The sequence below is a fragment of the Halobacillus litoralis genome, assembly GCF_004101865.1.
In the GTDB taxonomy this organism is placed as follows: Bacteria; Bacillota; Bacilli; order Bacillales; family Halobacillaceae; genus Halobacillus; species Halobacillus litoralis_A.
In genome coordinates, this window is sequence record NZ_CP026118.1 from 1,195,001 (window position 1) to 2,117,746 (window position 922,746).

The following is a 922,746-nucleotide window of genomic DNA, read 5'->3' on the forward strand; positions in this document are numbered from 1 at the left end:
CAAAAGCGGATCCTTTTTTATTTTGATAATATTAGCTTTACTTCAGGAATGCCTGTTAGCCATGCTATGACTTATTGAAGTTAAAAAAAACGGAGAAAAGGATAGGTGTCGTAGTTAGTGACCCCCCTTTCGAGAGGGGCATTGGACATGAAAAAACTGAAAGCAGTAACGCTTCCAGTTTAGTGAGTGTTATTTGATTGGCAATTTGAGCACGTTCCATAGACTTCCATGCGATGATGACTTACATCAAATCCAGTCACCTGTTCAGCTAATGATTCCACTTCATTCAAACTCGGGTAGTGAAAATCGACAATTTTACCGCATGAATCGCAAATCGCATGATAATGATCACTCGTATTACAATCAAAGCGGCTTGATGAATCACCGTAAGTCAGCTCTCGGACTAGTCCGATTTCACGGAATACACGAAGATTGTTATAAACCGTTGCTACACTCATATTCGGAAATTTAGTTTCTAATGCCTTATATATTTCATCAGCTGTTGGGTGAGTCATAGAATTCAGCAGGTATTCAAGCACCGCATGACGCTGTGGAGTGATACGCACACCAGAACCTTTCAATGTATCTATGGCTTCTTGGAGTCGATAATCTGACACAGTCATGCACCTCGCTTTCATAAACTGATTCTTGATTTATAATATTATTAAATTAGAATCCTTACAATTAGTTTAACCTTTTTCTGAAGTCATTGTCAATATAAAGAAGCTTGGATTAAACTTTTAGACATCAGGATTTAATGGCGTTTCGGTACCACCCAGTTTTTTGTTGATATATCTTGCGGCTACAAATAGGAAATCAGACAGACGGTTTAAATAGGAGACAACCAACTGATTATCCAGTTCACTTTCCAAGGTGACGGCTACCCGTTCAGCTCGTCTTACAACGGTTCTGGATAAATGAAAAGTGGCGGAGGCTTGATGTCCTGATGGTAATATGAAGTTTTTTAAAGGGTCAAGTTCTTTGTCCCACACATCAATTTGGCGTTCTAATTCCTCTACATGTTCTTTCTTCAACTTCCAATGTACTTCTTTCCCTTGAGGAGTAGCCAACTCAGCACCTACATGGAACAGTATGGTCTGGATTTTCTGCATCATCTCCATAAACGCTTCTTTATCCGCCCACTCTTCTTTCCTCAAATGGCTCAATGCAAGACCAATGGTTGAGTTAGCCTCATCACATGTACCATAAGCCTCTACTCTTAGGTCATTCTTAGGTACGCGTTGACCATAGATCAATGATGTTTCTCCCTTATCTCCCGAACGTGTATAAATTCTCATTTCAATACCCCCGTTTTGGATCGATAATATTTCGAAGGGTCCCTTCCCCACTCAGGAACACTTCCAAGTTTTCTTCAAAAAGTGCGAAACCCCGTGGAACATAATGAGGAGAGAGTCCTGATATGTGAGGGGTTACGGTTATCTTCTCTTCTGACCAGAGTGGATGCTCCTCCGGTAGTGGTTCCTCTTCAAAAACATCAAGGACTGCATGTGAGATATATGATTCTGCGACAGCCTCCAGCAATACTTCTGATGAAACCAAATCACCTCTTCCCATATTCAAGAACACACAGTGATCAGGCATCTTCTTAAAATGATCAGCTCTCAGAAGGTGCTGGGTCTCAGGAGTACTTGGAAGGACAGCTACTACAAACTCCCCTAGTGGCAGCACAAGATCGATTTGATCCACCGGGAAAACTTGATCGAAATGGTCACGCATACGCCCGGATTTAGAAACTCCGATTGTCTTCATATTAAATGCTTTCGCCAATCTGGCTACTTCTTGGGCAATAGCCCCTGTACCTAAGAGAACCATTGTACGGCCGTTGATTTCATTCATCACTGGTTGCCTGTTCCACTCATGTCTTTGCTCAAAATCCATCAGTTCTTTTGCTTTCCGTGATACTTGAAGCAACATTGAAATCGCATACTCAGCCATGGGTTGTGCATGGATGCCTTTCACGTTCGTCACTAAGATATTCCGTTCAGAAATTTCCTCAAAGGGCATTTTGTCCATACCGGCAGATAAGACCATGATCCACTTCAACTTCTTGGCAGCTTTAATTTTTTGTGCATCCAAATCTTCCCCATATGTAATGAAAACATCTGCTTCTCCTATATAATGGCGGGCTTCATCAATGCCATGACAAAAGATGAATTCAGCGTCAGTGAAACGAGTGATCAGGCGTTGCTGGATTTCATCAGGAACACGCTTGATCGCAGAAACGATTTTCATGGTAACACTCCCTTCCTTTTGCTTATTATTTTAGACTAAAAAGGAACCATAGTCACATGAAGACTATGGTTCAGGAATAGTTATTGGAGATTTTCTCGGATGTATTCAAGGGCTGCTTCTACATGTCCGTCTACTTTCACTTTGCGGTACTCTTCGGAAAGGTTCCCCTCTTTATCGATAATGAAAGTCGAACGCTCTATACCGTAATATTCTTTACCGAAATTCTTCTTCAGCTTCCATACACCAAACTGTTCGGCAACTTCATGGTTTTCATCAGCTAATAGAAGGAATGGCAAATCATGCTTGTCTATGAATTTCTCATGTGATTCTACAGGGTCCGGGCTGACTCCTAAGATAACAGCGTCAAGGTCTGCGAAGCTTTCGTGATGGTCACGGAAATCACATGCTTCTGACGTGCAGCCTGGTGTCATATCTTTTGGATAGAAGTAAAGAACTACGTTTTTCCCTTTGTATTCAGATAATGATACGGACTCTCCATTATTCGCTGGTAATGTGAAGTCTGTTACTTGTTTACCTTTTTCAACTGTCATTATGAGACCCTCCTAAATAGTTTCTATCTACAAGGGTACCTTATCTTTCTTTAAACTTCCAACCTTAACGGTTCACCTGATGTTTCTGCCAAACCTTTGCGACTAGTGCTGCAGGGAGAGTATACCCGATCATGGCCTCTATGATAGATAACCACTTTCCTACTCCTACAGGAATCATATCTCCGTACCCTACTGTAAAGAGCGTCACTCCGCTGAAATAAATACTTCGGGCGATTTCAGCTATCCCCAATGCGCGGGGAAGATTGGCTTCCATACGGTAAACGATAATCCCCTGGCGCATCAGACCAGCATAGATGATACCAAACCCGATCATGACTATAGTGTAAAGAAGCATGATTGAAAGAAATAATTGAAAAGAAAAGATATTATGTTCAAATTCCAATGAAATGAAAATTTGACGAAGGCTGATGATGATCAGAGTGAGGGAGATGGAACTGATGATGATGGTGAACATAGGAAGCTCCTTTACTGGAAGCTGGAATATATAACAGTACAAGCCTTTACTTTTTCTTATGAGAGCCTCACGTTATTTATACCTCCTAAAACCTGGCACCTCAGGTCATCCAAAATTTGGATGACCTGAGGTGCCAGGTTTTCCCTTCAAAATAGTTGTTCAACTATTTTCGTTACAAAACCGGGCGAATGCACATCCCCCCTTCCACTAAGCTGCATAGGATACTGTAAACAATGGAAAGGGGGAATTGTAAATGAGTTACGGATATGGCGGAGGCTTTGCGCTAATCGTTGTTCTTTTCATCCTTCTAATCATCGTTGGTGCAGCGTTCGTATACTAAAAACGGCATAAACTGATTCATGAGTATGCTCATGAAATAGTATGCTTATTTCCTCACGTAAACGATCGGATTACTGTTTCAACGCTCTAGAGTGAAGGAACCTCGCAAAAGACACCTTTTTTAACAGAAGGGTGTCTTTTACTAATCTTTCTCACATGGACAAGCATGCTACAATAAGAGTGAAAATGTTTGTTTAGGAGGCAGGAAAATGAATATGAACCAATCCGAACAATTATATAAAGAAGCGACTGACCACATTGTAGGAGGGGTCAACTCTCCTTCAAGAGCCTATAAAGGTGTAGGAGGCGGAACTCCGGTGTACATGGATCGTGCTGAAGGATCCCGTTTTTTTGATGTGGACGGAAATGAATACATCGATTACCTGGGAGCATATGGACCAATCATTACAGGGCATGCTCACCCTCATATCACAGAAGCGATTACTAAAGCAGCTCAAAACGGCGTATTGTATGGGACACCGACAGTGCTTGAAAACCGTTTCGCAAAAATGCTCAAGCAAGCCATCCCTTCTTTGGATAAAGTCCGTTTTGTCAACTCAGGCACTGAAGCGGTCATGACAACCATCCGTGTAGCCAGGGCCTATACCGGAAGAAATAAAATCATCAAATTTGCTGGTTGTTATCATGGTCACTCAGATTTAGTGCTGGTTGCGGCAGGGTCTGGACCATCCACCCTCGGTACACCTGATTCAGCTGGGGTTCCTGCTTCAATCGCTCAAGATGTCATCACAGTACCATTCAACGATATTGAACCATTTAAAGAAGCATTGGATAAATTCGGGGATGAAATCGCCGGGGTACTCGTGGAACCTATTGTCGGCAACTTCGGAATCGTCGAACCTAAACCAGGTTTTCTTGAACAAGTAAATGAACTTACCCACGACGCTGGCGCACTGGTCATTTACGATGAAGTCATTACAGCTTTCCGCTTTACATACGGGAGTGCCCAACAATTGTTGAACATTGAACCAGATATGACAGCAATGGGTAAAATCATTGGCGGCGGCTTACCGATCGGTGCTTATGGTGGAAGAGCGGACATTATGGAGCAAGTGGCTCCTCTTGGCCCAGCCTATCAGGCAGGGACCATGGCCGGAAACCCAGCATCCATGTCAGCAGGTATCGCCTGCCTTGAGGTTCTGCAACAAGAAGGTGTTTACGAAGAAATGGACCGTCTTGGTAAGCGACTGGAAGAAGGAATTCTCCAACACGCAAAAAACAATGATCAGTCTATACAGATCAATCGTTTGAAAGGAGCCTTGACCGTCTATTTTGCTGAGGAAAAAGTTGAAAACTATGAACAAGCAGAAAATACGGATGGTGAACGATTTGCCCGCTTCTTTAAACTGATGCTCGCCGAAGGCATTAACCTTGCCCCTTCTAAATATGAAGCATGGTTCTTAACAACCGCTCATTCCGACGAAGATATCGATCGCACATTAGAAGCTGTTGCAAGAACATTCCGTACAATGGCCAATGACTAATCAACAAATCCCCACTTTTTTAAAACAAATAGTGGGGATTAAATTTTAGTGAATTTTTTCTGAAAATTCAATTGATTATCTTTTACCTTCATGCTATTATATATACATAATTCTGAATATTCCCACGAATTATGATCTTTGTTTCATTTCTTTCCCTTTTCATAGGTTCCAGCCTCGAGCTGGTCCCCCTTGCCGCTTATGCATATATTATGCATAAGCTTTTTCTTTGTCTTTTTTTATTAGTAAAATAAGGTATAATGGTTCCATTGATTCTCTTACCTTAATGAGGGAAGCTTCACATTAAAAGAAGGATGATGCTTGTTATGAAATTGGGCGCAAGAATGATGAAAACCGGGTTAGCCGTTGGTATAGCCCTTTATATTGGCCACTTGATCGGATTCATTTCTCCATTATTAGCTGGCATTGCCGTTGTCTTTTCCATCCAGCCTTCAATCTATCGTTCTTATCAATCCATTATTGAACAAGTGCAAGGAAATACGATCGGTGCGATCATTGCTATACTTGCCGTATTCACATTAGGTAATGACCCATTCATCGTTGGGTTTGCCATCATTTTGGTTATTGGTATGACGACAACCTTAAAAATGAACGAAAATACAATCGCTCTTGCTGTGGTGGCGGTCATAGCTTTAATGGACTCGACAGACCAAACCTTCCTGTACTTTGCAGGTTCTCGTTTCTCATCCATGCTCCTTGGTATCTTGGCTGCCTTCATCGTCAATCTCGTTTTCCTTCCACCCCGATATGAAACGAGATTGTTCTCTAAAATCGATCATGCGACTACAGATATACTCCAATGGTTACGTGTGACGACGAGACAATTATCGGATGAACCAGCTCTAAAATATGAAATCACCCGTATTCAAGATAATATCCGGTGGATCGATCATACTTATCTGCTTTATTCAGAAGAAAGAACATACTTCAAAGGCAGCCGTTTCTCCAAAGGAAGAAAGCTCGTACTTTTCCGCCAACTGATTACCACGACTAAGAAATCCTTTGACGTATTGAAGGCTTTCTATCGGTTAGAACACAAAATCGAACAAATACCAGGAGACTTTCAGGATTCAGTCGTCAATGAACTTGATAAGCTCATCAATGCTCACGAGAAATTGGTTTTAAGTTTGAAGGGGAGAATAAAAAGGACGCACAAACAGTCCTTACGAAAAATTGAAGAACCGAATATCCCGCTGCTTGTCGAACAGCTCATGCATGTGTATGAAACGAGCAACAATCCGGATAAACTTATCTTCCTGCCTCTCGCTTCCCAGTTGATGGAGTATCATTATCAACTGGAACGATTGAAAAAACTTTTAAAAAGCTACCAAACGCATCATCAGGATGATTTCATCCAAACATCAGATAAGTAAAAGGCTGTCGCTAATTTGAGCGACAGCCTTTTTTTAAGTTCCCATATATTCTTGTTTATTATCGTCCAATTCCTGTACTTGATATAAATCATAATAATGGCCACGCTGCCTCATCAATTCATGGTGAGAGCCGACTTCAACGATTTCGCCATTTTCAATCAATACAATTCGATTTGCGTGCGTAATCGTAGAAAGTCTGTGTGCTACGATGAAGGTGGTCCGCTCTGAAGCCAACCGTTCAAGCGCGCCCTGGATGAGGTTTTCACTCTCAAGATCCAATGCGGATGTCGCTTCATCCAACACAAGTAATGGAGGGTTTTTCAAAAACACTCGAGCGATCGCTACTCTTTGTTTCTGTCCTCCAGACAATTTCACGCCACGTTCCCCTACCAAAGTGTCATAGCCATTCGGCAGATTCATGATGAACTCATGGGCATTGGCTTCTTTAGCCGCATTCACCATTTCTTCATCAGTTGCATCAGGGTCCCCCATCCGGATATTCATCGCGATAGACTCACTGAACAAAATATTATCTTGCAGGACCATTCCGATATTATCTCTTAATGAACGGGCTTCCAAATCACGGATATCCGTCCCATCAATCATGATTTTACCTGAAGTAACATCATAAAAACGGGGAATCAAGCTGATGAGTGTAGACTTTCCTCCGCCACTCATCCCGACAAAGGCGATGGTTTCCCCTTTTTTGATATCCAAATTGACGTTATTTAATACGAGAGGGTCTTCTTCCTCATATCTGAATGAGACATTCTCAATCTTGACATCTCCATCGACATTCTCTAACTTCTTAGCGCCAGGGCGATCGACGATGTCATACTTTTCATCAACAAATTCGAACACACGGTCCATGGAAGCGATGGATTGGGTCAAAACTGTAGCTGAGTTGACCAAACGCCTTAATGGGTTGTAAACACGGTCCATATACCCGATAAAAGCAACCATCGTCCCTACCGACAAAGACCCAGTGATGACCTGGTAACCTGCAAAGGCAATAACCAGTAATGGAGCTAAGTCCGTGATTGTGTTTGTTACAGAATACGTATAAGCATTCCAATTCGTATGGGTGATCGCTCTGTCCAAAAAGTTTTTATTTTTAACGTCAAACTGTCGTTGTTCATGATTTTCCAGAGCAAAGCTTCTCGTAACGGGGACCCCCTGGACACGTTCATGCAAATGGCCCTGCACCTCTGCTAGCGCCTGTGAACGGTCGCGGGTCAGGTTACGTAATCTTGCATAAAAGAATTTGACCGCAAACCCGTAAAACGGAAACAAAGCCACTGAGACTAAGGTCAACCAAGGATCCATAGTCAGCATGATAATGATAGCTATCACTATCGTAAACATATCCAGCCAAATATTCATCAATCCTGTGATAACAAATGTTTTCGTCTGCTCGACATCATGAATGACACGGGAAATAATTTCACCTGTCTTCGTTCTTGAATAAAACCTCAAACTCAACCTTTGGATATGGTCAAACAGCTTTTCCCTTATATCGTAAAGAATGTTGCTCCCGATCCATTGAGCCAAATATTGACGGATATACTCGATCGGCGGCCGAAGGATTAGAAACACAACAAAGGCGCCTCCCATCAAAAGGAGCAGCTGATCCATTTTCTCAGACTGCGCTAAAGAATCAGCATTGATAATATCATCAATCACATACTTGATGATCAACGGCATCAATAATGGAATAGAAAATTTGACGACTCCGATTAGTACAGTAAGAATGATTTTCTTTTTATAAGGTTTCACAAATTGCAAATATCTTTTGATGCTACCCAAAAAACTCACCTACTTTCTAAACCATTCAAACAACAAGGATTGCGCCCTTTTTATAAGGGCGCAATCCTTCATCATCTATACGTTAAATATCGTTCATACCACTGGTCGATGAATTCAGGTGAAAAAGGACCTTTCCGTTGTCTGATCCACCTGATCAACGTATCGATATTGTTATATAAAATCCTGTCAAATACATGTGGATAATTCATTCTTCGCTTATGAATTTCATACTCATCTTCATCAAGGATCTTGTACGTCATATCAGGGAAAACTTTGACGTCTAAGTCGTAATCTATATATTTGATCGTCTCTTCTTCATAAATAAAAGGCGAGCTGATATTGCAGTAGTAGTAAACCCCGTCATTACGTAACATGCCTATCACGTTGAACCAGTGTCTTGAATGGAAATAACAGATAGCAGGCTCTCTTGTTGTCCACCTGCGGCCATCACTTTCTGTTACTGTTGTACGGTCATTGGCTCCGATGATGACATGTCTTGTCCCTTTTAGAATCGTAGTACTCTCCCAAACTCGGTGCAATTGCCCATTGTGCTTATAACTTTGAATTTCAATGCGTTTTCCTGCGTCTGGGCCGGGCATGAAATCCCCCCTTCCCTTCTTTTTCCGAATCACCTTCTGTCTATTATAACGACAAATGTAAAGGAATGAAAACAATTGGTCTGCAGAAAATATAAGTGCAACAAAAAAAGCAACCACAAATGTTTATTTCATCGATACAAAAAGGAATGAGCGCAAACTTCTAAATACCTGTGAACGTTTAAAGTGATTTGAAACAATCACTACTAAAAAAAAAGAAGCCGCCTGCATCAGGCGACTTCTTCGTTCGGGGGATTGATACAGGCTAATAAACAGCCTGGCCAACCTTACCAACAATTCAGGTTATTTTTTCTTAGCCTGAGATTTTTGGTTCTGCTCACGTACTTGTTGTGCATCAGTTTGAGATGCAAATTCAGCACCATATTGGTCCTGACCTTTTTGAGCAGCTTGTTGGTTCTGTTGTTTCACATGATTTTTGTCTGTACCAGCAGCTGTTTTGTTTTGTTTCGGTTGCTTAGCCATGTTTATCACCTCCGCAAAAATTATTGTGTACAGGTGAGCGATGTTTCATTCCTAAAACGGAAAATTTATTTTTTCGACACATAGAAAAAAGGCGCACCTTTTGATTGGTGCGCCTTTTTGGATGAATTAGTTGGTGAATCTCTTTGTGCCGATGTAGCGTTGTCCCCAATAGTTGCTGGACAGGGAGCTGATTTCAATACCATTTGTCGATCCACTATGAATGAATTGATTGTTGCCCACATAAATTCCAGCGTGAGATGCTCCGGGTTTATAAGTTTCAAAAAACACCAGATCCCCGATTTGACGATTAGAACTGCTCACATGTTCTGCACGACTATCTGCATAAATAGATGCTACTGTTCTAGGGATGCTGAACCCTTCCTGATTAAATACATATTTAATGAATCCACTACAGTCGAAACCAGCTGGTGATGCCCCGCCCCACCTGTATGGAGTACCAATGTGTTTCTTAGCTTCTTGGACTAATCCGGTGTTTGAAGCCGCTGGTTTTGAGGTAGAAGTATGACTAGTTGATGGTTTTCCACTAACTTTCAACTTCTGCCCGGCATAGATGACATTACTTTGTAAGTTATTCAAGCTTTTCAAGCTTGAAGTGGACATATCGTATTTCGTTGCAATCGCCCACAGTGAATCTCCGCTCTTGACCGTATATGTAGTTGATGAGTCTGAAGTTGTTTCAGATTTCGGTTTTTCGGTTTGAGTAGACTCTTTCCGATCTGAGGTATTCGTTCCTTCTGTCAATTTCAACTTTTGACCAGAATAAATGATATTACCGCTTAAATTATTCAGGCTTTTCAGTTCAGATACACTCATATCATGTCTTGTAGCAATCGCCCAAAGCGAGTCACCGCTCTTAACCGTGTATGTATTAGTTGAAGAAGATTTTTTTGGCTGTGATTCGGTAGGGGTAGTGCTATCAGTGGAGCCTTTTTCGACGACCAGGGATTGTCCTGCATAAATGGTATTAGAATTAAGATTATTCCACGATTTGATGTCCGATACAGAACCTTCGTATTGAGTACTGATTCTCCATAGAGTTTCACCAGATTTGACTTTATGTAATTCATCTGCAAAAACAGAAGATCCCCAAAGTGAAGCGCCAATCAATGAGCCGCAGACAGCTGTTGCCACCTTCTTCTTATTCATACTAAAAACCCTCTCTTTAATTATATATGGGTGATGAAATTAGTCTAATCGATTTGGTCTATATCTAATTATTCCTAAATGTCATTGAATTGTAAATAGTCTAAAACTTCACCAAATACCTACATTTCTTACTTGAACCTTGTCGTATTAAGGATCCTTGACTTACATTACATTTACTTTACAAGTTTGTTACATTCTTCCCGGCACCTATTTGTGTATGATGACATAAAAAATGCATAAAGTAAGTTCGAAGGAGGTTGAACTATGTATGTAGGAAGGGATTTATCTGCTTTGTCGATGGAATCTAAACAAGAATGGGAAGAAAAAGAGCTGGGATATTTTCATTATGCATTATCTCAGAGTTCACCCTATCTGAACTCCGAAGGCATAACACTTTTAAGAGAAATCAATAACGAAATTAAGCGCCGCGGAGGCCTCCAGACGCAGGAAGCAACTTGGAGCCACGGCACTCATCCTGTTATTGACTAATATAAGGATGCGCTTTTTGATGGGAAACTGGAAAGGGTAAGTCGCTCATGTCTGTAGGATTTATGAATCTTGCCCGATCGTGATCCAATTCTCCATCCTTTACGGTAGCTCTTACAACTCCCATTTCCCAAATCAGATGAGAAAACACATGCCTGATGTCCGTGATCGGCTCCCCTAATTCTATTTTCAAACCATATTCACCGAAAAACCAGTGAGGTGCTGTTTCCTTATCTATATCTTCCAGGGGTACCATCGGGTATTGCCATAACGAAGCGAGGAGACCAGATTCAGGACGCTTTTCAATCAATACTTCCCCTTTTTCATTTTGGACAAGCAATAATAAATAAGGGGATTTTTTCTGTTTCTTTTTTGAAGACTTAATGGGTAATTCCGTCTCTATTCCTTGCTCAAATGCTCGGCAATTGTTTTGTACAGGACACAACATACAAGAAGGCGTTTTAGGAGTACATATCAGCGCCCCTAGTTCCATTAGCCCCTGGTTGAAGGAACTCGGGTCGTGACGGGAAACCAAGAAGCCCACAAGCCCCTCAAAAAGCTTTCTTGTACTCTGTTTACTAATATCATCCTCTACATGAAGAATTCTTGAGAGGACACGCATGACATTCCCATCTACAGCAGGCTCCGGTGTATCATATGCAATGCTTAAGATTGCTCCTTTCGTATAAGGACCTACCCCTTTCAATTTACCCAGCTCTTCTGGGTTGTCCGGAACAACTCCCCCATACTCTTCTACAACTTCACGAACAGCGTTTTGCAAATTTCGAGCACGGGAATAGTACCCTAGACCTTCCCAGGCTTTCAGGACCTCTTGCTCCTCTGCATCTGCTAGTGCTTGTGGATTGGGAAACTTTTCTAAAAAATAATTAAAATAAGGAATAACTGTATCAACCCTGGTTTGTTGGAGCATAATTTCTGATACCCAGACTCGATAGGGATCCTGATTCTCTCTCCATGGTAAAAGGCGTTGTTCTTCTTTGAACCATCGAATCAAGTCGTCCCTGAAAGATTCAGCATTAAAATATTCTAAGATCGTCTCTATTCTTTCTTTATTTTTCATTTAAAATCATCCTTCATGATAAACTACTAACGTATTGTCTGACCAAAGGAGGCATAAAATTTGGACACTGGAACCCACGTCGTTATGGGCGTCGCCCTTGGAGGGATAGCAACCCTTGACCCTGCTGTGAATTCCGATCCCGCACTCTTCAATGCAGTGCTTATCGGTACGCTCATAGGGTCGCAGGCGCCTGATTCAGACACTGTACTAAAACTAAAAAACAATGCTGTATACATTCGTCATCACCGCGGTATCACGCATTCTATTCCTGCGGTGCTGTTGTGGGGGATAAGTATCCCCAGCCTCATTTATTTATTCACACCAGGAGTGGACTTCCTCCACCTTTGGCTATGGACTTTTCTTGCTGTCATCCTGCATGTATTTGTCGATATTTTCAATGCTTACGGTACTCAAGCTTACCGACCCATTTCGAACCGGTGGGTCGCATACGGGTTCATAAACACTTTCGATCCTTATATTTTCATACTGCACCTGGCAGGGATAGTCGGGTGGAACCTTGGAGCTAATCCTGGCCTCATGTGGCTGATCATTTACTTTGTCATCGCTCTTTACTATGTGAAAAGATATTTTGACAAAAGAGAACTTGTCCGGCTCATTCATGAACATTTCGAAAATGTCGAGCAAATTGCCACATCGCCGACTATCCAGCAGAATGTGTGGCGGATTGCCATTACGACACCGACCAACTATTACGTAGGAAGAGCTGAAAATGGCCATCTCACTATCCTTGACGAATTCGTCAATAAGCCCATCGATTACGAGGATCCAGTCGTACAAACTGCCTTGACCGATCATAATATCAAAGCCTTTTTATCCTTTTCTCCAGTGTTCCGTTATGAAATGAGCTTTCATGATGAGTACACAGAAGTGAGGTTCATCGACTTACGCTACCGTTCCCGCGGACGGTACCCATTCGTCGCCCTCGCACAAATCGATGATGAACATGGAGAGGACCTGAAAGTATTGAATTCCTACACAGGCTGGGTTTTCACCGAAGAAAAACTGCAAAACAAACTCAGCCCAATGGAGTCTAAGTAAAATTAAGTGTACAAGCGCCTTGGGCAGCCCCGACAAGCATAAGACAAACAACATAGTGAAGCGCTTTTCCTTCACGGAGTTGGTTGACTTATGACCTCGAGGGGCTAGGCGCTGGAACCGGATAAATTAAGTGTGCAAGCGCCTTGGGCAGCCCCGACAAGCATAAGTCAAACAACATAGTGAAGTGCTTTTCCTTCACGGAGTTGGTTGACTTATGACCTCGAGGGGCTAGGCGCTGGAACCGGATAAATCAAGTGTGCAAGCGCCCTGGCAGCCCCCAAAAAGCTTAGACGTATATAAAGAAGGAGTCTCTCTTACATGAGAGGCTCCTTCTTTTCTTATTAATGTAAATATCCCTTTTTTTCAAGCATCTTCTTATACTTTGGGTTCGTTGCTACGAATTCGTGCAGTTTAGGCCCATAATGATTGATCCACTGCACAACGATCTGTTCGGTCATTTGCTTCCCTTGATAATCATGACCTGCTTTCGCTCTTGTCGCTTCAAAGTCTTCCCAAAGCAATTCCACCCACGTTCTAGCTTCTTCAATCGTCAATTGCGGGTTCTTCTCATATAATTGTTCAGCTAACCGCTGATAAATTTCGTGCATAGGACCACTCCATATTTGGCAATGTTTTCACCACCATTGTACCACATACTTTGCACCGAACGGTACATAATACTATTGTCTCTTCATTGAGACATGAGGAGGGTAACTGATGCGTAATAAGGCTAAAAATTTCCCTAATGTAAAAATGACGCACGCACCGGATGACCAAAGTGAGTACCTCGCTTTACGTCCTAATGGAAAGATCAACAGTAAGCCACAGGAAAGAGCGGCAAGATCCAGACACCGGGACGTCAATGATACAGGGAGGAATTACCATGGGTAAGCGTAATTTCAAAACTAATGCCTCTGCTATACGTTCTCATCGCAGTATCAAACATTTAGGCAGTCGAGTGAACGGAGAGACAGAACAGACGCAGGCAGACCAAATCACTGAAGTTCAAGCTAGAAAAAGAAACTAGATCCCAAGCTGGGTGCGGTTAACCGTGCCCAGCTTTTATGTTACTTTTTCTCCTAACATGGAAATCGGCAATGCCTCTTCCTCTTCTACACTCACTTTTTCTCCGTTATTATTTTTACGGTAACCCCAAGCGAAAATCCCGTTCATATATTGAATATAAAAGACATGAGCAGGATCGCCTTCAAGACGGTAAGTTTCACCTGCTGAAAAGACCCCAGGATCCAGCATATATGATTTTGCCATGATGATCTTACGCTCATGGACAGCAAATTCATTCACCATTCCCATTTGCTCCGCCTTCTGTGCTTTTTCCGTTAGTTGAGCAATCTCTTGTCTTAATTCATTTTGACTATAATCACTGTAACGTCGTTCCAATTTCATACCTCCTAATAAAACTTGCCCTTTCTTTACATTTTAGCAGGCTTTGTTCACAATGAATATGGTGAACAAAGAATTATAGAGGAGAGAAACCATATGAGTCATGTAATGATTACGGGCGCAGGGACAGGACTCGGTCGTGCGTTAGCCCATAAGTACGCTATTGAAGGAAACACCATCTATCTTTCGGGTCGGACAGAAAAAAACCTCTTGATCGTCCAGGATGAAATCAAAGAATCAGGGGGCAAGGCAGAGGTTCTTATTTGTGATATTTCAGAACCTGCATCTGTTTCTGAAGCATTGAAACAAATCGAAACTTTAGATGTATTGATCAATAATGCAGGTCTTGGTATTTTCGGCGATTTAGCTGGTTACACGGAACAAGACATTGATAAGATGCTGGATACGAATGTCAAAGGGACTTTATTAATGACCCAATATGCTTTACCAAAATTAAAGCAATCAGGAGGAAGGATTTTGAACATCATTTCTACTGCAGGCTTGAGAGGTAAAAAGAATGAAAGCATCTACTGTGCAAGTAAATTTGCTGTGCGTGGCTTTACAGAAAGCTTGCAAAAAGAGTGGGCAAAAGAAAACATGTCAGCTACAGCGGTTTATATGGGGGGCATGAACACACCATTCTGGAGTGAAACCAAACACATAGACGACCCCGAGCGTCTAAAAGGCCCGGAAGTTGTTGCCGAACAAATCTTTAATGAAGACGATGGCCGTGAGGAAATAATCGTCGATCGCTAATCAGCACCTCATTCATAAGACCTCAAGAAAAGTGAACCGTTTCCTCGAATCCTTGATTCAGGCAAAAAAGAAGCTGTCCCTATTTTAATGGGACAGCTTCTTTTAGTTTATCTTACTCTCCAAGACCTTCTTCTTTTGCTTTTGCCACGACGGCTTCCACTGCTTCTGCCTCATCAGAACCTTCCGCTTTGAAAGTCACTTCTGCCCCGTTAGGGATACCAAGAGACATAACACCCATGATGGATTTCATGTTCACGGATTTACCTTTGTACTCAAGATTCACATCTGCTTGATATTTCCCTGCTACTTGTACAAGAGCTGTCGCTGGACGAGCGTGCACTCCTTCAGCGGCTGTAATTTTCATTGTTTGTTCTGCCATGTTCATTCTCCTCTTTATTCTTTGATTTCAATGATATCTGGATCATTGTGATTGACTTGACCTGAAGCTTTAACGTTTACAGACTGACCTTCTTGAAGGTTGGTGAATACAATCGGTGTTACAACTGATGGCGCGTTTTCTTTGAGATAGTTCAAATCAACTTCCATCAATGACTGCCCTTGCTTCACTTCGTCACCTTCAGCAATTTTATCTGTAAAACCTTCCCCTTTCAAGCTGACTGTATCGATACCGATATGGATTAAGATTTCCATTCCATTATCTGCTTCGAGACCAATGGCATGCTTTGTAGGGAATACGTTAAGAACTTTACCGTTGATCGGCGAAACTATCTTACCATCTTCCGGCTCAATTGCAAAGCCATCACCCATCATTTTACCTGAGAAAACCTGATCCGGCACTTCGGTGATCTGCATGATTCTCCCTTTGATCGGGCTGACAAATTCCAATTCTCCTTTTGTTACAGGAGGTTCTGCTTCTTTCTTCTCGTTTACGATCTCTGAAACATCTTCTCTGGAACGAGGTGTTTTACCATCAATGATATCTTGCATTTGACCACGCAATGTATCAGACACAGGACCGAAAATCGCCTGGATATTGTTTCCGACTTCCATAACTCCAGATGCTCCGAGTTTCTTCAATCGGTTCTTATTGACGCCTTCCTTATCATTTACAGAAACACGTAACCTTGTAATACATGCATCCAAGTGGTCGATATTCTTCTGACCGCCCATCGCCTCCAGAATTTCGAAAGGCAGGTCGCCTACTTCTCCATCATCCTCCTCGTCTTCTGCTTCATCCTCGCGTCCTGGAGTCGCCAAGTTGAACTTGAGGATCGCCCAGCGGAATCCGAAGTAGTAAATCACAGAGAATACCAGGCCGACGATGATGACCCACCACCAGTCTGTACGGTTCGGCATGACTCCGAATAGAATGAAGTCAATCAAACCACCAGAGAATGTTTGGCCGATTTTCACTCCAAGAATTTCCATGATCATGAAGGAGAAACCAGCGAAAACAGCGTGAATCGCAAACAATAGTGGAGCTACGAATAGGAAGGAGAACTCAATTGGTTCTGTAATCCCTGTCAGGAATGAAGTCAAGGCAGCGGATGCCATGATCCCCCCTACTACTTTCTTACGTTCTGGCTTCGCCGTATGATAAATAGCCAGCGCTGCAGCGGGTAGACCGAACATCATGAACGGAAACTTACCGACCATGAATGTACCTGCTGTGAATTCAACGCCATCTTTTAATTGTTCAAAGAAAATCGTTTGGTCACCACGAATGACTTCTCCCGCTGCATTCGTATAGCTACCGAACTCAAACCAGAATGGCGAATAGAAAATATGGTGTAAGCCGAATGGAATCAATGATCGTTCAATCAAGCCAAAGAAAAAGGCTGAAATCGTCTGGTTCCCTTCTAACATCAAGTGAGATAATGCATTAAGCCCGGATTGGGCAAAAGGCCAAACACCCAGCATGATTATTCCTAAGAACAATGAAGTAAAAGCTGTAATGATCGGCACGAAACGCTTACCAGCAAAGAACCCTAAGAACTGTGGCAATTCTATATTGAAAAACCGATTATACATCGAGGCGGCTAATATACCGACAATGATACCACCGAAGACGCCAGTTTGCAGTGTGGGTATTCCTAACACTTCTGCATAGGCAGGATCTGATGTCATGTCGGCATCTACGTTACCTAAGACACCCATGACGACATTCATAATCAAGTAACCGATAATGGCAGCGAGTCCTGCTACCCCATCCCCTTTGGCTAAGCCGATTGCTACACCGACGGCAAATAATAACGGCAGGTTATCAAAGACTATCCCACCGGATTCAGCCATTACCTGCAGGAATTTTTGTACCCATGGAGTCCCGAAAAAGGGCACTTTATCAACGAAATTATCTTGCGCAAAGCTTGTACCAAAAGCAAGCAGCAGTCCGGCCGCTGGTAACAGGGCTACAGGGGTCATCAACGCTTTACCGACTTTTTGCAAGGTGCCGAAAGCATTCTTGAACATTATATTTCCTCCTTTTGTTTTGTGAGTAAAACAGCTGCCCATATCCAATTTCAGAAAAATAAAACGTTTTCAATTTCAAGTAAAGGATATGCGCCCTCCTGTTGGGCGCAATCATGGATGAAAGCACTAAAAAAGGCATGAGTACAGAAGATTCGCTGGCTATCAAAGGGCAGTCTTCTCCCTATGATAACCACTAAATCTTCTTGTACTCATGCCTGATCGTGTCAGTAACACGTACGTTTAGGATTTATGGGTTAAACGTTGTAAGTGAATCGTCAAATAAATCGCTTCCGATTCATCTACAGGTTTATTCAGCTGTTTTTGCATCACTTTTATCAATTTCCATGCTAAATTATAGCACACTGGGTATTCTTCCTTCAACATCTTTGCTAAACGAATTTCGTCCCCTACATTTTCATCTTGATATACCCTGTCAATAGCCCGGTGCAAATGCTGGACTAACCGATGGTAATCGACACTGTTTTTATCAATGGAAACTTGCATTGTATCTTCCACTATCTTCACAAGCTTCGATATGAGCTGATTATGTCTATTGATCTCACGCAACGTTTTGTCTGTTACAGCACTATGAATGTGAAGAGCAATGAAACCTACTTCCCCATCAGGGAATTGAATCCCCATTTCATCATAGATCAGTGTTACGACTTCCATAGCCACTTGATACTCTTTCGGATAAAGAGACTCGATTTCCAACAAAAATGGATTGGAGAACTGGAGATTCTGTTTAGCACGATTGATGGCGAAAGCCAAGTGGTCAGTCAATGCCACATGTATGTGTTGATTAAGCTCTTGTCCCATTCTTGATTCAACATGATGAAGGACATCGTTCATGAAATCAATGAGCTTCTCGTCTATGTATGGGAGCAAGTTGACATATTGTTCTTTTTCACGCTCATTACTTAACAAAAAGGTTTTGTCTGCTTTATCGAAAGAAATATCATCGCCTTTCTTTCGGTTAAAACCGATGCCTTTTCCTATCAGCACCACTTCTTCAAAGGTCGGGTGGGCGGCAATGAGGACGTTATTATTCAATATTTTTTCTATTTTTAATTGTTGCTCCATAAAGGACCTCCACTTAATTTACACTTAAAAGCGTTTTCAGTCTTCTCATAAATACTATCGTATATTCGTTTTGTATTTTTTACAAGAGGTTATGCTAAGAGGGGATTCGTCTTCTTTGTCAGAAAGCGGTTTCGTCATGTACAATCATCTAGGTATTCAGAATACAATCGGGAAATTCGGAGAGGAGATTATTATGATCAAACTGTTCGTTACAGATCTTGACGGCACATTACTAGGAATGGATCACTATATAAAGCATGAAGATGTTGATGCTTTGAAACAAATGATTGAACAAGGGACACCCCTGGCAGTCGCTTCTGGGAGAATGGATCACGAAATCGCTGAAGTATTGAAAAGAGTAGGTGTTAATGGTCACCGGGTCAGTCAAAACGGCGCCTTTGTGTTTGATGATAGTGACAAAGAGATTCACTCTAAGACATTTGAGAGTGAATTAGCTAAACGCATTTTAGAAGCCATCGATGATGAGCCGATGATCAAAACCGTGTCTACTGCAAAAGAAACATTCACAAAAGAACATAATGAATGGATCGATATAATATCTGCACAAATGTTCCATGACATCATCGTAAATCCGGAAGTTAAAGAGCAAATCGGAGCTTCCATCACTCCATCCAAAATCACATTGCATGGTAAAGAAAAAGACGTTGTAGCTGCTGCCGAAAAAATAGCCGATACATTCGGTGATGAAATTGACAGCTTCATTTCTCATGAAACCTGTGTGGATATGATGCCGAAATCCATTAACAAGCAAAGCGGCCTACGCCATTTGATGGAGGGTCTGGGGCTAAAAGCGGATGAAATCGCTTGTGTCGGAGATTCATTTAACGACTTAAGTATGTTTGAAATGACACCTCACAGCTATGCTATGTCAGCCGCTCATCCTGAAGTCAAAGCAAACGCCGCCCATACAGTCGATCATGTCCATAAAGCGATCGAAGATTTAGAGAAAAAAGGATTACTCTATAAAAAAGAACAAGCTGCTGACGTATAAGTCAACGGCTTGTTCTTTTTTTGTCGCCAAGTTGACTTTCACTTCTCTTTTTAAGACGGCTCTTTAATATCTTTGGATGTATTTGTATAAGCTCATCACCTCGACTCAAGCCTTCCATAATTCTGCCATACATGTGGGGCCACTAAAAGAAAGGACGATAGCTATTTTGGCAAACGGTCTACGATTCCATAAGGGCGTACATGATAACTCTCTACAGGCCCCGCTTCTTTTTGCATGGCATCAAAAATCCTTACACGGAATTGATCTCTCGTCACCCATTTTGTGAGATCAATGGAATGCACATCTTTGAAGAGAGCTTCTTTTGTTTCACCAGGTAAGGGGCGCGGCACTCCACTCTTCTGATGTCCTTTAAAAACAATGCAGACAATGTCTCTGGAAATATTGTGATATACACCTGTAACTCCGTCGATTTCCACTTTGACACCTGTTTCTTCTATAACTTCCCTTTTCACAGCGGTTATAAGGCTTTCCCCATACTCTACACGCCCACCAGGCATTTCATATGTATCTTCTCTATGTTCATTTTTAACAAGGAGTACTTCTCCTGCATCATTTGTGACAAAAGCAGATACAGAGACGATATATTTCGGAAAATGATAGTCCCCTGTCTTCTCAAGCATCTCCACTTTAACTTCCAGAAAAAGCTGTTCGATATCTTCCCTCTCTTTCATTGCTTTCCTGTATAGATCTGATTGCTTCATTTTTTCCTGAATGTTATGAAATTCCTCATGAGAATCGTACTCCCACAAACATGTGACCTCATTACTTTCCTCTGTCTTATACCTTCCAATAAGCCTGGCTCCATGCCCAAGGTGGAGCGGAAGTTCATACTTATGAAAAAATTGAGTGACTCTTTCATAATCCTCCGGGTATATGGTGATGATTTCTTTTTTATAAATCATCCTGCTCCTCCTCACCATTCTAAAATTACAGTTAATAGTATACACGAAGACAAGGGAGGAGGAATTATAAAACCTTATTCGGCTCAAGCCTCATCACATTATCCTTCAACATATTCATCTATGAAACGATCGATTAAATCGAATGTAAATCCTTTTCTATAAAGCCCTGATTTCACTTTCTGCTTCAGTTCATATCCTTCAGCTTTGGACTGAAACTTACGCAACAGTTTCTCTCCTTGATACACGACAGCCTCCCATTCTGCATCTTCATCCTCTTCTTCAGGCAGATTGGCCAAAACTTCTTGAATGACATCCCCTTGGAAGCCTTTTTGCATCAGGGTCTGGTGCACATTTTGGATTTGCTGACGATGAGATTTACGTCCATCGCTTTTCAATTTCTTTTCAGCGAATTTGAGCGCCTTGTCATACTGCTGATCGAAGGAATACTGAAGAATCGCTTCCTCTGCTTTGGGGGCAGCAACGCCTTTTTCCAGTAAATCTTTTTTTACGAGGAGCGGTCCTTTGCTGGAGGTCATCACCCTCGTCCTTACTAAAGAATTAGCAAACTCCTGATCGTCTATTAACCGGTCATTTTTCAAGCGGGTGACAATCTCATCAATATGTTCAGGATCCGTTTCTTTTCCCTTGAGATAATCCCGTATCTCTTTTTCAGAGCGCATACGGTAGCTTAAATAATTGATGGCAAGGGTATATGATTTATGTAGCGTATCTGTTTGGATGAGTGCTTGGATAGTCGCTTCATCAAGGTCCATATTCTTTTGAAGACGATGTTCGATTAAGACATCCTCTTCGACACTGAAACCATACTCCTCCCCTTTTCCATGGTCTAAAAAAATGTTGTATCGGCTTTTATGCTTTTTCTGGGTAGTAATTCGCGTAAGTTTTGCCATCTTATTCACCTCTACTTTCCATTTTATCATGCTGTGTAACTTGAGGTCATGAATAGGAATCGCAAAAGTTTATTTAGAATTATATATTTACACTCTCACTAATACAGGAGGAATAAACATGAAAATCGCTATTACTGGTGGAACTGGATTTGTAGGCAATCATTTGACTTCACAACTAAAAAAAGAAGGGCATCATGTGTACATACTGACAAGGAGTCCTGAAAAACATTCAGACTCTGAGCGTGTCACTCATGTCGGTTGGCTTAAGGAAGAACATAAGCCCGAAGAGCACCTTCCTTCTTTGCATGCGATTGTAAACCTTGCAGGGGAATCATTGAACAGCGGGCGTTGGACAGAAGAACGCAAACAATCTATATTGAATAGCCGTATTCAGGCGACTGAAGGTGTTCTTGACCTGATCGCACGTTTACCTGAGAAGCCGGAAGTTCTTATCAATGCTTCTGCGGTCGGGTATTATGGCCAATCAAAAACGAAGAGTTTCACAGAGGAAACAACAAAACCAGGGAATGATTTTCTTGCCAATGTTGTAGTTGAGTGGGAAGAACGAGCATCAAAAGCGTCCGAAAAAGGGATAAGGACAGCTTTTGTACGTTTTGGACTTATTTTAGGAGAAGAAGGTGCTTTACCTAAAATGGTCCTTCCTTATAAACTCATGATCGGTGGTAACTTAGGTACAGGAGAACAATGGATGTCCTGGGTCCACATTGATGACGTGGTCGGGTTGATAGAATTTGTCCTTCACAACAAAAATATCCATGGCCCTCTAAATGGTACTGCCCCGAACCCAAAAAGAAATAAAGATTTCGGTCACACGCTTGGTGAGGTATTGAATCGGCCACATTGGCTGACCGCTCCTTCGTTCGCTTTAAAAACTGCTCTTGGTGATATGAGCACACTCCTTTTAAACGGTCAATCCGTCATACCAAAAAAAGCGATTACAGAAGGGTATACATTCAAATATCCTGATTTGAAACCCGCATTACACGCTATCCTTTCCAAGTGAACCAATTCCCAGAACGAAGCTGAGCGCCAGCTTCGTTCTTTTTATGATCCAATTCGTTAAAATCAAGTATAATAATGGTAATACAAATCGAAGGGCTGTATGTCTATGAACACAATCATAAAGAACATCAATATCCACCCCATCACTTCCAAGGAGATCAAAAACGGCTTTGTACATGTGATTGATGGAAAGATCCATGATTATGGTCAGACGATTGAATTCCCTGATCACGCAGAATATATTGATGGAAGAGGCAAGGATTTATATCCTGGTTTTATTGATGTCCACACACACCTTGGACTCTATGATGAAGGCACAGGGTGGGCGGGCAGTGATGCAAATGAAACCATTGAAGCCATTACTCCGCATTTGCGCGCTATCGATGGAGCACACCCTCTTGACCCTGCCTTTTTTTCAGCTCGGAAAGCGGGGGTTACTACAGCCCACATCATGCCGGGCAGTGCTAATATGATTGGTGGCACAACATCAGTCATCAAGACTGTCGGACATACCATTAACCATATGATTTTAAGACCGACAGCTGGTTTGAAATTGGCTTTAGGTGAGAACCCGAAGCGCATCCATTCCCAATCCAAAAATGCGTCCATCACCCGCCTCGGAATCATGGGGACTCTTCGAGAAACTTTTTATGCGGCAATGAAAAATACGGAGCATGATTTACGTGTCCAGCCCATTCTCCAGGCCTTGAATAAAGAAATTCCTGTACGGATTCATGCCCACCGCGCAGACGATATCATTACAGCCCTTCGCTTCGCTGATGAATTCGATCTCGACCTGCGAATCGAACACTGTACAGAAGGGCACCTGATCGTGGATGAATTAGCAGGGAGAGACTTGCAAGTATCTGTAGGTCCCACATTTACGCGGGCGTCTAAGATTGAACTCCGCAATAAGACATGGCAAACCTATAAAATCCTGCATGACCATGGAATCAAAGTATCTATAACGACAGATCATCCTTACACTCCTATACAATACTTGAATATTTGTGCAGCATTAGCCGCTCGCGAGGGGTTGGACATTGAAGATGCATTGAGAGGGATTACCATTACTCCAGCCAAAAACTTAGGTGTCGATGATCGCGTAGGCTCTATAGAAAAAGGAAAGGATGCCGACCTTGTTTTATGGAGCGGCCATCCTTTTGAATACTTATCAAAACCGATTTGGACGATGATTAACGGGAAGATGGTATATTTCCAAGAATAATAAGCGCTTATATAAGCATTGCCTTCTTCTTCCCCGCCCTCTTAAATAAACTGTGTTAAAGAGCTCTTTAACTAGAATAAAAGGGTATCCTACCATTTTTCACACATGAAAACGTTAGGAATTCTCCCTTGAAAAAATTAATAATCCATTTACAAATAATTCGTTCACTTTTTTTAAAGTTTGGATTATTATAAGTTTAGATGATCTTTTATAAGTTTTTCGTATAGGGAAGGCAAATGGTGCGCCACCAGTTATAACACTGGTTCTAGTGGGTTCGATTCCCACCCCGGATTTTTGTGAGCAATTGATAAAAATTCGAGGGTGGCCAGAACCGGCCAGTGGATGCCTTTTCCCTATGCGTGCGGCCACCCTCCTCATTCAAGGAGGGATTTTTTATGCTGAAAAAGCGTGATTTACATGATGCCCCGGTTTTATTTGAATTGATGGTGCACCCCGAAGTTTTTCCTTATGTCCGCCATAGAGCTGCATCCAGTGATGAATTTTATTTTTTGACTAAACAAACGATTGAAGCAGAAGATCGGGGTGAATTGATTTCACGTACCATCCTTGATGAGTGGGGGCAGCCGATCGGGACCATCAATTTGTTCGACCTAACTGAAAACAAAGGCTTTTTGGCGACATGGCTCGGACGCCCATATTTTGGAAAGGGATACAATAAGTTGGCAAAGGATGCGTTTTTTGAAGAATTGTTTTTTCAATTGAATATCGAAGCTATTTTTATGAAAATCCGTAAAACAAATGTGCGTTCTATGAAAGCTGCCTTGAAAATACCTTATGTTACCTCAGCGAATGAAGCTTACCCTGAAGTTCTTTCCCGCATTAACCGCATCGAGGACGTCTACGATTTGTTCGTGATTACAAAAGAGCAATATTTATTCCATTACTATGGCGATCAGGAACAAAATGAAGAAATGTTAGAAGCATAAGCCTTCGCTTATGCTTTTTTGATAGACCTGTTTGTTTCATCATTGTATGTTATCAACTTTATCCACAGGGTTGTGCACGATGTTAATAACCTCTTGTTATACCCCTTCAAATCACATTTGCGTTATTTTCAAGTTGTTGATATTCCTTCAACTGATTTCTGTGGATTGTGTGGATAAATACAACTTATGACTATGGAATCAACGTTCAGGTTGTGGATATCAAGTGTAAGAAGGAAAAGGCACATTGGTCTCATGAATATTTTCCTTCAGCAACCCTTCGATAGGAAGTATGATTTCGGGGGTTCCATGGACGCCTGCAGCGATTTCAAACTTATTGAATACCAGTACCAGGTGATCCTCTTGTAAGTAATAAGCTGTGTTATCCCTCACACCCGCAAAGGGCTCTTTTATATACATGTCGGGATCACTCTCGAGTACTTTCTTCACTTCATTGTTCAAGCGATCCATATGGACAAAGTCATTCAACATTTTGATTGAACCGTCATCCATATCATCAAAGTTAATGGAAGTAACAGTTGAATTGTACCGGTCTCCTTGAGTAATATGGGAAGTCATCACAACTGAATAAAACTTCTTTTCTTTATAAACCGTAGTTTCTTCATAATAAAGAGAAGACACCCCCATAGTTTCATTTGCGCCCCTCTTCACCATCCGAAAAGTATCCTCTAACTTTTGAACAATCTTATGATTGATATCCTCTTGCATCTCTTCATTCTCTAAACGTTCAAACAACGGATAATCTGCATGGATTTCCCAATTCTCTGTAACTTGATCCTTATGCACAATTTTGTATTGGCTTTCAGCTGTTACGCCTCCACTATGCATTAATATCATACAAAGCATCAGCATAATAATCGAAAAGGTTCTCAAAACACATCCCTCCTGTATCTGTTAGTTTGACCTAAATACTGAAAACTAAAGAAACATGGGACGTTTTTTTCATTTAAAATTACGTCATTCATTGAAGTGAAAGTGAGTAATATCATTTACTCTTTGATAGCATAAAGGTACAAACGCTCGCGTCACATGACTTTACAATAATCCTTTCACACCGGGTAAGCGAGCTTGTGGAAGAATGGCGAGGTAATAATTGGAGACTTTATGGATGTAACTCATATCAAACAAGTAGTCACAGACTGCTTCTTAATTCCCGACGAAAAAAAGCGAAAGGATAAATTACCCTCTCGCCTTTTGCTTATTATTATTTGAGGAAACTTTTATCAACAAGTCCGGTCAAATCCGGCTTTTCTTTAAGGAACTCAAGTTCGTAAGAAGAATTTGCGAACTCTTGGAGGTGTTTTTCTTCGATTTCATACGTAAAATCGATACGTTCCCACGCTTGATCAATAACTCCTTTGGAAAGCTCCTGATCTGTGATTTCCTTAATTTTATCGATGGCTATTTGTTTTGCTTCTTCAGGATTTTCATTGATGAAATTAGTTGCTTTTTTATGAGCTTCTACAATGCTTTCGACCATATCAGGGTTGTTCTCAACCAATTCCTGGGAGGTAACAAAAACTGCAGCAGGCAATGTTTCACCATAAGCTACATCTGGTGTATCTACGAGGACTTTACCCTTCCCTTGTTCTTCAATAGAGGAAGCCCATGGTTCAGGTACTGTAGCAACATCCACATTTCCCGCTTCAAATAAGCTTGCATACGTAGCAGGTTTCCCTGTGACATGCTTCATTTCTCCACCAATACGATCGGAAGTCATCCCATACTCTTCATGCATCATCGTTTCAAATTGAACATCATGGGTACATCCGACTCGTGGAGAGATAAATGTCTTGCCTGCTAAATCTTCCGGTGAGCTAATGCCTGCTCCTTCTCTCGCCATAATCACAGTCCCACCTGTAGAACCAGCTGCAACGACATTGATTTTGGCTCCACTGGTAAAGTGGTTCATGGCTGGTCCTGGACCGACAAGCCCCCCTTGAATATCTCCTGTTTCAACTGCCGTCATAAATGAAGAACCATCAGGGAAGTACTGGTAATTCACTTTGGTTCCATCAGGAAGGGTTTCTGAATAAAGGTCTTGTTTCTCTGCTACCATTCCGGCAACGTGATTGATATTAGGAAAATAACCAATTGTTATTTCGTCTGTATTTTCTCCGTCAGAATTGGCACCTGCATCACTTCCGCATGCCGCTAATACCAAGCTAAGTAAAGCTAAAGTGACGATTGATAACCACTTTTTCATATTTTCTCATCTCCGTTTCTATGTTTTAAGTAAACCCCAGCGCTTCATCACATTTTTCTCAAGCTTGGAAAAGACGATTTGATCAACAACAGCACCAATGACTCCAATAATAATAATAATGGCAATCACTTGGTCCATTCGTGCATAATCCTGTGCATACCTTAGCGAGTAGCCTAACCCAGGACCATTACTCAACAGTTCACCGGCCATAAGGGCTCTCCAACTGAAAGCCCAGGCTAAACGAAGTCCTGTCATGAAATAAGGAATGCTTGATGGAATCTCTACTCTGAAAAAAAGAGGGATCCCATTCGTCCCCATCGTTCTAGCAGCCCGGATTAGGTGTGGGGGCACACTGTGAATCGCTGTACGTACATTAAGGGCCATAACAAATGTCCCCCCTAATACAACAACAAAAACTACCGCGAATTCGGAGAAACCAAAGAGCATAATTGCTAAAGGTACCCATACGATACTAGGGATACTTTGTAAAGCGATTAAATACATCCCGGCAGTTTCGTCAGATTGTTTAGATTTCCCGAGTAATACTCCAATCACCGTACCGAACAGGATGGCAAGCGATAACCCCATAAATAAATGTCGGAAACTTGCGCCTAATGCTTTTATGAAATCTCCATCAGCAAATCCCTCAAAGAGAGCTCCGCCTACTTTCATTGGAGAAGGAAACACAATATCTTCAAACACCCCTAAAGCAAAGACCAGTTGCCAAATACCAACGACTACGACTAAAAATCCTATCCTTTTAATGGCTAAATTCATGACTGAGCTCTTCCTTCAACACTTTATTGATCTCGGTTTCAAGCAAATTCATTACTTTCCTTTCCAGCTCGATGACATCAGGATTTTCTCTTCTCCTTGGTCGAGGAAGATCAATCTTGAAATCAGCGATCACCTTACCGGGACGAGTTCCCATCACTACTACTCGATCCGATAACTTTATAGCTTCTTGTATACTATGAGTAACAAATAAGATCGTTTTCTGCGTTTCCTGCCAAATCTTCATCAATTCATCATGTAAGATATGTCTTGTCTGCTCATCCAAAGCTCCAAAAGGTTCATCCATCAAGAGTATTTTCGGATCCATCGCGAGCGCTCTGGCAATAGCTACCCTCTGCTGCATCCCACCTGATAGTTCATGTGTATAGTTTTTTTTGAAACGACTTAAATGAACCATTTGTAAAAAACGGTCCACACGTTCTTCGGCTTCTTTTTTAGGCCAACTACTTTTCAGAGGAAAGAGCACATTTTCCTTAACGTTCAACCAGGGAAATAGCGATGGTTGCTGGAACACCATCCCTCGATCGGGTCCGGCTTTTTTTATCGTTTCCCCTTCCAATACGATGGAACCTGAAGTGACCTCTTCAAGACCAGCTACCATTGAAAGCAATGTGGATTTCCCGCAACCTGAAGGACCAAGTAAAGAAACGAACTGATTTTCTTCTATACCCAAGTCAATATCAGAAAAGACTTCGAAGCTTTCTTCTCCCCCTCCATTGAAGGTTTTCCCTACGTTGTTCAACTCTAAAAACAAGCCCCCACCCCCTTAACATTATAATTCCTATCGAATTACTGTGCTTTATGATTATAGTATTAGATTATACATTTGTTCTGAATAATGTGTCAATGAATACCGCTATTACTTTCGTTACTAATTGTTACGTTTCAAACTTGGCCATTTGTGTTAAACAAAATATAAGTCTCACACAAAAGAAAGGTGGTTATCTTATGAAGGAGATTATTTTCATTCAAACTGGAACTGGCATTGACGTTCACGGTCAAAATGTTACGAAAGCAAGTGTGCGCGCTGTTGAAAATGCCATTCATTCTAACTCCATGCCAGGGATTCAACAGGCTTTACCTGACGAGTCTTTGGATAATATGAAAACCCACGTAAAACTAGCTATACCTTGTGACCATGATGAGTTGAACCATAAGAAAATAAAAGAAGCTGTCCCTTATGGAGATGTGGATATCAAGCTGGTAGATGGCGGTATGCGTACAACCAGCGGAGTAGTCTTAAATGAAGAAGACGATCATAATGACCAAATGTATATCGTCAACGCTTCAATCGAAGTCGGTTATTAATCAAAAGGTCAGGGAGCAGCTCCCTGACCTTTATTGTGTTACGATAATGAAGAAAAGAAAGGTGGAGTGAAAATGGATCAATTGATGTTCATCCAAACTGGGATGGGGACCGATGTACATGGACAAAACGTAACGAAAGCTTCCGTTCGCGCTATCAAAAATGCAATACATACGAACTCGATGCCAGGAATCCGTTCAGTCCTTCCAGATCAGTCCCTCGACAACATGAAAATTAATGTGAAGCTCGCCCTTCCGTGTGATCATGAGAAATTAGATCATGAAGAAATCCGGGCAGCCATTCCTTATGGAGAAGTCACTATTAATGTGGTGGATGGTGGAATGTTGACGACGAGTGGAATATTATTAGAAGAAAAAGAAGATAAGAATGATTTGATGTACATCGTAAATGCGGCAATTGAAGTCGGCTATTAAAAGAGCCTGGGACAAAACGATAACTGCCATCGGAAAAGACCCAACAAATGAGTAGAATGGAACAAATGGAGCGTAGGCAACATACGTAGACTCCCTCCTGCGGGAACAACACGAGCGGAAGCGCCCGGAAGATGGCCGTCTCCGCTGAAAGTGAAGTATGTTGAAGCTACTGAAGAACTGCAACTTTCTGAGTTGTGCATCAAAGAAAGGCCGGGCAGGACGATTTTATCGTTCAACTCGGCTTCTTTACTTCGATGAAACATATATAAATCAAAGAAAATCACTTTTTTCAGATAGGCCTCGTTGATTCCACGATGAGCGTTCGGTGGTGACGCCTGCGGGAAAAGCACGAGTCGAAGATCCACTTGGTCAAGTGATCTCCTTGACCAAGTTAGCTGAGGCCGTGCCCGCGGCAAGCATCCACCGACAAGCGATTCGTGAGAAGCAACAACAAACTTTAACAGTTCCTCTAGGTTGAAAAGTGTTTTTCAGTGGCCTCAAGTATGTTGCCGTAGCGGCGTATGCATTTATGGCTTCATAAAGAAAACCCGAACAAATTAGTTCGGGTTTTCTAGTGGACAAATTCTTTCATCCTTTTCGCTTTCATTCATTTATTCACGGTCTTCAGATTCTTCCGCCTCATCCGCACGATCCATATATTGCTCATAATGCTCGTTACGCTCGAAATTGACATGATCAGAACCTCTATAACCGTGGATATCCGTTGATACGAATGGCTCAAATGCTTCTGCATATCCAACCCCATCCTGATTATCCATCACAGATGAACCGTCATATGTCATGCTGCTTTGATTGAAGGAAGCTACTTGTTCATAAGCATTCTGTTCATTGTATGCAGGGTCTTCTGTGTCACGCCCGTAATCATTCTCAAGATCTGAAAGAACTTCTTCTTCAATAGGACGGTCTTCAGACACCTCTTGATTCGATGCCATATCTGCAATTGTCCGTGCAGTAGGCACAGCTCTCAAGCGTTCTTCAGAAATAGTTTGACCAGTTTTTTCGCAAACACCGTAAGTCCCTTGGTTCATTTGTTGTAAAGAATACTCGATATCTGACAGCTCTTCCTTCAAATGTCCTAACAATGCCAGATCTTTTTCTCTTTCATAAAGTTCAGTCCCTGAATCTGCAGGATGATTATCGTATTGAGAAAGCTCTCCTGAGGACATATCACTTGCAAATCCACGCTCCAGACCAAAGGCATTATTTTCGATTAAACGTTGTTCTATTTCATATTTACGTTCTTCCAATTGCTTTTTATAATGTGTGTAATCCATTGGTATTCCACCTCTGATTGATTTTCCTTTTTAGTTTGGACTAACCTTCAGTTGATATACACAAAACCACTTGCAAAGTAAAGGGAAGCAGAAACGATCAAGTCACTTTGTGTTCCACTCAGTTAAATAAATCTAATTATGTAGAATTAAACAATGAACCATAAAAAAAGCAGTTCAGATAGGAGAATTTCTTGTCTCCCGAACCTGAACTACTTATAAATTTTTTTATTTTCTTAACGCTTGCAGGAAATCTTCTTTCAAGTCCTCGATATCTTCAAGACCGATTGAAACCCGGACGAGGCCATCTGTGATGCCTAAATCTGCTCGCCGCTCCTTAGGTATAGAGGCATGAGTCATCATAGCAGGCACTGAAATCAGACTTTCCACTGCGCCCAGGCTTTCAGCTAATGTAAAGTAACGGACGTTGCGGAGAACCTGGTCTGCTTTTTCTCCACTTCCGACATCGAAACTGATCATACCGCCATTTCCTCGTGCCTGTTTCTGATGGACCTCACTACCTTTGTGCTCTTCAAGGCCGGGGTAGTAAATATTAGACACCTCTGGGAGACTGGTCAAAAATTCCACAAAATTACGTGTGTTTGCTTCAATTTCTTCCATGCGAATCCCCAAAGTCTTTATCCCTCTCATGAGCAGCCAAGAATCTTGTGGGCCTAAAATTCCGCCAGAAGAATTAAGCACAAAATGTACGTCTTCAGCAAGCTGCTCAGAATTGACGACAACAAGACCGGCAACAACATCACTATGTCCACCAAGATATTTCGTTGCACTATGCACCACGATATCTGCCCCTAAATCGATTGGATTCTGCCAGTACGGGGTGCTGAACGTGTTATCCACGACGAAAGTTAAATCGTGTTTCTCAGCAAGTAAAGACACTTCTTTCAAATCCGTGATTTTCAACAATGGATTCGTTGGTGTTTCAACGAAAATGGCCTTCGTCTTCTCGGTGATTGCTGCTTCAATATTTTTCCTATCACTTGTATCAACAAAACTTGCCTCTAAACCAAAGCGGTTGATCACTTTTGAAACAAGCCTGTAAGTCCCGCCATAAACATCGTCGGTGAAGATGACATGATCGCCATGATTGAATGTCATCAAAACAGCAGTGATGGCTGCCATACCAGAACCGAAAGCAAATCCGCGGTGGCCGCCTTCCAGTTCTTTGATTAACTCTTCCAAAGCGAATCGAGTAGGATTTCCGGTCCGTGAATACTCATACCCCCGGTGCTGGCCAACGCCGTCTTGTGCATACGTACTTACTTGATAGATGGGAACACTGACTGCCCCTGTTTTTTCATCACCCGTAATTCCACCATGAATCAGCTGTGTTTTTTTCCTCATTTCTTCACTCCTCGTATATTCCTTGACTTAAATAACGTTCACTACTGTCTGGAAAAATAGTGACAATCCGCGTTCCTGGTTCCGCTTGTTCCGCTTCTCTTAAAGCCGCTTCAAAAACGGATCCGGATGAACTTGCCACCAGCAACCCTTCATTCATGGCAAGTTCTTTTACACGCCTGAATGCTGCTTCATCTGAAATCGTGTAAATGGCGTCAAAATATTGGCTGTTCATATAAAACGGGAGGAATTCCATACCAATTCCTTCCGTACGATGCGGCCCGGCATTCCCGCCATTCAAAATAGAGCCTTCCGGTTCGACGATGACCGTTTTAATGGCTTCATCCTGCTCTTTCAAATAACGAGCGGCCCCCATGAACGTCCCTCCCGTCCCAGCGCCTGCAATAAAAATGTCTATGTCGTCATTTAAATCACTGTAAATCTCCGGTCCGAGCGTTTCATAATAAGCATCAGGATTTGCTTGATTATTGAACTGGGATGGACTGAATGAGTCTTTTATCGTATGACAAAGCTCATCAGCTTTATCAATCGCACCTTTCATCCCTTTTTCCGTCGGCGTGTTGACGACTTCTGCACCAAGTGCGCGCATCAGGGTTTGTTTTTCCTGACTGAATTTTTCAGGTGTTACGAATATCACACGAAATCCTTTTCCTATCGCTGCAAGGGCTATTCCAATCCCGGTGTTCCCTGCTGTTGCTTCGATAATGGTCCCACCTGGTTTCAATACTCTTCTCTGCAACGCGTCCTCAATCAGTTTTAAACCCAGGCGGTCTTTGATACTACCACCTGGGTTCATGAATTCAAGCTTAGCAAAAATTCTAGCTTGATTCGGGATTGCTGAATGAGTGAGTTCGATCATAGGTGTTTGACCAATCAATGATTGTATATTCTTCACGTAACTCATTACATTCTCATCTCCCGTTTATTGAAAAACTTCCGTCCATTCGTCACGTTGATTCAATAACTCTCTTGCAAGCTCTTTTGCGCCTTCAAGGCTGTGGCTAGCTGCGAAACCACATTGTACTTCATTGCAAGCTGGTACCTCTTCTGCTTCAAGAACATCTTTCAACGTATTTTCAATGACATTCAACACGTTATCATAACTGTCATCATTTAATACAGCCAAATAAAATCCTGTCTGGCATCCCATTGGGCCGATATCGATGATCCGCTCATGATGGTTACGGCTATTTTCCGCCATCAGGTGTTCAAGAGAGTGTAATGCCGGCATGTTCATATGTTCTTGGTTCGGCTGTTTGATCCGAAGGTCATACTTATAAATTTTATCACCATGATCTCCTTCAGTAACTCCGACAAGACGTACATAGGGGGCTTTCACTTTCGTGTGATCCAGGTTAAAACTTTCTACATTCATTTTAGGCATGTAATCATTCTCCTTTTTTTGCCTGAATGAGCCAGGCGTATTTGTTCAATTTTTCAAAATTCACCTTGAAACCCTGGTTTATAAACATCTCTTTTAATTCTTCTAGATAGGCATAGTATTCTTCCTGCAAATCTTGAGCTAAATTTAAGAAACCACTCTTTTCAGCGTTTTTAACCAGTGATTGTTTGTGATCTTTATTTTCAAAAAGGGTGTCGATGAAGATGACTTGCCCCTCTTTTTCTAAACGTCCATGAAAACTTTTTATTGCAGTCTCTTTTTCCTCTGTTGTCAGATGATGAAAAGCGAAAGAACTGACAATTGAACGGATCGGGCTTAGCAGATGAGGGTACTCTAAAAAATTCCCATCATATATGGCAGCTTCCGGACATTTGACTTTGGCGATCCTCCGCATTTCCGACGAAGGCTCGATACCAAGAACGACTTTGTCTTGGTCGACCATCTTCCGTGTCAGATTAGCCGTGCCAACCCCGAATTCCATAACAGGGGATATGGATAGTTTTGCTAAACGATCCAACATTTCATCGTACCCTTCAAATACTTCCCGATATTCAGGATCTTTGCCAGCTACTGTATCATCATATGAACTCGCCCATTGGTTAAATAGGTCGACGAATTCGATCCCCATTAGCTTCATCTCTCCTCATTATTTATAATTCCTATCAGCAAACTCGGAATTATACATTTATTAATGTATCATATTTAAGAAGATTGCTCAATGGTATAGGCTTTAGACTTATTTTCCAGATGAATTTTGGATATTTTAACGATTTGGGCATAAAAAAAGCCCGGAGCGAATGAACTCCGAGCTGATATTCAAGCTACCTTTTTCGTTTATTATATTTCTTCTTAGGACGCGGCCTCTCGTCATTTTCTCTTTTTCCTGGGGAAAGGTCCTTTACTTTGCGTCTTTCTATTTTTTGATCGATTTTATTCTCTATGACTTGGAGGGCTTGTTTATCTTTAGGAGCAGCAAACGTAATCGCTATGCCTTTGCCTCCCGCTCGACCTGTACGTCCGATCCGGTGAATATAACTATCTGCATCCTGAGGGATATCATAATTGAACACGTGCGTGATCCCTTCAACGTCAAGTCCTCTTGCTGCTACATCTGTCGCAACTAAATATTGAATTTTTGCGTCACGGAAACGCTGCATCACTTTTTCCCGTTTAGCCTGCGAGAGATCACCGTGAAGCTCATCCACCTCATACCCCTTTGCAACCATAGCATCATTCAACTTTTTAGCACGCCGCTTTGTACGGCAGAAGATCACGGCTAAGAATGGACGATGTTCGCTCATGATTTGCAAGAGAGTGTCCTGTTTTGCCCTGTCTGTTGTTTCATAAAGCAGTTGCTTGATGTTAGATACGGTCACCTTTTCTTCTTTAACCACAATCCGCTTTGGATTTTTGGTGATTTTCTTACCCAGGTTTTGGACTTGTTGAGTAATGGTCGCTGAGAATAACATGGTCTGGCGATCTTGAGAGGTTTGATCCAAAATTTCCTGGACATCAGGAAGAAAGCCCGCCTCCAACATTTGATCCGCTTCATCTAGAACCAGATGACGAACGTGTCCAAGGCTCACAGTCCCGCGACGCAAATGATCCAGCATACGTCCAGGTGTCGCGATGACAATATGTGCTTTGCCGTCCAGCTTGTTTGCTTGCTTGGCTACATCTTGTCCACCATAAACCGCCAACACGTGAGCATTATCCGGTTTCAATTTCGTCACCTCATGCGTGATTTGAAGTGCCAGTTCCCTCGTAGGCGTGATGATGATCCCTTGTACATGTGGGCTCTCTATATTAATATTCTTCAAAATCGGCAATAAAAAGGCGAAGGTCTTTCCTGTTCCGGTTTGTGCCTGTGCGATAACGTCCTGCCCTTCCATTAATGCAGGAATCGATTGCTCCTGGATAGGGGTCGGGGTCACAATTCCTTGATGTTTAAGTTTTTCTGATAAGTGCTGTGGCACTCCTAATTGTTCGAATGGTTTCATATATCGATCACTACTTCCTTTTTAAAAACATTAACCCTTATTGTACCTGAAAAAACACATTTATGTGCAGCTCTTTGTAAATCTGCTTCTAAACGTTTTTAGAAAATGGCTTCATGCCTCCCTGCCTTCATCCATATATTTATAAAAAGGACATCGTAAAGGAGGCCATCCATTGAACATAAAAGTAAGAAGTGGTGATACACTTTGGTATTATGCCAACCTCTTCAATATACCTTTAAATTTAATTATTGATTCTAACCCGCAAGTCAGTCCTACTTCACTTATGATCGGACAAACGATAAAAATTCCTGGTTATCAAACGAGTTCTTATAAAATACAGTCCGGCGATACATTCTGGAAAATCGCTAGTGAAAGAAGAGTTTCCATCGATACTTTAGCTCTTTTGAATCCTGATCTGAATCCCAGGCAGCTTCAGATTGGCCAGCAGGTTCTCATACCTGTGCAAGTAACATACCGTGTCGTGAATGGGAACCGGCCATATGACTTCCAAGTACTTATGAACGACATAAATGAATTGGATGAGATCTACCCTTTCGTCCGAAGAGAGACCATCGGCCAGAGTGTGATGGGGAAAGAACTGGTTGAATTGCAGATCGGAAAAGGGCCCAAAGTGGTGCATTGGAATGGATCTTTTCATGCAAATGAATGGATCACCTCAGCGGTCATCATGCAATTTCTGAACGATTATCTTTTGGCGCTGACGAATAGAGAAAACATCCGTGGTTTAGAAATCAACCCCTTTTACAATCAAGTAACCATCTCTATCGTACCAATGGTCGATCCCGATGGGGTAGACCTCGTAATTAACGGTCCGCCAGAGGGGGAGTTTGGGGAACAAGCTCTAAGAATCAATCAAGGGAACACTGATTTCTCTGGTTGGAAAGCCAATATACGCGGTGTCGATTTAAACAATCAGTACCCTGCTAAGTGGGAGGTGGATGCAGCGCGGAAACCGACAGAACCCGCCCCCCGTGACTTCCCTGGATATCAACCACTTACAGAACCAGAAACGGTAGCGATGGCAGAGCTTGCAGGAGCACGAAACTTTGAAAAAATGCTCGCTTTCCATACACAGGGTGAAGTGATCTATTGGGGCTATGAAGGGTTAGAACCTCCAAGATCAATGACAATCGTGAATGAATTCGGCCGAGTGAGCGGATATGAACCAATCCGATATATAGATAGTTTTTCAGGATACAAAGACTGGTTCATTCAGGATTTTCGCAACCCAGGATTCACTGTAGAACTTGGGCTAGGTGTAAATCCATTGCCTCTCAGTCAATATGATGAAATTTATCAGGAAACCATCGGAATCTTTTTGGCGAGCCTATATATGTAAAATCAAAAGCAGAAGTGGCGGAAGATTCCTGCATAAATTGCCAGCCCCGCCACTAAGACGACCAAAGCCAATCCGATTCTTATTCAGGCGGCCTGGGACCTGCATTCTGGAATTACAAACTCCATCCATTGGCATCATATATTCATCAAATGAAAATCCCGAAGCTGGCATATCGCCCCTCCGGGATTTTCATTCATTCAAAGTCTGTACGTTTCATATGTCCTTCGTGATCTTTAACAATCTTGAGAGCTCGTTCATACTCTTCCTCTTTAATAGTAAAGTGTAATACATGGGTCAAGTGTCTTTTATCCGAAAGCGCTCCATTCTGATCGTGTTTAGGAGAAATGACCTCTGTGAAATTGAAGGTCCCTCCTCCGGAATTGGTAGACCCTGCTAAAGGCACGATGGGAGTCAAATCTGTATCTTCAGGAATCGCTTCAACCATTTCCTGATTGACATTCAGCTTTTGCAGATCTGTCTTTGCACTTTCTGCATTGTTTTCTGTTTTAAAATACGCTTGGACGAATTTAGCCATATTCTTCAATCCCTCTCTAAAAAAAAGTGGTACTGTTATATTAGCCTTCACAAAGATTTTCAAACATTCCCCCATACCTGGAAAGTCGGTTCCGTTGATTTTGCGTGGATAAATAAGGTCTTGGAAATGGCTCGCTTTCCGCGGAGAAGTTCCCAAACGCCCCTTCTCCCACCCAATATCCCGGAATCGAATCTTCCAGTACACTGCACTTTAACGGGATCACATGGACGTTTAATAGTGGCAAACAATATATAAAGAGCACCTCCTTAGGAGAGATGCTCTTTAGCTAATGCAACTTGATTAAAGACTTGTTTGAACCCCGTTCCACCTTCACTGTTCCTTGCTGCAACCACCTGGTGCGGAGCCAGTTTTTCATAAATATCACCTTCGAAAAGCGCCGAGAACTCTTGATATTCTTCTAAAGTGAGATCAAGTAAATATTTATCATGTTCAATCGCGTAAAGTACAACCTTCCCAATCACCTCATGCGCTTCACGGAACGGTAGCCCTTTGACCGTTAAATAATCGGCAATATCTGTTGCGTTCGAGTAATCTTCTTTGACAGCATTTTTCATCTGGTCACCTTTCACTTCCATGGAGGTAAGCATCGGTGCAAGAAGAGAAAGTGCGCCTTCCAGCGTTTCCACCGTATCGAACATGCCTTCTTTATCCTCTTGCATATCCTTATTGTAAGCAAGTGGGAGTCCTTTCAATAAAGTTAAAAGTCCCATCAGATGACCGTAAATCCTTCCTGTCTTGCCACGAAGAAGTTCGGGAACGTCCGGGTTTTTCTTTTGTGGCATAATACTTGAGCCTGTACAGAAGGCATCATCCAGTTCAATGAATTGGAATTCCTGACTACCCCACAAAATCAATTCTTCAGATAACCGTGAGATGTGTGTAATTAATATAGAAGAAACTGATAAAAACTCAAGGATAAAATCACGATCACTCACCGCATCCAACGAATTAGGATAGGGTTGATCGAACCCTAGCGCGTCTGAGGTCATTTGGCGATCGATCGGGTATGGAGTCCCAGCTAAGGCGGCAGCTCCCAATGGGGACCAATTCACACGTTTCAAACTGTCCTGCAAACGTTCTTTGTCACGCTCGAACATCCAAAAGTAAGCAAGCAGGTGATGAGCGAAGGATACAGGCTGAGCCCGTTGCAGGTGGGTATAACCAGGAAGAATCGTTTCTACATGAGTTTCCGCTTGTTCGACCAAGGAGGATTGAACTGCTTCCAATAGTTCAATTAAACCTTTCGTCTTTTCACGTAAATACAAATGCATATCAGTCGCCACTTGATCATTCCTGCTTCTACCTGTATGAAGTTTTCCACCGACGCCACCAATTTCATCAATTAAGAGGTTTTCGATATTCATATGAATATCTTCATGTTCCACTGAGAAAGTGACTTCCCCACTTTTCACTTTCTCCTCGATAGTAAGCAGCCCGTCTTTAATTTGCTTTACTTCCTCCATGGTGATGATATCGCAGGACCCAAGCATATCCACATGAGCCATACTTCCTTGGATATCCTGCAGGGCTAATTTTTGATCGAAACCGATGGAAGAAGTGTACTCTTCCACCAGTTTGTTTGTCGGTTTTGTAAAACGACCTCCCCACAATTTACTCATGAGCGCTCACCACTGTTTTATCGAGGAGGCTCTCTCCTTTATGCACATCAGCATGAACTTTCGTTGGCAGACCCCAAAGTTTGATGAATCCGACAGCTGCGTTGTGATCAAAGGCGTCTTCTTTTGAATACGTAGAGAGTTCTTCGTTATATAAGCTGACCGGTGACTTTTTACCGATAACTGTGTGATGTCCTTTGAACAGTTTCACTTTCACTGTACCTGTTACTACTTGCTGTGTGGAATCAACAAAAGCTGAAAGTGCTGGCTGTAAAGGAGAATACCATAGTCCATCGTAAATGATTTTCGCAAGCTGCTGATCGACATTGACTTTGTATTGGGAAACCTCTCTCGTTAAAGTCAAAAACTCCAGTTCTTTATGGGCATTGATTAATATCATTGCAGCAGGGTTTTCATACACTTCCCTCGATTTGATACCGACGAGACGATTTTCAGTATGGTCGATTCTGCCGATTCCATGTGTGCCTCCAAGCTCATTCAAATGCTCAATCAATGGAACGAGCTCCATCTTTTCGCCATTCAACCCGACGGGCTTACCTTCTACAAAATCGATTTCTATGGTTTCAGGGGTGTCTGGTGTCTTCTCAATCGGATTCGTCCACGCATAAGCAGCTTCCGGCGCCTCTTTCCACGGATCTTCTAACACCCCTGCTTCACAAGCACGCCCCCATATATTAGCATCGATTGAAAATGGATTTTCCAAATTGACCGGGATAGGAATTCCGTTTTCTTCTGCATAAACGATTTGTTCGTCACGTGTCATTCCCCATTCACGGACCGGTGCAATTACTTCAAGTTCCGGATTCAACGCCTGGATCGATACTTCAAAACGAACCTGATCATTTCCTTTTCCTGTACAACCATGTGCTACAGCCACAGCTCCTTCCTGTTCCGCTACTTCAACAAGAAGTTTAGAAATCAACGGGCGGGAAAGTGCAGAAGACAAGGGGTATTTCCCTTCATATAGAGCATTCGCTTTTAGTGCAGGTATCAAGTATTCCTCTGCCAACAACTCTTTCGCATTAACCATGATCGCTTTGATCGCTCCTACATCCAGTGCCTTTTGACGAATTGACTCAAGATCTTTTCCTTCTCCGACGTCAAGACCGAGAGCAATCACATCATACCCATACTTTTCTTGAATCCATTTCACTGAAATTGATGTATCTAATCCACCTGAATAAGCTAATACTACTTTTGGTTTTGCCATGTCAAAATTCCTCCTTATTTTTGTCCATTAAAAAATCCGTCTCCTACTCATGTAAGAGACGGATTCCGTATTTATCATCCGCGGTGCCACTCTCATTGTCTACTGATATAGACCAACTCGAAACTGATAACGGGGGTTCCCGGTCCAGGCTACTCGCGTTCACCGAACTTCTCAGAAGTGCGCTTCCGTATGCGTCGACCACCAGGCTTCCACCGACCCCGGCTCGCTTTGATCTCCTTCATACGTACTCTCTTCATCAATGAATGTATATTTATTATATATTGTTTATAATTATACAAAACTGAGATCATAAGTCAACAGAGATTTCAAAATAATTTTATAGAAACTTAGTTTAAAAGAAAGCACCCCCAGCATGAGACTCATTTCATGCGTACTTTCTTTTTTAAGAAGTCACCAAAAATAAGATTTTATTCTTTGAAACAATCCATCAGGACTTCATTTAAGAACAATCCGTCTTCCTTTTTTCTGCCCTTCCATGTTAAACTTGAAAAAGGAAAAAAATAAAGTCTGCTATCAAGCAGGAGAGGTTCTAGCGACACCCTCTATAAAAAACTAAGGATGGAACTGTACCTTGCCTTAGGTACGGTTTTTTTGTAGTTTTGGGTGTGCAGAATTCTCTTTTTATTCACAAAGGAGAATTTTTTTATGGAAAAAAACAATAAAGCTGTCGTTGTCTTCAGCGGCGGTCAAGATAGCACGACCTGCCTTTTTTGGGCAATGAAGAAATTCGATGAGGTTGAAGTCGTCACTTTCGATTATAACCAACGACATAAGGAAGAGATTGAAGTAGCTAGAGAAATTGCTGGGGAAATGGATGTTCGACATCATGTCCTCGATATGTCGTTATTAAACCAATTGGCTCCTAACGCCTTGACTCGTAATGATATCGAAGTGAAAGACGGTGAAGACGGTGAATTACCTTCCACATTTGTTCCTGGGCGTAACCTTCTTTTCTTATCTTTCGCAACTATCCTGGCAAGACAAATCGGTGCTAAACATGTGGTGACAGGCGTGTGCGAAACAGATTTCAGTGGATACCCGGACTGCCGGGACATTTTCATCAAATCATTGAACGTAACATTGAACTTGTCCATGGAAGATGATTTCGTCGTCCACACCCCTCTGATGTGGCTAGACAAGGCTCAAACCTGGGAAATGGCAGATCAGCTGGATGCTTTCAATTATGTCCGGGAAAAGACGCTGACCTGTTACAACGGAATCCGTGGCGATGGTTGTGGCGAATGCCCTGCTTGTCAATTGCGACGAAATGGTCTTGAGACATATGTAGCGCAAAAAGAGGTGAATCAATAATGTATGGTTTTACAATTGTGGAAAACCTACAAAAAATCGATCAGGACATCAAACGCCAGGAGCTTAAATACCATCAAAAGCGTGTAATGGTCAGTAAAGAATTTTCCTTTGACGCTGCCCACCATCTCCACTGTTATGAAGGTAAATGTAAAAACCTCCATGGGCATACCTACAAAGTGATTTTCGGAATTAGCGGCTTTGTCGACGACATCGGTCTCGTCATCGATTTTGGTGAGATCAAGAAAATTTGGAAAGAACAAATTGAAATCCATCTCGATCATCGATACTTGAACGATACATTGCCAAATATGAACACAACAGCTGAAAATATGGTCGTATGGATTTATGAGAAAATGGAAGAATCACTTGAGTCCGACCAAAAAGATTGCCGAGTGGAGTTTGTTAAATTGTATGAAACACCTACAAGCTTTGCAGAAGCACGAAGGGAGTGGATGACCCATGAATAAGTTCCCTGTCCTGGAAATTTTCGGACCGACCATTCAAGGAGAAGGGATGGTCGTCGGCAGGAAAACCATGTTTGTCCGCACCGCTGGCTGCGATTACAGCTGCGCTTGGTGCGACTCTGCTTTTACATGGGATGGCAGTGCAAAAGAAGATATCGAACGACTGACTTCTGAAGAAATCGTTGCCCATTTAATTGAAGAAGGTGGCAGCCAATTTGATCACGTCACTATATCAGGCGGTAATCCAGCATTATTAAAGAACCTTCATGAATTGATTGAACCACTACATGAAGAAGGGATAGAAGTGGCCCTTGAAACACAAGGAAGCCGCTGGCAGGATTGGTTTTTGGACATCGATGATCTGACGATATCACCGAAACCGCCAAGTTCTAAAATGGATACGAACTGGATGGTACTTGATGATATCCTATTCCGTTTACGTGAAGGAAGCCGTTTATCGCATACAAGTTTAAAAGTCGTCATTTTCAATCAAGAAGATTTAGGTTATGCGGAAGAAGTTCACCAGCGTTATCCAGAAGTACCCTTTTTCCTTCAAGTCGGTAACGATGATTTAGAAGAGAATGAATCAAGTTCACTGGCGAGTCATCTACTTACTCAGTATGAATGGCTGATCGATCAAGTGGTTGCTTCTTCAAGACTGAACCGGGTCCGTGTCCTTCCTCAGGTTCATGCACTTGTGTGGGGAAATAAACGCGGGGTATAAACTGCAATAGAAGAGGAGCTCCCAGTTACAGAGCCCCTCTTCCTATTTTTTAAAAACCCTCATTGTGTACTTTTTCAATCCTGCTGCTTCACATGGCATTTCATATACTTGCTGCATTCCTAAACCAGTGAAGATCTCTTTGTATTTTCTCGGAAAAACCCTCCAATGATTGTAGTTTTCTGCTTCCACTATAATCAAATAACCAGAAGTTATTCGAACAATCTCGTTGAAGATCCATTCGCTATCAGGATGAATATGTTCAAGAACAGCCATTGTGAACACCATGTCAAATTGGCCATCTTGAAGTGTAGGGATGAAATCTTCTACAGAAGCATTGTTAAGGTCAGCTTTATCTGCCAGTTTTGGAAAGCTTTTTTTCAATTCTTGCAGCGCTTCTTCACTTATATCAATCCCGGATAGTTGTTCATATCCATGTTCAAAAAGATGATTTAAGTTTCTGCCGACATTACAGCCGATTTCAAGAACTTTAGCATCTTTGTCTACGTACTTCTTCACATGTGGTGTAAGAAATTCACTGCGTTCAACCTTATTTTTGTATCGGTCTGGAAAGCTATTGTTCACCCAGTAATCATGTATTTCATCTTTCGACCTGTGATGATCATTTGTCATTACTATCCCCCCTATTTTTCAAACATAGGATAATATATGACCGTTTCTATTATATTGTTTCAGCGTTTTGGCAAAGAAATGAAAACGGGCGGATCCCTGATGAATCCGCCCGACCTTTATATTCGCTTCTTTTGATCATAGTGTCCTTTCACGACCACGGCAGCATGGACTGCACCCGGCACATAAAACAACATCGTCAAAATCAAATTCAATAATGCCTTCATCGGCTTTCCTGTGAAAAGGACAGCCAAAGGAGGTAAGAATATCACTAAGATGTATAACATCGATGCTTCACTCCTTTATAGTATCTACTCCTGACTATTCCCTCTTTTCCAAGATTTATAACTTCATTTGGCGGCGCCGTTGATGCCAAATAGTGATTTCCAGTGCTACAATACAGACGATCAGCCAAGCGAGACCGAATAAAAAGCCTGCAGCAATATCTGTGAAGTAATGAACGCCTAAGTAAACACGGGAAAAACCGATCAAAAGAATTAACAATCCTAAGGTGATGTTGATCAACCATTTCCATTGTTTTTTTAATGGACTGATAACAAACAAATAGATAATAAATCCATAAAAGACAATGGATCCTGTTGAGTGGCCACTAGGGAAGCTGAACCCTGTTCCATCATGCTCCGCAAGCACTTCTGGCCTTTGTCGTTCGAAAGTAATCTTCAACAGCTTTGTCAATGAACTGATACCAATCATGTTGACCATGAAGTATATGGCCACCCAACGGCTGTATGGGGAAAAGAAGAATAAATAGATGAGTACTGCCACTGAAGCAATGGTGAGTACCAGCACTGATCCTAATTCCGTGATCCAGCCCCAAGCAGTATCCAGCCAAGGAGTACTGGTCGACGTAACAAAATCAGTAGCCGTGCGATCAATGAAGAATTTTTCCTTTTCCAGTACATCTGCAGCAAGTTCTGTGAAAAAGTAAACCGCCCCTCCTATAATGGCAAAGCCTGCCAATATTAAAATGAGAGAGGCTTTTGAAAGATCACTAATCTTTGTCCCTGAAAATAACATCCGCTTCCTCCTTACCTTGCATAACCGCTGTTAAAGATGGTTCCCCTATTTATTAGTATGTAAAACTATTTTGAACCCCGTTGGACTTTATACCACTTCACCCTCCCACCTAAAACCTATATTCACAACTAATACATATCAAAATAGAAATATATCTGAAGGGCAGCCTCAGGCTGTAAAATGATGAAACACCTAGGGTCTTAAAGAGGTCACTGAAGAACTGCAACTTTGGAGTTATGCATCAAATAAAGAAGCCGAGTTGGACGATTTCATCGTTCAACTCGGCTTCTTTCAATGTACATGAAAAAAGGTTTTCTTTGTTTTAAATAGAAAACCACTCTTCTTAAATGGCCCGCTGTTGATTCCACGAGGAGCATTCTGTGGTGACACATGAGGGGACAGCACCACCGACAAACGATTCGTGAGAAACAAAAACAAACATTAACAGCTCCTCTAGATTGAGAAGTCTTTTTCAGTGGAATCTTTTTAATCTGGGGTTTTTTATCCTACAATCCAGAAGAAGCTTCAAGCCTTCTTTTAAGAACTTCGTTATCAATGCTTTCAAAGAATTTCAAAGCATGCTGATTAAATTGGGGGTACTTTTCGATATTACATACATGCCCACATTCTTTTAAAATCAGTAATTCTGCTTCCTTTTCTTTTCGCACGTGTGTGGTAATCCCCTTCAAGAACATATGATCCTCTTCGCCGGATATATACAGCTTGGGGATTCGATTTCCTTGCTTTCTCAATGTTCTGTATATCATATGGGCGTCCTTCACCGTGAATAACCAGTTGATATAGGAGCTTTTACCAAGCTTTAGTGCTTCCTTTATGAATACATCCCTTGATTTTTTATGATTCCTTTTTGGTAAGACAATATAGGCGAAGGTCACAAATGGAATCATATAAGGTAATAATGATCGGACTGGGAAGGTCAGTGTGAATTTTCCGAGTGCCTCTCCCCACCACAACCATTTCCCGACAGCACCTGATAATACCATGGATTTGATCCGTTCGGGAAACTTAGTGGCTATATCCTGCATGACGATCGTCCCCAATGAAACACCAACCAAGTGAGCTTGTCGTACACCCACTTGATCAAGGAGTTCTATCACTTTCTTACTCGTAAACGCCAGGACATTTTCTTCCCCGGTGAAATCCGGTGATTTCCCATGTCCAGGCAGGTCGACAAACAGGAGGTTATAATCTTCCTTAAAATGACTTATCTGCCTGTTGAAAATCGTATAATTTCCACCAAACCCGTGAAAAAACACAATCCATTCTTTACGTCTATCATTGATATGGGCTTCATAGTTCAAGGGAATCCCTTTTCCCTTCATCATAGTTATCATAGTTGTCTTATTACACCCTTTACATTGACCCTAACGCCCGGAAATGATCGTATCAAGTACCTCTTCATTGAAGTCGAGAGGTAGCTTATTACTTTCTTTCAACAATTGCTGGGTGTTTGAATCGTCAAATGTTAACGTCCTGTTCAAATACTGATGGAAGACTTTCATAGGTTGATTGAACTTCGCCTCTTGTTCTGTTAATTCCCCTTCAAAAGATGTAGGCACCAACTCGACCTGGTTGAAGCGAAGGTTGTTTTTTAACGTATCGAACACCATTTGGTTCGTCGGCGGATGGGAGTTTGTAATATGATAGATTTCATTCCTTTTCGCATGGTTCAACCCCAGCACTAATACATCCACCACATAATCTACAGGCACCAGATTCTGTGCCGTATCACTGTTACACAAAAACTTGACCTTCTTGAGTGGTGTATCTTTTTGTCTTTCCATTCGTTTTTGAAGAATTTCAAAACTTCTCATCACACCATATAAAGCAAACGTTGTTTCAGCTTCTCCTGTTTTTGAGTCTCCTACAATAATGGAGGGGCGGTAAATATTCACATTAAACCTGTCCCTATAGGTATAAACTAGATGTTCGGCCTGACATTTACTTTTTTCATATTCATTCACAAATGATTGTTCCATGGAATGTAATTCTTCTGTGGCATGTACTTGATTGCCTAACGTATAAGCAGTACTTACATGGGAAAAGTTATCCACTTCAATCTCTTTCGCGAGTTCTAACAGGTGTCTTGTACCTTCGACATTCACATGGTAAGTTCTCTCTTTTTCTCCATCATTGAAAGACAGATAAGCCGCCATATGGTAAACGGTATCGATCTTTCCCTTCAATTCTAGTACCTTCTCATCATCCAGACCTGCCCTGGGTTCTCCAATGTCACCCATAAATAAATACAGTTTTTCCCTTATATGCTTCGGAACGGAGTCTATTAAATGATTGGCTTTTTCTTCATTTCTAACTATGGCATAAACAGCATGGCCTTCTTGTAGTAAACGCATGGTCAACCTCTTGCCTACAAATCCAGTCACGCCGGTTAAAAGTATATTCATGATGTTTTCCCACCCATATATCTATTTGCTAAAATTTTACACTTGTAAAGACTTTTGCACATAGCAAAATTTTAACACATTTTAAGGATAGAAATCACCCTTAAGTGTTCCTTTCCATACATAACCAGTGTAAAATCAATTTAAAGTGGGAGATAGATTATTTTCCCCTTGATTTTTTTTCGTGCTCTATATAAAATAGAAATTGTCCGCAAATCTTATGGGGCATTAGCTCAGCTGGGAGAGCGCTTCGCTGGCAGCGAAGAGGTCATCGGTTCGAGCCCGATATGCTCCACTTCCTAAAAACCCCCTTTTTCTGTGATTTCACAGAAAAAGGGGGTTTTTGTGTTCTCTCTATCAAAATACCTGCGAAACTGCTCGTTTTCCGTAACTGACAGTGGCAATGAATTTTCGAATGGTATCTATAACAACTCAAATCATCAAAAAACCTCCCGGGTATCAATACAGATGCCCGGGAGGTTCTCTTATTCCTTAATTAAGCATTGGAAGTCACTTGATTTGTCTGATTACCGTTCTTCGTCGTCAATAGTGTGGCTACAATCAATACGATGACAGCCACAGGTACTGCGACTACTACACTGTTAACTTCAAACGGCTGCTGCAGGATGATCTCCCAAGTCAATGTAGCTACTACACCTGCTACCATTGAAGAAACACCTCCGACTGCATTGACACGTTTCCAGAAGAAAACAGCCAGAACTGCTGGCGTCAGCCCTGCGCCGTATACCGTGTAAGCGTACATCTGTACACTTAAGACTGTTGGGAAGTAACTGATAATCAAGAATGCGAATAGACCAAGGGCTACAATGAAGATTCTCGTCATTCCTAATAGCTTTTTATCTGAAGCGTCTTTATTTACATATTTACCATAAAGGTCATAGGTCAAGTTGGTAGCTGCTGATAGCAAATAAGAGTTTCCTGTAGTAATGATGAATGAAGCTGCAGCTGCTAAAAGAATACCACCGACCGCTATAGGCATTGCTACCGTTGTGGCCATCAAAGCCATCCCAGGATCGATGTCCGGGAAGATCGAACGTGAAGCAAAAGCGATAACAGAAATGGATGGCGATATGATGAGCATCGCAATCAACCATCCAAGTTGAGCCCGTTTAGCTGATTTGTCCCCTTTTGATGAGGCAAGACGCTGATACATGTTTTGGTCACCTAATAATAAGAATAAGGAAGGCATCAAATAACCGATCATTTGAATGGTTGTCAAGCCACCCGTAGCAGTCATGTGGGACTCTGGGACGTTAGCGACGATTTCGCTCCATCCACCCGCAACATAAATGATTGTCGGTACAGTGACGATCAATCCACCGACCATCAGAAAACCACTGATCGCGTCCGTTTGAGATACAGAACGAAGACCACCGATCATCGCAAGGAAAATAATCATTGCGGCACCGATTACCGTACCTGTTTGTACTGTCATACCAGTCGTTAAATTAAGGATGAATCCGAAGCCTTTCATTTGATAAGATACGATTCCTACATAAGCAAGGATGATAATGACACTCGCAATGTTACGGGATGTACGACCATACTTCGCTTCCAGAATTCCGGCTACGGTGAATTTTCCATACTCCCGGATCTTTGGAGCGACAACATAAAGAATGATAATTCCGACTAACGTTGGGAGCATCATCATCAAGGAAGGTAGAATTCCATATGTAAACGCCATTGACGTTTCTCCACCAGAAATACTTCCACTTCCTGTCCAGGTGGCAAGAAGGGTCCCCATCAAAACGAAAGGTCCTAAACTTTTACCGGCTAATACGAAATCTTCACTGCCGGCCACCTTCTTCGACATAAAAATACCAATACCTATCATAATTATTCCATAGATTGCTATAAACCAAAGCAGAGTTGGATCTTGTTGCAATTCCATAACTACTAAATCATCTCCTGATGTTTTTTTGTTGGCTGAGTCCTGGGTTTGCTTCCTTGTCAAAACACCGGCCGATGTATTTTCTTGCCCTTTGAACACAACGTTATCTAAATTAACATAGATTATCGAATTGTGAAAATGCTTTTTTCACCTCTTAAAAGTATCATTTACAAGCGTTTTTCAAGACTTACATTTTTTCACAATCTTTTATGAAAGCGATAACCGCAACACTTCCAAGAATTGCATTACTGTTATGAAATTTCAAATAAATCAATGATTTCCCGACAGAATTTTGTAGTTAAATTAGTCCTTAAGACCTAATTAAAAGAGACGGAAACCTATTAATAGGTTTCCGTCTCTCTCTTAAATTAATGCCTTCATCCGATTTTCAATTACGTTTTGCAGCAATTGCTTGCCATCATTCGTCCCAATCGATTCAGGGTGAAATTGTACACCTTCAATCGGTAAGTATTCATGACGGATGCCCATGATTTCACCTTCAATAGTAGCGGCTGTCACTTCAAAACACTCTGGAAGATCCTTCAACTCCACGATGAGGGAATGATAACGCATCGCTTCCATAGGGTTGTTGATTCCTTCATAGATTCCTCTCCCATCATGAAAGATACGTGAGGACTTTCCGTGCATGAGCTTTTCAGCGCGTACAACATTTCCACCAAAAACTTGTGCAATCGCTTGATGTCCTAAACAAACACCGAATATCGGTTTCTTCTCTTTAAATATTTCAATTACTTTTAGAGTGATTCCCGTTTCATCTGGCGAACAGGGTCCGGGCGATAAAAATATCAAATCCGGATCAATTTCCTCTATCTCTTCTAATCTCACTTCATCATTTCTCCGCACAATGACTTCTTCCCCTAGCTCCCCCAAATATTGGACGATGTTATAAGTGAAAGAATCATAGTGATCAATCATATAAATCACTCTGCTCCACTCCCCTCTGCTCTACTTTTGAAAAAACTATTGAACGAGACTGTTCACCCCTTCGGAAAAGTTCCCAAGGGCTTTGTCACCTTCTCCATTCTCTATATGGTTCAGTTCATCTTCTATTAAACGGATGATTTTACTCCCGACAATCACACCATCAGCATGTTCACGCACAAGTTTCACATGTTCATTCGTAGAGATTCCAAAGCCGACCGCAACAGGTACAGAGCTATGTTCTTTTACTTTTTCAATGAAGGACAAAGTTTCTTCAGACATCTCCTTGCGCTCCCCCGTTACACCCAGGGCTGAAACGCAGTAAAGAAAGCCCTTGGCATGTTCAGCAATCTGTTTGATTCTTTGGTCTGAATTCGGTGCCACGAGAGAAATGAACTCAATGTCTGCCTGCTCCGACTGTTCCCGGATTTCTTCACTCTCTTCATATGGGAGGTCAGGAATTAATAATCCTTCCACCCCGTTGTTGTCTAATAACTTAAAAAATTCGTCATGACCGATTTGTAAGACTGGATTATAATACGTGAAAATAACAATAGGAATCTCCACACCGTGCTTTCGCAATTCAGGCACCAACTCGATGGCTTTGCGGAGTGACATTCCCGCATTCAATGCACGTTTAGCTGCACGTTGGATGGTCGGTCCGTCTGCAAGCGGATCGGAGTAGGGAACACCTAACTCTAAAACATCCGCTCCCTCTGCTTGCAAGCGCAAAGCGAACTGGATCGTATATTCAGGGGTCGGGTCGCCAGCTACGATAAAAGGAATGAACAAATTTTTTGTTTTGGTCAGTTTTCCTTGGAAAGGTGTCTTCGTCAACATGTTAAACCTCCTCCTGAAAATGTTCCATCAAGGTCGCCATGTCTTTATCACCACGACCCGACAAATTAATCAAAATCGTTTGATCTGCCGACATATTCCCTGCTTCTTTGAATGCTTGAGCAAGGGCGTGGGCACTTTCAATAGCGGGGATGATTCCTTCTTTTTCTGTCAGTAACTTCAATGCACCCAATGCTTCTTCGTCTGTAATTGCTTCATAGCGGACTTTTTTCGTTTTGAACAAATGGGCATGCTCTGGACCTATGCCAGGGTAATCAAGTCCGGCAGAGATGGAGTAAGGCTCTGTAATTTGACCGTTTTCATCCTGCATTAAATAAGTCATTGAACCGTGGATCACTCCAGGTGTCCCTTTAGACAGTGTTGCTGCATGTTCTGGGGTATCGATTCCTTTACCAGCCGCTTCTACCCCGACCAGTTCACTTGCATCATCTAAGAAAGGGTAAAAGATCCCCATCGCATTACTTCCTCCACCGACACAAGCATATATTCGATCAGGAAGCTCGTTTTCCACTTCTAAAAATTGCTTCCTGGATTCATCACCGATGACCCGTTGGAAATCCCGCACCATACGCGGGTATGGGTGGGGGCCGACAACGGAACCAATTAAGTAAAAATGATCTTCACAGTTCGCAACCCAATAGCGGATCGCTTCATTTGTGGCATCTTTGAGCGTCCCATTACCACTTGATACCGATACGACGTCTGCCCCTAATAGTTTCATGCGAAAAACGTTAAGTTCTTGCCTGCGGATATCTTCCTCTCCCATGAAAACTTTACACTTCAGTCCGAACTTTGCTGCAACAGTAGCAGAAGCCACTCCATGTTGTCCTGCGCCTGTTTCTGCAATGATTTTCTCTTTACCCATGCGTTTTGCCAGCAAAGCTTGTCCAATGGCGTTGTTCAATTTATGAGCACCTGTATGGTTCAAGTCTTCACGTTTCAAATAAATCTTGGCACCCCCAAGGTGACCACTGAGTTTATCAGCATACGATAATGAGGTAGGGCGGCCAGCGTACTCTTTCAATACATGATGGTATTCTTTTAAGAAGTCAGGGTCGCTCATAGCCTCGTCCAGTGATTCTTCTAACTCTTGTAAAGGACCCATCAATGTTTCAGGTACATACTTTCCACCGAAATCACCATAACGTCCTTTAAAATCAGGAAATACTTGCAACATTCCGCTCCACCTCTTTCATAATTGCTTGGATTTTACTGATATCTTTTCCATCATTTTCTTCAATGCCGCTCGATAGGTCGATGCCTTCCGGTTTATATTTAAGCAGTTCAGCTATGTTTTGCGGTTTGATTCCTCCTGCAATGAGACAAGGTACCCCCTGTTGATAAGCTGCGTCCCTGTACATGGGGACAGCCTCCCAATCGAACCGTATACCTGTACCGCCCGACGCCCCTTGCACTTTAGAATCAATTACGTACCCGTCCGCAACACCGCGAAACACTTCCATTTGTTGAATGCCTTCATTCTTGTGATGAATCACTTTCCAGACAGGTAAGCCGAACGCTTCTTTTATTCTTAAAAGCTGCGAGACTGTTTCGTTCCCGTGCAGTTGAATGACATCTAATGAAACAAAGTGGAGTACTTCTTCAACCTCTTCTAATGTCGGATCAATGAATACGCCCACCAGTTTTTGTTTGGGACGGATTTTCTTCACCCAACGCCTGACATATTCCGGACGTACGTACCGCTTCGTTTTTCTGACAAAAATGAAGCCAAGGTGTGAAGCATCTGAGGATGTCGTTTTTGCAACATCGGAGAGAGAGTGATTGCCGCATAATTTCACGATGGGTTCTTTCATGATACGTTCACTCCTTCCAACAAAGCCCGTACTGCCTGTTTGATATTCTGCTGCCTCATCAACGACTCACCGACCAGAATTCCTTCCGCACCATAACCAGCGACTGTCTCTAAATCTTCATGTGTAAAAATGCCACTTTCTGAAACCACCAGAGATTCTTTCGGTGCTAGTTCAGCCATCCGTTCTGTTTGCGACAACTTCGTTTCGAACGTATGAAGATTGCGATTATTGATTCCCAGAATACGGGGAGTGAAATGAGCAAGTATTTTTTCTAATGTCTCCTCACTATGAACCTCGACCAACACTTCCATCCCCAGTTCATAAGCTTGAAGGTACAATTCGTGGAGCTTCTCAGCTTCTAACGCTTCCCCTATAAGTAAAATAGCATCCGCTCCTATATAAGCACTCTCCGCAATTTGAAGCGAGTCGATGATAAAATCTTTTCTCAATACCGGTACATCAACGACTTGTTTGATGTCTGTGAGGTAGTCCCTGTGCCCCTGGAAAAAGTGCTGGTCTGTCAAAACAGAAATAGCCTGAACTCCAGCATGATTATAATCATGAGCAATCCGAACGGGATTGAAATCTTCTCGGATAATTCCTTTAGAAGGCGAAGCTTTCTTCACTTCTGCAATTAACCCAGCTTTATAAGGAGAAGACTTTAAAGAGCTGAAAAGAGAACGATGGGTGAAAGTGTGTTCCTCAGGCAAAAAAAGTCTTTCTATTTCTTGTTTCTTAACTGCTAAGATGGTTTCAAGCATATTGGCGATTCTCCTTCTCCATTACGATGGACTCAAAATAGTCTTTAGCCACTCCTTCACGAATAGCTTTTTCTACTTGGTGGACACCTTCACGAAGGTCAGCTACTTTCCCTGCTACGTAAAGGCCTGCTGCCGCATTCATAACCACGATTGTATGCGCACTTTCATTCGCCTTCCCATAAAGAACGTCCTTAATGATCTTTGCACTTTGTCCGGTTTCCGTGATTCGGATATCCTCTAAACGTCCGCGGGATAACCCGAACTCTTCAGGACTTACGGTAAATCTAGTAATCTTACCATCTCTCATTTCCACCAGATCGGTTTCACCTGTCATCGTGATTTCATCTAAACCATCTCTGCCTGTTGCTAACAAAACATGAGTAGAACCTAACTTATGAAGGGTTTCAGCCATTTTTTCAGCATATGCTGTATCATAAATCCCGATCAATTGCCGTTTAGCATTGGCCGGATTGGACATCGGCCCAAGCAAATTGAAGACTGTACGAAACCCCAGTTCTTGCCTGGCAGGTCCCGCATGCTTCATTGCCTGGTGGTAAAGTGGAGCAAACATGAAAGTCATCCCTTTGTCCCTCAAAGCTTTTGCTCCTTCTTCCGGGGTCGTATCAATCGGAATGCCCAGAGATTCCAAAACATCGGCACTTCCACTTCTAGAGGAAACTTTCCGATTTCCATGTTTGGCTACCTTTACTCCCATGCTCGCTAACACAATGGATACGGCGGTGGATATGTTGAAAGTAGAAGCACCATCGCCCCCTGTACCACATGTATCTACAATCGTCGGGTCTTCGACATCAAGCTTGGTCATGTTTTGTCTCATAGCACGGACGAATCCTGTCATTTCTGCAACTGTTTCTCCACGATATCGCATGACACTCAACATACTCATCAACTGGCCGGTAGTCGTTTCACCCTTCATAATCGAATCCATCGTTTCGAAGGCTTCCTGCTCACTAATCATTTCCCCGGATACGACTTTGCTCAGTGTATTTTTCATCTCGTCTCCACTCCTTCTCCACTCTTCTCAAAAACTTGCTCAGCTAGTTGAATCGTCCTTTTTAGTGCACTTGCTTTATTCAATGTTTCCTGAAACTCTGCTTCTGGATCAGAATCGGCGACAATCCCAGCTCCTGCCTGGATATACAAGTCTTTTCCGACAAGTGTCATGGTCCGGATTGTTATACAGGAATCGATATTTCCATCAAATCCTAAATATAAGATTCCTCCACCATAAAGATTCCTCGGCGTAGGTTCAAGCTCTCTCAGAATTTGCATCGCTCTGACTTTCGGCGCTCCGGATAAGGTCCCTGCAGGAAAAGAAGAAATGAGCGCATCAATCGGTGACACCTCTTCTTTCAATATTCCAGTCACTTTACTGATGATATGCATAACCTTCGAAAAACGTCCGATCGTCATATATTCGCTTACATCGACTGTTCCATACTCGGCAACGCGTCCGATATCATTCCGCGCAAGATCGACTAGCATCCGATGTTCTGCTAATTCTTTTTCATCAGCCAGCAACTCCTCCGCTAGTGCATTGTCTTCCTCGAGAGTCTTTCCTCTTTTCCTTGTCCCTGCTATGGGATGGATTTCAAGTCTCCCGTCTTGAACTTCCAGTAAACGTTCAGGGGAGCTTCCAATCACTTCCAGATTATTCATTTGCAAAAAGAACATATATGGTGATGGATTGACATTCCTTAACACGCGGTACAATTCAAAACCGCTCCGCTCCGTAACTGTATGGAACCGCTGCGATAACACCGCTTGAAAAATGTCACCTGCACGAATGTACTCTTTGATTTTTTCTACGTCCGCTTTATATTGACCAGGCTCATAATTACTTCCGAATTGTACGGTTTCCTTTTGATTCAAATCCCCAGGGAGCATCAAGTCAGGCAAATCCTTTGAATTCATCAACCTTTTTTGAATATCTTTTATTCGATCATTTGTGCTGTTGAAAACATCTCTTGAATCTTGGTGTCTGCCCATTCTCGCAAATGAAAGAATGGTCGTCTCTTTCGTTTTATGATGATAAGCAATTAACGTCTGGCAAAATAATAAGTGGTAATTAGCTAAATCCAGTGCATCTTCCGGAGCTCTTGGTACAGGCTCATAATCAGATATCGCATCATAACTGATGTAGCCTACGCCTCCACCTTTAAATGGTAAGTCCACATCAGCTTGCTTCACTTGCAGGTCTTCGACAACTTTTTGAAAAGCTGCTTCGAAGGATGTCGTTTTTTCGGTAGAATTATAATGGAAATCAGTAATTGAGAACGTCTGATTCTTTTCCTTGATTTCAATCATCGGATCTAAACCAATGAAGGAAAAATTAGACCAGGGCGACTCCGGATCCTGGCTCTCTAACATATAGACCGCTTCATCATTCAGGGCGTGAAACATGTGAATCGGTGTCAATGTATCTGTATAAAAGGATTGGGTAATCGGGATGGTGCGATACGTCTCGGCATCGCTTTTAAATGATTCATAAGTAGTCATGTGCTCACCTCTCCATATAGTATTATGGAGAATGAGACGTTGAGGATTAAAACGAGTGGGTGAAAAATGGGTATAAAAAGGCTAGGCAATCAAACAGCTCCTTCGTCTGATGATCCCTCGCTCACTCTACTCTGCTCATCCTGGTACCTCAACTCAACTCATTCTCTTCTCAACTAATCTACTGCTCTTTAAAATGCTTTCTAATAGTCTATAAAATTCAGACAATAATGTCAACCAGTCCACTTCCATTATTCTTTAACTCAAAGATACTAGAAATGAAAGCCGGTTATACCGAAATAATAAATTCATTTGAACGAAATGCGTCCATCATACGTCTTATGAGTAAGTCGGAAATGAGGAATGATTATGGATCGAAAGGAAATAACACGTGCCCAGCATGGAGACCAGCAAGCGTTAGCAAAGCTGTTGAAAGAGCACTACAGCTTTGTGGTCAAATACTTATGGAAAATGAGCGGGGATGAACAAGTGGCCTATGATGTCACGCAGGAAACCCTCGCCAAAGTGATACAAAAAATCCACCAATATAAAGAGCAAGCAAGTTTCTCGACATGGGTTATCCAAATTGCTACTCACACGTATTTGGATATGCAAAGAAAACAGAAACGAAAGCTGGATTTTGAACAGCAGGAAAGGGAACGTCTTAGACGAGAACCACCGCCCATACCCTCCAATCATGAATGGCATGACGTACAGGAAGCTTTATGGGAGCTGGAAGATCAATACCGCATCCCTATCGTATTGAAGCATTATTACGGTTACGAATACGAGGAAATTGCACGTATGACGAAAGTCAAAGCAGGCACAGTTAAATCACGCGTATATTATGGTTTAGACAAATTGCGAAAGGAGCTGCAACATCATGAAAGGTCATGATAAAACCAGTGACGTCGAACAAATATTGAAGAAAACAGCAGCACATACTGATGAACAAATGGATATTAAAGAACCGTCCATTCACTATTTTGAAAATATGGTGCAAAAACAAACCGAAGCCTGGTACAAGAGATTATGGATAGAGATGACGTGTTTATGGATCATAGCCATTGTTTTTCTCAGTTCCCTAGCAATAAGTGTAATGTATACCCCTCTATTATTTATTGGAACTCAAGTCATCTCCACTCTTGTGGTCCTGCTTTATTTTATTAAAGAAACTTCTAGAACGGTGGCGTCGCGACAATGAAATATTATGGACCAGAAGAAATACCGCTGTGGGGGTTCATCCTTATCGGTATGATTCTCATCACCCAAAGTTCTGTTTTATTCCTCAAAGCTAAGAAAAGAGGAAAAGTCCCATGGCTCTGGGGACTCGTCGGCTTGATTCAGTTCCCTGTCCCAAGTATCGTTTTTTTCATTTTGACAAGAACAGCCTGGCGTAAAAACCTTTGATTATTTTCACCTGGATCAGAGAGTAAGTTAGTACTTCAAAATTCTTTAACTATGAAGGAGGTTCAATCATGATAATGACACAAACTGCCATTCAATTTATTCAAGACAACCTGGCGATTATCGCTCCTCTCTTGATCATTCAATTAATATTGATGATTACAGCGATCATCAGCTTACTGCGCACCGATGCAACGAACGGGCCTAAATGGATGTGGGTACTGATTATCCTGTTCATCAACACACTTGGCCCAATCGCATATTTCATCTTCGGAAGGAGGATAGATTCATGATCAGTGTGAAAAGTTTAGTGAAATCATACGATAAACACGCAGCTGTCAATGATATATCATTTCAGTTATCTCCCGGGAAATGCGTTGCACTTCTGGGACCTAACGGGGCCGGAAAAACAACTACCTTAAGAATGATGGCCGGACTCATCACACCTACATGCGGAGATGTACAGCTAGAGGGAAGTAAGGACGACGACATACGACACCATATCGGTTACTTACCACAGCATCCCCAGTATCATGGGTGGATGACAGGCAGAGAGTTCCTTATTTATGTGGCACGCCTTGCCCGTCTCTCAAAGAAGGATGCACATCAGCAGGCGGATCAATTATTGAAACGAGTTGGGATTGATGCAGTCAAAAACCGCCGTATAGCTAAATATTCAGGTGGAATGAAACAGAGGTTAGGTATTGCCCAAGCGATGATTCATAAACCGAAAGTCTTAATGCTGGATGAACCAGTCTCTGCGCTGGACCCTTTAGGAAGAAGAGATGTATTGGATTTAATGGAGGAATTGAAGCAGGAAACCACCCTCCTTTACTCTACTCATATTCTCAGTGATGCAGAGGAAGCAAGTGACGAAATCCTGCTGATGCATGAAGGGTCTATCATTGAGTCAGGACCTCTCGAAAATGTGAAAGAAAGACATCAGGTAGACAAAATTTCACTGAGATTTGCCGATAATCCTGAAAATTACCAGAAGCAATTAGACAAACTTGAAATTGTCACTAAAACAGAATATAACAAACAGGTCTTACAGGTTTATGTGAAGAACACCCTCGATGCCAGAGACGAAATCTTATCACTGGCAGCGAAGGAGAAATGGCCGCTCTTACAATTCGAGGTAGGCCGCACGTCCCTAGAAGATTTATTTATGAAGGTGGTGAACGAATATGCAATGGCTGACCATTTACAATAAAGAATTATTAGAATCGGCAAGGAATTTCAAGTGGATATGGGTCCCTTTAGTCTTCATATTGCTCAGCATCATCGACCCCTTATCGACCTACTACCTCCCTCAAATTCTTGAAGCCACTGGCGGACTTCCAGATGGCGCAACGATCGACATACCGACACCCCGCCCCTCTGATGTGCTCATGATGAGTATATCTCAATTGAATATGCTTGGTGTGCTGGTTATAGCATTAATCACGATGGGGACGATTTCAGGGGAACGAAAAAGTGGAGTCGCAGAGCTTGTTCTTGTCAAACCCATTCCTTATCACTGCTATACGACTGCGAAATGGGCAGCTCATATGACCTTGATTCTCACTTCTATCTTATTAGGACTTTTAGCTAGTTGGTATTATGTGAATCTCTTATTTGATCCTCTCTCTTTTTCCGGCATGCTGACTGCTTTTCTATTTTACAGCCTTTGGATCATGTTGATCGTAAGTATCAGCCTGTTCATGAATGCCTTGACTAAATCACCAGGATTGGTTTTATTTTTGACGATCAGTACAGTCATCTTAATGAATTTATTGACAAGTGTTTTTTCTCATCTCCTTGAATGGAGTCCAGCGATGATTACATCCTACCTCCCGGGAATTCTTCAAAATGGAGAAATGGAAAGTAACCTAATGTTCACAAGTCTGATCACGGCAGTGGTTATCATCGCCTTACTCTTTGGCGCAACTTACACATTAAAGCACAAAGAAATCGCATGAAGTTCCATTTTATACCACCTCAGGTCATCCATATTATGGATGACCTGAGGTGGTTGATTTGTACTGCCTTTCTATAGGGTATAGACTGTTATCAATCCAGATTAAAGGAGAGGTATTGATGAAACCTACTGCACTGATCACCGGCGCCTCTGGCGGCATCGGTTATGAATTAGCTAAACTTTTCGCAAAATCCGGTTATAACTTAATCGTCGTGGCCCGAACTGAAGAGAAGCTGCTACAACTAAAAACAGAGCTTGAGGGACACCCCGTTACAATCATCCCCCAAGATTTGTCAGAGCCCGGAGCAGCTGAAATTGTTTATGACAAAGTAAAAGAGCTTGGTCTGACAGTTAGCGTATTGGTGAATAACGCCGGATTCGGTTTAAATGGCTATTTTGATGAGCTCCCTCTCTTAGATCAACAAAAAATGCTGCAAGTGAACGTAAATGCACTGACAGAACTCACCCACTTATTCTTACCTGAAATCAAGGCTGCACGTTTCCGTTCTATTCCTAAAGGCGTCCTGAACGTTGCAAGTACAGCCGCTTTTCAACCCGGACCGAAGATGTCTGTCTATTATGCGTCAAAGGCCTACGTACTCTCCTTATCAGAAGCGCTAGTAGAAGAATTAAAAGATACAAGTGTTACCATCTCTACCCTCTGTCCAGGAGCCACAGATACAAACTTTTTCAAAACAGCTAAAGCAGAGCATACAAAACTAGTCAACAGTACAATGTCCTCGGAATCAGTAGCAAAAGCCGGCTTTTTGGGCTTTGTCAAAGGAAAAAGAGTCATCATTCCCGGGACGGCCAACCAAAGTATGGCTTATCTATCTAAATGGCTCCCAAGATCCGTTTCAGCTAAATTCGCTCATTACATCGACAGCTGACCAGTGGCGATCCTGTCAGCAAACTTTCACAGACTCTGATTATTAGTACAAAAAAACCAATGACCAGGGCATCCCATGGTCATTGGTTTTTCAGATTTCTTCTGCAGACTTCCGGAATCCATGAAAAGCACGGTAGCCGCGGTCGGCATAATAACCTTCGGAGTCGCTTGATGCTAACATCTCCACACGAGTACTCGGAAAACATTCATGTGCGGTCCGGATCAGGTGTTCAGCAACCCCTCTGCTCCGGTAATTTTCTTTGACGAGCAATTCACAAATATACAGTGTAACCGTTCCGTCTGTCAGCCCCCTGAGATAACCGACGACCTCACCCTCTGAAAGTGCAATCAATGCGGGTTCAGAATTCAACCATGCACACAGGGTTTCCTCCTCCTGTTGGACGAGAGTATTCCATCCCTCTTTTTTGTTCAATTGCTGTACGGCGTAAATATCATGTTCCAGAAATGAGCGGATTTGGATATCTTCCATATGATCCTACCTTTCTTCCTGATGGATTTTTTCCCCTTACTACCGTAACCCTGCCTGTATTGTTAAGTGTTTTTTTATCTCTTCCCCTTTGTACGAATCTATCACTGTGTATGTTTCACTTTATACGTAAAAAAATATTTTTTATATACCTTTCACAAACAGCTAGGAAACGTGTCTCATTCACTCCTAAAATAAAACCCTATAGATCAGAGCCTTACGTAAAAAAGTGTGGTAAAATGTGTACGGAAGTTTTCATAGATTCGAGGAGTTGTAAATAATGGTCAAACGTACTTTTCTATTCATAGCTTTCTTATTCTTAATCGCTTGTTCTTCTCAAGACCTGGGTTTGGGAGATTTAAAAGAAGCTCATCCTGATTCTTTTGCCGATCCGATCGAAGCACTCTCTAAGGAAGAGCAAGAAAAAGTCGGTCTCCCAGATGAAATACCATTTGAGGTGGCCAGCGTAAAAGCTACCACTTCAGAAGAGCAGGTGGAAGTCATTTATGAGTCTAGTAACTCAGAAAAAGTCCTGGTCACAACCCTTTTCAATCCAGATAACATTCTTCAAGAATCCGAACTGCAGATTCCGTTGAACTCCGGAGCTGTTGCTGGGGTACAGAAGAAAGAAGACTATGTTTATATTGAATGGTATGAAAGTGAAGCAGATGTCATTTATCAAATCGAATATCATGGATCTGAGGAAGAACGTACAGAAAATGCTATGAATATTGCCAACAGTATATAAAAGCCGTCACAGTGTTTGTGACGGCTTTTATATATCATAGTTTCTCTAATTTCTTGAAGTTTCGACTGATTGGCCGCGGCGACTTCAATTGATCGAAAAAAATCAAATAGTTATTTTTCTTTTCATCAATATCTTCAATCGTACCTTCCCCAAAGACCGGGTGCTTCACCCGGATTCCCTTTTCATAGTGGCTCGCTGGTGATGTTATATCCATATGGTGGGATGCTTTGATGAATTCTTTCGCTTCATCCATCAACCCTTCGTCTATTTCACCGATTCGATCAATTAATTCATCTTCCACCTCAAAAATGAAGCGGGATGGATATTTCTTTTGCCCTCCATTTTGAAACCCTTCCGACTCAGTCAAATAAAGTTCACGTTTTGCCCTGGTGACAGCAACATAAGCCAGCCTCCGTTCTTCCTCCAAGGCCCGCTCTTTCCGCTGCCTTAATGCTCGTACATTCGGAAGCACACTCTCAGTCACACCAATCAAGAATACATAGGGGAACTCCAACCCTTTTGCTGTATGGATGGTCATCAGCTTAATTGAATCCATTTGATCTTCTCTATCATCATCTGTATAAAGAGATAACATCTGCAAGTACTCCTCCAGGTCAAGCGTTTCTCCTAGAGTCTGCTCATATTGGACGATTGAATGCAACAGTTCAGCAAGGTTGTCCAATCGCTGTTGGTCTCCATCTTCTCTTCTGTATGCTTCATAACCTGTCACTTGTAATGCCTCTTGAAGAAGCTCAGAAACTTTCATTGTCTTCCTTTTCTCTCTCAAAGATTCAATCGCATTGATGAATGATTCAGCACCTGTACGTTGTAACCGTTCGTGATCAGCATATTTCTTCAAGGTCTGATACAGGGATAGGCGATCTTCTTCGGCCTTTTGTCTGATAAAGCTCATTCTTTTTTTCCCGATCTGTCTTTTCGGGACATTGACGATTCTATTAAAAGATAAGTCATCTCCAACTGCAATCAAACGTAAATGGGCTAGCGCATCTTTGATTTCCATCCGATCGAAAAATTTAAACCCGCCATAAATCGTGTACTCGATATTCTCAGCAATCAATTCCTGTTCGATAAAACGAGATAAATAATTGGCTCTGTATAAAACGGCAATCTCACTTAATCGAGCTTGATTTTGTTCTACGATCCTTTTCATCTGCTGAACAATCCATTTCGATTCCTGGATCTCATCTTTACCGTGATAATGAATCACCTTCACTCCAGGAGGATTGATCGGTGTCATATCTTTATCAACACGGAAATAATTATTCTGGATCAAAGCGTTGCCGAGGGATAAGATTTCCGGAGTGGAACGATAATTTTCTTTCAATAAAACCGTTTGAGCTTCTGGAAAGTATTCTTCAAAATCTACCATATACTTAGGATCTGCTCCCCGCCATTCATAGATCGTCTGGTCAGGATCCCCGACCACGAACAAGTTTCCGTGCTTTTCTGAAAGCATTTTAACTAGTTCAAACTGTTTGAAGCTGCTATCCTGAAACTCATCGACTTGCAGATAGTAAAGACGGTCCTGCCACTTTTCAAGTACTTCTTTATATTGTTCAAATAAAACAAATACAAAATTAAGTAAATCATCAAAGTCGAGGCCATACACCCGTTTCTGCTTTTTCAAGTAATATTGAATGATCTGACTATCGAGATCTCCAGCTTTTTCAACAGCCGGCATTTCCCCTCGTAGGATCATTTGCTGGACGTAATGGGTATTCCCTTTCAACATCCCGACTTTGTCCAGTATCCTTTTAAACGTTTTGTCATTCATCTTTAAGCCCATATCTTCAAAGATCTCACGTAACAAGACTTTTTGATCCTCAACATCTAAGATCACAAAGTTTTTCGGGTAAAATAACCGGTGGATATCTTCGCGAAGAACCCTCACACAAAACCCATGGTATGTTGTAATGAAACCTGTATCTTGTTCACCGCCGATCAATTTCTTCACCCGTCTTCGCATTTCATGAGCAGCTTTATTCGTAAACGTGACGGACAACATATTTGAAGGATCAATACCCAGCTCATTGACAATAAAAGCATAACGGTGTGTCAATGCACGCGTCTTACCTGACCCTGCTCCGGCAATAACACGAACATAGCCTTCTGTGGAGACCACTGCTTCTTGTTGAGCGTTGTTCAAACCGTTCAATAGTTCTTCCATAAAACTCACCTTCCAAGAACATTTGTTTGTATTATAGCACATCCATGTCCAACGAAACCTGCCTGATCTGTTTATCTGAGCAATAGAACGGTTATGAGAAAACAGAAGGAGATGAATGATATGAATAAAGATTTCAACATACTTTTTGAAGAGAAGAAATTAAAAGATAAGCTATTTAAGAACCGGTATATCGTTGCGCCCATGACAAGAGTGAGTGCTGTAAATAATGGATTAGCGAATGAACGAATGAAACAATACTATGAGCGTTATGCCAAGGGTGGATTCAGTGCCATCATCAGTGAAGGGATCTATCCAGACGAGGAGTATTCACAAGGGTATGATAACCAACCCGGAATGGCCAATGAAAATCATAGGGATGCGTGGAAACCAATCGTCCGAAACGTCCAGGCACACGGCGCCCTTTTTCTTGCTCAAATCATGCATGCTGGGGCACAGTCTCAAGGGAATCCGCACCGAAGCCATTCAATCGGACCTTCTGAAGTAGCTCCAAAGAATGACCAGCTTCCTTTTTATGGCGGCAATGGCCCATTCCCAACTCCAAGAATAATGACTCATGAGGATATGGAGAATGTTAAGAAGTCCTTCGCCAAATCTGCATTACTTGCAAAAGAAGCAGGATTTGACGGAATCGAAATTCATGGAGCTAATGGATATTTGCTCGACCAATTTCTGACCGATTACTTTAACCAAAGAGAAGATGAATACGGTGGAACGACTCAGAATCGCATTCGATATGTATTGGAAGTGATCGAAGAAGTAAGAAAAGCCGTAGGAGAAGATTATATTGTCGGTATTCGGATTTCCCAGGGCAAAGCTTCCGATGGGGACCACCGTTGGGCGTTAGGTGAAACAGATGCACGGACGATTTTTGGAGAACTTGGCAATGCCCCACTCGATTTTATTCACGTTACCGATGAAGATGTTACACAGGCCGGATTTGGCGAAGGATCACTATCTATGGCGACAGCCGCTAAAACTTTCAGCCATTTACCTGTCATAGCAAATGGAAAACTTGAGTCCCCTGAGAAAGCATCCTCTCTATTAGAGAAAAATGAGGCAGATTTCATCAGTTTGGGTACAAGTGCTTTGGTGAACCCAGATGCTCCAAATCGGATCCGTGAGGGAAAGCCTTTAGAACCATTTGATTTCAAGTCCATTATGCTCCCGCAAGCTGATATTAAAAGTCACGAACTGACGAAAGAACTTCTTAGAAAATGAGTGCTATTTAGTAAAGCGGGGTTATAATCTGAATGACAGAAGCAACTTAAATATACGAATCCCTTTATTTTAAAAGCCCCTGTCCGTATTAAACGGACAGGGGCTTTTAAAGGATTCACTCAAACCTTGGTTTCAAACCATTATCTAAAAAGTATTTCGTGGCCTGCTGTATATTCATAAAAGTCCGGACGCCTTCCAACTTGATGTTATTCTGAGTGAACTGCATAACGACTTGTGGACGCATGCCGGCCAGGACAACTTCAATTCCTAAAAGTTTTAAACTCATCATTAAATTTTTCAATAACACCGCCCACTCTTGATCGATCACTGTAATACCAGAAAATTGGATCGCAAGACGGCTCACATTTTGTTCTTGACACAAAACTGGAACTCTCTCTAATAGAATGTGCCTTTGTTCTTCCCTTAGAATCGGTTGCAATGGCAAAAGGGCGTATCCTTTGGCTATCATTACTACATTTGCTGTCATCTCTTCGATCATATGGACCAGCTGTTTCTCTCTTTGTGCCTGCTCGGTAATATCGAATATTCTCGTCAAAATGAATGTTTGCCCTTCATGTGAAAATTGTTTCGTGTACAACTGTAGCACCATGTCTTTGCCTTTCCAATGAAAGTCCATTCCTTCAAAAGTTACTTCGTCTTTCTCTTCTTTTGATTTTGTAATTACTTTTTTCTCTGGTGCAAGATCCGGATAAATATCATGAAGGTTCTCTCCAACAATGCGTACATCCTGTAATTGAAACATTTCCAAATAGGCTGGGTTGACATAAGTGACTGTGAACTCTTCATCACAGATCAATACGCCCTCGTCCAAAAGATCCATTGCATTTCGTAACAGCATCTTCGATTCCCCTCGTACTTGTCGAAGCTCATACTATTATTATGAGCCTAATTACTATAAAATCAAGAAGATTCGACACTATTTTCTAAAAATTATGAACATTTATACTTAAGTTTGAATTATGAAAGAAAATCAAGTATTTCAGTGGTTGGATATTCAACTTTTTGGAGTTTTTTTATTATCGTCGATTTGAAGAGCGGGAACCGTTGATCCGACAGATGGCAAAAAAGTAAGAAAACAGCAATTGACAATATGTGAATAGTTAGGCATTCAGTTGCTGTATTAAAAATCATTAAATAATAAGCATCATCTTCATTTAATTATGTAGTTTTCATTTCGTAAATGTTAAAAAAAATGAGTCTGACCGACCACAAATAAATGGTACATTTTGCTATGAAACGTCTTAATTATTTGTTATTCAGACTTTAAACGCTCAATTTTCCTAGTCAATTCCACCCCGCTTATCTATCCTTCATTTACATCTATTTACAACAAATTAAAAGAGTCTCTTTATAATGGGGGATGTTTCATTTGATAAAGATCCAGAAAGGAGCATCCATCAATGGCAAAAGACAAGACGATGCAAGATTGGATTCAGAATCTCGATGAAGAAACCTTACATAAAGGTGTGGACCGGAGAGGGTTTCTTCAAGGAGCAGGAAAGATTGCAGGCCTTTCTTTAGGGATGGTCATCGCTCAGTCGATGGGCGGAATGGCGGTTCATGCGGATAATGTTGAATTCCAGGAGTATCCGTTTTCACTTGGAGTGGCCTCCGGAGATCCGCTTTCAGACAGTGTTGTTATTTGGACACGTCTTGCAACAGACCCACTGAACGGCGGTGGCATGCCGGACCGGAAGATTGCTGTCAAATGGGAAGTAGCCAAAGATCAACATTTCCGTCAAATCGTCCAGCGCGGAACGGAAAAGGCCAGCCCGTCCCTCGCCCATTCAGTTCATGCAGAAGTTTGGAATCTTGAAGCCAACACTGAGTTTTACTACCGCTTCAAAGTCGGAAAAGATTTCAGCCCAATTGGGAAAACAAAAACGCTTCCTCATCCAGATGCTGATGTTTCAAGTTTAGCTTTTGCTTTTGCTTCCTGTCAGCAGTATGAGCATGGATACTATACCGCTTACAAACATATGGCCAAAGAAGACCTTGACCTTGTGTTTCACCTAGGAGATTACATTTATGAATACGGTCCAGATGAGTATGTCGCTAGTACAGGTAACGTACGGTCGCACAAAGGACCCGAAATCCGAACTCTGGAAGACTACCGCAACCGACACGCCCAATACCGTTCAGATCACGATTTACAATCGGCCCATGCTGCATTTCCCTGGGTTGTTACATGGGATGACCATGAAGTAGAGAATAATTATGCAGATCGGATCCCTGAAAAAGGACAATCCATCGAGGAGTTTGTCAAACGCCGAGTTGCCGCTTACCAAGCCTATTATGAACACATGCCTCTAAGGCAATCGTCAATGCCGCACGGAGAAGATATGCAGTTGTACCGTCAGTTTTCCTATGGAAATTTAGCTAATTTCTTGGTTTTGGATACACGTCAATATCGTTCGGACCAAGCGAATGAAGATAAGAGCTCGCCGCAAACGGAAGAATCTCTAAACCCAGAGCGTACTCTATTGGGTAACGAACAAGAAAACTGGGTGTGCGACCATCTCGAACGTTCGAACTCCTCCTGGAATGTACTCGCCCAGCAAATTTTCTTCGCCAAAAGAAATTATGGACCTAGTCGGGACCAGCCATTGTACAGCATGGACGGCTGGGATGGATACACACCTGCAAGAGAACGAATTATTGATTTTGCCCGTAAGAAAAACCAGAATAACCTGATCGTATTGACAGGGGATGTGCATGCCAACTGGGCATCCAACCTCCTTGCAGACTTTGATGAACTGACTTCTCAAATCCTAGGAGCTGAGTTCGTTGGGACGTCGATCACTTCAGGTGGAAACGGATCGGACAAACGAGCCGACACCGACCGCATCCTTGCCCAAAATGAACATATAAAATTTTTCAATGATTATAGAGGATACGTCCGATGTCATGTCACTCCCACCCAGTGGAAGACCGATTATCGGGTGGTCCCTTTTGTGACTCAACCAGGGGCTGATATTTCCACACGAGCGTCTTTTGCCTATGAAAAAGATGCAGATGGCCTGAAAGAAGTAGCGGCAACTGTTATACCCCAAGGAAAACAAAAATCTTCCGAGGTGGAAGAAGACCGCCATAAAGCTCACTCCCGAGCCCATGAGAAACAAGCCCATAAAGGGAAAAAGAAACAACTGTACTAGCATGAGTCGTCAAAGGAGGCTGATAAAATGGAAGATCGCCATGTGGAGCTCATAGGTCATTTGGAGGAATTGCGGGGAAGAGCCATTAAGACGGCCCTCGCCTTTATCAGCTTTCTAATCGCAGGACTCGTCTTTGTCAAACCTATTTACGAGTGGCTCATCAAAGATTTAGAGATGAAGCTTGCGATTCTTGGGCCAAGTGATATTCTATGGGTCTATTTGATGATTGCTGCCGTTTTCTCCTTAGCAGCGACCATCCCCGTTGCTGCCTATCAAACCTGGCGCTTCGTGTCACCAGGCATGAGTCAAAAGGAAAGAACAGTAACGCTGCGTTTTATCCCAGCCTTGTTCTTTTTGTTCATTTTTGGAATTGCATTCGGATATTTTTTGCTGTTCCCGATTGTCCTTGACTTTTTGACTGCCCTGTCTGAAGGTCAATTCCAAACGATGTTTACAGCGGAAAAATACTTCCGCTTCATGTTAAGTATGACCGTGCCTTTCGGACTTTTGTTTGAGATGCCATTGATTCTTGTGTTCTTGACTGTGCTCGGAATCTTGAATCCAACCAATCTGAAAAGATCAAGGAAGATCTCTTATTTTCTTTTGATTGTGATTTCAGTATTGATCACACCGCCGGATTTCCTTTCCGACGTACTCGTCATTGTCCCTTTACTCGTTTTATATGAAATCAGTGTCACATGTTCCGTATTGGCGTATAAAAGGCGTCAGACAACGCTGGACTCTGATTCAGTTGCATGAACATCATTTTCATAACACCTTAAGGAGGCTATAAAATGAATAAACACCAGATGGACCGAAGATCTTTTCTTAAAGCAAGCGGGATCAGCACGGCAGCCCTTGCTCTTGGCACTACTGGGTTAATGTCGTTTAGCGACAGCAAAGTTTTTGCCGGCACCGCTAAAAACAACAAGGCAACAGGAGGCTATGGCCCCCTTATCAAAGATCCAGGTGGAGTGATGGACCTCCCCCGCGGATTCCAATACCGCATCATTTCAGAAGAAGGAGGGAAACTCTCTGATGGTCGACCGATTCCTGAGAAGTTCGATGGCATGGCTGCCTTTTCAGGTCCCAACAATTCAACCGTTTTAGTAAGAAACCATGAACTGAGTGGAAACAGCAAATACCCAGTCATCGGAAAAAACCCTTATCGCAAAGAAGAAACGGGTGGAACAACATCCTTGGTCGTTGGTCCTAATCGTAAAGTTACCAAGGAATATGTCTCTTCATCCGGGACCATCCGAAACTGCGCAGGTGGCGCAACACCTTGGGGCACCTGGCTCACTTGTGAAGAAACACTGGAAGAAGGGCACGGCTACGTTTTTGAAGTCGATCCAAAAAATCCCGAGAACAAAATTTCCAAGACTCCGATCCGGGATATGGGCGCCTTTTCACATGAAGCGACAGCGATCGATCCGGCGACAGGCATCGTTTACCTGACAGAAGATGCCGGTCCGAGCTATCTTTATCGTTTCCTTCCGAACGATCGCAGTCAAAAAATCGGTGCTTTGCAAAAAGGGGGTACACTTCAAGCAGCTGCCGTCGAAGAGTTGAGTACAGATGAAATGAGTAAATTCCATACCGGCCAAAAGTTCGGCATCGTTTGGAAAAATGTCGATCCTGAAAAGCCGACATTGGATGCCGGTAACAAAGGATGTATCGCATTCAGTCGTTTGGAAGGGGCTTATTTCGAAGGCGGCGTTTTCTGGTTTGATGATACATCTGCGGGAGACAAAAACCTTGGCCGAGTCTATCGCTATATTCCGGCGTCAAATACACTTGAACTATTCTATGAATCTACCTCTCAAAACGATTTAGAAATGCCGGATAACATTTGCATTACTCCTTGGGGAGACTTATGGATTGCAGAAGATGGCGGTGGTGTCGACCGGGTGATCGGCATGACCCCTGAAGGAGGAACCTACGTGTTTGCTGAAAACAAAGCGAACAGCTCAGAACTTGCAGGACCTACGTTTTCTACGGACGGAAAAACATTCTTCATCAACATACAGTCTCCCGGTATGACATTTGCGATCTGGGGGCCATTCCCAAGAAAGAATGCCGCACGCAGGAGACTGATGGGCCATGCCGCTCCCCCTGCCCCTTATGCACCAAAAGTGTCGGACAAACTATCGGCTTTTGCAGAGGTTCAAGGGATGTCTGATTTAGAAGCAGCTGCATTCGAACGCCATGGTATGCCTATCTTATAAAACGAGAAAGAAGAGGTGATGATATGTTATCGAATATTGGAATTCCAGGTTTGGTACTCGTACTGGTCATCGCGTTGATCATTTTCGGACCATCCAAATTACCGGAAATCGGCCGCGCGTTCGGAAGTACACTAAAAGAATTCAAGAATGCAACCAATGACTTGATGCATAGCAACAACGAGGAAAAAAGTCAGTCTTCTGAGGAAGACCAAAAGCTGAAAGTTGAGGAAGAAGAAAAGCAGAATACAGGAAGTTGATATATTTACAACAAACGTCCAGAGAATCTTCTGGACGTTTGTCCTTTTTTAAAAAAGAAAAAGTGCGTCAACGGTTCATAACACTGAGCCGTTGACGCACCTTTTTTTATGCTTTTTCCATTTTATCCAGTTTAGGGATAATCGCAACATGCTTTAGATTGCCAATCGTATCAAATTGAATTTCCAGGCAGTCACCAGGTTTTACGAATGCAATCAAACGCTCTTTCAAGACAGAAAGTTCATTGTTATGTTCGGATTCTTCAACCAAAATCGCATAGGCCCCTTCATACCGGTCCAGTCTATAATGATTCACCGATTCAATCCCCTTCTGTGTTATTTTAATGAAATACTATTATGCCGCAAATCATTTGAAAACTAAGCTATTTATAACTATTCCCTTAAGTTTTCTTGGCTAAACATGTCGAAAAATCATTCTATGGACAACAGAAAATGTCCATGATACAATAGACTAACAAACGTTAGTTAGTTTTTCAGAAAAGAAGAAGGTGATCATATGACTAGAGAAACCATTATCGAGGAGAGTTTGAATTTCTTTGCCCATCATGGATACGAAAATACTACTCTTGCAAATATAGCGGATGCTGTAGGCATTAAAAAACCCTCCCTTTATAATCATTTTGACAATAAAGAAGCGATCTTTCTGAGTGTGCTTTACCATGTAGCGGATCGCGAAAAAGAGTATATGACTTCTCAAGCTCACTTATCCAGCGAGCAATCTGTAGCAGAGCAGTTACGCCATATATATCAAATCTACTTGGACCACATGGCAAACTCTACAGAAGGAATGTTCTTTAAACGTGTCACTTTCTTTCCGCCTGATGAATTCAGAGATGAGATAAAGAAAGTCTTTTTGATGGTGGAAGATTGTATGACCGAAACAATACGTCCTGTTTTTGAAAAAGGGATTTCTGAAAAGATCATCCGCCCTTTATCTACAGATACGTTGACGTCTGCTTTTTATACGTTAATCGACGGATTGTTCTTAGAAGAAAACTTCTATGATCATGAGGTATTTGAAAAAAGGCAGCAAGCCAGTTGGCATATTTTTTGGCTGGGAATAAAGATTCCAAGTGAGGAGGACTAAGACATGGCATGGATTTATTTGTTTTTTGGTGCTCTTTTTGAAATCGGATGGGCCGTTGGGTTGAAGTTGTCTGAAGGTTTCACCCACCCCTTTTATTCAACTTTAACGATTATTTGTATTTTCATCAGCTTTGTTTTTTTCACGAAGGCATTGAGGGGAATTGAGGTTGGCACAGGTTATGCGATTTTCACTGGAATCGGAGCGGTTGGCACAGCAATCATCGGGATGACATTTCTTGGCGACGGCGGCGGAGCTGGGAAGGTCTTTTTTATTGTCCTTTTAATTATTGGTATCCTTGGATTAAAAATGTCTGAAACGACGACGGAAGAAATAGGTCAGGAGGGTTAAGTATGGCTTGGGTATTTCTATTGTTAGCAGGAGCAGGTGAAATGACAGCTATGTTTTTCCTGAAGCTATCTGATGGGTTCCGGAAACGGGTCCCCGCTGTATTCGCTATATTAGCAGGCGGGGCCAGCTTTTACTTCTTATCCCTGTCTTTAAATGAGCTGCCCATCGGTACAGCGTATGCGATATGGACAGGAATCGGATCAGCTGGCACTGTACTACTGGGGATCTTTTTCTTTAAGGAAAAAACGAACAGAAAGAAGATTGCTTTTATTACGTGCATCATTGCGGGGGTAATTGGACTGAAAATGGTTTCATAAATACCAGTTTTTTCTTGAATTCTGGACATCGAATAAGTAAAATGAAATAAGGATAATCTACAATTTTCGACACCAATCGATATGGGTTGGTCCTTAACGATTAAAACGTTTGTTTATATATTGATGGAGGAAATGAAATGAGAAGAATTCTACTAGTTATTCTTATGTTGATTGTTGTTAGTTTCGGCTATGTCGGTTACACCAATATGGATATGGATGCAAATCCTTCAATACCTCAAGAAACAGAGAAATATTAATACTATTTTCGGAACTGATAAACCTCTTTGCTAAATCCAGTGAAGGGGTTTTATTCATTTCTGTTTCTTTGGAAGTTCAAGTTGACGATCGTCTCCCCATGTTTCCTCAAGAAATTCATCTCGCCCTGAATTGCCGCGATAATAGTCGTAACGCCACTCATTTTTCTTATAATAATCCTGGTGATATTCTTCAGCACGATAGAATTTTTCAGCTTCATCTATAGGAGTGACGATTTCTTGCTCAAAACGCTCAGAAGAAGCCAATTCCTGCTTTGATTGTTCAGCGGCCTTCTTTTGTTCTTCTGAATGGTAAAAGATTGCCGTCGTGTACTGAAAACCACGATCTACGAACTGCCCTTCGTCATCTGTTGGATTGATCTGCCTCCAGAACACCTCCAGAATTTGCTCATAGCTGATGACGTTCGGATCATAATAAACTTGCACGGCTTCTATGTGCCCCGTTTTTCCTGATGACACTTCCTCATACGTTGGATTTTCTGTTTCCCCACCTGTATAACCTGAAACTACTCCCTGGATACCCTTCAACTTCTCAAACGGCGGTTCCATACACCAAAAGCACCCACCAGCCAAGGTGGCGACTTCATATCCATCAGGGATCTCATCTGGGGTGACTGCTTCACTTTCATAGTTGCGTTTCGTCAAGTATGAATAGGCTTCAGGAATGACAACAATGCCGACAAAAATGAAAGCAGTAATCACGATCAACCACTTCATACGTTTACTCACTCATTCCACCTCGCTTTCTACCGATTAATGATAGCATGCCGATCCATCTTTCCGGTCTGTATTTTCTCTCCCCTTCATTTTAATAGTTGGAGTAAGGTAATAGTTCTGCCTATGTCTCTGCTACTACAGGCCAGGGAAAACGAGTTCGTGCAGGCACCCGCATGCACATATTTTTTTAATAACAGACTAGCAAAAAAGTCCACAACAAGCTGTTCCAGCCTATTGCGGACTTTGAGTCAGATAGTATGAAAGTTCTTCATTTTGTATCTTCCCACCACGAATTGGACACCTCATGTTAATGGGAAAATACTTCATTCCGGTCTACCTCCGTACTTTTCCCTGTTTCTGCAAACAAGGAACGCCTAATGATTTTCAAAGCATTTTCATTATCGTCCTCCTGCTCAGACGCTACGCAATCCTCTGGGACCCAAATATCATATTCTCTCATGTAGGCATCATTCGCTGTGAAAAGCACACAGATATCCCCAGCTATGCCTGTCAAAATTAAATTACGGACTTCCAGGTGTTCCAAAAGTATACTTAATTGTGTGCCGAAAAAGCCGGAGTGTTTTGGCTTTATGATAAAGTAGTCATCTTCATCAGGAAGGATTTGTTCAATGACTGGTTCACCTCTTCCCTTTTTGCATTCATCAATTAAATCAGAAACATTATCTTGCCATAACTCAAAGTTATCATTTACATAGATGACCGGTAATCCTTCCTCTTTCAATTCCTTTTTGAAAGAATGAAGTCGTTCTGTCATCGGGAGGGTATGTTCTAATAAATATTCTCCCCCATCGAAATCCATTTTGTTGATCATATCTATGATGATCAGCGCTGTATCCTGTTTCATTCCGATATCTCACGCTCCTTTGAACTTGTCTGGCCCTGCCGGTATTTGACGTTTGTGCGCAGTTTTCTCATGACGTTCTTTCAAATTTCGTTCATCTTCAGGGTCAATAGTCTCTCCTCTAAGATAGGCATCAATGGTGTCGTAGGACATGCCCAGTTCTTCTTCATCGGTCTGGCCTTCCCATAACTCCGCACTCGGCTTTTTATGGATGATTGAGTCCGGTACGCCTAATACTTTTGCCATTTCCCTGACTTCTTCTTTCCTCAAATTAATGAGCGGGACTAAGTCAACGCCACCATCTCCATATTTGGTGAAATACCCTGTGTAATCTTCTGCTGCGTTATCCGTACCCACGACCAGATAGTTATAATTATTTCCTACAGCATAAAGGGTACTCATCCTAAGCCTCGCTTGAAGGTTCGCTCCACCGAGTTGAGACTTTTCATCGTTCCAATCTCCTTTTACATTCAAACGATTTTTTATAGTAGAATAAGTAGTTTCGTATGCATCCGTAAGCTCTATTCCTACATAATCCAGATCAGCGCCTTCTACAAGTGTCAGAGCGTCCGTTTGATCCTCAACCCCCTGATCGATCGGTAGAATCACGCCTAACGATTGATTCGGGAAGGCGCGTTTAATCAAATATGAAACAACAGCTGAATCTATGCCTCCACTAATGCCTACAAGTAAGCCATCTGCTCCTGCTTCCTTCGCTTTTACCTGTAACCATTCCGTCAAATATTGAATTCTTTCTTCCATTTCAATGTACTCCCTTCCTTTTACAATCTAATGAATACTTTCCTTTTCTTTGGAATAGATAAACATTTTCGTTTACTCCCCACAAATTTCGGTTAATTTACTTAAACAATATCGAAAGCGAGGCAAACCTCAATGTATCAAAATCATAAAAGGCTTTACCAATTCACTTTAATCTTAATCCTTTTAATACTGATCACAGTCATAGGTTTTATGCAAATCGAAAAGCTGCCCTTCTTCGATAGTTTGTGGATGACAGTGGTCTCTGTTTTAGCGCTTGGCTATGGGGATTATGTTCCTTCACAAACGATGGGGAAGGTTTTGGCTATGGTACTGATTCCAATCACGATGGGATTCACCACCTATATTCTGACGTATATTGCTGCATCCATGATTGAGGGACGATTATCAAAGAAATGGGAAAGGAAGAAGAGAATGAAACAATTAGAGAAGATGAAAGACCATTACATTATTTGCGGATATGAACGAGTTGGAGAACAAGTCCTCAAAGAACTAAATGACCATGGATCTAAAATCGTCATCATCGAAACCGATGATGAATCACTAGAAAGAATACCAGAGGATGTCCCCTACCTGATAGGAGATGCAAAACATAATGATGTATTACAAAAAGCCGGAATAGATCGCGCTAAAGGACTCTTAGCAACAACTTCCAACGATGCTACAAACGTTTTCATCACACTTACTGCAAAAGGATTAAATGAGGAAGCAGAGGTAATTGCTCGTGCAGAAAATGGAGAAACCATCAATAAACTGAAACGGGCCGGAGCGGACCATGTCGTTAATCCATCAGACCTCGGCGGACGTAGAATGGCTTTGTCATTAATCAAGCCTGTCAGTATGCACTATGTCGACTCACTCATCCACGCTGAATCCAACCGTTATCAAATTGAGGAATATGTCATCAAAACGACCAGTTCACTCTGCAATAAGAAGGTATCCGAACTTTCCTTAAAGCAAGAATACGGGATATCCTTACTAGGCATCCAACGGAATGGCAGCTTCATGAGCAATCAATCAGAAGATGAAGAGGTTCACAAGAATGATGTTTTTGTCATGTTCGGTGAAACACAAGAATTACAAAGATTCTTCAATGAAAATGACTGAATTTCACTGCCAAACAAATGGCTTTTCATTTGTAAAGATTTACGCAATAATGGAGAAATAAACTTCCTCTTCAAGGAGTGAAATTCAATGATCGAAAAAGAAAACCATGTGCTCGTGATATTCCCGCATCCCGATGATGAAGCTTTCGGGGTTTCAGGAACTATTGCATCATATATAAAACAAGGCACCCCCCTCACATATGCCTGCCTTACTCTCGGTGAAATGGGAAGAAACTTAGGTATGCCGCCTTTTGCAACCCGTGAGTCGCTCCCTGAGATCAGAAAGAAGGAATTGGTCAAAGCATCCGAGGCCATGGGGATTGAAGATTTACGAATGATGGGGTTACGGGACAAAACCCTTGAATTTGAAGATGATACCCAAATGAAAAATATGGTTCGTGATTTAATCGACGAATTGAACCCTTCCCTTGTCATCAGCTTTTACCCAGGGTATGCTGTTCATCCGGACCACGAAGCAACTGCCCGGGCAGTAGTTAGTGCAATCAGGGACATGAAGGAATCTGAGCGACCGAAGTTTCACGCAGTCGCTTTTGCAAATGATACAGAAGAAAACCTGGGGGAACCTGACGTCATTCATGATATTCGAAAAGTGCAGGAAGAAAAATTGAATGCCATGCGTGCTCATATTTCCCAGACAGCGCGTATGCTAGAAATGTTAGAAGAAGGTATTAAAGCGAAGGACCCAGAGGCGATGAAATGGGTGACAGCAGAGAGATTTTATACGTATGACTGGGATCGTGACCTTATCACATAGAGGTGGACTCAAAAGAGTCTCACCTCTTTTTTATAAACAGAATGTAACAACTGATATGAATAATATTGTCACAAACCTGTCTAAAAAATGGTCTCTCTGTCAAAACTGAACATGTTATTCTATAATCAAGATGTTTGTTTTAAGGAGATGAATTATGAAGAATTTAGCAATTTTTATACTTATAATAATATCAATGACACTGGCAGCGTGTGGATCAGACGATGGGGAGAACAATACGTCAAATGCAGATGAACAGGACACTCAGAATAATGAAGTTCCTGAAACACCGGAAGTAATGGTCAGCTTCGATCACCAGCCTTTGCCTGTCGGGGAGGAGACCACGATTAAAGCGAAAGTGACCCAAGGGGACGAGCCTGTTCCAGATGCGGAATATGTGAAATTTGAAATCTGGAATAAAGGTGACTCACAGGATTCCTCCCAGACGATTGAAGCGGAGCATACAGATGATGGTGTTTATGAAATCACCCATACCTTTGATGAAGCAGGCAGCTATCAGGTCATCGCCCATACACAAGTAGATGATCTTCACACGATGCCTAAGAGTGAAGTTAAGGTCGGAAAAGATAGCGAGGTAAGTGAACATTCTCATTCTGAGGAAAGCGGGAAGTTCATGGTTCACTTAGAGACAGAACAAAAGTTCAAAGCAGGTGAAAAATCTCCACTAGTCGTTCACATCAACCACATGGAAGATCCATTCACTAAAGGATTGGTCAAATTTGAAATCAGCGCTGATCATATGGAGAAACACTTATATGTTGACGCTGAAGAAGTCGAGCCCGGGATGTACAAGACCTCCCACAATTTCTCTGAGCCAGGCACATACACCATTAATACCCACTACGAAAAACCAGACGAAGAGATTCATGGTCATAAAGAGAAGACTATAGAAGTAACAGAATAAAAAAATGTCCGCTCCTAAATTGGAGCGGACATTTTTACTTACACATCAGCATTTTGAAGTTTTTGCTTCTTCGCCATTTTTTCGCGTTCATTTTTATTCAAGTATTTCTTCCGAAGACGGACACTTTCTGGTGTAACTTCACAATACTCATCATCGTCAAGATATTCGATCGCTTGTTCAAGCGTCATTTGACGTGTCTTCTTGATTGTATTCGTTGTGTCTTTGTTAGCTGAACGAATATTTGTCAGGTGTTTTTCTTTTGTGATGTTTACAGTAAGGTCGTTTTCACGGTTGTGTTCTCCGACAATCATTCCTTCATACACTTCTGTTCCTGGCTCGACAAAGATTGTACCTCGATCTTCCAGGTTCATGATACCGTATGTGGAAGATTTCCCTTTATCCAAGGAAACGAGAACCCCTTCACGACGTCCACCGACTTGGCCTTTAGTTAATGGCGCATAACCATCAAACGTGTGATTCAAGATGCCATAACCTCTTGTTTGAGTCATGAATTCTGTAGAGTACCCGATCAAACCACGAGAAGGTACGATGAATTCAAGGCGTACTTGACCATTTCCATCATTGACCATATCCTGCATTTCACCTTTACGGTAACCGATGGATTCCATCACAGCTCCCTGATAATCTTCAGGTGTATCGATCTGCACACGTTCTACAGGTTCACACATTTGGCCATCAATTTCTTTCAAGATGACTTTCGGTTTGGATAGTTGAAGTTCAAACCCTTCACGACGCATGTTCTCCACAAGGATGGATAAGTGCAATTCCCCACGTCCTGAAACAGTGAAAGCATCAGGAGAATCTGTCGGATCTACACGAAGACTGACATCTGTCTCCAACTGTGTCATCAGACGTTCTTCAATTTGACGGGAAGTCACATACTTTCCTTCGCGCCCAGCAAATGGACTGTTGTTCACTAAGAAAGTCATTTGAAGTGTCGGCTCATCAATACGCGGAATTTCCATTGCTGCCTGATGATCCGGAAGACAAACGGTTTCTCCAACATTGATATCTTCCATTCCCGCCAAGGCAATGATATCTCCAGCTTTTGCTTCTTGAATTTCCACACGTTTCAAGCCAATGAAACCGAACAATTTCGAAACACGGAAGTTTTTAACTGATCCATCCTTCTTCATTAACGATACCTGCTGACCCACTTTAATTGAACCATTGAATACCCGTCCGACACCGATTCGTCCAAGGTAATCATTATAATCAAGCAATGTTACCTGGAACTGCAGAGGGTCTTCTTTCGTATCTACAGGCGCAGGGATGTTGTTCATGATCAATTTAAAGATCGGATCCATCGTATCCTGCTGATCTTCCGGCTCATCTCCTGATGTTCCGTTCAATGCGGAAGCATAAACAACTGGGAATTCCAATTGCTCATCATCGGCACCTAGTTCAATGAACAGATCCAACACTTCATCCACTACTTCGTTCGGGCGAGCATTCGGACGGTCGATCTTGTTCAGAACAACGACTGGTGTAAGCTTTTGCTCGAGTGCCTTTTTCAAGACAAAGCGTGTCTGTGGCATACATCCTTCATATGCATCTACGACAAGAAGTACACCGTCAACCATTTTCAGAATCCGTTCCACTTCGCCACCAAAGTCAGCGTGACCTGGTGTATCTAAAATATTGATACGCGCATCATTGTAATTGATCGCGGTATTTTTAGCCAAAATTGTTATGCCACGTTCTTTTTCCAAATCATTAGAGTCCATAGCGCGCTCATCGACATGCTCATTATCACGGAATGTTCCTGAATAGTGAAGCATTTGGTCGACCAAGGTTGTTTTCCCGTGGTCAACGTGCGCGATGATCGCTATATTACGAATATCATCTCTGTGTTGCATGAAGCACACACCTCTTTCGTATCACAAATTATTCAACCCTTCTATTATAACATAGTTCTCGTTCTGTCGATACCAGTTTCCATACTCTTCTTCTCATTGCGTACCTGAGGGCATTGAGAGTACAATAAGTGACAGAATAAGTGACAGTTCATATCTGGTAACAATATGGCCTTTTATTGGACCGGATATTCAGTAATTTAATGGAAGTTAGGTGTAGAGATGAAAACAAAACGTACCGGAGATTGGCTGGAAGTCCAAATTCCTGAAAAATGGGATGGTTACACCATTGAAAAAATACTAAAAAAGGAATGGAACGTCCCCCGGAAATTGATGCACAGTTTCCGTTCAAATCGGGAAGTTACACTTAATAATGAAAACCCTCATTGGAAGACAGCAAAAGTGAAAGAGGGAGACACACTGCGTATCCGTTTATTCCGTCCGCAAGCCTTAGAGGTAACTCCGACCTATATGGACATTGATGTCATATATGAAGATGACCACCTTCTTGTCGTCAATAAACCTGCCGGCATTTTCACTCACCCGAATACTCCAGATGATCATGATACTCTAGTCAACGGCGTCGCCTTCTATTTTCAGATGAATGGAATCGAATCGACACCTAAATATGTCCACAGACTGGACCGTGATACATCTGGGGCGATTCTATTTGCTAAACACGATTTGGCGATTGCGATGCTTGGCAAAGAATTACAAGAAAGAAAAATAAAACGCACTTATATCGCTTTGGCACAAGGGAAAGTAAAACCAAGACGTGGTGAAATCGACCAACCGATCGGAAAAGACCGTCACCACCCCGTTCGCAGACGTGTTTCTGAAGGAGGTCAGCCTGCTGTCACTCATTATGAGATGATCACTTATGACCCTGCCCATAAGGTTTCTCTCATAAAACTGCAATTACAAACAGGGAGAACCCATCAGATTCGCGTCCATTTAAGTCATATTGGGCATCCTTTAGTCGGTGATAAGATGTATGGGGGTAAAGGCAGTTTTGATTACAATCAAGCTCTACATGCAGCAAAATTGACATTGATTCACCCTTTCACAGAAAAAGAAATCAAATGTTTGGCGAAGCCTTCATCAGATTCACCCTTCTTCACAAGTGAACAAGTAGAAGGATTGGGAGATGAGAATACAGGAATTTAAGTACAATGGACAGAGAATGTGTGGAGTGGTCGTTCTAAAGTCCACTTCACAATAAGATTGTTCTTAAGCTTGTCAAGGCTTTCGAGGCACTTACGCATTCGACTCCTTCCAGCTTCAGTGCCTAGCCTCTCGAGGTCTTAAGTCCATTCTTTTTGTGAAGAAAGTCCACTTCACAATAATATTGTTCTTAAGCTTGTCGAGGCTTTCGAGGCACTTACGCATTCGACTCCTATAATAGCGGGCTGGGACAACACTAACTGCCACTGGAAAAGACGAACAATAGGGTGGAATAGATCAAAAGAAAACCCGAACGAATTTTCGTTCGGGTTTTCTAACGGAAAAAATCCTTTTGTCACAGCCTCGTTTGTATTACGTTTCTTTTAAGGAATGGTAAAGATCATCGTATTTTTCTGCACATTGAAGATCCAGTTCAGTCAGCCCTTTGGCATTCCAGGAAGTCAGCTTCAATGTGACCATTTTGTAATCAACGCTTATAAATGGATGGTGTTGAATGTCCTCAGAGTATTCAGCGATTGAATTGACAAATTGAATGCCCGTCAGGAACTTACGAAACCTGTAGCGCTTCACGATGAATTTTTCTTCTGTCAACTTCCACCCATCCAATTGTGAGACCTTCTCCTGCTTCACCTCTTCTGGAATACGTTCTTCTTCCACCTTCAGTCACTCCTTTACCAGACTATATTTTAATCTGTTGTCTATTCGCTTAACTCCATAAATTCATTAAGGTCAGCTAAACAAAGCTTCAGGGCATGCTCCCAAAAATCCGTTTTCTTAAGATCGACACCCAAATGTTTTTCTGCCAGCTCTTCCACAGACATCCTGCCAGTATCCTGAAGTAAGGCAATATATTGATTTTCGAAATCGGCTCCCACTTCCAAAGCTTTTGCGTAAATACCCATACTGAATAAGTAACCGAACGTGTAAGGGAAGTTATAAAAAGGTACATCCGTAATATGAAAATGGAGTTTTGAAGCCCAGAAAGTAGGGTCGTACTCATCTAACGTTTCTACATAGGCCTCTTTTTGAGCCTCTATCATTAATTCATTAAGCCGCTCCGCAGAAACCACACTCTCCTCACGTTCTTCATAAAAGCGAGATTCAAACAAGAAGCGGGCATGTATATTCATAAAGAAAGCTACACTTCGCTGTACTTTATCTTCCAGTAAGCTCATTTTTTCCGCCTCATTTGCTGCATGTTTGACTGCTGCATCAGCAACAATCATTTCTGCAAAAGTGGAGGCTGTTTCCGCCACATTCATTGCATACCCCTGATTCAGAACAGGAAGATCAGTCATCACGTGCTGATGATAAGCATGTCCCAGTTCATGTGCTAGAGTAGCAACACTAGAAGGGCTTCCGGAATAAGTCATGAAAATACGAGTTTCTCCACTATCCGGAAAGCTTGTACAGAAACCACCTGGCTGTTTTCCCGGCCGGTCTTCAGCTTCAATCCAACTCTTTTCAAATGCCATTTCTGCAAAATCGGCCATTTTAGGACTGAACTGTCGGAACTGTTTAATGATGAATTCTGCACCCTCCTGGAAGCTCATCGTATTTTCTGTGTCTCCCAAAGGTGCTTCTACATCATAAAAGCTTAATTGATTCAAACCAAGCTTCTGAGCTTTCTTCTTCATATAAGGAATGTAATGTTTTTTGTAATCTGTAATCGTGTCCCACATGGCATTCAATGTCTGTTCACTCATACGATTGTAGTCGAGTGGCTCTTTCAATATATTCTCCCAATTTCGATGCTTATACGTTTGAAGACGGAAGCCGGATAAATGATTCAACGTTTCACTGAAAAGATCCGCTTCTCCTGCCCATGTATTTTGCAGCTTTTGAAAAGCTTCTTTTCTAACCCGACGATCAGAAGAATGCAATTTATTTGATGCCTGCCCGACAGATAATGTTTCCCCATCCATCGTAATAGAAAGCTTGGCAACAAGACTGTCATACATCTGGCCCCATGCGTGGTAGCCATCAACACTCAGATCATTGATCAAAGACTCCCGCTTCACTTCCAATTTATCCTTTGCCAGTTGGCGACGTTCATTAAGTATGAAAGATACTTCTATAAATTGAACCTGGTTCATTAATGATTTCCATACGTCATCATCTACTTGTACAAGTGTTTGGTCCAATTGTGTCAATTGGTTATCCAACCTGGCACCTAATTCGCTTCTCTTAGATTGCAAAGCACCAGCTTTTACATCGTGAACATCTTGTGCATTCAAACAACTGACGTAAGCACCGAACTCTCCTAATTTTTTAATCACTAATTGAACGTTTTCCAGAATGGTAGATAAATCTTTTGTCTGGTCTGTGTTGCGTGGAGGTGTAAATGATCTAAGAAGAGTTTCCAACTCACTTAGATGACGTTCTGTCTGTTTGATATAATCTCTTAATTGTTGTGAGTCACTGCCCCCTTCAAAAATGCTATCTAAATCCCAAGTTATATTATATTCCGCCATGAATAAGTCCCTTCCTTTCTATGTAAACACCATGTTCCTAATACTAGCTTCTTTCATTATATCAGAATTTTCACACGCTCCGATAACCTTGAGAGTGGAAATAACACAAGGAAGAAGCAATTGGAGCGATTCATGCAGTTTTGCGAAAAGGAAGTAGACTACTTGCTAGTTCTTGTTGAAAACCAAAGAAATAAAAATGATATATTTTTGTAACATAAATGAAACCTTTCTGACTATTCAATCGTCTAATAAGTAGACTGTAAAAAATTGCATGCATGACTTTTGAATTCAAATAACAGAAAGGGGCTTTCAGCATGAAAAAACGTATCGAATATGATGCAACAGAAATTGCAAGTGTTGCAGGAGGTTCCGCCTTCTTGACCACGGTCCTTTATTTAGCCATCTATGTTCTATAAATATCATAAGGAAAGGCCTCGTCCTCTGGAAGGGCGGGGTCTTTCCTTTTCTCCAACCTTTTTGGTTAGAACTTCTATACCATCCTCATTATAATAGGAGTTAATCTATTCCAAAAAAGGAGGAGTCCTATTGTTTCAAAACCATCAAGGATATCAAACCATGTTACAAGATAACCACATTAGCTTCGGACTCACTATTCCATTAGAAAATTATGACAAGACTCCCCCTTCAATGACTGACCAAATTGAAATGGCGCAATTAGCTGAAACGATGGGCTTCCACTGTCTATGGCTTCAAGACGTATTACTGGAAGACCCGACTTTTGAAGATCCGGCCACTGGACAGATTTTCGACAGTCTTATCTACTTGACTTATTTAGCTTCACATACAAACTCCATAAACCTGGGAACAGCAGCCCTTGTGATGTCTTTACGTCACCCTTTGCGTACAGCTAAAGAAGTAGCAAGCATTGAAAAGCTCTTCCCAGAACGTATGATTTTCGGTATTTCTTCAGGCGACCGCAGGAAAGATTTTGAAGGTCTAAACATTCCGATCATGGAAAGAGGAGAGTGGTTCAAAGAGGCTTTTCATTTTTTTAATAAAGCTATATATGAAGAGTTTCCAGAACTGCAATCACCATATGGAGCGTTGAAAAAATCCAACGTGGTACCTAAACCGACGAAACGCATTCCTACACTAATGACCGGTTATTGTCAGCAGACATTAGATTGGATTGCTGAACATGGAGACGGATGGATGTTTTACCCCCAGCGGCCCGAGCAGCAGAAACAGACCATCGAACAGTATCGGAAAAGAGTGAAACATTATCATGGTGATGTCTTCCGCCCTTTCCTCATGCCGCTCCCTTTAGAGTTATCTGACGACCCCTCTCATCCCGCTGAAAAAATACCAGCCGGATATCGGGTGGGGCGTGAAAATCTTATAAATTTAATTGAAGAATACCGTTCCATAGGAGTCAATCACCTCATGTTCGGACTGTCAAAGAATAAGCGCCCTATAAGTGAAGTGATGCAGGAACTCGGTGAAGACGTTCTTCCATTATTCCGCCAATCACCATGACCAACATCAAACGCTCATCGTAGAATCAATGCTGTCCATCTAAAAAGAATATTTTTTTGATTTATAAGCGAAATCCACTTTGCATGTACAAGGGCCGGTGGCGATATTCAAAGTCAATATAAAGGGAATACTAAAGCTCATGGAGTGGTAAGAACCCGAATGTCTCATCGAAGTAATAGAAGCCGAGTTGAATTGTAAAATTGTCCTGCTCAGCTTTTCTCATTGATGCATAACTCTGAAAGATGCAGTTCTTCCGTAGCAAAGAATTTATGATATTCCTTAGAAATGAAGCTGAGCTCCTGAGTATATAAGTATCTTACGAGAAAGGGGAGACTGGAAATGAACAAGCCTGAAATAATGTTGGTCGGCACCTTTCATATGGCTATGGACCCACAGAAAGTAAATGATCAGCAAAAACAAATCCAAGATATTGTCCATTCACTAAAAAAATTCCGCCCTACGAAAATCGCTGTTGAAAAATCATTCTTAATTGAAGAAGAGTTGATGCGTAAATATCGTGAGTTTCTGAACGGGGATCTGGCGCCTGCGTATGACGAAGTTGAACAGTTCGCTTTTCGAATCGCCCATGAATTAAATCTCCCGCAACTTCACCCTGTCGATGAAATCGTCGATATGGACTCCCCTTCTTTGAATCAAGTTTTTGAATGGGCTAAAGAGCATCAGCCAGAACTTTTCAAAGAAATCCTCCAAGTTCAGTCACATTTAAAAAAGATGGAAAAAGGTGAGACAGTGCTGGACGTACTGCGTTATATCAACGATCCTGATTATATAAAGGAACTTCAAAGAATTTATATAAAGCTCGCTCGAGTCGGAGATCGTCAACATCAGATCGGTGTACAATGGTTAAAACAGTGGCACCACAGAGATTTAGCTATTGCCGCTAATATTGCCAGAATCGCCCGGCCAAATGATCGCATCCTTGTGTTAATCGGCAGTGATCATCTTCATCTTCTCCAAGGATTCATTAAGGATAGCGGGGATTTTCACCTTCCCTCCGTCACCTCTTATCTGGATACATAATTTTATAAAAAAACCAAAAACCCACCTCAAGCCATCCAGATTCTGGATGGCTTGAGGTGGGTTAATATCGTAATTAGATCCGAAAAGCAAACCTCTATCAGTAAGTGGAGAGGTTTGCTTTTAAATCTTTAATCTTCATTTTCAGGCTTGTCTTCAAGTGCTTCAAGTGCCGAACGTTTTTTCTTTTTCTTTCTGTTCTTCCAACGTTTAATATGGATAGTACTCGGTTCATAATCATCCGATTCCCGGATATCTGTATTAGAAGCTTTCATAAATGACCATGCAAGTAAGAACATGATGAAAATCAGTGGAAAACCACCGACAATACTTGCTGTCTGCAAAGTATCCAAACCACCGAGAAACATGAGAGCCAGAGGCATGATACACAAAGCAAATGCCCAGAAAAGACGGTTCCAGCGCAGCGGCTCTCCCTCTACACTCTTTTGAACTACAGAAGCCAGAATGTAAGAGGAAGAATCAAACGTCGTGGCAAGGAAAATAATCGCCAATACCGTAAAGACCAGAACCATGAATTTCGCCAATGGCAACTGATTAATAATCTCAATAATCGTGGCTGGAGCTCCATATTGATCCATGAATGCAATCGCATCAAAACTTCCTGTCAATTGCATATACAAACCGAAATTACCCATGATTCCAAAGAAAAGCACACAACCTATCGTCCCATAAACCATTGTGCCAAGAACCATTTGACGAATTGTGCGCCCTCTGGAAATTCTGGCAACGAACAAACCTACGAATGGTGCATACACTAGCCACCATGCCCAGTAGAAGATCGTCCAACTCTCGGGGAAGCTGGTCAGTTCAAATTGACCCAAGTTTCCGAATGGCTCCATCCACGTGGCCATTTTAAAGAAGTTATCAGCTAGAATTCCTAAAGAGTTGAACGTCGTTTCACTAATAAAGCGCGTAGGCCCAAAAATGAAGATAAAGGCAAGCAGGAATAAAGAAAGCCAAAGGTTCACATCACTCAGAACCTTAATACCACGCTTCAAACCAGAATATGAGCTGACGGCAAAAATAATGGTACACAAAAGCATGATGGCGGCTTTCATGCCAAGAGTTACCGGAATACCGGTCAAACTGTTGATTCCCTGTGCTATCATAGGTGTTCCAAGAGCTAATGTTGTTCCGGCTCCACCTAGTAACCCAAACATGAATAAAATGTCTATGAGATTTCCCAATGGACCATCAACCGTTTTGCCTAAAACCGGGCGGACAGCTTCACTTACTTTAAGTACTGGTTTCTTCCGCACATAATAGAAATATGCTATCGGGAGGGCGGGTAATGTATAAATCGCCCATGCAATAGGTCCCCAATGAAATATACCGTATGCAGAAGCCCATTGGATCGCTTCTTTGGATCCCGGCTCTACCCCAAACGGAGGGCCCTGGTAATAATAAGCCCATTCAATTACAGCCCAATACAAAATACTGGAACCGATTCCTGCAGCGAACAGCATAGCTGCCCATGAGAAAGTACTGAACTCAGGCTTTTCCCCTTCATCGCCAAGTTTAATCGACCCATTCTTACTAAAAGCTACAAAAATAAGAAAAGCAAAGATAACAAAACCCATGATCATATAAAGAACACCGAAGTTCTCAGTCATGAATGCATTTGCTTCGGAAACGAACACTTTCCCAGCTTCAGGGAAAACAATCAGTGGAATCGTCACACCGAATAGTAAAATCAATGCGCCAATAAAAGTAGGCCAATCAATCAACTTCGTTTTCAAGTGACATACATCCTTTCATCTTCATTGTAATTTAGTTTGTTCTTTAAAGGGTTGAAACATGCAGGGGAGGGGTGGAATCTTGAAACATCTTTTAAATACACAAGCATCATTGTAACAATTGTATAGACAGGGGACAAATGTGGTCTGTATAGTTTATACCCTATTCTGAAAGACATAAGCGCAGGAAGCGGGGATAATCTTTCAATTACGACAATATGCGACATCCAGGAGAAAATAAAGGGGGAATGAAGCAGCCCATTTAGCTTATTATTGAATCCGAAAGTGTTATTAATCCTATATGTTAAAACGCATAGGGAGTTAACTGTCATGTAAGTGGAAAATGCGAGCATGACAGCCGTCCACATTTATGAAGATGATTTTTATTTTTTCGTTAGATCAATTGTGAAATTACTATAGAATACATGAAGGAGGGGTTGAGGTTGGCTGAAGGAAAATCGTGGAGAGATCGGTGTAATCCGTTATACCTTCCATTGGTGACTGTATTCCCCCTGGATGGATGGCTTTTGGTCAAATCCCATCCGTTTTCAGGAGTGGAAATAAGTTTATATATAGTCGGCATCTTTTTTCCTGTTTTTGCAGGTGCTGTTGAAATAGATGACGAAGCAAGGAAGCACCAAGTCTACGGGTATATTTACCTGGCCTCGGCACTCATTTTTGCTAGTCTCGGGCTATCCATGTGGCTATTGTAAGTCAGATGAAAAATAGCCACGGTAAAATCATTGGAATCATAATGATGATGGTTAAAATCAACCAAGCACTCTGGTTATCACTAGTCAGCTGTTTCCGATATGACATCGCCCATGCCAATAGAAGCAGCACCGTCATAATCATACTTCTAATATGAAGTTCCCCATCCTTATTATTCATGAATATATAAACAGTACCTTCTGCAATAATCAACAAACCGACGAGTATATTGAAAATATGAGTAAACCACTTACTCATTCGGCATCCTCCTCAAATGATTGTTCAGTTTATATCCTTCCCAAGTATATTACACCCTATTTTTTTAAGAAAGAAAAGTATCTTTTTTAAACAACAAAGCCAGCAAGGTCCACTTTCAGAACCTCGCTGGCTATAATTTATCGATTAATCTTTTTAATGCTTGTGTCACTTGGTATATTGACCTATCTTGTTTAAGAACGTGCCAGTAATCAGAATAAAAATATACTTCAAGCAGAGTGTCATTATTACTCTTCAATTTCAGTGCGCCATTAATCTCGGTCGTTTCTTCTGTTTCTTGCGCTTGAGGGGAATTTTTCATCGCCTTTAGGAATTGACGGATATCCCCTTCCTGCTCAACCCTGTATGACGTCCGTTCTTCCCCATCCAAACTGTAATAGGTAAGCGTCAAAGGGCGTTCATAATCACTCCAGCTATGGGGAGTGATGGCATCTTTACTGAAAACGACAGGATTAAAAAAGTACCTTTGGTCAATATAGACGACACAACTGGCAATCAATGTCACGATTCCAATCAACACTAAAAGTTTTCTCCCCATCCTCTCACCTCTTTACCATGTCCATCATAACATAAAATAGGTATTTTATTCCATTTTATATGTATGTAAATTCAATAAAATATGATTGTATACTATATACTACGGTGAAAAATGGAGATAGTTTCTTATAATTATAAGAAGTTCCTATATAAATACAAAAAAAGATAAAAAAACAGGAGTGATGCCCACTCCTGTTTCTTATCTTTATTCAGGGAAGCCTAAAATTGTTTTCGTTTCCAAATACTCTTCAATTCCGTAATCTCCCCACTCTCTTCCGATGCCTGACCGTTTATAGCCACCGAATGGAGCAGCAAAATCAGCTTCAGCGTCATTCACTTTTACACGCCCAGCCCTGATTCCTGAAGCTACCTTTCTTAGGTTCTCTGGATTTTCACCTACCACGTAGCCCGCTAAACCATAATACGTATCATTAGCTATCTCTATCGCTTCATCAATGGAATCATAGGTAATGATGGACATGACCGGTCCGAAAATTTCTTCCTGAGCAATTACCATGTCATTTTTCACATCTGTGAAGACAGTCGGTTTTGCATAATAACCTTTATCCAATCCTTCAGGTTTACCTGTTCCACCGACAAGAAGAGTAGCTCCTTCTTCCTGCCCTTTTTCAATATATGATTGGACAGTATCCCACTGTTTCTTCGCAACCAAGGGACCAGTACGATTGTCTTCTCGTGGATCTCCAACCGGAAATTCAGGAAGAACATTTTTAACAGCCTTTTCAAATGATTCCTTCATGGAAGATGGAACAAGAACACGAGTTGCTGCGGAACAAACTTGACCGGTGTTTGTAGCAATATGGCCAACCGCTGTTCTGGCAGCTTGCTCAACATCTGCATCATCAAGGACGACAAGTGGGGATTTCCCACCTAACTCAAGGGCAAAGTTTTTGATTGTTTCAGATGCATTTTCCATAATTTTTTGACCGACAGCTCCTGAACCTGTAAACGATACAAAATCGATATCCGGATGAGAGCTGATTCCATTACCGATCACTGAGCCAGAACCATTCACTAAATTAAATACACCCTTCGGTACGCCAGCCGCTTCAAATATTTCTGTTAAAATGACAGCAGCGAACGGCGTAAGCTCTGCAGGCTTCAATATGACAGGACTACCGGCAGCAAAAGCACTTGCAATCTTAGTGGACGTCTGATTTGTCGGGAAGTTCCAAGGTGTAATAAGACCACTGATACCGATCGTATCTTTCATGACGGTATGCCCGCCTCGGTTTTCAATGAAAGAAAATTCCTTCAGTGATTCTGCCGCTTGGGCAAAATGATTATAACCCATCATATAATGTACATTTTCTGATACCGACAAGGGAGAACCCAATTCATCTGTAATCGTTTCGATTATATCGTCTTTTCTTTTTTCATATTCCTGGGCAATTCTTTCCAGTAATTCAATTCTTTCCTGTTTTGAAGTTTGAGAAAAAGAAGGAAAGGCAGCACGGGCTGCTTTTACAGCTTTATCAAGATCTTCTTTCGTACCTAGACTGATGGTACCGATGACTTCTTCAGTAGCGGGATTGATGACATCTTCTGTCTCATCCCCTGTTGAGTCTATCCATTCTCCATTTATATAGTGCTTCAAGTAGTTACGCATTTTACACGTCTCCTTTAGTAAACGAATTTTTTATCGTTCTGAAAGACTGTAACCGTTTTTTTCCACTTTCAAACATTACCTGTTCTTTGCTCCACTTCTCAAAAGCACTTCACTCATCTATAATTGGTACAACAATAAGGAAAGGTGGGGGATCATGTCTTCGACTAATCAACAAATCCAACAATATCTGACTAAAAACGAGGACAAGACTCGATTACTTGTCAGTTGTCCCGATCAACCCGGGATCGTATCAAGCATTTCCAAATTTTTATATGAACATGAAGCCAACATTGTAGAATCAAGCCAGTATACAACAGACCATGTTGAGGGGACTTTTTTTCTCCGCATCGTTTTTGCATCGAATAATATAAAAGATAAAGAAACAATGTTGAAAAGAGACTTCCAATCCATTGCTGACCAATTTGACATGAATTGGCGAATGAGCTTTTTACACAATTTAAAAAAGACAGCCATTTTCGCCTCCAAGGAACTTCACTGTCTAAGGGAATTATTATATGAATGGGAAAGCGGAGATCTCATGACAGATATCTCGCTTGTAATCAGTAACCATGAAACAGGACGAGAGCTGGTCGAATCCTTCGGTATACCTTTTCATTACATCCCAGCAAACAAAGATATCCGGAATGAGGTGGAAGCAAAACAACTTGAATTACTTGAGGAGTATAAAATCGACTTGATCGTTTTGGCCCGATATATGCAAATCCTAACACCAAAGTTTGTAGCGACTCATCCTTCAAGCATTATTAATATCCACCATTCGTTCTTGCCGGCATTCATTGGAGCGAGCCCTCATAAACGGGCCTATCAACGTGGAGTCAAACTGATCGGCGCAACCTCCCACTATGTCACAGATGATTTGGACGAAGGACCTATCATTGAGCAAGATGTCATTCGAGTAGACCATCGCAATAGCGTCAATGATTTGAAGAAAAAGGGAAGGCTGATTGAACGCAGTGTATTAGCACGAGCTGTGAAATGGGAAATCGAAGATCGCGTCCTCGTTCACGAAAATAAGACAATCGTTTTTTAAGCGAATGAGTAAAGGACAATGGCTTTTGGTCACGTGTCTGTCTATATAAAAAAACCTGGTTCCCTTCCAGGTTTTTTTTTATGAAATTCTCCTTAACCTGCACATAAAATGTTCATAGAGAGAAATCTTTCTGTGGAGGCGATCTACATGATCCATACAGTTAAACCCGGGGAAACTTTAACGCAAATCTCAAGAGACTACCGTACTCCTCTTGGAGAAATACTGTCTGTAAACCAAATCCCAAATCCTAATTTGATTTATCCTGGCCAAAGACTCGAAATCCCTGGTTTTCCCCCGATAGAAACCATCACTTATAGGATCGATATATCTGTTAACAATCGTCAATTACGCTTATATAAAAATGGGATATTACAAAAGCAATATCCCATCGCTGTTGGCAGAATGCTGTCCAACACTCCCACCGGAAATTTCATCATCATAAATAAAGCACCCGATCCGGGCGGCCCATTCGGGACGATGTGGATGAGCTTGTCCAAAGAACACTACGGCATACACGGTACAAATAATCCAAGTTCTATTGGTAAAGCAGTATCCAAAGGCTGCATCAGGATGTTCAACGAAGATGTTGAAGAACTAGCCAGGACCATTCCAATCGGTACGCCTGTCACCATTCATCTTTAGCTCATAAAGAATCAACCGAATTATTCTATGTTCGTCTGCACCGGATACAGAAAGGGGATGAGGGACAAGAGCTGAGCGGGGTTAGGTTCAGTGATTTCCCCCAAAAAAACGAGCTCCCCCTTTCCTTCCCAACAGCAAATAGAAGCCTCCGAAAACTTTACATTAAAAGAGCCTGACAAAGCCCATCACCTTTGTAATTATGTGGCTACTGGAGAACTGCGACTTTCTGAGTTATACATCAAAGAAAAAGCCGAGTTGGACGATTTTATCGTTCAACTCGGATCCTCTAGATTGAAAAGGTTTTTTCAGTAGCCTCGTAATTACTGCCCTCTTTTTTCATGTCGATCAATCGTACTCGTAACTTCTACGCCATTCAATGCTTGAGTGGCCAGACGATCTGCTTCCCGGTTATCTTTGCGGGTGATAAGTTCAAAACTCGGAGTAATACCCATTTGCTCCAACTTTTCATCAATTCGCTCCGCCCAATTCAATAAAACGTCATCCATAGTCGGCCATTCTTCATTCAATTGCTTAATGACCACTTGTGAGTCCCCTGAAAAAGTTACCGGAAGATTTTTCACGTCAAGCATTTCCAGTTCTTGGATGGCCAAATACAGTGCTGCATACTCCGCCTCATTGTTAGTAGCAAGTTCCTCCACTTTTGCATTTTTCCTTAATCTCATGGATTTACCATTTTGCTCATAATAGATGGCACATCCTAACCCTGACTTGCGGTTTTCGATTTCAAATCCTCCATCAAAATAAACGGTCAGATTATGAGGCTCTTTTTCTAAACCTGTCAGATACTTTCTCAAATCCTTCATCTTCCATGTCGTATCATAGTTATCTACAAAAGTTATATGATGTGCTCTGCCCGACCGCTCTAAATCCTCAGCAATGAGAAGTGCCTCCCCCACTGCCATTTCTTCAGATTTGAAAAAGGCCTCTGTTTTCTTCGGGGTCTTATATGTAAGTTCGATTGTGATTTTCATTTCATTCCCTCCTTTTCCGTTTAATTACCTCTTCCTTTAATTGTACCCTCCTATCTGCCTCATTATTTAAATACTCCTTTACTAGATGTGTTTGTAAAAGCCTGTCGCTGTACCTTCAAATCCATAATGACGATAAATTTCATGGGTAGCCTCTCTTTCTTTCCTGTTGCCACTGTTCAGCATCACTGTAGTCGCATCATTCGCTTTCCCCCATTGCTCTGCTGCTTTCATAAGCTTCCCTCCAATACCCTTGCCCTGACTATCTTCATTTACAGCAAAGGCAATGACTCTAACATGAGGTTCATCCGTATGATATGCGTAACTCAATCTCATCCCTATCATACCTGATAGTTTCTCATTTTCCTCCCATACAAATGTTTGGTACTCTTCCTTAGAAAAGATCCTTTCCATTCTGGTTCTCATCTTTTCTGCTGTTGTTGGATATCCTAAAGTTTTCATCAATGGCACAAGAGCATCTGCATCTCTGGTATTTGCTTCCCGTAACATGACAAGTACACCTCTTTCCTTTTAATTTTCACCTTAATATTCGCAGTAAAAAACCTGAAGATCATAGTCGACCTTCAGGTTTGTCGTCATTTCTAGACGTTTTCTTTTTGGCGGAGTTCTACACGTCTGATTTTCCCTGATGTTGTCTTAGGCAATTCTTTAATGAATTCTACTTTTCTTGGATATTTATAAGGAGCGGTCAAGTCTTTAACATGGCTCTGTAATTCTTTGGTTAAATCATCGTTTGCTTCATATCCATCCTGCAAGACGATATAGGCCTTGACGACGTTCCCGCGAACTTCATCCGGGCTCGCTACAACCGCGCACTCTTGGACAGCCGAATGTTTGACGAGTGCATCTTCAACTTCAAAAGGTCCGATGGTATATCCGGAACTGATGATAATATCATCACTCCGACCTTCAAACCAAAAGTATCCATCTTCATCTTTTGCTGCTTGGTCCCCAGTTACATAATAATTTCCGCGCCTTGACATTTTTGTTCGTTCTGGATCTTTGAAATATTCTTTGAAAAGCGCCGGGGTATCCAGATGAACGGCGATATCTCCCACCTCCCCCGGCCCTACTGGAGCTCCCATTTCATCAATGATCTCCACTTGATTTCCCGGGGTTGGCCGTCCCATTGAGCCTGGGCGCACCTCCATATCTTTCATAATACCGACAAGCAGTGTATTTTCTGTTTGACCATAGCCATCCCTGACCGTAACATTAAAATGGTTTGTGAACGTATCAATGACTTCTCTGTTTAATGGTTCACCGGCGGAAACAGCACTGTGCAATCCTGATAACCTATAATCTGATAAATTATCGACTTTCGCCATCAAACGGTATTCTGTCGGTGTACAGCACAGCACATTCACCTCGTGCTCGTCCATCAAGCTCAAGTATTTCTTCGGGTCGAATTTACCTTGAAAAATCAGGCCTTGGGCTCCTGTACCTAACACCGACAAGAACGGACTCCAAATCCACTTTTGCCAGCCTGGACCAGCTGTAGCCCACACGGTATCACCATCTTTGATTGCGAGCCATTTATCTGCAGCGGTCTTCAAATGAGCATATCCCCACCCATGTGTGTGGACGACCCCTTTAGGATTCCCAGTGGTTCCTGAAGTGTATGATAGAAATGCAATATCATCTCTTGAAGTATCAGCAAGCGCCATCTCATCACTGTAATCTTCCATCAACTCATCAAGAGCGAGCCAGCCTTCCTTAGACCCGCCTACAGAAAAAGTGATAAGTCGTTCGAATTCTTTCACATCATGAAATTGATCTGTGAAGGGATGATAGCTCACCACAGCGCTGACTTCACCATGGGATACACGATATTGTAAATCTTTTGTCCGCAACATTTCAGAACTCGGGATAACTACAAGCCCTGCTTTAAGAGCAGCAATATAGACTTGATACGCCTCAATCAGCCTTGGAATCATCACGAGCACTTTATCCCCTGGTGTAAGACCTTGCCCAAGGAAAGCGTTTCCAATTTTGTTTGCATTCTTCATCAATTGATCATATGTAACTTCTCTTTTTTCTCCTTGTTCGTTCAACCATAACAATGCTTTGCGACCAGCTTCATCCGCAAACTTTTCCATTTCTGAGACAACATTGTACCTTTCAGGAGCAATCAATTCTTCTCTGTTCATTTTCTATTCCTCCCCTTTTAATGAGCGACTGTTCAGTTTGGTTCATTTCCATTATATCAAGTTTTCTAAATCTTTCAAATACTATATTTGACCATAGGAAACAGAATTGCCCTTATTAAATTGACAGATAATTAAACCTTCTCCTATAATGAGATATAAGAAAAAGAAAGGAACGTGGCTGAATGGAAACACGTCCAATGAAGATACATACGCTGACACCAAAGCTCGCTCTCTTCATATCGACCTTTATGCTCATCCCTTTTCTTTTTATTTCAATTATGACTAATAATTTCAACTATACGATTGCGTCGGTCATTACGCTCTTACTCATAAACCTTACAGCTTACATTAAGATTTTACGCCTCAAAAAGAAAAAGAGCCTTTGAGTTGTATTTCACACAACCTAAAGGCTCTTTTTCTTATCTATATACTCGAACCGATCTCTTTCCTCTAAAGACATATAACGAAGACTCTCTTCCATATGTTGATCGATTAAATGGAGTAACCGTCCGAGGTTTTTCCCTCTGAAAGCTTCCAATATTAATTCATGTTCTTTAAAACGTTTCTTTTCATCAAGATTTTCATCGAAAAAGACATCATATAACATTAAATAGACATTTATTTGATCAAGAATCCGCTCCGTAAAATCGATGAGGAAGGAGTTTTTAGTCTTTAAAGCCAACGACATATGAAACTGTTTATTGACTTCTAAATATTGCAGGATATCTTTTGTCTCGTAGGTCTTTTTTTCATGCTCTATCCACTCACTCATTTGGAGAAGATCATCTTCTGAGATCGTTTCATGAATTAATTCGGCTGTCATTTTCTCTAAGTGGCGTCTCATATCAAATGCCTGGCGTATCTCATCTCTCGTGGGCTGGACCACAAAAGCACCACGATTGGAAACGATTTTGACCAGCCCTTCATTTTCAAGTCTGTTCATAGCATTGCGAATCGGCGTTCTAGACACTTTAAGTTCTTTTCCAATCGCTTTCTCGACAAGTTGAGTACCCGGTGCAATTTTTCGGAATAAAATAAATTCCTTCAAATATTCATATACATCCTCTGTCCGTGATTGTCTCTCTTTTACGGTTTCAGTAAATGTTTGTCTTCGGATGATATCCCACCTTTTATGCTAAACGTTTGAAGTTTTCACCAAGAATTTCATTCATTGAATGGACGGTGATAAAAGCTTGCTCGTCCACAGATGTCATATATTTTTTCAAGCGAGTATAATCTTTCCGACTTAATATCGTCGTAATCACTTCTTTGTTTTCTTGCCTGAACGCACCTTTAGCCTGGTGAATGGTCGCTCCTCGTTTCAATTTATTTACGATGAAGTGGCGTACCAGCTCACTTTCACGACTGATAATGACGATTTCTTTATTATCTTCAAACTGTTGCAACATATAGTCGATGACGAGTCCGTTTAAAATCACTCCGAAGAAGGCGTACATCCCCACCGTAGGACCAAATAGGAAAATCGATGATGTAGCTATAGCGATGTCTGAGAATAGAACACCTTTCCCGACTTCGATAGAAAAGAATTTGTTCAAGATCATAGCAAGGATATCTGTTCCGCCTGTAGAAGCTCCCTGATGAAAAACTAATGCCATACCAGAAGCAGCGATAATTTGACCGATGATCAACTGGATCAATAAGTCATTGCTCAATGCTTCCTGCATTGGAAAATAGGCTTCTAGCCCCCATACCATGAAGGACAAAGCAAAACTTGCATAAATCGTTTTGAGTCCAAACTGAAATCCTAAAAAGATAAAACCGACAATGAATAATATGACATTCAATATAATCATAATAAGACCAAGTGACAGATCTGGGAACACTTTATTCAAAACGATTGAAAGACCACTGACTCCTCCTGTAGCTAAATCATTCGGTGACAGGAAGAAATGAACATTTATTGCTACTCCTAGTGAACCTAAATTCATTAAAAGAAATGACCACACTTTATTAAACATCAGAAAGCCTCCTTTTCTGCGGTGTATGAAAAATTTGTCGAACGAAAATTGTAGTACAATCGGGATTATAGAGCCCTTATAACCGTTTGTAAACAGCTTTGTTCAGAAAAAAATATTTTATTTTTTGTAAGCGATTGAAGGCTAAATTTTCAAAAGATTAAGTGTTGTGAAACCATTTTCTTTGGAAAGAATATTTATAATTTATCAAAAAATGCCGATATTTATAATATGCAGTCAATTTGTGAGGATAAGGTTTTCGTTAGTTATCCAAAATATATTCCAGTCTATTCCATTACTATTCACCCATGCTTTTAGTGTTATGGATTAACTAATAAGCGAATGGGAGATAGACCAGGAATTGCACATTAAACCGAGTGACGCGATTCATTGCATTAGAATAGAACATAAAACCATATACTTGGCAACCGCCTGGCAAGCCCTCCATAGCTGTGGAAATACTAAATTCCCAGACAGCAAAAAAGCATCACCACTTCGAAGTGATGATGCTCCCCTACTATATTTATTTTGGCAAGCGTACAGTAACAGTCGTCCCTGCTCCTTTTTGACTCTCATATGAAATAATTCCGTTCAAATCAGCAACGATTTTCTTCGTTACCATGACACCCAAACCCGTTCCTTTCTCTTTGGTAGTAAAGAAAGGCTCACCGATTTTAGTAAGTTCTTGGGATGTCAGTCCTGGACCATTATCTCTAACGGAAAGCGTTAGCTCTTCGCTTGACATTTCAATACTCACCCGGACTTCTCCACCTGAATCTACAGCATCAATCGCGTTTTTGACAAGATTGATCAAAATCTGATTCATACGTTTCGGCTCTGTTTCAAATGTACCCTGAGTCGTTTCACAATCAAACAAGAGAAGAATCTGCTTTTCGTTCGCTTCAGGCTCCAACAGCCTTAATACATAAGAGACCAGTTGCTCAGGATCGACTTGTTCAAGCTGGAGGGAGGACTTCGGCTTAGACAACATCATGAAGTCCTGGACAATCGCTTCAATCCGATTGACTTCATCCAAAATGATCTCTTGGTAATTATCTCTCAATTCAGGGTTTGCTGCCCCAATCTGTAAGAATCCTTTGATAGCTGTGAGAGGGTTTTTAATTTCATGAGCAATGCCGGCAGACATTTGAGTAATCGTAGAAAGCTGTTGAGATTTCTCCTTGAATTCCAGCATCTCTTTATATTCCGTCACATCTTCATGGATACCAAGAACGTAGGATTTACCATTGTAGTCAACGGGGAATCCTTTTGTTTTAACCCATTTAGACACTCCATCAATACTTTCCACCCGATAATCGATTTCACGCTTTTGCTCGGCCATCTGGTGAAATGCGGCCGTTACTTTCTCCCGATCAGCCTCATGAATACATTTCATGATGATAGTTGGATCTGCAAAAACATCACGCCTGGAAATTCCGAACAGGCTTTGAAAAGCTGGGCTGATATAGTGAAGCTCATCATAATCCGGCTGACTGATCCAAAAGACATCTTTCATATTATCAGCGAGTAAAGCGAATCTTTCCTCTGAGTTTCTCAATGCTTCTAAATGTCTTTTATACTGCGTGACATCCTGAACGAAAACTGTTATTCCCAATGCTGTCGGATGGACAGTGACTTGGACAGCGAGATCCGTCTTTTTCAAAAATCCTTCAAATTCTATCGTTTCCTGTGTTTCCATTGCTCTTAAGTAGTTCTGAAAAAAATAATAGTATTCATCAATCGGGAAGATGTCCCATAACTTCCTTTCATAATTATCAAAGAAAGATACACCTGTCAAATCCTCCATTTTTGGATTCGCATAGGTAACTTCCCAATTATGATTGATAATCGCTAAGCCATGGGGGAACTTGTCTACCAATTGAGTCATACGATGATTCGACCGGGCGTGATTAGTGTCGGAAAAATGAATGGTTTGTCTCTTCCCTTGCTTTCCGATGAATTGATTCAAGGGGGGACACTTCTCTTCATTCTCCTTAGAAGAGAGAGTCAATGGCTCTGGAGTTATCGGTTGTTGTTCAACTGACCTTCTCAATGTAAATGTAATTTGTCCATTTGTAAGATGAACCATTTTACAGTGATACTCCTGTAGATTATTTTTGTCCGTCAACTGGACAGACGTTTCCCGTAAACCTTCAGTCAAAAGCTCATGCAACACTTGCTGCAAGCGGTGTTGAGCAGTATGACGGAAGCTGCGGATCCATTGAGAGAACGACATGTCTGTTTTTTCCAGTTGAAGAGTTCCCTGCATTTCCTGATTGAGCGTTACTGTCTGTAAGCGCAAATCCAGTAAGCATGCCGGTGTACCATTCAAACTTAAAACATCCAATATTTCCCCACTATGAACTTGGTCAGAATACCTCTCTCTTATTACCAATATTAAGACCTCTTTCCTTTTAGCCGTTCAATATTTTCCAGTACAGTTTTTATTATAACGTAATCAAGTGAAATTTTGAATATTTCCAAATGAATTAACCTTTATTTTTCTTAATATTACATAATATGGTATCGTTTGCAAAAATATGACTGTTTTCTTCATCCTTCTATACTGCGCCACAAAGTTAAGGAAGCATAACTCAAGTAAGGCTCCCAATTTTCACTCCAGGATTTCATTTGTTGGATCGTCGGCTTTTTGTCCATGCCAAAATAAAATTTAAGCGCATTCTGAATTCCAATATCAGCTTTTGGAAACAGATTCTCCCGTCCTACTCCAAACATAAGCCAGTTCTCAGCCGTCCAAGGACCAATACCTCTAATTTTCACTAACGCCTTCATGATATCTTCATTAGACTCTTCAGAAAGTTCCTGTAAGTCCAACTCACCATCAGCAATCAAACGTGAAGTATCAATTACATATTCTGCTTTCCGTTGACTGAATTGAAGCTCCCTCAATGTATCATAAGATGTTTCTGCCACTGTTTCAGGAGAGGGATAAAACCAGACACCATCTTTTTTACTACCTAGTTTTTCAACAAATCGTGTACTCAAAGTATAAGCGAATTTCATATTCAGCTGTTGGTGTATGATGACTTTCATCAAACAGTCATATAAATGAAAATCTTTGACGATCGGTGTCCCTGGGTGTGCTGAAAACAATTGTTCTAGATTGGTTCCTAAGAAATGACGGTGGACCTTTTCTATGTCTTTGTCCCACTGGAACAAATCCTTAATATGGTCCAGAATAGCTTCTTTTTCTTCTTCACTTTCACTCGAAACCTCAAAACCAGGTTCAACTGTCGTCCCTAGCCCCTGGACACGGGCAATGTGAAAACCGCCTTCTAACTTGACGGGAATATCAACCCAACGTTCCTCCTTATTCAAGTGAGTCAATGGATCAAGTTGCCAACGAAGGAGAGTGTAATCAAAATCATAAAAACTAGTTGCTTTAAATCTTTCTTTCCACAAGTGAAATTTCCTCCTTTTTCCTATCTTTTTTTATCAAAAACCTGATATTAGGCAAATTGAACCACCCTTCATTCCGCTCTGTTGCCTATATTATCGGTTTTGAAACTTATTTCTACATATAATAACACTTGTAGACAAGATGAACTCCTTTTGCCTTGATTTTTTTATCACTGAAATCTTTCTGGACAACTCAAAAACGCCATGCATATGCATGGCGTCAGATTAAAGTCCCCAGACTGGAGAAGGAACCATCTGTTTGATCATCAAGTCGTTCAAGCTTCCAAATTGATACCCTCTTTTTCTCAATTCATCAATAAGTTGCGATAAAGCTTCGGCATTGTCTTGAGAAACAGTATGAAGAAGTACGACCGCCCCAGGATGAATTTGCTCGATGACACTATTATAAGCATACTCCCATCCTTTTTGGTTATTTGTTTCCCAATCCTTGAAGGCAAGTGACCAGAAAGCATGAGTGTACCCAAATTCTTCAGCCCACTTTAGCGTTTGTGAATTAAAGGTACCTCGCGGCGGCCTTACGTATGTCATTACTTGTTGACCAGTCAACTTCTTTACAGCCTCTTCAACACGGGAAAGTTCTGTCTTCATTTTTTCTTTAGAAACTTTAGTGAAATCCGGGTGACTCCATGAATGGTTCCCTATCAAGTGTCCTTCTTCAGCCATTCGCTTCAATAGATCAGGAGCGCTCTCAATATAGTGGCCGGTAACAAAAAAGGCGGCAGGTACTTGCTTCTCCTTTAAGATATCGAGCACTTGTCCTGTGTAACCTTGCTCATATCCATTATCAAATGTCAAATATATTACAGGGTCTCCGGAGGGGTCGACATAAAACCCATTATATTTTTCAAGCATTGCTCCGTACCGTCCTACATCAGGTGCAGATCCGTCCATGTTTTTCTTATATCCCCATCCTTCCGCAGAAACATAGCTGGGTAAAAACAAGATGGTGATGGACATAAGAGCCACAAAAATTTTCTTCCACATAACAACCACTCACTTTTTTCTTAGTATGTGTGAAGGTGGAAAGAATATAAAAAAAGACAAGTGGGAAAATTCCCCACTTGCTTGGTTATAATAATAATGAAGCTGCCCAGCCAAATAAGAACAGAGGAATATTGTAGTGTAAAAATGTCGGTACACACGTATCCCAAATGTGATTGTGTCTTCCGTCTGCATTTAACCCCGAAGTCGGCCCAAGTGTACTATCTGATGCAGGCGAACCAGCATCACCTAACGCACCTGCTGTGCCAATCAAAGCTGCTGTAGCCATAGGAGAGAACCCTGCAGTTAAGCAAATAGGAACAAACAAAGCGGCTAATATCGGGATGGTAGCAAACGATGAACCAATTCCCATTGTGACAACAAGACCTACTGATAATAGGATGAATGCGATGAAAGGTTGGTTATTACCAAGGTACTCGGAGCTGATTTCAACGAGGGCTGAGACCGACTTTGTTTCTGTAAGAACATTCGCATACCCTGCAGCAACTAACATGACAAAAGCAATGAAACCCATCATTCCAATCCCATCATTTACGACTCTGTCGCCTTTCGCATACGGGACAATCCGAAAGACAAACATCAAGATAAGTCCAGCCAGAGCGGCAAGTATAAGGTTCGACCAAACCGCTTGAATCAGCAGCGTTACGAAGATAGCAACAACGGTAAGTCCATGTTTAAGAGTGAATTTCGTTTCAAAAATCGTCTCTTTCATCTCATCTTTTTCTTCAAAAGAATGGGCGGCAGGCTCACGCTTTTTACGATAAGTGATGAATACAGCAATGAATAAACCGACAATCATCCCTGAACCCGGGATGATTAATGACTGTGCAATCGATCCAATACCAAGTTCCATTCCATTTGATTTCATAGAAGTTTGGATGGTTTCGTGGAAAATATAGCCGAAACCGATCGGAATCATTACATAAGGGGCTTTCAAGCCGAAAGTCAATGCTGCCGCTACAGCCCGACGGTCAACTTTCATTTCATCAAATAACTTCAACAAAGGTGGAATTAAAATAGGTATAAATGCGATATGAACAGGAATTACGTTCTGGGATAAACTTGCTACAGCAGCAATGACAAATACAATCATCGTCCGCTTATCTTTCAGCACCCGCAATAGATAACCGACTAATAAGGAGGTAATTCCTGAATAACTGATAGCAACGGCAAATGCACCTAATAATATATAACTTAAAGCAACACTTGCCTGATCCCCCATACCGCCGACAAGGATATCCAAAGAACTCTTTAATGATTCCCCGTTCATAAATCCTGCTGTCAAACCAGCGGCAAGAATGGCAATGATGACGTTCACACGTAATAAACTTAACACGGTCATTACGAGGACAGATATGACGACTGCCCAAGCCATAACACATTCTCCTCTCAAACATTTTCATACATTAGCGATTTATCATGTTAAAGCATGTTTTTAAAAAAATCAACCCTCAAATGAAAAGAGAGCCAATTCAGAAAATGAGTTTTCACTACTCCATATTGCTTTCTAACTCTTCTAACATGGAGATTAAACGATCTATATCTTCGACGGAAGTTTCTTCAGGATCCAGACGTTCGATACGACCCATGAATTCCGCTAATCTCAATTTCAAGTCCTGGATTTTTTCCTGTTGTGTCATCTTTCATGCTCCTTTATATTCACACTCGATTTTTTTCCATGTCCATCATAGTACAAGTTTACTTACCTGTCCATGCGGGACATAATAACTGATAAACATGCTATAATATTCTCCGTACATGAACAGGAGGTACGATTATGACACTTTCGGATCTATTTGATTATATAGATAAAACGATTACTTTGAAGCTTATCCTCAGCGGCGTGATTCTTTTTTTCGCTGTCATCATTTTGCGAAAAATCATTCACTCTTTTTTCAAGAAAACAGATTTCATTGAAGAGCGCAAAGAGAAAACACTGGAATCCATGTTGAATTCGATCATCAGTTATGCCGCGATTATCAGCTTCATACTCATTGTCCTCAATGAATTCATACCAATACGTAACATTTTAGCAGGTGCGGGTGTAATAGGGATTATTGTCGGTTTCGGAGCCCAGAGCCTTATCAAGGACTTTTTTGCCGGTTTGTTTCTTTTATACGAAAAACAGCTTCATAAAGGGGACTTCATCACCCTGAACAATACCTTTCACGGGACTGTCGAAGATATTGGGTTACGGTTTTTGAAGTTGCGTGAATGGAGCGGCAAACTGTTAACAATCAGCAATGGACAAATCAAAACAATAGAGAACTACAATTTCGAACATATGCGCGTCATAGAAACAATTACAACAAGCTTCCATGAAGATCCACGTCGAATGTTCCGTGTTTTAGAGGAAGCATGTGATCGACTTAATGAAGAACTGGGCGATTATATAAAAATGGATCTTGCCGATAAACCGCTTGAACCTTTCCAAGTTTATGGCATGTCCTCTTTGAACGACCAGCATCGTGGTTATGAATATACGATCACCGGGCTAGTCCATGACCTCGTTTATTGGACAGCAGCAAAAAAAACGCGCCGTATTCTTGCCGAAACGATGTATGATCACAACATCCTCATGGCAGAACAGCGCGTAGAAATCAATTCTTCACAGAACAGTGAGGAAAATGATCGTTACTTCAATTCAAACGAAAAGCTTACGTGATCCTGGATAGGAATCCACGCTCCTATTCCTTGTCGGGTCACATTCTTGATATTCAGTGTTTTCTTCGAACCTTTCAATTGGATGTACACATCACCGAAAGCTACATCCCCTTTTTCGTTGACAGCAGGGGCATAAGCATGAAGAATACCTACTTTGTTCGTCGGGACAGCATACGTATTATTTTGTTTAGTCCCTTTACCGATGACTGTATTGAAGGACAACGGGAGCTTTGTGTTCTTCTGGGCCTCAAGTAAAATCAATTTCATCATTTGTTCACTGTGACTGATTCTTGAGGTCAGACCCCCTTTGATCTGTTTCTCTTCCTGCTGTACATAACTGATTTCCTCTGTCTGTTTACCACCATGATTACTCAATTCATTCTTATTGATATCTTGATATTCCCAATTGATATTGGTTTCTTTCGATTCATAGGCCAATGGCCATCTCCCTAAAAAGATTTCACCTCGATATCCAATAGCGAACGGGGAGGGTTTCAAGGAGGTTTCATTCAACATTTCAATCAGTTGAGGATTCGTAATACGAACCTCCGTGTTTTCCATCAATTCTTTCGTGATTTCCTCAGCTTCCAGTAATTCCTGGTCATCCGTTGAATTCGGATACGTATTGTCTTTAGATATATTTAATACATGATTCGGGATCTCGTTCTCTTTGTCCGCCTTTTTATTTTCAGCTGAAATGGAACCAGCACTGACTAAAGTAATAATCCCAATAAATACGATCAGTCCTAACCATTTTCTTTTCACATCATGGGCCACCTTTCATTTTTTCTTATCTTGCGAAAAACGGCCCAGACTATACATGTTTTCTAGGAAAGCATTTTATTCATAACATGATTCGCTTTCCCATCAAAAAATTGAATGAACGGTCCGATCAAGACCAGAATAATAACCGTACCAATCCCAATCGGCCCTCCGAGAGCTATGGCCAGAACAAGTGCGAAAGCTTCTGTCAAAGTCTTTGCTTTCGTCAAACTGAGACCGAATCTTTTTTGTAAAGCGACCATAAAGCCATCAACAGGATTCAATGAAAACTTCGGTTGTAAATATAATGAAACACCAAATGCTATAATAATGATGCCACCAACGAGCACAGAAAGCTGGGTCCACACTGTATTCAGTTGCAAAGTATCAAACACAGTAAGCATCCAGAAGTCAATGAACTTTCCAATGATTAAAATAGTCATCACAGCCAGTAAATCCGGCTTTTCTTTTGCAATGACAGCGTTTGTAAAAATAAGTAAAGCACCGATAATGATGACCCACGATCCTACCGTCAAACCGACGTGTTCTGTGAGACCGACATTTACAGCGTCCCACGCACCTGCTCCTAAATCCGATTTGATTGTAAGTGTTATGCCAAGGGAAATGACAATCAAACCCACCATGTAAAAAAATGCTTTAATCATTATGTTTTTCATCGTACTCCTCTTTTCTCTTTATGTGTTGTAATTAATAGAAATAAATTCATTCAACAATCGTGCAGGATACTCGGAGACTTGATGTTGAGATGTTTGGAGGAAGTTAAGGACGTCAGGGAAGGAGTCGCTTTCCTGCGAGCGTCCTCAGTCGTGGACATCCCTGTGAGGTCTCGCCTAGCTCCTTCTCCCGCTTATTAGCCGATATTTGACATCTCCTATAGAGAGTAATTTTGCTACACATGTGCTATCCAGCTCCAGTACCTAATGGCTAGTGAGACTTCCCTCGCTTCTGTACGATAAGTCAACATCGAATCACTCTGTTCTTCGTGTTTCCTTTATCTCATCCAGCTCAGTCCCGTCCATACGCCGTTGAACAAGGTACTTCCGCTTTTAAGTTAGGAGTCTCCCCCTCCCTCAACGCCACTTGCGATATACGTTTCTCAAAATTACTTGAGGGAGAAGCGGCCCCTTAATGAGATGAATAAATCATACTTTAGTGCTGTGAAAATAGTATTTCCCATAAAGCTTCCATATAAATGAGGATAGTTTCGATCATCTTTCAATCGTATGGTGGCTGGGGAAACGGTGAGACTCCTGCGGGATGAACATGATCGGTGAGATCCCGGAAGGCGAAGCCTGAGGAAGCTCACCACATGCCCGTGGAAAGCGATCCGTATCCCAGCCACCATCACTGCATACAAAAGCCTCGAAACTGAGTTTTCCTGATAAGGGGAATCAGGAAGACTGACACAAAAAAAGAGCGCTCATCCATGAAAAATCTGGATAAGGCTCTCTTTATCTTACTTGCTTAGTTGAATACACTCAAGCGTTTCTTCGACATCTATACTATTTTGGACCGATTGTACCATCGAGCAATTGTTTCGTGATATATCTAAATTCTTCAGCAGCTTGTCTTGATTTAAATGATATCCTTTTATGACATAATGAAGATGGACTTTTTCAATTCGGTTTGATTCCTCTGGATTCCTCGTGACCTCTGCAGTCACTTTAATATCTTCATAATCCACTCTTTGCTTGTCGAGAATTTTCCGGAATACGCCGATACTACAGCCAGCAATAGAAGCGACCATCAGTTGATAGGGGCGAAAGCCGAATAATTCATCTCCCGATATGTTCAATTGTCCATAATCAAACGATGTGCGTACACCATTCTCTTTCAAATAAAAGTCCATTACTTACACACCCTTTCACAGTTTACTGCATCATACATATATAATAACCGTTTTTGCTATGGAAATAACATTTTGTAGTAAGAAAGACTTGTTCCCAATACAGTTTTTCCTATACGATTAGAAAGTATGACAGACAGGAGGTCATTCTATGGTATCCACAAAAACACGTTTTTGGATTCTGATCGGACTTGTGACCATTTCTGGATTTTCTCAAGGGATGCTTCTGCCTTTGATCGCTGTCATTCTTGAACAGAATGGCGTATCTTCATCCATCAATGGATTACATGCGACCGGTTTATACATAGGGATTTTGCTTTCTTCCCCTTTCATGGAAAAACCACTTCAAAGGATTGGTTATAAACCTGTGATAATGATCGGCGGTGCATTAGTCTTCATATCATTGGCTCTTTTTCCATTTTGGCAAGCCCTCTGGTTTTGGTTCATTTTGAGAGTCACCATCGGAATCGGAGATCAAATCCTTCACTTCGGTACACAAACCTGGATTACTGCCACTGCCGAGAAAAGCTCTCGGGGAAGAAGTATCGCCTATTATGGATTGTTTTTCAGTGTCGGATTCACGATCGGGCCTTTGATGACCAATTTGCTTGAATACGGGGTGTATGTACCCTTTCTGATTTCTTCTCTTTTAAGCATGTGCGTATGGTTATTTATGCTCCGGGTTAGGAACGAAACTCCTGAAAAAGACCATACCACCGCTTATGGGACAAGTTCAATCAAAAGGTTCATACGGGCCATTCAAATTGCGTGGGTTGCATTTTTGCCCCCTCTTGCCTACGGGTTTCTAGAAGCGACATTGCATGGCATCTTCCCTGTATATGGCATGCGGATAGGGCATGAGGTCAATGTTCTATCCCTTATTATCCCAAGCTTTGCTGCAGCCAGTTTATTCTCCCAAATACCACTTGGATCATTGAGTGATAGAATAGGCAGAAAAAAAGTGATCCTCACCGTTGTTTCTGGAGGCATTCTTGCATTTTTGCTAGCGGCATTCCTTGAACATTCCATTGCAGCATTATTTGCCACTTTCGCTTTAGGTGGGTTATTTGTCGGTTCACTATTTTCTCTTGGCATATCGTTTATGACAGATTTACTTCCAAGGGAGCTTTTACCGGCTGGAAACATACTCTGTGGAATGTCTTTCAGTATAGGAAGTATATTGGGCCCGTTTTTATCAGGATTCTTCCTGGACATTTTCCCGGATCTGTCGTTTTTTTACGTTATCGTCGCCCTGCTCATCATTGTTTTCTTTGCTACTGCTTATAAAAAAGAGCCCATTTCTACGCCTTCACAGGCATGATCAGGAGTCTAAGCTAACGCCTACTAATGTGGTTAATGGTTAATCTAATAAACGAATGAAAGCTGCGGATGTCTGTCCGCAGCTTTCATTTATTCTGATAACGTTTAAGTCAGCACATTTTACATTTGTTCCATAATTGAATAGTAGTTTTCTTCATTCTCAATATCTTTCATGAGGACCTTTTCGACCAAGAGCATGAATCTCGTTGTGATGCCTCTTTGTGACATAGACCTCTCCCCTTTAAATGCATGTTCCTTCGGGTTCAATAAACTTTGCAATATTCTCTACATAGCCTTCAACCCCAGTCCATTAGCAGTTTTTATCATTTTGGCAGACAATTTCAAAAGCCAGAGCGATGGATGCTCTGGCTTTTGATCATTAAAGATAACGGTTGGATCTTTTTTCCAGATAATCCTGCAATGCGGAAAAAACCATCGTAAGCGGCCAGTATATCAGCGCCGCCGTAATATACATTGTCATCGAATCCACTGTTCGACCCGCTGCGATTTGTGCTTTGTTCAGAATCTCAGGCACAGAAATCATAGCCGCGAGCGAGGTGGCTTTCAATAGGTCGAGAAATACGTTTCCCAGCGGAGGGATCGCAATTCTCGTCGCTTGGGGCATAATGATTCTTCTTATCGTTTTCCAATAAGTAAAACCAAGAGCACGTGCTGACTCCCACTGACCGTAAGAAACACTGTTGAGTGAAGCACGATTGATCTCTGCAATGTAAGCAGCACTATTTGTTCCAAAACCGATGATGGCAGCCAGGGTAGCCGGCATTTTAACGCCGACGACTGGGAGGCCGAAATACAAAACGAATAAGTAAACAAGAATCGGTGTCCCTCGCATGAAAGAAATATAAAATCGTGCCGGCCATCTGAGCCAAATATGATCCGATCCTCGGGCAAGAGCCAAGAAGAAACCTAGTACAAGCCCGATTGCCATTCCAATAACGGCCACAAAGAGCGTTAAAGGAACTCCTTCCAGGATGAAAGGCAGGTTAGACCAGGCACGCTCAGCATTGAAAAGCTTCTCGATTTGGATTTCGTTCACTTCTATTCCAAACATAATAAGCCCCTTACAGGTCTAGTCCTTCAAGTTCACGGATATCTGTTTCAGGTCTTTCTGAAGCATCCTTCCCTCCGAAGAATTCCTCAGAAATTTTTGTCAATGTACCGTCTTCTCTCATTTCTTTAAGTACAGCATCAATTTCTTCTTTCATCTTATCTGCCTCTTTCGGCATAACGATTGCAGAATTTGTAGGATGGAATTTCAAATCAGGATGAAGTTTAACTTCAAGTTCTGGCAATGCCTTCAACGCTAAAGACTGCAAGTAGTAGTCATTTATTATGAAGTCTGTATTTCCATTCTCCACATCACGCAAATATACATCATTTGTTACATTTCCGTATGTTTTCGTTTCAGCACCGAAATGTTCAGCAATCCGGGAAAAGACTGTCGTGGCTCCCCCTCCATGAGTTTTTCCTTCTAGATCTTCCAATTTCTCAATCCCTGAAAGATCAGACTCACGGACAATCATCGTTGAATATGAATACTTATATGGTTCACTGAACGTAAATTGTTCCTGACGATCTTTTGTAACTTCCATATCATTGATCACTGCATCAATACGACCACTTTTGATTGCTGACAGGAGCCCATCAACACCATATTCTTCAAACTTTAATTCCAGATTCAGCCGGTCAGCGACTTCTCTCATGATTTCTACATCGTAACCGGTCATTTGGTCTGAGTCTTCCGGGTAGTAAGAGGCAGGAAAAAGTGTTCCAGAAGTACCGACGACGATTTCCCCTGATTCTTGAATTTCACTCCACTTTGAATCGGAAGCCTCTTCTCCACCGTTATTATCAGAAGCACTTTCATCGCTGCTTTCACTTGATCCGCAAGCAACAAGAAATGCTGAGAGCATAAGCATAAATATAAATAAAAGACCTTTGCGCATTGGTTATGTCCACCTTCCTAATGTTTTTTGCACTTGTCTAATATAGCAACTTAACACATGTATTATCAACTGCCTTGCTCTTATTTTTTCAAGGTTAAAGATTCCATTGATTATTCATGATAGTGTGATAATATAATAATGTATATAACATTAAAATTATTATAATCTGAAATTACCTGTACTTAATAAAAGTGATTTTCATTATCAATTACGCGAAGGAGTTGAGAATAAATATGGATAACTCAAGTACTTCACCCAGAGAAGAATGGTTCAAATTACCAGGTTTTCTTCTTACTTACAAACAAAACACTGAGTTAATAGCTGCTCTGATTAGTGGAGTTTTGATTTTGCTTGCGTGGATAGGTGAGAATTATGGGCCGCCTTCTGTTTTTGTCCCCCTTTACCTCTCCGCTTTCATTATTGGAGGGTTCGCAAAAGCTAAAGAAGGTATAGAAGAAACGATTAAAGACAAGTCACTCAATGTAGAAATGCTTATGATTCTTGCCGCCATCGGTTCAGCGTCCATCGGTTACTGGACGGAAGGTTCTATTTTGATTTTCATCTTTGCTCTAAGCGGTGCTTTAGAAACTTATACAATGAATAAAAGTCACAAAGAAATTTCTGGTCTGATGAGTTTACAGCCTGAAGAAGCGTTTCGCATTGTAAATGGGAGTTACGAATGGACCCCGGTAAACCATTTAGTAGTCGGTGATTGCATCCTCATTAAACCAGGGGAGCGAGTCCCTGTGGATGGAATCATTGAGAAGGGAACCTCTTCCATTGATGAGAGCACCATTACTGGTGAATCCATTCCCGTAACAAAAGAAAAGCAGGGGAACGTTTTTGCAGGTACGATGAATATTGATGGAAGTCTCATTGTAACTGTCACAAAAGATGCTTCTGACACCCTTTTCCAAAAGATTATTACTTTGGTTCAGAACGCACAAAGTAAAAAATCTCCTTCTCAGCTTTTCATCGAACGTTTTGAAAGTACTTACGTAAAAGTTGTGTTGTTTATCGTCGGAAGCATGCTCATTCTTCCCCACTTTGTATTTGGATGGAGCTGGATGGAGACGATTTACCGGGCCATGATCCTTCTTGTAGTCGCCTCCCCTTGTGCACTCGTCGCCTCAATCATGCCGGCTACATTATCTGCCATTACAAATGGGGCACGGCAAGGAATCCTTTTTAAAGGTGGTGTTCACCTCGAGCATTTGTCTCACCTGGAAGCAATCGCGTTTGATAAGACAGGGACATTAACCAAAGGTCAGCCGAAATTGACGGATTATATGACAAGTGAAAATGTCTCCCCCGACTTCGTATTATCAATCGTAGCTTCGATTGAACAACAGTCGAATCATCCTTTAGCTCAGGCAATTGTCCAATATGCCAAACAAAAAGAGATCGAGACCGTGGAAGTCACTAATGTAAAAAACAGCAGTGGGAACGGTGTGACAGGAACTTATCTAAATGAACAATGGAAAATCGGAAAAGCAGACTTTGTAGGAAAAGAAGCGGCCGATTCATTTCAAAATGGACAGTTTGAACAATTAGCCTCTGAAGGGAAAACGATTATATTCGTGAAACAAAATGACGATGTGGTTGGTCTTTTCGCGTTGAAAGATACGGTAAGAGAAGAAACGAAACAAGCAATTAAGTCACTCAAGAGCCAGGGGATTTATACCATCATGTTGACAGGCGATACTACCTCAACAGCAAAAGCCATAGCTGAAGAAGCTGAGTTAGACCAATATATTAGTGAATGTATGCCTGATCAAAAACTAAAGGAAATAAAACTGTTGCAAAAACATTTTTCCCATGTAGGAATGGTGGGAGACGGGATTAACGACGCTCCTGCACTCGCTGAATCTGATATTGGTATCGCAATGGGGGAAGGAACAGATGTCGCCCTGGAAACGGCTGATGTCGTTTTGATGAAGAACGATCTTCCCAGAATAGCCAATGCCCTTTCCCTCTCGAAACGAATGAATCGCATAATTAAACAAAACATTATTTTTTCCATTATTGTGATCATGCTTTTAATCGTCAGTAACTTTCTGCAGATTCTCGACCTTCCTTTAGGAGTCATCGGACATGAAGGAAGTACGATACTGGTCATTTTAAATGGGTTGCGTTTATTAAAAGGATAATCGTGTAATAAAGGTTTTTAATCCAATAATCAGTATTCTTTTTGAATTTCTATAAACAAAGTGCTGTTCCCAATCCATAAAAAATAAAGTTGGGACACAACGATTACTGCCACTGGAAAAGACGAACAATAGGATAGAATCGATCAAATGGAGCGTAGGCAACATACGTAGCCTCCTGCGGGAAGAGCACGAGGCGAAGCCCCCGGAAGGAAGCGATCTTTGCTTGCTGAGGAAGCTGAGGCAGTGTCCGCTGAAAGCGAAGTATGTTGCCAGAGTGGCGTATACATTTATTGCTTCAAAAAGAAAACCCGAACGTTTTTTTCGTTCGGGTTTTCTAGTGGGAAAATTCTTTTATCCCAGACTCTTTTTTTATTTATCCCCATGTTTTTTTAGTACGGCGATGATGAATCATTGCATTGATTTCTCCTCCCAGGATAATGACAACCCCAGATAGATAAAACCAAATCATCAACACAATCACACCACCTAAACTTCCATACGTAGCTGAAAAATTACCCAAACTGCTCACATAAAAAGAGAACATCAACGAAACCAACTGCCACCCGAAAGTTGCAAATACTGCACCGGCCACAGTATCTTTGTATTTCAAGCGTTTGTTTGGAGCTGTCACATATAGAAACGATAAGACAATATAAAAAATAATCGACGAAATTACCCAGCGTATAGCGTTCCATAAGGATATGAAACTTTCCGAAAGCCCAAAAAAGGAGAACAAATGGACGCCGATTGTATGGCCAAGAACAGGTAACAAAAAGGCAATCCCTATCACCAGAACCATTGCAACTGTCAAAATGATTGCAATAAAACGATTAATAAGGAAAGGGCGATTCTCTTCCACATTATGCGCACGGTTAAATGCACGCATAATGGCATTCACCCCATTAGAAGCAGCCCATAAAGTCCCGATGAGACCTATGGACAATAAGCTGCCATTTTCACTGCGTAATAATGAGGAAACATTTTCTGTAATCATATCGAATGTATCCGGAGGAGCATACGTACTAACGAAAGCCAATACCCTTTCTTCATCGATATGTAAATAGCCAAGCAGTGTCAGCAGGAATATCATAAACGGAAACAAAGATAGTAAAAAAAAGTAGGCAAGTTGAGCTGCCATCCCTCCTACATCATCTTCACCAAAACGGGAGAACAGCTCTTTGCCGAAATTCATGATGGACTTCACGATATTCCTTCACCTCTTGATATCAAGAAGCCTCTTTTGGATCATCGACAGCTTCTAGCTGCTGCTTCACTTCTTGATTGATTTCTCCTACCTTATTAAGCATACTCTCAGCCTTCTGTAATAATTCAAGAAGATCTTCAACTCCTTTATTAAGTTGAGTGGAAAAAGAGTCGTAGCATACCCTTAAGCTGTGAATCGCTTCTGATGGATGTTTGACATAACCTTGGCATGTCGCTCCTGCGTTCCTGGACTTCTCCCCTACATAACGCCGCGTATCTTGATCAATGAGCGCAATGGCTCCTCCGATTGCTGCCCCTAATAAAACACCCTTCCACAAATTTTGCTGTCCCATAAACATCCTCCTTCATAGATTGTGATCTTGTATAATTTTTTCTAGTAATCGCTGACAACCCTCTTCCACCAATTCGAACACATAATCAAAGTTTCCAGTGAAATACGGATCGGGTACTTCCACTTCTTTTGTGTATGGTACGTAGTCCATCAATTTGCCGACCACTACATCATTCTTTTCCCGTATGCCTTTCAAGTCTTGGATATTTTTATCATCCATAGCTATCAGGTAATTGAAGTCATCCCAATCCGCTTCTTTCACTTGTCTTGCGGAAATTCCTTCATAAGAAATCCCTTTTGCCTCAAGCACTTTCCGGGTCCCTTCATGAGGATAAGACCCTGTATGCCAATGGCCGATTCCCGCAGAGTCTGCCGAAATTCGATCATCAAGTTGAGATTGTTTAACTAAATCCTTGAAAATTGCCTCCGCCATTGGAGAACGGCAAATATTTCCTAGACAAACAAATAAAACACGTATCATGCTTCTGCCTCCACTTATAGTATTTCTAACTCTTTAATTTCTATGAAAACTATAAAAATCCTGCTGAACCAGCTAGTTCATAGTGAATATCTTCCCAATTCATGTCGAAATCAACCGTATTTTTAATGTTTGTACGAAATAACCTTGACATTTGTTTGAAATTTTCGGAATATTTTATACATGGACGATTTTAAAAACATAATACTAAAAAGGGGGATGACGATCATGCACGATTTTCTCAGTTATTTAAGCGGGATTGTCTGGGGACCTGTCTTACTTATACTGTTAGTAGGTACAGGAGTGTATTTAACACTTAGACTTGGATTTCTTCAATTTAAGACATTGCCTTATGCACTTAAGCTTGCTTTTAAACCAGGAAAAGAGAAGAAGAAAGAAGAAAAAGGAGACATTTCACACTACCAGGCACTCACCACTGCTCTTGCCGCTACCATTGGAACAGGTAATATAGCCGGGGTAGCAACCGCAGTAGTTTTAGGTGGGCCTGGAGCCGTTTTCTGGATGTGGATCACTGCAGTTTTCGGTATGGCTACTAAATACGCTGAAGCTGTTCTTGCAGTGAAATACCGTATTCAAGGCAAAAATGGTGAAATGTCGGGTGGACCGATGTATTATCTATCACGAGGTCTGAAGACAAGATGGCTGGGGCAGCCACTGGGTATGCTCTTTGCAATCTTCGGTGCTGTAGCTGCTTTCGGAATCGGGAACATGGTTCAATCGAATTCTGTCTCAGACGTCATGGAAGGAACCTTCAATGTCCCGGCTTGGGTGACAGGCATTATCTTGACAGCACTAGCTGGTCTTGTTTTGTTAGGCGGTATTAAGAGCATTGGAAGAGTGACTGCTTTCTTTGTACCAATCATGGCTATTTTTTATGTGATAGGTGCTCTTATTATTCTTATACTTAACTACAATATGGTTCTACCCGCATTTGGAACGATTTTCAATGATGCCTTTACTGCAAGCGCTCTCGGAGGCGGTTTATTGGGTACAGTAATCCGGTACGGCGTCGCTCGAGGAGTCTTCTCCAATGAAGCTGGTTTGGGGTCAGCGCCAATTGCTGCAGCGGCAGCTAGGACGGATTATGCCGGTCGTCAAGCATTGGTATCTATGACGCAAGTTTTCATTGATACGATTATCGTTTGTACAATGACTGGACTGACCATTGTTATGGCTGGACAATATAAAGGTGGATTGGATGGAGCGGATCTTACATCCACTTCCTTTCAAATTTTCTTAGGTGATATCGGTTCGTATATTGTAACCATCGGTTTGGTTTTCTTCGCTTTCTCTACTATCGTCGGGTGGTCTTACTATGGAGAGAAGTGTTTCGGTTACATAACGAAACAGCGAGGTATCGGGATTTACAAAATCGTTTTCGTTGCATTCATTCTGATCGGAGCCATTGCACAGCTTGATACAGTATGGGTTTTCGCTGATGTTATGAACGGTCTCATGGCCTTCCCTAACTTGATTGGACTATTACTCTTATCAGGCGTAGTGGCTTCTGAAACCAATAAATTTTTAAAAGTAGCCAAAAAAGAACGACAACAGGAAAAAGAACAGCGACAGACAGGGTGAATTTCAAATGGATGTGAATTGTGCTTCTCGATGAGTAACGCACAATGCCCGTGAAACTCAATATGGAATAAAACCCACGGGGCTGGATATAGCCTACCGTGGGTTTTTCTCATTCATCTCAAAAACGTTCACTCTTTGAAGCAACTGTCGATAATTATGTAAATGGGAAGCGCATAAGTTATTCACTGCTCCCCATACTTTCTCCAATTGACTGGTGCTGGTTTCTAGATTTTCTAATAAAACCTTCCAGTCTTTAAAATGTAACAGGGTGTTTGTATCCATTTCCAGTGTTAGACTCCTCGCTTTGAATCATATTAACAATATTATGAAGGACTGAAGACCCGAATGAAAATCTACATAATACAGTTCATCAGGTTATTGGCTTTATGCATTCTTCCCCTTCATTTTTAGCTGAACTTACATACTCGCTCACTTCATATCCCTCTAAATCCTGCGTGGATAGCTGCTGAATAAATCCACTTGCTTCATCAGGGGACCATTTCACCGGTTCAATCCAATGATCTTGACTCTGTTCAGTTAAAATGACCGGCATGCGATCATGGATCGGCTGCATAAAGTCATTTGCTTCCTGAGTCAATATCGTACATGTAAAGAGATCTTCACCCTCTTTTTCCCACCGGTCCCAAAGGCCTGCAAATGCGAATAACGATTTACCTTTCGGAGATATCCGTACGGGTTGTTTGCCGCTTTTGGTTTTTTTCCACTCATAAAAACTATCAGCAATGACTAAGCATCTCTTTCTTGACATTAATGTTTTAAAGCTTGGCTTCTCATGGGCTGTTTCACTTCGAGCATTAATCATTTTATAACCGATTTTCGGATCGTCGGCCCACCGCGGTACGAGCCCCCATTTCATATAACCCGCTCTTTTTTGCTGCCCGTCATGAATGACAGACAAAACCTTCTGACCTGGTGCAATGTTATATCTTGGCTCATAACCTTTGATCGGCTGTCCTATTCCGAATTCTCTCAATATCTCTGCTTCTTCTGCAAGCAATGTATAACGTCCACACATTTATTACCCCTCCTTAATCTTTACTATATTATCCATTCCCTCTATATTCTGCTTTACCCTGCAAAAAGCCTATAAACCTGGACTCGCTTCTGAATAATAAGGCTTTATAAAGAGAAATAACGCTTCCGTCACTCTTTTTCTTCAAATAAAAAACACAGTTTCAACTGTGCTTTGAAAACGTACCTAATCAATGATGTATTAGTCAGAAACCGAAACGACGGTGAATTTTATTTTCATACTGACGATAGGCTCCTGACTCACTTATTTTTCTCTTTTCCATCATCATATCGTATCTCAGCTTCTTTTCTTTGAGTTCTTTTTTGTAGTACATCGATAAATGTGGATCTTTCACCTCGTGAAGGAGTTCTTCCAATTCTAGGATTTCTTTTTTAACCACCATTTCTTCTGGTAGCATATTAGCGTTCTTTAAGATCCGGTAACTGTTCCGAAGTTCTTGAGGAAGATAGGCAAACTCATCTTTAGGCAGGGGACCCCCTTTTCCAGGTAAGTCATCGAACTCTCCCCGTTGTATTGACTTTTTGATTTTTTCCTCGATTAGATGGCCGTACTCCATAAATACCGCTCCTTATTTATGTTTATTTTCATACACCACCGGCAATAAACCCATCTTTATAAAAGCTTTAATAATGCTTGCTTCAGGCTTTCGGATAGAGGATCTACAGAGGTTATCTCTTTGATTTTCCGTTTATTATTGCGATCGTGATAGCGCACCTCGTTGACATCTTCAACAGTCACTCCGTCCGGATGTTGTTCAATTAATGTCATATAGGCACCAGGGGGTACATTTCCTTCTCTCAAAACGCGTAAATAAAATCCAGTGTAGCCCTTTTCTGTCACTCTTGCCGGAAAGTCGTCGATTCCATGCGTCCTTGCAATGATATAGCATGGTTTCCTTGGTTCTGAAACTTGCAGCACAGCATCTCCCAGTGAATAAATATCTCCAATCCTTACGTTCTCCTCTTTGATCCCTTCCACTGTGATATTCTCTCCAAAAGAAGGAAAAGAGAAACTTTTGCCATAATGCTCTTCCCAATGGCGATAATGTTGGGCAGGATACAAACAAACCGCCTTATCCTTTCCCCCATGATGCTTTTTATCGGCCTGCTCATCACCCTCGAAGTTCAAGTGTGTCAAGTAAGTGGTATCACCGACTGGAGTTTTCCTATAAGCACTTTGCAGCTCACCTTTATCTGTTTCGTACGTTTCTGGACGTCCAACATTCAAAGATAATAGTTTATACTTCACTTAACGTCCCCTCTCTCCATTTTTTCACCCATGAAGGAAGATAGTCATAGGTCCATGCATCCATCGGATAATCTACGAATACCTCTTCACCGTTTTCATAAAGAGCCTGAACCAATTCATTGATTGCACCAAAGTAAAAAGTGTAAAGGAACTCATAACTGAACGGTTCAGCCGGCATATGGTTTTCTGCACAAACTTGAGGATCACTGTAGTTCAAATACGTCCGACAAGGAATAGGACGCACCTCATAAACCATACAAAGCTGAGTCTCAGGATCAAGCATGGGGCAGGGTAAATTCAGTTTTTTATATTCCAATTTAGTTTCTGGCGCTTCATGGTCCATCGCAAAAGCTTTCGTCAATTTTTCCTCTTGCTGAACGTAATACTGCTCCCAGTGATTAAAAATAGCCGTTTTCCGTTCATCCGAAAACTTTTCAATGGATTGGAACATCATTTTCGCTTCCATCTTAGTCATGACAATAGGAAAATAACAACAAAAAGCACATCCCATAAAACAATTCGGCTTCATAGAACTGAAATCCTCCATACGCTCAATTTCATGGTCGACTTCTGCCAATAATTTTTCGAACCCTTGCAGGATAACCGTCTCAGTGTCCATTTCACTATCTAAAAGATCATCAACGATACCATCAAAGAATTGCTCGTCAATTTCGTAGGATTGATTGATTTTTTCACATCTATTCAATATTTCTTTATGTTTTAAAAAATTCATAAGGAAAAACTCCTCCATCTATCATTATTTATATTATACATGGGTCACAAGCCTTAAGACCACCTTAATACATCCCCACGAATTTCCTCTTGTTTAACCCCCATAAAACTCCTATCATATGAGAAGATATATAAGAGAATTTGTCATCTTTGGAGGTACGCCTAAATGTTATCTAATGCAGAAATCGGTATCGATCTTGGTACTGCAAATATATTAATCTATTCAAAATCTAAGGGAATCCTTTTGAACGAACCATCCGTTGTAGCTTATAACACAGAAACTAAAAGTGTAGTGGCTGTAGGAAAAGAAGCAAAAGAAATGGTCGGAAAGACTCCTCGTAATATCATCCCTGTCCGCCCGTTACGTGATGGAGTCATCGCAGATTATGACATGACTGCCCAAATGTTAAAAGAATTGTTGAAGAAGGTCTCCAAAAAATCCGGAATTTCTATGCGCAAACCGACCGTTGTGATTTGCACTCCTTCAGGTTCTACTTCAGTCGAACGCCGCGCCATTCACAATGCTGTGAAAAGTTATGGTGCTAAAGATGTCCACTTGATTGAAGAACCGATCGCCGCGGCTATAGGAGCTGACCTACCTGTTGATGAACCGATCGCCAACGTTGTCGTCGATGTCGGAGGAGGTACAAGTGAGGTTGCTATTATTTCCTTCGGCGGTGTTGTATCCTGTAAATCCATCCGTACTGGTGGTGATGTGATGGATGAAGAAATCATTCAATATGTCCGAAAAGCGTACAACGTATTGATTGGTGAGCGTACAGCCGAACTCATTAAAATGGAAATCGGGTATGCCTTGATCGAGCACCCTGAAGCCACTATGGAAGTTCGTGGTCGTGATATGGTGACAGGACTCCCGAAAACCATCGAATTGAAATCAACAGAGGTTCAAGGAGCTCTTAAAGAATCATTAGAACAATTACTTGAAACTATCCGGGCGACTCTTGAGGAATGCCCACCGGAATTAAGTGGAGACATTGTCGACCATGGTGTTATTTTAACCGGAGGTGGCGCTCTCTTGAATGGCATGCAGGATTGGTTAGCTAATGAAATTTCCGTGCCCGTCCACATGGCGCCGAGCCCATTAGAATCCGTTGCCATCGGTACAGGACGGTCATTGAAAATGATTCAAAAACTGCAAAAAGCAAGTAAGTAAGAAATCCAAACCGGGAGGCTCGCAAAACAGTTGATGTATGCGAGTACCCTTCAACCATTAACCTGACCCCTTTATGAGTATCTTTCATGAAGGGGTTTTTCATTTTTTTTTTCAAGTCTTTTCACTATTTTAAAGGGTTTGTGTTTCTTTCTGTCGAATTGAAGCATGTAACGTAGATAATGTACAACACTTACTGATAAAATGTTTCACCACATCTCTTAGAGTGAAATACATTCAAGAGAGACTGGAAATAAGGAGTCGTTTCATATGAAATTTTCTACAATCTTAAAATGGTTGACTGGAGGCTGTGAAGCTTTCTTAGCCATTCCTTTAGCTGGAGGATTATTTATATTCAGCAGCGGATGGTCCGCTCTGTTGTTTATGTTCGTCTTCCACCTCATAACATTGGTGGTATCTGTAAAAGATAAGCGCACATACGTTGGGAGTGTGCTTGGTATGATTACGAGCGCCATTGGAGCGATTCCCGTTGTGGGTTGGATCATGCACACAATTACGGCAATCATCCTCCTCATTGATGCTGGGCGCTCCACAAGAGTGGAAAAAAAAGCATAAGAAGCACGAACATCTATCGCATCATCAAGTATCAGGGGAGGGAAAAGATGTATACAATCATTTGCATATTCAGAGTTAATCAAAGGAATTTAGAAGAATTCATAAAAGTGACATCAAAATCCGGCGAGGTTTTGATGTCACATGGCGCTGTAGATCATAACATTCTCTATTCGAAAGAGCTGACTGGAAAACAGGGGTCCATGGGCATCTTGAATTTGATTGAAATGGAAGAAAGTGAAGAGTTATTACTTGGTCAATCTGTCTTCAATGATGAATCCCACTATTACAAAGTTATGAAGTCTGTAGGTTCCGATGATATCATCCATTACTTAGATGGGAGTATCAAAGAGCTGGTAGAAATGAATCGCGTTGTTACTTCAAGCTTTACTACCGAACGTACGCCACAGCCGAGTTGATCAATCTTTTTTGGAGGTGCATCGAATGAAAATCGTAGTATTAGGAGCAGGGGCATTAGGGGCTTATTTTGGGTCCCGCTGGGAAGAAGCCGGCCATGAAGTCATTAACCTGGTCCGTGAAGGACGAGCGAAGCAAATCGAAAAGAACGGTCTAACCCTACATAGTGAGATGGGCGACTACAAAGTGTCTGAACCTAAAATAGCCCAAAGTCCTGAGGAAATTGACAATCCTGATCTCGTTTTCCTTGCTGTTAAAGGCTACCATCTTCCCGGAACACTGGAATGGCTTAAGACACTAGTCAAGAAAGGGGCAAAAGTTTACCCTGTATTGAACGGAATGGAGCACATCAATATCTTGCAACAAGAGCTTGGTGAAGAAGCTGTGCTCGGCGGTCTTTCCTATATTATTGCTACATTGGATGATGTAGGACATGTCCTCCATACAAGTTCTTTCCACGACCTTGTTTTCGGCCCTCTCCACCCTTCCCAACAAGCGATTTGCGAAGAACTCGCACTTGCTTGTAATCAAGCGAACCTAAATGGAACGCTCAGCCCGAACATTTTAGAAGATATGTGGAAAAAGTACATGTTCATCACAGCCTTTTCCGGAATTACGACAGCTGTTAATCAAACGATCGGTGAAGTCAGGAGTTATCCGCAAACATTCCGAATTGCAGAACGTATGCTTGAAGAGATGAAGGACTTAGCAAACGCTCATAAAATTGATCTGACAGATGAACACGTACAAAATGCCTTCGAAAAACTCCGTGGATTAGATGATGGGATGACGTCTTCCATGCATCAGGATCGTACCAAGGGGATGCCTCTTGAAGTCGAGCACCTTCATGGAGGAGCATTGAGACTAGGCAGTGAAGTAGACCTCTCTATGCCGTACATCGAAACAATATTCGGGATTATCAAACCTTTTGAAGCTTACGAACATTAAGAAGGTGCTTCCATTTTGGAAGCACCTTCTTAATTATTTATTCATCAGCGTAATCATCCACATTCGGGCGCTTGCCAAACTTCAGTTCACGGATCGACAAGCCAAAATCCATTTGTAAGTGAGGATAGTCTTTAAAGTTCTCCCAATCCCCGCCCCAATCAAACCCTAACTCTTTTGCAACATCTACAATTTCCATCCAATCGGAACGGCCATTTCCATTATCGTCACGTCCTGTATCCCATACGACCTCCCCATCATCTGTCTTAAGGGCAAAATCAATTGCCAGCCCGTAATTATGATAAGACTCTCCGCCTTTCGCATGAGTGACAATACTCCCCTCTTTGGAACGTCCTTGTTCATAAAGGTTATTTTGCCTTTCCTTTGTCCGATGGCCTTCAGTGATGATAATATCGATTCCTTGTTCTTGAGCTCTCGCTACCAACTCGTCTTTTTTCTGTGCTACTTCAGGGTGCAAACGGCTCGGAAGAGGTACTTCTTCTTTATAAAAAAGGCCTTGAGGCATTTCCTGTTTCATTTGAGGCAGCAAAAATAAAAATAAAACAAGGATAATACCGAAACAAAAAAACAAAGCCATTAGACTGTTTAGGATTCTCACAAAGACAACCCTTTCTTGAAGTGATTAATTTGAGAATATCACAGCTCGTCCCATATCTAAATAATTTAATTCATTCAATACGCTTATTTAATGTTTTCGAGATAATTTCATCGACTGATCGTGCGTTAATTCAGGGTATAAATTGTTTACTTTCACTAAGACACTATTAAATTGAATTAAATAAAGCCACGCCACTTCAAGATTCAGGCTACTTTGTTTACAGTTGGATTGAGACGCCGTGCCCTTTACTAGTTCGAATGATATAATAAGGTGAATTCGACAAATTCAGAGGAAGGAGAAAAATCATGAAATTATTAAATAGAAAACCCGGGAGAACATTCTATGAAATAATCATGATTTTTCTCGCCGCCTTATCTGTAGCTACCATTTGGCAGCAGACAGGATACAATAGTGTCATCGTCTGGACAACGTGGAGCATTTTTTTCTTGGACTTTCTTTACCGTCTTTTCAAAAGTGAGAGCAAATGGGGATTCATTAAAAAGCATCCATTCATCGTGATCGCAGCCATCCCCCTTGATGCGATCTTCCAGTTTGCAAGGTTTGCTCGCATCCTTCATCTGCTAAGATTGAAATCCATCACCAAATATTACACCATGCCTTTTATCCGTTTTCTAAAAAGACAACACCTTACTATGGTAACTGGTGTGACGTTCATTCTCATATTCTTATTGATTATCCCGTTGAATCTCATTGAAAACGAACTGGATTCATATAGTGATGCTTGGTGGAGTGCTGTACTTTCTCTCACCTTTTTCGGACGTTCAGGGTTTGAGCCTGAAACCTTCATGGGCCATATAATCATCGTCATTTTTACAATTTTAGGGGTTATTATTCATGGTTTGATCATCAGCACAGTCTTTGACTATCTTATCCATTCTTCATTAGTTAAATCCTTTAAAAACAGATTCATAGATAATAAGTAATCATCCGTCCGTATCCATATGGCGGATGATTATATTTATATTTACTTCATTTACCACTCCCTACGTTTAAATTCATAGAAAAAAAGGAAATGTACTCAAGAAACTTTATTCGTTGGAGGTGAAAGAGTTGGCTGATAAAAAACGAAACAAAGTAGCGGAAAATGACCAAAGCTTCCAAGAAAAATTGAAGAAAGAACAATTGACAGATGAAATTCCAGATGAAGATGTTAAAAAAGAAGAGCGCGAACAAAAAAAAGGAAGGAAATCAAAGAACGATTCCTCTTCTGAAGAAAAATATAACGAAGATTTAAGACCTTAATTGTGAGGTGGAATGATGACAAAATTTCAAGCATTTAAAATCGAACAAACCGATGGAGGGGTCCAAGGAGAGATTCAGACGCTCTCCTTAAGTGACCTTCCTTCCAGCGAAGTATTGATTCGTGTCCATTTTTCCAGCATTAATTTCAAAGATGGTATAGTCTCCCAACCAGACAATGCATTGGTTAAAGACTATCCGATTATCCCGGGTATCGACCTTGCTGGGGAAGTCGTTAAATCCTCCGATCAACGATTCAAAGAAGGTGATCGGGTTATTGCTACCAGTTATGAAATCGGCGTTAATCATCATGGTGGATTCAGTGAATATGCAAATATTCCCGCCGATTGGATTGTCCCATTACCCGAAGGAATCACGTTGGAAGAAGCGATGATTTACGGTACGGCAGGATTCACTGCAGCCCTGTCCGTCCACCGTTTAGAACAAAATGGCTTATCCACTGATGACGGGCCTGTCTTGGTCACAGGTGCTACAGGTGGTGTAGGCAGCATGGCAGTCGCTATGTTAGCTAAACGCGGTTATGAAGTAGAAGCAAGTACAGGCAGCTTCGAGCACAAAGAATACTTAAAAGATTTGGGCGCATCAAAAGTGATCTCACGTGAAGAGGTTTATGATGGAAAACTCAAACCCATTGGCAGCCAGCGCTGGGCAGCCGCTGTCGATCCAGTCGGCGGTGAACAGCTAGCTTCTTTGCTTGGCCAACTGAAATATAATGGAGGAGCAGCAGTCAGCGGATTGACTGGAGGAACAGAAATTCCTACTCAAGTTTACCCTTTCATTTTACGGGGTATCAGTCTCTTAGGTATCGACTCTGTTTACTGTCCAATGGATACGAGAAAGAAAGTTTGGCACCGGATGGCTAATGATCTGAAAGTCAAAGAATCTTTCAACCGTATTAAAGTCGTCCATTCACTTTCCGATGTACAGGACACACTTGAACAGATTCTACAAGGGAACACTCGCGGACGTTCAATTGTAAAAATGGATCATTGATAGTGATAGTCTTTATAAGAGGCCATATGTTGACATACAAGAATATTTAAATTATACTATTAGATAGTGCCTTCAGAAGAAGGTAACTCGGAAAAGAAAAGAGTGATTTGTATGAGACTGGCATTCTGCTACGTTTTGATACAACTTAATCACACTGGATCAGCTTCGGAGCTGTAAGGATGCGATAGAGGTAGGGATTGCGTCGTTTAAGTTGACAAAAACTACCATGTAGAATTAATGAACCGCGGCACATGGATTTTTAATTCAAATGAACTTGTAGATAACAAGAAAAAAATAACTTGATATTTTCCGAAACATATACAAAAGCGAGTGAGACGACGGTCTGACTCGCTTTTTCCAATTCTTATAGGTTTAAGACGCTTGCTTTCATGGTAATATAACCTTTAGAAGCTATGAAGGAGGTCATTTCATGTCACAATACATAGGACGTATTGACCCGGAGGATGTCCGCTTTCTCATGGATCTCTCTGAGTTCAAGGAGTTTGTCACTGATATGCTCGGAGGAGCTCGGGGCCTTGTAAATGTAGAGATTGATTACGAGATCATAGAAGAACAAGCTGGAGATACTCTCATACGGCCAATGGTCCTACTCAATGAGATTAGCCGTTTTACTGAAGAAGACCGCCATACCTTGTTAAGTTCGGGATTCTCCATTGACCGTGAACCCTATAAAAATGGTGATTATGCGATGGAGCAGATCTTCGGTACTTATTACACGATTTTAGAAGCTACAGAGGATGAGGATGGAGCATTTTTCACCATTGAACTTCCCTATCATCATTTCATTATTGAGAGAAATAAAGATTAAAAAATAGCCCTCCTGCACGCACGGGGGCTATTTTTTTGTTCAAGGATGAATTTGTTTAACCCTGCCAACCTGACCATCTTCCAGGCGTACTTTGATGCCATGAGGATGATTCGGAGATTTTGTTAAAATATCCTTCACTTTCCCACGAGTCAATGCACCACTTCTTTGATCTTTTTTCAGTACAATATCCACTTCTGCTCCAATATTAATATTACTTCGTGTCTGTCCATCCATTAGGATCCCTCCAAAATATAAGCATTACTCAGCTATTTTACCATATCCACCCTCGTATTCATCCCAAAACTAAACCACAAGTAACCTTGTCATACTTCCCCAGGTTTAAGCAGAATTTTTTGTCAAAGGGGCAGATTGAGTTCGGCTAAAAACGCCCCGTGGGCCAAAGACCTCGATAGCCTAAGTGCCAGGATTGGAAGTGATTTATGCAGCACTGGACTCGAAAGTCAGTATTTTATAACTGCCGGAATCATAAAAAAGCACCTTCACCAGGTGCTTTTTTCATTCATCACTATTAACCTGAATAATTATATTGATTTTGAATGGTACCTTCTTTTGTGTGTATAACTGCTGAGGTACCCTTATTTTGAGCAATTTCTTTCGCGCGGTTGATGGCATCCTGTTTATTATCATAAACTTTCGTAGGTTGTTCAGCACCCTCAGCCTTTACAGCCCACCCGTCTTCATGTGAAACAACATGTTCGGCCTGATTACTTGTGTCAGCCAATTTCATTCCTCTTAAGTTGATTTATCTGCTATATATCCATCTTGAAAATTTTGTAAACCTAAGATTTACTTTCATATGACTTTTTTTCTTGAATACTGCCATTTTCTTTGTGAATAATGGCTTGCGTCCCTTTGTTTTCAGCTATTTCTTTCGCCCTTTTCACTGCATCTTCTTTCTTTTCAAATACACTAGATGGTTTTTTCGCGTCTTCTGCTTTAACGGCCCATCCATCTTCATGTGAAATGACGTGTTCACCCTTATCTAACAATTCTGGTCTATTCTCATACTGTTTGTCCTCTTCATCTCTGCCCTTCAAAGCTTGATCGCTCATCTGTTTCACTTGATTGATTTCTTCTTTTCCAGCATTGTCGTACCATTCTTTTGCTTGTGTTGTAGCAATAGGGATGGCCCGATTTTCGTCATACCCTTCATCAATCATTGCGTTAGCGATATCAATGGCTTTTTTCCTTGTTGGAGTATTTAAGTTTTTAAGTGAACTTGGATAATTTTCCGTATCCCAAGGCATTAGGTCGTCCTCCTTTTTTTGTGTATAGATATATAATTACCGCATCCTGACGTTGATAAACAATTTATTTATCCACCTACGACGAAGTCCAGATTGAAAGGTCTCATTAAATAGGATAGGATGAAAACAGTCAGATTTTTCTTATATTTATGTGAATCTATTTCACTTTCGATATCGGAAATCATCAAACATATTTAGGAGGTCTTTCCATGTCAATAAATGTCCAACCATTCGGGGATCAGGCAATCCTTGTTGAATTTGGAAGCTCCATTAATGAGGAAACAAATAAAGAAGTGAGAAAGTTTTCTGCCCACCTTGATGCCAGCAGTCCTGAATGGATGATTGAATATATTCCAGCATTTACGACAGTGACAATCATTTATGATCCGCTTTACATAAGCCACCAGGTCGGTGGAGAAACTCCTCTCCCCTACGAATGGGCGCAGCAGCGAGTAGAAGAGCTGTTATCTAAGAATGCAATTGACCGCAATCAGACAGACCGAACGATTGAAATCCCTGTCAGTTATGGTGGAGACTTGGGACCAGACCTCTCGTTTGTAGCCGCTCACAACAAAATGAGTGAAGAAGAGGTAATAAAAACCCATATGGCCGGGGATTATTTGGTTTATATGATTGGCTTTGCTCCAGGCTTTCCCTACATTGGCGGCATGGATGAAAAAATTGCTGCCCCACGCAGAGATGACCCCAGATTAGCAATCCCAGCTGGCTCTGTAGGGATTGCCGGTGCTCAAACGGGAGTCTATCCAATCGAAACTCCTGGAGGGTGGCAACTGATCGGACGCACACCACTGAGACTCTTTCAACCCGAGAAAGCCCCCCCTTCCCTGCTGCAAGCGGGTGACCATATCAAGTTCACTCGTATATCAGAAGATGAATACAAGTCAATGAAGGAGGATGAACGATGATTCGCATTTTAAAATCCGGACTTCTGACTTCCATTCAGGATCTTGGACGATATGGCTATCAAAAACATGGAATAATCGCATCGGGAGTCATGGATTCTGTAGCACACCGCATCGCAAACTTCCTTGTTAATAATGCGGCTAATGCACCAACATTGGAAATCACCCTGATGGGTCCAGTCATTGAATTTCAAGAGGATACATTGATTTCTATATGTGGGGGAGAACTTTCACCAATGATTGATGGTGAACACGTGAACATGTGGAAATTAATCTATGTCAGAAAAGGGAGCGAGTTACGATTCGGACAGCCTAAGCAAGGATTCCGTGCCTATTTAGCTATAGCTGGTGGTTTTGATGTTCCTAGAGTCATGAATAGTGCTTCCACGTATATGCGCGCTGCAGTTGGTGGTTTCCAGGGCAGAATGCTTGAGAAAGGAGATGAGATCCCTGTATATCCTGACACAGATTTATCCGGCATCTTCCAATCTCTATCATCTGAAATTAGAAAAGATCCTTTTATCGAAGCACCTTGGTTTGTAGCGCCTGAAATTACTAGCTACACTAAGACGAACGAGCCTATACGTGTTATGCGAGGCCGGGAATTTGAATTGTTCGATGATGCTAGCCAAAATAACTTCATGAAAAACTCATTCAAAATCGATCCTAAGTCTGATCGAATGGGGTATCGTTTAAAAGGAACAACGCTATCTTTAAAAGAAAAACAAGAAATCGTTTCAGAAGCTGTTACATTCGGTACAGTTCAAGTCCCACCAGAAGGGAATCCTATTATCCTATTGGCTGACCGTCAGACCACAGGTGGCTATCCTAAGATCGGGCAAGTTGCTTCTGTAGATTTACCTAGAATTGCACAAATGAAACCTGGAGAAAATATGACTTTTCGACACATCAGTCACGCAGAAGCCCAGCATTTGTATCTCAAAAGGGAAAATCAGCTGCGCCAACTAAAACGTGGAATACATTCAAACATCACTAAGGAGGCACAAATATGTACAGCGTTGATTTGAACTGCGATATGGGGGAGAGCTTCGGTGCTTATAAAATCGGACGGGATGAAGAAATATTGAAGTACGTTACCTCCGTCAATATCGCTTGCGGTTTCCACGCGGGCGACCCCTCGATCATGAAAAAAACTGTCCGCATGGCTATTGAGCATAAAGTAGGTATTGGGGCGCACCCAGGACTTCCTGATTTGGCGGGATTCGGCCGCAGACCTATGGACATCACCCCAGAAGAAGCTTATGACATGGTCGTTTATCAAATTGGTGCCCTCAAAGGCTTTGTCGATGCAGAAGGAGGGCAATTACAGCACGTAAAACCGCATGGAGCTTTATACAATATGGCAGCCAATAAACCATCATTGGCTGATGCAATAGCTAGAGCTGTGTACGACGTCGATCGTAACCTCGTTTTGTTTGGACTATCCGGAAGTGAACTTGTCCGAGCGGGGCAAAAACACGGACTGAGAACTGCAAATGAAGTGTTCTCAGACCGTACATATCAACAAGATGGAACACTCACTTCAAGGAGGAAGCCCGACGCATTAATCACAGATCATGAGCAAGCAGTGAACCAAGTCATACGTATGATCAAAGAAAACAAAGTCCATTCCCTTCAAAAAGTTGATGTGGATATTGATGTTCAAACTATATGTATCCATGGTGATGGAAGCCGTGCTGTCGAATTCGCCGATTATATAAGTCAAACTCTAAGAGGTGCCAATATACAATTACAACCCATAGGAGAGTTTTCCACTCGTTGAAAGCTGTTTGAACACCTTTTCGCAACAAAATACGTGGAAGGAGAGTATAAAGTGAATTCTCAAGATATGTGGACAAATGTGGACCAGTACTTCCTGGACCACCTCTTTCCTGAAGAAACTATTATGGAAGAGGTTCTGGAAGTAAATAAAGAAGCAGGACTTCCATCCATCGATGTATCACCGACTCAAGGAAAGCTCCTTCATCTATTAGTGAAGATGAAAGGTGCAAAAAACATCTTGGAGATTGGCACCCTCGGCGGTTACAGCAGTATTTGGATGGCAAAAGCTTTACCTGAGGGAGGCAAGTTGACGACACTTGAATTCAATCCTAAACATGCAGAGATAGCAGCAGCGAATATGAAAAAAGCTGGAGTCGAAGAAAAAATCGAGATCATTGTCGGGCCAGCTTTAAATACGCTCCCTACACTAAAAATGAACGTACCTTTCGACTTTATTTTTATCGACGCAGATAAAAATAACAATCCTCCTTACGTAAATGAGGTTTTAAAACGATCTCAATCTGGAACGACTCTCATCATTGATAATGTCGTAAGGAGTGGTGATATATTAGAATCCCAAAGTGAAGATTCCAGCATTCAGGGAATTCGTGAAATGTTCGAAATGCTGAAAAATGACTCACGAATGGACTCTACCGCGTTCCAAACTGTGGGAAGTAAAGGTTATGATGGGTTCGTCTTAGCTATCGTAAAATAAAGAATCCTTCCCCATTGTCGGTCAAGACTACAATTAAAGTTTGTGGTTGCTTCTCACGAATGGCTTGACGGTGGGGGCTTGCCGCGGGCACGTCCTCAGCTAACTCGGTCAAGAAGATCACTTGACCAAGTGGATCTTCGGCTCGTGCTGTCCCCCCAGGCGTCACCACCGAACGCACCTCTTGGAATCAACAGTGGCCTATTAAAAAAAGAGCCAAAGAAAATCACTGCTTTTCTTGTCCATTGAAAGGAGCCGAGTTGGACGATTTTATCGTTCAACTCGGCTCCTTCGTTTGATGTATAACACTAAAAATGGCAGATCTTCAATAGGATCCTTGAACTAGTAAGCTTTTGTTTTATCGATTGCTATTCCACTCTTCAGCAAGCATTCCATACACGACATGGTCGGTGTATTCGTCATACAAGAGAGCAGCTTGACGAACGACACCCTCTTGCACAAAGCCTAAGCGTTCAGGTATTCCCCGACTCTTGATATTCTCTTCTGCTGCCCGTATTTCAATACGATTGAGTCCCATATCTTGAAAGGCATAATCAAAAAGTGTACGACAAGATCTTGTGAGCAATCCTTTTCCCTTGTAATCCGCCCCCATCCAATAACCTACACTCGTTTTTTTGTTTCCCCAATCAAATTCCAGAAAATCTACTACACCTGCAATTTTGCCATGATATAAAATGCACACCGTGAGTCCATCGTTGTCTGCATATCGTTGTAAGCTCGCTTGAATGAATTTTTTCGTATCGTCAGGCGAATGGGTGAAATTGATCCATGGAAGCCATGTTCGTAAATGATCCCTTGATCGATCCGAAAGGTTATAAAGCTCCTCAGCATCTTGATAATCTATTAATTTCAGTGAAAGATCTTCATCTACCTTATGTACAAACATCCCATACTCCTCCTCCATTAACATCTGCATTTCGTTCGATAACTTATATTTTCCTCCTTAATTGAACAAGCGCTGTCCATGATTCACACAGCGCTTGTTCAGATGAGCTATTCCCTTTTGTGGTATTCACATATAGATTCACCCCAACTATGAATAGGGAAAAGTTAAGGTTTCAAAACCAGTTTACCTTTTGTTTTTCTATTTTGCATTATTTCATGAACATGAGCAGCTTCCTCTAATTTATAGACCCCTCCGATGGTTAACTTCAATTCACCAGTATTGACCATCTTCAACAGGTGATCCAAACTTTTTTCAAACAAGACAGGTTTTCTCATAATTTGCGGTAAAAAGAAACCGATTACTGATAAGTTGCGATTCATCAATCCTGATGGGTACATTTCTGCCTGGTTACCACTAGCCACCCCATATACGACAACTCGACCAAAGGCACGCATGCATTTGACTGTTTCATGAAATATATCGCCACCCGCCATTTCCAGGGCAATATCAACACCTTTTCCATCAGTTATTTTCATAACCTCATCGCCCCAATGTTCACTTGTATAATTAACTGTATGGTCTGCTCCTAGATCCTTGGCTAACTGGAGTTTTTCTTCAGAACTTGCGGTCGCAATCACATTCCCCGCCCCGAATTGTTTGGCTAGTTGAACAGCAAGGGACCCTACCCCTCCAGCAGCAGCATGGACAAGGACCGTCTCCCCTTTTTCAAGCCTCCCCATCGTTGTTAGTAAATGGTATGCTGTCAGACCTTGAAGAGGCAACGCTACGGCAGTCTCATCATTTACACCATCTGGCAGAGGAATTAAAGAGCTTTCTTTGGTCGTGACATACTCAGCATAGCCCCCCGATCCGATCAGAGTCACTACACGGTCCCCCTTTTTAAAACGGTTCGTACCTTTTCCTACTTCCTCTACCACACCAGCCACTTCTGCCCCTGGTATGAAAGGAAGAGGCGTAGGTATTACATAAGCACCTTCACGCCTCGCTGTGTCTGCGTAGTTCACCCCAATCGCTGTCACTCTCAATAGTACTTCTCCTTCATTGATTTCCGGAAGTTCCATTTCTACATTTTCTAAAACCGATGGATTCCCATATTCCTTAAATTGAATAGCTTTCATCATTTCCCTCCTATTTTCCAATGAAATTTGGTTTTCGTTTTTCCTTAAAAGCCTGGACTCCTTCTTTATGATCTTCAGTTGATACCATCATCGCTTGAGTCACCCGTTCTTGCTCAAGGATTGTAGCCAGGTCTGATTTGTCTGCTTGATCGACAATTTTTTTCATCATGCCAAGTGCGCGACCTGGCCCTTTCGCAAGACGAAGGGCATAATTCATCGCTCCCTCCTCCAAGTCTTCTAATGGTAAAACGCGATTGACCAAGCCCCACTCCACAGCTGTTTCAACCGGTATCGGTTCTGCCCGGAATAACAACTCTTTAGCTCGATAAGGGCCTAACAGTTTTGATAAAAAGTAGTGGCCTCCGCCATCTGCCACTAGCCCTACCTGGGCAAAACTCAGTACGAACTTACTCTCTTCTCCTGCAATGATTTGGTCACAGGCAAGAGCTAAATTGAAACCTGCGCCAGCGGCATATCCATGAACGGCCGCAATCACGGGCTTAGGAATATCTTTGAGCATTAATACTAAACGATTCAATTCGCCTACGTGTTCATATAAATGATTTGCTGTAACTTTTTCCCCCATATTTTTCACATCTCCGCCTGCTGAAAAAGCCCGGCCGGCACCTGAGAGGACAACTACCTTCACATCATCATTTTCAGATGCTACCTTGATAGCTTCCTGTAAACCTATGATCATATCATCTGAAAAAGCATTTAAGGAATCTGGCCGATTCAACATACAAGACATGACGGGTCCATTAATAGAAACATTCAAATGCTCGTTTCCCAGTTTCATAAGTATTCTCCCCTTTTAAGATACATAATGACCTGCTTCTAACATTTCTTCCGCAATATCACGATTTCGTTTCAAGCTATCCCCCATTTGGTATTCACTTAAGAGTGCAGAAACATTTCTCAAAGTCTTTACCCTTTCTTCTCCTTGGAGCAAAGAGGAAAGTAAGCCAGTAGTCGCTTGATGAACTACTAAAGCGGATTGTTCAATCACCGTCTGGGTCAGCCTTTTCTTCAAATCGTACTTACTTTCCTTTTGAAAAGCTTTTTTTGTACGCAGAACGGCGGACTCCGCACGATAAATATGAATGGCAATATCTGCAAGTTTCATCAACGTTTCTTGTTCATTTTGTATAGATTTCCCATAAGTGCGATAGGCGGCACCAGCGGCAACCAAGTACAAATCTTTAAACACTGACACCGGCTCCTCAAGCTTATCCATCCAGTGATTCCCACGTTTGAATCCAGCATTTTTCAAAGAATACTCTGCTTTTTCCATTAATAATCGAACATCAAGTTCTGCTTGGCCGGCTTTTTTAAAGAATGCACCAGGAATGAGAAGGCGATTAATTTCATTTGTCCCTTCAAAAATACGATTGATCCTTGAATCACGATATGCTTGTTCAATCGGATACTCTTTAATAAACCCGGCACCACCGTGAAGTTGTAGAGCTTCGTCAACAATTAAATCGAGGGTTTCTGATCCCACGACTTTACAAATGGCTGATTCCAGCTTGTGTTCATTCATAGCCTTGGCGGTTGCCGACTTGTCTGATGTTTGATAATGAGCTCCTAATTCTGCCTCTATGTGGCCGGCCGTTCGGAAAAGGAGGGATTCAGCTGCGTATAGATGGGCGCCCATGAGAGCGAATTTTTCTTTACTGGCATTAAACTTTGATATGCTTCTTCCAAATTGCTTACGTTCCTTCGTATGTTCAAGAGCTAATTGAAAGCAATACTTCGCGGCTCCTGTGGTAGCGAAACCCAAATTGAATCTTCCAAGGTTAAGGACATTCAAAGCAATACGATGCCCCTTACCTACTTCTCCCAGTAGATTTTCAACAGGAACCTCACAATCCTCCATGATGACCGAGCATGTGGATGAACCTTTGATACCCATTTTATTTTCTTCCGGGCCAATAGTAACGCCGGGGAAATCTTTCTCCACGATAAATGCTGTGAAATGCTCTCCATCCACTTTTGCATAAACGATGAATGTATCAGCAAAAGCAGCGTTAGTGATATAGATTTTTGTGCCATTCAAAAAATAATGAGACTGACTTTCATTCAAAACAGCTGTAGTCTTTGCTGATAATGCATCTGAACCAGCATCTGGCTCTGTCAGACAATAAGCACCAATGTACTCTCCGGAAGCCAGTTTAGGCAGATATTTCTGTTTTTGCCCCTCTGTTCCGAAATATGTAATCGGAAGGGTAGCGATACACGTGTGATTTGAATGAGCAACACTATAACCGCTCGCATTACCTAAAGCTTCTCCAACGATTCCCTTACTGACTTTATCAAGCCCGAGGCCTCCATAAGTTTCAGGAATGCTGTGACTTAACAACCCTAGTTCACCCGCCTGACGCATTTTACGAGCAACAAATCCGAAGTCACCTCCCTCGATTTTCATCCAGTTAGGGTGGATTTCCCGGGAAATAAATTGTCGAGCTGTGTCAGCAATCATTTTGTGCTCTTCACTTCGGTCCTCAGGCGTGAAAATACATTCAACAGATATATCAGTAGTCAGAAATTCTCCTCCACGAATTTTTTGTTTAATTGCTTGCATGCTTTCCCTCCTTGATTTGACCCTTAACTGAATCATAAATAAGTATGCTGTTGAACAAACCTTCCTGTGCAGCGAAGTCAATTTCTTTCTGATCCAGCCCTGCGCTCATCAACATTTTCCCAATTCGTGAGTTTTGCAGAAGGTGAGCTGCATCTTTATTTCCTTTATAAAAAAGATGGGCGGTCATAGCTGCATCGGATAAATTCCATTCTTCCACCCCTCGCATATGACTCACTAAACTTCCGACTCCATAAAAATCTTCCATCGTATATCGACCATTAGATCCAGAACAAATTAAAATGATGGAATCGTCTTTGTGAAACTGCAATAGGTGATCAGCCATTGCAGGATTGTTCAATAATGATGAAGCATATAAGTCAGAAGCCCTTCTTGATTGATGTAAAGCAACAGTGCCGTTTGTAGTGGTCAAAATTAAGTGCTTATCCTTAATGACCGAGCTCAAGTGCGTTCGTAACGGCGGATAAAACCCTTCAATCCTTTTCCCCTGATCTTCTCCAGCCATGATGAAAGAGTCAGTTGATTTCTTCGCTATTATTCTTGCTTCTTCAGGGTTGTGAACTGGTATGACTGAAGCAGCCCCATCAGCTATAGCAGCTGTAATCGTTGAGGTAGCGAATAGCACATCAAATACGACCACCGTTTTCCCCTGCAAGTCTTCAGGTCGAATATCCTCTTTTTTGAAGATGACTTGAACATCCCCCATAATTAGAGACCTGCCGTTTCTTCAGCATGTTCGATCAAATTATTAACAAACACATTCATCCCTGCAAAACGGGGATCTTCTGTCTGTCCTTGCATATACCGGTAATAGATTTGCTGAATGATGCCAGCCAACTTAAAATATGCGAATGTCATATATACGTGGATTTCACTTAAATCACGTCCACTCTTTTCTGCATATCGTTGGAGAAATTCATCCCTCTTGAAAAATCCATCTTGTACTGTAACGGGGGGCTTACCGAGCCCTGTCTTCAAAAGCTCAGGGTCATCCGGTTGTATCCAATAGCTCATTGCAGCGCCTACATCAGCTAACGGATCCCCCACTGTCGTCATTTCCCAATCAAATAAGCCGACCATCTGAGATGGGTTTTCTTTACTGAACATCGCATTATTCAACTTGTAATCGTAATGGATAATCGATGAGTCGGGCGAATTCGGTATATGATCCAGGAGCCATTTCTTCAATCGTTCACCTGATACGACATCATCCGTCCGTGCTCGATCATAGCGTTTCATCCACCCATGAAATTGGCGTTCTATAAATCCCTCAGGCTTAACCATTTCCCGCAAACCGGTTTCTTTATAGTCAATTGCATGAAGCTCCACTAAACGATCGACCATTGTTTCTGATAAGCTTTCATCTAACTCGGCAGTTGCTGCTACTCCATCAGGAAATTCTTGATCAAACACAAGCCCTTCCCTTCTTTCCATAACAAAGAATGGTCGCCCTATCAGATTTCCTGACTCATACAGATAAGGCTTCGGTGCTAACGGAAAGACCGGGTGCAAGGAGTTCAGTATTTTGTACTCTCTCTCCATGTCATGAGCTTTCGGAGCCACTGGCCCCATCGGTGGTCTCCGGAGTACGACCTTCCATTTCTTTCCGACCGATAGTTCATAGGTCAAGTTGGAATGGCCGGCTCCGAACTGACGTACATCCATTTCTCCTTTTGGTACATCCATTGTCTCTCTTAAAAAAGAAGCGATCTTACTTGTATCCAACTCTTCCCCCGCACGGACCGGCTTCGTATCATTTTTGTAAACCATTTCAAACCTCCCTTAATTGGCTGCCAATTGGTAGGACGCTAACATTTCCTTCATCTTCTCTGAAAGGGGATGGCTTTGCTGTTTCCCGAAATCGAATTGAACGATTACACTTTTCCCCTTAGCCACAAGCTCGCCGGATTCTTTCTCAAACATTTCCTGTATCAAGTGAAAGCTCGAATTTCCTATCTTATCCACATGGCTATGAATGACAAGTGTTTGGTTGAAATATACTTGTTTGATAAAATCACACTTCGTAGACGCGAGAATAAAATTCCAGTCGTCCCCTACAAGCTCTAAGTCATCGAAGAAACGAATACGGGAATCTTCCATATAGATAAAAAAATTATTGTTATTGACGTGTCCTAATAAATCCGTTTCACAAAAACGGATTTTCACCTCATGTTCATGCATGGTCCTTCCTCCTCAACTTTTTACCTTAGCATCATAAGTATAAAAACCTTTACCTGTTTTGCGACCGAGCTCTCCCGCCTTCATCTTTTCTTCTAAGGTTCGAGAGGGCTTGTCCTTCGGATCACCAGTCTCTTCATATTGTTGTTGCATTACATAATAACCGACATCAATTCCTGACAGGTCCATTAATTCAAAAGGACCGATCGGGTGATTCAATGCTTTTTTGACTATCTTATCGATATCTTCATAGTCTGCATATCCACCTTCGTATAAACTCATCGCTTCTTTTTGAATAGCGAATAGTATACGGTTAGCTACGAATCCTGAAATTTCTTTTTGCAATAATACAGCAGTGCGGTTCATCTGTTCACAAATTTCCATAGCCAATGATACTGTCTCCTCAGAGGTGTGTTCACCCTTGACCACTTCCACACAATCCATTACTAATGGCGGAAAGAAAAAGTGCATATTGCAAATTTTATCCGGTCTTGAAGTTGCATCGGAAATCAAGGAGCTGACGATCGTTGATGAATTGGTAGCCAGCACCGTATGAGAAGGTACTATTTCATCCAATTGAGCAAAGACCTCCCGCTTCACTTCCAGTTTCTCGATGACGGCTTCTATGACGATATCAGCATCTGCGGCAGCTTCTCTTAGGTCAGAGATGAAATGAAGTCGTTCAAAAGCATGCTGCCGTTGTTCACTTGTTATTTTTTTCTTTTCCACCCATTTCCCCATGATAGCTGTCAACTTTTCACGAGCTGTATCCAATGACTCCTGACTTATATCCTGCAAGTTTGTATCATAGCCTGCCAAAGCCCCCAGCATAGCGATTTGATGCCCCATACTTCCCGCTCCAACCACTGTCAATTTGGTTATGGTCATGCTACTCCCCCTCAATTCCTTTAAAAATCATAGACATATAAATGTCTGTCAGCTCATTCTCTTTCACTTCACCATCCGGCTCGTACCAAAAGTAGCTCCAATTCGCAATTCCAAGAACAGCGTAAGACAGCATATCCGTCCTAAGGTCTTGACGGAATTCATTCATGAGGATGCCGTCTTCAATTACTTTTTGTATATTTTCCTGGAACAATTGCCTTTTAGGTAGAATAGCAGCTGTTTTTTCGTCACTGAGATGTCTCATTTCACGGAAAAAAACCATTGCACTATTCCCATTTGAACGAATATTCCTAATCAGTGTTTCAACAATTTGATAGAGCTTCTCGTGGTTTGTACTTTGCTTGTTTTGCATTATTTGTTCTTGTCCATTTAACAAGTGATCGATAAACGATTCATGGATCTGTACAAGAACACCTTCTTTATTTTTAAAATAATAATAGAACGTTCCTTTAGTAGCTCCATTCGCCTCGACGATGTCTTGAATAGACGTGGACCGAAATCCTTTGTTGCCGAATAGTTCAATGCTCGTTTTCATCATTTGTTCCTTCATACTCATCGTCCCAACGTTAGTATTCTCTTTATTAACAAGAGGCGTGCATGCCTCCATCTACGACCAGAACATCACCCGTCACATAGTCAGAAGCTTTACAAGCCAGGAAAAGCGCCGCACCTTTCAAATCTTGTTCAGATCCGAAACGTCCTAATGGAGTCCGGTCCAAAATGAAATCGCCGCCTTGTTCAAGAACGCCTTTGGACATTTTCGTGGGGAAGAAACCAGGTGCCAAAGCATTTACCTGGATGTTGCTTTCTCCCCACTTGACAGCAAGATCTTTGGTGAAAGTGATGACAGCTCCCTTGCTTGCATTATAGCCGACCGTTTGCATAAAACGCGGATCTGCTCCACCCAGTCCAGCGACTGAGGCGATATTAATGATTTTACCTGACTTCTGTTTAAGCATTACTTCGCCGACTTTTTGAGACATTAAGAACGTCCCTGTTACATTTACATTCATCACTTTCTGAAAAGCCTCTAAAGGCATATCAAGGGTGGGCGCCCCCCAGGTGGCTCCACTATTGTTGACAAGAATATCTATTGTACCGAATCGATCCACACTCTCTTGAACCACCTGTTCAACATCTTCTGGCTTTGTGATGTCACAGGCGAGGGCTAACGTCTGTACCCCTAAATCACTCTCCAAGCGAAGGGCTACTTGTTCACAGGCCTCCTTCTTTCGTGAACAGACGATAATATTCGCACCTGCTTCTGCTAATCCTTCAGCAATTTGTTCACCAAGTCCCCTTCCTCCACCAGTCACAAGAGCGGTCTTTCCCGTCAAATCAAAAAGTTTCTTTACATGCATGGTCTCACTCCTTGTATTTAGATAATTCCAGTTTAGCTATTTGGCGGCGGTGAACTTCATCAGGCCCATCAGCAAGGCGTAAGGTCCGTGAATTCGCCCATTGGGCAGCCAACGTGAAATCTTCACTGACTCCCGCTGCTCCATGTGCTTGAATAGCACGATCGATGACACGTAAGGCCATATTTGGGGCGACAACTTTAATCATAGCTATTTCTGTTTTTGCTTGTTTATTGCCGACAGTATCCATCATATAAGCAGCTTTCAGCGTTAATAGCCGCGCTTGCTCCAGATCAACTCTTGAATCAGCTATCCATTCCCTTACCACTCCTTGTTCAGCCAGAGAACGATGAAAGGCTACACGGTTTTGTACACGCTTACATAAATCTTCAAGTGCTCGCTCAGCTGCTCCGATCAACCGCATACAATGATGGATACGACCTGGCCCAAGTCTTCCTTGAGCGATTGCGAATCCTTTTCCTTCTCCCCATATGATATTCTCTTTTGGTACGCGCACATTAACAAAGTCTATCTCCGCGTGACCATGTGGAGCATGATCATATCCGAAAACCGGCAGCATGCGGCGGATATGTACCCCTTTAGTGTCCAGTGGTACTAGAATCATAGATTGTTGCTCATATCTTTGCGCATCCGGGTTCGTTTTCCCCATAAAAATAGCTACCTTGCAACGAGAGTCGCCTGCTCCGGAGGACCACCACTTCCTCCCATTGATGACGTACTCATCCCCGTCCCTTGTAATCCGTGCCTCGATGTTCGCAGCATCCGAGGAAGCCACTTCTGGTTCTGTCATGGAAAAACAAGAACGTATTTTCCCTTGTAAAAGTGGCTTTAACCATGTGTCCTTCTGCTCTTCGCTTCCATAACGGGCTAAAACCTCCATATTGCCAGTGTCTGGAGCGTTGCAATTGAAAACCTCAGGTCCAATTAAAGATCGTCCCATCATTTCACACAAAGGAGCATATTCAAGGTTGCTCAATCCTGCACCATATGTATCATCTGGTAAAAATAAATTCCATAATCCTTGCTCTTTAGCCTTAGCCTTCATCTCTTCCATGATCGGCAGTGTTCCATCCCAACGACTTTCCTGCGACTTTAATTGGTCTTCGTAAACAGACTCGTTAGGATAAACCCATTCTTCCATGAATTCCTTCAGCTTATCTTGATAGTTTTTTACTTTTTCTGTGTAATCGAAATTCATTTCATTTTCCTCCTTTCCTCCCTAACATACCAACCGGTTAGTATCCTTACATTTTATACCTATTATTCTGAAAATTCAACATAAATGAATGAATACTCATTTTTTGAATTAAAAAAGATGCCAGTGTATTCTGGCATCTATCGTAGAGAAAATTTTCATGGTGTGGTAATCCATGAACCTACAAGAAAAGCTGTAGGTATAATAAGATATGTATATGAAGTGAAAGTGGGTTGGCAATTGCCCTTACACCACCCGTCTATTTTTCTATTCCCTCACTTTTCAACTTTTCATTATTGCTCTCTTATCTTGAATGCTCTGCTTCGAAATATTCTAAGGTTCCCGTTACTAAGAATAGAGCTTGGTAAAAATTAAAATTTCACATAAAAAAAGACCCACAAAAGAAGGTCATTTTATCCTTTTACTGCAGGATTTGTTCCCCACCAACCGCTCTGTTTACGAAGGTTAACAATTTGACCGATATGATAAGCGTTATGATTGAATAGATGGGAAAGCGTTTCGCTCCAAATTTCCAGCTTCTCATCACTGCATGTTTTAATCTCCGCTCTAAATTCACTCATGACCATTTGAAATGCTGAAATCCTTCTGTTCCAGGAGATATGATCGTGGTTTTGAAAGGTATTGTAATGCCGTGGAAGTTCAGGCACTTCCTTTCCACAGAACCGATTCAAGTACCTTTCGTTATAGAAATATAAATGATGGACAAGCTCAGCGATGGAGTATGGATGATCCTCTTTTTTAGCTGTTGCTTCTGCCTCTGTCAACTCTTTAACAGCCACATTAAAACAGACAAACCAATTGTTTTCATCATATACGGACTGAAGTTGTTCTAGCAGGATTTCCCTAACGCCCATATTAACACCTCCTTATAATGAACATTCCCCATTTTCATGAGGTTAATCCTATAACTTCCCTTTTCCGGTGCATGGAAATGGAAAAGATTAGTACTTAACTTTATAATAGAAATAATTGCGACCATTTTAATTACAAAAGCATTTTAAGTAGAGAGGGGCTATTGTTGTGGACTTGAACCGATCTTTGCATGATTTTTTATTAAATCGATCCTTTGCGCTTACAGAAGAATGGTATGAATCCTTGGATAAAAGTGAGTCTTCAGGAGTTTATGCTGCCCAGGATGCAGAAACCGTCAAACAGCTGAAAAAGAAAAATTACGAATTTCATAGATATTTGTCACAGTTGTTCATTTTAGAGACAGAGGAATTCTATCAGCAAATCAATGAATGGATTTTGAAAATCGCACGGGACCCAGATCATCTTGAGACCCCTACACACGATATTATGCGTGAATTCATGAGAGTCAGAGAACAGTACTTAGATTTTCTCAATGATTTTATCACCTATGAAGATAAACATATTTCCCGTGATCTAGAAGAGTCATGGAAACGCAAACTGATTGAAGCTTTCGATCAAATCATGTTTCAAGTAGCAGAGGAAAAGTCTACACAATTAAATAATCAGATTGAGAAACAGAAATCTGTTATTAATGAATTGAGTACTCCGCTGATTCAACTGGCAAATGACAGAGCACTGCTCCCCTTGGTTGGAAACATTGATACAGACCGGGCAACGGCAATATTAGAAAATACTTTACAAAAATGCACAGACCAGGAAATCGATCATCTCTTCATTGACTTGACCGGGGTTTATCTTGTAGATACGATGGTCGCACATCAAATCTTCCAATTGATTGATGGATTGCGCTTGATTGGCGTCGTTACAACTGTTGTCGGCATCAGACCTGAAATCGCCCAAACCGCTGTTCAATTAGGAATCAATTTCAGTCAAGTGAAGACCACTGCCACTTTATCCCAGGCTATGGCTAAAGAATATATCTAGAACTCCCTTCTTAAGGAGTTCTAGTTTATCATTTCATTCAACATTCTTTTAAGAAAAGGAATGGTATACTTCTCTTTTTCAAATTGTGAAGATAACCATATGATATGGTCCTGTATAATCAAAGCCATGCTGTATACGGCTTTTGGATGCTTCTTTGCTGAAAGGTGTCTATAGACTATTCTCATTTGTTCAACCACTTCTACCGGCAGCGTCCGATCGATCGTTTTTAATCCTAATTGCGCACGTTCTGGGCAGTACCTTTGTAACAAAACCTTTGCTATATTAATCCCTAGATCATTTGCCACCTTCACTGCCCAAAAGTCATTCCCACGGTCAGCTGCTTTTTTATATTGTAAAAGAAAAAAAGCCACATCTTCCACTGCATAATGAAAATCTTTTTGTGACAACCATAAGTTTTGATGATCTTGGAATCTGTCCATACGTCGTGCGGGATCATAGAGCACCTTAAAATAATCTTTATGTACAAGTGTTTTTTCCGTAACCGTAAATAAGTCGACATGCAACAAGTTTTCATAAACAACAATGATCTGTGGAGCAATAATGAAAATATCATCGTAGAAGATAATGGATTGATAACTTTCGAGATGTTTTTTTCTATTTTGTAAGAATGCAGCCTTATTTTCCTCTTCGACTAATACATAAAGGTCGACATCGGAATTTTCATCTTCTTCTCCACGTGCCATTGACCCTTTAAGAAAGACAGCTTCTACTAGATTATCTTCTCTTAAACTATGTACGATAGCCTCTACAGCCTTTGTTTGTCTCATTTTTCATCCTCCCTGGAAAAATAAATATTACACCATCATATAATAAATGGTGATTTTTGTAAAAGGAGATGTCAAAGATCATTCTCCGAGAGGCTCACTCAAACAAAAAGGAAGGGAGACTCATTCTGAGAGTCTCCCTTCCTTTTTATCATTTTTATCGAATTTGACCGGTACCCTTCATCAAGAACTTCACTGTTGTTAGCGCAGGAAGTCCCATCGGGCCTCGAGCATGCAATTTTTGAGTGGAAATGCCGATTTCCGCTCCGAATCCCAGTGCACTACCGTCAGTAAAACGAGTAGAAGCATTATGGTAAAGAGCCGCTGCATCAACAAGTGCGAAGAATTTTTCGGCAGCCTCTGAATCTTCAGTTACGATCGCTTCAGAGTGTTTGGTGCCGTACGTTTCAATATGAGCAATCGCGTCTGTTAAATTGTCAACGGCTTTTACAGCGATGTCAGTGCTCAAGTATTCATTCGCCCAGTCTTCTTCACCGGCAAGCACTGATCCCGGAATGATTTCCTGAATATATTCATCACCGTGTACCCCAATATCATTCGCTTTCAATGCAGTTATCAAAGCATCTTTATACTGTTCCAACCATTCTTTGTGCACAACTAGCGTTTCCGCTGCGTTACATACAGCAGGACGATCTGTCTTTGCGTTCACAAGAATAGCAATCGCTTTTTCTACATCTGCATCTTTGTCTACATAGATGTGGCAGTTTCCTACTCCCGTTTCAAGGACTGGTACGGTCGCATTTTCGACAACGGCTTGGATAAGCTTACCGCCACCACGAGGAATGAGCACATCAATGTGTTCTTTCATCGTAAAGAGTTCATTTGTAGCAGCACGATCTGTTGATGCGATGAACTGAACAGCTTCTTTAGGAATCTTCGTTTCCGCTAAACCGCGGTGCATCACTTCAACAATCGCCTGGTTGGAGTTGATAGCAGAAGATCCTCCCTTCAATACAATTGCATTACCGGATTTCAAAGCAAGCCCTGTCGCGTCAACCGTTACGTTGGGGCGTGCCTCATAAATCATACCGATGACGCCAAGTGGTACTGTCACTTTTTCAACTTGAAGACCATTCTCAAGTGTCCAATCTGAAAGTACTTGGCCGGTCGGATCTTCAAGCTGTGCAACGTCGCGCAATCCTTGAGCAAAACCAGCGATACGTTCCTTAGATAAAGATAGACGATCCATGAAGGCATCAGTAAAGTCTTTTTTACGTCCATTTTCTAAGTCTTTTTCATTCGCAGTAAGAATCGTTTCGTATTCCCGTTCAAGAACATCAGCTAAATGAAGCAGTGCTTGGTTTTTCTCTTCTTCAGAAAGAACCAGCAGTTTTTTGGATGCTTTCTTAGCTTCCATTGCTTGCGCTTCAACGTTCACATTACTTTTAGTTAGTGTCATCAAAGACCTCCTTGATTATTTTAAACACCTACAGGCATGGCAACTTCTAAATGGCAGACAAAGTCTTTACGTTCAATAGCTGCTTTATCATAAGACTCTAATTCCGGTTCGGTCAGACTGATCATTTCTTCCATTTCTTCTGAAGAATAATTTACGACTCCAAGCCCAATTTCATCGCCAGTGAGATCGTGAATACGCACGACAGAGCCCTTTTTAAAGCGGCCTTTAACATGATGAATGTTCATTGGCAGCAAACTCTTCTTCATCTCAATGATTGATTCCTTGGCACGATGATCAATAATCACTTCCCCTTCAGGTCCTGAGTTGAAAGCGATCCATTGTTTCTTCTGATCCAAGTTTTCTGAATCTGTTGTTGTTTCAAAGTACGTGCCTTTGGCGTTGTAATAAACGGCATCATAAACGATGCTCGGTGTATTGGCTTTGCCTAAGAAAGAAGAAATGCCAGATGCCATAGAAATCTTGAATGCATCGATTTTGGATTTCATACCACCAGTACCTACAGCACTACCTGGGTCACCAGCCGCTTCTTCGATTTCCGGGGTTATTTCGTGGACTTTGTCGAGTAGTTGAGCGTCCTCATTTTTTCTTGGGTCCGCATCGTATAGTCCATCAATATCAGATAGAATAATCAATTGATCGGCGTCGACAAGTCCTGCCACTTTAGCTGAAAGCGTATCATTGTCACCGAATTTCAGTCTGTCTATTGTGATCGTGTCATTCTCGTTTACGATCGGAATGATCCCACGTTCGAGCAATACATTGATTGTGTTACGAGCGTTGTTGTAACGATCTTCGTCAGAAAAGTCACTACGTGTAATAAGGATTTGAGAACCCATATAGCCGTGGGATAGGAAGAGATCGGAATATGATTCCATCAACAATCCTTGACCAATGGATGCGGCAGCTTGTTTTTCCGGCAATGTGCTCGGGCGCTCTAAGCATCCGAGTTTGCGATAGCCTGCTGCTACGGCTCCTGAGGATACGAGTAAAACTTCGTGGCCGTCGTCTTTTAAACGAACGACTTCATCTACTAGCTTTTCTAATTTACGTCGGCTGATTTCTCCGTGCATACTGGTGAGGGAACTACTCCCTATTTTAATTACTACCCTTTTTTTGTTTTGAGTCAACATATCACTCCTATTTAGCATTTTTGCATCGATTTTCTTCGATTATTTGCTTCCTACAAGTAGTCCTTCAAGTTCTTTGCTCAATTCTTTAGAACGGCTGGCCGCTCCTTTGATTGCTTCTGATATTGCTTGCCCGCCGCCATTTTCATTTAATGCGTCGAGTCCTGCAGCAGTTGTACCATTCGGTGATGTTACGTTTTCGCGAAGTTCTGTCGGGCTTTCATCACGTTCAAGCATCATCTTGGCTGCACCAAGTAGTGTTTGAGCTCCGATTTCGCGCAACGTTTCACGGTCCATCCCTTCGGCACGACCTGTTTCTTCAATATGCTCCATTAAATAATAGAAATATGCCGGTCCACTTCCTGCGATTCCTGTGAAAACATCCATTTTGTCTTCTTCGATGACAAAGACCTCTCCGATGGAACGCAGCAATTCTTTTGCAACGATCACTTTATCCATTGCAACGAATTGACCTGGGCAAATTGCCGTAGCTGATTCGCGCAGCATACTCGAAGTATTCGGCATAACGCGGATCACTTCTTGGCGATCGTTCAGACGCTCTTCCATATATGATGTTGAAATACCAGCAAGTACAGATACAAGTACTTGATTAGGTGTCAATTTATCTTTTAAATCTTCAAGTACAGCATCAATGTCCTTTGGTTTCATTGCCAAAATGAATTGATCGACTTCAGAGAAATTCAACTCATCTTTCAAGACTGTGCGTACTCCATATTTCGAATTGATTTCATTTAAACGTTGTTGATTACTTCGATTGGTTACAATGATGTTTTCAGCTGGAATATTACCGGATTCCACCATTCCTGAAATCATCGCTTCAGCCATTGAACCTGCACCTAGAAAAGCAATCGTTTGTTTAATCATTTGGGTTAATCTCTCCCGTTCGCGTTTTTTGTTCGCTTTATTTAAGACGTGTTTCATCATAACACTGGGCAAAACATATTCAAGGGTTTTTTTGCATGTCGGGTCTATAAGAGCCAATTAGTTAGTGTAAACGGTTTCACGGAGAGATATTTCCACTTCATCGCTTCTCATCGGAAATAATCTCGTCTCACGCTTATATTTGCGCATTGAAATTTCAAGAATAAACGGATAACACTAAATTAAGGGAATTTACTGACAATTATCAAGCTCGTATGAAATCTTTGAAATACACTCAATTCAATAATACCAACATCATAAAAGCACGATTTCTTTGACCTTCTACGAACAAAAAGAACATCTGTTGATTACTTTCAACAGATGTTCTAGGATTCATTGATAAAGTGATTCAGTTTTGCCAGTTGCTGGTTCAGTTCACCAATCGGTACGAAGCGCGCTTTCCTGAACAACTCTTTCCCTTTTGAGTAAATCAGGACGGCCGGAACTGTCATGACGGAAAACCTTCCCGCGATTTGTGGTATTTCATCTGCATTGACTTGCCGCGCCTCAATCTGTGGGTATAGTTCCAGCAAATTCTCTACTTGAGGAAGTAATCCATGACATACGGAGCAGCCTGGCCGGGATACAAAAACTATTGACAATCCCTGATCATCTACAAACGTGTTCAATTCTTCTATAGAATGTATAGATTCCAAAGTGCTCACCTCTATCTTCATTATACCAATAAATAGATTGAATTTTCTCGTTTAACCAATTGATTAATAGTAAGTGTTTGAAAGAGTTTTTCAGAGTGATATTGACTTTTATGGTCATATCCATTCATATCTTAGAATAAAAACAAACCACAAAGATGTTAAAAAGGAATGTGGCTTGTTTGCGTTCTTTTATTTATATTACTTTCACCTGTAATTGATATTTTATACAGTATATTAAAATCACGTTAGCAGAGAATTTAGTACACATGCCTGTTGCTGAAGCCCTGTTTTCAAGAGGTTACACCTGTCACTGACTGACTCGGGCTTGCTCCAAAAGTAATTAATCGTTTAATCCCTTGCCATTAAGAATGTGCTGCACATACTTTTCAACCCTGGACTCTCGCGTTGTAGTTTTTTTAGCTTTAGAAAAGTAAAGAATATATGCTCTTTGGCGACCAGGCGTCAAGGCTTCAAAAGCAGCTTTCAAACCCGGAATTTCATCGAATTTTCTTTCAAGTTCTCCAGGAATCTCTTCTTTCTTTTTAAATTCCACTTCCAAACCTGCTTTTTCAACTGCAATAGCTTCATTAATATAGTCTTTTACAATGTTCTTCCGAGCAACTATATCCTGCACATTGGTGAACCGAATTTGACGCGCAGCCTGTACATTCTCTGTTTGCTGTATTAGAATTCCCTGAGCGTCCTTCAGCAAAGCTCCTTTGTGAAACAGAAGCGCACAATACTCTTTGAATCCATGAATTAAAACGATGTTTTTTTCCTGAAACGTATAGCAAGGTTTACCCCACTTCAATTCTTCATTCAGATTACAGTCCAGAATAATATCTCTCAACATCCCATATTCTTGCTTCCACTTTTCGGATTGACTTAAGAACTCATCAACCTTAGGATTCATATTATTACTTGTCATGAACGACCCCCCTTTTCAAATGCCCTTTTCTTGAATATACCGCAACATTGCCTTATTTTCCACACCTCATACAAGCTAGTGGATCGCTTAACACAGATCAGCCCTTATTCTGCAATCATAATCTTAGAAGCTTGTCTGCATTCACTAATAAACGACAACATATTGAAGTGACTTTGTGCTGGCGGACTTCTTACAATCAACAGAAGTATAATTGCATTAGCTAATGTCCTCTTTTTCACTTTCATCAGGGGTGATACATTTAATTAAGACCTTCTATTAAACACTTTCAGACTAAGTTAATGGATGAATTAAATTTGATAAATATGGTAATTGGAGGAATGATGAAAACGAAACCCCGGGTAAAATTGCCTTCTTAAAAAAACTACCTCATCTGAAGAGATCACTAAAGAGCTGCATTTTTAGTTGAGCATTAAATTAAGCAGCAGAATTGGACGAATTCATCGTTCAACTCGGCTGCTTTCAATGTACAAGAAAAAAAGAGTGCTTTCAGTACACTTAAAAGGACGTTATCTATTGCAAACGATCAGGATGGACTTGCTGGTGTTGTTTCGTTTCGACTTCCTTGAATAGGTCTTCAGCAAGCGGATTCGCTTCATCAGGCTGTACAGCTTGATTCGGATTCAACATTTGCCTTAATGACTGGATTTGCTTATTAAGGTTATCAATGTCTTTCTTGGTTGCTGGCCTTTTCTCCTCTTTCAATTCATAACCCACCTGCCCATTCGGTTCAAGGGTGGCAGATTTGACATCTGCTATGGAGGTAATATTCATTTGCCTTAACTTCATCTCTAACTGATCCACAGTGAAACGTACTTTTTTCAAATTTTTCTCATTCAATTGGCCATTTTCAATGATGGATACTGACCTTCCTGTCAAAAAACGCTCCATAAAATCAAATTTCACCTGGGTGAATTCCATCGCAATCAACGTTAGGACAAGGACACCCCCGACGCCGAACGTCACCCAAATATTTTTCCCTGCCACCGGCTGAATCAGTAATGACCCGATAGCGATCATAATTACCGTTTGCGACAGAGTCATTTGCGAGATTGACTTCCTACCTGCAATCCTCAGTATGATCGTACCGACCAGTATGATTAAAACAGCTTTCCATATCCAATCCATTAGCTCACCTCACTATTTCATATGTTTTCCCATACCTTATGAGATATTCTTTTAAAAAGCGTTGCAAAAGAAGGTATTTTCCGATATAATCTTTTCAAATATCTAAATTCTAGGAAAAAGAGAGTAGCTATAATGGAAACAGCTTAGCGAATCAGGGATGGTGAGAGCCTGATCGGATTTCTGATAGTGAACCGGACTTTTGAGAAGCGATCCTGAAGAACAAGTAGGGATATAAGCCGGGGTGTCCCCCGTTAACAACTTCGAGTGGCTGATTCAGCTATTAGAGTGGTACCGCGAGCATAAACCTCGTCTCTTCAATAAGAGACGAGGTTTTTTTATTCCATATTTCGGAGGACAGACTCGTCCACCTAGGCTAGGGGTTCGTTCATTCCATGTTGAATGAGTTGTCTTTGAAATGACGAGGCTCCCGCGGGAGAAGGGGCTAGGCGAGACCCTGTAGTGAGTGTCAACGACCTAGGAGGCTTGCCAGTTCCGCCGCAGGAAAGCGAGTTATTTCAAAGACACTCCTCTACCTTATTCGGTATCGAACCCCATTATCTCGGAATCGAGCCTTCAAGTGTACTGAACGTTTTGGGAAAAACCAGATACAAAAAAACAATAACGGTTAATATACTTAATTTTAAGGAGGAATAGATAGTGGAAAAACATATTTTAGCGCTTCAACTATCGCACATACTCGGGGAGGATTTTCCCCGCGACTGGGTGCATGGATTAATTGAAACACCTAAACAGGGAGATCATGGTGATTTGGCTTTCCCCTGCTTCCAACTAGCTAAGACGTTTCGTAAAAGCCCCGCGGAAATCGCCAAAGAAATCGCACCAAAACTTCAACACCAGGTATTTCAACAAGTCCGCCCAGTTGGAGGGTATATCAATATATTTTTAAATCAATCATTCATCGCCGATCATACGCTTCAGCAATTACTTGCAGATCCTGGTCAATTTGGATCCCTTCAATTCGGGAAAGGGGAAACAATCGTACTTGATATGTCCGCACCTAACATTGCGAAACCATTTTCTATGGGTCATTTACGTTCAACGGTCATTGGTAATGCACTGGCTAACCTGTCGGAAAAGTGCGGGTATGAAACCGTAAAGATCAATTATATCGGGGATTACGGAACACAATTCGGAAAGCTGCTAGCTGCCTATCAAAAATGGGGCGATGAAAAATCCGTGCGTGAAAACCCCATCCAGGAACTTACGAAAATCTACGTTAAATTCCATGAAGCTTCCAAAGAAGATCCTTCTTTGATTGATGAAGGGAGAAGCTGGTTCAAAAAATTGGAAGAACAAGACGATGAGGCAGTGAAACTTTGGAGGTGGTTCAAGGATGCTTCACTGGAAGAGTTTGAAAAAATCTATCGACTCTTAGGCATCGACTTCGACTTGATACGAGGAGAGGCCTATTACAATGATAAGATGAGTGACACCATCAATCTTTTAAAGGATGAACAATTGCTTGTTGACTCAGAAGGAGCGCAAGTAGTCCGTTTGGACGAGGTGGGTTTACCTCCGTGTCTCATTCGCAAAAGTGATGGGACCACGATCTATGCGACACGTGATTTAACAGCAGCTATTGACCGCTTTAATAATTACCAATTCAATGAAGCTTTATATGTCGTCGGTCATGAACAGACTCTTCATTTTCAACAAATACAGCAAGTATTGCAGAAAATGAACTTTTCATGGGCTCCGAATTTGAAGCACATTCCGTTCGGGATGATGCTGAAGGACGGCAAAAAAATGTCCACACGCCAAGGAAAAACCGTATTGTTGGAACAAGTATTAAAAGAAGCGATCACTCGTGCTGAGAAAAATATCGAGGAAAAAAATCCGACATTAGCAAATGCTGGAGAAATTGCAGAACAGGTGGGCGTCGGTGCTGTCATTTTTCATGATTTAAAACATGACCGCCGCAATGATGTGGAGTTCTCTCTTGAAGATATGTTGACCTTTGAAGGCAATACAGCACCGTATATCCAATACACACACGCAAGGGCTGCTTCCTTATTAGAAAAAGGCTCGTTCCGACTAAAAGATGCCGTAACCACATTTGATGATGAGCTTGCTTGGCCGATCATCAAGCTTGTACGGAATTATCCTGTGGTTGTAGAGAATGCTTACAAAGATTATGACCCTTCCAAAATTGCTAAATACCTCTTAGATGCATCGAGAGCGTTCAATCAATATTATGCCAAAACGAAAATACTGGAAAGTGACCAGCAGCAAGCACGTTTGACGGTCATTTTCGCTTTGACAGTGGTCTTGAAAGACGGGTTGAATATATTGGGAATTCAAGCCCCACTCCAAATGTAGAAGGGAATATTTCCCGCATCGCCTTCCTTCTATTATAATAGGAGGAAGACTAACATAGGAGCGGATGTTCATGTACCCGATTTATTATATCGTCGTCATTCTTGTTTCAATCATAGCCCTTATCAGTACCATCGTGATTGCGAAAAATATAAGCAAGGATGATCAGGAATCTTCTCCGGATCAGGAGTTGGAATTATTGAAAAGTGAAAGTAAAAGTTCCAACAGCATCCCTATGTTAACCACTATTTACACGATCACTTTTGTCCTGGTAATCATCCTGATGTGGATCTTCATCTTTTAATAAAACGGGGCTGGGATAAAAGAATTTCTCCACTAGAAAATCCGAACAAATCGTTCGGGTTTTCTTTATGAAGCAATAAATACATACGTCGCTCCGGCAACATACTTGAGGCTATTGAAGAACTGCAACTTTCTGAGTTATGCATCAAAGAAAGGCCGGGCAGGACGGTTTTATCGTTCAACTCGGCTTCTTTATTTCGATGAGACATTTATAAATCAAAGAAAATCACTCTTTTTAGATAAGCCTCGTTGCTTCCACGATGAGCGTTCGGTGGTGACGCCTGCGGGAACAGCGCGAGCCGAAGATCCACTTGGTCAATGTTCTTCTTGACCAAGTTAGTTGAGGCCGTGCCCGCGGCAAGCATCCACCGACAAGCGATTCGTGAGAAGCAACAACAAACTTTAACAGTTCCTCTAGATTGAAAAGGTTTTTTCAGTAGCTTCAACATACTTCGCTTTCTGCGGGCACGGCCTCAGCCTCCTCTGAAAGCAAAGACCGCTTTCTCCCGGGGGCTTGGTCTTTGCCTCGTACTGTTCCCGCAGAAGTCTACGTATGTTGCCTATGCTTCATTTGATCCATTCTACTTTATTGTCCATCTTTTCCAATGGCAGTTATCGTTTTGTCCCAGCCTCGTTTCCTATTATTGTCTGATTATACTTGAAGGACTAAATCAGCCTTTTGCTCAGGCTTGATTGTTTGTAAGTAATAATCTTCTGCTTTCCAATATCTTCTTTCAAACTTCGCTGACTTTTTTCGTGTTGCTTCCTTTTCCCGAGCAAATCTTTTTTCTCTAGGACAGTCTAAATATATGACATAATCGAAAAATTCCCGCCATTCTTCACGTTGGAGAAAGATACCTTCTATTAAAACCACACAAGTATCAGGTAACGTAACATTTTGCCATTCACAGCAATCCAACGAAGCTGTGTATTTATGTAAGTTAAATTCTCTTTCCATTTTCAAAATTTCAAAGAAATGGTTTCTTAACCAGAGCACATCCCATTGTAGCTGGTAATACTCAAACCACTCTTCCTGGCCAGTATGATAACGTCTAGATTTACTAACGATATAATCATCGATATGAAAAGTGTGAACATCATATCTTCCACATAACTGCTCCCCGAGTTCTTTCACTATTGTCGTTTTTCCTGCCCGGCTCAATCCATCTATTCCGACTATGAACCTTTCTCCCTTTTGAAGGTGGGGTAATGATCCCCAAAAGTTGCTCAAACCTTTCACAATGTATCACTCCTTATTTTCGGACCTGCTGAGAAACCCTGTTGTTCTTTACGACCAAGTCATTCGATGGGCAAAGGGAAGGTAACCACGGTGCTCTCGCTTTTTTCAAGTAAACATGCCTATTAACAAAGGTAAAGCAGAAGTCATCTTTAAGCATTCCTGATTGCATAATTATACCAATATTGACACATACTCTCGATAAATTCATGTTATCTTTCACATAGGTCTATGAATATCTTAATAACAAGGGGAATAAAACTTAAGTATTTGCCTCCTCCCCGTTCTTTCTTGAGGCATCCCCCGACAACAAACATGAACAAGACAAAAAGTTAACAGAGCCTTGTGAAAAAATAAAGGAGCTGTCTGTTGTGAATCAATCAAATGTATTTCAAAATCTCACTTATAAGCAAATGAATTTCTCTGAGGTGTTCTCCCATATCATCACCTTTATGAAAAAGGAACCAATCGCAAATTACCGTTTAATGGTCGGGACTGATTCTCAAGTTCATCCTTCTAATACACTATTTATTACAGGCATCGTTATCCAACGTGTCGGCAAAGGGGCGTGGGCGTGTTTTCGAAAAGAAATTGTCCATAGAGAAATGACGACTTTACATGAACGGATTTCTTATGAAACGTCATTGACTGAAAAAGTAGCTGCTTTATTTACAGAAGAGAAAAAAAACGAATTGATTGAAATCGTCCTCCCCCATATTTATAAAGGAGCGACCTTTACTATTGAAGGACATATCGACATTGGTTCTGGAGAACGAAATCGGACAAGGGTCTATGTGAATGAAATGGTTGCAAGAATTGAATCATTAGGAATGGAGCCGAAAATCAAACCTGATTCGATCGTCGCAAGCAGCTATGCCAATCGATACACAAAATGATTCTAAATAACCCGTGTCCTTGATACAATTGTATTAAGGAGGAAATTTATGAACAATAAAGCCATTACATCCCTAACTTTGGGCATTATGTCCATTTTTATTCCAATAGTGGGCCTGATCATCGGCATTTTCGGTCTCACCTATGCCAATCAATCTTTTAAGGAAATGAATGAGGTTGAATCAGAAGGAAAGAACTTTGCCATCGGAGGAAAAGTATGCAGTATCATAGGTATCTGTATCCAGGCAGGGGTCATTATATTGATTGTTACTGGATTTTTCTTATTTTCTTCTTTTAAGAGTTTTGTATTATGAAGAAAAGCCCAAATGTCTTTCAAATTTGAAGGACGTTTGGACTTTTCTTTAATATCAGTCCATTCCGGAGCGAGTCGATTGTTGGTCAGCAGTTTCACTTTTAGTCATTAAAAGAGCCAATAGTATCGCTAATACTCCAGCTGTCAATTTACCGACGATTACGGATAATATCATATCTTTTTCAACACCTGCTACGAATGCGAAATGACTGCCAAACACAAAAGCACCGCTTACCGCAAAAGCCGCATTCACTGTCTTCCCTCTGTCATCCATGTCCTTCATCGTCGCCAGCATTGGCAGATGATGAGCTAAAGAAGCGATCAGCCCCGTCATTGCTATAGTGTTTATGCCCATCTTCGCACTCATTTTCGCTAAACCTTTTTCTCCATGTTGATTGATAAAAGCAACTAATGGATAAGCCCCCGCTAACGTCACAGTTATCCGACCGACGATAGTGACTCCTTCTGACAAAGGAGCCATCCCTGGTAAAAGAACCATTCCTGTCAATGTTTCAATAATAATCAGAGCTAAACCGGTGATGATGATCAGTTCTATAGTTTTTCCGAAATAAGAAAATAAGCGGATAGTCATATTTGTAAATAACCATAAACCAGCACCGATCACTACAGACAGAATGATGGCTGGTGTTAAATTGCGCAACATCCATAGCCAATCATAACCTGCGATCCAACCTCCTATTAAACAGCCAATCGGGACGGTTACCAAGCCAGCTAGAATGCCCTTAGCAAAAAAAGGACGATCTTTCTTTTTTACAATCGTCAAAGCTACCGGAATGGTGAAAACGAGGGTAGGTCCCATCATCGTCCCTAACAAAGACCAGGAAAATACCGCCGCTTTTTCCTCCAATGCCAGCGAACTTGCTAGAGGATACGCTCCCATATCAATTGCCAGCAACATGGAGGCGAACATGGAAGGGTCTGCACCGAACCAATGAAAAAGGGGAGAAATAATCGGCGCCAGCCATCTCGAAAGTACAGGAGCAAGGGAAATGATTCCGACCATGGATAAGGCTAATGGACCCATCATCATGAAGGCTTCATAGAACCTCCATCCTAAAGATAAACGATGATTAAGGACGTAGTAATCCAAAGCCCCGAGCATCATGAATATGCACATAACAATTAAAATGCCATCATTGAACCACACGCCGCCTCCCTCCTTTTTCAGATTACTAACGATTTACCTTTCACCAAATCCTGAAACTTATTAAATATTTTATAATTTCATGCACGATAAAAAAAGACCTCTTTTTCAAGAGATCTTAAATTTAACTTCAGCCAATTCCACAAGCGACGGAACCGTTTTTTTGTAAATATTTCTGATGGTGTTCTTCTGCCTCATAGAAAGTCGTCGCTTTCTCGACTGTTGTGACAATCCGACGTTTGAAGACTCCTTTTTCTTCCCACTCTTTAATCTTTTCATCCGCAATATACTTTTGACTTGCTTCAGAATAGAAAATAACTGAACGATATTGGTGACCTATATCAATCCCCTGTCTATTACGAGAGGTCGGATCATGAGCTTCAAAAAAGATATTCACCAGTTCTGCGTAAGTGATCACTGTTGGATCATAATCGATTTTCACCGCTTCTGCATGTCCTGTACCGCCTGCTTTTACCTGCTCATAAGAAGGGTGTTCTAATTTGCCGCCTATATAGCCGACTTTAGTCATTGTGACTCCTTCGAATTTTTCAAAGAAAGCTTCTACACCCCAAAAACATCCTGCACCGAAAATAGCTGTTGCCATTTGACATCGTTCCTTTCCCTTAACGCAACTTCTACCGAGAGCCTGACGGTTTCAATTAACCAAAAGACCCCTTTTCTTATCCAGTAAGAAAAGGGGTCGCTAATATCCGCACGATCCTCTCATCTCTTAGGATGTTAACCATCCTACAGGAATTGGCACCGTTCTCGTCAATCCTTGGATTGATTCGATGGTTGCCGGGCATCAAAGGGCCAGTCCCTCCGCCTCTCTGGATAAGAAGTTTCCGTTATTTATTTTTTGTTAATTATCATCCTACAATGTTTTTGTATCGAAGTAAAGGATTACTGCTTAAAAATTTCAAAAACAGCCTATCCCATTCTCCTGCTACCATTGTATTCATAGAGTACCATACTCATGCCTGTCCGAAAAAAAATGTGCTTTTTCACTGACTTCCTGTGGTATGAACCTCCTCAAACGGCTGGACAATCACAAAACCGTCCCCTTCAAACTCCATTTGGATCGATTCACCACTTCCCCGCCCGATAAACGTTTTGAAACTGATATCCGTCTTGAAATCAGGTTCAAGGTGACCGGACCAAGCAACCGTTGCGTGCGGGTCTGTGATGACAGGTTGGCCAGGTCGTACAAGTAAAGTCAATGGTTCATAATGGGAAGTGATCGCCACACGGCCACTGCCCTTCAAGGTCACATTGAATAATCCTCCTGAAACCATCCCGGCAACTTTTTTCATCAATTTGATATCCCATTCAATACTTGGCTCAAAAGCAAGTAAATCATTTCCATTGACCGTAATTGCTTCATTGTCTAAATCGAAAATCGTTATTTTCTTTCCTTGATCGGCAAGGTAAAGTCGTCCGCGTCCGGTAGCTTTCATCAACGAACTGCCTTCCCCTGTCACTGCCTTTTTGAAAAGGCGACCGACTCCATGTTCTAATATCCCTTCACGTTCGAATTTGATCCCCCCATTATAAGAAATCATCGATCCTGCTTTAGCCCAAACCTGATCAAGTAAATTGACTTCTAAAATCCTTGGAGTTTCTAACTCGAAATAATCATTTTCTGTATCATCCTGTTTTGTCTGCCTTATGAACTCATTAATCGAATAATTACTCATCTCTTCTCCTCCTTATGTATGCTCCCTTTTATTCTATGATAAAGGGCTTCCCTATACCATGATGAAGTGATTCCAAGTGAAATTGCGTTTCCCTTATAAGCTTGCAGTTATTACACTGCCACTCTCTTTCAACGGAATTCACTTAATGAGAAACACGACAATCCCGATAAACAAGAGGAAAATCGAGAGTGAAAACATGATTTTCTTCATAATTACGCCACCTTTACTTATATACGTACCTAGTAAAGCAAAGTTTCAAAGGATTTGAGGTTTCTTATAAGAACAATCCGTTTTTATTATGATAGACTCGAGGTAAACCTAATGGTGAAAGGAAGAGTTTTCATGTATGGCTTAGACGAAAAAAGAAATCAAGTGTTAGACTTTGTAAATGAAGTCCCTGAAGAACAAGCCCATCTTACACCTGGCGAAGATCAGTGGTCCATTTTAGAAGTACTTGAACATCTTTATTTGATGGAACAACTTGTCGTTTATCAAATTAACCAAGCCATCAAACAAGGTGACGACCACCAGGCTTCCGAAAAACCTCTCCATCGTACAACGGACCGGGACTATAAAGTGGAAGCTCCCGCTTCGGTGCGGCCAAAAGGAGAATTCATGAACCTTGATGATGCCAAGGAAGGGTTGAAAAAGACCCGGGAGTCCACTCTATCCCTCGTTAATAATATAGAGAAGGAAACCTTGAAAAATCGTGCTTTTCCTCACCCGGCATTCGGTGATCTGAGTTTGGAACAATGGATTGAATTCATTGGATGGCATGAATTACGCCACTTGGAACAAATGAAAGAAGTGAGAGCGGCACTCAATCATTAAAATACGTATGATTACTAGATGAATTTCTTCGCGAGAAAAACAAAAACCCCTGAGTCATTGCGCAATGACTCAGGGGTTTTTGTTTATTCTTGAGCTTTATAATCCTTCGGTTTGATTTCTTCTCCATTCTTGCCAGAATAACGAAGCCCCCAGCCTGTCCAGGCAGCGATGAACATGACAATCAATAGTCCCCAGCCCTGAAAAACGAATGGGAAGACTTCTGCAGGACCGACCACAGGAAGGAAATCATATTGCTCTGCTGCACCTTGAACTGTTGCCCAGGCGAGGAGGACTCCACCACTCCAAGGGAAAATATAACCGAGAGAGGATGTGACAGTATCCAAGAAGTTCGCCCGGCGGTATGCATGAATATTCAATTCCGTCCCTAACTTCCTTACGAATGGCGCCGCAGCTATTTCTGCCGCCGTATTGATTGTAATAAACATATTCAAGAAAGCAACGATTCCGAAAATTGACAACTCAGCCCGACGGACTACATTATTGATAATTCGAAGGAAAAAGTTCTTGATAACGTCCATCGTTCCAGCCACTTCCAATAAATAAGCCGCCGCTAAGATGAACAAGATCAATATCGCCATATTGAAATATCCACCGATTCCATTAATCAAAGCACCTTCAACAACTGCTTCACCAGCGTCGTTTTTATAAATATGAAGCACTTCAGTCAATGGTCTTCCACTCAGGAATATGAATACCACGGATGCTAGTATGCCCCATGAAAGAGAGGTCAATAAGTGTTGGCCACTCAGTGCTAAATAAAGCACCAAAATGAATGGCACCAACATGAGCAATCCACTTGGTGAAACTTCATTTTGTAATTGATTGACGACTTGCTGGCTTCCAGCGTCGCCACCTCCACCTAAAATAACAAATAATATAAGTGCTGGGATAGCTGCTGCTATAGAATATTTGAACCTTGAACGAACGACTCCAGGAACATCCGCTTCCTGGGTTGTGGCGGAAACAATGGTCGTGTCCGAGACAGGTGCCAGGTTATCACCGAATACCGCACCACTCAAAATAGCTGCTAACAAAATAACAGGGTCTGCACCTAATATGACCCCTGCTGGATACATAAGTACACCGAACGTTGCAACCGTACCGTAACCAGTACCGACGGCAGTCGCAAATAAACCGGCCAAAAGAAAAGTGATTCCGACGAAAGCTCCGCCTTCAAGGCCAGACTGGAATCCGAACCATATCAGTCCGTCCACTAATCCACCTGCAGAAAGCATATTGGCGAACATCCCAGCCCAAAACCAGGCAATAATCGCTACGACCCCGACCGGCTGCGCCATTCCTGAAATCAGACTTTGAGCGTAATCCGCCCATTTAGATTTACAAAAAAATAGTCCTAGTGCGATACCAATGACCATTCCCAATACAAGTGCTTGTTCAGTCACGAGTTCAGTGATACTTAACACAATCGCCCATATAATGAAAAACACTAAAGGGATGGTGGCGGCAAATACGCCTCCCCGAAACTCTAATCGTTGAATGGATTTTTCTCCTAATGCTTCATCGATAACTTGATCTTTTTCTTGATCTGCCACTAGACTCCCTCCTCCATTTTATACATTACTGCACCATTACAGTTTAACACCTCCACCCGTCCTTCATAAATAGCGAATATTTAACACTTTAAAGTAAATAAGTGGCAATAATAAGGATAGTTTTAATATCTAATTGTTAGTTATTATACATTAGTGTATTATATACAGTATAAGGAGAGGTGAAATTATGACCAGGCTATCTCAATCATTGATTACAGAAATGAGGAGAGGGTATCTGACTTTAGCCGTTCTCAGTCAGCTCTCTTCTCCCCAATACGGTTACTCTTTAGTCCAAAGACTAGAATCCTCAGGTATCGTTATTGATCAAAGCACCCTTTATCCGCTTCTCCGTCGTTTAGAAAAACAAACACTTGTAACTAGTACATGGAATACGACCGAAAGCCGACCTCGAAAATACTATGTGCTCAGCACTTATGGAGAAAAAGTGTTTAAAGAACTGAAAGAGGAGTGGAAAAAGACGACTTCTGAACTAAACAACCTACTGCAAGGAGAGGAAGAATATGAATCTCATTGATTTGTATATCCATGAAGTGACCCGCCGTCTCCCTGAAAAAAACAGGGATGACATAGAAATGGAGCTCCGATCGACGATCTTAGATATGTTGCCAGAGGAGAACCATACAGAGGAAGAGATAAAAAAAGTTTTAGAAACACTCGGTGACCCGGCACTGCTTGCAAGTCGATACAATGATCGCCCTTCCTATTTGATCGGGCCGGGTTTATATAACAAATATTTGTCGATATTAAAAATGGCAATGCCTATCATTCTCTTCATCATTCTTTTAGTGACGGCAATTGAAGAGATTTTCATTTATTCAGGTGATACTGGATTGTTTTCCATTTTCGCAGGATTACTCGCTGAATTATCGGGATCTGCCATCAATGCAGGGATCCACGTATTTTTCTGGATTACCATTGTGTTCATTTTGATAGAACGGTTCGCTCCCCGGAAGGAAGAGCATCAAAATATTTTCAATAGAAAATGGACACCGGAACAGTTGAAAGAACGTCCTATCATCCACGAGAAACGTGAAATAAAAAGATGGGAGGTTCTTCTAGGATTATTATGGACGGCTATATGGGCATCATTGTATTTTAATACCCCCAAGTTGATTGCCATTTATGAGAATTCGAATAATGGCTTACAATTTGCTGCCTCTATTATCAATGAAGACATCTTGCTTGCCTATTGGGGTATTGTCAGCCTGTCCGTTGTACTGGAAATCGGTATAGCTGTTTATAAATGGCGGGTACGACAATGGACGAAACGCCTTGCATGGATCAATGCATTTACCAATGCAGTCTTTTTTATTTTCGCTTGGATCATAATCACCGATTCCAGACTATTCAACAATAGTGCCATCAGGATAATAGGAGATAATTTAGATATGGAAAGCACGGAGGTTCTAATTTGGTTAGGGGTCAGTGTGCTGATTGGTATAGCCATCGCCTGCATGATCGATTCCTATGAAGGATTCAAAAAAGCTTATAAAGGGATCAAAAAGAACCAGCAGTCAGAGGGAAAGCTGAATGATTGAATTAAAACCATTCACGGCGGATGATTATGACCAGTTGATTCAATGGGTGGACTCCCCTGCCTTTCTGATGCAATGGGCCGGTCCCACCTTCCATTATCCTTTGAATAAAGAACAGTTGAAGGATTATTCGCAAACCAGTGATCGCATCTCATTTAAAGTTATTCACAAGAATAGCGGGGAAACCACAGGGCATATTTCAATAGGACGCATCGATCCCGAACAAAGGAAAGCTCGCATTGGGAAAATCATGGTTCCTTCTTCGAAACGCGGACGTGGTATCGGCACAGAAATAATGAAGAAGATGTTAGCATTCGCGTTCAATGAATTATCCTTGAAAGAAGTTACACTGGGAGTATTCGATTTTAATACAGCAGGCATTTGTTGTTATGAAAAAGTTGGTTTCAAAAAGAAAAGCCTCCTGAGAAACCATCGAAAAGTCGGAAATGAATATTGGAACCTTCTTGAAATGAGTATGACCAAAATGGAGTGGGAAAAAAAGAAGCAGGGGTGAACAATTGATGTTCACCCCTGCTTCTTTATTACTTACTCTTCCTTACCCTTTAAATGGATAAGAGGGCATGCCTTTTGTCTTCGTAGAAACTTTGAAAAGGCCTCCTGCTTCCGGATATTGTTCCAATTGATCCTCTGTCATGTCTTTTCTTGCGGTAGTGATAAACAATTCATTCCGGTCTTTTCCCCCGAAAACACAGCAGGTGACGTTAACAGCCGGTACAGAGATGAATTCAAGTTTCTCCCCTGTCTCAGGGTTCCATTTCGAGACTCCCCCACCACCCCAGTGAGCAATCCACAGCATGCCTTCTTCATCAACTGTCATACCGTCCGGAAAGCCTTCTTCATCAGAAAAATGGATCACGGGTTTCGGATTCTTAACCTCCCCTGTGTCTAAATCAAAGTCGTAGCGGACGACTTGTTCTGTCGGTGTATCAATGTAATACATCGCTTTGAGGTCAGGGGACCATCCAAGTCCATTTGATGTACTTACACCTTCTATTTTTTTCATAAGTTCAAGATCAGTTCCCAAGCAATAAAGCGAACCCTCGCCTGGCTTTCCGTCCAACTCCATTGTGCCAGCCCAGAATCTTCCGGCAGGATCGCATTTTCCATCATTAAAACGATTTTCCGGCATATGCTCTTCCGGATCGACAATCGGGTCTAATTCCTCTGATATCCAATTATAAAAATAGATGCCTTGTTCTAATCCCAGGATAACTCCCTCACTTTCCCGCGGAGCTATGGTCCCAGGCATTTGATTTAATTCAACCGTTTTATTTTCATTTTTTGCAGGGTCATACTGATGAATCTTTTTTTGCAGAATATCCACCCAATAGAGGACTTCTTTCTCTGAGTCCCAACTCGGGCCTTCTCCCAGCGACGACTTGGTATTCAAAACTAATTCGACAGCCATATAAACCCTCCTGAATGTGGCTTATGTTTCATGGTAACATTTATTTCCTGTTCAAATGCACAAGCAATCATTTTGTCATTTAATCTTAAAAAAATTACAATGAAAGTAATCAAACCTACCTTCTGAAAAAGGTAGCGCTTACAAATATGATTATAAATACATTTACCATTTTTTTCAGAATAAAACTCATTTTAACCACTGATACTATCACGATTCCAAGCATTTGACTATACAAATTATTCTGATAACATTATGAAACACATAGACAACCAAAAATACTTAAAGAACTGACAGGAAGGTGAAAGTGTGACTACCGTAAAAAATACGAACGATCATACGACTCCACTAAGACGTGATATCCACGCATTAGGAAAAATGCTTGGTAACATTCTCGTCCATCATGGGGGAGAAGAACTGCTGAATAAAGTAGAAACGATACGTCAATTGACGAAAGACCTGCGTAAAAACCCAGATCCAGCAACTTATGAACAACTGAAAAAAGAAATGCAAAGCCTCGAACCACCAATGCGCTCCCAAGTCATCCGTGCATTCTCAATTTATTTCCACCTCGTAAACATTGCTGAGCAAAACCACCGAGTTCGCCGCCGTCGCGAATATCAACTGCGTGAAGATCATGGGGCACAACCATTCTCTCTAGAGAGCGCTGTCCTTAACTTGAAAAACAACGAATTTTCTAAAGATGTCATCCAGGATGTTCTGGACAAGCTATCCTTAGAGTTGATTATCACTGCTCACCCTACGGAAGCAACAAAACGGACAGTTTTAGAAATTCAAAAACGGATTGCCACCATTCTACAGCAGCTGGATCACCCGCAAATGACACTAAGTGAACGTGAAGATTTACAAGACAGTTTACAAAACGAAGTAACTGCCCTATGGCAAACTGACGAGCTTAGGGAACGCAAACCGACTGTCATGGATGAAGTGCGGAATGGCCTTTATTATTTCGATGAAACACTATTCGACGTACTTCCAGATATTCACCAGGAGCTTGAAGCCCGTTTGGAAGATCACTTTCCGGATGAAGATTGGTCTGTACCGAACTTCCTTCGCTTCGGATCATGGATAGGCGGTGACCGTGATGGAAACCCGAATGTAACACCTGACCTCACGTGGCAGACTCTGCAAAAACAACGCAAGCTCGTCCTGAAGAAATATGACGCAGTTCTTGTGGAATTGATGAAGCGTTTCAGCCATTCTTCCGCTCAAGTAACGGTCACAGATGAACTGAGGGACGCCATTGAAAACGAAGAACCAATGCTTCCTAAAGGGAAAAAATGGCGTGTCGAAAGAGAGATTTACCGCCGTAAATTCGCGATTATTTTAGAACGTTTACGTCAGGTCGGTCAATCAGAAATCGGCTATGAATCTGAAGAACAGTTACTTGATGACTTACGGCAAATTCGTGATAGTGCAAAAACTCACCAGCCTGGAAAGAATGAATTGAAAAAGCTGCGTAAGTTGATTCGTCAGGTAGAACTATTCGGTTTCCACTTAGCTACTTTGGATATCCGTAACCATAGCGGTGAACACGAATCAGCTGTAACGGAACTATTGCGTAAGGTAGGGATTCAGAATGATTATGCTTCCCTATCCGAAGAGAAAAAACTAGAGGTTCTTCAAGAGGTATTGAAAGACCCGCGTCCGATTTCCTTATTGAATGAAGACTATTCAGAAGCGACCCAAGAAATGTTGAACGTCTTCCAAATGATCCGCAAAGCACACTTGGAATACGGCAAACGCTCAATTGAAGTGTATCTGATCAGTATGACTGAGTCTGCAAGTGATCTATTGGAAGTTCTTGTGCTCGCCAAAGAAGCAGGTATTTATCGTCTTCACGCCGATGGTACTGTTGAAAGCAACCTTAATATTGCTCCATTATTAGAAACCGTCGATGACTTAGTGGCAGGTCCGGAAATTTTGAAAACATTGTTTGAAATGGATGTTTATCATAAACACTTGAACAAACGAAGCAATCACCAGGAAATTATGCTGGGGTATTCTGATGGCAGTAAAGACGGTGGTACACTAACCGCTAACTGGAGGTTGTACAAAGCCCAACAGGAAATTCACGATATGGCCCGCGAGTACAACGTAGGACTTAAGTTCTTCCACGGACGCGGCGGCTCATTAGGTCGCGGCGGCGGCCCATTAAACCGCAGCCTGCTTTCCCAGCCGGCTGAAACATTAGGCGATGGAGTGAAGATTACCGAGCAAGGTGAAGTACTATCCTCCCGTTACTTATTGAGGGATATCGCTTATCGCAGCCTCGAACAAGGTGCTTCTACTCTTCTTGAAGGCGCAGCGAATGTTTCACAAGAATCAGAGCAGGCTTACCATCGTGAAGAAGCATGGGAACAAGCGCTTGAAGATATTTCCGAAATTTCCCTGAAAAAATACCAGTCACTTGTGTTCGGGGATAAAGATTTCTTGACTTACTTCAACGAAGCAACCCCATTACAAGAAATAAGCGAATTGAACATCGGGTCCCGTCCGATGAAACGAAAAGACAGTTCAAAGTTCGAAAATTTAAGAGCGATCCCCTGGGTATTCTCCTGGACCCAGAACCGTCACCTGATTCCTGCATGGTACGCATCTGGGACAGGCTTGACAGAGTATGCTGATCGCAGTGTGGAGCATCTAGAGAAACTTCAAAAAATGTATCAGAATTGGCCGTTCTTCCGCTCCACCATCAACAACTTACAGATGGCTTTGACAAAAGCGGATATTCAAACAGCTAAAGAATACAAGGCTCTCGTTAATGACGAAAAGCTTGGCGAACGAATTTTCCAAAACGTCGTCGATGAGTATGACCGCACAAAGGATATTCTCCTCCGGATTACAGGAGATGCGGAACTGCTCGACCACCAGCCGACAATCAAAGAATCTGTCCGTCTGCGTAACCCTTACGTTGATCCACTCAACTTCTTGCAAGTGGAATTGATAAAAGAATTGCGCAACGTTGAAGATAAGAATGACAATATCCTGACAGAAGTATTGCTGACGATAAGTGGTATTGCGGCAGGACTGCGGAACACCGGTTGATTGTTAAAATGATAACTTATTAATAAGAGACTGTAACAAAAGAAATTTCCCTCTAGAAAACCCGAACGAATTTTTTCGTTCGGGTTTTCTTTATGAATGATATATCCGCTAAAGAATTTTCAATGATTTGGCAGTTTTGAAGAATCTTTACTGAAATAATGACCAGGAAGGTATTCCCTTACCTGTAAGATGGCAGAGTCAGGGGAAGTATTGATATATTAATATTTCCTGGATTACTGCAAAAGAACTCAGCCATGAAAATGGCTGAGTTCAAGTTATTAATATAGTTTACCCTGGCGATACATGATTGTAGAAAGTTTCATGACGGAATGGATATAACAATTTTGACGCAGCGGGAACGGATCCCCGAAAAATTGCGGTAAAATCGTATCCATCGTCACTTTCATTTTATCGTATAGGCGTTTGAACACTTCTTCTTCAGTCAGGAATTGGGCTTCTCTGCCCTGGACCCATTCATAATAGGAAACGATGACACCGCCGGCATTAGCTAGAATGTCCGGAATAATCAATACCCCTTTATCCGCTAAATAAGTGTCTGCTTTTTCTGTAATCGGGCCATTGGCACCTTCCACAATGATTTTTGCTTTGATATCCTCCATATTGTCTTCATGAATTTGGTCCTCAAGTGCTGCAAGAATAAGGACATCTACATCCATTTCCAATAGATCATCACGATTTTTTATTTCTGCTTTCGATTCACATTCTACTAACTCTTCTTCATTTTTAGGAAGTTCACCGTCATGATCTTCAGTGAACTTAACAAGCGCGGGGATATCAAGTCCATCCTCATTGTACAGCATCACATTCGCATCACTTACGGCTACCACTTTGTTTTGAAGATAATTGCACTGGTAGGCCTCTAAGGCTGCCACAGACCCAAGGTTACCGAAACCCTGCACTGCAATTTTAGATTTCTTTTCAACATGATCGAGAGCTGCATGAGCGAAAATATTTTCAGTATCACCTAACCATTTTTTATTTTCTTTCACAAAGTTATGCATCATATAGCGGAAAGTGAAATACACGCCTTTCCCAGTGGCTTCACGACGTCCGAGCGAACCACCATTTACAACACTCTTTCCTGTAAAACTGTTACGATACGGCTCTCCTGGGTGAATGTTTTTGAATTCCCCCATCATCCAGTCCATTTCTCTTTCACCTGTGCCCACATCCGGAGCCGGTATATCTTTATCCGGTCCGAGGATATCATTGAAATATTGTACATATTTTTTACAAATCAAGTTAAGCTCTTTGACGGTGTATTCTTTCGGATTGATGACTACACCGCCTTTTCCTCCACCAAAAGGAAGTTCATGCAATGCATTCTTCAACGTCATCAATTTGGCTAAATTAGCGACCTCCTCATCGTTTACCGAATGGTGAAAACGGATACCACCTTTATAAGGTCCCACTGTATCACTGTGTTGGACCCGGAATGCGGGAATACGGACAATGGTCCCGTTTTCTAAAGCTACCCTCAAAAAGGACTTATGTATGTGGTTAGGTGTTGAAAGAAGCGCAACTAAGGACTTATAAGCCTGATCGCGGGTCTGAGCCTTTAAATCAGGAAGAAACTCCTCATCTTCCATGACTGCTTTCAGTGATTCTTCAATAATCGATTGTTGCCTTTGCATATTCCGTCAGCCTCCGTTCTGATGATTTTGTCCTGTGATATTTCTCCTTGTCTAAAAACATCTTTCCCCATTTCAGCTTAATGAAACGTTTCCATCGGTTGAATTGACAAAAAACGCACTCACTCTAGTTCTCTGCAAATGAAAAACTCCCTAAAAGCAGGGAGTCTGAAAATGGTTATCCTAAAATGTTATAGCCTGAATCCACATATACGATTTCACCTGTTACGCCTCTGGAAAGGTGACTCATCATTGCAAGTGTCATGTCGCCCACTTCTTCTTGTGTAACATTCTTTTTAAGTGGCGAGGTTGCTTCAATTTTACGCAAAATCTCATTGAAGGACGGGACGCCTTTAGCTGCCAGAGTACGGACAGCTCCCGCAGAAATAGCATTTACACGAATGTTGTTTTTACCCAGGTCAGCGGCTAAGTATCTGACTGCAGCTTCCAGGGAGGCTTTTGCCACGCCCATGACGTTGTATCCTTCTACCACACGTTCAGCACCAAGATAACTCATCGCAATCAGTGAACCACCTTCTGTCATGTATGGTTGACTTGCTTTAGCGACGGCAACCAGCGAATAAGCGCTTGTATCTTGAGCAAAAGCGAAACCGTCTCTGGAGGTATCAAGAAAATCACCTTTCAAATCCTCTGCATGAGCAAAAGCAATGCTATGACAGATCCCATGAATGACCTCAACTTTTTCACCAATGAATCGAAAAGCTTCTTGGATACTTTCATCACTGTTCACATCACATTGGATGATTGCTTCCGCTTGCAAATTGTCTTCTTCTAAAAGCTTCTCCAACTTCGTCCGTGAGCGGTCTTTACGATATGTAAAAATCAGATTGGCTCCTGCCTGATAAAGGGATTTAGCCACACCCCACGCAAGGCTTCTTTTGTTAGCCACGCCCATGACGACGATATTTTTATCTTTCAATTTTAATAAGTCTTCCATAGTGACCTCCATCTAACACAAAGATTTCTTCTATCTTATCATAACGGCTCCCATACATCTTTAAGAAATGAGGAAGACAATTACAACCCGCTCTGTCTCCCCTTCAGTTCGACATGGGCAAACCTTCCTTCCATCGTTTCGAAGACTTCCCCACCCTTAACGGGAACAGAATTTTGAAAGATAGGACCAGCAAAGACAAATGTATGGAATTCTCCATGTTCTCCACACTGGTCGATCTCGGCTGATATGGATGTAAGAAAATGACGATCATAGTGATGGCCGAGCCATTTGTGATCAAGTACCTCTGTATCAACAGTTGTCAACAATGCCTCATACCCAAGCTGAATAATATCTTCTGTGACTTTTGCTGTACCCTTTCCCCACAAAGGGTAATGTCCCTTCATTCCACCCTTTGTTAACAGCTGGTCTCGATACTTCCTTATATCTTCTAAGAAAAGATCTGCGTAGACAATAGTGTCTATTCCCTCCTTCTTGAAAGTATGCCATTGTTCCTTTAGTTTGTTTTCATATATCACATTTGACGCATCGGGAGGCAATGGAACTTCATAGAGCGGAAGACCGACCGCATCCGCTTGTTTGCGCAACCATGTTGTCTTCACTTCATGGATAGGCAAGCGTCCCGTTGTTTCAGAGGTTGTTGAAATCAAACCTTTCACTTCGTACCTTCTATCTTCTATCATCCTATGCAGAGCAAGAGCGCTATCTTTTCCGCCACTCCAGGATACGATTACTTTTTCAGACATACGAAGGACTCCTTTCTATTAATCGAAAGCTCTGAGATCACTTTTTCCCTGTCCAGTAAGCTCCATCTTCCATATGTGCAAAAGGTAGATCTGTATCGACTTCGCCGTATATTTTCCGCTCACAGATGTCCTTGCCCTCCAACCAGTTCATAAAATCGAGTTCAACCGGTTGCTGGTCACCGCCAAGGGCGAACCAGCTCCTTAACTTTTGTGGTAAATAGCCGGATGTGTGGATCGTGCCCGCCCAGTTGCTGTACAGCTTGGAAAAAACACCCCGATTTGTATCGTTCATCAAACGGAACGCTTCGTAAGCGTCTTTCAACTGGTCACGATTTGAGTTGATCACATCCATTCTTTTCATCGAATCGACGAGATGGTTACGGTTTTCCTTAGTCATGATTTCAAAATGATTTGTACACACATCAGATTGGCGTACTTCCACACCTCTCGGAGAAGCTTCGACCACAAAAGACTGGTTGGTTGAATCGAATACTGTGTAACTGAAAGAATGACGATGGGGTATATTCCGGAGCATTTCCGTTGCTTCGTGAACATCAGCGCATGATTCCAGTACCAAACGACCGATCATACAGCAAATGAAGCCAGCACCCGGACGTTTACGGTGCATAAAGTTATATCCCATTACAAGTCCTTTTTCATTCATTCCATCCATCCGTCCTGTAATTCTCTGGGTCGGTCCGATAATTGCATAACCTTGATCCGTCGGTTGGAACAAACTATAACGCCCTTCATATGTTTTAGGCATATAGTCATAATTACGGATGAAATAACCCTCCCCCGTCATGATCGAGCACCCGGATCGTTTGTAGTCGATTCGGTACCCTCCAAATTCCATCATGACTCGTTCCATTGGCCACTCTAGCGCATCACGAAGTCCTAACAGCTCATCCCATACACCAGGAGCGAACCGGGTGATTGCATCCCTCACCTCTTCTTCCTGCACAGTAAAGCGCGGTTTGCGAACGCGCCATTGCTTTTCACGATTACTCACAGTTAAAGACTTTTTTAACAAATTCCCTTGGTAGACCCCAAAATCATAATGGGTGCCCCGGAATTGTAATAGGTCACTATGTATTTGTTTCATGCCAAGTTTCCTTTCTTCTGCAAGACTGTGACTTTAATTTACCACTTTTCATTTTCTTGGACAAAGCAATCAGAACCCCCTTTCATCTACACATTGTTCGTCCTGGTAATGACTAAAGCTGGCTAATTGCTTACTTCAGGCTTCCCTCGTCTTATTTTTTTCCTGTTCCACTTCTTTTTGAACTTCATGGATTAGTCCAGGGGAGTTCTTAATAACTTTTCCTATATAGAAAAACCCTCCTATGATAGCAAATGTAAGTCCCCAATTGATTACTTGCCTTATAATGATCCCCTTATCAAATGCTTCCACCCCAAATTCTGATATGAGCCAAACTTTAACGCTCGCAAGCACTACGTTTTGAAATATATAGGCAACAACAATCAAATTAAACCAGCGGAGCAATTCTTTTTTATAAAAGAGCTTTTTACTGAAGCCACGATCGTATCCTTGAAGCTCAACGAAGTCCAGAGCAAAATAAAGCGCAATCGGCCTTCTTATCAGTATAGTCAAAAGAAAGACCCCAGCCATAACATAAGCAAAGATGACATTATTCCAGAGCAATTGCAAAGCAGACCCCGCCAACACGTCAATCAATGTACCGGCCACGAGGGTGACAATCATATATATGCCAAAGAAGTTCACTTTCTTTAATGCTTTGAAACGATAAATGGTATAAATGATTCCCGGTATTGATGATAGTAACATCGCATAATAATCACCGATATAATCTCTGGTGATATTCCAAACAGCAAGTGGAAAAACGACATAACAAATCAAATCCAATAAAACAAACCGATTATTATTCAAACTCTTCCCTCCCTCTCTTTTTATTTCCTTTAAATACGAATATGAGATGATTTTGTTTCAATACTTTTACCTTGCTCCTCTTCTGGGTAAAGTAGTAAAAAGATGATCTTTTGAATAAACGTATGAATAAATACTTACTTCTTCTAGTTTTTCGACGCTTTTTTTGGTAGTCTTAAAAATGTAAGAAAACAGGAAGCGTTTTCGAATATAGGGGGAATCACCTGCTGCGACAGGGATTCATTTAGTAAAAGGGCGGTGAAACAAAGATGAGAGAAGTCGTTATTTTGGGGGGCGGCTATGGTGGTATGAATATTTTGCACGGACTGCTCGATGATTTATCAGAAGATGTACATATTACCGTAATCGACCGAAACCCATATCATTCATTAAAAACAGAATTCTACACCATAGCAGCTGGTACAGAATCCGACCGTCATGCACGAGTGGATTTTCCAGAGCACAAGCAAGTAGACTATGTTTTTTATGAAATTGAAAAAATCGATACAGAAAATGAAAAGGTACTGATTAAAGGTGGAGTAGAAGCTATTCCATATGATTACTTGCTCATCGGGCTTGGCTGTGAAGACAATTATCACGGTATCGAAGGTGCACGTGAATTTACAGAAAGTGTACAAACTTTCTCTAAGGCGAGAAGCGCTGGCTACGCTATTAACAATTTGAAAGCCTATGGAAAAGTAACCGTTGTCGGAGCAGGATTGAGCGGCATCGAAGTTGCTTCAGAAGTTCGTGAAAGCCGGCCTGATTTAAACATCCGTTTATTGGACCGTGGTGAAACTGTACTAAAAGCTTTCGATTCGAAGATTCAAAATTATGTTGAAAAATGGTTCAAAGAGAATGGCGTGGAAGTAATTCACGGCGCGAATGTCGAATATGTTGAAAAAGACGGCGTATGTAACAACGGCCTATGTTACATCAATGATGTGACTGTCTGGACAGCTGGTGTACGTCCGAACTACCTTGTACGTGAATTACCTTTTGAAAAAGATGACCAGGAAAAAGTGATTGTCAATGATTTTTACCAGGTCCCTTCCCATCAGAACGTTTACATTGTCGGAGATTGTGCTTCATCTGAACACTCTCCAAGTGCACAACTAGCAGGACAACAAGGTGAAAATGCAGCGGAAGTCCTCGCATCTGTTCTAAAAGGGCGAGTACCTGAACGTCCAAGTCATGTGAAGCTGAAAGGCGCACTCGGTTCTCTAGGAAAAAACGACGGTTTCGGCAATATGCTGCAAAAACCGATGACAGGTGTGCTCCCGAGGTTAGCTAAGTCAGGCGTCCTCTGGTTGAGCAAACGGCATTAAAAGTGCCTGCACATGTAATAGAAAGAAGAGGCTGGGACAAAAGAATTTTTCCGCTAGAAAACCCGAACGAATCCGTTCGGGTTTTCTTTATGAAACAATAAATGCATACGCCGCTCCGGCAACATACTTCGCTTCATTTGATCCATTGCACCCTATTGTTCGTCTTTTCCTATGACAGTTAGTGTTTTGTCCCAGACCCTTTTTCATCCCTCGGCCTTTTCGAGTAGTCCACCCAAATATTCAGCCAATTCCAACATGCCATAAATACCTGCTTTTTCTTCTGCATCAGAATTGTAGTTTGTATTCGTGTTCACATCATAAGTGTACAAATTGCCGTCCTTGTCTTTAATCGCCTCAATACCAGCAACCTGGATATTCTGCCTTTTCAAAAATTCTTTATACTGGTCCACAATGGACGGATGGTAGTTTTCTAAGACTTCGAATTTCGCTTTCGTTTTTTGTGATTCAGCGTCAGTCGGGCAGTAAAGGTCCTCAATCGAACAAGCATCAGCCGGGCACAGCTCGAAACCTTCCGAGGTGTCAACTTTAACTCCATAAACAAATTCCCCACCTATAAATTCATGACGCACAATATAAGGTTCAGGGGCTTCTATATATTGCTGAATCAGTGTAATCCCATCCACGGGCTCTTCAAACGAATCACCATCCAAATATTCACGCAAGGCTTCTTTGGAATGGAAAAGTTGAACCCCTTGCCCTTTCCCTGCACGGTTGTGTTTCGTTATAAACGAATTCACACCTAATTGGTGAGCGGCTTCCAGGATATTTTCTTTCCCTACTGCTGAAATGGTTCCCGGGGTTTGAATACCGGCCTGATTCAAAGCCATATACTGATTGACTTTACTAACCTCTAACCGCAGCGCGCGACTTCCATTGACGACCGTTCGATCATGACGTTCCAGCCATGCCAAGACAGCCTCTGTAAATTCCGGGGCATAGCGGTGATCTCTTGTATGTGAAGAGGCACTGATCCGATTATAAAAAATCCCTTCCGGCGGTACACTTGTCAGGTCAAGGGTGCCAGCATCCAAATGCCACAACTCAAACGGAAGATTCAATTCTTCTAATCGCTGTGTTAAATGATCGGTCCACTCATCGTTCTCATGGAGAATGTAAATTTTGCTCATCGAACCGGCTCCTTTCTAAATAATTCTCACATTCATTTTATCAATAAAACCTATAGGGTTACTAGGGATAAACCTCAAGAAAGTGAGAACCCGCTTTTCACTAAGGGAAAGCGGGTTCTTCTCTAAATAGTAATTATCCAGCTTTTGAAGTAATGATTTTCTCTTCTTTTCTTCCTTTATTCTTAAGGAGCTGCCTTACGAACCATAAAACGACAGCCAGCCAAATGATTGCACCAATCACCATTGAGGTAGAATAAGATAGGCCGAATCCTTCTGGAGCGTAAAAGATATACGAACTTACAACTGCTGTCATGAATAATGCAGGAACACTGCAAATCCAGTGGAACTTGTGATTTTTCAAAAGATACATAGCACCTGTCCAAAGCATGACTGTAGCGACCACCTGATTAGACCAGCCTACGTACCGCCAAAGAAAGCTGTAATCCATTTGTGTAAGCATAAACGTCGGTACTGCTACTGGGAGAGCGAATATGATAGGTATCCATTTACCATTCAAGCTCTTCTTACTCACTTGTCTTGCAAAATCGACAAGCATCATCCGTGAAGAACGTAAAGCGGTATCTCCAGTTGTGATCGGAAGAATGATAACTCCGAGTACAGCTAAAATGCCACCAAATGTTCCAAGTGTAGTTGTACTGATTTCGTTGACCACACCTGCCGGGCCTCCATTAGCAAGTGCAGATTGCAAGCCTCCCGTACTGCCGAAGAAGGTCATTCCAGCAGCAGCCCAAATCAGCGCAATAATTCCTTCAGCAATCATTGCACCGTAAAAGACTTTGCGTCCTTCACTCTCTTTTTTCAGCGTACGGGCAAGGATTGGACTTTGGGTACTATGGAAACCTGAAATGGCCCCGCAAGAGATTGTTACCATTAACATCGGCCAGACGGGTAATTCCTCTGGATGGAGATTACTCAACGTTAAATTCGGAATAGGCTGATCGAAGAAAAACATGCCTACACCGATAGAAACAGCCATAAAAATCAAAACGGCACCAAAAATAGGATATACTTTTCCGATAATTTTATTGATTGGCAGCAATGTCGCTATTAAAAAATAAGCAAAAATGATCAGGATGGATGTGAAAAAACCGAGTGGTGTCACTTCTGCCATCAACTGGGCAGGTCCAGCTGTAAATGCAGCAGCTACTAATACCATCAAACCAATGGACAAAAGATTGATGATTGACTGGGCAGGTCTGCCTAAGTATTTCCCCACAAGACTCGGGTACTGCGCCCCATTGTGTCTAAGTGATAGCATCCCCGAAAAGTAATCATGCACGGCTCCAGCGAATATCGAGCCGACAACAATCCATATAAAAGCGACCGGTCCATACAAAGCTCCTAATACTGCTCCGAAAATAGGTCCCAGCCCAGCGATATTGAGTAATTGGATAAGACTCGCTTTCCACCAGCTCATTGGCATGTAGTCAAATCCGTCATTCTTCTTGTATGCAGGGGTTGTGTTCTGATCATTGATTCCAAAAATCCGTTCGACAACTTTTGCATATACAAGATATCCGACTATTAGTAGTACAATTGATGCGATAAATGTAATCATCGCTGAGCCTCCTCTCAAACATTAATGTAAGGATATTCTAGCGATAGCTTTGTCGAAAAACAACCCATTTTCTGAAAATTGATTTTTTTATCTTTTTTTTCTTAGAAATAAAGCGTTTGCACTTAATTAGGTATCAATATTTGAGTCCCCTCATAAGCAGGGCCTCTTCTCTCAGAATCAACTTCATATTGATCATTAAATGGTTTGTGAAAAAAGTTATAGTGTTAACAAGAAATTAATCCAGTCAATTTGTAGGAAAAGAATGTTCGTGTAGTACATAATATCGCAGGTCGAAATTAAAAATTCCACGAATTATAGAAAAAGACCCCCTGTGGATTCACAGAGGGTCATCATTTAAATTAAAAAACCTGCCACCCTTTTTAGAAATGGTTAAGTTTCCCGCAGTCGTTTCCGAATGCAAGAGTGGCATTAAATTTAAGTTACCATAGAAATTTAGGCATTTCAACTTTTGGCATATGATACTTCAACTATGTATCCTTAATTAACACGATTCATATCGATTTGCACATTGGCAGCTGTTCTTTTTCTGAATCGATTCAATAAATCATCTAATTCTTGTGAAATACGCACCAACTCTTCATCAGCAGGATTATTATTATATAACTCATACATACGAATTCGCAGTTCTTCAATTTGCTGTTCTAATTTCTCCTTGTACATAATTTTCACTCCTCTAAATTATAAAATACCCTCAATGGATGCGGTTAAACGATTATTTCCAAAACTTTTTCCGAGTTGATTTCTTTAATTATCGAATGGGAACCGCTCTTTTCTTTTATCGGTCTTAGGAAGAATAACGTAAGCCTTTTTCACTATTTGTTTCTGGATGTAAATGTCGTTTATTGCCCAGGAAATGAAAATAATTTCACTTCAAGTCGAAAAGTGTTAGGATTAATGAAAAATAATCATAGGAGTGAATGTCATGTTCAAATCTGTATCTACTGATCAAGCCCCGAGCGCTATTGGACCTTATTCACAGGCAACCGACCTGGGAAACCTTATATTCATTTCTGGTCAAATTCCTTTGAACGCAGAAACAATGGAATTTGTATCTGATGATGTAAAAGAACAAACAGCACAAGTAATGAAAAATATTGGTGCCATCCTGAAAGAAGCTGGACTTACTTATCAAAACCTTGTAAAAATGAACATTTACCTTGATTCCATGGACAATTTCGCTATTGTCAATGAAGTTTATGCCAGTTACTTAAATGAACCATATCCTGCACGCGCAGCTGTCGAGGTCAGTAAACTTCCTAAAGGGGCAAAAGTTGAAATCGAAGCGATTGCCGCACGAGGGTAACCGGTCTTTTAGTATATTTGAAAATATTGGTTTTACAAACGGTGGCTTTGAATCATACTACCTATATAAAAGGAAAGCAGAGCATACAATAAGGCTCTGCTTTTTTAATCCTCGTCTTTTACATCCGGGTCCTCCGGGATTGGTTCACTCAAATATTCTTGAATCATCATCCGGTACTTTTCCATTTGGTCGAGATGGTTATCAAATTGATTTTTATTGATTAAATAGCGATCTCCGTCATGTAAGGTTTTGATTTTATTGTGCCGGATAATATGCAAAATATAGTCTTCCGGTAATTCCAAGTACGCGGCGGTTTCTTTGACTGTCAAATACATCTATTCACCACCTTTACCACCTCAATAATACCATTTTTCCGTCCTCTATTCTATGACTAAAAAGCCCGGGGTTTGTTTCTTCCCCCTCAAGGGAAGGTTTATGATGAACAAACAAAATGATAAGTGGGTGTGAACATAATGGATGCATCAATGAACAACAGCAAGGAAATAAGAGAAGCCAAAGAAGAAATCAAACCATGGATACGTCGAGTAGGGCGAGTCGGGTTCATGGCCAAGGGGACTGTCTACTTTTTCATTGGCATCCTGACGATAATGGCCGTGCTGGGCTTAGGCGGGAAAAAAACCGGCACGAATGGTATGTTTCGTTCATTAGCCAGTATCCGGTTTGGGGAAATCCTTCTTTGGGCAATCGGAACCGGATTGATCGGGTACATCCTATGGATCTTCATCAAAGTATTCAAAGACCCTGAAAATTATGGAAATGATATAAAAGGTGTGATTACTCGCACCGGTTATTTAGTCGGCGGCATCATATATTCCGGCCTGGCTTACAATGCATTCAAAATTGCAATCAGCGTAGGAACTGGAAGTGGGAACACAGAACAGACCATGTCTGCCAGACTCCTTTCCCAACCCTTAGGTCAATGGATAGTCGGCCTCGTTGGAGTGATCATCATCGGTTATGGAGTCTATGAGTTTTATCAGGGAGCCTCATGCAGCTTCATGAAAAAATTCCATATTAGTGATATGGATAAAAAGAAACAGATGATCGCTAAAAATGCAGGACGCTTTGGTCTATCGGCTCGTGGCATAGTTCTTGTCCTCATAGGTTTCTTCTTCGTTCAAACGGCACTTTCCTCAAACCCCAACGAAGCTAAGGGGCTAGATGGAGCATTATCAGAGCTCTCTCAACAACCACACGGACAATGGCTCTTAGCTGTTGCTGCGGTAGGATTGATTCTTTATGGAATTTATCAAATGGTAAGAGGAAGATATACAAGAATGAACTTCGGAAAAAATGAATGATTCCAGATCAAAAGCGCAAGCGCCTTGTTCACCCCCGACAAGCTTAAGCAAACCTTTGAAGTGGCAGCGTTTTTTTGCCATTGCAAAGGGCTTGCTTAAGACCTCGAGGGGGTAGGCGCTGGAGCTGGATGTATCAAAAGCGCAGGCGCCTTGTTCTTCACCGACAAGCATAGGAACAATTGTTTTATCATTTTCCTTACAGCAAAAAAAGCCTCCCCTGATCAGGGAAGGCTTTTCGAATTTTGTCGCGAATGTACCGACGACCACATTCGTCGTTTAGCTTTATAAAAAGCATATACTTCGTCTTACACAAACAGCTCATCGCCCTAATACTATACCATCCTATAAAATAGAAAGCAATGATATTTTTGCAGGACACCCTTTGTGCTATACTTGGTCATAAACACGATAGGAAGCAACTTCGAAAACAAAGGGATGATATGAGAACGACTTCTGCAACTGGATTATGATAGACAAGATCTCGGGCTTAGTTTAATAAATCACACTTGGTCTATTTACGATAAAAGAACAAACCTCAGGAGGATTATATGCTTACATTTGAAGAAAAGCTCAGCATCATCGAAGAATTCCCAGAACTTGAAAAGAAAGAAATTTCCCTTGGTCGTGTTAACTTCCACTATGAGGAAAGTCTTTATGAAAAACAAATCGTTGTTTACCGCCTGCACCCGAATGGCAATGGATTTGTATTTGCAGGTGAGATTGAAGACCACCCCACAGATGACAAAGGAATGGTCAATATCAAAGATTTCAGTGCTGAAGGGCTTCGCGAACTTATCCGGGAGGCGATTGAATCCCTTTCCCTATCCCCTGCCGAAAAGAACCCCGTCATGGAAGAGTGGCTGAATACAAATGGCCAGGCTCTCATACTGATGAGAGAAGACGATGGCTTCAATGTGTATGCAGATGAGCAGTTGGAAGGTGCGTTCAATTCTTATGAAGAAGCTGTAAATTTCCTGGAGCAAGAAGGGTTCAGCCGCTTATAAAAAAACAGTCTGTCAGATGACATAGGATGAGTAACAGAGGAGATTTTTTTCCACTCTGTTGCTCTTTTTTTATGTCTTTTTGAGATTCACTTCTTTTCACAAACAGTGCCCCTTTCGTTTTTTCTTTCCCCGGCCCCCTACTGAATAACATTCAGCTATTCCCTTCTGTAAATAACCTGCCATGCAAGTCACACTTCCTTCTTCAGGCATATGCTATTGAAAAACGACGGAGGTTTCTATGTACACATATCCCTATAATTTTCGGCAGCAACCTGCTGGAACATCAAATATTTTTGCGTTTGCCCAAGGAGACGTGAATGGTGATTACATTCAAGATCAAGTTTATCTTGTAGGACAAAAAACGTCGGATAGTCCTTATATCACTGACATCACTTTAATCATTCAAGATGGCCGGTCTAATTTGTTCTATAATGTACCTCTGAAAACAAACATGGGGTATCAACCTCGTCTGTTCCTGGGAGACTTCACAGGGGATGGCACCGATGACATATTGATAAGTATGGATTCAGGGGGAAGCGGCGGGTTTGGTTACTATTACCTTTATTCTTTTGTTAACAACCAACCGATGGTGCTTTTCGATTACGAGACCTTTGACGAAACTTACAAATATGTGGTCAATTATCAAGATCAATACAAAGTTGAAGTGATAAATCAAACGTTGAATCTATCTTTCATCATTGATTTGAGCAACCGGGACCAGGAATATTTAGATGGAATTTATAATCAGGACGGAACTCTGAAAGCACCATTGCAAGGATGGGTTTCAGGATTGAACCAGCTTTATCCTGTCGACTTTGATGGTGACGGGGTATATGATTTATACGCTTTACAAAGAATCGTCGGTCAATATAATGCAGATGGACTTGGACTGGTCCAGACGCCATTAAGCTGGGATGGGCAGCGCTTCAGTTCATTTTTTGATAATCAATACGCAGCTGTCCTCGGAACGGCAGCAGACTCCTGATGGGGGCCTCCCTCTTCATAACAATCGCATTAAATACCTGGTACAAACATCCCTTTTTTGTACCAGGTGTTTTTATTGTGTTGTCATGTTAATTAGTTTCCTTGATTGTATCGACATCCAATACCTTCATCTCTCCTAATCTAAAAACTAGTTATAGTATTATGAAATAGGGAATAGGAAGAACAACGGATAGGATAGGAGAGGAGAACGATATGGAAAAATTGAACGCACGTTTAGCGAAATACTTTAAAAATAACCAGACTAAATTAGTAAATGAACTTTTACCGCAAACTCTCGATGAACTTGATATCGTCTATAATGATAATGACTTGAATTATCATTTTGAAATGTTGCGTCTACTTTTGGATCGGGTCGGGGAAAGTTTACTGCAGCCACCTGAAGAAATGAGTGCAGCTGAAATCGGTTATGATACAGACAATTATTTATACTCACAAGGAGTTCTTTTGAAACAAACCGTCGACGTGCTCAGCGTCTTCAGACTGTCTTTAATAAAACATATGCGAAGGTCCGATTTGATCCAAGAAGCAGAAGTGGAAGAGGGTTTCCTAGTAACGGAACAAGTCGTAACCGCATTTGATGCTGCCATCCGGGCCACGACGGATAGTTATAACCGCACGAAGGAGTCGGAACATGAAGAAATGGAAAAACACTTGAACACGGTTTCTTCTCCGGTAGTCTTGATTGATGAATTTCAAGCTGTCCTTCCTTTAGTCGGTGAGTTTTCACCTGAGCGTTTCGATGTCGTCAAAGATCACACCTTGCACAAGGTAAAAGAACACGGCCTCCGTCTCTTGTTTATCGATTTTTCAGGAATCGCCACCTTTGATGAAGTATTCATCAACGATTTATTCAATTTGACAAAAACGATTAAATTGTTGGGCACGCGCACTGTTTTGACAGGGATTCGCACTGAAATGGCCGTGGCAGCTATCCAATCAGAAATGAATTTCGAAGAATTAGAAACTTTTAGTGATTTGAAGCAGGCACTAATTACCATCAATGACTCAAAAGTATAAGGGGGGATAACAATGCTTCGTGTCGCCTTATTAAGCCGATGGCATGTCCACGCCGATGATTATGCTGCAGAAGCGTCCGCTCACCCGCTTGTCTCGATCGACAAAGTATGGGATGAAGATGCTGAAAGAGGAAAGTCATGGGCAGAGGAGCTGGGTGTTCCTTTCGAAGATGATGTTAGTTCCATTTTCCATGACCCGCACATTGACGCCATTATCCTCACAAGCTCTACTGCCCGTCATCACGATCTATTGGTGGAAGCGGCAAAATATGGAAAGCACATTTTTACAGAGAAGGTCTTAACTTTAACTAAAAACGATGATGAAAAAGTCTTGACTGCGGTTGCAAAAGCCCAGATCAAGTTCATGATTTCGATGCCAAGATTGACAGCTGATTATTATTTGTATGCGCAAAAAATGATGGATCAAGGTGTTCTCGGACAAGTGAACATGATCCGCTGCCGGGTGGCCCATAACGGTGCTGTTCCGAACGGGCAACATTCAACCGGGTGGCTTCCTGAACGTTTCTTCGATGCCGAACAATGTGGTGGAGGGTCGCTGGTTGATCTAGGTGCCCATCCCATTTATTTAGCAAACCGATTAGCAGGAAAACCACAATATGTAAGCGCAAGACTCCACTCACTGATGGGGCGAGGGGTCGATGACCACGCTGCTGTTACTGTTGAATATGATTCAGGGATACTTGCAGTCTTAGAAACGAGCTTCATATCTACAGGGAGTCCTTTTCAATTAGAATTGTATGGTACAGAAGGCACTCTATTAATTGAGAGCGACCAAATTCGTGTGAAAAGTGAAAAACATGGACTGGAAAAGTGGACGCCCCCTGCTGAGCTGCCGCAGCCCCTGGAAACTCCTTTTGAACAGTGGGTCAAGGAAATAATAGAGGGCACTCCTCCGTCCATTACAGTGAAAGATGCTCAGGATCTCACACTTGTGAATGAAGCAGCAGCTATTTCCCATCAAGAGGGATGTCGTGTGGAAATTCAACCATAAAAAAGAAGTTATAAAGAACGCCCGCCTTTCAATGAGGAAAGGCGGGCGTTCTTTTAATTTCTTTTTGAAGGGTAAGTAGGGTGCGGGGCATACCTCTGAATAATTCTTCGTTCTGCTCTCCATTCCATTCAAAACCGTTTTTTTGAAAAAAACGCAAACTTTCAAAATTATCTTCATACACTTCGGCAAATATATCTTTCACCCCAAAATCTCTATTGATTTCATCAAGGAACAGCTGCAACGCTTTTGTTCCAATGCCACTTCCTCGCTCTTCGGCGACTACGATACCCAGAAAGTCTCTCTTTTGGGTACGAAAAAGCTCTAACTTTCCAATGACCCGTCCTTCAGTTTCAATTGCTTTCAGTAGTAAATTAGGCTTTTCTCCACTGAAGTACGCACCATAAGAATGCCTGAATTGCTCAAAAGTCCTGGGAACATCCACACCCGTCTTTACTTGCAGTTCTTCATCCATCTCCCATTTATGTAATGTCTTTAAATGATGATGCTGTATATTGACTATTTTTACACTCATCGTTTGTTCACCTCTATAATATAAGCGAGTACCAGGGGCTCGCCCTGGTACTCGTTTTATTCCCTATTCACATGAATACCAACCATTTTCATCGAGTCGTAAACTTTGGAAAACGGATGAATATAGCGATGATCCCTGATAATGCAAGAAGGATTGGATACAAGCAGAAAGGAACGACCGAGACAGGTGAAATACTCGCCACTCCTGCCACAGAAAGTATTTGCGCACCATAAGGAAGCAACCCTTGGACAGAACTTGAGAAAATATCCAAAATACTGGCAGACCTTCTAGCATCAATATCAAACCTTGCAGATATCTGTTTGGCTAAAGGACCTGCCGTGATAATCGAAATTGTATTGTTCGCTGTAGATACGTTAACAGCGCTCACAAGACCAGCGATGCCGAACTCGCCTCCTCGCTTGGAGTTGGCACCACGACTTATTTTATGCAACAAATACTCGATTCCGCCGTTTTGACGAATTAGTTCTACAAGTCCGCCTAAAAGTATAACGACTAAGGCCAACTCCTGCATACTGGAGAAGCCGTCACCCACAAGCGTGACGAATTCCATTAAGGTGAAGTCTCCCATCATCAGACCCACGATCCCAGCAAAACCGATACCTCCCATCAACACATAAATCACGTTCACACCGATGAGCGCAAAGATGAGGACCCCTAAATAAGGAAGAACTTTCACCAATTCAAAAGGATGCTCGCCTTGAAGTGTTGTAGAAGCATCTGCCGTCAATACACCAAAAATGATTGCCGTTCCGATGGCGGCAGGCAAAACAATAAAGAAATTCGCCCGGAACTTATCTTTCATTTCTGTGCCCTGGGTTCGCACAGCAGCAATAGTCGTATCAGAAATGATGGAAAGATTATCCCCGAACATCGCACCACTGACCACCGCCCCCATAGTGAGAGCGACGGCTACATCTGTCTGATCAGCAATCCCCATCCCGATTGGAGCCAGGGCTACAATCGTTCCAACAGATGTACCCATCGAAATGGAGATGAAGCAAGCGATAATGAAAAGACCGACAACCAAAAGATTACCTGGCAATATGCTCAATCCTAAATTGACAGTCGAATCGACAGCTTTCATCCCTTCAGCAACAGTGGAAAATGCCCCAGCCAAGAGAAAGATGATCACCATCAAAATGATATTCGAATGGCCCCCTCCTTCCGTCAACTGCTGCAGCTTTGATTGAAAGTCTGTGCGCCTGTTCATGAACAGGGCGACGAGAATGGCGACAAACAAAGCCACCAAGACCGGCATTTGATAGAAATCCCCGGTGAGGATTCCCGAACCGATGAAGAGTAATATAAATACACCAAAGGGAAGTAAACTCCATCCATTCCCTTGTTTGTTTTGAATATCTTCCATAAAAATTCCCTCTTTCTTATATACCAAGCTCTTTCATACACTACAATACACCAATCCATAATAGCAAGGAGCTCTATCAGTTGCAAAACAAGCTGATGTAAAACATTTCGCTTAGCGATAATTTTTTCAGGAATAAATTAAAAAGACCCCCCCAAAAAAATATGCAGATCCGAAACCTCTGAATGTAATGACCTCCCCTATTGATAAATATTAAGGCGCAGCTGGAATTCAGCTGCGCCTTTTTGCGTTTCAATTATTCAGATTGAACTCCAACAGGCAGAGTCGGTGTACACCAATGTAAGCTGATTTATATCCCTGCCCTTTCTACTTGAAAAACTCCCCGATTCTCTTAATCCATTATCATAGGCTAAGAAAACCAACACTCATAGTACTCATTACTATGTTCAAAAGAATAAAAGATGGGCAAGGAGTGCTGCAATCGGCAAGGTAATCACCGTACGTTGCAAGAAAATGACAAACAGCTCGAAAAAGTTGATCGGGATCTTCGATTTAATTAAAAGAATACCGATTTCAGACATATAAATGAGTTGTGTCAGAGACATGACCCCAATGACAAAACGCGTCAACTCAGATTCGATGCCGCTCCCGATGACCGCCGGCAGGAACATATCCGCAAATCCGACAATCATTGCCGGGGCTGCTTCTGCTGCTTCAGGTATTTGGAGAAGATTCATGAAAGGAATAAACGGATAAGACAAGTAGGTGAAAACTGGTGTGAACTCCGCGATGACAAGGGCGACCGTTCCAAGTGCCATGACAAGTGGAATCAAACCGAACCAGATATCCACTACATTATAGACACCTTTTTTCACGACGGATCCTGGGCTCTTCACTTGATCAGCTTTTTCAATAGCTTTATCAATCCCCCACCTTAAAGTGGAAACACCTTCTGGTACAACTTCATCAATTTTCTTACCCACTGGCTCATGATAGGTTTCTTTTTTCTTGGATAGTGGCGGGATTCTCGGGCAGATGACCGCTGCCACCACTCCACACACAACAACTGTGAAATAAAACGAAATGAACATGTGATCGATTGAAAGGAATTTAGCTATCACTAAGCTGAAAGCAATCGATGCAATGGAAAAGTTACTTGCAACTACAGCAGCTTCCCTTTTTGAATAATATCCACCTTCATACTGCTGTGTTGTGAGCAAGACCCCAACCGTTCCGCTCCCCATCCAAGATGCCATTGCATCAACGGATGAACGACCAGGCAGTTTGAATAATGGATGCATAACCTTTCGAACAACCGTTCCGATGAAGTCCATCAACCCGAATTCTAATAGTAATGGCATGAATAAACTAGCAAACAAGAACCACACCATCAATACAGGGATTAAATCATATAGCACAACTCCACCCGTAATATCTGAGGAAACAAACTCAGGTCCAAATCCTGTTAACGTCATAATCGCAAAGGCTGCCCCCAGAAAGCGCAAGCTGATCCAAAGCGGACCAATATCAAATACATTAGATATGAATGAATTCTTTCTTATTCTTCCTTTTGGTAAAGCTTTAATAACGATACTTCCCACAGCTGACGCTCCGATAATACTCGTCATGAATAAAGGAATATAATCAGCGATAGCAGCCTGGAGGCCATCTGCAAGGACTCCTAACCCAATGGTCACTCGACCATCAATGGAAATTGGGACTAGGAATAAAAGGACACCGATAAACGAAGGGATGAGAAATTTCATCCATTGCTTCATTGTAAAGGATGAGGATTGCTGAATTGGTTCTGTAACTTTCGTCTGTTCAATTGCCATGATGTTTCTTCCCCCTCTATCATTTTCATACAAATCAATGCATAAATAAACATTATTCGATAGTTAGTAACTATACAATTTATCGCATAAAAATTCAATAGTATTTTAAAAGATTCTAATATCGGTTTATCTTCTTCCAGAAGGAGGAATCTAGAACAATAAGAGACTGATATTTAGGAGGAGTACATATGGCCGTCAAAGTACCGAAAGATAATACGATTGACAACACATTGGCTATTTTCAAGGATGGTTACAATTTCATCCCCAACCGTGTACAGAACCATCATTTGGATGTATATGAAACGAGAGTATTGGGAGAAAAAGTCGCCCTCCTCAGTGGAATCGAAGGGGCGGAACTTTTTTATGACAGAAATCGGATGAACCGGTCAGGAGCACTGCCGACAAGGGTTTTGAAAACACTATTCGGCGAAGGTGGGATTCAGACGATGGACGGCGACCCTCATACCCACCGTAAGCTTTTGTTCATGTCCTTGATGACTCCTGAATCTTTGCAACACTTATACGAAATCACGACCAAAAACTGGGCTCAATTCACGAAAAAGTGGAGCAAGATGAAAAAGGTCAACCTCTATGATGAGTCACGAGAACTCCTCTGCCGGACAGCGTGTGATTGGGCTGGTATTCCTTTAAATGAAAAAGAAGTGAATAAACGCACACGTGACCTGAGCAACATGATTGATGGCTTCAGTGCCATCGGGCCGAAACATATTGAAAGCCGACGTGCACGGAAACGGTCGGAAGCGTGGATCGAGGACTTGATCATAAAAGTCAGAAATGGAGAAATGGAAGCTGAAAAAGGAAAAGCTGTATATGAGATGGCTATGCACCGAAATGTAGAGGGCGAGTCATTAGATGCACGTATGGCAGCTGTTGAAACGCTTAACGTAATTAGGCCACTCGTCGCCATCTCGAAGTTTCTGACTTTCGGTGCTGTTGCGCTGGAGGAATATCCCGAAACACGAACTCGCGTTTCTTTAGATGATGAATATTTGTTCATGTTCACTCAAGAAATCCGACGCTTCTATCCATTCGTCCCATTTCTTGGGGCGAGAGTCGACCATGACTTCACATGGCAGGAGTACCCTTTCAAAAAAAATCAGCTAGTTTTGATTGATGTTTATGGAATCAATCACGATCCACGGATATGGGAGAAGCCGGACGAATTCAATCCAGAAAGGTTTTTGAATTGGGACGGAGGATTGTTTGATCTCATTCCGCAAGGGGGCGGCGGTTATTATAATGGACACCGCTGTCCAGGCGAATGGGCGACTATCGAAGTGCTTCAGGCGAGTTTTCGTTATATGACAAAACACCTCGGTTATGAGGTGCCGAAACAGGATTATAGCTACAGCTTAAAAAAAATGCCCGCCCTTCCGAAAAGCGGGTTCATTATGAAGAATGTCCATTATAAATGAATGGGGTTACAACGAGGCGCTCAGGGCAAAGGCTCTGAGCGTTATTCATTACTCACATACCAATAGAGGAGAGAATAAAATGTTTTTTGATAGTTGGATAAGTGTTTTCAAAATAATTATGATGGCGCTGCTCATTTATCCTGCCGTTATTTTGCTATTAAGAATTTCAGGAAAGCGAACATTATCAAAAATGAACATGTTTGATTTGGTTATTACTGTAGCTATAGGATCGACCGTTGCTACCATCCTTTTATCAAGTCAAGTCAAATGGCTGGATGGGATTGCTGCGTTATCCTCCCTTATCTTTCTTCAATACGCTGTAACATGGCTGGAGGTGCGTTCAAAAACATTCACTTCTTTTGTAAAAGGCGAACCGCAATTGCTAATGTACCAGGGGGAGATGGTGGAAACAGCTATGAAAAAGGAGCGTGTGAAAGCAGATGAGATCAGGCAGGCGATCCGATCACAAGGAGTGTATTCGCTAGGGCGAGTAAAAGCGGTAGTACTTGAAACAGATGGGTCGTTTTCAGTAATCACGAAAGAGACCGATCCCGGAGATAGTTCTTTAAAGGACGTAGATGGAATGCAAGCACCAAAAAAATGAGGTGAACCCAATGGGTTCACCTCACGTTGGATGGTACAATCGATAAAACTGATATATATGCTTTGCCAGCACCTTCAGTACGGAGTAGGTAGGTACAGCAACAATCATTCCTACCACCCCATATAAAGGGGCGGCTACAACGAGCAAAAGAATGACAGTCAAAGGATGAATATCTAAACGCTCTCCAAATACAAACGGAGCGACAAGGTTGCTTTCCAATTGTTGAACGACGATAAAGATAATGATTACGTAAATCGCCATGGATGGTGCCTGCATCAGCGCGATTACTATGGCTGGAATCGCACCAATCACGGGGCCGACAAATGGAATGACACAAGTGAAAAGCACTAATATACCTAACAGTAAAGCATAGTCCAGTCCAATCAATACATAACCGATATACGTCAGCACCCCATCCACCGCTGCAATAGTCACTTGACCGACGATGTAGGAGGATACCATATAATCCAGATCCTGCAACAGCTTTTCGCCTCTAGGCTTATGCTTACTAGGTAAGGCCCGTTTCAAGAAAGGGATCAACTTATGGCCATCTTTCAGGAGGAAAAATAAAACAAAGGGGACGATGACCAAAACCGTCGTAGCCCCGGCGATCGTAGAAAATACTTCTGTCATATGTTCACCGATTTTCGTAGTGAGGTTCCCGAAGTATTCCGTCAATCGTTGCCGGATAGATACCCCGGAAACTACCCCCATATCGTTTTCCTCGATTTTTTTACTCGCTTCTTCAGCCGTTTGTTTTAATTTATCAGGGAGTTGAGAAATATTGCTTACTTGCTTTTGAATTGTTCCTGCCAACAGCCGGAATGCACCGTAAAGAATCCCCCCTATAGCCGCATATACTGCTAAAATCGCAACAGGCAAAGGAACCACCTTAGCGATCCAATGAACAACAGGCCTTAATATATAGAAAAGAAATCCCGCGATCAAAAATGGATAGAACAGCGTACCAGTAATCGTTTTAACCGGTTGCAGCAGTTCCAATTTTTCCAGGAAATAATATAGAATCAAGATGAGGATTGCCGCTGTTATGTATTTGAAGAATGAGTGTTTGATCCACATTTAATTTCACCACCTATACCCCATTCATTCACTTTTTCACCAAGGATTAAACCGGAATAACAAAAGCCACCAGTCCTATCCGGCCACGACACACTTATTTAATCCAGCGAAGGGGTTTAATTACTACAATGGAGAGGATGCAGTTGGAGGCACAGGTTATTGACAAACCGTTTCCCAGACAGAAAAATCTGCGGTTCGATAATTATGTCGTACTGCATAACGGAGTGCATGTTATTCTCTACTTTCTGCCACACCAAAATGTGAAACGAGATTCTTCTTTTCCTTATTCAACCTCAACCACGCAAAATTATAACCGCCAACGAAATGTCATCCAATGGAGCTGTCATTCTCAAGCTCGCTACTTTTCCGGCCCCTTTTTCCAAAAAACCAACTCCCTTATTTCTCTATATACTCTAACATATAGTCAGAAAATAACAGTATACAAGCAATGGAACAAGACCAGCTTTATGTAAGGAATTATGACATGTTAAAACATTTATGTTAGATTTCCTTACATAAATGGTGACATTATGCTTCAATTCCATTATTCTATAGTCAATACATCAAATAGGAGGTAAACACCAGTCGTGCTATTCACCGAATTCACAACAATAAAACGGGAGTGAAATACCATGAAAAACCACTTAAGAATCGCTGTAGAAAGTATGAAAGAACATTATATTAAAAAACTCATCGATTCAGGAATGTATCACCATTCCGACAAGGCGCTCCACTCCCTTACATTGACTGAATTAGAGACCTTAGTTGAACGGATTCACCGCCCTTAAGACTCAAGTATCTTTAAGGAGGAGAAGTGATGTCATCATATAAGAACAAAAAGGTTATCTCTATAGGAACCGTCAACGAATTAACCGGTTTGTCCCTCAGACAGATCCGCTATTACGAAGAAAGACAATTGATTTATCCAGAGAGGACGAAAAGAGGAACACGGAAGTATTCATTTTCCGATGTGGAAATGCTTATGCAAATTGCAGATAAACGGGAAGAAGGCGTCCAGACGTATGAAATAAGGAAAGATCTTTTAGGATCTAACAAAGGAAAAGTAATGGAAAGAATGTTGCGCGGTCAATTGAACGCCCACTTCAAATTGAATAAATAAATTCTGTATCGGTTCAGGCAGCCCTCAGGCACCCCTAGGTCTAGGGCTTTTTTTATATCTCCTATTCCCTGCCATAACACAATCATCAGGACCAATCGGAAATTCGGAAGTACTTGGTAGGTGTCCGCTAAATACTTTTAATTAATATATCTTGACTTCGAAATAAATAGAGAGTATTATATTATTTAGAATCCAAAATAAATATATACAGGGGGAGTTTTTTTTATGACTAAATTAGTATTAGACCAAGTTCACAGCAGTCTTAATTTTCAAATCAAACACATGATGGTTTCCAAGGCAAAAGGTGAATTTCAGGAGTTTGATGTTCAGTTCGCCGGCGACATAAATGACCTTACTTCTGCCCAGGTTACAGTATCCATCCCAGTCACTTCTATCAATACAAGGAACGAACAACGCGACGGGCATCTCCGTTCAGGTGACTTTTTTGAAGCAGAGAAACACCCGCATCTCGTCTTCGAAAGTAAATCCATTAAAAAAATCTCTGACGAAGAATACGAAGTGACAGGAGATTTTACAATCAAAGGTGTAACGAACGAAGAGACTTTCACCGTCGAGTACAACGGAACTTCCAAAAGCCCGATGGACGGCAGCACAATAGCCGGTTTTGATGTCACCGGAAAAATCAACCGTGAAGCGTACGGTATGACATACAATGCAGCCATCGAAACAGGCGGTATGTTGTTAGGAAAAGATGTTAAATTCGAAGGAAACTTTGAATTCGTCGTAGAGCAGTAAAGGAAAAAATCCATCCCTTAAGAAAACAGCTGAGCTCATATTACATGAGCTCAGCTGTTTTTCTTCTGGTGGCAGATTCCCTGGTTCATATTTGGTAAACAATCAATTTCATAACGTCATGCCAATCCCACGATAAATTCACATTATTATTTTGTGGATGAAAAACGTCCAATTCCAACATAATCGGACGCTTAAATATTGAAATAAAGCGGGTGATGCAGGCTGCATCTTTCATTGAATGTGTGATGGCATTCCGGACAACCTCTCACTTCCATATACTCCTCAATCGTTAATTCATGCTGACAATTTCCACATAAAATCCCTTGTTGATTCCACTTTTCCTGAGGCCACTTTGTAGGAGGATGATCAGCATGATCCTGATGGCAATAGTAGCAGGCGTAATACTCCTGACAGCAGTGGAATTTGATCGCTATGATGTCCACTTCGGTATTGTAATGAGCACATCGGGATCGTGGGTCAACTGCTGTACCTTTGACGTGAAGATTCATAAGAACTCCCCCCATAATTTAAAGAGCTTTCACTCACATTCTTATCTATCCTATTTCCTTCCTATTAGACTCTCTTTTTAATTAAGGTTAAACGACTAAGATGAATCCACTTACATAATTTCTACTATTATAACACTTCATCCCCTTCCAAAAATAGACTCCTCAGGTCATCCAGAATCTGGATGACCTGAGGAAAACGGAGGGAAAGGAACTTAAGAAAATGGTTCATTCACCTTTGTACAAGGGGTGTAAGAGGAACAGAATGATTAACAAGAAAGTTACACTGATTACTCCGTTCCATTGAAATTGTTCCCATAAGGTGCCTACGGCTGTACTGCCGATGGCGACACCGATATAGTAACTGATTAAATAGAATCCTGACGCTCCGCTCCGGTGGTGTGTCGCAGATTTGCTTACAAGCGCTGCTGCCATTGAGTGAGCGACAAAGAACCCCATGCAGATTAAAGATAACCCGGACAGAACCAGTATCCCGGATGAGATAGACGTCAACATTACTCCGATGATCAGCAAAATGACGCCTGTAAACATAACTTTTTTCAAACCGAAAGCATCCGAGAATCTCCCGGCTATAGGCGGAGCCAAAACACCGAAGATGTAGGCAGAGTAAGTGAGCGCTATCCATTTCAAGGACCATGTGAATGGCTCTTCTTGTAAGTAGAAAGGTACATAAGTCCAGATAGCTGTAAATACAATTTGCAGCAAAACTCCCAGCAAAAACAACACGAGCATGTGGGCGTTTTTCAAGTGCACAAGCATTCCTTGCAGATCCTCCACTATACGCTGATCTGTTTCCCTGAAAAATCGCTCCTCAGGAAGCATGAACATAAATGAGAAGGTGGCAATTAAGCTGAATCCAGCAAATGACCATAGGGTGATTCTCCAGTCGAAAAAATCGGTCATATAACCACCGACAATTCGCCCTCCCATCCCTCCAAGAGCATTGCTTGAGATATACAAAGTCATGGCAAGACCTAAGTGTTTATGCGCCATTTCCTCTCCCAAATAACCCATGGCAGCAGCCGGAATCCCAGCTAGAAAGAAACCTTGTATCACTCTGAAGGTCACCATCCACTCAAAGGAAGGTGTGAAAGGAATGACAAGTAAGGACAAGGCTGTGACAATCAGGGACCCTTTCATGACAAGGGAACGTCCATAACGATCGGCAACGAAGCCTAACACGAAAAGACCCGCCACCATGGCCAGTACGCAAGCGGACATAAGAAAGCTTGCTTCTGTTGCTGAAATGTTCAGCTGACTCGTAAAAACAGGGAGCAGTGGCTGGAAAACATAAAGTGTTGAGAAAACGGATAAGGAAGCGAGCATCAATGCAATGGTTACACGCCAAAAACTCATTTCATCCGGTGTGTAGGGTGTAACGTTTTCGCAATTCGCTTCCATTATGATCATCCTTTATTTATTGATTGAACCTTTCTGGGAACGACGTTAAATCGATATCCCATACTAGAGGTAAATAAAAATAGATGGCAAGCGTAACGAGAATAACAGCGAATACATTCAGTAGAAATCCGGCTTTTGCCATGTCTGGAATTCTTAAGTAACCGGATCCGAAAACAACAGCGTTGGGCGGCGTCGCAACGGGAAGCATGAAAGCACAACTAGCTGCTACTCCTGCAGCAATCATCAGACTATATGGATGTACAGAGAGGGCGCTTGCAAGAGAGGCCATAATCGGGAACATCATAGTCGCTGTCGCTGTATTGGATGTAATCTCTGTTAAGAAAATGACAAGTGCTGCCACTATTATGACAATGAGAATCAGATTGACCCCTTCTAATATCGTAAGCTGCTTCCCTATCCATTCAGCAAGCCCAGTTTCCTGGAAGCCGGTGGCAATCGCTAATCCAGCACCAAAAAGAAGTAAAATCCCCCAGGGTAGTCCCTTGGCGGTGTCCCAGTCGAGAAGGAAATCCCCTTTTTTGTTTTTGGAAGGAATCAGAAATAAAAGCACGGCAGCAGTCATGGCAATCATCGTGTCATTAATATTTTCATTGATTTCCACTAAAATGAATGACCTTGAAATCCACGCAAGTGCAGTAATAGAGAACACAGTCATGACGATTTTTTCTTCTGAGGACATCATCCCTAAAGATTGACGTTCTTCTCTGATGACCTTACGCCCACCTGGAAGCTCTTTAATTCTCATAGGGTAGGCCATTTTCACTAGATAAAACCAGGCTATTGCTAAGAAGATAACTGCCAGAGGGACTCCGAATGCCATCCAGCCGGCAAACGTTACTTCTATGCCATATGTCTGCTCAACCACCCCTTTGAAAATCGTATTAGGAGGCGTACCAATCAATGTGGCTAAACCACCGATGGAGGCACTGTAGGCGATCCCGAGCATGACGGCCTTGCCAAAGTGGAAGTCAGAATGATCAACAGTTTCCCCCTTTTTCTTCAACTGTTCAGATGCTTGATATATGACCGCCATCCCGATCGGGACCATCATCATCGCTGTCGCAGTATTGGAAATCCACATGGAAAGCGACCCGGTGGCTACCATGAAACCGAGCACGATTTGCTCGGTACTCGTTCCTACAGAGGCAATAATGAACAATGCCATCCTTTTGTGCAGGTTCCACTTTTGCATCGCTAATGCGATCAGGAAACCGCCCATAAATAAAAAGATCGTATTATCTCCGTATGAAGAAGCGGTCGCTCCCCCTTCAAGACCTCCGGTAACAGGAAAGAGAATAAGCGGAAGCAATGAAGTAGCAGGAATGGGCACTGCTTCAGTAATCCACCAGGTAGCTATCCAAAGCGTGCTTGCTAATATCGCTACAGCACTATCAGAGAGCCCGTCCGCTTCTAAAAAAATCAGCGTTAGCACAAATAAAAGCGGCCCTAAAAGCAGTCCGATTTTTTGCCTCATGTCGAATGATGGGCCACCATTTCCCTCCTCGACGGATTGTTCTTTAGAATTCGATGGTTTGGACCTTTCCGAATCACCAGTAGCCATGAATTTCATCAGGTCTTTCGCCTGGTGATGCATATCCCAGAGACGCTGCCAAAAAGTCTTTAAAGTTGATTGATCATTCATAGGTTCACCCACACTTTCTTTGTATTGAAATAGTCGAATTTGTATGAATATTTACAAATTTTATCATAATTCATCATTCTTTGTAATAGAAACGCTTTCATATAAGAGATAAGACTTACAAGATTCCTCTATATGGAAAATAAAAACCACCTCAGGTCATCCAGAATCTGGATGACCTGAGGTGGGAGAAGATGGAAGATAGTTTACTTGTAAAGGAGGTATTGTCTTCTTACTTTTTTGAAGTCTTTAAGTTCATGTTTCCATTCTTTTTGAATTTCTTCGACAGGGGTTCCTTTTTCTATGGCTTCACGCACCCATCCGTTCCCGATCAAATAATCGAAAAAGGAAATTCCTGCACTGTTTTCAGAACGGAAAGCGAAATTTTCCGGATACAGGTCATGGATCGTTTTCACGAGATAGAGGCCTGTCTCCACAGGATTGAATTCCTTCCGATCAATAATGTGCAGTTGAACACCATGAGCCAGTTCGCCTGCATGTTTGGAAAATGAAGGAGTGAATGAAGCGGCACGGAACTTCACACCTGGCAAGTTCCGATCGTTCAATTCCGCTGCCAGTTCTGTACTATCAATAAATGGAGCACCTATCAATTCAAATGGTTTGGTCGTCCCCCGCCCTTCAGATACATTCGTACCTTCGATCAATGCTGCGCCTGGGTAAACGAACGCCGTTTCTACTGTCGGCATGTTCGGGGATGGAGCGACAAAGGACATACCTGTATCATCATAGTCCATATTCCGCTCCCAACCTTGCATTTCAACAACTGTTAAATCCGCCCCTATATCAAATTCCTTGTTGAACAACTTCGCCAGCTCTCCCACTGTCATTCCATGACGGAGAGGAATCGGGTAATTCCCAACAAAAGATTTGTATTCAGGGTCCAGGACAGGCCCTTCTACTTTCTCCCCACCAATCGGGTTCGGACGGTCCAGGACGATGAAAGGAATATCATTTTCTTCAGCAGCTTCCATCGCGTAAGCCATCGTGTAGATGTACGTATAGAAACGAGTCCCGACATCTTGAATATCAAATAAAAGAACCTCAATATCTTCCAGCATCTCCGGCGTAGGCTTTCGAGTCTCACCATACAAGCTGTATACAGGAAGGCCTGTCTTTTCATCAGTATAAAATTCCACATAATCTCCTGCCTGAGCACTTCCGCGCACCCCATGCTCCGGACCATATAATGCTGTTAAATCAACGTCGTCATCTTCATGAAGCACATCGACAATACTGTTAAAATCCTGATCGATTCCTGTTGGATTCGTGATTAAACCGACTTTCTTGCCTTCAATCAGCTCTTTCTCTTCATCCAAAAGAACCTCTACCCCAAGCTTGAAAGGCTGTTCCTTTTTCTTGTCATGCCCTTTATGCTTGCCCGGGTTGCCATTATGATCGGCAAAAACGACTGAGAAGGTGGACCATGTCATCATGAGTACAAGAGCGAACACTAACCATTTTTTCAAAAAAACCTCTCCCTTTTTAAATTCTGGTTAATCTGAGTGACTAATTATGCCTTTTGGAAGAACTTGTACAGGGGCTAAATACGCTTGTACGGTAAATGCACAGCTTTCTCCACCACCCCTGAACTCGTGTACAATATTTCGATATGAATTTTTCCACACCTCTGTCCGTTCATTTAATAGCTTAAGCCTGTTCCATACTCATACAGAAGTTCCCCATTTCCCCCTGGAATCGTGACAGGAAGTTGTCCAGTAGGGTTGTTATCCCCGAATATCGTCGCAGCAGTCGCTTCAAAACTCGAGTCTCTGAAACCATACTGTGCCAAGTACGCATCGACTTCCGGATAGGCCATGATGTCATAAGGATTACGGATACCGACACCGATGATCGGTGTATCCGTCTCTTGCATGATTCGGCCCATCATCCTCATTTGGGGATGATCCACAGAGCGTGTCCATACGTTATATGTGTAGGTGCTGTAAATGATCTGATCCGCCTCACCTATCTCTTGCATTTGATCTTCTGATAATTGGTCATAGGAAGAAGCTTCGATGACCGTTGTATTAGGGTGTTCATTGATGATGGCATTACCGAGCGAACCCACAAAGGAACTGCCGATCACAACCACTTTCTCTTCCTCGATGCGATCAAGTGGCAATACGCCATCATTTTTCACCATTGTAATCGATTGTTCAGAGGCTTCTTTTTCCACTTGCTGATGAGCTTCAGACCCGACGATTTGCTGTGCCTGTTCAATTTTTTCATTAACTGGTAATGGTTGTTCCGATTGTATGATACCGCGATTCAACTTCAGAGTCAGAATACGATTGACAGAATCGTTGATTGTCTCGATCGCCACTTCACCTTCGTCAACCGCATCATACAGGCCAGTCGCAACTTCTTCTAAACCAACAGGCATGAGAACAATGTCTGTGCCTGCGTTAACAGCGCGAATAGCTGCATCGACAGCCCCAAAGTGGTCGGCTATAGCGTTCATATTCATAGCATCCGTAATGACCACTCCATCATATCCCATATCCTCGCGCATCAATCCTGTAAGTACTTTTTCAGACAAAGTCGCAGGCAAGGCGATTTGCGATCCGTCTTTCTGAGAAGTGACTTGTGTATCATCAATTTCAGGGAATGTGATGTGAGCGGTCATGATAGCATCGATTCCTGCATCCATCGCTTGTTGGAACGGATATAATTCTACTTCTTTTAAGCGCTCCAGATCATAAGGGACTTCTGGCAATCCGAGGTGGGAGTCGACCGCTGTATCCCCATGTCCTGGGAAATGTTTAGCCGTTGCTGCCACACCTGTTTCCTGGAGCCCTGTCGTATAAGCGACGCCCATTTCTCCTACCAGCTCGGGGTTCCCACCGAAAGAGCGGACCCCAATGACAGGATTGTCCGGATTATTGTTCACATCCATCACAGGCGCAAGGTTCATGTTGATGCCAAGAGCTGAGAGTTCTTCCCCGATCGCTCGTCCTACATTCCGGGTGATTTCCTCGGATCTTGTAGCGCCTAAGGCCATGTTACCAGGCATATCCGTCCCTGATTGCAAGCGCGTGACGATGCCGCCTTCCTGGTCAATTGTCATTAAAAGACCAAATTTTTCAGCTGCCGCTTGGTAGTCTGAAACCAGTTCAGCGGTCTGCTCTGTCGTCACGACGTTTTCCCGGAACAAAATAACTCCGCCGAGATGATACTCTTCTACCTGTTCTTCGATTTCAGGAAGCATACTCGTTACGTCTTCTCCATCCCACGTACGGAAGTCCGGCATCAGCATTTGTCCGACTTTTTCTTCAACTGTCATGTTTTCAAGAGCATGGGAAATAATATCGTACCGTTCCCCCTTCCCTTTTTTGATCGTCGGTTTAAATTCCGGTTTCCCCTTGCCTTTGTCCGAACGAACCGGCTTATAATCTAAGGCAATCCTATCTTTATGAACACCGTCACTTACAGAAATCCATGTTCTCCCTGGTTGCCCGGTGAACGTAACTTCGCCGCCTTTGTCCACTGTGGCAACATTTTGATTTTTAGACAACCACTGGATCCCTTCCTCCACTTTTTTGAAATGACCTTCCTCATACACGTTCAAGGCACTAAGTGTGAACGTATCTCCTTCTACCGTCACGTCCGACTCCGGGACATTTTGCAAAATGATCATGTCCGAAACCCCCGATGTTTCAGCCGCGGCTACTCGCGACTCTTGCACCATATGAGGCAGCATTAAACAAAGGGCGAGCATCAAAATGAGCAACCATCTCCCACTCCTGTACATTCAACATTCCTCCTTGTCATATCTATTTGTAAAAGACGGGCGCTTACCCACACGGAAAACGTCCCTTCTTTTCCAAACTCTTTTCACTTAGATGACCTTGGCGAAAAACAGTGGATAGTGGACATTGTACTCTGAATACCACCGCCCATGTGTAAGCGTTTACACATTGTAATAACAAGCGTAACTGATTTACATTCTAGTCGTCTATACCACTTATGACCCTATATACACAAAAACCCTTCATTTCCAAAACTTTACTCCTAATACAATGGAATCATTTTGAAATAAAATATCAAAATTTACATATTATTCTGTAAAAAAAGCACAAAATCCACTCCTCTGAAGAAGTGGATTTTCAGCCTCATTGAGGTTCATTCATCTCTATTTTTCGTAACGACCGATTATTTCTAACACTTTCTCGGTCATCGACGTATCCACGGCATCATTAAAGTCAATGTCTCCGCTGATCGCTCCGTTCGCATCATACATTTCAAACTGCTTCTTAATATCATCCACGAACATTTCCCCATTCGGGTCGAGCCCTGTCACACCGACTTTTTTCCAAATCTCAGGATCCTTCAAAGCTGTGTGTTTAGTCATGATGTCAATAACCTCGTCAAGTCCATCATCATGAAGGAAAGCATCGTTGTAATCACGTACACCTTTCAAGTAAGCGGCCATGAAACGTAAGGAAACATCCGTTTCTTTTTCAACGAACGAAGGTGAACCTAAGACCATAGCGATTTGTGCATCTGGCGCATAATCGGTCGCATCCCCAAAACGCACATGCAGCCCTTCCGATTCCCCTTGGGTGATCAATGGTTCAATTTGGAGAGCGGCATCGATTGATTTGTTCCCCATAGCTGCGAGCATGTTGCCGAAGTCAGACATGAGAACGAGCTCAACGTCATCTTCCGTCAATCCTGCGTGGTCTAGCATACGATGATAAATATAGTCATCCACTGCGTTTTTAGAAGAAACAGCGATTCGTTTCCCTTTCAAATCCGCGTAATCCTTAATTTCACCTTGTAAATCTTCACGGATAACAAAACTGAAGTATGAGTTACCGTCATAATAGTGACCTTTATCAGCAATGATTTTTACGTCAATGCCTTGTGCAATCGCATTGAAAAAGGAAGCGGTTGATACGCCACCCGCAATATCCACTTCCCCAGCTGCTAATGCTGGGAGCATGTCGTCACTGTTAGCGAATGTCGTGAACTTGATATCGATGTTGTAATCATCAAAGTACCCTTTTTCTTCGGCAATATAAAAACCTGCCCCTGAGGCAGCGCCATCTTCAGCTATGACGACGGTGGCTTCTTCTTCAAGGGGTGCCAGGTCACCGGATGGGGCTTTTTGCGACTCTTTCTGCTCCTCTTTTTGCTCATTAGCTCCACATCCCGCTAAAACAAAAACAACAAATAAAAAAGACAATAAAGCTAAAGTTTTCTTTATCATGGGAGTTCGTTCCCCTTTCTAATTTCTTGATCGTTGCACTTCGTCTTGAAGGTGATTCCAAATCTCCACAAATTGTTCTGCCATAACAGGATCTGCACGAACTTGTTCCATGTTCCTTGGCCGTGGCAGGTTGATGCGTTTTTCATCAATGATTTTCCCTGGTTGGGAGCTCATTAACAGGATACGATCACTAAGTAGGAGGGCTTCATCTATGCTATGAGTAATGAATAACACAGTTTTCTTCGTTTCTGACCAAATATTGAGCAGTTCTTCCTGCAAAATGAATTTATTCTGTTCATCAAGAGCAGCGAATGGTTCATCCATCAGCAAGATTTCCGGATCGTTGGCAAAAGCGCGCGCGATACTGACTCGCTGTTTCATCCCACCGGACAACTCTTTCGGATACAATTCAGCAAAGCGATCGAGGCCGACTTTTTCCAAATAATAAGACGTACGCTGCTTGATTTCATTATGTGGCAAATGCCTCATCTTCAAGCCAAAGCTCACATTCCCTTCAACAGTCAACCATGGAATGACTCCACGTTCTTGGAAGACCATTGATTGGAGCGGGCGGTCTGCTTGGCTGCGGGCTATCTCGAATGTTCCAGAACTCGGTTTCTCTAATTCTGCTAGTATGCGGAGCAATGTCGTCTTCCCGCATCCACTCGGTCCAACGAGACAAACGAACTCTCCATCGGCAATATCAAGCGAGATCCCTTCAAGCGCTGTGACTCGACTTTCTTTTTTATAAAAAACTTTCGTCAAATCATTGATTGATATTTTCGGATCCATACCATCCTCTCCTTCCATCCTTTACCGCCACGGCAGTAACTTAGCTTGCAAACCTCTCAGCATCAAGGAAAACAGGTACCCAAAGAAAGATATGAGCACAAGGCCGACGTACATCTCTTTCAATAAGAAGGCTTTGTAGGAGGTCCAAATCAAGTATCCTATTCCTGAGTTCGCCCCCATCATTTCTGCTGCGACAATAGTGAGTAAGGCAATTGCCTGCCCCATTTGAATCCCTTCCAACATGACAGGGAGTGAGCCCGGCAGAGCTATCTTGAAAAAGAATTGCTTAGAATCGGCGCCGTAATTTTTGGCAACATCCAAATAAATCCGGTCGATATTGATTACTCCTGCAACGGTGTTGATGATAACGGGAAAAAATACACTTCCTGCAATGGTGACAATTTTGGAAACTTCTCCGACACCAAATAAAATGATGATGATTGGCAATAAGGCAAGCGTCGGAATTGGCATCAAGGCCATAACAAGAGGCGATAAGAAGTGTCGTACTGGTGAGTAGAGCCCCATCAGTAATCCGAGGACAATCGCCGGAATCACACCAAGCAAAAACCCTGCAAAAATACGGTAAAGCGAAATGCCGATATGACCGAACAACTCGCCGCTCATTCCCATCGCCCAGAAGGTACCGACAATCTCTGACGGTGGCGGGAAGAAACGCGCGTCAATCAACCCCGTGCGTGATAAAAATTCCCACAGCAATAAAATGAAGATTGGCGATGAAATGGTCAACACTTGTTTGAACCGGTGTTGAAGCTGCCTTTTTTTCCATTCCTTTTTTTCAATTAGTAAAGGATCGTGAACAAGTTCCCTTTCACGCTCTTTCATGTTTCACCACCTCTTTGCTAATTTATGTACATCTGCCTATTTGTGTGAAAGAGACTTAACCCTTGTAATACGATGTGCATCGTATTACAATGTCATTAGAATAATTTGGTAAAGGTGTGAAACTATGGACCGGGAAATCATGAAAGGAAGCATTGATATCCTTATGCTCAATCTTGTCAACAGACACGATATGTACGGTTACGAAATCGTGAAGCATTTGAGAGAAGAAAGTGACCAATTGTATAACATGAGCGAAGGGACGCTTTATCCCGCACTTAAACGTTTGGAAAAAAAAGAATGGCTTACTTCTTATTGGACAGAAACTACACATGGGCGGAGAAAATATTACAAAATCACAGATGAAGGACGTAAAATCCTACTCCAAAAACTGGAGGAATGGAAGAGTGTGAACGATCTGATCACAAAAACGACAGGTGATTTCACATGAAAAAATTTGAAAAGCATGTTAATCAGATTTTAAACCAGATGCAAAGCCCACCTGAAGAGCGCGAAGAAATCAAAGAAGAACTGTTAACCCATCTTGAAGCAGCCAAACAAAACTACATAACCCATGGAGAGAAAGAGAAAACTGCTGAAAAGCTCGCAATCCAAGATTTCGGGGCTCCTGCTATGGTCGGCGATGGATTACAGGAGACTCTTTATCCTTTTCAGCGGGGACTTCTTTATGGCATCGGGGTTGCAACCCTTTTATTAGGGGTGTTCCTGCATCTGAACATGGCCTTTTCATTCGGTGAACCTGAACCGATTTGGCTATTTACCCAACTCGTCTTTGGGAGTCTGGTCACTTTAGCTGCAATGAATATATCCTGGATGGGGAGACACTTCTGGTCTGTTAATGTCATCGTCTTCTTAACAGCGATATGGAATGGCTTTAACCTTGTAATCGTTACACAGTTCTTTTCCCTACAAGTCATCTTGTTCATGACTTATATATTTATCCTTGTACTTTTGTGCTTAATTTTCATCGGTCGTAACTCCTACTTCGCATCAGAAAAGACAAACGCCGCTCCAAAGGAAAAAACAATAACGAAGATCAGTCATATTCTCAATATTATTTTTGGCGTAATAATCTGTATCGCAGCACTATTAATGGTGTGGGGGATGTTAGTATTCACAGGTTTTACATGGAGAAGCTTGCTTCCGATTAGTGTGATCATCGCCTGGCTCATTTTCTATAAATTTCAAATGGTACTGATCGGCAAACGTCCGATTTTGGCTATTTTTACCGGGTTGTTGTTCATGGGCGCTGTAGCCATCTCTCCATTTACCATCTTAAAAGTATTTATGTAAAGGAGGAGTTTATGTATGGAAGAAATCCTTGAAATTATCGGATGGCCGGTCTTGCTCGGCTTCTTGGTTATCCATGTCGCTCTACTCCTATTCAAATGCACAAAAGCTGTTCTTCTTACAAGTAAAGTAATGGCAGGAACTGGAGTACTTCTAATGTGCCTCGGACTTATCCAACATCTGCTTTTGGGTGTTTATGGGGTGATTATCATGCTCTGTGGTATTGTCTTCAACTTCCTGACTAAAGATCACATGGAAAGTAGGTGAATCAATCGATGGCACTAAAAAAGAAAAATCTTCTATTTATAAGCGGCGTGGTTATTCTTTTCATTACCCTATACTGGACAGGGACTTTCGCGGATCCTCAAACCGGTCATACAGGGATTGGACATAATCCAGCGCTTTCCCCGGACGATCAGGAAATTGCTTTTACTTATTTCAAAAATGACCATGGTTCTCTTTACACGGCGCCTGCGGAGGGGGAGAAGCAGAACGTCTCCTGGATCCGGAAGATGGGAAAGATGACCTTCGACCAACTTATTCTCCAGACGGAGAGTCGTTGATTTTCCTGCGCGAATGGGACGGGGAAGAGCATTTATATAAACAACTGATGCTTTATGAAGACGGTAAAGCTCGCTCTCTCCTTGATAAAAATGAATATGTACCTTTCGCAGAATTCGCTCCTGATGGAGAACACTTGTATTTTGTAAAAAACAGCAAGTATACCGAAACTTCCAACAATCGAACACAACCAAACGGTTTCGATATTTATAAAATGAACCTGGGTACAGAGGATATAGAACAAATTACGAACATGAATACCGTGTCGATTTCTTCTCTGCAAGTCATCGAAGACGGAGAAAAACTAATGTACAGCACTAGCTACGAAACTTCCAGCATTGAAATTCTCGACCTGAGCACAGGTGAAACAAAAACTATTCTTCCTGAGTCCACAGACTATTCAAAAGCTCAAAGCCCGTCGTTGTCGGCACCAAGATTATCTCCAAATGGAGAAATGATTGCCTTTGCAGATGTCGCATCAAAATCAAAGAATGGAACGTTTCAATATGAAATTTTCACTATGGATACAGAAGGGGAAAATATTTCACAAGTAACCAATTTCTCTGACTATGCCGGCAAGCCGCTTTTCTTTCAAGAGTCCAATAAACTATTCATAACCGTCGATCGCAACTTCGCTGGTAGACAACCAGATTACGAGTATTGGGTGGTTGAGCGTGATGGAACAAATAGAAAGCAGGTCATAATAGAAATTCCTGACCATGAGGAAGAAACTTCCTGACCTTTTCGCTCTCTTAATTAGTCCAAGCTACCGATTACAACCACACAGCGATATCCTTCCTCCAAACGAAGTTATTCAATAAAACAGTAAAAAGATCAGCCTCTCATATAGAAGAGACTGATCTTTTTCATCGTGGACTAACAGTTTCGAATGTATTAGGGTCCGCTTCAATTTCAATATTTTCCGGAACCTTTATATATAAAGCGGACATACTCCAGCCACTAACGATATCCCCGGAGTTTTTTTCATCTGAGAACTGCTTATACGGGAATTCCTTTTCATACAATTTATATTCAATTTGGACCGTTTCAGACGGGAACACGTTAAGCTTACCCTCTGATAAGTCTACCCTGGGTTTGTAGCGTCGCTTGATTGCAATGCCGTTGATACTCATTGGCGTTTGGTAGTATGTCGCTTCGACAGCGTTTTCTACCGACTCTGTATGTTCGACAAAAATGTTCACCCCATTCACATCGTTACTGGGTGTTGATAAAAACAGTTCATCGCTCTCGTAATCCAACGTCCACTGTTCCATAATGAGTCCTTCATCAATCTGCTCCGTTTTTCCTTCTTGCAAATGAGTATAGAGCTGTTCAGATTGTGTGTCAGGTACACTTCCCTCTTCTTGAGAATCGATTCGATCGACCGGCAGCAAAAGAAAAATGCTGGTCGAGACTAACAATAAGACAACGTATCCTATCATCATCCACCATCCAGTCTTTCCACGTGATAAACCGACTTTTGCGCTTTTACTCGTAGTAATAGTAAGCATAAGTACCACCACTAGAATAATCAGGATAGGTAAAAAGCTGAGTATCATTGTTTCACCTCCAACCGGTTAGATATAAGGGTGGCAAGCGCGTAAAAAATAGTTGTAGCTGCAATTGTCTTTATGACAAACAAAATAAAATTGGATTCTTGAAAAATGAATTTCAAAACGAATGAATCTACGGACATCCCGCTTCTGCTTAGTAAAATCAAGGTTCCAAACACGATAACGGGAAGTAAGATGACAAACATTTTATTCCATTGGATAATCATGCCGGACAAATATCCAATACTGCTGAACAGAAAGATGCTCAAGGTGGTGGCAAGGAAACCAATGATGAACACACCCGGACCTACTGCTCCACCAGCAAGGAAGATTTCCTCACCAGGAAGGAAAAAGTAAGTGATCACTTTCAGCAAGTATCCTGACAGGATTGCTGTAATGGCCCCGATTCCACAAATGGTGAACAAGAAAGCAATAGTTGAAAAAGTACTGCTCGCCCGATTGGTTACAAAGGCAAAATCATCCTCACGGTAAGCTTTAGTCGTTAAGAGGAAGGCGGTTATGAATCCCCAGAAAATCGTAAATATCAGCACCATATCAGCGTTGAAATAATCTATACGAATATCATAACCTGTGGTCCCTCTCCCTCTCGAGCCCGTTCCATTCAGTGAAAACAACACGCCAAGCAGTTGTATGATGACCAGTGAGGTAAACACACCAATATACGCCCGCCACTTGTAACTAAATTGTTTTTTTACGATATCAGCGGTCTGGACTTCGATCAAAGACATCGTCCACACCTCCTTTTCTCCCTTTTTCATCAGTCACATAGACACACAAATCACTTGCTGATACGGCTGACAAACCGATGCCCGCCAGCTGCATTTGCTGCCGTTCATATTCATTAAACGTATTCTCAACAACCATATACCGATCATCCACGCCTGTTTCCCGAGTATAAAAAACTTCCTGATTCTGAACCCAAGGCTCCAGTACATCCCTCTTGCCTGCAAGACCAATACTGTACTCTTTCAGCTCATCCATCGACATTTGCCAATAGAGTTCCCCTTTATCGATAAGTACGATTTCTTCCAGAACATCTTCCATTTCTTCTAAATGATGAGTCGATAAGAGGATTGTACGTGGGTGTGCCAAATAATCCTTCAACAAGGCACGGTAAAAATCTTTCCTCACCGCAGCGTCCATACCGGTCGTAGGCTCATCGAAGATTGTCAATGGCGAACGTGAGGCCAGCCCAATAATCATGTTAAACGTGCTTTCATACCCTTTAGACAATTCATTATGACGCTGCTTCGGATGAAACCCGAAGTATTTGAATAAGCGTCCGGCAAGTTCGTGATCCCAATTGTGGTAAAAGCGCCGCCCCTCTTCTAGTATTTCTTTCAAGGTGAGTGGGGCAGGGAAATTCATCTCATCATCAATATAGATCGTGTTGGCTGAGACAAACAAATCGTTGAACGGTCTCCTTCCATACACCTCTACACTACCGGACTGTTCTTTCAATAGCCCTGCTAAAATTTTCATGAAAGTCGTCTTTCCTGCCCCATTGCGTCCGACCAGGCCGACAATTTTATTTTCGTCGATCGAAACAGTAAAGTCGCTGAGCGCTTTTTTCCTCCGATAAGTTTTCGTTAAACTCTTACATTCGATTGCCTTCATCACTCTTCTCCCTTCCAAGCTTCCCGAACGAGCCCGACAACCTCTTCTTCGGACATCTCAAGGTGACCCGCTTCAGTAATGAGATCATTAATCTTTTTTTTCAAGGTTTGATTTTTCCGTTTATCCAAGATGATAGATTTCGCAGCGTGAGAAACGAACTTACCAATCCCGCGCTTGTCATAAAGGATGCCCTCTTCTGCAAGCTTAGTCAGACCCTTGGCCGCTGTCGCTGGATTAATGTTGTACATATCGGCGAGCTTGTATTGGGAATGAACTTTCTCATCCTGCCTGAAATTATCGTGCAGAATCTCACTCTCCATCCATTCTGCTATTTGGATATAGATCGGTTTCATGCCATCTGTATCGAGGATCACTGTATCGCCTTCTCTCTGAATTGGTGCATTAGTGTTGTAATGTAGTATATTACTTCAACCAGGATTTGACAAGGAATATTCCTATTTAAGTTTTAATTCAGACTGGGCATATTCGCTTGAAATCTCATGAAATCCCCCATACTCCAAATATTGAATATTCCTCTTCGGCGTATCAGTATCCTCCGTGATCCAAAAACACGTTTCAAATAACCAACAAAAGGAAAATGTCTCATACAAGTAAAAAAAGGAGGATACAGCATGAAAGGTGTTACTTATCAGGGAAAAGAGCAAATGACGGTTAAAGAAGTCGAAACTCCAACAATCCAGGAAAATGGAGATATGATTGTCCGTATTACTGCTTCTGGAATTTGCGGGTCCGATCTGCATCTTTATAAAGGCGGTATGGAGCCTTCTCAAGACTATGTCGTCGGACACGAACCGATGGGCATCGTTGAGGAAGTCGGTCCAGATGTAAAGAGTCTGAAAAAAGGTGACCGTGTCGTCATCCCTTTCAATATCGGTTGTGGCGAATGCTTCTTCTGTAAGAACCAAATGGAAAGCCAATGCGACGAATCCAACCCGCACGGAGAACCAGGCGGACTCTTCGGATTCACGGAAATGTTCGGTAATTTCCCGGGGGGCCAAGCGGAATACTTACGTGTTCCTTACGCAGACTTCACATCCTTTAAAGTACCTGAACAAAGTGAATTAGATGACGAAAGTGTAATGTTTTTATCTGATGTTATACCTACTGCTTACTGGAGTGTCGAGCACAGCGGCGTCAAACAAGGAGACACGGTGGTCATTCTAGGTAGCGGGCCGATCGGATTAATGGCGCAGAAATTCGCTAAACTGAAAGGTGCTGAACGTGTCATCGGCGTTGACCAGATTGACCACCGCCTTGAACATGGTAAACGGACCAACAACGTCGAGACATTCAACTTCAAAAAAGAAAAAGACATCGGTGCGCTTTTACATGAAGAGACGAAAGGTGGCGCAGATGTTGTCATAGATTGTGTCGGTATGGATGGAACAGTACCAGAAGAGGAAGAATTCGGTTCTGAATTCGATAACCAGTTCGGGACCATCAGTCCGATCAAAACCGCTTCCCAGGCTGTACGTAAATTCGGGACAGTACAACTGACCGGCGTCTATGGCACTGAAGCGAACGGTTTCCCACTCGGTGACTTTTTCTCCCGAAACGTATCACTGAAAATGGGGCAAGCGCCTGTCATTCACCTGATGCCGAAGCTCTATGACATGGTTGAAAACAATGAGTTCGACCCTACCGATATCATTACACACAGCATGCCACTTGAGGAAGCAGCCAAAGGGTATGACATTTTTGATAAAAAAGAAGATGGAAACATCAAAGTTATCTTGAAACCATAAAGCAATAAAAAGAACCAAGTCGTTTTATCCACGTCTTGGTTCTTTTTATTGTTCAAAATGTCGTATTTTATCAGCTGTACATCTCATCAATAGCATTAAACCGTAGTCTATATTTTTGAAAAGCAAATCCCACTCTCTCAACTTCGGATATACAGGAAGCCCCCCTCATTCGTCTTTCACCTTGCAATTTTCATGTATTTAATACACACTGATCATAGTCAGAATATTCCTTATACATAAAAAATGAAACCAAAATTTATCCAAAGTTTTTTGAAAGCGATTACATATTGAGGAGGATCTGTATGCTTCGAGGAATTACCAGTTTTTTTGATCGTTTAATTCAGCGTTATCTGCCAGATGCTTTTTTGTTTGCTGTCATCCTGACGTTAGTTGTATTCGGATTAGGTGTATTTTTCACAGGAAGCTCGCCCGTACAAATGGTACAGTTCTGGGGTGATGGATTTTGGGATCTTTTAGCTTTTGCTATGCAAATGTCATTGATTGTCGTCACAGGCTACATATTGGCTAACACTCCCTTTGTGAAATCAATTCTACAGAAGTTAAGTACGTTGGCAAGAACACCTCGGCAGGCTATTTTATTAGTTTCTTTTGTTGCTGCAATCGCTTGTTTAATCAACTATGGGTTTGGCCTGGTGGTTGGCGCTTTGCTAGCTATCCATGTAGCGAGGCGTGTGCCTAACGTAGATTATCGATTGCTGATGGCAAGTGCTTACAGTGGTTTTTTACTTTGGCATGGCGGTTTTTCAGGTTCCATACCATTAACAATCGCATCAGAGGATCATTTTCTTTCTGAATCTATCGGTTCTATTCCTATCACAGACACACTTTTCAGTGGAATGAATCTATTTATTGTTCTAGTCTTACTATTGACCCTTCCATTACTTAACCTGTGGTTATTAAAGTCTAATGGAGATTTAAGTAAAAACAATCTTGATTTCATAAAAGACGATTCTGATGAAGAGCAGCTTGCCGCTACCACAAGTGATTTGACCCCTGCTGAACGATTGGAAAACAGTAAGATCATCTCATTATTCATAGGACTATTAGGTTTATCTTTCATTGTCTACCATTTTGTTCAAAGTGGGTTTGATCTGAATATTAATATTGTGAACTTCATCTTCCTGTTTCTAGGTATCGTCTTCCATAAAACACCTAGAAATTTCTTGAATAGTGTGAATGATGCGGTTAAAAATGCGGGTGGAATTATCATTCAATTTCCGTTTTATGCAGGAATCATGGGAATGATGGTCGCTTCAGGTTTATCCGAACAAATGTCTACCTGGTTCGTCAATGTTTCCACTGAATTCACTTTTCCATTATTCGCTTTCATCAGTGCTGGAATTGTGAACTTCTTCGTCCCTTCCGGCGGTGGTCAATGGGCGGTACAAGCTCCTATTATGATTCCTGCAGCAATGGATCTTGGAGTAAGTACAGCAAAAACAGCTATGGCGGTAGCATGGGGAGATGCCTGGACCAATATGATTCAGCCTTTCTGGGCATTACCTCTGCTCGCAATTGCTGGTTTAAAAGTGAAGGACATCATGGGCTTTTGTGTCATTATCTTAATTTGGAGTTTCATACCGATTTCCTTCGCCCTTTTATTTTTGAACTAGAGTACCTCAAACGATAACTGCCACTGGAAAAGACGGACAATAGAGAAGAATGGATCAACTGGAGCGTAGGCAACATACGTAAACTCCTGCTGGAACAGCACGAGGCGAAGTCTTCGGATGAAAACGGTCTTTGCTTTCAGAGGATGAGACCGTGTCCGCGTAAAGCGAAGTATGTTGCCGAAAGCGGATTATGCTATTATTACTTCATAAAGAAAACCCGGACGAAAAAAATTCGTCCGGGTTCTCTAGTGGGAAAATTCTTTTATCCCACCCTCTTTTCATTCATTAATTCTGTTTCAGTTTCTCGACCTCGCCCCGTTTACTGTTCTTTTTCCTTAATCAATTGTTTCAATTCATCCAATTCGTCCATGATTTTTTGCATATCTTCACTCTCTTCCTTCGCGTGCTCGGAAAGTTTCTGGGCATTGTTGACAATTTCACCGACAATTAAATTCAAAATTATAAACGTTGAAACTACAATAAATGAAACGAAGTACAACCATGACCAGGCTATTTCCGCAAAGATAGGCCGGAAAACTCCACTCGCCCAGCTTTCAAGGGTGAAAACCTGGAACAGAGTCAAAGCACTTAACCCGACATTTCCAAAATACTCCGGCGTAAGCTTCCCAAAAAAACTCGTACCGATGATAGCGTAAACATAAAATATGATCCCCATCAGTATGGTCACGGAACCGATAGCTGGTATCGCCATGAACAATGCAGAGGTCAACCTTTTTAAAGACGGGACTACAGAAATCGTCCGTAGCACCCGTAACACTCTCAAAATCCTTAAAACACCTACAAAATGAGTGTTATATAATACCAAACTTCCAAACACGATAACAAAATCGAAGACATTCCAACCATCTTTAAAAAAGTTTTGCCGATACACGGCCAGCTTTACAAGGATTTCAATGGTGAAAATGGCTAATATCAACACATCTAAGAAGACAAACACAGATTGATAGTTTTCGTAGAGAGAGTTATTTGTTGCTAGTCCGATCAGGACAGCATTTACTAAAATGACCCCTAATATAAAACGTGAAAAAAGCTTATGTTCAACAAAACAGTGTAGACTAATTCCCATTTCCCCACTTTCCCTCAGCCAAGAGTTGCAGCATTCAATATTCTCCCGTCTTTTATAATGAATTTCCTCTAATTATCATTAAATGATTTTAAATATCGGTCTTCCATGGTTAAGCCCACTTCTGTACATCAATGCATAACTGTTGGTATGCTTTCGATTCATGTACCATTTTCTTATCCTGGTACACTTGAGCGAGCCAACGGAGTGGTTTAGGATCACTCGGTTTCATTTCCATTTCCAGCTGGAAGCATTCTAATGCTTTGTCCAATTGTTCCAATTCATAATACCATTCGCCCAACTGCTGCATTTGATCAAGGTCGTCGCGGATACCATTCATTCTATCTACTTTTTCGATAATACTGAAGTGCCGTGGAAATCCAGACAAGCGTTCGGAAATGTCTTCCAGATCAAGAGTTTCCATCAATGCCTTTACGTATTTTTCCAAAAGAGGCTCTGCATTTTCCGGATGAGCGGCGACAATTCGCTCCATAAGTGCATTCATGGATTCTGGATGTTCGGTAAAGTCGAATGTTTCCAGGGTGGTAGATAAAGCTTGAAGCTGACTGTTATCGAGCTCGACGCCTTGTTCTGTCACCAACTTTGAAAGTTTATGAAGTTGTCTTGTATGCATGTATTTTTGGAAAAGATCTTCCGACAGCCGATCGAAGGAAGGGAGCGATCGGGACAATTCCTCTAGAAGGCAGGTATGGCTATTTTCATCAAAGTGATGATTCACTACATTGATAAACGTTTGGTAACCCTCGTTCGTTGGATGTACTGAAATTTCTTTCATATGGATGGAAACAGCTTCAATCCAGCGATTTTCATTCTCGAGAATCGATATTTTCAGGTGATTGCTTGCATTCTCTTCCGCGAAAAGAGGGTCACGATTTTTGAGTTTCTGTGATTCCTCTTCATACATCGTGTGGAACTTACTGAAGGAAAGGTCATTACCGACTTGTTTGACGAAGCTGTTTTTCGGCGCAAAATCCCTCAGTTCGCGGACAATCGTATAAGCAGCGAACATTTTCCCTTCACGACGGTATTGATAGAAAAGTGATTTTATCTCTTTGAACAGTTGCTTTTTCGGAATAAATGATTCAAAAAATGTGAGGATATGAGCTTGCTCTTGTTTGGTATGATTGTGGTCTATTTTTTTAATCAGTTGAGGGTAACTGAGCTTTTGGAGGGGCTGATTCTCTGTGACAAGCGCTTCTATAAATGGGTGTGGGGCTTCATAAATGGCCCCTTCACTGAAGGCTTGAGCAATATAAGAATATCTTTTGAGGCTTTTCGTTTTGACAGCCGTAAGGAATTGTTGTTTATAGAAGAAAAGATAATACATCTCATTGTGTTCATTTATGGCTTCCATCACTTGTCCTTGCTTGAAAAAAGTGACGCGTTCAGGATGCACACATTCGGGGTTCTTCTGCTTGTTGCTCACTAATTGAATTGATTTCACAATACCGTCCTCCCTCTTTCCTCCACTATATCACACCTCTTCATCTACTCCTAAACAAGAAGTAATCGATTTTGCATCAGAATTCTTCCGCAAAACGGGAGTTCGCTTTTATAAGTCTGCAAACTTTGTCACTTTGATGTTACATTTGTAAAAAACATACCATTGAAAAAAGTCTGTCAACCCTTCCATTCTAGTAAATTTTCTATTTGATGGATGATACTTCCACCCAGACAAACTAATAAGAGATTTCCACAAAAGGGGTCAAATCTAGAGGTGATGCTGAGTTTCCTTTCTAAATCTTCAAAAGTAAGAGAATCCATCCTTTCAATACCAAAAATATCCTCCTATATTACAAGATTCTGATGGTACGATAGAGTCGTTCCAAAAATACAAATTTTCTAGGAGGAGTTTTCAGTATGATCAAGAAATCATTAATCGTATCAGGAGCTCTCGCTCTATCCTTACTTGCATCTCCAGCTACATCTCTAGCATCTTCAGGAGATGTGCAACAAAACTATGAAGTGGATACAAAAACCATTCAAATAGATTCTGAACAAATCCTTAACTGGGTAAATGAAAACCAGGATTCAATTCAGAATAACAAGCTTCAACAGGCTGATATTCAATCTCTATTGGAACAATTCCAAATGAAGCAGCAGCCTCCAGAAGCTCCAGTTGAACAAGAAGAACCAGCTGAACAAGAAGCACCTGCTGAAGAGCAGTCTAAAGAAGAAACTCCAGCTGAAAAGCCTGAAGCACAGCAAGCTCCAGAGGCAGCTCCACAAGAGTCAACTGAAGAAGCACAACCAGAAGAAAACACGCAAGAAGAAGCAGCAGCTTCAGAGGTTTCTGAATTTGAAAAACAAGTTGTTGAATTGACGAATCAAGAACGTGAGAAACAAGGTCTGGCTCCACTAGAGTTGGATACAGAATTAAGTGCCGTAGCGAAAGACAAGTCTCTGGACATGCAGCAAAATAATTATTTCTCTCACAATAGCCCTACTCACGGATCTCCGTTTGACATGATGAAAGCTTACGGAATCGATTACCGTACGGCTGGTGAGAACATTGCGATGGGGCAAACGTCTCCTGAACAAGTAGTAGAAGGCTGGATGAATAGTGAAGGGCACCGTAAAAACATCATGAACCCTAACTTCACCCACATCGGAGTCGGCCATGCAGAGAACGGCAACTATTGGACACAAATGTTCATAGGAAAATAATAGATATTGAAGTTCAGATGCCACCGGAATTTCCGGTGGCATCTTTTTATTCAAAAAAACAAAATCCAGATGCTGATTGATGGTCCTTCCAAATCATCATTTTAGATGCTCAAACTCTACTAAAATCAACCGTATGACTTTTTTTCTTTTTTATATGTAGAAAACCTATTGCAATTCGTCTGAATATTCACTAAAATCAATCATACTTTATCTATATTAAAACAAAAGGAAGTGTTCTTTTTGAATACACAAACCGTAAGCCATCTTTATAACGTCTGCCACCTCTGCCACGGAACCGGAACGTATGAAGAGTACGATGATAGCAAGGCGAATATGATCATGGACCACTATCAGCGTACGAACCACGCAAAGGACACAATAGCCTGGAAACTAGCCATTGAAGAAACAAGCTATGAAAAAGAATGCATCCGCTGCCACGGAAACGGCCATGTGCTGAATGATGAAGGAAAGCAGGTGTACCGTGAATTACAGCAGTTCGCATAAATATTGAAAAAGGGGAGCGTCTCATTCCATTGAGTCGCTCCCCTTTTCATTGCAGTGCATTCTGTTATTGTAGACCGGTCACTATTTGTCCTTAGATCTCCGGCGATTTCAGTGGGGTTGCGCTTATTAAGCTTTCGTCCGGTAAGCCGTGTTGTGGCCTTTCAACGTCTCATCTGTTCCGAAAAGGAAGTGTTTCTTCATGTCCGGGGAATAAACAGAGTTCACAGTCTCTCTTCCTACCGTTTCAGCGACTTCACGCAGCATGCTTGGCGAAGCACCACAACACAAACCAATATAGTTAACACCAGATTGTTGCGCTTCCGCTGCCCAGTCAGCAAGTTCGTAGCGGTTGCAGTAAAGCGGATCAAGCGATGTCGGGAAAGTCGTTTCAGTCGGCAGTGAACATGAACAACCCCCGTCAGGTAAGTTGAAGAACGTCGGGTGATCTTCTGTGGTGCGGTATGGAATCGGCAAAGCCCCTACATACCCCTCCACTTCTTGACGAATCTTTTCAATATACGGCTGCATTGTTGCCGGGCCGCGGAAGCAATTCATTCCTACAACTAGAGCCCCTTGCTTCTCTAATAAACGACAGGCCTCTTCAACCGTGTAGCCATCGCGCAAAATATTTTCACTCATCAGCCCCAGTGTGATGACTGCCGGTAAGTTTTGCCTCTGTATTTCCTCTAAAGCGATTTTTGCTTCTTCATAGTAATAGAACGTTTCTCCATTTACAAAATCGACACCTTCCTCTTTGCACCAGCCTATCATTTCAGCAAAAATCCCTCGGACATTCGCTTTCGATTCCTCATCGTCCGGGTCGAACAGGTTCGTGTTGGAAACGTTCCCAGCTACAAGGGCTTCCTCTTCTGGATGCTCCGCTGCTACTTCTTTAGCTAACCGGATCGCCTGACGGTTCAGCGGTTCCAACAAATCTTCTTTTCCGATGATGCGCATTTTCTCCCTGTGACCATTATAAGTGAAAGCCAATACGACATCGGACCCTGCAAGCATATAATCACGATATGTCTGCTTCAGTGCTTGCGGATTGTCAAGCGCCACTTCCGGGACAAACGAACCAGCTTGCAGATATCCGCGCCTTTCCAGTTCAAATAAATATCCTTCACCACACACGACTGGCCCTTCCTGTAAACGCTGCTCTAAACTTCTCTTCATCAATAACCCACCTTTTTTAAAATTAAAAAAACCCTTCTTCCTGGCAAGAGGAAGAAGGGTTTTAGTTGCTTATGTCCTTCTCTTATCTGCCAGACATTGTAGTCTGTAGGAATTGGCACCATCATCAAGTATCAACTTGAAAGGTTGCCGGGCATCACAGGGCCTAGTCCCTCCGCCACTCTGGATAAGAGTAATCATTCAGTTTTTTTAGCTTGTTGGAAATTATAAAGGGGGTCACAGGTAAATGTCAATCATTTTTCTGATAAGTCTGAAAAGAGGGTCAAAGGTCTGACATTATGTATTTGCATCCCAGTAATGGATTGGTTTAGGAAATTTGGATGAAATGGACTCATCCACGTTTATCACCTAGCCTCCTTGTGAAAGTATGTTAGTAACATTATATATTAGAAAGGAAGAGATGAAATTGAAACGTTGGTCGATTGTATTCTTTCTTGTATTAACAGCTATAGTGTCCAGCGCTTGTGGTACCAATACTGAAGAAGATTCTTCTCCGTCAGAAAATGGAGAAGAAAATACGACGAATGAAGAAAACCAAGAAAAATCAGAAACCCCAGAAAACATTACGGTAACCTTAAACGATCGAGATGGAAATGAAGTAGGTTCTGCAGAATTGGAACAAAAAAATGGAGGCGTGAACATCAAACTCTCAGCCTCTGCTTTGCCTGAAGGAACACATGGTTTCCACATCCATGAAAAAGGGGTTTGTGAAGCACCTGATTATAAATCTGCCGGTGGTCATTTTAACCCGACTGACGTCAGCCATGGCAGCGATTCTGAAGATGGTCCACATGCGGGTGATTTAAATAACATTGACATCCATGAGGAGGGAAATGCCGAAGAAGAAGTGATGGCAGACATGGTGACACTTAAAGAGGGGCAAGACAACTCGCTTCTAGGCGGTGACGGGACTTCCCTTGTCATCCACGCCGGAGCTGATGATCAAAAGTCCCAGCCATCCGGGGATGCAGGCGAACGAATCGCTTGTGGTGTCATTGAAAATTAATCCATTTCCGAGCGGTCAACCATGAGTTGACCGCTCTTTTTCAGTAAGCTTATGAAACCTTTTCACACACACCGCCGTATAAAAGTTAGAAAGCAGGTGACATTGATGAAAAAATTCATAAGCCTTTTCATTCTCATCACTCTCCTCCTTCTTCCTACACGCGTGTTTGCAGTCGAGTTCACGATTGATGAGACCGACATCCATGCTTCTCTAAAAACTGACGGGAAAGTGGAAGTGAAGGAAACACATACGTATAACTTCGAAGGAGAATTCAATGGTATTACGAGGACGCTCATACCAAAAGAAAAAGCAGCCATCACTGATGTGCGCGCCGCAGAAAATGGAACAGATTTAAAGATTGAAAAAGAAGATGAATTATACAAAATCTATCGCGGAGGGTCAGATGAAACGGTCACCATCGATCTTTTTTACACAATAGAAGATGGTATGGAAGTCTATGAAGACATCGCCCAGTTTTACTGGCCTTTTTTTGACAAAAATAATGAATCCACTTATGAGGATTTAATGATTACAATCAAGCCTCCTCAATCATCAGATGTGAAAGCAGCATACGGTTACGATGAAGCGTATGATACGGTCACAATCTCAGACAACGGAACAGTCACATTTAAACTTGGCAAGGTTCTAAATGGAAAAAACGGTGACATCCGTGTCGCATATCCTGCAAGCCTCTTTCCTGAGGCAGCAGTGACAAGCTTTGAGCCAATGCTCGATGAAGTCATTGCGGAAAAGCGAGCCGTGGACGAAGAGGCAGCCGCCCGTGCAGAAGCAACTGCTCAATGGGGAATTCTAGGACCGTACATTATCCTCCCCCTCACTCTAGTTGCCCTAGGGCTGGCTGTTCATGGCCTTAGAAAAAGAAAAGAGACTATGCGTGAAGTTAGACGCCAACGCAGTGGGTTCGGACGATTTCCTAAAGAGAAAATGAGCTTACCTGCAATGATGAAGTTCACGAACTATGGACACTTGCCGACAACAGCTTTGACTTCAGCCTTGCTCGACCTCGTACACAAAGGAAACATCGAACAAATCTCGGAAAAAGAATTCCGAGTCAGCAACAGAGACACCGTGTATGCCCACGAACGCCTTCTTATCGACTGGCTGTTTGATGAAATCGCTCAACAAGAAATGTTCCATGTAGATGATATAGAGCGCTATGCTGAAAAAGAAGAAAACCAGGAAAAATATAGCCAGAGGTTCGACGCCTGGAAGGAAATGGTTAATCAAGAATACCGGCAATATGATTTGCATGAGACTGCAGCAACACCTCGATGGATTTCCGGTTTTGGAGCACTTGTAACTTTGCCGTTTGTCGTCCTTTTCCCTTTTTACGGTCAGTTCATTTGGATGGCAGCCTCTATTGTTCTGCTGGTTTTTTTCATCACCTATAGCATCGCTTACCGCCCATTGAACATCAAAGGTCAGAAAATCAAACAGGAGTTGCAACCTTTAAAAACCGGTGATCAGTGGAAAACATGGGCCAAAGAAGACCAGGTGCCTGCCTTGCTATATCAAATCGGAATTGGCAAACGCGACCTTTTGGCAACGCCTGCGCCCCTCCACACTTCCACTACTGATGACTGGGTGATTTTCTTGATCCTTGGGGCGTCTTTGCAAAACTGCTTCCATTCCGCTGAGCAACATACATCTGTTTCTGCCTCTACAGGAAGTGGCGGCGCGGGTGTTGGTGGCGGTGGTGGAGGTTCTGGAGCCTTTTAAAAAGCCTCAATATCTTTGAAAGGATGTCAATCAGATAAAGAAGGGTCAACCCTGTCAGAAAATAAACATGAAGCAAGGAAGCCCGGGTGACTGTAAGAGTCATCCCGGGCTTCTATTATGTTCAGCGAATCGTATTTAAGTTTAATATGAACCAGGTGAAATAACTGGCTACGGCGAACATCAATATTTTCACAAACATCAGAGGAACAACGAAAATTGCAGAATAGAGAATAGAAATCCACAATACACTCACACCGACCCACTTTGCACGGAGCGGAACACCCCGGTGCTCGCGGTAATCACGGATGTATTTCCCGAAATATTTGTTTGTTAGCAGCCAATCATACATCCGATCTGAGCTACGGACAAAACAGGCTGCTGCCAACAAAAGAAGTGGTGTAGTCGGAATTAAGGGCAGTACGATTCCCAACACTCCAATAATTAAAGAAATCCAACCGAATATGAGGAGCAATACTTTTTTTATCGTTTTCATTATGGTCCTCCACTAAGAAATGGTCACTTGATAATCTGGACCTTCCGGATCATCCTGCCTTCAATTTCCAACACCTTGAAAGTCAAATTGCTCTGCTCAAGAACATCTCCTTCTCCAGGGAAGTCATTGAACTCTTTCAGTAAATATCCGGCTAAGACGTCTTCTTCTTCAGGAATTTCCGTGTCAAAAAAGGAATTGAGCCTGCGAAGAGTAATTTTACCATCACAGATCATTTCAGTTTCTGAAACTTTTTCAATAATCGAATCACTCTCCAGATCCATTTCATCCTCTATTTCAAGACCGATCATCGCCTCGATGACGTCTTCATGAGTAAGGACCCCTTCTGTTCCTCCGTATTCATCTAAAACGATAGCCATGTGTTTTTTCTCTTTCGTCATCTTGCGGAATACCCATTCGATCTTGTGAAACTCATAGACTACTAATGGGTCTTTATACGTATATTCTACAAATGGCTTCCCCGTCTCCATCGCCCACGAAATCAAATACTTTGAGTGGAAAACAGCAACGATATCATCGATGTCCTCCCCATAGACTGGATACCTTGTAAAAGGATGCTGGATGACCATATCACGGACTTCTTCAAAAGAAGCAGCCTCAGAAATGGCAATCATATCAACACGTGGTGTCTTCAATACATCCTTAACGTTTAGATTATAAAAATCCAGCACACCTTTAATACGGTGGGATTCCGCTTCATTAAAAGTCCCTTCGGAATCAGCGATATCAACCATCGTGCGCAGCTCTTCTTTAGAGATGGATACATCGGTGGTTTGTCCTTTAGCTAGTGCTCGGGTAATGAATCCTGTCAACCAGTTCAGGACAATGGTGATCGGCTTGAAAATGACTACAAAAAAACGAATCACAGGCGAAACAGTCATAGCAATCCGATCGGGAAATGCAGCAGCAATGGATTTTGGGAGAACTTCAGAAAAAATAATGATGGTTATTGTCAAAATAGCTGAAGCAAGCCCGACACTGAACCCATACTCGATAGCTAACGTTGTCACAAGTGTCGGTAGCAATATGTTAGCAATGTTATTCCCAATAAGTATAGTCGTTATGAATTCACTCGGCCGTGAAAGTAGACTTAAAAGTTTTCCGGCTTTTTTATTATTTTTATTAGCTCTGGATTGCAGCCTCATTTTATTGGCAGCTGTAAGTGCTGTTTCACTTCCTGAAAAGAAAAGCGAAACAAATAATAATAGGATGATCGCAATGACCACTAGCAAATTCCCCCCTGGATATGTACATTCGTCACTAGACTTTGATTATATAATATTTCTTTTATTACAGTAAAAAATTATCGCTCACAAACCATCTTACCCTGCCTGTCCATTTCTTTAACATCCATATCAGCTCTTCATCTGGAAGATTTGATTTCGGGATATTTGATGAGTGAAGCGAACTATTCCCCGCCGCCATTTGCTATATTGTTTCTCACCCACCAGCGTTCATTAATGATTCATAAATCTCTTTGGTCCTCGAACTCTCATCCCTGCTCAATATCAGATGATCATCTTTGCCTTTGCTGGAAACGTAGAGAAATGGCCCCTCGTTCTTTTGGACAAATAGTAATATACCATTGTATGGGTCTTCCAAACGAAACCGGCCTTTCAGTTGACCGGCGGCTGCAAATCCGTTTGTCTTAATGATGATTTCGGGCATAGTATCAAGCAATTCAACCGAAGTGATTTCTTCCATCGGCCATTCGACACCATACATCCCTGAGACCTCAAAACTCTCTTCTGTAATGATGACTTCATTCTCCATTAATCCGAGCGCCATCAATCCGCCGATAAACATGAAAGTGGCAGCTGAAATAATTCCGGTAATCCACACCATCTTCTTCCTTTTTCGAGGAACTTCATAACGCTGGATCCAGACTATCCCAACCATCAGCACTATTGAAAAAATTCCTATGCTGACCTCAAAGCCAAAGGGAACTGATGAAAGTCCTAACAAAAAAGAGAGGACAAGCAAGTAGAACGTGTACTTTAATAGTATACCGAGAGCATTGATATACCCATTGTATATTAATATTTCTTTTTCTTCCTCAGGTCGACTGCCGAATCCTGATAACAGTCCATATTCTTTTTTCTTCACTACTAAATACGTCAATCCGCCATAGATAATTAACGACCATACCATAACGATAATGAAAACGATTCTTCCTGTATCAATCAAGAGGATTCATCCTCCTTTTCAACTACTGCTGTTCCTGCCAACCAGTCATAGATATTCCTCCTTTTCTTATTTGTAAATGGGACGATTAAGTAAAGTAAAATAGCGACGTTCACTGTGTTCAGGACTATATAAAGGGTCTTTTCAGAGTAACTTGTCGGAAGCATCAACCGCCAAATTGCGAAATGTGCCACTTCCCAGGGCAGAAATTTAATGGCAGTCCGTATAAGAGACCGACTCAACCCTAGTCGATCTCCTTGATCATTCACCACTTGTAAACTCATCTTCCTTTTTCCCCAGGTTCCTTTCCATTTTGAACATTCACTCAAAATAAAGTAAAGAGAGACAGGTGCTGTCATCATCACAAAACCCGTGATCTGAGCTATAACAGGAGAATTGGAAAATAAAAAATTCAAGGGCTGCCTGAACAACAAAGAAACACTCCCCACCACAAAAATCCCATAAGACAAAATGAGGAGATAGTCCAGCAAAAAAGCCAAAACGCGCATTTTAAAAGGGGCATAGTTCATAACCTTCCGACACTCCTCTAAAAGGATTCATTTCTTCTATTATAGTTTTGTCCTGTATTAACTGACAATGGAGAGGTGTTCACCTCAAGTTGTTTTGGTATTCTTTTTTGTCTCAAGGGGCTTACACACTTATCTCACGCTATCAATAACAGGGTAAGATTAAGAAAACTCCGCCATTTATTTTCATTGATTCTTCTATTGACCTTGTTCTTCACTGCTAATAGAATAGCCGAAAGAAAAATGAAACGCTTTTTCTTCGAGGATTTTTCATTAGAAAGAAGAGGGTCATGAATGTTTTACCGCATGACGGTATATGTACTTGGTATGTTTGTCAATTACTTCGGCGTCGCGCTTTTGATCAAAGCTACCTTAGGAGCAGGATTTTGGACAGCCTTGTTTGTCGGAATCTCTGATAAGCTCGGCCTGACTGTTGGTATATGGTATGGAATTTTCCAGTTTGTCTTCATTTTTATCAACGGATGGTTGATGAAACAAAAGCCGGAAATCAGAGCGTTGCTGCCACTTGTTTTAGAAAGCTTGATTTTAGACTTTTGGCTGGAGATGGTCTTTAAAAATATGAGCCTGGCCTCCGCTCCGTTTATCGTGCAGCTCATCACGTTAGGAATAGGAGTTGTCTTCAGCGCTCTCGGGGTATCGATATACATTCTCCCGCAATTGCCAAGAGCCCCTGTCGATCAATTGTTTTTAGTAATCTCAAAAAAATTCAAACTCACTTTACGAATGAGTCAGACTGCTGTTGCGCTCACAACTTCTACATCGGCCCTCTTGATCGGCGGCCCAGTGGGTCTGGGCACAGCTGTTGGAGTCGCATTCGCCGGCGTACTCATTCAATACTTTTATACGTATGGTTATCCTTTGTATTATTTGTATCATCCCCACTATCGACAAAGGTTTCAACCTGTTCTATGACAAAATGCTTTTCCCTCAGGGAGGCCAATGTTGATTTCACGATGATCGTTTGATGGACGCCTGCGGGGCACTTTGGAAATTGGATGAAATTAAAGCAAAAAAAGCTCTTGAAGGGTTTCCCCACCAAGAGCTTCATTCAGCAAATCGATAATGCTTTTTCATATTCAGCGACAGCCTCTTCAAATACTTCCAAACCACGATCAATCTGCTCCTGTGTTACAATCAACGGTGGAATCATACGAATCACTTCTTGATGTTTGCCGCACAGGTAGAATAAAACCCCTTTCTCAAGAGATGAATCCAAGACACGCATCATTCCTTCCCCGTCTGGTTCTCCTGTCACAGGGTCAACGATTTCGATACCGATCATTAATCCGATCCCACGGATATCGCCGATGACATTATGGTTTTCACGAATACTTTCAAGACGTTCCAAGGCATATGCCCCAAGCCTTTTCGAGTTATCGAGCAACTTCTCTTCTTCAATGACATCCAAAGTGGCGAGCGCAGCGGAACAAGCGATCGGGTTACCGCCAAATGTCGTACCATGCGTTCCCATCGGCCATTTACTCATCAGTTCTTTGGAAGCGACTGTAGCACTCAACGGCATCCCTGAAGCAATTCCTTTGGCAATGGCCATAATATCAGGTGTCACCCCGAAGGTTTGAGCAGCAAACCATTCCCCGGTCCTGCCAAAACCCGTTTGCACTTCATCAAAAATCAACAGTATTCCGTGGCGATCACAGATTTCACGCACTTTTTGCAGCCATTCTTTCGGAGGAATGATATAGCCACCTTCCCCCAGGACCGGTTCAACGATGACGCTTGCGACTTCTTCAGGAGTCACCTGGTGATCAAATAAAAGTTCAAAATCCTTTTCCAGCTTATCAACACAGTATTCAGCTGCATCTTCCCCCGCTGGACAACCTTCCATATCCGCATAAGGAAGCTGGTAAGTCAGTCCATTCGGTTGTAAAAACTTCCGATACTTACTTTTTGATGTACTGACACCCAGTGCGCCAATGGAACGACCATGGAAACAGCCGGTGAACGACACAACATACGGACGTTGAGTCGCGTATTTGGCAAGCTTCAGAGCACCTTCAATCGCCTCTGTTCCACTATTTGCAAAAAAGAAACAGTCAAGGTTCCCCGGCAGAATACCTTGCAATCGGTCCGCTACTCTTAGAATCGAATCATACATAATCACTCCAGAGGGGCCATGCATCAACTCGTCAGCGCCTTCTTTGATCGCTTTGACAACTTTCGGATGGCGATGTCCTGTATTAGCTACCGCGATTCCTGATGTGAAGTCCAAATATTGCTTACCATCCGTTCCATAATAGTAGCACCCTTCCTCTTTTTCGACAGGCAGGTTAGGGTGGTCTTTGGCCATACTTGGTGCAAGCAGGTCGGGCAAACGCGTATATAGTTCATCAAAAGTCGGCTTCATTTATCAATTCCCCCTAAAAAATAAAATGTGCGATCACTACGATGATCGGAAGAGTAATGATGGTTCTTTGCAAGAAAATAATAGCCAGTTCCAGGACGGAAATAGGAATCTTGGATTTAACGAGTAAAATTCCGATTTCAGACATATAAATAAGCTGGGTCAGAGAAATAGCAGCGATGACGAACCTGGTCAATTCGCTTTCGATCCCTGAACCGATGACGGCAGGAAGGAACATGTCCGCAAAGCCAACGAGCATGGCTGGGGATGCCTGAGCTGCTTCAGGAATTTGCATCCATTGAAGAACTGGAACGATCGGCAGCGATAAATAAGTGAAAAACGGCGTGAACTCGGCGATAATCAAGGCCACCGTTCCGAGTGCCATCACTAATGGAATTAAAGCAAAATAAATATCCAGGACCGTTTGTATGCCTTGTTTACTAACTTCCTTTATCCCTTTGACCTCTGATGCTTTATGAAGCGCTTTTTCTACACCCCATTGGAAGTTGGAGATCCCTTCAGGCGTGTCTTCAGAAATCTGCTTGCCTGTCCCTTCATAGTACGTATCCGCTTTTCTTGATAACGGAGGGATACGTGGGCAAACAAAGGCAGCAATCAAGCCTGCGACAACTACAGTCAAATAGAATGGAACGAAGTATTCCTCCAAACCGATGAAACTGATGACTACTAAACTGAAAGCGATACTATTTATGGAAAAGTTCGTAGCGATTATCGACGCTTCCCGCTTCGTATAATATCCTTCTTCATATTGTTTCGTCGTGATCAGTACCCCTACTGTACCCGCTCCCATCCAGGATGCCAGAGCATCAATCGAGGAACGTCCCGGCAGTTTAAATACCGGTCTCATGACGTTACGCAAAATAGTACCGATAAAATCCATCAAACCGAATTGCATGAGGAGCGGCATCAAGACTCCCGCAAAAAGGAACCATGCAGCAAGTACGGGGACAAGGGCATTCAGCATGGTTCCACCTGTTAAATCAGAGGTGATGATTGCCGGCCCTATCCCGAATATAGTCATGAGTGCAAACAAAGCACCAACCATTCTCGTAATCATCCAAAACGTATGAATGTAAAAAAGCTGTTTCATAAAAGGACTATCCATGATTAACTTCGGCTTGAGCGCTTTTGCAAAAACCGGAACTATGGCTGAGAGTACTAGAATACCCGTCATTAAGCCCGGCAGGATCGGCTCGAGTGACGCCTGAATGGTTTCTGCCATTACTCCCACACCGATGGTGATTTTTCCTCCGTAAGGGATTGGGAATAAAAATAGCAATACCCCTAATAGAGATGGAACTATGAACCAAAAATAGTTCCGTCTGGTCCTGTAGTTCATTGCTTCCTGCTCCCCTCTATCCACACTCTTTTTCTGTTTAGCCTCCATCTACCCCACTCCTTAAATAAGTAATAAAAAAGGCAAAAGATTTTCATCCCTTACCCTCTTACTTGCAAGAATCATGCCAACTTTTTAATTTATTCTGTGTTTTTTGAGTTTTCTGACTACACTAGGCTGACTGATCCCCAATGCTTCCGCCATTTTCGTTGTTGTTTTAAATTTCTGTTTCGCTCGTGCCAGCCTTTCTTTTTCCACTCTTTCTAAAGTTCTGTTCAATGATTCTTCAAAATTATTCACTTCTGAATAAGAATTAATATTCTTCCTGTACCCATCGGGCAAATCGTCAGGCTCGATGATCGAATTATGTGAAGTGACTATCAGTCGTTCCACGAGATTAATCAACTCTCTTACATTCCCCCTCCATTCCAATCCGTTCAAATCATGGAGTACTTCCCTGCTTAACACTCTTTTTCTGTTATAACGGCTTGTGAAATGATCCAAAAAGGAATGGATAAGAGGTGTGATATCCTCTTTCCTTTCTCTTAAAGGCGGGATTATTATCGGCACGACATTCAAACGAAAGTAAAGATCTTCGCGGAACTGTTTCTGCTCGACTGACTTGTCAAGCTGTCTATTAGTAGCACTGATCAACCTGAAATCAGATTGGAGTTCTTTACGACCTCCGACAGGATAGAAGGATTTTTTCTGAATCAGCTTCAACACCTTCACTTGATTTTGTAAAGAAAGCTCTCCAACTTCATCGAGAAACAACGTACCACCACTTGCCATTTCTGCAAAGCCTTTTCTTCCGCCTTTTGTCGCTCCAGTAAAAGAACCTCCTTCATATCCGAAGAGTTCTGCTTCGAACAAAGCCTCTGGAATTGCGCCGCAGTTGACCTCTATAAAAGGTCCCTCCCGCCGTTCACTTTTATCATGGATCATGTTGGCCAGCTGTGTTTTCCCGACACCAGACTCACCGAGAAGCAAAACATTCGCATCGACACCGGCCACTTGATCAGCGATTGCGAGAACTTTACGCATCCCATCACTTTTTCCGATGAATTTTTCTTCACTCTGGTTTTTTAAGCGGTTCAATTCCTTACGGACGCGTTCCATTTCCACTGTCATTTCTTCCATACCTGATTTGATTTCCATCAGCTCAGTCACATCATGGGAATAACTGACCACACGAAACAGCTCTCCCTCTTCATCAAACACAGGTAAACCAGTGACAAGCAATTTCTTACCATCTGCAACGGTCTGCACAAACGTTACTCTTTCTTTCGATTCGATAACCATCGGTGTGGCCAGTGGTGTGAACAGCCCCTCTTTTTCCAAATCATAGACAGACCTCCCCATCAGGTCATCTACATCCACATCGTAAACCTTGCCGGTCGCTTCACTCACTTTGACGATCGTTCCATCTGTATTCGTAACAAGAATATCTTCCTGAAGAGAATGTAAAAGCGTTTTGTATTCATCCCACTCTGTCATCGAATCCCCCACATTATTCATGTTTGAATAATTTTCTGTACCACTTACCAAATGTCTATATATACAATGAAAAATTATTCATTTCTGAATAGTTCTACAATTAATCATAACATACCTCTACGAAGAACTTCAGAATCATTTAATTTCATTGTTGATATTCACTTCCATAAAAGCTCCCTTATCTGGAAGACTTGATTTCGAGATGTTTAGTGAGTGGGTCGAGTCGGCGGGGAATGACTCGCTTTCCGCGGGAGCGCGGTGAGCTTCCTCAGGCTTTCGCCTTCCGGGATCTCACCAAGCACTCTCTTCCCGCAGGAGTCTCACCATTCCCCGCCGACTCCTTGCTATAATTGTTTCTCGAAATCGCTTTTTCAGTATAGAAAACTTTCAGTACATGAGGAGAGGTTAACATATCCCACCCACCATCCACTTCCACAAGTATCTCGTAGGGAGCTTTTGCGAATTAAATATGCTCCCATCCCAGCTCTTAAGTGTGGTTTTTTTCCACCAAGTGAAGGGCAGTTTCTCCCCCAAGGGATTTCGAGAACCTTATATCACAAACAACGGAGGGCGGAAACATCATCGGATGCTCTGTTTCAAGTGAACAGCACGCATCATGCATGAAAACCGTACTGGAGTATTCTTTCTTCTATAGTTTAAGACTCATTCTCCTATGGCGGGGTTCGTTCATTCCACGTTGGGAGGGGGGGGGGCTTGGAAACGACGAGACTCCAGTGGGAGAAGGGGATAGGCGAGATCCCACAGGGCGGTAGCCCGAGGAAGCTCGCCAGGTCCCCCACAGGAAAGTGTTCAAATGCAGAATCGTCCTGGTAGACACGACTGGCATAAGCAGAATAGCAACGGAATGTGTCTTTTCATTCCATTGCTATTCTGCTTATGACGCGAGTGTCTGGACGATGGAGCTAGACGAGTTGTTTCCAAGCCACCCTATCCCTCATTCGGTAACGAACCCCTAGTATCTCGAAACCGTGTCTTCAAGAATCCTGCCATTTAACTGAAGAAACACTCGCAGGAAGATCAACCTCAACGGTTAACAAAATCACTTAAATGAAAGGTGGATGTTCAGCTTATGGAAATTCCGCATACAAAAAACACTTGAATCTCCAGTCGATCCAAGCGTAAGTGATAATTGTTCTATTTACGAAACAGTGAAAGAATCTTTTCTAATTTCCCTTGAGGTGGTTTCACTTTCATTTGCAGCTGCTCATTGAATTCATTTTGGGCTCGCCATTCTTTTTTCTGCTCTTCCCGCATCTCTAAAATTTCTTTTTGCAGGAATTCACTTTTTTCTTTTTCCTGTTCCAGCAATGTTTCGTATTGAGACTTTTGTTGTTCGGTCAATTTGTCGATTTTTGAATTGGTTTTATGGGCGAAGTTTCCAACTCCCGAACTGATGACGTGGTGATCTTGTTGAAGACGGGAAACTGTTGTTTGAAGATGGGCCATATCGTTTTTCAGTTGGACGTTCATTTCACGACTGGCAGCCAGTTCATTAGCTAGCAGTGATAATACATCTTTTAATTGACCGGGGTCTTGGAGCGATTGGTCATATGTATTGGACAATGCAATTTGAGTTTCCGTATATCCTTCCAATCTTTTTTCTTGTTGATCGACAAGGATTTTCGCTTCATCGTCCTGGGATTTATCCGTATCACGAATCGCCATAAGTGCTTCGATATCGGATCTGACAAAAATACGGCGATCGCCATCCTTAAAGAACTCATAACCATTCCGCTCTAAGATCTGCCCATACCGTCTTACAGTTGTTGTTGCAATCTCCATTTCTTCTGCCACTTCTTTGGTAGAGAATGCTCTTTCATTCGGTTGTATATCGTGTCGCATCATGGGCCTCCTTTTCTAATAATATGAAGGTTTTGCGAGGAATTTGCAAGGTGCTTCCGTCATCGATAGGAAGGGATGAAATAAGTCGTTCCGCCTATTCTTCCAATGCAATGATCGTGTGTTTTAAAACGAGGTCAAAATCCACCTCTCTCCATTTTATCAAGTGTTCCCCAATCTGTATAACTTTGGCTCCACAAAAATTAAATTGCCTGTTCAGGGTGGGAAAGCCCCCTCCGTTCATAATCAAGAAAGCCCTTCAATGATAAAGAGCTTTACACATATCAGGTGTTATGCAATTCTTCTTTCGAAATGACTTGCCAGCCATTTGCCTGGAGATGATCGATATATATTGCTATTTCAATATCTTCTTTTTCAATTGCAAGGGGAGATAAAGATACCCAGCATTCATCAGAAGAATAGTTCATAGTAACTTTTACCACTTCATAGCCATTATGATATTCCGGGTGGAAGCCTGGATCTTCAATGATATCTCCTTCTACAGGACGGACGGTGGAATCAAAAGCTTTCATCATGGTCACTTGTCTATTCTTTTCTTTTACAGAAGATATAAAAAGGATAAACTTAATTTTCATATTAGTCCCATCCTTCTTGGAGGAGTAAAATTCAGTGATAAAAAACCTGAATCGTCCCGATACCGTAACATGCATGAAGGTTCAGGTAAACGGGCCGCTTTCACTTTTCAATTTTATATAAAACATGACGGCATAGATCGCTTGATAAATCGATCTTCGGGTGATTAAACTCCTTCACGAAATGCAGCCCGATTTTGTTCATGACTGCTTTCGAAGGGTGGTTGATTTTAGCGGTGAAACTGAAGACTTCATCAAATCCAAGCTTTCCGAAGCCATAGTCCAGACATGCTCTGGCACCTTCTGTCGCGTATCCCTTCCCCCACGCAGGCCTTTTCAACCGATAACCGATTTCCACACAAGGGGTGAAATCCTCCTCGAAAGTAGCACGGTGAAAACCTATAAAGCCGATAAATTCGTTCTTTTCCTTTGTTTCAACCGCAAACAAGCCATAACCATGATGCTCGAACTCTTGTTGAATACGATCGTAAAATTTGTCTGTTTCATCACAAGATAGAGTCTGTGGAAAGTAAGACATTACATGTTCATCTGCATTCATTTTCCTGAAACTATCCAGATCCCCACTTTCCCAATCACGAAATATCAGTCGAGCTGATTCGAAATAAACCATCTTCTCACTCCAAAATATGTCACACGTCTAAAATAAACGTTTTTTGTGCAGTTCATCTTTTCTTAACTCTAACATAATGCATTTACTAAAACTCCCGTTTTCAATGGCAGGAAAAAACATTCGCTCTTTTCTTGAACCAAGTCCATCCAAGTTGTATACGTGTTATAACTGCTTACAAGACGATTGAAGGATTACCCATTTATTATTCGGGTATGGGATATTAGATAGAAGTTAATGCACAAGGAGGATGAATTTATGAATAACAAAATAATAGGCGGCGTTTTTTCTAGTGTAGGTAATGCAGAAAGAGCCATATCTGAATTACAACGTCACGGTTATGGACACGATGACATCTCTGTTTTTGCTAAAGAAAAAAGTAAAGTGAATGTCTTAGAAGATGAAATGGATACTTCCGTCACCTCTAATAAAGGCAGTCGTGGGAAAAACGCTGGAAAAGGAGCTGGATTAGGGGCTTTATCCGGTGGGGCGTTAGGTGGGATCGGTGGTTTAATTACAGGACTTGGTCTTCTCGCCATACCTGGCATCGGACAAATTGCTGCCGCGGGTCCGATCGTCGCCTCTCTTACTGGTGCAGGAGTAGGCGCAGGGGGTGGCGGGATCATCGGCGCACTTGTTGGAGCAGGGATGCCAGAAAAAGAAGCTAAGCAATATGAAAATCACTTGAAAGATGGAAAAATAATCGTAATCGTAGAGGCAACAGATACAATGCAGGATAAAGTATATCGCACATTCCTATCGAGTAAAACTGAAAATAAGTCGATGTATCCTGACAATTATCGCAATCAAAACAACCCTTCATCCCATCGTATTCCTACTAACAATCATGACAGTGAAAAAACAAACCCGATTAAAAATGAAGGGGATCATGAGAACCAGAACACAATCCCTTCTGATAAAACGAAAAAAACACGCTCAAGAACGTCAGAGCGCCATCAATAGTAGTTCCATGTTTATTGTACACTAAGGGAACTTCCCTCTTGGGGGAGTTCCTCTTTTTTCATTCCGTTCAAGCGCTGATGAGTCGAGAATAATACCGTTTATACCAAGTGGGGCGGAGGGCCAGAAATTTTATATTACATGGTTCGATCGGGATTCAACCTGGCCATCAGTAAAGTATTATAGTAAATTCCATCAGAAAGCCATCGATCTTCTTTTAATGTACCTTCGACTTCAAAACCATATTCTTTATAAAGACTTATAGCTTTTTTATTTGTTTCAAGTACACGTAACGTCATTTTCCTGATATCGTTTGAATCTGACCAAATAATCGATTCTTTCAATAAACTTCTTCCAATACCATTACCCCAAAATGCCCTTAACACCCCAACACCAAACTCCACTTTATGGGAAAATCTTTTTAAGTGATCACATTCGCACCTTGAATAGCCGACAATTTCCCTATCAATCTCTGCTATTAAAAAAAGATGATTAAGACTCTCTGTATCTCCTCTTATGAGGTCTTTAAATCCTTCTTCATTTATGTAGGCTTCTCCTTGTTCTCTATCCAGGTTTTCCGTTTCGCCATCTATTTCTAACCTTAACTCAGATAAGGGGCCAGCATCGTTCTCTACTGCAGACCTAATCGTATAACGTAGATTACGATGGTAATAATCTCGATCATTTATTTTCATCTGAATGTTTCCCCTCCGCACTCTATACATCCGCCCTTCTAATATCAGAGATATAGAAGGTGATTGAGGCTCTGGACCTGCGTTATAGTAATCATTAATCTTATTCATCAATGATCATTCTTGTTGTCTTTCATTTCAGCTTTATCCTTAATCCAATCTAATTTTCTGTCCCACTCTGTTGCTATATTTCTCATCCACTCTGCTGTTGAAAATAATTGCCCGGGACACACCCTGTGTCTCATTTCTCGACCAATTCGGGTCGAAAACACTAGGCCAGCATCATTTAGGACTGTAAGGTGTTTGACCACTGCCTGGCGAGATACAGGCACCTTTTTGGCTAATGTGGTTGCTGTTGCCTCACCTGTTAAAGCGATTTGGTCAAGCAGCTGACGGCGGATCGGATCGGCTAAAGCATTGAAAACCATGTCATTTTTATGATTATCTTCTGACAACATATTACTGCTCAGCACGCTTTCGTATTACTTCAAGTTGGTATTTCCATCCTTCAATATTCCCATTGAAGAACTTTTCCTGCTCTTCTTCAGAGACCGTAAGACTGGAAAAACCACTTTCAACCACACGCAGCCAAGTCCCTCCGTCATCAGTTTTCAATATAAATTCAACCAATGTGGAGTTCCCTTCTTTTGGTTCCACACCAGGGAAAGAACTTGCCCATCGACATGCCAGATAACTAGGTGGATCTTCTTTTTCAATTTTGACAGGAAATTCCCCATACTTCGTATCAGCCACTACAAATGATCCATCAACTTTCACTTTGTCAGGGCCTGGAGCATCTCCGACCCACCATGCGGGTTGACTGATCAAATCCCATACTGTTTGGATAGATGCATTAATAAAAACCTCTCGTTCAATCGAATCCATATTCATTTTTGAGCACCACCTTTTTTATATGTGCAACCTTAGAGTAGCACATATAAACTATTTACTGCAACATAAAGGTTGCACATAATGTGTTTTTATCTATTTCTTCTTCATCTCTTTGAAAATCACCCCATAATGAATGACAAGTAATTAATGAATAAGAACCACCCTAATGATGCTAAACTCAATGAAAGTACAGATACAGATAGATATGGGTGAGAACCTAGTCTCCTTCTGGACTGAAATAAGAAGACACTCGCTAATAATATACTAAGAGCAAAAAACACGCCGAACATGATATTCCAGGCAGCGCTGAATCTGATATCAAAATCAATCAACACTATTCCTATGTAACAAGTATTGATTATTAATGAAAGGACCAATAGGAACTTTTTCACCTCATCACCTCCCTGAATAATCACTCGCCTGAATCATAATGATTTCTACGGACCATTAACGTGAAGATAGATATAATCATTCCAAAGAAAACAATTGTAATCAACTGCCCCACCCCCGAATTTCAGAAGAAGAAAATTCACTCAGTATTATGAGGCCAAAAATAAATAAGGATGTGAAAATATAAAAGTAACCACTCTTTTTTTCACTATCTCCGACTTTCTCTAAACCAAACAGAAAAACATCACAACATTAAACAAGTAAATGCTCACCGCAGGGATATGAAGACGATCAATGAACAAATGATAAAATACTGCACTTAATCCAACGACCGCTACCCCCAGGTTCAGTTTTCTTAAGAGTTTCACTTGTCCTTCCTCCAAACCCTACAATTACGGACTAAAATTCCAGCAGTAAATAAAGCTCTTCGAAATGATAGAACCAAAGCCAAGTCTGGTTATTCATTAAAAACAGTAAAAGGCATCAATCTAAAGCAGGGCTCTCCCCTCTATATGACTAGGTCACCTCCAGCCATGTCTGCTTTCTCAAGCAACCAATCACCAAAATTCATAACATATTCAATTCAGAAATATGCCCCCTATTATACTAAGTAACCCCATTAAAACAACGCTCCCAATGACAAAATACTTTATAAGCCTGATTGGCAATGGAAGTCGCCCACCACCTGAACTGATTTGCCCCTCTATTTTTTGCTGATGGGCAATCGCATCGTTGAAGGGTTTATTTGGACCTTCATTATAATTAGCCATAGTTCCTCCTATTCGGAATCTTTTTTTCTTTTCCTATATATACTGGATACTGCTAATAATATCAACCCGACAATCATCAATGGGATTACGAATAATGAGAATGGTTCTGGAGCATCCGTAATATTAATTCCGAAGCCTGCGACAAAAAGAAATAACCCTATGTAGTACAGTGTTTTCCCATTGTAGTTAGAACGCCCCATTTTCACCTCTCCTTAGAAAATATCTGACTCCGACACTCAACTGAATTGGTTCTTCAATTCTTTGATATTACACACAACTATTGTTTTATCCCTGTATTTTCCGAAGCTCTTAAAAAAAATTCGGTTTACCTCTTTCTTCAAATTGCTTATTCCATTTGAACATTTTCAAAAAAATTTTCAGAGTCGGTTGATAATTCGCATGTTCCATCCCGGCCTTCTGAAAAATGTATCTCTTGATGATACGGTACGTTCTCGTAGAATAATTGATATCCAAAAATATAATTAAGTCTGCATGTTGAAAGCTTCCCGAAACCCACTCCTCATTATGAACGCCCTCTATTATCCAACTTTCAGAACGGACAATTGTATTCAAGTAATTACGTTTCTCTAAGTCTGTTCTTCTTCTATCCGCTCCTGGATTCCGTTCCCAAGCGACATTATCCAACTCGTAATATGGAACCCCCAATTTAGTAGACAGTTCTTTTGCTAAGGTTGTTTTCCCGCTTGCTACCGAGCCGATGATATGGATTTTCCTTGGAATATTCCTCTGCACTTTTTGGTCACCATCCGACTATTCAGATACTTTAGAAAATTTCACACTCTAAACGTATCACATGTGGAAATATTTGAGAACACCAAATAACTCTTACGCACAGAACAAGAAGCGAAATCCCATCAAATAATAAGTAAAGTGGTTCTCACGTCGAAACGCCACCTTTCTGCAGAAAAAAACCAGACCTATTTGGCCTGGTTTCTCAAGTTTAAATATTTACTGTCACATCTGCTTCTTCACGTAGATTTTTGACAAGTTTTTGAGTAGCTTCTGACTCTTTCTGTTGTTTCAATTGATCTTTAAGACGATCCTTCACTTCTTCATAAGCAGGAACTTCCTGTCCATTCTCCGCTTTTTCCTGTTGAGCTTTCATTTGATCGTACGCTTTTTTCACTTCTTCTTCAGTCGGTTCTGTATCGCCAGCTTCTTCAGCGATCAGCTTGTCCAACTTGATTTGTGTCCCCACTTGCGTCATGACTTCTTCTTTACTCATGCCTTGCTCTTCTAATTTTTTCAAGAATTCATCTGTGGATTTTACTTGTCGTTCCTTAGCCAGCTCTTCAAGCTTTTTATCTTTTTCTTCTTGCGGAGCCTTGTAGTCACGGCTGTCAGCTTCCTGGATCAATAACTCTTGACCAACGAGACTGTCAGCTACTTGCTTTTTCAATTTATCCTGGTCGACCTTTTGACCTGACATTTGAGATTGCATAGCCATTTGTTGGAATTGACCTTTATACACATTCTCAAACTCAGCTTTCTTGATTTCTTCACCATTGACCTTTGCTACTACATCAGGTACACCTTCTAAGTCAGGCTTTGGCATTTCCTGTTGCTGGGAATCTTCGCTTGCCTGCTCTTCTTGTTTTTGTTCATCTTTATTATTATCACCTTCAGCAGACTCTCCTTCATCACTACCGCAGGCTGCAAGTAGGGAAACAAAAGCTGCAAAAATTAAAGTCAGTAACCATTTTTTATTCAATGTCATTTCTCCTTTATTATCAACGTTGATTGCTATTGTAACATTTACTATAGAAGTGTAAATACATCAACCAAGCTAGATGATCATGTTTTCAAGTGTCTACGTTCCTCCATCCCCTGTTATGAGCACTTTCAAGGTCCAAGAAGGAACAAATGTGGAAAATCTGTGTAAAAGCCTTCCACTTATTGAGAAATAGTTACTTGATAATGGGAGGCTCCTTTCCTTCAAGCCAATCAGTAATAAATGGCGCCTGATGTGAATTAATATGCCCAGGAATGGTAGTTTTATGAAAAAAATCCAACTCCCTGCTTTCATGATTCCCAAGCAGTACGCCATCAAATTTTCTTGAAATGAAAATAATCTGTACACTGAAGACCTGGTCACCATTTTCGTATTGAGCGTATCCCTTTTCCCCTGAATAAACACCAAACAACTCAAGCTCATGAATAGTCAAGCCTGTCTCTTCAAAAACCTCCCGCTTCACTGTCGCTTCAAAGGTTTCCCCGATTTCGAGCAGACCACCAGGGATCCCCCACACGCCATAGTCCGACCGCTTTTGCAGTAGGATCCGGCCTGAGCCGTCTTCGATAATCGCGCCACAACCGACAGTCAACAAAGTTTCATGACCAATCATCGCACGCATTGTTTTTATATAATCATTCATAGCTCAATCCCCCTGTACACTATGGAAAACCAATCACTCTTCCAAAAAGGGGTGATTTTTCTGAATAGCACTTAGGATAATTTCTTTTCACTATAAAACCCCGCTGTAAAAGAGAATAACACAGCGAGGGGAGGTAGGCTATATTCAAGGTTCTGATTATGAGAGCGACCTTTCTCTATTTTTCTGCATATAAAAGGTGCAGAATTCTGTTGAATTGGTGTGTTTTCACGTTGTAACCTTCTTTCTCCAGCCAGTTAACAAGTTTTGAAAGATCAGCATAGAATTCATCATGGATAGCATCCACTGCTTCTCCATTTCCTTCCTGTTCAAATTGAGCGAGGATGCGCTGTTTCTCTTTTTCATTTTCAAACATTAAATCTGCAATGGCTATTCTTCCATCATCGTTCAAAATACGGTCCATCTCAGCCAGGGCTAGTTCTTTTTCGGCATCTGGCAAGTGATGAAGAGCATAGCTTGATACCACAAAATCTGTACTGTGATCCATAATAGGAAGTGATAAAAAATGACCAGGACGTGTCTCCAATTCAGGATACTTTTTCAAACAAACTTTCAGCATTTCTTCCGATTGATCCACTCCGATCATTGTTGTGCCATCATCCATAAATAGAGCAGCCAAATTACCTGTGCCAGTGCCGATATCGACCCCCAGCTCCTCCGGTTTCGGTTCCACCCAATCTTTAACCTTAGACAGTGCTACATGATAATGTTCATGAACATTGAATCGATAGCCAGTGGTTTTTATAGTTTGATCATATTCTTCTGCTTGCTCATCAAAATTCCAACGATCTTTCCAACTCTTTCTCATTTTTTTAACCTCTTTCAATTGTTGGGATAGATTTAACAGGTCTTCGTGTCCTGGCGATTCTCCTATCATTTGGTCCAACGTCGTAATCATATCTTTGATTTGGATCCATTCTCCATATAACGCAGACCGCTGCAGATCCAAGTAAGACTGGATATTATCTCCTTCCAAACTGGCTTTTATTTGAGCTGTGGACATTCCCACTTCGCGAAGAGCCAGAATTGTCTGGAGTTTCCACAAATCTTCTTCCTGAAAATAACGGTAATCGTTCTCTCCTTTTTCAGGAGTGATCAATCCTTTTTCTTCATAAAAGCGAATGGTGCGAGGTGTCGTATGTAACATCTTTGCAGTTTCTGTAATTTTCATGGTATTCCTCCTTTACTGTCTTTAATATAAAGGTTGACGCCAGGTTAAGGTAAAGGCTTATTTTAAAGTTTTAGAAAGCGGACTGCCAAAGGTTAGAATGTTTCTCGATAAAGTGAATACCACCTATCATTGGATAATTATGTTAAACTAGTAAACGTATACATAACGAGAGAACAGGTAAGTGCTCGCTTCTTTATCAGTCATTCCCTCACAATTCCTCCAGATTAAACGATATCTTCTACAGAAAAAATATAATATATCAGTCAAACATTCAGGAGGCGATCGTGCCTATGCTTGAAACGAACCGATGTGTAGTTAGAAAGATTTCCAATGACGACTATGATGATGTAAAAGAGATCTACCTTAATGAAGAAGTCAGAAAATACCTTGGCGGGACCCGTGAAATAGACTCTATATCAACAATTCTCGCGCAGATGGTGATGCCCCCGGATCACTCATTCTACTGGAAGATTAAAGATAAACGCACCGATAGTTTTGTAGGGTTAATTTCTTTGGACCCTCATCATTCAGGCGATCAATTAGAAATTTCCTATCAGCTCTTACCCCAATGGTGGGGAAAAGGGTATGCAGGCGAAGTTCTTTCATCCGTCCTCCATTACGGCTTCACTGTATTAAAACTACCAAGAGTGGTCGCAGAAACACAAACGGCTAATATGCGATCTCGACGACTCTTAGAAAAGTCTGGAATGAAATTGGTCACTATCCGCCAAAGGTTCGGTGCAGAACAATCGATTTATCAAATAGAGAGGGACGACTTAAAATAATGGGGGGTGGGCTTGGTTCTCTATTTTAACAGCGCTTTTCAGTGGTGTTTGGCAAGTACCAGTAAACCGAAAAAGACGAGGAGGTAGATACATGCTAGTTTATATCATTGCGCTCGCTATCTGTGCTGGGGGTTGGTACTTCTATACATATCAATTAAAAAGTGGAGGCTCAACCATTCTTCTCAGCTTATTTTCTCTAGGTATCTCTGTAATGTTTCTTGTGGCAGGATTACTTTTTTCAGGAGCTGTAGGGAGCCAGGGAGCAACAATGACCGTCGCTTTTTTAGCAATTTTACTATTCTTCAACGGTATTTGCATGTTGATTACAGCACTGATCCAAACAGCAATCAGGAATGTGAACGAACAATAGCCTCAATAAACCTTCCCTCTAGCATAAAAGAGACTGAACCCCATATGGATTCAGTCCTCTCCCTCACTTAACTGTTTTGTTGGCATAAACAGTCGGTGAGGTCTCAGCTTGTGCAACGAGTACCGGCCACCAGAACGGTGCTCCGCGCCAACCATGTTCTTTTTTCCCTTCTTGCCGAAGCATGATCAATGCTGGAAATTCTCTGGCAACTTTCCTTGCTGCGGCCAATTCTCCACTTCCCTTACCTGGCGTATCAGGAGAGTTTTCAAACTTACCATCTTGTTTGTAGCGTCGGATCTGCCTCTGCGTCCTTGTCAGCAACCAGATATAAGCTCCGGACTCTGCTTCTTTACTCAGATAATCCAGCACACCTTCATATTCGTCAAGGTGAAAGTCACGACCTTCCTCCATTTCAAGAGTTTCATAAACGAGCCTCAGCATCTCTTTCGCTTGGGCGACAGGAATTAAATGAGCATTGTCCTCTGAATAGTGGGCTGATGTTTTCGCTTTTGCAATCAGGCGGTCGAGCTCAAGGATCGTTTTCTGTATATGAGTTTTGTAGCCGGTTTGGAAACCGATCGGCAACATCCGTTTATGCGGGTTGATCATCGTCAATTCAGAGAGCAGAATTTTGTTCGGGTTACATGGTAGAATGCCTTCACTTAAATCACGTTGGACAAAAACCACACCACGCCGATGCCCGCCTTGCTCGAAAGCGCGACGCAGTTCAGTATCAAATTCGTGAATCTTCTTCATGACAGCATAGATTCTCTGAGTCGTATAAAAACGGGTTACAGCAAGGTCGGCAACCGGCCGCGCACCGTACATCCTTGAATGCTGCAACACGGTATCCTGCTGAAATGATTTCGGGTTCCTTCCATAGAAGAAGCCGATCAGATTATGGATGGTAACACCACGGTCCAATATCTGCCCGCCAATAAAAATATTCATCGGAGATCGCAACTGCAGTTGCCCTGTATGGTCGAGAAGTTCATTGACGTCTTTTTCCGAATTGACAATGTTGCTCACAATGTATTCTTCATCCAGCGAGCGTCGCACTTCTTCATACACAGCAGAAAAAGCAGGCCTAGTGGTTTTTTCCAATGTTTGGACGGTACGCATCAAATCATCGTAAGATTCGCGGATGAGCCGCTGAAAAAGCTCTGATTCCTCCCGGGCCGATTCAATTAATAACTGTTCGAATCCCTGAATCAATTCGGCTTGCCAAGCATGCGCCGTTTTCCCCCGTTCCGTATGTATGATGAACGAGTATTTCTGTTCGCGCTGACCTTTTTCTCGTTGCTGCCAACGGCGTATGCCAGCCCCGACGATGAAATTGACAATCGCCTGTCGAATATTGCTAATATTTTTCTGTGTAAGCAAATGTTCCATTTTAACGCGGCGTCCGTCCATCTTTTTCATCACTTCAAGTTCTTTTTCCTCTACAGGATGGAACAGATAAGAAGATAAATGACCATCTTTCTCACTCCACTCGAAATACACCTTCCCACCAATGTAATGTTCGTGGATCGGAACTAGTTCTGTAAACGCAGGTCGAATCGGTTCAAACACTTTCCCTTTATGAATAGTCATATCCTCCGGTTGCAGGTAGAGTGAATACGGAGTTGCTGTCACTTGAAGGAACGCGGGCTTCCTCAGTGTTTCACGCAAGGTATTTATTTTTGTGGCAATGACACGCATATGCTTCACGTTCTGATCACGTTTATATTCATAAGCCACACTCGCAAAGTCCGCTTCATCATCAATAAAAAGTACCCGTTTGTCTGTTAGCTGAGGGTATCTTTCCGTGAGAGCATCATGGAGGTGATCGAGGTTACGAGTCTCTTTTTTCACGATTACGGCTAATTTCTGTGATAATTCATATTTTCTAAGATTGTCAGGCATCGCCATGATGTCATAGACACGCATCTCATCTTCCTCAATCGCCTTCGAAAACTCCTCGTTCAGGCGTGCGTAGGTCTGTTTAACAAGCGCATTGGTACCCTTTGTCAAAAGAATGACCATATCATAGCCGTTGTCATAAGCAAGAGCCATCACCCCGATAAATGTCCTCGTTTTCCCTGATTGAATTTTTCCAAGCAGCATCCCAGGATGATGCTCGGTCGTCGAGGTATCGAGAAGTTGAGCCATGGTCCGGATCATACACTCACGTGAATCCTGCTTATATTGATTTTTTCTACTTAATTGCTGAAAAAATGCTCCATTCGTTTGGAGCAGATGTGTGTTTATCGACATGTTGATGAACTCCTTTTTTCAAAACACGCCTATTATACCGCAATTACCCCACCGAATAAAAGAGTGCAGGCTGTTACTTACGCAGCACATGACTCACAGGCTGGTATTTTATAGTTTGCTAGATAAATAAAAAAGACAGCCTCTTCTGCACGGAAGAGGCTGTCAATCGAAGTTTTTCATGTTTTCGTGAAATTCACGTCGAATTTTTTAAGTGAATCGTGGTGGGCATTCTACCAACTACTTATTTCTTATCTTTTTCCTCTAACGGATCTTGCAAATTTTCCAAATCGACAGAGTCACCAAAAATCTTTTCCATTCTAGTTTTTGCGTTCCCTTTCACTTCCTCATCGATATGCGACAGAACCTGATAGACAGCATAAATTATTACCGCACTATCATCAGCAAAACCGACAGCTGGAATGAAATCCGGAATCACATCGAGTGGCAAGATGAGGTAGCCAAGTGCACCTGCAATGGTAAGCTTCGCCTTCTTCGGAGTTTCAGGACTTTTAAAAGCATAGTAAAGCAAAAGACTGTAATAGACGATTTTCGTTCCGATTTGACCACTATATTTACGCAGCTTTTCCCCAAACTCCTTCTCTGAAAAATATTTGCGTCCACGCGCAATCGCTTTTTTCGGGTTCAGGTTATCAAGCTTTTCTTGATATGTTTTTTCTTTTGTCATACAAGCACCATCCTCTTACGATACTTTTAACAAAAACGACAATGTTTAAACTCCTTTATATATCGGCTTTTTCCATTTATTAAGAAGGACAGCAAAATCGTGCCTTCCATTTTAGCTTTATAATTAACATCTCGCAAAACAGATGACGACACCATACAGTTCAATAGCCCAAGTCAACCTTCCAAACTATCATTTTTACAACCAGTATGAAGTTATCAGCTTCTTTCTTGGTGAGTTCATTGTAGAACGAACACTAGTTTTGTCGACACAGCCAAAAACACTTACAGTTCTTGGCTGCTTCTGGTACTTTTAGAGTAACAATGTCAAAGTTTCATATATTTTTGTTTTCACTTAAAAAGGAGAGGGATCGAAATGGAACTGGATCAACTTGAATTGAATGCGACTGTGGAGGAAACTGAGAAAACGAAACCGTATTATACGGCACTGATAGGTTGGAGTGTGCAAGCGATTGAGGCAGCAGCAAGGATGAATCGTCCCTTTGTCGTTGTAGGTCCGTCAGATTTCCAAATGTATGCGGAGAAACATGATATCCCGTTTGTCGGTTGGGATTTTAACAAAATCAACGAAAGCTCTGATCATTTGTACATGCAGTTAAAGGAAATGGGCGTAGAAGTCGCAGTCCCATTATATGAAGAATGTGTGGAATGGGCAGGTGCTTTAAACGCACGTTTCCGTGAAGATCCTCGTGTATTCAACCGTTCCCTGTTACTTCGTGATAAAGGGATGATGAAGCGTAAAGCACAGATTTCAGGCATTAAAGTCGGTGTGTTTGAAGAAGCACGAGACAAAGAGGATGTTGAACGATTCTTGAAACGTGTCAATGAAGCGCTGTTGAAGCTCGAAGGTGACCACCTCGACCCGATCCATGTGAAGCCGCTCGATAAAGCAGGATCTGTCGGTCATTTGGCTATTTATAATAAAGATGATATCGACCGCATTGTAGACACTGATTTTCCATTACTGATGGAGAGCCACTTGGATGGACAGGAATTTTCAGTGGAAGCTTTCATTCACAAAGGCAAAGTCCGTTTTCTCAACATCACCGAATATGTCAAATTGGGGTACTCCAACTTCGTACCGGCTTCACCTGCACTGGAGGAAAAAAGACCTCTGATCGAACGTGCGGTCCAGCAGCTCGTCGACGCTTTTGAAATCGAGTATGGAGTCATCCATCCGGAATATTTCATTACGCAAGATGGCACACTTCACTTTGGCGAAGTCGCAGCACGTGTACCGGGCGGTCATATTTTCGATTTAATCGAGCGCGCCTATGGATTCAGTGCTTATGAAGCGCAAATTTTGTGCAGTGATCCGAATACGACCGAAGAGGAAATTCGTGAATTTTTTCCGGACCCTTACTCCTACGAAAAGTACGCCGGATGTCTGATGGTGCACCCGAATGTTGATTATGTGGAAGACTTGAAGATTCCGGATGAGCTTGAAGAGCATCCATACTTCGAGAAGCATGACATGTTCACACCTCCACAAGGAAAAGTGGCAGAACGTGTCGGTTTCGGAAATCATTATGGAACAATCTTTTTCTATGGCAGAGATAGTGAAGAAATGACAGAGCTGCTCAAAGCCTACGAACAGTATAATTTCTACGTATAAGCGGTCACTGATAGAGAAAGGAGAGGTCCGATGCCTCAAACGACTGATGTCCTTGCGGAGCGATTCACTCATGCCTTAGACGGGTTAGCAAATGCTCATTCTTTTGCAAAAATGAAATACCAAACAGACGTCTATCAGGAGGCAAACCGCCTGATAGAAGCAGAGGATGGGCTTGAAAAGCTATATCAACATGCTTACCGCTTTGAAGAATCAGGTGTATTTCAAGACGGGCCCTGGGAAGCAGCAGAAAAATTGCAACCTCCCCTCGTCGCTGGTTCATTGAAAGCTAAAGGCCTGCCGATGATTATCGAAGTGTTAAGTGAGTTGCGCATGCTTGCTATTGCTGAAGGAAAAACAGCTAATTCAAACGTTTCAGCGAAAATGGCAGAAGAGTTCTTAAATGAAGTAATGGTCCTGAACCTGAACCTATTGTTTCCAGATGCAAGTGAAAGTGCCCGAATAGAGAACCATGAGAATGATGAAAAAGCGGAGAAGCTATTCCAATTCCTCTCTAATCATTTGTCGTCCACCGCACTTGTCCAGACGCTGATTGATGAAATCAAACGCCTGACCTCCCAGCGCCCGATCATGATCAAACGGATCGTTTCGATGATCAAAATGGCGAAGAAAATGGTAGAACAGGAATCTGAAGAAAAAGACAAAGCGGAGCTGAAACAGTTCATCGCTGCGATTGAAGGGCCGTCAACATTGAGCGCTCAGTTCAACGACGTGCATGCCTATCGTTCACAGTTGAAGCTGCTCACAAGGACCGATTTGATTTCAGAGAGCGTCGCTTTAGCACAATCCATGCGTGAAACCGGGCTTGTCGCACCACACCATGCTACACTGATTCGTTTTTTAAGTAAAAAGAATCCCGGTCTGCTAGCATATACACTCAATTTAAACAGCAAAGGCAGTGCCAACCTGGAAGAAAACCGGGAACTTGTCATTCAACTGATTCGCGCCTCTATTTTTCCGGCCACTCGCCAGGCGATATACGGATTAGCAATGATGCTTGAACGTGGTATCTTATCACACTCCCCCGTTGCACCGGGATTACGGAGATTGGTTGAACTCGACATTCGCCCAGACGTACGCAACGCTTTGTATTCTACAACTGCTCAAGGAGAAGGTGTGACAGCCAACAGCATCCTTGTCGCTGGAGCCATCCAAATTCTTGGCCAGCCATTGGGCGTCGGTCAAGGGTTCAATCCGACCTGCCAAGCTGCACGGGGCATTAGCTTATGGGCTCAGCACGCTCCTGGATTTTTGCTTGAAATCATACCGCGGGCTGCCCGTGACGGCGATCTCGATTTCACATTCGAGGGGACACCCATTCATTCGAAAGACCTGAAGGGCGGCCTTGCACCAGACCTGGATAAAGAGCTCGACCCTGTTTCTTTAGTCTTAGTGCCACACCTCGACCGGATTTATAGTGAAATGATGACCCGAGTCGCTTTGCGTGGCGATGACGGTCACCGCTGGGTCAATCCAGCTTTCTATGGGAACTGGGTTCAAAAAGGCTTCAGTTCTGTATTCGATCCTATTACAGGGTATGTGCTCGATTATTCCGGCTTCGTCAAGCTGTTCTACGCGACGCACCACCCTGAATATAACGATGACTATGAATTGATTTACCCTAACCCTGTCGGGATTTTCATTACGAACGTCCACGGCAAACTCCTAGGCCTGCACGCCGTATCCATTACAAAAATCGGCAAGGATCCAAACGGCGTAGAACGGATTTATTTTTACAATCCGAACAATGACGGCTCGCAAAACTGGGGACAGAACATCGAACCAAGCGTAGGCGGATATGGCGAAGCAGAAGGCGAAAGTTCCCTCCCCTTCCACGAATTCGTCTCTCGCCTCTACGCCTTCCACTACAATCCTTACGAACAGGGAGAGGCTTATGCAGTGGAACACTCGATCGTAGAGAACATCCGCCAGCTAGCGCAGGAAAGCTGGGGGAAAGATTACACTTGGGTGTGAAATTAAAAGAGGAAGCGTCCGGGGAGATACGATAAGCACAAGACAAACAACATAAGTGGAATTTTCTTCACATCGTTGATTGTCTTGTGTAAGTGTCTGAGCTCTGTAAGCACAAGCAGATTTTACGATTTCCTAAGACAACAAAAAAAGACTTCCGGAATACCGGAAGTCTTTTTTATGTTACTTATTTTTGAACGTTAGCGGCTTGTGGGCCACGGCTGCCTTCTTCGATTTCGAAAGAAACAGTTTCGTTCTCTTCTAGAGTTTTGAAACCTTCACCTTGAATAGCAGAGAAATGAACGAATACATCGTCTTGACCTTCTACTTCAATAAAACCGAAACCTTTTTCTGCGTTGAACCATTTAACTGTACCTTGTACCATATGTGTTGCCTCCTGCGTGGAACTATTCCACAATGTATTACTATTTTTGCTCTGCATATTCATTCAAGACGAAAGTGACTTTCTAGTTACTTTAGCTTTCACTCGTAAACGAACAAGAATAATTAATTTTAATTATAACCCGATCTGCCCAATCCGTCAAGCGGTCCCCGAATTTTTTTTATGAATACGTTTCTTTTCTTTCTTGAGTGCTGCAGGAAGTGGAATCTGATCAAAAGAAAAACGTATGATCTAACTGATCGGGAACAAGAGCGACCAAGCAACATGGTTTTTTCCTCCAGTTTTAAACTTGGCAGTGCTTACTTACCTAGAAAGGAACAGATGAAGTTAGCTATACAAAAATTAAAAGAACGCTCCTACTTGGAGTGAGCCAAAGCAGCCCAATATATTCAATGGATGTAATTTTATATTTTTTCAGATTGCAAAAAAGAGGCTTCCGATTAATCGGAAGCCTCTTATCTCTTACTTATCTTTGGACGTTAGCAGCTTGTGGGCCACGGTCGCCTTCAACAATTTCAAAAGAAACTGTTTCGTTTTCTTCTAGAGTCTTGAAGCCTTCGCCTTGAATAGCAGAGAAATGAACGAATACATCGTCTTGACCTTCTACTTCAATAAAACCGAAACCTTTTTCTGCGTTGAACCATTTAACTGTACCTTGTAACATGTTGTTACCTCCTGCGTGGATGTGTCATCCACATTGTATTACTATTATTGCTCTGCGAATTCATTCAGACGAAAGTGACTTTCAAGTTACTTTAGCTTTCATTCGTAAACGAACAAGAATAATTAACTCCCATTATATCTGCCTGATCATCATCTGTCAACATCATTCAGTATTTTTTGCAGTCCTATTGAAAAAGTAAGCAGTAAATAAGCGCGAAATTAACATTCGAATAGTCAACTTACACTTATTATTCGTCGTCTTCAGGATACGGCGTTAATTCTTCCGAAGCCTCCGTGCGCAGCTGCGCTACATTTGTATCCACTTCATTTGCACCTGTGTCTTCCTCTAACTCGCTTCTTACATATTTGTGGAACATATACTCGAAAACCGCTAAACCTACTGAAGAAATTAAGGACGCCGTAAACAAGTCCCCTCCAACAGTCAATGCATCACTCATGAAGTAAATGATGACAAAAGCCAGAACAAAATCTGAAATTGTTGCAATCGTATTGTTCGTTCTCGGCAAGATGATCATATCCCCCACCACATATGAGAGGAGACTGACAACCATTGTAATCAAAAAGACGTTTCCGAACGCCATATCATACCCGGCACCTAAGACAATATAAAGGAAGGCCAATGTCACAAAAAATTTGATGGCCAACAGTTTGATGTGCTCCATAATAATCACACCTCCTTCCAACGCTTATCTTTTACGATAACCATCACTCTATACAACAGAGTTTCATCAATAATGGAAATCTGGAAAATGTTTCTTTTCTTCAAAAACAAATCCTCAACCCAAATCTAAAAAATAAGAGCAAAAACACTTTGACCTCAAATAGTCTCTCCAGAGTTTGGTCAGATCAATTTCAGCTGTCCATTATTTATTTCTTAAACTGCAAAAAAGCTTGACCGAAAATACTTCAGTCAAGCTTTGTGATTATTTTTTTAATGTAAGTGATTAAAAAAACGTCCAACACTGCGGCGTTTGAAGGCCTTGAAAAAGGTTCAGCACCTTTTCCTCCTCCCCCTCAACACTTGCCGACCCGCTGTTCAACAAACTTTCCAATGTGACACAACCCATCATTAGAGATGAGAAGTTTCCAATGTCAATCGTCACCGTAACTTCAGCAGGATCGTCTGTCAAAGAAGCCTCTCCTTTTGTAAACTGCCACACTCTGTCATAAGTTTCTTCTAATAAAGTGTCCGCCACTTTCCAACCCACCCGTACAGTCTCCTCCCCAAAACGATTAGGGTTGGTCTTTTCGATAAACCCGTCCATATCTAAAACCCGATACATGAGTCCCTTTCCTTGTACACTCGTCTTATGATAGATCCCAAAAATCAAATTCTCATCTGTATGAACTGGGTCATTCAGTAAATATGAGAAATCCTTATCAAACGTCGGAAAGTGGATGGTACGTACTTGGTCCTTTTGATTATGTAGAAATTGGATCAAAGCTTGATACGCTTCTCGTGAAGTATAAAAAAAGTTCTTTATATATAAATCGTTTTCCAGAAAGTGTTTTCCTCCCTTGAATTCACATGTTACATAACCTTCAAGATCGCCCTCCTTCCTCACCCCAAATGTATGCAAATTTTCTCTTTCCAAAAAGGAAAATCCGTATTCCTCGATATCTGTCGCTCCATGAGTCCTTCCAGCCCACTTTTGATAACAATTCCGGACCTCTATTATATCTGCACTATTCAAAGTCTCCACCGGAAGTGCCCCCTCAAAGATTGGAAGCTGCACTGGCCGGAACTGATACGTTGCTAAACTGGAGCCTAATCCGAATCCCATCTTTTTGTAAAAGGTTGGTTGAAAAGGGTATAGATGTGCAATCACACATCCATTTTTTCTCGCATCCTGTAAAAACTGCTTCACAATCCGCTTTGCATGGCCCTGTTTTTTATAAGGTAAGTCGACTGCCACGGTACCTATACCAGCTGCTTGGACAGATGCACCATGTACGTTCATCTGATGGTCATACTCGATAAACGCACCAATTAAATTCTCTTCGTCATATAACCCGATGTGACGAATCGTATGTTCTTGGGCCATTTTTTCGCGATGCTTCATATAGCGATCTTTTTCTTCCTTCGTATCCAAAGCCATTCCTGGATAGCAGCGTTGGGACAACTCCGTAAACGCCGTGAAGTTTTCAATTTCTTTAAAATACATATCCAGCCCCTCCTTTAATAAAGTGTCACGTTTATTTACTTGGCTGTACCTCTTTCTATTCATCCTACCATGTCGACTTATGAAAAGGTGAAAATATAAAAAGGCGTCATGCCCACTTATCGGCTAATGTCAAGTCTAGAATTACATAATACATTTAACTATTATTTTACATATAGTCCTGCCCGAAGAGGGAGGATTATAGGACTATAAAAGAATCAATCATAGGAGGTGATTTTATGAAACAAGCCGATTCTTGGCGGGACTTGAAAAATGCATTTTCATCGAATCTTCGCGCAACGATCCCCGTGGTGATTGATGACCACCTTGAAGAAATGAAAGGCATAAAGGAATTTAATTCCTATATTGAACATTTCCCTGATTACGCAAATAACTTATCCTTAACCTTAAACCAGTCATGCCATGCCCTTTTCATGTCTGAAGATGATTATCAGGCGTTCATTAACTTATATGATAAAGAAGCAATTGAAGTAGGAATTGCATTTGCGAAAAGTAATTATTTCACCATCGAATTGATGTTACATCTAACGCATAGTACCCGGATGTGCAGCATTCGAAGGGTACTGGAGGCTCTGAGCAAGGTGGAGACGAACCTTGACCACTCCCTCCTGGTCGAGCGCTTTTTCGATATTACAAACAAAAGACAAAATGCCTTTTTCCAGGGCTACATAGCAGAACAAAACAAAATGCTCAAAAATCAAAGCATCACAGACCCTTTGACAACGTTATATAACCGGAGGTACTTTTATCCATACATAGAAAAGAAGTTGGCTCACCAAAAGAATCGGCCGATTACACTCCTCCTTATTGATTTCAATAATTTCAAAGACATCAATGATCAACTTGGTCACCGGGAAGGCGATCGTCTGCTGAAGAATTTTTCTGAACTGCTCTGGAACATCCGCCCTAGCTTCGACGGTGCTTTCCGTTTTGGCGGAGACGAATTCGTGCTTGCGATAACTGATTGCACAGAGGCGATGGCTGAAAAAGTGGCTCTTGATTTGGATCATGCCATCAAGCGTTTCCACCCAGAAACCTCCATCTCCTTTGGGGTAATCCAACTTCCCGCGGAAAGAGTGAATGTCGATGAATACCTGAACATGGCCGATAAACGAATGTATGAAAACAAAACAAAGCGTCATCATCACCAATGATAAGAGGGAAATGATACGATGAAGACGAGCGAAATAAGCCGATCAACCGAAAGAAAAAATGACCCAATCAACTAAAAAAAGACTCCCGAATTTTACAGACCACTGAAAAAACCTTTTCAATCTAGTGGAGTTGTTAACGTTAGGTGTTGCTTCTCACGAATCGCTTGTTGGTGGGTGCTTGACGCGGGCACGCTCATCGTGGAAACAACAGTGGTCTATATGAAAATAGTGATTTACTTGTACATTAAAAAGAAGCCAGGTTTATCGATAAAATCGGCCAACCCGGCTTCTTTATTTGATGAATAACTCAAAAAGTTGCAGTTCTTCAGTAACTTCGAATTTTAAGGAGTCTTTCTCATTGGTCTATTTATAACGCCGGCGGGCCAAACTTCCCGCTGCGAAAATCATCATATGCCTGCTTGATCTCTTCCATCGAATTCATTACAAACGGACCATGTGGCACGATCTCTTCTCTGATCGGCGCACCAGAATACACCAACACTTTCGTGCGCCGTTTGTGGGACTTAAGCTGAAGTTCGCTCTTCCCTTTTCCTTCTTCATTAAAAGTCAGAGTCCCAACGCCATGCTTTTTCAGATTGACTTTATTCGCCCCGGCATCTACATCTCCTGCCAATACATATAAAAAGGCGTTATGATTTTCGGGCAAATCAAGTGTGCACTCGGCCCCTTCAGATAAAGTGACTTCGCTTAATGTAATGGGAACGATTGAATCCAGCGGCCCTTCTGCGCCAGCCACTTTTCCAGAGAAAACTTTCACAGATCCACCTTCGAAAGGTACAACAGGAGCATCTTCCCCATATACATTCTGATAAATCGTTTCGGATTTTTTCTTATCTTCAGGAAGATTCAACCACAATTGCAACGTATGAGCAACGTCGTTCTCTACCCCATCTTCAGCATGACGGGCAGCCCATCCGGCGTTCATGTACTGGACATCACCTGGCTCGAGAATATCGCGCCCGCCACCATTATCAATGTGTTCCAAGCGCCCATCGACCACGTAAGTGACTGTCTGAAAACCACGGTGAGGGTGGTCCGGGAACGTTCCTTTTTTAAACCAGTCCTCCGCCATCAAGATGAATGGATCGAATTCTTTCCAGCGATCCGCTGGCAATACCCAGCCCTTCTGAATTGCAGGGAAACCCATCTCGTTGTATTTCACATACCAATGATCTTTCACCTCTCTAAGATATCTTTCCGTCATTTCTATCATCCTTTCAGAGAGATTAGCTGCTGCAACCACTCATCCACCAATATTCTGCTCCATTTTTGTAAGAAGCCGGGACAATTCTTGTAACTCTTCCTCAGAAATTCCTTCTGTCACTACATCATTGAAACTTTCTGCGACAGGCACGACTTTTTCTTTCAACTCCCTGCCGCTCTCGGTCAAATAAAGTTCCAATGCCCGGCGGTCATTCGGGCAAAAACATCGTTTGATAAAGCCTTTCTTCTCGAGGTTGGAAGCCATGCGTGCAATGTTTGTTTTATCTTTGGCTAATTTTTCTGCGAGCTGATTTTGGGTCATCCCGTCTTTCTCCCAAAGCAGCATCATAATGAGGTTCTGCTCTGGTGCAAGGTTATAAGGTTCTAACTTGGACTTGATGTAACCCGTCAACTTCAAATCGGTCTTGTGAAGTTTAATACTGATATAATCTTGAAAGCTCAAATTCATTAGATACCTTCTTTCGGTATGAAGAAATAGTTGCTACACCTACTATTTGTTAGTTCCATTATAAGAACCAGAAGACCGATTGTCAAAATATAGATGGTTGAAACTGCTTTTCCTCAGGTCATCCAGAAATTGGATGACCTGAGGTGGGGTATTTATCCATTTTATTCACTCAAATGAAAATACCTGCTTTCCCTTCAGGTAGTAGGGGAATGCAGGTATCACTAGTCAATCTCTCATTTCACTTTTTGTAATAGTTCATAGGCTTCTTCTTTCGTCTGTACATTCAATAGCTCTTCTCTGAACTGTTCATCCATAAGTTGCCGGGACAACATTTGTAAGATTTTCAAATGGTCATCTCCCTGCCGGTTTTCCGGAACGGCAATCATGAAAATAAGTTTCGCATCTGTGCCATCCATACTGTTCCAATCTACCCCGTCCCGCTTCATGCCAAAAACGACGGCTGGATTTTTCACAGCAGATGATTTACCGTGCGGTATTGCGATGTTCATCCCGAGTCCTGTCGTGCTTTGATTTTCCCGGTTGATGATCGCTTCTTTGAAATCAGTTTGTGAAACTAAGATTTCATTGTGGTCCAGAGTTTGAATCAATTCATCTATGACGTCATCACGTGTCGCCCCTGCCAAATCAATATTGATTAGTTCGGGCGTGGTAATATCCGTCAATTTTGAAATTTCTTTGGGTTGTGTTTGAGGTGCTTCTGCCTTTTTTTCCTCTTCTTCTGGTTCTTTTGTTTCCTCGAGCCCGTTATCTCCCGGTATGCTCTCAACAGCTGCTACATCTTTTTTCAGAAGGTTAACCATGAAAGCAGTAACGACCACACCAATCGCAGCTGCAACAAAGAACATGAAAACATTATCTACCGCTCCTAAAACAGCAACGATCGGTCCACCATGGGCAACCCTGTCTCCAACACTACTTAACATAGCGACTACTGCACCAGTCATCGAACCGACTACAATACTCGGTATCACCCGCAGTGGATCTTGGGCAGCAAATGGAATAGCACCTTCCGTTATCCCGAACAAGCCCATTGTGAACGATGCTTTTCCTGTTTCCCGCTCCGCTTGGTGATATTTCTTTTTGTTAATGAATGTTGCAAGCCCCATCCCTATTGGAGGAATACAAATCGCTACGGCAATAGCGCCCATGATTTCATAGTTGCCTTCAGCGATCATAGCTGCACCGAATAAGAATGCTACCTTATTGAAAGGTCCTCCCATATCAATAGCAATCATTCCACCTAGAATAAGGGCAAGTAAGACGGCACTCGTCCCTTGCATGCCTTCCAACCATGCTGTCAATCCTTCGAAAATTCCTGCCACAGGCGCACCAATGACAAATATAAAAGCAAGTCCGACAATCAATGAACCTATTATCGGAATGAAAATGATCGGCATCACGGGTTGAATGGCTTTCGGTACTTTAATCTTTTTAATGGCAAGGACCACATATCCTGCTAAGAAGCCAGCGATAATACCGCCGATGAATCCTGCTCCAGCTTCACTTCCGTAAAAACTTCCATCAGCTGCGATATAGCCGCCGATGATTCCAGGGGCTAATCCTGGCCGGTCAGCAATACTGTAGGCGATGAACCCTGCTAAGATCGGAACCATAAAACTGAAGGAGGCAGCTCCCAGGCTTTCAATCTGTTTCCAGAAAGAATCATCAGGAATTTGAATCCCCTCTGCGGTCTGGTTTCCGCCAAGAGCTAATGAGATTGCAATCAGCAGGCCCCCTACTACGATAAATGGAATCATGTAAGAAACACCATTCATCAAGTGACGGTAAATCGGGTTTTCCTTCTCCTTTTTCTTTTGTTTTACAGTTTCAGCCGAAGGCATATCCCCTTTGTAAACGGATACATCTTTGTCGATGATTTTTTGGATCAATTTCTTCGGCTCACGGATACCTTCCTGCACACCGACAACTAACAGTTTCTTCCCACCGAATCTCTCTTTTGAAACGTCTTTATCACTTGCAATAATAATTCCGTCGGCTTCGGCAATATCTTTTTCAGTCAATTCATTTTCCACGCCGATCGAGCCTTGTGTTTCCACTTTCATCTCTACTCCCATTTCGTCTCCTGCTTTTTGCAAATTCTCAGCAGCCATATAGGTATGGGCAATACCGACAGGGCAAGCGGTCACAGCTAATATCTTCATCCCGTCCCCTCCTCATAATTGATTTATCTTAAGTATAAGTCATTTTTCCTCATAAAAAATAATTCATTTTTACCGCAGTTGTGGTAAAAATGAATTATTTCAAAAGCACCTGTTTCATTTCAGAAAAATTATCCGCCCGCCTGATTTTTTCCACAAGCTCAGGGTGTTCGCTGATCTTTGATATGGCCTGCATGAGCGGGCGTGTTCTTTTCTGATCATTCGGAGCAATCGCTAACATAAACACGACCGTCACTTTTTCATCCCCCCATTCCAATGGTTCATCTAAAGTAGAGATTGCGATCGTAGTTTGATGAACCTCTTCAGAAGGAGCGTGAGGGATGGCAATACCGCCCCCTATGGCCGTAGCGGAAGAACGTTCCCTTATTAAGGTGCGATGGCCGAAAGTCGGCTTGACTCTGCCTTTTTCAGATAAAACGTCTGCCAAGCCTTCTATCACTTTGAAACGATGTACAAAAGGAGCTTTCAGAATGCAGAAATCTTCATGGATGTAATCAATGAGTGAACGCATGTTAAATTCTTTATTTCCGCTTTCGTCCATAGATTGTAGAAAGCGATCCAACTGCTTTTTATCCTCAGCTTCCAGCAAAGGGGAAATTACGATATGAGGGGGATCCGTTACTTGCAACGGCTTAGTTGAGATAATGAAATCAACGTGACTTTGCTTGAGAGTGGAATCTACATTCCGTTCAGCCACACAACCCACTATGTCTAAACCTTTATATGTTTGCTCCAGCTTAGCTTGAAGAAGATGAGACATCCCGATGCCTAATTCACACACAATCAATACATGCTTCATCCGATTTCTCCGTTTTTCCAACCTTTCCACAGCAGCCTGAAAATGTAACACTAAGTAAGCTGCTTCGTCTTCCGGGATTGCAAGCTCGTACTTACGTTTCACTTCTTCTAGCCCCATCACGACCATACTGAACATATAAGGGTACATCTTCTTAATTTGGGAGAGCATCGGATTACGAATCGTCAGTCCGTATCGCACACGATGAATCGTGGAGGCTAAATGGATTTGAAGACCATCCATCAGCACCCGATCATCTCTGAAATTTTTCATTGTCATAATCTGCATTTGAAATGTCAGCTGGTCTATGACCTCACTTACAAATGGGTCCGAGGAAGAGGCTGACCATTCAGGACTTTTACAACTGATCAGATGCCAGGTAAAGTACACCTGCTCCTCTATTGGAAACTTTATCCGCAATACTTCTCCCAGTCTATGAAAGAACCACTCCGCCATTTCGTATTCTTGTGTTTGATGTACAGACGCTTTTTCATCATCTTTAATAGAAATCAAGGAATTCTGTCTCGTCCGTTTAATCATTACCAATGCATGAATCACAAGGCTTTCCTTTTCCCCCTCGGCAAAATGGAAAGAAAAAAGCTGTTCAAGCTGTCTGACCAATTGTCTGACGATATCCACCTCATAGCCTGGAAATAATTGAATCACACTCTGATTGGAATCCGCCCGGGAAGCCACAAGCTCCGACAAATGGGCTAACGCATTCCGCTTATTCAGCTCTTCTCCTGTGATCTTACTGCCCAATCGTTGTTTCGATATAATTTGAAGGTGATAACTTTCAAGCCACTGTCTGATCACATCCAAATCATTTTTGATCATAGGTATAGTTGTGTAATAATCCGCTGCCAACTCATTAAGGGAAAATGCTTTTTCTTCTACGAGCATTCGGTAGGCTAATTCTAGTTTCCGGTCCTGGTCAGTTTTCTTTTCTGTTTGATAAAGCCGATTGAATAACTTCGCCTTCTCTTCTTCCGGCGCAACCAGGCTGATACCAATACCTGGCTTCCGGACAAGGTAAGCCGCCGATTCTGTTTGTAAAAATTGTTCGAGCAACTTCAAATCATTTCTCAACGTTTTTTCAGAACATTCCAGTTCATCAGCTAACGATTGTACGCGAAAAACCTCATCTTTATGAATGAGGAGCTTATGTAATAATTCCGTTTGTCGATCATTCATCAAGGAACACCATCTCCATTAATTCTCAATATACACAAGGACGCACTTTCTCCCAGTATATCATTTCCCATGGAAGAATGATGAGCCCTCATTTTTCACACCGATTAAAAACATTTTTAAAAATCTGAAACTTTAAATTTTCCTACGCGTAAAAGAATTAAAAGCACATAAACTGGCAGAAGGAAAAGAAGGGAGAGTTTGTCTGATGATCGAGGTAAACAAGGTTAGTAAAAGGTATGGCTCGACCCGAGCGTTGGAGGATATCAGCTTAAGCATCGCAGAAGGGACTTGTTTTGGTCTGGTCGGCCCGAATGGGGCAGGAAAATCTACGCTTATGAAGATTTTAGCCGGGATCCTCCTCGAGTTCGATGGTGATATTCTCGTTAACGAGCGATCTGTTTCAAATGATCGTATGTCTATTAAAAAACAGCTCGGCTATGTCCCCCAAGAAATTTGCCTGGAGGACACATTAACGGCAAGGGACAATCTGATTTTTTTCGGCAAGTTGTATGGTCTCTCAGGAAGGCACTTGGAAAAGCGGATAGAGCAAGTCCTGGACCAGATCGGTTTACTTGAACGCAGCAAGGATAAGGTCTCCACATTCTCAGGGGGAATGAAGCGTCGATTGAATATCGGCTGTGCATTGCTCCACGAACCTGGGGTCATTATCATGGATGAACCGACAGTCGGTATCGACCCTCAGTCCAGAAATTCGATTTTTACGATCATCAAACAACTGAAGGCAGCAGGAAGCACCATCATCTATTCCAGTCACTACATGGAAGAAGTAGAATTATTGTGCGACCATATCGGTCTGATCGATAAAGGTCAGTTGATGGAATTCGGTGAAATGAATGATTTATTAGCACGCTACGCTAAGCCATCTTTGTTTATTTCCGGAGATGAGATTCAGGAAGAAATGCTCTCCCCTTTTGGAAACCTGGAGAAAAAAGGGACCGGATATGTCATCGACAGTCAGGAGCCGCTCATAACTTTGGAAGAAGTAATAGTGATGCTCAGGGAAAATGGGAAAGAACCGCGCAGGCTGGAACTTTACCACCCTAGACTTGAAGATATATTCTTTAACCTGACTGGAACACAGCTTCGCGACGCTTAAAGAGGAGGAATCGTTTATGTGGGCGATTGCACGGACAGAATTGAAAAAGAATATACAGGATAAAGGGTTATGGTTTTGGACATTTGTGTTGCCGATCGTTTTCATTGTAGGTTTTGTTACAGTTTTTTCTGGGGATGAGAGTACCAGCCAACAGGAAATCGTCACACAAATCATACCCGGATATACGATCATGTTCGCTTTCTTCATTATGATCTCGATGGTCATCGCCTTTGTGAAAGACCGGGAACGAGGAATGGTCGCACGTATAGCCAGCACCCCTGTTCCAATTAAAAATTACTTCCTGGGGAAATGGCTGCCGTTCATGATCATCGTGTTGATTCAGATTACGGTTCTATTTGGTTTTGGAATCGTGGTATATGATCTTCCGATGGGTGACCCCTTAGCACTCATCCTGTTATCAATCATGCTAGCTTTCATTGTAACGGGGTGGGGGATGGCCATGGCCGTCCTTGTCAAAACAGAAAACATGGGAATCGCACTTACGCAAGTCATCGCTTTAGGAGGGGCCCTGTTAGGCGGGCTTTGGATGCCAATTGAAATCATGCCGGACCTCGTCCAAAACCTGAGCAAAGCGCTTCCGCAATACTGGGCTTTAGATGGATATAAAGAAATTCTTTTAGAAGATGGAGTAATAGGTGACGTTTGGCTCCACAGCTTGTTTCTCTTTGCAGCAGGAGGCATCGGAGGGCTGATCGCCTACTTTGCCTATCCAAGGTTTTTACGCCAATCAAGAAGTTGATTTTTTATTCCTTGTACTCCTCTTTTTACTCCTTTGGTAATCCATATTATGGAAATTGAATAAATGCACTATCCTTGTAATGGGATGGTGCATTTTTGCTTTTGATTTTCGACCGATCATTTCTATAGTTGCAAGCTTTCCAGCAAATAATAGAAAGAGATAGAATCAGGTACTTTAGTACATTTTCAAAGTACCAATTACAGTTATCCAGAACGTGGACTGAGGTTTAAAAAAATTTGAAAGAAGCTGGATTCCGACTGAGAATCCAGCTTCTTCATTCAATCATCAAGTCCCGCAATACGTTCGATAAGGACGCTCTCTCTGCTCAGGGAGCTTGGCATACTCCTCTTGTTCATACGAATACGCATAAGGGTCAGTAAGTACATGGACTAAGCGTTTCGCTACCCCGTAGTCGCCTTTATCAACCGCGGCGTCAATGGCCTCTTCAACGCGGTGATTACGAGGAATAACGGCCGGATTCGAAACCTTCATCCGTTCATAAGGTGCCTTCTCTGATTCTTCCTGTCTGGCTACCCTATTCTTCCACTGCTCATACCAATTCGCAAATGCAGTTACATGCTGCATCCCTGTCTTTTCCGGTTGGTCCATCGTCAACGCGCGGAAGGTATTCGTATAATCGGCGTTGTTTTTCTCCATGATTTCAAGAAGGTCTTCAATCAGCGGTTCATCCTGTGCTTCTTTGTTCAACAGTCCAAGTTTAGACCTCATGCCTTCAAGCCAGTGACTGTGATACAACTTATCAAATTTCGCATGAGCCTCTTGCGCAAGCTCCACCGCCTGCTCTTGGTTTTCATGGAAAAACGGCAGCAATGCCTCTGCAAAGCGCGCAAGATTCCATTGACCGATCGGCGGCTGATTCAAGTAGGCGTAGCGGCCTTGGGTATCGATCGAACTGAAAACGGTTTTCCGATCATATTCATCCATAAAAGCGCATGGACCATAGTCGATGGTCTCACCGCTTATGGTCATGTTGTCCGTGTTCATCACCCCATGAATAAAACCGACCAGCTGCCATTTGGCGATCAATGAGGCTTGCTGTTCAATTACTTTTTCAAAAAGAGACAGATATTTGTTCTCATCTTCCTCAATCTCAGGGTAATGGCGTTGAATGGTGTAATCAGCCAAATCACGTCTATCCTCTATCGTCCCCCACTTCGCCGCATACTCAAAAGTTCCGATTCGCAGATGACTGTGAGCAACGCGCGTCAAAATCGCCCCAGGGAGTTCGGTTTCGCGTAAAACAGACTCTCCTGTATTGACCACCGCAAGGCTGCGGTTCGTAGGAATTCCAAGCCCATGCATTGCTTCACTGATGATGTATTCACGCAGCATCGGGCCAAGGGTCGCCCTTCCATCACCACCACGGGAAAAAGGAGTAAGCCCTGATCCTTTCAACTGAATATCATACCGTTCACCAGAGGAAGGAATGTGTTCTCCAAGCAGTACAGCTCGTCCATCCCCTAACATGGTGAAATGTCCGAACTGATGGCCCGCATAAGCCTGAGCGATCGGCGCCGCCCCTTCTGGTACATGGTTTCCTGAAAAAACATTGGCTTTTTCCTTAATTTCTAATCCGAGCTCCTCAGCTAAAGATTCGTTGAAAACTACCAGCTCCGGGTCGTCTACTGGCGTCGGTTCAGTTTCAGCATAAAAAACTTCAGGCAACTGTTTATAACTATTATCAAAATTCCATCCTGCTTTATTTTGTGTCATTTTATCTCCTTTGTGGATTCTGGCTTATTCATTTCACCATATCATATCTCAATTCTTGTGCCATCCTGTATGATTTATCCCAAGCGTCAAAAAATCTTGCTTGTTTTGTGCTTATTCTTTCCATAAAAAACAGGATTATTGCCGTCATTTGTCCTATTCAAACCAATTTCTCTCTAATGATCTGTCAGAAGTACGCAAAAATGGAGCCGACCTATTAGTCAGCTCCATCTGTCCATTCATTATTTAATCCATTCATCAATTAAATCTTGATTTTCTTCCACCCATTTTTCAGCACCGTCAATCGGTTCCTCGGCGTCATTTACATAGGTCATCAGTTGTCCGATAGAGTCATCGTCCATCTTCCATTCCTTCAGCCATTTATCCACTTCTTCAAAATCTTCCGCAAAACCATGGCGCGTCGCATGGTGAATTTTTTCAGTGCCGCCAAAGGTTTCTTTTGAATCTTCAAGATATTTCAAGTCATATTGAGAAAATATACGGTGAGGGCTCCACAGTGGTGCTACGATCGGTTCTTCCTTCTTGATCGCTTCCCCGATAGCTGTCAGCATCGCTGGTTCAGAACTTCCGACCAATTCATAGTCAAGGTTATACTCCTTGATCATTTCTTCAGTAACTTCCATTGTCCCTGCACCTGGATCGAAACCAGTAATTTGTCCCTCGAATAATTCTTTGTTTTCCTTCAAATCTTCAATACTATTGATATCTTCCATATACGCCGGTACGACTAAGCCGACTTTTGCATTCTCATACCAGACTTCTTCAGAGAAATTAAGTTCATCTTTATATTTTTCATAATAGTTAGCGTCTTGGACTGGCAGCCATACCTCCAGACTCGTATCAAGCTCGCCACTCGCCAAAGCACTCATGGTCATACCCATGTCTACCCGGTTCAATTCGACATTGTACCCTTTTTCTTCAAGAATGACTTTCCACATATTTGTAACGGCGATATTTTCCGCCCAGTTGATTTGCCCCATTTTAATTGTTCCTTTTTCCTGACCCTCTTCTGTACCATCAGCTTGTTCTTCACCATCACTGCTGCCACAAGCGGCTAAGATGGCAAGTGTAATAAAACCTATTAATAGAAAACCGAAACTCTTTTTGAAATTCATAATAAACCTCCACTATAAAATATTTTTTAACTGAATCCTCCGATTTATACGCCGGACTCGACGCATATGTAAAGATCAAATCAACCTTTGATCGTGCGATTCAACCATAAATCCGCTCCCTTAAAACAAATTTGTTAAAAACGTTAAATTTTTTTCGAACAATATTAATGTTAACGTACTGAGATTAGATGTCAAATCTAATTGGAAGAGAAGTACAAGATTCAAAAAACACTCTTCAAGAAGAAAACTAAAACAAAAGTGGCGACCACCTTGATGAACCTCAGTGAGCGAGGATACATTTGAAATGATTCTAAAGACAAAAAAGCCTGCCCATTGTTATAACGCAATGGACAGGCCTTTATACCTTCAGTTTTGTTTTTCTTCATTATGAACGATTTTTGCCAAATGTTCTTTCACTTGATTGTACGACAACCCTGACTGGGCATTTCGACGTTTCACCTCGTCAATATTCGTTCCTGAGCTAGCAATTGTATCATTATTCACGTTAAGACCAGTATCATTCGGCTTTGTCACATCCAGCACCTCCTAGACATAAGCTCTCTCTCTGGCTATTATTTATACCGATAGCCGAAAAAAATCACTTATTCTCAAGCTTGGCTGAAAGAAAGCCTAAACCTATCCCTAAAACCGCTCCGCCGAGAACCTCGATCGGTTGATGACCTAAAAGCACCTTCAGTTCTTTTTCCCGCTCCACGAATTCAAAACTCGGAAAATCACCAGAAATAGCCGCAAAGTTATCCTCTAAATCATTGACCAACTGGGCGATTTCACCAGTATGACGGCGGATGCCCTGTGCATCATACATGACGATCACACCAAAAATGGTGGCTAATGCTGTTTCAGGATGACGTGATCCTTTATTCGCTGCTAAATAAGTAGCCAGTGCTGACACGCCCGCTGAATGTGAACTCGGCATACCACCTGTGCTCGCCACCTGCTTGACATCCCAATCTCCCGTCAATTTTTTATGTGTAAGAATCTTCAATGCCTGGGCGATTCCGATTGAAGAAATAGCTGTCAAAATTCCTCTGTTCATCTTCTGCATTTCGTTCTCCCTCCACTTTGCAATAATGCTTCCTGTATTTTCATTACCCTTTGTGCGTGGTTTTATTCAATATTCCGGGTGAAAAGTCATCATAAAGAAACCTGGTACACTATCCTACACCTTCATAATATTGAGCCATACTATAAGTGAATCGAGCTGATACGCCTACATAAATCTTGCCGAGTCAAAAGAAATTAAGCCGATAATATTGATCATTAATCCAAACTACAAGTTTCGTCATTTTTCCCCTTTTTGTTTATAAAAAGCCTGGATGGGTATTGGCTATTACAGTAGTCAATTTTACTCACCCCTAAAACATGAAAGGAGAAGATAATGAAGAAAGTCACTTCGGTATTTTGGATCACACTCGCCATTACACTATTTTCAGTAAGTTGGGGGTCCATCGCTCCCAAGAATCTAGAAAAAATCACGATGAACATCCAATCTTATATTTCCGTCCATTTCGGTTGGTATTATTTATTGATAGTTACCCTTTTCGTCGTATTTTGTATTTATATGATTTTCAGTCCATATGGAAAAATGAAATTAGGCCAGCCGGAGGACAAGCCTGACTACAGCTATTCTACCTGGTTTGCTATGTTATTCAGCGCGGGAATGGGAATCGGGCTGGTTTTTTATGGGGCAGCTGCTCCGATTCAGCAATACATCTCCAACCCTCCTCTCGCTGAACCTGGAACACCAGAAGCGCTTGCCGACGCAATGAGAATCACTTTTTTCCATTACGGCATCCACGCCTGGGGAATATACGCAATCGTCGCACTTGTGCTCGCTTACTTCAAATTCCGCCGAGGTGCTCCAGGTTTAATCAGTGCAACGTTGGAACCTATCTTCGGAAATAAAATGAAAGGCCCATGGGGCACTTTGGTAGATGTCATCTCTGTCTTCGCAACCATCGTCGGTGTTGCTACAACCCTAGGATTCGGGGCGGCCCAAATCAATGGCGGAATCACTTACCTCACCAACATAGATAAGGGATTTTGGGTGCAGTTGATCATTATTATCATCGTCACTGTCCTGTTCATGATTTCTGCCTATACCGGTTTGAGCAAAGGGATCAAATACTTAAGTAACGCCAATATGGGACTGGCTGTTACGCTTTTCACTATTATGCTTGTGATCGGCCCGACCCTTTACATCATGAATATGCTCATCGATTCTCTGGGAGCTTACCTGTACACCTTACCCAAAGAAAGCTTGAGGGTCGCACCGAATAATGAAGAACAACAAACATGGATAAAAAACTGGACCGTGTTTTTCTGGGCCTGGTGGATCGCCTGGTCTCCTTTTGTAGGAATCTTTATCGCCCGAGTTTCCAAAGGACGTACCATCCGGGAATTTCTATCAGGGGTACTTCTGGTTCCTTCAGCCGTAAGCTTCCTGTGGTTTTCCGCCTTTGGGAGTTCCGCCATCGTCAAACAAGATGAAGGAGCTGAGCTTGCGAGCTTACCACCAGAACAAATGCTGTTCGGGGTCTTTGATCAGTATCCTTTAGGCATGCTTCTTTCAATAATTGCGATGCTGTTGATCGCCACTTTCTTCATTACATCGGCAGATTCCGCAACCTTTGTGCTCGGTATGCAGACAACGAATGGATCCTTGAATCCACCGAAAGCAGTGAAGTTCGCATGGGGCTTTGCCCAATCTGCAACTGCAGCGGTACTCCTCTATACCGGAGGTCTGCAAGCGTTGCAAAACGCATTGATCTCAGCAGCCTTTCCATTTTCATTCATCATGCTCCTCATGGTATATTCCTTGTACAAAGCTTTGCGGGAAGACAAAGCGAAACTTGATCAAGCTTCTGGAAAATAATAAATTCCAAATCAAGGCGCTGGGACAAAAGGATTTTTCCGCTAGAAAACCCGAACGAATTTCGTTCGGGTTTTCTTTATGAAGCCATAAGTGCATACACCGCACCGGAAACATCCTTCGCTTTCCGCGGGCACGGCCTCAGCCTCCTCAGAAAGCAAAGACCGCTTTCTTCCGTGGTCTTCCCGCTCGTGCTGTCCCCGCAGGAGGAGTCTGCGTATGTTGCCTATGCTCTATTTGATCCATTCCACCCTATTGCTCGTCTTTTCCAGGGGCAGTTATCCTTTTGCCCTTGCTTCTTTTTCATGATAGTTACCATATTGTCTATTGAATACATTATTTTACACTCGACATATCATCTTTTCAGTTGCTTAGTGCACCCAAAGTAACATCTAAATATCTCCTATATTTATTTGTTTCCTCTTCCAAATAAATTCTTATGAAGTCGACCTCAAAACAAGGGAAAGGAGCCAGGTTTTTTTCCGCTTCCTCAGCCATATCCTTCAATTCCGGTTTTGTTAAACCATATGTAGTTTTTCCTAAAGTCATATGTGGGACAAAGTCATCAAGTTCAAAATACTTCTCAATCAGTTCCTTAGAAGGTGAAATTGCCTTGACTATACTTTCATGTAGAAGATGAAGCTCTTCAGCTGCCGCATTCACATAATGGACCTCATCTCCAAAAAACATCAGCCCATCGAATGAGACGTGAAAAGTCTCCGTTTCGGCACAGATTTCTTTCACTTTATTTACCCATCCCTCATCAGTGGTAAGTCCACCTTGAGCCTTGATTGTTATATGTGGTTCAACAACATCATTTATGGAGTTGTTTATCCACTTTTCACGAAATTCGGTGACTTCCTTTTTGTAACCTTCAGGAGGTAAGACCCCTATAAAATACTGCAAAAGATCTCCTGCTTCATTTATATCTTTCACTGCCTAAATACCTGAAGTATCCATCAGTACAATTCTCCAACCATCAGGATCCTCAATTGTAACCCCGGATTTTTCCCAGTATGGGTTTTCCGGAGGAACTGTTTCATAGCCCATAGTTTTCAATCTTTGTGTGATTTCTTGGATGTTTTTTCGGTTAGGTAGATAAAACACAAGCAGGTTATCCTTTGTGGGAGCAGGACAAGGACTCCCATCTTCGTGTTGGGTAAATTCTAAATGATAGTTCGAATCTGGAAGACCCACCATCAAACCCTCGTATCCAGCGTGTCCCTGAAAAGAACCGATTTTTTGCAAACCCAGACCCTCACAATAAAAATTCTCCACTTTTTTTATTTGGTCGGTAGGGCGTGCCATTCGCACCTGGGCCACTTGCATATTATCCGGCCATTTATTTTCCATTTTCTACTTCCTCCTTATTTGTTATTGATACATTGTGATGTTATGAAAAGGAATACAATCTAATGGCTAAGTCATTCCTTTTTTGCCCCTGTTTTTTCCTCGTTTCAATATACCCATTTTATGTAACTTCATCGATAAAAACCAGTAACCTTCTTCTACATTCGATAATTTTTCCCATTTCCTTGAAGAATTGTTTCCCTGATAATGGTAAGGGGAATCGACATAACGCATATAGAAAAATTTCAATAAGGAAGTGTCCTACAATGAAAAAATCATTTCTTCTGCTGCTCCTAGTGATTATCTCACTCTTCATAGGAGGCTGCACGGAAACTTCATCAACAAACAAAGATGAAAAAGAAGAGAAAACAAATACGGAAGAAGATTCAGCTCAAAATAAAGAGACCACCGAAAAAAAACAAGAGCAACCTTATAAAGCTTTGGATCCCTCTGAAGATGCTGAACAATTGAAGGAGACATTGTCTGAAGAAGAACAGAAGAACATGCCGACCGCGGAAGCCCATGGCGAGGACCGGGAGAGGATGGTCCCTGCTGGCCAAACGCTTGTAAAAGGATCCGATGATCAAACAGATGGTCCTTTGAAGAATCATAGACTAGTAGCCTACTATGGGCATCCGAACTCTGAAAATATGGGTATCCTCGGGGAAATGGGGCCTGACGCTTTGATGGAAAAATTAAAAGAGCAGACCCAAGCTTATTCCGATGCTGATCCATCCCGACCTGCCATCCCGACCATCGAATTAATTACTACGGTCGCCCAAAGGAACCCTGGACCAGAAGGAAAATACTATCACATGACACCCGAAGATGATATCGACAAGTACGCAAAACTAGCCAAAGAAAACAACGCCCTGCTTATGTTGGATGTACAACTCGGTACCGACTCTGTCCTTAACCAAGTCAAGTTGATTGAAAAGTGGCTGAAGCTTCCTTACGTCCACCTCGCCATCGATACAGAGTTTCATGTCTCTGAAGGGGAAACTCCTGGAGTCGATCTTGGACAAGTCGATGGTGCAGAAGTCCAAAAGGCGGTGGAATACTTATCAAAGCTTGTCGAAAAACATAACCTTCCAGATAAAATAGTCCTTGTCCACCAATTCATGGATGAGGCTGTCACAAATAAACAAGCCATACAATCGACTGGAAATATTGAAGTCGCCCTCAATTACGATGGCTGGGGACCTTCTGCGACTAAAATGTCCCTTTACCGAAAGTTCGTGCGTAACGAATCCAGCCAGTACGGAGGCTTTAAAATCTTCTACAATAAAGATGAACCTGTCATGAGCCCGGAAGAAGTGCTTAAACTTGATCCAGCCCCTGCAATCATTAACTATCAATAATAAAAAGGCTGTGAACTCCCTATAAAAGGTGGTCACAGCCTTTTTATTCAGATATTTAAAACGTGTTGTAAATATCTTCACATTCTCCTTGGATCGGTTCATAAAAACAATGGGACTTATAACGTCCGACAAGGCTTTGGTCATACCATGTCGGCGGACAATCGCCCCCTGGCTTGAAGTACCACAAACTGTAAACAGCAGGCCAGCTCCGTTCTCCCTTGACTGATCTTCGTGCCAACCGCTTTTCACTTTCTCTCGCTCTTTGATAATACATCCCATGTTGAAGTGCCTCAAATGCTTTCGGTTGGTTGATCACCTGTGGCAGAGTACGTAAGCCTTCAAAATCAGAACAATCCACTCTTGCCCGGTTCACCGTTACGGAACCGACATGCAGCATTCCTTGTTTCCCTTCCCCGACCGCTTCTGCCCGGAGCAGCCTCGCTAACATGTCGATATGCTTGCTCGGAGCTTTGATAACAGCCAAACCAACGCCCCCCTTTTTCTTGCCTTATTCCCTTATGTATATGCAGAATATATGGAACGATGAGAATAGTGTAATGGGATGTATTTTTCATGTATTTACTATTAAGTTATGTTAAATGTTGTTACCGAATTTTAACAAGTGCATTATTTAACCATATTACAGTTTCATGGAAGATTCAGGTTCTAAAATTTTGGATGAAGTGCTCAGAACTGCCTTTTTGATTAGTAACTTTATTGTTAACAAGGCTATTTTCAAGACATGGAGTATCAATGCGCCGATCCGATCCACTCGCCAAACATTTCGAAATTTTATACAAGGGAGGATATTTGAGAAAATCAAGCAGATAGGTACCCATCTGGAGATATTATTGATACGTTACTTTTAGAAGAAAGAGGTGTTGGAAATAACATGAGAATTATGCTGACAACGGCTGCGATTATCCTTTCAGCCGCTGCGATATTATGGTTCCAAAATGAGAGGATTGAGAAAAAAACTGGCCGGAGTGAAGATGACTGCTCGTCGGACCGTTTTTGCTCATATGATGAGCTTGCTGGCGAATATGAGGAAGGTGAGGATTATGAAATTGTGAAAAGTAGGTCAGGTGATGATCGCTGGCTCGTGAGTGCCATTCATGGCGGCGGAATTGAAGAAACAACCTCTTCCCTTACGGAGGCGATTGCGGGATCTTCTTACCCTTTTTATGCCTTTAAAGGAAGGTTGACTTCAAACAATTACAGCAACTTACATATCACGTCCACTCGTTTTGATGAACCTCAAGCGTTGAAAATGGTTGCAGACACAAAGTTCCACATTTCAATACATGGGGCATCCGGAGATAAGCTGCAAACAATGATCGGTGGTTTAGACGAAGAGCTGAAGCAAATCGTTAAACAGCACTTAGAAAATAAAGGATTCACCGTCATAGAAGCACCTGAGAACCTAGATGGAGACCATCCCGATAACTACGTTAACCAAACGAAGACAGGACAAGGCGTGCAAATCGAGATTACAAGAGCACAGAGAAAAGCCTTTTATAAAGATGGCGACATCAGCTACCAATCCAGGAAAGACTCTTCTAATGAAACAGAAGAGTTCAAAGCTTATGTGGAAGCCATCCAAGCAGCAATGAAAGATTACGATTAAATAATCCCCTTCCCCTGAACTAAGTCTTCATTAAAATATCACTCTGACCAGGGTTTGGAATTATATGTTAAACTAGCGGAGTTGTTATTACATAAATCGAGTATGATTGAGGAGGTATAAAGATATGAGATCCTGGCTGCAGAAACATTTTCCAGACGATAAAGAAAAAGAACGCCAATTACTTTATTACATAGCAGAATCTACCCTGATCCTATTACTCTTGCTTTTCTTCTATATGGGATTGTTAGTGATAATGGATAGGGACGGGATCCCACCCATGCTGTTAATTCCTTTGATTTTTTTATTTGTGAGTGGTTATGTATGGCTCCGCTACATCTTCGCAGGATTAGAGTATTCAGAAGTTCATAAGTATACAGATTATAAACGCAGGAAGAAACAGAACATCTATCAAACTTTTATTTTCATCGGAATCTATCTTTTTATATCCTTTCTTATCGAATGGCCATTGTCTAAACTGATGGAGTGGATCGATATAATCGGGCCGGCTTCTCTAGCTGGTTTCCTTTTTTATATCATCTCTTTGTTCTCTTTAAAAAAATCTTATAAGAGAAACACCACACAACAGTAGAAAGAGAGTGTTTTATGCTAGCTGACTATCAAACTTTACAAATTCAACAACAATCCATCATGAAAAGCCAAAGCAAGCAATACACAATCAAAGCGGATGATAAAATTGTCGCCGCTTTTGAAGAAAGTACAAGGTCATACAATGATTGGATTAACCGCATCATGAAATTCACCACATTATATACATTCGCAAGCCTTGATATGGAACTTTTATCTGCGGATCAAGGGGTACTGGTACGTCTGGTCAAACCAAAAGGCGCCTATAAAGATGTTCAGTTACTGAGGCCAGATGGGACCCTTTCATCCAACCTGCAATTCACTTTGAAGATGACATCCCAACTCATTACCGCTACTAAGTCGAATGGAGAAATCCTTCTTAAAGCAACAGGAAAAAACATGGCCTCCGACTTTATTGTAGAAGATAAGAATAACCGGCAAGCCACCATCAAAAAACGCTCGATAGCTAAACCCACTACTAAAGAAGCCTTTCTGTCTGATGATTTGTATCATCTCCGAGGATCAAAGTGGGAGGAAGATCAACTCTATGCGATTTTAGGAATGATTGTGATGATGGATGTATATCTGCACAGTCAGTAATCATTTTTCGGCATTAGGCAATGAAATAACTGATAGACATCGATTTCATGTATTTCTATGAACGTATGAAAGTCCACATTTATCGATCAAGACCTTCGTTTCCCAAATAGGAGAAAGGTATAATCAGTCATTTATCGAATGGTATAAAAGGTGCTTAAAAATCAATCAACACAGGAGGAACAGAATAATGTTGAACTTTCCGCAACCCGATGTCGAACAGTTCTTTCAAACCTATGGGATTGAAACGTTTGCTGTCAGTCCAGACGAGTCCCAATTAGTCTTTAGTACTAACTTCAATGGGAAATACAATTTATGGGCGATGGATTTACCCAGCACATTCCCTTATCCACTCACATTTCATAATCAGAGCTGTCAACATCTCGCTTACGACCCGAACGGGAAATTCATTGTTGCTGTCGTGGATGAGGACGGCGATGAAAATGGGCAGGTTTATGCCATCCCTCCTCAAGGGGGCCCACTCAAACCGATCAGGGCCAATCAAGGATCACGTCACGATTTCCCTTTTTTATCTCAAGATGGCCACCGTTTATACTATACTTCCAACAAAGATGACGAAACGTACATGAAAGGGTATTGCTACGATTTGGCATCAGAAGATGAAGAAGTGATCGTACACGGCGAAGATGCCCCCACGTTCCTTTTAGATACAAGTCCCGAAGAGAAAAGTTTCCTTTACTTGAAAGCTTTTGCGAATACATACAGCCTTGCTTATGTAAAAAGAGGAAATGAGGACATTTTACTGACACCAGCAAAGGAGCCTCAACATACCGTTTCAGAAGCTGTATTCGTTTCTGAAAATGAAATCTATTTACTGACGAACTATGAAAGTGATTTCTCCTATTTGGCCAAGTTCGATTTAGATACGAATTCATTTGAAAAAGTCCTCGATCTCGACCAAGAGGAGTTCGGAAAAATGAAATACGACAAATCTGCTAAATCCTTGTACATCGTTAGTGAAAAAGGGGCCGCGGACCATTTATACAACTACAAAATTGCTGATGGATCATTGAAAGAACTCGAAGCTCCCGTCAGCGTCATTGATCAGATTATCCTTTCAGACTCAGGAAATGTGTACCTGCGCGGCGATTCAGCGACAGTCCCCGCCAACTTATATCAGCTCAATGATCAAGGCTGGAACTCTCTGACGAATTACGGGGTACCTGGAGTCAAAAATGAGGAGTTGATTGCCCCTGAATATGTGACCTACTCCTCTTTTGATGGCTTATCAATTGAAGCGCTTTTGTACCGACCGAAGCCTGAGAAAGATAATGGCCACGTTATTTTGTGGCCCCATGGAGGACCACAAGCAGCAGAAAGGGATTCTTTCCGCTCTCTTTTCTTGTTCCTCGTCCACCAGGGTTACAGCTTGTTTGCTCCGAACTTCCGTGGCTCGACAGGATATGGATTGGAATTCATGAAGAAGGTCGAACGCGACTGGGGCGGTGCGCCGAGGCTGGATAATATCGCCGGACTCGAATGGTTGATTGAACAAGGATATGCCACCCGCGATAAGATTCTATTAATGGGCGGAAGCTACGGTGGCTATATGGCGCTGCTCCTCCATGGCCGCCACCCCGAGTATTTCAAAGCCGTCGTCGACATCTTCGGTCCTTGTAACCTGTTCAGTTTCATCGATTCCGTCCCAGAACACTGGAAACCAGCCATCGCCCAGTTTGTCGGAGACCCTGCCGAGGATAAAGGTAAACTTGAGCAAGATTCACCTATCAACCATTTGGAATTCATGACGAAACCAATGCTCGTCATCCAGGGTGCGAATGATCCTCGAGTAGTGAAGAAAGAGTCCGATCAAGTCGTCGAGGCTTTAAAAGGTGAAGGCAGAGACGTGGAGTATATCGTCTTAGAAGATGAAGGTCACGGCTTCTCGAAAAAAGAGAATGAGATTCTCGTCTATCGTAAAGTGCTGGAGTTCTTCGATCAGCATATCCAGTAACTAAAAAAGTGCCTGTTCCCGTATTCGCTAGGTTTTCAGCGTTGGGGCCAGGCACTTTTCATTTGGAATTAACTCCACCTTTCGGATAAAGCGCGAATATGAGAAGGTGTCGTCCGGCAACACCCGCCGATAATGGAGGCTCCTTGCTTCCTCCACTCTTCGGATTGCACATCGAAATCATTTATATGATTTTCCCCATGCCAGGTGTTTGTCCCTGCGTTGTAGGTTTCTCCGGAATTCGGATAAATTAAAACCGGTTTGTCCGTGTTTTTATTTAATACACCCACAGCAGCAGCGGCAGTATCAATAGGAGCACAGTTCACCCCGATTGCTGCGACTTGCTCGTAAGCGTCGAATTCTTCCCCACATACTCGAAGTGGTGTACCATCACTGATTTCATTTTCGTTTTTCAATGTAAACGACAACCAGGCAAACGCATCTGGAAACTCCAACATCAACGAAGCGAGAACTTTAGCTTCCCTGAACGATGGAATGGTTTCCAAAGCGATAATGTCTGCGCCAGCTTCTATCAATGCCTTCATTCTTGGCCGATGAAAACCCCTCAGTTGTGCATCTGTCACATCATAATGCCCCACATATTCCGATCCATCAGCAAGATAAGCACCATAAGGACCAACGGATGCGGCAATAAGAGGTTTGGACTTCTTCAGTGAAGGACTTCTTTCTTTCAAATATTCACCTCTAGCCTGTTGAGCAAGTTCCACCGTATTCTTGATCAACTTTAAAGATTGCGCTTCCGTCAAACCTCTTTCAGCAAACCCATCGACAGTAGCCTGGTAACTTGCCGTTATGACACAATCCGCACCAGCCTGGAAATATTCTTTATGTACATTGACGATCGCCTCCGGTTGTTCCAGCAAAACTTTCGCTGACCATAATGGATCGTCCAAATCACACCCATATGTTTCAAGCTCAGTAGCCAGGGCACCATCAAGAATTAACACAGATTGTTGTTTCAACATCTCTTCCACAGGATTGCTTTTATGTATGTTCATTCTAAAACCTCCTTAGATAATCACTTTTCCTTGCATACTTCCTCCAACAGTCTTAGAACTCTTCGTGATGTACCTTTCTTCACATAGTCTTCCATCATTTTTTGGTGTGCAAAAGTTGATGTTCTTTAACAAGGGTAACCTGGTTTCTTTTGTTCTTCAAAATAAGGCAAATAATCCAACAGTTGCCCAATATTCCTCAAAGTTCTTTTTCTCACTTTTCGACAGACCTCCAATTTAATCCTGCTAACAATTCCATAGAGCCAGAAATGACAAACTAAAAAGACCACCTCCCATATACCATGTTCGTGAGGTGATCTGCCATTATTCCAAGGATGCTACAATTCATTCAGCCATTTTTTGAAGCTGTCGCTCCGCGATCTTCCCGCTAATAGGCAGGTGGTACCTTTCTCCCTGGTACGCCTTTTCCATTAACACAATCCACAAGAGCAAGGAGATGGGAGCAATCAAAATATTGATCATCCAACCAATAACCGGAATGACGTTCAATACGGTTACTAAAACAAATAAAAACCCAAATAAAATGACGGATTGCATCGCATGAAAACGAACGTTTTCGTTTTCTTTTTCAATTAACAGAAAGGCAATCCCGCTTATGAATCCAAGTAAATACGCAAGGACCCCGCCGACATTCTCCTCTAAACCAGTCGAAGACTTTTTCACTTCCTCTTCTACCTTTTTAGCTGGCTTTTGTTTCGTTTCCTGATCCATCTTTTACCTCCTCCTTTCAATAGAAATGTTACGGACGAATTGTAATCCAAAGTCCCCCTCCTTTTTACTTATACATATCGCTCCCCTTAAATAACATGACAATTGATTGTAAAAAGTACGTTAACTCTAAGAGTAACCGGGCAATTTTTATATCTCATTTCCAAAAAAGATGGGGATTTCCCCTTATGCTATTATGAAAGGAGACAATTATTGAAAGGGAGGGACAATGATGAAAAAAACAGTCAAAGTGGTTGCCGCCATCATCGAAAACTCTGACGAAGAAATCCTTTGCGCGTTACGGGCCCCCGATATGGCCATTCCGAATATGTGGGAATTTCCTGGAGGTAAAGTGGAAGAAGGGGAAGACTTACAAACCGCACTGGAAAGAGAGATTCAAGAAGAACTTTCCTGTGAAATTGATGCTCAAGAAGTATTTAACGATCATACGCATGAATATGAGAACTTTATTATTCACCTTATTGCTTTAAAAGCTAAATTAACGAAAGGCCATCCTAGAGCTAGTGAACATTCGAAATTAATTTGGTTGAGTCGCAAAAATTTAAAATCTCTCATGTGGGCACCAGCTGATATTCCAGCGGTCGATCAGTTGATGGATGAGAAAGTAACAACTTAATAAAGAAATCCCCTTCCACTAAAATATAGGAAGGGGATTTTCTATAGGCAAGGATTCACATTTATATCTTTTCAGTTAGTTCTACATACAATTGTTGAGGGACTTGATGCTCTAACTCTAGTTGGATCTCGATCGGCTTTTCTCCCGAATAAAAAATAGTCCTACCTTTTCCTATATAAATAAATGGTTCTCGAAAGCCCTTTTCTATCTCTTTGTATTTACGAACAAATAAGTGAAGTCGTATCCCTTTCTCCTCATTCTTAATAATATTTTGTCCTATCGGTGAGCTTTGAGATGTTTGGTTCGGTGTCTCCCATTGGAATCGTGTCGGGCTGATGAAGCGATCGTTATAATTAACACTCTCTGCAATTCCTGCATCTTTATGAAGGTCGACAAAAAGAAAGTATTCATTGCCATTTTTCAAAAGTCCTGACCCACGAAAAGAGGAATGGCTTTTTTCATAATTTGAGATAAGCGCGACCTCTGCCATATTATATTGTTCGTATAGCTTAAAGTAAGGAACCCCGTAACTCTCCGCCCCAAAATTTCTTTCGTACCGGAACAGGCCATACTCGATTACGTCTACAAAATAATCATAGTACACAGGATGAGACAGTAACTCTTCCAACACATCTGTTCTACTCAACGTTTCCCCACTCCATACGTAAAGTTTAGGTATAGAGTTCTTCTCTCTTGTATCAAAAAATTCTTGATTCAAGAAACGTAAAGCATGAAAGACACTCTCATCAGGAACAGCTTTGACCCATTTTAAAATCTCCCTTTTAGCTTGTTGAAAAGAAACCGTTTTTTCTTTCAGCAGATAATGGACAATAATAAGATCATACGGCCGTTTAATTGGGAGCATCTTTGATAACCATTTGAGCGTACTTTCAAATAAATCATCGGCTAATAACAGTTTTAATTGATCGTCTTTTTCTGCTTTAGCGACAAAGTTTACATACGTTTGGTCTTTCATGATGAATTTTACTGGGTCCGGGGCTCCATCATATCTGTAGTAATCCATTAACATAAAAGGGACGGCCCCTTGCCTTATTTTCTTAAATTCAAAATACTGTTCTTTTAGGTATTTGCTCGACATGAACTTTTCTTGATCGATTTGTTCTAATATACGCTCAGCTGAAATTTTGTCCATCTGGATATGAGTAGCGCCTGGTAAATGAGCAAAACCACTAGCAATGGCAACCTTCAAGCTTTCTTTGTCATAATAACGTTGTCCGTTCAAGGCGATGGCAATCAAGAAAGCTTTTGTATGGTTTCCTATAAAATCAAGAACAGTCAAGAATTGCTTTTGGGGGTACTTCCTTAATCCTCTTCCCAACTGCTGGATAAAAACAATCGGGGAATCAGTCGGACGTAACATTAAAACCGTGTTAACAGAAGGGATATCTACACCTTCGTTAAAAATATCCACGGTAAAGATGAATTGAAGTGGATGTTCTTCATCTTCCAGCTTTTTTATCCATTTCTGCCTAACTTCTGAGGAATCATCACCAGAAAGAAAAGCGCTTGCCAAGCCTCTTTGATTAAATTGCTCCGCCATGTATCTTGCATGATCAAGGTTAGCGCAGAACCCAAGTGCTTTTCTTTTCATTCCATCATGACCATAAAAGTTCATTTTATCTATTATGAATTCCACTCGTTCATTTATCTGAAGCCGTTTGGCAATCTCATGAACGTCGTCAACAGACAGATCGCTTAAATCAATATCACCGATGTCGGTAATACCAAAGTAGTGAAAAGGAACCACAATCCCATCATCTAAAGCGTCATGGAGACGTACTTCAAGAGCGACATTTTGATCAAACAGTCCAAAAATCGAATGATTGTCACTTCGTTCAGGTGTAGCAGTCATTCCAAGCTGAAACGTTGGCTGGAAATAATCGATTACTTTTTTATAAGATTCAGCGGTCGCATGGTGTGCTTCATCATAAATAATATAGTCAAATTCATGCGGGGAGAATTGTTGATAATGATTTGAAAGCGTACTTATATTCGCAAAAATATAGTCAGCGTTATGATCTTTACGTGTCCCTGTCATCATTCCAAAAGAGAGGTCAAATCCATACATCAGCTTTTCAAACGTCTCTTTCGCTTTCTGCAAAATTTCTTCGCGGTGAACGACGAATAATAGACGCTTCGGCCTTATATGTCTCACATCAAAAGCAGACATATAAGTTTTTCCTGTACCGGTAGCTGCAATGACGAGCGCCTTCTTCTCTCCCACTGAACGTAACCGGGTCAAATTATCCATCGCTCTTCGTTGCATGGAGTTAGGAGTTATGTATGCTGGTTTCTCAAAAATAGCATTTTGTTCGGCAATCCCACGCAGATTTTGGAAATATCTTTTGTAATCAAATAAAAATTCATCCGTTGCTCCCTGACTCCTTTCCCAAAGACGCTCGAACTCCTGGATGACTTGTTGAACAAAATTTGCATCTTGTTTTGAAATGATCTCCACATTCCACTCGACATTACTCTTCAATGCGGATTGAGTAATATTGGAAGAACCTATAATCACTTTATAATAGTCATCATATTCAAATAGGTAAGCTTTTGTATGGAAACCTTCTGTTTGATCCGTAACAAAAACCTTCAAATCTATATTCTGAAATTCCCTTATCTTTTCCAATGCTTTTGGGTCGGTGAAATTCAAATAAGTGGAAGTTAAAACTTTCCCGGAAACACCTCCCTCTTCTGCTTCTTTTAAAGCTTCAAGGAGCAGTTGAACACCACTAAAGTTCATAAAGGCAACACTAAAATAAAAGCGTTGACAAGTTTCAATGGAGGATGTTAATTCTTTTAGTAGATTGGTAGATTCTGAGTTTACGATTAATCGATTTTCCTCATCCATGCAGGACCTCCTCCCTAAGTCTTTCCTAATATTGTAACATGCCTATCCTTTGGATCTAGAAAAAGTCAGCCTCGATGAGAGACTGACTTTAAACCTTTTCCTCAGATTTCCGAAGCAAGCCATTTTCAATACAAACATCCAAAAGCAGCTCTTTGTATCCGACTTCATCAAAGCGAATACCTATTTGATCTCCGCCATACTCTGCGATGATACCAGGACCGAATTTTCGATGGACGACCTTTCTCCCCAGTTCAATTTCGTCTGGTTTCAGGAGGTTCTCATCTGAAAGATCAGGAGCATGCCCTCTTCGTTTTGATTTTTCAGCGGCCGGTTGAATGATTTTTCTCACATTCATGGCAAAAATCGATTCTGTCACACGTTCGCTTCCTTTATAGTTGTAAGTCAAAAGCTCCAGATTTGTTCTTGCCCGTGTCATCCCGACATAGAAAAGGCGTACCGCTTCTTCCATTGGCCCTGTATCTTGATTTCGATATGTTTCCATATCCTCTTTGGATGGGATTACCCCATTGATAAGATCGATCATATAGACTTTGTCATACTCCAACCCTTTGGCACTGTGAAAAGTGGTCAAGGTGAGGGCGCTTTTATTTTTGTTGTATTTTGATGTTTGCAGTAATTTCTCTAATTCCTTCAAACGATCAGCAAAACCTTTGAGCGATCCGAGTCCTTCTGCAATCTTTTCGAGAGTATCAAGAATGCTCATGAGATGTTCCACATTGAACCCGAATTTCTCCACCATCTTTTGGATAGCACGATCATAACCGAGTTTCTCCCGAATGGTGCGGATCGCTTTGTAAGGCTCCATTCCGTTCAGTTCCTTGAAAAGCTTCTTCGCCTGTTTGATGTTCCTGTACTGATAGTCAGGCAGTGTACTGTCCAACAGAATATCGAAAACTGAGATTTGGGAGTTTTTCTTTTTCTTCAAATAGAAAATCTGCTGCTTTGATATATAGGCATTGAATTTCGTATGAATTCTCTCTAAGATATCAACGCGGCGATCGTTGTAGGAAAAGCGCATGAAGTTCAGCATATCTTCGACAATCCAGTGTTTGAAAAACTTTGCATCAATGTCCTTCATATAAAAATCGATTCCGGCTTTGTCCAGTTTATCGGCAAGCGGGACCGCTGAAGAGTTGTTCCGGTATAGGACAGCGATTTCCTCTGCCCCTCCGCTCTTTTTGATTTCTTCAGTGACATAATTCAACTGTTCCTCGTATTTACTCATGTTTTTGACTTCGACCTGTTTATGCCCCTCGTTTTTTGTGAACATTTCTTTCGAATAACGATTCTTGTTCCGTTTGATGAACTGATTAGACGCTTTCACGATTTCCTGCGACGATCGGTAGTTTTGCGACATCGTCATCACCGTCGCATCCTCATACGTCTTTTCAAACTGCAGAAGCTTCGTGACGTCCGAGCCTCTCCACATGAAGATCGACTGATCATCATCCGCAACTACACATAGATTGTTTTGTGGTTTGGCTAACAGTTCGACAATCTCATGCTGAACGATGGAATTGTCCTGGCTTTCATCTGTCAAAATATATTCGAACTGCTGTTGATACTTTGATAAGATCTCGGTATCGCCCAATAAGATTTGGTGACAATAGGTCAGCATATCATCGAAATCCAACAGCAGCTTCCCATCATGATTTTTCTTGAACCGTTCATACGATTGATAGATGGCTGCCGCATTCAATACGTCCGATGTGACACCACCTAAGTCGCCGGTCTGGATCATACGATTCTTCACAAAACTGATGTAGGTCATCAGTTCGTCCATCTCATCATCAGTAATCTGTGTGCCATTCATTTCCTCATAAAGCTTTTTCAAAATGAACTTTTTATGAAGAGGAATGTCGGGGCCGTCCCATCCTTTTTTCAGCTCTTCATCACTGATGTTTCCTTCGATCAGCTGAAACTGCTGCCCATTTTTTGTTAAAGATTCCCGAACGACCTTAAACGCGAAACTATGGATAGTGGAAAAGTGAACATAGTCCTCCGTTAAGCTGGAAAAGAAACGACCGAACCGTTCTGACATATCATTTGCCGATGCTTTACTGAAAGTGATTGCCATGATTCTGTCTGCTTTCACTTTTTTCTCCAGTAACAGATAGCCGATTTTCATATTCAGGGTCGTCGTTTTACCAGAGCCAGGTGATGCGAGCAAAAGCAACGGCCCATCCGTATGCAGGACCGCTCGCTTCTGGACATCATTCAAACAAACCCCTGTTTTTTCTTCCATCAAATTAAAAAAACGCGTGGACATATACGCCCCCCCTCCAAATAATGTTATCGCCATTCAATTAATGGCATCGATCAGAAAAACGAATGACCTGCATGGACAATCAGCAACAACCATTTACCACCGCCCACTCTGCTTCAACCATTCTTCAGTCACACATATATAGAAATCCTTTTCTTCTTTATGACGTTTATTAAAAGTGAAAGCCTCTATTAATTGTCTTGTGGAGTGATTTCGGGCAGCTACAGGAGCTTCCGTTACAAATTCATTCTGTTTCCGCTCCTCGATCAATGCTTTATGTATCCTGCTCATTAAGGATTGAATAGCATTCCATTTTCTTTTTTGTAGATTCATTCGTAAAGCAAACCCCAACTCATTTTATCAAGAAAACAACCCAGCATACACATGGAATTGTTTATCCATTTTGTTCTACATTTTCCGCTATATTTTCAATCCATTACGATAGATACCTTAATTGAATCCTTCATTGAGGAAGTGAAAAACCCTTGACTTTTTCATCCTCCCTCCTGTTTTAATATCCCTTTTCGCACTACATTCGAAGGCACCTACCCCATACATAAGAATTTCTGTGTTGCTCCATACTTAAGGTAAGGAGGTGTTCATTGATGGCGAAGAAAACTAAGAAACACGATGCAGAACAAAAAAATAAAAAGGGTTTCGATCCGAAAAAAGCGGACACAGAGTTTTCAGAGGAATTCGGTAGTGCAGCAGCTAATAAGGCTCATAAAGAAGAGGCAAAAAAAGCACGCAAATCCAAAACGGCTAAACAAGATAACTAAAAGTAAGCACACCTTTAGCTTTTTAAAACCTTATCGTGAAGGGAATTCCCTTCACGATTATGGATTTAGCGGTATAACTAGTCATCACTGCTATCACCAAAACTCTCTCCACTGTGAAATTGATCTCCACCCATGTCAATCGAGTGATAGTATTCGGCGTCTGGATGTTCCAGCACCTGATTTCGCTTTTGCTCATATGTCCTAATAAAGTGAAGAACGGAAAATCCGATTCCGCCGAACAGAGCTATGTAGCCTAAATAATCCAATTCTTGAAAGAGATAGATGCTGACAGACGTATTCGCGGCTAAGAGCAGCAGGAGTTCTATTACTTTCAGCATAACCTCCCCCCTTTTCTGATTTTTTCTTCTTTGCATACGGTGTGGTTCACCATTATGTTTCATCATGGATAAATTGTGTCCTTCTCGCCAAACTTTCATTTCCTCTGCCTATCAACGCCTGCATGATTCGATCATCCCTATGTTAAAATAGAAGAATCATAGAAAGAAGAATGAACTTAGGAGTGGACGATTGATGGACAAAAAAGACATAGCCGGTATCCGCAGACAGTTGAAAGTGGATAATGATTTGCTCAAGATTTCAAACATATTCAACGTATATATCATGAAGGAAAGCACAGAAATTTACCACCACCAGAGCCAGCCGTTCGAAATGCTCGATCGAGATCAACAGGAGCTCTTTATGAACAACTTCAAAAAAACCCTGTCAGGCCAGCTCGATGAAAAGTTATTTGAACTGAAATTCGTGCGTGAAGCGGAAGATCACAGTCAGCTCATTTTACATAAAGGTTTACTTAGCAGCCACGTCGATGATTGGAAAGAACAAATGCTGTTGATGACAGAGAAAATCATCAAAGATCATCCTTATGAAAAGGATGTCGTCATCACATTCATCCGTGCTGAATACATGAAACCAACGAGAAGGCGGAATGAAGAAACGGAGGAAGGCGGACGGGATGCCGTTTACTCCAACCCCTTCATTCTTTGCAGCATCAACAAAACCGAAGAACCAAAAAAGGAAATACAATTCGACTACGTTGAGAAGGAGTTTAAGTACAAAATTGAAGTTGATCCAGTCATCGATCTCAAAAACCCGATGTCAGGATTTCTTTTCCCTGGAATCACTGATGGCGCCTCTGATGTGAACCACGTCCTTTATGCGGCAGGCAAAGCCAACGAGCCAGACTACCGTTTTATTGAGGAAGTATTGAATGGAGAAGAGATAATGACAGCGAAAGAAGACAAAGCGGTGTTCGAGGAGGTCATCAGGGATGTTGTAGGTGATCAGGTCAATCCTTCTACACTCGCCAATGTCTATGGAGAAATCAATCGTACTGTAGAAGAAAACGAAGAAGATACACCACCAAAACTCGACTATAAAGACGTGGAACGTGTGTTGAATCAGAGCGGGGAACAAGTCGATTCCGAAAAAGTGAAAAGCGCTTTCCAAAAAATCACGGATGATGAAGGCTATGAGCTTAAAGCGAGCAGCATCGTTCCGAAATATAAATCAAAATCAATCAAAATCAACACAAAAATCGCCAACATATCCATCAGCCCCCAAGACCTGGAGTACGTAAGGCAAGTCAACTATAAAGGGAAACGCTGCATCATGATTGAAGTGGAAGAGGATGCAGAAATTGAAGGGTTCAAAATGCTGCCGGAAGCTTTTGGTGAGTGATAGATTTATAAGCTGCTGAGGTGATTTGCGTCTGCCCCCAACGAGGGACAGGCGCTATTTCATCATAAAATTGAAAGTCAACGGGACGACGCTTTACATTTTTTCATTCAAAAGACTGGAGAGGTCTCCATTAAATATGCTGCAGAAGCTGTTTCAGCTCACTGAAGTCATCGACTACCTTATCAGCCTGAGAAAGCTCATCTTCTCTGGCAAAGTCGAAACGACACCCAACAGCCACTAAACCGTTTTCTTTAGCTGCCTTTATATCTGAAAGGCGATCCCCTACAACAACACCATCAGTAATCTTATATTTTTCCGTAATCCGCTGAACTAAATCTGTTTTACTTAATGAATCAATTTGTTCTATACTGAACGTTTCCGTTACCCAATTATCCAATTGATAATGACTTACAATAGCACTTAAGTATTCCGTTAATCCATTACTTGCTATGTAAATAGAACAATCATTCGCTTTCAAAAAACTGAAGACTTCTTTGATATTAGAATATAACGCACCTTTTCCACTTTTAATATTTTCTATTAATCTCTCAAGAAAATAGTCATTCATGTGTGCCCTTATCTCATTTGAATGATCAGGCAGTAATGCTTCCCAAACTTCTGGTAACGGGACACCCATAATCTCCCGGTATTGATCAATAGGTGTACTGCTATCCCATTGATTCAGGGACCTTAAATGAATAAAGGCGTCTTCTAAAGATCGTTCCAAAATTGTATCTGTCTTAAAGATTGTACCATCCATATCGAAAATGAATGATTGTGCCATGATTTTTCTCTCCCTTAAGCTTTAATTTATGTAGGATGTTCTTTGATGTTATTCCTTTTGCTCAAACCTTTCAAATAGCCATTTAAATAAAGTCGCCACGACTGAAATGCTGATGATTTCCAAATAACTCTGACTTGATGAAGCAAAGAAAACACCCCAAAGCGTCATCCCCACTAACATCCATATAAAGAACCTAAAATGATTTAACACTTAACCCCCTCCATTCAATACACCACCAAAATTATCAGCCATTATGATAAATGTTTTCCGCCACCTTTTTTAATTCTTCAGCTCGCGAAATGATAAAGGCAGTCATATATTTCTCTAAAAACCACTTATCTGCTATAACACCGACCACCCCTAAAGGAGACTTATAATCAAACGTGTCAATCATCATAGTCCCCCCTTCTTTTTCAACAAACCGGTGTGTATGTATAAAGGATTTGAAGGCGCCTCTTACCATAACATCATTGAATTGTGACGGCTTTTCCATGAATGTCACTTTAGCTGTCAGTTGTTGCCTAATGCCAAAATGTGTAGCTTCCCAGGTTACTGTATCTCCTTCTTCTAATAACCCGTTAGTCACCCCACCTACAGCTTTTTCTTTAGTTGCTCCTGTAGTTTTAGTATGGATATCTACATCTCTTGCAAGATCAAAACAAAGCTTTGCTGGTGCTTGGATAAATTGCTCGTGTTGAATCACAGGCATCTACATTCTCCTTTCTATTGAACCATTTCACACTCTTATCCCCTATATAAACAGAAAGTCCCAAAACTCCCCTTACTAAAGTAAAACTTTCAATTATTCAACTAGTCTGTTACATTAATAGATTTTTTTCTTACCTAGAGCCCACTTCAACTCTTTGTCTAATTCTAACATTATTTGTCAAAATATTTTTTGATAAATCAGTACTTCTCGCTTTCAAATCATAGCGTTTTTTATTATAATTATAATCTAAGAGCGATTATAATTTTTTCACAAATAATAAAGGGGGATTCACACATGGACAAGAATGAAATGCATGATTCTCAAGCTGGTAAATGCCCGGTCTCGCACGACAAGACAAAAGAAGAAAGTGCTGTAACGACGGCGAAAGTCGGGACAACCAATAAAGATTGGTGGCCGAACCAATTAAACCTGCATATTCTGCGTCAGCATGATAAGAAAACCAACCCGATGGGAGAAGACTTTGATTACGCAGAAGCGTTCCAACAGCTGGATTATGACGCACTGAAAGAAGATCTTCATAACCTGATGACAGACAGTCAAGACTGGTGGCCTGCAGATTATGGACATTATGGACCCCTGTTCATCCGTATGTCCTGGCACGCAGCAGGAACTTATCGTACAGGTGACGGACGCGGTGGCGGTGGATCAGGCAACCAGCGCTTTGCCCCTCTGAACAGCTGGCCTGATAACGCAAGCCTTGATAAAGCCCGACGATTGTTATGGCCGATTAAACAGAAGTATGGAAATAAAATTTCTTGGGCCGACCTACTTGTCCTGACAGGGAATGTCGCACTTGAGTCGATGGGCTTGAAAACATTCGGTTTCGGCGGTGGACGTGAAGACATTTATCACCCTGAAGAAGACATCTACTGGGGAACTGAGAAAGAGTGGCTCGAAGACAACCGTTACTCCGGGGACCGAGAGCTGGAAAGCCCGCTTGCAGCCGTTCAAATGGGGCTGATCTATGTGAACCCTGAAGGACCGAACGGTGAACCTGATCCACTTGCAAGTGCCCGCGATATCCGCGAAACATTTGCCCGTATGGGGATGAATGATGAAGAGACCGTCGCTCTTATTGCCGGCGGCCACACATTCGGTAAAGCCCACGGTGCAGGGGATCCTGAAAAAGTAGGGCCATCACCAGAAGCAGCACCCATTGAATCTCAAGGCTTAGGCTGGCAGAGCTCACACGGAAGCGGAAAAGGCCGTGACACGATTACAAGTGGCGTCGATGGCGCATGGACAGCTAACCCGACGGTTTGGGATAATGGATACTATGATCTTTTATTCGGCTATGAGTGGGAGCTTACGAAAAGTGCTGCAGGTGCCAATCAATGGGCTCCGGTAAACCCTAAAGATGAAGATCTCGCACCAGATGCCGAAGATCCATCTGTTAAAGTTCCTACGTTCATGACAACAGCAGATATGGCATTACGAATGGACCCTGACTACGAAAAGATATCACGCCATTACCATAAGAATCCGGATGAATTCGCAGACGCTTTTGCACGCGCGTGGTTCAAATTGCTTCACCGTGACATGGGACCTAAAGACAGATATCTCGGACCTGAAGTTCCTGAAGAAGATCTGATTTGGCAGGATTCTGTTCCATCTGTTAATTATGAATTGACAGATTCAGAGATCGCAAACTTGAAAGAAAAAATCCTCAACTCAGGATTAACTGTTGGTGAGCTTGTGACAACTGCATGGGCTTCTGCCAGCACATTCCGCGGCTCTGATAATCGCGGTGGTGCCAATGGCGGCCGTATCCGTCTTGAACCTCAGAAGAACTGGGAAGTCAACGAGCCGGAACAGCTTTCAAGAGTACTGTCTGTCTATGAAGACATCCAAAATGACCTATATAAAAAAATATCCCTAGCTGATTTGATCGTCCTCGGTGGTAGTGCAGCTGTAGAAAAAGCCGCCAAAGATGCCGGAATTGCTATCACTGTTCCATTTGCACCTGGACGCGGGGACGCTACACAAGAGCAAACAGATGTGGAAAGCTTTGAAGTACTAGAGCCGATGGCAGATGGATTCCGCAACTATGAGAAGAAGAAATACACATTAAGTCCAGAGGAACTTCTCGTAGATAAAGCACAACTTCTGGGACTCTCCGCACCGGAAATGACCGCCCTTATCGGCGGGATGCGCGTACTTGGTACAAACCATGATGGCAAAGAGCACGGTGTATTCACAGATCGAGTCGGCACACTAACCAACGACTTTTTCGTCAATCTTCTTGATATGAACATTGAGTGGAAGCCGTCCGACTACAACGAATACGAAGGTCGCGACCGTCAAACAGGCGAGCTCGTTCGAACAGCCACCCGTGTTGACCTTGTCTTCGGTTCTAATTCCGTTCTACGTTCACTTGCAGAGGTTTATGCACAAGACGACAACAAAGAGAAATTTGTGCTTGCCTTCGCAGCTGCTTGGGTAAAAGTCATGAACGCCGACCGTTTCGATTTGAAGACGAAGAAAGATTTGATGTATCACAATGCATAACTAAAAAGCAGGAGGCTGAACCAGCCTCCTGCTTTTCTTTATTCCTCCATCTCCACTACTCTAACTACTTTATGGCCACAGTTTTTGCATTTACCATCCAACATGACACCCACAGAATGATCGACAATGATGAAGTCTGTGATGGTGACTGTATCATTACAACCGGTACAACGGACATTTGCTTTGAGTTTCTTTCTGAAGTCTTCAGGAATCGATAACCACTTTTTGTTTGCTTCCATTTGTGACTCTCCTTTAAATGAACTGCTGTTATAGCCATGCTTTGTCTCTCTAATAAAAGCATAAAAGCTTCATGTTCATGCTATACCTTTGAAGGAATTCCCTATCTCTATAGAGACTAAGTTGCATTCGTTAATAAACCTACATAATAATAATATCGTACCATGAATAACCTTCTAAGGCTTTCTTAATCTTTTCATCTCTTTTCTTTAACGGTGATTCATCAAAAGGTTCTTTTCCTTCTATTACCTTTATCGTTTCCCGTATGGCTGCACGAACTTTTTTATAATCTATTTCCTTCCATAATTGCAAGTATGGAATAAAGCCCCTGTTGCCTGACTCTTTAATTTTCTCAAGCATTAAGAGGATCATCTCTCTGTTCCGATCCTTCAGATAGCTCATATCCGGATTCTTTTTGCCTTGTTTGATCCACTCATTCCATTCATGAACAAGCATATCTGCATATTGATCGGATTGAACCAGCCATCCTTTATCTGTGAAAACAATCAAAAGCAGCTTCCAGTCTTTTTGCAAGTCCAAGAAATCATGAGCAATCATCCAATTAATTTTCTTGGTAATATCATCGATTTTCTCATCTTTATAAAATCCGTAGCCAGGGTTTTTGTCCAAACCTAGCTCCAATAATTTCTTCTCCTTCGATCCTTTCAAAATCTTGGCAAGCTGTGTCCTGCCTCCCCGGGCAATGATCGAGTCTGCTGTCTCCAAGATGATTCTGATTTCTTTGTGGGATAATGGATTTTGTGCCATTGAACATCCACCTCCTCAAAGTTTTGCTAAAGGACTTTACATAGTTCTTCGTACAAACGCTAATGCTTTTTGCAGGTTCATATTACTTTTTTTCCAGCCACGTCACACACTCCACATGGCTCGTCTGTGGGAACATATCGACAGGCTGAACTTCTTTCGTCTCATACCCTCCGTCTTCCAAAATACGCAAATCACGAGAAAGCGTGGAAGGATTACAGGATACGTAAACAATTCGGTCTGGTTCCATATCAAGCATCGCTTTCAGCAGCTCTTCATCACAGCCTTTTCGAGGTGGATCAACGACAATAACATCAGGTCTCAACCCCTGGTTGCGCCACCATGGCATGAGCTCCTCTGCTTGTCCGACGTAGAACTCAGCATTTTCCAGTTTGTTCAGACGGGCGTTTTTCTTCGCGTCCGTTACAGCTTCCGGTACGATTTCAACACCTAACACTTTTTTAGCCTTCTGGGCGAGAAACAACGAGATGGTACCGATGCCACAGTATGCATCAATGACTGTTTCACCGCTTCTTAAGTCAGCGTATTCAAGCGCTTGATCATAAAGCTTTTTCGTCTGTGTCGGGTTAACCTGGTAAAACGATTTTGGTGAGATCATGAATTTGATATCGCCAATCATGTCATAAATGTATTCGTCTCCCCAAATAACATTGGTTTCTTTCCCTAAGATGACGTTTGTTTTGGCGCTGTTGACGTTATGAACAATCGACTTTACGTTCGGATAAGCATCACGGATTTCGTCGATCAGCTTATCTTTGTGCGGTAGCTTTTTAGTTTTCGTAACAAGAACAATCATGATGTCTTTTGTCGTCTGGCCGGTTCGAATCATTATATGCCTTAGTACACCGCGGTGGGTTTGTTCATCGTAAGCATCGATGCCGTGTTTGGAAGCGATGCGGCGGACCGTTTCTACCATGCGGTCATTCATTTCATCTTGAATCAGACAAGTGTCCATATCAATGATGTTGTGGCTTCGTTTCTGGTAAAATCCTGTCATCAGTTCTCCATTTTCTTTTTGTCCGACAGGGATTTGCACTTTATTACGGTAGCGCCACGGATCGTCCATACCGATGGTCGGGTGGACAGGGACATGTTCAAGGTGACCGATTTTCTTCATGTTATCTTTTACTTGCTTCTGTTTCATATCGAGCTGCATTTGGTAGCTCATATGCTGAAGCTGACATCCTCCACACTGATAGAACACATCACAAGGCGGTTCGACCCGGTCTTCACTCGATTCTTTAATATCCAGTAGTTTGCCGAAGCCGAAGTTCTTCTTTACTTTCACCACTTTGACTTCTGCCTTTTCACCAGGAAGGCCATATGGTACGAAAAGTGGATAGCCATCGACTTTCCCCACCCCATTGCCTTCGTGCGTCAAATCTTCGAAACTGAGTTCGATCGTTTCGTTTTTCTGTACCGGCGGTTTTGGTTTCGCCATTCATCATCCGTCCTTTTTCTATATACTCTATAACAGTTTATCATATCATTAAGTGCGGAGTCGCCCTGGTAGCTCCGACAAGCATAAGAACAACATTACTAAAAAAGCTCTTCATTTCCAAAGCTCGCGTAAAGTCTGAGGAGGCTCAGGGACGGCCCACGGAAAGCGAATCGTTTCCCGGGGCCCCTTAACCCAGTAAATATTCCAGAATCGAATTTCCAGATAACTACCATTTTTAAAAAAGTAAAAGAACGCCACCGCTTCATTCAGCAGTAGCGCTCCCCATTATTCCTCTTCTTTCACCCTGAACTTTTCTTCTGGAACGAAAAAATCCAGGTGTCTGTATAAATTGACAAATTCCCCGGGCAATAATCCACCAAATTCCCCGTCGATATTCAGTTGCATCTTCTCATCTGTCTTCACTTTCACACGACTTGCTGTGGTATGAATGAATTTCGGATGGTTGAGATGGGTGCCTTGAATCGCGAGTGTAGCAATTCGTACGAATTCGGCGATGTTCATTTTTTCTATAATCATCAAATCGAATAGGCCATCGTCCATGCGGGCGGACGGAGCTAATTTTTCTAGACCGCCGACGGAATTGGTGTTGCTGACGAGAAATAGCATGATCTCGCCTTCAAACCATTTGCCGTCATACTCCATCTCGACATAGGTCGGACGGATGGATGGCAGCATTTCGATTCCTTTCAAATAGTAAGCGAGCTGACCGATCATCGTTTTCAACTTGCTTGGGACTTCGTAGGACACTTCGGTGATTTTCCCTCCACCGGCGATGTTCATGAAGTATTGGTCGTTGACGCGTCCGATATCTAATGGATGGGTATAATCTTTCAAGATGATATCGACGGCTTTATGGACGTTTCTAGGTATGTGCAGTGCACGGGCAAAATCGTTGGTTGTCCCGACTGGAATGACGCCGAGTTTCGGTTTGTGCGGTTGTTCGGCAAGTCCGTTGATCACTTCATTAATGGTTCCGTCTCCTCCAGCCGCGACAACAACGTCAAATTTATGATCGACAGCATACTGGGCAGCTTTCACAGCATCTCCAGCACATGTTGTGGCGTGGGCAGAGGTTTCGTAACCGGACTGTTCAAAACGTTGTAGAACGTCCGGGAGAACCTTGCGTATGACTTCTCTTCCAGAGGTCGGGTTGTATATAATTCGGGCACGTTTCATCGTATGACCCCCTTATCCAGGCATGCTCCAAGTAACATCATAGCTCTTTTTTCTGTAATTGCAAACCATTTTTATAGTATATGACCCGAAAGATCAATCCATACGAAAGCACGCACTGATCTTGGTGCGTGCTTTCGTAAAGTTTATAGGACTCAGCGTTTCTCCATTTCAGCTAAAATGATTTTATTGACCATCGGTGGGTTCGCTTGCCCTTTCGTTTCTTTCATCACTTGACCGACAAGGAATCCGAGCGCTTTATCTTTCCCGTTTTTGTAATCCTCGATCGATTGTGGGTTGTTGTCCATGATCTTGACGATAATTTCAGTCAGTTGACCTTCATCAGAGATTTGAACCAATCCTTTATCTTTAACGATCTTTTCAGGATCGCCACCGTTTTCCACGAGCTCTGTGAAGACTTTTTTCGCAATCTTGGATGAGATGGTGCCATCTTCGATCAGCTTGATCATCTTCGCCAGAGATTCTGGTGTTATTTCCAGTTCATGAAGTTCTTTGTATTGCTTATTCATGTACGCGGAGACTTCTCCCATCAACCAGTTGGACGTCTGTTTAATATCCCCGCCGGCTGCAATCGTTTCTTCGAAGAAATCAGAAAGTTCTTTGTTGTTGGTAAGTACCATCGCATCGTATTCCGGAAGTTCAAGTTCCTCGATATAGCGTTTCTTACGAGCGTCAGGAAGTTCAGGAATTTGTGCGAAAATCCGCTCTTTCCAGGCTTCATCGATGTGTAAGGGCACAAGGTCCGGCTCTGGGAAGTAACGATAATCGTCTGATCCTTCTTTGACACGCATGAGGATCGTTTCTTTCGTCTGCTCATCGTAACGACGTGTTTCCTGAAGGATTTCCCCGCCTGCCAGCAGCTCTCTTTCTTGACGAACTTCTTCAAACTCAAGTCCTTTTTGTACGAAGGAGAAGGAGTTCAAGTTCTTGAGCTCTGTTTTTGTACCGAACTCTTCCTGCCCGATCGGACGAATGGAAAGGTTGGCGTCACATCTTAATGAGCCTTCTTCCATCTTACAATCGGAAACGCCGGTGTACTGGATGATATTTTTCAATGCTTCCAAATACGCGTACGCTTCTTTCGGTGTGCGAATGTCAGGCTCAGACACGATTTCGACAAGCGGTGTACCTTGACGGTTGTAGTCGACAAGAGAATAGCCGTCGTCGCTGTGTGTCAGTTTACCCGCATCTTCTTCCATATGAAGACGGGTGATGCCGATGCGTTTTTTCTTACCTTCGACTTCGATATCAATGTAACCATTTTCGCCGATCGGCTTATCAAATTGTGAAATCTGATAAGCTTTCGGATTGTCTGGGTAAAAGTAGTTCTTACGGTCGAACTTGGTATCTGTGGCGATCTCACAGTTCAGAGCCATTGCCGCTTTCATTGCGAAATTAACAGCTTCTTCATTCAAGACCGGCAGTACGCCCGGATAACCGAGGTCGATCGGATTAACGTTCGTATTCGGTGCGTCCCCGAACATATTCGGAGACGGGCTGAATATTTTCGAGTCTGTTTTCAGTTCTACGTGGACTTCAAGTCCGATGATCGTTTCAAAGTTCATTAGCGCGCACCTCCAAGGGACGGGCGTTGTTTATGGAATTCTGTCGCTTGTTCGAAGGCATGGGCTGCACGATAAACCGTACCTTCCTCGAAGTGATTTCCGATGATTTGCAAACCGATAGGCAGGCCTGCGCTGGAGAATCCGCACGGGATAGAGATACCCGGTACACCGGCAAGGTTGACTGGGATCGTCAAAATATCGTTTGCATACATTGTCATTGGATCGTCGACTTTGTCTCCGACTTTGAAGGCAGGTGTCGGTGTCGTCGGCCCGATGATGACATCATAGTCCTGGAACACTTTTTCAAAATCGTTTTTGATTAAAGTACGTACTTGCTGAGCTTTCTTATAATACGCTTCATAATAACCTGAGCTCAATGCAAACGTTCCAAGCATGATCCGGCGCTTCACTTCATCGCCGAAGCCTTCTGCACGGGAACGCATGAACATATCGAGCATCGTTTCTGCATCTTCTGCACGCTTGCCGTAACGGACGCCGTCAAAACGGGCCAAGTTGGCAGATGCTTCTGAAGATGAAAGCAGGTAATACGTCGATAGCGCGTATTTCGAATGTGGAAGAGATACTTCTTCCCATGTCGCGCCTAATTTTTCATATTCTTTAAGAGCGGATTGTACCGCTTCTTTCACTTCTGCCGCAACACCTTCAGCAAGGTATTCTTTTGGTACAGCAATCTTCATGCCTTTCACGTCACCTGTAAGAGCTTCCGTGTATTTCGGCACTTCGACGTTCGCTGATGTAGAGTCCATCTTGTCATGACCAGCAATCGTTTCAAGTAGAAACGCGTTGTCTTCTACGTTTCGAGTAACTGGACCGATTTGGTCTAAAGAAGATGCAAAGGCGATCAGCCCAAAACGTGATACACGACCGTATGTCGGTTTCAGCCCGACAACACCACAGTAAGCGGCTGGCTGACGGATGGAACCGCCTGTATCGGAACCAAGGGAGTAAGGGACTTCTCCTGCCGCTACAGCTGCTGCAGAACCACCACTGGAGCCTCCAGGCACATAATCCGTATTCCAAGGGTTCCGTGCTGCTGAATAGCTGGAGTTTTCATTGGAAGAGCCCATTGCGAACTCATCCATATTCAATTTACCGATTGTGACAGACTTCGCGTCATTCAGCTTGTTGACGACGGTAGCATCGTAAAGTGGATCCTCGAAGTTTGAAAGGATCTGGCTTCCTGCTGTTGTGCGCAAGCCTTTCGTTACGATGTTGTCCTTCACACCGATCGGCAGACCAAACAATTTCGATTCATCACTGCCGCGCACGTTATCAAGTTCAGCTGCTTTCGCAATAGCAGCTTCTTTATTTAATGTAAGAAATGCTTGAACTTGGTCGTCCACTTCGTCGATTCGCTTGTAAGACTCTTCTACTAACTCGGTAACAGTGATTTCTTTGTTATGTAGCTTCTCTTGAAGCTCACGTAATGTATAGTCAAATAGAGACATCGTCGAACCTCCTTATTCCAATACGGATGGCACTTTGAACTGCCCATCCTTTTGATCTGGTGCATTTTTCAGTGCATCTTCCTGCGTGATCCACTTCTTCGGCTCGTCCTTACGCATTACATTCTTCAAATCAAGGACGTGTGTCGTTGGTTCCACACCCGTGGTATCTAGTTCATTCAACTGCTCTGCATAGGTGATAATATCATCTAACTGCTTGGTGAATGTTGTTGCTTCTTCTTCCGTAATCGCAAGACGCGCAAGATTCGCGACGTGCTTCACTTCATCTTTACTGATTCTGGACATAATGCGACCTCCATTTCGATCTCACATAATATATGATCATACCAAACTTCAGAATGTAATTTCAACGTTCGTTGCACACCTTTACTATTTTAACATATCAGGCAGGCCCTGTCTTACGATGCGAAGGTTGTCTCATTTGATAAAAGGGATTTGTACTTATTCAATAACCTTGTCTGCACATGAGGCATTCCAATATGAAAGCAAACAAACCAGGAGGACGAAATAAATCCCCGGTCATTGACCGGGGATTCCTTTATCCAAAGATATTAAGAACTAGCTGCTTTATCAAATTCTTCGACGATTTCTTTAGGTGGTGTACCCATCTTACTAACGACAATCGCTACAATGGTATTCAATAGGAATCCAGGAACGATTTCGTAAAGATCGAAGATACCGCCACTTAACATGTCAGCCCAAACCACAACGGTTACGGCACCGACGATAATACCGGCAAGCGCACCATTACGTGTGATGCCTTTCCAGAATAGGGACAAGATGATGATCGGACCGAATGCGGCACCGAATCCTGCCCAAGCGTAAGATACAAGTCCAAGAACAGTATTATCCGGGTTACCTGCTAGAAGCACGGCGATCAAGGCGATCGCAGCAACGGCGAAACGACCGACCCATACCAATTCTTTTTCAGAAGCGTTCTTACGGAAAATCGCTTTATAGAAGTCCTCTGCAAGTGCAGAAGAAGATACAAGCAATTGAGAGTCAATGGTACTCATGATGGCAGATAGGATAGCTGCCAGCAAGATACCAGCAATGACTGGGTGGAACAGGATCTGAGAGAAAGTAATGAAAATTTTCTCAGAGTCAGCAAGCATTTGAATGCCGCCTTCTGTTATGACTTCAGCATTAAAGGAAGAGAGATCCGCAACGTCTGCTGTGTTGATATAAGCAAGACCGAAGAGACCTGTAAAAATAGCACCATAAAGACCTAGAACCATCCAGCCGACACCAATAAGACGGGCTTTCGGAACATCTTTAGCCGAACGAAGTGCCATGAAACGTACAAGGATGTGCGGCTGACCGAAGTAACCAAGTCCCCATGCAAGAGATGAGATGATAGCTAACGCCCCGACACCTTGAACCATATTCAAGTAGGATGGATCGATTTGAGCTACAGCGTTTGTCGCTTCATTCCAACCACCCAATTCAGATATAGCTACGATTGGCACTGCGATCAAGGCGAAGAACATCAGGATACCTTGAACGAAGTCTGTCCAACTTACCGCTAGGAAACCACCTAGGAATGTGTAAGAAATAGTTACAATAGCACCAAGCCAAAGCGCTTGCGTGTAGCTTAAAGCAAAGGAAGCTTCGAACAGCTTCGCACCAGCGACCATACCGGAAGAGGTGTAGAAGGTAAAGAATAATAGGATAACAGCTGCAGAGATGACACGTAATACGTGGGAATGATCACGGAAACGGTTTTCTAGATAGTCCGGAACAGTAATCGAATCATTTGCAATTTCTGTGAACACACGCAAGCGGCGTGCGACGAACTGCCAGTTTAAGTATGCACCGATAGCAAGGCCTACACCGATCCATGCTCCGGATAAACCACCTGCATAAATCGCACCGGGCAATCCTAATAGTAACCAGCCACTCATGTCGGATGCACCAGCGGATAATGCAGCTACTCCTGGTCCTAAACGACGACCACCTAATACATAATCAGATAAATCACTTGTCAGACGGTATGCAGCGAAACCAATTCCTAACATACCGATTAAATAAATTATAAACGTTATTAACGTAGCAGTACTCATTTTCTGTTATTCGCTCCTCTCAGTGAATAGTGTAATGATAGATAGAATGATTAAAATCGGCATCGGGACGAACAACCAGAACCAGGTTGCACCTCCGATGGATGCTGTTGTTGCGGTAGCGAGTTCAAACACACTGTCACCTCCCAAGTATTGGTATATACAATTCTATGCAATCGTACCGACGCATGGTTCTTAAGTCACAAAGACTTAAAAAATCCAAACACAGGTACCACTATATCATAATACTTTTGTAAGAACATTGCAAAAATTGCGTAATATTAGAGTAATTGAATATTTATGCCCGAATATTGTATAAAAATACGTATATGTGACATTTTTATGATAAACATTCACAAAATTTAATTTAATTTTTTTTATCATCAGTTAAAAATGGGGAAATTTCCCCTTTTCCTGACGTAGTTAGTATGTTCTGTTTTTGATAAAAAAACCCTTTTTCCTTCAATAGAGGAAAAAAGGGTTTTGGTGGAATTTCATAACATCTCTGATGTTGTTTTTCCTTGCATGTGGTGGATTAAATAATCCGGACCACCGGCTTTTGAATCTGTACCGGACATATTGAAGCCACCGAATGGATGATAGCCGACGATTGCTGCTGTACATCCACGATTGAAATACAAATTCCCTACATGGAAGTCCTCGCGTGCTTTTTCAATGTGGCCCCGATTGTTTGAAATGACCGCACCTGTCAGGCCATATTCCGTATTATTAGCGATTTCGATCGCCTCATCAAACGACTTTGCTTTTGTAAAGCCGACGACTGGACCAAAGATCTCCTCCTGCATAATCCGTGCGTCCGGCTGAAGGTCAGCAAAAACAGTTGGAGCAACGAACCAGCCTTTACTATCGTCTCCTTTACCACCCGCCATCAACTTGCCTTCCTGTTTACCGATATCGATATAATCCATAATTTTATCATAAGCACCCTGATCGATGACCGGTCCCATATAGTTGCTGTTGTCCTTGGGATCTCCGTAGTTGACCTGTTCTCTCGTCTTCTGTACAACACGATCGAGAAGCTCGTCATAAACATCTGCATGGGCTACCACACGAGAACAGGCTGAACATTTCTGCCCGGAAAAACCGAAGGCTGAATATGTGATCGCATCTGCCGCTAGTTCAAGGTCTGAATCGTTATCGACTACGATGGTGTCCTTCCCGCCCATTTCGATAATCGTCCGCTTAAGCCATTGCTGACCGTCCTGAACTTTTGCTGCACGTTCGAAAATGCGTGTTCCGACTGCACGGGAACCAGTGAAGCTTACAAAACGTGTTCGCGGGTGATCAACTAAATAATCGCCCACTTCCTTGCCGCTTCCTGGTATATAATTGATGACCCCATTCGGAAGACCCGCTTCTTCTAGAACCTCCATCATCTTATATGCGATAATTGGGGTGGAACTCGCTGGCTTCAAAAGAACTGTATTCCCAGTAACCATTGCCGCGACCGTAGTTCCACACATAATTGCAAACAAAAAGTTCCATGGTGAAATGACTACACCTACGCCTAACGGGATGTAGTGGAAACGGTTGTTTTCAATCGGACGGGAATTGATCTCGACCCCTTTATCTATTTCAAGCATTTGACGCCCATAATACTCCAAGAAATCAATCGCTTCTGCGGTATCCGCATCCGCTTCTTTCCAAGGTTTACCCCCTTCTTTCACTAAATGGGCGGTAAACTCATGCTTCCTGCGGCGCACGATAGCTGCTGATCGGAACAAGATATCGGCACGGAACTGCGCTTTCGTCTTGCGCCACGACTCAAACGTTTCATCTGCAATCTGATGTGCTTTTTCCGCAAGGTCCTGATTCGCTTTTGAAACCCGGCCAATAACCTCTTTTTTGTTCGCTGGATTGACGACTTCTATCTTGTCATCCGTCATGATCCGCTCCCCACCGATAATCAGGGGATAATCTTTTCCAAGGTCCGCTTCGACCTGCTTGAGCGCAGATTCCAAAGCCTTCCGATTTTCTTCCACAGTAAAATCAGTAAATGGTTCATGTTTGTACGGCACTACCATACTAAAACCGCCTCCTTGAAAGTAAATGGGGTGACGCTATGTAATTTTTAGAAAATTACCACATTAAGCGTTTCCATATATATTCTATCGTAACTACTAAAGGAGTTCAAACCATTACCATCTAAATATAAGCAAATATAGTGTTTTATTACAATCATCTCATGTATAGGCTGTTTTACTCTATTTTTTGTCGAAAAAAGTTGGAATACGCCACATTTATCTTCACGCTATATTCAATGCGGAATTCAGATAAATGAAGAGCCGCACGGATCCTTTCTCTCCGTACGGCTCATTATCATCATTCATAGACATGTACAAACGGTTCTTGTTCCCCAGGTTTTCTTACAATCAAGCTTTCCGGTTCGTCCATGTTATGGATTTTCACTTGCACTCCATAATGTTCAGAAAACATCTCGTTGACAAGACTGTATACATATTGAGTAAAACCGACAACTTCTGACTCAGATTGGAATTGGATCGGGATCTCGATCGAGACATGCTGTAATTCATCATTTACATAGAAACCATTGCCGATCATCCCAACGAAATTAGGAAAGTAATCGGAGACTTCTTTACGAAAATCAGAGAAAATCTGTGAGTCATCAAAATGTCTTTCTTCTGCTTCATCAGATGGGAAAAGTATGTGTTCCTCATTGATGGCGTCCCATCCATTCAAAGCCGTATCTGATCCTTCAGCGTATGCTTTGCTCAAGAATTTTCCAGGTACTTTTGAGCTCGCCTCTTCCTCTTCATATAAAGCAAAGACGACAGGGACATCCTTCAGTTCTTCACGCTTGCGGATACGCTTCAAGATTTCATCGGCGTATTCTTTACCTTTTTGCAACAGTTCCTCAGTGGAATGGTCTTCTGAATAATTACGGCCCTCAACGGTGAAATTATAGACAGTCCGCAATGAAATGCCGATGGTGACGCCTTCTAATTCCACCACGTTTTCATCTTTTTTAACTAAATAGTCCTGCTCGACGATATTGGAAATAAAACGCGGATGCTCCCGAAAGTCTTCTTCGGATGCTTCATTTTCGTCTAGTGCAGGGTTCAATCCGCCTTCTGTATCTTTCTCTTCATCATCTTCTGCAGGCTCTCCTCGGCCCAACCATTCCATTAAAGTTTCATGGCCGAGATACTGTCCAGGTTGAAAAAAATACTTCTCCGGGCTAAAATGCTCTTTAGAATGACGACGTAGACCACTTTCGAATTCATCGATATCCATTCGATTGCCCATCTGATTCGTTGTCACTCCACGGGCACTCGAAACTTTCGGGCTGCTTTCCGTCAATATCATCCGGTAATTTTCGTCGGAAATACTATAGTTCGGGACGATTGCCGATTGATTGTTCGTTTCGTCTTTCGTCTCCTGAATGACTTCTTCTCTATTGTCAAAAACGGGCGTACACGCGCTTACGATGAGCACAGAACTTATAATGATCAGTGCGTGCCACTTCCTCATGCTTTCCACTCCCTAATTATCAGACTCCGTCATAACTAATGTTGATGATTAATCGAATGATGCTGAAACTTAATAAGGCCATCAGATTCTTCCATTAACGTCTGGTCCGTTCTGCTGTCTCTGTTAAAGGATTGTATATCTATGTATTCCCTCCCCCTTCACTTAGTCAAAAGGAAGAGAACCTTACATGATAAATCGCGGGAATATCAACAGAATGATATAACAGAGCCAATGATTAAAAGCATCAGCGCCTTTCCTCTTCAATAGAAAGGCGCTACAGCTGGACTTCCAATAACATAAATTCAAGAACGCTTATAATATAGCTTTCCTGAACTCCTCTTCATCCCATATTTCAATCCCTAAATCACTTGCTTTCGTATATTTTGAACCGGCGTCCTCTCCTGCGATCAAGAGGTCTGTCTTCTTACTTACACTACCTGTCACATTGCCGCCAAGATCCTCGACGATCTTCTTCACTTCTGAGCGGCTGTAATTCTCCATTTTGCCAGTAAGGACGATCGTTTTATCCATGAATGGAGAATCGTCCGGCTGGTCGCTTTTCTTCGGGCCTTTATATTCCATATTAAGGCCAAGTTCTTTGAGTTCTTCCAATAACTGGGTGACTTGAGGTTTATCAAAATAGCTGGCGATCGATTCTGCCATTTTGCTGCCGATTTCAGGGATCTGTTCAAGCGCTTCTGCATCTGCTTCCATGAGTGCGTCCATATGCTCAAAATGTTGAGCGAGTGTACTGGCTGCTTTTGAGCCGACATAGCGGACGCCAAGTCCGAATAGAAGGCGTTCAAGCGATTTCTCTTTCGACACCTCAATAGCTTTCAGCAGGTTCTCCACTGATTTTTCACCCATACGTTCAAGCTGTAGCAACTCTTCGCGGTCCAACTTGTACAAGTCGGCAATATTGTGGATCAATGACTCCTGAAAAAGCTGTGCGATAACTTTTTCGCCGAGCCCTTCGATATCCATCGCGTTTCTTGATACAAAATGGATCAATCCTTCGCGGAGCTGGGCAGGACAGTTCGGGTTGATGCAGCGCAGCGCCACTTCTTCATCCAAACGGACAAGTTCACTCTCGCATTCCGGACATGTTTCCGGCATGCGGTAAGGTTCTTCGTCGCCTGTCCGCTGTTCAGTCAATACGCGCACAACCTCTGGAATGATATCACCCGCTTTTTTTATGACGACCGTGTCGCCGACGCGGATGTCTTTTTCCTTGATCAAATCTTCATTATGCAACGAGGCACGCTGTACAGTGGTCCCGGCTACTTTGACCGGATCAAGTACTGCTGTTGGGGTGACCGCACCGGTACGTCCGACACTCAATTCAATCTCATTCAACTTCGTTACCGCTTCTTCCGCAGGGAATTTGTATGCCGTCGCCCATCGCGGGCTTTTTGCTGTGAAACCGAGCGTTTCCTGCTGGTCGAGATCATCGACTTTAATGACAATGCCGTCGATTTCATAGTCAAGATCAGCGCGGCGTTCGACCCAGCTATGAACATAGTCGATCACTGCTTCTATATCGTTACACTTTTTCCATTCCGGATTTGTTTTGAGACCGAGATCCTTCATTTTTTCTAGTCGTTGACTATGAGAATCCGAGGAATCATTTTCCCACACGCCGATGCCATAAAGGAAGATATCCAGGTTCCGCTTCGCTGCGATTTTCGGGTCCAGCTGTCTTAAAGATCCCGCAGCAGCATTACGAGGGTTAGCAAAAGGCTCCTCACCGTTTGATTCCTTCACTTCGTTCAAACCGATGAACGATTTTTTCGGCATATATGCCTCGCCACGCACCTCAAGCGTCACTGGTTCCTCCAAACGAAGCGGGATGTTACGGATTGTGCGTAGATTTTTCGTAATATCTTCCCCTGTCGTACCATCCCCGCGAGTCGCCCCACGAACAAACACCCCATCTTCATATTTCAATGAGACAGCGAGACCATCAATTTTCAGTTCACAAACATAACTGACTTCATTATCTGTACCGTTTTTCACACGACGATCGAAATCACGCAGCTCCTGATCGTCAAAGGCATTGCCAAGGCTCAACATCGGAATGTCGTGCTGCACTTTGACGAAAGCATCAAGAGGCTTACCCCCGACCCGCTGTGAAGGTGAGTCTGGTGTCTGCAAGTCAGGAAACTCCTCTTCAAGCTCAATCAATTCGCGCAATTTCTGGTCATAGACGGCATCCGGTACTGATGGCGCGTCTAAGGTGTAATATTCATAGCTGTATTGTTCTAATGATTGTTTCAAAGCTTCGATTTTTTGCTGGGCTTCCATTGCATTCATATCCATCCACTTCCTTACACTTTCGTAATCGGAGCAAAACGGGCGAGCAATCGTTTGATGCCGGTCGGTGCCGGGAAGGCAATATCAAGCTCCATCCCGTCTCCTTCCCCTTGCACTTTGACGACAGTCCCTTCGCCCCACTTCTTGTGTTTCGCTTTATCCCCAGGCTGCCAACCGATTTTTTCTCCACCAGTTGAACCACTCTCTGGTTTCTTAGCTGCACGCTTTTTCGGTGCCGCTTGAGGCTTCGCATCAAAAGGTGTACGTTCAGGTTTTTTATTGAAAAATGGCAGTTCTTCTTTTTCTTCCTTGCCTTCAACTAAATCCTCTGGAATCTCGTTGATGAAGCGACTGATCGGGTTCATATTCGTGCGGCCGTACAATGTACGCATTTTCGCATGCGAAATGAACAGCTCTTTTTCGGCACGGGTGATGCCGACATAAGCTAGACGACGCTCTTCTTCCATCTCTTCTTCTTCCATCAATGCACGGCTGTGTGGAAATACATTCTCCTCCATACCAATCAAGAAAACGACAGGGAACTCAAGTCCCTTCGCTGAGTGCAGAGTCATCAACGTGACTGTATCGTCACTATCCGGATCATCATTCATAGAATCGATATCCGCAATCAAAGCAAGATCCGTCAAGAAAGCGATCAGTGTTTTATCTTCTGCATTTTCTTCAAAATTCTTCGTTACTGATTTAAATTCTTCAATGTTCTCAAGACGGCTTTGCGCTTCAATGCTTTTTTCATTGAGCAGCATCTCTTCATAGCCTGTCTTATCAATCACATCCTGAACCATGTCCGTCGCTGATAAAAATTCTTGCTGCTGCGTCCAGTTTTGAATCATCTTTCTAAAGCTCATAATCGCTTTAGCCGCCTTAGCACTTACGCCGACAAAATCGACCTCTGCTGCTGCTTCATATAAGGAAATATCGTGGTCTGCTGCATATGCCATCATTTTGTCCATACTTGTTTTACCGACGCCGCGTTTCGGTTCGTTGACGACACGCAGAAAACTCAGGTCATCGTTCGGGTTCGAAATCAACCGGAGGTATGCAAGCAGATCTTTGATCTCCTTACGGTCATAGAACTTCGTACCGCCGACCATTTGATAAGGGATTCCTGCTTTGACGAACGTCTCCTCAATCGTACGTGATTGCGCATTCGTCCGGTACAAAATCGAAGCATCCTGGTAGCGGAATTTCCCCTGCCGCACCATGTCTTCAATTTTATCAGTGACAAAAAGAGCTTCTTCACGCTCCGTACCTGCTTGGTGATAATGGATCTTTTCTCCACCTTTATTATCTGTCCACAGGTGTTTCGGTTTACGACCACTATTATTATCGATCACATTATTCGCTGCATTCAGGATCAATTCTGTTGAGCGGTAATTGCGCTCAAGGAGAATCGTCCGGGCTTTAGGATAGTCATTCTCAAAATTGAGGATGTTTTGGATATCCGCCCCGCGCCAGGCATATATCGACTGGTCAGAATCACCGACTACACACAAATTCTGATAGCGGCTCGCCAGATGCTTGACCAACTGATACTGCGCATGGTTCGTATCCTGATACTCATCTACATGGATATACTGGAAGCGGCGCTGATAGGATTCAAGCACTTCCGGTACTTCATCGAATAAGCGCAGTGTCTGCATAATCAAATCATCAAAATCGAGAGACTGGTTTTTACGCAGCTTTTTCTGGTACCCTTTATAAATTTCTGCGATTTGTTCCTCATGCATGTTGCCTGCATCCTTTGCATAATCTTCCGCTGTCATCAGTTCGTTCTTCGAATTACTGATTGCGCCAAGCATGGCACGGGGGTCCCATTTTTTCGGATCCAGGTTGATATCTTTCAAAACTTGTTTAATGACTGACAATTGATCGCTCGAATCTAAAATGGAAAAATTACGATCGTACCCGATACGGTCGATATCGCGACGTAAAATCCGCACACACATCGAGTGGAAAGTCGACATCCAGATTTTCTCGCCTTCTTTTCCGACAAGGGATTCGACACGCTCTTTCATTTCACGCGCCGCTTTATTTGTAAACGTGATCGCTAATATATTTCGTGGTGCTATATCTTTTTCACTAAGTAAGTAGGCGATGCGGTGCGTCAAGACACGCGTCTTTCCACTTCCAGCACCAGCCATGATCAAAAGCGGTCCTTCCGTGTGGGTAACCGCGTTGCGTTGTTCTTCGTTCAAGCCTTGAATCAAAGCGTTCAATGCCTGTGTCATGAGGGTCCACCATCCTTCATCTTTGTTGATTTTACTGCTTCTACCGTTTGAAGAGCAACCTCTAGATTATCATAAATCACATTACCTACGACGATTACATCCGCATAAACACTCATTTCCTGTGCCTGTTCTCTTGACCGGATGCCCCCACCGTAAACAAGTTTCGTATGTTTTAATTCACTTGCAATTTCTTTGACCCGTTCAGGATCGCCATACATACCGCTGTATTCCATATAAAAAACGGGTAAACGGAAAACATGCTCGGCCATCTGCGCATATGCCTGAACATCTTGTTTATCAGGAAGTGTGCAGTCCGTTTTTTTAAAAACCTTAGCTTCTGGATTGAGCACACAATACCCTTCTGTCACCATGTCGTCCCAATCAATGAGATCTCCATATTCCTTGACCGCCTGATGTTGGACATCAAGCATCCACCTTTTGTACTGACTGTTGAGCACAAGCGGAATGAAATACTTATCGAAACCCGGCGCAATCGCTTCGATATCCGAAACTTCAAGCACACAAGGAAGATCATATCGCTGTACTCGCTCTTGCAAGTCCGTCACATTTTCAAAGGTGACGCCATCCGTCCCTCCGATGATGATTGCATCCGTCCCTGACGTACAGACAGCCTGGAGGTCCCGGTCTGTGATCGTTTTGTTCGGATCAAGCTTGAATACATGATCCCACTCATTTATATTGTACATTTCCGTCCTCCAAAACAACAGTTTTCCATTCACTCATTATAGCAAACTTTCCGTCTCGGGTTGAGTGGTTCAGAGAGAGAAAAAAGCTTATGTTTTTACAAAAACTAAAAAAAGCCCTCCCCACCAGGATCGGCCACTGAAAAACCCTTTTCACTCTAGAGGAGCTGTTAAAGTTTGTTGTTGCTTCTCACGAATCGCTTCTCGATGGATGCTTGCCGCGGGCACGGCCTCAGCTAACTTGGTCAAGAAGATCCACTTGACCAAGTTAGCTGAGGCTCGCGCAGTTCCCGCAGGCGTCACCACCGAACGCTCATCGTGGAATCAACGTGGCCCAACTAAAAAGAGTGATCTTTTTTGATTTATAAAAGAAAATCACTCTGCGTGTACAAGAGCTGGTGGCAATATTCACCGTCAATATAAAACGAATACTAAAGCTCATGGAGGAGTAAGAGCCCGAATGTCTCATCGAAATAATGAAGCCGTGGAACAATAAAATCGTCCTACTCAGCTTTTTCTTGATGCATAACTCAGGAAGTTGCAGTTCTTCAGTAGCAAAGATTTTACGAGGGATGCTCCGGCAGCAACCTTGTGGATGTGAACGTCATCGTCACCAGGCCGACACTTAAAATCGTCATTGCTGACAACAGCAGCGTTTCTAATGAAAAAAGGTATCCGCTCGCTCCAATGATCAACGCATCAATCGCAAGAATGACAAAGCCGACATTCACCTTCCACCAATCGGCGATCATTTGGGCCAGCAAGTCTGTCCCACCGGTGCTCGTATGATGACGGAGCATCAGCCCGATCCCTCCACCGACAAGGGCCCCGCCCAGAATTGAACTGATTGCTGGATCAAGCGGCAGATGGTACGCCCTCAGTCCTTGCAACACATCGATCGTAAAGGAGGAAACCAGTAACCCGTGTAAACTATTGTAAAAATAATCCCTATAAAAAAACCAGGCGAGCGCAAAGATCGGTATGCTGAAACAGATAATGGTCAGCCCCACCTTCAACCCCCATATGTAATTCATAATCATTCCGAGTCCAATGATTCCGCCATCCAACACGTGGTCCGGGATGAGAAAAAAGTTGATGCCTAAAGAAAGGATCAAGCTTCCGATTACAATCATAACACCTTTTTTTACCATTGTTATCATCTGTCGGCTCCCCTTCCATTGTTCTATCCTATGCTCGTCCTTTTTTAAATAGAAGGAAGAGGGGGGGCGAGCCGTATATCAGCTAAACCTCCAATATCCTAACCCCCGGGGAACATAGCGGTAGGCACTGACAGATATTTCAATATTCCTGAGCACAAAAAAAGACTGCTCACATTTTCTGCGGCAGTCGGATCGGACTATTCGGTTCTTTTTTCATGTACACGATCGAGCGCTTTCGTGTAAGCGTCGTTTCCGTAGTTCAAGCAACGTTTCACACGGGAAATCGTCGCAGTCGATGCACCTGTTTCGGTTTCGATTTTATGATAGGTGAAGCCATCTCTAAGCATGCGTGCTACTTCAAGACGCTGGGCAAGGGACTGCACTTCATTCATCGTCGCTAAGTCATCGAAAAATTCGTAGCATTCTTCAACATTTTGCAAGGATAAGATTGATTCGAACAATTGATCAAGTGTTTTTCCGCGTAGTTTGTCGATTTGCATCCAGATTCCCTCCTTTAATTAGAACGGTTTGAAGTTTGTACAGTCGCGTTTTTCGGGATGATGTTCACCCAAGTATGACCTGGGGTGAAGGATAACGGTTCGCCATCCTCAAATGGCAGTAATTGTCCGTCAATGTTTTTCCATTGGACTTCTTTCAACTGCCCTTTTTGTAAAAGATAAGCGTCTCCGCCTGAGGTCAGATCGATATCTCGGCGACCGACGTTGTCAATGATCTGATGATCGGTTTTAATGACAAAGATATTTTCGACGGCAATTCTTTCGTTGTTAGCGCGATCAATAGTCGGTTCCCCGTCACTCGAGCGCAGAAACTGTTCATTTTCTTCATCATAAGAATAACTGACTTCAGTACTATTCGAGTAAGCGATTGTTACATCATCTACAGGGTTTCCATCAAGCTGGCTGTCCTCTTTAAATGGCAGATCTTTATGGTTCACCGTCGTTTCATAACTCTTGTGATCAACAGCCCGATCAATTCCATCTGTTAAAAGATAGGAGTTGTGGGGCGCTGCCCGGTCCGATGAACGCTGGAACAACCAACCGTTGTTATCGTAAATCGCTCCGTTCAAATACCGCACTCCACTGTTTGCGACTTGCTGATTGATCGCTGTCGACGCCCCATGGTAGACATAAAGCGCATCATGGCCATCCGCAAGTTCAAAATAATACGGACGTGCGCTTCTTACTGGTCCAATTGTATCAGGAATCTCACTTTGGAACAAAGCCAAAAACCGCGTGATTTGCCCTTCTGCCAACACTTCATAGACGAGATCAGCCTGGCTCAGTCCAGATTGTGGTCTGGCTTTTGTGTGGTTATTGACCATGACGGACACAATAGGCGTGTCTATGGGGTCATCCGCTGGTTCCCCCGTCAATGGGAAAACATCTTTATGAGTTGATTCCGCATCGTTTGGTTCGACTGACACTTTTTCTTCTTCAACCGGTTTCTCTCTTTCGTCGGTTTCTGATTTCTCTGGTTCTTCAGAAGACTGGTTCGCCCCTGCTTCTTTATTACAAGCTGCAAGGAACAACAGTACAATCAAGGTGAAGAATGTAAGCTTTCTCATTCCAGCACTTCCTTTTGCTCAATATTCCCGTTTCTATTTTAACGCATTATTGAAGGAAAGAGTACCTCTTTCTTTTTCACGTCCATGATTCCAAGTGGTGTAATCCGGATATAAGGTAAATGCATGGATGATAAGAATAACAGTGTGTAAACCGGATCAGTAAATGAAGAACCATGTTCATGCAAGCACTCTTTCAGACGATTTTCCTCAACTATCAATTCTTTCAGCGGCAATTCGGACATGACCCCTCCTAACGGCAATGGAAGTTCGAATAAAATTTCCCCCTCATTGACAAGTACGATCCCACCACCGATTTCATTCATACGTTTGAATGCTTTTTTCATATCAGAACGGGATTTTCCGATTAGTATTAAATCTCCTGTGTTGCTATAAGAACTGACAAGTGCACCTAGTGAATGAGTAAATCCTTTAATCAGGGTATTGACCATCCATTCGCCTTCACGGTCCATCAGCATCAAGAACGCTTCATGCGTCTCATTAGACAGACGTTCTGCTGAAGCGTCGATGTCAATCGCATAAGGTCTCATAATGACGTCGTTCACCATTTCCATCCCAATCGGCATGGAGAATTGCATATCCTCATCACTTACTTCCCAATTGAGGTCAAGTGGTTCTATGCCATTTTTCTCCCATTCAATCGGGGTTTCTTTTTGCAACGACTCATCCTCCCGTTTCACCCATTCGCCTTTCCCGATGACAGAGTGGGGAGTAGGATCTTTCGGATCCCGCAGAAAATTGAGATGCGCCACACGCCCTGCATTCAAACTGCCGACACGATTCTCAACGCCAAAGTGACGCGCAGGGTGATAAGTGGCCATCATATAAGCGTCAATTTCCGGAACACCAGCATCTATAGCAATTTTCACACATTGATTGATCAGTCCTTCACGATAGAATCCAGGCGTGGATCCATCTGTTGTGTACATTAAATGGTCATAGTGCGTGTGCCCTTTTTCCTGGAGCCCTTGTAAGATCTCAGGCAGATCCGGACGAATCGAAGAATATCGCAACCCTGTCTGATAGCCGATTTCCAAACGGTTCATTACATCATCTGCGGTCATAGATTCGTGTTCTGAGTCCATACCCAGCAGCCGCATTTTAACGAGCGTTTTTTTAGAAGCTCCCGGCAAGTGAGCTTCAAGAGGCTTTCGTGAGCGCTTCGTTTCCTGCATCCAATGAAGTATTTGCTCGTCACCACCATGAAGGACATCCGGCCAGGCCGTCAGTTCGCCCCCCTGGATGACCGCGTCATGCTCAATCCAATCCGGAATCTGGACGTCGAATGCTTCTTTGTCCTCGTCACGCAAGGCAGATTGGGAGTCAAAACGTGCCCACCAATACATGGTCGCAGGTAAATTCATGAATTCTTCCAACAAAGAAAACGCTTTCTCCTTTTTTGTTAAAAAAAGCCACATTAAATTATCATTGATCAAAGTGGTCGTACCGGCTTCTGCTGCATATTCAGCTAAGCTCTGGGGATTATATAACTGAAATGGATGGGCGTGGGGCTCTATGTAGCCTGGAACGATATAGCTGTCCTTACCTTCAATGATTTCTGTACCATCTGTATTGGAAGGAAGCTCTTTGCCCGTATAAATGATGCGGTCTTCATATAGCCATATGTGGCCAGTCATCCATTGTTTCAAATAAACATTCAAATAAGTAGTGTTTTTTATCAGCTTTGTCGGCGCACTTGAACCGTCGATGACAGCCGCGTGTTCTCTCAACTGCCGGTTCCGCCAACGGAAGCGAGTCTCATTCATGGAGCGTCCCTCCCTGATTTCATTATGTTCTATCGTAACACAGGATCAATTCAACTGCTAAGGAGGAAGTAATATGAAGCAGAATATCGGAATCATCAACAGTATGGTCCGCATCACCGCCGGACTGAGCATGTTGACTTTTTTAACGATACGCAGTGCCCGCAGAAAGGATGCATCAGTCCATCCGATGATGATCGTCATAGCAGCTATGAAAGTTGCGGAAGGAATCGTACGCTACTGTCCGCTTACAGCAGCATTTGAAGAAATGACTGAGGAGACAGATGGGAAAGAAGAAGGCTGGCAGCAGAACTTTCAGAAAACACAAATGTAAGCACTCGGGGCTATCCCATCATCTTCACTCAATATAGAGCCATTCGGTAAACATAAAAACAGAGCGGGGAACACACTCCCCGCTCCCTATAAAGGATGAAATCAATGGAATTCATGGAATATTTCACAGACGCCGGTTTCGTTATTGTCACGATCATCGGTTCCATCGCGGCTTTATTTTACGTTGGTGCCAGAAGACGAAGAAACCGATGAACGACCGATATCACGACGATAGAAAAAGTCGTCGTTCCCATCGAATACACGCAGTGAATCATAAGTACGATCCAGGGCATGGGCCAAGTCCATCCCTTTGCTTCCTGCTAAAAGGACACGCCCGCCACTGGATACATATACTCCCTCGACAAGTGCCGTGCCTGCATGAACAATGAACGTTCCCTGTTCCCCTTTAATATCCGGCAATGGCCGCCCTTTCTCATATCCCCCCGGATATCCGTTCGAAGCGACGACCACACCTGCGCAAGTTTCCTCTGACCACACTAATTGAGGGTCCACACCATTCATGACGTCCGCTATCACTTGCACAAGATCATTCTCCAGTAAAGGAAGTACGACCTGTATCTCGGGATCGCCAAAACGCGCATTGAACTCAATGACTTTCGGACCTTCTTTCGTTTCAATCAGCCCTGCATACAAAATACCGGTAAACGAACGACCTTCTTCGACCAGTGCATGCGCAACCGGCTGGATGACCGACTCTACCGCACTTGTGTAAGACGCTTCTCCCAAATCCGGAACAGGAGCAAACGCTCCCATACCACCTGTGTTCGGGCCTTGATCTCCATCGAAAGCACGTTTATGATCTTTAGCAGAAATCATTGGGTAAACATTCGCTCCATTTACAAACGCCATCAACGAGAACTCTTCCCCTGTCAAAAACTCCTCGACAACGATTTCCCGGCTCGCTTCACCGAACTGGCCGTTTTCAAGCATGTCTTCTACAGCTTGCAATGCTTCAGAAAGAGTTTCCGCTACCACGACCCCTTTTCCAGCCGCCAGACCGTCGGCTTTGATTACAATGGGAGCTCCTTTTTGTTCGATATAGTGCTTCGCAGCTGTCACATCAGAAAAAGCCTGGTACTCTGCTGTAGGGATATTATGCTTTTCCATGATTCGCTTAGCAAAATGCTTGCTGCCCTCTATAAGAGCGGCCGCTTGTGTCGGGCCGAACACTTTCAAATCATTGGCAATGAACCGATCGACGACACCTTCTAATAAAGGAACTTCCGGACCGACAATCGTCAATCCGACTTCGTTATGGATAGCAAAGGCTATCAGTTTATCATGGTCGTCTTCATCTATCGCCACACATTCCGCTACATCCTGCATCCCAGGGTTACCTGGCACCACAAAAACCTGTTCTACCTGCTCACTTTCCGAAAACTTCTGGACAAGACTATGCTCGCGACCGCCACGTCCAATCACCATGACATTCATTAACGTCCACCCCTTCTTTAGTGTTTAAAGTGACGCATTCTCGTAAAGACCATTGTAATCCCGTGTTTGTTACAGGCGTCAACCGAGTCCTGGTCACGCTTTGATCCGCCCGGCTGGATGATGGCTGTAACACCAGCTTCGGCAGCTGCTTCAACAGTATCTGGCATTGGGAAAAAGGCATCAGAAGCCATGATGCTTCCTACTGCATTTTCACCAGCTTGTTCAAACGCGATTTTCGCTGCGCCGACACGGTTCATCTGTCCTGCTCCCACACCGAGCGTTCGGTCGCCTTTAGCCACGACAATCGCATTCGATTTCACATGCTTCACCACTTTCCAGCCAAGCTTCATGTCTTCAAGCTCCTGCTCGGAAGGTTCACGTTCTGTTGCTACTTCAAGCTCCACGCTATCCAAAGAACCTTCATCAGTATCCTGGACAAGCAGTCCACCATTCACAGTCGTCAGCTTGTGGGCCGGACGATCGGATTTTTTCAAATCGACTTTCAACAGGCGCAAGTTTTTCTTCGTCGTCAGTAAATCGAGTGCTTCCTGGCTGAAGGAAGGTGCAATGATGATTTCAAGGAAAATCTCTTTCAATTTTGCCGCCGTATCTTCATCCACTTCCCTGTTCAACGCGACAATCCCTCCGAAGATCGATACCGGATCGCCTTCGTATGCTTTTACATAGGCATCGTACAGGTTGTCCCCAACTCCGACACCACAAGGATTCATATGCTTGACTGCTACAGCTGCCGGTTGGTTGAACTCAAGAACAACTTCGAGGGCGGCGTTTGCATCCTGGATGTTGTTATATGAAAGCTCTTTGCCGTTCAACTGTTCTGCATCAGCCAGTGATGTACCTTCCGTATTCGCCTTCTTGTAAAAAGAAGCCGTCTGATGCGGGTTCTCGCCATAACGTAAGGACTGGACTTTTTCATAGGTTACGGAGTAAGTTTCGGGATAGGCTTCTTCTGTAAGGTCAGAAAAATACCCCGTTATCATCGCATCGTAATTTGCCGTGTGACGAAAAACTTTTGCCGAAAGCTTACGGCGTGATTCATAAGCCATCCCCCCGGAACGAAGGCCAGTGATGACTTCACCATAATCAGAAGGATCGACGACCACCGTAACGTCTTCAAAGCTTTTGGCTGCGGCCCGGAGCATCGTCGGACCGCCGATATCGATATTCTCAATCGCTGCAGCTTCAGTGACTCCTTCTTTCGCAATCGTTTCTTTGAAAGGGTACAAGTTGACCGCTACGAGGTCGATTGTTTGGATATCAAGTTCATCAAGCTGCTTCATATGATCCTCATTGCCACGCTTCGCCAGCAAACCGCCGTGCACAGATGGATGCAGCGTTTTAACACGTCCGTCCATGATTTCAGGAAAGTCGGTAACCTCAGAAATCGATAGAACAGGAATCCCAGCTTCTTCTATCGCGCGTTTCGTCCCACCTGTGGAAACGAGTTCATAATCTAGTTCGTGTAATTGTTCAGCAAAATCGGTCAGTCCTTGTTTATTGGAAACGCTTAGTAAAGCACGCTTTTTCATACGGATTCCTCCTTGGTGAATAATGACTGGATCACTTGTGGATAGAGGCGGTGCTCGACCGCTTGAATTTTCTGTTTCACTTTTTCTGATGTATCTTGTTCTTCTATAGCAACAGCTTCTTGGGCAATGATCGGGCCTGTGTCCATACCATCGTCAACCAAATGGACTGTCACCCCGGTCACTTTCACTTTTTTCTCCAACGCTTGCCCAATGGCATCTTTCCCTGGAAAAGCCGGGAGTAATGATGGATGAATATTGACGATTCTTTCTTCGTAAGCCTGTAAAAGTGTTGGACCGATCAGGCGCATAAAACCGGCTAAAATGATGTAATCGATGTCTCGCTCATGACAATCTGCCAACAGTGCCGTTTCATAGGCAGCCTTGTTTTCGAATACTTTCGGATTGTAAACAACCGTATCGATTTCATAGCTTTGCGCCTTTTCAATGACTGGAGCACCAATGCGGTCGCAGACAAGGAGAGCTACCCTTGCTTCAAGTTCTCCTTCTTCAATGGCATGCATGATGGCGTCAAAGTTCGAGCCGGTGCCAGAAGCGAATACAGCAAGATTGATCATGTCCACTGCACTCCTTCTTTCCCTGTAACACGACCGATGACAACCGCTTCCCCATAAGCTTCAAGTGCGCGTTCAACATCCGTATCTGCTACCACGGCGACCATACCGATTCCCATGTTGAAGACACCGAACATCTCCTCTTCAGACAGCTGTCCTTTTTCCTGCAAAAAACGGAAAACAGTAGGCACTCGCCAGCTGCTGGGATCGATTTCTGCCCCTAATCCTTCTGGTAAGGCTCTTGGAATGTTTTCATAAAAACCCCCGCCTGTAACATGGGCTAGACCTTTCACATCCAAAGCTGCTTTCAAAGTTTGAACTGCTTCAGCGTAGATAACCGTCGGTGTGAGCATCACTTCACCAAGCGGACGATCGAAACCAGAGTAAGTTTCCATAAGAGACAATCCATGCTCCTCAACAATTCGTCTTACAAGGGAAAAACCATTCGAATGAATGCCAGAGGATGGAAGTCCGATAAGCACATCCCCTTCAGATATCGATTCCCCTGTAATCAATTTCCCTTTGTCTGCCATTCCGACGACAAACCCGGCAAGGTCATATTCATCGAGCTCGTACATGCCAGGCATTTCCGCTGTCTCACCACCTACAAGCGCAGCGCCAGACTGTTCACAGCCGTCTGCGATGCCTTTGACGATTTGTTCGATGCGGGCAGGTTCATTCTTTCCACAAGCGATATAGTCCAAGAATAAAAGGGGATCAGCCCCTTGAGCAACGATATCGTTCACACACATGGCCACCACATCTACACCGATGGTATCATGTCGATCCATTTCGAATGCTAGTTTGAGCTTCGTGCCGACCCCATCCGTGCCTGTCACAAGGACGGGATGCTCATAACTCATTCCGCTGATATCGAACAAGCCGGCAAAAGAACCGAGTCCGCCTAGTACTTCTTTGCGCATCGTGCGGCCGACGTGTTTTTTCATGCGCTCTACGGCTTCATAACCAGCTTCGACATCGACCCCTGCTTGTTTATAGGATTGGCTCATCTTTCTCCCCCCTCACAATTTTTCATACGGATGAACTGTATTTGGATAGATTTCTGTCGGATAATTGCCAGTGAAGCATGCCATGCAGCCCCCGTGCTCCATCGATTCTTCACCTTGGTAGATGCTGTCGTTCAGACCATCGACCGATAGAAAATTCAAACTGTCAGCACCGATTTGTGCTTCGATTTCTTCGACTGACCGGTTTGCTGCAATCAGTTCTCCGCTATTCGAGGTATCGATTCCGTAATAACAAGGGTTCTCAATCGGTGGAGACGCAATACGAACGTGTACTTCCTTCGCTCCCGCCTCTTTCAACATTTTCACAATCCGCCGGCTTGTCGTCCCTCGTACGATTGAATCATCGACCATGACTACTCTTTTTCCTTCGACAATGCCGCGGACGGCCGAAAGCTTCATCTTCACCCCTTGCTCGCGCAGTTCCTGGGACGGTTGGATGAATGTACGTCCGACGTATCGGTTTTTAATCAAGCCAAGCTCGTAGGGGATGCCTGAGGCTTCTGCATATCCGATCGCTGCCGAAATGCTCGAGTCTGGTACACCGGTCACGACATCTGCATCCACCGGAGCTTCTTCAGCAAGAGACTTACCCATCCGCTTACGGGAAGCGTGGACATTTTTCCCATCCAGGTTACTGTCAGGTCTGGAGAAATAGACATATTCCATAGAGCAGAGTGTGCGCTGAATCGGAGCAGAAAAGCGTTTTGATTCAACCCCTTCATCGGAAATCATCAACAATTCGCCAGGTTTGATCTCACGGTCATATGTCGCACCGACAACATCGAATGCACATGTTTCCGAGGAGACCATCCATGAATCCCCCATATGGCCGAGACTTAATGGACGTAATCCGCGCGGATCATTAGCAACGAACATACAATCTTCAGTCATCACCAAGAAGGCATAAGCACCCTTGATCATTGAAAATGCTTCTGAAATGGCCTGTTCTAAAGGCAAGTGGCGGGCTCTCTTAATCAAATGGGCGACCACTTCTGTGTCGGATGTCGTCTGCAAAATGCTGCCCTGCCCTTCCAGTTGATTTTTCAGAGCTTGTGCGTTTACCAGATTGCCATTGTGCGCAAGTGCGAGTCCGCCCGTTTGCGAGCGAAAGAGGAGCGGCTGAATGTTTTCATAGCCGCCATCCCCTGCTGTCGCATAGCGTACATGACCTACAGATGCGTGCCCTTGCAAATCTTCCAGCTGATTTTGTGAGAAAACGTCGTTGATCAGGCCGTGGCCCTTAGCGATTTTCAGTTGTTCTCCATCTGTCGTGACAATGCCCGCTCCTTCTTGACCGCGATGCTGGAGTGCATGCAGGCCATAGTAAGTCAGCTGAGCTGATTCCGGATGTCCCCAAACGCCGAATATTCCGCATTCTTCATTTAACCCTTTGATTTCACCAAGCATGGAATAGCTCCTTTCCACGTATCCTTCAATGTTGTAATGTGCTCTTCCAACACAACCTGATGTTCCTGTGATACTTGAAAAACGCCATCTCCTGTAACGGTTCCGACTTTTCGTGCTTCCGTGACCGCTTGTTCAAACGCTTGTTGATTTTCTGGTTTGATCGAGACAAGGAAGCGGGACTGTGTTTCTGAAAATAAAGCTGCTGTTACATCATCATCTACCATCACATCACAGCCGAGTTCTTGTTCGAAAAGGCTTTCTGCTAATGCGACACCAAGTCCGCCTTCTGCTAAGTCATGCGCCGATTCAACAAGTCCGGAGCGTATCGCGGTCAACAATTGCTTTTGCCTGATCGCTTCTTTTTGCAAATCAAGCGCCGGCGCTTTTCCGAAATGCTTTCCTTCGATCATTCCTTGCAGTTCACTGCCTCCGAATTCGGCCTGCGTTTCTCCGATTACGTATAGCAGATCGCCTGCCTGCTTCACATGGGATTGTGTAATATGCGCAGTGTCTTCAATCAATCCGACCATCCCGACAATCGGTGTCGGATAAATCGCCTGACCACCGAAAGACTCGTTGTACAAAGATACATTTCCGCTGATGACAGGTGTACCAAGTTCCCGGCATGCTTCACTCATACCATCAACGCTTTTTTCCATTTGCCAAAAAATTTCCGGGTTTTCAGGTGAACCGAAATTCAACCCGTCAGTCAATCCAAGTGGACGGCCACCAGAACAAATGATGTTGCGCGCAGCTTCTGCGACTGCGATCTTGCCCCCGACTTCCGGATCCACGTAAATGTACCGGGAATTGCAATCCGTCGTCATCGCGATCGCTTTCTTCGTACCACGGACACGAAGCACAGCTGCATCCGACCCTGGTGTCACCACTGTATTTGTCTGCACCATCGAGTCGTACTGATCGTATACCCACTCTTTACTTGCGATCGTTGGCTGCTTCAATAAATCGACCAATGTTTGACGATAATCTCTCACTGCAGGTACATAGTCTTGCATCGCCTGGAACTCCTGGTAATAGTCAGGCACGCGAGAAGGCTGATGATAGACTGGCGCATCCTCCGCAAGGGAATCGACAGGCACATCAGCGACAACCTCCCCATTGTGCTCAAGCCGGAAACGTTTAGTATCCGTGACTTCACCGACAGCTACAGCTTCCAGATCGTATTTGCGAAAGACGCTGGCAATCTCTTCTTCGCGCCCTCTCTCTACAACGAGGAGCATCCGTTCCTGAGATTCAGAAAGCATCATTTCATATGCTGTCATATCTCGTTCACGCTGTGGAATCTGATCCAGGTTCATCGTCATACCAGTGCCGGCTTTGCTTGCCATTTCACTTGCAGATGATGTAAGCCCCGCTGCACCCATGTCCTGGATACCAACGAGAGCATCGTGATGGATAACATCAAGACAAGCTTCAATCAGTAATTTTTCCATGAACGGATCGCCGACTTGGACTGATGGACGTTTTTCTTCTGATTCTTCCGATAATTCTTCCGAGGCGAAGGTTGCGCCGTGAATTCCATCGCGGCCTGTTTTCGCACCAACATACATGACCGTATTTCCGATACCGGCTGCGATTCCTTTTTGAATATCTTTGTGATCGATCAACCCTACACACATCGCGTTCACGAGCGGATTTCCGTTGTAGGCATTATCAAACTGTACTTCTCCCCCTACGGTCGGGACGCCGACACAGTTGCCGTAACCTGCAATTCCACGGACGACTTCTTCAAAAAGATACTTCACACGCGGTTGCTCCAATGAACCGAAGCGAAGGGAATTCAATAGCGCTATCGGACGTGCTCCCATTGAAAAGACATCACGCAATATCCCGCCAACCCCTGTCGCAGCGCCTTGATAAGGCTCGACGGCTGATGGGTGATTGTGGCTCTCAATCTTGAAAACTACCGCTTGATCATCACCGATATCGATGACCCCGGCGCCTTCTCCCGGACCTTGCAGAACATGAGGACCTTCTGTCGGGAACTTTTTCAACAGGGGCTTCGAGTTCTTATAACTGCAGTGTTCTGACCACATCACAGAGAACAAACCGATTTCTGTGTAATTCGGCTGTCTACCTAAAATCGATTTAATTGACAGGTACTCTTCATCTGTCAAACCCATTTCCCCATAAACGCGTTTTTCTTCAATTGCCTCTGGACTAATTTCAAGCATTGATGGCATGATGTTCCCTCCAATGTGTCAAAATCGATTCAAATAACCGCAGACCGTCTTCATGGCCGAGCAACGCTTCAACCGCTCGCTCAGGGTGTGGCATCATACCGAGAACATTCCCTTTTTGATTGGTAATACCGGCAATGTTCCCGACCGATCCATTCGGATTATCATCATAAGTGAAGATGATTTGGTTGTTGTCACTCAGTTTCTGGTAGGTTGCTTCATCGCAAAAATAGTTCCCATCCCCGTGAGCGATCGGAATTTGGATTTTTTCTTTTTCTTCATATTGAGAAGTGAATAAAGTGTTCGAGTTCTCCACTGTCAAAGTTTCAAAATGGCACATGAACTTGAGGCGTTCATTGGGAAGCATCGCCCCCGGCAGCAGCCCCATTTCAAGTAGGACCTGGAAGCCGTTGCAGACGCCAAGCACAGGTTTCCCCATTTCTGCAGCTTCACGGATCTGTCCGATTACAGAAGACGTAGAGGCGATCGCTCCCGAGCGCAAATAGTCGCCGTATGAAAAGCCGCCGGGAAGGAGAACAGCGTCATAGTTTGCTAGATTCGCTTCCTGGTACCAGACGAGATCAGCTTCTGCACCTAAATGATCTTTTACAGCGTAATACATGTCACGGTCACAGTTTGAACCTGGAAAAACAACAACAGCGAACTTCACTTAAACAACCTCCTCGATCGTATAGCTGTAATTTTCAATAACCGGGTTGGCGAGCAGCTGATCACACATTTGGTCGATCTGTTTTTCGAGGTTGTCGCTATCTTCCATCACCACTTCCATATATTTTCCGACACGAACATCTTCGACAGTATTGTACTCCAGGGATTGCAGTGAGTTTTGGACGGCTTTCCCTTGTGGGTCGAGCACGCCCTCTTTCAAGGTGATGTGGATCTTTACTTTGCGCATACATTCTCCTCCAGTCGTTGTAAAATATTCTCATACGTCTCGATCAAGCTTCCGATATTTTCGCGGAAGACGTCTTTGTCCATTTTTTTACCTGTTTGGCTGTCCCAAAGACGGCAAGTGTCTGGTGAAATTTCATCAGCTAAAACGATAGTTCCATCCGTACGACGGCCGAACTCCAGTTTGAAATCGATGAGATCAAGACCGGCAGATCTAAATAATTCTATTAAGTGCTCGTTGATGATAAGAGCCTGGTGTTTGATGAATGTAAGTTCTTGTTCATTGATATCTGTCAGGTGGTATGCATGAACGTCATTGATAAGTGGATCATTCAATTCGTCTTTTTTGTAAAACAATTCAATGATTGGCGGGGTGAAGCTTGTCTGTTCTTCAATGCCGAGCCGACGTGTGATACTGCCAGCCGCAATATTACGAACGACGACTTCAATAGGAATGATCGTCGTTTGATCGACCAATTGTTCCGTATCGCTACAAGCTTCAATAAAGTGGGTAGGGATGTTTTGCTGATGCAAGTATTCAAATACTTTTGAGGTAATCAAGTTATTCAGGCGACCTTTGCCTTCAAACTCGCTTTTTTTCTTGCCATTGAATGCCGTTGCGTCATCTTTATAGGATAAAATCAGGCGTCCTGAATCATCTGTCGTATGGTACACCCGTTTCGCTTTACCTTCATACAATAGTGAACCCTTCATAGTAAGAAACACCTCGCTCGATAATTGTTAAAGCAATTGGAAATATCTGTTATACCTGAGGAGCCAGTTTCTGGTTCCTCAGGTATAACATTTTATGGAAATCAGAGTCCGATCCGGTCAAATATGCGGTCGACTTGTTTTAAGTGGTGTTTGTAGTCAAAGCAGCCATCCAGCTGTTCTTCTGACAATGTGGATGTAATCTTGTCATCTGATTCAATCAGTTCACGGAACGGTACTCCGCGTTCCCATGCTTCCATCGCTTTCGGTTGCACCAAATCGTACGCTTCCTCGCGTACCATACCTTCGTCGATGAGCGTCAGCAGCACGCGTTGGGAGAAAATCAAACCATATGTCTTCTCCATATTTTCTTGCATGCGCTCAGGGAAAACCGTCAGATTCTTCACCAGATTTCCAAAACGGTTCAGCATATAATTAAGTGCGATTGTCGCATCTGGCAGGATGATGCGCTCTGCAGACGAGTGGGAAATGTCACGCTCATGCCACAATGGAACATTTTCGAAAGCTGTGACCATTTCACCGCGAAGCACGCGTGCCATCCCCGTCATGTTTTCAGAACCGATCGGATTGCGTTTGTGAGGCATCGCCGAGGAACCTTTTTGTCCTTTTGCGAAATACTCTTCCACCTCACGTGTTTCCGTTTTTTGAAGTCCGCGTATTTCTACGGCGATTTTCTCAATAGATGTTGCAATCAAGGCTAATGTAGACACGTAGTGGGCATGGCGATCGCGCTGTAATGTCTGTGTCGAAACAGTCGCAGCGTCCAGCCCGAGTTTTTCGCAGACATATTCTTCCACATATGGGTCGATGTTCGCGTATGTGCCGACAGCACCAGAAAGCTTTCCAACTTCGATATGCTTTAATGCAAGGTCTAATCGCTCCAAGTTACGCTTCATCTCTTCATAATATAAAGCGAGCTTCAACCCGAATGTGGTCGGTTCCGCATGGACACCATGGGTACGCCCCATCATGACTGTGTGCTTATGTTCCTGAGCTTTTCGGCCAAGGATTTCAATGAAATTCACCAAGTCTTTACGGATGATTTCATTTGCCTGCTTTAATTGATAAGACAGGGCCGTATCTACGACATCTGTAGAGGTCAGCCCGTAATGGACCCATTTCCGCTCTTCGCCTACTGTTTCTGATACTGCCCGAGTAAAAGCTACAACATCATGCCTTGTTTCTGCTTCGATTTCGTGGATACGCTCTACATCAAAAGATGCTTTTTCGCGAAGCTTAGTGACATCTTCTCTTGGGATGACACCTAATTCACTCCATGCTTCACATGCTAAAAGTTCAACCTCAAGCCATGCTTGATAACGGTTCTCTTCTGTCCAAATAGCACCCATTTCAGGCCTTGTATAACGTTCAATCATCGTCTTCCTCCTCGTCGGTTCCTACCATAAATGAATTTGATTTTCTTCGATTTTTTCTTCAATCTCTGCTAAGTCGTTCCCGATAAACGTAATGTGCCCCATCTTACGGTACATTCGAGACTTGCCTTTTCCGTAATCATGAAAATGAAAACCGTAATACTGCTCTATTTTGTCGATCAAAATTTCGCGATGTTTACCAAGCACGTTCACCATGACTGCCGCTCCTACAGTATGAACAGGGAGAAGTGAAAGTCCGCAGATGGCACGGATATGCTGTTCGAACTGCGATATATTACACGCTTCAATTGTATAATGCCCAGAGTTATGTGGTCTCGGTGCCATTTCATTAATGTAGACCTCTTCATCTTTGACGAACATTTCTACTGCAAACGTCCCGATTACCCCGATATGTTCAGCAAGCATATCGACTGCCTTTTCAGCTTTTGCGACCACGCTTTCAGAAACATTTGCCGGTACCCTCGTCTCATGCAAAATGTGATTTTTATGAATATTTTCTGCTGTTGGGAAGGCGGTGATTTGTCCGTCCTGTCCTCTCGTGAATACTTGAGATATTTCCAAATCGAAGCTCAACCATTCTTCCACGATATAAGTGCCGCCTTCTTTGATGAACGCCCGGGCTTCATCAAGCTGCTCCTGTTGTTCTATCTTCAACTGCCCTTTCCCATCATAACCGCCACTGATCGTCTTAATTACTGCCGGAAACTCTATTGTTTCAAGTGCATCCGTCAATTGATCGTAAGTTTGAACAATACGATAAACTGGCACGGACAGCCCAGCATCGACAGCTACTTGTTTTTCTTTCTCACGATTTTGCGTCACCTCAAGTGCATAAGCTCCTTGAGGCAGCTTCGCTTCAGTTTCAAACAATCGAGCAACAGAAAGGTCGACATTTTCAAACTCGTAAGTAATAACGTCACTAACATCACTTAATCGCTGAGCCGCATCGACATCATCATAAGCTGCGACAATCTGTTCATCAGCAAGAGGAGCGCATGGACAATCTTCAGATGGATCCAGAACTGCGATCCGATACCCCATCTGCCTTGCAGCAACAGCCATCATTTTTCCTAACTGACCGCCTCCGAGGATGCCGATCGTCTGTCCTGGCCGAATGACTTTATAATCCACGCAAATCCCTCCTCATCCCTTCTACTTTATCCACCATCGTCTTTCGATAATCTGTCAATCTACCAGCTACATTTTCATCAAACGCACCGATCATTTCGGCTGCTAACAAACCAGCGTTCTTTGCTCCAGACCGACCGATTGCTACCGTAGCAACAGGGACACCCCCTGGCATTTGAACAATCGAGAGTAATGAATCAAGTCCTTGCAGCGCCTTCGATTCTACAGGAACGCCGATCACCGGTAAGGTTGTTTTCGAAGCGACCATTCCTGGCAGGTGAGCTGCCCCACCTGCTCCGGCAATGATGACTTTCACCCCTCTCTCCCGTGCCTCAGCCGCATATGTGAACATATCCTCAGGAGTACGGTGAGCGGATATAACCTCTTTTTCATAATCGATGGAGAGCTCATCCAATACTGCACATGCTTCCTGCATCGTCTCCCAATCTGAAATACTCCCCATGATTACGCCAACTTCAGCCATGCAATCCCTCCCAATCTTCTTTCAAACATAAAAAAACCTGCTCGACACCTCAAGCATGAGAGGAGTCGAACAGGCATACGTATGTCCGGTAATAGAAAGCTCCCCTCATAGTCCGGAAATTTACGGTTCCCAGGTAGAGACGTACGGGCCATATCCCCGTCTTATATGAGGTCGTCTATTCAATTCTGCTTTTATCATATCAAGAGAAACTTGTGGATGTCAACGTCAATAACGAACGATAATAAAAATGAAAATAAAAAATGTTCGGTTTTATTGCTTAACTGCATGAAATACGATCGTTTTCCCTACAGGCTCCATCACTTTTTCCCCATTCCGTGTTTCTTCCCGGAAAATCGGCTCTTCAGCACGACGAATCGGCATGTAGCCTTCTTTCTTCATCCGATCAAGGCATTGATCGATTGATTCTTTTTCACCGACTTCAAAGCGCTTCTTGCTGTTCTTGCTGTTCTTTTTGGGCATCGCGAATCTTTCCTCTCTTCACAGATTTCGCCCAGAATCCCCCGTGGATCTGTTTCGGTTCGTAAGCTACGATGAACGCTTTCGGATCGATGTGGCGAATGGTTTCATACAAAGCTAGTTCATACTTCCTCGGTGTCAAAATTTGCATCGCCAAACGGTCGCCCTCCATCCCATAAGCATACCAGCTCGTCACACCATATCCTTTTTCCCGCAGCCGGCGGGTGAATTCGATATCTGGGTCTGAAGATATCACGTTAACTGTAATATACCCGAGTGCGAGCTTCTCTTCAATCTTCATCCCCACGATCACGCCGAGTCCGTACCCGACCGCGTACGCAATGACATTCTCGATTTGATCCAAACGGTCCAGCACTAGTCCGAGACCGTAAATGTAGGTGACGATCTCAAACATACTGATGAAAGCTGCAAAATAACGCTGCCCTTTCAATGTAAAAATCATCCGCAAAGTAAAAAATGAGACATAAACGATGTTGACGGCTAAAATAATCACAATAAGCATTAATGGGTTCTCAAACATGGATGTAGCCTCCTAAAAGAGATGCAAATATAGACCCGAGACATTCACCTAGTCGATATTCTTGCATACACTATAAACCATGAGAAGAGACATACACAATATGTTTTCATCGCAATTAGTGACAATTTATGGAGGTTGATGAAATGGACCAGTTCAAAGATTGGAAAACAAATCTCGACCGCTTCTTCGGCCAGGAATTTTGGGGGGACTTCGAAGGGATGATGAAACCGTCCATCCCTGCCGTCAACCTTTATCAGTATGACAACGAACTTCTTTGCTTTGTCAACATCCCAGGCATGAATCATCCTAAGAACGTCGATGTGCTCGTCGACCATTCCACCTTGACCCTGCGCGGGAAAATTGAAATCAATCAACGTGGCGGTCACCAGATAAAATCAGAAATTGCTGATGGAACTTTTGAACGCAGTATTGACCTCCCTTTCCCGGTCATACACGATAAAGTGGAAGCGACCTATAAGCACGGCCTTCTCATTATTCAATTGCATCGTTACATTTCAGATTCGACCCGCCAACGCCCCATTACGATCCGTCATCTGGAAGATGAATAAAACCGGCAGCCACTTAACGACTGCCGGCTTTGTTTTGTTAAAGGTTTGCCGATTCGAACGAGATAGAACGTAACGGCAAGTTCCCCTTGCTATCTCTCTATCTTGTGTGTCACAGGAATCCCCGTTGGAACCGACCGATTCCTATGCCAAAAATATGAAATACAAAATGAAGATGATAAATAGTACATACATGATCGGATGGATTTCTGCTTTTCGCCCTTTCAAAAGCATTGTAATCGGATAGAAAATAAACCCGATGGCAATACCTGTGGCAATGCTGTATGTGAGCGGCATCGCGGCCACTGTGAAAAACGCAGGGACACCGATTTCAAACTGGTCCCAGTCGATATTCTTCAAAGTCGAGGCCATCAAGACACCGACAATGATCAACGCAGGAGCGGTAACTTCCGCTGTTACTACAGACAACAAAGGCGAGAAAAAGAGCGCCAATATGAAGAATCCAGCTGTAACCACCGATGCAAAACCAGTTCGACCACCTGCTCCTACACCAGCTGTCGATTCAATGTAACTCGTCGTCGTTGAAGTCCCGGCAATTGCACCGACAACCGTTGCCGCAGAGTCCGAGAACAAAGCACGGTTCGCACGTGGCAGTTTGTTGTCTTTCATGAATCCCGCTTGTGTTGCAACCGCTACAAGGGTCCCTGCCGTATCGAAGAAGTCGACGAATAAAAATGTCAGAATAACAACCAGCATTTCAATCGTGAAAATATCACCAAAATGAGTAAGGGCTGCTCCAAATGTCGGAGCAACGCTTGGCGCAGAACCGACTACATCATTGAGGCCCATAGGCGGGGCTATCAACCCTGTCACCATTCCAGCAATCGCCGTCAATACCATGCCATAGAAAATACCGCCTCTCAACCCTAGCGCCATCAAGACGATACTGACAATGATTCCAAAAATCGCAAGCAATGTTGGTCCAGCTGTCAAGTCACCCAATTGCACGAGTGTTGCATCACTGTTTTGAACGATGCCTGCATTTTGGAAGCCGATGAAGGCGATGAACAAACCGATTCCGGCTCCCACCGCCAGTTTCAAGTTCCCCGGGATGGCATCGATGATCAGTTGGCGCAAGCCTGTTAAAGTTAATACGATAAAAATAAGTCCAGATGCCAAAACACCAGCGAGCGCCGTTTCCCATGGAATACCATACCCCAAAATAACCGTGTAAGCGAAGAATGCGTTCAGCCCCATACCAGGTGCCAAAGCGATCGGGTACTTCGCATACAAGCCCATTATCAACGTACCCACCGCCGCAGCGATGGCTGTTGCAGTGAACACTGCCCCTTTATCGATCCTTGTAACACCTTCAGGAAGCTGCTCAATTCCATCAAGCGCCAAAGTAGACGGGTTGACGAACAGAATATACGCCATAGCTAAAAACGTAGTTAAACCAGCCATGAACTCTCTTCGATAAGTTGTCCCGAATTCCTTGAATTTAAAATATTTACTCATGCTGTTTCCTCCCCTTTTACCTCTCTCTATTAAATGCCGACTTACTTTTTGTCCCAGGTACTTTTTCTTTTTTGTTTACCTGTTGTCCACAAAAAAAGACACTCCTGGATAACCCCAAGAGTGTCTACATCTATACGAAGGAAACGGGCGAGGAAGTTACTGAAAAAAGCACTACCCTTCGCCTATTCACCAACGTAGTCAGACTGATTTACGGAAGTCTGGTAGAAACTCATGGGCCATATCCCCAAAATTATACGACGGTGTTACCTATTCAATTTCTCTTAATTGATTTCATCTTACAAGGTTCGACAGCAACCGTCAACCCTGAAACCGAACATTAATTAACGAGGGAGTCTTTTCGTTCGCTTATTCCCACTCGATCGTTGCTGGCGGCTTACTCGTCACATCATAGACGACGCGGTTGATATGATCGACCTCATTGACGATTCTAGTAGAAATTTTTTCTAAGACTTCCCATGGAATACGTGCCCAGTCCGAAGTCATCCCATCAATGGATGTCACTGCGCGAATACCGATCGTGTAATCATAGGTACGCTCGTCCCCCATGACACCGACTGAACGAATATCAGGAAGCACTGTGAAGTATTGCCAAATGTCCCGGTCCAACCCGGCATTTTTGATTTCATCACGAAGGACAGCATCCGATTCGCGGACAATTTCCAACTTCTCTTCGGTGATTGCTCCTAAAATACGTATCGCCAGCCCAGGGCCAGGGAATGGCTGACGCCACACGATATGCTCAGGTACTCCGAGTTCAAGCCCTAGTGCACGCACTTCATCTTTGAACAATGTGTTCAATGGCTCAATCAGATCAAACTCCATATCTTCAGGCAGTCCGCCAACATTATGGTGTGATTTGATCGTTTGTGCTGTTTCTGTACCACTTTCAATGATATCTGTATAAAGAGTCCCTTGAGCAAGGAAATCGATATCCTTCAGCTTCTCTGCTTCATCATCAAATACATAAATGAACTCATTTCCGATGATTTTACGTTTCTTCTCAGGGTCGGATACACCTTCAAGCTTGCTCATGAAGCGATCCTTTGCATCAATTTTAAGGATGTTCATGTTGAAACCATCCCCAAGTGTACGCATGACATCATCCGCTTCATTTTTACGTAATAAACCGTGATCGACAAAAATACATGTCAGTTGATCTCCGATAGCACGATGGATCAAAGCTGCGACTACAGAGGAATCGACCCCTCCACTCAGCGCACACAAAACTTTACGATCGCCGACTTGCTCGCGGATTTTTTCTACTTCCATTTCAACAACATGTTCCATCGTCCAATCATCTGTCGCTTCACAGACTTCAAAAACGAAACTCCGCAAAATATCATTTCCATACTCGGAATGACGGACTTCTGGATGGAACTGGACACCGTACATTTGCTTAACGGTATCACTCATAGCAGCGACAGGGCAGGACGAGCTTGTAGCATCCACTTGAAAGCCTGCCGGTGCCTCAATCACTTTATCACTGTGGCTCATCCATACAGGTTGTTCACGTGGTGTCTTTCGAAAGATCACCGGGTCTTTTGCTACCTGAATATCCGCTTTTCCATACTCCCGCTCATTGGCACGTTCTACTTTTCCGCCAAAATGATGAGTCATGAGCTGCATTCCATAACAAATACCAAGCACCGGAATCCCTAATTCGAATAGATCTTCATCACAGCGGAAACTCTTCTCACCATACACACTGTTCGGTCCCCCTGACAAAATGATGCCGCTGGGGTTTAGCTCTTTGATCTCTTCGACACTGATTTTGTGAGAGCGGAGTTCACTATACACTCCGAACTCCCGGATCCTTCTTGTGATCAACTGATTGTATTGACTACCAAAATCAAGGACGAGAATCATACCTTGTACTTGTTCCATACTCTTCCACTCCTTCTCTCTTCTTCTTTTCTATAGCATCTCTTTCATTAACTCTTAGTCAATCCTTACTGTTGTTTTACACTCCACCAATGCCCCTATTGGGAAACTCAGTTTCGAAGATTTTGTATGCGGAGATGGTGGCTGGGAAAACGGATCGCTTTCCGTGGGCATGGGGTGAGCTTCCTCAGGCTTCGCCTTCCGGGATCTCACCGATCATGTTCATCCCACAGGAGTCTCACCGTTTTCCCAGCCACCATTCGACAGAAAGATGCTCGAAACTCCCTACGTAAATAGGAATCTGGTTCGGTAAATATGATTTATTCACCCAATAAAGGGCAGCTTCTCCCTCAAGTGATTTCGAGAAACGCATATGAAAGGGGCACCGGGGAAGGAAGAGACTCCCGCGGGAGAAGGAGCTAGGCGAGACCCCACAGGGAGTGGCAACGACCGAGGAGGCTTGCCAGTTCCCCCGCAGGAAAGCGAAGCCTTCCCCGACGCCCCTAGATTCCTCCCTAAATCTCGAAATCAATTCTTATAGAATGCTGTCCGTTAGTTGCAAGAATCTGATCCATTAATTAAATTTAAAAATGGATTCCTGCCTTGCGTTTCAATAAAACAAACGACGAAGGCAGAAATCCATCCATGTACACACATGTCACGTGATTCCCACCTTCATAGTCAGGGCGTTTACGGTGCCCCGGTAGAGACTCTCGAGCCTTATTCTCGAGGATATACGAAGGAAGAATGTATCTGATAATTTCCATTCATTCTATCAACCGTATCTAAAGGAATCAAGACAATGCTTTTTTAATTAAATTTTCCCATAATTCAGTGACTTTCGGCCATTGACTGCTTTGTGATTCATTCCGATATACAAGACGCTCATAATGATTCGTCAGGCGGCGCATCTCATTTGTCTGGAAATGTCGATCGACCGTTCCTGCATAATCCCTGAGGGTTTGCTCTGGCTTACGCTTCAGCCCTTTATGGGCAAGCAGTTTCAATAAATATTGGTACGCTTTTTCATACGTATCTTCATCCTTATTTTTTCGGTAACGGCGGATGAGCAATGCCGACATCCAGCGGAAACGGGTGATATAAAGGAGGACAGCGGTCACTAAGATTGCAGTAAGTGTAATCCATAGCCACGTATAGCTCTTGTCGGAAGAACCTCCGACACCTGCATCTCCTGACTCCTGTTCTTCTTCCATTTGCTGTTGAGGGTTACCCAAGTTGTCTTCAGGTGTATTTTCCTCTTCCGGAGTTGCATTCGCATCTTCTCCGGCCTCAGAGTCTATATCTGAATAGAAATCAGCGTTATTGGTAAATCCTTTCGTCGGTTCAAATGGGACCCAGCCAACTTCAGGGAAATAAACTTCCACCCATGAGTGGGCATTTCCACTAGTCACTTCATAGACATTTTGAACCTCGTCAGAATAAGGATTTTCCTGAGCATCAATTCTTTCTCCGCTAGTGAACCCTTTTACCCACCTGGCCGGAATTCCTTCAGACCTTAACAGAACGACCATCGAAGTAGAAAAGTTGTCACAATAACCAATCTGGGAATCGAATAAAAATTGATCTACATAATCCTCATTTTCCTCAGGTACCGGGACATCGGTGGTCGAATACTCGAAGCCATTTGAAGAAAAGTAGGATTCGACTGCTTTCGCACGATCGTAACGATTATCCTCTTCCTCGACGATTTGACTCGCCAGGTTACGTACGCGGTTCGGTAAATCATCTGGCAGCTGAAGATACTTTTCACGAATTTCTGCCGGATCTTCTGCATCTGCTTCCCGTAACTGATCGTATTCAAAGGAAGGGAAGTCATAATTCAAGACATACGTGTTGACCTTCGCCGGCGAGTCTCCTTTGATTGTGTCCATTTCCCCTGTATTTTCATGCACCCGCAATTCATAATTTGCAGGATATTCTAATAGGGAGCTCAACCCGTAAGGATAGACAAGCTTGCGGAAGGACGCATTATTTGTCATTTGGATCATTGCCCTCTGCTCTTCCACTTCTACTTCATCAGTAAAAGTTTCATAGGTTATATTATCTGGGTCCATGGAGGCTACTGGTTCTTCTAACGTATCTTCCCATCCTTTTCCTGTATAGGTATCTTTCGACTCGATTCTCCAGTAACGATCTCCATCCGCAGTCGCACGGAAAACACGGGTGTCATCCTGCACGAAGGAACCTCCTAAACGGCTGTCATTTTCGCCATAGCCGACTTTCTGTGTGTGCCCGCTCCCGCCGGGGCCAGATCCCCCTGTCGCACTTTCTAAGTATGGAACAGGGTCCGGCCACTGTGGTGCTAGTTTAGGAGAAGCGTAAGCAGCTGCCGATGAGAAGAGAATGATTGCTAACAACGGCAGAGCCCACACTTGCGCTTTGTGAAGGCCTCTGAAAGAAATAGACTCCTTCTCCATCTCTTTCGCAAAGCTGGATAACCCGAGAGCGATCATCCCCAGAACGAACGTCCGGACAATCGCCCACTTCCCATCGTAGACAGTGAAAGTATCTGTCACAGTCACAAAAACGAGTGTGAGCAGCACGAAGATGAACATCCTTCTTGCTACAACGAACCAGTAATAGAGCAGATAACTCATCAACCATAATAAAATTAAGAATAATAAGCTGCGGAACATTGGCGTCATCTGCCACCATTCCTGCCCCTGAATCATTTGGATGTTGAAAACGATTTGCTCATAAATGACTGAAAACCAGTCGCGAGAAAAAATCCTCTCTGCTATATACAATCCATCAATAATGAAGGCCATCCCCAAGCCCTTCAACGGAATGGAAAGCCACCACTGGATTTGCAAAAATGAAACAAAAAAACAAAAAGTGGCGTAGACGAAGAAGACTTTGACATCATTGGTGTGCGAAATGGAATCCATTGGTCTGAGCCATTCACAAAACAATAGAAACCCTATGATATAGAGGGTAAGCTTATAGAGCGAGTGTCGTTCAAGCATTATGTGTTCACCTCGAATTCTTGTTGCGTCAATTGCTCTTCTGATAACACATTGACAATGACCCCTTGGTTTTTCAATTGTTTCACAGATTGATGGTCTTGGAACTTCATTCGTTTATAAGGACGAACATAAAAAAAGACTACTCGCTTACTCTTTTTCGCCAATTTACTCAATGCCACTTGTATATCATTGTCCAAATGGTGACTAACTACCATCATCATGACGCCACTCGGAATCGAAGCGTGCTCCCTTTCCAATTGCCGGGCAAAAGGAACCCGCCCTATTGGACGGATCTTTGCCAGATGACCCTGAATTTGTTGGTGATGAGAGTGATCCTGGTGAAAAGGAAAATACTTACGCCCATCTCCGAGGGTCATAAAAGCCAGCGGGGAGGCTTTTTTATGAAAAGCATTCAATAATGAAGCTGTAAATTCAACCGAACCTTCAAAGCTCAATTCGTTCATTTCAGAATGATAGACTGCATTCAAAATGAGCAGCATATCAACGCTTTTTTCTTGTTCGAACTCTTTGGTCATCATTTGGTTTTTCTTTGCCGTCGTCTTCCAGTCAACCCATGCGAAACGGTCTCCCGGCATGTACTCCCTGACACCAGTAACGACATTGGTATTCTTCTCATTAAGCTTGAACGAAGGGCTCGCCCCTTGCTCGAAACTGTAAACCCGTTCTTTCATCTTCACAGGTCTGAGGTAAGGAAAGACCACCAGCTTATTTTCCTGCTGATATACTTCTTCTTTTTTTACAAAACCGAAGAAATCCCCTGTCTTAACGCGAATGGCTTTTAATGCATGTTCCCCACGCGGAACCTTCGCCAGTTCGTAATTGAAATTGATATGTTTACTGAACCATGGGAAAGCGACACGCTTCACTTTTCTCGATTCATAGTAATCTTCCGTTTTTTCCATATCCTCATACTTGCTGACGTGCTCGTCCACTTTTTTCAAAGAATCCGGCAAATACTCTTCAATCACACAATAATAGATTGGAAATGGAACCTTTCTCGTCAGTCTGACATCGACATGGATCGTCTCCCCACCCATCGCGATTCGTTTCGATAAGCGGCGCTCCACCTTCCAATTATGAATCGGATAGAAAAGAACCCCTAACATATAGAGAAGAAAGGGAAGGAAGGCATAGAAAAGGAACCAGCTGACGAAGCCCCCCTGGAACATAGCATAAGAAAACAATATCGCGAACAAAACCGCGACAACGCTCAACTTAGCTGAAAGTTTCAACGTTTGTCTCATTCACTGATATTCCTGTTCACTGGGATGGATGTAGCTGTCAAGAGTTCCTCGATGATCGATTCCGCACTCGAACCTTCAAACTTCGCTTCAGAAGTGAGGATCATTCGATGTGACAACACATATGGAGCAAGGTATTGAACATCATCCGGGATGACATAGTCACGGTCATGAACGAACGCAAAAGCTTTCGCTGCTTTCATAAGGGAAATCGAACCACGAGGACTGACACCCAGATAAACTCCTTCATGATTCCTCGTTGCTGTCACAAGGTCGATGATGTAACGGTTTACAGAATTATCAACATATACATCTGCTACTTCCTTTTGCAGTCCGACCAGTTCGTCCCTTGACAGCACGGCTGAAATCTCTTCAATCGGATGGCCGTTCGACGTTCTTGAGAGCATTTCCATTTCCTGCTTCGCTGTCGGATAGCCCATTCTCATTTTCAAGAGGAACCTGTCCAACTGAGCTTCCGGCAATGGATACGTCCCTTCATATTCGATCGGGTTCTGAGTGGCCATGACGAAAAACGGGTCACTGAGCGGGACCGTTTTCCCGTCTACAGTGATGCTCGTTTCTTCCATCCCCTCTAATAACGCGGATTGTGTCTTTGGAGATGTACGGTTGATTTCATCTGCTAATACCACATTTCCCAGGATCGGGCCAGCACGGAACTCGAATTCCATATTCTTCGGATTATATATAGATACACCAGTCACATCGGATGGCAGCAAATCCGGTGTGAATTGAATTCTCTTGAAATCGCAATCGAGGGATTTCGCAAGTGTTTTGACAAGCATCGTCTTTCCGACACCAGGAACATCCTCGAGCAGCACATGGCCTTTTGCCAGTAGTGCCACTACACTTAACAAGGCCGCCTCTTCTTTCCCTATCATGACTTTCCTTATATTCTTAAGCACTTCCGAAATCTTCGGTTGATATAAAAATGTTTGCTGAGTCATTTGGTGTACCCCTTTCTTCCTAAATAACAATTTTTCAGAATAATCACGCTCATCATAACTATACTATATCGCTTCTCATTCAACAAAGGATGTGAACAATTGGATATTAAAGGAAGAGGCATCATCACAGGGTTTAATGCCGGTAAAAATTTTGTCGATAAACAGTGAAAGGAGGTTTTACTGCTTTAAGACATTCAGGTATACCTTCTTGTTGGTTTACATTATAAAAGGGAAGAAAGGTCATTTCTGAATAGTCGATAGTGCGGGAAAAGAAAAACAAACCTGCACCTAAGTAAAAGTTTGTTTTTCTGATTCAATGCTGAATGATTACTCAAACAGAAGGACATTTACAAAACTCTAAAAAACAGTTAACAATTTTGTCATTTTGTGGTATCTTTAATTCAAGCCATCTTAATTAGAGATAATAAAACATAAGAGACGAAAGTTTGTATAGGTATAGGTGGCAGGGGGAGCCTCAGTTTTAAAACTGGGGCTTTTTTTAATGAGTTTTTGAATTTGAACAGAACGCACCCCCCCCCGACAACCTAAAGGTACCCTTTAATGTGTTTTTTTCATGCTTAAGACAAGAAAAATCTCCAGGCATTAAAAAAAGAAAGCCCCGAAGAGCTCTCTGCTAAATCTATATCAAACTATATGATTATTTCATCAACCCTAATCTTATCGCCCTCTCTCTTCCCGTCTGTTTAAAATATGAATTGAAAATATAAAGAGCTTGTTCTTTAGTGTACCTCCGGTTTCGTACTTGAGGCCATTCTTTGATGTGGGCAGGATCGATCACCCGCTCCCATTTCGATTGTACTTTCACCTTGGCCGTTTGATGACCCATGACACCGAGGGCAGCCATACGATGTTGTCCTGCGGTCAGTTTAAATCGATAATCTTTTCCACTTTTCAAGAAGTACCCTCTTATATAACCGTCCGGAAAATGACGAGGCTGGTAGCCTACTTTCCTTATTTTTTTGTACACTCGCAGCGTCCGTAAAAGCTCAGTTTCTCCAAATGCTTCCGAGTTCGGACCGAAATGCTGATGATCGCCTTCAGGTAGCTTTAAGTTGTTTTCCCAAGGTAAAGGCATCCATAGATTATGCTTTTTCAAGGGTGTATCAGCTACCTTATAAAACAATCCCTCCCGCAGTGACTTCGGTTGAAAAAGCTGATAATACTTACGCAAGATTGATTTTTTATATGAAAGGGATGGTTCATCGATGTATTGCCTGATGGTAGCACAAAAATAATGCCATCCATCATCCGCATAAGAATAACCAAGCCAATCCCGACACTTCTTCACCTCTACCTTCACAATAGCAGCTTCACTGTCAACAGCAGCAAACCCTTTAGGAATGGCCACGGAAACCTACTCCTTCACTCACGAATCCTTCTGTCTTATATGATCATTGATTTTCAGCCACTCTGGATGATTTTCGAAGGCCTTGAGCGTTTCCTTTAACGTGAATTTTTCATTTTCTGGATATAATTCCTTCAGAATATGCTCGATCAATAGGAAGTCTTCTTTTGTATCAACAGTCCAACGATGATGACTCGCATCCTGCGAATAAGTAATGTGGAAAGAAGGAAACCTCTGCTCATTCCTAATGATAAAAGGAGTCACATGTTCACGATCAAATGGGAGACGAGCTTCCCGGTAGGCCTGTTCTAAAGCTTTGAACGAGAAGATACTCGTATCCATCCCTCGTGGATAACTCCGCATTTCCGTATTGGAACCATAATCATACCTGGAATGATTATTAACATAATAATCCACTACTTGATCAATGACTTCAGGGTCAATCAGGGGACAATCCGCCGTCAACCGCACCACCGCATCTGCATCATATGCTTCAGCCGCCCGGTAGAACCGGTCCAGCACATCGTGTTCAGAACCCCGGAAGTGAGAAACAGATAACTGATTACAAAGGTCAATGATCGGGTCATCCTTCTGCTTTGTTGATGTGGCAATCACAATCTCAGTTAGCGATTTCGCCCTCTGCATTCGTTCGATTTGATATTCGAGCAACGACTTCCCCATGACCTTCATCAATACTTTCCCCGGCAGCCTTGTCGATCCCATTCGGGCCTGAACAATAGCAACGACTTTCAAAACCTCTCCCCCTTATCCAATAAAATCCCATGACATCGGGGTCCCCCGTCTCACATCGGCATTGACTCTTTTACCTAATAAAACATCGTAATAGTGAGGGGGCAAACCAAAACCTGGCCGGATAGCCCTTAGGTTCTCTTTTGTAAGGTATTCACCAGCCTTCAAATCTTCGGTGATGTATAACGAGCGACGATATTTTCCTGAAGCCTTCTCACTCGCAGTTGGACCATAACTCACCTTTCCAAGTGCCTGCCATGCTCTTTGCGTCTCTTCCACAAGACTTTTCATTTCAGTTGGTTCTAAAGAGAACTTGGCATCGACACCCCCATCCTCCCGTTTCAACGTAAAGTGTTTTTCGATGACTGTCGCCCCTAACGCCACACTGGCGACGGCCACGCCGGTCCCTAAGGTATGATCAGATAAACCGACCTGACAATTGAACAAATCTTTGAGGTGGGGAATGGTTGAGATGTTTGAATTCGCGGGTGATGCAGGATAGCTGCTTGTGCATTTCAATAAAACGAGGTCCTTACACCCCGCACCCTCTGCCGCTTCAACCATCTCTTCTATTTCCCCGACCGTAGCCATTCCTGTAGAAATGATCACTGGTTTACCTGTGGCAGCCACTTTTCGAATCAACGGTAGATCCGTATTTTCAAATGATGCAATTTTGTACAGTGGTACATTCAGACTTTCCAAAAAATCTACAGCTGTTTCATCAAAAGGGGTGCTGAAGGCGATCATGCCCAGTTCCCTGCTTCGCTTGAAGATCTTCTCATGCCAATCCCAGGGAGTGTAAGCTTCTTGATAAAGCTGATACAGACTTTTCCCATTCCAAAGACTCTCTGAATCCTTGATTTGAAAATCTTTTCCTTTATGATCCAACGTCATCGTATCGGCCGTATACGTTTGGATTTTCAATGCATGTGCACCGCTTGCCGCTGCCTGCTCTACAATTTCCAGGGCACGTTCCAACGATTGATTATGGTTTCCTGACATCTCGGCTATTATGAAAGGAGGATGATCTGCACCTATTTGTTTACTTTGCACCTTGATGTCCATTGTCCATCCCCCCTAATGCTTTCCTTATCATTTTCCATCGATTGTAGAACAATCCCATCGGAATCACATCGATGAAGTCATCCCCTCTTCTTATCTGTTCTTTCAACCGTCCTTCTTCCAAAAAACCCAATTTCTCATGAAAACGGACGCTGATTTTATTGAATCCCAATACTTCGGCACATACTTTCCGTACATCCACTTCGGAAAATATAAAATCCAATGCAAGTCTTCCCATCATCGTCCCAGATCCTTTAGGGGTGTCCTTTTCACCAATATAAAAACCCCAATAACATGTGTGATGTTCAAGATCGATATCCGTAAACCGTACGACCCCTAAAGGACGCCCTTCTCCAAGGAACAGTTTCGTATAAGACAGTGGATTCTTTTTTTCCCTATCAAACCAATCGACATGATCCAACCACGGAATCGGTTGGTCATTGTACATATTTTTTCTGATTTCTTCTCTATTGCGCCATTTCCATACAAGTTTCAAATCCGATACTTCCATATCTCTCAATAAAAAATCAGTCATGATGATCTCCACCCATGAGGTACTTGGTAACTCCATATCTTTCATGATCTTTCATGATTTCGCGGATTGACTTCCATGCTTGCATAACAATAGAAGAATCATCATCCAGTTCCTGCAACTGCTTATAAATGTCTTCCACCCTCACTTTTTCACTTTTACCTAAATTGAAAACTGCGCCTTTCTCTTCCAGAAATGCAATGATTTCGGTTTGATTACTTGCTGTTTCGATCACTATAGAAGGAAGGTTCATATAGCAGCGCTCCCAAACGGAACTCCCTCCTGCCCCGATCGCTATATCCGCTTTCTGCATTAAACGGGCGATTTCGTTGGTTTGAATATGAAGATGAAACCCCTTGACCTTTTTGCAAAAAGCTAAGATTTCTGTTTGATATGGATTAGATTTGCCGATTACCACATCAACCTCTGGCTGCTTTTCCAACATCAGAATCGCCTTGAGTGCCTTCAATGTTTCGTTGGTAGGGTCACTCCCCCCAAACGAGACTATAATCCGCTCCACGGTGCCATTAGGGTTACTCAAACGTTCAGCTTCCAGGATGAACTCCTCGCGCAATAATGTATAAGCTGGCCCCAATAACGTGACAGTCCCATCCGGTATCAGTCCTTCATATCTTTTATCCATATCGGGATAAAGATTTTGATCCAATAGAAGGTGACAATCATGCTGTCGATCAGCAAGGTCATCGATGACCATCAAACGTTTGACTGATGATTTCAATACCCTTTCCCATCTAGCATCAAGATCGTAATGATCGACAATCAACCAATCAACAATCCCGACGTTCTCCAAAATACCCAGACTCCGTGCTGCATCTTCACGCCACGATATCCCCGCTGCTCCAGTAATGACATAAACAGCGAACCTTTTCTGTTGAATAAAATCAACTAGATCTCCAGGTCTTCTTCTGCACATAAAAAAAACCTCTGCCCCTTGCATACGAAGTTCCTCCGCAAGAGTGAGACACCGCATCACATGACCGGTCCCTGAATCCGTCGAGGCATCAGTTCTGAATCCGACCCTCATACGCCCGCCTCTTTTTCATAATGGGTAACGACTTTTTTCACTGCCCTGATGACATCCCTCACGTCACCCTTTGTCATCTTCGGGAAAAGCGGCAGAGTTATGACCTGTTCATAAATCGATTCTGCGATCGGACAAGCCCCCGAAGAATAGCCGAGTCTTTGATAATAGGGCTGGGTATGAACAGGCATGTAATGGACATTGACTCCGATGTTTTCTGCTCGAAGTGCCTGAAATACCTCGGTCCTCTGCTTCGCCAATGGACCTTTCAAACGAATGATATAAAGATGCCAGCTAGATTGGCTTCCCTCCATTTGAAAAGGAGGCACCACATGGTCCATCTTTTCAAATGCTTTCGTGTATAGCCTGGCGTACTCTTTTCTTTTTTCTACAAAACCAGCCAACTTCTTCAACTGACTTATGCCAAGAGAAGCCTGAATATCAGTAAGCCGGTAATTCATGCCTAAACATTGCATTTCATACTCCCAATCTTTCCGTTCTTGTTCAAGCTGGTTCACATCTCGGGTAATTCCATGAGTACGAAATAGCTTGAGCTTCTCATAATAAACAGGATTGTTTGTGGTGATCGCGCCACCCTCTCCTGTTGTTATGTGCTTGACAGGATGAAAGCTGAACATCGTCATATCACTGAATGAACCGACCTTCTTCCCTTTGGAGTCAGCACCCAGTGCATGAGCTGCATCTTCTATGATGACGAGCCCATTTTCGCTTGCTATACTCTGCAGCTTTTCATAATCCGCGGGCTGGCCTGTGAAATCGACAGGAATAATAGCTTTTGTCCTCCGGGTTACTAAAGACTCTACAGATACCGGGTCTATATTGTAGGTATTTGGGTCGACATCAGCAAAAACCGGCTTACCTCCCATATAGAGAACGCAATTCGCACTAGCTGCAAACGTGAGGGGTGTAGTGATCACTTCATCACCCTCTGTAACTCCTGCTGCAAAACAGGCGGCATGAAGAGCAGCTGTACCATTGGAAAAAGCGACCGCATACTTAGAGCCGACATAATCGGAGAGTTTTCTTTCGAAGCGCTCGATTGTCGGCCCTGTTGTAATAAAGTCGCTCTGCAATGTTGCAACTACTGCTTCTATGTCTTTTTCATCGATCCACTGGCTTCCATAAGGTAAAAGTGTATCACGGACTGGTTTCCCACCGAATATCGCCATGTTTTCTTTCACTACCACCGTCCCCTTTAAATCAGTTTAGTTGTTTGGATCCACTCTTCCGTCCTGCGTATCCCTTCTTCTAACGTGACGGCAGGCTCCCAGCCTAACAACCGCTTGGCTTTGCTATAGTCACACAAAAGCTTAGGAATCTCACTTTGGGGATGAATATGTTCCACATAGCTGATTTTTCCTGGGTCCCCGGAAATCAGCTCTGCCAATTCCTTAATTCGAATGTCTCTGCCAAGACCTGCGTTCACGATTTCCCCATTCGTTTCATCTTTATAACCAGCTTCTACAACAAACCTGGCGCAATCCTCCACGTACAACAAATCCCTTGTCTGCATACCATCCCCATAGATTTGCAGTGGAAGTCCATTCAACTTATTCTTAATGAAAATGGCGATCACTCCACCTTCCCCTCCAGTTTTCTGAAAAGGCCCATAGGTATTGAAAGGACGAATAACCGTGACTGGAAGACCATACGCATAGTAATAGGACAAGACCATATTTTCTGCAGCGATTTTCGCACCAGCATAGGGCGAAGCAGGCTTGATTCGGTCCTTTTCAGTGATCCCTTTCTCATCAGGAGCACGATCATAAACCATACATGTGCTCATAAAGACCATCTTCACACTACGCTTCCTGCATTGTTCCAATAGATGAAAGGTGCCGATTGTATCATTATTGAAAGTCGTTTCGGGATCGTCGATGCTGTCCTGCACGTTGATACTTGCTGCCAGATGGTAGCAAAGATCGATGCCGGGATAAAATAAACTTTCCACCGTGTTGACATCTTTGATATCTCCATGCACGAATGCTTTAAAATTTTTGTGTGCCAATAGTTCATCAATGTTCTCAATTCTGCCATTCGATAAATCGTCCATCACCCAGACGTTGTGTTTTTCATCCAACAGCCGTTTGACGACCCATCTTCCAATGAAACCAGCTCCACCTGTTACGAGAATGTTCAAGTGCACACCCCTCCCTTATATTGACCATACATATTTTTCGAATGGCGACATTATTCATAGAATCATGAATAACCGAAAAGGTATCATCGAAACCTTTGGATCAGATCAGCTAGTCGTCTGCCAGAAGATTGTTTAGTCGAATAGGATTGAGCTAAAAATTTATTCATTTTGCTGTAGGTGTAATTTTTCATTTGATCTGATTTGAAAAAGTCTAAAACAAGCTCTGCTAATACTCCTGGATCTTTTTGCACAAGTTTACCCAAGCTCGTGTAATAGCCCGAATATCCTGGAAAAGGTTCATTCAGGATAAAAACAGGTTTTTTAGCTAGTATTGCTTCTAACCCGACAGTCGAAGAATAAGAAACGACGACATCGGCGAATTGGATGAGATCATAAAGTTGACAGCCATGGGCAGATAGAATAGAGGAGTGAGTTTTTGAGAGTTTGTGAGGCTTGGAATTAGGAAAGTCTTTTACGATGATATTAAGGTTCTTATTCGATCTTAACTTTGCGAGGAACTTCTTCCAGCTTTTCAACTGATTATTTCCCCTTACAATGACTAATACATTTCTCTTTTTTGGGTGGGCTCCAAGTTTTTGTGCAAGCTTTTCTTTATTCAATTTGGGAGCGCTATGAATCATGTCAAACCTCGGGTGACCGATTATTTCCATAGCTTTTTTACTGATCCCATTTTTTCTGTACCAGTCCACCTCAAACGGGCCATAAACTGCATCGTAGTCAGCGATTTTCGGTAAATAACCGAATTCACCTGATATGATGCCGTGTTGCATGCAGATTGTCGGTATCCCGTGTGCAGCTGCAACCATTACTAAAGTCCGACTTTCCGGATAGTGTGTAGAGGGGACAACAACCGCCGTGACCGGTACACTGCGGAATAGCTTCCCAGCTTCCTCGATTCGATTGATGATTTTTGCGATTTGAATAAAAAACCTTTTCCTGAATATCTCGTCACTATAAACCGGATGACCCTTGAAAGTGTTGATCAAGCCAGTTGCTTTCTGTTTCATTTTACTGATAGCAGCTTTATTGTTAATTTGGTAGCTATCAAAATAATTGGGCGTCATCGAAACCTGCTTTACTACCTGTTTGCCCTTAACATTGCGACGTGTCCTTTTCATTGTACTGGACGTTCTTTTCTTCGGATTCTTCTTTTTGTTCTTTTTTATTTTTTTCTTTGAAGTCTTCGGTTGTGTCTTGGATTTTGAAACCCTTTGCTTCGCTCTCCCCCTTTCTTGAAAAAGAAGGATACTTTTTGAATCGAAGTATTTCGCGAACGTTTCATTAGGAAAACGCAGAAGTTTATATACATCGTGGAAAATCACTTTTCCATCCGTATTTTTCTTGAGCGGTTTTTGATGCAAAGCTTTGAAAGCACTGAATTTTGCTTGAACTTCTGATGTGTTCTTCACATTGTTTCTCAGATTCTTACTGAATGCGGGGTGCGCCATGCCTTCAGCGGCTTTTAAATCCTTATTTAACAGACTACGATAATGACATAGATATGCAATGGAATAGCCTTTGTAATTCAAATCTTTGAAGTCTTCTAAAAAATCCAAGTACAAGGACCAATAGTTTTGTTCGAAGGTATTCATTATTTCCTCCTTTCTCTGAAAAACTAAACAAGACGTTGAGTTTTCAATAATTGATACAATTCCTCTAAACTTAGCGGCTGACCTCCAGATGAGCTATACGTCCCGGGCCGGGCTTTTCTTCCGCCTTCGTAACGGACATTTCCTTTTGTAAAAAAAGGGATGACGTACATATCTGATAAATCCCATGCTGTCAAAGATTCCTCATGCGTCATTAACTCTTCATACATTTTCTCCCCTGGTCGTAAACCGATTTCCTCAATACTTATCTTATTTGAATCTAAGCCATGTTGCTGGCAGGTTTCATCAATTACTACCCTTGTTAGGGTCGCTAATGAAACAATCGGCATTTTCAATACAAAGATCTCGCCTCCCTTAGCTTCCTTCAAGGCTTTAATCGTTAGCGTTGTCGCCTGTTCTAGCGTCATCATAAACCGGGTCATCGTGCTGTCTGTTACCGTGATCTTCTTATTTTCCAAAATTTGATGTTTAAAAAGAGGGATGACTGACCCTCTTGAGCCCATGACATTCCCAAAGCGAACACTGGAAAATGCTGTTTTTTTGTTCCCTTTACTGTATTCCGCAGCTGTGATCAATCGTTCCGCCGTCAATTTCGTTGCACCATAAGTATTCGTCGGCGATATCGCTTTGTCCGTGCTTGTGAACACGACTTTGCTTACATTCTGCTCCAGTGCTGCTTTAATGACATTATTCGTCCCGTGAACATTCGTGAGCACAGCTTCATAAGGATTGTATTCGCAAGCAGGCACATGCTTCATCGCAGCTAAATGAAACACATAGTCGATTTCCTGCATCGCGGTGTGAAGTCTATCATAGTCACGGATGTCACCGATTAGAAAACGGACATTCTCCCTTTCACCTAAGTCATTTTGGAGTTGGTGTTGTTTATGCTCATCACGGCTGAATACTCTTATGGCACTTGGAGACTCATGAAGTAACGTTTTTACGATACTCGTGCCGATGGTCCCCGTCCCTCCAATTACTAATATTTTCTTTCCTTTAAAAAACACAGAACCTTCTCCTTTTTCAGCAATCTAGTATTTTCACCTAATGAAGTAGGCAGTATTATCCCTTGATACAAACATACTTTTGACTATTATTTATATTCCATAAATAGAATTTGGTGAACATAATAGATTCCAGCCTAGAATCAAAAGCGGAAGCGCCTTGATCACCCCCGACAAGCTTAAGCAAACCTTTGAAGTGGCGGTCTTTTGCCACAGCAAAGGGCTTGCTTAAGACCTCGAGGGGGTAGGCGCTGGAGCTAGACGAATCAAAAGCGCAAGCGCCTTGATCACCCCCGACAAGCTTAAGCAAACCTTTGAGGTGGCGGCCTTTTGCCACAGCAAAGGGCTTGCTTAAGACCTCGAGGGGGTAGGCGCTGGAGCTGGTCGAATCAAAAGCGCAAGCGCCTTGATCACTCCCGACAAGCTTAAGAACTTCCACATCTTGCGGTGTCTACTCAAGTTTCACTTATAATTACTCACACAAAAAAGCGCAGGAAAACGCCCTGCGCTAAGTTCAGAAATTCCCTTCATTGATTTCTTATCTATACTTGATAATCAAAAATTAATTTTTCAAATGAAACAATCGATCAGCAAGCGGGGTGATTTTCACATGGTCTGTTAGATTTTGTTGTTCTATATGGTCGATCCCCTTAAAAAAATCCGCTATTTCCTGAGAAATAAGCGAAGGAAACATCTGCTTAATCTTTTTCCTGGTATCTCTCTTAAAGCGATAATGTTTGGAAGGTCGCTTATTTTCTGAAGAGAGGGAAACAGAATCCAGATGTCCTAAAATTATCTTGTATGCAAATTCATTTCTCTTTTCCGGGCCGTAAAAATCAGATAAAAGTGCTGACTTCTTCTTTTCTCTTCTTATTCTCTTTCCTTTTATCCAGGAAGACTCATTTTGACTGATCAATATTTGTAATTCCTTAAGGCTAGTTACAGATTCACTAACGTCTTGGGTGAGAGGAACATCATAAGTCGGCGATTGAACAGGCATATAAGAAATCACCATTTGATCAAGCAGATATCCCTCTATCCCAGTCGTACACCCATTATGAATGAGCGCTGATGCTCCTAACAACCAATGGAGGACATAACCACTTCGAATGACCTGGACATTTTCCAGTCCAAGTAAATCCTTTTGGTAGCTTTCCATTCGTTCAGCTGGATGAGGACGGACGATAAAGGCTAAAGCTGGGTGGTTTTTACTCAACTGTTTGATCATCGATATAAAATGACCGTAGAGTTTTTTTATATATTCTTCTTGCGGACTCAAGTGGCCACCCTTTTTCCCACTTATTGTATTGTACAGGGTGAAACGAGTGTTAATAAGTATGTAAGGACCGTACTTGTTCTTCAATTCTTCCCCTTTCTCCTGATAAACGACACGATATTTGGGACTAAGCAGATCGAACCTCGGATTACCTGTAACGGTACAATTACTTTTGAACTGAGGGTAGGCCTTTTCAATAACTCGTTTCTGGCTATCGCCCCAACAATATACGTGGTCGAGTTGTGGAAGGAGATCCTGATGCATCCGGCTTCTCAAATAAATATTTTCATCAGGAAAAATCAGCCCTTCTTCATCCAATTCCACGACGTAATGCCCCCTTTGATCTGCTTGGGTCAGTACCTTCTTCCGGAATCCCCGTGCATATCCTTTCCCTAAAAAGATACCTCTAGGGTAAATGCCGGATGCTTCTTGAACTTTACTATGCTCACCTATGATCACCTGATAACCTTCTGAAAGGGCATAATAAGCCAATAACAGTTTCCCATCTAATTCCCTTGATTTGATTTCGATAGGTAAGTAAAGAATGCCCCCCATACCACCGCCCCCTTCTATTAATCTGGGTTTTATTAAACTGAGAGATTTGTGAAGTTGACTATACCGAAACCACCAAGCCATTTCATCAAAAGGTTCTACCATGGAGGGATACCTGACCCCGCCTTACCAGATTATACTTATTTTTGAAAGCTTCTAAAGACATTTCATATCACAAGTGGTGTTGAGAAAGGGGGAGACACTTGTGGGATACACGGGTCAGGTGAGACCCAGGCTCACGCCCACGGAAAGCGCCACCTCCCCCCTTTCTTCACGCTGTATCTTGGACTCGGTCCTTCAACAACCCTGGATGTTTATGGAACAAAATTACTTTATGAATAAAATGGCTGTAGTTTATGATTTTGTTAAACGTGTAATGAGGTCCTTTAAAGTCTCCGCAGAAGACTTCTTGATCGGATATGCTGTTGCCATGAATTCATTCCTTTTCAACACAACCCTCTTCTGTAACGATCGCTTCTGAAAATAGCGATGCACGACTTCTGCCAGCTTTGCCGGGTCTTTTTGAACAAGCTCTTCTAATTGATCATAATAACCAGTGTATGTGGGGGTGGTCGTCGATAAAATAAAAACCGGTTTATTGGCAATCATCGCTTCTAACCCGACTGTAGAAATATAAGCAACTACTGCATCGGAATAGGGAAGCAAATCATATAAGTGATACTGTTTAGATGAGGAAGTATAGGTATATTTAGTAGTCAGTTCATGAGGCTTTGAAGCTGGGAAGTCTTTTATAATAATATTATAATCACCCAATTGATGAAGAGCCTGAACCATCAATCCCCATTTTTTCACATAGGCTTGCCCTCTCACAATGACTAATATGGTCTTCTTTCTAATATCCAACCCTAAGTCTTTATAAAGCTTTTCTCTAGTAAAAGAGGGTTTTCGGTTGATTATATCAAACCTTGGATGCCCCACTATATCAACCGCCTGTTCCGAAACTCCCATTTTCTTGAACCAATTCACCTCGAATTGGCCATAAACCGCATCGACATCCGCTACTTTCGGTAAATAGCCCATTTCACTAGCGATCATTCCATGCTGCATGCAAATTGTAGGTATATTCTCTTCGGCAGCGACCATCGCCATTGTCCGACTTTGATAGTAATGGGTTGAGGAAAATACAATACAAGAAACAGGGACTTTACGAAAGAAGTTTTTAGACTCTACAATACGTCGGACGATTCCATTAATCTGTCGATCGAAGGCGAGCCTGAAGGTGGGGTCGTTAAACACTGGATGATCTTTATGTTTTGAAATAATATTTTCGGACACTTTTTGTAAAGCAAGCACATCCTTATCAACATTTTCCAAATAATCGATCAGATAACTGGCCGTAAGCCCTTCTCTGGTCTTGGCGTTCGCTACCTTTTTCCCTTTACCTCTGACATCGCGAATAACAAAAGTATCCTCCGGCTTAAAATGCTTCAGGATGATATCACTCGGGAAACGCAGCAGATTGGCAGTATTATACAAGGCGACTTTCCCATTGTTCTTGCGTTTCTTATGGGTGGTATGAGATTTTTTATAATCAGTGAAGAGTTTTTGAAAAGATGGTTTATCCTTAATGTGATGAGAAAGGTGATCTGAAAAATTCTCTGAAGTAAGATTTGTTTTGACATAAGGGTTATCTCTAATCAAGCTTCTGAAATGACACAAATAAGGAATGGAAAAGCCCCGATACTCAACGGTCTTGAACACTTCCAGGAATTCTTGATAAAGTGACCAGAAATTCCGTTCAAAAACATTCATCTTATCCCCCCCTATAGCGTTATCGAATCAATTAATGCCTTCAATTGTTCAATCGCAGTTCTCGGGTCCTGTGTATAATGACCGGCTAGAAACTCCTTCCTTTTTTCTTCCCACTTCTGATTCTGTTTTCCTTCCAGCGTGATCATTAAGTGTTTAATCATAGGTTGTGGAGATTCGTACATATACTCCGCCATTCCTTTGTAATAGTTGGTTGTACTTTCAGCCAATGTCTTCAACTTCCATAAAAATACGGGCTTACCCGCCAACATCGCTTCTAAAATAATTGTTGACTCGTAACTGACTACTGCATCGACGTTATGCAGTAAATCATAAAGATGGGTATCATCAGCAAATTTAATATGAGGGAAGCTCTTCTGAAGTTCTACTGTTTTGGCAGAATTTCTTTGTTTTCCGTTCCGTTGTTTGACAATGACTTTTATATTCTTTTTCTGCCCGATCTGTTTTAAAAAAGATTGAGGAAAATCGGTTTCCAAGTGATGGATGACTAATAGCACTGCTTTGTCCTTCGCACTCATACCAAAGTAGGAACGAAAGGCATCTGGCTTCATGGGTTTCCGAACGCTGATTTCATCGAACCGTGGATGACCGATCTCTTTCAATGCGTGATCAGGAGCACCTTTTGAGGAATACCATTTACTTTCGAACTTCCCGTAAATCGCTTGATACGTAGCGACCAGAGGGAGGTATCCAAACTCCAGCATGATCACCCCATGCTGTAAGCAAATGGTCGGGATTCCTTTTGATGAAGCTACTAAAGACAGAATTCTTGTATCGCTGCTATTGGTGGTCCCTACTACCAGGCAAGAAACAGAGTTGGATTCAAAAAACTTTTTTGCTGCCACGATTTGATTCATTATTTTAGGTATTTGGTTAATAAATCGAGTACGGAAATTTCTATTACTATAAATGGGGTGTGGTTTGGCAGCATCTATATATTTTTCAGCTTTCCTTTCGTAGGCTTTAATCGTATTATCCTTGATAGACTGATAACGATTTAGACCATCGACTACAACCCCATCCTCCTTCCCGACCTTCTTCACCGCCGGTTTAAGAAGAATAGTAGAAGATGAAGGGAAATGTGCTTTCAATAAAGGGGCAGGTATCCTTAAAACATTGTCATAAAAAACCACTTTCCCTTTATTTTTCGTTATTTTCTGTTTCACGGGAGAGAGGTAGACATCAAATAAAGATTGCAATTGTTTTTCCTTTTTTAACAAACTTCTTTTTGTACCTGTATTTGGTTTACTATTTAGTAAATGATCGTGAATTTTTTCATTTTCATAAATGAGGACATAATAGGGGGAAACCAAAGGAATTGAAATGCCTAAGTAAGATAAACGTTTAAAATCATTAATGAACTCAGCATAGGACAGCCAATAATTACGTTCGAAATTATTCATTTCTATTTGTTACCTCCTCTTCACCACAGCCCATTCGGAAACCCCATACTGAATCATCGTATGAAACTAACGCAAGAAAAATTAATGAAACTGATAATTTCGTGGAGAACGTAACTGTCTCTCAGATGATATCTGGCCATTGAATGAAAAAATCCCAAGGAAAAGTTCCCTGGGATTTCTTAATCATTCATATTCTTTTTCAAAAACTTTTGTACTTCTGACTGTATCGATTGGTCGGACGTAATTTTCAATTTCCTCACGTTTCGGCTCGAGCTTTGGCGGCAATGCCAACTTCTCTCCAAGTGTTTCATACGGTTCATCACCCATGAATCCCGGTCCGTCAGTCGCGAATTCAAAAAGGATTTGTGGCGCGACATTCGCATACAAAGAGCCGAAATAATGGCGATCGACGAATCCAGACGTGCGGAAGCCGAATTTTGGTAAGCGTTCAATCCATTCCTCCAGCGCATCACGATCCTCTACACGAAAGGCAGCATGGTGGACAGTGCCATAGCCTTGACGTGCTGGCGGTAGAATTGCATTGTACTCGACTACCACAGAAGCCCCATTTCCGCCTTTTCCGGCTTCAAACAAACGGAATGATCCTTCTTCAGCAACCTCTCTGAACATCATCACTTTTTCCAACATCTCTTTAAAATACTTGACGTCATCGACTCGCACATACAATGGCCCAAGCCCTGTAATCGCGTATTCAAGCGGGATCGGTCCATTCTGCCACGGGGTCCCCGCAACTACTCCATCGTCGCTTTCATCAGATACGAGTTCATAAGCCTGATCGTCAAAATCGACGAAAGGAAGCACCTTTTTGCCAAAGCGTTCTTCAATACCTTTATGCTTTATCTCCAAACGGTCAAATCGTTTCTCCCAGTAATCAATCGCCGCATCGCTCGGTACTCGGAACGATGTTTTGGCAATTTCATTCGTCCCGTGTGAGCCCTTCGGAATTCCCGGAAAGTCAAAGAACGTCATGTCCGTCCCTGGACTCCCTTTATCATCAGCAAAGAACAGGTGATAGGTTTCTATATCATCCTGGTTCACCGTTTTCTTCACAAGTCGCATCCCCAACACATATGTGAAAAATTCATAATTCTTTTCCGCACTGCTCGTTATGGCGGTCACATGGTGAATCCCTTTCAATTCGTTCATAACATCCCCTCCATTTATCTATAGTCATCCGGCCGCAAATTGTCTCAACTTCAAGATAAATATAATATATTACTCTTCTTCTGTCAATTTCTGTGTGCTCAATTTACCTCTAAAAGCATAAACCTTAGAAAGAAGGATCCCCCTTCTCTTTTCCATCACGAATATCTTGCAAAAGGAGGTTCATTGCTATGGAAACATTTCTTGTGTTTGTGAACATCGCTATCATTTTCGCGTTTATTTTTGTTCTCATCCGTATGCAGCAAAAACATGTCTCTTTCAGTAAACGTGTCTTCGCTGGTCTAGGGTTCGGTATCTTAATCGGGGTCTATTTACAGCTCGCCTTCGGTACCGGATCAACGGTTGTTTCACAAACGACTGACTGGTACAATATCGCCGGTCGCGGTTACGTCCGTTTATTGATGATGATCGTCATTCCACTCATCCTTGTTTCTATCATCCAATCCATCATCAATCTTGAAAAATCATCAGAACTAGGAAAAATTTCGCTATGGATTATCGGCATCCTCGTGGGCACGACTGCCATCGCTGCGCTCGTAGGTATTGGAAGTTCCTTTCTATTCGATTTGAACGCGAGTCAAATCGAAGCAGGTCAGGCAGAAGAAAGCCGCGGCCTTTATCTGGAGGAACGCCTTACTGATGTGGAAGACATGACGACCCCGCAAAAAATATTAGAGTTTATTCCTGCCAACCCATTCCTTGATATGACAGGTGACAGAGCAACTTCAACAATTGCAGTCGTCATCTTTGCAGCCTTCATTGGTGTCGCCCTTTTAGGTGTCAGACGCAGACAGCCAGACCAAGCTGAAGTTTTTGTCAAAGGGGTTAATTCGATTTACGCTGTCGTCATGAGAATCGTCAAGATTGTACTCCGCTTGACTCCGATCGGTATTCTAGGTCTCATGGCTGTCACTGTCGCCCAAACCGATGTCGCTGGGATATTGGAATTAGGTAAATTCGTGGTCGCCTCTTATGTCGCTCTAGGTGTCATGTTCCTTCTACATCTTGTCCTGATTAGTGTGGTCGGTTTGAATCCATTTACGTATTTGAAAAAAGTACTCCCTGTACTCGGGTTCGCTTTTACTTCCCGGTCGAGCGCCGGCACGATTCCATTGAATATCTCTGCTCAGAAAAACAGCCTTGGTGTCGATGAAGGCATCGCCAACATGTCCGCTTCATTTGGAGCAACCATCGGACAAAACGGTTGTGCCGGTATTTACCCGGCCATGTTAGCCGTCATGATTGCACCGACCGTGGGGATCGATCCACTGAGTCCGGGATTCCTGATCCAACTGGTTCTCATTGTCGCCATCAGCTCCTTCGGGGTCGCAGGTGTTGGTGGAGGAGCAACATTTGCTGCCTTGATCGTCTTGTCATCAATGAATCTCCCAGTCGCTCTCGCTGGTTTGCTCATTTCTGTCGAACCATTGATCGACATGGGCCGTACTGCGCTGAATGTCAACGGAGCAATGACTTCAGGGACACTTACTTCACGAATATTATATAGACTGAACGTTGACCGCTTTAATGACAAGAATGCTATTGAAAAGGATATCAGCTAATAAACGTTCAGCGGCTACTAATATAGTAGCCGCTGTTTTGTGTGCTTCACCGGATATCAAGTGGTTCTTTTGCCAACTCATAAAGAAAAGTGAAGGATCACCTACTGGAGGCGACAATATGGTGCACAAACTATTCATATCTTGGAATGCACAAGAAGAGCTCCTTTGAAAAAAGGAACTCTTCTTTAAATCTATTCTGCTACACTCACATCATCCATACCATCCTGGTCCCCGATTTGCCATGTTCCTAAACGCCTCGGGTCCCCGCCTCCATACATTTGCAAGACATCACCATCTCTACGAATACCAAGCCCTTGAATTCCACCATAGAACACGGGAGAGTCATGCTCGATGACAGAATAACCCTTCACATCTCTTAAGCGGGCTATCGGGTCATTCTCGATCATATTCTCCAAATGGACGACATTATCCTCCGTATAAAAACGGGAGCGGCCGATCGCTTCTTGCAACGTCAAACGTTCGCCTGAATCTTCATTGCGCCCGTACTCATATTGGATTAATGTCTGGATAAGCATCGCAGGGATTCTTTTCCCACCAGGAGAACCAATACCGAGTACAGCACGGCCTTCTTCAGCAAAAATCATCGGAGAAACGAATGAACGCGGTCGTTTGCCTGGTTCATAGGAGTTCATCGAATCTTCTGCGGTATCGAAGTTGTTCATCTGGTGGTTCAGGAAGAATCCATTCACATAAAGTCCTGAACCGAAGAACTTCCCAAGAGAGTTGGTCGTAGACACCATCATGCCATCTTTATCCACCACGACAAAATGGGTGGTATTGCGATTATCCTCTTTTTCACCTGGAGCCGTAAACATCTCGGCTGAACTTGTCATCGCATCTTCCTCTGCAAAGAAAGCTTCTTCAAACAAACCCTCCGCGTAAGCCGTCGATGTCAGCTTTTCTTGTTCTACATCTTCAAATTCGGGATCTCCTAATGTATAAACACGATCACTATATACTGTATTGACGATCTTGTTCACTAAATGGATATATATGTCCTCATACTGTTCATCATTGACGATTTCTTCCAGGTTCTCAGGTACATTCCCCGCAAGAAAAGCCGGCAAATCTCCACTAGCCGTGGCGTACTCCGCCTGTAGCACTTCTTCTAAGTTGCTTTCCAATTGTTCGATCATCTTCAATGCCTGGATAACTATAATCCCAGACGTCGGGGAAGAACCCGCGTAAAGGGTCTGATTTCTGAATTCACCTTCAGGGGCTGGACGCTTTCCAACCTCATAAGAAGAAAGATCCCCCTCTTCAAAGCCAAGTTCAGCTGTCAACGCATCTGCAATTTTCCCCTCATAGAAAGCTTCAGGACCATCTTCCTGCAAGGTTTTCAATGTGGTCGCAAGCTCCTCTTGCACGAGGGTATCATTAATTTGCAACGGTCGATCTTCTGGATAAAATTTATTAAAAATCTCAGGATCCTCATTTCCTGATTGAATGAAGCGCCTGGAATTTTGCAATTGCTCATTGAAAATACGTCCGACTTGAATACCTTCTTCACTGTGTGTGACCGCATCTTCTAAAAGAGTACTCCATTCCATCTGATCTCCATAATCTTCATAGACCGCTTCCATTCCTTTGACAAAACCAGGGACAGCGATCCCCCGCTGCGGTCGCGCCCCGCTTTCAGGGGCAGCTTCACGATAATCATAAGTTACTGCTCCTTCATCAGGTTCATGGACGACCATTTGTCCTCCACCTCCGATGCCTGAGCCATATGGTTCTACAACATTCAATACAAAGGAAACCGCAATCGCGGCTTCAGCAGCATTCCCGCCCTGGTTCATTACCTTCATCCCTGCTTCAACAGCAAGCGGGTGGACGGCACTGACCCCGTAGACAAATGCCTCTTCCTCACCAGAAGTGTCCACTTCAACGGTTTCAGCACGGTCTTCTACGGTATAAGGCTCACGAAATTGGTCAAATTCATCTTCAAAATAGACATTCCACCCGACCAATCCAATGAAAATGATGCCCGCAAGTATATAGGTCACTTTCAAATCTTTCAAAACACCAGACCTCCTATCCCTCTATTACGCCAGCTTTTTTCAAATCGACAATGAGCCTTCCGTCTTCCATCCGCCAATATTCTTTATCCAACTCTTTACGTAAGGTACGGAAAATACGGAAATCCCGAAACGGCTTTAAAATTCCATTCGTTTCCCGCGGCCGTGTATCTGAAATCTGCATAGGAACGAATGATAGTTCCACACCATCATCGCTCAAAAAATCGAGTTGTGCCATTGTGGAATCTTTTGTTCTTGACCACCCCTGGTCAAAGACAAAATTTCCTAAGCTATTCATCACGATCGCCGTTTTATCTTCACTCGCAGGCTCCCCTTCATCCGCTTCAATATGGACGCGGGTAACCGGTTCTAATACATGAGAGTGGTGACCGATAATCACGTCTGCCCCCATATCTGTCATCAAATAGGCGAGCGTTTCCTGGGTGGTGTTGGAACCTACTTGGTACTCATCGCCCCAATGGGCGTGGACCATTACGATGTCCGCTTGTTCTTTTGCTTCACGTATCCTGCTTTGCAAAACGCCGAGCCCGGCATTTGTCAAAACACCACCAACATATTCACTGGCACTATATCCTTGGACGAAGACGTCAGTGAAACCTAAGATTGCTACATTTCTTCCATCTGCTTCGAAATATTGGATTTGTCCTGCATCCGTCATCGTTTCATCTTCATCAAACAAATCATCAGCAGGATCCAATGCACGCCCTATGCCTAGCATATCAACATCGACGCCTTCCATATGTTTCAGTGTTTCTTCCAATGATAGATTTCCATAGTCCATCATATGATTATTCGCCATATTGACAGAGTCGAAACCAGCATCCTCTAATGCCTGTTCGGCTCCTTTTTCCGCATACAAGTGGATATCTTTATTGTGTAACTCAAAGTCTTCCATGACACTTTCCACTTCTGGGTCCTCCACATCGATGACAGGGTTCTCAAAATTTCCTGTCACATAATCCGATTGTTCCAGAAATGGGGTGACATAATCGAAAACCCGACCGATCGGCTCTCCACTTCTTACAGCAGCATCCCGGACATGTCGGCCGAGCATCATATCCCCTACCATTGAAATACGATAATCTACGTCCTCTGGTCGAGTGTCTTCCGGTAAGGTCGGACGGTCGATCCACGAGTGACCAAAAAACGGCACTGCCAAAATCACCGCTAAGATCGCGGAGTGGAGTCCCGCTTTTTTCTTATGCTTTTTCGTCCATACTTTTATTTTGTATTTCAAATCTTTTTCCTGCATCACAAAGGCTCCTCTAAATCAAATGATACGCCGAAATCAATACGAAAGTCGCGAACGCAATTAAAAAAGTGGCGCTGAATGTCGGTAAAACGCCTTGTCTTTGAATCGAGTTTGCAATTAATCCCGGTACGATGACCCCGATTCCCCTCAGCTCCATGACCGGAAACGGCGTGAGCGGATATAAATAATCCATGGACATTTTCATAAGAACACCGACTGTCAACATCGCGGCAAATTTGCGACGTCCATATAAAACCGTAAATCTTGTTAAAACTTGTGATACGAGCAGATAAGTAACCAGACTGATCAAACCTACAGCCAAAACGTACATAACTTGATCGAAAATTAATGCTATGTAACCAGGGACGACCAGCCCTGCAGGTACAATCCCTGTTTTCTCTGCGTACAATAGACTCAGTAATACTCCAATGACAATTGCTATATATAAATCTGTACCGAACACGTGGACTCCAACTCCCTACCATTATTTGTTCGTCTGCAGGACTCTCCCTTGGAACGATCGCTCCCGGGTTGTTTCCTGAATCTCATCCCAACCAGTGCGTTCTTCGGTCAGTGATGGGGTGATTTCCAATTCCTCTATCGCAGCGGCCACTTTTTCTCCTGCGCCGACGATATTTCCAATTCCGTATATCACACTTCGATCAGGAAGTTCTTGAAGTTGATCTACAATCACTTCTGTCGATGCTTTTTCCAAGTTAATGAGATTCAAAGGTCTGATTTTCCCTTCTTCATAGGCCTGGGTGATCGGCCATACACTCTCTCCCATCACGATCAAGCGATCCATTTCAATATAAGGCAAGACATTTTCCGCAAAATCAATCGTCCGCTCAACACGATCACTACGACAACTCATAACGATTATACTTTCATCGCTCGGATAATCAAGTTCCTGGATCCGCTCCCAAATATTCAATGTGGATGTAGTATCATTGGCAGCAAAGCCATTGAAAAAATACTTCGGTGCTTCTTCCCTTCCGAAGCGGTGCACACGCATTGCGCCAGGATCGACTGGAGCGTTGAGCATTCCTTCCATGGCTACCTGACGTTTGATTCCTAATATATCCGCCACAGCCATTGCCAAAGCTGCATTCTGAGGGAAAATCATGAACGGGAATTCCTGCAAATATTCTTCCTCAATCCAGCTCTCTTCAGCAACAACGACCACCGTATTCTTACGGCGAGCTATTTTTTCAAAATATTTTTGGTAGGGCGTTTCCGGAATAATAAGGTATCCATTCTCTGGGATTGTCGAGCTGAAGGCTTCTGCGATATCATCAAGGGTCGGTCCCATTACGTCCATATGATCTTCAATCACATTAGCGATTATCGTAATGTTCGCTTTGACGAGACGCTCCTGAAAGACCTTTTGGTATTCAGGATTGACTGCCATACACTCACTTACGAAAGCATCCGCCCTTCGCTTCACGACACGCTCCGTTATCTTCATCTGTTCATTGATATTGGGTCCTTGCAACCCACGTATAATCGGCTCTTCATCCTCTTTATCCCAATAAAACATCCGTGCTGAAGTACCAGTCGTTTTTCCGATGACTTTACGATCATCTTCTTTCAAAATTCCCATCACCAAACGAGTAACTGTCGATTTACCCCGGATTCCATTGACCAGAATCCGCGTCGGAATTTTTGTCAGTCGACGATCCAGCTTATATTTCTCCCATAATCCTATGATCAATACAAAAACGAAAAAGATCATCAAATAGGCTAATTCATCCACAAAATTTCACATCCCTCTCTATTAAACAACGATACCATGCCTATCTCTTCTCTAAAACTATCAAATTATAACAAATTTCGCCACCGTCCATCAAAAGTACTACCATTATTCCATACCCTATTACAAAGTATTTAAAAAGAAGTTACAAGAAAAAATTTCGAATTCAAGTCTTTTAACATTGATTTCCGATAAACATTTCGTTCAACAGCAAAATTTTATGTCGTAGTACAAAAGCGCAAGTGCCTTGTTCACCCCCGACAAGCTTAAGCAAACCTTTGAAGTGGCGGCTTTTTGTCACAGCAAAGGGCTTGCTTAAGACCTCGAGGGGGTAGGCGCTGGAGCTGGATGAGTCAAAAGCGCAAGCGCCTTGAACAGCCTCGACAAGCTTAAGAACACCCGTAACGTGAAGCGGTTTTCCTTCACGCTACGGGTGGACTTAAGACCTCGAGAGGCTAGGCGCTGGAGCTGGATGAGACAAAAGCGTAAGCGCCTTTTCACCCCCGACAAGCTTAAGCAAACCTTTGAAGTGGCGGCTTTTTGTCACAACAAAGGGCTTGCTTAAGACCTCGAGGGGGGTAGGCGCAAAAAATCATGAGAGTGTAATTTTATTAATTTCTGGACGAGAACAAAGAAAGAAGCCCTTGTAACAAGGACCTTATGCAAACAATCACTCTGCAAATATATTAAATCAAATGATTCCTTAACCATTCTAAGCTAGTATCCCCACTCACTTCATGCCCGCCTTGAAAAATTTCATGTTGAAAAGCGTACTCCTTATTCTTCCTTTGATAGATCGCTTCTATCTTCTCAATAGCAAGTTTTGTATGTTTGCTAGGAAAAACTGGATCGTCTTCACCTGCTTCGATAAATAAAGCTTTCGGGGCAATCAAACCTATTAATTGTGGCATTTCTGTCAGATTAAGCAAGCCAGGTATATAGTTATCTATGCAATGCTCAGACGCCAGAATACTTCCCTTAAATGTACTTGGGAAGCCACTTAAAACAGTGGCTTGGATACGGTCATCCAAGATCGATGTCAGCGTCGCAATTAATCCTCCGCCTGAAAATCCGATCACTCCGACACAATCCTGTTGATCCACATCCTTTATGTAATCCAAAGCACCTCTAGCCTCATATGTCCTCAATCCCGCCAACGTTTTTCCTGCCATGAGAAGATGTGTTGCCAACGTATAGCAGGAGTTTTCTTTTTCTCTATCTTCCTCCAGCTTCCGATCGCCGAAACCGATGATTTCCGGGACAAAAACTTTCATCCCTTTTTTCACTAGTTGGACCGCCAAATCATTATGAATCGTAGGGAAGGTCCGGTTACTGCCATTTGGAAAAAGACCAACCATTTCTCTGCTTCCATATCCATGCCCATGCAAAGCCAGAACAGCGGGCACCTCTTGACCAGAAGAGTTTGTCTTAGGGGTGAGGATATACATCGGTACCTTCATTCCTTCCACAGAGGAAAAAAATACTCGATGACGCAGATAAAGTCCGCAATCCACCAGTTCTTCAGTAAAGCCGTATTCTCTTGGTTCAACTTGCGGGAAATCTCCCAATACCTCAGTAAGCTTTTCTATATCTATACTTTCTTGATGCGCTGTCGTTCCATCATAAAGACGCATTAAATAATGGTTGATCTCATTCATGAAATCCCCTCTTCTATCAGAATATATTAAAGGTTAATGTTTATTTGGAATAAGAGAATGAACCAAATTATATGGAAACTCGATTTCAAACTGATGACCTATCACTGCACCCTCACCAAGATAAAAACCTACCTTGTAAATACTCGCCTGAAGCGTTAAAAAGACACGAAAAATCCGATTCAACCTTGAGTCGAATCGGACTTCCCATCTATCATTTCAGTTCGTCCATTTTCACATGATCCATATCTGTAAAGGTATAGTTTTCACCCGCCATTGCCCAGATGAATGTGTAATTATTTGTTCCCACACCTGAGTGGATCGACCATGGTGGAGATAAAACGACTTGCTCGTTTTTCACAACCATGTGCCGTGTCTCATCAGGCTTGCCCATGAAATGAAAAACTCGAGAATCTTCATCCATATCAAAGTACAGGTAAGCTTCCATGCGACGGTCGTGCACATGTGGAGGCATGGTATTCCACATGTTGTTAGGGGCAAGCAATGTCATCCCCATCATCAGTTGACAGCTTTGCAATCCGTCTTCATGGATATATTTATAAATGGTCCGATTGTTAGATTCAGCATCCGATCCTAATTTCGCAGGTGTAGCTTCTTCAATCGGAAGTTTTTTCGTCGGGTATTCTTTATGAGCCGTTGCTGAAGCTAAGTAGAATCTAGCAGGCTGAGAAGCATCGACACTATCCAGCTGCACATCTTCATTTCCGCGCCCTACATAAAGGCAATCACGTTTGTTCAGTTCGAATGTTTCCCCGTTCACGATAACTTTCCCTTTTCCATCTGAGATATTGATGATGCCGATTTCTCTCCGTTCCAGGAAAAATTCTGTTTTCAATGTTTCACTGTCTTCCAGTTTCAGAGGTTTCACTGTCGGAACTGCCCCACCTGTAATCACGCGGTCATAGTGAGAATACACCATATTCACTTCCCCTTCTACAAACAGGGACTCTATCAAAAATTCACTCCTCAATCTTTCACCATCATATTGTTTTGCGTCTGTCGGATTCGTTGCATATCTTACTTCCATATTCATTCTCCTCTCATTAATCTATGTGTCTATCACGAGCTCATCCATCCACCATCAACATTCAAAATATGTCCATTCACGTAGTCGGAAGCATCAGAAGCTAGAAATATCGCTGCACCTTGCAAATCATCCGGTGTCCCCCAACGTCCTTGTGGAATCCGAGAAGTGATATAAGCATTTCTTTCTTCATTTTCACGAATTGGTGCTGTGTTGTCTGTTGCCATATAGCCAGGTGCAATCGCATTGACATTAACACCTTTACTTCCCCACTCATTCGCAAATGATTTCGTCAAACCGGCAACCGCATGCTTACTTGCCGTATAAGCAGGCACCTTCAGACCGCCTTGGTAGGAGAGCATTGAAGCAATGTTGATGATTTTCCCCGATTTATTTTCTAACATGTGCGTTCCTACTTCACGGCACAATTGGAAAACAGCGTGTTGGTTCACGTCAATCACTTCGAACCAATCTTCATTTGAAAAGTCCTTCGCGTCAGATCTGCGGATAATTCCTGCATTATTGACAAGGACATCGATACGTCCGCGAATGGCGATCGCTTCACCAGCCAGCTTTTCAGCTGCACCTTTTTCACTCAAATCAGAAATCAACTCATGAAAAGTCCCACCAACTTCTTCTACCTTTTGTTTCGTGTCTTGCAGTGTTCTCGTACCTACACCGATGACCTCAGCACCTGCTTTAGCAAGTCCAACGGAAATCCCTTGTCCCAACCCTCTGCTTGCTCCTGTTACCAAGGCTACTTTACCGTTCAAAGAAAATAACGAATCCATCTGAATTAAAGACCTCCTTAGGTTCAATCCCTTTCATTTTGTATGAATTTGCATCATAATAACAACGTTGTTATTATTGTAAATGTAAAGGCTTTCTTTGTCAACGAAGTTATTGATAATTGACTTTCGGATGATATATCCAAAATGTAACTGATATAATTCTAATCATGTCGCCATTACTGAACACAGGCTTTCTAGTACTACAACGCAAACGCCGTGATCACCCCCATCTTATGTAACGCATAAAAAAGACAGTTGAAATTTTATTATTGCCTGATTATAAAAAATGGAGGTTCACCTATGGGAGTTACCATTAAAGATATTGCCAAAGCAGCGGACGTCAGTTATTCTACGGTTTCCAAAGCACTGCGGGACAGCCCGCTCGTTAAAGAACCAACGAAACAGAAGATAATAGAGATCGCTCACCAGCTCGGCTACCAGCCGAACGTAGCAGCACGTAGTCTAGTATCCAAGAAATCTCATACCATCGGCGTTGTGTGGCCTACAATTGAACGTGTCACCCATTCAGCTTTAGTGACTGGGTTGAATAAGCGACTAGAAGAACTATCCTATACTACCTTGATCTCTATCAATGAGATGGAATGCGCGATCAATACATTCAACCGCTATCAAGTCGATGCCATTGTCGCTTTTGATGAAAAAAATTCTCGAGAACCGGCCAATTCTACAGTACCTATCGTGACTTATGGGATCGCTCACAAGGATGCCCCGTTTCCAACAGTGGACGTCAACCGTAAACAGGCGATCCGAACTGCTGTAGAACACTTGATCAACATCGGACATCAATCCATAAGCTATATTGGTGATATGGTCCAGGAAGATCACCTTCAAGAGGAAAAAGTGGAAGGATTCAGACAAGCAATCACAGAAGCTGAGTTAGGGCTTTCCTCAACATCAATCATGGAAGTCACGGATTTAGAGTCTTATGATGGCTATGAAGCTATGAAAAAGCTTTTAAAAGAACCAGACCATCCTACCGCTATCATTAGTGGGAGTCATGATTTATCCAAAGGGATTTTGAGAGCGATTCATGAAAATGGGCTATCCATCCCTGACGATATCTCAATCATAAGTTATGACAACATACCTGCTACCGAAACCTTTGAAGTTCCATTATCGACTGTAGGTGTTCCGTTGGATATCATTACCGAGAAGCTTTCGGAGGTCCTGATCGCTTTAATTAATGAGGAAGAAGTTAATCATAGTATTTACTTGAAGCCTGAATTGAATATTACCCAATCGTGCGCAACTCTGAATGGAGGAAAATGAATGAATGAACTGCAAGTTTTCCTAACTGGCGATTCGACCATGGCTCATTATCCCACTTCCCACTTCCCCCAGACAGGCTGGGGGCAAAAGCTGGCTTCTTTTTTCACAGAAGATGTCATTATTCAAAACAAAGCTATGAATGGAAGAAGTTCCAAAAGTTTCTTAGCAGAAGGGCGTCTTGATGAAATAAAAGGAATGCTTCAACCTGGCGACTATTTGTTCATTCAATTTGGTCATAATGACAGCAAGCCTGACAAAGCACGAAAAACGCACCCTTTTAGTTCCTATCAGGAAAATCTGATTACTTTTATAGAAGCAGCCAGATCGATGGAGGCGATCCCCTTTTTACTCACTCCAATCCAACGGAGAAGGTTCAATGAGGACGGAACCCTTCAACAAACACATGGTTCTTACCCAGAGGCGATGAGGCAGGTCGCCGAAACCCATTCGGTAACCCTCATCGATATGACTGCATTAACATCTAGACTCCTCCTTGATCTTGGTCCGGGAAACTCTAAAGAACTTTTCATGTGGCTTGAAGAAAAAGCAAGTCCCAACTTTCCGGAAGGCGCGCAAGATGACACGCATCTGAATCAAAAAGGTGCGTATCACATAGCAAGAATAGTTGCTGAATCAATCAAGTTTGAAGGTTTAATGCTGTCCCGGTTTGTCCAACTCCCCGATCAGAACAACATTTGAGCAAAATAAATAGTAAGAGTCACAGTCACCATACTGAAGACCGTGGAAGCTAATACAATTTGAGCCGCCAGTTCTGGTTCACTGCGGTATTCCTGAGCGATGATCGCACTGTTCACAGAACTCGGCATCCCTGAGGAAATCAATAATGCTTGAGCAAGCACTCCTTCATAGCCCAATATCCAAATGAGCAATAAAGCCAGAAGCGGACCAAGGAGCAATCGTATGAATAAACTGAAATATACGATCACAAGTTTGAATTTGAAGGTCAATTGTGCCACTTGTGCCCCTAAAGTAATCAAGGCGATACCGATCATAGCGTTTGCCACATATTCCCCAGGTTTCATAATAAACTCGGGCACGTCCACATTCCCTATGTTCAAAAGCACGCCAAGGGTCATCGCGTAGATCGCTGGCATCTTTAATAGACCAAGCAATGCCCTTCCTTTTCCTTCATCAACAGCCCGTAAAGAAAAAACACCATATGTATATGAAAATACATTTTGCAAAGTCATTACGATGACTTGGATCGTGGCAGCAAAGGGGTCCTGTTTAAATGCCAAGTCATTGACCGGGATCCCATAGTTTCCAGAATTATAAAGCAATACACTATTCGTAAATACACCCCTGACCCCTTTGGTATATCTTCCTAACCGTGCGAAAAGTTGTACAATAAGATAAAGCGCACAAATGAATAAAGCAAAAAACAGAATGACCTTAACCAGTAAATCAAGCGAAAAGGAAGATTCATAGAGATTAACCAGCACGAAGCCCGGGCTCAAAAAATAAATGTTGAGCTTTGCTAGAGTGAAGAGGTCTAGCTTGAACGTTTTATGCATCACCGCTCCGACCCCTATTAAGATGAATACAGGAACGATGATATTGAGAAAAATAAAAATAATTTCCATAAAATTCCTCACCTCCTCTTTGAAAACAATCTCTCCACCCTGTATCATTCATTTCCTATCTAAACAAACATGGCCCTCTTCCTGAGGGCCATGTTCTACTCACTTTACACCGCTTCACCAGCTACTTTTATTTCTTCGATGTTCTCAAAACATTTCAAGCCCAACCACATATTCAAGTGAGCAAAAATCGTAAACCCGAAGATCGGTATGAACCCGGGGAAAGATATGAAGAAATAATAGGTGGACAAACCAGTAATGATCATAAGCACCAGATTGCTCGGCTTTAAAAACCCGATAAACAGGGCCTGTTTGATGGTTTGCAGCACTTTCAAATCATAGTGGACATAAACAGGAAAGATGTACATGAGCACAATGATGAACGTTAAACAGCAAATGAGCGCAACGGTAGATAGAATATCAAATAATATTCCATCAAACTGACGGAAGAAGTGCAAGTCATAAAAGCATACGACACCAACGGAAGTCATCGTTAGAGTAAGGCCGTTCGCTCTGAAAAATTCTTGCCGGAACGTCGCAAAGAAGGTTTTCACCAGGCGAGGTACTGGTTGTCCCATTGCCGCTTTCCTGGTGACTGTATATAAAGCGACGGTACTTGGAGCAATTCCGAAAATAATTCCTCCCAATAGCGTACAACCAATCCACATCAGATTCAGTAAAGCAAAATGGGTCACCCAGTTGCATAACGCCAGGACTCCCGCTAACAAACGTCCTCCCTGCATTGTAAAAACCTCCTTGGAATGGTCTGAATCAGTATCCACGCGTTCTCTCTATTCCCATCAACCACTATAGGTCGGCTGATGTAATAACTCTTCGATCCTGATCGACTGTTTTTCTTTGACTGACTTCCATACTGCTTCGCCGGTCGTCACGGCGTATGCACCATCCTTACTCCCCGACAGAACCTTATAAGGACGCGAAGGGTCTTCCCCCATGAAGATGTCCTCTTGAATAATCGGATCGCCGCCCCCATGTCCACCTTCCTGTTTCAAAACATTGATGGTTTCTTTGGAGCCGAAGAGAGGAAAGTACTCGATCGTTTGTTCTGGTACCGGAAAGGGAACGCGTGACGGAGCATGAAACTCTGTTGTTTCAATTCTCCCTTTTGTACCATTAATGGCAAGTCGATACCCTTCATAAGGCAGAGAAAAATTAATAGAATAACTCAACAGGGCCCCTTGATCATACTTGATGGCAGCCGTGTATGTGTCTTCAATTTCAATATCAGAATCAAAGACACACTGATCCGGCCGGTAATTCGTATATCCATCTTTTCTCGCTTCATCTGAATCGATATGGTCATCCTTTACAATCGCGCTATTACTTCGTGAATTCCACCTTGTATAATAAGGGCATTCATGTTTAACCTGACATGTCTTGCAATGACGCCCATCTTCCTGCAACGGATTATGTTCACTTTCCGGCCCATAATAATTCAAAGCTCCGAAAGCAAACACTTCTACAGGTTTTTGGTCCAGCCACCAGTTGATCAAGTCAAAGTGATGCGAAGATTTGTGGATCGATAACCCGCCCGAGAACTCTCGTTTACGGTTCCAACGTTGAAAATAACTTGATCCGTGGTACGTATCAATGTACCAGTTCAAATCTACAGACGTAACACGCCCGACTTTCCCTGATAAAATCAGCTCTTTGATTCTCATATGATAGGGGCTATAACGATAATTAAAGGTGACCGTGACTTCACCTTTGCTCTTCTTCTCTGCTTCCATCACCCGGCGGCTGTCACGGGCTGTAGTAGTCATCGGTTTTTCAGTAATCACATCAATGTCATGTTCCAACGCCATCAGGATGTACTCCACATGCGTATCATCCCTGCTTGCGACTATGATTGTATCCGGTTTCGTTTCGGCCACCATTTTTTTGAATTCTTTTTCATCATATTCAGGAACATTAGCTATCTTAGGAAAAGTAGATTTGCAAACTGCGAATCGCTTCGGATCATGATCTAACAAACCTACCAGTTCACTAGTCGCTGCAAACGTACTGATCATTGGACGGATAAACATATCATTTGCCCGCTTACTCACTCCACAAACCGCAAATTTCCTCATGATTCCAACTCCATTTTTTAAATTGTGTGTTCACAGTTCAGGCAGAAGATGCTGCATTTCTATACTTGCCAGAACAAAAGATCCAACACCATGCAGATCGTTCGCTGTTTTCGGACGATTGATATAGTGTTCATAATCACCGACCCCTGTACCGATGCAAATCTCCGGCATTACAAAGTGTCCGTTTTCATCGAATTCCATCCTGTCCAGGAGGCCGCGATATCCCTTGATCGCCTGTTGCTTATAGCTTTCATCCACATAACCGGACCGAATCCCTCTGGCAATCGTGTAAACGAAAAGTGCTGAACAAGAAGTCTCTATCCAGTTGTCGCTTCTTCCAGGCTTGTCTACAATTTGATACCACAAGCCTGTGTCAGCGTCTTGGTAGTTTATCAAGCTTTCAACAAGATTCTTAAGAGCTGTCGACAGCTCTTGTTCTGAAGGATGGTTTTCAGGTAAGAAATTAAGGATTTCGTTAAACATGATGCCATACCAGCCAATTGCCCTGCCCCAGAATTCAGGAGATTTCCCGGTTTCTGAATCTGCCCATGGCTGAATTCTGCTCTCATCCCATGCATGATGATATAAACCCGACCCCTCATCTAATGTATGTTTCCGCATTAAACGTTCTTGTTGGAGCACCATTTCCAGTAATTCGGGTTCATTATAGGCTTCTGCATAATTCATGGAAAAAGCCCCGCCCATATAGAGCCCGTCCAGCCACATTTGATAAGGATAATGGTCTTTATGCCAGAAACCGCCATCAGAGGTTCGATTCAAAGTCGGAAACATGTTCCGGAGTTTCTTCGCAGCTTTCCGATATCTCGTATCCTCATACCTTTCATCTAATTCGAACAATAAAAGTCCGGCCTGAATTGCATCTAATTCTTTTCTATTCCACAAAAAGTTTCCATTTTCATCGATGTTGTGATCGACATAACCTTTGATGTATGCAAGGTAACCCTCACCCCCTGTGATTTCTCTCAGTTGACGCATACTTTCTAAAAACACACCTTGGTGGTAGTGCCATCTCCCATCAGGCGGCAGCTCAGACGGCTGAAAGGTCGCCATCAATGAATCACATGCCGCTTTCCCCCAATCCAGTGGAGTATCCAATTTTTTATTTAAAGTCGTCCTTTGATCTGAAACCATATTATCTCTCCTCATATAGAAATAGTCTAAGCTTTCATACCAGTTGAACTGATGCCATCAACAATGTATCGCTGGAAGACGAAGAAAATCACGAAAATCGGTAAAATACTTAGTGTGGACATCGCGAACATCGCGCCCCAGTTCGTGACAGAGTTAGGATCAGAGAAAAGTTTCAAAGCAAGTGAAACCGGGTACTTTTCCGGTGTAGATAGATAAATTAGCGGTCCCATGAAATCATCCCATCTCCAATAGAATGAGAAGATAGCCGATGTCATCATGGCCGGGATAATAAGTGGTACGATAATCCGGAAAAAGATATCAAAGGTGTTACACCCATCGATTTTCGCCGCTTCATCCAACTCCATAGGAATCGTTCGGATGAACTGCATTATCAAAAATATGAAAAAAGGTATTCCGAAAAATGTCGGCAGAATCAACGGAAGGTAAGTATCGATCCAGCCAAATTGATTGAACATGATGTACTGTGGAATCATGACCATTTCAAAGGGGAGCATCATCGTTAACATCATTGCGACGAACCAGATCTTCTTGCCTGCAAATTTGATTCTGGCAAATCCGTATGCTATCAACGTCGATGATGCGATACTACCGACGGTTGCGATAACAGTAATGACCGTCGAATTCCAAAAGAACGTTCCGAAGGTAATTCCTGCAAATCCATTCCAGCCTTCAATATAGTTGGCAAAATGCCATTCATTCGGAATCAAAGAATGAGAGTTCACAAAAACATTTTCACTCTTTTTCAAAGAACTACTGACCATCCAGATAAGTGGATAGATCATAATTAAAGCGAAAGATCCCATCAATACATGCTGAATGGTCTTTTTCGTAATTTTTTTCTTTTTCATGGCTTCTTCTCCTTTCTTTATTTCGTATCCGATTCATAATGGACCCAATGTTCAGAGCTCTTGAAAATCAATGCCGTAAATATAGCGATGATGACCAACATCACCCATGCCATAGCAGAAGCATATCCCATATCGAAATATTCAAAGGCGCGCTGGTACATATAAAGGACATATAACAAAGTGCTATTCACCGGCCCACCATTGGTCACAACAAAACTCGGAGTAAAAGCCATGAACCCTTGTATAACCTGCATGATTGTGTTGAAGAGGATAACAGGTGTTAATAATGGAATTGTAATAATGAAAAACTGGCGAATAGGACCTGCTCCATCCACACTGGACGCTTCATAAAACGTCTTGGGAATATTCCTTAGACCTGCTAAGAAAATCAACATAGAGGAGCCGAATTGCCATCCATATAAGACAATCAATGTCCAAATGGCTGTACCAGGATCTCCTAACCATGAGTGTGTCGGCAATCCGATGGCAGCAAGGATTGAGTTGAAAGCTCCATCATTACCGAACAATTGACGCCACATGATAGAAACAGCGATACTTCCACCAACTACGGAAGGTAAATATAACAGAGTCCGATATAACCCCACCATTTCAACTACTTTATTCAGTGCTAATGCAACCAATAAAGCAAATACTAAACGGATCGGTACAGCTACCCCTGCATAGAAAAATGTAACTTTCATCGATTTCCAGAATGTCGGATCACTCGTGAACATTCTCGTATAGTTTTCAAGACCGATCCAATTCGGTGTCCCCATCATGTCAAAATCTGTGAATGATAAATAAAGAGAGTAAAGAATCGGGAATATTGTCAGAGAGAAAAAACCGATTAAAAATGGAGAAATGAACGCATAACCCGTTACATTCTTATTCCCCGTGTTAAGTTTTTTGTTAGGTGGAGTCACTTTCATCTTTTTCTTATCTTTGGGCTTCTTTGCCGGATGCTGCGGTTCAATCTTCTCATGGACCTCTTCTTGTTTCTTCGGTATCATCGCACTCACCTCTTTCGCGTTTATTCAACTCTCCGGATTAGAAAATGGCCCTGATTAAAGCTGATCAGGGCCACCCTCCCTAACTATGCTATCTAGCCATAACCCTCTCAACAGTAGATCTGAATTGTTCAGCACCTTCTTCAGCGGAAAGTTCACCATACATGACGAGTTCATCAATCTTCTGCAATTCTCCCAGAATCTCAGAGGACTCAGGCGGGAAGTTAGAATCGATTGGAGAGCTATGTTCTGTCACCATTTCAATGTACTCGAACACCTTCTTGTCTGTTTCGCTTAGATCAGCTGATAATTCTTCACGGATTTCTTCTTTAATCGGTACACCACGGTCAGAACCGCCAATTTCATAGACTTTGACATTGTTGACGAAGAAGTCGATAAAACGAGCCGCTTCTTCTTTATGTTCAGAGCTTTCACTTACAGACCAAAGCATTGCAGGCTTTAAGTACATTCCCTGGTCGTTATTTTCACCCGGCAGCAATGTCATGCCGATCGGCTTTCCACCAGCTGAGCTATCAAGAGCAGTCGCCTGGTTGGACCACCTGAAGTCAAAAGCAGCTTCGCCACGAACAATCAACTCATCCTCTACACCCTTGATTTGCTGGATCGTGTCATAGTTCGGGACTGCACCTTTTTCTTCCAAAGCGAGGTTTCTTTCAAAATAATCGACAAGTAATTGATCGTCTTCATAACCTAAGCCTGTTCCATCTTCATTAAATAATTTTTCACCTTTTTCCCTTAAGTAATATTCAAACAAGTTCTTAGGTTCCATCAATCGTGCACCATATTCTCCTGTTTCTTCACTGATTGCTGTTGCATACTCTTCGTATTCTTCCCATGTCCACTCACCGTCGGATAGGTCCAGCCCAGCAGCTTCCACCATGTCCTTGTTATAGAATGCTGTGAGTGCATTTGTTCCCGTAGGAATACCCAGCAACTTCCCATCCTTTTTTCCAGATTCCATGATCGTTTCGCTGACACCTTCGACATCGATCGTGCCATCTTCTACTAATGGAGTGAGATCAGCCAGCAACTCTTTGTCTGCGTATTGGTTCAAGTATTCTCCAAAGTTCTGCTGCATGATATCAGGAAGATTATTCCCTGATGCTTGAGCAGCCATTTTTTCGAAATAACCATCGAACCCGGTAAATTCGGACTCGATTTTAATATCAGGGTTTTCTTCTTCAAAAGCCTTGATGATCTCTTGCGTTTGGTCATGTCGGCTTTGAGAGCCCCACCAAGTCATCCTCAGGGTCGTCACCCCTTCTTCATCTTCGCCAGAAGCTTCTTCGGACCCTGAACAAGCGGCCAGAACACTTGCTAACATCACTGCCATCAAACTGAAAATCAGGAATTTTTTAATCAATTGATAATGCCTCCCCCATAATTTTTGAAAGCGCTTTCTGTTTCATGAATCCATCATAAGACGGATCGTTTTCTTAATAAATAAAATTTTCAGATATTCATGTCAAAAAAACAGACTTGTACAAATCACACAAAAAATCGGCAGTCAAATTTTGTAAAAGATGCTGCCGTGGTTCACTTTATTTTGTATCCTTTTTCACAAAACCTGAATTAGGCGGAGTGGAAAATACAATTTCAGAAACGAAAAAACTTATAGAGCAACCCTATAAGTTTTTATACTCTTTCTTCATATAGTTTGAAGGAGTCGATCCTGTATGTTTTTTGAAAACTTGCCCGAAATACCTTGGATTATTACCGAAACCTACCGCTTCAGCTACTTCAAATATTTTCACTTGATTTGAAAGTTCAAATAGTTCAATCGCTTTTTCAATTCGGCGGTTGATCAAGAAGCTGGAGAACCTCTCTCCTTTTTCTTTTTTAAAGAGTTTCCCTAAGTAGTCGGAATTCATATAAAGTACTTCCGTTGCAATATGAGATAATGACAAGTCTTCATCCGCAAGGTTTCTTTCAACAAATTCGACCACTCGATTGATTATCGTACTTTGCGTTTGTTTTGTCCGTTCATAATGGTACTGAGAAATTTCGTTCGCAGTTTTTTCGATGAAACTCCTCATCTCATGGAACTTCTCATATTCCTGAAACAGGATGACTTGTCTGAAGTAATCGTCCATCTGTTTACGATCCGCTTGACGAATCATCGACATGAACAATTCTAAACAGTGTGATCTGAAGAGGCTGACAGCATATTTTTCTTTCCAGACTTCGCTGAAAAAATCATCTAAGTATTGTTGCACCACCTCTTGGTTTCCACTTCGAATAGCAAAAATCAAATCTTCATGGTCGTATTGAAGTTCCTCCATGCTTGATCGATCTTTTTTTATGTCCTGTGGAGTAATGATACTTCCACCCGATACGTAAAAGCGCTGGGTGAGGCAATGGAGCGTCTCGTTATATAAATGTCTCAGCTGACTTATACTTCCTAAATCACTGATGGCCACCGTATAGTCCATCGGATAAAAGCTGTGGAACGATTGTTTAGCACCTTTCACTTTATCGATAATGACCTCCCGTGAAGGCAATTCAACAAGGATGACAATCTTATCGCCGATAGTCGTTTCTAAGGGAATATAGGTCTCACCGACTTCTTCCACCATGATTTTTTTCAAAGCTAACAAGTGTTCATATTCATAGGAATCTTCCATCTCTATGACTAATAAATAAAATTCCTTAGTATCTGTATCTATCTCAAACAGTTGACTGTAATACTCCCAATCTTTCACACCATATTTCTTATTTGTAATGTAATCTTTCAAAAATTGTTCCTTCGCCTTAGGCATGACTTTCTTTAAATGCTCACTCATATTTTCCAGAAACGCCTGTCTGGCTTGCTCTTCGTCTAGATCATCCACGACTTCCTTTACAGCTTTCTCTATTTTCTGTTCATTACTAGGCTTCAGCAAGTAATGTTTAACATTGCACTCCATCGCTGTCTTCGCGAATTCGAATTCGTCATGACCGGAGAGAACGATGAACCTTATTTCAGGATAGATCTCGTGGACTTTCCGAATTAGTTGAACCCCATTCAATCCTGGCATTTTAATATCTGTCACAACAATATCCGGTTGTTGATCCATAATGATTTCAAAAGCCATCTGCCCATGTTGAGCCTTAGCGGACAACTCTGTCCCACAGGATTCCCAATCTACTATTGCTGCAATTCCTTCTAAAATATTCACCTCATCATCGACTAACAAAATTTTATACACAATGCCTCACTCCGCCTTCAAAGGTAATTGTATGCTGACTCTCGTTCCCACCCCTACTTCACTGTCAATCGTTAACCCATATTCATCTCCAAACATCATTTTGATACGTTCATTGATATTATTCAGTCCGATTCCTGAGCTTTTTGAACGGATTTCTCCTCGATAGATGCCCCCTAATTGATCCTCTTCGATTCCAGGTCCATTATCGCTCACAACAATTTCCAGACCATCGTTGACTTCTGAAATTTTCAAATGGATGCGGCATTCATCAATCATTTCTTCCAAACCGTGTTGGATTGCATTCTCTACGATTGGTTGGATAGATAGTTTTGGTATCAGGCTGTCTTCGTAGACTTCTGAAATATCGAGTGAGAAATTCAGTCGGTGTTCATACCTGTATTTTTGAATGGTGATATAATTCCGAACGATTTCCAGCTCTTCTTTAATTGTGATCATCGGTGCTTTTTTACTAATGATATTTCTCATCATATTTCCAAGAGCATCAGCCATCACTGATATTTTTTCTTGCTTGTTGATTTTTGCCATCCAATTGATAGAATCCAGTGTGTTGTATAAGAAATGAGGATTAATTTGTGCTTGCAATGCTTTATATTCTGTTTCTTGAATCATTAATTGCTTTGTATAATTCTCTTTAATCAGTTCATTGATTCTATTCAGCATCAACCTGAAATTATCGTGTAACTCTCCAATTTCATCATTATAGTATTCTTTAGGCAGTGCAGATTCGCTGAAATCTCCTTTCTGGACTTTTTCCATCTGGGATGAAAGCGCCTCCAACGGTTTCGATATATTGTTAGCTGCTCTTCTGCTTAGGAGGATCGTCAAGGTCAACATAAGTAAGAAACAGACGATCATGATTATTTTGATTGCATTCGTCTGCTTTTTGATATCTCCATATGGAAGTAAATGGTGATAAGTCAGCTGCGAAAAATTAGAATGAGAATAAGTAAGAAGATATTCTTTTCCATCAATGGATTCCACCATGTAACCGCTGCCATTATTCTCGTTGGAAAAATCACTCATTTCCCATTCACTATCGTTACTTTGATAGAAAATCTCATGCATACTCGTAATGACCATATCTTTATTTTCCGGAGAAAAGTTGAGTGTCTCATCGACAAAGGTATCCATATCGATTGAAATGATCAATGTACCAATGTTTTGCAAACTTAGATTCGCTTTCTTTCGGATTTGGCGGGCAGAAGAAATTCCATTCTCCCCTTCTATTTTTGTCCAAACATTCGATCCTTTACTGCCGGAAAGAACTCTTCCGATTTTCCCTCTATCATTTTCTAACGAAGTGTCAAATCCCGTCGTATGTTTTTGACCATGTAAATCAATAATCTGCATGGAAGCGATATATTTTCTGGTAGATGCGTAGGAAAGCATACGTTCTAACAATTTCATCTTGGTATCATAGGATTCAAAACTGTAACGATTTTCATTGATTGTTTTCAAATAGTTTTGAATGATTGAATCGGTGCTTACCTGAAAAGATAAATCTTCAATCATATTTAATTCCTTATCCACGATTGAAGACGATAATTGCAACATGTCAGCCGATTCCTCATATATTCTTTTTTCATAGGAAGAGGTAAAATATTGAAAGGTAACCAGCCCTAAAAGTCCGAAAATCATCAATAATAAAAGAGAGACGGAGAAAATCTTATTTTTTATTCTGAAATTGCTATTAAAAGGTTTCATAAACGTCTCCCTCCTCATTTTTAATCGAATTATATCACAATTCAGAAAAATATAAATGGAGACAAATACTATTAGCTCGTTTCACGTAAGGGGGATTTATTCCGGGCGCTCATTCTCATAACAATGCTGAGCACGATGACTAAAGCGACCAATTCACCCAGGGAAGCTGCGATGGAACCGTTCACCCCATTCCAGGAAGGGAAAAAAGTAACAAGCATCGATACAGTAACAATCACTGTAACCAAGTTCACGATTTGCGCCACAGCCATCCGTTTCGTCTTCCGGTGCAACATCAAATACCCATTCAAGAAATCCACCCAGGGGAAGACCAATGTTTTGATAATGAAAAACTTCATGACAACGATCGTCGTCATGGCTAGTTCCTCATCAGCCCCCATCACTTCTCCCATGAACCACATTCCGACAGGTGTATAACACAATATGACTAAAGCTAACGTTGGCAACAGACTGAGAAAAATGATGAATCGGATGACTTTCTGTTTATTCACTTCATACATCTGCAGGACAAGCTGGTGGGTGTACATGAAAAAACTCAACAACATTTGGGTGATACTGAAAGCAAGAGCGAACGAAGCGATACCCATCTCAATGTTATGGGTTTTAGCCAGAAACACATAAATGATCGGCACCAGAATTGTTTGAATGACAAAATAGAAAACGAGAGGCAAATAAAATTTTGCAATTTCCCCCTTTTTTAAATTCGTTTCTTTTTCAGGAAATGAAAACTTTAAAATGCCATGCCCTTTCCAGACACTGATGGCACACTCTATAAACATCCCTACCAAAAACAAGATGGCGCCGCTTAAACTAGTAATATAGTCAAAATAGACAAACAAATACGCCACGAGGAACATGATGATAAGGCGGATCACCACCATGATAGTCAACCACTTCGTTTCCAAATTGTTGATGATCACACCTTGATAAAGCCCGCGAATTCCAGAAAAAATAATGACAAACAATATAATCGCAAAAGTATCTGAGATCGTATCAACCATGTTCGCATCTGCGTTGAATAAGTTCATATAAACCCAATCCCCGAGTGAACTGAAGGCCATGATCAAACTGAAAACAATGATAATCACCATTGGCACGACCATAAACAGGGAAAGAACTTTGAACGATCGGACATCTTTCACGAGTGCCGAGCAGGTCTGTCTGAAGACGATAATCGGCCTTTCAATGATACCGAATAAAGCAAAAGCCACCGCATAACAAGCAATGATGAAAGCTGCATTTTCACCGCGGCTGAGCGTTCCATTTATGATGACATGAGTAATAGAGGTCAAACTTGCCGAAAACCCTAAAGGGATGAAAAAACCACTAAGTTTCTTGTAGGTTAATTGACCTTTTCTGGCATTCAATCTCATTCCTTCTTTCTTCTTCAATCGTGAAAAAGAAGAGGGAGTCCCCCTCTTCTTCCCTTTATTTCACATAAATTGTACTCGCCGCCTCGATTGGCAGTCCAGACTCCAGTTCTCCACTCAATGTAATTTCCTGTGCACCTTTTTCAAGGATGGAAGCCAATTGATTTCGCGAAAAATCTACACGGTATTCGTCTATCCCGTCTTTGTCAAAATCAGCTATTTGCTTCTTTTTCTGCTTATCCAACGGCTTAACCTCACCGTTGACTAATAGTGTATCTAAACGGATATTTTCCAAATCGACCCCTTCTTGAATACTCAGGTAGGCCGTTGCTTTAGGCCCTTTTTGATCATGTTTCTTATGACCTTTGCCTTTAAACTGTTTAATTACGGGTGGTTTCCAGTCCACGGTGGCGAAGACGTGGAATTTCATAAATTCTCCTCTTATCAATTCACCATCTTCCTTTCGATCAAAAGGAAGATCCGGTGCTAAACTGCCGAAGTTTTCATCCGTTAAAGTAACTCCAGATTTATTGATACTTACTTCTCCGTCAAAGAAGAAGTTATCGTCCGCTTCCACTTCTTCTGGATATTGATCCTCTCCACCATCTCCTGTTTGGTAGGAAATGAATCCATCTACTGTAAAATCTTCTTCGATGTTCGGGTAAGTAGTGAAGGATAGATTTCTTCCTGCATTGTTAAATGAAAGATTATCATCAGCTATGACCCCTGGGTTACTGTTACTCGTAAATCCGTCCGCACCGTTATGGAATGCCAGACTGTTGCGGATAATATGAGGCACATGAATACCTTCTCCCCCAAGCTTAAAGCCATTCTTATCACCATCACCGACAGTTCCATCTGTTAGTGTCCCATTCTCGTATGCGATACTATCCTCAATCAATACCGATCCGATAGCACCTGTTCCCGCTTTTGTATATAAATCCCAGCCATCATCGATATTATGGTGAGCAACACAACCACGGAAAATATTACCATCACCTGATGTAAGTTTAGCAGCGAACCCATCCGCATTGTTATCCGATGGATCACGGTTATCAAACGATTCACTATTCAAGATCAGATTATGCGATGGCCATTCTTCTTTTGGTGTATCACTGTTCGTGCGGCTGATCTGCACTCCCGTGTCGCCATTTTCATAAAAACGGCTTTCTTCCACAATGTTATGGTTTCCACCAATCGTAAAGCCCTTCGTATTCCCAGCTGAGCGTTTAAAATCGATACCTTTGACGTGCCAGTAGTTCCCGCTCAGTACGACTCCTTCCGACTTTTTATCAAAATTGATGACAGGACTTTCCCCATCCGCTGCTACGAGATATTTCCGTGCTTCTTCTGTTCCATCGTTATACTTCGAAATTTCCAACTTCGAATCACGCACATATTCTCCGCCGGCAAGTATGATCTTCTGTCCAGGAAGGACATATTCCACAGCTGTATCCAAATCAAGCGGTTCATTTTCCGTTCCTGTACCATCACTTGTTCCTGAAGGCGTCACATGAATCGGTTCGCCACTTCTAAACGTTTGATGAGTCACTGTGAAGTTTTGGACTTGCTTCTCGTACGAGGTTAAAAACTGCGTATCGTCCGGAAGGAAAGTGATACTGAAATCAGTACGATCCTTCACGGACAGCTCCGCAGAAATTGCTGCAACTTCTCCCTTGTTGATACGCTTTCCCTGTTCAATGGTTTCAAGTCCTTGTTTGATCGTTGCCACTCCATCCACGTTAGACTCTAACAGGAGCTCATAACCAGTTTCAGATGTTCGAGCCCGGGATTCCACATGAAATTCAGGATTCACGGGGTGCTCCGGCGCCTCTACTTTCGGAGGATCGGTCGCTGAGGCTGTCACAGAGTAATCAATGTTGCTTACTTCAATGTCTGCAAGGCGGGCCGCATAAAACCCGACATACACTTTTGAATCCTGGACATTCAAAATCTCAGGATTGAAGAAAATTTCTTCCTCACCGTCATTCCATTGACCTCTATACCCCCTATTCGTTTTTGAGAGAGTCAAACGATACTCCTGCTCAGGATGTGTATTACTTTTGTCAGGTTTCTCGTCATTCAACATGATCTTCTGTATTCCCTGGCTGCCTGCTCCATCCGATGATTCGACCCCTGTCCGGATGAAAAGCTGCGTGCCATTTTCTTCTTGTGTTCCACCACTGAAACCGCCTACCGCTGCAATGTTCGAAGCGAACACACTGGAGCTATCATTTTCACCGATAACATCCCTCGCCATGAGACCGAAGGATTCCTGGCCATCATGATTTGGGCTTTTTGCATATTCATTCACCTTGATATCAGCGGAAAGTTCAAAATTATCTTCTCCCGCCTCAATTTCTGTGTAATAAAAAGTGATACCGTCATGGTCACCGGTAATTTTCCCTGCGCCCGGTTCTGCTACAACCTGGACATGATCTTCTTCCTCCACTACATAGTTGGTATCACTCCCAGTAGATTGACCAAATTGAATCGTCTTCCATTCCGGATCAGTTTGATCACGAACAGTCACTTCAAACTCAAGCGGTTCAATCGTGTCATCAGTTGGTCGAATAACAATCGGATAGACACCCGTTTGAGAAGCATCAAACGCTGTCTTATCAAGTTCATATTCTGTCTCATCCAGGACAGTTTCATCTCCGTTATCAAAAACCTCAGAAACCTTTAATTCAGATGAGTCAAATTCTTCTCCTACTTGATAAGTCGTTTTCGGATAGGTCGTCACTTTCACACCCTGCCGTTCTTTCTCCTTTACATTGACAAGAAAGGAAACCTCTACTCCCTTGTAGGAGAGCTCTATTTGTTGATCCCCTGTCATACTAGTATCAAGACCGGAAACCTCTAATTGATCTTTCATCACCCTTACCTTCTCACCATCTGTATAGAGAGCTTCAACAGACAGTCCATCAAGGTCCAATTCCTCTCCTGAAAAATACTGAGTTTTAGACGGCAATTGAGTGACTTCTAATTCTGTCACTTGCTCATCTTTCACTTCCACTTCAAATTCGGTAGTGATTTCAGGAGATTGTGTGGATTGAATGGTTATTTCTTTCGTGCCCGCTTCCATCAAAGCGGCACCAGATTGGATTAGCTCGCCGCCTAACATACAAGAATACTGCTCGCTTGACAACGTTTCTTCTGTGTACCCAGACTCATACACCCCGACTACTTCTAACCCTTTCGTTTCAAAACTATCTTGAACATAGTAGTCAGTTTTAGCTGGGTAGTACTTGATATATAAATCAGTGAGCTGGATTTCCTTTATCTTCAGAGAAATTGTTTCTTCAACTCCTCCATAACTGATCGTTATGGTATTGGTTCCTGCTTCACTGCTATCAAAACCTGTTACGATATAGTCTTCTTTCGCAAGGTTGAGTTCAGTTCCATCTTCCAGAACAGCTGTGACTTCAAGCCTTTCCAGGTCCAAAGGTTCATCAATTAAGTATTCATCATCGATATTTGAAGTATCGATTTTTAGACCATCTACATTTTCTGTCTGTTCAATATGGGTGTCGCTAAAGGTGATTATTCCATCCCTTGCGACAAACAAGCCTACATAGAGATCTTCATTAAAGGCTCCTTCTAGGGACAAGGTTTCACTATGACCATTCGACGTAACCCTGAAAGTATCTCCTGACTTCTTGATTGAGAGTTCATATGTTTCTCCAGAGACTGGTGCGACATTTCCGGCAAACGCATCAAGTTTACTCAGTCCTCCTTGACTGTAGAAACCCCTCAACTTATCATCAAGCCCACCGACTGCAATGTAGTTGGAGGCCTGCTTCCCACTATCTCCATTTTCACCGACTTCATCTCTCAACATCAGTCCAAAAGCTCGCTGACTATCAGGGCTGTATGCATCTGCATGGACAGTTGTCGAAATTTCAAAATTAGATTCTGCCGTCAGTTTCTTATAGTAAAAAGACAGACCCTCTTCACTACTTGCGATCTTCCCTCCGGAAGCTTCAAGCGTAATGGAACCATCCTCATTAAATGTGGGAGGCGGATTCTTATCTTCTCCTGTGTTCGAACCGAAAGCACCGAAACTCCAATCCTCAGATTCTCCACCAGGACCAATTGCGGCAAATGAGGTCAGCGGAATATTAGAAAACAATAAGATTAGTATCGTAAGGACAACCCAACTTTTTAATAACAGGCGATCCATTTCATTCCTCCTTATTTATTCAACCCTACGTTCAGTTCGGCAAAACTTGAGTTACAGAAGCTTTCATCCGCGCCTGTTCGCGAGTCTGCTCAATAAAGCTTTTCGCTTCAAGCATTTGATGTTCTCTTGCAGCTTCCATGATGATGCTAACTTGTGGCTTATACTGCTCTAGTAATGACATATATAACTCGTAATTCAAATCCCCTTTCCCCGGAACAACCGTCTCGATTTTCCCGTCTGGCCCGATTACACGATCTTTTGCATGAGCTGCGATAATACGAGAGCCCAGCAAATCAAAAGCTTCTTTAATCACGTTGTCCTGATGTGAAATGTTATTTTCATGTAGGAGATTACCTGGATCCAATACGACACCAATGTGGGAGGAAGGCACTTCTTCCAACATCCATTTCAATGATTGAGCGGTACCGATCAAATGATCATTGGCAGGTTCAATGCCAATATAGACTCCCCATTTCTCCGCTTCCTCTACCAATTCTTCTAATGACGTTTTCATAATAAGCCACTCGTCCCCAGTCAGTTCATCTGACTGTACCTTGCCGACCTCTGCAGTGACCATCGGAGCACCGAAGAACCTTGCGTAGCGGATCAATTCTTTGAAGCGATCGATATTTTCCCGGCGGAGATCTACGTTTTCATGGAAAAAGTGCAAATAGCAAGCCAAAACGGAAATGGAGACGTCATGTTTATCGAATTCTTCCGAAATATCCTCTGCCAATCTTGGACTCAAACGTCCTGGTTTACTGAAGTCATAATCATTGAAGGCTTTCCATAATGCCAGTTGTACGTGCGGAAAACCTTTTTCTCCCACTTTATATGCAAGCTCTTTATAAGACATTTTTCCAAATAAGTGAGCCAATACCCCTACACTCATATGAAAACCTCCTTCGTTGAAGTACTTACCTCGTTACCAAATGCTCTTTGTTCATTAACTGACGGACTTCATCCTTCGTTGGCGCTCCTTCCCAATCACCAGGGAACTGAGTGGCTAGTGCACCAGTTACATTCGCTTGCTTTAAAGCACGAGGGATTGAAGTAATCAACGCCTCATCATTTAATGGTTTATCCTCTTCCAGCCATTCATCCAAAAAACCAGCCGCATAAGCATCTCCAGCACCCACCGTATCCACCACTTGATCGACATGATAGGCGGGTTGTTCAAAAACATGGCTGCCAACAAAGCCTATTGACCCTTGCTCCCCTAATTTCATTGCAACGACTGAAGGCCCCATACGCAAGAATTCTTCACCATAACCTACAGTCGTTTTCTCACCCAATAGAAATTCTGCTTCTTCCAATCCGGGCAGAAAGACGTCACAAAGCGGAATCAACTCCAGCAATATTTTCCTTGCCGTCTGCTCATCCCATAACTTCCGTCTTAAGTTAGGATCAAAAGATATTGTCAAGCCTTGCTCTCTTGCTTCCTCCATAGCTTCTTTAATGAAGGCAAATGTGTGCGTCCCAAGGGCTGGTGTAATGCCTGTCACATGGAGATGTCTTGCTTTTTCAAACCATTCGTGCTTTATATGATCAGGGGCTAATTGGCTAGCTGCAGAATGTTTCCGGTAATAATGTACACGCGGATCCCCTGGTGTTTTGGCCTCTTTGAAATAAAGAGCAGTCGGGTGCTCATGGTCTTTCTCCACATGAGTTACCTCCACCCCTTCACCTGCCAGAGTCGATAGAATCAATTCTCCAAAAGGGTCATCTCCTATTCGGCTGATCCACCTTACCTTTCTTCCTAGTCGCGATAAACCGAAGGCAAGGTTGGACTCTGCCCCTCCGACCGATTTAGTCAAAAGGGGAGTATACTTGATCGTGCCTCCCGTGTAAGGTTGAAAAAGTACCATACTTTCACCGATCGTGACGATCTCCGTTCGGTTACCCATGCACAACACCCCCTTGAACCTTAGTGACATATGCCCTGGCTAATCGTGTCATTTCCTCGTAATTTCCTTCTGCGATCAGCTTATTGTTCACAAGGCTTCCACCCAGCCCGACAGCCTTCACTCCATATTGCAAAACTTCTTCAATGTTATTCAAATTCACTCCACCTGTAGCGATCATTGGAATGTGACCCAGCGGACCACGGACATCCTTGATATATTTCATGCCAAGGGCACCGACAGGGAAAACCTTCACAGCAGGTGCCCCCAGGTTCGTCGCCCTCATCATTTCTGTCGGAGTCATCGTTCCTGGCCAAACGGAAACTCCTTTGGCCAGACAATATGTCACCACCTCTTCATCGAAATATGGCGAGACGATATATTCCGCGCCAGCATCAATAGAAGCCTTTGCCTCTTCTACACTCAGTACCGTTCCTGCTCCGACTTTCATTCTTCCCCCGAATTTCTTCTTCAGGTTTGAAATCATATCAAGAGCGCCTTCTGTGTTCAGAGTGATTTCAAGAAAACGAATCCCCCCTTCATATAAAGCCGAAGCAACTTTTTCACCAGTCCCAGAAGGAATACCTCTGATAATGGCAATGATCTTATGGTCCTCTAACTCTGGCAAAATGGTTTGGTCCATATTCAGTTCCTCCTCCATTAAAGCGTGACTCCTGATTTAAAGATGGCAATTTCACGGAAGTCATTTTTTTCGTTGTTGACCAGTTCACCGCTCGCTACCCTGATGATATAATCTCGAAAATCCGTCAGCACCTCATCCGGAGCAGAACCTTCCAATAATCTCCCCGCATTAAAGTCGATCCAGTGCTTCTTCTTCTCGTACAGTTGAGTATTCGTAGAAATTTTCATCGTCGGTACAAAAGATCCGAACGGCGTCCCTCTTCCTGTCGTGAAAAGAACTACCTGGCATCCTGCGGCACCCAGAGCTGTAGATGCCACCAAGTCGTTTCCTGGCGAGCTTAGTAAATTCAGACCTTCCTTATTCAACCTTTCTCCATATTTAAGTACATCGATGACGACAGATGTCCCCGCTTTTTGCGTGCATCCTAACGACTTATCCTCAAGGGTGGTGATACCACCATCTTTATTTCCAGGAGAAGGATTTTCATAAATCGGCTGATCATGAGTAATAAAATATTGTTTGAAGTCATTGATTAAATCGACAGTTTTATGAAAAACCTTCTCATCAATCGCCCTTTCCATCAGCAGTTTCTCCGCGCCGAACATTTCAGGGACTTCCGTCAAGACTGTCGTCCCCCCTTGAGCAACTACATAATCGGATAACCTCCCTAGCAATGGGTTGGCAGTGATGCCAGAAAAACCATCAGACCCTCCACACTTAAGCCCGATTTTCAATTCAGATAGGGGTACTTCTTCACGATGATCAGACTTAGCATTTTGATGAATTTCGTGCAGACATTTGACTCCTTCTTCGATTTCATCCGAAACATCTTGAGAAGTGAGAAACTTTATTCTTCCGTGGTCATAATCCCCTAGTGAAGCCTCAAAATCTGAGACATTATTATTCTCACAACCAAGCCCGAGCACGAGGACCCCACCAGCATTCGGATGTTTAACGGCATTTCCTAATATCGTCCTTGTATTGAGATGGTCATCCCCCAATTGGGAACATCCATAGTTGTGCTTTAGAACTTGGATGTTATCAAATGGCGCAATACCACCGACTTCGGATTTAAAGATTTTAATGATTTGCTCTGCAATGCCGTTGACACAGCCCACCGTCGGGACGATCCAAAGTTCATTCCTGATCCCTACACGACCGTCTTTGCGCTTGAACCCATTGAATGTAAGGCTTTCATTTTCAAAAGGATTGGCAGCGAACTTCGGTTCATATTGATATTCCTGTACACCTTCTAGATTGGTTTTCGTATTTTCCGTATGGACCCAGTCCCCTATTTCTACATGGTCTATCAAGTGTCCGATCGGAAAACCATATTTGATTATATCGGTACCTTTAGTCATGGGTACCAAAGCAACTTTGTGTCCTCTTGGAATTTCTGCATTCAAAGTGATTGGGTGCCCATCTATACTCACTTCTGTACCTTGAGGCAAATCTTTCAACGCCACCGCCACATTGTCCTGTTCATTGATCTTCAATATACTTTCCAAGATAGATCCTCCTCTATGAATGCCTTAAACCTTTAAATGCTGTGGCTTTTTGCGGAAACCTAAATATTGTGCAGCATTTCTATAAGAAACGTCTTTGATAATCGGCTCTAACAACTCGTCATCATTAGGTACTTCCCCATTCTCCACCCATGTCGCCAACAAATCGCATAGAACTCTCCGGAAATACTCATGACGTGTATAGGACAAGAAGCTTCTTGAATCGGTCAACATACCGATAAAGCTGCTGAGCACCCCCATGTCTGCAAGCGTTTTCATTTGAGCCAGCATTCCTTCTTTCGTATCATTGAACCACCATGCTGTACCAAATTGCATTTTCCCTGGTACTCCACCTTCTTGAAAGCTTCCAGCAATGGTCGCCAGAACCGGGTTGTCTTTCGGATTCAGCGAATATAATACTGTTTTAGGTAAAGCGTCCTGCTGCTCAAGAGCATCCAATAATCGGCAGAGCGGCTTGGCGATCTGACCATCATTCATACTGTCAAAACCAGTGTCAGGGCCTAGTCGCTGGAACATTTTCGTATTGTTATTGCGCTGGGCACTAATGTGATATTGCATCACCCATCCAAGCTCAGCGTAAATTTTGCCTAAGAAAGTGAGTGTGAAGGATTTATATTTGACTTCCTCTTCTTTACTGACTTTGAAGCCGCTTCTCGCTTTTTTAAAAATGTTAGAGACCTCTTCCATAGTTGTCTCTTCATAGACCACTTCATCCAAAGCGTGATCAGAAATCTTCCCACCTATTTCATTGAAAAAACGGGCTCTGGCATCTAATGCAGCTAGAAAATCTTCGTAGCTATTGATAGAAACCTGGGAAGTCTCTTCAAGCTTACTCACCCACTCCTGGTATCCATCCCTATTTAATTCCAGACCTTTGTCGGGACGGAAACTCGGCAGAACTTCTGTCTCAAAGTCCGATTCCTTCAGCTGCTTATGGTAGCGCAAATCATCCACAGGATCGTCTGTCGTGCAAATGACTTCCACGTTAGAAGCTTTGATTAAATCCCGCACGCCGAAGTCCTTCTGATTCAACTGTTCGTTCACCCTATCCCATATTTCCGGTGCGGTATCTTCATTAAGCGCAACATATATGTTGAAATAACGCTGCAGTTCGAGGTGTGTCCACGTGTAGACTGGATTTCCAATCGATTTTGGAACCGTACGAGCCCAGGCAAGGAACTTCTCATAAGGCTCCGCATCGCCAGTAATGAGATTTTCATCGATACCATTAGCTCTCATTAAGCGCCATTTGTAGTGGTCACCATCCAGCCAAATATCTGCGATTGTTTTATAGGATTTATTTTCATATATCTCTTTCGGACTAAGGTGGCAGTGATAATCGATAATAGGCATGTCTTTGGCATAGTTGTTATACAGGCGCTCTGCTGTTTCGGTGTTCAGTAAAAACGTTTCATCCATAAAATTTTTCATACCATCATCCCATCCTTTATTATTTTTGATTTTCGAAAGCTAAGTTGTTTTTCAGCATTTGTTCCGTTGTGTGTTTTGCACCATTATTCTGTATGCTCAAGAAATATCGGTGGACATTATTAGCTTCCATTGATAAATCTCGTCCCCAAATACGTTTATCACTTAACAATCGGGAGATTTCTTCCCGCCCTTGTTCGTCTTTCTGCCAAAAATCGATAAAAGCATCCAAAACGACTTGATCATCACGAACTTTATATTCACTGCCTTCATGTAACCCCATGAAATATCCATCGTGAACAATATTTGGCCGGTAATAATGAAGCAATGAAGCGATCGACAGAGTCATGGATTCCGGAATCGTCCCATCCTTAGGAAGTAATGGAAATACTCTGCTCTTCCATTTTTGCACGGCATTCAATCCAAGGTCGGCCAATCGGTGCTTGACGAATGGGTTTTGAAACCGTTCAATTACAGCGTCGGCAAACCCTTGTTTTTCACTTTTTTCGAAGGAAAGACCAGGTAAAATCTCGTTGTAAAGGATATTGCGGACATAAGAAGAAATAATCTCATCCCCCATTACCTCCTTTACCGTTTGAAGCCCTGCAAGGAATCCTACTGGAAATAGCAGCGTATGCGGAGCATTAAGCAGACTCACTTTCAAATCACGGTATGGTTTGACTTCAGCCCATTTCACATTCAACCCCGCTGTCTGGAATGGGAGTCTTTCTTCCAACGGTTCATCTGCCTCAACGACGAAGAGGTGAAATGGCTCTCCAACTGCCATCAGCACGTCTTCATAACCAAGCTTCCGTTCCCATTCACCAGCATTCTCTTTCGGATATCCAGGTACGATTCGATCGACTAGTGTGTTACAAAACGTATTATGACTTTCTATCCATTTCTTAAAGTCTTCCGACAGGCTCCAATCTTCAGCTATCCGAAGGACGATTGATTTTAGTAAATCGCCATTATCTTCGACAAGTTCACAAGGAATGATTGTAAAACCTCGTGCTCCTTCTTCATGTATGAATCTACGATGAAGTAATGCTGTCAATTTACCTGGGTAGGATAACGGGGACGCTGTCCTGGGGAATTCCTCCTTTGTGTACACAAGCCCCGCTTCTGTCGTATTGGAAAAAATGAATTCAATCGAGTCGGATTCGGCTAATTCAAGGAGCTCTTCCCACGATTCATAAGGATTGATACTGCGAGATATGGTTGAATTCACTTCAACTTCCTGCACTTCTTCTCCATTTTCCACCCCTTGAAGAATTGTTGTGTACAAGTGGTTCTGTGCCTGAAGTTTCGGAACGACCTTCCCATGAGGTGTCGGCTGGATGGCTACGGTTCTTCCGTTGAACAAATTTCGCTGATTCATTTTTTCAAGCATCCAATTCAAGTAAGCACGAAGGAAATTCCCTTCTCCAAATTGGATCGCTCGTTCAGGCAATTCTTTATTAATTAATGTCTTATTGGAAGGATTGATGGATTGCAAGTTCTTTACTGCCTCTACATTTAAGCGAACCATAAATGTTTCACCCTCCTTCAGCTTAATAACAACGTTGTTATTAACGTTCAAAAAATATACTCCTGAAGGGGAGTAGGTTATTTTTAACAACGTTGTTATTTACAAGTTTATGTAGAAATAAGTGAATTGTCAATGGGTATTCTTCAGTTATCTGAATTTTAAAAATTAAATGGACAGAAAGTTTATATGACATTCAAAATAAATACAGCCTCTTTACTAAGCAGTAAAAAGGCTGTATTCCTATAATCATCTAAGTTGTTCAAACACATTTCTCACTTTTGGAACTACATAATGGCTTCCCTCATCAACATCCTCAATCATCATGGAAATCATTAGGTCAGGATTTTCCGTATCCCAGGCAATGAACCAGCCATTTTCCTGACCATTTTCATCTTCAAGTGACTGCTTCAATTCAGCTGTACCTGTTTTACCAGCAAGGCTCCTCCCTTCTAGCTCCGCATCATGTGCCGTTCCTTCCGAATCCTGGACGACGGCTTTCAAACGTTCCCTTACTATTGCTGCAGTCTCTTCGCTCATAATATTTTCATGCCATGTTTGACCCGTTTCTTCTTCTTTTAAAAGAGTGGGCTTTAACATGGTTCCATTTGTCACAAATGGGGTATAAGTCATCGCCAGGTGAAGTGGGCTCATCTGAACTTGACCTTGACCATATCCCGTATCTGCAAGCAGTGCCTCATTGTCGAATGCCTCTCCATTGAGTATTTGGGAACTTTGGATTGGATAAGGGAAAGGAATGTCTTCTCCAAAGCCGAATTCATCCGTTTCTTTCATGAACGTTTCTCCTCCGATTTTAAGAATGGACCGGGCGAAATAAATATTATCTGATCGCATTAAAGCATCACGTAAGTTCACCTGCTCATCGACAGCTGCGCCATCAACTCTTGTCACTTTGTATCCGCCCCAATCATCCTTGGAATACGTCTTCCCACTAATGGCCATATTCTCTTCAGGGTTTATATTTCCCGTCTCCAACCCGATTGCTGCGGTGATCGGTTTAAAGGTTGAACCCGGGGAGTAAGTTTTATTGAATTTGTTAATTGTCGTTTCAGCTCCATTTGGATTCAGTATCTCCTCATTCGGATCATAGGAGGGCGTGCTGACAAGTGCTTTCACTTCTCCCGACCTCGGATCAATCGCAGAAGCCGCGCCAGAATCACCTTTCATTTGTTCATAGACAGCCCTTTGAACATCAGATGAAATGGTCAATGTAACATCTTCACCATCTTTAGCGGGGGTTTCAGCCAAGACAGTTTTACGTTCCTCTTCTTTATTACGGATGACTACAATCCCGCCAGGCTTGCCACGAAGTTTGTCTTCCATCACAGACTCCAAACCTCTTCTGCCAATTTGGTCCCCTGCACTGTATCCTTCTCCTTCGTGTTCATCAAGATCTTCAGCCGTCACCTCATCGACGTATCCTGTCAAGTGGGCAGCAGCTTCGCCTAAAGGATACCGTCTAGCGTCCTCATCATCTTGAAAGGAAATCCCACTAGGCAATTCGTTAATCGCATCAATGGTCTCTTCATCTTCAGCGTTAATCGAAGCTAAAGGCACAAATGTATCTTTTGTCACCCAGGATTGCCCTAATTGTTCATCAATATATTCAACAGATATATTCAAGATTTCCGCCAGTTCTTCTTTCAGGCGGGTTACATCTTCCTCAGAATTTTTTTCCATCTGACCAGGTGCAATACCGACTTGCTTCACTCCACCATTTACAGCTAAGGGTTTTCCATCCACATCGAAAATCTCACCTCGCTCAGGTGACAATGGCCAGGCGCGAACAGTGTCCCCCTCCTCCATTTCAGGAAATATCATCGAAGAGCTCCAATCCACAGCCCAGCGATTTTCTTCCTCACCTTCTTCGTATACAAGCTCAGCGGAATGAGAAAATTGGATTTCTCCACCTAGGGAGCCCATACTCACTCCATATTCGAATGACGGCTTTTCTTCCGTATCATATTCTTGATCTTCTTCAGGAAGTTCATATGTAACAGCAAGCTCTTTCATCCCTATCCCCTCATAAATCGCTGTATAGCGATCGACAAACTCTTCCTCACTCATCAGACCTTGGGAACTTTTGCTCAGCATCCCGTACATTTTTGCATACTCTCCACTTTCCCAGGCCTTCATATATGCTGTGAACGTATCTTCCGGATTCGGTTGTTCAGAACATGCAGTAAGGCCAAGAAGCAAGAGTGAAAAGATCACTAAAATCCAACGCTTCATGCTATCACCCCTTTTATGTAACGTCTAGCCAAAAAAATCTTTCTTAATTAAGCATTATATCAAAGTTACCTCAAAGAAAAAGAATTTCCAAATTAAACCTTATTTCATACCCGCTGCTTATATTGGTATAAAAGCATGGACTTTATGGAATTTTAATTTGTAAGAAGAACTTTTTCAAAAGGGGGAAAAGATATGAAAAGAACTGAAAGTGAAAAAACAGAATCCGATATTACCACACATGGGCAAAATCCTTACGAAATTGTCAAATCATTAATTAAAGAATCTGTTACAAGGCTCGGTTTGCATGAAAACATCTATCATATGCTGAAAAAACCGATGAGAATGTTGGAGGTATCCATTCCAGTACGTATGGATGATGGTACTCTTAAGAATTTCACAGGATACCGTGCCCAACACATTGACATTTTAGGCCCTACTAAAGGCGGCATACGCTTCCACCCGATGGTCAACATTGACGAAGTGAAAGCCTTATCCATTTGGATGTCTTTAAAGTCCGCCATTCTCGATCTGCCACTCGGAGGCGGGAAAGGTGGAGTCATCGTCGACCCTGAAAGCTTATCAGATCGGGAGCTTGAAACATTGAGCAGGACTTATATTAGGAAAATCACACCGATCATCGGTCCTCAAAAGGATATCCCGGCACCAGACGTCAATACGAACCCTGAAGTAATGGGTTGGATGATCGACGAATTCGATCAACTCCGCGGTTATAATATCCCTGGAATGCTGACAGGAAAACCTATCATCATTGGTGGGTCATTGGGAAGATTAGAAGCTACCGGGCGCGGGGTAGTTTTCACAATTCGTGAGGCAGCCAAAGAATTAGGTATGGAACTGGATAAATCCACGGTGGCTATCCAAGGATTCGGCAATGTCGGTAGTATGACTGCTAAGTTTTTACATGAGTTAGGAGTCAAAATCGTTGCCGTCACAGATGCTAGAGGTGGAATTTATCGCGAAGAAGGTATAGACATCCCTGATTTGCTGGAGTTTGTCGGTGACAAGGAGAATTATGCGTCTGATTACCCGCACGCCGATGCCATTACGAATGAAGAAATGTTCGGGCTTCCTGTTGACATTTTAGTGCCAGCGGCGGTGGAAAACCAAATTACGAAGGAGACTGCTCCCACTATTCAAGCAAAAATTCTCGCTGAAGCAGCCAATGGCCCTACCACCCCTGAGGGAGATAAAATCCTCGAGGAAAAAGGAATTTTCGTCATTCCCGATATCCTTTGTAATGCAGGGGGAGTAACGGTTTCCTATTTTGAATGGGTACAAAACTCTATGAACTATTATTGGAAAGAAGAAGAAATCAATCAGAAACTTGAAGAAAAAATGCTATTCGGCTTTAACACCGTGTTTACTATGCGCGAAGAAAAGAAATGCTTCATGAGAGAAGCGGCGTACATGGTTGGAATCAACCATCTCGTCAAAGCCATGAATGCACGCGGATGGGTTAAAGACTCCGACTTATCAGACAGCTGATGAATCGGTTAAGTACTTTCATTAAACGGAACCCCCTGGAGCCAGCTGGCTCCAGGGGGTTCCGTTACTTTTATTATTCGATCCAATCACAGGCTATAACACACTGAAATGTATCAAAGACGATCTTTTAAATTGACCCCGATAAATTTCATTTCTGTCATATCTTCAACCGCATATTTGACACCTTCTTTACCAATCCCGCTTTGCTTAACACCACCATATGGGTGGTTATCCTGACGGTAAGTCGAAATCTCATTGATCCAGACTCCGCCCATTTCCAATTGATCTGCGACACGGAAGGCCCGGCTGATATCCTTCGTAAAGACCCCCGCCTGCAGACCATAGATCGAATCATTTGCCATCCGGACAACTTCCTCTTCCGTTTCAAAAGGAAGGACCGAAACAATCGGTGCGAACACCTCTTCAGCGATGATCTTCATATCATTTTTGACATTCGTAATGATCGTCGGAGTCAAAATCGTTCCTTTCTGTTCTCCGCCAATTTCGACTTTTGCCCCTTTATCTACGGCATCATCAATCCAAAGCTTAGCTCTTTCTGCTTCTTCTTCGCTGATCATCGGACCAAAATCAGTCGCTTCTTCCATTGGGTCGCCAATGTTCAGAGCTTCCGTTTGTTTTATATACTCTTCCAAGAACGAATCATATAACGATTTATGCACATAGACCCGTTGAGCTGAAATACACACTTGTCCGGAAAAAACGAAAGCACCTTTGACTAAATCAGTGACGACATGTTCGACCTCTATATCGTCAAACAGAAGGTTGGGGGAGTTTGACCCTAATTCTAAGGTGACCTTCTTGAATCCAGCTCTTTCCCGGATTCTCCTTCCGACAGGCAAGCTTCCAGTAAAAGTTACTTTATGAACCATATCATGTTCAACAAGTGGATCTCCCACCACTTCTCCACGTCCCATCACCAAGTTCAGAGCTCCTGGGGGCAGGCCGGCTTCATGGAACAAACGGGTGAGCATATACGCAGAAACAGGTGTCTTTTCTGCAGGTTTAAAAATGATCGTATTACCAGCTGCAATCGCTGGAGCTATTTTATGAAGTGAGAGATTCAACGGAAAATTGAAAGGAGTAATGGCAGCGACCACACCCAGTGGTTCACGCTTTGTTATTCCTAACCTGTTTTCCCCTCCGATGGCAGCATCCATCGGAATCACTTCACTGCTGATCTGTTTGGCATGTTCAGACGCGAACCTCAGTACCTGGATAGACCGCTCTACTTCTCCCCTGCTGTACTTCAACGGTTTCCCTGCTTCTTTCGTAACCATTTCGGCGAAAGTCTCTTTTCTTTCTGCCAACAAATCTGCCGTTTTCCGTAAAATATCAGATCTTTGATAAGCAGGCATCTTTTTCATTGTCTGATGAAAAAATTCAAAGCTTTGCTCAATCGCTTTATCCAAGTCCTCGACCACCGCTAATACGACTTCTGCCACTACTTCCTGGTTGTATGGATTTAAGACCGTCAATACTTCCCGATTTTCTCCTTTGACTTCTTCTCCATTGATGATTGAACCAATCCTCATGATGTCACCTCCTTAACAGTTGATATCCCTCAATTTTTCAGTTAATTTCATGTTCTCGCCATAGTCAACAGGGCAATCGATCAGGACGGGTTTCTTGAGGCTTATTGCTCGCTCCAATGCAGGCCGTAGTTCTTCCGAGCTCTCGATTTCTATACCTTCCCACCCAAAAGACTCAGCCAATTTAACAAAATCCGGGTTTCCAAAATCGATATAGGAGGGGCGTTGAAATTTTTTCATTTGGTGCCATTCAATCAATCCATACCCATCATCTCTCCACAACAAAATGACAATCGGCAAGTTCAACCTCACAGCCGTTTCAAGTTCTGCCCCTGTCATAAGAAAAGAACCATCACCGCAAACAGCTACAATACTGCGATCAGGGTAAACCATTTTAGCAGCAATCGCTGAAGGTACAGCCACACCCATCGAAGCCAGACCATTTGAAATCAGACACGTGTTCGGCAGGGCTGTGTGAAACATTCGGGCCATCCACATCTTATGAGCACCGACGTCTGAAATGGCAATGTCTTCGTCCTTTAGAACTTCACGAAGATCACAAATGATTTTCTGGGGTTTGACAGGAAATCCATTATCTTGTTTAAAACTCTTCAGTTCCTCAAGGGCATCTTCTCTGATTGAACGGAACCAATCGATTTCCCTCTCTTTCTGAGGCATCACTTTATTCAATTTCCTTAAGTTCTCCTGAATATCACCCACGACATTTAATGATACTGGATAATGAGAATCGATCTCCGCTTCTTCCGTATCCATGTGCAGGATAGGTGTAGTCCCCTCAGGATTCCAGTTCTCCGGTGGCGTTTCTGCCATATCGAAACCGATAGTAATGATCAGATCGGCTTGTTTGAATCCACATGTAATATAGTCTTTCCCACTGAGCCCTGCCGTCAGTAAACTTAATTCGTTCTTCCAGGACAACGCACCTTTCCCCATAAAAGTATGGACCACAGGTATATTCGTCTCTTCTGCAAATCTTTGAAGCTCTTCAGAGGCATGACCGCGAGTAATTCCATTCCCTGCGAGTATAAGTGGGTGATCGGCCTTCAAAATGAGGTCTGCAGCTTCTTCAATCACCTTATCATTAGCATTCGGTAATGAATGGCCCGTTATAGGCAAAGGCTGCCCATCCACTTCCATACTGGCGATATCTTCAGGAAGATCAATGTGAGTAGCACCCGGCTTTTCCTGCATAGCCAATTGATAAGCTTTCCTCACAACTTCAGGTACAATCTCTCCTGTTTTGATTTGGGCATTCCACTTGGTCACAGGCTCAAAGATATCCACAAGATCATAGTACTGATGCGAGATTTTATGTTGACGATTCATCCCTGCTTGACCAGTGATTGCTATGAGCGGGCAATGATCCATGTTGGCATTCGCCACACCTGTCAATAAGTTGGTTGCACCAGGCCCTAAAGTGGCTAAACAGACCCCCGGTTTTCCTGTCAACCTCCCGTATGTCCCTGCCATAAAAGCGGCGCTCGTTTCATGACGGGTCACAATGAATTCAATATCAGAATCAAGTAAAGCATCCATCAAATCAATATTCTCTTCCCCCGGAACTCCGAAAATGTAATCTACACCTTCATTTTCCAAACACTTCACAAGCAATTGTGCAACATTCATGTCAATCCCCTTTCGTTACATTGATTTCGACCATTGTTTATTTTGTGTAAAATACCCATAAAATATTTCCTTTTATCAAAATACGACAACAAAAAGAGCCTGACCCTATGCCAGCATTCGCTGGTTAAAGAATCAGACTCTCATTTGAATAAGTCTCATTTCAACAGTTGAATTCGATCAAATTCCCATCAGGATCACTGATAAATACTTGATGCCAATCCGTTTTGTTATTCGGTTTGTTGAGAATTTCCACTTCATTCTTCTCCATTCTTTTTATGAATTGCTCTATATTTTTCACTCTTATTGCAAAATGACCATCACGAGAATCAATCAGTCTCGTTCCTCGAAGTGTTTTTCCTTCTGCATGGACAATTAAATGGAGCTGTGTTTGCCCGATTTGATACCATGCACCAGGGAAATCGAAGTCCGGTCGATGGTGATTTTCCTCAAACCCTAAGATTTCTCCGTAGAAGTGTTTTGACTTCTCAATGTCCGTTACTAATAGTGATACATGATGAATCCCTTCGTACATATTGTATTCTCCTTTCCGCTTTCCCTTAGTTTACTGTAATTTTTTCATCAGCCAAAATCTTAAATTTTTATAAACTCACATAACCGTAAGAGGCGGCCATAAAATCATGCAAAAACCATCACAGGGATAAAATATACTTGAAAAACCCCTCATCTGTTGATGAGGGGTATAAAGGATTATGAACTTTTTCTTATATTATTTTTCCAGGCTTGATCTTCATCAATCATCTTCTTAGCTGCATAAATAAGAATAAATTGAATAATGATTACTGGCAGTCCCATCAGCCCAGAAATAACTTCTAATGGGGCGAGTCCGCCGATTCTCATCAATACCAGTGAAAGCACTGTGATGACGGCAGCAATGACGATACGCAAAAGCTTCGGCGGCTCATACTTACTCATATCTCTTGTACTCGTATAAGCAGCCACTGTATACGTGGTGGAATCGAGTGTGGTCGTTAAGAAAATGAGAGCAACAACCATAAATATGATAATCGCGATTTCTCCGAATGGAAGTGTCGAAAGAATTTCCGGGATAGCCGCCATTCGTTCTTCTTCTTTCACAAGGTTAAGAACGGATAAATCCCCTGTCAAGTACCTGTGCACGCCTAATCCTCCAAGAACACCTGTAGCGACCCATGATAATAACGTAGGTGCCAGGAAGTAGGTGAGAATCATCTCTTTTATTGTTCTTCCCCTGGAGATTTTAGCTGCAAATACACTGTGAAGCATCGCCCATGTCGCACTATATGCGAACCAGAACACAGTATTACTTTGTATGTGGGAAGCTTCACCTTGGTGGACAGAGTCAGTATTCAAGGAAATGTTAAGATAATTTGATAATAAAAAGGACAAACTATCAGAGAAATAGTTCAAGATGAATACACCAGGGCCGCCCAATAGAATGAATATAGCAAAAATCCCGGCCAAATACATATTCCATGTACTCAAGCGCTTGATACCTTTCTCAATTCCTAAGTAGGCACTAAGTGAAAATAAGAACACCCAAACAATCGTAACTATAATCGTCAGTCCGAAATTCACTTCGATATTTAATAGATGGGAAAGGTTTTGGGTAATAATCGGTGCCCCAAGCCCAAGCGTCACGGCAGCTCCAGCTAAAATACTGACAAGGAATAAAACGTCCAGAACCTTTCCACCAATCCCATCTGTAAACTTATCACCGAACAGAACCCGGCAAGCCTCGGATATCCTCATTAGTGGTCTTTTTTTCACGTGAAGGATATACCCCATCGCTGGTGCGATCATGACAAAGATAGCGAAAACTTGGAATCCCCATAAGAACATACTATAGGCATTACCCCAGAGCAGCGCTTCTGGTGAACCGGCTTCGACTCCTGCTGGCGGGTCGTTCGCAACCGACGTCCATTGCAGCATCCCCGTCCGCATAATCGTCGAACCTACACCCATGGCAATCAAAATCGATGCATATTCAAATAACGAGAAGCGGGGTTTTTCTTTAGGATCACCAAGTACGACCTGACCATATTTAGAAAATGAAAAATATAGTCCTGCGACTACGAGAATGATTCCATACCATAAATAGCCCCAACTGAACACGTCCACAATATAATCAAAAATGGAATTGAGCAATTCCAATGACTCTGCCTCATACATGGCAAAAGGAATACTGATTGCAATCATAATCAGTATTGAGGGAACAAAAATCTTGTAATCAATCAACTTCTTCTTATCCATCAAATCCTCCTATATATCAACAATTTCTTAGGGTCTCTCTTCTTCTACCCGCTCAATGGGAGATAATAACAAAAAAAGTGATGGAAATTTCTTTAAATAGTGGCTGTTCCATTCAAAAATTCTCACAGGCTTGATAAAATTTTCTTGATCAAATAAAAGAGGCTCCCCTATACGGAATCCACTGAAGAACTGCAACTTTTTAAGTTATGATCAATAAAGAAGCCGAGTGGGACGATAAAATCCTCCCACTCGGCTTCTTTTATAATTTCGATGAGATATTTGGGCTCTTAATCCTCCATGAATCTCTCTTTCAAACCTTCATTTACTGTGTAAATCGCCTTGGTGCGGACTGTTAGCGGTTGCACAGCACTTATTCTAGAGAATACATGGATGAAGGGCCTCTGTTGATTCCGGGATGAGAGTTCGGTGGTGACGCCTGCATGCAGCATGCACAGCGCGAGCCGAATATCCACTTTGTCAAATGATCTTCTTGACCAGGTCAGCTGAGACCGCGCCCGCGGCAAGCATCCGCCGACAAGCGAATAGTGAGAAGCAACACCAAACTTCAACAGCTTCTCTAGATTGGAAAAAGTTTTTCAGTGGTCTCCATAATCGGGAGTCTCCTCTTCCTTTATTCCCCTATTTGTTGAATTTGATCGATGATGCTCGTCAGTTCGTTCAATGTCTGAAAAACTTCCGTATTTTCGATAACCTTTGAATCAAGCTTACCATTTTCCATATTGTCTAAATAGACATTGATACCTTCTAACGCTCGATTGTTGTGATCGACCACTTGATCGTGCAAATCCGCTGTCATATCAGGAGACTCCAGTTCATTGAATTCTTCTATATCTTGTTTCATATCTTCCAATTTCGTTTCGAGTTCTTGCGCTGCTTGCTCATCCCTTACCGCTTGTTCGGCAAGAGCAGGCGCCTCTTCAGCAAAGGTATTGGCTTCATTTGCATATTCTGTGGCTTCGTCCACATAAGACAACGTGTTGTTCACTCCCTCGAGTATTGAACAACCTCCAAGCATGGAGCTTACAAGTAGTAAACCAATGGCTATTTTCTGCATGACGTTCCTCCTTAATTTCAAAAGCCTAGAAAACTATTATACCATAGGGAAAACCAGTCCCTTTAGAACAAACTCACAAGGCCCACTCCCGGTAAGCTTTAGCCTGCCTTAGAAGTAGCATTATCGCCCGCTACAAAAATAAATATGAAATTTGAATGAGTCATACCATCCTTTTGGAGCACCAAACCACTCTACAACGTGGAAACCAAACTCAAAATGTTTACGGCTTCGATCCTAAAACGAAAAAAAGAAATCTCCTTGAGCTTTTCAACTCTGGGAGATTTCCTTTACTCATGTCCTACTTTCATTAAGCCTTTTGCTTTTCATTCTTTCTTTTTCTTCTTTTCGATATTACTTCTTGATTAGCAGATTTATAGAATGAATAACCCATCAACAGTACGATGACTGAGAAAGGGAAAGCTGCGATGATCAACACATTTTGCAGCCCTTGGGTTCCCCCAAAATACACAATGATCGCAGCCATTGAAGAAAGACAAAGGCCCCAGATAATCTTAACCATACCAGTAGGATTGATTGAGCCCGATGTCGACAACATTCCAAGTACAAATGTTGCTGAGTCTGCGGAAGTGATGAAGAATATCGCAATAACAAATATCGTGATAAAAGACATTAAAACACCGAGCGGATACTGTTCTAACATAGCAAAAGTAGCCGTCTCCATCGGGTATTCAGAAATCGCTGCAATTCCTTGCTGTTCTAGATCCAGCGCGGACACTCCGAATACCGCGAAAAAGATAAAGCAAACAATTGCTGGAACAAATAATACACCCAGCATAAATTCTTTGATGGTACGTCCTTTTGAAATTCTGGCAATGAATATACCAACGAAAGGAGACCAGGAAATCCACCATGCCCAGTAGAAAATCGTCCATCCATCAATCCACTTACGGTTTTCCTCGTTTATCGGTGCGATTCGGAAACTCATATTGAAAAAGTTCGTAATATAATTGCCGATCGAATCGGTGAACATATTCAGTATGTACAACGTAGGACCGACGATCAAGAGGAGAATCATCAGAAGAAAGCCAAGAATCATATTGATGTTACTTAAATATTTGATTCCTTTGCTGATTCCTGACCAGGCTGAAATTATAAATAAGGCTGTAGAGACAATCAAGATGATCAATTGGACACCGTAATTGCTCGGGGTGTTAAAAAGAAAGGCAAGACCTTCGTTGATTTGGGCGGAACCGAATCCGAGCGTAGCTGCAACACCAACGACTGTAGCAACTACAGCTAAAGTATCGATCAACCTGCCCATAAGCCCCTCCATCCGCTCTCGTCCGAACAATGGAATAAGGGTGGCACTGATCAACCCTGCATAACCTTTATGGAACTTGAAATAAGCAAGGACTAATGCCACAAGCGCATATACTGCCCATGCGTGGATTCCCCAATGGAAAAAAGAGAATTGCAAGGACTCCTTAATAGCTTGTGCACTGCCTTCCTCGGCATTCGGGCTACTCTTAAAGGCATGAGATATAGGCTCAGCTGTCGTCCAAAATACTAAACCCATCCCCATCCCCGCACTAAATAGCATAGCGAACCATGAAACGAGGCCAAACTCAGGTTTTTCATCCTGTTTACCCAGCTTGATCTGATTAAATCTTGAAAAAATCAAGTAAATACAAAAGGCCAACATCAACATAATGATCAGTAAGTAATACCACCCAAAACGAGTGGAAATAAAAGAGGTCGCTGTAGTAGTTACTGATTTTAAATGTTCAGGAGCTGCTGCTCCCCACAAAACAACCAGCGCACAAACAGCGAGCCCATACCAAAAAACCCATGAAACACTTTTCATCTATACTCGCCCCTTATGTAAGATTTGGTCGAAAAACCCGGTTAAAAGAAAAGGGTTCCACAACATTTTCACATGTTACATAGTATTCTATTGCATTGCAAACTGCCTTCCCGCAAAAATCAAACGTTCCCCTCCCCTGTTACAACCCCTTTCCCCCCTGTGTGATTCCTTTAACAGCAAGGCTTCATATCAAATCCATTCAATTTATACTGGATATTCAGAACGAATGAATTTTTTTGAAAAGAAAAACGATCACTGAGCTTCACTGAGACGAACTGACGCTCACTGACGTCACTGAGTAGTACTCAATCGCTCTCAGCAGGTTTGGAGACTTTCCTCTTCGCTGATAGGTTTAAATTATGCGAAACAGTCCACAAGGAGGATTTTTCTATGCCTAAACAACGTATTCCATTAGTAGATACAGATATCCATGAACGTGTCCAATATGAAGAACTTCTTCAATACCTGGACGAACCATTCAAGCACTACATTACGAATTGTCATTGGATACAGGAAAAACATATGCCATACACACAACCATCCGTGGCCGGGGTCGACAGGGCTGATGCGGTTGTCCCAGACGGAAGGCCTGCCGGCTCCGATTTAGCCTTCATGCAAGAACAGCTTCTTGATGATATCGGCCATGAATTCGGGATTTTGACTGGGGCCTTGGATCCTTCCCCGTCTTCCATGCACGGTTGGTACGAAATGGCCGCAGCTTTAGCGTCCGCTTATAACGATTGGCAAATCGATAAGTGGTTAGACCAGGATGAACGCTTATACGGTTCTGTGCATGTGGCTGCCCAAGATCGTGATGAAGCAGTGAAAGAGATTGAGAGAGTCGGTGATCATCCGAAGATGGTCCAGGTCTTACTGCCGATCGATGACATCATGTGGGGAGATCCGTACTATCATCCGATTTTCGAAGCTGCCGAAAAACATGACTTGATGATCGGCATGCACCATAACGAACCACCTGTCTATTATGGGAAATGGCCAAGATATTTTATCGAATGGCATACGTTGATTCCCACAGCTCATATGAAACAAGTCACGAATATGATTTTCAACGGTGTGTTTGATAAATTCCCTAACCTCGGTCTAATGATGATTGAAGGTGGGTTCACGTTCATTCCTCACCTTATGTGGAAAATGGATCAGCAGTTCAGGGACTTGCGTCATGAAGTGCCGTGGCTCAAAAGAAAGCCAAGCGACATTATGAAAGACCAGGTGCGTTTCTGTACACAACCATCTGAAGAATTAAATAAAAAAGACTTCATGTCACTGATCGATCAAATGGGGACAGACGAAATGATCTGTTTTGCGACAGACTACCCTCACTGGGATTACGACTCCCCTCATAGAGCATTACCAAATTTAGACCCAGAGCTCAAACAGAAAATTTATTCAGAAAATGCCAGAAACTTTTATCCGAAAATACCGAAGTCAGGAGGAGAGATTACATGAGAGAACAAGTCGTTTGTAAAACAACCGATATCCAGCCCGGGCAAATGATGGAATCCGTCTTCGGCAAACAGGATGTCCTGGTCTGCCGGACACCAGACGGAGACTTTTATGCATTTCGGAACCAATGTACCCACCAGGGGGCTCCTCTTCACAAAGGGATGATGTGCGGAGCGACAACGGAGCAAAGCGAACCAGGCGAATACCAATATTGTCACAGAGGAGAAATCATTCGCTGCCCATGGCACGGAAGAGAATTCGATATAAAAAATGATGGCCGGATGCTCGCCAATCCCGATAAAAAGCTGCCAAGCTTCAAAGTACGAGTTGAAAATGAAAATGTCATCGTCTATAAATAATACCCAACTAGAAGGTGAGGAAACATAAAAATGACACAAACTGACAATATAGTGGACGTTATCATCATTGGGGGCGGCCCTACAGGATTATTTGCCGCTTTTTACGGGGGCATGCGGGAAATGTCAGTAAAACTGATTGACAGCTTACCGCAGCCAGGGGGTCAACTTATGGCCTTATATCCTGAGAAAAACATTTACGATGTGGCCGGATCTCCAAAGATTCTCGCCAAAGACCTCGTCCACCAACTGGAGGAACAAGCAAAACAGTTCGACCCGCACATGTGCTTAGAAGAAAACGTTCAGAATGTCGAAAAATTGGAAGAACAGCTTTTCAAAGTAACGACGACTGAAGATGAACATTACGGCAAAACAGTCTTGATTACGAGCGGAGCCGGCGCCTTTCAACCACGTCGACTGAAGCACGAAGCAGCTGATAAATATGAAGGGAAAAATCTTTTCTACTCCATCACTGACTTACAAGCCCATAAAGGTCAAAGAGTCTGCATTTCAGGCGGAGGAGATTCAGCGGTAGATTGGGCCCTTATGCTTTCAGAAATTGCCCAGGAGACAACACTTGTCCACCGACGCAGTCAATTCAGGGCACATGAACACAGCCTAAATCAATTGAAAGAAACCAATGTCAAAATCAAAACCCCGATGGCAATTGATGATTTGGTCGGCACAGAAGACCAAATTGAGTCTGTCGTATTGAAAGAAACCAAGGGGGAACTATCCGAACAGCTGGAAATCGATTCCTTGATCATCAACCACGGATTTCTCTCAAGTCTTGGAGCTATAAAAGAATGGGGATTGGAAATCGACAAGAATTCCATTATCGTCAATCAGAAAATGGAAACGAATATATCTGGCATATACGCAGCCGGGGATATAACAACCTATGATGGAAAAGTGAAGCTTATCGCGACAGGGTTCGGGGAAGCCCCGACAGCAATCAGCCAGGCAAAACATTATATAGACCCTGACACAAGAGTTCAGCCGCCCCACAGCACCAGAGTTCTAGGCGGAGAATGACTCTGTGGCGTTCCAGACTAAATTCACCACGCCACCAGAAAACCATTTACGTGTTCTTCTTGAGCTGCTGCTTACTTTTATGAAAATCAGTCCGCTCACCTTTGGCGGTGGGATCGCTATGATTCCGCACATTGAATCAGAAATCGTAAAGAAAAGAAGATGGTTCACAAGTGAAGATGTTCCGGAAATTATCGCCGTTTCTCAATCTGCTCCAGGATCCATCGCCATCAATGCTTCGATTTATATCGGCTATACGGTGAGCGGAATCGGCGGCGCACTTACAGCGATGCTGGGAATGCTTCTCCCTGCTGGAATGATCATTGTCCTTTTGACTTATCTCTTTTTGACTTATCAAGATTTATCTGTCGTACAAGATGCATTTCAAGGGATACGGCCAGCAATCATCGGACTCATCTTATTTGCAGGTCTTAAAATCGGCAAAGGGGCGATTCATGACCGGTTTACTTTCTTCCTCTTTCTTATTGCAATTTTCTCGCTTGGCAGCATAGCCATCTCCCCGGTTTTTTTAATCGTTGGAGGAGCTCTAGCTGGCTGGCTATATCATGCCTGGAATAATAGAAGGAGCTGACACAAATGGTCTCCTTCCAATTATTCATCGAATTTTTCATCATCGGATTATTCGGTTTTGGTGGCGGTTATGCGATGATTCCCCTTATGGAACAGGCGGTTCGTGAACACCAGTGGCTGACTCATCAACAATTTACAGACATCATAGCCATTGCTGGATCGGCGCCTGGACCGATTGCCACTAATTCCGCATTATTCATCGGCTATCAAACATCAGGAATTGGAGGCGCGGTCATAGCTGCAGGCAGTAATTTACTGCCTTCCCTGATCCTTGTTCTCCTATTAATCAAACTAATCGCCCGTCATTCCCAAACCAAAATGTTGAACCGTGGTCTGTACGGCATTCACCCCGTGATTACAGCGCTGATATTATATGCTGGCATCCGGATGGGTGTACAAAATGAACTATTTTCGAATTTAAAGGATTACCCACAATATTTCATTTTAATTATGGCGATGTTTTTACTGCACAAAAAGGTATCCCCTGTATGGGTGATTGGCCTTTCTGGAATGTTAGGAATATTGATTTACGGTTTTTAAAGGAGGAAAAAAATGATCAAGAAAAAAATGTACATTAATGGAGAATGGGTAGCGGCTGCTGCTGGCCATACACGTACGATTATCAACCCATTCAACCAAGAACCGATTGCAGAAGTTCCTGAAGGTGATGAGTCTGACTCTCAATCAGCGATTGATGCTGCAAGGGAGGCTTTCGACCATGGTGAGTGGCCTCATATCCCCGCGACAGAACGAGGAAAAATCGTCCTGAAAATTGCTGAATTGATTGGACGGGATCAGCAGGAATTAGCTGAGCTTGAAACATTGGATACAGGTAAAACATTGTCTGAAAGCTTGGATGACATGAAGGATATCGCAGAAGTATTCCGCTATTATGGAGGGCTTGCGGATAAAGATGGCGGAGAAATGACCGCCTCCCCTATTCCTGATTCAAAAAGCAAAGTCGTAAGAGAACCTGTAGGGGTCTGCGGGCAAATTACACCTTGGAACTACCCGCTATTGCAGGCTTCTTGGAAACTGGCTCCAGCGCTTGCTGCGGGAAACACCCTTGTCATTAAACCAAGTGAAATCACACCATTGACCACGATCAAAATATTAGAGCTTATTGAAGAAGTTGGCGTTCCTGAAGGGGTAGCCAACCTTGTGTTAGGCTCCGGGGCGGACACAGGTCAACTTCTTGCTGAAAGCCATGAAGTTGACCTTATATCATTTACAGGCGGGCTCGAAACCGGCCGCAAAATCATGAAAGCAGCTTCAGGAAACTTCAAAAAGCTTGCTCTTGAACTAGGTGGGAAAAACCCGAATATAGTCTTTGCTGATGCAGATTTTGAAACTGCTTTAGACCAAGCCTTGAATGCAATTTTCTTCCACTCTGGGCAGGTATGTTCAGCGGGAGCCCGCTTACTTGTTCAGGACTCGATCCATGATGAATTCGTAGAAGCCTTGGTTGAACGAGCTCAACAGATCAAGCTCGGCAATGGTTTTGATGACTCCACACAATCAGGACCGCTCATTTCAAAGGAACACCGTGAAAAAGTGGAAAACTATGTAGACATCGGTATCAAAGAAGGAGCAAACTTGGTTCTCGGCGGTAAACGACCGGCAGCCGAAGAACTACAAGCAGGGTTCTTCTTTGAACCGACGATTTTCACAAACTGTGACACCTCCATGCGAATCGTCCAGGAAGAAACTTTCGGGCCAATCTTGAGTATCGAACGTTTCAGTAGTGAAGAACAAGCGATTAAATTAGCCAACGATTCTATTTACGGACTGGCAGGAGCAGTTTGGACAACAGATATAAGAAAAGCCGAACGAGTGGCTGGAGCTTTGAGAATGGGAACCGTATGGATCAATGACTTCCACCCTTACTTCGCTCAGGCTCCATGGGGCGGCTATAAAGCTTCGGGAATAGGGCGTGAACTTGGCAAGCAGGGACTTGAAGAATATACGGAAGTGAAACATGTATATGAGAATACGAACCCTTCTCCTCTTCATTGGTTTTAATGACCATTCAAGCGAACAAAACAATAAATCGAGCAGCATGTTTTTTTAAAGCAAACAATTGATCGTGATAACCACAACGAAAACGAGGCTTGCACAAAAGAATTTTTCCGCTAGAAAACCCGAACGAATTTGTTCGGGTTTTCTTTATGAAGCAATAAATGCCTACGCTCCATTTGGTCCATTCCACCCTATTGTTTGTGGAAGTTAGTGTTTTGCCCCAGCTCCGTCTCACTTTCTTTCAACAACTTTGCATTAACTCCTTAAACTCAGTTGAATGACTCAGACTACAGGAGATCGACAAAAGACGCCCCTGATATTAAACAAGGGCGCCCTGCTTATTTTAGTTTACATAAGTTTCAGATTTCAACTCGCGGCGGCGTTTGTGTAAGATTGGTTCGGTATAACCGTTCGGCTCTCCTCTTCCTTCAAAGATCAGGTCACATGCAGCTTGGAAGGCAATGGATCGGTTAAAATCAGGAGCCATCGGCCGGTATTCTGGATCGTGACTGTTTTGACCATCTACGACTTTCGCCATCTTCCTTAATGTTTCTTTCACCTTTTCTTCATTCACAATTCCATGGTGAAGCCAATTAGCCATGTGCTGACTTGAAATCCGAAGCGTTGCACGGTCTTCCATAAGACCCACGTCATCGATATCTGGGACTTTGGAACACCCGACGCCATGATTGACCCAACGGACAACATATCCTAATATCCCCTGGGCGTTGTTTTCAAGCTCCTCCTGAATTTCCTTCTCGGTCCAATTCGCATCCAATGCCGTTGGTACTTCAAGGATTTCGTCGGTTTTGTCTTGAATTGTTTCCAGCAACTGATCCTGAGCAGCTTTCACATTGATCTTATGATAATGCAAAGCGTGTAATGTAGCTGCTGTCGGTGAAGGAACCCAGGCTGTATTCGCTCCCGCTTCCAGCTGGCTGTGCTTCTGTTCGAGCATAGATTTCATCATCTCCGGCATCGCCCACATACCTTTTCCGATTTGGGCTCGTCCTTGCAGTCCTGTACTCAACCCGATATTGACATTTGATTGCTCATAGGACTGGAGCCATGTGGAAGACTTCATCTCTTTTTTCCGGATCATTGGCCCTGCAGCCATGGAGGTATGAATTTCATCCCCAGTTCGGTCAAGAAACCCGGTATTGATAAATACGATTCTTTCTTTGACCTCATGGATACAATTTTTCAGATTCAGGGTCGTTCTGCGTTCCTCATCCATCACCCCGATTTTAATCGTATGTCTCTCAAGCCCCAGCATATCTTCAATGCGATCGAACAATTCATTAGCGAATGCTACCTCTTTTGAACCGTGCATTTTTGGCTTAACGATATAAATGGAACCCTTCTCAGAGTTTCGGAAACGGCTGTTTCTTAACAGATCATGCTTAGCGACAAGACTCGTAACAACCCCATCCATGATCCCTTCAGGAACTTCCTCTCCATTCCCATCCAGAATGGCAGGAGTTGTCATCAAGTGACCGACATTACGCATGAACATGAGCGATCGTCCATGAAGTGAGATCTCTCCCCCATTAGGGTTCGTATAATGACGGTCAGGTTGGAGTTGACGTGTGACTTCTTTGCCACCTTTATCAAAAGTCGAGGTCAGCTCACCTTTCATAAGACCAAGTAAGTTTTTATATACGCGGACTTTATCCTCTGCATCTACAGCTGCCACAGAATCCTCACAGTCCATAATAGTCGTCGTGGCAGACTCCATCAAAATATCTTTGACGCCTGCTGCATCATTCTTTCCTATCGGGTGATTACGGTCGATTTGAATTTCCAAATGCAGCCCATTATTTTCCAATAAAATCGCTGAAGGATCCTCTGCCGGGCCTTGGAAACCTTTGAATTTTTCACTCTCTTCCAGTGTCCTTTCTGTACCATCTCCAACAGTTACGCACAGTTCTCCACTCGTAACCTTATATGTAACTGCGTCTTTATGAGAAGATGCAGTTAAAGGAGCGATCTGGTCCAACACTTCCTTCGCATACAACACTACTTTCTCCCCTCGTATAGGGTTATACCCCCCCACACGTTCCGCTCCATCTTCTTCATTGATGACGTCTGTTCCGTAAAGCGCATCATACAGGCTGCCATAACGGGCATTGGCTGCATTCAAAGCGTATCGGGCATTATCTACAGGGACGACCAACTGCGGTCCCGCCTGTGTAGAAATATCGTCATCTACATTTTCGGATGTAATCTTGAAGTCTTCTACCTGCGGCTCTAAATAACCTATTTCCTGCAAGAAAGACTTGTACTCCTTGAAATCATAATTGCCAGGATGTTCGTTGTACCATGTATCCAACTTGCTTTGAAGAGCGTCCCTTTTTTCTAGAAGATTTTTATTTAGTGGGGTTAAATCTGCAAGTAATGATTCAAAGTCACTCCAGAATTGTTCATTCACAATCCCGCTTTCCGGAAGAGCTTCTGAAACAATGAATTCATACAAAGCTCTGTCTACCTGCAAGGTGCCGACTTTCACATAATCGCTCATTTATATTCCTCCTCCATGAAATAGTTGTATCCAGCATTCATTGAACTCTCATAAAAAGGACTTCTATGATTTTACCGCCAATATAAACCCCAGCTACACCAAGCACACCAGCGAGGACAGGAGGGGCTGGTAAAGGAAGTTTTATCAATTTGAAAACGACACCGATTACAATTCCCGCTACCATAGCGAGGAGTGCTTCTTTTACCATTTCTGTTCCTCCTCCCCGATCTTATTGTGGAATTTTATTTAATTTCGGATCGACTGTCTGTAAATTATCTGTGAAAGGTGCTGTAATTACACCTTTTTCGGTAATGATGCCGCTGATCAAATGGTTTGGAGTGATATCAAATGATGGATAAAGGGCATTCGTACCTTCTGGTGCTATTTTCACACCCTTTATCTCCGTAACTTCGCTCGAATCCCGCATTTCCACTTCAATATCTTTTCCACTTTCAGTATCAAAATCAATCGTATGGCTTGAGGTGGCTGTATAAAATGGAATCCTATTTTCCTTGGCTGCAAGTGCGTGCATATAAGTCCCGACTTTATTGGCCAAATCTCCATTTGCCGATACACGATCAGACCCTACGACAATTTTGTCTACACGGCCGGTGTTCATACAAAATCCAGACATGTTGTCAGTGATCAACGTGTGAGGAATACCGAATTTTTTCAATTCATAAGCGGTAATCCGTGCCCCTTGTAAATATGGACGTGTTTCACACGTAATGACGTGGATGTTCTTGCCTTGTTCATGAGCGGTACGGATGACCGATAATGCTCTTCCCCCATACCCCGCACCGCCTAAGGCGCCGGAATGGCAATGAGTCATAATGGTATCTCCGTCTTCAATCAACGCGGCTCCATGTTTTCCTAATTCATATTCGAAAGCTAACTGACGTTCCAAAATCTCTACAGTCTTCTGCTCCATTCCCTCAACGAGATCCTGGCCCGTCCCGTTAATGGCTTCAACCATTTCATCCACCGTTTTCATTAAGTTGACAGCGGTCGGTCGTGTACTTTTCAATAATTTGCCTGCTTGTTTTATTTCATCAGGGTCTCCATCTGATACGTAAGCAGCTAAATACAGTCCATAGGCCCCGCATATACCAATAGCACCTGACCCGCGAATCATCATTGAACGGATCGCTTCTGCTAGGTGTTCTACAGTGGAACAAGTTACAATGTCTTCAGAGAATGGCAGTTTTGTTTGATCGATGAGTTTTAAGACACCTTCTTCAAACCATATCGGCAGCGCCAATTCCTCTCCCTGATAACGTTTGACAAGCTCATGAATGGTCGTCATAGATTCCCCTCCTATTCCCATTAATTCGGAACTGGTACACCAGCCCGCAATTGAGTCAATATGAATGATTGTTTCGCGGTCGCTTCTGCAAGATCGACGACATTATACGCAGCTTCAAGCGTCGGTCCGACCGAACAGACCCCGTGATCCTTCATGAGTGCTATTTTGATATCTGGATACTGGGTGAATACATCTGTCACATGTTGGGCCAATTCCTTCGATCCTGAAGGGGCTACATCAGCGACTGGAACGTGCCCGAGGAGCTTCCGTGCAGTAACGGTAGGGAGGGGCAGTTCCTCTCCCAAACACGCATAGCCTATGGCGTAGTTAGGATGACAGTGGACTACGGCATTGACGTCAGGACGGACTCTATAAACCCCCAGGTGGAAGCCGATTTCTTTAGAAGGTTTTCCTTGCCCTTCAACCACCTCACCATCCATATTGACGACTAGTGCATCTTCTCTGCTCACTTCCCCTAAGCTGATACCGCTTCGTTTGATTAATACATGATCTGTCCCCGGGATTCGGACACTGATATTGCCACCTGTCGCCTGGGTAAAGCCCTTTTGATACACTTTATGAGAAACATGCTGCAGTTCCTTTTTCAATAATTCATAGCTCATGTTCATTTCCTCCCATTATAAAAATTATTATAAAAGCTCTCCACATAAGGTCTGAGTCTATCAGCAAAGCCGACCGCTTCCCTACTATTTATCCGAAGGGCTTCAGCACGTTCCTGAACACGCTCAATCACTTGTTGCTCGTTGAATGCAGTAATTCTATTATTTCTAAGGACCCACTCTCCCCGAATCATGACAGATTCTATGGATTGACCATTTTCATGGAACACTAGCTGGGAGATTTCGTCGTGAATATTCGACCATGTCGTCGTATTCTTCCTGAGAAAAACAAGATCAGCATCATACCCTTCCCGAATTTCCCCTCTGCGATTTCCATATCCCATAATATTCGCTCCATGGACCGTGGCCATTTCAAAAGTTTGGGAGGCTTTGGGCCAGTTCTCAAATGCCCTCTCATCTACCCGGTGCATCATTGCTGCAAATCTCATTGTCTCGAAAAGACTATGCGAGGTCCCACAGTTCGAAGCATCGGTTCCCAGCCCCACCGGAATCCCCCTTTGAAGGAATTCGGCGATCGGTGCTTTACCACTTCCTAATGTCATATTACTGCCGGGATTATGAATCACCGATACTCCTCTTCCTTTCAAGAGATCCAATTCCTTGACTTCAAGCCATATCGCATGAGCGACTGATAATCGTTCATTCAAAATACCCGCATTCTGCATGTGGGCCAACATCCCGCCATCGTAATGAACTTTTCCAAGATCTCGTTGAATCAACGTTTCTAACAAGTGTGTATGAACTTTGAGGTCAAATTCCTCGCTAAGATGACTGCATAAATCCAACGCTTCAAATGAACAACGCTGTGGCGCGTTGGGTCCGAGTATAATATGGATCCTGCCGTCCCGTGTATGCCAATTCCGAATAAGATCATGATAAAAATCATGCATTTCCGAAACTGTGCGAGGAGCCACAGATTCGAGTTTCTCTCTTAACTCAACCGGCAGTTTCAACTTCAGGAAATGGTGATCGGGAACATCGTGCATCATAGGTGCGAAGGATACGTGCATTCCTGAATCATGATAAGCTTCTAAAGCTGCTTGGGATCTTGGTAAATGTGGAAAATGATCGATACATCCCGTCACACCACTACGGATCATTTCAATGGCACCAAGCAAAACAGCAAGATAGATATCTTCATCTGATAAAGAGTGTCCATAAGCCACCGTATATAAGGACCAGACTTCTAGTGGTAAATCATGTTCGGTTCCCTTCAGTAAATTTGAATAAGAGTGATAGTGAGCATTCGTCATTCCAGGGATGATCAATTGTCCCGTGGCATCAATAGCTTCATAGTTATTGTCAGGAGAAGTGCCTGAAGGAAGAATCTTTTCAATTTTCCCTTCTTTAATCAAGATGTTTCCCCTCTTCACCCCACCAGACCGTGGACTTATCCATTCAGCATTTTCAATCACTGTACTCATGCTGAACCTACACTTGGGTAGTCTCTAATTTATCCAGCTTTTCTTTACGGGCTTTCAAAGCTCTTTCATAGGCTTCATGAGCAATGGAAGGTTTATCATCAGTAGCTAATTCAATTGTTTTCAAGAAAAGATCTTTGATTTTATCCTGGTTGTCAATGACCACATTTTTATGTGTATCAAGATCCGGCGGGACATCCGTCGTACCAGCCGCCAGGTCCGTTGACATCGTCACAACCGCATAAGCTATTCCCAGTTCTCTGGCAAGGATGGCTTCTGTCGCATTCGTCATCCCGACAACATCCATGCCCCACTGCTTGTAAATGTTGATTTCTAAAGATGTTTCATAACGAGGGCCATCGACACAGATATAATTCGCTTTAGGTGTGACTTCAAGATTCAGCTCTTCTGCTGCTTTCAAAAAAGTTGCATTAAGATCCGGACAATAAGGTTGTGTAATTTCCACAGAATATTTATCATACGTGGAAACCCGTTTAGTCGTCACATCCATGAACTGATCAAGTAAAGCGAGTGCCCCTACCGGAATGTCAGGATTCAATGACCCTACCGCGCACATCGCAAGCACATGGTCAGCCCCCAGCTTTTTTAACGCCATCATGTTTGCTCGATAATTGATTTGGTGAGCGAGACTGTCATGAGATTTCCCGTGGCGAGGTAAGAAGTAAATTTCTTTCCCAGCATGTTCTCCCTCGTAAACGACAACATCTCCGTATTCTGTGGATACATTCTTCTCTTTCATTCCATCAACCAAATTATAAAAACCTGTGCCCCCGACAATACCTATTTTCATAGCTTTTGACCTCCTATTATTATTTGGATTATTGATTTAGTAAAGATGGGAAAAAGTAAGGTTTCCCTGAAGCTTTTTTCAGATCATCCCAATGACTGAGAATCTTAGTAGCTTCTGTAGCCACGGCGATGGACTGTTCCACACCCTCACCCTTATATTCAAATTCATCTTTGACCCGGTTAGCTACAGCTGTAAAAATAGCCCCGGCTCTTAAATTAAATAAGCTGCTTAATGTAAGCACAGTGGCAGCTTCCATTTCAAAGTTCAGCACCCCTGCACGTTGCATATCATCCATGATGGTGTTCATCCAGCTTTGGTTATAGTTGTTGAAGCCCGGGCGACCCTGACCACAAAAGAAGGAAGCAGCGGTATAACCGATTCCTACATGGTAATTCACCCCTAAACGTTCAGCCGCCTCAATCAGAGCCATTACCACTTCCTGGTTAGCAATCGCAGGGAACTTTTGATCGACATATTGATCACTAGTGCCATCGTATCGTACGGCTCCTGCACAAATAATCAAATCCCCAGGAGCGATATTTTCCTGCATTGCTCCACAGGTTCCTACACGTAAAAACGTTTCCGCACCGACTTCAGCTAATTCTTCAAGCGCACTTGCCGTCGATGGTCCGCCTGCTCCTGTAGAACAAGCTGAAATTCCCACACCGCCTACTTTTCCCGTATATGTAACATGTTCACGGTATGTGGCGATATGTTTTTTCTCGTCCCAATATTCAGCCATCTGGCCGACACGTTCCGGGTCACCTGGAAGCAACACATATTTTTCTACGTCTCCCGGACGACACCTTATATGATACTGGGAATGATCCTCTGATTCTGGTCGATTAGCTTTTGCTTTCCATTTAAGATCCTGAACCAACTTGAACAACCTCCTCTTTGTTTTCCTTGATCCACTTTAAGATGGAATCAACAGTCAAATATGTTTTATTCGAATCTAATTTCGTTAGTGCATTGGCGAAAGTAGTGATTTGTGGTGGCTGGAGCCCGGCTTCTTCCATAATCCCTTTGTCGGAAAAAACAATGCTCGCTTGATCATCGGCGATTTTTTCACTTTGATTCATGACCACTGTGCGACAGTTCAGTTCTCCGATTAAATGCATATCATGGGTGATAAGGACGACGATATGGCCATGTTCCTTGAACATCCTGACAAGATCCAGCACTCGTTTACAGCCTTTGTGATCCTGACCTGTTGTAGGTTCATCAAGGACAATGACTTTAGGAGAGACGGCCATGATCGATGCCATCGCCACTTCTTTCCTTTGACTCGAATTCAAGTCAAAGGGATTATCCTCTAAACGCTCTCCAAGATCAAAGAGCTCAATCGCCTTGTTAACCCGTTCCTCTGTTTCCTCTTCAGACATTTTCAGATTCGTACAACCGTAAGCCAATTCCTTTCCGACAGTAGGCAAAAAAGTCTGATGGTTCGGGTTTTGGAAAACATAACCGACTAAACTTGATAATTTAGAAATCCTTTCTTTCTTTGTATTAAGCTCTCCTACCGTAATTTCACCAGTCGTAGGTGTAAGCAATCCATTAAAATGTTTAACGAGTGTCGTTTTTCCTGAACCATTACTTCCCAAGATGGCAACGACTTCCCCTTCAGAGATATCAAGATTGATATCCTTGATTGCCGTCACTCCATTCGGATAGACATGGGACACATTTTTCACTGAGATATATGGCTTCATCGTCCCTACCTCCTCTAACATTTATTTGTATATGCTCTCAAAGGTTCGAACAGCTTCTTCCTCTGTCGTCGCCAGTTTCACCTTTTCACCAAACTGATGGTTATACTCAGCTAAGAATTCAGTGACCTGCGGCGCATGTAAAGTCAACTCATGTAACTGGTCGATTTCTGTAAACACTTCTTCTGTGGTGCCGAACATTTTCACCTCGCCATTATCTAAAACTAAAACCTTATCACAATAAGCAGCGATTCTCTCTACCTCATGATCAATAATGATGCCTGTCATTCCATATTCTTTTAAATTTTTCAAAACATCATATACTTCGTTTTTTCCTTTGGGGTCAAGCATTGATGTTGGCTCGTCCATAATCATGATTGTCGGCCGCATCGCTAAAACAGCTGCTATCGCAAGTCGCTGCTGCTGACCACCGGATAAAGCCAGAGGACTCCTTTTCTCATATCCTTCAAGCCCTACTTGAGCCAGAGCGTCTTTGATCCTCACAAGCATCTCATCACGGGGTACTCCGAGATTCCCCATACCAAAAGCGATTTCTTCCTCAATAGTCATCTGACTCAGTTGATTTTCAGGCTCCTGGAAGACAAAACCTACATGCTCTGACATTGCTGCCACATCACTTTCGTGGACATCGATGCCTTTGACAAAGACCTCCCCTTCCATTTCTCCACTGATCACTTGAGGGACTAGTCCGTTCACACACATGGCCAGCGTTGATTTACCAGCTCCGGTTGGTCCAATTATTCCAAGGATTTCCCCGTAATCAATGGTGAAACTGACGTTCTTCAGTACTGGTTCTTCGGTATCCGGATATTCAAAAGTAAGATTTGTTACTTCAATCGCCTGTTTTTCTTCTTTCATTAGTTAGCACCTCCGAATTTCCCCTGGACTTGTTTGAATAGGAATTTGACGAGCATCAGCCCACACACAACCCAAGTTCCGAAAAGGGAGTAGGTTAAAAGAGCGTCTGTAGTCAGGTGCAAAGACCCCATCATGAATAACTTGAGATAGATTTCAAATACGAGTACTCCAAGCATCCCTATAAGGAAGGAATAATCCAAAGATCCGATTTTAGTTTCACGAAGACTGGTTTTTGTTCCTTTTCTGCTGAATGCTCTACACTCAAGCACATAGGATAGCTGGTGGACTTTCATAAATGTAATGATGAATAAGGGAGCGAACATGGGGACTAGGTTCTTGACTCGTTGAATAATATTCCCCTTCACATCCAAACATCTTGCCTGTTGGGCTTCCATTACGATTTTTGCTTCCCTGGCGATGATCGGGATGATTTGAAAGGTGGATAATAGGATGAACGCAAAAGAGTGAGGGACTTTCCATTTCACAAGGGCTGACGCCATATCAGAAGGATGGGTGGTCATGACGAATAGTACAGCACCTGTTCCTATGACGAGAATTCTGAAGGACATGACAGATGCATAAACCATAGATTCATACTTGAAGGTTAAACCTCCAAAAATTTCAAAAACCGGAGTCACACCGATAGGATTATAGATTCCATGGACAGTCATAATCAAGACAGCAAACAGTAGTAAGAACTGAATAGAAATCAGGTAAGGTTTCACTAGCTTCGCTATGACCACTAAGGGAAAAAGGGCGACCAGTAATACTAACTGCAGGGCTGGATCATTCAAGATAAACGAACTGGCTACGACAAAGGCCACAAAAATCATTTTTGTTCTTGGGTCCAAGCTGTGAATCAAACTATCTTTAGGCATGTATAAACTATTCACGCTTCTTCCTCCTTCACAGGTTATGAGGTTATGATGGGTATTTTCGCACTAAATAATGATCGTTTACTTTAGCCGTCGATCCTCTTTCAATTAAAGATGGCTGAAAAGTTACAGTCTCCTTGAAGTTCTTTCCCTCCCTTACTATTTGGATGGCTAATTCGACAGTTTTCTCTCCCATTTCTGAAATTGGAGTACGAATCGTCGTCAATTCAGGGTCTACGATCTCAGCAAACTGAGAATCATCAAAGCCTATGACGGATAGTTCTTCAGGAATACTGATTCCTAATTCTCTAGCTGCCTTATAAACACCAACAGCGATCGCATCGTTTCCCGCAAAGACAGCTGTCGGAGGTTCTGACATCTTTAACAATTCTTTTCCTCTGTGATAACCGCTATGAATTTTGAATTCATCAAGCTTCAAATATTCATCCATCGGTTCAATACCATAGTCTTCCAAAGCTTTTGCATAGCCCTTGTAACGTTCAACTGTTGCATATGAATCTTTTTGACCGCCAATGTAGCCTATTCTTTGATGTCCGTGATCCAAAAGATGTGCTGTAGCCTGATAACCCCCTTCGAAATTATCGACGAGAACTTCGTCCAGGCGCACATTTTTCACTTGACTTCCTAACAGAATCAGCGGCACATCAGGACGGTTCTTCATTACTTCCCTGATATTTTTATCATTGATTTCAGGTGTGGAAAATATGATTCCATCGATCCCTTTTCTAAGCAGAAAATTCAAATACTCTGCCTCTTTCTCCAAGTCATTGTCGGTGTTGCATAAAATGACATTGAACCCATATTGATGGGCTTGGTCCTCGATGGCTCGTGTCAGCTCACCATAGAAGATATTTTTGATATCCGGAATGATTAAACCTAGAGTCGACGTTTGCTTTTTAATCATGGCTGTTGCGACCATATTTTTTTGAAATTTCAATTCTTCCACAGCCTTGTTCACTTTTTCCTTAGTACTCATGCTGCTATAGCCACTATTATTTAACACTCTGGAAACTGTAGAAATTGATACATTCGCTGCTTTTGCGACATCTTTGATTGTTACCATGGTTTCCCACTTCCTATCTTTGTGGAAACGTTTTTATATCTATACAGAGAAGGCCTTGACCGATTCTCTCTCCCCTTCGATATGAAAACGTTTTCTAGTTACTTGTATTATACTTCAGTTAAGGATGTTATTTCAACAATTTTCTGAAAATATTGATTATTTCCAGAAATAGTAGGGAAACAATTACAGAGATAGTATGGAAACGTTTCTACAAATGACTTGAAGTGGGCAGTCACTTTAAACTTTTGTGGGTTGTTTAGCTTTTATGACACTGTTCCTCAATGATCCAATCTCGTCTATACGACACTCAATTTGGTCCTTTTCTTTTAAGAATTCTGCCCCGACCGGGCTCCCGGTAAGAATGACATCACCTGGTTGAAGTGTCATGACATGACTCAAATAAGAGATCATTCTTTCTATCGTTACAATCATCAGATTTGTAGGGCTGTTCTGCTTTTCCTTTTCGTTATGGAATGCTTTTATTACAGCACCATGCGGGTTGAACTCTGTTTCTATTACAGGGCCTAATGGGGTGAAGGTATCGAACGATTTCCCAAGAGTCCAGTGTCCGTTTTCATGAAAATATTGAGGAGCAGTTACATCATTTCCGATCGTATAGCCGAATACATGATCTAAGACTTCTTCTTCATTGATACCGTTTGCCTCTTTTCCGATGACTACGGCAAGCTCAGATTCAAATTTTACCTCTTCAATGGCTTGAGGGATCTTGATATCTGCCGCAGGACCTATGACCGAACTGTTCGGCTTGAAGAAGAACACAGGCATATCGGGTCCTTGTTCAGGTAAATCATCACTTTCAGCAACGTAATTCGCACCGATACCGATGATATGATTCGGTTCTAAAGGAGCTAACCACCCAATTTCATTCTCAGAATATACCTCTCCGGTATAGTCCCACTCTTTAAAGATGTCCCCGGTGATTTCTTGAATTTCATCCCCTTTTATTACACCTTGTTTCGTTTCGTTTTTTACTGTAAACCGCAAAAATTTCATCATTTAGCCTCCACTTTAATATTTGATTTCCTGGCTGCACCACTTTGGACGGCGGCTTGGGCAACAGCTTCCGATACCCTTTCTACTACACGAGTGTCCAAAGGATCAGGAATCACATAATCACCACTTAACTTGTCCGCTTCCACCAAGCTTGCAATGGCTTCTACTGCAGCTAGCTTCATCTCTTCGTTAATTTCTTTTGCAGCCACTTGTAATGCCCCTTTGAAAATACCCGGAAAAGCCAGTACATTATTGATTTGGTTTGGAAAGTCAGATCTTCCAGTTCCGATTACCGCTACCCCCGCTTCTTTCGCTTCCTTGGGCATGATCTCTGGTATAGGGTTTGCCATAGCGAAGATAATAGGGTCAGTATTCATGGAAGCAATCATCTGCTGAGATAAAGCTCCAGCAACGGAGACCCCTATAAAGACATCTGAGTCTTTGATCACTTCAGCTAGTTCCCCTTCAACACGATCATGATTTGTTATTGCCGCTATATGCTCCTTCATCGGGTTCATTCGGTATGGACGTCCCTCATAAATCGCCCCCCTGGAATCACAAAGAATCGTATTATTGATTCCCATGCTTGATAATAATTTAACAATCGCTACCCCGGCAGCACCAGCTCCATTTATCACTACTTTTATGTTTTCAAAACTCTTCCTGACCACTTTCATAGCATTAATCAGACCGGCTGCTGTGACGATAGCCGTCCCGTGTTGATCATCATGAAAAACAGGGATATCCAGCGCATTCTTTAATGCTTCTTCAATATAAAAACAATGAGGAGCGGAAATATCCTCCAGATTTATCCCTCCAAATGTTACTTCCAATGCTTTAACGGCGCTAATAAATTCATCAGGGTCTTTCCTATCGATACAAATCGGAAATGCATCTATATCAGCAAAAAGTTTAAACAAAGCCGCTTTACCTTCCATAACAGGGTAAGAAGCCGCTGCTCCGATATCCCCAAGACCTAAGACGGCTGTTCCGTTCGTCACCACTCCAACGAGATTCCCTCGATTCGTATAATCATATATAGTTTGTGGCTGATCATGAATTTCTTTACAAGGCTCAGCGACTCCTGGTGAGTAAACCAAACTTAAATCATCTTTACTATCTACAGGGACTTTTACTTCTACACTCAATTTCCCACGGTATTCCTTATGGAGGTTCAAAGCTTTCTGACGCAAATCCAATCGCAATTCCTCCTCTGATAGTCGGAAAAGGATCCAATATTCGTCTCGCTATATTCGACCCTTTTCCAAATGTTTAACCAAGTCGTCATCTTTGATTTCTCAACAGATTTTCTTTAATATTCAAAGTAAGTAAATGGAGCATCATACAACTCTATCCCCAAGATTTTGTTGTATTGATGTTCTTTTTTATGCGGTCTTTTTCTTATCTATACTTTTTTTACTGGTCATTCCGATTTTCTCTCTTATGTCTTTAGCGTTAGGTAGGAAACGGATCGGGAAGATTTTGAGGATCATCCAAACAATATAGAAGGTTAAAACTTTATCAGCCACTGTACCAGGAATGTTAGCGATGAAAGCAGCATTGAAAATTTGCTGTCCAGAAGCGATCAAGCCAGCCGTTAATACATCCACCGTATGACCAGAGAATCCTCCGAAAACATACACGGAAATGACTGTCGCTATAGCAGAAGCTATTATTCCTGTAACAGATCCAGAAACGATAACTTTCCACCCCTTACTGAACCACCCTTTTTTGAAGAAGAAGTAGGATAAAAAGGCAACAACTATACCGACAATAGCAAATGGTATATAGGTCCAGCGAACAATGAGAGCCAAAATCACGTTGGTCATTAAAGCCGTTGCGCCGCCCCATAGAGGCCCCAGCACAATCGCATTCAAGACAGTTCCGATATTATTTAGAAACAATGGCAGCTTGAGCATCTCTACAATCGAATTCGCCACCCAGTTCAAAGCGATACCGGCAGGAATCATCGCAACTATGAAACTAGAATTCTTTTTCATCATGGTTTGTCATGTCCCTCCTCTTTTATTAAAAGCTGACCTTACCAATTTCCTCCTCTCATTTTAACTTTTGACCACCCAGGTTCTAATCTTCCAATAGCAGCGGAAACCACGACTTTTGAAATTTCAACCTAAATGTAAAAACGTTTCCACAAACAGTTAAAAGATTGCGCTTAAAAATATGTGGAAACGCTTCCTTGGAATGAATTATACATAGTCGGCTTTGAAATTTCAACAATATTTTGAAAATAGTGATAATTTCAAAATATTACCTGCTCGGAGACGACATAAACTAACATAACACCTGAAGATTCTCCATAAAATCCCCGTACAGCGGAATTCATTTCCAAATAAAAGCAATTATCATAGTGGCTTTTTACTGCTGAACTTCCAATCTCTCTTTGCTACGAATAAGAATATTTCATAGCTGATTTGAAAGAATAACCAAAAAATCACCTCTTCCAACTAAAATACCTTGGTCATGATTCGTCTTTAAATTATACTGAAGTTAAGAGAACCTGAAAGGAAAGTGATCAACCCGATGCTATACATATGGCATATTGAAAAAATCATAAAAAATATAATGCAAGAGCACAATTTAAATATCAACTACGAAGCCAACAATAATCTTCCTACACCGATGAGCTTCAACATATCGACAAATACGCTCAACTTCAACTACCTGCAAGTGAACGGATACATGAGTAAGATCAAGATTAATGAATCGGCAGATGATTTCGTTAAAATCATTGTTTGTCATGAGATCGGTTATTATTTGACTTTCAAGAAACACAAACATGATTTAAAGACGCTCATGTACGGAGAAGACGAAGAAATCGCTGAACTTAAAGCGGTCATAGAAAGGAATGCCTGGAACTATGGCAGGGGGTTGGTTCCAGATAATTTGGTGGATTCCTATGACAAAGTACGTGAGCTGGATGACTCACTTTTACAAGGTTTGAAATAAATATGAACAACCAAGAGGAAAAAAATAACTTTTGTAGAATTAGTAGAGGTATAGTAAATGACCTTACATGAGGGAAGTTTATGGCTGAATAAATAAAGGAAGGTGAATGGTATGTTCAGGAATCACACGATCAAGAATGTTCTATTCAAGTGGATGCCTTACAAAGAGCAAAGTGTTTGTGAAAGAAAGCTTGAAAAAGTGATCAAACGATTGAAGATTGAGGATTTTACTTTCAACTGGGACCGAAATAGTTGCTTTATTAAGTTTTCCTACCAAGGAGAAGTTTACAAGTTGGAACACTCAATTGATAAGGCGAAAGAAAGAGGAATCATTTTAAGGAATGGACTCGATTGCTTGAATGAATTGACACAATCGCTTGAAGATTTGTGTGTGATCATCGACCGTGGTATTTATGATTTTGATACATGGATCTTCGGGATGAAACAATCCTCTCCAGGGCAGGAAATGCCTGCAGAATTTCAGGAAGAGTTCCATATCAAGTACAAGTCTTCAGGAAAGCAGGCTTCATCTGAACAGGATGCCAATGAGGAACCTTTCCCTTTTCAGCCTGAAACATCTTTAAGAGATTTTGAGGAAGAACTTCAAGCGATGAAACGACCTCAGCTTAAATAAAGACTTTCAAGACTGGCATGCAGCATGGATCAGTTAGAAGATGACTCGGGTATTTTGCCTGGGTCATCTTTTTTATTGTCTTAGAATTTATAAAATAATTGCCAGGGGCAAACCCGCCACTTTAAAGCTTTGCTCAAGCTTGCCGGTGGAGTGATCAAGGGGCTTGAGCTAAAACAAGGCTATCATCCGCATCCCGATACTATAATTTTCAGTGGTAATAGACACACAAATTCAGAGCCTACCGACACACGTCCATTCCAAAAGATACCCTACTACATATAGTAATAGTGAGTCAAAAGGAACTTGTCTAAAAGTTACTAGGTAGACTTTTGACAAAAATATAGAAGGAGTGAACAGTATGAAGAAAAATACAGGATGTGGATATGGTAATAAAAATTGTCCACCCCTACCTGCTAGCCATCACGCAAAATCGAAAAGTTTGTACACTGCATCAGAGCAGTTTGCTTCACCTGGGGATGAAGAAGAAACAGTTGTACTAGGAGATGTGATCATCCAGTCCCTGACGGAAGCAGATTTCCATCTACCGACATACGCAAGAGCGATCAAGAACATTGAGAAAAATGTATCCTTGACGCAGTGTAAAGCTATACCTGTAGTTGGCGAACCCCATTATGTGAAATTGTTTGTGGAAGGAATTGTACACAAAAACATTCAGTACGTTGAAGATGGAAATGGATATGTGAAGGATTATAGTATCGATATTCCATTCCAAGCTTACGATCGAGTGTACCTTGCAAATCCAGTAGATACTCCATTTGGAATTGACTACAGCATCAAAGACGATATTCTACAACGCAAACAACTTGCAAAAGACGGCATGGGTGCAGACCGTTGCGAATTTGGTTCTTTGACGTTTGAAATCAACAATGAGCCTATTCATTGCAAACTTCTAGCATCTGCAGTCAACCAATTGGATATTGTCCATGATTTTGATAACTGGGGACGCTTTAACAAAGTAACGGAGAAAATGGATATTAATCTTGTTATTAAATTGACTCAATTGCAACAAGAATCTGATCCTACTCCACCAAAACCAAGCTGCAGAAAAACGAACAGCCAAATAAAAAATGCTACTCCACAATCCGTTTACAACAGCTTCAGAAAATACACCGGTCGTTAAAACAAAAGCACAAGCGTCTTGGCCAGCCCGACAAGCTTAAGTTTAAACCTTTGAAGTGGCGGGTTTTTGCCACAGCAAAGTGTTTGCTTATTCCCTCGTGAAGTTACGCGCTGGAGCAGGATGGTGTAGTACAAATAAAAGACGTCTCCCATCAGAGACGTCTTTTATTTTAATTGACTGTTATTCCATAAAAAAACAGGTTCCTCAGCTAAAATGTGAATAAACGTATTTTTGCTGTAATAGATCTATACATATCTGCACATTTCCTTGAATCGAAACTTCTTTCTGGGCAATGACTTTAGGATGGCTGATTATATGAATACTATGAAGTTGATCCTCCACCGGATTGGAGAATTTTTGACGATGTTCATAATGCGTGTCACCTTCGTGTCCAAATGTATATTCATTTTGGCAAGTATAAGAAACATCTGGTTCGGTCAGCCATTTCACTTTCACAGATTCATTCCATTGTACAGGAAATTTTATGGTATGAACCTTTTGGTCTAGGTCGTCTTTCACATATACAATATCAGCTGTAAGTATACCCTTGATAAATACGGTGGATGACGGTAGAACAACGCTTTGCTTAATGGAATGAAGTGTCCAATCAACCTTGGTTATTGCCGAAATACCCCCCAATACCTCAAATGTTTCCATCACATCTACATCAACTATGAGATGTGCTAATACTACAGGAACCTTAACCATTTGATGTTGGTCCTTCCCCATAGGTAGTGAATTAGACTCAAGGTCCTCTTGTTCCGGTTCTTCTTCGAGAAGCTCCTCTAAAAAATCACCTGCAAACATTGAGCTTTCATCTCCATCCGGAAAAGGATCCTCTTCCCTTAGAAAACTATCAGAGCTGGCTGTACTGCTTTCTATAATAGGACTTATAGTTTCCCCATTTACAGACTCCCTATCTTCTGTAAATATATGAAATTCTGTTTCGCTGAGAGATTCCTCTTGGATAGTAGGGTTAGCTTCTATGACAACACCTGGGTCTTCTGCTATCGGTGATGCTTCTTCTTCGTCAGGAGACTCTTCTTGGATACTGGTACTTTTTTCTATGAAAGCATTTATTTCTTCAACTATTGATGGCTCTTCTTCTTCAAAAGACTCTTCTTGAATAAGGTGGTTGGCTTCTATGACAACACTTGGTTTTTCTGCCATCGGTGGTGCTTCTTCTTCGTCAGGAGACTCTTCTTGGATACTGGTGCTTTCTTCATCTATACTGCTGGTCTCTTCTTCAAATGGAGGAAGAAAATTTATTTGCTCACCATGATTGCCAGACGATCCAGCTTCCATTTGGGATTCATTAAGTATTTCGTCCATGGAAGAGGAATCCTCTAACATGACAGAAATATTATTCCATAAAGAGGTGGCTGTTTCACAGCTTGATTCGACCATCTCTAACCCATTCGAAGAAGATTCAATCGTCTTTAAATTTACTAAATCACTTTGAGAAAAGCAGTATTTCTTAAAGCTGTTTGAATCATCCAGATAGCACTCGATCGATGAAATAATATCCTTCAATATCGAGTGATCCTCACTGGAAAAAGGATTTTCTTCTTCATTGAAATCATCCGTTTCCAGTTCTGGACTCCCTTCATGGAACCACTTTTCTTCAGAAGATGACTCATTTAACATGGCTAGAAACTCAGAATATAATGGATTCCCAGATTCACTTTTATCTTCTGATTCTACATATTCCTGTTCAGCTTCGATAGCAAAGGATCTCCTTCCTTTTTTGGAAGGCACCCCCTCTTTTTCATAGAAGTCCCCTCTACGCAACGTGGCCATTCTTTTTCGCTTCTCTGCCAGGTGATCAAACCGATTCTTGTTTGGTACAGTGTTTTCCTTTTCCGCATTTTCATCATCAATCCAGGTGTTGACGTATGCTGCATCAGCTATCACTCTAGACGGAGGATAAATCAATGGTCGAGGGGCTTTCCCCTTAATATCTATTGGAGTGTATACCTTATTTTCTTTTGAATCATCACTTATTTGAACAGATTCATCTTCAGGCTCATACTGGTTTTCAATATCGTCACTATTGTGCTTTCGTTTTCGATTCGTATTCTGTCGTTTGTGTCGGCTGCTCCAATGTGGTTGGTTAAATATGATTTCATCTCTATTCATAGCAGCTGGAAAGGGTGCCGCACTCCTGGCATCCCTCCTCCCTCCTTCCCTCATCCATGCTGAACTCAATCATTTAATAGGCTGAAGTCACAGTCTTCGTCATTCGTCGTTGAAGTAACACGAATCTGTTGGTTCTGAAGAACTTTCAAACATATATCGACCACCATTTTTTCTTCTATTTGCGTAAAATAACCCTCATTCAGAGGTGCCGTACCAGGAAGCGGAATACGGTCTAATGCTTCATCCCATTCGATGATTTTGCTGGAAAGGAGCTCACAATATGGGAGGTCATTGTAGAATTGACGACTCTTTTGGTGGAATTGAGATAAATCACTCGTTAACAATTCATCTTTCTCAGGGTAACCCTCAGGTAATGGAATGGATACTGCGAAGTCGAACTCCTCCCGCTCATTCATTTTAGGCATGACAGGCATAGATAAGAAATCCTTAATTTCCGTAACACAGTCAAAGGGAATATCGATTGTAAAGGAATGCAAGTCAGAGGCTACGGTCGTTTCTGTAGTGACCTCAATTTCATTGGAGGGACTGGCGTATTGAATGTTTTTACGGACAAATCCTTTGATAAATAGTTTATTAGTTGGAAGTAATAGCCGGCATTGAGTCAAGTTCACACGTTTCTTTATGTCTTTAATTTCAAGAACTGGTTCAGGAAATGTAATGGTTTCATTGATATTTACTTGGATGTTGAGTTCAGACAATACCACTGGAACCTTTGCTACGATCTTCCCGAGGCTTACGTTTGGCTTGCATGGCTTATGATGTGAAGAACTTTCGCATTCGAAGCTGCTTGATTCGTTATGTTCATCTGTCATTTAACTTCCCCCTAAACAAAATATACACCCATCGTATGTAGGTTAAATGACTATGTTTGGGCTCTTAGTTTGAAGTCAAGGTATCAGGCTCCTTCTTTCCCAATTTGTCAATGGTCATCATCCTCCTATACAAAATCTCTTTATTGAATAAGCACTTAGTATCCCATCCCAACACTTGTCCAAAACTTAAAATCAGCATTAACCTTATGAAGAGAACGGAATAGGATAAAAAACAGAACAAAAGCACAAGCACATAGGTTCATCGCCAACGTTAACCAAAATTTTCATGAGCTTCTTTTGCAAGACATCATAAGATTTTTAAAGGCTGGTATTTTATAAGTATCAAAACAATAAAAAACACGATGCCCACTACGTACGGATAGTGGCCAACGTGTCTAATCGCCTTACAGGGCATCAATATTTACTTGTTGATTCTGCAAAACTTTAACCGTAAACGTTAGCGCCATTTTTTCCACCATGTGGTGGAAGTACCCTTCATCTACCGGACCTCCGCCAAATGATTGACGATCTGTCGCTTCATCCCACTCCAAAATATTACTCGAAATGAGTTCACAGTATGGAAGCTCGTTATAAGATTGAGTGCTATTTTGGTGAAATTGAGATACATCACTTGATAGGAACTGATCTTTCTCGGGGTACCCTGAACCAAGCTCCTGAGCTCTAAAGAAGTCGAACTCATTTCTACTATTGTTCACAGGCAGCTGAACAGGTGAATCAAGAGTAACGGATGTCATACATTCAAAAGGAACTTTGGCTGTCAATGACTTGATATCTGAGGATACACACTCTCCAGATGAACTATGATAAGGACTCGCATATTGAATGTTTTTACGAACATAACCTTTAATGAATAAAGGGAACGGTCCAACGCTGAATAGATCATCTCCACCTGTTGACGGGCGAGCCATCAGACGACATTGAGTAATGACAACCCTTTTCTTAATGTCTTTGATTTCCAGCACTGGTTCTGGAAAATTAATATTCGCAACAAGATGGGAGGTTACATTAAAAGCTCCTAATTCAACTGGAACTTTAATGACACGTTCCCCCATAGGAACGGTTGGTGTATCCGTCATCTCATTCGTGCATTGCTCTACAGAAGCTGACGTATTAAGGTTTACACAATTTTCGTGACAATTATCTTTTTTCATCACTATTTTCCTCCTTTTATATTAACCTCCCTGTATTCTATGCATTCAATTCTAGTAAAGCTTGGTCTTATGACGGAGTATAAACGTGGAAGTTTCCTACGATTTGTCTGATCGAGGGTTAGTAGAAAGATTTTGGAGTCTTCTTTTTTAATGATTACGCAGGCTGTTTTTTGAAAAAGATAGGACCTATTAGTCTTCAAGAGGAAGCGACCCCTTGTAAGGTCCTAGCAGCTTCCTCCATAATTATAAATAGGTACTAGCACAGATTCAGTTCCCGTTTGCATAGGATGGGTTCGAGGAGGTAGAAAATGAAACAAGATCATATTTTTTCAGTGGACATTGGAAACAGCTGGTATAAAGTACTAGCATCAGATGATGGTGAGGTCAAGGATTATCAAGTTCCCAATGCAATCGCCCTGTTTGATGAAGAATTTCATGAGAAACCTTACGACGAAGAAGATATGGAATTCGAGGAGAATATTATTGTAGAAATAAAAAGTCCATCTGTCGTTGATAGACGCGAAATTTTCTATATTGGAAAATCTGCAATGAAGCAAAGAAATGTCAGTTTAACTTCTTTCAATAACCAGAAATCAGACGAGGAACGTACTTATATCCTCCTCTTCGCATCAGCTGCTTATCATGCCTTACTACACAACCCTTCTGATGAAGATGTGGATTATACGATAGATCAGTTAGCCGTCTCCCTTCCTACTACTCAATATAAGGAAAGGAAAGAACATTTCAAAAAACAGTTGCTTGGTGATCATACCATCATCTTTCACAAAGTGCCCGGCGTCAAAGAACCGAAAGAAGTAATGGTCAAACTACACATCAATGATGTTATTGTCGGTGCTGAAGGAGCTCTTGCATATTTAGCACTCACACGAGATCAAGAATCGCTGATGATAACAGATGATTCGCTAGTTAAAGACTCAGCAAAAGGAATTATCATTGGCGATTTGGGCGGAGACTCGGTGGACTTTGTCGGCATAAAAAATAATAAACCTGTCGCTTCTGTTGAAGGAGAACCATTCGGCATCAATCAATTCCTTGATAATATCATACAAAAAGTCAGTAAAAATGAGTTATACAGCTTCAACTCTCGTTCAGAACTTGAGGAAAAATTAGCGGCCGGACAATCGGAATGGTATGTAGAACCCTTTGCTGGGGTAAGGAAAGATATCAGTAAATATATCACGCCTCAATTGCGGCTTATGGCCATCAAATATTTGGAACATTTCGATCGTGTCAGAAGCAGTTCTAATGAAATCAAAGGAGCAGTTCGATACATCGCTGTGGGCGGGGCAGCAGAAATAGCTGAAAAGCAAATTAAAGAAGCAGCCGTCAAGTGGAGTGATAGAGGGCGCCCGATTGATTTGATTTTTCCAGAGGAAATGGCAAAACTGAATGTCAAAGGTTTATTGATCCTTGCCAAAATGCATGTCCTCAGTAAAAAACAGGAATTTGCCGATGATTACGCTGTTACAAAAAGCTAAAGGGTGAAATAAATGTCAAGAATATACATGGACTATTTCCGCAAAACTGTTATCACTATTCCTGACAATTTCATTGATGTGAAAACAGGGGATACCCATCCCGTATCTCCTCAAATCATCGAGGAAATGGAATATCATTCTAATAACAACACACTTCAGCACCTTGTGTTTTCAGCGCTGAATGATTACTTTCACAAAAATACAGTAACAAAAGGAAACTCACATGATGTGTTAGCTGAATTACTGGAAATAAAAAAGATATTGAATCAAGGATACAGGAATAGTAAGGAAGTTCACCTCCCATCACAAAAAAACGTTACCCCGACACGAAAGTTGAATATCAAGGAAATCGAGGATGTATTAGAGGCATTCGGGGGATAATTTCTTTATGTATAGAAGGTATGCCTATCGCTAGGCGTACCTTCCTTATTCAATACTACAAACGAACAGCCGGTAAGCAGGTCACCGCACAGAAGCAGGATAAATCAACTGTGATACAAATGCCTGTACCCACTAAGTCGTCAAGGTGCTTATCATCGATTTGTTTACATACAGAATTTCCATGTTTCGGCTGGCAATGCTTATGACCTCTTAAATCTGATTTAAATGCCAGCAATTCAAGGACCGCGCATTCTTTTTCCAATGCTTTGATTTTAAAAACATGTGTGTTGACACATTTCAGCTTCTCTCTTTTTGAATGACAGGAATAAGTGGTGACTCCTGTACCTTCAAAAGGTTTGCAGCCACAATATAGGATGAAAGGAATCGTGTTTTTCTTCACTTTCTTTTTCCCCAGCAACTCATCGATTGATTGCTTGCAACCTGTTGTACAATCATCCCTCGTTGCTTTCTTTTGAGCAAATAGAATAGCTTCCAACACATCTTCCACACAATTCTTATAGTGTTTCATCATACCCTTATCATTTTTCTTATCACAACATTTATCTTTACGACCTTTTCCACCATCGGAATGGTAGTCATTGTCGTAATTTTTTACGCACATACTTATTTTCACTCCTTCATGATTGCTTAAAATAGTATACGTAAGAAAATAAGTTTTGTTTGATAAGGTTGCCTAACTAGGAAGAATAAAGTAGTGAATGGAACAGTTCCCGCAAAAAATAATATTCAAGTGCAGTACCAATCTATTGTTATAAAATAAATAGCTCCTATTCTATGATTCTAATAATTAGCTTTGGATGGCTTTGACCTCACTTCAGCCGCTTAATCATTTGCTCTCAATTTTTTGGTTTAAAGCGGAAAATATTGGATACCAATAATTGAAAAATTTTCAACAGGTTTAAGAAAACAAAAGAAGGACAGGATTCTTACATCCTGCCCCTCTATATCAAATAAGGTCCAACCTGAACTTATTCTGGCAGATTCAAAACATCGCCTCTCTTGATCAAGTAAGGAGGAGAAATGTTATTGATTTCTGCCAGCTTCTTATAATTTGTTCCGTGATTAAAGCTATCCTGTAAAGTGTGTCTCCTGATTTGACAGTATACGTACCATAGGATGAGGAATTGGAGGTTATTTTTAATACTTGTCCCACCTGGATCAAACTCGGGTTTGAAATGTCATTAAGAGAAGCCAATTGTTGAACACCCATGCCATACTTGAGGGCAATACGATAAAGCGTATCTCCAGCTTTCACAGTATAAGTGGCCGCTTGCTTCTCTTGAGGGATGACAAGGACTTGACCGACTCGTATTAAAGCTGGATTGACAATTCCATTGGCTTTGGCTAATTGGTCGAGACTTACTCCATATTTTTTAGAAATACTGTAAAGCGTGTCTCCTGTTATTACGGTATGCGTGTTGAATAACAGTTCAGAAACGGTTACGAAACTATATCCTAAAGCCTCAAGTTCCTGAATGATGTCAGGTAAGGCATACGGAGTCCCAGCCGCTCCTGCTCCGGTGTGCATTAAAACAATGGACCCTGGAACAATACCGCTCAGAACACGATCTGTCACTTCATTTTTTGCCAGACCTTTCCAATCCAGAGTATCGATATTCCAATGAATGGTGTGTGTAAAACCAGCGCTGCCCACAGCATGCAGCACATTTTGGTTCACAGATCCAAAGGGGGCTCTGAATAATGGCTTAGTGGACTTTCCTGTAACTTTCAATATTTTCGATTCCGTTTTGTTTAATTCTGCTTTCATTTGTGAAGGTGTAAGTGTGGTAAAGTCAGAGTGAGAATAAGAGTGGTTACCGATTTCATGCCCTGCATCGGTAATCTTTCTGATGTCATCCGGGTGGTGGGCAGTCCCAGAACTTGTTAAGAAAAACGTTGATCGCACATCATATTGGTCAAGAGTTGAGAGGATCTTTGAAATGTTTGTCCCGTCAGCCCCATCATCAAAAGTGAGAGCAACGACTTTACTCGAGGTGTTTCCTTTTGTGACAAAAGTTGAGGATTCAGCATAGGCAGGAGAGGTATAAGCCAGGAAAGTAAATAGAAATAGGAAAACAACCATAAGCATTGATAAAAATTTGACCTTCATATCACTCACCTCTTTCAGTTGTTATGCCAACATAAAGTTGACATATGTATTCAAGATAAGAGGTGATAAGAAGTTTTCTATAAATCTATTATACTCCACTTTTCTTCTTTTTCCTACAAAACACCACAGGAAATATACTCCATCTCTCTATTGAATGCACACCTGGCTCTCCCCTCAGTATGATTTTTCATCAACATAGCTTGGAAGAAAACACATAAAAAATCATCTCTCTTAATATTGAGAGATAATTTTCATCTTACCTGAACAAATCCAAAAAACGATCCCAAAAGTTTTTTTCCTCTTCTTCCTCTTGTTCTTCTTGTTCTTGTTCATCTTTTTTTAGGCTTTCTGTTTTAATGACAAACTGCACAGATCCTACCTTTTCATTTTTTGAGGAGACAAATGAAACAGGTTCAAAATCAGACTTATCATATTCCTCTACTATCTGATCGATTTCGGTTTCCATTTGACCTGGCAAATCGCTTGTAGAGGAAGCCAGCTCTGAAGTTCCATTATGAAGATCAGCCGCACCATTTTTCAATTCAGTCGTCCCATCAGTCAACCCTGCAATCCCGCTATGAAGACCTCGATAGGAATCAGCCACCTCATCTACACCACTGGTATAACCGGTCAGCCCTTCGTGGAAATCATTATAGCTGGAAGACAACGCCTGTAATCCTTGCTGCAATTGCTCCATCGATTCACCCAGGTCCATGTTATCAAGGCTATTCCCTACTTGATCTGCCATTGCATGAAGACGACCACTCATTTCATTCAGTGAGCCAGCACTTTTATCTAAGGCAGGTCCTATGGCATTGAATGATTCTTGGGTGTTCGCATACGTTTCTTTTGCTGTACGGGAAGTTTTATAAGTTTGCGCAAGCTTATCCACGACTTCTTTATCTGCCCCGCTCTCATGCAAAGCCTTGAAGTCTTCCTCTGAAATTTTATAATCAGGGATTGCATCGATCGACTTACTCAAAGCCTGATGAGCTTTGCTGTACTGATTTTTTAAATTCGTGAGGCTTTCTCCCGTTTCCTCAAGACCCCCAGCAATTTGACGGAGCCCATCTTCCATCTTTGCAAAATCGCTGAGATTCATTTCACCAGACCCAGATTCCACAGAACCACTCATTTGTTGAAGTGATTTTTTGATGGAAGCAGAGCTTTCTACAAGTTCCGAAGACTGTTTGCTTAGTCCTTGAATGCCGCTTTTATATTGTTCTGAACCCTCATAGAGACTCGCGGCCCCGTCATTCAATTCAGCGATGCCATTCTGTAGCTCCCCAACACCACGGTTGATTTCAGCTGTGGCATCAGATAAGGAATTCATATCGTTCTTCATGCCCCCGGCTTCAGGGGCGTCAATGGACATAGAGGAAGGAATGGCAGCAAACTCAATGCCTGCCATTTCTAAATCAGTCACATCTGCAGAAAGTGTGAAACTGCCTTCTTTTTCAGGCATAACACTAAAGGTCACTTGTCTGTTCTTACCGGCATTGGCTACAGTTCCCTCTGGTGCATCTATATTTTCATAAACCGCCGAATCCAGCTGAAGGGTAATCTGCATTAAATAATTATTGAAAAAGATTTCCTCAGCATTTTCATTTTTCGCTGTATCGATTTTAATTTGAAGATGCCCGTCTTTTCCAACCAGTTCTTCAGGATGCATCGTTTCCCCATCCAATTGGTAAGAAACATTGATATCCCAAGGAAGTGGCTTGCCTTCCAAAGTACCCTGATAATAGAACTCCTCTTCCTTTGCAGTTATTTCGATTCTTTCATCTTTTTGTTCAACCGCTGTCAGGTCCGTCAGATTTTGGACATTGGTATATGGCCCATGATCGATGATCGTCCCCTGATCTTCAATATTGAAATTATTGACGACATACATCTCTTGCTGCTCCCCGGCAGGATCCAGTGTGGCATAAACCACTTCATGCTTCTCCGAGTAGGAACCTTTCTCCTCTTCATTCTTTTCATCAGACGAGGTTCCATCTTCCTCTGCTGAAACGGGCACTGTCCCTAAGACAAGAAGAAACGCCAAGAACATCGCGGTTATTCGTTTAAATCTCATTATCATTTCCCCTTAAAAAAGTTTGCTTTAAATGTTGTCTTTTCAATTACCCAGTCCAATACTACTAATAAAGCCGGCAGGACGAATACGACCATGAGGAAGGCCAGTAACGCGCCCCGGCCAAGCAGTAAGCCTATCGATGACACAATCGGGTTGGATGATGTGATCCATAGGATGAATCCGACACTTGATAAGATGGACGCTGATACGAATATCGCAAAAATCTTATCATCGATTGTTTTCCTGATAGCCTGTAAAGCTGGCATTTCTTGGCGTAGATGCTTGTAATTTTCCGTGAACAAGATGGCATAATCCACAGTCGCGGCCAGTTGAATTGTGCTGATGAGCAGGTAGCCGACATACACGAGCGGCGTATCCATAAAATATGGGAAGGCTAAGTTGACCCAAACGGATGCCTGTATTGTCAATAACAGTACAAGCGGAATGGTGATTGAACGGAACGTAATCAAAAGCACGAGGGTAACGGTAATGATGGTCAACCAATTGACTAATTTGTTGTCATCCTGGACGATGTTTTTCATATCGTACAAAGTTACGCTCTCCCCTAATAGATGTGTCTCATCATAATAGGAATCCGCAGTTTCATGGACCTGTTCGATCAAGGAAAAGGCTTTTTCCCCTTCTGCATCTGTTTCCGTATAAAGTGTGATCCGTGCATAGTCATCAGAATAAAAAGATTCTGTCATCGATTCCTCCAAATAATCCGGCGGGACCGCCGAACTGACCATGTTCACGTAAGAAAGCACACTTGAAACATGAGGAAGGTTTTCTAAATCCTGAACCATTTCTTCCTCTTTGGCCCTGTCTCCTTCTGGTACAAGCAGCACCATCGGCATGTTTTTTCCAAACTCTTCCTGAATGGCCGTCACATCTTGGCCGGCACGGGTGTTCTCCGGATGTTCTCCGGTTCCGTATATGAATGAGGTCTGGCTTTGAGCTAAAAATGCCGGGACGATAATCAATAATACAAGGATCAAACTTGGAATTCTGAATTTCATAACACGCTTACCGATTTTGTTAAAGTCCGGAACGAACGACCGATGCTGAGTACGATCGATCCAGTGATAGAACATCAATGTCAAAGCAGGTAAAAAGACCATCACACTGATGAAACTCAGCAGAATTCCTTTTAGCAGATTGAGCCCTAAGTCAGCGCCGATTCCGAAATCCATAAAGGTCAGTGCAGTAAAGCCGAAAAATGTTGTGGAAGCACTGGCAACGATTGCTGGAAAGGATCGTTTCATCGCAAGCTTCATAGCTTCCCTGGGCTCTGACACTCTCTTCCGATAATCCGAAAAACTATGAAGCAGGAAAATCGCATAGTCCAATGACACCGCTAGTTGCAGAATCGGAGCCACGGACTGGGTCACGAAAGATATCTCACCAATAAAGATGTTGGTCCCTAGATTGATCAGGACAGAAACACCGATCGCTGTCAAAAAGAAGACCGGTTCCATCCAGGAATTCGTCGATAAAACCAAAATCAAAATAATAATCGGAACGAGTAAAGCTCCTGCATACATCGACTCGCTGCCAGCCATTTTTTGCGAAGTAGCCGTGTTGACTGCTTCACCTGCAATCGCATTCTCTTCTCCGATCAGTTTATAAATTTGATCGGTCGCCTCCACTTCATATCCTTCTTCAATGTTCAAAGAGAATAAAGCAGAATCATTTTGATAATAAGTCTCTATGGTATCCTTGCTGCCTACTTCGAGAGGAACTTTCAAATCCACTACATCATCCAGCCATGTAACCCCGCTTACCCCCTCGATAGCTTCCAGTTCTTCTTTATAGGTCAGCGCCTCAGTTATCGACACATCTTTGATCATTACTCGTGCATTCTCCACCGGCTCGTCAAACTCTTCTTTCATCAAGTCCATCGCATTCATCGATGGAGAATCTTCCGGGAGATAATCCGCCATGTTGTAATTGACCGAAACGGCAAACTGTGCAACTATACTGAATAAAGTAATAGCTGCAAATATAATAACGATACTTTTTTTATGCTTTATGATTCGATCGATTATATTAATAACGCGTCATCCTCTCTTGCAAATTCCTTGCATACACTCTATTATTTTATTGACACAGTGTTGGATATTCAACAAACAGTTTCTTAATTTACGTTAGTTTCCCAACACATCTCATTGGAAATGTTGGATTGTCACATAAATTTAACAAAAGGGAGTTTCATCGATGACCGCTAAATTGGATCGAAGAAAAAAATACACCCGCAAAGTACTGCAGGAAAGCCTGGTTACCTTACTATCCAAAAAAACGATTTCGGAAATCACTGTCAAAGAAGTATGCGAAATCGCAGACATTAACCGTTCGACCTTTTACACCCATTACTCTGATCATTACGACTTACTCAGTAAAATCGAAAAAGAAATCACAGAGGACATGGATCGATATCTGCATAGCTATAGCTATGAACGGGAAGAAGAATCCATACAGATGACTGAGAAAATCTTAGAGTATGTAACAGAAAATAAGCTTATGTTCCAAACCTTGTTGAACAAGGACTCTGTCCCTACTTTTGAAAAACGCATGATGGAATTGACCCGGCGATTCATGATGGACAACGGGATGAAGAATCAACACTTAAACAAAAAAGAATCAGAGTATTTAAGTACTTTTGTAATCAGTGGAGCCATCCATGTCATCAAGGACTGGATCGATAATGATATGGATCAGTCGCCTGCTGAGATGGCTGTGATGATCAATCACTTCATTAATTATGGTTTTTCCCATTCAGAATAAAGGCTTCCTACCTCCCTCTCCTTAAATAGAAAAAAAGACGACTCCCGCATTAAAATGGAAGCCGTCTTTTTTCTATTTTACAAACTGTTTCGATTCCAAGAAACTTTCAACCTAATTCTTTATTCAAGCCTTTCATGTACCTGCTGGAAGCAAAGCAGGATTCCCCATTCACCATTGTTATTTCACGGCTTTTCTTATCTATGGATTGAATATTATCCTTATTCACTACGAATGAATTGTGACAACGATAAAAACGATCATCCAGACTCTCTACTTCTTTGAGTTTTCCATAAAACTCAACCTGACGAGAATCTGTATGCATAATGATCTTATGTAGTTTCGATGAGGTTTCAAAAAATAGAATTTCCTTATATTCTTCACTGATTACCTTATCTCCACTTTTTATTTGGAATCGCTGGCTGGATTCTGTGGATGTTGCCAGATGCCTCTCATTAGCGGTTTCGATACAGGCAATCACTCTTTGTTGCAAATCTGTAAAATCATCCTTAATGATATAATCCATAGCTTCAACTTTGTACAGAAAGGTTAAGTAAGTCAGCTCAGAATGAGAAGTCACAAACACAATCGACCCTCGTGAATCATGCTTCCTTATTTCTGCTCCAAGCACGATTCCCGTTTTCTCATGTTGAAGGTCAACATCCAGGAAGTAAAGGCCGTTCACGCGGTTTTCTTCCAAGTAATTTATAATTTCATCAGGGTCATCCGTTGAAATGGCCACTTTCATATCCAAATTCTCCATCATAATATAGTTCTCGATATATTGGGTGATCCGTTTTTTTTGTTGTAAATCATCTTCACATATAAAAACATCGATCATGCCGTTTCCCCCTCATGAAAAATTTCGATTTCTTGAAAGAAAATTCTTCCTTCAACCTTTGTTTCTAGTGTGACATTTTCTGTTTTAGAGGTGATTTCCTTTAAATTGCTTAATCCTAATCCTCGATTGCTTCCCTTTGTTGAATATCCTTGCTCATAGATTTTATAGAGGGTAGGAACTTCGCCGCCAATCGTATTCAGCACAACAATCATTGTAGATTTTTCCCTTTTAACAAACGCAATGTTGATAATGCTATTGTCATGCTCTTGGGTTTCCTCTATCGCATTATCGAGAATAATCCCCAAGCAACGGCTTAAAAGCATTGGATCCATAGCGAATTCTTCCACGGGATCTACTGCTTCGAAGTTAACATCCACCCCTGAATCCTGTGCTTTGACTAACTTAGATACGAGGACTCCCTTGATTTCGAGTATCTTTATATTCTTCAAATCTCCAAGTTTATAGTAATCTTTCTTAATATCCTGGCCTGTCGGGAGCACTTTGTCATTAAAGTATTTTTCTAACTGCTCCATATCGTTCTTTCGTATATACTCGGACATTGTTGAAAGAATATTGATGTAATCATGTTTGAACTTACGTAATTCGCCATACATTTCTTCCAGATTCTCAGAATAGGTGCGAAGCTGTTTATATTCGTCCTGCCTATTTTTCCATTGCAATTCTTTGATGATGGAAGATAACAGAATGAGGCCAATTGTAATGAATATCAAAAAGTAAAGAACGAATATATAACTGTTCAGCTGCACGACCTCACGCGAAAAACCTGCCTGCTCAGAAACAAGGATATTCACATAAAGAAAGATGATCGTCAATGAAAGAAGAACGAGTAAGAACGTTCCATATTTCTTTGTAAGCACAACTTTATGTCTGATTTTTTTTATAATGAAGATTGTTCCTAAAGTAAAACAAGCAGAAAAAAGCAAATAAGAAATCATATGTAAGATGAAAAAAGGCAGTTTAGTTTCCATTTGCTCTACAGTAACATTGTAAAGGTAGATATCGACTAAAAAGCTTAGATGATCACTGAGTACCAATACCATTAAAGCGAATAACGGTGGAAAAACACTATTCATTACTTTTCTGGTGAATCGATAGTTGAATAACATTAACAATAGGATGGGAATAAAAACACCTAATATACCTATGTAAAAAAATAAAACAGTGGAACTGCCCGCTAAAAACAAAGCGAGAAGGAACTTTTCTTTTCTTTTTTCTTTGTAACCAAGTAAAAAGAAATTAATTAAACAAAGCACAATGACTTGAATCAAACCGCCTATAGTTGTAATCACGGTAAAAATGCTCCTTATCATCCTTTTAGGAGCATTTTACCATGGCTGCAATTCTTTTGGAACACTGGAAGATTTTCAGTCTATTTCTTCATCCTGTAATTCTTCAGGTACTTCCGGTTCATATAAGAACGCAAAACAACTTCTATGTAGAGCTGCCTCTCCACATGACACTCCAAACTCAGTAACTACCCCTATGAATTTCTCCATCACTCTTTCTACTTTTTCTTTCATGTTACCTTCCTCCATTTCACTATATTATTTGGTATTGTCAGTAAACTTGCTAATGTGGCGCCCGAAGTAAGAAGTGTCTGTGCTGTTGAATCGGAAATCATGAGGGTAACCGCCATAATGATAATACATGTACCAAGAGACTGATTGCGGAGTTTTAGCTGCTTTTTCCTGGATGGAATTCGATTCTTAGTCGTAAAACTGGGGGCAAACTTATAAATCAACCAACCATTTATTAGAAACAATAGAATGATCATTGAGGTGGGCAAAACAATGAAAGGAGCTACATAAGGAATCCCTACAAAGATTACGATACTGATGAGGCTGCACATGAGGCTGTTACCTGCGTGTCTGCCATAAGAAGTTCTTCGTATCGTATAATAAGAAAGATGGAAAAGCAGGGTAGCGAGAAAAATTTGGAACCATAAGGCAACGGCATACACCACCACCATCTTCGAAAGGTTGATGAACAGCGTTTCAAACCCCAATTTCATCTTCAAGTAACGGCGGCGATCACCTTTACTTTTCTTATGTAACCAGCTTGCACACCTGTCTGCTACGACTTCTGTCATCTCCATACCTTGAATCTGTATCCCTTTCATCTCATCACCTCTAGGTATAATATACCTCTATGGAGTGATTTTCTGATTATTCAGTCTTACAAACGGTAAATATGCACGTAAATGAGACTAGTAAATGAAAGGTAGTGTCACAAATGAAAGGAAAAATGACATAGTCGTTATTTCATAATGGTGATATATGACTCATGACTCCGGGGGTAAGAGGTGACTCTTTCACTATAGCCATTTAAACTTAATCGATTCAGAACCAACTTGTGACGGACCGGCATTCCGCAATCCTGGTTCAACTTATCGTTCAATTGAAAAAAATAAAAATACAGGATTCTTTCGATAAAAAAGTATAGAAGGTGCTCCTCCTGCGGCAACAGCAGTGGTGCTGGATTCACTTCTGCATTATCAAATTGAGGAACTTGGAATCTGGATGAATAAATAAGAGGACCAATATATAAATGTTCTTCACTAGTCCTCATAAACAACAGGTCCCGGCAGTTTCGGAAGTTTTCTTTGTGCTTTTTATAGATGGAGGGGGAGGTAATTATAAGACTCTTATTGGTACGATTAAGGTCACGCCCATCGCCTGCTTTATCTATTGTAAAAAATGGGTTGGAAACCAGCTCCCTTTCCAATATTTCAGAAGTTTTCTCTAATTCCAGGGTCAAAACGGCCTTTTTAGGATGTTCTAAGAATTTCTCCACCTCCGACATATAGCTTTGGAAATGTTTTCTAGATATAAAAGCTGGTCGGAAAAGATTTGTATATGAGCGGATGATGTGAATGGTCTTCTGTTCCTCAGGAGCAAAAACCTCTAAAAAACATGAATTGTATTTTTCTGCGATCTGCTGAGCTATCCGTTCTTCTGAACTCGATACTGATGCCGGAATACCAAAGTACAAAAGGTTTCTCAACTTTACGGAATCATGTTTTGATACTTTAAAACCAAACAATTTTTCACCAGATATCGAATCCTCGACGAAAAGAATCTGTTCATATACTTTGACCTCATAGCGATGTTTCAAATGCTTCATTTAACTTCCACCTACCCTATCAAGAATGTATACAATACGGTTTCTCGGCCTCCGATCAAGTGACTGAGTTCCATATCATAAAAACCGCCTAATGGGACGGATTTCAGCTCCAAGTGAGTCGAAACGAGTTGAATATTCTGACCGATATGTCCCGCCTCTTGCTGGACAAGCTTATAAGAAATATCTGTGTATTTCTTCGATATGGAGGATAAAGGAACAGATAAGACAATGGCACATTGTGCAGTAGCCCCTAAGTATTCTTGGATAAAAGATTTCTGAATCGTCGACCACGGTATATGATCTTTGAAAACCAACTGATTGTGATCTGCATCCACCTCACAGATGTTTCCCTCATGCACCAAATCTGGGGAGACTATATTTTCATTGAATAAAAAGTGAATGTTCACGTAATATTGAGCACCACCAGAGGGATATGTCCTTCGCTCCCCCTCCCCTCCAATAAAGGCAATTTGAGCAAAGTGTGCAATCAACTGCTCATCCAGGATTCGTCCTTGAGGGAAACTTGTCACCCAGGTCCGTCTATCCAACAATGTCTTTTCAAAATTGTCCGGATCATGAAGAGAAAAGGACAAATCTTTCGTTACAAGCCCGGAGGTTCGCTCTAGCGTTCTTTCACGGTGTTGGTAAACTTGTGTTGAAGTATATTCTGGAGCATTAATGGTTGAGAGATGATAATCAATGAACATGTTTTCAAACCCTACCTTATAATCCCATTTCCACATTGCCCTACCCTCCCTGTTTAACAGTAGGAACCGACAATCTCTGATGATACTCATGCAAAACCTTAGAAAAATAATATTCTCTTTCAGGTGAGACCCCCAAACGATTATTGAACATATGGATGTGAGAGATAAGGATATAGTAGACATTCTGTTTGTCATAAGACTCTTGATGATAGATAATCATGCGCATTTTTTCACCAAGGAATGACAAATATGGCTTGTATGCCTCTACTACTCCATTCATTTCACGCTTCTCCGTTCGTTGCTTTAGATAATCAGTTAAACCCGGATATTCAGGCTGATCACTGAAATGCTTCCAAACAAGATTGTAATCCTTGAAAAAATCTTCTACCGAGTCAATGATTCCCAACTTTCTTGCCAATTTCCCACACTCATACATAAGATCAAAACTGATCGCATACCTTTTGTTTCGAGAAATCTTCTGAATGACAGTACTAGCCAATTGCGTAGAAGCGACAAAAATATCCTCAGATGCACCCATCGCAGTATTTCCTCCATACCGCACCAGCTCCGGGTGATAATCTATATCCTGGATACTGAAATTGGGATAGAAAATACCAGCACCTCCCCCTTCAGTTTTGCTCACTCTTTCATCATGATCGATAGGGGCGAAATGCCAGTCTTCATACTCTGCACAAAATTCGGACAGCATCTCGAAAAGTTCCTCATCTATCCCTTTCCTTGATTCTTCCCACTTATAGCGCAGACGAATATGCGGCCCTCCATCCCAGTAGCGTATAAAAAAATATTCCCCTGGCCATTCATTATCCATAAATGGTAAGAGGTGATGGGCCAGGAATTCATCAATCAATTGATAATCATGAATAAAAATATGTCTGGACACCCACATGAGATCTCCTCCTTTATACTTTTCACTAGATTAAATCTATTCTTTATAGGTTCAGAACTGACGACTGCAATGACCGGGGGTGAGGAGCAATCATCACAGAATACCCAATAAAGTCGTCAGTGGTTAACCCTAAACACTTCTTCAAATGAAGGTCATCGTAATTTTTCATCCCCCTTGCTGTCCTACCCCATGAGCTCACAAGTAAGGAAATATACTGCCCCGCGTACCCTATATCCATGAACGTTCGATTGAATGAGCCCATATTTCTATCAAAGTAGAAGAACAACCAGATGTTCATGCTCGTCAAATTCGTAAAAGCATGATATTCTTTCAAAATATTTTGGTACTCAAGCGGTTGGCAGGTTTGATCGACCTTAATGAACTCTCCATTCGCCCAGTGATAATACCCTCTTTCGTATTCCTCTGCGTCGTTTATAAAGCAAGCCACCTTAATGTTGTGTTTTTGTTCTAACCCATTAACCTCATCTACCAGACACTTCATATGAAAAGAATCCAGTGGAAACGGTGGAAACGCGTCTCCACTATGGGTCTGACTGGACGTTCTTTGTTGAAATCCATGCACAGGGTCCAGAAGAAATCGCTTGATTGGTTTCATATTGTTCTGTCGGGCCAGCGATATCCGAAAGCATAACCCCACCTCTACAAAATCTATATGCTCGTCCATATATAAGTCCCCTTCGCGCATTTCATGGTAAGGGATAGACTCACTTTCCAAGACAGCCTCAACGTTCATCTTCGCATGACCGACATTGAGCCTTGAGAGCATTTTATAAAACCCCCCATAATCAAGCTGCAATTTTCGGTCATCACTTACTAAGGCGAGGTACATTCCCTCCGGTTCTACTCCTTTGATCCATGTATTTTCACTGACTTCTATTTTGTCAGTCATAGGATTCAATTTATAAAGGTAGCCTTTATGAGCAAGGACCAAGTGAATACTTAGAAAGTTCTTGGCCGTTGGGGATGTGGTATGGAAGAAGTATTTACTATGAAAATCGATCCGATAGACTCTTTCAACGCTAGAGAAAACTTTGTATAGAAAGCTGTCCCATTCATTAAGGGAGTTATGCCTTTTCAGAAAATCCATATCAATATAAGCGACGGGTCGTTCCATAATGGGTTTTTCTTCTACAGGGAGCCCGAAACTAAATGTCTCAAAACGTTGTTCTCCATACGTATTTAAATAATGTTCATCAAGCATACAACACCTCCTAAGGGAATGGATGCGGGGTGCTTTTGATCCACTCCTCATCCAATAGACCTCTTTCTTTAAGACGAATAGCTTTTTCGATCCTGGAAAATACAACACGCCTGTTCTGATGACCAAATGTCATCGTCAGCATTTCTGGAACAATATACTTTACATTCACAAAACCGGAAACAGTCAAATTGGGGTTTTGGATTACTGCTCGGTAAGCTTTTGGAGAAATGCACATAATCTTCTCATGCCATTCTTCAATAATTCGGGTGGACGAACCGCTGAAATGCTCATAATAGGTTTCCAATTCAGCTGGTGTTTTTTGATATGGACTAGCAAGCGCAAAAGTAAAAGCTTGTTTCATCTCCTTATTTGAATAAAGCAGCAAATGATCTTCTAACTCTGTAACCAGGTGAGGATTGTCCAGCAAGTACTTCTTCCTTTGTTGATCATCAGGATTCTGAAAGACATTTTCGAAAACGGATATCGCTGTGGTCGCTTCAATAAGTGCTTTTTCCAAAGCGTCTTCTAAATCTAACGAAGCAGCTGCTGCTGTGTAAAAGGCCATCTCATTTTCCTGAGGGTCCTCCTTCTCCAGCAGCACCCAAATCGTCGGGATTTTCATTTCCATGGAAATATCAAACAGGTGGGTTTGTATACCCTTCGCTTTGAGAGCATCCACGTAATCATGGATATTGCCAAAAGAGTTATCGTCAAATTGGATACGTACGGGCGGAATTTTACCGTACCAGGTCGCTAAGAACGCGTCCCGTTCGAACAGTTCCAGCATGGCATGTAGACTTGCTTCATCTACTGTAGAACCCAGCGCACTCCCGTTTGAGCTATCGTAAATGTACCTTTTCTCTCCAGATATCTTATGCGAGTTGAAATAAACCATTTGTTCAGGTATTAATGCATCGCTTTTCTTATGTAAGGCTTCTACTTCCGTATAGGAGATCCGCAAATTTTTGTTATAACCCGTTGTATTCGTGTAATTATTCGTCTTCATGACTTCACTCAGGGTTAAATCAATGGCAGCAGATTCACCTTCCTGATAGGTTTCAGTGCTCTTTTTATAAGGATAAGCGGTAGCATACCTTTCGATAGACTCTAAGATTGAAGTATACTTCGATATAGCGTAGGTGACGGTCCTCCCAAAAGACAACATTGACGTTCCCTTATACAAAACCTCCGACTGGACCATAGGCGTTCCATAGGAATCCCCGGCCCTTGTAATCTGATTAATTAAGGATGGCCTATTACCAAAAAGCAGGGGGCGGAATTTCTCCAGGCGCTTCTGTACCTTTTCGAATGTCTCATGACGAAGCTGATGTTTGGTGAAAGTCCCTTCGCCCACTTTAGGGGTCAGATCAGGTTCATCCGTGCCACAGCGCTTGCAATCTCCTCGCTTAAACGTACTTTGAAGCTCAACTTTAAGCTTTTCCCGATGAATAATGTAAAGGGACGGCACCTCCTCGTTTTCCTTCAACTTGTTTTTACATGCGGTGACTATATCGTGCTCACTAGCCTGGAGTTCCATCGTTGAAGGGTAAGTGAAGTAGTGTGAATCCAATTCCACTTCTTTCAATCGATCTTGGAAACATTGAAAACAAAAGTGGTCTTTATTACGAAGAGGACCGACAAATATATAAGCGTTATTTTTGTAAATGGGAATCTCCTGCTCTTTTTCCAATGATGGATCCAATATTTGAATTGTCATGATCTACCCCTCCATAACTTCATAACCATACCCCAAGTCATCAAGGATCGGATTGATATTTGTATGTTGATTGGAATCATTCGCTCGTTTATCACCAGATGAAATGAAATCGAAAGAATCCTCCGCCTCTTTAAACTCCGAACTGATAGAGACAGATTGGAATCCTGTTTTTTCCACGCTTATCCCATTTTTAAAGGCACTGATCCATGTGTAGATGAGCAGGGGCAAGTATTCTTTATTCATTAAGGCATACTCATATCGATAAGTAGATCGTGTGTATTCATCTCTTATATAAAAAGCCAATTCTCCGCTGGCTGTTCTATGGTAATAAAAAGTCACATCAAGCTGTTCTTTCTCAAGTAGGCGCTGGAACATCTCATATTCAGGAATGGTTTCTCGAGCAATCTTTCTCAACTTTCCCTCGTCATCTTTTACAAGCGCTTTTGTTCTATGAATCAACTGACCTCCTTCAAATAATGACAGCCTTTCATGATATTCCTTCTGGAGTGCTTCAATGAAGACCACTTCCACGACAAACTTAGATAATCGTTCATAATCAATATCCGCTACAAATAAGTCAGATTCTTCCCATTTACCAGTTCGTTGTACCGTGAAAATTTGAATCGGTAATTGAAGATATTTTTCATATCTTTCATCAGAGTTGAATGATAAGATACTGGACTGATACGTTTGCAAGAATTTCTCTAGAGCATTGAGTGATTTCATCGGATCCTTGTTTTTGCTCTTCTTCACATAACTATCCGCCCTTTGCAGCTGGAAATATTCTTTCTTCGTCACTTCAAGATCTTTTTTAATAAAAAATACTGAAGGATAATCTTTAAAAACCGCGGTAACAAGGGAATAAAAAAGAAAAGGTGATAATAACTTCCCTGCTATGAGTGTGTGATCTACAGGCGTGCGATAAGCACTGGAAGAAGGAGCCACTACCACCTCCTCCTGTTCATTCACATACGGCAGGTAAGAAGCCAGACATTTGTCGTCTTTCCAAACTTGGTAGGATACAGCCTGTTGATCCATCCGGCAGTTCAGCTCATTATCTTCACACTTCTTCATGAACGAATAAGCGGCGTCATCCTCAATCGGACAGACGAATGCTAACCGTTCCAACATCTGCAATGACTGCTCATTATTTGGAGAAACTTCTTCCAGCCAAGTGAAATATTCATGTTCCTTATGGTTCTTTAACACTTCTTTTGAGATTGTGTACACAAAGTCTTTCTCGATTAAGAAAGTGAGTAAAGAAGAATAACGACGGAACTTCACTAACGCTTCCTCCTTCACGACACCGTTTCTTAACTCGGAGATCATAAAATGAATCGTCAAGTAATCTTCTTCCGTAGCTTTCACTTTGAAGGTATGGTCACTTCCATATAAATAGAGGTGCCCGTCTTTGTAATGATAGCGGATCGTGTTTCTCCCTTTTAAAACGTCCATTTTAGACCTTCTTTCTTCTGGAAGATTGAATTACTACCAATGCAGCAGCAAACACCCCGCCTATGACCCCGAATGAAATCAATGTCGATGAATCGAATGTCAGCTGCTGATTCCAAACGTCGATAAATAAGTGGTTCATGTGATAGATTGGATTCATATTAGCAATGACCTGTACGAACGATGGCATTTGACTGACAGGTAAAGAGAAATCGCCTGTAAACATGACCACTTGAAAAATCAAAATAGAGAAGACGAGTGCACTCTTCATCTCCTTGAACAATGAATAAATGGCAGAAGAAATCACTAGGAGAACAGCATTAAGAATAATAAAGAATCCATAAGAAGTCAGATAGACTAATGGTTTCACAGGCATGCTGTAAACAAAAATACCTATGATATGGATCAGAATGAAACCGAAGCTCGTAATGATGACAGATTTAAGAATACTTGAAGCAAGAAGTGTCCGCTCCGGTACCGGGGAGATCGATATCCTTTTTTCAACCCCTGTCGTACGGTTCATGACCTTATCAAAGCCGAACGCAAAGAAAATAACTGAAAATGTGATAAGCAGTATAAACGAGGGAGTATATGTTTCAGCATAGCTTAATCCATTCCCATACGTGTTATCACCAATCAACTGCCCCATAAAAATATAAGTAGCTGGGGGCACGAGAATCGTAAAAATCAAATAAAACAGTTCTCTGGAAAACATCAGCAAATCATACCTTAACTGTGTCGCTAACATGAAAATTCCTCCTATACAGATACCTTAGAAAGATAGTAGTCATTAATCGAATTAAAGCCGGAAGACAATACATTGTCTGTGGTATCGAACATTTCATTTTTTCCCTCATTGATCAGCATCACTTTGTCACAATACATTTCGATTTCATCCATATAGTGAGTCGTCAAAATGACGGTCCCGCCTATCTTCTGGTTGTACTCAACAATATAGGACCACAACAGATTCCTCATATGCGGGTCGAGGCCTGTAGTAGGTTCATCAAGGATGATGAGTTTCGGCTCAGATAGAAACGCGATAGCCAAACTAACTTTCTGTTTCCACCCTCCTGACAACTTATCAAAATAGCTCTTACGGTGTTCTTCCAATTTGAAATCCTGCATAATCTTTTCAATATCTTGCTTTGACTTGTAATAGGATTTGAAGAGACGCAGCAGTTCTTCTACTTTTAGTGTTTTATAAAACTGTGTCGGTTGGAGAACCACAGAAATATCTCTTCTCAGGCTTTCTAACCGGTTCATACTTAGGTCCCTTACCCCTTCGTTAAGAACAGTCACCTCCCCTCCATCAAAGCTTTTGATGGTCATTAGAATTTCAAGAAACGTCGATTTACCGGCTCCGTTCTTACCGATGACTCCAATAACCTCCCCTTCATTCGCTTCAAAATCAAGTCCCTTTAATACGTGGTGGCTGCCATAAGATTTATGGAGTCCTTTTACATTAATCACACTCATTTTTCACCCTCCAGTCCCGCTGAAATAGTTACCTGCTGATCAACGGTATATTCAACCATAAACTCTTTTCCATCTTGCTCTGCATTAGGAAGTGCCTCTTCAATATAGATATCTGTCCCTTTTGACCAGGCGCTCTTACATTCATTTACGAAAACCCTGAACAGCAAAGGGACATTAAGATCAACAAACAATGGTTTCTCCTTCGTGAATTGGCCTTCACCTTTATAGAATTTCAAGAAGAATTGCTTTGGCAATTGTCTTTTTTCAAAATGTTGATGCAGTTGCTGATAACGATCCGAATCTTCCTTTCCACTTTCTATAAAAGGCTGGCAGGTCTCTTTCGATAAATTCCACCGACGACGATACATAACCACTTCCCCGTACGTCAGCCGTGGTATAACCGGCCGCTTTCGGGCTAGAGCATTCACATCAAAATTTAACCGTCCGCTTTGAAATAAAGTGAGTAACACAGAGAGGATCCCTGGTAAAAATATGGGGACAAGCGATGATTTATAAGCAACCTTCGCCTCGGTACCCTTATGATCCAATAAACGAAGTTTCCTCGAATCTTCATCATACTTCACCGAGAAACTAGTGATAGATGGATGATCAGGGTAATTAAATTGATGATAGCCAACATTGAGATTGACCTTCTTTGAATAAACCCTCTGATGAACCCCCCCATTGAATCCGAACAATTCATCAACTTCATAATAATTTTTCTCCGTATAATTTTTGCTGATGTAATCCGCATATTCATGATTATCTATTTCAAAAAAGTCTTTGAATCGGGAAATGAACTTTTCTTGACCGTCATAAATATCATTCACCACTACCTTCTCTCCGGAGGTCTGGGCAAACAGAGTGATACTTACTTCACTATGTGTTTTGCAATCAGCCGGGATCATCCTTACATACTTCTGCATCAACGGCTTAATATCCAGTTCTTTCACTTCTGCCTGGTCAATCATTGCCTTCAATTCAAGTAGGAACCGGTCACGTAAATCATCAAGCTGGTGAACTTCCTTAGCCTTGGCCTGATGATAGCGGTACTCGATATCCTGGTAATAGGGATAAAAGTTATGGATATTTGAGAAGAACACCTCATTTAACATTCGACTCTCTGATAATGGAACCACCCGCTGTCCATATTTCTCTTTGAACAAAGCAGCCAGCTCATACTGAACCCGGACATTTACGTCGAAAAGCAAGGTGAATTGGGAAAGACAGTCCAGCCATTCCTCCGTTACTTTCGGAGATACTCGATCCTCTTCAATCACCGGATCCATGACATCTTCGAAAAGCCATTCATTTTTGAACTGGACGTCGTCTGTCGTCCACGAATCTGCGATTTCTTTTGTCTCCTGCCAAGCTTCCCTTCTCTCTTCCACTGTCCCTATTTCAAACTTATCTACCGCTGATTGAAGGGAAAATAAATCTTCAATAAAAGCAGGATTGAGCTGATAGCGTTTCAAAAAGTGAATCATATTTTTCAGAATGGAACGTCCCTCTCCAACATTTGCTTTTTGGACAAACACTTTAAGTTCAATCATTTTTTTGAATAAATCATACTCCTGAGATTCATAAATGCCCAATGTTTTTAAGCGCTGCCTGAAGATATCAAACGTCAATTCCTGACCTTTGAATTTCTGAATAAAATCGATAACCTGAGGATCAAGTTGAAACTCTACGAATTTATCGCTCGTTTCATAGACTTTATTGGAATTATTCGTGCTGTGCTGGGACACAAAATACACCTTCGAACCTTTCGTGCCAAAGTTGGAAACTTGTACGGGGATACGTCTTATCGCCTGAGCGTTTGTTCTTAAAAACCCATAAAACATGTGAAAAGCCAATGCATGATTAACCTCGACGCTGGATTGTTGTTTTACATGAAAAGCATTTGAAGCTGAACCTACTTTCGTCAAGTAAGAGAAAGGACTAGTTTTCAACGACGATCTAATCATCATTTTGACTAGGAAGAAGTCTAACTTTCTCAACTTTTTGTTATGCTCTTCTACTTCTTTGGCTGAATACTTGGCTATTTTCCCGTAAATCATTTCATTAAAGAAAAGCACCGTCTTTAATAAGTTTTCATTTTGAGTTTCCGACTTTAATATTCGGCGATTTTCCATAAGCACTGCATAGTAGGTGTCCTCAAACTCCTTTTGCAACTTTCCTTTCTGCCGTAACATTTGAAGAAAAGGAAGCAGTGAAACCCCCTCTAAGGATTGAATAGTATCTTCATGATAGTTTTCCATCCTCTCTACTCGAAAGTTATGGATATCCCGCTTTACATTAAGAAGTTTTTTATCTTTTCGTTCCGCAAAGATTGCCTCGACCTTACTCGTCAACGCTTGTTTTTCTAAGTCGATGTCCATGTTCAACCTTTCAATATCCTGATGTAGGCGAGTCAAGTACGAGGAAGCCTTCATTAACTTTAAGTACCAGTCTTTTCCTATCCCACTGCTGCGATAAAGCACCAGCGGATTCTTCGTAATTCGTCTACCTGATTCCAATTTGCTCCCTCCAAGTGACATCATTAAGTTCCTCTGTATATCGATAGGCCATATAAATGAATTGCTGTTTCTTCAATGCACTGACTCTTAAAAATGGCAAACACATATATAATGAATTAATCAGGAAGCGGTAGGCTGTCGCCGATGGATCATAAATAAACCCTTGTTTTGAAGCATAGTCAGAAAACCGGTGGTGAAAGTCATTAGTGAACTCCTTAAGAGATGAAAATGACTCTTCCATCTCTTCCAAATAATTTTCATCAATGACATCATCAATATTTATTTTCAACTTGTGGAAACTTTTTTTCCAATAAGTAGACCACTGGTTGATGAAACCACTATGCTTTTCCGCAAAGAGAACCATCGAAGAACGTTCTGCTTGATAGTGCTTTTCAAACTCCGCTTCGCTGTAAGATAACCCTTGTTTTTTTGAAAGTTCAAAAAACCCATGTACATGTGAAATGAAAGAGAAATAACCTTTGTTCTTGCCGTCTTCCTTATACACTTCAGAGACGTAATGAAATAAAACCGGAAAAGCGTGGGAAAGCTTGATATTGTGTTTATGGATATACATATATAAATCTGTAAGTAATGCCCGTGCTTCAAATCTCATTTCATTGAACAAGTCGGTTATTTCTCTGTTGTGATAGAAGAAATGGTGATCGACCATTTTAATTGTTCCATGCTCTTCAATCGCCGATGCTTCTTCCTTATTTTCCAACTTAGCCAAAGTCGAGGCATTTCGTTCATACTTCTGTATCAGCTGCCGTTCCAGCTCTTCGTTGATCAAAATCTCATTCATCACCTGATTAATGTCATCCTTCGCTCTCCTGATTACCGATGCCTTCGTATCCTCATCGAATGTAATCTTCAAGTGAGGTCCGCCTTCCCAGGATCTCGACAGGAAATAGCGATCGACACAAGCTAATATAGTAGTAAGTTTATGAACCAATCGAGCGTCTTCCTCAGCGTTATAGTTGAAAATAAGCAGACCCTTCATTTCTTAACCATCCTCATTTCACATAGAATTGATGAAACTAATCAGCAAGACCCACAGCATGAACTTGATCCACAAGTTGAAGTTGCTGAACAGCTGCTTCCTCCACTGCTTGCAGTTGTTTCTGGAATTGCACCTACTTCGTCAAGATCAAGTAGGTCCACTTCCAAATCAAAGTCTTTTTCTTTTACCTCAGTTTGTTTTGCTGCTTTTTTGCTCATGTTTTCTTCCTCCTATTTATGGGTGATTTGATCTTACAATTGAAGTATATCGAGGATTCAATAGCCATAATCATCATTCTCATAAGACGGGGCTTAGAGTACTTCTCTGATGATATACACGGCCGTCCATCACACTTGTTATTTCATAAGTGAGGACATTTCTGCACCATTAGACAATATGAAAAAGCGCCTTTCTTCCACGTCGCTGGTAATTTAACGACGTGAGAGAAAAGCGCTCTGTAAAAAAGAAGAACTCTCATGATAAGGATTCTTTTAGATTTCTTCCCCATAAGTATGCTATTTTGCGTTTTCATCTGGTTGATGGAGGCCAAAAATGTTCCCTTCTGTATCTATATAGTATCCCTGCCAGGCCATTCCAGGCAGAGCGTACTTAGGCATTGCGACCTTACCCCCATTTTCCAGGATTTTCGCCTCTACAGCATCGTAATTCTCCACTCCCAGTGTGCATGCATAGGCATTCAAAGCTTGATTCAATTCCGGAGGAGCACTTTGCCTTTTCATCAAAGCTCCGTTAATTCCCGGCTCCTTTTCATCCCCGGTCACAGCTCCCAAATAAGGCATGCCCGCATATTCGCTCCAATCTTCAAAAGTCCATCCAAATACATCACCATAAAATTTCTCCGCCCGTTCCATATCGTCTACATGAATTTCAAAATGAACGATTCTCCCCATAATGTCCTCCTGTTAAATAAAATATTGATTCTCGAATACATATTCGATTCCCAGCGTTTATTCTCCTTCTTTACTTTCAGACTATGTCAGCCCATGGTTTTGTCCATGCCAAAGTGCAAGCACCTTGGTCAGCCTCGACATGCTTCAGAGGATCCGTACCGTGAAGCGGTTTTCCTTCACGAGGCGGAATGCTGTAAGACATCGAGAGACCAGGCGCTCTATATAATTTCATTGAAAAAAAGCTTGCAGAAAAACACTGGGTTTCTCTACAAGCTTTTATCTGATACTTTATTCATTTTGCTGGGAAGACTCTTTTTCTTTTTCCTCAATCATTTCGGTTTCATCAAGGTAACGAAGCAAATCTCCATAAACAATCGAATCAGATAACGCAAGTTCCTCTTCTGCTTGTTTAAATCCAGGAGCACAAGCATCTGCTTCTACTTCTTCACCTGATTCTCTATCGAAACAGCTTTCATTCACACCAACATATTCTTCATTGGCGAAGCCACCGTCACGTGTAATCATCATCTCACGACGGTCTTTACTGAATAAATCCTGCCCGAATTGAACTGGATTTTCATCTTTCACACCAAGAAGGTTCATGATGGTCGGCCGTAAATCAATCTGTCCGCCAACCGTATCATGTTCTTGTGGTTCAATACCTTCCCCGATCATAAGAAGAGGGACACGCTGAAGCTGGAATTGTTCATATGCATTAATGTCCTTATCCAGATATTCTCCCATGGCTTGTTGGTGGTTTTCAGAAATGCCGAAATGGTCGCCATAAATAACCAGAATCGTATCATCATACAAATCGGACTTCTTGAAATCCTCGACGAATTGTTTTAATGCTTCATCTTGATAACGAATCGTTTGGAAGTAACGGTTCAAGGTTTCACTGGAAGTATTCCCTTCTTCAATGAATTTCTTATCTTCAGGAAGGGTGAATGGATGGTGGTTCGTCAAAGTAATCATCTTGTTATAGAACGGCTGATCCATTTCTTTCATCTTATCTAAAGAGTCACTGAAGAAATATTCGTCCAAATAGCCCCAACCAAAAGACTTCTCTTCTGTTACATCATAATCTTTCTTAGAGTAGTACTCATCATACCCTAGAGACTCATACATCACATTACGGTTCCAGAATGTTTCATCATTGGCATGCATTGTTGAAGACGTATATCCTTTTTCACCTAATACTTCCGGTGTTGCTTCATATTCATTTCCGGAATGAGTGAAGAAGGCTGCCCCGCGGTTCAATCCGTAAAGAGAGTTGTCTAACATAAACTCAGAGTCAGATGTACGTCCCTGTTTGACCTGGTGATAGAAGTTGCTGAAATAAGCTCCTTCTTCTTTCAGGTCATTGAAATATGGGGTGAGCTCTTTGCCATTCACCTTATTATCAACAACAAAGGTCTGCGTACTCTCAAGGGATAAAACGATCACGTTCTTCCCTTCAGCGACGCCGGTCATATCACTGTTCGGTTCCGTCTTCTTTTCATTCAAATAATTCAATGCCGGAACAAGTTCATTGCTGTCCGCGAAAGTTTTCTTGGCCTCTGTCTGGCCCTGCAGGACGATGTCATAAGCGTGGAAGTTAAGCACACCGATATATTTAACGAGCAAATTACGATCAAAAGCCCGCTCTAATAACTCCGTGCGTTCCGTTTGCGCCCAGCCTAAGTTCACTAAGAACAAGGGCACAGCAATAACAGCCAAAATCAAGCCTTCTTTCCGCTTAGGAATAAAACTTTTGAAACGCATCGGTTTCAAATAGAATAATAGAAACGCAGCAATGAAGACATCAATAAACAAGAAAATATCCGTTCCTGATAAAATGTCGGTGATACTGCTGCCCATTCCTGCCAGGTTGGCAGCCTGTCCTAACATCGGAATGGTAAGAAAATCATGGTATTCCCGATAGAACAGAACGTTTACATACAACAGCAGCGAACCAATAATATACATGCCTAGTAGTCCTCTGCGTCCACCCAGAAGAATACCTACCCCGAATAAGAGAAAAATACTGCTTAATGGGTTAAAAGCTAAAATAGCCGCTTCATTGGCATTTTCTATATTAAGAGTAAAAATCCCACCTTGAATAAAGGACATCTTCAGCCAGAAGATTGCCATTACAGCAGCATAAATCATAAATTTCTTTTTAAAAGCGGGTTCTTTCATTTTCGTTTTAAATTTAGAAAACATAGTAAAACCTCCGTTATATTAACCTACAAATATAAATTCATCATTTTTATAATAATTTAAATCTTATAAACTAAATTCTTTCAATAATTCTGCGAGAAAATACCCACAGCTTTCGTAACAAGATTAATAATAACATAATTTATATAAAAATAGGCTAAAGTCACGCATGTGTTATATTTATTTAATAATATTACATAATAATTACACGCAAGTTAAAAATTAATCGGAAGGTTTTTTTATAAATATTTTCCTCAATAGAATGCTAACTCATTCTGCTTCATTTACTGATATTGATTTCCTTATTCCTGGATATGTACCACTGATAAGCCACCGTCACCCACTCTGAAGGAACATCATCCATAGTAGTTTGCCTTACAGGATTGGCGCGATTCACCGTGTTCACCGAAGCTAACCCCAGCACCTTTTGAAAAATCGTTCGAGAAGCTTCCATTTCAATGATTTTATTCCGTTTAGAAAGGTATAGGTTCGTCGTAAAGCCTCCTGATCTAAATTGCATGAATTGATCATTCATATGATAGCGAGATTGGAAAAAATCCATCAAACGAGAAGTCATGATTGTCAAGGATAATAAAAGCGAAATCTGCCACCAGGCCGAATCAATATTGAAAGGCTCAGGCTTCAAGAAATAAAGAATGATTGTGGCAATGATCCATAACCAGCTCGGCTTCAGGATGCGAATCCAGAGCGCCCTCTTTGGTAAAGGTTCCATCTGTTCTGTCAAATGATACTCAGGGAGCAATTCCCCAATCAAGGAATTTACACGCCGAATAGGCAGGAAAGGAAAAAGTGAGCTCACCTCACTATCCTCTCCACTCCCTCCTGCACAAACTAAACGAACAGATGCTAACCCCATCATTCGCTTCACAAGTGTTTGCTCAATTAATACGGCTTGAACTCTCTCCTTCTTAATAGAAAAGTAGTTTTCTTCCACTACTCCTTTGGTGATATAGATTTGCCCATCATCAGATGCAATCTCATATTTTCCATATTTCACAAATGTCCGGACAATCCCTATTCCTCCAGCGATTAAAATGAGAAAGACGAGTGTGACCGCCGTCACCCATGGCGACTCAAGGATAAAGGATACCAATCCATCCACCTGTTTCTTGAAATGGAATTCCTCTGACTTGGATAATAAAGAACCGACGAGCGGTATTACGGCTAGAAAACTGAGCGAGGCAAGAGATGCCTTTAATATTTCCTTTTTTGCAGGTGTGAAATGGACTTTTTTAACCGAGAAGTTTTCAGATTCCGCTTCCCCCTCAGCAACCCTTTCAACTGATAACGTATTTTCTTCTTTTTCCAAGACCTCTTTCTCAGTCCGCGAATTCTCTCCTTCCATTTCCTCCAATACTTTAGGTGTTTCAGCAATGGCAGGAGTCGAGGAACCATCCTTGTCTATTTTCATCTGAATTTTAGCTTCCACTGTTTCTGCTTCCTCATTTCCCAAAACGGGAAAATTTATAGAGCTGTCTTCTCCCTGGATGCTCGTTTCTACTGTCAAAGATGTCACACTGAATAAGCGATGGAAGACGTTTGTTTTTCTTCTGACATGTTGAATTTTAGAATAAGGAATCGTCTGTTTTGTTGTGGTAAAAAAACTTCTGGTCATTTGAATGGAGGTCTCTTCTAACTTATATGTACGCGCAAACCATTTAATAGGAATCGAGAGCAATGTCATTATAAATAATCCTATAACTACGTAGCGGCCATAAACAAAGAACCAAGCCTCGGAACCTGCTTTGATTACAAATAAAAAATGAAAAAGAACAAGCTGTTTTTTATTAACTTTCCGAATTCTTGAATCATCATCAAGGGGTGGTTCCGCTTACTCTCCTTCATTGCTATACCTCCTCAACTTTGGCATAGGTGGCGATTTGATTTCGTAGTTCCAGAGCAGTGGCTTCTGGCAAGGCTGGGATCTCATGCACAGAGCCGATGGTACTCACTTTGATCGTGTACAGTTTGTATTTTCTTAAAAGCGGACCCTGGTGAGTAGAAACAGACTGAATTTTTGTCATGGGAATCAATTGATGTTCTTCATGAAGCGCTCCTGATTTCAACTGCAGGAATTCTTCATTGACGTCATAACGCCAATGATTGTATAACAAAGAGGCTTTAAAAAATGACCAAACCGTTCCAACAATAGAAAGAATGGTCAAACCAATCAAAACCCATTCAATCCATTTGTACCATGCAAAAAAATCATCAGCGATGAACAGTCCTATAAGAATGATAAACATAAGTATGTTCAACAGTGTTTCACTGATCAACCAGACTTTCACACTGTCTTTGGATAATTGTTTCGTTGGGGCTTCAATAAATGAATGCACCTCACTCACTCCTTACATAAAATGACAATTCAGTGAATCAATTACTATTCTTTACGTAAGCTATACATCTTCGGTTTCAAAAAAAATGAGAGCCCCTAGTCTCTGTCGAGAAATGGGACTCTCATTTTTATTAAGGGCTTTTTAAATTACATATTTTAAATCCTTTTTATCCTCTGTTTTTTATCGTCAATCCCTTTAAGAAGTTTCTGGCGTATTGATCACCGAACTGCCGGTAATTCTTGTGACCTTCTTTCCTTAACAAGCCGCTCACCTCTCCTTTGGTGATTGTAATGCCTGCATCGTTCAAAATATCGATGATATCCTCACTCGTTAATTTCAGAGCGATCTTCACTTTTTTCAACATGACATTATTTACGCTCGAGTAGTTCCTGATCGACCGATCGGGTTTCATCGGTTCTCCATCTTTCGTTTTCTGAGGTCCTCGTTCAAACGTAATCAGACCATTCAAAAAGGACTCCAGCATGCTGTTCGTACATTTGATGTGATCTTCATCTTCATACACTTCATCATCTTCATCGTCATAACTATCCTCTGACTTTGTGAGAACCTTTTGGACTTCTTCTTTCGAAAGGTCAACACCGCCAAGCTTGAATATTTCAATCATATCCTGATCTTTTATATCAAGGGCATACCTTAATCTTATCAATATATCGTTATTATCCATTTAATAAACCTCCAATAATATTGCCTCATAACACTCCAACAACCTAATAAAAAGTAACCCTGAGTTCTTTATCACCAACGATTGAACGAAAGCTTTTGAATTTTCATGGCCGCATTTGTTCTATCAGCAGAACAATCCATTTTGATAAGCGATTGGCTACATCCGTTTGATTAGCTCCCTATTCTACTTTAAACCAAAAAATTTCATTATATTCCTTACTCACTTCATTTTCGTAGGATAAGCTGCAAAGTTATTTATAAAACATGTTTGACGCGTTCAGCAAAAGCTTCCCCGTCTATTAGTTTTTTGCCCCCACCTTGAACAAAGTTCGGTTTCCCCCCGCCTTTTCCCTCGATAAGGGGCAGGATTTGTTTGGCAACCTCATTCATATTCCGATTGATATCCGTGCCGTGGGCTAGTACAAATTGCAGCTGATCATTCTGTTCACTGATGAAAATAAGGTAAGCATCAGGTGCTTCTTCGATTATGACCTTACCTAAAGATTGGAGGGTTTTGATCGGATAGTCTTTGAAAACACGTTGAATCACTTTATCCCCCTGTGACTCTGAAATGATATCACGCGCCTCATATTCAAGGAGTTGTTCTTCAAGTTCAGCGATTTTCTTATCTTTCTGCTTATTTATCTTGATCAGTTCATCAACTTCCTCCACAAGCTTTTGTTCCGGTTTTGGGACGATCCGCTTCATTTCAGTTAGTACTTGATGTTTCTGTCCAAGCTTTCGCAGGACCCGGTAACCACAAACAAACTCCAACCGTACTTGCTTTTTGTTTCTTGTCCACCCTAGAAATTTGGCGGCCATGACTTCACCAGTGAAGTCCGGGTGTGTGCCTCCGCATCCGCTATAATCAATGTCTGGAATGATGACGAGACGAACGTCTCCCTCAACAGCGAGCGGTTTACGAAGCGGATATTCTGATGCTTTTTCAACAGCTACCCATTTCGTTTCAACCGGGTAGTTGTCACGGATGATCCGGTTGATCTCTTCTTCCGCCTTCTCCAACAGGTCTGCGTCCAGAAATTCCGTATCCAAATCGATTGTCACTGACTCTGTGCCTAAGTGGAAGCTGGTTGTCGGAATTCCGAACTTGTCATGGAAAACAGCTGAAATGATATGCTGTCCACAGTGCTGCTGCATATGGTCCAGCCGTCTCCCTTGATCTATGATGCCTTCTACACTTCCTGCTCCGGTTAGTAAGCGATCTGTATAATGACGCACTTCGCCTTCCACTTCCTCGACGTCAATCACTTCCATACCATTCAAAGTCCCTTTATCATGGGGCTGCCCGCCGCCAGTCGGATAAAACGCCGTCTTTTCAAGCACCACATAATGGCCACGCTCATCTTGATCTATTTTTATCACTTTAGATTGGAACTGCATATTATAAGCGTCTTCATAGTAAAGTTTTCTCGTCATCATCCATGCCTCCTCTATTTCCCTAAAGGTATCGTAACATGTTTCGATTACAGGAAAGACTCTTCATCATGTTTCTTCAAAAAATGCCTGGCACCCGCCACACCAAAGAAATAAAATGGACGGAGTCAGACATTCACTGTATTTATACTGTTTTCACCAAGCTAATCACGAGACTGAAAATTTTTGCATTATGGAGCACCGATAACGAAAAAAACCAGAACTGCGCAGACTCTCTTTCAATTTATTTAGACAATCTGCCGGACAAGTCATACATACTTTCATCGATGTGAGACTTAGGGGAGAAAATCTCACCTAAATCATCACTTACCAACTTGTTATCTTTGAGCTTCACTACTTTTCCTGATTCATCATTTAACAACAGTTCAATCGCGTGAGCACCTAAACGACTAGCCAAAACTCGATCTCTCGCGGTAGGAGCACCCCCACGCTGGGTATGACCCAAAACGGTGACACGTGATTCTAACCCCGTCTCTGTTTTCAGTTTAGCGTTGAGATCGATACCACTCACCGTGCCTTCTGCTACGATAATAATGCTGTACTTTTTGTCTCTGGAAGTTCCGCTTTTGATTTGCTCTACGATTTTCTCTATGTCCTCTTTCTTCTCAGGAATAATGATATTTTCTGCTCCACCAGCAAGACCAGACCATAGAGCCAGGTTCCCATTCTCTTTCCCCATAACTTCAATAATCGAGGTTTTTTCATGCGAAGAAGCTGTATCACGAATACGATCCACATACTCAATGATCGTATTTATAGCTGTATCAAACCCGATAGCCTCGTCCACATACGGAATATCATTTTCTATCGCAGCTGGTATACCGATGCATGGAAAGTCTTTTTCGGCTAACGAGACTGCAACTTTCAAAGCTTCTCTGCCCCCGATTACCACGAGGCCATCTATTCCATGTTTCTTCAAGTGAGCAATTGCTTTCTGCTGGCCAGCATCAGTAACAATTTCTTGATTCTTGTAGGACTGGAGGATCGTTCCACCTCGTTGAATAATGGAGCCTACGGATGCCGCATCCATTCTCTCCATTGTTTCATTCAAAATTCCTTGAAACCCATACTTGATTCCAACCATTTCTATTCCGTCATATAGACCGGACCTTACGACTGCACGTATTGCGGCATTCATTCCTGGAGCATCTTCTCCACTTGTCAAAACACCAATTCTATCCAACATCATCACTCGCTTTCCTTCTAGTCAACAGGATGTAAATTCCAGCCTTTACATTTGCAGCAAAAAGAGACCCAACTTCGCAAAAGTGTATGTATCATGCTTAGTCCTGACAAACTTTAGCCTATCCTCATTTTAACTTCTTGTGACACAGGGAGGTTTAAATTCAGGCCACCAGGGACATACGCTGAAGCTGAGTACAGCCCATTAAAAAAGTGCCTCATCCCCACCCGATGCTACATAAGTAACATGATTGAGGATCAGTCACTCATTAAATTTCAATTGCTGCTTATGGAAGAGCGGTCAGCTCTTATCCAAGGCTTTCTTGCCAAAATCAAATTTAATCTTATAATCCTCGTCCAGTGTCAAAGCAGTACTGAACGGTTTCTTTCCCTTGAACCCTTTCAGCACCTTCGTCCGCTTCTTCTCACACAGCGTTTTAATCATATTATTTGTCAGTGTTTTCCCAGCTAATCTTTTTGGAAAGGTCACTTTACACCCTTCTTTATAAGCAGAACACGCATAGAATTTATAACGATCTACAATAGATCCAGTTGAACAGGCAGGACATTTGGCGATCGGTTCATTCCACTTCTTTTTCCCTCCAGTGCTTCGAACTTGAACCTGTTGAAGAGCGTCAGGGGTTTCTTGCATTAACTTTTCAATAAACTGGCTTGTCTGTTTGATGAACATTTGCTTCGATCCTTCACCACTCCCGATCTTCTTTAAATACGACTCCCATTTCGCGGTCATGGAGGGGCTTGATAACAGTGTTCCTTCAATAGCTTCACAAAGCATGATGCCTTTATCTGTGACATAGACGTTGTTTCTTTTCACTTCAATGTATTTTTGAGCTTTGATCGTTTCAATTATGCTTGAGCGGGTGGCTTCCGTTCCCAGCCCTTCGACTTCTTTTAAAATTTCCACATCTTCTTCGTCATCCACGAGCTTCCCGCATGTTTTCATCATATTGATCAACTGACCTTCTGTATATGGCTTAGGCGGCTGCGTCATACTTTCTTTAATATGAAGGTTCGCGCCTACTTGTTCACCATTTTTAACATTTGGGAGTAAAGGATCTTTCTCCTGCTTTGATTGAGAATGTTTTGGAAAAAGCTCTTTCCATCCTCTTTTCAATTCTCTTCTGCCCGTAGTTTTAAATGGCAGGTCGTGTACGTTTGTATAAATCGTGGTCTCTTCATAGACATAGTCTGTGTGGAACATCGCCAGTGTCGTTGCTAAAACTTCATCATAAATATTGCGTTCTTCACGGCTTAGCCCACTCAATTTCTTTTGGGTAGGAACAGACTTTGTCGGTATAATCGCATAGTGTTCCTGAACTTTGCTGTTGTCCACATATCTTTTTTTCGGCTTTAAAGACGACGCTGTGAAAGAAACGTTCAACGTGTCCTGATAGGAATTCAAGTTCTTCACTAAATAAGCAAACTCATTTTCTGTTATAAAATTACAGTCCGTTCTCGGATAGGAAACGAGACGCTTCTCATAAAGCTTTTGCATCGTCTTGAGTACTTGCGAAGGCGTATATTTCCAACGTCTGTTCGCTACACTCTGCAGGGTGGATAAAGAATGCAGCTTCGGCGACTTCTGGTACTTTGTCTTTTTGTCTATATTTTGGACATTCCCTGTTAAGTCTTCCTTCTCTTTGAGGCCATGTTTGTCCATAAGTGCCTGGACCTTCGCCTTATCCTTTTCCTTAATCTTAGCCATGCCTTTATAAGAACCAGTTTCAGCTTGAAATGTACCTTCGATTTGATAGTAAGGTTCGGAAACAAAGTTCTCAATCTCCTTGTGCCTTTGATAGATCAAATAAACCGTCGGAGATTGTACACGTCCAATCGACAAGTGGCTTGAGAAACCCTTCTTCTGTAAGAGCAAAGTAAACAGGCGACTGGCATTGATGCCTACCATCCAATCACTGATTTGACGGGCCTTCGCCTCATCAAATAATCGCAAATCCCTGTCGTTATCTTGTAAATTCTTAAATCCTTTACGGACTTCGTCTTTCTCAAGCGAATTGATCCACAATCGTTGGATCGGCTTCCCTTTTACACCAGTTAAGCGAAGGATGCTATAAAAAATATTCGAACCCTCTCTGTCGACATCCGCCGCATTCACAAGCACATCCGCTTGCTGTAGCAGCTTTTTGACCGCTTGAAACTGTTCCCACTTCCCCTTGGATACTTTCTCAAGGAAACGGTCCGGAACGATCGGCAACTGGTCGAGCTTCCATCTCTTCCACTCTGGTTTATAGTCGTGAGGTTCTTTTAATTCAACCAAATGACCAACTCCCCACGTAATTGTCGCTCCATTCGGAAAGGTATCATCAGGTTTTAATTGTATGTAAGTTTTTGTTTTTTCCTGTATCGTAAAGGCCTCTGCATAAGCTTTTGCCTGAGAGGGTTTTTCCGCTAAGATGACCATTCTATTCATGGTCTCTCCACTCCCTTCAATGAACTTCAAGATTACTATGGGATGAAAAGGAAAGCAAGAGGTGCGAGAGGAAATAAGTTGAGAGTGATAAAGTCCAAAACTTTGTTTGAGGCACCTTATCAAATGTTTCCGAAAGACTCATAATCGAGGTATGAATAGATTATTTAAAGGGGCAGTTAAAAATCGAAATCAGTATGACAATGTAAAAACAGGAATTTTATCATAAGAAAAACACCTCCACTATCACCAGCATGACGGAATAGAAGGTGTTTCATATGATTTCAAATCTCTTACTCTATCTGACTAAAAGAGTGTTCGATCCATTTAGTGATCGTTTAACCCTAGCCTTCGCTATTCCATCTTAACGGTACTGTTTCCTCCGTACCCACATCGTCGCTGCCCATTTCTCACCGACTGTGACTGGTGAGCCACCGTGAAGTGTGCGTTCATTCACAGCAGGGTCCGAATAAAAATATTCAAAATACACAGCCATGCCTTTTTGTGGGGAGACAGAAAGATTCATGTGCGGAAAGTAGGTTTGGCCTCCTTCTTCTACATCGTTCAAATAAAGAACAAGCGTACTGATTCTTGGGTTTCTCGTCGCTTTTGCCTTTGATCTGAAATAATCATAATGGGCTTTGTATTCTTGACCTTGTTTATAATTCAAGATGTGAATTCCTTCACCATGTTCTACAGGTACGTTCATAATTTGCGCCATCCGCTTTTCAATTCTGGCAGTTATATCATCCTCTGGCAGGAATGTGCTGCTGCTCGTCCGAATATCGCTCACTTCATGCTTCGATCCAATCTTTGATCGGTTCATCCGATCTTTGGAAACACGGATAAGTTCTTCACATTCCGAATCACTTATAACATTTCCCAACACCGCAATCATAGGATCTTCCATTTTGGCAATAATCGCTATCTCACGGTCTTCAGTGATAATCTTGTTCCCCTGGTGGTCGAAAATTGAAGCTTCCTTCACTTGCATTGTCACTTTTTCATCAGCCTCTTCTATATTTGCTAAACCGCTTTCAAAACATCCGGATCACCTCACTTAAATAAGGTGATATATAAGTCATTTTACCACCTTATTACTATTTTTTCTTTAGTTTTCATAAAATTCACAACTGTTCACTAAAGAATTACTCCCCAGGTTCAAAAAAAGCCTGGTCCTCTCACTGTGATAACACATGATCACAGCAGGACCAGACTATTGATATCGGTATCTTATCAAACAATTCAGGGGAACCTGCGAAACATACTCAAGCCCCTGGAGGATAGCATTTATATTTGCAGAATTTCTACAATCAAAGGTAGGTTTGAGCTTATTCTCTTTCATACGAAAGAGCCTCGTAGCAGAGTATGCTGGATTATTTGATAATCGTAGAGCCTTGCAGCAACTCCGGCTTTGCTCCAAGCGTCAGTAGGAATAATTTTGAATCCCTGACCTTTTCATGCTTTCTCATAAGCGCTTTTAGTTTGTCTATTTCAGAGTGGTTTTTCAGACCCTGGACTTCCTCTTGGTAAAGGTTGAGAATCGATCCTCTGACAAACTTCGGTTCATATTCCGGCAGTTCATCGTCCATCAATAACGAGCCCATATAACCGTATTTCAACTGTAACTGCCTCGTAAGACTGACTACATGGACCAGATGTTCGCAGAGATCAGGAGAATTATGCTTCAAAGTTTCCAGGTCTTCTTTTGCTTCATACAATTCATTCAATCCGGCTATCATGGACGTCATTACACTTCCACTCCCTTTTCCCAAGGTTTTTCCAAGACGATGATTTCCGTCAATTTTTTACTGTGTTCTCTCCGTACTCTTCGTGTTTCAGCACGTTCTTTTCCGGATTCATAGAGAAATTTTTCTTCCTCTGTTTCCGGAATGATTTCCGGAACCTGAATCGGCTTTTTACTTTCATCTAATGCTACAAAGGTGAGGAATGCAGTTGCTGCCATTCGTCGTTCTCCAGTGATCATATCTTCGGCAATGACCTTACAGAAAATTTCCATTGATTTGGTGCCAGTATAGGAAACAAAAGATTCTACACATACAGAATCGGTCTGATGGATCGGATGTAAAAAATCAATTGAATCGGTGGAGGCTGTGACACATTCTTTCACCCTTGCATGACGTCTCGCTGAAAGGGTTGCATTGTTATCCAACTTCTTCATCAAAACCCCGCCGAACAGTGTATTATAGTTGTTCAAATCATTAATCATTACTTGGTCAGTGTTTACAATCAGGCTTTCTTTTGGATGTTTCGTTTGCGTCATAAGAATAAAATCCTTTCTGTGATCTTGTTACTCTCAAACGTTTGATATTCCAAGTGTAAGCCTCTGTTTTCGATAAGTGAAATGGATGTTAATCATCTGTAACATAGATGATATCTATGGAAATGCTTTCATCCATGTGGTAAAAGCATAGATACCCACAGAATGGCATTTAATAATTCCTCAGATTAGAAAAAGCACCTCCTAGTTCGAGGTGCTTTCCGTCAGCCGCTCCTGGGTAAACTTTAACCATTCCCTTGTAGCATAGGATAAATAATGGTTTTTCCTCCAGATAATTGCAAGATCCCATTCGATTGTCGGTTTCACTACTTTTATAGCTCTCACGTCTTCTTTGAGCAGATTTGAGACACTATAGGGTAAGATGGAGATGCCCAGTTCGGAAGCTATCATTTTTCCGATAAAATCCCATTGGGAACTTTCCGAGACTACCTGCGGAAGAAAGCCTGCCTCTTTGCATGACTCCCTGATTCGGTCATTCAATGCGAAATCCTTATTGAAAAGGATAAACTGTTCCTCCTCCAGTTCTTCCAATCGGATCTGCTTTCTATCGGCGAACCTGTGAGTATAAGGAACGACTACACGCAATTCTTCTTTCATAAAAGAAAAATGATCGAATTCCTCCCCTTCTGTTGGTAAAACAGCTATCCCAACATCCAGGTTATCTGCGAGGATATCTTCTTCAATTTTCCTAGTGCCATTCTCCATCAATTGAAATGTAATTCCGGCATATAGTTGATGGAAGTCGCCTAAAATCCGAATGAAATGGTCAGCATCCATGATGGGAGGAAGTCCGATCCGGATATGCCCCTTTTGCAGGCCGACCAAATTATCAATCTCTGTCTGCAGGTTACTGAATGCCCGGTCAATGGTTTGGGCTTGTTCTAAAATGGCACGGCCAGCGTCTGTCAAAACAAGCTTTTTCCTAGATCTGTCGAACAATTCTACACCAAGCTCACCTTCTAAATTTTTGATCATTTTGCTGATCGTAGGCTGGGTTACAAATAAATGATCAGCTGCTCGAGTAAAGCTGTTGAACCTTGTCACTTCTATAAAATACTTCAGGTGTCTGATATCCATACATTCACCAATTTCTGTTCAGAATTTTTACATCCATATCCTTTTTCAAATCGTCAGTGGGAAACCTCACTTGTCCGCTCTTCACCATGGTTCATAACAATTTATTTATAACTTCCCTTCGATGTTCCACCGCTATTCTCTTCTAGTAAAGTATTTTATCATGATTTCCTCCTGGATGGAGAATATCCATGACTGACTATAAAAAGAATAAGTCACTTTTCATTCGAATTATTAAGCGGGCACACAAGACAATGGGTGAGTGATTCTTTCTTTTTTTCCAACTTATGAAAATAACAGCACGTACTCCGTATTTTCTGCTCACTGAGACAACCAGGAGCAGTAAGGAACCTACTCATTGGATGCTCGGTATTGTTGAAATAGCGTCCATCTAATTGAAGTAATTCTTCAGCAAGGCGGTTGACTCTTAGTTCATACTCTGGAAATCGTTCCACTGCTTTTCTAAAGTATGAGTTGATCCTAACTGCTACATTTTCCCATAAAATGAAAAGAGGGAGGTTTGTTACTTTGTGAAATGCCCTCATTATTGGCACAATATGACGAGCAAAGAGTGCCTCCCAAGCTTCCAAGCGTGAATCAGTATATTCGATCTGTAAAGTGTCTACCTCAATATCCAATTCATTACTGATAGCGGAGGAGGAAAGAGGAATGATTTTAGCTTTCTCTTCCCAAAGCATCGAGTCCAATACTTGAGCAGGAATAACTTGAGCATACTTCTTCATCATCATTGATGCAGTGATTTTCAAGTTAGGAGCAGATATCCGTTGTTGTTGATGGCTTAAAAATTCAATACATAGATGTTCTTCCTTTAATGCTTGGACAGGGATCATTCACTCATCGCCCTTCGGTTCCGGTATAGTAGATAAATGAAAAATGGTGCACCGATTCCAGCAGTAAATACGCCAGCAGGAATATCAGATGGCAAAAAGGCGGTACGAGCTATGATATCAGCGCCCATCACAATTAATGAGCCTATCAGAGCCGACCCGACTACCAAATTAGCAAACGAGTTATGCAGGATCAGCCGGGCGATATGGGGAGCGATCAATCCAACAAAAGCGATGCCGCCTGCAAAAGAAACAGCTGCGCCGGCTAATGCAACACTTAAAGCAAGTAGTAGAAAGCGGAAAAACTGTACCCTGACGCCCATCCCGATTGCTACGTCATCACCTAACTGCTTAACATCCACAATCCCTGTAAAGAAGAGCGAAAGAAAAATAAAGATAAGGATGATAGGAAGAAGAATCGTCACTTCCTGCCAATTTGCTCCATATAAGCTACCGGTTAACCATAGATATACTTTAGAAGCAATTGCAGATTCGCTCGATACCATGAACATTGTCACGATAGCATTGGTGAGTGCAGATATCCCAATTCCTATAAGAATCAATCTTATTGGTGTCACACCATTTTTCCAAGATAAAAGATAGATGATGACTGTTGTAACTGCCGCCCCAATGATAGACGCAAGAGGAAGCCAAGTGACACTCCATTCACCCAGGAAAAATACGATAAAAATAACCGCACCTACGGAAGCCCCGCCTGTAACTCCTACAATGTCCGGAGAACCTAAAGGATTACGAATAATTCCTTGTAAGATCAATCCAGAAACTCCAAGACCGCCCCCTACGAGAAAGCCCATGACTACTCGGGGCATCCGGAGTTCATTAAGAATGAAAGCGTGATCACTCACACCGAGGATTTCCTTGATTACCTCACCGACTGGAATATAACTGCTCCCAGACGAAAGGCTGATGATAAAAACAGCACAGGTCACAAGTATTAAGGAAATCAAAATAAACAACGATCGTTTATGGAATTGCATCGAAAATTTATCATCTTTATTTCTTATCGTGTAGAACTCACCCATTTTTCTTCACCCCTTTTCTAGCGATATAAATGAAAAATGGAGTTCCGAAAAGTGCTGTCATTACCCCTATCGGCATTTCTTGAGGTGCAATGACAAGTCGTGCTACTATATCAGCAAACAATAACAGAATAGCTCCGAATAACCCGCTTATCGGTAGAATCCATTGGTAATTCGGTCCGGTGATGCCTTTGACGATGTGAGGAACGACCAGGCCGATGAAACCTACTGAACCTGCGACAGCCACGGATCCTCCAGCCAAAAACACTATATTGATTCCGATTACCAGTTTCACCAAACCGGTGTTTTGACCAAGGTTCTTAGCAACATCATCACCGGACATAAGGATGTTCAAAGGCTTTCCAATCAATAACGAGAGGATAATTGCTCCTGAGATAAATGGAAGAACAGGTAAAAGGAGATCTAATTCTCGACCTGCTACAGATCCTGCCAGCCAAAATAACACGCTTTGCATACGTTGTTCATCCAAAACAAGCATCCCTTGAGTGAATGAAACGAAAAGTGCACTGATTGCAGCACCTGCCAGGACAATGCGTATAGGGGACAATCCATCCTCCCCCATTGAACCTAGCAGATATACGATTGTTCCTGCCACTCCCGCTCCAATGAAACCAATCCACATGTAACCGCTTAAAGATTCTACAGAAAAGAATGTCGCTGAAGCTACAATGAAGAAGAGGGCACCTGCATTGACTCCGAATATGTCAGGTGCTGCTAAAGGGTTTCGCGTCAATGCTTGCATTAGAGCCCCCGCAATAGACAAACTTGCACCAATGGTAATAGCGATTACTGTTCGAGTTAAGCGCGAAGTACGAATAATGACCTGATTCGTACTGGAAGGATCATAATGAAAGAAGGCGTCCCAAACCTCAGAGAGAGATATAGAGGTCTTTCCTACAGCTATGCTGAAAAAAGAAGCTGCTATAAATAGAAGCAAAAGGACCAGTAAGGTCGTCCATCTTATATGTCGATTGTTCATAAATTTGCTCATTATGTTTCTCCCCAAAGAAACAAAGATAGGAGGGCCCCCTCCTATCTTTGTGATTTATTTCTCTAATTCAAACCGGTCATACAAGTCATCAAGCATTAAGTTAGCTGCTCGAATACCACCGGCCATGTTCCATGTAACTTCATCCACCGTGTGTACCTCATCATTTTTCACGGCGTCCAGGTTCTTCCATAGTGGATGATTCGTCCATCCCTCAAAATTATTTTTAATAGCTGGATCGTCACTCATGAAAATATAAAAGACATCAGCATTCATCTCAGTGATGCTTTCTTTATCCGTTAATTTCATACCCCACTCATCCGATTGTTGGTTTTCTGGTCTAGTGAATCCTGCCTCTCTAAGAATGGATCCAGCAAAACTATCAAAATAGATACGCGCATGGTCACTGCGGAAATTAAGCACGGAAACGTTAAGCGGCCATTCATCGCCTAGTTTCTCGGAAGCTTTTGTATTAAAGTCTTCGATACGCTTATCCCAATCGTTCAGGATTTCATCTGCTTTATCTGCTTTATTCAATGTTTCGCCCATTAAATTTACCGTTTCTTTAAATTCATAGACTTGATCAATAGCAACAGTAGGAGCTATTTTTTTTAGTTTTTCATAAATTTCTTCATGACGAAGTTTTGATGCAAAAATGACATCAGGTTCAAGCGCTGCAATTTCTTCCAGATTCGGTTGAGTTTCTTCCCCTACCAACTTAGTTCCTTCAAGGTCATCACGAAGGTACTTATAAATCGGCTTCTCTACCCATGATTCAACGATTCCTACAGGGTCCACATCAAATGCAGTCGCTGTATCCGTTGCTCCTTGATAAAGAGTCACCACTTTTTCTGGAGTTCCCTCGATCGTTGTCGTTCCCATTGCATGTTCAATTTCCCTTGTATCCGAATCTTCATTGGAAGAATCATTTCCTCCCTCTGCCGAATCACCTTCTGAAGAAGCTCCTTCAGATCCGCAAGCTGAAAGAAGTGTTGCCATAAATAAAACAAATATTAGAAGTGCCCATTTTTTATGTAATCGGGTACTCAGCATATGTATCCCTCCCGTTTGATATTGAGAATCATTTTCATCTGTCACTATATTATTGCAAATGATTCTCAATGTCAATACTATACAAGGGACTTTTCTATCAATTCTCTAAGGGGAAATTTCCCAATAAAATATATGACCGTACTCCCTATTGAAAATGATGGTAAACCTTTTTCCATTATTTAAGAAATGGAATGTAGCAGTTATGAATAAGATTTAGAAGTAATGTTACAAAATCAGGAGGTAAGCTATGAAAAAGAATGCAGCTTATATTGAGGTAGAACCAGGCATTGAATTATTTGTTCAAGATATCGGCACTGGAGATCCGATTGTATTGATCCCAGGTTTTACGTTTACGACAGAAGTCTTTTCCGAGCAAGTCCGTCATTTTTCAAAAACTCACCGTACGATTGTGATGGATCCCAGAAGCCATGGCCGATCTACCATAACGGTCCAAGGAAATGACTATGTCACACACGGGACCGATTTACAAAAGGTTCTGAAGGCATTAAAAATCAAAAATGCTACGCTCATCGGCTGGTCTTTTGGGTGTTTAACTGTTTGGGAATACATTCGCCAATTTGGAACAGATGATATCAAGTCCCTTGTATTAATTGATATGCCTCCAAAATCTTTATCCCTTCAACAGGGTCAGGATTGGGTAGAAGGACCACTCGATGACATGGCTGCAGCCTATACGAACTACCTTCATCATCCACAGGGACAACGGGAATTCATTTCGGCTTATGCGACTGGAGTCATGGTCCAGCGTGAACTGAAAGAAGAGGAATTGGCATGGATTGTGGAGCAATCACTGAAAACACCGTACTATATAGCTGCCAACTTATTTTCAGCAGGATTATTCTCAGATTATCGTGAAGAGGCAGCTAAAGGCAGCGAATCCATACCGACTATGTTCATAGTTGCTGAACATTGGGCAGAAACTGCAGTCCCCTACCTAAGCAAGCTGACTCCAAACGCCGCAGTGAAGACCCTGGGCGGTCACCTCATGTTTTGGGAGCATAGTGATAAGTTTAATGAGATCGTTGAAGGGTTTTTGCAAGGAAATAAGTGAAATCGCTTTTTCTTTATCCTGCATATGTCTGTCATAAATTCGAACAACACACCAAAAGACTACCCTTTAAAGAAAGTGGTAGTCTTTTTCTATGGAAAAGGTATTTTAGATTAGTCGGACGGTGTTTTAACCAATTTGACTAAGATTGGCACCTGCACATTGCTTTTAAATCTTTGCCATTCGCTTTTCTTTCAGCTTTTTATTGTATTCATCCATACGTTCATTATGGGAAGAGACCATAGCGCTTGCCGTTGCATCCGGATCAATGAACTGCTTAGCCTGGTTAACAGCATTCGCTGCATCTTGGAATGCACCTGCAATTAAATGAAGCTTTCCTTCGTGATGGAGAATATCCCCTGCTGCATAAAGACCAGGAACTGAAGAAGCACTTTGCACATTTCCCTTAATAAAGAAATTATCTACACGCTCTAAGTCTATGGGACTTTCATTCAATAAAGAAGCGTCACGGTTAAACCCATGGCTGATAATCACTTCATCCACTTTCACCTGTTTGATTCCGTCGCGGGGATGTTCTAGCACCACTTCCTCAATCATTTCTCCACCCTTGTCTGCTGTTAAGGATTGGATGGAAGACTGCTCATGAAGGTCCACACCTTGTTCGATCAACAGTTCAATACTCGCTTCATGCCCCTTCAATTCTTCCTTGCGATACACTAAGTCCACGTGTGCGGCAAGCGGGGCAAGCTCATTCGCCCAGTCCACCGCAGAATGGCTCCCCCCAGAAATTAAGACTCGCTTTCCAACAAACCGCTGAAAGGAGGGGACGGTATAATGCAGGTTGCTGACTTCGAACTTCTCAGCACCTTGTATTTTAAGCCTAACCGGTTCAATGATTCCGCCCCCAACAGCAACGATGACCGCTTTTGACCAATGCTCTTGACCAGAATCCGTTTGCAGTCTGAACTCTCCGTCCACTTTTTCGATCGACGATACTTTCTCACCAAGAACAAGATCCGGTTCGAACGTCGTTCCTTGCTCGATCAGCTGATCTATTAACTGCTGACCAGGAAGCGGCGGCAAACCACCCACATCCCACACAATTTTTTCAGGATATACATGCACTTTTCCACCAAGAAAGGGATGATTCTCAATGATTTTTGTTTTCATTTTTCGTAACCCACTGTAAAAGGCTGAGAAAAGACCTGCTGGCCCTCCGCCTATAATTATCACGTCATGCATATGTTCCCGCTCCCTTTTAAGTTGTTACTTTTATCATAATGATATTGATAATCATTTTCAAGTAAGGGATCGATAGAATGTATTTTCATCCAACTTTATAAGCTCCTTAAATTTCCTGCATCCATTCATGAATTAGTTAAATAGAATCCTCACCAATGACTTATTTATTCTAAGAGCGTGAAAATACTTTGTGTAGATAAAAAAATAAGGAAAACCTTTTTCTTATTGATTGCTGCCAAATCATAAGAATAAAGGTCTTCCCATATACAACCACCCATATTATATAACATTGCTTAAAAACTTCTGCTTGTAATGACTTAATGTGAGAAGCGGCCAAATATAACGATAGCTGTGATAGTGAATATAAAATGCTCCTCCCATCCCCTGCCCTTTCGGATAGTCGCTGGTCCAGTCACGGTTATTTCCTTCTTCGATTAGAAATTGGATTCCATTTTCGATTGCCGTAGTAGTTGTCGGTGAAGCTGCAATGAGAGCATCTACGGCCCATGCGGTATGAGTCAGGGTACTAGAATTTAATGGCACATAGCTCTTCTTTGTATCACTTTTACAAGATTCTCCCCACCCACCATCTTCGTTTTGAATTTCCTTAAGCCACTGGACAGCTTTGCGGACCATCGGTGTTTCCCTATTAGACCCGCATGCCATTAAACCTGTTACGGCAGCCCATGTCCCATAAATATAGCAGATCCCCCAGCGCCCATACCATGAGCCATTTTGTTTTTGATCCTTCCTCAGCCAGTCAACCCCTCTTTTTATCACGGAATGACTTTGATTTAAGTTCGTAAAATTCCCCAAGAATTCAAGTGTCCTACCTGTTAAATCAGCAGTTGACGGGTCAAGCAGTAAGAATTTCGCCCCTTGGACGGGCAGCAGGTTTAAGATATTCTTATCAACATTTCTCTCAAAGGATGGCCAGCCGCCGTCATTGTTCTGCATCGCTATTCCCCACTGGGTACCTCGCTCCCAGACTTGATGTAAATCCGGTTGCGAAGCGATATTCCTCCTAACTGCCCGTAAACTTGCCGTAGTGTCATCAACGTCAGGATGTATTGTATTCAGATTGGAAAATCCCCACCCTCCAGGCCTCGTGTAGGTGTTGTGGACGACCCAATCCCCATACTTATACTGCTGCCTGGAAAATAAATAACGATTTGCCTTTTGAATGACCTCAGCATTCTCGGTGATACCTGCTTCTTGAAGTGCATAACTGATCAGGGAAGTGTTCCATACGTCTGCGGTTGTGTACTGCATATGGATTTTGCCGTCTATGAAAGTCGCCATCGACTTCAAACCATTGACAGCATTTGTGATTCGCTTGTCTTTTTTAGAAAAACCCAGTGATAAAAGGGCATAAATCATCAAGAAAGTAGCACTGAAATAATTAAGGAGGGTACCATCCGGTTCGACGCGCTTCAGCATATACTGTTTTGCTTGTTCTGCAGCGATTTCCTCGAGGTGGCTGAGTGTATGAAATTTGGATTGGAGTGAATTAGTTAACGAAGATAAGTAATTTCGCCATTCGATTGTACGCATCTGTTCCCAATAGAGCTCATGACCAGACAGATCACGTTGCGCATAAAGATGAGACAAATCAGGGGTTTGGGAGGTCGTTAATCGGTATTTTTTATGAGCCAGCAGCATAATCGGTACAATGTTGGCTCTGCCAAACACCGAAATATCATAAATATTGAGTGGGGAATAAACCGGAAGTAAAATTGCTTCTAGTGGAATCGGAAAAAAATTCGGCCAAGCCTCTTGCCCGGTTAATGCGAGCATGATCTTGGTAAACATTCCAGCCTTGTTCAACCCTCCTTGTTTAAGGATGAATTGTTTTGCTTTTAACATGTTGGGGGCATCACTGTGGACAAAGCCCGAGTATAAGAGACCGTAATAAGCTTCGATCGTAGCCGATAAATTCCCTTGATCTTCATCATAAAAAACTTTCCACGCCCCGTTTTTCTCCTGTTTGCTGATGATTCTTTCAACCAGTGCCTGAACCAACTTCTCCTCATGAATCTCCAATGAACGTAATAAAATGATCATATAGGCATCGGTCGAAACCCCAGTTTCAAACGAATAATCCCAGGATCCATCAGGAGATTGATCCTTTTTCAAAATATTTGTAAGGCGTTCCATTTCAGATGCCACAAATCGATTCATACTACCCACCCCTCCTGGAAAACGTACTACCTATACTTATTCACAGGTGAAAACAGACATTCCCTGAGAGGAGTGATCACTTCTGCTGAAGGCTAGAGAAACACTTCATACCTTGGAAAAATTAAAAAAACAGCTGCAAAAGAAATACAAAACAACGGATGTTCAAACTGCTGATCCACTACCTTCAAAGGACCAGCAGCTGATTGCTTCGATTCGTGACAAAACAAAGAAGCTTAATATTAATAATGTGACCCGCACTAAGGCTTATTTAGACTTCTATTTACGGCATCCAGAAATCGAATGGGCATTTCTTGGACACATGGTATCACGGAATGGCGGCTGGAATATGACTGATTTGAAAGGGGAATTTCTAGCAAAGCTATTAACTGAAAAAGAACAAATGCAGTTCTTTTCATTTTTAGAACGAGGAAACTGGCTGATTTTCCAGGATATTTACCCACAGTTCCTCCTCTATGAAGAGAGTTTGACAAGGCAGCAGCCACACTTCAGCCTTCTTCCGCATCTAAACGTATCAACATTCATGGAAGTGGTTTGGCCAGAGTTTTGGAAAAATGAAAACCGAACCACCCTAGCGCTTGCGATGATCATCAATGAACAGAGTTACTTGGAAAAACGGGTCATCCAGCACCCCGAGTACCAAAATACGGTCCTTAATACAATAATGTTCAAGTTACAGGACCTGCTGAACATGAGCCACATCATCTTCCCCTACCACCAGAAACCCAATGCAATAAACTCACTGGTCGGGCGCACCTTGAACCAATTCTCTTCCCTGCCAAGACGAATCGGATTGGGGAAGCAGCTATACGCTATACTATTTTCCGATCCAAATCGCCTGAAACGTATAATGAACTGGGCTGTGGCCACTCCTCATACAGGATCCCGTAAAGATTACTGGCCACACATCTTTAATAATGTAAAAGAAACATTACCAGGACAATTGTATATCCCCCAAACAAAAAATTGCATGCTGCAAAAAGGCTCACAACACATTTACAGTCCAAGGCTTGAATATGCTTGGAAAAATAGTAACCACGCGAAAGCTGAAGCGGGGGACTGGTTTACGAGTTGGTCCGCTATCGATTATTTAGAGCCGATCACCGAAAATATTAATGGAGAGATTAAACATGACTATTGTGAAACCATCGAAAAACTCGAATGGACTGTCTTCACCAAAAATGTCTTATTTCAACGCCAACAGTAAATCATCCTATTTGCCCTATCTCTTCACAATGGTGGCAGCTTCACTAATGACCACGTATATCGAATTATGGTTCACCGCACAGAATCACTATATCTTTCTGACCCGTCCCTTTCCTACTGTGTTTCTAATTGACATTCGTCTTACACTCATCGTAATCCCTTTATTCACTTTCATAGCTTTATGGATAATGAAGTCGTTGCAGGGGATGAATCGATTCAGCTTCATACTTCTTACCAGTTTGCTGGCGATGCTGCTGGAGCCGGTTTCGGAGCAGGCTGGATGGGTCGCATTCAGCCCAGATTGGAAGCACCTCTATTCATTTTTTGGATATGCCGTCTTCCTTCTGCTTATCCGCCGAATTCACGTGATCGCCGACAGATAGTTCAAATACCGTTAACAATATTCATGGGCACGATTTGAGATTATTTATGCTCCCTGTGATACGATGTGTAAAGTCAACACATTGAAGCAAGATTGGAGCATCATTAATGAAACAAATAACCAAACGAGGGTATACCTTATTTATCAGTCTATATGTGATTATGCATTTCATCGGTGCTTTCGCAGGAGAAGAAAAGCTTTCGACGACCCTGTCCCTATTCGGTCTGGCATCCTTTGCCATCGGGTATTTCTTTTTATCTATGAAACAGGCATGGATTTCGCTTTTACTCTTTGTAATCGCCCTGATTGTTCACATTTCTGCAGGTACTTCTCTCATAGAAGCAAGCGTATCGGGCTTCACAGTGATGAGTGGACTGATCGCCCTCTTACTTATCGTACCTACAATCAGCTGGGTATTAGAAGAAAAGCCGTACATTGAATCCGTTATTAATTTCGCCCAAAACTTGCTCAACACAAGTCGCAAGTTTTATTTCGGAATGATGGTCATTACACAAATCATCTCCTACTTCCTGTTATTTGGTTCCATCCCTATGGTATATGGGATGATTAACGATTTTTTAAACAACCAAAAAGGTGAAGCATGGGAGAATTATAAAGGGACAGCTTTACTTCGTGCCTTCGCTTTAACAACGATGTGGGTAGTCAGCATACCGAGTTTTATTTTTGCCGTGCACGCGCTTGGTGCATCGTTAGGTTTATCCATTTTGCAAGGCTTTTTCATCTCTATCGCCGGTATCCTTCTGTCTGTTCTCTTCTCATATTTTCAGGAACGGCATTATGGAGTGGATCTTACCGCAGGCATCCACGAACAACTAGCTGAAATTACAGAGAAAAAACAGCAAGGGACACATGGAAATCGAGATGCGCTCGAATTCGGATTTTTATTTATAACGTTATTCGGTTCCATTTTCATTCTCAATGCGATTTGGGACGTTCAGCTATTGCTTATCATCCCCATCGTGATCGTAGCCTGGGTCATCCTTTACTTCATCATTCGGGGGAGAAGCAGTGCGATTGTGGAGAATGGGAAAACGTATGGTGCGAAAAGCATTCCTAACAAAGCCCAGCAATTCTCGATTCTATTAGCAGCTGGATTTTTAATCGACGCAGTTAATCAGTCGGGATATGGTGAATATATTATTGACGGACTTTTTTACATCACAGATGCCGTTCCGTTCTTGAACTTCCTATGGGTTCTTCCTTTTGTCGTAATTATTCTGGGGTTTATCGGACTTGGTCCATTGACGGTCATCGTGCTGGTGTCAGGTATTTTACAAGGGGTCGAATTGCCTTACCCACCTGAGATAGTTGTCCTTGGCATTACATCAGGGAGCGTAATTTCGATCATGCTGTCCCCGCTGATTTTGCCATCGATCATTCTAAGTTCTGTTAACCGGCTCAGCATCATCAAGAACGGTCTGCTATTTAACTATAAATACGCCATTGCCTTTTATCTCATGGTGCAGATTTATCTTCAACTTTTTGTTGTGTTGTTCTTATAGAAGGAATCACTATCAAAAAAGATGGCGAACAGCTGCGGGATCACTGAAGAACTGCAACTTTTTATGAGTTATGCATCAAATAAAAAAGCCGAGTTGGACGATTTTATCGTTCAACTCGGCTTCTTTTCTGCAACCTCTTGTACACGCTAGTGGTTTTTAAATCAAAAAAAACACTCATTTTAAATGGACCTCGTTGCTTCCACGAGGAGCTTTCGGTGGTGACGCCTGCGGGAACAGCACGAGTCGAAGATCCACTTGGTCAAGTGATCATCTTGACCAAATTAGCTGGAGCAGTTCCCGCGGCAAGCATCCACCGCCAAGCGATTCGTGGGAAGCAACAACAAACTTTAACAACTCCTCTAGATTGACAGTTTTTTTTTTCAGTCGTCTCACAGCTGCTCGCCATCTTTTTTTCTTATTCAGCAGAAGTGGTCAGTTTTTGAGCACTAACTTTGCAACTGATTCTACATGATAAGTCTGTGGAAACATATCCACTGGCTGAATTCCTTCAACCTCATACCCATTCTTCACCAAGTATTTCAAATCCCGTACTTGTGTTTCCGGATTACAGGAAACATACACGATCCGCTTCGGCTTAAGCTTCACAACGCTTGATAAGAATGCTTCATCACTCCCGCTTCTCGGCGGATCCATAATTACCACATCCGCTTTATCTCCGCGTTCTGCCATTTCCACCATGAATTCCCCGGCATCACCCTGGTAGAAGCGGGCATTTTTCACACCGTTACGTTTCGAATTTCGGATGGCGTCTTTAACCGCATCTTTATTCATCTCTACGCCAATAACCTTTCTTGCTTTCTGGCTGGCAACCAGACCAATCGTACCGATCCCGCAGTAGGCATCGATTACGGTTTCCTTGCCAGTCAACCCAGCCATTTCAATCGCTTTTCCATATAACTTCTCCGTCTGGACTGGATTGATCTGATAGAAAGATTTCGCTGATATCTCGAATTTCAGTCCACATAAAGTATCTGTGATTGTTCCTTTGCCGAATAATACGTCCTCCTGATTGCCCAGCACGATGCTGGTGTCCCGTTTATTCACATTCAGCAGCATTGTCGTAATTTCGGGGTGGGCTTTTCGTAAAGTTTTCACAAAATTCTTTTTCCCCTTGAACTCAGAGGATGCGGCGACCAGCACCACCATGATTTCCCCGCTGACTTTACCAACTTTAATCAATACGTGCCGCAAAAACCCCCGTCCAGTATCTTCGTTATACGGCTGCATTTTAGTGTTTTTCATATAGTCCTTGAGCGTCCCTGCGATCTCATCCGCTTTCGGATCGTGAATGAGACACTTATCAATCGGGATGATTTCATGGGTGTGCGGTCCATACAGCCCGCCAATCACCTCTCGCTTGTGATTCAAGCCGAATGTCGTGTGGTTCTTATTACGGTAATCATACGGGTGATCCATTGTCATAATAGGTTCAGGCTTTACGAACGGCTTCATCAAGGTATCTACTGTTTCCTGCTTGAAACGCGATTGCGCCTGATTGCTCATATGCTGGAGCTGGCATCCGCCGCACTCGTAATAATACGGACACGGTGGATCGACCCGTTCCTCTGCTGAAGTGATAACACGCTTCAACTCTGCGTTCACCAAACTCCCTTTTTGAAAGACATTCACCTCCGCCTTTTCACCAGGCAAAAGAAGTGGCACTTCCAGCTGCTTCCCTTTCCACTCGGCAATGCCTTTGCCTTCATTGGTCAAACCCGAACATGTCACCTCAGCGGTTACAGCGTTCTTACTGCGTTGAGACTTGCCTTTGCGCTCGTTATTTCTGGATTTGTTTTGTTTCCCATATGATTTTTCAGAACGTTTAGGTTTATTTTTGGATTTCTTATATCCAAGACTTTTTCGTTTACTCATAGGCACTTCCTGTCTTTAGTTCATTTGCCCTCATTATAAACCACCCAAAGCGGGCGGTAAAACAAACGATGATAAAAAACGTCCCGTCCAAAAAGCTTCAGGCTTTACGATATCCCTCTATATTCCCTCGGTGAATAGGCAGTTACCTTTTTAAAATTCCGATTGAATGACCGCAAATTATTATAACCGCAACTCATAGCAATCTCACCAATCGTCTTCTGCCTATTTTTCAATAAATAACAAGCTTGTGAAATTCGGTATTGAGTAAGATATTCGGTAAAGGATATATTCGCCATCTGAACAAATAGCTTTGATAAATAGGCATAATCATATTGTAGATCTTTGGCAACAGATTTTAATGTGCAATCCTCACAATAATATTTATCCACGTAAAGCAGAATTTTATGAAACACCTGTGTTTTTGAAGAATAGGCAACGGGAGTCAGGCTGGTTTGGTCCACTAGAGCACCACATATGTCATAAAGAAAACTCTTTTGTCTATAAATTGAATCCAATCCATGTAAGTCAGGGACATCCTCTAAATGAATCTGATTATTTTCAGGAATGGTTCCCTTAGCGTTTGCAAAAAAATGTCCAATTAATTCAGGTGAAAAAATGACGATTGTAATATTGGAATGTTTGATTGTTTGAAACTCATGAATCTGATTATTAAAAATAAAAACTAAATCATTTTTATGTAGTGAATATTTCTTTTTATCAACGGTTGCGAGCAATTCCCCTTCATTTACGATGATTAATTCATAAGCCCGGTGAAAGTGGAGAGGGAAATTCTCATTAACCAGCGTGAAGTGCTCAAATGACTCCTTCTCTTCTACTCCATGACGCTCAAAGAAAACCACGGTCTTCTCCCCTTCCCATATACACTAATATTGTCTTATATTGTACTATATTTTGAATAGTTTTAATTTTATAGAATTTTTATAATGAATATAATGCTTGTTCACCATTAAGTGCCGGGATAAGCCAAAAGCATCGCTTGAATAGTTGAACTAGAGGAGGAAGGTAAATGGCTTTTGAATATCATGTTGCAAAAAATGGATCGGACCTTAGCGAGGGAACGGAACAAAGTCCATTCTTGACCATCAATCAGGCTGCATCTGCTGCAGTTGCTGGGGATACTATCATCGTCCATGAAGGAGAATACCGTGAATGGGTGAAACCGAAGAATTCAGGATTAAGTGAAACGAGAAGGATTACTTATAAAGCCGCTGACGGAGAGAGAGTTGTCATCAAAGGATCTGAACAAATTCATGATTGGGAGCAACTTGAAGGATCTGTTTGGAAAACTAGCGTGTCCAACGATTTATTCGGAGACTACAATCCCTTTAAAGAAGAAATTTTCGGTGATTGGGTTGTATATAATCCCGGAAGACATCTGGGAGATGTGTATTTGAATGGAAAGTCCTTTTATGAAGCTGAAAATCTCGAACAAGTTATGAACCCTTCTATACAAACGGAAGTATTGGATCACTGGACAAATAAGGTGGTTCCTGCGCACAATCCCGGCCAATCCAAATATGACTGGTTTGCAGAAGTAGGTGAAAATAAAACAACCATTTATGCCAATTTTCATGGAGAGGATCCTACAAAGGAATCAGTTGAAATAAACGTTCGGAAATGTTGCTTTTATCCAGTAGAAACAGGTGTGAATTACATTACTGTCAGAGGCTTTGAAATGGCCCAGGCCGCCACTCCCTGGACACCACCTACGGCCGACCAGCCAGGGTTAGTCGGTCCCCATTGGAGTAAAGGATGGATCATCGAAGAGAATGTTATTCACGACTCCAAGTGTAGTGCAATCAGTATCGGCAAAGAAGGTTCCACAGGAAATAATTATCGATCGAAACGAAAGGATAAGCCGGGCTATCAATACCAGTTAGAATCTGTCTTCCTGGCCGGACAAGCTGGTTGGAGCAAAGAGAAGATCGGATCCCATACGATCCGGAACAACACGATATATGATTGTGGACAAAATGGGATCGTCGGACATTTGGGATGTGTTTTTAGTGAAATATATAACAACCACATTTATAATATCGCTTTAAAGAGAGAGTTTTATGGACATGAAATCGCAGGGATTAAGCTCCACGCCCCCATTGATGTACAAATCCACCACAATCGCATCCATGACTGCTCACTGGGGACATGGTTGGATTGGCAGACACAAGGGACTAGAGTAAGCAGTAACCTTTACTATCGAAACAATCGCGATTTGTTTGTAGAAGTCAGCAGTGGGCCCTACATCGTTGACAACAATATACTGACGGCGGACTATGCCTTAGACAATCATGCGCAAGGAGGCGCCTACGTCAACAATTTGATTCATGGAGAAATGGTACATCGGAAAATGCTGGACCGGGCAACCCCTTATCATGTGCCTCATAGTACAGAGGTGGCTGGGTTTGCTGTCACCTATGGAGGAGATGACCGCTATTACAATAATATCTTCATAGGTAAGGAAAGCTTAAAAGAAGTAGGGACTGTTCATTACAATGGATATACAGCGTCATTAGAGGAATACATCGAAGTGGTCCATCAAAACCCAGGAGATCATGAAGCATTTAATAGTGTCGAACAGCCTGTTTATATTAACCATAATGCTTATTTAAATGGGGCGGAATCTTTTGAACGTGAAAACGAAAAGATAACGGCAGACCAATTTGACCCTGATTTAAATATCATTGAAGAAGGGGACGAAGTGTATCTTTCCTTTGTGCTCCCAGACAATTTCGAGGAAATGCTTGGAAGTGTTCAAACGACCCAAACCTTGAATAGAGTCCGTATTGTTGATGCAGACTTTGAAAATCCAGATGGAAGCGAAGTAACCTTAGATAAAGATTACCTTGGAGAAAAAAGGCAAGAAAAGAGTGTCCTGGGGCCGATCACCAAGTTGCAAAAAGGGAGAAATTATATAAAAGTATGGGGCTGAGTAATTATTCCTGTTAGTTAAAGAAAAAATACATTTTTAGAATTTTACTAGCCTTAACACACTCTCATCATATAGGAGGCGTGTTTGTAAATCTCCATGTGCGGAAAATATAAGTTTATAATAAAATTCACGACTAGTTATTCCATTTGACTGTTACTTTTGTTTGGTGATTCATTATAAGGATCTTCACTCTTTTCACTTTTATCATCGTGAGTAGGGTGAGCACCATCTTCTTGTCTAGGTAGACCTGCGTGCAAATTCCGATTTTCATAAGCGAAATTACTATAATACTGCTGCCCTTCTTTCCACGGCGTCTCTTTGTTTTCTACAGGATCCTCATTCCCTTTAGGATGGCCATAAGATCCATCAGGAAACTCTTCAGCTGTAAGAAAATTATTAAGTGTTTCTGCGTTTGCAAAATCCGTATATTTTTGATTTTTCTTTGTCATAAGTACCTCCCGTTTTTAAAGTATTTTAACCAAGGTGTAGTCAAACATACCTTCCATTTTTGCAATAAAATTGGGAATATCCTATTGAATTAGCACAATCTTACCTGTGTAAAAAAATGTCTAAATAAATAAACTAAATGTGTTCTTAAAAACAAGGACTTAAAAACACTGTAAAGGGATGGTTACTGATGAACGGTCGACAAAACGGATCTTCTTGGTTATCTTTAGGTACTGCTGGGGCTATTGGCGCCGCTGCTATGTATGGTATGTCACGAATAAACCGTAATGGCGGTGCAAAACAAATGGCAGAAAGAGCAAGAAATAGTCAACCAGTTCAAAATATGCAAAATACACTCCCTAATTTTGGCGGGAAATAAAAATCATTCCTAAAAGACCCCTGAGAGGGGTCTTTTGTTTTTCTGCACCAAATATAAACTTAAATAAACTATAAAATACCGGGGCTTAGCCCTCCGCACAAGATGATCTTCCAGAGATTTTTCGTAAAGACTATCCACTTTAAGATGATGCCCTTCTGAAACTTACATAAAACTTGATTGTTCTTTGGACCAAAGATTCCATCCAGCGAAAGATTTTAGTCTATATCTTTAACACGGGTATAATTATATACTTTTGTCTAACCCCATCCCCTGATTTCCCGTAAGTTATGAATAATTTTCCTTGTTTGTGAAAACCTAATCCTGAACTAAAATTCAGGAGGTATAATCTATGGTAAAAAAAGTGACTTATTTACTTTGTTCTTTTTCTTTAGCCACAATGATTTTCGGTGGTTCTGTATTGGCTAACACTGGTGAAACCAATAATAACAATGGTAACAATGATGTCGTCGATATGGACAACGACATCAATGATGACGTCAGAAACGTCGCAACAGGAAATAACAACGATGATGATACAGACTGGGGCTGGGTTGGACTAATTGGTTTAGCCGGTTTACTTGGATTGCGTCGCCGAGATACTAGAGACTAATAATGATGGAGAGGCCCACGAGGCCTCTTTTTGTATTTACAGATCCACCTCCCGAGGTGGTAAAACTACAACGAAACTACCCCCGTTCCTTCAGCTAACGGCTAGTTCGGTATTCGCTGTTCGAGACTTGAACCCTGGAATTCATGGCCATTCAGGGCACACAAAAAGACTACTTACATCCCCATGAGGTAGTCTTTCGTTTGGTAGCTTTATTACCTGTTGAGAGTAAAATCAACCTTATATCATGCCGCCCATTACCATGGGTGAGGGATATTTTTCATAAGTGACAAAAACGCTTTAATGGAGGTGCAATATATTTTCAATTTAAATACCAAAACCCATAAAACAACATCCAGTCAAAAAAAGAGAAGGCACTCTATCTTTAATGTATGCTTCATCAGCAAATACATTTGGATAGAGTGCCTTCTCCTGGAAAGCGTCATTTGGATTTAGATACTGTCCCTGCATCCGCCGGATGTACTCCGTGACGATAGAAATCAGCATCAATCGGATCCATCGGTTTACGCCCAAGGATGAGGTCTGCTGCCTTTTCCGCCAACATCAACACTGGTGCATGGATATTGCCGTTTGTTACGTAAGGCATGGCAGATGCATCGACCACTCGTACATTGTCGAGCCCGTGAACTTTCATTGTTTGCGGATCTACGACAGACATAGAATCTGAGGCGGGTCCCATTTTGGCAGTACAAGACGGATGAAGTGCCGTTTCAGCATCTTCTTTCACCCATTCCAAAATTTCCTCGTCTGTTTCAACAGTAGGACCAGGTGAAATCTCTCCTGCATTGTAAGGTTTCATAGCTGGTTGAGACATGATTTTACGCGTGACTCTTACAGCTTCCACCCACTCGCGTTTGTCCTGTTCTGTAGAAAGGTAGTTGTAAACCATGCTTGGATGCTCTTTAGGATCTTTCGAACGAATCTTCAATGACCCGCGGGCATCAGAATACATAGGTCCGACGTGTACTTGGAAACCGTGATCCGTCGGTGCTTTTTGTCCATCATACCGAACCGCTACCGGAAGGAAATGATACATCAGATTCGGATAGTCGACATCCTCGTTTGAACGGACAAAACCTCCGCCTTCGAAATGGTTGGTCGCTGCGGGTCCAGTGCGACCGAACATCCACTGCAACCCAATCCAAGGCATGCGCGCTTTATTTAAATTTGGCTGTTCAGAAACAGGCACCGGACATGCGTGTTGAATATAAACTTCAAGGTGATCCTGGAGGTTTTCCCCTACACCCGGAAGATCGACGACTGGTTCAATGCCAAGAGAGCGGAGGTGTTCAGCATCCCCTACACCTGAAAGTTGAAGGAGCTGCGGCGTATTGATGGCTCCACCTGAAAGGATGACTTCCCCTGCTTTAACTTGATGAGTCTTCCCGTTTCGTTGATAGGTCAATCCTTTGGCTTTCGTACCATCGAAGTCGATACTCTTAACGAAAGCACGCGTTCTCACCGTCAGATTCTCCCGCTTCATTGCCGGATGCAGATAGGCACGTGAAGCTGACAAACGCTGGCCTTTGTACACATGCTTATCAAACGGTCCGAACCCTTCCTGACGAAAACCGTTTACATCAGGGGTTCTTGAGTAACCAGCTTCTACACCTGAGTCAAAGAAAGCTTGGAATAAAGGATTTTTGGCTGGACCCCGTGTCAATTTAATCGGTCCATCTTGACCGCGAAGATCATCCTCTGGAGATGCTAATGCATTTTCCAGGCGTTTGAAATATGGAAGGCAATGCGCAAAATTCCACGTTTCCATTCCTTCATCGGCTCCCCAGCGTTCATAGTCCATTGGATTTCCGCGTTGATAAATCATACCGTTGATGGAACTCGAGCCGCCAAGTACTTTCCCTCGGGCGTGCTTGATACGTCTTCCATTCATATGCGGCTCTGGGTCTGATTCGTATTTCCAATCGTAAAGGCTTTTACCTGCTGGAAAAGGCAAAGCAGCCGGCATTTGAATCAAGAGGTCCCATGAATAATCACTGCGTCCCGCCTCTAAAACAAGGACACTTTTTTTCCCGTCTTCACTTAGACGATCGCCGAGTACAGAACCCGCACTACCGCCTCCAACAATGACAATGTCATATGTTTCACTCATATTCTGTTCCTCCCCGTGTTGAAATTGAAGAAAGGGCTTCAGACAATAGAAATAGCATTGCTAAAAACCCTTCTGCATTTATAAAATCCAGTCAGTCAATTGATTGTGTTTTTGGTATAAACTTGTGATTGTGAAGGAGTTTGAACCTTCTCCTCATAATTCTTCTATAGATAAAGAATAATAGATGGTCAGCTTAGAACCAGTTCATGGATTCAGGTTTATAGTTTTGGAATATATGCTTTGTTTCTGTATATTCTTCCATCCCTAGTCTACCTAGTTCGCGTCCGATACCTGATTGCTTAAATCCACCCCAAGGAGCATGTGGGAAATAAAGGTTGAATTCATTGATCCAAACCGTTCCCATGCGCATTTTCGCTGCACAGCGTTCAGCTTTTGCACTATCGCTAGTAAAAACGCCGCCAGCAAGCCCATAGATCGAGTCATTCGCAAGCTTTACTGCTTCTTTTTCTGTACTGAATTTCTCCACCGTGATAACCGGACCAAAACCTTCCTCTTGCACAACGGTCATGTCTGTTGTGCAGTCTGTGAAAATTGTAGGCAAGTAGAAAAATCCTTTTTGCAATTCCGGATCTTCCGGACGTTTGCCGCCAACAGCTAAGGTTGCCCCTTCTTTAACCCCTGCTTCTACATACTTCTCTACTTTCTCAAGGTGTTCAGCTGAAATAAGCGGACCCATTTGAGTATCTTCATCAAACCCGCTTCCCAGTTTGAAGTTTTTCACTCGTTCCACAAGTGCATTAACGAACTCATCGTGAATGCTTTCTTCCACAATCAGTCTTGTACCAGCAGAACAGATTTGTCCTGCGTGGAAGAACACTCCATTCATTGCTTGATCGACAGCTATATCAAAATCAGCATCAGCAAAGATGATATTCGGGTTTTTCCCGCCAAGCTCTAAGGCAAGCTTCTTCACATTCACGCTTGCTGCTTGCATAATTTTCTTTCCGGTCGCAATGCCGCCTGTAAAAGAAATAAGATCTACATCTGTGTTATCAGACAGCTCTGCGCCAACTGTGCCGCCTGCACCTAAGACCAGGTTAGCAACACCCGCTGGCACGCCAGCCTCCTCCATAAGTTCGAATACTTTTATAGTAGTAAGCGGTGTAATTTCACTCGGCTTCATGATTAACGTATTTCCAGTTGCAAGCGCTGGAGCCAGTTTCCAGGACGCTTGAAGTAAAGGATAATTCCACGGTGTAATTTGTGCACAAACACCCACAGGTTCGTGAACCACTTTACTGTTCGAGTTCGGCACTGGAGAATCGATCAGTTCTCCGCCATCTTTATCAGCAAGTTCTCCATAATAACGAAACACCCCAGCGATATCATCCATATCTCCACGGCTTTCTTCTACTGTTTTGCCAGTATCCAATGATTCTAAATAAGCAAGTTCTTCTTTGTCTCTTTCGATCAATTCAGCAATTTTTCTTACGACAGCCCCTCGTTCAGTAGCTGGAGTAAAAGCCCATTCTCCGTTATCAAATGATTCTCTTGCTGCAGCGATGGCAGCTTTAGTATCTGATTCATCACCTTCAGGAACAACGGCGATAATTTCCTGGTTAAATGGATTAATAATATTGCGAGTGTGCGCTGATTTCGCGTCCACCCAGTTACCATCAATGTATTGTTGCAGTTTTAAGTTCAAGTTCATTTTGATCAACTCCAATTTTGAAGTAAGTTAAGTTTGTTAAGAATTTATTTAACGTTTTTAACACTAACATGTCTTTCTACAGCTGTCAAAGTTAACTCGAAGGAAACAATTGTTATGAAAAAGAAAGCTGAAATACAAAAATGTTTGAGTTATAAACAAAAAGACTACTTCCCAATAAAGGAAGTAGTCTTTCGATTGGCAGCTATGTATCGTAAGTGTTTGAAAATAAGTAACTCTTCAAATGAAGCAGGTTGTTCTGCCTTATGTTCAAACTGATAGGCATTAACGATAACTTGATAGATTAAAAAATAAATAGAAATTCAGCATATTTGTTACACAACTGTAAAATCGTGTCGAATTATAATATGCTACGATATATTATATGAGAAAAAACTACCAATCAATACATAATCAGGAGGTATATTCTTTGGGAAGGAAATTTTTCAGTGTCGTTTTAGCCAGCCTTTTAGTAATGACAATCTTTGTACCACATACTTACGCAGCATCTGCTTCAGGCGATGAAGTGATCCAACGCGCAAAAAAACATCTTGGAACTCCATACGAGTGGAGTGGAGAATCCCCGCATGGGTTTGATTGTTCAGGATTTACATACTATGTAATGGAGAAAGTAGGAATTAATCTTTCAAGGGGTTCCTATGATCAATATAAACAAGGGACATCTATAGCAGCATCGAACCTTCAAAAAGGAGACTTAGTTTTCTTTTCTGGCACACATAAAAAAGGCATCTCCCATGTAGGGTTCTATATCGGAGATGGGAAAATGATTTCTGCTACTAAAAGCAGAGGAGTTGCCGTTGATCCCGTGTTCTCTGGTTATTGGGGAGATAAATATACAGGTGCCAAAAGGTTTTTAGATAACAGTTTCTTCAGCGATGTTTCAACTGATTACTGGGCTTATGATGGAATAAAGCATTTAAATGACGAAGGAATCATCAATGGTTTAACTGATGGAAGTTTCGGACCTACTGACAATGTAACCAGAGCACAAGTTGCTAAAATGGTAAGCAAGTCATTGAACCTTAACTCTTCTTCCTCCAGTCATTTCAAGGATGTTTCCTCATCTCACTGGGCTTATGGTTACATCAATGCTGCAGTTGAAGCTGGTTTGGTCAATGGTTATGGAAACAGTACTTTCAAACCAGATGAAGATATTACTAGATCTGAAATAGCCGCCATCGTCAACAGAGCTTTCGAATTTAGCAGCAAAAACAGTTCTAATCATTTTAAAGATGTGAAATCTTCTCATTGGGCCTATGATGACGTGTATGCACTAGCTTCCAATTCTATTGCTACAGGATATAATGACAACACATTCCGCCCTAACGAAGAAGCAACAAGAGCTGAATTCAGTGCATTCTTGTATCGTGCTTTAGATTAAATAATTATATATATATTCCTTTAACCCAGTTGAGAGGTGATTAAACCTCTCATCTGGGTTTTTATAAAAAGCAAACCACTACGTTCATAGTAAAACCTGCGTTTTATATACCCATCTATTTTTCCTCCACTATTTATAGCGAGTACTCAAAAGTTTTCAAGGACTATACCCTCAACAATACCAACAGATGCTCCTAACTATAGACAGACCTGGATATACAGACATTTTAATAAGTCGATATCAGCAACTTCTTCTCAATTATTTTAAGTCTTGTAATTATAATCCAATATGGATCAGCTTATAGAAACTCCTGCCCCCGCTGCACCTGTAAGTGTAACAGCAAGTGGAATCCCATCTGTGATTTCTACAGAGAAAACCATTAGCAGACGCTCTCCTGCAGTTACTGGTAAGGACAAAGTGTCATTAATACCGCTGCTCGTATCATTAATATTGATGACACCTGTGTAGGATGGAGATAATGTTACAGAGGCCCCTGTAGGAGAGAAAATATTACTATCTTGAGAAGCAATATATAATTCTGCTGTAACAGTTGCTGTTGATCCAATGATGTCTAACCCTACTGTACTACTGAAGAATGCAGAGATTGATGTAATTTCTCCATCACGAGGTGCCGAAAATGCAAAGTTAGGTAAACCTCCAATATTGGCAAGGTTTATTTGCCCATCTAAAAGCTCCACACCAGGAGCAGAATCTCCAAATCCTACAAGACTTGTAGTGCCTACTAACCCATCTAAAAGACTAGTTAATTCAACAGGAGTAATACCGGACGCATACGGAATGATAGCAGTGGAACCAGGTAATCCTTGAGGTCCTTGCTCCCCTTCTGGCCCTTGCTCACCCTGTGGCCCTTGGGGTCCAGTTTCTCCCTGTGGTCCTTGAGGGCCAGTTTCTCCAGTTTCTCCTTGCGGTCCCTGCAATCCTCTAGGACCACGTGGACCAGGTGGACAGTCACTCCCTAAACTTTGCGGCAGGGGAGGACAGCAACTACTATTTAAAGTTCTTCTATTTACCAAATTTCCCATCTCCTTTTCATATGGTTATAGTATGAAAGTAATCTATTTTCTGCATGGGCAAGAATGCAAGAGATAGTAATTAATGAATATACCTAGGTCTATAATCTTAGGTAGAGTCTGTAAAAATGGAATTTGATAACCTCGAAAGGAATTGTACAAGTAAAAAGAAAAAAACCATTTTCATCAAATTTAAATAAGGCAAGATTCTATTTTATGTATTAAACTGTTATATTTTCACTACAACCAATAATAGTACTCCCCAATAAAAAACCCTCACTTAAGGAGGGGCATTTGCTACATTTTTTTGATTTCTACTTTGGGTTCTGAATAACTTAATACTTCGAATAAATATCTTTCCTCGGAAAATCCAAAACACATTAACTTTTTTTCATCTTCATCTACTATGGCTTCCAAATCCCTTTGCCATTTAATAAAACTTGAGTTTTCCACTTTAAAATAAGGCCATACTCCACTTTCTACTACAGACTGTTCATCAATTAATTCAGCTTTGATAATATCCACTCTGTCAGCTTCTTCAGAGTACCGAACTCCAAATGGGTACTCAAATATAAACGTCACTTGTCTCCCTACAGAATTAACACCGTTCTCATCCAACAAAGTGAACTTTAGCTCAAGACGATATGGAATTTGCTTGAACTCATCTAAAGAAATAAAATTGGTCAGCTCTTCATGTGGTTTCCAGGTGTGAATAATCTGCTTCATCTTATGACCTCCGCTCTATAGGATCTTCTGAATATTATACACATTCAATTTATTCACCGATTTTATTAATCTATCCGTTGACCTCCATAAAGAAAAGCACCCTAGAGAGTTAACATTTTATAATGCCTACTCTATAGGGTGCCTGTTTTAGTTAATATGCTTTTCTACTGCTTTGACTAGTGGATGATTCTCATTTATCTCTGCGATTTCACAAAAGGCTCCTACTTTACCTTTCTTACGAATCATACCCTCTAGCTCGATGGCTTCTGCATCATCTTCATTACGATAGTCAAGTGCAGCTGCAATCACTTCAGCCAGGTGAACTGGTTCTTCATTTTTCAAGCGGATATATTCTAACGCAGGGCGCACAAGCCGATCTTTAGGTCCCAGCTTACGAATAGGACCACGCCCTACCCGTGTGACTTCATCAGACAGGTCGGGGTTTTCGAACCGGCTGATTATTGTATCAATGTATTCCTGGTGTTTCTCTGTGTTAAATCCATATTTTTCAATGAGAACTCCACCGGATTCACCTAAGGCTGCTTGAGTTTTATTTTTAATCTTTACATCTTCCAAAGCTTCTTTAATTGTATGGTGCCCGTTGTATTTTCCAAGATAGGCAGCCACAGCATGGCCGGTATTTACTGTAAATAATTTTCTTTCAATGTAAGGTGTCAAATCGTCCACGTAAGTGATGCCTTTAATGTCAGGGAGTTCGCTGGTAACGGAAGACGTCTCTACCACCCACTCATAATACGGCTCTACCATTACAGTTAGTGGATCTTCCTGGTTTTGGTTTGGAACAATCCGATCAACCGCAGCGTTTGGAAAACTGATTCGGTCAGAAACCCATTCTTTCTGTTCTTCATCTAAGTTTTCATACACGTGGTTTTTGAGGGTTTCCGTACCTCCGACCATATTTTCGCACGCAATGACGAGCCCAGTGCTCTTCTTCTCGCCCAACCCTTTTGCCAGCAATGGAGCGATCATTGGTAAAACATTCGGACCTACCGCCGTCGTAATGACTTCTGCTTCAGTAATGGCTTCTATGACTTTTTCTTCATCATTCAAGCTGTTCAACCCGGATACGTTAGTCACTTCCATGTAATCTTCCGTACCGGCGAGCTCAACACGGTAAGCCTCTTTCTTATTCAGTTCGTCAATCAATTCCGTGTTGACATCTACAAAAGTGGTTTCATAGTTTGACTGGAATAGTAATGCTCCAATAAACCCTCTTCCAATATTCCCGGCTCCGAAATGAACGGCTTTCATCAGTCCGTCACCTCATTAAAAATGCTGATGATTTCTTCTTTGGATTTTGCACTAATAATCTTATCAATGTTTTCTTCCTCTGAGCATACAATCGCGATTTTAGAAAGGACCTCTAAATGTTCGTCTCCTTTCCCGGCAATCCCGATGAGCAATTTTACGATATTTCCATCCCCGAAGTCCACTCCTTCTGGAACAGTCACAACAGCGATCCCAGTCTCCAGAACTGCTTTTTTCGCATCTTCTGTTCCGTGCGGAATCGCTACATAATTCCCCATGAATGTTGAAGTGACCTTTTCCCGTTCAAGCATATGGTCAATGTATTCTTCGTTCACATAACCATTGTCACGAAGCAAGGCACCTGTATATCGAATCGCTTCCTCTTTGGAATCAAAACTTTGGTTCATTTCTATTGTTTTAGCAGTTAAAATATTTTCAGACATATTCATTCTCCTCTTTGATTATAATTTTTCTTTAAAAAACTGATGAATCTGATTAGAAACATAGTTTTTTATGACGTGTTCATCTTTTGATTGAAATGCTTTCGTACTCTCAGGATCTTCAATGAGCAGAGAACTGAGAAAACTCAAAACTTCAAGTCCTTCTTTACTTATATCCTTCGGGGCGAGCATTAAAATAATTACATTCGAATTCATACTTTCCCCATCCATTCCCTTGATAGCTATGGAGTGGTCAAGTATGATCACCGTGAAAGAAGGAACAGGGATGTGATCCTGACGTGTGTGATAGAGAGCTAACCCCGTATCAGGGACCCCAAGACCCCCGACCTTTTCTCTATCAAGTAAATATTTCGTTATCGACTCCCAACCCTTTAGGGCTCCTTCGTTTTCAAGTCGCTCACAGGTCCGGTCTAAGATTTCTTTTTTGTCCTGTGACGAACACTCATATACATATAGCGTGTTCAATATTTGACTGACAACTGTTGCGTAGCGCTGAACACTTTTGACAGAATCCTGAATGGCTTGAAGCGTTTCATCTTCCATTTTCCCAGGTACAGGTTGATCAACCCTCTTCATCGTCTCCACGATTTTAGCCTTCCTGATTCTATGTTGAATACGATGGACATCAGCCGTAGGGAGCATTGGGTTAACGAGCACATAATCTTCGACTTTTTCTAGTGGTATCGTTGAGACAATTAAATCATAATCATTAAAATCCAATTCCTTCAAATCAAATAAAGACTGATGGTCGACTTCTTCAATCTCCTGAAATTGACTTTGAAGTTTAGCAGATAAAATTTTGGCCGTTCCGATTCCGCTTGAACATACGACTAACGCCCTTACCCATTTGCCCCCTTCCATATTTAACAAGGCACTGGCAAAATGCATGACTAAAAAAGCGGTTTCTTCCTTTGGAAATTTCAAAAGAGGGAATACGTGCTGAACAGCTTTTTCTAAAACAGCGAAAAGTTCTGGATAATCTTCTTCAATTTGGTCTTTTAATGGATTTGAAATATCCATTCCTTGTTGAATCCGGTATAGGCTTGGCTTTAAATGGATGACCAGATCATTGAGCAGTTGTTTGGATTCATACAAATTTATTTGAATGGAACTAGATACGAATTCAATCATCTGCTTAGCCTTGAAAGCTACACTTAAACTACTCTCTTCAAGAACAAAGTCTTCATTATACCGAACTTTTGCTCCCATTAAATGCATCGTGATATACCCTGTCTCAGCTTCTGGTATATCCAGATCGAATTTCTGTTCCAGTTTCTCTATTAATTTTTCAGCTGCTTCAAACTCACGGGCTACTTTTAATTCTGAGAGGTATTCTTCCTCCATTTGTATAAATTCCCCCTGCTGAAGCCGTTCAATCGCCAAAGCCAAGTGAATGACCAATCCGATATAAGCACTGTCTGCCAGAGGATAAGCAAGCTGCTCACGGATTGTATCTACTGTTTGTTCAATAAGAGAAATTTTTTCCTTGTTCACAAGACCGAGAAGGTGGTCCGATACAGAATCCAGCATGGGAGAGCCCGTCTGAACATTGTCGCGAAGAAGTCGTAAAAAATCGTGCTCATCCATACGTTGCATGATGATGAACCTTATCGCTTCTCTGATATTAGCCTCTTCCCCTTGTACCTCCACACCGTATCCACGTTTTCGAAGTAAGTACAATTGAAAGTCTTTTAGCACGTCTTCGATTTTATCAAGATCATGACTGATGGTGGCAACTGTAACTCCCAACTCATTCGCAAAAGTGAGCAGTTTGACAGGTTCTTTTGCCTCAAGCAGTCGGGAAAGAATTAACACTTGACGTTCTTCAGGTGTATAGTCCAACAAGTCATGTCCGTAAATGGATGATTTCAATGCATCTTCATCTTCCCTATTGCCGAGAATGGCCAATCCGCTCCCGGATTTCTTCTGAAGTTTCAATCCATGTTTACTTAATATGGATTCCACCCCTTTTAAATCACGATGAACGGTCCGGGTGCTGACGTCCAACAAATCCGCGACCTCTTTTACGGTAATATCCTGGCGAGCTTCCAGCAGCAATTGAATGACTTTTCTTTCTCTTGCTGATATATACACGTTATTCCCTCCCTTCTCTGCACGTAATACTAGAATGGGCTAAGAACGATGATATAACCAAAAAAGAGCCATATTCGACTCTTTTTTGGAAGTGAATCAATCGTTTTTCAGTGTTTCTACCAATTCATCATATTTAGGACTATTCAAGAAATTCTCTACGGAAATGTGATGAGCATTTGGCGCTTTATGCCTTGCGCGTTCTGTCAGATCTTTGTGGGTAATGACTACATCCACATCCTGCGGCAAGTCGTTGATCGCCATGTTAGTGACATTGATATCAATGTTTGCTTTTTTGAATTTATTCTTCAGCAAAGAGGATCCCATCGCACTTGATCCCATCCCTGCATCGCAGGCAAAAATGATTTTATCAACATTGGAACGATCAAGAGCTGGAACATCCTCTGTACTTTCATGTTCCTCACTAGCACTTGAACCATTCTTTAATTCTTCCACTAACTCATTATACTGAGGACTATTCAGGAAATTCTCCACAGAAATGTGTTTGGCATGAGGCACTTTCTGCTTGGCGCGTTCCGTCAAGTCTTTATGGGTAATGACTACATCCACATCCTGAGGCAAGTCATTGATCGCCATGTTAGTGACTTCAATGTCAATGTCCGCTTTTTTGAATTTATCTTTCAGCAAAGAGGATCCCATCGCGCTCGAGCCCATGCCGGCATCACAAGCAAAAATGATTTTATCGACTTGGGAGTAATCGAGTTCAGGGACTTTTTCTGTAGCTGCATTTGTGCTTTTAGTATCCTGCTTCCCTGTTAATTGATCAGATACTCCACTTTTCTTCCCTTTCATACCTTCCATCTTAGCTGTTGCTTCTTCCATATCACCTTCGCCATCATCTTTACTTGCTTTCAAAATAATCGAAGATACGATAAAGGAAACGGCGGCAGCAACTATTACCCCTGCTACAACTCCGGCATAGCTTCCTCTTGGTGTCATACCTAATACTGCGATGATACTACCTGGTGAAGCAGCAGCTGTCAGTCCAGCATTAAAGAAAGCAAAAGTTGCTGTTCCTGAAATACCACCAGCCATAGCGCCAAGAATGATAAGAGGCTTTGATAAGATATAAGGGAAGTAGATCTCATGTATTCCTCCCAAGAATTGGATAACCGCTGCACCTGGAGCCGTTTGTTTGGACGTTCCTTTTCCAAAGAACATAAAGGCAAGTAAGACGCCAAGTCCTGGCCCAGGGTTTGCTTCAAGTAAGAATAAAATCGATTTCCCTGTTTCTACAGATTGTTCGCTACCAAGCGGTGTTAAAATTCCATGGTTAATGGCATTGTTTAAAAACACGACTTTGGCAGGCTCTATGAATATGTTTGCTAGTGGCAGTAAACCAGCAGAAATCAAGAAATCTACACCCATACCGAGAACCTCAGTAATGCCTAAGAAGAGCGGGCTTAACGTGTAGTAAGCAAGGATAGCCAGAACCGCACCTAAAATTCCTGCGGAGAAGTTATTCACAAGCATTTCAAAGCCTTGACGAACTTTCCCCTCAAAGAATTCGTCCACTTTCTTCATTAAATAACCAGCGATCGGGCCTGCAACCATAGCCCCGAGAAACATCGGGGTATCCGGCGAACCGACGATGACACCCATGGTAGTTGTTGCAGCAACAACTCCACCACGTAACCCATGAATCAAACGTCCACCTGTAAAAGCGATTAATAATGGCAATAGATACGTGATCATAGGCCCGACCATACCGGCAAGGTCTTCGTTCGGTAACCATCCATCCGGGATAAATAAAGCGGTGATAATACCCCAGGCGATAAACGCAGCAATGTTTGGCATGATCATACTGCTTAAAAAGCTGCCAAACTTCTGAACTTTCGCCCTAACTCCTGATTTCTCATTGTTTTGAGCCATCAAAGTTCCTCCTTCGTCTCTTTTGTTTCTTATCTTTAACTTAATTTTAAAGCGGTTACAGGGTTGGTTCAATGAAATCTAAATGCATGTTTGTCAGAAGCATTGTTGACATTATTAAATTGAGACTATTCTAATAGAAGAAACTCAGTTACTCATGATAAATTCAGTAGATTTGAATTACATGCGGTGTCCCCGAATGAGTGGGTAGGTGTAAGTTGCCCCGCTCTATTTATTAAGCGAAAGGAACAGCTTTATAGTAACATGGGCCCCAGTTAAAGAATCCGCGGTTCCCAGAAAGTGTGCGATTGGTAGTGTTATATTCATACGAAAAATTACCCCTATACAGAAAGAGATTCACCCAGTATTCTAATGAATCACCTGCTTCCTTTTTTACTAGTTTAAATAAACTTCTTTCTGGTTACAGGTTATATAGCAAGGATATAAGTGGGAAGAGTATGAAGCAATTTCGTTGATTACTAATGATTAATGCTCTATGTGACTGCTCAGTGGAGGTAAAATACATACAACTTTTGTTCGTAAAAAACATAAAGTCATAACTGTTATTGTCCTTTTTTGATGTCCAATGGGTTTTTATTACCCTGGTTGTTATGGTCCATACACGGTTTAGCTGGAGGTGGTAAGATGTTTGAAAACGTAATGCTCATCCTATTAGCGATTTTAGTATTGCTCATGTTTGCTGTACCGGCATTCATAACATTCCGTCTTTATTTCCATGATAAAAGGCAGGATGAACATTCGATTTTACGGAATTATCCGATTCTCGGAAAAGCACGTTACGTTTTAGAGAAGATGGGGCCAGAGCTAAGGCAGTATCTTTATAATGAGGATAATTCCGGGAAACCTTTCAATAGGCGCGAGTTCACTTTTGTAAATGTGGCTGGTAAATATAATAGTCGAATGATCGGCTTTGGATCTAATCGCGACTTTGAGTCTAATGGTTATTATATAGCGAATACTCTGTTTCCAACGCAATATGAGGAATTAAGAGTCGTGCAAGAGCCAAAGATTAAAACCTATTTATATGAAATTGATGAAAATAAACTTTTCACAAGAAAAGAGCATAGAAAGGAGGATAAACTAGATCCTTTTTATCTACCTGAAGAAGACCAAATCGTCATTGGAGAAAACACTGTTAAACACCCCTTTAAAACTAGAGGCCTCATTGGTCAATCAGCCATGAGTTTCGGTTCCTTAGGGGACCACGCCATCACAGCTTTATCCAAAGGATTAGGAATGGCTGGCGGCACTTGGATGAATACAGGCGAAGGAAGTTTGACTTCTTATCACCTTAAGGGTGATGTTGATGTAATCATGCAGATTGGCCCGGGGTTATTTGGGGTCCGAACTAAAGATGGGGACTTTTCTTGGGAAGAATTTAAAAAGAAAGCGGAGGTTGAGCAAGTAAAAGCTTTCGAATTAAAGTTAGGCCAAGGAGCAAAAACGCGTGGAGGACATGTAGCTGCTAAAAAAGTTACAGAAGAAATCGCCACTATAAGGGACGTGGAACCTCACGAAGATATTGACAGCCCCAATCGTTTCCATCAATTTGATAACGTAAAGGAAATGCTCTCCTTTATCCAGGAATTGCGGGAAATCGGCGGTAAACCTGTTGGAATAAAAATTGTAGTAGGGGCAGAAGATGAAGTAGAAGATATGATTAAAATAATGAGCGAGGAACAATCGGTTCCTGACTTTATTACAGTAGATGGAGGGAATGGTGGAACTGGAGCCTCCTATTTTGAACTTGCTGATTCAGCAGGTCTGCCAACTTTTGCTGCGTTACCTCTGGTCCACGATTTAATGATTAAATATCAAATCCGCGACAAAACCCATATAATTGCATCCGGTCAACTTGTTACTCCTGACAAAATCGCAATGGCCTTGTCACTTGGTGCAGATATGGTAAATATTGCGAGAGGATTTATGATCAGCGTAGGCTGCATACTTGCAGAAGTGTGCCATACGAATAACTGTCCAGTAGGAGTGGCAACCACTGACCCTAAACTTCAAAAAGCTCTAGAAATTGAAGAAAAGAAATATCGAACGTGTAATTATTTAGTGTCTTTAAGAGAAGGCTTATACAATTTGGCCATTGCTGCTGGTGTTGATACCCCAAGGAAATTTGCACGTCAACATATTAAATACAAAAAAGAGCTCAGTCAAATTCATTCGGTATCCGATCATTTGAGCACCTCCAACCATGACGATGTTAGGAATGAGAAAAAATATTAACGTCTTGGATGGCCGGGTCTAAGGCAGACGATAATTAACGTTTTACTTTTCCTTAGTATTGGACCGAACTTACCTAATTCAGAAGAAATAATTTCCAACTTCGCTACTGAAGAAATATCCTTTTTCTTCAGTAGCTCTTCACCGTGTAAGATAAAAACCATGATAGTGGTTTTTTCCACAACACCCAGATTCTAAAGAGTTTTCAAAAGACCTCAGCTCATTTCCCCGAGAATGCGTACATGAATAGTTACGAATCAGCTTTTATATAAAGGGTTTCGATGCTTATATTATGGGTTACATAGGTTAGTATGGCTTTCAAAATTCTAAGGAAAAGGTTGAGTTACATATGAAGAGATGGTTCATTTTCCTGACCGCTCCATTTTTGTCCGGTTGTAATCTTCGCACGCTTAACCCGATAAGTGAGACAGGAGCTGATCAAGCTTTCCTGATCAATTTGAGTTTTGGCATTATGATGTTTGTCGTTGCAGTGGTATCCATACTTTTCATTCTGTTTACCGTCAAATATCGAGAAACAGATAAAAACAGGAAAGATATCCCACAGCATGAGGAAGGGAACCGTACGCTGGAAATCATTTGGACGACCGTACCTATTATTTTACTTACAGGGTTAGCTATTCCTACGATAATATATACGTTTCAAGTATCGGATACAGATGCAAATTCGGAAGAGGCTCTCCACGTCAATGTTGTTGGTGAACAATGGAGATGGACTTTCCAATATGAAAATGGAAGAGAAACGCATGATAAGTTAGTGCTTCCCGTCGACAAAGAAGTGGTATTCCATTTAAAATCCACAGACGTGATTCATTCTTTTTGGATTCCTAGGTTAGTGGGGAAAAAAGACGCTATACCGGGTAAGGAAAATAAATTAAAAGTAGCTCCGAATGAAGTGGGGACATACCAAGGAAAATGCGCAGAGTTCTGCGGTATTTTGCATGCTGATATGAGATTTGTTACTGAAGTAATACCAGTGGAAGACTTCGAGGAGTGGCTGGCAAAAGAAAAATAAAAGATAAAAAAGGGGTGAACCTATGGAATTCACTTTTAACGGCAACCTTATCATTATACCTTCTGACGTTATTGCAGGCTGGATATCTGCCATCATAGCACTTCCTATCGCTTTATATTGGATTACAAAAAAGTACTATTGGCCACTGGTTTGGGATTATGCAACAAGCACCAATCATAGGAAAGTAGGGACATTATATATCCTCTTTTCGATGCTCTTCTTTTTTAGAGCGGGAGTGGATGCTTTATTAATGCGAACCCAGCTTATCTCGCCAGAAAACCAATTTTGGGTTTTTCAGGGAGAGAAGTTTAATGAGTTGTTCACCACACATGGTACAATGATGATCTTTTTTGTAGCTACTCCAATTTTAATCGGGTTGATGAATGTGGCTGTCCCTCTGCAGATCGGGGCGAATGACTTAGCTTTCCCTTTTTTAAACTTGATTGGTTTTTATTTATTCTTAACGGGGGGAACGATATTCTTTCTCGCATTTTTCTTTAACGCTGCGCCGAACATGGGATGGACTGCCTATGCCCCTCTATCTACCGACTCGTTTACTGTTGGACCAAATAACAATTTTTACATATTCGGACTCCAAGTCTCAGGGCTTGGGACTATATTTGCCGCTATTAATATGATGGCAACCATAATACGCTTAAGAGCTCCAGGACTGAAGCTTACGAGAATGCCCCTTTTTCCATGGGCGACATTAATTACTTCTTTTTTAATTCTCATTGCTTTCCCAGTTCTGGCCATCGCCTTGCTCTTGTTACAATTTGACAGGCTTTACGGAGCCACTTTCTTTCTGGGGGAATTAGGTCATCCGGTTTATTGGCAGCATCTTTTTTGGATATTCGGGCATCCAGAGGTGTATATCATCGCTTTACCGGCATTCGGTATTTTTTCCGACATTATTTCTAACTTCTCAAGAAAAAATGTGTTCGGATACACCTCTATGGTGGCAGCACTGGCATTAATCGGCTTACTCGGATTAATGGTATGGGCTCACCATATGTTTACAGTGGGACTCGGCCCATTTTCTGATACATTCTTTGCTGTCGCTTCGATGCTGATAGCCATTCCTACAGGGATCAAAGTATTTAACTGGCTTTTCACGATGAGGCGCGGGGTTATTAGCATCAAGGCCCCTATGTTGTTCGCTTTAGGGTTTATCCCTACCTTCGTAATGGGTGGAGTCACTGGAGTCATGCTTAGTTCAGCTGCCGCTGACATGCAGTTCCATGATTCTTACTTTGTTGTAGCCCACTTCCATTATGTTATCGTCGGTTCTACAATATTGGCTTCATTTGCTGCCATATACTATTGGTATCCAATAATGACGGGTATGAAATTAGATGATAAATTGGGAAAATGGCATTTTTGGCTTTTTCTCATCGGTTTCCATATGACGTTCTTCCTTCAGCATTTAGCCGGGCTCAATGGTATGCCTAGACGTGTCTATGATTATACATATGACGATGGCATATGGGCTTACAATTTCATTAGTAGTATTGGTGCTTACCTCATGGGCTTTTCCATGTTATTTTTCCTATGGAATATCGTAAAAACCCATCGAAAAAATAAACAAGTAGAGAACGATCCTTGGAATGGGCGTACATTGGAATGGAGTATTCCATCACCACCCCCAGAGCACCCTTTTGAAAAGATGCCGATCATTGAACGAAGAGATATGTTTTGGTGGGCGAAAATTAATAATAAGCAAATCCCTACTACAGAGAACCACAGGGCAACACCTATCTCTACACCCACGATTCAGCCAATGTTCTTGTCTGCTGGTTTATTCATTCTGAGTTTCGGATTTATTTATGGTTGGCTTTGGATGCAAATTTTAGGTGGGATAATGTCGTTAGGTACCTTTATAATAAGAGCCTTCAATGATGAGCGGAAGTCCGTATATGAGAAGGAGGAGAGGGAGAATGAGTAGTAAGACCACGTCTCAAGATTTATTTCATGATAAAAAAACAGGCTTTTTCATCTACCTTTTCGTTGAAGCGATAATGTTCAGTACATTATTTGCTACTTATATCATTTATACTCCTCCTCAGGTCGGCCCGCACCCTAGTGAATTATTCGAATTGAAGACAACCATCCTTGCCTCCATCTTTCTGCTATCAAGCAGTGGAACCCTGCTTATTGCGGAAAAAGGGCTGAACGACCGAAATATGAAACTGATCATGGCAGGGATTGGGCTTACGTTTTTATTAGGCGCTGCTTTTATGTACTTTGAATTAGATGAGTTCCGTAAATTCATCATGGAAGGACATGTTATATCTACGAACAATTTCTTGTCATCTTATTATGTACTAGTCGGTTTGCACGCTTCCCATGTAACGTTTGGACTGGGGTGGATGATAGTACTTTTCATCCAGGGAAAAGTTTTACCTTTTAATCTCTTTAAGGAAAAACATAAGATATTCAATTATTACTGGCACTTCGTTGATATAATATGGGTTATTATCCTTTTGGTCGTTTACGCCCCTTACCTTATGTAATTCTTTATGATTACTACTTATTTTAAGCAAAGCAAATCCCCCGCCGCGGCATTATAGACTTCTCACAATCAAGAAAGTGAACACCATAGCTATTAGAATAGAAATAAGCCTCCCTTAATCAATAGCTTAAGGAGAGGCTTCATTAATAAATATTTTAAAATTGCAACGCAGAACCAAGAAAACTACAACAGAAAAACGAACTTCAGAAGCTGCCATAGCAATTCTTCTTTTTGTCCTTATTAGAATTAATTTTTGTGAAATGTTCATAAATCTGCTTACCAAGGTGAAAGTTAATTTCTACTATTCTTCAAAGCCATTTGGGAGCTTTTAAAAGGAAGAAGAAAGACCTTTAATTACAAATTATAATTGAACATTATTTCCTATCTTTTTTTCAATAGCTTTATTATAAAAATATTGGGCTACTGTAATATCCACGACTGCTAGTCCAACTGATTTGAAGACTGTGATTTCTTCTTCGCTGACTCTGCCTTTCTTCTCTCCGGACACGATTTGCCCAAGTTCACCATAGATGTCGCTCGGTTTAAAAATTTCTTCCTCAATTGGAACTTGCAAATCACCGGTTTCTTCTAAAGCTGCTTCTTTTGATTCCACCACTACTTTGTTGGCTGAAGGCATTACATGAGAGGGTAACTCCTGCATCGTCGGCCTGAACGAACCTACTGCATTCACATGTACACCTGGTTTTAATGACTTAGAAAATACCGGTGTTGAAGAGTTTGTTGCAGTAACAATAATATCAGCTTCACTTACAGCATCGTTTGCGTCTGAATATACTCGTACACGTTTATCAAATTTCCCTTTAATATATTCAGCAAATTCGTGTGCTTTTTGTTCTGTACGATTAAAAAGGGAAATCTCTTCACTATCCCGAACAGCGAGTACAGATTCAACCAGTCCTTCAGCTTGAGCCCCTGTACCGATAATACAGAGCTTTTTAGAATCCTGACGGGACAAATATTTCGTGGCTACCCCAGATAAAGCGCCTGTTCTAACCATTGTCAAATAAGAACCTTCTAATAGTGCGGTAGGTTCCCCGGTTTCGAAGTCTGACAGCATGACCACACCATTTATGGTTTTCTTCCCTAATTGATTATTATTTGGAGCTACGGTTACTACTTTTAAGCCGACAACTCCCAGTTCTTCAGCTACGGAAGGCATGACTAATGCAGTATTTTGACCTTCATTAAAGGGTAAAGCGGCACGAATAGGGGTAACTGTTCTTTCTGCTGAATATTCCTTTAGTGCGACAGCTGTGCGCTCTATGATTTCGCCCATATCTACCAAACTAGTTAGTTCTTCTTTATTTAATATCAGCAAGCGTACTCATCCTTTCCTGCTTCCTTCCTAACCGTATATTTTCAATGGTAATGGTCATAAATTCTTTGAAACCAACTCATTCTATAATTTCTCATCATCGGTAACTTCATATCCTTTTGTTAATTTCATACGCTTCCCTAATTCCGGATTCAATTGCTCCTTCTATCCACCCATGAAATTTGGAGGGGCCTTCTCCAGCAAAATGCAAGCGCCCCTCCGGTTTTCTCATCACTTCGTTTAACATTTCCCCTTGATCTGGAAGAAACAAAGTGAAAGCTCCAGCTGAAAAGGAATTAAGTCCCCAGTCGTAAGCCACAGTTGTTACATACTCATCATATACTACATTCCCGTATATTTCAGAAAGATCTGTGAGAGCTTCCTTGATTTTTTTCTCCAGGGGTAAACTTGTCCACAATTCTGAATCATGCCCCCAGGTGTAACTGGCTAATAGCACGGCTGGTCCATGTGTGCCCAAGCCATGACTTGAAACGTAGGTATACCTCGTCGGTTGATCGGTAACAGCATTTCCTACACCTGCCCTCTCCCAAAAACGGGTCTTAAATTCCATTCCTATCTTAACAGCATTTATAGTGTTCAGTTCCCTTATGATTTGATATTTCTCAAATGAAATAGATTCATAGGGGTAAACATCTATAAATTGAAACAAAGGAAATGGAATAGTTACAATTACATAGTCTGCATCAAAACATCTTTTATATTTCGTTTGAGGATTTATAGTCTCAACCTTTACTCTTCTTTCGGTCTGATATATTTTTTCAGCTTGCTGATTAAACCGAATGTTATCTTTTAACTCAGGATAAAAAGACCATGGTAATAGATCGTTCCCACCCGTAATTTCAATAAAATCTATAGATTGACTGAAAATCGGGAAGGCGATATCAGTTAAGATATCAATGAATGAATACTCTGGAAACCCCTCAATACCTAAAAGAACATACATTTTCCTTATAGCAGCATCTGACATATCAATGCTGAAGGGATTGTACTTTAAAAATTCTCTCATCGAATAATGAGCATACTTCTCCCTCAGTCTTTGCTTTTCCTCCAGTGTACTACCATAGTATAGGTCAATGAAAGGCTGGGTAGCTTCCAAAAAAAGCTCTTTTGCAGTCTTCCCTTTCTCATTCTCTTTCAAAGGATAATTTAAAACGTCTGGATTTATTTCGTAATACTTCCTAGTTGTAAGGACATTATTTGCATAAATCAAATCTTCGGGCGATGTGTTGATAAAAGGATTAACAGGTAAACCAAATTTCCGTATATATTCCATCACTAATTTGTGATTTGTCGGAATTCTCATTGCACCAACATCCAAGTAATTCCCAAATCCAAAGAAGGGTGATCTAATCGTATAAACTCTCCCGCCAATACGATTGTTGCCTTCTAATATAGTCACATCATGACCTGCTTGCTTAAGTAATGAAGCGGCAACAAGCCCTGCCATTCCAGCTCCTATGATTAGAATTCTTTTGGATTCCCCCTGTTTAGGCAAACCATTTCTGATGATTGAAAGCATATCATTCGGATATCGTAAAGTACTATTATTTCCCACCAACATCTCCCCCCATTTAAACCTATATGTAAATATTTAGGAAATATGCTCTATCCCTATTACAGCATAGATCAAAAACTTCACAAGTAAGGAGTATAGACTTGAAGCGAAGGCCATTAAATAAGAGGGAAAGGCTAAGTAGTACTAAATTTCGTCTGAAAAAGCGTTTAATATTTTCAACCTGAATCATGTATTTAATATGTAACTGTAACAAAAACATTAGTTTAATCATATGTATGATAGAGAGTGAAATACCAGAATAAATTGTCTTAAACTTTATATTGGTGTTTAAGAAATTATAAATTCTAGGAGAGAAAAAATTGAAAAGATTAAATGTTTCATATAAAAGAAGCTTTAAAAATTATAAAACCATATCAATTGATATAAAGAAAAAGCCAAGGAGGGGCATGAAAAATAAATGATGGAATCAAACGAGATAACAAATATATTGAAAGTTGGAGATAATAAGGCTTTTCAGAAGGGATTATCAAAATTAAACGATATATATAATAGTAACTTAGAAAATTATGAAGGGTTACCTAGTGATTATTTACAAAAGGTGTTAAGAGCTATAGAACAAAGGCACAATATAAAAAAATACACATCTAATTATTCAGAAGTGCTTATTGAACATACGTCTAAACTGAGTGCAAATTCATTACCGAGTATAAAGTGGAATGGTTTGGTGTTTTTATTAATATCCAATGGTCTTTTTAAAGTTGCTCATGTTGCAAGGACAAAAGGAATTGAGAGTGCAACATATAACTCCTTTGGGGAATCATTTAATAATACTTCAATACACTCCTTGAAAGCATTTGCTGACCAAGGAGACCTCAAAAGTGCGAAAGAAATTATCGCTAGGATCAAAAAAAATGACTTTGATAAGTCATTATTGGATAGATGGAAAATATTCCACACCATACTGAAAGGTGATAAAAAACAGGCTACCATTTTATGTGAACCTAATTTTTCAAAAGCGGATCGGACATTTTTTAATTATATAAGCGGGAAAAGAGTAGCCATTGTTGGACCAGCGCCGGTAAAAGAAGATTTTTCAAAAGAAATCAACTCCTTTGATGTTGTGATCAGGTTTAATTATAAAGGAGGATTACCAAAGAACGGTTTTGGTAATCGAATAGATGTTTCTTATTATAATGGTGGAACAGCAAACTATCTAAATAGTAATGATACTTATTTCCTGAACGATGTAAAGTTTTCGTGCTTTAAAAGTATTCGATATCAGTACCAGAAGGACAAAATATCTACCCAGGAAGGTAGAGCTTTTTTTCCTTTACCTGCTGAATTCTTATTTAGCGGAAGTCCAAATGCCCTCCCCAACGTCTTATTCGACATCCTCCACTTCAACCCTAAATATATTAAAGTTTTCCATTGTAATTTATATTTGACAAACACACCTCATTATCAAGGCTATCAACTTAAAAAAAGAGAAAAAAACAGCTTTTGGCAGGCATTTGCTGTCCATGAACTAATTACCCAATTTAATTTCTTGAAGAATATTTGGAAAGTAAAATTATTCGAACCTGACAAAACATTAGAGGCGGTATTAAAGTTGACCCCGGAAAAATATATGGAAACGATGGAAAAGATTTATGTGTATCCATTTTTAATGAAATGATAGTAGGGGGTTTAGTAATATCCTATTTACTGTGAATTACTTGCAGTCTGATGACCTATGGGAAAGCCTAACTACTGTCCATATTTCCGTCGTTTTTCATTTTAACCTGAGGCTACGTGGGTATTTACCCACCTCTTTATACTTTTAAAAATATATGAATGTGATATATAAAGTTGATCCAATAAATCAGCATGATTGTGCGAGCTTTTTTTGAAATGTCCAATAATATCAAAAGCACTGAAATTTTCATTAATGTTAAAAATGTTTTCTAAATCCAGACTGTTGAATAATGCTAGAAGTCTTTGGTCTAAAGTCAAGGCAACAAAAGGTATATTTAGCCTTACACATGAAATACTTGCATGAAACCTCATCACAATAGCTTGATTGCAATTAACGTAAGAACCAATTACTTCTTTGCCACTTTTGCTATTAGTTTGTAATTCACTTACAGTAATATTATTTCTAAGGATACTATCTTCCAGATAATCAAACAAATCGACTAAAAGTTTATAATCATTAAAGGTGTGCGGTATGAATTTTATATTATAAGATTCTTTAACGTAGAAGGAAATAATTGTGGTGAGTTTTTTAATAAAAGATTGATATTCATCCGGGGAAAGCTTTGCCTTTAATCTATCTTCTGAAATTGATATACCTAATATTTTTTCATTGTCATTACTTAGTTGAAAATTCTCTGTAGGACAAAAGAAGCCATTGTCAGGTATTTCAAAGACTTTATTTGAGTATTTCTTGCCAATAACATTTTTTATAAAAGAATACGATCCATCATTTCTTACAGTGAAAAAATAGTTATCACTTGCTTCAGATAAGAGAATATGATCCAAAAATTCCCTTATGTTATGAATTGTGCTTTCACTGTATCCTAAGCTTCCTTCACAACCGACTGCATTGAATAAAATAGGGGTTTTGATTTTTTTTAAATTATCAATTGATATATCAAATGTTGTACCATTGTTAGATATTTCTAACCATGGAGATAAAAAATTACCTCCGCCAATAACTATAAGATCAAAGCTGTTAGCTAACTTGATGAATTTTTCCGTGTTAAAACTTTTATGACTTCTAACTTTATAATAATCCCGAATCTCTTCCCTTACGAATTCTATATTATTACAAACATTCTTTTTGAATTGCGCATCAAATCCAGCATGGTTTATTATATCTCCAATATTCCCATTAAAACTTGCAATGTGAAGTGCCTTCACTTAGTACCAACCTTTACCTTTTGTATTTTCCTACATATTTCAATTTCTTTCTTTGAATTTGTTCGATATCTAAGATTTCTTTTTCTTTATAATTAAGTGCTTTTCTAACACTTTCTAAATCTCTGACTAGCCTTCTTATTCCCTCAGGCTCTAATGACGCTGCATGATCTGTACCTTGCCATGTTCGATCAAGCGTATAATGCCTCTCGATATATTCAGCACCCAAAGTATAAGCTGCAATATCTACTGCAATTCCTCTATGGTGCCCGGAGAAACCTACAGCTTTTATTTTATTTCCATACTTTTTTTTAAGATTATTTATTTCTAACAAAGCTACATCCTCAAACGGAACTGGATAGCCCGATGTACAGTTATATAAAACTACATCTTTGTTTCTTTTCTTTTCAATAAACAAATTCATTATTCGATCAATCTCTTTTTTGTCGGTCATACCAGTCGAGACGTGAATTTCTCCCGAATAATTTTCACACAACCATGCCAACATCCTGTAATCTGTATTACAAGCAGATGGAATCTTTATGAATTCAGGGTTTAATGCAGCTATCCCTTTTGCCGAGTCAATATCCCACACAGAAGTACTATAAGTAATTCCTATTTCCTCGCAATATCTTTTCAGTTCCACATGCTGATCTATAGAAAATTCAAGGAATTCTCTATGTTCCTGATAAGTATTACCGTATGAATTATGTGGATTGGGATGTGGCCCGTTATACATATCAGGCATTCTCTCCGCCCATACTTTTATGTTTCTTGTTTGAAATTTTATAATATCAGCTTTGCAAAAAATTTTCGCTACTTTTATTAATTCTTTTGCAACAGCCATATCACCTTTATGATTCCCCCCAATTTCAGCGATCACTTTAGACTTTTTCAGAAGTATTCCTCCTAAAATCTTTTGTTGTAATTCATGATGAATTTCACTACTTCCCGAACAGCTTTAAACCCTCCTCTATTTGTAAGAATTACATCACTTTCCATCTTAACTTCTTCCATTGCATTAGCAGGACAGATCCCCCACCCTACTGAACATATGTTAGGTAAATCATTAATATCATCACCTACATATGCTAAATCATTTCTTTTGAGATTGAGGTCTTTCAATAAATATTCCAACAAGGAGTATTTATCTTTTACACCCGAGTAAACATGTTCAATATGTAATTTATTCATTCTGTGAACCACTATGTCACTTTTTTCTGAAGTCATGACAACTATTGGTAAGTTACATTCTCTAAGTAGCTCAACACCCATTCCATCCTGCATATTAAACTCTTTAGAAAAATCCCCATCCGTGGAATAAGTTATGTTCCCATTTGTAAAAACTCCGTCGACGTCAAAGACAACTGCTTTAATGGTCGTAGGTGCTCCTTTAGATTGTTTTAATCGATTTAATAATAATTTTTCCACCACGACTAAATCATTTGGTTCATCCACTTCTGTAAGTGTATCTTCAGGCATTTTAACCACCCCTATATTACCACCCAGCCTATTGCCTGAATTGATAAATTGGGATTTAGTCGTAACGTACACTGCTCCATTTTCTACTAAAGTTCCCTTGAATTCTTGTCTTCTAGGTCGATTACTAAAATCATAGTTTAAACTAACTCCTTCTTCATTCCAGAAGAATCTTTTGTATTCTACGACGGTTAAACATGAATCAAAATTTTTATTTACTACTTTTTCCAGTGTGCTATTAATATATTCCTTTGTCGTCAATGGAGAAGTTGCCTGCAAAAGACATAAAACATCATAATCATATTTTATTTTTGAAGAAAATTCCTTCATAGCTAATTCCGTGCTAGCTTCATCGGTAGCACTTTCCTCACTTCTGGACAGTACTTTGACCTTAGCAGACCATTTGTACTCATTTTTAACATAATTTATTATCAATTCGTCATCTGTGTAAATGTATATCTCATCAAGGTTACTAGCAATTGCTTCACCTAATACCCATGTGAATAACGGTCTCCCCAATACTTTTTTTCTATTTTTGTTAATTATACTTTTAGAGCCTTTTCTTAGAGGGATTATAGCAGTTGTTTTCACATTTGATACCTCCTGGTCAATTCATCTTATAAATACTCATCGATTTAATAAATATTACTTGAAATGTATTATAAGTCTCCTTTTTAGAAACATCATGGCTCTCGTATTTAAATCTATTTTGCCAGCCTTTAGTGAGATTTTATTATTTTGAAAAGTACTTGATTTGCAAACGCTTCGCATACGTTTGAACGATGGACCTTCTTACCTTCCAGATCCTTAGACAAAAGAGCGATCTAACGCTTCGAGCGATGACGGTCACGGAGAATCACAATATGTCCTTTTCGATATTCCAACATCTCCCAGCCATGAGGGCCACCCATATACATATGAGCGATAAATTTATATTTATATGAGGAGGAATCGTATGAAAATCTCTATTAATAAGACAACTGGTAAATGGGATGCAGATGTAAAACCAAGTTATATCATAGATGTAACAAATAATGACTCCACGCTGTTGTTATATGGAAAACCACTTCTACTAGACTCATCAGCATTTTCCCCTGAAAAATTTAGTAAGTTAAGAAACATCAAGTTTACCGACCTGATCCCTCGATTGACAGGTGATTGCTTTTTTTTAGAAACAAAAAACGGGGAAATCATTAATTTTGCAGTGGATTTTTATGGCCATTGTCGGATGTATATGAATGAAATTTCGGAGGATATTTTCATTAGTAACGACTTATATTCACTACCACAGCAAACAGATCCAGATTTAGATTGGTTTCAAATCTTTTATTTCCTGAACTGGGATCACACGTGGTGTGGTGGAACGTTTTATAAGAAGATTCATTTATTAACGCCTACTAAAGTATATAAGCTCATAAATAATGAGGTAATTGAAGGTTATTTGAAGATGCCAAAACCGAGATATAAAAACATAAAAGATGCTATCACTGAGGTTTTATTTGCCCTTTCAGGTGAGGGGAAAGCGCCATTGATGATGCTCTCTGGAGGACTTGACTCTATGCATATTGCTAGTATTGCGAAGAACAATGAAGTGAATCTCCACTATGTAACAGGTGAAATTAAAGATTTAGTGCTCGATGATAACTTAAAAGATCAATCAGGAGTTCAAAAAATTGCTGAACTGTACAATTTAGACATCAATTATATAGAAGTTAAGATAAAGGATTTCTACGATAAGTGGCAAGGAAAACTCGATGATCTACTTCCATTCGAGTATAAAGATGGTAGACTATGGATTTATATGGCTTCTTATGCACAAGAAAACGGATATGAGATTCTTATGAGCGGGCAAAATGCGGATGCAATCTATAATTATAGTTATACAAATGATACTTCAATAAAAGAAGTATTTAAAATGTTGATAAAGTCCTATTTTAAACCTGGAAAGATGACTTTCTCCGAACGCTTACAAAAAACAGGCTTAAATGAATATATCATGCGTCTATTCAGTACAGATAAAATTCTTCAAAAGGTGTTAGATCACAATCATTACTCTAAATTTTTCAAGCTTATATGGAAAAGTATTAACAAGGATTTGCCTCTTACAAGGGAGAACTACATTGCTCACTATGCTGTTAAAGGAAATGGATACCCAAAAACTATTGGTTTATTTGTATCAGAAGCTGCGAATGAAAATGGAAAAAAGTTCTACACAGAAAAGTTAACAAGTGAATTTGAAAAGCTTATCGCACTATATGATAAAAAAACTTATAAAACAGGTCGGGAATTATTGTTGATGTCAAAATTATCAGGTTATTGTCAAGGTGAAGATCAGCGTGCAATAACAGAAGCTTGCAGACTAAACGGGATCAGTAGTTTCCAAATATATACAAGCGCCCCGGTCCTTCCTCAATATAATAACTTACGGCTTGGTATTAAGGATATATTTCGGCCTAAATATAAAACCTATAGAGAAGTAAACGAAAATGGTTTAATGCAAGAAAGGAAATCAATAAATAAAGAAACGAATTCAAAGAACACGGTCAATGCTTCTCAAGTTTGGCAAATCATTTACAACATACTTGATCACAAACTTGACTTTACTGAATGTATTATATATGCGACAAAGGCAATGGATGAATCTGGTATGGTTGATATTGAAGAATTGAATAGCGTTATGGAAAAAGATATTGGAATAAAAATGAGAGTGGCGTGGTTTGGCTTATCGCTTAAGAAGATGGGAAACACTTGTTAGGTCTTACGGTGCCATCCCTATCCCCCTGCATACGCATTTCCATTAGAAAAACACCACCAACTGTAAGTAGTATTACAACTTTGCAGGTGTCTTATTACGTTTCATTTTATTAAGTCACTCTATTCCCTTCCTGATAACAGGACTTTCTTCATTGTTTAAGTTGCTCTCCTCCCAGGGTAACCTCTTTCTAAAGGAGGCGATATCATTGCAACCGAACTATCAAATTTTTGGTGATGATGAACAAATGGGTGAATCTATCGACAGAATTAAAGAACATGGAGTAGATGAAGATAATATTTACATTCTTTCACATGACAATGACCACGTCAGACGTGCGAAAAGACAGACAGATGCCAACAAGATCGGTGTAAGTGAAACTGGACTCGGTACAGCGACAAAGAATATTTTCCGTGGGAAAGACGATAAGTTGATTTCCAAGATGAAAGAAATCGGGTTCGAACAATCCAAGGCTAAGGAGATACACAAAGAATTAGAGAAGGGTAAAACATTATTGGTCGTAGCAAATGAAGAAGACATCAAATTTTAAAAAATCGCTTGATCCTCATTTAAGAAGCGGAGAGACCCCAGTCATGGGCCTCTCCGCTCCTGTTTATTATATAGGTACAATAAGAATACTGCTGCCACAGGCATGAAAACACCCCTGCCCCTTACTCGAAAAGATCAACTTTCTAGAATATGGTCGTGCAATAAAGTACTTTTCAACCTCTTCTTCCCTTGGTGAATGATGATTTTTTTCATCATAAACTGGTACATCATAGCAATAGTCCCCGTACTAGTGCTCTAACCCTGCTACCCCGAAACCCCCGGCTCCAGAATGCGTCGAAATCATACCGCCCGCTTGAATCCATCTAATATTTCGGAATCCATTTTCTTCAGCAAGCTCATCCATCCGCTGTTTGATCTTTTCATCAAGTCCGATGGAGTAGATAAAATAAACCTGCTCTCTATTGATGTCGAATTCAGTTAAGTAATCCCTCAAAAGTTTTTCAGCAGCTCCACCCATTTTCCCGCGATACTTCTTTGTAGGCATAAGCTTTCCATCCTTCAACTCTATGCATGGCTTTATTTTCAACAGAGCTCCAATCAGAGAGGCCATATTGCTTACTCGTCCTCCAGCTTTAAGAAACTCCAGGCTGCCTGGGATGAAAGCCAGCCTTGCTTTAGGAACGATTGCCTCTATTTTTTCAATTAATCGTTCCGGTTCAATGCTCGGATCTTTTTCTAATAACTCAGCAGCATACAATACAATCGCAGCTAACCCTCCAGTAACATTCAGAGCATCTATGAGAAAAATATCTTCAAACTCTTCCGCAGCAATGACAGCATTTTGAAAAGAAGAAGACGCTTTTGATGTATAACCAATATGTATAATGAAGCAATCTGGATAATTCTCTCTTATAGTTGCAAAAAATTCTTGATACTCATGAGCGTTTGTGGAGGTGGTGGAAGGTATTTTCTTCGTACGTTCGTAATAGTCATAAATATCCTGGACCGGCAAAGAACCGTCTAAATAATCCTTCCCATCCATAATAATGTGCATGGGAACTACTTGAATACCGTACTTTTCAGCTAGATCACCCGGTAAGTCGGCGCCGCTTTCGGTCGATAAGATTATCTTTCGCATTCTAATTCCCCCTTGGTTATATTCAGGACCACGTTCACGCTTCCTGCATTATGCTTTCACTATACATGAGAAAAACGTATTAGCAATGTGATAACTATTATTCCCGTACATTTAGTGCACATTTCAGGGAGTAGTGTTTTAACAAATGGACATGTGGGAACTACACTGACATAGGATTTCGTAAGGGAGGAAGTGAAAAATGAGTAAAACGATCTTTATCACTGGTGCAGGCAGCGGTTTAGGAAAAGGCACAGCAATCGGATTAGCCAAAAAAGGCCATCACGTGATTGCGGCAGTTGAGATCATCTCCCAAATCACTAGTTTAAGAGAAGCAGCTTCAGAAGCTGGAGTAGAATTAGAAGTAATTAAATTAGACATTAAAAATCAGCGGGACCAGCAGTTAATTCATGACTATAATTATGATATTTTCATAGCCAATGCAGCTATTGGAGAAGGCGGTCCCATTGCGGAGATTCCAGTCGACCGCGTCCGGGATATATTTGAAACAAACGTATTTTGCACTCTGGAAAATGCTCAAATAGCAGCTAAGAAGTTCGTAGAAAAGAAAGCAGGGAAAATTGTATTTATGAGTTCCATTGCCGGTGTTGTCGGCATGCCGTACCTTGGGCCTTATGTAGCATCCAAGCATGCACTGGAAGCGGTAGCGAAGACAATGAAAGCCGAACTTGAAGAGTTTAATGTCCAGGTAGCTACTATTAACCCTGGACCATTCGAAACCGGCTTTAACGACCGTATGTTTGAAGAAAAGCATAAATGGTACGATGAAAATAAAAACTTCACACCAAGAGAGTCGATTGCTGAAACGGAGAAAATTTTAGACGATCAATATGATCCGCAGGAAATGATCGATAAAATGGTAGAAGTGATTGAATCTGACCATCATGCTTTCCGGACAGCATACCCTCAGGACGCAGAAGATATGATGAAAGATGAAGAAAAGAAAAATTGGGAAGCGAAAATATAATTGCCTCTATTTGTGGGAGTTCAACAAAACTGGAAGCCGTTTGACGCCTTTACCCTAAGGTGTCAAGCGGTTTTCTGTTCACCACGACGAAGGAGCCATTTTTTTGTTGCTCAAACTAACAGAAAGAACCCTATGGAAACTATTACTAAGTACACCCCCTTTCTTGTTTATATAAGAATACTCATAGATTTAAGGAATGCTTGGACAAATTGAGCCTCTCTATTTACTTTGTCGTAGAGACCTCGAAACATTTAGTAGTTATCCTTTTAATTCTATGGCTTCGATAAAACATTTTTTATCGAAGCTAGTTTTATAAAACACTGACAGAATCTGTCGTCTGGGAGTGTAATACTGGACACAAAAAAGAACCTGTTTTAAAGAGCAGATCCCTTTTTGTTCTCTCTATATTCATAGAGAATAGCAGTCAATTCTGGTGAGGATTTTCTTTAAACCTGATGGGCATTCCCTAAAAAATCGCCGTAGATGAATGATAACTCTTCTACGGTGATTTTTCGTTTATGTATGATGCTTTATAGTCAGTGAAAGAATTGGACGAGAGAGAATACTTAACTGATCTTGATCAATATTTTTCTGTTACTATTATCAAGTTTCATGGCTCAATTTTTCGTTTCCCAAAAAATTATACACAGTTTGGCTTTATAAAATAAAAGCCCTCAAAAGTTTTATTAACTCTTGAGGCTTGTTCATTCGACACTTTTAATATTGGAAAGTCATTCTCTTCTCATATGGCAATATCATTTCTTTCACACCATTCTCTGGCCGCTTGCTTATATCCTTTTTCCCGAAAATCATACCAATCGTAAAGCAGCCCCCAGGCCTCAATATTCTTCCTGAAACGACGAAAGGCCCCGCGTCCGCGGATAGCTTTTAACAGGCTTCCCCTCTGCAATTCATCCTTTATCGAATAAGAAAATTCTTCGATCATCCTATATTCATCCACATCCTCCTCTTCTGACAAGTGGATGAAGCGGTCTGATACATCGTCCATGACCATATCTGCTGCTTTTCGCTCATTTCTCTGCCATTCTGGTAAATGATCATACGGTTCGTCAGCCTCTGCGGCACGAGCGCTTTCCTGACTGAAGGTAACAAATTCATAGGTCTGTTTATCAAAATATATAGCCCATTCAGGGTTATCCATTTCTAAGAGTTCGACTACTTTATCCAGCTTTACTTTCATAGCTTTTCTCACTGGCCTCCTCTCTTTATTTTCCACAGCATTTTTTATATTTTTTCCCACTTCCGCAAGGACAGGGATTATTCCGCCCGATTTTTTTCGGCTGTTGAAATGGAAGAATGTTACTTTTCTTTTCATCAGCAGCTTCGGACTTGTTTCCCCTTGAGAGTTCAGTTGGTTTATAACCTTTTAGCATCCAAAGCCGAGTATGATTATTTGCGAAAATAAGAGAATCTGTCATTTCTTTTAAGACTTCAACTGATGGAATTTCAAACATTTCCTGTACATCTTCCAACAGCTCCTTCATGCTATAGTCTTCCTTAATCATGCTTTCATATAAACCGGCGATTTCCTCCCGTTCTTCTCCCTTTATATCATAATTCGCCCGCATAACTTGAAGAAAGGGCTCCATAGCTTCTGAAGGGCCTATCCTACCAGCCCCTGTCTGTAACAGCTGTTTTTTCGTAAAAGGATAAAAGGAAAGTTCCGAACGTTTTTTTTGTTCTTCTTTTAACACAGTAAAATCATCGACCTCTAAATCGGCATAGCCGTCATTTACGCTGACAATACCTCCGTGGAGGCTCTGATATGCACTTATGACGCGAAAATAGCGGAGACTCTCAACCTCTGTATCGGTATATTTTTCCAGCAAGGAAAGGAGATCCCTATGATTCAGGTAACCATAATAATGCAACATCCCTCTGGTGAGCTGAATCCATTCGGTATTCTCCTTCACGATTTGCTCCAGCTTCTGCCCTTTAAGCTGATGAAAAGCCTGAATCAATTCCTCCGGCAGAATCAGTACCCTGTTTCCCTCGTTCATCGCAGGAAAAGCGAGACTGTAGGCTACCAGGCTGCTGGCTTGATAGTAATTATAGGTTCGTCCACTTACATGCCCTTGCTTCACAATCCATTTTACAAGCTTATAACGCTCCTGATCCAGTAAATAAACAGAACGATAGAAGTGCTCGGGAAGTAATTTGAGGAGTTCCTGAACTAACTGCCTTTTATTCAACGAACTGAGTCCAGGGAAATCAAACTTCTTTCTGATCTCATCAAGCTCATTCTTGGTGAGTCGCATTAAAACAGTCTCCAGTTTGTCCGAATTGTCTGGATGATTCCAGAATTTCTCCTCCCGATTTCTTTGCATCTCCTGTTCACGTTCCCAGCCCTTCCTTAAGTTTTTCTCCAATTGTTTCTCGTTCACATATTCGTCCTCCTCGCCTTTTAAATGCACCCTGCCTCATACCAGCAATCCAACCTGTTTGTTTCCTTTATTTCCGTTTCACTATTACATTCATTCTATCAATTGAAAAGAGGAAATGAATCATTAAAAGATGTATTTTCTTAAAAAACGTGCTCCCTCGAGTAAGAAAAGGTGAGCCGTGCAAACTAAGAAAAGCTTACATTATAAAGGACGTGACCGTATGGATTTCTTTCAAGCCCAGCACAGCCTGACGACCATCGAATGGATACTCAGATCCGCTGTCGCCTATCTTTTTCTAGTGGCGGTCGCCCGCATGTTCGGCCAGCGAGCCATTTCCCAATTAAGGCTTATCGACTTTGTCCTGGCGCTAATTATTGGTAACATTATCGCCAACCCCCTGGCGGACCACGAAGTCAGCTTAAATGGCTCACTTATTACCACCCTCGCCCTCGTCCTTTTTTACATTGGAACAACCTATGGAACGTTAAAATGGAACACCTTCAACAAGCTTGTCACCGGCTCACCGATTCCCGTCATCCGAAACGGGGAGATTATTTATAATGGAATGAAAAAGGCCCGGATACCGATGGATCTCCTTTTAGAAGAACTGCGGAGGCTCCAGGTCAAATCGGTCGAAAACATCGGACTGGCTACATGGGAAGCCAGTGGCCAACTTTCCGTTTTCCTTAAACCTGAATTTGAACCCGTTACGGCAGGGGCCCTCCAGCTGACCGTACAACCATTTGATCTGCCACGAACGATCATTAAAGAAGGAAAGCTTTTAAAGGAAGAGCTGTTGGCGGTAGGTAAAAGGGAGGGCTGGGTAAAAGCGGAGTTGAACGCACGGTTCCATACCGAGTTGGAAGATGTGCTGCTCGCTACGATTGATGGGAAAGATCAGCTGCAGGTTTTTTATTATCGTTAGATACCCGCGAACTAGAAATCATAAAGCCAAACTACTATATAAGCAAAGCCCTATACGAATTTACTAACGGCTGGGGCTTTACCTTTTAATGGCTGTTCCATCACTTTACCACTCATCCGTTCAACCCATTGATGAAGAAGGCTATTATGCAGGGTCCCCATTAACTACACCACTTTATTCGTGTGCTACTCTATATATCTTTCGCAATTTAAGATTAAAAGAAAAGCCTCTCAAAAGTTTATGATCTCTTGAGAGGCTTGGAAATTTAAAAAATATTCCTAATCCATTCAAATTGTTCAGATGCGATCCCATATGTGAAGAAAGTTCATAGCTACTCTTTCAAGCTAAAAGAGTAGATCTTCAATAACCTTTCCATTAAAGTGTCACCTTTTTCACTTGGTATATTCAGCACTGAAATACAGTGTTTCCCCTATGATTTCCATCAAATTTTGAGGTATTAAAATAAAGTCAAAGTTGGTTGGATATTTATTATCAACTTTGACCTTATTCCCTTTGAAGTAAAGCTTAACGGATTGTGGAACGCCATCAGGATAAGATGATGAACAAAATATTTCTGCTAACTTATCATTTGCCTTAACTAAAGTTGCATCTAAAAATGAGCCTCTCTACATCAATGGAGATCTCTTTTTCTACGCATACCTGAATCCAATCTAACACACGTGTGACGCTTATACATATATCACCCTCTCGCTGCGCTTCCACCTCTTCACCTCTAGCTGAGTTGAACGTACCGTCTAATCGCACGGTTGCGTCAGTTTGAGTTTGAAGGCTTTGGTTCCAAAATAATCGAAGAATAACAGAGCTGAGATTTCCATTTCTACACTCAAGGTCTAAAGTACATTCACTTAAAGCGACGGAGCAATGGATAACAGTGTCTTGAGGCGCATACATGAGCACTTGATTATAAATCGTCCGTTGCACCGGATCACTCACACAAACTCCATTTGTACCCTCTATGGTAATGGTTACATCAAAAGTCATAGCTACATTTATGACCTGCAACATTACTTGATCTCCACTTGGCAGCTGCACTGATCTATTTTCTCTGCGATTTGGATTCCCGACCTCCCAGCACGTAAGATTCTCAACCGTACAGAATCCCCTTCGATCATCAAGCGAACACGGATCTCCTCCCCCATCCAGTTCAACCCGGACATAGGTCGTTTCACCGTTCACAACTTCAATAATCACCGTTTCTGTTTCATATCCGCGCCTTGAGATACGTAAGCGGTAGGTCCCCTTCGGCACATCTTCAAAGCGGAATAATCCTTCTTCATCTGTAATGGAGGAAGCTATAACGGTCCCGTTGGCATTTATCAACTCAACGAGGGCTCCGTGGATCGGGAAAGTAGTTTCCCGATCCACAACCTGACCGATTACCCTCCCCAGTGGAATCCGTTGGAGTGTTACAGCTAATTCCAGAACCTCGTTTGCTTCAATTACGATAGTCTGGGTTTCTGTAATATAATTCTCAGCATCTACAGATAGGATAAGCTCACCCGTTGGCAGACCTGTAACAATTACATCTCCATTGCTGTCTGTCACTCCAGAACCGATAAGTGTTCCATCAGGGAGATTAACAGTTACACTCGCTCCTGAAATCGGAACTCCAGTCATACGATCCCTTACATTCACTGACAACGTACCAGGTTCACCTTGAAGCACAACCGTAATCATCGTCGTTTGGCCAGCGGTGATCATTGCACTTACAACGGCAGTTTCATACCCTGGCGCTGAGACAACCACCCGATAATCCCCCGCTTCCAAGTTCAACACGGTGAATTCACCCAGATCATTCGCCAACAGAGTTTCCACAAGACGCCCTTGTTCATTGAAAATCTGTACACTGATCCCTTGTTCCATAATAGGGAATCCGTCTGAATCAAATACTTGACCTTCGAGTGAGCCGGTTAAGGAAGTTAACGGAATATCCACTCTCTCGGTGACATCTGATTCCACCACAACGGCACCCGTGCTCGGACCATACCCTATGGCGCTTGCGGTGATTGTATAAAGTCCGGGTGAAAGCCCAGTTACTGTATACCTTCCATTTGAATCAGCAGTGGTACTAGCTACCACGGTAGACGTATCCCCGATCACCCTCCTAATGACAAGATCTCCCCCGGTGATCCCCCGTTCCGTCGCCGAATCGTAAACAATTCCTGCTATCGCCCCCGGGTTTGGTTGGAGCACTGCATCTACTCCAGTCTCTTCTTCTCCTTGGGAAAGAATAACCCCTATAACCACACTCCCGAACCCAGCTGCGCTAAAGATTACAATGTGTGAACCCGGTGGCAGATTACCAATGACATAGGAACCATCAAATGCAGTTACCCCTGTTCCTAAGACCGTCTCATTTTGGTCGACTACACGTACCGTCGCTCCTTGAACGGGAAACCCATCATTTGATGTGACCGACCCACTGATTGAAGCCTGATCAGGCATTAGGAAAATATCGATGATCGTCACTTGATTTTCAATAACGGTTGCACCAACTGCTCCTCTTGCGTAACCAGTTAAAGAGGCCGTTACAGTATATTCCCCAGGGGCCACTCCGTTGAACGAATAGAAACCATCCTCATCAGTTACAGCATTGGCTACAGGTATAAGACTTTGGGCAGGAAACAATTGAACAACAGCTCCAGGGAGCGGAAATTCACCAAACGCATCCAATACTTGCCCTTCTAGCATTCCAGGTGATGGACGAAGAGCCGCATTAACGATCGACGTTTCATTTGCCGAAATGGTTGTTCCGATACTTGCTGTTTGGAAAGAAGGGTGGAAAAGTACAATCGTATTGTTTCCTGGACTCAGCCCTTCCACACGGTATCTTCCTTCACTATCCGTCTGAGTAACAACAACAAGAATACCGTTATCATCATAAACCGAAACCCTTGTATCCCTTAGTCCTTCTCCTGTAACTGAAGAAGTGACTATCCCCTCTACAGCTCCTGCATCAGGAGAGAGAGCGAGTGTAACCATTGTCGTTATACCTGCCACAACAGATACTGTTGCGGTTTGTGATCCGGAGGAAGGGCTGAACGCAGTTACCGCGTATACTCCTGGGGTTATCCCCATTACTAAAAATTCCCCGTTGCTGTCTGTTGCGGCAGTCTGAACAATGGGTCCTGTCGGAGAAAATTGGCGGATGACAACAGTAACACCGATGAGTGGATCCCCGGTAGAATCATTGATTACGAGACCTTGAATGTTACCAGGGTTTTCACTCAGTGCAAAATCTGCTTGTGTTAATTGATTCGACACAATGTCCACGTCCTGAATCCCGGTTCCGAACCCTGAAGCTGAAACAACGATTCGATAGGTGCCTGCTGATAAGCTGTTAAATTGGTACACCCCATCAGGGTCGGTCACAAGTGTGGCTACTAAAGCTCTCGTTGCATCAAAAATCTGCACTACTGCTCCAGATATGGGATCACCAGTACCCTCAGCTGTTACAGTTCCCGTTACTCCTCCCGGGTTAGCTACTAACGCCAGTGTTGTTGAAACTGTTGCATTTGGAGATAATAAAACAGCTGTCGAAGCTGTGCCATATCCAGTGGCTGCAGCTGAAACGATAACGGTGGTTGGCGGAAGGCCAGGTATAGAGAAACTTCCATTTTCATCGGTTACTGTATTCGTGATTGGGAGTCCATTTATATCGGTTACGGTAACAACTGCTCCGCTAATAGGAGCAAGTGTATCCGCATCAAAAACTTCACCGATGATTCGTGCAGGATTCGGGCTTAAAGGAACGGATAAAAATGTAGTCCCTCCAGATTCAACAAGAGCTCCTACAGTTGTCGCCGCATAATTCGATGCCGTAATAGAAAGTTGATAAGTTCCTGGAGAAAGACCCGTTATGAAGAATCCCCCCTGGGAGTCTCCCAACACGGTTTGAATAAGATTTCCCGCTTGATCAAACACTTTGATCTCGATGATGGAATTCAATATCGGCATTCCCTCTTCATCTGTTACAACGCCAGAAATACTGCCGACCTCAGGGGACAAAGCAATATCCGCCGTTGTCGTTTGCCCGCTTTCAACTAGAGCACCCACGGTTGTTATTGCATAACCAACTGCAGAGCTAGAGATAGAATAGGAACCAGGAGCTAGCCCTCCAATCACATAATTCCCATTTTCATCAGTCACCACAGACGCTACAACAACAGGAACACCTGCAACCGTCCTTGCAACCGTAACGGCGCCAATAATCGGCAAACCCGTTGTAATATCCGTTACTTGCCCATGAATATTGCCCGGGTTAGGGGTCAGAACAAAATTAACGTTGTTCAATTGTTCACCAGGAGTTAATATAATGCCCCCAAGAACAGTAGAAAACCCTGGTGCGCTTACAATTACCTGATGATTCCCTGGAGGCAGATTAGACAGGGCATAATTCCCAAATTCATCTGTAACCGTTGTCCCTAACACTGATTCATTTTGATCAAGTACACGCACTGAAGCATTCGATATAGGATTTCCCGAGGTGGAACTGACATTTCCTGTAATCGTTGCAGGGTTCGGAAGTAAAATAATCGTCGAGCTGCTCGTTTGATTGGAAAACACGCTGATACCTGTTTGCCCAGTCGAGTAATTTTCAAAAGTAGCGATGAGGTTGTAGGACCCAGGTGATAACCCAGACAAAGAAAAGCTGCCGGTACCGTCAGTTACTAGCGTAGCGATCGGTAATAAACCTGAGGAAGGAAATACCCTTACAGAAGCCCCAATTAACGGATTCGCTTCAGAATCGAGCACCTGACCGGTAATCTCTCCTGGATCTGCTATTAAAATCGCATTAACTACGGCTGTTTCATTCGGATTCGTCATAAGGCCAATCGATTGAGTCTGATAGTCCGGCCGACTAAACGTAATCGTGTACTGACCAGGTGTAAAATCTTCAATTCGATATGAACCATCTACTGCGGTTTGGAAGGAACCAATCAGTACTCCATTCGTGTTAAACAATTGAATAAGCACGTCTGGTAACGGATCCCCTGTATTTGCGTCAGTCACAGTCCCGTCAACATTTGAAACCAACTGGGTTAATGTGAAATTTTGTGTAACCGTACTCCCAGGTTCAAGCAAAACAGAAGCTGTCTCTGTACCATAGACTGCGGCGGTTACAATAATTGTAAAAGACCCTTGTGGCAGTGAAGGAACCAAGTATCCTCCATCTCCATGAGTGATTGCCGTTGCAATAACAGGGCCAGCCGCTGTAAACTGGCGAACCACTATTTCAGCACCGACAATAGTGTCCCCATTTTCATCAGTGACCAGTCCCTGTAGGGTAGAAGGATTAGGATCTAATGCAAAACTAGCAGTGGAAGTTTCGTTGGGTTGAATGGAAAAGCTAATGAGTTGATTGCTGTAGCCAGTTAAACTGGCTACGGCTGTATAACTCCCCGGAGAAAGGTTGGTAGCTACATAATTTCCTAAGGCATCGGTTACCGTAGAGAATGTAAATGCCCCTGTTTGATCAAAGATTTGAATACTCGCTCCCGTAAGAACGGCCACAGTAACTCGGTCGATGACGCTCCCACTCACTGTCCCCGGGTTCGGTTCCAGTGACAAGGTTGTCGTTGAGGTTCCTCCCGCCACAAGAAATACAGCCGTCGATGCGGAACCAAAGCTTGTGGCTGAAGCGGAAACATTATACGTACCAGCAGGCAGGTTGTCGATTCTGAAATTACCTTCTGAATCCGTGAAGGCCGTACCTACAATGACTCCAGTAACCGGGGAGGTTACTGTCACGGCGCTTCCGCTGATTCCCATACCAGATTGGGCACTGATAACCTCCCCCGTTAATACAGCCGGTGAGGCATTCAGAGGAATAACGGTTTGCGTCACCTGCCCCGCTTCTACCAGGACTCCTACCGATCCGGTTTGGTAACCTGGTGCAGTGGCCGTAATGATGTACGTACCCGGTAAGACATCCAGAAACAAGAAACCACCATCAGGATTTGCGAGAATGGTAGAGATGACAACATTAAAATCATTCAATAAGCGTAATTGCAGGTTTGCACCAGTAATCGGGTTTCCGTTCGAGTCGACCAACTGTCCTTCAATTGACCCTCTTAACTCTGACAAGTCAATATTAGCGTTCGTTGTCGTGTCGCTGACGACTACTGCTCCAGCGGTTTGAGTGCCAAACCCTGTTAATGATGCTGTAACCGTATAGCTCCCCGGTGCCAAACCGGTAACAGAATAGTTACCAAATGAACTCGTCGTAACCGTAGCTACAATTTGATCTGCCGCACCAGCTTGGCGAACGATAACAATGGCATTAGCGAGTGGATTTCCTGTGTCCACATTCGTGACCTGCCCGCTGATTGCGCCAGGGTTTGCAACCAAAGCAAAATTCACATTCGTAATACTTGCACCTGGTGTCAAAATAACCCCGGATACTACCTGGCTGTAGCTGGGAGCTGAAACAACAATGGTTAAGGCGCCCGCCGGTAAATTGCTGACAGAATAGAATCCGCTGTCATCAGTCCCTGAAAGACTTATAGGAACTTCATTCGCATCCAATACGGTAATAGTGGCGTTAGGAATTGGATCTCCACCTTCATCTACTACCAATCCAGAAAAAGAGGCAGGATCAGCAATCAAGGTAAAATCAACGATCGCTGTGTCGTTTGCATTAACCGCAGCCCCTGCAGCAACCGTCGTATAGTTAAGAGCACTAGCTGTAAGAATATAGCTTCCCGGAGCTATATTCTTAAATTCATATACTCCGTTTACATCTGCTAACACACTTGCGATAAAAACGTTACTCGCCGTGTAGAGCTGGACAATGGTGTTGGATTGCATTGGCGTAACCGTTCCACCGATAGCCCCTGGTGAAGCTAAAAGAGACAGGTTGACAACCGTCGTAGTATTAGAAAGGACAATCGCTCCTCCAACCTTGGTTTGAAAACCTTCTGCACTTGCAATGACGTTGTAGTTCCCTGGTGCCAAACCATTCACCGAATACTGCCCCAATTGGTCCGTAATTGCGGTGCCAAGCTGCACATTGTTTTGATTAACAAACTGGACAATGGCGCCTCCAATCGGATCTGCCGTCGAATCGGAAGAAATGATCCCCTCGATAGCTCCTGGATTTGGTTCCAAAGAAATAAGGATGCTCTCCTGCCCCCCAGGTGGTACGGTAACCGTCGCGAAATTCGTTTGGAAGGATGGCGCGGAAGCTAAAACTGTATAGGTTCCTGGAACCAATTGATCCACCAAAAACTGTCCGCTCGTATCCGTAAACGTCGATTGAACGACTGCCCCATTGACATCCAGAACTCTGACTTCGATCTGAGCCCCTGTAATCGGATCCCCAGTCTGCTGGTTAATGACCGTACCAATGATTGATACAGGGTTAGGCTCTAAGGTAAAGTCTGCTGTGCTCGTCATGTTGGCTTGGATAAAAACACCTTGGGAAGCGGCTTGGAAGTCCGTGGCAGTAGCCGTGATGGTGTAGGAGCCCGGTGATAATTGAGGAATTGTGTAAAAGCCACCCTCATTTGCTACCCCTGTACCGACCACAGTATCTCCTACACTCGTTCTTACCGTGATCACCGCTCCAGGGATCGGATCCAGGTTTCCCTCCGTAACAGCCCCCTCCAGAATGCCTGGATTCTCCAATAAAGTGAAGTTTACTATAGTCGTTTGAAATTCAGTCACTAGTGCACCAAGTGCCTGGGTCTGGAAGTTCTCAGTAGAAGATCGGACCGTATAATTTCCAGGAGAAAGGTTCGGAAACGTATATTGCCCTGAACTATCACTAAGGGTAGAAGCGATAGCTATTCCGTTAAGAAGCAGCTGCACAACAGCACCGCTTATGGGCTGATTATTACTATTTTCTACCGTTCCTTGAATGACACCCGCGCGCAGGGTGAGCTGCGCATCCAGCATCGTCGTTCCATTTGCAACGATGATTACCCCAACCGTTTGGGCTGCATACCCCGATTGACTAATGGTCACCGTATAAGAACCTGGCGGAAGATTATCAATGGTATAGTTACCCACCCCATCCGTAAGGGCTGTCGCGATGGTAATCCCACTCTGGTCGATCACCTGGACAGAAGCCCCCTCAATAGGGTCTCCTGTTGTATTGTCTGTGACTTCACCAGACAACGTTCCTGGCTGATCGATCAAAGTAACATTCTGTATGACGGTTTGACCCTGAGCTACCGTAAATCCAAGCAAACTAGTTTGGTACAAAGGTGCTGATGTCCTCAGCGTATAGGTTCCAGGGGCCAATTGATCGATCGTATACATGCCTAAAGCGTCAGTCGTTGTAGTCGCAATGACGTTATTAGCGAGATCCAGCACTTGAACGGTGGCATTTGGTATCGCGACATCAGCTTCATTCTCGACTGTCCCCGTAACCGTTCCCGGCGAACCTGCAAGTTGAAAATCTTCTACCGTAGCAGCATTAGACTCAACCGTTGTCCCCCGTGTTTGAGATTGGTAAGTCGAAGCACTAACCGAAAGAATGTATGTGCCAGTTTGAACGGTGTTAAACGTATATTTCCCTTGAGCATTCGTCATCTCTGTTGCAAGAACCGTATTAAAGTTATCAATCAAAAGAACTTGTGCTCCCGGAATAGGCATGTTTCCAGTCGCAGTGGCTGTTCCCGTAATCGAACCAGGGGCCGGTGTCAACAACAAATCGACGACTTGGGTTTGCCCCGCCGCTACTGTAGTGGAACGAGTCGCCGTCATGTAATCAGAAAAAATGTACGTTAACGAATACGTCCCAGGAGTCAGTGAAGTGAAATTGTAGGTTCCACTACCGTTTGTTGCTGTCGTCGCAATTAGTACATTCATAGCATTCCGCAACTCTACCGTAACTCCGGTTAAAGGAAGCCCATTCACCCCCGATGTAACTTGCCCTGTAATTGCTGCAGCGGATTGAACATTTACAGTATTCGATACCGTCTGAACAGGCAGCTGCCCCCCTGTAAAATCATCAAATCCTGTTGCCGTGACTGTATTCAGCGTTCTCGTTCCGGGGGTTGTAAACGTACCAATAACACCATACGTCAATGTCGCGGTCTGACCAGGATTTAAATTCCCAACATTCCAGGACAAGGTACCTGTGGAGCTGTTAAAAGCTGTCGACCCCAATGATGTAGAAATACCATTTACATTAGTTAACTGATTAATCTGGAAAAGATCATTGATGAACACCTGCCTCGCTATAGATCGACCAGAATTCGTTATAGTGACTGTCTGTGACCAAGTCCCTTCATTCCCATTTAGTAAACTGGAAGGTCCAGAAGTAATAGACTTGGAGACAGATAACTCTGCACGAACATCTACATCTTCCGGTGGGACGGGATTCGTCAAAGAGTTGACGAATTGAAAGCCTTCACTTGTACGTAGCGAATCTTTGTTATAATTATTCGCATTCGCTGATGAAAAAATAATAAATTGAAGCGGTGTGCTTTCTGTAATCCCTAACGTCTGGAAAAAGGTACTCGCTGAAAACTGAAAATCTAAAAAATAATCCGGGTTCCCCCCAAAATTTGAACCATCATTCGTCAAAGTAGCACGCGCCACATCAAAATTGACGATCGGTCTTGAATAGTTCGGGGCTCCTTGACCATTCGTTCCTTCTGCTTGATCGTTCCAAGAGTTGAACTGCCTTACTGTATTTTGAACAAGATTAATGGTGCTACTCAGACCATTGACGTTTACCAGCCAGTCATACACCCCTGGCGTCCCTGAGGTATTAACAAGCATCCCCCAGGCAAAGTTTCTAAAACCAGTGGACTGACTGTTCACCGGATTTGTATTTAGCCTTATCCGAAAATAAATGTTCTGGCCGTCGTATGCGAAGAAAGCGGCGGGAAACTGTGTATTGCCCACGATATCCGTAGAGCTTGGAGCTTCATCACCTACCACGTCAAAGATAGGTTGAGAGCCTATTAATAAAGGTTGGAACTGATTATTAGACGGAAATGCCATACATTTGCTTCCTCCTTTTTTGCGTTTTGATATTGATATTAGTCTATTTTTACCCTGGCTTTTTGACTGTCCGCTTGCCCAGTTTTTCTCGACAACTACAATGGAGTTTCTTATAACGGTGATTTGTCCAACTGAATTTCGAGTGGCCACGTTTTCGATAAAAGATGTAACCACTTGAAAAAGAAATATAAAAAAACCACTCAAAAGTTATAGAACTTTTGAGTGGTCTATTAAATTTATAGCCAACAACATGCATATGTGTAATCTCCCTTGAAAATCCCCATTTAAATTGACTCGAACATCTACCATAACGAGCTATCTTAGCCCCACACTCGCGTTAAGATCGGCCTACCAAGTATCGATTGAGAACTAAGTCTCTAACTACTTATACTTAATAGACTCGATAATATCCATAAAAAAAGTCCCTCAACAATTAGAAAATTTGTTGAGAGACTTTTCCTTGAAACATTTTCTATTTTTCGAATGACATAAAGTATGTCATTAATTGATTAACAGAGGATATAAGCCCATCACATTAAGTTTGGGCGTTATTATATCATGCCCCCCTTTCACTAGGCTATTTAATAGGACAATAATAAGCCCCACAGGACTTTGTTATATCAAGGTTTCCATCGCAAAGTTAATTTATAAACTACAATAAGTTTTAATACTTTATGAACAATATACAGTCATAATCCAGTCCCCAAAAACATTACCTAAAATTCAGATTAAAAGAAATGGATCTTTAATCGTTTGGACTAATGCATTTATTAGGTTCACAAACTAGGAGTAGTTCCTAAAGTCTGAGGCTTTATCTTCATCCGTTCAACCCACTGATGGAGAAGGTCATTATACCAGGGCGATTTTAATGGCCACTTCTTCATTATAGGTATGGACAGTTAAATTACGATCATTTACCATTTCTAACGCCAGAACGGCCTCTTCATCCTCCAACAAGTGAACCTCTCTACAACTGCGAATTACCAAGGGACTGACCCAAAAATTCTTTTTTTAATCAATTCTTAAATGATTATTTTTGAGATGACGCGGAAGCGTTGTATGTAGCTTATATCCATGATTTGGGGTAGTACCAACGAAGCTCTTCCTTTGTTAATTATATATCTTAAGAAAGCCTCTATATGTAAGCGATTTTTCTTTATTTTTAATGATTTATTACGCTTGATGAACCCCAATTTTATTCTGTCAGGTATAATTCCCCCTTTAAAATAACTTTTATGTATTTTCGAGGCCTTTTCTAATCTGATTTTGTCTAGTCATGACTAATCTTGTCTAAGGTATTTCAAATTAAACTAAATCCCTCCATAATAAATCTCATGTTATTTCAATAAAAAAGGAGGACTTTATATTTTTGGTGAAGGTAGAAGAATGGCTGTTGCAGTGTATAAATAAAAAAAGACAGAAAATGATTAAGTTAGCTTTGGACAAGGGGTTTACAAGTAAAGAAGCTGTTAAATGTAGTCAAGAGTTGGATCAGCTATTGAATTTATACAGCGCGATATAATCAAAATTACATATTGTGGGTAGTAAAGCAGTAAAACACCGCTACATAGTCTGTTCATTTGTCGCTAGAAAAGCACTACCTCTTTTAGAAAGTAAACAGTTTAATCTCTAAGTAATATTGAATCAAATTGCAACATAGACGCTCTGAGAAACAGTCAAATTTAAGACTGTAAATTATTTTATATAGGAAAGGGAAAGGAGAAACATATTTATGCAAAGTAAAGATGAATGGATAAAGAAAAATATAGAATCTCTTTTTGAACTATTACCTGATGAATCTGTCATAGGGGAACCATTCTGGACAATCATGGAGAAAGATTCAGGTTATGAACAAGGTGTGAACGGTAATTATATTAGAATGGAGGGTAATGTTACCCCCTTATTTTTTTCTAAGAAAATGGCAATTGAAGCCTCTAAAAGGTTAAGAAAAGAAGGAGTAGTTAGGGGGTTTCTCAATCACATTTGAAACATCTTATTGCACTATCGGAGGAAAAAATAGGAGACATGAAACTATGTTTAATATTATTGGAAGAAACAAAAGCGATGGTAGTAGAACCCAAGTTACTAACTGATTATTTTTTGCTTGATCAGCATGAAAGCCTTCAAAATTCTGCCCACCAATTCATAGGAAGAGCTTCAAAACAAACACTCAAGGAAGAATATTGGACTTTAAACAGAAAGTTTATCTAAACACTTGATTACAGCCAAAGGAATGTACCATCTGCGCCATATTTTTTACCAGCAGTTCCCACGAAATTTACCACTTGCTGTCACCTTATTTACAATAGAAGAACGTCACCGACTCTGAAGTAAAAAAGCCTAATCCACCTTTTCTTTACCGAGGAATTAGGCTTTGGTCTTCCGCAATCGCGCCAATTGTGAAATATCATTTTCTATTGAACAGTATATTTGTACGGCGCAGCACATGCAAATGGATTTTTTGTTTTTTCGTCTTTCTACTTGAACATTAGCGCCCGATTGCAGAACTGATCATCAATGTATTTTCCATCTTTTTTTATTTGTTATTTCTTCACCTTTTTTATTATTATATCCTATTACATAAACATTGTCTGAATCAGTAAGTCCAATTATATTACTCTTACGAGAAGATTCTTAAGTTTTTATACTAATACCAACATCTTACATCTTCAACTAGTACAGTCATTTTATAATAATTTATTATGTTAATCCTAAATGTTCACGGAAGGTATGACCTTCATATTTCTTTCTGAAAATACCTCTTTTTTGCATTTCAGGAACAATTAGTTCAACAAAGTCCTCTAAACTACCTGGTAATGTAGGAGGCATAAGATTAAATCCGTCAGCCACACCAGCTTCAAACCACACTTCCATCTGATCCACAATTTCTTCGGGTGTACCTATCAGCGTGTGATGTCCACCGCCTGCATTGAGATATCCTAATAATTCTCTTACTGTAGGTTGTGTATCATTAATAATTTCCAGGATCGTTTCGTAGCGTCCAACTGGACCAGTAAATTCTTCTACTGGAGGTAATTGAGGTACTTCTTTGGCCATTTCCCAATAAGAACAGTCTTGTTGGATAAAGTAACTCAACTGTTTTAAAGATGTTTCAAGAGGTAATTGCTCATCTAATGCTGCTTTTTCAGCTAAAGCTTCTTCATGAGTATGACCTACATAGGTTACTAAGCCTGGAAATACTTTAATATGTCTATTGCTGTCTTCGCTTTGTTTAACTTGTTCATCTAATCTTTCACGAAATTTTTTTGCTTGCTTTAAGTTCCACGACACTGAATAGACTGCATCGGCATATTTTGCGGCTAATGCAATGCCTTGTTTAGATGCCCCTGCTTGCATTGACACTGGTTTGCCTTGCGGACTTTCTGGCGTAGTGGATGGGCCATACACTTTAAAATAAGTACCATCGTGATTAAAAGGCTGAATGTTTGAAGAATTTATCAATTTTCTTTCTTCTCGGTTATATAGAAACTCATTACTGTCCCATGAAAGAAATAACTTATTCATTAAGGCAGCGAATTCATCTGCCTTTTCATAGCGTTTGTCATGAGAAGGTAGTTCTTCCATACTATGATTTAACGCCTCTAAATCATTCATTGACGTAACGAGATTCCAACCAACACGTCCTTTTGTAATATGATCTAAACTTAATAGTTGTCGTGAAGCTGTGAAAGGATTAGAAAAAGTACTTGAAATTGTTGAAACTAATCCCACGTGATTTGTCACTTGAGAAATAGCAGTTAAATTGACTACTGGATCAAACCAAAATGCTGGCATATTACTAGAATCTTTACCTGGAAATGATTGATTATCAGCAAAGAATACAGCGTCAAAATAACCTTTTTCTGCTAACTGTGCTAAAGATTGATAATAAGAAATGTCTCCAATACGTTCAACGCTTGAGTCAGGCATTAACCAAGCAGCTTGATGGTGCCCGCAACCATACAGCAAAACACCTAAGTGTAGTTGTTTTTCTTTAGTTTTTGTCATTTGTTTACACCTCAAAACACATCATTATTGGTTGTCTTGTACACTCCTTTTTTTCGAAGGATTATCTATGGTATTTTAAGCTATTAGTTCATTGTCAAACCGCCATCTACTGTGAAATTTTGACCAGTAATACCGTTCGCATTTTCCGAAGATAGATAAGCAACCATATTGGCTACATCTTGAGGTGTGGTCACCTTCTTCAATGGAGTTGATTGAGCAATTATATCGAATACTTCTGGCGTTGTAACAGCACTGGCGTCAGTCATTTTTAATAAACCACCTGAAACTACATTCGCTTTTATACCATATTGTCCTAATTCAGAAGCGATATTACGTGTAAAACCTATTAATCCAGCTTTAGCTGTTGTATATTCGTGGTAGGGTACAACAGGATTTTGGTATAAATTAGTACCTATACTTATAATACTTCCATTTTGTCTTTCAATAAATTGAGGTATGACGCTTTGAACTACGTTGAAAGCTGCTTTTAACGTACCATCTAGTTGTTTTTGATAATCCTCCCAAGTTAGTTCTGTGAAGTTTTTTTGTTTATTTGGATCAAATTTGAAGTCTACTAATGCATTGTTGACTACAACATTTATTTGACCAAGATATTCCATTGCTTTTTTTATCAATTTATCTACTTCTTTACGATTTGTTACATCAGCCTGAATTGCAATAGCATTCTCTTCCCCAATCTCAGAAACGAGCTTTTCAGCAGCATCTTTGCTTTTGTAGTAATTGATAACCACTTGAAACCCTTGTTGTGCCAATGTCTTTACAATAGTTGCTCCTAAACCTCTACTACTACCTGTTACTAATACTGTTTTAGTCATCCCAATAACTCCTATATTTTTAATTTTGATAAAACTTAAATAATAAAATAAAAAATACGCAACCTTCCCATAGGAACATAGGAAAGTTGCGTAAAAACAAATAACTACATATCAAGAATAAGGCACAATCGCCCTTTAAGTATGTATTAGAGTTTACACTTCCCTACGCTAGTTTCAGCTAGTTCAGGTTCAAAGGGTTTGAGGGAAAACTCATCTCAGTTAAATAACACCCCTAGTGCATATATTTAAGTTATATTCCATGTTATAGTTTTAAAAAATATATGTCAATGAAATCTGGCTAGTCAAAGTATTTCTATAACTTGTTATTCTAAAATTAACATGTTAGATTTTCTTTCATATACGAAATTATTTGTTTCGCAGTATTTAGTCTACTACGTAATACAAGAGTTACCCCATAATCAGTCCCCTTTGCAAAAGGCTGACCTTATTAAAGCTCAATCCGATTTTTATAACATTTTGATTCTCCAAACAATGGCTATATTCTCTTATAATCATTAGGATTGCAGTGGTAAACGACATGTCATTCTTTGGTACACACTTCTAGTTACTTGGTAAATAAAATAATTGAAGATAAGATGTAAGATCCCCTGTATAATCGCCTTTCCAACTTTATTCAACACCCAATCTTCAGACTTGTTTTTTACTACAAAGTAGTTAAGGAATGAAAAAGATCTCCTGTCAATGTCCGAATGTCTGCTTCCTTACCCTCTTCATAGGTAATAATAAAGCATGTGGAAGGACCAGCTGGTTTATGTAGATCTATATCACAATTCGACTGAATTGATGTAGAAAGACCATTGATTTGAAGCAACATTCTTATTTCCTTTTCAATCCCTTTTGAACCAACCGGCAAGACTTCATAGACACCATTATGGTGCACCACCTGTTCGAACGTAGACAACGGTACCATACGCTCTTGATGTGCAATTACCTCTTCTCCTACAAGGGGTTCCCCAATCACCGCGAACCTTGCGCCCTCAGGGGTCTTCCTGTCCTTTATTTTTCGCTTTTCTACTCTTCCGATAATGGATAAACCAAAAGCCGACTGAGATAATGGGAAGTTGGATTCGGTACTCCCTGTAATTGGTACATCAAACCCCAGCGAATTCAACTGCTTCTTAATGGTTTGAACCCATTCTTCCCAGACGTATTCATCTGAAAAATTATATAAGACCACCGTTAATGGTTGAGCACCAACAGCTCGATTTTCCATGAAGGCGACACGGAATAATGACTCTGCTACTAAACTGTAAGGAGCCCGGATTTGATCGCCCTCTTTCTCCCCGATGTTAGCCGCATTATCTGAGCTAATTACGAGATCATAAGTCTTATCAACAGAAACATAACAGACGTCTCTCACGGCTTCGCCACCTCTTTAGTAGATCTAATCAACATGCTGAGTTTTGGAACGACAACCATAACCAGAATTAAGTTTATCAGCGATCCAATTAGAAGCGCTGGAACTAGAGTATAGTAAAAAGGTGCACTCATCAAAAAGTAAAAAGGAAGAGGCAGCAAGAGGCTGTTTCCCACCCAGAAGAAAATCAATCCGATCCATTTCTGAATTGAGTAAAGATAAGAGAAACCAGCGTAAAGAAGCGCCATTCCCCCGGCAATTAAAAGGTGGAAAATCCCCAGTGGGAAACCGCCTGTTAAGGCAGACATAAAATGTCCAAGGCCTCCAACTACGGCTCCCCCTAATGGCCCTAAGATGATGGATGCAGCCAAGGCAGGCGCAGCATCGAGGGCAACACTTCCAAGGCCGACAGGGATTTTGATAAAGCTTCCGACTGCTGAAAGAGAGATAAACAAAGCCAAAAGTACAAAACGCTTCATCGCTTATCCTTTTTCTTTGTTTTACCGCGGAAAACTTCTTCACTTCGTATGTATTCTACATCAGAATGGCCATTGACATAATTGATATAGCGGCTCACAGCGAAGAAGTAATCGGATAGTCGATTTAAATACCTTAAACATACTTCAGGTGCCTCTTCTATTTTTTTCAAAGTAACAACAAGACGTTCCGCTCTCCTTGTAACGGTTCGCGCAATATGGATGGTCGCTGCGGCCTCGGATCCTCCTGGAAGAATGAATCGCTTTAATTCAGGCGTTTCTTTAATATAAGCATCCATTCGTTCTTCTAGCCATAGAATGCTTTTCTCCTCTAGTTTAAGCTTCCTGTTCGATTTTTTATTGGCTAAATCCCCACCGCAGTCAAAAAGTTCATGCTGAATTCGCTCCAGTTCTTGATCCAATTGCTTCAATTTTTCGTTTGACAGGTTTAACTCTGTCCGGGCTTTTCCGACAAAACTATTTGCTTCATCAACCGTGCCATACGCTTCAACACGAACATCATCTTTGTCTACACGGCCACCGATCACACTCGTCTGTCCCTTATCTCCCGTTTTTGTATAAAGTCTCATTACGTATTCCTCCCTGTTATTTTAATTTTTCGCCTAACCCAAACCAAATGAGATAAGCATTATCTGCCTGCTTCATCACCGTTTGGAATAGAAATCCCGTTCGATCACGCCACTCCCGATCTGATCGTTCAAGAGGAACAATCCCCTTTGTTGTATCACTTCCGATCAAGACTGCCAGACGACCACCTTCTCCTTTTTCCCAATGCAAAATCTCTTCCAATTCCTCTATAGCACTGGCTACCTCATTTTCTTTTACCATATATTCTATATTCTCTACTACTAGTATGCTTGCCCCTGGAATGGGGATTTTTTCATTAGCTAAATCTATCCATGTCACTTCATTCTCTCTTTCAAGAAGTTTCTCTCTTACCCATTCACTTTTACCGTTATAAGCTCCGCCTGTAACAAAGTCCATGTTTGATCCCTCCCTTGTTTCATCTGAAGATGGTAGCCCCCTCCAGGATGAGCGTTCCATTTCCAGATAGGTTTTGAGTCCCCATAGAGCCAACGCATAAGCTCTCGTATTACCCCTCCATGGGTGATGACAGCTATGTTTTTCCGATCTTGATGCTCCTCCAGTTCGGAGAAAAAACGAAAGAGCCAATGTTCTACCCTTGACTGGAACACTTGATAACGCTCTCCTCTTGGAGGTGCCGTCGAAGCAGGTTCTGATACCCACTTCCGATATAAAGCATTGTTCTTTAAGTCTTCGTAAGTGTGCTTTTCCCAATCCCCAAAGTGGATTTCACGCAGCAATTGCGTTCTCCTTGCTTTCTTCTCAGGAAAAAGTTGGGCTGCCGTGTCGACACATCTGACTAAATCGCTTGTCCACACCATATCAACGTTAGGGATGAGGGAACGAGTGATGTGTAAAGCTTCCACCCCATCCGGGTGAAGAGGAAGATCACTCCATCCGATATACTGTTTTCTTATATTTCCTTCTGTCAGCCCATGACGAATAAGGTAGAAATCCACAACACGATCCATAAAAAGGTTTCGCCTCCTTCTACTGTTGCTCCAAGTACATCTCCAGTCATTCCGCCAAATGACTGGAGGGCTATTGAACGACTCATTGTATAAAGGCCTGCTGCAGCCAGAAATAAGAAGGCAAGCATATACAGAAGGTCCGTGTCAATCAGGACTGCTACAGCTCCCAAAACAATGAAGTTACCTAAATTTGCCCAGAGCACACCTACTGAATAAGCTGAGGCAAACCAATGACTCAGCCCTTTTTCTTTTGCTAAGGGTGTCCAGGCAAAATGAAATACAAGCACCAGCCGGGATAGAAACGGGACGGCAAGCACTCCGAACGCAAACGTGAAAAAGGAAACAATCAGTGTCTCATGAATAAAGATAAATCGGAGGAACAGAAGGCCTATGACAGAAATAACCCCAAACGCGCCTGTCCGAGGATCTTCCATAATAGCAAGCCGCTTTTCTTTTGGTTGATAGGAAAAATACGCATCGCTCGTATCCATCCATCCATCTAAATGAATTCCTCCGCTTCCGATAATGGAGAATGCCATAGTGAGCCCCGCTGCACCAAACGTAGACATTAGCGTATAATCAAGGAAAATCCAGGCTGACATAAGAGGGAAAACACCTATCATTATACCCACCCACGGCAAGCTGATGATCGCTCCTCTCAGCTGCTTTTTTTCCATAGGAATTTCCCGTTTGACTGGGAATACCGAGAAGAATTGAATAGCTAGAATCAATCCCTGTATATATAGTTTCATTTTGGAAATTCCTCATTATTAACGAGGGAAAAGATAGTATCTGTGTCTACTTCGCTCTCAAACATTTCAGCCAGCTGATCATATGGATCCTTTTTTGGCAATGCAGCAGCGGGTATGGGAAGGTCTTTTTTGATTCTTATTCGGTTCAGCCATTCTTTTCGAAATTGTTCATTGTGAAAGACATGATGGAGGTGAGTTCCAATGATCCTCCCACCGTCAAGAACAGCTCCTTCCTCTTCATTTTCAAGATAAAACAAAGGGATAAGGTCTCCCTTCTCACTCTTCATGTCACCATGATGAATTTCATACCCTTCTACTTTACTAGACGGGAAGCCGCTCCTTGAATGAACAGTACCTTTGATTCGCCGAGTCTTCTTCGCCTCTTGAAAAATAGTGGTGATAGGAAATATCCCCATACCACTCATCACCTTATCTCCTTCTATAAATTGTTCGGTGAGCACTTGATATCCTCCACAAATCCCCGCAACCGTTCCGCCTTCGCGAATATAGGCGAGAAGCTTCTCTTCAATTCCGCGATTCCTTATTTCCTCTAAATCATCTACCGTACTCCTCGTGCCTGGCAGGATCACAGCATCTGGTCTACCTAATTCTTCTTTTCGAGAAACATAACGGATGCTTACATCTTCCTCCTGATAAAACGGGTCGACATCTGTAAAGTTTGATAGATACGGAAATACAACAACAGCAATGTCTAAGGGGTTGGCTGCTGAAGAAACTTTGTTTTCCCTGATGGACAACGAATCCTCCGCCTCAATTTCATGATCGGTATAGGGAAGAACACCGAGTACGGGGATCCCTGTGTACCGCTCTAGCCAGTCAACACCATCGTTAAACAACTCGGGATCCCCGCGGAATTTATTAATTATAATCCCTTTTACTCTCCTTCGATCAGCTTCCGGTAAGAGCTGAAGAGTCCCGACAATTGATGCAAATACGCCACCTCGATCGATATCTGCAACAAGAATGACAGGCATATCAGCGATATCTGCCACAGCCATGTTCACAAGCTCCCGATCATTCAAGTTAACTTCAACCGGACTCCCTGCTCCTTCGATGACGATAAAGTCAAAGTGTTTTTCTAATTGGGCAAGACTTTCTTCGATGACCTTTTTTCCTGCCTCATAGAAATACGTCCGGTATTCTTTTCCTGAACACGATTCTACTGATTTTCCAAGGCAAATGACTTCTGATGTCTGATCATTTTTCGGTTTTAACAGAATGGGATTCATTTCGGGCAAGGCGATCGTTTTACAAGCTTCCGCCTGTACCCCCTGCGCCCGTCCGATTTCTGTTCCAGCTTCTGTTACGTACGAGTTGTTGGACATGTTCTGGGACTTGAATGGAGCGACACGATATCCTTGATTCGTCAGCCAGCGGCAGATGGCCGTAACGACTAAACTTTTCCCGACATTGGATGCCGTTCCCTGGACCATGATTCCTTTCATAGAATTCTTCCTTTCTTGATTTGCGGATAGCTAAACTCCATCTTCACAGCACGATCGGCTTTTTTCACGAGTTGTTGATGAAGCTTCCCTATTAACTGCAGAAATTCTTGAATCGCTGGTTCAAATTTCATTGCATCCGAGAACAGATCATTTGATACTAAGATAAGATGTTCAGTACTCTGCATCATTTTCTCGACCTCTGTCACCATTCGTGTAACCAGTTCATCCATCGTTTCCGATTCTATTTTCTCCATCCATTCGTTGGCTGTCCATGTCGTGACACAATCAAGCAAAACTGTTCCCCTTTGCTGAAGTTTGATAGAGGATGGACGAGTAGGACGCTCAAAAACGATCCATTGCTGCGGAGCCTCTTTTCGTGCCTTCTTATGCTTTATAATCCGTTCATTCATTTCTTCATCTGTATTGACGCTCGTAGCTATGTAGTAAAGAGAGTCGGTCTGGGAATGGGAATGGGCAGCAAGCTTTTCTGCATATGTACTTTTTCCGCTTCGTACGCCGCCGATGATCAGGGTAAGCATAGAGAACTCCACCTTTCGAGAGAGGATAAGAGGCGTTCATTCTCCTCTGTTCGTTTAATCGCTAACCGCACAAACCTTCCATCAAGAGAGGGAAAATTATAGGTATGCCTTACGATGACCCCATTCTTCAGCAAAAACTCAATCATCTGCTTCGTATCTTCATGAAAGGGATCCTTCATTAAAAAGTAATTGGTTTGGGTCCTCATAGGCTGGTACCCCAGCTCTTTAAGCTTCAGAAAAAGAGATTGCTTCTCAACAGAAATCGCTTCTGCAGTCTGTTGTCGGAAACCAGAGGCATCTAAACAATACAATCCCGCCTCTTCAGCAAATGCATTGACACTCCAAGTTGGCTGGTACGTTTTCATCTGTTTGATCAGGGAGGGATTCCCCAGCACATATCCGAGTCGCAAACCAGGAATAGCAAACATTTTCGTCAGTGATCGAAGGAGAATGACATTTGAGTTTTCCAAAACACTCGGAGAATAGAACGATTCATCTATCACAAAGTCGTGGAATGCTTCATCTATCAATACGACGATTCCTTTTTGTTCACATCGGCAGATCAGATCCCGTAAGACGAGTGGATGGTACATGGCTCCTGTCGGATTATTTGGATGACATAGAAAGAGGACGTCAATCTTCTCCAGATAGGATTCATAATCCGATTGGTGTAAGGCAAACTGATACTGCTCTTCTAACATGATCGGATAAATCGTGCATCCGTAGGCTTGACACGCCTTTTGGTACTCAGAAAATGTCGGCTGGACAACCCCTATATGCTTGCCTTGCCATAATTGAGCAAATAGATATATCAGTTCGGATGCACCATTGCCTAGCAACACGTTGTCTAACGATACCTCATGGTGTTCGGCTAGTCTTTGATGCAAGCGCTCACTGTCTGGGTCAGGGTAACTATGAATTTTTCCGAGAATTTTTTCTAAATGGGATATTAATCCCTCCGGCGAACCAAATGGATTGGTATTTACGCTGAAATCAAGCAATGACGTTGGTGGTTCCGCATTCATTTTATTATAAAGTTTAGTTGGATTCGCTCCATGTGATGGCCAATTCAATTCCGATTCCTCCTAACCATAGTAATAACATCCACATCCAGACCGTAATAGCTAAAAGATGGTTCACCTGTTCGATATGATAAGCAGCTGGGGATCTCAAGGCTTTTCCAATCTTCGGTCGTTCTGATTTTTCGCCAAAATAATAATTTATCCCCCCTAATTGCACCCCCAGAAGTAAAGCAGTCGCCGCTTCTCCCCAACCGCTGTTTGGGCTTGGATGACGCCGCGCCTGCACGGGAAGTTCCTGAAACAGCTTCTGTTTTTCTTTTATAGAAAAAGATGAAAAAAGAATCATCACAAAAGCAGTTAGCCGACTTGGAATCAAGTTAAAAAGATCATCCAATTTGGCAGAGACAAACCCAAAATCCTTAAAACGCTCATTTCTGTAGCCCACCATGGAGTCACAGGTGTTGATTGCGCGATAGGCAATGGCAAGAGGGGCTCCTCCGATCAGGGCATAAAATAGCGGGGCTGTTACCCCATCGCTAATGTTCTCTGCCACTGTTTCTACTGTCCCTCTTACAATCTGAGGCTCTTCTAAATGATCGGTGTCACGCCCGACGATATAGGATAAATACTTTCTCGCTCTCGGAAGGTCCCCTTTCTTTAATGGACGATACACTTCCATTGCAGCTTGACGAAGTCCTTTTTCAGCAATGGTCGTCCAAATGAGTACAGCTTCCAATCCAATTGCTGCATAGTGATTCCAATCGAATAACTGCTCAACCATCACAAAACTACTGAAAAAACAGATTCCGATGACGAGAACAGCCATAAATCCACCTTTGACTATTCTGCCTCCCCCTTGGTTCCAAACTTTTTCTAAATACGATATCAGCTTCCCCATTCCTATGACTGGGTGAGGTATTCCTTTTGGATCACCAAACAATCGATCTAATCCATATGCAAGCGTAATGGCAATCAAGTGAGATAGCATCAGGCCTCACCTCGTCGTTTTAAATAGCGTTCAATCGCAAGCTTTGTCGTGTCAAACACAGCCCTGCCTATCACCCTTCCTAAAGGGGAAATGGAACCACCATATTCTAGTCTCTTACCTTGCTGGGTGCTTCCGATTAATGTACTGTCCGTCGATGTTCCGGTCGCAAGCGTCCCAGATACATCATCCCGAATATTAAGCTCCACCATTGCTTTCACCTTAGCCTCTGTTGCTGTCATCACCGATTGCACGTAAGCCTGCTCTGACAAATCACCATCTACGAAAATCCACGTGTTGATCGTTCCTGGTACAGCTTGTTGAATATGCTGATTTGCGTGGATCACATCTACGGCATTGCTTGTACCTGCTGTCACTACTACGAGCACTCGGAATCCGTCACCCTCTATGACTTTATCACAGACATCTTCGACCATCGCTGCGGTCATCATTCCTAGCGTCTCATATGTCTGATAGCCTTGTTCATCCGCATAATCTTCGAGGTACGCAACAGGATTTTCACAATTAAATGACTGGTCGACATGAAGATTGATAAAATGGCGGTACCATCCGAATCCTGGGTGCAATACTGCAGAAGAATAACATTTCAAGGGTGATGGACTATGGTAATAAACTCGATCAGAACAGATATCAAGATAGTTGGGGTCTACACTTACTTTTTCTATGTTACCTGTATAAGAAGGTACGACATTCGTGAGAGGTTTAGAGAAATAAGGGTGAGCATGAACGTTAATGCTCGACTGGTAAACTTCAGATAACTTAGTCCCCTCCAATACTTTTTCCGGGGTATGGAATGCTCTTACTCGCCCCTCTTCTAAAAGCAGGAGTCGATCACAATACAGGCTGGCCAGATTCAAGTCGTGGAAAATCGCAATGACTGTCAGGCTTTCTTGAATGGACATCTCCTTTAACGCGTCTAACATGTTTTTTTGATAACTGAAATCCAAATGATTGGTCGGCTCGTCCAATAACAGGATTTGAGGCTGTTGAGCCAGCGCCTGGGCCAGGAATACTCGCTGTCGTTCCCCGCCACTCAAAGATAGCAGTAATTTATTACGAAATCGCTTTATACCTGTTTGCTCCATTACTTTATCTACAATGTTGTAATCCTCAACCTTCCAATGTTTAAATAGCCCTTTCTGATAAGGGTACCGCCCCATTAATACCGTCTGCTCGACACTGAAGGAAAAGGATAGTTGATGATGTTGCGGGAGTACGGCCATTTCCCTGGCCATTTCCTTAGATGTCAAAGCATCTGCCGCACGTCCATCAATGAGAATTTCCCCACGTACTTTAGAAAGAGTTTGATTTAAAGCTTTTAAAAGAGTTGTTTTCCCGCTCCCATTAGGACCGATGATGCCCAATACTTCTCCTTTTTGAACCAAAAAGGAAACATCACGTAAAATATCTTTTTCATAGCCCGCGTAAAGATGATTGACCTCAATCATTCCGATTGTCCTCCTCTCCGTCGTCTAACTAAAATAAAGGCAAACATCGGGGCTCCAATTAAGGCTGTCACAACTCCTATCGGCATTTCCGATGGAGATATGATCGTACGAGCAAATAGATCAGCCAAGATTAAAAAGGTACTGCCGTTTAAGATACAAAGTGGAATCAAATGACGATGGTCACTTCCGAAAAGTTTCCGACAAATATGAGGAATAACGAGTCCGACAAATCCTATTGTTCCGGAAACTGCGACTGCTGCCCCTGTTAAAATCGATGCACCGATTAATACCATATACTTCTGACGTTCTACATTGACACCTAACTGCTTGGCGCGTTCTTCTCCAAATGTCATCGCATTCAATTCTTGCCCTGTTACCATCAGAAGAAGGACTCCCACCACGAAGAATGGAAGCATCAGATAAACATAGTCCCATCCGCGCATTCCCACACTTCCTAAAAGCCAGTTCACAATTTGCCGGAGCTCTTCTCCCGTCAGTGAAATCATTAACGAGATCAGTGACCCTAAGAAGGAACTGAAGATGATCCCGGTTAAAATAATCGTCGTCATTGACATGGAACGGTCGACTAATCTAGTAAAGCTGACGACAAGAACAATCGTTGCTATCGCAGCTAAAATGCTTACAGCCGGCAAGGTAAATCCGCCTGCAAAGGGAAGAGTGATTCCTAAAAACAGCACAGCCACAGCTCCGACTGAGGCACCGGAAGAAACTCCTAGTGTATAAGGATCAGCGAGTGGGTTTTTCAACAGTCCTTGAAAGACTGCACCTGCTAAGGCCAATGCCCCGCCAACAAGCGCAGCCAGGATCACTCTAGGCAGTCGGATATTAAGAATGATCGCTTTCTGCATGTCATCGATGCCTTCTGTCATATGTAAAAAAGGAAGCAATTGTTCACCTATAATGCGAGCAATAACCTCAAATGAGATCGATACGCTTCCTATCGATGTTCCTAGAAACATACAAAACACTAAAACTAATAAGCTAGCACTATATTGAAACGATTTATTCACTGAAAACTTCTGGATAGATAGCTTCTCCAAGTTCCCTTACCCCTTTAACTAAACGAGGCCCCGGACGTGTGACAAGATCCGAATGGACATCATAGACCTGCTCTTTTTCAACAGCTGGAACAGAACCCCATCCATCACGACTCAACACCTTTTTCTTCGAGTTCTCTGTATAATAGCCATACGTTGTAATAATAACTTCTGGCTGTAATTCAACAATCGCCTCGTTATTCATTTTGAACCAATCTTCTTGGTCACCGACTACGTTATCCGCGTTGATGGCTTGAAGCATTCCATTTAGGAACGTTCCTTTTCCGCCACTATAGATTTCAGGGGCTGGTGCCACTTCGATAAATACGTTCTTCTTGTCTTCTTCAGCTATTCCGCTGGCCTTTTCTTTGATCACTTCTAAGTCTTCTTTCATACCAGTCACGATTTCTTCAGCTTTGTCAGAGGTTCCAGTAATACTCCCTATTGTTTGTATACTCTCGTACACTGCATCAAAAGACGTCGCATCCTGGACAACGAACACCTTCACTCCAGTATTACGAAGCTGCTTTAAAGCTTGTTCCGAGTTATGCGCACCTGACGCATGAGCCAACACTAAATCAGGTTTTAACGAGAGAATCTTCTCCACATTTAAATCCTGCCCGCCAATCTTTTCTTTTTCCGTCACCTCATCGGGATAATTCGCAAAATCACTTACCCCGACTACTTCTTCAGCCAATCCTAATGTGAAAAGGATCTCCCCATTACTCGGTATGGTGCTGATTATTTTCTCGGGTTCTTCCTCAAATGTCACTTCATGATTCAATGCATCTGTTACGGTTAATGGATAAGATGTATCTGTTTCTTCTCCGCTATTTGTCTGTTCTTCTGTTTTTTCTTGAGAGTTATCACTCGTCGAGCTTGCTTCTTCATTCCCCCCAGAGGCACAGCCGGCTAATAATCCTATAACCAGAAATAAGGGTAATAATTTCTTCCAAATTCGGTTCAAAATTAACTCCTCCTTTTGTCTTTTGCACACAAAAAAACACATCTTTTGATAAAAAGATGTGCACTATCAGGAGCTCACTACCTACAAAGGGGCTCCTAATCTTCTCGACACACCTCCCTATCCGCGTAGGTTAAATTGGTGTAAAAAGCAGGTAGGTCTCCTGACTTCAGATTATCGCTTCCTTGCCCCTTCCCATGCTTGATAAGCACAGTGGACCAGCAAAGTTACTCCCTGTCACAGTGGCGGGACCGTGTTGGATTTGCACCAACTTCCCTTTTAAGCCATTGAAATAATAAAACGGCGCCTACTTTTCCAATATGTAATTACTTTTTCATTGTAAACGATATTGACCGAAATTGCTCACTTTTTCAACTAAATGGGGAAAGGTTCCACTTAATAAAAGTATGCACCTCTAAAATTAGCCTCCTCAAGCTAAAGACTTGATTCATAATAAATTATTCCCTTCTGCCAACTCCAAATTTTTATGGATTTGGCTACACTTGTTTTTTCTCTGCCTTTCATAATCCCTTAATACTTTTAAAGCCGGTTTTCTTTTAAAAAAAGATAGCCGCCATATTCAACCAACCCACCAAACCCTAAATCCCCCCATTACCCAAGCGATTGTCACTGAATTCTACTATAGAAAACAAAAAACAAAGTGGGGTGAAACTGGGAAGAGAAACAAAACCTACTCTCAAAACAGAATCTGTGGAGAGCATGGCGGAGAAAAAGAATCAATCCAGTTCTGTTTTGAATCAGGTATGGATTATGTAAGCTGCTCCCCTTTCCGTGTTCCTTATTTGTAGTTTCAATAACTGCTTCTATGGTTCGATTTTTACCCACGGATTTCCATAAAAAAGAATAAGCCTCTCAAAAGTTCTGTGAACTAATGAAAGGCTAACTATTATATTTATTTTTCCTTTTTGAATGACAAGAAGTATGTCAATCAGGGTTTAAACAGGTAACAAACCCATTCATATCAGGTCTTTGGGCGTTATCACATCATGCCGCCCATTCACTCGGCTAATTAAAAGGACAATAATTAGACCGACAGAATCTTGTTATACCAAGGTTTCCATCGCAAAGTTAATTTATAAACCACAATGAGTTTTAATACTTTATGAACAGTATCCAGTCATAATCCAGTCACCAAAAACATTACATAGATTTGAAACAATGGCTTTTTTACCGTTTGTACTAATGCATTTTTAAAATGTTTTGGTTCACAAACTAGAAGTAGCTACTAACGTCTGGAACTCTAGTTTTTTATGTCTATTCCATCACTTTCCCATTCATCCGTTCAACCCATTGATGGAGAAGGTTATTATACTTGGCCAAATTTTTGCGGATTTTAATGGCCACTTCTTCCTTTTAGGTATGGACGGTCAAATTACGATCATTGACCATTTCCAAAGCTAGAACGGCATCCTCATCCTCCAACAAGTGGCTGTTTACAAAATAATAAAAAGTTGTTTAACAACTGTTTATTGTTTGGAATAAAGGAGTTTAACGGTAGTGGATATACTTTGGTTGTGATTTTATATTAATTCAAAAGGAGCAATTAAAATGAACAATATCTTATTTATGCCTTTATTGTCCATTCCCTCTGGGCATCATGACGCTGCGGCCATGCTCGACGACGTCCCCAGCGCGTTCCCGGCGGGGAAATTCACGGTTGTGATGGGTTCGGGCAAGTCGACGATGACAATATGTAGTAATCAGGTTTGGAGGTGGGACCATGGGAGTACCTTATAAACGGCAGTCCGGGAGCGCTCTGTCAGCCAATGCTGATGAAGCTGCGGCCATGCTAGTCGGCGCAGTTAAGCGATACGGCTCTGGCGAGTCGGCCGTCGTCGCGCTCGACGACGTCACCATCGCGTTCCCGGCGGGGAAGTTCACGGCTGTGATGGGACCGTCGGGTTCGGGCAAGTCGACGATGATGCACTGCGCCGCCGGGTTGGATCAACTGACGTCGGGTCGCGCATTCGTTGGCAGCACCGATTTGTCGACCCTCGACGACCGCGAGTTGACCAGACTGCGCCGAGAACAGATCGGGTTCGTGTTCCAGACGTTCAATCTCGCTGAGACCCTCACGGTCGAGGAGAACATCTGCCTGCCTTTAACGTTGTCGGGCCGGCAGCCGAGCGATGGAGTGCTCGATCAGGTCGTGTCGATGCTGCGCCTCGGTGATCGCATGCATCATCGGCCGGCGGAGCTCTCGGGCGGCCAGCAACAGCGCGTCGCCGTCGCCCGGGCGCTGGTCGCCCAGCCACAGGTGGTGTTCGCCGATGAGCCCACCGGCAACCTCGACACCCTGTCCGGACATGAGATCCTCGGATACCTGCGATCAGCGGTCGACAAGCATCATCAGTCGATCGTGGTAGTCACGCACGATCCCAACGCCGCTGCCTGGGCGGACCAAGTCGTGTTCGTCGTCGACGGCAAAGTGCACGACGTGATGGATCGCCCGTCAGCCGATTCGGTGCTCGACGTGATGAAGGGGCTGGGACGATGAACCAGATGGTGCGGAGCGCGGTCCGGAGCGTGCTCGCGAGTCGGGGTCGGTTCCTGCTCACGGGCACGGCGATCGCGCTTTCGGTGGCGTTCCTCGTCTCGACGCTGGTGCTGTCCGACTCGATGCGAGGCCGAGCGGCCAGCGATATCGCCGAAGCGTTGGCCGGGACGGACGCCGTGGTGCAAGGCGTTTCCCTCGGCGAGCCAGGCGGAGGACCGGGAGATCCTGTCAGGTCGGTTCGGCAATCACTAGATCCCGATATTACTGAGCGCGTGGCTGCGGTCGACGGCGTCGACAAGGCTGCCTCGCAATGGAAAGGCTTCGCGAAGCTGGTCGTCAACGGATCGCCGGTCGGAACCGGCACGGCTAGCGACGTCGGTCGCAACTGGGTCGCCAACCCGGAGCTCAATCCGTTCCGGCTAGAGAGCGGGCGACCACCCACTGAGGTCGGAGAGGTCGTGATCGATCGATCGCTCGCCGATGACGCAGGCGTGGCTCCGGGTGACATCGTACAGGTCCTGACCGCGACGGGGATGCACGACGCGACCATCACCGGTATTGCGACGTTCACGTCGGCGGACGCGTCACCGCTGGAGCGAACAGTTCTGTTGCCCGACGGAGCAGTTTCCTCCTGGCTCGACACGGCGGCGCCGACCGAGGTGCTCGTCGACGTCGCGGAGGGTGCCGACCGCGCCGAGGTGCTCGGCCGATTGTCGGCGCTGTCCGATGCCGAGGTCGTCGACGGACCCGACTACATCCGGACGATGCAGGACACCGCTACTTCACCTCTGCAGTTCCTGAACGTGTTCCTCCTGGCCTTCGCCGTGGTCGCGATTCTGATCGGCGTGACGATCATCTTCAACACGTTCACGCTCACCGTCGCCCGCCGCCGGCGGGAGTCGGGGCTCCTGCGTGCGATCGGTGCTGAACGACGCCAAGTACTCGGCGGAGTGGTGATCGAGGCGGCGTTTGTCGGAACGATCGCCACGCTCGCCGGCCTCGTATGCGGAGTCGCAGGAGTGGGCGCGTTACGCTGGGTCGTCGGACTCACTGGGATCAGCCTGATCACCGGGCCGACGATCGTGAGCCCGACCTCGATCGCGATTGCCGCGACCGTCGGTATCGGCGCAACGCTCCTCTCGGCATGGATCCCGGCTCGCCGCGCGGCGGCGACACCACCGATCGAGGCTCTGCGCGAGAGCGCGGCGGAACCCCGGGTAGTGAGCCGAGCACGGACTGCAAGCGGACTCGTGCTCGCTGCGGTGGCGATCGTTGGAGGAGCTGTGGCTGTGGTGGGCTCGAACCCAGTGTGGCTCATGCTCGCTGCTGCCATTATCCCGGCGCTCGTGCTGTGCGGCCCGGCGCTCGTGACAGCTTCAGCACGTTGGAGCTCTCCGGTGGCCCGCCGCGCCGCCGGTGTTGGCGGCTCGATCGCAGCGGGCAACCTGGCTGCGAGCCCCCGTCGATCGGCATCGACGGCGCTCGCGATCATGCTCGGAACCGCGATGGTGACGATGTTCGCGATGTTCGCGAGCTCACTGACGAGCGCAGTGGGAACAGACGTTCGCGACGGGCTGCGTGCGGACCTGGTGGTCACGTCGGCGACCCCCGACTTCTCGACGATCGACCCCACCCTGGCCGGCCGGATAGCAGAGCTGCCCGACGTCGACTCGGTAACTGCGCTGTCGATCGATGAAGGGATCGTGGAAGGGAAAGCCGAGATGATCGGCGGCATCGAACCGACGGCACTGCCCACTATGTTCGACCTCGACCCGATCGCCGGCGACCTCGCAAATCTGAGCTCGGGAGGCGTGGCCGTGGTCGGTGATGACCCGGCGCTGCTTGGCGGAACCCTGGAGATCGAGTTCGAACGAACGACCATTGAAGCGCCAATCGTTGCCGTGGTCGAGAGGAGCACCGGCGGTTTCGAAGCCCCAGTGTACTTCATCGACCGTGCGAGACTCGACGACTCGGCCGGTCGTCAGCTCGATGCGCAGGTGTTCATCGACCTCGCCGGCGGAGCGGAGACGGACGCCGAGGAAAACGTGAGTACCCTGGTACGAGATACGCCCGGGTCTTTCCTGGCGACCCAGGAAGAACACGTCGCCAGCAGCGGGAGCGAGATCGCTGCGTTCAGGAACTTCATCGACGGGATGCTCATTCTGGCGAGCTTCATCGCGCTTCTTGGAGTCGCCAACACCACGGCGCTCGCGATAAATGAACGCTCTGGAGAGATCGGGCTGCTGCGAGCGGTCGGGACTTCTCGGCGGGAGCTGCGTCGCATCGTGCGGCTCGAGGCGGCACTCCTGTCGTTCGTTGCAGCATCGATCGGTATCGCCGTCGGAGCTGGTTTCTGCTGGGCGATGATCGATGTCACTGGAGGCGCGGAGATCCCGTCCGTCGTCGTACCCTGGCTCCGTCTGGCAGTGACGCTGATCGTCGCAGTCGCAGCGAGCGTAATCGCTGCAGCGTGGCCCGCGTTCCGGGTCTCCCGGGTGCCTGTGCTCGAGCTGGTGAGCGGGGACCGCTGATGCGAAGGTCTCTGCACCTGGTCCGGGGTGGCCCACGACCGGCCCCGGTGCATGCGGTTGACGTGCTCGGCTTTTATCGCGTTCGGAAAAAGGAGGTGCTGAAAATATAAAAAAAAGGTATTAACCATTTCTTCTGATAATACAGGGCATGGACATAAGAGTATAACTGAATCTTTATCCGAAAAGATTGGTGTTAATAGTGATGATGTAAAAATACATGTAGCTGACGGTTTTTCACTTGAGATCTATGGTTTTACGAAAAATATTCAAGATTTAATGTTTGCATCCGATATTGCTTTTACAAGAGGTAGCCCAAACTTTATGTTTGAAGCCGTAGCGTCAAAAAATCCACTTATCATTACTGGTGCTTTACCTGGTCAAGAAGAGGACAACCCTGCATTTGCTCAAAAGCTAAATCTTGGCGTAGTAAGTGATGATATAAATAATATTAAACCGATTATTGAAGATTTAATTTAAAATGATGATTATAAGTTGAACAGCATTAAAAGATCACAAAAAGCGTTCATCAATGATCATGCAGCAGAGGATATTTTACAATTTATTTTAGAAACTGATAAACTTTATTATCAAGAAGAGACAAATGATGAAGTTAGTCTTTCGTACAATTAATAATCTGTTTAACTGGCATACATGGCAGTATTCCAAGTAAGGAAAAGCTTATTTGGAATACTGTTTTTTTTATAACGGTCCGGTTTCCTCACCCGGACGTTCGTGACGGACTGCAAAACCATTAACAAATGCTTGAAAAAGTGGTTGCCATGTTTGTTACAAAAACTTTACCGGGATAAGAGGACATTAACTTAAAGTATTTAAGGAAGCATGACCTTGTTCAAGTTTTAAATTACATATCTCTTATGAAGAACAAATTACTGAATTTCTAATTAATGAAGATAAAGTTTCCAAATACAAGACAGCAAGATCAAAATACCTTAAGGATATAAAAGTGGAAAGTTCCGAGTATATAGCTTCTTTGATTGAGCAGAGTAAGTAACCCTAGGGTGAGGAATTAATGATTGATGACCTTTTGGGGGTTGTACAGTCAGTTTATGGAAAAAATAGTTGAAGAAATATCATTTAGAAAACATGTGGACTTACGCTTTCCTAAAAAAGGTTTAACTAAGGGAAACCACATAGGAATAAATTACTTTTCGTTGATTTTAAAGGAGTCACTTTAGTTTAAAAACTGTTTAAGTTTTAAAATAAAGGAGTTTAAAAATAACCGATAAACTATTATGTGTGACTCTACTTCTAGCCGGGTGAGTGATAAGGACGATTTATTAAGGATGAACCTAATGAAAATGAGAAGCTTAGGGATTTAAAAGATAGGTTCGGTAAAGTTGGATTACTAGTTGAGCTTGAGGAAATATACGGAAATTAGTACGTGTTTCGTAATGTAAAGGATGTTATGACAAAGTGAGAAGTCAGACTTTGTTTTTTTACTCCGTCAGATAATAATAAACTAAAGCAAATTAAACTTGAGGTGTAAGAGTTTTGACTATAAAACTTCGCTTATTCTTATCTAATGCATTAATAATTATAATTTTATTAATTGCTTTCCAATTTGAAGAGTTGATAGAAAAGGATGACTTAGAGCTAATAATTAGTGATATTGAGCAGAGGGAAATACTAGACAAAAGCGAAGCTATTGCTTTTGCTATATATAAAGATGAAAATATCTTATACGACATAGGAGGTTTTCAGGAAAATGCACTTTTTGATATAGCTAGTGATCAAGAATCTCGTCATTATTTTACTATGGATAATACCGCACTATATTCGATAAGTAGTGGGGACTATCGACTTTATTTATCTTATGAATACGGTGGTGAAGAAAATAAGATCAAAGGTTATAACCCCCCTTTTCCTTGGGATATTGTAATAATGGTACTTATTTTATTTGTTGCAATCTGGCTGTTAAACAGGTTGGTGTTCAAGAGTATTGTTATTCCTTTGGATATTCTTGTTGATGGAGTACGTGAAATTCGTGATGGAAACCTTAACTACCGTCTCCGATACAAAAGAAAAGATGAATTTTTAAATGTCTGTGAGGATTTTAATGAAATGGCTGGGCAGTTACAACGATTAATAGAAGCAAAAAAGAGAGATGATGCAAATAGGAGAGAATTAATTGCTGGAATTTCACATGATTTGCGTACACCACTTACATCCATTAAAGCATATGTGGAAGGTCTAGAAAAAGGTGTAGCTTCAAATCCCGAAATGAAAAAGGAATATTTAAGGACAATAACTAAAAAGACCGATGACTTAAATCATGTTGTCAATCAACTTTTTTTGTTCTCAAAATTGGATGCAGGTGATTTCCCTCTTTCAATAGAAACCCTTGACATAGGTAGGTTGTTAAAGGTCTATGAACAAAATGTCACAACAGAGTACAATGAGCGGGGGTTGGAAACAACCTTTTTAAATTTTGCGGAAAATGTTTTCGTGAAAGTTGACTCTGTTCAAATACGAAATGTTTTCACAAATATTATTGAGAATTCTTTAAAATACGGAAACCAAGAAAATAACTCACTCAAAATAGAATGCATTCCAAGGGGAGAAGAAGTAAAAATCACATTTCAAGATAATGGACCAGGTGTGCCCGAAGACAAGCTTGAAAATTTGTTTGATGCTTTTTATAGAACAGATGGAGCTAGACGGAACCCTGGTCAGGGGAGCGGACTGGGTCTCGCCATTTCAAATAAGATCATAGAGAGATTTGGAGGTACTATTTCTGCAAAAAGTCCTTCTAATAGTGGTTTGATCATAACCATTGCTCTCCCTATAGTTGGAGGTAAAAATGAAACGGATTCTTATAATTGAAGATGACTATGCAATAGCTGAAATAGAGAAGGATTTTCTTGTAATTAATGGTTATGAAGTAGTTATTGTAGAAGATGGAAAAAAGGGGCTGGAGAATGCGTTGTCAGGTAAATATGATTTAATACTGCTAGACCTAATGTTACCTAACATGGATGGAATCGAAATCATAAGGAGAATTAGAGATCAATTAAATATTCCAATATTAATGGTGACTGCTAAAACTGAGGATATAGATAAAATTAAAGGATTGGGCTTAGGTGCAGACGACTACATTACCAAACCCTTTTCTCCAACAGAACTTATAGCTAGGGTGAAAGCAAACTTGGCGCAATATGAAAGAATGTTATCGGGAGAACCTCAACTGTCAATTCCTAAAGACATTGCTTATGGGCGCCTTCGTATAAATACACAATCACGACGGGTCTATAAAGATAACGAAGAAATATTTATTAAGAACAAAGAATATGAGTTGTTATATTTCCTAGCCACAAATCCAGAGACAGTCTTCACTAGAGAGGAATTATATACACGTATTTGGGGACTAGATGCCTATGGTGACAGTAGAACAGTTTCTGTCCATATAAATCGGATAAGAGAAAAAATTGAAACAGACCCCTCTAATCCCAATCATGTACAAACTGTTTGGGGAGCCGGTTATCGTTTTCAGCCATAGATTAATCAAATATAGGGACGTGCATATTTAACATCGATTTTTGTATTCCTTTAAGCAAATTTTCACAAACCCTTAGGTTGCTTTATTATTTATTTTGTCCTTTTTTGCTTCGGCATTCCAGTCAGCCAATACACCTAATTGGTTGGCTTTAATTACTGACGTAAACCTGCCAGAGCATCGAGGAACTGCCTTTAGCGTAGCTAATCTGTTTAACAGTTTAGGACGTACCCTCGGGAATATAGGTGTAGCAATAGTACTTGGGATTGTTTCTACTCATTTTGTGGAATCATACAGCTATGTTGTAACATTATCCCTACTACAAATATTTCTTATCCCTTCTGCTATTGGTTATTTAAAATGGCTAAAGATAACGTTACTGATATCAAACAAGTGAAAAAAACGCTCAAACGTCGGGTCGAAGTGGATAATAAATAACTCTCGGGCTTGTTATTATGGAAGCGATGGCATCCGGCCTGCCTCTCGTTGCTGCCAAGAGCGGTCCGACGTGTGAACAGATCGAGAACGAACGGGACTGCTCTATGACCCGGAGAAGGATGGAGATTTCACAAAAACTGTATGTCGCTTTGAAGACGAGATTCTGAGTAACCGATTAGCGCTGAATGCACACAAGGATATTGCTGAGCTCGGATGGGCTGGAGTTGCTGAACAAATGGGAGATTTATATGAAGAAGTGATCGGACTGGATAGAAAACGTCCAATGAAAAAGAAAAAATTAATGTAAGAAGCACCAAAAGAAGAGGAATAACCGATGAAGAAAAAAAAGATGCGAAAAGGGCCATTTCAAATTATGACGTTCAGTGCGATCGGAATAGCTAATGCGGCAGTAGACATCGGTTCATTAAATGTGCTGCTGGTGCTTTTTCCTACAGATGAGCGGGGAATTCTCGCCTTATATAATACAATTGCTTATTCACTTGCAGTGGCAAACAGCTATTTTTGGAATTCATATATCACGTTTAGACACAGTGATGAAGGAAGCAACAGACAACGGATTGCATTTATACTCCAGGGAATTGTCAGTCTCGGTGTCAATAATCTCGTGTTTCTTGGAGCAAATCAGCTCTTTCAAATCATTGAAATCCCACGCTGGCTCAGGTATAACCTAGCGAAAGGTCTCGCAATGTTTTTATCCTTTACTGCCAGCTTTTTCATGGTAAAGCATTTTGTGTTCAGAGATTCCTCAAAAAAATAATATGCAGTAACAAGTATTTTTTTAACCCGGTTCCAGCCCTGATAGGAGGATTTGGGTTGTATAGTAGGAGGTCTCATCTTAAGGCACAACAAATATTAAGTTTGCATTTATTTATGAGAAAGCTCGTTTCTTTTTTATCAACGATCGTCTTAAATCCTTAAGCCCCCTCCCCTTCCTTCTTTTGATAACTTTTAGTATGTTAGGGGCTTTGTATCTGATACTTCTTTATTATTGTTTGATAAACATCACGCGCTAAGCTTGTTGCGGCTGTTGAGAGCCAGATATTAGCTGATGAAAAAATTAATACAAATGCTTCAAGTTCTTACATTATTAGAAACACAAGTGGCTCGTCACAGTATTTGAGAAGAAGACCTGTATTTTTTCTTTTAGCGATTTTTCTTCTCTTTCAAACCTCTTCATTTAATGAAGACGATGATCTTTATTGCAGACTGAATGGAAAAGCACTTACTTTCGCAGCACCTGCAAAAAATGGCTGGAAACTTCTTTGATCGCATCCGCTGATTGAGGATAGTAGCCGAGCTTTCTGACAAAAGCATGATCCATTCCTTTATATTTAAAATGGAGTACTGGAACTCCTGCCTCTAGCTGCTGGGTGGAAAACTCTTCTCCCTGAATTCGCAAAAAATCGAACTCAGCTGTCACGATCGTGGTAGGTGGCAGAGTGGTTTTATCTTTGCGCAGTAACGGAGAAACAAGCGGCAGAAACACATCTTCTAAATTAGTAAGATAGAGTGACTGAATGAACATAAGAGAATCTTTCATAGTCACGAGCTCTTGGCGAATTAACTCAGCATCTTTGGACATGTCATAATGTTTTACATTCCAAGTATTTCTTGATACTTCAGACAAATCTACCAGCGGGCAGAACATCCCCATATAACGTATTTCCCATTTTTCCCCTAAACTTAACTGATGTACCCCAAGAGCAAGATTCCCCCCGACACTGTCTCCCACAAGGCCCATTTGATCAACATCAACATGAAACTTTTCGGGATTTTCGTAAATATATCGCACTGCTTCCAAACAATCGTTCAAGCCATCCTGATAAGGATTCTCCGGCGCTAGACGATACTCTATCCCCACTACTACCGCGTTGGCTTCTTGCGCTAAGAACTTGCAGATATTTTCCATCACGTCCATATCTCGCTCAAAAAAACCTCCGCCGTGAAGATAAATAAGGACCGGCTTTTTTTCTGTTGTCTGGTTATAAATCCCCAAGGGAATTTCATGATCCTCCAAAATGATTTTAATCGTTTCCGAACGAATTCCACTACTTAAATCTTTATTATTTACTTCCACTCTCTTTCGGGTAATTTCCAGGTCATCGATTTCGAGCGGACGTCTTACGTTCGGATCTGCCTCGTTTGTAAGAAAATTTTTCACACGCGGATCTAAACCGCGGCTCCCCTCCTGAAAAGGAATTTCTTTATTAATAACGCTTAATCTTCCTTTTTTTGAATACGTGGCATTTTCTTGTAATCTTGCGGTAAGCTCCTCGTGCGTGTGGTTCATCACATACCATCCTCCTTAGCAAAACAGCCGGGTAGCAGCCTGTAGGCTGACCCGACTGGTAAATATCTAAATTACCGGTCCTCTTTTAACCGAGCTATACAGGGAAACAGCTTCTGCTTGGAAAACCCAGGACAAAAAACAGTATTTTCTATTATATTTCCATTTACCTTTAAAAAGAAACGTTTAATCAAGCAATCGTAGGACCTCAAGATCTTTATTATGCGAAAGATACTAACCGTAAACGACCAACAGTTTATATTTCTTAAAGAATTTGCGAGAATCGCTTCTGCAAGCTTTTGAATCTCATCCACATTATTATAGAAGGTGTCGATTCTGCGTATAAATTGGTCTTTAAATGTATAATAGTGCAGACTAATAAATGCATTTGCAGTAGTCGAATTACTGAGTTGAGCCCGCTTTTCCACAGGAATAAACGTATCGCCTGTTCGGCTAAATGTAGCGGAAGCCCCCCCCTTTTATCACGCAACTGTTCATCAACTTTTTTCGCTGTAGATAGTGTTATTGCTTTTTCGTATAGTTCTGACCGAACTGCACCCGGATTTTTTCCCGTGGCCTGGGTCAATAATAAAGTGATACCCAGACAAAGTCTTTTCACCACTTTGGTTTGGTGCATCCCCCAACTTTAACGTTTCTACATTGACTTTATATAATTGCCCACTATCCGCATCAACTGTGGGTTGTAAAATAAATAGGCAGAATATAGACTACCAATATACCTCCTGGTCCAACTAGATTGGCTTAGGCATGAGGTTGTAACGACGGTTCCATATAAAAGAGAAGCAATTCTTTATGATGAGAGATTTACAGAATTAGAAAAATAACTGAGGAGGTTATATAGCGTTTTACTAGTATCATATAGAGCGTTGTTTAATCTGAGCCTTCCATTATTATTCCCTATACTTGAAGACACAGTTTCGAGTTAATTATATTTTCATATAATAACAATTATTCCAAAATCACCCATTAACTAGCTCCAACTCTTATAAATTAGGAATAAAAGAAAAAGCCTCTCAAAAGTTTATAAACTCTTGAGAGGCTTTTAGGTTTTGTGGACGATTTTAAAAATCAGTCAAAATCCAGTCAAACTGTTATCAAACCCTATGATGGAAGGGGGGTGGGCGCAATCACATCATGCCGCCCATTCACTCGCTTAGTTGAAAAGACTATAACAAATCCCGTAGAACCTTGTTATAACAAGGTTCTCGTTAGCAAGTAAAATGATTAACCACAATAAGTTTTAATACTTTGTGAACAGTATCCAGTCATAACCCAGTCCTCTATAGTGGAATAACAGACGTAATTCAATACCCTTGGTGGTGTCTGTTTTCCTGTATAAGCTATAATTTTATTATTTAGAATACAAACAAGAGTTTTATTTTATGACCAACACACTTCGTCGATCTCATAATCTTCCGAGGCACCCGCTTCCCCAGTTATACAAGAAAAACACCCCTGGTTAGCAACTGCACTGCCAATAGCCCAAATTTCCTGATCACATTTGAAGCAAATCACCCCATTTTCCTTATCATTAACCGCCTCTTTAAGCCTTTTCTTTAATTTGTTTGGTTCTTCGTCAGGATTACTCTTACAATGCTTATTCACAAAGGAGATTATAGAAATGGGTATCATAAATGATTTCCTTTCTTATGCTTTTTTTGATATTTTATATTAACTAAAAGGCATACCATTCATGCAGCCCTGTATTAGAGGACTTGATTATATAAAGTTCACAAATCCAAAAACACCTTCTCTGCGAACTATAAATCATAAAGCCAAACTTCTATATAAACAAAGCCACGGACGTAGTTGCTAACGTCTGGGGCTTTATCTTTTAATAGCTATTCCATCACTTTCCCATTCATCCGTTCAACCCATTGATGGAGAAGGTTATTATACTTGGCCAAATTTTTGTGGATTTTAATGGCCACTTCTTCATTATAGGTATGGACGGTCAAATTACGATCATTGACCATTTCCAAAGCTAGAACGGCCTCCTCATCCTCCAACAAGTGGACCTCCCTGCAACTGCGAATGACGCTCTTCGGAGAGCCGACATCTACCCCTTCTATGTCATATAAATATTGCTTAGCCGCTTTCCAACTAGCCTCGAAAGAAAATTCAAATCGTTGAATCGCTGCATCTCGTTCCACATCGTTCGGGTTTTCAAGGTTAGCTAGCTTTTCAAAGGAAGCCAACGCTTTTTCTGCTGCTTCTAATCTTTGGCGTAATCTTTCCATAAAATCCCCTCCTCTTTCACATGTTGGACTAGAACTTCTTTGGCATCATGTAAATCCACTACATCTACCTTGTAAGGGATGGTAGACTCTTCAATTTGCTCGATCAGTTTGTTCCATTTAAAAGGAGAGATCGGGGAGTGGGATTCGATAGCGATGTCGATATCCGAACTATGTTTTTCTTCCTGTCGGGCCCAGGAACCAAATAAGTAAACACGCGCTTTTTCCTTGCCGAGTTGTTCATTCAAAATCGACTTGAGTTGTTCTAGAATTTGCTGCCGTAAATATGCAGGAACTCCCATAATATCCCTTCCTCTTTTTTGTCCCATTATAGCATATGGACATCTTCTCTCTGCAGGATTTTCCTTACCCACTTCGACCATTCAGAAATTCGATCGGTAACGGGGCCAATATTAACTACACCAAAACCTAAATATGTCTTCCATTGTCAACAACGGTTTGAAATTCCCTGTTTTCAACGGAATCAAATTCCCTATTATCAGCGAATATTGGCTGGCTGGATGCCGGCCTTTTTCTTTTCCCTCAGACGATAAGAGTCTCCTTTAATATTAAAGGTCGTGGAATGGTGGATTAGACGATCCAAGATGGCCGTTGCTAAAACTTCATCTCCAAAGATCTTTCCCCATTCAACGTACGATTTATTTGAAGTAATAATCATTGCTCCATGTTCGTATCTTCTTGATATGATTTGGAAAAGTGTGTGTGCGCTGAGTTCATCGAAACTAAAGTAACCTAGTTCATCAATAATTAGTAATTCTGGGCGGCTATACCTTTTAATAATCCGTTGGATTAACCCTTGTTTTTCTGCCTTTTGGCATTCAGCGATAAAATCATTGGCTGTAATAAAAAGTGCTTGGTGTCCGTTCGTGATAGCTTCAAAAGCCATGGAAATGGCTAAATGTGTCTTTCCTACTCCTGGTGGTCCAAGGAGTAGGATATTATCTCCATTATGGATATATCGACCCGATAACACTTCTTTAACTCTTCGTTCATCTATACTCGGTTGAAAACTAAAGTCGAAGTCATGAATACTTTTAATGTAGGGAAGCTTTGCTTTTTTAAGACGCTTATCTAAAGCTGCCTTTTCCTTCTGTTCGATTTCTTGTGATAATAGCGTGATTAAGAAGTCCGAATATGGTACATTATTTTTAGATGCGTCTTCAAGCAGGCCATCTATTTGATCGGCGGTGTGATGCCAACCGATTTCTTCTAAGCGTTCAACTAAAAGGTTTGTGGTCATGATTGATCACCTCCTTCTAGTTGCTCATAAATTTGAAGGGAACGTTGTTCTACTTCAATATCAGGGGACTGTAAACGGCTGTGGGTCGGCAAACCATCAGTAGTCGTTTGCAGTCCTTTATAATGTTTAAGGTTTATATGGTCTCTTACCTTACCAGTCATAATAGGATGTTTAGCCACACATTCATAATGGTCATAAATTTCTAAATGATGATCTAATGTTTCTTTTATCTTCAACTCTTGTCCAACGTACCGAAAAGGTACGGAATACCTTTTACCGAGATAGGAAACAAAGCAATCCTTACTCACTTTCCTAATTTCCCAATGATGAATAGGAAACAATGGTTTCGTATTTGACGTCATCAAATGCTTCTGTTCATGCTGGAAACGATTATGAGGTGATTCGAGCGTTGTCTGATGAACCTTACGGTTTGCTACTTGATCTAACCACACTCTTACATCTTCATTTAAAGCTTTTAACGTAGGTTCATGCTTGCGCTGCAAAAAGTTCTTCTTTAAATATCCAACAACATTTTCTACTTTTCCCTTTGTTTGTGGTCGGTGTGGTTTACATGCCTTTGGAACAATTCCATAGTAAGCTAAAAATTCTTCGAACTTCCGATTGAATCTTATTTCGACTGGGCTATGCCTGATAACAGCAGTTTTCATATTGTCATACAAAATTTGCTCAGGCACTCCATTGAAATAAGCAAAAGCATTCATATGGCACTTCATTAACGTTTCTAAATCCATGCTGTCCGTAAACTCTACATATTTAAGCCTCGAATAACTCAGTAAAATCACAAAAGCATAAATATCCTTTATTTCACCATCAACTGCGAATTTACCAATGTGTCCCCAATCCATTTGAGCTTGTTTTCCAGGAGGAGTCTCGTATCTTATGGTAGCTTGCTTTTTTGGTCGCACCCGATATGGTCGAATGAAATCCCGGAGGATTGTCATTTTGCCCTCGTACCCCATAGATATAATTTCATCTAATAATACGGTGCAGTTCGTGGTACCTTCCTTCATGCGTTTCTCTAAGTAATCTTTGAAGGGATCTAGCTTACTACCTTTACTTGGTACTTTCTTCATCCTTGGTAACTCTTCAGATTTTATGTACTTCCTAATAGTTTTAGGGTCAAAGCCAGTCTCTTTAGAGATAGCTGTGATTGACCACCCTTTTTGAAATAGTTCTCTAATCATAATGAATTCCCCAATCTTGATCATCATTTCTACACTCCAAATCTTTATCTAGTATAGAAATGATTATCTGTTATTATTGGGGAATTTGAAACCGTTGTTATTAGGGATTTTAGCACCGTTGTTCACACCATTAACTGCGCTTTAAAGTTATGGCAAAAAATCTTTGTTAGTTAAATTCTCAAGTGCTTTGAATTATGAATTTCATCCTTATATTTCAACTATTCGTTCAGACCCATAATTTTATCTATCAAAATAACTTCATCTGCTGCCCACTACTATTTTCTTCATCATTGCCTTGAACTTTGTAGTCCATCGACTTATATCCCTGCATGCGCTTTTCATACATGGCTTTCAACTCGGGAACCCGATAATCAACATAGTCATACACTTTACTTATCCGTATGAACACGATGCAATCTACCGACATATTGCTGGAGCGTTCCTTTCCAGGCGATTGGCATGGCAAGGAACTTCTTGTAAATATCTCCAAAATATTAATCCTGGTGTAAACAATTGTATCCCCCTGATCATATTTTAGAATAAAAGAAAAGCCTCTCAAGAGTTAATAAACTCTTGAGAGGCTTTTAGGTTTTAGTGGACAATTTTAAAAAAACAGTCAAAATCCAGTCAAATTGTCCTTAATCCCTATGATGAAAGGGGGTTCGGGCGTTATTACATCATGCCGCCCATGGATTCCCTAAGATAAATAATGAAAAATAATGCCCGAATCAAAGGTGTTTATAAGTTTTAGTTAGGCTTATCTCCTTTATAATGAATAACAGGATATAATCAAAAATGCGAAAAAGTATGTCAATGAGTATGTCATTTTAAGGATGAAATACGTCATACACTCCAGGATTGGAGAGTAATTTCAGAAATAGCGTAGTAGCAAACTAAAAATAACAGAATTACCACACTTCTGTAATTGGATATTCTCTTTGATGACTTAGATTTAATTGATAGATTACTTCCTTCACCTTAAGTAAATGAGATGATTCATAATCCTTATAAATAAAAAGTAGGCCCTCATTTTTTATTCTTTAATAAAAATTCATATTCTCTTAAGAACTCTTACTGATACATCACAATACCATTGAAATTTGTAAACCCTCATAAAATAATACATTTGTATAGAGTTTTAGCTGTTAATATCAGTATGTAGTTTTGCTAAAATTTGTTCCATCACAAATTCTCCGTCCTCGAAGAACAACACATTTTTGTCATTAAGTTCTTGTTTCGTAATACCATTTGGATTAAATAAGGATTCGTAAGGAGTTGGAGAGATAATAAATGATTCTAATATTGGTCTTTCCCCCTCAGATATTTTTATTGAATTTTGTAGGCTCTTAATTTTTTCTGAAAAATTAATCTTAGCACTATTAATTATATCTTCATATTGAAGACTATGAGGTTCTATAAAGAAGATATACTCATTTTCACGATCAAAAACCCACATTATAAAATCCGGATAAAATCCTTCATCATCAAAAAATCCTATTCCTTTTCTGGAAGCATTACGTATTAAATATATTTCACGGTGTTTAAAAAATTGTTCATGTTTAAGCTTATATGTTTGATAATATTTCAGAAATTGCCATTCACTTTCAACAAGAGAAGTTGGCACAAATTTTATATCTGTAATATCTTTAGCGGTGTAAAATAAAGGATTAAATAATGATTCTTTAAGTTCTATCCATTCTAACCCTTGGACTTTCGAAATACCTTTATATTGTTCAAATTGATCATTAATAATGGCTTCCCTAAGATTATCGAGCATATTTTTAGAACTCAAAGACGATTCATAGTCTTCAATAATAACATTATATTCATCAATAAAATTCGGATCATTTGTACGCAAGGGGGCGTATTCTAACAAGGGAGCTTCAAACTTTTTCTTAGAGACTGTATAAATCTTATCAATATATTTTTTCATAAGTGACAGACCGATTCTATTAAATCTTTCAAAGTCTTTAAATAATTTTACTGCCAATTCACTTTTTGGAATATATAATTTATACCAAGAATTATTTTTCAGTATTTTTTCAACGTCACTTAAAGAAAAGATTACATTCCAATATTTCTTCTCTTTCTTATAATCTAATAAGTCAAAATATATCTTCTCAAAATCCATCCCAAAATAATGTCGACTATCTAATTTACCTAATTCTTTTTGAGCACCATTATATTTTTTATAGTTGAGGGATGTCTCAAATTGTACTTTGCCATAAGTATCCAAAATTATAGGTTTAGCTAAATACTGATTAAAAGCAGGAGCAGGAGCATCTTTTAAGAAATTTAAGTTGTTTTTTACTCGTATGGTCTTTATCTTTTCTTTAGGATAATTTGTCCTTACTGTGGGAATTACAATTTCATACGTTTTATTCTCAGAATGAAGTCCTTCATTTGAAAGATAATTTTTGAATTGCTGCATGTAGTTAGCTCTTAATCCAAATATATTTAACGTTTCGACTATAGATAAGAGTTGCATATCTTCTATTGGTAATTTGGGTTCAAATCTAAAATCACTATGGTAGGCACTGCTTCTTTTTAAACTATATTTTCCATCTCTGTTCCTACCTTTTAACCTAACCCCTCTTCCAAATAATTGTATAATTTGGCTTCCTTCTTTTTGACCTACATTCATTAACCCCATTGTAGATACTCGCCAACTATTCCATCCTTCTGAAAACTTCTTGGATCCAATTAAAATATTTATTGTGCTTTTTTTATTATTAATGGTATCGAAAAGAGAATCTGTAAAATGTACTTGATTAGTAGTTATACCTAATTTTTCAAATATTCCCAATACATTCTTATCATTTCCTACATTAATTACTCCAAATGAAGAATTCATACCAATTTTTAAACGAAGCTCCCCTTCGACTGCGGTGGGATTATCTACCTGGAGAGTATGTCCTCTAATATCTGTATGGAATATAATTGATAATATATCATCGTAAATTTCGTCAGGTGTTAGATTCTTTGATACTAGGTAACTAAATCTTCCAGAGAAGATATCATTCTCCCTATTATCTATAAGACCTGCTTCCCCATGGAGTATTTCGTGAATTGCTAAAATACTATCCTCAGAATTATTTATGAAATATGAGAGAAAATTGACAATTTCTATAACATCACTATTTGCCTCTCTTGCAGTTACATTACCGCCAACAAAAACTAATAATGGATTTTCAATATTATAATCAAACATAATATCTTTTTTATCTAGGTATATTTTCTTCTGTTGATAATAGCTTAATAATGAAGCAATTAAGTATTTTATTTCAAGATTGCTTTCCAGTTTTTCTGGAACATTTAAGATACTATAATCCTTACCGTATCCATCTTCGTAAAAGTTCTTATAAGAATAATCAAATAGGATACATTTAGCGTATTCTTCCTCCAGTACCCTTTTCTTACTTACTGCTTGACTGAATGTTGCTGAATATTCAAATGAAAAACCATTACTACATAACGAATTTCTATATTTATACCAACTATCACCAGAAGATCCTCGATGACCTTCATCGACAAATAATATATTTTTATTACCAAACCTAGAGACAGCAACAGTTTCCTTTATATCTTTTTCTCCTATCTTAGAATTTTCAACCACTTGAATATCATCTGCATTACTGAACAATTTTACATCATCTTTTATATATCGTTCAGCTTGAATTGATGAATCTCTGTATTCATCTAAATGCTGACTTGACAGTGATTCACTAGGAGTTAATAAAATATATGATCCATCAAATTTTGTATTATATTTATTTAAGAAATATTTTATTTGAAAATAGTTGAAATGCATTAGGAGGGTTTTTCCACTGCCAGTTGCACTCCAAATTGCTAATTTGTTTAAATCATTATATTCGGAATATTTAAGTCCAAGCTCCTCATTTTGTTTATTCAATTCAGAGTTTAATGAGTGTTTAAGTTTGGTCGGATTAGCAAAAAAATTATCCAAATAAGCTTCGACAAAAATTAGAGAAAAATATTGAAAATACTTGAGAGTAATTTTATCTTTTCTATTTTTATTTATCTTTTTTAGATGAGAAATCAAGTTTTGATCATACTCAGCAAAATCTTCTTTTGTAATAGTCTTCGGTGCTTCAGAAAATATTTTCCAATATTCATTAAAGAATTTTGATTCACCTTCGGTTGATATACCTTCATGTAGAGGGTCTGAAAAATATTTTCTAATGTCATTAAAAGAATTGAAACCAAAATAATTCAAAAAGTATTTATTTAACACGAGCTTTTTTTGAAATGGAATTTCATTCTTATGATTAGTCAAATATTACCCTCCATATTAAACATTTCTTTTTTCATTGTAGATTCAATTTGAAAAACTTCAGTTTGATAAATGCTTTTTAAGCTAGAATCTCCATTTATATAGATTCTATTATAGTTGTTTAATTGAATCTTATATTCTTGAATAACTTTCTTTAAAACTGCATCACTAAGTATTAGATCTTCATCCAGTGTTCTCCAAATCACTAATACTCTAATATCATCTTCGATCTTTCCTTCAATTATTTTATATTTGTAATCATTACCATCTTCTAATGATACAACGATTTTACCTAAATTATCTTGAGTAGTGGTAATAGCAAACTCTTTTGTTTCATAAGATTTAATTAAACTTATACCTAGAAGGTAATTAAAAGTTTCTATCAAATCTATATTTCTTACAGTCATTTCTCCTCTTTCCGAAATATTCATTTGATATTTAAATGGATTGCTAAGATATTTTATATTTAAATATGTCATACTATCTTTTGTCTCATATTCAAAAATATAATTTATAAGGTAGTCGTATTCTATTTTATTTTTATATTGACCTGTAGGAATGGTTTCATTAGAAAACTGAATATTATTCAATGCATCTTCATAGGATTCAAATAGTTGATACTTAAAAGCGTAGGATAAACCTTTTCTATCTTTAGGCTTACCTTTATACCATTCTTCAGAATACATACTTTTGGCAATTCTTTTCTTTGTTTCGCTTTCAAAATACTTTCCCATTTCAATTAGAATCATTCTTCTAACAGTATTGTCATTGTCTTTTCTCATTAATTGAAGAGCTGCCTCTCCTGTTGTTCCTGACCCTGCAAAATAATCTAATACTACAGAATCATGATTCTTCATTCCAGTTATTTGTAACGTATCCATTACTGCATGAATAGATTTGGGGTAGTTAAATACACTTCTAGGAATAATTTTTTGCAGATGCTTAGTGCCATATTCTACTGCAGAATACTTTGTTTCTTTCCAAAAAGAGGATGGTGAAATACCTTTAGATCTAGGTCTGAATTTATAATACATTTGTAACCCTGACTTTTGTCTTAATACATATATTTCATCTCTATCTCTATTCACATGTTCCCAAGACCAACGCCAATTTTTTTCTATATTATCATCATTTATTGGCCAAATAACCTGTTCATGAACATTTGGTTGTTCGTGAGTTCTCCACTCTCCTATTTCATCATCCCAGTATAATTTCGGAATGCGCCACTCAAGAGTGTTCTCATCTACAAAGAATGGGTACCATTGTTTAATACCATCTTCTTTATCGGAGTTAGAACCATCTCTTCTTAAATTACGTTGTTCATATGGTCCTTTTTCATCTTTTTTATTATATCTTTTCAACTGCTTTTCATTGCGGTCAAATTCACCTATTTTAGATTCTTCCGAATTTTTATAAGTAAGTAGGTATTCATGAGATTGAGCAATTCCACCTTCTCTAGGTCTACCACTTGGATTACTTAGTACTGATATAATACCTGCAAAGTTTGGCCTACCAAATTCCATTTCTAATAATGAATATAATTCCTTTAGTTCAAAATCATCAATAGCTGTAGTTTGTATCCCACTTCTTTTTAAAAGCTTTCTACCTAAATTAATTCTATCAGCCATTAAGCTCATCCATGAAGAGTGACGATAGTTATTTTTATATAAAATTTGACTAGCATCTGTGTTATAAGGTGGATCTATATATATTGTGTCAACCTTGTTCTTATACAATTTTGATAAAAGATTTAAGGCTTGGTAATTATCGCTATTTATTAACAGCCCTGGTATTTGTTCTTCAATATTTTCAAAACTTGCTATTAGCTTATCTTTGAATACTTCATCATAAAACTTTGTATCTATTGATAAAGTTCTATGATTCTTTAAAAAGTCGACATCTACAGGATTATTATTTAATATCTCATCAATTGCAAAATCTTTTCTCCATTGGTTTATTTGCATTTTATTTTTAATAATCTCAGGATAAAAACTATCATCAATTTTATCTAAAGTTATTATATAATCAGTAGATACAACAAATTTTTTCTTTAGCCATAATTTTTTTTGAAACTCTTCAATCTGACTTAGAAATTCAATCAACTTTTTTGCAACTACAGACATTGCCTTAACCATAGATACAGTTGCAGAAAAACTGTCTTTATCTAAATCATTTAAATTAATAATTTCGTTTTTAATGTAATTTTCCAACTCTAATTCAAGAAATCCTTTTAAATTTTTGTGGATAAAGTAATCTTGAGTATTTTTAGTTGTATATGTAGACAACTCAATTTCTAATCTTGAAAGAGCAGATTTAGTAGGCTTATGAAGTAAATTATGAAACTCAGAAAAATTACTATCATTTATAATAATATCTTCTAGCTTCATTAATATATCTTTATTAATCTTTTTTTGTTTCGCTTTCTTTACATTCACATATTGAAAATATACAATCAATTTATCATTAATAATAGTTGGGTTTTCAATTTGGGGGGTTTCAATTAAATGAAACTCTTTGTCTTCCCCTTTATTATTATTTTCTTCTATTTCAACATCAAGTAGTTTAAATAACACTTCTCCTCTTGGAGTTGAAAATTGATAATCTGAAAAATCTTCACTTGACTTAACATAAAATTGATCATAGTTTGCCCAGTGATATTTAGTTTCTCCACCTTCATATGGTATGTAGTATGTACCATCTTTAAACCTTCTTTGAGAAATAAAATCTCCTTCATCGTAATAACGAGAAAAAAACTCTAACAGATGTGAATATATAAAGCTTTGACGCTCTTCGGATTTATTTATATCTAAACCTACTGCTTCTTCTATTATGTTAAATAAATCATAATGTATAAAATCGTAAATTATTTCTCTTTTTTTATTTAAAACTCTATATAATCCAAAGTTTAGATTTGACTGATTAAATCTAAACATGTCCTCTAACTTATTGATAAAATCTTGTTTTACCTCCAAATTCATCTTAGAACTCCTCTTTTAAAATAAATTTTTGTTTTAAATTTTTAATTTTAGTTTAACATAGAAGTCAACGTTTTAATTTTGTAGAGTAGAGAGTATCAGCTTGATCTGTTGTAACCGTCAAATAGAAGTAAACAATTTTCCACAAGAAAAGGCAACAGCCTGAGGGTTAGTTGCCTTTTCTTCTAATGAGTTGCGAGACGCATTTCACGTGTCCGGTGTGTGGTAAGTAAAAAACTAAACAGGGTTAATATTTCCTTATGTATCCATAGTAGCTTTACGAAAGTTTCTTAAAGGCGATAGTAAACAAAGAGATTAGAGATCTAGTCCTTTTATTTATAAAGAATAATTCTTGAGTTATAAATAAAACTTCTTATTTCCGCTTCAGTTTCTCGAGAAATTTCAGATAAATTTTTCAAATGTTTATCGTAAAGACTCCTACCTTCCTCATCTACATACTGGTAATCTATGTTCAATTCCGGGTATAGATACTGTCTATTATTTTTAGGGAAGAAGTGAGTACTTAAATAGCTAGTATACTTATCAAGCTTGTTAATTAACAACTTAAACAACTCATGTAACTCTTCATTAAAAAACCTTTTTGTAGGCTTTGAATAAGAATAGATGAAATTATAAATATTGTCTGTAGTTTTTAATTCATATGAACAGTAAGTTGCTATGTAATCGATTGTTCCAATAAAATCATTTTCTTCAATAGTATTAATGGCTTCATTTAACAAATCTTCATCCATTTTAAATAACTTATTGTTTTGAGAGGTTGTTTCATCTAGATTACCTTGATTTAATTCAGTACTTCTCACCCATCCTCTGAATTTATACTCTATAGCGTCTTTTCTAACAAAATTCTGTAATGAGTATGATACTTCAGTGGCAATCTCACTTATATTCTCAGTATACCTCACTAGGTTAGATAGCACTAATTTTTTAAAGTTTTCATACTTGTCGATATTTGGTTCTTTAACATCACGTTCATATATTTCCATTTGTATATCTTTACTTTTTTTGTTAGCTAAGTACTGGTCACTTAATACGATAGCAAATACAGGTATGTCATGTTTAAGAGCGAACTCATATTCTAACTGAGTATAACTTTTACCTGTGTCGTGATCTATAGAACCGTACTTTCCTCCCAATATTAACATGAGTATATCAGACTCTTTTATCCATTCCTCTATGACTTGCCATTGACTTTTACTAGCAGCTGTGAATAATTCCATTCCTGCAGGTATATGGCCTGCCCTCAAAATACCTTCAACAGCTTTTTGTCTTTCTTCTTTTAAATCCAAAAATGTAGAAGAAACAAACACTTGTAACTTTTTATTCATTTATATCATCCTCTTTTAGCACTATAGAAACTCCACTACCTTTATAATCAAGTTGTAAATTCTACACGATTGTAATGAGAGTCAATTATTTTTTTAATTAATTTTTTAGATGTTTGGTCCAACAATGGAACTAACTCAGATATAACATTTATCGCCTCAATTGTTGGATCTTCTCCCCCATGAACAATTTGATTCCTTTTTTCATACATATCATCTATCCATCTATTTGGTAAATCCCATTCATCCATATCCCCAAAATAATCTAAAAAACATTGGTATATTTTGTTTTTAGTTCCATTTGTCCTATCAGTTTCTGTATGAAATTCCTTTCCTAATATCTCTATAACATTCCAAAAAGCGAGAAATTTATCAAATGTATTTTGAGGCATTTTCCCTTTTGAGTACCAACCTATTGATCTTAATAGTTTTGGTTGTTCAACTTCAAATTCTCTAGCCATTTTAAATGCGGTTACAATATCTGATTTGTTTAATAGTCTTCTACTTACAAAATTCCTTTTATTATTAAATGACTCCTCGTGCTTATATAACTGAATAGGTACCTCATTCTCTAAAGAAAGAACATCCCTCATTCTTCCAAAATAAACATATGCAACAGTTTCGGCTATATTTATGTTATCTGCATACGCAGTTATTGTGGCTCTAATACCATAAGTACTTTTTTTTAACTTTATGTCACTATAAAACTGGTGTTGATCAAACCCTTTTTCTTGACGAATATTAATTTCATCTTTGATTGTAATAGGACCAATTACATCAAAGTCAATTTCCCATACTTTGCGATTATCCATCCTTACTCACCACCTATTCTAACGCCAAAATCTGTAATAATATTATGGAATCCTGATAAATAATTTGTACTCAACATCTTACTTGGCATATGACTGGAATAATCGATATGATTAATAAAGGATTGGTTTTCATATTTTCCAATTTCTTCTTTTTTTAGAGTTGTTGTAAATATTATCTGTGTTCCGAGTTCATTAAATAATTTAAGTACTTTATCTTCCTTTTCAGTTGAGAGATCTTCAGCACGAAAAGAATCTATAACAACAGGAAAGTTAAACTTTAAGACTTTTACTAAAGAATACAACTTAATCAAGTGAAATTCTGTAGCTTCGCTACCAGAAAAGTTTTGATTCCTCTTTGTATATAAAGATTCAAACACTAAATTACCTAAAGGATTTATCTTTCTATATGTATCATTCATGCAGTCAATAATTTTCTTCATCAATTGATGTTGCTGTTCAACTAACTTTTCAGAATTACTTTTTTTCACTTCAATAGAATCACTTATTTTTTGAATTTCCTCATCTAACTTTTCAATTCGATTTTCAACTTCTGATGCATTGTACACATCTTGATTGTATGATATTAAGAGTTCCAATGATATTTCTTCACTCAAAAGCAAGGATTCCATTTCTTCTTGGCTATTATTAATATTAATTGTGTAACGATCTATATCTTCTTGAGCAGAAGATATTTTTTCATTTATTGATTCAATAATTTGACGCCTAATCTCTGGTGTTGATACATCAAATGTATATGAAGATTTTGTTGAACTACTAAAACCAATATGAGATGATTTACAATCCATACATCGTATTTCGCCACCACTAATTGTCCTATTCAGTGAATTAAGCTCTTTAAGTGTAATTTCATATTTACTCTTTCTTGATAAAGCAGCATTTCGAGACTTCCTTAAATCAGCAATTTGATTTTTCTTTCTCTCGACTAGTTTAATTTTTCTTTTAAAAGAAATTTTATCATTAACACTACTTAAATAACTTGGAGCTTTTTTGTTGGATTTTAGGATTTTATGTTGTTTAAGTAATGCGGTTCTCTCATCTCTTAAATCATGAATTTTCGCTTTAGCTAAATCAATATTTTCGATTGGCATGCTTGCTGAGCCTAGATTTGCAAATGAATAAAGCATATTGTAAAAATCATCTTTTTTATAATATCCTCGATTAGAAATATTGTCAGTTTCCTTTTTGTCTTGTCCTACAAAGAATAATTGAAGAAATAGTTCTGGATCTACAATTTTCTGCTGTCCATCTTTCAAGATGATTGGTAATTTAAAAATATTCTTTGTCCAATATCTTTTTAGTTCAGAGACACTATCAAATACCATTAGAGAAGTATTATCTTTTAAAATGAATGAATTTTTTTTTCGACAAAGAGAATACGACTTATTACCAACAGAAAATCCAACTATATGATAATAGTCTTGATAGTTAAAAGTCGATGGGAATGTAGGAACATTTCCAAAACAATACATCATGCTTTGAACCAATATAGTCTTTCCTCTATTGTTATCATCACTTGAAATAATATTAAGCGTATCAGAGAAAGAAGATTCAATAAAAGCCTCTGTAGAATTTCCTATAGCCACTTTATGTATTTTCATAGATCAATTCCATCCTTCACAATTGAAATAAAATACTTTAAAGAAATAACATCAAAATCTGGACAATCATCAATAGCTCTTTGGTTTAATTTTCTATAAATTTTATTCACATCAATCGTTGGGTTAGAAACGATTGTTAAATATACATTCTCAAAAAGTTCCCAAAAACTATCAGCGCAATTCTTATTAAACAAAACCCTTGTTAAAGCGATTTGACAATCATCTAAAGCATTCTTCCTTTTTTCTTCTGGGAAATGGTTAAAAATCGGAATGAATGATGGTGGAATTCCTTTATCAAAGGGGTTACGATTTAATATCCGGCTCAATACTAATAGTTTTATTTCCCCACTAGTAAGATGGTGATAGTAGTCAAGAGCTTCGTCACATCCTTCTATAGTTATATCTTCAAGAGGTCTAATATTCTTTTTACCAGCCTGTTCATTTCTTATCTCATTAAATATAGCAGTCAAAGTTTCTTCGTTTGGGATTATACTACGGTTAATTTTAACTATCGATCTCACATAATCGCTTGGCTTCTTATCATCTATCACGAACTGAACTTTATTTAAGAAGGAATCAATTACCTGTTTTGTAATAGAAGCTGAATCGATATAAGTTTTCTCTTGACACTCTTCTATTAGACCTTCCTTTAGCTTTATTAAAGAAGCTGGTTTTATATTACTAATATCAAATATATTAGTTGAATTATCGATTCGCACCGTATTTGAAACCCCACCAAGAAAAAGCACATAAAAACCAAAATCTAAATCACTTCGGTAGTTTTTAAATAGTGTGACTAGTTCTTTTCCAATTGCTTTTGGTGAAGAGTTTTTTGCCCCTTTAGACTGTAAATCCCAAAGCCGCCTTGCTTGATTATCCATACCTGTCAAATCATTAAAAAAATCCACAACAAAATAATAAATCTCATGACTGTCACTCCTAAAATTCATAAGATGTAACAATGCCTTAGTTTCCATTTCAGCAGCAGGATGTCTCAATCTTTCTGAAGATTTAACTGTATAAGTCATGCCGATACCCCTTTACAATTTGCTACTAAAGCATTTATTTTTTCATTTGAAACATTTAAAAAGGTTTAATAGTATCCACCTAACCCGAACAATATATAGGTTTAAATTACCACATTTTTCATATTTTTTCATTAATTATTCGTTAAGTAGTTAAAATACCTCCAAGATATTTATATGAAAAGTAGCTAATTTTCGTTTTTGACAGGTCGAATTCCTTACTGAAACACCCCACCTTAGACCCGTTTTACATATCATTTTGCATTTAGTTGGGCACTCAAAGTTTCACTTAATAGCTTCTGATTCTTCAGAAGCTCCAAATTCCAATCTTTTTTAGTAGGCAAATCAATTTTAGATACTCCTTTACTCATTAGCTGGACATACTTCTCAGCAAACCCCCGTCCAGCCCTATCATTATCCGTGCAAAATGTTATGTGGTTCACCTTATGGCCTTCCTGCCCCATCCGCTTGATTTCATCAATCATTGTCTGCCGCTTAAGCCCAGACATGGAAACTAAGCGAGTATCTTGTAACTTCCCTTTCTTAATACTCCAGTAAGATAAAGCATCAATTGGGCTCTCAAAAAGATAAATAGAATTAGGCTTACCAATATCTAAAGAAAAACCAGCCGATCCATGACTGTTCCTATCAATCCCTTTAAACATTCGTCCATCTTTCATTGAAGACGTTCCTTGGCGGTCTGCTCCAACGATCTCTCCCTGCTGCTTCCACTTAAACACCACATTCCCGCGCTTGTCCTGGGCAATTAAATCTTTATTATCGAGCCAATTGACAATCTTAGGATGAATTTTCCGTTCATTCGTAAGATAGTCCTTAGCTTTTGTCCTATCGTTCACTTCATAATGAGATGGATATTGATAAGGCTCCTTAGGCTTTTGCTCATGAACAGTGTCTTTTACTTTATAACCTTGCGCGTTCAGATCCAGAACAGCTTCCGGGAAGCTCATCCCATAAAACACCTTTGCAAAGTTTATGACTCCAGCTCCTTTTTCATCTCTAGAGTTCCAGGCATACATTTGGTCTTTAATCACTAGGCTGTCATGCACTTGATGTCGGTAATATCTTCCTTCTCTTTTCAATGGCTCCCCTTTACGCTCAAGATAGTCTATGAGATCCACATTCCGAGCAACCTCCACTTGGTCCGCGCTTACATGTTTGGCCATGCAGCACTTCCTCCTTTCTAAAATTAGATATAAAAAAAGCCAGGGAGAAAACTCCCTGGCTAGCGTTCAACCTCTACTTTTTCTTTTTGCTTTTCCTTCTGCTGAAAAGCCTCCTTATTCCCCTTTCCATTCTGCATTTCCGAAGTGGTGCTTTCTTTCTCTTCATGAAACTCTCGGTCCAGCTTACTTTCGATTTGAGATAGTCGCTGTTCACCACGATCGGTCAATGGTAGTTCTTTTAATTCTTGAAGAGATTCTTTCTTAAGCTGGTACACATCTTCCTTACTATGAGTCTCTTGAAAAGCACGCATCTGATTTAAACGTTCTTGCCGGTCAAAGTTTTCTTCTTTATCCAATTCTTTTCCGACTGTTGGTTCAATAAAGTTCATGAGCTCCTTTTTATAAGCGTCTTTGAAATCTTGATGAGAATATTCCTCTTCAGCCTTATGACCTTTAATAAAAGGCCCAATATCCTTCTCAGCCTTACTCACTTGGCTTCTATACATTTCCCGAAGCTTTTCAGAAGGTAATATCTCACTTTCTTGTTTCTCCTCTTCCATTTCATGATTTGGTTCTTTAACACTCATAGCTTTCTCTCCTTCCTTTTCTTGTTCCATTGATTCTTCAATGGTGGTAATAAATTCTTTAGCTGTTGACTGAACTTCTTGTAATAGCTTTTCATGGTCTTTAAAATCATGATCCTTGGTCCAGTGATGCAGATAATCCAATGAGTAGTCACTGGTATCAATATTGAAATAAGATGCAACGGTATAAGCTGTCATTTCTGCTTGAAATTCTTTCTCCGGTTTGGTGTAGTTATTGGTGTTTTCCTTTGTATGAAGCTTGGCATGAGTTAGTTCATGTAACAAAGTCTTTGTGTCCTGACGCTCCGAGTTGCGAGGATTAAGAGCTACTTCACCTCTTCCTGTGTAACTTACTCCTTTAGCTGCTCCTAACTCTTCATAAGGCTTTACAATTTGAATATTGTTTTTATCAGCTATAGCCTCCATTCCTTGTCGAAGCTGAGTGTAGTTTTCAACCTCCCCATCGATCCATTTGTTAGGAAAGATCTGAGGCAGATCTTTTTGAGTGGCCGTTGTCTGGGAAACATCAAATACACTCCCGGTAGAATAAACAAGACGGCCATCTCGTTTATCGAGTTGACCGTCTTTGACTTGTTGCTTTTCTTTTTTCGTTGCATATTTCAAAGGTTTCCATTCGCCTTCTCCATCTTGAAACTGCTGGCCTAAACGATTAGGCACGAGAACCTTAAGACTTTTCTCTCCTTTGTTTACGGAAAACCCTTTGCCTTTCCAGAAGGCGTAGGAACCTACAGCTTCAGCTCCCGGAAACTGTGAATCAATTAGTGCTGTATTGCGTGGAGAATACCGATGGAACTTCCCCATAAAGTCCAGATACTCTTTCATTTGTTCAGGAGAATGAAAATGATTGGCGATGCTCTGCTCCATGCCTTCCGTCAAATGATTGATCTCTTCTTTCACCTGTTCAGGCGTTTTCTTTTTATAAGGTCGTTTAGTCTTCGCCATGATATTCAGCTCCATCACTGATGTTCATAAGCTCTTCCATTTCCTCTTCATCGTAGTTTGGTTGGGTATCCAGAATTAGTTCCTTGGTTGATTTATTAAACGGAATAAGCAAGTTTTCTTGAGTCATTAAATGCTGCTCAAGATCGGCCATTTCTTCCTCATTCAATGTTAGGCTATATTCCTCTTGGCCCACTTCCATCACAAGCTCCTTATTATCGCTTAAACGCTTGAATACACCTACCTCATAATTGTTGTTAAACAAAAACATCTGTTCATCTCCTTTATTGATAATTACTCATGAATACTATTAAATTGATGCTTATTGTGTCTATGTCGCGCTTATTCTTTTCTGACGCTGATGACTGATTCTTTCTTCTACTGCTTGTTTCGCATCCTTCATCGCTTGGCTCTCAAAGATCGGTGTGGTAACACAGCTTTCTAAGTTTTGGTCCATCGCAAAACCATTCATTAATTCCAGAAGTACCTGCGTATTTTTATCACTACGATTGGCTGCTAACCGCAGTCTTTTCATCTCTTCAGAAAACACGTCTTGGAAACGTTGCGCCATTAAACTCAGGAGATATTCTTGAGAATGGTCGGTTGCCTTCTGCGCTTCCCATTCGCCAATCATACGGTCTAAAGCTTCACCAGGGTAACGAATATGATGCTGTTCCTGATAATCTTTGATTAACGCTATCGTCTCTTCATGAAGCGTGACATTTTGACGCCTTCCCATTTAAATCCCCCTAACTTTCTCTTTCGATTTCTCGTTCTAACTTCTGATGATCCATATCATTGATAAACTGCTCATATGTTTGTCCTAACGATCGTTGAATGCTTCTCAAAGAACGTTGCAATTGAATCCCTGAAGGCATGGACTTATAAGTGGCATTTGAATTGTTAGTTTGTCTAGGATACTGCTGACGATCGTACCGTTTCATTTCTTGCAAAAAAGCATTGCCCATTCGTTTATAGAGATCATCCAACTTGTCTTGTTTGTAATGTTGATAGCGTTTCTTATCCTTCAGTCCATCCCCATAGGCTTGCTTCAATTCATTTACTTCCTTGTCCAATTTTTCATGCAGCTGCTTCATATCTTTGCCATGATACTTATCTAAATACCTTGTCGTTAGTTCATCTATCTTCGGTCGAATAGGATTCAGCGTTTGATAGCCATAGTGCCACTGTCGCTTATCCTTAGGCAAGTGATTATACACATCGAGGAACAGAGGTTTTATTTCTCTATTGCTCCATTTCATGCTGCTATTTTCTTTCTTTGCATTCACCATGTGGTCACGAATCAACGAGTTAATTTGATTTCGTTCTTGCGTTCGATTTAACAAGCCATTCACGACTTCACTTTTCATCGCGTCTAGCGTTTTCGGCTTTCGCTTTCCACGTTCACGAGTCGGGTTTGGTTCGACTGTGGCCACATGAATATGAATGTTATCGGTGTTATAGTGAATGGCCGCCGACCAGACAGCACTCTCTTGTAATCCCTCTTTTTTCATCATCGACTGCAAGGATTTTCTTGTCACTTGCTTCAAAGCATCTTCATCTAAAGTGTGTGTCTTTGAATCATAAACGCCGCGTTTTTGAAGCCAATCATTATCAAATGTAATAACGTCCTGCCACATGATACTGTTTTTCTTTTGAGCTTGTTCAAACAAAGATTTAATGCCCTGCTTTTCTTCCACCGATAAATGATCCGACTGCTGAGTAAACAAAGCAGATGTTTTATCCGGATCGTCCATATAGTGATTATATAAACTAAACATGGACCGATGAGCATCCCCTTTTCCTTTGGCCTCTTCCCGATCCACATACTGTACATAATCTTGGAATCCTTTTTTATTCGCGGTCACGAATTTTGTTTTTAAAACCACCCCAGGCGTTACGGTTTCACTCATGCTTCTTCACCTGGTTCTTCAATCTGCAAGAGATCGTTCATTTCTCGAATCACTGTATAACAATGAGCCATCGCTTGAATGTTTCGATCAACTAATTGCTGGAGTCTTTGTTCACGATTATTTTCTTCCTGAAAGATAGCTAACTGTTGTAACTGAGCATGCAAAAACTCTTGTCTGCTTAACCCTTTTTCATTCGCGAGTTCGTCAATTCGTTGGACGGTTTTCGGATCCATATAACGAATTCTTACTTCCATAAAAGTCCCTCCTTCTGAATAAGGTCCTAAAACTAGTGAATAAAGAGAAGAGCATAAGGGGTTTTTGTTCCCACTTGGCGTGTGAATCCCGGCAGAGCCGGGCAAAACGAGGGAACAAGAAAATCTCCAGATGTGCGGTCGCTGTGCGGCTAAAATAGGAACGTTCATTCGTGTATTCACCTTGATGTGTGGCCCCTGCACAGGAGATGTGTGGTCCGTGTGTTGACCTTTTTCACAACCTACACCCCATTTAGTTCGAAATCATCTCCCGTTTTTCTTGCAACATCTCAACTTTTTCAACGATGGTTTGGATAGTTAGTTCATGTTCAGCTGCCTCTTGATTAATCTGATCTTTTTCATTTTCTAGCTGATGAATTCTAGCCTCCGTTTGCGTTTTCTCTTCCTCTGTTTCGTAAAGAAGCTCTGATTCTAATTCAACAGTTTTCTGATCAATTTCTTTGATTCGTTCATTGATCGTTTGAATGCTTTCCTTCTTCTCTTTTATAGTTTCTTTAGCCTCTTCGATCTCTTCAGATACAGCAGCAACTTCATATTCTTGCTCCGTTAAAATGTTTAATTGTTTGTCCATTTCCACTTTACGTTGATCTGTATAAATACGTGCCAGCTCTTTCTTTTCCTCACCCCCTTTCAAGGAATTTTGAGTACTCTCTTTCGTTAAAAGTGGATTGGTATCTTCCTTATTTACATCTAAGGCCATGACATCAAAGGAAGGACTTACCTGTTGGATACTAATGACATATCTACTTTCATCGCTGTACTCTACGTGCGTTGGAAGATCACGTTTTGGATGCTCTTTTTCCTGAGCCGTGAAGCTTAATTTTTCATCTAATAAAGTGGTTGATCTATTAAGGTTCAAGGTGACAACCATCAACTTTTTCGTTGGATTATAAACCCAGTCCTTTATGGTCAGTTCGCCTGATCCTTGTAAGTTCAAAGGTTCATTGACAGGTGTTTGTTGAACTTTACTCTGCTCTTCATCACCAAAGATAAAACCAGAAAATAGGAAAAAAAGAAGCGCCATGGCCATGACGCTTAATCCAGTAAGATATTTTTTTGAGGTCCCTTCGGTAATATGTTTCGTGTGTTTCTTCATGAATAGCCCTCCTCTTCGACGTCTTGAAAACCTGTTATCTTCCACAGTCCTTCTTCCCTATGAACTTTTATATTTAGAAACACGGGAGACACCTGTTGTTGATCGCTCTGTAAAGAATAGAGCGTGTGTTTAAACTTAACTAATACGCTAGCTTTATTGTTTGTGAGATTACCTGTTTTGATGAATATTTCTACTTCATCCACCTCCGTTTTCCTGTCTCCTTTATAGTTAGCTGTAGGAAAGAAGGTTGCAGCTAAATCTTTGCTCATCACCTTGTGTGCTTCTTTTTTCCTTTCTTGGTAGGTCTCTTTATCCTGTTTAAAAGCAACCTCTATAAACACAGAAACCTGCTTCACTAAAGCGTCATATCTCGCTTGAATGTCAGCAGGTTCCTGTTTTTGTAACGTCATCTCTAATTCGGTTTTTTCTTCCATAACCTTTTCGTTTTTCACCTTTAATTGATGCAAGCTTTCCTGTAGATCATCACTCGATGCTGTGCGTGCAGCATATATGTTAACCGATGTGAGAACTATTAACAGAACGACAAACAGGACAAAAAGAACACGTCTATTCATCAACGTTCTCCTTTCTTAGAGCCCAAGATAAGGGGCAGGATTCACATCAGAACGATACTGTTTTTTGGTCCGAACTTCAAAATGTAGATGGGGACCTGTAGAGTTTCCTGTCGAACCACACTTGCCTACTTTTGTTCCTTTTTGAATCATCTCCCCGTTTTGTACACTTATCGTATACAAATGAGCATAGTGACTATAAAGTCCCTCATCATGTTTCACAAGAACGTTATTTCCATATCCAGAGTTTTTTCTTACCACTTCAACCACTTGACCGTTATCTACGCTTTGAATAGGCGTTACGGCGTTCGTACAAGCAAAATCAATACCTCTATGCATGTCCGGTGTACCATCAAAGGGATCTGAGCGCATTCCGTAATTAGATGTTTGTGTGAGTGCTCCTTCAACGGGCATAACCCAATCTCCTGTTGGTTGTAAATCTGCTTCAATAACTCCGCCTTTAAGGTAACTTAAAACAGCCTCAACATAACCAATATCCCCATAACAAGCTCCTGTTTCTGCCGACTCAGGTCTAATGCAGGAATACATGCCTGTATGCTTCAATTCCTGGTACTTCATTCTTGAAAATTCGATCGCTAACTCTTTGCTGTATTCTCCATTGTTGTGTTTGTTTGCGTAATCAATGAACCCTCCACCGAAGTTATAAGCTTGGAGTGTTAGATTAATATCTCCCCCTGCTTTCTCCAGCATCTCAGAGAAGTATCGGATACCAACATTAATACTCCTTTCAGGATCCTCTATCGTGTTTGGAGGTAGACCAAGAGACTCACTTGCTTGCATCACATCATCAAGACGACCACCCGATTCTTGCATCGTTTTGGCCAAGAGAAGCTCCACATACTTGGACACCCCATACTTTTCAGCATATTCTTCAAACAGAGGACGGTACTCTTCTAGTGCAGCTGAAACTTGCGCTGTTCCATTTACCACATCAACGGACCTCACATCCTCACTGGAGGAAGACTTTTGATAACCGATCAACCCTGTAATGACTGAAGCATACAAAAGCATTTGTAGAAGGAAAAGAGCGACCAGAATACCAATCAACCAAAGCCATACTTTCCGAGGGACTAACCCCAGGAGAAGGGACCAAGGCATCCTTATGCACCTCCTCCAAACAAGGCTAATTCTTCGTCCGATACTTCCACCTTGAAACGAATGTTTTCAACCGCACGGATGCTTAACATCGTCTCCCCTGTTTGTAGGTAAGGGATATCTTTTAATTCACTTTGGCTTAATTGCCCCATGAATATTTGCTGCATCATCTCTAAGTTGTTACTATCTTGCTGCATAATTATCTTGTATTGGGTCAGTTCAAAAAGCTTCTTGATTTCCTCTACCATACTCTGATCCGAACCCTCAGGAACAAAATCACGAATGGTGTGACTGGCATAGAGAAGAGCACCAAAATACTTCCTTGCCTCTCGGCTGAACTTTGTAAGAAAATCAAGAGCACTCTCACTTTTCTTCTTTGTATTAATGATGTGGTGAGCTTCATCCATCAAGATGAGATATCGTACAGCGTCTTCAAAAGCTAATTCTCCTCGATTATAAGCATCAAACTGCGGAGATCCGTTCGTTAGCATGGAGTCCCATAGAAGGTTGAGTACATTAAACAATTGCGCTTGGAAAACCTCTGCCCTCATTTGCGATAGGCCCCTAAGTGTAAACGTAACGACCTGTTGCTCATCAAAGTGTTCGATGGTTGATACTCCATTGAAGAGATGCGCGTAAGTCTCTACAAGGTTACGAATGTTTAATTCGATGCTTTCCAGGCGTCGTTTCCTTTCCTGACTCAACTTCTCCTTTTGCTTCCCTTCCTTGATATTTTCATAGAGTTGTTCTTCGATAAAGGCAAGAAAATCGATGAAGATAGGGTACTCATGGACAGAAAGTTCGGTTATATTTGATTTTGAATCATCGTTCCATAAGCCAAGCTTTTCATAGAGCTTTCTTAATAGATTTTCATATTCTTTCAATTCACTATCATTCGCTTCAGGTGCTAAGAATTTATAGAATGTCGTCAATTTGGATAAATGCTGAGTAAAGGACGTATATTCGTCCTCTGCCGTTCGATACACCTGCAAAGGGTTGATGACCCCATCTGAACCATCGAGAGCAATCTGCTTCCCACCTAAAGCTTCCGTTAACTCCACAAATTCTCCTGTGACATCAAACGTCCGGACCTTATATCCTTTAATCGCATTATCCAGCATAATTTTCTTAAGTGTCGTAGACTTTCCTGCCCCCATCGCTCCGACCATGACTCCGTTATAACTCTTACGCTGCTGATCTCTATGAAAAAGATCAAAGACGACGTTTCCTCCGGTGAGTGTCGTGCCATAGAATGTACCGTAAGGATCGTTTAAGCTAGTAAAATGAAAAGGAAAGCCACCTGCTAACCCTAGTGCGGGTATCGGGTGACCTTCCCTCTTGTTTCTATAAGTGGATTGTTCTGTATAATTGGTGAGTAGTGATCTCCATTCGAATTCCTGTTCGTTTAAGAAGATGGATCCTCGAAAATTCTCGTCCTGTAACGTCGATAAGACGACTTTCACTTTGTCTTCCAGCTCTTCTCTTGTTGGTGCACTTACATAATGCCTAAGGTGAACACGTTTAACGATTTCTCCTTCTTCAGACACCTGATTGTACAGCTGCCGTAAATCATCATAGTTATTTTGCGCTTCTATAATACCTGCATTATCTTTTTCATTAATCATTCTGGAACTCTGTTCAGCCATCCCTTTGTTTAAACCATCTCGGACTTTGTAACGATCGTCAGAGACAATATCCATTGTAGTAATGACATTCTCCATATTGAAAATAGGTTCTAACCAAAAGTCTGAAACATTTTTAGGGAAGGAATAGACATGGACACAAACTTCATAACCGTCTCCTTTTCGAGTAAAGGTTTCCTGAAATTTAATTCCTCCTTGCGGTTGGATATGGGCCAGTAAAAAAGGGTTATATCCTTTTTCTTGTGTTTCTTCGGCATCACTTTTCTTTTTTAGAAATGAGAACATTCCTTAACCCCTCTTCTCTAATTTAGAATTTTGATTATATAGCTTATAGAGCAAATCAAGCTTCTTTTCATCAGTTAACTCAATGACCGGAGCGACTCGACCAAGATAGCGCCGACAATTGTTTCTATACTCAGCAAGCTGTTTAAGGCTAGTCGCGTAAATGTATAAATAAAATTCTCTGTTTGTCCGGTAGGTCTCTAAAAAGTGCAGTTCCTCCCTTTTTCTAATTAAAAAACGTTCATAAAGAGGCGCCTTGTTCTGTGTAATCTTGTAATTAATCGCATCTAGTTGTTTTTTCATATTAACCGGAAAATTCATAGATACGATCTTGATATCCGGCGCATATGATTGAAAGAACTTAGCCATCTTCATGATGTCGTACTCGGTTTCCTGGGTAGATGGAGAATAAATATCTTTACTCTGAAGTTGCATCACGTCCATATAGCCCGTGTCTCCTTTTAATTGAAAGGATCCTTCTTCGGTCATGTCCTGAATGGGAAGAATCTCAGCTATGGATGGAATTGCCACCTCTCTCTTTTTCTTTTTAGCGTTCGACCTTTGCTGCTTCTTGTTTTTCTCAGTAGTTTTTCGTTCATCAAAAAGAGCCATTTTTTCGGAACTGTCTTCTTTAAAGAAAGGTTGGTCTTTCTTATTCTTCTTCATTTAAAGTCCTCCCTCATTTTTCTTTCCTGCTACTTCATGAATCAGGTCAAAAATTACGCCGACCGTTTCATGCTCCCATCCAGACAACCACCGAATCTTCCGTGCTTCTATTTTTGTTAAGTCTCGTCCAAGCTGTTCCTCAAGAAGTGCCTTAAACCTTTGAAACGTATATCCTTCATCATTTAACTCTTCATATTTGATCACTATTCCTACCATCCTCCCTTTCTTTTTTATCGATGGCACAATAAGCAATTCGGTCCCTTGTGACAGCTAAGAACAACGCTTTTGCCATACGCAGCTTTGGATTCGTTTTGGGTCGGATTAACCAACCAACCATCAATAAGATCCAAAAGATTGCATACCACCAGACGAATGAAGAATGAACGACATACCGAAATGTAAAGCCTATGCCGCCGAGGATGAGGACCACAAGTAAGTCTGTAAGGTAAAATAGACGGTTGATCTTCAACTCACTTCCAATTTCGGATGGAATCTTATATTGCAATAAAAACACTCCTTCATAACAAAACGCGGACCAAGTTAAGATTCAGGCCCGCGTTTCTTAATTTTATTTATCCAGTTCTCCGTAGTGTTTCGAGATAAGTTATACGTCCGTTTTGCACTTTGAACCTTAGGATTATTAGTAAATCGCTCACCCAACCGATCTTTCATATATCCTCCTACAGTTCGCTGCTCTGTTCTATATTGATTAGACATAGGAATATCATCTGTACTTTTTGGAGCTTTTACGTCTGGTGTTTCTAATTTGGCGCTTGCAGCTATTTGGTTTGTCTCTTCCTTAGGTTCATTATCGTTTTCATCTAAACGTGCGCTTCCTGTTTCACTACTACCTATATCTTTCTCTTGTTTTTTATCTTTCTTAGGTTGAGTATATATAGGTTGCTCATTGCTTTGGTTCGATGACGGTACGTCCAATCCTCCTGGGGAATCTTCTTTTGTAGTGTTCATAGAGGACCCTTTCTGAGAAGAAGGATGGGACTGACCCTGAGTTTCATAGCTGGATAAACGATTTCCTGCCTCCGGACTTCTAACTTCTTTTCCTCCCAACGAACCTTTTTGCCCTTCCTGATTGAATGTCATTGGACTTGGCTCTTGTTTTTTACTGTTTCCTTGACTTCTATTTCCTTCAGTTGATGATGAATCATTTTTTCCATCTGTCTTAGATTTCCTCTCATCCTTGCGTCCATAGATACCAGCGACCGCACCAGCTGTCCCGGCACCTGTATTCATCAAGGCTGATACACCACCACTTGTAATAGCTCCTGCAGCTTTCTTCACGGGAGGTCCGAGTGTTTTAGAAGCTAGGTAACCACCCATCGCCACATGCCAGGCATTTTTCAATCCAGCATCAATTCCAAAGAGTTTTTGCACGATATTAGGACCATCAATGACAGCCAAACTTCCTGCAATTAAAGCAATCAGATACCCTAGTCCTTCAAGATTATTATTTATAAAAGTTGTGTAATACATATACACACGTAGACTTAAGAAAATCATGATAAGCGAAGCAAAAATGCTTCCAATATTCTTAATGACCGCTTTCAATCGCTGGCCCGTCGAAATATCCGCATAGGCCATGATTAAGGCCACGATATGATTAAAGCCAAGCTCAAAACAGAGCTTGGCTACTTTAATCGATATTAATATCATGGTAAAAGCCATAACGGAAAGAGTTACGATGGCAGTAAACCAATCCACATGCCACCTGTAATAATTTTCTGGAAGGAAATCAAACAGACCACTTTTTCCTAACTCAACAAGCCCTTCTTCGCCATTTGATTCCAACCCTACTTTGTTCATTACAAGCTTTTGTCCTTTATTTGATAGGCTATCGCCATTAGATTTTTCAAAACTATCGTCAATCGTTTCATTAATGGATATTTTATCAATTGAGTCTGGGCTTATATGATGTTGTTCTTCTACATCTGGATCTGTCCAGTCTGTTTCTTCATAAATGACTATGTCTGTAATATGGTCTTCCATTACTCGATCGGAGGTGGTAAAAGAATCTGTTTGTACTTTCGCTACGTCCATCGCATCTCCAGTAAAGTCATTCACTTTCCCCATTCCAAAAGACAACAGAGTAATCGTCATGATAGATATAAATAGGTTCATTGGAATGTCAGATCGATTCTTTTCTTTATTAAATATTAATCGAAAGCCGATCATTCCCAATGAGATGGCCAGCATAATGTAGAGAGCAGGCTGGATGGTTTCGAGAAAGTTAGTCACGGGATCGCTCGAAAAGAAATCCGTTAAGGTTAAGACCTGATCAACCATTCCTTCCAGACCATCAACAATCATTTTCAAGAATAATATCGTTCCCCACCCTACGATCCTTAACCCAGATGTAAAGATATTATTCGTTGATAAGACTTCGGAAAACCTTAACAATATCTCTAACAGTTCTTCATCGGACACTCCATCACCACCTTTATTATTTTTCCCTTTTTCATCCCTGCTCTACTGGTGTTTCCTGTTCTTCAATTAACTTATCTATTTGTTTGCGAATGTGACTATACACTTGTCGGTTAATTTCTTGGTGATCGCCTAAAAGCTTTAAGTTATAAAGAAAAGCTTCCATAGGTTCATCATTCATTTCCTCCTCACTGTGTTCTAAATGAGGAGCAATTTGTTGGTGGATCAGGGAGAATGTGCTTTTATCAAAGAACTCACCCACTTTTTCCTTCCTCCACCATTCCATAGGTTGTTCTGAATCACTGAATGGTCCATTTTGTGAGTGATTTTCCATATCCTCTACCGCCTCGTCTGTCTGTGCTTTATTAGAATAGCCAGTTTGAAAATCAATAACTAAGTCTGCTGGATGAACATGGCGGTGTGGGGTAGAAATCTCTTCTTCCGTAATTGATCTACCTGGACGGAATTCTGAACTAAGATACGTGTGAGCATATTTCATACTGTATTTTCCTGTATTATAAATAGGAAAGGCACGAATCTTTCTTCCTTTCTTATCACGACGTAATAGCACACGTCGCACTACCGTATCTCCTTCCTCCAATTCCTGCAGTTCATTGGCCGTTAGAAGGTCTCTTCCTTCCGTACTTTCCGTTTTCGACTTATCCAGGGAAAAGGTAGATCCAGACCGTGTTTGAGTATTTAACGTTTGCTTTCCTAACTTGGAAGAAAAATAGGAAGCAGAATCATAGTCCGCACTCAATATATAAATTTCATTTCCGCAGTTACCTCGGATTGTGGCTTGCCCATCTTCTCCATACAAATCTTTTAATTGAGCATAGGATTGAACAACTAAGTGAAAGCGAATGTTTCTTCCCAAACATACCGTAATTTTATTTTCCATATCTGCTATCGCAGGCATATTACCGAACTCATCTAACATGAAGACCACTTCTCGTAAGCACTTTTGTCCTTTGGCAATGGCTGCATTTTTTGATAATACATAATACAATTGGCTAACGAAAATAGACGGTATAGCATGAGTAGACGTATCATAATCCGGTGTAACCATAAACACAGCAATTGGCTTATTGGAGTAAATAATTTCTTTTACTTCAATAATGCCTCTAGCAAAAATATAAGAGAAGGAAACCTTGCCCGTTTCCTCATCTACTTTGTCAATCCGAATTGTCATATTATCCTTTTGAACTTCTTTATCCTTTGAATTTCCAGGAACAGAATCTTGAGAAATCACTAAATGATCTCCAGCTTCTAATGAGGTATTAAAGTTAATGGTCCATGTCCCACTCTCTCCAGATTGATTGATTTCAGTGGTTCCATCCGGGAATGAAATTATTACTTTGGAAAAAGGGCGACCTCGCCCCTTAATACTTTGACCGAAGCCCACTCTTTTTAAATCCAAAGAGTTTTTTGCTGTCATTTTAGCTGTTTCACTCATTGTGAATTTCGTCAATCCATTCATCGCTGTCGTAAAAATGCTTGATCGAGTATTCCCTTTGGAAAAATTACTCGTTGCATATTGACCTTTCGCTACATGGGATTGGGGTAGTTCTTGGAAGAATTGATCCAATGCATTGTACTCTTGGCCATCTTCATCCATTTCATTTCTAGTCCCTAACTCTGAGAGCATGTTGGCGACCGTGTACATCGTAATTTTCTCTTCCATCCCTTCGGTTATGCTTTTCTCTGTAACCGCAAGGATCATAGCATTCACAAGTGATTTAGCTGAATCATCCCACATAGGTTCTTTAGCATTCGGATTGTGGTAAAGCATATGAGTAATGGTTTCGCAAAGAGTTTGAGCTGTAGAATAATCCCCATCCTTATAAGATTGTTTAACCAACTCTAGCAAATTGAAGCTCATGCTTTGCATGGGATTCATTAAGTTTAAGACCTCAACCTCATAACCTCTTCTCTCCAGCGTCTCCCGGCTAGAAGCAAATAACTCGCCTTTAGGATCATTGATGACTAAAGAGGGCTGATATTCAGCACGAGAGTATGCATCTATGGTTGGAATAACATAGGTTTGGCCCTTACCACTCCTTGTCGTACCAATAATTAGATTATTGACAGGTGACGGATCAATAAAAGCTTTGTCCCCTTTTCTAGATAACACAGGGCCTCCTTTACCTTTATATGGTTGTTTTCGATCAGGAATGGCCCTGTACTGTTGTTGAATTTCTTTTCTCGTTGCAAATCTCTGGGAACCTTTTTCGTCCGTGCCTACGGGTTTAAAGTTACTTCTAAGTTTGTAAATCATGTTGGCTATACCGACTAAGCCGATTAAGGCCGCTATTCCATAGTAGAGAGGTTGTTCTTGCATATGAAAATCTGTCAAAAATGAAGCTTTAATTTCTATTGGTTTACTGAATTCTGGGAAAGTCTTTAAGGTTGACCACATGGCATATCCCAAATTCCATACGAAAGTACTGACCAGCATCGTGGATATAAAAAAACAGATGCTTAGGAGAATAAGCACCTGTTTTTTAGCAATGACTGATTTCAAATGAATCACCCTCTTATATATTGTTCTTTTGGCCCTCCAGCTCATCTTGTTGTTCCTTAAGCGAATCGATTTTAGATTGATTTTGATCTTCCGACTTTTTCTCTGTTTCTATTTGGCTGTTTATCTTCGTCAACTGTTCCTCAATTTCTTGATACTCATTAATCTTTTTATTCAGTTCATCATTTTTCGCTTCACTGGCCATCTTTTTTGCATCTTCCAATTGACCAAGCCTCAAATAAGCGATCCCCTTTTGTTTATACAGTTCAGGAGACATCGCCATATCTTGAATATCCACCGCCTGTTTGTATTCCCCATTATGAAAGGCTATTTTAAATTCACCCAAAGGACTTGGATAAGCTTCTTGAAAGGAAATCAATTCTTCCAGACCATGAACTTTCATGACTTGCTCAGCCAGTGAAGAAGAGTTTTCCTTGCCTACATATTGCAAAGCTTGATCATACTTTTTAAGTTCCACCAGAAAATGAAGCAATGTTTTGCGCTCCGATTCCGTTAAGGTTTCCATTCCTTGTAACTGATCAACAGCTTTTTTCTGCTGACCTGTCCAATAACCTTCATAAGCCGTTTTTACATTCTCCGTTTTTTCCAGCTCTTGTGTTGTGGCTCTTAGATCTTTGCCTTGATTGCTTAGAAGTATAAATAGAGTGATGGATGTAACTATGGCTACCACTAATGTGGTACTGATCATACTCACAAAAAATTTGCCACGCTTACCAAGTTGCTTCCAACTCGATTTTTGTACTTCCTTTTCTTTCAATACTCCTGTCATATCAATTTGATAAGATGCTGGTGTATTAGAAGTTAATTGTTGAAGGAAGACATCCCTTTTTGTTTCTTCATTTTTATTTTGCATGGGTAACTCTAAAAGCTTTTGACAAACATGGTCATAAATATTTGATGTTCCTTCTGCTCCCATTTCATATGAGCCGTTGTACAGCTTGTCTCCTTCTTCATTAAATATCATGAAATCTAGCAGAATTGGCTTGGCATTTTTCTTCTTTAATTTAGCATCCAATTCTGCTGTTAGAACGACAATTTCCTGGAAGGAATAAGGGTGAAAGCTTGAAATTTCACCATCCATTTTTGATGTGAATAATACCCTCATAAACCTACACTCCTTTAAAAGATCACCTGACTGTCAATGTATTCAGCGATAGCTGTAGCTCCCATTAGAACGACAAGTCCAACGGCACCACCAATGAACCACACGATAGAGCTTTGGCGGCCTCTAACTCCACCCCAGATAAGATGGTAGGCTCCTATACCAAAAGCAATGGCAGCCGAGATAATACCCAAAAGCTGCATGGCGGTTAAAATTGATGCCCCTGTAGATTGTAAATTACTAATGGCAGCAAGCATGGAATAATCTGCAAAGTACTTCATTAAAATCTCCCCTTATTAAATATTTTTGTTCTTGTTTTCTTCATCCACCCCTTTGTAATGGAGCAATGACTTCATAACGACATCTTGGTTTTGTTGAATGTAGTCTTGATGTTTTTCATGAAGCCACTCGTTGTAAGAAATGTCTTGGATGGTTAGCAGTGTCTGAACTAAGTCTTTTGATTGCTTAAGTTCACGATTAGTAACGCCCATTCACCTTCACCCCCTTTCAAGGTTTTTGTCCATAAAAAAAGAAGCGATCTATTAAAGATCACTTCCATTAGGATGAAGTTTCGTTGATGAATTTTTGTATAGCTTGATCCCTATCTTCAAGGGTTTGGTATTTCTGTGTTTTTAAGGAGATACGGTTCTGTAATTGTCCACCCTCATAATAACTTAGAGATTGGAAGAGTTCACTACCTTCCAAACCTATTTCATTCAGATCCATATCCCCATCAAGAATTTTTTGATTCTGAGCATTAATTTCTTTCACATTAATTTCTTCAATATTCTCTTCCACTACCTTGATATGTTCATCTCTTTTTTCTTCCTCAGACGCATCAGTTACTAAAATATAAACATTGTCACTGTCTTGCAGAGTTTCTTTCATCTCACCTGGTGATAATGACTCGACTTGACCTGTGGCTCCTTGAGATCCGCAACCAACTAGGATTAAAACTACAACAAATCCAGCCAAACCACCGACCCAACGCTTTGCCATCAGATCAATCTCCTCTCAAGTGATTTGTATAACGATTCTAACACCTACTCAAATATAAATCCACATTATGGAAGATAGATCTTTATTATTAATGATTGTTTATGGCGAGATACAATCAACCCTATGTAGAAGGATTATTCTTTCTACAATGCACAACGTTTCTAGCCTATACGAAGAACTTTATGTATCTAGGATAAACTATACAAAGCTTCATCAGTTTATACCTCACTTTATATAAGTAAACCATAATAGATACAACGCTTACCGGGTCACAAGATGCGTTTCACGTAACACGCACCAAACGGTAATCGACTGTTAGGAAAGTTCAATGACCTTTCAGTTTCCTAACGTAGATATATACTTTTCAATGTTCAATATGTGCTATTTAAGCACGTGTTAAAATCGTTATATTTACTTCACAGGTTTCAGCTCACTCATAGGGTTTTTGCGTTTAGCAATGGTTCTGAATTGATCATCTTTTACGGTTCGAATTCGATAATAGATACTGGCCAGCTTTTCAGTAGTACCATGACGATCAACCGCCCAAATACCACGCACATCATATCTTTTTCCTTCAAAGGTTTTTACATTGTCAGCTTGTGAAGCAATGTCATAATAAGCAAAGTGCTTTTTATTTGATTTCACCTTATCTTACCTCCCAAGTTTATGGTTCTCCCGCCACACTAAGCTTCAATTGTTCTAATAAAATGTCTATAGCTGAGCATTTACCATCCCTGATAGAAGCTATATCTTCTTCGGAAAGATTATATCGATCATCAATGGATTCAAGAATATTCTCTCTCGATCTTTTTAGCTTAATCGCTAACTCAATGGTTCGAGCTGTATCTTCGATGCTAGGTTTTTTATTTATATGATGCTTTTCTTGTTCTTCACGGTTTTTAAACCATTCCGGTAATACCTCCTGACTTTGTGATTGTTTGGAATACGTAGCTTTATTAGCCTGCTTGTTCTTATATTCAACTTCTTCAGCATCCGCCTGTTCTACTGTTCGTATCCCTTTATTTATCCAGGATTGAAGGATGCTCTTAACGTAGCCCCATGTCGGTTTATTTCGGTCCAAGGAACGCTTCATAGCCTCCACAATTAATGGATCCCCAAGGTCTTCAACCCATTTCACTATTTCTTCTGAGATTTGAGGACGTATAATCCCAAAGTTGTTTTGGTAAAATTGAATGCTGTCACAATCCAATCGTTCAGAAGTTGTTGTAGTAATGAATTCTTTTACATTCTTAACTTCTTTAAGTTCTCTGCCATTCTTGTATGTGTCTTTCTGCTGTCTCTCTGATGACGAGGAGTTGTCGTCTTGCTGTTTTTCTGCTGTTGTTTTGTTGTCGTATTCTTCATCGTTAGATTGATAAATCCCCCAGTTTTCAACGGTTATTACACTATATTTGTTGGTGGTATTTATACTAATGACACTGTCTTCCTGAAGTATTTTTATATAGTCACGAACGGTGGATTCATTCATACTTAATTCAGAAGCAGCTTTTTTACGGCCAAATATAAATTGTCCAGGTTTAAGAGTAACCTTTTGCCTCCCTACTCTCGATTCTGTACTTTTATGGCTTGCCTTCGTCAGACAATAAATGAACACTTTTAACAACTTCTCATTTTCGAAAATTTCACTATGAAGAATTTTACGATGCAGCTTTAACCACCCCTGCACAACCTCACCTCCTAATTTATTAATCTCTTAGAATATAGAGTTTGGTGATGATCCTTCCAAAGCTTTAGCCAATTGATTTCATATCTTTCACAAACAGTAGCTAAATACAGGGTAGAGAAATGAATAACACCAGTCATAACTTCAGCTGATTTCCGTATGTCATGAATCTTAATAGAGTGCTTATCGTGTAATTTTACAGTTAAATTTACATTAGCTAATACATTAATAGCCTTCTGTAGTTCTTCCTCTAATAGAAGTTGTAAGAGAAAATTATCCTCTTCTACTTCCGGTCCCTCTAAGCGAGAGATCCCCCACCCAACATATTCATTAACAGATTCAAGTGCTAACCAAGGATTGTTATACTTCTCAATAAAGTATTTAGTGGATACAGGAGGAATCTTCCGTTCTCCCCCTTCCTGTTTAGAGATATACTCTCTTGACTGAAACATATCTACAGCTAACTGTTGCTGGGTTTTATTTTTGTTTTTCCTTAAATCCTTCATTAACTGCGCTGATTTGCTTTTATTAATAGTTTCCCCCTCCTTACTTATTGATTTGTACCATTGATTGCTTTCTCAGAGGTATATACTAGATTCATAGAGTCAAACAACACCAAAGTTTCTTTCCGGAGCAATATCATCAGATACATCAACATGATTTCTAATCCATGTAATGACTAAATCCTTGGGGTAAAGTGTCCGGCCACCTACATGAACTTTTGGAAAGTCCTTGCGCTTTAATACGTGAGCATCAAGAGATTGTACACTGACATTAAACACACGCTCAGCTAATTTTGTTCGATCAAGTAAATAGGGTAATTCCATTTCTTTCTGAACATCTTCTTGTGCTTTTTTAGCAATATCATAAAAAATATCATAAACCTTGTTATTAAAATCAGATTCGGGTTGCAGTTTAGCTTCAAACATCTACAACATCTCCTTATAAGTTTTTTGTTCCTTTAAGGAACATTGGTTTTCAAAAAAATTTGTCCACTTGAACTCTAGGGCAAAAGCTATGTCCTTCGCTGTTTCTACTGTAGGATTTTTAACTCCTGATTCAATATGGGTATAATAGCTTCTCGATATGTTTGATTTAATAGCTGTTTGTTTTTGCGTTAAATCCTTCTGAAGTCGAATCTCTTTTAACCACATCCTCAATATATTCACCTCCTAAAGTTCCTTTAAGGAACATCTTACAATGTATTATAAGTTCCTTTAGGTAACATTGTCAACAATATCCATATAATTTTTTTACACTTTTAGGAACTTTTCTTTAAGTTACTTTGAGAAACATTTATAATGGATACATAACACACTTTAATCTAGTGAAAAGCATGGTGGTATAAACATGAATTTTTCAAACAGGCTGAAAAGATGCCGACAAATAAAAAAAGAGGAAAATCCAAATTGGACCCAAGATTATATTGCGAGGCAAATTGGTGTAGCTCGAACAACTTACACAGCATACGAGAGAGGTACCAAAATTCCTACTTTAGATACTGTGAACAAGATCGCTGACCTTTTTGATGTATCCACCGATTACCTTTTAGGCCGATCAGATATTTCAGATTATCAAGTGGATAAAAGCAATGAATTTGATTCAATAAAAGAAGTGAATAAATTGATGGACCAATATGGAATTGAAGATGCAGCTTTTTTTGATTTGGAAAAGTGGAAATCAATGAGTCCAGAGCAGATAAGGGAATTGGAAAGTTACTTTCAATATTTAGTGAAAAAGTCTAAAGAGCTTGAGGAAAAAGAAAATAAATAAAAGCAGGGAACTCCACTAAAGAAGTCCCTGCTTTTGTGTTTAATCAATATAGAGTTTGAAATTCCCCATTATACATCAAGAAAAGCCCCTTTAAAGGAAGACTTGATTTCTAGATATCTTGTATCAAATAATAAATTAATGCACCCGTTACTTTATGTACATTTTTTATAAAATCAGTACAAAAAGATGTCGTTTGAATGCACAGTATCGTTGTACTGTGTAACAAGAAATCGAGAATTTTATTTATAACCCCTAGCAATAATTTCAGGATCACCCTTCTCTAATGCAACTTGTAGGCTATGCTTATAAACATGCTTTTTTTCTCTTATTTTTGAATCACGATTTAAGGATTTCCGATAGACAAACTTTTGTTTTAGCACATTTTTTCGTTGATTATAATAAAGAATAAATCTGGCTAATGGTGCTTGATCATTGGAATTTCGCCATATAATTTTGAAGCTCTTCATTCCTTCCCACTCTTCTACACTTAGCATTTTACATAATAAATTTAATTGCAATAAGTTAAATTCAGCATTTATGTTAACTTCTCTTGAAAGAATTAATTTAGTTTCATCGATAAATGGTTCCTGAACAACAGTAAAAGTAGTTATTGTCCTCAATTGGTGTATAAATTGCTCAAACGTACATATTGGAAATCTAGCTTCTAGAAAGTTTTCAAAATCTGTTTGTTTGACGTGCAAATTCAGTTTATTTAAGTGATTTTGGATTTGCTCCCAAAAGTCTCTATAGGTTTCTCTGATGGGATACACATGTTGATGTATCTTTTTTAGATGTAGAGCTAATTCTTTCTTTTGCATCCGAACTTGATCATAGTTATCCTCGCTTGCTAATAGGTATTCCTTTGCAACGATACTGGATAATAACTTCGTTACTATATCTCGTACTTCCATACTTTCTCCATCTAAAATATTCATCTCACAATAACTTTCCATTGTTTTCGCAATGTCTAAGTTCTCTTGAATTAAATCCCCTGTACTGATAAAGCCAGTATCAACATCATATAGCTTCCATAAGAATCCATTATAAATTGCTATATTTTTTATTAGTATCTCGTTATTAACTTTTTCTAAATAGTCCCGCGAGTGTATACCTCTATGGAACTTCTTAATAAACCGCTTCATTCTTTTCTCTAATAGCTTTACATCCATTTCTTTTATAGTAATTTCATTATTACCGGAGGGTGGGGTTTCCTGCTTCACATCCATCGGTTCCTCACTAGTGTTTTGAAAATGTCGATTCAGTGCACGGATTAAATTAGTAAAGACATCTACCCCACCAATAACCCCATAAGATTTTACTGGTTCCTCTGTCGATACATAATAATCGTCTAAATTATCACTAATGTGTTCCTTATCCCCACGTAATTCTGCTTGTTGGTGTATGTTTGTAGAGCCCCTTTGTTGATTCGCTTGTTCAATATCGTCTTCTGTTAGTATTAACCGATTATTCAAATCATCTAGCAAACCCACAAGTGTTTGATACTCTTCCAAATTTGAATCTTTTTCTAAATAATGGTATGGCGAATCCTTCATATTAGCAAAGGTCTTCAACAACATCTGGGTATCATGATACCAACCAACACATTCTAGGACTTGATTCGGTGTTGTAATCAAAATATCAAAAGTTTCTTTTAATTTGTCTAAATTACGGTCGAACACATAAGTGTAGTAGGATTCAACCTGATCAATCTTCTTTCCTTGTGCGGCACAAACATGAACCTGATCGATTGATATGGTCGATTTTAGCTTTATGGTCAGCTTGTTTTGATCCAATACGCCCTCAATAAATTGAATCGTTTGTTTTTGCTGTTCCTGATTTGCCTCTTCCGGCATAAGTTCAAACAAGTCAGTTAAAGGAACAAAATTAAATTCTTCGTCAAAAAAAGAATCGAACTTACCCTTTGGTCCTTTCTCCGCAATAACCGCTTCCGTATTACCGTCCGCACTTGTTTGTAACAAAGCCTGGCGACTACAGTTGGCACTTCCATATACAATGACCTCTTCCTGCTCACCAATAAATCGAAAAACTTTTCCATGATACCTTTTATGATTATCCTCTGTGAAATTCACTTCATACAAATCAAACCTCGAATCATCCTTTTTAGTTAATGGGAAATTCGTAGTTTTGTTTTGTAAATAGATCGAAACCTTTTCAGGGTTATATTTTTGATGCCAATGATTAATAACTGCAAGGGATTGATCAAAGTATGGTGTCATGCAATCAATTCGTTTAATTACTTCTGGTAAGATCTCACTTAATTGATCTTGTATTGACCTCTCAAGATTCATGAACATCGATAGTGCATTATTTTCCCGATTAAAGTTATTTAAATAGTAAAAAGTCTGTAGTTGAGCCATCAATTCTTCCATCAATTTATTATTACTTGGCTTCGTTTGCCAAAACATACTTAAAGCAGCATTAATGATGTGAAGATGATCTTTATTTCTTCCAACCTCATAGGTGAATACGTTGAATAATTCTTTGTTCGTTATAAATCCAGAAGGGGTTAAATTGCCACTACCAATAATCAGCTTTGCCTTTTTTTCACCTAATAACAAATACACTTTTGGATGAAAAGCATGATTAGTTTCCATTGGTGTTACCAGATAACTTTTTCCGAGTTCGGTGATATTTGGATGTTTAACCGAGTCTTGTAAACTATTATGATCAATAAAGAGCCCAATATATGTACAACCATTATCTAACAAATGACGCAGAATCATCTTTTCAAAAAAAACTAAATCTGTGGAAAAGGATGAAAATAGTGCGACCTTATATCCGTTATGTTTCAACTCTTCTAGTATGTTAATCTTATCCACTTAGTTTCACCTCACCTAAAGGTGTTACATGATAGACGCGCTTTTTTTGCGTAATTAAGCCAAGGTCTTCTAAAATACTCAATCCTTGATATACACGAAACGTATTATATACAGGGGTATCTTCGGCAATTAGGTATAGCTTGCCATTGTTCTCAGTAAAGTGATACGTCTCATTATTAGTCGTAATCATTTTATTTAAAGCAACTTTTTGATGTTGATCAAGAATATAATAATTTAAAATATAACTAATAAACTTGCTTACTGGTTTAGTCTTGTGTCCTTCTATCAACGATGTCCAACTTTGAAAAGAAATACTATCTCTTCCACCAAGGCGAAGCAATTCATAATGAAAATCCTGAAAGTCGGCTCGATTTTGTAACCGCAGATTTACATCTAACATGATTAGTAAGGGCTGCCACAGATGATTTTTCACACTTTTTTCTTGTTCTTCCATATGTTTGAGAAATGTTTCACGCCTATCATATGGAAATGAAAGATCATTTTCCAGATCTTTAACCGTCTGTTGTAAATCATAGCCCTGCTCACTTAATTCCACTAACACCGCAGAAATTAGTTCCGCTTTTGTGAATACTCTTTTGGACATTTTATCTAAAAGATACGTCCATATATTTAGGAGACTATAAGTGAAAAATTGTCTCGCCTGATAAATTTCCCAACCAATAGCAACTTCGTTCACTCCAGCTTGTAAGTTTATTTTATTATGATAAAAGCTATCATACATGTGATGTTGCCAATCTTGAATCGATACTTTCTGCCCGTTAAAGTGGTTAATTAAAATCATGTAATAAAGAAGTGAATCTCTCCGCCATTCCCCTTTTGGGCTTTTGGGTTGTTCTGGCATAAACATGTTTGTGAGTAGTTTTCTATCCTTTGAGGAAGCATCTAATGATGCTAAAGCAGCAACTTTACCATATTCAACTAAGACTTCTCTTGGGACATTTATATCTTGCTTTCTATATGTTTTATAATACGTAGTATCTTTTACGTTAAGCTCAAACGCATCGGCTAACTCTTTTCCAAAAGGTGTTAACCTATCAATGTTAACACCTTTTTTTGCATCACCAGCTTTGGTGACCCCCATTATCTTCATTACGTTTCGATACGTCCCATATCCTCCAAATGGATCCTTTACATACTTTGTATCAACAGAAAATCCCTGTTGATCCGAATTCCATACTTTATATCCATGGGTACTTCCAATCACACTATTAATAGTTCCTTCTCGTTCTTCAGCTTCTGCAATGTTTGCTAGAATATAATACCATTCTTGTTTTTTTAAATAAGTTTTAAAATTTTGTACTGACTTTTTATCCGGCACATTTTCAATAAAATCTTTCAGTACCCATGCGAAGAACGACCAATATCTCGCCCTAGGGGTGATGCTAGTAATTCCAGATTGCAATGTATCCGCAATTGAAATCCCAACATAAAGAATCCCCAAATGGTCTTCCCCATTAATCGTCCTGAAATTATTTGTTGTCCACCTTGGGCCTTGTGTCATTTGTACAGTGGTCACCTCTCTATATTGTAGGAAAGTAAATCTATTATAATTTTAGCACAATCTTAGGAACAGAGATGTTGTCACAGAGTACTAGAGATACTGTACATCAATTGATCCTAATCGTCCTCTTTAACGGAACAAACAACGCAATCCAATCTTCCTGAATTGCGTCCTTTTCTAACACTTCTTATTGCACTTAGATAATTTAATGGAATTACCCAGTATTCAAATTTCATTATAGAGGACGAACACTTCCTGATTTAAGACCAGAATTCACATTTCCATATACCTTTCTTATTTCTCTTTCGTTTTCTAATGCTGTATTCCATTTGGACAATAAGGTTTGAGCTATATAATTAAAATATTGCTCCACATGTGTCTCCATGTGATCTTTATAATCGTTAAAAGAATTATAGGTATTTATATATCTAAAATATGTTTCAAATAAAACTGCATCATCAAAATATGTATCAACTATAAAACAATAGGTTGAATCCTTAGGAAAAAAATACTCAGTCATCTTTTTCAATAAATTAAATTGCTTTTTATCTAATTGAAACCATTCATTAGACAGTAACTTTCTTTTTCCTGGATTATTTTTATCATACCTGTGTTCATTTGCTAATTTGGAAATATATTTTCCTGAAAGTACGACTAAAACATCTGAAATTCGAAGACCGACATGAGTAACAGAATCTTCATTTTCTTTTATTGAGGGAATATCCAATTTTTTGAAGGGGTCTATGGGTATCCCTTCATCAAGAATCAGTTCTGCCGACTGGCTATCAAATTTATTATAAAAGTTCATTTCTGTAATCCACAAGTCAATGTCAAATGTCACCTTGTTCCAATCAAATGAGACTTCATTAAAAGGGGTATCTTGAATAAAATGCTTTGTTTTTCTAATCGTTTGTACTAACCTTTCATAATCCTGTATTTGGTACTTCATTCTTTGAATGTTCTTATTCTTTGTCACAAAAGCTGCCAGGTCTTTCTGAATTTCCGTAAGAACTTCTCTATTTCCCTTATACTTATCAAAGATAGATTGAATTACACTATCACTGGCTTCAAGTTCCAAATATTTCACAAGAGAGTATTTAAAAAGTCGTGCCGATTCTATATATCTTTTTTCTTCTAATTTTAGGATCCACTGTGTCAATCTGTTGTCTGCAACTAGAGACATTTTATTTATAGTAAATAATAAATTGTCAACGTGGTTCTCAAGAAGTATATCAAACAAGGAATTATAAAAATCTAGCTCACGATTTTTAAGACTCGCGATACCATACTTGAAATTCTTGGCCAAAATATCTTTTCCTTTTAATTCTTTATAGTCAGGTAAATTCCTTGAGGAAATATATTTCTTTTCTAACAATTTATAATTCTCTTCAATTTTATGGAGACTTTCCCTATTTATCTTAATTAAGTCAGCAACATAAACATACATGTTGTCACTTCCTAACCGAATTTTTTTCTCTTCATCATAGGGAGTCGTCATCCTAATTGTATCTTGGGGTCCTTTTTCATCAATATATAAGTAATGCATTTTTTCATCCTTTCATATCAGATTAAAATACTTTTTCCCTATTTAAAACCTAATCCATTTTTAGACACCTATCATTCACGTCTTAAAAAATATAAATTTCATTAAAAGATAAACATAATCGAAGTTATATGAATTTTTAATGTAGTACCTATTTAAACGGCTAGCTCCATTGCCATTTTTAAGCGCTCCCAAGATTTTGTCTTACTCTTTCATGTGTTTATACATTACATCATCGCAGCTACGCATATTTTGGTTAGGTCCAGGATAACCTCCAACTCTTATATGAAGTTCTTTTTAAGAAATTTCTAAAATTTCTCAAGGAAATAAAACAATCTACAATAAAATAGTTGAATTTCTTTTTGAAACTTAAACTCTCTAATGATTAATATCTTTAACTTTCTCTTTTGACCCCAACGCCTCTAAAGTATTATCAAAAGCATCCATGATTCTTTTATCAATAAATTTTGGCCTCTTCATTGGGAAATTCCTTTGATATAAAAAATCTTTAAATGAAGTTAGAGGATTGTCAAAAAATTCATTAACAATGTTAAATATAGATCTTTTCTTAGAGATTAGGTAGCAAAGCGCTTCAAATTCTTCTATATCTAAATTCACAAAACCTTTAATTAAATCAGATTCCCTGACATCTTTAAGTTTATCTTTTACAAAATTTTCAAATGATCCTAGGCTGCGACATTTGTTTGTTGTTACTGAGAATATGTAAACTTCTTCAATGCTCTCTAGTTTATTTGACACAGTTGTTTCTATAATTTCTGTAATGGATTTAAATGCTTGTTGAACTGGCTCAATATTCATTTTGTTAAAATCTTTTTTTATAGTTACTTCATCACCTTGTAAAAAAGATGCTGCCCGTACTCTTCTGTTCTTTACTTCAAAAACAGCTAGTTTATTTCCAAGTTTAATCATGACATCGGGAGATTTTTTTGAATTGTTCTCTCCATAATTAAACTCCTCAATAAATTCATAGTGTCCTAACTTAGATTGATTTACACTCTCTTCACCTAAAAGGGCAGCATATTCTTCAAAAGGTCTTCCTAGAAATCCAAGTATTTTATCATCATTATACATTTGTCTCACTTTAAAGAAGAAGGATTCATAAACTTTATCCTCTAAAAATGGTGTACACACTGGAAAGTAACATTCATTACTATACTTAAATAACGGTTTTATCTGAAACAACGAAAAATCCCATGGGTTATGAATAGTCTTCATCGCCCATTTTTTTGCATCCGAATAACTAAAGGAAAGTTCGTTAACTACTTTCACTCCAGTCGTATCTAAATGGGTATTATGATAATAATTTATAGGATTTATAAGCACTGGTTCATTTGTCGATTTTTTATCTGAACTTAAAAACTTGCTTATTAGAGATGTTATGATTGAAAAATATTCCTTCATAGAATAAGGGTTTAATTTTTCAAAATCTGATTGAATGTCTATGAATTCTTTCTTATTATACCTGCTCTCATCAGCAGCTAAATCTAGATATATATATGAAGATCTACCTAATGAAGCGAATACTTCAGGTCTGTTATTAAAATAAATATTTCTAATTAGTTCAATTTCTAAAGATTTGGACTCATCTCTATATAAGGTGTCTCCAATTTTAGCGAATAAGGAAATGACGCTACCTATTAAATCGTTTTCTGATAAATTAGAGGATTTCTTTAACATTTCTTCAGTACCATATGCAAAAATGTATTTCCACAAAGTTAAAATACATTGATAATTTAATATAGTTCTACTAGCTATAACTGATGCTGCTCTTTGTGTTAAAAGTCCTTTCTTCTTTAAATAAAATAAATAACTTCTTTTTATGTCTGGATCCATCTTATCAAGATACTGTAACCTAGATAAAAGTAAAATAGTGTCTTGCAAAGGCTTATTCTCGATAGCATTCTTTATACTTTCTTCCTTACCTTTGATTCCAAACAGTTCACTATAAGTTAGGTAAACTGAAATGTTACTTTTATTTAATTTTCTCATTAGTTCACATCCTTTTTTTATTTCTGTAATTTCAATGTTTATTTGGCACACTCATACCTATAGAGTATTGAAATCTAATAGGTGCTGATAACAAAATCACTATTCATTTCAGTAATGTTATTTATAGTTCCGTAAATTTCTTCCCCTTTTAAAATTTTTTAAATTTAATTCCTCAATCAAAATAAATCTCTTCTTACAATTTTGTAATGTTTAATTAGGTATATTTTAACATTATCTTGAAATCAAGTCTTTAAGATAACTACCCTATTCTTGAAGATAGTTTCGAGATATTTTCCCTATTATAAAATACCAATTATTTCAAATTAATCTCTTATTAACCTCTTTCCCAAAATAGCTGGATTTTCATCTTTAACGTCCGACCAAGTAACACTTTAACTGGTCGATAACCACCTCTTCTGTATCATCATCTCCAAAGTATTTCACCAACTTATTGAATTGTAAGCAATATGTTTTCACATTTAGTAACGAACTGCTTCTGATAGGAGCACCTTCTATCACTCTCCAAAACTATGAACCTTTATTTCATTAAGGTTCATAGTTTTGGAGAGGAATTCCTATACTTTAGGCATTTATATAAAAAGAAATCTTAATTCCCTTTATCTTTCACCTACATTTATATCCAATTATTGTAATTATATGTTGAATAATAGAACGCACGTTCGTATAATGCTTGTAAGGATGGTGATTAGTTTGAGATTTCCTTACTATACAACAACAATTCTAGAAGATTTAATAACTCAGTGGTATAAAATTCACAAATTTACAGAGCCCAATGATTTAAATGTTTACAGCATTGGAACAGAGTCACAAATCTTTGTCACTTGTAGACCTACTCAAGCTAGTTACATGAAAGTAGGAAAGTTTCAAGAAATTGTCTTGGATAGTCGCCTACCATATATACAACAACGAGAGCAATTCTTCCATGAGCTTTGCCACGCAATAAGGCATGCAGGTCGCCAATCTATCATGCCATATTCTTTTTACGAACTTCAGGAAAGAGACGCCAGGCACTTTACTCTCTATGCCTCGCTTCCCATCCATATGATTAATGAATATAACATTGCTAGCCCAGCAATTGTTGACCAGTTATCGCAAGATTTTATGATTCCAAAGAACATTTGTATTGAACGCTTAGAAAAGATTAAGAATCGAATTGTACCATCCGTTAGACCTCAATTCTTTAATATAAAAAAGGAGGGATAAATATGGCTAATTTCCGAAAAAGAGGGAGTAAATGGTACTTTCAAATATATACAGGTATAGATCCATCCACTGGGAGAAAGAAGTTCACATCTAAAGGAGGATTTAAGACTAAAAAGGAAGCTCAGATGGCCGCAGTTGAAGTAGAAAAGGAAGTATTTGAAAACACATATGTTCAAGAGCAAAATATTACCTTTCAAGAATTTACTTTAGAGTGGATTAAGAATTATCGTGAAACCGCCAAAATTAGTTCTGTTAGAAACCGGCAGCAAAACTTGGATCACTTAAACAGATTTTTTGGAAATAAAAAAATAAAAGATATCACGCGTAAACAGTATCAAGCCTTGCTTGCTTCGCTGCATAATGCAGGCTACGCTTTTAATACTTTGGATGGCATTCATGCAACAGGTAGAATGGTCTTTAGGAAAGCTGTGGAATTTAACATAATTAAGGACAGTCCTTGCGACTTTGCAAAAATTCCACGCAAAGTGGAAACCGTTGAGGAGGTTGAGAGCAGTAAAGGTGAGATTAAATTTATGGAAAAAGAAGAACTTATTCGTTTTCTTAATGCTGCAAAGGAAAGTGGCATCGATAAAGACTACCCCATGTTTTTGACACTTGCTTATAGTGGATTACGAGTAGGGGAGCTTATCGCATTAAAATGGTCGGATATAGATATGGATAAAAAAACCTTAAGAGTAACCAAAACTTATTACAACCCCAACAATAGTACAAAAGAGTATCAATTACTGACTCCCAAAACTAAAGGATCGATCAGAACGTTAAAAATGGACGCTGGAGTTATTGAGGTCCTCCAAAAACACAAGGAACACCAGGATTATCTCATTGAAAAGATGAAGAACGAGTATACTCAACTGGATTTTGTTTTTGCTAAGGAAGTTCAGAACCTTGGATACCCTGAATTTTTAAAGACCGTAAACACCCATATGAGACGTTTATTAAAAATTAGTGGCATCGATAAGGAACTTACCCCTCACTCCTTGCGACACACCCACACCTCTCTATTAATTGAAGCAGGAGTAGGAGTTAAGGAAATTCAGCAACGATTAGGTCATGGAGATATAAACACAACCATGAATATATACGCGCACATTACTGAAAACATGGAAGAAAAAGCCTCCCAAAAGTTCAGTGAACTTATGAGAGGCTCATTAGATTTATAGTGTTTTCCCCGCCAGGTATGTCAAAAGTATGTCAATTTGACTTAAGGGGTGAAGCTAAACCCTTGATATCAAGGGTCATGGGGGCATGATTACATCATGCCGCCCATACTTGAGCGGACTTTCCCTCACTTTTCATCTCCTTGAATTCCCCTAAAAATCAATTTACCACACCCCCGAATTCAGAAAATACATTCATATGTTTTCGGTAAACTTTTTCGATTCGTGAGGTTTTCTGTGAGGTTACAAAACCTCACACATATAACACAAAAAAATGGTAACCTTGAAATAGTGAGAGAAGCTCTCCCTTTAATACAAGCTACTACATTTTTTTATGTTATTTAAATCTTATTAAAAAAGACCTCTATATTTAGAGGTCTTTTACAATACAGTGCCTATCGTTACTAAAGAACCCACCATACCTATAGAATCCTTTATCCATCCCCAATATTTTTTTGCTTTTTCCTTATCATGTTCTCTTAAAGCAACTCTCATTTTTTCATAATGCCCCAGAACCTCTTCTTGTTCTTTTTCATTATTGGTATGCTCTATTATTTCATCCTTTAAATTATTTAATGTTTCTTCGGATACACCATGGGCATATTCGAAGTGCTGATCTATTTCCTTAGCTTCTACTTCACTTTCATCACCCTGATTCACACCTGCTAAGTTACCTGTATTATTTAAATTTCTGCTATTATCATGCACCTTATAGTCACCCTCAATATAGTTAATTGTTAAACCTACTCCTAATTCTTTTAGGTGCTGGAGAGCACCGCTATCCTTTGAAAAGGCAGCAAGTGACGGTGGATCGTCTATTGAACTCTTTTCTTTTAGAGAGCTTTTAGCAGACTTGGGCTTTTTTTTTTAGATTCTCTAATATCTTGTCTATAGTGTCCACTTATAGAAAACACTGGAAATATTATATTTTCATTAATCAATATTTCCCTTTCACATTCGCATTCAACATATTGACCGATAAATTGGTCAATATCATCAGTTCTTAAGATAAGGGAATTACATTCGTAGTCATCACAACGAATTTCCCATTCGAGTTTCAAGCGTCCATCTAATGTTAACTTTAGGAGATATTCAAAAACTGTGTTTAAAGGAAGATCAGTAGCTTTGCTGACAATTGTTGGATAAAACCTTTTGACACGGGAATACGCTATTTCTTCAATAACATTTTCAATTTTACGTTTATCCTGATAATGTAACTCTGCCACCACCTCCACCTCCTAGTTAAACGTGGACAATATTACCTTGCTACGGACTTCCTCTATTACTTCTTCTGTAGTTTTATTCGACTTGAAGTATACTGACTTAGGTCTCACTCCGATGTTAATCGAAAACTCTTGCCATACATTATTTACTTCGACTTGAAACTTAATATATCCTCCTGAAGTTTGCAGGTAAGGTCCGAGAAGATTGTAAAAGGGGGTATGACGCAAATCCTTCTCATTCACCTTCAAACCCACATCACCCATTCCAGCGAGTATAATTGCAATAAATGGCGAAGTCAATAGTTCATCACCTAAAATGGATTTTGCTTCTTCTAACTTTTGCTGCAGTGTATCAATATCATCGTATTCATAATATTCATCTATTGCCCCGAGAATATTTACTATCGTTTCATTTTCCTTCTCATTAAAAGTATCAATAAAAGTTTCAGGAAAAGCTTTTGATTCAGTAAACCTTCCATTGTGCAGCTGGTCAGCAATATCTTCAATCTTAGAACCATATGGTGCCAAAAAATTATATTTGTCCAAAGTAATTTGTTGATTAACATAGGAGGCAACTAAACCAGCTATTTTTAAAGCGTCATCAGGTTTATCACGGACCTCAACCAAATTTTTCGTTTCATTAATATAGACTGTAGCCGTTTTTGTCGTAGGCAAAACTTCTATGTCCTCACCAATTATCCGCCTTGTGCCATCTTGATAAATGAAACGAAGGTAATAGGAATCTTCATCAATCTCTGCTGCGCTCCTAAGTTTAGGATTTATAAGTTCCTCTTCCTTATAAGGAATTTTTTCATTGAAAGGATTGTTTCTCTCACGTTCTATGATACCTTTTTTCAATCCCTCTAGGGAGTCGCAAGTAAACCATGAAACCGAGGTGTTCCCTGCAAAAACTTTATTATAATGATTAAATAAAAAATCATGTTTCTCTCCAGAACTTTTTCTTTTCAAGTCACTCCATATATCCTTTGCTAGGTTGAAGGCTCTATCATTTGTATCAATACTCATGGCTGTAGCTATTTCTTGTAAGTGCTTTTTTGGCAACTTTACAATATCGGCAAATGTAACGACATCAGCGATCCGCATCCCAACTCCCCCTATATATATCCAATGCTTCCAGACTAATACATATAAACATTTATGTAAATTTTTTCATAAGTTCCATCCAAATACAACAACAGTCCTGTGGAATTATTAAGCGGTTTTTACTGTTAGAGCGTAAAACAGACTCGACAAAGCTTTTTACTTTTATGCATCTATACTTCATGCAGTAATTGGAGAAGTATAGAATTAAATTATGTGGACATCCATAATATCGTCTACTTGGAATGAAGTATGAAGTTTATCCTGCAGCCCAATGCATTTTATTTTTCTATTCTGTGGATCCAAGTGCACCACTTTCACTTTTTCATCAGAGTAATCAAACCCATTATGAAATCGGATCTCTACTGGCAAGTTATCTGTCAACGCTCTCTGGAGTTTGAAACCTATCTCTTCCCATTGCTGCTCATCCAGAATCGGCTTCTCAATACGCTCATCCTCTTTCCAGACTTGCTTGATCATTTCCACATGCTCCGGCAACATTAAGGATGTCCATTTGAGCGTACCTCGATCACGGTTGCGGTTATCCATTGACTACACCTTTCCTTTCTTTGTAAGGGTACACAGAAAGAATTCCGTTTTTACTGAACGAACGTACCTGATTCCGGTTGTAACAATAAGCGAGAATATGATTTTCACGGACTTCTACAACGCGGATCTTCCGTTGAGTCATGTTTCCTTTTCCATCTACATAGATCATCTCCAGAATCTTCTTGGTATCAGCAGCACGATTCAATACTCCTATCATTTATCATCACTCCCTTTTATGCGAACGTTTGTTCTGTTAATATATATGTTATCACAACATCATTAGAAGTAAACTGGAAAATGGAGGAGTTAACATGCAGACCTTTAAGGATTTGGAGCTGGCGATTTTCCAAAATGATCATGCTCAAAAAATAAAAATGAATGAATTATGGTTGGAACAACAGATGATGATACACCCTGTGCTTGATATGAGTGGGGACCCTGTGATTTTATCCATGAACTTTATGGGAATACCTGTGGAGTTTAGTGAGGATATAGAGGATTTTGAGTTAGTAGTTGATACATAAAAAAGGCTCCAGAAATAATCTGGAGCCCTACCACCTATACCTATTCCGTGCATGTCTCTTACGTCTTTTTCTCTATTTAGATGGCGATACAATTATAACATTAGTTGTAATTATATGGTGGATGTGTTTTATTATTCAATTTCAATTTCTTTTCCCATAGCATACTCCACTCCTCTTACTACAAGTGCTGCAGCTTCTGCTCGAGTAATTGTTTGGTTAGGATCAAACATCCCGTTACCAACTCCTACAGATATACCAGCTGCTTTAGCTTTTGTGATTTCTTTCTGTAAGAGTGAATCCTTTTCTACGTCCTTAAATCCTGTCTCTTTCAAATTTTTCTCCATTTGCTTTTCATCCTCCTCCGCAGCAGTGTATTTGTCCATAGCTGCGTTTATGTGTTTTTGAGTGTTAGGTCCAAAAATTCCGTCCTCTTTAATCCCTTGCTCCTTCTGAAATGATTTCACGGCATCCTCGGTAGCTGGTCCATAAGATCCATCAAGCTCACCTTTATAATGACCCAGCTCTTTCAAATCACGTTGAGCCTCCAATACTTTAGCGCCAGTATCGCCACGTTTTAGCCAGTTTTTCTCCGTAACATTGGCACCTTTCCAGGCGATATTAAAGTAATCGCAAATGCCTTGGCCATGTTCAGCAGCAGTTTCTATTTGATATGATTCTTTAATCATCAACAAAGCTTCGCGCCGGTCGTCCATAAAACCGTTTTCCGTCAATACGGCAGGCATGTTCGTTTCGCGCAACTCATGAAAATTATTCTCTTTATAACCCCGCCAGTCCTGTTTCGTTCCTTGCTTAAGATACTTTGCAATGCTGCGGGCCAGGTCCCCGCTCATATATTTCATATTTCCTAAATATACATGGGTGCTGATCCCGTCGGCTCTTGAGTAATCAAAATCAAAACTCATAGCGTTAAAATGAATGGATACGTAAATATCCGCGTTGTGACGGTTAGCTGCGTTGGTTCTGTCTCTTAGCGAGGTGTCCTGGTCGGTAGGTGCGACTAACAAAACCCTAAATCCATGTGCTAAAAGTATCTCAGACAAGAAAGCTACCGTTTTCCTGTTGAATTCATTCTCTCGAATGGATCGGCCAAGCTCTGGAATGTAGGGCGTGCGTTTACCAGGGGTGCCTATACCATGCCCGTCACTCAATGCTACGGTTTTACCATTCCATATTTCTGGATATAACATTTTAGCCATTTACTTCAGCCCCTTTTTTTGAAGTTCCCTTTTCTGCTTCTTGGCTTTCTTACTGACGTAAGTGTTTTTCCAAACCGAATAAACCCCCACCACTAACATCCCAAAAGCGATAATGACCGTCACAAATGCACTAATACTAGCTTCCGTAAGCCACTCATATCTGATATTAAGAGTGGCCAAAAATGCCATGACAGCTGTCAAAAAACCACCTACAAGTGTTGCTACATCTTTGATTTGCTCTTTCATTTTTAGCCTCCTATACTAATAAACCGAGATAAAAAACCCATCACTGCAATAACCACCGCCACCCAAGCGGGAAGGTTTCGCTGCCAATTGTCTTTCTGTTTGATGATTCGTTCTACATCGTCTCTGTCAGCCTTTTTCTCCATCTTTTCGTCCCATTCTTTAATGTCTTTTTTATTCTGCTTGGAGACTCTATCAGCTTCATTAGCTACTACTTGTGTTTCTTCTACTTTCCTTTTCATATCCAGCACGTTGTCCAACTTTTGGTTTTGTTGAGCAAGCGACACTTTTACATCCATGAGAATAGTCATGAATTTCTCCATGTCCTCCACTTCCTTTTGCTCTGACATGCTCGACCCCCTCAATGCAACCTTTAAATTCGAAGAGGTATAGCACCTCTCCCTTGGCAAATAAAAAGTGGCTCACCTTATTGGCGGGCCACTTTATTGTTTATTTCTTACCTTTTTTATTCCCTTTGGCATATTTCCCTTTATGACCGTTCCGTTGGTTCGCTTGCTTGGTTTTGGATTGACCTTGCTTACCCATGAGCTCACCCCCTTCATTTTTTCCATAAAAAATACACCTCCATGAGTGTTATGCGATTGCGTATTCTTCTCCAGTAATATCCTGGTACTGCTCCTCTGTAAGCCACTCATACTCAACAAAATCGCCTACATCCGACTTGTCGTACAAACCCATCTGGTAATAAGTCCTAATTGCATTGAAATACATAAAGTCCCTCCTATATTAATTAATTCCATTGCGAGCAAGCTTTAAAAGCAAATCGGAGTTTAGTGCTTTTGCATCTTTTAGCTGCTGGCCTTGTTCAGCCATAGTCTTCAGATGCATTGCATTCATTTGAAGTACTCCTTGCACATCCATCTCCAACTTTTCTTTGTCCGCTTTCAGCTGTTCGAATTCCTTTAACTGAATCGCTGGGCGATCAGGTAAAAACTTTTCTGTTGACCAGGTTTTTGTTGTAGGATCATACTGCTTCCAGACGTATTCTGAATCCATGCTTTCGATTTCTACGGCGTTAGGATCGTTCATAGCATCCCTTGTCATTTTCACGCCCGTACAGATATTGTCCCCGTTTAATTCTGCATAGAATTTCATGCTATCCCTCCTTTATTTTATGGAAACTCGACGACGAACCATTGAATGAAGTAGCGCTGACCTGAATCGCCCCTGCGTACATTTAATGTAGTAGCGTCTGTAAGTTCCAGGGCCCACTCGACGTCCGCCCCGTCCAATCCAGACGAATAAAGGCTTTCACTGTAAAAGACCGCGGCCTTATTCATGTCTACCGCAGAAATAGTAACGTTTAAAGCGCTTAACGTCGTATCAATATATCCGCTTTGTACGTTCACACCATCCTGGAATTCGATGACTTCCCAGGAAAAGTACCTTTGGGTATTGTAGTTATTCGCTGATGATAACTCAATTTCGCTTGAGGTATTAAATTTGGCTAATACCTTAGTTTTTTGGATCGTCGCTGTGGATGCATCGCTTGTATGAAAACCCTTTGGCAAGACAATCGATTTACTTAAGTCCACAGGGCTTATAGTTACAATACGGGAATAACCAGACCCTGAATTATTTCCACGCTGCACGCTCTTGATCGCGCTTGTCGTGATTCCGTTTACCCCGTCCGTCAGTTCCTGGAAGGTCGGTATTCCGTCACTGTCAGCGTCCGCGACTGTTCCACCTTTGCCAATAACGGCGTCGCGGACCTGTTGTTTCCCGTTACTGACAGATTGCTTTAAATCGACGCCATCCACAGTTACAGAAGCGAAGGAAACGTCGGCGCCTTGATTCGCGATCTCCGCCCAAGGACGCCACCCATTATTATCACTAAATCGATGGAATATTTTATTTGTCGTCACGTCCATGAATAGCTGCTTTTTATAAGCAGAAGTATATACCTGCTGTATAAGGTACCCATTTGATCCCGAAGGCGATCCGTTTAAATTGCCATTTGAAAGGTAATAGAATCCCGCCCCGTTTGGTACGTTATCGACATGGTAGTCGATCCGCTTTGCCTGGGTACCTAAACCATATGATTCTGCCCAGTCTTGCACAGCATTGGCTTTCGCCTGGGCGCCTGCGGTTGTTTCCTGTTCTTTCCACGGTTCCCAAACATCTGACGCCTTTGTTCTAGTATAAACCCTGTTCATTCCAGAAGTAGGATAAACCCCGATAGCCACCTGAGAAGCAGCCGTTTTTGATACTTTTATATGAATTATGGAATAGGTGTCTGTCGTAGGCGCGTTTACTAGGTCAAAACCGTCGTAAAATCCTGTATTATCAAGAGTGTCTACATCCGTTTGCTGTGCCAGCTGCTTCGTATCAGACCCTAATCCAAAACTTTTCGCCCAGTCTTGCACAGCATCGGCTTTCGCCTGGGCGCCTGCCGTTGTTTCAATCGTCTTTTTATCCCAGGTTATCGGGTCCCCCGCGGTCATTGTAGCGTTGGTACTTTCCCATACTTGAGAACCACTATGATGCCCTGTTTTTATAACAGTCGCCTTTACATTACTACGCTCGAAGGTCCATTCCCCAGTATCTTCGTCATGTTTAGCGTTATGCGCTATATAGGTCCCGTAATCTAGCGTAGTACCGTCACCCTGGTACTTCATCCATCCCAGCGCGCCGTAGACCCCTATGCGACCATGCCAGATACGGGCGTCTGTTTCTAAGTCACCTGTCATTTTGTCGCCTGACTTATGGACGACTTCGCTGTCGACGGCGATCTTTGCCCACTCGTTCCAAGTGCCATTAACTTTTGTTCTCATATAGTTGTCTTGATTATGAAGGTCAATGTAAATCTGACTCGCATAATCCATTCCAGGATGATGCTGATGGATAAGATAACCTGCGGCTGTCGGTTGATTTGTTGCGTCAGTTCCTATATAGAAAAACCCGTTGGTAGTGACATTGTCTAAATTTCCCGTAAAGCGTGAAGGTGTGCCTAGACCCATGCTTTTCGCCCAGTCTTTGACTTCTGTCGCTTTCGTTTGTGCGCCTTCGGTTGTTTCCATTTGAACCCATGAGGACCATACCCCATTAGAACATATCCTCTTATACATATTACCTACCGTACTTCCGCCCGAAGGGAAATAAACCTGTATTATATATGCGGTATCTATAGAAGTAACAATACAGAATCCGTTTGTATCGCCAGGTCGATTAAGTGCTGCTGTTTGTCCATAGTAAAAACCCGACTTATAAAGATTGTTAAAATCACCTGAATATAGGTTTGCTGTTGTACCTAGCCCGAAGCTTTCAGCGTAATCTATCGCCGCTTGTTCGGCGTCATTCGCCTTCGTTTGGGCACCGTCTTTCGTTTCAACTGTTTGATCAATCTTTTCCCAGTTCTCATTCAACATTGTGGTAACATTAAAATACATTTCATCTTTGGGATCTTCACTTGTTACCATGTAGAGGTCAAGGTTATTTGTATTATTCGGCACCTGACATCCCTCCTAAAAAGAAAAAGCATCCAATGTGGATGCTTCCATTTCATTTATTGTTAATTTCTCAACTTCATCAATAAAGTAATACCTGAATTCAAATTCAAACGGCAAGTGAGCTGGTATTATTCGCAATACACTTTCTCTTACATCATCCAAGTTTGAAGGCACCCCATAAAAACTGGTAAAAGCAACGATGATTATTCCATTTTCAAACCTAGTCTCTACTTGACCGTTTGTATATGCATCAACCACTCTTTTGAGCAGAATATTATGGGATGCATCGCCTTTACGCATTTTTGCTTTAACTACTGATCTTCTTTCTTCTAGGGAGTTTTTATAAGACGCATTTACCCCATACTCCTTCTCCCACCACTCGATGGTCCATGTTGCCGTATTAATAGAAAACTGTAATAATATTTCATCTAAGATATCTTGGATCTTACCTAATTCATCTCCCCTTATGTCCATTAGCATTCTCATGATATCAGAACGTTCATAAAGGTCTGGTAAGCTATTAAACAACCTTTCTCCTACAGGAATCGACTCGTCTACAAATATCATGTGTAACTGACACTCCCTAATGAAGCCGAATCTGTTCTGGATAATGTTATATTTTCTAAGCTCCCGTTTAAGGTTATATCTCCAAAATCGAGCACGCCTTCAGCTTGAATTATAGCTGCAGCGACACCTTTAACTCTAATAACAGCTCCCGGATCAAGCTGATTAAAATGTTGATCCAGTGCTTCCTCTACATTCCCTTTAACTTGACTTAGGGAATAATTATCTGTTGGTTGTAATGCTGGAATATTAACATCAACTACGAATGGATCGACAGTAACTACAGTGACTATAGCTCCTATAGGTGCTTCACCCAAGCCTGCCCCATCTTGAGTAGGGTCAATATGGGTTTGAACTTCTTGTACTACCTCTGGTGATGCAGGGTTATTGTTACGGTCAAAGATAATTAATCGGACGGTATTAGCCCCGTCCCATAATGAATCAACTAACACGGTTCCTACACTTGCAATTTGCTGAGCCCATGTTACATAGTCGCTGATATTACCTGCGCCGTCCGCTTTTTGATTATCTTCAAGAATTCTTTTTCTTAAAGACTCATCACTTTCAATGTCAAACCCTCCAGAAGTACCTGTTGAGTTTTGAACAGCAGTTACTCCATCAAGGTTTGTAACCAGGATACTTATGGAGTAAGGTTTTACGTTACCACTTCTCCCTGCATTAACCGCCTGTATCCCTATGTTAACTTCACCATCAGTATCTATTGAGAGCTCTTCTGTAGTCTCGAATTCAATAGAAGGTGTAATATTGTCAGCCGGCGTTGCTACTCTAGTTCCTGCTGGGATTATAGTGCCGGGTTCTCCTGAGAGTTTAGTTTCTCCGGTCGCTTTCACTGCGTCTTGTCTGGTCAATCCACGCTCAGAAGCTTTATGATCTAAATAAACACCAAAAGTTGTAGAAACAAACCCTCTTTGTAAGACCTGTCTGCACCACTCAGCCGTTTTAGCAAGCTCAGGCGATAATGGAGCCATGGTGTCCCATATAAAGGTACCTTCTGATTTATCTAAATCGTTCCCCATAGCATCGAGCATTCTTTGGAGAATTTCTTCTTCTGATTCTTCTTCTAAAAAAGATGGTAAAGGCAACTCATTCATGATGAAAAGTTCACCTCCCCGTTTACTGTGCCTGATACGTTTCGAATACTTTGCACCTCAAAATCAAACGAAACTTTATCTTTTTCCCAACCAAAGTTGAAATTTCGAACATTCGCTGTTCTGGGATCAACTTCCAAACATTCAGTAGTCATACGTTTTATTTCACTCTCGATAGCTTCTTTGGTTAATCCTCTTCCTAATACATCATTAAACTCCTGGCCAAAGTCCTCAGAATAAATCAAACTACTATACCTTCGGGTTCTGACTGCTTTCTTGCACCACTCAATCCAAGAGTCTTCTCCATCCACTTGAACAAATTTACCTGTGGGGGAAATCGAAAACTCACCTGTTTCATAATCAAATACAACACTTCTACCAAACCTAATGACATTACCAGGTTCTCCTGAAGTAATATTAGTTTCTGCCTGTTGGTACGCTTTCTCAGGAAAGAGTTTGCTCATCTTGCCACCACCTTGCTGATGATTACATGATCTTGGCCACCATTAACCAACAGAACTACCACACGGTCTCCCTTGGATAAACTACTGGATTGAGATAGTTGTTCGGCAAGAAGATAGTCAGAGATGGGTTCTTTAAAATTGTCTAACTTTAAATCGAGACGCTCGTTCATTGTCCCCAACTCACCTCCAAGCCCTTGCATGGTTCTTGAAGCGTGTTGTCGATTGCTATTATATAAGTCTTTAGCTACTTCTTTAAAAGGATCCCTGGTCATAATATTTCCTCCTGATATGATCAAGTGAGCCCATTTCAAGTGTCATAAATCCGCTTGCTTTTAAGTCGCGTTTTACTGAAATAACATACTGTTGCGCATTATCAACTTCCACTAGATCACCTACTCGAATTACGTTAATATCTAGCCCTCTTACGGTAGTAGTCTGATCTATCCCTGCCAGCTGTTTGTTTCCAGCTTTTTCAGCATCTTTTTTTGTTTTGACCTTATCATCTTGTAAGATCTTTTGAAGAGTACCGAACTTCTCAGTATCTTTGGACACTGTAGCAAGCACAGGTGTTTTTTTGTCTTCTTCCTCTTTCCCTAGGACTTTCACTTGTGTTACAGCACTTTCAAGTGTTTTTCTATTTCTAACTTCTTCATTGGCTTCTAAAATCCAAACATCTCTGTTACTCCCAAAAGGAACTAAGTCCAAACGATTCCTGTTCATCCGGGGGATAAACAAATCTCCCCCTTTATCGGACGTCTCAGACAGGTCTCTTTGAATCATTCGGTAGATTGGTTGTGCCCTATATACAGACTTGGCCAATGCTATATGAGTATCAGATATCTCCCCAAGAGGAATTTCCCAATCAGAGGCATATTCTTTCAAACGATGAGAAGCAGTCTTTCCCTTGGAAAATAAATATTCATCCTCACTTTTAGCTAAATAAATTGAGCGATCATATGCCTCTATAGATATATTTTTGAGTCCTTTCTTGGCGTCATCTACATCCCATATAACACCATTAAATATTTCTCCGTAAGAAGTGGTATTAAATAATTTACCAGTCACCTTAAGCTCATCCCCACCTGTTATTACAGGTAAGTCGGGGTGACTTTTTATTGTTAAACTCATCCTTACGGCAACACTATCCAGCTCTTCTTCCATGGATATATCCTGAAGCAAGTCATTAAGAATGTACTCATTATTTAATACAATCTCATAATTCATGGCATGACCAACTTCTGCCCTGGATAAATCAAGTCTGGATTTGATCCAATAGTGGATTTATTTTCCGGTATCTTATAAATCGATGGCCATTTACTTCCGCTACCTAACTCACTTTTAGCGATATCCCATAAGTTATCTCCTTTAACGACAACATAGACCTTTGGTTTTGGTTTTGATGGTCGTGATTTGGGCTTTTCTGATTTAGTGCTTTTTCGAATTTTAATCTCTTTGTATGCCCTGAATTCAATATCAAAATAAAGATCGCCAGGCTCACCTCCACGGATTTGTGGAGAGATACTGGCGATTCTGTACATGTCATTTATGGGACTTTCAGTGATTAATAATCGTATTGGCTTTCCTGATTCTCTCACTTTCTCTAATTTTTCAAAAGCATCATGCGGATCCGGAATGTCTTGATATTGACAATAGGAATCAGAGTGTAGAGGAAAAAAAGAAGAGAATGCAACGGTTGGCACCCTCTCTCCAGTAGGAATATCTACTTCCCCTACATCATTAATATCGATTGTCTCAATCATTTTTTCTCTTATGATATCCACAGTCTGTGGGTTAACAGGAAAATGAAAGTCTCCAAACTCCGATGACAAAAGGTAAAAGTCCATACCGTGCACCTCCTACGATTTATTTGACAAGTAAGCTTTCAGTTCTTTCGCGAATCTCCAACCTACTTCTTCAGCGATTTCATCAATTCTCTCGTCCAAGTTATCTCCGTCGCCTACCACAACTTGTCCTATCATCCCTTCAAAGTCCATTTGAATGTGAGTTTCTCTTCCATTATCACCAGAGTAGTCCTCTTCCGGTGCTTTGTATTCGGGCGCTTGATATCTAGGTGCATTCCCTACGATTCCACCTTCTGCATAGGGTTTAACACCGAGCGCTTCACCAGTCTGTTGCCATAAGCCAAGAGCTCTGTCTCTTCTCTTAGCACTTAAAGGAATGATAGACTCTGGACCATCTTCGGCCACTAATCCTACGTGAGGGCTGCTTAATATTCCGCCCTCTGCATGAGGTGTGATTTTGTTCATGACCCAAGAGGCGCCCCTTGAAATAGAGCTACCTAAGCTTGATGCAGTGCTCTTCGCTTTATTAAAAGCGCTAGTGACCGCACCTGCCAAACGGGATCCCCAGCTGCGGAAAGTACCTACCAATCCACTGAAGACACTGGATGCTGAAGGAGCAATACGAGCGATGATTCCAGCAACTCCTCCAGGAAGTCCTCGGACACCACTGATACCGCTAGATTCAGCACTCTTCATTCTGGAGAGGAACAAACTAGTTAGAGGACTCAACTTCCCTGAAGATAACCCTGGCAATCGTCCTAGGATGCCTCCGACACCGCCAGGCATTCCACTCACTCCGCTAACACCTGAATCTCCTGCTGAACCCATCATAGAGCCGAACAACCATCCAAGAGGGCTGAGTACTCCTGATGAAATCCCAGGAAGTCTACCTAGAATACCACCTACGCCTCCAGGCATGCCATTTATACCTTGGATACCCTGACGGCTTGCTCCTCCCATTGTTCGACCAAGTACACCACCCAAAGGAAATAAAGCAGCTGCACTTGCGCCTGGTACGCTCCCAGCGATTCTGCTTACTCCTGAAGGCAATCCGTTAATTCCTGATAACCCGTCCTGTTTGGCAGAACCAAACCATCTGCCGAACTTGGGACCTAGTGCCCCTAAAATAGAACCTGCATTCCTCGGGAGATTCTGTACCGTTTTCTTGAAGCCAGAGGAGAACTCATCGACTTTTTCTTTTGCGGGACCGAAATTTAGTTTCTTAGCAAAATCGAATGTTTTCCCTCCGAGTAATCGTCCGAGCGAATCCCCGCCAATAGATCCGGCTATACCTCCAACAGTTCCGCCAATAGCTGTTCCTATGCCAGGAACCACAGAACCGATTGCAGCTCCAGTTGCGGCTCCGCCTAAACCTCCAGCCATTCCTCCGGCCGCTTGTGATTTGGCTCTTCCGCCTTTGGCAGTCATCATTTCAAGAGCACCTAAAGCCCCGCCTAATAGAGGCACCTTCTTAAGGAAGCTTTTACCTTTTGATAAAAATCCAACAGCCGGAGCTTTAGGAGGGGTGGGGCCTTGTGGTGGTTTAGGTGTTTTCGTTTTCCTGGTTCGAGCCTGCTCTTTCCTACGCTGAGCCCGGGTCATAGCAGTGGCCGCTCCCCCAGAACCAGGTCCGCCACCTTTTCCGCCTTTCTTGCTACCGATTAAACCTTTAGTCTTTTTACCTAGCCATCCTGCTAGTTTAAAGCCACCAAGCTTCTTCGTTAATCCAGCAAGTATCGCTGTCGCAAACACGGTACCTAACATGTTCCCTTTGCTTTCGAAAGTGCTAGAGTACACGTTTCCAAGTGATTCGAGAGCTTTGTTGATAATCTTTCCTAAATCGAAGTTATCTGCAAAACCCTCCAAGAAAGAACTAGCTGCGGTTGACCCTGCGTTTACGAACGGGCTTTGGTCCTCTTCTTCGGCCTTTATTCCTGCTAGTGCCATTAACGCAGCACCGAAAGCAGAACCTACCCCCTCACCCATCGTAGTGGCGACAGATTCCATTGCACTGCGACCAGGACCGTCATACCATTCAGCAAATGGCTTAGCTACGAATTCATCCCAAGCAATGTTCATCTTGCCTAAAAAGTCGGCTTCTTTAAATTCACCAGACGTGACTACATCAACTACAACCTCAACACCTGCGTTTAGTTTCTTAGACATAGACTTACCGAAATCCTCGATAGCTTCCTGGTTGTTTGTTATGAAGGACTCAAGTCTCCCAAGTTGGTCGGTAAGATTTTCTACGAACGATCGAGCTGCTGGCCCTAGACCCTTTTCTCCACCAATTACCATGAGCATACCGCTCCACGCAGATCCAAGCATTCTTACAGAGTTATATAAAGTGTCCCTCATCGTTCCTGCCATGTCTGACGCGGCGTCTTCAGAATTGGCAAGTTGTTCTGTATAATCAGCTATTGCTTCTGACCCTGTATCCATAAGTTTTGAAAAAGCAGGACCAGCTTCAAGACCGAATATTCTGTAAGCTTGAGCTCCTTTTAACCCAGCAACCTCTGCTGCTTTGACGATTCCGGGAAGGTCTTTCAATTCACCAGACGAATTGGTGACACTGACTCCTAAACGATCAAGCTCTTTACGCGCCGTACTTGTCGGATCGACCAGCTGTGCAAAGATTCCTCTTAAGGCTGTACCTGCCCTTTCACCTTGAATACCCGCTTTACTAATCAAACCGATTGCTGCAGAGGTCGCTTCTATCGTCTGACCTGCATCAGCTGCAGCAGGGGCTGCGTAGGATAGAGCATTTCCTAATTGTTCAACATTCGTATTTGCCGTGGCTTGTGTCTTAGCCATGACATCTACTATTCGTTTGTATTGATCGATATCGTAACCAAATCCAGTCAAAACATTGGAAGAAATGTCGGCTGCCCTAGCTAAGTCCAGTTGACCAGCAGTTGCTAAATCAAGTGTTTGAGGCAGAGCTGACATAGATTCATTGGCCTTGAAGCCTGCCATTGATAAATAACCCAGTGCATCAGCAGTTTCTACTGAAGTGTACTCCGTTGATTTACCTAATTCTTTTGCCAAGTCACTCATATCGGCAAACTCTTTCTTTGTAGCCCCCGAAACAGCTTGTACTTTGGCCATAGCTTGCTCAAATGCTCCCGCTTCTTTCAAAGCACTAACACCGAGAAGACCAGGACTCAATGCAATAGCGCCCGCTCCCATCATCACCGGGAGCGAGGTCATCATGTTTCTTAAGCCTTCAAAAGACCTACGAATTCCCCTAAATACTGCGAAGGTTCTATCCTTAGCTGTTATGGTTATTTCCCAGGCCCTAGAGGATACTTTGCGTAGTTTGCTATTCACTTGTTTAAGCTTGGTCGATACCTGGTCCGAAAGGGAGACGCGTGGTCGAACTCGAGCATTCCCGACCTTTTTGATTAGTTTCTCTGTTCTGTTGAGCTCTCTCATCAATGATCCTTGCAGGCGTGATTCAGGGGTCAGTACACTGCTGTCAATCTCTTTGAGGTTCTTCTTCGTCCTAGTAATGTCACGTAGTAGAGAACCCTTGGTTTTCATCGTTACTTCTACATCTTCCTTTGATAAAGATTCAAGAAGTTTGTCAGTACGTTTCACTACTGAAGTAACTTTATCCTTTGCATCGATCACTGGTTGAGCTCTTGTGTTGCCTAATCTTTTAACCAGTCGTTCTGCTTTATTGACCTTTTTGGTCATGCGGTCTCGTGCATTTATGATTGGACTTACCTTCATGCTCTTCAGCGCTCTCGCTCTACGCTGTGTCCTGTCGAACGTTTCTTTGATGCGCTTCTCAGCACGCTTGGCCCTTCTTATGGCATCGTCATCATTCACATCAAAGATTATTTCCTCCCGGTAAAATTCATCAGCCATTCAATCCACCTCCTTGCTGCTGTTTTCTTCTCTTGTTTTCTTCTTCAATATCAAAAATAACCCCCTGATATATGAAACGCTTCTCCTCAGGAGGGAGGTTCCAGATATCAGAAGGATATTTACTTAGCTTCTTGGAAGCTTCCCAGACGAGAAAACTTATTCCTCGTCGGGATAGGAGTTTTTTACATCTTCATCCTCAGTCGCGCTGTCATAGTAACCGGATAGATCAAGGACAACATCAGCTAGTTGATTAATCTCACCGGCAAGTAACACTCTTTTGACGACCTGTTCGGCACCAGAGGCTTTGAAAGTAGATAGCATATCCGGGTGATCCCACTTCATTTTCTCGTCTCCACCGATGGCCTTCGTAGCTGCTGCTACAAGAGCACGGTTGAAACGCTTGGTATCAAGATCATGTTTCTCTTCTCCACGTACACGTTTGACGTTTGTGAATCGCTTCTCTAGCTTCTCAATCTCCCCTTCACGAAGTCCGGACATTAAAAAAGAAAGGTCAATACGATCAATCGTAACCTTCCTTTTCGGAATGCTGGCCTCTTCAGACGCAGCGAACAAGCGATCCAGTACACTTTTTTCATTTACAGATTTATTAGTCAATATAATTCCTCCTCTATTATTCCGCTTCGATTGGGTCTAAGAGTTCGAAGCCTTCGAAAGTAAATGGTGTTTCTTGTTCTACTTCTTGACCAGCAGTCCAGTTTGCAAGTTGTACGGAATCCCACTTAACATTTTTAAGGCGCACCCGTTCATGACCGTACGCCTCTGGATCTGCCAGTTTTGAGATAAGTTCTGTTTTTACAGGTGCCCCTCGGTCATCAGCTGCCCAAGCATGTTTCTGAATCATCTTCGAAGTGACCTTGTAACCACTCGCCGTTCCAGTTCCATTCAATCCTGTGACTTTATGTTTTTGCCAGCGAGTCCCCGACAAGTTTAATCCACTTTTCGAAATTTCAACTTCCGCAGTCAAGCTGTTTATATTCTCTTGCCATTCACCGTCTTCCCATAACTCACCAAAACTACCATTAATAACGCGATCTGCATCTTGTGACATATATTTTCACCGTCCTTTTATTATTGGTGGTAACCCGTACCATAGATTTCTTCCATCGTATCGATGTCTGCAACACGATACTCCCAGAAGAATTGATCTTTTCCTGCAGTGGCCATTCGTTCTTGGTCCATTTCTACTGTAAAATCTGGTGCAATCAAAGTTGGTGACAGTGTTTCAAAATAATTTTTCAATGCGGATAGCACATATGCTTGTCCATCAGGATTGTTTGGTACTTTCCCGATAAACTTCTCAATAGATTCACTCGAAGTATCCATATCAATCGCATCTTTCACCCGAACCATCTTGATTTTCTTCCACGTATCGTTTTGATTCTCCCGTAGAGTGTTTAATGTGTTTACTCCACGTTCGCACCTAACCTTCCCATTTTCATAAGACATGACAATGGTTCCAGAAGTTACGGCTTCTTTCTTTTGCTCGTATGTTAATCGTGGCTTTACATCAGTAAATGGTGTAACTGCGAAAGTTACGCTCTCTCTTAAAGGGAGGCCAGATACAAGACCAGCAAAATATGAGGCGACCTCAGCACTTGAGTACCAAACTCCGTCATATTCGCCACTAACACCTATATTGACGATACCCTCGTAGTCTAGTGATCTAGAACGATTAAAACCAGTGCTAGGTGTTTCATCATCTGTGGCTGACCCGCCTAGGAAGGTTGTAATTTTCTTTCCTTGACTTCTTAATCGCTTGGTCCATTCCGCGACAGATGCTCTAAGATCAGCATCGACAATGCCGTCTAAAGTAAAAGCATCAAAACGGTGCGCTTCGAAAGCGGTTAAAGCATCCATATATTGTTCATTGGTTACACTAGCGACTCCAGAATTACCACCCGCTAAAGGTTCGTTCGTCACAGAAGCTAAAGTGCCATCATTATCCTTTGTTGCAGTCAACCATTCATTCCTGGTGCTCGTATTTACAGCAGATACCAGGGCATCAATATCAGAAAACGGGACTTCAAATAACTTTCTCGTTCCCTCATAAAGGATCAATTCTTGACTCCCTTGTTCTGTTAGACTATCCCGGATAGTAACGTTAAACTCCAATGATGTAGGGTGTTTAGTAGTCAGCGTTAAAACATCTACCGCAGCTCCATCCTGGAGTTTCACACTGGCCTTAGCTTCAGAACCATCGGCCACCCGGTAACCTATTACTTTGTTAGGATTTCCTAGTAGCATGAGGGAAATTAGTTTAAATGCAGTGAACCCACCACCAAAGTCAGTGTGATACACGTTTTTCAATTCATCTTCACTGGTAATTTCAACAAGTTCACCTACAGGACCCCAGTTTGCCTTCACAGGAATAGCTACTATTCCTCGAGTTCCATTACTAGATGTATTCTTCGCTGCAGAAATGAAGCGCATATACGCTCCGGCTAGAGTTTTGTCCTCACCAGGACTCCATTCTCCTCTTCCCATTTACTACACCTTCCTTTTCATAAATTTATTGATAGCAGATTTTACCTCATCCACCGTAAAGATTTCCTTTTCAAAACTATTCAGTGCTCCAACAACAACTTCAGGAGAAACGTTGAAAGCAGCATTCGCATTGGTAACTAACTCACTTTTGTTGTAAGTCGGTTCTTTCTTAGCTGCCTCTTTTTTATTGACGTGATCTTTACTATCTCGTTGACTCATTACTTCACCCCACTTCCCCATCTGAATTCATCTGCTCAATCACCGTAACTTCCTCATAAGGACGTTTAGTCCTTCGTTTTAATCGGAGTGTGATTTGACCTCTATTTAATCCATCAGCAAGAAAATCCCCACGAGGTTGAACGACTGTCATGAATTTTTTATTTTCGATGTCCAAAGGGACCTTAATGTCTGACATGAATTGTTCAACCAACGCAGAAATTGCTCTTATCCTAAGGTTAGGAGATTCAGAGATTACATGCCCCACAACCTCTTTCCTAACCTCGAAGGACGCCCGGCTTACACCTTCCACCCGGTAATCATTCAGCCTCCACAACACTGAAGGTCGCTTGTAACCTAAAGGTAGACGGTTTTCGTAAACTGTCCATTCTGGGTTAGCCGGATCCTCATTTAAAAGCTCTCCCGACCAACTTGATAGAGCCTCTAACCAATGATCTGTTAAAACATCTGGTGACACGTCCACTTGCTGAAGAGCCATAACTGCAAATCGTAATCCGCGCGTTATAGCATCCCATTCATGATCGGTTACATCCTGGCCAGACGTCCCTAGATACACGCAAGAAAAGACAGCGCCTGTGGTCTGATCGGTAATTAGTTGTTGATCCAATGCCTCTATAATTTTCTTTTGCAGGTCATCCACTTTAGTGAATGTAGTCCTCGAAACATAAGGCCATATCTCAACAATTCTTCGAAACCCTACCCAATCACTATCCTCGGTATCTACACCTTGTCTGATTACTCCATAAGGCTTTTCCGATTGAGGTCCAGCCACATGAGGTTCATAGACGTCTTTGAATTCAGGTATGCTATTCATTAACTGTTCTCTTATGGCATTCCTCATCGTTAGTCCCTCCTGAATAATCGGTGCACGCTATCTCTCATCTTGTTCCAATGGACGTCAACAGTAGGCCCAATAATCGGTTGAGCTTTTATACCTGGATGAATGACTTCCCTTACTGGGTGTGAAGCGCCATACCAAAATAAGGCTTGCTTGTTTTTCGGTTTGATTTTATAGGGTACCCCTTTCGGACCGTGAATCCCTGTTCCTTCCTCCAGATAGTTACCAGCTTCAGACCCGTGAGATAAATAGGTAGTTACTTCATCGCCGTTTACTTCCACACCAGAGTGGATGGATTGTCTTGTGTGTCCTGTTCGGTCAACCCATTCAGCATGAGTTTTGGCATATCGCTCCATAGTACCAGCGTAGTTATCTGCCAAAGCATGAAGCTCCGCTTTCTTCCTATTCAACTTTTGCTCATAAGAAAAAGCCATCTACCCCACCCTCTCCAGGTCGGCTTGATAGCCTACAATCTGATTCATAACGATTTGAGGACGAACGGCGGTAATGACGAAATGGCCGTACCCTCCAGCTTCAAACCGATCTTCTACATTTGTTCCAGATTTTAAGTCAGCCTCTGAATCAGCTAACATCGACCAGCTGTCATTTGTTTGTTTCGCCCCGACAACACCATTTGTCTCTTTCGTTTCTGTGGTTGAAGCTTGGTAAATGCGCACAGTAAAAGGGCCAGGGTTAGATTCTGCTTCATCGAATCCACCCCCAACCCTTTTCTTTTCCGTTCGGGATATAGTGATGTCTGTCGGGTTTCTCTGGATATTCCATTTGATATGGTCTTTCCGGACTTTAACGAAATCCATTTAGAGCACCTCCGGAGGCTTTATTTTAAACAAAACCCCTCCGGAGCTTTCCTTACCCATCTCTTGATAATGATTAGCCATTGCCATTGCATGGGTCATCTTATCTTTTAGGGAGGTTAGTGTGTACTGCTCATCACCTGTAGAATACTTCTCAATATCCCCTTGGAGTAGGGCTGCCTTTTCAGCCCACCCCTTGGATGCAGCTGTGTAAACATTCGATGATTCTTGGAGCAAACCATCCAGTTCAACATCACTAAAGTTCGTGTCTGCCTCCGATCCACCGCTGGGAACCTTCTCGTTCAGCAATTTACGCAGCTTGTTTCTCAACTCCTTGGTTGGAGTCATAGTACTTCACCTCCTTAGGATTGACCAGGAAGCGTAATTTCTTGGACGTTTTCATCGACAGCTGCGAATACACCACGCCAGAAGTCACCAACAACCTGACTTTCAACCAGACGAGTGATGTCGCCCATCGTAGCATTGATTTGAAGGTCTTGCTTGATAAGTTCCTTGAATCCTCGCTTCGGACGGATGGCGTATAATTTGCCTGGAGCCACTCCATCATATGCATATTTCTTCTTGCCAACGTTCGTTTCATAACCATCGTAATAAATCACACTCTCCACACCATCCAAAGCGCGGTACGGTGTTCCGTTGATGGATACGCTGGCCATTGCTTCTTCGATATCATACTGATCAGCAGAGTTAGCCAAAAGGATTGTTCCTGGACGTTTCGCTGTCCGGGTGTCTTGCAATCCTTGCTTGATTGTTTCACGGAGACTCAACAGATAGTGGCTATCTGCTTGTGCAATTACCTGCCTGTTCTGGTCAACATACTTTGGTGCCGTTTTGTTGGCCGCTTTGTAGGTATGCTTGAGAATCGGCGCCAGGTGCAGGTGGTTCAGCATCGCGTTATGGGCTTCACCAAAGGCTCTGTTCAAAAGCTCTAGGTTGAACGATGCATTAAACATATCGATTTCCTTCGTGTACTCAAAACCTGCAGCATAACCTTTAATATATGCAGTAGGCCCTTGCTCAGCGCTCAATGATCCAAATTTAACCTCTTCACCTTCCATGTGTTCGAAGAAAATGACGGAACCATACTGCGCCCACTTCGCTTCAAACTGTTGAGGAAAGTTAGGGTCTTGGATACGCTCATAAATTGCATTGTAAAGCACCGGGACTTCTTCACGTCCGAGTTCGACATCAAGAACAACTTTCTGCATGAGCTCTTTTCGGGTCTTCTCGTTGGTAAGCATTTCCCCGACAGGCTTTCCTAAGTCGTATGTCTCCATCTCTCCATTTACGATCCGCTTTTTTGTAGATAGTGGCGCTCCATTAAGCGTGAAGCCAATATCATTCTCAATTGTTCCGGATCGACGTTGTTCTTTTACTGTTGCTGGACTAATAATTTTCATGTCTCTCTATTCCCCCTTCTTAAACTTGCGGTCCTAAAATGAAATGAATAACGTTGTTTGCATCCTTGGCTTCTGTAACAAGCCCTACCGAACGATAAGGAACAGGTTCCGTATCCCCGGATTCAGCCGTTTCTGTAAGTTTTTTTGTAGATGGATTAAAGTAAATCTTCGTACCTTTGGCGAAATCTTGAGACGTACTGATTTGATCTGTCTCAAATTCCGCTTGTTCAATGTTCAAGATGACGTCCGTTGTTTCTCCAGCTCCGGTTACCGCAGATTGCATTGCGACACCAATAAAACCATCTAATTCATAAACCCCACCAGCAGCTACGGTGGTATTTTCCGGAACAGTAACGTGAACACTTTTTCCATCACCCACTTTTGCTCGATTAGACTGGTGAGTCGTCGTAGGTACAGGTTGTCCTTGAAATGGCATTTAAAACGGCCTCCTTATAGCGCAGTGCGCTTTGTTTTTAGTCCTTGTGATTGATTACCCTCGGGAGCACTTGTTCCGATTCCAGCAGGTGTATCTTTGTGATAGGAATCAATGATGCCCTTGACCACTTTATCGTCAAGGAAATTATCCAATTCACCAGAAATTTTGTCCTTCTCCATGCCAGGCGTCAGTGTCTTGGAATGATAAGAGAATAGCTTGCCGATTTGCGTCTCTGTGTTATGAATATCTTTCTTCACAGCGTCAGACTTCACTTTCTCATCCATCATTTCACCGACTGTCTTGTTGAAGTCAGCACTTTCTTTCTCCTTCATCGCTTCCGCAGCTGCTTCAGCAACTTTCGTGATGTCCATTTCTCCTGAGATTCCCAGCTTCCCTGCTACTTCCTTCAGCGTCTTCTCAGCTTTTGTTTTCTCATCGAGCCAGGAAGAGTCCATTTCTCCTGCTACCTGATCAACCGACATCCCGATTTCACCGGCGATCATCGGAACTGTAATTTGTTTGTTCTTAACCATCTGTCCAAGTTGTTTCAATAATTCTTGTGGGTCCATGCGTCTAGCACCTCCATTTTTATTTTCATCCTTACCTGGTCCCGATCCGTCAACGTCCCACATCTCACCGGAAGTGGCCACAATCTTAGTAGGCATCCCTGCCCGGTCGAGCGGTGTCCAGTCAATTGACAAGGCGTCATAATCAACTACCTGTGTTTCTCCATTTGAAGTCTGCAGTTTAGGGTATCCGAAAATACTTACCTGTTTAATCCGACCTGTGCGTATCCAACGCTTCAGATCAGGCGCAGCCTTATCAATAACTCCACGAAAAAAAGCTGACTCCCCTTCCATCTTCGCCCCAATCCAGTGAGTGACCGGTTCTTCAAACCGATTCTTCACTTCTTCAGGCTTCTGATGGCCGAGGAAACCAGCCAATGTATTTCGCATTACCTTCTCGACAATGCTCTGCAGTGCGAATTTCGTGTAGTTCCACCCTCGAGTGGATGGACCTGCGGGGATCTCGACAACAACTTCCATGAAATCATCATCGTGTTTCTTGAAATCATCTAGATTCACTCCTGATGCAAGAGGAACGCCAGTGGTTTTCATCTCACCACTTAAATTCCCAAATAGCATCATAAGCTGCTCTTTCTTCTGTTTACTCAATGTTTCTCACCCCCTTTCAATTTTTCTTTTATTTCATCAGCTTCTTTGAGTATCCTTCTGCTTTTCAATCCATTCATAATTAAGAGGATACTCCCCGCAAGTAACAAAAGAGCAATCACAATACGAAGCACATCCAGTACTCCTTCAGAGAAAATGAACACGACCGGGTCTGTCATCCTCTTTCACCCCTTTCCACAACTTCGTATTCACTATCATGGATAGGGATAGGGTGTTCTTTAACCTCAACAGATGCAACGATTATACTTCTAGGTGTCCAATGATCTTTTTTCACTGTAAATATATCGCCATTCTTATAGACACCATCATTTAGGTCAGGAAGGGCGTCAACTATTTTTATTTTTTCGCCAGGTTGAGGTCTGCCTTCTCCTGAAATGTATTCAAAATCAGCCATAAACTCCCTCCTTTATGCAGCTTTATAGACTTCCTTGTACCATTCTTCAATTTGCGGTTGTGACTGCGGGTTCTCCCGCCATTCTTTGAGCTTATCAACGAAGTCATCTGGATCTTCATGAACAGGCAATAAGCTACACAAGCAATTCGGGTGAGGCGGAAACATAGGCTCCTCACCAACAGGATAAACACCCCTACCTAACCCGTGATCAGCATTAGCAAATGTATCGCAAATATCTACTACTGGATGTGAAGGGGATAAAACCCACTGTATGCCCTTGGAAGATGGGGAAACTCTCACAGATTGGATGGTGCCTTCTCCAAATGCGGCAGTCATTTCAGTTCTGGCAAGTCTGAGGGCTTCATAGGAGACATCCTGAGGTATTCTATTACCAAGACGCTTCATCATATTCGGATAATCTCTAGCTAGTGTCTGCTTGCCGTTCTGTGCGTATTTTTCTAATGAACGTGCAACCTCCCTGACGTCTTTCCCCATTACAATTCCTTCTTGGATGATAGTCCTTATCGAAGTGCCCGCCTTTTGGCTATTCCGCCATATTCGGTCAGAAGTACTCAATCCATTAATAGTCCTGGCATAAACCGCCTCAGCTGCCCGGACATTAACCTTATGGAACCTACGAATCATCGGAGCTTTGTCGATACCAGCTTCATCTAACAATTTGTATGTGACACCCTGGCTATAAGAAAGACCCGCTTCCACCGCTTCTGCTATGAATTCTGCTGTAGCTTCATCCACTTCTCCATTTAGAGAAGCTATTTCTTGAGCAACCGCCTTTTCCAACTCCACTAAATGACGAATCTTCATTTCTGAATCACCGTTAGCTGCTAAACCTCGGACTTCTTTTGCAATATTCTTGATGATTCGTATATACATAGATTTTATTTTTTTGTCTTGCTTCAGCCGAATCTCAACATATTTCTTCCTGGCTTCCAGTGCGTATTTCGCGTAAGGACCAGAGTGATACCTCAGGCGCTCAACCAACTCCCTTGCTGACTGCCCGAATAAATCGCTCATTTACCCCGTCCCCTTACGTATCTGTTCCAGTACCTTGTCTATCTCTTTTACCTGGCTCTCATTGAACTGACTGTCTTCCAGGCGCATGTTCATGAGTCTTGTATGCATGATCTTCTCACGCTCTCCTGGCACTTCTTGATCATCTGTTACGAAGTTGTTCATCGTATCGATGTACTTTGTCAATAGGTTGACTGCTGACTCCAGGGATACCACCCCTTTGTCTACTCCAATACTCATCGCTTCAACCATAGCTTTAACTTCCTCAGCAATATCTTTGCCATCACGTGGGTCAATATCATCCCACTGCAACGTTGTTTTAAATGTGCTGTATGATCTGTTATCTGCTTCGGACGTCATGGCCAATACGATTCGGCACATACGCTTGAAAGGCTCGTCGTAATGTTCTCGTTTCCTGGCTATTCGCCGAATTAGAATAGGCATCTGCTCTTTAACACTGGATAAGCTGGATGGCGTATGAACCCCGAATACAAATTCCGGAGTCTCAGACACATCGACAATGCAATAAAAGAGGAACTTCAACAAGACTGCTGCGTCGCCAATCGCACTCTTCACTTCAACAAACTCTGCTTCTTCCGTCTCGGACAACATCAAAAGCTCATGTCCGTCCAAGTCTATCTGCCCGCCTTCCTTAGCGAACTTCGCCGGGTCCGTCACCCCGAAATTGTTTCTGAGGAATTCCCCTACGTCTTTCAGCTTAAGTTTAAGCCTAGGAGTGCTATGCAATTTAGAACCTTGAATAGCGTGAAGCATAACGTCATGATAGGCTTTCATGAACGGTTCGATAGGTTCGAGATCAGAACGACCGAACTCTTCGTGCACATCTCCTTCATTTTTAAAATGCACAATAGGTATGAATCCCCACTTGTTCAGTTGTTCCCCCATCTCCATGCCAGGGGGAACTTCGTCGTCCGTAGAAATCACCCGCTTATCCTTGGTAATCCTTTGAGTTATCTTTGAGTTCACCTCCACTCCAGTTTCATTCATCCAGGAGTGAATAGATTCAAGAATGTATTCAACCGGATTCCCAGTGACAGGGTCTCTGTTTATTTTTGTGACCTGCTCAGGAGGAATGATGTTATACATCAGCCGTGCGCCTTCCTTCGGGTATAGCTTGTTATCATGAACATCTTCTCTGGTGATCCAAACAAAACCATCACCCTCTCGACCAGAATTTCTAAGTGTACGCTGCATCTTAGAAACGTTGTCGTCGAAAAAAGCGTCCAACGCCTTCTGTGCTTCTTCATCCTCTGATATCGGTCGAGGAACCCCCATAAATCCAACTGTCGTGTTGACAACTGGCTTCGCAAAGCCTGCCCCGAGTTTGTAGTCATCAGCAGTGTTGTGGTAAAGATTCCTGGCTTTATCAACGTCAACTCGAGAGGAGTCTAGCTTGTAACCTGAGTTCATCGTTCCGCCAAGGAAGTTCCAACCAAGCTTATTCGATAGTTGATTACGTAGCTTAGACATTTCCCCCACTGCTTTTTGATACCAGCTATTAGCCATATACTTTCACCCCCCGTAATAATTGTGCAGAGTCCTCATCCATCACTCCTTTAACCTTGGCAAACGCCAGAACAAGCGCATCTGCACGGTCGGGTGACTTGACTCCTCTTCGCTTCATTTCGTCTTTTGATTCCAGCTTGATTTTCCCTTTAGATGTAACGGTGTACTTCCTCGTGGTGAGCTGGCCTATCATATCCTCATCATTCGGAATCTTGATAGCATCAGCTTGCAGTAAATCTCTAATATTCGCCCAAGACTCTGTTCCCCAGTTATCGTAATGATCTTTGTCATTAGCAACTCCACCGTTATGACAGTCAACCACTTTAATATGCAGCCCCTCTTCTCGAACCACTTCTCTGAGACGGTCGGTAACAGCTCCACCTACGCCGTCATCATCGACTTTAACTGTGCATCGAGGGCGCCCGTAAGTACGCATCATGTCCCTGGCCACTTGAATGACGTTTCCTGTGGTGACCATCGTGTCCTGTTTGTTATACCAATTGAAATAAGGAACGTGATTACCAATACGAGGAACAATAGTCGTCTCATCATCGCCAAAACGCGCAACGTCGACTCCAATCTCTACTTCTGCTTGATCTGGAACAATGAGGTCCTGGTTCTCGTCTTCCTCGTACACATCTCTTGCAGCTGCTTTCTCAGCGAGCTCCAAGTAAATGAATGTGTCCGGCTCACTTCTAGGAAACTCTCCATCAACACGGACACGAACCACATCACTATCGCGCCCGTATTTCCTCTCGAGCATGGCGATGTTCTTTTTGCTTGTTCTCTCGCTGTCTCTGGAGGATACTCTGTGTGCTTTATAGTTGGACCGGTCTTTATGGTGGGAATCATAAAAAAAACCGCTGGTGCGGGTTGGGTTACCACACATCAACAGTTTGTTTTCGTTTCCGGACAACGTACCGAAAATTGCTTCCATGATCTTGTCATCAATACCTGACGCTTCATCAGCAATAAAAAGCATGTAATCTTCGTGGAAACCTTGCATATTTTCAGGTTTGGTAGCTGTTCGGGCAGTAGCAAACCACCGCTTCTCATATCCAGCCATATACACTTTGGTTTTCGTCCACTTCAAAAGCTTCTTCACTTTAGAGGTCTCAAGCCACTTGGCAATCTCTGCCCACAATACGTCGTTCAATTGTTGCCTGGTGGGAGCCGTACAAACTACCCTCGGATTCGGTCTGCAGGTGAGGAACCATATCGCTGCCACTGCTTCGATACCGGTTTTACCTATACCTTGGCCTGATCGGACAGTAACCATCGGATGACCCGCTAAGTCTCGAAGGATGGCTGATTGAAATTTATCAGGATAGAAACCTAGCATATCTTCAGCAAAAGCCACTGGATCATCCCAATACACTTCCAATAAATCTAAGATGACATTATACGGCTTCGTCATCCTCCATCACCTTTCTTTTCGCGGCGTCGATCGGCCACCTCTTTAAGGGCTCCAACCCAATCCTCTGTATTCTTATCGTCGTTACTTCCTTCTATCGCTTCTGTTTCAGCCTGGGTCTTCGCGATATCAGCACGCATTTTCTCTTCCTGTAATTTACGTTTATCTGCTTCAGGCAACATGTCAAAGTACTGCCACAACTTGTCCAGAGCCTTCATTTTGTCGGCCAACTTAACAGACACGCCATCACGTCCATGTTTGACCTCTGTAACAATCGTGCCGTCAACTAACTCACTGTCTTTAAAGAACACTTCGTTATACGAATCCACCCTTGGAACAATATCCTTCACAGTTCCATCCTGATTGAGGAGAACATCCTTCTTACCGGTATCGACATCTTTTCTCGTAAACGTTACGAAATCCGTGATGTCTGCGAATGCGATTTCTGCATATTTGCGAAGAACGTCCATGGCATCCAGGAACAGCGCGTCCGTCATGTTGCTCTTCAGGTCCAGGATATACTCACGAACCTTAGCATTTCTTAGCAACCTGCTCCCTTCTACATGAGCGCTATCAGGAGCATATCCCGCTTTGATAGCAGACTGTGTAGCATTGAAGGTTTTAATATAATGAACACAAAAAAGCCTTTGCTTATCAGTGAGTTCATCACTTGGCAAAGACTCTGGTTCGCTCGCTTCTTCATCAGTAGCATCCCGTATTTGATTCGTCTCTTTCTTATTAGTAACGCTCCCTTTCGATTTAGTAACGTTACCATTCAATTTCTCGTTCCATTTGTCCTGGCTTTTCCACTTCCTTATCTGCGAAGGAGAGCAATCCAGTTCTTCAGCAATGTCTTTTAATTTCCGTTCACCATTACTGGCTTTCCATAATTCGAATGCTTGGTTACGTCTTGGATCTCTTTTTCTGGCCACTACATCTGCACCTACCCCCAGTTACATTGGAATCCGCGCTTACTCTTCTTTAACCAGATACCAGTATTCTTTATTTCTGATACCTAAATGCGTAGGGTTGCCTAATTCATCGTAATAGTCAGTAAACCCGTATCTTCTAAGAAACTGATAGGCTTTTTTTCTTCGCACTTCTTCCCATCCAATTACAAGTTCTTCGTTGCGATCCATTTTTCCGGCAAAGTCCAATATGTGGTCCATCGCCCACTTCATCGCTGTTAACGTTCCATTTCCTGTAACTATGTTTTTCGGTTTATTTTTTTGATTATGTTTGAACCAGCGATTTGCTTCTTTTCGCGAACCTATATAAAAACCGACGAACCATTGATAAGAAATCTCAGGATCAGCATCTTCTATATAGGGAGCTCTCAATCTATAAAAATATAAATTAACCTCTTGGCCATTCGGCAGCTGCTCTCTCAACCGATATTCACTCCGTCTCTTGTTATAGACACGCAGCATCCTATTCCCCTCCCTGTGCTTAACCACAAAAAAGAACACTCTATAAGAGTGCTCCAGAATTCGTGTTTTAAGTTCATTCACCCGGGAGGGTGATAGGCGCTTAGAATTTTTCTATGTGCTTCGCCCGAAGAGCAAAGCCGCGCCGACCTGCCTCCCATTATACCATATTAGGAAAAATATTCTTCACTTATAGTTGGCAAACGTAAGACGATTTTAGCCGTTCAATTCCCGTAATAATTCCTCTTTTTTATTTTGCAATTTGCTTATGAGGCTTATCATTTCATCCTGTAATGAAAAAATAAATTCTTGGTCCTTATCGTGGATATTAATTTTAATACTTGTGTATTCATTTAATTCCTCTCTGGAAAGTACACTCAAAGATATGCCACCGACCAAACTCTCAAAAGAAAGGTCGTACTTTTCTACAATACGATGTTTAAACTTCTCTAATTCTCTTATAGGATTTAACATTAAACTATTTTCAATAGACCTAATTCGACTCCTAAAATTAAGAAACAACTCATATGTGTCTGAACCTATGTAGACTATATCGCTCTGAATATTATTGAGCCTATTTTTTGTGTATTCTTCATAGGCGTCAGTTAATTCCAATGAAATTTCATTGTTCACATTATGAAAGGTACCTTGATCACTATATGGATCTATCCTTTCATTTATTTTTGAAATTTCCGTGACACCATCATCCAGTTTAATGATACATCTCTCAATATTATCTATCTTTTTAGGAAACTCATCTTTCTTCCTTAACTTTTCATTTTCTTTAATGGTAATTAAAACCCCGACCAATGTTATAGTTCCACCTAATACTGCTCCTATAAAGCCAATAAACCCAGCGATTATTGTGTCATTCCACCCCAGAAATAATTTGACTATCCCTAAATATATAAAGATATCGGCTATAATCAAAGACGCCAGTATCAGTATCGCAAAAAAATTATTTTTTATAATTCTCACAACCTCCCCCCTATGTAATTTAAATATTAAACAACATTAGAACTATTGTGAATAGATAACTGTGAGAAGAGCTCATTCCGCTAAGCAGAATAAGCTCTCTGAAATTCGCTTTTCTATTTTCCTTTTCGATCTTTCATAGTGTTTTTGCACTGTACCCTTTTTTATATACATCATTTCAGCAATTTCCATAAATGAATACACGCCAACCTCATGCAATAAATAAACATCTTTTTCTCTAACGGTCAATAAAGCAAGAGCGTCTTCTATTCTTTCGTTGTCCCATACCGAAACTTCTTTCCCATCGAACTGATTTAATTCTTTGCGTTTGTTATTAAAGAAGCTCAAGGTGTCATTATTACTTTTTACAGTGTTTTGATACACAGAACGTCGATCTAAACCTCTCTTAGCACCAGGTTCCCTTCCCCTTACCAACCATCTTATGATGAGTTCATGGTCGCTGATCATGCTTCCATACATTTTTAAATCATATGTTTCTTGAGCTGTCCTTTTGTCTTCAGGAATGGACTTGATTATCTCCTTCTTAGTTTTTAAATCCTTCAAAGAACTTTTATACTCATAAATTAAATCAATCACATAACCAGCTCCCTTGTTTATCTTTGTTTCATAGCTCCACCCTTGCCCCTTCGATAAGTAGGGCGATTCACTCCCATTAGGTCTTCGACGTCCCGGTGACTCATACGCTCTTTCTTCTTCTTGGGTGTATTTTTCTTAGGGTGAGGGGTCTGTATGTTATTTTTGCGCTTGTACCTTTTGAGTTGATCACGTAACTGTTGACTCATTTGACCTCTCCTTTTCAAATAAAAAAGAGCACCAACTACAGCTGCGTGTTTGCAACTTGTAATCAGTGCCCTGGTTGTTCCAGTAGCTTATTTAATTACTGTTTCCTCATCTTCTTTGTACCAACGATCGCCGTATTTCTCCTGTCCAACTCTCATAAGATGCCAATATTTCTTCCGGTGCCTATCCGATTCCGTTTTAAGGTTTCTTATCCGCCTGTTTAAAGCATCTACTAAATGGGGTTCTTTGCTGCTAAATGCTTTATCTGTTTCTCTGGAAAGTGATCTTATCAATGAGTTTTTCAATGTTTCTCCGTCTTCTCCCAACTCTTGTTTCTTAGCCCTCTTAACCGAGCAACCACCGACATATACTCCAATGTGAGGAGGTATTTCATCTTTGACCTTATCGAATAACTCCCGAGGCATGACATAGTAGTTATAATGCCCGCAAAAGGTATTATTGGACTTACTTCTAAAATCAGAAACTGAAACTTTCACTTCATAGCAACGCCATATTCCGTTAGTATCATATGTCATGTAATCAACTCTTTCATTTCCAAACCACCCTATGGTGACTTCAAAACAACCAAATACGCCTTGTTTTTTAGTGGCTCTATATATTTCTTTTTCAAGCTTTTCGGTGAGTTCTGTTTTAGCGATGATCATCACCCTCATTTCTTTGTATAACTGATTTCGTATAGCTGCGGCTTACCGTTTTGCCATGTAATCGTCTGTTTACCGAATCCATCGCCTGGAGTATCTACTTTTTCGAGGACCCCATCCTTAACTCGATAAACTGCATTTTCCAACAGGTCTATTTCAGCCGTCGATTCTAGTTTTCCCGCTGCATCTGCCAATGTATAAGCCCCCTAGTAATATGCTATAATGAGATTGTCAGATTACATTAAAGCTGGGGCTTATGCTCTGGCTTTTTTATTTGTCCCTAATTTCAAAGAAAATCTTTCTCGCTTCAAACCAAGAACATCCATGCTGTCTCTGGATCACCTTCATGTACTCGGCAAAGAGTCTCTGATTCGCCACGAAAGCCTGTGAGTTCACCTTCTTATTGCATTCCAGTGGTGATTTCACTGATTGGGGCACTTCTATTTCCACGGGTTCAAATAATGCCATTTGTTCCATGATCCATCCTCCTAGTTAATAGTCATCGTATAGTAGCGTGTAAACATCCTTTAAAGCATGAGTCTGTTGTACGTCATCTTCAGAGTATTTCTTAATAAAATGAAATTCATGTCGATAAAGTTGGTAAATATTATATTTGGAGTGATTAATTTGTCAGAAGTACTACCTATTGGACTTTTAGCTCAAGACCTAAAAACTTGGGAATCTGTGATTGTCTCAGAAATGCCTGAAATTCCTAGAAACGAAACAAAATATAAAATCAAGGGCCATCATTTATTCGAGACTATTCATGGACATACCTTAATTTTAGATTTGTATAATCATAAAGAGGATAAGGATATCTCAATAAGCTTTCCGGACATTGAGGAAGTCAGATTAAATGACCTTTCCAACCAGCACCAACATAAATATTATTTAGAATGTAAAGTGAGATTACTAGATTACAAATTAAAAGATAAAAAAGGGGAAACTTCTATTGGTTTCAATAAAGATGAGTTTGACGACACAACCCTTATGAAAAACTCTTATATGAAATACAGACTAATTCTAGTTAATTAATCTATCACCCAGAGTGCTCGCTATAGAGCACTCTACCGCTTCACTATTCTTTTACTCCTTTGCATAATTTTATGTCTTAACCACTTGAATAAACGACGAACGGTTTACCTTCCCAGCGAGCATTAATAACTTCTGCAACGCTCTCAGTTTCCTCTGAATTTTCGTACTTGAGGATTTGCTTTTCTTTTGACACTTCTTCTACATCCTCAATCGGATAACAGGCATCTTCGCGATCATCGATTTCTTTTTGATAATAATCGACCGCATCCTCGGCATAGTAAGCAGCTACCGCATCGTACTCATTTACTTCAAACACACCAACATCTTTTAAGCCTTTAGTTTCTGCGATTTTTAATTCTTCCATCATCAATCTCTCCTTTGTTTTTTATTTCAGATGGCCGTTCCTCTTTATGGTCTCAGCAATTTCATTCGAATACGGTTCGTCTACATTCACAACCAGATAAGAATTGAAAGGCTCTTTTCCGTCCCTTGCTCGACCGTCTTCAATCTTGCTGAGATAGTGGAACAAAGCGCTGTCCAACTTCCTCTTCTCTTCCGGTGTCAGATACTTCTCACGATCACGTTCATTGATAATGGTGTACTTGCGCTCTCTTCCTTCGAGGATCGTTCCTTTGAAAGCCTCCTCTTCCTTTTGTTTCTGAGGAAGAATAGCTTTGATTTCATTGTTAATATGCGGCCAATTGTTATTCATTTGTTATCAACTCCTTATACCTAACCAAAATCCCACTATATTTTTTGGAATAAAAATGATAAAATTCACTCATTACTTTAGATGGAGGTAGATTTTTAGTTGAATACATTTACAAACTTCATAAGAAATGAAATTGTTGCACCAATTCTAGGTGTACTGGGTGGCATATTTTTCATTTACCTTGTCGCCTATTATGCAGAGCCATTAGCAAAGGTTCTTTTTAAATAGATCATTCAATTTGAGTGATCTATTTTTTATTAACTTGCAGCTGAGCACCCTTTTTCATATCTTCCTCACCTTCCAACCGAGTTTCTGCATCATTTGCACTTCTTTCGCTGATAATGGCTCATATACATAAACCCGATGACCTTCAGTTATTTTGAAAAGGTAATACCATTTTGGTTCCTTCATACGATCACTCTCCTTCAAAGAGGTCCAGTAGCAACCAACCGATAGCGACGAAACAAGCAATAAATGAGCTCAGTCACCATGTTTCAAATCCTTTAGGTTTTCTTTTCAAAGACTCGACTACAGCATCAATATCATCAGCATCTACACGTCTTACTTGATAGATTTGTCCATTCATTTTGATGATGTCCTCTTCGCCTGGAGCTAGGTCTACCAAGTGGGCGACAATCTATTGAGCGTTCATAACTTCACCTCACTAATTTCCACTTCTATTCTCGGCTTGGAGCTGTACCACTTGCTGATCGTAAACTCGACCACCTGACTGTCATCGTTCCAAATCACTTTGTTCAAAGCATCCTTGATTCCCTTAGCGTAATTATCAACGTCAGGTTTAGTCACTGGTCGGTACAATCCTGACTCAGCCTCTGCTGTGCGCTTTTTGGAGAAGCTCTTGAGCAATGGCTTATAAACTTTCACTCTCACGTTCAGTGGCCCTTCTAGTAAATCTGAGGGGGCATGTTGAGAAGCAACCAACCCTACATATTGTTTAAAGTCCTTAGATTTCTGAGGATCATAGAGAATCGTTTTGCCTTTTTTGGTTTTACCGGCTCTTGGCCTTCCTTGAGCAACCGCCTCACCTAATACTGTGAATTGAATCATTGAGCTCCCCCTTAATCAAAAAGCGTTATGAGAGTCTTATTCTGACACTTGGTACAAACAGAATAGATGCCTGTACGCTCTTTCCGAATATTAAACTCTTTTCCGTAGCAAACCTTACCACCCCAGCTGACATGGTTAATGCAAACCATCATCTGATTCGTGTATTTGCATTTGATGACCATCCTCTTCACGCTCCCTTTGAAACTTCTCCCAACAAACCGGACCATATCCACGTTCACGACTCTTGGAATCTATGAGCTTTCTTCCGCATCTTCCGCATTCGAGATATTTATCATCCATGTAAGACCTCCTAAGGTCAGGCGTTACCATCCCTTCTCCTGCACATAAAGAGCAAGGTGGTTCTTCTTGGCAGCCTCTCCCTTTACATGAGGGGCATATGACTAAATGATCGTATAAGACCATAACCTCACCTCAATATCCCGTAAGCTGGCGCTGATGGTTGACTTCGTTCTTTTTCAAATAATCCTCTTCAATCTGTTCTAAGGTGAATCCAAGCATTTCCCCTAAACCTACAAACAGGTCTGCTATATCCAACCAGTCACTATCATCAAGGTCCTCATGTAAGAATTCATTGAATGCTAAAAATTGATCGTTTACTTCATCTCGTTTCTCGGGCACAATACTCTCCAAATCCCATTCATCGGGTACATGGAGTTCTAATCCAATACTCAAAATAAAGTGGAGACAATCGACGTACTCTTCAAGAAGTGGATTTCTAAGGCGTGGCATGGACTTTCCGAACGAATCTATTTCTGATGTCCATTCCTCCGTTTTCGGTTCCTGATCATTACTCCAAAACTTAAATCCACGCCACTCATTTGCTAATTCACCAAGTTCCACTTGTAGAGCTAGAATCTTCCGTGGTAAGAGGTCTTGTCCTTCAAGCCCCTTCTCTTTAACGATGTGAGCATCCAGCCCACCTTGTATTTCAAACAGCTTTTTTAAATTCATGGCTCCATCCTCCTAGCAATTTGACACCTGAGATTAATGTGTATCTGTTCCAGCTCCGTCAAAGTCATGTCATCCGTTCGCTTACCGACACAATCTTCCGTATATCCCATCGTCCAAAGCTTGTGTATGAGGTGATTTCTGCGTTCCTCTACACCTTCAGATAACCGGGTTGGTGATAGATTCATAGATTAGCCTCCTTTATTTAACCCGTTTTTCAATCAACGTTTCTCCATTTCCGTTCTTCATTCGTACTCCTGGATTTTCACCCTTTATAATTTCCAAAGACAATGTGCCTTGTTTTGCAGCATGTCTTGCTTTTCTCGCAGATGTATAACACTTGGAGCATAGCCCTGTTTTCCATGTGTACTGGTTTGTTCGTTTCCCGCATATTTTGCACAAGGGACGATCTTTCTTACCCATCTAATCCCTCCTCAGAACCATTTATTTTGATCACTCGTAACGTCCACTTCCATCGCCCTAGCCATTGCCAGTTTACTCACCAATTCTTCATAGCTGAGTCCATCTAAATCCTTGAAACCCATAACCAGTAGCTGATCGATGATGTGTTTGGTTTTGTAATTCAGTTCACTGACTTTCATGAGGAAGCTCCTTATCGAAACGAAGTTCTACCGGACAAACTAAAGTCAGGTATTGGTTCCATTTGAAGATAGATGTTTTTAACCTTTCTCCACTCCAAAATCGCACTTTATCTTCTTCAACGTGTTCAACCTCTTGGAAATCGTCTTCATAGTGGATTAAGTCGCCCCCTTTATACTCATTAACCTCACGACCAATCTCAGCCCACTTGCGCCGTTCCTTCTCTTGCTCTTCTTCCTCTGGAGTGGCTAATCGGATAAGAGGACTGTTTATTGAAATTTCATTAAGATTTTGAAAGCCTTGATGGTAACCATCAACAACAATGTGTCCAGACTTCGTTCCTGTCACTTCCATTACGCATGTATGATATTCGTTCTCATAAACAATCCAATCACCGATTCCATATAGTTCTTGCACCTCATACCATCCGCATAAGAGTAAAGCGAATTGTTGAGGGGTGAAGTCTTCATCTAATGAATAATTGATATTCGGTTTATGCTCTATGAAATCCCTCATAACTGGATCAGCGTGCCTTCCATTCGTGAAATGCTTGAAATCTTCATATTGTTCTTTCGTAATTTTGATTTTCTCCATATCATTTCCCCTCCCTTATTTTCTTCTTACACACACTGCACCGCCCGGTTAAGGTGTTGATTCGATGGATTCCTCTAAACCGACAGTTAAACCACCTTCGTAACTTCTTCATGTTGCACCTCCCACTGCTTGCTCAACTCATTTTTGATTCGCTTAATCTCTTTCTTCGACCGTTCCTGAGCTGCCAACCGACATTCTTTATTCGGGCAGGGCATAATGTGCATTGTCGAATTCGTATAATCATAGCGGACCCCTCTGCCTCTACAGGTGGGGCAAAAAATGTTTTCCTCGCTCATAATCGTCGATCTCTCCCTTCCAGAATTAAGTTTTCCGCACCATGTTTCATTCGGCTCACTATCCTTCCGCCCTGGATAGATCCGTATTTATCGATAAGTTCTTCTGCTGTGTAGTTAGAAGTGAAAACTGTCGGCTTAATCTCCCTGGTATCAACCAATTTAAGTATTTTTTCTGAAGCCCATGTTTCATATCCATCTTCCCGCCGGTGATATTCAGCTCCTACTTCATCCAATATTAATACGTCCATGGAGCCTAACCGCTCATACACTTCTGATTCCTCAAGGGAAGAGTTTCGATCATACGAACTTCGTAACAACTTCAAAAGGTCGTCAGTCTGGATGAACATTGTCGATTTACCGAACTCTCGTAAATTTCTGGAGATGCATCGAGCCAGGTGACTTTTCCCGACCCCCATTCCCCCGCGAAGTATTAAAGAATGATTCTCTTTCTCCTCACTATCGAATTGTTTGACGAACTGAATGGCTGCTTTCTTCGCTTCTTTCTCGGAATCATTCTCTGGAAAGTAGTTCTTAAAGGTTGCGTCCTTTAAAGATTCGGGGATAACCTCATACATCTTGGAGAAGCCTATGTTCTTTCGCCTTAACTGCATTTCCTTGCGCTCTTCTTCTGTAGCTGCTGTTTTTGGTAAATTGTCTTTTAAGGTCTGGTTATCGCAATTCATGCATCTAGATTGCTCAACTCTATCTCCATCGGTAGTAATTCTTTCGATGATGGGAACAGTGGATCCGCAATTTTCACACTCTCGCTCGCCAATGGGATTAATCCCTCTCATTTGTAGGTGTTTCATCACTTTGTTCATGCCGTCTGCTGTACCATTCATCTCCTGCACCTCCTAAAATGCACCTGAATACTGTGGTTGTTTACGGTCTGGACCTTTTCTGTTGTTCCAAGAGTTCCGCTTATTCTTGTGATCTTCCATTTCCTTTTTAGCTTCTTCTATGGTTTTTAGTTCCATCTTTGCCCAGGTATTCATGATTGTTTTTGCAAAATTAAAAGTGTGCCCACCCTTACCAGATTCCTCTAGAGCAAGGGCGACCAACTCAGCTGGAAGTCCGTCTTGATCTATATACGCGTTCAGATCATCAACTTGGAGTGCACTCGGTTGTTTGTTGAAAGCCTTTAAGTAAATGTCAAAAATATTAACCTCACGCGTCTCTTCCTCTCCTACCTCTTCCACCTGAACATCCGAAGGTTCAGAACTAGATTCTTCTTCCTCGGCAAGTTCCTCAAACTTCACCACTCGTTGTTCAGAAGGTATGATCTCGTATATGGCCATCTTTCCGCCCTTTCTTGATCGGAATCGTATGAAACCAGCTTCCTCGAGGTCTTGTCTGGCTCTATCGTTCGTTTTAGGGGACTGGCCGGTTTTTGCTTCGAGATAAGACGTCCTTACGGTGAATGTATCTTTCCACCCCGTCTTATTGTTGATGTGCATGAGAGCATTGAATAGGTTGATTGCCCTGGCGGGTAAACCGCTGACACTCACCTGGCTATAAAAAGCATTTAATTCCTTGATGTAATTCATTTTTTACCGCCGTCCCCCTTAACTATTTTTTAACTATGATTGCTTTCATGCCTTCGATTTTTTCTAATTTCCACCCTGGATTTGTGTTTTTGACATATCCAGAAACGTAACCCTTAAACATTTCAGCCCTTTTCTCATAACCCTCCGTCATCCATACATAGCAGTAGGGTATTGCGACTTCCCTCCGATTCACGGCACATACACAGCCTTTCCGGTCAATGCTTGTATCTCATCTTTAAATCGTCTCTCATCGCTGTTGTTATCCGATAAATGCAACAACCATATCTCTCTCACTTTCTGTAGATCATTCGCCTTCAGGAACTCTTTAACGTTTTCTAAACTGAAGTGCGAACGTAGTAATCTCTTTTTCATCACCTTTGGAATTCGTCCAGCTGCAATATTCTTGTTAAGTATGTCTAGGCTGTAATTACACTCACAGAGGATATGTGTGAGGCCCTTGAACTTGTAGCGAATGTAATAGGTATCTGTAGCGAATAAGAGCTTGTCTCCGTCCTCATTCGCAAGCAGAAAACCTAGTGGTTCAGCTACATCATGTTCAACCTCAAAAGGTAAAATCGTCCATGTTCCAACGGTGAATGGTTCTTTTGATTTGATAGGCTTTACACGGTGTCCCTCAACGCCGATAGCCTCTGCCGTTCCCTTTGACATGTAGCAGTTCTTTCCGTTCTTGATCATATCCGGGACTCCAGCGCAATGGTCCTTGTGTTCATGAGTAATCAGACAAGCTTTTATTTTCGAAGTCTGGAAGTCTAGCTTCCTCTGGATCTCTTTGAATTTGATTCCTGCTTCAAGGAGCAAGGGGGTTTTGCCATCCGTTATGTGGTAGCAATTCCCCTTACTGGATGAAGCAAGGGCTTTAACTTCAATCATCAGAAATTGGGTCCAGACGTCGTTTGAGCTTCTTTCTGTTCAAAATCCATAGCTGCTTGTTCCAAATCACCGTCTGGTTGATCGGAAGGTTGTTCTGGCTCTTGCTCTTGTTCGGGTTCGTTGTATTCAATATCGATAATCTCGCCGTTAGCATTGGTTTGAATTTCTTCCTCCAATTGAGCTTCTTCAGCTGCCTCATCAGTATGATTAAAGTGGTCTAACACTAGATTGCTATCATTACTAGAGTTCAAGAACTTCTTGCAAGCTCTATTGATGACCGATTTCTTAGCCATTTCTTGCTTGAATTCATCATGCGTACTGCCCTTCTTTTCCTTCTCTTGATCTTTGCCCCAGAACTGTGCTTTGCTCCAAGCTTTACGCAACTCTTCGATAGTCATTAACTCTTGATAGACTTCGCCATCCTGAAGAACGATAGTGGCATATGCGCCAATGATGTTTTCTTTATTGATATTTCCGAACTTTTGCTTATGAGTAAGGTTCACAATACGACTGTTTTTCATTTCGTAGTCCACTTCATCACCTTCATAAATGACAGCTGCATCAATCGATTTTGCACCCGTGACCTGTTTCGTGACGGCCATGGTTCCAAAGTAGCTTCGTTGGAATGTGAGCGTGTTACCGTATACGATGAAGTACCCTTGTTTCTTGGCTGGGTTTAGGCCTTGGACAACCATATCTAGTAATGAATTGGCTACACTATCTCTTGTACAAACCTCAAGCGCTGGACGTTTATTTTTATCTTGGATGCCCTGCAATGTTAACCAAGCACTTTTCATAGCATTTTGCGGTGAATAGCTTGGAGGAAAGTGAACATCTCCATTTTCTTGAAAAGCCTTCACTTTCTCCGCCACCACATCAACGGTATCTTTCTTGATCATCGCTAATTCGTTTTTATTCTGGCTCATTGAACGTTCCCTCCATTTGATCTGTAATAGGATAAATCTTCATTTGTTCCTCATCAACTTCTCTCTTAACATTGGATGTAATATGTGTTTCGAATGAACCGTAAGCGCCAAAGGAGTTACTACCATTTTTGGAACGTTTTTTAATATGAAATTCATTGATTGCTTCTTGAGCATTAGGAGCTTCCACTTCAAATTCAGTCCTAATTTCTTGAACCTCTTTCACAATGAATTTGGTCATTTAAGCTACCTCCATTTCTTCTGCATGTTCGACTCTTAGCTTTTTATCTGGCTCGCTTACTACTAAGCTGATCATCTGGCTATCTAGGTTAATTAAGTCGGTGACAGCTTCGGCGTTATCGATAAAGATTGGAACCTGAATGCCGTAATGATCAGACAACGTATTGATGATGTCTAAGCCGACATTGATTCTTGCTGCGTTATTTAATCCGGAACTGTAAGGGACTCCATCAAACAGCGTTTCACACGTTTCTTTCAAACCTTCATTGATTTGATTGTCAAAAAGCTTGAATCTAGCAAATTTAAATTTCTCGTTGATTTTGCTAGTTAATAGATTCACTTTCGATCGAATGAATTCTTCGGTTAGATATAGCTGCTCTTCTAATTGCTCGTATTCTTCACCAAGCTTCTCCTGTTCAGCTTCCAGTTCTTTCACTCGCTGGTTACTTGCCTCAATCTGAACGAATTTCGCTAGGTCTTGATCAATAGCTCTCTTTTCTTGTCGAAGGGCCTCAAGCTCCGACTGAGCGCTACTGACCGACTCTTGAACATTGCTTCTTAGCTGTTCAATCTCTTGATCAACGGCTTGCTTTTCTTCTAACTTCGCCTTGTACTCTGGAAGCTCTTGATAGTCCGTTGTATTGGATTCAAGCTTATGGAGTTCTTGCTTCACTTTCTCTAAATCTTCTTCTTTCGTTTTGAGCTCATATCTCAAGTTGATTAATGCTGTATCATGATTTCCGATTTCTACACCAAGAGCCGTCTTTTTCTCACTCTTCTGCCCACCTTGTTCATTGATGGATTCAAGTTTATTTGCCTTGTTTTTATTAAATTCGCCTTTAGCTTTTTCATGAGCTTCTTGAATTTGCTCTTCTGGAAGTGACTGTCCGCATGTCGGGCAATTCTCATCGTGTTTGGATTCGAATTCTTCAGCATTGATTTTGTTATAGCGATCCCGGAGCTCCTTCATTTCTTTCTCCAGTTGTTCTTGTTGCTCTCTGTTCGATTTGACTGCACGTTCTTTCTGATCAATATCTCTTTGAATGCTATCCACTTCTCTAGCTAATCCATTCAATTCATTCCGTTTACCGTTCGTTTTATTATGGTTCAGGTCAGCTTGTTTGTTTTTGATTTCAAGCAGCTGGCCCTCAATCTCACGAGACTGTGTTTGCTTTTCACTTACTTGGCTACCATTATTGATGCGATTGATTTCCTCTTGCTTTTCGTCAATTTGTGATTGGATATAAGTGAGCTCATCGTTTAAATCCTGGCGATTCAGTTTACTTACATCGGGTTTGGAACGGTTTACTTCATCGATTCGAACAGGAATGCGTTCAAGTTCCTGGTTGATTTCTTTACGTTTAGCGGCAATAACCTTCTTGTGATCTTCAATGCTTCGCCCGTCTAGAAAATCAAGCAGCTTCTTCAAGCTAGGATTGGTTTGAATAACCTCTTCATCCGTCACGTCCCCGGCGATTTGAAGAAGTATTTCTCTTCGTTTCTGCCAATGAAGCTGTTCATTGAAATAGCTTGGTGACGTTAGAAGTTTAAATACGTCTTCATCAATGATTTCTGAAATTTTACTTTCAAATTCTTTTTTCTTGGAAGGTACGTCATCAATGAAATGATCTGTGGTGTGTCCAGTAAACTCTTTCTTTGGACCAGATCTTTTCTGTGTCCATTTTTCGTAATACACCTTACGAAGCTTTAATTCTTTTTCATTGAGAGTAAAGACTACTTCGACCTCATGCTCCAGGTTGTGCATTTCATTACCATCGCCATCAAGATTCTTAATGGAGAAGTCCTTCTTGTTCTGACTATCTTTGCCGAACAGCAACCAAGTAAAAGCATCGAACAGTGTAGTCTTTCCAGTGGCGTTGTCACCGTATATGCGGACGTTCTCTCCGTTTGGATCAACAACGAATTTTGTTACACCTTTAAAATTTTTAAGCGACAGTACATTTAGTTTTAGGTTTTGCAATACCAGCACTTCCTTTCAGGTTTTGATATTCATTTGTCAGTTCGATCAAATCATCATGATCTCCGTATTGAGCGACCATCTTGCAAAGGATGATGTAATTAGCATCTAATCCAATGCCTAACTCGTCTGGCTTCCGAAGTTCTTCTGCGTAGTTCATAAGGCCCTCCTTGTCGTTTTTATTGATTTAGGGCATAATGTAGATAGAATGTTTTTCAAAACGTCCACGTTGCTGCGTGGGCTTTTTTTAATGAACACTTTTGATTTCCTTGCCGCAAATGCCGCAGTACCTCGCGTCTGCTGAGTGGTCAGAAAAACCACATCGATCACAGGTGTAATTCATGAACTTTCACCTTCTTTCTGATGCCAGCGCATCGTTGAAACCAGGAACGTGGATAAATGGAAGACGTTCGTTAGAAAAGGAGGAGTTTCGCTCCTGGTCTCAACGACAGGCTGACCCTGTCGACGTTCTCTGCACTTTCATGCAGTCAATTCATTTTCTTCAACTCCTTACTGCCTTGCTTGCGACTAACATGCATGGTATATTGGAGTTACCAAGCTATATGTTTCACCTAAGTCATCTGGACGTCCATCCAGGTGGCTTTTCTTTTGTTCCAGCTTCCGTTGCTTATTCATCTAATCCCTCCTAACCACTCGTACACATCGCGTAATATAGAAATCCGAAAGCAACCACAAACATAATCAAGTAGGCTACATCCAATTTTGTTAGGCGCCTATTCATGGGCGTGACTCACCATTGCGACCGTAATTCCTTGACTCTCTAAATCGATAGACACTTGCTTTAAACGAACGTGATTTTCCTTTCGTTCTTTGAGGAACTCCAGTTGTTCCGCAATATCGATCATCCGTGTAGCTGTCATTTTGACTTTAAGTAAATCACCCTGAGCGAATTCTTCTTGTAGCTGATCGGTTAAGCTCCAAAATTCTTTTGTAAGTTTTACCGCCTCTCCAATGTCTTTAATTAGGTAGTTATCTAAATTATTCATGAAGTGACGTACCCCCTTGATTGAAGCTTTCTATGATGGTCTTCCCAGAGTTGAGGCCAGCTGATGTTGTATTCCTGACATATGGTGGCTACATAAGTGGTAGAGGCATGGATAACATCAATGAACTCTCTGGCTGACTGCTCTATGTCCTGCAACTCAAATGATTGCGTAAACTCTGGTCGATTAGTGATTTTTGCTTTATTCATAGCTTCGATAGCTTCCTGGAGCTCTTCCTCTAGCTTCGATTTAACTGCGGTGCGGTGTAGATCAACAGCAGGACCATCGAGTTTGGTAATCCCAATCCCTGTGTATTCAAAGGCTGCTTGTAAACCCAACCATGGGTCGTTGTATTTCTTTGTAAAGTGATGGGCTGTAGCAGGAGATATTTTACGCTCCCCTGATTCTTGCTTGGTGATATATTCTCTTGACTGAAACAAGTCCATGGACATTTGATTTTGAGATTTCCCCTCTTTCAATCGTGCTTCACGAAGCATTCGAGATGCTTTTCCTTTTTCCAATTTTCACACTCTCCTTTGTACCCAAGAAGGTACCTATTTTTTATTTGATTTGTTGTTATAGTTAAGGTGAATTAAATGATTCTAAGTTTTGATTCTCTGTTGATGTTGTCTTTGACCCAATTCGTATGTTCATCCATCCACTCAAACAGCTTTTCTGTTCGTACTCTTGGGTAACCCAGCTCACGACAGACAGGGAAATCTAGTCGGTTAAAAAGCTCTGCACATTTGGATTCACCGACGCCAGTCAATTCCATGAATTGTTTCCTAGTCAATACTGGCGGGATTTGATTTTGGATTTCATGCCTTTTAAGGGCTTGATCTACAGCTACATTGATAACTTTTTGAAATTGTTCTTGGTCGAAAGTAGCGTTAAACACTTTAAATCACCTCCCTAATCACTTGCTGCTGATTAAGAGTGTCAATCTCCATTCGAAGGGACGTGTCAGGTTGCCAAAGGCTAATGTATCGAATCCCTTCTTCGAATTGTTTTTTAGGAAGATCACCGTATCTTGGAATCGTGAAGTGATTTTTAAAATCTCTCCAGAAGGCTGAAAACACTTGGCGACTTACTTCTCCATAAGCTGGAGCCTTCTTACCGCCAATGACTTCCATGATTTTGGCGTTCGCTTTTTTCTTGATACGGTGCTCTTCTGCGCCGTCAATTCTCATGGTTTCTTCCAATTGAGTCAGGCGGTTATCATGTTGTTCTAAAGTTTCATCGTGTTCGATTGAAAATTTCATGGCTGCCATGAGTTGCTCTTTCTCAGAAAGTACTTTAGGTTGTTGTTGTTCCATTTCTTCAAAACGTGTGACGTATTCAGCTGTAAAGAGGACTCCTTTTTGTCCAGTCATCTTGTTAGCTACCATGTCGCAACCTTTCCGAGTTAGAAGATAACGTTTGTAATTGCGACCCGTTCCTGATTGGTAGGTGCTTTTCATGAAGAATTGATCAGCCCCCAAATCTGGGTTTTGATTAAGAACTGCAAAATAACCATCAATGTCTCTGATTAAGTGATCATGACGTCTACCTGTCATTTCCGCTACTTCACGACTATCTGCAAGAACTTGTCCATTTTGTGTAACAAGATTTAATTGATTCATTTGATGACCTCCATTTCAGTTTCCAACCTTTTCTAGTAATCTAGTACTAGGAAAGGAGGTAATAACGTGGACTACTCAGATGTAAACAAAATTGAAGTTCTTGATTCTGTTGAAGAAGTTAATAAAAAGCTAGAGCGCTATTGGACGTTGCTTTCGGTTCAAACTGTTACGGATGGCGCACAAAGTAAATTGAGTTACGTTGTTGGCTGGACCCACTCCGAAGATGAAGAAAACTATGTTTCCAGAAAGCGCAAAAACAAGGACATATTCTAAAACTCATTCGCTTATTTTTTGGTTCATAGAAACTGTTGGTATCCGCTCGGCAAGATCCTGAAGAAGATATTGAGCTTCTTGAAAAGTAAGATTATGTTTTTTACAAACCTGGTAAATTTCTTTTTGGATTTCAATTTCCTTTTCAACCTTTTTCTCAGCTTCTGTTGCAGCAGGTGCTGAGGATTGTCCGTTACTCATATGACTCACCTCCTAAGCAGTACTCAGTTTCCACCACCGCACTCAGTGTCGAGTCGTCGCGATGACCAGGTCATTTATTATGGCGTGGCTCATATCGTCGCTCACTCTCGCTCGTCGGCACTCAATGCGATGGTGGAAGTAGTTTTAACTTCCAACTCATTCACAAACACATATCGTGCGGTTGTTCACTAAAAAAAATTTCCTGAACGCTTTTTTTGTAGTAATTAGCAATAGAAACTTTAATTTTGTCACGGGGAATCCTTTGTCCATTCTCGTACATCTGAAGTGCACTAACGCTAACACCTAGCTGTTTAGCGACCTCTTCTCGTGATTGACTTCCTCTTAGTGCAGTTAATTTTTCACCAATGTATTTCTTATCCATGTTACACCTCATTTCTGCACGATTTGTGTTGTTAACTAGAATATTACACCGCACGTTTTGTGTTGTCAACACTTATCGTGTCTTTTTTCAAAAAAAATAATAATAACACACGAATTGTGTTATTATGACCACAGGTGATAGATATGACAAATTTTGGCGATATACTTCGCAAACTAAGAAAAGAACATAAATTGAGTCAGAGGGAACTTGGTGAAAAAGTACAGATAAGTGAAAGCTCAGTCAGTATGTACGAAAGAAACGAAAGAGAGCCTTCATTTGAGATCACCAATAAATTCGCTGACTTCTTCGATGTGTCTTCTGATTACTTACTTGGAAGGACCCATTCTAGAGAACCTGAAGATTTTTCTGAAGAAGAAATTGAAGGATTCTTCGGTTTTGATTTAGATTCGTTAAATGAAACAGAGGTTAAAGAACTGAAAGCTCAGTTGCGTAAAGAAGTTGAATTTTACCTGTGGCAGAAGAAGAAAAATAAATAAAGGGGTATTTTATGGTAATTTTTCTTTTGCTCGTTCTCATTGTAGTTATACTTTTCGGTAAAGAAATTAAATCCGCTATATATCTGTTTGTAGGTATATCTTTCATTTACTGGATAGCCACCTCTTTATTTGATTGGGGCTCAAACTTGTGGGAAAACCATTCAAGAGCCATAGTTATTATAACTTTATCTATTTTTGGCGGGCTGTATGGTTTTCAGCGAAACCGTAGACTAGCAGATCAAGAAGGATTAATCGTCTCTGAAGAAGAAAACGTTGCCCACACTTACAACAAAATAAATTCTTCCACTTCAGAATATAAACAGGATGAAGAGAATGATTTTAAAGAATATTTTCACCTATACAACCAAGCTAAGGATCTAGAAGGGACCTCTCCGCTAGAATCGCTTGAACTCTATATACACATACTTACCGAGTACAGACCTAAAGGGATGAATTATTACGAGCGTCCAACATATATACTTGAGGAGATTGGAAGTTACCAGGAAGCGATTGATATATGTGATAGAGCTATCAAAGAGATAGAAAACAATTTATTTAAAGGTGATCTTTACTCATTTAAAGATAGAAGAGAACGCCTCTTGCAAAAGCAAACTAAATATAGATTATAAGCCTTATGAAGGCTTTTCTTTTTAATCATAATACGAACATACATTCTCGTTAAGGGGTGATTACATGGAATATTTGATGACAAATCTGGAAAGAAAAATTGAAGAAGAAATGATCTCTTTGGGCATCGTGCAGCCCGCCGACCTTTTGGACTTAGAGGATATAGCCAAGAAGTATAACGCTTTTTTTAAGACGCATGCTCAAAGATCAATATCTGGAATGGTTCTTGGTGTCGATGTAATTCGAGTAGACAACCGAATTCCCTATTACAACCAACGTCAACAGTTCTTCCATGAACTTGGCCATGTTGTTTATCATATTGGCGATCAGAAATTCATGCCTAAATCTTTCATGGAGTATCAGGAGTTTAAGGCTAGGAATTACGCTCTTCATTACGCTGTGCCAACATTCATGCTTCTGAAATTGAAACTTCCTCGGTACCGTACAGAGGCAATCCGTAAGATTGCTCATGTATTTCAGGTCAGTTATGCGTTTGCTGAAGAAAGATTTATTCATTTTGAAAGACAGGTTACTGGCCACCACTTTTACAAGGAGATCTATAAACCAGGCAATTACCAACACTCAAATGATAGTGAAGAAAAAGCAATTGATTTACACGATGACCTACCTTTTTATGAACAACCTGCATTCAAAAGAATGATTTCGGAATTGAAAGAAAAGGGAGCCACCGATCAAGAAATCCAAAGTCTAATCTATCAGATCGAAAATTCCAAGCGGAAAAAATCTGTGATGTGAATTTCTATTAATCTACTACTACGTCGTTGTAGTAGTAGTTATATAGTTTAGTTTTATGTTTAGTAATATGCGACAGTACGCGCGTCAATTTGACGCTAGGTCTGTCTGTGGAAATAAACGGAACGTCATATTGACGTGGGGTCTGTCCGTTGTTCTGTCTGAGGAGTTAAATGCAACGTCAATTTGACTGTAGTTCTGACGTGCGTTCTGTCTGTAGAGTCAATCCCTCCGTCAATTTGACGAGCGTTTTGACTCTAGTTCTGGCTATGGAAGTAAATGGAGCGTCATATTGACGCTTGTTCTGTCTGTAGTTTGGTACGAAGTTTTCTTGTTTCTAGGAGTTACGTCTTGAAAAATGTACCCATCTTACCCATCGTTTTCATTTAAAGTACCCCATAGGAGGTGTGGATTTTGAAATGTAAAAAAGTAGAACTAAAGACAGGAAAAATCAGCTGGGAATGCGTAGATGATGCGCCCCGGGATCCTGCCACAGGGAAAAGGAGGCAAATTACCCGCAGAGGCTCCACCAAGCGAGAAGCCAGAGCCCGAGTAGAGAAGGCTATACGGTCATTAATGGAGGACGGGATTGATGAGAAAGTAAGTGGCAATACGACGTTTGAGACAGCTGCATTGAACTGGCTAGAGGTTTATAGTTTGACAGGTGTGAAACGGAGCACCATACGAATACGTGAAAAAGAAATAAAAATACTCTTGAGGTATATCGCAAAGACACCTATCTCCCAGGTGACTCACAATATGTACCAAAAGATTTTGAACGACCTGGCGCCTGATTACGCGAGAACATCAATCCAAGGTGTGAACACTACGGCTGGTATGATTTTCAAGCATGCTATTAAAAACAAATTAATAAAAGATGATCCCTCGATTGGTGTAGTTGTTCCTAAAAAGCAAAGAACCGTTGAAGATATCGAGAATGAAAAAGTTGAGGAGAAATATCTGGAGAGATCGGAATTGGAATTGTTTCTATCCGCAGTAAGAGAACACGGCCTGGACCTAGATTTAGAACGTTTTTATATGTTGGCTTTTTCCGGTATGAGATCTGGGGAGCTCTGTGCTTTAAAATGGCCAGATGTGAATTTTACAGATGAGACAATTCGAATTACCAAAACTATTTATAATGAGAACAACAATATGAAAGATTATCAAATTACTCCTCCGAAAACGGAAGGATCTATCCGAACCATCAATATCGAAAGAGAGATTCTTGATCTATTAAAATCTCATCGGAAGAGGCAGATGAAAATCCACAATGAATATCGCATCCAGTTAGAAGATTTCCATGAGGGTAACTTCGTTTTTTGTAGAGCCAATGGATATCCGTTTATGCAGAAGAACTTAATAAGTAGGATGCAACGATTAATGAACTATGTGGATATAGACAAACACGCCACTCCTCATATATTCAGGCACACAGCCATAAGTATGATGACGGAAGCTGGAATTGACCTGGCGACAATCATGGAGAAGGTTGGACACGAAGATATCAAAACAACTATGAAGATTTACACCCACGTAACGAAGAAAATGAAAGAGGACGCTTCCGGAAAGGTAAGGAACCTTTACGAAAACGCCCTCCAACATATCAATTTCAATTAAAATGTGAGGTTTCTGTGAGGTTTTTGCTAGTTCACTAGCATAACACCCTGCAGAAGCCTTGATAAACCAGGGTTTTAAGGCGAATTTTTACATCATGCCGCCCATTCCGCCCATGCCACCCATGTCAGGCATGCCGCCGCCAGAACCTTCTTCATCAGGAAGGTCAGCGACTACAGCTTCAGTCGTCAAGAACATAGCTGCTACGGAAGCTGCGTTTTGAAGTGCAGAACGAGTTACTTTTGTAGGGTCGACGATTCCTTGTTCGACCATGTTCACCCATTCGCCTGTTGCTGCGTTGAAGCCGATGCCGACTTGTTCGCCTTTTAGACGTTCGACAATGATGGATCCTTCTTGACCTGCATTGTGAACGATTTGACGAACTGGCTCTTCAAGGGCACGAAGTACGATGCTTGCACCAGTTGCTTCATCGTCTTTCAATCCAAGACCTTCAACAGAGGTGATGATGTTCACTAGAGCTGTACCACCACCAGCGACGATGCCTTCTTCTACCGCTGCTCGTGTAGAGTTCAAGGCGTCTTCGATGCGTAGTTTACGCTCTTTCAATTCTGTTTCTGTCGCTGCTCCGACTTTGATGACAGCTACGCCGCCAGAAAGCTTCGCAAGACGTTCTTGTAGTTTTTCTTTGTCGAATTCAGAAGTGGATTCTTCTGCTTGGGCACGGATTTGAGCAACACGGGAAGAGATTTGCTCAGGACTTCCAGCGCCTTCGACGATTGTCGTGTTTTCTTTTGTGATGACTGCTTTGGACGCACGGCCAAGCTGGTCGATCGTTGTATTCTTCAATTCAAGTCCAAGATCTTCTGTGATTACTTGGGCACCTGTCATTGTTGCGATATCTTCCAGCATCGCTTTACGACGGTCACCGAATCCTGGAGCTTTGACAGATACTGCGTTGAATGTACCACGAAGTTTGTTCACAACAAGTGTTGCAAGTGCTTCGCCTTCAACGTCTTCAGAGATCAATAGAAGTGGCTTGGATTGTTGAACCACTTGTTCAAGTACAGGAAGAACTTCCTGGATGTTGTTGATTTTCTTATCTGTAATCAAGATGTATGGGTCTTCTAGTGTCGCTTCCATCTTGTCCTGGTCTGTCACCATGTATGGAGAAGCGTAGCCACGGTCGAACTGCATACCTTCAACTACTTCTAGCTCAGTGTTGAATCCTTTAGATTCTTCGATTGTGATGACACCGTCATTCCCAACGCGTTCCATAGCTTCAGCAATCAGTTGACCTACTTCGTCATCACTAGCTGAGATAGAAGCAACCTGGGAGATGGACTCGCGGCCTTCGATAGGCTTAGAAATTTTACGCAGCTCTTCAGTCGCTACGGCAGTCGCTTTTTCAATTCCGCGACGGATACCGACCGGGTTTGCACCAGAAGTTACGTTTTTAAGACCTTCGCGGATCATGGCTTGTGCAAGGACTGTTGCCGTTGTTGTACCATCACCAGCGATTTCGTTCGTCTTGGAAGCAACTTCAGAAACGAGTTGCGCTCCCATGTTTTCGAAGTGATCTTCGAGTTCGATCTCTTTAGCGATTGTCACACCATCATTAGTGATCAGTGGAGAACCGAATTTTTTATCTAGAACGACGTTACGTCCTTTTGGTCCGAGTGTTACTTTTACAGCATCTGCTAACGTATCGACACCACGAAGCATAGAACGACGTGCGTCTTCACTAAATTTAATTTCTTTAGCCATTTAAAAATGCCCTCCTCATAAAAATCGTATCTCTAAGTATATTATTTTTATAGAAAAAATAACTACTGAATGACAGCTAGTACATCAGATTCGCGTAGAATCAAGTATTCGCTACCTTCATACTTCACTTCTGTTCCAGCGAATTTCGAATAGACGACGCGGTCACCTTGAGCAACTTCCAATGCAACTTTCTCACCGTTATCTGTGATACGGCCAGAACCGACTGCAACAACTTTACCTTCTAGCGGTTTTTCTTTTGCAGAGTCAGGAAGTACAATTCCGCTCGCAGTAGTTTGATCTTCTTCAATAAGTTCAATAACAATACGATCACCAAGTGGCTTTAACAATTAGGACACCCTCCTTGATAAGGTTGATTTCAATTTTTGTCGGTTATTAGCACTCGTCGATAGTGAGTGCTAACACAATTATTATCATAATCAATTCGCTTTCATTTTTCAAGTATAAACTATCGATTTTTCATACTTCTTTTTCGACAAAATTCGCACGATAACCCTTATTCCTTACGTGTGGTTTTGAAACTGTGATAGAATACATAAAGTATGTATATTGAGGTCATTGTAAGGTCATTGCACCTTGTCAGATAAACTGCAATTCAGAAGGAGTCGTGCATCTATGCCAAAACGCTATTGGTATATCATCCTGGCCTATGTCATCACTCAGCTTTCTGCTCTAGTCGGGGCGCCATTATTAGTCGCTTCCGGGATGAGTAGATTTGATGCGATTGCTGTCTGGTCAGTCTTGAGTTTCACCATTGCTACCATCATCATTCTTGTCATGCTCAAACCGGATATGAAAGAAGAAATGGTCCGCAGTGATAAAGCAGGCCCAGGAAAGATCATTCTATGGTCGATCACCGGTGTATTTCTTGCATTGTTCGCACAAGCGATTGCCGCTACCATCGAGTCTGAACTATTAGGTATTCCCCCAGGATCTGAGAACACGATGGAGCTGATGGAAATCGCACGTGAATCACCATTATTCATTTTGCTCCCTGTGTTATTCGCTCCGATTACCGAAGAAATCATTTTCCGTAAAATCATTTTCGGATCGATTTACAAACGGACTAATTTCTGGCTGGCGGTACTCGTGTCCGCTCTCGTGTTCGGTGCATTCCATTTCGATTTCAAGCACATGTTAGTCTACTTCTCCATGGGAGTCGTATTCGCCTTCCTATATGTCAAAACAAAACGAATTATTACACCAATCGTGGCTCACATGGCGATGAACTCGTTTGTTGTCGCATCACAGTATTTTCTTACTGAAGAGGATATCCGCCGGATGCAGGAACAACTGGAGACCATCTTTATTGGAGGCTTTTTATAATTATGAGAACTTCACCATTATTCATGGCTTTTCTCTATCTCTCGATGGGCGTCGCTTTTACGTTTATCGCAGCTCAGGCAGCTGAAGAATCCGTTTGGAACACGACGACTGTCATCTTAGCGATTGTCGCTACGTTCAATATCGCCGTAGCGATCCGCTTGTACAATCTCCACAATAAACTTAAACAGTCACAGAAAAAATAAAATCACAAAAGCAGGCTCCATAGTGGATGCCTGCTTTTTCTATGCCTTATTATCTGAAGCATCTTCATCATCCTGTACCCCTTTTAAAATGAAGGAGAAAGGAATCGCGATGATCAAAACGATGGCGGAAACGAGAAACGCTTCATTCAATGTCTGCAATGTAGCCGCCTGCATATCGATATCAGGGCTTGCGGATACTTGTGCTCGTCTCACTTCATAATAAATCGAGAAAAAGACGATTCCCAGCGAAGAAGAAATTTGCCTGAGGATGTTATTCATCGCTGATCCTTGGGCGACTAAATCCTCTGGAATACTGTTCATTCCGGAAGTCGTCGCAGGCATATTGCCCATCCCCATGCCCAGGCCTCGGACCGTATTCAATAGAAGAATGAGCCAATAGGGTGTAGACAATTGTAAAAAGCTAAACCCCAGAGTGGCGAGCGCCATGATCGTCAATCCGGGTGGTACCACATATTTCGGTCCTTTTTTATCCAGGAGTCTTCCCCCGATGGACATGAATACCCCACTGGCTGCCGCTGCCGGTAAGAACAACAACCCTGTCATGACTTCATTCAAACCATACACATTTTGAATCAATAACGGCAATAGGAAAATTCCTGAAAATAAACCAATCGATGCGGCTGAAGTCACAAGAATCGACACCGAATAAGTAGGCACTTTGAACACAGAAAGATTAAGTAGTGGGTCCTCTTGTCTATTTTCATAAAATACAAAAAGGACGACCGCAATCAGACCACTGATGATCAACATGATGTTCAATGGATCAAGCAGTGTATCAAGTGTCCTTCCTCGTCCTAACGCAAAGAGCACCGCTCCGATACCAGATGTAATAATGAGAAAGCCGATGAAATCGAACCTCTTCTCCGGATTGGTTTCTGTTCGTTCTAAGAATTTCGATGATAAAATCAAACCCGTCAACCCGAATGGAATATTGAACGCAAACAGCCACGGCCACTCTAAATATTGGATGAGAAAGCCACCGACTGTAGGGCCGATCGCAGGGGCGACCATTGCGGCTACCCCATACACCCCCACAGCCAAGCCCCTTTCATGACGTGGGAAAGAGTTGAAGATAAGTGCCATTGCAATGGGCATCATCAGACCGCCAGCCATACCCTGGATGGCTCTTGAAAGAATGACCATTCCAAGTGTTGAAGAAAAGAACCCTAGAGAAGATCCGATAAGGAAGATACATAATCCTGTCAGGTAGACTTTCTTCTTCCCGAACCGGTCTCCGAAATAGCCTGTGAGCGGCATCGTCATCCCCATTGATACCATAAAAATAGTGAGGATCCAGCCGACAGCTACGGCATCTGACTCGAAAATTTCAATAAAACGAGGCAGGATCGGATTTAACATGCTATTATTCAGAATGACAGTGAAGGTTCCGAATAAGACAGAAACGACGACTAGCCATTTATTAGGTAATTTGCTCAATGTGGTCCCCTCCCCTTATTTCGATACACGAACTATTATCCACTATACCACGCACGCCTATCCGTTAACCCACATGCACTCTTTTTCACACAATTGGACTGGAAAGTACTCCACAAAAAAAGGACGACCTTGTTGGTCATCCCCTCTTATTATTCTTCTGCACTTCCATCTTCATTCAAAGGATAATGTTTTAAAAAGTAAACGAGTGCCTGTAATTCGATAGCAAGATCGATATGGTGAACACGAACTTGAGTGGGCACACTAATCCTCGCCGGCGTGAAGTTCAGAATACCTGAAACTCCCGCTTTGACAAGACGATCCGCAATGCCCTGCGCGGCAGATGCCGGTACGGTCAAGATGGCCACAGACAAGTCGCTGATCTTTTCTTCAAGATCATCGATATGATGGACACGGACGCCTCCGACTTCACTGCCAATGCGCTCCTCACTAGCGTCAAAAGCCATTTCGATTTTTGTATTATTGTTTTTTGTAAAGTTATAATTCAAGAAAGCTGTCCCTAAGTTCCCGACCCCGATCAAAGCGACCCTTGTCGTTTCGTCCTGATCAAGAGTTTTACGGAAAAATGACAGCAAATATTCTACATTGTATCCATACCCTTTTTTGCCCAGGGCACCGAAATATGAAAAGTCGCGGCGGATCGTAGCTGAATCGACCTTTACCGCATCACTTAATTCTTTTGATGAAACGCGCATTTTCCCCTGGCTGTGTAAATTGTTTAAAAAACGATAATAAAGCGGTAAACGCTTCGCTGTCGCCTGAGGGATCTTCGCCTGTTCCATATCCATAGCATCTGACTCCTTTACCGGTCTATTCTTCGATAATCTCCGTTTTTACCCCCTGTTTTCTCATCCAGGTAAGTCGGACCAATCACCATTCCTTTATCAATGGCTTTACACATATCATAAACCGTCAAGGCAGTGGCTGAAGCCGCCGTTAGCGCTTCCATTTCCACGCCTGTACTCCCCTTCGTCTTAACAGAGACTTCAATTAAAAGCTTGGGGGTTGAACCGAGCTCCCAATCAAAGGATACGTCGATTCCTTTCAATGACAATGGGTGACACATCGGTATCCAATCTGATGTCTTTTTCGCAGCCATGATTCCAGCTACTTGGGCGACAGAAAGGACATCTCCCTTCGCCATTTGCTGGGTGGTGATTTTATCATAGATTTCATTATTTACTTCCACACTTGTTTTCGCTACCGCCGTCCGTACTGTATCTTTCTTCTCAGAGATATCTACCATACGAGCACGGCCCTGGTCATTGAAATGACTGAATTCCGCCATTCACACCTACCCCTTTTGTGAAAAATGGTTACGGTACTCATTGAAACACTACTCTTATTCTACCAAAAAATCAAACAGAAGTCGTTAAAGATTTCACAATCTCCAACGCATTCTGTTGCGAGTCAGCTGCAGGATAAGATACACTTATTCTATTGAGGTGAAACGACATGATTCTCATGCAATTGAATCAATTGACGAAGCGTTTTGGTGCAGAAACCATTTTATCGAATATTAAATTAGAAGTACAAATGAATGACCGGATCGCCATCGTCGGACGGAACGGCGCAGGAAAATCAACCTTGTTAAAAATGATGGCTGGAGACATGAGCCATGATGAAGGGAATATTTTCAAGCCGAAAGAAACGACTATAGGCTATTTGGCACAGAATACAGGTCTGCAATCGGATGAATCGATTTGGAATGAGATGGAGAAAGTTTTCACTCATTTGAAAGATCTTGAAAAAGAATTGCGTTCGATGGAAATGCAGATGGCAGACCCGGCATTAATTGAAGATCAAAGTCGCTACCAACAGCTGTTGGCCGATTATGACCGTAAACAGGAATACTTCAAAAGTGCCGGCGGCTATCAATATGAAGCTGATATCAAATCCGTCCTGAACGGTTTGAACTTCCATAACTTTAATTGGGATACACCGATCACTTCATTAAGCGGTGGACAGAAAACCCGGCTGGCCCTTGGGAAACTGCTGTTAACCAGCCCTGATGTCCTGATCTTGGACGAACCGACCAACCACTTGGATATCGACACCCTCGGCTGGCTAGAAGGGTACTTACAAGGATATCAAGGGGCCGTGGTCATTGTCTCCCATGACCGTTACTTTTTAGACAAGATCGTGAACACTGTCTACGAAATCGCTTTTCAATCATCGAAGAAATATCATGGAAATTACAGTGACTATTTGAAGAAAAAAGAAGCCGATTATGAGCAGGAGTTGAAACGGTTTGAGAAACAGCAAGTAGAGATCAAACGGATGGAAGACTTTATCCAAAAGAATATCGTCCGGGCTACAACAAGTAAAAGAGCGCAGAGCAGACGTAAACAACTGGAGAAAATGGACAAACTTGAAAAGCCGAAAGACGATAACCAGTCCGCGAAATTCAGCTTCCAAATGGAAAAAAAGAGTGGGAACGATGTTCTCAAGTTAAGGGACTTAGCCTTCCGCTATGACGACAGCTCTTCTTATTTGTTCGATCACCTTTCTCTCGATTTGAACCGCGGAGACTCTGTTGCGCTTGTCGGTCCTAATGGTGTTGGTAAAACGACATTACTCAAAACGATCATAGGGGACCTGGAAGCTTCTAAAGGAGAAAAGATGATCGGTACTAATGTGCAAATCGGTTATTATGACCAAGAACAAACGAAATTGAACTCAAAAAAAACGGTTTTGAATGAATTATGGGATGAGTACCCGATGAAGAATGAAAAAGACATTCGAACTATACTCGGTAATTTCCTTTTTTCCGGCGAGGATGTTCTGAAGCCGGTTACTGCTCTTAGTGGCGGGGAAAAGGCACGTCTCTCCCTAGCTAAATTGATGATGCAGGAAGCGAACTTTTTGATTTTAGACGAGCCGACCAACCACCTGGATTTGGACAGTAAAGAAGTGTTAGAAGCTGCTCTTGTCGATTACCCTGGTACGCTTTTATTCGTTTCCCACGACCGTTACTTTATCAACAAAATCGCTACTCAAATCGTAGAAATGAATCCTGAAGAAACACGGCTCTTCCTCGGGGATTACGACTACTATGTGGATAAGAAGCAAGAAGAATACGAGCTTCATCAAATCGAAGAAGCCGAACGTCTTCAAAACGAACCAAACAAACAGGAACCACAAGCGAAGAATAGTTTTGAAGAAGATAAAGCCGTGAAACGGGAGGAACGCAAGAAAAACCGTCGCATTGTTGGTATTGAAGAAGAAATCGAACAGCTCGAGATGAAGCTGGAAGAAAATGAAGAACTCCTCTGTGACCCTGAGGTCTATCAGGACCATGAGAGATCCCTGGAACTCACCGAAGATAACGCAGAAAAGCAGAAACAATTAGAAACCCTCATGGAAGAATGGGAAACCCTCCATGAGTAATGGTAGTTACTGACACCTCAGGTCATCCAATATCTGGATGACCTGAGGTGTCAGTTTTTTACATGTATAGACGTGTATGAATGAATCTTCATTATCCACACACTTTTCAACACTTGAACACTGATAATTACAGTTTTCAACAGGGTTATGTACATTATCCACAGATAAAAAGCAATTTATCCACAATTTTGGTAGCGATTCCTTTGCTATTCTTATCCATCCACAAATATTTTATCCACTGTATGTTTATGCACCTGTGGATATGCAAAATGATAAAAATTGCAAACTTATCCACAGCCTCCTGCACAAAAAGGAAAAGCTCTCCTTTTTCAAGGAGAGCTTTATGTTTATTGTTTTCTATCACCATACAACTCTAAATCTAAGCCTGGGTTCGCATTCAACTCCCAACCGGAACGATGACCTTGATTATAAGCAACAGCTCCCGCAGCTGCAATCATAGCCGCATTGTCTGTGCATAAGTGCAGGGGTGGAATGAGCAATTCCGTTTCACTGGATTTGAACTTCTCATGAAGAGCAGCACGTAGCCCCTTGTTAGCAGCAACTCCACCTGCTACAATCATTTGTTTGACTCCATATTCCTCTGCTGCTCGGAATGCTTTTGTTGATAACACTTCAACAACACTTGCTTGGAAGCTTGCCGCTATATCTTCAGGTTTCAAGAACTCATCCTTTTGCTTCGCTTTGTGAAGTCTGTTAATTACAGCAGACTTCAGACCACTAAAACTAAAATCATAAGAGCCGTCTTCAAGCCATGCTCTTGGAAAATCAATCGTCTCTTCCCCGTCTTGAGCTAACTGGTCGATCTGCGGCCCCCCTGGGTATGGGAGTTTAAGTGTTCTTGCCACTTTGTCGTATGCTTCCCCTGCTGCATCATCCCTTGTCTCTCCGATGATTTCGAACGAGCCGTGCTCCCTCATTAAAACAAGCTCTGTATGGCCACCAGACACTACTAACGCTAACAAAGGAAATTCGAATTCTTTTTCCAAACGATTCGCATAGATATGCCCGGCAATATGATGAACCCCTACAAGCGGTTTTTGTTTAGCAAAAGCGATGGACTTGGCTGCATTCACACCTACAAGCAAGGCCCCGACGAGTCCAGGTCCCTCTGTTACTGTTATTGCATCCATATCATCAATCGTCAGACCGGACTCTTGCAATGCTTCTTCCAAAGTGATGGTCATTTGTTCAATATGATGCCTTGAAGCGATCTCAGGTACAACCCCTCCGAAACGTTTATGGCTTTCAATTTGAGAAGCTACGATGTTTGTCACTAATTCTGTTTCATTTCTTACAATCGCGACAGCCGTTTCATCACAGCTCGTCTCGATCGCTAAAATATATTGGTCTTTACTCATTTTAATCCCACCCACATCACTAACGCATCTTCACCATTGTCCGAGTAATACCTTTTACGGATACCCCCAGGTACCAGACCGAACTTCCGGTACATATGCTGCGCGGCTGTATTTGATACTCTCACTTCAAGCGATAACTGGATGGCTCCATGTTCAATCGCTTCCTTACATGTATGCTGGAACAACCGTTCACCGTATTTATGCCCCCTATGCTCCGGATGTATCGCGATATTGGTGATGTTGGCTTCGTCTATGATCAGCCAAAGACCACAATATCCAATGATCTCTCCATCTTTCTCTATTACATAATAGAAAGCATAAGGGTTATCATCCACTTCTTTCCGAAACGTCTCCACCGTCCAAGGAACTGCGAAAGAGGCTCTTTCCACCACCATCACAGCGCCCACATCCTCTTGTGTCATCCTTCTGATCAGAGTCATGTTACTGCTTCTCCTGCTGCTCCAACCATTTCGCTTCAGCTTCTGGTAACCTTAAGTAGTTCGGCACCAGTGCATGAAGCGAACCTGGATGTCTTTCCTTTGCTGCAGCTGCTATGATAGACGGCCGGGCGAATTGGTATGGGGCTGATGGGAAAACAGCTTGATCACCGAGCATCTCAAGAATTTTTTCCTTATGGACAGAAAGATCCTGGCTTAGAAATAAAATCGGCCGCTCTGACTCTTTCAAGCTTTCCAACCATTCTTCCATAAGAATATTGGTTTCTTCCCGTAACACATCCATATCCTTATTATAGAGTCCAGTGTAAACTAGTCCTCTCCGAGCATCAAAAAAAGGACAGACATAGCCATCGAAAAAGACACCTTGTCTTGCAACGGCTTCCAAACTCGAAACCCCCACAACAGGAATCCCGAGCGTCCATGCCATAGTCTTTGCTGTCGTCAGTCCAATTCGTACTCCCGTATATGATCCTGGTCCATGCGCGACCGCAATCCGATCCAACTCTTCCGGCTTAGTACCAGTCTCTCTCATCACATGATCGATTGCCGGCATCAAACGGATCGAGTGGTTCTTTTTAATATTCGTCACAAATTCCCCGGCAACTGTTCCTTCTTTAAGAACAGCTACTCCCATCACATAATTCGATGTGTCGATCGCCAGTATATTCATACGATTATCTCCTTACATATCTCTTCAAAATGCTCAGATCTCGCTTGAAGGGTCAGTAGTCGAGTAGAATCATCCTTATAGTTGATGGTAATATCGAGACGTTCTGCAGGTAAGAATTCTTTAATGAACTGTGCCCACTCAACGACCGTCACACCACTGCCTTCAAAATACTCTTCAAATCCTAAGTCCTCATCACTATCCTCTAAGCGATATACATCCATATGATAAAAAGGGAAACGCCCCTGGTATTCTTTCATGATCGTGAAAGTAGGGCTGTTTATAGTTCTTTTAACACCAAGACCTTTTCCCAGCCCTTTTGTGAACGTAGTTTTCCCTGCTCCCAGATCTCCCTCTAAAGTGAGAAGGTCTCCTGGCTGAAGACGTTCCCCAAGCTTTTCTGCAAAAGCCTTCGTCTCATCGCTTGAAAAACTCTTCCATTCATAAATAGACATCCACTCACCCTTTTCCCTTCAAATGTGTATAACCAGATTTCTTCAATATTGCTATTTGGTCGCTTTCTTTAATAAAAACTCGAGGAGAGTCACCACTTACTTCGTCAACTTCCCCTATCTTCGTAATCTTAATACCAGCAGTCTCCGCATTTTCCTGAACCAGCGTCCAATCACTTAAAGGTACAGCTCCCAGCAGCTCGAAATCTTCACCTCCGGACAACATCCAATCCTGATATTGATCAGGAAAAGTGTTCTTCAATGCAGAAGAAAAAGGGACCATGTCCTTAGCAATGTGAATGTCCACACCAGAGGATTCAGCAATTTCATTCGCTTCGTTTGCGATGCCATCACTCACATCATTCAGTGCCACTCTTTGGAGTGTTGATAAACCCTCTGCGAATGAGACTCTTGGCCAAGGCTTTCTATGCCGATCGATTAAGAAGGCTTGGTCAGAAGATGAATCATTTTTCTCATTTAAAAGCCATTCTAAACCTCCGCGAGAATCACCCAAGGTCCCCGTTACAAATAAAACATCTCCCGGCACCGCAGCTGAGCGATATCTCGCTTTTCCTTTAGCTACCGTCCCCATCACCGTAACCGTGACTGAGAGCTCTCTCCCTGACACCGTATCTCCACCAATGAGGTCCATACGATATCTGGCAGCAAGATCATCCATCCCAGCATACAGCTCGATCAACTCTTCCTCAGACCAGTCTGACGGAATCGTAATAGAAACCATATAATAGGCTGGTGTACTCCCCATCGCGGCTAAATCACTCAAGTTTGCAGCCAAGACACGGTGACCAATGTGATGAGGCTGCATTGTTTTCCTGGAGAAATGAACGTCTTCCACCATTGTATCTACAGCGGTGACCACATCTCCTCCGGAAGGTCGAATAACAGCCGCATCATCACTGATTCCTTTGATCAGAGAAGATTGTTTATAATAAGCAGGCTGGACTGAACGTATAAACGAAAATTCATCCATATCTATTTCCCTTTCCGTATAAAATCAATTATTTCTATTATACCAATAGGAGACAGATTTAAAAAATCATCAAAAGTCTAAATCCACTCGCGCCTGACCCATTCTTAGACAAAAATAAAAACCTTAGGAAGATATCCTAAGGTTGAAAGTTCAAATTTAAGTAGTGGCGGTCCGGACGGGACTCGAACCCGCGACCTCCTGCGTGACAGGCAGGCATTCTAACCAACTGAACTACCGGACCATTTAAATTAACGATCTATATTATGTATTTACAAAAAAATTGGTTGCGGGGGCAGGATTTGAACCTGCGACCTCCGGGTTATGAGCCCGACGAGCTGCCAGACTGCTCTACCCCGCGATAGTGTGAGAAACTGTTTTATAGTTCCCATCAGATTGAATTGTGACTGTCCATCGTGTTTCATGAAATTTCTGTGGAGGTTATGTTCATCCTCAAATGAGATGAAATTGGTTGCGGGGGCAGGATTTGAACCTGCGACCTCCGGGTTATGAGCCCGACGAGCTGCCAGACTGCTCTACCCCGCGATAATGTGAGAAACTGTTTTATAGTTCCCATCAGATTGAATTGTGACTGTTCTTCACGTTGCAAGAAAATTAATTGAAACTTAAAACATGATCAATGTGGCGGCGTCCTACTCTCACGGGGATCGACCCGACTACCATCGGCGCTGAAGAGCTTAACTGCTGTGTTCGGCATGGGAACAGGTGTGACCTCTTCGCCTTCACCACCACATCAATATAAAGTTTGAGGTGAACCCTCAAAACTGGATAAGGAAACATCATCATCGAACGCACATCGACTTTTCACGAACGAAATATCTATAGATAAGTCATCGATCCATTAGTATCCGTCAGCTCCACGTGTCACCACGCTTCCACCTCGGACCTATCAACCTCATCGTCTCTGAGGGATCTTATTTGCTTAAAGCAAAGGGAAATCTCATCTCAAGGTGGGCTTCATGCTTAGATGCTTTCAGCACTTATCCCGACCACACGTAGCTACCCAGCGATGCTCCTGGCGGAACAACTGGTACACCAGCGGTGTGTCCATCCCGGTCCTCTCGTACTAAGGACAGCTCCTTTCAAATTTCCAACGCCCACGACGGATAGGGACCGAACTGTCTCACGACGTTCTGAACCCAGCTCGCGTACCGCTTTAATGGGCGAACAGCCCAACCCTTGGGACCGACTACAGCCCCAGGATGCGATGAGCCGACATCGAGGTGCCAAACCTCCCCGTCGATGTGGACTCTTGGGGGAGATAAGCCTGTTATCCCCGGGGTAGCTTTTATCCGTTGAGCGACGGCCCTTCCATGCGGTACCGCCGGATCACTAAGCCCGACTTTCGTCCCTGCTCGACTTGTAGGTCTCGCAGTCAAGCTCCCTTGTGCCTTTACACTCTGCGAATGATTTCCAACCATTCTGAGGGAACCTTTGGGCGCCTCCGTTACTCTTTGGGAGGCGACCGCCCCAGTCAAACTGCCCACCTGACACTGTCTCCGGACCGGATCACGGTCCTGGGTTAGAATGTCCGTACAGCCAGGGTAGTATCCCACCAGCGCCTCCACCGAAGCTAGCGCTCCGGCTTCCAAGGCTCCTACCTATCCTGTACAAGCTGTACCAACATTCAATATCAGGCTACAGTAAAGCTCCACGGGGTCTTTCCGTCCTGTCGCGGGTAATGTGCATCTTCACACATAGTATAATTTCACCGGGTCTCTCGTTGAGACAGTGCCCAAGTCGTTGCACCTTTCGTGCGGGTCGGAACTTACCCGACAAGGAATTTCGCTACCTTAGGACCGTTATAGTTACGGCCGCCGTTTACTGGGGCTTCGGTTCAACGCTTCGCATACGCTAACGCATCCCCTTAACCTTCCAGCACCGGGCAGGTGTCAGCCCCTATACTTCGCCTTACGGCTTCGCAGAGACCTGTGTTTTTGGTAAACAGTCGCTTGGGCCTTTTCACTGCGGCTCCTCGGCAGAGGAGCACCCCTTCTCCCGAAGTTACGGGGTCATTTTGCCGAGTTCCTTAACGAGAGTTCTCCCGCTCACCTTAGGATCCTCTCCTCGCCTACCTGTGTCGGTTTGCGGTACGGGCACCTCTTTCCTCACTAGAGGATTTTCTTGGCAGTGTGAACTCAGGAGCTTCGGTACTAAATTTCCCTCCCCATCACAGCTTGACGTTGCCGGACGGATTTGCCTATCCGACCGTCTCACTGCTTGGACGCGCTCATCCAATGGCGCGCTCTCCTTATCCTCCTGCGTCCCCCCGTCGTTCAAACGGAAAGGAGGTGGTACAGGAATATCAACCTGTTGTCCATCGCCTACGCCTTTCGGCCTCGGCTTAGGTCCCGACTAACCCTGAGAGGACGAGCCTTCCTCAGGAAACCTTAGGCATTCGGTGAAAGAGATTCTCACTCTTTTTTCGCTACTCATACCGGCATTCTCACTTCTAAGCGCTCCACCAGTCCTTACGGTCTGACTTCACGGCCCTTAGAACGCTCTCCTACCACTGATCGTAAGATCAATCCGCAGCTTCGGTGGTGTGTTTAGCCCCGGTACATTTTCGGCGCAGAGTCACTCGACCAGTGAGCTATTACGCACTCTTTCAATGATGGCTGCTTCTAAGCCAACATCCTGGTTGTCTAAGCAACTCCACATCCTTTTCCACTTAACACACACTTTGGGACCTTAGCTGGCGGTCTGGGCTGTTTCCCTCTCGACCATGAACCTTATCACCCACGGTCTGACTCCCAGAACAAAGTCGTTGGCATTCGGAGTTTGACTGAATTCGGTAACCCGATAGGGGCCCCTCGTCCAATCAGTGCTCTACCTCCAAGACTTTCTATTCTGAGGCTAGCCCTAAAGCTATTTCGGAGAGAACCAGCTATCTCCGTGTTCGATTGGCATTTCACCCCTACCCACACCTCATCCCCGTAATTTTCAACTTACGTGGGTTCGGGCCTCCAGTCAGTGTTACCTGACCTTCACCCTGGACATGGGTAGATCACACGGTTTCGGGTCTACGACCGCATACTCACTCGCCCTATTCAGACTCGCTTTCGCTGCGGCTCCGCTTCTGCTGCTTAACCTCGCATACGGTCGTAACTCGCCGGTTCATTCTACAAAAGGCACGCCGTCACCCATTAACGGGCTCCGACTACTTGTAGGCACACGGTTTCAGGTTCTCTTTCACTCCCCTTCCGGGGTGCTTTTCACCTTTCCCTCACGGTACTGGTTCACTATCGGTTACTAGGAAGTATTTAGCCTTGGGAGATGGTCCTCCCGGATTCCGACGGAATTTCTCGTGTTCCGCCGTACTCAGGATCCACTCCGGAGGGAGAAAGATTTCGACTACAGGGCTGTTACCTGCTCTGGCTGGCCTTTCCAGGCCGATTCGTCTATCTTCCTCCTTGGTAACTCCGATGGAGTGTCCTACAACCCCAGAAAGCAAGCTTTCTGGTTTGGGCTGATTCCGTTTCGCTCGCCGCTACTCGGGAAATCGCATTTGCTTTCTCTTCCTCCGGGTACTTAGATGTTTCAGTTCCCCGGGTGTGCCTTCCTATACCTATGTATTCAGTATAGGATACTGTTCCATTACGAACAGTGGGTTTCCCCATTCGGAAATCTCCGGGTCAAAGCCTACTTACGGCTCGCCGGAGCATATCGGTGTTAGTCCCGTCCTTCATCGACTCCTAGTACCAAGGCATCCACCGTGCGCCCTTATTCACTTAACTATCTTCGTGAAAAGACGTTGATTACAATTTCGATGTTTGATGTCTTGTCATCACTAGCGTCATCGTTAGATGACCACTATTGATTCCTTATCCAGTTTTCAAGGTTCACAGATTGAAAGATCGTTTGATCTCTCAAAACTGAACAACCAACCAAGTACGCTTCCGTTCTAAATCCTTAGAAAGGAGGTGATCCAGCCGCACCTTCCGATACGGCTACCTTGTTACGACTTCACCCCAATCATTGGCCCCACCTTCGGCGGCTGGCTCCAAAAAGGTTACCTCACCGACTTCGGGTGTTGCCAACTCTCGTGGTGTGACGGGCGGTGTGTACAAGGCCCGGGAACGTATTCACCGCGGCATGCTGATCCGCGATTACTAGCGATTCCGGCTTCATGTAGGCGAGTTGCAGCCTACAATCCGAACTGAGAATGGTTTTATGGGATTTGCTACACCTCGCGGCTTCGCTGCCCTTTGTACCATCCATTGTAGCACGTGTGTAGCCCAGGTCATAAGGGGCATGATGATTTGACGTCATCCCCGCCTTCCTCCGGTTTGTCACCGGCAGTCACCTTAGAGTGCCCAACTGAATGCTGGCAACTAAGATTAGGGGTTGCGCTCGTTGCGGGACTTAACCCAACATCTCACGACACGAGCTGACGACAACCATGCACCACCTGTCACTTGGTCCCCGAAGGGAAAACCCTATCTCTAGGGTGGTCCAAGGATGTCAAGACCTGGTAAGGTTCTTCGCGTTGCTTCGAATTAAACCACATGCTCCACCGCTTGTGCGGGCCCCCGTCAATTCCTTTGAGTTTCAGCCTTGCGGCCGTACTCCCCAGGCGGAGTGCTTAATGCGTTAACTTCAGCACTAAGGGGTGGAAGCCCCCTAACACCTAGCACTCATCGTTTACGGCGTGGACTACCAGGGTATCTAATCCTGTTTGCTACCCACGCTTTCGCACCTCAGCGTCAGAAACAGACCAGAGAGTCGCCTTCGCCACTGGTGTTCCTCCACATATCTACGCATTTCACCGCTACACGTGGAATTCCACTCTCCTCTTCTGTCCTCAAGTTCCCCAGTTTCCAATGACCCTCCACGGTTGAGCCGTGGGCTTTCACATCAGACTTAAGGAACCGCCTGCGCGCGCTTTACGCCCAATAATTCCGGACAACGCTTGCCCCCTACGTATTACCGCGGCTGCTGGCACGTAGTTAGCCGGGGCTTCCTCGTTAGGTACCGTCAAGGTGCCGCTCTATTCGCACGGCACTTGTTCTTCCCTAACAACAGAACTTTACGATCCGAAGACCTTCATCGTTCACGCGGCGTTGCTCCGTCAGACTTTCGTCCATTGCGGAAGATTCCCTACTGCTGCCTCCCGTAGGAGTCTGGGCCGTGTCTCAGTCCCAGTGTGGCCGATCACCCTCTCAGGTCGGCTACGCATCGTTGCCTTGGTGAGCCGTTACCTCACCAACTAGCTAATGCGCCGCGGGCCCATCTGTAAGTGATAGCCAGAGGCCATCTTTCAACTTTCCTTCATGCGAAGAAAAGTATTACCCGGCATTAGCCCCGGTTTCCCGGGGTTATTCCGATCTTACAGGTAGGTTGCCCACGTGTTACTCACCCGTCCGCCGCTCGTTCCACGAGCTTCACCCCCGAAGGGGATCCACTCGCTTCCCGCGCTCGACTTGCATGTATTAGGCACGCCGCCAGCGTTCGTCCTGAGCCAGGATCAAACTCTCCATAAAAGTTAGTTTGACTTGCTCATTTGCACACCGAATGTGCTTGTTTCAAATCTCTTCTTCATAAGAAGAAATATCTTGACGTACTGGTTGGTTCGTTCAGTTTTCAAAGATCAAAATGTTCATGGTGGGCCTGAGTGGACTTGAACCACCGACCTCACGCTTATCAGGCGTGCGCTCTGACCAACTGAGCTACAGGCCCAAACGGTAGTTGATTAATGGAGCGGGTGAAGGGAATCGAACCCTCATCATCAGCTTGGAAGGCTGAGGTTTTACCACTAAACTACACCCGCGTTATCTTTATTATCATGTTGAATTCTCGATGGTCGGGAAGACAGGATTCGAACCTGCGACCCCTTGGTCCCAAACCAAGTGCTCTACCAAGCTGAGCTACTTCCCGTTAAATGGCGCGCCCGAGAGGAGTCGAACCCCTAACCTTCTGATCCGTAGTCAGACGCTCTATCCAATTGAGCTACGGGCGCATTTTGAAGCGACATATTATAATATAACATGTATAACACTTTGACGCAAGCACTTTTTTTGTGAAAAATGGTGCGGCCGAGAGGACTTGAACCTCCACGGGATTAACTCCCACTAGGCCCTCAACCTAGCGCGTCTGCCGATTCCGCCACGACCGCAAATTGTATAAGAACAAAAGGATGCTGATCATGATAATTGGAAAGTGCGGGTGGAGGGACTTGAACCCCCACGCCGTGAAGCACTAGATCCTAAATCTAGCGTGTCTGCCAATTCCACCACACCCGCATAAAAATGGTGAGCCATGAAGGATTCGAACCTTCGACCCTCTGATTAAAAGTCAGATGCTCTACCAACTGAGCTAATGGCTCCTGATAATAAAGGAACGAATGTAATCTATGCAGTAGCAACTTCGCTTTGTCATTTATGAAGTGCGCATGCTTTCCAACGTCTGCGATGTTGGTTGTTAAAAGAAATTAGCGCCTTCTCTATAAGCTGAGTTCATGGCTTTCATTTAAGGAATCTATAACACTCAAATTATTAATGTGTTGTTAAAAGCACAAGGAACATCATATAATTTATTCGACATTTTGTCAACTCATTATTCAAAAGAAAATGGCTGGGCCAGCTGGATTCGAACCAGCGCATGACGGTACCAAAAACCGTTGCCTTACCGCTTGGCTATGGCCCAAAACAATGGCGGTCCGGACGGGACTCGAACCCGCGACCTCCTGCGTGACAGGCAGGCATTCTAACCAACTGAACTACCGGACCTATGTAAAATTAAGTGACCCGTACGGGATTCGAACCCGTGTTACCGCCGTGAAAGGGCGGTGTCTTAACCACTTGACCAACGGGCCAAAATAAAAATGGCGGAGAAGGAGGGATTTGAACCCTCGCGCCGCTTGCGCGACCTACACCCTTAGCAGGGGCGCCTCTTCAGCCACTTGAGTACTTCTCCGTAATGGCTCCAACGGTAGGATTCGAACCTACGACCGATCGGTTAACAGCCGATTGCTCTACCACTGAGCTACGTTGGAATAATGTGAAATATACATTGTTTCTTTGTACATTCTGTTGCGCTTTTCCTATCAGCGACGTTTTATATATTATAATATATATCCCATAATGTCAAACCTTTTTCGTGAAAAAATATGTTGTTTTTCGTTGGAAGATAGGTTGTTTTGTTAAGGCTTATTTAATTTAACACGGGGCTGTTCTTTTCGTCAATGAATTTTTACTTCTTTTTTAATTTCCCTTTACATTTCCCGCAACGGTACCGCTTGGTGTCTACTTTCCTTTTTCGCGGGTATGCTTGGGCGCATTCGGTGCAAACATAATGATGCAGGGTCTTCTTTTTCTCAGATGGCAAAGGAGAACAAAATCTCGGGGAATCCGTCTTCTTTAACAGTTCTTTGAACTCCGGGTCACGGTGGCTGTATCCTTTCCCTTCAATATGGAGATGGTAATGACAGAGTTCATGTTTAATGATCCCTTCCAATTCTCCCCCATCCAGCTCATTTACATACTTCGGGTTGATTTCTATGATCCGTTTAGAGGGAATATAACGCCCCCCTGTTGTTCGTAACCGATTATTGAAGTAAATCTCATCTGGAAAAGGTTTATGAAAATAAGTTAAAGAAAGCTCTTCGGTCCATTGTTGTAATTCTCTTTCTGTTAATGAGTTCACAGGAACACCTCCTCCATTCTTTGCATACTGTATCATAAGAATGAAAAAAGTTGAATATAAAGGAGTTGAAGTCAGATGCCTTCATGGTTAAGAAAGCAAATGATAAAAGCTTTTTTCAATAAAGATAAGTATCAAATCAAGATGCTTAATCAATGCTGGTATTATTACCAACATCTTCACAAATAAAAAACACCCAGAAGATAACTCCCGGGTATTTTTCAATATTCTTTATTTAGTTAACATCGTCAAGGCGATGCGTTGTTTCTTAACGTCGACTTGGTCTACCCAGACGGTAACGACATCCCCTACAGATACCACGTCCATCGGGTGTTTGACGAATCTGTTAGAAAGCTTCGAAATATGGACAAGCCCGTCCTGCTTCACACCAACATCTACAAAAGCTCCGAAATCGACTACATTCCGCACGGTACCTTCAAGTTCCATCCCTTGTTGCAAGTCTTCCATTGAAAGGACGTTCGTTTTCAATAATGGCTTAGGAAGATCATCACGCGGATCTCTCCCTGGTTGAACCAATGATTTCAAAATATCATTCAAAGTCAATTCCCCGATATCTAATTGCTCAGCCATTGCTTTATCATCTATTTGCTGGATTTCTTCCCCTAGTTGTTCATCACCCAGGTCCTGGCTGCTATAACCAATCGTTTTCAACAGTTCCCGAGTAGCTTTATAGCTTTCGGGGTGAATCGGCGTCCGGTCCAATGGTTCCTTACCATCCAGAACCCTTAAAAAACCGATACTTTGTTCAAACGTCTTCGCACCTAAACGCGGAATATCTTTAAGTTCTGTCCGTTTAGTGAACTTGCCGAGTTCTTCCCTTTTCTTCACTACGTTGTTGGCAACTGTCTTACTAAGACCTGATACGTATTGCAATAAGGATGCCGATGCTGTGTTCACATTCACACCGACTTGGTTGACGGCTGTTTCAACAACAAAAGTTAATGACTCATTCAGTTTCTTTTGCGTGACATCGTGTTGATATTGGCCGACTCCTATGGATTTCGGGTCGATTTTGACCAATTCTGCTAGTGGATCCTGGACACGGCGAGCGATAGAAACTGCGCTTCTTTCCTCTACTTGTAAGTCCGGAAACTCCTCACGAGCTAACTTGGAGGCTGAATAAACACTTGCGCCAGCTTCATTCACTATCATATAGGAAGCATTCAAGCTATGCTTTTGGATCATATCAGCAATGAACTGCTCTGTTTCTCTGGAAGCTGTCCCATTTCCGATTGCCATTAGTTCAATATCATAGTTGTCCATAAGCGACAAAATTTTCTTCTCAGCTCCTGCTGTATCATTTCTAGGTGCCGTCGGATAAATCACGCCTATATCCAGGACTTTACCCGTTTCATCAACAGCTGCCAGTTTACAGCCGGTCCTGAAAGCGGGATCGACACCTAGGACGACTTTTCCTTTCAATGGTGGCTGCAAGAGGAGACTACGTAAATTGCTTGAGAAAACTTCAATAGCTTGTTCTTCTGCCTGTTCAGAAAGTGAGTTCCGTATCTCTCTCTCTACAGATGGTTGGATGAGTCGTTTATAACTATCCTCAATGGCTCCCATTAGAATAGAACGGACGGCCCCGACAGTGTCTCGGTCAAGTACATTCCTCTCAAGGTAACTGACAATCGATTCTTCAGGAGGATGAACCGCGACCTTGATCACATCTTCCCGTTCCCCTCGATTCAAAGCCAGCACTCTATGAGAGACAATAGCACGGACAGGTTCCTTGTAATCATAATACATTTCGAAAATGCCCTTCTCATCCTGGTCGGCATTTTTTTCAGAAGATGCGATGGTCCCTTTATCAAAGGTTTGCTTACGGATCTTTTCACGATAGGTGGGATCATCAGAAATCCACTCTGCTAATATGTCGTTGACCCCTGCCTGGACATCGTCTACAGTCTCTAATTCATTTTCGCTTGAAAAGTACGAAGCCGCTTCCTTTTCAAAGTCGATTTTCTCTTGCTTCCATACGAGCATAGCTAGTGGTTCTAAACCTTTTTCTTTGGCAACCGTCGCGCGTGTTCTTCGTTTTTGTTTATATGGACGGTAAAGGTCTTCTACTTTTTGCAGCTTAGTGGCAGCTTCTATTTCTTTGTGCAGTTCATTAGTCAGCTTTCCTTGCTCATCAATGAGCCGGATGACTTCTTCTTTTCGCTGCGTTAAATTAGTAACATAATTCCATTGATCTTCGATATCCTTGATTTGAACTTCATCCAAACCACCGGTCAATTCTTTTCTGTAACGGGCGATAAAGGGCACGGTATTCCCTTCATCTAGTAACCCGATCACTTGTTTAATTGTTTTTTCATTTAGTTTTGTTTGTTTAGCCACAAGATTTAATAATTCCGGGCTTAGTTTCACTTCACTCAAACGAAGACCTCCTTCAATGACATCTGTTTCATTGTATCAAATTCTCTATACGTTTACCTCAGACTAATGTATGTATCATGCTCAATTCTCGACATGTCCGCCTCCAGTCACAAGGAACTTCACTTCACTTCCCTTCACTCTCTGAAAAAGCACATATAAAAATCCCTATTCTGTACCAATTGGTTCAGAATAAGGATTTTCAATTATACTCCATGGCTATCAATGTTGTATCATCATCACGTTTTTGACCATAAAGTTCCTTATATTGCTCAGTTATAAGTCTGACATTTTTAGTTTGTGTCAGTTTGGATGATAGGCGCCGGTCGTTTACCCCGTCTGAAAACATAAGAAAGACCATGCCACTCTGAACGTTCCCGCGTGTGACACGTAACGATCGCGAGTACCCTGACAAATAACCTGCTAAAGGAATGTTTCGATTGCGCTTCCCGTCTGGTTCGACAGTAATCACACCGATATTACCAATAGATGAATAAGAATAAGTATGGGTTTCAAAGTCTATTCTAAGTATCCCAAGAACGACTCCACGCTTACCTACCAACACTTCATTGCATTTTTTCACAAGAGCTTCAATAGTTAAGACCGGGTTTTCCTCAATGACATCCATAACAGCCTGAGAGGATTCCATTGCCATTTCACCGCTCCCTAAACCATCAGCTAAAGCACATAAAAACGCTTCTTCTGTTTCTTTATAAAAATAACTATCGCCGCAATAATAATTCCCTTTTTTGGACTTCTGAAAAACCGACAAATTCACTCGCGTATTTTCGTTTTCCACTAAAATGCCTCTACGGATTCAGATTGTAAGGCTTCTCTCAGTTTTCGGAGCGCACGTCTTTGCAAACGAGAAACATGCATCTGTGAAATCCCCAATTGTTCTCCGGTGTCCTTCTGGCTCATGTTTTCGAAGTAAGTGCATTGCAGGATTTCTTGTTCCCGCTCACTTAAAATCGGAAGGATCTTCTCCAGTAACATCTTTTGATCGATGTTGGAATAACCATCTTCCTGGTTTCCGATCAAATCAAGAATCGTCACTGTACTCCCATCAGAGTCCGCTTCGATTTTGCGATCGACAGACAACGCTTTGTAGCTTTTACCCATCTCCATCGTTTCCAATACATCTTCTTCAGAGACTTCCAGGAATTCAGCGATTTCCATTACAGATGGGGACCGCTGGAGAGTATTCGTCAACTCTTCTGCAGCTTTTTTGATCTTCGGCCCAAGTTCTTTGATTCTGCGGGGCACGTGCACACTCCACGTTTTATCTCTGATAAATCGTTTGATTTCCCCAATGATTGTGGGAATGGCGAACGACTCAAAGGATTTTCCGAATTCAGGATCATATCTCCTGATCGCCGCTAAAAGTCCCAGCATTCCAACTTGGACCAAATCTTCGTGAATGGTACTGTTTTTTGAGTATTTTCGCGCAATGGATTCTACAAGATCCTTGTAAACAAGTACAATTTTCTCTTGGACGACTTCATCACGGGGATGCTCTTGTAGATAGGCGATCCACTCATAAACATCCTCATTGTGGTGTTGAGATTTGGTCGCCATCTTGACCCACCCCAGTTTCATGGAGATATTTTGTCATTAAGACAATGACACCATATTTACTATTGATTTCGACTTTATCCATTAAAGCATCAATCAGAAACAGACCAAAACCACCTTCACGAAGTTCTTCAATATTATCGTCTTGCTTATAAGGACCGATATCCTCTTTGATTTCACCTAAGTTAAAGCTGCCTCCGTGATCGGCAACCATGACTTCCAGACGATCTTGATAAACGCCGAACCCGATCGTGATTTCGCCTTCACCGGTTTCTTTGTATGCATGCTTCACCGCGTTTGTAATCGCTTCTGAAATAGCGACTTTCAAATCTTCAATATCCTCATAGGTGAAACCCATACGGTTGGCTATACCAGAAGTGCTCAGACGGACGACTCCGATATATTCAGCTTTGGCAGGTACCTTCACTTCTACAAAATCAAATGGTTCCATGATTACATTCCACCTTGTACTGTAGAATCGATATTCATAATTTCCGTCAGACCAGTAATTTTGAACAAGCGGTACACACGGTCTTGCATCTGAACTAATTTCATCTCTGTGTCATGCTCTTTCGTAGACTTCAAAGCACTGATGAATACACCAAGTCCAGTCGAGTCCATGTAGTTGACATCTTCAAAATCAACTTCTACGACTTGTCCTTCTTCTCTCGTCAAAGGCAGCAATGTGTCTTTCAGCTTAGGAGCTGTAAACGCATCTACCTCTCCGGAAAGCACAACATATGCACTGTTTTCTTTATTCGTTACATCTATCGTTAAGTTCATGAATATCCCCCTCCTAATTGTCCCTAAAAAAGTCAATCAAATTTTAAATACCCTTATCTAAATTCGCTTAAACATTCCTCCGTAAAATAATCAGAGTGAAGTCGTCACGAAGGTGAAAGTCCTGGAGACGCTCAAAATGTTTATAAACATGATCGACAATCCCTTGAGCAGGGAGATGGGAGTATTGTTTGATGACATGGAGGATTTCTTCTTGTTCAATAAATCGATCCCCTTGCCTGCACTCCGTCACTCCATCCGTTAACAGAATGATCATGTCACCCTTTTCAACTTTTTTCTCAAACTGTGTGTATGTGATCTCAGGTGACACACCAAGCACTAATCCCGGCACATCGATTTCCTCGAACTCATCACGATCTTTATGATAATAAAAGCCAGGCTCATGACCAGCTGATGAATAAGTGAAGGTGTGGTCGTTAGAATTATACAGCCCATAAAACATGGTGATGAACATACTTGAGTCTACGTTCCGTTCAACTACCCGGTTCAAACTCTCGAGAATGACACTCGGATCTGTCCGCCTCTCAGGAAAACTGTCCATCGAATATTTGATCATCGACATACAAAGTGCAGCAGGCACCCCTTTACCGATGACATCAGCGACTGCAATCCCGAGGCTTCCTTTCCCATCGTGGACGAAGTGATGATAGTCACCGTTCATTTGCTTGGCCGGCACACTTAATGCACCCACGTCCACCTCTGCAAGGTCAGGTTTCACAGTGGATAATAGCGTTTTCTGCATATTCGCAGCTACAGAGATCTCTGATTTCAGCTCCAGCTGTTTCTCCCTCAGTGCCTGATATTCCTGATAAGCTAAACCATAAGAAATCATGGTTTCCAGCAGAAAACTCATTGATGATTGAATATATTCAGGCATGTCCGGGTATATCTCCTGTAAGGATTGAATGTGGACATTAATGATTTCTTCAGGGGAAATATTCTGCTGCATGGAATATTTGCTGAATTGCTCTGCTTGATAGAGAGCTTGCTCATCTTTCGTCTTAATATACTCCTGTAAAAGCTCTTTATAATTTTCCAAATCAAGTTTTAATGTGCTCAACATTTATACCTCCTTTACCGGAGCCATTTTACAACTCTTATTTCTGTACCTTCACCATCTTCTGACACAATATCAAATTCATCCATTAAGCGTTTGACGCCGGGGAGTCCGGCTCCCAATCCGCCTGATGTCGTGAAGCCATCCTCCATTACCTGGCTGATGTCTTTGATTCCTGGGCCGTTGTCGATTGCCACGATTCTGATCCCTTTTTTATTCATATCTTCCAGTTGCTCAAAACAGACTTTACCTGTCCCAGCATATAAATAAATGTTCCTTGCTAGCTCTGATATAGTAGTGGCGATTCTGGCTTGATCAACAGTTCCGAAACCGATTTTCCTTGAAATGTCCCGTCCAAGTTGTCTTGCCCCGACAATGTCCCACTCCTTTTTTATATTGACACAGGATTGAAAGTCCATACTCACTCCTCCAATTCCTGGCGAAGTTTGATCAACCCTTGTTCTAAATCTAATGCTGTAGGAACATCCTGGAGATGAATGCCCAAGTCAATTAAAGTCATCGCTACAGCTGGCTGGATCCCAGTCAAGACGACCTTTGCCCCCATCAAATCTGACATCGTAACGACATCGCCTAATACTTTGGCAATGAACGAGTCGATGATATCAACCGATGTTAAGTCGATGACGACACCTGTAGATCCACTTTCATGGATTTTGCTCAATAAGTCTTCTTGGAACTGGATGGCTGTCTGATCGTCCAAGTCGATCTGGATGGAAATCAGTAAATAATTATGAAGCTTAAGAATAGGTATTCTCACTGGTCTCACTCCCTATCTAGCGAATCAATCAATTGTTCGATATCCTCGTCGTTATTTTGTGTTTCTTCAATTTTTCGGTTCGTCAACTCAAGTGCAGTCTGGAATCCTTTGCGTAGCGAACTTTTCGTAGGGAATTTCCCTAAGTCGATACCGAGGTTCACGATGGTTTGAGCGATTTCAGGACGAATCCCTACTAAAATACACCGGGACCCGACTAACCTTACTGCTTCAGCTGCCTGAATGATGTGATGAGCAACCATCGTATCTACCACAGGCACACCGGTGATATCAATAAGCACTACTTCCGCATTATGCTTGATGACACCATCGAGGAGGTTTTCCATTATCAGTTTTGCTCTCTCCGTATCAATTGTACCAATCAACGGCATGATTGTGATATTTTCCATCACCGGAATCAAAGGCGCTGAGAGTTCTTGCAATGCCACCCTTTGAAGAGAAACGATATGTTCCCAGCTGCCTGAGTACTCATTGACCAATTGATTGATGATCGGGTCCACCCATCCATCTACTTCTCTAAGAACTTCTGAGAAATAGTCCGAATCGATCTTATCTGATTGTTTCAAGATGAAGTCAGTCACAACCCGACGGAAAACCTGCATGCCATCTGTCAAATAACTTAATGGCCACCCTAAGTTGATCAAACGCTCTGAGAAATCATCTAAATCCGTAGATAGTCCGCGTTTCTCAATGCTCGAAAATATGACATTGACAAACTCACGATTCGTGCTTTCAAACATTTCATCAGAAATCGTCGATGTATAATCATTCTTCTTATGGGTGTTGACTTCCTCTAACCACATTTTTACAATGTCATCGCTATGTTCAAGTACTGCATTTTTCAACTTCTCATCCATTATCTAAACCTCCGCCTAATTGCCCTTCTAAATTTTCGCCCTAAATGATATTTGAATATAATGTTATCAGATTTCAACGAGTTATTATACCGATAAGGTCCAAAAAAACATATGGGCAAATTTTCCCTTGTCATTTCTATTATAAACTAGTTTTATAAAAAAAAATAAAGTTACCTGCTTTCAGGTAACTTCATTATCAATAGGTAACGATTCAGATCAAAAGTCGATTAAACCCAGACTGATTTGCAAGGCTTTGTTCACTTGCTGCATCATAGGTTCATCAAGTTGGGTGATCTTGTCGGTCAAACGCTGTTTATCAATCGTTCTGATTTGTTCCAATAGGATCACAGAGTTTCGTTCGAACCCATATTTTTCTGCATTAATTTCAACGTGTGTAGGGAGTTTTGCTTTTTGTATTTGCGCAGTAATCGCCGCAACGATTACAGTAGGGCTAAAACGATTACCAATATCATTTTGAAGAATGAGTACAGGACGAACCCCGCCTTGTTCTGATCCCACGACCGGGGACAAATCAGCGAAATAAACGTCACCTCGTTTGACTATCACTGGCTTCACACCCCGCTCACTAATTGCTCCAGGGTGTGTTCTGCCTCCTCTTCAGCTTGAAACGCTTCTGAAGCGATGTTTAGGTTGATTTTCGCCATTTCCATGTAGCCTCTACGCATGGATTCTCTAATATGGCGTTGTTTCTTTTCACGCAAATACATTTTCGTTGCTTGACACATGAAATCGCTCCGATCACTGTTATCGAGTTGAATGAAGCCATCCACTTCATTGAGTAGGTTATCCGGAATCCGGATGACAATCTCCTGCATGCTATCGGACAAAACCATACACCTCCACCATCTTCTCTCAAAAGAAACCAGTCAATTAGTCCACTCTAATCTTATCAAACGGGAGTGTCCATTGCAAAGGAGTGTTGGAATTTTTTCGTGAATCGTGTAACCTTCTATCCTTACATAGGGAGAATTGTCCGAACCGGAAGCAGCCCTGTCACAGAGAGTTTTTGATATCGATGGTTTTTCCATCTTTCAGAAATACCCTCGGCACCCTGTTACTGATCATACAAGGAATTTCATAATTGATGGTCTCCAATTGATCTGCCACTTCATCAGCTGAGATTTCTTGTTCCCCTTGTTTACCTATTAAGGTAACCTTTGTCCCTATAGGATATTCCTGATCCAGCCGAATCATGAATTGATCCATGCAAATTCTTCCGACAATCGGCTGCCTCTTTCCGTCGACCAGAACATCCATACCTTGTAGTCTCCTGATCCAGCCGTCGGCATAACCGAGCGGAATCGTTCCAATCCACTCATGGTTCCCGGTACGGTAAGTCGCTCCGTAACTGATCGATTCTCCCGGCTCCAGCCGCTTCACATGAATGAGTTGACTGTGCAAAGAAAAGGCAGGCTGTAAATCGATCGGCCGCTCCTTTTTTACGACAGAGGATGGGTACAGTCCATACATGCTGATTCCAAAGCGCACATAGTGATCCAGTCTTCCCGGATACCTCATACTTGCCGCACTGTTACTCGTATGAACTTCGACATTTTCCGGCCAAATCCTTTTAAAATGGGAAAACAATTCGTTCCATCGTTTTTCCTGGGTTGCGAAATAATCAAGTCCTTCCTCATCAGCTGTTGCAAAATGAGTAAATAACGCTTCCAGTGAAAAAAAGTTTTCTTCTTTCATATAAGAAAGGATCCGCTCCATTTCAGCTACGGAACGAACACCGATTCTTCCCATACCCGTGTCCAGCTTAAGGTGAACCTTCAAAGATTTCGAGAAAGAAAGGAGACCCGCCTCTTTCAACCACTCTTCCTGAAAGACCGTAACGGCGATCTCGTGCTCTGCAGCAACAACGGCATCCTTAGGACGGGTCCAACCCATAACTAGAATAGGAGCATCGATGCCTGCGTGTCGCAATTTGATTGCTTCATCCAATAGAGCGACAGCGAGCCCTTCAGCACCAGCTTCAAGCGCTGCATGCGCCACTTGAATGTCTCCGTGCCCATACGCATCAGCTTTGACGACAGCATAAACCCCTGTCTTCTCATCGAGACGCTGCTGCAGTTGGTGTATGTTATATTGAATTGCAGATAAATCCACTTCAACGAATGAATCTCTATAAAAAGTATCAAGTGACAAAATGCCCGCTCCTCTCTCCAACAATATCCTCTTATTATTGAATGAGAAGCCAGCGCTGTCAAATAGAAGGAAACGAAAGGGGGGAGGCGTCAATGAAAGAAAATAAAGCAGACCGTTAAGCCTGCTCCTTCCATGTTATTTGGCCATTGTTCCATTGTTGATCGAGCTGGCAACTGAAACCATCTCGTCTTGTGTCAATTCATTACTCGCAAGTTGATAAGTCGTTCCATTTTGGTTCCATTCAAGGCGGTTATGTTCCATAGCTCCGATGACTCCATCAGCCAGCTGGACTGGGTCCCCATTCACCTGTACTGAATACTGAGCACTGGCTGCTTGGACTTCCGCTTTTTCCTGGACCAGAGTGAAACCTTTATCACCTGCGTATGTCATGATTACACGCTTGCCTTCCTCTGTTTTAACTTCACGTTCTTCAGCAAGTTCTGCTCCAAATGTTTCCTGCGGATATAATACCTCTTCTAATTCTTCCCCTTCCATGTTAGCTGCAGGAGCTTCTGTCGGAGCCATAGCCATATTCTTATCTACATCAAAGTCTTCTTTCTTCAATGAAGCATCCTTCGCAAAGTTGGCGAATTGGACTTCGACAAGTGCATTCATATCCTGATCGAACACTTTGACCATGACCGGCTGGTACGACTTCTTGTCAAAATAGATTTCTTGGAAAGGAAGAGTTTTGTTGTTCTGATAGTTGGTCTTCGTCTTGAATACATAATAGTTTTCTGAGGCACTGAACTCTGCATCTGCATCTGCTTTGATATCGTTCAGAAGCGAAGCGTATAAATAAGGCTGGCTAGTATTTTGCGGCCACTCGCTTTGGAATTTAAAGCTTTTATTCAAAGCCGGTGTCAGCACATAGACGCCGCTATCGTTTTTCAAGATGATCTGACTCCCTTTTTCATCCTGATCGTTATGCAGTTTTACGCGATAGAAGTCATCCTTTTTATGCCATACTTGAATATGATACTTCTGCTCCTCCTTGCCCGTTTTCATCTTCATGTTGGCCTCTGTCTTATAGCCGGCCATTTCTTCGGACTGTTTTTCCAGTTTCTTAACGACATCTTCTTTCGACTGTGAGCCGCAAGCGGTTAAAGCACCTAAGACGAACAGGCTGAACAATAAGATCAGAAAACGTCTTTGCATAAGACTCAACTCCTTTGTCTCTACTTAAGGACAAAGGGAACGTAATGATCTGGATTTAAGAAGATAATGTACGAAAGGTCCGGGATAAACCTTCGATGACGTCAGAGGCGAGTAGGTCAACCTTCGAGTGTCCGGCCTCCACCAACAATTCAGCAGTATAGCCGTGTAGAACACAACCATTACTGAGAGCATCCATCAAACCATTGCTCTGCATGATCATAGAAATCAAGATTCCCGAGAGCACATCTCCACTCCCGCCTTTTGCCAGCCCCGCATTACCAGAACGGTCCACCCGTTGTTCTCCATCAGGAGCAGTAATGATTGTAGAGGGGCCTTTCAAAACGATGTAAGCACCATAACGTTCAGCGAACTCACGGCTGTAAACAAAAGGGGATTGCAAAACTTCAGGGGCCGTAAGACCTGTCAAATGGGCAAACTCTCCAGGGTGAGGTGTCAACACTGTCGGTGCTGATCTTCTTTCCAATTCGTCTAAAGAACCTTTAAGAAGATGCAGTCCATCCGCATCGATCAGCAAGGGCCCATCAACCTCCTGCATCAATTGTTTTACAACTTTTCCGCAGTATGGACGACGACCCAACCCCATCCCTACAGCCACTGCATCATATCCGCTGACTGCCTGTCCTTCTTCTTTCAATTCCACGAAAGTGGCTTCCTGGACATATGGGGAGACAGACGGAATCGCCTGCTCATCCGTAGCAATAGCTACTAGACCAGCACCACTCCTCAAAGCAGCCCTTGCAGACATGGCAACAGAACCAGGCATGAAGAGCGATCCACCGACAAACAACCCTTTTCCGTGCGTCCCTTTATGGGAATGCGCATCACGTTCAGGTAATGTACGCTTGACATCTTGGACTCCCCACAATCGACGGCTGCAATTTGGAAGCTTTTGCTTAGGCAGGCCGATTTCAACAACCGACCACTCCCCGTAAAAAGGCTTGGCGTGTTGGAGAAAGGCACTCAGCTTGGGAGCTTCAATGATCGTAGTAAAATGAGCATGAAAAGCATCGAACTTTTCCACTCCTTCATCTGCCGGTACTCCGGTCGGTACATCTACAGCCAACCGCAGAATAGCTTGCTCGTTGCAAAGATAGACAATTTCAGCTAACGGTTCTCTTAATCGTCCATCAGCTCCAATGCCAAGCATGGCATCAATGCAGACATCAGCGTGACAAAGAGAAGATTCCAAGTCCTCCGACGAATGAGAATACATTTTCAAAGGATGACCAGAAGCGAGGAAAATCTCTTTGTGAGCTTTCGCATCTCCGGTGATTTTTCCATCTGGCACGACTTGCCAGGCCTCGACATCATAATTAAGATTCATTAATGTCCTGGCAATTACGAAGCCATCACCACCGTTGTTGCCAGCACCGATCAATATGACAATTTTATGTTGCGGTGAAATGTGACGCAGCATGTCTTGTGTGACAGCACGTCCTGCATTTTCCATCAACATTTTCCCTTCTAATCCAACGGCTTCCACGGTCACTCGATCCCGTTCGTACATTTCTTGTGCGGTAACAATATCCAATTCGTTCCCTCCTACCCGCATTACAATGTTATGAGACAACCTATGTAATTATGTCTTTCCTGTTCCTCTCTATCCCTCTTCTAAAACTACCTGAGCAATGGCATGGTCCTTACTGTGGCTGATCGATACCCAAACATTCCATGATTCGTAGCCTGTTGCTGTCATCACAGGCGCACCTCTCTCATTTGACAATATTTCAACATCATGGAACCCGAGTTTTCCGATCCCTGTTCCTGTCGCTTTAGCAAATGCCTCTTTTGCTGCAAAACGGCCGGCCAGGAATTCCACTTGTCGGCCTGCCCCCGATGCTTTATACCTCAGGTGCTCCCCTTCTGTTAGTATTCGTTGAACAAAACGAGGGTTTCGCTTTATACTTTGTTTAATACGATCCAATTCAATAATGTCGACACCGATTCCTTTGATCAAGATACATCTCCCTTTTCATTACAAGCTATTCTAAGTATACCCGATAACCTTTATGATAAAAAAAGAATACCCGAAAGACTAATGGACTACATTTGTGATAAGAAAGCGAATATGAAATGCTCAATTATGTGTAAGATGTAGTAAGGGCTAGCACCCGACATTTACAAAGGAGACGGACACTATGTTTGTACGTACAGAAAACTTTAAAGAGTTCTTAAAATTTTACCCGGTCGTTTCGTTCCTCGTCGGGCTTCACTTTGCATTATGGATTCTCATGGATTTCCTGCAAATCGGCATCGCCCAGGATTTAAAGGCATGGGGGATGGGCGTGAACTTGTTCATTCTAAACGGGGAGTACTGGCGTCTTGTGACTCCGATTTTCTTGCATGCTGATTTCACACACGCCCTCTTCAATTCTTTCTCACTCGTTTTGTTCGGCCCAGCCCTGGAACAGATGCTCGGAAAAGGCAAGTTCATCCTTATGTACCTGTTTGCAGGGATTGCCGGAAACATCGGAACATTTATTGTAAACCCCGATGCTTACTATGCCCACCTCGGAGCATCAGGTGCGATTTTCGGCATCTTCGGGGTGTATGTGTTTATGGTCCTTTTTCGAAAACACCTGATCGACCAGGCCAATTCCCAAATCATTCTCGTCATTTTCGCCTTAGGATTATTCATGACGTTCGCTCGCCCGAATATCAATGTTCTCGGGCATTTATTCGGTTTGATTGGCGGCTTTGCAATCGCCCCTCCCATTTTGAGAAATGCTCGCCCTTTTTCCCTTTGGCAAATACGCACACGGCATTCTAATCGGGGGAACAATGAAATTTCTTTCAATCCCACCCGGTGGAAGAAAAGAAAGTTACCTGGGAAAAGCACAGGCAAATATATATTATGGGGTATTATATTATTTCTTGCACTGTTCGCTCTTATTAACCGGTTTTGACGTTCCAAAAACTCTATCACACGAGAGGCTACTAATAAACCTCTTCAATCTAGAGGAGCTGTTAAAGTTTGTTGTTGCTTCTCACGAATCGCTTGTCGGTGGATGCTTGCCGCGGGCACGGCCTCATCATGGAATCAACAGTGCCCACCTGAAAAGAGTGATTTTCTTTGATTATAAAAAAATCGCTATAACCCTTCTTCTCCGGAAGAAATGCTGCGCAACTGCTCAAGCAAGACGATTCACACAGTACAGGAAGGCATGAAAGAGGAGTTCCCAGAGAAGCTCATGGAGGAGTAAGACCCCACATGTTTCATCAAAATATAAAAGAAGCCGAATTGGACGGTGAAATCGTCCAATTCGGCTTCTCTATTTGGTGCATAACCCAAAAAGTTGTTCTTCAGTGGGCTCGTATTTTTTTTGACGTTTATCCTTCATTGGACCATAAAAAAACGATCAGAGCCCTGACTGGGTCTGATCGTTTTGTTGTCGCTTGTTTAGCTGCGACCTTTATTTTGGTACCCGCGCTTACCGCCTTTACCGTTGAAGTTACGGTTACGGGATTTATTTTTGCTATTGAAGTTGCGTTTGCCGCCGCCTCCGCGGTAGCCGCCTTTTTTGTTGCCTTTATCGCGCTGCGCACCTTTAACGCTGATCGGTTGAACGGAGGATAAACGTACAGGCACTTCACTGCGTTCCTTCGTCATCATCTTCAATGCTGCTGCAATAAGATCTGTAGATTCATTCTGCTCAAGCAACTCGTTCGCTGCTTGTTTGTAGTTCTTCAAGTCGTTGTTCTGAACCATTTCTGTCAACTTCTCAACAGCGACTTTTTGTTGACCGCGTGCTGCTTCTTCAGAAGAAGGAACTTTCAGGCGTTCTACTTTCTTCTTCGTCAGTTTTTCAATCAACATAAGCTGATCTTTTTCACGTGGGGTAACAAAAGAGATCGATTCACCTTTACGACCCGCACGTCCTGTACGGCCGATTCGGTGTACATAACTTTCCGGGTCTTGCGGGATATCGAAGTTATACACGTGTGAAACTTCAGAGATATCCAAACCACGTGCAGCTACGTCTGTCGCTACAAGGATTTCGATACGGCCACGTTTGAATTTGTTCAACGTGCTCATACGCTTACCTTGAGTCAAGTCTCCGTGGATACCTTCTGCACTGAAGCCACGGGCTTGTAATCCGTCAGCGACTTCATCCACACGGCGTTTTGTACGACCGAATACGATCGCTAACGCAGGGTCGTGAATATCAAGAAGACGCGTCAATGTATCGAACTTGTGCTTTTCAGGAATTTCCACAAAGAACTGCTCGATGTTTTCGACTGTCATTTCTTTCGCTTTCACTTTTACTTCTTCAGGGTTTTTCATCAATGTTGTAGCGATATCACGGATCTGTTTCGGCATTGTTGCAGAGAAAAGCAATGTTTGGCGCTCTTCCGGCAGTGCTTTCAAAATATCACGGATATCCTCGATGAATCCCATGTTCAGCATTTCATCCGCTTCGTCTAATACAGCGGTATGAACATCTTGCAATTTGATCGTTTTACGACGAATGTGGTCAAGCAAACGTCCAGGGGTTGCCACGACAATATCGTTGCTCTTAAGTGCACGGATTTGACGTTCCATGTTAGACCCGCCATAAATCGGCAGGCAGCGAACGCCTTTTCCTTTACCCAGACGGTTCATTTCTTCAGCTACTTGAATAGCCAGTTCCCTTGTCGGGGCGATGACAAGACCTTGAACGGCCTTCACTTGTTTATCGATTTTTTCGAGCATCGGAATACCGAATGCAGCCGTCTTCCCTGTACCTGTTTGGGCCTGGCCAATGACGTCCTTCCCTTCTAGTCCTAGAGGGATCGTTTGTTCTTGTATTGGTGTCGTTTCTTCAAAACCCATGGTGTCTAATGATTTTAGGATAGGTTTTGATAATCCTAGTGATTGAAATGTTGTCACAGTAATTTCATACTCCTTTATTTTTAAATCTTCTACCTATATACATATGAAAAAAGCCTTCTGCCACAGGAAACGGGAGAGGCTTCTCTGGTATCTGCCTGATAGATTCATTCATCATAACATATATAACATAGTTAATTCTACACATTTCCGCTATGCTTTTCAAACGTAATAATGATAAAATGAGTGAAAACGTACGTATACCAGAGGAGGATTAGCTTGGGAAAGCCTCCGATCCATCCATATATTATTTTGTTCATTGGGGTCTTATCGATCTCAACATCAGCGATTTTCGTCAAGCTTGCCGGAGATGCGCCTGCTTCAATGGTCGCCTTTTACCGGCTGACGCTGGCAGTCGTCATTATGGCTCCTTATGTATTATGGAAACATATTGACGAAATAAAACAAATCCAACGAAAAGATTGGTTTCTCGCAATATTTTCCGGCATATTCTTAGCCTTTCATTTTATTTTATGGTTTCAATCTTTATCTTATACGACTGTAGCAAGTTCTGTTGTCCTTGTTTCTTTACAGCCGGTATTCGCCTTTCTGGGTACCTACATCTTCTTCCGTGAACGTTTCACTGTAGGTGCAATATTAAGCCTTGCGATTACACTCGTAGGTAGTACAATCGTCGGCTGGGGCGATTTTCAAATCAGTGGCCTTGCCTTACTGGGTGATGCTCTCGCCTTACTTGGAGCAATCATGGTTACTGGGTATTTCCTTTTAGGGCAAAATTTACGCCAACGCCTCTCTTTGATGACCTACACATTCATCGCTTACGGAATGGCTGCTGTTACTTTACTCATCTACAATGGAGTGCTCGGATATTCATTTACTGGGTATACAGGAAACCAATGGTTGATTTTCACAGCACTCGCCATCATACCGACATTTTTCGGTCACTCCTTATTCAACTGGACATTGAAGTGGCTGAGTGCGTCAACGATTTCAATGGCTGTTTTATTAGAACCGATCGGTGCCTCGCTATTAGCGTTCTGGATATTGCACGAAACCATCTCATGGTCGCAATGGCTTGGCGGATCAATCGTGATCTTCGGTCTGATGATGTTCATTTTCAGTACAATGAAAAAGGTGAAACCGAAACTCACACATGATTCCAAGGACGGATGACTTGTAAAGTTTGTTATAATAATGGCAGATTAAAGAGAACCACGATAATTTGAGAGCAGGTGAACAAATGACAATCCAACTGATTATTGATGGTGGCGGCGACCTGCCCCAGGGGATGATGGAGCAACACGACATTAAATATGTTCCCTTGAACTTACACTTCGGGGATGAACAATATAAAACAGGCGAAACAATCGACCTTGCTACATTTTATGATAAATTGAAAAGCTCGGAAGAATTACCACGTTCCTCTTCCCCGAGCCCTAACGATTTTTATGAAAAGTTCAAAAAAGTGCATCCAGAAGATGAAATTCTTGTACTTGCTTTGACTCAGGGATTGAGCAGCACATACGAAAGTGCAGTTATGGGTAAAGACATGCTTCTCGAGGAAGAACCAGCGCGCAAGATTGCCGTATTAAACACAAAAACAGCTTCTTGCGGTATTGCTCTTCTCGTCCATGAAGCCGCTGATAAGATGAACGAAGGGGCTGATTTTGACAGCCTCGTCTCCCACATGGAAGAAAGAATCGAAAAAACAACGACCCTCTTCATCTTGAAAACATTAGAAAACGTGATTAAAGGCGGGCGTTTGGATAGAGTCAAAGGAACCATTGCCAAAACATTGAATATCAAACTCTTGATGAGAGCTAGTGAAGAAGGGTCCATCGAAGTTACGGAGAAAGTTCGAGGTAACAAGAAATCGCTGCGACGCTTTGTCGATCAAATCGGAGAGTACACCAATCAATTCGAGAATCGCGCGATAGCACTTTCCCACTGCAATGATAAAGAACGCGGGCAGTCTGTTTTGAACAAAATCACAGATCGTTATAACTTCAAAGAAAGCCTGTTCATGGAGATGGGACCACTCATTTCCACCTACGCCGGTGAAGGCGGTCTTGTCATAGCCTTCTTCAAGGATTGATGATAAGCACTGGGTAGTTACAGGAAGGTATTTCATAATTCCTCAGATAAAAATAAAACGGCAGCAGATTATTATACCGCTGCCGTTTTTATTTATGCATGATAATCTTCATATTCCGGCTGTGGTGAAAGAAGTGCCAAAATTCCGGCCGTGACCGGAAACAGAATGGTCAGGAGAATCACTTCTTGATATCCACCAAGCCAATCGTAAAAGATACCAAACGGCAAAGGGCCAAGGGCTGATCCAACAACCATGACTGTTTGTGCCAAACCTTTGATACTGCCTAAGTGTTCACGTCCAAAGTAGTTCGGCCAGACAATGTTCAACACAATACGTTCGAAACCGTTGACAAAACCCCAGAATATACCGAAAGTTACCGCCAGCCACCATGTACTTGTAAATAACAAAATGACAAGTGTGAAAATATGCCCAAAAAAAGTGATGGCCAATATGTAATGGACTTGAAAGCGGTCGACAAGATAGCCGCTCACGAATGTAACCGGGAAGCCGATGACGGCCATTAAGGTCAGCACCATAGCAGCTACTCCTGTATCCAGTCCGCGTAAATCCATAATGGAAACAATGTGGAAAGTAATAGCGGTATTGACCAAAGCTGGAACGCTCACACAAAAAAGGATGAACCAGAACGCCTTCGTCGCCATAGCCTCTTTCAATGTCCAGCTTTTTTCATTCACCTCTATATGCGGGTTTTTCATTTGTCCTTTAACAGGCTTCGGTATACCATCGGGGACCTCTCCGATATCTTTCGGTTGATTCCGGATAAAGAAAACAGCCAGCGGGACAAAAATCACAAGCAGACCGACGCCCCATATCCCCCATGTCATCCTCCAACCGAAGGCTTCTATGAGCCATGTATTTAAAGGAGGCAATAAAGCAGAACTGGCGAAACCACCAACCGCCATGACGCTGAGCGCCCGCCCTCTTTTCCTAATGAACCATTGGGGCACGAGGGTGTTCGGAATCAATGTCATCGACCCTTGACCGAACAACCGGATCATGAAGAAGCCGAGAAACATCATAATCGGACCAAGCAAAAAAGCGTTCCAAAATAAGGCCAATGCTAAAAAAACGCCGACCACGACCATCATCTTCCGCTGACCGAACCGGTCAATGAGCCGCCCCATCATGAATAAAGTAATCCCTGCCATCAATGTAGCACCAGAGTAAATCCCTGATACCAAGGACCTTGAATAGCCGAAGTCTTCTATGTAGTAATCAATGAAAATTGAAACGGAATAGGTTTGTCCGGGACCTGAGAAAAAAACACTTAATCCCGCAATAGCGACAATGACCCACCCATAATAAAATGGCGTCTGGACAGGCGCTTTGCCATTCTTGATCCCCATTAACTTCCTCCCCCTATGGCTGTCTTACAAAATCAAGCACTTCTTCAAAAAGTTCTTCTTTGTCATCCCCATGACAAATCAAGTGTTTGGATTTTTTCAAAAAAACCAACTCTTTTTCTTTTGATGGAATTTCTTTCTCTAAGTATAAGGCAGCTTCTTTCGGTACCATACCGTCTAACTCGCCCTGGATGATCAATACAGGACATCTTACGTCTTTCAGGTAAGGTCTCGTGAATTGCACACATTTCATAAACTCAAATGTAGAAAACAGATAGGTATCCTTCAGCTTCTTCTGATATCTGGTAAACAATTCATTAGATGCAAGAGCTCCATTAAAAGCGTCCCCTAACATTTCCAATACGTCCTTGTACATCTGCGGCAAGCTCACATATTTTCCTGCTGCTGAGAGAAGGACGATTCGATCCAAGTGATATTTCGCAGTTAAGTAAGCTGCTATCATACCTCCCATGGAAAATCCGATAACATAGATTTTCTCGTGCCTTTTCCTCAAATCCAGCAAAGCGAGTTCTGCCGTAGCAATCCATTCTTGATAATAATGCCCTTCGAGGTCGAGTTTCTCCCCATGGCCAGGTAAGGTAGGATTAGCAATTTCCCAATCCGTCCGCGCCTCAAGGAAATCGACGAGAGGTTGTACTTCTTCCGGGCTTCCTGTATATCCATGTATACATAAACATCCAATACTCATGCTTCTCTTCCTCCGCACATTATTATTTCGCCTTACGAAACATTATAGCACACCAGAAAATACTATAGAAAAGGCGCGCTATACCAAATAGCGCGCGTTACTTGATTCCTTTGACAAATGTACCGATCCCCTTGACTAGAGGACTCACTTGTTTAAACGTCTTCATAACTTGCCCCGTGGTCGACATCATTTTGTCGAAATCCATTTGCCCTTCTTCATCCTGAAAGTAATTCATTACACCTTTGGGAATCGAGCCAACATTAAATGACGCGTTGGGATTCCCCGGATTAGGATTACCGGTCTCAGTATAACCTGGATAGTTGTAACTATTCATATAAGGGTACTGATAAGCATACATTCCATTCGAGTAGCCGTCATAACCCATGACATTCGCTTGTTGATTCGGGTACATCTGCTGATAAGCTGTCTGATCGTAGGCAGGGTTGGCAGGGTAACGGTACCATTCATTCCAATAAGGATAATATGGGTACATAAGTGTGTTCCACCTTTAACGTATTTACTTCAGCCTATGTAAAATGACGAAAAAAGTGATTGAGATTCAACCCCCTCCATGAAAATACAACACGCATCGGAACTTCCCGGCACAAACGCACAAGAGCATCTCGGGCATACCTTCTTTCACTATTACCGGGGCTTTAAAAACCCAAGTGATTCACCCATCACTTGTTCAATAAAAATCGATGGAGTCTTGATTGAAAAAACGCTCTTCTCCCTTTATTCCTAAAGCACGCTTCATTTTCTGTTCCTGAAACCCGAGAATCTTCTCTTCCTCTATAAAAGTGGCAGGTGTACCATATACTCTCAACCCTTGCAATTCCCTGAAGTACTCTCGATTATCAGAAACATTACGTTCTTCAAAATCAACGTCCCATTCTCCTAATTGTGTCTTCACCTTCTCACAATTGCTGCAATGATTGCTTGTATAAACAATTACGTTCGAGTTCGTCAATGATCCCCCTCCTTGTTTCTTATTTCCATGGTTCAAATGACCCGATTCCATCACACATACCCAAAAACTCATTTTCATAATAAAGTGTATGAATTTCTATGTAAAGGGGAGGCCCTCCCCCTCAACCTCAATCTGAGAAAAGCTTATTTAATGGCTTTTCACCACTAATCAAGTCATAACTCTCATGCACGGATTCATTTACGGACAGCAAATGGACCAGAGTGGCCGCAACATCTTCTCTGGGTATTTCGCCATGCTCGGTTCGCTTCTGAAGGTCCACTTTGCCTATGCCTTTTTCATTCGTCAAACCACCAGGCCGCACGATCGTATAATCCAGTTCTGTACTCTTCACATATTCATCTGCACGGTGTTTGGCATATAAATAATACTTGAAATCATCTGGCGCCTGCTCTGGACGATCAGCCCCGATTGAGCTTAACATCATATATCTTTTCACACCATTTGCTTTAGCAAAATCAGCAGCTTTGATCGCCCCTTCCTGGTCAATGACGATTGTTTTATCTGCACCAGTATGCGGACCAGAGCCTGCTGCAAAGATCACAGCGTCTTTCCCATGGAAGGCATGCTCAAAGTCTTTTTCAAGGTCACCTAATACAGTAGCCACCCCGAGCTCTTCAAACTGAGGAATTTGATCCGTGTCCCGGACCATTGCATAAGGCTTGTGTTCTGAATCATTTAATTTATTGATGATATGTTTACCTACTTTTCCATTCGCTCCAATGACTAGCACCTTCATCTAATCAACCTCCTTGAATGTCTTTTCCTTGTTTTTCCCTACATATCTAAATATAAACAGTTCAATATTCACTGAAAGGAAATCCTTCCCATGAGAGCGAATCAGTTAATATATAGGAGGGGAGGCAATATATGAAGAACATTTATCTTTTCACCGGGTTTCCTGGTTACTTGGCATCTGAATTAGTCAAGGAGCTTTTCGACCAGCCCCACCACATTGAGAAAATCTACTTACTATACCTTGAGCCTATGGAAGAACGCGCCCGTGACCAAATAAAAGAGTGGGAAAAATGCACTTCGATCGATTTGGAAAAAGTCCATCTGATCAAAGGAGATATCACTGAACTGCAAATGGGACTCGAACCATCCTTATCCCAGAATCTCCAGAAAAGCGTCACCCATGTGTTCCACCTCGCAGCACTCTATGACCTGGCGATTCCGCTCTCTGCCGCATGGAAAGTAAACGTCCAGGGGACACGTGTAGTGAATCGATGGTTGGAAAATTGCCTGAACTTAAACCGGTATATTTATTTCAGCACCGCGTATGTGTCAGGAAAACGCGAAGGGCACATCAGCGAAGAAGACCTCCTACACACTGAAGGATTCAAGAACCATTACGAATTCACAAAATATGAAGCGGAGCGACTAGTGAAAGAGGTACAGCCTCACATACCAACAACAGTGATCCGGCCCGGCATTGTCGTCGGGCACACAGAATCAGGGATAACTGCTAAATTTGACGGACCGTATTTTATATTGAACTTGCTGGATGTATTAAAACATTCACCTATCCTCCCTTACTTCGGAAAAGGAGAAGCGAAAGTGAACTTAGTGCCATTGGATTATGTCATTGCTTCCACGATTCATTTTGCCCATTCGCCTGAAAGCAGTGGGAAAACGTATCACTTAACAGATCCAAACCCTTACACAGCCAAAGCCATCTACCAGCGGCTTTGTGAGCTTCACGTACACAAAAAGCCACACCTCACCTTACCGATCAGCATTGCACGGCAATCTTTGAAAATCAAAACACTCCGCCAGCAGCTGAAAATACAAAAAGAAGCGCTTGATTACTTTCTGTGTCAAAGCGAATATGACTGCACTCAAACTATGAAAGACTTGAATGGTACGCCAATTTCATGTCCTGATCTCTTTACGTACACAAATAACCTTGTCTCTTATTACCAGACACAAAAAAAGAATCCTGATAAGCACGTCTCTATTTTCTAGTATCCAAGTTCTTTAAGCTTCAAGATTTTGCGTTCATTCTGGAACGTCCTACTATCCTGCAGGAGGAACAGAACCACAAAAGGCAGCGGTTCTCTTCCGCTGCCTCCTCCTTATTCTTCTTCCAGCCAACTTTCATATAAACGTTCCACTTCGGCCTCTACTTGTTCTTTTTCAGATTGCAGTGAAACTAAATCCCTCACGGCCCCGTTTTCTTCCATCTGCTGCTCGAGGGCCACCACTTGCTTTTCTAAACGGGCGATTTCATCTTCCAGATACCCTTCACTTCCAGCATCCTTATTTGCTGATGGTTCTTCTTTTGCCCCAGAGCTCGGCAATGATTGTTCCCTCTGGCTTTCAAAACTTTCAATCCAACGCTCCCTGGTTTCATCGTAATTTCCAATATGACGATATAGCTTCCCCTCAATAAGGTAGGCTGTGCTCGTGAAGCATTGATTGAGAAAGTAACGGTCGTGGGAGACGCCGATAATCGTCCCTTCGAAATGATTCAAAGCTTCTTCCAACACCTCTTGTGATTCGATATCCAGATGGTTCGTCGGCTCATCGAGGATAAGGACCTGTATTCCCTGGTACATGAATACCGCTAATTTCAGCCTCATCTGTTCACCACCACTGAGGTGGCGGATTTTCCGGAATACATCGTACCCATAAAACATGAACCTGGCCAAACGATGGCGAGCTTCTCCTTCGGTTACTCGAATGTAGTCTCTGAAGTAATCAATCATCCGCTGGTCACGATCTACATGTTGAAGCGGGTTTTGCGGAAGATAACCAACTTCAATAGATGGTGCCCGTTTAATGCTTCCTGTGTCTGGTTCTTCAATTCCCAATAGTATTTTCAACAGTGTTGATTTCCCGCTTCCATTTGTCCCTACAATTGCCAGACGCTCTTGATAACGAACATGTAAATCGACACCCTTTAGCACGGAGGTGCTTCCATAAGCTTTTCCTAAGCCCTCTACTTGAAAGACATCTTTCCCTGTCCTGCCTTCAGACTGAAGTGACAACTGCATCTTCTTCGGGTCAATGACCGGACGATCCAATTTCTCCATTCTTTCCAGAGCTTTCTCCATACTTTTTGCTTTTTTGAAAAGTTTCGGATTCGGCGGCGTCGCTTCATTAGCCCATTGCCTCAGCCTCCGGATAGCTTCCTTCATCTTCTTGATCTTCTTCTGCTGCTCTTCATATTGATGGAATTCCGCTAGTAACTTCTCTTCTTTCTGCTTCTCGAACGAGGAATAGTTTCCCTTATAGGTATGGAGTTCACCTGATTCAAGGTCCATGACCTCTGTGACAACCTGATCCAGAAAAGAACGGTCATGAGAAATGATGCAGATTGTTCCCTTATACTGTCGCAAGTATTCTTCCAGCCATTCAATAGCCCGAAGGTCGAGATGGTTCGTCGGTTCATCCAACAGCAGGACATCCGGGTTTTCCAGCAGCAATTTGGCTAGTCCCAACTTAGTCTTTTCCCCACCACTCAATTGTGAAAAAGGCTGTTCCAATAGATGTCGGACATTCAAACCATTGGCTACGCGGCGGATGGAAGCCTCCATTTCATAGCCACCGTCTTGAGTGAAACGTTCTTGGATTTCCCCATATTCCAACATGGCTTTTTCCATTCTTTCCGGGTCGAGCATCTCTTTTTCAAGAGCCTTCATTCTTCGACTTAATATCAGCAGTTCTTTAAAAGCAAGTTCGAGAAAAGCTTTACCAGTATCCTCCCATTGAGAAGGAATCTGCTTTAAATAACCGATTCGTATCCCCTTCTGGATGAATAGATCTCCACCATCCATAGCCTCTTCTTTGGTGATGATGCGGAACAGTGTCGATTTCCCGCTCCCGTTCCTGCCGACAAGACCAATTCGCTGTTGTTCTTTCCATTCCATATTCAGCGCTTCAAACAATACTTCCCCACCGACAATTTTATATAAGTTTTTCATTGTAATAATCATTTGAATTCCTCCTAAAGACTAATTGAAGACACAAAAAAAGTCAGAGGTCCCGTTACCTCTGACTTTACTTCCTGTCCTATAAATCAGATATGAGACGTTACATTTTTCATTATTCACCTGGCTTTTTGGACATACGTGTCCCGTTGACAGCTGAATCATGAATAATCGCACGGCGTACATAATTGATTTGGTAGTCAAGCACGTGCATCTGTAACATCTTCATACCCTCCTTTGTCTTTAGAATTGCTCTTATTATAACGGAATTTCAGAAAATTGGCTACTCTTTTTTGTTATCTGCATATTTGCCTAACTTCTTCAGAAGCTCGATCGCTTCTTTCTTTTCTTCATCCGTAAGTCCGTCCATGATCTTTTCAATCTGTTTCCAATGATCAGGAAAAATACTATTCAATAGTTCGCGGCCTTTTTCCGTAATTGAAGCAAATGTAATTCTGCGATCGTTCGGACATGGCACACGTTCCAAATATTTTTTCTTCTCCAGTTTATCTACCACGTAGGTGATGCTTCCGCTAGCAAGGAGAATCTTTTCGCCGATTTTCTGTAGCGGCTGGTCACCTTCATGATAGAGAAGTTCAAGAACCCCGAATTCTGTAGGGTTCAGCTCGTATCTTTGAATGTCATCTTTCACTAAATCTGCAATCGTGCGTTGTGCTTTCGCCAATACGACAAACAGCTTCAACGACGGATCTTGCTTTTTCTTTCGGTATAAATCTTGTTCGCTCATCACGTTCGCCCATCCTTTTTTATAGATAAAGATAGTATAAGTTTAACAAATTTCTACTGTCAAACCATCCTAAACCTTCAAAATTCCTGAAATGAAAGTTTTTCACTCATTCGGCACTGCCTGCAATGCTTGCGGCCCGCCACCTAAAAAAGTGAAATGGCCTGGAAGGACTTGTAGGTGAGCCGGGGTATTGCCTTTGATTTCTCCATCCATATCCACCTCTTGTGATTGATCGACATCGATGCTTATCCTTTCTCCCTGACGATGGTAAAGTTCCTGGAACTGTCGGTCATCGACGGAAGGACGGCCCATCGTCATCAACTCCCGAAACAACGTCAAGTTTGAATTTTTCACAATCAACACATCGAACTTACCATCCTGAAGGTCGATGTAGGGGACAGGCAGACGCCTAGTGCCAATGAACTGGCCGTTCGTAACTAACACCATAACGGCTTCTCCTTCCAGGACTTCACCATCAACAGAGACCGAAAACTTGAAAGGTGTGGCCTGATTCATCGTTTTAAGAGCACTGATAAAATAACTGAGCACTCCTAGACGATTTTTCTGATCTTCGTCGATATTTGAGGAAGTTTGTGTAACTAGACCAATTCCCCAAAAGTTGAGAAAATAATGCTCATCGGTTTTTCCTGCGTCTACTTGTAACTCTTCCCCTTGAATAACAGCTCTTGCTGCTTGGTCCAATTTTTGAGGAGTGTCCAGCACCCGGCTGAAATCATTACAAGTCCCACCAGGTAAGATGCCGATCACTGGACGTTTTTCCAGTTCAGCCATGCTATTAATACATTCATGCACAGTCCCGTCCCCACCGAAAATGAATAGAACGTCCACTTCCTGTCCGTACTCGCGGCACACTTGATCCAGTTCTTCCAGCGACATCGTCTGAATAACTTTGAGCTCTTTGACTTCCTTACTAAGGATAGGCAGTATCTGCCCAAGAGCGGTTTCTACCTGTGTTTCCTCTTTGTTTCCATTATATATGAAAATACCACTCTGATATCGAGGCATGTAATCCCTTCCTTCCTCTTATCATAATTGACTATTTTGCTTCAATTGAAACCAAGGACTTGCTTGTAGCTGCTTCCCAAATCCGTTCACGGTCGTCTACAGTCAAATAAACTCTTTTGACTTTCCTTTTCAAACCGAAGAAAAGACAGGCCTATTTCCTCCTCCAGGTCGATTATGAATGTCGGGGAAACAGGCTCCAGCCCTCCTAATGTTAAGCTTAAGGCTTCTTTCTCCTTCACGCCCAGATTTTCAGCAGAAGTATATGGGCGGATACCTTTTATCTCCTCCAAAGGAATGGTCATATGGAAGCGCAGTCCTTTTTGGATATGGACAGCAGATTCATCTAAGATGAGGGGGTTCTTCCGAATCGCCTGATAATCTCCAACCAAAAATAAAAGAGCATAGAAATCAAGTGTTGTAGCGACCCAGGCAGCAGTGTGGCTATATTGCATAAGAATGACATGCACCGCAATGATTTCAATGAGCATCGCATGGACAAGCATAAGAAATACACCGAAATATTCACTATTTTTATGATAACTGAAACTTTCCTTGCCTGTGGGGACTTTATCCAGATGTGGAAATAATGCAAAACGTACAGCAGCGGCATCTGCTGCCAGAAGACTGCTCAACTTGTTAAAAGCTTTATACTTCTTTTGACGGGAAAAAGTACGTTGATTTGTTGCGTGCACTCTTGCTAATAAATGAGGGTGAGTTTTATGGAATTCTTTAAAATTTTGTTTCCACTTCGGCAACTCCCTGAGGAAGAAAATAAGAAGACTTATTTCGAAGACTATAAAAAAAGTTTCAATGGCTACAAGAGAATAGTTCATTACCATTAAATCTTCTTTCGCATAATCAGGGACGATCCAATGTATGAAAAGGGCCCCAAGCAGCATCAATGGTGCAAAAACAGAAACCGACGGTCGTCTTCTCAATACAAAAGTGAATGTGACGATCGGCAGGATAACCATCACATCAATCATTGTCGCCCAGACCAATGGCCCCTGAACAGTTCCTGTTATCTCAGCCTTTTGCATAAGGAAGTTCGCCATCAACAAGAGACTGATAAAAAACAAGCCTCCATAAAAGGATTTCCTATGATACCTGATTGTCTTTTCCACCTGGACCCTCTCCTTATCCTTTTCCTTCATTTTACAATAAAAAATGAGTCTTCAGCATAAAAATAAATGACATTCCCTGCTCTTCTTCATTTGTTCACAAGGCTGTCACAGAACAAACAATTAGGTTTACTTCCCTATCATTCTCCTTTATACTTAGCTTTGTTTAGGAGGCTAAGTAATTATGAAAGAACAAATAGACCATACTTTGGGATACAACATCCATATGGTTTCGCACTTTTTACAAAATGTATATAACAAACGATTAGGAGAATATGGATTAACACATTCGCAAGCCAAGGTCATTTATTTTTTGGCATCCAGAGGTGACCAAAGTCAGACAGAACTACAAAATCACCTTCATATTAAAGCGTCATCAATGAACGGTCTGATTGAATCTCTGGCTAAACATGAGCGTATTACCAAGAGGTCCAGCAGCAAAGATAAACGAACCAAGATCATAACACTCACGGACAATGGCTTGGAATTACACGATACGATCTTGAGCATCATTCAAGATATTGAAAAAGAAGCGACGGCAGGTTTGTCACCTGAAGAACAACAGGTGATGGTTTCCTGGCTGAAAAAAATGCAACAGAATTTAAAGCCTATAACATCAGGGAGAGAAAATAAATGAAAGAACAGAGTCAGCGTTTAGGTACTCAACCGATTCCGAAACTGCTTGCTAATTTATCGATTCCCGCCATGATAGGCATGTTCGTGATGGCACTCTATAACGTCATTGATACATTATTTATCGCGCGAGGGGTCGGGATCTTAGGGGTATCAGGCGTAAGTATCGGATTTCCAGTCATGATGATTATTATGGCGATTTCAGCAGCTGTCGGCATCGGCGGTGCTTCTGTAATATCAAGAAGACTAGGAGAAAATAAGCCAGAAGAAGCCGACCAAGTGTTCGGAAATATCCTATTTATGATTGTTGCCGTCAGCAGTTTCGGCTTAATTGGTGCATTTACGTTCCTGGAGCCTTTATTGAAACTGTTCGGCGCGACTGAAAACATTCTGCCTTATGCAACAGATTACCTTTTCCCGATCATGCTCGGGTCCATCTTCTTCTCCTTCGCATTCACGACCAATAGTATCATTCGCTCTGAAGGAAATTCGAAGTTTGCAATGATGACTATGATCATCCCCGCAGTATTGAATATCATATTGGATCCGATTTTCATTTTCGGATTAAATATGGGCGTCCAGGGGGCTTCCGTTGCGACTGTCCTTTCCCAGGCAACAGTCACCCTCGTAGTATTGAATTACTTCCTTAAAGGAAGGTCTTCTCTGACCATCAAAGCAGCATACCTGAAGCCACAGTGGAACGTGATCAGAGAAATCCTGACCATCGGAATGCCTGCTTTCATCCGCCAAGTATCGGGAAGCGGCATGATGATCGCCATCAATTTGATGCTCATCAAGTTCGGTGGGGAATTTGAGGTCGGGGTCTTCGGAATCGTACAGAAACTCGCGATGTTTACAATCATGCCTATGATTGGTGTTTTACAAGGGATGCAGCCGATCATCGGGTATAACTACGGAGCCAACAATGATAGCCGCTTAAAAGAAACGGTACTGCTCGGCATGAAAGTCGTCACCGTGATTTCTACCGGCATCTTCGTAGTTATGATGGTATTCCCTGAAGGACTGATGAATATTTTCACTGGAGATGCAGAAACGATTGAAACAGGAGCCTATGCAATCCGGATTATGTTCGCCCTTGCGATGTTAATCGGGGCTCAGGTCGTCAGTGGCGGTCTATACCAAGCATTAGGAATGGCGAAGCCGGCACTCATCTTATCGATGGCACGGCAGGTCTTATTCCTCATCCCGCTTGTCTTGATCTTGCCGAACTTCTTCGGTGTCACAGGGGTTTGGTTAGCCTTCCCTCTTTCTGATTTATTAGCTTTTGCCTTATCGATGATTTTCTTATACAAAGATCGGAGACTTTTTTTCAAATCGAAAAAAGACGCTCCTCCATATGAAGCCACTGAAAAACCCTTTTCAATCTAGAGGAGCTGTTAAAGTTTGTTGTTGCTTCTCACGATCGCTGGTCGGTGGATGCTTGCCGCAGACACGATTTAAGGCAATAGCCTCAGAGTATATCAAACTCTGAGGTTTTTTTTATGTTTTTATAACGATCAAGCAGATCCCATAGAGGCCAGGTACACAGGAAATCCTTTCTTAATGATAGAAAAGCCAACCTAACCTCACGTTTGAAAGTCAGTCCTATTTTCTATGACAACCTCCTCTTGATTCCACCATCTTTTCCCAAAGATTACAATCTATTTATAGCAACAACTGACAATTTCCGTTAGAATAAGACAGAGAGTTTTATTTTTCTTCGCAAAAGGATGGAACACATGACATACTCTATCAATTTAATTAAATTGTTCACACGCCGTGATGATCATTTATTCAAACTGAATGAGGCAGAGCGGATCAAGAATGTTTGGAACCTATTATTCTTGTTACTAGGTCTGACGATTCTTACATATGTTTGGACCGCGTGGCTCGGCTTAGGGACAGATGCCATTTCAGCGAACATGTCAGACATGAACAGGGTAGAATACGAACTGAGGAAAGCATGGTTTTTGATGGGCCGGGCAGGTTTTGCCATCCTCTTGTTTCTTTTCATCCTTTTCATCTCATCTTTCTTTTTCTGGTTATTCAACAATGTCTCCTATAAAAAATTGTTCGTCCTTCAGATGAACATTCTGCTCATCATGTTGATCGAACGGGTGACTTGGATACCATTGATGGTGTACGCAGGCATCGACTGGTATGTCTCCCCTTTCTCATTCGGTGTGATTGCATCTTCTTTCACTTCGATTGAATGGGTCATTTATTTCTGCGGTGCCATTTCCATTTTTCAATTATTCATCATTTGGTATCAAGTTAAGTGCCTTTCTTGGTTATCATCAACGAAAAAAGGGTGGATTTGGACAGGTGTCATTTTCTGGCACCTGCTATTATGGGCAGGGACCGCCGCCCTTTCCTATTACGATTTGTTCCTACTTTATCTAATCAGGTAAGAAAGCAGCAGGTGGAAAAATCATGGCTAAAAAAAATTACAAAGGAAGAATCATAGGTTTATTGATTGTCGCATTTATCACGACAAACGCTTTACTCATCTTTTTTGATGATAAGGAAAAGGTTGACCGCAAATCCTACATCAACGAATGGTCAAGGACCATCACCTATGATTTATTCGAAAAACTTCAAACAAGAGGTGTCTTCACTTCTGAAGAATCCAGTCCTGTGTATTTCAATGAGGAGACAGGCTCTTTCGGAGAATTTCTCGTCAAGGAAGGGGATTCAGTCAGTGAGGGTGATGACTTATACACGTACGAAGTCGAAAATTATTACCAGCAGGAAGCAAATCTTCAAGGAGAAATCAGCCGGTTGGAAGAGGAAATCGGAGCGATTGAGGACTACATAGATGAAGTAGAGGATTATACCATTCCTGATCCCCCTCAATCTGAAAATGACAGTCCTTTCGGCAGTGATGATTCTGAGGAGACACCTCCTCCTTCTTATGTGGAAACAGAGTTTCTGAAAGAAGAAAAAATTGCTGAAAAAGAAAAAGAGCTCGCTAAGCAGGAAGCGATGTTGGAAATGGTTGAAGACCAGCTTGACCAACTCCAGGATAATGGCGATCAAATAACTGTCACCAGCACTTTTTCAGGGACAGTCACCCATATTTCTGAAGAGTTGGAAGCTCCATTACTCACATTGGAATCCAGGAATCTTGTACTTGAAGGCGAACTGCGTGAAGGTGAACGCAAAGATGTTGAAGAAGGCATGTCAGCTGAAATTTCTGTGCCTGACCTTGATGTAGAAGCAACAGGCACCCTTGAATCTGTTGACGAATTCCCTGAGGATATGAAAGTTCATCGCTCAAGCCGATATCCTTACTCCATATCATTGGACGACGCAAATGAAGAGTTGCTTCCTGGATATCACGCAGATGTGAAACTTATCACTGATGAAGCTCTTGGGGTTGTCACTTCCTTGGAAACAGCTCTTGAAACAGACGAAAACCTATACGCATGGGTTATGAATGCTGAAGGACAGTTGGAACGCCGTGAAATCGAGTCCGGTCTGGAGGAAAATGGACTTGTTGAAATTGTATCTGGTTTAGAAGAAGGAGAGTGGTTAGCCATCTATCCGAAAGATGAATTCAGAGACGACGCTACATTCTTCACTCCACTGAAAATCGATGAGATGCCCGTTCAAGACCTGTTTAAAATAGAGCAGAAATCCATGATTACTTATGGTTTGCTCGGTATAATGTCCCGATGATTCTGTGACTATGAAACAGGCTCTTTACCTTAGGGCCTGTTTTTTTATTGGGCAGCATACGTATGTTTTGCAACTCTATTTATCACATGGGACGATATAAGTAAGAGAACATCTTTTTACTAGAAGGGGGAACAAAAATGAAACTCAGTGTATTGGATCAGTCCCCCATACTTTCAGGGATGAACCCACACGATGCACTCCAACAAACGACCGAATTAGCTAAATGGACAGATCGGCTCGGGTATCACCGCTTTTGGATTTCTGAACATCACAGTACAGAGACCTTGGCAGGATCCGCTCCAGAAATTTTAGCTGCCCACTTGGCCGCACATACGAATCAAATAAGAATTGGTACGGGAGGCGTACTCCTCCCCCATTATAGTTCTTATAAGGTAGCTGAATCTTTCCGATTACTTGAAACACTTCATCCTGGCAGGATAGATTTAGGTGTCGGACGGGCTCCCGGGGGCATGCCGAACGTCAACCTGGCTTTGAACCGAGGCAAGCTTCCGAATGTAGAAGGTTACCCGGCGCAAGTAGAAGAACTGATGGCTTATTTGCATGGTCAGGATCCTCAGGGTATGGATATATATGCGACACCATCCGGAGAAACGGCCCCACCTATTTGGATGCTTGGTTCAAGTGGTACAAGCGCTAGATTAGCCGCTGATTTAGGAGCATCCTATTCTTTCGCCCACTTCATCAATGGACGTGGAGGGATAAGAGCTATGGACCGGTACCAGGATTACTTCACCCCTTCCATGCAGCAGAATGTTCCGATTGCGAATGTCTCAGTTTTCGTCGTTTGTGCGGAGACAGATGAACACGCAGAATATCTTGCTTCAAGCCTGGACTTAGCCTTGCTCCAAATTGAACAGGGAGGGAAACGGACACACTTTCCCACACCAGAAGAAGCCCTTTCTCATTCCTGCTCTTTATTTGAAGAGGAAAGAATTCAGGACAACCGAAAACGCATGATTGTCGGTTCACCTGAAAAAGTAAAAGAAGAAATTGAACAATTAGCCAATAGCTATGGCGTAGATGAGGTCATTGTCAATACGATAGTCACTCCTTTTGATGATCGATTGAAATCATACGAACTCCTCGCCAATGTTTTTCAACTCCATAACGCGTAGAATTCCACTAAAACTACTATGATGCGTATCATAGTAGTTTTCTTATGTCTACACACTTCAAATAGCCCTGTCCATTTTCTTCAATGACCGTTCGCTTTTATAAAGGATACTTTCTCACCACAATATTAAGACTTATTTCCTATTCATATTGTCACAAAAACAACCGATACCAATAGTTGTCAGACATCATACAAAAGGAGTGATAAAAGTGAAACGTACATATAGCATATGCATTGTGTTTCTTTCAATGGTCGGTATATTGATTGGATGTGCAAATGATACAACAGGAGCAAATACAGCCAATGAAATCAGCGCGGGACTGATTGTTACCGAAAGTGGTCTTGGTGATGATTCTTTCAGTGACTCTGCCTTCCAGGGGCTCGAACAAGCACGAGACGAGTTGGGAATCACTTTCGACTATCGAGAGCCATTTGATCAGGATTATGAAAAGCACACGGAAGACCTGATTAAACAAGGACATGATGTCATCATCGGACTTGGCTATAATGCTCAACCAGCTATAGATACTCTAGCCGAAGAATACCCAGACCAAGCCTTCGTATTGATCGATGCTGTTTCAGAATTGGAGAATGTAACATCGATTACATTTAAGGAAGATGAAGGCAGTCACTTGATCGGGCTTATTGCAGGTATGAAAACAGAAACCAATACTGTCGGATTCATTGGCGGTGAAAACATTCCGGTCATTGAACGCTTTGAGAAAGGATTCAAGGCTGGTGTGAAAGAAGCAAACCCAGAGGCTACCGTATTGACGGAATATGCGGGAACTTTCGATGACGATCAAAAAGGTCAATCCATTACACAAGACATGGTTGAAGAAGGAGCGGATTATGTCTTCCCCGCTGCTGGATTTACAGGCATCGGTGCGTTGAAAGAAGCTCAAAAGCAGGGCATTTATGCTTTCGGAGTGGACAGCGATCAATATTTCGTTGCAGAAGAAGCAGTCGTAACCTCCATGTTAAAGAATGTGAATGTCGCGCTCTACGGCGTCATGCAACAGCTGAAAGATGGAAACGGACTAGAAGGTGGAGCAAGGACCTTGGGGATTGAAGAAAAAGGGGTCGGTCTTGCACCTATCCGACTCATTGAATTGAACAATGACGAACAAAGTTTGTTGGATAAAGCAACAGGAGAATAAAAGGGGGTAGTGGTATGACCATAGGACGGCGATTATATACGATGACACTGATTCCTTTACTATTGTGCCTTGCACTCATCGGGTTCATCGTTTTTCAAATGATTGATTTGCAACGCTCATCCAACCAGGATGTACAGATTCTCTTAGAAGGTAAAGAATTGCACGGCCAACTCGTCACGGTCGAACAAACATTGACGACTTACGGGTATAACCCTTCTGAAGCATCCAGAACAGAAGCGATGACTCAAATTGAACAGACGAATACCATTTTTTCAGACATGGAACCTCTCATCGTCACTGATGAGCAGGAGCGGTGGTACAATCAAGCAGAAGCAAAGTTTACAGACTGGCAGGAAGTAGCATCAGAAGCTTTGGCAAACAGTGATGTTAACGAAGTCCAGAGGCAGGCTTCTAGGACAGCAGGTATGATCAATGACATCTATATGCTGCAACAAGAGGCTCAGAGTTGGTATGACAATCGAATGAACGATCAGCAGAAAACGATACAAAACCTAATTCTGTTCACAGTGATAGCGGCAGCTGTACTCGTTGTGTTGTCGATTCTTTCTACTACACGATTGACGAAACACATCGCCAAACCATTAAAAAATTTAGCTGAAAAAGCTTCCGAGGTTGCAAAAGGAAATCTCACGACGACCATCGAAGTGGATGATCGCGAAAAAGACGAGATTGGACAATTGAAACGTTCATTCCAAGTCATGGTGGATAACTTGAAAGAAACTGTCCAGTCCGTCCATCATATCGGGAAAAATGTCGAAGATTTCAGTTCACGCCTGAATACGGAAATGACAGGGTTATCTGAAATCTCCAGCCAAGTGACGAACTCGACAGATGAACTGGCACAAGGAAGTCAGTCGATCTCCCATGATGTTCAAGATATGGCCGTATTAATGGATGAACTTCATCGTGGTTTTGAAACGAATACAGACAAGGGGCAGCAAGCAAGAAAGTCCAGCCAAGAAGCGCTTGCCTATGTCAATGATGGACAATCAAGTATTACGGAGCAGCGCTCCCTGATGGACCAAAGTTCAACCTCCATCTCACGCGTAGAAAATTCAGTGAAACATTTCATCCAATACACGGATCAAATTGAATCTACGGTCAACCTTGTCAATGATATCGCTGAACAGACGAACTTACTAGCCTTGAACGCAGCCATTGAAGCAGCAAGAGCAGGCGAGCACGGGAAAGGCTTTGCGGTTGTTGCTGAAGAGGTACGTAAGTTGGCTGACCAATCGACGGCTGCGACTGGTAACATTTCCGAAATGGTGACGCAGATACGGGACGGTGTCAAAGTTATCGATCGTGAAATGAAAGATACTGTTGAACTTTCCGATCGTCAAAACCAATCCGTTGACCAGTCCAAACAAGCCTTCGAGAAAATCAGTGCCCAGGTTTCTTCTATCGATCATCACTTAGAAGACCTTGTTCAAGGGCTCGAACAATCCAAACAACGAAGTGCGAAAGTAAATACTTCCGTTGAGAATGTCAGCAGCATCGTCGAAGAGACGGCTGCAGGTACAGAGGAAATTTCAGCTTCTACTGTGGAACAACAAACGGCCTTCCAGCAAATGATGGAAGAAACCGATAAACTTGAACGACTGGTTGCTGATTTGAATAAGCAATTACAGCACTTCAACTGGGAACAAACTTAAACGCAGTGCCGCTTCGACTTCATCGGAGCGGCATTTTTTTAAGAACGTTTCGGTCTGCCTGCCGGACGTTCCAATGACCGTAAATCTTCATCTATATTGATGACTTTTTGCTCTACCATCTGTCTTGCATCCTCTATCCCTTTATTATAGAAAAACGGACCCATCTCTTCAGCTATCACCTGTACCATTTGATCAGCTGCCAAATCACCGATTTCTTCCCCTCTATCGAGTTCGAAATGTTCTTTGATTCGTTCTTTCACATATTCTCTTTCTTCTTTTTTCAGTGATTTCATTCTCTTCCCCCCCTCTTTTTTCATACTACCACAGCTTGAACTGTTATAAATCGAGTTAAGCCAGCCCTACAGCACAAACTGAATCGTTGGGTTTTGTCGGCTTGATATGCACTTGTACTTCGTGGAAGCCCGCTTCGACTAACAATGCCCGCAATTGTCCTCCTATGACGACAGTCGTATCATCATTCGCTCCATTTTCATGAGGACAAAGAGTTAAGGCGATTTTCCCCCCTTCCCTTAACAACGAATGCAAATGCCCAAGAGTTTCTAATGGGGCTTCCCATAAGTTCAGGTTGTTAACAGAATACACCTTGTCGAGAGGTTGTGAGAAAGCTTCAAGATCACGTGCCGTTCCATTAATGATCCCCACTTGTTTGGCTTTTCCTTTTGCATGCAGCTTCCTCAAAACCGTTTCCACCATTACCTCAGAAGGGTCCGTCCCATAGAGGAAGACATTTTCAGTTTCAACCACCTTTTGAAGAGCTTTTCCCGGACCGAATCCTATTTCTAAGACTCTGTCGCCACGTTCAATATTTAAAAATGATAAGGTCCATTCATTCAACCGTTCATTTTCTTTATTCATAAACAACCCAGCTAATTTCCCTGCCATTCCGGACGGCCTTGCAAATTGCTCATATAACACATTCTCACTCCTTCCTCTTTCCTTTCCTTCTTTTACCCGAATCCGAGCACATTCATGCTCTGGCTCTGAGCATGATTAGTTTCCAACCACTTCTTTTGTTTGTATGATAGATGCAAGAGACACATTTTTCTTATTTTAAAAATGGTGATGATACGGGGGTTCATTATGAGAATATTGAGTATGATGGTGTTTTTCACTCTGCTGCTTTTGTCGGCTTGTGGAGAACCAACAGCGAATAAAACTGATTGGACAAATAAGAACTGGAAAGAAATCGAAAGTAACGCTGAAGATACGACGGTCCGGATGTTCATGTGGGGAGGGGATGAGGGCATCAATCAATACATCGATGAATGGATCGTTCCAAGGTTGAAAAAATCCTACGATATTACTTTAGAGCGTATCCCCATGGACACACCGGAAATTCTGCAAAAGCTTCAAACAGAAAAACAGGCAGGAAAACAGGATGGGACGATTGATATCATATGGATCAATGGCGAGAACTTCAAAAATGCGAAAGAGAACGAGCTACTGTTAGGTTCATTTACCGGCGTTCTTCCGAATTACAATGAATATTACCAGACAGAAGACCCGGCCTTTCTAACGGATTTCGGTACCCCTGTTGAAGGTATGGAAGCGCCCTGGGGAAAGGTGCAATTCGTTTTCCATTGTGATACAGCCAAAATAGAAAAGCCTCCACGTTCATTCGCTGAATTAAAATCATGGATTCATGAAAATCCTGGTAAGTTCACTTATCCGAGAGCAAAGGATTTTTCAGGCAATGCCTTCTTAAGACATGTCCTATACGCACAAGCAGAGCAGCCTTCAGACATCTTCAATCGACCATTGCAAGAAGAAAAAATATCAAATACAGCTGATCGGACATGGGAATATTTGAACGATATCGAACCAGACTTATGGCGGTCAGGCGACCACTATCCGGACAATTTGACTGAACTCGACCGCCTCTATAGTCAGGGGGAAGTATGGATGACGATGGGATATAATGAATCACGGGCAGAAGCATTAATAGAGGAAGGTGTTTTTCCAAGAACGACTCGTTCTTTTGTAATGGAACCAGGCTCCATAGGCAATACACACTTCCTATCCATCCCTTTTAATAGCTCTAATCAGCCTGGAGCTCTGACAGCTATTAATTTCATGCTTTCTCCTGAAGCGCAATTAGCGAAATACAAGCCTGACTACTGGGGAGAAAACACGCCTATCAGTATGGATAAAATACCTGAAGAGATACAGAAGGAATTCCATGCGGTCGAACGTGGAGAAAGTGTGCTTCCCACTAAAAAACTGGAAGAAAGTTTTCTTCCTGAGTCAGAAGCGTCTTACGTCGAATGGATGAAAGAACAATGGTTTAATGAAGTCGTTCAAAAATAAGAACTACTACTTATTCATTCCTGCAGTGCTATTTTTGACACTACCGCTTTATGGTTTCATGAATGCTATTTTTCATAGTCTTCAGACTGGAGAAGATTGGACATTCGATTACTATGCACAGCTATTACAGTCAGATCGGTTCATAACCTCCTTGTGGTTCAGCATTCGAACAGCATTAATAGCAACGGTCATATCCTTAATCATAGGTTTGTCCATCACCCGCCACTTTCACGGGTATTTGGAAAAAAACGCCCCCCGGCTGCTTGTATGGCTGCCTATGTTATTCCCCCACTTTGTCTGGGGATACATGGTCATTCTGTTACTTTCGGAAACTGGTTTGGCAGCGCAAATTTCAGTTTTAACAGGGGTATTGCCTGACACCGAAGCTTTCCCGATACTGACAAGAGATCCGAATGGAATCGGAATCATCATTACTTATGTCTGGAAGGAGATCCCTTTGGTCATTTTAATGTTGTTTCCGATTTACGCTTCCATCGACCCTGATTATTATGACCTTGTCGATACATTGGGCGGTAATGGATGGAGAAGGTTTTCAGCAGTAGAGCTTCCCCACCTGCTCCCTGTTCTAATTGAGACGTTTCTCATTGTTTTTTCATTTACGTTATCCGCTTATGAAGTACCAGCTCTGCTCGGTACGACATTTCCAGAAATGATCTCTGTACTTGGATATGAATGGTTTTATGGAAGTTCGTGGGACGATCGGCCACTGGCTTTCGCTGCTATGGTCAGTGTCAGTATAATGTTATTGATTTCAGCCGGTATTGGTTACCTGTATTTGAATAAAAATAGGTGGAAAGCGATGAGAGGAGGGCGATGATGAACTGGAAAAAGACGACCTTCTTACTTTTGGCGACCCTCCTTTTCATCGCGCCACTATTGCTTCTGTTTTTGCAAAGCTTCAGTGCACCCTGGCGATGGCAGGCAGGAATTGGAATCGAACTTCAATTGAAAAGCTACCAACAGCTTTTGAGTGATCCTATGTTATGGGAGGCTACTCTCTGGTCCATACTCATCGGATTTAGTGTTTTGGTCATTAATCTTGCTATAGGTTTATTTACAGGTAAAGCTTTAGCGTCACTATCATTCAAAGGGAAATCATTTGTTGAGGCATTATTGTTATCACCTATATTGATTCCTGTACTGGCAATAGCAATGGGCGTACATTTATTTATGATCCGTTTTGGTTTAGCAGATACGATGGCTGGAATCATCGTGATCCATTTGGTCCCGACCATTCCTTACAGCATTAAAATTTTCTATAACAATTATCGTCAACTAGGAACAAACATGCTGACACAATCGACAATTCTCGGTGCAAGCTTTCTTATACAGCTATTCACCGTAGAGATGCCACTGATGAAACCTGCGATCAGAAGTGTTACTTTCCTGACTATTGTCATCAGTCTCAGTCAATACGCAATCACAGCAATTATCGGAGGAGGCCGTATTGTCACTCTTCCTATGGTCTTCTTTCCGTTCATGGAAAATGCCAACCCATCATTGATGTCAGCATTTGCTGTATGGTTTGCGATCATCCCCATTGCCATGTATTTTGTCATAGAAGCACTGATCCTGCTGCTCCCTTATTCACGCATACCCTGGAGGAATCATAGATGAAGCACACGACTTTAGAAGTCAAACATGTAGTCAAACAATTTAACGAGGATACGGTACTAAATGGTCTTTCCTTTCAATTGGCGCAAGGGGAGATCCTTAGCATCGTAGGACCATCTGGAAGTGGAAAGACCACTTTATTGAGAATCCTTGCCGGTCTTGAAAAACCGACAGCGGGAACCATTTCTATGAACGGTCGTGAAATCACCAATCAAAAGGCCAACCGTCGCGACATCAGTCTTGTTTTTCAACAGCCATTACTTTTCCCGCATATGACGGTGGAAGAAAATATTGTCTACGGGGCCAAAGTCTCAAAGAAATATAAAAAGGAAAAAACAGACAAGCAGATCGCAGCCATTGGGATGGATCGCTATCGGAATCACTTTCCATCACAAATCTCAGGAGGCCAACAACAACGCACAGCTTTAGCTCGAGCAATGGCCACAGAACCTGAAATCATTTTGTTTGATGAACCTTTCAGCAGTCTGGATCCTAACTTACGTCAGGAACTCAGATATTGGGTCAGGGATTTTTTGGTCAAACAAGGAACGACAGCTATTTTCGTCACCCATGACCTTGAAGAAGCGATGATTATGGGGGATCAAATCGCCCTGTTTCAAGAAGGGGACTTCCAACAAATAGGGAAAGCAAGAGCAATACACGAGTCTCCTGCCAATAGGAAGGTCGCATCTTTTATAGGCGGTCACCTCATTTTGAATGAGAGCCGATTCGTCCCTTTGATGGAAATATCCTTGAACCCTACTGATTCCGTCAACGACACAATTTCTTATGATGGAAAAATTGAACATATTACTTATCAACACGGAAGAGCCATTGCCCATATTCATATAAAAGAGTTGAATCAAAAAATCTCTATCCCTGTGTCTGAAAAATCCCCCCTTCCGTCTGAGGTAACTCTTACAATTCCTGAATCAAGCGTACGTACGTTTCAAGGAAAACACTCATGAAAGCAAAAAGCATCGTTCAGGCGTTTCTTTTCTTACTTGTCTTCTTCGCAATGGCTTGGTTTGCAAGAAGTCAATTTGACGTAAGCCCTGCTAACATACGTACCTATATTTTATCTTTCGGAGTGGCTGGCCCGCTCATTTTTATGGGATTATATGTGATTGGACCTATCATAGCCTTCCCTACTTCCGTTCTATCACTGGGGGCCGCCTTTGCATACGGACTTTGGCCAGGAATGCTCTATATCGTGATCGGTGCCACCGGTGCAGGTGTGACCGGGTATCTGATGGGGAGATTCTTCGGGGATTCTGTATTGAAGTTCCAACAAGCTGAATGGTCTGAATCCATTTACTACCGCATGAGAGAACAAGGCTTCCTCTATGTATTCATCCTGCGCTTGATTCCGCTCGTTGGATTTGATATTTTAAGCTATTCAGCCGGCATGACACGAGTGAAGATTTCTTCTTTCGTTTTTGCAACCGTAATCGGGATGCTCCCTGGCACCTTCGCTTACAGTCTTGTTGGGACAAGTTTAGCGAGTGGAGATCGGACATTGATTTTTATTGCTCTCAGCATTTTTGCACTTTTACTTGTAACCACCTTTCTATTCAGAAACAAAGTGAGGACATGGCTGAAGATTTAATATCAAGACCATACACCAACCTGAAAATTATAACGAGTCCGATGCTAAACAGGGCCTTTAACCTTGTCTCCCATAAAAAAAGTCTTTGAATGTCCATAAAGGACGGTTCAAAGACTTTTTCATTGATATTCAGCCATGAATTCACGATCGATTTTGTTTTTCATTTTCCATGCTCTATGTGTATGAGAACTGAGTGGCCCATAAATCAGAAAGCCTTTCTTGCCACCTGTAGATAAAATATAGAGTGCACTTTTTTGGGGAACATAGGTATCCATCGGCTGACCACCTGTCAGATATTTATTCAAATTTTCCCAGAGCACCGGCCCTTGTCGCACTGCATATACCCCACTCTTCGGAAGGCTCGGAAAATCTATTAAAGTTACACAATCGCCTGCACCGAAGATATAATCATAATCCTTGAATTGCAGTGTCGGTCGCACAAGTGCAAATCCCTTTTGATCTGTGTCGATTGAGGAGCGTTCAAAAATTGCATCGCCCCGCGCACCACCTAACCAGAGGACGCCCGTGTGACGGACTTTATTACCTTGATCAGTCCGTACATATTGTTCGTAGATATCTTCTACTCTCTCATCCTTCCAAACATGAACCCCTTTATTAAGCAACAGCTTTTCAAGTTTTGATGAGATCCATTTTGGAGATTCAGACAAAATACGGTCAGCTGTAATCAACCTGACTTGACCAGGTATTCGATTCTGCTGTTTATAGGCCTGCATCGACAAGGCCATTTCTGTACCCGCTGCCCCGCCTCCTACAATCAATGGTTGAGAAGTTTCCCGCAACTCTTTCATCTGATCAATGAAGCGATGATTCGGTTTAATGGTTCTTGCGATGGTATCTTCAAAGGAAAGGGGTAAACTTTCCGAACCTATGTCGAAACTGATCACGTCGAAAGGATAAACGCTGCCATCCCCACATACGACCTTACGTTGAAGAGCCTTGAGAGTATGGGCTTTCTTCTGGATGAGCTGGACACCTGCATCCTTCGTCAGTTTTGTTATGTCTATACGCGTCTCTTCTTCTGAATAGATGCCCTCCGTGAATCCTGAAAACATTCCTGAATAATATTGATATTTTGAAGGGGAGATCATACAGACATCAACATTTCTAATGGGAGTCGCCTTCAACTGACGCAACACCTCTAAATGAGAATGACCTGCTCCTACCAACAATAAACGTTTTGACATTCTAGCACCTCCTTAAAGAAAACGTCCACATGAGGACCATGTGGACGGAGTTCCTAAAGACTCGCTTGCAAAAACTCTTCAACTTCTTCAGGAGTTTTTGCATTCGCACTATGCAAATGAGCTTTTTTATTTCCATTATTGAAAATCAATAAGCTCGGTATACCCATAACTTCATACTTTTCTGCGATTTCAGGAAGCTCATCCCTGTTTATATTGAACCAATCATATCCCTTATATTCCTCAAGAATATCTCCGATAAACATATCCATGCGCTTGCAATCCGGACACCAATCAGCTTCGAATTTAATAATGACAGGACGTTCACTTGCTATTGTTTCGTTGAATTTCTCAATGGTATGAATAGATTCCATTTCATTCATTCTCCTTTATTACATTTCTATATTTATCATAATGAATATCTGGTCTTTTGTCTTTCCATCCGCTCTATTTATACTCTACTCTTCCTAATAACCAAGCAGCCAGCAGACCACCAACAAACGTGATGATACTTACGATCCACATCGTTAGATTCTCTGGTACTCCAGGAAAAATCACAAAGACTGAACCGATCACAAGTCCGATTATGATCGCGAACGTGCCGGAAGTATAATTCTCCAAAAAGAATTTAACGATTTTACTCATCACAACAATTCCGCATACTATCCCTAAACCTACCACAGCGATAATATCCAACTGAAAATCAGAGATCCCACTCACTACCGTCGAATAGACACCGATGATCAGCAGGATGAATGAACCACTTATGCCAGGAAGAATCATTGCACTACTGGCGATCCATCCGGAGAAGAACAGTAAAATATAAGTGGAAAAGGTGATATTTTGCATCGGTTCTGATTCACTTGTCTGAAAAAAGACCATTGATGCTACAATGACTGCTCCAATCAAAACAAGCATATAATGTTTACCCTTGAATTGATGCTTCATATCCGCTTTGTGCACTAAGTATGGCAGGACCCCGATAATCAACCCAAGAAAGAAAAATTGAGTCGGCCCGGGGTAATGTTCGAATAACCATTCAATTAATTTTGCCAAGAGAGCAATCGAGGTGACGACCCCAATTCCAAGTGGCACTAAAAACTTCAAATGCTTCTTCCACTCTTTACTGAAGAGTCCATTGATTGCTTCAATCAGCCGATCATAAATGCCTAAGACGACCGCAATTGTTCCACCACTGACACCTGGGACTACGTCACTCGCCCCCATCAGTATTCCGCGGTAGATATTTTTCCATTCCCACATCTCTTTTGCCCCTTTACATAGTACATGATCTATTCTATCAAACTTCTTCAAGCTTTTATGATACATTCTCTTGAAAAAAAATACAAAGGATGTATCAAAAGTATAAACACACCTGGACAGAGTCGCCAAACTTAAACAAACCTTTGACCAGAATTCAAAACCCTAAGCAATTTCATTTTTGTTTATTTTATTCGAAAGAACCTAAAACTCAAGATTGTGTTAAACCTCCCCTTTTTGACATGTTTTTTATAGGTTAATGTAGGGAATAACTAAATCAATACTTAATTTCAAAAATTAAATATCCAAGTGGTTCTAGAAAGGAGACACTGATGAGAGATCAACTAAAAAACCCTGTTTTACTTATTTCTTCATCCATCATTACACTCCTGGTCATAATTGGTGCTGTAAATCCTGAAGGTTTCGGCACAGTGGCCGGCGCCTTGTTTAAATTCACTACCGTGAACTTCGGTTGGTTTTATTTACTTTCAGTTTTCGGCTTTGTGATTTTCTTAGTAGCACTCGGTCTGAGTAAATATGGCAAAATAAAAATCGGGCCTCCCGATTCAAAGCCAGAGTTTCCATTTTTCACTTGGATTGGGATGCTGTTTTCTGCCGGGTTTGGTGTAGGACTTGTCTTTTGGGGCGTAGCAGAGCCCATGAGTCACTTCTTTGAAACTCCCTTTTCTGAGTTGGAAGCTCAAACAGAGGATGCTGCTCGCGTTGCCATGGGGTATTCTTTCTTTCACTGGGGTGTGAACCAATGGTCAGTATTTGCTATCGTCGGCCTCTTGATCGCATTTCTTCAATTTAGAAAAGGCAAAGACGGACTGGTTTCCACTGCACTTGAGCCTGTACTCGGAAAATCGAAACCCGTCAAACATACGATCGATTCATTAGCTGTTATTGCGACAGTAATGGGGATTGCTACCTCTTTAGGTCTCGGTATTTTACAAATGAATGGTGGGCTGAATGCTGTATTCGGTGTCCCTAATAATACTGCCATGCAATTGGTTATAACGGCAGTACTTCTCGCTTTATACTTAACTTCTTCAAGTACAGGATTGAATAAGGGAATCAAATGGTTGAGTAACTTGAACCTTGCCCTTTGCTTAATCTTGCTATTGTTTGTCTTTTTTGCCGGTCCGACGGTATTTATATTGAATAGCTTCACCCTTGGAATTGGGGATTATATTTCTAACTTCGTCGGATACAGCTTACGTCTCACTCCTTATGAAGGGGGATCATGGTTACGCGAATGGACGATATTCTATTGGGCATGGGTTATTGCCTGGTCACCTTTTGTTGGTGCTTTCGTAGCCCGTGTATCAAGAGGCCGGACAATTCGCGAGTTTATCTTTGGTGTATTAGTAGTCCCCCCTTTAATCGCATGTTTATGGATTGCGACTTTCGGTGGTACAGCTCTGAACAGTGATTTAAATAACGGGACATCCATAGCCGAGGCTGTAAATAATGACGTTACAGTTGCGTTATTTGAAACCTTTGAGTTTCTTCCATTGACTGGAATTCTGTCTATATTATCTATTTTTTTAATTGCGACATTCCTGATTACGTCTGCTGACTCCGCCACCTACATTCTGGCAAGTATGACCACAAATGGCAGCTTGACCCCTTCCCTGGGCATAAAGATCATCTGGGGCTTGCTCATGGCTGCTATTGCAGGGGTTCTGCTTGTTGCTGGTGGATTAGACGCTCTACAAACCGCTTCACTCGTTTCAGCACTGCCCTTTACAGTAATCATCATATTATTCGTCTACGCCTTCACTAAGATGATACGTGAAGAGCCTTTACCACAAAGACCGAAGAAAAGAGAGAATGATTAAAACCCCGGTCAATCTGAAAACCAGGAAAGGCACCCTCTCCATACCGGGAGGGTGCCTTTCTTATTATCCCACCCCTGGATCCCCGGGATCTTCATTTCCTAATACTTGTACTGAACCTATGCCTGGATCACCAGGATCTTCAGCCAGGCCATCCATAATCCCCCATAGGCAAGCTGCAGACAGCAAAAAGGTAAAACATAGTACCGTCCATGGCTTCCTCATTTAAACACCCCTCCCATAGTTCAAGCGTGCCAAGTATTCCAATGGTAAACGGGCAAAAAAGTGATCTCCTTGTTCATGGATAAAACGTTTATACGAATGGTTTAATAGGTGCACGTCCTTTTCAGCAAAACCTAAATAGGTTTCCTGAAAAGGTGTTAAGGATGACATTGACCGTAATATATTGCAGGTGGTTTTATAATCCCCTTCTGCCAATGCGATGTGGGCAGTTTCTACAGGGTCTGGTGTGTAAATTCCACCTGTACGAAGGTGAAAAGCTGAAATGAAAGGGATAGAGTGTTGCTTGATTGACTTGGCTGCCGTATCGAGATGATGGGTTTCCGCTATTTTAAGTGCTTTATGCAAAGGCTCTATAGAGGACTCGTATCCATTAAAAAGATTATTTAATGCCAGGTTATGGTACATTCTGCTCTTCTTACGCGGAGAAACTTCTGTGTTGATCATTTTATATGCATAACGACTGGCTAAAATAGAATTATCGGTTTTCCAATAATGCTGAAAAAGCAGTTCTTGATAACGCTGGTTCAAATAATAATACATTAGCGGCTCGTCCACTAACTGAAGTGCTTTATCACATTTATCCAAATACTTATCTAAAACTGTATAGATCTTCAAATCGTAATAAGAGTATACGAGGGCAAAAAGATGGAGGCAATGTAAGGATGGTTGAGTAAACTGGAGGGACAGGAGATCATCCAGTCGTTCTCTGGTCGCTTTCTTTTTCAAGCGATGCAGGAGAAATTGATAAACCACTCCAGTGTTTTCATCTGAAACCGCAGTGTTCAACAGGGTAGCAATTTCCTCGAAATAATCGTTCATATAGAGGAATTCAAGGTGGGCAAGTTGTTCATTTTTTTCTGTAGGGAAGTGGTCCAGCGCATATTGTTTTGTGTGCTGAATGGCTTCAATTCTGGAATACCTTTTCAGATTACTGATATAGACATAATATAAAGAGGAACTATGTTTCATTTGCAGTTTTATCAATAGACTTGGTTCAATTAGTTGGTGTTCTCTCATAGGTCCAGAGACTCCTCTCCGATGCTTACTTATATTTTATGTAAATAAACTCTATCTGTCTAGTAAGATGTTCAGTTATAAGTGATTATAAAGGTGATTTGAAGATAATTTACCAAATGGCAGATTCCTTTTCAAAATAATATCCTTCATCAGGAACTTAAATAAGCACGCTCCCTTTTCAAAAGAGAGCGTGCTTTATTTTTCAAATAATACCCCGAAATGATAAGGGGAAAGGTCGGATGTTTTTAAAAAAGTCAATCCTGCTTGTTCTCCCCAATCTCTAACTTTACGCGGAGAAGGTCGAATAGCCATAGTAGGTCCCCGTGGTGTCTTGTTCGATTTCCAATGAATGACGCCAAGTTTACCTTTAGGGTTTAGTAATTGCGCCGTCCTGTTCAAAAGTTCCAGAGGTTCTTCGCAGTGTAACATGTTGAACAAGCTAATGTAATCCACTTCTGAAACATATTGGGTTACCGTCTCGAGAGTTTTTTCATTAGATGAATCCCCATGAATTAAATAGATGTTTTGAAGGTTTTCTTCCCCTATTCGTTTGCTGCAAATATCGAGGTACTCTTGATTAACATCTATACCTATGGCCGAACCAGAAATGATTTTTGAAGCAGGAATTAAGAAAGTTCCGAAGCCACTTCCTACATCAAGGTAATTGTTTGTATGAGGATTCAACTCTAATGTTTTAAGAAAAGAGACAGGGTCAAAGAAAGTTTCCCATAATTCCATATCCGGCATCCCAGACTCTCGGTACTGCAATCTATCCCTCCTTTATTTACTTTATTCATCACTCAAAGTAATGTTGAATCGCAGACTTAACCTTCCATTTGAAAAGTTTCTTTCATTTTGACCATGCTATGACACGTGAAATAAACGGAAAGACAGCGGCAAGACCAACCGCTTGTCATTAAGCCTGCAAGTGAACTTGCAACCAAATTCGCATGTTTTCACACACAGCTCCAGAAGGAACATTCATTTAAAATACCGTTGATGTCAAAAACCAAACGTTCCATAGAACAAGGCTATATACGAGCATTCTTTCGGTATTAGACCCTGTTCGAAAAGTGAAGAAAAACTGGATGTACTTTCTTGATAAAGGATAAACCAGAGGAATCCCTTGTTTGGTGATGAAATCCCCAAACAAGTGGGAAACGACCCCTACCACCATACCTCCCAAATAAAACCAGGGAATTTGCAGTGTCTGTTCGAGAATGAGGCAGTAACCGACGAGTAAGCTCACGAACAAAAGGGAATGCGTCATTTTCCGATGCCCACGGATCATAATTAAAACCGGTAATAAAAGCATAACAAATACTTTCAGTTCATCTCGATATGTATTTAAATAGTGAGGTGCAAATAAGTAACATAAAAAAGCGATTGTAAAAATAGTCATCAGTCCCCGCCAAAACTTATGACCAAGTTTAGACGCAGGGGTATCGATATCCGGTAACAATGAGCCGAATAAGACGAATACGAAAAATAAAATAGTTTGATAGGGTCGTTCCGTCATCACTTCGAACTGGGGGATCAATGCCAATGCCCCAACCCCGAATGTGAAGCCGACAACCTGGTGTCCTGGTGCCATCATCGTGTGCTATACCTCTCTTTTCTCTCCAGCAGTCAAAAAATAAACCCACCTGAAAGTGGGCAATTACATCAACAATCTCTTTCAGGAAGGCCGAGTATTTGAAATTTGGGTCCTTCCATTGTTTGCTTTCCTTCTATAGTCAATTCTTCTGTCAAATGTGCAATTCGCTTATCTATCGCCACTGGAATTGAATTGATGCGATGCAGCTGATCGTCCGCCTCAGGGTCACTTATCGTCATCCCGATATCCGGTTCCCCACACCCGAAACCAGCAAAAAACAAACGCAAACAACCCGACCCTTCATCTTCCAGTATTTGATTCACCAAATCACGTGCTTGATCGGTTATTTTCATGAATCTTCACCTCTCCGATTATAAAATACCATATTTTTGATAGGGACAGGAAATGAAATCCTTTAAAATTCAACTGAAAGTATTACACAGAATTGTTGAGAACCCTCCGCCTTATAGAAAAATGGAATGTATGAGTCGCCCTACCAACTATTCTGCTCAGAGCAACTTGCTCCAACACAAAAAATCCCCGGGGAAAAGCTCCCCGGGGATTTACTGGCATTTTATACCGCTTTAGCGTTAATTTCCACATTAATATTGCCACTTGTGGCTTTAGAATATGGACAAACCTTATGGGCTTCATTTGCAAGTTCTTCTGCTTCTTCTTGAGAAACACCTTTCACTTCTACGTTAAGGACAACACCGACTTTGAACCCGTCATCAGATTCATCTTTCAATAAACTTACGTCAGCAGTGATTTCAGATTCAATATCTTTTTTCTGCTTGCTTGCGACTAAATTCAATGCGCCATCATAACAAGCGGAATATCCAGCTGCAAACAACTGCTCAGGGTTCGAGCCTTTTTCATCACCTTCACCTGGCATCGAGAGATTTAAATCAATCAAGCCATCGTCAGATTTAACGTGCCCCTTACGTCCACCTTTAGCGGTTGCATGTGCTGTAAACATTACATTACTCATATCATCACTCCTTAACTATTATTTAAAAAATCATCCACAACATACACATACCTCATCTTGCCGTAGATTAAACCTTTCTATTCATCGTACAGCCGATATTCCTCTTTCAAAGAATCCGGTGCCATCTTCACCATCCATTGCATGATATATGTGAAAACAGCCAAATCATCGACTAAGCCGAGGACAACCAGGAAGTCAGGAATCACATCCCAGGGAAACAATAAGTAACCGAGCAGAAATAATACGGAAAGCCATTTCTTCTTTGCACTCACTTCTTTTGATTGAAAAAAACGAACGAGGAATGGCACGGATTTTCTTATATTGAATACGAACTTGATTCTTCGCCACAATCTCAGCATGTCATCACTCCCAATCTTCATTATACCTTCCCTGTCCTGCCTCAAAACAGTGCAAACCTCACAATTGCTTATATTTGACGTATACTTTACCATTGAAATAAACGAAATGACTGTGAGGATCTTACACATACTAAGATTACATATACATAGCCCACTTCACCTAAACTTGCATACGATAAAGTAGGTCAAAGAAAACCAAAGGGGAGAAAGTTGTCATGAAGATCCTATTACTTAACGGAACGATCGTCGGGAAAAAAACCCGTACACTCCTTAATGAAATCGAACAATATATACAGCTCTTGCCTGATACACATGAAACAAAAATCATCGACTTGGAAAATTATGATCTTCAGTTCGTCGATGGCCGTCCCGCTGAAGAATATAACGAGGATATGCAATCCCTGATCAGGGAAATCGAGCGCGCTGATGCGTATGTCATTGCAACTCCGATTTTTCAAGGTTCAATTCCCGGCACTTTGAAAAATGTTTTTGATGCTGTGTCACCCTTAGCTATGAGGTACAAACCCGTATCTATCGTCGCGAATGGAGGCACCCTGCAACATCATTTAGTCATCGAGAATCAGCTCAAACCAATTCTCAATTACTTCCGTTGTATGGTTACTCCTAACTATGTTTACACTCATACTAACCATTTCTCGACTCAGGGAGAACTGATTGATGAAGACGTCCGCAACCGCTTAAAAGAAATGACCATCGTCTTCAATCAATACATGCAGATGAGCAGTCACCTCGAATCAGATAAGTAGAGTACAGAGAAGCGGCTTGAGAATCACTCAATAAAATAAGCCTTCCTTCTCTCAGAAAAAAAATCTTATTTAATTACCTTCCATCCTTCATCTGTATCTGCCCTCAAAACATAAAGGCGATACTTTCCAGCTCACTCTGCCACAACCACCAGCCAGAAGAGCTTTATAAAAAAGAAGAGCCTTACTGACCTTTTCGGTTCAGCAAGGCTCTTTACTCATGCTTTTCCAAGCACTTTCGTTACATAATTTTGCGTTTCTCTGAATGGAGGGACGCCACCATATTTATCAACGTTACCAGGTCCTGCATTGTAAGCTGCAAGCGCCAACTCAGAGTTTCCGTCATAGCGGTCTAACATCTGCTTTAGATATTTGGTTCCACCCATGAGGTTTTGTTCAGGATCGAAAGGATCTGAAACTCCGAGCCCCTGTGCTGTTGCAGGCATGAGCTGCATCAGACCTTGTGCACCTGCGTGACTAACTACATCAGAGTCGAAGTTCGATTCCGCTTTAACCACCGAACGTATAAGGTTTTCTTCAACACCGTAGGTTTGGGAGGCTCTTTGAATCAAATCATCAACCTGCCTATCTCCGCCATCCACCTCTGGCAATTCGGCTTTTGGAGTCGGAGAAGTATGTAATGGGGTCTGGCTATGGTTAAAAGCAGGAGTAGCCAAAGATACCGGCTGTGCATTGTTCATGTTCACCGGATGAGACATCGCAGCATCTAAAATACTCTGAAATGTCATGTTTTGCATACCACTTGAAAAGGAATCACCTTTGTCATTTCTTAACATCGACATTGCCTGCATTTGAATCATTAGCTGGAATTTACTGATATCCATTTTCTCCACTCCACAATTATTAGTTATTTAAAGTTTACATGATTCAACCTATTCCGACAATCCAGTATTTCAAAATATTTGAGGGTTTTCCAAAACAATACAAAACTTGAGAAAAAGTCACCTTCAAACTATCAATGATTTGCATTTTCATGCCTCACTTTTCCCAAAGCAGGCACCTACTTGGAAGTGGTATAATATAGATAACAAAAGAGCTTCCTCGACATTACTCGTTGTTGGTTTGTGCAGGTTGTCCACATCTCAACACATTTTTGATAGAGGAATTCTGGTCTCATTTCGTACATGGGTACTCTCTTTTGTCTCTTACGTCGAATCACCCTACTATTTTTCCCCGCCAGGAAAAATAGCCTGTAGATTTCATGGGATGTCTCCCTCAATGAAAGACATGTACCATACCCCTTTTGATTATTCAAAAGGGGTATTTTTTTATTAGAAATATCATTCTCCACCTCTCCCACTCATTCGTCATGAATAAGGACAAGCTGTCAAAATAATTTTATAAAAGATAAATATTCAAATTACTGCCATCATATATTGAAGGTAAAGGGAGGTGGAAGCATGGTGGACTTCAAAGCGGATAACAGAGTGTTCCTTTACTTAGCTGTTCTTGTAGCCGGTTTCGCTCTATATAGCATCGGTGAGGAAGCGGGTAATTTCTTCGATCAGTTTCTGTTCTACGCGGGGTATATTGCAATGATTATTTTTTCTTTCGCCCTCATCATCCTCGGTTTAGCCAGATTTTTGAAACAGTATCAATGAAATCAGAAAAGGCTGCGGATTCGCAGCCTTTTCTCGTTTTACAGGTATATTGGTCTATTCGATCACAAAGCAAAACCCTTTTATTCCCCATCAGATTATTTGGAAGGTTTAAAAAGCGATTTTAAAAATCCTTTCAAACCTTCCCCCTCGTCACTTTTCCCTTCACGTTCTTTTTTAGGTTCCACATATATATGTTCTTTTTCTATCGCATAATCAACAGTTAAGACGGCTCCAACGTCTGTGTCGATATCCTGATTGGAAACCGTGGTATGGTGGATATCATTTTGCTCTGCTGCGTCTTTATAAGGGGATAGAAAGCGATAACTGATTTCACCGTTAAGCAATAACTTCCCATCTTTATTTTCTTTCATCCTATCGGTTAATTCATCAAGTCCTGTTTCCTGCATCACTTGAGCTTTTGTCAATAAAAGCACCACTCGTTCACGCAGAGTACCGAGGTACCTCCTGCGCTCAGATGGTTTTGTTTCCTTGCTCCCATAGATCCCCTCTTGCAAATAGTCCTCTATATCTGATTTTTTCATAAGACCACCTCACTCTGCTGTTTCTATTATTGGCACTTTAACATCAAACATCCAATTATGCTTTGAAAAACTTTCTGCAGTAGATTTAAATTTTTCACTGACGCCCGGAATCACCATAGGTAATGAAACAGAAAAAGCTGCGGAATGTCCGCAGCTTTTTCTGTTTCTATTTAACAATGACATCAATATGAGAAGGCATAATTTTAAGATTCACAGGCAAATGGTCGCCTTCCTCACCGTCAACGTTTGTCACTAAGTCGTCTTCAGAAGTAAGTTTTACTTCTTGCGCAGTAAAATAGTGAACTTCCGAATCGTTTTTAAGCTCCCCTCTTAGAATGGCCGTTACAATTCCGGCCAGACGAATCATGTTCATTTGAGGAACGATGTAACAATGGATAGCACCATCATCCACTTCAGCCTCAGGAGAAAGTTTTTCAAAACCCCCTGTCGAATTGGTCAAAGCTGCTAAGAACAGGAAAGAATCCCCTTCCCATTTCTCTCCATCATGTTCAATCCTCAAAGGGTAACTGTTGTTAGAGGTCAAGGTTTTCATCCCTTCCATGATGTAGGCTAATGGACCAAACTTTGTCTTTTGTTCTTGAGTTACTTCATACGTAGCTTCTGCTAATGCTCCAGCAGCTACGATATTGACAAAATAACGATCGTTGAAACGGCCGATGTCTACTTTTTTCGAACGATCTGAACGCAGAACATCGATAGCTTCCTCCACATCCAAAGGAATATTTAAAGCTCTGGCAAAATCATTCACTGTCCCTAATGGAATTATGCCTAATAACGGCCTGTGGTTCTGATCGACCATACCGTTGATTGTTTCGTTGAGCGTACCGTCTCCCCCCAGGGAAACGACAAGATCGAATTCGTTATGACAGGCATCCTGACAATAATTCGTGGCATCCAATTCTTTCTCTGTCTGTGCAACTTCCACTCCGTAGCCTTTTTCCTTTAGTATTCGCTGAATTCTTTCCACATGATCAAGTGCTTCTTCCTTTCCGGATGAAGGATTCACAATCACCATAGCCTTCTTCACGTTTACATTCCTCCTCAAATACCCACTGCTTTCAACCAATCCTTACTGACTTAATTCATTTTCAAAGTTGCTTTAACAATTAAGTTAAAGGGTGCTTAGTGATTATGACTTTTTCTGATATTCATATAAGGTACTTACCGGAATAAATCCAATAGCACGAATGAAGTCATTCACCCGAGATTGCTGAGCTTTCACCCCGACCTGTATCGACTTCACTTCCTGCTCATCCATCCACGTCAATAAGGCATCAGAAAGTTCTGTGCCTATCCCCTCTCTTCGATAAAATTCATCGACGAATAATTCGCGGATATATCCATAGACTTTTGCTTCCGATTCCTTATCAATCGTACCAAGAATATAGCCGACAATTCTGCCATCCATATCTGCAAACAGCAATTTTTGCTTCGGATCGCGAGCTAAAAACTGGTCTGCTGCCCAATATTTACGTTCTTTTATACGTTCATTCAATGTTCGTCTTTCTGATTTGCCTGCATCCATCGTATGAAGAAATTCAACGGCGTACCTGGTAAAGTGCATCAGATCTTTTTCTTCAGGTTCGCGGATCTTGACCATGCCATGTCCCCCTCTATTTCATCCAAACCACATGATATTCCGGGGTATTTTTAATAACATCATGAGCAAAGGAGCATACAGGATCAATTTTTTCTTTATGTTTTCTTGCATGGTTGACGGCATAATCAATGAGATCCTTCCCTAAACCCTGCTTCCGTTCTGAAGGATCCACCTCTGTACTGGTGATGGTCATGACCCCGTTTTGCTCTTCAAACAAAAGTTGTGCTTTAGGTTCATTTTCCTCACCGATATAAAACTTGCCTTTTTTCTCTTGGATCTTTTGTTCCATGTATAAATCTCTCCTTTCCCTAACAGCATACCCTCTCCCAAAGAAGAAAAACACATAACAGATGCAAAAACCCCAGTGCGCTCCTAATAAATTGATCAGTTACTTGAAACACTTTCTTTTTCATTCAAAAAAGCACCCATTGAGAGAGATTCAATGGATGCTTGACTGCCAGCATGTTCAACTGGGCGGGACAGCTAGTAGAAGGATGTTCCTGATATTGATTCTTTAATGAAATGGGCTCTTCCTTTACGCTGTCGTTTTCAATTCTTCTTCAAGTGGAATATTCCGATCCAATTGACGACGGGCAGCGATGAAGAAAGCTGTCACAATAGCAACGGTGATAATAGCGGCTAAAATATAGGATACGTTCATCGGTAATCCAAAACCTATAGGAGCGTTGATGATATAGGTGAAAGTCGCCATCGTCATGAATGTTGCCGGAATTGCAGCGATGAAATAGTTTTTACGAGATAAGAATAAGTACATCGCACCTACCCAAAGAGCGATCACTGCTGTTGATTGATTTGCCCAGGAGAAGTACCTCCAAAGCAGTGTAAAGTCAATGCGCGTCAAGACGAAAGAGATGACGAACATCGGCAGGGCAATCCAGATACGACTTACGACTTTTTTCTGGGACACTTTCAGATAATCAGCAATGATCATCCGAGCACTTCGAAATGCTGTATCTCCAGATGTAATCGGAAGAATGATGACACCAAGAATAGCTAGTGTTCCACCGACTGCACCAAGCATTGCAACCGATACTTCACTTACAACTGCGGCAGGACCACCACTCGCAAGGATTTCGTTCAGTCCACCAGAACCATTGAAAAGACTCATAGCGGCTGCTGCCCAAATCATTGCGATTACACCTTCTGCAATCATCATGCCGTAAAAGATACGACGTCCCTGTTTTTCTTGTTGGGTTGTCCTTGAGATAATCGGTGTTTGAGTCGCATGAAAACCAGAAAGAGCTCCACATGAAATCGTCAAGAACAATAATGGAAAGATCGGGGCATTATCAGGGTGCATATTCGTGAATGTCAATTCCGGGATCGGTGCTCCTGTCACGACTAAGGATACCCCGACTCCAATTGCACTAATGAGCAGAAGTGCGCCAAAGATCGGATAAAAACGCCCGATGATCTTATCGATCGGCAGCATTGTAGCTAATAAATAGTAAGCGAAGATGACAGCAAGAATAACAGGAAGCGCCAACCAGCTGCTCGTCATATTATGAAGCAAGTCCGCAGGTGCAGTGACGAATACCGTCCCGACTAGTATCAATAGTAGAATAGCAAAAGCATTGACAACGTGCTTCATCACTTTCCCGAGAAACTTACCAGCAAGTTCAGGCAAATGGGCACCACGATTACGGATGGAGATCATGCCTGTCAAGTAATCGTGGACGGCTCCAGCGAAAATTGCGCCAAGTACAATCCATAAAAAGGCGACAGGTCCATAAAGGGCACCTAATATCGGACCGAATATGGGACCGACCCCTGCAATATTAAGGAGTTGAATCAACGAATTCTTCTTTTCCCCCATCGGCAAATAATCTACACCATCGCTATGGGTGTATGCCGGAGTTTGGCGTTCTGGATTAAGACCAAACGTTTTCTCTACATATTTTCCATAGGTGAAATAACCTATAATCAATAGTGCAATACTTACTAAAAAAGTTATCATAGTAATTCCTCCCTCACCGTTTTGAAATCGTTTACAAACAATATATCAAGAGAGCGTTTTCATGAGGATTGTTACTGTCTGACATGTCGTAATATACGTTCAAGATGTGAAAAAACCGGACTGAAAGACAGTCCGGTCTATAGGAGGGCATTATTGATTCCACGATGATCGTCCGGTGGTAACGCCTGAGGCTGTGTCCGTGGTAAGCATCCACCGACAAGCGATTAATGGGAAGCAACAGCGACTTTAATAGTCCCACTAGATTGAGAAGGATTTTTCAGTGACCACGTTTAAAGTTCTAATTTTTTTCTTAATCCTTTTACATAGTTACGGCTGACTGGAAGCTTCTCATCTGTGCCTTGCAGCTCAAGTTGATAGGCTCCATTGAACCATGGCGTCAATCGGTGAATGTGATCTAAATTGACAAGAAAACTTTTGTGGATCCTGAAAAATGAAAAACGATCCAACCGTTCCTCCACCTCTTTCAAAGCTGATTTCGTTTCATACACCTTCGTTTTACCGACAATTTTGGTGACTCTATCCTCTCGAGATACGTACATGATTTCATTCGGATTTAAGTAATCAATGGTATCTTCACCTTCTACAGCAAGTTTGGTGGGTTGCGGTTCCTGCGGTGGTGAAAATGCTCTCCGGTGCAGTTTTTTCTCTAGTCGTTGGATGGCCTCACCCAACTGTTCTTCATCAAAAGGCTTAAGTAGATAATCAAGTGCTTCATGACGGAATGCTTCCGCCGCAAAATCCGGATAAGCCGTGGCAAAGATAATTTCAGGGATTTTTTTCAGTTCGTGAACAGATCCCGACACAGCCATTCCATCCATCTTCGGCATTTCCACATCCAGGAAGAGAACATCTGGTTGCAATTGGAGAGTTTTCATGATGGCTTCATCACCTGAACCCGCTTCCCCGATCACTTCTATCTGTTCGTAAGTGTCTAATAAATAGCTCAGTTCTTCTCTGCTGAAACGCTCATCATCGACGATAAGTGCTTTGATTTTCTCTTTCATGCAAAGACCTCCTGCTCTGGAAGAGGAAGGAAAAAGGAAATGCATGTTCCATGTCCCTGGTTACTTGTGATGTGTAACTTGGCATCCTCCCCATGCATAAGTTCTAACCTTTTATTAACATTATAAAGGCCAAGGCCCGTACCATTCTCTGAATCGACCGATTGCAAACCGACCTTTTCCAGTCGTTCTGGATCTATTCCTGTTCCATTATCTTCGACCATGATGTGTACTCCTTTGCCTTGTCTGATGATTTTGATCAAAATCGTGGCATCGCCCTGTTGATCTTTGATGCCGTGCTTGATGCAATTTTCAACTAACGGTTGCAACGTCAATGGAGCGATTTTGGCTGAAAGGGCAGCTTCCTCCACTTCATACCGGACATGTAATTGATCGACAAACCGCGTTTCTTCTATGAGTAGATATGCTTTCACATGCTTCAATTCCTCTTTCAATGACGTCCATGTATTCGTCGTCGCCCCGAGGTTTTGTCTGAAGAATCTAGACAGAGCGATTAATAAAGAGCGAGCCCGATCCGGTTCACTTCTAGTCAATGAAACGATCACATTCAACGAATTGAATAAAAAGTGAGGATTCACTTGAGCTTGAAGTGCCTTCACTTCTGCTTCCCTAGCCAACTCCTCTGCTTTTTCAGCTTCTGCAAGCTCTAACTGCTGACTTAGCAAAGCACTTAAACCTTGAATTAATTCCAGCAAAACGTTTGAAACTTCTTTCTCTGAGTGAACATAGAACTTTAAGGTACCAACTACATTCTGACGTCTTCTCAACGGTACAATGACTGCAGCCCCAAGCGGACAATCCTGATTTTGACAATGGATATCGCCGTGGCGGGCTATTACCATTTCCCCTTTTTGAATCACTTCTCTTGTCGCATCCGTTTGAATCGGTATTCCGGATTTGTGATGATCGTCTGCCTGCCCGACATGAGCAAGGATTTTTTCATGATCAGTCATAGAAATTGCGCTTACTTGCACTTCATCATAAATAATTTGACAGGCTTGCTGAGCCGACACCTTCGTCAAGCCTTTTCGTAAGTGAGCTACTGTAGACTCTGCTAATTTAAGGGCTTTTTGTGCTTGTAGAGCTCCCGCTTTTTCTTCTTCATTCAACACGTTACGTATAATCAATAAGAAAAGTGCTGAACCGACCCCGTTAGCGACAATCATAGGTAACCCAATTTCTTGCACGAGAGACCAGGCACGTGAAAAAGGGGTGGAAACGAGCATTATGAGCCCCATTTGAACGGTTTCGGCTAAAGCGCCGATCAGGAGGGCTGTTTTCAGCTTCAATGGTTGTCCTTTTTTGTGAAAAAAGCCAGCTATGACACCTGCCACCACTGCAGAAATCCCACAGGCAAAACCTGTGAATCCTCCTAAGGAAAAGCGATGGAGTCCTGCAATCAACCCTGCCCCGATACCAATCCGGTAGCCTCCAAACAAGCCAGCTGCAACGATTCCGATGACGCGGGAATTCGCAAGCGCTTCTGACCCGCCTAAGTTATATGCCCACCTTCCGAATTCAACTGTAGCCGTATCATAAGTGATGCCTGTATAAGTACCGATAATTCCGAATAACCCAAATACACCAATCGCCGTATACTGTTGTTTATAATTCAATTTTTTTTGATCGATCAATTCTCGAAAGAATCGGAATCTCGTGATGATGAAAGCCACTGTGACAATGATGCCTAAACGCTCGAGCATCGGGAGAAACAATTCAAACATCGCTTCTCTTCCTCTCCTGCTGAATTTATTCTTATTGTAGCATGCTTGAAAACGTTTCATACAAAGGGGAGGAATCCAGCAGATTTTTTTGATACACTAAGGAAAAACGAGAGGTGATAGGATGACAACTAAAATAGCAATCCTTCAAATGGATATCGCTTTCGGAGATCCTGAAGCTAACCGAGAGCAAGCAACTGAAAAAATCAAAGAAGCTGCGAAAAAAAAAAGCGAGGTCATCTTGTTGCCTGAACTGTGGACGACAGGATATGACCTTTCCCGGTTCAACGAAATCGCAGAAGATATGAATGGTCCGACGCACCAGCTAATCAAAGATTTAGCCAGCCAGTACGGAGTGACCATCGCGGGTTCCATCGCTGAGAATGATGAGGGTCAATATTACAATACATTTGTAGCCTACAATGCAACTGGAGAAAGAATCTTGAAATATCGTAAGGCTCATTTGTTCCGCCTGATGAATGAAGAGAAACACCTTTTATCCGGAAATCAGAAAGGTAGTTTCACCCTTGAAAATGTCCCTGTTGCTGGAGTGATTTGTTATGATATCCGATTCCCCGAATGGATGCGCACCCACATGTTGAATGGCTCACGCGGGTTATTCGTCGTTGCCGAATGGCCAAAGCCAAGAGTCGATCACTGGCGCAACTTATTAATCAGCCGTGCTATTGAAAATCAATGCTTTGTAATCGCCTGCAACCGGGTCGGCGCAGATCCAAACAATACCTTCGGAGGCCATTCCATTGTCGTGGACCCATGGGGGAACGTAGTTGCTGAAGGTGGGGAGAATGAAGAAATTCTTTACGCGGAGATCGACTTCTCAGCGGTAGAGTCCATTCGTGAACAAATCCCGATTTTTCAGGACCGACGACCAGACTTATATGAATAAACAAATGTTCATTTCCATTGTGCCGCAGTTGGCAATTTTAAATTTGCAAAACCAAAAACCTTCAGGCGATTATTTAGCCTGAAGGTTTTCTTTATATGCTGCATCCTGGTAAAAATAGTTCGGTGTATCCATCCGGTCTTCATATGACGAATGAAAGATAGGAGTGGAAGCCGGGGATATCGGTGGGATCAGCCATGTCCAATCTCCTGTAGCCTGTCGACCACACGCATGCTCTTTTTTCTCAAACAATTGAAATTGCTGAGCAGCGGTATGATGATCGACCATGCTCACTTTATCCATTTTATAAGAATGAAGTACTGCTTGATTCAACTCCAGGAGAGCCCGATCTTTCCAAAGCGTCGTATTACGCTTCGTATCCAGCCCCATCCCCTCTGCTACAACAGGTAAAAGATTATAGCGGAACTCATCAGCTAAGTTTCTGGCGCCTATTTCTGTCTCCATATACCATCCGTTGAAAGGTGCGGCAGTATAATCAATTCCACCAATCTCTAAGCGCATATCCGAAATGATCGGAACGGCGTACCACTTTATTCCTAAAACCTCAAACCACTTGTATTCCGGGTGCCGAAGTGGAACTTCCTTCACTTTATCAGAGGGTATATCAAACCAATTCGGCGGACGGTCATCTACCTGTATGACAAGGGGCAGGACATCAAACGCCCCACCCTTTCCTTTCCATCCAAGTTGCTGGCACTTTTTTGTGAATGCAATTGAATCAGGGTCACCTATGATTGTATCGTTCACTTCATAACCTGCATACCTGACAAGCTGATGGTTCCATAATCGAATTTCATTCGCCTTTGTGCTTTGCCTGAATATCGTAATTGTTGAACGGACCCGTCCATTGTTCGTGGCATAATCCAAGTGATCGTATAATGCCTCACATATCTCTTCTTCAGTTTTCAAATGACGGGCATCAAAAACTTTAAGACTATTCCAGAACAATCGACCGATACAGCGATTGCTATTTCTCCAAGCTGCTTTCGCTCCATATTCCAACTCATCAAATGTATGTTCATAAGTACCTGTGTCTTGAATTTCTCTCTCTATAGTTTTCAGTCTCTGCTCCACTTTCAGCAGGTCAGACTCTCGATAGTATTGGCGGATGAACGCTTCTGCATTTCTATATAATTCGGTATCCAAAACATGATGCCTCCTGTACGTTGCTCTACCAATCGTATCACAAATCAGGTGCCCCCTATAATATAAAGAAGTTATTCCGCCCTTCTCGAAGCTTGCTGGAGAGGGTCCCAGACACTGTTATAGGGTGGAGCATAAGACAAATCAAGGTCCTGGAGCTCTTCCACCGTCATTTTATGAAAAAGTGCCGTCGCTAATACGTCAATCCGTTTATCTGTGCCTTCACCTCCAATGATCTGTCCTCCCAGGAGCTGGCGGGAATCCGTATGATAAACCAGTTTCAGTGTCATTGGATTTTTTTTAGAGTAGTACCCGGCTGCGTGGGTTGAATCAAGAGATACCGTCTTGTATGGAAGGTTTTCCAGTTTTGCTTCTCTCTCTGAAAGCCCTGTCCGTGCAAGGGTCAAATCGAAGAATTTCAAAATCGAAGTCCCCACTACACCTTGAAAAGCCTTTTTTTGGTTTATCATATTCAGTCCTGCAATTTGCCCTTGTTTATTGGCATGCGTACCAAGTGGAATATAGTCTCCTTTTTGTTTGATTCGATGATACTGGATCGCACAATCCCCCGCCGCATAAATATCCATAATGCTTGTTTCCATGAAGGCATTTACTTCGATGGCATCTTTTAGGCCCTTGTAAATTCCTGTTCCCTCCAGAAATGCGGAATTAGGAGTGACTCCTACGGCTGCTAAAACAAGGTCGGTCGCATATTCGCCTTTGTCTGTCACGACCCTTTCAACCTGTTCCTCACCTCTGAAGACTTCTACAGATTCTCCCAAATGCAGCTCGATTCCATTTCTTTTTGCTTCTTCGTGGACGAGTTCTCCCATCTCTTCATCGAAAATTTTTGCCAATTGTGGACCACGGTCGATGATTCGGACTCTTTTTCCGAGAGATGCGAAGCTCTCAGCCATTTCTAATCCGATATAGCCCCCGCCAATAATTGTGACCTGCCTTACCTCATGAGTGGTCGCTTTCATGATTCGTTCAATATCAGGAATAGTTTTTAAAGTATGAATTCCCTCCAAATGACGTCCTTCCCATGGTGGGACGACCGGAGACGCTCCAGTTGCAATTAGTAGACGATCATATTTTTCTTCAAATGATTCCCCTGTCTCCTGTTTCTTTCCATAAACGATTTTATGGTCGCAATCCACCTTCGTTACCGTATGAAGTGTTCTTACATCAATCCCATATTTAGACCGGAACCTCTCTGGTGTGCGCGCAATCAGATCCTCGGTCGCTTCTACGTCTCCACTCAATACATAAGGTAAGCCACATTGACCGTAGGAGGTGATCTCCCCTTTCTCGAACACCACAATTTCATGCTCCTGGCTATTCCTGACGATTTGCATCGCTGCACTCATACCTGCAGCGTCACCGCCTATAATGATATATCTCATAAAATCACTCCTTCTTCGTGCACATCTTTTTTCCTGTTTAACTTAATCTTCTATGCTTGTATTATTCCCACTCGAACATTCAGCATGTTACACTATCGATAATATCTTTTTGTTTGACTATTTAAAAAACACTTCTGAGGTGATCGCTATGAAACAGTTTCCGCAATCGAAAGCATTACAACGTCTTCCTGATCAATTCTTTGCAACACTCGTCAATAAATTAAATGCATTTGAAAGCAAAGGTCATGATGTATTGAATTTGGGGCAAGGAAACCCGGATCAACCGACTCCCGGGCACATTGTGAAATCCTTACAAGAAGCAGCTGAAAAGCCTGTTTACCACAAGTACCCTCCCTTCCACGGATTCGATTTCCTTAAAAAATCCGTTGCAGAATACTACAAAAATGAATACGATGTCGACCTCGATCCTAATACAGAGGTCGCCATCATGCCAGGGAGTAAAACAGGGCTCGTGGAATTAAGCCAATGCTTGCTGGACCCAGGTGATGTGGCTCTCGTTCCAGATCCTGGCTATCCGGATTATTGGTCTGGCATAGAAATGGTCGGCGCAACAATGAAATCCATGCCTTTACTAGCAGAAAATCAATTTCTTCCAGACTATGATCAGATTGATGAGGATAGCTGGAACAAAGCGAAAATGATGTTTCTTAATTACCCGAATAATCCCACCGGGGCCGTAGCTGATGCCTCTTTCTTCGAGAAAACTATTGCTGAAGCGGACAAACACGATGTATGTGTCGTCCATGATTTCGCATACGGTGCCATCGGATTTGATGGGGAAAAACCGTTGAGCTTCATGCAGATGGAAGGGGCAAAAGAGGTTGGTGTAGAGGTCTATACGATGTCTAAAACCTATAACATGGCAGGATGGCGCATGGCCTTTGTCGTTGGTAATCCTAGTGTCATCAATGCCATTGAACTGATCCAGGATCACTATTTCTGCAGCATTTTCGGAGCCCTTCAAGAAGCATCTTCAACAGCTTTGCTCAGTTCGCAGGAATGTGTAAACGACTTAAGAGATACTTATGAAACACGACGCGATCTCCTCGTTGGAGGGTTAGAGGCAGCCGGTTATAACGTGCAGCCATGTAAAGGTTCCTTTTTCGTCTGGTTGAAAGTACCTGAAGGCTATACTTCACAAAAGTTTGCAGATGACCTCCTTGAAAGTACTGGTCTTTTTGTTGCCCCGGGAATCGGCTTCGGTGATCATGGTGAAGGTTATGTACGAATCGGACTGAATAATTCAAATGAAACATTGGAAGATGCCGTTGAGCGTTTTAAACAGTTTGCCAATTCCTAAAATTCCACCCTGCATGCAAATGGCAAAGATAAAAGAAGTTCAGTTAAGGAGTACAAGTCCCCTTGTACTCCAAACCGAACTACACATTACAATTATTCTTAGTTTTCAGCATTTAAAACGGGAATTCACGGTATCCGTTCATGACTCCGATCCATTTGACCGTCGTGAATTTATCCAATGCCCATTCGCCGCCAAACCGGCCAGTGCCCGATTCTTTTTCTCCTCCAAAAGCCACGTGCGCTTCATCATTTACTGATTGATCATTAATGTGAATCATACCTGTTTCCACACGCTTCGCAACTTCCACTCCTCTGTGGACATTGCGGGTGAAGACTGATCCGCTTAAACCATAAGGCGTTCCATTCGCAACCTTTATCGCTTCTTCTTCTGAAGAGACTTTAATAATGGAAGATACAGGACCGAACATTTCCTTTTCAGCGACAGGCATATCGTTCGTAACCCCTGTCAAAACAGTCGGTTGAAAGACACTGCCATCCGCTTTGCCTCCTGTGAGCACTTCTGCTCCCTCTTCGATACTAGCATTGAGGTCTGCCTGGATTCGTTCCACTGCACCGCTATTAATGAGTGGACCAATAACTGTATCCCTTTCAGATGGATCTCCAACTTTCAAACTCTCGACCTTTTCTTTGAATCTTTCGATAAAATCCTCATGGACACTTTCATCAACAATAATCCGATTCAATGACATACAAATCTGCCCCTGGTGCAAATACTTTCCAAAAGCAGCTGCGTCAACGGCTTTATCAATATCAGCATCGTCCAGAACAATCATCGCATTGTTTCCACCAAGTTCAAGAGCAGTGTCCTTAATATATTTCCCTGCTAATTCTCCAATATGACTCCCGACTTCTGTAGAACCAGTGAAAGAAATCAACTTAGCTGCTGGATGGGTAACAAAAGCATCCCCGATTTCAGAACCTCGCCCTACGATGACATTAAGGACCCCCTGAGGGAATCCTGCTTCTTCAAAAAGATCCGCAATCAATAAACCCGAAGTAACCGGAGTCTCAGAAGCTGGCTTAACTACAACGGTATTTCCCGTGACAATAGCTGGAGCAATCGATCTCATCGCCAGGTGAAACGGGAAGTTCCATGGGCCAATCACACCGATGACTCCTTTAGGTGAACGGTATACTCTATTTTCTTTTCCTGGTGTATTCGATGGCAGAATTTGCCCTGTCATCCTTGTCGGGAAACTGGAAGCCTCCCGGATGATACCGGCAGCCGCTTGAAATTCCACTTCTGCTTTTATGAGTGTACTTCCTGCCTCTTTTACTAACCAATCAATGATTTCTTCTTTCCGTTCATTTACAACTTTGAGCAATTGATCAAAATAGTCTTGTTTTTGTGCTGGGGGTATTTCCATCCAGAATTTCTGAACTTCTTCCGCTGCACCATACGCTTCATTCAAATCATCTTCATTTGCTGAAGGAATGGACACAATCGTCTGCTGCGTATATGGATTGACATTGTCTACATACTTCTCACTTGAACCACTCTTCCATTGGCCGTTGATATATTGTTTAGTAAATGTCTTAGGACTCATAAATTCATACCTCCATTGGATACTGGTTACAGAGTTATGGTTCCCCTTATTGTATAGTGCAAAACAAGAGACGAAATCAAAGATTTATATTTTCATCAACATGTCCACATGGGGAATGCCATCTTCCAAATACACCTCTGACACTTCTTCAAAACCGAAAGATCCATAGAAATTCCGTAAATGTTCTTGGCCGTGCAGCCAGATATGATCTACTTCCAAATCTTTTTTCAAGAAATCAATAGCACGGTTCATTATCTCTGTCGCATAACCTTCTCCCCGGCTTCCTTGTGTAACTAATACTCTACCAATACTATGGTACGCCTGACCTTCATGTGGAGGTACGATACGGCAATAAGCGATCATCCGCTCCTCTTGTTCCAACCATATATGTAAACTGTCTTCGTCCCGTCCATCCACCTCTGGATATGGGCAGTTCTGCTCTACCACAAACACAGCCACTCTTACCATCAATATTTTGTATAATTCCTCCTTCGTCAATTCATCAAACCGCTTCTGCACCCAATTCATCCTCATCACCTTTTCCTTTCATACGTTATTACAAATATACTAAACCCTTTGAATATTGACAAAATAAAGAGATTTATTTCACCACATATTTTTCGTTTGAAAGTATAGCGGGGAGGGGAAGATATGGTTACAGCCTATCACCATCGAAAGGAGGAGAGCTATTATATTTATGAACTTATTACCACCATCAGTAAAAAAGTATTTTCAGATGTCCAAACGTCAACGGAGACATGAAGTACAGATGACTTTATGGTACATGCCTTTTTATTACATTTTGTTGGCTGTTTTATTCGTTGCTGTGACACTGGTCCTTGACTTAGTTTTGGAAATCAACCAATATACGTATCAATTCTTTCAAGTCAATGCAGAAATAACCAGAATACTAGTCAGCACTTTAATCGGAGGCATCTTGACACTTAGTGCCTTCACATTAAACTCCTTGCTTGTCGTTCTTACCACATTCAGTGGCCAGTTCTCCCCCCGGATGCTGCTTAACTTTGTAGCAGACAAGCGTACACAACACGCGCTCGGAGTATTTAATGGGAATTTTGTATATGTTCTTTTAGTATTTCTTTTCATAGGTAATACAGAGCGTGAAACCTATGTTGCCGTTCCCATTGCAACAATATTCTTAGCATTCACATCTGCAGTCACGTTCATCTACTTTATCAATCATGCAACCACTTGGATGCAGGTCCATAACATCACCGATACGATGAAAAAATCGTCCGAAAAAATCATTAACCAAACTTTACGCAAGGATTTGGAACAATACCGTACCAAAGAACCCGGTGATCTATTGGAAGAAGAAAGAAAGAAAGCGATAAGCATAAAAGCGCACCGTTCCGGCTATATCCAATTAGTGGACTATCGGAGTATGATTGCTGAGGCTCGAAAAGATAACATTCTTATTCAATTCCATTCTCAAATTGGAGATTATATCCTTAAAGAAAACCAGTTGCTCAGCTATTGGGGGCCAGGATCTGAAAACATCGATGAGGAAAAGTATTGTAAGATGATCAATATCGGTCATAAAGAAACGGAATTGCAGGATATCCAAATGGGTATGCATAAGCTCGCAGAAATAGCGATCAAGTCATTGGGAAATGATGACCCAAAGTCCGCAATCAACACGCTTCATCAAATGGCAGAATTGATGCTCACTGTCGAGGATTACATTACTTTCACACCTTATTTGATGGATAAAGAGGAACAGGTGAGAGTTATTCTACTGAATGAGTCCTTCGCTTCCTACGTATACCGTGGCTTTGGCTATATTCGTCACTATGCACGTGATAATCATTTGATCATCACTGAAATGGTTGATGCTCTTGCGTTGGTTGCTGAATCTATCGACGAATCCAAACATCAGATGCTTTGGGAATTTGCATGCAATACTCTGGATCACATTGAAACTAAAGTCATCTATGAACTCGACAAAACTTTCCTGCTTGAAGCCGTTGAACGTCTGGCGGACATCACAGGTCACCAGCTCGACTACTATGCTATTCATCGACGCTTCTATCCTGTAAGTTGATAGGTATGTAAACAAACAGTAACGTCCAGCCACATCAGGCTGGGCGTTTTCTAACTTATGGGCTGTATCCTGTTATGAATAAAGTGCTTCCTTTCTTCTTAATCGGACATGTGCTCCTCTCTCTGGAATCAGGTGGTGCTAATATGGAAAGCCTAGGAAAATCAACATCATTGACAAATGTTCCATCATTTCATAAATTAAATATATGCACATATGCTCATACATTATAAGGAGGTGTAAAAATGAGCCATCATCACCACCATCATGTCGATTCAACTACCGGAAAAATTAAAATCGCTTTTTTCTTGAACTTCGCTTTCACGATCATTGAATTGATTGGCGGTATTCTAACAAACAGCATGGCTATCTTATCAGATGCTTTGCATGATTTAGGGGACTCATTATCACTTGGTTTAGCTTGGTTCTTACAAAAATTTTCTAATAAAGATCATTCTCCGCAATTTTCTTTCGGGTACAGGCGTTTTTCATTGCTTGCTGCTTTAATCAACAGTGTCGTATTGATTGTCGGATCTGTTTTCATTTTGACAGAAGCTGTACCCAGGTTATTGAATCCGGAACAACCGAACGCCGGAGGTATGATTCTCTTATCCCTATTGGGGATCGTCGTCAATGGTGCCGCGGTTTTCAAGCTTAGAGGCGGGGATTCAATGAACCAAAAAGTGATGACATGGCATATGTTGGAGGATGTCCTTGGATGGTTGGCTGTCCTTATAGTCAGTGTAATCATGTTTTTTACAGACCTGCCAATTCTTGACCCTATAGCTTCTATAGGAATTACGCTTTTCATCCTTTACAATGTTATCAAAAACCTTGTCCAGACGATGCGGCTCTTTTTAGAAGGGGTCCCGAACCATATCGATTTGGATGACCTTATTACAAAAATAAACAAGATCCAGCACGTCAACTCCACTCACCATACCCATTTATGGTCTATGGACGGAGAGAACCATGCGTTTTCCACTCATATTGTTGTACCCGCTGCCGCCACTAAGCAGGAGGTTTGCAACGTGAAAGAACAAGCGAAAGAAATCCTTGGCCCGATTAAATTGGAGCATGTCACCATCGAGATCGAATACGAAGATGAATCATGTTCCCTTTCATAGCACGAAAGTGGAACCGGCCACTTAACAGCATAAGCACACCTTTGAAGTGACGGGAGTTTTCGCAACAGCAAAAGGCTTGCTTATGCCCTCGAGGAGTTCCCAAAACCAAAGAAGGGGTCAGCAATCTGCTGACCCCTTCTTCTTACAAATCTAAGGTTTCTGGTGTATCTCCATCAGCATTCATCAAACGGATATTTTCCGGCATGACCTCAAGAACGATGTAGTCAGGGTCTCCTTTTCCAGTGAACCAGCGTTCCATTCGCTCAGACCAAAGCCAATCTTTGATTTTTTGATCATCTCGAATTTTTGCTTGTCCTTCGACTTCCAAATAGCTGTCTCCGTACCCATCCCCTTCATAACCGATAAGGATATGGACATGAGGATTCGCTTCAATTTCTTCCGCTTTATGTGTTTCTTTATTGGTTGGCGTGTAGAAAGTAAATTCATCATCATTGAAAAACGTCATGAAGCGAGAATGTGGCTTCTGATCTTTGACAGTCGCAAGCGTTCCTACAGTGTGTTGATCCATGATGTTATAAATTTTCTTTTTCAATTGTTCTTGATTCAAAGGGAAGCTCCTTTCTGTAATCCTTGTTATTCAGTACAGTTTCAGTTTTCCCTGAAAGAAAAGAGATAAACCAACAGATGGGTCGATAACATGCTCTAAGGCATCAAGGGTATGCTATAGTATATAGTCATCACTTTGTCATTCTTTTTTCCCATAACCTGTTTTTTCGGCTATGTTATTCTTTTACACTAGAACAAGGATTTATAATTCTCAGGAGGAACACCAATGATTTCAGCAAATAAATCGATAATGAAATGGCTCTCTCTTCTGGTAGGTTCCATTCTAATCGGGTTGATTTTCTTTATGATCAATTCCAAATCCAGCAGCTCAGAACCTATTGATAAAGAGGAAATGACCCCGACCCTCTTTATCCACGGATACAAAGGAGGTCCTAGAAGCTTCCAAACGATGATTGACCGGATGCAAAGCCTGGAATGGGGGAAAAAGCAGATGGTTATTTATGTAGCATCAGACGGCGACCTAACCATTCAAGGTGGTATCCAACAATCCAGAACCCCATTCATTCAAGTGTTGTTTGAGAACAACCGGGCCAGCATTAATAGCCAAACGCATTGGCTTGAAGGTATCATGCAGCGGTTGAAATATGACTACGAAATACAGCAAGTAAATATCATCGGACATTCAATGGGTGGATTAATTTCTGCCAATTACCTTTTGAACGCTCAAGAATTCACAGCTCCTAAAGTCGAAAAACTGGCCGTTATCGCAAGCCCGTTCAAAGGCATTAGCAAAGAAGGATATTTTAAATCAAACTATGGAGAAGCAACCACAGACTTACAGCCAAAATCAGAAGCATTAGTACAGATGATTGAAAAAAAGAATCAATTCCCTCCCCATGTTGATGTACTGGCCATAGCAGGCATCATCAACAAAGAAGCCCCAGAACAACTCCATTGGGATGGACTTGTCCACGCATCAAGTGTAAAAGGATTACAGGATATTGTCCCATTCGGCCAATATCAAGAAGAAATGGTTTATAACAAACAAGCATCACATTCAGGGCTCCATGAGCTAGCTGAAGTAGACCTTCTGCTCGGTAAATTTCTTTGGGAACAGCAAAACTAAACAAAAGGAACCGGGACCTACTCAAAGGACCCGGTTCCTTTTATTTTCTATGCAGCACTTCATAGAACTCTACGAACGCTTGAAAGATGGAAATAGACTGAAAGACCATCAAACCCAATGCTGTCAGCGAGAAAAATCCGATAAACACGAACCGAATGGACAAGAATGTTTGGACCCATGCCATCACATTCACCCTCCTCATGTTTGAATTTATGAGAAGGTCTTTAAAATCATACAGCCTTTTTCACTCCGTTATCCATTTTTCTCAAATATGAATAACCACATAAATGTCAGAGCCTGTTTCATTTCTTCATCAAGCGTATGTAAATGGGTTTCTTCTACCCCCCGCTTATAGACTCCTTGACCGTCAATACACTTCCACCCTGTTTCCTCTGCCATTTTTCTTAATTCCCAGGGCATCATCGTATTACAGATCACCTCTTCCCCATAAAGCCTACGGTAACTGTTAATCCTCGGCATAGCTGTCGGGCCAAGCAAACCGATACATAGACGGCCGCCGGGTTTTAAGATCCTCTTTATTTCTTCCAGCCCTTTGTAGGGGGTTTCAATCCATTCAAGTGAATTGATGGCCATGGCTCCATCGAATTGTTCTGATTGAAATGGTAAATCCGTCAAATCCCCCTGAACAAACGATAAACCTTCATTCTGGATACGTGAGTTCGCCCGTTCAATCATATCCTTTGATAGGTCTACTCCCGTAACTTCAAACCCTTCCTGAAAGAGAAGATAGGATCCGAAACCATCCCCACACCCTAAATCAGCGATAGCCCCTTTCCCTATATGTTGTTTTAAAAAAGGAACGATTGTACTTCTGCTTCCTTCTTCCCACATCACCCGACTTTTCGAGCTCCACATTTCTGAACGATCATCCCATTGTTTTTCCGCTTCTTCATGCCAATTAAATTCGCTTCCCATCGCTCTAATCCCCCTTCATATTATCTTTCATCCCAGCTTTCATTATAAAGAAACATTGCTTTTTTTCATAAGAATTCAGTATGCATCAATATAATTCAAAGAAAAAAGAGTTGCATGATTTCTGCTTCTCCGTTATGATTAAAACACAATATAAGCTAACAATTTAAAAAAACACACCTATATATAGTATTTACGAATGAAAGATGCCACAAGGCTTAATAGGGAATCCGGTTAAAGTCCGGAGCTGCCCCCGCAACTGTAAACACTCGCGAAATGGAGGTTCCACTGTGTCAACGCACGGGAAGGATCAGAGTAAGATCGAGTGTCAGCCAGGAGACCTGTCTTTGTTCGTCGGTAGTTTCAACTTCTTCGGGGATTGAGAAGATGAAACGATGGAACGAGGACATACTGAACGCTTTCCTCTCTTCGTTCCATGGTTTCATCCGCTCATTTCCGTGAGCGGATTTTTTTGTGTTATTTATCAAAGTTGATATTCCTGAAACTCGATTCTTCATTTTTATTACCGTAATTAGTGGAATTATCGACAAGAATAAGAATAGACACAGTTATGATAAAAGGAGTGACAAAATGAGTGTACTTACGAAAGAGACCCATTGGAAGGAAAAAATGACCAAGTGGAAGAATGATTATCCGAAACTTGAACTCCAGCGACTCATTGATAAATTACCCGACCTGGGATTTGCGCAATTGAACGAAGCAGAACAGTCAAAAACTTTAATCCTGGAATGCCTGGCCGAAGTGGATGAAACTGAACCTGGCTGGACCTTCGTCGCTAGTCGTATTCTGCTTGAACAAATGTATGAAGAGGCCGTCATGAACAGAAACACAAACGAACCTTATCAAGATTTTTTTGGTTTGATTGAACGTTTGATCAATGAAGAAATTTACTCCACGAATCTTCTTACATACTACACAAAAGCGGAAATTGATGAACTTTCCTTTGCGATCGACCCGGAATGCGACCGTCAATTCACTTATATCGGTTTGAAGACACTGAGTGACAGATACATCGCCCGTAGTAAGAAGGGGGAATTTTATGAACTTCCCCAGGAGAGGTTTATGATCATAGCCATGGTCCTCATGTCTCAAGAAGAAACACACAAACGAATCGACTTAGTGAAAGAAGCTTATTGGGCGCTGAGTCATTTGTATATGACTGTAGCTACCCCCACTCTTGCAAACGCCGGAAAAAGGTACGGACAGCTAAGCTCCTGCTTTATTGATACCGTCGATGACAGCTTACAATCGATTTATGACAGCAACACAGATATCGCTAATTTAAGTAAACATGGAGGCGGAATCGGTGTTTACTTAGGTAAAATCAGAAGTCGTGGCAGCGACATACGCGGTTTCAAGGGTGTTTCTTCAGGAGTGATCCCTTGGATGAAGCAATTGAATAATACGGCTGTAAGCGTAGATCAACTCGGTCAACGTCAGGGGGCCATTGCTGTTTATTTAGATGTCTGGCATAAAGATATTTTCCCATTTTTAGATAGTCGGTTGAACAATGGGGACGAACGGCAGCGTACCCATGATTTATTTACTGGAGTTTCTATCCCTGATTTGTTCATGGAGACTGTAGAAAAACGCGAAGATTGGTATTTATTCGATCCTCATGAAGTTAGAGAAGTGATGGGTTTTTCATTGGAAGATCATTTTGATGAAGAACGCGGCAAAGGATCTTTTCGGGAAAAGTATTTTCAGTGTGTCGACCACCCTGCCCTATCAAAAACAACCGTGCCAGCCATCGAGATCATGAAGAGAATTATGGTCGGCCAGCTCGAAACAGGTACACCATATATGTTTTACAGAGATGAAGTAAACCGAATGAATCCTAACCACCACGTGGGTATGATCTACTGCAGCAATCTTTGTACAGAAATCGCTCAAAACCAAAGCCCGACTACCCAAAACGAACAATACGTGGAAGATGGAAAGATAATCACCGTCCAAACACCAGGTGAATTCGTCGTCTGTAATTTATCAAGTATCAACTTAGGAAAAGCGGTACCAGAAGGTGTATTAAAGCGACTGATACCGATACAAGTCCGCATGCTTGATAATGTTATTGAACAAAATACGATCCCTGTGCTTCAAGCCCAATTGACGAACCAAAACTACCGCGGCGTGGGACTTGGTACATTCGGGTGGGCCCACTTGCTTGCGAAAAAGAAAATCGCCTGGGAATCAGAAGAGGCACTGGACTATACGAAAGAAGTGTATGAGGCTATCGCTTATTATGCGATTGAAGCAAGCAGTGATTTGGCCGTTGAAAAAGGCAGTTACCCCCTTTTCGAAGGATCCGACTGGCAAAATGGGGATTTTTTTGTTAAACGAACGTTTGACCAATACGGTTCATGGAACTGGAAAGCCTTAAAAGACAAGGTTGCTCGGGACGGTATGAGAAATGGCTACCTTCTTGCGGTGGCTCCAAACTCCAGTACATCTTTAATTGCAGGCAGCACAGCCAGCATTGACCCAATCTTTAAGAAGTTTTATTCCGAAGAGAAAAAAGACTACAAGATTCCCGTCACCGCCCCTGACTTGAATCATGAAACGTATGGCTACTATAAATCAGCATATGAGATCGACCAGCATACGAGTATCCATCAAAATAGCATACGCCAAAAATTCATTGATCAATCAATCTCTTTCAATATCTATGTAACGAACACGATCCAGGCAAAAGAATTATTAGCTATCCATTTGGATGCTTGGAAAAAAGGCTTAAAAACGACTTATTATACCAGGTCCACGTCAAGTCAAGGCGAGTATGACGACTGCGAAAGTTGCTCATCATAACAAGGAGGTAATCTTAATGGAGACGATACAAAAACGGAAATTAGTCGACCACGAAGCTCCGAACGCATCTACAGGAATAATTAACGGAAAAAGCTCGAACGTGCTGAATTGGGATCATACTCGTTTTGCTTGGGCCTATCCGATGTATAAAAACATGCTTTCCAACTTTTGGATTCCGAATGAAATCAATATGAGCAATGACTTGAAACAATGGCCGGAGCTCTCTGAAAAAGAACAAGCGTCATTTAAAAAAATAATCGGACTGCTCGCTTTTCTCGATTCCATTCAAACAGATTACTCAGGTAAAATTGCTGATTATTTAACGGACTCGAGCCTTTCTGCTTTGATGCAAGTACTCGCTTTTCAGGAAGTCGTCCATAACCAATCTTATTCCTATGTTCTCTCCTCTCTGGTGGACCAAGGTGAACAAGAGAGAATTTTCGAGTACTGGAAGCATGATGAAGTTCTGTTGGAGAGAAATCAATTCATTACAGATGGCTACCAGGAATTCGATGAAAATCCATCGATTGATACATTCCTGCGCTCGATTGTCTATGATGTTGTATTAGAAGGATTGTTCTTTTACGCTGGCTTCGCTTTTTTCTACAATTTGGCCAGGAACAATAAGATGGTCTCAACAAGCACAATGATCAACTATATCAATAGAGATGAACAAATACACGTGAATTTATTTTCAAGGATTTTCAAAGAAACATTGAATGAAAACCCAGAGTTAGACCGTGAAATGTATCTGACATTCGTAACAGAAACATTCACAAAAGCGGCGGAACTTGAAATCAAATGGGCCCATCACATCATTGGTGAGCAGTTCCCCGGAATCCCGATCACGGACCTAGAAGATTACATCCGGTTCATGGCTAATACGAGAAGCCGTCAGTTAGGTGCAGAAAAACCTTTTCCTTCTTATAAAAAGAACCCATTAAAATGGATACGCGCCTACCAGGAAGTGGATGAAGGGAAATCCGACTTCTTTGAGCAAAAATCCAGACAATATACGAAAGTATCTGACAGTAACGGATTTGACGACTTATAACACAGATGAACTACTAATAACTACCACCTCAAGCCATCCAGAAAATGGATGGCTTGAGGTGGTTTTTTTATCCAAACAAAACTTGATGTCAACTTTTCTTACATAAACTTCGAAAAACCTGTTGATTTTTCAGAATATTTACTTTATGATTATATTTATTCATTACTTAATGTGTTAGAAAAGCTAACATAATCTTAAGGAGGACATTTTCCATGAAGAAAGTGGAAGCGATCATTCGGCCCGAAGCGTTCCAAACATTACGACAGAACCTGGATGAAATAGGTGTCAAAGGGCTGACTGTATCAGAAGTCGCAGGATGTGGACAGCAAAAAGGCCAGGAGGGGATTTTCAGAGGCAGTCGCTTCGAGGTCAAATTATATCCGAAAGTAAAAGTGGAAATGGTGGTCGAAAACCATGAACTCGGATCGATCATCGATGTCATCATGGACACTTGCGCTACCAACGAAGTGGGTGACGGAAAAGTATTTGTATCCACCATTGATGAAGTGTTCCGTATCCGCACAGGAGAAACCGGTAAAGAAGCATTAATTTAATTATCATCCCGGAAGGAAGGGTTCAATTATGAAGAAGATTATTCCATTGTTTTTATTTTCGATTCTCGCTTTCCCTATGATTGCTAGTGCTGAAACAGCCGTGACTGCCGAATCTGTTTTGCAGTCTTTGGATATGGCCTGGATTATGATTGCAGCATTCTTAGTATTCTTCATGCACGCAGGCTTCGCCATGGTAGAATCGGGTTTTACCCGATCCAAAAACGCACTTAATATTTTGATGAAAAACTTCATGACCATGTCCATTGCTTCCGTACTTTATTTCGTTGTCGGATATGGCATTATGTTCGGAACATCTGGCGGAGGAATAATCGGAATTGATGGCTTTCTGCTAAGTGGCCAGGAAGATCAAATCGGCTTCTTTGTTTTCCAAGCCGTTTTCGCAGCCACCTGTGCCACCATCATTTCAGGTGCAGTTGCTGAACGTATCAAACTCGGTTCTTACCTTCTGCTTACCGTAGTTATGACAGGTTTCATCTACCCCGTAGTCGGTCACTGGGTCTGGGGTGGAGGTTGGTTATCCGAGCTTGGTTTTGTCGACTTTGCAGGTTCAACCGTCGTTCACTTGACAGGAGCTCTCGGTGCTATCGTTGCTGTCATGTTCTTAGGACCGCGCCTTGGTAAATATAGCGGAAAAACAGTGAACGTCATCCCGGGACATAATATCCCACTTGGTGCATTAGGTGTATTCATTCTTTGGTTCGGCTGGTTCGGTTTCAATGGAGGAAGTACATTAGCTGCTGACCCATCTCTGGTCCCTTCCGTAATCGCAACTACACTACTTTCAGCATCAGCTGGAATCATCGGTTCTGGCTTTTACTCTTATGCCAAATTCAAAAGGATTGACGCTTCTCTGACATTAAACGGTGCACTAGCTGGTCTGGTAGGTATTACAGCCGGAACTGCAAATGTTTCATTGATCGGAGCGATCATCATCGGTTTAATCGCTGGTGTCATCCTTGTCGAAGCAGTACAATTCCTTGATCGTATCGCTCGTATCGATGACCCTGTAGGTGCCATCGCCGTTCACGGTGTTTGCGGAATCTGGGGAACCTTAGCTGTCGGATTCTTTTCAGTTGAAGGTGGACTCTTCTATGGGGACGGCCTTAGCCTGCTAGGAATCCAAGCGGTAGGGATTTTAGCAGTCATCGCGTGGACAATGCTAACAACAGGCATCGTGGTTTTCATCATTAAAAGTACAGTCGGCATCCGCGTGTCCAGACAAGAAGAAGTTTCCGGACTCGATTTTTCCGAGCATGGATCTACCGCATACGAATCCAGCAGAGGAATCTTCAATGAAAACTACAACCCTCGTGTGGATGCAGATTTCGGTGTTGGATTATTGCATCGCTTAGACAGCTTGAACAACGACCAAAAACCAAAAAAAGAACGAACCGCCCAATAAAAAAACCACCTCAGGTCATCCATAAAATGGATGACCTGAGGTTTTTCTATTAGTTCGTATTGTCTATTTCACGAACATACGTTCTTATTTTTAACGAAATATGGTATCCTTGTATATAGATACCGTTCTCTACCTCTATTTGAGGAACGTGATAGAAAGGGAGTGATGCCATCTATGAGCACATATGAAGCTCTGATGATCATGTTGGCGTTTGGAACATTCATTATTACACTCCTTGCGCTCATCATCAAAATGAACAATAAAAATTAGACCCTCACTCAACGAGAGGGTCTAAAGCTTAAAACCATATCGAACGGTATCTTACGGCGACAGATGCAGCTGTCGCCGTATTTATCTTTATTATAGCACAAATAAAAGAGAACAAAAGGAAGAAAGGGACTCTCTTCATCCATTACCCTACACGATGATTATCCGGCTAATCGACAATACTTTACTTTTTTCATCAAGTTTCACGTGAAACATTTTTACAATCCTTCATTAATTAATATTGATGTCTCTCCAGGAATATACAGCAAATATTAAAAAGTTTCAGCACGCAATTGAAGTGATTAAATCAGTAGTTCCAACTATTCCATAATAAAGACCTGTAACTGCCAGCCCCCCCTGATTTTGCCCCTTCCCCCTCCATCACTATGAGTTTCAAACAAGGAAAATCACAAGGATGTCCCGAATGGTATGTAAAGATGAAATGTTTTTCACCGCTTTTAAAACCTGATGCTAAGGAGTGTCGTCTATATTGATGAGGTGGGGAAAATTGATACGAAAACAACGATCACAACCTTCTACATATGAACCCGAAGTTCAAGCGGAAAAAAGATTAGAAATGTGGATCCAGGAGTATGGGCATGATTTGAAATGGCTCGCGTACTCTTACGTTAAAGATTATTCCACCGCAGAGGATATCACCCAGGAAACGTTTATTAAAGCATATCAGAAATATTCGACCTTCAAACAAGAATCATTGATTAAAACTTGGTTATATAAAATCACTATCAATTTATGTAAGGATCATTTGAAAAGCTCCTACATGAAGAGAGTTGTAAGAAAAGGGGCAGAACTGTTCCGATCCATCCCCTCTTCAAAAGAAACACCGGAAGAGTTCCTTTTACAAAAGGATGAAGATGAGGCTTTATTGGGACAAGTCCTGAAATTAGAAGATAAGTATAGAGAAATCATCATTTTATACTACTTTGAAGAATTCGACATCAAAGATTTGGCGCAAGTATTGAACACAAGCCCTAACACAGTCAAGACCAGACTCCGCCGGGCACGCCAACTTCTCCAAGAACGATTGACAGCGGAAGGGAGTTCCCAAAGTGAGTGATATAATGGATCGCAAATTAAAAAAAATGAACCAAGATGTAAAGTACTGTCAAGTTCCATTCGACCGCAGGCACATGCAGAGGTCTGTCCTTCATTCTTTAAAAAGGAAACGTATCAGAAAGGTCAGTCGGCTGAAAAAAATTGCACCACTTCCTATATTCATGACCCTTTTGTTTACTGGGCTGCACTTATTTTCACCCGCTTCTCCCCCAGCATCCGAGCAGGCATCCTTATTGCCTGAAAAAAGCACGGCTGCTGAATTGAAGTCAGTCACTCATGCCTCAAAGGCTTCACATACTAATGGTCAATCAGCAGTTCCTCCATCGAACAACACTTCAATGATGGTGCGGGAGACGTACGTTATCCATGAAGATGAACAGTTTGTCCAAACAGGCAACCGAATCCCTAAGGAACAATTAGGAGAGGTCGTGGGCACAATCGAACATAAGCCCCCTACCGAAAATCAGAACAAGCTGGAATCTGTAACTGCATTTCTACCAAAGACCAAAATCTATAAAATCAAAGGTTCCGAAGGTGAAAACAGCATCGCAATCCAGAGTTGGAGAAGTACAGGTGTGGGTTCTACTTCCATTAGTAAACAGGGATATTTCATCTTTGAAAAGTCACGCCCCATGAAGAACGCCCAATAATCACCCTCTATCAAACCTTTATATAAATTGAAAGCCGCTGGCCAAACTATGCCCTGCGGCTTTCTTCTTTTTTCTCCAAATAATTTTTAAAATGATCTAAAGATTCATAGATGTCTTCTTTTATCTTGGGGTTGTAAAAGACAGCCGCCGGATGGTATAAGGGGATGATTGTAAACGATTCCTCAGTCTTTTCCCATCCCTGGCTGGTTGAACTTTTCATGACAGGGGTCTGGATAACTTTACCGAGCACTTCACTGATTTTGCCTTTACTCCCCGTCAATCGTTCATAAGCAACTCCTCCTAATGCGATAATGACTTCAGGCTTCATCTGCTGAATCTGATAATCCAAAAGCGGAGCATGGGCCATAATTTCTTTCTGGTTGGGTTTTCGGTTGCCTTTCCTCTTTCCACCACTTCCTTTTTTATTCGTTTCCACCCATTTATAAGGCCTGCTTCTGACTACACTCGTAATATAGACATCTTCTCTATCCAAACCGACGTAAGACAACTGCTTATCCAATTCGTCTCCGGCTCTGCCTATAAAGGGCACACCTTTTACTGCCTCGTTTTCACCAGGAGCTTCTCCCACGATCATAATATCTCCTTCTTCATTTCCTTTTCCAAGCACAAAACCTTCTACATTGTAAGGCTCCATTCTTTTCTTGGCATCGTTGATCAATTCTTCCGGCCACTCCATCCTTCACCAACCTCTCTATCGTTTCTTTCACCTTTCTTTTCCACTGACCCTTCCCTTTTACACCTCAGCGTTTTTTAGTTTTCAAGATTTATAAAAAGGAGTATCATTTGAAGAGAATGTAAAAAATGACAAATAAATCATGTTAAAGGAGTTCTGTCTTATGGGGAGTATTTCCTCTTTTATTGTTCGATCCCATAAATGGTTGTTAATTATATGGTTGATCTTAATCATTGGCATGGGATACTTCGCCATCCAGCTGCCCTCTTTGCTTGAAGGAGATGGCTTCAGGACAGATGGAGAATTTGAACAGGTTGAAGACGTATTGAATGAAACGTTCGACTTTCCTGAATCAACGCTGCTTCTTTCCTTTGAGAATCAGACGAATCATGAAATCAAAAGTACTTTAGATAAAGTTAATGATCTTGGTTTAGCATCAAGCATCGATTCTCCATTGGAAGATGAGTCAATGATTGAAGGGGAACAGGCTTATGCAGCCATACATTTCAGAGAGCAAACATCGGATATGTCCTCTATCATTAAGGCGATCGAAAAAATCACCGCATCCAATGAAGGGACAGTACTTACAGGAGCACCTGTCATATCAGAGGATATCAATAAAGCTAGTCAGGAAGATTTGAAGCGCGCTGAATTAATTGGTTTGCCTGTAGCATTGATTATTTTATTACTCGCCTTCGGTACTGTGATCGCTTCGCTGCTACCGTTGATTATCGGAGCCGTGACGATCATCACTGGTTTCGGTATCCTGGCAATCGTAGGAGAAGACACTCAATTATCAATTTTTATACTTAATATCGCACCCATGATCGGTTTGGCTTTAAGTATTGATTTTGCACTTCTCTTCATAAATAGATACCGGGAGGAATTAGCCAAACAGGAAAAAGCGAACGCCCTGATGACGACCATCGAAACTGCTGGAAAATCAATCATTTTTTCAGCTCTCTGTGTTTTCATCGGGCTTGCCGCAATGGTCGTTATTGAAGTGGACATTTTCACAAACATCGCTATAGGGGGAACAGTGGTTATTGTGGCTGCCGTCCTTGCCTCATTGACCCTCCTCCCTTCCTTATTATATATTCTGGGGCCAAAAGTGAATAAATGGCGCATAATCCCGACAAATAAAGATACAACACCACGTTGGAGAAAATTCGCTCAAAGTATCATGAAGCGCCCGGTTACCATTACGTTCGTCGCGCTCATCCTATTGATTATCGGTATAATTCCGATTACCAATATGAACCTATCGATACCAACAATCGACGCGCTCCCGGAAAGTTACGATTCTCGCTCAGCATATGAAACAATAGACAAGACTTTTATGGATAACCAGGAAAGTACCGCATATATCATCGCTACCAATGAAGGGGATTGGTTGGAAAAAGAAGGCCTTCAGCAAATGAAAGAATTACAAGATGAACTCACAGATCCAGAAATCGTTGCTTCCGTACAAACTCTCTACACAGCAAGTGAGTTGGAAACAGCGGATGAATTGGCGGCTACTCTTGAGCAGCCTCCTCGCAAAGAGCAGCTTGAACCCGTTATAAATCAATTCATTTCAGGAAATAAGTTAATGATCCCTGTCAATTTGACGGTCCCTGCAAATTCATCTGAAGCCCAGGACTTAATGACAGACTGGTCTTCACAAGAGTGGGAGGTTTCCATGATGTTTGGAGGGCAACCTAAATTCAATCAGGAAATTTACACAGAGATTTCTGAAAAAATCGGACTGACTTTAGCTATCATCCTCATTTCTACCTTCATCATCTTGATGATAGCTTTCCGTTCAATCATTATTCCACTGAAGGCCATTTTAATGAATATCATTGGGCTTACCTCAACTTTCGGTGTACTCGTATGGATTTTCCAGGGTGGCCAATTCGGGTTGAATGAAGCAGATATCGCTTTGATTTTACCTGTGATCGTCTTCAGCCTTGTATTCGGCCTGAGTATGGACTATGAAGTCTTTCTGATTTCAAGAATCCACGAATTCTATTTAGAAAATGGAGATAATACGAAAGCCACTGTCGAGGGGCTGGCCAGTACAAGTAAGATTATTACATCTGCAGCCTTGATTATGATTGTGATAACTGGGGCATTCGCTTTTACAGGAGTCGTGCCGGTCAAGCAAATCGGAATCGGAATCGCCATTGCTATATTCATTGATGCAACCATCATCCGGCTTCTTCTCGTTCCGAGTTTAATGAAGCTTTTAGGCGATTGGAACTGGTGGTTACCTTTTCGCAGTAAAAAACAGAAACAACGAGATATAGCTAAGTAAAAAAAGCGGCCAAATGGGTGGCCACTGAAAACTTTTCTCTATCTAGAGTAACTATTAATGTTTGTTGCTGCTTCTCACGAATCGCTTGTCGGTGGATGCTTGCCGGCGGGCACGGCCTCAGCTAACTTGGTCAAGAAGATCACTTAACCAAGTTAGCTGAGGCTCGCGCTGTTCCCGCAGGCGTCACCACCGAACGCTCATCGTGGAATCAACAGTGTTCAATCTGAAAAGAGGGATTTTCTTTTATTTAGGCTCTGTTAAATGTCAGTGTAGATTTTTTGAAACTCCCTATTGTGTATGACTCAGTTTCGAGACTTCAGTGAGAGTTTAGGGGCTGCGGGAAAAGGTTCCCGTTCCATGGTGCAGGCGCTGAGCCTACTCGGATTTCAACTCGGCTTCTTATTTGGTGCATAACTCCCAAAAGTTTCAGTTCTTCAGCAGCCTCCCAAAAGGCTGCTTTTCACTTGATTTGAAAGACAAGGTAGGTAGTAACAAAATAACTCACAATGATCACTACTGAAGGAAGCAGATAATTCCAGGCACTCACTTTTTTCCTGGTAATGCTATAAATGATCAACAGGATGAAGATGATAGATGCAACCCCAGTAATTATATTCGCAGGCGACGACTCTTCCAACAAGTTGCCTCGGAAGTAAATAAGATCTGTAAGCGCTAATATCATCAAGTTGAAAGCATTACTTCCAAGCAGAGAACTGATGCCCAAATTGAAGTTCCTTAATTTCAAGGCGGTCCCTACACTTACGGCATCAGGCAGGGACGTACTGATTGCGACAAGAAAAGCACCAATGAACGAGGCTCCTATCCCCGTAATTACGGAAATTCTTTCAGCTGTCACCGTTAGGACACTGCCAATCAGCATGATAGCAACAGCTGCTAATATAAATCGTATTAACACTTGTTTATACGTATATTCATTATATCTTCCACTTTTATTTTTAACTTTTCTCCCTTTGTATTCTGTGCGGTCATTAATAAATTTTGAACCGATGAAATAAAGAAGAATCACAGCTATAGAGGTGTAACTGATATGAAAGATATGCGTAGGGAGAGTCAGACTTAATCCAGCAATGACAATCAATGTCATCAGAATAACCAGCCAACCATACAATTTACTCTCAACAGTAGCATGGGTCAGGATTTGATAGCGACGATAAACGATATCAAAAATGGCGAGTCCCATTATATTAAATAAATTACTCCCTATGAGATTACCAACTGCTAAATCAGGGCTATCAATAATGATCGCCGTCACACTTGACGTCAACTCCGGAAGAGAAATGGCTATCCCTATGACAGCCCCCATAAATGTAGAGGAAACTCTACTTTTTTCCTTCACTGCATCCCCGAAAATCGAAAGCCTTGATGCAATAAAAAATGTACTGATTCCTGATATGAAAAATAGAGCAAAAACAACCCAATCGCTCATCCGACTACTCCTTCACTATGACTTCACGTTTCGCACATTTTTCAACCATTCCCCCCAAACATATTAGGTAAACAGGAACAAATATACAACCTCTGGCAAAATTAAACCCCTTAGAAATAGGCTATCTCCTAAGAAAAGGGACCGTGAAGGGCAACTAAAATGAACCGACCTATTCTAAATCTTATAAGGCTAATGTAATCCGCGAGACTCACGAGTCGGCATTTTATAATCTTCTGAACCATAGAAAAGACCAGCTTCAGTCTGCTGGTCTTTTGACAATTACTGATGTACAGGTCCACTTTCTTTTTCTTTAATCAAATCTGCTGTCAACTGACCAGACAAGGTGACCATCGGAACTCCCCCACCAGGGTGAGTCGATCCACCGACAAAGTATAGACCTTCAAACACTTGGCTCTTAGATGGGATTTTAAAGCCACCATTAGATTTACGATCAGCTGCTATTCCATATATGGACCCCCCATTAGGACCATAGAGCGTTTCCAGGTCTTCAGGAGTAAAGCGGTATTCGAATTCAATCGAATCTCTCAATCCTTTCATTCCATTACGTTCAAGTTTATCTAATACGATTTCGCGATATTGATCCCAATCGGTTGGTTTCTGGTTTTTATTCCCAAGTGGTGGCACATGAGTCAACACAAACAAGTTGTCTTTGCCTTCCGGCGCTTGCGTCTCATCAGAACGGGCGGAAATGCCAATATAAATCGTCGGATCATCTGCCGGTTTTCCTTGTTCAAAAATTTGCTTGAATTCCTTTTCAGGGTCTTCGGAGAAGAAGAAGTTATGATGCTTCAGATCCTCATATTGGCGATCGGTCCCTAACAATAGAACAAGTCCAGAGACCGTCGGGTTAAATTTCTTCGCTAAAGACTTCACCTCTTTTTTAACTTTTGAAGTTTGAGGGGCCAGTCTGCGATAAGCGGGTATGGCTTCTAAGTTAGAAACGACAATGTCCGCTTCATGAACCGTCCCTTCTTCTGTTTCCACACCAATCACTCGATCGCCTTCGACGGCAAGTTGCTGGATAGGTGTATTTAATTGGACTTCTACACGCAGTTCTTTCATCAAACGTCCCATTGCTTCTGCAATCTTATACATGCCGCCTTTGACGTAATGGACACCAAGACCGAGCTGAACGTATGCTAACTGATTTAATATTGCCGGGGCTGCATATGGATTGGAGCCGACATACATGACCATATAATTGAATAGTTGCTCTAAATACTTGTTATTCAAATGTTTATCGGTAGATTCAGCTACAGTATTCATCGGGTCCATCTGGAACAATTCCCTCAATTTATGATGGCTCTTCAAATCTTTCAAGTCTTCGATGCTATACTTATAGAAGCTCTTCATACACAACTCATACATGTCTTGACTGTAAGATAGAAAGTCTGTCAAACTTCGGTTCGGGCGCTCTGTGACCTTTGCCATTTCATCGAGCATATCAGGCAAATCACTGGTCACGTCCAAAGAAGTGCCATCCTCGAAGAACGTCCGCCACTGCGGTTCTACGCGTTCCACTGTTATGTAATCCTCAAGGCGACGGTGGACACTGGCAAACAACTGTTCCAAAACCCATGGCATTGTCAAAATGGAGGGGCCTGTATCAAAGGTGAATCCTTCCCCTTCACGACGATTCAACTTACCGCCTATGTTGCTGTTTTTCTCTATGACCTTCACTTCATAACCATCGGCCGTCAACCGAATCGCTGCTGACATTCCACCCAATCCTGCACCTACAACAATCGCCGTTTTCTTTTTCAACCCATCCACCTCCGGATTTAATAAATAAAAGGAATCAACCGGTATCGTGTTCGACACCAATCCTTATATTTCTCTCCATGCTCTTCCACTAACATCGCTTCTTCCAAGTTGATTCTATGTAGTAAAGCATAAGTAACCAACCACCCACAAAGGAATGCTGTGATAAGGTTTCCTACCCCTAAACAAAACCCGATGATAATAAAAAACAACCCTGTATACAATGGATGTCTCAATAGACGATATGGACCTGAACTTATCAGACGATCGCCTTCCTTCACCGATACATCCCGTGTGAACTGATCTTTCAGATGAAGGATACCCCAATATCGCAGGGAAACTCCACCTGCATATAAAAATAAACCAACCCACCATATCCAAGTTACCGTGAGAATCCCAAAATCCAATTCCCGCATAATCAAAGAAGAAGTTATGGCCGAAACTACGGCCGCAAGAATGAGGGGAAAGGAACGGCGCTCCAAGGAATCGTCCCCCTCTGCCGAGCGGCGATTGCGAAATACAATGAACTCGGCTAACCAAAAGAAGGTAATAACAAGGAACAAAACGTCAAACAAACTCATGTATAAAAGTCCCTGTCTGTGACCATTCCAATCATCCTTTCCCCTGCCTTCTTCCATAGCTGCTACACATAACTCTTCCCTTCCGCCACGTGGGATAAACCGTGACCAGATGTTTCGAAACTTGCGTGTGTTCAATGAGGTATTTATGATGAAGAAGGAGGCGATCACAGATGGACACACTTTATTGGTTTTTCATCATCTCAGTAGTCATAGCCACCTTCTTCGTCATATTCAAGAAAATGACAAGGTTTACCTATTGGACGATGGCTGTCATTGCCATCCTATATATAGGAATATTGATGCTCAGTTTTCTCGATAATTTTTGAAGTTAAATCAAAGCCCTTTTCGCTGCTTATTAATCGCTTCTCTGATATGGTACAGCTCAGCATACATAGCTGTCGCATATACGCTGATGATACTTAAAAACATGGCCAGGACGAACACCGCTCCATCGAGTCCGAAACCGAGTACGGAAGTAAAGCCAACTATTGCACCTATAATGATTCCTATTCCTGTTAACAACATGATTTTTTGCAACGTCACTGAATAAAACATCCAATCACCTCTTCCAAGTAATCTATCTTCTACTATACCCATCAGTGCTTATGGTTACACGTTGAAGCAAGAGGTTCCGGTGCAGAGACACCATATATATTTGATACTTCTATTCTCTTTTTCAAACATAAAACCCTTTTCCGGGGAAAAATTAATGACAAAACGCCCTCCTTATACAAGTAAGGCGTTTTGTCATTTTTCATCTCCGTATGAATCGTCAGGGACATTTTCACCTGGATCAAAAGTGGAAGCGCATTGGTCAGCTCGACATGCTTAAGCACATCTGCAGGCGCTGAATTTGATTGCGGCTTATGTAGAAAGCGACATCCACAGGCAGGAATTTTCAATTTCCTTGATTATAAAAAAAGTGCAACCATTAAAGTGGTTGCACTTTTTCCTATGATATAAAAACATTTAAGCTTCAGCAGTGCGTGAGTCTTCTTCTAGCCCATGTTTTTTCTCTGTTTCAGCCACCACGACGGCACAGGCTGCATCACCCGTGATATTAAGCGCAGTACGCGTCATATCAAGAAGACGGTCGATACCGATGATTAATGCAATTCCTTCCACCGGTAGAGAAACTTGGTTCAATACCATTGCAAGCATGATCAAACCTACACCCGGAACACCCGCTGTTCCGATACTTGCTAATACAGCCGTCAGAACGACCATAATCAATTGAGCAAAGCCTAAGTCTGAACCATACACTTGCGCAATGAAAATTGTCGCAACACCCTGCATGATTGCTGTACCATCCATGTTAATGGTTGCACCCAGGGGTTGTACGAAACTGCTCACTGGTTTCGGCACGTTCAAATTCTCTTGTGCCGTTTTCATGGAGATCGGCAGTGTCGAGCTGCTGCTTGATGTACTGAATCCGACGGTCATAGCCGGGAAGAAACCTTTGAAGAACTTAACAGGACTCATCTTACCAAAGAATTTAACCGCTGATCCATAAGTCACTATCGCATGTATGAATAACCCGAGTATAACGACGACCATATACATGAGCATTCCCTTCATACCATCTATACCCATGGTCCCGATGGCTGAAGCCAATAGACCGAAGGCGCCGTATGGAGCGAAACGCATGATTAAGTTCACAAGGAACATCATGATTTCGTTACCTTGATCAATGATTTTGTAAATCCCTTCGGTTTTCTTACCGAGCATTGCCAATGCAAAACCGATGAAAATGGAGAAAGCAATTATTTGAAGCATATTCCCTTCCACCATAGATTGAATAGGGTTCGTCGGAATGATATTCGTAAACGTTTCAACGACTCCTGGAGCTTCTTCAGCTTCATACTCTGCACCGGCAGGATCGATATCGATGTTACCGGGCTGGAAAAGGTAGGCCAGGGAAATGGCAATAGAAATGGCGATCGTTGTAGTAGCAAGGAAAAAGGCGATCGTTTTTCCACCGATTCTTCCAAGTTTTTTTGGATCACCTAAAGAAGCAGTACCTAAAGTAATGGAAAAGAATACGATTGGTACGACCAGCATTTTAATAAGATTCAAGAATACGGTCCCTAACGGACTGAACACATAGGCATCAAGTGTTGTAAATAAATCCGGGGCGGCAAGGTGTAAAACAATACCGACAACCGCACCAAGTATCAGGCCAATAAAAATCTTGGTTGTTAACTTCATGACGTTACCTCCTACAAAACATTATGAAAACGCTTTCTTGTTATTTTGTTTTAAAAGACTAAAGCAGAAAAATAATAGAAGATGGCATGAAATAGGACACGCCAAAAAAGCACTAAAAGGCTTACAACTTTGGGTTTGATATCAGTGAGTCTATTGGATGGGATCTTGCTCGACTCTCAGATAATGGTTGCAGCCTACGCGGGATGAAAACGTGCTTTTTAAATTATAGCACACACTTTTTAAATGGTGAATAGAATTTAATGCCAGTTAACCATACAACTAGTATACAAGAGGTGAAAATTATTTTTGTGTGGCCAATGAATCCGTGTGTTTAATAGTCCTCTGTAAATTACGGGAATATTTAGAATTAACGACAAATTCATACCTTCTGGTTTTGAGATAGGATGTTCATAGGCTGGGGGTCTCTTCATCTATTTATCACAAAGGTCCAGGGAAACGATATGGCTCAGAGTAATTTGTTTCCCCGCCCCTTCACCTCCCCAAAAATCACTTCACAGTGGTTGAACCAAGACTTTTTTGGAAGAAAATCCATACTGAAGTTTTAAAAGCTATTCCTTCATGCCTCGATGGCTAGTGTCAATTGATTGATGATATCTTCACTATCCTCAATTCCGATAGATAATCTGATGACATAATCATTAATACCGATATTCTCTTTTTCTTTCTCCGATAGAGCTCGATGGGAAGTCCTTACAGGATAAGATATTGTAGTCTCTACCCCTGCCAGTGTCGGTGCTATCTTAATCCACCCCAGTGATTGAAAAAAGGTTTCCACATTTACTTTTTCATCTAATTCAATCGTAACAATAGCCCCATGGCCGCGATCAGATACATATTCCGGGTAATACACCGTACGCACACCCGCATGTTTTTTCAAAGCTTTCGCTACTTGCTCTGCATTAGTGGACTGTTGTTTCATCCGCAGGCCTAAGGTTTTGGCTCCTCGTTGAGTCAACCACGCCTCGAACGGGCTTAAATTTGCACCCAACGTAACCACTTTACTTGTCGCTTCCTGAACAAGCATTTGATCACCTACGAGCACACCGCATGTAACATCACTATGCCCGCCAATATACTTTGTCCCGCTATGAACGACGAGATCGATTCCTGATGTGTACGGTTGAAGAAGATAAGGGGTGGCGAACGTATTGTCGACCATTGTCTTCAAACCTTTTTCCTTAGCTAACTTCACCAACCCTGCTAAATCCTCCACCCGTAAAAAAGGATTAGAAATGGACTCAGTATAGAGGAGCCTTGTATTCTCCTGTACCGCTTCTTCCACCTCTTCCAACTCTGCAAACGATACCATCGTTACATCAATACCGAATGTAGAAAGCTCTTTAGTGATCAGCTTGTGAGTACCTCCATACAAGTCTTCTGCAGCAATAATATGATCACCTGGTTTAGCCACAGAAAGGATACCAGCTAGAATTGCTGACATTCCAGATGAAGTGGCTACTCCTGCTGGTGCTTCTTCTAATTGAGCCACAGTCCCTGACAGTTCATCTGTGTTCGGGTTTCTCTCCCTCGTATATAGATATGGACTATCCCCTTCGTAGTAGCTTTCGAGATGATCCAAATCTTTGAATGTGAAAGCTGATGTTTGATAAATCGGGGTGCTCTTACTATTTGGGACCTGCTGCTGATCCAGTTTATGGTGGACAACTTTTGTATCGAATGATGATTCTGACATGATTCGTCTCCTTTCACTTTCCTATCGCTTAATGAAAAATTATATCGATATACATAGATTAATGTCAAAGTTTTTCGACATATTCACAGATGGATTGAATAATAAAACGTTCATAACCAACTTCATGTGGAACAAAATCTTTCTTGACCAAATCGATCGAGTGCTCTGAGAGCAGTGATACGCCAGATATCCTCCTACACTCTCCTGTAACTAAATAAGAAAATTGTTCTAGAGGTACCCTTACAATATCCTGGACCTCATTACCAATGTCGAAGTCCAAAGCTGATGTGTATCGGTGGAAATGAACATGGCAAATCTCTTTGTCAATAAATGTCCCTTCTTTTAACACTTCTTTAAAGACTCCGCCCTTTTTGACTTGCTCTGCCTTCAATTCGAGACCCAGTTCTTCTTTAATTTCTCGCAAACCTGCTTTCATAAGATTTTCTTGCGCTTCAATATGCCCTGCTGCAGTAATATCAAACAAATCAGGGAAATCCTTTTTCTCACTAGAGCGCTGTTGGAACAAGAGATATATCTTCTTATCTTTCTGTTCAAAAAACCAACAATGGAAGGTTTCATGCCACTCACCATCTCTATGCACCTCATCACGGTCTTTTATCCCTGTGGGTTCCCCCTCGTTATTGAAAACCGTAAGCATTTCTTTCATAGCTATTCCCCTCCCCTTCCATGCTGGCTATCATCATACCATGTCAATCGTTTTATAATTTCTCACTTAAGCTCCCCATGCACAAAAAAAGCGTAAACCTTAAAGGCTTACGCACTGGGCTGGAACAGGCTTACTGAAAAAATAACCCTGGTATTCATAACACCCTTTTTGCTTCAAATAAGTAATATGTTCCTGTTGCTCTACGCCTTCAGCGATTACTTGGAGGCCAAGACTTTTAGCCATACTAATAATAGCATTGACGATGGCCACTTCAGTGGTGTCCTTGTTAATTTGGTTGATGAAAGAGCGGTCAATTTTGATGGCATCAACAGGAAGGCGGTTCAAATAACTAAGCGAAGAGAATCCTACACCAAAATCATCTAAATGGACTTTAATTCCTTCGGCTCTCAACTGGTTCAATGTGTCGATACTGCGATCGAAGTCCTGGAGTACCATTGTCTCCGTTATTTCGATAATTAAACTTTCTGAATTGATACCCGAGTCTTCCAATGCTTTGAATACTTTTTGCGGGAGGAGGGCATCAGCGAATTGTTGTGCTGACAAGTTAACAGCTATTTTCAACCCTGGTCGTTGATCCTTCATTTGCCACTGCTTTGTTTGAGTGCAAGCTTCCTGCAGTACCCACTCACCAATATCAATGATCATCCCTGTCTCCTCAGCCAGTCGGATGAAATGATAAGGAGATAAAAGACCAAATTCTGGATGGTTCCACCTGATTAATGCTTCATATCCTATCACTTCAAAAGTTTTCCCACAGACTTGAGGCTGATAATGCAGGATGAACTCTCCATTATCCAGGGCGTGATGAAGCGATTGTTTCAAGTCCAGTTCTTCACGTATTTGTTCACTCATACGCGCGTCATAGATTTCATAACGATTTTTACCATTTATTTTCGCCTTATGCATCGCTGCATCCGCATATCTCAAGATGTCTTCCCCGCTTTCCTCACCGTGAGAAGAGAATGTAATTCCAATACTCGCTGTACTGTAAAACTCTTTTTGATTAATGATAAACGGCTGCCTCATCGAATGAATAATGTGGTCACTTACTTCACATACTTCATCGATAGTAGAAACATTGCGTAACCACACGACAAATTCGTCACTGCTGATTCGTGAAATGACACAATCCTTTTGCGCAAAGGTCCGCCGCAAGTACCGAGCAAACTGACGCAGCAAATCATCCCCTCTAGCATGCCCCCATGAATCGTTGATCATCTTGAAATTATCGATATCAATTAATAGTAACGCCACGTATTGTCTCACGTTACTGGGGGATAGAAGTTCTTCTTTAAGTAGTTTGGAGAAATATGTCCTTGTAACAAGGCCTGTGAGTGGATCATATCTGGATAACATTCGCAGTTTATTTTCTGCCTGCATACGAGATAGTTCATTAGCAATCCGGTCCGCAAAAACTTGGAACATAGCCTTGCTCAGTGGTCCACTTGTTTGTGTTTTGTGATCCATGATGGCAAAAATACCGATGACTTCTCCTTCTGAATTTAAAAGAGCTTTGCCTAAATAACTTTCCACATGATACTCGCGAATCAACTGGTCACCCGGAAACCGAGTTTTTACATCACGGGGGAAATAGCAGTCATAGGACGCTACCACCTGCTCACACGGTGTTCCCTCTAATGTGTAGGTCAATCCCGAGGTCACCTCTCCTTTGTGAAACAAGGAGATCGCCGTGACTTCTTCTTTATCCACACCAGTCAATTCACCAATCAAAACGGTATCCACATCTAAAATATCAGCTAAATATTTTACAAGAAAATCGAAAAAGGCCTGGCCATTGTAAGATAAAAAGGCATCCCCGATCTCTATAATTCCTTTTTTGATTTTGACCAGCTCAGACTGATATATGCCATCAGGGGCTGCTACTCCTGTATACCCGGCCACTACCCCTTGATTGTTATAAAAAGGTGTAACAATATCCTTCACCCAACGGTACCCTTTTCCTACCCTTAACCGGTAATCCAGGTGGATGGAACTCCGTGCTTCCTCAATCTCTTTCGTCCGATACAAATAGTGCACGTCATCCTTATGAAGCATCGTTTTTATCTCTTCCATATCTAATACTTCTCTCTCTAAACGGAGGTCCTTTCTCAACAGTGAACTTACATACATCTTTTGTTCATTCAAATCAAAAAACCAGATAGGTATGGAAAGCTGTTTGAGCGTACCCCAAGGATGTTCCATTGTCTGAGCCATTCCGTTCACCTACTCCAAAAATTATTAATTCCATCTATCCTAAATATCGGAAAATTTATATCAAAGTTTAATTCAGTACTGATAAGGAATACTACCCATGAAGGAGGGAACTATTATGGAGGAGAGAAAAACACGACGCGGAAAAGTAGAACAAACAAATGAAGCTGCTGAAATTTTCAATAAATCAATGCGCTTCAATAGGGCATTCATCCCCGACCAGGAAGATGAACAAACGGAAGATCATTCTGAAAGTGACGCCCTATATCATCATTATTCAGATAAACCTGAATGATCCGTGGTTTCCCATCAAGGGGCCACTTTTTTTATGAATTTTTTACGATAGACCCTATTAATCCGAAAATTCTGTTATCATTGAACCAATAATGATACATTTTTTTACATAGTTTTATTACGATAGCAGAAAGGGTATTTACATATGAACAAATGGAAAACAATATTGATTGTATCTTCTCTCCTCATTTTTGGAATCGGGACTTATTTATATACAGGAGATAGTGAAGGTAAATTGACACATGGTAGAGATTCGCAGCCTATGAGACAAGCGAAAGCTGTAGATATGGACGACTTGCCATTAGAATGGACGGAAGTGGAAAGTTTTGAAGAAGTTCAATCTTTTTATGAAGAACGAGTGCCCGGTCTGGCTCTTGCACGTGAGGAAGGATTGACAACTCTCCCAGGAGAGTCCACTCCAATTAAAGATCGCGATGGCCGGATGCAAATCAATGAAGTATGGCATAACGGCCATACCGTTCAAATCTTCTATAGTATCGACCTATCCACCTTTATCGGGGATGATAAGGAAAAGAATAAGTTTCTTAATCGTCCTCCTTCTTTAGAAGGGATTCATATTGAAGAGTCAGGGGATTTTGAGGAACAAACTTTTTCGACCCATTCAAGAGAATTGCACCCAAGAGATACCGTGGTTTTTGAAAACAGACTGTATAGTATGGTCCAGGCACCTCCAATCACCAACTCCGAATGGGGTTACGAGTATATCCCCGAAGAAATCAAAAATTTCAATCAGGAAATTGCCACATCGTTTGATCTCAGAATGGACGGAGAAACGATTCGTACAGAGCCGCTGCCTGTCCTATATGTACATGACAAAGAAAAACATATCATCGGTCAATATACGACTGACGAAACCTACTCAGAGAACGGAATTACCATTGAACCGATTGAAATCAAGTTAGGAATCGCCTCAAGCCAAGTGAAAATGAGAATTGAGCATGACCAGGCTGACTTCAATCAGTCAGTCCAGGCATTTATAAGGACAGAAACTGGAGAAAAAGTGCCGCTTTCGCATTTTAGTGAACAGGAAGATGGTCTGTATGTAAGTAGTTTTCAACCTTTTCAGGAAATTCCTGAAAAAGTATCCTTGGAATTTGAAGCTATCCACTTAAAAGAAGATAAGCCTTACTCATTCGATGTAGATATGACCCAATTCCAAGGCTTCGATTCAGAAACGAAGATGATTGATGAAAAAGTGGGGGAAGCCTACGGGACTGACATCATTCTCAAACGGGTCAACACCCATGGGGGTCACCATATGGACATGGAACTGAATTTCAAACCTCATTCCAATGACCAAAAAAAGCACTTGGTCGGCGCAGCTCTTGATTATTATCAACAACCACAAGAAACAATGGAAAGGCATGTACAGGTTGAAAGTAACGATGGAGAAACGGTGGAAGGGGATTTTTATGGCCATGACCAACAAGGGAATATCAACTTCGAAGCTGGCAAATTCAGAAATTCCTCGACGTTGTCTATCACGGTAGACCAGATTGTCTATGCTCAATCGATTGATGAATCCTTCGAGTTAGTATCAAAAAATTGACAAAGCAGAGGCTGAAATGGCCTCTGCTTTTCATATGTTCTGAACTTTTTCGTGAATGAAATCTCTGACTGCTTCATTGAAACGATCATAGTGTGTTGCTGGTGTCTGATGAAATGCGTCTTCAATGACCGTCATCTTTGCCTCAGGACAATTTCGATAGTATTTTGCATGCTCATTGATCCAGAATTCTTTACTTCCGTATACGAGTAAAAGGGGTCCTTTTAATTGATTCAATCTACGGCTGCAGTCATAATGGAGCGCGCGGTTGTAATAGGCGTACCAGGCTTCCGGATCCGACTTTGCCATATGCTCATTTAACTCGCGTTTGATGGATGCATCCCTGAAATGGGAATGGCTCAATAGCTTTGCAAGCGACTCTGGACTTTGCTCAATCCATTGCATGCCTCCTAAGAATTCAAAGCGTAATCCACCAGTACCGACCTTTGGAAACCCTCCTGCCAAAATGAGCGCCTTGGTGCGCTCAGGAAAAGTGAGCGCAAATTCCTGGGCTACCATACCTCCACACGAATAGCCGACAATCACGGCTTCATCCAAATGAAGGTGATCGAGCAGCTGAAGGATTTCCATGGCATAAGTACTGATATCCGGGTCTTGTATTACAACCTCTGAATCCCCGTTTCCGCTCAAGTCTGGAAAAATCACACGAAAATCGCGACCTAAATCATGTTGTAATTTGAACACTTTACGCCCCATCCCAGGAGGGTGGATGAATACAAGTGCTTCTCCGTTTCCTTTATCATCATAATATAATTGTTTCCCCGACTTCTCAATATAATAAGGCATGCTCGTCATCCCCTACTCAAAATTTCATGGAGTCTTAGCCTCCCCTTCTTATGGAAATGTATGTATTAAAAACGATTCAAATTATGTCTATTTATTTAACAAGCGCAGGTGCAATTGACACTTGGATTTAAGCAAGCGTACACTAGACATGGTACTTCGATTCTGGAAGGGGAAAATTATGAAATGAAACGATTATTTTTACTCAGCTTATTTGGAACTTTGTCGATTATTCTAGCCGCGTGTGGTTCGAATGAACTTGAAAATACACTGGGGTGGGAAGTTCAACCGTTTGAAGCCACTACCCAGGATGGTGAAAGCTTCTCCACAAAAGACTTGGAAGGAAAAGTGTGGTTGGCGAACTTCATTTTTACAAGCTGTGAAACGATTTGTCCCCCAATGACAAGGAACATGGCAAAAATCCAAGACCAGCTGAAAGAGGAAGGGATCGAAGCTGAAATCGTCTCCTTCAGTGTGGACCCGACCGTAGATACCCCGGATGTACTTAAGAAATTCGGGAAAGAGCACGGAGCTGATTTCAGTAACTGGACATTTGTGACAGAATATACACAGGAAGAAATAAGGGTTTTTGCTGAAGAAAGTTTTAAAACAATGGCCGTGAAAACCGAAGGAAACGACCAAGTGACACACGGTTCTTCTTTTTACCTTGTCGGGACCGAAGGCCAGGTTCTGAAGAAGTATAAAGGCGACGTAGATGTTCCTTACGATCAGATTGTAGAAGATACGAAAATAGCTAATCAATAGCCACTTCCACCCTCCCTCCATAATGGACGGAGGGTTTCGTGTATGAACATGGAAATAAATAACACCTCAAGTCATCCAAATATTGGATGACTTGAGGTGTTAAAATATAGAAATTAAAAATCAGTTGAACAGTGACTTAACGAAATTGCTGAGGGATGTGAAGAAATTCTGCACAGCTGTCTGCAGGCTCTTCCAAAAGCCGTCATCGTTTATCAAATCCTGAAGGTTTCCCGTCAGATCCTCCAACTGAGTCTTGACCTGGTCAAAGTCGATATTCAAACTTCTCATCTGGTCAAATAGATCAGTCAACCTTTGGCGATCTTCCGGACTCAACTCAATATTCAATGATTGCAACTGGTCCTGGACAATTTGCTCTACTTCTTCTTTTGTGGCAGGATCCTGCTCTGCGATTGCCTTTTTAATTTCTGTCAGGAGCTCGCTGATTTTTGCCTGGTCAATCCCTTCTTCTTCAGCAATGTCTGTTGCAATATCAAGTTCTTCACTAGCCACTTGCATACGATCTTCATCGAGCTTGACGCCCTTCGCATCATAGGCTTTATATATTCCAGTCAATGCAGAATGACCACTTACTTTTACAGAAGAAGCAACTAGGACATCTGCATTCTCCACTCCTGCTGTCAACAGAGCATTTGTATACATTTCTTTGCTCACCTGTGTTATGTTATCAGGTGTTACAATTTCAATATTCAACCCTGCATCATTATCCTTATGAATAATCTTAACTGAAGAGTACATATTCGAATTCGGATTTCCTCCGATATAGTTAGCAAGGTCTTGACCATTTACAGTGAATTCATCCACTTGATCGTGTTGATTCACCTCAAGAAGTTCCGCTACATCCGTTTTCTGTGACTGAGACAATGCTTCTCCATAGACGACAATCGGTAAACCAAGCTTCTCATTGATCCCCTGGTCTCCTGTTGAAGCAAAACCTGTGGATGGGACAACAAATGCTGTGAATAGAACTGTGATGAACACCCATATACTCATACATTTTTTCATTCTTCTCGACCCCTTGTAAACATGGTAGATTCCTCCTTAAGCTATGCGGAACCTTCCATCTATTATAACCTACTCCCCATCATGGACATCTGCCCTCAGACCTATATCTGAAAAAAGTAGGCTGCTTAAGTAGACGAACTCGTTATGAGAAAAGTTTCACCTATTGATTAAATTTCCTAAAGGAGGCAAACGTCATGCACGTATTACGCCAAATCGGGCTTTATCTTTTCGCTGCAGCATTTTTTTACGCAGGGGTCACCCATTTCATATATGACCATGGGTTCGCCCAGATGCTCCCTTCTTGGGTGCCTCTGAAATTAGAACTCGTTTATGTAACAGGGATAACGGAATGGCTCTTAGCCTTGCTTCTTATCTTTCCACAAACAAGGAGGGCGGCGGGGTTTGCGACAGCTATCTTCTTGGTCCTTGTGTTACCAGCCAATATTTATGCTGCCATCTATGGCATACCAGCACCCTGGAGTGAAGAAACGAGCCTGGCTGCTTTATGGGTCCGCCCTCTCTTCCAACCTCTTCTCATATGGTGGGTCATCACAGTGTCCAAAGATTCGAAACACAGATGAACCTTTGGTAAAATAGAGATAGATTCCAAGGATAAGGAGGTAGTTTATGCGTTTAGAAAATAAAAAAGTCATAGCCTTAGTAAGCAAGGATTTTGAAGACCTGGAATTATGGTACCCTTTACTCCGGCTGCAAGAAGAAGGAGCTGTTGTACACCTTGTTGGTGAAGAAGCAGGCGTGGAGTATCCTGGCAAGTACGGGGTCCCAGCCACTTCCGATTATGCTTTTAACGATGTCGATCCCGCGGATTACGATGGGGTGCTCGTGCCTGGTGGTTGGTCGCCGGATAAACTTCGCCGTTATGACAAAGTCATCGAAATCATCCGCCACATGGACGAAAACCGCAAACCGATCGGACAAATTTGTCATGCTGGCTGGGTACTCATTTCTGCCGGTATTCTCAAAGGACGGAAAGTAACCAGTACCCCAGGCATCAAAGACGATATGACCAATGCAGGAGCTACTTGGTACGACGAAGCTGTCGTTCAGGATGAACACCTCGTATCCGCACGTCGTCCACCTGATTTACCTCCATATGCAAAAGCTTTTGCTGATTTACTAGCAGAGAAATAATTTGATGTAAAAAAGCTCGCAGCATGAGATGGCTGCGAGCTTTTTTTATGGGTTGTTTTAATTTGAGGCGCACCCCACCCCCGCTCCTGAGGTTGATCACTTAAGTCGTTACTCTTTTTCAGCGATAGCCCGTTTCGCTAACATCGTAACGACAGCATCATCCATAGGAGGATTGTGGAGCCCTGCACGGACATCACGATAATATTTTTCAAATGGATATTTCTTTGAGAGCCCGCGCCCTCCCGCAATTCGTAGTGACAGGTCCACCACTTCAGCAGCTGTGTTGGTTACAGCCATTTTGACAGCTGCTAACTCTGGATTCATGTGCTTCCTTTTTTCAGGTTCTTCGTCCCATTTTCTCGCAGTCGTGTACATAAAGGAATGTGCCTGAAGCAGCTTCCATTCCATTTCACCGATTTTATCCTGAATATGGGCAACTTCTGAAATCGGTTTGTCCAAACTATTGGGTTGGAAGTTCCTTGCAAAATCAATTGCATCATTCCGTGCTGCTACAGCAATCCCCAAATAGCAGGCAGGAATGTGCAGGAGCCACCCTTTAGGGGTCGACTTCTCCCCAGAATTGACTTCCACTAAATCCTCGAGACCCAACTCCACATCTGTCATCACTAAATCATCACTTTCCGTGCCCCGCATACCAAGGGTATCCCAGGTCTTTTCAACTGAAACACCAGGTTGATGACGGTCGATAATAAACCAGCCAACCTTGTCTATATCTTTAATATAAGCTGAGACGATATAATAATTCAAATGCTCCGCCATTGATGTAAATGATTTCCTGCCATTCAGCACATATTGGCCATCTGCTCTGACAGCCGTCGTCTCTGGAACGCCCCCACGAGTAGGGCTTCCTGTTGCCGGTTCAGTCGCTGCGCGGTTGACCACTTTTTGATTTCGGACCACTTCTTTTGCCAATTTTTCGAATTGGTCTCTTTTCCACAACTGTTCATCAGCCAGTTCCATCATGATCCCCATATGCCAGCCGATGGATAGCGCAACCGCTCCGTCACCTTCAGCGATCTTTTCTTGTAACAGCAACAGTTCATATAAGGAAAGATCCTCTCCCCCGAACGTTGTCGGTAATGTTAAAGAAGGGTATTCTTCTTGCTTGATCACATTTAAGGTGTGGTGGGAAAATACTGCATCCCGATCCGTCTCTGTCACATGGGAACGAGCTTCTTCTGCGATACGTACAGCCTTTTCAAATAAACGCTCATGTCTGACATTCTTTATCCATGGTTGAAACACATCTCCCATTCTATCCACTCCTGCTTCCTTTATTATATTTAAATCATACCTTACAAGTCAGGTTTAATCCAACGACCAGATTATGAAGTCTATGATATTTAAACTGACTTTTATAAATTCTAAAATAAAAAAATCCCATGCCGTACACTAAGCTAGATGTTCAGCTTTGTGCATGGCATGGCTTTCGCAGACCAGAACCTTTAATCAGTTATTTATTATATGTTTTCCTTTTGTATAAATTGCAGTGCTTGTTTCACTGAGGCATACGTCTGTAAAGATAATTCACTGAAATCTGCATAAGGGGCACTCTGGATTGCAAATGTCGGGTTAATCCCCGTAATGACAAGAGTTGTGCCCATCAAGTCAAGTAATTGGTTCATTTGATAAATCCCCATATGTACCGCTTCATTATAAGAATGAACAGCAGACATATCCATAATCAAATAATCTTCTTTCGTTTCCTTCACATGATGGCTCACGGCATCCAGCATTTGCTGCAAACGTTCATCATCGATCGTCCCCACGAGAGGAAGCACGGAAATGTTGTCTTCGACAGGGACAATCGGTGTGGAGAGACGCTTCACTTCAGACAAATAATGCCCGATCAATTCCTCTTGCTGCCGTCGTTGAGACACATCTTTTTGCACACCGACAAAGTATGTTTGTTCCATCTGTTCAATGAATACGGGGAAAATTTGCAGTTCATTCCAAAACATCGACCCATCTTTACGATAATTTTTAATTTCAATTTGGACAGATTGGAAATTTTTAAGTCCGTCACGAATTCTTTCTACTTGGCTCTGACTCGTATCATCTCCTTGTAGAAAACGACAGTTCTGTCCCAAAATTTCGTCCGATTCGTATCCAGTTAACTCCTGAAAGCCTTTATTGCAATATATCATCGGATTATCTTCTTGTTCAGGGTCTGTAATAACAACTCCCGCCCCTACACGATCGATAGCCGCTTTAATGAATTCATTTTGATGTATTTCTTCTAATCTAACAAACGATTGTCCACTCACTGTTAACAATCCCCTTTGTAATGGAATGAATACTATCATAATAAAATGAATCGTACTCGAAGTGCAAGCGGCACCCGAATATACATCTTTCTGGTTTTACCATGGTGAAATTTTTAACATAGGCCATCGGGACTTCCATTTGTGGGCTTTCTTATAATAGATATCTTCGGTGATCAATTTTTTATTCGGCCTCACAGTCATTCGGAACAAATCTTCTAATCCATACGGAGCGTATACTTGATAACTTCCTTCTACCAGGCGCTTCACCCCTATGGCTGAGGCAGTGGTCGGCCATGTGTCAATCGCCGCTTCACTTGATGTATAAGGTTCAATGACCTGGTCGAATTTATCTTCATACCACTGATGCACAAGTGCCTCATTCGTTATGTCAATCTCAAACGGATAATCATCCATTCTCTTTTTTAAACTTGCTTCCAGCTTTCTCTCCTCTGTTAATGTACCTTTTTCATCATGAAAAATAATATCTGCATCTCCAATCCCATAGCCGGGGTCATAACCATGGAGATCGTTCCACACAGTCTGCACAACTACTCCAGCCCCGATGTAATATGAACTGAGGTAACGGTCTGCAGTGTCAAATAACGGCTGGATATACGGTGTTTTTTCTTTAAGAATATAAACCAGCTTTTTTTCTAAATCATCCATTTGCTATCACCTCTACTTTTATAAGCTTTCAACTTCTATATGCTTCATAAACGCCTCGACTTGCGGAAGGTCGCGTAAGCCAGGCTTTATACATGCCCAGGTCTCTCTGACAATTGACTCCCCCTCCATCGTCAAAGGTATATATTCAAAATGATCTTTTTCATTACTACATATACTTTCCGGCAACACCGTCATACCTAAACCTCTACTCATCATTTGCTTGGCTGTTTCAAAATGATCGACTTTAATCGAACGATTGAACAATAGACCATCCTGAGCGTACATCCACCTCTCAATCAACTTCTGAAATTCAGGATCACTTTTAAATTCAATGAATGGCCGCGTAAGTTTTGAGCGTAACGGATAACGATCGAACAGATACAGGGGGTCATCCAACAGATGAAATTTTTCATAATCCTTCAGAGGCTCTCCTCTGACAATACAAATGTGAAATGAATGTGAATTTTGTCGGATCTCTTCACTCACCCCAGTCACTAGATCAATGGTCACCTCAGGATGCTGTGTGGTGAACTTTTCGAGAATATCAGGGAGAAAGTACTGACTGAACAAAGAAGAAGCACCGATAGAAAGTGTCCCCGCTACTTTTCCTTTCGCTTTTGATAAGCGAGTCCACAGTTGTTCTTCTCGCTTCATGACAGTTGCTGCATGATCCAGAACCAATTCCCCGAAGGGCGTAGGAAGAAGTTTCTTAGAGGTACGGAGGAAAATAAGCCCTCCCAAGTATTCTTCTATGTATTTCAAACGTTGTGTAAGAGCCGGCTGTGATATCAAGATTTTCTTCGCAGTCGCTCTGATTGTCCCATACTCCTTTAAATAAAGGATCAATTGATAATCTTCTAGTTTCATCTCGACTCCCCCCATAAGCAATGCTTATCACTTTTCATTATAAAGCAATATTATCCAAATCTCTATGGATGGGATAGGATGGAAGTAGTTCCAAAAGGGGTGATTTGATGAATCGATTGAATACAAAGCGGTTACTTAGTGGATATTTCTTCTATGAATGTGGGCGGGCTATGTATTTTGTATTGATCACTTGGTTTTTGTACCAGTGGACCGGAGATGCACTATATACAGGACTGTTTGTCAGCTTCGGTTTTATTCCAGGACTGTTTTCCAACCTGATTTTCGGCGTGCTTGTCGATCGTAAAAATAGGAAACGCCTTGCCAGCATTGCCGGTTTGTGCAGCATCATATGTTTAGTTTTTTTATGGGGGGCTTTCTTTATAGATTGGATCCATCCTTTAGTGATGATCGTGTCACATATGGTTCTTCAAACCTTAGGGTCTCTTTTTCGCCCTTCCCTTCAAGCCTTGGTGGCTGAGGTCTTCCCGAAGGAGGATTTGCCACGGATTTTCACCTGGTCTGCCTCCTCCACTGTTGCTGGAAGTTTATGCGGTGCATCACTGGGGGGATTTTGGCTGGCTGGTTAACTGTTACGTCTTCACTTGTTGTTGTCGTTTGTCTGTACTTGGGAGCCTGGGTGACCGTAGAACTTATTTCTTACACACCTATCCCTAAACAGGAATTAACCGAGCCGACTTCTTTCATAAAGGAAATGAAGGATGGCTTCACATATGTGCATACACACCAAATGCTTTATGGTTTATTCATCATGATGATGCTCGGCCAATTGACCTTTCATACAACCCTGGGGTTTTTAAGTGTTTATACAAGTGCACACTTACAACAGTCTTCCATTATATATGGTTTTCTTGATAGTACATTTTCAATCGGAGGAATTGTCGCCGGTCTAATTGGCACCTGGTGGTGGATGAAGTGCAAAGACCGGCTGGCGGTTTGGTCGCTCCTCATTATGGCAGCCGGCTTAGCTTTGGTTGGACTGACCTCCCATGTTTGGGTTGCCTTCCTTGGATTTGCGATGATCGGCCTTGGAACTTCATTTGTACGTGCTCTTTTGCAGTCCATTCAACAAATGGCGACTGACCCTCACTTTCACGGACGTATGTCTAGTTTACGAATGTTAGGCAACCAGACTTCTGTTGTCATTACTGGTCCGATTTTCGGTATAGTCGCCACCTCCCAAGGAGCTTATATGGTTTTCCTTCTCTTGCTCTTCCCTGTCCTGTTAGGTGTCTTATGGGCAATCAAGCAATCAAAACACCCTGCATTCATAGAAATCACTTCACAACAGAGCGCGTGATCAAACAGTAAAAAGGTATGCTCTATATTTTGAGCATACCTTGATTTATAAGTATAATCTCCGCTTATCTCGTCTCTTCCTTCGGTGTACGATAAACCTTCTCAACCTCAACTCCCAGCGTCTTCAAATAGTCGACAATCTGGTCTAGTCTCTTCATTTTTTCACCTCAGTATTAGAAATAAGATTTGGTATTGAAACACTGTTATTATGCTATCTTCCTTATTTACGAATCCACAAGCGAAAACGTTTCATTTTTTCTATAATGCACAGTACCCTCGATCTCTTTAATTTATTCAGGTTTTTTACACATTCGGACATTTTTTCAAATTGCTGAATCCTGCGTGCAAAGGATTGTAAGCTTCCCTGGCCGATTTCGCGATCCTCATTTTATTATAGAGTCTTCACTTCAACCCAAACCTTCTTTCCCTTCATCATAACAGAGGTTAGTTCGAAAAAAATCAATGATTTTTTGACAATTGATACATTTCCATAACCAGTTTAATGAAAACATCGACATGAGTGGTTATTTCTTCTTCATGGACAGGAGTTACGATGGAAAAATAACGTGTCGTCGACTTTATATAAGGAAGACGCATGATTAAATTCATGGCTCCTGTATGTTTTACGACCGTTTCAGATATGAATGAAAGACCTATACCTGCTTTCACTCCCTGAATTACTCCATGATTACTTCCAATCGTAATCATTTTCTTAGGACGGATGTTGAATGATTCCAGCATCGAATCCATCATTGCCCTGGTCCCTGATCCTTTTTCTCTAGAGATCCACGTCTGATCCTGCAGGTCTTCAAAGGTTATAGAGGATTTTCTTCGAATAGGATGGTCCTCCGGAACAACGACAACCATTTCATCCTCCATAAATGGAAAGGAAGCGAGCCCCTGATCGGCTACCTTCCCTTCGACTAACCCTATATCCAATTGGTGGAGTTGAACTTCCCGATTGATTCTCTGTGAATTTGCAATCGTGACTCCTACTTCAATTGCAGGGTAGTTTTGATCAAATGATTTTAAAATCGTGGGAATGATATATTCACCGACTGTATAACTCGCTCCGATACGGATGCTTCCCCGAAGTTGTTGGTGAAACTCTAACACTTCGCTTTTCGTTTTTTCCATAATACCTAACACTTGGCGGGCCCGCTGGTAAACAATATCACCTGTTTGAGTCACTATGAATCTTTTTGGAGATCGATCAATTAACGTTGTACCAAAAAAATGTTCCAAATTCTTAATATGTGAACTGACTGTTGGTTGTGAGAGGTTCAGTATTTCTGATGCTCTTGTAAAGCTTTTCTGATCAATGGCCGTCACGAATGTTTTTAATGCTTCTAAATCCATAGGATCACCCAATCATTTAATTTTATAATCATTGACATTATAAAGTTTTATTTTACTAATAATTAAACGAGGCGTATAGTGTATGAGGGGAAAAAGGAGGAAAAAGCATGAAGCCATATTTCAGCTTGACTTCTGATCGAACACTCCTTACAGGGATAGGTTTTACTGCCCTTATTGCTGCCATCGGTTTTTTATTAGCCACACTACCTTTGGTCAATCAAGCAGGACCTTTAGCATCTGCTATTTTACTTGCAGTCATTTATAGACATTTTTTCGGGTACCCTGAATTCATACGGTCAGGAATTCAATTTTCCGCAAAGAAACTATTACGTCTCGCTATTATATTGTTCGGTTTGAAATTAAATATTAATGTCATTATAAATGAAGGACTTCCCTTGCTCTTCAAAGGCGTCCTTGTCATCATCTTTGCTATCGGATTTATGTACTTGCTAGCCGTATTGTTTAAGGCTGACGTTTCATTGACAATGCTCCTTGGGATAGGTACTGGAATATGCGGGGCTTCAGCAATTGCGGCAGTCTCTCCTATCTTAAAAGCGAAAGAAGAAGACACAGCAATCAGCGCTGGTGTGATATCCATTGTTGGAACGTTATTCGCAATTGCTTATACCATTATACGTCCGATTCTTCCTATCAACGCAGAAGAATACGGCATTTGGGCAGGATTGAGTCTCCATGAAATTGCTCACGTCGCTCTTGCAGGTGAACCTGCCGGCGAGGAGGGCCTGGGCATGGCACTCCTTGCCAAATTAGGCCGTGTTTTCTTGCTGGTGCCTGTTAGCTTGATCCTTGTATGGTTCATGCAGAAGAAAGGTAAAAAAGATAACGAGCACACTATCGCATTCCCTTACTTCTTAATAGGATTTATTCTAATGAGTCTCTTCGGAAGTTATATTGATGGGGCTCTCTTTACAATCCCTGCCTCACTGATGAGTGGAATTTCTACATTTACCTCATTCATTCTCACGATGGCTATGGTCGGCCTTGGGCTCAGTGTAAGTCTGACAGACGTAAGAGAAAAAGCATTAAAGCCAATGATTTTACTCGTTTTAACTTCTATTATATTATCACTGCTTTCTTATTGGATCCTATAAAAAAGATGCTGTCCTTTACAGTTCAGCATCTTTTTTATGGACAATTAACATCCTGTCTCCTTAATACCCTGAAGATAACAGGAGGAGAAAAGAAGTTTCACTATAAGTAGAAAAAAGGAAGGACACCCTTTCCTTTTTTATTTACTATTGTCGATTGAATATTGATGTTCTTCCTCTACGAACCTGTTGTAACGACGTTGAAACCATAAAAACATATGGGTGACGAAAACTTTCAGAATTGCATAACCCGGTATAGCCAAGATGATTCCCACCACCCCGAACAAGTGACCTGCTGTCAGCAGTACAAAAATAATGGTTACCGGATGAATATGCAAACTTTTCCCCATGATTTGGGGAGATATAAACTTTCCTTCTAAGAGTTGAACAACCGTCCACACGAATAACAGTTTCAAAACCATGAAAGGAGAAGTAACGATAGATATAATCAGTGCTGGTGTGATAGCAATAACCGGTCCCAAGTAAGGAACGACACTCGTCACACTAGCAATCGCAGCAAGCAACAATGCATATTCCAACCCTATAATCAAGAATCCAATGTACATCATGATTCCTATACAAAAACTTACAATGATCTGACCCTGAATATAGGCACTAAGCTGGTGATCGATTCCTTTGAACACACTTGTTACTTCCGAGCGGGTTTTAGGAGGGAAGAGCTTGATAATCGTTTCTGGCAAATGATGGCCATCCTTCAAAAGATAAAACAGGATGAAAGGCAGTGTAACAATTGCTACGACTACATTTGTCACCGTAGTAATGATACTCGTGATTCCCTCAACAGTCTGCGATGCATAAGAAGATATATAATCAGGAAGCTGATTTAAGACCCCATCCGCATCCTCAAAAAGATTTGTATAATACCCGGAAAACATGGAGTTTCGCAACCACTGATCGGTCGTATTGATTAAATCTCTTAAATATCTTGGCAATTCTTCTGCCAAACTGATCAGTTGCTTCTCTAGAAAAGGGATGATTAAGACCACCATGAGAGTAATCAACCCTACTAAAGCAAGGAGCGTAATTAAAATACCCCAGATCCGCTTAACCCTCCACGACTCAAGTAAATTAATGATAGGCCGTAACAAGTAATAAACAACCACAGATAGAATTAACGGAAGAGCTACCGTCTGAACAAATATGAGAAAGGGATCGAAGATGAACCCGACGTTTGAATAAACAAGGATATTCAACCCGACAACCAATAGCACACCTAATATGTATAATAGTTTACGGCCACCGAAGAAACGGATGACCGGTGTAGAATCCCAACGATTCATTTGCAATTCTCCTTCACCACCAAGAATGACAAGCCTGCTTTTCTACAGTTTACCATAAGAGGCAATTAAAGATAAAAAAACGGCGCACCCTTTTCCCATATTTTCTTTATAAGCAAAACCCCTTCAGGAAATTCCTGAAGGGGTTGATAATGACGTGGCGGCGTCCTACTCTCACGGGGATCGACCCGACTACCATCGGCGCTGAAGAGCTTAACTGCTGTGTTCGGCATGGGAACAGGTGTGACCTCTTCGCCTTCACCACCACATCAATATAAAGCTTGAGGTGAACCCTCAAAACTGGATAAGGAAACATCATCGTCGAATGCACATCGACTTTTCACGAACGAAATCTCTATAGATAAGTCATCGATCCATTAGTATCCGTCAGCTCCACGTGTCACCACGCTTCCACCTCGGACCTATCAACCTCATCGTCTCTGAGGGATCTTATTTGCTTAAAGCAAAGGGAAATCTCATCTCAAGGTGGGCTTCATGCTTAGATGCTTTCAGCACTTATCCCGACCACACGTAGCTACCCAGCGATGCTCCTGGCGGAACAACTGGTACACCAGCGGTGTGTCCATCCCGGTCCTCTCGTACTAAGGACAGCTCCTTTCAAATTTCCAACGCCCACGACGGATAGGGACCGAACTGTCTCACGACGTTCTGAACCCAGCTCGCGTACCGCTTTAATGGGCGAACAGCCCAACCCTTGGGACCGACTACAGCCCCAGGATGCGATGAGCCGACATCGAGGTGCCAAACCTCCCCGTCGATGTGGACTCTTGGGGGAGATAAGCCTGTTATCCCCGGGGTAGCTTTTATCCGTTGAGCGACGGCCCTTCCATGCGGTACCGCCGGATCACTAAGCCCGACTTTCGTCCCTGCTCGACTTGTAGGTCTCGCAGTCAAGCTCCCTTGTGCCTTTACACTCTGCGAATGATTTCCAACCATTCTGAGGGAACCTTTGGGCGCCTCCGTTACTCTTTGGGAGGCGACCGCCCCAGTCAAACTGCCCACCTGACACTGTCTCCGGACCGGATCACGGTCCTGGGTTAGAATGTCCGTACAGCCAGGGTAGTATCCCACCAGCGCCTCCACCGAAGCTAGCGCTCCGGCTTCCAAGGCTCCTACCTATCCTGTACAAGCTGTACCAACATTCAATATCAGGCTACAGTAAAGCTCCACGGGGTCTTTCCGTCCTGTCGCGGGTAATGTGCATCTTCACACATAGTATAATTTCACCGGGTCTCTCGTTGAGACAGTGCCCAAGTCGTTGCACCTTTCGTGCGGGTCGGAACTTACCCGACAAGGAATTTCGCTACCTTAGGACCGTTATAGTTACGGCCGCCGTTTACTGGGGCTTCGGTTCAACGCTTCGCATACGCTAACGCATCCCCTTAACCTTCCAGCACCGGGCAGGTGTCAGCCCCTATACTTCGCCTTACGGCTTCGCAGAGACCTGTGTTTTTGGTAAACAGTCGCTTGGGCCTTTTCACTGCGGCTCCTCGGCAGAGGAGCACCCCTTCTCCCGAAGTTACGGGGTCATTTTGCCGAGTTCCTTAACGAGAGTTCTCCCGCTCACCTTAGGATCCTCTCCTCGCCTACCTGTGTCGGTTTGCGGTACGGGCACCTCTTTCCTCACTAGAGGATTTTCTTGGCAGTGTGAACTCAGGAGCTTCGGTACTAAATTTCCCTCCCCATCACAGCTTGACGTTGCCGGACGGATTTGCCTATCCGACCGTCTCACTGCTTGGACGCGCTCATCCAATGGCGCGCTCTCCTTATCCTCCTGCGTCCCCCCGTCGTTCAAACGGAAAGGAGGTGGTACAGGAATATCAACCTGTTGTCCATCGCCTACGCCTTTCGGCCTCGGCTTAGGTCCCGACTAACCCTGAGAGGACGAGCCTTCCTCAGGAAACCTTAGGCATTCGGTGAAAGAGATTCTCACTCTTTTTTCGCTACTCATACCGGCATTCTCACTTCTAAGCGCTCCACCAGTCCTTACGGTCTGACTTCACGGCCCTTAGAACGCTCTCCTACCACTGATCGTAAGATCAATCCGCAGCTTCGGTGGTGTGTTTAGCCCCGGTACATTTTCGGCGCAGAGTCACTCGACCAGTGAGCTATTACGCACTCTTTCAATGATGGCTGCTTCTAAGCCAACATCCTGGTTGTCTAAGCAACTCCACATCCTTTTCCACTTAACACACACTTTGGGACCTTAGCTGGCGGTCTGGGCTGTTTCCCTCTCGACCATGAACCTTATCACCCACGGTCTGACTCCCAGAACAAAGTCGTTGGCATTCGGAGTTTGACTGAATTCGGTAACCCGATAGGGGCCCCTCGTCCAATCAGTGCTCTACCTCCAAGACTTTCTATTCTGAGGCTAGCCCTAAAGCTATTTCGGAGAGAACCAGCTATCTCCGTGTTCGATTGGCATTTCACCCCTACCCACACCTCATCCCCGTAATTTTCAACTTACGTGGGTTCGGGCCTCCAGTCAGTGTTACCTGACCTTCACCCTGGACATGGGTAGATCACACGGTTTCGGGTCTACGACCGCATACTCACTCGCCCTATTCAGACTCGCTTTCGCTGCGGCTCCGCTTCTGCTGCTTAACCTCGCATACGGTCGTAACTCGCCGGTTCATTCTACAAAAGGCACGCCGTCACCCATTAACGGGCTCCGACTACTTGTAGGCACACGGTTTCAGGTTCTCTTTCACTCCCCTTCCGGGGTGCTTTTCACCTTTCCCTCACGGTACTGGTTCACTATCGGTTACTAGGAAGTATTTAGCCTTGGGAGATGGTCCTCCCGGATTCCGACGGAATTTCTCGTGTTCCGCCGTACTCAGGATCCACTCCGGAGGGAGAAAGATTTCGACTACAGGGCTGTTACCTGCTCTGGCTGGCCTTTCCAGGCCGATTCGTCTATCTTCCTCCTTGGTAACTCCGATGGAGTGTCCTACAACCCCAGAAAGCAAGCTTTCTGGTTTGGGCTGATTCCGTTTCGCTCGCCGCTACTCGGGAAATCGCATTTGCTTTCTCTTCCTCCGGGTACTTAGATGTTTCAGTTCCCCGGGTGTGCCTTCCTATACCTATGTATTCAGTATAGGATACTGTTCCATTACGAACAGTGGGTTTCCCCATTCGGAAATCTCCGGGTCAAAGCCTACTTACGGCTCGCCGGAGCATATCGGTGTTAGTCCCGTCCTTCATCGACTCCTAGTACCAAGGCATCCACCGTGCGCCCTTATTCACTTAACTATCTTCGTGAAAAGACGTTGATTACAATTTCGATGTTTGATGTCTTGTCATCACTAGCGTCATCGTTAGATGACCACTATTGATTCCTTATCCAGTTTTCAAGGTTCACAGATTGAAAGATCGTTTGATCTCTCAAAACTGAACAACCAACCAAGTACGTTTCCGTTCTAAATCCTTAGAAAGGAGGTGATCCAGCCGCACCTTCCGATACGGCTACCTTGTTACGACTTCACCCCAATCATTGGCCCCACCTTCGGCGGCTGGCTCCAAAAAGGTTACCTCACCGACTTCGGGTGTTGCCAACTCTCGTGGTGTGACGGGCGGTGTGTACAAGGCCCGGGAACGTATTCACCGCGGCATGCTGATCCGCGATTACTAGCGATTCCGGCTTCATGTAGGCGAGTTGCAGCCTACAATCCGAACTGAGAATGGTTTTATGGGATTTGCTACACCTCGCGGCTTCGCTGCCCTTTGTACCATCCATTGTAGCACGTGTGTAGCCCAGGTCATAAGGGGCATGATGATTTGACGTCATCCCCGCCTTCCTCCGGTTTGTCACCGGCAGTCACCTTAGAGTGCCCAACTGAATGCTGGCAACTAAGATTAGGGGTTGCGCTCGTTGCGGGACTTAACCCAACATCTCACGACACGAGCTGACGACAACCATGCACCACCTGTCACTTGGTCCCCGAAGGGAAAACCCTATCTCTAGGGTGGTCCAAGGATGTCAAGACCTGGTAAGGTTCTTCGCGTTGCTTCGAATTAAACCACATGCTCCACCGCTTGTGCGGGCCCCCGTCAATTCCTTTGAGTTTCAGCCTTGCGGCCGTACTCCCCAGGCGGAGTGCTTAATGCGTTAACTTCAGCACTAAGGGGTGGAAGCCCCCTAACACCTAGCACTCATCGTTTACGGCGTGGACTACCAGGGTATCTAATCCTGTTTGCTACCCACGCTTTCGCACCTCAGCGTCAGAAACAGACCAGAGAGTCGCCTTCGCCACTGGTGTTCCTCCACATATCTACGCATTTCACCGCTACACGTGGAATTCCACTCTCCTCTTCTGTCCTCAAGTTCCCCAGTTTCCAATGACCCTCCACGGTTGAGCCGTGGGCTTTCACATCAGACTTAAGGAACCGCCTGCGCGCGCTTTACGCCCAATAATTCCGGACAACGCTTGCCCCCTACGTATTACCGCGGCTGCTGGCACGTAGTTAGCCGGGGCTTCCTCGTTAGGTACCGTCAAGGTGCCGCTCTATTCGCACGGCACTTGTTCTTCCCTAACAACAGAACTTTACGATCCGAAGACCTTCATCGTTCACGCGGCGTTGCTCCGTCAGACTTTCGTCCATTGCGGAAGATTCCCTACTGCTGCCTCCCGTAGGAGTCTGGGCCGTGTCTCAGTCCCAGTGTGGCCGATCACCCTCTCAGGTCGGCTACGCATCGTTGCCTTGGTGAGCCGTTACCTCACCAACTAGCTAATGCGCCGCGGGCCCATCTGTAAGTGATAGCCAGAGGCCATCTTTCAACTTTCCTTCATGCGAAGAAAAGTATTACCCGGCATTAGCCCCGGTTTCCCGGGGTTATTCCGATCTTACAGGTAGGTTGCCCACGTGTTACTCACCCGTCCGCCGCTCGTTCCACGAGCTTCACCCCCGAAGGGGATCCGCTCGCTTCCCGCGCTCGACTTGCATGTATTAGGCACGCCGCCAGCGTTCGTCCTGAGCCAGGATCAAACTCTCCATAAAAGTTAGTTTGACTTGCTCATTTGCACACCGAATGTGCTTGTTTCAAATCTCTTCTTTATAAGAAGAAATATCTTGACGTACTGGTTGGTTCGTTCAGTTTTCAAAGATCAAAATGTTATGTGCCGCTTCAAAACAGCGACTTAATTAATATACCATGGCTAGTCGTTATCGTCAACAACTTTTCATGAATTATTTTGTCAGCCGTTTGCGGCTCGCCGCCTCTCTTAATGCGACAAGTAATAATATATCACGGCTATATCATTCATGCAATAGTTTTAAAGATACTTTTTTCATTCTTTGTAATTTCTTCTAAGCCAAAATGAACATTCACAAGTTTCTTCCTTATTATAAGAAAACAAGGAAGAATCCTAAGGGGAAAACGCGCTTCCTTTAAGCACGTTTTTAGTATCTGCCTCTACGCTTTCGCATGAATTTTTTGATGATCGGATAAATAATCGGTCCAAACTTGAATAATCGTCTCAGTAGTCTACCCATGATGAATTCTCCTTACTAAAATGTAATTATACTTATTCATACCCGAATGCATTTCAGTACAAACAACAATTCACTTTTTATATCAACTGCCTAAGATTTTATGATAAAGATTTCTAGCTTCTGCGACATCCTTTGTTCCATGGATAAGCACTCTTCCATCTTTAAAGAAAACCATGCGATGACGCTCATCTTCATAGGTTAATAAAAATGGATTTTCCTTTACTTTGCTTTGGGGTAGTCTTTGCTTCAAATCATTTAAATTTCGCTCTTTCTTATCCGGGGGACGAATTTGGACGGTGTCACGGCCACAAAGAACAGCGACTTTCGTTTTTGTATCATTTGAAAGATATGGGTATGTCGGATGATCACCACAAGATGGACAATCATGTTTTTTTGCATGGGATGTTTTTATATTCGTATAGTGATGGTTCCATAAATCGAATGTAATCAACCCTTTATTAATCGCTTTTTCATCTTCCACTAATACCTTTAATGCTTCTGCCACTTGATGAGCGGTGACCATTTGTACAGCTGGACTTATGACCCCGGCTGTATCGCAAGTTGCTCCACTCAGAGGGACCGCCTCCATCAAACAATTCAAACACGGTGTAACACCAGGGAGAATGACGCAGCTCAAGCCATGGCTTCCTACACACCCTCCATAAATCCAAGGGATCTGGTTTTTTTGTGACATATCATTAATCAACATCCGTGTTTCGAAATTATCGGTACCATCCAAGATGAGGTCCACTCCAGTCACGAACTTTTCCAACTCTTCTCTTTGTACATCTGCGACATGGGTGGTGATCTTCACTTCTGAATTTAATTGTTGCAGCCGATTTTTGGCTGCGACTGCTTTCGGCAAGCGATTCTTTGCGTCTATTTCTGTGTAAAGTTGTTGTCTTTGCAAATTGCTCATCTCAACATAATCCCGATCAATAATGGTAATGTTTCCGATACCGGCACGCACCAGCTGTTCTGCACTGCTTGTACCTAATGCACCTGCACCAACCACCAAAACATGCTTTTCTTGCAACAGTTGTTGACCCTTCTCTCCGATGGGGGCGAATAAATGTTGCTTGGCATACCTCTCTTCATTCAATAGTGAACATCTCCTTGAAAAAGTTTCATCGCATGACACTACCACCGGAAATTTTCAAAGACTCTCCGATGATATTATAGGAAGCATCTGATAGAAGGTAGACAATGGAACGTGCTACTTCTTCTGGTTCACTGAGTTTCCCGGACGGTATTCCTTGTTCAGCAAGCTTCCTTTGTTCTTCATAACTTCTGCCTTCCCGTTCTCCTTTAGAGTTTATAGCTGCTTGTCCCATAGCTGTATCTACGTAGCCTGGACAAACGGCATTCACACGAATGCCATTCTCGATTGCTTCTAAAGCAAACGATTGAGTAAAACCAATAATTGCAAATTTTGAAGCGCTGTATGCTGTGTTACTATGTGTACCGCGGAGCCCGGATAAGGATGAAAGGTTCACAATAGCTCCGGCCCCTTGCTTTTTCATCTCTACATATACTTTCTGGGTGAATAGGACTGTCGAAAAGTAGTTCAATTCCATTACCTTACGCAAATCCTCTTCCTTTATGCTCTCCAACGGTCCTCCCCCGATGACCCCAGCTGAATTGACCAAACCAGTAATAGGGCCAATTGAATCCATTGCCTCTTTTACCACTTTGTCACGGTCGAATTCTTCGTTCAAGTTTGCTTTACATAGGAAAATTTCCACCCCACCATTTATAGTAGCACACTCTTTTTTCGCCTGTTTCAACTTTTCTTCATTACGTCCTGTAAGGGTCACATGACCGCCAGCACGGACGATCTCTTTCGCGGCTTCACGACCAATCCCACCTGTAGCTCCAGTAACAAGAACATGTTCATCTTTTAATGCATTTTCAGAAAAAATCCTCATTCTCAAACGCCTCCTTAGCGAATAACATATCCCCAACTGTTCGAACTTAAACTTTACGGAAAGGTTATTAAAATAAAAAATCAGCGCTCTATGACTGATTCAGTCACTTAGCGCTGAGCCATGGGACACCTTTTTTTAAAAAGTCTGCCATGTTTATTCTCTTTTTATTTCTTCTCATAGCTGCCTTCACCACTTCAAATGTTATTTACGCTTATTGTTCTGCTTACGGAAAGAGAATAGGACCTTTCCACTCCGCGTGCGCTTAACACCTTTTGTTTTAGCTTGCGCTTGGCCTTCAGGAGTATTTTTGTAATCCTGATCGAATAGCTCGCGGGCTTTTGAATACAGCAGAGTCATAGTGGTGACCTCCTTTTCTTTATAGGATATGAAACGATTCCCCTTGATATTATTAGTAAAACGTCGTAAACGCAAGAAAAAAATATATTTTATCGGTTTTTTTCTTAATAAGGACTCTATACAAGAGGTCATAACCTCTTATCCATCCCTGAAGTGTTTGATTTCTAAACATATTTCCTTTATAGAAGTCTGAAGATTTTCCAAACCTCAGACAGGTTGAGCATAACATTAGGATGTTCCCGCTGCCCTTTTTATAATAGTAATGGGAAGAATTATAAAGAGGAGGATTTATGATGAAGGTAGCTGCCCTGGTGGGAAGCATTCGAAAAGATTCCTATAATATGAAGTTGACAACGTTTATGAAAGACCGTTATAAAGATCATTTAGATATAAAAATCGTCCAGATTCGTGACTTAGCGCATTACGACCAAGACATTGAATCCGAAGCCCCGGCTTCTGTCCAGAATTTTAAAGCACAGCTTTCCGATGTTGACGCGTTCCTTGTGGTGACCCCTGAGTTCAATCACTCTATTCCTGGTGTATTGAAAAATGCTTTAGATTGGTTGTCGCGCGGAGAAAAAGAAATGGAAGGAAAACCTACTTTCATTGCTGGGGCTACAATGGGGATACTCGGAACTGTCCGAGCGCAAATGCATTTGCGTCAGATTTTAAATGCCCCGGGTATGGGAGCCCAAGTTCTACCAGGTAATGAAATTTTAGTGGGGCAGGTCCAGAATAAGATGGATGAATATGGCCAATTGACAGATCAAAAGACTATTGATTTCATCGATGGTGTAGTGGATACATTCGTTAGCTATGCGGGAGAAAAGTTCTCGCAGGCCACCGTATGACTAAGATAAGAAGACTCCTGAGCTTGTGCGCTCAGGAGTCTTTTATGTTTGGTCTCATTTAACCACGGGAATGTTCCCCTATAATCCAAAGGAGGTTTTTTAATGAATGAAAATAAAGAGTTAAATAAAATGGAATCGAAAGCAGCAAATATCAGTGAAGAAAAGAAAGAGGACATTCTTGAGAACTTCAATCAATTTGCAAGTTTCTTAGGAAGTAAGGTCAGTAAAGCGGAAAAAGTAGGGATGAGTGAAGAAGCCTTGGCCCAAAGCGCGGAGAAAGTAGCGAATTACTTGGCCGAACATGAGGAACCTAAAAACCGCGAAGAACAATTATTACGTGAAATTTGGAAAAATGGAGAAAAAGAAGAACAGCATGCATTAGCCCATATGTTAGTACGCATGGTTCAAGATTATAAGTAATAAAACCTTTAACGCATACGGTTATTTCACAAAAGAGGCGATCCTACAACGGATCGCCTCTTTTCATTTATAATATTATTCATATACTTTAACTTCTACAGTTTTACGACCGAAGTCTAGGGCATCGGATTGTTCTGGAATGAATACATCGATACGGTTGCCATTGATCGCACCACCGACGTCGCCGGCTACTGCTTTACCATAGCCTTCTACATATACTTCAGATCCGAGTGGGATGACATCTGGATCTACTGCAACCACTTTCTGATCAGGGTTCGCATTAAGATCGATACCTGTATACGTTGTACCAGAGCAACCTTCACAGGAAGCGGTATAAGCTGTCGCTTCCATTGTCAGCGTTTTAGCTACTCCATCATCAGCTGGTTGGCTGGATGTCTGTTTTGCCTCTGCTTCTTCTTCAGCAGGTGCAGGGTTTTGATCTACTTTTTTGTTAGGACCATTCAGAGAGAGCTCTTGTTGTGGAACGATTAGATTATCCTGAAGACCGTTCCAATCTTTCAATTGATCCACACTTACACCGTTTGCTTGACCGATGCTGTATAGTGTATCACCAGATTTTACTACATGTACATTATTATCGGAAGATGTCGGTTGCCCATCCGCTTGTCCATTTATAGAAAGGGTTTGGTTTGGAAAAATCAAGTTAGAATTAAGACCGTTTTCGCTTTTTATATCTTGAACAGATACTCCATAATCTTGTGCTATTCCCCACAGAGTATCACCTTTTTCTACTTTAAGTTCATCTGCACTTACTGTTGTTGCTGTTACTGCCGAAACCGACGCTACCGCTGCCAAAGAAACTATTGTTTTTTTCATAATTTATTTCCTCCTCGGTAAACAGTCATTCTTTGTTCACCGCTTCATGGATGAACTCTGTTTAAAATCACAATCCCTACTCTAACACGTGTAGAGAAAATGCCAATAACAGGACAGTCACAATTATTTTTCAAACATTACATTGTTCTTACTTCACTGTAATATAGCGGTCTCAAAGGCACTTATTTCCTATTCAATATCTCTCTCACTTTTGCAAGCGCTTTCATTTTCGGTTATAGTAGATAAAAATAAGAATGGGGTGTTTTCGAAGGTGTTGAAAGAACATATGTTTAACTCTCTTCAGCAAAAACCTTACTCAAAAGAACACGTGGGCATTACGCATTTAAACCCACAATACCGTGTTGACCTAAGGAGTTTATCAGAAAAGGAGTACAATAAGTTCGTCAGTATAAACACCGTTCCAGACTGGTCACAGCTTTCGTGGAAAAAGGTCGGGAAACCATATGAAGTTACAACCTATTCAAAGGAGCGTAAAGACTGGGAAGAACACAATGAAAGAACAATGGATCCACACACTTCCTGGACCTATTTTAATAAAGCCTTCCATGAATGGTTCATCAAAGACGTACCAGAAGAAAAAAATAAAGCAAAGAAACACTTCGTCAAAAGCCTCCGCTCTTTCCGACCAAGGGAAATAAAACATGCTCTTAGTGGTATCGCTCAATTGCAGTTATGGAACTACGTCCACCGCATCCAGGATGGAATTTGGGACCCCCGGGGTAAAAGAGCCTTATTCGAAGGCCTTCGTTTGCAAAAGCCACGCATTCTTTTTCTAGGGGCTGCAGAGGGCTATGAAGCGATGCAACTTGGTGCTATGTACCCGGGAGCAGAAATTGTCATGGTTGATTATGATGAATATTGCAAAACGACTCGATTTGCAGAATTTCCAGAAACCTACCCATTCCTGGGGGAAAACCCTAGAACAGGAAGTTGGCAGGTCATTTATAAAGATGAGTTGAATATCGAGTACATTGTTGACGATGTTCGCAACCTCGATTTTGGTAAAGAGTTCGATATAGTCCTTTCTGTAGGATTGCTTGAGCATTTTCCTGATGAGTATAAACCAGAAGTTGCAGACTGGCACCGCCGCTTTCTGAAGGATGGTGGTTATGCCATTTTGACAACTCCTCGTAACCAAATACGTTCAAAGCTTTACTATCGGGTAATGGCAGATGTCATGAACCATACGTACCGTGAACTCATGACCGTCGAACAGATGGGGCTCTATATGTATGAAAGTGGATTCAATATTCTACGACATGGATATATCAAGGTTCACAACGGATTGGTTTGTCAAACACGTTAATAAAGGGGGCATGCATGGCCCCTTTATCACCTGTTTGTACAGCATACATTTTTCATTTATATACAGCTTTGAAAGTTTTGTGTTGCAACAGTAGACATCAGCAGCTCACTCAGCCATCCAGTCTGTCACAGTAGATATGCATGGCATCACGTAAAAATTCGGCGTATCCTTCTGCCCACTTGTCGATGTTTTTTGTAAACCGTGGATCGTTCACATACATATCGGCAAGCCCACAGAAGATTTCCGTATTACATTCATAGAAATAATCAGTGATATGCTGCCGCTTTTCCCCGATGAGACGTTGAACCTCTTCATCCTCCGGTCCTTGACTCATCCGGTCCACGATTTGGCGGTCGATCTCGTTGCTCTCTTCCTGTATTCTCTTCCAGTCTTCATCGGTATAGGAAGATGTTTTCCTTTTTGACTCTTTATAGGCATCGGTCTGCCCCCATCTTTCCTTCACTTCTTTTTCATATTTTTTCTGATGTTCTTCAATGTGCCTTCTATCAAATGGCTTGAAGCGATCCTCATTAGCCATATTCTCTCCTCCTTGTACAGACTCCAGCGTTTGATCCACAGAGTGGATGATCCGCTCAAGCCGTATCTTTTTCTCCATTAATATTTCCTTGTGATTAGACAGAGCTTGCTTCTCATCAAAATGCGGATCGTCAAGGATCTTCTTGATTTTTTGCAATGAGAAATCCATCTCTTTGAAAAAAAGAATCTGCTGCAACCGAGCCATCCCTTCTTCTCCATATAAACGGTAACCTTTATCGGTAACATGCTGAGGGGACAGCAGGCCGATATGATCGTAATGGTGCAGTGTGCGCACACTGACACCGGCAATCTCTGCAACTTCCTTCACTTTATACATGGGTGATCACCTCACTTAAAAGCATAATCTATAACGTTACGTTAGAGTCAACGAATCACCGGAAAAAATTTTTGCGCATTTTTCGTCGTTTGTTGTTGCTTTTTGCTAAGAAAAGGAATTTAGTCAAACCTCGGAGAAATAGATTACCTATACCACATTTTAAATAAGGTTGTGTTCTTATGAATATGTATTGTCAGAGCGCTTTTCATCAATTAGAAATCGTCATTGCTTCCATATCGGAAATGGTTGGGCAGCTTTCAGAAGAAGACCTCAAGTTGCGCCCCACCCCAGGGAAGTATTCCATCGGAGAATTGCTCGAACATATCGCCTCGATTCCAGCGGCCGATGGACACATTGCCGAAGGAGCTTCGAAAGAGGAAATGGAACGCTTCTATGAAACGATATCCATGAGCTCTAAAGAAGAAATCCTCGACAAATTATTCGAACATTTTTCCCAATTAAAGGCACAATTCGAGAATTATACCGAAGAGCACCTTTACACTGAATCCACCTCCTGGTGGGGCGTAACAAATAAACGTTATGAATGGCTGCTGCAAATTGTCGCACATATGTATCATCACCGTGGTCAATTGCACGCCATGCTTGTTCACACCTATAAAAAAGACCCTGAAATTCTACTGTTTGAGTGATCACTCTATCTCTAACTATTCTTACCGATTTCTACACCTCAGGTCATCCATTTTTTGGTAATTACAATAGAAGATCCCGTGCCATGCAGACACGGGACCTTTCTATTTATTCATAGCCAAGATATTCAATTTCCAAAGGTTTTTCTTCTTTTTGAGTTACAAAAAACCCCTTAGATGCTTCTCTGGAACTTACGACTTTCATGGGCTTTCCATCAACGAAATGAACCGCTACCCCGTCATAAAGTCCATACCCCGGAAGAATCGCTCCTTCTTCTACATACCCTGTGTATGATGGGCGGCGTTCCTTTTCACCATCATAATGAGGGCAGCAACTCCCAGAGAGAAACCCTAAACCCGCAAGCGGCTCCAGGTGATCGCCGTAGGAATCCGTCAGACCTTCTTCAAACCAGCAGATTGCCCCTGCACTAAGCCCGGCTAATAAAACCCCTTTATCCAAGGCTTCTTTCAATATTTCATCAATACCCCATGCTCTCCATAAAATAAGCATATTTTTCGTCGATCCACCACCGACATAAATAATGTCCTGTGATAACAGAAGTTTGCGTAAATCCTCAGAAGGGGGCGAGAATAAAGAAAGATGTGTCGGCTCACAGCTCTTTTTTCCAAAGAAGCTATAGAACCTTTCAATATAGCCTTGCGCATCTCCACTGGCAGTCGGAAGAAAACAAATTTTGGGGTTCGTCTTCCCCACCTGGGCAAGAACATATTCATCTAACAATAGGTTTTCAGGTTCCATAGAAAAACCACCGCCCCCCATAGCTATGATTTGTTTCATAATGTCCTCCTTTCTTATTGTTTCTTTTTCCCTAATGACGTTTGGATATCTTCTTTATACGCGTAGGAGAATAACAACGAGACGAGTATCCCTCCACCGATCAAGTTCCCGATACTTGCTGGAACGAGATTAAATAGAATATATTCATACCAAGTATATTTGTCGGACGCTAGAAAGCCCATACTGAAGTAGCCCATATTCGCAGCACTGTGCTGGAAGTTACCAGCGACGAACAATACTACAGGAAGCATCGTTCCTAATATTTTTCCTGTAATATCACGAGCGGCTGTAGTTAAGAAAGCAGCCATTCCTATCAGCCAGTTCGCCAATATTCCTGAAACTAAAACTTCAAACCAGCCTTTGATTCCATAGTCCATGAATTTCATCTTATGATCCAGGTACTTGGATAACTCAGGATAAAATGTATCGGATAAAGAACCTGACATTTGAATCAGGCCAGCAACGATAAACGCCCCTAAAATATTTCCGATATAGGCTGAAGCCCAAAACTTATATATATTCGATTTCATTAAACCTGATTTGTTGAACAAATAAGATGGTAACAGGACGTTGATTTCCGTGAATAAAACGGAACCGGAAATGAATACCATCGAGTAACCTGCTGCAAAACCGAGGCCTGACAGCAAATGATAAATTCCCTTCGCTTCCACTCCTACCGCAAGAAGTATAGAGAATACCGCTCCAAAGGTCATAAAAGAACCCGCTGTCAGAGCCAATAATAATTGAGCACGGAAAGGTTTATTTAAATGGTCTCTGCCTTTTTCCCCGAATTCATCCACAATTTGCGATGGAATATAAAACTGGCGACCTGGTTGATCTATTTTCACATCACTGCGCTGTTCTGTTTCAATGTTTTCATTTCTCTCTTTCATTTTTGCTTCTTCATCACTCGCCATTTCTAATCCCTCCAATGATACCCCCATTCCCCTTTGTTAAAAATCATAATCTAGCTTGTATAACATTTAACAACTGAAGCAGATTAAGACCAATGATAAAAATACAAACGGAGGGAGACAGTTCAGGATGCCAAGAGATCAAGTATGCCTCGCATGTGGTGGAGAAGGACTTCTGATGGATGATGAAGAATGGAAATACAAGTGTAAAATATGTGGCGGCAGTGGATACCAATCTCAAGATGGACGTGTCTATAACCGTCAAGTTGCCGATGTAGATGAAATGAACAGAATTTTGGACTGAATGAAGACAAATCTGATCCCATAGTCAGTGAATGTTTCAAATAGAGCAGATTTCAGCCATCAGAGTTGCTTAGATCGCAACACAAACCTTTACTTACAACATAACCCGACCCTGATGCCTGGGAGTACAAAGATAGAGCGCCTGGAAAACTCCTTGCGCTCTTTTTCTACTTTCTTATCTTACAAGCTGACCTTCAGCCATTTCTTCTAAAAAAAAGACACAGCCCCTTTTTCAAGGACTATGTCTCGCGGCAATGATTAATAATTGATGGTTGCCCCTTCTTCCACTGGTGTTTTCGGCTTACGAGCAAGAGCTACAATACCAGCTATCAAGTATGCAACACCACCGAATAATCCCATGCCGAATGTGGCAAATGTCATAATGATCGCTGTGATGATTAAAATGATTCCTGCTGCTTTCGGTTTTTTGTTCCCTTTAAGAAAGACAGCGGAGAGAATACCTAATCCAATGGCAATGATTGCTGCAATCATTGCGAACAGTGCAAAAGAACCCAACATGTTAATCATTTCTCCGATATTGATACCGCCCGCTCCACCTTCCGCTTGCATTTCAGGGGAGTTCATGAAGCTTTCCATCTCTTGCTTAAATTGTTCGTTATCCTTCATGTTCAACATGAGTCCGCTCAGAAGCACGGGTAGACCAAAAAGAACCATCCCGATGACTGATATGACGATTTCGACTGTACGTTTCATTTTTTACCTCCTTTTGTTATGCACCTGCTACATCTCGTTTAGTGAAGAAGAGCCAGGATAAAAACATGAATATTATATAATATACCGCTAACACAGCGACGGAAAACCATAAAGTGGTATCAAAGAAGGGTGACCCTTCCACATACTGTGTCAAATCTGTATTGGCGAACAAAATATATTTCGCCCATTCTTTATTCATAAGAAATACGACAATGGAACTTCCAGCCATCATGAGGAAGATCGCTACCCCGATCGCTAAAGAAGTATTTCTGAAGACTGCTGAAATCATAAACGCGAACGTAGCCATCATCAATAATTCTACAGAGCTGAGCAGGTATTGGGAAACCGTATGTGAAAAGATCCCTGCCTGTGTGATTTCACCTGCCTGTTCGAACACATAAATTTGTGAAAATCCGTCTATACCGAATAAAAGCAATCCGACGAGAAAAGATAATGCATACAAAAATACCAACATCGCCAGAGCGTAAATCAGGACAGCGACATATTTGGAGAAGAGGATCTTTGTCCTGGAAATTGGCCGGATCAATAAAAGCTTGATCGTCCCCCAGCGAAATTCATTAGCCGTTATCCCTGCCGCTACAATAATTGTAAATAAACTGACCATTGCAACGAGTCCGCGATTATCCCGGATGAAATTCCATGCGTCATACTCTGTCGGTTTAATATCGTTAGCGATACGATATTCGTTCTCCTCTATGTTCATGTATCCAGGGTATTTAATTTCTTGTGAGCCCCCTGCTTCTTCTGGAGGACTACTCAACGCTTCATTTTGTTCTTGCAGTTCCTGTTTCCAATCATCCCCTGTCGGAACGGCACCGCCAAGCATAGTAGCATCTACCTTCATGAATGTACCAAAGGCAATGATAAGAAGTCCTAAAATAATCATCATGATCCATGTACTCTTCTGTGAATAAAGTTTCATATTTTCATTTTTGACAAGCTGGACAAAATTACTCAATCGATCCCTCTCCAATCAAATCTAAGAATTTCTCTTCGAGTGTTGAACGATTGACATTCACACCGTAAATATCAATGCTATTTTCGACAAGACCAGAAATGAGACGAGGAATTTCTTCTTTTTCTACAGTGAACACCAGTGCCTCATGATTAATCCTCACGTCTGAATCCGTTAAATTTTCTAACACCACTTTCGCTTCCTCCAGCGGAGCAGCCTCAATCGATACTTCTTTCTGAGTCGTTTCCTGCAAGGCATCTTCGACCGTTTGAATCGAAATCAATTCACCATTCTTAATGATGCCGATCCGATCACACATCATCTCCATCTCAGATAAGATGTGACTTGAAACGATGACGGCTACCCCCTCTTCAGCTGCTAATCTTCTTATATACGCACGAATCTCCCTGATTCCTGAAGGATCCAATCCGTTTGTGGGTTCATCCAGAATCAATACAGATGGATTATGTAAAAGCGCCTGGGCGATTCCAAGTCTTTGACGCATCCCTAATGAGTATTTCCCGACTTTATCATTGATTCTTTTCTCCAAACCGACTAATTCGACGACTTGGTGGATTCTGTCTTTTGAAATGCCGGGCATCATACGTGCATAGTGCAATAAATTCTTCCACCCGCTCATGAACGGGTACATTTCCGGATTTTCAACGATCCCCCCGACATGTCGTACCGCTTTTTTGAAATCATCATTCACACTATGCCCTTTGATGATCACATCCCCGTCGGTCATCTTCATCAGACCGACCATCATGCGGATGGTAGTCGTTTTACCAGCCCCGTTAGGACCGAGAAATCCAAATACTTCACCACTATAAATGTTAAAATCCAATCCCTTGATGATCGGATTTTTGCCGATAGTCTTCTTTACCTGTTTCAACTGCATTACGGGTTCAGACAACACAAGCCCTCCTTTTTTTCAACACACCTAGTTTACGGTATAAAAAGCCATCGGTTTCAACATTTAATAATTTTTTTACAAAGTTAGTAAACATTTGTTCAACACCCCTCCGTGGATGCCTCCCCTAATCTTTGTTAGAATGGGAAGGAAAAGAGAGTTTAGGGGGAATGATAAATGAAGATCGTATCAATCGAACCGACGCCTAGCCCGAACTCAATGAAAATCAACTTGAATGAGACCCTCCCTGATGGTGAAACTCATAATTATAAAAAAGGAGACCAGCTTGAAGATGCTCCTGATTTTATTCAGCAATTGTTTGAGGTTGAGGGGGTCAAAGGGCTCTACCATGTCACAGATTTCATCGCTTTAGAAAGGAATGCCCGTATCTCATGGGAGGTCATCCTTCCAGAAGTGCGAAGTGTTTTCGGATCTGCTGTTGATGACCAATCTTCTTCAGCAGCAGTGGAAGAACCTGGAGATCCTTTTGGAGAAGTGCGAGTATTTGTACAAATGTTTCGGGGGCTGCCCATGCAGGTCAAGCTTGAAGAAGGCGAAGAAGAAACCCGCGTCGCCCTACCTGAACGATTTATGGAAGCTGCTATGGAGGCATCACCAGCGTCCCCAAACATGATCATGGAACGCAAATGGGTGGAACAAAGTCCTCGTTATGGAGAGGTAAAGGAAATCGGTGAACAAGTAAAAGAAGAAATTGCAGCAAGCTATGACAAAGAACGACTAGAAAACCTTGTTAAACAAGCGTTTGACCAAGAATCGGAAACTGTCGAAGCGGGCGAAGAAAAGTCGAGGATCACATTAGAAACATTAGATCATGAAGACTGGAAAGTACGTTATGCAGCTCTTGATCGAATGGACCCGACTGCTGATGATTACCGTTTGCTGGATAAAGCTTTAGATGATGAGAAAGCGTCCATTCGCCGACTTGCAACAGCATATTTAGGCATGATCGAAGAAATTGAAACTTTACCATATCTCTATAAAGCATTAAATGACAAATCAGTCACAGTCCGCCGGACAGCCGGAGACTGCCTTTCAGACTTAGGCTTTAATGAGGCTTTACCAAAAATGATTGATTCGCTCTCGGATTCGAACAAGCTCGTCCGTTGGCGTGCCGCTATGTTTCTATATGAGCTTGGTGACGAATCGGCACTCCCAGCGTTGAAAGAAGCTGTCGATGACCCTGAGTTTGAAGTCCGCATGCAAATCAACATGGCAATCGAACGAATTGAAGGTGGCGAAGAGGCCAAAGGCTCTGTATGGCACCAAATGACCCAAGCTACAAAGAAGAAACAACAATAGGAGGCTTTTACGATGAATCCATATGAAGCGTATATGAAAGAGATTTCCCAACCCATGAGAGATGAACTGACAAATTCAGGTTTTGCTGAACTGACGACACCTGAAGAAGTGGATACATTCATTAGTGAAACAAAAGGTACTTCTTTAGTCGTCATCAACTCCGTGTGTGGATGTGCAGCAGGGCTTGCTCGCCCTGCCGCAAGAGAATCATTGAACAATGAAAAACGTCCTCAACACCTCGTCACTGTATTTGCCGGGCAGGACCGCGAAGCAACTGCACGCATGAGAGATTACCTAGAAGGATACGAACCCTCCTCACCTTCTATGGCCTTACTGAGAGACGGCCAAGTCCTGCACTTCATTCCAAGAGAAGAAATCGAGGACTATGAAGTAGAAGAAATCGTAGAAAACCTGACAAAAGCTTATAATCAATATTGTTAAAGCAAAACCCCACGCGCCTTGAAAAGCCTCAACATGCTTAAGCATACCTCTGAAGTGGCTGTTTTTTGCCACAGCAAAAGGAAAAATGAAGTTCGGCTGAAATCGCAACGTCTGTTGCAACGCCGAACGCCCCACCTCGTGCGGGGCTAAGACCGCGAGAGGCTAGGCGCTGGATCTGTTTCTCTATACGATAACAAAGGGGTTGGAACAAAACTCTAAAAAAGGCCGGGCAAGACGATTTTATCGTTCAACTCGGCTTCTTTACTTCGATGAGACATATATATGTGCCCGCGGCAAGCACCCACCGACAAGCGATTCGTGAGAAGCAACAACAAACGTTAACAGTTCCTCTAGATTGAAAAGTGTTTTTCAGTGGCCTCAAGTATGTTGCCGGAGCGGCGTATGCATTTATGGCTTCATTAAGAAAACCCGAACGAAATTTCGTTCGGGTTTTCTAGCGGAAACATTCTTTTGTCCCAGCCCCTATGTTATTCCGTTTGCATCTTTTGACCGCTTTTTTCTGTTTTGATGAGTTTAAGCACAAGCAATAGAAGAATGACACCGAACACTCCACCTACAATGTAACTGATGTTCAGGTGGTCTTTCATGAGTAAAGACATTAAAGGAGGCCCTGCTGCTACTCCTATAAAGCGCGAAGAGCTGTAGAAGGATGTGATCGTTCCTCGCTCCTCTTTTTCAATCCCCTCTGTAATGAGAGCATCGAGCGTAGGCAGCATTGCCCCAATCGCTGTTCCAAGAATACTCGTAACGATCAGTAACATTATTAACTTTTCACTTACATAACCCACAAAAACCACACTACCAGCTATCATTATTAAAGCGGTGGTAATCACTTTTTTCATGACAGCTGTTTCTCCTTTGATCTTCTTCCCTGTGATGAAAGAGGCGACGCACAGGGTGAACAAAGGAATCGCCAACACAAAGCCTTTTTTCACCCCATCAATACCGTGTCCTTTCTCCAGCACATCAGACATAAAGAATAGGACTGCAAACAAAATCAACATGGCATATACACCGAGAAGAAATACAGGATACAACCATTGTCCTTCTTTGTGAAAAATTTCCTTCGTTTTCTTTACGAATTGTTTCAAAGGTTGAGGTTTCTCCTGTTTCCCTTTAGGTACTTTTATGAAGAAGAAAACCAAGACAATTGAAATCAAACTGAAAAAAGAAATAGAGAAAAACGGTAAAAACCATAAAAAGGCCGCAAATAAAGAACCTAAAATCGGACTTAGCACTTTTCCGAATGTATTGGAAGTTTCGATAATGCCAAGACAGGAACTTGTCTTTTCATCATCGTCCTTATAAAGATCTCCGACCAACGGTAATATGATTGGTGTAGCACCGGCGGCTCCGACTCCCTGTAAAACACGCCCGATAATAATCCAAAAGAAAGGGTCATCCACCTTCCAAGAGGCAAACCCAGCGATGATTCCACCTATTAAGGCCAATACCAAACTTGGTAAGATAACAACCTTGCGTCCGTACCGGTCCGAAAGATACCCGGCAACAGGAATTAAGAATATGGCGGCCAAAGAATAACTCGTAATGATCGTGCTTGACTGGAATGATGAGATACCTACTTTCTTTTCAAAAATAGGTAAAACCGGAATCAACATAGAATTCCCAAGCGTCATGACGAGAGGGATGGAAGCCATGCTGACTAAACACCAACGACTGACTTTGTTTTCCATACTTACACCTCATTTGCATTCATATAGGTAGAATGTCCAAATCAGGTGGTTTCAACTACATTCATTAATAAAAATGGATTTGAATTAATTGGAAGCTGGGAAATCACTGTTTACCAAAGTTTTTTGATACGAAATACGCGACACTTGCTGAGATAACCATTAAAACGATAGGCACGACCTCTTGAGCGAATAAAGAGGGGTCTGTTGGATAAGTGGAGGAACCAGCAGTATAGGAAAGTGTCAAAAGCAGCCCGCTCACAAGTTCCAGCACTCCATAAGCCACTAAGAAAGTAAGTATGAAAGTGATATATCCCTTCAACAAAATCACCTCCTCACTCCTATACGATGTATAAAGCCTCAAGTTTCAACACCAGAAGATGTAATTAGCGGAAAATGGATGCTCCCTTTTCAGAATGCGATAGTTTTCACTTTTGCTGGTTGTGATGGAGATAGAGGTGAGGAAGAAAATAATACGGAGGAACAGAAATCAGCGAACACTGGGGTAGAATCTTAAGGTTTCTACACAGACAATGGTCAATAATAACCTTTATGTAAGGCAACAATAGTAGTCAAAGAAAACAAATATATTTCAAATCCCGATCAGAGTGAATTCTCGGAGCTTTGTCATGGTTTTATTTGTGACTTAAAAAACATTCTTCACTTGATTCGCCACTTTGGACCAGAGACGGTTCGTGGTTCTTTATCCATCCTAAGTGAAGATGAACAATTCGGACAAATGACCGCTTGAGTTGGAATCGGCATGCAGCAATAAGGGCATTCTTTTTTTGTCATTGATTGTAAAGGATGCTGGTGCGGCTTTTTCCACCTGTTAATTTGACGCACGACGATAAACACAGCGAAAAGAATAATCATGAACCTGACGGAGGCGGTAACAAACAACCCATAATTGATCGTAGCTGCTCCAGCCTCTTTCGCAGCGGACAAAGACGGGTAGACTGTCCCGTCCAAACTGAAAAACATATTTTCGAAATTCATTTTCATGTACAGCACACCTACGGGAGGTAAGAGAATATCTGTGACAAGAGAATCAATGAACCCACTGAATGCAGCCCCTAACACCATCCCCACTCCCATATCGACAGCATTACCACGGACAGTGAATTGTTTGAACTCATTTAATAACCCCATTGCCCTCCCCCTTCTCATCCACCATTCTATGAGACGATCGGACAAACTATTCGCGGGTACACCCGGCATGCTTAGGTAAACCTTTAAAGTTGCTTATTTCTCCAAAACTCTTTTTTTATAATTCCCTGAACATGAAAAAAACCTGGTCCTAGTCCCAGGTTTAACATTATAATATAGCTTTTTGACAAACTTCAGGAACCGCACCGAGTAAATCATATGTTAAGCAGACAGGCCGTTTCGTCCTTGGATCCTGTACAACTTCAGCGTCAATTTGGAACACTTCTTTCAAAACCTCTGCTTGTATGACTTGATCAGGAGACCCTTCCTTGATGACGTTTCCATCTTTCAACGCAATAATATAATCAGCAAACCGTGCTGCATGATTTAAATCATGAATGACCATGACAATCGTACGTCCTTCTTGCCGGTTTAACTGTTCTAATAATTTCAGAACTTCTAATTGGTGTGCCAGATCAAGGTAAGTTGTCGGCTCATCGAGGATTAATAATTCTGTTTCCTGCGCTAGAGCCATCGCAATCCAAACCCGCTGTCTCTGCCCACCTGATAAGGAGTCAATCGAGCGATCAGCAAACTCCTCGATTCCTGTAATCTCCATGGCCCATTGAATCGTATCACAATCGTGATCGTTCAGTTTTCCAAAACCTTTTTGATGTGGGAAACGTCCGTAAGAAACAAGTTCAGAAACCGTTAAGCCGCTTGGAGCTTTTGGTGTTTGGGGTAGTACCCCCATTTTCTTAGCGATTTCTTTAGTTGATTCTTTTTTTATTGCCTTCCCGTCTAAGTAGACGCTTCCTGTTTGTACGGAATGAATTCTCGCTAAAGCTTTCAAGATCGTGGACTTCCCACACCCGTTCGGACCAATGATTGTTGTGATTTGGTTTTCGGGAATGTCTAAATCCAAACCTTGAACGACATGGTGGTCACCATATGAAATACCTACCTGCTCCGTCATTAGCTTAGCCATGCAAGAATCCTCCTAATAAAAATAAAATTACAAACTCTTCAAAATCCGATAATGAAAATCATTATCATTATATCTGTCTCAACGCAATTTGGCAAGGTGTAGCATACTAGAATTCAGGTGCTTTTTTCGGCTATCATATTAGACAACCAACCTGAAAATTTCAATATATCAGCTTCTTGTTGATCATGACGGAAGGAAATACGAATAAACGTACGAGCTTGCTCTTTTGTTATCCCCATTGCATGCAGAGTCGTAGATGTCCCTTCACTACGGGATTGACAAGCACTTCCTGTAGAAAAACCATACCCTTTCCGATTGCCTTCAAGCATGAGCCACTGCCCTTCAAAGTCATGAACACACAAGCCGATGATGGGTATAGTGTTTACTTTGGAATCACCGACAAGTGACCAACCATTCCTACTCAACTCGATCCTCCGGAAAAATTTTTCTTTTAATAGGAGAATCCGCTGTTGATTTTCCTGCAATCTATGGACCATTTTCCCTGCTGCCACAATAAAAGCAGCTATGCCCGGTACATTGACAGTACCGGCACGGACTCCTCCCTCGTGTGTCCCTCCTGGAATTCTTGGAGCAAAGGGTAAATCAGGACGTATGTATACAGCGCCCACTCCTTTTGGTCCATACACCTTGTGACTGGAAATAGAGAGACTATCCACAAACGGACTCACTTCTTTAATATCCAACTTTCCGAAAGATTGGACACAATCACTATGAAACAAGACATTTTCCTTTCGGCAAAGCTGGGAAATTTCCCTAAGCGGTTGAATGGTACCGATATCGGAGTTCACATGCTGAACAGAGACAAGCACGGTATCCTTTCTGATCTCCTCCTGCAGTCTCGCCATATCCACCTCACCTTTCGACGACACAGGCACCCAGCTCACATCATAACCCTCAGATTGAAGTTTAGATGCCACATTATAAACCGAAGAATGTTCGGCTTCAGAAATAACCAGATGGCGTCCCTCTCCAGCTTCTACTAAAGCGTGAAGGGCAATTTCATTGCTTTCCGTGCCCCCGCTCGTAAAATAGACCCCTTTCATTTCCACTCCCAGGACCGTTGCCAATTCTGTCCTGCAATGCTCTAATAAGTTCCCCGCTTTAGTGCCTTCATCATGGAGACTGTGCGAATTTGCATAGTATTCTTTAGATGCTTGTACATAGGCTTCCAACGCTTCATCATCAATCGGACAAGTCGCCGCATAATCAAAATACATCACTAAGACATCCTCTCTAGTTTTTCACAAAAAACGCTTGTCATAATCTTAATAGTATGTAAATATAGGTGTCAATACACATGTATATAACGGAGGTCTGACATGAACAATTCAGATGTCATCATTGTAGGAAGTGGTGTGGCCGCCTTACAACTTGCCCGAAAATTAAGCAGGGATTTAAATGTGATCATTCTCACAAAATCCTTCATGAACCATGGCAATTCAGTTTTGGCTCAAGGGGGCATCGCTGCAGCATGGAAAGATCGTGACCACCCGATTTTCCATTTTATCGATACGATGGAAGCTGGCAGGAAAATGAACCACAGTACAGCAACTTTCCAGCTTACCCAAGAAGCGCCCCAAACCATCCTCGATTTAATGAAAAGCGGTTGTGAATTTGATCTTGATGCTGACGGAAACCTTGCACTCGGTATAGAAGGAGCCCACTCCCAGCACAGAATCGTTCATGGAGGTGGAGACCAGACAGGAAAAATAGTGATGGACTGCTTAAGTAAGAGCCTCCCGCCCAATGTAAAAGTTTTGGAGTACCAATTTGTCTGTAAAATTCTTACATCTGAAAATGGTTGCTGTTTTGGAGTGGAAAGTAGATCGGGTGATGGGGAAATGAACCGTTTTCTTGCCCCGCATATCATTTTATCTACGGGGGGTTGCGGCAACCTTTATTCACATACGTCGAACGCTGATACAGCCACAGGTGATGGAATCACACTCGCCTACTATGCTGGCGCAGAGGTTGCAGACATGGAATTCATTCAATTTCATCCTACCCTTGCTTATATCAATCAAGAATGTAAAGGATTAATATCGGAAGCTGTTCGTGGAGAAGGATCTGCACTTGTTGATGAACTAGAAAAACCGATTATGGAAGGGGTCCATCCATTTAAAGACTTAGCTCCAAGACACATTGTCGCGCAAACGATTTTCCATCATCGACAAAAAGGACATGAAATCTATTTAAATATAAGGGGGATTGAAAACTTCTCAGGTAAGTTCCCTTCAATTACGAAAATGTGTGAATGGAACAGGATTGATTTAACACAGGGGATGATTCCGGTAACTCCCGGCTGTCATTTTTCAATGGGAGGAGTAAAAACAGACTCTCTCGGCAGAACCACACTGAAAGGGCTATATGCAATTGGAGAAGTCGCTTGCACCGGTGTTCACGGTGCCAATCGCCTAGCAAGTAATTCTTTGTTAGAAGGTCTTGTATTTGGAAGAAGATTAGCTGAACACTTGAATAGTCAATCAGGACTGCCCCGCCCCCCTTTCAAAGAAATCATGAAGAAAACATCTCCGTCAGCTGTCTGCCTCCCGCCTGTGGAAGAACTCCAAAAAAGGATGATGACTAACGTAGGGATCGCAAGGAAAAAAAGCGCACTTGAAAAACACTTGCAGTGGCTAGAATCCTATAATCTCATCAGGTGTAACCATCTTGACTTCACTTTGCTCACTAACGAACAAATCAAAGTTCTGTTTATGATGAAAACAGCCTGGTTAATTACAAAATCTGCTTTGGAGCGTGAAGAGAGCCGCGGTGGTCATTACCGCGAAGATTTTCCTGAAGAACTTCCTTTATGGCAAAGTAAACAAATCATTCAGAAAAAAACATATGAAATGAGGAAAACGAATGAACCGGTTGAAACTCAGACGTAGGATGGAAGCTTTTTTCATTGAAGACATTGGAGACTTAGACTTGAGTAGTGATTTTTTATTCTCAAGCACACAAATAGGGAGAGTCGTTTTCACTTGTAAAGCATCCGGGGTTTTTTGCGGGGAAAGCATTATTGAAGAAGGTTACTCGATGATCGATCCAAGTATCCGGATTCATCTGCATAAAGAGGATGGCACTCCCCTCATACCCGGTGATCCGATAGCAACAATAGAGGGGCCAGTGGCTGCACTTCTTAAAGGGGAAAGAGTTATATTGAATTTAATCCAACGATTAAGCGGGATCGCCACCCTGACCCAGGAGGCTGTGACTTGTTTAAATAGTCATCGTACCCGGATTTGTGACACTAGAAAAACAACACCCGGTCTTCGCTTGTTCGAAAAATATGCCGTTAGAACCGGCGGCGGTTTCAATCACCGGAACGGCCTTTCCGATGCAGTCATGTTGAAGGATAACCACATTGAATTTTTTGGATCGATTCAAGATGCCGTCGCTCAAGTGAAAGACCATGTAGGTCATATGGTGAAAATAGAAGTTGAAACAGAAAGGGAAATCCAGGTGGCTGAAGCAGTAGAAGCAGGTGTCGACTGCATTATGTTCGATAATTGCACCCCGGAACAGATTAAAAACTATTTAAGGATTGTCCCGCCTTTCATCACAACAGAGGCATCTGGAGGAATCACCCTCGAGACTCTGCAGCAGTATCAAGGACTGGACCTTGATTACATCTCCCTTGGTTTCTTGACTCACTCCGCCCCATCTCTTGATATCAGTGCAAATGTGAAACTTTTAAAGGAGGAAATACAATGAACCTTTTTGAAACATTAGAAAAGAAGCATCCAACCTTACCTGCACGTTACCATAAGATGAATGCAGACGAACTGGAAGAACGTATTAACAAAGTCAAAAGATCTATGGGGCGAAAGCTTTTCCTTCCTGGTCATCACTATCAAAAAGACGAGGTGATCCAATTCGCCGATGCGCGCGGAGATTCTTTAAAACTCGCACAACTTTCAGCTTCCCAGCATGAAGCGGAAGCGATTGTTTTCTGCGGAGTCCATTTCATGGCGGAAACCGCTGATATTTTATCGACAGAGGATCAGCACGTTTACTTGCCTGATATGCGAGCTGGTTGTTCCATGGCGGATATGGCGAACATCACTCAGACAGAAAAGGCATGGCAACAGCTATTCGACATTTTTGATGACACCATCCTCCCCCTTACATACGTCAACTCGACTGCAGCAATCAAAGCATTTGTCGGCAAAAACGGCGGTGCCACTGTAACGTCCTCCAATGCCGCCAAAATGATTCAGTGGGCATTTTCTCAAAAGCAGAGAATCCTCTTTTTACCAGACCAGCACCTGGGAAGGAACACAGCTTATGATTTAGGCATTCCATTAGACCAAATGGCAGTATGGGACCCGATTATGGAAGAATTGATTCACGAGGGGTCTATTGAGGATGTGAAGGTGATTCTATGGAAAGGACATTGCTCTGTCCATGAAAATTTCACTGTCAGAAATGTACAACAAGTACGTGCGGACTACCCTGATATGAAAATAATCGTCCACCCAGAATGCAGCCGGGAAGTCGTGGAGCTTTCGGATGTGGCCGGGTCGACGAACGCTATCATTTCTGCTATAGATCAAGCCCCCGCTGGCAGCTCTTGGGCAGTAGGTACAGAAATGAATCTCGTCAACCGGATCATCCACGAAAACCCGGACCAACACATCATTTCCCTGAATCCAAGTATGTGCCCATGCTTGACCATGAACAGGATCGATCTGCAACACTTAGCATGGTCATTGGAGTCATTGGCTGCAGGTGAACCCACAAATTTAATCAAGGTGGATGCCGGCATAGCTCATGATGCTAAACAAGCGCTGACACGGATGTTGTATCGAGCATAACCCCTTTTCAAGAGATTCAAAAGTGAGTACACTCATAAATGAGTGTACTCACTTTTAATAGGAGCTGATTGAAATGGATCGGATAAAGAAAAAGCAAAAAACAAGAGAAACAATAATTGCCGTAGCCAAAAATATTTTTAATCAAAAAGGATTCGAACAAACCACAACCTCCGAAATTGCAGAGCAGGCGAACATCGGACATGGTACCCTGTTCAATTATTTTGATTCAAAAGCAGACTTGTTAATCGATGTTTTCACAGAGGAGTTCATCGATCGAATCGACAACTTGGATTACCACCTGACAGAAGAGGACCAAACTCGCTGTGCTGATGAAATCGTGTACTTATTTTTATATAGAAGAATTAATAAGTACCTCCATTTAAGAAAAAGCATGTTCCGTGACATGATGGGGATTGCTCTCACATCTTTCCAATCCGACCAAGAACGTATGAAACATTTCATAGGTCTTGATTTTATGCTTGTTGACGAGCTGATCGAATTACTGAATCATTTAAAAGAAGAAAAGAAATTAGCGCATGATTTTGATTCTAATGAAGCGGCCGAAATCATCTACAGCTCACTTGCTTTTGAATTCATCATGTTCCTTTACCAGCATGAAATGACCAAAGAGCATTTTTTAACTGGTATCAGAAACAAGTTGAAGTTCATTATCCACTAGAAAAGCAGTCAGATGTCATCAGTCTTCTCCTGGACACCTTACATGAATACAAATCACCATTTTTGAGAAAATTATATTCATAAAACAAAGGAGGTCTTGAAGAGATGAACAAAGAACGCGCCACAGAAATTTTCAACTCTCCAGAAATGATCAACGTCATGCATCAGGATAGGGAAGTTTATATTGAAGAGGTCATCGAAAGAAATGAAATGGCCCGCATTCACCCGGTGGATCAACCGAATATCGTACAAAAAGTGCCCCTTTACGAGTTAAAAGAGAATGTACACTGATAAAAAAAAGACTGGTATAAAAGAATTTTCCCACTAGAAAACCCGAACGAAAAATTCGTTCGGGTTTTCTTTATGAAGCAATAAAGCATAAGCGCTCCGACCACATTCTTCTCTTTCCGCGGGAGCCTTCCCCCTCCCCCTACAACCCTTGCGATATGAGTTCCCTGAAATCGCTTCTATGTGCCTCTCCTTATGGGGGTGGAGGAAGACCACTCTCCAGCCCTGTTCTCCCTCACTAACGCAAGAAGGTCCATCCTTAGTAACGGAAACCTTTATCAGTTATGAATATACTTTTCGAAAATATCCTGAAAATCTTTTCTTACATGCTCTCTGTGCTTCTTCGCAAACCAATCGTAAGCAAAGTTGACGACTTCATCGAACTCCTGGGAAATATCGTTATCATGGAAGCGGTTTTCGCGAATTAGTTCTCGTGCTGTACCTATACTATCTTTTGCATACTCCGAGTGCTGGAGGTTTTCCTCTTGAATTTGGGAAATAGCTACAAGTGATTTGTACAAATCCGCAATGGCTTCTCCTTCATCCTTCGCTATATCAATATTCATACTTTTATTGCCCAAATTAAAATTAATCTCTAGATCCAAATCAATTGTTCCTGCTGTTTCAACAGAGACGTCACCAATCGGATGTTTGTAATAATCATAACGATAGATGTTGCGCTTACTACTAGAAGCCTTATCCCCATCAATATGAACGAGAGCTCTGTTCGTGAAGCAATATTCATCACTTTTAGATTTGATCAGGAAATGGATTTCCTCACCATCTTCAGTTAACACGAAATCATCGGACTGAGTCTTATCAAAGTCTTCTTTATTTATAATTTTCCCAATATCACTCAGCCCCAAAGCATCACTAGCTAATTTCTTGAACATAAAAAATACCTCCTCACAAATTTACTTTGTTAATGAATTCGACGAAATTAATGCATCCCCTCCTCTGGACATCATCCAAAATTTAGGTTTTATTAAAAGGGAAAGAACATTTTAGGGAGGTGCAAGAGGAGTACCATCACGGAAAAGTACTTTTGATTGATAGTTAGGAGGATGGGATGAAAAAATTCATTTATCTGGCTTCTTTTATTGTCCTGGCCCTCTCGGCATGCACAGAAGCTGAATCTGAAAAGCCGTACACAGTGGAAGATGCTAAAGAAAATGGTGATGTCATAGTGCAGCACCAAAGTGAAAACTTCGATCAAATCGCCAAGGGCGCATTGGATGTTGAAAATATCCAACAAATCAACTCTTTAGTAGAAAAAGTAGAGCAGGGAAAAGAAGCTTCCGTCGATATTTCGATTTTCACCCCTAATGGGGATCATTACAAAAATAACATTAGTTTCGATGGCGAGGAAGTCACTTTTGAAAATAACTATGGGGGTTACAAGCAGTCTCCAGAAGGTACTTTTACGTGCAGGTATCTAATAAAAAGAGAACCGATGGTTTACGTAAGCGGCTGCCAGGGAGAGGATGGCACAGAATACACTACTTTACTTGGTTTTGTAGGAACGTTAACTGCCTTTAAGGAAGCAAAATCAGAGGATTCCTGAAGTCAAAAAAATCGGGTGCAGCCTTTCAGTCTTGATAAGATTGAGCAAACATTTAATGCGGCTTTATTTTGCTACAATAAAGGGCAGTTGTAAGCTATTCATCCATCACAAGATAACCACAGACGTTCATGTTATAAACTCCGAAACTACAAAAAAGGCCTGAGCATCTTCTGCTCAGGCCTCTTTCTTTATTTCTTAAGAGCAAGCTTCAGTTGGTTTTCACCGACCGTGTACTCTTTCATTGCTTCTTTTTCACCGACCGTAAGCTCTTTCACAAGAACATTTTCTCGGATCAGTCCTTCATTTTGTTTGATTGCTTCTTTAATGTCTGTATCTCCACCAAGAGCGATATCGACACGAAGATCAATCGGAAGGTCTTGTTTTTTACGTTCATCCTGGATGACGCGGATCACTTCACGTGCCAGCCCTTCCAGTCGCAGTTCTTCTGTAATTGTCGTATCAAGGATGACATGGAAGTCCTGATTCGACCCCATTGATAATCCCGAATCAGCTACACGTTCAACATTTAAGAGGTCCATCGTCACTTCGACCTCTCCATCCCCTGTAGGCACGACGACTTTTTCATCTTGAACGACTTGAGCCGCTTCTTCATCAGACAGCTTCTCAAGATAGCCTTTTACCGTCCCTACGTTCTTACCAAGCACAGGGCCAGCCGCTCGGAAGTTCAGTTTCACTTCGTAACGAACAAGATCATCGGAAGATTGCTTAACGACCACTTCCTTCACGTTGATTTCATCACGAATGATACTGCTGTACTCTTCTAACGCTTTTCCTTGTTCTGGGTTTACCGGGATGACCACGAGCTCAGAAAGCGGTTGTTTCGTCTTGATGGCTTCTGTGTTACGGACGCCACGTGCAAGTTCAACCACTTGCAGGACAGCATCCATATCTTTTTCAAGCTGAGCATTGACTACACCCTCATCAACTTTCGGGAAGTAAGCCAAGTGGACACTTTCACCTGTCAGATTCTGATAGATGTCTTCAGCCAGGAACGGCGTGTATGGCGCCATCAACTGACTAAGCTGTACCAATACTTCATGAAGGGTATGGTAGGCTGCTTTCTTAGACTCTGTCATGCCCTCTTCCCAGAAGCGGTCACGTGAGCGGCGGATATACCAGTTACTTACTTCATCGACATATTTCTCTAAAGCTTTTGCTGCTTTGGTGAAGTCGTAGTCATCCAAGGCTTCACCAACGACTATGGTTACACTGTTGAGGCGGGAAAGGACCCAGCGATCAAGCAGCGTCTTTTCACCTGTCTCATTCTTATCAAACTTATAACCATCGATGTTGGCATAAAGGGTATAGAAGCCATGTGTGTTGACAAGTGTATCGATTACTTTGGATTTAGCTTCCACAACCACTCGTTCAGAGAAGCGTTTGTTGTTCCAAGGGGCACTGTCAGCGAGTAATGCCCAACGGAAAGCATCTGCACCGAATTTACTTACGAGATCTGTCGGGTTCAGGGCGTTCCCTTTACTCTTGGACATCTTGCGGCCTTCCTCATCAAGGATGTGGCCGGTTGATAGGACACGTTTATAAGGAGCTTTTCCAGTAAACAGCGTAGACACAGCAAGCAGGCTGTAGAACCAACCGCGTGTCTGGTCGATTCCTTCACAAATTACATCTGCCGGGAATTGTTTTTCAAACTGATCTTTGTTTTCAAAAGGATAGTGCTGTTGTGCGAAAGGCATGGAACCACTATCGAACCAGACGTCGATGACTTCTGGCACACGGTCCATTGTGCCTTCACACTTCTCACACTGCAGCTGTACACGGTCCACATATGGCTTGTGCAATTCGACATCCCCGACATCCCCAATCGCTTTTTCTTGAAGGTCTGCCTGACTATGAGGCGCATATTGGTGATCACAAGAATTACAGATCCAAATTGGGAGCGGTGTGCCCCAGAAACGGTTACGTCCAATATTCCAATCCACCATGTTTTCAAGGAAGTTACCGAAGCGACCGTCCTTGATGTGGCTTGGATGCCAATCAACTTGCTGATTGTTCTCAAGGAACTGATCCTTCAGTTGAGTGGTCTTGATGAACCAGCTCTCGATTGCGTAGTAAAGCAATGGTGAGTCACAACGCCAGCAGTGCGGGTAGCTGTGCTCATACTTCTCTTTATGGAAAAGAAGGCCTTCATTAGCCAAATATTTCACGATGTCCACGTCACAATCTTTGACGAAACGTCCTTCAAATGGCGGGATGTCCTCTGTGTATCGACCTTGACCATCAACGACATTGAAGAAGGACAGATTGTACTCTTTCACTAAGTTATAGTCATCTTCACCATAAGCAGGTGCAATGTGGACGACACCCGTACCACTATCGGCATTGACGAAATCTGCTTCGACAACGAAGTGACCGCGCTCAGGCTTCACGAATGGGAACGGTGCGACGTACTCTACATCTTTGAATTCGCTCCCTTTATGTTTGGAAATGACTTCATATTCTTCACCAAGGTTCTTCTCAGCCAATGCTTCAGCGACAATAAACACTTCGCCGTCTTTCTTCGCCTTGATGTAATCAAGATCAGCGTGCACCGCTAATGTGACATTTGCCGGCAAAGTCCAGGGAGTTGTCGTCCAGCCAAGGAAAAATTCGTTCTCAGTCCCTTTCACTTTGAACTTCGCCGTTGCAGATAGATCCTTCACGTCCTCATATCCCTGAGCCACTTCGTGGGAACTCAATGTCGTCTGACAGCTCGGGCAGTATGGAGTGACGCGATGTCCCTTAGACAAAAGATCCCGCTTATGCAGGTCGCTTAAGATGTACCAAACACTTTCGATGTAACGATTTTGCAACGTGACATATGGATCATCCATGTCGAGCCAATAACCGATGGATTCTGTGAATTCTCGCCACTCTTTTTCGTAATTAAAGACACTTTCCTTACACTTTTCGATGAACTTTTCTACACCATACTCTTCAATTTGCTGCTTTCCGGAGATGCCAAGCTGCTTCTCTACTTCAAGCTCTACAGGCAGACCATGGGTATCCCAGCCACCTTTTCGCAGAACCTGGTAACCTTGCATCGTCTTGTAACGTCCAACAAAGTCCTTGATTACACGCCCGAGGACATGACCTGCGTGCGGGAGGCCGTTGGCTGTGGGAGGACCTTCATAAAAGACAAAAGTCTCTTTCCCTTCGCGCTCATCCATCGAGCGCTTGAATACGTCTTCTGAATTCCAGTAATCTTTGACACGGTTTTCGCGGTCTAAAGCCGCTTCTTTAGTATTCACACTACGCATTACTTCCACCTCTTACCCTTTTATATTTTTATATTGGCTTTGTAAAACCGTTGGGACATATGCATTCCAGGAAGAAAACACATTTCCATTATGCTTTTAAGCTTGTCGAATCAAGCAAGGACATTTCAATGCCACATAAATAAAAAAATCCGCCCCTGAAAAATTCAGGGACGGATGTCATTCCGCGGTACCACCCATATTCCGTGCGATAAATGCACGACACTTGGTTCATAAAACGGATAACGGCCGCCAACCGGTTCTCCCTACTCTAATCATTTCAGCAGAACTTCTCAGAGATGATCTTCAGCAATAAGCTGTCATCGCTTTTCACCAACCAGCGACTCTCTATAGACAGAATTAAAGCATACTCTTCTCGTCAACGAAACTATACGTATCTTCTCCATATCGTACAATGTAATTTGTTGTATGTCAAAGCATTACTGCCTTCATCCTCGCCCATTTTCTGTCGTCCTATACATGATAAATATCCAATTCACTCTTCGAATCACTTTTGATTTAAATATGGTATTATCCCTTATCGCCTTTTATGCTTACAATGATAGTAATTCAATATATAGAAAGCAGGCGATCATATGTCAGAAGATATAAAGCGTGTCGTGAAAGAAGCTTTTTCTAAAAGCAAGGAATCTTATGTACAAAGCTCAACACATAAGAGTCAATCAGACCTCGACTTGATCACTGAATGGCTTGAACCAGAAAACAAATGGCAAGCTCTTGATATCGCAACTGGCGGCGGGCATGTAGCCAAAACTCTAAGTCGATCTGTCGGGACTGTATTTGCCACAGATCTCACTAAAGACATGCTGCAAAACACCGCCCGTCACCTGAAAGAGCAGCATAACATCTATTATATCGTCGCAGATGCGGAAGAGTTGCCGTTCCTTGATGAAAGTTTTGATGTAATTACATGTCGGATTGCTCCACACCACTTCCCTTCTCCCTCCAAATTCATAGAAGAAACGCATCGTGTTCTTAAACCAGATGGACGGTTTTTGATGATTGATAATGTAGCACCAGAAGACGAACAACTCGATAATTTTTACAATACGTTTGAGAAAAAACGTGACCCCAGTCATGTGAGAGCTTTGAAAATTTCAGAATGGCAAAATTATTTAGAGAAACATAACCTTACGATAAATAAACAACTTTCTAGAAAAAAACGGCTCCCTTTCAGAGAATGGGTGACGCGGATCCTTTCTGCCACAGAGGAGCATCAGGCAGTGGAAATCCTTATGCGCCAAGCACCAAATACGTTCAAGACATACTTCTCTATAACCGAAAAGGAAGACTGTATTGAAAGTTTCTCGATTGATGAATGGATGGTCCTCGCCCAAAAAGATTCCTGATCAAGTATAATCCCACTTCACATAGGAAAAATAAGCTAGGTATTGAATTTGCTAGTGAGGTGGAAATCCATGGATATCGTCGTTATGGCCCGCGCCCTGTTTGGAACGTCTCTCGGCTTCCATATCATTTATGCTACTATCGGTGTCGGATTACCTGTCATGATCATCATCGCAGAAGTCATGCACATGATTAAAAAAGATTCAGATTACGCTTTGATGGCGAAACGATGGACGAAAGGTTTTGCTATTTTGCTAGCTGTGTCTATTGCATCAGGAACCATTGTCGGTGTTATGATCTCCCTACTATTTCCGGATTTCATGGAGATTGTCGGTCAAGTCATTGCCCTGCCTTTTCAAATGGAGATCTTTGCCTTCCTTATCGAAGCGGTCTTCATGTCCATCTATCTGTATGCTGCCGATCGCCTTCCACCCACCCTGCGCTTGATCAGTATCATTTCTGTAGCGCTGGGAGCGACCGCTTCGGCCATCCTTATCACAGACGTTCACGCCTGGATGAACACCCCTGCCGGCTTCTCAATCACTCCAGACGGGGAAGTGACGGACGTCAATACGTGGGCGGCTTTCTTCAACCCAAGCTTCGGGGTGACAGCTGTCCATGTGACTCTTTCCGCCTATATGACAGTAGCATTTTTGGTTGCTTCCATAGCGGCGCTAAGGCTAATGAAAAGAAGAATTTCCACAGCAGAGCGTAATTATCATAAAAAAGCACTCTCGATCGCTTTATATTTCGGTGCATTGATGTCTTTGGCGACAGCGATCAATGGTCATGAAACGGCCCAGATGCTGCACGAATATAACCCTCGTAAATTAGCGGCTGCTGAAGGACTGTTCGAAACGACCCGCTACGCCCCTCTTTCCATAGGCGGCTATACCTCCCTTGAGGATCAGCGGGTCAAATACGCTGTCGAGGTCCCCTCTGGATTGAGTTTTTTAGCGGGTGACCGGTTTGATACAGAAGTGATCGGTTTGAATGAATATCCAGAAGAACTATGGCCTCCCCTTTATATACACATCCTTTTCAATGTGATGGTCGGCATCGGTTCTGTACTGATTCTCGTGGCATTTACAGCCCTGTTTTGGAAGCTTATCTTAAAAAAAGAGCTGCCGAACTGGCTGCTCGCTACCCTTGTCGTCAGTGGTCCACTCGCAATGATCGCGATTGAAGCCGGCTGGTGTTTCAGCTGTATCGGACGACAGCCATGGACAATCAACGACGTACTGCGTACAGAAGATGCCGCCACTAAATCAAATAGTGTGGGCTTCCTCTTCTATTTGTTCATGACTCTTTATATTACGCTATTATTTGTCACCGGATTTGTCATGAAGTACTACTTCAAACGGAATCCCGTGAGCAATGATTTGAGTTCCCAGCCCCACTGAGAAAGGACAGACATCTATGGAAGCATCTACTTTAGCCATCACCATATTATGGAGTTTACTTTTCGTTTACGCGATCCTGGGCTCCCTGGATTTCGGGGCAGGGTTTTGGGGAATGATTTATGGCAAAAACAACGAGACAGGTGCTTCGCAAATCGCTAACCGATTTCTCTCCCCGACATGGGAAGTGACGAACGTTTTCCTTGTTATTTTCGTGGTATCCGTAGTCATGTTTTTCCCCTTTGCAACCACGTTGTTAGGGAGCATCCTCTTAGTGCCGGTCGCCCTTGTCCTGCTTTTACTGACGGTTCGGACAACATTCATGGTCTTCCAGCACCATGCTGATAAATATAAAGATACATTGAGGATCACTTCAGGATGCACTGGTTTGATCATCCCCGCCTTACTCGTCAGTATTTTACCTATTACCCTCGGCGGTTTTGTCAGCTTTGAAAACGAGTACCCGCGCTTACAATACGTGGAGCTCCTCACACATCCCACCCTGTATATGCACATCGCGTTCGGACTCTCAACAGAGCTGTTCATTTCAGCCGTTTTTTTGATGGATTATGCAAAAGAAGCAGATGATTGGAGCGCATCTCACACGTTTCGAAAACATGCCATTTGGCTGGGGCCAGTGAGTATAGCCGTGGCAATGTTGACAATTGGAACATTCCCTTCAGAAGCCTCATGGGTTGTTGAAAACATCCAAGAAAATTGGCTGTTGTTCGGTTTCTCGCTTTTGTTCTTTTTGGTCGGCTACGCTTTTCTGTTTATCAAAAAAAAGGACGGGCAGCGAGGACAGTCGCGGATGGCAGTCATCTTCATCATTCTTCAATATGCTGTCGCTATCTATGCTTACGGATCGGCTCACCTTCCATATTTAATCTATCCTGATTTGACGGTGGAAGACGGATTTACAAGCCCGGATATTTTCTATCAAATGTTGATCGTCTATGGAGCAGGATTTGGAATTTTGATTCCTGCATTCATCCTTTTCTGGCGACTCTTCCTGAAAGACCGCCGTTACTTGAAACAAGAATGATCCATATGTGGAAGCGCCTTAAGCTTGTCGAGGCTAGGCGCTGGAACAAGGTGTTGCTTCCTTAACACAAGATAACCACAGGCTGAAATGTCGTGATATCCCAAAACAAGGTTAGGACAAAACGATAACGGCCACTCAAGAACAGTAGAGTAGAATGGACAAAATGAAGCGTAGGCAACATACGTAGACTCCCTCCAGCGGGAGCAGCACGAGCGGAAGACCCCGGAAGAAAGCGGTCTTTGCTTTCTGAGGAGGCTGAGGTATGCATTTATGGCTTCCTAAAGAAAACCCGAACGAATATTCGTTCGGGTTTTCTAGCGGAAAAATTCTTTTGTCCCAGCTTCGCTTTTGTTATGAAAGTTACACGGACCTTCCAAAAGGGTACATACAACTACCTATTCATACATGACAATAAGCAAGTGGCTTGCCATTGCGAGGTATAAAAGCAAACCTTTAAAGTGATTTTACGCCACGATATTCCAGACCCAAATAAAGGAGAGAAACAATGCAGGAATTGACTAATGATTACCTGGAAGAAGCCATTGAAGACAGCAGGCCCTATGCCGCTAACGGGGACGTCAACATGAATATCCCCGAATACGATGAAACCATAAAAGATCATCTAGGCGTCTCTATCATTACGACAAATGGTGAATGCTATGCTGCTGGGGATACAACACAGTATGTCCCGATGCAGAGCACTTCGAAAATCATCGGGTTGATGGTCGCCTTGCAAGACTTTGGAAAAGACCGGGTGTTTCAAACAGTTGGAATGGAGCCGATGGGCGACTTTTTCAACTCCATCAGCCAACTCGAATCCTACGATACGAGCAAACCATTCAATCCGATGATCAATGCGGGAGCAATTGCAGTCGCGGCGCTCATCAAAGGAAAAGACGTTGAGACACGATTTGAGCGATATATGAACTTTCTTCGGAAAATCACGAATCACGATCAGTTGGAAATAAGTGAAGAAGTTTATAAATCGGAAAAAGCAAATGGTGCGCGAAACCGTTCCCTTGCCTATTTCATGCAAAGTACCGGAACGTTAGTTACTAATGTAGAAGAAGCTCTCGACCTTTACTACCGGATGAATTCCGTCATGATGCGCTGTGAGGATTTCGCCCGTGTCGGCCTATTCCTCGCTAAGGGGGATTACAATCCGGAAAGTGATGAACGGTTAATTCCCGCACACCATCTGCGTACAGTCAAAGCGATCATAATGTCTTCTGGCATGTACAACTCTTCCGGTCATTATGCGGTCGAAGCGGGTTTCCCTTGTAAAAGCGGGGTTTCTGGAAGCATCATCGGTACAATCCCAGGAAATATGGGTGTCGGCATCGTAGGACCGGCTATTGATGAAAAAGGCAATAGCACAGCAGGCGGTGCTTTGATCAAAAAACTTTCACAGGACTTGGAACTGAATATGTTCGGTCTTGAGAACACGGATGGAAGGTGAACGGGATGCCTTTTAATTACGATATCGATTTTGAAAATACTGACTTTCGGATAAAACCGGAAAAATACCGAGTCGGCAGAGGGGAACAATGTGTTTACTTGTGGAAACCTATAAAAGTGAGATCCTCCCCCATTGGAGATTCAAAACACCTGAAATCGCAAAGGAGTCCTCTGAGAAAATTCATCAAATGTTTCTAGGGTATAAAGAAGGAAATGATTTCGTCGGCATGGACATGGCGCGGAAATTTTTGCAAATGGGGTACACACGCGCGCGCAGGTATGCCAACTATAAAGGCGGAAAAAAATACGATGATCACGGTGAAATCAGGAAGCGGGACATCGATGAAGAAAAGGCTGAATCCGCGCGCATCTTTGAAGAGAAATGGATAAAAGCCCGTGAAGATGACGTGTATTTGAAAAAGAAAAAAGCACACCTGAAACAGTACGGATAAGATTGACATTTTCGGTTTTCAAACGTAGGATAACATTAACCCGAGTGAACTTATCGGGATAATGTTAAACGAGGAGAACACCTTATGAAATCCTTCCCCCTATTCCTAAGTCTTATTTTTATGATCGCCTCCTGGGCAATGGGCTCCTACTTCCTTTCTGTCATCTATACTCCTACTATCATCGTTCCGCTCTTCAATGAATTTATTTGGATGAGAGATTACCAGGGAATGCTCGGTTTGACTACCTTCTTATCTTTGCTTACAGTTCCTTTAATTACCTACATGTTCAAACAAAGGAACCGTATAACAAAAAGGAGAATGTGGTACAGTATCGTATTCACTACCCACATTTTCTGGCTTGGAACCATAGCTATCCAGTTGAAAACTGTCGCATTCAATTTAGGAATTTGTCATTGATTGGAAGGTATTCCCACTTCCTTATTGAATGTTAATTCAAATAAGGGGGATTCCACATATGACATTTGAAGTGTTCTTTAAAAAATTCAAAGAAAAAGCACGTCGGCAGGATTTGGACTTCTTAAAGGAGACAATCTCTAAAGAATTGAAAGCTAGGGAAATCCGTAGTGGTGAAATTGTTGATTACCATTATGATGATTCCATTGAGGGGTGGCGCCAGGCTTTTGATTATTTTGCCGACAAGGACATGGATTGGATCTATACCGATAACACGATCATCCCATTGAATCAAAATGAATGGCTTGCCTCATTCTGGGTATCGATAAGACTCGATGGGGAACTTTTGGAAACGTCCAACCTGTTCTTCAATACCTTTCAAAATCAAGATGGGAAATGGCAGCTCGTACGCACTTATATTGAGGCTGGTGTCAAAAACCCTGATTCAGCAAAAGTCTGCTCATAACGAGGAGGCTTTTTTACCATTTTCAAAATTATACAAAAAAATTCTTCTGACATATTGTCAAAACATTCTGAGTAGTGTAGAGTAGTCAGCAACATTTAATAAAAACACAATTGAATTTCTTATCAAGAGAGGCAGAGGGACTGGCCCTGTGAAGCCTCAGCAACCACTGGTATACCCAGAAAGGTGCTAACTCCAGCAAGTTGTCGATCAACTTGAAAGATAAGAAGAAGGACCGAAACCACAAAGTCTTCTTCTTAAAGAAGGCTTTTTTTATTTTATTTTTTGAACGATTAAATTTTAACAGCCTTAGCTGGAACCACCTTCCTTATTCAACAATCGGGAATTGGTAGAAGCTCAACACTCTGATTCAACTATAAACATGAAGCGAAAAGGAGCATCCAAATGTGTCCACATACTGATACGAAATTCGTCCAAACTGGCAATCAACGAGAGGAACCGACGGGGGCGATCAACCCGCCCGTCTATTTTTCCACTCCTTACCGTCACCCAGGGCTTGGTGAATCCACAGGGTTTGACTACACCAGAACAGGTAACCCGACAAGGAAAATACTAGAATCATCTATCGCCGATATTGAAAACGGAGAAGCGGGGTTCGCTTTCAGCTCTGGAATGGCCGCGATACAGACAGCTCTCTCCCTTTTCAAACAAGGCGATGAAATCCTTGTTTCTGAAGATTTATATGGAGGTACCTTCCGTCTTTTTGAACACGTACATGAGCGTTATGGAATTGTCTTTCACTACTGTGACAGCAATCAATTACAAAATCTCAAAAACTATATAAATAGTAGAACCAAGGCTGTTTATATTGAAACACCTACAAACCCATTGATGCACACAGCTGATATCCAGGAAATCTCATCATTTGCAAAAGCGCATGACTTACTCCTTCTTGTAGACAACACCCTCTACACTCCAATATTGCAAAAGCCTATTGAAGAAGGAGCGGATGTGGTGATCCATAGCGCTACAAAATATTTAGCCGGCCATAATGACGTACTGGCAGGATTACTGGTCAGTAAAGGCCAGGAAGTGAACGAAAAACTCGCTTTCCATCAAAATACGTCCGGGGCCGTCCTCTCCCCTTTCGATTCTTGGCTGGTAATGAGGGGGATGAAGACACTCCCGCTGAGGATGAGACAACATGAAAGCAATGCAAAAGCTGTCGTCCAGCACCTTGAAAAGCACCCTGCCATTACAGATATCTTTTATCCAGGTAAAGGTGGAATGGTTTCTTTCAGGCTTAAATCTGAAGCCTGGATCGACCCTTTTTTACGAAACTTAAACCTTATCAGCTTTGCAGAAAGTTTAGGAGGCGTGGAAAGTTTCATCACTTACCCGGCTTCTCAAACCCACGCGGATATTCCTGAAGAAATCCGGGTCAGTTACGGAGTATGCAACCGGCTGTTACGTTTTTCTGTAGGAATTGAGCATATCGATGACTTATTGCACGACCTCGATCAGACACTGAGTCAATTACCTAAGGAGGAGTTAGCCCAATGACCGATCATTCTTTGCAAACACGTTTGTTACACAGTGACTACAAGTTCGACCCCCACACAGGAGCCGTGAGTGTTCCGATTCAGCAAGCATCCACGTTCCACCAACAGGATTTTGATAATCCGGGGACTTATGATTACAGCCGGTCTGGCAATCCGACACGAAAAGCTTTGGAAGATACGATTGCCGGGCTTGAAAATGGCACCGAAGGGTTCGCTTTCGCTTCAGGAATGGCTGCCATTTCAACTTCTTTCATGCTGCTATCTCAAGGTGATCATGTGGTGATTTCAGAAGATGTGTATGGCGGGACATTCCGCATGATCAATGACGTCCTTCAAAGGTTTGGAATCGATCACACATTTGTAGATATGACCGACCTGCATGCTGTAGCGACTTCCATACAGCCGAATACAAAACTTGTCTACATTGAGACCCCATCCAATCCGACATTGAAAATCACAGATATCAGAGCTGTCTCTAAGCTGGCCAAAGCCAACGATTGTTGGACTTTTGTCGACAACACTTTCATGACGCCAGCTCTGCAGCGTCCTTTGGAACTGGGGGCAGATCTTGTCCTTCACAGTGCAACAAAGTTCATCGCCGGTCACAGCGATGTCGTCGCAGGTTTGGCTGCCACTCATCAACCCGACCTCGCTGAACGACTATCCTTTTTACAAAATTCATTCGGTTCGATTCTTGGTGCACACGATTGTTGGCTCGTGTTACGCGGATTGAAGACATTGCATTGCCGTCTTGCCCAATCCTCCGCCTCTGCAGCGAAAATCGCCGAAGAACTTACCAAACACCCATTGATTGAGGAAGTTTTTTATCCTGGCTTTTCATCACATCCAGGAAACTCGATTCATTCTTATCAATCCGAGGGTGCAGGAGCGATCCTCTCCTTCCGTTTACGGGATGAAGATGCTGTTAGACAGTTCACTAATGCGGTAGAACTTCCTGTTTATGCTGTAAGCTTAGGTGCCGTTGAATCGATTCTCTCTTACCCAGCCCGTATGTCTCATGCTTCTATGCCTAAAGAGGAAAGAGAAAAACGGGGCATTACAGATGGATTACTCCGTTTATCAGTTGGACTGGAAAAACCTGAAGACCTCATCGAAGATTTTCAGCAGGCATTGAAGCAAATCCAGCCTTACTCTTTTTTGACGAACAGGAGGGTGAATCATGAACTTACGTGATGCATTACAGCAAAAAACACTGATCGGCGATGGCGCAATGGGGACACTGCTCTATTCTTATGGGATCGATCGTTGTTTTGAAGATCTCAACCTTTCCCATTCTGAAGAAGTGTTGAATGTTCACCGCGCCTACGTAAATGCTGGAGCTGATGTCATCCAGACCAACACCTATGGCGCTAATTATATAAAGCTGACCCGCTACGGACTCCAAAACCAGGTCAAAGAAATCAACACCCAGGCCGTACGCTTAGCTAAACAGGCAGCGGGCCCTGAGCAATATGTGGTCGGCACGATGGGAGGAGTCCGCGGTATTCAAAAACAAGCGGTGCCCCTGGAAGAAATCAAGCGCAGCTTTCGAGAACAACTCTACTGTTTATTGTTCGAAGAAGTAGACGGGCTGCTGCTCGAAACCTTCTATGATTTAGAAGAAGTAACAACAGTTTTAGAGATTGTGAGAAAAGAAACCGATCTACCCGTCATCGCTCAAGTTTCGATGCATGAAGCAGGTGTGCTGCAAGATGGCACACCCCTCACAGAAGCTTTGGAGCTTTTAGAGAAAAAAGGAGCGGATGTCGTAGGTGTCAATTGTCGTCTTGGTCCCTATCATATGATCCAATCATTAGAGGAAGTGCCACTCCCCGATAAAGCGGTCTTGTCTGCGTATCCGAATGCAAGTCTGCCAGCTTTCCAGGATGGCAGACTTGTTTATCCGACAGACCCTTCCTATTTTCAAAAGAGCGCGCAATCGCTATATGAACAAGGGGTGCATCTGATAGGGGGATGCTGCGGCACCACGCCAGAACACATCGAAGCAATTGCTGCGAGAGTAAAAGGGAAAAAACCGATAAAAGAAAAAAAAGTCCCATTGAAAAAGAAAACGGATGTGAATGTTGCTAAAAAAGAAAAACAAACGCCCCACTTGCATGAATTAGCAAGAAAAGGGCGTTCAATTATCGTTGAGCTTGATCCACCAAAGAAATTGAACACCGAGCGTTTTCTAAAGGGCGCAAAAGCTTTGCAGGAAGCTGGCATCGATTCCATCACCTTAGCCGATAACTCCCTCGCCACCCCTAGAATAAGCAACTCGACGATGGCTTCCATCATCAAGTCAAAATATAACGTCGATCCTCTCGTCCATATCGCCTGCCGTGACCGTAATTTAATCGGCTTACAGTCACATCTGTTAGGATTGCATACGCTGGGCATCCACCAAGTCCTTGCCGTCACAGGTGACCCGACGAAAATCGGAGACTTTCCTGGAGCGACATCTGTGTATGACTTGTCATCATTCGACTTGATCCATTACATCAAACAGCTGAACAAGGGCATTTCCTTTTCCGGGAAACCTTTAGGTGAGAACACTTCTTTCTCAGTAGCCGCCGCTTTTAACCCGAATGTGCGTAACTTGAACAGGGCCGTGGGACGGATGGAGAAAAAAATCAGTTATGGAGCGGATTATTTTATCAGCCAGCCCGTCTTTAACGAAAAACAACTCGTTGAAGTCTATGAAGCTACGAAGCACGTGGATGCGCCAATCTACATCGGAATCATGCCCCTCACCAGCGTACGCAACGCAGAATTTTTACACAATGAAGTACCAGGCATGACACTTTCTGCTGATATACTCGAACGAATGGAACAAGCAGGAGACAATAAAGCACAGGCGCAAGCCGAAGGCATCAGCATTGCCAAATCATTGATTGATACAGCAATGGATTTATTCAACGGAATCTATTTGATCACACCTTTCTTACGTTACGAAATGACCGTTGAACTGACCAACTATATCCATGAGAAAAGTGCATCAAAAGAAAGGAAGTTATCTGATGGGATCCACATTGTTTGATCAACACCTGCAGAAAAGAATCTTGGTTTTGGATGGAGCGATGGGCACGATGCTCCAAGAAGCAGACCTCTCCCCTGCTGATTTCGGTGGAGAAGCTTATGATGGATGTAATGAATACTTGAATTTGACTTACCCCAGTCTGCTTGATTCCATCCATTCCAGTTACTTAGAAGCAGGGGCAGACATCATCGAAACGAATACCTTCGGGGCTACCGATCTCGTTCTTAATGATTACGAGCTTGGGCATTTAGCAGAAGAAATCAATATCGAAGCTGCCAAAATTGCGAAGCAAGCCGCAGCTCGCTATACCACCGAAAACCGGCCTCGTTTTGTAGCTGGTGCAATGGGACCGACCACTAAAACATTATCCGTCACAGGTGGAACTACTTTTGAAGCTTTAACTCGCGCTTACGAGGAACAAGCAAGGGGATTGATCAAAGGCGGAGTCGATTTGTTATTGTTGGAAACCTCTCAAGACATGCTGAATGTGAAAGCTGCATTTCTCGGTATAACACGTGCGAGTGAAGGTTTACAAAAAAAATTACCCCTTTTCATATCGGGAACTATTGAACCGATGGGGACAACGCTCGCCGGCCAAAGCATCGAAGCATTTTATCTGTCCCTGGAGCATATGGAACCGAGCGCTGTCGGGTTGAACTGCGCAACAGGACCAGAATTCATGCGTGATCACCTCCGTTCTCTCTCTGATTTGGCTACGACAGCAGTGAGCTGTTATCCAAATGCCGGCTTGCCAGATGAAGAGGGTAACTATCATGAAACACCAGAATCGTTAGCTGCCAAAGTCGCCGGCTTTGCTGAAAAAGGCTGGCTGAATGTGGTTGGGGGCTGTTGTGGCACGACTCCCGCTCACATTAAAGCGATCGCAGAAGCAGTGAAGGGATTCCCTCCAAGAAAAGCACCGAAATCACATGCCCATGCAGTAACCGGAATCGAACCATTAATTTACGATGATCCCGGTGACCGTCCGATTCTCATCGGCGAGCGCACAAATGTAATTGGGTCACGGAAGTTCAAACGACTTATTGCAGAAGGAAAATTTGAAGAAGCTTCCGAAATTGCTCGAGCACAAGTGAAGAAAGGTGCACAAGTCATCGATATTTGCCTCGCTGACCCTGACAGGGATGAAGTCACGGATATGGAAGCGTTCATGAAACAAGTCGTCAACAAAGTGAAGGTACCACTCGTCATCGATTCCACAGATATGAATGTTATTGAAAAAGCTCTCACTTTCTCTCAAGGGAAAGTGATTATCAACTCCATCAACTTGGAAGATGGAGTTGAGCGCTTCAAAGATGTCCTCCCGCTGGTAAAACAATACGGAGCAGCACTCGTCGTCGGTACAATCGATGAAGATGGTATGGCTGTTACAGCTGAGAGGAAGCTGGAGGTGGCTAAGCGGTCACATGACATTCTCGTCTTTGAATATGGTATGAACCCGCAAGATATCATATTCGATCCTCTCGTCTTTCCTGTCGGCACTGGTGATGAACAATATATCGGGTCAGCTGAGGCGACCATTGAAGGCATTCGACTGATTAAAGAACACCTCCCCCTATGTCAGACGGTTCTCGGTGTGAGCAACGTCTCGTTCGGTCTCCCTCCTGTGGGACGTGAAGTGTTGAACGCGGTTTACCTATATCACTGCACCAAAGCGGGACTTGACTACGCAATTGTCAATACGGAAAAGTTGGAGCGTTACGCCTCTATTGATGAAAAAGAAATCAAACAAGCGGACGAACTTTTGTTCAATACAAGTGATCAAACATTGGCTGCATTCACTGCTTTTTATCGTGGTAAGAAAAAAGAGAAAAAAGTACCCACATCGACCATGACTCTAGCTGAACGTCTTGCCCACTACGTTGTCGAGGGTACGAAAGAAGGACTTCTTCCTGATTTAGAAAAGGCCCTTGCTGAATATGACACGCCCCTGTTAATCATTAATGGCCCCTTGATGGACGGAATGGCAGAGGTAGGACGGCTATTCAATGACAATCAATTAATTGTAGCGGAGGTTTTACAAAGCGCCGAAGTTATGAAAGCTTCCGTCGCTTTTCTTGAACCCCATATGGAAAAAGGCGATACGTCTAACAAAAAAGGAAAAGTGCTGTTAGCTACCGTCAAAGGTGACGTCCATGATATAGGTAAAAATCTTGTTGAAATCATTTTAAGCAACAATGGATTTGAGGTGGTCGACCTTGGAATAAAGGTCACTCCTGCCGAACTGATAGCACAAATCAAACAGGAAAACCCGACAATCGTCGGCCTTTCCGGATTGCTCGTCAAATCTGCCCAACAAATGGTGTTGACCGCCCAAGACTTGGCACAGCAGAAAATATCGCTGCCGATTCTCGTCGGGGGTGCAGCTTTATCAAGAAAGTTCACCCATACAAAAATATCCCCGGAATATGATGGCCCTGTTTTATATGCAAAAGATGCGATGGATGGACTATCCATTTCCAACCAATTAAGCACAGAGGAACAACGCGGCAAGTTTCTAGAAGACCACGCTCAAAAACAAGCGATAGCTTTATCAAGAGCAGCTACTCCAACAGAAGGCGATGGTGCCACGGCGGTAGCGACAAGAGCGAAGTCGAGTGTTTCAACAAAGGTCCCTGTTTTCAAACCTCATGACTTTGAAAAACACGTCATCCGCCGCCACCCAGTCGCCCATATCGAGCCCTATATCAACATGCAAATGCTCATTGGTCATCATTTAGGCCTGAAAGGAAAGTTCACAAAACTCCTTGAGCAGAAAAATGAAAAAGCACTCCATTTGAAAGAAGTGGTGGATGGGCTTATAACTCGGGCAAAAGCAGAGCAATGGGTTCAACCATCATCGATGTACCGTTTCTTCCCTGCTCAATCGGACGGAGATGATATCATCATTTACGACCCAGGCGATCATTCGACCATCGTAGAACGGTTCGCTTTTCCAAGACAGAATAAAGAACCACACCTCTGTTTAGCTGATTATTTGCGCCCAGTTCATAGTGGAGAGATGGACTATGTGGGATTTTTCGCTGTCACTGCTGGAAAAGGCATACGAAAAAGAGCCGTTGAATTGAAAGAACAAGGTCATTACTTAGAAAGCCATGCCTTGCAAGCCTTAGCTTTAGAAACAGCTGAAGGTTTAGCAGAACAGATTCACCAACAAATACGTGATAAATGGGGGTTTCCTGACCCTACAGATTTCACAATGCAAGAACGCTTTTCAGCCAAATACCAGGGACAACGCTACTCTTTCGGTTATCCAGCATGTCCTGAATTAGACGACCAGAAGAAGTTGTTCCAATTGATTCAACCTGAAGAAATAGGGATTGAGCTTACAGAAGAATGTATGATGGAACCAGAAGCCTCCGTTACTGCCATGGTTTTCGCCCATCCGGAAGCCCGATACTTCAATGTAAGGTGAATGAGCGATGGACAGAACCCAGACCGTTGAACTTGATCATTTTTCATCCGAATCAATGAACACAAAAACCCGAACCCCGGTCAGAAGCCAGGGTTCGGGTTTCTTCTATCATTAATCAAGATGTTTATAAATTACTGTGCTGTACACTTGGCCTTTCGCTTTCGGATCAAGAAACACAGCTGCACTATTGACCGCTGCCATCGCCTCATTGAATCCCGAAGCGATCAACATCGTTTTACTAGGGTAAATGGCTGCATCCCCCGCGACAAACATTCCATCAATGTTCGAGCACATGTCTGTTGCAACGGGAATCCTGCCTTTTTCTGTCTCCAACCCCCACTGGTCATACAAGCTTTTCTCAATATTCAAGCCTTCATAAACAAGAATGTGATCAACTTCCAATTCCATTCCATCCTGTAAGACAACGCCGGTAAGTGTGACCCCATCTCCGACGAGTTCCTCAACCGCCTTGTTTTTATGAATATGGACAGAAGATGCTTCCAATTTATCCAAATCCTGTTCATATACAGCTTTGAACTCCTTCCCCCTGTTTATGACATGGACTTCTTCTGCGACTTTTTCCAAAGCTAGAGACCAGTCGATCCCAACACGGTTTTGTGAAATGACGGCAACTTTTTTTCCGGTGTACTGCTTCAAGTTCCGAATTGTGTAGTGAATCTGCTTCCCATCATAATGCTCACGCCCCAATACTTGTATTGGTTCCATTTCAAACGTTCCCAATCCCGAGGCAATGAGAACCGTCTTCGAAAAATGAGCTTCACCATCATCAGCAGTCAAAACAAACGAACCATCATCCAGTTTTTCTATGGACTTGATCTTTTTACCTGTCACCAATTTCGGCTGGACGCTCAATGCTTGTTCTTCAACATTAGCAACCAAGTCCTCCCCTGAGACCCCAGGGAACCCGCCGACATCATAAATCTTTTTCTCAGGGTAGAAAAAGGAGACCTTCCCACCAAAGTCCGGCTGATACTCGATGACCTTTGTTTTCAAATCTCTCATTCCACTATAAAAGGCAGAGTACAAACCTGTCGTTCCCCCACCAATGATGGTCACATCATACATATCCTTCATATTCGTCCTCCCCTTCTATTGGGTTTTCATTAGTAAGTAGATGAAATATGGCGTACTGACGATGGAGACAACAATTCCTACAGGGATCTCAGCAGGTGCAATGATATTCTTCCCGATCGTATCTGCTGCCAATAAAAACAAAGCGCCAGTCAAAGCTGCGACAGGGAGCATCTGCTCATGTCGCGGTCCAATCAACCTCCTCGCGATGTGAGGGGCGACCAGCCCAAGAAAAGCAATGCCGCCACCTGCAGCTACACATAAACCAGCCAAACCGACAGCTAATAGCAAGAGCGTTCGCCGCTCCTTTTCAACAGCAGCACCAAGTCCGATCGACATCTGATCGCCGAGATTCAAAATATTCAGTGTGGATGATTTATAAATGGTATAAAGAATCATCAGAATAATGATCGGGACCACGGCGAACACAAGATTCCAGTTACTCATCCAGATGTCCCCGGCCAGCCAAACGAGAGCTTGATTAAAATCCTGGGGGTTCATTTTGACCTGAAAGATAATCAAGGCAGCACTGAAACCTGCATTGATACCGATCCCCACTAAAATCAACCGAACGGGATTGACACCTTTTTTCCAAGCTAGCACATAAACGAGAATGGCAGCTACGAACGCGCCGAGCAGTGCGAAAACAGGGAGAATATAAAGTCCGAAGCCTGTGACCCTCGCCATCGACTCCTGGAAAAAGAAAATATACAAAATAACTGCAAACCCTGCACCAGTATTAATGCCCAGGATTCCAGGGTCAGCCAGATCATTTTGTGCTACACCTTGAAGGATGGCTCCGGAAACACCCAGACCTGCGCCGATCACTAGAGCGATGATCATTCCTGGGAGACGGAAATCAAACAGAACCAGATTTTGCTTTTCCGTGCCTTGACCAAAAAGTGTCCGCAGTACATCAAGCGGGGCAATCTTTACGACACCCATATTCAGACTCAAGATGAACACGGTAACAAGAAGGATGGTTAAAGCTCCGAGTACAATAGGCAATCTTTTTTGATTCATCATATCCCCCTCCCTTCACCACGAGCTAGATAAAGGAAAAAAGGAACCCCAATACATGCCGTGATCGCTCCTACCGGCGTTTCATAAGGCGCATTCACTAACCGTGCTCCTATATCAGAGATAACGAGCAACAAACTCCCGAACACTGCGGATACAGGGATGATCAAACGGTAATCCGTTCCAACGAAGAATCTGGTTACATGGGGAATGACCAGACCTATAAACCCTACCGTACCTGCCACAGAGACAGCTGCACCCGTCAAAACAAATACAACAATAATGCCCAGAGACTTAGCGACTAAGGTATTTTGCCCGAGCCCCTTAGAGACGTCCTCTCCTAAACTGAGAATCGTAACAGCACGCGAGATGATGAAAGCAAGGGTCAAACCAACAGCTCCTGCAATCAATAAGATTTTCACAGAAACCCAATCGGTCGCTGCCAACCCTCCTGCATACCAAAAGCTCATTTGTTTCGCCACTTGAAAGTGCAGGGATATGGCAGATGACAGAGAACTGAGCATCCCGCCTACCGCTACTCCGGCAAGCGCTAATTTCACGGGGGTCAAACCACCTTTAGAAAATGAACCGACCGCAAAAACAAGAATGACACCTAGCCCCGCACCGATAAATGCAGAAATTGTCATACCGGAATTGCTGATGGTCGGAAAGAAGACAATGGCCACAATCAAAGCGAAGGCCGCTCCATGTGTCACCCCCATGATTGAAGGGGAAGCAAGTGGATTACGGGTCAACCCTTGCATTACCGCTCCTGACACAGCAAGGAAAGCACCGACAAGAGCAGCCCCCAATGCTCGGGGCAGACGCAGTTCCCAAATCACCTGGTGGTTCGTCAGGCTGGAATCAAAAGCGAAAACCGCTTCCCAAACCGTTTGTAATTGAATATCCGTCACCCCTACAGAGATGGATACCCCTAATAAAAAGACCACTAAGAAACTGGCTATGATAAAAATGATCGTCGCTCGCAAATAACGGCTCGTTAAGCCTTCTAGTTGTTGTTTTTCGGAATGGTTTGCATGTTCACTCACAGTCAGCTACCCTCTCTTGATTCTTTTATCTATGTAATCATATAAAATGAGAATCATTATCACTACATCAGTATATCTATATATTCTTCATGATTCAAGATTTTAAATCTTGAAAGCTATTGACACTACTATTGAAAATGATTATCATTATCGTACAAACATCATTTTCTAGGGGGATACTTAAGTGTTAAAACAGCGTTTTTTTGTTATGATCAGCCTTATATTTATACTTACACTGGCCACCGCTTGTAATAGTAGTGGTTCTGAAAATAGTGAAGATAGCGAAGATAGCGCAGGTGAAAATACGGAAGGATCGAGCGAACGCACTTTAGAGCACGCCATGGGTGAAGTGACCATTCCTGCTGAACCTGATCGCATTTTAGCTCCATACTTAGAAGATTCGTTAATCGCCTTAGGAGAGCAGCCTGTCGCTCAATGGTCCATTGGCGATACAGTTCTTGACTATTTACAGCCCCAGCTTGAAGGTGTACCGAAAATCGGCTGGGATTTACCCATAGAACAAACGATAGAACAGAACCCCGAACTGATCATCTTCAGTGCCCCATCCTCTTTACAAAATGGAAGTTATGAAGATTATCAAAGCATTGCTCCTACTTATGTGTATGAAGAGGGGACAAGTGCAGATTGGCGTGAGCAATTGACGCAAATGGGTGAGATTTTGAACAAACAGGAGGAAGCCGAACAAGTTCTTTCTGATTTTGATGAAAAAGTAAAAACTGCTCAATCCAGTTTAAAAGAAAGCATTGGTGATGAATCGGTTGCTTTCATCTGGACAACTGGCGAACAATTCTACGTTTTTGACAATACGCGCTATGGAGCAGAAATCTTATATAATGAAATGGACGTCACCCAACCTGAATTCATTCATAATCTGCCAGAACCCGAAGAACAGTGGAACCCTATTGCCTTGGAGAAACTTGGACAAATGGATGCTGACCATGTTTTCTTAATCGGACTCGAAGGAGAACCCGGCCTTGAAATTTTGAAAAACAGTTCTGTATGGCAAAATACAAAAGCTGCTCAAAATGATCAAGTATATGTGATGAATGAACCGAGCCACTGGACAATCGATGGAGTCATCGCCCACGGAATGACCATCGATAAAGTAGTCGAAACACTAACAAAATAGTTGATTTGTAAAGAAACGCGCAGACTTTTGTAAAGTCTGCGCGTTTCTTATTGTATTTTTTTCATCGATATCGTATATTGATATCGAAGTTCGATAATGGAGGTGGACATTCATGTTAAGAGATTTCTTCTTAGGTTCTATCAAAATACACATCCTTTATCATGCAAGTGTAGAGCCTATTTATGGTGCCTATTTAATAGAGGAATTGGCTTCTCACGGCTATGATATCAGTCCCGGCACATTATATCCCACGTTAAGACAGCTGCACTCTACTGGACTCCTTGAGAAATTCGAAGAAAACGTTGATGGTAAAGTACGAAAATACTACACCATCACCCCCAAAGGAAAACAGGTACTAAAAGAAGGAAAACACCAAGTCCGTGAATTGGCAGAAGAAGTTCTCGGAAAAGATTGGAGGAATATCGATCATGAGCAAACCTGAAGGTTCTTTATTAGAAATTTTCAAAGCCTCTACTAAACTCGGATTCACCTCTTTCGGTGGCCCTGTTGCCCACCTGGCTTATTTCAAAGAAGAATACATCGATCGCAAGAAATGGCTCGACGACAAAATGTATGCAGACATCATCGCTCTATGCCAGTTTCTCCCCGGCCCTGCCAGCAGCCAAGTGGGAATCGCCATCGGTATGTTGCGTGGAGGTTTATTAGGGGGAATCGTTTCCTGGATCGGCTTTACGGTCCCATCCATCCTCGTTTTAGTGATATTCGCGTTGTTGTATCAGTCATACGATCTCGGTGATGCAACTTTCATCCATAGCTTGAAGGTTGTCGCAGCAGCTGTCGTCCTTCACGCATTGATTGGTTTAGGAAAGAAGTTGACTCCTGACAAACCGCGGATTGCCATCGCCATGGTCTCTGCATTGATATTATTACTTTACCCCTCTGCATGGATGCAAATCTTAATCATATTCGCGTGCGGGTTGTTTGGATGGAAGATGTTTTCCAGCCAAGCAGAATCGAAAATCCACCCCTTCCCGGTAACGTTTTCAAAAAAGTCCGGTCTCGCGTCACTCAGTATATTGGTTACGTTACTTATTGTGCTTCCGTTGATCGCAAAAAACACGGACAACATCCTTATTCAGTTATTTGACACCTTCTTCCGTGTTGGTTCCCTCGTATTCGGAGGTGGACATGTCGTTTTGCCAATGCTTGAACGTGAAGTCGTACCTACAGGGTGGCTGACGGCTAACGAATTTCTTGGTGGATACGGAATGGCCCAAGCGGTACCAGGACCTTTATTCACATTTTCCAGTTATCTAGGGACGATGATTGAAGGGTTTGCCGGTGCAGTGGTCGCCACCGCTGGAATTTTCCTACCCTCCTTTTTATTTTTGATAGCGGCTTTACCTTTCTTAAATGAACTGAGAAAGCGTCCGGCTTTTCAAGGTGTGCTTACAGGCGTAAATGCCAGTGTCGTCGGTATCCTGCTTGCTGCTTTCTACGACCCTGTCATAACGAGCTCGATTTTGGAACCAGCAGATTTCGCACTCGCTGCTGTCCTCTTCGCACTTTTACATTTTTTCAAAATCCCTGCATGGGCCACCGTATTGGTTGGTGTGGCAGCAGGTTCACTTCTTAATATCATGTAGAAATATGGAACAAAAGTGATTCTTTTGTTCCATATTTCATTTTTTATAATAAAAAATTCAGTTCTTTTGCAGGAAGTTCATAATAATAGTCGAACACTATCAAAATATGACATCTGTGGGGGTTTTACAATGGCTGAAGAACAAACCAGATATTCTCGTCTCGCGCAAATAACAAAGCTGATCAACACAAAGCTTGATTTACGCGAAGTATTAGAACACGTCGTAACAGCCATATCAGAAGAAATCGTGAGATGTGACTCCGTGGGCATTTATTTGCCCCGTGAAGATGGCACGTATCAAGGGTATGTTGGTAAACCCGCCCTCATTAATGGAATGTCCCTCGACATGCACATCGTCAATCCTCAATTCGATCTTTTAGCTAAAGAAGTCATCGAAACAGGAAAAGCGATTTACATTCCGGATACATCCAAAGATGACCGGCCTGACCAAAGAGCTGTTCAAGCATTCAAAATAAATTCCCTGCTGGTCGCACCTATTTCTTATGGGGACGAGCTATATGGGCTTGTATTTTTATTTGATTATGGGGCTCCCATGAATTTGACCACCTCTGAAATAGAGTCTGTCAAAGCTTATGTAAATATGGCTGCAGTGGCGATAAGAAACGCGAACAACCTTACGAGGAAGGAAAAGTTGATTTCCGAAAAGCAATTATTACTGAATGTCACACGTGATTTGTCTCTCTGCTCTTCTCTCCAGGAAGCCCTGGACAAATGTTTTTACTATTTAGGAAAAGTCCTCGACAATCCTGACATCGGCGCCCACTTCATCGACCCTGTTTTGACACACAACCTCACACCCGCCAGTCTCAGTAAGGAAAGCGGCTGGTCAGAAGAGGAATGGAAAGAGACACACCAGCGTGTAAAATTCAAATATGAAGAAGACCTTGTTTTCCAGGAAGTCATTGAAACGAAACAATCGATTATGATCCCTGATGTGTATAAGGATCCCCGACCGAATCACGAGATTTGTAAAGATTTTGGTATCCAGGGACTATACATGATCCCTCTCGTGTCTATCGGCAAGGTTCTTGGCGCTGTGGCGATCGTCAACCTGAATAATACCGATCATGTCTACCCCGATTCAAGTCGTCAGCTTGCTGAGTCCATCGTAGATACGACGGCCCCTGTCCTTTTCAACCTTCTTTATATGGAGAAACAAGAAATGATCATCCAAGAACGCACTTCAGAAATCACTCATAAAAATACAGAACTTGAGAATGCGATCGCTGACCTTAAACAACTCAGTCGTGAAAAGGCACTCATCTTGAATTCTGCAGGTGAAGGTATTTTCGGAATCGACCTGGATGGAGAAATCACTTTCGCCAACCCTTCGGCTACCGGCTTGCTTGGCTATGATAATGAAAAAGAAATCATCGGCTGCTCCTACAAGCAAATTTTCAACTGGGAGGACCTGGTTACAGATGAGGATACGTTTATTAAATCCTTTGAACACGTGCAGCATTTTGATGGTAGTGACCATTTCTTCTCCACCAAAGAGGGGGGCTCCTTCCCGGTGGAATATGTCATTACCCCTCAAAAAGAAGATAACTTCACCGTCGGTTATGTGGTTACATTCAAGGATGTGACTTCGCGTAAGCAAATGGAGGAAAAGATTAAATACCACGCCTATTACGACAGTGTCACTAACATTCCGAACCGTGTTTTATTCCAGGATCGTCTAAACCAAGCGTTGAGGTATGCAGAACTGAATCAAAAGCCTGTCGCGATTATGTTCCTGGACCTTGACCGTTTTAAAAAAATCAATGATACATTCGGCCATAGCTTCGGAGATAAAGTATTAAAGATGGTCGCTGAACGCTTGCAACAAGCCATTCCGAAAGAGGCGACTGTATCCAGGCAAGGAGGCGATGAATTCATCATCCTTCTTCCTACTATTCAGCGTAAAGAGCATGCCGTGAACTGCGCGCAGCGTATTTTGCACACTTTTGATGAGCCTTTTACAGTAATGAATCAAGAAGTCGCGATTAAAACATCTATCGGAATCAGCTTATACCCTGAAAATGGAGAAAGTGCCGAAACATTGATCAAGCATGCAGATGTGGCCATGTACAAAGCCAAAGAAATGTCAGGTAACCAGTTTCAACTCTTTTTCCCTGACATTGAAAATAGAGCGGTAGAGCAAATACAGCTGGAAAATGATCTTTTTAAAGCTTTGCAGCACGACTGGGAATTCGAACTTTATTACCAGCCAAAATTTAATGTCCGAACCAATGAATTGATTGGTATGGAATCTTTGATTCGCTGGAATCATCCTCAGCTTGGGACACTTTCCCCCGCTCATTTCATCCCTTTGGCTGAAGAAACCGGATTGATCATCCCACTCGGTGAATGGGTCATCCGCAAAGCATGCTTACAAATGAAGAAATGGTATGAGGATGGGCATAAGAACTTGGTCATCTCCGCTAATTTATCTCCACATCAGTTTAGTCAAAAGAACCTTGTGCCAATGGTCAAAGAAATATTAATAGAAACCGGTCTGCCTCCTTTTCTTCTGGAATTGGAACTGACTGAGAACCTGATCATCCATAACACTGAACAAACATTGAAAACAATCGGGGAGTTGAAGGAATTGGGCGTCCAGATTTCCATAGATGATTTCGGGACTGGGTATTCTTCTTTAGGGTATTTAAAAGACTTCCCTGTAGATACGCTTAAGATCGATAAATCTTTCATCGATGACATCACGACCAATTCCAACAACGCGGCTATTACAAAGACGATCATCACCTTAGCGGATAGCTTACACTTGAATGTGATCGCAGAAGGAGTGGAGGAAGAAGAACAAGCGAAGTTTCTCGCTGATCATGGTTGTCATTGGATCCAAGGCTTTTATTATAGCCGGCCACTTCAGTCCAAGGCATTTGAACATCATTTTTTAAAAAAATTCACTCAAAGGGGCTATTAAAATGAAATCTGTTCGAGCTGTGTTGGACTATCTTGTTTCCGGGGATGTGTCCTATATTTTTGGGATTCCTGCCGGGTCTGTGAATGCTTTCTTCGATGAACTCTATGATACACCATCCATCACGCCAGTCATCTGCAAACACGAAGGTGCGGCTTCTTATATGGCTGCTTCCTATGCTAAATACTCAAATTCGCTGGGGGTTTGTATTGGAAGTAGCGGTCCAGGGGCCACGAACTTAATAACAGGAGCCGCTAACGCCATGCGTGAACACCTTCCTGTGCTGTTCTTAACGGGATCTGTGCCGGTAAATACAGTCGGCTTGAACGCCTCTCAAGAATTGCATGCAGACCCACTCTATCAATCTGTCACCAAATATAGCCAGAGGGTCGACCACGCAGAAGATTTACTTACTGAGGTCCATAAAGCTGTTGAAATTGCCCTGACTGGAGTACCCGGTCCAGTCCATATTGCTATGCCGATCGACGTCCAGCTCCAAGACATTTCAGCACCTCCATTCCCCACGTTCCCTGAACGTGCCCCCTTGATTCCGAATGAGGAAGACATATTGGAAGCAGCGGAAAAGCTTGCCCGTTCAGAAAGCGGATATATTTTTGTCGGGCAAGGTACAAGAGGGTCCGTAGAAAGTGTCCTTGAATTAGCGGAAATGTTGAACTGGCCAATCGTAACCACACCACAGGCAAAAGGCTTCATTCCTGATACACATCCATTACTACGAGGGGTCTTCGGCTTTGCTGGACATGAAACAGCCTCTGCATTAATTAATGAGGAAGAAGCAGAAACTGTGCTCATCCTGGGTTCCAGTCTTGGTGAAACAGCCACCAACAACTGGAACCCGAATATTACGAAAAATAAAGAAGTCATCCAGGTCGATTATGATGCCGCCGTTTTCAATCGTAAATACCCTGTAGACCTTGCTGTACATGGAGATATGAATGTTACGATCCCCTGTTTGATCAAAAGTTTGAACAGCATGGGACTAAACCGGCTGTCCCTCCCTTCTCTCGAACGTATTACGCAGGTATTAACAGAAGAGTACAACACCCACAACGTGCTGCTCGCTCTTCAGGAGAACCTCCCGAAAGAAACAAGATTCACCATTGATATCGGGGAGTTCATGGCTTATGTTATTAACCATATGGCTGTCCAAACATCTGACTCTTTTGATATCAACGTCCACTTCGGAGCAATGGGAAGCGGAATCGCCAGCAGCATCGGCGCCAAACTCGCCGATCCTGAACGTCCAACTGTCAGCATAACGGGGGATGGCTGCTTTTTCATGCACGGTATGGAACTTCTGACTGCAAAAGAATATGATATTCCTGTACTGTTTGTCGTCATGAATAACGCCCGTCTTGGAATGGTCCATCATGGCCATTCTCTCCAATATGACCGTGCTCATGAACGCTTCGCTCAAGAAAGTGTCGACATTTCACAAATGGCAGCAACACTAGGGGTGCCTAATGTGCGTATAAATTCCCTTGAAGACATCAACGATGAAAACCTTTCCGCTGTGCTTACTTCTGCCGGTCCAGCTGTCCTGGAAGTTGCCCTCGTTGATGAGAACATCCCGCCTATGGGCGATCGAGTCAAATTTTTATCTTCATTCGGAAAGTAAATGTGACTAATTGTTTAAACTTCCTTAAAAAGATTGATTCTTTTTCACCCCCTCTTTATGATAGAACTATTAAATCATAAAGGGTGTTTTATTATGAAAATAAGTTGGCTGCTTATCATCAGTCTCGTTCTTGGCAGCGTCTTGGCGGGCTGCTCCTCTCCTCAGGAAGAAGGAGGCCAACAGGACAGCGAAGAATCCCAAACTGAACACGTACATGGCGATATACGGGAAGAGACGGCTTCTCAAGACACATTACCAGCTTTCATGGAAGAAAAACCGGAAGAAATGCAGACACTTTATAAGGCTGTAGCCCAAAATAAAGACTTGTTAGAAAATATCCCTTGTTACTGTGGGTGCGGAGAGAGCGTGGGCCACCGCGATAACTATGATTGCTTTGTCCACGAGAACAAAAAAGATGGAAGCATCGTATGGGATGATCATGGAACGAAATGTGGCGTATGCCTGGAAATTGCTGCCCAATCCATCATTGATTATCAAGAAGGAAAATCCATAGAGCAGATTCGCAGTGATATCGATTCATCTTATGAAAATGGCTATGGTGAACCTACTCCCACTCCAGCTCTATAAACCCATAGAAAAGCAGGACTCATCATCTGAGAGTCCTGCTTTTTTATTACGCTGTATAATAGTGCATCATTTCTTTATTGAATTTCCCCTTCATTACCTGCCTGGCACGGTGAAGTCTTGATTTAACAGCGGAGGGGAAATATTCAGTTCCAGGGCAATTTCTTTTTCCTGCATCTCTCTAATGTAGCTCAATTGAAAGACAGCTCGGAGTTTGGGAGTTAAAGTAATGATTCGCTTTTTGACGTTTTCTTGTAAGTGATGATACTCACAAATCTGTTCTACGTCTGAAGACATATCGTCCCCTTTTGGCACAGGAAGCGGAAGCTCCTCTATAGGCAGAATCACCATCTTCTTCTCTTTCCTCAATAAGTCGATCGCTTTCCGGTGAGCAATCGTAGACAACCACGCCCCGACCTTCCCCACCTCCTGCACTTCATCAAGCTTGTCATAGGCTTTGATGAATGTTTCCTGCAGAATGTCTTCAGCAGAGCAATGGTTCTTGGTCACCTTCAAAGCTGTGTAATAAACACGTTGATAATACTGTTCGTACATATTACAAAAGTCCATGACTCATCCTCTTTCCCTTTATTCGAAATGTTCCTTGATAAAATCAGGGGCTTCTCCTGCATCGATACTCAAGATTTGGTAATTGTCAGGATTATTTTCATCGAAGAAAAGGGCGATAATATATTCGCCTTCCTGTTGGCCATCTCTACCCTTCAAGAGTTCTTCCACCTTAGTACTATCTGTTACAGTAAGAGGCTCTACTCCTTCACCCTTCAATTGGTTATAAGCAAAATGTGCACCATTATGGCGGTACTGTATACCCATTTGCCAAGGATAAACTTCTGCAACTTCTACATCATCCGCATGCACCATGAGATCTTCATAAAGCCCTTCACTTTTCAACCAATCCATTGTACGTGTATAGCTTGGATAGATCGAAATGCTTGGATATCCTTCATTCGCTTCGTGACCTTCTACCATGAATGCAACATTTGTATCCAGTCCTCTCGGTGCCACCATTTGGTCATAGGAAAGGTTATACAAATCTGCTTTCAATACTTCTATAAAAGAACTGATTTTTTCTGAATCCAGCACCGTTTGCTCCTGGCCATGATTTATTCTCGGGTGCATCATCACCTTTTGGATCTTTGCCGGATCCAGATTCATTGTTTGGTAGCGAATGTTTTTGTATTCATCCATTTCATAAACCTTTTTAAGAGATTCCGTAACCTTTTCCCGATCCACTTGATACCTTCGCAGCACTTCTTTGCCATTGTCTAATTGATAGGCAATGAAAAAAGAAGCCCCGTTAGAATCAAGCGAAGATGAGTTTTCAATCAACTCGCCATGTAAGCTGCGTACCGCATCAATAGCTTCGGAGGAAGTAATGAATGAAAGGTCTTCCCCTCCACTCTCTTCTCCCGATTCATACTGATAATAACCATTTCCTACATAGACTTGTTTAATTTCACTTTGCGCTGGAATGTAAGCTTCATAGTTTTGCCAGAATAATGGTAGAATCGCAATTAAAATGCCTGCACCCAGACCATAGACGATCCAACCCTTCAAGTGTCTCCAATTGAATACACGCCATGTTTTTTCCAATAGCATGACAGCGATCAAGTAACCGAAGGCACCTCCAATAACATATCCTGCAATCATCCAATCATGAGAATGCTGGGTACTTCCGAAATACATGCCCCAAAATAAAGCGAAGCAAAAGGTTACACCATATTTGAAGAAAGGTTGTAAAGCAGTAACCGCAATCGCCTTTGATGCTGCTTCCAGTGGTCGTTTATTATATAAAACGAAAGAAGCGGCATATAAAACTCCAGCTACTATTCCATAAATAATCAAAGTAGTCGGCTCAACAGGAGCCTCGATGTATTGGCCAAGCTCCCCTCCGCGTGGATATTCCACTACATTAATAAGCGGAGAATATTTCTCAAGGAAACGATTCAGCACAACATCACCAGAAAAGCCATTGATATAAGAACTGATATGGAAAGCAACCAGTACATAGATACCTGCCGGGAACAGCAGAAATATATATGTCAGGAGGCCCTGTACGGCTGACAATCCAGTTAACGTACCAATGAATACACTGGACATGAAAATGAGAATGGTGATAAAGCTCATCAACCACAACCAATAGCTTAAATCTATGATTGAATAATAACCAGATACGTCCATGGTTATTGCAGAAATTAGTAAGATCAAATAATTCAATAGAAGGGGCACCAAAAGCAGTATCAAACCAGCAATGATATGGTGATTGAATAAATTCCCTCTTTTTAATGGAAAGCTGTGGGCAAAATCAGAAGCTCCTCTTACATGCAAATAGCGGAATATGAAGATTGCCATTAACACAGGCAAAAGAAACAGGAATATAATTTGCATATCAAAACCGAATATCCCACCGAACGAGCCTCTATTGGAATTAGTCAACTGTGGTTCCATCCGGCTTAAATCCATAAATAGCTGCAAGGGGGCTAAGAAAAAGATGCCAAGGAAGTAAACGATTCCGACCCAGCCGACATTCCTGAAATCCTGCTTGATGATTTCTTTATTAAACGAGGATGTTTTCGAACGCATAGCCGGCACCTCCCATCTCATAGATGAATATTTCTTCTAACGTCAGTGGAAGGCGATCGTAGACAAGCGGTCTATAGCTATCCACCACTTCTGAAACATCCCCTTCCTTCCCTCTTACAATCAATAAATGAACACTTCCGCGTTTTTCCTGATGAAGGATATCCAACTCACTGTTTTCCACATCGAAAGAGTCCTCTTTGAATGCGACTTGAATTTTGTGAACGTCAGCTTTCAAGTCATCCAAATCCCTTTCCAAAAGAACCTCTCCTTTATGCAGAATACCAACGTGATCACATATGTCTTCAACTTCTCTCAAGTTATGTGATGAAATCAGGACCGTCATTTCATGATCAGCTACATCCTGGATGATCAAACTTCTTACTTTCTGCCTCATGACAGCATCCAGCCCGTCAAACGGTTCATCCAGAATGAGAACATCCGGCATCGCTGACATGGCTAACCAAAAGGCAACCTGCCGCTGCATCCCTTTGGAAAACTGATTAATCTTCTTCTTCTCGTCCAACTGGAAAACGCCTTTTAATTTCTCATAACGTTCTTCATTCCAGTTGTCATACATTTCACGGTAATAATTTGCCATCTGCCTGGTTGTATATTGCGGAAGAAAGTATAGGGTGTCAGGCAGAAAAACAACTTTTTGCTTCACTGACTCATTTTCAAATATCGGTTCTTCTAAAACGCGCACCTGACCATCATTCTCTTGCAATATTCCTGCCAGTATACGCATCAATGTGGTTTTCCCCGCTCCGTTCGATCCTAGCAAACCATAGATCGAACCCTTTTGGACCGTAAAGGTAACATCTTTCAAAATCACCGTCTTATCAAAAGATTTGTGAACACCACTCACCTCAATCATCCACCTTACCTCCTTCGACTTCATGGAGAAGAGCAGCGATCTCTTCTGAAGACATCCCAAGATAAATGGCTTCTGCAAATAGTTTCTTCAACTCTTCTCTCACTTTTTTCAACTCCTCTTGATTATCCACCTTACTTGAAGGATGGACGAAGCTTCCCTTTCCCTTCAATGAATAGATATATCCTAGTGATTCTAATTCCCGGTACGCTTTTTGGATCGTATTCGGGTTAATGGTCAACTGTTGGGCCAGTTCTCTGACGGAAGGCAGTTTTTCGTCTTCCTTCAGGACATCATTGATGATCAGTTGCTTCAGCTTTTCAACCAATTGTTCGTAGATTGGCATTCGGCTCCTGATGTCCAACTCAAACATTCATCCACCTCCAAAGGTGTAGTCATCTGTATTAACTGTATTATTACTACTAATACAGTATTATATAGGAGTACTTTGCATTTGAGAAGACCTTTTTTATTTTTTTCCAATAGACTAATCTTCCGAGTTCATGAATGAAGGCCGTTTTGAATACCTATAGAGAGGATGATTCATAATTCGAGAGGGGATGAAAAGATGAAGCATTACAAAGATGGAGCGACATTCGAGCACCTCTTCTGGTTGCAAATTTTAGGTGATCATGCGCGATTCATTCGTGATTCTCTCTATCCTTCAGAGGTAGAAACGATAAAAAAAGCAAAAGAATACGTAACCTTGTGGGACCGAAATCTTCAGAAAGTAAGAGAGGGAAACATTCAGGACATGATCACCTTTTCCAAATCGGTAGGAGAAAAAGCCCGAGAATTCCACCGGTTTAAGCTGGATTTAATTGAAAGGTCTTTGTTCGGTAAGGTAAAAATCCACCTGAGTCCAACCTTCATGAACCATATGGTGAATGAACTAGAAGAATATCTGGTCGTGCTGGGCTTCTTAGGAAAAGGTGATCTTCCCCCACTCTTTCACGAACTCCATCATCACATGCTCTGGTTGATGGATGCATCCGGTCATGCAGGGGCTATTCATGATGAACTGGATGCAGTTGAAAAAAGGCTGAAAGAAAAAAGCCACTTATTTGTGAAACATTTCGATCAGTTCTACATAAAGGCCGTCGAAATGAAAGGGTATCTCAGAACGAATCGGCATTCCTTCCCTGCTCTCAACCGTTTCAATGATGAAGTTGAATTAGAGATGAAAATTTTTAAGACCTTTTTGGAAGAATTGGAAGAGATGGAGTTGAGCGAAACGGTCCTTGGTACGTTTTCTGCTCTTATGGCGGACCACATGGCCCGAGAGGAATGTTACTATTTATACAAATTGGCAGAAACCACGAACGGCGAATATCCGGAATGCGATCCTACCCAGCCCCGTATCGAATGAAAAATAGTCCGATAATAAAGTCATTCCACAAACGTGCAGTTATCTGTAAGACGACTTGATTCCGAGATGTTTGTAGGAATTTAGGGGCGCCGGGGAAGGAGTCGTCCAGTTTCCATTGCCCAGACACTCGCGTCATAAGCAGAACATCAAAGGAATGAAAAAGCCGTGGGGCTCATTGTGGGCCACACGGCTTTCTGTCATTTCGGTAAATCTTCATTAGGGAGTGAGTAAAAGTCACGGATATAACTGTAATCCCCCGCCATTCTTCCTACCGGCTTCAACTGGTGTGGATCGACCTTATCGTTTTCTTGATAGAAATCTTCTTGAAGGTGATAGCCTATCACCCTCCCTAAAACAAGGTGATTCGATCCAAGTGGCAGGATTCGATCAATCTCACACTCCATATGAACCGGAGAGGCTTTCACACGCGGTGCCTCAACATAAACGCTATCCTCCACTTCTGTTCCTGCCATTTCAAATTCATCGATTTCAGGAGCGTGCCCTTTGCTGCTTTCATGCATTTGATTCGCCAAAGACTCTGAAACGATATTGATTACGAACTGCCCTGTTTCTCTGATGTTCGCAAGTGTATCCTTTTCCCGTTCATCCCCTCCTACTGAGAAACAAAGGGTAATGGGATCCATCGATGCGACCGTAAAAAAACTGAAGGGCGCTAGATTCCGGGTTCCGCTCTTACTAATTGTTGAGACCCATGCAATGGGACGAGGGACGACAGCCCCTTTAATCAACTTGCTCATACTATGCTTGCTAAATTCTGTTTCATGAATCATCATCTTCGAACTTCCTCCTCTCGACATTCTTACTATGAATGATACGCGAACCAACCTTCTTCTACACAAAAACTGCTCAATATACATAGTTTAACAATCAGTAATAAGGGAATATATGGGTAACTAAGTTAGTGGAAAGGAGCTTACCTATTGGAAGGTTTATGGAACACTTTCAAAGAAGAACTATCTAACGTATCTGACTTTTTATGGACCTATCCTCTCGCCATCATTTTGATCATTGGAGGTATCTTCCTTACATTTAGAATCAAGTTTTTTCAATTCCGATTCTTCGGGCACATCCTTCACCAAACCATCGGACAGATTTTCAAAAAGACGAAACAAAAAGGCACCATTACCCCCTTTCAAGCTTTCACTTCTGCCTTAGCTTCTACAGCTGGTGCGACGAACATCGTCGGTGTTCCTGTCGCCATTTCCCTGGGCGGTCCTGGAGCTCTTTTTTGGATGTGGATCATTGCCCTTATCGGCATGGCAACGAAGTATAGTGAAATTCTGCTCGGCATGAAATACAGGGAGAAAAATGATAAAAATATCTGGGTCGGCGGACCGCAGTATTACATAAAAAAAGCTCTTGGTTGGAAATGGGTATCCGCAGCATTCGCATTTTTCCTGATGATTGAGTTGATTCCGAGCACGATGGTGCAAGCAAACTCAATCGCCACCCAAACTGAAGGTGCATTTGGATGGCCTGTTTATGTTACAGGAGCTGTGATGTGTGCAGCTATAGCCTTGGTCGTCTTCGGAGGAATTAAACGGATTGCCAAGGTAACCGATAAGATGGTCCCTGGCATGGTGCTCATTTACCTCACTGTATGTCTTTATGTCATTTTTGCAAATATCGATCAACTTCCAAATGTTTTTGGATTGATTTTCACCCACGCTTTTACGCCTATTTCAGCCGCTGGCGGATTTGCTGGGGCAGGAATAGCTCAAGCACTGCGTTGGGGTGTCGCCAGAGGTCTTTATTCCAATGAAGCTGGTCTAGGTACCGCCCCGATTGCGCACGCCGCGGCCAAAACCGATCACCCTTCCAGACAAGCCCTATGGGGAATCTTCAGTGTTTTTGTTGATACCATTGTCATCTGTACCATTTCAGGCTTGACTGTTCTCGTCACAAACGCTTGGAGAGAGGTCGATGGGGAGAATGCTTCCAATATGATCAACGTCGCAATTGGGTCTGAATTCGGTGACGCTTTTGGCAGCAGTTTCATATCAGTCTTTCTACTGTTCTTCGTCATAACGACGATCGGAATCCTCGTGTTTTATGGTGAAAAACAAGCAGAATACCTATACGGTTTGAAAGTAGCAAAAGTCATGAGGATTGTCTATATCGCCGCCGTTTTCGTCGGATCGATCGGCGGGCTCAAGTTCGTATGGAATTTCTTGGATTTGCTTCTTGCCTTCGTATTGCTCACAAACATCATTCCGTTACTGTTCTTGCATAAAGAAATCGCTTCATTGACTGATGACTATGTGAATCGCGTCATCAAAAAGAAGACTAAGAAACAAAAAGTGCAATTGTTCGATGAAGAAGATGCAAGTTGACCTAGTTTGATGACGAGTCTATTGATCTTTGGATATATTACGAAAAAGAGGGCAGGCACTCATACACAAGTGCCTGCCCTCTTTTTTATTGACTTTACTTAACTCAATGTCGACTTTTTCCTATCAGTTCCCTGCTCAATCTTTATCTTAAGAATACGTGATTTCCTATAACAGTAGTCACTTCCTGGCTGCTCAGATAACTGCTTTGGGCTTTATCAGGATTATAGAAGAAGATAGAGCCCCGGTCATATCCTTGATAGGCCAAAGCTTCCTCGACAGCACGTTTGGATTCTTCGCCAGCTGGCTGATGGATCGTTCCATTCAAAACAGGAGAAAACTGATAACCATCATGAATGACACCATACAAGGAATCAGGAAATTGATCGCTTTCCACCCGGTTGAGAACAACGGTAGCTACAGCGACTTTTCCTGCATAACTTTCTCCTTTAGCTTCCGCTTCCACAAGTCGGGAAAGTAAATCTTTTTCTGACTCACCCGCAACCACCGGGAGCTTCAACTGTTCCCCAGGGTAAATTTCAGCATTGGATTTATTGTTCATTGCCTCGACTTGTTTTACTGGCACCCCATATTTCATAGCGATTTCATATATAGACTCGCCCTTTTGGACGGTGTGCGTATTTGCATGAGCAGAACTTTGCATTGGAAATGAAAAGGCAAGGGCGCAAAAAACTGCAATACCTGCCATCCACATCTTTTTAAACACTATTAACCTACCTCCCTGATTATTAATCAATTACAAAGTAACATAGGAGGCGGAATTTTTTCACTATTAATTCTTTCCAACCTTTCCAATACGGTTGACCTCCTCATGAAAGCTACTATCATAGGCGATCCGCTTCATTTATGGTTTGGCCCAACTGCCGTGAAGAGTCCCCCCCTGCTGCTCACAGTTTGGAAAACTATGTTAATAAAGGGTTGTTTTCTATATCCTATATTTTTTCATAGTTTAATCCTTACGTTTCTATATCTACATCCACCTATGCTATCGTCTAAATGGAATCTATTTAGGGTAAAGTATTACCAGACATCATTATCATTTATTAAAGCAGGTGTTATTATTGCTCGATACTCACGCTAGGAAATATGTCCAACCTTCTATTGAAAAAACAGCATCATTTTTTTTAAAAAAGAACCGCACCCCTGATCAAATTACTATTCTCGCACTTGCAGCTGGCATCACTACGAGCGTTTTCTATGTGCTTGGTTATCCACTGATAGGAGTCCTTTTTTTATGGCTGTCAGGTTACCTGGATGCCGTAGATGGGACGATGGCACGCCATACAAAAACATCGCCATTCGGGACCGTAATGGATATCACCTTCGACCGTATCGTTGAAATCGGTATGATCGTTGCCATCGCTTATATTCACCCTGAAGTTATTTGGCCGCTTCTTTTACTAAGTGTCTCGATCATCATTTCTATGACGATTTTTTTAGTTGTAGGGGCTGTATCCGAACAAGCAGGTATCAAATCCTTTTATTATCAAGCGGGTCTTGCTGAACGTACTGAAGGGTTCATCCTCTTCACTATAATGTTGCTTTTCCCTGATATTTTAGTATGGTCCACATTGCTTTTCTTTGCGGTTGAACTTTTCACAGGTATCCAGCGGTTCGCAGAAGCCAAGCGAATCTTACAATAAAAACCATCCAGGCTCTGTCTCAGGTGCCTGAATGGTTTGGATGATAAATAAAAGGACTGCCGAGTTCACAGGCAGTCCTTCTTATTAGAGATTTTTTCTTTACCGCTTATTCATTTCAGATGGTTTTGGACCTTTACGTTCCCCACGATCCAGCTTGTTAATAGCAGCCATATCATCTGCAGTCAGATCGAAATCGAATACATCGAAGTTTTCTTCGATACGGGAAGGTGTCACTGATTTCGGAATGACCACCGTATCGTTTTGCAAGTGCCAGCGAATGATGACTTGAGCTGACGTTTTGCCATGCTTTTCTGCGATGGATTGAATCGTATCATTTTTCAACACTTCTCCACCTTGCATTAATGGACTCCATGCTTCTAACAGGATTCCATTATCACGGCAAAAGTCCTTCAATTCATTTTGCGCCAAGTATGGATGACATTCAACTTGGTTGACGGCTGGTTTGACCTCACATTCATCTATGAGACGCTGCAGGTGATCGATATCAAAGTTGCAAACACCAATCGCCTTCACTTTCCCGTCTTTTTGTAGTTGTTCAAGTGCTTTATAAGTTTCTATATATTCATCAAATTCAGGCGTCGGCCAGTGTATCAAATAAAGATCCACATAGTCTAACCCTAATTTATCAAGACTTGTATCGAGGGCTTTTATCGTATTTTCATATCCCTGATCAGAATTCCAGACTTTTGTTGTAATGAATAGTTCATCACGGGCCACACCACTTTTGCGAATCGCTTCACCGACTTGTTTTTCATTGCCATAAATCGCAGCTGTATCAATGGCTCGGTATCCCGTTTCGATGGCTTTTGTCACAGCAGGAACAGCGTCCTTTTCTTCGACTTGCCATACACCAAACCCTAATTGAGGCATCTCAATCGTTCTATGCAGCGTAACTGTATTCATTATCAATTCTCCTTTTCTTGTAAAGGTTTACAGAATTAGTGTAGCACAATCATTTCTCTACTGGCTTCTATTCTGCTCAGATCAGTCTTTCTCCGCCGTTTCCCGGTAAACTTCGACTGCCCGGTCAAAACCACAATTCATCAGATAAGTATCCTTTTCTTTCCTTATACTCTCACACGTTCTATTGGTAATTTCTCCTGCAGCGTAACGATCCCTTCTGGTATCACGTTCATACGAAATATTGTTTCCATCATAGTTCAAAGTTGTATAAAGAGGGGCCCCCTCTGTCGTTCGTTGCACCACCCGAACTTCTGACGATACACCTTTTTCCACATCATCCATGAAAGCATCCAATTTATCTACATTCGTTACCTCCTCATGTCTATCCGGGACAGCATCCGTTTCCACAACCTTTTCGGGTGAATTTGAAGCACATCCTGCAAGGACAGCTAGAAAAAGAAATAATAACCACCGCATGATTTTCTCACCTCTATCTTATTAGTCGCAAGAAGCAAGGAATGGTTACGAAAAAAAACTTCCCGCCCTTCAGCAGGAAGTTATTTATTTATTAAAATGGATCTCCCAATTAGACCCCGTCCGTATGTCGTAAGCTTTTGCAAACGAACCTTGATTGATTGCCACACCTAAATTATCTAATGAGTTCACATAAACGAGAGGCTCCCCTTTATGTGTATCGGCAAATGATCGGCCGAACGTCATGGAATTGTGATACACTTCCCGACCATTGTGTGAAATCGTAACTTTTAATGTGTCACCATAGCCTATCTCTAACTTTTTGAAAAAGTCCCGCGGGATATTCGTCCATAGATTCCCGAACCGGATATCTAAAATATCGATAATACCCTCAACAGCTTCATAACCAATCGTCGGTTCTTTTACCTGCAATTGTACCAGCGTCTCAGGCTCAATCAATGGACCGACTGTTTCGAAGCTAATAACTCCCGCAGCAAGCCTCGCTCCTGTATATGCATAGATATCGCGGCCATGAAACGTATAAGACTCACCTGATTTCGGCAGTCGATTCACTTTTTCATCAATTTCCCGGACTTCCAAGATACCCTCTGTACGCTGGATGTGCGTAAGGGTCCCATTGTCAGGGGTTATGACGAAGTGACCGGATCCAGTTTTGACACCAATACTTCTTCGTGTAGATCCTACTCCTGGATCGATGACAGACACAAAGACAGTCCCCTCTTTCCAGTAGGTCATCGTCTGCCACAGCCGATAAGAACCTTCCCAAATATTGAAAGGAGGAATATCATGGGTCAAATCGAAAATAGATAAACCAGGTTCCACGGAGTGGGCGACTCCATGCATAGCACTTACCGCCCCATCACTGATGCCGAAGTCTGACTGCAGTACGAGCGTTTGTGTCATAGAAACTCCTCCTCTTTCATTAAATAATGAATATTCTAAATAATTACCAGGAGAAAAGCAAATCTTATGTCATTTTTATTAACAAAAGGCTATGTTAACTTATGCAGCTTAAGCTCTAACCCGGCTTTTTCAACAACAAAAAAGCGCCAGCGAAATCAAGTTTTCGTCGGCACTCTCGGGTAAACTACGATCATCCTGTACATGAAAAAAGCGAAAATCGAAATGAAAATCAGCGCACTGATTCCGTCAGGCACCGTTAGGTATTTTAAAATTACACTTAAAATCAAAGGTAAAGTAGTAGCATATGCCGTTAGCTTCCATAATTGTTGATACGCCAACTTTCTTCCTAATGCTTTTCGCATCAGCAGACCACCACCAGCCAGGACCGAAACGCCTACAAGAATCAGGAAAACAATCAGCAATGGATAGAAAACAAGAAACTGGATGATATAACGACCACGGGAAACTTCTGTCAAGTTCGATTCCATATGAATGACAGTGGCAATCATATCCGGCATAAACAATATCAATAGCAAAAGGAACAGATACAGGATCGTATTCGTAATCCCTTTCCTGTTCAAATGGAACATCGCCTCTTTTTTCGGTAAACGCAAGCTATTCACTAGTGAATTAAAAAAGCCCATTTTCTTCTCCTGCCTTAATCAGCGTATATCGCTAGTTCTTCTTCAATTTTTGCACGAATTTTCCCTAGAGCTTCTTCCGGTGTTTTAGCGAATACGCGATGGCCATTCACAATGGCATAAGGACGGACCGCGCACATCCCGCAAAAAGATAAACATTCGTTCATGAGTACCGCCACTTCAGGGTATTCGGACTCAATAATGCTTTCGATATCCAATTCATTGATCAAGTTTCCATCACAAACTTCTACGACTACAATCCCCATGGTGAGTACTCCTTTCTATGATGTCATTTGTCTTATTTATCATAATCCCAAAATCGACCGGGCCTCCCGCTCGTCCTGGTTCATCTGTTCCACAAGTGCGTCCATTCCATCGAAATTCACTTCATCTCTTAAGTGACGCAGGAATTGGACACTGACTTTCCGGTTATAAAGATCACCCGAAAAATCTAAAAGGTACGCTTCTACTTTATAAGAATCTCCATTTACTGTCGGTCGGTAGCCCGCACTGATCAATGTGTAATAATACTCTGGCGCGTCTTGAACAATTTTGACAAGGCCAAGATAAACGGCTGGTTTCACATTAACGTAATCCTCAATGTCCCCCATGTTCAATGTTGGAAAACCAAGTTCTCTTCCTAACTGCTCGCCTTTTTCAACTATTCCCGTCAATTCGAAAGGACGACCAAGCATCGCTTGCGCCGCTTCCATCCGTCCCTCCTTCACATGGGTGCGTATGTCTGTGCTGCTCACCTTGGCACCATTCAGCATCACTCCTGGCACAATGGAGACCTCTGCGCCAATTTGAGTGCATAATTCGGCCAACCCTTCTGCATCAGACCCTCTCCCTTTACCGAAACGGAAATCCTCACCCACTACGATATGGCGAACATTCAACCGGCTTAAGTGCTCAAGCACAAATTCCTCAGGAGATGTCTTTGCATATTCTTTTGTGAAATGGACGTGATAATAGCGATCTACACCGAAACCTTCGAGGCGTCTTTGTTTATCTTCTTCTTTAGACAGCATATATTTGAATTCTTCGTCACCTTTTAACACCCACTTTGGATGGTCAGAAAAACCGTATACTGCTATTTTATCCTCTGCAGAAGCAAGTCTTTCTGCTTCTCGAAGCAGTGATTGATGTCCTAAGTGTACACCATCCATCTTCCCGATTATCAAAACGAGGGGTTCTTTATTGTGAGGTGGTTGTCCATTAACTTCAATCGTTTCCATATTACAAAGCATCTCCTTCAGCCTGTTGATTAAACCTATTAATTATATAACATCCACCCTTATTTAATCAACCCTGCTTACTTTTTGCAATCATTCTGCCCCTTCCCTTTTTGGAAATGACAGTTATCTGGAAGACATGATTTCGAGATCTTTGTAGGAATCTAGGGGCGTAGGGGAAGGGGTCGCGTTCCCAGCAAACATCACACTTACAAAAGTCTCGAATAGTGAGTTTTAATGGAAGAAGACGAGAGATATCTTTGATTCTTGGAAGGAGTGGACGGTGAGGTGAAAATTATAGGGAATAACTTAGGCTTTTGATATGATAAGAAAAAAGAAAGGGGCGTTGTCTATGATGGAAAAAGCAAAGGCATTTGCAGAGGAAGCTCACAGAGGACAAAAACGAAAAAGTTCTAATGAGGATTATATCGTCCACCCGATCCGCGTAGCTGAAATACTGAAAGAAGCTGGTTATCGGGATGCCGTGATTTGCGCTGGCTATTTGCATGACGTCGCAGAAGATACTGAATATAGCCTGGATGACATAGAAAAAGAATTCGGGGTTACGGTCAAAAATTTGGTTGCTTCCCACACAGAAGATAAAAGCAAGTCATGGCAGGAAAGGAAGCAACATACCATTGATACAGTGGCTAGTGGCTCCGAAGAAATTAAGGCTTTAATCATCGCGGACAAGCTAGACAACTTGCGTTCACTGAAGAAGGAGATGGACATCCACGGTGAAGTGGTGTGGAATTTTTTTAATGCAGGCTATGATTCACAAAAATGGTACAACGAATCAATAGCAAAAGCTATAGAAACAGGACATTCTAAAAACGGGGCACCTCTGTTCTTCTTTGACTACCGCAAGCTTGTTAAACAAACGTTTGATTAAATGTCAGGAATCTACAAAACCACGCATGAAATCCAACCTTTAGATTCAAAAGCGCAAACGCTTTGGTCAGACTCGACAAGCTAAAGCACTTACGTATCGTGAAGCACTTTTCCTCCAATAATGGAAATCAGCCCCCGGGTAGAGGAGAGCTGACGCTAAAGATGGCTCATGCGCCATTAGATTCCATAGGCGTTATTTTATAAATCCATGGCGAACATTGAAATCCGGGTTCAGCTTATTGCGCCACAGGAGGAAAATGGCTTTCAATTATTTTCTCATCCGAATGGGGGATCTCTTCACCCCTGATAATTTGCGCATTGTTGATACAACCACTCGTCAGGAGGATGATATCTCCTTCCCTAGCAAGGGTCATCGAACGGTGCACTCCGTCAGCCCGGCTCAGAGTTGGGTGGATATTAGGCGCATCCGGTTGTTTGAATCCAGTCAGCACTTGATCGACTATGATTTGAGGATCATGGTAGCCAGGATGATCGACAGTGACGATGATTTCATCCGCTTTCCCATCAATTGCGGCTGCCATCTTCGGCATTTTATTGAAATCACGAATACCGATTCCTGCAATCATAACAATTAAACGGCGGTGTTCCAGTTTTTTCACTTCCTCCAATAAACGATTTAAAGCTACTGGTGTATGAGCATAATCTAAGATGACCTTCTGATCCTCAGGCACCTGGATCACCTGGAAACGACCTTCAGGGCCCTCGAGTTCAGGTAGGACAGAAAGAATATATCCCCATTCAAAGCCCAGGTGCAGGGCGGCAGCAATCGCGGAAAGTACATTCGCGACATTGTACGTGCCATATACAGGGACGAACACCTTCTGAGATTCACCTTTGTACCCCAAGTCAAACACTGATCCATTTTCTAACACCTCAATGTTGGAAGCAATCAGGTCGGCATCTGGGTGGTCTTCAGTACTATAGGTTAACAATCCCTCGGTCCCCATCTCCAACAGCTCTGCTGCCATTCCTTCATCATCGATATTGACAACACGATGCTCAGCTTGCTGGAATAAACGCAATTTACAATCTCGATAATGCTCGACTGTACGGTGATATTCCAAGTGTTCTTCGGAAAAATTGGTGTGGACCGCTACATCAAATTGGATGCCCTCCACTCTACACTGGTCAAGAGCAATTGATGAAACTTCCATGACCATCCCTTGATCTCCGCTAGTTCTCATGTCACGAAAAATTTGGTGTAAATCCAACGATTCAGGTGTTGTGGGCGTACTTTTTTTATATTCGATTTTTTTGCGGGAAGTCCAGATGCCAGTTGTACCAATCGATCCTGTCGGCAAACGCAATAAGGTCAATAGAGATCGTACGTAAGCAGCAACAGTCGTTTTCCCATTCGTTCCTGTAACACCGACCGTTTTCAACTCTTCATCTGCTGACCCAAAGAAGAATTTAGAAAATACAGCCATTGCGGAACGGATATTTTCTACAACAAGAAAAGTAATCCACTCATATCTCGCCTGCAAATGGCTGAATAAAGAACTATCACTGCCAAATATGACCGTGGCACCCCCTTCAATCGCTTCGTTCACATATTCGTGCCCATCAAAATTTTCCCCTTTGAGGCAGAAAAAAGCAGCCTTTGGCTCCACTCTCTTCGAATGAAAAGCAAGTGATGAGACTTCCTGTTCAAGGGGGCCGTATACTTCCTCTATATTAACATTTTGTAATTGATCAAATTGTATATTCATGGCTATTTTCCTCACTCTGTATATATGATTTATCGTCGTCTTTTCATCGTAAAAGTATGTATCTCTTCTCTCTGTGATTAACGGAAACTCAGCCACTATTTACCGTAAAAAGATTAAATCGTACACCCTTTCTTTCCCACTCCCATTACTATGTGAAACAACTCTTCACGCACTTACACAAAAACAGGGTCATCAGACTACTTTTATTCCAAATAAAACCACCTCAGGTCATCCAGATTCTGGATGACCTGAGGTGGTGATATTTTACATTTCAAAAAAGTTCCTGCTGTTATTCATCTTTTATGAGTAGAACGGTCAGACTAATAAGTGTAACGAGGATGGTGGCTCCCATATCGGATAAAATCGCTACCCAAAGTGTCAACCATCCTGGAATGGTCAGCAGCAATGCAATCACCTTTAACCCTAAAGCGATGGAAATGTTCCACTTTACCACTCGATTGACTTGTTTCGCAATTTTGAATGCGTTCGGCAACTTTCCTAAGTGGTCTTGCATAAGGACTATGTCAGCCGTTTCTATCGCACTATCGGTGCCTTTCCCCATTGCAATTCCCAAGTCTGCCATCGCAAGAGCAGGTGCATCATTGATTCCATCCCCGATCATGGCCAGCCTGGTTGTTTTTTTCAAATCCGTAACTTTGCTTACTTTCTCATCAGGTAACAACTGGGCGTGAATTTCCGTGACCCCGATTTCGTCCGCAACTTTCCTTGCTGTTTGTTCATGGTCACCTGTCAGCATGATTGTATTCTTGATTCCTAAGGAATGAAGGCGCGATATCAACGAACGGCTTTCCTCACGTACTTCATCCGCAATACCGAACATCCCTAAAATGTTCCGCTCATCTGAGACGACGACTAGAGTGTATCCGGAATTTTTCAAGCCGTCGATATCCTGTCTCTCACCATCTGCAAGCTTCAGGTGTGTCAGCGTCTGCTCACTTCCGACAAAGAAAGTTTCTCCATTGATGACAGCACGCACCCCTTTTCCAGGGACAGTATCGACAGAGGAAGGTTCAAGGACTTCTGCCCTCTGGACCTCTTCTTCTTCCAAAATCGCGGTCGCTATCGGGTGGGAAGAATTTTTTTCAACAGACCGGGCAATTGTGTAGAATCGTTCATTATCATATACCTTCACTTCCTGGACTGTCGGTTCGCCTTTCGTCAATGTGCCGGTTTTATCAAAAGCGATGCTTTCTATTCTGCCTAATTGTTCAAGGTAGACGCCGCCTTTGACTAAAATCCCATTGCGGGCATTTTTAGTAATCCCAGACAGAATGGCTATCGGAGACGAGAGAATGAGGGCACATGGACAGCCTACAATCAAAACCGCTAAGCCCTGGTAGAACGAGGCACCCCAGCCGGCTGAGAAGAACAATGGCGGCAACAGGATAACGAGCCCTGCGATCACCATAATCAGTGGTGTATAATATTTGGCGAACCTGTTGATGAACAGCTCTGTCGGTGTCTTCATTTCTTGAGCTTCTTCAACAAGGCGGAGAATCTTGGCTAATGAAGAATCCTGGTAAGCTTTCGTGATTTGAACTTTCAACAGTCCCTCGTTGTTAATGCTTCCCCCAAACAGGGATTCACCCGGTAATTTTTCTACAGGAAGTGACTCACCTGTGATAGCCGCTTCGTTGACAGAACTGGTTCCAGCTACTACAAGGCCATCCGATGGAATCTTTTCCCCTGCTTTAACTAGCACGAGATCCCCTTCTTCTAAATCCTCAATGGCGACAATCTGCTCGGATCCATCGTCCATTAGTCGAGTCGCTTGTTTAGGTGCCACCTTCAACAGTTTCTCCATAGAACTTCGGGCTTTTTCCATCCCTAAACCTTCAAGATATTCATTCAAACCGAAAAGAATGGCGACAACTGTGGCTTCTTTCCACTCCCCTATAGCTACGGCACCGATCAAGGCGATTGTCATTAATGTATCGATATTGAATTTAAGCTTCACTAAATTTTTCGCGCCTTTAATAAAGGTGTGATACCCACTAATTGTAATGGCAGTTATATACATTAAAGTCACCGCGAGTGGCGGTAGTACTCCTTGCAGCAGAAGTGTGGCCACAAAGATGATGGCGGAGATGATCACAAGCAACTTCATGTTCGGTCCATGGTTGTGCTCGTGATCATGTTCTTCATCCTCCTTTAAGGATGCCCCTTCCGATTTTAAAATTTTGCGGACCTTCGCTAAATCTACCCCATCATTTACAACCAGTTTGCTTGAGCCGAATTTCAGTTCTGCTTTTTCCCCGTTTTCCAACTTTTTAATTTCCTCTTCCATCTCTGCTGCGCAGTTTGCACATGATAGTCCTTGAAGTTTGTATTCCTTCATTCTCTTTCTCCCCTTTAATGGTGAAGAGCGTGGTTGATTGTCTGTTGTAAGAGATCGATTACGTGTTTGTCATCGTGCGAGTAAAATAGTGTCGTACCTGCTCTTCTATACTTCACCAAACGCAAATTTTTCAAGAAACGCAATTGGTGCGAAACCGTTGATTGGCGAAGTTCTAACGTATCTGCGATTTGATTGACAGACATTTCTCTTTCACAAAGCAAGTGTAAAAGTCGAATCCGTGTCGGATCTGATAACGCTTTGAACGTTTGAGAAACGACAAAAAGTGTTTCCTCATCAAGCTCTTCGATTTCATTTTCTTCCTGTTCTTCTGACTTATTTTTATCATTTGACATTAAACTGACACCTTCCTTATATGCGCATATATTCATATATACATTTATAGTATGCGGGGAAACCTTTTTTGTCAACAGATTCTTGTCAATGTTTAATTTGGAAATTATCGGGAAAATCTCATATGTGAATTCAGTAATGAGCAGATATTTTGTTTTTCTTAATATCAGGATACTACTATGATTAATATTCACTACTAAAGGAGGAAACAAGCAATGTCCAAAAAAGTATTGATGGTCGTAACAAACCACGAGAAAATCACTGATGAACAACCAACAGGAATTTGGTTATCCGAATTCGGTGAAGCATATAATGAATTCAAACAGCACGGCTATGAGGTTACAGTCGCCAGTCCTCAAGGCGGTCAAGCCCCTGTTGACCCAGGTAGTGTAAGCGAAGATGAGCCACAAGAAATTTTAGATACAAAACCACATTTAGAAAACACAACTCCGATCGCCAGCGTAGAGGCGGAAGAATTTGACGCTATTTTCTTACCAGGCGGTCACGGAACAATGTTTGATTTTCCAGATAATGAAAAACTTCAAAAACTGCTTCGCAACTTTTATGAAGCGGATAAAATCGTCGCTGCTGTCTGTCACGGTCCTGCTGGGCTTGTCGGTGCCACAAGATCTAATGGTGAACCACTAGTCAAAGGCAAGCGTGTCAATGCGTTCACGGATGCCGAAGAAGTTGAGACTACGTTGGACAAACACATGCCGTTCTTGCTTGAAAGCAAGCTGAACGAACTTGGTGCCACATTCGTCAGCGGTCCGAACTGGTCCACTCATTATGAAATAGATGGGAACCTGATTACAGGCCAGAACCCACAATCTACGGAAGCTGTGGCTAAAGAAGTCGTGAAGCAGTTAAGTTAAAGCGCAGTTTTGTATTCTATAAAGAAAAGGTATCCTGAATGGCTTCAGGATACCTTTTTTACGTTATTGGTCATCATCGTTTTTAGAGCCGAACAGGTAGCGATAGATTTTTTGAATGACAATGATATATAAAACGAGCCATGAAAGGAACAGACCAATAACAACCATAGTTTTGAACAACGTCAATCCTGTCAAAATCGTATAGAGGACTGCGCCGATTAAGGCGACAGTCCCAATGATATAAAAGAAGATCGACGAAACTATTTTCAAACTATGACTGAACCAGGCAGGCATAAATCTCACCCCCTGTTCTACCATATGTAATAGAAATAATTCAGCTTGTACTTTTGGTAGAGTTCAATGAAAAAAGGCGGTAATCCCAGCATCATCCAGTTGGTCCTGAGATATATGCCTTATGTTAAAATGAACCAAACGAAACTATAGAGGAGAATGAAGTTGGAGAAAAAATTGGACCATATTGGCGTCGCTGTACGAAATATAGAGGATAGTATCAACTTTTATACGAATGTACTTGGAGGCAAACTCATCGATCGATATAGAAGTGAAGCAGAAGGTGTGGAAAGTGAAATCGCAATTATAGATATAGATGGTGATCGTACGGAATTATTGATGCCTACAAATAATACAACATCACCGATTGCCCGATTCATTAAACAAAAAGGAAAAGGAGTTCACCATGTCGCTTATCATGTCGGCAGCCTGGAACAAGCTTTAGAAGATTTGAAAGAACGTGGAATACGCACTCTTGAAGGGTCGTTAAGAACTAATAAACATGGAAGGCGCTTGATCTATCTGAACCCGGCCGATACAGAAGGGACGATTATCGAGTACTGCGACTATCCTGAACAACCCTAACAAAAGCCCCTTTAGCCTTAGCTGGCTGCAGGGGCTTTATGAGGGTTCATAGCATTATGGTTCATGCTTCCCACATGATGGATTTGATTTGAGTGATTAACTTCTGAAATTACAGCTGATTTTAACCAAGTGCTGCAGAAACATCGTAGTCGCAAGGGTCAAGCTCCGTTTCCATACCAAGGACTAACCTTGTAAGTTCTGCACCGAGATATGGACCGGAAGTCAACCCCGAAGCTCCCAAACCGTTGGCAGCATATAGACCTTCCCATCCCGGTATCCCCCCGAATACTGGAAGGAAATCGGGGGTGAAGGGACGGAAACCAACGCGTGTTCCTAAGAAAGTACTATCATAAAGACCTGGTGCTACTTCTAAAGCTTTATCAAAAATATAGTGGATTCCACCAACTGTGCTCCGGTAATCATAACCGACTTCGTCTTCATGAGTCGCCCCTGCAACTATGTGTCCGCCGCCGAATGACACCATATATTGGTTATTTGGCGGCATGATGACTGGCCATCCCGATGTCTCAGTTTCTTCAACATGAAAATGAGCGATTTGCGCTTTTTGAGCTGTTACGAGGAAATCGATCCCGAGGGGACGTAGAAGCGGCTTCGCCCAGACTCCTGCGGTTACGATGACATAGTCCGCTTCGTAGGCAACGCCATCCACCTCAATACCGGTCACCTTTTTGTCTTCAAAGGTAACCGTGGCATCTCCCTCCACCTGTTCTGCACCATTTCTTACAGCGGCACGAAGTAAGGCATTTCTTAAGGAACGTCCATCCACCCGGGCAGCCCCGCTTACGTGGACCGACCCATAGTCGTCAGATAGAGGAGGGAACATCTTCTTCGTATCCCCAGGGGATAGTTTCGTCACTTCCCCCATTTCCGGAGCTTCTTCCCTTCTCTTCAAAGCACGCTCCACCATCTTGTCGAGTTTCTTTTCATCCTTATGAAGGCTGATGGCTCCCACACGTTTATAACCCGTTTCCCGCTCCCCCTCTTTTTCAAGCTGTTGGATCAGTTCAGGGTAATACTTCGCTCCCCCTTTCACAAGACTGTACCAACGCTTATTACGCCTTTGAGATAACCAGGGACATACGATGCCAGCTGCCGCATCTGTAGCCTGTCCTTCATCTTTTCGGTCGACGATTTTTACATCCACCCCTGTTTTAGCTAAGTGGTATGCCGTCGAAGCGCCAAGAATGCCTCCACCGATTACTATATATTTTTTCATAGGATTACAAACACCTTTTCTCATAGAAGTTTTTTATCTAGACCAATTGTATAGAAGATGAAGCATGGTCTCAAACCGCGCTCCATTTCATTCCAAAGATATTTTAAAGGTTTCCGTTACTATGTATGGAATTTGAAGGTCCGGGAAATCACTCGTCCAGCTCCATCGCCCAGACACTCGCGTCATAAGCAGAACGTCAGCGGAATGAAAAAACACATCCCGTTGGCGTTCTGCTTACGCCAGTCGTGTCTACCAGGGCGAATCCGCATTTGAACACTTTCCGTGGGCATGTGGTGAGCTCAGGCTTCGCCTTGCGGGATCTCACCGATCATGCTCATCCCACAGGAGTCTCGCAATTTCCCGTACCTTCTTACGTTAGTGAGGAGAACGAAAACATAAGAGTCAGTGTTTCAAATGAAAAGAGCTCCTATGAGTAAGAACCGTGCTGGAGAGCGCTTTCTTCCATATCACGCAGGATAGACTCGTCCTTCTAGGTCAGGAGTTCGTTCATCATCCTTTGAATGGGGTGGTTGGGAAACGACGAGCCTCCTATTTTAAAAGCGGAAGCACCTTGTTCAACGGCGTATGGACTGGACTGAGCTGGAGGAGATAAAGGAAACACGAAGAACAAAGTGATTCGATGTTGACTTATTGTACAGAAGCGAGGGAAGTCTCACTAGCCGTTAGGTGCTGGAGCTGGACAGTACACGTATAGCAAAACTTCTCTCTATAGGGGCAGTCAAATATCGCCTAATAAGCGGGAGAAGGGGCGAGGCGAGATCCCACAGGGCGCAGCCCGAGGAAGCTTGCCAGATCCCCCGCAGGAAAGCGAGTTGTTTCCCAACCACCCCTATGTCTTATACAGTAACGAACCCCTATTATCCCAAAATCCATCCTTCAGGATATTGCACGTTTACTTGGGGGCTTTTCCTGAATGTCCATGGAAACGAAGTGCAGTTCAGGTTGCAAACCCATAAAAAAAGCAGTTCAGTGAAGAAATACAAGTTACGTCATTGTACTCGAACACTGAACTGCTTGGTCCATCAGGACAGCATTTCATTTACTATATTCACATAAGTATTGATAACATTGCTCTAAGGTACTTACACAATCGTGGATGCCGTCAGATTCGATTTCTATCAATGAGAAACGGTTCTTTGTAATCGTGAACGGAGCTATGCACACCTTGCGATTATCGTCTGTGAGTTTTTGCAACTCCCCGTACACTGGATCACGCTCTTTCTCAACGAAGTCAAACCAACTCGTTTGCTCCATACCGCCACTCCTCCACGAATAATCTTCTAAAACTAACCATTCGATAAAAGGAGGAAAAATCCTCTATTCTGTTACGACTTCCACTTCCCATTGGTCATTAACATACAATCCGATTACATCGACCGGGAAATCCCAGGAATGGATAAGATCCACGGAACTCCTGATTTGCTGCACTTTATCCTCTTTTGGACATGGGTTACCAGCACAGTCGTAATGACCTACAATCGCTACTACACCTGACCCGTGGTTTTCAGCTGAAATGCGAATTTTCGCGTGGACTGAGGCGAGTTGCTCCTCTGAACCCTCAAGCAAAAATTTTGTCGGCCCCGCTTCTGTAATCATATCAATATACTCTGCTCCGTATTGTTTTTGCATCCAATGGATGACCGGGAGTTGAGCTCTCCCATCCATACAATTGATAGCTGTTGCAAATGATTGATTTCCCATTACTCTACCTCCTAAAAAATTATATTCTATATTTTATCATAAGAACAAAAGTTCCAACGCATTTGTCTGCATTTCGAATCTTAAAAACATACCTATCTTAAGGAATATGCCCCTTCAAGGAATCGGGCAATTACGAAATCACCCATGGACGACAAAAAAACAGCAGGACAAATGCCCTGCTGCTCTTCATCAATTAATGCCGTCGATTTGCATTGATTCAACGGTAGCCGTGCCGTTATCACGAATTCGTGCCTGCATTTCCACTTGATCGCCTTCTTTTAAAAAGATAGATAGTGGAGCTTTACTTGTATTGACTGTATAAATCGTCGTGTCCCCTTCAAGCAGGAATTGCACCGATTGCCGTGACTCAGTGGAAGTGACCAGGACACGATTAATGACTCCGCTCTTATCCGTCAGGTCAACTTCTTGACTTCCTTCAACACTGCTGGGATCTTGAGCAATTTGTAACCGGTACGCATTCAGCGTCTGTTTTGCTGTATCACCGAAAACAGCAAAATCAGAATCCGCCGCTTTAATGTAAGCATACTGTTTAAACAAGCCATTAGGATCCAGGACGTTCACAATCCACGTCGGGTGGCCATCCACGTTATAAAGAACGGGCATCGTTCCTGTCCAGTTCTTCTCTGGATACTGCTTATTCACAATTTGAACCGCACCCTTACTATCCATAATTCCCTGGTTTTGCTGACCATTATAATACGTCAGCGTACCCGTTCGTGCATTAATCAATGTGTATCCTAAAGCTGAATCAATGTTCTCTTTCGGTGAGGCCATATCTGTGAAATAGAACATCTCTCCACCTTCATTGAAAATAGGAGTCACACTGCTCTCTGTCCCTGATTCATTGGGGATTTTCACATCTTTTTTACCAAAAATGGAATTCAACCAGCCATTCACATATTTACCGAAGTATTCATTTTCAATCGCTGCCAGTTCGGAGCTTACAGAACCTTCAATGAATGCCGGCGCTTGATCGGCGTCATATGTTTCCACATCACCTGTGACAGGGTCTACCACTGCTACTTTGATTTGATCCATGTCGGGACGGTTCGAGAACACCAGTGGTTTATAAATGGTCTGGATGTACCACGGTTTCCCTTCATCATCCACCTCTATTTGTGCTTCTCCACTCTGGATGTGGTCTGGATGCTCGCTGTAAACTGTTCGCTGCACATTGTGGTTGAAGAAACTTGAGTTGGTGTACCTCATCTTATTTTGAATAAATTCAGGCTGAGCATTGATATTGGTGGCAGGGATGGAGAAATACCCTTCGGTTTCTTTACCTCTGAAATATCTCCAAAAACTAGAAAATTCAACAGGGGCTATATAGACAATTTCCCCATCCACTTGTTGGGCCTGCAATTTGCCCAAATCATAAAATTGTGTGTTCGGTACAACGCTCATTGCTTTTTGAACTTTATTTCTCGCTGATTCAGGAGCAACAGAAATCGGTGTATTATCTTCATTCAATGGCCTTGCTTCTGCTTCCTCTGATTTTGAAATCGAGTCATAGGTATCCTGCAAAGCAAAAATGCTATAGACAAAGACACCGATTACAGCGACTGCCACAGCAAATACGATCACTCCTGTCAATGAACGATGGGCGGTCTGGTATTGTACAGGAATTTTCGATCCTCCATAGACTAAGGGCACAAACAGTATAGCCACCACAATATTCATGATCAGCATATTGGGGATCGTGATTGTAGGCATGAATGTATAGACAACAATTGCCATAACGATGAATCCGAAAATGAAGATACCCATGGCAACCTGTAAAATCTTCTTCCTTCGCATGCGGTTTTTATAGTATGCAATGGCGGTCAATATAAGAAATAATAGAAAAGATAAGACCGTCGTCAATAATATTCCAATCATTTTATAGTTTCTCCTCCTTTGTACTAATTCTATTTACGTTTATAATCCTTTTTACGTTTCACTTTTTTATTTGATAATGAACCGTATGTCCATTAAGAATACTTTATGTTACATAAAAAAAGCAGAACACTCATGCTCTGCTTTTCTTTTCAATATAATCTGCCAACCCCATCGCGCATACCTCAATATCCAATTTCAATATTTCATAGACGGAATGCTCATCCGGAACGCCCTGTTCTCTCAAATAAGACGTCAGCTGCTCATGAAGACGCTTCTGTATACCATCAAGTCCTTCCCCCATTTCAAGAGCATTATTAGCTTCACTTACGAAGACCGGCAGCCATTCCATTACTTGATCAAACGCTTGACCAGGTTCTTTGCTTTCTCCAAAATGACCAAAAAAGACACAGGCAGGATTCATTTCCCGGAAACGTCGGATCGATTGCTGCATCGCTTCTGGATCGAACTGATTTGGTGATGTTGTAGGTAAATAAAACGTCAAACCACAGTCTTCCGTCTGATGATATCGGATGCCGGCTGTGTCGCCAGTAAATAACCCATTGCTCCATGAATCATGGATGCCAAGGTGGTGATTGGCATGTCCCGGGGTATCATAGAAAGTCAAGGTGCGCTTTTCAGAGATTTTCAGTATATCACCATCAGTTTTTGAGTGCAGTTTTTCTTCAGGAATAGGCACAATTGGATCAAACAATTGATTAAAAGCCTCTCCATACACGGCGCGGGCACCTTTGATCAGTCTTGATGGATTCGCTAAATGACGCTTCCCTTTTTCATGTACGAAAACTTCTGCATTCGGGCAATCTCTTAATAACAATCCCGCTCCCCCAGCGTGATCCAGGTGGATATGGGTCAACACGATGTGCTCGACTTGCTCAGGTGTTATATCGAGAGCGTGCAACCCTTCCAATATTCTAGAAACAGATGGACTCGGACCTGTTTCCACCAGTGTGATCTTCTCCCCCATTAATACATATGTACCTGTCCGACCTTCAAAGCCTAAATCGAAACCGTCGATCAGGAATATATCGTTCTCCAACTCAATTGGTGCTTTCTTTTTCATTGTTTCACCTCACCTTTTGGATTACTTTAAGTTTACTAAAAGTTTCCACATAATGATAACGTTTTCTTTTGCTCAGGATTTGTTAAAGCTTGTTGTTGATTTTTCATGTGAGAATTATATGGAAGGCCCGCTTTCGAAAAGTTAGTTGTGGTTTAGGAGCGTAGGGGAAGGGCTCGCTATATGAACGTCTCGAAATCGCTTGAGGGAGAAGATCATACTTAAGCGATAGGAAGGAAAGCACTCTCCAGCCCTGTTCTTACGGATAAGGGGCTCTTATCACTTATAGCACCGAATCTCCTGTTTTCCGTTCTCCTCACTAACGCAAGAAAGTCCGGGAAATCGAGAGACTCCTAATCAAAAAAATCAACACTGAAATTTAACAGGGACTTCGATTAAAGCAACTAATCCTGTCACAAAATTGGGCTGGGTGAATATCATGAATCTTGAGGAGTTGGTTAAAATGACAGAAGAACGAAATATGCACCAACAAGGTCAAATGAAGCCTAACTACAACCAGTGCAACAAATTCAAATATTACCATGTGATGGTAAAAACAGAAGACGGACGGAGCTTTGATGGTATCATCACAGATGTTAATCATGAGAAGATGACAATTCTCATCAGTGAAGATGTCACGGTTGATGAAAATGGCAATAGCACAGATGACCGCCAATATTATGGTGGCTATGGACGTCGCCGGGCTCGCCGCTTCCGTCGAGAAGTCCTTCCATTAGCAGGTTTGGCCACATTAGCCTTATTCCCATACCTGACGCCATACCCTTATTACCCGTACCCATCCCCCTACCCTTACTACTATTAAACAAGTAAGAACTCGCCCCTTGACCGGAAGTCTCTTATCTCAATTACATGGAATAAATTTCCACCTCAAGTCATCCAAATTATGGATGACTTGAGGTGGATTTTTTTAGGTTATTGGGTTGTCTTCCCTCCGATTAACTGAAGACGTTTTTTTCGATTTGTTTCATTTCATAGAAGTAGCCTTGCTTAGCCATCAATTCCTTGTAAGTTCCGGTTTCTACAATACTGCCCTCCTCCATCACGATGATTTGGTCCATCTTCTCAAGCCCTGTCAATCGATGACTGATCAACACTACCGTATCTTCTTTTGCATGTGTGAACAAACGATGGTAGATGTCCTGCTCAGTGAGGGCGTCGACGGAAGAGGTCGGTTCATCCAAAAGCCACAGCTTCTCACCTTTGAGGAATGCGCGGGCAATTGCTAAACGCTGTTTCTCTCCGCCAGATAAATTTTCCCCTTTTTCTAATACGGACTTTTCTAAATCGAAATCAAGCGACACTTCCGCCAAAGCTTTTTCCATTTGTTCATCAGATAACCCATCTTTTGCTAACTCAAGATTTTCGCGCATGGTTCCATAGAAAAAGTGGTTCTCCTGGAGCACAACATTGCTATGCGCCCACACACTTTCTTCATCAAGTAACTCCAAATCCGTTCCGCCCAATTTCACCGTCCCCAGAGTCGGCCGGTGAAACTTCATCATCAATTGCAGCAATGTGGACTTTCCCGAGCCACTTGGCCCGACAACAGCCGTTTTACTCCTTGAAGGCAGCTTAAACGACACTTCTTTCAACGCTTGTCTGGTTTCGTCCGGAAAACGGTATTCTACATTCTCAAACTCAATAGCGGGTACTTTCCCTGCTCCCAACTGCGCTGTCCCCTGATCTGGTATCTCATCATCTGCAACAGAAAAAAGACGTGCAGATGCCCGTTTGCTATCCTCCAGGTGACGAGGAAGCACAGCCATCGGAGTTACATTTTCAAAAACGGTTAAAGAAATCATTACAAGCATGGCGAGAAACAGCCCGTTCAGATCACCTTCTGCAACAAGGTAAGCCCCTAAGCCAAGCACCCCCCAGGAGACAAATAACGTCACGAGCGTGTTCATAGAGTGGTTGGTGAGCATTTGCATTCCTTCTCGTTCTTGTTCTTTAAGATAAGTGATCGAGGACTGGTGGAGAGCCGCTTCTTTATTATCAAGCTGCTGATAGATTTTCAAATCCCTGAATCCATATAAAAACTCAGTAGTATCCGTTGATAAATCTCCCCGCGCTTTCCTCACGTGAAAGCCCGAGTTTCGCTGTTTCACTGTGTACCATGCCGGAATGAGCAAACCTGTAAGGAACAACCCGAGCAGGAGGATGACAGCGATCGCTACAGAAAATATAGACGTAAACACAAGTGTACCGAGAAATATGATTACAAGGACGACGGGTGGATAATAAACACGGAGGAAGAAGTTTTGCAGGCTTTCTACATCCCCTACGATTCGGGAAAGCAAATCCCCGCTCCGGTATTTTTGAAAAATTCTCGGTGCATGAGGCTCCAGCTTCTTATAAAAGGCCAGGCGAAGATTGCTTAAAATCGTAAATGTCGCCCGGTGGGAAAAATAACGCTCAGCATAACGACCTAAAGCCCTGACAAAGCCGAACAACTTCAAAAAGGCAATTAAAACAGTCAGGGCATATAAAGGTGGCATTAAAGCCGCACGTGAAATCAAGTAACCACTAGAGGCGAATAAACCTACAGCTGAAAGTCCTGCTAAAAAACCGAAGAATATGGAAAGTACGATATCTTTTTTCTCCACAACAACAAGCTGGATGACTTCTTTCAAGTCCTTCATGCTGAGCCGCCTCCTTGCTGGACGTTTACCATAGCTTTATACTCAGGAACCGTTGTCATAAGACTTTCATGAGTACCTGAACCTTTCAAGTGTCCATTTTCAAGAAACAAAATCTGGTCTGCCTTCTTGATTGTATGCAAACGGTGCGCCACCGTAATAATAGTAGCTGTCCTGGCCAGTTCTTCAATCGAATGCTGTAAAATACGTTCAGTTTTCAAATCGAGGCCTGTCGTCGGTTCATCAAAAAGGATAATAGAAGGCTGCTTCAGGAAAGTACGGGCAATTGCAAGACGCTGCTTTTCTCCTCCTGATAACCCTCTCCCCGCTTCTCCGACCGGGGTATCATACCCATGCTCCAGCGATTCAATTAAAGGAGCAATCCCAGCCTTTTCGGCAGCGGACCGAATTTCCTCAAACGAATGCTGCCCCCGTCCACCGATGGCAATGTTTTCTGCTATCGTTCCAGAAAACAAATAAGGGTGCTGGGATATGTAGCTTACTTGATTGAACCACTCCTTTTCCTGGTAGGAGAATAGCGGGCGGCCATTCACTTTTATCGCGCCTTCTTCAGGTTTGACTAAGCCGGCAAACAGATGGAGTAAGGTTGTTTTTCCCGCACCACTCTTCCCTACAATTGCAACCTGAGACCGTGATGGTATTTCCGCTTGGATAGATTGTATAGCGAAACCTTCCCCGTATCGGAAACCTACTTGATTCAGCTCGATTTCAGGGGGATCTTGTTCTTCTATGATTCCGTCACCCCAGTGTATATCCTCATCTTCTTTTTCCAATTCATCTGTCAACTGAGCTGCCGCACCAGAGCTTCCTCTTCCTGTATGAAAAGCACTGCCGAATTCTTTCAATGTCAAATAAAACTCAGGAGCCAATACGAGAATGAAAAAGGCTGAGAAAAATGAGATACTTTCATAAACAACAAGACGAATAGCAATTTCAAGAGCAATCAAACCGATGCTCAGCATGGAGATGAACTCCAACATTAAAGAAGAGACGAAAGCGACTTTCAACACTTCCATTGTGGCATCTCTGAAACCCAGACTGCTGGCTTCGATTTCAGATTGTTGTTGCTTAGAGCGACCGAACAACTTCAAAGTCGTCAGCCCTTGCAGCGTATCCAGGAATTTACCGGAAAAGGCAGAAAGTTTCTCCATCTGTTCTTCCGATTTATTTTTTGTCATGATCCCGATGATGGCCATGAATAAAGGAATGAACGGGGCTGTAATCACCATAATCAGTCCTGAGTAGAGGTGTTCAGTAAAAACAACAATCAGAATCATCAGTGGTATAATAGCTGTTTGGATCATCTGCGGGATATAACTGCTGAAATACCCATCTATTTCATCCACCGCATCCATCAGCACACTTACTTTGCGTCCTGATTGTCCTTGTAAAGAAGATTGGACCGGGTTACGTGAAAATTTCCGGATGACCAGCCGTCGATAGTGCTGTTTGGCCTTTGTCGCCATTTTTACACCTGTCCGCCCATTCAACCAGGTGAAAAGTGTCCGACCGGCAAGAACTGACAACAACCCTATTAGAAGCGGTACTATTTCATGAAAGGCTTGTTGGTCGAGAAAGATCCGATCGACTACGGCTACGAAAAAATAAGATTGACCGATGATGGTGGCACCGAGCAGCACGGATGTGAGGACCAGCAGCATGATGCCTCTTCTGTTTGCAAATGCTTGTTTGCTGAGGTGCTTCATATCTATTCAAAACTCCTTGCAGAACATTTTGTGAAAACATTCACATTACCTTAATTATAGTAGATACTCCTTAAAAATACTAAAGATAAAACTGAGTATTCTATGAACAATTCTATACCATCGTCTCCTTATTAGATAGTGGACATACGTCAATTGCCATGGAGCAAATAAGGGGTGGTAAACATGGACCGTCCATCGATGCACCCCGCTTCTCTGAAATAATCCCGACCTTTGTATTTAAATACTCCTCCTGTGTATAAATGCACGGAGACGATAACTACTTTTACAAAGCGGTTCATCCTGTTCATACCTGCAGTTAAGCTGTTTTTGCTGCTACTCTATTGTCATATCTCGAAAGGCAATGCCAAACGCCACTGCCGTAGGAGCAAATGTATGTTAAAATTAAATTTATAAAGAAAAAAATTAATAAAGTGGCTGGATTGGATTTGTGAGGAGGTATTAGATGTCAAACAATTATGAAGAGACCCCCCAGCAAACCGTTGAAAATGCGAAAGCGCTAGTCGTTGACTCACTCGCAGAAACAATGGATTTGTACGGGGTGACCCGGAGTGCAGGCACCTTATATGGAACCATGTACTTTGAAGAAGATATGACACTAGACGAAATGCGCGAGAAGCTCGGAATGAGTAAACCGAGTATGAGTACTGGCGTAAAGAAACTTCAAAACTACGACATTGTGAAGCAGACTTTCCGTAAGGGCACACGCAGGCAGACCTTTGTAGCGGAAAAGGATTTCTTCAATTTCTTCTCCAATTTTTTTACAAAGAAGTGGTTAAGGGAAGCTAAAATCAATATGGATGCAATTAAGCATGCTCAAATGGAATTGAATTCTGTATTGGATTCTTCTGAGGTGGATGAAGAAACGAAACGAGAAGCAGAACAAATCTTTCAACAGCTGGAAGAGTCCAAACCTTACTACCTTTGGTTACAGAAGCTTGTCAATGCTATTGAGAGTGGAGAAATTTTCGACCTTCTCCCTATTGATTCCAACGAATAAAAAAAAGCGCCTCTCTGAATAATGAATTTTGTTATTCATGAGGGGACGTATAGGCTGAATAATTTACATAATTTTCAGAACGACTGCAATCTACCTCCCAAATGAAAATATTTGAATAGCTCCGGAATCTTCCTAGGACTTTTTTATGTCATCATTTACGACATCAATGTACGCAGGCTGCGGAAAACAGCAGCTATAACTGGTTGGAATTTATTAATTTCCTCGCCCAGACCAAAAGGGACCGTGGAGTCATCTCCAGGGACCCTTTCTAGTTTAAGTTCAATTGTTCTTTCAAATGCATTCTTAGGTTGTTTATATAACCGGTGACATCCGGGTTCTTTTTCACATCAAAACAGGCAAAGGTCTCTAAAGGAATCAAACCTGCATATTTATGACTCAAATGGATATGAAATAAAATATCGTCAACACTTTTTCCCTCAAAGAAGAGATCAGGATTTTCAAAAGCATGCGCAGGGGCATTCCACGTCGTTGATAACATATATTTCTTATCTGTAAGTTTTCCCCCTCCTATCCCATACGCCTCGGCATTTCCACTGAAATACACGCCGTATTCATGGGTCATATCGATATATTTCTTGAACAATGCAGGCACACTGTAATTGTACACAGGGGTTTGATAAATGATCGTATCCGCCCATAACACTTTTTCCTGCTCGTCTTTCACGTCAAACCTCTCTTGCAGAACAGAGGTTTTTACACAGAGCTGCGGCCTCAGCATTTCCACAATTGTTTGAAACAACTCATCATTCAAGCGTCCCTTTGAATGGGGGTAGTATTCATGACCATTGAGGACCAGGATATTTTCCATGATTCAGACCTCCTTAAAATCGGGCCAAAAACGTATCGATTTCCTTTTTGCTTTTCAGTTGAATCACGTCTTTTTGCTGCCCTATATTTTGAAATTCTTGAAATCGCTGCTGCATTTTTCCCTTGCGAGGGTGGTAGGTTTTCCAGATGAACTTCAGAAAGTCCGCGTCTAATTTCTCTTCGCAACCTTCTCCCATGTCCGCCCTCGTCTTACCTCTGTATGTAAATCTACGCTTGAACACACGGAATAGACAAACATGGAGAGGTAACTCCAAGTAGATGATCGTATCCGCTTTATCTGCTCTGATATCATAAGTATTGCTATAATTGCCTTCGATAATCCATGCTTTTTCCTGAATCACTTCCTGCTGACGCGCCCTAAAGTCCTCTAATGCCGCTTCCTTCCAACCCGGCTCCCAGTAAAAACGATCCAAATGATATACTTCGATATCGAGAAGCCTGCCAAGTTCCTTTGCGAACGTTGATTTTCCTACTCCTGAAGACACCCCTAAGACCATAATCCGCTGCATAATGAGTCCCCCTTCATTGCTTTCCTATTGAAAACCCGTCAAAAAACCTTCCGCCATAGGGACGAAGCAAATCATCAACAAGATCGATCACTTTTTCTTTCTCACCTTTTTCATAAAAAAGAGTGAAACTATCCATTAGACGTGCGGCAAAAGAAGGATCGAAACTTTTCAAAGCTCGCATCATCCATTTCGAGGATCCTGACCACTGTCCATGAACTCTAAGGTGAAACTCACTCGATAACTGTGCTAACGTATTGGCGATGAAAATAGACTCTCCACGATCTGAACACCCAATAAAATCATCTAACGTATCTGTCAGAAAATAGCGTTTCTGCTCAATGGTTTCTTTTGACCATCGAAGTGGTCCCTTGTCCAAAAGAAGGTCAGCTTCCTCTTTGATCGACACTAGTTTATCGTGGTTTTTTATAACCACTCCTTCGGCTACCATCCGTGGCATAGACGGCTGCCCTCTTTCACAATCCAGTTTGAAAAATTCCTTATAAGAAGTCCAACTATGTACGAAGCACTCCACAGGCCAGCCATTCGCTTGAAAAGATTCACGATAGGACGCCGAAATGTCTGGGTAGAAAAGCACAAGATCAAGGTCTGAAGTGGAAGTCGCTTCTCCTCTCACCACGCTGCCAGCTAACAAAGCTGCATCACAACCCCTGTGACGCTGCTCAATGATCTGCGTTGCTGCTTTGATAGGTGACTGGCCCATATTACTCTCCATTCCCCGCACCTCTCACCCGTTCCATGATTTCTTTAGCCCTGACATCGATTGCCTCAGGTAATTCAGTGAAGTAGTGTAAATCCAGCGTTTCATCCCCTTGTGCTTTCCCTCCGCCTCCACCACTCACTCCGAAAGCTTTATAAACAGCAATGACATTATAAACTTCATCACCATTCGGGTAGCGGAAATAAAACCTTTTTCCAGAAAACGTTTCGATATGATCCATCCTTTCTGCATGAAGACCCGTTTCCTCCCATAGTTCTCTTTCAGCCGTTTCCAGTAACGATTCGCCAGGCTCCATCGCTCCTCCAGGGAGCCCCCATTCCTTCGTATCGGCACGGAATTGAAAAAGGACCCCGCCTTCCTCATTTTCCACAATGACAGTCGCGCCAACGATGATGAATGGACGTGAGCCAATAAGGCTTCTGATTTCCAACACATAATCTTTCAATAGGCTTCCTCCTCCGTAATCCTAAGACTTGTTTTTAACATAATCAGGAAAAAACCTTTGATGAATTCTTGCTGTTTTCTTCACCAACAATTGAGCAGACCCTCCCCCTACTTCTTTTCTATGATAAGGGCAGAGGTGATTTTATGTATAAAATGTTATGGAAAAACAGAAATATTCGCTTTTACTTACTTGGGGGAGGCATTTCGAGATTAGGGGATGTGTTAACAGGAATGGCTTTCCTCTTCCTCGCTTATGAGCTGACCGGTTCAAAGTTACATACAACGGGCATCGCTCTCGCTGAAACTATTCCCTATTTATTATTCGGGTTGATCGGTGGCGTGGTTGCTGACACTTTTCCTCGTAAAAAATTGCTCATCTCCCTCGATCTGCTCAGGGTTCCATTGATGCTTGCCGTGATAGCGTTGCATTATTTCAATGCTCTGACCTACCCTGCACTGATTATCATCAGCTTCTTAATCCAAACGATCGGCTGCTTTTTCAACCCTGCCCACCGCGCCGTCCTCCCGATGGTGACAAAGGATGATGAAAGGGCTTCAGCCAACAGTATGTATGACACAGTGACACGAGGGATCACGATTCTCACCCCCGTAATCGCTATATGGTTGTTGAATACATTCGGAGTGATCCACTTTTTCACAGTCGATGCATTTACTTACCTGCTCAGTGTGTGGTGTTTATCAAAGTTATATTTAATAGAATCACCCGCACGAAAGAAAACACTTAAAATGATGTTTCTCTCTATCTATGAATTCGGTCTTTGGATAAAAAAAGCACCTACGCTCCGTATGTTATTCCTTTTCACTTTCTACACCGTATTTTTGAACACCTGGGTGTGGCAGGTAGGACTATTGCTTTCCCTTTCTGAGTTGAGTCTACATAGTGAAGAACTATACAGTGGGATTCAAGGAGTATTCGGGGGAGTCGTCATCCTGACAAACCTTATACTTCCGTCTTTTATTAAGAACTTCAATCTGCGTCATTACTTGGTAGGGGCTCTGATCTGGGGCTCCGGCATTTGTTACTATGGACTTCTCTATGAGGTAGAGCATTTTTTCATCGGTTGTATCCTTGTGGGAATCGGCCTCCCGATCGCAAGTCTCTCACGTGTCTATCTGATTCAAAAATACGTCCCTGAAAGCAAAATGGGGAGGGCGTTCAGTACAAATGCTGTCCTTCTGTATGCTTCCAACACCCTCTCATTAGTTTTGTATGGATTGCTTTCTACCTTTATGACCATACGCCTGTTGATGATCGGTAGTGGATTGATGATCATGATGTCAAGCATCACCTTCCTATTGATTCATCTTATGAAAGTGACGGAACTGCGTCGGCGTTTTATGGTACATTTTCTTAAATAGGTGGTTAAAGGCTGCGACATTAGCAAAACCATGCTTGATAGCAATAGACAAAATTGAATGCTCTGTAAAAATGATTTCCTGTTGACTGCGAAATAGTCTATATACTTGCAGCCATGAATAGGGGGATAATCCGGTTTCTTTTTTGAATGCATGGGCAAACTGGAACTTGTTCATTCGAGCAACCCCAGCCATCTCATCTAGTGACCATTGCTCTATGTAACTTTCCTTAAGTGCAGAAATCACTCGATAGACCGGCTCACTCCCTGAAGAGATAGGAAGCTCTTTCTGGTGTGAGCCTACCCCGTACTCGACCATGAGAATGGACAGTTGAACAAGACTATTTTCTAGAAAAAGGGCGCTCACTCCTTCTTTTTGATTGGATAAAAATTCTCTCATGAAGGTCGCCCATTGGATCATCTGTCTATGCCGGTAGGAAACAGTAGAAAACTCTATGTGCGTATGATGGACACCCATTTTCTGGGCAGCTTCCTGTAATAAAGACGGGGTCAATTCTACGAGGAATTTTTCCTGTGTCGCTCTCAACTGTTTATGCTCTACTTTAGGATTCATAATGAAAAATTCCTCCTCACCAATGGACCGGTCACCATCATGGGTCTGGTATTCTCCTTTTCCATAGGGAGAAAAAATCAGTTTAAAACAGTCATCATAGCGCCAGTCCCGTTCCCCCAATTGATCATGACGCTGTAAAAACAATCCTTGTTCATTTGTCCAGATCATTTCATCTCCCCCTTTCTAATCCTGCTCAATGACCATCCTATTCAAAGAAGGGTGTAAATAAATGAAAGATGCTGCTGTTGCTACAGCTCCTCCCGCCCAGATTGTCACGCCTGTCCCGATATACTCTCCTATCAACCCGGCAGCGAAAGCAGCAACCGGCATCAAACTCCATGTCATGAACCGGCTCGTCGCCTGGACCCTTCCCAATAGATAGTCAGGAGTCAAATTTTGCCGAATTGTTATGATACATGGACTCTGAATCGCTGCACACATCGTTCCGACTGCGTTCATGATAGCCAGCCAATAAAAAGAATGGGTCAAACTGAACAAAATGATTGAAATTCCACCAATCACACTTGCATAAAAAAGCAGCAGCCGATAGGAGAATTTTTTTCTAAGAATGGCTGCCATCATAGAACCGACAATCGCTCCTCCACCACCGATGGATAACACCCAGCCAATTTGCACAGCTGTGAAAGATACGGTCGATTTCAAGTGGACGACCATCATCGTCAAAAACAGGGTCGTCCCAAAGACAGAAAAAAACATGCCCAAGTTTGTATATAGTAAAGGTTTTTGTTGAATGACAAAATTAAAGCCTTCTTTCATACCTTTCATGAGCGAAGACCTCCCTGCCTGTGTGCGGGGGCTTTCAATATTCAAGGTCCATACCATCAGAAATCCAATGAAAAAGCTCACACTGTTGATCAACAAAGCAACTCCGGGATTGTACAAACTGACAATGATGCCTCCTAAACCAGGTGCAATAAATACGGCCGTATGAAAAATGCCTGTGTTCAATGAATTGACCAGAGGCAAATCTTCGCTGCGCACCAGCTTCGGAATGGAAGCGAACTGGGAAGTGTTATAGACTTGGCCGAGCACACCAACTATGAAGGCCCCGCTATAAATGCCCCAAATCGGCAGCATCCCTAACAGGTAAACAACACCAAGGGCACCTATAATCAAAAACCGGATAAAATCACAAAGCAGAAGAATCCGTTTCCGGTCAAATCGATCAGTCAGGACCCCCATAAGCGGTTGCAGCAAAACCGGAATTCTTTCCAGTGCTGCTACAATTCCCATACTTAACGGCGAACCTGTCAAAGCTAATACAATGAGCGGCAGTGCGATCAAATAAATTTGATCTCCGAAAAAAGAAACCAGATTGCCACCGATGAATCGGAATGCTTGGAAATTCCTTTTGAACGTAGGTTTTCCCTCTTCAGCGTTCACTCTCGCCAGCTCACTCATATCCTTCTCCAAGATACGATTCCAACTCTTCCTTAAGAGTTTTCCACGAGTGAGGATTCACATGGTAGCGGGAGGCATGGTAAGAAACTAGACGAGCCGATTTCAACACTTTTAAATGATGGTGGACGGTCGTCTTTCCCATGCCGATTTCTTCCGTGACTTCCTGTAAGGTCCGGCTTTTTTCCACCAGCATTTTCAGCATCCGCAAACGATTTTCATCCCCGAGAGCCTTATATTTCTGAACAAGCATGTGATCAGGTACATACGGATCTTCTGGATGGATGCTTTCATTAGCCACTGGGTAATAAAACACTTTCGCCCCCGCTAAGTCCGCTTCAACATTCCAGGGGCGGTAGATGAATTGAGGTATCATAATCACTTTATGAACACTAGGTTCAGGAAGGTAATTCACCCCATGGGTCGCCCATTCCACAAATGCTTCCGGAGCTAGTTTCTTTGTCATTTTTCCCTTCGATAGAGCATCTCGTTTCAACATCTCTTCATAAAAGGATTGATTAGGAAGAATGACACTTTCATACCACCCAGCCATCACTTCCTTCAAGTGCTTCTTCAAATGCTGGGAGTCCACCTTGCTAATAAAACCGATGTAGGAGGGGAGAAATGAATTTTCTTTCGTTGCTGCCTGCAGCCGTTCGACCGCGTCTATTTCTCCAGTGGATGCAAGCTTCCGATCAGATTCATAAGCTTCCCCTAAGTATGGAATAGCTATCCACCTTAATGTCTCTTCTTCCAACTCCTCTACATAAGTGAGAAAAGAATCCAGACAATCAAAATCTTTCTCGTGCAAAAGTTGAAGCAGAGCCTTCCACGTGTTTTTCTTTTGGACATGTTCCAAATGTGCCACCATTTCTTCTGAGAGCGAATCATTGATCGCTGCCCACTGAGCTTCTGAATACTCCAAGGTATCTCTCAACCTTTGATTCGTGATGGCTGCTATGCCAAGAGCCGCTTCCCAAAGTAATGAGAATTTCACTTCAATTGTGTACGTCTCCCTTTTCTTTGTACCTGTAGAAAATAATTCCATATCATCACCTCTTAGCTTATATTCTATATTTATAGAATATAATATTCAATATATTTATAATAAAATTCAAAAAATTCACCCCCTCGCCATTGGAATGGAGTGAATTTCCAAAATATGTTATACCTGAGGTGGGATTAATTGGATTGCATACCGTAAGTGTAAGCAAGGCATCGGAAACCGAGTTTTTCTAATATAGGGCGACTCATCGGTCTTGCATCCACCGTCAGGAAAGAATAACCGCATTCTTGTGCTTTCTTTGCCCTTATAGATATAAGCGCGCGATAATACCCTTTTCCACGATAGGCCGGTCTTGTAGCACCTCCCCATAAAGAAGCGAAACACGATTCCCTCTCGAAATACATCCAAGCTCCGCTCACAAGTTCACCATTGTCATACACCCCATATAAATACAAAGACTCGGGGGAATTTCGTTTATCACGCCAGAGGCGCTTACCAAGTTCGGAGTGATCTTCTCCCCAAATGTCATTCATTAAAGAAATGATATCCTGCACCCCGGCCTGTGATTGGATTTCGACGACCTGACTAGAAGGAGCGCTATGTAGTAATCCTGATGAATTTGTAAGCTCCATCACCATCAATGCCTCTTCTTCCTCTTCCTCAAACCCTGCTTCTAAGAGTAAATCTTTTAATTCCTCCGGTCGATCATAACTGTATAGCTTCCACTCGAATGACTGTCCTATTTCTTTGAAATACTCCAGTTCACTCAAAATCACTTCACGTGCGTTTTCTTCATTCAATTGGGAAGCGAGAATGAATCCACCATCATCGTAGTCGGACACATGTCTGACTACATACGGCGTAACTTCTCTTCGGAATCCCGTAGTATAAGCGTTCACACGAAGTTCATCATGAAACTTACTTAAAACTTTATCCTTGTCCATCCCAGGGCCTCCCCTATCTGGCTTGTCATCCAAATTTTTCAGAATGAAACCGAGTATTATTCTCATTGAACTTTCCAAAAGCTATTTACTTAACCTCTTACCCCAGTTCGACCTGATTGCTTCAATGACCACTTCAGGCTTATCCCAGTGAAGCATATGGGTGGTAGAGGGCACTGCTTCCACCTTAGCATTCGCCCTTACTTCGAAAGTTTCAGCTGTATGTTTCCTCACTCTCTCCTGATCCACAGGAAGAGTCGCTCTTAATAACACTATAGAGGGCGGCAGTTGGGAATAGATAGTCTCCGTTTCATTTTTATGCATCGCTTTAATAAAATTTTTTGCGGTCTCGCCTGAAGCATGCCATGACACTCTTCCCTCATTTTCTTTACCTAAGTCTTTGACCGCTCTTTCCAATAGAGACGACCACCTCTTGTAAGCGGCTTTTTCTGAATCAAAAAAATCATGCCACGTATTAAACTGATAACCATCAAAATCATTTTCATAATAAGCAAGTTCATCTTCCAGTGACATTGCGCTCAAACGTTTCGTCTGATATCCTCCATCCAGCAGAATGGTACCCCTCACTTTTTCTGAGTGCTTCGCTAAATAAAACAAGGCTAAAAAACTTCCCCATGAATGGGATAAAAAGAAGAACCTTTCCAATCCAAGTTCCCTGACCACCTCATCCAACCAGTCAGCCATGGAAGGCATTTCATAAGAACTCTCTAACAAAAAAGGCATGGTTTTCCCGTGACCCGGGGCATCGATAGAAATGATCCGATATTCTTCCTCCAGCTCTTCTGCTACCTCAATGAAACTCAGACTCGTGCTCCCTAATCCATGCAAGCAGAAAATAACAGGATTTCTTTCATGACCCCAAACTGTCACATGAACCTGACTTTTCCCCACCTTTAAAAAATATCGCTCCATAAACATCTCCCCTTCACACCGCTTTCTCCCCCTGCCCTCGTTTCTAAAGCCTTACTGAGGCACCTGCTTAATATAAGCAAATGAGAAAAGAAAAAATAAGGTTGTCCCAAAAATTTTGTTCCACCATTATTGTAGCATTCATCCACATTTGAAATGCCAAAAAAACCCACCTTTCATCCCGAAAAGGTGGGTTGTTCATTATGATAAATTTTGACTCCAATCAACCGTTGCTTCACCTTCAAGGAAGCGCTCGGAATCCATTGCCGCCATACATCCTGTACCTGCAGCTGTAATCGCCTGGCGATACTTCTGATCCTGAACATCACCACATGCGAAAACACCTGGAATATTTGTATTCGTTGTACCTGGATCGACAAGGATATACCCTTTATCATCCATATCCAACTTCCCTTTAAGAAACTCGGTGTTCGGATTATGACCGATAGCAACGAAAATTCCATCTGTCTCGATCAATTCTTCTTCTCCAGATTCATTATCTTTCACTTTAACACCTGTAATCTTCATTCCATCTGAGACCATTTCGACAGGTGTTTTATTCAACGCCCATGTCACTTTGTCATTGCCTTTCGCACGTTCCTGCATAATTTTAGAGGCACGCAGTTCATCGCGGCGGTGGATGACTTGAACTTCATTAGCGAATTTCGTCAGGAAGGTTGCTTCTTCCATCGCAGAATCACCGCCACCGATAATGACGACCTTCTTCCCTCTGAAAAAGAATCCATCACATGTAGCACACGTGCTGACTCCTTTACCCATATTCTCTTTTTCACCAGGGATCCCGAGGAGTTTAGCAGAGGCTCCTGTTGATATGATCAATGTTTCTGTCTCAAGTTCTCCTAACCCGTCAACTTGCAACTTGAATGGACGGCTTTCCACCTCTACATCCGTGACCCAGCCACGTTTGAAGGTGGCGCCGAATCTTTCCGCTTGTTTTTTCATGTTATCCATTAATTCCGGCCCCATAATGCCATCAGGGAAACCAGGAAAGTTTTCCACTTCTGTCGTCAATGTCAGTTGGCCTCCAGGTTCTGGACCTTCAATAACCAGGGGCTCCATATTAGCACGTGCTAAGTAAACGGCTGCAGTTAAACCAGCAGGCCCAGTACCTAGAATGATTGATTTATGTTTCATTGTTGAACCTCCTATTATCTTTGCTTTTTGTTTAGTATGGCTTGCTTTTTCCAAGGTATAATCGCGACTTTCGATGCATGAGTGACTGTGCGTTGAACCCACTTGTTTTCAACTTGAGCCTTCGCCTTCAACACAGGATCTGAAACAGGGACTACGGAAAGGGACTGATTCATAATCCACCACTTCGGATGCAGGTCGGCACGTTTCAAATCCGATTCCAGGCGTTCAGCTTCATAGACAGGTGTCGCTTCAGGAAGTGTCACAATCAATATATGGGTCTTTTCAGCATCTTTCAAAGCAGGCAGCAAGTTCTTCACGGATTCAGGCACATGCCCTGCACTCCGTTCAATTTCGCGATGGTAGGATAGCGTTGAATCCAATAAAAGCAATGTATGGCCTGTCGGAGCAGTATCAATGACGATATAATCTTCCTCCGAATGCATCACAACATCCGCAAACGACCGAAAGACAGCAATTTCTTCTGTGCAGGGGGAATCCAGATCTTCTTTTAAGTAGTTTAGTTCATCTTCGTTCAGCTCGTGACTCGTTTCTTCTAAAACAGATTCTCTATAAGCTTCCGTTTCTCTTTTCGGGTCGATATTCGTCACTCGCAAAAGATCTGAGTGATTCTCAGTGAAAAGCCTGCTTAAATGCTCAGCAGGGTCGGTTGTCGTCAAATGCACGCTATACCCTTGTTCGACTAAATTTAAGGCGACAGAGGCAGCCACCGTCGTCTTACCGACACCCCCCTTGCCCATTGTAAACACGAGCCCGTTTCCTTTTTCAGAAAGGTCACCTATAACATCGTCCATTTCGAATCCCTCGGCAGCTACTTCATGTGTATGAACAGCCTCTCTCCCATGCTTACCCGCCAGCCAGCTCCTCAACTCACCGACACCGGTTAAAGATAAAGGGGCAAAAGGTAACTGGAAAGTGGTAAATGACTTCAAATGGTCCGAAATCGTTGTAAGTGACTCCTGTTGTTGGTCCATAAAGGCTTGTGCAGTATCATCCTCTGAATCTGTGATTTCAAACAACCCATTGATAATTAAAATTTGGTTTTTCACATCTAACGCTGCCAGCTCTTTCGAAGATCGATCCGCTTCAAATAAAGCTGTCTCATCAGGACGGCTCACCAATGCCAAAAGGGTCTGTCCCCCGTCAGCCAATGTATTCACAGCCTGCTCATACATTTCTTTTTTTCCTGCCAATGCAGATAAGGGGCCAAGACAGGATGCTCCCTCAGGGTTCGTGTCTATAAATCCGCTCCACGCCTTAGGCAGCTGTAATAACCTCAATGTGTGACCTGTTGGTGCGGTGTCAAACAGAATATGGTCAAATTTGTCTTTCACTTCTGAATCACACAGAAAAGAAGTGAAGGAATCAAAAGCTGCAATTTCAGTTGTACATGCCCCCGCCATTTGTTCCTCCATCGAGCGAATCACTGAGGCCGGCAGCTTATTTCTATACGGGGCAAGGGCCGATTCACGATGCCTTTCAGCCGCTTCCTCAGGATCGATATTAACGACAGCTAAGCGGGGGACTGCCTTAAGATGGCGATACTCATGATTGAAATCTTCCCCAAATACATCTTGTAAATTGGATGCCGGATCCGTACTGATTAATAATACTCTCTTCCCTCTATCTGCTAACGAAACTGCTGTCGCACATGCGGTTGATGTTTTCCCCACACCACCTTTTCCTGTGAAGAACAAGAAATACGGGAAGTCGATATTAGGTGGATCGTATTGCTTTTCCATAGTTATGCTCCTTAGTCTAAAATCGTAAAGCGAGAATCAGATTTCACCGGCTTAGATTCTGTTAAAAATCGCTCTTCAATTTCCAGCCATTCCGCCAACTCTTCTGTTGTCGGATAGGCTTTTGTTTTTTTTACTTCTCCATCAACTATCGCGATGGGCAGAGCTAACTCCGCTTCTTTTTGCAAGTATCCACTGACTAATTCGTTTTCAACAAAGGCCTGCGTCTCGGTGGATAAATTGAATCGCTCCACATGGATACCTTTAGATTCTAATATAGACAACTGCCTCGATATTTTCGTAAGCTTTGGATCTACGGAAGGGCCACAAACACCTGTAGAACAACACATCGCTGGATCATATATTTCAATTTTTTTCATTTGGATATCCTCCTTAAAAATTTCATATTGATGAGCCCTGGACTATGAAAAAAGTCGAGAGCTCGTCTCGACTTTTTGTTCAATTATTTCTCCTCTATTGCAAACCTTTGAATCCGTGCTTCAATCTCATCACGGACACGCTGGAAGAATGCCCACTTCTCTTCTTCTGAACCTTCTGCTTTAGCCGGGTCATCGAATCCCCAATGAAAACGTGTTACATGCGGAGGTGTCATCGGACACTTGTCGTTCGCATCTCCACAAAGAGTAATCGCGAATGCAGCATTGTTTAAAATATCAGGGTCGATGATATCAGAAGTATGATCAGTAATGTCGACATCCACTTCATTCATCGCTTTCACAGCATTTGGATTCAGCCCATGTGCTTCAATACCTGCAGATTTCACCTCATATTTGTCGCCTAGATACTTTTTACCGAACCCTTCAGCCATTTGGCTTCGGCAGGAATTTCCTGTACATAGAAAGTAGATCACTGGTTTGTTAGACATGTTGAATTTCTCCTTTGTTTTGGAATTAGATGATTAATAACCATAGATAAAGTCCGACAAGTGTAATGAATAAAGTCGGGACTGTGAGGATGATTCCTATTTTAAAGTAATACCCCCATGAAATTCGGAAACCTTTCATTGATAACACATGCAGCCACAACAACGTGGCCAATGAACCGATCGGGGTGATCTTCGGTCCAAGGTCAGACCCGATGACGTTCGCATAAATCAGTGCCTCTCTCATCGTGCCCGTCGTGTTCGTCTCGGCAATCGCAAGGGCATCAATCATGACGGTCGGCATATTATTCATGACAGAGGAGAGAATGGCGGCAATAAAGCCCATCGAAACCGTGGCAACGAACAATCCCTGGTCTGCCGTATATTGAATGACGCTAGCCAGGACATCGGTCAAACCGACATTCCGTAGGCCGTAAACGACAACGTACATCCCGATAGAGAAAAATACGATGGCCCATGGCGCTCCCTTAATGACATCGCCTGTTTTGACAGCAGCACTTCTCCTTGCCATTAACAAGAAGAATATAGCCACAATCCCAGCAATGATGGAAACGGGAATTTCTAAAGGCTCACTCGCAAAATAGCCTACCAATAAGACAACGAGGACCCCCCAGGACATCCGGAACATTTTGTGGTCCCGGATTGCATCTTTCGGCTTTTTCAGCTGAGATAGATCATAATCATCCGGGATGCTCTTTCGGAAAAACAGGAAAAGAACAAGAATGCTTGCACCGAGTGAAAAGAAGTTCGGAATAATCATACGCGAAGCATACTCGATGAACCCGATATCGAAAAAGTCCGCAGATACGATATTCACCAAGTTACTCACAATCAAGGGGAGTGAGGTCGTATCAGCGATGAATCCACTCGCCATGATGAAGGGCAGAATCATCGCTTCCTTGAATTGCAAATTTCTCACCATCGCTAATACGATGGGTGTCAAAATGAGCGCTGCTCCATCATTAGCGAACAGAGCGGCCACAACAGCGCCAAGCAGCGTGACATAGATGAACATCCGCTTCCCGTCCCCTTTGGCTACTCGAGCCATATGAAGGGCTGCCCACTCAAAGAATCCAATCTCATCAAGGATTAATGAAATGATGATGATGGCGACAAAGGCTAATGTTGCGTTCCAGACAATATCGGTTACAGCAACTACATCTTGAAAGTCAACGACACCAAAAATCAATGCTAGAATCGCACCCGCACAAGCGGACCATCCGATTCCTAAATTTTTCGGCTGCCAAATGACAAAGACGAGTGTAAGTATGAAAATACAAGTGGCAATAATAGCTAAACTCAAAACAATCCCCCTACATGTCGCATTGGATGCGTAAGCCCGCCTTCTCCAACGCGGTTAATTTTTCTTTTTGGTCCGGTATTTGGTCCAGAACCTGCTGAATGATCGGATATGTTTCATGAGAAGTATTCAAAGAGTAGAAAATCCATTGCCCTTTCCTCTGCTCTTTTACAAGTCCAGCATCTCTCAATTTACGTAAGTGCTGACTGATGGAGGGCTGGCTCATTTGTAATACTTCCACGAATTCACATACACAACATTCATTATCTTTCAACAACCCTAAAATCGTCAGGCGTGTTTTATCCCCTAGCAGCTTTAAAGTCTGGGCTGCCTGTTCCAATTCGATGATTGTTTTTTCCATATGATCACCTCTCCCTAATCATAATATAAGCATATGCTTATATTAGCAAGTGGAAAATATAAAAAGCGGCCCCACCATAAAGTGGAGCCGCCCTTTATCACATGTTATGCAATTTGTTTACATGCTTCTGCGCATTCATAACAAGCTTTTGCACAATCCTGGCAATGCTTATGGTCATGTTTGTTGCATTCATCTCCACAAGCTTGGCAAATCTTCGCACAAACGCCTGTAAGTTCTGAAGCGAAAGGGGTATTTCTCACTAAGGCTTGCTCTAAGTATGCACAAATATCTGCACATTCACGGTCTAAGCGGATACACCCTGCCATCATCTTTACATCTTCTTCTTCTAAACATGCATCATAGCAGTGGTTACAAGCGGCCATACAAGCGTGTAACTTTTCGATAAGTGTTTGATACTTTTCATGTGCCATTACCCAGACCCTCCTTGTAATTAGTTCTATTATTCTTTATCTCACTTATAGATGGTTCAAACCTATTTTAACCCAATTTATTCCTTTTACTCTTAAAGGACTAAGTACTTACCAACTCACTCTCTCTTGGACGCCTGGATTTATACCAGTGCCAACATAAAATGAATATGATGATGGCATCAATCATATCCCCACCATAATACATAAGGACAGAACCCTTCTCTGCCTCATTTAGAGCCACTCCTGCAGGCGGATGGGCATAGATGAATTTTGACAGGATGCCGTGGGCAGCCAATGCCAAAATAAGCACAATCGATCTATACATGTAAGACTTCCTATGCGGTATAGGGTCTATATAAATCATGGAAATTGTAAATAAATACCCTGCCAAGAAAACGTGGACATGTACGAAAATGTGAGCCCATATGTTCTCATGCATCAGAGCATAAAGGTCTGTTGTATACAGCACCCAAAGACCGCCTACATTCATAATTGAAGCAGCCACCGGATGGGTGAAAAATTGGGAATATCGGCTTCTCAACACACTTGTGACATACCTTGCTTTCGAAACACTTAACGTCCGTAATAAAAGAGTCATCGGTGCGGCTAAAGTCAATAGCAAAGGTGCAAGCATTCCCAGCAGCAGATGAGTGACCATATGCATTTCAAAATCTTTATGAGCTAGATCAGCCAAAGGACCAGCAACTGAAACTATAGCCAAAAGCATGCCGGCAATCCAACAAAGGCTTTTGTGTAACGGCCATTTCTGCGAACGACGCACTGAAAGAAACACCATAATCAAATACACTATAAGCCCCACTAAAAAAGGGAAACTCAAGAGAAGCTGAGAAATCAAACTTGCCTTCGATTCTGGGTTCATTACATGGATATGTGATAGTAAACCATTGGTAATCAAGACTCTTTCGCTACTTTCCTCTTAACAGGAAAAACGAGTATCATTCCTATAATGATCATGATAACCGCAAGACCATTCCACACAAGGTCATATACGATTACATTTTCGACATAGCGGATTTGATGGAGTCTCATGAGCTTATGCTGGATGATACCATCATAAAATTGGAACCCACCAGCGCCCAGCAGTAAACCGCCCCACCATTTCTTCATCCACAAAGCGGACCGCCTCCGTAAATCGGCAAGCAAAAACAAGCCACCAATAGTCGCAAACCAACTGAAGGCATGGAAAAGTCCATCAGAAATCAGTCCGACATCAGTTGTAGACTGATCATAAAAATGGTGCCAACGCAGCAATTGATGAAATACGGTTTCATCAATAAAAGCAGCCAGCCCGATTCCAAACAAAATACTCGACCACAAGTTTTTCTTTAACACAGCAGAACCATTTAATTTATTCCACTTGTTTGAGTACATTTGATTCATCGTCACTTGCACCCCTTTCCGTCCTGTTTTATCTATTTTCATCCTTCCCTCCCGTCTCCCAATATAAACGAGGGATACCATTTACTGGTTATCCTCCCCTTCCCTGTGGCTGGATGATTCAATTTCATGCCAGTATTTGATCAGACCTGAATCCAGGACTTTTCTGTTTCTAAAGGGGCTAAGGAAAACGTATGGTTTCGCAAACCGCATTTGCTCCGACAAAATTATGGAACCGTACCTAATTGAGTGTTTAAAAGCATTACACTTCAAACCAAGATAGATAACCACACTTGATGGGGGCTTCCTCATATAATGATAATGATTATACTTCACAATTGGAGGGGAAGGTCATGGATAGGAGATGGGAGCCTTATCGAAAGCCAGGCTTTTGTATTTTCCCTGGTTATAATTACTGTGGACCTGGATGCAGCGGTCCGGGCGCTCCAGTGAATGCGGTGGATGCCGCATGTAAAGAACACGATGAATGCTACCGTTATTATGGGGATTATTGCGCTTGTGACACAGCATTCATCAAGCAGTTGGAAATGCTGCAGAATCCCTATACAATAGAAGGCAGACATGCACGAACCATGTATAAGTATATGAAGATGCAGCGTTTTTTCACTTGTGCTTTTTAAAAGAAGGTCCAGCAAAATGTGCCTTCTTTTTTTATGCTTTTGTACGCATTCATAAAATTATCAATTATAATAAGGGTACCTTCACTTTTCAAAAAGGAAATATGTGCTTATAATAGTCAACAGCACGCTTTATTTTCCCTTGCTTTGTCAACACGAGAGGATGTATAACTCAATATGAAATTCGAAGAAAGGTTTGACTGGCAACTCTTCTTTATTATTTGTTGCTTCATAGCCGTCAGTGCAGTTGCCCTTTTCAGTGCCCAGCAGAGCACTCAATATAATGATAATTTCGTACTTAAACAACTTCTTTGGTATGGCCTCGGGGGCGTCGTCATCGGCTTCATGCTTTTCGTAGATCCCGAAGACTTCAAAAAGATCAGCTGGTACCTTTATGCATTCGGTATCCTCTTATTGGTTGTCCTTATCTTTGCACCACCATCCATCGCCCCTGTCATCAAAGGGCAGAAAAGTTGGTTCGTCCTTCCTGGACTAGGTTCCCTCCAACCGGCAGAACTGATGAAATTATTCACGATATTGGTGCTCGGTCGAATTGCCGTCAATCATAATGCAAAGCATGCATCGACTTTCAAGGCCGACCTCATGCTCCTCCTGAAATTAGGCGCGGCCACGGCTTTGCCATTGCTGCTGATCATGCAGCAGCCGGATTTAGGGACAGGCCTTGTATTTATAGCCATTTTAGCAGGATTTGTTCTCGTATCAGGGGTTCAATGGAAGATCATTTTACCAATATTCACCGTCATATCAGCCGCGGGGACAGGCCTGATATGGCTCGCAATCAAAGCGCCGCAATTACTTGATAAATACTTAGGAGTCAAAGAGTATCAGCTTGGACGTATTTATTCCTGGTTCCAGCCGACGAAATATGAAGACTCTTCAGGGTATCATTTAGTCAAAGCCATGAGGGCTATCGGCTCTGGTCAACTATATGGAAAAGGGTTCGGCGAGCGGGAAGTCTACTTACCTGAAGCACAGACAGACTTCATTTTCAGTATCATAGCTGAAGAATACGGCTTCCTTGGTTCCTGTATCGTCATCTTCCTGTTCTTTTTCTTGATTTACAGGTTCACTACGATCGCTTTTAAGGCAAATAGTCACTACAGTTCTTACGTTATGGTCGGAATCATCGCTATGATCGCCTTCCACGTTTTCCAAAACATCGGTATGAGTGTCCAACTGCTACCGATCACAGGGATCCCGCTCCCTTTCATCAGTTACGGTGGAAGTGCCTTATTAGGGAACTTGATGGCATTAGGTATTGCCTTTTCCATTTCCTATCACCACAGGACTTATATGTTTGGCGAATAGATAGACATCTCAACATGAAATTCTGAACTAGATGTCTCTTAAGCTGAATTTAAGGAACGCCCTATTGTGGCGTTCCTTTTTGTATCCTTATAAAAAATTCAATCTCTTTCCGATGATGAAAAACTATGCTGGTAGGAACAAATGCTTGTGCACCTCGGAAAGCATAAAAAAACGAACGCTTGGATATTACACCCAAGCGCTCTATTTCCTTATTGATGTATTGAACTGTCAGCCGTTAGTTAAGAGTATTCACTTATTACTTGCTTAGTTTGAATGTTTCAGTATTACCATTCCATTCAACTGTCACTTCAACCTCAGTGTGTTCGGAAACCTTGGAATTCGTAGGATTAGCTGTATCGCTATCTATAATCGTACCGTTTTCCTTTAATGTGACGCCACCCCTGCTAAAACTTCCAACACTATCCACTTTGTAGGCAATCGGTCCAACATCGTTCACATCATCTCCTTTATATTTCAATACAAGGTCTTGGGTTTCATAATCATCACTGGTTTGATTAACTTTTAAGTCAGCTGACCAATTTTCCGTCTCGCCAGAAAAATTAAAAGTCTGCGTGCTACAAGCACCAAGTAGTAGTAATTAAGATATCAATACTACTGAAAGTCTTCCGGTCATATAATACCCCTCCCAAATTTTCAAAAAATCTGCTCTGTTAGTAGCAAAATTAATTATTATTCAAATTTCAGTCGTTTTACCATAATATTCAAAAACCTGGGATGAATCCGAAATCTGAACAAAAAAGCTGACACCCTCTTTTGGATGTCAGCTTTTCTTATGATTTTAAGTTCCCGACTTTGTTGTCTTTCTACAGTCAGCTTTATTATATTTACTCTACTGTTACACTCTTAGCTAAATTACGAGGCTTATCGACATCACAATCACGGTGGAGAGCAGCATAATACGAAATCAACTGCAATGGAATGACAGAAACAAGGGGAGCCATCAAGTCATGGACTTGTGGAATGACAAAAGCGTCGCCTTCCTTGTCTAAGCCTTTCATGCTGATAATCATGCTATTCGCCCCACGCGCTTCTACCTCTTGGACGTTTCCACGAATGGAATAGTTCACATTTTCTTGAGTAGCTAAAGCAACAACTGGTGTACCTTCTTCAATCAAAGCAATGGTACCATGCTTCAGTTCTCCACCAGCAAAACCTTCCGCCTGGATATAAGAAATCTCTTTCAGCTTAAGAGATCCTTCCAACCCTACATAATAGTCAATGCCGCGGCCGATAAAGAAGCAATTACGTGTGGTAGAAAGGTAATTACGAGCCAATTCTTCCAACTGTTCCTTTTGATCGGTCATTGCTTCCATAGTGGTTGCTACGATACCAAGCTCCTGCATTGGATCGAAGTCAAGTTCGATACCTTTTGCACGTGCCGTATCGACAGCTAAAATTGCAAGAACAGCCATTTGAGCTGTATAAGCTTTCGTTGAAGCTACTGCAATCTCAGGGCCTGCATGCAGGTGCATCGTGTAATCAGATTCCCGGGAAAGGGTGGATCCAGGTACGTTTGTAATCGTAAGCGCTGGATGACCAAGTTCTTTTGTTTGAACAAGTACTGACCTGCTGTCTGCTGTTTCGCCACTTTGAGAGATATATACAAACAGTGGTTTGTCAGAAAGAAGCGGCATGTTGTATGAGAATTCACTGGCTACATGTACTTCAACTGGGATGTTCGCCAATTTTTCAATGAACTGTTTACCTAGTAGTCCAGCATGGTAACTTGTGCCCGCCGCAATTATATATATACGGTCACAGTCTTTCATTGCCTGACGAATCTCTGGATCCAGTTTAATCTCATCGTTCTCATTTTGATACTTTTGAATGATTTTACGAATAACAAAAGGCTGCTCGTCGATTTCCTTCAGCATGAAGTGTGGGTACGTACCCTTTTCGATGTCGGTCGTATCCAATTCGGCTGTGAATGGATCACGGGAAACCGTAGTCCCATCAAGCTTTTGGATTTCAACACCATCGCGTTTAACGATTACCGTTTCTTTATCCATCAACTCCAAAAATTGATCCGTTACATGAAGAGCAGCCATTGAGTCACTTGCTACAACGTTGAAGTCGTCTCCAAGGCCGATCAGCAATGGACTCTTATTCTTCGCCACATAAATCGTATCTTCATTTTCACGGTCAATCAATGCGATCGCATAAGAGCCTGTCAGAAGTTCAACTGCTTTACGGAAAGCCGCTGCAACATCATTCAACTCATTGTTCAACACTTCGATCAATTGGACGATGATTTCTGTATCTGTTTCACTCTTGAATTCGACCCCGCTCAAATATTCGTCACGTACATCCACGTAGTTCTCGATTACACCGTTGTGGACGATCGTAAAACGGCCTGTCGTACTTTGATGAGGGTGGGCATTTTCTTCACTCGGAACTCCGTGAGTTGCCCAACGCGTGTGCCCGATTCCCAGTGTCGCTTTTACATTTTCATCTACAGCTTCTCTTAAAGATGCAATACGGCCTTTGACTTTCGTCACTTGAACCCCATCTTTATTAAGCGTGGCAATACCCGCAGAGTCGTAACCCCTGTATTCGAGCTTTCCTAATCCATTCAATAAAATCTCTTTCGTATCATCTTGTCCTATATATCCTACAATTCCACACATTACTGTTGTCCTCCTTAATCTCTGAAAGGCAGGGCAACGAATAAGCCAAATTCTGCAGGGGCTATTCGTTGCCCCTCTCCCGTTGATTCTATGATTTTAATCACTTTGTTCGAATGTGTTGTTCAAAGAGTCACCTCTCTGGTTTACATTTGAACGTGCGGTTGAAGTGTAACAACCGGGAGGCATCCGCCGAAAACTCGATGAACCTCCACCTCGTCAACTGTGCAGTATTTCGTCCGATTCACACAGTCCTGGCGCTTTTTTTAAATTAACAACATCGATCCTCCTAAATCTCTTAAAATAAAGTCCTTTTCTCTTGTTTACCGGATGATAATAGAATTAAACATCCTCTCCCCCAAAAAACAAGGACATTTTCCATTTTACCTGAGTCCTGTGGAAGCGGTCAATAAAAATTAACACCGTCATGGAAATGTAAGGACCCTGTAATAAGATATGCGCAGATCACAACACTGTGCGACCTGCGCTGTTCCTATCTTATTCTTCCATGCCAAGCTCTTCTTCAACTACTTGTACGACTTTATTGACATACGTTTCGCATTGACCTTCCGTAGGAGCCTCTACCATGATTCTTACAAGAGGCTCTGTCCCTGATGGTCTAACCAATACTCTTCCACTATCGCCCATTTCCTCTTCTACAGCCTGGATAGCTTCTTGGATTCGGGGGTGCGTTTGCACTCTGTTTTTATCGATGACACGGACATTTTTCAGTACTTGCGGGTATTTCTCCATTTCAGCAGCCAGCACAGACAAAGGTTTGCCTGTTTCTTTAATGACATTTACAAGCTGGAGTGCTGATAACATCCCATCTCCCGTTGTATTATGATCAAGGAAAATGATATGACCGGATTGCTCACCACCAAGGTTGAAACCGCCACGGCGCATTTCTTCCATTACATACCGATCACCGACAGCAGTTTTATCACTCTTCATACCATTCGCTTCTACAGCTTTGTAAAACCCGAGGTTACTCATGACTGTTGATACGACAGTAGAGTGATTCAACGTTCTGTTGTCATTCATATGCTTAGCACAGATGTACATGATTCTGTCCCCATCAACGATGCTTCCTTTTTCATCGACCGCAATTAAACGGTCACCATCACCATCAAACGCAAGCCCGATATCTGCTTTTTTCTCTTTTACAAGTTCTTGAAGTGCTTCTGGGTGCGTAGAACCTACTCCATCATTAATGTTCAACCCGTCTGGAGATGAACCAATAGAAGAAATATCCGCTTCCAGATCAGCAAACAAGTGGGAAGCTAAGGATGATGTAGCCCCATGAGCGCAGTCAAGAGCTATGTGCAACCCGTCAAAGTCGTAGTCGACGGTTTGTTTCAAGTGTTGTAAGTACTTCTGACCACCTTCGAAGTAGTCATTGATTTGTCCAAGGTCTGAACCGGATGGACGAGGGAGGTCATCTTGTTCGGCATCAATCAATGCTTCAATTTCCTCTTCTTGCGCATCCGAAAGCTTAAACCCATCCGGCCCGAAGAATTTTATTCCGTTATCTTCTACCGGGTTGTGAGAAGCAGAAATCATAATCCCGGCTTCTGCTTGAAGTGCTTTTGTCAAAAAGGCGACGCCCGGAGTTGAAATGACTCCAAGACGCATCACTTCTGCACCAATGGAAAGCAACCCTGCTGCTAAAGCCCCTTCCAGCATTTCTCCTGAAATTCGTGTATCGCGACCAATGAGAATTTTTGGTCTCTCTACTCCTTTTGTAACGACATACCCGCCATATCGGCCTAATTTAAATGCTAACTCAGGAGTCAGTTCTTTATTGGCGACACCGCGAACTCCATCTGTTCCGAAATATTTACCCATATTCAAATGACCTCTCTTTCAATTCTGTCCATTTTTTACTTTAAAGTTATTCGGTTCATTTATGGTTGTTCTGTCTCAGTTTCCTGATTACTAGATCCTTCATCATCAGGTTCATCTACATCGATTTGTACTTCTATTGTTTCCGGACTGACAGAAGTCACTCCTTCTGGTAAGGGGATATCTACGTTAACTGTTTGATCTTCCGTCACCTCAGTGATGTCTACCGGGACTTCAGGCAATTCTTCAATATCATCAAGAACATCTCGCGGCCCGGAAACAGTTACCCCTTCCGTCTCGGTAGTCACTGACTCTACAAGCACTCCTTCTGGTGCTCCGCCTTGAGGGGCGACATTCAATGAGAGTTCCTTCGTTCGTTCTATTACTGGTACCGTAACATTTACAGCAGTAGGGTCAACAAGAACATTCAATTCATTCCCTTGATTGTCATAGACTTTCACAGGAGCTTCCTGTTGTTCTATGGTCTCAGTAGCAGAACCTACATCGATAATCGCTTTAACCGAAGCGACCCGTTCGATGACAGAAGATGCTCCGGTAATGGAAACCTCTGCTGGACGTACTTCCGACTCCCCTAATTCCAAGTTATCCTTAAGGCTGCTTTCGTTGATATAATCTATATTCACTTCAAAATTTTCGGTAACTTTTTCTTCGATCGTCACTTCAATCATCTTTGGTTCAAGTGTGACCGCTAATTGATTGGAAATCCCTGAGTGTTGTAGAGAAACCTCATGCGTACCCGGGCCCAGCCCATTCAAGTCTGCAAATACGTTAAAGTTTTTTTGTCGCGCTGCAGGGGCTACAGCTCCAGCAGGACCCTCTACTGTCACAGAAACCTCCTGTGGTATGCCGCTTACAACATATTCTTCGCTATCAAAGCGAATTTCCAATGGAATGTTCTCCATCACTTCCATATCCGAGGAGGTTTCATTAAAGAACAAAGAATCAGAATCCATGTTATTATCCACGTTCACCGTCACCCAAAGCAACCCAGCTAAAATAAGGGAGATGATCCGTATGAACCACACGCTTTTCAGCCAATTATCCATTCTTTTTCCCCCTCCAGTTCCAGCTCTTCACCGCAGGGGAGGCATAGTCCAATTCTGTACGAAGCATCTCTTCTAATTTAACTTGATCAAGATCGCGGTGGAGTTCGCCGTTTTTTGTACAGGAAATAGCCCCTGTCTCCTCTGAGACAACAATCGTCAACGCATCAGTGACCTCACTGATGCCCATAGCAGCCCTGTGCCTAGTCCCGAGTTCCTTGGAAATGAAAGGACTTTCGGAAAGAGGTAAATAACAAGCGGCCGCTACGATTTCATCTTTTTTAAGTATAACCGCCCCATCGTGGAGAGGTGTGTTCGGAATAAATATATTTGTGAGTAGTTCACTCGACAAATGTCCTCCCACACGGATACCTGTTTCTACATAGTCACCCATGCCAGTATCCCGTTCAATTGTAATTAAAGCACCAATCCTACGTTTTGCCATATAATTACAGGATTTAATGATCGCTTGCAAAGACTTTTCTGTATCCTCTTCTTCTGAATTGTTCCTACTGAAGAAACTGCCGCGTCCAAGTTGTTCTAAAGCTCTGCGGAGTTCAGGCTGGAACAAGATGATGATTGCAAGGAAACCCCACGTAATTGCTTGTGACATCAGCCACCTTAATGTGGTCAGTCCAAATAAATTACTCAATAACCATATTCCTAAAATGACGAAGATCCCTTTCAAGAGTTGAACAGCCTTCGTCCCCTGAATTAGCATGATTAATTTATATACAACAAACCAGACAAGGGCGATATCCACAGTAATTAAAAAGTAATCTAAAACATCCAATCCCCCATCAAGCATGCCTACACTTCCTTTTAAATAAGAATAAAGCTTTGGATAAAAAATTCACCTATTCCATTATATCACATAACTATTTCCTAACATATGAGAAGATTAACCCTGAAAAAAGCCGAAACCGCCCCCGACTCCCAAATGTTTTGAAAAAGCAGAAACTTAAGCTGTTCCCCCCTTCGCACGAGCGAACTTCAGTCAGCAATTCCAATTGCCGGGACACCAAAAAAAGCAGGACGACCTGGGTCATCCTGCTGAAATCTTCACTCTTCTGATTCAAAAGAGAAAATATCTGTTACCGTATTCTTCGTATGATACCAAATCCATTCATAGATTTGATTGACTTCTGTCAATTCACCGGAATAAGCACGGAGGTTATTACGGTCCAGTTCGTCATTAAATTCTCCTTCGGGGGTTTCATCAATGATATCTCCATTGATAATCGTAACATCTCCATCGATTTTCCCTTCAATCTTCAAATCACCATTCCGAACGACTAAGTCCCCCGTGACAGTGACACCCTCAGGAACAATGACAGTGTGATCTCGTATTTCTAAGTTTTCCTGTTTCGACACTGTCATTTGCTGATCCTGATTCCAAGCTGAGAAGATGCCACTGAACATTAAGATGAAAAATATAGCTGCCGCAGTCAGCACCGGATGCCTCTGCAGTTTCCGTATATAGTTCCTTCTTTTCTTCTCTTTCGGCAACTTACCCATGACATTCGCCGTAAATCTAGGCGGAGCTGTCACAGGAGTCGTATTGGTTATAAGCGTCGTCGTCCTTTTCAATTCGTGAAAATGATTCTGGCAGGATATGCAAGTTTGTAAATGGTCTCTCAGTCGTCTCTCTTCTTCTTTATATAATTCACCATCCAAATACTTATGCATGAGTGTAACAGCTTCTTTATTGCAATTCATTCCCTCTCAACTCCTTCACACATGTCGAAGCCTCTTACGTAATGCTTCTCTGCCACGATGCACCCTCGTCTTCACCGTTCCTACAGGAATATCCAGTATTTCTGCAATTTCCTGAAGAGCCAGCTCATCCAAGTAACGAAGAACAATGACACTCCGATACTTAGGTGGCAGTGCTAAGATCTCTTTATGGATGTATGTCTGCAACTCAAGGCTTTCGACTTCTTCTTCAGGTAAAGCCTGCTCAGCAGCTAATTGAGAATACATATCCAACCCATCCGTTCCACGCACCTCTGCATCCAGATGATAATCCGGTTTTTTCTTCCTGATACGATCGATCGATAAGTTCGTCGCAATTCTATATAACCACGTTGAGAACTTCCGTCGTTCATCAAAAGTATAGAGGTTTGTATACGCACGAATAAAAGCTTCTTGTGCAAGATCCTCTGCTTCATAGGAGTTACCAATCATGCGAAGGCAAATATGATATACCTTATTTTGATAAAAAGAAACTATATCTTCAAATGCAGATTGGTCTCCCTTTTTTACCTCTTTTATTTTTTGCTTAATCATCGTTTCCATCTGCTATACCTCCGCTATACTTGCGGTCGATATCCTTTACGGATGAACTCGCCCAAAAGTTTCAAAAAAATATTTTTTATCTAATATAAGTTTAACTTTTTTTAGTATCGGTTATAAAGCTGTAAATGTAAAAAATTTCATAGGAGGACGAATTAATATGAAGCGAGTGACATCTTTGACGAAAGAAATCGAAGCTTGCCGATTGGAAATGACGCGTTTAGCCCGTCTCCATAAGCTGAGTTCACCTGAAGTCGTCCGTATTAGTGTGAAGCTTGACCATCTGTTGAATGAATACGACGATCTAAAACAAGAAAAACAGCAACCTACCTTAAAAAAGGCAAGTTACTGTTAACCATATAGATGCTTATTTCAAACTTTCTCCAAATAATGAACCCATCAAGCCCACCGCTACACTAGCGGTTTTATTTTTTTCATCTAAGATCGGGTTCACTTCCACAAATTCGGCAGAAGTAATCATTTTAGACTGATGCAGCATTTCCATAGCCAAGTGGCTTTCACGATAGCTCAGTCCGCCCATAACAGGTGTCCCTACACCCGGAGCATCGCTTGGATCCAATCCATCCAAATCAAGGCTTAAATGGACTCCATCGGTACGATCTTTCAAGTAATCCATGGTTTCTTCCATTACCTGAGTCATTCCCATGCGATCCACTTCATGCATGGTATAAACCTTGATACCTTTTTCTTCTATGAGAACTCTCTCTCCTTCATCTAAAGAACGCGCTCCGACAATAACAATATTTTCAGGTTTGATTTTCGGTCCGCCTCCAAAAATACCAGTCAGTTTTTCATGGCCAATCCCTAAACTGACAGCTAATGGCATTCCATGGATGTTCCCAGATGGGGAACTATCTCCGGTATTTAAATCTCCATGAGCATCATACCAGATGACACCGAGGTTTTCATAATGTTTCGCTATTCCAGCAAGTGTTCCCATAGCAATGCTGTGATCACCGCCAAGGACCAGGGGAAAGCGTTTGCTTTCAACGACTTCATCCACCTTCTCTGCTAAACGGCGGCTGCCCTCAACAATTTCATTCAAGTTCCTTAAATTATCCTGTTTTACTTCCATTTTCTGTTCTGGACGAGGAATCTCAATGTCCCCTAGATCTTCAATATCATATTGTAATTGTTCTAGACGTTCAACCATACCAGCATAGCGAATGGCACTCGGTCCCATATCTACACCTCTGCGCATTTGACCAAGATCCATCGGGACACCAATAACTGAAAGTTGTTTATTCATTAAAGTTCCTCCTTTTTTTCACTACTATAATTGTATCCGTTTTTATGGAGATGACTCAACTGGACATCATTGTGTATATATATACGATATACAGGATGAAAACGGGGCTGTTCATGCATGTTTACAAGCTTTTTCAAAAACAGCGGAAAATATTATTTAGTTTACATATTAAAAAGTCAGTTACAACAAAAGGAATGCTTATAATATGAGAGCTGAACCTCATTTCCTCCTAATCCCCAAGGCATTTTCAAAAATAGCAATACTCCCTGCCTTTGCCTAAACCAAAAACCCTGACATGAGTTCATGTCAGGGTTTTTATCTGTATTGAATTACCAGGTAGTCATAGTGTCATTAATAATATGTATTGGTGGAGCCTAGCGGGATCGAACCGCTGACCTCCTGCGTGCAAAGCAGGCGCTCTCCCAGCTGAGCTAAGGCCCCGTCTGGAGCGGGAGACGGGATTCGAACCCGCGACCCCCACCTTGGCAAGGTGGTGTTCTACCACTGAACTACTCCCGCATATGCAATTATTAAAAGATGAGCCATGAAGGATTCGAACCTTCGACCCTCTGATTAAAAGTCAGATGCTCTACCAACTGAGCTAATGGCTCCTTATATAAATGAGAGGCTGTTAGTTTAATAAAATCATTTCAAATATTTCCTTGAAAATCTATCCCAAGGCATAAAAAAATGGCTGGGCCAGCTGGATTCGAACCAGCGCATGACGGTACCAAAAACCGTTGCCTTACCGCTTGGCTATGGCCCAACAGTTACAAAAATAGTATATACCATCTCATTGAGTTTATACACATTTATATTTTATTTCATAAAAATAAGCTGAATATAAGGATATCAGCCGCATATGATCATTTCAGAAATAAAATGGTGGAGGGAGTAGGACTCGAACCTACGAACCCGATGGGAGCGGATTTACAGTCCGCCGCGTTTGGCCAACTTCGCTATCCCTCCACTTTAAAAAATACAGTGGTGCCGGCCAGAGGACTTGAACCCCCAACCTACTGATTACAAATCAGTTGCTCTGCCAGTTGAGCTAGGCCGGCCAATTATGAAATTGATGGTGGAGGATGCAGGGCTCGAACCTGCGACCCCTTGCTTGTAAGGCAAGTGCTCTCCCAGCTGAGCTAATCCTCCATGTAAGTGGTGACCCGTACGGGATTCGAACCCGTGTTACCGCCGTGAAAGGGCGGTGTCTTAACCACTTGACCAACGGGCCAATATGTAGCTTTTTGTCGTTTTTTTGTTTCTTTTCAATCTGACAAATATCATTATATACAATATACCAGCAAATTGTAAAGGGAATTCTTAAAGTCTATATTTTCAAACTATTCGTTTCATAGAATTCATTAAAATTACCCGCCAAAATTAATTTGGCGGGCTTTTTCAATTTATTCCTGGTTAATATATAGCTTACCTTCAGCGGCTTCTTCAGCCACATTACCAAAAGCATCTTCTGCCTTCACTACGATTTCAGCTCCTTCAACCTCTAAATTAGAAGTCGCCGTCCAATATCCTACATAATGTCCTTCTCCCATCTCCATCATAGGAAGCTCTGTAGCTTGATCAGAGAAAATAGAGAAATTGGTCAAAGGCATCTTAATATAGAATGTGGCATCCAATCCAGGTTCAGAGTCAAATTCAATCATTACACTCTCACCAGACTGTAAAGATTGATCCTCTTCCGGATTCAACGCTGTAATCTCGGGTGCTGAATAATCCGCTTCAATAGTGAGTTCTTCTGTCACATTGTTACCGGCTTCATCTAAAGCTTCTACTTCTATAATGTTTTCACCTTCATTTACAATCAATCGTTTACTGAAGGTTCCATCTTCACTAACGTCTGCCTCCTGACCATTAACCAGCACTTGATCAAGAAATTCTTCGTTTACCATCCCTTCTACCGTTGTTACTTCTTTGTTGATTTTTTCTCCATCTTCTGGAGAAGTAATCGTAAGTTCAGGGTTCATTTGATCCAATGTGACTACAACAGGTGCTGAAGGGTCTGTATTACCATTACCCGTTACAGTTATGGCAGTAAGTTCATTCGCACCTTCATCCAGCTCGATGTCAGCAGCAAATTTCCCTTCTTCCGTTACTTCGACCTCAGCCACTTCATCTTCCCCGTTGTGAATGACAACAGAAGTTGACGGAGAACCGCTGCCTTCCACTGTTACCGTTTCTTCGTTCGTGAATGATCCATCCGCTGGTGATTCAATAACAGGCGCTTCTGCTTCATAATCTACGGTAGCACGAATCATATAGTTCCCTTCTTCACTTGGAGAAGGGCTCCACGTTCCGCCTACCTGTTGCCAACTCCGGCCTGCATTCTCCCCATTTTCATCTGTTGCAAGAGCTGGGGTGTTCGGATTAGCATGTGTTTGAATATAAACCATGTAGAAATCGTCATCTACGACAATCCCTTCATTTGATAGGTCCACATCTGTCCATTCTCCATTACGAAGTGCTTCCGCCTCAATCGGTCCAGCCAACTGTTCCCCTGGCGCCCCATCTGTACCACTTGAGTCATACACAGCTACTGCAAACTCTGTACCCCCTGGTACTGGAAAGTCTTCTCCCCAAAATCTGAATAATCCTCCTGTTACTAATGCTGAAGACTGGCCCTCAGCTAAGGACATTTTTACGGCCCATGCATTACCAGCGTCGTAGAAAGCACGAGCATTTTCAGCTGTACCGTCGTCATAACCAATTTCTCCAGGGAAGCCAATGAATGGTTCTAACTCAACATCCACCGTAGCTGTTTCATTTCCTACTACAGTTACGGTTGCTTCCGCTCCTTTATAATTGGGAGCCCTTACCTCTAGAGTATATTCACCCTCGTAGGCTGTCAGTGAATATACACCATCTTCATCTGTCACAGCCGGAGTGACGGCAGCATCTTCCTCAACATAGACAGTTGCTCCTTCTATAGGTTCCCCTGTTCTTTCATTCGTCACTGTACCTGTGACTTCCCCAGAAGGTGTAGGTTCCAGGGTGAAGTTAGCGTTAACCTGTCCATCTTCAGGAACTTCAACCTCCTCAGTACTTGACTCGTATCCATAAGCTGAAGCTTCTAAAGTAAAGTCACCTGCTGCAGTTAATATTCGGTAACTTCCATCTGATGGATCTGTTGTTACAGATTTTTCTGTTTCCAGAACAGTTACAGTTGCTTCAAGTGGTAAAACATTTGGACTAATAGGTGAAGTATCTACTTTTCCTGTTTGCATCAACGGCCCCTCGACGTTTTCAAAGGTACCTGGGAAAAGGCTCTTAGACTTCACTGCTTTTTTCTTATTCTTTGATTTAGAATCCTTAGCATCTGCTTTTGCTCCTGCCTTCTTGTCAGCTTTTTTCTCATTGGACTTATGAAGTTTTGCAGAGCTGTCTGAAGAGTGGTCTGTAATAGCAACATCATCAATATACCAGCCATCTTTCACCACGCTCAGGTCTGTTTCAACATGAAAACCAACATAAACGGTTTGACCCGCATAATCGGATAATTCAACTTGTGAATCCACCCAATCGCCTGACTCATTATTAAACTCGGCCAATTGTTCCCAGTTTTCATTATCAGTGGAAACAACCACATGTCCATAATCATAATTTCTTTCTAATTGATACCACGTCTTAAATTGAAGGAAAGATTCGCCCTCTGGGACTTCAACTGGCGGAAGTCTTAACGTCATATCGGCATCTGATTCGTAGGTGCCATCAAGATTCGTAGCATAAACTTTTTCACCTGAAGCTGCTCCCTCAGGTCCAGAAACAGGTACTCCCCATTCCCAGGAATTACTTTCGCCAAAAGATACCCAGCCAGCAGGTGTTGTCTCAAAGTCTTGTGAATAACCGACTGTGATTCCATCTTCCAATGTTACGCTATAAATATCTGACTCCACTTCATTGCCACCGAAATCAGTGACAAAAAGTTTATACTCAAGCATATCACCATTTAAGTCTTCACCTGGTATGGAAGCTTGATATGTCCCACTCTCATAGCTGCCCTCGATCAATTCTCCATCGACTGATTGCCATTCTTGCCCATCCAGGCTGTATTGAACTTCGACATTGTCAACACTTACGTTATCAGAAACGTCAACCACAATCGGCAGCTCCAGCCCCTTATAAGACTGTTCTACTGGCTCATGTTCAATCACAGGGGCTTCTGTATCCTCCCCGTCTTGATAGACATTTCCTGAAATCTCACCAATGCCTGATACAACGGCAGAAACAGCTGTATAAGCGTTGGCAACCCCATGACCAAACCCTTCATTAGGATCCTCAGGGTATTCATCACTTGTAGTAGCATCCGCCGTTTCATACAACAACTCTTCGATTCGGTCTACGGACAAAGACTGGTCGGCTTCTAATAACAAAGCTATTGTACCAGCCACATGAGGTCCGGCCATTGAAGTTCCACTATAAGTATCCTCATACTCACTTCCTGGAACGGTGGAGTTGATATTAACCCCTGGCGCAGAAATGTCCGGCTTGATCTCCCCATCATAAGGGGAAGGTCCCACAGATGAAAAGTAAGCTAATCCATCATTACTATCAGTAGCTCCTACAGCAATTGATTCAGGATAGTTCGCTGGGGCTGCGATGCTCCCATCACCTAACTCTCCATCATTACCAGCTGAGAAAACGGGAACTATGCCTGCATTTCTCCAGTTTTGCACCATTTCACGATACCATTCATCAAGCCCCGGGCCACCGCCCCATGAATTGTTGATGATATCTGGTGATTTTTCTGGATGAGGGTTTCCTTCTTCATCTTTAGGTGCTAATAACCACTCAGCGGCATCTAGTAAATCCACATCTGTACCACCAGCAGCAGTAAATGCTTTAACTGCTATCCACGTCGCACCTGGTGCTACACCTACTTGATTGGACCCATCTGCTTCAGAACCGACCATAGTCCCCATCGTGTGAGTTCCGTGGCCCTGGTCATCATAAGGTTCTGATGTATCAGCGGTAGCGTCAAACCAATTAAACTCATGGTCTACTTCTTCAGGGCTCGCTGCATTAAACCCTCGATACTTCTCAAGTAAACCAGGGTGGTCCCACTGTACACCAGTATCGATATTAGCTACTACCACGCCTGAGCCATCTATTCCTGTTTCGTTCCAAACTTGTTCGGCACCTATTCGGTCTATCCCCCATGAATCCACATCCAGGATTTCTGCCTTGGCCTTTTCTTTAGGCATATCCAGTGGTTGGTAGATTTCCCTCGTACGGTTTGGCAAAAGTTTTTCAACTTCTGCAAAAGCGGCGATTTCTTCCATCACCTTTTCATTACTAGTTACAGAAACAGCGTTCACAATATAATAAGGATCAAAGGACTTGACATCACCCTGTTCCTTCGCCTTCTCTAAGTATTGATCCAATTGGGACTGTGTTTGTTTTGCGGTTGCGCGTAACTCATTCACAACTGCGGATGTTTTTACACGCTTCTTTTCTTTAGCGGAAACGGCTGCTTTACTCTTTTCCAATTTTGCCATAGCTTCATTTGCCGCTTTTTTTGTATCCGCCTGCTCTTTCATTTTTACCAAATACGTGATTTGATCATTTTCTTTGAAAGATGAAGAGAGATCTTCATTAATTTTATTCTTCACCTGTTTACTGTCATTCATTGCTACACTGTTCGCTTTTTGGGCAGAAACACCTGCCGTCACATTAAACAGAGAAAGAATCATGACAGTAATCAACAGAACACTTACCGACCTAAGTCTAGCTCTCTTTTTCCTCAATATTTTCGCCCCTTTTTAATAGATTTCCTTTCATTCGTACTAACTACGGCCTCCCCTCTCATGTGGATTCTGAGTGGACGATTCTCAAGGTGTTACAAACACTCTATCTTATAGTGACAAAATCTTCTAGATTTCTTGTTGAAATAAGGACGTATATACTCTGCTCCTTTTTGATCCCTGCTCATTTTGGACTAAACGAACAAAAAAATGATAAATATTTACAAAAAAAGACGCATCTATAATCTTTTTACCTAGAACAATAGGTTCGGTAGGCTCGTAAAAAAAATGAAATATCACTGAAAACTTGGGAAAGGTACAGCGAAATTTCAGCTTCTACCTTCAAAGCAGAGCTTATAACGGCATTCATTTTCTATAATTGGGAAAGTATAGGTTATGATTGAATAGTAAGACCTGATTTTCACCATTTTCAGTTAATCTTTGTTGAATATTTAGAAATCCTGGAGGTGTATGAGACGGAGGACCCGTGAAGGAGAGCATTCTACATACATAAAAGCTTATTATTCGACATTAGGTGGTATTTGGAAGTGAGAGAGGGATGGTCGCAAGGACCTATGAAGGTATAGAGGAGTCATATGACATGCAAACCACAATTCCAAAATATCAACAGGCTGGGAGTTAACAATTTCAAGACGACAAAAAAAGCTTCCACTCCTTTTCAAGAGCGAAAGCTTCATATATGTATCTTTATTGGTTAATTGAAAATTCAGTCATACTCATTCAGAGCTTCCAGCCGGATTTGAACCGGCGACCCCTTCCTTACCATGGAAGTGCTCTACCACTGAGCTATGGAAGCAAGTGGCTCCAACGGTAGGATTCGAACCTACGACCGATCGGTTAACAGCCGATTGCTCTACCACTGAGCTACGTTGGAATAATTAAAAGTCTTCTTTAAGTATCAATAAGGAAAGAGAATCAATGTGGCGGCGTCCTACTCTCACGGGGATCGACCCGACTACCATCGGCGCTGAAGAGCTTAACTGCTGTGTTCGGCATGGGAACAGGTGTGACCTCTTCGCCTTCACCACCACATCAATATAAAGTTTGAGGTGAACCCTCAAAACTGGATAAGGAAACATCATCGTCGAATGCACATCGACTTTTCACGAACGAAATCTCTATAGATAAGTCATCGATCCATTAGTATCCGTCAGCTCCACGTGTCACCACGCTTCCACCTCGGACCTATCAACCTCATCGTCTCTGAGGGATCTTATTTGCTTAAAGCAAAGGGAAATCTCATCTCAAGGTGGGCTTCATGCTTAGATGCTTTCAGCACTTATCCCGACCACACGTAGCTACCCAGCGATGCTCCTGGCGGAACAACTGGTACACCAGCGGTGTGTCCATCCCGGTCCTCTCGTACTAAGGACAGCTCCTTTCAAATTTCCAACGCCCACGACGGATAGGGACCGAACTGTCTCACGACGTTCTGAACCCAGCTCGCGTACCGCTTTAATGGGCGAACAGCCCAACCCTTGGGACCGACTACAGCCCCAGGATGCGATGAGCCGACATCGAGGTGCCAAACCTCCCCGTCGATGTGGACTCTTGGGGGAGATAAGCCTGTTATCCCCGGGGTAGCTTTTATCCGTTGAGCGACGGCCCTTCCATGCGGTACCGCCGGATCACTAAGCCCGACTTTCGTCCCTGCTCGACTTGTAGGTCTCGCAGTCAAGCTCCCTTGTGCCTTTACACTCTGCGAATGATTTCCAACCATTCTGAGGGAACCTTTGGGCGCCTCCGTTACTCTTTGGGAGGCGACCGCCCCAGTCAAACTGCCCACCTGACACTGTCTCCGGACCGGATCACGGTCCTGGGTTAGAATGTCCGTACAGCCAGGGTAGTATCCCACCAGCGCCTCCACCGAAGCTAGCGCTCCGGCTTCCAAGGCTCCTACCTATCCTGTACAAGCTGTACCAACATTCAATATCAGGCTACAGTAAAGCTCCACGGGGTCTTTCCGTCCTGTCGCGGGTAATGTGCATCTTCACACATAGTATAATTTCACCGGGTCTCTCGTTGAGACAGTGCCCAAGTCGTTGCACCTTTCGTGCGGGTCGGAACTTACCCGACAAGGAATTTCGCTACCTTAGGACCGTTATAGTTACGGCCGCCGTTTACTGGGGCTTCGGTTCAACGCTTCGCATACGCTAACGCATTCCCTTAACCTTCCAGCACCGGGCAGGTGTCAGCCCCTATACTTCGCCTTACGGCTTCGCAGAGACCTGTGTTTTTGGTAAACAGTCGCTTGGGCCTTTTCACTGCGGCTCCTCGGCAGAGGAGCACCCCTTCTCCCGAAGTTACGGGGTCATTTTGCCGAGTTCCTTAACGAGAGTTCTCCCGCTCACCTTAGGATCCTCTCCTCGCCTACCTGTGTCGGTTTGCGGTACGGGCACCTCTTTCCTCACTAGAGGATTTTCTTGGCAGTGTGAACTCAGGAGCTTCGGTACTAAATTTCCCTCCCCATCACAGCTTGACGTTGCCGGACGGATTTGCCTATCCGACCGTCTCACTGCTTGGACGCGCTCATCCAATGGCGCGCTCTCCTTATCCTCCTGCGTCCCCCCGTCGTTCAAACGGAAAGGAGGTGGTACAGGAATATCAACCTGTTGTCCATCGCCTACGCCTTTCGGCCTCGGCTTAGGTCCCGACTAACCCTGAGAGGACGAGCCTTCCTCAGGAAACCTTAGGCATTCGGTGAAAGAGATTCTCACTCTTTTTTCGCTACTCATACCGGCATTCTCACTTCTAAGCGCTCCACCAGTCCTTACGGTCTGACTTCACGGCCCTTAGAACGCTCTCCTACCACTGATCGTAAGATCAATCCGCAGCTTCGGTGGTGTGTTTAGCCCCGGTACATTTTCGGCGCAGAGTCACTCGACCAGTGAGCTATTACGCACTCTTTCAATGATGGCTGCTTCTAAGCCAACATCCTGGTTGTCTAAGCAACTCCACATCCTTTTCCACTTAACACACACTTTGGGACCTTAGCTGGCGGTCTGGGCTGTTTCCCTCTCGACCATGAACCTTATCACCCACGGTCTGACTCCCAGAACAAAGTCGTTGGCATTCGGAGTTTGACTGAATTCGGTAACCCGATAGGGGCCCCTCGTCCAATCAGTGCTCTACCTCCAAGACTTTCTATTCTGAGGCTAGCCCTAAAGCTATTTCGGAGAGAACCAGCTATCTCCGTGTTCGATTGGCATTTCACCCCTACCCACACCTCATCCCCGTAATTTTCAACTTACGTGGGTTCGGGCCTCCAGTCAGTGTTACCTGACCTTCACCCTGGACATGGGTAGATCACACGGTTTCGGGTCTACGACCGCATACTCACTCGCCCTATTCAGACTCGCTTTCGCTGCGGCTCCGCTTCTGCTGCTTAACCTCGCATACGGTCGTAACTCGCCGGTTCATTCTACAAAAGGCACGCCGTCACCCATTAACGGGCTCCGACTACTTGTAGGCACACGGTTTCAGGTTCTCTTTCACTCCCCTTCCGGGGTGCTTTTCACCTTTCCCTCACGGTACTGGTTCACTATCGGTTACTAGGAAGTATTTAGCCTTGGGAGATGGTCCTCCCGGATTCCGACGGAATTTCTCGTGTTCCGCCGTACTCAGGATCCACTCCGGAGGGAGAAAGATTTCGACTACAGGGCTGTTACCTGCTCTGGCTGGCCTTTCCAGGCCGATTCGTCTATCTTCCTCCTTGGTAACTCCGATGGAGTGTCCTACAACCCCAGAAAGCAAGCTTTCTGGTTTGGGCTGATTCCGTTTCGCTCGCCGCTACTCGGGAAATCGCATTTGCTTTCTCTTCCTCCGGGTACTTAGATGTTTCAGTTCCCCGGGTGTGCCTTCCTATACCTATGTATTCAGTATAGGATACTGTTCCATTACGAACAGTGGGTTTCCCCATTCGGAAATCTCCGGGTCAAAGCCTACTTACGGCTCGCCGGAGCATATCGGTGTTAGTCCCGTCCTTCATCGACTCCTAGTACCAAGGCATCCACCGTGCGCCCTTATTCACTTAACTATCTTCGTGAAAAGACGTTGATTACAATTTCGATGTTTGATGTCTTGTCATCACTAGCGTCATCGTTAGATGACCACTATTGATTCCTTATCCAGTTTTCAAGGTTCACGCCCCTTTTCCAGGGTCGAATATAAAACACAAAAATAGCTCTTGTGTTTGATGAAACAATTAAATGGTGGAGCCTAGCGGGATCGAACCGCTGACCTCCTGCGTGCAAAGCAGGCGCTCTCCCAGCTGAGCTAAGGCCCCTTATAGTTGAATGGTGGGCCTGAGTGGACTTGAACCACCGACCTCACGCTTATCAGGCGTGCGCTCTGACCAACTGAGCTACAGGCCCATCCAATTAAAGAGATGCTGATATTTTCATAGTTTAATCTCTCAAAACTGAACAACCAACCAGTACGCTTCCGTTTCTAAATCCTTAGAAAGGAGGTGATCCAGCCGCACCTTCCGATACGGCTACCTTGTTACGACTTCACCCCAATCATTGGCCCCACCTTCGGCGGCTGGCTCCAAAAAGGTTACCTCACCGACTTCGGGTGTTGCCAACTCTCGTGGTGTGACGGGCGGTGTGTACAAGGCCCGGGAACGTATTCACCGCGGCATGCTGATCCGCGATTACTAGCGATTCCGGCTTCATGTAGGCGAGTTGCAGCCTACAATCCGAACTGAGAATGGTTTTATGGGATTTGCTACACCTCGCGGCTTCGCTGCCCTTTGTACCATCCATTGTAGCACGTGTGTAGCCCAGGTCATAAGGGGCATGATGATTTGACGTCATCCCCGCCTTCCTCCGGTTTGTCACCGGCAGTCACCTTAGAGTGCCCAACTGAATGCTGGCAACTAAGATTAGGGGTTGCGCTCGTTGCGGGACTTAACCCAACATCTCACGACACGAGCTGACGACAACCATGCACCACCTGTCACTTGGTCCCCGAAGGGAAAACCCTATCTCTAGGGCGGTCCAAGGATGTCAAGACCTGGTAAGGTTCTTCGCGTTGCTTCGAATTAAACCACATGCTCCACCGCTTGTGCGGGCCCCCGTCAATTCCTTTGAGTTTCAGCCTTGCGGCCGTACTCCCCAGGCGGAGTGCTTAATGCGTTAACTTCAGCACTAAGGGGTGGAAGCCCCCTAACACCTAGCACTCATCGTTTACGGCGTGGACTACCAGGGTATCTAATCCTGTTTGCTACCCACGCTTTCGCACCTCAGCGTCAGAAACAGACCAGAGAGTCGCCTTCGCCACTGGTGTTCCTCCACATATCTACGCATTTCACCGCTACACGTGGAATTCCACTCTCCTCTTCTGTCCTCAAGTTCCCCAGTTTCCAATGACCCTCCACGGTTGAGCCGTGGGCTTTCACATCAGACTTAAGGAACCGCCTGCGCGCGCTTTACGCCCAATAATTCCGGACAACGCTTGCCCCCTACGTATTACCGCGGCTGCTGGCACGTAGTTAGCCGGGGCTTCCTCGTTAGGTACCGTCAAGGTGCCGCTCTATTCGCACGGCACTTGTTCTTCCCTAACAACAGAACTTTACGATCCGAAGACCTTCATCGTTCACGCGGCGTTGCTCCGTCAGACTTTCGTCCATTGCGGAAGATTCCCTACTGCTGCCTCCCGTAGGAGTCTGGGCCGTGTCTCAGTCCCAGTGTGGCCGATCACCCTCTCAGGTCGGCTACGCATCGTTGCCTTGGTGAGCCGTTACCTCACCAACTAGCTAATGCGCCGCGGGCCCATCTGTAAGTGATAGCCAGAGGCCATCTTTCAACTTTCCTTCATGCGAAGAAAAGTATTACCCGGCATTAGCCCCGGTTTCCCGGGGTTATTCCAATCTTACAGGTAGGTTGCCCACGTGTTACTCACCCGTCCGCCGCTCGTTCCACGAGCTTCACCCCCGAAGGGGATCCGCTCGCTTCCCGCGCTCGACTTGCATGTATTAGGCACGCCGCCAGCGTTCGTCCTGAGCCAGGATCAAACTCTCCATAAAAGTTAGTTTGACTTGCTCATTTGCACACCGAATGTGCTTGTTTCAAATCTCTTCTTCATAAGAAGAAATATCTTGACGTACTGGTTGGTTCGTTCAGTTTTCAAAGATCAAAATGTTGTGTGCCGCTTCAAAATAGCGACTCAATCAATTTAACACATCTAATTGTTATTGTCAATAACTTTTCGACTGTTTATTTTGTTGAGACGTTTTGGCGACAAATACTAATTTACCATGGCTGCCGTTTGATGTCAACAACTTTTCCAAAGGAAGTTTCCATTGAAATCGTGTTTAATTGTTTCCCGACAACGTTTAATAATATAGCACAGAATAAAAAAGAATTGCAATACTTTTTCCTGAATTCGTTTATAAAAAATTATCGGAACAAATACTTGGCTATTAAAGTCGTAACATCCTCTAAGCTCTCGAGCTGGATAGGGCTAATGCAGGGCAGTAAATTTTCAGCTGGAACTTTATATTTTCCAGATCATAAAAAGAAAGCCACGGAATCATCCAAGGCTTTCATACTCTCCACTCTTCTTACCGGAACGTTATCATTTCAATGTTCAGTTTCAGTTTTGTTTTTTCTTTCTGGGCATATATTGTAAACATTCTTCTCTGTTAGCAAACCTACGGAAAATTTGAAATAGCACTTCATACCTTTCTTCCATAGCACCCTTCAACCCTTGGTCGATTCTGTGGTCTCCAAGGTCAAACGTTATTTCTTCCATTTCTCTTTTAAGCAGGTATTCAATTTCACGACGTTCTTGATCATCAATAATTAAACCATGCATCTAAAGGACCTCCCTGTTAAGCAACTCTCTTTATTTTTACCCTAATTTCATTGTTTTTAGCATAGGTTGTCCTTTTTTTCATATGTATAGAACATATTGGAAGGAAGGAGAATCCTGAAATGAGCTTTTATACATGGAAGACTGATCGCTTGAAGCGTTATAGTATTGTAGTAATCCTGGCTTTATTTTGCGCCTTATTCCTTTGGGTTGGCCAGTGGAGCCAACTTCCCGTATTTTCGAATAAAGGTGAACCTCGCGCATTAACTCAAGGAAGTGACGAACGTTCTCACGTGGCGCTCACCTTCAATATAAGTTGGGGAACCGATAAAGTTCATGAAGTCTTAAAGCAGTTGGATGCCCATAAGGCTCAGGCTACCTTCTTTGTCAGCGGGGAATGGGCAGAGAGGCACCCGGATATTATGACGGTCATCCAAGAAGGAAAACACGAAATCGGGATGATGGGGTATAAGTATGAAAGTTATTTAGAGCTCAAACCCGAACAGGTGAGTGCTGATCTCAGGCAGGCTGCACAGGTTTTTGAAAAATTAGGGTTTGAAGATATCGAGTGGATCCGGCCGCCGCATGGTCATGTTGATAAAGAGGTCTTAAAGATCATTGAAAAAGAAGGGATGCAAGCTGTCCAATGGAGTGTCAATCCTAGAGATTGGGAAAATCCAGGGACTAACAATATAATTGATCAAGTAATGAATGAAGGATCAGAAGGCGATATTATTCTTATGCACGCCTCTGATTCTGTAAAACAAACCCCCAAAGCATTGGAAGTTATCCTTCCTGGATTGCAGCAAAAGGGCTTGAAGCTCGTAAGCATTACAGAACTGGTAAGCGGCAGCGAATCTGAAACCTCACAAATAGACTAATCGAAAGGGCCCTGTGAATAATTTTCACAGGGCCCTTTTTATTTTAAGCCGACTTCTCATTTGTATTCGTCAATCGATGTAAAAGAATCAGCTGGTAAGCATTACATATGAAAAGCGGGATAATCATCAACCAAACATAATCGCTCCCCTGCGCTCTTAAAGCCGGCACCCATTCAATTGTTGTTACCACTACCATAAAGAACATAGCAGGTATAAAAGCCTTCATATTCGTTTCTTTAGCTTTCACATAGGATACGATTGCACAAAGGATCAAAAACACAAGGGCAGTCCATAAAAATGGCCAGACTGATGAGTCCTCAGCCGCTGCATACCTGAAATAAACCAAATCAAAAAGTGTAAATGCAATTAAAAAAAGTTGCACCGGGAACCAAAAGGAGCGAAATATCCCTTTACCGAACTGATTGAGTGTCAAATAGGCGAAGAATCCCATCTGACTGATAATACTGAATATAAAACCAAGCCCTGAGAAAAATAACAATAACCCGACAAGTTCAAATAACTGAAAAGGCTGAAATACTTCAGCATATGAATCAAATTTAAATATAAAACTTGTGACCAGTGTGATAACTCCACCGATCAATAAGGTAGTCAAAAATAATCTTACCCATTTGCGACTGTTCACGAGTTGTTCCCCCTAATGTACAAAAAAGACTTTTCCATCGTATTTTACCATGAAGCGCATCATTTTTCCTCCAGTCGTATAAAATTTGTCGTAACGCAAATAGTAACCCTAAGGAGAACTTAAGAAAGGGGACATGCAACAATGTCCAAACTCCGCATATTGTGTCCCATCCTTATTCTTGTTTTCCTGGCCGCTTGCGGCGGAAGTTCAGGAGCAAGTGAACAGGCGGACTACGATACAACTAAGAAAATGATGGTTGATATTCTGAAATCTGATGATGGAAAAAAAGCAATGACAGAAGTTCTTTCCGATGAAAAAATGCAACAAGCGATGGCTTTGGAATCAGAAGTCGTTTCCCAAGCTGTCCAAAAAACATTGGTTTCTGAGGAAGGAAAAGCGTTTTGGAGTAAGCTTTTTTCTGACCCGAAATTTGTGCAAGAATTCAGCAAGGTTCTTGAGGATCAACAAAAACAATTGATGAAGGGTCTCATGAAAGATGCAGAATATCAGAAATTAATGATTGAGTTATATAAAAATCCCGAAATGATGGATCAAATGGTAACCGTCATGCAGGGACAGAAATTCCGTGAGCATTTAGAAAAAACTATAGAGGAAACGATAAACAGCCCAGTCTTCCAAGCTAAGATGAATGAAACTTTATTAAAAGCTGCAGAGAAGATGAAAAGCGGCGAATCTCAATCCTCAGGGAAAAAGCAAGAAAGTGGTAGTGAGGAACAATCTGGAAGTGGCGGCCAAGAGGAACAAAGTAGCCAGTCCTCATAAAAAAAATCACGCGTCCCCCACCAGGGAAACGCGTGATTTTCCATTTTTAATACTTATCAATGACTTTTGCAGCTATATTCCGATATATGACACCGATAGGATGATCGGTTTGATAAACAGATGGAGCAAAAACGTCTTCTTCTTCGTAGGGTTGTTGAAGAGGAACATGTCCTAATACACCTGTTTTCAATGTATCAGCAAGCTTCACACCGCCTCCACGTCCAAAGACGAATTCCTTGTTTCCCGTTTCTTTACTCTCAAAGTAAGCCATGTTCTCGATCACTCCAAGGATTTCGTGTTCTGTCTTCAACGCCATTTGTCCTGCACGCGCCGCTACGAAAGCCGCTGTCGGGTGAGGGGTCGTGACGATGATTTCTTTAGAGGAAGGCAGCATGGAATGCACATCTAATGCTACATCTCCTGTCCCAGGTGGCAGGTCAAGAAGCAGGTAGTCAAGATCTCCCCATTCCACCTCTTTAAAGAAACTTGTCAACATTTTACCGAGCATTGGGCCACGCCATATGATCGGTGAGTTGTCTTCTACAAAGAAGCCCATAGATACAAGTTTGACTCCAAAGCGTTCGACCGGAATAATCTTTTCACCACGAACTACCGGTCTCTCTTCTACACCCATCATATCCGGTACACTGAAACCGTAAATATCTGCATCAATGATTCCAACCTTTTTCCCTAAACGAGTGAGTGCAACCGCTAAGTTCACTGTAACGGTAGACTTCCCTACGCCGCCTTTACCGCTGGCGATGGTAAGGAATTTCGTGCCCGCATTCCCACCAAGAAGGGAGGCATCTTCAGATTCCTCTGCGGCAGGCTGGAGCTTTTGAATTACATCATCTGGAAGCTGATCAAAACGTAAACCTACAGTCGTTGCGCCCCCGCTTTTAAGGGCATTGACGATGGTTTGCTGTAACTCCATCTGTTCAGCGGTGTTCGTTTTGCCAATGAGCACTTTCACACTCACATGATTCTTATCCTCTTTGATCTTTATATCTTCAATCCCTTCGGTTTCCTTTAGCGTTTTATGTAAAAACGGATCTTCGATTGGATGAAGGATTTCTAGTACTTTTTCTTGTGTCAACATGCCGATTCACCATCCTTAGAAAATGTTTCAGTAGTGTTAGTATAACATACATGAAACGCTTTCTAAGTGATATGCTTACATCAATCCGAAGAAGAATATTCCCGTTCTGTCACAAAACGCAAAACTCCCTGGTAGATGGAAGCAGCTATCTTCCGTTGATATTCATCGGTCTTAAGTAATTCCCGCTCTGTTTCGTTGGATAAAAAGCCAGCCTCAACAAGGGCTCCTGGAGCTTCTACATGTTTAAGAAGGTAGATATTCGTAAGTCCAAGCGCCTCCCGATCGGTATTCTCCATATTAGACCGGATCTCTGATTGGATGAACTTAGCCAAGTGTTCACTATCCGCTACCTCAGGATTATAAAAGGTTTGTGCGCCACTCCATTTCGCTGAAGGGATAGCATTCAGATGAAGACTTAAGTAGAAGTCCGCTTCTTTTTCCTTGATATATTGAACGCGATTACGAATATCCTCAGACTTACGCCGCGATAGACTTCCTGCCCCTTCTGAGGAAAGATCTGTATCTTCATAACGTGTTAAATAAACGAGCGCCCCTGCTTGTTGAAGGTAATCCTGCAGATACTCCGCCAATTGTAACGTGATGTCCTTTTCTTCTGTACCGTCTTTTCCTGAAGCACCGCCGTCCGGCCCCCCGTGTCCTGGATCAAGTACAATGACTTTACCTGATAACGGAGATGACCACACCGTCCACGCATCTTTCGCTTCCTGAAGCGGATAAGATACAGCACAAACAAGAATGACGATTCCTACCAACCATAAAAAGGTTTTCATTCGTCGCATTTAACATTCCTCACTCCTTTGTACTCCTCCCTACATAACTATATGGGACAAGGTCAGAGATTATGAAAGTGAGGTCATTTAACTCGAGTAGGTCTCACGCATTCTTTAATAGGGTGTGGGCTAAACTTGAAGCCGGATGTAATTAGCGGACGGGTCTCTTGTCATTATTATATTTCCTTCTTCTTGTATCCAGGCATCCATTTTTCTCAATCGATCAACGGCTGCCTGTCTCATAGGACCGTTTGGATAAATAATATCAAACGAACGTAACCCACGGCTGTTTATATTTGGAGGCGGGGCACCTGTCCCCTTCCATGTATTTAATCCGATATGATGATGGTACCCTCCACTCGAGATGAATAAAGCTTGATCACCAAAGCGGCTTACAACATCAAAGCCAAGTCCATTACAGTAAAACTCTTCTGTATTTGATAAATCTGAGACATGAAGGTGTATATGTCCTAACAAAGTTTCCGGTGGAATCCCGCCCCATCCTTTTTCCTCAGCACTCATAATGAGTCCGTTAAAATCCAGGGGATCTACAGTCATCTTAACTTGACCTTCCTTCCACACCCACGCCTCCGATGGTCGATCGATGTACACTTCTATTCCATTTCCATCCGGGTCAGAAAAGTAAACCGCTTCACTGACAAAATGATCGGATCCAGCTACTTGAATATTTTCACTTATCAAATGCCTCAAAAAGTTTGCTAAGTCTGATCTCTCCGGCAATAACAAAGCAAAGTGATATAAACCGGTGGTGCCCGGGTCCAAACCCATACTTTCTTTTTGTTCTTCTATTGTTAAAAGCGGATATATTCCGTCTGCAGTCAACTGAATCATCATATCCGTTTGTGCCAAGACCTTAAACCCTAGCACATGTTGATAAAACTGTGAGGAACGAGTCACATCTTCTACTATTAAATGAACACTTTTTACGTAGACTTTCTCTCCATCATGGAAATTCATGTTCTTCCCCCTGATACCGAATTTTATATTTGATTATAACCATCAATTAACGAAAGGAAAAATTATATGACTTCGTTTAATCCAGCATAACTTCAGTTTCATGAATCCCTGTAAAGTAAAAAAAGACTCCCACCCCATAGGGTGAGAGTCTTTCTGCGATCCAAATATTAACGCTTGGAGAATTGTGGCGCGCGACGTGCACCTTTAAGACCGTATTTCTTACGCTCTTTCATACGTGCGTCACGAGTCAATAGACCTGCGCGTTTAAGTGGTGTGCGGTATTCCGGGTCCGCTTGCAACAATGCACGAGCGACTCCGTGACGGATAGCACCAGCTTGACCAGTGAATCCTCCACCATCTACGTTCACATAAATATCATAGTTACCTTCTGTTTCTGTAACAGCAAGCGGCTGTTTAAGAATCATACGAAGGGTTTCATACGGGAAAAAGTCTTCAGCATCACGTTTGTTTATTACTACACGACCAGTTCCTGGGACAAGACGCACACGAGCAGTTGAGCTCTTACGTCGTCCAGTACCGGAGTATTGTACTTGTGCCACTTAGATTACCTCCTTTTATTATCCGCGAAGTTCGTAAACTTCTGGTTGTTGTGCTTCATGCTTGTGCTCAGCTCCAGCAAATACATGAAGTTTCTTGCCCATTTTACGTCCAAGACTTCCTTTTGGAAGCATACCTTTAACAGCAAGTTCTAGCATTTGCTCAGGGTATTTCGTACGCATTTCGTTAGCAGTACGAGATTTCAAACCACCCACGTGGTTAGAGTGACGATAATAGATCTTATCGTTGATTTTGTTACCTGTTAGTTGGATCTCACCAGCGTTGATGATAATTACGTGATCACCTGTGTCAACGTGTGGTGTGTATGTTGGTTTATTTTTACCGCGAAGGATCGCAGCAACTTCGCTCGCTAAACGGCCAAGTGTTTGCCCTGCAGCATCCACAACATACCATTTACGTTCAACGTTGTTTTCATTTGCCATGAAAGTTGTGCGCATATCGGTTTCCCTCCTGAATAGTTAATTTCACATAGACTTTAGTCAATTTATCATTTATCTCAAATACGATTAGTTTCCGGGGCTAACCGTGGTACAGAAATAAAATGCCATAGAATATAATATAACACTATCCACATATATGTCAAGGGCCTGTACACCTGGAATCGTTGTTTTTTTACATGCGCCTCAGTCGTAATATACTTGCCACAAGAATAATCCACGAGGAGGGGCAGTATTCCCGGCTTCGTCCCTGTGTTCAGCCTCTATCACCCGAGTAAGGTCTTCTGCCTCTCTTTCGTGACGACCGACCTCCAGCAGAGTACCCGTCAAAATACGGACCATATTATACAAGAAACCTGTTCCTCTGAAGGTGAATATTATTTCAGATTCTTGTCTTGTCACGGATGCTTCATGGATGGTACGTACCTTACTGCCTTTCACATCCGATTTCGGAGAGCAAAATGAAGTGAAATCGTGTTTGCCCTCTATATACTGACACGCACGCATCATCGCTTCCACATCGAGGTCAGCTCTCACATGATGTGTATAGTGCCGCCGGAAAAGGTCAGGATCTTTATGATTTCTCACAAAATACCTATATTCTTTACCTGTGGTATCATATCGAGCATGGAAATCTGATGATACTCTTTCGGCTGATACAACTTGAATATCATCAGGAAGAATGGGATTGAGTGCACGCTTCCAATTTTCTAAAGGCACATTCAAGGGGGTATCAAAGTGGACCACCTGTCCAAGTGCATGCACTCCGGCATCCGTGCGCCCTGAAGCTGTCACTTTTACAATATGACCCTTATGCATCTTTCCTAATGCTTTTTCTATTTCTGCTTGTATTGTGTTACCATTCGGTTGAACTTGGTATCCAGCATAAAACGTGCCATCATACTGTATAGTAAGTCGCAATCTTTCCACGGCAGGTTCCTCCAAATCAACTTCTAGTCAAAAACAAAGCGACGATCAACATCACGAAAACAATATACAAATAAATATCGCTTTTACCGATTTGCAATTCTCGCAGTTTCGTTCGTCCTTCTCCACCTTGGTACCCTCTCGCTTCCATGGCCATAGCAAGCTCCTCAGCACGTTTGAAAGCGCTGACGAATAAAGGGACTAACAGAGGGACAACAGCCTTCACACGGTCCTTAAAGGCTCCTGTGCGAAAATCCACTCCTCTCGATGCCTGAGCTTTTGATATTTTTTCAGTCTCCTGCATCAAGGTCGGGATAAACCTTAGGGAAATAGACATCATCAAAGCCAGCTCGTGGACTGGAAATCGGACTTTCTTCAATGGACCCAACAATTCTTCAATAGCATCCGTAATTTCAATAGGGGTAGTCGTCAATGTCAACAGAGAGGTGACTAGAATTAAGAGAAAGAAGCGCAAAGAAATCGAGCCACCTTGAACCAGACCTTCTCTATAAACCTCCCAGCCTAAAATAGAAAAGGCCACATCCCCTTCTCTTGTGACGATGAGATGTAGTAGAAAGGTGAAAATTATTAAGAACCAAACTGGTTTTAAACCCTTCATAATATATCGAAAAGGGATCTTCGACATCAAAGCACTTCCGACAGCAAACAAGGCTAACACCCCATAACTCATAACGGAGTTAGCAAAAAAGACGATCACAACAAAGAAAAAGATAATAGCGATTTTCGAGCGAGGGTCTAATCGGTGGATGGCCGAATCCGTCGGGATATACTGACCAATAATCATTGAGCTACTCATGATCGCGGCCCCCTCTCAATTTCCGGGCTAATTCCTTTGCTAACTCTGCTATGGTCTCACCTTGATAATCAAGTTCCACACCGAGCTCTTGCCTGGCTTTATTGATGAATTCAATAACCTCTGGTACATCGAGCTGCACTTCCTGTAAAGCTTCCTGCTGTTTGAATATCTCTAATGGAGTGCCTTCCCGGTGCACATCCCCATTATTCAAAATAATGATATGGTCCGCGTAAGTAAGGGCCGCCTCCATGCTGTGTGTGACTAATACGGTTGTCAGCCTTTTTTCCTCGTGAAGGTCATAGAACATGTCCATGATTTCCCTTTGCCCACTTGGATCGAGGCCTGCAGTCGGCTCGTCCAGCACAAGCACTTGTGGATCCATTGCCAGTACACCAGAAATGGCCACCCTGCGCATTTGACCACCACTTAAATCGAATGGAGAGCGTTCAAGCAATTCCTCAGGTAAGTGAGTAGCCTTTACCGCTTCTTTTGTCCTTCGTTCGATCTCACTTTTCTCAACCCCGAAATTATGTGGGCCGAATGCGATATCCTTAGCCACCGTTTCCTCGAACAATTGGTGTTCAGGGTATTGAAAAACAACACCGACTTTTTCTCTCAATTGTCTCAATTGTTTATTCTTTTCTTTAGCTTCCAATACATAGTCACCGATACGGACCTTCCCCGACGTCGGTTGTAATAAGCCGTTCAAATGTTGGATCAATGTCGATTTCCCTGACCCTGTATGACCGATGATCGCGACAAAAGCTCCAGATTTTATAGAAAACGATAAGTCATTCAAGGCTTTATGCTCAAAAGGGCTATCAGGTTGATAAACGTAACTTACATGGTCGAACGTGATATCCATAATTCCTCCAACAACTCCTGGTGATTGAGTGGCTCACGAGTCAGCTTCACACCCTCACTTTTCAGGTGATCGGCCAGTTTACTGACAAATGGAGTATCTAAGCCAATTTCAGTTAATCGTTCCTTTCTAGAAAAAACGTCCCTCGGGGAACCTTCTGTCCACACTTCCCCTTCGTTCATGACGATAACCCTTGAAGCTTCCGTCACTTCCTGGAGATCATGGGTGATTGTAATCAAAGAAAGATCTCTTTCTTGCTGCACCTCACGGACAGTCTCCATAATCTGTTTTCTACCTTTTGGATCCAGCATTGCTGTCGCTTCATCCAATATGATGAATGTCGGTGAAACAGCTAATACGCTGGCGATGGCTACACGCTGCTTCTGGCCCCCAGACAGCCGGTGTGGTTCGTGATGTTCATAGTCCCCCATCCGTACAGCTTTCAAACTCTCCTGGATACGTTCGACCATCAACTTTCTTGGCATTCCATGGTTTTCCATGCCGAAAGCAACATCATCACGAACCGTAGTACCAACGAATTGATTGTCAGGGTTTTGAAAAACCATACCCACTTGTTTTCTTATCTCCCAGACAGTTTCTTGAGTGACCTTATTACCATCTACAAAGATTTCCCCTTCTTGGGGAAATAATAACCCATTCATCAATTTAGCAATGGTAGATTTACCAGAACCATTGTGACCTATGATCGCTACCCATTCATCTGGGCCGATTTTGAAGTTGACGTTCTTCAGCACCCACGGCATATCTTCTTGATAACGGAATGACACATTCCGAAACTCAACTTGTCTCTCACCCACCTGTATTCCTCCTCTGCTCAACTGACTATTTCCCAGGAAATACGACATCATTTCCTAAAATCCAACTTCTATGAATCGACGAAGACTATATTAGCTGCCAGGGCTTGTAACCAATAAAAAAGCATAAAAAAAGGGCTGGATGCAACCTCACAATGAGATTCAGTCCTGCCCTTTTACCCCAATGGTACTCATTAAACTAGTTCAATGATCGCCATTTTAGCTCCATCACCTTTACGCTCGCCTAGCTTAAGCACGCGAGTGTAACCACCTTGACGGTCTTCATAGCGTGGGCCGATGTCAGAGAACAGCTTTTGCAAAGCAGTTTGCTCGCCTTCTTCATCAGCGTCCACCTTATAAAGGAATGATTCAGCTTGACGACGGGCATGTAAATCGCCGCGTTTCCCTAGTGTAATCATTTTTTCTACAACAGAACGAAGTTCTTTAGCCTTAGCTTCTGTTGTTTCTAAACGTTCATGAATGATCAGGTCAGTCGCTAAGTTACGAAGTAGCGCCATACGCTGATCTGTTGTACGTCCTAGTTTTCTAGCCATTGATAATCCCTCCCTTTTCTGGATCTCTTAGATGTGTTCTATCAATCAATCGTCTTTTCTTAAACCTAAGCCCAACTCATCCAACTTGTGCTTCACTTCTTCAAGTGACTTGCGACCAAGGTTACGAACCTTCATCATATCTTCTTCAGATTTATTCGCAAGTTCTTGCACTGTGTTGATACCAGCGCGTTTCAAGCAGTTGTAAGAACGGACAGAAAGGTCAAGCTCTTCGATCGTCATTTCTAGAACTTTTTCTTTTTGGTCCTCTTCTTTTTCGACCATGATTTCAGCTTTTTGAGCTTCATCAGTAAGTCCTACAAAAATATTGAGGTGTTCCATATAGATCTTAGCTCCGAGAGAGATCGCTTCTTCTGGACGAATACTACCATCCGTCCACACATCTAACGTTAATTTATCAAAGTTAGAAGTTTGACCGATTCTAGTGTTCTCTACTTGATACGTCACACGGGATACAGGCGTGAAAATAGAATCAACTGGTATAACGCCGATAGGTAGATCCTCGTGGTTATTTCCTTCTGCTGGACGATATCCTCGGCCACGTTCTGCTGTAATACGGGCACGGAAGCTAGAATTGCTATCTAGCGTAGCGATATGGATGTCTGGATTCAGTACTTCCACATCACTATCGTGCGTAATGTCTGCAGCTGTAACCTTTCCTTCACCCTGTACATCAATCTCTAAAGTCTTTTCTTCGTCAGAATAAACCTTCAAAGCTAGTTTCTTCAGATTCAGAATAACGGTAGTTACGTCCTCGACGACTCCTTCAATTGTTGAAAACTCATGAAGAACTCCATCAATCTGAACGGATGTAACAGCAGAGCCAGGAAGTGAGGATAATAGGATACGACGCAAGGAGTTACCTAGAGTTGTACCATACCCACGCTCAAGCGGTTCTACGACGAACTTACCAAAAGTAGACTCATCGCTGATCTCGACCGTTTCAATCTTTGGCTTTTCAATTTCGATCATTACACAAAACCCTCCTTCAAAACGTCGAAACCCCGGTTAGACTTACGGTCTAACCGAAATTCCTCAGGTAGGCAGTTCCGATACAAAGACAACTGCATATTTTCTCTGTCTAATGCGATGCTGATTAAAAGCTATCATAACCCATTATAGACAGGGTGACAAATTCTATTCAGAACTATTATACGCGACGACGTTTTGGTGGGCGGCAACCATTGTGTGGTACTGGTGTTACGTCACGGATTGCCGTGATGTCAAGGCCTGCTGCTTGTAGTGAACGAATAGCTGCTTCACGACCAGCTCCAGGACCTTTAACTGTTACTTCAAGTGTCTTCATGCCGTTATCCATAGCATCTTTCGCTGCGGCTTCAGAAGCCATTTGAGCAGCGAATGGAGTAGATTTACGAGAGCCCTTGAAACCAAGGGAACCAGCACTGCTCCAGCCAATAACGTTACCTTGAACATCAGTGACCGTTACGATTGTGTTATTGAATGTAGAGCGGATGTGAGCCACACCAGTCTCTATATTCTTTTTCACGCGACGCTTACGACTACGAGTGTTTCCTTTACGTGCCATATAGTTAGTTTACCTCCTTTGTGTTGCTATTATTTACGTTTGTTAGCCACTGTACGACGTGGACCTTTACGTGTACGAGAGTTGTTCTTCGTCTTCTGTCCGCGAAGCGGAAGTCCGCGACGGTGACGGATACCACGGTAAGAACCAATTTCAATCAAACGTTTGATATTTAGAGAGTTCTCACGGCGAAGGTCACCTTCTACGTTGTGCTCTTCAACAGCTTTACGGATCTTAGCCAGTTCGTCTTCAGTAAGATCGCGAACGCGAGTACTTTCAGATACACCAGCATCAGCCAGTACGTCCTGGGCTAGAGATTTACCAATACCATAGACATAAGTTAATGAAACAACCACGCGTTTATCACGAGGAATATCTACACCTGCAATACGTGCCATAAGTTACGTGCACCTCCTTCGGTTTAGCCTTGTTTTTGTTTATGCTTAGGGTTTTCACAGATAACCATGACTTTACCTTTTCGTTTGATGACTTTGCATTTTTCGCAAATTGGTTTTACAGAAGGTTTTACCTTCATCATCCATACCTCCTTTTAGATCGGAGTTTTATTTATAACGGTACGTAATACGTCCTTTAGTTAAATCATAGGGGGAAAGTTCTACCGTTACCTTGTCTCCAGGCAATATTCGAATGAAATGCATTCGAATTTTACCAGAAACATGAGCTAAAACGGAGTGACCGTTCTCGAGTTCAACCTTGAACTGTGCGTTCGGTAAGGTTTCAACGACGGTCCCTTCTACTTCAATTACATCGTCTTTCGCCATCGAGTTGATCTCCCTTCTTCAAATCAGTCACTGCTTCATTGACATATTTTGATACGGCAAATCGAAGCTTGCCATTTGTGACACGACCAGTTTCCAGAAGGCTGTCCTGGACTTCCGGAGAGATGAAATCCATAAGCTCAACGTGTTGCAAATTCTTTTTCTTTGGTCGATCATACTTACGTTTCTCTCCGTCGGCAAGCAGCACAAAGCGGCCCTCCAGCACATCGATCACCACCGCGTACTGTCCTGCCTCACGCCCCTGCACAATACGAACAATTTGACCTATTCGCGGACTCGACTCAGATTCGTTCAAAAACGATCACCTTCATTTAGGATTTTGTTAAGATTTCGTAACCCTCATCCGTAATCGCGATAGTGTGCTCGAAGTGCGCACACATTTTACCATCTTGTGTGACTACCGTCCAATGATCACTTAGGGTCTTCACATAGCGAGAGCCAGCATTCACCATTGGTTCGACAGCCAACACCATGCCTGGTTTCAAGCGTGGGCCTTTGTTCGGAGGACCGTAATGAGGAATTTGTGGATCCTCATGCAGTTCCTGCCCCACTCCGTGTCCCACATATTCGCGTACAATCGAAAAACCTTTCGGCTCGACGCAACTTTGAATAGCATGAGATATATTTGAAAGGCGTTCACCTGGTATTGCTTCATCAAGTCCTTTAAACAAGGATTGTTCTGTAACTTTCAGCAATTCCAAAGTTTCGTCATCGACAGTGCCAACCGGATAAGTCCAAGCCGAATCACCATGATAACCTTTATATTTAGCACCAATATCGATACTAATGATATCTCCTTCGTTCAATACCCTGTCTCCAGGGAGTCCATGAACGAGTTCTTCATTGACAGATGCACAAATACTACCACGGAATCCATTATAACCTTTAAAAGAAGGGATTGCATCCATACTGCGTATGAATTCATCAGCAATCTTATCCAATTTTCCAGTTGTTATACCTGGTTGGATGTTTTCTTTCATTTTTTGGTGCGTTAAGGCAACGATTCTGCCTGCTTCACGCATAATATCTAATTCCCGTGATGTTTTACAAATAATCATTTAGCTAGATCTCCCAGCTTTTGATCAATGTCCTGAAAAACCTCGTCGATATCCTTGTCACCTTCAAATGATACCAAGTAGCCTTTTTCGCGATAGAAATCAAGAAGTGGCTGCGTTTGTTCAACATTAACCTCAAGGCGTTTTTTAACCGTATCCGGCTGATCGTCCTCACGTTGAATCAACTCGGAGCCATCATGATCGCATTTCCCGTCTACTTTAGGCGGGTTGAATACGACATGATACGTAGCACCGCATGTCGGGCAGATGCGTCGTCCAGTCAGACGCTCGATGAGTTGGTCCTTAGGAACATCGATATGAAGGACATAATCTAAGGACTCTTCCATATCTGACATTAGATTTTCAAGGGCATCTGCTTGGGCGATGGTTCTTGGAAAACCGTCCAGTAGAAAACCTTTTTGAGAATCCGGCTTACTTAGACGCTCGCGAACGATCCCGATAGTCACTTCATCAGGAACCAATTCACCTTTGTCCATGAAAGATTTGGCTTCTTTGCCAAGCGCTGTTCCTTCTTTGATAGCTAAACGGAACATATCTCCAGTTGAGATATGAGGGATGTCATATTTTTCGACTATCTTCTCAGCCTGAGTACCTTTACCAGCACCAGGGAGACCCATCAGAATTAAATTCAACGTGTTCCCCTCGCTCTCATTTATTCATTAGCTTTCACACTAATTATTTAATAAATCCTTTATAGTGGCGTTTCACAAGCTGACTTTCAAGCTGTTTCATCATTTCAAGGGCAACACCCACGACGATGAGCAAGCTTGTTCCTCCAATTTGTACAGTCGGCGGAAGCTGAGCAACCGATCCTAAGATAATCGGTAGGATAGAGACAGCTGCTAGGAAGATTGATCCTACGAATGTCAAACGGTACATCACGCGTGTTAGATACGTTTCTGTATTCGCGCCAGGGCGAATGCCAGGGATATAACCGCCTTGCTTCTTCAAATTCTCAGCCATTTGCTCCGGGTTAACCTGAACAAAGGTATAGAAATAAGTGAAAGCAATGATTAAAACGACGTAGATGATCATTCCAGGCCAGTTTTGATAATCAAAGATATATTGGATCACAGAGGCTACTTCACTGTTTTCAAAGAATCCAGCGACGGTTCTTGGTGCGATGATGAAAGATATCGCGAAGATTACCGGGATTACCCCTGCAGCATTTACTTTGAGTGGTAAGTGAGTAGAATGCCCACCTACTGGCGAACGGTTAACCAACCGTTTCGCATATTGAATAGGAATCTTACGAAGGGCTTGTTGGATGAAAATAACACCGACAACTACCGCAACGATGACTAGTGCAATCAATGCGATGATCACTAAGTTAATGAACAGCTCTTGTCCTGCACCGGAAATATACTGATCATACAACTGGTTTACACCGGTTGGGATTGCAGCGACGATTCCTGCGAATATTAAGATGGAAATACCATTTCCAACGCCGTTTGCAGTGATTTGCTCACCGAGCCACATTAGAAACGCAGTTCCGCCAGTCAAAACAAGGGCAATGATAAGGAACTTTGTTACGCCCGGGTCTGCGATCAGCTGACCTCCTGCCAGAGCGTTAAAACCTATCGACATGCCGATTGCTTGAATAAAAGCGAGACCAATCGTTCCATAGCGGGTAAACTGAGCTAATTTTCGACGGCCAACTTCACCTTGCTTTTTCCATTCCGCGAACTTAGGAACAACGTCCATCTGCAGTAATTGCATAATGATGGAGGCAGTAATGTAGGGCATGATTCCCATCGCAAAGATGGAGAAGTTTTGTAATGCCCCGCCTCCAAATGTGTTCAGAAATCCGAACGCATTCTGTTCATCCATGAAGTTGATAGCGTCTCTGTTAGTAAATGGAACCGGGATGAATGTTCCAAGGCGAAACACAACGAGCATCAACAAAGTGAAGACGATTTTCCGTCGAATATCACCCACGCGCATAAAATTGGAGATTGTCCGGAACATTAAATCACCTCAGTTTGACCGCCCGCTGCTTCAATTGCTTCTTTCGCTGAAGCAGAGAACTTATGAGCTTTCACTGTAAGTTTTTTCTCGATTGAGCCCTTAGCTAGTACTTTGATTCCGGCTTTTTGGTTACTTACCACACCAGATTCAAGCAATAGTTCAGGAGTAACCTCTGTGCCTTCGTCGAAGCGATTCAAAGCATCAAGGTTGATAATCGCAAATTCCTTACGGTGAACGTTCGTGAAACCACGCTTAGGCAGGCGTTGGAAAAGTGGCATTTGACCACCTTCGAAGCCTGGACGAGTTTTACTACCAGAACGTTGACCTTGACCTTTGTGGCCACGCCCGGACGTTTTACCGTTACCAGAAGCCATTCCACGACCTACGCGGTTACGTTCTTTACGAGTACCTTTAGCCGCTTTTAGTTCATGCAGTTTCATGCGTTGCACCTCCTTATTACTTTTATGAGATTATACTTCTTTAACTGAAATTAGGTGAGATACCTTTTTAGCCATACCTCGGATCGCTGGGTTATCTTCAAGTACGACAGTTTGACGGATCTTGTTCAGACCCAGCGCCTTGACAGTAGAGCGCTGATCTTGCGGTCTACCAATAACACTGCGCGTGAGGGTAATTTCTAACTGTTTAGCCATTTTATTTCCCTCCTTATCCTACAGTTCTTCTACAGACTTGCCACGAAGTCTAGCGACGTCTTCTGCACGCTTAAGCTCGCTAAGTCCAGTGATTGTAGCACGCACCATGTTAATTGGTGTGTTAGAACCAAGTGACTTAGAAAGGATGTCTTGAACACCTGCAAGCTCAAGTACCGCACGTACAGGTCCACCAGCGATGACTCCGGTACCTTCTGTTGCTGGTTTCATAAGAATGTTACCTGCACCAAAACGTCCGTTGATTTCGTGTGGAATAGTCGTGTCCTTAACTGGTACTGTAATTAGATTTTTCTTCGCATCATCAATAGCCTTTTTGATCGCTTCCGGTACTTCCTGGGCTTTACCTGTACCAAAACCGACATGACCATTTTTATCTCCTACAACTACCAATGCAGCAAAGCGGAAACGACGTCCACCTTTTACTACTTTAGCTACACGATTGATAGTAACTACGCGTTCTTCAAGATCAAGTTTGTTAGGGTCGATGTTTGTATTCATTTATGTCCCTCCTTTAACTATTAAAATTGTAGGCCGGTTTCGCGAGCGGCTTCTGCTAGTGCTTTCACACGTCCGTGGTACAAGTAACCTCCACGGTCGAATACGACAACTTTAAATCCGTTATCAATCGCGCGTTTCGCCACCAATTCACCGACTTTTTGAGCAGCCTCTACATTGCCTGTAACATCAAGATTGAAGTCATTGTCAACAGTAGACGCACTTGCTACTGTTACTTGGCTTTCATCGTTGATTAGTTGAGCATAAATGTGTTTGTTAGAGCGATATACGTTCAAACGTGGGCGTTCAGCTGTGCCAAAAACGTTTTTACGAACACGCGCGTGACGCTTCTTACGTACGACATTTTTATCTGCCTTCGTGATCATCTGGGTCACTCCTTTCTATTACATTACCTAAGAACCTTATTTAGCTGTCTTACCTTCTTTTCTGCGTACATGTTCGCCTTCGTAGCGAATTCCTTTACCTTTATAAGGCTCTGGAGGACGGATTGCACGAATTTTCGCTGCAACAGCACCTACAAGTTCTTTGTCGATACCTTTAACCGTTACTTTCGTGTTAGAAGGAACTTCGATTTGGATTCCTTCGCGGTTCTCGACTTCTACAGGGTGGGAATAACCAGCGTTGACTACAACCGTTTCTCCCTGCTTCTGAGCACGGTAACCTACACCGATGATTTCAAGGCTCTTTTCATAACCTTTGGAAACACCTTCAACCATGTTACCGATCAGGCTGCGTGTAGTTCCGTGAAGAGCACGGTGATCTTTGTGATCGCTCGGACGTTCTACGGTAAGAACGTTGTCTTCGATTTTCACTGTGATGTCCTGGTGGAAAGTACGAGTCAATTCACCTTTAGGACCTTTAACCGTAATTGTATTGTTATCCTGAACGATTTCAACACCTTCAGGGATATCAAGTGATTTTAAACCTACGCGAGACATATTTTTGCACCTCCTGTCTGATCTGTTTTTTTACCAGACGTAAGCTAGAACTTCGCCACCGATGGCTTGTTCACGAGCTTCTTTGTCTGTCAATACACCTTTGGATGTGGATACGACGGCTACACCTAGACCGTTAAGAACTTTCGGAAGTTCTTCAGCGTTAGCATAAACACGCAATCCTGGTTTACTGATACGCTTAACGCCAGTAATAACACGCTCGTTGTTTTGTCCGTATTTAAGGAAGATGCGAAGAACACCTTGCTTGTTATCTTCAACAAATTCGTAATCACGTACGAAACCTTCACGCTTAAGGATATTAGCGATTTCTTTTTTTACATTGGAAGCCGGTAGTTCAAGCTTCTCGTGACGCACCATGTTAGCGTTACGAATACGCGTCAGCATATCTGCAATTGGGTCTGTCATTGTCATAACTCATTTACCTCCTTCCCTGTCTCGGGTTTACCAGCTGGCTTTTTTGACACCAGGGATTTGTCCTTTATATGCAAGTTCACGGAAACAAATACGGCAAAGCTTAAACTTACGAAGTACGGAATGCGGACGTCCGCAACGTTCACAGCGAGTATATTCGCGTACTTGGTACTTCTGTTTACGCTGTTGCTTCGCGACCATTGATTTTTTAGCCACTATTTTCCCTCCTTATGGTTAGCTCATTATTTTTGAAACGGCATACCGAATTGAGCTAATAGTTCACGTGCTTCTTCGTCAGAGTCAGCAGTTGTGACAATTACGATATCCATACCACGCACTTTATTTACTTTATCATAGTTGATTTCTGGGAAAATCAATTGCTCTTTAATACCAAGTGTGTAGTTTCCACGACCATCAAAAGCTTTTTTAGAAATACCACGGAAGTCACGCACACGTGGCAGGGATACGGAGATTAGCTTTTGGAAGAATTCGTACATGCGCTCTCCACGAAGTGTTACCTTCGCACCGATTGGCATACCTTCACGCAGGCGGAAACCGGCAATTGATTTCTTAGCTTTTGTGATTACTGGTTTTTGACCTGTGATCACTGTTAGCTCTTCTACCGCTGTATCAAGTGCTTTCGCGTTTTGAACAGCATCACCAACACCCATGTTAATTACGATTTTCTCAACTTTAGGTGTTTCCATAATGGAATTATATTCAAATTTGCTCATCAAAGATGGAACAACTTCTTCTTTATATTGTTTCTGTAGTTCGTTCATCGTGTGGCCCTCCTTT

The 922,746-nt window shown here is 42.1% G+C and carries 902 protein-coding genes, 28 tRNA genes, 9 rRNA genes, 2 pseudogenes, 10 riboswitches and 3 other annotated features; of the genes and pseudogenes, 262 read left to right on the forward strand and 679 right to left on the reverse strand.

Annotation, left to right across the window (positions count from 1 at the left end; genetic code table 11):
* Positions 1-179: 179 nt before the first annotated feature.
* The 5 genes from perR to HLI_RS06070 all read right to left on the reverse strand — a co-directional run bounded on the left by perR (position 180) and on the right by HLI_RS06070 (position 3,279).
* Positions 180-623 carry a peroxide-responsive transcriptional repressor PerR gene (gene perR / locus HLI_RS06050; protein WP_128523916.1) on the reverse strand — a complete coding sequence of 148 codons (444 nt, stop codon included), beginning with the start codon at positions 621-623 and terminating at the stop codon, positions 180-182.
* A gap of 117 nt (positions 624-740) precedes the next feature.
* On the reverse strand, positions 741-1,298 hold the full coding sequence (locus HLI_RS06055) for a cob(I)yrinic acid a,c-diamide adenosyltransferase (protein ID WP_128523918.1): 558 nt from the start codon (positions 1,296-1,298) through the stop codon (positions 741-743).
* 1 nt (position 1,299) lies between these two features.
* Entirely contained in the window at positions 1,300-2,253 is a 954-nt protein-coding gene (locus tag HLI_RS06060) for a D-2-hydroxyacid dehydrogenase (protein ID WP_128523920.1), read from the reverse strand.
* Positions 2,254-2,333: 80 nt separating this feature from the next.
* Complete coding sequence (gene bcp / locus HLI_RS06065; RefSeq protein ID WP_128523922.1) at positions 2,334-2,804, reverse strand: thioredoxin-dependent thiol peroxidase; 471 nt, start codon at positions 2,802-2,804, stop codon at positions 2,334-2,336.
* A gap of 64 nt (positions 2,805-2,868) precedes the next feature.
* Positions 2,869-3,279, reverse strand: a complete 411-nt coding sequence (locus HLI_RS06070; RefSeq protein WP_128523923.1) for a potassium channel family protein — start codon at positions 3,277-3,279, stop codon at positions 2,869-2,871.
* A gap of 253 nt (positions 3,280-3,532) precedes the next feature.
* Between HLI_RS06070 and HLI_RS06075 the strand changes: the two genes are divergently transcribed.
* The 3 genes from HLI_RS06075 to HLI_RS06085 all read left to right on the forward strand — a co-directional run bounded on the left by HLI_RS06075 (position 3,533) and on the right by HLI_RS06085 (position 6,514).
* A complete protein-coding gene (locus tag HLI_RS06075; RefSeq protein WP_074735040.1) occupies positions 3,533-3,619 on the forward strand; it encodes a YjcZ family sporulation protein in 87 nt (28 codons plus the stop codon).
* Positions 3,620-3,827: 208 nt separating this feature from the next.
* On the forward strand, positions 3,828-5,123 hold the full coding sequence (locus tag HLI_RS06080) for a glutamate-1-semialdehyde 2,1-aminomutase (protein ID WP_128523925.1): 1,296 nt from the start codon (positions 3,828-3,830) through the stop codon (positions 5,121-5,123).
* A gap of 323 nt (positions 5,124-5,446) precedes the next feature.
* Complete coding sequence (locus HLI_RS06085) at positions 5,447-6,514, forward strand: FUSC family protein (protein ID WP_128523927.1); 1,068 nt, start codon at positions 5,447-5,449, stop codon at positions 6,512-6,514.
* Between the two features lie 33 nt (positions 6,515-6,547).
* Here HLI_RS06085 and HLI_RS06090 read toward each other — a convergent pair whose 3' ends face one another.
* From HLI_RS06090 to HLI_RS06105, 4 genes are all read right to left on the reverse strand, one after another.
* A complete protein-coding gene (locus HLI_RS06090) occupies positions 6,548-8,320 on the reverse strand; it encodes an ABC transporter ATP-binding protein (RefSeq protein ID WP_128523929.1) in 1,773 nt (590 codons plus the stop codon).
* Between the two features lie 71 nt (positions 8,321-8,391).
* Complete coding sequence (ntdP, locus tag HLI_RS06095; RefSeq protein WP_128523930.1) at positions 8,392-8,919, reverse strand: nucleoside tri-diphosphate phosphatase; 528 nt, start codon at positions 8,917-8,919, stop codon at positions 8,392-8,394.
* Between the two features lie 300 nt (positions 8,920-9,219).
* Positions 9,220-9,399, reverse strand: coding sequence for a gamma-type small acid-soluble spore protein (locus tag HLI_RS06100; RefSeq protein ID WP_128523932.1), 180 nt, complete (start codon positions 9,397-9,399; stop codon positions 9,220-9,222).
* A gap of 126 nt (positions 9,400-9,525) precedes the next feature.
* The gene (locus HLI_RS06105) at positions 9,526-10,566 is read right to left on the reverse strand and encodes a C40 family peptidase (protein WP_128523934.1); all 1,041 of its coding nucleotides are present in this window, start codon (positions 10,564-10,566) and stop codon (positions 9,526-9,528) included.
* Positions 10,567-10,830: 264 nt separating this feature from the next.
* Between HLI_RS06105 and HLI_RS06110 the strand changes: the two genes are divergently transcribed.
* The gene (locus HLI_RS06110; protein ID WP_128523935.1) at positions 10,831-11,055 is read left to right on the forward strand and encodes a cytosolic protein; all 225 of its coding nucleotides are present in this window, start codon (positions 10,831-10,833) and stop codon (positions 11,053-11,055) included.
* Here the strand turns inward: HLI_RS06110 and mutY are convergent.
* Entirely contained in the window at positions 11,045-12,133 is a 1,089-nt protein-coding gene (gene mutY, locus HLI_RS06115) for an A/G-specific adenine glycosylase (protein WP_128523937.1), read from the reverse strand. The genes HLI_RS06110 and mutY overlap by 11 nt on opposite strands.
* Positions 12,134-12,193: 60 nt before the next feature.
* Between mutY and HLI_RS06120 the strand changes: the two genes are divergently transcribed.
* Positions 12,194-13,192 (forward strand): metal-dependent hydrolase, encoded by a 999-nt coding sequence (locus HLI_RS06120; protein WP_128523939.1) that lies wholly within the window; start codon positions 12,194-12,196, stop codon positions 13,190-13,192.
* A 341-nt stretch (positions 13,193-13,533) separates the two neighbouring features.
* Here HLI_RS06120 and HLI_RS06125 read toward each other — a convergent pair whose 3' ends face one another.
* Positions 13,534-13,800 carry a YfhJ family protein gene (locus HLI_RS06125; protein WP_128523941.1) on the reverse strand — a complete coding sequence of 89 codons (267 nt, stop codon included), beginning with the start codon at positions 13,798-13,800 and terminating at the stop codon, positions 13,534-13,536.
* A 109-nt stretch (positions 13,801-13,909) separates the two neighbouring features.
* Here HLI_RS06125 and sspK point away from each other — a divergent pair, with 109 nt between their 5' ends.
* Both sspK and HLI_RS21525 read left to right on the forward strand, forming a co-directional pair.
* Complete coding sequence (sspK, locus tag HLI_RS06130; RefSeq protein ID WP_128523943.1) at positions 13,910-14,083, forward strand: small acid-soluble spore protein K; 174 nt, start codon at positions 13,910-13,912, stop codon at positions 14,081-14,083.
* Complete coding sequence (locus tag HLI_RS21525) at positions 14,076-14,219, forward strand: YpzG family protein (protein WP_164908502.1); 144 nt, start codon at positions 14,076-14,078, stop codon at positions 14,217-14,219. Before sspK ends, HLI_RS21525 begins: the two co-directional genes overlap by 8 nt.
* Before the next feature lie 35 nt (positions 14,220-14,254).
* On the opposite strand, the gene HLI_RS06140 is transcribed toward HLI_RS21525, so the two are convergent.
* On the reverse strand, positions 14,255-14,593 hold the full coding sequence (locus HLI_RS06140; RefSeq protein WP_206659638.1) for a YfhH family protein: 339 nt from the start codon (positions 14,591-14,593) through the stop codon (positions 14,255-14,257).
* 99 nt (positions 14,594-14,692) lie between these two features.
* On the opposite strand from HLI_RS06140, the gene HLI_RS06145 reads away from it, so the two are divergent.
* Positions 14,693-15,352 (forward strand): SDR family NAD(P)-dependent oxidoreductase, encoded by a 660-nt coding sequence (locus HLI_RS06145; protein ID WP_128523949.1) that lies wholly within the window; start codon positions 14,693-14,695, stop codon positions 15,350-15,352.
* A 112-nt stretch (positions 15,353-15,464) separates the two neighbouring features.
* Here the strand turns inward: HLI_RS06145 and HLI_RS06150 are convergent, their stop codons facing one another.
* The 3 genes from HLI_RS06150 to glcT all read right to left on the reverse strand — a co-directional run bounded on the left by HLI_RS06150 (position 15,465) and on the right by glcT (position 18,865).
* Positions 15,465-15,731: a phosphocarrier protein HPr gene (locus HLI_RS06150; RefSeq protein ID WP_128523951.1), complete on the reverse strand. Its 267-nt coding sequence runs from the start codon at positions 15,729-15,731 to the stop codon at positions 15,465-15,467.
* A gap of 14 nt (positions 15,732-15,745) precedes the next feature.
* Complete coding sequence (gene ptsG / locus HLI_RS06155) at positions 15,746-17,782, reverse strand: glucose-specific PTS transporter subunit IIBC (protein ID WP_128523953.1); 2,037 nt, start codon at positions 17,780-17,782, stop codon at positions 15,746-15,748.
* A gap of 240 nt (positions 17,783-18,022) precedes the next feature.
* Positions 18,023-18,865 (reverse strand): glucose PTS transporter transcription antiterminator GlcT, encoded by an 843-nt coding sequence (gene glcT, locus HLI_RS06160; protein ID WP_128523955.1) that lies wholly within the window; start codon positions 18,863-18,865, stop codon positions 18,023-18,025.
* A gap of 115 nt (positions 18,866-18,980) precedes the next feature.
* On the opposite strand from glcT, the gene HLI_RS06165 reads away from it, so the two are divergent.
* A complete protein-coding gene (locus HLI_RS06165; RefSeq protein WP_241655947.1) occupies positions 18,981-19,877 on the forward strand; it encodes an HAD family hydrolase in 897 nt (298 codons plus the stop codon).
* 161 nt (positions 19,878-20,038) lie between these two features.
* Here HLI_RS06165 and HLI_RS06170 read toward each other — a convergent pair whose 3' ends face one another.
* Both HLI_RS06170 and recX read right to left on the reverse strand, forming a co-directional pair.
* Complete coding sequence (locus HLI_RS06170) at positions 20,039-20,800, reverse strand: NUDIX hydrolase (protein WP_164908503.1); 762 nt, start codon at positions 20,798-20,800, stop codon at positions 20,039-20,041.
* A 98-nt stretch (positions 20,801-20,898) separates the two neighbouring features.
* Entirely contained in the window at positions 20,899-21,711 is an 813-nt protein-coding gene (recX, locus tag HLI_RS06175) for a recombination regulator RecX (RefSeq protein WP_128523959.1), read from the reverse strand.
* A 118-nt stretch (positions 21,712-21,829) separates the two neighbouring features.
* Between recX and HLI_RS06180 the strand changes: the two genes are divergently transcribed.
* The 3 genes from HLI_RS06180 to HLI_RS06190 all read left to right on the forward strand — a co-directional run bounded on the left by HLI_RS06180 (position 21,830) and on the right by HLI_RS06190 (position 24,909).
* Positions 21,830-22,735: a TIGR01777 family oxidoreductase gene (locus HLI_RS06180; protein WP_128523960.1), complete on the forward strand. Its 906-nt coding sequence runs from the start codon at positions 21,830-21,832 to the stop codon at positions 22,733-22,735.
* A 105-nt stretch (positions 22,736-22,840) separates the two neighbouring features.
* Entirely contained in the window at positions 22,841-23,962 is a 1,122-nt protein-coding gene (locus HLI_RS06185) for an amidohydrolase (protein WP_128523962.1), read from the forward strand.
* 395 nt (positions 23,963-24,357) lie between these two features.
* Positions 24,358-24,909 carry a GNAT family N-acetyltransferase gene (locus HLI_RS06190; RefSeq protein ID WP_128523964.1) on the forward strand — a complete coding sequence of 184 codons (552 nt, stop codon included), beginning with the start codon at positions 24,358-24,360 and terminating at the stop codon, positions 24,907-24,909.
* Positions 24,910-25,128: 219 nt separating this feature from the next.
* Here HLI_RS06190 and HLI_RS06195 read toward each other — a convergent pair whose 3' ends face one another.
* The 4 genes from HLI_RS06195 to HLI_RS06210 form a co-directional block, all read right to left on the reverse strand.
* The gene (locus HLI_RS06195; protein ID WP_128523966.1) at positions 25,129-25,800 is read right to left on the reverse strand and encodes an RsiV family protein; all 672 of its coding nucleotides are present in this window, start codon (positions 25,798-25,800) and stop codon (positions 25,129-25,131) included.
* 331 nt (positions 25,801-26,131) lie between these two features.
* Positions 26,132-27,133 (reverse strand): aliphatic sulfonate ABC transporter substrate-binding protein, encoded by a 1,002-nt coding sequence (locus tag HLI_RS06200; RefSeq protein ID WP_128523967.1) that lies wholly within the window; start codon positions 27,131-27,133, stop codon positions 26,132-26,134.
* A gap of 18 nt (positions 27,134-27,151) precedes the next feature.
* On the reverse strand, positions 27,152-27,910 hold the full coding sequence (locus HLI_RS06205; RefSeq protein ID WP_128523968.1) for an ABC transporter permease: 759 nt from the start codon (positions 27,908-27,910) through the stop codon (positions 27,152-27,154).
* Entirely contained in the window at positions 27,894-28,682 is a 789-nt protein-coding gene (locus HLI_RS06210; RefSeq protein WP_128523970.1) for an ABC transporter ATP-binding protein, read from the reverse strand. The genes HLI_RS06205 and HLI_RS06210 overlap by 17 nt, the downstream gene beginning before the upstream one ends.
* 194 nt (positions 28,683-28,876) lie before the next feature.
* Between HLI_RS06210 and HLI_RS06215 the strand changes: the two genes are divergently transcribed.
* The 3 genes from HLI_RS06215 (at position 28,877) to HLI_RS21530 (ending at position 30,146) form a co-directional block, all read left to right on the forward strand.
* The gene (locus tag HLI_RS06215; protein WP_128523972.1) at positions 28,877-29,236 is read left to right on the forward strand and encodes a Lin0512 family protein; all 360 of its coding nucleotides are present in this window, start codon (positions 28,877-28,879) and stop codon (positions 29,234-29,236) included.
* Positions 29,237-29,308: 72 nt separating this feature from the next.
* Positions 29,309-29,668 (forward strand): Lin0512 family protein, encoded by a 360-nt coding sequence (locus tag HLI_RS06220; RefSeq protein ID WP_128523974.1) that lies wholly within the window; start codon positions 29,309-29,311, stop codon positions 29,666-29,668.
* A 325-nt stretch (positions 29,669-29,993) separates the two neighbouring features.
* Positions 29,994-30,146 (forward strand): hypothetical protein, encoded by a 153-nt coding sequence (locus tag HLI_RS21530; protein ID WP_164908504.1) that lies wholly within the window; start codon positions 29,994-29,996, stop codon positions 30,144-30,146.
* 133 nt (positions 30,147-30,279) lie between these two features.
* Here HLI_RS21530 and HLI_RS06225 read toward each other — a convergent pair whose 3' ends face one another.
* The 6 genes from HLI_RS06225 to HLI_RS06250 all read right to left on the reverse strand — a co-directional run bounded on the left by HLI_RS06225 (position 30,280) and on the right by HLI_RS06250 (position 35,745).
* Positions 30,280-30,963: a TraR/DksA C4-type zinc finger protein gene (locus HLI_RS06225; protein WP_128523976.1), complete on the reverse strand. Its 684-nt coding sequence runs from the start codon at positions 30,961-30,963 to the stop codon at positions 30,280-30,282.
* A 225-nt stretch (positions 30,964-31,188) separates the two neighbouring features.
* Positions 31,189-32,325 (reverse strand): bifunctional cystathionine gamma-lyase/homocysteine desulfhydrase, encoded by a 1,137-nt coding sequence (locus HLI_RS06230; RefSeq protein WP_128523977.1) that lies wholly within the window; start codon positions 32,323-32,325, stop codon positions 31,189-31,191.
* A 4-nt stretch (positions 32,326-32,329) separates the two neighbouring features.
* Positions 32,330-33,247 (reverse strand): PLP-dependent cysteine synthase family protein, encoded by a 918-nt coding sequence (locus tag HLI_RS06235; RefSeq protein ID WP_128523979.1) that lies wholly within the window; start codon positions 33,245-33,247, stop codon positions 32,330-32,332.
* An 18-nt stretch (positions 33,248-33,265) separates the two neighbouring features.
* Positions 33,266-33,727: an S-ribosylhomocysteine lyase gene (locus HLI_RS06240; protein WP_128523981.1), complete on the reverse strand. Its 462-nt coding sequence runs from the start codon at positions 33,725-33,727 to the stop codon at positions 33,266-33,268.
* Between the two features lie 4 nt (positions 33,728-33,731).
* Positions 33,732-34,373, reverse strand: coding sequence for a class I SAM-dependent DNA methyltransferase (locus HLI_RS06245; RefSeq protein ID WP_128523983.1), 642 nt, complete (start codon positions 34,371-34,373; stop codon positions 33,732-33,734).
* 193 nt (positions 34,374-34,566) lie between these two features.
* Positions 34,567-35,745, reverse strand: coding sequence for a DEAD/DEAH box helicase (locus tag HLI_RS06250; RefSeq protein WP_128523985.1), 1,179 nt, complete (start codon positions 35,743-35,745; stop codon positions 34,567-34,569).
* A gap of 172 nt (positions 35,746-35,917) precedes the next feature.
* On the opposite strand from HLI_RS06250, the gene HLI_RS06255 reads away from it, so the two are divergent.
* Entirely contained in the window at positions 35,918-37,105 is a 1,188-nt protein-coding gene (locus HLI_RS06255) for a M14 family metallopeptidase (protein WP_128523987.1), read from the forward strand.
* Positions 37,106-37,298: 193 nt separating this feature from the next.
* Here HLI_RS06255 and HLI_RS06260 read toward each other — a convergent pair whose 3' ends face one another.
* The 3 genes from HLI_RS06260 to HLI_RS06270 form a co-directional block, all read right to left on the reverse strand.
* Entirely contained in the window at positions 37,299-37,640 is a 342-nt protein-coding gene (locus tag HLI_RS06260) for a hypothetical protein (protein WP_128523989.1), read from the reverse strand.
* Positions 37,641-37,906: 266 nt separating this feature from the next.
* The gene (gene argH / locus HLI_RS06265) at positions 37,907-39,280 is read right to left on the reverse strand and encodes an argininosuccinate lyase (protein ID WP_128523991.1); all 1,374 of its coding nucleotides are present in this window, start codon (positions 39,278-39,280) and stop codon (positions 37,907-37,909) included.
* The gene (locus HLI_RS06270) at positions 39,273-40,508 is read right to left on the reverse strand and encodes an argininosuccinate synthase (protein WP_128523992.1); all 1,236 of its coding nucleotides are present in this window, start codon (positions 40,506-40,508) and stop codon (positions 39,273-39,275) included. The genes argH and HLI_RS06270 overlap by 8 nt, the downstream gene beginning before the upstream one ends.
* 51 nt (positions 40,509-40,559) lie before the next feature.
* Positions 40,560-40,777: a binding site (T-box leader), on the reverse strand.
* Between the two features lie 269 nt (positions 40,778-41,046).
* Positions 41,047-41,091: riboswitch (PreQ1 riboswitch) on the forward strand.
* Positions 41,092-41,174: 83 nt separating this feature from the next.
* Between HLI_RS06270 and queC the strand changes: the two genes are divergently transcribed.
* From queC to queE, 3 genes are read left to right on the forward strand one after another with little or no spacing between them, the layout of a single operon-like run.
* Positions 41,175-41,840 carry a 7-cyano-7-deazaguanine synthase QueC gene (gene queC / locus HLI_RS06275; RefSeq protein ID WP_128523994.1) on the forward strand — a complete coding sequence of 222 codons (666 nt, stop codon included), beginning with the start codon at positions 41,175-41,177 and terminating at the stop codon, positions 41,838-41,840.
* The gene (gene queD, locus HLI_RS06280; RefSeq protein ID WP_128523996.1) at positions 41,840-42,307 is read left to right on the forward strand and encodes a 6-carboxytetrahydropterin synthase QueD; all 468 of its coding nucleotides are present in this window, start codon (positions 41,840-41,842) and stop codon (positions 42,305-42,307) included. The genes queC and queD overlap by 1 nt, the downstream gene beginning before the upstream one ends.
* Positions 42,300-43,028: a 7-carboxy-7-deazaguanine synthase QueE gene (gene queE, locus HLI_RS06285; protein WP_128523998.1), complete on the forward strand. Its 729-nt coding sequence runs from the start codon at positions 42,300-42,302 to the stop codon at positions 43,026-43,028. Before queD ends, queE begins: the two co-directional genes overlap by 8 nt.
* Before the next feature lie 42 nt (positions 43,029-43,070).
* On the opposite strand, the gene HLI_RS06290 is transcribed toward queE, so the two are convergent.
* The 5 genes from HLI_RS06290 to HLI_RS06310 form a co-directional block, all read right to left on the reverse strand.
* Positions 43,071-43,658, reverse strand: coding sequence for a class I SAM-dependent methyltransferase (locus HLI_RS06290; protein WP_128523999.1), 588 nt, complete (start codon positions 43,656-43,658; stop codon positions 43,071-43,073).
* 116 nt (positions 43,659-43,774) lie between these two features.
* A complete protein-coding gene (locus tag HLI_RS06295) occupies positions 43,775-43,942 on the reverse strand; it encodes a YqaE/Pmp3 family membrane protein (protein WP_128524000.1) in 168 nt (55 codons plus the stop codon).
* Between the two features lie 55 nt (positions 43,943-43,997).
* The gene (locus HLI_RS06300) at positions 43,998-44,693 is read right to left on the reverse strand and encodes a phosphatase PAP2 family protein (protein ID WP_128524002.1); all 696 of its coding nucleotides are present in this window, start codon (positions 44,691-44,693) and stop codon (positions 43,998-44,000) included.
* Positions 44,694-45,199: 506 nt separating this feature from the next.
* Positions 45,200-46,048: an alpha/beta fold hydrolase gene (locus HLI_RS06305; protein WP_128524004.1), complete on the reverse strand. Its 849-nt coding sequence runs from the start codon at positions 46,046-46,048 to the stop codon at positions 45,200-45,202.
* Positions 46,049-46,078: 30 nt separating this feature from the next.
* A complete protein-coding gene (locus HLI_RS06310) occupies positions 46,079-47,119 on the reverse strand; it encodes an SDR family NAD(P)-dependent oxidoreductase (protein ID WP_128524006.1) in 1,041 nt (346 codons plus the stop codon).
* Positions 47,120-47,338: 219 nt separating this feature from the next.
* On the opposite strand from HLI_RS06310, the gene HLI_RS06315 reads away from it, so the two are divergent.
* Positions 47,339-47,411: transfer RNA gene (locus tag HLI_RS06315), tRNA-Ala, on the forward strand.
* Positions 47,412-47,612: 201 nt separating this feature from the next.
* Here the strand turns inward: HLI_RS06315 and HLI_RS06320 are convergent.
* From HLI_RS06320 to trpE, 8 genes are all read right to left on the reverse strand, one after another.
* The gene (locus HLI_RS06320; RefSeq protein ID WP_128524007.1) at positions 47,613-49,028 is read right to left on the reverse strand and encodes a sodium:solute symporter family protein; all 1,416 of its coding nucleotides are present in this window, start codon (positions 49,026-49,028) and stop codon (positions 47,613-47,615) included.
* A 363-nt stretch (positions 49,029-49,391) separates the two neighbouring features.
* On the reverse strand, positions 49,392-49,973 hold the full coding sequence (locus tag HLI_RS06325) for an anthranilate synthase component II (protein ID WP_128524009.1): 582 nt from the start codon (positions 49,971-49,973) through the stop codon (positions 49,392-49,394).
* Between the two features lie 36 nt (positions 49,974-50,009).
* The gene (trpA, locus tag HLI_RS06330; protein WP_128524011.1) at positions 50,010-50,810 is read right to left on the reverse strand and encodes a tryptophan synthase subunit alpha; all 801 of its coding nucleotides are present in this window, start codon (positions 50,808-50,810) and stop codon (positions 50,010-50,012) included.
* A gap of 1 nt (position 50,811) precedes the next feature.
* A complete protein-coding gene (gene trpB, locus HLI_RS06335) occupies positions 50,812-52,005 on the reverse strand; it encodes a tryptophan synthase subunit beta (RefSeq protein ID WP_431357392.1) in 1,194 nt (397 codons plus the stop codon).
* Complete coding sequence (locus HLI_RS06340) at positions 51,986-52,642, reverse strand: phosphoribosylanthranilate isomerase (RefSeq protein WP_128524013.1); 657 nt, start codon at positions 52,640-52,642, stop codon at positions 51,986-51,988. Before HLI_RS06340 ends, trpB begins: the two co-directional genes overlap by 20 nt.
* A complete protein-coding gene (gene trpC, locus HLI_RS06345) occupies positions 52,639-53,403 on the reverse strand; it encodes an indole-3-glycerol phosphate synthase TrpC (protein ID WP_128524014.1) in 765 nt (254 codons plus the stop codon). Before trpC ends, HLI_RS06340 begins: the two co-directional genes overlap by 4 nt.
* Positions 53,396-54,418, reverse strand: coding sequence for an anthranilate phosphoribosyltransferase (gene trpD, locus HLI_RS06350; protein ID WP_128524016.1), 1,023 nt, complete (start codon positions 54,416-54,418; stop codon positions 53,396-53,398). The genes trpC and trpD overlap by 8 nt, the downstream gene beginning before the upstream one ends.
* Entirely contained in the window at positions 54,415-55,923 is a 1,509-nt protein-coding gene (gene trpE / locus HLI_RS06355) for an anthranilate synthase component I (RefSeq protein WP_128524018.1), read from the reverse strand. The genes trpD and trpE overlap by 4 nt, the downstream gene beginning before the upstream one ends.
* Before the next feature lie 366 nt (positions 55,924-56,289).
* Here trpE and sigY point away from each other — a divergent pair, with 366 nt between their 5' ends.
* From sigY to HLI_RS06390, 7 genes are all read left to right on the forward strand, one after another.
* On the forward strand, positions 56,290-56,817 hold the full coding sequence (gene sigY / locus HLI_RS06360) for an RNA polymerase sigma factor SigY (RefSeq protein WP_128524019.1): 528 nt from the start codon (positions 56,290-56,292) through the stop codon (positions 56,815-56,817).
* Positions 56,804-57,124, forward strand: a complete 321-nt coding sequence (locus tag HLI_RS06365) for a YxlC family protein (RefSeq protein ID WP_128524021.1) — start codon at positions 56,804-56,806, stop codon at positions 57,122-57,124. The genes sigY and HLI_RS06365 overlap by 14 nt, the downstream gene beginning before the upstream one ends.
* Positions 57,121-57,330, forward strand: a complete 210-nt coding sequence (locus HLI_RS06370) for a sigma-Y antisigma factor component (RefSeq protein ID WP_128524022.1) — start codon at positions 57,121-57,123, stop codon at positions 57,328-57,330. Before HLI_RS06365 ends, HLI_RS06370 begins: the two co-directional genes overlap by 4 nt.
* Positions 57,331-57,398: 68 nt before the next feature.
* Positions 57,399-57,620: a PLD nuclease N-terminal domain-containing protein gene (locus HLI_RS06375; RefSeq protein ID WP_241655948.1), complete on the forward strand. Its 222-nt coding sequence runs from the start codon at positions 57,399-57,401 to the stop codon at positions 57,618-57,620.
* On the forward strand, positions 57,617-58,540 hold the full coding sequence (locus HLI_RS06380) for an ABC transporter ATP-binding protein (RefSeq protein ID WP_128524024.1): 924 nt from the start codon (positions 57,617-57,619) through the stop codon (positions 58,538-58,540). The genes HLI_RS06375 and HLI_RS06380 overlap by 4 nt, the downstream gene beginning before the upstream one ends.
* Positions 58,515-59,288 carry an ABC transporter permease gene (locus HLI_RS06385; protein ID WP_128524026.1) on the forward strand — a complete coding sequence of 258 codons (774 nt, stop codon included), beginning with the start codon at positions 58,515-58,517 and terminating at the stop codon, positions 59,286-59,288. The genes HLI_RS06380 and HLI_RS06385 overlap by 26 nt, the downstream gene beginning before the upstream one ends.
* Positions 59,289-59,406: 118 nt before the next feature.
* Entirely contained in the window at positions 59,407-60,177 is a 771-nt protein-coding gene (locus HLI_RS06390; protein ID WP_128524028.1) for an SDR family NAD(P)-dependent oxidoreductase, read from the forward strand.
* Between the two features lie 90 nt (positions 60,178-60,267).
* On the opposite strand, the gene HLI_RS06395 is transcribed toward HLI_RS06390, so the two are convergent.
* Positions 60,268-60,666: a GNAT family N-acetyltransferase gene (locus HLI_RS06395; RefSeq protein ID WP_128524029.1), complete on the reverse strand. Its 399-nt coding sequence runs from the start codon at positions 60,664-60,666 to the stop codon at positions 60,268-60,270.
* 277 nt (positions 60,667-60,943) lie between these two features.
* Here HLI_RS06395 and HLI_RS06400 point away from each other — a divergent pair, with 277 nt between their 5' ends.
* Positions 60,944-61,411, forward strand: a complete 468-nt coding sequence (locus HLI_RS06400) for a hypothetical protein (RefSeq protein WP_128524031.1) — start codon at positions 60,944-60,946, stop codon at positions 61,409-61,411.
* A gap of 34 nt (positions 61,412-61,445) precedes the next feature.
* Here HLI_RS06400 and HLI_RS06405 read toward each other — a convergent pair whose 3' ends face one another.
* Positions 61,446-63,599 carry an ATP-dependent helicase gene (locus tag HLI_RS06405; RefSeq protein WP_128524033.1) on the reverse strand — a complete coding sequence of 718 codons (2,154 nt, stop codon included), beginning with the start codon at positions 63,597-63,599 and terminating at the stop codon, positions 61,446-61,448.
* A 120-nt stretch (positions 63,600-63,719) separates the two neighbouring features.
* Here HLI_RS06405 and HLI_RS06410 point away from each other — a divergent pair, with 120 nt between their 5' ends.
* Positions 63,720-64,838, forward strand: coding sequence for an oxidoreductase (locus HLI_RS06410; protein WP_128524035.1), 1,119 nt, complete (start codon positions 63,720-63,722; stop codon positions 64,836-64,838).
* A 115-nt stretch (positions 64,839-64,953) separates the two neighbouring features.
* Here HLI_RS06410 and HLI_RS06415 read toward each other — a convergent pair whose 3' ends face one another.
* Positions 64,954-65,697: a PAS domain-containing protein gene (locus HLI_RS06415; protein ID WP_128524037.1), complete on the reverse strand. Its 744-nt coding sequence runs from the start codon at positions 65,695-65,697 to the stop codon at positions 64,954-64,956.
* A 562-nt stretch (positions 65,698-66,259) separates the two neighbouring features.
* Here HLI_RS06415 and HLI_RS06420 point away from each other — a divergent pair.
* Genes HLI_RS06420 through HLI_RS06435 form a run of 4 tightly spaced genes read left to right on the forward strand, consistent with a single transcriptional unit; the run spans position 66,260 to position 70,499 of the window.
* Positions 66,260-68,014: an alkaline phosphatase D family protein gene (locus tag HLI_RS06420; protein ID WP_128524039.1), complete on the forward strand. Its 1,755-nt coding sequence runs from the start codon at positions 66,260-66,262 to the stop codon at positions 68,012-68,014.
* Positions 68,015-68,041: 27 nt separating this feature from the next.
* On the forward strand, positions 68,042-68,773 hold the full coding sequence (tatC, locus tag HLI_RS06425; RefSeq protein ID WP_128524041.1) for a twin-arginine translocase subunit TatC: 732 nt from the start codon (positions 68,042-68,044) through the stop codon (positions 68,771-68,773).
* 35 nt (positions 68,774-68,808) lie between these two features.
* Entirely contained in the window at positions 68,809-70,242 is a 1,434-nt protein-coding gene (locus HLI_RS06430; protein ID WP_128524043.1) for an alkaline phosphatase PhoX, read from the forward strand.
* A gap of 23 nt (positions 70,243-70,265) precedes the next feature.
* Complete coding sequence (locus HLI_RS06435; protein WP_128524045.1) at positions 70,266-70,499, forward strand: twin-arginine translocase TatA/TatE family subunit; 234 nt, start codon at positions 70,266-70,268, stop codon at positions 70,497-70,499.
* Positions 70,500-70,605: 106 nt separating this feature from the next.
* Here the strand turns inward: HLI_RS06435 and HLI_RS06440 are convergent, their stop codons facing one another.
* A complete protein-coding gene (locus tag HLI_RS06440) occupies positions 70,606-70,812 on the reverse strand; it encodes a hypothetical protein (RefSeq protein WP_128524047.1) in 207 nt (68 codons plus the stop codon).
* A gap of 201 nt (positions 70,813-71,013) precedes the next feature.
* Between HLI_RS06440 and HLI_RS06445 the strand changes: the two genes are divergently transcribed.
* From HLI_RS06445 to HLI_RS06455, 3 genes are read left to right on the forward strand one after another with little or no spacing between them, the layout of a single operon-like run.
* Positions 71,014-71,604, forward strand: a complete 591-nt coding sequence (locus HLI_RS06445) for a TetR/AcrR family transcriptional regulator (RefSeq protein ID WP_128524049.1) — start codon at positions 71,014-71,016, stop codon at positions 71,602-71,604.
* Positions 71,605-71,607: 3 nt separating this feature from the next.
* Positions 71,608-71,952: a DMT family transporter gene (locus tag HLI_RS06450; protein ID WP_128524051.1), complete on the forward strand. Its 345-nt coding sequence runs from the start codon at positions 71,608-71,610 to the stop codon at positions 71,950-71,952.
* 2 nt (positions 71,953-71,954) lie between these two features.
* Positions 71,955-72,269, forward strand: coding sequence for a DMT family transporter (locus HLI_RS06455; RefSeq protein ID WP_128524052.1), 315 nt, complete (start codon positions 71,955-71,957; stop codon positions 72,267-72,269).
* Between the two features lie 311 nt (positions 72,270-72,580).
* Here the strand turns inward: HLI_RS06455 and msrA (HLI_RS06460) are convergent, their stop codons facing one another.
* From msrA (HLI_RS06460) to nadE, 3 genes are all read right to left on the reverse strand, one after another.
* Positions 72,581-73,273 carry a peptide-methionine (S)-S-oxide reductase MsrA gene (gene msrA, locus HLI_RS06460; protein WP_241655949.1) on the reverse strand — a complete coding sequence of 231 codons (693 nt, stop codon included), beginning with the start codon at positions 73,271-73,273 and terminating at the stop codon, positions 72,581-72,583.
* 295 nt (positions 73,274-73,568) lie between these two features.
* Positions 73,569-74,126 carry a cysteine hydrolase family protein gene (locus HLI_RS06465; protein WP_128524054.1) on the reverse strand — a complete coding sequence of 186 codons (558 nt, stop codon included), beginning with the start codon at positions 74,124-74,126 and terminating at the stop codon, positions 73,569-73,571.
* Positions 74,127-74,135: 9 nt separating this feature from the next.
* Positions 74,136-74,885 carry an NAD(+) synthase gene (nadE, locus tag HLI_RS06470; protein WP_128524056.1) on the reverse strand — a complete coding sequence of 250 codons (750 nt, stop codon included), beginning with the start codon at positions 74,883-74,885 and terminating at the stop codon, positions 74,136-74,138.
* A gap of 132 nt (positions 74,886-75,017) precedes the next feature.
* Between nadE and HLI_RS06475 the strand changes: the two genes are divergently transcribed.
* The 3 genes from HLI_RS06475 to HLI_RS06485 all read left to right on the forward strand — a co-directional run bounded on the left by HLI_RS06475 (position 75,018) and on the right by HLI_RS06485 (position 77,706).
* The gene (locus tag HLI_RS06475) at positions 75,018-76,010 is read left to right on the forward strand and encodes a potassium channel family protein (RefSeq protein ID WP_128524058.1); all 993 of its coding nucleotides are present in this window, start codon (positions 75,018-75,020) and stop codon (positions 76,008-76,010) included.
* 87 nt (positions 76,011-76,097) lie between these two features.
* The gene (bshB2, locus tag HLI_RS06480; RefSeq protein WP_206659639.1) at positions 76,098-76,784 is read left to right on the forward strand and encodes a bacillithiol biosynthesis deacetylase BshB2; all 687 of its coding nucleotides are present in this window, start codon (positions 76,098-76,100) and stop codon (positions 76,782-76,784) included.
* Between the two features lie 154 nt (positions 76,785-76,938).
* Positions 76,939-77,706 (forward strand): FixH family protein, encoded by a 768-nt coding sequence (locus tag HLI_RS06485; RefSeq protein ID WP_128524059.1) that lies wholly within the window; start codon positions 76,939-76,941, stop codon positions 77,704-77,706.
* Between the two features lie 38 nt (positions 77,707-77,744).
* Here the strand turns inward: HLI_RS06485 and typA are convergent, their stop codons facing one another.
* A complete protein-coding gene (typA, locus tag HLI_RS06490; RefSeq protein WP_128524061.1) occupies positions 77,745-79,586 on the reverse strand; it encodes a translational GTPase TypA in 1,842 nt (613 codons plus the stop codon).
* Between the two features lie 219 nt (positions 79,587-79,805).
* On the opposite strand from typA, the gene HLI_RS06495 reads away from it, so the two are divergent.
* Complete coding sequence (locus tag HLI_RS06495; RefSeq protein ID WP_128524063.1) at positions 79,806-80,750, forward strand: RluA family pseudouridine synthase; 945 nt, start codon at positions 79,806-79,808, stop codon at positions 80,748-80,750.
* Between the two features lie 369 nt (positions 80,751-81,119).
* Here the strand turns inward: HLI_RS06495 and HLI_RS06500 are convergent, their stop codons facing one another.
* Together HLI_RS06500 and HLI_RS06505 are read right to left on the reverse strand one after the other, a co-directional pair.
* Positions 81,120-81,425: a 4a-hydroxytetrahydrobiopterin dehydratase gene (locus tag HLI_RS06500; protein ID WP_128524065.1), complete on the reverse strand. Its 306-nt coding sequence runs from the start codon at positions 81,423-81,425 to the stop codon at positions 81,120-81,122.
* 41 nt (positions 81,426-81,466) lie between these two features.
* Entirely contained in the window at positions 81,467-83,242 is a 1,776-nt protein-coding gene (locus HLI_RS06505) for a M3 family oligoendopeptidase (protein ID WP_128524067.1), read from the reverse strand.
* Between the two features lie 576 nt (positions 83,243-83,818).
* Between HLI_RS06505 and HLI_RS06510 the strand changes: the two genes are divergently transcribed.
* Together HLI_RS06510 and HLI_RS06515 are read left to right on the forward strand one after the other, a co-directional pair.
* Positions 83,819-84,739, forward strand: a complete 921-nt coding sequence (locus HLI_RS06510; RefSeq protein WP_128526829.1) for a TIGR03571 family LLM class oxidoreductase — start codon at positions 83,819-83,821, stop codon at positions 84,737-84,739.
* A gap of 339 nt (positions 84,740-85,078) precedes the next feature.
* Positions 85,079-85,780, forward strand: a complete 702-nt coding sequence (locus tag HLI_RS06515) for a DUF5694 domain-containing protein (protein ID WP_128524069.1) — start codon at positions 85,079-85,081, stop codon at positions 85,778-85,780.
* Positions 85,781-85,908: 128 nt separating this feature from the next.
* Here HLI_RS06515 and HLI_RS06520 read toward each other — a convergent pair whose 3' ends face one another.
* Entirely contained in the window at positions 85,909-87,537 is a 1,629-nt protein-coding gene (locus tag HLI_RS06520) for a BCCT family transporter (protein WP_128524071.1), read from the reverse strand.
* A gap of 440 nt (positions 87,538-87,977) precedes the next feature.
* Here HLI_RS06520 and HLI_RS06525 point away from each other — a divergent pair, with 440 nt between their 5' ends.
* A complete protein-coding gene (locus HLI_RS06525) occupies positions 87,978-88,247 on the forward strand; it encodes a hypothetical protein (RefSeq protein WP_128524073.1) in 270 nt (89 codons plus the stop codon).
* Between the two features lies 1 nt (position 88,248).
* Here HLI_RS06525 and HLI_RS06530 read toward each other — a convergent pair whose 3' ends face one another.
* From HLI_RS06530 to HLI_RS06540, 3 genes are all read right to left on the reverse strand, one after another.
* A complete protein-coding gene (locus HLI_RS06530; protein WP_128524074.1) occupies positions 88,249-88,503 on the reverse strand; it encodes a hypothetical protein in 255 nt (84 codons plus the stop codon).
* A gap of 130 nt (positions 88,504-88,633) precedes the next feature.
* Positions 88,634-89,059 carry a hypothetical protein gene (locus HLI_RS06535; RefSeq protein WP_128524076.1) on the reverse strand — a complete coding sequence of 142 codons (426 nt, stop codon included), beginning with the start codon at positions 89,057-89,059 and terminating at the stop codon, positions 88,634-88,636.
* Positions 89,060-89,263: 204 nt separating this feature from the next.
* Positions 89,264-90,688, reverse strand: a complete 1,425-nt coding sequence (locus HLI_RS06540) for an aldehyde dehydrogenase family protein (RefSeq protein ID WP_128524077.1) — start codon at positions 90,686-90,688, stop codon at positions 89,264-89,266.
* A gap of 154 nt (positions 90,689-90,842) precedes the next feature.
* Between HLI_RS06540 and purU the strand changes: the two genes are divergently transcribed.
* Positions 90,843-91,739, forward strand: coding sequence for a formyltetrahydrofolate deformylase (gene purU / locus HLI_RS06545; protein WP_128524079.1), 897 nt, complete (start codon positions 90,843-90,845; stop codon positions 91,737-91,739).
* A 147-nt stretch (positions 91,740-91,886) separates the two neighbouring features.
* A complete protein-coding gene (locus tag HLI_RS06550) occupies positions 91,887-92,381 on the forward strand; it encodes a L,D-transpeptidase family protein (protein ID WP_128524081.1) in 495 nt (164 codons plus the stop codon).
* Positions 92,382-92,701: 320 nt separating this feature from the next.
* Here the strand turns inward: HLI_RS06550 and HLI_RS06555 are convergent, their stop codons facing one another.
* From HLI_RS06555 to HLI_RS21535, 10 genes are all read right to left on the reverse strand, one after another.
* Positions 92,702-93,373: a reverse transcriptase-like protein gene (locus HLI_RS06555; RefSeq protein ID WP_128524083.1), complete on the reverse strand. Its 672-nt coding sequence runs from the start codon at positions 93,371-93,373 to the stop codon at positions 92,702-92,704.
* Positions 93,374-93,454: 81 nt separating this feature from the next.
* Complete coding sequence (locus HLI_RS06560; RefSeq protein ID WP_128524085.1) at positions 93,455-93,880, reverse strand: GNAT family N-acetyltransferase; 426 nt, start codon at positions 93,878-93,880, stop codon at positions 93,455-93,457.
* A 92-nt stretch (positions 93,881-93,972) separates the two neighbouring features.
* Positions 93,973-95,541, reverse strand: coding sequence for an acyl-CoA synthetase MbcS (gene mbcS / locus HLI_RS06565; RefSeq protein WP_128524087.1), 1,569 nt, complete (start codon positions 95,539-95,541; stop codon positions 93,973-93,975).
* Positions 95,542-95,944: 403 nt separating this feature from the next.
* Positions 95,945-96,589, reverse strand: a complete 645-nt coding sequence (locus tag HLI_RS06570) for a GntR family transcriptional regulator (RefSeq protein ID WP_128524088.1) — start codon at positions 96,587-96,589, stop codon at positions 95,945-95,947.
* 82 nt (positions 96,590-96,671) lie between these two features.
* Positions 96,672-97,520: a YitT family protein gene (locus HLI_RS06575; RefSeq protein WP_128524090.1), complete on the reverse strand. Its 849-nt coding sequence runs from the start codon at positions 97,518-97,520 to the stop codon at positions 96,672-96,674.
* A gap of 520 nt (positions 97,521-98,040) precedes the next feature.
* On the reverse strand, positions 98,041-99,912 hold the full coding sequence (locus HLI_RS06580; protein ID WP_241655950.1) for a PAS domain-containing sensor histidine kinase: 1,872 nt from the start codon (positions 99,910-99,912) through the stop codon (positions 98,041-98,043).
* A 158-nt stretch (positions 99,913-100,070) separates the two neighbouring features.
* Positions 100,071-100,940, reverse strand: coding sequence for a DNA-3-methyladenine glycosylase family protein (locus HLI_RS06585; protein ID WP_128524092.1), 870 nt, complete (start codon positions 100,938-100,940; stop codon positions 100,071-100,073).
* Between the two features lie 222 nt (positions 100,941-101,162).
* Positions 101,163-101,942: a delta-lactam-biosynthetic de-N-acetylase gene (gene pdaA, locus HLI_RS06590; protein WP_128524094.1), complete on the reverse strand. Its 780-nt coding sequence runs from the start codon at positions 101,940-101,942 to the stop codon at positions 101,163-101,165.
* An 85-nt stretch (positions 101,943-102,027) separates the two neighbouring features.
* Complete coding sequence (locus tag HLI_RS06595; RefSeq protein ID WP_128524096.1) at positions 102,028-103,335, reverse strand: Na+/H+ antiporter family protein; 1,308 nt, start codon at positions 103,333-103,335, stop codon at positions 102,028-102,030.
* 115 nt (positions 103,336-103,450) lie between these two features.
* Positions 103,451-103,600: an SE1561 family protein gene (locus HLI_RS21535; RefSeq protein ID WP_164908505.1), complete on the reverse strand. Its 150-nt coding sequence runs from the start codon at positions 103,598-103,600 to the stop codon at positions 103,451-103,453.
* A 137-nt stretch (positions 103,601-103,737) separates the two neighbouring features.
* Between HLI_RS21535 and HLI_RS06600 the strand changes: the two genes are divergently transcribed.
* Positions 103,738-104,625, forward strand: coding sequence for a mechanosensitive ion channel family protein (locus tag HLI_RS06600; protein ID WP_128524098.1), 888 nt, complete (start codon positions 103,738-103,740; stop codon positions 104,623-104,625).
* Here HLI_RS06600 and HLI_RS06605 read toward each other — a convergent pair.
* From HLI_RS06605 to HLI_RS06615, 3 genes are all read right to left on the reverse strand, one after another.
* Positions 104,595-105,389 carry a YfkD famly protein gene (locus HLI_RS06605; protein WP_128524100.1) on the reverse strand — a complete coding sequence of 265 codons (795 nt, stop codon included), beginning with the start codon at positions 105,387-105,389 and terminating at the stop codon, positions 104,595-104,597. The two genes, HLI_RS06600 and HLI_RS06605, sit on opposite strands and share 31 nt — an antisense overlap.
* Positions 105,390-105,451: 62 nt before the next feature.
* Complete coding sequence (locus HLI_RS06610; protein ID WP_128524102.1) at positions 105,452-106,063, reverse strand: YczE/YyaS/YitT family protein; 612 nt, start codon at positions 106,061-106,063, stop codon at positions 105,452-105,454.
* An 800-nt stretch (positions 106,064-106,863) separates the two neighbouring features.
* Positions 106,864-107,256, reverse strand: coding sequence for an OsmC family protein (locus tag HLI_RS06615; protein WP_128524104.1), 393 nt, complete (start codon positions 107,254-107,256; stop codon positions 106,864-106,866).
* Positions 107,257-107,404: 148 nt separating this feature from the next.
* Between HLI_RS06615 and HLI_RS06620 the strand changes: the two genes are divergently transcribed.
* Positions 107,405-108,574, forward strand: coding sequence for an MFS transporter (locus tag HLI_RS06620; RefSeq protein WP_128524105.1), 1,170 nt, complete (start codon positions 107,405-107,407; stop codon positions 108,572-108,574).
* A 378-nt stretch (positions 108,575-108,952) separates the two neighbouring features.
* Here HLI_RS06620 and HLI_RS06625 read toward each other — a convergent pair whose 3' ends face one another.
* Entirely contained in the window at positions 108,953-109,645 is a 693-nt protein-coding gene (locus tag HLI_RS06625) for an amino acid ABC transporter permease (protein ID WP_128524107.1), read from the reverse strand.
* Between the two features lie 10 nt (positions 109,646-109,655).
* A complete protein-coding gene (locus HLI_RS06630; protein WP_128524109.1) occupies positions 109,656-110,540 on the reverse strand; it encodes a transporter substrate-binding domain-containing protein in 885 nt (294 codons plus the stop codon).
* A 233-nt stretch (positions 110,541-110,773) separates the two neighbouring features.
* On the opposite strand from HLI_RS06630, the gene HLI_RS06635 reads away from it, so the two are divergent.
* Positions 110,774-112,690: a heavy metal translocating P-type ATPase gene (locus HLI_RS06635; RefSeq protein WP_128524111.1), complete on the forward strand. Its 1,917-nt coding sequence runs from the start codon at positions 110,774-110,776 to the stop codon at positions 112,688-112,690.
* A 373-nt stretch (positions 112,691-113,063) separates the two neighbouring features.
* Here HLI_RS06635 and HLI_RS06640 read toward each other — a convergent pair whose 3' ends face one another.
* Genes HLI_RS06640 through HLI_RS06650 form a run of 3 tightly spaced genes read right to left on the reverse strand, consistent with a single transcriptional unit; the run spans position 113,064 to position 114,726 of the window.
* Positions 113,064-113,894 carry a YihY/virulence factor BrkB family protein gene (locus HLI_RS06640; protein ID WP_128524113.1) on the reverse strand — a complete coding sequence of 277 codons (831 nt, stop codon included), beginning with the start codon at positions 113,892-113,894 and terminating at the stop codon, positions 113,064-113,066.
* Positions 113,895-113,916: 22 nt separating this feature from the next.
* Positions 113,917-114,246: a YtxH domain-containing protein gene (locus HLI_RS06645; protein WP_128524115.1), complete on the reverse strand. Its 330-nt coding sequence runs from the start codon at positions 114,244-114,246 to the stop codon at positions 113,917-113,919.
* A gap of 12 nt (positions 114,247-114,258) precedes the next feature.
* Positions 114,259-114,726 (reverse strand): low molecular weight protein-tyrosine-phosphatase, encoded by a 468-nt coding sequence (locus HLI_RS06650; protein ID WP_128524117.1) that lies wholly within the window; start codon positions 114,724-114,726, stop codon positions 114,259-114,261.
* A 225-nt stretch (positions 114,727-114,951) separates the two neighbouring features.
* Between HLI_RS06650 and HLI_RS06655 the strand changes: the two genes are divergently transcribed.
* On the forward strand, positions 114,952-116,325 hold the full coding sequence (locus HLI_RS06655) for an alanine/glycine:cation symporter family protein (RefSeq protein WP_128524118.1): 1,374 nt from the start codon (positions 114,952-114,954) through the stop codon (positions 116,323-116,325).
* A gap of 370 nt (positions 116,326-116,695) precedes the next feature.
* Here HLI_RS06655 and HLI_RS06660 read toward each other — a convergent pair whose 3' ends face one another.
* From HLI_RS06660 to HLI_RS06675, 4 genes are all read right to left on the reverse strand, one after another.
* Complete coding sequence (locus tag HLI_RS06660) at positions 116,696-117,361, reverse strand: SOS response-associated peptidase (protein ID WP_128524120.1); 666 nt, start codon at positions 117,359-117,361, stop codon at positions 116,696-116,698.
* 202 nt (positions 117,362-117,563) lie between these two features.
* Complete coding sequence (locus HLI_RS06665) at positions 117,564-117,935, reverse strand: DnaJ family domain-containing protein (RefSeq protein ID WP_128524122.1); 372 nt, start codon at positions 117,933-117,935, stop codon at positions 117,564-117,566.
* Between the two features lie 56 nt (positions 117,936-117,991).
* Positions 117,992-118,627 (reverse strand): MOSC domain-containing protein, encoded by a 636-nt coding sequence (locus tag HLI_RS06670; protein ID WP_128524124.1) that lies wholly within the window; start codon positions 118,625-118,627, stop codon positions 117,992-117,994.
* On the reverse strand, positions 118,617-119,360 hold the full coding sequence (locus tag HLI_RS06675; RefSeq protein WP_128524126.1) for a YkgJ family cysteine cluster protein: 744 nt from the start codon (positions 119,358-119,360) through the stop codon (positions 118,617-118,619). Before HLI_RS06675 ends, HLI_RS06670 begins: the two co-directional genes overlap by 11 nt.
* A 165-nt stretch (positions 119,361-119,525) precedes the next feature.
* On the opposite strand from HLI_RS06675, the gene mreBH reads away from it, so the two are divergent.
* From mreBH to HLI_RS06695, 4 genes are all read left to right on the forward strand, one after another.
* A complete protein-coding gene (mreBH, locus tag HLI_RS06680) occupies positions 119,526-120,533 on the forward strand; it encodes a rod-share determining protein MreBH (protein WP_128524128.1) in 1,008 nt (335 codons plus the stop codon).
* 267 nt (positions 120,534-120,800) lie between these two features.
* A complete protein-coding gene (locus HLI_RS06685) occupies positions 120,801-121,106 on the forward strand; it encodes a hypothetical protein (RefSeq protein ID WP_128524130.1) in 306 nt (101 codons plus the stop codon).
* 47 nt (positions 121,107-121,153) lie between these two features.
* Positions 121,154-121,522, forward strand: a complete 369-nt coding sequence (locus HLI_RS06690) for a DUF1428 family protein (protein WP_128524131.1) — start codon at positions 121,154-121,156, stop codon at positions 121,520-121,522.
* Between the two features lie 25 nt (positions 121,523-121,547).
* Positions 121,548-122,468, forward strand: coding sequence for a ketopantoate reductase family protein (locus tag HLI_RS06695; protein WP_128524133.1), 921 nt, complete (start codon positions 121,548-121,550; stop codon positions 122,466-122,468).
* Between the two features lie 37 nt (positions 122,469-122,505).
* Here HLI_RS06695 and HLI_RS06700 read toward each other — a convergent pair whose 3' ends face one another.
* Complete coding sequence (locus HLI_RS06700; protein WP_241655990.1) at positions 122,506-123,003, reverse strand: M15 family metallopeptidase; 498 nt, start codon at positions 123,001-123,003, stop codon at positions 122,506-122,508.
* Positions 123,004-123,389: 386 nt separating this feature from the next.
* On the opposite strand from HLI_RS06700, the gene HLI_RS06705 reads away from it, so the two are divergent.
* From HLI_RS06705 to HLI_RS06720, 4 genes are all read left to right on the forward strand, one after another.
* Positions 123,390-124,028, forward strand: coding sequence for a hypothetical protein (locus HLI_RS06705; RefSeq protein ID WP_128524135.1), 639 nt, complete (start codon positions 123,390-123,392; stop codon positions 124,026-124,028).
* Between the two features lie 127 nt (positions 124,029-124,155).
* A complete protein-coding gene (locus tag HLI_RS06710) occupies positions 124,156-124,347 on the forward strand; it encodes a hypothetical protein (RefSeq protein ID WP_128524137.1) in 192 nt (63 codons plus the stop codon).
* A 15-nt stretch (positions 124,348-124,362) separates the two neighbouring features.
* Positions 124,363-125,358 (forward strand): acrylyl-CoA reductase family protein, encoded by a 996-nt coding sequence (locus HLI_RS06715; protein ID WP_128524139.1) that lies wholly within the window; start codon positions 124,363-124,365, stop codon positions 125,356-125,358.
* Between the two features lie 430 nt (positions 125,359-125,788).
* Positions 125,789-126,187, forward strand: coding sequence for a hypothetical protein (locus HLI_RS06720; RefSeq protein ID WP_128524141.1), 399 nt, complete (start codon positions 125,789-125,791; stop codon positions 126,185-126,187).
* Between the two features lie 39 nt (positions 126,188-126,226).
* Here HLI_RS06720 and HLI_RS06725 read toward each other — a convergent pair whose 3' ends face one another.
* The 3 genes from HLI_RS06725 to HLI_RS06735 all read right to left on the reverse strand — a co-directional run bounded on the left by HLI_RS06725 (position 126,227) and on the right by HLI_RS06735 (position 127,455).
* The gene (locus HLI_RS06725) at positions 126,227-126,421 is read right to left on the reverse strand and encodes a YwbE family protein (protein WP_128524142.1); all 195 of its coding nucleotides are present in this window, start codon (positions 126,419-126,421) and stop codon (positions 126,227-126,229) included.
* Positions 126,422-126,716: 295 nt separating this feature from the next.
* Positions 126,717-126,929, reverse strand: coding sequence for a DUF2188 domain-containing protein (locus HLI_RS06730; RefSeq protein ID WP_128524144.1), 213 nt, complete (start codon positions 126,927-126,929; stop codon positions 126,717-126,719).
* Between the two features lie 58 nt (positions 126,930-126,987).
* Positions 126,988-127,455 carry a DUF2188 domain-containing protein gene (locus HLI_RS06735; protein ID WP_128524145.1) on the reverse strand — a complete coding sequence of 156 codons (468 nt, stop codon included), beginning with the start codon at positions 127,453-127,455 and terminating at the stop codon, positions 126,988-126,990.
* Positions 127,456-127,664: 209 nt separating this feature from the next.
* Between HLI_RS06735 and pxpB the strand changes: the two genes are divergently transcribed.
* From pxpB to HLI_RS06755, 4 genes are read left to right on the forward strand one after another with little or no spacing between them, the layout of a single operon-like run.
* Entirely contained in the window at positions 127,665-128,381 is a 717-nt protein-coding gene (gene pxpB, locus HLI_RS06740; protein ID WP_128524147.1) for a 5-oxoprolinase subunit PxpB, read from the forward strand.
* The gene (locus HLI_RS06745) at positions 128,378-129,406 is read left to right on the forward strand and encodes a 5-oxoprolinase subunit C family protein (RefSeq protein ID WP_128524149.1); all 1,029 of its coding nucleotides are present in this window, start codon (positions 128,378-128,380) and stop codon (positions 129,404-129,406) included. Before pxpB ends, HLI_RS06745 begins: the two co-directional genes overlap by 4 nt.
* Positions 129,388-130,161, forward strand: a complete 774-nt coding sequence (locus HLI_RS06750; RefSeq protein WP_128524151.1) for a LamB/YcsF family protein — start codon at positions 129,388-129,390, stop codon at positions 130,159-130,161. Before HLI_RS06745 ends, HLI_RS06750 begins: the two co-directional genes overlap by 19 nt.
* Before the next feature lie 51 nt (positions 130,162-130,212).
* Complete coding sequence (locus tag HLI_RS06755) at positions 130,213-130,875, forward strand: O-methyltransferase (RefSeq protein ID WP_128524153.1); 663 nt, start codon at positions 130,213-130,215, stop codon at positions 130,873-130,875.
* Here HLI_RS06755 and HLI_RS06760 read toward each other — a convergent pair.
* The 13 genes from HLI_RS06760 to HLI_RS06820 form a co-directional block, all read right to left on the reverse strand.
* Positions 130,862-131,044 (reverse strand): hypothetical protein, encoded by a 183-nt coding sequence (locus tag HLI_RS06760; protein WP_128524155.1) that lies wholly within the window; start codon positions 131,042-131,044, stop codon positions 130,862-130,864. The two genes, HLI_RS06755 and HLI_RS06760, sit on opposite strands and share 14 nt — an antisense overlap.
* A 186-nt stretch (positions 131,045-131,230) precedes the next feature.
* Positions 131,231-131,779: a GNAT family N-acetyltransferase gene (locus HLI_RS06765; protein ID WP_128524157.1), complete on the reverse strand. Its 549-nt coding sequence runs from the start codon at positions 131,777-131,779 to the stop codon at positions 131,231-131,233.
* 164 nt (positions 131,780-131,943) lie between these two features.
* Positions 131,944-132,918, reverse strand: a complete 975-nt coding sequence (locus HLI_RS06770) for a quinone oxidoreductase family protein (protein WP_128524159.1) — start codon at positions 132,916-132,918, stop codon at positions 131,944-131,946.
* 10 nt (positions 132,919-132,928) lie between these two features.
* The gene (locus HLI_RS06775) at positions 132,929-133,717 is read right to left on the reverse strand and encodes an enoyl-CoA hydratase/isomerase family protein (RefSeq protein WP_128524161.1); all 789 of its coding nucleotides are present in this window, start codon (positions 133,715-133,717) and stop codon (positions 132,929-132,931) included.
* Between the two features lie 15 nt (positions 133,718-133,732).
* Positions 133,733-135,502: an acyl-CoA dehydrogenase family protein gene (locus tag HLI_RS06780; RefSeq protein ID WP_128524163.1), complete on the reverse strand. Its 1,770-nt coding sequence runs from the start codon at positions 135,500-135,502 to the stop codon at positions 133,733-133,735.
* On the reverse strand, positions 135,489-136,226 hold the full coding sequence (locus tag HLI_RS06785; RefSeq protein WP_128524165.1) for a 2-phosphosulfolactate phosphatase: 738 nt from the start codon (positions 136,224-136,226) through the stop codon (positions 135,489-135,491). The genes HLI_RS06780 and HLI_RS06785 overlap by 14 nt, the downstream gene beginning before the upstream one ends.
* Before the next feature lie 2 nt (positions 136,227-136,228).
* Positions 136,229-137,290 (reverse strand): phosphotransferase family protein, encoded by a 1,062-nt coding sequence (locus HLI_RS06790; protein ID WP_128524166.1) that lies wholly within the window; start codon positions 137,288-137,290, stop codon positions 136,229-136,231.
* Between the two features lie 12 nt (positions 137,291-137,302).
* On the reverse strand, positions 137,303-137,701 hold the full coding sequence (locus HLI_RS06795; protein WP_128524168.1) for an acyl-CoA thioesterase: 399 nt from the start codon (positions 137,699-137,701) through the stop codon (positions 137,303-137,305).
* 12 nt (positions 137,702-137,713) lie between these two features.
* The gene (locus HLI_RS06800; protein ID WP_128524170.1) at positions 137,714-138,586 is read right to left on the reverse strand and encodes a 3-hydroxyacyl-CoA dehydrogenase family protein; all 873 of its coding nucleotides are present in this window, start codon (positions 138,584-138,586) and stop codon (positions 137,714-137,716) included.
* 1 nt (position 138,587) lies between these two features.
* Positions 138,588-139,154, reverse strand: coding sequence for a TetR/AcrR family transcriptional regulator (locus tag HLI_RS06805; protein WP_128524171.1), 567 nt, complete (start codon positions 139,152-139,154; stop codon positions 138,588-138,590).
* Positions 139,155-139,185: 31 nt separating this feature from the next.
* The gene (locus HLI_RS06810) at positions 139,186-139,965 is read right to left on the reverse strand and encodes an SDR family oxidoreductase (RefSeq protein ID WP_128524173.1); all 780 of its coding nucleotides are present in this window, start codon (positions 139,963-139,965) and stop codon (positions 139,186-139,188) included.
* A 4-nt stretch (positions 139,966-139,969) separates the two neighbouring features.
* The gene (locus tag HLI_RS06815; protein ID WP_128524174.1) at positions 139,970-141,181 is read right to left on the reverse strand and encodes an acyl-CoA dehydrogenase family protein; all 1,212 of its coding nucleotides are present in this window, start codon (positions 141,179-141,181) and stop codon (positions 139,970-139,972) included.
* A gap of 410 nt (positions 141,182-141,591) precedes the next feature.
* Positions 141,592-142,053, reverse strand: a complete 462-nt coding sequence (locus HLI_RS06820) for a DinB family protein (protein ID WP_128524176.1) — start codon at positions 142,051-142,053, stop codon at positions 141,592-141,594.
* A 166-nt stretch (positions 142,054-142,219) separates the two neighbouring features.
* On the opposite strand from HLI_RS06820, the gene HLI_RS06825 reads away from it, so the two are divergent.
* Positions 142,220-143,056: an STAS domain-containing protein gene (locus HLI_RS06825; protein WP_128524178.1), complete on the forward strand. Its 837-nt coding sequence runs from the start codon at positions 142,220-142,222 to the stop codon at positions 143,054-143,056.
* 20 nt (positions 143,057-143,076) lie between these two features.
* Here the strand turns inward: HLI_RS06825 and HLI_RS06830 are convergent, their stop codons facing one another.
* The 7 genes from HLI_RS06830 to HLI_RS06860 form a co-directional block, all read right to left on the reverse strand.
* Positions 143,077-143,844, reverse strand: a complete 768-nt coding sequence (locus tag HLI_RS06830; protein ID WP_128524180.1) for a nucleotidyltransferase domain-containing protein — start codon at positions 143,842-143,844, stop codon at positions 143,077-143,079.
* Positions 143,845-143,998: 154 nt separating this feature from the next.
* On the reverse strand, positions 143,999-145,261 hold the full coding sequence (locus HLI_RS06835; RefSeq protein ID WP_128524182.1) for a glutamate-5-semialdehyde dehydrogenase: 1,263 nt from the start codon (positions 145,259-145,261) through the stop codon (positions 143,999-144,001).
* A 20-nt stretch (positions 145,262-145,281) separates the two neighbouring features.
* Positions 145,282-146,412: a glutamate 5-kinase gene (gene proB, locus HLI_RS06840; RefSeq protein ID WP_128524183.1), complete on the reverse strand. Its 1,131-nt coding sequence runs from the start codon at positions 146,410-146,412 to the stop codon at positions 145,282-145,284.
* Between the two features lie 39 nt (positions 146,413-146,451).
* Entirely contained in the window at positions 146,452-147,294 is an 843-nt protein-coding gene (gene proC / locus HLI_RS06845) for a pyrroline-5-carboxylate reductase (RefSeq protein WP_128524185.1), read from the reverse strand.
* Positions 147,295-147,677: 383 nt separating this feature from the next.
* Complete coding sequence (locus HLI_RS06850; RefSeq protein WP_347232266.1) at positions 147,678-148,016, reverse strand: thioredoxin family protein; 339 nt, start codon at positions 148,014-148,016, stop codon at positions 147,678-147,680.
* Between the two features lie 331 nt (positions 148,017-148,347).
* On the reverse strand, positions 148,348-148,935 hold the full coding sequence (locus HLI_RS06855; RefSeq protein WP_128524189.1) for a YdeI/OmpD-associated family protein: 588 nt from the start codon (positions 148,933-148,935) through the stop codon (positions 148,348-148,350).
* A 531-nt stretch (positions 148,936-149,466) separates the two neighbouring features.
* Entirely contained in the window at positions 149,467-150,081 is a 615-nt protein-coding gene (locus tag HLI_RS06860; protein WP_128524190.1) for a DUF421 domain-containing protein, read from the reverse strand.
* Between the two features lie 102 nt (positions 150,082-150,183).
* Positions 150,184-150,398 (forward strand) — a binding site (T-box leader).
* 337 nt (positions 150,399-150,735) lie between these two features.
* On the opposite strand from HLI_RS06860, the gene argS reads away from it, so the two are divergent.
* Together argS and HLI_RS06870 are read left to right on the forward strand one after the other, a co-directional pair.
* A complete protein-coding gene (gene argS / locus HLI_RS06865; protein ID WP_431357400.1) occupies positions 150,736-152,421 on the forward strand; it encodes an arginine--tRNA ligase in 1,686 nt (561 codons plus the stop codon).
* 70 nt (positions 152,422-152,491) lie between these two features.
* Positions 152,492-152,722 (forward strand): hypothetical protein, encoded by a 231-nt coding sequence (locus tag HLI_RS06870; protein WP_128524193.1) that lies wholly within the window; start codon positions 152,492-152,494, stop codon positions 152,720-152,722.
* Between the two features lie 651 nt (positions 152,723-153,373).
* Here HLI_RS06870 and HLI_RS06875 read toward each other — a convergent pair.
* A complete protein-coding gene (locus HLI_RS06875; RefSeq protein ID WP_128526832.1) occupies positions 153,374-153,952 on the reverse strand; it encodes a kinase in 579 nt (192 codons plus the stop codon).
* 419 nt (positions 153,953-154,371) lie between these two features.
* Between HLI_RS06875 and HLI_RS06880 the strand changes: the two genes are divergently transcribed.
* Both HLI_RS06880 and HLI_RS06885 read left to right on the forward strand, forming a co-directional pair.
* Entirely contained in the window at positions 154,372-154,854 is a 483-nt protein-coding gene (locus HLI_RS06880) for a ribonuclease H-like YkuK family protein (RefSeq protein WP_128526833.1), read from the forward strand.
* A gap of 48 nt (positions 154,855-154,902) precedes the next feature.
* Positions 154,903-155,166: a DUF4190 domain-containing protein gene (locus tag HLI_RS06885; RefSeq protein ID WP_128524195.1), complete on the forward strand. Its 264-nt coding sequence runs from the start codon at positions 154,903-154,905 to the stop codon at positions 155,164-155,166.
* A 54-nt stretch (positions 155,167-155,220) separates the two neighbouring features.
* On the opposite strand, the gene eutH is transcribed toward HLI_RS06885, so the two are convergent.
* From eutH to HLI_RS06900, 3 genes are all read right to left on the reverse strand, one after another.
* Complete coding sequence (gene eutH, locus HLI_RS06890) at positions 155,221-156,333, reverse strand: ethanolamine utilization protein EutH (RefSeq protein WP_128524197.1); 1,113 nt, start codon at positions 156,331-156,333, stop codon at positions 155,221-155,223.
* A gap of 127 nt (positions 156,334-156,460) precedes the next feature.
* A complete protein-coding gene (msrA, locus tag HLI_RS06895) occupies positions 156,461-156,934 on the reverse strand; it encodes a peptide-methionine (S)-S-oxide reductase MsrA (protein WP_128524199.1) in 474 nt (157 codons plus the stop codon).
* A 116-nt stretch (positions 156,935-157,050) separates the two neighbouring features.
* Positions 157,051-157,171, reverse strand: a riboswitch (SAM riboswitch).
* Positions 157,172-157,334: 163 nt separating this feature from the next.
* Complete coding sequence (locus HLI_RS06900; RefSeq protein ID WP_128524201.1) at positions 157,335-158,027, reverse strand: AIM24 family protein; 693 nt, start codon at positions 158,025-158,027, stop codon at positions 157,335-157,337.
* Between the two features lie 342 nt (positions 158,028-158,369).
* Between HLI_RS06900 and HLI_RS06905 the strand changes: the two genes are divergently transcribed.
* The gene (locus tag HLI_RS06905; RefSeq protein ID WP_128524202.1) at positions 158,370-158,858 is read left to right on the forward strand and encodes a DinB family protein; all 489 of its coding nucleotides are present in this window, start codon (positions 158,370-158,372) and stop codon (positions 158,856-158,858) included.
* An 83-nt stretch (positions 158,859-158,941) separates the two neighbouring features.
* Here HLI_RS06905 and HLI_RS06910 read toward each other — a convergent pair whose 3' ends face one another.
* Positions 158,942-160,432 carry a Na+/H+ antiporter NhaC family protein gene (locus tag HLI_RS06910; RefSeq protein ID WP_128524204.1) on the reverse strand — a complete coding sequence of 497 codons (1,491 nt, stop codon included), beginning with the start codon at positions 160,430-160,432 and terminating at the stop codon, positions 158,942-158,944.
* A gap of 187 nt (positions 160,433-160,619) precedes the next feature.
* On the opposite strand from HLI_RS06910, the gene HLI_RS06915 reads away from it, so the two are divergent.
* Genes HLI_RS06915 through HLI_RS06925 form a run of 3 tightly spaced genes read left to right on the forward strand, consistent with a single transcriptional unit; the run spans position 160,620 to position 162,502 of the window.
* Complete coding sequence (locus tag HLI_RS06915; protein WP_128524206.1) at positions 160,620-160,967, forward strand: PadR family transcriptional regulator; 348 nt, start codon at positions 160,620-160,622, stop codon at positions 160,965-160,967.
* Complete coding sequence (locus HLI_RS06920) at positions 160,954-161,991, forward strand: HAAS signaling domain-containing protein (RefSeq protein WP_128524208.1); 1,038 nt, start codon at positions 160,954-160,956, stop codon at positions 161,989-161,991. The genes HLI_RS06915 and HLI_RS06920 overlap by 14 nt, the downstream gene beginning before the upstream one ends.
* The gene (locus HLI_RS06925; RefSeq protein WP_128524210.1) at positions 161,984-162,502 is read left to right on the forward strand and encodes a GNAT family N-acetyltransferase; all 519 of its coding nucleotides are present in this window, start codon (positions 161,984-161,986) and stop codon (positions 162,500-162,502) included. Before HLI_RS06920 ends, HLI_RS06925 begins: the two co-directional genes overlap by 8 nt.
* A 42-nt stretch (positions 162,503-162,544) precedes the next feature.
* On the opposite strand, the gene HLI_RS06930 is transcribed toward HLI_RS06925, so the two are convergent.
* Positions 162,545-163,417 carry an SMP-30/gluconolactonase/LRE family protein gene (locus HLI_RS06930; RefSeq protein WP_128524212.1) on the reverse strand — a complete coding sequence of 291 codons (873 nt, stop codon included), beginning with the start codon at positions 163,415-163,417 and terminating at the stop codon, positions 162,545-162,547.
* A gap of 375 nt (positions 163,418-163,792) precedes the next feature.
* On the opposite strand from HLI_RS06930, the gene ppc reads away from it, so the two are divergent.
* A complete protein-coding gene (ppc, locus tag HLI_RS06935) occupies positions 163,793-166,483 on the forward strand; it encodes a phosphoenolpyruvate carboxylase (RefSeq protein ID WP_241655992.1) in 2,691 nt (896 codons plus the stop codon).
* Positions 166,484-166,761: 278 nt separating this feature from the next.
* Here the strand turns inward: ppc and HLI_RS06940 are convergent, their stop codons facing one another.
* From HLI_RS06940 to HLI_RS06960, 5 genes are all read right to left on the reverse strand, one after another.
* A complete protein-coding gene (locus HLI_RS06940) occupies positions 166,762-168,138 on the reverse strand; it encodes a Glu/Leu/Phe/Val family dehydrogenase (RefSeq protein WP_128524215.1) in 1,377 nt (458 codons plus the stop codon).
* A gap of 175 nt (positions 168,139-168,313) precedes the next feature.
* Positions 168,314-169,093, reverse strand: coding sequence for an enoyl-ACP reductase FabI (gene fabI / locus HLI_RS06945; RefSeq protein WP_128524216.1), 780 nt, complete (start codon positions 169,091-169,093; stop codon positions 168,314-168,316).
* 80 nt (positions 169,094-169,173) lie between these two features.
* Positions 169,174-169,857, reverse strand: a complete 684-nt coding sequence (locus HLI_RS06950) for a Dph6-related ATP pyrophosphatase (protein WP_128524218.1) — start codon at positions 169,855-169,857, stop codon at positions 169,174-169,176.
* A 37-nt stretch (positions 169,858-169,894) separates the two neighbouring features.
* Positions 169,895-170,962, reverse strand: coding sequence for a C45 family autoproteolytic acyltransferase/hydrolase (locus HLI_RS06955; RefSeq protein WP_128524220.1), 1,068 nt, complete (start codon positions 170,960-170,962; stop codon positions 169,895-169,897).
* A 135-nt stretch (positions 170,963-171,097) separates the two neighbouring features.
* A complete protein-coding gene (locus HLI_RS06960) occupies positions 171,098-171,769 on the reverse strand; it encodes a VC0807 family protein (protein ID WP_128524222.1) in 672 nt (223 codons plus the stop codon).
* Between the two features lie 266 nt (positions 171,770-172,035).
* Here HLI_RS06960 and HLI_RS06965 point away from each other — a divergent pair, with 266 nt between their 5' ends.
* Entirely contained in the window at positions 172,036-173,094 is a 1,059-nt protein-coding gene (locus HLI_RS06965) for an NAD(P)/FAD-dependent oxidoreductase (RefSeq protein WP_128524223.1), read from the forward strand.
* Positions 173,095-173,297: 203 nt separating this feature from the next.
* On the opposite strand, the gene HLI_RS06970 is transcribed toward HLI_RS06965, so the two are convergent.
* The 3 genes from HLI_RS06970 to HLI_RS06980 all read right to left on the reverse strand — a co-directional run bounded on the left by HLI_RS06970 (position 173,298) and on the right by HLI_RS06980 (position 176,502).
* On the reverse strand, positions 173,298-174,242 hold the full coding sequence (locus HLI_RS06970) for an ATP-grasp domain-containing protein (protein WP_128524225.1): 945 nt from the start codon (positions 174,240-174,242) through the stop codon (positions 173,298-173,300).
* Between the two features lie 133 nt (positions 174,243-174,375).
* Complete coding sequence (locus tag HLI_RS06975) at positions 174,376-175,821, reverse strand: carbon starvation CstA family protein (RefSeq protein WP_128524227.1); 1,446 nt, start codon at positions 175,819-175,821, stop codon at positions 174,376-174,378.
* 498 nt (positions 175,822-176,319) lie between these two features.
* Complete coding sequence (locus tag HLI_RS06980) at positions 176,320-176,502, reverse strand: aspartyl-phosphate phosphatase Spo0E family protein (protein ID WP_164908506.1); 183 nt, start codon at positions 176,500-176,502, stop codon at positions 176,320-176,322.
* Positions 176,503-176,764: 262 nt separating this feature from the next.
* On the opposite strand from HLI_RS06980, the gene HLI_RS06985 reads away from it, so the two are divergent.
* Positions 176,765-177,145 (forward strand): RidA family protein, encoded by a 381-nt coding sequence (locus HLI_RS06985; RefSeq protein ID WP_128524229.1) that lies wholly within the window; start codon positions 176,765-176,767, stop codon positions 177,143-177,145.
* Between the two features lie 104 nt (positions 177,146-177,249).
* Here HLI_RS06985 and HLI_RS06990 read toward each other — a convergent pair whose 3' ends face one another.
* The gene (locus tag HLI_RS06990; protein ID WP_128524231.1) at positions 177,250-177,480 is read right to left on the reverse strand and encodes an excisionase family DNA-binding protein; all 231 of its coding nucleotides are present in this window, start codon (positions 177,478-177,480) and stop codon (positions 177,250-177,252) included.
* A 138-nt stretch (positions 177,481-177,618) separates the two neighbouring features.
* Here HLI_RS06990 and HLI_RS06995 point away from each other — a divergent pair, with 138 nt between their 5' ends.
* The 5 genes from HLI_RS06995 to HLI_RS07015 all read left to right on the forward strand — a co-directional run bounded on the left by HLI_RS06995 (position 177,619) and on the right by HLI_RS07015 (position 182,504).
* A complete protein-coding gene (locus HLI_RS06995) occupies positions 177,619-178,467 on the forward strand; it encodes a DUF1206 domain-containing protein (RefSeq protein ID WP_128524232.1) in 849 nt (282 codons plus the stop codon).
* 548 nt (positions 178,468-179,015) lie between these two features.
* Positions 179,016-179,471 (forward strand): hypothetical protein, encoded by a 456-nt coding sequence (locus HLI_RS07000; protein WP_128524233.1) that lies wholly within the window; start codon positions 179,016-179,018, stop codon positions 179,469-179,471.
* Positions 179,472-179,709: 238 nt separating this feature from the next.
* Positions 179,710-180,456 (forward strand): VCBS repeat-containing protein, encoded by a 747-nt coding sequence (locus HLI_RS07005; RefSeq protein WP_128524235.1) that lies wholly within the window; start codon positions 179,710-179,712, stop codon positions 180,454-180,456.
* 212 nt (positions 180,457-180,668) lie between these two features.
* A complete protein-coding gene (locus tag HLI_RS07010) occupies positions 180,669-181,493 on the forward strand; it encodes an STAS domain-containing protein (protein ID WP_128524237.1) in 825 nt (274 codons plus the stop codon).
* Positions 181,494-181,505: 12 nt separating this feature from the next.
* Complete coding sequence (locus tag HLI_RS07015; protein WP_128524239.1) at positions 181,506-182,504, forward strand: Gfo/Idh/MocA family protein; 999 nt, start codon at positions 181,506-181,508, stop codon at positions 182,502-182,504.
* A gap of 28 nt (positions 182,505-182,532) precedes the next feature.
* Here the strand turns inward: HLI_RS07015 and HLI_RS07020 are convergent, their stop codons facing one another.
* The 3 genes from HLI_RS07020 to HLI_RS07030 form a co-directional block, all read right to left on the reverse strand.
* The gene (locus HLI_RS07020) at positions 182,533-183,036 is read right to left on the reverse strand and encodes a GNAT family N-acetyltransferase (protein WP_128524240.1); all 504 of its coding nucleotides are present in this window, start codon (positions 183,034-183,036) and stop codon (positions 182,533-182,535) included.
* Between the two features lie 88 nt (positions 183,037-183,124).
* Entirely contained in the window at positions 183,125-184,414 is a 1,290-nt protein-coding gene (locus tag HLI_RS07025; protein ID WP_128526835.1) for a Na+/H+ antiporter NhaC family protein, read from the reverse strand.
* Between the two features lie 413 nt (positions 184,415-184,827).
* Positions 184,828-186,216 carry a YjiH family protein gene (locus HLI_RS07030; protein ID WP_128524242.1) on the reverse strand — a complete coding sequence of 463 codons (1,389 nt, stop codon included), beginning with the start codon at positions 186,214-186,216 and terminating at the stop codon, positions 184,828-184,830.
* A 188-nt stretch (positions 186,217-186,404) separates the two neighbouring features.
* Between HLI_RS07030 and HLI_RS07035 the strand changes: the two genes are divergently transcribed.
* Together HLI_RS07035 and HLI_RS07040 are read left to right on the forward strand one after the other, a co-directional pair.
* Positions 186,405-187,652, forward strand: coding sequence for a CYP152 family fatty-acid peroxygenase CypC (locus tag HLI_RS07035; protein WP_128524244.1), 1,248 nt, complete (start codon positions 186,405-186,407; stop codon positions 187,650-187,652).
* 79 nt (positions 187,653-187,731) lie between these two features.
* Entirely contained in the window at positions 187,732-188,256 is a 525-nt protein-coding gene (locus HLI_RS07040; RefSeq protein ID WP_128524246.1) for a DUF421 domain-containing protein, read from the forward strand.
* A gap of 21 nt (positions 188,257-188,277) precedes the next feature.
* Here the strand turns inward: HLI_RS07040 and HLI_RS07045 are convergent, their stop codons facing one another.
* Entirely contained in the window at positions 188,278-189,336 is a 1,059-nt protein-coding gene (locus HLI_RS07045; protein WP_128524247.1) for an AI-2E family transporter, read from the reverse strand.
* A gap of 632 nt (positions 189,337-189,968) precedes the next feature.
* Here HLI_RS07045 and HLI_RS07050 point away from each other — a divergent pair.
* From HLI_RS07050 to HLI_RS07060, 3 genes are all read left to right on the forward strand, one after another.
* The gene (locus HLI_RS07050; RefSeq protein WP_128524249.1) at positions 189,969-190,124 is read left to right on the forward strand and encodes a Fur-regulated basic protein FbpA; all 156 of its coding nucleotides are present in this window, start codon (positions 189,969-189,971) and stop codon (positions 190,122-190,124) included.
* A gap of 29 nt (positions 190,125-190,153) precedes the next feature.
* The gene (locus HLI_RS07055; protein WP_128524251.1) at positions 190,154-190,456 is read left to right on the forward strand and encodes a MerR family transcriptional regulator; all 303 of its coding nucleotides are present in this window, start codon (positions 190,154-190,156) and stop codon (positions 190,454-190,456) included.
* 225 nt (positions 190,457-190,681) lie between these two features.
* Entirely contained in the window at positions 190,682-191,212 is a 531-nt protein-coding gene (locus HLI_RS07060; protein ID WP_128524252.1) for a YceI family protein, read from the forward strand.
* A gap of 191 nt (positions 191,213-191,403) precedes the next feature.
* Here HLI_RS07060 and HLI_RS07065 read toward each other — a convergent pair whose 3' ends face one another.
* The 8 genes from HLI_RS07065 to HLI_RS07100 all read right to left on the reverse strand — a co-directional run bounded on the left by HLI_RS07065 (position 191,404) and on the right by HLI_RS07100 (position 201,668).
* The gene (locus tag HLI_RS07065; RefSeq protein ID WP_128524254.1) at positions 191,404-191,721 is read right to left on the reverse strand and encodes a CHY zinc finger protein; all 318 of its coding nucleotides are present in this window, start codon (positions 191,719-191,721) and stop codon (positions 191,404-191,406) included.
* Positions 191,722-191,946: 225 nt separating this feature from the next.
* On the reverse strand, positions 191,947-193,140 hold the full coding sequence (locus tag HLI_RS07070) for an MFS transporter (RefSeq protein WP_128524256.1): 1,194 nt from the start codon (positions 193,138-193,140) through the stop codon (positions 191,947-191,949).
* A 16-nt stretch (positions 193,141-193,156) separates the two neighbouring features.
* Complete coding sequence (locus HLI_RS07075; RefSeq protein ID WP_128524258.1) at positions 193,157-194,803, reverse strand: SLC13 family permease; 1,647 nt, start codon at positions 194,801-194,803, stop codon at positions 193,157-193,159.
* A gap of 203 nt (positions 194,804-195,006) precedes the next feature.
* Positions 195,007-196,254 (reverse strand): exo-beta-N-acetylmuramidase NamZ family protein, encoded by a 1,248-nt coding sequence (locus HLI_RS07080; RefSeq protein WP_431357401.1) that lies wholly within the window; start codon positions 196,252-196,254, stop codon positions 195,007-195,009.
* A 206-nt stretch (positions 196,255-196,460) separates the two neighbouring features.
* Positions 196,461-198,572: a glycoside hydrolase family 3 protein gene (locus tag HLI_RS07085; protein ID WP_128524262.1), complete on the reverse strand. Its 2,112-nt coding sequence runs from the start codon at positions 198,570-198,572 to the stop codon at positions 196,461-196,463.
* 381 nt (positions 198,573-198,953) lie between these two features.
* On the reverse strand, positions 198,954-200,033 hold the full coding sequence (locus tag HLI_RS07090) for an ABC transporter substrate-binding protein (protein WP_431357393.1): 1,080 nt from the start codon (positions 200,031-200,033) through the stop codon (positions 198,954-198,956).
* Between the two features lie 18 nt (positions 200,034-200,051).
* Positions 200,052-200,825: an ABC transporter ATP-binding protein gene (locus HLI_RS07095; RefSeq protein WP_241655952.1), complete on the reverse strand. Its 774-nt coding sequence runs from the start codon at positions 200,823-200,825 to the stop codon at positions 200,052-200,054.
* 21 nt (positions 200,826-200,846) lie between these two features.
* Positions 200,847-201,668, reverse strand: a complete 822-nt coding sequence (locus HLI_RS07100) for an ABC transporter permease (protein WP_128524266.1) — start codon at positions 201,666-201,668, stop codon at positions 200,847-200,849.
* 124 nt (positions 201,669-201,792) lie between these two features.
* Here HLI_RS07100 and HLI_RS07105 point away from each other — a divergent pair, with 124 nt between their 5' ends.
* From HLI_RS07105 to HLI_RS07125, 5 genes are read left to right on the forward strand one after another with little or no spacing between them, the layout of a single operon-like run.
* Positions 201,793-202,116, forward strand: coding sequence for a PadR family transcriptional regulator (locus tag HLI_RS07105; protein WP_128524268.1), 324 nt, complete (start codon positions 201,793-201,795; stop codon positions 202,114-202,116).
* Positions 202,113-202,979: a permease prefix domain 1-containing protein gene (locus HLI_RS07110; protein ID WP_128524270.1), complete on the forward strand. Its 867-nt coding sequence runs from the start codon at positions 202,113-202,115 to the stop codon at positions 202,977-202,979. The genes HLI_RS07105 and HLI_RS07110 overlap by 4 nt, the downstream gene beginning before the upstream one ends.
* A gap of 15 nt (positions 202,980-202,994) precedes the next feature.
* Complete coding sequence (locus HLI_RS07115) at positions 202,995-203,243, forward strand: hypothetical protein (protein WP_128524272.1); 249 nt, start codon at positions 202,995-202,997, stop codon at positions 203,241-203,243.
* 8 nt (positions 203,244-203,251) lie between these two features.
* Positions 203,252-203,539 carry a TolB-like translocation protein gene (locus tag HLI_RS07120; protein ID WP_128524274.1) on the forward strand — a complete coding sequence of 96 codons (288 nt, stop codon included), beginning with the start codon at positions 203,252-203,254 and terminating at the stop codon, positions 203,537-203,539.
* Positions 203,536-204,276 (forward strand): TolB-like translocation protein, encoded by a 741-nt coding sequence (locus HLI_RS07125; RefSeq protein ID WP_128524276.1) that lies wholly within the window; start codon positions 203,536-203,538, stop codon positions 204,274-204,276. Before HLI_RS07120 ends, HLI_RS07125 begins: the two co-directional genes overlap by 4 nt.
* A 127-nt stretch (positions 204,277-204,403) precedes the next feature.
* Here HLI_RS07125 and HLI_RS07130 read toward each other — a convergent pair whose 3' ends face one another.
* Genes HLI_RS07130 through HLI_RS07145 form a run of 4 tightly spaced genes read right to left on the reverse strand, consistent with a single transcriptional unit; the run spans position 204,404 to position 207,102 of the window.
* A complete protein-coding gene (locus HLI_RS07130) occupies positions 204,404-205,096 on the reverse strand; it encodes a hypothetical protein (RefSeq protein ID WP_128524278.1) in 693 nt (230 codons plus the stop codon).
* A complete protein-coding gene (locus HLI_RS07135) occupies positions 205,093-205,839 on the reverse strand; it encodes a hypothetical protein (protein WP_128524279.1) in 747 nt (248 codons plus the stop codon). The genes HLI_RS07130 and HLI_RS07135 overlap by 4 nt, the downstream gene beginning before the upstream one ends.
* Positions 205,811-206,728 carry an ABC transporter ATP-binding protein gene (locus tag HLI_RS07140; RefSeq protein WP_128524281.1) on the reverse strand — a complete coding sequence of 306 codons (918 nt, stop codon included), beginning with the start codon at positions 206,726-206,728 and terminating at the stop codon, positions 205,811-205,813. The genes HLI_RS07135 and HLI_RS07140 overlap by 29 nt, the downstream gene beginning before the upstream one ends.
* Positions 206,728-207,102, reverse strand: a complete 375-nt coding sequence (locus HLI_RS07145) for a GntR family transcriptional regulator (protein WP_206659640.1) — start codon at positions 207,100-207,102, stop codon at positions 206,728-206,730. Before HLI_RS07145 ends, HLI_RS07140 begins: the two co-directional genes overlap by 1 nt.
* Positions 207,103-207,360: 258 nt before the next feature.
* Here HLI_RS07145 and HLI_RS07150 point away from each other — a divergent pair, with 258 nt between their 5' ends.
* Positions 207,361-208,494: a zinc-dependent alcohol dehydrogenase gene (locus tag HLI_RS07150; protein ID WP_128524283.1), complete on the forward strand. Its 1,134-nt coding sequence runs from the start codon at positions 207,361-207,363 to the stop codon at positions 208,492-208,494.
* 302 nt (positions 208,495-208,796) lie between these two features.
* Entirely contained in the window at positions 208,797-210,128 is a 1,332-nt protein-coding gene (locus HLI_RS07155; protein ID WP_128524284.1) for a short-chain fatty acid transporter, read from the forward strand.
* 319 nt (positions 210,129-210,447) lie between these two features.
* On the opposite strand, the gene HLI_RS07160 is transcribed toward HLI_RS07155, so the two are convergent.
* Positions 210,448-211,215, reverse strand: a complete 768-nt coding sequence (locus tag HLI_RS07160; RefSeq protein WP_128524286.1) for an ion transporter — start codon at positions 211,213-211,215, stop codon at positions 210,448-210,450.
* Positions 211,216-211,324: 109 nt separating this feature from the next.
* Positions 211,325-212,677, reverse strand: a complete 1,353-nt coding sequence (locus HLI_RS07165; RefSeq protein ID WP_128524288.1) for a tetratricopeptide repeat protein — start codon at positions 212,675-212,677, stop codon at positions 211,325-211,327.
* Between the two features lie 416 nt (positions 212,678-213,093).
* Between HLI_RS07165 and HLI_RS07170 the strand changes: the two genes are divergently transcribed.
* Both HLI_RS07170 and HLI_RS07175 read left to right on the forward strand, forming a co-directional pair.
* Entirely contained in the window at positions 213,094-213,900 is an 807-nt protein-coding gene (locus tag HLI_RS07170) for a CAP domain-containing protein (protein WP_128524290.1), read from the forward strand.
* Positions 213,901-214,131: 231 nt separating this feature from the next.
* Positions 214,132-214,404: a multiheme c-type cytochrome gene (locus HLI_RS07175; RefSeq protein WP_241655953.1), complete on the forward strand. Its 273-nt coding sequence runs from the start codon at positions 214,132-214,134 to the stop codon at positions 214,402-214,404.
* A gap of 126 nt (positions 214,405-214,530) precedes the next feature.
* Here the strand turns inward: HLI_RS07175 and HLI_RS07180 are convergent, their stop codons facing one another.
* Positions 214,531-215,580 (reverse strand): homocysteine S-methyltransferase family protein, encoded by a 1,050-nt coding sequence (locus tag HLI_RS07180; RefSeq protein ID WP_128524294.1) that lies wholly within the window; start codon positions 215,578-215,580, stop codon positions 214,531-214,533.
* Between the two features lie 79 nt (positions 215,581-215,659).
* A riboswitch (SAM riboswitch) is annotated at positions 215,660-215,771 on the reverse strand.
* A gap of 227 nt (positions 215,772-215,998) precedes the next feature.
* Between HLI_RS07180 and HLI_RS07185 the strand changes: the two genes are divergently transcribed.
* The gene (locus HLI_RS07185; RefSeq protein WP_347232267.1) at positions 215,999-216,604 is read left to right on the forward strand and encodes a superoxide dismutase family protein; all 606 of its coding nucleotides are present in this window, start codon (positions 215,999-216,001) and stop codon (positions 216,602-216,604) included.
* Positions 216,605-216,709: 105 nt separating this feature from the next.
* Positions 216,710-218,344 carry a DUF2207 domain-containing protein gene (locus HLI_RS07190; RefSeq protein WP_164908507.1) on the forward strand — a complete coding sequence of 545 codons (1,635 nt, stop codon included), beginning with the start codon at positions 216,710-216,712 and terminating at the stop codon, positions 218,342-218,344.
* 121 nt (positions 218,345-218,465) lie between these two features.
* Here the strand turns inward: HLI_RS07190 and HLI_RS07195 are convergent, their stop codons facing one another.
* The 4 genes from HLI_RS07195 to HLI_RS07210 form a co-directional block, all read right to left on the reverse strand.
* A complete protein-coding gene (locus HLI_RS07195) occupies positions 218,466-218,837 on the reverse strand; it encodes a YbaN family protein (RefSeq protein WP_128524300.1) in 372 nt (123 codons plus the stop codon).
* A 23-nt stretch (positions 218,838-218,860) separates the two neighbouring features.
* A complete protein-coding gene (locus HLI_RS07200) occupies positions 218,861-220,081 on the reverse strand; it encodes a hemolysin family protein (protein ID WP_128524302.1) in 1,221 nt (406 codons plus the stop codon).
* A 214-nt stretch (positions 220,082-220,295) separates the two neighbouring features.
* Positions 220,296-221,042 (reverse strand): hypothetical protein, encoded by a 747-nt coding sequence (locus HLI_RS07205; protein WP_128524304.1) that lies wholly within the window; start codon positions 221,040-221,042, stop codon positions 220,296-220,298.
* Positions 221,039-221,569: an RDD family protein gene (locus tag HLI_RS07210; protein WP_128524306.1), complete on the reverse strand. Its 531-nt coding sequence runs from the start codon at positions 221,567-221,569 to the stop codon at positions 221,039-221,041. Before HLI_RS07210 ends, HLI_RS07205 begins: the two co-directional genes overlap by 4 nt.
* Positions 221,570-221,860: 291 nt before the next feature.
* Between HLI_RS07210 and HLI_RS07215 the strand changes: the two genes are divergently transcribed.
* The gene (locus HLI_RS07215) at positions 221,861-222,499 is read left to right on the forward strand and encodes a YczE/YyaS/YitT family protein (protein WP_128524307.1); all 639 of its coding nucleotides are present in this window, start codon (positions 221,861-221,863) and stop codon (positions 222,497-222,499) included.
* Between the two features lie 136 nt (positions 222,500-222,635).
* On the opposite strand, the gene HLI_RS07220 is transcribed toward HLI_RS07215, so the two are convergent.
* The 6 genes from HLI_RS07220 to HLI_RS07245 form a co-directional block, all read right to left on the reverse strand.
* Positions 222,636-223,952 (reverse strand): aspartate aminotransferase family protein, encoded by a 1,317-nt coding sequence (locus tag HLI_RS07220; protein ID WP_128524309.1) that lies wholly within the window; start codon positions 223,950-223,952, stop codon positions 222,636-222,638.
* A gap of 13 nt (positions 223,953-223,965) precedes the next feature.
* Positions 223,966-225,357: a YjiH family protein gene (locus HLI_RS07225; protein ID WP_128524310.1), complete on the reverse strand. Its 1,392-nt coding sequence runs from the start codon at positions 225,355-225,357 to the stop codon at positions 223,966-223,968.
* Between the two features lie 84 nt (positions 225,358-225,441).
* Positions 225,442-226,803, reverse strand: coding sequence for a sigma-54 interaction domain-containing protein (locus HLI_RS07230; protein WP_128524311.1), 1,362 nt, complete (start codon positions 226,801-226,803; stop codon positions 225,442-225,444).
* A gap of 1,155 nt (positions 226,804-227,958) precedes the next feature.
* The gene (locus tag HLI_RS07235) at positions 227,959-228,666 is read right to left on the reverse strand and encodes a MerR family transcriptional regulator (protein ID WP_128524312.1); all 708 of its coding nucleotides are present in this window, start codon (positions 228,664-228,666) and stop codon (positions 227,959-227,961) included.
* 281 nt (positions 228,667-228,947) lie between these two features.
* On the reverse strand, positions 228,948-229,259 hold the full coding sequence (locus HLI_RS07240; protein WP_128524313.1) for a hypothetical protein: 312 nt from the start codon (positions 229,257-229,259) through the stop codon (positions 228,948-228,950).
* 100 nt (positions 229,260-229,359) lie between these two features.
* On the reverse strand, positions 229,360-229,887 hold the full coding sequence (locus HLI_RS07245; protein WP_128524314.1) for a GNAT family N-acetyltransferase: 528 nt from the start codon (positions 229,885-229,887) through the stop codon (positions 229,360-229,362).
* 255 nt (positions 229,888-230,142) lie between these two features.
* Here HLI_RS07245 and HLI_RS07250 point away from each other — a divergent pair, with 255 nt between their 5' ends.
* Positions 230,143-230,847: a general stress protein gene (locus HLI_RS07250; RefSeq protein ID WP_128524315.1), complete on the forward strand. Its 705-nt coding sequence runs from the start codon at positions 230,143-230,145 to the stop codon at positions 230,845-230,847.
* Positions 230,848-230,981: 134 nt separating this feature from the next.
* On the opposite strand, the gene HLI_RS07255 is transcribed toward HLI_RS07250, so the two are convergent.
* The 11 genes from HLI_RS07255 to HLI_RS07300 form a co-directional block, all read right to left on the reverse strand.
* Positions 230,982-231,539 (reverse strand): GNAT family N-acetyltransferase, encoded by a 558-nt coding sequence (locus HLI_RS07255; RefSeq protein WP_128524317.1) that lies wholly within the window; start codon positions 231,537-231,539, stop codon positions 230,982-230,984.
* 107 nt (positions 231,540-231,646) lie between these two features.
* On the reverse strand, positions 231,647-231,991 hold the full coding sequence (locus tag HLI_RS07260; RefSeq protein ID WP_206659641.1) for an ArsR/SmtB family transcription factor: 345 nt from the start codon (positions 231,989-231,991) through the stop codon (positions 231,647-231,649).
* Between the two features lie 4 nt (positions 231,992-231,995).
* Positions 231,996-232,427, reverse strand: coding sequence for an SRPBCC domain-containing protein (locus tag HLI_RS07265; protein ID WP_128524321.1), 432 nt, complete (start codon positions 232,425-232,427; stop codon positions 231,996-231,998).
* A gap of 119 nt (positions 232,428-232,546) precedes the next feature.
* A complete protein-coding gene (locus tag HLI_RS07270; RefSeq protein WP_128524323.1) occupies positions 232,547-232,819 on the reverse strand; it encodes a hypothetical protein in 273 nt (90 codons plus the stop codon).
* A 222-nt stretch (positions 232,820-233,041) separates the two neighbouring features.
* Positions 233,042-233,185: a hypothetical protein gene (locus HLI_RS21540; protein ID WP_164908508.1), complete on the reverse strand. Its 144-nt coding sequence runs from the start codon at positions 233,183-233,185 to the stop codon at positions 233,042-233,044.
* 210 nt (positions 233,186-233,395) lie between these two features.
* The gene (locus HLI_RS07275; protein WP_128524325.1) at positions 233,396-233,587 is read right to left on the reverse strand and encodes a hypothetical protein; all 192 of its coding nucleotides are present in this window, start codon (positions 233,585-233,587) and stop codon (positions 233,396-233,398) included.
* A gap of 8 nt (positions 233,588-233,595) precedes the next feature.
* The gene (locus tag HLI_RS07280; protein WP_128524327.1) at positions 233,596-233,787 is read right to left on the reverse strand and encodes a hypothetical protein; all 192 of its coding nucleotides are present in this window, start codon (positions 233,785-233,787) and stop codon (positions 233,596-233,598) included.
* Between the two features lie 109 nt (positions 233,788-233,896).
* On the reverse strand, positions 233,897-234,340 hold the full coding sequence (locus HLI_RS07285; protein WP_128524329.1) for an AAA family ATPase: 444 nt from the start codon (positions 234,338-234,340) through the stop codon (positions 233,897-233,899).
* A 208-nt stretch (positions 234,341-234,548) separates the two neighbouring features.
* A complete protein-coding gene (locus HLI_RS07290; protein ID WP_128524331.1) occupies positions 234,549-235,325 on the reverse strand; it encodes a SurA N-terminal domain-containing protein in 777 nt (258 codons plus the stop codon).
* A gap of 190 nt (positions 235,326-235,515) precedes the next feature.
* Positions 235,516-235,983 (reverse strand): NUDIX hydrolase, encoded by a 468-nt coding sequence (locus HLI_RS07295; RefSeq protein ID WP_128524333.1) that lies wholly within the window; start codon positions 235,981-235,983, stop codon positions 235,516-235,518.
* Between the two features lie 175 nt (positions 235,984-236,158).
* Positions 236,159-237,172 carry a MerR family transcriptional regulator gene (locus HLI_RS07300; RefSeq protein ID WP_128524335.1) on the reverse strand — a complete coding sequence of 338 codons (1,014 nt, stop codon included), beginning with the start codon at positions 237,170-237,172 and terminating at the stop codon, positions 236,159-236,161.
* Between the two features lie 290 nt (positions 237,173-237,462).
* On the opposite strand from HLI_RS07300, the gene HLI_RS07305 reads away from it, so the two are divergent.
* Both HLI_RS07305 and HLI_RS07310 read left to right on the forward strand, forming a co-directional pair.
* Complete coding sequence (locus tag HLI_RS07305) at positions 237,463-237,957, forward strand: GNAT family N-acetyltransferase (protein WP_128524336.1); 495 nt, start codon at positions 237,463-237,465, stop codon at positions 237,955-237,957.
* Between the two features lie 91 nt (positions 237,958-238,048).
* Positions 238,049-238,327: a hypothetical protein gene (locus tag HLI_RS07310; RefSeq protein WP_128524338.1), complete on the forward strand. Its 279-nt coding sequence runs from the start codon at positions 238,049-238,051 to the stop codon at positions 238,325-238,327.
* A gap of 63 nt (positions 238,328-238,390) precedes the next feature.
* Here the strand turns inward: HLI_RS07310 and HLI_RS07315 are convergent, their stop codons facing one another.
* Complete coding sequence (locus HLI_RS07315; RefSeq protein WP_128524340.1) at positions 238,391-240,583, reverse strand: Z1 domain-containing protein; 2,193 nt, start codon at positions 240,581-240,583, stop codon at positions 238,391-238,393.
* A 241-nt stretch (positions 240,584-240,824) separates the two neighbouring features.
* Positions 240,825-241,268 carry a YkvA family protein gene (locus tag HLI_RS07320; protein WP_128524342.1) on the reverse strand — a complete coding sequence of 148 codons (444 nt, stop codon included), beginning with the start codon at positions 241,266-241,268 and terminating at the stop codon, positions 240,825-240,827.
* A gap of 372 nt (positions 241,269-241,640) precedes the next feature.
* Here HLI_RS07320 and HLI_RS07325 point away from each other — a divergent pair, with 372 nt between their 5' ends.
* Both HLI_RS07325 and HLI_RS07330 read left to right on the forward strand, forming a co-directional pair.
* Positions 241,641-242,900, forward strand: coding sequence for an ATP-grasp domain-containing protein (locus tag HLI_RS07325; protein ID WP_128524344.1), 1,260 nt, complete (start codon positions 241,641-241,643; stop codon positions 242,898-242,900).
* Positions 242,901-242,930: 30 nt separating this feature from the next.
* Complete coding sequence (locus HLI_RS07330; protein ID WP_128524345.1) at positions 242,931-244,892, forward strand: hypothetical protein; 1,962 nt, start codon at positions 242,931-242,933, stop codon at positions 244,890-244,892.
* Between the two features lie 184 nt (positions 244,893-245,076).
* Here the strand turns inward: HLI_RS07330 and HLI_RS07335 are convergent, their stop codons facing one another.
* The 4 genes from HLI_RS07335 to HLI_RS07350 form a co-directional block, all read right to left on the reverse strand.
* On the reverse strand, positions 245,077-245,274 hold the full coding sequence (locus tag HLI_RS07335; protein WP_128524347.1) for a cold-shock protein: 198 nt from the start codon (positions 245,272-245,274) through the stop codon (positions 245,077-245,079).
* Positions 245,275-245,758: 484 nt separating this feature from the next.
* A complete protein-coding gene (locus HLI_RS07340; protein WP_128524349.1) occupies positions 245,759-245,956 on the reverse strand; it encodes a cold-shock protein in 198 nt (65 codons plus the stop codon).
* Positions 245,957-246,203: 247 nt separating this feature from the next.
* Positions 246,204-246,638, reverse strand: coding sequence for a YndM family protein (locus HLI_RS07345; protein ID WP_128524351.1), 435 nt, complete (start codon positions 246,636-246,638; stop codon positions 246,204-246,206).
* A 282-nt stretch (positions 246,639-246,920) separates the two neighbouring features.
* On the reverse strand, positions 246,921-248,141 hold the full coding sequence (locus HLI_RS07350; protein ID WP_164908509.1) for a GNAT family N-acetyltransferase: 1,221 nt from the start codon (positions 248,139-248,141) through the stop codon (positions 246,921-246,923).
* Between the two features lie 236 nt (positions 248,142-248,377).
* On the opposite strand from HLI_RS07350, the gene HLI_RS07355 reads away from it, so the two are divergent.
* Positions 248,378-249,313, forward strand: a complete 936-nt coding sequence (locus HLI_RS07355; RefSeq protein ID WP_128524355.1) for a GGDEF domain-containing protein — start codon at positions 248,378-248,380, stop codon at positions 249,311-249,313.
* A 367-nt stretch (positions 249,314-249,680) separates the two neighbouring features.
* Here the strand turns inward: HLI_RS07355 and HLI_RS07360 are convergent, their stop codons facing one another.
* From HLI_RS07360 to HLI_RS07375, 4 genes are all read right to left on the reverse strand, one after another.
* A complete protein-coding gene (locus HLI_RS07360; protein WP_128524357.1) occupies positions 249,681-250,538 on the reverse strand; it encodes a pirin family protein in 858 nt (285 codons plus the stop codon).
* 39 nt (positions 250,539-250,577) lie between these two features.
* Entirely contained in the window at positions 250,578-251,006 is a 429-nt protein-coding gene (locus HLI_RS07365; protein ID WP_128524359.1) for a MarR family winged helix-turn-helix transcriptional regulator, read from the reverse strand.
* A gap of 233 nt (positions 251,007-251,239) precedes the next feature.
* Positions 251,240-253,189: a fructose-specific PTS transporter subunit EIIC gene (locus HLI_RS07370; protein ID WP_128524361.1), complete on the reverse strand. Its 1,950-nt coding sequence runs from the start codon at positions 253,187-253,189 to the stop codon at positions 251,240-251,242.
* 94 nt (positions 253,190-253,283) lie between these two features.
* On the reverse strand, positions 253,284-255,197 hold the full coding sequence (locus HLI_RS07375) for a BglG family transcription antiterminator (protein WP_128524363.1): 1,914 nt from the start codon (positions 255,195-255,197) through the stop codon (positions 253,284-253,286).
* 205 nt (positions 255,198-255,402) lie between these two features.
* Here HLI_RS07375 and HLI_RS07380 point away from each other — a divergent pair, with 205 nt between their 5' ends.
* Together HLI_RS07380 and HLI_RS07385 are read left to right on the forward strand one after the other, a co-directional pair.
* Positions 255,403-256,314: an ABC transporter ATP-binding protein gene (locus HLI_RS07380; RefSeq protein ID WP_128524365.1), complete on the forward strand. Its 912-nt coding sequence runs from the start codon at positions 255,403-255,405 to the stop codon at positions 256,312-256,314.
* Positions 256,315-256,330: 16 nt separating this feature from the next.
* Positions 256,331-257,074, forward strand: a complete 744-nt coding sequence (locus HLI_RS07385; RefSeq protein ID WP_128524367.1) for an ABC transporter permease — start codon at positions 256,331-256,333, stop codon at positions 257,072-257,074.
* A gap of 285 nt (positions 257,075-257,359) precedes the next feature.
* Here HLI_RS07385 and HLI_RS07390 read toward each other — a convergent pair whose 3' ends face one another.
* The 4 genes from HLI_RS07390 to HLI_RS07400 all read right to left on the reverse strand — a co-directional run bounded on the left by HLI_RS07390 (position 257,360) and on the right by HLI_RS07400 (position 261,007).
* Positions 257,360-258,808, reverse strand: coding sequence for a protein adenylyltransferase SelO (locus HLI_RS07390; protein WP_128524369.1), 1,449 nt, complete (start codon positions 258,806-258,808; stop codon positions 257,360-257,362).
* A gap of 239 nt (positions 258,809-259,047) precedes the next feature.
* A complete protein-coding gene (locus HLI_RS07395; protein ID WP_128524371.1) occupies positions 259,048-259,941 on the reverse strand; it encodes a glycine betaine ABC transporter substrate-binding protein in 894 nt (297 codons plus the stop codon).
* A 366-nt stretch (positions 259,942-260,307) separates the two neighbouring features.
* Positions 260,308-260,475, reverse strand: a complete 168-nt coding sequence (locus HLI_RS21545; protein ID WP_164908429.1) for a hypothetical protein — start codon at positions 260,473-260,475, stop codon at positions 260,308-260,310.
* Between the two features lie 64 nt (positions 260,476-260,539).
* A complete protein-coding gene (locus tag HLI_RS07400) occupies positions 260,540-261,007 on the reverse strand; it encodes a divergent PAP2 family protein (protein ID WP_128524373.1) in 468 nt (155 codons plus the stop codon).
* Between the two features lie 333 nt (positions 261,008-261,340).
* Between HLI_RS07400 and HLI_RS07405 the strand changes: the two genes are divergently transcribed.
* Positions 261,341-262,837 (forward strand): glycine betaine uptake BCCT transporter, encoded by a 1,497-nt coding sequence (locus tag HLI_RS07405; RefSeq protein ID WP_128524374.1) that lies wholly within the window; start codon positions 261,341-261,343, stop codon positions 262,835-262,837.
* Between the two features lie 360 nt (positions 262,838-263,197).
* Here the strand turns inward: HLI_RS07405 and HLI_RS07410 are convergent, their stop codons facing one another.
* Together HLI_RS07410 and HLI_RS07415 are read right to left on the reverse strand one after the other, a co-directional pair.
* Positions 263,198-263,770, reverse strand: coding sequence for a 2'-5' RNA ligase family protein (locus HLI_RS07410; RefSeq protein WP_241655954.1), 573 nt, complete (start codon positions 263,768-263,770; stop codon positions 263,198-263,200).
* Between the two features lie 3 nt (positions 263,771-263,773).
* Positions 263,774-264,187 carry a VOC family protein gene (locus HLI_RS07415; protein ID WP_128524376.1) on the reverse strand — a complete coding sequence of 138 codons (414 nt, stop codon included), beginning with the start codon at positions 264,185-264,187 and terminating at the stop codon, positions 263,774-263,776.
* A gap of 263 nt (positions 264,188-264,450) precedes the next feature.
* On the opposite strand from HLI_RS07415, the gene HLI_RS07420 reads away from it, so the two are divergent.
* Complete coding sequence (locus HLI_RS07420) at positions 264,451-265,545, forward strand: hypothetical protein (RefSeq protein ID WP_128524378.1); 1,095 nt, start codon at positions 264,451-264,453, stop codon at positions 265,543-265,545.
* Positions 265,546-265,600: 55 nt separating this feature from the next.
* Here the strand turns inward: HLI_RS07420 and HLI_RS07425 are convergent, their stop codons facing one another.
* A complete protein-coding gene (locus tag HLI_RS07425) occupies positions 265,601-266,029 on the reverse strand; it encodes a cell wall hydrolase (RefSeq protein WP_128524380.1) in 429 nt (142 codons plus the stop codon).
* Positions 266,030-266,437: 408 nt separating this feature from the next.
* On the opposite strand from HLI_RS07425, the gene HLI_RS07430 reads away from it, so the two are divergent.
* The 4 genes from HLI_RS07430 (at position 266,438) to HLI_RS07445 (ending at position 270,329) form a co-directional block, all read left to right on the forward strand.
* Positions 266,438-267,172, forward strand: coding sequence for a poly-gamma-glutamate hydrolase family protein (locus HLI_RS07430; protein ID WP_128524382.1), 735 nt, complete (start codon positions 266,438-266,440; stop codon positions 267,170-267,172).
* A 124-nt stretch (positions 267,173-267,296) separates the two neighbouring features.
* Entirely contained in the window at positions 267,297-267,761 is a 465-nt protein-coding gene (locus HLI_RS07435) for a hypothetical protein (RefSeq protein ID WP_128524383.1), read from the forward strand.
* Positions 267,762-267,775: 14 nt separating this feature from the next.
* Positions 267,776-268,357, forward strand: a complete 582-nt coding sequence (locus HLI_RS07440; protein ID WP_128524385.1) for a hypothetical protein — start codon at positions 267,776-267,778, stop codon at positions 268,355-268,357.
* Between the two features lie 187 nt (positions 268,358-268,544).
* The gene (locus tag HLI_RS07445; RefSeq protein ID WP_128524387.1) at positions 268,545-270,329 is read left to right on the forward strand and encodes a S9 family peptidase; all 1,785 of its coding nucleotides are present in this window, start codon (positions 268,545-268,547) and stop codon (positions 270,327-270,329) included.
* Positions 270,330-270,397: 68 nt separating this feature from the next.
* Here HLI_RS07445 and mmuM read toward each other — a convergent pair whose 3' ends face one another.
* Both mmuM and HLI_RS07455 read right to left on the reverse strand, forming a co-directional pair.
* A complete protein-coding gene (mmuM, locus tag HLI_RS07450) occupies positions 270,398-271,345 on the reverse strand; it encodes a homocysteine S-methyltransferase (RefSeq protein ID WP_128524389.1) in 948 nt (315 codons plus the stop codon).
* Between the two features lie 342 nt (positions 271,346-271,687).
* The gene (locus HLI_RS07455; RefSeq protein WP_128524390.1) at positions 271,688-272,074 is read right to left on the reverse strand and encodes a DUF4870 domain-containing protein; all 387 of its coding nucleotides are present in this window, start codon (positions 272,072-272,074) and stop codon (positions 271,688-271,690) included.
* 229 nt (positions 272,075-272,303) lie between these two features.
* On the opposite strand from HLI_RS07455, the gene HLI_RS07460 reads away from it, so the two are divergent.
* Positions 272,304-272,708: a (deoxy)nucleoside triphosphate pyrophosphohydrolase gene (locus tag HLI_RS07460; RefSeq protein ID WP_128524392.1), complete on the forward strand. Its 405-nt coding sequence runs from the start codon at positions 272,304-272,306 to the stop codon at positions 272,706-272,708.
* Between the two features lie 61 nt (positions 272,709-272,769).
* Here the strand turns inward: HLI_RS07460 and HLI_RS07465 are convergent, their stop codons facing one another.
* The 3 genes from HLI_RS07465 to HLI_RS07475 all read right to left on the reverse strand — a co-directional run bounded on the left by HLI_RS07465 (position 272,770) and on the right by HLI_RS07475 (position 278,200).
* Positions 272,770-275,580, reverse strand: coding sequence for a DEAD/DEAH box helicase (locus HLI_RS07465; protein ID WP_128524393.1), 2,811 nt, complete (start codon positions 275,578-275,580; stop codon positions 272,770-272,772).
* An 88-nt stretch (positions 275,581-275,668) separates the two neighbouring features.
* Entirely contained in the window at positions 275,669-277,870 is a 2,202-nt protein-coding gene (locus HLI_RS07470) for an ATP-dependent helicase (RefSeq protein WP_128524395.1), read from the reverse strand.
* 93 nt (positions 277,871-277,963) lie between these two features.
* On the reverse strand, positions 277,964-278,200 hold the full coding sequence (locus HLI_RS07475; RefSeq protein ID WP_128524397.1) for a hypothetical protein: 237 nt from the start codon (positions 278,198-278,200) through the stop codon (positions 277,964-277,966).
* A 272-nt stretch (positions 278,201-278,472) separates the two neighbouring features.
* Between HLI_RS07475 and HLI_RS21550 the strand changes: the two genes are divergently transcribed.
* Positions 278,473-278,646, forward strand: coding sequence for a hypothetical protein (locus HLI_RS21550; RefSeq protein WP_164908510.1), 174 nt, complete (start codon positions 278,473-278,475; stop codon positions 278,644-278,646).
* 77 nt (positions 278,647-278,723) lie between these two features.
* Here HLI_RS21550 and HLI_RS07480 read toward each other — a convergent pair whose 3' ends face one another.
* Positions 278,724-278,984: a hypothetical protein gene (locus tag HLI_RS07480; RefSeq protein WP_128524399.1), complete on the reverse strand. Its 261-nt coding sequence runs from the start codon at positions 278,982-278,984 to the stop codon at positions 278,724-278,726.
* 193 nt (positions 278,985-279,177) lie between these two features.
* On the opposite strand from HLI_RS07480, the gene HLI_RS07485 reads away from it, so the two are divergent.
* Complete coding sequence (locus HLI_RS07485) at positions 279,178-280,344, forward strand: DUF4317 domain-containing protein (RefSeq protein WP_128524401.1); 1,167 nt, start codon at positions 279,178-279,180, stop codon at positions 280,342-280,344.
* Positions 280,345-280,474: 130 nt separating this feature from the next.
* On the opposite strand, the gene HLI_RS07490 is transcribed toward HLI_RS07485, so the two are convergent.
* The 3 genes from HLI_RS07490 to HLI_RS07495 are packed head-to-tail and all read right to left on the reverse strand — an operon-like array spanning position 280,475 to position 281,837.
* The gene (locus HLI_RS07490; protein WP_128524402.1) at positions 280,475-281,128 is read right to left on the reverse strand and encodes an HAD hydrolase-like protein; all 654 of its coding nucleotides are present in this window, start codon (positions 281,126-281,128) and stop codon (positions 280,475-280,477) included.
* 48 nt (positions 281,129-281,176) lie between these two features.
* Positions 281,177-281,338: a hypothetical protein gene (locus HLI_RS21555; RefSeq protein WP_164908511.1), complete on the reverse strand. Its 162-nt coding sequence runs from the start codon at positions 281,336-281,338 to the stop codon at positions 281,177-281,179.
* Positions 281,339-281,372: 34 nt separating this feature from the next.
* On the reverse strand, positions 281,373-281,837 hold the full coding sequence (locus HLI_RS07495; RefSeq protein ID WP_128524404.1) for an SRPBCC family protein: 465 nt from the start codon (positions 281,835-281,837) through the stop codon (positions 281,373-281,375).
* A gap of 294 nt (positions 281,838-282,131) precedes the next feature.
* Here HLI_RS07495 and katG point away from each other — a divergent pair, with 294 nt between their 5' ends.
* Positions 282,132-284,366, forward strand: a complete 2,235-nt coding sequence (katG, locus tag HLI_RS07500) for a catalase/peroxidase HPI (RefSeq protein ID WP_128524405.1) — start codon at positions 282,132-282,134, stop codon at positions 284,364-284,366.
* Between the two features lie 38 nt (positions 284,367-284,404).
* On the opposite strand, the gene HLI_RS07505 is transcribed toward katG, so the two are convergent.
* The 19 genes from HLI_RS07505 to HLI_RS07585 form a co-directional block, all read right to left on the reverse strand.
* The gene (locus tag HLI_RS07505) at positions 284,405-284,605 is read right to left on the reverse strand and encodes a hypothetical protein (RefSeq protein WP_128524406.1); all 201 of its coding nucleotides are present in this window, start codon (positions 284,603-284,605) and stop codon (positions 284,405-284,407) included.
* 139 nt (positions 284,606-284,744) lie between these two features.
* Positions 284,745-285,371, reverse strand: a complete 627-nt coding sequence (locus tag HLI_RS07510) for an RQC-minor-1 family DNA-binding protein (protein ID WP_128524407.1) — start codon at positions 285,369-285,371, stop codon at positions 284,745-284,747.
* A gap of 82 nt (positions 285,372-285,453) precedes the next feature.
* The gene (rlmD, locus tag HLI_RS07515; protein ID WP_128524408.1) at positions 285,454-286,830 is read right to left on the reverse strand and encodes a 23S rRNA (uracil(1939)-C(5))-methyltransferase RlmD; all 1,377 of its coding nucleotides are present in this window, start codon (positions 286,828-286,830) and stop codon (positions 285,454-285,456) included.
* Between the two features lie 285 nt (positions 286,831-287,115).
* Positions 287,116-288,027 (reverse strand): diacylglycerol kinase, encoded by a 912-nt coding sequence (locus HLI_RS07520; RefSeq protein ID WP_128524409.1) that lies wholly within the window; start codon positions 288,025-288,027, stop codon positions 287,116-287,118.
* Positions 288,028-288,179: 152 nt separating this feature from the next.
* A complete protein-coding gene (gene gatB, locus HLI_RS07525; protein ID WP_128524410.1) occupies positions 288,180-289,610 on the reverse strand; it encodes an Asp-tRNA(Asn)/Glu-tRNA(Gln) amidotransferase subunit GatB in 1,431 nt (476 codons plus the stop codon).
* Complete coding sequence (gene gatA, locus HLI_RS07530) at positions 289,610-291,079, reverse strand: Asp-tRNA(Asn)/Glu-tRNA(Gln) amidotransferase subunit GatA (protein WP_128524411.1); 1,470 nt, start codon at positions 291,077-291,079, stop codon at positions 289,610-289,612. Before gatA ends, gatB begins: the two co-directional genes overlap by 1 nt.
* A 12-nt stretch (positions 291,080-291,091) precedes the next feature.
* Entirely contained in the window at positions 291,092-291,382 is a 291-nt protein-coding gene (gatC, locus tag HLI_RS07535; RefSeq protein WP_128524412.1) for an Asp-tRNA(Asn)/Glu-tRNA(Gln) amidotransferase subunit GatC, read from the reverse strand.
* Positions 291,383-291,648: 266 nt separating this feature from the next.
* The gene (gene putP / locus HLI_RS07540) at positions 291,649-293,160 is read right to left on the reverse strand and encodes a sodium/proline symporter PutP (protein WP_128524413.1); all 1,512 of its coding nucleotides are present in this window, start codon (positions 293,158-293,160) and stop codon (positions 291,649-291,651) included.
* 6 nt (positions 293,161-293,166) lie between these two features.
* Positions 293,167-293,292: a hypothetical protein gene (locus tag HLI_RS22120; RefSeq protein ID WP_277750309.1), complete on the reverse strand. Its 126-nt coding sequence runs from the start codon at positions 293,290-293,292 to the stop codon at positions 293,167-293,169.
* A 359-nt stretch (positions 293,293-293,651) separates the two neighbouring features.
* Complete coding sequence (gene pruA, locus HLI_RS07545; protein ID WP_128524414.1) at positions 293,652-295,202, reverse strand: L-glutamate gamma-semialdehyde dehydrogenase; 1,551 nt, start codon at positions 295,200-295,202, stop codon at positions 293,652-293,654.
* Positions 295,203-295,500: 298 nt separating this feature from the next.
* Complete coding sequence (locus tag HLI_RS07550) at positions 295,501-296,670, reverse strand: CamS family sex pheromone protein (RefSeq protein WP_128524415.1); 1,170 nt, start codon at positions 296,668-296,670, stop codon at positions 295,501-295,503.
* A 312-nt stretch (positions 296,671-296,982) separates the two neighbouring features.
* Positions 296,983-298,983, reverse strand: a complete 2,001-nt coding sequence (ligA, locus tag HLI_RS07555; RefSeq protein WP_128524416.1) for an NAD-dependent DNA ligase LigA — start codon at positions 298,981-298,983, stop codon at positions 296,983-296,985.
* Positions 298,984-298,997: 14 nt separating this feature from the next.
* Positions 298,998-301,232 (reverse strand): DNA helicase PcrA, encoded by a 2,235-nt coding sequence (gene pcrA, locus HLI_RS07560; RefSeq protein WP_128524417.1) that lies wholly within the window; start codon positions 301,230-301,232, stop codon positions 298,998-299,000.
* A complete protein-coding gene (locus HLI_RS07565; protein ID WP_128524418.1) occupies positions 301,229-301,939 on the reverse strand; it encodes a heptaprenylglyceryl phosphate synthase in 711 nt (236 codons plus the stop codon). Before HLI_RS07565 ends, pcrA begins: the two co-directional genes overlap by 4 nt.
* Positions 301,940-302,089: 150 nt before the next feature.
* On the reverse strand, positions 302,090-302,242 hold the full coding sequence (locus tag HLI_RS21560; protein ID WP_164908512.1) for a hypothetical protein: 153 nt from the start codon (positions 302,240-302,242) through the stop codon (positions 302,090-302,092).
* Positions 302,243-302,499: 257 nt separating this feature from the next.
* Positions 302,500-303,096 (reverse strand): YitT family protein, encoded by a 597-nt coding sequence (locus HLI_RS07570; RefSeq protein ID WP_431357394.1) that lies wholly within the window; start codon positions 303,094-303,096, stop codon positions 302,500-302,502.
* A gap of 197 nt (positions 303,097-303,293) precedes the next feature.
* On the reverse strand, positions 303,294-303,596 hold the full coding sequence (locus HLI_RS07575) for a YerC/YecD family TrpR-related protein (protein WP_128524419.1): 303 nt from the start codon (positions 303,594-303,596) through the stop codon (positions 303,294-303,296).
* Positions 303,597-303,610: 14 nt separating this feature from the next.
* Positions 303,611-304,681 carry a DUF3048 domain-containing protein gene (locus tag HLI_RS07580; RefSeq protein ID WP_128524420.1) on the reverse strand — a complete coding sequence of 357 codons (1,071 nt, stop codon included), beginning with the start codon at positions 304,679-304,681 and terminating at the stop codon, positions 303,611-303,613.
* A 38-nt stretch (positions 304,682-304,719) separates the two neighbouring features.
* The gene (locus tag HLI_RS07585; RefSeq protein WP_128524421.1) at positions 304,720-306,465 is read right to left on the reverse strand and encodes an adenine deaminase C-terminal domain-containing protein; all 1,746 of its coding nucleotides are present in this window, start codon (positions 306,463-306,465) and stop codon (positions 304,720-304,722) included.
* A 73-nt stretch (positions 306,466-306,538) separates the two neighbouring features.
* Here HLI_RS07585 and HLI_RS07590 point away from each other — a divergent pair, with 73 nt between their 5' ends.
* Complete coding sequence (locus HLI_RS07590; RefSeq protein ID WP_128524422.1) at positions 306,539-306,796, forward strand: YgaP family membrane protein; 258 nt, start codon at positions 306,539-306,541, stop codon at positions 306,794-306,796.
* Positions 306,797-306,909: 113 nt separating this feature from the next.
* A complete protein-coding gene (locus HLI_RS22205) occupies positions 306,910-307,008 on the forward strand; it encodes an EYxxD motif small membrane protein (RefSeq protein ID WP_347232274.1) in 99 nt (32 codons plus the stop codon).
* Here the strand turns inward: HLI_RS22205 and purD are convergent.
* From purD to HLI_RS07660, 14 genes are all read right to left on the reverse strand, one after another.
* Positions 306,970-308,250, reverse strand: coding sequence for a phosphoribosylamine--glycine ligase (gene purD, locus HLI_RS07595; protein ID WP_128524423.1), 1,281 nt, complete (start codon positions 308,248-308,250; stop codon positions 306,970-306,972). The genes HLI_RS22205 and purD overlap by 39 nt on opposite strands.
* Before the next feature lie 17 nt (positions 308,251-308,267).
* A complete protein-coding gene (gene purH / locus HLI_RS07600; protein ID WP_128524424.1) occupies positions 308,268-309,800 on the reverse strand; it encodes a bifunctional phosphoribosylaminoimidazolecarboxamide formyltransferase/IMP cyclohydrolase in 1,533 nt (510 codons plus the stop codon).
* A complete protein-coding gene (purN, locus tag HLI_RS07605) occupies positions 309,797-310,375 on the reverse strand; it encodes a phosphoribosylglycinamide formyltransferase (protein WP_128524425.1) in 579 nt (192 codons plus the stop codon). The genes purH and purN overlap by 4 nt, the downstream gene beginning before the upstream one ends.
* Positions 310,372-311,382, reverse strand: coding sequence for a phosphoribosylformylglycinamidine cyclo-ligase (gene purM / locus HLI_RS07610; RefSeq protein WP_128524426.1), 1,011 nt, complete (start codon positions 311,380-311,382; stop codon positions 310,372-310,374). Before purM ends, purN begins: the two co-directional genes overlap by 4 nt.
* A gap of 12 nt (positions 311,383-311,394) precedes the next feature.
* Complete coding sequence (gene purF / locus HLI_RS07615; protein WP_128524427.1) at positions 311,395-312,807, reverse strand: amidophosphoribosyltransferase; 1,413 nt, start codon at positions 312,805-312,807, stop codon at positions 311,395-311,397.
* Positions 312,783-315,011, reverse strand: a complete 2,229-nt coding sequence (purL, locus tag HLI_RS07620; RefSeq protein ID WP_128524428.1) for a phosphoribosylformylglycinamidine synthase subunit PurL — start codon at positions 315,009-315,011, stop codon at positions 312,783-312,785. The genes purF and purL overlap by 25 nt, the downstream gene beginning before the upstream one ends.
* Positions 314,995-315,678, reverse strand: coding sequence for a phosphoribosylformylglycinamidine synthase subunit PurQ (gene purQ / locus HLI_RS07625; protein WP_128524429.1), 684 nt, complete (start codon positions 315,676-315,678; stop codon positions 314,995-314,997). Before purQ ends, purL begins: the two co-directional genes overlap by 17 nt.
* Positions 315,679-315,924, reverse strand: coding sequence for a phosphoribosylformylglycinamidine synthase subunit PurS (gene purS / locus HLI_RS07630; RefSeq protein ID WP_128524430.1), 246 nt, complete (start codon positions 315,922-315,924; stop codon positions 315,679-315,681).
* Positions 315,912-316,634: a phosphoribosylaminoimidazolesuccinocarboxamide synthase gene (gene purC, locus HLI_RS07635; RefSeq protein WP_128524431.1), complete on the reverse strand. Its 723-nt coding sequence runs from the start codon at positions 316,632-316,634 to the stop codon at positions 315,912-315,914. Before purC ends, purS begins: the two co-directional genes overlap by 13 nt.
* Positions 316,635-316,735: 101 nt before the next feature.
* Entirely contained in the window at positions 316,736-318,028 is a 1,293-nt protein-coding gene (gene purB, locus HLI_RS07640; protein WP_128524432.1) for an adenylosuccinate lyase, read from the reverse strand.
* 21 nt (positions 318,029-318,049) lie between these two features.
* The gene (gene purK / locus HLI_RS07645; protein ID WP_128524433.1) at positions 318,050-319,177 is read right to left on the reverse strand and encodes a 5-(carboxyamino)imidazole ribonucleotide synthase; all 1,128 of its coding nucleotides are present in this window, start codon (positions 319,175-319,177) and stop codon (positions 318,050-318,052) included.
* Positions 319,167-319,658 (reverse strand): 5-(carboxyamino)imidazole ribonucleotide mutase, encoded by a 492-nt coding sequence (gene purE / locus HLI_RS07650; protein WP_128524434.1) that lies wholly within the window; start codon positions 319,656-319,658, stop codon positions 319,167-319,169. The genes purK and purE overlap by 11 nt, the downstream gene beginning before the upstream one ends.
* An 88-nt stretch (positions 319,659-319,746) precedes the next feature.
* A riboswitch (purine riboswitch) is annotated at positions 319,747-319,847 on the reverse strand.
* 81 nt (positions 319,848-319,928) lie between these two features.
* Positions 319,929-320,138 carry an NETI motif-containing protein gene (locus HLI_RS07655; protein ID WP_128524435.1) on the reverse strand — a complete coding sequence of 70 codons (210 nt, stop codon included), beginning with the start codon at positions 320,136-320,138 and terminating at the stop codon, positions 319,929-319,931.
* Positions 320,098-320,676, reverse strand: coding sequence for a DUF2179 domain-containing protein (locus HLI_RS07660; protein ID WP_128524436.1), 579 nt, complete (start codon positions 320,674-320,676; stop codon positions 320,098-320,100). Before HLI_RS07660 ends, HLI_RS07655 begins: the two co-directional genes overlap by 41 nt.
* Positions 320,677-320,819: 143 nt before the next feature.
* Here HLI_RS07660 and HLI_RS07665 point away from each other — a divergent pair, with 143 nt between their 5' ends.
* Entirely contained in the window at positions 320,820-321,245 is a 426-nt protein-coding gene (locus tag HLI_RS07665; RefSeq protein ID WP_128524437.1) for an Hsp20/alpha crystallin family protein, read from the forward strand.
* Between the two features lie 141 nt (positions 321,246-321,386).
* Here the strand turns inward: HLI_RS07665 and HLI_RS07670 are convergent, their stop codons facing one another.
* The 18 genes from HLI_RS07670 to HLI_RS07755 form a co-directional block, all read right to left on the reverse strand.
* Complete coding sequence (locus tag HLI_RS07670) at positions 321,387-322,721, reverse strand: NCS2 family permease (RefSeq protein ID WP_128524438.1); 1,335 nt, start codon at positions 322,719-322,721, stop codon at positions 321,387-321,389.
* Between the two features lie 175 nt (positions 322,722-322,896).
* A riboswitch (purine riboswitch) is annotated at positions 322,897-322,999 on the reverse strand.
* Positions 323,000-323,087: 88 nt separating this feature from the next.
* Positions 323,088-324,626 (reverse strand): glutamine-hydrolyzing GMP synthase, encoded by a 1,539-nt coding sequence (gene guaA, locus HLI_RS07675; RefSeq protein ID WP_128524439.1) that lies wholly within the window; start codon positions 324,624-324,626, stop codon positions 323,088-323,090.
* 655 nt (positions 324,627-325,281) lie between these two features.
* Positions 325,282-325,383: riboswitch (purine riboswitch) on the reverse strand.
* A gap of 34 nt (positions 325,384-325,417) precedes the next feature.
* The gene (locus tag HLI_RS07680) at positions 325,418-327,610 is read right to left on the reverse strand and encodes a transglutaminase TgpA family protein (protein WP_128524440.1); all 2,193 of its coding nucleotides are present in this window, start codon (positions 327,608-327,610) and stop codon (positions 325,418-325,420) included.
* Positions 327,610-328,875 (reverse strand): DUF58 domain-containing protein, encoded by a 1,266-nt coding sequence (locus HLI_RS07685; protein ID WP_128524441.1) that lies wholly within the window; start codon positions 328,873-328,875, stop codon positions 327,610-327,612. The genes HLI_RS07680 and HLI_RS07685 overlap by 1 nt, the downstream gene beginning before the upstream one ends.
* Positions 328,872-329,837 carry an AAA family ATPase gene (locus tag HLI_RS07690; protein ID WP_128524442.1) on the reverse strand — a complete coding sequence of 322 codons (966 nt, stop codon included), beginning with the start codon at positions 329,835-329,837 and terminating at the stop codon, positions 328,872-328,874. The genes HLI_RS07685 and HLI_RS07690 overlap by 4 nt, the downstream gene beginning before the upstream one ends.
* 658 nt (positions 329,838-330,495) lie before the next feature.
* A complete protein-coding gene (locus tag HLI_RS07695; RefSeq protein WP_128524443.1) occupies positions 330,496-331,206 on the reverse strand; it encodes a hypothetical protein in 711 nt (236 codons plus the stop codon).
* Between the two features lie 18 nt (positions 331,207-331,224).
* Complete coding sequence (locus tag HLI_RS07700) at positions 331,225-331,956, reverse strand: cytidylyltransferase domain-containing protein (RefSeq protein ID WP_128524444.1); 732 nt, start codon at positions 331,954-331,956, stop codon at positions 331,225-331,227.
* Positions 331,957-331,968: 12 nt separating this feature from the next.
* A complete protein-coding gene (gene pseI, locus HLI_RS07705; RefSeq protein WP_128524445.1) occupies positions 331,969-333,018 on the reverse strand; it encodes a pseudaminic acid synthase in 1,050 nt (349 codons plus the stop codon).
* A complete protein-coding gene (gene pseH, locus HLI_RS07710) occupies positions 332,996-333,550 on the reverse strand; it encodes a UDP-4-amino-4,6-dideoxy-N-acetyl-beta-L-altrosamine N-acetyltransferase (protein ID WP_128524446.1) in 555 nt (184 codons plus the stop codon). Before pseH ends, pseI begins: the two co-directional genes overlap by 23 nt.
* Complete coding sequence (pseG, locus tag HLI_RS07715; RefSeq protein ID WP_128524447.1) at positions 333,543-334,592, reverse strand: UDP-2,4-diacetamido-2,4,6-trideoxy-beta-L-altropyranose hydrolase; 1,050 nt, start codon at positions 334,590-334,592, stop codon at positions 333,543-333,545. Before pseG ends, pseH begins: the two co-directional genes overlap by 8 nt.
* Positions 334,589-335,779, reverse strand: a complete 1,191-nt coding sequence (gene pseC, locus HLI_RS07720; RefSeq protein ID WP_128526840.1) for a UDP-4-amino-4,6-dideoxy-N-acetyl-beta-L-altrosamine transaminase — start codon at positions 335,777-335,779, stop codon at positions 334,589-334,591. Before pseC ends, pseG begins: the two co-directional genes overlap by 4 nt.
* A 26-nt stretch (positions 335,780-335,805) precedes the next feature.
* Entirely contained in the window at positions 335,806-336,750 is a 945-nt protein-coding gene (locus HLI_RS07725) for a dTDP-glucose 4,6-dehydratase (protein ID WP_128524448.1), read from the reverse strand.
* Positions 336,751-336,833: 83 nt separating this feature from the next.
* Positions 336,834-338,363, reverse strand: coding sequence for a hypothetical protein (locus HLI_RS07730; protein ID WP_128524449.1), 1,530 nt, complete (start codon positions 338,361-338,363; stop codon positions 336,834-336,836).
* A 23-nt stretch (positions 338,364-338,386) separates the two neighbouring features.
* Complete coding sequence (locus HLI_RS07735; protein ID WP_128524450.1) at positions 338,387-339,391, reverse strand: UDP-N-acetylglucosamine 4,6-dehydratase family protein; 1,005 nt, start codon at positions 339,389-339,391, stop codon at positions 338,387-338,389.
* A 559-nt stretch (positions 339,392-339,950) separates the two neighbouring features.
* Positions 339,951-341,219 (reverse strand): surface carbohydrate biosynthesis protein, encoded by a 1,269-nt coding sequence (locus HLI_RS07740; protein WP_164908513.1) that lies wholly within the window; start codon positions 341,217-341,219, stop codon positions 339,951-339,953.
* 351 nt (positions 341,220-341,570) lie between these two features.
* Positions 341,571-342,989 carry a hypothetical protein gene (locus tag HLI_RS07745; RefSeq protein WP_128524452.1) on the reverse strand — a complete coding sequence of 473 codons (1,419 nt, stop codon included), beginning with the start codon at positions 342,987-342,989 and terminating at the stop codon, positions 341,571-341,573.
* An 11-nt stretch (positions 342,990-343,000) separates the two neighbouring features.
* Positions 343,001-344,410 (reverse strand): hypothetical protein, encoded by a 1,410-nt coding sequence (locus tag HLI_RS07750; protein ID WP_128524453.1) that lies wholly within the window; start codon positions 344,408-344,410, stop codon positions 343,001-343,003.
* A 183-nt stretch (positions 344,411-344,593) separates the two neighbouring features.
* A complete protein-coding gene (locus HLI_RS07755) occupies positions 344,594-345,577 on the reverse strand; it encodes a ring-cleaving dioxygenase (protein WP_128524454.1) in 984 nt (327 codons plus the stop codon).
* A gap of 188 nt (positions 345,578-345,765) precedes the next feature.
* Here HLI_RS07755 and HLI_RS07760 point away from each other — a divergent pair, with 188 nt between their 5' ends.
* Positions 345,766-347,157 carry an L-cystine transporter gene (locus tag HLI_RS07760; protein ID WP_128524455.1) on the forward strand — a complete coding sequence of 464 codons (1,392 nt, stop codon included), beginning with the start codon at positions 345,766-345,768 and terminating at the stop codon, positions 347,155-347,157.
* Positions 347,158-347,348: 191 nt separating this feature from the next.
* Here HLI_RS07760 and HLI_RS07765 read toward each other — a convergent pair whose 3' ends face one another.
* The 7 genes from HLI_RS07765 to kduD form a co-directional block, all read right to left on the reverse strand.
* Positions 347,349-349,196: a gamma-glutamyltransferase family protein gene (locus HLI_RS07765; protein ID WP_128524456.1), complete on the reverse strand. Its 1,848-nt coding sequence runs from the start codon at positions 349,194-349,196 to the stop codon at positions 347,349-347,351.
* A 13-nt stretch (positions 349,197-349,209) separates the two neighbouring features.
* Positions 349,210-350,466: a CapA family protein gene (locus HLI_RS07770; RefSeq protein WP_128524457.1), complete on the reverse strand. Its 1,257-nt coding sequence runs from the start codon at positions 350,464-350,466 to the stop codon at positions 349,210-349,212.
* A 13-nt stretch (positions 350,467-350,479) separates the two neighbouring features.
* Positions 350,480-350,929, reverse strand: a complete 450-nt coding sequence (gene pgsC / locus HLI_RS07775; protein WP_128524458.1) for a poly-gamma-glutamate biosynthesis protein PgsC — start codon at positions 350,927-350,929, stop codon at positions 350,480-350,482.
* Between the two features lie 21 nt (positions 350,930-350,950).
* The gene (gene pgsB / locus HLI_RS07780; protein WP_164908628.1) at positions 350,951-352,201 is read right to left on the reverse strand and encodes a poly-gamma-glutamate synthase PgsB; all 1,251 of its coding nucleotides are present in this window, start codon (positions 352,199-352,201) and stop codon (positions 350,951-350,953) included.
* A 704-nt stretch (positions 352,202-352,905) separates the two neighbouring features.
* Positions 352,906-353,877: a dienelactone hydrolase family protein gene (locus HLI_RS07785; RefSeq protein WP_128524460.1), complete on the reverse strand. Its 972-nt coding sequence runs from the start codon at positions 353,875-353,877 to the stop codon at positions 352,906-352,908.
* Between the two features lie 211 nt (positions 353,878-354,088).
* Positions 354,089-354,922 carry a 5-dehydro-4-deoxy-D-glucuronate isomerase gene (kduI, locus tag HLI_RS07790; protein ID WP_206659642.1) on the reverse strand — a complete coding sequence of 278 codons (834 nt, stop codon included), beginning with the start codon at positions 354,920-354,922 and terminating at the stop codon, positions 354,089-354,091.
* A gap of 32 nt (positions 354,923-354,954) precedes the next feature.
* Positions 354,955-355,710 (reverse strand): 2-dehydro-3-deoxy-D-gluconate 5-dehydrogenase KduD, encoded by a 756-nt coding sequence (gene kduD / locus HLI_RS07795; RefSeq protein WP_128524462.1) that lies wholly within the window; start codon positions 355,708-355,710, stop codon positions 354,955-354,957.
* Between the two features lie 300 nt (positions 355,711-356,010).
* Between kduD and HLI_RS07800 the strand changes: the two genes are divergently transcribed.
* Together HLI_RS07800 and HLI_RS07805 are read left to right on the forward strand one after the other, a co-directional pair.
* On the forward strand, positions 356,011-357,000 hold the full coding sequence (locus HLI_RS07800; protein WP_128524463.1) for a LacI family DNA-binding transcriptional regulator: 990 nt from the start codon (positions 356,011-356,013) through the stop codon (positions 356,998-357,000).
* On the forward strand, positions 357,001-357,699 hold the full coding sequence (locus HLI_RS07805; RefSeq protein WP_128524464.1) for a rhamnogalacturonan acetylesterase: 699 nt from the start codon (positions 357,001-357,003) through the stop codon (positions 357,697-357,699). It begins immediately after the preceding gene.
* On the opposite strand, the gene HLI_RS07810 is transcribed toward HLI_RS07805, so the two are convergent.
* The 18 genes from HLI_RS07810 to HLI_RS07895 form a co-directional block, all read right to left on the reverse strand.
* Entirely contained in the window at positions 357,684-358,604 is a 921-nt protein-coding gene (locus tag HLI_RS07810; protein WP_128524465.1) for an AEC family transporter, read from the reverse strand. The two genes, HLI_RS07805 and HLI_RS07810, sit on opposite strands and share 16 nt — an antisense overlap.
* Positions 358,605-358,708: 104 nt before the next feature.
* Positions 358,709-359,344, reverse strand: a complete 636-nt coding sequence (locus HLI_RS07815) for a YesL family protein (protein ID WP_128524466.1) — start codon at positions 359,342-359,344, stop codon at positions 358,709-358,711.
* 57 nt (positions 359,345-359,401) lie between these two features.
* Positions 359,402-360,694 (reverse strand): Gfo/Idh/MocA family protein, encoded by a 1,293-nt coding sequence (locus HLI_RS07820; protein WP_128524467.1) that lies wholly within the window; start codon positions 360,692-360,694, stop codon positions 359,402-359,404.
* Between the two features lie 30 nt (positions 360,695-360,724).
* Positions 360,725-361,846, reverse strand: a complete 1,122-nt coding sequence (locus tag HLI_RS07825) for a glycoside hydrolase family 88/105 protein (protein WP_128524468.1) — start codon at positions 361,844-361,846, stop codon at positions 360,725-360,727.
* A 26-nt stretch (positions 361,847-361,872) separates the two neighbouring features.
* The gene (locus HLI_RS07830; protein WP_128524469.1) at positions 361,873-362,715 is read right to left on the reverse strand and encodes a carbohydrate ABC transporter permease; all 843 of its coding nucleotides are present in this window, start codon (positions 362,713-362,715) and stop codon (positions 361,873-361,875) included.
* A 17-nt stretch (positions 362,716-362,732) separates the two neighbouring features.
* Positions 362,733-363,644 carry a carbohydrate ABC transporter permease gene (locus HLI_RS07835; protein ID WP_128526841.1) on the reverse strand — a complete coding sequence of 304 codons (912 nt, stop codon included), beginning with the start codon at positions 363,642-363,644 and terminating at the stop codon, positions 362,733-362,735.
* 169 nt (positions 363,645-363,813) lie between these two features.
* A complete protein-coding gene (locus HLI_RS07840) occupies positions 363,814-365,106 on the reverse strand; it encodes an ABC transporter substrate-binding protein (RefSeq protein ID WP_128524470.1) in 1,293 nt (430 codons plus the stop codon).
* Positions 365,107-365,368: 262 nt separating this feature from the next.
* On the reverse strand, positions 365,369-366,931 hold the full coding sequence (locus tag HLI_RS07845; protein WP_128524471.1) for a response regulator transcription factor: 1,563 nt from the start codon (positions 366,929-366,931) through the stop codon (positions 365,369-365,371).
* Positions 366,932-366,937: 6 nt separating this feature from the next.
* Entirely contained in the window at positions 366,938-368,656 is a 1,719-nt protein-coding gene (locus HLI_RS07850) for a cache domain-containing sensor histidine kinase (protein WP_164908514.1), read from the reverse strand.
* A gap of 71 nt (positions 368,657-368,727) precedes the next feature.
* Positions 368,728-370,041, reverse strand: a complete 1,314-nt coding sequence (locus tag HLI_RS07855; RefSeq protein ID WP_128524473.1) for a multi antimicrobial extrusion protein MatE — start codon at positions 370,039-370,041, stop codon at positions 368,728-368,730.
* 61 nt (positions 370,042-370,102) lie between these two features.
* The gene (locus HLI_RS07860) at positions 370,103-374,230 is read right to left on the reverse strand and encodes a right-handed parallel beta-helix repeat-containing protein (protein ID WP_128524474.1); all 4,128 of its coding nucleotides are present in this window, start codon (positions 374,228-374,230) and stop codon (positions 370,103-370,105) included.
* A 31-nt stretch (positions 374,231-374,261) separates the two neighbouring features.
* Positions 374,262-375,122: a sugar phosphate isomerase/epimerase family protein gene (locus HLI_RS07865; protein ID WP_128524475.1), complete on the reverse strand. Its 861-nt coding sequence runs from the start codon at positions 375,120-375,122 to the stop codon at positions 374,262-374,264.
* Positions 375,123-375,147: 25 nt separating this feature from the next.
* A complete protein-coding gene (locus HLI_RS07870) occupies positions 375,148-376,137 on the reverse strand; it encodes a sugar kinase (protein ID WP_128524476.1) in 990 nt (329 codons plus the stop codon).
* On the reverse strand, positions 376,130-376,777 hold the full coding sequence (locus HLI_RS07875) for a bifunctional 4-hydroxy-2-oxoglutarate aldolase/2-dehydro-3-deoxy-phosphogluconate aldolase (RefSeq protein ID WP_128524477.1): 648 nt from the start codon (positions 376,775-376,777) through the stop codon (positions 376,130-376,132). The genes HLI_RS07870 and HLI_RS07875 overlap by 8 nt, the downstream gene beginning before the upstream one ends.
* A gap of 17 nt (positions 376,778-376,794) precedes the next feature.
* The gene (locus HLI_RS07880; protein WP_128524478.1) at positions 376,795-378,285 is read right to left on the reverse strand and encodes a UxaA family hydrolase; all 1,491 of its coding nucleotides are present in this window, start codon (positions 378,283-378,285) and stop codon (positions 376,795-376,797) included.
* Positions 378,286-378,309: 24 nt separating this feature from the next.
* Positions 378,310-379,734, reverse strand: coding sequence for a glucuronate isomerase (gene uxaC, locus HLI_RS07885; RefSeq protein ID WP_128524479.1), 1,425 nt, complete (start codon positions 379,732-379,734; stop codon positions 378,310-378,312).
* Positions 379,735-379,753: 19 nt separating this feature from the next.
* A complete protein-coding gene (locus HLI_RS07890) occupies positions 379,754-381,262 on the reverse strand; it encodes a tagaturonate reductase (protein WP_128524480.1) in 1,509 nt (502 codons plus the stop codon).
* A 246-nt stretch (positions 381,263-381,508) separates the two neighbouring features.
* Complete coding sequence (locus tag HLI_RS07895) at positions 381,509-383,512, reverse strand: penicillin-binding transpeptidase domain-containing protein (protein ID WP_128524481.1); 2,004 nt, start codon at positions 383,510-383,512, stop codon at positions 381,509-381,511.
* Between the two features lie 192 nt (positions 383,513-383,704).
* On the opposite strand from HLI_RS07895, the gene HLI_RS07900 reads away from it, so the two are divergent.
* On the forward strand, positions 383,705-385,018 hold the full coding sequence (locus HLI_RS07900; protein WP_128524482.1) for a Glu/Leu/Phe/Val family dehydrogenase: 1,314 nt from the start codon (positions 383,705-383,707) through the stop codon (positions 385,016-385,018).
* Positions 385,019-385,131: 113 nt separating this feature from the next.
* On the opposite strand, the gene HLI_RS07905 is transcribed toward HLI_RS07900, so the two are convergent.
* The 6 genes from HLI_RS07905 to HLI_RS07930 all read right to left on the reverse strand — a co-directional run bounded on the left by HLI_RS07905 (position 385,132) and on the right by HLI_RS07930 (position 393,365).
* Positions 385,132-386,571 carry an aldehyde dehydrogenase family protein gene (locus tag HLI_RS07905; protein WP_206659643.1) on the reverse strand — a complete coding sequence of 480 codons (1,440 nt, stop codon included), beginning with the start codon at positions 386,569-386,571 and terminating at the stop codon, positions 385,132-385,134.
* Positions 386,572-386,583: 12 nt separating this feature from the next.
* Positions 386,584-388,215: an acetolactate synthase large subunit gene (locus HLI_RS07910; RefSeq protein WP_128524484.1), complete on the reverse strand. Its 1,632-nt coding sequence runs from the start codon at positions 388,213-388,215 to the stop codon at positions 386,584-386,586.
* 160 nt (positions 388,216-388,375) lie between these two features.
* Positions 388,376-388,747 carry a VOC family protein gene (locus HLI_RS07915; RefSeq protein WP_128524485.1) on the reverse strand — a complete coding sequence of 124 codons (372 nt, stop codon included), beginning with the start codon at positions 388,745-388,747 and terminating at the stop codon, positions 388,376-388,378.
* 176 nt (positions 388,748-388,923) lie between these two features.
* Positions 388,924-390,465 (reverse strand): BCCT family transporter, encoded by a 1,542-nt coding sequence (locus tag HLI_RS07920; RefSeq protein WP_128524486.1) that lies wholly within the window; start codon positions 390,463-390,465, stop codon positions 388,924-388,926.
* Positions 390,466-391,096: 631 nt separating this feature from the next.
* Positions 391,097-391,540 carry a DUF6376 family protein gene (locus HLI_RS07925; RefSeq protein ID WP_128524487.1) on the reverse strand — a complete coding sequence of 148 codons (444 nt, stop codon included), beginning with the start codon at positions 391,538-391,540 and terminating at the stop codon, positions 391,097-391,099.
* A 307-nt stretch (positions 391,541-391,847) separates the two neighbouring features.
* Complete coding sequence (locus tag HLI_RS07930; RefSeq protein ID WP_128524488.1) at positions 391,848-393,365, reverse strand: BCCT family transporter; 1,518 nt, start codon at positions 393,363-393,365, stop codon at positions 391,848-391,850.
* Positions 393,366-393,755: 390 nt separating this feature from the next.
* On the opposite strand from HLI_RS07930, the gene HLI_RS07935 reads away from it, so the two are divergent.
* The 6 genes from HLI_RS07935 to betB (HLI_RS07960) are packed head-to-tail and all read left to right on the forward strand — an operon-like array spanning position 393,756 to position 398,830.
* A complete protein-coding gene (locus tag HLI_RS07935; protein WP_128524489.1) occupies positions 393,756-394,832 on the forward strand; it encodes an amidohydrolase family protein in 1,077 nt (358 codons plus the stop codon).
* The gene (locus HLI_RS07940) at positions 394,829-395,188 is read left to right on the forward strand and encodes a Rieske (2Fe-2S) protein (protein WP_128524490.1); all 360 of its coding nucleotides are present in this window, start codon (positions 394,829-394,831) and stop codon (positions 395,186-395,188) included. Before HLI_RS07935 ends, HLI_RS07940 begins: the two co-directional genes overlap by 4 nt.
* Before the next feature lie 30 nt (positions 395,189-395,218).
* Positions 395,219-396,220, forward strand: a complete 1,002-nt coding sequence (locus tag HLI_RS07945; RefSeq protein ID WP_128524491.1) for an NAD(P)/FAD-dependent oxidoreductase — start codon at positions 395,219-395,221, stop codon at positions 396,218-396,220.
* A gap of 4 nt (positions 396,221-396,224) precedes the next feature.
* Positions 396,225-396,809: a chromate transporter gene (locus tag HLI_RS07950; RefSeq protein WP_128524492.1), complete on the forward strand. Its 585-nt coding sequence runs from the start codon at positions 396,225-396,227 to the stop codon at positions 396,807-396,809.
* A 5-nt stretch (positions 396,810-396,814) separates the two neighbouring features.
* The gene (locus HLI_RS07955; RefSeq protein ID WP_128524493.1) at positions 396,815-397,348 is read left to right on the forward strand and encodes a chromate transporter; all 534 of its coding nucleotides are present in this window, start codon (positions 396,815-396,817) and stop codon (positions 397,346-397,348) included.
* 15 nt (positions 397,349-397,363) lie between these two features.
* Positions 397,364-398,830 (forward strand): betaine-aldehyde dehydrogenase, encoded by a 1,467-nt coding sequence (betB, locus tag HLI_RS07960; RefSeq protein ID WP_128526842.1) that lies wholly within the window; start codon positions 397,364-397,366, stop codon positions 398,828-398,830.
* Between the two features lie 340 nt (positions 398,831-399,170).
* Here the strand turns inward: betB (HLI_RS07960) and HLI_RS07965 are convergent, their stop codons facing one another.
* The 14 genes from HLI_RS07965 to HLI_RS08030 all read right to left on the reverse strand — a co-directional run bounded on the left by HLI_RS07965 (position 399,171) and on the right by HLI_RS08030 (position 413,091).
* Complete coding sequence (locus tag HLI_RS07965; protein WP_128524494.1) at positions 399,171-401,348, reverse strand: malate synthase G; 2,178 nt, start codon at positions 401,346-401,348, stop codon at positions 399,171-399,173.
* A gap of 37 nt (positions 401,349-401,385) precedes the next feature.
* Positions 401,386-401,556: a DUF1427 family protein gene (locus HLI_RS07970; RefSeq protein WP_128524495.1), complete on the reverse strand. Its 171-nt coding sequence runs from the start codon at positions 401,554-401,556 to the stop codon at positions 401,386-401,388.
* Between the two features lie 21 nt (positions 401,557-401,577).
* The gene (gene mtnA, locus HLI_RS07975; RefSeq protein WP_128524496.1) at positions 401,578-402,654 is read right to left on the reverse strand and encodes an S-methyl-5-thioribose-1-phosphate isomerase; all 1,077 of its coding nucleotides are present in this window, start codon (positions 402,652-402,654) and stop codon (positions 401,578-401,580) included.
* A 20-nt stretch (positions 402,655-402,674) separates the two neighbouring features.
* Positions 402,675-403,277 (reverse strand): class II aldolase/adducin family protein, encoded by a 603-nt coding sequence (locus HLI_RS07980; RefSeq protein ID WP_128524497.1) that lies wholly within the window; start codon positions 403,275-403,277, stop codon positions 402,675-402,677.
* Between the two features lie 2 nt (positions 403,278-403,279).
* Positions 403,280-404,719 carry an amidohydrolase family protein gene (locus tag HLI_RS07985; RefSeq protein WP_128524498.1) on the reverse strand — a complete coding sequence of 480 codons (1,440 nt, stop codon included), beginning with the start codon at positions 404,717-404,719 and terminating at the stop codon, positions 403,280-403,282.
* Positions 404,720-404,726: 7 nt separating this feature from the next.
* A complete protein-coding gene (locus HLI_RS07990) occupies positions 404,727-405,527 on the reverse strand; it encodes an MTAP family purine nucleoside phosphorylase (protein ID WP_128524499.1) in 801 nt (266 codons plus the stop codon).
* A 28-nt stretch (positions 405,528-405,555) separates the two neighbouring features.
* The gene (locus HLI_RS07995) at positions 405,556-406,407 is read right to left on the reverse strand and encodes a nucleoside phosphorylase (RefSeq protein WP_128524500.1); all 852 of its coding nucleotides are present in this window, start codon (positions 406,405-406,407) and stop codon (positions 405,556-405,558) included.
* Positions 406,391-407,239, reverse strand: coding sequence for an energy-coupling factor ABC transporter ATP-binding protein (locus HLI_RS08000; RefSeq protein WP_164908515.1), 849 nt, complete (start codon positions 407,237-407,239; stop codon positions 406,391-406,393). The genes HLI_RS07995 and HLI_RS08000 overlap by 17 nt, the downstream gene beginning before the upstream one ends.
* 21 nt (positions 407,240-407,260) lie before the next feature.
* Positions 407,261-408,115, reverse strand: a complete 855-nt coding sequence (locus tag HLI_RS08005; RefSeq protein WP_128524502.1) for an energy-coupling factor ABC transporter ATP-binding protein — start codon at positions 408,113-408,115, stop codon at positions 407,261-407,263.
* Positions 408,115-409,008 (reverse strand): energy-coupling factor transporter transmembrane component T family protein, encoded by an 894-nt coding sequence (locus tag HLI_RS08010; RefSeq protein ID WP_128524503.1) that lies wholly within the window; start codon positions 409,006-409,008, stop codon positions 408,115-408,117. The genes HLI_RS08005 and HLI_RS08010 overlap by 1 nt, the downstream gene beginning before the upstream one ends.
* Positions 409,009-409,036: 28 nt before the next feature.
* The gene (locus HLI_RS08015) at positions 409,037-410,074 is read right to left on the reverse strand and encodes a LacI family DNA-binding transcriptional regulator (RefSeq protein ID WP_128524504.1); all 1,038 of its coding nucleotides are present in this window, start codon (positions 410,072-410,074) and stop codon (positions 409,037-409,039) included.
* Between the two features lie 237 nt (positions 410,075-410,311).
* The gene (locus HLI_RS08020; RefSeq protein WP_128524505.1) at positions 410,312-411,088 is read right to left on the reverse strand and encodes a fumarylacetoacetate hydrolase family protein; all 777 of its coding nucleotides are present in this window, start codon (positions 411,086-411,088) and stop codon (positions 410,312-410,314) included.
* Positions 411,088-412,287, reverse strand: coding sequence for an NAD(P)-dependent malic enzyme (locus HLI_RS08025; RefSeq protein ID WP_128524506.1), 1,200 nt, complete (start codon positions 412,285-412,287; stop codon positions 411,088-411,090). The genes HLI_RS08020 and HLI_RS08025 overlap by 1 nt, the downstream gene beginning before the upstream one ends.
* A 186-nt stretch (positions 412,288-412,473) precedes the next feature.
* Entirely contained in the window at positions 412,474-413,091 is a 618-nt protein-coding gene (locus HLI_RS08030) for an ECF transporter S component (protein ID WP_128524507.1), read from the reverse strand.
* 538 nt (positions 413,092-413,629) lie between these two features.
* Here HLI_RS08030 and HLI_RS08035 point away from each other — a divergent pair.
* From HLI_RS08035 to HLI_RS08045, 3 genes are all read left to right on the forward strand, one after another.
* On the forward strand, positions 413,630-414,055 hold the full coding sequence (locus HLI_RS08035; RefSeq protein ID WP_128524508.1) for a hypothetical protein: 426 nt from the start codon (positions 413,630-413,632) through the stop codon (positions 414,053-414,055).
* Positions 414,056-414,166: 111 nt separating this feature from the next.
* Complete coding sequence (locus tag HLI_RS08040) at positions 414,167-414,688, forward strand: hypothetical protein (RefSeq protein ID WP_128524509.1); 522 nt, start codon at positions 414,167-414,169, stop codon at positions 414,686-414,688.
* A 358-nt stretch (positions 414,689-415,046) separates the two neighbouring features.
* On the forward strand, positions 415,047-415,829 hold the full coding sequence (locus HLI_RS08045; RefSeq protein WP_206659644.1) for a CsxC family protein: 783 nt from the start codon (positions 415,047-415,049) through the stop codon (positions 415,827-415,829).
* A 204-nt stretch (positions 415,830-416,033) separates the two neighbouring features.
* Here the strand turns inward: HLI_RS08045 and HLI_RS08050 are convergent, their stop codons facing one another.
* The 3 genes from HLI_RS08050 to HLI_RS08060 form a co-directional block, all read right to left on the reverse strand.
* A complete protein-coding gene (locus tag HLI_RS08050; protein WP_128524510.1) occupies positions 416,034-418,022 on the reverse strand; it encodes a hypothetical protein in 1,989 nt (662 codons plus the stop codon).
* A gap of 11 nt (positions 418,023-418,033) precedes the next feature.
* A complete protein-coding gene (locus HLI_RS08055) occupies positions 418,034-418,801 on the reverse strand; it encodes a CsxC family protein (protein ID WP_128524511.1) in 768 nt (255 codons plus the stop codon).
* 404 nt (positions 418,802-419,205) lie between these two features.
* Positions 419,206-419,973, reverse strand: a complete 768-nt coding sequence (locus HLI_RS08060; RefSeq protein ID WP_128524512.1) for a CsxC family protein — start codon at positions 419,971-419,973, stop codon at positions 419,206-419,208.
* Between the two features lie 308 nt (positions 419,974-420,281).
* Here HLI_RS08060 and HLI_RS08065 point away from each other — a divergent pair, with 308 nt between their 5' ends.
* Together HLI_RS08065 and HLI_RS08070 are read left to right on the forward strand one after the other, a co-directional pair.
* Positions 420,282-421,472, forward strand: coding sequence for a ParM/StbA family protein (locus HLI_RS08065; RefSeq protein WP_128524513.1), 1,191 nt, complete (start codon positions 420,282-420,284; stop codon positions 421,470-421,472).
* Between the two features lie 12 nt (positions 421,473-421,484).
* The gene (locus HLI_RS08070; RefSeq protein ID WP_128524514.1) at positions 421,485-421,853 is read left to right on the forward strand and encodes a hypothetical protein; all 369 of its coding nucleotides are present in this window, start codon (positions 421,485-421,487) and stop codon (positions 421,851-421,853) included.
* Between the two features lie 55 nt (positions 421,854-421,908).
* Here the strand turns inward: HLI_RS08070 and HLI_RS08075 are convergent, their stop codons facing one another.
* The 4 genes from HLI_RS08075 to HLI_RS08090 form a co-directional block, all read right to left on the reverse strand.
* Positions 421,909-422,475, reverse strand: a complete 567-nt coding sequence (locus HLI_RS08075) for a CotY/CotZ family spore coat protein (RefSeq protein ID WP_128524515.1) — start codon at positions 422,473-422,475, stop codon at positions 421,909-421,911.
* Positions 422,476-422,877: 402 nt separating this feature from the next.
* Positions 422,878-423,984 carry a LysM peptidoglycan-binding domain-containing protein gene (locus tag HLI_RS08080; protein WP_241655955.1) on the reverse strand — a complete coding sequence of 369 codons (1,107 nt, stop codon included), beginning with the start codon at positions 423,982-423,984 and terminating at the stop codon, positions 422,878-422,880.
* A 256-nt stretch (positions 423,985-424,240) separates the two neighbouring features.
* Positions 424,241-426,061 (reverse strand): YhgE/Pip domain-containing protein, encoded by a 1,821-nt coding sequence (locus tag HLI_RS08085; RefSeq protein WP_128524516.1) that lies wholly within the window; start codon positions 426,059-426,061, stop codon positions 424,241-424,243.
* A 2-nt stretch (positions 426,062-426,063) separates the two neighbouring features.
* Positions 426,064-428,004 (reverse strand): efflux RND transporter permease subunit, encoded by a 1,941-nt coding sequence (locus HLI_RS08090; protein WP_128524517.1) that lies wholly within the window; start codon positions 428,002-428,004, stop codon positions 426,064-426,066.
* Between the two features lie 274 nt (positions 428,005-428,278).
* Between HLI_RS08090 and HLI_RS08095 the strand changes: the two genes are divergently transcribed.
* Positions 428,279-428,845 carry a TetR/AcrR family transcriptional regulator gene (locus tag HLI_RS08095; RefSeq protein WP_128524518.1) on the forward strand — a complete coding sequence of 189 codons (567 nt, stop codon included), beginning with the start codon at positions 428,279-428,281 and terminating at the stop codon, positions 428,843-428,845.
* A 106-nt stretch (positions 428,846-428,951) separates the two neighbouring features.
* Here HLI_RS08095 and HLI_RS08100 read toward each other — a convergent pair whose 3' ends face one another.
* From HLI_RS08100 to HLI_RS08250, 31 genes are all read right to left on the reverse strand, one after another.
* Positions 428,952-429,680: a LytR/AlgR family response regulator transcription factor gene (locus tag HLI_RS08100; RefSeq protein ID WP_277750313.1), complete on the reverse strand. Its 729-nt coding sequence runs from the start codon at positions 429,678-429,680 to the stop codon at positions 428,952-428,954.
* Complete coding sequence (locus HLI_RS08105) at positions 429,680-430,993, reverse strand: sensor histidine kinase (protein ID WP_164908516.1); 1,314 nt, start codon at positions 430,991-430,993, stop codon at positions 429,680-429,682. Before HLI_RS08105 ends, HLI_RS08100 begins: the two co-directional genes overlap by 1 nt.
* Positions 430,994-431,068: 75 nt before the next feature.
* Positions 431,069-431,224, reverse strand: a complete 156-nt coding sequence (locus tag HLI_RS08110) for a cyclic lactone autoinducer peptide (protein WP_164908517.1) — start codon at positions 431,222-431,224, stop codon at positions 431,069-431,071.
* Positions 431,221-431,823, reverse strand: coding sequence for an accessory gene regulator AgrB (locus HLI_RS08115; protein WP_128524522.1), 603 nt, complete (start codon positions 431,821-431,823; stop codon positions 431,221-431,223). Before HLI_RS08115 ends, HLI_RS08110 begins: the two co-directional genes overlap by 4 nt.
* Positions 431,824-431,960: 137 nt before the next feature.
* Positions 431,961-432,827 (reverse strand): hypothetical protein, encoded by an 867-nt coding sequence (locus tag HLI_RS08120; protein WP_128524523.1) that lies wholly within the window; start codon positions 432,825-432,827, stop codon positions 431,961-431,963.
* A gap of 11 nt (positions 432,828-432,838) precedes the next feature.
* The gene (locus tag HLI_RS08125; protein ID WP_128524524.1) at positions 432,839-433,570 is read right to left on the reverse strand and encodes a nitroreductase family protein; all 732 of its coding nucleotides are present in this window, start codon (positions 433,568-433,570) and stop codon (positions 432,839-432,841) included.
* Between the two features lie 4 nt (positions 433,571-433,574).
* Entirely contained in the window at positions 433,575-434,441 is an 867-nt protein-coding gene (locus tag HLI_RS08130) for a thiopeptide-type bacteriocin biosynthesis protein (RefSeq protein WP_128524525.1), read from the reverse strand.
* A 43-nt stretch (positions 434,442-434,484) separates the two neighbouring features.
* Positions 434,485-435,663, reverse strand: a complete 1,179-nt coding sequence (locus HLI_RS08135; RefSeq protein WP_128524526.1) for a hypothetical protein — start codon at positions 435,661-435,663, stop codon at positions 434,485-434,487.
* Between the two features lie 10 nt (positions 435,664-435,673).
* On the reverse strand, positions 435,674-437,380 hold the full coding sequence (locus HLI_RS08140; protein ID WP_128524527.1) for a YcaO-like family protein: 1,707 nt from the start codon (positions 437,378-437,380) through the stop codon (positions 435,674-435,676).
* Positions 437,381-437,383: 3 nt separating this feature from the next.
* On the reverse strand, positions 437,384-438,835 hold the full coding sequence (locus HLI_RS08145) for a hypothetical protein (protein ID WP_128524528.1): 1,452 nt from the start codon (positions 438,833-438,835) through the stop codon (positions 437,384-437,386).
* A 1-nt stretch (position 438,836) separates the two neighbouring features.
* Entirely contained in the window at positions 438,837-439,580 is a 744-nt protein-coding gene (locus tag HLI_RS08150) for an ABC transporter permease (protein WP_128524529.1), read from the reverse strand.
* 11 nt (positions 439,581-439,591) lie between these two features.
* Positions 439,592-440,311 carry an ABC transporter ATP-binding protein gene (locus HLI_RS08155; RefSeq protein ID WP_128524530.1) on the reverse strand — a complete coding sequence of 240 codons (720 nt, stop codon included), beginning with the start codon at positions 440,309-440,311 and terminating at the stop codon, positions 439,592-439,594.
* Positions 440,308-442,830: a lantibiotic dehydratase gene (locus HLI_RS08160; RefSeq protein ID WP_164908518.1), complete on the reverse strand. Its 2,523-nt coding sequence runs from the start codon at positions 442,828-442,830 to the stop codon at positions 440,308-440,310. The genes HLI_RS08155 and HLI_RS08160 overlap by 4 nt, the downstream gene beginning before the upstream one ends.
* Entirely contained in the window at positions 442,817-443,830 is a 1,014-nt protein-coding gene (locus HLI_RS08165; RefSeq protein WP_128524532.1) for a hypothetical protein, read from the reverse strand. The genes HLI_RS08160 and HLI_RS08165 overlap by 14 nt, the downstream gene beginning before the upstream one ends.
* A 41-nt stretch (positions 443,831-443,871) precedes the next feature.
* Entirely contained in the window at positions 443,872-444,048 is a 177-nt protein-coding gene (locus tag HLI_RS08170) for a thiazolylpeptide-type bacteriocin (protein WP_128524533.1), read from the reverse strand.
* 297 nt (positions 444,049-444,345) lie between these two features.
* On the reverse strand, positions 444,346-444,741 hold the full coding sequence (locus HLI_RS08175) for a VOC family protein (protein WP_128524534.1): 396 nt from the start codon (positions 444,739-444,741) through the stop codon (positions 444,346-444,348).
* A 288-nt stretch (positions 444,742-445,029) separates the two neighbouring features.
* A complete protein-coding gene (locus tag HLI_RS08180; RefSeq protein ID WP_128524535.1) occupies positions 445,030-446,946 on the reverse strand; it encodes an LTA synthase family protein in 1,917 nt (638 codons plus the stop codon).
* 277 nt (positions 446,947-447,223) lie between these two features.
* Positions 447,224-448,648, reverse strand: a complete 1,425-nt coding sequence (locus HLI_RS08185) for a PH domain-containing protein (RefSeq protein WP_128524536.1) — start codon at positions 448,646-448,648, stop codon at positions 447,224-447,226.
* Between the two features lie 163 nt (positions 448,649-448,811).
* The gene (locus HLI_RS08190; protein ID WP_128524537.1) at positions 448,812-449,300 is read right to left on the reverse strand and encodes a PH domain-containing protein; all 489 of its coding nucleotides are present in this window, start codon (positions 449,298-449,300) and stop codon (positions 448,812-448,814) included.
* 166 nt (positions 449,301-449,466) lie between these two features.
* Positions 449,467-449,985 (reverse strand): YehS family protein, encoded by a 519-nt coding sequence (locus HLI_RS08195; RefSeq protein ID WP_128524538.1) that lies wholly within the window; start codon positions 449,983-449,985, stop codon positions 449,467-449,469.
* A gap of 254 nt (positions 449,986-450,239) precedes the next feature.
* Positions 450,240-451,421 (reverse strand): alanyl-tRNA editing protein, encoded by a 1,182-nt coding sequence (locus HLI_RS08200; RefSeq protein WP_241655956.1) that lies wholly within the window; start codon positions 451,419-451,421, stop codon positions 450,240-450,242.
* Positions 451,422-451,662: 241 nt separating this feature from the next.
* Positions 451,663-452,622, reverse strand: a complete 960-nt coding sequence (locus HLI_RS08205; RefSeq protein WP_128526843.1) for an ATP-dependent 6-phosphofructokinase — start codon at positions 452,620-452,622, stop codon at positions 451,663-451,665.
* A gap of 300 nt (positions 452,623-452,922) precedes the next feature.
* The gene (locus HLI_RS08210) at positions 452,923-455,070 is read right to left on the reverse strand and encodes a type IA DNA topoisomerase (protein ID WP_128524540.1); all 2,148 of its coding nucleotides are present in this window, start codon (positions 455,068-455,070) and stop codon (positions 452,923-452,925) included.
* Between the two features lie 361 nt (positions 455,071-455,431).
* The gene (locus HLI_RS08215; protein WP_128526844.1) at positions 455,432-456,061 is read right to left on the reverse strand and encodes a 2OG-Fe(II) oxygenase; all 630 of its coding nucleotides are present in this window, start codon (positions 456,059-456,061) and stop codon (positions 455,432-455,434) included.
* A 382-nt stretch (positions 456,062-456,443) separates the two neighbouring features.
* Positions 456,444-456,818 (reverse strand): hypothetical protein, encoded by a 375-nt coding sequence (locus HLI_RS08220; RefSeq protein ID WP_128524541.1) that lies wholly within the window; start codon positions 456,816-456,818, stop codon positions 456,444-456,446.
* The gene (locus HLI_RS08225; protein ID WP_128524542.1) at positions 456,818-457,351 is read right to left on the reverse strand and encodes an acyl-CoA thioesterase; all 534 of its coding nucleotides are present in this window, start codon (positions 457,349-457,351) and stop codon (positions 456,818-456,820) included. Before HLI_RS08225 ends, HLI_RS08220 begins: the two co-directional genes overlap by 1 nt.
* Before the next feature lie 201 nt (positions 457,352-457,552).
* Positions 457,553-458,446, reverse strand: coding sequence for a cidABC operon transcriptional activator CidR (gene cidR / locus HLI_RS08230; RefSeq protein ID WP_128524543.1), 894 nt, complete (start codon positions 458,444-458,446; stop codon positions 457,553-457,555).
* 212 nt (positions 458,447-458,658) lie between these two features.
* Entirely contained in the window at positions 458,659-459,294 is a 636-nt protein-coding gene (locus tag HLI_RS08235) for a hypothetical protein (protein ID WP_128524544.1), read from the reverse strand.
* The gene (locus tag HLI_RS08240) at positions 459,291-460,334 is read right to left on the reverse strand and encodes a FecCD family ABC transporter permease (protein ID WP_128524545.1); all 1,044 of its coding nucleotides are present in this window, start codon (positions 460,332-460,334) and stop codon (positions 459,291-459,293) included. The genes HLI_RS08235 and HLI_RS08240 overlap by 4 nt, the downstream gene beginning before the upstream one ends.
* Entirely contained in the window at positions 460,327-461,343 is a 1,017-nt protein-coding gene (locus HLI_RS08245) for a FecCD family ABC transporter permease (protein WP_128524546.1), read from the reverse strand. Before HLI_RS08245 ends, HLI_RS08240 begins: the two co-directional genes overlap by 8 nt.
* Positions 461,344-461,397: 54 nt before the next feature.
* On the reverse strand, positions 461,398-462,393 hold the full coding sequence (locus HLI_RS08250; RefSeq protein WP_128524547.1) for an ABC transporter substrate-binding protein: 996 nt from the start codon (positions 462,391-462,393) through the stop codon (positions 461,398-461,400).
* 247 nt (positions 462,394-462,640) lie between these two features.
* Here HLI_RS08250 and HLI_RS08255 point away from each other — a divergent pair, with 247 nt between their 5' ends.
* Positions 462,641-463,465, forward strand: coding sequence for an alpha/beta fold hydrolase (locus tag HLI_RS08255; RefSeq protein WP_128524548.1), 825 nt, complete (start codon positions 462,641-462,643; stop codon positions 463,463-463,465).
* Between the two features lie 165 nt (positions 463,466-463,630).
* Here the strand turns inward: HLI_RS08255 and HLI_RS08260 are convergent, their stop codons facing one another.
* Positions 463,631-464,665, reverse strand: coding sequence for an NAD(P)/FAD-dependent oxidoreductase (locus HLI_RS08260; protein WP_128524549.1), 1,035 nt, complete (start codon positions 464,663-464,665; stop codon positions 463,631-463,633).
* Between the two features lie 279 nt (positions 464,666-464,944).
* The gene (shc, locus tag HLI_RS08265) at positions 464,945-466,846 is read right to left on the reverse strand and encodes a squalene--hopene cyclase (RefSeq protein WP_128524550.1); all 1,902 of its coding nucleotides are present in this window, start codon (positions 466,844-466,846) and stop codon (positions 464,945-464,947) included.
* A gap of 112 nt (positions 466,847-466,958) precedes the next feature.
* Between shc and HLI_RS08270 the strand changes: the two genes are divergently transcribed.
* The 4 genes from HLI_RS08270 to HLI_RS21565 all read left to right on the forward strand — a co-directional run bounded on the left by HLI_RS08270 (position 466,959) and on the right by HLI_RS21565 (position 470,343).
* Positions 466,959-468,071, forward strand: a complete 1,113-nt coding sequence (locus tag HLI_RS08270) for a DUF2515 family protein (protein ID WP_241655957.1) — start codon at positions 466,959-466,961, stop codon at positions 468,069-468,071.
* 46 nt (positions 468,072-468,117) lie between these two features.
* Complete coding sequence (locus HLI_RS08275; RefSeq protein ID WP_128524552.1) at positions 468,118-468,453, forward strand: CBO0543 family protein; 336 nt, start codon at positions 468,118-468,120, stop codon at positions 468,451-468,453.
* A gap of 106 nt (positions 468,454-468,559) precedes the next feature.
* Complete coding sequence (locus HLI_RS08280) at positions 468,560-469,975, forward strand: hypothetical protein (RefSeq protein WP_128524553.1); 1,416 nt, start codon at positions 468,560-468,562, stop codon at positions 469,973-469,975.
* Between the two features lie 215 nt (positions 469,976-470,190).
* Complete coding sequence (locus HLI_RS21565) at positions 470,191-470,343, forward strand: hypothetical protein (protein ID WP_164908519.1); 153 nt, start codon at positions 470,191-470,193, stop codon at positions 470,341-470,343.
* A gap of 64 nt (positions 470,344-470,407) precedes the next feature.
* Here HLI_RS21565 and rlmD (HLI_RS08285) read toward each other — a convergent pair whose 3' ends face one another.
* Both rlmD (HLI_RS08285) and HLI_RS08290 read right to left on the reverse strand, forming a co-directional pair.
* Positions 470,408-471,868 carry a 23S rRNA (uracil(1939)-C(5))-methyltransferase RlmD gene (gene rlmD / locus HLI_RS08285; protein ID WP_128524554.1) on the reverse strand — a complete coding sequence of 487 codons (1,461 nt, stop codon included), beginning with the start codon at positions 471,866-471,868 and terminating at the stop codon, positions 470,408-470,410.
* Positions 471,869-471,972: 104 nt separating this feature from the next.
* Entirely contained in the window at positions 471,973-472,728 is a 756-nt protein-coding gene (locus HLI_RS08290) for an AraC family transcriptional regulator (RefSeq protein WP_128524555.1), read from the reverse strand.
* 167 nt (positions 472,729-472,895) lie between these two features.
* Between HLI_RS08290 and HLI_RS08295 the strand changes: the two genes are divergently transcribed.
* Entirely contained in the window at positions 472,896-474,818 is a 1,923-nt protein-coding gene (locus HLI_RS08295) for a right-handed parallel beta-helix repeat-containing protein (protein ID WP_128524556.1), read from the forward strand.
* Between the two features lie 137 nt (positions 474,819-474,955).
* On the opposite strand, the gene HLI_RS08300 is transcribed toward HLI_RS08295, so the two are convergent.
* Positions 474,956-475,267 carry a hypothetical protein gene (locus tag HLI_RS08300; protein ID WP_128524557.1) on the reverse strand — a complete coding sequence of 104 codons (312 nt, stop codon included), beginning with the start codon at positions 475,265-475,267 and terminating at the stop codon, positions 474,956-474,958.
* A gap of 188 nt (positions 475,268-475,455) precedes the next feature.
* On the opposite strand from HLI_RS08300, the gene HLI_RS08305 reads away from it, so the two are divergent.
* Positions 475,456-475,644 (forward strand): hypothetical protein, encoded by a 189-nt coding sequence (locus tag HLI_RS08305; RefSeq protein ID WP_128524558.1) that lies wholly within the window; start codon positions 475,456-475,458, stop codon positions 475,642-475,644.
* Between the two features lie 349 nt (positions 475,645-475,993).
* Positions 475,994-476,254, forward strand: coding sequence for a WGxxGxxG family protein (locus HLI_RS08310; protein ID WP_128524559.1), 261 nt, complete (start codon positions 475,994-475,996; stop codon positions 476,252-476,254).
* A gap of 439 nt (positions 476,255-476,693) precedes the next feature.
* Here the strand turns inward: HLI_RS08310 and betA are convergent, their stop codons facing one another.
* Entirely contained in the window at positions 476,694-478,382 is a 1,689-nt protein-coding gene (gene betA / locus HLI_RS08315) for a choline dehydrogenase (RefSeq protein WP_128524560.1), read from the reverse strand.
* 193 nt (positions 478,383-478,575) lie between these two features.
* Positions 478,576-480,054, reverse strand: coding sequence for a betaine-aldehyde dehydrogenase (gene betB / locus HLI_RS08320; RefSeq protein ID WP_431357395.1), 1,479 nt, complete (start codon positions 480,052-480,054; stop codon positions 478,576-478,578).
* A gap of 427 nt (positions 480,055-480,481) precedes the next feature.
* Between betB (HLI_RS08320) and HLI_RS08325 the strand changes: the two genes are divergently transcribed.
* The gene (locus HLI_RS08325) at positions 480,482-481,453 is read left to right on the forward strand and encodes a C40 family peptidase (RefSeq protein WP_164908520.1); all 972 of its coding nucleotides are present in this window, start codon (positions 480,482-480,484) and stop codon (positions 481,451-481,453) included.
* A 293-nt stretch (positions 481,454-481,746) separates the two neighbouring features.
* Here HLI_RS08325 and HLI_RS08330 read toward each other — a convergent pair whose 3' ends face one another.
* The 6 genes from HLI_RS08330 to HLI_RS08355 all read right to left on the reverse strand — a co-directional run bounded on the left by HLI_RS08330 (position 481,747) and on the right by HLI_RS08355 (position 488,924).
* Positions 481,747-482,487 carry an exosporium glycoprotein BclB-related protein gene (locus HLI_RS08330; RefSeq protein ID WP_206659645.1) on the reverse strand — a complete coding sequence of 247 codons (741 nt, stop codon included), beginning with the start codon at positions 482,485-482,487 and terminating at the stop codon, positions 481,747-481,749.
* Positions 482,488-482,781: 294 nt separating this feature from the next.
* Positions 482,782-483,210 carry a hypothetical protein gene (locus tag HLI_RS08335; RefSeq protein WP_128524563.1) on the reverse strand — a complete coding sequence of 143 codons (429 nt, stop codon included), beginning with the start codon at positions 483,208-483,210 and terminating at the stop codon, positions 482,782-482,784.
* A 147-nt stretch (positions 483,211-483,357) separates the two neighbouring features.
* The gene (locus tag HLI_RS08340; protein ID WP_128524564.1) at positions 483,358-484,482 is read right to left on the reverse strand and encodes a mannitol-1-phosphate 5-dehydrogenase; all 1,125 of its coding nucleotides are present in this window, start codon (positions 484,480-484,482) and stop codon (positions 483,358-483,360) included.
* Positions 484,482-484,922 carry a PTS mannitol transporter subunit IIA gene (locus tag HLI_RS08345; protein WP_128524565.1) on the reverse strand — a complete coding sequence of 147 codons (441 nt, stop codon included), beginning with the start codon at positions 484,920-484,922 and terminating at the stop codon, positions 484,482-484,484. The genes HLI_RS08340 and HLI_RS08345 overlap by 1 nt, the downstream gene beginning before the upstream one ends.
* 18 nt (positions 484,923-484,940) lie before the next feature.
* Positions 484,941-487,034 carry a BglG family transcription antiterminator gene (locus HLI_RS08350; protein WP_128524566.1) on the reverse strand — a complete coding sequence of 698 codons (2,094 nt, stop codon included), beginning with the start codon at positions 487,032-487,034 and terminating at the stop codon, positions 484,941-484,943.
* A 96-nt stretch (positions 487,035-487,130) separates the two neighbouring features.
* The gene (locus HLI_RS08355) at positions 487,131-488,924 is read right to left on the reverse strand and encodes a PTS mannitol transporter subunit IIBC (protein ID WP_128524567.1); all 1,794 of its coding nucleotides are present in this window, start codon (positions 488,922-488,924) and stop codon (positions 487,131-487,133) included.
* A 642-nt stretch (positions 488,925-489,566) separates the two neighbouring features.
* On the opposite strand from HLI_RS08355, the gene HLI_RS08360 reads away from it, so the two are divergent.
* The 4 genes from HLI_RS08360 (at position 489,567) to HLI_RS08375 (ending at position 494,720) form a co-directional block, all read left to right on the forward strand.
* On the forward strand, positions 489,567-491,177 hold the full coding sequence (locus HLI_RS08360) for an FMN-binding glutamate synthase family protein (RefSeq protein ID WP_128524568.1): 1,611 nt from the start codon (positions 489,567-489,569) through the stop codon (positions 491,175-491,177).
* Between the two features lie 346 nt (positions 491,178-491,523).
* Positions 491,524-492,207 carry a cytochrome c oxidase subunit II gene (coxB, locus tag HLI_RS08365; RefSeq protein WP_128524569.1) on the forward strand — a complete coding sequence of 228 codons (684 nt, stop codon included), beginning with the start codon at positions 491,524-491,526 and terminating at the stop codon, positions 492,205-492,207.
* A 22-nt stretch (positions 492,208-492,229) separates the two neighbouring features.
* Positions 492,230-494,152: a cytochrome c oxidase subunit I gene (locus HLI_RS08370; RefSeq protein ID WP_128524570.1), complete on the forward strand. Its 1,923-nt coding sequence runs from the start codon at positions 492,230-492,232 to the stop codon at positions 494,150-494,152.
* Positions 494,145-494,720, forward strand: coding sequence for a cytochrome c oxidase subunit 3 (locus tag HLI_RS08375; RefSeq protein ID WP_128524571.1), 576 nt, complete (start codon positions 494,145-494,147; stop codon positions 494,718-494,720). The genes HLI_RS08370 and HLI_RS08375 overlap by 8 nt, the downstream gene beginning before the upstream one ends.
* Before the next feature lie 360 nt (positions 494,721-495,080).
* On the opposite strand, the gene HLI_RS08380 is transcribed toward HLI_RS08375, so the two are convergent.
* Together HLI_RS08380 and HLI_RS08385 are read right to left on the reverse strand one after the other, a co-directional pair.
* Positions 495,081-496,058 carry an ornithine cyclodeaminase family protein gene (locus HLI_RS08380; protein ID WP_128524572.1) on the reverse strand — a complete coding sequence of 326 codons (978 nt, stop codon included), beginning with the start codon at positions 496,056-496,058 and terminating at the stop codon, positions 495,081-495,083.
* 106 nt (positions 496,059-496,164) lie between these two features.
* Entirely contained in the window at positions 496,165-497,631 is a 1,467-nt protein-coding gene (locus HLI_RS08385; protein WP_241655958.1) for a flavin monoamine oxidase family protein, read from the reverse strand.
* 418 nt (positions 497,632-498,049) lie between these two features.
* On the opposite strand from HLI_RS08385, the gene HLI_RS08390 reads away from it, so the two are divergent.
* Positions 498,050-499,267 (forward strand): hypothetical protein, encoded by a 1,218-nt coding sequence (locus HLI_RS08390; protein WP_128524574.1) that lies wholly within the window; start codon positions 498,050-498,052, stop codon positions 499,265-499,267.
* A gap of 101 nt (positions 499,268-499,368) precedes the next feature.
* On the opposite strand, the gene HLI_RS08395 is transcribed toward HLI_RS08390, so the two are convergent.
* The 3 genes from HLI_RS08395 to HLI_RS08405 form a co-directional block, all read right to left on the reverse strand.
* Positions 499,369-500,493, reverse strand: coding sequence for a polysaccharide pyruvyl transferase family protein (locus HLI_RS08395; RefSeq protein WP_128524575.1), 1,125 nt, complete (start codon positions 500,491-500,493; stop codon positions 499,369-499,371).
* Between the two features lie 13 nt (positions 500,494-500,506).
* Complete coding sequence (locus HLI_RS08400) at positions 500,507-501,337, reverse strand: N-acetylneuraminate synthase family protein (RefSeq protein ID WP_128524576.1); 831 nt, start codon at positions 501,335-501,337, stop codon at positions 500,507-500,509.
* Positions 501,338-501,399: 62 nt separating this feature from the next.
* Complete coding sequence (locus HLI_RS08405) at positions 501,400-502,560, reverse strand: acylneuraminate cytidylyltransferase (protein ID WP_128524577.1); 1,161 nt, start codon at positions 502,558-502,560, stop codon at positions 501,400-501,402.
* Positions 502,561-502,924: 364 nt separating this feature from the next.
* Here HLI_RS08405 and HLI_RS08410 point away from each other — a divergent pair, with 364 nt between their 5' ends.
* Together HLI_RS08410 and HLI_RS08415 are read left to right on the forward strand one after the other, a co-directional pair.
* Positions 502,925-504,724 carry an asparagine synthase-related protein gene (locus HLI_RS08410; protein ID WP_164908521.1) on the forward strand — a complete coding sequence of 600 codons (1,800 nt, stop codon included), beginning with the start codon at positions 502,925-502,927 and terminating at the stop codon, positions 504,722-504,724.
* A gap of 205 nt (positions 504,725-504,929) precedes the next feature.
* Complete coding sequence (locus HLI_RS08415; protein WP_128524579.1) at positions 504,930-505,271, forward strand: YflT domain-containing protein; 342 nt, start codon at positions 504,930-504,932, stop codon at positions 505,269-505,271.
* Between the two features lie 246 nt (positions 505,272-505,517).
* Here HLI_RS08415 and HLI_RS08420 read toward each other — a convergent pair whose 3' ends face one another.
* Positions 505,518-506,369, reverse strand: coding sequence for a DegV family protein (locus HLI_RS08420; protein WP_128524580.1), 852 nt, complete (start codon positions 506,367-506,369; stop codon positions 505,518-505,520).
* Between the two features lie 199 nt (positions 506,370-506,568).
* On the opposite strand from HLI_RS08420, the gene HLI_RS08425 reads away from it, so the two are divergent.
* Complete coding sequence (locus HLI_RS08425; protein ID WP_128524581.1) at positions 506,569-507,354, forward strand: SDR family oxidoreductase; 786 nt, start codon at positions 506,569-506,571, stop codon at positions 507,352-507,354.
* 742 nt (positions 507,355-508,096) lie between these two features.
* On the opposite strand, the gene HLI_RS08430 is transcribed toward HLI_RS08425, so the two are convergent.
* Both HLI_RS08430 and HLI_RS08435 read right to left on the reverse strand, forming a co-directional pair.
* On the reverse strand, positions 508,097-508,567 hold the full coding sequence (locus HLI_RS08430; RefSeq protein WP_164908522.1) for a UPF0158 family protein: 471 nt from the start codon (positions 508,565-508,567) through the stop codon (positions 508,097-508,099).
* A 13-nt stretch (positions 508,568-508,580) separates the two neighbouring features.
* Complete coding sequence (locus tag HLI_RS08435) at positions 508,581-509,759, reverse strand: YecA family protein (RefSeq protein WP_128524583.1); 1,179 nt, start codon at positions 509,757-509,759, stop codon at positions 508,581-508,583.
* A 220-nt stretch (positions 509,760-509,979) separates the two neighbouring features.
* Between HLI_RS08435 and HLI_RS08440 the strand changes: the two genes are divergently transcribed.
* Entirely contained in the window at positions 509,980-510,684 is a 705-nt protein-coding gene (locus HLI_RS08440; protein ID WP_128524584.1) for a DUF421 domain-containing protein, read from the forward strand.
* A 594-nt stretch (positions 510,685-511,278) separates the two neighbouring features.
* Here HLI_RS08440 and HLI_RS08445 read toward each other — a convergent pair.
* Both HLI_RS08445 and HLI_RS22280 read right to left on the reverse strand, forming a co-directional pair.
* A complete protein-coding gene (locus HLI_RS08445; protein WP_128524585.1) occupies positions 511,279-520,665 on the reverse strand; it encodes a BMQ_0737 family morphogenetic spore coat protein in 9,387 nt (3,128 codons plus the stop codon).
* Positions 520,666-521,514: 849 nt separating this feature from the next.
* Positions 521,515-521,619 carry a hypothetical protein gene (locus tag HLI_RS22280; RefSeq protein WP_206659646.1) on the reverse strand — a complete coding sequence of 35 codons (105 nt, stop codon included), beginning with the start codon at positions 521,617-521,619 and terminating at the stop codon, positions 521,515-521,517.
* A gap of 418 nt (positions 521,620-522,037) precedes the next feature.
* Between HLI_RS22280 and HLI_RS08455 the strand changes: the two genes are divergently transcribed.
* The 3 genes from HLI_RS08455 to HLI_RS08465 all read left to right on the forward strand — a co-directional run bounded on the left by HLI_RS08455 (position 522,038) and on the right by HLI_RS08465 (position 522,876).
* On the forward strand, positions 522,038-522,187 hold the full coding sequence (locus tag HLI_RS08455; RefSeq protein ID WP_128526846.1) for an aspartyl-phosphate phosphatase Spo0E family protein: 150 nt from the start codon (positions 522,038-522,040) through the stop codon (positions 522,185-522,187).
* A 210-nt stretch (positions 522,188-522,397) separates the two neighbouring features.
* Positions 522,398-522,652 carry a hypothetical protein gene (locus HLI_RS08460; protein ID WP_128524587.1) on the forward strand — a complete coding sequence of 85 codons (255 nt, stop codon included), beginning with the start codon at positions 522,398-522,400 and terminating at the stop codon, positions 522,650-522,652.
* The gene (locus HLI_RS08465; RefSeq protein ID WP_128524588.1) at positions 522,649-522,876 is read left to right on the forward strand and encodes a hypothetical protein; all 228 of its coding nucleotides are present in this window, start codon (positions 522,649-522,651) and stop codon (positions 522,874-522,876) included. Before HLI_RS08460 ends, HLI_RS08465 begins: the two co-directional genes overlap by 4 nt.
* A gap of 489 nt (positions 522,877-523,365) precedes the next feature.
* Here the strand turns inward: HLI_RS08465 and HLI_RS08470 are convergent, their stop codons facing one another.
* The 15 genes from HLI_RS08470 to HLI_RS08540 form a co-directional block, all read right to left on the reverse strand.
* A complete protein-coding gene (locus tag HLI_RS08470) occupies positions 523,366-524,673 on the reverse strand; it encodes an LLM class flavin-dependent oxidoreductase (RefSeq protein WP_128524589.1) in 1,308 nt (435 codons plus the stop codon).
* Between the two features lie 83 nt (positions 524,674-524,756).
* The gene (locus HLI_RS08475; protein ID WP_128524590.1) at positions 524,757-525,509 is read right to left on the reverse strand and encodes a 3-oxoacyl-ACP reductase; all 753 of its coding nucleotides are present in this window, start codon (positions 525,507-525,509) and stop codon (positions 524,757-524,759) included.
* A 143-nt stretch (positions 525,510-525,652) separates the two neighbouring features.
* Positions 525,653-525,753: riboswitch (TPP riboswitch) on the reverse strand.
* 420 nt (positions 525,754-526,173) lie between these two features.
* Complete coding sequence (locus HLI_RS08480; protein ID WP_128524591.1) at positions 526,174-526,890, reverse strand: ATPase; 717 nt, start codon at positions 526,888-526,890, stop codon at positions 526,174-526,176.
* Complete coding sequence (locus HLI_RS08485) at positions 526,887-527,366, reverse strand: ECF transporter S component (protein ID WP_128524592.1); 480 nt, start codon at positions 527,364-527,366, stop codon at positions 526,887-526,889. The genes HLI_RS08480 and HLI_RS08485 overlap by 4 nt, the downstream gene beginning before the upstream one ends.
* Complete coding sequence (locus HLI_RS08490; RefSeq protein ID WP_128524593.1) at positions 527,363-527,953, reverse strand: cob(I)yrinic acid a,c-diamide adenosyltransferase; 591 nt, start codon at positions 527,951-527,953, stop codon at positions 527,363-527,365. The genes HLI_RS08485 and HLI_RS08490 overlap by 4 nt, the downstream gene beginning before the upstream one ends.
* Before the next feature lie 16 nt (positions 527,954-527,969).
* On the reverse strand, positions 527,970-528,368 hold the full coding sequence (locus tag HLI_RS08495; RefSeq protein WP_164908523.1) for a bifunctional adenosylcobinamide kinase/adenosylcobinamide-phosphate guanylyltransferase: 399 nt from the start codon (positions 528,366-528,368) through the stop codon (positions 527,970-527,972).
* Positions 528,320-528,940 (reverse strand): histidine phosphatase family protein, encoded by a 621-nt coding sequence (locus HLI_RS08500; protein WP_128524595.1) that lies wholly within the window; start codon positions 528,938-528,940, stop codon positions 528,320-528,322. Before HLI_RS08500 ends, HLI_RS08495 begins: the two co-directional genes overlap by 49 nt.
* Entirely contained in the window at positions 528,898-529,692 is a 795-nt protein-coding gene (locus HLI_RS08505; protein WP_128524596.1) for an adenosylcobinamide-GDP ribazoletransferase, read from the reverse strand. The genes HLI_RS08500 and HLI_RS08505 overlap by 43 nt, the downstream gene beginning before the upstream one ends.
* Complete coding sequence (locus HLI_RS08510; RefSeq protein ID WP_128524597.1) at positions 529,689-531,158, reverse strand: cobyric acid synthase; 1,470 nt, start codon at positions 531,156-531,158, stop codon at positions 529,689-529,691. Before HLI_RS08510 ends, HLI_RS08505 begins: the two co-directional genes overlap by 4 nt.
* Positions 531,155-531,697 carry a bifunctional adenosylcobinamide kinase/adenosylcobinamide-phosphate guanylyltransferase gene (locus tag HLI_RS08515; RefSeq protein ID WP_128524598.1) on the reverse strand — a complete coding sequence of 181 codons (543 nt, stop codon included), beginning with the start codon at positions 531,695-531,697 and terminating at the stop codon, positions 531,155-531,157. The genes HLI_RS08510 and HLI_RS08515 overlap by 4 nt, the downstream gene beginning before the upstream one ends.
* Entirely contained in the window at positions 531,685-532,770 is a 1,086-nt protein-coding gene (cobD, locus tag HLI_RS08520; RefSeq protein WP_128524599.1) for a threonine-phosphate decarboxylase CobD, read from the reverse strand. Before cobD ends, HLI_RS08515 begins: the two co-directional genes overlap by 13 nt.
* A complete protein-coding gene (gene cbiB, locus HLI_RS08525; RefSeq protein ID WP_206659647.1) occupies positions 532,736-533,707 on the reverse strand; it encodes an adenosylcobinamide-phosphate synthase CbiB in 972 nt (323 codons plus the stop codon). Before cbiB ends, cobD begins: the two co-directional genes overlap by 35 nt.
* Entirely contained in the window at positions 533,707-535,173 is a 1,467-nt protein-coding gene (locus HLI_RS08530) for an adenosylcobinamide amidohydrolase (protein ID WP_128524601.1), read from the reverse strand. Before HLI_RS08530 ends, cbiB begins: the two co-directional genes overlap by 1 nt.
* Positions 535,170-536,234 (reverse strand): FecCD family ABC transporter permease, encoded by a 1,065-nt coding sequence (locus tag HLI_RS08535; protein WP_241655959.1) that lies wholly within the window; start codon positions 536,232-536,234, stop codon positions 535,170-535,172. Before HLI_RS08535 ends, HLI_RS08530 begins: the two co-directional genes overlap by 4 nt.
* The gene (locus tag HLI_RS08540) at positions 536,197-537,198 is read right to left on the reverse strand and encodes an ABC transporter substrate-binding protein (protein ID WP_241655960.1); all 1,002 of its coding nucleotides are present in this window, start codon (positions 537,196-537,198) and stop codon (positions 536,197-536,199) included. The genes HLI_RS08535 and HLI_RS08540 overlap by 38 nt, the downstream gene beginning before the upstream one ends.
* A gap of 133 nt (positions 537,199-537,331) precedes the next feature.
* Positions 537,332-537,521: riboswitch (cobalamin riboswitch) on the reverse strand.
* A 331-nt stretch (positions 537,522-537,852) separates the two neighbouring features.
* Here HLI_RS08540 and HLI_RS21985 point away from each other — a divergent pair.
* The 7 genes and pseudogenes from HLI_RS21985 to HLI_RS08585 all read left to right on the forward strand — a co-directional run.
* Positions 537,853-538,004, forward strand: a pseudogene (locus HLI_RS21985) (putative PEP-binding protein); the annotation flags it as partial.
* Positions 538,005-538,936: 932 nt separating this feature from the next.
* The gene (locus HLI_RS08555; protein WP_241655961.1) at positions 538,937-539,713 is read left to right on the forward strand and encodes an ABC transporter ATP-binding protein; all 777 of its coding nucleotides are present in this window, start codon (positions 538,937-538,939) and stop codon (positions 539,711-539,713) included.
* Complete coding sequence (locus HLI_RS08560) at positions 539,710-542,244, forward strand: ABC transporter permease (RefSeq protein WP_128524603.1); 2,535 nt, start codon at positions 539,710-539,712, stop codon at positions 542,242-542,244. Before HLI_RS08555 ends, HLI_RS08560 begins: the two co-directional genes overlap by 4 nt.
* Before the next feature lie 321 nt (positions 542,245-542,565).
* Positions 542,566-542,721 carry a hypothetical protein gene (locus HLI_RS21570; RefSeq protein WP_164908524.1) on the forward strand — a complete coding sequence of 52 codons (156 nt, stop codon included), beginning with the start codon at positions 542,566-542,568 and terminating at the stop codon, positions 542,719-542,721.
* Positions 542,722-543,756: 1,035 nt separating this feature from the next.
* Complete coding sequence (locus tag HLI_RS08565) at positions 543,757-545,088, forward strand: sensor histidine kinase (RefSeq protein ID WP_128524604.1); 1,332 nt, start codon at positions 543,757-543,759, stop codon at positions 545,086-545,088.
* Complete coding sequence (locus HLI_RS08570) at positions 545,066-545,761, forward strand: response regulator transcription factor (protein WP_128524605.1); 696 nt, start codon at positions 545,066-545,068, stop codon at positions 545,759-545,761. The genes HLI_RS08565 and HLI_RS08570 overlap by 23 nt, the downstream gene beginning before the upstream one ends.
* Before the next feature lie 769 nt (positions 545,762-546,530).
* Positions 546,531-546,974 carry a GtrA family protein gene (locus tag HLI_RS08585; protein ID WP_128524606.1) on the forward strand — a complete coding sequence of 148 codons (444 nt, stop codon included), beginning with the start codon at positions 546,531-546,533 and terminating at the stop codon, positions 546,972-546,974.
* 465 nt (positions 546,975-547,439) lie between these two features.
* Here the strand turns inward: HLI_RS08585 and HLI_RS08590 are convergent, their stop codons facing one another.
* From HLI_RS08590 to HLI_RS08775, 38 genes are all read right to left on the reverse strand, one after another.
* Complete coding sequence (locus HLI_RS08590) at positions 547,440-548,507, reverse strand: alpha/beta hydrolase (RefSeq protein ID WP_241655997.1); 1,068 nt, start codon at positions 548,505-548,507, stop codon at positions 547,440-547,442.
* Positions 548,508-548,578: 71 nt separating this feature from the next.
* Entirely contained in the window at positions 548,579-548,932 is a 354-nt protein-coding gene (locus HLI_RS22285; protein ID WP_431357396.1) for an N-acetylmuramoyl-L-alanine amidase CwlD, read from the reverse strand.
* A 973-nt stretch (positions 548,933-549,905) separates the two neighbouring features.
* Positions 549,906-550,157 carry a hypothetical protein gene (locus HLI_RS08600; protein WP_128524608.1) on the reverse strand — a complete coding sequence of 84 codons (252 nt, stop codon included), beginning with the start codon at positions 550,155-550,157 and terminating at the stop codon, positions 549,906-549,908.
* 209 nt (positions 550,158-550,366) lie between these two features.
* The gene (locus HLI_RS08605; protein ID WP_128524609.1) at positions 550,367-550,765 is read right to left on the reverse strand and encodes an HI0074 family nucleotidyltransferase substrate-binding subunit; all 399 of its coding nucleotides are present in this window, start codon (positions 550,763-550,765) and stop codon (positions 550,367-550,369) included.
* Positions 550,741-551,064, reverse strand: a complete 324-nt coding sequence (locus tag HLI_RS08610) for a nucleotidyltransferase family protein (RefSeq protein ID WP_128524610.1) — start codon at positions 551,062-551,064, stop codon at positions 550,741-550,743. The genes HLI_RS08605 and HLI_RS08610 overlap by 25 nt, the downstream gene beginning before the upstream one ends.
* Positions 551,065-551,261: 197 nt before the next feature.
* Positions 551,262-552,023, reverse strand: a complete 762-nt coding sequence (gene istB / locus HLI_RS08615) for an IS21-like element helper ATPase IstB (RefSeq protein WP_128524611.1) — start codon at positions 552,021-552,023, stop codon at positions 551,262-551,264.
* A complete protein-coding gene (gene istA, locus HLI_RS08620; protein ID WP_128526851.1) occupies positions 552,020-553,252 on the reverse strand; it encodes an IS21 family transposase in 1,233 nt (410 codons plus the stop codon). Before istA ends, istB begins: the two co-directional genes overlap by 4 nt.
* Positions 553,253-553,475: 223 nt before the next feature.
* On the reverse strand, positions 553,476-553,655 hold the full coding sequence (locus HLI_RS08625; RefSeq protein ID WP_241655962.1) for a hypothetical protein: 180 nt from the start codon (positions 553,653-553,655) through the stop codon (positions 553,476-553,478).
* A 711-nt stretch (positions 553,656-554,366) separates the two neighbouring features.
* A complete protein-coding gene (locus HLI_RS08630; protein WP_128524612.1) occupies positions 554,367-557,525 on the reverse strand; it encodes a DEAD/DEAH box helicase family protein in 3,159 nt (1,052 codons plus the stop codon).
* A complete protein-coding gene (locus HLI_RS08635; RefSeq protein WP_128524613.1) occupies positions 557,522-560,500 on the reverse strand; it encodes a site-specific DNA-methyltransferase in 2,979 nt (992 codons plus the stop codon). The genes HLI_RS08630 and HLI_RS08635 overlap by 4 nt, the downstream gene beginning before the upstream one ends.
* 329 nt (positions 560,501-560,829) lie before the next feature.
* The gene (locus tag HLI_RS08640) at positions 560,830-561,843 is read right to left on the reverse strand and encodes a DUF4062 domain-containing protein (protein WP_128524614.1); all 1,014 of its coding nucleotides are present in this window, start codon (positions 561,841-561,843) and stop codon (positions 560,830-560,832) included.
* 47 nt (positions 561,844-561,890) lie between these two features.
* Positions 561,891-562,652, reverse strand: coding sequence for a methylamine utilization protein MauJ (locus HLI_RS08645; protein WP_128524615.1), 762 nt, complete (start codon positions 562,650-562,652; stop codon positions 561,891-561,893).
* A 2-nt stretch (positions 562,653-562,654) separates the two neighbouring features.
* Positions 562,655-564,271, reverse strand: a complete 1,617-nt coding sequence (locus HLI_RS08650; protein ID WP_128524616.1) for a coiled-coil domain-containing protein — start codon at positions 564,269-564,271, stop codon at positions 562,655-562,657.
* Positions 564,268-565,299 (reverse strand): hypothetical protein, encoded by a 1,032-nt coding sequence (locus HLI_RS08655; RefSeq protein WP_128524617.1) that lies wholly within the window; start codon positions 565,297-565,299, stop codon positions 564,268-564,270. Before HLI_RS08655 ends, HLI_RS08650 begins: the two co-directional genes overlap by 4 nt.
* A 251-nt stretch (positions 565,300-565,550) precedes the next feature.
* Positions 565,551-566,480 (reverse strand): toprim domain-containing protein, encoded by a 930-nt coding sequence (locus HLI_RS08660; protein ID WP_128524618.1) that lies wholly within the window; start codon positions 566,478-566,480, stop codon positions 565,551-565,553.
* Between the two features lie 59 nt (positions 566,481-566,539).
* On the reverse strand, positions 566,540-568,027 hold the full coding sequence (locus HLI_RS08665) for an ImmA/IrrE family metallo-endopeptidase (protein ID WP_128524619.1): 1,488 nt from the start codon (positions 568,025-568,027) through the stop codon (positions 566,540-566,542).
* Positions 568,014-568,295: a hypothetical protein gene (locus tag HLI_RS08670; RefSeq protein WP_128524620.1), complete on the reverse strand. Its 282-nt coding sequence runs from the start codon at positions 568,293-568,295 to the stop codon at positions 568,014-568,016. The genes HLI_RS08665 and HLI_RS08670 overlap by 14 nt, the downstream gene beginning before the upstream one ends.
* Positions 568,296-568,355: 60 nt before the next feature.
* Positions 568,356-568,763: a hypothetical protein gene (locus tag HLI_RS08675; protein ID WP_128524621.1), complete on the reverse strand. Its 408-nt coding sequence runs from the start codon at positions 568,761-568,763 to the stop codon at positions 568,356-568,358.
* 10 nt (positions 568,764-568,773) lie between these two features.
* Positions 568,774-569,937, reverse strand: coding sequence for a MobP2 family relaxase (gene mobP2, locus HLI_RS08680; RefSeq protein WP_128524622.1), 1,164 nt, complete (start codon positions 569,935-569,937; stop codon positions 568,774-568,776).
* Positions 569,934-570,191: a hypothetical protein gene (locus tag HLI_RS08685; RefSeq protein WP_128524623.1), complete on the reverse strand. Its 258-nt coding sequence runs from the start codon at positions 570,189-570,191 to the stop codon at positions 569,934-569,936. Before HLI_RS08685 ends, mobP2 begins: the two co-directional genes overlap by 4 nt.
* A gap of 250 nt (positions 570,192-570,441) precedes the next feature.
* Positions 570,442-571,305 carry a hypothetical protein gene (locus HLI_RS08690; protein ID WP_128524624.1) on the reverse strand — a complete coding sequence of 288 codons (864 nt, stop codon included), beginning with the start codon at positions 571,303-571,305 and terminating at the stop codon, positions 570,442-570,444.
* On the reverse strand, positions 571,302-571,880 hold the full coding sequence (locus HLI_RS08695) for a hypothetical protein (RefSeq protein WP_128524625.1): 579 nt from the start codon (positions 571,878-571,880) through the stop codon (positions 571,302-571,304). Before HLI_RS08695 ends, HLI_RS08690 begins: the two co-directional genes overlap by 4 nt.
* Positions 571,881-571,895: 15 nt before the next feature.
* Complete coding sequence (locus HLI_RS08700; RefSeq protein ID WP_128524626.1) at positions 571,896-572,996, reverse strand: lysozyme family protein; 1,101 nt, start codon at positions 572,994-572,996, stop codon at positions 571,896-571,898.
* Positions 572,997-572,998: 2 nt separating this feature from the next.
* Complete coding sequence (locus tag HLI_RS08705; protein ID WP_128524627.1) at positions 572,999-574,921, reverse strand: VirB4 family type IV secretion system protein; 1,923 nt, start codon at positions 574,919-574,921, stop codon at positions 572,999-573,001.
* 3 nt (positions 574,922-574,924) lie between these two features.
* Positions 574,925-575,584 carry a TraC-like domain-containing protein gene (locus HLI_RS08710; RefSeq protein ID WP_128524628.1) on the reverse strand — a complete coding sequence of 220 codons (660 nt, stop codon included), beginning with the start codon at positions 575,582-575,584 and terminating at the stop codon, positions 574,925-574,927.
* The gene (locus tag HLI_RS08715) at positions 575,585-575,788 is read right to left on the reverse strand and encodes a hypothetical protein (protein ID WP_128524629.1); all 204 of its coding nucleotides are present in this window, start codon (positions 575,786-575,788) and stop codon (positions 575,585-575,587) included.
* On the reverse strand, positions 575,775-576,098 hold the full coding sequence (locus tag HLI_RS08720; RefSeq protein ID WP_241655963.1) for a DUF5592 family protein: 324 nt from the start codon (positions 576,096-576,098) through the stop codon (positions 575,775-575,777). The genes HLI_RS08715 and HLI_RS08720 overlap by 14 nt, the downstream gene beginning before the upstream one ends.
* Positions 576,099-576,124: 26 nt before the next feature.
* Positions 576,125-578,026: a pLS20_p028 family conjugation system transmembrane protein gene (locus tag HLI_RS08725; protein WP_128524631.1), complete on the reverse strand. Its 1,902-nt coding sequence runs from the start codon at positions 578,024-578,026 to the stop codon at positions 576,125-576,127.
* Positions 578,027-578,057: 31 nt separating this feature from the next.
* Entirely contained in the window at positions 578,058-580,547 is a 2,490-nt protein-coding gene (locus HLI_RS08730) for a VirD4-like conjugal transfer protein, CD1115 family (RefSeq protein ID WP_128524632.1), read from the reverse strand.
* A gap of 13 nt (positions 580,548-580,560) precedes the next feature.
* Positions 580,561-581,670 (reverse strand): hypothetical protein, encoded by a 1,110-nt coding sequence (locus HLI_RS08735; protein ID WP_115824320.1) that lies wholly within the window; start codon positions 581,668-581,670, stop codon positions 580,561-580,563.
* Between the two features lie 14 nt (positions 581,671-581,684).
* On the reverse strand, positions 581,685-581,948 hold the full coding sequence (locus tag HLI_RS08740; protein ID WP_115824321.1) for a hypothetical protein: 264 nt from the start codon (positions 581,946-581,948) through the stop codon (positions 581,685-581,687).
* Between the two features lie 15 nt (positions 581,949-581,963).
* The gene (locus HLI_RS08745; protein ID WP_074736342.1) at positions 581,964-582,158 is read right to left on the reverse strand and encodes a hypothetical protein; all 195 of its coding nucleotides are present in this window, start codon (positions 582,156-582,158) and stop codon (positions 581,964-581,966) included.
* Positions 582,159-582,225: 67 nt separating this feature from the next.
* Entirely contained in the window at positions 582,226-582,666 is a 441-nt protein-coding gene (locus HLI_RS08750) for a hypothetical protein (RefSeq protein ID WP_128524633.1), read from the reverse strand.
* Between the two features lie 411 nt (positions 582,667-583,077).
* Entirely contained in the window at positions 583,078-583,311 is a 234-nt protein-coding gene (locus HLI_RS08755) for a hypothetical protein (RefSeq protein ID WP_035551829.1), read from the reverse strand.
* Positions 583,312-583,330: 19 nt separating this feature from the next.
* Complete coding sequence (locus HLI_RS08760) at positions 583,331-584,353, reverse strand: DnaD domain-containing protein (RefSeq protein ID WP_128524634.1); 1,023 nt, start codon at positions 584,351-584,353, stop codon at positions 583,331-583,333.
* A gap of 11 nt (positions 584,354-584,364) precedes the next feature.
* Positions 584,365-584,856 (reverse strand): helix-turn-helix domain-containing protein, encoded by a 492-nt coding sequence (locus HLI_RS08765; RefSeq protein WP_128524635.1) that lies wholly within the window; start codon positions 584,854-584,856, stop codon positions 584,365-584,367.
* Between the two features lie 99 nt (positions 584,857-584,955).
* Positions 584,956-585,279, reverse strand: a complete 324-nt coding sequence (locus tag HLI_RS08770; RefSeq protein WP_008590613.1) for a hypothetical protein — start codon at positions 585,277-585,279, stop codon at positions 584,956-584,958.
* Positions 585,280-585,510, reverse strand: coding sequence for a helix-turn-helix transcriptional regulator (locus HLI_RS08775; protein WP_128524636.1), 231 nt, complete (start codon positions 585,508-585,510; stop codon positions 585,280-585,282). It lies immediately after the preceding gene.
* Between the two features lie 190 nt (positions 585,511-585,700).
* Between HLI_RS08775 and HLI_RS08780 the strand changes: the two genes are divergently transcribed.
* Positions 585,701-586,123, forward strand: coding sequence for a helix-turn-helix domain-containing protein (locus tag HLI_RS08780; RefSeq protein ID WP_115895032.1), 423 nt, complete (start codon positions 585,701-585,703; stop codon positions 586,121-586,123).
* A 239-nt stretch (positions 586,124-586,362) separates the two neighbouring features.
* On the opposite strand, the gene HLI_RS08785 is transcribed toward HLI_RS08780, so the two are convergent.
* The 4 genes from HLI_RS08785 to HLI_RS08800 form a co-directional block, all read right to left on the reverse strand.
* Positions 586,363-588,963, reverse strand: coding sequence for a phospholipase D-like domain-containing protein (locus HLI_RS08785; protein ID WP_128524637.1), 2,601 nt, complete (start codon positions 588,961-588,963; stop codon positions 586,363-586,365).
* Positions 588,956-590,485, reverse strand: a complete 1,530-nt coding sequence (locus tag HLI_RS08790) for a hypothetical protein (protein WP_128524638.1) — start codon at positions 590,483-590,485, stop codon at positions 588,956-588,958. The genes HLI_RS08785 and HLI_RS08790 overlap by 8 nt, the downstream gene beginning before the upstream one ends.
* A 235-nt stretch (positions 590,486-590,720) precedes the next feature.
* Entirely contained in the window at positions 590,721-592,031 is a 1,311-nt protein-coding gene (locus tag HLI_RS08795; RefSeq protein WP_128524639.1) for a hypothetical protein, read from the reverse strand.
* 375 nt (positions 592,032-592,406) lie between these two features.
* Positions 592,407-594,038, reverse strand: a complete 1,632-nt coding sequence (locus HLI_RS08800) for a hypothetical protein (RefSeq protein ID WP_128524640.1) — start codon at positions 594,036-594,038, stop codon at positions 592,407-592,409.
* 711 nt (positions 594,039-594,749) lie between these two features.
* On the opposite strand from HLI_RS08800, the gene HLI_RS08805 reads away from it, so the two are divergent.
* Together HLI_RS08805 and HLI_RS08810 are read left to right on the forward strand one after the other, a co-directional pair.
* Positions 594,750-595,262 (forward strand): ImmA/IrrE family metallo-endopeptidase, encoded by a 513-nt coding sequence (locus tag HLI_RS08805; protein WP_128524641.1) that lies wholly within the window; start codon positions 594,750-594,752, stop codon positions 595,260-595,262.
* 2 nt (positions 595,263-595,264) lie between these two features.
* Positions 595,265-596,443, forward strand: a complete 1,179-nt coding sequence (locus HLI_RS08810) for a site-specific integrase (protein WP_128524642.1) — start codon at positions 595,265-595,267, stop codon at positions 596,441-596,443.
* Positions 596,444-596,821: 378 nt separating this feature from the next.
* On the opposite strand, the gene HLI_RS08815 is transcribed toward HLI_RS08810, so the two are convergent.
* The 5 genes from HLI_RS08815 to HLI_RS08835 form a co-directional block, all read right to left on the reverse strand.
* Complete coding sequence (locus HLI_RS08815; RefSeq protein ID WP_128524643.1) at positions 596,822-597,148, reverse strand: hypothetical protein; 327 nt, start codon at positions 597,146-597,148, stop codon at positions 596,822-596,824.
* A 125-nt stretch (positions 597,149-597,273) separates the two neighbouring features.
* On the reverse strand, positions 597,274-597,666 hold the full coding sequence (locus HLI_RS08820) for a hypothetical protein (protein WP_128524644.1): 393 nt from the start codon (positions 597,664-597,666) through the stop codon (positions 597,274-597,276).
* A 12-nt stretch (positions 597,667-597,678) separates the two neighbouring features.
* Positions 597,679-598,767, reverse strand: a complete 1,089-nt coding sequence (locus tag HLI_RS08825) for a hypothetical protein (RefSeq protein WP_128524645.1) — start codon at positions 598,765-598,767, stop codon at positions 597,679-597,681.
* 204 nt (positions 598,768-598,971) lie between these two features.
* Positions 598,972-599,313: a YolD-like family protein gene (locus tag HLI_RS08830; RefSeq protein ID WP_128524646.1), complete on the reverse strand. Its 342-nt coding sequence runs from the start codon at positions 599,311-599,313 to the stop codon at positions 598,972-598,974.
* The gene (locus HLI_RS08835; RefSeq protein ID WP_128524647.1) at positions 599,306-599,530 is read right to left on the reverse strand and encodes a hypothetical protein; all 225 of its coding nucleotides are present in this window, start codon (positions 599,528-599,530) and stop codon (positions 599,306-599,308) included. The genes HLI_RS08830 and HLI_RS08835 overlap by 8 nt, the downstream gene beginning before the upstream one ends.
* A 94-nt stretch (positions 599,531-599,624) precedes the next feature.
* Between HLI_RS08835 and HLI_RS08840 the strand changes: the two genes are divergently transcribed.
* Positions 599,625-599,837 (forward strand): hypothetical protein, encoded by a 213-nt coding sequence (locus tag HLI_RS08840; RefSeq protein ID WP_128524648.1) that lies wholly within the window; start codon positions 599,625-599,627, stop codon positions 599,835-599,837.
* A 131-nt stretch (positions 599,838-599,968) separates the two neighbouring features.
* Here the strand turns inward: HLI_RS08840 and HLI_RS08845 are convergent, their stop codons facing one another.
* The 37 genes from HLI_RS08845 to HLI_RS09025 form a co-directional block, all read right to left on the reverse strand.
* Positions 599,969-601,054 carry an N-acetylmuramoyl-L-alanine amidase gene (locus HLI_RS08845; RefSeq protein WP_128524649.1) on the reverse strand — a complete coding sequence of 362 codons (1,086 nt, stop codon included), beginning with the start codon at positions 601,052-601,054 and terminating at the stop codon, positions 599,969-599,971.
* Positions 601,055-601,300, reverse strand: coding sequence for a phage holin (locus HLI_RS08850; RefSeq protein WP_128524650.1), 246 nt, complete (start codon positions 601,298-601,300; stop codon positions 601,055-601,057).
* Between the two features lie 2 nt (positions 601,301-601,302).
* Complete coding sequence (locus HLI_RS08855; protein ID WP_128524651.1) at positions 601,303-601,647, reverse strand: hypothetical protein; 345 nt, start codon at positions 601,645-601,647, stop codon at positions 601,303-601,305.
* Positions 601,648-601,891: 244 nt separating this feature from the next.
* Complete coding sequence (locus HLI_RS08860) at positions 601,892-602,029, reverse strand: XkdX family protein (RefSeq protein WP_128524652.1); 138 nt, start codon at positions 602,027-602,029, stop codon at positions 601,892-601,894.
* Positions 602,030-602,044: 15 nt separating this feature from the next.
* On the reverse strand, positions 602,045-602,413 hold the full coding sequence (locus HLI_RS08865) for a hypothetical protein (protein WP_128524653.1): 369 nt from the start codon (positions 602,411-602,413) through the stop codon (positions 602,045-602,047).
* Positions 602,414-602,430: 17 nt separating this feature from the next.
* Entirely contained in the window at positions 602,431-604,770 is a 2,340-nt protein-coding gene (locus HLI_RS08870) for a pyocin knob domain-containing protein (protein ID WP_128524654.1), read from the reverse strand.
* A 12-nt stretch (positions 604,771-604,782) separates the two neighbouring features.
* A complete protein-coding gene (locus HLI_RS08875) occupies positions 604,783-605,334 on the reverse strand; it encodes a putative phage tail protein (RefSeq protein ID WP_128524655.1) in 552 nt (183 codons plus the stop codon).
* Complete coding sequence (locus HLI_RS08880; protein ID WP_128524656.1) at positions 605,331-606,443, reverse strand: baseplate J/gp47 family protein; 1,113 nt, start codon at positions 606,441-606,443, stop codon at positions 605,331-605,333. The genes HLI_RS08875 and HLI_RS08880 overlap by 4 nt, the downstream gene beginning before the upstream one ends.
* Positions 606,440-606,904 (reverse strand): DUF2634 domain-containing protein, encoded by a 465-nt coding sequence (locus HLI_RS08885; protein ID WP_128524657.1) that lies wholly within the window; start codon positions 606,902-606,904, stop codon positions 606,440-606,442. Before HLI_RS08885 ends, HLI_RS08880 begins: the two co-directional genes overlap by 4 nt.
* Positions 606,901-607,176, reverse strand: a complete 276-nt coding sequence (locus HLI_RS08890) for a hypothetical protein (protein ID WP_128524658.1) — start codon at positions 607,174-607,176, stop codon at positions 606,901-606,903. The genes HLI_RS08885 and HLI_RS08890 overlap by 4 nt, the downstream gene beginning before the upstream one ends.
* Complete coding sequence (locus HLI_RS08895) at positions 607,157-608,128, reverse strand: XkdQ/YqbQ family protein (protein ID WP_128524659.1); 972 nt, start codon at positions 608,126-608,128, stop codon at positions 607,157-607,159. The genes HLI_RS08890 and HLI_RS08895 overlap by 20 nt, the downstream gene beginning before the upstream one ends.
* Positions 608,125-608,748, reverse strand: coding sequence for a LysM peptidoglycan-binding domain-containing protein (locus tag HLI_RS08900; RefSeq protein ID WP_128524660.1), 624 nt, complete (start codon positions 608,746-608,748; stop codon positions 608,125-608,127). The genes HLI_RS08895 and HLI_RS08900 overlap by 4 nt, the downstream gene beginning before the upstream one ends.
* A 12-nt stretch (positions 608,749-608,760) precedes the next feature.
* A complete protein-coding gene (locus tag HLI_RS08905; protein WP_128524661.1) occupies positions 608,761-612,579 on the reverse strand; it encodes a phage tail tape measure protein in 3,819 nt (1,272 codons plus the stop codon).
* Between the two features lie 156 nt (positions 612,580-612,735).
* A complete protein-coding gene (locus HLI_RS08910) occupies positions 612,736-613,194 on the reverse strand; it encodes a phage tail assembly chaperone (RefSeq protein ID WP_164908525.1) in 459 nt (152 codons plus the stop codon).
* Positions 613,195-613,210: 16 nt separating this feature from the next.
* Positions 613,211-613,648, reverse strand: a complete 438-nt coding sequence (locus tag HLI_RS08915) for a phage tail tube protein (RefSeq protein WP_128524663.1) — start codon at positions 613,646-613,648, stop codon at positions 613,211-613,213.
* Positions 613,649-613,668: 20 nt separating this feature from the next.
* Positions 613,669-615,084, reverse strand: a complete 1,416-nt coding sequence (locus tag HLI_RS08920) for a phage tail sheath family protein (protein ID WP_128524664.1) — start codon at positions 615,082-615,084, stop codon at positions 613,669-613,671.
* Positions 615,085-615,087: 3 nt separating this feature from the next.
* Positions 615,088-615,303 (reverse strand): YqzN/YkzM domain-containing protein, encoded by a 216-nt coding sequence (locus tag HLI_RS08925; protein WP_128524665.1) that lies wholly within the window; start codon positions 615,301-615,303, stop codon positions 615,088-615,090.
* A 4-nt stretch (positions 615,304-615,307) separates the two neighbouring features.
* On the reverse strand, positions 615,308-616,162 hold the full coding sequence (locus HLI_RS08930; RefSeq protein ID WP_128524666.1) for a hypothetical protein: 855 nt from the start codon (positions 616,160-616,162) through the stop codon (positions 615,308-615,310).
* A 2-nt stretch (positions 616,163-616,164) separates the two neighbouring features.
* A complete protein-coding gene (locus HLI_RS08935; protein WP_128524667.1) occupies positions 616,165-616,593 on the reverse strand; it encodes a hypothetical protein in 429 nt (142 codons plus the stop codon).
* Positions 616,594-616,977 (reverse strand): hypothetical protein, encoded by a 384-nt coding sequence (locus tag HLI_RS08940; RefSeq protein ID WP_128524668.1) that lies wholly within the window; start codon positions 616,975-616,977, stop codon positions 616,594-616,596.
* A complete protein-coding gene (locus HLI_RS08945; protein WP_128524669.1) occupies positions 616,978-617,322 on the reverse strand; it encodes a hypothetical protein in 345 nt (114 codons plus the stop codon).
* Positions 617,323-617,336: 14 nt separating this feature from the next.
* The gene (locus tag HLI_RS08950) at positions 617,337-618,395 is read right to left on the reverse strand and encodes a hypothetical protein (protein ID WP_128524670.1); all 1,059 of its coding nucleotides are present in this window, start codon (positions 618,393-618,395) and stop codon (positions 617,337-617,339) included.
* Between the two features lie 19 nt (positions 618,396-618,414).
* A complete protein-coding gene (locus tag HLI_RS08955; RefSeq protein WP_128524671.1) occupies positions 618,415-618,831 on the reverse strand; it encodes a DUF2190 family protein in 417 nt (138 codons plus the stop codon).
* A gap of 14 nt (positions 618,832-618,845) precedes the next feature.
* Complete coding sequence (locus HLI_RS08960; protein WP_241655964.1) at positions 618,846-620,006, reverse strand: hypothetical protein; 1,161 nt, start codon at positions 620,004-620,006, stop codon at positions 618,846-618,848.
* Positions 620,003-620,182 (reverse strand): hypothetical protein, encoded by a 180-nt coding sequence (locus HLI_RS08965; RefSeq protein ID WP_128524672.1) that lies wholly within the window; start codon positions 620,180-620,182, stop codon positions 620,003-620,005. The genes HLI_RS08960 and HLI_RS08965 overlap by 4 nt, the downstream gene beginning before the upstream one ends.
* Entirely contained in the window at positions 620,179-620,418 is a 240-nt protein-coding gene (locus HLI_RS08970) for a hypothetical protein (protein WP_128524673.1), read from the reverse strand. The genes HLI_RS08965 and HLI_RS08970 overlap by 4 nt, the downstream gene beginning before the upstream one ends.
* Before the next feature lie 12 nt (positions 620,419-620,430).
* Positions 620,431-621,453, reverse strand: coding sequence for a hypothetical protein (locus tag HLI_RS08975; RefSeq protein WP_128524674.1), 1,023 nt, complete (start codon positions 621,451-621,453; stop codon positions 620,431-620,433).
* Positions 621,454-622,977 (reverse strand): phage portal protein, encoded by a 1,524-nt coding sequence (locus HLI_RS08980; RefSeq protein WP_128524675.1) that lies wholly within the window; start codon positions 622,975-622,977, stop codon positions 621,454-621,456. It lies immediately after the preceding gene.
* Positions 622,970-624,394 carry a DEAD/DEAH box helicase family protein gene (locus HLI_RS08985; RefSeq protein WP_128524676.1) on the reverse strand — a complete coding sequence of 475 codons (1,425 nt, stop codon included), beginning with the start codon at positions 624,392-624,394 and terminating at the stop codon, positions 622,970-622,972. Before HLI_RS08985 ends, HLI_RS08980 begins: the two co-directional genes overlap by 8 nt.
* A complete protein-coding gene (locus HLI_RS08990; RefSeq protein ID WP_128524677.1) occupies positions 624,391-625,323 on the reverse strand; it encodes a terminase small subunit in 933 nt (310 codons plus the stop codon). Before HLI_RS08990 ends, HLI_RS08985 begins: the two co-directional genes overlap by 4 nt.
* Before the next feature lie 39 nt (positions 625,324-625,362).
* Positions 625,363-625,821 carry a hypothetical protein gene (locus HLI_RS08995; RefSeq protein ID WP_128524678.1) on the reverse strand — a complete coding sequence of 153 codons (459 nt, stop codon included), beginning with the start codon at positions 625,819-625,821 and terminating at the stop codon, positions 625,363-625,365.
* A gap of 213 nt (positions 625,822-626,034) precedes the next feature.
* Positions 626,035-626,796, reverse strand: a complete 762-nt coding sequence (locus tag HLI_RS09000) for a hypothetical protein (protein WP_128524679.1) — start codon at positions 626,794-626,796, stop codon at positions 626,035-626,037.
* Between the two features lie 72 nt (positions 626,797-626,868).
* Positions 626,869-627,390, reverse strand: coding sequence for a sigma factor-like helix-turn-helix DNA-binding protein (locus HLI_RS09005; protein WP_164908526.1), 522 nt, complete (start codon positions 627,388-627,390; stop codon positions 626,869-626,871).
* Positions 627,391-627,407: 17 nt separating this feature from the next.
* A complete protein-coding gene (locus tag HLI_RS09010; RefSeq protein ID WP_128524681.1) occupies positions 627,408-627,596 on the reverse strand; it encodes a hypothetical protein in 189 nt (62 codons plus the stop codon).
* 87 nt (positions 627,597-627,683) lie between these two features.
* The gene (locus HLI_RS09015) at positions 627,684-628,259 is read right to left on the reverse strand and encodes a hypothetical protein (protein ID WP_241655965.1); all 576 of its coding nucleotides are present in this window, start codon (positions 628,257-628,259) and stop codon (positions 627,684-627,686) included.
* 5 nt (positions 628,260-628,264) lie between these two features.
* Positions 628,265-628,450 carry a DUF3954 domain-containing protein gene (locus tag HLI_RS09020; protein WP_128524683.1) on the reverse strand — a complete coding sequence of 62 codons (186 nt, stop codon included), beginning with the start codon at positions 628,448-628,450 and terminating at the stop codon, positions 628,265-628,267.
* A gap of 76 nt (positions 628,451-628,526) precedes the next feature.
* On the reverse strand, positions 628,527-628,733 hold the full coding sequence (locus tag HLI_RS09025; protein ID WP_128524684.1) for a hypothetical protein: 207 nt from the start codon (positions 628,731-628,733) through the stop codon (positions 628,527-628,529).
* Between the two features lie 150 nt (positions 628,734-628,883).
* Here HLI_RS09025 and HLI_RS09030 point away from each other — a divergent pair, with 150 nt between their 5' ends.
* Positions 628,884-629,291, forward strand: a complete 408-nt coding sequence (locus HLI_RS09030) for a hypothetical protein (protein WP_128524685.1) — start codon at positions 628,884-628,886, stop codon at positions 629,289-629,291.
* Between the two features lie 76 nt (positions 629,292-629,367).
* Here the strand turns inward: HLI_RS09030 and HLI_RS09035 are convergent, their stop codons facing one another.
* Complete coding sequence (locus HLI_RS09035; protein ID WP_128524686.1) at positions 629,368-629,655, reverse strand: hypothetical protein; 288 nt, start codon at positions 629,653-629,655, stop codon at positions 629,368-629,370.
* Positions 629,656-629,676: 21 nt separating this feature from the next.
* A complete protein-coding gene (locus HLI_RS09040; RefSeq protein WP_241655966.1) occupies positions 629,677-630,003 on the reverse strand; it encodes a hypothetical protein in 327 nt (108 codons plus the stop codon).
* A 99-nt stretch (positions 630,004-630,102) separates the two neighbouring features.
* Here HLI_RS09040 and HLI_RS22125 point away from each other — a divergent pair, with 99 nt between their 5' ends.
* Positions 630,103-630,231 carry a hypothetical protein gene (locus tag HLI_RS22125; protein WP_277750310.1) on the forward strand — a complete coding sequence of 43 codons (129 nt, stop codon included), beginning with the start codon at positions 630,103-630,105 and terminating at the stop codon, positions 630,229-630,231.
* Positions 630,232-630,285: 54 nt separating this feature from the next.
* Here the strand turns inward: HLI_RS22125 and HLI_RS22130 are convergent, their stop codons facing one another.
* The 15 genes from HLI_RS22130 to HLI_RS09100 form a co-directional block, all read right to left on the reverse strand.
* Positions 630,286-630,414 carry a hypothetical protein gene (locus HLI_RS22130; RefSeq protein ID WP_277750311.1) on the reverse strand — a complete coding sequence of 43 codons (129 nt, stop codon included), beginning with the start codon at positions 630,412-630,414 and terminating at the stop codon, positions 630,286-630,288.
* Between the two features lie 237 nt (positions 630,415-630,651).
* Entirely contained in the window at positions 630,652-631,071 is a 420-nt protein-coding gene (locus HLI_RS09045) for a RusA family crossover junction endodeoxyribonuclease (RefSeq protein WP_128524687.1), read from the reverse strand.
* A 135-nt stretch (positions 631,072-631,206) separates the two neighbouring features.
* Entirely contained in the window at positions 631,207-631,371 is a 165-nt protein-coding gene (locus HLI_RS21580; protein ID WP_164908527.1) for a DUF6011 domain-containing protein, read from the reverse strand.
* Between the two features lie 132 nt (positions 631,372-631,503).
* Positions 631,504-632,043 carry a dUTP diphosphatase gene (locus HLI_RS09050; protein WP_128524688.1) on the reverse strand — a complete coding sequence of 180 codons (540 nt, stop codon included), beginning with the start codon at positions 632,041-632,043 and terminating at the stop codon, positions 631,504-631,506.
* Positions 632,040-632,228, reverse strand: a complete 189-nt coding sequence (locus HLI_RS09055) for a Fur-regulated basic protein FbpA (protein WP_128524689.1) — start codon at positions 632,226-632,228, stop codon at positions 632,040-632,042. The genes HLI_RS09050 and HLI_RS09055 overlap by 4 nt, the downstream gene beginning before the upstream one ends.
* Before the next feature lie 13 nt (positions 632,229-632,241).
* Positions 632,242-632,463: a hypothetical protein gene (locus HLI_RS09060; RefSeq protein WP_128524690.1), complete on the reverse strand. Its 222-nt coding sequence runs from the start codon at positions 632,461-632,463 to the stop codon at positions 632,242-632,244.
* Between the two features lie 11 nt (positions 632,464-632,474).
* A complete protein-coding gene (locus HLI_RS21585; RefSeq protein WP_164908528.1) occupies positions 632,475-632,642 on the reverse strand; it encodes a hypothetical protein in 168 nt (55 codons plus the stop codon).
* Positions 632,629-633,234 (reverse strand): hypothetical protein, encoded by a 606-nt coding sequence (locus tag HLI_RS09065; protein ID WP_128524691.1) that lies wholly within the window; start codon positions 633,232-633,234, stop codon positions 632,629-632,631. The genes HLI_RS21585 and HLI_RS09065 overlap by 14 nt, the downstream gene beginning before the upstream one ends.
* A gap of 292 nt (positions 633,235-633,526) precedes the next feature.
* Complete coding sequence (locus HLI_RS09070) at positions 633,527-634,372, reverse strand: ATP-binding protein (protein ID WP_128524692.1); 846 nt, start codon at positions 634,370-634,372, stop codon at positions 633,527-633,529.
* A gap of 12 nt (positions 634,373-634,384) precedes the next feature.
* Positions 634,385-635,077, reverse strand: coding sequence for a DnaD domain-containing protein (locus HLI_RS09075; protein ID WP_128524693.1), 693 nt, complete (start codon positions 635,075-635,077; stop codon positions 634,385-634,387).
* A gap of 189 nt (positions 635,078-635,266) precedes the next feature.
* On the reverse strand, positions 635,267-635,968 hold the full coding sequence (locus tag HLI_RS09080) for an MBL fold metallo-hydrolase (protein ID WP_128524694.1): 702 nt from the start codon (positions 635,966-635,968) through the stop codon (positions 635,267-635,269).
* Positions 635,968-636,894, reverse strand: a complete 927-nt coding sequence (locus HLI_RS09085; RefSeq protein ID WP_128524695.1) for a recombinase RecT — start codon at positions 636,892-636,894, stop codon at positions 635,968-635,970. The genes HLI_RS09080 and HLI_RS09085 overlap by 1 nt, the downstream gene beginning before the upstream one ends.
* Positions 636,881-637,132 (reverse strand): hypothetical protein, encoded by a 252-nt coding sequence (locus tag HLI_RS09090; RefSeq protein ID WP_128524696.1) that lies wholly within the window; start codon positions 637,130-637,132, stop codon positions 636,881-636,883. The genes HLI_RS09085 and HLI_RS09090 overlap by 14 nt, the downstream gene beginning before the upstream one ends.
* Complete coding sequence (locus tag HLI_RS09095; RefSeq protein ID WP_241655967.1) at positions 637,133-639,121, reverse strand: AAA family ATPase; 1,989 nt, start codon at positions 639,119-639,121, stop codon at positions 637,133-637,135.
* Entirely contained in the window at positions 639,078-639,269 is a 192-nt protein-coding gene (locus HLI_RS09100; protein ID WP_128524698.1) for a hypothetical protein, read from the reverse strand. Before HLI_RS09100 ends, HLI_RS09095 begins: the two co-directional genes overlap by 44 nt.
* Before the next feature lie 181 nt (positions 639,270-639,450).
* On the opposite strand from HLI_RS09100, the gene HLI_RS09105 reads away from it, so the two are divergent.
* The gene (locus tag HLI_RS09105) at positions 639,451-639,759 is read left to right on the forward strand and encodes a hypothetical protein (protein ID WP_128524699.1); all 309 of its coding nucleotides are present in this window, start codon (positions 639,451-639,453) and stop codon (positions 639,757-639,759) included.
* Between the two features lie 84 nt (positions 639,760-639,843).
* Here the strand turns inward: HLI_RS09105 and HLI_RS09110 are convergent, their stop codons facing one another.
* From HLI_RS09110 to HLI_RS09125, 4 genes are all read right to left on the reverse strand, one after another.
* Positions 639,844-640,116: a hypothetical protein gene (locus HLI_RS09110; RefSeq protein ID WP_128524700.1), complete on the reverse strand. Its 273-nt coding sequence runs from the start codon at positions 640,114-640,116 to the stop codon at positions 639,844-639,846.
* Positions 640,113-640,634: a helix-turn-helix transcriptional regulator gene (locus HLI_RS09115; RefSeq protein WP_128524701.1), complete on the reverse strand. Its 522-nt coding sequence runs from the start codon at positions 640,632-640,634 to the stop codon at positions 640,113-640,115. The genes HLI_RS09110 and HLI_RS09115 overlap by 4 nt, the downstream gene beginning before the upstream one ends.
* A gap of 71 nt (positions 640,635-640,705) precedes the next feature.
* Positions 640,706-641,011 carry a DNA-binding protein gene (locus HLI_RS09120; protein ID WP_128524702.1) on the reverse strand — a complete coding sequence of 102 codons (306 nt, stop codon included), beginning with the start codon at positions 641,009-641,011 and terminating at the stop codon, positions 640,706-640,708.
* A 1-nt stretch (position 641,012) separates the two neighbouring features.
* Positions 641,013-641,735, reverse strand: a complete 723-nt coding sequence (locus HLI_RS09125) for an ORF6C domain-containing protein (protein ID WP_128524703.1) — start codon at positions 641,733-641,735, stop codon at positions 641,013-641,015.
* Positions 641,736-641,801: 66 nt separating this feature from the next.
* Here HLI_RS09125 and HLI_RS09130 point away from each other — a divergent pair, with 66 nt between their 5' ends.
* A complete protein-coding gene (locus HLI_RS09130) occupies positions 641,802-642,008 on the forward strand; it encodes a hypothetical protein (protein ID WP_128524704.1) in 207 nt (68 codons plus the stop codon).
* A 3-nt stretch (positions 642,009-642,011) separates the two neighbouring features.
* Here the strand turns inward: HLI_RS09130 and HLI_RS09135 are convergent, their stop codons facing one another.
* A complete protein-coding gene (locus HLI_RS09135) occupies positions 642,012-642,206 on the reverse strand; it encodes a hypothetical protein (protein WP_128524705.1) in 195 nt (64 codons plus the stop codon).
* 160 nt (positions 642,207-642,366) lie between these two features.
* On the reverse strand, positions 642,367-642,588 hold the full coding sequence (locus tag HLI_RS09140) for a helix-turn-helix transcriptional regulator (RefSeq protein WP_128524706.1): 222 nt from the start codon (positions 642,586-642,588) through the stop codon (positions 642,367-642,369).
* 143 nt (positions 642,589-642,731) lie between these two features.
* Between HLI_RS09140 and HLI_RS09145 the strand changes: the two genes are divergently transcribed.
* The 4 genes from HLI_RS09145 to HLI_RS09160 all read left to right on the forward strand — a co-directional run bounded on the left by HLI_RS09145 (position 642,732) and on the right by HLI_RS09160 (position 646,085).
* Entirely contained in the window at positions 642,732-643,085 is a 354-nt protein-coding gene (locus HLI_RS09145; protein ID WP_128524707.1) for a helix-turn-helix domain-containing protein, read from the forward strand.
* An 11-nt stretch (positions 643,086-643,096) separates the two neighbouring features.
* Complete coding sequence (locus HLI_RS09150) at positions 643,097-643,714, forward strand: hypothetical protein (protein ID WP_128524708.1); 618 nt, start codon at positions 643,097-643,099, stop codon at positions 643,712-643,714.
* A gap of 64 nt (positions 643,715-643,778) precedes the next feature.
* Complete coding sequence (locus HLI_RS09155; protein WP_128524709.1) at positions 643,779-644,468, forward strand: ImmA/IrrE family metallo-endopeptidase; 690 nt, start codon at positions 643,779-643,781, stop codon at positions 644,466-644,468.
* Positions 644,469-644,879: 411 nt separating this feature from the next.
* The gene (locus HLI_RS09160) at positions 644,880-646,085 is read left to right on the forward strand and encodes a tyrosine-type recombinase/integrase (RefSeq protein WP_128524710.1); all 1,206 of its coding nucleotides are present in this window, start codon (positions 644,880-644,882) and stop codon (positions 646,083-646,085) included.
* 87 nt (positions 646,086-646,172) lie between these two features.
* Here the strand turns inward: HLI_RS09160 and groL are convergent, their stop codons facing one another.
* Positions 646,173-647,807 carry a chaperonin GroEL gene (gene groL / locus HLI_RS09165; protein WP_128524711.1) on the reverse strand — a complete coding sequence of 545 codons (1,635 nt, stop codon included), beginning with the start codon at positions 647,805-647,807 and terminating at the stop codon, positions 646,173-646,175.
* A gap of 62 nt (positions 647,808-647,869) precedes the next feature.
* Positions 647,870-648,154, reverse strand: coding sequence for a co-chaperone GroES (gene groES, locus HLI_RS09170; protein ID WP_128524712.1), 285 nt, complete (start codon positions 648,152-648,154; stop codon positions 647,870-647,872).
* 286 nt (positions 648,155-648,440) lie between these two features.
* On the opposite strand from groES, the gene HLI_RS09175 reads away from it, so the two are divergent.
* Complete coding sequence (locus tag HLI_RS09175; protein ID WP_128524713.1) at positions 648,441-649,151, forward strand: CPBP family intramembrane glutamic endopeptidase; 711 nt, start codon at positions 648,441-648,443, stop codon at positions 649,149-649,151.
* 2 nt (positions 649,152-649,153) lie between these two features.
* Complete coding sequence (locus tag HLI_RS09180; protein WP_128524714.1) at positions 649,154-649,354, forward strand: YdiK family protein; 201 nt, start codon at positions 649,154-649,156, stop codon at positions 649,352-649,354.
* A 39-nt stretch (positions 649,355-649,393) separates the two neighbouring features.
* Here the strand turns inward: HLI_RS09180 and HLI_RS09185 are convergent, their stop codons facing one another.
* The 3 genes from HLI_RS09185 to moaC all read right to left on the reverse strand — a co-directional run bounded on the left by HLI_RS09185 (position 649,394) and on the right by moaC (position 652,118).
* Positions 649,394-650,812: an MDR family MFS transporter gene (locus HLI_RS09185; protein ID WP_128524715.1), complete on the reverse strand. Its 1,419-nt coding sequence runs from the start codon at positions 650,810-650,812 to the stop codon at positions 649,394-649,396.
* Positions 650,813-650,961: 149 nt separating this feature from the next.
* Positions 650,962-651,618: a redox-sensing transcriptional repressor Rex gene (locus HLI_RS09190; RefSeq protein WP_128524716.1), complete on the reverse strand. Its 657-nt coding sequence runs from the start codon at positions 651,616-651,618 to the stop codon at positions 650,962-650,964.
* A gap of 14 nt (positions 651,619-651,632) precedes the next feature.
* Positions 651,633-652,118 (reverse strand): cyclic pyranopterin monophosphate synthase MoaC, encoded by a 486-nt coding sequence (gene moaC / locus HLI_RS09195; protein WP_128524717.1) that lies wholly within the window; start codon positions 652,116-652,118, stop codon positions 651,633-651,635.
* 167 nt (positions 652,119-652,285) lie between these two features.
* Here moaC and HLI_RS09200 point away from each other — a divergent pair, with 167 nt between their 5' ends.
* Entirely contained in the window at positions 652,286-654,220 is a 1,935-nt protein-coding gene (locus HLI_RS09200) for an ABC-F family ATP-binding cassette domain-containing protein (protein ID WP_128524718.1), read from the forward strand.
* 347 nt (positions 654,221-654,567) lie between these two features.
* On the opposite strand, the gene tsaD is transcribed toward HLI_RS09200, so the two are convergent.
* From tsaD to HLI_RS09320, 24 genes are all read right to left on the reverse strand, one after another.
* Positions 654,568-655,599 (reverse strand): tRNA (adenosine(37)-N6)-threonylcarbamoyltransferase complex transferase subunit TsaD, encoded by a 1,032-nt coding sequence (gene tsaD / locus HLI_RS09205; RefSeq protein WP_128524719.1) that lies wholly within the window; start codon positions 655,597-655,599, stop codon positions 654,568-654,570.
* Entirely contained in the window at positions 655,596-656,039 is a 444-nt protein-coding gene (gene rimI / locus HLI_RS09210) for a ribosomal protein S18-alanine N-acetyltransferase (RefSeq protein WP_128524720.1), read from the reverse strand. Before rimI ends, tsaD begins: the two co-directional genes overlap by 4 nt.
* A 1-nt stretch (position 656,040) precedes the next feature.
* Positions 656,041-656,727, reverse strand: coding sequence for a tRNA (adenosine(37)-N6)-threonylcarbamoyltransferase complex dimerization subunit type 1 TsaB (gene tsaB, locus HLI_RS09215; RefSeq protein ID WP_128524721.1), 687 nt, complete (start codon positions 656,725-656,727; stop codon positions 656,041-656,043).
* A complete protein-coding gene (gene tsaE / locus HLI_RS09220; RefSeq protein WP_128524722.1) occupies positions 656,724-657,179 on the reverse strand; it encodes a tRNA (adenosine(37)-N6)-threonylcarbamoyltransferase complex ATPase subunit type 1 TsaE in 456 nt (151 codons plus the stop codon). Before tsaE ends, tsaB begins: the two co-directional genes overlap by 4 nt.
* A gap of 4 nt (positions 657,180-657,183) precedes the next feature.
* The gene (thiL, locus tag HLI_RS09225) at positions 657,184-658,167 is read right to left on the reverse strand and encodes a thiamine-phosphate kinase (RefSeq protein ID WP_128524723.1); all 984 of its coding nucleotides are present in this window, start codon (positions 658,165-658,167) and stop codon (positions 657,184-657,186) included.
* 164 nt (positions 658,168-658,331) lie between these two features.
* Positions 658,332-658,408, reverse strand: a tRNA-Asp gene (locus HLI_RS09230).
* 40 nt (positions 658,409-658,448) lie between these two features.
* Positions 658,449-658,525: transfer RNA gene (locus HLI_RS09235), tRNA-Met, on the reverse strand.
* Positions 658,526-658,633: 108 nt separating this feature from the next.
* Positions 658,634-658,710: transfer RNA gene (locus tag HLI_RS09240), tRNA-Met, on the reverse strand.
* A gap of 94 nt (positions 658,711-658,804) precedes the next feature.
* Positions 658,805-658,918 (reverse strand): 5S ribosomal RNA (gene rrf / locus HLI_RS09245).
* Between the two features lie 88 nt (positions 658,919-659,006).
* Positions 659,007-661,922 (reverse strand): 23S ribosomal RNA (locus tag HLI_RS09250).
* Between the two features lie 179 nt (positions 661,923-662,101).
* Positions 662,102-663,668 (reverse strand): 16S ribosomal RNA (locus HLI_RS09255).
* Together the 16S, 23S and 5S rRNA genes with 15 tRNA genes alongside form the textbook arrangement of a ribosomal RNA operon.
* Before the next feature lie 119 nt (positions 663,669-663,787).
* Positions 663,788-663,864, reverse strand: a tRNA-Ile gene (locus HLI_RS09260).
* Between the two features lie 17 nt (positions 663,865-663,881).
* Positions 663,882-663,955, reverse strand: a tRNA-Gly gene (locus tag HLI_RS09265).
* Positions 663,956-663,985: 30 nt separating this feature from the next.
* Positions 663,986-664,062: transfer RNA gene (locus HLI_RS09270), tRNA-Pro, on the reverse strand.
* Between the two features lie 5 nt (positions 664,063-664,067).
* Positions 664,068-664,144, reverse strand: a tRNA-Arg gene (locus HLI_RS09275).
* A gap of 68 nt (positions 664,145-664,212) precedes the next feature.
* Positions 664,213-664,300: transfer RNA gene (locus tag HLI_RS09280), tRNA-Leu, on the reverse strand.
* 45 nt (positions 664,301-664,345) lie between these two features.
* A tRNA-Leu gene (locus HLI_RS09285) sits at positions 664,346-664,427 on the reverse strand.
* 7 nt (positions 664,428-664,434) lie between these two features.
* A tRNA-Lys gene (locus tag HLI_RS09290) sits at positions 664,435-664,510 on the reverse strand.
* A 245-nt stretch (positions 664,511-664,755) separates the two neighbouring features.
* Positions 664,756-664,830 (reverse strand) — tRNA-Gln (locus HLI_RS09295).
* Positions 664,831-664,836: 6 nt separating this feature from the next.
* Positions 664,837-664,913 (reverse strand) — tRNA-Asp (locus tag HLI_RS09300).
* 14 nt (positions 664,914-664,927) lie between these two features.
* Positions 664,928-664,999, reverse strand: a tRNA-Glu gene (locus tag HLI_RS09305).
* A 10-nt stretch (positions 665,000-665,009) separates the two neighbouring features.
* Positions 665,010-665,100, reverse strand: a tRNA-Ser gene (locus HLI_RS09310).
* A gap of 4 nt (positions 665,101-665,104) precedes the next feature.
* A tRNA-Asn gene (locus HLI_RS09315) sits at positions 665,105-665,179 on the reverse strand.
* A 197-nt stretch (positions 665,180-665,376) separates the two neighbouring features.
* Positions 665,377-665,829: a SprT family protein gene (locus HLI_RS09320; protein ID WP_164908529.1), complete on the reverse strand. Its 453-nt coding sequence runs from the start codon at positions 665,827-665,829 to the stop codon at positions 665,377-665,379.
* A 75-nt stretch (positions 665,830-665,904) separates the two neighbouring features.
* On the opposite strand from HLI_RS09320, the gene cmpA reads away from it, so the two are divergent.
* Positions 665,905-666,015, forward strand: a complete 111-nt coding sequence (gene cmpA / locus HLI_RS09325) for a cortex morphogenetic protein CmpA (RefSeq protein ID WP_128524725.1) — start codon at positions 665,905-665,907, stop codon at positions 666,013-666,015.
* A 42-nt stretch (positions 666,016-666,057) separates the two neighbouring features.
* Here the strand turns inward: cmpA and HLI_RS09330 are convergent, their stop codons facing one another.
* The 15 genes from HLI_RS09330 to acpS all read right to left on the reverse strand — a co-directional run bounded on the left by HLI_RS09330 (position 666,058) and on the right by acpS (position 678,617).
* Positions 666,058-668,226 carry a Tex family protein gene (locus HLI_RS09330; RefSeq protein WP_128524726.1) on the reverse strand — a complete coding sequence of 723 codons (2,169 nt, stop codon included), beginning with the start codon at positions 668,224-668,226 and terminating at the stop codon, positions 666,058-666,060.
* Positions 668,227-668,425: 199 nt separating this feature from the next.
* Positions 668,426-669,022, reverse strand: coding sequence for a SpoIIE family protein phosphatase (locus HLI_RS09335; RefSeq protein ID WP_241655968.1), 597 nt, complete (start codon positions 669,020-669,022; stop codon positions 668,426-668,428).
* A complete protein-coding gene (gene sigB, locus HLI_RS09340) occupies positions 669,022-669,801 on the reverse strand; it encodes an RNA polymerase sigma factor SigB (protein ID WP_128524727.1) in 780 nt (259 codons plus the stop codon). Before sigB ends, HLI_RS09335 begins: the two co-directional genes overlap by 1 nt.
* A complete protein-coding gene (rsbW, locus tag HLI_RS09345) occupies positions 669,773-670,249 on the reverse strand; it encodes an anti-sigma B factor RsbW (RefSeq protein WP_128524728.1) in 477 nt (158 codons plus the stop codon). The genes sigB and rsbW overlap by 29 nt, the downstream gene beginning before the upstream one ends.
* Before the next feature lie 2 nt (positions 670,250-670,251).
* Positions 670,252-670,581, reverse strand: a complete 330-nt coding sequence (locus HLI_RS09350; protein ID WP_128524729.1) for an STAS domain-containing protein — start codon at positions 670,579-670,581, stop codon at positions 670,252-670,254.
* A gap of 67 nt (positions 670,582-670,648) precedes the next feature.
* Positions 670,649-671,659 carry a PP2C family protein-serine/threonine phosphatase gene (locus tag HLI_RS09355; RefSeq protein ID WP_128524730.1) on the reverse strand — a complete coding sequence of 337 codons (1,011 nt, stop codon included), beginning with the start codon at positions 671,657-671,659 and terminating at the stop codon, positions 670,649-670,651.
* A gap of 14 nt (positions 671,660-671,673) precedes the next feature.
* Positions 671,674-672,075: an anti-sigma regulatory factor gene (locus tag HLI_RS09360; protein ID WP_128524731.1), complete on the reverse strand. Its 402-nt coding sequence runs from the start codon at positions 672,073-672,075 to the stop codon at positions 671,674-671,676.
* A 2-nt stretch (positions 672,076-672,077) separates the two neighbouring features.
* Entirely contained in the window at positions 672,078-672,434 is a 357-nt protein-coding gene (locus HLI_RS09365) for an STAS domain-containing protein (protein ID WP_082235564.1), read from the reverse strand.
* Positions 672,435-672,439: 5 nt separating this feature from the next.
* Positions 672,440-673,309 (reverse strand): RsbT co-antagonist protein RsbRA, encoded by an 870-nt coding sequence (locus tag HLI_RS09370; protein WP_128524732.1) that lies wholly within the window; start codon positions 673,307-673,309, stop codon positions 672,440-672,442.
* A 216-nt stretch (positions 673,310-673,525) separates the two neighbouring features.
* Positions 673,526-673,876, reverse strand: coding sequence for a type II toxin-antitoxin system PemK/MazF family toxin (locus HLI_RS09375; protein ID WP_035549815.1), 351 nt, complete (start codon positions 673,874-673,876; stop codon positions 673,526-673,528).
* A gap of 5 nt (positions 673,877-673,881) precedes the next feature.
* Positions 673,882-674,163 (reverse strand): CopG family ribbon-helix-helix protein, encoded by a 282-nt coding sequence (locus tag HLI_RS09380; protein ID WP_027956786.1) that lies wholly within the window; start codon positions 674,161-674,163, stop codon positions 673,882-673,884.
* 160 nt (positions 674,164-674,323) lie between these two features.
* On the reverse strand, positions 674,324-675,502 hold the full coding sequence (gene alr / locus HLI_RS09385) for an alanine racemase (RefSeq protein WP_241655969.1): 1,179 nt from the start codon (positions 675,500-675,502) through the stop codon (positions 674,324-674,326).
* Between the two features lie 114 nt (positions 675,503-675,616).
* A complete protein-coding gene (locus HLI_RS09390) occupies positions 675,617-676,639 on the reverse strand; it encodes a LolA family protein (protein ID WP_128524733.1) in 1,023 nt (340 codons plus the stop codon).
* Positions 676,640-676,694: 55 nt separating this feature from the next.
* Positions 676,695-678,191, reverse strand: a complete 1,497-nt coding sequence (locus tag HLI_RS09395; RefSeq protein WP_128524734.1) for an NAD(P)H-hydrate dehydratase — start codon at positions 678,189-678,191, stop codon at positions 676,695-676,697.
* Positions 678,192-678,260: 69 nt separating this feature from the next.
* Positions 678,261-678,617: a holo-ACP synthase gene (gene acpS, locus HLI_RS09400; protein WP_128524735.1), complete on the reverse strand. Its 357-nt coding sequence runs from the start codon at positions 678,615-678,617 to the stop codon at positions 678,261-678,263.
* A gap of 181 nt (positions 678,618-678,798) precedes the next feature.
* Between acpS and HLI_RS09405 the strand changes: the two genes are divergently transcribed.
* A complete protein-coding gene (locus tag HLI_RS09405; RefSeq protein ID WP_128524736.1) occupies positions 678,799-679,566 on the forward strand; it encodes a rhomboid family intramembrane serine protease in 768 nt (255 codons plus the stop codon).
* Positions 679,567-680,060: 494 nt separating this feature from the next.
* Here HLI_RS09405 and HLI_RS09410 read toward each other — a convergent pair whose 3' ends face one another.
* On the reverse strand, positions 680,061-681,530 hold the full coding sequence (locus HLI_RS09410) for a degradosome RNA helicase CshA (RefSeq protein ID WP_128524737.1): 1,470 nt from the start codon (positions 681,528-681,530) through the stop codon (positions 680,061-680,063).
* Positions 681,531-681,749: 219 nt separating this feature from the next.
* Between HLI_RS09410 and HLI_RS09415 the strand changes: the two genes are divergently transcribed.
* Entirely contained in the window at positions 681,750-682,664 is a 915-nt protein-coding gene (locus tag HLI_RS09415) for a DMT family transporter (RefSeq protein ID WP_128524738.1), read from the forward strand.
* Between the two features lie 67 nt (positions 682,665-682,731).
* Positions 682,732-683,586 (forward strand): DegV family protein, encoded by an 855-nt coding sequence (locus HLI_RS09420; protein WP_128524739.1) that lies wholly within the window; start codon positions 682,732-682,734, stop codon positions 683,584-683,586.
* 92 nt (positions 683,587-683,678) lie between these two features.
* Here HLI_RS09420 and HLI_RS09425 read toward each other — a convergent pair whose 3' ends face one another.
* The 5 genes from HLI_RS09425 to HLI_RS09445 form a co-directional block, all read right to left on the reverse strand.
* Positions 683,679-684,953 carry an MFS transporter gene (locus HLI_RS09425; protein WP_128524740.1) on the reverse strand — a complete coding sequence of 425 codons (1,275 nt, stop codon included), beginning with the start codon at positions 684,951-684,953 and terminating at the stop codon, positions 683,679-683,681.
* 13 nt (positions 684,954-684,966) lie between these two features.
* The gene (locus HLI_RS09430; protein ID WP_128524741.1) at positions 684,967-685,659 is read right to left on the reverse strand and encodes an alpha/beta hydrolase; all 693 of its coding nucleotides are present in this window, start codon (positions 685,657-685,659) and stop codon (positions 684,967-684,969) included.
* A gap of 97 nt (positions 685,660-685,756) precedes the next feature.
* Positions 685,757-686,152 carry a YppG family protein gene (locus HLI_RS09435; RefSeq protein ID WP_128524742.1) on the reverse strand — a complete coding sequence of 132 codons (396 nt, stop codon included), beginning with the start codon at positions 686,150-686,152 and terminating at the stop codon, positions 685,757-685,759.
* 195 nt (positions 686,153-686,347) lie between these two features.
* Positions 686,348-686,629 (reverse strand): glutaredoxin family protein, encoded by a 282-nt coding sequence (locus tag HLI_RS09440; protein ID WP_128524743.1) that lies wholly within the window; start codon positions 686,627-686,629, stop codon positions 686,348-686,350.
* A 127-nt stretch (positions 686,630-686,756) separates the two neighbouring features.
* Positions 686,757-687,386 (reverse strand): SDR family oxidoreductase, encoded by a 630-nt coding sequence (locus HLI_RS09445; RefSeq protein ID WP_128524744.1) that lies wholly within the window; start codon positions 687,384-687,386, stop codon positions 686,757-686,759.
* A gap of 131 nt (positions 687,387-687,517) precedes the next feature.
* Here HLI_RS09445 and HLI_RS09450 point away from each other — a divergent pair, with 131 nt between their 5' ends.
* Positions 687,518-688,615: an SDR family oxidoreductase gene (locus tag HLI_RS09450; RefSeq protein ID WP_128524745.1), complete on the forward strand. Its 1,098-nt coding sequence runs from the start codon at positions 687,518-687,520 to the stop codon at positions 688,613-688,615.
* A gap of 110 nt (positions 688,616-688,725) precedes the next feature.
* Here the strand turns inward: HLI_RS09450 and abc-f are convergent, their stop codons facing one another.
* The 5 genes from abc-f to HLI_RS09470 form a co-directional block, all read right to left on the reverse strand.
* The gene (abc-f, locus tag HLI_RS09455) at positions 688,726-690,588 is read right to left on the reverse strand and encodes a ribosomal protection-like ABC-F family protein (protein ID WP_128524746.1); all 1,863 of its coding nucleotides are present in this window, start codon (positions 690,586-690,588) and stop codon (positions 688,726-688,728) included.
* A 109-nt stretch (positions 690,589-690,697) separates the two neighbouring features.
* Positions 690,698-690,805, reverse strand: a complete 108-nt coding sequence (locus HLI_RS22215) for an RAxF-45 family protein (protein WP_281976208.1) — start codon at positions 690,803-690,805, stop codon at positions 690,698-690,700.
* Positions 690,806-690,865: 60 nt separating this feature from the next.
* A complete protein-coding gene (locus tag HLI_RS09460; RefSeq protein WP_128524747.1) occupies positions 690,866-691,330 on the reverse strand; it encodes a MarR family winged helix-turn-helix transcriptional regulator in 465 nt (154 codons plus the stop codon).
* Between the two features lie 102 nt (positions 691,331-691,432).
* The gene (locus tag HLI_RS09465; protein ID WP_128524748.1) at positions 691,433-692,356 is read right to left on the reverse strand and encodes a YegS/Rv2252/BmrU family lipid kinase; all 924 of its coding nucleotides are present in this window, start codon (positions 692,354-692,356) and stop codon (positions 691,433-691,435) included.
* A gap of 86 nt (positions 692,357-692,442) precedes the next feature.
* Positions 692,443-693,480 carry a hypothetical protein gene (locus HLI_RS09470; protein ID WP_128524749.1) on the reverse strand — a complete coding sequence of 346 codons (1,038 nt, stop codon included), beginning with the start codon at positions 693,478-693,480 and terminating at the stop codon, positions 692,443-692,445.
* Positions 693,481-693,661: 181 nt separating this feature from the next.
* Between HLI_RS09470 and HLI_RS09475 the strand changes: the two genes are divergently transcribed.
* The 7 genes from HLI_RS09475 (at position 693,662) to HLI_RS09505 (ending at position 701,762) form a co-directional block, all read left to right on the forward strand.
* A complete protein-coding gene (locus HLI_RS09475) occupies positions 693,662-694,114 on the forward strand; it encodes a MarR family winged helix-turn-helix transcriptional regulator (protein WP_128524750.1) in 453 nt (150 codons plus the stop codon).
* Positions 694,111-695,499, forward strand: a complete 1,389-nt coding sequence (locus HLI_RS09480; protein ID WP_128524751.1) for an MATE family efflux transporter — start codon at positions 694,111-694,113, stop codon at positions 695,497-695,499. Before HLI_RS09475 ends, HLI_RS09480 begins: the two co-directional genes overlap by 4 nt.
* 350 nt (positions 695,500-695,849) lie before the next feature.
* Positions 695,850-696,521: a hypothetical protein gene (locus HLI_RS09485; RefSeq protein WP_128524752.1), complete on the forward strand. Its 672-nt coding sequence runs from the start codon at positions 695,850-695,852 to the stop codon at positions 696,519-696,521.
* Positions 696,522-696,543: 22 nt separating this feature from the next.
* Positions 696,544-697,791 (forward strand): efflux RND transporter periplasmic adaptor subunit, encoded by a 1,248-nt coding sequence (locus HLI_RS09490; RefSeq protein ID WP_128524753.1) that lies wholly within the window; start codon positions 696,544-696,546, stop codon positions 697,789-697,791.
* 137 nt (positions 697,792-697,928) lie between these two features.
* Entirely contained in the window at positions 697,929-698,927 is a 999-nt protein-coding gene (locus tag HLI_RS09495) for an LLM class flavin-dependent oxidoreductase (protein WP_128524754.1), read from the forward strand.
* A 208-nt stretch (positions 698,928-699,135) separates the two neighbouring features.
* The gene (locus tag HLI_RS09500; protein WP_241655970.1) at positions 699,136-700,086 is read left to right on the forward strand and encodes a BMP family lipoprotein; all 951 of its coding nucleotides are present in this window, start codon (positions 699,136-699,138) and stop codon (positions 700,084-700,086) included.
* 14 nt (positions 700,087-700,100) lie between these two features.
* Complete coding sequence (locus tag HLI_RS09505) at positions 700,101-701,762, forward strand: methyl-accepting chemotaxis protein (RefSeq protein ID WP_128524755.1); 1,662 nt, start codon at positions 700,101-700,103, stop codon at positions 701,760-701,762.
* A 38-nt stretch (positions 701,763-701,800) separates the two neighbouring features.
* Here the strand turns inward: HLI_RS09505 and HLI_RS09510 are convergent, their stop codons facing one another.
* Both HLI_RS09510 and HLI_RS09515 read right to left on the reverse strand, forming a co-directional pair.
* On the reverse strand, positions 701,801-702,055 hold the full coding sequence (locus HLI_RS09510; protein WP_128524756.1) for a DUF2164 domain-containing protein: 255 nt from the start codon (positions 702,053-702,055) through the stop codon (positions 701,801-701,803).
* A 55-nt stretch (positions 702,056-702,110) separates the two neighbouring features.
* Positions 702,111-702,698: a class I SAM-dependent methyltransferase gene (locus tag HLI_RS09515; RefSeq protein ID WP_128524757.1), complete on the reverse strand. Its 588-nt coding sequence runs from the start codon at positions 702,696-702,698 to the stop codon at positions 702,111-702,113.
* A gap of 165 nt (positions 702,699-702,863) precedes the next feature.
* Between HLI_RS09515 and HLI_RS09520 the strand changes: the two genes are divergently transcribed.
* The 5 genes from HLI_RS09520 to HLI_RS09540 are packed head-to-tail and all read left to right on the forward strand — an operon-like array spanning position 702,864 to position 707,334.
* Positions 702,864-704,090 (forward strand): ABC transporter substrate-binding protein, encoded by a 1,227-nt coding sequence (locus HLI_RS09520; RefSeq protein WP_241655971.1) that lies wholly within the window; start codon positions 702,864-702,866, stop codon positions 704,088-704,090.
* Positions 704,071-704,928: an ABC transporter permease gene (locus HLI_RS09525; protein ID WP_128524759.1), complete on the forward strand. Its 858-nt coding sequence runs from the start codon at positions 704,071-704,073 to the stop codon at positions 704,926-704,928. The genes HLI_RS09520 and HLI_RS09525 overlap by 20 nt, the downstream gene beginning before the upstream one ends.
* The gene (locus HLI_RS09530; RefSeq protein WP_128524760.1) at positions 704,928-705,728 is read left to right on the forward strand and encodes an ABC transporter permease; all 801 of its coding nucleotides are present in this window, start codon (positions 704,928-704,930) and stop codon (positions 705,726-705,728) included. Before HLI_RS09525 ends, HLI_RS09530 begins: the two co-directional genes overlap by 1 nt.
* Entirely contained in the window at positions 705,725-706,693 is a 969-nt protein-coding gene (gene ccmA / locus HLI_RS09535; RefSeq protein ID WP_128524761.1) for a heme ABC exporter ATP-binding protein CcmA, read from the forward strand. The genes HLI_RS09530 and ccmA overlap by 4 nt, the downstream gene beginning before the upstream one ends.
* Entirely contained in the window at positions 706,690-707,334 is a 645-nt protein-coding gene (locus HLI_RS09540) for a TVP38/TMEM64 family protein (protein WP_128524762.1), read from the forward strand. Before ccmA ends, HLI_RS09540 begins: the two co-directional genes overlap by 4 nt.
* 119 nt (positions 707,335-707,453) lie before the next feature.
* Here HLI_RS09540 and HLI_RS09545 read toward each other — a convergent pair whose 3' ends face one another.
* The 3 genes from HLI_RS09545 to HLI_RS09555 all read right to left on the reverse strand — a co-directional run bounded on the left by HLI_RS09545 (position 707,454) and on the right by HLI_RS09555 (position 709,799).
* Entirely contained in the window at positions 707,454-708,539 is a 1,086-nt protein-coding gene (locus tag HLI_RS09545) for an FAD-dependent oxidoreductase (RefSeq protein ID WP_128524763.1), read from the reverse strand.
* A 53-nt stretch (positions 708,540-708,592) separates the two neighbouring features.
* Positions 708,593-708,910, reverse strand: a complete 318-nt coding sequence (locus HLI_RS09550) for a thioredoxin family protein (RefSeq protein WP_128524764.1) — start codon at positions 708,908-708,910, stop codon at positions 708,593-708,595.
* Positions 708,911-708,983: 73 nt separating this feature from the next.
* Complete coding sequence (locus HLI_RS09555; protein ID WP_128524765.1) at positions 708,984-709,799, reverse strand: DUF368 domain-containing protein; 816 nt, start codon at positions 709,797-709,799, stop codon at positions 708,984-708,986.
* A gap of 329 nt (positions 709,800-710,128) precedes the next feature.
* On the opposite strand from HLI_RS09555, the gene HLI_RS09560 reads away from it, so the two are divergent.
* Positions 710,129-711,640 carry a BCCT family transporter gene (locus tag HLI_RS09560; protein WP_128524766.1) on the forward strand — a complete coding sequence of 504 codons (1,512 nt, stop codon included), beginning with the start codon at positions 710,129-710,131 and terminating at the stop codon, positions 711,638-711,640.
* 63 nt (positions 711,641-711,703) lie between these two features.
* Here the strand turns inward: HLI_RS09560 and HLI_RS21590 are convergent, their stop codons facing one another.
* The 7 genes from HLI_RS21590 to HLI_RS09590 all read right to left on the reverse strand — a co-directional run bounded on the left by HLI_RS21590 (position 711,704) and on the right by HLI_RS09590 (position 715,844).
* Positions 711,704-711,862 (reverse strand): hypothetical protein, encoded by a 159-nt coding sequence (locus HLI_RS21590; RefSeq protein WP_164908530.1) that lies wholly within the window; start codon positions 711,860-711,862, stop codon positions 711,704-711,706.
* Positions 711,863-712,897, reverse strand: coding sequence for an AimR family lysis-lysogeny pheromone receptor (locus tag HLI_RS09565; RefSeq protein ID WP_128524767.1), 1,035 nt, complete (start codon positions 712,895-712,897; stop codon positions 711,863-711,865).
* A 195-nt stretch (positions 712,898-713,092) separates the two neighbouring features.
* On the reverse strand, positions 713,093-713,665 hold the full coding sequence (locus HLI_RS09570; protein ID WP_128524768.1) for a class I SAM-dependent methyltransferase: 573 nt from the start codon (positions 713,663-713,665) through the stop codon (positions 713,093-713,095).
* A gap of 217 nt (positions 713,666-713,882) precedes the next feature.
* Positions 713,883-714,494: a metal-dependent hydrolase gene (locus HLI_RS09575; RefSeq protein WP_128524769.1), complete on the reverse strand. Its 612-nt coding sequence runs from the start codon at positions 714,492-714,494 to the stop codon at positions 713,883-713,885.
* Positions 714,495-714,562: 68 nt separating this feature from the next.
* Positions 714,563-714,847 (reverse strand): iron-sulfur cluster assembly accessory protein, encoded by a 285-nt coding sequence (locus tag HLI_RS09580; RefSeq protein WP_128524770.1) that lies wholly within the window; start codon positions 714,845-714,847, stop codon positions 714,563-714,565.
* 221 nt (positions 714,848-715,068) lie between these two features.
* Complete coding sequence (locus HLI_RS09585; RefSeq protein ID WP_128524771.1) at positions 715,069-715,485, reverse strand: organic hydroperoxide resistance protein; 417 nt, start codon at positions 715,483-715,485, stop codon at positions 715,069-715,071.
* A 77-nt stretch (positions 715,486-715,562) separates the two neighbouring features.
* The gene (locus HLI_RS09590) at positions 715,563-715,844 is read right to left on the reverse strand and encodes a YkvA family protein (RefSeq protein ID WP_128524772.1); all 282 of its coding nucleotides are present in this window, start codon (positions 715,842-715,844) and stop codon (positions 715,563-715,565) included.
* A 215-nt stretch (positions 715,845-716,059) separates the two neighbouring features.
* Between HLI_RS09590 and HLI_RS09595 the strand changes: the two genes are divergently transcribed.
* Entirely contained in the window at positions 716,060-716,611 is a 552-nt protein-coding gene (locus tag HLI_RS09595) for an NADPH-dependent FMN reductase (protein WP_128524773.1), read from the forward strand.
* 215 nt (positions 716,612-716,826) lie between these two features.
* On the opposite strand, the gene HLI_RS09600 is transcribed toward HLI_RS09595, so the two are convergent.
* Complete coding sequence (locus tag HLI_RS09600) at positions 716,827-717,453, reverse strand: lytic transglycosylase domain-containing protein (protein WP_128524774.1); 627 nt, start codon at positions 717,451-717,453, stop codon at positions 716,827-716,829.
* A gap of 576 nt (positions 717,454-718,029) precedes the next feature.
* Here HLI_RS09600 and HLI_RS09605 point away from each other — a divergent pair.
* Positions 718,030-718,230 carry a hypothetical protein gene (locus tag HLI_RS09605; protein ID WP_128524775.1) on the forward strand — a complete coding sequence of 67 codons (201 nt, stop codon included), beginning with the start codon at positions 718,030-718,032 and terminating at the stop codon, positions 718,228-718,230.
* 95 nt (positions 718,231-718,325) lie between these two features.
* Here the strand turns inward: HLI_RS09605 and HLI_RS09610 are convergent, their stop codons facing one another.
* The 7 genes from HLI_RS09610 to HLI_RS09640 form a co-directional block, all read right to left on the reverse strand.
* A complete protein-coding gene (locus HLI_RS09610; protein ID WP_128524776.1) occupies positions 718,326-718,772 on the reverse strand; it encodes a YueI family protein in 447 nt (148 codons plus the stop codon).
* Between the two features lie 166 nt (positions 718,773-718,938).
* Complete coding sequence (locus HLI_RS09615) at positions 718,939-719,820, reverse strand: diacylglycerol/lipid kinase family protein (protein ID WP_128524777.1); 882 nt, start codon at positions 719,818-719,820, stop codon at positions 718,939-718,941.
* Positions 719,821-719,922: 102 nt separating this feature from the next.
* Positions 719,923-720,393 carry a GNAT family N-acetyltransferase gene (locus tag HLI_RS09620; RefSeq protein ID WP_128524778.1) on the reverse strand — a complete coding sequence of 157 codons (471 nt, stop codon included), beginning with the start codon at positions 720,391-720,393 and terminating at the stop codon, positions 719,923-719,925.
* A 13-nt stretch (positions 720,394-720,406) separates the two neighbouring features.
* Complete coding sequence (locus tag HLI_RS09625; protein WP_128524779.1) at positions 720,407-720,682, reverse strand: GNAT family N-acetyltransferase; 276 nt, start codon at positions 720,680-720,682, stop codon at positions 720,407-720,409.
* Positions 720,683-720,928: 246 nt separating this feature from the next.
* Positions 720,929-722,371: a carbon starvation CstA family protein gene (locus tag HLI_RS09630; RefSeq protein ID WP_128524780.1), complete on the reverse strand. Its 1,443-nt coding sequence runs from the start codon at positions 722,369-722,371 to the stop codon at positions 720,929-720,931.
* A 290-nt stretch (positions 722,372-722,661) separates the two neighbouring features.
* The gene (locus HLI_RS09635) at positions 722,662-723,396 is read right to left on the reverse strand and encodes a LytR/AlgR family response regulator transcription factor (protein WP_128524781.1); all 735 of its coding nucleotides are present in this window, start codon (positions 723,394-723,396) and stop codon (positions 722,662-722,664) included.
* Positions 723,393-725,138 (reverse strand): sensor histidine kinase, encoded by a 1,746-nt coding sequence (locus tag HLI_RS09640; RefSeq protein WP_128524782.1) that lies wholly within the window; start codon positions 725,136-725,138, stop codon positions 723,393-723,395. The genes HLI_RS09635 and HLI_RS09640 overlap by 4 nt, the downstream gene beginning before the upstream one ends.
* 121 nt (positions 725,139-725,259) lie before the next feature.
* Between HLI_RS09640 and HLI_RS09645 the strand changes: the two genes are divergently transcribed.
* The gene (locus HLI_RS09645) at positions 725,260-726,042 is read left to right on the forward strand and encodes a carbon-nitrogen family hydrolase (RefSeq protein WP_128524783.1); all 783 of its coding nucleotides are present in this window, start codon (positions 725,260-725,262) and stop codon (positions 726,040-726,042) included.
* A 69-nt stretch (positions 726,043-726,111) separates the two neighbouring features.
* Here HLI_RS09645 and HLI_RS09650 read toward each other — a convergent pair whose 3' ends face one another.
* Both HLI_RS09650 and HLI_RS09655 read right to left on the reverse strand, forming a co-directional pair.
* Entirely contained in the window at positions 726,112-727,206 is a 1,095-nt protein-coding gene (locus tag HLI_RS09650) for a nitric oxide synthase oxygenase (RefSeq protein ID WP_128524784.1), read from the reverse strand.
* Positions 727,207-727,277: 71 nt separating this feature from the next.
* Positions 727,278-728,609: a CoA-disulfide reductase gene (locus HLI_RS09655; RefSeq protein ID WP_128524785.1), complete on the reverse strand. Its 1,332-nt coding sequence runs from the start codon at positions 728,607-728,609 to the stop codon at positions 727,278-727,280.
* A 148-nt stretch (positions 728,610-728,757) separates the two neighbouring features.
* On the opposite strand from HLI_RS09655, the gene HLI_RS09660 reads away from it, so the two are divergent.
* Positions 728,758-729,930, forward strand: coding sequence for a pyridoxal phosphate-dependent aminotransferase (locus tag HLI_RS09660; RefSeq protein WP_128524786.1), 1,173 nt, complete (start codon positions 728,758-728,760; stop codon positions 729,928-729,930).
* A gap of 112 nt (positions 729,931-730,042) precedes the next feature.
* Here the strand turns inward: HLI_RS09660 and HLI_RS09665 are convergent, their stop codons facing one another.
* On the reverse strand, positions 730,043-731,497 hold the full coding sequence (locus HLI_RS09665) for an aldehyde dehydrogenase family protein (protein ID WP_128524787.1): 1,455 nt from the start codon (positions 731,495-731,497) through the stop codon (positions 730,043-730,045).
* Between the two features lie 84 nt (positions 731,498-731,581).
* Positions 731,582-732,025: a GNAT family N-acetyltransferase gene (locus tag HLI_RS09670; protein WP_128524788.1), complete on the reverse strand. Its 444-nt coding sequence runs from the start codon at positions 732,023-732,025 to the stop codon at positions 731,582-731,584.
* A 169-nt stretch (positions 732,026-732,194) separates the two neighbouring features.
* On the opposite strand from HLI_RS09670, the gene HLI_RS09675 reads away from it, so the two are divergent.
* The gene (locus HLI_RS09675) at positions 732,195-733,562 is read left to right on the forward strand and encodes a DUF2254 domain-containing protein (protein ID WP_241655972.1); all 1,368 of its coding nucleotides are present in this window, start codon (positions 732,195-732,197) and stop codon (positions 733,560-733,562) included.
* Between the two features lie 242 nt (positions 733,563-733,804).
* Entirely contained in the window at positions 733,805-734,686 is an 882-nt protein-coding gene (locus HLI_RS09680) for a cation diffusion facilitator family transporter (protein ID WP_128524790.1), read from the forward strand.
* Between the two features lie 142 nt (positions 734,687-734,828).
* Here HLI_RS09680 and HLI_RS09685 read toward each other — a convergent pair whose 3' ends face one another.
* On the reverse strand, positions 734,829-735,254 hold the full coding sequence (locus tag HLI_RS09685) for a pyridoxamine 5'-phosphate oxidase family protein (protein WP_128524791.1): 426 nt from the start codon (positions 735,252-735,254) through the stop codon (positions 734,829-734,831).
* A 225-nt stretch (positions 735,255-735,479) separates the two neighbouring features.
* On the opposite strand from HLI_RS09685, the gene HLI_RS09690 reads away from it, so the two are divergent.
* On the forward strand, positions 735,480-736,340 hold the full coding sequence (locus HLI_RS09690; protein ID WP_164908531.1) for an alpha/beta fold hydrolase: 861 nt from the start codon (positions 735,480-735,482) through the stop codon (positions 736,338-736,340).
* A gap of 40 nt (positions 736,341-736,380) precedes the next feature.
* Here the strand turns inward: HLI_RS09690 and HLI_RS21595 are convergent, their stop codons facing one another.
* Positions 736,381-736,527, reverse strand: coding sequence for a hypothetical protein (locus HLI_RS21595; protein ID WP_164908430.1), 147 nt, complete (start codon positions 736,525-736,527; stop codon positions 736,381-736,383).
* Between the two features lie 65 nt (positions 736,528-736,592).
* On the reverse strand, positions 736,593-737,276 hold the full coding sequence (locus tag HLI_RS09695) for a class I SAM-dependent methyltransferase (RefSeq protein ID WP_128524792.1): 684 nt from the start codon (positions 737,274-737,276) through the stop codon (positions 736,593-736,595).
* A gap of 183 nt (positions 737,277-737,459) precedes the next feature.
* Positions 737,460-737,636: riboswitch (cobalamin riboswitch) on the forward strand.
* A gap of 228 nt (positions 737,637-737,864) precedes the next feature.
* On the opposite strand from HLI_RS09695, the gene HLI_RS09700 reads away from it, so the two are divergent.
* The 7 genes from HLI_RS09700 (at position 737,865) to HLI_RS09730 (ending at position 745,124) form a co-directional block, all read left to right on the forward strand.
* Complete coding sequence (locus HLI_RS09700; protein WP_128524793.1) at positions 737,865-740,099, forward strand: ribonucleoside-diphosphate reductase subunit alpha; 2,235 nt, start codon at positions 737,865-737,867, stop codon at positions 740,097-740,099.
* Between the two features lie 16 nt (positions 740,100-740,115).
* Positions 740,116-741,153, forward strand: a complete 1,038-nt coding sequence (locus tag HLI_RS09705; RefSeq protein WP_128524794.1) for a ribonucleotide-diphosphate reductase subunit beta — start codon at positions 740,116-740,118, stop codon at positions 741,151-741,153.
* A 212-nt stretch (positions 741,154-741,365) separates the two neighbouring features.
* On the forward strand, positions 741,366-741,707 hold the full coding sequence (locus HLI_RS09710; protein WP_128524795.1) for a P-II family nitrogen regulator: 342 nt from the start codon (positions 741,366-741,368) through the stop codon (positions 741,705-741,707).
* 28 nt (positions 741,708-741,735) lie between these two features.
* Positions 741,736-743,130, forward strand: a complete 1,395-nt coding sequence (locus tag HLI_RS09715; protein ID WP_128524796.1) for an ammonium transporter — start codon at positions 741,736-741,738, stop codon at positions 743,128-743,130.
* 174 nt (positions 743,131-743,304) lie between these two features.
* On the forward strand, positions 743,305-743,400 hold the full coding sequence (locus tag HLI_RS09720) for a putative holin-like toxin (protein WP_128524797.1): 96 nt from the start codon (positions 743,305-743,307) through the stop codon (positions 743,398-743,400).
* 505 nt (positions 743,401-743,905) lie between these two features.
* Positions 743,906-744,475, forward strand: a complete 570-nt coding sequence (locus HLI_RS09725) for a sigma-70 family RNA polymerase sigma factor (RefSeq protein WP_164908532.1) — start codon at positions 743,906-743,908, stop codon at positions 744,473-744,475.
* Positions 744,468-745,124 (forward strand): hypothetical protein, encoded by a 657-nt coding sequence (locus HLI_RS09730; protein ID WP_128524799.1) that lies wholly within the window; start codon positions 744,468-744,470, stop codon positions 745,122-745,124. The genes HLI_RS09725 and HLI_RS09730 overlap by 8 nt, the downstream gene beginning before the upstream one ends.
* Before the next feature lie 46 nt (positions 745,125-745,170).
* Here the strand turns inward: HLI_RS09730 and HLI_RS09735 are convergent, their stop codons facing one another.
* The gene (locus HLI_RS09735) at positions 745,171-745,821 is read right to left on the reverse strand and encodes a uracil-DNA glycosylase (RefSeq protein ID WP_128524800.1); all 651 of its coding nucleotides are present in this window, start codon (positions 745,819-745,821) and stop codon (positions 745,171-745,173) included.
* A 160-nt stretch (positions 745,822-745,981) separates the two neighbouring features.
* Between HLI_RS09735 and HLI_RS09740 the strand changes: the two genes are divergently transcribed.
* Entirely contained in the window at positions 745,982-748,117 is a 2,136-nt protein-coding gene (locus HLI_RS09740; protein ID WP_128524801.1) for an MMPL family transporter, read from the forward strand.
* 460 nt (positions 748,118-748,577) lie between these two features.
* On the opposite strand, the gene HLI_RS09745 is transcribed toward HLI_RS09740, so the two are convergent.
* From HLI_RS09745 to HLI_RS09755, 3 genes are all read right to left on the reverse strand, one after another.
* Positions 748,578-749,564: a sodium:calcium antiporter gene (locus HLI_RS09745; RefSeq protein ID WP_128524802.1), complete on the reverse strand. Its 987-nt coding sequence runs from the start codon at positions 749,562-749,564 to the stop codon at positions 748,578-748,580.
* Positions 749,565-749,843: 279 nt separating this feature from the next.
* On the reverse strand, positions 749,844-751,349 hold the full coding sequence (locus tag HLI_RS09750; RefSeq protein ID WP_128524803.1) for a phytoene desaturase family protein: 1,506 nt from the start codon (positions 751,347-751,349) through the stop codon (positions 749,844-749,846).
* A 17-nt stretch (positions 751,350-751,366) separates the two neighbouring features.
* Positions 751,367-751,927 carry a methyltransferase family protein gene (locus HLI_RS09755; RefSeq protein WP_128524804.1) on the reverse strand — a complete coding sequence of 187 codons (561 nt, stop codon included), beginning with the start codon at positions 751,925-751,927 and terminating at the stop codon, positions 751,367-751,369.
* A gap of 170 nt (positions 751,928-752,097) precedes the next feature.
* Between HLI_RS09755 and HLI_RS21600 the strand changes: the two genes are divergently transcribed.
* Positions 752,098-752,253: a hypothetical protein gene (locus HLI_RS21600; RefSeq protein ID WP_164908533.1), complete on the forward strand. Its 156-nt coding sequence runs from the start codon at positions 752,098-752,100 to the stop codon at positions 752,251-752,253.
* A gap of 7 nt (positions 752,254-752,260) precedes the next feature.
* Here HLI_RS21600 and HLI_RS09760 read toward each other — a convergent pair whose 3' ends face one another.
* The 5 genes from HLI_RS09760 to HLI_RS09780 form a co-directional block, all read right to left on the reverse strand.
* Positions 752,261-752,482 carry a hypothetical protein gene (locus HLI_RS09760; RefSeq protein ID WP_128524805.1) on the reverse strand — a complete coding sequence of 74 codons (222 nt, stop codon included), beginning with the start codon at positions 752,480-752,482 and terminating at the stop codon, positions 752,261-752,263.
* Between the two features lie 414 nt (positions 752,483-752,896).
* The gene (locus tag HLI_RS09765) at positions 752,897-754,135 is read right to left on the reverse strand and encodes a dicarboxylate/amino acid:cation symporter (protein ID WP_128524806.1); all 1,239 of its coding nucleotides are present in this window, start codon (positions 754,133-754,135) and stop codon (positions 752,897-752,899) included.
* A gap of 577 nt (positions 754,136-754,712) precedes the next feature.
* Positions 754,713-755,849 (reverse strand): trans-sulfuration enzyme family protein, encoded by a 1,137-nt coding sequence (locus HLI_RS09770; RefSeq protein ID WP_128524807.1) that lies wholly within the window; start codon positions 755,847-755,849, stop codon positions 754,713-754,715.
* A 64-nt stretch (positions 755,850-755,913) separates the two neighbouring features.
* Positions 755,914-756,516 (reverse strand): NUDIX hydrolase, encoded by a 603-nt coding sequence (locus HLI_RS09775; protein WP_128524808.1) that lies wholly within the window; start codon positions 756,514-756,516, stop codon positions 755,914-755,916.
* 99 nt (positions 756,517-756,615) lie between these two features.
* The gene (locus HLI_RS09780) at positions 756,616-758,751 is read right to left on the reverse strand and encodes an EAL domain-containing protein (protein WP_128524809.1); all 2,136 of its coding nucleotides are present in this window, start codon (positions 758,749-758,751) and stop codon (positions 756,616-756,618) included.
* Positions 758,752-758,866: 115 nt separating this feature from the next.
* On the opposite strand from HLI_RS09780, the gene HLI_RS21605 reads away from it, so the two are divergent.
* Together HLI_RS21605 and HLI_RS09785 are read left to right on the forward strand one after the other, a co-directional pair.
* On the forward strand, positions 758,867-759,043 hold the full coding sequence (locus HLI_RS21605; RefSeq protein WP_164908534.1) for a hypothetical protein: 177 nt from the start codon (positions 758,867-758,869) through the stop codon (positions 759,041-759,043).
* Between the two features lie 144 nt (positions 759,044-759,187).
* Entirely contained in the window at positions 759,188-760,612 is a 1,425-nt protein-coding gene (locus HLI_RS09785) for a hypothetical protein (protein ID WP_128524810.1), read from the forward strand.
* Positions 760,613-760,642: 30 nt separating this feature from the next.
* On the opposite strand, the gene HLI_RS09790 is transcribed toward HLI_RS09785, so the two are convergent.
* Positions 760,643-761,416 (reverse strand): alpha/beta fold hydrolase, encoded by a 774-nt coding sequence (locus HLI_RS09790; protein ID WP_128524811.1) that lies wholly within the window; start codon positions 761,414-761,416, stop codon positions 760,643-760,645.
* A gap of 183 nt (positions 761,417-761,599) precedes the next feature.
* On the opposite strand from HLI_RS09790, the gene HLI_RS09795 reads away from it, so the two are divergent.
* Positions 761,600-762,178, forward strand: a complete 579-nt coding sequence (locus HLI_RS09795; RefSeq protein WP_128524812.1) for an SCO family protein — start codon at positions 761,600-761,602, stop codon at positions 762,176-762,178.
* A gap of 120 nt (positions 762,179-762,298) precedes the next feature.
* Here HLI_RS09795 and HLI_RS09800 read toward each other — a convergent pair whose 3' ends face one another.
* A complete protein-coding gene (locus HLI_RS09800; RefSeq protein ID WP_128524813.1) occupies positions 762,299-763,201 on the reverse strand; it encodes a DUF1002 domain-containing protein in 903 nt (300 codons plus the stop codon).
* 194 nt (positions 763,202-763,395) lie between these two features.
* On the opposite strand from HLI_RS09800, the gene HLI_RS09805 reads away from it, so the two are divergent.
* Together HLI_RS09805 and HLI_RS09810 are read left to right on the forward strand one after the other, a co-directional pair.
* Positions 763,396-763,782, forward strand: a complete 387-nt coding sequence (locus HLI_RS09805) for a DoxX family protein (RefSeq protein ID WP_128524814.1) — start codon at positions 763,396-763,398, stop codon at positions 763,780-763,782.
* A 46-nt stretch (positions 763,783-763,828) separates the two neighbouring features.
* Complete coding sequence (locus tag HLI_RS09810) at positions 763,829-764,353, forward strand: type 1 glutamine amidotransferase domain-containing protein (RefSeq protein WP_128524815.1); 525 nt, start codon at positions 763,829-763,831, stop codon at positions 764,351-764,353.
* Between the two features lie 108 nt (positions 764,354-764,461).
* Here the strand turns inward: HLI_RS09810 and HLI_RS09815 are convergent, their stop codons facing one another.
* The 4 genes from HLI_RS09815 to HLI_RS09830 all read right to left on the reverse strand — a co-directional run bounded on the left by HLI_RS09815 (position 764,462) and on the right by HLI_RS09830 (position 768,174).
* Positions 764,462-765,628: an acyl-CoA dehydrogenase family protein gene (locus HLI_RS09815; RefSeq protein ID WP_128524816.1), complete on the reverse strand. Its 1,167-nt coding sequence runs from the start codon at positions 765,626-765,628 to the stop codon at positions 764,462-764,464.
* 206 nt (positions 765,629-765,834) lie between these two features.
* On the reverse strand, positions 765,835-766,641 hold the full coding sequence (locus tag HLI_RS09820; protein WP_128524817.1) for a YtvA family blue-light photoreceptor: 807 nt from the start codon (positions 766,639-766,641) through the stop codon (positions 765,835-765,837).
* A gap of 96 nt (positions 766,642-766,737) precedes the next feature.
* Positions 766,738-767,307 (reverse strand): nucleotidyltransferase family protein, encoded by a 570-nt coding sequence (locus HLI_RS09825; RefSeq protein WP_128524818.1) that lies wholly within the window; start codon positions 767,305-767,307, stop codon positions 766,738-766,740.
* A gap of 18 nt (positions 767,308-767,325) precedes the next feature.
* Complete coding sequence (locus tag HLI_RS09830; protein WP_128524819.1) at positions 767,326-768,174, reverse strand: LysR family transcriptional regulator; 849 nt, start codon at positions 768,172-768,174, stop codon at positions 767,326-767,328.
* Between the two features lie 107 nt (positions 768,175-768,281).
* On the opposite strand from HLI_RS09830, the gene HLI_RS21990 reads away from it, so the two are divergent.
* Positions 768,282-768,761 carry an MFS transporter gene (locus tag HLI_RS21990; protein WP_241655973.1) on the forward strand — a complete coding sequence of 160 codons (480 nt, stop codon included), beginning with the start codon at positions 768,282-768,284 and terminating at the stop codon, positions 768,759-768,761.
* Complete coding sequence (locus HLI_RS21995; protein ID WP_241655974.1) at positions 768,746-769,492, forward strand: MFS transporter; 747 nt, start codon at positions 768,746-768,748, stop codon at positions 769,490-769,492. The genes HLI_RS21990 and HLI_RS21995 overlap by 16 nt, the downstream gene beginning before the upstream one ends.
* Before the next feature lie 458 nt (positions 769,493-769,950).
* On the opposite strand, the gene HLI_RS09840 is transcribed toward HLI_RS21995, so the two are convergent.
* On the reverse strand, positions 769,951-770,850 hold the full coding sequence (locus HLI_RS09840) for a LysR family transcriptional regulator (protein ID WP_128524820.1): 900 nt from the start codon (positions 770,848-770,850) through the stop codon (positions 769,951-769,953).
* A 107-nt stretch (positions 770,851-770,957) separates the two neighbouring features.
* Between HLI_RS09840 and HLI_RS09845 the strand changes: the two genes are divergently transcribed.
* Positions 770,958-771,962 carry a YeiH family protein gene (locus HLI_RS09845; RefSeq protein ID WP_128524821.1) on the forward strand — a complete coding sequence of 335 codons (1,005 nt, stop codon included), beginning with the start codon at positions 770,958-770,960 and terminating at the stop codon, positions 771,960-771,962.
* 137 nt (positions 771,963-772,099) lie between these two features.
* On the opposite strand, the gene HLI_RS09850 is transcribed toward HLI_RS09845, so the two are convergent.
* From HLI_RS09850 to HLI_RS21610, 7 genes are all read right to left on the reverse strand, one after another.
* The gene (locus HLI_RS09850) at positions 772,100-773,260 is read right to left on the reverse strand and encodes an AI-2E family transporter (RefSeq protein WP_128524822.1); all 1,161 of its coding nucleotides are present in this window, start codon (positions 773,258-773,260) and stop codon (positions 772,100-772,102) included.
* A gap of 152 nt (positions 773,261-773,412) precedes the next feature.
* Positions 773,413-773,526, reverse strand: a 5S ribosomal RNA gene (rrf, locus tag HLI_RS09855).
* Positions 773,527-773,614: 88 nt separating this feature from the next.
* A 23S ribosomal RNA gene (locus HLI_RS09860) occupies positions 773,615-776,530 on the reverse strand.
* A gap of 179 nt (positions 776,531-776,709) precedes the next feature.
* A 16S ribosomal RNA gene (locus HLI_RS09865) occupies positions 776,710-778,276 on the reverse strand.
* A gap of 577 nt (positions 778,277-778,853) precedes the next feature.
* The gene (locus HLI_RS09870) at positions 778,854-779,873 is read right to left on the reverse strand and encodes a MoeB/ThiF family adenylyltransferase (RefSeq protein ID WP_128524823.1); all 1,020 of its coding nucleotides are present in this window, start codon (positions 779,871-779,873) and stop codon (positions 778,854-778,856) included.
* 25 nt (positions 779,874-779,898) lie between these two features.
* Positions 779,899-780,699, reverse strand: a complete 801-nt coding sequence (locus HLI_RS09875) for an SDR family NAD(P)-dependent oxidoreductase (RefSeq protein WP_128524824.1) — start codon at positions 780,697-780,699, stop codon at positions 779,899-779,901.
* Positions 780,700-780,900: 201 nt separating this feature from the next.
* Entirely contained in the window at positions 780,901-781,056 is a 156-nt protein-coding gene (locus tag HLI_RS21610) for a hypothetical protein (protein ID WP_164908535.1), read from the reverse strand.
* A gap of 293 nt (positions 781,057-781,349) precedes the next feature.
* Here HLI_RS21610 and HLI_RS09880 point away from each other — a divergent pair, with 293 nt between their 5' ends.
* Both HLI_RS09880 and HLI_RS09885 read left to right on the forward strand, forming a co-directional pair.
* On the forward strand, positions 781,350-781,907 hold the full coding sequence (locus HLI_RS09880; RefSeq protein ID WP_128524825.1) for an NADPH-dependent FMN reductase: 558 nt from the start codon (positions 781,350-781,352) through the stop codon (positions 781,905-781,907).
* Between the two features lie 102 nt (positions 781,908-782,009).
* Positions 782,010-782,327, forward strand: coding sequence for a DUF3243 domain-containing protein (locus HLI_RS09885; RefSeq protein ID WP_128524826.1), 318 nt, complete (start codon positions 782,010-782,012; stop codon positions 782,325-782,327).
* A gap of 75 nt (positions 782,328-782,402) precedes the next feature.
* Here the strand turns inward: HLI_RS09885 and HLI_RS09890 are convergent, their stop codons facing one another.
* On the reverse strand, positions 782,403-783,164 hold the full coding sequence (locus HLI_RS09890) for a LysM peptidoglycan-binding domain-containing protein (RefSeq protein WP_128524827.1): 762 nt from the start codon (positions 783,162-783,164) through the stop codon (positions 782,403-782,405).
* A gap of 271 nt (positions 783,165-783,435) precedes the next feature.
* Here HLI_RS09890 and HLI_RS09895 point away from each other — a divergent pair, with 271 nt between their 5' ends.
* Positions 783,436-784,491 (forward strand): class I SAM-dependent methyltransferase, encoded by a 1,056-nt coding sequence (locus HLI_RS09895; protein WP_241655975.1) that lies wholly within the window; start codon positions 783,436-783,438, stop codon positions 784,489-784,491.
* 109 nt (positions 784,492-784,600) lie between these two features.
* Here the strand turns inward: HLI_RS09895 and HLI_RS09900 are convergent, their stop codons facing one another.
* Positions 784,601-785,365 carry a MerR family transcriptional regulator gene (locus tag HLI_RS09900; protein ID WP_128524828.1) on the reverse strand — a complete coding sequence of 255 codons (765 nt, stop codon included), beginning with the start codon at positions 785,363-785,365 and terminating at the stop codon, positions 784,601-784,603.
* Between the two features lie 179 nt (positions 785,366-785,544).
* Between HLI_RS09900 and HLI_RS09905 the strand changes: the two genes are divergently transcribed.
* Positions 785,545-786,015, forward strand: coding sequence for a DinB family protein (locus tag HLI_RS09905; protein ID WP_128524829.1), 471 nt, complete (start codon positions 785,545-785,547; stop codon positions 786,013-786,015).
* Between the two features lie 106 nt (positions 786,016-786,121).
* Here HLI_RS09905 and HLI_RS09910 read toward each other — a convergent pair whose 3' ends face one another.
* Positions 786,122-786,811, reverse strand: a complete 690-nt coding sequence (locus tag HLI_RS09910) for a Type 1 glutamine amidotransferase-like domain-containing protein (RefSeq protein WP_128524830.1) — start codon at positions 786,809-786,811, stop codon at positions 786,122-786,124.
* Positions 786,812-786,825: 14 nt separating this feature from the next.
* Positions 786,826-787,728 (reverse strand): formate/nitrite transporter family protein, encoded by a 903-nt coding sequence (locus HLI_RS09915; protein ID WP_128524831.1) that lies wholly within the window; start codon positions 787,726-787,728, stop codon positions 786,826-786,828.
* Positions 787,729-787,855: 127 nt separating this feature from the next.
* On the opposite strand from HLI_RS09915, the gene HLI_RS21615 reads away from it, so the two are divergent.
* Entirely contained in the window at positions 787,856-788,029 is a 174-nt protein-coding gene (locus HLI_RS21615; RefSeq protein ID WP_164908536.1) for a hypothetical protein, read from the forward strand.
* A 257-nt stretch (positions 788,030-788,286) separates the two neighbouring features.
* On the opposite strand, the gene HLI_RS09920 is transcribed toward HLI_RS21615, so the two are convergent.
* The 3 genes from HLI_RS09920 to HLI_RS09930 are packed head-to-tail and all read right to left on the reverse strand — an operon-like array spanning position 788,287 to position 790,634.
* Complete coding sequence (locus tag HLI_RS09920) at positions 788,287-788,742, reverse strand: DUF4064 domain-containing protein (protein ID WP_128524832.1); 456 nt, start codon at positions 788,740-788,742, stop codon at positions 788,287-788,289.
* A gap of 16 nt (positions 788,743-788,758) precedes the next feature.
* Positions 788,759-789,721 (reverse strand): ABC transporter permease, encoded by a 963-nt coding sequence (locus HLI_RS09925; protein WP_128524833.1) that lies wholly within the window; start codon positions 789,719-789,721, stop codon positions 788,759-788,761.
* A complete protein-coding gene (locus HLI_RS09930) occupies positions 789,714-790,634 on the reverse strand; it encodes an ABC transporter ATP-binding protein (protein ID WP_128524834.1) in 921 nt (306 codons plus the stop codon). Before HLI_RS09930 ends, HLI_RS09925 begins: the two co-directional genes overlap by 8 nt.
* A 174-nt stretch (positions 790,635-790,808) precedes the next feature.
* On the opposite strand from HLI_RS09930, the gene HLI_RS09935 reads away from it, so the two are divergent.
* Together HLI_RS09935 and HLI_RS09940 are read left to right on the forward strand one after the other, a co-directional pair.
* Positions 790,809-791,951 (forward strand): conserved virulence factor C family protein, encoded by a 1,143-nt coding sequence (locus HLI_RS09935; RefSeq protein ID WP_128524835.1) that lies wholly within the window; start codon positions 790,809-790,811, stop codon positions 791,949-791,951.
* A 12-nt stretch (positions 791,952-791,963) separates the two neighbouring features.
* Complete coding sequence (locus HLI_RS09940) at positions 791,964-792,392, forward strand: BrxA/BrxB family bacilliredoxin (RefSeq protein WP_128524836.1); 429 nt, start codon at positions 791,964-791,966, stop codon at positions 792,390-792,392.
* Between the two features lie 488 nt (positions 792,393-792,880).
* Here HLI_RS09940 and HLI_RS09945 read toward each other — a convergent pair whose 3' ends face one another.
* From HLI_RS09945 to HLI_RS09965, 5 genes are all read right to left on the reverse strand, one after another.
* The gene (locus HLI_RS09945; RefSeq protein ID WP_128524837.1) at positions 792,881-794,107 is read right to left on the reverse strand and encodes an MFS transporter; all 1,227 of its coding nucleotides are present in this window, start codon (positions 794,105-794,107) and stop codon (positions 792,881-792,883) included.
* A 103-nt stretch (positions 794,108-794,210) separates the two neighbouring features.
* Entirely contained in the window at positions 794,211-794,426 is a 216-nt protein-coding gene (locus HLI_RS09950; protein WP_128524838.1) for a hypothetical protein, read from the reverse strand.
* Between the two features lie 338 nt (positions 794,427-794,764).
* Positions 794,765-795,256, reverse strand: coding sequence for a large conductance mechanosensitive channel protein MscL (gene mscL / locus HLI_RS09955; RefSeq protein ID WP_128524839.1), 492 nt, complete (start codon positions 795,254-795,256; stop codon positions 794,765-794,767).
* A 166-nt stretch (positions 795,257-795,422) separates the two neighbouring features.
* The gene (locus tag HLI_RS09960; RefSeq protein WP_128524840.1) at positions 795,423-796,241 is read right to left on the reverse strand and encodes an ABC transporter ATP-binding protein; all 819 of its coding nucleotides are present in this window, start codon (positions 796,239-796,241) and stop codon (positions 795,423-795,425) included.
* 113 nt (positions 796,242-796,354) lie between these two features.
* Positions 796,355-797,479 (reverse strand): IscS subfamily cysteine desulfurase, encoded by a 1,125-nt coding sequence (locus tag HLI_RS09965; RefSeq protein ID WP_241655976.1) that lies wholly within the window; start codon positions 797,477-797,479, stop codon positions 796,355-796,357.
* Positions 797,480-797,581: 102 nt separating this feature from the next.
* Between HLI_RS09965 and nadB the strand changes: the two genes are divergently transcribed.
* The 5 genes from nadB (at position 797,582) to HLI_RS09990 (ending at position 802,051) form a co-directional block, all read left to right on the forward strand.
* Positions 797,582-799,153 (forward strand): L-aspartate oxidase, encoded by a 1,572-nt coding sequence (gene nadB / locus HLI_RS09970; protein ID WP_128524842.1) that lies wholly within the window; start codon positions 797,582-797,584, stop codon positions 799,151-799,153.
* Positions 799,128-799,979 (forward strand): carboxylating nicotinate-nucleotide diphosphorylase, encoded by an 852-nt coding sequence (nadC, locus tag HLI_RS09975; RefSeq protein ID WP_128524843.1) that lies wholly within the window; start codon positions 799,128-799,130, stop codon positions 799,977-799,979. The genes nadB and nadC overlap by 26 nt, the downstream gene beginning before the upstream one ends.
* Entirely contained in the window at positions 799,976-801,082 is a 1,107-nt protein-coding gene (nadA, locus tag HLI_RS09980) for a quinolinate synthase NadA (protein WP_128524844.1), read from the forward strand. The genes nadC and nadA overlap by 4 nt, the downstream gene beginning before the upstream one ends.
* A 73-nt stretch (positions 801,083-801,155) precedes the next feature.
* Entirely contained in the window at positions 801,156-801,761 is a 606-nt protein-coding gene (locus HLI_RS09985; RefSeq protein WP_128524845.1) for a TetR/AcrR family transcriptional regulator, read from the forward strand.
* 104 nt (positions 801,762-801,865) lie between these two features.
* A complete protein-coding gene (locus HLI_RS09990) occupies positions 801,866-802,051 on the forward strand; it encodes an H-type small acid-soluble spore protein (protein ID WP_128524846.1) in 186 nt (61 codons plus the stop codon).
* Between the two features lie 275 nt (positions 802,052-802,326).
* Here HLI_RS09990 and HLI_RS09995 read toward each other — a convergent pair whose 3' ends face one another.
* Positions 802,327-802,941, reverse strand: a complete 615-nt coding sequence (locus HLI_RS09995) for a PH domain-containing protein (protein ID WP_128524847.1) — start codon at positions 802,939-802,941, stop codon at positions 802,327-802,329.
* 176 nt (positions 802,942-803,117) lie between these two features.
* On the opposite strand from HLI_RS09995, the gene HLI_RS10000 reads away from it, so the two are divergent.
* Positions 803,118-803,612 carry a hypothetical protein gene (locus HLI_RS10000; RefSeq protein ID WP_128524848.1) on the forward strand — a complete coding sequence of 165 codons (495 nt, stop codon included), beginning with the start codon at positions 803,118-803,120 and terminating at the stop codon, positions 803,610-803,612.
* 188 nt (positions 803,613-803,800) lie between these two features.
* Here the strand turns inward: HLI_RS10000 and ileS are convergent, their stop codons facing one another.
* Complete coding sequence (ileS, locus tag HLI_RS10005) at positions 803,801-806,890, reverse strand: isoleucine--tRNA ligase (protein WP_128524849.1); 3,090 nt, start codon at positions 806,888-806,890, stop codon at positions 803,801-803,803.
* A gap of 163 nt (positions 806,891-807,053) precedes the next feature.
* Positions 807,054-807,279, reverse strand: a binding site (T-box leader).
* A gap of 204 nt (positions 807,280-807,483) precedes the next feature.
* Here ileS and HLI_RS10010 point away from each other — a divergent pair.
* From HLI_RS10010 to metH, 12 genes and pseudogenes are all read left to right on the forward strand, one after another.
* On the forward strand, positions 807,484-808,257 hold the full coding sequence (locus HLI_RS10010; RefSeq protein ID WP_128524850.1) for a class I SAM-dependent methyltransferase: 774 nt from the start codon (positions 807,484-807,486) through the stop codon (positions 808,255-808,257).
* A 69-nt stretch (positions 808,258-808,326) separates the two neighbouring features.
* Complete coding sequence (locus HLI_RS10015; protein ID WP_128524851.1) at positions 808,327-809,658, forward strand: cytochrome ubiquinol oxidase subunit I; 1,332 nt, start codon at positions 808,327-808,329, stop codon at positions 809,656-809,658.
* 16 nt (positions 809,659-809,674) lie between these two features.
* Positions 809,675-810,700: a cytochrome d ubiquinol oxidase subunit II gene (locus HLI_RS10020; protein ID WP_128524852.1), complete on the forward strand. Its 1,026-nt coding sequence runs from the start codon at positions 809,675-809,677 to the stop codon at positions 810,698-810,700.
* A 262-nt stretch (positions 810,701-810,962) separates the two neighbouring features.
* Positions 810,963-811,109 carry a hypothetical protein gene (locus HLI_RS21620; protein ID WP_164908537.1) on the forward strand — a complete coding sequence of 49 codons (147 nt, stop codon included), beginning with the start codon at positions 810,963-810,965 and terminating at the stop codon, positions 811,107-811,109.
* 96 nt (positions 811,110-811,205) lie between these two features.
* Entirely contained in the window at positions 811,206-812,159 is a 954-nt protein-coding gene (gene glsA, locus HLI_RS10025) for a glutaminase A (RefSeq protein WP_128524853.1), read from the forward strand.
* Positions 812,160-812,164: 5 nt separating this feature from the next.
* Positions 812,165-812,610 (forward strand): annotated as a pseudogene (locus tag HLI_RS10030) (DUF4385 domain-containing protein).
* Between the two features lie 84 nt (positions 812,611-812,694).
* Positions 812,695-813,027 (forward strand): hypothetical protein, encoded by a 333-nt coding sequence (locus tag HLI_RS10035; RefSeq protein ID WP_128524854.1) that lies wholly within the window; start codon positions 812,695-812,697, stop codon positions 813,025-813,027.
* Positions 813,028-813,085: 58 nt separating this feature from the next.
* Positions 813,086-813,490: a flavoprotein gene (locus HLI_RS10040; protein WP_128524855.1), complete on the forward strand. Its 405-nt coding sequence runs from the start codon at positions 813,086-813,088 to the stop codon at positions 813,488-813,490.
* Positions 813,491-813,606: 116 nt separating this feature from the next.
* Positions 813,607-813,716, forward strand: a riboswitch (SAM riboswitch).
* 176 nt (positions 813,717-813,892) lie between these two features.
* The gene (locus HLI_RS10045) at positions 813,893-815,011 is read left to right on the forward strand and encodes a methionine biosynthesis PLP-dependent protein (protein WP_128524856.1); all 1,119 of its coding nucleotides are present in this window, start codon (positions 813,893-813,895) and stop codon (positions 815,009-815,011) included.
* On the forward strand, positions 815,008-816,204 hold the full coding sequence (gene metC, locus HLI_RS10050; protein WP_128524857.1) for a cystathionine beta-lyase: 1,197 nt from the start codon (positions 815,008-815,010) through the stop codon (positions 816,202-816,204). The genes HLI_RS10045 and metC overlap by 4 nt, the downstream gene beginning before the upstream one ends.
* Positions 816,191-818,050, forward strand: a complete 1,860-nt coding sequence (locus HLI_RS10055; protein WP_128524858.1) for a bifunctional homocysteine S-methyltransferase/methylenetetrahydrofolate reductase — start codon at positions 816,191-816,193, stop codon at positions 818,048-818,050. Before metC ends, HLI_RS10055 begins: the two co-directional genes overlap by 14 nt.
* A complete protein-coding gene (metH, locus tag HLI_RS10060; RefSeq protein WP_128524859.1) occupies positions 818,031-821,483 on the forward strand; it encodes a methionine synthase in 3,453 nt (1,150 codons plus the stop codon). Before HLI_RS10055 ends, metH begins: the two co-directional genes overlap by 20 nt.
* A 111-nt stretch (positions 821,484-821,594) precedes the next feature.
* On the opposite strand, the gene HLI_RS10065 is transcribed toward metH, so the two are convergent.
* The 3 genes from HLI_RS10065 to HLI_RS10075 are packed head-to-tail and all read right to left on the reverse strand — an operon-like array spanning position 821,595 to position 824,644.
* Positions 821,595-822,578, reverse strand: a complete 984-nt coding sequence (locus HLI_RS10065) for an NAD(P)/FAD-dependent oxidoreductase (RefSeq protein ID WP_128524860.1) — start codon at positions 822,576-822,578, stop codon at positions 821,595-821,597.
* A 15-nt stretch (positions 822,579-822,593) separates the two neighbouring features.
* The gene (locus HLI_RS10070; RefSeq protein WP_128524861.1) at positions 822,594-823,598 is read right to left on the reverse strand and encodes a FecCD family ABC transporter permease; all 1,005 of its coding nucleotides are present in this window, start codon (positions 823,596-823,598) and stop codon (positions 822,594-822,596) included.
* A complete protein-coding gene (locus HLI_RS10075; protein ID WP_128524862.1) occupies positions 823,598-824,644 on the reverse strand; it encodes a FecCD family ABC transporter permease in 1,047 nt (348 codons plus the stop codon). The genes HLI_RS10070 and HLI_RS10075 overlap by 1 nt, the downstream gene beginning before the upstream one ends.
* A gap of 184 nt (positions 824,645-824,828) precedes the next feature.
* Here HLI_RS10075 and HLI_RS10080 point away from each other — a divergent pair, with 184 nt between their 5' ends.
* The 6 genes from HLI_RS10080 (at position 824,829) to HLI_RS10105 (ending at position 832,571) form a co-directional block, all read left to right on the forward strand.
* Positions 824,829-825,794: an ABC transporter substrate-binding protein gene (locus HLI_RS10080; protein WP_241655977.1), complete on the forward strand. Its 966-nt coding sequence runs from the start codon at positions 824,829-824,831 to the stop codon at positions 825,792-825,794.
* A gap of 112 nt (positions 825,795-825,906) precedes the next feature.
* Positions 825,907-826,236 (forward strand): PadR family transcriptional regulator, encoded by a 330-nt coding sequence (locus HLI_RS10085; protein WP_128524863.1) that lies wholly within the window; start codon positions 825,907-825,909, stop codon positions 826,234-826,236.
* Positions 826,223-827,401 carry a chromate efflux transporter gene (gene chrA / locus HLI_RS10090; protein WP_128524864.1) on the forward strand — a complete coding sequence of 393 codons (1,179 nt, stop codon included), beginning with the start codon at positions 826,223-826,225 and terminating at the stop codon, positions 827,399-827,401. The genes HLI_RS10085 and chrA overlap by 14 nt, the downstream gene beginning before the upstream one ends.
* Before the next feature lie 129 nt (positions 827,402-827,530).
* Entirely contained in the window at positions 827,531-830,347 is a 2,817-nt protein-coding gene (locus HLI_RS10095) for a bifunctional diguanylate cyclase/phosphodiesterase (RefSeq protein WP_128524865.1), read from the forward strand.
* Position 830,348: 1 nt separating this feature from the next.
* Complete coding sequence (locus tag HLI_RS10100) at positions 830,349-831,983, forward strand: thiamine pyrophosphate-binding protein (RefSeq protein WP_128524866.1); 1,635 nt, start codon at positions 830,349-830,351, stop codon at positions 831,981-831,983.
* Positions 831,984-832,076: 93 nt separating this feature from the next.
* Entirely contained in the window at positions 832,077-832,571 is a 495-nt protein-coding gene (locus HLI_RS10105) for a PCYCGC motif-containing (lipo)protein (protein WP_206659649.1), read from the forward strand.
* A gap of 93 nt (positions 832,572-832,664) precedes the next feature.
* Here HLI_RS10105 and HLI_RS10110 read toward each other — a convergent pair whose 3' ends face one another.
* From HLI_RS10110 to HLI_RS10125, 4 genes are read right to left on the reverse strand one after another with little or no spacing between them, the layout of a single operon-like run.
* Positions 832,665-833,138, reverse strand: a complete 474-nt coding sequence (locus HLI_RS10110; protein WP_128524867.1) for an RNA polymerase sigma factor — start codon at positions 833,136-833,138, stop codon at positions 832,665-832,667.
* A gap of 18 nt (positions 833,139-833,156) precedes the next feature.
* The gene (locus HLI_RS10115) at positions 833,157-835,172 is read right to left on the reverse strand and encodes a DUF6449 domain-containing protein (RefSeq protein ID WP_128524868.1); all 2,016 of its coding nucleotides are present in this window, start codon (positions 835,170-835,172) and stop codon (positions 833,157-833,159) included.
* A complete protein-coding gene (locus HLI_RS10120; protein ID WP_128524869.1) occupies positions 835,147-836,046 on the reverse strand; it encodes an ABC transporter ATP-binding protein in 900 nt (299 codons plus the stop codon). Before HLI_RS10120 ends, HLI_RS10115 begins: the two co-directional genes overlap by 26 nt.
* Positions 836,039-836,416 carry a GntR family transcriptional regulator gene (locus HLI_RS10125; RefSeq protein WP_128524870.1) on the reverse strand — a complete coding sequence of 126 codons (378 nt, stop codon included), beginning with the start codon at positions 836,414-836,416 and terminating at the stop codon, positions 836,039-836,041. The genes HLI_RS10120 and HLI_RS10125 overlap by 8 nt, the downstream gene beginning before the upstream one ends.
* Positions 836,417-836,611: 195 nt before the next feature.
* Here HLI_RS10125 and HLI_RS10130 point away from each other — a divergent pair, with 195 nt between their 5' ends.
* On the forward strand, positions 836,612-837,412 hold the full coding sequence (locus HLI_RS10130) for a DUF2935 domain-containing protein (RefSeq protein WP_128524871.1): 801 nt from the start codon (positions 836,612-836,614) through the stop codon (positions 837,410-837,412).
* 197 nt (positions 837,413-837,609) lie between these two features.
* On the opposite strand, the gene HLI_RS10135 is transcribed toward HLI_RS10130, so the two are convergent.
* A complete protein-coding gene (locus HLI_RS10135; RefSeq protein ID WP_128524872.1) occupies positions 837,610-838,206 on the reverse strand; it encodes a flavin reductase family protein in 597 nt (198 codons plus the stop codon).
* Positions 838,207-838,353: 147 nt separating this feature from the next.
* Between HLI_RS10135 and HLI_RS10140 the strand changes: the two genes are divergently transcribed.
* Entirely contained in the window at positions 838,354-839,766 is a 1,413-nt protein-coding gene (locus tag HLI_RS10140) for an alanine/glycine:cation symporter family protein (RefSeq protein WP_128524873.1), read from the forward strand.
* 142 nt (positions 839,767-839,908) lie between these two features.
* Here the strand turns inward: HLI_RS10140 and HLI_RS10145 are convergent, their stop codons facing one another.
* Positions 839,909-840,490, reverse strand: coding sequence for a cell wall hydrolase (locus HLI_RS10145; protein WP_128524874.1), 582 nt, complete (start codon positions 840,488-840,490; stop codon positions 839,909-839,911).
* A gap of 355 nt (positions 840,491-840,845) precedes the next feature.
* On the opposite strand from HLI_RS10145, the gene HLI_RS10150 reads away from it, so the two are divergent.
* Positions 840,846-841,427 carry a CDP-alcohol phosphatidyltransferase family protein gene (locus tag HLI_RS10150; protein WP_128524875.1) on the forward strand — a complete coding sequence of 194 codons (582 nt, stop codon included), beginning with the start codon at positions 840,846-840,848 and terminating at the stop codon, positions 841,425-841,427.
* Positions 841,428-841,526: 99 nt separating this feature from the next.
* Here HLI_RS10150 and HLI_RS10155 read toward each other — a convergent pair whose 3' ends face one another.
* The 6 genes from HLI_RS10155 to HLI_RS10180 form a co-directional block, all read right to left on the reverse strand.
* Positions 841,527-842,351, reverse strand: a complete 825-nt coding sequence (locus tag HLI_RS10155) for an aldo/keto reductase (protein WP_128524876.1) — start codon at positions 842,349-842,351, stop codon at positions 841,527-841,529.
* Between the two features lie 81 nt (positions 842,352-842,432).
* The gene (locus tag HLI_RS10160) at positions 842,433-842,828 is read right to left on the reverse strand and encodes a DUF4362 domain-containing protein (protein WP_128524877.1); all 396 of its coding nucleotides are present in this window, start codon (positions 842,826-842,828) and stop codon (positions 842,433-842,435) included.
* Between the two features lie 84 nt (positions 842,829-842,912).
* Positions 842,913-843,749 (reverse strand): SAM hydrolase/SAM-dependent halogenase family protein, encoded by an 837-nt coding sequence (locus HLI_RS10165; protein ID WP_128524878.1) that lies wholly within the window; start codon positions 843,747-843,749, stop codon positions 842,913-842,915.
* A 155-nt stretch (positions 843,750-843,904) separates the two neighbouring features.
* Positions 843,905-844,393: a DUF1189 family protein gene (locus tag HLI_RS10170; RefSeq protein WP_128524879.1), complete on the reverse strand. Its 489-nt coding sequence runs from the start codon at positions 844,391-844,393 to the stop codon at positions 843,905-843,907.
* A gap of 14 nt (positions 844,394-844,407) precedes the next feature.
* Positions 844,408-844,656 (reverse strand): YuzB family protein, encoded by a 249-nt coding sequence (locus HLI_RS10175; RefSeq protein ID WP_128524880.1) that lies wholly within the window; start codon positions 844,654-844,656, stop codon positions 844,408-844,410.
* A gap of 39 nt (positions 844,657-844,695) precedes the next feature.
* The gene (locus tag HLI_RS10180; RefSeq protein WP_128524881.1) at positions 844,696-845,628 is read right to left on the reverse strand and encodes a bifunctional riboflavin kinase/FAD synthetase; all 933 of its coding nucleotides are present in this window, start codon (positions 845,626-845,628) and stop codon (positions 844,696-844,698) included.
* 349 nt (positions 845,629-845,977) lie between these two features.
* Here HLI_RS10180 and HLI_RS10185 point away from each other — a divergent pair, with 349 nt between their 5' ends.
* A complete protein-coding gene (locus HLI_RS10185) occupies positions 845,978-846,517 on the forward strand; it encodes an HD domain-containing protein (protein ID WP_128524882.1) in 540 nt (179 codons plus the stop codon).
* A gap of 235 nt (positions 846,518-846,752) precedes the next feature.
* Here HLI_RS10185 and HLI_RS10190 read toward each other — a convergent pair whose 3' ends face one another.
* The 3 genes from HLI_RS10190 to HLI_RS10200 form a co-directional block, all read right to left on the reverse strand.
* Positions 846,753-848,246, reverse strand: a complete 1,494-nt coding sequence (locus tag HLI_RS10190) for a UDP-N-acetylmuramoyl-L-alanyl-D-glutamate--2,6-diaminopimelate ligase (RefSeq protein WP_128524883.1) — start codon at positions 848,244-848,246, stop codon at positions 846,753-846,755.
* A gap of 289 nt (positions 848,247-848,535) precedes the next feature.
* Positions 848,536-850,605 carry a heavy metal translocating P-type ATPase gene (locus HLI_RS10195; RefSeq protein ID WP_128524884.1) on the reverse strand — a complete coding sequence of 690 codons (2,070 nt, stop codon included), beginning with the start codon at positions 850,603-850,605 and terminating at the stop codon, positions 848,536-848,538.
* Between the two features lie 14 nt (positions 850,606-850,619).
* On the reverse strand, positions 850,620-850,958 hold the full coding sequence (locus tag HLI_RS10200; protein WP_128524885.1) for an ArsR/SmtB family transcription factor: 339 nt from the start codon (positions 850,956-850,958) through the stop codon (positions 850,620-850,622).
* A gap of 213 nt (positions 850,959-851,171) precedes the next feature.
* On the opposite strand from HLI_RS10200, the gene HLI_RS10205 reads away from it, so the two are divergent.
* Positions 851,172-851,831, forward strand: a complete 660-nt coding sequence (locus HLI_RS10205) for a type 1 glutamine amidotransferase domain-containing protein (protein ID WP_128524886.1) — start codon at positions 851,172-851,174, stop codon at positions 851,829-851,831.
* 63 nt (positions 851,832-851,894) lie between these two features.
* Here the strand turns inward: HLI_RS10205 and HLI_RS10210 are convergent, their stop codons facing one another.
* Positions 851,895-852,125 (reverse strand): hypothetical protein, encoded by a 231-nt coding sequence (locus HLI_RS10210; RefSeq protein WP_128524887.1) that lies wholly within the window; start codon positions 852,123-852,125, stop codon positions 851,895-851,897.
* A gap of 162 nt (positions 852,126-852,287) precedes the next feature.
* On the opposite strand from HLI_RS10210, the gene HLI_RS10215 reads away from it, so the two are divergent.
* A complete protein-coding gene (locus HLI_RS10215; RefSeq protein WP_128524888.1) occupies positions 852,288-852,707 on the forward strand; it encodes a VOC family protein in 420 nt (139 codons plus the stop codon).
* A 121-nt stretch (positions 852,708-852,828) separates the two neighbouring features.
* Here the strand turns inward: HLI_RS10215 and HLI_RS10220 are convergent, their stop codons facing one another.
* From HLI_RS10220 to HLI_RS10240, 5 genes are all read right to left on the reverse strand, one after another.
* Positions 852,829-853,944 carry an NAD(P)/FAD-dependent oxidoreductase gene (locus HLI_RS10220; RefSeq protein WP_128524889.1) on the reverse strand — a complete coding sequence of 372 codons (1,116 nt, stop codon included), beginning with the start codon at positions 853,942-853,944 and terminating at the stop codon, positions 852,829-852,831.
* A gap of 1,056 nt (positions 853,945-855,000) precedes the next feature.
* Positions 855,001-855,219 (reverse strand): hypothetical protein, encoded by a 219-nt coding sequence (locus HLI_RS10225; RefSeq protein ID WP_128524890.1) that lies wholly within the window; start codon positions 855,217-855,219, stop codon positions 855,001-855,003.
* A gap of 63 nt (positions 855,220-855,282) precedes the next feature.
* Positions 855,283-855,666, reverse strand: coding sequence for a carbonic anhydrase (locus HLI_RS10230; protein ID WP_128524891.1), 384 nt, complete (start codon positions 855,664-855,666; stop codon positions 855,283-855,285).
* Between the two features lie 189 nt (positions 855,667-855,855).
* Positions 855,856-857,565, reverse strand: a complete 1,710-nt coding sequence (locus HLI_RS10235) for a DNA-binding protein (RefSeq protein WP_128524892.1) — start codon at positions 857,563-857,565, stop codon at positions 855,856-855,858.
* A gap of 130 nt (positions 857,566-857,695) precedes the next feature.
* The gene (locus tag HLI_RS10240; protein ID WP_128524893.1) at positions 857,696-858,646 is read right to left on the reverse strand and encodes an MBL fold metallo-hydrolase; all 951 of its coding nucleotides are present in this window, start codon (positions 858,644-858,646) and stop codon (positions 857,696-857,698) included.
* Positions 858,647-859,106: 460 nt separating this feature from the next.
* On the opposite strand from HLI_RS10240, the gene HLI_RS10245 reads away from it, so the two are divergent.
* The gene (locus tag HLI_RS10245; protein ID WP_206659650.1) at positions 859,107-859,466 is read left to right on the forward strand and encodes a hypothetical protein; all 360 of its coding nucleotides are present in this window, start codon (positions 859,107-859,109) and stop codon (positions 859,464-859,466) included.
* Between the two features lie 133 nt (positions 859,467-859,599).
* Here HLI_RS10245 and cydC read toward each other — a convergent pair whose 3' ends face one another.
* Together cydC and cydD are read right to left on the reverse strand one after the other, a co-directional pair.
* The gene (gene cydC, locus HLI_RS10250; RefSeq protein ID WP_128524894.1) at positions 859,600-861,306 is read right to left on the reverse strand and encodes a thiol reductant ABC exporter subunit CydC; all 1,707 of its coding nucleotides are present in this window, start codon (positions 861,304-861,306) and stop codon (positions 859,600-859,602) included.
* A complete protein-coding gene (cydD, locus tag HLI_RS10255) occupies positions 861,303-863,030 on the reverse strand; it encodes a thiol reductant ABC exporter subunit CydD (RefSeq protein WP_128524895.1) in 1,728 nt (575 codons plus the stop codon). The genes cydC and cydD overlap by 4 nt, the downstream gene beginning before the upstream one ends.
* A gap of 463 nt (positions 863,031-863,493) precedes the next feature.
* On the opposite strand from cydD, the gene cudC reads away from it, so the two are divergent.
* Positions 863,494-864,048 carry a choline uptake/conversion transcriptional regulator CudC gene (gene cudC, locus HLI_RS10260; RefSeq protein ID WP_128524896.1) on the forward strand — a complete coding sequence of 185 codons (555 nt, stop codon included), beginning with the start codon at positions 863,494-863,496 and terminating at the stop codon, positions 864,046-864,048.
* A gap of 268 nt (positions 864,049-864,316) precedes the next feature.
* Here the strand turns inward: cudC and HLI_RS10265 are convergent, their stop codons facing one another.
* From HLI_RS10265 to HLI_RS10280, 4 genes are read right to left on the reverse strand one after another with little or no spacing between them, the layout of a single operon-like run.
* Positions 864,317-864,877 carry an NAD(P)H-dependent oxidoreductase gene (locus HLI_RS10265; RefSeq protein ID WP_128524897.1) on the reverse strand — a complete coding sequence of 187 codons (561 nt, stop codon included), beginning with the start codon at positions 864,875-864,877 and terminating at the stop codon, positions 864,317-864,319.
* Positions 864,878-864,890: 13 nt separating this feature from the next.
* On the reverse strand, positions 864,891-865,406 hold the full coding sequence (locus tag HLI_RS10270) for a P-loop NTPase family protein (RefSeq protein WP_128524898.1): 516 nt from the start codon (positions 865,404-865,406) through the stop codon (positions 864,891-864,893).
* Between the two features lie 13 nt (positions 865,407-865,419).
* On the reverse strand, positions 865,420-866,139 hold the full coding sequence (locus HLI_RS10275) for a nucleotidyltransferase domain-containing protein (RefSeq protein ID WP_128524899.1): 720 nt from the start codon (positions 866,137-866,139) through the stop codon (positions 865,420-865,422).
* Positions 866,129-866,590: an NUDIX hydrolase gene (locus HLI_RS10280; RefSeq protein WP_128524900.1), complete on the reverse strand. Its 462-nt coding sequence runs from the start codon at positions 866,588-866,590 to the stop codon at positions 866,129-866,131. The genes HLI_RS10275 and HLI_RS10280 overlap by 11 nt, the downstream gene beginning before the upstream one ends.
* Positions 866,591-866,733: 143 nt before the next feature.
* Between HLI_RS10280 and HLI_RS10285 the strand changes: the two genes are divergently transcribed.
* Positions 866,734-867,969, forward strand: a complete 1,236-nt coding sequence (locus tag HLI_RS10285) for an MFS transporter (protein WP_128524901.1) — start codon at positions 866,734-866,736, stop codon at positions 867,967-867,969.
* On the opposite strand, the gene HLI_RS10290 is transcribed toward HLI_RS10285, so the two are convergent.
* From HLI_RS10290 to HLI_RS10355, 14 genes are all read right to left on the reverse strand, one after another.
* The gene (locus tag HLI_RS10290; RefSeq protein WP_128524902.1) at positions 867,904-868,707 is read right to left on the reverse strand and encodes a helix-turn-helix transcriptional regulator; all 804 of its coding nucleotides are present in this window, start codon (positions 868,705-868,707) and stop codon (positions 867,904-867,906) included. The two genes, HLI_RS10285 and HLI_RS10290, sit on opposite strands and share 66 nt — an antisense overlap.
* Before the next feature lie 15 nt (positions 868,708-868,722).
* Positions 868,723-869,961 (reverse strand): MFS transporter, encoded by a 1,239-nt coding sequence (locus HLI_RS10295; RefSeq protein ID WP_128524903.1) that lies wholly within the window; start codon positions 869,959-869,961, stop codon positions 868,723-868,725.
* A complete protein-coding gene (locus HLI_RS10300; RefSeq protein WP_128524904.1) occupies positions 869,954-871,006 on the reverse strand; it encodes an ArsR/SmtB family transcription factor in 1,053 nt (350 codons plus the stop codon). The genes HLI_RS10295 and HLI_RS10300 overlap by 8 nt, the downstream gene beginning before the upstream one ends.
* A gap of 134 nt (positions 871,007-871,140) precedes the next feature.
* A complete protein-coding gene (locus tag HLI_RS10305) occupies positions 871,141-871,908 on the reverse strand; it encodes a GNAT family N-acetyltransferase (RefSeq protein ID WP_128524905.1) in 768 nt (255 codons plus the stop codon).
* Positions 871,909-871,989: 81 nt separating this feature from the next.
* Positions 871,990-872,838: an alpha/beta fold hydrolase gene (locus HLI_RS10310; protein ID WP_128524906.1), complete on the reverse strand. Its 849-nt coding sequence runs from the start codon at positions 872,836-872,838 to the stop codon at positions 871,990-871,992.
* 198 nt (positions 872,839-873,036) lie between these two features.
* Positions 873,037-873,990 carry a thioredoxin-disulfide reductase gene (trxB, locus tag HLI_RS10315; RefSeq protein ID WP_128524907.1) on the reverse strand — a complete coding sequence of 318 codons (954 nt, stop codon included), beginning with the start codon at positions 873,988-873,990 and terminating at the stop codon, positions 873,037-873,039.
* Positions 873,991-874,004: 14 nt separating this feature from the next.
* Positions 874,005-875,750, reverse strand: coding sequence for an arsenical pump-driving ATPase (arsA, locus tag HLI_RS10320; RefSeq protein WP_128524908.1), 1,746 nt, complete (start codon positions 875,748-875,750; stop codon positions 874,005-874,007).
* Between the two features lie 11 nt (positions 875,751-875,761).
* On the reverse strand, positions 875,762-876,127 hold the full coding sequence (gene arsD, locus HLI_RS10325) for an arsenite efflux transporter metallochaperone ArsD (RefSeq protein ID WP_128524909.1): 366 nt from the start codon (positions 876,125-876,127) through the stop codon (positions 875,762-875,764).
* Positions 876,128-876,210: 83 nt separating this feature from the next.
* Positions 876,211-876,633, reverse strand: coding sequence for an arsenate reductase (thioredoxin) (arsC, locus tag HLI_RS10330; RefSeq protein WP_128524910.1), 423 nt, complete (start codon positions 876,631-876,633; stop codon positions 876,211-876,213).
* 25 nt (positions 876,634-876,658) lie between these two features.
* Positions 876,659-877,954 carry an arsenic transporter gene (locus tag HLI_RS10335; protein WP_128524911.1) on the reverse strand — a complete coding sequence of 432 codons (1,296 nt, stop codon included), beginning with the start codon at positions 877,952-877,954 and terminating at the stop codon, positions 876,659-876,661.
* 10 nt (positions 877,955-877,964) lie between these two features.
* Positions 877,965-878,312: an ArsR/SmtB family transcription factor gene (locus HLI_RS10340; protein ID WP_128524912.1), complete on the reverse strand. Its 348-nt coding sequence runs from the start codon at positions 878,310-878,312 to the stop codon at positions 877,965-877,967.
* Between the two features lie 104 nt (positions 878,313-878,416).
* A complete protein-coding gene (locus tag HLI_RS10345) occupies positions 878,417-878,743 on the reverse strand; it encodes a four-helix bundle copper-binding protein (protein ID WP_128524913.1) in 327 nt (108 codons plus the stop codon).
* Between the two features lie 100 nt (positions 878,744-878,843).
* Positions 878,844-879,551 (reverse strand): cytochrome c oxidase assembly protein, encoded by a 708-nt coding sequence (locus HLI_RS10350; RefSeq protein WP_347232243.1) that lies wholly within the window; start codon positions 879,549-879,551, stop codon positions 878,844-878,846.
* 104 nt (positions 879,552-879,655) lie between these two features.
* A complete protein-coding gene (locus HLI_RS10355) occupies positions 879,656-880,135 on the reverse strand; it encodes a DUF2243 domain-containing protein (protein WP_128526863.1) in 480 nt (159 codons plus the stop codon).
* A gap of 359 nt (positions 880,136-880,494) precedes the next feature.
* Here HLI_RS10355 and HLI_RS10360 point away from each other — a divergent pair, with 359 nt between their 5' ends.
* Positions 880,495-880,782, forward strand: a complete 288-nt coding sequence (locus HLI_RS10360) for a phospholipase (protein ID WP_128524914.1) — start codon at positions 880,495-880,497, stop codon at positions 880,780-880,782.
* A 174-nt stretch (positions 880,783-880,956) separates the two neighbouring features.
* Positions 880,957-882,108 carry an FtsW/RodA/SpoVE family cell cycle protein gene (locus tag HLI_RS10365; RefSeq protein ID WP_128524915.1) on the forward strand — a complete coding sequence of 384 codons (1,152 nt, stop codon included), beginning with the start codon at positions 880,957-880,959 and terminating at the stop codon, positions 882,106-882,108.
* Positions 882,109-882,364: 256 nt separating this feature from the next.
* Here HLI_RS10365 and HLI_RS22000 read toward each other — a convergent pair whose 3' ends face one another.
* The 7 genes from HLI_RS22000 to sigW all read right to left on the reverse strand — a co-directional run bounded on the left by HLI_RS22000 (position 882,365) and on the right by sigW (position 889,960).
* Positions 882,365-882,565 carry a hypothetical protein gene (locus HLI_RS22000; protein WP_241655829.1) on the reverse strand — a complete coding sequence of 67 codons (201 nt, stop codon included), beginning with the start codon at positions 882,563-882,565 and terminating at the stop codon, positions 882,365-882,367.
* Between the two features lie 388 nt (positions 882,566-882,953).
* Positions 882,954-884,756 carry a glutamine--fructose-6-phosphate transaminase (isomerizing) gene (glmS, locus tag HLI_RS10375; protein WP_128524916.1) on the reverse strand — a complete coding sequence of 601 codons (1,803 nt, stop codon included), beginning with the start codon at positions 884,754-884,756 and terminating at the stop codon, positions 882,954-882,956.
* A gap of 495 nt (positions 884,757-885,251) precedes the next feature.
* Positions 885,252-886,601: a phosphoglucosamine mutase gene (gene glmM, locus HLI_RS10380; RefSeq protein WP_128524917.1), complete on the reverse strand. Its 1,350-nt coding sequence runs from the start codon at positions 886,599-886,601 to the stop codon at positions 885,252-885,254.
* Between the two features lie 59 nt (positions 886,602-886,660).
* The gene (locus HLI_RS10385) at positions 886,661-887,665 is read right to left on the reverse strand and encodes a CdaR family protein (protein ID WP_128524918.1); all 1,005 of its coding nucleotides are present in this window, start codon (positions 887,663-887,665) and stop codon (positions 886,661-886,663) included.
* The gene (gene cdaA / locus HLI_RS10390) at positions 887,658-888,470 is read right to left on the reverse strand and encodes a diadenylate cyclase CdaA (RefSeq protein WP_128524919.1); all 813 of its coding nucleotides are present in this window, start codon (positions 888,468-888,470) and stop codon (positions 887,658-887,660) included. Before cdaA ends, HLI_RS10385 begins: the two co-directional genes overlap by 8 nt.
* A gap of 254 nt (positions 888,471-888,724) precedes the next feature.
* A complete protein-coding gene (locus HLI_RS10395; protein WP_128524920.1) occupies positions 888,725-889,381 on the reverse strand; it encodes an anti-sigma factor family protein in 657 nt (218 codons plus the stop codon).
* Positions 889,382-889,396: 15 nt separating this feature from the next.
* Entirely contained in the window at positions 889,397-889,960 is a 564-nt protein-coding gene (gene sigW / locus HLI_RS10400) for an RNA polymerase sigma factor SigW (protein ID WP_128524921.1), read from the reverse strand.
* Between the two features lie 157 nt (positions 889,961-890,117).
* Here sigW and HLI_RS10405 point away from each other — a divergent pair, with 157 nt between their 5' ends.
* Positions 890,118-890,312, forward strand: a complete 195-nt coding sequence (locus HLI_RS10405; RefSeq protein ID WP_128524922.1) for an aspartyl-phosphate phosphatase Spo0E family protein — start codon at positions 890,118-890,120, stop codon at positions 890,310-890,312.
* A gap of 12 nt (positions 890,313-890,324) precedes the next feature.
* On the opposite strand, the gene rocF is transcribed toward HLI_RS10405, so the two are convergent.
* The 18 genes from rocF to HLI_RS10495 form a co-directional block, all read right to left on the reverse strand.
* Positions 890,325-891,227, reverse strand: coding sequence for an arginase (gene rocF / locus HLI_RS10410; protein WP_128524923.1), 903 nt, complete (start codon positions 891,225-891,227; stop codon positions 890,325-890,327).
* A 365-nt stretch (positions 891,228-891,592) separates the two neighbouring features.
* Positions 891,593-891,668: transfer RNA gene (locus tag HLI_RS10415), tRNA-Ala, on the reverse strand.
* Between the two features lie 3 nt (positions 891,669-891,671).
* Positions 891,672-891,746 (reverse strand) — tRNA-Gly (locus HLI_RS10420).
* 19 nt (positions 891,747-891,765) lie between these two features.
* Positions 891,766-891,838 (reverse strand) — tRNA-Lys (locus tag HLI_RS10425).
* A gap of 80 nt (positions 891,839-891,918) precedes the next feature.
* A tRNA-Gln gene (locus tag HLI_RS10430) sits at positions 891,919-891,993 on the reverse strand.
* A gap of 117 nt (positions 891,994-892,110) precedes the next feature.
* Positions 892,111-892,196 (reverse strand) — tRNA-Tyr (locus HLI_RS10435).
* Between the two features lie 16 nt (positions 892,197-892,212).
* Positions 892,213-892,288: transfer RNA gene (locus HLI_RS10440), tRNA-Thr, on the reverse strand.
* Between the two features lie 15 nt (positions 892,289-892,303).
* Positions 892,304-892,379 (reverse strand) — tRNA-Val (locus HLI_RS10445).
* Between the two features lie 7 nt (positions 892,380-892,386).
* Positions 892,387-892,461: transfer RNA gene (locus HLI_RS10450), tRNA-Glu, on the reverse strand.
* A 172-nt stretch (positions 892,462-892,633) separates the two neighbouring features.
* Complete coding sequence (locus HLI_RS10455) at positions 892,634-896,989, reverse strand: S8 family serine peptidase (RefSeq protein ID WP_241655830.1); 4,356 nt, start codon at positions 896,987-896,989, stop codon at positions 892,634-892,636.
* 742 nt (positions 896,990-897,731) lie between these two features.
* Positions 897,732-897,803, reverse strand: a tRNA-Thr gene (locus HLI_RS10460).
* Between the two features lie 3 nt (positions 897,804-897,806).
* Positions 897,807-897,881 (reverse strand) — tRNA-Asn (locus HLI_RS10465).
* Positions 897,882-897,925: 44 nt separating this feature from the next.
* Positions 897,926-898,039, reverse strand: a 5S ribosomal RNA gene (rrf, locus tag HLI_RS10470).
* Between the two features lie 88 nt (positions 898,040-898,127).
* Positions 898,128-901,043, reverse strand: a 23S ribosomal RNA gene (locus HLI_RS10475).
* Between the two features lie 173 nt (positions 901,044-901,216).
* Positions 901,217-901,292: transfer RNA gene (locus HLI_RS10480), tRNA-Ala, on the reverse strand.
* Between the two features lie 11 nt (positions 901,293-901,303).
* Positions 901,304-901,380, reverse strand: a tRNA-Ile gene (locus tag HLI_RS10485).
* A gap of 88 nt (positions 901,381-901,468) precedes the next feature.
* Positions 901,469-903,035, reverse strand: a 16S ribosomal RNA gene (locus HLI_RS10490).
* A 569-nt stretch (positions 903,036-903,604) separates the two neighbouring features.
* On the reverse strand, positions 903,605-903,826 hold the full coding sequence (locus tag HLI_RS10495) for a hypothetical protein (protein ID WP_128524925.1): 222 nt from the start codon (positions 903,824-903,826) through the stop codon (positions 903,605-903,607).
* A gap of 119 nt (positions 903,827-903,945) precedes the next feature.
* On the opposite strand from HLI_RS10495, the gene HLI_RS10500 reads away from it, so the two are divergent.
* Complete coding sequence (locus HLI_RS10500) at positions 903,946-904,704, forward strand: polysaccharide deacetylase family protein (RefSeq protein WP_128524926.1); 759 nt, start codon at positions 903,946-903,948, stop codon at positions 904,702-904,704.
* A 43-nt stretch (positions 904,705-904,747) separates the two neighbouring features.
* On the opposite strand, the gene HLI_RS10505 is transcribed toward HLI_RS10500, so the two are convergent.
* Positions 904,748-905,347, reverse strand: coding sequence for a KinB-signaling pathway activation protein (locus HLI_RS10505; RefSeq protein WP_128524927.1), 600 nt, complete (start codon positions 905,345-905,347; stop codon positions 904,748-904,750).
* A 141-nt stretch (positions 905,348-905,488) separates the two neighbouring features.
* Between HLI_RS10505 and gerD the strand changes: the two genes are divergently transcribed.
* The gene (gene gerD / locus HLI_RS10510; protein ID WP_128524928.1) at positions 905,489-906,130 is read left to right on the forward strand and encodes a spore germination lipoprotein GerD; all 642 of its coding nucleotides are present in this window, start codon (positions 905,489-905,491) and stop codon (positions 906,128-906,130) included.
* Between the two features lie 46 nt (positions 906,131-906,176).
* On the opposite strand, the gene HLI_RS10515 is transcribed toward gerD, so the two are convergent.
* The 27 genes from HLI_RS10515 to rplE form a co-directional block, all read right to left on the reverse strand.
* Positions 906,177-907,229 (reverse strand): Mrp/NBP35 family ATP-binding protein, encoded by a 1,053-nt coding sequence (locus HLI_RS10515; RefSeq protein ID WP_128524929.1) that lies wholly within the window; start codon positions 907,227-907,229, stop codon positions 906,177-906,179.
* Positions 907,230-907,309: 80 nt separating this feature from the next.
* Positions 907,310-908,029 carry an N-acetylmuramoyl-L-alanine amidase CwlD gene (gene cwlD / locus HLI_RS10520; protein WP_128524930.1) on the reverse strand — a complete coding sequence of 240 codons (720 nt, stop codon included), beginning with the start codon at positions 908,027-908,029 and terminating at the stop codon, positions 907,310-907,312.
* A gap of 120 nt (positions 908,030-908,149) precedes the next feature.
* Positions 908,150-908,998, reverse strand: coding sequence for a VOC family protein (locus HLI_RS10525; protein ID WP_128524931.1), 849 nt, complete (start codon positions 908,996-908,998; stop codon positions 908,150-908,152).
* Positions 908,999-909,165: 167 nt separating this feature from the next.
* A complete protein-coding gene (gene rpsI / locus HLI_RS10530) occupies positions 909,166-909,558 on the reverse strand; it encodes a 30S ribosomal protein S9 (RefSeq protein ID WP_128524932.1) in 393 nt (130 codons plus the stop codon).
* Between the two features lie 18 nt (positions 909,559-909,576).
* On the reverse strand, positions 909,577-910,014 hold the full coding sequence (gene rplM, locus HLI_RS10535) for a 50S ribosomal protein L13 (protein WP_128524933.1): 438 nt from the start codon (positions 910,012-910,014) through the stop codon (positions 909,577-909,579).
* Positions 910,015-910,200: 186 nt separating this feature from the next.
* Entirely contained in the window at positions 910,201-910,944 is a 744-nt protein-coding gene (gene truA, locus HLI_RS10540) for a tRNA pseudouridine(38-40) synthase TruA (RefSeq protein ID WP_128524934.1), read from the reverse strand.
* Positions 910,945-910,960: 16 nt separating this feature from the next.
* On the reverse strand, positions 910,961-911,758 hold the full coding sequence (locus HLI_RS10545) for an energy-coupling factor transporter transmembrane component T family protein (protein ID WP_128524935.1): 798 nt from the start codon (positions 911,756-911,758) through the stop codon (positions 910,961-910,963).
* Positions 911,751-912,623, reverse strand: a complete 873-nt coding sequence (locus HLI_RS10550; RefSeq protein WP_128524936.1) for an energy-coupling factor ABC transporter ATP-binding protein — start codon at positions 912,621-912,623, stop codon at positions 911,751-911,753. The genes HLI_RS10545 and HLI_RS10550 overlap by 8 nt, the downstream gene beginning before the upstream one ends.
* Complete coding sequence (locus HLI_RS10555; protein ID WP_128524937.1) at positions 912,599-913,438, reverse strand: energy-coupling factor ABC transporter ATP-binding protein; 840 nt, start codon at positions 913,436-913,438, stop codon at positions 912,599-912,601. The genes HLI_RS10550 and HLI_RS10555 overlap by 25 nt, the downstream gene beginning before the upstream one ends.
* Positions 913,439-913,629: 191 nt before the next feature.
* Entirely contained in the window at positions 913,630-913,989 is a 360-nt protein-coding gene (rplQ, locus tag HLI_RS10560; protein WP_128524938.1) for a 50S ribosomal protein L17, read from the reverse strand.
* 45 nt (positions 913,990-914,034) lie between these two features.
* Positions 914,035-914,979: a DNA-directed RNA polymerase subunit alpha gene (locus tag HLI_RS10565; protein ID WP_128524939.1), complete on the reverse strand. Its 945-nt coding sequence runs from the start codon at positions 914,977-914,979 to the stop codon at positions 914,035-914,037.
* Positions 914,980-915,157: 178 nt separating this feature from the next.
* Positions 915,158-915,553: a 30S ribosomal protein S11 gene (rpsK, locus tag HLI_RS10570; protein ID WP_128524940.1), complete on the reverse strand. Its 396-nt coding sequence runs from the start codon at positions 915,551-915,553 to the stop codon at positions 915,158-915,160.
* A 29-nt stretch (positions 915,554-915,582) separates the two neighbouring features.
* Entirely contained in the window at positions 915,583-915,948 is a 366-nt protein-coding gene (gene rpsM / locus HLI_RS10575; RefSeq protein WP_128524941.1) for a 30S ribosomal protein S13, read from the reverse strand.
* Between the two features lie 23 nt (positions 915,949-915,971).
* A complete protein-coding gene (rpmJ, locus tag HLI_RS10580; RefSeq protein WP_011393912.1) occupies positions 915,972-916,085 on the reverse strand; it encodes a 50S ribosomal protein L36 in 114 nt (37 codons plus the stop codon).
* Positions 916,086-916,113: 28 nt separating this feature from the next.
* Positions 916,114-916,332 (reverse strand): translation initiation factor IF-1, encoded by a 219-nt coding sequence (gene infA, locus HLI_RS10585; protein WP_008636026.1) that lies wholly within the window; start codon positions 916,330-916,332, stop codon positions 916,114-916,116.
* Positions 916,310-916,645: a KOW domain-containing RNA-binding protein gene (locus tag HLI_RS10590; RefSeq protein WP_128524942.1), complete on the reverse strand. Its 336-nt coding sequence runs from the start codon at positions 916,643-916,645 to the stop codon at positions 916,310-916,312. Before HLI_RS10590 ends, infA begins: the two co-directional genes overlap by 23 nt.
* Before the next feature lie 16 nt (positions 916,646-916,661).
* A complete protein-coding gene (gene map, locus HLI_RS10595) occupies positions 916,662-917,408 on the reverse strand; it encodes a type I methionyl aminopeptidase (RefSeq protein WP_128524943.1) in 747 nt (248 codons plus the stop codon).
* Entirely contained in the window at positions 917,405-918,058 is a 654-nt protein-coding gene (locus tag HLI_RS10600) for an adenylate kinase (RefSeq protein WP_128524944.1), read from the reverse strand. The genes map and HLI_RS10600 overlap by 4 nt, the downstream gene beginning before the upstream one ends.
* Positions 918,059-918,101: 43 nt before the next feature.
* Positions 918,102-919,394, reverse strand: a complete 1,293-nt coding sequence (gene secY, locus HLI_RS10605) for a preprotein translocase subunit SecY (protein WP_128524945.1) — start codon at positions 919,392-919,394, stop codon at positions 918,102-918,104.
* Positions 919,394-919,834 (reverse strand): 50S ribosomal protein L15, encoded by a 441-nt coding sequence (gene rplO, locus HLI_RS10610; protein ID WP_128524946.1) that lies wholly within the window; start codon positions 919,832-919,834, stop codon positions 919,394-919,396. The genes secY and rplO overlap by 1 nt, the downstream gene beginning before the upstream one ends.
* Before the next feature lie 30 nt (positions 919,835-919,864).
* Positions 919,865-920,047, reverse strand: a complete 183-nt coding sequence (gene rpmD, locus HLI_RS10615) for a 50S ribosomal protein L30 (protein WP_128524947.1) — start codon at positions 920,045-920,047, stop codon at positions 919,865-919,867.
* 18 nt (positions 920,048-920,065) lie between these two features.
* Positions 920,066-920,563 (reverse strand): 30S ribosomal protein S5, encoded by a 498-nt coding sequence (rpsE, locus tag HLI_RS10620; RefSeq protein WP_128524948.1) that lies wholly within the window; start codon positions 920,561-920,563, stop codon positions 920,066-920,068.
* 20 nt (positions 920,564-920,583) lie between these two features.
* The gene (gene rplR / locus HLI_RS10625) at positions 920,584-920,946 is read right to left on the reverse strand and encodes a 50S ribosomal protein L18 (RefSeq protein WP_128524949.1); all 363 of its coding nucleotides are present in this window, start codon (positions 920,944-920,946) and stop codon (positions 920,584-920,586) included.
* 36 nt (positions 920,947-920,982) lie between these two features.
* Positions 920,983-921,519 (reverse strand): 50S ribosomal protein L6, encoded by a 537-nt coding sequence (gene rplF / locus HLI_RS10630; RefSeq protein ID WP_128524950.1) that lies wholly within the window; start codon positions 921,517-921,519, stop codon positions 920,983-920,985.
* A gap of 30 nt (positions 921,520-921,549) precedes the next feature.
* The gene (gene rpsH, locus HLI_RS10635) at positions 921,550-921,948 is read right to left on the reverse strand and encodes a 30S ribosomal protein S8 (protein WP_128524951.1); all 399 of its coding nucleotides are present in this window, start codon (positions 921,946-921,948) and stop codon (positions 921,550-921,552) included.
* A 30-nt stretch (positions 921,949-921,978) separates the two neighbouring features.
* Entirely contained in the window at positions 921,979-922,164 is a 186-nt protein-coding gene (locus HLI_RS10640) for a type Z 30S ribosomal protein S14 (protein ID WP_035511674.1), read from the reverse strand.
* 26 nt (positions 922,165-922,190) lie between these two features.
* Positions 922,191-922,730, reverse strand: a complete 540-nt coding sequence (gene rplE, locus HLI_RS10645; protein WP_128524952.1) for a 50S ribosomal protein L5 — start codon at positions 922,728-922,730, stop codon at positions 922,191-922,193.
* Positions 922,731-922,746 lie beyond the last annotated feature (16 nt).

What these genes read in the sequence shown, in the direction of transcription:
- HLI_RS09945 (WP_128524837.1), bottom strand. Translation starts at nt 794,107, where the DNA reads ATGGAAAACAAAGTCAGTCGTTGGTGTTTAGTCAGCATGGCTTCCATC.
- pseH (WP_128524446.1), bottom strand. Translation starts at nt 333,550, where the DNA reads ATGACTGATTTTTTATTGAGAGATATGGAAGTATCGGATTTGAAACTT.
- HLI_RS09785 (WP_128524810.1), top strand. Translation starts at nt 759,188, where the DNA reads ATGAACAAATGGAAAACAATATTGATTGTATCTTCTCTCCTCATTTTT.
- HLI_RS08945 (WP_128524669.1), bottom strand. Translation starts at nt 617,322, where the DNA reads ATGACTCCAACCAAGGAGTTGAGAAACAAGCTGCGTAAATTGCTGAAC.
- HLI_RS09430 (WP_128524741.1), bottom strand. Translation starts at nt 685,659, where the DNA reads ATGAGTATTGGATGTTTATGTATACATGGATATACAGGAAGCCCGGAA.
- HLI_RS08460 (WP_128524587.1), top strand. Translation starts at nt 522,398, where the DNA reads ATGCAAAGTAAAGATGAATGGATAAAGAAAAATATAGAATCTCTTTTT.
- HLI_RS10295 (WP_128524903.1), bottom strand. Translation starts at nt 869,961, where the DNA reads ATGAGTGAGCTGGCGAGAGTGAACGCTGAAGAGGGAAAACCTACGTTC.
- HLI_RS07245 (WP_128524314.1), bottom strand. Translation starts at nt 229,887, where the DNA reads ATGGTTTATTTCGAATCAGCTCGACTGATATTTCGTGATTGGGAAAGT.
- purU (WP_128524079.1), top strand. Translation starts at nt 90,843, where the DNA reads ATGTCTTCGACTAATCAACAAATCCAACAATATCTGACTAAAAACGAG.
- HLI_RS06990 (WP_128524231.1), bottom strand. Translation starts at nt 177,480, where the DNA reads ATGTATTTGACAGTCAAAGAAACCGCCGCGTACTTGGAATTACCGGAA.
- HLI_RS08585 (WP_128524606.1), top strand. Translation starts at nt 546,531, where the DNA reads ATGAAGAAAAAAAAGATGCGAAAAGGGCCATTTCAAATTATGACGTTC.
- HLI_RS07185 (WP_347232267.1), top strand. Translation starts at nt 215,999, where the DNA reads ATGAAATTGAAACGTTGGTCGATTGTATTCTTTCTTGTATTAACAGCT.
- HLI_RS09735 (WP_128524800.1), bottom strand. Translation starts at nt 745,821, where the DNA reads ATGGAGTGGCCGGAAGAATTGATCAACGATGCCAAGAAAAGAATGGAG.
- HLI_RS09630 (WP_128524780.1), bottom strand. Translation starts at nt 722,371, where the DNA reads ATGATAACTTTTTTAGTAAGTATTGCACTATTGATTATAGGTTATTTC.
- HLI_RS07980 (WP_128524497.1), bottom strand. Translation starts at nt 403,277, where the DNA reads ATGAGCTATGAATTATTGAAAAAGGAACTGCAGCATGTTTCTCATAAA.
- HLI_RS06770 (WP_128524159.1), bottom strand. Translation starts at nt 132,918, where the DNA reads ATGAAAGCTATTCAATTTAAGGAATATGGGAATCCATCGGTTTTAGAA.
- HLI_RS07075 (WP_128524258.1), bottom strand. Translation starts at nt 194,803, where the DNA reads ATGAATGATCAATCAACTTTAAAGACTTTTTGGCAGCGTCTCTGGGAT.
- HLI_RS08360 (WP_128524568.1), top strand. Translation starts at nt 489,567, where the DNA reads ATGTTTGAAAACGTAATGCTCATCCTATTAGCGATTTTAGTATTGCTC.
- HLI_RS09360 (WP_128524731.1), bottom strand. Translation starts at nt 672,075, where the DNA reads ATGGACTTTCAATCCTGTGTCAATATAAAAAAGGAGTGGGACATTGTC.
- trpB (WP_431357392.1), bottom strand. Translation starts at nt 52,005, where the DNA reads ATGTTGCAAGTATTTCCTGATTTTAAAGGACGTTATGGTGATTTCGGT.
- HLI_RS08770 (WP_008590613.1), bottom strand. Translation starts at nt 585,279, where the DNA reads ATGTTTGAAGCTAAACTGCAACCCGAATCTGATTTTAATAACAAGGTT.
- HLI_RS07420 (WP_128524378.1), top strand. Translation starts at nt 264,451, where the DNA reads ATGAAAAAATCATTTCTTCTGCTGCTCCTAGTGATTATCTCACTCTTC.
- HLI_RS09905 (WP_128524829.1), top strand. Translation starts at nt 785,545, where the DNA reads ATGAATATGTATTGTCAGAGCGCTTTTCATCAATTAGAAATCGTCATT.
- ptsG (WP_128523953.1), bottom strand. Translation starts at nt 17,782, where the DNA reads ATGTTCAAGAATGCTTTCGGCACCTTGCAAAAAGTCGGTAAAGCGTTG.
- HLI_RS07030 (WP_128524242.1), bottom strand. Translation starts at nt 186,216, where the DNA reads ATGGCAATTGAACAGACGAAAGTTACAGAACCAATTCAGCAATCCTCA.
- HLI_RS08440 (WP_128524584.1), top strand. Translation starts at nt 509,980, where the DNA reads ATGGATTTCTTTCAAGCCCAGCACAGCCTGACGACCATCGAATGGATA.
- HLI_RS08255 (WP_128524548.1), top strand. Translation starts at nt 462,641, where the DNA reads ATGAAAAAGAATGCAGCTTATATTGAGGTAGAACCAGGCATTGAATTA.
- cidR (WP_128524543.1), bottom strand. Translation starts at nt 458,446, where the DNA reads ATGGATATCAGACACCTGAAGTATTTTATAGAAGTGACAAGGTTCAAC.
- HLI_RS07415 (WP_128524376.1), bottom strand. Translation starts at nt 264,187, where the DNA reads ATGGAAAATAAATGGCCGGATAATATGCAAGTGGCCCAGGTGCGAATG.
- HLI_RS07180 (WP_128524294.1), bottom strand. Translation starts at nt 215,580, where the DNA reads ATGAAGAGAAGTTTAGAGCAGCGTTTACAGGAAGGGCCAGTCGTGTGT.
- HLI_RS08175 (WP_128524534.1), bottom strand. Translation starts at nt 444,741, where the DNA reads ATGGGGAGAATCGTTCATTTTGAAATTCATGTAGACGATATGGAACGG.
- nadE (WP_128524056.1), bottom strand. Translation starts at nt 74,885, where the DNA reads ATGGAAGAAAGAATTCAATATTTGACGGAATGGTTACAGGTAAAAGCG.
- HLI_RS10190 (WP_128524883.1), bottom strand. Translation starts at nt 848,246, where the DNA reads ATGAATATACAATTTGATCAATTACAAAATGTTAATATAGAGGAAGTA.
- HLI_RS10125 (WP_128524870.1), bottom strand. Translation starts at nt 836,416, where the DNA reads ATGTTTGAGTTGGACATCAGGAGCCGAATGCCAATCTACGAACAATTG.
- HLI_RS07010 (WP_128524237.1), top strand. Translation starts at nt 180,669, where the DNA reads ATGGAAAAATTGAACGCACGTTTAGCGAAATACTTTAAAAATAACCAG.
- HLI_RS09380 (WP_027956786.1), bottom strand. Translation starts at nt 674,163, where the DNA reads ATGGTTTTGTCCGATAGCATGCAGGAGATTGTCATCCGGATTCCGGAT.
- HLI_RS09150 (WP_128524708.1), top strand. Translation starts at nt 643,097, where the DNA reads ATGGTAATTTTTCTTTTGCTCGTTCTCATTGTAGTTATACTTTTCGGT.
- HLI_RS07355 (WP_128524355.1), top strand. Translation starts at nt 248,378, where the DNA reads ATGAAACAAGCCGATTCTTGGCGGGACTTGAAAAATGCATTTTCATCG.
- HLI_RS10115 (WP_128524868.1), bottom strand. Translation starts at nt 835,172, where the DNA reads ATGCGTTCGAAAACATCCTCGTTTAATAAAGAAATCATCAAGCAGGAT.
- HLI_RS06370 (WP_128524022.1), top strand. Translation starts at nt 57,121, where the DNA reads ATGAAATATTATGGACCAGAAGAAATACCGCTGTGGGGGTTCATCCTT.
- HLI_RS06145 (WP_128523949.1), top strand. Translation starts at nt 14,693, where the DNA reads ATGAGTCATGTAATGATTACGGGCGCAGGGACAGGACTCGGTCGTGCG.
- HLI_RS08275 (WP_128524552.1), top strand. Translation starts at nt 468,118, where the DNA reads ATGACCACGTATATCGAATTATGGTTCACCGCACAGAATCACTATATC.
- HLI_RS08645 (WP_128524615.1), bottom strand. Translation starts at nt 562,652, where the DNA reads ATGGATAATCGCAAAGTATGGGAAATTGACTTTGATGTAATTGGTCCT.
- HLI_RS09485 (WP_128524752.1), top strand. Translation starts at nt 695,850, where the DNA reads ATGACATACTCTATCAATTTAATTAAATTGTTCACACGCCGTGATGAT.
- HLI_RS07065 (WP_128524254.1), bottom strand. Translation starts at nt 191,721, where the DNA reads ATGAATCTTCACGTCAAAGGTACAGCAGTTGACCCACGATCCCGATGT.
- HLI_RS06290 (WP_128523999.1), bottom strand. Translation starts at nt 43,658, where the DNA reads ATGACAAATGATCATCACAGGTCGAAAGATGAAATACATGATTACTGG.
- HLI_RS09940 (WP_128524836.1), top strand. Translation starts at nt 791,964, where the DNA reads ATGAATCCATATGAAGCGTATATGAAAGAGATTTCCCAACCCATGAGA.
- pseC (WP_128526840.1), bottom strand. Translation starts at nt 335,779, where the DNA reads ATGGCGATATTCGGTGGGAAACCAGTCCGTGATACACTTTTACCTTAT.
- HLI_RS06555 (WP_128524083.1), bottom strand. Translation starts at nt 93,373, where the DNA reads ATGAAAATCACAATCGAACTTACATATAAGACCCCGAAGAAAACAGAG.
- HLI_RS06245 (WP_128523983.1), bottom strand. Translation starts at nt 34,373, where the DNA reads ATGGGGATCGAATTCGTCGACCTATTTAACCAATGGGCGAGTTCATAT.
- HLI_RS21600 (WP_164908533.1), top strand. Translation starts at nt 752,098, where the DNA reads ATGGACACACTTTATTGGTTTTTCATCATCTCAGTAGTCATAGCCACC.
- moaC (WP_128524717.1), bottom strand. Translation starts at nt 652,118, where the DNA reads ATGGCGGAATTCAGTCATTTCAATGACCAGGGCCGTGCTCGTATGGTA.
- HLI_RS09370 (WP_128524732.1), bottom strand. Translation starts at nt 673,309, where the DNA reads ATGGATGAGAAGTTGAAAAATGCAGTACTTGAACATAGCGATGACATT.
- ileS (WP_128524849.1), bottom strand. Translation starts at nt 806,890, where the DNA reads ATGCGTAGTGTGAATACTAAAGAAGCGGCTTTAGACCGCGAAAACCGT.
- mutY (WP_128523937.1), bottom strand. Translation starts at nt 12,133, where the DNA reads ATGAAAAATAAAGAAAGAATAGAGACGATCTTAGAATATTTTAATGCT.
- HLI_RS10020 (WP_128524852.1), top strand. Translation starts at nt 809,675, where the DNA reads ATGGAAGCATCTACTTTAGCCATCACCATATTATGGAGTTTACTTTTC.
- HLI_RS08300 (WP_128524557.1), bottom strand. Translation starts at nt 475,267, where the DNA reads ATGACAAAGAAAAATCAAAAATATACGGATTTTGCAAACGCAGAAACA.
- HLI_RS08485 (WP_128524592.1), bottom strand. Translation starts at nt 527,366, where the DNA reads ATGAAGCGTTTTGTACTTTTGGCTTTGTTTATCTCTCTTTCAGCAGTC.
- HLI_RS07140 (WP_128524281.1), bottom strand. Translation starts at nt 206,728, where the DNA reads ATGAAGGCAATCGAATGTAAGAGTTTAACGAAAACTTATCGGAGGAAA.
- purH (WP_128524424.1), bottom strand. Translation starts at nt 309,800, where the DNA reads ATGAAAAAGCGTGCTTTACTAAGCGTTTCCAATAAACAAGGACTGACC.
- HLI_RS09420 (WP_128524739.1), top strand. Translation starts at nt 682,732, where the DNA reads ATGACAATCCAACTGATTATTGATGGTGGCGGCGACCTGCCCCAGGGG.
- HLI_RS09715 (WP_128524796.1), top strand. Translation starts at nt 741,736, where the DNA reads ATGAAGAAGATTATTCCATTGTTTTTATTTTCGATTCTCGCTTTCCCT.
- HLI_RS07115 (WP_128524272.1), top strand. Translation starts at nt 202,995, where the DNA reads ATGGAAGAAATCCTTGAAATTATCGGATGGCCGGTCTTGCTCGGCTTC.
- HLI_RS21550 (WP_164908510.1), top strand. Translation starts at nt 278,473, where the DNA reads ATGGCGAAGAAAACTAAGAAACACGATGCAGAACAAAAAAATAAAAAG.
- HLI_RS07000 (WP_128524233.1), top strand. Translation starts at nt 179,016, where the DNA reads ATGCTTACATTTGAAGAAAAGCTCAGCATCATCGAAGAATTCCCAGAA.
- HLI_RS10085 (WP_128524863.1), top strand. Translation starts at nt 825,907, where the DNA reads ATGTTAAGAGATTTCTTCTTAGGTTCTATCAAAATACACATCCTTTAT.
- HLI_RS08495 (WP_164908523.1), bottom strand. Translation starts at nt 528,368, where the DNA reads ATGGACTTTGTTACAGGCGGAGCTTATAACGGTAAAAGTGAATGGGTA.
- HLI_RS09705 (WP_128524794.1), top strand. Translation starts at nt 740,116, where the DNA reads ATGGAGACGATACAAAAACGGAAATTAGTCGACCACGAAGCTCCGAAC.
- proC (WP_128524185.1), bottom strand. Translation starts at nt 147,294, where the DNA reads ATGATTAAACAAACGATTGCTTTTCTAGGTGCAGGTTCAATGGCTGAA.
- HLI_RS07490 (WP_128524402.1), bottom strand. Translation starts at nt 281,128, where the DNA reads ATGGCACAATCATTCATTTTCGATATGGATGGTACAATCTTTAAGACA.
- gatA (WP_128524411.1), bottom strand. Translation starts at nt 291,079, where the DNA reads ATGTCTCTATTTGACTATACATTACGTGAGCTTCAAGAGAAGCTACAT.
- HLI_RS08500 (WP_128524595.1), bottom strand. Translation starts at nt 528,940, where the DNA reads ATGGATCGTGTTGTGGATTTCTACCTTATTCGTCATGGGCTGACAGAA.
- HLI_RS21590 (WP_164908530.1), bottom strand. Translation starts at nt 711,862, where the DNA reads ATGAGGAAGCCATGGACGGTACTATGTTTTACCTTTTTGCTGTCTGCA.
- rpsE (WP_128524948.1), bottom strand. Translation starts at nt 920,563, where the DNA reads ATGAATACAAACATCGACCCTAACAAACTTGATCTTGAAGAACGCGTA.
- HLI_RS06575 (WP_128524090.1), bottom strand. Translation starts at nt 97,520, where the DNA reads ATGTTTAATAAAGTGTGGTCATTTCTTTTAATGAATTTAGGTTCACTA.
- HLI_RS09180 (WP_128524714.1), top strand. Translation starts at nt 649,154, where the DNA reads ATGAGAACTTCACCATTATTCATGGCTTTTCTCTATCTCTCGATGGGC.
- HLI_RS10210 (WP_128524887.1), bottom strand. Translation starts at nt 852,125, where the DNA reads ATGCCTGCCTGGTTCAGTCATAGTTTGAAAATAGTTTCGTCGATCTTC.
- HLI_RS10290 (WP_128524902.1), bottom strand. Translation starts at nt 868,707, where the DNA reads ATGATCTGGACAAATGAACAAGGATTGTTTTTACAGCGTCATGATCAA.
- rplF (WP_128524950.1), bottom strand. Translation starts at nt 921,519, where the DNA reads ATGTCTCGCGTAGGTTTAAAATCACTTGATATCCCTGAAGGTGTTGAA.
- HLI_RS06685 (WP_128524130.1), top strand. Translation starts at nt 120,801, where the DNA reads ATGAAATTTTCTACAATCTTAAAATGGTTGACTGGAGGCTGTGAAGCT.
- HLI_RS08860 (WP_128524652.1), bottom strand. Translation starts at nt 602,029, where the DNA reads ATGTATTTCAATGCAATTAGGACTTATTACCAGATGGGTTTGTACGAC.
- HLI_RS06340 (WP_128524013.1), bottom strand. Translation starts at nt 52,642, where the DNA reads ATGAAAGAACCCATCGTGAAATTATGCGGCAATCACTCTCTCTCCGAT.
- HLI_RS10395 (WP_128524920.1), bottom strand. Translation starts at nt 889,381, where the DNA reads ATGAATTGCAATAAAGAAGCTGTTACACTCATGCATAAGTATTTGGAT.
- HLI_RS09575 (WP_128524769.1), bottom strand. Translation starts at nt 714,494, where the DNA reads ATGATGGCACCAGGACACCAGGTTGTCGGCTTCACATTCGGGGTTGGG.
- HLI_RS09660 (WP_128524786.1), top strand. Translation starts at nt 728,758, where the DNA reads ATGAAACAGTTTCCGCAATCGAAAGCATTACAACGTCTTCCTGATCAA.
- HLI_RS10070 (WP_128524861.1), bottom strand. Translation starts at nt 823,598, where the DNA reads ATGAATCAAAAAAGATTGCCTATTGTACTCGGAGCTTTAACCATCCTT.
- HLI_RS07755 (WP_128524454.1), bottom strand. Translation starts at nt 345,577, where the DNA reads ATGAACGAATTGAAAGGGATTCACCATGTGACCGCCATAACGAGCAGT.
- HLI_RS10135 (WP_128524872.1), bottom strand. Translation starts at nt 838,206, where the DNA reads ATGATGATTCATGAAACAGAATTTAGCAAGCATAGTATGAGCAAGTTG.
- HLI_RS07105 (WP_128524268.1), top strand. Translation starts at nt 201,793, where the DNA reads ATGGACCGGGAAATCATGAAAGGAAGCATTGATATCCTTATGCTCAAT.
- HLI_RS07575 (WP_128524419.1), bottom strand. Translation starts at nt 303,596, where the DNA reads ATGCAAATCGACAAACTACGCGGAAAAACACTTGATCAATTGTTCGAA.
- HLI_RS10265 (WP_128524897.1), bottom strand. Translation starts at nt 864,877, where the DNA reads ATGGAAAATATCCTGGTCCTCAATGGTCATGAATACTACCCCCATTCA.
- coxB (WP_128524569.1), top strand. Translation starts at nt 491,524, where the DNA reads ATGAAGAGATGGTTCATTTTCCTGACCGCTCCATTTTTGTCCGGTTGT.
- pgsB (WP_164908628.1), bottom strand. Translation starts at nt 352,201, where the DNA reads ATGATCTTTTTCGTTTTTGTATTGATCATAGGATTATGGGAGAAATAT.
- HLI_RS08530 (WP_128524601.1), bottom strand. Translation starts at nt 535,173, where the DNA reads ATGATTGAGGTCAATCATCTTTACGCGGGCTATGAAAAAGATATTTTA.
- HLI_RS09880 (WP_128524825.1), top strand. Translation starts at nt 781,350, where the DNA reads ATGAAGGTAGCTGCCCTGGTGGGAAGCATTCGAAAAGATTCCTATAAT.
- shc (WP_128524550.1), bottom strand. Translation starts at nt 466,846, where the DNA reads ATGAATCGATTTGTGGCATCTGAAATGGAACGCCTTACAAATATTTTG.
- HLI_RS09755 (WP_128524804.1), bottom strand. Translation starts at nt 751,927, where the DNA reads ATGAGTTTGTTTGACGTTTTGTTCCTTGTTATTACCTTCTTTTGGTTA.
- HLI_RS07445 (WP_128524387.1), top strand. Translation starts at nt 268,545, where the DNA reads ATGTTGAACTTTCCGCAACCCGATGTCGAACAGTTCTTTCAAACCTAT.
- HLI_RS06125 (WP_128523941.1), bottom strand. Translation starts at nt 13,800, where the DNA reads ATGCACGAAATTTATCAGCGGTTAGCTGAACAATTATATGAGAAGAAC.
- HLI_RS07925 (WP_128524487.1), bottom strand. Translation starts at nt 391,540, where the DNA reads ATGCAGAAAATAGCCATTGGTTTACTACTTGTAAGCTCCATGCTTGGA.
- HLI_RS06305 (WP_128524004.1), bottom strand. Translation starts at nt 46,048, where the DNA reads ATGATAACTATGATGAAGGGAAAAGGGATTCCCTTGAACTATGAAGCC.
- HLI_RS09845 (WP_128524821.1), top strand. Translation starts at nt 770,958, where the DNA reads ATGAAGCCATATTTCAGCTTGACTTCTGATCGAACACTCCTTACAGGG.
- trpE (WP_128524018.1), bottom strand. Translation starts at nt 55,923, where the DNA reads ATGACTACTTATGAATCATTTAAAAGCGATGCCGAGACGTATCGCACC.
- HLI_RS07055 (WP_128524251.1), top strand. Translation starts at nt 190,154, where the DNA reads ATGTCATCATATAAGAACAAAAAGGTTATCTCTATAGGAACCGTCAAC.
- HLI_RS08245 (WP_128524546.1), bottom strand. Translation starts at nt 461,343, where the DNA reads ATGAGCAAATTTATGAACAATCGACATATAAGATGGACGACCTTACTG.
- HLI_RS09805 (WP_128524814.1), top strand. Translation starts at nt 763,396, where the DNA reads ATGCACGTATTACGCCAAATCGGGCTTTATCTTTTCGCTGCAGCATTT.
- HLI_RS21620 (WP_164908537.1), top strand. Translation starts at nt 810,963, where the DNA reads ATGCATTTATGGCTTCCTAAAGAAAACCCGAACGAATATTCGTTCGGG.
- HLI_RS09010 (WP_128524681.1), bottom strand. Translation starts at nt 627,596, where the DNA reads ATGAGTCAACAGTTACGTGATCAACTCAAAAGGTACAAGCGCAAAAAT.
- HLI_RS07510 (WP_128524407.1), bottom strand. Translation starts at nt 285,371, where the DNA reads ATGGCACAAAATCCATTATCCCACAAAGAAATCAGAATCATCTTGGAG.
- HLI_RS06105 (WP_128523934.1), bottom strand. Translation starts at nt 10,566, where the DNA reads ATGAATAAGAAGAAGGTGGCAACAGCTGTCTGCGGCTCATTGATTGGC.
- tatC (WP_128524041.1), top strand. Translation starts at nt 68,042, where the DNA reads ATGGAAGATCGCCATGTGGAGCTCATAGGTCATTTGGAGGAATTGCGG.
- HLI_RS08835 (WP_128524647.1), bottom strand. Translation starts at nt 599,530, where the DNA reads ATGATAGGAGTATTGAATCGTGCTGCTGATACCAAGAAGATTCTGGAG.
- HLI_RS07730 (WP_128524449.1), bottom strand. Translation starts at nt 338,363, where the DNA reads ATGAATACCTTCGAACAAAACTATTGGTCCTTGTACTTGGATTTTTTA.
- HLI_RS09590 (WP_128524772.1), bottom strand. Translation starts at nt 715,844, where the DNA reads ATGCTGAGATTGTGGCGAAGAATCAAGTTCGTATTCAATATAAGAAAA.
- HLI_RS07465 (WP_128524393.1), bottom strand. Translation starts at nt 275,580, where the DNA reads ATGGATGAGGAAAATCGATTAATCGTAAACTCAGAATCTACCAATCTA.
- HLI_RS08185 (WP_128524536.1), bottom strand. Translation starts at nt 448,648, where the DNA reads ATGACATTGCTCTCGATTCCTATTAAATGGTTTGCGCGTACATATAAG.
- HLI_RS08610 (WP_128524610.1), bottom strand. Translation starts at nt 551,064, where the DNA reads ATGGGAGTTCCTGCATATTTACGGCAGCAAATTCTAGAACAACTCAAG.
- HLI_RS07085 (WP_128524262.1), bottom strand. Translation starts at nt 198,572, where the DNA reads ATGTACAGGAGTGGGAGATGGTTGCTCATTTTGATGCTCGCCCTTTGT.
- HLI_RS06815 (WP_128524174.1), bottom strand. Translation starts at nt 141,181, where the DNA reads ATGAATTTCGATTACACAGAAAAAGTAAAAAACTATCAAGATAAGCTG.
- HLI_RS08140 (WP_128524527.1), bottom strand. Translation starts at nt 437,380, where the DNA reads ATGACAATTCAAATATTGGATCCATCATTGGAAAAAGAGCAGGAGATT.
- HLI_RS08005 (WP_128524502.1), bottom strand. Translation starts at nt 408,115, where the DNA reads ATGAAAGAAGAAAAACAGGCGATTGAAGTAACAAATCTTACTTTTGAA.
- HLI_RS08920 (WP_128524664.1), bottom strand. Translation starts at nt 615,084, where the DNA reads ATGGGAAGAGGAGAATGGAGTCCTGGTGAGGACAAAACTCTAGCCGGA.
- cdaA (WP_128524919.1), bottom strand. Translation starts at nt 888,470, where the DNA reads ATGCTTGATGGGGGATTGGATGTTTTAGATTACTTTTTAATTACTGTG.
- ntdP (WP_128523930.1), bottom strand. Translation starts at nt 8,919, where the DNA reads ATGCCCGGCCCAGACGCAGGAAAACGCATTGAAATTCAAAGTTATAAG.
- HLI_RS07370 (WP_128524361.1), bottom strand. Translation starts at nt 253,189, where the DNA reads ATGAAGATATTAGCTGTGACCGCTTGCCCTGTCGGTATTGCCCATACC.
- HLI_RS09965 (WP_241655976.1), bottom strand. Translation starts at nt 797,479, where the DNA reads ATGTATTTTGATTATGCGGCGACTTGTCCGATTGATGATGAAGCGTTG.
- ligA (WP_128524416.1), bottom strand. Translation starts at nt 298,983, where the DNA reads ATGAATGCAATGGAAGCCCAGCAAAAAATCGAAGCTTTGAAACAATCA.
- HLI_RS09680 (WP_128524790.1), top strand. Translation starts at nt 733,805, where the DNA reads ATGAGCCATCATCACCACCATCATGTCGATTCAACTACCGGAAAAATT.
- HLI_RS08335 (WP_128524563.1), bottom strand. Translation starts at nt 483,210, where the DNA reads ATGAAGCAGATTATTCACACCTGGAAACCACATGAAGAGCTGACCAAT.
- HLI_RS08675 (WP_128524621.1), bottom strand. Translation starts at nt 568,763, where the DNA reads ATGGGAAGGCGTCAAAATGTCACGCTTCATGAAGAGACGATAGCGTTA.
- HLI_RS09545 (WP_128524763.1), bottom strand. Translation starts at nt 708,539, where the DNA reads ATGTCAAAACGTTTATTGTTGGTAGGAGCAGGTCATTCTCATTTAGAG.
- HLI_RS06805 (WP_128524171.1), bottom strand. Translation starts at nt 139,154, where the DNA reads ATGAAGGAACAAATGATGAAAACGAGCATTGAACTATTCGGCAACAAA.
- HLI_RS07380 (WP_128524365.1), top strand. Translation starts at nt 255,403, where the DNA reads ATGATCGAGGTAAACAAGGTTAGTAAAAGGTATGGCTCGACCCGAGCG.
- HLI_RS09510 (WP_128524756.1), bottom strand. Translation starts at nt 702,055, where the DNA reads ATGAAATCACTGAAAAAAGAAGAAAGAGAATATGTGAAAGAACGAATC.
- HLI_RS06835 (WP_128524182.1), bottom strand. Translation starts at nt 145,261, where the DNA reads ATGACACTAACTAAAAGTAATGTGAACGTTGAAGCGCAAGCAATGGAA.
- cbiB (WP_206659647.1), bottom strand. Translation starts at nt 533,707, where the DNA reads ATGCTATCTCACTTGATTGCCATTACGCTTGCATATGGATTAGATCGA.
- HLI_RS06225 (WP_128523976.1), bottom strand. Translation starts at nt 30,963, where the DNA reads ATGGATTACACACATTATAAAAAGCAATTGGAAGAACGTAAATATGAA.
- HLI_RS09075 (WP_128524693.1), bottom strand. Translation starts at nt 635,077, where the DNA reads ATGAATTACATCAAGGAATTAAATGCTTTTTATAGCCAGGTGAGTGTC.
- HLI_RS06215 (WP_128523972.1), top strand. Translation starts at nt 28,877, where the DNA reads ATGAAGGAGATTATTTTCATTCAAACTGGAACTGGCATTGACGTTCAC.
- HLI_RS09040 (WP_241655966.1), bottom strand. Translation starts at nt 630,003, where the DNA reads ATGAATAACAATTGGCCGCATATTAACAATGAAATCAAAGCTATTCTT.
- HLI_RS09555 (WP_128524765.1), bottom strand. Translation starts at nt 709,799, where the DNA reads ATGTGGGAATGGAAAAATATCTACCGCGGAATACTGATGGGGGCGAGT.
- rimI (WP_128524720.1), bottom strand. Translation starts at nt 656,039, where the DNA reads ATGACTCTGATCAGAAGGATGACACAAGAGGATGTGGGCGCTGTGATG.
- HLI_RS07460 (WP_128524392.1), top strand. Translation starts at nt 272,304, where the DNA reads ATGAAAAAAACAGTCAAAGTGGTTGCCGCCATCATCGAAAACTCTGAC.
- trpA (WP_128524011.1), bottom strand. Translation starts at nt 50,810, where the DNA reads ATGTTGACGAAGACACCTTTCCAAGGAAAACTGACCAAAACAAAAAAT.
- HLI_RS09025 (WP_128524684.1), bottom strand. Translation starts at nt 628,733, where the DNA reads ATGGAACAAATGGCATTATTTGAACCCGTGGAAATAGAAGTGCCCCAA.
- HLI_RS09920 (WP_128524832.1), bottom strand. Translation starts at nt 788,742, where the DNA reads ATGAAACGTACAGTCGAAATCGTCATATCAGTCATCGGGATGGTTCTT.
- uxaC (WP_128524479.1), bottom strand. Translation starts at nt 379,734, where the DNA reads ATGAAAAATTTTATGGATGAAACGTTTTTACTGAACACCGAAACAGCA.
- HLI_RS21535 (WP_164908505.1), bottom strand. Translation starts at nt 103,600, where the DNA reads ATGACACAACAGGAAAAAATCCAGGACTTGAAATTGAGATTAGCGGAA.
- rlmD (WP_128524554.1), bottom strand. Translation starts at nt 471,868, where the DNA reads ATGAGTAAACGAAAAAGTCTTGGATATAAGAAATCCAAAAATAAACCT.
- HLI_RS06725 (WP_128524142.1), bottom strand. Translation starts at nt 126,421, where the DNA reads ATGGATGGACAGACACGAAGTAATATTAATATTGGAGCAGAAGTGGAT.
- HLI_RS06235 (WP_128523979.1), bottom strand. Translation starts at nt 33,247, where the DNA reads ATGAGTTACGTGAAGAATATACAATCATTGATTGGTCAAACACCTATG.
- HLI_RS08280 (WP_128524553.1), top strand. Translation starts at nt 468,560, where the DNA reads ATGAAACAAATAACCAAACGAGGGTATACCTTATTTATCAGTCTATAT.
- glmM (WP_128524917.1), bottom strand. Translation starts at nt 886,601, where the DNA reads ATGGGTAAATATTTCGGAACAGATGGAGTTCGCGGTGTCGCCAATAAA.
- HLI_RS10100 (WP_128524866.1), top strand. Translation starts at nt 830,349, where the DNA reads ATGAAATCTGTTCGAGCTGTGTTGGACTATCTTGTTTCCGGGGATGTG.
- HLI_RS06550 (WP_128524081.1), top strand. Translation starts at nt 91,887, where the DNA reads ATGATCCATACAGTTAAACCCGGGGAAACTTTAACGCAAATCTCAAGA.
- HLI_RS08375 (WP_128524571.1), top strand. Translation starts at nt 494,145, where the DNA reads ATGAGTAGTAAGACCACGTCTCAAGATTTATTTCATGATAAAAAAACA.
- HLI_RS10225 (WP_128524890.1), bottom strand. Translation starts at nt 855,219, where the DNA reads ATGGAGCAAACGAGTTGGTTTGACTTCGTTGAGAAAGAGCGTGATCCA.
- HLI_RS07015 (WP_128524239.1), top strand. Translation starts at nt 181,506, where the DNA reads ATGCTTCGTGTCGCCTTATTAAGCCGATGGCATGTCCACGCCGATGAT.
- gatB (WP_128524410.1), bottom strand. Translation starts at nt 289,610, where the DNA reads ATGAACTTTGAAACGATCATCGGACTTGAAGTCCACGTAGAACTGAAA.
- HLI_RS06400 (WP_128524031.1), top strand. Translation starts at nt 60,944, where the DNA reads ATGGTCAAACGTACTTTTCTATTCATAGCTTTCTTATTCTTAATCGCT.
- HLI_RS07580 (WP_128524420.1), bottom strand. Translation starts at nt 304,681, where the DNA reads ATGAGAAAGCTTACATTCTTCACCTTGATTGTACTGTTGTTCCTTGCA.
- HLI_RS09900 (WP_128524828.1), bottom strand. Translation starts at nt 785,365, where the DNA reads ATGTATAAAGTGAAGGAAGTTGCAGAGATTGCCGGTGTCAGTGTGCGC.
- pseI (WP_128524445.1), bottom strand. Translation starts at nt 333,018, where the DNA reads ATGGACATCAAGGTGCAAAGTAAACAAATAGGTGCAGATCATCCTCCT.
- HLI_RS06665 (WP_128524122.1), bottom strand. Translation starts at nt 117,935, where the DNA reads ATGGAGTACGGCCATCTAATCGAGGAAAAAATCAAAAAGTCAATACAA.
- HLI_RS08685 (WP_128524623.1), bottom strand. Translation starts at nt 570,191, where the DNA reads ATGGAAGTAAGAATTCGTTATATGGATCCGAAAACCGTCCAACGAATT.
- HLI_RS10385 (WP_128524918.1), bottom strand. Translation starts at nt 887,665, where the DNA reads ATGGATAATTGGCTGAAAAGCGTGTGGTTCATACGGATCATCTCCCTT.
- HLI_RS10040 (WP_128524855.1), top strand. Translation starts at nt 813,086, where the DNA reads ATGACATTTGAAGTGTTCTTTAAAAAATTCAAAGAAAAAGCACGTCGG.
- HLI_RS07520 (WP_128524409.1), bottom strand. Translation starts at nt 288,027, where the DNA reads ATGAAACGTGCCCGAATTATATACAACCCGACCTCTGGAAGAGAAGTC.
- HLI_RS06205 (WP_128523968.1), bottom strand. Translation starts at nt 27,910, where the DNA reads ATGAATTTAGCCATTAAAAGGATAGGATTTTTAGTCGTAGTCGTTGGT.
- HLI_RS07875 (WP_128524477.1), bottom strand. Translation starts at nt 376,777, where the DNA reads ATGGACCAAACCATTTTGCCAGAGTTAGAGGACCATAAGATCATTGCC.
- argH (WP_128523991.1), bottom strand. Translation starts at nt 39,280, where the DNA reads ATGAGTAAATTGTGGGGAGGTCGTTTTACAAAACCGACAAACAAACTG.
- typA (WP_128524061.1), bottom strand. Translation starts at nt 79,586, where the DNA reads ATGCAACACAGAGATGATATTCGTAATATAGCGATCATCGCGCACGTT.
- HLI_RS07280 (WP_128524327.1), bottom strand. Translation starts at nt 233,787, where the DNA reads ATGGGGCGTTCTAACTACAATGGGAAAACACTGTACTACATAGGGTTA.
- HLI_RS07680 (WP_128524440.1), bottom strand. Translation starts at nt 327,610, where the DNA reads ATGCTTGAACGACACTCGCTCTATAAGCTTACCCTCTATATCATAGGG.
- HLI_RS09605 (WP_128524775.1), top strand. Translation starts at nt 718,030, where the DNA reads ATGGTGGACTTCAAAGCGGATAACAGAGTGTTCCTTTACTTAGCTGTT.
- HLI_RS08605 (WP_128524609.1), bottom strand. Translation starts at nt 550,765, where the DNA reads ATGGAAAGATTACGCCAAAGATTAGAAGCAGCAGAAAAAGCGTTGGCT.
- HLI_RS07020 (WP_128524240.1), bottom strand. Translation starts at nt 183,036, where the DNA reads ATGAGTGTAAAAATAGTCAATATACAGCATCATCATTTAAAGACATTA.
- HLI_RS10565 (WP_128524939.1), bottom strand. Translation starts at nt 914,979, where the DNA reads ATGATCGAAATTGAAAAGCCAAAGATTGAAACGGTCGAGATCAGCGAT.
- HLI_RS08260 (WP_128524549.1), bottom strand. Translation starts at nt 464,665, where the DNA reads ATGCATGACGTGATAATTATAGGCGGAGGGCCAGCAGGTCTTTTCTCA.
- HLI_RS09045 (WP_128524687.1), bottom strand. Translation starts at nt 631,071, where the DNA reads ATGATTCAATTCACAGTATTAGGTGAGGCGGTTGCTCAAGGAAGGCCA.
- HLI_RS07135 (WP_128524279.1), bottom strand. Translation starts at nt 205,839, where the DNA reads ATGTCTTTGATCGAAGTCCAGACCGCTGATATCGTAAAAAAACAATTT.
- HLI_RS07385 (WP_128524367.1), top strand. Translation starts at nt 256,331, where the DNA reads ATGTGGGCGATTGCACGGACAGAATTGAAAAAGAATATACAGGATAAA.
- HLI_RS09770 (WP_128524807.1), bottom strand. Translation starts at nt 755,849, where the DNA reads ATGTCAGAATCATCATTCGATACAAAAGTTGTCCACCATAAACTGGAT.
- HLI_RS06495 (WP_128524063.1), top strand. Translation starts at nt 79,806, where the DNA reads ATGAAAACAAAACGTACCGGAGATTGGCTGGAAGTCCAAATTCCTGAA.
- HLI_RS08855 (WP_128524651.1), bottom strand. Translation starts at nt 601,647, where the DNA reads ATGTCAGAGCAAAAGGAAGTGGAGGACATGGAGAAATTCATGACTATT.
- HLI_RS09520 (WP_241655971.1), top strand. Translation starts at nt 702,864, where the DNA reads ATGAGAATATTGAGTATGATGGTGTTTTTCACTCTGCTGCTTTTGTCG.
- HLI_RS09540 (WP_128524762.1), top strand. Translation starts at nt 706,690, where the DNA reads ATGAAAGCAAAAAGCATCGTTCAGGCGTTTCTTTTCTTACTTGTCTTC.
- HLI_RS07360 (WP_128524357.1), bottom strand. Translation starts at nt 250,538, where the DNA reads ATGACGGAAAGATATCTTAGAGAGGTGAAAGATCATTGGTATGTGAAA.
- HLI_RS09145 (WP_128524707.1), top strand. Translation starts at nt 642,732, where the DNA reads ATGACAAATTTTGGCGATATACTTCGCAAACTAAGAAAAGAACATAAA.
- HLI_RS08975 (WP_128524674.1), bottom strand. Translation starts at nt 621,453, where the DNA reads ATGAGCGATTTATTCGGGCAGTCAGCAAGGGAGTTGGTTGAGCGCCTG.
- HLI_RS09505 (WP_128524755.1), top strand. Translation starts at nt 700,101, where the DNA reads ATGACCATAGGACGGCGATTATATACGATGACACTGATTCCTTTACTA.
- HLI_RS07690 (WP_128524442.1), bottom strand. Translation starts at nt 329,837, where the DNA reads ATGACTCAGCAAACATTTTTATATCAACCGAAGATTTCGGAAGTGCTT.
- HLI_RS07475 (WP_128524397.1), bottom strand. Translation starts at nt 278,200, where the DNA reads ATGAATCTACAAAAAAGAAAATGGAATGCTATTCAATCCTTAATGAGC.
- HLI_RS07290 (WP_128524331.1), bottom strand. Translation starts at nt 235,325, where the DNA reads ATGACATTGAATAAAAAATGGTTACTGACTTTAATTTTTGCAGCTTTT.
- HLI_RS06635 (WP_128524111.1), top strand. Translation starts at nt 110,774, where the DNA reads ATGGATAACTCAAGTACTTCACCCAGAGAAGAATGGTTCAAATTACCA.
- HLI_RS08830 (WP_128524646.1), bottom strand. Translation starts at nt 599,313, where the DNA reads ATGGATAACCGCAACCGTGATCGAGGTACGCTCAAATGGACATCCTTA.
- HLI_RS08055 (WP_128524511.1), bottom strand. Translation starts at nt 418,801, where the DNA reads ATGACAGATGAACATAACGAATCAAGCAGCTTCGAATGCGAAAGTTCT.
- HLI_RS08810 (WP_128524642.1), top strand. Translation starts at nt 595,265, where the DNA reads ATGGCTAATTTCCGAAAAAGAGGGAGTAAATGGTACTTTCAAATATAT.
- HLI_RS06375 (WP_241655948.1), top strand. Translation starts at nt 57,399, where the DNA reads ATGATAATGACACAAACTGCCATTCAATTTATTCAAGACAACCTGGCG.
- HLI_RS08150 (WP_128524529.1), bottom strand. Translation starts at nt 439,580, where the DNA reads ATGTTAGCGACACAGTTAAGGTATGATTTGCTGATGTTTTCCAGAGAA.
- HLI_RS09090 (WP_128524696.1), bottom strand. Translation starts at nt 637,132, where the DNA reads ATGACCAAATTCATTGTGAAAGAGGTTCAAGAAATTAGGACTGAATTT.
- HLI_RS06695 (WP_128524133.1), top strand. Translation starts at nt 121,548, where the DNA reads ATGAAAATCGTAGTATTAGGAGCAGGGGCATTAGGGGCTTATTTTGGG.
- HLI_RS07435 (WP_128524383.1), top strand. Translation starts at nt 267,297, where the DNA reads ATGAGATCCTGGCTGCAGAAACATTTTCCAGACGATAAAGAAAAAGAA.
- HLI_RS07045 (WP_128524247.1), bottom strand. Translation starts at nt 189,336, where the DNA reads ATGTGGATCAAACACTCATTCTTCAAATACATAACAGCGGCAATCCTC.
- rplE (WP_128524952.1), bottom strand. Translation starts at nt 922,730, where the DNA reads ATGAACGAACTACAGAAACAATATAAAGAAGAAGTTGTTCCATCTTTG.
- HLI_RS07195 (WP_128524300.1), bottom strand. Translation starts at nt 218,837, where the DNA reads ATGAAAACGATAAAAAAAGTATTGCTCCTCATATTCGGTTGGATTTCT.
- HLI_RS06240 (WP_128523981.1), bottom strand. Translation starts at nt 33,727, where the DNA reads ATGCCTAAAATGAATGTAGAAAGTTTTAACCTGGATCACACGAAAGTG.
- HLI_RS06310 (WP_128524006.1), bottom strand. Translation starts at nt 47,119, where the DNA reads ATGAATATACTTTTAACCGGCGTGACTGGATTTGTAGGCAAGAGGTTG.
- HLI_RS06920 (WP_128524208.1), top strand. Translation starts at nt 160,954, where the DNA reads ATGAATCTCATTGATTTGTATATCCATGAAGTGACCCGCCGTCTCCCT.
- HLI_RS06780 (WP_128524163.1), bottom strand. Translation starts at nt 135,502, where the DNA reads ATGCAAGCAATTAAACAAAAAATTCGTGGAGGAGAATTTCTGACTACT.
- rlmD (WP_128524408.1), bottom strand. Translation starts at nt 286,830, where the DNA reads ATGGCGAAACCAAAACCGCCGGTACAGAAAAACGAAACGATCGAACTC.
- HLI_RS06775 (WP_128524161.1), bottom strand. Translation starts at nt 133,717, where the DNA reads ATGAAACTGGGAAACGAGCATTTGAATGTTTCTATTAATGGACCCGTC.
- HLI_RS08490 (WP_128524593.1), bottom strand. Translation starts at nt 527,953, where the DNA reads ATGAGACTTTATACAAAAACGGGAGATAAGGGACAGACGAGTGTGATC.
- HLI_RS09065 (WP_128524691.1), bottom strand. Translation starts at nt 633,234, where the DNA reads ATGGAGAAAATCAAAATTACGAAAGAACAATATGAAGATTTCAAGCAT.
- metC (WP_128524857.1), top strand. Translation starts at nt 815,008, where the DNA reads ATGACCGATCATTCTTTGCAAACACGTTTGTTACACAGTGACTACAAG.
- HLI_RS07210 (WP_128524306.1), bottom strand. Translation starts at nt 221,569, where the DNA reads ATGAACTATGCCCCTTTTAAAATGCGCGTTTTGGCTTTTTTGCTGGAC.
- purE (WP_128524434.1), bottom strand. Translation starts at nt 319,658, where the DNA reads ATGGCTGAAGTTGGCGTAATCATGGGGAGTATTTCAGATTGGGAGACG.
- HLI_RS21525 (WP_164908502.1), top strand. Translation starts at nt 14,076, where the DNA reads ATGGGTAAGCGTAATTTCAAAACTAATGCCTCTGCTATACGTTCTCAT.
- HLI_RS10270 (WP_128524898.1), bottom strand. Translation starts at nt 865,406, where the DNA reads ATGCAGCGGATTATGGTCTTAGGGGTGTCTTCAGGAGTAGGAAAATCA.
- HLI_RS08840 (WP_128524648.1), top strand. Translation starts at nt 599,625, where the DNA reads ATGCAGACCTTTAAGGATTTGGAGCTGGCGATTTTCCAAAATGATCAT.
- HLI_RS08075 (WP_128524515.1), bottom strand. Translation starts at nt 422,475, where the DNA reads ATGTGCGTAAAAAATTACGACAATGACTACCATTCCGATGGTGGAAAA.
- HLI_RS09060 (WP_128524690.1), bottom strand. Translation starts at nt 632,463, where the DNA reads ATGGGTAAGAAAGATCGTCCCTTGTGCAAAATATGCGGGAAACGAACA.
- arsC (WP_128524910.1), bottom strand. Translation starts at nt 876,633, where the DNA reads ATGTCTAACAAACCAGTGATCTACTTTCTATGTACAGGAAATTCCTGC.
- HLI_RS06100 (WP_128523932.1), bottom strand. Translation starts at nt 9,399, where the DNA reads ATGGCTAAGCAACCGAAACAAAACAAAACAGCTGCTGGTACAGACAAA.
- HLI_RS06955 (WP_128524220.1), bottom strand. Translation starts at nt 170,962, where the DNA reads ATGAAACAAATACATAGTGACCTATTACAATTCCGGGGCACCCATTAT.
- HLI_RS09665 (WP_128524787.1), bottom strand. Translation starts at nt 731,497, where the DNA reads ATGAGTCCTAAGACATTTACTAAACAATATATCAACGGCCAATGGAAG.
- HLI_RS09110 (WP_128524700.1), bottom strand. Translation starts at nt 640,116, where the DNA reads ATGAATAATTTAGATAACTACCTAATTAAAGACATTGGAGAGGCGGTA.
- HLI_RS07495 (WP_128524404.1), bottom strand. Translation starts at nt 281,837, where the DNA reads ATGCCTGTGATTCAACACGAGCAATTTATCCAAGCACCAGCAAAGCTT.
- HLI_RS07985 (WP_128524498.1), bottom strand. Translation starts at nt 404,719, where the DNA reads ATGAGTACAGTGATTGAAAATGCTGAATGGATAAGTCCACGGTCTGGT.
- HLI_RS09475 (WP_128524750.1), top strand. Translation starts at nt 693,662, where the DNA reads ATGAAAGAACAAATAGACCATACTTTGGGATACAACATCCATATGGTT.
- queE (WP_128523998.1), top strand. Translation starts at nt 42,300, where the DNA reads ATGAATAAGTTCCCTGTCCTGGAAATTTTCGGACCGACCATTCAAGGA.
- HLI_RS07505 (WP_128524406.1), bottom strand. Translation starts at nt 284,605, where the DNA reads ATGGAAGCAAACAAAAAGTGGTTATCGATTCCTGAAGACTTCAGAAAG.
- HLI_RS06625 (WP_128524107.1), bottom strand. Translation starts at nt 109,645, where the DNA reads ATGTTTGGAATAGAAGTGAACGAAATCCAAATCGAGAAGCTTTTCAAT.
- HLI_RS09580 (WP_128524770.1), bottom strand. Translation starts at nt 714,847, where the DNA reads ATGAAAATAACCGATCAAGCACGTGATTTGGTGAATCAAATACTGGAA.
- pcrA (WP_128524417.1), bottom strand. Translation starts at nt 301,232, where the DNA reads ATGACACAGGCATTGAACGCTTTGATTCAAGGCTTGAACGAAGAACAA.
- HLI_RS08195 (WP_128524538.1), bottom strand. Translation starts at nt 449,985, where the DNA reads ATGGATAATAACGATATATTGATAAGATTAAGGTATGCCCTTGATATA.
- HLI_RS08600 (WP_128524608.1), bottom strand. Translation starts at nt 550,157, where the DNA reads ATGATACCCATTTCTATAATCTCCTTTGTGAATAAGCATTGTAAGAGT.
- HLI_RS09815 (WP_128524816.1), bottom strand. Translation starts at nt 765,628, where the DNA reads ATGGGAGATGTGTTTCAACCATGGATAAAGAATGTCAGACATGAGCGT.
- HLI_RS08225 (WP_128524542.1), bottom strand. Translation starts at nt 457,351, where the DNA reads ATGACGCAAACGAAACATCCAAAAGAAAGCCTGATTGTAAACACTGAC.
- HLI_RS21990 (WP_241655973.1), top strand. Translation starts at nt 768,282, where the DNA reads ATGAATCGATTGAATACAAAGCGGTTACTTAGTGGATATTTCTTCTAT.
- HLI_RS06320 (WP_128524007.1), bottom strand. Translation starts at nt 49,028, where the DNA reads ATGGAATTGCAACAAGATCCAACTCTGCTTTGGTTTATAGCAATCTAT.
- HLI_RS07365 (WP_128524359.1), bottom strand. Translation starts at nt 251,006, where the DNA reads ATGAATTTGAGCTTTCAAGATTATATCAGTATTAAACTTCACAAGACC.
- HLI_RS08180 (WP_128524535.1), bottom strand. Translation starts at nt 446,946, where the DNA reads ATGTTTTCTAAATTTAAAACGAAAATGAAAGAACCCGCTTTTAAAAAG.
- HLI_RS10175 (WP_128524880.1), bottom strand. Translation starts at nt 844,656, where the DNA reads ATGGGGATTGTAGTCGTAGAAGTTTGTGATGGAAACTTGATCAATGAA.
- HLI_RS09710 (WP_128524795.1), top strand. Translation starts at nt 741,366, where the DNA reads ATGAAGAAAGTGGAAGCGATCATTCGGCCCGAAGCGTTCCAAACATTA.
- HLI_RS08635 (WP_128524613.1), bottom strand. Translation starts at nt 560,500, where the DNA reads ATGAATTTGGAGGTAAAACAAGATTTTATCAATAAGTTAGAGGACATG.
- HLI_RS06150 (WP_128523951.1), bottom strand. Translation starts at nt 15,731, where the DNA reads ATGGCAGAACAAACAATGAAAATTACAGCCGCTGAAGGAGTGCACGCT.
- betB (WP_431357395.1), bottom strand. Translation starts at nt 480,054, where the DNA reads ATGAACTTGAACTTAAAACTGCAACAATACATTGATGGTAACTGGGTG.
- HLI_RS08220 (WP_128524541.1), bottom strand. Translation starts at nt 456,818, where the DNA reads ATGACGTCCATGATAGCCGGATTGAATGAATTGTATGAAGCAAAAGAA.
- HLI_RS09760 (WP_128524805.1), bottom strand. Translation starts at nt 752,482, where the DNA reads ATGTTTTATTCAGTGACGTTGCAAAAAATCATGTTGTTAACAGGAATA.
- cydD (WP_128524895.1), bottom strand. Translation starts at nt 863,030, where the DNA reads ATGAAGCACCTCAGCAAACAAGCATTTGCAAACAGAAGAGGCATCATG.
- HLI_RS07850 (WP_164908514.1), bottom strand. Translation starts at nt 368,656, where the DNA reads ATGAAACCTTTTAATAGCAATTTCAGAATAAAAAATAAGATTTTCTCC.
- HLI_RS08795 (WP_128524639.1), bottom strand. Translation starts at nt 592,031, where the DNA reads ATGCATTACTTATATATTGATGAAAAAGGACCCCAAGATACAATTAGG.
- HLI_RS09935 (WP_128524835.1), top strand. Translation starts at nt 790,809, where the DNA reads ATGAAGATCGTATCAATCGAACCGACGCCTAGCCCGAACTCAATGAAA.
- HLI_RS06180 (WP_128523960.1), top strand. Translation starts at nt 21,830, where the DNA reads ATGAAAATCGCTATTACTGGTGGAACTGGATTTGTAGGCAATCATTTG.
- rpsK (WP_128524940.1), bottom strand. Translation starts at nt 915,553, where the DNA reads ATGGCACGTAAAGGAAACACTCGTAGTCGTAAGCGTCGCGTGAAAAAG.
- HLI_RS07565 (WP_128524418.1), bottom strand. Translation starts at nt 301,939, where the DNA reads ATGTACAATATAAATGAGTGGGATCATGTATTCAAGCTTGATCCGAAC.
- HLI_RS07440 (WP_128524385.1), top strand. Translation starts at nt 267,776, where the DNA reads ATGCTAGCTGACTATCAAACTTTACAAATTCAACAACAATCCATCATG.
- HLI_RS07310 (WP_128524338.1), top strand. Translation starts at nt 238,049, where the DNA reads ATGCTAGTTTATATCATTGCGCTCGCTATCTGTGCTGGGGGTTGGTAC.
- HLI_RS21615 (WP_164908536.1), top strand. Translation starts at nt 787,856, where the DNA reads ATGCCAAGAGATCAAGTATGCCTCGCATGTGGTGGAGAAGGACTTCTG.
- HLI_RS09850 (WP_128524822.1), bottom strand. Translation starts at nt 773,260, where the DNA reads ATGAATCGTTGGGATTCTACACCGGTCATCCGTTTCTTCGGTGGCCGT.
- HLI_RS07405 (WP_128524374.1), top strand. Translation starts at nt 261,341, where the DNA reads ATGAAGAAAGTCACTTCGGTATTTTGGATCACACTCGCCATTACACTA.
- HLI_RS07745 (WP_128524452.1), bottom strand. Translation starts at nt 342,989, where the DNA reads ATGAATGTTTTTGAACGGAATTTCTGGTCACTTTATCAAGAATTCCTG.
- HLI_RS09405 (WP_128524736.1), top strand. Translation starts at nt 678,799, where the DNA reads ATGTTTGTACGTACAGAAAACTTTAAAGAGTTCTTAAAATTTTACCCG.
- HLI_RS07660 (WP_128524436.1), bottom strand. Translation starts at nt 320,676, where the DNA reads ATGTTTGAGAACCCATTAATGCTTATTGTGATTATTTTAGCCGTCAAC.
- HLI_RS07035 (WP_128524244.1), top strand. Translation starts at nt 186,405, where the DNA reads ATGGCCGTCAAAGTACCGAAAGATAATACGATTGACAACACATTGGCT.
- HLI_RS07225 (WP_128524310.1), bottom strand. Translation starts at nt 225,357, where the DNA reads ATGGAGGCTAAACAGAAAAAGAGTGTGGATAGAGGGGAGCAGGAAGCA.
- HLI_RS07910 (WP_128524484.1), bottom strand. Translation starts at nt 388,215, where the DNA reads ATGAATGTTGCACAATTGCTTGTGAAGTGTTTGGAAAATGAAGGTGTA.
- HLI_RS08985 (WP_128524676.1), bottom strand. Translation starts at nt 624,394, where the DNA reads ATGACGAAGCCGTATAATGTCATCTTAGATTTATTGGAAGTGTATTGG.
- HLI_RS07255 (WP_128524317.1), bottom strand. Translation starts at nt 231,539, where the DNA reads ATGAAAATAAATGATCGAGATTATTACCATCGTAATCTACGTTATACG.
- HLI_RS09745 (WP_128524802.1), bottom strand. Translation starts at nt 749,564, where the DNA reads ATGAGCGATTGGGTTGTTTTTGCTCTATTTTTCATATCAGGAATCAGT.
- HLI_RS09985 (WP_128524845.1), top strand. Translation starts at nt 801,156, where the DNA reads ATGGATCGGATAAAGAAAAAGCAAAAAACAAGAGAAACAATAATTGCC.
- gatC (WP_128524412.1), bottom strand. Translation starts at nt 291,382, where the DNA reads ATGTCCAGAATCAGTAAAGATGAAGTGAAGCACGTCGCGAATCTTGCG.
- HLI_RS10310 (WP_128524906.1), bottom strand. Translation starts at nt 872,838, where the DNA reads ATGGAGCGATATTTTTTAAAGGTGGGGAAAAGTCAGGTTCATGTGACA.
- HLI_RS06070 (WP_128523923.1), bottom strand. Translation starts at nt 3,279, where the DNA reads ATGTTCACCATCATCATCAGTTCCATCTCCCTCACTCTGATCATCATC.
- purM (WP_128524426.1), bottom strand. Translation starts at nt 311,382, where the DNA reads ATGAGCCAATCCTATAAACAAGCAGGGGTCGATGTCGAAGCTGGTTAT.
- cwlD (WP_128524930.1), bottom strand. Translation starts at nt 908,029, where the DNA reads ATGCGACGAATGAAAACCTTTTTATGGTTGGTAGGAATCGTCATTCTT.
- HLI_RS07295 (WP_128524333.1), bottom strand. Translation starts at nt 235,983, where the DNA reads ATGAATGATTATATAAAAACAATGCGTGCGATGATTGGTCATGAAACT.
- HLI_RS08050 (WP_128524510.1), bottom strand. Translation starts at nt 418,022, where the DNA reads ATGAGGGAAGGAGGGAGGAGGGATGCCAGGAGTGCGGCACCCTTTCCA.
- HLI_RS07820 (WP_128524467.1), bottom strand. Translation starts at nt 360,694, where the DNA reads ATGAGGAAATTTGCGGTTTGTGGAGTGAGTAAGCGGGCAAATGATATG.
- HLI_RS09100 (WP_128524698.1), bottom strand. Translation starts at nt 639,269, where the DNA reads ATGAACTACGCAGAAGAACTTCGGAAGCCAGACGAGTTAGGCATTGGA.
- HLI_RS10285 (WP_128524901.1), top strand. Translation starts at nt 866,734, where the DNA reads ATGTATAAAATGTTATGGAAAAACAGAAATATTCGCTTTTACTTACTT.
- HLI_RS10160 (WP_128524877.1), bottom strand. Translation starts at nt 842,828, where the DNA reads ATGCGGTGGTTATTATTTCTTTTTCTAGCTGTCCTTGCAGGATGTGCT.
- HLI_RS10545 (WP_128524935.1), bottom strand. Translation starts at nt 911,758, where the DNA reads ATGAGTAGCTCAATGATTATTGGTCAGTATATCCCGACGGATTCGGCC.
- arsD (WP_128524909.1), bottom strand. Translation starts at nt 876,127, where the DNA reads ATGAAAAAAATTGAAATATATGATCCAGCGATGTGTTGTTCTACAGGT.
- HLI_RS06860 (WP_128524190.1), bottom strand. Translation starts at nt 150,081, where the DNA reads ATGGATTGGATATGGAAAGCTGTTTTAATCATACTGGTCGGTACGATC.
- HLI_RS07890 (WP_128524480.1), bottom strand. Translation starts at nt 381,262, where the DNA reads ATGGTTCGCTTAAATGTAGAGGCAGTAAAGAACTTGCAATCCATCAAT.
- HLI_RS06820 (WP_128524176.1), bottom strand. Translation starts at nt 142,053, where the DNA reads ATGGGCGTTAGGGAAATCCTGCTAGAACAACTTCAGTCCGTATATGAT.
- ppc (WP_241655992.1), top strand. Translation starts at nt 163,793, where the DNA reads ATGCTTGGTAACATTCTCGTCCATCATGGGGGAGAAGAACTGCTGAAT.
- HLI_RS08570 (WP_128524605.1), top strand. Translation starts at nt 545,066, where the DNA reads ATGAAACGGATTCTTATAATTGAAGATGACTATGCAATAGCTGAAATA.
- HLI_RS08200 (WP_241655956.1), bottom strand. Translation starts at nt 451,421, where the DNA reads ATGACGAGAAAACTTTACTATGAAGACGCTTATAATATGCAGTTCCAA.
- HLI_RS09655 (WP_128524785.1), bottom strand. Translation starts at nt 728,609, where the DNA reads ATGAGATATATCATTATAGGCGGTGACGCTGCAGGTATGAGTGCAGCG.
- HLI_RS08065 (WP_128524513.1), top strand. Translation starts at nt 420,282, where the DNA reads ATGAAACAAGATCATATTTTTTCAGTGGACATTGGAAACAGCTGGTAT.
- HLI_RS10195 (WP_128524884.1), bottom strand. Translation starts at nt 850,605, where the DNA reads ATGAAGGAATACAAACTTCAAGGACTATCATGTGCAAACTGCGCAGCA.
- rplQ (WP_128524938.1), bottom strand. Translation starts at nt 913,989, where the DNA reads ATGGCTAGAAAACTAGGACGTACAACAGATCAGCGTATGGCGCTACTT.
- HLI_RS09085 (WP_128524695.1), bottom strand. Translation starts at nt 636,894, where the DNA reads ATGAGCCAGAATAAAAACGAATTAGCGATGATCAAGAAAGATACCGTT.
- HLI_RS08710 (WP_128524628.1), bottom strand. Translation starts at nt 575,584, where the DNA reads ATGAAGAAGAATAAGAAAGACCAACCTTTCTTTAAAGAAGACAGTTCC.
- HLI_RS08235 (WP_128524544.1), bottom strand. Translation starts at nt 459,294, where the DNA reads ATGATCCCTGTCCAAGCATTAAAGGAAGAACATCTATGTATTGAATTT.
- HLI_RS08940 (WP_128524668.1), bottom strand. Translation starts at nt 616,977, where the DNA reads ATGGATTTCGTTAAAGTCCGGAAAGACCATATCAAATGGAATATCCAG.
- HLI_RS07585 (WP_128524421.1), bottom strand. Translation starts at nt 306,465, where the DNA reads ATGAATGAGACTCGCTTCCGTTGGCGGAACCGGCAGTTGAGAGAACAC.
- HLI_RS09990 (WP_128524846.1), top strand. Translation starts at nt 801,866, where the DNA reads ATGAACAAAGAACGCGCCACAGAAATTTTCAACTCTCCAGAAATGATC.
- HLI_RS06510 (WP_128526829.1), top strand. Translation starts at nt 83,819, where the DNA reads ATGTTACAAGATAACCACATTAGCTTCGGACTCACTATTCCATTAGAA.
- HLI_RS09435 (WP_128524742.1), bottom strand. Translation starts at nt 686,152, where the DNA reads ATGTACCCATATTATCCTTATTGGAATGAATGGTACCGTTACCCTGCC.
- HLI_RS06900 (WP_128524201.1), bottom strand. Translation starts at nt 158,027, where the DNA reads ATGAGTAATTATTCGATTAATGAGTTCATAAGGCAGACAAAACAGGAT.
- HLI_RS08475 (WP_128524590.1), bottom strand. Translation starts at nt 525,509, where the DNA reads ATGACTAAAACAGTATTAGTAACAGGTAGTAGTAGAGGTTTAGGAGCA.
- HLI_RS08240 (WP_128524545.1), bottom strand. Translation starts at nt 460,334, where the DNA reads ATGGGTGAGTTCTACACGATAAGAAATAAAGATGATAAATTTTCGATG.
- sigW (WP_128524921.1), bottom strand. Translation starts at nt 889,960, where the DNA reads ATGGAAACGATGATTAAGCAAAAAATAAAAGAGGTAAAAAAGGGAGAC.
- HLI_RS06785 (WP_128524165.1), bottom strand. Translation starts at nt 136,226, where the DNA reads ATGGGGGATGTTCAAGTCATCTTCAAAAAAGAGGATATTCGACCTGAA.
- HLI_RS07325 (WP_128524344.1), top strand. Translation starts at nt 241,641, where the DNA reads ATGGAACTGGATCAACTTGAATTGAATGCGACTGTGGAGGAAACTGAG.
- HLI_RS07070 (WP_128524256.1), bottom strand. Translation starts at nt 193,140, where the DNA reads ATGGAAGCGAATTGCGAAAACGTTACACCCTACACACCGGATGAAATG.
- HLI_RS06975 (WP_128524227.1), bottom strand. Translation starts at nt 175,821, where the DNA reads ATGATTACATTTATCGCATCAATTGTACTACTAATAGTCGGATATCTT.
- HLI_RS08020 (WP_128524505.1), bottom strand. Translation starts at nt 411,088, where the DNA reads ATGAAATTTTTGCGGTTTACAGTAAAAAACGAAACGAAACAAGGTGTA.
- HLI_RS09390 (WP_128524733.1), bottom strand. Translation starts at nt 676,639, where the DNA reads ATGCAAAGACGTTTTCTGATCTTATTGTTCAGCCTGTTCGTCTTAGGT.
- HLI_RS06660 (WP_128524120.1), bottom strand. Translation starts at nt 117,361, where the DNA reads ATGTGTGGACGTTATACATTGCTTGCAGAAGAAGCAGAGATATTGAGA.
- HLI_RS08115 (WP_128524522.1), bottom strand. Translation starts at nt 431,823, where the DNA reads ATGAAAGGGATACAGATTCAAGGTATGGAGATGACAGAAGTCGTAGCA.
- rplO (WP_128524946.1), bottom strand. Translation starts at nt 919,834, where the DNA reads ATGAAACTGCATGAACTAAAAGCGGCTAAAGGTACTCGTAAAGAACGT.
- HLI_RS09625 (WP_128524779.1), bottom strand. Translation starts at nt 720,682, where the DNA reads ATGGAACAAAAGATCCAAGAGAAAAAAGGCAAGTTTTATATCGGTGAG.
- HLI_RS07860 (WP_128524474.1), bottom strand. Translation starts at nt 374,230, where the DNA reads ATGGATCGCCTGTTATTAAAAAGTTGGGTTGTCCTTACGATACTAATC.
- glsA (WP_128524853.1), top strand. Translation starts at nt 811,206, where the DNA reads ATGCAGGAATTGACTAATGATTACCTGGAAGAAGCCATTGAAGACAGC.
- nadB (WP_128524842.1), top strand. Translation starts at nt 797,582, where the DNA reads ATGAACAATTCAGATGTCATCATTGTAGGAAGTGGTGTGGCCGCCTTA.
- glcT (WP_128523955.1), bottom strand. Translation starts at nt 18,865, where the DNA reads ATGGAGCAACAATTAAAAATAGAAAAAATATTGAATAATAACGTCCTC.
- arsA (WP_128524908.1), bottom strand. Translation starts at nt 875,750, where the DNA reads ATGGAAAAGCAATACGATCCACCTAATATCGACTTCCCGTATTTCTTG.
- HLI_RS08250 (WP_128524547.1), bottom strand. Translation starts at nt 462,393, where the DNA reads ATGCTGAGTACCCGATTACATAAAAAATGGGCACTTCTAATATTTGTT.
- HLI_RS10185 (WP_128524882.1), top strand. Translation starts at nt 845,978, where the DNA reads ATGATGGAAAAAGCAAAGGCATTTGCAGAGGAAGCTCACAGAGGACAA.
- HLI_RS07170 (WP_128524290.1), top strand. Translation starts at nt 213,094, where the DNA reads ATGATCAAGAAATCATTAATCGTATCAGGAGCTCTCGCTCTATCCTTA.
- HLI_RS09450 (WP_128524745.1), top strand. Translation starts at nt 687,518, where the DNA reads ATGAAGAACATTTATCTTTTCACCGGGTTTCCTGGTTACTTGGCATCT.
- HLI_RS08980 (WP_128524675.1), bottom strand. Translation starts at nt 622,977, where the DNA reads ATGGCTAATAGCTGGTATCAAAAAGCAGTGGGGGAAATGTCTAAGCTA.
- abc-f (WP_128524746.1), bottom strand. Translation starts at nt 690,588, where the DNA reads ATGATTATTACAATGAAAAACTTATATAAAATTGTCGGTGGGGAAGTA.
- metH (WP_128524859.1), top strand. Translation starts at nt 818,031, where the DNA reads ATGGGATCCACATTGTTTGATCAACACCTGCAGAAAAGAATCTTGGTT.
- HLI_RS09875 (WP_128524824.1), bottom strand. Translation starts at nt 780,699, where the DNA reads ATGAGGATTTTTTCTGAAAATGCATTAAAAGATGAACATGTTCTTGTT.
- HLI_RS07150 (WP_128524283.1), top strand. Translation starts at nt 207,361, where the DNA reads ATGAAAGGTGTTACTTATCAGGGAAAAGAGCAAATGACGGTTAAAGAA.
- HLI_RS07670 (WP_128524438.1), bottom strand. Translation starts at nt 322,721, where the DNA reads ATGAGTAAATATTTTAAATTCAAGGAATTCGGGACAACTTATCGAAGA.
- HLI_RS09620 (WP_128524778.1), bottom strand. Translation starts at nt 720,393, where the DNA reads ATGGTCAAGATCCGCGAACCTGAAGAAAAAGATCTGATGCACTTTACC.
- HLI_RS06985 (WP_128524229.1), top strand. Translation starts at nt 176,765, where the DNA reads ATGTTCAAATCTGTATCTACTGATCAAGCCCCGAGCGCTATTGGACCT.
- HLI_RS08295 (WP_128524556.1), top strand. Translation starts at nt 472,896, where the DNA reads ATGGCTTTTGAATATCATGTTGCAAAAAATGGATCGGACCTTAGCGAG.
- betA (WP_128524560.1), bottom strand. Translation starts at nt 478,382, where the DNA reads ATGAGTGAAACATATGACATTGTCATTGTTGGAGGCGGTAGTGCGGGT.
- HLI_RS06365 (WP_128524021.1), top strand. Translation starts at nt 56,804, where the DNA reads ATGAAAGGTCATGATAAAACCAGTGACGTCGAACAAATATTGAAGAAA.
- cydC (WP_128524894.1), bottom strand. Translation starts at nt 861,306, where the DNA reads ATGAAGGACTTGAAAGAAGTCATCCAGCTTGTTGTTGTGGAGAAAAAA.
- kduI (WP_206659642.1), bottom strand. Translation starts at nt 354,922, where the DNA reads ATGGAAGTAAGATATGCAACGAATCCGACAGACGCAAAACAATATGAT.
- HLI_RS08800 (WP_128524640.1), bottom strand. Translation starts at nt 594,038, where the DNA reads ATGAGAAAATTAAATAAAAGTAACATTTCAGTTTACCTAACTTATAGT.
- HLI_RS09810 (WP_128524815.1), top strand. Translation starts at nt 763,829, where the DNA reads ATGCGTTTAGAAAATAAAAAAGTCATAGCCTTAGTAAGCAAGGATTTT.
- HLI_RS07550 (WP_128524415.1), bottom strand. Translation starts at nt 296,670, where the DNA reads ATGAGGAAGTGGCACGCACTGATCATTATAAGTTCTGTGCTCATCGTA.
- HLI_RS06645 (WP_128524115.1), bottom strand. Translation starts at nt 114,246, where the DNA reads ATGGGACAGCAAAATTTGTGGAAGGGTGTTTTATTAGGGGCAGCAATC.
- HLI_RS07400 (WP_128524373.1), bottom strand. Translation starts at nt 261,007, where the DNA reads ATGCAGAAGATGAACAGAGGAATTTTGACAGCTATTTCTTCAATCGGA.
- HLI_RS06395 (WP_128524029.1), bottom strand. Translation starts at nt 60,666, where the DNA reads ATGGAAGATATCCAAATCCGCTCATTTCTGGAACATGATATTTACGCC.
- HLI_RS06885 (WP_128524195.1), top strand. Translation starts at nt 154,903, where the DNA reads ATGAACAATAAAGCCATTACATCCCTAACTTTGGGCATTATGTCCATT.
- HLI_RS09125 (WP_128524703.1), bottom strand. Translation starts at nt 641,735, where the DNA reads ATGAATCAATTAAATCTTGTTACACAAAATGGACAAGTTCTTGCAGAT.
- HLI_RS06620 (WP_128524105.1), top strand. Translation starts at nt 107,405, where the DNA reads ATGGTATCCACAAAAACACGTTTTTGGATTCTGATCGGACTTGTGACC.
- katG (WP_128524405.1), top strand. Translation starts at nt 282,132, where the DNA reads ATGGACAAGAATGAAATGCATGATTCTCAAGCTGGTAAATGCCCGGTC.
- HLI_RS08000 (WP_164908515.1), bottom strand. Translation starts at nt 407,239, where the DNA reads ATGAAGCCATATATCTCAGTGAAAAATGTGTCCCATGTCTATCCGAAT.
- HLI_RS06515 (WP_128524069.1), top strand. Translation starts at nt 85,079, where the DNA reads ATGAACAAGCCTGAAATAATGTTGGTCGGCACCTTTCATATGGCTATG.
- rpsM (WP_128524941.1), bottom strand. Translation starts at nt 915,948, where the DNA reads ATGGCACGTATTGCAGGTGTAGATATTCCTCGTGATAAACGCGTGGTT.
- HLI_RS08695 (WP_128524625.1), bottom strand. Translation starts at nt 571,880, where the DNA reads ATGAATAGACGTGTTCTTTTTGTCCTGTTTGTCGTTCTGTTAATAGTT.
- HLI_RS08935 (WP_128524667.1), bottom strand. Translation starts at nt 616,593, where the DNA reads ATGGCTTTTTCTTATGAGCAAAAGTTGAATAGGAAGAAAGCGGAGCTT.
- HLI_RS21610 (WP_164908535.1), bottom strand. Translation starts at nt 781,056, where the DNA reads ATGACTCTGCTGTATTCAAAAGCCCGCGAGCTATTCGATCAGGATTAC.
- HLI_RS07220 (WP_128524309.1), bottom strand. Translation starts at nt 223,952, where the DNA reads ATGAAGCCGACTTTTGATGAACTATATACGCGTTTGCCCGACCTGCTT.
- HLI_RS08170 (WP_128524533.1), bottom strand. Translation starts at nt 444,048, where the DNA reads ATGAGCAAAAAAGCAGCAAAACAAACTGAGGTAAAAGAAAAAGACTTT.
- HLI_RS09635 (WP_128524781.1), bottom strand. Translation starts at nt 723,396, where the DNA reads ATGAAAGAGAAAATCAAAGCACTTATCGTCGATGATGAGCGTTTCAGC.
- HLI_RS06270 (WP_128523992.1), bottom strand. Translation starts at nt 40,508, where the DNA reads ATGGCAAAACCAAAAGTAGTATTAGCTTATTCAGGTGGATTAGATACA.
- HLI_RS08410 (WP_164908521.1), top strand. Translation starts at nt 502,925, where the DNA reads ATGAAAATCTCTATTAATAAGACAACTGGTAAATGGGATGCAGATGTA.
- bshB2 (WP_206659639.1), top strand. Translation starts at nt 76,098, where the DNA reads ATGATCGAAAAAGAAAACCATGTGCTCGTGATATTCCCGCATCCCGAT.
- purF (WP_128524427.1), bottom strand. Translation starts at nt 312,807, where the DNA reads ATGCTTGGTGAAATCAAAGGGTTAAATGAAGAATGCGGAATATTCGGC.
- HLI_RS08900 (WP_128524660.1), bottom strand. Translation starts at nt 608,748, where the DNA reads ATGGACTTTTACCTTTTGTCATCGGAGTTTGGAGACTTTCATTTTCCT.
- HLI_RS08825 (WP_128524645.1), bottom strand. Translation starts at nt 598,767, where the DNA reads ATGCGGATCGCTGATGTCGTTACATTTGCCGATATTGTAAAGTTGCCA.
- HLI_RS07760 (WP_128524455.1), top strand. Translation starts at nt 345,766, where the DNA reads ATGGAAACATTTCTTGTGTTTGTGAACATCGCTATCATTTTCGCGTTT.
- HLI_RS09175 (WP_128524713.1), top strand. Translation starts at nt 648,441, where the DNA reads ATGCCAAAACGCTATTGGTATATCATCCTGGCCTATGTCATCACTCAG.
- infA (WP_008636026.1), bottom strand. Translation starts at nt 916,332, where the DNA reads ATGGCGAAAGACGATGTAATTGAAGTAGAAGGGACCGTCGTTGAAACC.
- HLI_RS08505 (WP_128524596.1), bottom strand. Translation starts at nt 529,692, where the DNA reads ATGAAACTATATATACAGGGATTGATTCTAGCTATTCAATTCTTCTCG.
- HLI_RS07110 (WP_128524270.1), top strand. Translation starts at nt 202,113, where the DNA reads ATGAAAAAATTTGAAAAGCATGTTAATCAGATTTTAAACCAGATGCAA.
- map (WP_128524943.1), bottom strand. Translation starts at nt 917,408, where the DNA reads ATGATTATTTGTAAAACATCACGGGAATTAGATATTATGCGTGAAGCA.
- HLI_RS07940 (WP_128524490.1), top strand. Translation starts at nt 394,829, where the DNA reads ATGAGAGAACAAGTCGTTTGTAAAACAACCGATATCCAGCCCGGGCAA.
- HLI_RS08905 (WP_128524661.1), bottom strand. Translation starts at nt 612,579, where the DNA reads ATGGCTGATGAATTTTACCGGGAGGAAATAATCTTTGATGTGAATGAT.
- HLI_RS07430 (WP_128524382.1), top strand. Translation starts at nt 266,438, where the DNA reads ATGAGAATTATGCTGACAACGGCTGCGATTATCCTTTCAGCCGCTGCG.
- HLI_RS08305 (WP_128524558.1), top strand. Translation starts at nt 475,456, where the DNA reads ATGAACGGTCGACAAAACGGATCTTCTTGGTTATCTTTAGGTACTGCT.
- HLI_RS09960 (WP_128524840.1), bottom strand. Translation starts at nt 796,241, where the DNA reads ATGGCTAAGCTAATGACGGAGCAGGTAGGTATTTCATATGGTGACCAC.
- HLI_RS06610 (WP_128524102.1), bottom strand. Translation starts at nt 106,063, where the DNA reads ATGAAAAACATAATGATTAAAGCATTTTTTTACATGGTGGGTTTGATT.
- HLI_RS08165 (WP_128524532.1), bottom strand. Translation starts at nt 443,830, where the DNA reads ATGAAGGGTCTGCTTATTTTCAACTATAACGCTGAGGAAGACGCTCGA.
- HLI_RS10525 (WP_128524931.1), bottom strand. Translation starts at nt 908,998, where the DNA reads ATGAATTTCCATGATGGAGAGAAAGTCTACGTAAAAAGTGTTCATTTA.
- HLI_RS08670 (WP_128524620.1), bottom strand. Translation starts at nt 568,295, where the DNA reads ATGTTTTTGTTTAACAACAATTATGAGGTAGGTGTATTCAAGCGTTTA.
- HLI_RS09140 (WP_128524706.1), bottom strand. Translation starts at nt 642,588, where the DNA reads ATGGATAAGAAATACATTGGTGAAAAATTAACTGCACTAAGAGGAAGT.
- HLI_RS22205 (WP_347232274.1), top strand. Translation starts at nt 306,910, where the DNA reads ATGGAATATTTCACAGACGCCGGTTTCGTTATTGTCACGATCATCGGT.
- HLI_RS09670 (WP_128524788.1), bottom strand. Translation starts at nt 732,025, where the DNA reads ATGAATTGGGTGCAGAAGCGGTTTGATGAATTGACGAAGGAGGAATTA.
- HLI_RS10500 (WP_128524926.1), top strand. Translation starts at nt 903,946, where the DNA reads ATGAGCTTTTATACATGGAAGACTGATCGCTTGAAGCGTTATAGTATT.
- HLI_RS07805 (WP_128524464.1), top strand. Translation starts at nt 357,001, where the DNA reads ATGAATGAACTGCAAGTTTTCCTAACTGGCGATTCGACCATGGCTCAT.
- HLI_RS08030 (WP_128524507.1), bottom strand. Translation starts at nt 413,091, where the DNA reads ATGATGAAAAAGAATTCTAGTTTCATAGTTGCGATGATTCCTGCCGGT.
- HLI_RS07320 (WP_128524342.1), bottom strand. Translation starts at nt 241,268, where the DNA reads ATGACAAAAGAAAAAACATATCAAGAAAAGCTTGATAACCTGAACCCG.
- HLI_RS09105 (WP_128524699.1), top strand. Translation starts at nt 639,451, where the DNA reads ATGAACTTTCACCTTCTTTCTGATGCCAGCGCATCGTTGAAACCAGGA.
- HLI_RS08070 (WP_128524514.1), top strand. Translation starts at nt 421,485, where the DNA reads ATGTCAAGAATATACATGGACTATTTCCGCAAAACTGTTATCACTATT.
- HLI_RS10515 (WP_128524929.1), bottom strand. Translation starts at nt 907,229, where the DNA reads ATGTTGACACAAGAAAAAGTACTAGAAATCCTTCATCCAATCGAAGAT.
- HLI_RS09720 (WP_128524797.1), top strand. Translation starts at nt 743,305, where the DNA reads ATGAGCACATATGAAGCTCTGATGATCATGTTGGCGTTTGGAACATTC.
- HLI_RS09050 (WP_128524688.1), bottom strand. Translation starts at nt 632,043, where the DNA reads ATGAATTTAAAAAAGCTGTTTGAAATACAAGGTGGGCTGGATGCTCAC.
- HLI_RS06880 (WP_128526833.1), top strand. Translation starts at nt 154,372, where the DNA reads ATGAATTTCTCTGAGGTGTTCTCCCATATCATCACCTTTATGAAAAAG.
- msrA (WP_128524199.1), bottom strand. Translation starts at nt 156,934, where the DNA reads ATGGCAACAGCTATTTTCGGTGCAGGATGTTTTTGGGGTGTAGAAGCT.
- HLI_RS06810 (WP_128524173.1), bottom strand. Translation starts at nt 139,965, where the DNA reads ATGCATGTAAAGAAACTTTTTGATTTGACGGGAAAGACCGCTCTTGTG.
- HLI_RS07835 (WP_128526841.1), bottom strand. Translation starts at nt 363,644, where the DNA reads ATGAAAGTGACTCCACCTAACAAAAAACTTAACACGGGGAATAAGAAT.
- HLI_RS06700 (WP_241655990.1), bottom strand. Translation starts at nt 123,003, where the DNA reads ATGAAACAGGAAATGCCTCAAGGCCTTTTTTATAAAGAAGAAGTACCT.
- HLI_RS06300 (WP_128524002.1), bottom strand. Translation starts at nt 44,693, where the DNA reads ATGTTATTTTCAGGGACAAAGATTAGTGATCTTTCAAAAGCCTCTCTC.
- HLI_RS08515 (WP_128524598.1), bottom strand. Translation starts at nt 531,697, where the DNA reads ATGCTTACCCTGATCATCGGCGGCGTACGAAGCGGAAAAAGTACATAT.
- HLI_RS10340 (WP_128524912.1), bottom strand. Translation starts at nt 878,312, where the DNA reads ATGGAAAAAACAATCATCGAATTGGAACAGGCAGCCCAGACTTTAAAG.
- HLI_RS09530 (WP_128524760.1), top strand. Translation starts at nt 704,928, where the DNA reads ATGAACTGGAAAAAGACGACCTTCTTACTTTTGGCGACCCTCCTTTTC.
- HLI_RS06185 (WP_128523962.1), top strand. Translation starts at nt 22,841, where the DNA reads ATGAACACAATCATAAAGAACATCAATATCCACCCCATCACTTCCAAG.
- HLI_RS08895 (WP_128524659.1), bottom strand. Translation starts at nt 608,128, where the DNA reads ATGAATTATGAGATTGTATTAAATAATGAGTACATTCTTAATGACTTG.
- HLI_RS08845 (WP_128524649.1), bottom strand. Translation starts at nt 601,054, where the DNA reads ATGGCTAAAATGTTATATCCAGAAATATGGAATGGTAAAACCGTAGCA.
- HLI_RS08970 (WP_128524673.1), bottom strand. Translation starts at nt 620,418, where the DNA reads ATGGCTGATTTTGAATACATTTCAGGAGAAGGCAGACCTCAACCTGGC.
- HLI_RS08120 (WP_128524523.1), bottom strand. Translation starts at nt 432,827, where the DNA reads ATGAAGCATTTGAAACATCGCTATGAGGTCAAAGTATATGAACAGATT.
- HLI_RS06930 (WP_128524212.1), bottom strand. Translation starts at nt 163,417, where the DNA reads ATGGCTGTCGAATTAGTTTTGAATACCAAGTCGTCGCTGGGAGAAGGC.
- HLI_RS07090 (WP_431357393.1), bottom strand. Translation starts at nt 200,033, where the DNA reads ATGATAAAGAAAACTTTAGCTTTATTGTCTTTTTTATTTGTTGTTTTT.
- fabI (WP_128524216.1), bottom strand. Translation starts at nt 169,093, where the DNA reads ATGGAAGACTTATTAAAATTGAAAGATAAAAATATCGTCGTCATGGGC.
- HLI_RS06190 (WP_128523964.1), top strand. Translation starts at nt 24,358, where the DNA reads ATGCTGAAAAAGCGTGATTTACATGATGCCCCGGTTTTATTTGAATTG.
- HLI_RS06980 (WP_164908506.1), bottom strand. Translation starts at nt 176,502, where the DNA reads ATGTACAAGGAGAAATTAGAACAGCAAATTGAAGAACTGCGAATTCGT.
- HLI_RS08090 (WP_128524517.1), bottom strand. Translation starts at nt 428,004, where the DNA reads ATGGCGGATTATCTCCCGGAAGATTCTCCATCGATGAATGCGATGGAC.
- HLI_RS09565 (WP_128524767.1), bottom strand. Translation starts at nt 712,897, where the DNA reads ATGAGAGAACACCAACTAATTGAACCAAGTCTATTGATAAAACTGCAA.
- trpD (WP_128524016.1), bottom strand. Translation starts at nt 54,418, where the DNA reads ATGAAAAATACACTGAGCAAAGTCGTATCCGGGGAAATGATTAGTGAG.
- HLI_RS08955 (WP_128524671.1), bottom strand. Translation starts at nt 618,831, where the DNA reads ATGCCATTTCAAGGACAACCTGTACCTACGACGACTCACCAGTCTAAT.
- HLI_RS09015 (WP_241655965.1), bottom strand. Translation starts at nt 628,259, where the DNA reads ATGATCATCGCTAAAACAGAACTCACCGAAAAGCTTGAAAAAGAAATA.
- HLI_RS06655 (WP_128524118.1), top strand. Translation starts at nt 114,952, where the DNA reads ATGCACGATTTTCTCAGTTATTTAAGCGGGATTGTCTGGGGACCTGTC.
- HLI_RS06735 (WP_128524145.1), bottom strand. Translation starts at nt 127,455, where the DNA reads ATGCCTTGGGATACGGAAAATTATCCAAGTTCACTTAAAAACTTAAAT.
- HLI_RS08510 (WP_128524597.1), bottom strand. Translation starts at nt 531,158, where the DNA reads ATGAAAGGAATCATGGTCCAGGGAACGGCATCCAATGTCGGGAAAAGT.
- HLI_RS06905 (WP_128524202.1), top strand. Translation starts at nt 158,370, where the DNA reads ATGTATGGCTTAGACGAAAAAAGAAATCAAGTGTTAGACTTTGTAAAT.
- HLI_RS07315 (WP_128524340.1), bottom strand. Translation starts at nt 240,583, where the DNA reads ATGTCGATAAACACACATCTGCTCCAAACGAATGGAGCATTTTTTCAG.
- nadC (WP_128524843.1), top strand. Translation starts at nt 799,128, where the DNA reads ATGAACCGGTTGAAACTCAGACGTAGGATGGAAGCTTTTTTCATTGAA.
- HLI_RS07240 (WP_128524313.1), bottom strand. Translation starts at nt 229,259, where the DNA reads ATGAAAATTAAGTTTATCCTTTTTATATCTTCTGTAAAAGAAAAGAAT.
- HLI_RS07685 (WP_128524441.1), bottom strand. Translation starts at nt 328,875, where the DNA reads ATGAGACAAACGTTGAAACTTTCAGCTAAGTTGAGCGTTGTCGCGGTT.
- HLI_RS07865 (WP_128524475.1), bottom strand. Translation starts at nt 375,122, where the DNA reads ATGAGTGTAGGGGTATTGGCTCACTTATTTGGAAAAATGTCTTATAAA.
- HLI_RS09495 (WP_128524754.1), top strand. Translation starts at nt 697,929, where the DNA reads ATGAAACTCAGTGTATTGGATCAGTCCCCCATACTTTCAGGGATGAAC.
- HLI_RS07570 (WP_431357394.1), bottom strand. Translation starts at nt 303,096, where the DNA reads ATGATAACAATGGTAAAAAAAGGTGTTATGATTGTAATCGGAAGCTTG.
- HLI_RS06790 (WP_128524166.1), bottom strand. Translation starts at nt 137,290, where the DNA reads ATGGTTTACAAAAATGATACGAAGCCGGTCCGTGCGGGGGAAGAGTTG.
- HLI_RS08925 (WP_128524665.1), bottom strand. Translation starts at nt 615,303, where the DNA reads ATGAGTCAACGAGATAGTAAAGATCACGTCAATAAAAAAGAGGCAGCT.
- HLI_RS09675 (WP_241655972.1), top strand. Translation starts at nt 732,195, where the DNA reads ATGAACTTATTACCACCATCAGTAAAAAAGTATTTTCAGATGTCCAAA.
- HLI_RS08560 (WP_128524603.1), top strand. Translation starts at nt 539,710, where the DNA reads ATGAACCAGATGGTGCGGAGCGCGGTCCGGAGCGTGCTCGCGAGTCGG.
- bcp (WP_128523922.1), bottom strand. Translation starts at nt 2,804, where the DNA reads ATGACAGTTGAAAAAGGTAAACAAGTAACAGACTTCACATTACCAGCG.
- HLI_RS10495 (WP_128524925.1), bottom strand. Translation starts at nt 903,826, where the DNA reads ATGCATGGTTTAATTATTGATGATCAAGAACGTCGTGAAATTGAATAC.
- sigB (WP_128524727.1), bottom strand. Translation starts at nt 669,801, where the DNA reads ATGGCGACCAAATCTCAACACCACAATGAGGATGTTTATGAGTGGATC.
- HLI_RS10045 (WP_128524856.1), top strand. Translation starts at nt 813,893, where the DNA reads ATGTGTCCACATACTGATACGAAATTCGTCCAAACTGGCAATCAACGA.
- HLI_RS08700 (WP_128524626.1), bottom strand. Translation starts at nt 572,996, where the DNA reads ATGCCTTGGTCCCTTCTCCTGGGGTTAGTCCCTCGGAAAGTATGGCTT.
- HLI_RS08650 (WP_128524616.1), bottom strand. Translation starts at nt 564,271, where the DNA reads ATGAAAATACATAAAGTGGCTATAGGAAATTCTACAGAGGCTTTTATT.
- HLI_RS07095 (WP_241655952.1), bottom strand. Translation starts at nt 200,825, where the DNA reads ATGGATCCGAAAATATCAATCAATGATTTGACGAAAGTTTTTTATAAA.
- HLI_RS08965 (WP_128524672.1), bottom strand. Translation starts at nt 620,182, where the DNA reads ATGACAGACCCGGTCGTGTTCATTTTCTCTGAAGGAGTACTGGATGTG.
- sspK (WP_128523943.1), top strand. Translation starts at nt 13,910, where the DNA reads ATGCGTAATAAGGCTAAAAATTTCCCTAATGTAAAAATGACGCACGCA.
- HLI_RS22130 (WP_277750311.1), bottom strand. Translation starts at nt 630,414, where the DNA reads ATGAAGGAACCAAAATGGTATTACCTTTTCAAAATAACTGAAGGTCAT.
- HLI_RS08780 (WP_115895032.1), top strand. Translation starts at nt 585,701, where the DNA reads ATGAATTTTTCAAACAGGCTGAAAAGATGCCGACAAATAAAAAAAGAG.
- HLI_RS09740 (WP_128524801.1), top strand. Translation starts at nt 745,982, where the DNA reads ATGGGGAGTATTTCCTCTTTTATTGTTCGATCCCATAAATGGTTGTTA.
- cmpA (WP_128524725.1), top strand. Translation starts at nt 665,905, where the DNA reads ATGCCTTCATGGTTAAGAAAGCAAATGATAAAAGCTTTTTTCAATAAA.
- HLI_RS06940 (WP_128524215.1), bottom strand. Translation starts at nt 168,138, where the DNA reads ATGCAAAGGCAACAATCGATTATTGAAGAATCACTGAAAGCAGTCATG.
- HLI_RS06870 (WP_128524193.1), top strand. Translation starts at nt 152,492, where the DNA reads ATGTACCCGATTTATTATATCGTCGTCATTCTTGTTTCAATCATAGCC.
- HLI_RS07825 (WP_128524468.1), bottom strand. Translation starts at nt 361,846, where the DNA reads ATGGTTTCAGATCAAAGGACGACTTTAAATAAAAAATTGGATACTCCA.
- cudC (WP_128524896.1), top strand. Translation starts at nt 863,494, where the DNA reads ATGTCAAACAATTATGAAGAGACCCCCCAGCAAACCGTTGAAAATGCG.
- HLI_RS06540 (WP_128524077.1), bottom strand. Translation starts at nt 90,688, where the DNA reads ATGCGTAACTACTTGAAGCACTATATAAATGGAGAATGGATAGACTCA.
- HLI_RS07990 (WP_128524499.1), bottom strand. Translation starts at nt 405,527, where the DNA reads ATGAAAATAGGTATTGTCGGGGGCACAGGTTTTTATAATTTGGTTGAT.
- HLI_RS07945 (WP_128524491.1), top strand. Translation starts at nt 395,219, where the DNA reads ATGACACAAACTGACAATATAGTGGACGTTATCATCATTGGGGGCGGC.
- rplR (WP_128524949.1), bottom strand. Translation starts at nt 920,946, where the DNA reads ATGATCACGAAGGCAGATAAAAATGTCGTACGTAAGAAGCGTCACGCG.
- rocF (WP_128524923.1), bottom strand. Translation starts at nt 891,227, where the DNA reads ATGAATAAACAACTTTCAGTTATTGGTGTCCCGATGGATCTTGGTCAA.
- HLI_RS21605 (WP_164908534.1), top strand. Translation starts at nt 758,867, where the DNA reads ATGGAGGAGAGAAAAACACGACGCGGAAAAGTAGAACAAACAAATGAA.
- HLI_RS07905 (WP_206659643.1), bottom strand. Translation starts at nt 386,571, where the DNA reads ATGAGGATTGGTTCAATCATCAATGGAGAAGAAGTCAAAGGAGAAAAT.
- HLI_RS10130 (WP_128524871.1), top strand. Translation starts at nt 836,612, where the DNA reads ATGAAGCATTACAAAGATGGAGCGACATTCGAGCACCTCTTCTGGTTG.
- HLI_RS07770 (WP_128524457.1), bottom strand. Translation starts at nt 350,466, where the DNA reads ATGCAGGAAAAAGATTTGAAATACAAAATAAAAGTATGGACGAAAAAG.
- HLI_RS09915 (WP_128524831.1), bottom strand. Translation starts at nt 787,728, where the DNA reads ATGGCGAGTGATGAAGAAGCAAAAATGAAAGAGAGAAATGAAAACATT.
- HLI_RS09445 (WP_128524744.1), bottom strand. Translation starts at nt 687,386, where the DNA reads ATGAAGGTGCTAGTCATTGGAGCGAATGGAAAAGTAGGTAAACATATC.
- HLI_RS06530 (WP_128524074.1), bottom strand. Translation starts at nt 88,503, where the DNA reads ATGAGTAAGTGGTTTACTCATATTTTCAATATACTCGTCGGTTTGTTG.
- HLI_RS07390 (WP_128524369.1), bottom strand. Translation starts at nt 258,808, where the DNA reads ATGACACAAAATAAAGCAGGATGGAATTTTGATAATAGTTATAAACAG.
- HLI_RS09200 (WP_128524718.1), top strand. Translation starts at nt 652,286, where the DNA reads ATGATTCTCATGCAATTGAATCAATTGACGAAGCGTTTTGGTGCAGAA.
- HLI_RS08080 (WP_241655955.1), bottom strand. Translation starts at nt 423,984, where the DNA reads ATGAAGGTCAAATTTTTATCAATGCTTATGGTTGTTTTCCTATTTCTA.
- HLI_RS06715 (WP_128524139.1), top strand. Translation starts at nt 124,363, where the DNA reads ATGACAAAATTTCAAGCATTTAAAATCGAACAAACCGATGGAGGGGTC.
- HLI_RS10345 (WP_128524913.1), bottom strand. Translation starts at nt 878,743, where the DNA reads ATGGCACATGAAAAGTATCAAACACTTATCGAAAAGTTACACGCTTGT.
- HLI_RS06615 (WP_128524104.1), bottom strand. Translation starts at nt 107,256, where the DNA reads ATGGACTTTTATTTGAAAGAGAATGGTGTACGCACATCGTTTGATTAT.
- HLI_RS08040 (WP_128524509.1), top strand. Translation starts at nt 414,167, where the DNA reads ATGTTCAGGAATCACACGATCAAGAATGTTCTATTCAAGTGGATGCCT.
- glmS (WP_128524916.1), bottom strand. Translation starts at nt 884,756, where the DNA reads ATGTGTGGAATTGTAGGATATATAGGACAAGATGATACGAAAGAGATT.
- HLI_RS22215 (WP_281976208.1), bottom strand. Translation starts at nt 690,805, where the DNA reads ATGTTACAGATGCACGTGCTTGACTACCAAATCAATTATGTACGCCGT.
- HLI_RS10360 (WP_128524914.1), top strand. Translation starts at nt 880,495, where the DNA reads ATGGATAGGAGATGGGAGCCTTATCGAAAGCCAGGCTTTTGTATTTTC.
- HLI_RS07340 (WP_128524349.1), bottom strand. Translation starts at nt 245,956, where the DNA reads ATGTTACAAGGTACAGTTAAATGGTTCAACGCAGAAAAAGGTTTCGGT.
- HLI_RS06705 (WP_128524135.1), top strand. Translation starts at nt 123,390, where the DNA reads ATGAAATTATTAAATAGAAAACCCGGGAGAACATTCTATGAAATAATC.
- HLI_RS08555 (WP_241655961.1), top strand. Translation starts at nt 538,937, where the DNA reads ATGGGAGTACCTTATAAACGGCAGTCCGGGAGCGCTCTGTCAGCCAAT.
- HLI_RS06455 (WP_128524052.1), top strand. Translation starts at nt 71,955, where the DNA reads ATGGCTTGGGTATTTCTATTGTTAGCAGGAGCAGGTGAAATGACAGCT.
- istB (WP_128524611.1), bottom strand. Translation starts at nt 552,023, where the DNA reads ATGACCACAAACCTTTTAGTTGAACGCTTAGAAGAAATCGGTTGGCAT.
- HLI_RS06970 (WP_128524225.1), bottom strand. Translation starts at nt 174,242, where the DNA reads ATGAGCAAAATTTACATTCTCCATGAGAACGATGAGTGGACCGATCAT.
- pxpB (WP_128524147.1), top strand. Translation starts at nt 127,665, where the DNA reads ATGTCAATAAATGTCCAACCATTCGGGGATCAGGCAATCCTTGTTGAA.
- HLI_RS09830 (WP_128524819.1), bottom strand. Translation starts at nt 768,174, where the DNA reads ATGAAACTAGAAGATTATCAATTGATCCTTTATTTAAAGGAGTATGGG.
- putP (WP_128524413.1), bottom strand. Translation starts at nt 293,160, where the DNA reads ATGAGTACTGCTACGTTAATAACGTTTATAATTTATTTAATCGGTATG.
- HLI_RS06085 (WP_128523927.1), top strand. Translation starts at nt 5,447, where the DNA reads ATGAAATTGGGCGCAAGAATGATGAAAACCGGGTTAGCCGTTGGTATA.
- HLI_RS07250 (WP_128524315.1), top strand. Translation starts at nt 230,143, where the DNA reads ATGAATAACAAAATAATAGGCGGCGTTTTTTCTAGTGTAGGTAATGCA.
- HLI_RS06475 (WP_128524058.1), top strand. Translation starts at nt 75,018, where the DNA reads ATGTATCAAAATCATAAAAGGCTTTACCAATTCACTTTAATCTTAATC.
- HLI_RS09525 (WP_128524759.1), top strand. Translation starts at nt 704,071, where the DNA reads ATGAAGTCGTTCAAAAATAAGAACTACTACTTATTCATTCCTGCAGTG.
- HLI_RS10065 (WP_128524860.1), bottom strand. Translation starts at nt 822,578, where the DNA reads ATGAAGGATATGTATGATGTGACCATCATTGGTGGGGGAACGACAGGT.
- HLI_RS08765 (WP_128524635.1), bottom strand. Translation starts at nt 584,856, where the DNA reads ATGAAGGATTTAAGGAAAAACAAAAATAAAACCCAGCAACAGTTAGCT.
- HLI_RS08425 (WP_128524581.1), top strand. Translation starts at nt 506,569, where the DNA reads ATGAGTAAAACGATCTTTATCACTGGTGCAGGCAGCGGTTTAGGAAAA.
- HLI_RS07965 (WP_128524494.1), bottom strand. Translation starts at nt 401,348, where the DNA reads ATGAGCGATTATGTGAAAGTCGGCACCTTGCAGGTAGACAGAGCTTTG.
- HLI_RS09135 (WP_128524705.1), bottom strand. Translation starts at nt 642,206, where the DNA reads ATGAGTAACGGACAATCCTCAGCACCTGCTGCAACAGAAGCTGAGAAA.
- purL (WP_128524428.1), bottom strand. Translation starts at nt 315,011, where the DNA reads ATGCCATCAATGCTTGAAATTAGTCCAGAGGCAATTGAAGAAAAACGC.
- HLI_RS08060 (WP_128524512.1), bottom strand. Translation starts at nt 419,973, where the DNA reads ATGAAAAAAGATAATTGTCACGAAAATTGTGTAAACCTTAATACGTCA.
- HLI_RS08790 (WP_128524638.1), bottom strand. Translation starts at nt 590,485, where the DNA reads ATGACACAAGGCCCAAGGTGGACAACAAATAATTTCAGGACGATTAAT.
- HLI_RS09490 (WP_128524753.1), top strand. Translation starts at nt 696,544, where the DNA reads ATGGCTAAAAAAAATTACAAAGGAAGAATCATAGGTTTATTGATTGTC.
- HLI_RS06720 (WP_128524141.1), top strand. Translation starts at nt 125,789, where the DNA reads ATGTCACAATACATAGGACGTATTGACCCGGAGGATGTCCGCTTTCTC.
- rplM (WP_128524933.1), bottom strand. Translation starts at nt 910,014, where the DNA reads ATGCGCACAACTTTCATGGCAAATGAAAACAACGTTGAACGTAAATGG.
- HLI_RS07470 (WP_128524395.1), bottom strand. Translation starts at nt 277,870, where the DNA reads ATGTCCACGCGTTTTTTTAATTTGATGGAAGAAAAAACAGGGGTTTGT.
- HLI_RS08875 (WP_128524655.1), bottom strand. Translation starts at nt 605,334, where the DNA reads ATGATATTTGTAGACGAGTCGATTCCTGTAGGAGAAAGGTTGTTTAAT.
- secY (WP_128524945.1), bottom strand. Translation starts at nt 919,394, where the DNA reads ATGTTCCGGACAATCTCCAATTTTATGCGCGTGGGTGATATTCGACGG.
- HLI_RS09690 (WP_164908531.1), top strand. Translation starts at nt 735,480, where the DNA reads ATGATTTCAGCAAATAAATCGATAATGAAATGGCTCTCTCTTCTGGTA.
- HLI_RS08445 (WP_128524585.1), bottom strand. Translation starts at nt 520,665, where the DNA reads ATGGCATTTCCGTCTAATAATCAGTTCCAACCTTTATTAATAGGCTCT.
- HLI_RS07590 (WP_128524422.1), top strand. Translation starts at nt 306,539, where the DNA reads ATGAAGCAGAATATCGGAATCATCAACAGTATGGTCCGCATCACCGCC.
- HLI_RS09610 (WP_128524776.1), bottom strand. Translation starts at nt 718,772, where the DNA reads ATGAAAAAATCAGATATAGAGGACTATTTGCAAGAGGGGATCTATGGG.
- HLI_RS08590 (WP_241655997.1), bottom strand. Translation starts at nt 548,507, where the DNA reads ATGAACCACACGCACGAGGAGCTTACCGCAAGATTACAAGAAAATGCC.
- HLI_RS09695 (WP_128524792.1), bottom strand. Translation starts at nt 737,276, where the DNA reads ATGGGAAGCGAATTTAATTGGCATGAAGAAGCGGAAAAACAATGGGAT.
- HLI_RS08355 (WP_128524567.1), bottom strand. Translation starts at nt 488,924, where the DNA reads ATGGCTCAAAACAATGAGAAATCAGGAGTTAGGGCGAAAGTTCAGAAG.
- HLI_RS21570 (WP_164908524.1), top strand. Translation starts at nt 542,566, where the DNA reads ATGTTTGAAGCCGTAGCGTCAAAAAATCCACTTATCATTACTGGTGCT.
- HLI_RS08915 (WP_128524663.1), bottom strand. Translation starts at nt 613,648, where the DNA reads ATGTCACAAGATGCAGATCGCGTTATTAATGGTAGTTTTGGTGAGTTA.
- purS (WP_128524430.1), bottom strand. Translation starts at nt 315,924, where the DNA reads ATGCGCAAAGTAAAGATCCACATCACCTTGAAAGAGGGCGTGCTCGAC.
- gerD (WP_128524928.1), top strand. Translation starts at nt 905,489, where the DNA reads ATGTCCAAACTCCGCATATTGTGTCCCATCCTTATTCTTGTTTTCCTG.
- HLI_RS07230 (WP_128524311.1), bottom strand. Translation starts at nt 226,803, where the DNA reads ATGACAGAGTGGGATGAATACAAAACGCTTTTACATTCTCTTCAGGAA.
- HLI_RS10235 (WP_128524892.1), bottom strand. Translation starts at nt 857,565, where the DNA reads ATGATTGGAATATTATTGACGACGGTCTTATCTTTTCTATTATTTCTT.
- HLI_RS10170 (WP_128524879.1), bottom strand. Translation starts at nt 844,393, where the DNA reads ATGGGCTTTTTTAATTCACTAGTGAATAGCTTGCGTTTACCGAAAAAA.
- HLI_RS09640 (WP_128524782.1), bottom strand. Translation starts at nt 725,138, where the DNA reads ATGTTTGAATTGTTTCTCCCGATGCTCGAGCGTTTAGGCATCATTGTC.
- HLI_RS07190 (WP_164908507.1), top strand. Translation starts at nt 216,710, where the DNA reads ATGAAAAAATTCATAAGCCTTTTCATTCTCATCACTCTCCTCCTTCTT.
- HLI_RS08345 (WP_128524565.1), bottom strand. Translation starts at nt 484,922, where the DNA reads ATGTCTGAAAATATTTTAACTGCTAAAACAATAGAAATGAACCAAAGT.
- HLI_RS06745 (WP_128524149.1), top strand. Translation starts at nt 128,378, where the DNA reads ATGATTCGCATTTTAAAATCCGGACTTCTGACTTCCATTCAGGATCTT.
- HLI_RS10405 (WP_128524922.1), top strand. Translation starts at nt 890,118, where the DNA reads ATGAAGCGAGTGACATCTTTGACGAAAGAAATCGAAGCTTGCCGATTG.
- HLI_RS10110 (WP_128524867.1), bottom strand. Translation starts at nt 833,138, where the DNA reads ATGGACTTTTGTAATATGTACGAACAGTATTATCAACGTGTTTATTAC.
- HLI_RS06060 (WP_128523920.1), bottom strand. Translation starts at nt 2,253, where the DNA reads ATGAAAATCGTTTCTGCGATCAAGCGTGTTCCTGATGAAATCCAGCAA.
- HLI_RS10035 (WP_128524854.1), top strand. Translation starts at nt 812,695, where the DNA reads ATGAAATCCTTCCCCCTATTCCTAAGTCTTATTTTTATGATCGCCTCC.
- HLI_RS07275 (WP_128524325.1), bottom strand. Translation starts at nt 233,587, where the DNA reads ATGGCTAATTATAATGAAGGTCCAAATAAACCCTTCAACGATGCGATT.
- perR (WP_128523916.1), bottom strand. Translation starts at nt 623, where the DNA reads ATGACTGTGTCAGATTATCGACTCCAAGAAGCCATAGATACATTGAAA.
- HLI_RS06200 (WP_128523967.1), bottom strand. Translation starts at nt 27,133, where the DNA reads ATGAAAAAGTGGTTATCAATCGTCACTTTAGCTTTACTTAGCTTGGTA.
- HLI_RS08865 (WP_128524653.1), bottom strand. Translation starts at nt 602,413, where the DNA reads ATGAAATTCTATGCAGAATTAAACGGGGACAATATCTGTACGGGCGTG.
- HLI_RS07830 (WP_128524469.1), bottom strand. Translation starts at nt 362,715, where the DNA reads ATGAAAAAGAAAAAAATTACGAAAAAGACCATTCAGCATGTATTGATG.
- HLI_RS06445 (WP_128524049.1), top strand. Translation starts at nt 71,014, where the DNA reads ATGACTAGAGAAACCATTATCGAGGAGAGTTTGAATTTCTTTGCCCAT.
- HLI_RS06220 (WP_128523974.1), top strand. Translation starts at nt 29,309, where the DNA reads ATGGATCAATTGATGTTCATCCAAACTGGGATGGGGACCGATGTACAT.
- HLI_RS10220 (WP_128524889.1), bottom strand. Translation starts at nt 853,944, where the DNA reads ATGAAAAAATATATAGTAATCGGTGGAGGCATTCTTGGCGCTTCGACG.
- HLI_RS08850 (WP_128524650.1), bottom strand. Translation starts at nt 601,300, where the DNA reads ATGAAAGAGCAAATCAAAGATGTAGCAACACTTGTAGGTGGTTTTTTG.
- HLI_RS06965 (WP_128524223.1), top strand. Translation starts at nt 172,036, where the DNA reads ATGAGAGAAGTCGTTATTTTGGGGGGCGGCTATGGTGGTATGAATATT.
- HLI_RS09765 (WP_128524806.1), bottom strand. Translation starts at nt 754,135, where the DNA reads ATGAAGTTAACAACCAAGATTTTTATTGGCCTGATACTTGGTGCGGTT.
- HLI_RS08015 (WP_128524504.1), bottom strand. Translation starts at nt 410,074, where the DNA reads ATGGTAACAATCAAAGATGTCGCAAAAGCAGCGAATGTATCAATTTCT.
- HLI_RS08400 (WP_128524576.1), bottom strand. Translation starts at nt 501,337, where the DNA reads ATGGCTGTTGCAAAAGAATTAATAAAAGTAGCGAAAATTTTTTGCAAA.
- HLI_RS06260 (WP_128523989.1), bottom strand. Translation starts at nt 37,640, where the DNA reads ATGGCTAAATTCGTCCAAGCGTATTTTAAAACAGAAAACAATGCAGAA.
- HLI_RS07235 (WP_128524312.1), bottom strand. Translation starts at nt 228,666, where the DNA reads ATGCGACACGATATACAACCGAATGAAAGAGCATTCTCTACCAAAGAA.
- HLI_RS09350 (WP_128524729.1), bottom strand. Translation starts at nt 670,581, where the DNA reads ATGAACTTAACGATAGATGTAACGAATAAAGAAAACAGTGCATATGTT.
- HLI_RS08125 (WP_128524524.1), bottom strand. Translation starts at nt 433,570, where the DNA reads ATGTGGAAATGGGATTATAAGGTAGGGTTTGAAAACATGTTCATTGAT.
- HLI_RS09700 (WP_128524793.1), top strand. Translation starts at nt 737,865, where the DNA reads ATGAGTGTACTTACGAAAGAGACCCATTGGAAGGAAAAAATGACCAAG.
- HLI_RS07265 (WP_128524321.1), bottom strand. Translation starts at nt 232,427, where the DNA reads ATGAATATGGATTCGATTGAACGAGAGGTTTTTATTAATGCATCTATC.
- HLI_RS10055 (WP_128524858.1), top strand. Translation starts at nt 816,191, where the DNA reads ATGAACTTACGTGATGCATTACAGCAAAAAACACTGATCGGCGATGGC.
- HLI_RS06800 (WP_128524170.1), bottom strand. Translation starts at nt 138,586, where the DNA reads ATGACCATAACCAAATTGACAGTGGTTGGAGCGGGAAGTATGGGGCAT.
- HLI_RS08745 (WP_074736342.1), bottom strand. Translation starts at nt 582,158, where the DNA reads ATGGGCGTTACTAATCGTGAACTTAAGCAATCAAAAGACTTAGTTCAG.
- HLI_RS08045 (WP_206659644.1), top strand. Translation starts at nt 415,047, where the DNA reads ATGAAGAAAAATACAGGATGTGGATATGGTAATAAAAATTGTCCACCC.
- recX (WP_128523959.1), bottom strand. Translation starts at nt 21,711, where the DNA reads ATGGCAAAACTTACGCGAATTACTACCCAGAAAAAGCATAAAAGCCGA.
- pseG (WP_128524447.1), bottom strand. Translation starts at nt 334,592, where the DNA reads ATGAGGGTCGGATTCAGAACTGATGCCTCGACGGATTCAGGGACCGGT.
- HLI_RS08995 (WP_128524678.1), bottom strand. Translation starts at nt 625,821, where the DNA reads ATGCTGCGTGTCTATAACAAGAGACGGAGTGAATATCGGTTGAGAGAG.
- HLI_RS09910 (WP_128524830.1), bottom strand. Translation starts at nt 786,811, where the DNA reads ATGAAACAAATCATAGCTATGGGGGGCGGTGGTTTTTCTATGGAACCT.
- HLI_RS06465 (WP_128524054.1), bottom strand. Translation starts at nt 74,126, where the DNA reads ATGAAACAGGATACAGCGCTGATCATCATAGATATGATCAACAAAATG.
- HLI_RS21580 (WP_164908527.1), bottom strand. Translation starts at nt 631,371, where the DNA reads ATGGATGATAAATATCTCGAATGCGGAAGATGCGGAAGAAAGCTCATA.
- HLI_RS06390 (WP_128524028.1), top strand. Translation starts at nt 59,407, where the DNA reads ATGAAACCTACTGCACTGATCACCGGCGCCTCTGGCGGCATCGGTTAT.
- tsaB (WP_128524721.1), bottom strand. Translation starts at nt 656,727, where the DNA reads ATGAATATACTGGCGATCGACACATCGAATTATGTGATGGGAGTAGCT.
- HLI_RS06170 (WP_164908503.1), bottom strand. Translation starts at nt 20,800, where the DNA reads ATGATTTATAAAAAAGAAATCATCACCATATACCCGGAGGATTATGAA.
- HLI_RS09035 (WP_128524686.1), bottom strand. Translation starts at nt 629,655, where the DNA reads ATGGAAGAATTAAAAATCGCAGAAACTAAAGGCTTAAAAGATGTTGGT.
- HLI_RS09600 (WP_128524774.1), bottom strand. Translation starts at nt 717,453, where the DNA reads ATGGATATCAGTAAATTCCAGCTAATGATTCAAATGCAGGCAATGTCG.
- HLI_RS06535 (WP_128524076.1), bottom strand. Translation starts at nt 89,059, where the DNA reads ATGGGGAGAAAACTTTTAGTGTTGATTGGAATCGTGACATTGATTGCC.
- HLI_RS10300 (WP_128524904.1), bottom strand. Translation starts at nt 871,006, where the DNA reads ATGGAATTATTTTCTACAGGTACAAAGAAAAGGGAGACGTACACAATT.
- mreBH (WP_128524128.1), top strand. Translation starts at nt 119,526, where the DNA reads ATGTTATCTAATGCAGAAATCGGTATCGATCTTGGTACTGCAAATATA.
- HLI_RS08885 (WP_128524657.1), bottom strand. Translation starts at nt 606,904, where the DNA reads ATGAGCAAACTCTTTCCTGAGAAAGCGTACCAACAGGCAGAAACTAAT.
- pruA (WP_128524414.1), bottom strand. Translation starts at nt 295,202, where the DNA reads ATGGTAGTGCCGTACAAACATGAACCATTTACTGATTTTACTGTGGAA.
- HLI_RS08130 (WP_128524525.1), bottom strand. Translation starts at nt 434,441, where the DNA reads ATGTGGGTGTCCAGACATATTTTTATTCATGATTATCAATTGATTGAT.
- HLI_RS06405 (WP_128524033.1), bottom strand. Translation starts at nt 63,599, where the DNA reads ATGGAAGAACTATTGAACGGTTTGAACAACGCTCAACAAGAAGCAGTG.
- HLI_RS07335 (WP_128524347.1), bottom strand. Translation starts at nt 245,274, where the DNA reads ATGGTACAAGGTACAGTTAAATGGTTCAACGCAGAAAAAGGTTTCGGT.
- HLI_RS07040 (WP_128524246.1), top strand. Translation starts at nt 187,732, where the DNA reads ATGTTTTTTGATAGTTGGATAAGTGTTTTCAAAATAATTATGATGGCG.
- HLI_RS06450 (WP_128524051.1), top strand. Translation starts at nt 71,608, where the DNA reads ATGGCATGGATTTATTTGTTTTTTGGTGCTCTTTTTGAAATCGGATGG.
- HLI_RS08470 (WP_128524589.1), bottom strand. Translation starts at nt 524,673, where the DNA reads ATGACAAAAACTAAAGAAAAACAACTACACTTAGGTGTTTTGCTGTAT.
- HLI_RS09480 (WP_128524751.1), top strand. Translation starts at nt 694,111, where the DNA reads ATGAAAGAACAGAGTCAGCGTTTAGGTACTCAACCGATTCCGAAACTG.
- trxB (WP_128524907.1), bottom strand. Translation starts at nt 873,990, where the DNA reads ATGAAACATAAATCAATCATTCTAGGTACTGGGCCTGCTGGTTTAACT.
- HLI_RS07740 (WP_164908513.1), bottom strand. Translation starts at nt 341,219, where the DNA reads ATGGGGGGCATTCTTTACTTACCTATCGAAATCAAATCAAGGGAATTA.
- HLI_RS06430 (WP_128524043.1), top strand. Translation starts at nt 68,809, where the DNA reads ATGAATAAACACCAGATGGACCGAAGATCTTTTCTTAAAGCAAGCGGG.
- HLI_RS07870 (WP_128524476.1), bottom strand. Translation starts at nt 376,137, where the DNA reads ATGGGTAACCGAACGGAGATCGTCACGATCGGTGAAAGTATGGTACTT.
- HLI_RS07060 (WP_128524252.1), top strand. Translation starts at nt 190,682, where the DNA reads ATGACTAAATTAGTATTAGACCAAGTTCACAGCAGTCTTAATTTTCAA.
- HLI_RS07920 (WP_128524486.1), bottom strand. Translation starts at nt 390,465, where the DNA reads ATGGATAAGAAGAAGTTGATTGATTACAAGATTTTTGTTCCCTCAATA.
- HLI_RS06950 (WP_128524218.1), bottom strand. Translation starts at nt 169,857, where the DNA reads ATGTCTGAAAAAGTAATCGTATCCTGGAGTGGCGGAAAAGATAGCGCT.
- HLI_RS08135 (WP_128524526.1), bottom strand. Translation starts at nt 435,663, where the DNA reads ATGCTTGATGAACATTATTTAAATACGTATGGAGAACAACGTTTTGAG.
- HLI_RS08370 (WP_128524570.1), top strand. Translation starts at nt 492,230, where the DNA reads ATGGAATTCACTTTTAACGGCAACCTTATCATTATACCTTCTGACGTT.
- HLI_RS08310 (WP_128524559.1), top strand. Translation starts at nt 475,994, where the DNA reads ATGGTAAAAAAAGTGACTTATTTACTTTGTTCTTTTTCTTTAGCCACA.
- thiL (WP_128524723.1), bottom strand. Translation starts at nt 658,167, where the DNA reads ATGGATGAATTTTCGTTTATACGTTCAGTCCAGCCTGCTTATTATAAA.
- HLI_RS06110 (WP_128523935.1), top strand. Translation starts at nt 10,831, where the DNA reads ATGTATGTAGGAAGGGATTTATCTGCTTTGTCGATGGAATCTAAACAA.
- HLI_RS07050 (WP_128524249.1), top strand. Translation starts at nt 189,969, where the DNA reads ATGAAAAACCACTTAAGAATCGCTGTAGAAAGTATGAAAGAACATTAT.
- HLI_RS08390 (WP_128524574.1), top strand. Translation starts at nt 498,050, where the DNA reads ATGATGGAATCAAACGAGATAACAAATATATTGAAAGTTGGAGATAAT.
- HLI_RS10180 (WP_128524881.1), bottom strand. Translation starts at nt 845,628, where the DNA reads ATGGAAACGATTGAAGTTAATGGACAACCACCTCACAATAAAGAACCC.
- HLI_RS07080 (WP_431357401.1), bottom strand. Translation starts at nt 196,254, where the DNA reads ATGATGACATGGTCCACCTTCTCAGTCGTTTTTGCCGATCATAATGGC.
- HLI_RS10010 (WP_128524850.1), top strand. Translation starts at nt 807,484, where the DNA reads ATGTCAGAAGATATAAAGCGTGTCGTGAAAGAAGCTTTTTCTAAAAGC.
- HLI_RS08145 (WP_128524528.1), bottom strand. Translation starts at nt 438,835, where the DNA reads ATGGACGTTTTAAAAGGGAGAAACACGATCCGCTATCATTACAAAGAC.
- rpmD (WP_128524947.1), bottom strand. Translation starts at nt 920,047, where the DNA reads ATGGCTAAACAGTTAGAAATTACCCTCACGCGCAGTGTTATTGGTAGA.
- HLI_RS10015 (WP_128524851.1), top strand. Translation starts at nt 808,327, where the DNA reads ATGGATATCGTCGTTATGGCCCGCGCCCTGTTTGGAACGTCTCTCGGC.
- HLI_RS06415 (WP_128524037.1), bottom strand. Translation starts at nt 65,697, where the DNA reads ATGCTGTTACGAAATGCAATGGATCTTTTGGACGAGGGCGTATTGATC.
- rpmJ (WP_011393912.1), bottom strand. Translation starts at nt 916,085, where the DNA reads ATGAAGGTAAAACCTTCTGTAAAACCAATTTGCGAAAAATGCAAAGTC.
- HLI_RS09070 (WP_128524692.1), bottom strand. Translation starts at nt 634,372, where the DNA reads ATGAATGGTACAGCAGACGGCATGAACAAAGTGATGAAACACCTACAA.
- HLI_RS09840 (WP_128524820.1), bottom strand. Translation starts at nt 770,850, where the DNA reads ATGGATTTAGAAGCATTAAAAACATTCGTGACGGCCATTGATCAGAAA.
- HLI_RS08890 (WP_128524658.1), bottom strand. Translation starts at nt 607,176, where the DNA reads ATGACCAGGGATCCTTTTAAAGAAGTAGCTAAAGACTTATATAATAGC.
- HLI_RS08035 (WP_128524508.1), top strand. Translation starts at nt 413,630, where the DNA reads ATGCTATACATATGGCATATTGAAAAAATCATAAAAAATATAATGCAA.
- HLI_RS10305 (WP_128524905.1), bottom strand. Translation starts at nt 871,908, where the DNA reads ATGGACAAGGATAAAGTTTTAAGTAAGTTTCATGATGAACTTCGTGTG.
- HLI_RS10000 (WP_128524848.1), top strand. Translation starts at nt 803,118, where the DNA reads ATGAAAAAATTCATTTATCTGGCTTCTTTTATTGTCCTGGCCCTCTCG.
- HLI_RS06995 (WP_128524232.1), top strand. Translation starts at nt 177,619, where the DNA reads ATGGATGCATCAATGAACAACAGCAAGGAAATAAGAGAAGCCAAAGAA.
- HLI_RS10240 (WP_128524893.1), bottom strand. Translation starts at nt 858,646, where the DNA reads ATGAAAAAGAAAGCACCAATTGAGTTGGAGAACGATATATTCCTGATC.
- HLI_RS07915 (WP_128524485.1), bottom strand. Translation starts at nt 388,747, where the DNA reads ATGTACGAAGGGATTCATCATGTATCACTATTAGTAACGGACATTGAG.
- HLI_RS08640 (WP_128524614.1), bottom strand. Translation starts at nt 561,843, where the DNA reads ATGAATAAAAAGTTACAAGTGTTTGTTTCTTCTACATTTTTGGATTTA.
- HLI_RS10230 (WP_128524891.1), bottom strand. Translation starts at nt 855,666, where the DNA reads ATGGGAAATCAATCATTTGCAACAGCTATCAATTGTATGGATGGGAGA.
- HLI_RS09080 (WP_128524694.1), bottom strand. Translation starts at nt 635,968, where the DNA reads ATGATTGAAGTTAAAGCCCTTGCTTCATCCAGTAAGGGGAATTGCTAC.
- HLI_RS07155 (WP_128524284.1), top strand. Translation starts at nt 208,797, where the DNA reads ATGCTTCGAGGAATTACCAGTTTTTTTGATCGTTTAATTCAGCGTTAT.
- HLI_RS08420 (WP_128524580.1), bottom strand. Translation starts at nt 506,369, where the DNA reads ATGCGAAAGATAATCTTATCGACCGAAAGCGGCGCCGACTTACCGGGT.
- HLI_RS06485 (WP_128524059.1), top strand. Translation starts at nt 76,939, where the DNA reads ATGAAGAATTTAGCAATTTTTATACTTATAATAATATCAATGACACTG.
- HLI_RS07750 (WP_128524453.1), bottom strand. Translation starts at nt 344,410, where the DNA reads ATGAATAATTTCGAACGTAATTATTGGCTGTCCTATGCTGAGTTCATT.
- istA (WP_128526851.1), bottom strand. Translation starts at nt 553,252, where the DNA reads ATGATCAAGATTGGGGAATTCATTATGATTAGAGAACTATTTCAAAAA.
- HLI_RS08665 (WP_128524619.1), bottom strand. Translation starts at nt 568,027, where the DNA reads ATGGCGAAGACTAAACGACCTTATAAAAAGAAAACGCCTGAACAGGTG.
- HLI_RS09465 (WP_128524748.1), bottom strand. Translation starts at nt 692,356, where the DNA reads ATGCCTCGATATCAGAGTGGTATTTTCATATATAATGGAAACAAAGAG.
- HLI_RS07160 (WP_128524286.1), bottom strand. Translation starts at nt 211,215, where the DNA reads ATGGGAATTAGTCTACACTGTTTTGTTGAACATAAGCTTTTTTCACGT.
- HLI_RS09645 (WP_128524783.1), top strand. Translation starts at nt 725,260, where the DNA reads ATGACAACTAAAATAGCAATCCTTCAAATGGATATCGCTTTCGGAGAT.
- HLI_RS10550 (WP_128524936.1), bottom strand. Translation starts at nt 912,623, where the DNA reads ATGGATATCACGTTCGACCATGTAAGTTACGTTTATCAACCTGATAGC.
- HLI_RS07815 (WP_128524466.1), bottom strand. Translation starts at nt 359,344, where the DNA reads ATGCAGGGAGGACGTTTGTTAGCGGGAGTCCTGGCGTTATGCAACTGG.
- HLI_RS06650 (WP_128524117.1), bottom strand. Translation starts at nt 114,726, where the DNA reads ATGATACGTGTTTTATTTGTTTGTCTAGGAAATATTTGCCGTTCTCCA.
- tsaE (WP_128524722.1), bottom strand. Translation starts at nt 657,179, where the DNA reads ATGTCTATTTATGAATGGAAGAGTTTTTCAAGCGATGAGACGAAGGCT.
- HLI_RS08750 (WP_128524633.1), bottom strand. Translation starts at nt 582,666, where the DNA reads ATGGCAAAGCGTTGGGTCGGTGGTTTGGCTGGATTTGTTGTAGTTTTA.
- mobP2 (WP_128524622.1), bottom strand. Translation starts at nt 569,937, where the DNA reads ATGAGTGAAACCGTAACGCCTGGGGTGGTTTTAAAAACAAAATTCGTG.
- HLI_RS07935 (WP_128524489.1), top strand. Translation starts at nt 393,756, where the DNA reads ATGCCTAAACAACGTATTCCATTAGTAGATACAGATATCCATGAACGT.
- purD (WP_128524423.1), bottom strand. Translation starts at nt 308,250, where the DNA reads ATGAATGTCATGGTGATTGGACGTGGCGGTCGCGAGCATAGTCTTGTC.
- HLI_RS07345 (WP_128524351.1), bottom strand. Translation starts at nt 246,638, where the DNA reads ATGGAGCACATCAAACTGTTGGCCATCAAATTTTTTGTGACATTGGCC.
- sigY (WP_128524019.1), top strand. Translation starts at nt 56,290, where the DNA reads ATGGATCGAAAGGAAATAACACGTGCCCAGCATGGAGACCAGCAAGCG.
- HLI_RS07955 (WP_128524493.1), top strand. Translation starts at nt 396,815, where the DNA reads ATGGTCTCCTTCCAATTATTCATCGAATTTTTCATCATCGGATTATTC.
- HLI_RS10105 (WP_206659649.1), top strand. Translation starts at nt 832,077, where the DNA reads ATGAAAATAAGTTGGCTGCTTATCATCAGTCTCGTTCTTGGCAGCGTC.
- HLI_RS09190 (WP_128524716.1), bottom strand. Translation starts at nt 651,618, where the DNA reads ATGGATATGGAACAGGCGAAGATCCCTCAGGCGACAGCGAAGCGTTTA.
- HLI_RS08110 (WP_164908517.1), bottom strand. Translation starts at nt 431,224, where the DNA reads ATGAAAGAAAAAGTAGAAAGAGTGATGGAGAAATTCATAGGGGTAGTT.
- HLI_RS10245 (WP_206659650.1), top strand. Translation starts at nt 859,107, where the DNA reads ATGACAGAAGAACGAAATATGCACCAACAAGGTCAAATGAAGCCTAAC.
- guaA (WP_128524439.1), bottom strand. Translation starts at nt 324,626, where the DNA reads ATGGAACAAGTACAAGGTATGATTCTCGTCCTTGATTTTGGTAGTCAA.
- HLI_RS09550 (WP_128524764.1), bottom strand. Translation starts at nt 708,910, where the DNA reads ATGGAATCTATTCATACCATTGAGAAATTCAACGAAACAATAGCAAGT.
- HLI_RS08095 (WP_128524518.1), top strand. Translation starts at nt 428,279, where the DNA reads ATGACCGCTAAATTGGATCGAAGAAAAAAATACACCCGCAAAGTACTG.
- HLI_RS09790 (WP_128524811.1), bottom strand. Translation starts at nt 761,416, where the DNA reads ATGCCTTATTATATTGAGAAGTCGGGGAAACAATTATATTATGATGAT.
- HLI_RS08155 (WP_128524530.1), bottom strand. Translation starts at nt 440,311, where the DNA reads ATGAGTGTGATTAATGTAAAAGGACTCCATAAATCTTATGGCAGCCAC.
- HLI_RS06795 (WP_128524168.1), bottom strand. Translation starts at nt 137,701, where the DNA reads ATGCATGAACATGAGGTGAAAATCCGTTTTTGTGAAACGGATTTATTA.
- HLI_RS06630 (WP_128524109.1), bottom strand. Translation starts at nt 110,540, where the DNA reads ATGCGCAAAGGTCTTTTATTTATATTTATGCTTATGCTCTCAGCATTT.
- HLI_RS10275 (WP_128524899.1), bottom strand. Translation starts at nt 866,139, where the DNA reads ATGGAGAGTAATATGGGCCAGTCACCTATCAAAGCAGCAACGCAGATC.
- HLI_RS06830 (WP_128524180.1), bottom strand. Translation starts at nt 143,844, where the DNA reads ATGAGACAAACAAAGGCTGTAGAGGCTATCGTACATAGTTTAAGAGAA.
- HLI_RS07485 (WP_128524401.1), top strand. Translation starts at nt 279,178, where the DNA reads ATGGACAAAAAAGACATAGCCGGTATCCGCAGACAGTTGAAAGTGGAT.
- HLI_RS09460 (WP_128524747.1), bottom strand. Translation starts at nt 691,330, where the DNA reads ATGAGCGAACAAGATTTATACCGAAAGAAAAAGCAAGATCCGTCGTTG.
- HLI_RS09775 (WP_128524808.1), bottom strand. Translation starts at nt 756,516, where the DNA reads ATGAAAGAAATGCTTACGGTTTTCAATAACGAGGGGGAACCCACAGGG.
- tsaD (WP_128524719.1), bottom strand. Translation starts at nt 655,599, where the DNA reads ATGAGTAAAGACCAATATATTTTAGCGATCGAGACGAGCTGTGATGAA.
- queC (WP_128523994.1), top strand. Translation starts at nt 41,175, where the DNA reads ATGGAAAAAAACAATAAAGCTGTCGTTGTCTTCAGCGGCGGTCAAGAT.
- HLI_RS09155 (WP_128524709.1), top strand. Translation starts at nt 643,779, where the DNA reads ATGGAATATTTGATGACAAATCTGGAAAGAAAAATTGAAGAAGAAATG.
- HLI_RS07480 (WP_128524399.1), bottom strand. Translation starts at nt 278,984, where the DNA reads ATGCTGAAAGTAATAGAACTCCTGCTGCTCTTAGCCGCGAATACGTCT.
- HLI_RS08210 (WP_128524540.1), bottom strand. Translation starts at nt 455,070, where the DNA reads ATGAATAGAATGGTCATCTTAGCGGAAAAACCCTCTCAGGCAAAAGCT.
- HLI_RS09885 (WP_128524826.1), top strand. Translation starts at nt 782,010, where the DNA reads ATGAATGAAAATAAAGAGTTAAATAAAATGGAATCGAAAGCAGCAAAT.
- HLI_RS06295 (WP_128524000.1), bottom strand. Translation starts at nt 43,942, where the DNA reads ATGTTATACATCTTAGTGATATTCTTACCTCCTTTGGCTGTCCTTTTC.
- HLI_RS06075 (WP_074735040.1), top strand. Translation starts at nt 3,533, where the DNA reads ATGAGTTACGGATATGGCGGAGGCTTTGCGCTAATCGTTGTTCTTTTC.
- HLI_RS06230 (WP_128523977.1), bottom strand. Translation starts at nt 32,325, where the DNA reads ATGAGGAAAAAAACACAGCTGATTCATGGTGGAATTACGGGTGATGAA.
- mscL (WP_128524839.1), bottom strand. Translation starts at nt 795,256, where the DNA reads ATGGGGTTATTAAATGAGTTCAAACAATTCACTGTCCGTGGTAATGCT.
- HLI_RS09995 (WP_128524847.1), bottom strand. Translation starts at nt 802,941, where the DNA reads ATGTTCAAGAAATTAGCTAGTGATGCTTTGGGGCTGAGTGATATTGGG.
- HLI_RS07300 (WP_128524335.1), bottom strand. Translation starts at nt 237,172, where the DNA reads ATGAAAATTACAGAAACTGCAAAGATGTTACATACGACACCTCGCACC.
- trpC (WP_128524014.1), bottom strand. Translation starts at nt 53,403, where the DNA reads ATGCTTGAAACCATCTTAGCAGTTAAGAAACAAGAAATAGAAAGACTT.
- HLI_RS06855 (WP_128524189.1), bottom strand. Translation starts at nt 148,935, where the DNA reads ATGACAAGTAATAATATGAATCCTAAGGTTGATGAGTTCTTAAGTCAA.
- rsbW (WP_128524728.1), bottom strand. Translation starts at nt 670,249, where the DNA reads ATGGAACCATTTGATTTTGTAGAAGTGAAGGTACCTGCCAAAGCTGAA.
- HLI_RS08740 (WP_115824321.1), bottom strand. Translation starts at nt 581,948, where the DNA reads ATGAAGTACTTTGCAGATTATTCCATGCTTGCTGCCATTAGTAATTTA.
- HLI_RS10095 (WP_128524865.1), top strand. Translation starts at nt 827,531, where the DNA reads ATGGCTGAAGAACAAACCAGATATTCTCGTCTCGCGCAAATAACAAAG.
- HLI_RS06925 (WP_128524210.1), top strand. Translation starts at nt 161,984, where the DNA reads ATGATTGAATTAAAACCATTCACGGCGGATGATTATGACCAGTTGATT.
- HLI_RS08690 (WP_128524624.1), bottom strand. Translation starts at nt 571,305, where the DNA reads ATGAAGAAACACACGAAACATATTACCGAAGGGACCTCAAAAAAATAT.
- HLI_RS07215 (WP_128524307.1), top strand. Translation starts at nt 221,861, where the DNA reads ATGTTTTACCGCATGACGGTATATGTACTTGGTATGTTTGTCAATTAC.
- HLI_RS06600 (WP_128524098.1), top strand. Translation starts at nt 103,738, where the DNA reads ATGACACTTTCGGATCTATTTGATTATATAGATAAAACGATTACTTTG.
- pdaA (WP_128524094.1), bottom strand. Translation starts at nt 101,942, where the DNA reads ATGTGGAAGAAAATTTTTGTGGCTCTTATGTCCATCACCATCTTGTTT.
- HLI_RS09055 (WP_128524689.1), bottom strand. Translation starts at nt 632,228, where the DNA reads ATGAATCTATCACCAACCCGGTTATCTGAAGGTGTAGAGGAACGCAGA.
- HLI_RS08215 (WP_128526844.1), bottom strand. Translation starts at nt 456,061, where the DNA reads ATGCAAGTGAAGGAAGCTTCAATTTTCGACCACCAGGGGAACAAGATT.
- proB (WP_128524183.1), bottom strand. Translation starts at nt 146,412, where the DNA reads ATGTTGACTCAAAACAAAAAAAGGGTAGTAATTAAAATAGGGAGTAGT.
- nadA (WP_128524844.1), top strand. Translation starts at nt 799,976, where the DNA reads ATGAACCTTTTTGAAACATTAGAAAAGAAGCATCCAACCTTACCTGCA.
- HLI_RS21585 (WP_164908528.1), bottom strand. Translation starts at nt 632,642, where the DNA reads ATGAAAGTCAGTGAACTGAATTACAAAACCAAACACATCATCGATCAG.
- kduD (WP_128524462.1), bottom strand. Translation starts at nt 355,710, where the DNA reads ATGGATTCGTTATTTTCTTTGAACGGTAAAGTAGCCTTGGTAACAGGA.
- HLI_RS08085 (WP_128524516.1), bottom strand. Translation starts at nt 426,061, where the DNA reads ATGAGATTTAAACGAATAACCGCGATGTTCTTGGCGTTTCTTCTTGTC.
- purB (WP_128524432.1), bottom strand. Translation starts at nt 318,028, where the DNA reads ATGATTGAACGTTATACAAGGCCTGAAATGGGTGCTATTTGGACAGAA.
- HLI_RS06560 (WP_128524085.1), bottom strand. Translation starts at nt 93,880, where the DNA reads ATGTTACGGGAAGCAAATACCAGAGATGCAGATGCTCTTGTGCCATTG.
- HLI_RS07130 (WP_128524278.1), bottom strand. Translation starts at nt 205,096, where the DNA reads ATGATACTCAGCTTTTTACCTATCCTGATTATTCTAGTGGTGGTACTT.
- HLI_RS10365 (WP_128524915.1), top strand. Translation starts at nt 880,957, where the DNA reads ATGAAATTCGAAGAAAGGTTTGACTGGCAACTCTTCTTTATTATTTGT.
- HLI_RS06765 (WP_128524157.1), bottom strand. Translation starts at nt 131,779, where the DNA reads ATGTTTGTACATAAGGTAGATGAAGATCTTTCACTGAAATTAATAGAT.
- HLI_RS06410 (WP_128524035.1), top strand. Translation starts at nt 63,720, where the DNA reads ATGAATAAAGATTTCAACATACTTTTTGAAGAGAAGAAATTAAAAGAT.
- HLI_RS09890 (WP_128524827.1), bottom strand. Translation starts at nt 783,164, where the DNA reads ATGAAAAAAACAATAGTTTCTTTGGCAGCGGTAGCGTCGGTTTCGGCA.
- HLI_RS06385 (WP_128524026.1), top strand. Translation starts at nt 58,515, where the DNA reads ATGCAATGGCTGACCATTTACAATAAAGAATTATTAGAATCGGCAAGG.
- HLI_RS10355 (WP_128526863.1), bottom strand. Translation starts at nt 880,135, where the DNA reads ATGTACTCAAACAAGTGGAATAAATTAAATGGTTCTGCTGTGTTAAAG.
- HLI_RS09560 (WP_128524766.1), top strand. Translation starts at nt 710,129, where the DNA reads ATGAGAGATCAACTAAAAAACCCTGTTTTACTTATTTCTTCATCCATC.
- HLI_RS07900 (WP_128524482.1), top strand. Translation starts at nt 383,705, where the DNA reads ATGAAAAGAACTGAAAGTGAAAAAACAGAATCCGATATTACCACACAT.
- HLI_RS07800 (WP_128524463.1), top strand. Translation starts at nt 356,011, where the DNA reads ATGGGAGTTACCATTAAAGATATTGCCAAAGCAGCGGACGTCAGTTAT.
- HLI_RS07120 (WP_128524274.1), top strand. Translation starts at nt 203,252, where the DNA reads ATGGCACTAAAAAAGAAAAATCTTCTATTTATAAGCGGCGTGGTTATT.
- HLI_RS06915 (WP_128524206.1), top strand. Translation starts at nt 160,620, where the DNA reads ATGACCAGGCTATCTCAATCATTGATTACAGAAATGAGGAGAGGGTAT.
- mtnA (WP_128524496.1), bottom strand. Translation starts at nt 402,654, where the DNA reads ATGACGACCATTCATGAGCTTGTCAAACGTTATCAGGGAGAGGAATTG.
- HLI_RS09800 (WP_128524813.1), bottom strand. Translation starts at nt 763,201, where the DNA reads ATGAAAAAATGTATGAGTATATGGGTGTTCATCACAGTTCTATTCACA.
- HLI_RS09825 (WP_128524818.1), bottom strand. Translation starts at nt 767,307, where the DNA reads ATGGATGATTTAGAAAAAAAGCTGGTTTATATTCTTAAAGAAAAAACA.
- HLI_RS08930 (WP_128524666.1), bottom strand. Translation starts at nt 616,162, where the DNA reads ATGAGGAATGCCATAAGAGAACAGTTAATGAATAGCATACCTGAATTC.
- HLI_RS09795 (WP_128524812.1), top strand. Translation starts at nt 761,600, where the DNA reads ATGAAACGATTATTTTTACTCAGCTTATTTGGAACTTTGTCGATTATT.
- HLI_RS08880 (WP_128524656.1), bottom strand. Translation starts at nt 606,443, where the DNA reads ATGAATGAGTTGCCTTTACCATCTTTTTTAGAAGAAGAATCAGAAGAA.
- HLI_RS06055 (WP_128523918.1), bottom strand. Translation starts at nt 1,298, where the DNA reads ATGAGAATTTATACACGTTCGGGAGATAAGGGAGAAACATCATTGATC.
- HLI_RS06690 (WP_128524131.1), top strand. Translation starts at nt 121,154, where the DNA reads ATGTATACAATCATTTGCATATTCAGAGTTAATCAAAGGAATTTAGAA.
- HLI_RS08340 (WP_128524564.1), bottom strand. Translation starts at nt 484,482, where the DNA reads ATGAAAGCCGTTCATTTCGGAGCCGGGAATATTGGAAGAGGGTTTATT.
- HLI_RS07665 (WP_128524437.1), top strand. Translation starts at nt 320,820, where the DNA reads ATGGACCAGTTCAAAGATTGGAAAACAAATCTCGACCGCTTCTTCGGC.
- HLI_RS10205 (WP_128524886.1), top strand. Translation starts at nt 851,172, where the DNA reads ATGTCCAAAAAAGTATTGATGGTCGTAACAAACCACGAGAAAATCACT.
- HLI_RS07395 (WP_128524371.1), bottom strand. Translation starts at nt 259,941, where the DNA reads ATGAATTTCAAAAAGAGTTTCGGTTTTCTATTAATAGGTTTTATTACA.
- groL (WP_128524711.1), bottom strand. Translation starts at nt 647,807, where the DNA reads ATGGCTAAAGAAATTAAATTTAGTGAAGACGCACGTCGTTCTATGCTT.
- HLI_RS09425 (WP_128524740.1), bottom strand. Translation starts at nt 684,953, where the DNA reads ATGGGGATCAAGAATGGCAAAGCGCCTGTCCAGACGCCATTTTATTAT.
- HLI_RS07895 (WP_128524481.1), bottom strand. Translation starts at nt 383,512, where the DNA reads ATGAAGCGTTGGATTTTAGTGATCTTTTCACTCTTGCTTCTTGGCCTT.
- mbcS (WP_128524087.1), bottom strand. Translation starts at nt 95,541, where the DNA reads ATGAACAGAGAAGAATTGATTGCTCCTGAAAGGTACAATGTTGTCTCA.
- HLI_RS08655 (WP_128524617.1), bottom strand. Translation starts at nt 565,299, where the DNA reads ATGACTTATACAGTTAAATCTTCAGAAAGATTGAGACATCCTGCTGCT.
- HLI_RS07930 (WP_128524488.1), bottom strand. Translation starts at nt 393,365, where the DNA reads ATGAAAAGTGTTTCATGGGTTTTTTGGTATGGGCTCGCTGTTTGTGCG.
- HLI_RS07005 (WP_128524235.1), top strand. Translation starts at nt 179,710, where the DNA reads ATGTACACATATCCCTATAATTTTCGGCAGCAACCTGCTGGAACATCA.
- HLI_RS06435 (WP_128524045.1), top strand. Translation starts at nt 70,266, where the DNA reads ATGTTATCGAATATTGGAATTCCAGGTTTGGTACTCGTACTGGTCATC.
- mmuM (WP_128524389.1), bottom strand. Translation starts at nt 271,345, where the DNA reads ATGAACATACATAAAAGCAATCCTGTGGAAGAGATGTTGAAACAACAA.
- HLI_RS07375 (WP_128524363.1), bottom strand. Translation starts at nt 255,197, where the DNA reads ATGAATGATCGACAAACGGAATTATTACATAAGCTCCTCATTCATAAA.
- HLI_RS09595 (WP_128524773.1), top strand. Translation starts at nt 716,060, where the DNA reads ATGAAGATCCTATTACTTAACGGAACGATCGTCGGGAAAAAAACCCGT.
- HLI_RS07100 (WP_128524266.1), bottom strand. Translation starts at nt 201,668, where the DNA reads ATGAAAGAGCGTGAAAGGGAACTTGTTCACGATCCTTTACTAATTGAA.
- purN (WP_128524425.1), bottom strand. Translation starts at nt 310,375, where the DNA reads ATGATCAATCTTGCTGTATTCGCTTCTGGCACCGGCTCGAACTTTGAC.
- HLI_RS07785 (WP_128524460.1), bottom strand. Translation starts at nt 353,877, where the DNA reads ATGAATGAGATCAACCATTATTTAATGCGTCTTTATGATGGAACGACA.
- HLI_RS10120 (WP_128524869.1), bottom strand. Translation starts at nt 836,046, where the DNA reads ATGATTGAGGTGAGTGGTGTTCACAAATCTTTTGATAAGACGGTGATT.
- HLI_RS08625 (WP_241655962.1), bottom strand. Translation starts at nt 553,655, where the DNA reads ATGTCGGTAGATTGCATCGTGTTCATACGGATAAGTAAAGTGTATGAC.
- HLI_RS08705 (WP_128524627.1), bottom strand. Translation starts at nt 574,921, where the DNA reads ATGTTCTCATTTCTAAAAAAGAAAAGTGATGCCGAAGAAACACAAGAA.
- HLI_RS07455 (WP_128524390.1), bottom strand. Translation starts at nt 272,074, where the DNA reads ATGGATCAGGAAACGAAACAAAAGCCAGCTAAAAAGGTAGAAGAGGAA.
- HLI_RS08660 (WP_128524618.1), bottom strand. Translation starts at nt 566,480, where the DNA reads ATGGCCAAACATGTAAGCGCGGACCAAGTGGAGGTTGCTCGGAATGTG.
- HLI_RS07350 (WP_164908509.1), bottom strand. Translation starts at nt 248,141, where the DNA reads ATGTATTTTAAAGAAATTGAAAACTTCACGGCGTTTACGGAGTTGTCC.
- ccmA (WP_128524761.1), top strand. Translation starts at nt 705,725, where the DNA reads ATGAAGCACACGACTTTAGAAGTCAAACATGTAGTCAAACAATTTAAC.
- HLI_RS06750 (WP_128524151.1), top strand. Translation starts at nt 129,388, where the DNA reads ATGTACAGCGTTGATTTGAACTGCGATATGGGGGAGAGCTTCGGTGCT.
- HLI_RS07655 (WP_128524435.1), bottom strand. Translation starts at nt 320,138, where the DNA reads ATGCCCAAAAAGAACAGCAAGAACAGCAAGAAGCGCTTTGAAGTCGGT.
- HLI_RS07810 (WP_128524465.1), bottom strand. Translation starts at nt 358,604, where the DNA reads ATGGAAATTATTTTTATTTTTCTCAATATCATCGTTCCTGTATTCATC.
- queD (WP_128523996.1), top strand. Translation starts at nt 41,840, where the DNA reads ATGTATGGTTTTACAATTGTGGAAAACCTACAAAAAATCGATCAGGAC.
- HLI_RS09780 (WP_128524809.1), bottom strand. Translation starts at nt 758,751, where the DNA reads ATGGCTCAGACAATGGAACATCCTTGGGGTACGCTCAAACAGCTTTCC.
- HLI_RS06080 (WP_128523925.1), top strand. Translation starts at nt 3,828, where the DNA reads ATGAATATGAACCAATCCGAACAATTATATAAAGAAGCGACTGACCAC.
- HLI_RS06250 (WP_128523985.1), bottom strand. Translation starts at nt 35,745, where the DNA reads ATGAAACCATTCGAACAATTAGGAGTGCCACAGCACTTATCAGAAAAA.
- HLI_RS09585 (WP_128524771.1), bottom strand. Translation starts at nt 715,485, where the DNA reads ATGAGTAATGTAATGTTTACAGCACATGCAACCGCTAAAGGTGGACGT.
- HLI_RS08950 (WP_128524670.1), bottom strand. Translation starts at nt 618,395, where the DNA reads ATGAAAATTATTAGTCCAGCAACAGTAAAAGAACAACGTCGATCCGGA.
- HLI_RS07970 (WP_128524495.1), bottom strand. Translation starts at nt 401,556, where the DNA reads ATGGTAAAAGAAGCACTCCTCGCTATGGTAGCGGGAATTGTAATCGGT.
- HLI_RS10200 (WP_128524885.1), bottom strand. Translation starts at nt 850,958, where the DNA reads ATGTCAAATGATAAAAATAAGTCAGAAGAACAGGAAGAAAATGAAATC.
- purC (WP_128524431.1), bottom strand. Translation starts at nt 316,634, where the DNA reads ATGAAGGGTTCACTATTGTATGAAGGTAAAGCGAAACGGGTGTACCAT.
- HLI_RS06595 (WP_128524096.1), bottom strand. Translation starts at nt 103,335, where the DNA reads ATGGCTTGGGCAGTCGTCATATCTGTCCTCGTAATGACCGTGTTAAGT.
- HLI_RS06505 (WP_128524067.1), bottom strand. Translation starts at nt 83,242, where the DNA reads ATGGCGGAATATAATATAACTTGGGATTTAGATAGCATTTTTGAAGGG.
- HLI_RS10165 (WP_128524878.1), bottom strand. Translation starts at nt 843,749, where the DNA reads ATGACACAAACGCTCGTACTGCAGTCAGACTTCGGCATCAGTGATGGG.
- HLI_RS07330 (WP_128524345.1), top strand. Translation starts at nt 242,931, where the DNA reads ATGCCTCAAACGACTGATGTCCTTGCGGAGCGATTCACTCATGCCTTA.
- HLI_RS10155 (WP_128524876.1), bottom strand. Translation starts at nt 842,351, where the DNA reads ATGAATACAGTTACGCTGCATAGAACGATTGAGATGCCTCAATTAGGG.
- HLI_RS06420 (WP_128524039.1), top strand. Translation starts at nt 66,260, where the DNA reads ATGGCAAAAGACAAGACGATGCAAGATTGGATTCAGAATCTCGATGAA.
- HLI_RS07305 (WP_128524336.1), top strand. Translation starts at nt 237,463, where the DNA reads ATGCTTGAAACGAACCGATGTGTAGTTAGAAAGATTTCCAATGACGAC.
- chrA (WP_128524864.1), top strand. Translation starts at nt 826,223, where the DNA reads ATGAGCAAACCTGAAGGTTCTTTATTAGAAATTTTCAAAGCCTCTACT.
- rpsH (WP_128524951.1), bottom strand. Translation starts at nt 921,948, where the DNA reads ATGACAATGACAGACCCAATTGCAGATATGCTGACGCGTATTCGTAAC.
- HLI_RS06380 (WP_128524024.1), top strand. Translation starts at nt 57,617, where the DNA reads ATGATCAGTGTGAAAAGTTTAGTGAAATCATACGATAAACACGCAGCT.
- HLI_RS06675 (WP_128524126.1), bottom strand. Translation starts at nt 119,360, where the DNA reads ATGAATTTTTTAAAACATAAAGAAATATTGAATAGATGTGAAAAAATC.
- HLI_RS08735 (WP_115824320.1), bottom strand. Translation starts at nt 581,670, where the DNA reads ATGAGGGTATTATTCACATCAAAAATGGATGGTGAAATTTCAAGCTTT.